We start from the raw sequence: 922,746 nt of genomic DNA, 5'->3' as shown, positions 1-922,746 counted from the left end.
CCCGCGACCTTGGCGAGCTGCACCACCATCGAGCCCACGCCGCCGGCGCCGCCGATGACGAGCACCGTGCGCCCGGCGTCGCGCCCGTCGCGATCGACGCCGAGGCGCTCGAAGAGCCCTTCCCACGCCGTCAGCGCGGTGAGGGGCAGCGCCGCCGCGTCGGCGAACCCGAGCGACTGCGGCATCCGCGCCGCGATGCGCTCGTCGACGAGGTGCACCTCGGCGTTGCTGCCCGACCGCGCGATGCTCCCGGCGTAGTAGACCTGGTCGCCTGGCCGGAATGCGCTGACCTCGGCGCCGACCGCCTCGACGACGCCGGCGGCGTCCCAGCCGAGGACGCGCGGCGGGTTCTCGACCTGGGGCTTCGGCGCCCGGACCTTCACGTCGACCGGGTTCACCGCCACCGCGCGCACCCGCACGCGCAGATCGTGCGGTCCGGGCGTCGGCTCCGGGAGCTCGAGGTCGAGCAGGCTCTCGGGGTGATCGATGGGCAGGTAACGGTGGAATCCGACGGCGCGCATGGCGTTCTCCTCTCCGGGACCGGCAGGAGGTCCCGTTGCGCATGGAGAGGTGCGCTCGATCGCTGCGGTACACAATCCGGGTGCGTGGACGAGGATCTGTGAACTGGGTTCATCAATCGGCCGGGCTGAGGCCGGACGGGCGCCGTGGCTCGTGGGGGGGGCTCCTGGTCGCGCCCGCGGCTCGGGCCCATCGACCGCCGCTCAGACCGGTTGCTGCGCCCCCCGTCGGCCACGGCGCGTCGGCGGGCGGCGCGAGCGCGCCTCGGATCCATGGCGATCACGCCGTCGCGACCACCGGAGATCCCTTGAGGATGCGCTGCCAAGGGGGTCGGGCCGCGCGACCCTGCCTGTGCTAGACGTGCGCGCCATGAGCGTCGAGGTCGGCATCGTCGGACTGCCCAACGTGGGCAAGAGCACCCTGTTCAACGCGCTGACGGCCGCCAAGGCCGAGGCGCAGAACTACCCGTTCTGCACCATCGAGCCGAACGTCGGCGCCGTCCCTGTCCCTGACGACCGGCTCACCACGCTCGCGAAGTACATCAAGACCGAGAAGATCATCCCCGCCATGGTGCGGGTGGTCGACATCGCCGGGCTCGTGCGCGGCGCGAGCACGGGCGAGGGCCTCGGGAACAAATTCCTGAGCCATATCCGCGAGGTGGACGCGATCCTCCACGTGGTCCGCTGCTTCACGGTCGCCGACGTCGTGCACGTCGACGGCGGCGTCGACCCGCTCCGCGACATCGACACGATCGAGACGGAGCTCATGCTGGCCGATCTCGGCTCCCTCGAGGGAATGCTGGAGCGCACGCGGAAGCAGGCGAAGGGCGACAAGGAGCTCCTCCCGAAGATCGCGCTCATGGAGCGGTGTCTCGAGGCGCTCCAGGCCGGCAAGCCTGTCCGCGGGGTCTCCTTCGATGAGGAGCAGCGGAAGGTCGTGAAGACGTTCGGCCTGATCACGGCGAAGAAGGTCCTCTACGTGGCGAACGTCGACGAGTCCGACGTCTCCGGCACGGGCCCGCTTGCGGCGAAGGTGCGTGAGCGCGCGGCCTCCGAGGGCAGCGGCGTCGTGCCGGTCTGCAGCAAGCTCGAGTCGGAGCTGAACGAGCTCGCGCCCGACGAGCGGCAGGAGATGCTCGAGAGCCTCGGCATGAAGGAGCCGGCGCTCGCGACGCTCGCGCGAGAGGCCTACCGGCTCCTCGGGCTCCAGAGCTACTACACGGCGGGCCCCAAGGAGATCCGCGCCTGGACGATCCCGATCGGGTGCACGGCGCCGCAGGCCGCCGGGGTCATCCACAGCGATTTCGAGAAGGGCTTCATCCGGGCGGAGGTCTACAAGGTCGACGATCTCGTCGAGCACCGGACCGAGGCGGCCATCCGCGCCGCCGGCAAGCTGCGCGTCGAGGGCAAGACCTACGTCTTCCAGGACGGCGACGTCACGCACTTCCTCTTCAACGTCTGAGCTGTCCGCCGCTCGAGCGCGCCCGCTGCACCCCGGCTGCGCAGGCGCGGCGGCATCGCCGTTGCTCCTCCCCGACCCTGGCAAGTTCGGTGCGCCGGCCGTGACCGCCGGGGCGCTCCGCTGCCTTGCGGACGGAGGCGGGGTGGTGCGCAGGGCGATCTGCGGCGGGTTGTCGGTGCTGGTTCTTCTCTCCTCGGCGCTGGGCGCGCCGGGCTGCGACGCTGCGCCGACCGAGGTTGAGCCGACCGAGGTTGAGCGCGAGGAGCCGACCGAGGTTGAGCGCGAGGAGCCGACCGAGGTTGAGCGCGAGGAGCCGACCGAGGTTGAGCGCGAGGAGCCGACCGAGGTTGAGCCGACCGAGGTTGAGCGCGAGAAGCCGACCGAGGTTGAGCGCGAGAAGCCGACCGAGGTTGAGCCCCAGGAGGCCGGCGCACCCCGCCCCGGCGGCGCGACCTCGACCCCAGGGCACACCTCGCCCGCGCCGTGCGCGTTGCCGCGCGGGTTCTCGGAAGGCGCGCCGCTCCGATTCCCCGGATTCCCCGCGATGCCCGCGCCCGCCATCGGCCACAGGCTCTCTGGTACGCCCGACGCCGACGCCTTCGGTCGATTCCTGCGGTCCACCGTCGCGTTCTGCGGGCCCGACGGCCAGCCGTATTTTCTCCGCTACCGCTACTACCTCACGGGTCCGCTCTCGGGCCGCTGGCTGCGCCCGCCGCTCGCGCAGCCGCTCTGACGGCGCCGACGACGGCCGCAGCCCCCGCCGCAACCCCCGCCGCAACCCCCGACGAGGAGCCCCGTCCGGTTTTTTGACCCCCCGGATCCGCTCGGCTACCTCCGTGCCCTCACGAGACGAAAGGACGATCGTTTGGGCGCACTCAAAGGATCCATCTCATTCTCGAAGTTCTACGTGCGCGGCGACCTCCCGGACGGCTTCCGGGACCGGTTCGTCGAGCGCATCCAGCTCCGGGCGTTCCGGCCGCTCACCGTCGAGGAGGACGCGGAGCAGCGCGCCGGGTGGTGCTCCATCGAGAACCCGCTCGATTGCGAGCTCGAACACGGCAAGATCTTCTTCAACTCGTACCTGAACCTCGGCCTCAGGACCGATCGCTGGCAGGTGCCCTCGGCGCTCTTCAAGGCGCACTTCGCCGAGGCGGAGCGCGAGCACCTCGCGAAGCGCGGGCGCGAGAAGCTCGGGCGGCGCGAGAAGGAAGAGCTCCGCGCCGTCGTTTCGAGGAAGCTCCGCGCGCAGCTCATGCCGGTGATGAAGGTCGTGGACCTCTCCTGGAACCTCGAGGCCGGCGTCGTGCGGTTCTGGAACCAGTCGCCGCGCGCGCACGAGGGGCTCGCCGAGCTCTTCGAGCAAACGTTCGAGCTCGATCTGGTGCCCGAGAGCCCCTACACGGCTGCCCGCGAGCTCGGCCTGACGAGCGAGCAGCAGACCGCCTTCGAGCTCCTCAAGCCCACCGTCTTTCACGCAGAATCCGCCGCTGGAGGTGCCCTGTGGGTCTCGCCGAGCTGATCGAGCAGCGCCGCTTCGTCGGCCGTGAATTCCTGGTCTGGCTCTGGTTCGAGAGCGAGCTCTTCGAGGGGCGCTTCTCCCTCGACGCCCTCGGCGTCTGCGAGCTCTGGCTCGAGGGGCAGATCACGCTCGTCCAGGAGAAGGAGCAGAGCCGGCTCAAGGGCGCGGCGCCGAGCAGCGCCCCCGAGGCCCACGAGGCCTTGCGCCAGGGCAAGCTCCCCTCGCAGGCGCGCGTCCGCGTGACCCGCGGGGAGCTCGAGTATGCCTTCCTGTTCAACGCCGACGCGTTCGCCCTCTCGGGCGTCAAGATCCCGAGCGTCGTCAAGGACGCCGCGGACGAGCAGTTCTACGAGCGCATGTACCTCATCGAGGAGCTCGAGACGCTCTTCACGGCGCTCTACGCAGAGTTCCTCGCCCTGCGCCTCTCGACGTCCTGGGAGCCCGCGGTCATGCCGTTCATCCGCGCCTGGGTCCGGGGCGAGCCGGTCGACGTGGCGGCTTATCAGAAGCTCCGGAGCAGGCTCGCGCCGGTCCGCGGCGCGGCGAGGTCGAAGTCGACCCCGCCGCCCGCAGAGGCGCCCGAGCGCGCCGCGCGCGTGGTCGCCTGAGCCCGTCAGCGGCCGGCGGCTCGCCGCGCGCATCGTGCCGCGCGGCAGACGCCTCGCGCCGCTACTTCCCCTTCACCTTGCCGTGCACCTGCCTCGCCAGCGCGAGGTGCTCCCGGAGCTTCGGGAGCGTCGCGGCGGCGAAGCCCTTCAGGTCGGCGTCCTTCGCCTCCTTCGCGGCCTTCTCGAACTCCCCGACGTCGTGCTCGTGGTCGTCGACCATGTCGCTCATGTAGGCCCGGTCGAACTCGGCCCCCGTCTTCTTGGACAGCTTGTCGACCTTCTCGCGGTGCTTCTGATCGAGCTCCTGAGGCACGAGCACGCCCTTGCGCTGCGCGAGCTCCGCGAGCCGCTTGTTGACGGCCCCGTGGTCGTCGATCATGCGCTGCCCGAAGCTCTTCACGTCCGGGCTCGAGGCCCGCTGCTGCGCGAGCTGCCCGAGCCGCACCTCCAGGAGCCCTCCGAGCCCGGCCTTCTCGACGAACTCGCGATCGGACTTGCTCAGCGAGGGCTGGCCTGCCTGGCCTTGCTGCCCCGCTGCGCCTTGCGCCCCGCTCGTCACCGGCAGCGCCGCGGTCGACAGGCCGGCTGCCAGCATCATGGCGATGAGTGAACCAGGTTTGAACATCGTAGCTCCCCCTCTCTTCCTCGTCGCGACGCCTCGCGGGGCCCGGCACGCCCGGGCTCCGCTGCTCGTCGTTGGCGGACGAGGATCCGTGCTTTTTTGTCGTGAGCCCCGGGCGCCACGGCAAGGGGCGGACGCGCGTGGGGCCGCCCGGCTGTCGAGAAGTGGGCCCCGCGCGCGTGCGCCGTCTAGCCTTGGCCTTCTGTGGTCGGCGACTTCTTCAAGCGCCTCGTCAACGGCGTCGTGTTCCTCCTCGCCGCGCTGACCTTCTTCCTCGTCCCTGTCGGCAGGAGGACCGCCGCACAGCACGCCGTCGCGATCTTCTCGACGCCGCCCGCCAGGGAGGCCGCCTCGGCGTTCGCCCACATCGCGCGCCGCATCACCACCGAGGCGGCCACCGAGCTCGACAAGCTCCGCAACCCGCCGCCCCCGCCGCGCGAGCCGAAGTCGCCAGCGGCGAAGGCGCGACCGCCGTCCTAGCCCAGGCCGCCAGCGAGGGCCGACCGCCGGCCTGGAGCTCGGCCGCGCGCGCGGCTCAGCCCTTGCGCGGATCCTTCACGTTCGGGTGCTCGTTGTAGAACGCGTCGAGGCTCTCCCGGGAGACCTCCGCCTCGATCTCGCCGTCTCTCAGGATCTTCGCCTGACAGCCGAGGCGGCTCATCGACCGCACGTCGAACGCCTTGTCGAGGATGTCCTCCTCGTCCTCCTCGGCCTCGCTGAGGAGCTCGCGCCCCTTGGTCACGTAGACGTGGCAGGTGGAGCACGCGCACACGCCGCCGCACGCGTCACCCTCCGGGGCGCCCACGGCCTTCGAGGCCTGGAGGACGGTCGAGCCCACCGGGACCTCGGTCTCCCACGCGCGGCCGTGCGCCAGAAAGCGTACCTTGGCCATCAGCTCCTCCTCGCTTCGGCGCCGGTCGGCGCCGCGCTCGCGCCGCCCGCCTCGGCCGGCGCGTTCCCTGCGTGCTCGGCCAGGTGCGCATCCACGCCCCTCGCCGCGGCGACCGTCGCCTCGACGTCCTCGACCTGCTTGCCCGCGATCGCCCTGGCCACGGCGCGGTCCATCCGCCGGCCCGCCCACGCGCGCGTCGCCTCGTCGAGCGCCTCCGTGCGCGCCTGGATCAGCCCCGGCTTGTCCCCGCGGATCGCCGCGTCGAGCGCGCTCAGCGCGCCCTCGATCGCCTCGCGCTCGCCTGGCCCGAGCAGGTCGGCGTCCGCGGAGAGCGCCTTGCGCGTCGCCATCGCCACGCGCTCGCCCTCGACGCGCGCCTCGACGAGCCGCCGCCTGATGAGGTCCTCCTCGCCGTGGTCCAGCGCCGCGAGGAGCATGTTCTCCACCTCCTCGTCGGTCAGCCCGTAGCTCGGCTTGACCTCGACCTTCTGCTCGACCCCGGTCGTCAGCTCGCGCGCGGTCACGCCGAGCAGGCCGTCCGCGTCGACGCGGAACGTCACCTCGAGCCGCGCCATGCCCGCGGGCATCGGCGGGATCCCCTTCAGCACGAAGCGCGCGAGCGACCGGCAGTCGGCCGCGAGCTCCCGCTCTCCCTGCACGATGTGCAGGTCGAACCCGGTCTGGTTGTCCGCGTAGGTCGTGAACACCTGCCGCGCCCCCGCCGGGATCGTCGTGTTCCGCGGCAAGATCTTCTCGGCGACGCCGCCCATCGTCTCGATGCCGAGCGACAGCGGCAGCACGTCGAGCAGCAGCACCTCGTCCGCGCGGTCCATCGAGCCGGCCAGGATGTCGGCCTGGATGGCCGCGCCGAGCGCGACGACCTCCTCCGGATCGATGTCCTTGAGCGGCTCCTTGCCGAAGAGCTTCGCCACGTACTCGCGCACGTAGGGCACGCGCGTCGCGCCCCCCACGAGGATCACGCCGTCGAGCTCGCTGGCCTCCACGCCGGCGTCGCGCAGGGCGCGGCGGCAGGCCACGCCCGTGCGCTCCAGGAGCGGCGCGATGAGCGCGTTGAGCTCGGCGCGCGTGACGGTGACGAGCCGCGACGCCGGGCCGCCCGCGTCGGCCTCGCCGCCCGCCTGCACCGGCAGCTCGATCTCGACCCGCTCCGCGTCGGTCAGCGCGTGCTTGACGCTGCGGGCGGTGTCGAGCGCGAGCCGCACCACCTCGGGCGTGCGCCGGGTCGCGCGCATCTCGCCGAGCAGCCGCTCCGCGAGCGCCCGGTCCATGTCGTCGCCGCCGAGCGCGCTGTCGCCCCCGGTCGACTTCACCTGGAACACCCCGTTGTCGAGCAAGAGGACGGTGATGTCGAACGTCCCGCCGCCGAGGTCGTAGACGACGAACAGGCCGTTCTGCTGCTTGTCGAGCCCGTACGCGAGCGCCGCGGCCGTCGGCTCGTTGAGCAGGCGCAGCACCTCGAGCCCGGCCAGCCGGCCGGCGTCCTTCGTCGCCTGCCGCTGGGCGTCGTCGAAGTAGGCGGGCACCGTGATCACCGCGCCGCCCACCGACCGGAGCTCTCGCTCGGCCGAGGTGCGGAGCTCCTTCAAGATCTCCGCCGACACCTCGACGGGCGTCACGACGCGGTCCCGCACCTTGAAGCGCACGCTCTTCGCTTCCTCGGGGCCCTTCGGCTCCGCGAACTCGTACGGCCCGAGCCGCCGCGTCTCCGGGTCGCTCGCGCCGCGGCCCATGAAGCGCTTCACGCTGACGATCGTCTCGCGCGGGCTGCCCTGCGCGAGCCGCCGCGCGCTCTGGCCCACGACGGCGTTGCCGCGCTCGTCGTAGTGGACCACCGACGGCACGAGGCGCTCGCCGTTGCAGTCGTCGATGACCACGGGGTGGCCGTCGCGCACGCGGGCGACGAGCGAGTTCGTCGTCCCGAGATCGATGCCGATCGGGCTGGGCCTGGCCTTGGGGTCGAAAATCTCGAGGAGGGTCATTTCTGGTCCGTGAGTTCTTCTTCGAGCGCGCTCACCTCATCGAGGAAGCGCCGGATGTAGCGGAGCTCGCTCAGCGTGGCGAGCACGCCCTTCAGCTGCCCCGGGTCGCCCGCCGCGACGGCGAAGGCGGCCTGGATCGCGGCGAGGCTCGCCTGCTCGCGCGCCCGCATCGCCTCGCCGAGGCGCGCGATCCGCGCGCGGTCGCCCCGCTTCGCGGCCTCGGAGAGCTCCTCGCGCGACTCCATCATCTCCATCAGCAGGGCAGGGGAGGCCTTCTGCCCGGCCTCCTCGCCCTGCGCGATCCCCGCGCGCCGGAGCAGCGCCTCGGCCCGCCGGATCGGGTCCCTGAGGACGCGCAGGGCGTCGTTCGCCTCGATCGCGCGGCCGAGCGCGAGCCGCCGCTCGGCCGCGGGCGCCCCGGCGTAGCGGTCCGGGTGGAGCGCGCGCGAGAGGTCGCGGTGCCGCTGCTCCAGCGCGCGCAGGTCGAGGTCAAACCGGGGCTCGACGCCCAGGGTATCGAAGGGATCGGTCATGACGTGCTCGGGAGAGGCGCCTCGGCGGCGAGGGCGGGCGCGAGCGGCGGCGGGCTCAGGCCACCGTGAACGAGTGCCCGCAGCCGCAGCGCGTCGCCTCTTGCGGGTTCTTGAACTTGAAGCCCTGGTACATGAGCGTCTTCTCCCAGTCGAGCACCGAGCCGCCGAGATAGATGATGCTCTTCTTGTCGCAGAGGACGCGCACCGTGGCCTTGCCCGGCTCCGCGAACTCCAGGACGAGGTCGCCGGAGCGGGGCGGCTTGTCGTCGAACTCGATGACGTAGGAGAACCCGGAGCAGCCGCCGCCGCGGATCCCGACCCGGATGGCGCCCTCGGGCGTGCCGCGCTTGGCGAGCTGAGCCCGGATGGCCTGGACCGCGGCGTCGCTCACCGCGAGCGTCCGCTTCGCCTTGGCCTCCGCCTCGGCCGGCGCCCGCTCGTCGTGTGCGTGCGCGCGCGCGGCGTCCGCCGTCGCGGCGGGCGCGGGGTAGGCCCCGGGGTCCGCCGCCGTGGTCGTGGTCGTCTCCTCGCTGCTCTGCATGGCGTTGCTCCTTCTCCGGCTCCGGTGCTGTGGGCCGACCCCGACCGGAGGACCGGCGCTCCTACTCCGCGTCCGCCGCCGCGGTGTTCTCGGCGGTGCTCGCGTTTCCTGCGCTTGCAGGCGCGGTGCCGGCGAGCGCCTGCTTCGCCTGCTGCTTGGCCCTGAAGTCGGCGATCGCGCTCTTGATCGCGTCCTCGGCGAGGACCGAGCAGTGGATCTTCACCGGCGGCAGGTGGAGCTCCTCGGCGATCATGCTGTTCTTGATCGTCTCCGCCTCGTCGATCGTCTTGCCCTTCAGCCACTCGGTGGCGAGCGACGACGACGCGATGGCCGACCCGCAGCCGAACGTCTTGAACTTCGCGTCCTCGATGACGCCGCCCTCGCCGACCTTGATCTGCAAGCGCATGACGTCACCGCAGGCCGGAGCGCCGACGAGCCCGGTGCCGACGTGGTCGTCGTTCTTATCGAGCGTCCCGACGTTCTGGGGGTTCTCGTAGTGCTCGATGACCTTGTTGCTATATGCCATGGCTCTCTCCTGGACCGTTCCTTCTTCTCTCGAGTCTTGGTCTGACGGATCGGCGTCCCCCCGCGCCGCTCCTCAGTGGGCCGCCCACTGCACGCTGTTGAGGTCGATCCCCTCTTTGTGCATCTCGTAGAGCGGCGACATGTCGCGCAGCTTGTTCACCTTGCGGATCACGAGGTCAGCCACGTGGTCGACCTCCTCCTCGGTGGTGAAGCGCCCGAGCCCGAAGCGGATGGACGAGTGGGCGAGGTCGTCGCCGATGCCCATCGCGTGGAGGACGTACGAGGGCTCCAGGCTGGCGCTCGTGCACGCCGATCCGCTGGAGACCGCCACGTCCTTGATCGCCATCATCATCGCTTCGCCCTCGACGAAGCTGAACGACACGTTGAGGTTGCCCGGCAGCCGCCGGTCGGGCGAGCCGTTCAGCTGGATGGCGTCGAGCTCCTTCCAGAGCCGGGTCCGGAGCCGCTCGCGCAGCGAAAGGATGCGCGCCGACTCCGCCTCACCCTCCTGGATGAGGATCTCGGCCGCCTTGGCGAACCCGACGATGCCGGGCACGTTGAGGGTGCCGGACCGCATGCCGAACTCGTGGCCGCCGCCGTCCATCTGCGCGGTGATGCGGACGCGCGGCTTCGACCTGCGCACATACAGGCAGCCGATGCCCTTCGGGCCGTAGATCTTGTGGGCCGTCACCGAGGCGAGGTCGACCCCCATCTGCTCGACGTTGAACGGGATCTTGCCGACCCCCTGCACCGCGTCGGTGTGGAGGAGGATGCCCTTCGACTTCGTGATCTTGCCGATCTCGGCGATGGGCTGGATCGTGCCGACCTCGTTGTTGGCGAGCATGATCGAGACGAGGATCGTCTTGTCGGTGATCGCCCTGGCGACGTCGTCCGGGTCGACCATCCCGTACTTGTCGACCTTGAGGTAGGTGACCTCGTAGCCCTGCTTCTCGAGCCGCTTGCAGGTGTCGAGCACCGCCTTGTGCTCGATGACGCTCGTGATGATGTGGTTGCCCTTGTCCCTGTAGAACTCGGCGACCCCCTTGATGGCGATGTTGTCGCTCTCGGTTGCGCCCGAGGTGAAGACGATCTCCTTCGGGTTCGACGCGCCGATGAACCTGGCGAGCGTCTCGCGAGCGTGGCCGACGGCCTCCTCGGCCGTCCAGCCGAAGACGTGGCTCCGGCTGGCGGCGTTGCCGAACTTGCCGTTGAAATACGGCAGCATGGCGTCAAGCACACGCTGATCGACCGGCGTCGTCGCGTGATAGTCCATGTAGATCGGAAGCTGGATGCCCATGGTGTTCTCGCTCAGCGTTGATTCGAGCCCTGGCGGCAGTGCCCGTTGCCGCCTCGGATCCCGGCGACGAGCTCAGGCTCGGCCTGGCTCTTGTCGTGAAGGTTACAGTGGGTACATGCGGCCACGAGCTCTGCCGGGTCGCACGTCTCGCATGTGTCGAGGTAGGCGAGGCTCGCGATGAGCTCGTGCTCCAGGGTCTCCAGGTGCGCGATCTGCTCTCGCACCTCCTCGAGCTTCTGCTGGTAGACGCCTCGGATCCGCGACATCGCGCCAGGGGCTGACGACGAGGACTCCCAGGTCGAGACGATCTGCTGGATCTGGCTCAGCGACAGGCCGAGGTCGTGAAGCTTGCCGATCCATCGGACCCGGGTGAGGGCGGCGTTGTCGTACAGCCGGTAGCGTCCCTTGGAGCGGGCGTGCGGCCTGAGCAGGCCGACTTCCTCATAGTGGTGGATGGCCCGCACCGTCTTCCCGGTCGCCTTGGCGATGTCCCCTACCTGGAGTAGACGCTCTTCCTCCCCGTCGATGCCGTCGGGGACCTCCGCGCGTGCGTCCGCTCGGGACGTGCTGGACGCGAAGGGCCCGCCGATGCTTTGCTCGTGGGCGACAGGAAGGTGGTGCCGGGTCGTCATCTGGGGAACCCTGACCCTTACGTATGCGTGAGGGTTGCCGACCTTGTAGGGCGCGGCGCCAACCCTGTCAACCGGGTTGTACGGGAGTCTTCGTGACACCGCGCAAAGAGGCGGAATCAGACGCCATTCGACATCCTGGAGACCCCCTCCCGGAGCGGGAGCGGCAGGCGAGCGCAGGGCTGCTCGGGAACGGGAGAGCGGCCGGGTAGACCATAACGCATCGCGTTGATCCTGGCTAGCTGCCTCGTTCCGGCCGCCGTCTGTCGGGTGCTGTAGCCGGGTGCTGTAGCGGACTCAGCGGTGCGGCGCCGTGTAGCCGTCATGTGCCGCGGCGCAGGCGCCCGGGAGGCTGCCGGAGCGAGCTCTGCTTTACCGGGAGCGCGCGCTCCCTCGCAGGCGTCGATGGCGCCGGCCCCTCATTCCGCATGCGCTCCGACGTCGTGGTGCGCGGAAGATCGGGGGGTGTGCGGTGTGCGGTGTGGGAGCGCGCAGCGGTGGTGATCAAGCCGCCGGCTTGCTAAACAGAGCCGCCTAGGTATGTTCTCGCTGCTGAAACGATAGAGATCAGATGGCAGACAAGAAACGAATCCTCTTCGTCGGCTCGTTCAATCCCCCGGCTGACGGGAGGATAGGCGGGCAGTACTTTGCTTGTCGTTCTCTGATCGAGAGCGATCTCAAAGATCATTTTGATTTTCTGCTTGTCGACTCCACCCTCGACTCCATCCGCGTGCCGTCGGTGTTCCTCAGGCTTCACAAGATCGCGCTGAGGGTGTTCCGGTGCGTCAGGGAGCTGACGCTCTCGGACGTGGACGCCGTCCTGCTCTTCTCGAGCTCGGGGTTGAGCTTCGTCGAGAAGGGTTCCATCGGGCTGCTGGGCAAGCTGCTCGGCAAGAAGGTCGTCATCTTCCCCCGCTCGGGGCCCATCATGGATGATGTCGCCAGGAGCAAGCTGTACAGATCCTATCTGACCGCGGTCGTGAGCTCCTGCGACGCGGTGATATGCCAGAGCGACTACTGGCGCAGCTTCTTCTTGCGCCTCGTGCCCGAAGTGAACCAGGACAAGCTCGTCGTCATAGAGAACTGGCTCCCTGACTCCTCCTTCAGCGAGGGGGGGCAGAAGGTCTATCCTCAGGTCATGGACAGGCCGCTGCGGCTGCTTTATTTCAACCGCATCGAGAAGAGGAAGGGGATCTACGACTTCCTCGAGGCCATGCGCCTCTTGCAGCGCGAGAATGCCTGGGTCGAGGCCAAGATATACGGGGACGGGAGCGAGCGCGATAATGTGAAGCGGTTCATCTCCGAGAACCAGCTCACGAACACCGAGTACGTGGGCTGGCTCTCCGCCGACAAGCGGACCGTGATCTCGTCGTTCGATCTATGCCTGTTCACGTCGCACAGCGAGGGGTTCCCGAACGCGCTGCTCGAGGTGATGGCCCTGGGCGTCCCGGTCGTGTCCAGCAGGGTGGGCGCCGTGAACGACCTCATCGCCTCCGGAAAGAACGGCTTCTTGGTGGACGTGGGCAGCCCGGACCAGATCGCGCAGGCGGTCCAGGCGGTGCTCCGCGAGCCCTCGCTGCTGCAGGAGTTCTCGCGGCGCTCGGTCGAGCGGGTACGGCAGTCCAACCGGCTGGAGGACGCCATCACCAAGTTCAGGTCGCTCCTGTCGGCGCTATGAAGAACCCTGCTGTGCTGCTCTACCGGATAGGCAACTTCTTCTACCGGAACAAGCTGCCCTTCGTCGCCACGCTCATCACCTGGCTGAACAGGTTCCTGTTCTCCGTATTCATCCCTTCATCGGCCACGATCGGGGCGAATTTCAAGCTGGGTTACTGGGGGCTCGGGGTGGTGATCCATGCCCGCACGGTGATCGGCGCCAACTGCCTTGTCAGCCAGAACGTCACGATAGGGAGGAACTTCGGCAGCCAGGGGGTCCCGCGGCTGGGCAACGACGTCTACGTCGGGGCGGGGAGCGCCGTGTTCGGCGACATCACCATCGGAGACAACGTGATCATCGGCGCCAACAGCGTCGTGAACAAGGACGTGCCCTCCAACTCCGTCGTCGTCGGCAATCCCTTCAGGATCATCGCGTCCGACAGGGCGCTCAAATACTACGAGCTGGATGACCCGAACACCTGATCCGGGCGGCCAGCGCGCCCCGACGGCGTTATAGGGAGTATCCTTCGCGTGTGCAGGGCACGCCTTACGCTTGCTGACGAGCCCGCACAGATGAGGTGCGGCGCGGCGTCATCGGGGCAGATTTGTCCTGGACCGAGCCGGGAAAGCATGATTTGTTTCCGTCCGGGTGAGCGCGCTCGCCGGCGGACTGGCCCCCATGAGGATGTTGTTGTGATGAGCGAAGTGGCATCGTCGGCCGGAGACAGTCCAGCCGCCGGAGCGCTTCGTCGGGGCGATGGACGCGGTGGTGTCGCCCGGCGTGGTCGAGCACTTCGAGGACACGGCCGGCTGCCTGCGGGCGTGCGCACGCTACCTGAGACCCGGCGGGCCAATCATCACCGAGGTCCAACGCTCACAATTTCAGAATAATTATACAGTATAACTGTACAAATAGGGCGAGCGGTGGCGACATGCTCGATTTGCCGGCCACGTCGCTGGCTTGCCCTCGGGTTGTCCGGTGCGCCGACTTGGAGTAGTAGGGACGGCATCAACGACGGGCTGTCCGGCATGATGACGAGCTATGAATGTCGCGCGCCGCGCCGCACCTTAGCCAGGGTGCGGGATCCCCAGAGGAGGAAGTGCGAGCGATGGTAAGTACGCTCACGGCGGTTATTCTTGCGCTGGTGTTCTCGTGGGCGGCGACGCCACTCGTGCGCCGTCTGGCGGTGACGGTGGGCGCGGTGGACGAGCCGACCGCACGGCGCGTACACACGCGGCGTATCCCGCGCCTCGGCGGCCTCGCGATCGTGGCCGGCTTCGTGCTCCCGCTGTTCATCCTGGTCGCGATGGGTACGCAGATCGGGCTGATGTGGTTCTCGCAGCACTCGCTGGTGGTGGGGCTGCTGGCCGGCGGCCTGACGATCGCGGCGGCAGGCGCGTGGGACGACACGAAGGGTATGCGCGCGCGGCACAAGCTGTTTGCACAGATCCTCGCCGCGTCGATCGCCTGGGCCTGCGGGCTCCGCCTCGAGTGCGTGACGCTGCCGTACTTCGGGCACGTGTCCTTTTATCCGCTCTCCTTCCTGGTCACGATCCCGTGGTTCGTCGCGATCATCAACGCGGTCAACCTGATCGACGGGCTCGACGGGCTCGCGGCGGGCGTGGGCTTCTTCGCCTGCGTCGCCAATTTCATCACCGCATACCTCGGCGACTACCCGGGCAACCTGGTGATCTGCCTGCTCGCGGCGACGCTCGCCGGCGCGATCGTGGGGTTCCTGTTCCACAACTTCCACCCTGCGACGATCTTCATGGGCGACACCGGGAGCATGTTCCTCGGGTTCATGCTCGCCGCGATCCCTCTCTTCGGCGTGGGCACGCACAAGGGCGGCACCGCGCTCGCGGTCCTCGTGCCGCTGCTCGCGCTCGGCCTGCCGATCTTCGACATGATCTCGGCGATGGTCCGGCGCTTCGTCGCCCGCCGGCCGATCTTCGCCGCCGATCGCTCGCACATCCACCACAAGCTGCTCGACAAAGGCCACTCGCATCGCAGCGCGGTGCTGATCCTGTACGGGCTCAGCCTCCTGTTCACCGTGGTCGCGCTGGTCGCCTATGTCGGCCGCTCGCACGAGATCGGCTTCGCGCTCGTGGCCTGCAGCGTGGTGCTCTTCATCGTGGTGCGCGCGGTGGGCTCCTTCCCGTCGCTCGGGGCGAAGCCGAAGGACGCCCGGCGCGCGCGTGAGGCCACCGTGGAGGCGCTGCGCCGCGCCGTGCCGCGCGCGCTGCTCGAGATCGAGACCGCGAGCGGGTCGGAGAAGCTGCGCGCCGTCCTCGAGCGCTTCGCGCCGGAGGCGAAGCTCATCGCCCTGGAGGTGACCTCCGCGGGCGCCAACGGCAGCGCGCGCGTGAAGTCGTGGAGCTGGACGCAGGAGGCGGCGACGCCGCAGCAGATCCGCGAGTCGGTGGCCGCGGCGTTCACGATCCAGCTCGGGGGCGAGAACGTCGAGCTGCGCTTCCGCTGGGACAGCGAGGAGTGCTCGGTCAATCCGCAGGCGGAGATGCTGCTGCAGCTCATCGTGGACTCCGCCGAGCGCATGCTGCTACGCCGGCCGTCGACCTTCACGCTCGAGCGGCGCTCCCAGGGGCGCCTCTCGGTGGTGTGAAGCCTTCATCCCGCAGCTGACGCGCTCGCGCCGCTGGACGTGACCGAGGAGACATCGTGGAACTTGCCCGCCGGATCGTTGGTTTCAACAAGAAGTCAAACGAGTGGTATTACCGCTTCAGCGACCACCCGCATTACTGGAAGGTCTACCAGGGCGTCGTGGACGAGGCGGTCGCACCGGCGAAGGACATCATCCACCTCGGCTGCGGGCCCCTGTGGTTCGGCAAGGTCGCGACGGTGCCGCTCGACGGCAAGACCATCTACGCGGTCGACCCGGACGAGGAGGCGCTCGCGCGCAACCCGGCGCAGCAGCATATCTGCGCATACGGCGAGTCGATCCCGCTGCCGGACGGGTGCGCGGACGTCATCGCCGCGGATCACCTGCTGGAGCACCTCGAGAAGCCCGAGGCGGTGCTGCGCGAGGCGCACCGGCTGCTGCGCCCGGGGGGACGATTCGTGTTCACGGCGCCGAACCTGCTCTCGTATTCAGGGATCGCGACGCACCTGACGCCGCACTGGTTTCACACGTTCTACATGGGCCTGTTGCGCGCCTCGTCGGGCAGCAGGAACGCCAAGCCGTACCCGACCTACTTCCGCATGAACACCATCTGGACCGTGGAGCGCATCGCCAAGGAGACGGGCTTCCGCGTGGACAAGCTCCATACCGGGGTGGACCACCCGTCCTACACGGTGCTCTTCCCGGGGCTCCACCAGGCGCTCATGGCGGTGCACCTGATGCTCGACAAGGTCGAGGCGCTCGCTCCGTTCCGCATCACGCTCACCGGCAGCCTCGTTCGCGAGTAGGGGCGCCGGAGCGCTTGGCCGAGGCGCTGCGGGGCGCCGAGGCGCTCCTGCGCGCGCCTGGTCCTCGTCGCGCTGGGCGCGCTCGGCCGGCCGGCGCGTCGGCGCGACACGCGGCTACCACCGGAGGCGAAAGCCGCCGCGCCAGCCGTCTTGCACCTCGCCACGACCGGAGAACACGACCGCCGCGCGCGGCTGCCGGAAGCAGGGATACCAGACCCCCGGGCTCCGCTCCGGCGTGAGCTGAACGCCCTCGAGCGCGATCGACCGGCGCTGCAGCGCCGCCTCGTCGAGGCGAAGCCGCGAGCAGGCGCTCGTCGTGCCCCCGACGATCTCGTCGCGGATCACGAGCTCCCGCTCGGAGAGCTCGAGCTCTCGTCGGTGTACGGGGGCTCCCGGGAGGAAGCGGTACCCGTCGTGCTCGGCCTCCACCGCGAGGCGCGAGGGAGCACGGTCGATCCTGCGCACGTGGGCACGAGCCCGGCGGCCCACGCGGAAGGCGCTCCACACCTCGCTCGAGTCCGCGCCGCCGAGCTCGACCGTGTTGTGCGCGCGCGTGGCCCGGGTCTCCTCCCGGTCCCGGTCCGCGATGTAGCTGGACACGCCGTGATCGACGACAGCGCGCTCGCCCTCGAGCCATAGCTCGAACGTGAGCGCGTCTGCGTGCACGTGCCCGGGCTGGTACGCGGCGCCATCCATCCCCGCGTCGAACGCGAGCCAGGCGCGCTCGCCGAACCGGAGGATCACCCAGCCGGTCGCGGCGAGGTGCAGGAGGGCCGGCTCGTCGTCCGGCGGTGCGCCGCGCGCTCCGGCGGCGCTGTGGAGGCCGAGCGCGGCGCCGAGGGCGAGGACGCTGTCGAGCTCGGGCGCGGAGTCGAGGGCAGCATCGTTGAAGAGGGGGTAGGTCCCGTCCGGGGCGCGGACGGCGGCGGCCCAGGCAAGGGCCTTCTGTGCCGTGACCCGCCAGAGCTCGGGCACCTCGCGCCCCGCCGCCTGCGAGATCTCGATGGCCTCGAGCAGCCCGGCGGTCAGCGCGAGGTGGTACGAGGCGGAGAGCTCGAAATGCCCGCCATCATCGAGGAACTGCTCCGGGAGCTGCCAGGACAGGAGCCTCGAGCCGAGCCGCCACCAGGCCTCGGCCTCGAGGCCGCGCGCCACCGCGCCGCCGCACACGAGCCCGATCGCGTTCTCGAGGAGGTGGTTGGCCAGGAGGTGCAGCTCGAGCCCGAGCGCGACGGCCCGACATGCGCGCGCCAGCTCGGCCGAGAGCCCTGGGCGGCCGAGGCGCGCCGCCACCGCGAGCCTGCGGGCACGCACCGAGGCGGGAAACGGGTGCGACGCGACCGGGCCCTCCCACGCGCTCGGGACAGGGACGGTCGGGTCGGCCCCGAGCTCGTAGCCGTAGGCGCGCTCGTACGCGTGGAGGAGCGAGCCCTCGGGAATGGCGGCCAGGCGCGCGCGCCCGCGCACCCGCTCTGACTCGGCGAAGGCCACGAACGGCGCGTTCGGCGGGGCGAAGCCGGACCGGAGGGGCGGAGCGAGCGCCGCCGTCGGACCTCGACCGAGCGCGCGCCCACCCAGGGCGACGGGGCGGGCGAGCACCTGCACCGGGTGAAGCTGCGCCAGCGTGCGCGCGACCCGCGGCAGGTTCATCTCGCGCGTTCCCCGCGTTCCCCGCGTTCCCCGCGGGCCCCCGCGCGGCGCACCACGCGCTCCAGCACCTCGGCGTAGTCACACGCGAGCGTGTCGCGGTCGAACGAGCGCGTCACATACGCCCGCCCTGCCTCCCCCATGCGCCTCCGCCGGTCCGGATCGGCGGCGAGCTCGAGGATCGCGCGCGTCATGGCCGCCACGTCCTCGGGGGGAGCGAACAGGCCGGCCTGCGCCTCTTCGACGATCGACCGCGCCTCGCCGTCGACCGAGATCACGATCGGCCGTTCCATGGCGAGGATCTCGAAGATCTTGGACGGGATGACGGTCTGAAAGAGCTCGGTCTTGCGCAAGGGAACGAGGCAGATGTCGGCGGTGGCGTACACCTCGTTCATCGCGTCGCGCGGGCGCGCGCCGAGGAATGTCACGCCGGAGAGCCCGAGCTCCCGCGCGCGCGCCTGCAGGCTCGCCCGCTCTGCCCCGTCGCCGACGAACAAGAAGCGGATGTCCTCGCGATCGCGGAGCCCGTGCGCCACGTCGAGCACCGCGGAGAGGCCGTGCGCCATCCCGTGCGTGCCGACGTAGGCCACCACGAGGCGATCCCCGAAGCCGAGCTCCGCGCGCAGCGGCGTGGCGCGCGAGGACGGCGTGAAACGGCCGAGGTCGACGCCGTTGCGGATGATGTCGATCTTGTCGGCGGGCACGCCCCGCGCCACGAGCCGCTCGCGGAAGCTCCGCGTGACGACGACGATCTCATCGGCCGCACGGTAGAGGTGCTCTTCGACGACCGTGAGACCTCGCACCACCGGATGCTCCTCGGGCAGCGCGCCCACCGCCACGATCGACTCGGGCCAGAGATCGCGCACCTCGAACACGAACGGCAGCCCGCGGAGCTTCGCGACACCGTAGCCGGCCACCGCCGTGAGGAACTGCGGGCTCGTCGCGATGAGCACGTCGGCTCGCGGCAACTCGCGCTGCGCGAGCGTGAGCGTGGAGAGGGCGAACGACCCGTACGCGAGCGAGCGACGCACCTTGCCCCGGTTGGCGGCGGCGTAGATCCAGGTGCGGAGGACCCGTACCCCGTGAAAGTCCTCTTCAATGCGGAGCCGACCCCGGTACTCGGGCGGGATGACCCCCGTCGGGTGGTTCGGCATGCCCGTGAGGACGGTGACCTCGTGTCCAGCGCGTCGCCAGGCGCGGGAGAGCTCCGAAACGCGCGCGGCGGGAGCCCCTGGCTCGGGGGGGAAATAGGGAGAGACGTAGAGGATGCGCATGGGCCGCGTGGATCGCGAGGGATCGATCGCGCCGGGAGAATGGCTGGCTCGCGTGCTCGACGTCAACTACTTTCTCCCACCGGGAATAAGGATGCTCCCTAGTCGAGCGATCGTGATGGCCTCCACGCATGTCCGCCGATCGTTTTGACATCTTTTGACATCTGGCGCTCTTTTCTCCTTCAAGCAGCTTGCCCGTCGGCGTGATACCGGTACACCCTGAGCTGATGTGAGGCAGTCCCGGACGTTGAATCGGCCCCCGCGACGCCGGCGATCCTGGTAGCTTCCCGCGCGACGCCGAGAGACCCTGCGCGCAGCGCCCGAGCTCTTCCTCCAGAGGCCGGCGCTGCTCCGCTCACCGCACCCCGCCGCCGAGATCCTCGCCTGAGCTGCCGCCATGCGCTTCCTCGCGAAACACGGGCCGTTCTTCGGCCTGTTTGCCGCCCTGCAGCTCCCCGCCTTGCAGCCTCTGGTCAAGTTCGCTCCGGCGCCAGGGATCGCTGTTCCAGCCTTTCTGCTGGCCGCGTTCATCGGCCTGTGGCTGTTGCTCGACCCTCCCGCGTACATGAAACGATGGCTGGAGACCCCGTGGCCCAGCGCCTCTCTGGCGGCCACCTTGGCGCTCGTGGCGGCCTTCGTTTATCCTCGCGCGGACGGCCTCAAGGCGCGTGGCGCCGGCTCCGACGCCGACGACGCCATGATCCTGGCGGGGCGAGCGCTGGTCGAGCTGCACAACCCGTACGAGTCGACGACGTACCTGGGGAACCCGTTCAGCCCCGGTCCGGGGTGGGCGGCGCTCTGGGCGCCGCTCGCGGCGCTCGGCGCCTATGCGCTGATCACCGCGCTCTCCCTCTCGGCGACCGTCCTCGCGCTGCGGTTCACCCGGCACAGCTGGTCTCACACCAACACCTTCGCGCTCGCCGTGTTCAGCTGCGTGCTGCTCTGGGAGCTCGCAGCGATAGGCAGCGATCTGCCCGCCTGGGGCCTGCTCGTGCTCTGCGCGGTCCTGGTCCTGGAGCAGCCTCGCTTGCCTCGGGGGGGCGTCGTCGCGCTCTCCGTGCTGCTCGGTTGCCTGGCCACGGCGCGGATTTCCTTTTCCTACCTGCCGCTGCTGGTCGGTTTCAGCCTGCTCTCTGTCCAGCCGCGCCGCGCCTTGACCGTGGCCGCCGGAGGGTCGGCGGCGGCCATGCTCCTGCACGCCATCTTCTGGCAGCTCAATCCGCTGTTCTACCCGCCTCTGCACCTGGTGAGCCGGGCGCAGGGGCTGCTCTCTGGCGCGTCTCTGTACATGGCGCTGGGCTTCCTGGGCCTCGTGGCGGCGTGGATGCTCCACCGCTGGCGCTCCTGGTCTCCGCCGGTGTACCTGGCCTGGGGACTCGGGGCGCCCATGCTGGTGATGGCGGTGGCCGAGCTGGGCGAGCACGCGAGCCTGGCGCGCTGGAAGGGGGCGACCTACCTGGTGACGAGCCTGCCGGCCGCAGCGTATGCGCTGCTGGCGCGCATCAGGCGTGACGCTCTGCGGCCGGCGCCGGCTACGGCCGGCGCGACGCCTGGAGGCCCGGTGGCGCCGCCGGCCCGCCGAGATGCGCGGCGTGCAGGCCCCGCTCAGGCCTCCCATGCGCCGGCTGCAGGGCAAAGAGCGACTGGCGAAGGAGCTTGATCAACGAGGTGAGCAGGACGACCGCGAGCACGGCGAACCCCAGGGAGACGGTGATCTTGAGCACCGCGGTGAACTCGCCCCGGAACTGGTTGTAGGCGAACGAGGAGAGGGTCGCGCAGGACGCGCGGACGAGCAGGGTCGAGTCCCGGGCGCCCGCCACGAGGAGCGGCAGCATGAAGAAGAGTCCGCTCATGACCGCGATCTGGATGCCCGTGCCGAGGAGGCCGAGATTCAGGAAGCCTTCGGCGGCGGCGCTCATGGCGAAGCCGCCGCCGTGGCGCGCGATGTCGGGCGCCATCCACACGGCATAACGTTGTCCGAGGCCGAGCGGCCGCTCGTCCCAGAGCGGCTTGGGCACCAGGATGAGAAACGCGTTGATCCAGCTCTCGCCGGCGTAGGTGACGATGGGCGGCCTCTCGTTCACGATGTTGACCAGATTGGCGTGAACCATCTCGAGCTCGCCGATCTCCCACGGGTTCTCGGTCCGCTCGAGGTGCGTCAACGCCGACGTGACCTGCGCGTCGAACCCGCTGCCCTGAACGGCCCGAGCACCCTCGATGGCGATACCGTAGATGAGGACGGCCACCATGCCGACGGCCAGCCACACGCGCCGGATCTGGACCCCGTAGGTGTGCAGGGTGAGCCCGATGGCGAGGACGGTCCAGACGAGGGGCCCACGCCGCCCCGTGATCGTGTTGAGGAGGATGGTCGCGAGGAAGCACGACCCTGCGATGAGGAGCACCTTCGGGACGGGCAGGCCGGCCTTGCGGACCGAGGCGAACCTGAGAAAGCAGTATGCGATCGCGAGCTTGATCAGGAACCAGCCCGAGGTCAGCAGCCCCTTGCCCTCCTCCTCGAGGTGGTTGGCGGCGTAGCTCATCGTGAAGAACTTCCCCACGCCGATCGAGACGATCCACGCCCCGATGAGCCCGACCCCGAGCAACCCGACGAGGATCGTCGCCCAGTCCCGGTCCAGCATCACCTTCGGCCTGAGCATCGGGACCAGCCGCTCCGTGTTCGGGCTCTCCGGCGGGCGGCTCAACGCCGTGCACACGAGCGCGCAGCCGATCGCGCCGGCATAGGCCACCTCCATGGCTGTGGCGTCGCGGCTCGGCAAGCGGAAGCCGTAGGACGTCAGCAGGTTCATGAGAGGGGCATAGCCGACGCTGAGGAAGTAGGTGGCCGGTACGTAGGTCTCCGGATCCAGCGGATGGAAGCGGGGGCCGCCGGCGCGCGCGAGCGACGGGGCGGCGAGCAGCAGCAGGAGACCGATCGTCAACCCGCGTCCATCGCCCATCGACCCCTCCAGGATGGGGCCGACCGCGGCCAGCGTCGCGACGAGGAGCACCACCATGAGACGGCCCGGAGGCCGCCTCGCCTTCGTCGGGGCCGTCTCGGCGGCGCGCGGGGCGCCACCCGCGCGGGGGAGTCTCGGGGACAGCAACGGCGGTGTTCCTCAGTTCGGCAGGGGAGGCGGTGGGGCGTCCGCGTCGTCGGGCGGCGCGGGCTCGGCAGTCTGCCGGTAGTAGCCGTCCTTCTTGTCGCCGTAATAGCGGTACGCGCCGTACTCCCGGCGGTTCAGGTCGGCGGCGTTCAGCACGACGCCCACGGTCTTGCCGCCGACGTCGAGCAGCGCCCGGATCCCGTGGCGCGCGAAATCGTGCGTCGTGGAGGAGGCGCGGACGACGAGCACGGTGCCGTCCACCAGCGTCGACAGCACGGCGCCGTCGGTGACGGCGCCGATCGGCGGGCTGTCGATGATCACCCGGTCGAAGCGGCCCTGGAGCTTGCGGAGCAGCGCCCTGAAGCGATCGCTGTGCAAGAGCTCCGCCGGGTTCGGCGGGATGGGGCCGGCGGGGATGACGTAGAGGTTCTCCACCTCGGTCCTGAGCGCGCTCTCGTCGTCCACCACGGAGTCGTCGAGCAGCGCGCTCGTCACGCCGAGCTCCGGGCCCTTGTCGAAGATGGCGTGGAGGCGCGGCCTGCGGAGGTCGCAATCGATGAGGACGACCCGCTGCCCGGCTTGCGCCATCGCGACGGCGATGCAGCAGCACACGGTCGTCTTGCCCTCGGCGGGGCCGGCGCTCGCGATGAGGAGCGTCTTGTAGGGCTGGTCAGGCGACATGAAGAGCAAGTTCGTCCGGATGGCCCGGGCCGCCTCGGCGATCCCGCTCTTCGGCTGATCATGGACGATGAGCTCCGGCCGGCCCACCTGGGACGCGAGCTTGCCCCGGCGGCGCGCCTTGCGGGTGACGGCGCCACCCCCGTTCCGCCGGTCGAACTCCGGGAGGAGGCCCAGGAAGGGCAGGCCGAGCTCCCGCTCGACCTCGTCCGGCGTCTTCAGCGTGCGATCGAGCATCGCGCGCGCCATCGCCGCGCCGATCCCGAGGAGCAGCCCGGCGAGGATGCCGATCCCGATGTTGACCGCGACGCGGGGCCGGATCGCCATGATCGGGAGGTTCGGCCTGTCGAGGACGCGGATGTTGTTCACCCGCATCATCCGCTGGAGATCGCTCTCCTTCGTGCGCTCCAGGACGAGCTGATAGAGCTTCTCCGTGTTGTCCTTCGTCCTGCGGAGGCGGTCGTACTCGATCTTGAGGGAGTTCAGCTCGAAGGCCTGCTTCTTGGCGCCCTCGAGCAGCCCGGCGAGGCCTGACTCCTGGCGCTTCACGATGGCGAGATCGCGGCTCACGGCGCCCTGAACATTCTTGATCTCGGCGACCAGCGCGTTCAGGTTGGCGGCCAGCTGCTCGGTCGCGGCGCGGACCTCCGGGTGGTTCTCGCCCTTGCCGGAGCCGATGAGCGCGTCGCGCTCGCGGACGCACTCCTCATGGCGAGCGCGCAGCATCTGGAGCACGGGGCTCTGGATGAGCTCGGAGGCGGGGAGCTCGAGCGGGTTGTTCGGGTCGACCTTCGACAGCTCGTGGCTGCGCGCCGCGAACTCCTCGCGCCGCGTGCGCACGGACGTGAGCGCGTCGTTGATCTGCTTCATCTCCTCGCGAAGCAGGTTGGTCTTGTCCTCGAAATCGATGTCGAGGATGTTGTTGCTCTTCTTGTATTCGTGGAGCGACGTCTCGCTCGACTCCAGATCGTTCTTCAGCTTGTCGAGCTGCGTCCGGAGCCAGTCGACCGCCGAGTTCGTCGAGGTGAGCGCGTCATCGAGGTTCTGATCGATGTAGACGTCCATCAGCGTGGACAGGATGCGCTGCGCCCGCTCGCGATCTGCGTCGTTGTAGCGGACGACGGCGAGGCGGCTGTCTTTCACCGGCTCGATCGCGAGCCGCTCGCGGATCAGCTCGGCGGCCTCCTCCGGGCTCACGCTCATCGGCGCGGGAGCGGCCGCGTCCCTCGGCAAGTCCTTCAGGAAGTGCGCGTCGTTCTGGAGGTTGAGCTGGGCGACGACCGCCAGCGCCACCCGCATCGACCGCATGACCTTGTACTGGGTCTCGTAATACTCGCGGTTGTTCCAGTACGATCCGGATCCCATGTCGACGACGCTCTCGACGCCGCGGCCGAGGGGCCGAGGGGGGTTCGGGTCGAACTGCAAGGTCGCCGTCGACTGGTAGATCTTCTTCTGCCCGAGCGTGTAGAACGTGACGCTGAGGGCAACGAAGATCAGCGTCGTCAGCGCGATGGCCCAGTGCTTGCTGACCGTACGCCAGGCGGCGACGAGGTCGATGGTGCGCTCGCCAGGGGCGTCATTACGGGCGGCGGTCGTGGGAGGGGCTCTGAATTCGTCAGCCATAAGTCATGCGCTCGAGGCGCTACCATCCAGCTAGAGGTCCGGCGGAGGGCTAAGGTGCTCTCCGGGTCCCCAAAATTCAAGCTGGCGCGCGGAACGAGGTGACGATGTAGCATGGTGTGCGCTGCCAGGGTGGCCGCTCACAAAGTCGGCAGGTGCAGCCGGGAGTGCGCGGTGCTACCTCGGTGGCGATGGCGCACGCTGCCGCCGAGCGGCTGGCATTGGCGGGCGCGTCCAGAAGAGCAGCATGGAACGATTGTCCTCCCTGGCGCGCCGCGCGGTAGCGAGCGCGGTATGCTCCGCGCTCCTGCTCGACGGAGCCGTGGCCGCCGGCGACTGGGCTTCTGCCCGTCACGATCCGCAGCGCACGGGCGCCACGTCGTCCACGAGCAATATCGTGAAGCCGGCGCCCTACTGGCGGGCATACCTCGGCGGCGTGCTCTCGACGGGCAAGGTGCTGGCCGGCGATGCGAACCAGGATGGCGAGCTCGACTTGCTCTTCGTGTCCGGCGGCCGCGTGCTGCTGTCCGATCCGCAGGGGTTCATCCACTGGAGCACCCCTTCCATGGGTTTCCGGACGCTGCACGCCCTCGATGATCTCGACGGCGATGGGCTGCTCGAAGCGGTCGTGCTGAGCGGGGCGGGAGCGGCCGTCGTCGCCGGCGCCAGCGGGGCCATCCTCTGGGCCGAAGACAGCACGGAGCTCGGGGAGCTCGGCGCCGCGCGCCTCGCCGATCTCGACGGCGACGGCCACCTCGACCTCTTCCTCGACGAGTGCGGCTGCTGCGCCGTGCGCACGGACAGCCCGGGCGTGATCTACAGCTTCGCGCGCGGGTTCGGCGCCGTGGAGAAGCTGCCCGCTCCCCCGCGGCGCACGCACTGCAGCGCCACGGTCAACACGGTGGGCGACTGGGATGGCAACGGGACGGACGACATCCTCGTCTCCTCACATGATCGGCTCTTCTTCGTCTCGGGAACGGGGACCGTGTTCGCAGAGTCGGCGACCATCGGCGCGTACCTCGGCGGCTCGGCGTGCGAGGCCGTGACCCTGGGCGACCCGTCCGCGCCGCGCCAGCACGCGCTCTGCTTTCAGAACCGCGTCGTCGGCCAGCAGGGCGCGCGCGAGGTCACCCTGCTCGCGTACAGACCGGGCGAGAGCCCATCGCTCGCCGTCGTGTGGCGCAAGACGCTCGCCCCGAAGGACGGCGGCGACGCCCGCGCCCCGACGCAGCTCGCGTGGGATCTCGACGGCGACGGCGCGCTCGAGGTGCTGGTGAGCGGCAGCACGGGGGGCTCATGGACGTCCTTCGTGCTCGACGCGGCCACGGGCGACGAGCTCGCCGTCATCCCCGACGAGATCGCGCGAGGCGCGGTCCCGGGGGACTCCGGCGCCGAGCGGTGGATCCTCACGTCGCGCGAGGAGCGCGTGTCGGCCTTCCGGTTCAGCCGCGGGCGCGCTGAGCCGGTCGAGCGGCTCTGGTCGCTCGATGGAGAGCGGGTGCGCACGCGCATGGACTGGTCGAGGTCGCGCCGGACGGGCCATATCTTCTCGCTGGTCACCCCGGATCTCACCGGCGACGGGCGCGGTGAGCTCGTGCTCGAGGCGACCTCGGAGCCCGCGGCGCTCACCGCGTACGAGGTTCTCGAGGGAGGGGCGTCGCCCGCGGCGGTCTATGCCGTCGAGCGCGGCGTCGACCTGGCGGCGCTCGACGTGCTGGCGGTGACGTCTCCGGCGTCGCCGCGGCTCGTCGTCTCCCGCGACGACGGGTTCGTCACGCTGCTCGACGCCTCGCTCGCGCCGACGAACCTGGTGCAGGAGGGGCGCGACATCCTGCCCGGGCTGCGCGTCGGCGGCTACAGCACCGGTCCGGGCGCCTACGTCGACTTCGGCCGCGCGCCGCTCGCGGCGAAGCTCTCTCCCGGCGACACGGCCGACAGCGTGGTCGTGGTCGACAGCCGGGGTGACCTCATCCGGATCGTGTCCGAGGGGGCGAGCAACGTCGCTCCGGCCAAGGCCGCCTGGCGCGTGATGGACGCGTTCGGGGCTTCCATCGCGCCCGCCGAGGGCAGCGCGCCGGCGACCCTCGCGTGCTTCAGGCGGCGGCACCCGATCACCGACCCGGCGAGGTACTCGGTCGCGGTGCTCGATGCCGGCGGCGTGCAGACGCGCGAGGTTCCGCTGGAGAGGCCGCCGGCGTGGGACGTGCTGCACGGAGACCTCGACGGAGACGGCGCTCCCGAGCTGGTGGCGCTCACGGTCGACCATAACCTGCTCACCGACGTCCTCGCGATCGAGCAGAGCGGCGCGGTGCGCTGGAATCAGCGTATCGCCGCGTCGGCCGGAACTCAGGCCGCGGCGATCGCGGACTGGAACGGAGATGGGGCGCAGGACGTCGCGCTGGCGATCAACACCGCCCGCGTGTTCTCGGGCCGGGACGGCAGCTCCCTCAGCGAGGGCGCCGAGTCGCTCTCCTACTTCATGCCGACCCTCGCCGACGTGTCGGGGGACCCGCAGCTCGAGATGACGCTGCACGGCGGGCGCCTCCCGGCGCGGACGCTGTCGCACGACCTCAGCGCTGCGCTCTGGAAAGGCACGGAAGACAGCCGTCCCTATCCCCACGGCGCGATCGCCACCTGCGAGGGCAGGTCGCTCCTCGTCGAGGGCTCGTTCAGGATGCCGGCGCGCCTCACGTTCACCGAGCTCGACGCCTCCGCTGCCGGGCGGACGAGCTCCATTGTCCTCGCCGGCGAGGCTGCGTTCGCCGACGAGCAAGCCGCGCGGCAGGCGAGCGCCGTCATGGGCCAGCTCGGCGACGTGGCGATCTCGCGGAACCTCACGGGCGGCGCGTCCGAGGGCGGCACCGTCGTGGTCGGCTCCACGAACGGCTTCCTCTACGCGGTCGACGCGTGCTCGAAGCGTCTCCTCTGGTCCTATCCTTTCGGCAATCCGGTCGGCTCGCCGATCCTCGCGGACACGGACGGCGACGGGCACGACGATATCGTGGTGAGCGTCGCAGATGGCTATCTCTACAACCTGCGTCACGAGATCCTGCCGGCGCCCGAGCTTGTCTGGGACGTCGATCCGAGCAGCTCCGATGCGGGCGAGGACGTCGACGAGATCAACACGAGAGACACGCTCCACGTGAGATGGTCCAAGGTCGCGGCGGCGACCTCCTATCAGGTGGCGGTCGTGGGCGGCCAGGGGGATTACATCGACTCGCCGGCGTGGCGGGACGTCGGCGACGTGTCCGAGGCGTCGATCCGCGGGCTGCCGCTGCTCGACGGGGCGAAGTATTATGTCGGCGTGCGCGCGGTCTCTGCCGCCGGGCTCTCCCCGGACCGCGGGTCGGACGGCGTCATCGTGAGGATGCCGCTCGGCGAAGGGGGCGGCGGGGCTGGCGGGGCTGGCGAAGGGGGCGGCGGTGCCGGCGGCTCGGGCGGTGGAGCGGGAGGCTCGGGCGGCGCGGGCGGTGGTGGCGGTGCCGGCGGCGCGGCCGGGCCGGACGACACGCTCCTTTATGGTCGTGGGTGCGCTTGCTCCGAGGCGCCGGGGCAGCTCGGCGCCTCCTGGACTGCCGGCCTCGGCGGTCTCGCCGCCGCGCTCCTCGCCCTCGCGCGGGCCCACGCCACGGCGACTGCCCGGTCGAGCCGCCCGCGGCGAAGCAGCGGCCAGAGACCGGGCAGGATCGCCGGCGCGCGGAGCTAGACGACCAGGCCCCGCCCCAGCGCCAGCGCCACCGCGAAGGCCGAGACCAAGAAGAGCAGCGCTCCCAGCGCATACCGCCGCACGGGCGCGTCGATGAGGAAGGCGAGCCGCGCCACACCGACGAGCACGGACGGGCCGAACACCCCGAAATGGCGGACCAAGGGCCCGGGTGCGAGCAGCAGAAGCGCGGCGACGCTGGCGCTGCTCAGCACGCTGCCGACCGAGAGCGCGCGGCGCGACCGCGGGCCGCAGAAGTAAACGCACATCGAATCGGTGATGAGCGGGCCCATCCCCGAGACCAGCATGGTCAGCGTCATCGCGTCGCGCGCTGCGCCGGAGAAGGGCAACCAGGGGATCGGAACAGCGAAGAGCGTGTAGATGATCGCAGCGCCGACGCAGAGCGCCGCCGCCGCGGGCAGCCATGCGCGCATGGCGCGCGAATGCCAGTCCGACTCGCCCCCCGACCCGAGCGCGCCCGTGACCGCGCGCGCGGCGAACGCCTGCGACGCCTGCGAGAGGGCCACGGAGAACGACCAGTAGAGGACCTGCTGCCCGACGCGATGATCGTCGATGAGCGACTGGTTGACGCTGAGCGACAGCGGATAAACGGCGACCGTCGAGAAGTTCGCGATCGAATAGGGGAATGCGTGCCGGACGACGAGCACCGCGTAACGCGCAGCGCGCCGGATCCGGGTGGGGCGCACGAGGAGCAGCGCGGGCATGGCCCCGGCGATCCCGACCCCGACCGCTACCCCCGCGGGGCTGCCCGCCAGCGCCGCCGCCATGGAGGCGCCAGGCGAGAAGACGAGGACCAGCGCGAGCGACTGCAGGAAGCGCCCCTGGAGCTGCCAGATGGGCAAGATGCCCTTCGAGGCGGCGGCGAAGAGCGAGCACGCGCTGAAGAGCGCGGTGACGACCCCCGCCGTGACGCCCAGCCCGGACATCATCTCGTGGGTGAGCGTGACGCTGAAGCAGATGGCGCCGATGATCGCGAGCGCGCCGCCGGCGAGCGCGCGCCCGGCCCGGGTCGCCATCGCGCGCGTCCTGCGCGTCAGGGTCGGCGCGAGGCCGGCGGCGACCAGCGCCACGACGACCATCCCCCTCGACGTGTAGTTGGCGAGGGCCGCGAGCTCCGCCGGCCCCCCCGTGAACGCGAGCACCCACTGGGCAGCGAGCGAGACGGCGCGCGGCAGCAGGACGGCAAACGCGACGCCCGTGCCTCCGTGCGTCAAGGCGCGCAGCAACGATGACAGCTTCACGAATCGCTTCGCTCGAGGGAACTGAACGCGCGCGCGGGCACGAGGGGGCGCACTCTACCTACGGCTCCAGCTCAGGCGCCAGCGCCTTCGCCTTCTCGTCGAGGATCCGCTTGCGCAGCTCGGCGTCGTGGCCCCCCCGCCGCTGCAGGAGGCGCTCCAGCGCGCTCGACGCCTCCACGTGCGCGCCCGCCTCGCTCGCGGTGTTGGCCAGCTTGAGGAGGCGCTCCTCGGTGGGCTCGTCCTGCGCTGCCCGCGCGTAGTAGGTCACGGCCGACTGGTAGTCCTTCCGCGCCACGAGCAGGTCGCCGGCCCAGGTCGCCGTCGCCGCGCACGCCGCGAGCGAGCTGCACGACGCGGAGAGCAGCTCGCGGATCGCGGGGGCAAGCCGCTCGGAAGAGGCCATCTGCGCCGCCGCCTGGACCCGCAAGCGAAGACAGCCCACCCGGTTGTCCAGCCGCTCGCAGCTCGCCGCCAGCATCTGCTCCGCCTCCGCGCTCTTCTTGAGCAGCAGGAGGAGCCGCGCCCGCAGCTGGACCGCGAAGAACGCGTCCTCCTGCTGCGCCTGGATCGCCGCCGCGTGCTCCTCGATCTGCCGCTCGCAGGCGGCGCGCCGCCCCTCTCGGTCTTCCGGGCCGCCGCAGCGGGGCAAGCTCGGCTCCTCCAGCATCGCGAGCAGCACGTCGCCCGCGGCCCAGCGGGCGACGACGCGGGCGGGGGCGCGCGCGATCGCCTCCTCTGCGCAGCGCAGCCGCAGATCCAGCGCGTCCCGGCGGTCGCCCGCGGTGGCCATCCGCTCGAGCATCTCCGCCCCGGCCTCGCCGTCCGGCACGGCGCGCACGAGCTCGTCGAAGCGGGACGCCCACTGCCGGGCGAGGCTCGCCGCCGCGCTGGTCACGCCGGGGTCGTCCTCCACCGCGAGCCGGAGGCTCAGGAGCGCCTGCTCCCTGGCGCCGCGCGAGGCCAGCACCTCCGCGAGCAGGAGGTGGCCGCGCCCGTGGCGGCGCGAGCGCTCCAGCGTCCGTTGCAGCCACGGGATCGGGCTCTCGCTCCGGCCCTGGAGCGCGACCACCGCGCCGAGCAGCGGAAAGTAGGGCTCCGCCGGGTGGCGGAGCATGGCCGCGCGGAGCTCCCCGCGGAAGCGCGGCCAGCCGGCGCCGGTCGCCGCGCCCGCCTCGCTCATGGCGCGCAGCGCCTGGCGGTCGTGGTCGACGTCGCGCCAGCCGAAGCGCAGCATCAGGGCGACGAGCGCGAGCCCGGACGCAGCGGCGTACGCCGCCGTCCGCCACGCGCGGCGCCGCTCCGCGTCGGTCTCGTCCGCCGGCGCCTCGTGCAGCGGCCGCTCGTGGTAGGCCTCGCCCCACAGCGAGCCGAGCGTCGCCGCGAGCGCGATCGAGACGCCGGGCACCTCGAGCCCGAGATCGAACAGGTTCTGGGTGAGGAGCACCACGCAGCCGACCCAGGCGCCGACCGCCGCCGTGCTCCCCTTCAGGGCGATCTTGCCGGGGCGAAACGCGAGCCCGAGCGCGACGAGCGCCGCCGCGGCGACCGGAATCCCCCACTCCGCCGCCCACTGGATCGCGAAGTTCTCCGCGTGCGTGAACACGATGTTCCCCGGCGACTGGCGGTAAGCAGGGAACACCGTCTCGAACGCGCCGCGCCCCACGCCGAGGAGCCAGTGGTCCGCGAGCAGCGGGAGCGTCGAGTAGAACAGCGACAGCTTGTCGAGGTTGTCGTCCGCGAACTCCGAGAGCGTGCGGTTCGTGGCGGCGAGCGCGGCGAGCAGCGCGCCGCCGGCGATCGCGACGCTGAGCAGCCAGGCCGTCGGGCCCTGGCTGCGGCTGCCCGGGCGGTGCCTGCCGCGCCTCCGCCGCGAGAGCAGCGCGAAGAGGGCGAGGCCGAGCGGCAGCACGAGCAGCCCTCCGCGGGACGACGCGATGACCCCGACGCCCACGATGGCCGTGAGCCCGACCCCGGTGACCCAGGCCGGCAGGAGCGGCCTGCTCGTGAGGAGCAGGCCGACGCCCGAGAGGATCCCGAGGTTCAGGTAGCCGGCGAGGTTGTTCGGGTTGAGCAGCGGCCCGACGTGCCAGGCCGCCACCGAGAACCGCGGCTGGTACAGGCCGAAGACCTCCTTCGCGCCGAGCAGCCCGTGGGCGATCGTCGTGAGGGCGGCGAGGAACGCGCTGCTGAAGACGAGGGTGATCCCGAGCCGCGCGCCGTGCCGCGCCCCGACGAAGGCGGCTGTGACGAACACGCCGGCATACGTGAGCCATTTCGTCGCCTCGACCAGCGTGGCCCCGGGGTCGAGCGAGATGCTGACGTAGCGCGGCGGAGCCTCGCCGAGCGGCATCAGGGCGCGCGACCAGACGTCGGCGCTCGCCGGCGAGAGCAGCTCGAGCCACGCGAGCGGCAGCGGCGCGGCCTGCAGCAGCGTGTACGCCGCCAGGCCGAGCAACGTCAGCGCCGGCAGCGACCTCGCATGAGACTGCCGGTCAGCGCGCGCGCTGGCGCGCAGGGAGAGCGCCGCGGCGACCGCTGTGATCGAAGACACCAGCGCCAGCGTGGGCGTATGGACCGCGCCGATGGCCAGCACGGATCCGGAGATCGTCACGGCGAGCAGCCATGGGATCACGCGCTCCGGGAGCGGCGCGGCTCCTCCTGCGCGGCCCCGCGCCGCCGCGCCGCCGGCGACCGCGCGCCGGCGCTCGCCCGGCGACCTCGGCTTCAGGCGTGTGTAGTCCCGCTCCACCGCGCGCCAGGGTAGTCGATCTTCGTCGCTCAGCGACGAGATTGCTCACGGCTCGTGAGGTTCTACCTGCGCACTCCCGGCGTTGACAGAGGGAGTGTGGGAGGACAAACATCCGGCGATGAGAGCAGCCGCTCACCGTTGCGCATCAACGGGGCTTCCGTTGGTGATCCTCGCGACGAGCGCGGCGCTCACATGCACGCTCGATCTGCAGGGCACGGGCGGACAGAGCGGGGCGGGCGCGGCTCCCACGTCGTCGGGGGACGGCGGGGCTGGCGGCGAAGGGAGCGTGGACGGCCTGCCGAACGGGATGCTCTACCGGTGGGCCGCGAGCGCCCCGGAGCAGCCGGGGATCTACGAGCTTCCGCTCTGGTTGACGCTGGAGAGCCCAAGTCCGGACAAGACCGTGCAGATCGGCGAGAGCGCCATCGTGAGCGGGATCCCGGCGAACGTGGCCCGGGCGCGCCGGATCGGCGAAGACAGCCCCTGGGGGCTCAGCCTCGAGAGCGCGCGCGAGAACCGGATTCCGCTCTCGACGCCGTCGCGGCGGCCCTGGCGCCTGTTCGACGGCGCGACCCTCGAGGAGGCGCGCGGGCCCGACGGCGAGAGGTCCGCGGGGCGGGTCTCCGACGAGGACGCGGAGCACGCGTCGGCCGCCTACGTTCCGGTCGACCACAGCGACGGGGCGACCTCGACCATCTCGAGCTGGGTGGGCGACGTCGACGGGGGAGAAGAGGGCGACTACGCGTGGATACGCGCCTTCTCCTTCGACGACGCCACGCAGGGCGGCGCGCCGACGCGGGTGCCGGCGCCGGCGCGCGCGTGGCGCCGCGTCGACTTCACGGGCGTCGAGACCGCGCGCGCCGGGCAGATCTGGGTGTATCCCGCGGCGGGCGAGGCAGCCCGGCTGGGCGCCGCGAGCTTCGCGTTCATGAACCTCGAGTCGGCGAGATACCCGTCCTCGGCCATTGCCACCTCGGACAGCGCGCGGCGGCGGGAGGCCGACGCGCTGTACGCGAACAACGCCGAGTGGTTGATCTGGAAGGGGTGGCTCAAGGTGTCGCTCGAGTTCGCGCCCAACTACGCCTCTGGCGAGCAGCTCGCCGATCACGACCTCCTCTACATCGACTCTGGAACTCGTGTGTTCCTGCGCGCCTCGGACGGCGCGATCGTGATGACGGTGACGGGCTCTCGCGGCTCTGCCACCGTGGAGACGGAGGGCCTCTCGTGGGAGCGCGAGCAGGCCTTCCAGGTCGAAATCACGAGCTCGTCCGCCGGGCTGTCGCTGCATGTCACCACCGAAGGGGCGGAGGACGTCTCGCTCGATGAGCCGAAGGACGTCGGCGCCATCGCGATCCCCGAGTCGGGGCACATTCACCTCCTGGGAGACCCCGACGGCAGCCAGGAGTGCGCCGATCTGCGCCGCGTCGAGTTCTACGAGGTCTATTGAGACAGAGCGGCTGTCCGTCGCGCTGCGCCGGCGCCGGGCCAGGCCTCCAGGCGCGCCCCGGCGGCGCCCCGGCGCCGCGCCCCGCTCGCCAGGTCGCGCTCGCCAGGTCGCGCTCGCCAGGTCGACCGAGCACGCCGGCCGCGCGGCTCGCCGGTGGTGTAGAGTGCGCGCGTGCTCACGATCTCAGCGCATCCGCTGCTCGAACCCGCCGCCTTCGTCACGACCTTCCCCGCGCCGCTCGGTGAGCTGCCGGTGAGCGAAGCGCTCCGCGGCCTCCTGTCCGACAGGGCCTCGGCCCCGTTCCGCTCGGACGACGCGGTGCGCTCGGCGGTCCGCGATCTCCTCCGTCACGGCGGCTACAAGCCGACCGGCCGGGGCAAGCCGGCCTCCGAGTACCTCATCCGCGCGGCCGAGGGCGGCTCGCTCGCGCCCATCAACGCGGCCGTGGACGCGTGCAACGCCGTGTCGCTGCACACCGGGCTGCCCATCAGCGTGATCGACCTCGACCGCGCGACCCCGCCGCTCCGCATCGGCGTCGCGCCCGCCGGCTCGCGCTACGTGTTCAACGCCTCGGGGCAGGAGATCGACCTCGAAGGGCTCCTCTGCGTCTTCGACGCGGAGGGGCCGTGCGCGAACGCGGTCAAGGACTCGCAGCGGACGAAGACCCACGCGGGGACGACGCGCACGCTCTCGGTCCTCTGGGGCAGCCGCGCGCTGCCGGGCCGCGCCGCGGAGGCAGCGGCCTGGTACAAGGAGCTGCTCGCCGGCATCGGCGCGGCGACCTCGGAGGCGCCGACCGCGGACTGAGCCGCGCGTCGCGCGCCCCGCGACGCTGCCTGCGCGTTCTCGCGCGCCGCCGCGCCGCCGCGTCGCCGGCGCCGAGCGGCCCTGCTCCTCGTCAGAGCTCGGGCCGATCGCCCAGCGTGACCACCTTCACGTCCTCGTCGGTGAGCCACCGCCAGTTGTCGACGAGCCCGGTCGAGTCGAGCAGGTGATCGCCCGCGTCGTACGCGCCCCACCGGATCTTGATCTCCTGGTTCGGCTCCACGGGCGCCGAGGTGACGAGCCAGCTCGTCCCGGCGCGGCCCTCGAACCCCGTCCCGAGCAGCTCTCGAGTCCCGCGGGGGCACGCGTACATCAGGCCGTCGAGGTTGCAGGGCGGGCCGCCCTCGCAGGTACAGACCTCGATGAACTTGTTGTTGATGCTCATCGCGTTGCTCGCGCCGTCGAACAGGATGTGTCCATCGATGAGATCCGTCGGCCGCGGCGAGAGGAAAGCGATGAAGTAATCGTTGAAGTCGGTACAGGCGTACGGCCAATCGTAGGTGACGTAATTGACGTTGAACGAGAAGCCGTGGACGTTCGACGGGACCCGGATCGTGATCTCGATGGCGGTCGGGTCGGATGGCTTCGCCGGCACGAGGTCGCCGCAGTCGCGCGGGTCCTTCGGGAAGCCGTCGGGGAAATCGCCTTCGTACCGCTTGTCGAAGCCCGACGGGCTCTCGAACCCCTCGTCGTCCTGCTGCCGCGCCGTGCCGCTCGAGAGGGCGAGCAGGCGCGCGCCGCCCTTCGGCGTCACGTTGGGTCCGAACCCGGGCAGGAGCCCGTGCCCGAGGTGGAAGTTGGCGAGCTGCTCCTCCTGCGCGGGGGGCGGCGAGCCGTCGACCATGACCCACGCCGCCGAGACCACGCCCCAGTCGCCGGGCCCCTTCGACATCTTGCACAGCTCGACCGCCTTTGCGGCGTTGAGCGGGTCGGCGTCGTCGAGCGGGAGCCCTTCGTCGCACGGCCCGGGCACGTTGTCGGCGATGCCGTCGCAGTCGTCGTCGACCGGCTCCGGGGCAGCGCCCCCGTCACCGCCGACCGTCGCGAGCTCGAGCGCGTTCGGGTTGACCAGCGCGTTGCAGTCGTCGCAGTCGCCCTGGAGCTCCGTGAAGCCGTCGCCGTCCGTGTCGTCCTCCGGCAAGCCGCCGCAGCTCACGCTGCTGCCGGTGACCCCGGACGTGGTGATGGTCGCGTCCGCCGTCGTCGGCGGGTCGCCGCCGCCGGTGCCCGAGGTGCTGCCCGCGCCGCCCTCCCCGGCAGCGAAGCCAATCACCGGTCCGATGTTCCCGGTGCAGGCCACGCCGAGGCACCCCGCAGCAGTCATGAAGCTCAAGAAATTCAACCAAGGTGTCATCGGTGCTCCTCGAGGTCGCACGGAACCAGGGCGATTCGGGGTCGATCCGCGATACGGGAGTCGTCGATGATTTTATCAGCAGAAGCGGCTGCAACAGTCAGCCCATCCCGGCGAAGGGCGGTGCTTTTTTGTGAGTCCGGTGCCCACATCCGGCGCCGGCTCTCCGCTTCGTCTGTCAGCGCCCAGACCGTTCGAGCAGCAGCGAGCCGCGTCGACAAAGCACAGAGCGCCGGCGCTTCCACAGCACCGGCGCTCTCGGCCCCCTCGATGGGGGAATGGCGGGCCGCCTCGTTCCGCCCCGATCGATGCCGCGGGGCGTTCTGGACGATCAGGCCTGGGCGCCCACTTCCTTCTTGCCCTTGCGCTTCGGCTCCTTCTTGCCGGAGCCGTTCACGGCGGCGGGCACCGCGGCGAGCGTCGGGCGCAGCAGGTCCTCGGCCATCTTGGCCGCGCGGTTCGTCTTCTCCCAGCTGAACTCGTCGCGCCCGAAGTGGCCGTACGCGGCCGTCTTGCGGTAGATGGGCTTCAGCAGGTCGAGCTGCTCGATGATCGCCTTCGGCCGCATGTCGAAGTTCTGCATGATGTACTTCTCGAGCACCTCGTCACCTACGCGGCCCGTGCCGAAGGTGTTGACGTGCACGCCGACCGGCTGCGCGACGCCGATGGCGTACGCGATCTGCACCTCGCACCGCGCGGCGAGCTTCGACGCGACGACGTTCTTCGCGACGTAGCGCGCGTAGTAGCAGGCGGAGCGATCGACCTTCGTGGGGTCCTTGCCGCTGAAGGCGCCGCCGCCGTGCCGGCCCATGCCGCCGTAGGTGTCGACGATGATCTTGCGGCCGGTGAGGCCGGCGTCGCCGTAGGGGCCGCCGACGACGAAGCGGCCGGTGGGGTTCACGTAGACCTTCGTGTTCCTGTCCATCAGCTTCGCCGGGATGGACTTCTCGATGATCAGGCTCCGCACCGCGTCGACGATCGTCTTGTGCTTGACCTCGGGGCCATGCTGCGTCGACACGACGACCGCGCTCACGCGAATGGGCGTGTGCTCCTCGTACTCGATCGTGACCTGGGTCTTGCCGTCGGGGCGGAGCCAATCGAGCTTCTTGTTCTTGCGGAGCTCGGCGAGCTTGCGCGCGAGGCGGTGGGCGAAGCTGATCGGGGCGGGCATCAGCTCAGGCGTCTCGTCCGTCGCGAAGCCGAACATGAGCCCTTGGTCGCCGGCGCCCTGCTCCTTGAAGAGGCCCTCGCCCTCGGTGACGCCGCGGGAGATATCGGGCGACTGCTTCTCGATCGCCGTGAGCACCGCGCATGTCTCGTAGTCGAAGCCCATCGAGGCGTCGACGTAGCCGATGTCCTTGATCGTGTTGCGCACCACGACCGGCATGTCGACCCACGCCGAGGTCGTGATCTCGCCGGCCACGACGGCCATGCCCGTCTTCACCAGGGTCTCGCAGGCGACGCGGGCCGTCGGGTCCTTCTCGATGATCCCATCGAGGATTGCGTCGGAGATCTGGTCGCACACCTTGTCGGGGTGTCCTTCGGTGACGGACTCGGAAGTGAACTGATAACGGCGCATGAATCGCTCCTTCGGCGTACTCGAAAAACGGCCCCTACGCATAGTTCGAGCGCGGGGCACCGTCAACGCGGGCCGCGCCTGTCGTGGACAAAAGCGCCGGCCGGACGGGCTGTCGTCATCGGTCAGGGCATCGGTCAGGGCAAGGGCATCGGTCCGGTCATCGGTCATGCGTCGGCCATCAGCGCGCGCGCGGCTCGGCCGCCAGCGCGCGCTGGCCCCTCCCGGCGGCCGGCGGGGCCGGGCGATCGCGGCGCTCCGGGCTCCCGGCCCTGCGCACTCCCGGAAGCGCGCCCTCCGCGGCTATGATGCCTCGCCATGACGTTCGACGAGATCAAGACCTGCCTCGAGCGCGAGGGCTGGGCCGTGGAGGTCGTATCCAACGACACGATGCGCAGCGACTTCCAGGGGGCTGAGCGGCTGTTCCCCCTGTTCGTGCGGCTGTCCCCCCCCTTCGTCGTGTTCGCGGTGATCCCGTTCGTACGGCTCCCGATGGAACACGAGGAGGGCGACGCGATCGTGCGGCGCCTCCTCCAGCTGAACCGCGAGATCAACATGGCCAAGCTCTCGGCCGACGAGGATGGCGACGTGATCCTGAGTGTCGAGTACCGCCTTCAGGACCTCGACCCGAGCGAGGTGCGCGACGCCGTCGACGTGCTGTCGTTCTATGCGAACAAGCACTATGCCGAGCTTCAGGAGCTCGCCACGCCGTGATGAGCGCCGCTCCGGGCGGCCGTCACGGCACGATCTGCTCCTCTCTGGGCTTGATCCCCTCGTGCGGCTTCAGCGCGCCGCGCACGACCCGGACGCGCCGCACGTCGCCCCCGCGGACGACCGTGAGCTCGACGGCGCTCCCGGGCGCGCCGCGGAGCCGCTCGCGCACCTGGGTCGAGGTGAGATCCCGGACGTAGACGCCATCGATCATCACGATCTCGTCGCCCGGGATCAGCCCGGCACGCTCGGCGGCGAGGCCTCTCGGCACGTCGCGCACGTAGAGCGTCTCCGACTCGTTGTCTCTCCCCAGGACGGCCCCGATGGAGCCCACGCTGGCGCTGCAACCGGCGGCCATGAGCAGGAGCGCCGCGCTCCAGGACCTGCTTGCCACGGCGACACCATAGCGCCCCGGGCGCCTCCCGTGCGCGGCATTCCGGCGGGCACCCCCGGAGCGCGCCCGCCAAGCGACGGCAGCCATGTCGGCCGGCGCCAGAGGGCGCTCGCCGTCTCCAGCGCGCCCGGCGTGAAGGTGGATGATTCCAGGAAGGGGCGTACCGCGCGATCACGCCTGTTGTGCAGGAACTCCGGAGCGCGAACCGCCGTTCTCAGCCGGCTGCCGGAGCGCAGTCGACTACGCGGCTGCTCGCCGGGCAACAGGACGCGCTTGCGCGCCGCCGGACTCGAACTTGCACCGCGCCACCACGCCGCCGCGCGGGCACCCCGCGCGCTCACGATCCAGTTGGTCTCCCGGTGGGGCTGCTCTAGAGTCCGGGCCGGAATCGCCGATGTCTGCACCGTGCGCCGCTACCGAGAGCTCGACGCCTGCCGCTCAGTCCGGCGGTGTGCCTGGCGGCTGGAAGATGCGCATGGAGGACCCCTTCAATCGCTACTACAGGTACCCGGTCGCGCGCTGGATCGTGCGGGCGTTGATGAGGACGCCCGTGACCCCCAACCAGGTGACGCTGGTTCAGCCGCTCTTCGCGGCGCTCGCCGGGTACCTGGTGACGTCGGACGACCCGCGCTCCCTCGTCGCCGGCGCGCTCGTGTTCGAGGTGCGCTCCATTCTGGACTGCGTGGACGGCGCGCTCGCGCGGGCGAAGCAGCTGGTGAGCCCCGCCGGGCACGCCATTGACGGCGTGGCGGACTGGCTCGGTGTCACCTTTCTGTACGCCGGCATCTTCTGGCATTTCCACCTCCACCCGCCGGCCGGGGGCCCCTGGAGCGCCTTCCTGTCCACGAACGGGATCCTGGTGCTCGCGCTGGCCCAGGCGGCGCTGCGCTCGTTTTCCGCGGACTACTTCAAGCTCAAGTACTGCTCGATCTTCGAGCGGGGCACCGACGAGACGGTGGAGGCGCTGCGCCGCAAGATCCAGGCGCTCGGCCCCTCGTCCTCGTTCTTTGCGCATTTCGATGTCTTCATCGGGCGCATGGGGCACCTCGCGTTCGAACACGAGTGGTTCGACCCGGAGCGGACCCAGTCGTCGACCGGCGAGGAGCAGGCAAAACAGCTGATCCGGGAGGAGTCGTCGCCGCTCACGCGCCTCATCGGCGTGCTCTGGGCGATATCGAACGGGGACGCGTTCCTGTCGATGGTGGTGCTGACGCTCCTCGCGAACCAGCTCTGGCTCGGTCAGGTCTTCTTCGCGACAGGCGGGGTCGTCTGGATCGTCGCGGTCATCTTCCTGAACGGCTGGTTCATCCGCAGCGCATCCCGGCGCGCGAGGCTGGCCGTGGCCTGAGCTCGTCCGAGCTCGGCCATGCGACCGGGCTCAGGCCTGCGCGGCGCGCGCCAGCTGGCGGGCCTTCTCGATGTCCTCCTCGAAATCGATCTCGGTCCAGGGCAGGTCGTCGACGCGCTCGACGCCGAACGGCACCTCCTGGAAGGCGCGGTCCATCGTGGCCTCGTACTCCTGATCGAGGCGGCCGGCCGCGACCTCTTCCTCCAGGAGCCGCTGCATCACGCGGCCGCCTTCCAGGCCGACCTTGGCGAAGCCGACGGTCTCGCCCGCGACGTCCCAGTCCCTGCCGACGTGGCGCCCGATCTTGAGGACGCGGCCGGCGCGGACGCCGACCATCATCTCCTCGCCGGTCTCGTCCGAGCTCGCGTCGACGAGCAGGCAGTTCTCGTGCGGCGAGGTCACGAGGCGCCGCAGCAGCGCGGCGGGGTAGAGCACGTCGGCGTCCATCCACAGCCCGCCCTGCGCCAGCCGCTCGGCCGCGGCGTGGAGCGAGACGATGCTCCCGTGAACGAACCGCGGGTTGTGGATGAGCTCGACCTTCAGCCGCGGGCGGAGCGCCCCGAGGGCCTCCTCGATCATCTCGCGCCGGAAGCCGACGACGATGGTGAGGTCGGTGACGCCGCTCTCGGCGAGGTTCACGAGGTGCCGCTCGAGCAGCGTCTTGCCGTCGATGGAGACGAGGCACTTGGGCGCGTCGCGGCCGAGGCGCCGGCCGCGCCCCGCCGCGAGCAGGATCGCCCTCATCTGCGCGCCTCCGCCGCGAAGCGTGACGCCAGCTCCGGCGGGGTCTCGACGACGCGGCCGATGCCCTTCACGGTGCCGCCCTCGACCAGCGCGAGGACCATGACCGGGCCGGGCTGCACGACCGCGGCGCGCAGCGACGCGTCGAACGACTCGACCGAGTCGGCGCGGTGGGTGGCGCGGTAGCCGACCGCGCTGGCCACCGACTCGAGCTTCACGTCGCCCGAGATCGTCCGCTGGCCGCCGGTCGAGGCGTGGGACCGGTTGTCGAGGACGACGTGCAGGAGGTTCACCGGCCGCTCGCTCCCGACGCTGGCGAGGACGTTCATGCCCATGAGGACGTTGCCGTCGCCGTCGAGCACGAAGACCCGCTTGCGCGGCTGCGCGAGCGCGAGGCCGAGGCCGATCGACAGGCCGAGCCCCATCGAGCCGATCATGTAGAAGTTCGAGGGCCGGTCCTGCGTCGTGTAGAGCTCGCGGCCGATCATCCCGTTGCAGCAGACCACGAGGTCGTCGTTGCGGACCGCCGCCGTGAACACCTTGAGCGCTTCGAGCTTGTTCATTCGAGCACCCCCGCGGGGACGATGAGCGCCGCCGGCTGCCTGGTGGAGAGCATGACGTCCTTCGCCCAGCCCACCTGCGGCCCCATCGCCTCGCCGGCGCGGAGGACGCGGTGGGGGATCTTCATGAGATCGAGGATGGGGATCATGATCTCGCCCATCATGATGTGCTCCGGCGCGTCGTTGCCCCCCTCGCCGCGCCAGGAGATGACGAGCAGCGTGGGCACCTCGTACATCGTGCTCAGCGAGGCGAGCGCGTTGACGGAGACGCCGAGCCCGGAGTTCTGCATCAGGACCATCGGCAGCTTGCCGCCGAGCCAGGCGCCGACGGCCATCCCGATCGCGCTGTCCTCGCGCGTCGCCGAGATGTAGCGGGCGCTCTCGTCGCCGTCGAGCAGCGAGACGAGGCCCTTCAGGAGGGAGCAGGGCACGCCGGCGAAGAAGTCGAACCCCGCGTCCTTGAGCGCGGCGACGAACTCGGGCGCGTACGATTTGCCTGAACCGTGGGACATCGGCTCACTCCTTGATCAGCGCCCAGGCGCGACGGTAGTCCTCGAACGTGTCGATCTCGAGCCACCCCTTGTAGACGTCGATCGCCTGCACCTCCGCGCCGCGATCGATGAGCTCCTGGAGCAGGTCGGTGAAGGACGCGCCGCGGAGCGACTCGGCCTCGTGGAAGCGGCCCGTCGCGCCGGTCTCCTGCAGCTGGTGGTAGCAGTCGGTGAGCAGGCGCGCGCCCTTCGCGGTGAACATGGCCATGCCGACGAACTCGCCGTGCGCCTCGCCCTCGGAGATCGCGCGGCCGACGCGCGCCACCTGGTGCGGCGCGTCGGCGCCCACGAAGCGGTAGCCCGCCTCCTGGGCGTCCTTCAGGACCACGAGGTCGGGCACGCCGCGGGCGTCCTTGGGCCGCTGGCCCTCGGCGTGGGCGCGGTCGACGACGATCGAGATGTCGGCCGGGCTCTTGAGGAGCTTCTCGAGGTGGCCGCGCTCGAACACGATGTCGCCGTAGAGGAAGACGAAGGGCCCGTTCAGCTCCTTCGAGGCGCAGAAGAGCGACACGGCCTCGCTCGTCGTCGCGTACTCGTCGTTGTCGTAGGTGCGGGCGTTCGGGAGCTTGATCGCCTCCTTCTTGTACCCGCGCACGACGGCGACGTCCTTCACGCCGCACGCGTTGAGCACGTCGATCTGCCGCTCGAGGATGCTCTTGCCCTTCAGATCGAGCATCGGCTTCGGCAGCTCCTCCGTGAGCGGCAAGAGCCCCTGGCTCTGGCCCGCGGCCAGGATGACGGCGGTGACGCCCGGGCTGCCGGAGGGCAAGAAGCTCGACTCCTCCTGCTTCATCTTGTCGACGCCCACGAGCTGGTAGACGCGCTCGAGCGGCACGACCTTGTCGTCGACGCTGCCGGTGTACATCTCGCGCTTCAGCGTCTGGAGCGTCTCCGTCATCGCCTTGATGGAGGAGCGGATCGCGTGGTTCGCGAAGATCATCAGCTTGAAGCCGGCCTTGTGCAGCGTGTCGACGCTGGTCGTGCGGTAGATCGTCGGCACGCAGACGAGCGGCGTGCTCGGGCGATCCCACGCGCGGGCGAAGGAGAGCACCTCGTCCGGGTCCTTGCTCTTCGAGTGGATGAGCACCATGTCGGCGCCCGCGTCCGCGTAGGCGCGCCCGCGGCGGAGCGCCTCCTCCATCCCCCAGCCGGCGATGAGCGCCTCGGTCCGCGCGATCACCACGAAGTCGCGGTCCCGCTGCGCCGCCTTCGCCGCGCGGACCTTGAGCGCGTGCTCCTCGACCTCCGCGAGCTCGCGCTTCACGCCCGCGTAGAAGCTGCAGCGCTTCGGGAAGATGTTGTCTTCCATGCAGATGGCCGCGATGCCCGCGGCCTCGTACTCCTCGACGCAGCGGATGACGTTGACGGCGTTGCCGTAGCCGTTGTCGCAGTCCGCGATGACGGGGAGCGAGGTGTTGTTCATCATCCTGGCGGCGTGGAGGTTCTCCGCCATCGTGAGGATGTTCGCGTCCGGCACGGCGTAGCTCGCGGAGATCTCGAAGCCGGAGGCCCAGAGCCCGTCGAACCCCGCCTCTTCACCGATCTTCGCGGAGAGCCCGTTGTGCGCGCCGATGATGACGATCGGGCCCGGGCGGGCCATTAGTTCGCGCAGCTTCCTGGCTTTCGTCATGTCTTCTCCACTCCTCCGCGCGGTCTTGACCGATGCTCGACGAGCGGCCGCCCCGCGCGGTGACGGCGGAGCGCGGTGCAGCGGTCGGCGCTCCGCCGTCACCGCGCGCGGACAGCTCCGGGGGGGCGCCAGGTCTCGCGCTCCTCGAGGGAGCCGGGCCTCAGGACGGGGCGTGCATTAACACCGTTCTCCAGCTCCGCCAATGCCGGGAGATGCCGGGCGCAGGGCGTAGCGCCGCCGGCGTAGCGCCGGATCCTGCGCGCCACGGCGCCGCGTGCGCGTGTGCGTCGATCGACGCGCGTCGGTCGCCGCTCACGGCGGCATCAGCCCTCGGGACCGGTGACGGCGCGCAACCGGACCAGCCCTGGTCCGGCGCGGAGCACCGCCTGGCACGCGAGGCGGTGCCGCGGCGGGGCGCCGAGGCGCTCGAGCAGATCGAGCTCGCCGCGCGCGGGCGGATCGAGGAGCTGCTCCCCCTCGACGACCTCGACGCGGCAGGTGGCGCAGCGCGCGTCGCGGCACGAGAACACGATCGGCGCGCGCGCGTCGTCGCAGACATCGATGAGCCTGCCAGCGCCGGCCTCTGCCGTGACGGCAGGGCCGAGCGCGCTGGCCTCGAACACGATCGTGGGCATCGCCGCTTCCTCCTGCGTCCTCGGGCGCGGCGAGGGCCCCCGCCCGGACGGCGAGGGCGCGTCGGCCCGCAGACCCTCGCGCCGGGAGCGCATTTTCTCGAGCGTCCTCACGCATTATACGACGGGCTCATGACAGATCGCTGGGACGCAATCATCCTCGGCGGAGGGCCGGGGGGCTCGACGCTCGCCGCCTCGCTCGCCAGGCTCGGTCGCCGGGTCCTCGTGCTCGAGCGCGAGAGGTTCCCTCGCTTCCATATCGGCGAGTCGCTGCTGCCGCGCTCCCGCGAGGTCTTCGAGCGGCTCGGGCTCGACGAGAAGCTGGACGCGCTCTTCCTCCGGAAATACGGCGCGCGGTTCCTTTGCTCGTCGACGGGGCGGGCGCGGACCTACAGCTTCGCCGACGCGTTCGACCCGAGGTTCGAGTTCGCGTACCAGGTGCAGCGCGACGCGTTCGACCAGCTGCTACTCCGGCACGCGGCGGAGCTCGGGGCGGAGGTGCGCGAGTCGTGGGAGGCCGTCGAGGTGGTGTTCGAGGGCCCTCGCGCGGTCGGCGTGCGCGCGCGGCCCTGCGCGCGGTCCGGCGCGGCTGCGCCGGAGGACGCCGCGGCCGCGCGCCGCGACGCGAGCGATGTCGTCGAGCTCCGGGCGCCGGTGATCGTGGACGCGACAGGGCGGGACACGCTGCTCGCGTCGAGGATGCGGCGCAAGGCGCAGCTGGCCGAGCTCGACAAGACCGCGCTCTTCGCCCACTACGAGGGCGCCGCGCGCGAGGACGGGATCCACGAGGGCAACATCCAGATCGTCATCTTCGAGCACGGATGGTTCTGGTTCATCCCGTTCCGCGGCGCGCTGACGAGCGTCGGCGCGGTCGTCTCGTCGAGCTGGATCCGGAGCCGGAGGAAGGGCGAGAGCCTGGACGAGCTCTTCGATCGCACGGTCGCCCAGAGCAGCTGGGCCCGGGAGTTCCTCGCGAGCGCGCGGCGCACACGGCCGGTGGGGGCGCTCGCCGACTTCTCGTACCGGATCGACCAGCTCGCCGGAGACGGCTGGCTCTTCGTGGGCGACGCCGGCGGGTTCCTCGACCCGCTCTTCTCGACGGGCGCGCACGTCGCCATCAAGGGCGCCGATCTCGCGGCCACGGCCATCCACCGCGCGCTCGAGGCCGGGGACACCTCGCGCGCCGCTTTCGCGGGCTACGAGGCCGAGGTCCGCTACGCCGTCGACCTGTTCCTCGGCGTCGTGCAGGGGTTCTACAAGGGCCACTTCCGCGAGACGCTGTTCGAGCCGAACCAGCGGCCCACGATGCGCAAGCTCATCACCAGCATGCTCGCGGGCGACGCGTTCCACGCCGAGCGGCGGCCGCAGTGGGCGTCGTTCCTCCGGCAGCACTACCCGCCGGACCTGCCCGCCTTCACGTGAAGCGCGGCCGCGCGCGTTTGCCGTCGATCCGCGTCGATCCGCGTCGATCAGCGTCGGCACGCGGCGCGGTCCAGGACCGCGTCGCCCATCTGCTTGCAGGCGGCCTCGAGGGCGCCGCGCGCCTCCGCCCGCGCGTCGCCCTCGAGCGACGCGTCGTCGGCCTCCGCCCTGGCTTCCAGCGCGTCGCGCGCGATCCGGATCGCGGCCTCCTGGCCCTTCCTGGTCTCCGCCGGCAGCTTGCCGGCGCAGGTGAGCATCGCGGTCAGGTAGCTGTCGCACGCGTCCACGCCGGTGCTGTCGAGATCTGTCTTCCCCGGGCCGCCGCCTGCCTTGCCGCAGCCGAGGACAGAGGCGCCGCACAGGAGAAGTGAAAGGAGAGCTCTCGCCATCGTCATCGTCGCGCGCCCGGGGGCGCCGCCGGCGGCCTCCGCCGGCCGCCTCGCGCCCTGATCGAGGCCGGCGCACCCTGCCACACGCCCGCGCCTCGGGGCAATTTCCGGCGGCTCAGCCGCGGATCAGCAGGATGGCGTGCTCGTGCCGCGGGCGGCGCTGGAACGCGCGCGCGGTGGGGCGGTGGAAGTGGGGGCGCGGCTGCGACGCGACCGCGCGGACCGCGAAGCGCGCGCCGGACGCCGCGGCCCGGACCACGTCGACCGCGTAGACCGGCGCGCCGGCGACGACGCTGTCGGCGAGCAGCAGCACGAGCGGCGCGCCGCTCCGGAGGACGCGCGCGAGCGCGAGGAGCACGCCGCCGAGCTCCGCGCGCCAGCGCGCGCGGCCGGCCTCGGGGCCGAGCGGATCGAGGTGCCTGCGGGCGCCGATCTCGTCCTGCTCGAAGCGGGCGCTCCGGAGCCGGAGCCAGCGCAGCCGCGCCTCGTGGTGGGCGAGGTAATCGTAGACGCCCGGGTAGGGCGGCGAGGTGATCGCGAGGTGGACCGAGCCGGGCTCGACGCCGCGGAGCACCCGCGCGTCGCCCTCCTCGACGAGCGCGGGCGGGCTCGCGGACAGCGGCGCGGCGACGTCGGCGAGGCGCTGCGCGAGCTCCTCGGCCTTGCGGACGAACAGCCGCGCCGGATAGCCGGCGGCGATCCGCCGCGGCAGCTCGTGCTCCGCCGTGTCGGACGCGCGGCGGCTCAGCTTCGTGAGGATGGCCGAGAGGACGAGCTCGAGATCCTCGCGCAGCGCCTCGGCGCCGTGGCCCGCGAGGCGATCGAGGCCGACGCGGAGCCCGTCGAGCTCGAGCAGCACGTGCGGCTCGAACAGCGCGACGTCCTCGGGGCCGTACCGGCGGCTCGGGCCGGAGCGCGCCTTGCGGCGCTCGTCCGCCGCGGCCGCGACCTCGCGGGCGGCGGCGACGAGCCGCTCGCGCTCGCCCGGGGTGCTGCCCTGCACCTTGAGCCGGGCCAGGCGCACGGCGAGGGGGTTCGCGTCGATGCCGAGCGCCGCGCGGCCCGCGAGCCGGGCCTCGACGAGGACGGTGCCGCTGCCGCAGAAGGGGTCGAGCACGCGCTCGCCCGGCCGCGAGAGCCCCTCGATGAGCCGGCGGGCCGTGTCCGGGTGCATCCGGGCCGGGTAGCTGTGGAAGCCGTGCACGTGGGCGCGGGCCGCTTCCTCCGCGGCGCTCGAGCTCGGCACGTCGAGCGCGCGGGCGAGCATCGCGGCGTCGGTCGGGTCGCCCTCGAGCAGCGTCGCGCCGCCGACGTTGGTCAGGGCGCGGCGCTCCGGCGGCGCGGGCCGGGCCGCCGACGCCAGCCGGGGCTTCTTCTGTCGCGGGGGACCTGGCTTCGGCTTGGGATCAGCGCTTCGTGGGGTCGACATGGGCGGTCCGTTGCGCCAGGGGCTCGGCGGCGCGCCCGGCGGCGAAGGCTTCCTCTTCGGCGGCGAGCGCGTCGGCCTCGGCCTCGCCCGCCGGCGCCGCGCCGACGCGCAGCTTCGGCGCGTAGCCGAACTCGCCCGCGGGGCTCACCGCGCCGCGCACGACGTCGTTCACCTCGAGCAGCGCGAGCAGCTCCTCGGCCTGGGACTCGCCGATGCGGAGGGTCGAGGCGAGCCCGCTGGCGGTGAGCGGGCGCTCGGTCTGGCGGGCGACGTCGGACGCGACGGAGACCCACGCGGCGTCGAGCGCGGGCGCGATGTCCTGGCCTCGCGACCTGGCCCGCCGGAACGCCCAGAGGGCGAAGACGGCGACGGGCGCCATGGTCAGGACGCCCGCGGCGAAGAGCCCGAAGCTCGCGCTGAGGACGAGCAGCAGCACCGCGAACAGGAACACCTCGAAGCCGAACAGCGCGCTCGCCGCGATGCCCGCCGCGCGCCAGACCGAGCGCGCCGAGGCCGCCGCGCGCGCCTTCTGGAGCAGCGGCACCTCGCGGCCCGACCGCTTGACGCGCGCGTCGGCGACGGGGACGCGCGGGCCGCCGCAGACGTCGCACCGGAAGCGCAGCTCGGCGTGCGCGGAGACGCCGGCCACGCCGCCGCAGTGCGGGCACGCCTCGGCGCCCTGGTCCGCGCCGCACTGCGGGCACCGATCGCTCCCCGGCGCGAGTGCCGCGGCGCACACGCGGCAGCGGGCGGCGCCGGACGAAGCCTGGCTCACGGCGCGCTCGCGGCGGCGGACGCCGGGCGGGAGCCGCTCACGCTGCGCAGCACGGCGTCGAACAGGGCACGCCCGTCCGCGCAGCCCTGGAAGTGCTGGCTCATCCGCTCGGGGTGGGGCATGAGCCCGAGCACGTTGCGGCGGGGCCCGCCGTAGATGCCGGCGATGTCCATGGCCGATCCGTTGGGGTTCGCGTCGCCGCCGACCACCCCCTCGCGGTCGCAGTACTGGAGCGCGATGGCGCGATCTTCAGCGAGCTTGCGGAGCGTCTCCGGGTCCGCCTGGTAGCGCCCCTCGGCGTGGGCGATCGGCAGGCGGAGCACCCGAGGCAGGCCGCTCGTGAACGGCCCCTCCGCGCGCGGCGTCACGAAGATGTCGCGGCACTCGAAGCGGAGGTGCGCGTTGCGGGTGAGGGCCCCGGGGAGCAGCCCCGCCTCGGTGAGGATCTGGAAGCCGTTGCAGACGCCGAGCACCAGGCCGCCGCGCTCCGCGTGCCGCCGGATGGCGGGGACGATCTGGCTCGTGCGCGCGATGGCGCCGCAGCGCAGGTAGTCGCCGTAGGAGAACCCGCCGGGGATCGCGACGAGGTCGGTGCCTGCGGGGAGCTCGGCGTCGCGGTGCCAGGCGGTCGACGTGCGCACCTGCAGCACGTCGCGGAGGGTATGGATCATTTCGGCATCGGCGTTGGAGCCCGGGAAGATGACCACGGTCGCGTGCATGGCCGTCCACGTAGTCCGGTTGCCGGCGCTCGGCCAGGGGTCCTGACGGCGCGCGCCGCTTCACCGGGTTCCGGGGGCGTGCCATGATGGGACATGGCTTCGCGACGATGGGCGCGGACCGGCCGGACCGACGCGACGATGCGGGTCGCGTCCGGCTACCTCGTCCTCGCGGCTCTGGCGATCTCGCTGGCGCTGGTGCTCCGGGATGGATGGCCGTGGATCCACCCGAGCCCCTGGCTGTCCTTGCGCCCGCTGGCCGCGCTGCTGGTGAGCGCCGCGCTCGGCCTCACGCTCGCCGCCGGGGTCGTCGTGATGACCCGCGTCGCCGTGGCCCGGTTCGTCTGGGCGCGGCGCCTGCACGCCGACCTCCGCCCGGTCGCGCGGGAGCTCTCGCTCGGCCAGATCCTGCTGCTCGCGGGCCTCTCGAGCCTCGGCGAGGAGCTGCTCTTCCGCGGGCTGCTGACGCCGCTCGTCGGTGTGCTGCTGAGCGCGCTCGTCTTCGGCCTGGTCCACCAGATGCGCGGTCCGAGCCGCTGGGTGTGGGTGGGCTGGGCCGTGGGCGTCGGCGCGGGCCTCGGCGCCATCTTCGCCGCGACGGGCTCGCTCGTCGGGCCGCTCCTCTCGCACGCCGTCGTGAACGCCGTGAACCTGAGCTACCTGCGCGACCACGACCCGGACCACGCGGAAGCCTGACGGCGCGCCGCGCGCCGGTCCTCAGCGCTTCTTCGAGTCTGGCCGCGGCGGTCTGGGCGGCACCGGCCGCGGCGGCTGGGGGACGGCGCTCGCTCGCGGCGGGGTGTGGAGGCTCGCCCGCTGGGTCGCCGGGGGGGCGAGGGTCGCGTGGGGATGCGCGTCCATCTCTGCCCACTCCAGCTCGTCCTCGTCCTCGCCGCTCGGCGATGGCGGCGGCACGGCCGGCCGGCGCGACGGCGGTCGCGAGGTGGAGGTGCGGCCCTGGCCGCGCGGCAGCGTGGGCGGCTCGCTCTCCGCGACGCGCTGGCTCGACGGCGGCTTCGCCATGCGGGCCAGCGAGCGCAGCGTCGGGGGCGTCCCTGCGGGCGCGGGCTCGAGCTCGAAGTTCAGCTCGAGCGACGGCGGCGTGTGCGGCGCGCGCGGCACGTGCGGCGCGTGCGGAACGTGCGGAACGTCAGAGATGGACACCGCGCTGTCGGGCCCCTTGCGCGGCGTGACGCCGGGGCCGAGGCGCAGGCGCTCCTCGAGGGCCGCGCTGTCGTTCGAGCGCGGCGCGCGCGACGAGGGCGGCGCCACGTCCTCCAGCAGGGACGACGGCCCGCCGAGCGCTGTCGTCGCGAACCGGGGCTCCGGGCGGCGGCGCGACGGCGGGATCTCCAGCTCGACGCGGGTGCTCTCGTCCTCGAGCCGGGTCGCCTCGAGCAGGTAGGCGGCGATGGACTTTCGCTCCGACGGCACGGGGCGGCTGCCCGGGATGAACGCGAACCGCCCGACCTTCCAGCCCAGCATGGTGCGGAGGGCGGCGAGCGCCGAGACGCGCGTGCCTCCCACGGTGCCCTGGACGATGCACCCTTCGGCGATGTCGAGCTGAGCGCGCCGCTTCTTGCTGGTCACCTCGAAGACGCCCGACCGCCGCTCCATCTCGAGGACGGTGAGGACGGTGGCGATGGACATATGGCTGAGGTCGCCCTCGATCGCTGTCTGATCGACGGAGGCCGGGATGGACATCAGGCTGTCCCGCCGCTGGCGCAGGCGCGACGCCATCTGCACGAGCGCGCCGATCTGGGCGACGACCTCGCTGACCCGGAACGGCTTCGTCATGTAGACGTCGGCCCCCACGTGGAAGCCTTCGAGGCGCGACTGCTGGTCGTCGAGCGCGGAGAGGAACAGGAAGGGGGTGACGGACACCCGCGACGGCTGGGTGCGCACGTTGCGCGCGACCCAGTAGCCGTCGTGGTCGGGCAGGCCGATGTCGCAGACGATGCACTCGGGCTCCAGGGTGCAGGCGGTCGAGAGCCCGGCCTCCGCGGTGGCGCAGAAGATGACCTCGTAGCCCGCCTCGCGGATCGCGGTGGCGAGCAGGTCCGCGACATACTCTTCGTCCTCGATCACGAGCACGACCCCGCTCGGCATCTCGCAGACGGTACACGCGCGCCGCGGGGGTGGCCAAGGGTGAATGGCGGAGAGCCGGTCTGATCATCAGCCAGCTTTCTCCCCGTCCGCGCCAGCGCCCACGCCAGCGTCCACCTCCGCGACCCCGAGCGCTTTCGCCCGCGGCGCCCGACCGCGGCGAGGGATTCACGCTATAAGAACGGAAATGGCAAGTCCTGTCCGAGAGGCCGACGGCACGGTGCGGCCCGGCGAGCGGGCCTCCCCGGGGGCTCGCGTCTTCATCGCGATGAGCGGCGGAGTCGACTCCTCGGTCGCCGCGGCGCGCCTCTGCGACGCTGGCTACGATGTCGTCGGCGTGACGCTGCACCTCTGGGACTACCCCGACGACGGCAGCGTCAAGAGCCGCTGCTGCGCGCCCGAGGATCAGCACGACGCCCGCAGGGTCGCCGACCACCTCGGGATCCCGCACTACACGTTCGACCGCCGCGCCCTGTTCCGCGAGCACGTCGTCGATCCCTTCGTCGACGCCTACCTCGCGGGCGAGACGCCGAGCCCGTGCGTGGCCTGCAACCGCTCGGTCAAGCTCCGGGAGCTGTTCCCGCTCGCGGAGCGGCTCGGCGTCTCGTGGGTCGCGACGGGCCATTACGCGCGGGTGGTCGTGGAGGAGGGCGCCGCCCGCCTCTACCGCGGCCGCGATCGGCACAAGGATCAGAGCTATTTCCTGCATATGCTCCGGTCGGACGAGCTGTCGCGGCTCCTTTTCCCGCTCGGCGACTCGACCAAGGACGAGGTGCGCGCCGAGGCGATCGCCCGCGGGCTCCCGGGCGCCGAGAAGGGGGAGAGCCAGGAGCTCTGCTTCATCCCCTCCGGCCGCTACGCGCCGTTCGTGGCCGAGCGCGCTGCGGACCGGCTGCGGCCTGGCCCGATCGTCGATCGGGACGGCCGCGTGGTCGGGTCGCACGGCGGGGTGCACGGCTTCACGGTGGGCCAGCGCAAGGGCATCGGCGTCTCGCTCGGCCGCCCTGCGTTCGTCGTGGGCCTCGACGCGGCGTCCGGCGCGGTGCGCCTCGGCGACGAGGCCGATCTCTACGCGACCGGCGCCGAGATCACCGACGCCGTGTGGTGCGACGACGCGGTGTTCCCGCTGGACGCCGAGGTGCGGGTGCGCGCCCGGCACGAGGCGGCGCCCGGCGTGATCGAGCGGCGGCGCGACCCTGCGACGGGCGCGGAGCGCTTCGTCGCGCGCTTCGCCAGCCCGGTCCGGGCGGTCTCCCCCGGTCAGATGGCGGTCGTCTACCGGGGCGACCGCGTGCTCGGCGGCGGCCGCATCCAGGCCGCCCTTCGCTCGGAGGTGCTGTCGTGAGGGCCTACCTGCTCGCGTCGCTCGTCTGCGCCTCCTCGCTGGGCTGCTCGCTCGGGCAGGGCGAGGGCGAGGTCTACAGCTCACGGCTGCGCGCCGCGAACTGCTGGGACGACAGCTACGACATGCGCCCCGACTTCTTCGCCGCGGTCCCCTACCGCTCCACGCTGCAGATCCGGGTGCAGCGGGGCAGCGACCTCCAGGAGATCTCGGACGGCCTCGCCGTCCTCATCGACGACGTCGACCTCATCCGCGGCGACGGTCAGGTGAACAAGCTCGACGTCGATCTCAGCGTCGGGCTCCCCCCTGGCGTCCAGCTGCCGGGCTCGCCCCCGCCGACGCCGAAGCCGGCCGGGCTCGCTCCGCTCGTCCACATGGCGCTTTACCTCCAGCGGTCGTGCCACAACCAGAACACGATGCTCTACGCCGTGGACGGGACCATCAAGTTCCAGGCGCTGTTCAGCGGCGATCCCAACGAGACGGACGCGGTCGACAAGTACACGGACGCGACGTTCGACATCTGGGTCGGCGACCCGCGCGACGCCGGCCTCGGCAATCCAGCGGATGCCATCCCACAGGAGCTTCTCTCACGGGTCACCGGGGGTTTCCGTTTCTACTTCGAGCGGGGTCAACCCGGGCAGCCGTTCCCTTGAGCTCGCCGCGACTCCGTCCTGGGTCTCTGGCGGTGTCCTACCTGTCAGGACAACAACCTTCAGCGCCGCAGTGGATTGAAGCTGACCATCTGCCCGGTCTGTCGCCCGAGACGACATGGCAAAGCGCCGCGAACTCGCGGTAAAGTAGTGACCGCTCATGCCCCAACCCCCGCCTCGACCCGCATCACGAATGGGCGGACCTCCAAGCCCCGGGTCGACCAATTCATCGACTGAAGCGCGCGCGAAGGAGCCCGAGAAGCAGCAGGGGACCTACTTCCTGGGCCGTTACCGCGTGGTCGACGAGATCGGGGTGGGCGGAATGGCGAGCGTCCACCTCGCTCGCATGGATGGCCCGGGCGGCTTTCAAAAGTGGGTCGCGATCAAGCGGATCCACCCTCACCTGGTCGAGGACGATCAGTTCGTCGACATGTTCCTCGACGAGGCGCGGATCGCGGCTGGCATCAACCACGCCAATGTCGCGCAGGTGTTCGATCTCGGAAAGGACGACAACACCTACTGGATCGCCATGGAGTACCTCCACGGCGAGCCGCTCCGGGAGGTGATGCGCCGCGCGGAGGAGCGCCGGCTGCGCATCTCGCCCGAGCTCGCTGCGCGCATCTGCTCCGATGCCGCAGAGGGGCTTCACGCTGCCCACGAGCTGCGCGGAAAGAACGGCCAGCTGCTCGGTCTGGTGCACCGCGATGTGACGCCGCACAACCTGTTCCTGACCTACGACGGTTACACGAAGGTTGTCGATTTCGGCATCGCCAAGGTGGCCGATCGGCTGTCGTCCACCCGTGCAGGGACGTTGAAAGGCAAGTTGGCCTACATGTCTCCCGAGCAGGTGCGCGGCAACGACGTCGATCGCACGACGGACGTGTTCGCGCTCGGGGTGGTCCTCTGGGAGCTCACGACGAACCAGCGCCTGTTCCGGATGGACACGGATCTCGACACCCTCGAGAAGGTGCAGGCCTGCGTGGTCCCGCCGCCGTCCACGATCGTGCCCGACTATCCGGTCGAGCTGGAGAGCGTCGTCATGAAGGCGCTCGCCAAGCACAGGCAGGATCGCTTCCAGACAGCGCGCGAGCTCTCCCGGGCCTTGCAGAGCTTCCTGATGAGGAGCGGGGTATTCGTCGGCTCCGAGGAGGTCGCCCACTTCGTGCAGCAGGTGTTCGCCGACCGCATCCAGAAGCGCGAGGCCCACCTCGCGTGGGCGGCGGAGGTGACGTCCACCATCAACGTCGAGCAGGTGCGCGGGCGCAACTCGACCACGGCCACGGACAGCGTCGGGCTCCGCAGCCGCGGCCGGGAGCCCGAGCCCCAGCAGCGGCTCACGCCGCCCCAGGTGTTGCGGCGCAACGCCGCCCCGGCGAGCGGGATCGCGCCGGTCGGGCGCACCCCGGCGAGGGACGCCGCCGACAGGCAGATGTCGGCCTCGTCGCTGATGGACGACGACGAGGATGTCCCGACGACGGTCGCGACGCGCGAGCACGCCGAGCCGGCGCGACCGCTCCCGAACGGCGAGCGCCCGACGGTGCGCCCCGCGGCCGGCATCGCGCCCGAGCGGGCGCCCGCCGCGCCCCCGCAGTTCGGGGCCCATCCCGCCCTCTCGGCGGGTCGGCCTGGCTTTCCGCCCCTGTACCAGGGCCAGCCGCACGCGCAGGGCCGTCACAACACGCCTCAGCCGCCGCGAACGTCGGCCCAGTACCCGCCGCCGCTCGATCTCGACACGGGCGAGCTCGCCCCGCTCCCTCCGGGGCGCCTCCTCGACCGGGGGCTGGGGCTGGACAGCCCCCTCGCGTCCACGCTCGCGCTCCCGCCGCAGGCGCCGCCCCCGGCGTTGCACGGCGCGAGCGATCCCTCGCGCCACGCGCAGGGGAACCGAGCGCCTGCCTTCCCCGCGCCGCCGCAGGGGCCTGGCGCCGCTCCGTATGGGCTTCCGTTCAATGGCCAGGGCTATGCCCCGGCGCCTGCGCTCCCTGTCGTCGCGCCGGCGCCGGCCTTCCCGCCGCCGCCCTCGACGACGCTGGGGCAGGCTCAGCCTTTCGCGCCCGCCGCCGCGGCGCAGCCGCCGCAGTCGCAGATCGAGACAGCGCTCTCCCTGCCGCGCCCCGACCCGGCGGCCATCTGGGCCGCCACGCAGGACGCCGTGTCCAAGGGGAACAGCAGGAACACGCTCGTGCTCGTCGCCGTCATCACCCTCACCGCCCTGTGCGTCATCGGCATCGGCGCGCTGATCTACATGAAGACGAACACCGTGCAGCCCATCCCGGCGCAGGGGGGCGACGTGCTCCCTGCGCCGCCCGCCCCGACGAGCGGCGCGGCCACCACGGGCCAGCTGCACTCCGGCGTGCAGGGGGCGCTCGAGGGGGCGGGCGCGAGGGCGGTCTCGCCCTCCTCTCGGCGAAGCTCCTGAACCGCGCTCGTCCACCCCAGCCAGCCGGGCCTGCGCGCGTTACGATGGCGAGATGAAGGCTGTTCACCGCCGCTCGAGCGGTGCCAGGGCGCGGCCCCGCGCCGGCGAGCGAGCGCAGCTGCGCATCGACGCGCTGGCCGCGGGCGGCGCCGGGATCGGCAGGCTCGCGGGTGAGGTCGTGTTTGTGCCGGCCACGGCGCCGGGGGATCTCGTCGAGGTCGAGCTCGATCGGAGCGCGCGCCCGGCGAGGGGAAGGCTCCTCCGCGTCGTCGAGCCGAGCGCCGACCGCGTCGCTCCGCCCTGTCGGTTCGCGGACGCCTGCGGCGGCTGCGACTGGATGCACGTCCGCGTCGAGGCGCAGCAGGCCGCGCACGAGCAGATCATCCGGCAAGCCATCGCGCGGGCGACGTCGCTGGCGGAGGCCGAGCTGCCGCCCATCCGTGTGCATCCGGCGCCCCTGCCGCTCGGGTACCGCTCGCGGGCGCGGCTCTTCGCGCGCGCGGAGCGCGGCGAGGTGCGCGTCGGCTACCGCGCGCCGAGGACCCACGCCGTCGTCGCGGTCGACCGCTGCCTGGTGCTGGGCGACGCGATCGCGCCGCTCGCCGGCGAGCTGCCCAGCCTCCTCCGCGGCGCCGTGGGGGAGGGGGACATCCTCCTCTCGCACGGCGCATCGAGCCGCCCGGTGGTCGAGATCCTGTGGCGCGGCCAGCTCCCGCCGGCCGTATGGCAGCTGCTCGACGAGCGCACCGCGCGCGGCGCGTGGGCCGGCGCCCGCGTCACGCTGGACGGCGCGCGCGAGGCCGCGTCGTTCGGAGATCCGCGGCCGACGATCCTGGGAGCGGACGGCTCGCCCCTGCTCCTTCCGCCGGGCGGCTTCGGGCAGCCGTCCGAGGAGGGCGCCGCCGTCCTCGCCCGCCGCGCCGCCGAGCTCGCTCACCTCGACTCCACGCGGCCGCCGCACCTCGTGGAGCTGTTCGCCGGGAGCGGGACGCTCTCCGTCCTCCTCGCGCGCGGCGGGCCGCGACCTGCCGCGGCCGCCGAGGCCGCCGAGGCCGCGGTCCCGGGCGCCTCGGGGCTCGCGTCGTTCACGGCGGTGGAGCTGTCGCCCGAGGCCGTCGCGTGCCTCCGCCAGAACCTCGCGGCTCGCGGCCTCGCCGGCAAGGTGATCGAGGCGGACGCCGATCAGCACCCGATCCCGGCGCGCACCGACGTCGTGGTGCTGGATCCCCCGCGCGCCGGGGCTCCCGGCGCGGCGCGCGCGATCGCGGCCTCGGGCGCGCGCGTCGTCGTCTACGTCTCGTGCGACCCGGCCACCCTGGCGCGCGATCTCGGCGGCATCCTCCGCGGCGGCTTCGAGATAACCGACATCGAGGCGGTCGAGCTCTTTCCTCAGACCAGCCATATCGAGTCGATCGTCCGCCTCTCCCGCGCCCGTCGGTCGGCTCGCTGAGCTGCCCGAGCCGCGCCTGGACGGACCGGAGGGCCGTGCAGGGCCTCCGGCCGGCGGCTTGCGCTACGCTGCCGGAGATGATTCACCACCTCGACGATCGTCTCCGCGAGGAGGCGCGACGCTATCGTCTCGTGTTCGCGTGCCCCGACTGCGCCTCGTTCGATCCCGCGGAATCTGACGATCGCGACGACGGCGACGACGGCGACGATCGCGACGCCGCGCCCGCCGGCCGGGCGCCGCGCTGCTCGCTCGGCTACCCGGTCGCGCCGCACGTGAGCCGGTCCCTCGACGATCGCGACGAGGTCATCTTCTGCAAGGCATTCGAGCTGCGATGAGCCCTCCTCCCGGACCTCTCCCGCCGCCCCGGCGCGGCCGGTCGCACCCCCCGTCGCTGCTCCGCCTGGCCGAGCGGCTGATCCGGGACGAGCGGCTGCTCGCCCGCGGCGACGTGGTCCTCTGCGCCTGCTCCGGGGGCCCCGACTCGAGCGCGCTGCTGCACGTGCTGGCGCTGCTCCGGCGGCGGATCGGCCATGAGGTCGTCGCGCACGGCGTCGACCACGGCCTCCGCGCCGCGGCCGCGGCCGAGCTCTCGCTGGCGCGCGCTCAGGCCGAGCGGCTCGGCGTCCCCTTCTCGACCACCCGGGTGGACGTCGCCCCCGGCGCGAACCTCCAGGCCAGGGCGCGCGCCGCCCGGTTCGCCGCCCTGGCGGCGGCCTCGGCGGCCCACGGCGCCCGCGCGATCGCGACCGGCCACACCGCCGACGACCGGGCCGAGACGCTGCTGCTGCGCCTGCTGCGGGGCGCGGGCCCGCGGGGGCTGGCCGTCCTGCCGCCGCGCGCCCCGCTCTCGCGCGATCTCGCCGGCGAGGCGCCGGGCGCGGCAACCAAGATCGAGCTCATCCGCCCGTTGCTCCAGGCCCGCCGCGCCGACGTCCTCGCCCACCTCGACCGACACCGGCTTGTATTCGCGGAAGATCCCAGCAACGCGGACCCCCGTTTCACCCGCGTTCGCGTCCGCCGCGAGCTGCTCCCGCTCCTCGAGGACCTGTCTCCGGCGATCGTCGAGCACCTCTGCGCGCTCTCGGACATGCTCGTCGCCGGGCGAGAGCGCCCCTCGGACGGCGATCCGGCCGTCCTCAACGGCGATGATCCGCTGTCGATTCCGCTCGGTCGGGCGCAGCGCTTCGCGATCGAGCGGGCCCGCAAGCTCGGGCGGCCGCTGCGCGTCCGGGTTCGCGGCGGCGGAGAGATCGCCCTGGGCTTTCCAGAGGAGTCCAGCGTGCTTATCGAGGACAGGTCCACACGTCGCGGGGCCTGACCGCATGCACCCCCACCCGCGGCGCCCGTCCGAGAGTCGAGGGCCGAGAGCCCGTTTTTCGCTGTGTCACCGCGGGGAGTACCCGCGGTCGACGACCGAGCTGACGGGTGGCATGCTGACTGGAACACGCGTACAATTTCGGTACACGCCGGCTCGCCGCGCGAGTTTAGAGGGTCCTCGTGAAGCAATCGCACAAGACGCTGCTGCTCTGGGTTCTGCTGATCATGATGTTCCTGGCGATCTGGCAGTTCTTGAGCCCGGATCGCCCGCCCGCCACGCCCGTCGCATTCAGCGAGTTCATGGCCCAGGTCCAGGTCGAGGCCAAGGACAAGGATCCGCACGTCGAGTCGGTCACGATCAAGGACCGCGAGTACACCTTCTGGGTCAAGGACCCGAAGAGCGGAGCGAAGACCAAGAAGGTCACGATCGGGCCTGACAACGCCGACGAGATCACGAAGACGATCGTCGACAACAAGGTCGCCGTGTACTTCGAGAAGGAGGAGGCGTCGCCGTTCTGGCCGGGGGCGATCATGTACCTCCTGCCGACGATCTTCCTGCTCGTGATGTTCTATCTGTTCATGCGTCAGCTCCAGGCCGGCGGCGGCAAGGCGATGAGCTTCGGCAAGTCGCGCGCCCGGCTGCTCAGCGAGGCGCAGAACAAGGTGACGTTCGCCGACGTCGCGGGCATCGACGAGGCGAAGGACGAGCTCGAGGAGATCATCGCGTTCCTCAAGGACCCGAAGAAGTTCCAGAAGCTCGGCGGCCGGATCCCGAAGGGCGTGCTCATGATGGGCCCCCCTGGGACGGGCAAGACGCTCCTCGCGCGCGCGATCGCCGGCGAGGCGGGCGTGCCGTTCTTCTCGATCTCCGGCTCGGATTTCGTCGAGATGTTCGTCGGCGTCGGCGCGAGCCGGGTGCGCGACCTGTTCGAGCAGGGCAAGAAGCACGCGCCGTGCATCATCTTCATCGATGAGATCGACGCGGTCGGCCGCCACCGCGGCGCGGGCCTCGGCGGCGGTCACGACGAGCGCGAGCAGACGCTGAACCAGCTGCTCGTGGAGATGGACGGCTTCGAGTCGAACGAGGGCGTGATCATCGTCGCCGCGACGAACCGCCCCGACGTCCTCGACCCCGCGATCCTGCGGCCTGGCCGCTTCGACCGGCGCATCGTCGTGAACCGGCCGGACGTGCGCGGCCGCGAGGGCATCCTCCGGGTCCACACGAAGAAGGTCCCGCTCGGCACCGACGTCGACATGGAGATCCTCGCGCGCGGCACGCCCGGGTTCGTGGGCGCCGACATCGAGAACCTGGTCAACGAGGCGGCTCTGCTCGCGGCGCGTCAGGACAAGGACGTCGTCACGATGGTCGACTTCGAGATGGCCAAGGACAAGGTGCTGATGGGCGCCGAGCGCCGCAGCATGGTCATCAGCGACGAGGAGAAGCGGACCACGGCCTACCATGAGGCCGGGCACGCGCTGGTCGCGAAGCTGCTCGAGAAGTTCTCGGATCCGGTCCACAAGGTGACGATCATCCCGCGCGGGCCGGCGCTGGGCCTCACGCAGCAGCTCCCGAAGGAGGACCGGCTCAGCATGTCGCGCGAGTTCGCCAAGGCCCGCCTCTCGGTGCTGATGGGCGGCCGCGTGGCGGAGGAGATCGTGTTCGGCCAGTTCACGACGGGCGCGGGCAACGACATCAAGCAGGCGTCGAACCTGGCGCGGCGCATGGTGACCGAGTTCGGCATGAGCGACGTCATCGGCCCGATCTCGTACGGCGCGGACGAGGAGAGCGTGTTCCTCGGGCGCGATTTCACGAGCCGGCGCCGCGACTACTCGGAGACGATCGCCAACCAGATCGACGACGAGGTGCGGCGGTTCATCCTCGACGCGCACGGCGAGGCGCGGCGGCTCCTCACGGACAACCGCGAGATCCTCGAGCGGCTCGCCACGGCGCTCCTCGAGCGCGAGACGCTGGACGCCGAGGAGGTCGACGCCATCGTCTCGGGCCGCGAGCTCCCGCAGCGCCAGCGCGTCGTGATCCCGAGCTACAGCGATCGCGATCGGGCCGCCAAGGAGAAGCGCCGCGCGGCCAGCATCTTCGGCACCCCGAAGCCCGCCCCGAGCACCTGATCCAGCGCCGCGGGGGCAGCGCCCGACCCTCGGGCAGCCCCCGCGCCGGTGCCGCGCGACCGCGCGGCACGTGAGACCCCCCTCGAAACCCCCACCCACAACAGGGAGCAGCGACGCGCGCGACCGGCGCGGCCGCGCCACCACAGACGGCAGCGACGCGCGCGCATGGCGCGCCCCCGGTTCGTCTCAGGGGGCGCGCAGCGTCGCCTGCAGGAACGCCCAGTGCTGCAGGTCGGCCGGTCGGCCGTCCTCGTTCGCGCGGTTCGCCTTCAGGAAGATCGCCTGGGCGCCGTCGCCGAAGAGGAACAGACCGTAGCCGACGGCGAAGCGCAGCGGCTCCCATGGCTGGAAGGAGAGCGAGGCATCGATCTCGTGGCCCAGCGTCCGGCTCTCGTTGTCCTCGGCGGCGCCGACGGGGAGGAGGCGCGCGGTCACCCACCTGCCCCGCGGCGAGGCGAGGCCGACGAACGCATAGCCGGCGGCGACGGTCATCGCCTCGAACGGGGAGGCGCGGACGCCGCCGCCCGCCTCGATCACGTTGGACCACGCGTAGAGCCCCATGAGGCCGTGGTTGTCCTGCGCGTCGGGCAGGATCGGATCGAAGCGGCGCTGCGTCGCGCCCACCTCGAGCGCGCCGTCGTCGCCGGTGGCGTAGGCGCCGCGCGCGCTGAAGGTGAGGTGGGCGGGGAGGGACGTCTCGAGCTCGGCGCGGGCGGCGGCCGCGAACGCGCCGAGAGGGCGGTCGTCCGCGAACGTGGCGATACGGCCGAGCTCGTAGGCCCCCTCGACCGCATAGCGAAAGCCCCGGCGGTCGCCGGAGACGCGCGCGTCGAGGACGACGGTATCCCCGGGCGTGATCCAGCTCGGGCGCGGCTCCCGGGCGATGCGCGCGAGCGCCGTGGCCTCGAGGTGGAGCAGGGGAGCGACGTGCCAGATCGCGTTCAGTCCGTAGAGCTGGGTCCCGGTGCCGGCGGAGATGGGCTTGCGCGTCCCGGCCACCTCGGGCGGGGCGCCGCCTGGCGCCGCGAGGAGCACGGCCATCGCCTCGAGGTCGACATTGCCGAGCTGCACCCCCGCGCGCACCCCGTCGAGCGAGCGCGCGGTGAGCGTCTCGTCGTCCGCCCCGATCAGGCGGCCATCCCCCCACTCGATCCGCTGCCGGCCCACCCGGACGAACGCGCGGCGCCCCGAGCGCGTGTGCAGATCGACGTAAGCCTCGTAGGGCGCCGTGTCCGGGAGGGCCGGCTCGCCCGCTCCGACGAAGATCGCGTCGTCGTTCCCCCAGAGCCGCGCGTCCTGCAGCGTGACGACGCCCGTGACGGGCCCGCGCTCGACGGCCAGCCCGAGGCGCGCGCGCTGCGCGAGGAACCACTGGGTCCTGACGACGTTTCCGGTGTCGAGGAGCGGCGGCAGCGCGCCCCCGAAGCCCTCGGCGAGCACCGCGTTCGAGCTGTAGACGTCGCCGCCCGTGTCGACCGGGTACCGGCGGAACTCGCCGCGCAGCCGGAGCTCTACCGACGGGCGGAACGTGAACCCGCCGACGGGCACGCCCTCCGACTGCGGGGACGTCTGCGCCGCCGCCGTCCGGGGCGCGAGCGCAGGGGCGAGGAACGCCGACCCCAGAGCGATGGAGGCGAACGACAGGGATCGGATCATCAGCGGGGAGGGCCGGAGCGCGGGGTCGTCGAACGGCAGGCGCGCGGCGTTCAGGCGGCCGCGCTCCTGGATACGCTCGCGGAGGATAGGCGTCCCGACGCTCGTCGGACAAGTGGGGAAGGAGCTCCACTCCTGTCCGACCGACCCGTAGCCTGGTTAGGCGAACCCTCGCGCCGCGCGGGCGTCAGGGATCGAAATCGTCCCCGTCGTGCGACGGCGGGGGCGGCGGCTTCGGCGGCTGCGGCGCGGCCCTGGCGCTGCTCCCGCGCTGCGGCGACCCCCTCGCGGTTCCGGCCGGTTGCCTCGGCGACGGTCGGCTCGTCGCTCGGCTCCGCGCCGGAGCGGCGCCCGAATCGAACGCGAGCACCAGGTCGAGCGCGAGCTTCGACGCCCTGCCGGCGTGCCGGTCCGCGACCGCGCCCGCCTCGGCGAGCACCCGCTCGGCCGACTCGAGCTCGCGCTTCACCTCGCGGCGCTGCGGGTCGCTCGCCAGGGCCTCGTCCGAGGTCGCTGCGAGCGACGCCCGCTGCTCCTCGAGCTCCGCGGCGCGCCGCGACAGCTCGCCGAGCTGCTTCGACGCCGCGAGGGAGCCCTTCAGCGAGGCCTCGACCGCCTCGATGACGCTCCTGTCTTCCGCGTCGAGCGCGCGCCCGCCGCGGGCGCTCACGAGCCGCGCCTCTGGCACGAGCTCGACGCGGAGCACCACGCCTGCCTCACGGAGCTTGGCGGCGCGCGCGCGCGTCGCCTCGATCGTCGCGTCGCCGGTCGACCTCGGATCGAGCCCCAGCGCCCGCGCGAGCTCGCCCTGCGCCTCGCCCGCGAGCTCCTCGGCCTTCAGCGACTGCTCGCGGAGCGCCCGCGCGGCCTCGAAGAACTCGTCGTAGGGCTGCTTGCCCGTGCGGAGGGCCCGCCCCTGCTCGAGCTGCGAGACCTGCGCGGCGCACGCGACCAAGAGGGGCGCGTGCGCCGCGACGAGCAGCAGCGCGAGCGCGGCGCCGCGGAGCCGGCCTGCGCGAGCCGGGAGCCTCGTCATCCACATTGCAGGATGACCCCCCAGAGCTCGTAGCTCGCGGCGGGCTTCGAGAGGAACACCACGCCCACGTAGCCCGAGCGCGCCACGACGCCGAGCACGCCCTGCCCGAAGTTCCCGGCCGGGGGCGAGAGCGCGATCGGGTCTCCGATCGGGGACAGGTCGGAGGCCAGCGTCTGCGCGCGCATGGCGCGGCTCCCCGGAGGGCCTTCGGTCCACACGAGGAGCCAGCGCCCGTCGGCGAGCCCCGCGATGTCCGGCGCGAACGCGTCGCCTCCGGGGCCCCCGGAAGGCAGCGGGATCACCTGCGTGGAGCCAGGGAGGGTGCCCGGAGCGGCCTGTCCGGCGCGGATCTCCCATCGCCCGTCCGCCGGCCGGTCCGCGAAGACGACCGCGAGAGCGCGCTCGTTCCAGCCGAGCGACGGCTTGCCGACCGCGCCTCCGGAGCCCGCGATCCTGGTGAGGTCACCGAGGGGCTTGCGCTCGGCGTCGAGCCAGCCCGCCCACACGGCCTTCTCGCGGCGGAACGCGACCGCGTAGCCGCGGGACCCGGCCGCGATCGCGCGCGGCGCTTCGAGCGGCTCGTCGCCCTGCACCGGCCATAGCGACAGGGGCGCGGCCCCGGGGTTGTCGGCCGCCACCACGGAGCCTTCCGCGAGGCCGACGACGAACGGCCTCGGCCCTGGGACATTGACCGGCGAGCGAATGGCCTGCTGCGCCGCCGTGAGCACGGTGAAGCTGTCCTCGGCCGGCGAGATGCTCACGATGTCGGCGGCCTCTCGGTTCGAGAAGCGCTCGCTCCGCTCCCCGGTCGCCGGATCGATCTCGAGGCCGACGGCCTCCATGGAGCTCTTGGCGTAACCCACCGCGAGCTTGCCGCCCTTCGTCGCCGTGACCTCGAAGGGGATGCTCTTCGCCACGAGCGGCGCCCATTGCTGCGGCTGGCGCGCCACCCAGCAGGGCTTCGGCGGGACGGGGATGGCCGCGCGCGCGACGTCCTGCGCGGCGGCGAGCGCGGGGCGCGCGGTCCCGACCGGCGCGCTCCGGGTCGCCGCGACGGAGTGGCGGCCCGCGAAGAAGGCGACGACGCTCATGAGCACCGCTGCCCCGCCGATGCCGACGAGCGAGGAGACCTGCACGGACACCGCGGTGGAGAGCGGCTTGCCGCCGCCGTGAGCCCGCGAGCTCTGCGCGCCCGCGCGAGGCGGCTCAGCGCGCCGCGCCGAGGGCGCGCGCGGGTCGAGCGCTGGCGAGCCGTTGCTCGCACCCGTGGCCGAGCTGCGGTCGCCCCGCTGGCCCGGCATCGGGGGCACGTCGGCGCCGGTCGGGCTGCGCTGCGGGCCCTGGAGCCCGGGCAACAAGCCTGGCCACGAGCGCGCCGCCGGGGGCCCCTGCGGCGCGCCCGGTCCGACGCCGACCGAAGGGATGGTCGCGTACTCGCGGCGCCCGGCCGGCGGTTCGGGCAACGGGGAGCGCTTCGTCTCGTCGGGCACCGGCGCCGCGGCGAGCTCCCTGGTCTCGCCGTGGGGCGCTGCGGCGGAGGGCTCCGGGGCCTCGCCGCGCGCGCGGGTGGTCGAAGCATCCCGGCTGTCGCTGGTCGCCGCGGCCTCGGCGCCGCCGGGCAGGGGACCGTCGGCGGGCGCTGCGGGGCTCGCGGGTCGAGGCCCGGTCGACGCGAGCGCCATGGCGGTGCTCGCGCCAGGCGCTGCGTCGGACGAGGGCGCGGAGGGGGGCAGGGGAGGCGGTGCCACGGGCTGCGTCGCGCGGGGAGCCTCCGCAGGAGGGCGCGGCGGCGGTGCGGGGAGCGCGCCGAGGCGGAGGAGGGGCTTTGCGCCGGCCGCCGCCTGGTCCGGCGCTTCGGGCGCGCGCGCGGCTGCAGGGGTCTTCGCAGGGACCGCGGGGAGCCGGACCGGAACCGGATGTGGCGGCACCGAGCGTCCCGTCGGGGACGGGGGTCGCTTCGTCCCCCGGCTGGAACTCGACGGCGCGGGCGGCACCGCGGAGGGGGGCCTGCCGGCGCCCTCGTCCGCGCCGCCCGCCGCGCCGCGCCCGTGGTTGCCCGGCGCAGCGCCGACCGGCGCCGCGTCGCGACCGGAGAGCCGAGGTGGCAGCGGGGGCGGCCTCGCCGCGGCGCGCGACGTCAGGGCGCCCGCGGCCCTCGGCGCCGCGCCGGGCCTGCTGGGCGAGGCCGCGCCTGGTGTCCGCTTCGGCGCTGCAGGCGCGTCGTCCGTGCTGGCGCTCGCGTCGCCTGCGGCGGTGCCTGCGTCTGCGGCCGGGCGCTGATCGGCCGAGGTCTCCTCGCGTTCTTCCGGCGCCGACGGGAGCTTCGGCGCGCGGGGGATCAGGGGCGCTGACTCGTCGTTCGCCGTGGAGCTGTCGTAGCGGGGCAGCTGCGTGATCGCGCGGGCGACCCCCGCGTCGAACGTGCCCCCCGCAGCCGGGACGACGATCGGCGCGCTCGGGCCGCTGGCCGGCGCGCTGGCCGGCGCGTCGACCCCCGTGAGCGTCCTCATGGACTCGCGCTTGCGCGGCGGCGGGGGCGGAGGGTGAGGTCGCGTCGTCGGGCGGTTCGCCGGCGCGTCGGGCTTCCGGTCGTCCGCGGACGTGCGCGCTGGCGCTGGGCTGGTGCGCTGACCACCGCGGGCGGGCGCCGGACCCAGATCGTCACCGAGCTCGAGATCCAGCTCCACACCGCTCTCGCGAGCGGGGTCCCTGGCGACGGCCGGCTTCTCCGGTGAAGCGGCGCTCGCCTCTGGCTTTCGCCGGAGCTGGGCGGCGTCGGCGAGCTCCGGCTGCCTGGACGCGGGCGCCCACGCCGCCATGCCCTGGCGCCAGACCAGCGTGGATCCCGGGATGACGCCGGAGGCCAGCGCGCTTCGCAGCTCGGCGGTGCTCACCTGCCGCTGGACGCCGCGCTCATCCGTCCATCGCCACGCGCTCAACGGGGGCCCCTCCTCCAGCTGCGGGAGCGCCGGAATCTCAAGACGTGATCCACGACGTGGTGATCGTACCGCGCGTCCTTTGCAAAGAGATCTTCTTTCGTCCGCTCACGCAACCGTGCGTCCACTCCCGACGAAGATCGCGCAGGTAGCCGATGAGTCCTTCCCGTGTCGTCGTCGCCGCAGTCCGCGCCCTGGCCGCCGCCGCTGGGCGCGCGCTCAGCCCGCCGTCCTGCGCTGGCTGTGATGAGCCCATCGCGGATGACGCGGTGTTTTGCGCTGACTGCGCGCGGACCGCCTTGCCTTATACGGAGCGCCCGGGGGCGATCGGCGTCAGGGCCGCCGATGCCGGTCTCGTCGCGTTCGCTCCGTTTGCCGGGGCGCTGGCCGAGGGGATCCGGCGCTTCAAGTACAGCGATCGTCCGGATCTCGCGCGTCCGCTCGGTCGGTTGCTGCTCTGCGCGGCGCGTGACGCAGGGGTGCGCGCCGACGTCGTGGTTCCGGTCCCGCTGCATCCGCGCCGTCTCGCCGAGCGCGGCTACAACCAGGCGGCGTTGCTGGCCGCGCATGTCGCTGACGGACTTGCCGCCTCGTTCGCGCCGCGGGCCTTGCGCCGTGTCCGTTCCACGGCGCAGCAGGCGCAGCTCTCGCGCGACCTTCGCCTGCTGAACGTGGCGGGAGCGTTCCGTGCGCGCGCGCCGGAGCGGGTCGAGCGCCGGCGGGTCGCGCTGATCGATGACGTGGCGACCACGGGCGCCACGCTCGCGGCGTGTCGTGACGCGCTCCTCGGCGCGGGGGCGGCGTCGGTCACGTACCTCGTCGTGGCTGCCGCCGAGAGCGGCGCGGACGAGCTCAGAAGCTCGCCTCCGTCAGCGCGCCGCACTTGATGATGACGGTCCTGCCCTCGGCGAGCCACCGCGTGCCCTTCGGTGTCGGCTCGCCGAGCCGCACGAAATAGCGCCCGCAGCGCACCTCGATGGGCTGATTGCTGGGCCCCACCGCCACGCCCGTCACGTAGACGGTCGCGTCCCGGGGCGCGTTGAGCTTGAGCAAGCCATGGCCGCTCCGGAGGGTGGGGGCGGCGCTCGCGGCAGCCTGGGCGGGAGGCGGCGCTGGAGGGGGGAGGGCCTCGGCGGTCGGCTGCGGTGGAGGCGGAACGGCCTCGGCGGCTGGCGGCGGTGGAGGCGGAATGGCCTCGGCGGCTGGTGGCGGTGGAGGCGGAGGCGGCGCTTGCCGTGCGGCGCTGTCGCTCGTGCTTGCTGACAATGGGGGTGCCGTATGCACGGGGACGGCCGCTTGCCTCGGCTCCGTGGCGGTGGTGCTCGCGGGAGCAGCCGCAGCCTCATTCGCCGGCGGAGCCGTTCGGCTCCGAGCCGCCATTTCGGGCAGGACTGTTTCGACCGAGTGGACCCCCAGCGCGAACACGACCGCCGCCGTCGCCAACGCAACCCCGATGGTTCCGAGCGGCGAGAGCGGCGTCGACGGATGGCCCTCAACCGACCCAGGTTGGGGCGCGCCCGCCGACCCAGGTTGGGGCGCATCCGTCGACCCAGGTTGGGGCGCGCCCGCCGACCCAGGTTGGGGCGCATCCGTCGACCCAGGTTGGGGCGCGTCCGTCGCCGACCCAGGTTGGGGCGCGCCCGCCGACCCAGGTTGGGGCGCGTCCGTCGCCGACCCAGGTTGGGGCGCGTCCGTCGACCCAGGTTGGGGCGCGTCCGTCGACCCAGGTTGGGGCGCGTCCGTCGAGAACATCGGCGCCAGTGTAGCGGGACCGTCCCCTGCCGAAGCGAACTCTCCCGCCCGGCGGCCCACCCACGCGTTCCCGTCGGATCCGCTCCCCGGAGCAAGCGCACACGTTGATTGTATGCTGGAATACATTCGTGTACGTCGTCGCACATCCACTGACGTGGGTTCGCAGGGAAATGCCGCTCGGCCGTCGAGCGCTGGCCGCCGGGGTGCTCGACACCCTCGGGCTCCTGGACCGCTTCCTGTGGTTGCGCGCGAAGCTCCGGCTGCCCGTGCTCTCCGTGTTCACCTACCACCGCATCGCGGAGCCTTCCGACGTGGCCGAGCTCGATCCCGGGGTCGCCGAGGTGAGCGCGCGCGAGTTCGAGGAGCAACTCGCGGTCATCAAGACGCACTGCACGGTCGTCTCGCTCCGGGACGTGCGGCTCCTCGCGAAGGGACGGAAGCTCCCGCCGAACCCCGTCATGGTCGCGTTCGATGACGGCTACCAGGACAACCACGACGTCGCGTTGCCCCTCCTGGAGCGCGCCGGGGTCACGGCCACGTTCTTCATCGCCACCGAGTACCCCGACAGCGGGCGCCTCTACTGGTGGGATCGCGTCGCGCTCCTCATGCACCGGTGCCGGCGAGCGCGCGTCGAGATCGCCTACCCCGCGACGCTCGTGCTCGAGCCGCTGCGCGACCCGATCGCGGCGGCGACGCGCGTCTGCCAGGCCATCAAGCGCACCTCTGGCCTGGACATCGACCGCCTGTGGGACGAGATCGAGCGCCGCACGGGGGTGTCGCTCGACCGCTGCGAGGAGCGCGCGCTCGCGGCCAGGACGATCATGGGCTGGAAGCAGATCGCGGCCCTGCGGCGGGCGGGCATGGACGTGCAGTCGCACTCGCACCGCCACCGCGTCCTCCAGACGCTGTCACCCGACGAGGCCACGCGCGATCTCGCGCGCTCCCGCCGCGTGCTCTCCGAGGCCCTGAACGAGGCCGTGCACGCCGTCGCGTACCCCGTCGGATACAGCCTGTGCGGCGCGTTCCATCGCGCCGTCAGGGAGGCCGGCTTCGAGCTCGGCTTCACCAACAACTCCGGCCTTTGCATGCTCTCGTCCTTCGATCCCCTGAACTTCCCGCGCGTCGCCATGGACCGCGGGCAGATCGGCGCGCTCTTCAAGCTCAAGCTGCTCATCGGTCAGCGGCCTGGCTCACGCGCTGGCCGCTGACCGGCCAGCGCCCGCGCGGCGCGGACCGCCCCGCGCGCCGGTCACGGCAGCGCCGCCGCTCGCTCGGCAGCGCCTCGACCGGCGCGCGTGGCCTGGGCTGTGCACGCGCACCATCGCTGGGCCGGTTCTGCACGCGCATGGCCTTGAAGGGCCAGAAAAGCTGCTTCGCAGCCTGTTCGACGAAGGGAGGCTCTCGTGAAAGGCACGATCCTTGGTCCCAGCTTCCGCGCCGCCGCCGCCGTGCTCGGCGCGGCCTCGCTGCTCGCCGCGGCCCTCGCCGCGGGATGTGGCGGCTCGCCGCCGCGCGCGGCTTCGGCGCAGGCGCCCGCGCGGCCCGCGCCGGAGGCGCGCGATGGGCGGAGCGCGTCGAAGGCCACCCTCGAGCAGCGCGAGCAGCGCGAGGCCCAGCGCGCGTGGTGCGTGTACCTCGAGGAGCTCTACGAGCGCGCCACCGAGCAGGCGAGGGGCTGGCCGAAGTTCGAGGAGTGCACCCGGATGACGACGATGGCCTCGCCGAGGATGCTCCGCGAGACCTCGGAGTGCTCGCTGGCAGCGCTGCGGCAGTTCGAGGGCGACCCCTTCACCGCGGGCTACGCAGCGGAGGTGAGCCGCTGCGGCTCCGAGGCGATGACCGCCACGACGCTCCCCCGGTCCGATCTCGCCCCGTTCATGGCCGTCCTCTGCGGTCGCCTCGCGGGGTGCGGAGACCTCGACTATGACACCTGCCGGCAGAGCCTGGAGGACGGGCTCGGTCCGCAGCTCGAGCGGGCGATCGGCGCGATGAACAACCGCGGCCGGCAGGAGGTCCGCGCTTGCTTCGGCAAGCTCGCGTGCGGCGGCGATCTCGGGCCTCAGATCTCCGCGTGCCTCGAGCCCATCATGGACGACCTGCTCTGGCTGCCGGGGTGAGCGCGCGCCGCGCGACGATCAGCCGCGGTCGCCCGGCAGGCGGCAGCGCGCGATCAAGGGAACGTGGTCGGACAGCCCGGCGAAATCGCCCCTGTGCCCGAACGGTTGCGTGCCCGCGAAGTCCAGCCACTGGAGGCGCTCGGACGAGTACACGTGGTCGAGGTGCATGCGCAGGTTCATGAAGCCGGCCGTGGGGAAGGCGCGCGCCTCGCTCTCGGAGAGGCAGCGGACCTTGGCGAACGCGTCCACGAAGCCGATCTCCTCGCGCAGGAAGCGGTCGACCGGCGAGCCCGGCAGCGAGTTGAAATCGCCGACCACGACGAAGTTGTCGCTCCGCCGCTCGCGCCGGACGAAATCGGCGAGCACCCTCGCCTCCTCGAGCTGATTCGGCCCGAACCCCATCCGCGCCTCGCCGGTCCAGAACTCCCGCGAGAAGACGCTCGGCAGGCTGAGGTGCGTGTTGAACACATCGAAGCTCTGCCCGCTCTCGTGCTCGAACGACACGTGCGCGCAGATGCGCGTCTGCTTCAGGCTCTTGACCCTCCGCCGGTGGGTGATGTCGTGCGGGCGCTCCGCGTTGTGGTGCCCGATGCGGAACGTGTCGCGCGCGATCACCGCGAGCCCGGTCGTGTAGATGTTCGTCCGCGACGTGAGCCGGTAGGTGTGCGCGGGGAAGTAATAGGCGACGTAGCGCTCGGGCCGCTCCCGCTGCGCCAGCGCCGCGTGCAGCTCGGTCATCAGGCGATCGAGCTGCGTCTCCTCCGGATGCCACCGCGGGTTCATCGTCGAGGAGCGCAGCGACTGCGTCTCTACCTCCTGGAGGCACACGAGATCGGGCAGCGGCGACAGCCGCGCCAGCGTCGTCGCGATGCGGGTGATCGCGGCGCTGGTCGAGGCGATGCCCCGCGTGCCGTGCCCGAAGTAGCGGACGTTATAGGTGATGATCCTGAGCGGCGTGGCGCCGTCGTCCGGCGGCTCGCCGCCTCCGCGACCGCCTGGCGCCGCGCTCGTGGAGGCGCGTTCCGGTGCCGTATCCTCGGGTGTTGAGCCGTTCGAACCAGGTGGGAGGCGCCGCTCGGTCATGTATCCTCTCGCCCATGGGCAAGAACATCATCGTTTCCGAGGATACCATTCGTGACCTGCTGGAAGCGCATGCCTCCCTCTCCGCCTGGTACTACGAGCTCTGGTCGGCGCTGCGCGTCGCGAAGGCCTCGGCGAGCGCCCCCGATGATGCGGCCCGTGCGGCGTTTGTCGAGCGGATGGCCACGAGCTTCCCGGAGGTCGCGTCGATCGCCCGCTCCATCCGGGTGCCGCGGATGTTCGTCCCACCGCCGCCCGCGGTGAGCGTGCCCCCTGTCGCGACCGCGGAGGCACTAGAAGAGGCCCCCACGGCCATCGAGCCCGCGCCCGCCCGGCTCCGGGAGCTCCACGGCCAGCCACCCAAGAGCCAGCCGGGCGCTGACCCCGCCGACGAGCCCGCTCCCGCGCCATCGCAGCCCGCGATCGCTCCTCCCCCGCTGGTGGTCCCGTCGAAGGTGAAATACGACACCTAGTCCAGGCCGTGTCGGCCCGACTCGCGAGCTCAGCCATGAGGCAGGCCGTGCCGGCCCGACTCGCGAGCTCAGCCATGAATCACGTCGCGGACCTCTCCTCGCGATGCCCGTCAGCGAGCCGAGCCGGGGCGGAGCTTGCGCCGGGCGAGCAGCTGCTCGGCCTCGGCGGCTCCTGTCATGTCGAACACGGGGTTCAGAGCGAGCGCTGTCCGGACGAGCCGCTCCCCCTCCTCCAGGTCTCCCAGCGCGATCCGGATCGCCCCCGCGTGGTAGAGCAGGCGCGCGTCCCGGGTGCCTAGCGAGAGCGCCCCGTCGCTCGCGGCGCGCGCTTCGGGCAGCTTGCCGGCGCGGTACAGCGCCCAGGCGTGGGCGTCCTCGGTGTAGATGTCGGCGCGGAGGCCGCGCTCCGCGGCGGCGAGCCGCAGGGCCTCCTCGCGCTCCAGGCCCTTGGTCGCGTAATAGAGCGCGAGCGTCCGGCGATCCGACCGACGTCCCGCGTCGACCGCGCGGGCGTACGCCTCGGCCGCGCCTGCGTGATCGCCCGCGGCCGTCCTGGCGTCGCCGAGCAGCCACGCGGTGGTCGCGTCCGGGCTCTGCCGGTGGGCTCGCTCGAGGAGCTCGACCGCGCGCCCCCACGCGCCGCGGGCCAGCGCGACGCGCGCCCGGCCAGCGAGCGCCGGCGGGTACTCGCCCTGCACGGCGAGCGCCCGCGCGAAGACCCGGTCCGCGGCCTCGTTGTCGCCCTCGTGCCAGAGCATCGCCGCCGCCTGGGACAGCGTCCACGCGAGCGCCTCGGGCTCGCGCGGGTCGCCTGCGTCGATCGCGAGGCGGATGATCCGCTTCGCGGTCGCCGCGTCCCCCTGGAGCCAGCGCAGGTGCGCCGCCCGCGCGTACGACGGCAGGCCGGGCCGCTGGTCGACCATCCGCTGCGCCGCCCGGGCCGCCACCTCGAAGAGGCCGAGCTCCAGCGCCGCGTCGCTGAGCGTCCCGAGCGCGAGCGCGTCGCCCTCGTCCCGCGCGAGGACCTGCTCGGCAGCGTCGCGCGCCTCGGCGAACCTGCCGTCGTGGAGCAGCACGAGGCCGCGCAGGTTGAGCGACGCGCGATCGTCCCCCGCCAGCGCGAGCTCCGCGCACGCGCCCGCGCGGTTGTAGAGCGACGGGTCGCCCGAGGCGCGCGCCTTTCTGATCCAGGCGTGGCCCAGCGCGCTCCACAGATCGGCGCCGCGGGGCGCCCCCTCGAGCCGCCGCGACAGCGCCTCGATCTCGCGATCGATCGGGCTCGCGCCCGCCGGGGCGGCGAGCGCGAGCCGGCGCGCCGCCTCGAGGCCCGGGGGCGCCGGCGCGTCGGCGGCGCGCGCAGCAGGCGCGGGCGCGGCTGGCGCGGGCGCGGCTGGTCCGGCGTCGGCGCGCGATCGCTCGGTGCAGCCGAGGCTTCCGCTCAGGGCAGCGCAGGCGAAGAGGCAACCCGTTCGTCGCAGCATCGGAGCGCTGACCTCCTGGCGCGTAGGATCTCCGCCCGGGGCGAGCCGCGCCGCTCGCCGGGGCGTCGCGTGCTCGATCCGATCGCGAAAGAGCTTGCCGCGTCGGTCTGCGCCGGCAAGCTCGCCGCTCCAGCGCATCGCTCGATCGATCGTCAGCGCGCAGCGCGGAGGAGATCGCATTGCCTGTCTCGACGGATGGCGACCGCCTGCGGCGGCTCTGCGCCGCGGCGCTGGTCATGCAGCTCGGCGCCGCGTGCTCGCGCGCGCAGCGGAGCGCGCCGGACGCCGGCGCGGCCGCGACGTCCGGCGCGAACGCGCTGTCCACCGGGGACGCCGGCGCGAGCGCGGCGTCCTCGCCGGCGTCGCCCGCCGACGGCGCCGCCGGCGACGAGGTCGCCCCCGTCTATCCGAGGGCCCACGGCGCGCCGGAGCCGCTCGCGGCCCGGCTCTGCGAGGCGCTGCACGCGCTGCCCGCGCGGCGCAAGGCCGCGTGCTGCGGCGGCGGCGCCGGCTTCCACGCCGCCGCGGAGTGCGCGCGCTCGCTGAGCTTCGCGCTACGCGCGGGGGCGGTGACGCTGTCGTCCGACGAGGTCAGCCGCTGCGTCGAGGCGATGGATCGGTCGCTCGAGGGCTGCGACTGGGTCTCCCCGCTCGCCGCCCCGGTCCCGCCGGCGTGCGAGGGGATCGTGCGGGGCGCGCTCGGCGAGGGGGCGCGGTGCCGCTCGTCGCTAGAGTGCGTGGACGGGCTGCGCTGCGAGGGCGCCGGCCCCACCGACGCGGGGTCCTGCCGCCCCCCGCGCGCCGCGGGCCCCTGCGGCCTCTCCGTCGACGCGCTGGCCGCGGTCACCCGCCAGTCGCGCTACGCGGACGCGCACCCCGAGTGCGGTGGCCACTGCGCCGGGCGCGCGTGCGCGGACGACGTCCCGCTCGGCGGCCGCTGCGAGGCCCACGCCGCGTGCGGGCGGGGCCGCCGCTGCGTCGACGCGCGCTGCAGCGAGGCGCCGCTCCCCCCGATCGGCGCCGCCTGCCTGGGCGGGCTCTGCGCGCCGCCAGCGACCGCCGCGCGCTGCGTCGACGGGCGCTGCGCAGCGCCGAAGGCCGAGGGCGAGGCCTGCGCGCGCGACGCCGAGTGCCGCGCCGCCTGCGTTCGCCCGGACGGGCGCGCGGCGGTCGCTGGCGTCGCTGGCGGCGCGGGCGGCGTGTGCGCGAAGCGCTGCGCGGCGCGGTGACCGGCCTGCGCGGCGCCGCGACGGGCGAGCGCCCCGCCGCGCCGCGCCGGGCAGCTCAGGGCTTGAAGTGCCCCTGGGTCGCGCCCTCCCAGGCCGTCGCCAGGTACGGGAAGGCCGGGAGGAACCGCGCGTCGTTCGCGGCGACGCCGTCGCCCGCCGTCGCGCCGGGCGCGCCGGTCAGCAGGAGCGTGAGCAGGGCGTCGGTGACGTCGGTCTGCTCGTGATCCGCGCCGGCGACGAGCGCGCGGCCGTTCGGGAAGCCCGACGGCATCCCGAGGTCGATCCGGAGCACGTCGCCCACGGTCTCCAGGCTGTGGCCCCCGAGGCTCGCGGGCTTCAGGTTGAACGTGTCGATGAGGTCGGTCCGGCTCTGCTTCAGCGCCTCGGGGTCGAAGGCGGCGAGCGGCTGGCCGGCCCGGTAAAGGCCGGCGAACTCCGCGTCGCGCACCAGGATCGGGTTCAGGAAGTAGGCCCCGAAATTGGCGAGGTCGTCGCGCGGGTGCGCGCGGTTGTACTTGTCCTTGTCCTGCAGGCCGATGATCCAGGTGTTGATCAGCGGCAGCCCGACCCGCGACACCTGGACCCAGGGACCGAGCCCGTCCTCCTTGCCGTTCGCGCGCAGGATCCGCACCTTGCGTCGGCTCGCCGAGGCCCAGACGCCGAGCGTCTGCTGGTCGCTCGGCCCCGCCGTCGGCTCCGATCCGCCGTTCACGATCGCCAGCGGGATCTCGAGCGCGAGCGTGTGCACGTTGAAGCCGGCGAGGTTGTCGCGCGCTGTGCACGACGGGTTCGGCGCGGCCAGGAGCGGGCAAAGCCCCGCGAGGTCGAACCCGTGGCCGAGGTCCGCGTAGAAGCTGTCGTCGCGCGGTCCGACCCAGGCGCGCCCCTCGCCGCCGGTCATCTGCTTGAGGAACTTGGAGGACGTCGCGAAGGCAGGGTAGCCGCCGCCGGTGATCTGGTAGGCGAGCTGGTTCGTTCGCCTCCCGATGTTCGGCGGCGCGACCGGCGCGCCGGCCAGGATGACGGTCGACGCCCCGCCCTCGATCTTCGTGACGGTGTACGTCTGCTCTGCGCCCGCGAGCTGCGAGAAGAACTCGTTGCCGCCGCTCGGCGCCGGGGTGAGCCCCGCCGGATCCGCCGCGCCGTACGGCGTGGTCGAGAACCGGAACTGGTACGTCAGCGCGTCCTCGAGGCTCGACGGCCCGCGGGCGATGTGCACCTCGTAGAGCACGTCGTCCGAGAATCCGTGGAAGTTCGGCCCGCTGGCGGGCTCCTCGAGCGGGATGTAGCTCGCGAGGATCACGAGGTTGCTGCCCTCCACCCACGCGTACAGGTCGGTGTTGTCGGCGGCCGGGTCCCTCGCGATGGCCGGCGCCTCGCGGTGGCTCGACGCTGCAGCAACGCCGGGTGCGCTGAGCGCGACCGACGCCGCGAAGGCGGCGGCGGCGCGCGACGGCCTCTGGATCATGCGTGCGGGTCCTCCCATCGCTCCTCTTCGGCTCACTGGCTGAGCAGGAACACCGAGCCCTGCTCCTCGGCTGCGTGATCGACGGACGCATCGACGGACGCATCGACGGACGCATCGACGGACGCATCGACGAACGCGAAGACGTCGGCGGCCCTGGCCCGGTGCAGACCGCCGGGCTCGCCGCGGCGCGCGGCGCCGGTCGCCATCGTCGAGCGCGCCCCGGACGCCACCTCGATCCGCACGACCTCGTCCGCGCCCCGGCTCACGTCGCGCGCGAGCACGAACAGCGCCGCTTCGTCGCGCGTCAGCGCGAGGCCGCACGGGTAGCCGACGCGCAGCCCGGTCGCGAACGGGCTCACGAAGCCGTCCTCGATCCTGAAGATGGTCGCCGTCCCGTCGGGGCTCGCGAGGGGGTCGCAGACGAAGACGTCGCCCCCGCGCGCGACGGCGACGCCGCTCGGGTCGACGAGCGGGCTCCCTGTGGCGATCGCGGAGGCCTCGCCGCCGCGCGCCGGCACGGAGAACACGCCGGGCTGGCCGCCCTCGCGAGCGCGCCCCGAGAAGACGAGCCGCGCCTCGCCGTCCGCGCCGTGGGCGACCTCTAACCCCCGCGCGCGCAGCCCCTCGCCGCCCTGGACCGGCGTGACGGCGCCGCCGGGCAGCTCGATCGCAAAGAGGGCGCCGGCGTCGTCGAGCGCCGAGCTGCCCGCGCCCGGATCGGCCACGAAGAGGCGGCCGCCGTCCGTGCTCGCCGCGATCCCGAGCGGCGCGACGAACGGCGGGCCGACCGCGATCGCGGCGGCGCTCGCCCCGCCGCGCGCGCTCACCCTGAAGACGCCGGCCCTGCCGCTCGCGTCGACGCCGGTGAAGTACACGTACGCCGCGCCGGCGTCCGGCGTCGCGTCGAACGCGAGCGCCGGGGCGAGGGGCGCGATCGCGTAGGGCGCGTCGCCCCCTGCGCCGCCCCCGCCCCCGGTCCCGCTCGCGGCGCTCGCGCCTCCCGTCCCGCCGGCAGAGCTCGCGTCCGTCCGTCCAGGCGCGTCCTTCGCGCGGCTGCAACCCAGGTTGCCCGCGGCGGCCGCGAGCGACGCGACAGCGCACAGCACACCGGCGCTTCGCCGGAAGTCCCCCCTGGCTTCCGTCATGCCTGCTCCTCCCGGCGTCGCTCGGCGTCGCCGCCCCTGCGGCTCGCGCGGCTCGCTCGCCGGCGCGCGCTGCGGCAGCCGAACGGACGCGCTGCGCCGGACGCGACCCGTTCTGCCACGACCCTCCCGGGTCGAGTAGGCCGCGGCCGCGCCGCGCGCGAGAAAGCCGCGCGCACCCTGCCTCCCGTGTCCGGGGGGGCCCGCCTGCCCTCAGGCCCGGGAGCGACGCCGCGCGGGAGGGCCGGACGCCCTTCCCCCGTCGACCCGCTGACAGCCCCGTTTTATAAGGACATCCATGTTCGATGTCGCTCGGTCACTGTATGCACGGGCGTTGGAGGACATCCGTGCGGCGGGTCTCTACAAGGAAGAGCGGATCCTCGCGACGCCGCAGGGGCCGGCGATCCGGACCGAGGGCGGCGCCGAGGTCCTCAACTTCTGCGCGAACAACTACCTCGGCCTCTCGTCGAACCTGGCCGTCATCGCCGCGGCGAAGGAGGCGATCGACTCCCACGGCTTCGGCCTCTCCAGCGTCCGGTTCATCTGCGGCACGCAGGACCTGCACCGTCGGCTCGAGTCCAGGATCGCCCGCTTCTTCGGCACCGAGGACGCGATCCTCTACTCGTCCTGCTTCGACGCGAACGGCGGCCTGTTCGAGACGCTCCTCGGCGAGGAGGACGCCGTCATCTCGGACGCGCTGAACCACGCGTCGATCATCGACGGCATCCGCCTCTGCAAGGCCGAGCGGCACCGCTACCCGAACGGCGACATGGCCGCGCTCGAGGAGATCCTCCGCAAGACGTCCGGCAAGCGGCTCCGGCTCATCGCCACCGACGGCGTCTTCTCGATGGACGGATACCTGGCGAAGCTCGACACCATCTGCGACCTCGCCGACAAGTACCGCGCCATGGTGATGGTCGACGACTCGCACGCGACCGGGTTCATCGGGCCGACGGGGCGCGGGACCGCGGAGCTCTGCGGGGTCATGCACCGCGTCGACGTGATCACCTCCACCCTGGGCAAGGCGCTCGGCGGTGCGAGCGGCGGCTTCACGACCGGCCGGCAGGAGATCGTCGATCTGCTCCGGCAGCGCTCGAGGCCGTACCTGTTCTCCAACACGCTCGCGCCCGCGATCGCCGGCGCCTCGATCGCCGTCTTCGACCTCATCGACGCGGAGCCCTCGCTGCGCGAGCGGGTGATGGAGAACGCGCGCCGGTTCCGGCAGGGGATGGCGCAGGCCGGCTTCACCATCAAGCCGGGCATCCACCCGATCGTGCCGATCATGCTGGGCGAGGCGCGCCTCGCGAACGAGATGGCGAAGGCGCTGCTCGCCGAGGGCATCTACGTGATCGGCTTCTCGTACCCCGTCGTGCCCAAGGGCGAGGCCCGCATCCGGGTGCAGCTCTCCGCCGCGCACGAGCCCGCGCACGTCGATCGGGCGATCGACGCCTTCCGGAAGGTCGGCCGCCAGCTCGGCGTCGTCGGCTGAGCGGCTCAGTAACGGAGGATCACCTTCGGGTGCTTCGAGATGGCCTCCTGGAAGGTCGCCGTGTCGTAGTCCTTGAAGTCGAACACGGTCCCTTCGCCCCGGTTCAGGATGACCTCCCAGAGGAGGTCGTGGATGTTCGGGGAGCGCGACTCGAGCAGGTGGCGCGTGATGTGCCACGTCTCGAAGATGCGGCGGCCGACCACGCCGTGCAGGGTGAGCCCGTTGACGATGACGCGGTCGAAGTCCTCGACGACCGCGTCGCCGCTCTTCAGCCCGAACAGGATGACGTCGCCCCCGCGCCGCGTGGCGCGGATGGCGTTGTTGACGCTGCTGTTGAAGCCGCTCATCTCGAGCGCGACGTCGACACCCACGCCGTCGGTGAGCGCCCTGAGCCGCTCCGTCAGCTCGGGGTCGCTCGCGTGCGGCCGCTCCGATCGCCCCGTGTTCGGGCGCAGGACCACGTCCGCTCCCAGGCGGCGCGCCATCTCGGCGTTCTCCTCGGACGGCTCCACGCCGATGACGGAGGTCGCCCCCAGCGCGCGGGCGATCGCGACGACGAAGAGCCCGATGCTGCCGCAGCCGAAGACGGCCACGCGCTTGCCGCGGAGGTTCACCTTGGTGCACGCGTGGACGGCGTTGCCGAACGGCTCCTGCACCGCGGCGACCTCCGGGCGGATCTTGGTGATGTCGGTGCGCCACAGGTTCTTCGCGGGGAGCTTCACGAGCTCGGCGAAGCAGCCGTCCTCGCTGATGCCGATGATCTTGTCGTCGGCGCACACGTTCGTGTCACCGGCGCGGCACTGGTAGCAGGCGCCGCAGATGATGTGGCTCTCGGTCGAGACGATGTCGCCGACCTCCAGGCCGAAGGTCCGGCGCGCGTCAGGGCCGAGGGCCACGACGCGGCCGAGCAGCTCGTGACCGACGACGCGCGTCGACTTCCGGTCGCGATCGAGCGACTTGAAGATCATGTCCTTGAAGGCGGTGCGGAACCAGATGCCCCGATCGGAGCCGCAGAAGCCGGTCATGATCGGCTGAACGAGCACGCCCGCGCGGTCGCGAGGGTCCTTGCCCTCGTCGAGCGTCGGGCGCTCGACCTGGCGCTTGACCAGCCCGACGGTGGACTCCCACGGGTCCTTCTCGCGATCGTACGTCAGCGCCCACATCGTCTCGCTCATGCGCCTGGCTCCAGGTCTGGGTTCGAGGCGCACCGAGCTGGCGCAGGGGCGCCTCAGGCGCGTGTAGCGTGGCGCGCGGACGAGCGAGCGCCATCATAAAATTACGCTGGGGGTGCTTACTTCTTCAGATCGATCGGCCTCTTCAGCTCGATCTTCTTCCGCCCCGTGCCACCGTCCGCCGCGCCCGCGTCGGCCCCCGCGCCGGTGCCGGACGCGCCGGCGTCGGTCCCCGTACCCGTGCCGGACGCGCCCGCGTCGGTTCCCGTACCCGTGCCGGACGCGCCCGCGTCGGTTCCCGCGCCCGTGCTGGACGCGCCCGCGTCGCTGCCGGTCGTCCCCGCGTTGCCGCCGGTCGGGGCGCCCGCGTCGCCGGTCGCCTTGGGGGCAGCCGCCGCCGCTCGGGCGTCGGCCTCGGTCGCGGTCGTCGCGCGGCTGTCGTTGGCCTTGAGCTCGATCCACCCGAGCGTGGGCTGGCCGCCGCTCTGGAAGGCGACGAGCATCCAGTCCTGGTAGCTCGCCTTGAGGTCGACGATCGCGCCGTTATCGAGCCGCGCGAGCTCCTTCGACTTCGCGTCCGCCGCCTGGTACGCGGCGAACTGCTGCAGCAGGCGCCGGCGCCCGGGCTGGGGCTCCATGGTCGGGTACGTGGCCACGTACCCCGCGGTGAGGTCTGGCGTGGCCGGCGCCACCGGGGTCGCCGTGGCCGTCACCGCTCCGTTCGTCGTCGAGGCTTCCTCCCTGCTGCACCCTGCTCCGGCGAGCAAGCTGCCCGCGAGCACCAGGCTCCACATCTCGACCGTACGTGCCATCGTCTCCTCCGTCGCCTCGAGCCGGGGACTCGCTACATCGGCCGCGAGGCGAGGGCACCGTACACGAGCACCACGGGGAGCGCACCCGCGTGCGTGCCGGTCATCTGGCGGGCACGTCGGTCAGCGCGGGCCATCGCGGCGAGCGTCGAGCAGCGCAGAGCGCGCCGAACAGAGCGCAGACCGCGCCGATCAGCGCTTGGACGACGCGCGCGCGGCCGGCGGCGGCGGGGTCGTCTCGGAGATGGGCGGACGCTCCCGCAGGCACCTGTCGAGCCCGTCATGCAGGGCCGCCTCGTGCGCGCCCGGGAGCTTCGGGCGGCCCATCACGTTCACGAAGAGGCGGTCGTGCGCGAAGCCGCCGCCCGGGCCGAGGCTCATCCACACGAACATCGCGCGTCCCTTGATGTTCTCGAAGGGCACGCCCGCGCCGAGCTTGCCGCGCCACTCGCGCGAGTCGTGGCTGTTGTCGCGGTTGTCGCCCATCACCCAGACCTCCTCCTCGGCCACCTTGAAGGGACCGCGGGGGATGCCGCACACGCCGGCACGACAGCTCAGGCCTGGCGTGCAGTCCTCGTTGTCGACGCACATCAGCTTGTCGGGGTTCGCGTCGTAGAGCGTGAAGTACGACCTGTCCCCGAGGTACTCGAGGAACAGCTCGGCCTGGCGGCTCTCGTAGCGGTACGGACCGACGTGACAGTGTGGGACGAGCCAGCCGTTGAGGATCGGCCGGCCGTTGATCACATCCAGCGTGTCGCCCGGGACGGCGATCACCCGCTTGATGAAGTCCTGCTCCTTGTTCTCGGGGAACTTGAACACCATCACGTCGCCGCGCGCCGGCGGCAGGCGGGAGAAGAGGCGCTGGTCGGTCCACGGGATGAGCGGACCGTAGGTGAACTTGCTGACGAAGATGTGGTCGCCGACCATGAGGGTCGGGATCATCGAGCCGCTCGGGATCTTGAACGCCTCGACGACGAAGGCGCGCAGGATGAGCGCCACCGCGACGGCGATGCCGATCGACTCCGCGTACTCGCGCATCTCGCCCTTGCGCCAGCGGCCGAGGTGCTCGCCGACCGCGCGGTCGGCGCGGCTGTGGGCGGCGTCGAACTCGTCGGCGTCGAACGTCTCGGCGCTCATCGCGCGCTCGAGCGACGCAATCGCCTGCGCCACCTGCTCGCGCTCGCCGCTCGTCAGCTCGCGCTCGACCTCGCGCTTGCGGCTGCGCAGGATGCGGTGGGCCTCCTCCAGGAGCGCGGCGGCGTCCTCGAAGCGGGCGCGCGCCTTCGGCGGGATGTCCCGGCGGCCGCCGACCCCGATCGCCGACGCGAACGGCAGGTCGTGGCGGAACCGCCAGAGGATCATCGCGAAGATCGTGAAGAGGACGATGCCGGCCGGGATCTGCTGCTCGCCGACGAAGACGCGGAGCGGCTGGGTGCTCGCGCCCGGGGACGACGGGGTGAGCAGCCAGACGTTCGCGACCGCGAGCGCGAAGGGCACGAGGCAAATCCACACGAGATGGAACAGGAAGCGCAGCAATCGGCCATCCTTGCCGCCGGGCGGCGGAGAGCTGCCGGTCGAGCGCGGGTCCGCGCCGCCGGCCGGCTTGGCCGCGCTGACGCGGGGCTCCGGGTTCGCGCTTCCCCTCATCGAGGGCCTGAACTCCGAGTTTGAGGGCCGATTGGCCGCGACCGACGGTACGCTCTGGGGTTGATCATCGGGGCGCGGCGGCAAGAGAGAGCTTATGTATACGCCGACCCCCGCCGCGGCAAGTGCGCAGGCGCGGAGAGCGACGCGCGGTCCGTCGGCGCCATCTCTGTCGTGTTGGTTCTCCCTGCGCCACGCGCGCGGCCGTCGTCACGGCGCGTCCCCGACCTCGACGGCGTAGCTCACGAGGGCGGCCCGGTCGTCGCGGGCGTATGTCGTCGGCTGCGTCCGCCCAGCGGCGCTCGTGTTGTCGATGACCAGGTAGTACTGCCCCTCGGGCAGCGGCACCGTCCGCCGCCACGGGGCGCCCGAGTACACCGGCTCGTCCAGCAGGGGAGCCGCGACGAGCGGCGCCGGCGCCGGCTGCGTCAGGTAAGCCTGGAGCCACTGCTCCCCGCTGCCGCGCGGCACGAGGATCACGTCCACGCCCGGCGCGCCCTCGATGGCGATCGTGAGCGTCATCGCCTCGTCGCTGCCCGTGATCTCCAGCGGCCCGATGTAGTCGCGCTGGTCCTGGTGCACCTCGGTGCGCTCGTTCGCCAGGAGCAGCCGGCCGTTGTCGCGGCGCTGGTAGGGCTCGCGGGGCCGCTGCCCCTTCTCGATGATGCCGAGGCCGAACTGCACCGCGCCGTCGTCGTCGCGGATGACCGTGAACCCACGCGCGATCTCGGTCTTCACGAGCTGGGCGCCGAGCGCGTTGGCGTACGCGCTGCCCTGGGCGAGCGACACGCCGCCGAGCGAGATGGCGGCCGGCTGCTCGACGAGCCGGGTCGTGAAGCTCGCCGCCGTGGTCGAGCGCTGACGGAAGTACACGTACATCGTGTCGCCATCCATCAGGAAGTCGTGCTCGTACTCGACCGCGGCGCTCGCGTCGAAGCTCATGCGCTTCGTCAGGTTGGTCCAGACCACGCCGCTCCCGCCGAACTGGAGGAAGAGGTTGCCGTTCGCGAGCTCCTGGGCGACGCAGGAGCCCGGGTAGAAGCGGCCCGTCACCGGATCGTCGTCGCGGAGGCGCAGCGGCACGCTCCGCTTCCGCATCTCGCTGCAGAGCTGGCTCGTCGCGAAGGCCAGGATGGCCCTGCGGAGGGACAGGTTCCCCGGATCGTTCACGACGCCCGGCATGACGCCGAGCGCGCCCTGGCCGCACGCGCCGCACACCGTCCCGAGCAGGGAGATGCAGAGCGCGAGGCCGAGCGCGCGCAGCGCGGCGGTGCGGAGGAGCATGGGCGCAGCATAAACGAAACGCCGGCGGGTCGAGCGGCGCGCCGCGTCGCGCGGCGCGGGTCACGTCGCTTTCGGCCCGGCGCGCCGGGGGTGGTAGGGTCGCCGCCATGGCGAACGTCGCAGTGATCGGGGCCGGCGCCTGGGGTACGGCGCTCGCGAAGTTGCTGGCGGACAAGGGCAACCCCACCGCGCTCTGGGCGCACCAGGGGGAGCTCGCCGAGCGGATCGGCCGCGAGCGCCAGAACCACCGGTACCTGCCGGGCGTGGAGCTGCCCGAGAGCCTGCGCGCGACGAGCGACCTCGAGGACGCGCTGCGCGGCGCCGAGCTCGTCGTCGTGGTCGTGCCGTCGCACGCGCTGCGCGAGGTGGTCCGCGAGGCCGGCCGCCACATCCCGCGGGACGCGCTGGTCTGCAGCGCGACGAAGGGCATCGAGAACGACTCGCTGATGCTGATGAGCGAGGTGCTCGTCGACGAGCTCGGGCGCGCGGCCGAGCCGCGGCTCTCGTACCTGTCGGGCCCGAGCTTCGCGCGGGAGGTCGCCGCCGGCCAGCCGACCACCGTGGTGGTCGCGGGCAGGAGCGAGCGGGAGACGCACGCGGTGCAGCGCCTGCTCGCGACCGATCGGTTCAGGGTCTACTGGTCCGACGACGTCGTGGGCGTGGAGGTGGGCGGCGCCCTCAAGAACGTCGTCGCCATCGCGGCGGGCATCGGCGACGGCCTCGGCCTCGGGCACAACGCGCGCGCCGGGCTCATCACGCGCGGCCTCGCGGAGATGGCGCGCATGGCCGCGGCGAAGGGGGCGAACCTGCTCACGCTGGCGGGGCTCTCCGGGATGGGCGACCTCGTGCTCACGTGCACGGGCGAGCTGTCGCGCAACCGCACCGTCGGCTTCGAGATGGGCAGGGGACGGAAGCTCGACGAGATCCTCGCCGGCCTCGGCCACGTCGCCGAGGGGGTGAAGACGGCGAAGAGCGCGTACGAGCTCGCGAACAAGCTGGGCGTGAGCGCGCCGATCTCGGTCGAGGTGTACCGCATGCTCTACGAGGGCAAGCCGCCGCAGCAGGCCGTCGTCGACCTGATGACCCGCGCCCTCACGAGGGAATGAGAGGGGGTAAGGAGAGGGGGAAGGAGAGGGAGCGAGACGCGGAGCCGGCCCGCGGGAAGGCACTTTCTCGCGCTGCGCGCGCGCGTCGCCTTTCGTGAGCGTGTAAAGTGGCGGCGCGATGAACACACGACCTCTCGCGAGTCTCCTCTCCGCGCTCCTCGTGTCGAGCGTCAGCTGGACGGCCTCTGCCCAGTACGGCGCGCCGCCCTACGGCGGCCAGCAGGGCGGCGCGTACGGGGGCCAGTACGGCGGCGCGTACGGCGGCTACGCCTATCCGCCGCCGCAGCAGAAGAAGACCCAGCCGAAGTCGACGCCGCTCGAGGTCGGCTATCTCTACGCCACGTCGGTGGCCTACGGCGTGGGGACGGGCATCTGGTTCGACGCGGTCGCCGGCATCGACGACCCTGGCGTGCAGTTCATCGCGCCCGCGGTCCTCGGCGTCGCGGCGCCCGTAGGCGTCTACTTCCTCGACCAGCCGCCGATGCCGCGCGGCCTGCCTTCCGCGATCGCGACGGGCATGGTGATCGGCGCGGGCGAGGGGCTGGGGATCGCGTCCTACCAGTACGTCTCCGCGAGGAAAGGCAAGGAGTGGGGCTTCCTCGGGCTCGCCACTTCCGAGGTGATCGGCTCCACCGTCGGCGGCGCGGCGGGCCTGGGTTTCTACTACCTCCTCCGGCCCAAGCCGCAGACCAACATGCTGCTCGCGTCGGGCGCCGTGTGGGGCACGATCATCGGCAGCGAGTTCGGGGCCGCCGCCAGCAACGGCAGCTGGCGCGAGTCGAACGACAGCGTGTCGCTCGGCGGCCTGATCGGCTTCAACGTCGCGACAGCGGGCGCCGTCGGCCTGGCCATCGCCTGGACGCCCTCGTGGAACCAGCTCGCGTGGATGTGGGGCGGCCTCGGCATCGGCACCGTGGTGTCGTTGCCCATCTACTTCGCGTACATCGGCAGCGATCACGACCCCCGCCGCGGCCTCATCGCCCAGGGCGCCGCGGGCACCCTCGGCCTCGTCGCGGGGGCATTGTTTCTCGGCAAACCGGACCCCGCCGGCGAGGTCGCCGCGAGCGAGGAGCAGCGCGCCCGTCCCCCGTTCGCGCGCGTGCTCGGCGGCAGCCTCGTGCCGTACCGAGGCGGCATGGGCGCGGTCGTCCTCGGAGAGCTCTGGTAAGCAGCAGTGCGCCGGACAACACGGCTGCGTGGGGCCGCGGCACGCCTGCTATGCTCCTCTCGATGCCGACCCTGAAGTATTTTGTCTCCGAGGGCGCGCCACGCCTGTACAGCGTCCACAAGCCAGTCACGACGATCGGCAAGGCGCTCGGAAACGACGTCGCGGTCACGGGGGCGGGGGTGCTGGACCATCACGCGCAGATCGTGTTCGACGGGCGCGATTTCGTGCTCGAGGAGTGCGAGCGCGACGGGGAGATCGCGATCAACGGCAAGAAGAAGCGGCGCGCGCGCCTGGTGCACGGCGACAGGCTCCAGCTCGGCGCGGTCGAGGTCGGGTTCTCGATGTTCGCCGAGGCGCCGACCGTGCAGGAGCGGCTGCCGGTCGGCGCCGACGGGGAAGAGCGGCCCGCGCCCCCGCAGGGCTCCTCGGAGCTCGCCGGCGTCCGCAAGCTGTTCGCCTTCAGCGAGAAGCTCATCAACCGGCGCAGCGTCGACGAGCTCCTCGAGGCGATGCTCGACGACGTCATCGAGCTGACCCACGCCGACAAGGGGTTCCTGCTGCTGCTGGAGGGCGCGGAGGCCGCGGCCGACACGGCGGTCCGCGGCGGCGCCATGGCCGCGCCCACGGCGGGCGGCGATCGCAAGCTCGCGGTGCGCGCGTCGCGCAACGTCCGCAAGGAGGCCATCACCGACGCGGCCGGGGGCATCTCGGACAGCATCGTGCGGCAGGTGATCGCCTCGGGCCGCCCCGTGATCGTCTCCGACGCGCTCGCCGACACGCAGTTCGGGCGGAGCGACAGCGTCATCGCGATGAAGCTCTCCAGCGTGATGTGCGCCCCGCTCCTGTCGCAGGGCCAGATCATCGGCGCGCTCTACGTCGGCAACGACAAGATCAAGCACCTCTTCGACCGCGCCCAGCTCGACCTGCTCAGCATCTTCGCGTCCCAGGCCTCGCTCATCCTCCAGAACGCGATGCTCCTGAACGCCCTCCGGGCCGACAAGGCGAAGCTCGTCGCCGAGCTGCACGACAAGAAATTCGGCGAGATCATCGGCGCTTGCCCGTCGATGCTCGAGGTGTTCCGCAAGCTGCAGAAGGTCGCGGCTACCGACATCAGCGTGCTCATCACCGGGGAGACGGGGACGGGGAAGGAGCTCATCGCGAGGGAGCTGCACCGGCGCAGCCCGCGCGAGGGCGGCCCGTTCATCACCATCAACTGCGGCGCCATCCCCGAGAACCTCATCGAGAGCGAGCTCTTCGGCCACGTGAAGGGCGCCTTCACCGGCGCCATCGCCAGCCGCCCAGGCAAGTTCCAGATCGCCGACAAGGGCACGCTGTTCCTCGACGAGATCGGCGAGCTCCCGCTGAACCTCCAGGTGAAGCTCCTCCGCGCTCTCCAGGAGCGGGTCGTCTTCCGCGTCGGCGACTCGAAGCCCGAGAAGGTCGACATCCGCATCGTCGCGGCCACGAACAGGAACCTCGAGGAGGAGATCCGCACCGGCAACTTCCGGGAGGACCTCTACTACCGGCTCAACGTCGTGAACCTGTGGCTCCCGCCGCTCCGCGAGCGGGGCGACGACGTGCTCATCATCGCCAAGGTCCTGCTCTCGAAGTACGCCGATGAGCTCGGCAGCCCCGTGCGCGGCTTCAGCCCCGCCGCGCTCGCCGCGATCAAGAAGTACTCCTGGCCGGGCAACATCCGGCAGCTCGAGAACCGCATCAAGAAGGCGCTGGTCCTCTGCGACCAGGCCCTGCTCGCCGTGGAGGACCTCGACCTCGGCCCCGGCGCCGAGACGGCGGTCATGCCGCTCGAGAAGGCGAAGGAGGAGTTCCAGCGGCGGTACGTGCTCGAAGCGCTCGAGCGCAACAACGGCAACCGCACGCAGACCGCCCGCGACCTCGGCGTCGACCCGCGCACCATCTTCCGCTACCTCGAGAAGGAGCAGAACCCGATGCCGAGCGGGGCCGGCGGCGTGGCCCGCGATCCGACCGAAGCGTGATGGAATACAACCCCGAGGGGCCCTTCGCAGACCCCTGTCCGACCAAGACCCGCGCCGACCTGGAGTGGGACCGTATTCTCGAGGCGCTCGCCGAGCGCTGTGCGTCGCGCGCCGGGAAGCGGCTCGCCCGGGCCCTCCCGTTCGCGTCCACGCGCGCCGAGGCGCTCACCATGCTCTCGGAGGTGCGCGAGGCGTTCGAGCTCGCCCGGGCCGGTGAGCCGCTGCCGTCGCGCGACGTCGCGGAGCTCGAGGACGCGCTCGACCGCGCGCGCATCGGCGCCGCGCTCGCGAACGAGGAGCTCCGCGCCGTGCTCGGCCTGCTCGAGGCCGCGCGCACGGCGCGGCAGTACCTGCAGAGCCGGCGCCAGATCGCGCCCACGCTCTACGCCGCGTGCGCGACGAACCCGGAGCTCGACGCCGTCGCGCGCGAGCTCGCGGCGGCCTTCGATCCGGACGGCACGCTCTCGGATCGCGCCTCGCCCCGCCTCGAGGCGCTCCGCGCGGAGCGGCGCGCCGTGCGCGACCGGCTCGTCCGCCGCCTCGAGGACCTGATCCAGAAGCACGAGGACATCCTCCAGGACCGCTACTGGACCGAGCGCGACGGGCGCTACGTGCTCCCGGTGCGCTCCGACGCGCACGAGCGCTTCCCCGGGATCGTCCACGCGACGAGCGCGAGCGGCGCCACCGTGTTCGTCGAGCCGCGGGTGCTCGTCGAGACGGGCAACCGCATGAAGATGGTCGACGCCGAGGTAGCGCGCGAGGAGCTCGCGATCTACGCGGCGCTCACCGCCCGCGTGGCCGAGGACATCGAGAGCGTCGCGGCCGCGGCGCGCGCGCTGGCCCACGCCGACGTGAGGGCCGCCGCCGCGCGGCTCGCGCGGGACCTCGACCTCACCTTCCCGGACGTCCCCGAGGACGCCTTCGCGGATCGAGGCGCCTCGGAAGGCGCGGCGCGCCCCGCCTCGATCGTCCTCCACGGCGGCCGCCACCCGCTGCTCGCGCTCGACGGCGTGAAGGTGGTCCCGAGCGACCTCTCGATGAGCGCGGGCCGGGCGATGATCGTCTCCGGGCCGAACGCCGGCGGCAAGACCGTGGCCCTGAAGACGCTCGGGCTCGCGGCGCTGATGGTCCGCGCGGGCCTGCCTGTCGCGGCGCGGGAGGGCTCCCGCGTCGCGCTCTTCGACGTCGTGCTGACCGACGTCGGCGACGAACAGAACCTCCACAAGAACCTGTCGACCTTCAGCGCCCACGTGCAGAACCTCGGGCAGATCCTCGGCGAGACGCGCCCCGGCGCCCTCGTGCTGCTCGACGAGCTCGCCGGCGGCACCGACCCGCGCGAGGGCGAGGCGCTCGCCGCGGCCGTGCTCGACTCGCTCTGCGCGCGCGGCGGCACCGTCGTCTGCACCACGCACTACGAGGGCCTCAAGGCGCTCGCGCTGGGCGACCAGCGCTTCGAGAACGCCTCGGTCGGCTTCGACCTCGCCACCATGAGCCCCACCTTCCGGCTCGTGGTCGGCGTGCCCGGCGCCTCGAGCGCGCTCGCCGTCGCGCGGCGGTTCGGCATCCCGGCCGCCGTGCTCGAGCGGGCCGAGCGCTTCCTCACGAAGGAGGCGGTCACCTTCGAGCAGATGGTCGAGAAGCTCTCCGCCGAGCGCCGCGCGCTCGAGCTCGCGCGCGAGGACGCCGAGCGCGAGGCGGCCGGCGCCCGCGCCAAGCGGCGGGAGCTCGACGGCGAGATCGGGCGGCTCCGGGAGAAGGAGCGCGCCGTGATCACGCGGGAGGGCGAGGCGCTGCTCGCCAGCCTGCGGCGCGCGCGCGACGACCTCAAGGCGGCGCAGTCGCGCCTGCGCGGCAAGCCCTCCGAGGAGGACGTGCGGGCGGCCGCCCGCGTCATGGACGCGGTGGGGCAGAAGACGTCGATCGGCGGCGAGCTCGAGCTGCGCCCGAAGGAAGAGCCGCCGGCGCGGCCGGCGATCGATCCGGCCGCCGTCCGCGTCGGCGCCCGCGTCTACGTGCCGCGCCTGCGGGCCGAGGCCGAGGTGGTCGAGGTCCTCTCGGGCGGGCAGCTGCGGGTCGCCGCGGGCGCGCTCAAGCTCACGACGTCGATCGCCGAGCTGCGCGGCACCGGCGCGCCGCCGGCCGCCGCGGCGCCGCCGCAGCGCCGCGTCGACCTCGACGCGGCGGCCGATCCGGACGTCCCGATCCAGACGGCGGACAACACCGTGGATCTCCGCGGCCTGCGCGCGCACGAGGCGGTCGCGATGGCCGAGCAGTTCCTCGACCGCTCGCTCGGCGCGGGCCGCAAGGTCACGTTCTTCGTCCACGGGCACGGCACCGGCGCCCTGCGCGACGCCGTCCGCGAGGCGCTGCGCGCGAGCCCCTACGTGGCGCGGCTCCGCCCGGGCGGCCCCAGCGAGGGTGGCGACGGCGTCACCGTCGCGTGGCTGAAGTGGTGATCGCGGGCGTGCGCGCCGCGGGGCTCTACGCTGAGCGCTGAGCGCTGAGCGCGCTCAGCCTGCTCAGCGGTCGCGATCGACGCGGCCGAGGTTCTCGGCGACCCGGTCGAGCACGCCGTTCACGAAGGCGCCGCTCTCCTCGCTGCCATAGCGCTTGGCCAGCTCGACCGCCTCGTCGAGGATGACCGCGCGCGGCACCTCCGGGTGGTTCATGAGCTCCCACGCGCCGAGCCGCAGGACGTTCCTGTCGACCCGCGCCATCCGCTCCAGGCGCCAGTTCGTGCTCGCCTTGCGGATCGCCTCGTCCACGGCCGCGAGGTCCTTCGCGACGCCGAGCACCACCTCGTCCGCGTAGGCGCGCCCCTCCGGGTCCCCCGGCGTCTCGCGCCAGAAGGCGGAGACCACGCGCGGCGCGGAGTTCCCGCCAGCTTCCAACGCGAACAGCATCTGCAAGGCCGCTTCACGGCCGGTCGAGCGCGCACCCATCTCTCAGAACCTTCGTCTACAGGCCAGCGGCGTCCAGCGACGCCCCGAGCGCGAGCATCTCGATCGCGCTGACGGCGGCCTCCCACCCCTTATTGCCATGCTTTGTGCCCGCCCGCTCGACCGCTTGCTCGATCGAGTCGGTCGTGAGGACCCCGAACGTGACCGGCACCCCGGTCTGGAGCGAGACGGTCGCGATCCCCTTGGTGACCTCGGCCGCCACGTAATCGAAGTGCGGCGTCGAGCCCCGGATCACGGCGCCCAGGGTGATGATCGCGTCGACGCCCTTCTTGTGCGCGAGCCGCCCCACGACCGTCGGCATCTCCCACGCGCCCGGGACGCGGACGATGGACGTCCGCTCGAGCGAGCCGCCGTGCCGCGCGATGGCGTCGAGCGCGCCCTCGACCAGGCGGTCGACGATGAAGTGGTTGAACCGGCTCGCCACGAGCGCGAAGCGCGACCCCGGCGGGACCACCAGGTTCCCTTCGATCACCCTCGCCTGTGCCTGTCCGACCGCCTGCTCTGCCATTCGCCGTTCCTCTCTCCTGCCGCGCGGGGGGCGCGGCCCTTGCGCTCGCGATCGTGTCGGAGCGTAATTCTACATGTGCGCTGCGCGCCCGCGCGGTCGCGCGATCGCTTGGCCGCGCGTCAGGCCTCGCCCTTCATCGAGACGAGCGGCACCCGCTCGGCCACGGTGAGCCCGAACCCGGTGATCCCCGCGATCTTCGGCTGGCTGTTCGTGAGTAGCCGGATCTGGTGCACCCCGAGGTCCGCCAGCACCTGCGCGCCGAGGCCGAACTCCCGCAGCGTCCACGGCTGCTGCGCCTTCACCACGGGGCTGCTCTCGTCGGGGCCCGGGCCCTTCAGCTGCTCCAGCTCGCGGCTCAGGTCCCCTCGCGAGGGGATGTAGACGACCACGCCGACGCCGGCGCTCTCGATCGCGAGGAGCGCCTCGCGCAGGTTCGAGCCGCCGTCGAGGGGCGTCGAGCTGAAGAGGTCCGCGATGGTCGAGCCGGAGTGCACGCGGCAGAGGATCGGCTCCGGCGTCGCGACAGCGCCCTTGGTCAGCGCGAGGAACTGCCTCGGCTCGTTGATGACCTCGTAGACGTAGGCGGTCCACTCCGTGCCCGTGAGATCGAGCCGCAGCGTCCGATCGCTCACGCGGCGGACCAGCCGCTCGGTCTGGAGCCGGTACTGGATGAGGTCCGCGACCGTCACGATCAGCAGGCCGTGCTTCGCGGCGAACACCTCGAGGTCCGGCATGCGCGCCATGCTGCCGTCGTCGTTCATGATCTCGCAGATCACGCCCGCCGGCCGCAGCCCGGCCAGCCGCGCGAGGTCCACCGACCCCTCGGTCTGCCCCGTCCGCACGAGCACGCCCCCGCGGCGCGCCTTCAGCGGGAAGACGTGCCCCGGCGTGACGAGATCCTCGGGCCTGGCGTCGCGCGCGGCCGCGACCCGGACCGTGTGCGCCCGATCGGCCGCGCTGATCCCCGTCGTCACCCCGGTGCGCGCCTCGATGCTCACGGTGAAGGCGGTGCCGAGCGGCGGCCCGTTCCGCCCCGGCGCCGACATCATCGGCAGCTCGAGGCGCGCGACCTGCTCCTCGTCGAGGGCGAGGCAGATGAGGCCGCGCCCGTGCATCGCCATGAAGTTGATCGCCTCCGGGGTCACCGCCTCCGCCGCCATGCAGAGGTCCCCTTCGTTCTCGCGATCCTCGTCGTCGACCAGGATCACCATCTTGCCCGCGCGGATGTGGTCCAGCGCGGTGTTCACCCGATCGAGCACCGCCTTGTCGATGGTCAACCGATGAGGCATCGGACCCCCGGAGGTCATGTCCTGGCCGAGCTTGCCGCTCGAGGCTGACACAGCCTCACCAGAATCCCCCCGCGCGCAGCTTTGCGAGGAGTCGTTCGTCGTGATCCGCATGCTCTCCCGTATTTCCACGCTCCTCGTCGCGCTGGGCAGAGGCGCCGCCCTCGCGCGCCTCTCCGCTCGATCGGCCCTGCAGGCCGGCGAGCGATGCGACCTCGAGCGTCCGCGCCACGTAGCGCGCGAGCACGTCAACTTCAAGGTTGACGGTCGCGCCGGGGCGGAGCTCACCGAGGAGCGTCCGCTCGATGGTGTGCGGGACCAGCATCACCTCGAACCAGGTCTCCGCGGCGCCTGGCGTGGACACGGCGTTCAGCGTGAGGCTCGCGCCGTCGATGGCGATCGAGCCCTTGGGAGCCAGGAACCGCGCGAGCTCGGCTGGCGCGCTCACCGCGAGGCGGATCGCGTCGCCGGATCGCGACTGCTCTCTCACGCGGCCGAGCCCGTCGACGTGGCCGAGCACCACGTGTCCGCCCATGCGCGCGCCGAGCGGCGTCGCCCGCTCGAGGTGGACCCGCGCGCCGAGCGTCAGCGCGCCGAGCGTGGTGCGGCCGAGGGTCTCCGAGGACATGTCGCACTCGAACCCGCCGGGCGCGATGCGGTCGACGGTCAGGCAGGCGCCGTTCACGCTCACCGACTCGCCGAGCGTCAGCGGCCCGAGGTTCGCCTCGATGAGCGCGCGGGCCACGGCGCCGCCGCTCCGGCGGCGCAGGACCCCGATCGTCTCGACAAGCCCGGTGAACATCGCCGAAGCCCTCTGCCTAGTCCTTCGGGGTGCGGTGCCCCTGGCTGGTCAGGAGCTTGTCGATGAGCCCCTGCGAGTAGCTCGACAGCTCGGTGAAGACGACCCCCATCCCCTGCGGGTCGTCGTGCACGCGCACGACCTCGCCGACGCCCTCGATCGTCTCGATGTCGTCCATGATCACGGTGAACCGGAGGTTCACCTTCGTCCCGACGGCGAGCGGCGTCTTCGACCGCACGAACACGCCGGTCCGCGAGATGTTCGTCACGTACTCGTTGATGAACGCATCGTAGGACTCGAACTCCTTGTTGATGGTGACGCGCTCTTCCCTGCGTCCCGTCTTCAACGACTCGCTCTCGCTGCTCTCCGAAGAACCCTGATCGTCCGCCATGGCGCCTTACCTGCCTTGCAGATCGAACTGCTCGAGGTGGTACTCCTTCCGGGGCACGAGATCGATCCGGCGCTGGAACAGCCGCTCCGCCTCTTGCACGGCGATGCGCTCGTCGTTCTTCAGGAGGTCGATCACCGCCGGATGCGCGTTGACCACGACCGAGTAGCCGGGCAGGTTCATCCGTTCGCGCCGTATCTGCCGCAAGATCTCGTAGGCGACGGTCTGCTTCGACTGCAGCTGGCCCGTCCCGTCGCAGTAGAAGCACGGCTCGAGGATCGTCCGCCCGAGGCTCTCGCGCGTCCGTTTCCGGGTCATCTCGATGAGGCCCAGATCGGAGATCCGGTTCAGCGTGGTCTTCGCCTTGTCCTTGGAGAGCAGCTCCTCGAGGCGGCGCCGCACCTTCTCCCGGTTCTGGGCGCGCTCCATGTCGATGAGGTCGAGGATGATCAGCCCGCCGATGTTGCGGAACCGGAGCTGATAGGCGATCTCCTCGACCGCCTCCATGTTCGTGGTCAGGATCGTCTCCTCGAGGTCCTTCGACCCCTTGCCGACGAACCGCCCCGTGTTCACGTCGATCGCGGTGAGCGCCTCGGCCTGATCGATGATCAGGTGCCCCCCCGAGGGGAGCGGGACCTTCCGCGACAGCGCGCGCTGGATCTCGTCCTCGATCCCGTACGCGTCGAAGATCGGCTCCGTCCCCTCGTAGAGCTCCACCGCGTCGGCGCGCTCGGGCATGAACATCTCGACGAAGCGCCGCAGCCGGATGTACTCCTCGCGGTCGTCGATGACGATCTTCTCGATGTCGTCGGTGAAGAGGTCGCGGGCGGTCTTCAGCACGAGATCGAGCTCGGTGTAGAGCCCCGCCGGAGCCCTCACGCCGCTCTCGCGCTTCTTCGCCACCTCGCCCCAGAGGCGCACGAGGTAGCCGACGTCCGCCTTGAGCTGCTTCTTCGTGAGGCCCTCGGCGAGCGTGCGCACGATGAGCCCGCCCTGCGGGGGCTTCATCGCCTCGATGGCCTCCCGCAGCCGGGAGCGCTCCTTTTCCGAGCCGATCCGCTTGGAGATCCCGATGTGATCGACGGTCGGCAGGTACACGACGTAGCGGCCGGGCAGCGAGATGTGGCTCGTGACCCGGGCGCCCTTCGTCCCGATCGGCTCCTTCGAGACCTGGACGATGACCTCCTGGCCCTCGCGGACGACCTCGCGGATCGGGGTCGACTTCGAGATGCGCGGCGGCTCGTTCTGCCAGTTGCGGGAGCCTTGCTGGCCCCGCGCGGCGCTCTTGCCCTTGCCGTCCCGCGGCTGCTCGCGACCGCGCTCACGCGTCCGCTGGTCGCGCCCGCGCCCCTCGCGTCCGCCCTGCTGCCCTCGTCCGCCGCGGTCGCGCCCTTCACGCCCCTCGCGCGGCGCCTCGCGGCCTTCGCGCGTCTCGCGCCCCTCGCGCGGCGCCTCACGCCCCTCGCGCGTCTCGCGGCCTCCACGCCCCTCGCGCGGCGTCTCGCGCCCCTCGCGGCCTTCGCGCGGCGTCTCGCGGCCTTCGCGCGGCGTCTCGCGGCCTTCGCGCGGCGTCTCGCGGCCTTCGCGCGCCTCGCTCCCTTCACGCCCCTCGCGCGGCGTCTCGCGCGCTTCCGCGGGGGCAGCCCCCTCGAGCGCGGCGCCGCCCTCCAGGTTGGCGCGCCGGTCGCGCGTCCGCCCCGACCGCCGCACGCGCGCTTCCCGCCGCCCCCGCGAGCGCCCGTTGCGCGCCCGCGCTGCCGGCGGCACCTCGTCGCCCGGCGCTTCCGGCGCGACCGCCGCGCCCTCGACGGCGGGCGGCGCGCCCTCCTCCTGCCCGACCGGCGACGCGCCCGCGGCGCCTCGGGCGGCGGGCTCATCCGGCGCGCCCTCGTCGGCCTGCGCCTCGGCCGGTCCGCTGTCCCCGGCCTCGCGCAGCGTCTCCGGGCGCTCTCCGGCCGCGCTCCACACGTCGGCCGTCTCCTCCCGCGGTGGGGAAGCAGGCTCGACGTCGTAGGCGGGCGCGTCGAGGTCCTCGTCCTCTTCCGAGGCCGCTTCCTCCGGCCCCGCGTCGTCGGCGCTCGCCTCGTCGGCGTCTCCGTCTCCGCCAGGCGCGACGAGCTCCTCGTCGTCGTCGTCCTCGGCGCTGTCGAGCCCGCGCTCGCCGTCGATCTCCGGGCCGGGGATGTCGTCGGCCTCGTCGAGCGCCACCATCGTTCCCACACCGGCGAACGCCTGTCCGGACGGGCTCTCGAGCACGTCGAGCGCCGTGGGCAGATCGATCGGCACGTCGCTCGTCTCTTCGAGCGAGCCTTCCGCTTCGAGCGCGGCCTCGGCCTCGAAGCCTTCCTCGGCCCCGAAGTCTGCGCCCTCATGAGCCTCGTGGTGATCGGCGGATACGCCGGGGCTCTCGGGCGCGGCTTCTGCGCCGGATAGCTCGTGCACCTCGCTTTCTTCGGGCCCGGGCGCCTCGCTGGCGCGCGCGGCGCGGCCTCGCGAGGAGGCGCGCTCCTCCTCCGCAGGACGGCGGTGCCCTGCCAGGTACGCCTCGAAATCGTCGGGCCGGATCAGGTCCTCGACGTGGAGGAAGGCTGCTCGCTCGAGCCCCACGTCGATGAACGCGGCCTGCATCCCGGGCAATACGCGGCTGACCTTGCCGAGGTAGATGTTTCCGAGCGTCCCCTTGGAGCTCTCCCGCTCGAGATGCAGCTCAGCGATGATCCCATTTTCGATCAGCGCGACGCGTGTCTCGCGGATGTCCACATTGATGACGAGAAGGTTCTTTCCCATGTCGGATGCCGCACATCGGCGGCGCCGCCAAGCGTTACCACGGGTTGCCCGGGCCATGAAGGCGCAACCCGGAGCGCGCTGCGCGATTGAGGTCGCAGCGCCCGAGGCCGCCGAGGCGGCCCGGCCGCCACCCGTGAGCTACCTCGCGTACGCGCCGCCACGCCCCCGGGAACGGCCGCGCCTCGGCCCGCCTCTCCCCCCGCGGGCCCTGAGCCTCGCCCGCCTGGCGGGCCGCACGGGCACGAGGGGCGCGGTTCTCGATTGCAGTGACAGCAGATTCCTCGCCCGCCGCGGCGGCCGGGCGATAGCTGCTCTGGAGGGGGGCGCACAAAACGCCGAAGGGGGCGGCCATCCGGCGCCCCCTTCGGGCATGACGCGCTGTTCGTCAGCGCCTCACTCCTGGCACACCGGCTCTTCGGATGCTGCGCAGTTTTGAGCGCACTCCTGACAGATAGTGCACTGGTCCATCGCGTCGTAGGCCTCCACCACGGCCGCGTTGTCCGTGCGGCACTGTTCTACGCACGCGTCCGGCTCCTCCTCCTCGGCGCAGTCGTCGAGACATCCCACCAGAGCCAAGCAGTCCCGATCCTTCACGCAGGTATCCCTGATCTCTTTGCACGGGCCTTCGATGGCGCACTTGTAGCAGCCCGTATTGTCGTCGCGGCCGCAGGTGTCCGTCGTCTCATCGCAGGTCGGGGTCCCCGTCGAGGAAGAGCTCGTGGTGCTCGAGCCGCCGTTGCCGCCCGAGCCGCCGTCGCCGCCCGAGCCGCCGTTGCCGCCGGCGCCGCCGCTGCCGCCGGGGCCGCCGCTCCCGGTGGTGCCGCTGGTGCCGGTGGTGCCGCTGGTGCCGGTGTTGCCGTCGTCACCGCACGCCACGAGGGCGCAGCCGGAAATCAAAAACGCAGCGAATACCCAAGATTTCATGCTCAATACCTCCACAGAACCCGACCGACCCTTCATTCGTGTACTCGGCGCCCCCCCAACGCTCGGCATGCCCGCCAAACCACCCGTGTTCCTGCGACCGGCCCCCGGGTGCACCTGTGCAGATCGTTGGCTAGAGAGAAGCATCGCGCGTGGAGAAGAGAGAAAAACAGCCACGCAAGTGGTTTTTACACGCTTGGGATCGGCCGCGCAACGGCGTCGCTCGCCCCGGCACGCTCCTGCCAGCGCGCTCTAAGCGGTTCTGCTGGCCGATCTCTCGCTGAGCATGATTCACGTGGGCGCCGGGTCGCCGTCAAAATTCTGCTAAAGCGGGATGTTTCCGTGTTTCTTCGGCGGGTTCTTGTCCCGCTTGTCGCGCAGGAGGTCGAGGGCTCGGGCCAGCCGACTGCGGAGCATGCGAGGGTAGATCACCTCGTCTATGAAGCCGAGCTCGGCCGCCTTGTACGGGTTGGCGAATTTCGTCTTGTAGTCCTCGACGAAGCGTGCGCGCGCGGCGGCCGGGTCGGCCGCCTGCTGGATCTCCCTGCGGTACACGATGTTCACCGCGCCTTCCGGGCCCATGACCGCGATCTCGGCCGTCGGGAAGGCGAGGTTGTAATCGGCGCGGATGTGCTTGGACGCCATGACGTCGTAGGCGCCGCCGTAGGCCTTGCGGGTGATCACCGTCACCTTGGGCACCGTGGCCTCGGCGAAGGCATAGAGGAGCTTCGCCCCGTGGGCGATGATCCCGCCGTATTCTTGGTCGATCCCCGGGAGGAAGCCGGGCACGTCGACGAACGTGACGAGCGGGATATTGAAGCAGTCGCAAAAGCGGACAAACCGTGCCGCCTTGATGCTTGCCTTGATGTCCAGGCAGCCGGCGAGCACCTGGGGCTGGTTCGCGACCACGCCGATGGGCGCGCCCCCGATCCGGGCGAACCCGACCACGATGTTCTGCGCAAAGCGCTCGTGGATCTCGAGGAGGCGGCCGTCGTCGACCACGGCGCGCACGACCTGCTTGATGTCGTACGGCTTCGACGAATCGGCCGGGACCATCGCGTCGAGCTCCGGCACCTCGCGGGTCTCGGGATCGGTCGCGGCGCGGCGCGGCGGATCCTCGGTGTTGTTCGAGGGCAGGAACGAGAGCAGCTCGCGGACCTGCGCGAGCGACGCCCGGTCGTCGGGCGCCGTGAGGTGACATACGCCGCTCCTGGAGGCGTGGGCCGCGGCGCCGCCGAGGTCTTCCTTGGTGACGTCCTCGTTGGTCACCGTCTTGATGACCTCGGGGCCGGTGATGAACATGTAGCTCGTCCGCTCGGTCATCAGGATGAAGTCGGTGATGGCGGGCGAGTAGACGGCCCCGCCCGCGCACGGCCCGAGGATCGCGCTGATCTGGGGGACGACCCCGCTCGCGAGCGTGTTGCGGAGGAAGATGTCGGCGTAGCCCGCGAGCGACTCGACCCCCTCCTGGATCCGCGCGCCGCCCGAGTCGTTCAGCCCGATGACGGGCGCGCCGATCTTCATCGCGAGGTCCATCACCTTGCAGATTTTCGAGGCGTACGCGCCGGAGAGCGAGCCGCCGATGACGGTGAAATCCTGTGCGAAGACGATGACCTTGCGCCCGTCGATGAGCCCCCAGCCGGTCACGACGCCATCGCCGAGGACCTTCTGCTTGTCCATGCCGAAGTCGGCGCACCGGTGGACGACGAACCGGTCGATCTCGACGAACGACCCCGGGTCGAGGAGCAGGTCGATGCGCTCCCGGGCGGAGAGCTTGCCGGCCTCGTGCTGCTTGGCGAGGCGGTCTTTCCCGCCCCCGTCGAGCGCGCGGTGGTTCATGTCGTCGAGGCGAGCGAGCGCCGGAGGTCTGGGGGCCGTCGGATCAGCCATGCCCGCGGCCTACCATGGCCCCCCCGGGGATCGAAACCCCGTCGCGCGCGGTGACGCGACGGCGTGACGGCGCGGCGCCGCGCCCGGGTGCAACAGGGACCACAGCGGGCCGAGGTCGGCGGAAACGTGCGAAATGTGCGGAGCGCGCGTCTCGAGAGCCGCGCGAGGGGCGCGCGGACCCTGCCAGGGGCGCGCGGACCCTGCGAGGGGCGCGCGGACCCTGCGAAGGCCGCGACGAAAAATGACCGCTCTCCGGGGCGACCTCCACCCTACTCTCTTGCACAGGCGAGGTGACACCACGTACCCTGGTCGGCGCTCATTTATCCCTAGTAAATGCAGGAATTCCCGACACGTAGACCATCTGAGGACGGGGACGCCGGGGCAGCGACCGCCGCTCGGGCCCTGCCGCGCCGCGGCTCCGGAAGGAGCAGCTCGGGCCGGCGTGGCAGCAGAGCGGTCGCCAGCCACGGCACCTGACGTGTGGCGCCTCGTGGGATGCTCACGGAGCAGCGTCACGGGCAGCGCGGGAGCGCTCCGCCCTTCCCTCTCGCGGCGCCTTGCGCTCAGCCGTCCCAGCGTGGCCTTCCGACTCGCATCGCAGGGTGAGATCGTTTCGGACGAGAGGTCGCTCGGGTGAAGCTCGCTCAGACTCGTGAGGCGCGTGCCCTGGCCGTCGCCGCCGTGGCGCGAGGGCTGATCGAGCCCAACGCCCTATGGGACATGGCGTGCCGGTGGACCCTCGGCGGCGCGTCGACGCCCCAGGAGCTCTTCGAGGGGATCCTCACGCCGGAGCAGCTGGCGGCGCTGCCGGAGCTGCTCGCGCAGGAGGGGCGCAGCCCGCCCGTCGCGCGCGCCCTCTCGCCGCAGATCGAGGATCCGGACGCGCTGCGGTTCGACACGCAGCGCGAGATCGACCTGCCCGGCGAGGAGGCCGTGGCCGATTTCCCGACGCTCGCGACCTCTTCCACGCGCGCCGTGAACACCGGCGGCAGCCGGTACGAGGTCGGCGAGGCGCTCGGCGCCGGGGGCGCCGGGAAGGTGGTCAAGGCGCGCGACCGGGAGATCGGGCGCGTCGTGGCGCTGAAGACCCTGAAGCCCGGGGCGGAGGCGGACTCCGCGGTCGGCAACCGCTTCCTGACGGAGGCGCGGATCACGGCGCAGCTCGAGCACCCGAACATCATCCCGGTCTACGACCTCGGGACGCTGCCGAACGGCCAGCCCTACTACTCGATGCGGGTCGTCAAGCGGCAGAGCCTGCAGAACGTGCTGACGAACCCCGAGCTCCGCCGGCAGTGGCCCCTCGTCCGGCTCATCGGCGCGTTCGTGCAGATCTCGAGGGCGCTCGCCTACGCGCACCGCCGAGGCGTCGCCCACCGCGACATCAAGCCGGAGAACGTGCTGCTCGGCGACTACGGCGAGGTGTACCTGGGCGACTGGGGCAACGCGAAGCTGCTCTCGAGGGCGGAGGTGAGCGAGCCGATCTCGGTCGACCCGGGCGGGCAGGACTTCGGCCGGAAGCGGCACGAGGCGCTCGCGAGCGCGCTGTCGGGCACGCCCGGGTACATCGCGCCCGAGCAGATCCGGGGGGACCACAAGCGGATCGATCACCGCGCGGACATCTTCGCGCTCGGCGTGGTGCTCTACGAGATCCTCACCGGTGAGCACCCGTTCGACGCGCCCACGGTGCTCGCCGTGATCCTCGCGACGCAGACGCGCGACCCCAAGCCGCCGCGCTCGATCTCGCCGAGCTGCCCGCTGCTGCTCGAGGACCTCTGCCTGGCGATGCTCGCGAAGGATCCCGACCAGCGGCCGCCGACGGCCGATCGCGTCGCGGCGGAGGCGGAGGCGTTCCTCGAGGGCGCCAAGGAGCGGATGCGCCGGCGCGAGGAGGCGATCAAGCTCTGCGAGCTCGCCAAGGCGCCGCTCGAGCGCGATCGACGGCTCGACAGCGAGCGCGAGCGGCTCGTCGAGGAGGCGCGGCGGCTGCTCAAGGACGTGAAGGAGTACGAGCCGATCGAGCGCAAGCGGGCCGGCTGGCAGCTCGAGGACAGGGCCGCGGGGGTCGAGCGCGAGCAGGCGCGCGCCGCGGCCGAGGCGATCGACCTCTACACGAAGGCGCTGGCGTACGACCCGGATCTGGTCGAGGCGCGCTCCGGGCTCGCGGACCTCTACTGGTCGCGCGCGGTGCGGGCGGACCAGGAGCACCAGCACGCGGCGCGCATCTACCACGAGGCGCTCGTGGCGGAGTTCGACGTGGGGCGCTACGCCGCGCTGCTCACCGCCGGCTCGGTCGTCTCGGTCGACTCGTCGCCGCCCGGCGCCAGCGTCGTCGCGTACCGATACGTCGAGAAGGATCGCATCCTCGTGGCGAGCGACGAGCGCTCCCTCGGCCGCACCCCGCTGCGCGAAGTGCACCTCAAGCCGGGCAGCTACCTCTTCATCCTGAAGCGCGCCGGCTACCGGGAAGTGCGTTACCCGCTGCTGCTCAAGCGGGGCACCCACCACCGCGTGGAGGTGAACCTCTACACCGACGCGGAGATCGGCGAGGGGTTCGTCTACATCCCAGGGGGCTCCTTCATCGCCGGCGGCGATGCGCAGGCCTACGATCCGCTCCGCCGCGCCGAGCTCCACGTCCCCGACTTCGCGATCGCGAAATTCCCCGTCACCTTCCGCGAGTACTGCGAGTTCCTGAACGAGCTCGAGACGCGCGATCTCGATCTCGCCCTGAAGCGCGCGCCGCACGGGACGCGCGGCTCCGAGGGCTACGTCGCGCGGCCTGCCAGCGGCGGCGGCTGGGAGCCCTTGCCCACCGTGGTGGAAGGTGACGCGCAGAAGCGGTTCCCGGCGGAGGAGGGGCACCTCTGGAACCTGCCCGTCATCCTCATCGACTGGTTCGACGCCGTGGCCTACTGCCAGTTCCGGAGCGAGCGCGACGGGATCGAGGTCCGGCTCCCCACCGAGCTGGAGTGGGAGAAGGCGGCTCGCGGGACCGACGGCCGGTTCTATCCGTGGGGGGATCACTTCGATCCCACGTTCTGCCTGATGCGCTCGTCGCGGCCTTACCTGTCGCAGCCGGAGCCGGTCGGGACCTTCCCCATCGACACCTCGCCGTACGGCGCGCGCGACATGGCGGGCGGCGTGCGCGAGTGGGTCGCCGACGTGAACGGCGAGAAGTCGTGGGCGGCGACGTCGCGTGAGCTCGAGTCGGCCGCCGACGCAGGCGGAGACGCGCCGCCGTGGCGCATCGCCCGATCGGGGAGCTGGGCCACGGACTCGCAGCAGTGCAGGAGCGCGTCGCGCACCCGGTTCTTCGGGATCGCGCGCGCCCTGAACCTGTCGTTCCGGATCGCGAAGCCGCTCTCGCGCGGCCCGGGGCGCTGAGCCGGGAGCTCTGCCGACGGGCTAGAGCGGCGGGTCGACGTACTCGACCTCGACGCCGCGATGCGTGCGGAGGACGGTGCGCCCCGGCTGTCGATCGACGATGTACTCGGGGCCGACGGGCACCTTGCCCATCCCTCCGGGCGTATCCACGATGAGCTTTGGCAGCGCGATGCCGGTGAGCCGGCCCTGGAGCTGCTCCATGAGGGAGACGCCGGTCGCGAGCGGCGTGCGCAGGTGCGCGGTGCCGCGCACCGGGTCCATCTGGAGCAGGTAGTAGGGGCGCACGCGCCAGCGCACGAGCCCCCGGAAGAGCGTGGCCAGCGTCGTCGCGTCGTCGTTGATGCCGCGCAGCAGCACCGTCTGGTTCATGACGGGGAAGCCGTGGTCCACGAGCCGCTTGCACGCGCGCTCGGCGGCGGGCGTGAGCTCCTTCGGATGGTTGAAGTGCGTCATCAGCCAGAGCGGGTGGTACGGCTTCAGCGCGCGCACGAGCTCCGTGGTGATCCGCTGCGGCAGCGTGACCGGCACGCGCGTGGCGATGCGGATCGTCTCGACGCTCGGGATCTGCCGCAGCCGGGCGATGAGCCGCACGATGCGGTCCGTCGAGACGGTCAGCGGATCCCCGCCGCTCACGATGACGTCGCGCACCTCCGGGTGCGCCTCGAGGTAGGCCATGGCGGGCGCGAGCCGATCGAGCGCCACCGTGCCGCCGCCGTCGCCGACCATGCGCGAGCGGGTGCAGAAGCGGCAGTAGACGGCGCAGCGATCGGTCGCGAGCAGCAGCGCGCGATCGTGGTATCGCTGCACCAGGTGCGGGGCGACCTCGTGGGCGACCTCGCCGAGGGGGTCGGCAAGGTCGCCGGGCACCTCGGCGGCCTCGTCGGCGAGCGGCACGCACTGCCGGCGGATCGGGCACGCCGGATCGTCCTTGTCGCAGAGGCTCAGGTAATAGGGGGTGACGCGGATGGGCAGCCCGGCCTTCTCGGCGCGCCTCGCGCCCGCGAGCTCCTCCGGCGTGAGCGACAGGGCGCGGTGCAGCTCGTCTGCGCTGGAGAGCGCGCGGCGCAGCTGCCATGTCCAGTCGCGCTTGCGCGGCTTCGCGTCGTCCGGGCGCGCTCCCTGCTGCGCGCTCGCTGCCGGCGGCGCGGGGCGCTCTGGCAGCGCGGCGGCGTGCGCGTCCGCGGCTTCCTTGCTGGTGGGCCGCCGGGCGATCTGCTCGGCGGCGATGAGCCCGCTATTTGCCCGCATTGCTCGATCCTGTCGCGGCGCCGCCGGCCTGCTCCGGCTGCGGCGCGCGGGGCTTTGCGGGGTCCGGCTGCGGCTCGCTCCCGGGGGTCACGAGCTGCCCCGGCAGCTTCACCGAGGCGAGCGCCGCGTCGTTGATCTCGACGGGGAACTTCTTCCGCAGCTCTTCCTCGAGCGCGCGCTCCTGGTCCTGCATCTTCTGCTGGAGGAGCGCGACGCGGATGGATCGCTCGGCCTCCGCGAGCTCGCGCCGGTGTCCGCCGGTGAGCCCGCTCAGGCGGACGATGTAGAACCGCCCGTCGGCCTCGACGAGCGCGTCGCTGACCGCGCCGACGCTGGCGATGCGGAAGGCGGCCGCGCGGACCGGCTCCGGGACCTGGGGGTGGGCGCCGCGCGGATCGCCGGGCGGGCTGACGATGCCGAGCTCGCCCGCGAGGTCGAGCGGCGGGCTCGCGCTCTTGTCCTTCGGCGCCGTGAGCGAGTGCTTGAGGAATAGCTCTCCCCACGCGCTGCTGCTGCCCGCCTTCTGCGCCTCCTTGAGGACCTTCTCCCCGAGCGCCTTGTCGCCGACCACGATGGCGGCGATGCGCCGCCGCTCGGGCTCGATGAACTTGTCGGCGTTCGACTCGTAGTACGCGCGCACCTCGGACGCCGGGATATCGGCCGGCGCTGGCAGGCCCTTCCGCGCCTGAGCGATCATCGCCTCGCGGAGGATCTGCCGGATCGAGTCCTCGACCGTGGCGTCCTTGTCGAGGCCCCGGCGCCTGGCCTCCAGCGCGAGCAGCTCCGCGTCGATGATCTCGCTGAGCAGCTCGCGGCGCCGCTCCTTCGTCTGGTACCGGAGCCGATCGAACTGATCCATCCGCTCGAGCGTCCTGCCGAAGTCGCCCAGGGTGATCACCCTGTCTCCGACCTTCGCGAGCACGCGCGCCGACTGCTCGGCCGTGAGCCCGAAGATCTGATCGCCCGCGTCCGCCGGGACCTGGAGGGCGGGCTCATCGCAGCCCGTGACGAGCGCGGCGAGCGAGATGGCGAGCAGGGTTCGGCGCACCTGAGCTCGGGTCATTGCTGGCTCGGGGTGTAGCACGGTTTCCTCGCGGCTCGAGGGCACGCCGATCCCGTTCATGTCGGCGCGCCTGCGGATGTCCTGGCCCATCGCTGAGCGCCTCGGCGCGCGCGCTCAGTCGACGATCGTGCCGATCTCCTCGCCCCTGCAGACGCGGAGGATGTTGCCGCGGGTCGTGAGCTTGAAGACCCGGATCGGCATCTTGTTCTCGCGACAGAGCGTGACGGCCGTCGAGTCCATGACCCCGATCCTGTCGGCGAGGAAGCGGTCGTAGCTCAGGTGCGCGAACATCTGCGCGCCCTCGTGGCGCACCGGGTCGCGGTCGTAGATGCCCTCGACCTTGGTCGCCTTGAACAGCGCCTGCGCCTGGATCTCCATGGCCCGCAGCGCCGCCGCCGTGTCGGTCGAGAAGAACGGGTTGCCCGTGCCCGCGGCGAAGATGACGATGCTGCCCTTCTCGAGGTGGCGCATCGCCCGGCGGCGGATGTACGGCTCGGCGACCTGACGGATCTCGATCGCGGTCATCACGCGCGTCGGCACGCCCGTCTTCTCGAGCGCGTCCTGCAGGGCCAGCGCGTTGATCACCGTGGCGAGCATGCCCATGTAGTCGCTCTGGGAGCGGTCCATCCCCGCGCTCGCGCCCTTCAGCCCGCGGAAGATGTTGCCGCCGCCCACGACGATCCCGATCTGCACGCCCATCCGCTGGAGCTCGGCGATCTCGGCGGCGACGTGGTGGAGCGTCTCGGGGCGGATGCCGAACCCGCCTTCCTGGCCGCAGAGCGCCTCGCCGCTCAGCTTGAGCACGATGCGGCGGTACTTCAGCCCGGGGGCCGGGCGGGGGGGAGGGGGTAGAAGGGAGTCCTGCTCAGCGGCCACGGTCGCACCTCGTAGTCGGGACGTGCGCGGACGGCAACGAGCAACGTGTCGCGTCATCCGGATGGCGCGGCGGCGCCATCTTCGCCGCCAGAACACGCCGGCATGTACCTTGCGCTCGCCGGAGCTGGGCGCTACTCTCGGCCCCCCTATGGCACGTGTGACTGTGGAAGACTGCCTCGAGCGCGAGGAAAACCGTTTCGCCCTCGTCGTGCTTGCGGCCAACCGGACGCGGCAGCTCATGAAGGGCGCGGACACCCTCGTGAAGACGAAGAACAAGCCTGCCGTGACCAGCCTTCGAGAGATCGCGGCGGGCAAGGTGCACTTCCACCGGAGCTCGCACGAGGTCGTGTCCGAGTGGCTCCAGCAGATGAACGCTGGCGGCCAGCGCTGACGGCGCATTGGGCGAGCGCGCTCGGGCGACACACGCCTCGTGAGGGCTCTGCCCCAGCGCTCGCCTCCCTCCTCGTGCCAGCGCCGCGCCTGACCTGTCGCTTCGCATGAAAGAGGCAGCCACCCCGCGACCACGGCGCGCATCGAGCTCCGGCCAGCGCCGCGATCTGGAGCTCGAAGCGGGCACGTCGGCCCACTACGAAGATCCGGCGTACTACGCGAAGACGTACGCGCGGCGCCAGGACGACGTCCGCTACTACGTGGACCTCGCCGCGGCGTCCGCGGGGCCGGTGCTCGAGTACGGCTGCGGCAACGGGCGGATCACGCTGCCTGTCGCGAGGGCAGGGGTCCGGATCACGGGCGTGGATCTGTCGGCGCCCATGCTCGGCGATCTGCGCGCCCAGCTCGGGCGAGAGCCGCGCGACGTCTCCTCTCGCGTGAGCCTCCGGCGCGGCGACATGCGGGCGCTGCGGCTAGGGCGCCGTTTCCCGCTGGTGATCTGCCCCTTCAACGCCTTCCTGCACCTCTACACGCGCGCGGACGTGGAGCGGTTCCTCGCGCGAGCGCGCGAGCACCTGACGCCGCGGGGTGAGCTCGTCTTCGACGTCTCCATGCCCGAGCCGGCCGAGCTCGCGCGCGATCCGGATCGCGCTTACGCCACGCCGCGCTTCCGGTACCCCGCGAAGGATGGCCCGGGCGAGGTCGTCCGGTACACGGAGCGCTTCGACTACGACAAGGTCAGGCAGATCCTCTTCGTCTCGATGGAGTTCTCGCCCGTGAGCGGCGGCGAGCGCTGGATGACGCCGCTCGCCCACCGTCAGTTCTACCCGCAGGAGCTCGAGGCCTTGCTCCACTACAACGGCTTCGAGCTCACGGCGCTCCGCAGCGACTTCTCCGCGGCGCCTCCCGACAACCAGACGAGCATGCTGCTCTATCACTGCCGGCCGCGGCGCTCCGTGCGAGCTGGCCGACCTCAGGGCTAGTCGCAAGCCGCGCGGCCACCTGGGCGGCCGCGCGCGCGCGCGAGGCTCGGGCGAGCCCGGCGAGCTGAGCCACCACGGCGCCGCGCAGAGCGCGCCTGCCGGCCTGGCTCAGACGCCGATATAGAGCCGGTGGGCGAAGTTGCGCTCGAGCTTGGCGCGCAGGACCTTCTCCGCCGCGGTCTCGATGTCGTACTCGACGCGCTTGAACTCGAAGCGCTTCGTGTCGCTGTCGTAGATCGTGTAGCTCGCGCGGTTGTCGTAGTCCCGCGGCTGTCCCACCGACCCCACGCTCACGATGTACTTGCGCCCCTGCTCGAGCTGGAAATCCACCGCGGGGAGCTCCTCGACGCTAGTCGGCGTGAGCGCGAACACCTTGCAGAGGTGCGAGTGGCCGATCAGCGTGATGTGACCGAGCTCGTTCCACATGGGAAGGCACTCGCGCGCCTGCTCGGGGGCGAAGATGTACTCGAACTCCTCGAGGCGGACGGGCGAGCCGTGGCAGAGGTCGACGTTGATGTCCGTCAGCTTCTCCTGGTACGTCAGGCTCCGGAGCCAGGCCGCGTTCTCGGAGGAGAGCATCGCAGCGTGGGTGTCCAGCGCCTGCCGGGCGGCCTCGTAGTAATACGAGTAGTCCATCCGGCCAGCGACGGCCGCATCGTGGTTGCCGAGGATCGTCTTCTTGGCGACCTTGCGGACGAGATCGGCGCACTCGTTGGGCGAACCGCCGTAGCCGACCGTGTCCCCGAGGCAGTAGTACACGTCGATGCGTTCGTGGCGGTACGACTCGAGAACAGCGCTGAGCGCCTCGTAGTTGGCGTGGGTATCGCTGAAGATCCCGAGTCTCATTTCGACGCGAGGGCGGAGCTTAGCACGAAGGCCTCGACTTCCGTTAGGAATTCAAACCCGAATCCACAGCCGGGCCGGTCGGGCTGGAGCTGGGTGTCCCCGGCTCCTCGGAGCAGTTCCGGTGGCTCATACTTCCACTGCACCCGGGACCTCGTTCTCGTTCTCGTTCTCGTTCTCGTGGGCCTCGTTGAGGAGGCTCGAGGGCCGGGTGCTTGTCCCGCACGGGGTGGCAGAGATCGCTCAGACGCTTTCGGCACGATCACCATGATCACGATGACGAGCGGCCACCCGCACCGGAGAAGGATAGCGTGGAGCCCATGAATACCAAACAGAACGGTGCAGGCTCGCCTCCGATTTCTGCGGAGCGGTCGGTCGAGTCTGCTCTGTCCGCTGCAGCTGTCGCGCCGCCGCCGCCTGCTGTGGAGGATCTCGCCGAGGGGTGCGTGCGGTTTGTGGAGCGCGCCCTCGGCGTACGTCTTGACTACCGGCCGGAGACCTTGCCGGTGCTCGATCACTATCTCGAGCAGGCGCGTAGGGCGACGTCGGAGAAGGTCGAGGCGTTGCCGGTGGTCGCGCACATGGCGGGCGTCTATTTCGGCGAGGTCATCCGCCGACGGCACGCATCGTGGTGGCGCATGGATGGTGAAGACCCGACGTACTGGCAGGTGGAGTTCGCGTCGGTCTACCTCGCGTTCAGCCCCGTGCTCTTCGTCCGCGAGGCGCTCACGCGGGATCCTTCCGCCGAGCCCGCGCGGGACCAGGCCGAAGATCCCCTGAGCGGCGATCCGGCCGCGCTCGAGCTGGAGGACGAGGACCGCGAGGCGGTCGCGGCCAGGCTCGCGGAGCTGCCGCCCGTCTCGGAAGATGAGTACTACGCGCCGTCGACGCGGCTCGAGGTGATCGACATCGCCGTGGACGCGATCCGCTCGCGCCGGCTCGCTGCCGGTGACGAGACCGACGCCTCGCTCGGGCCGGGCGACTACGAGCGCGGCGACGGCTGATCCAGCGGCCGCCGCGCGCGCCCGCGCCGCGGCGCCGTGCGCTGCGCGCGGATCGTCGCGCCGCGCGTGGGATGTGCTCCGGCGCCGGCGACCGGTGATATCGTCGCCGGCGTGTTGTGGGTCCTCTTCGGGCTGTTGCTCCTCATCTCGTGGGCGGCGTACTTCACGTTTGGCCTGTCCACCGCGATCCCGATCGCGGCGAGCGTGGTCATCGCGCTCGCCGCCGTCGCGCTCTTCGTGTTCCGCCGCTTCAGGGCGGGGCGCGCCGCGTCCGCGCTCGAGCGGGCGATCGTCCAGCAGGGCGCGCAGCAGGCGCTCAACGCGCGGCCCGAGCGGCGCGCCGAGATCCAGGAGCTCCAGCGGCAGGTCCAGGGCGGCATCAGCGCGCTGAAGAGCTCGAAGCTCGGCAAGGGGAAGAAGCACGGCAGCGCCGCGCTCTACTCGCTGCCCTGGTACGTCATCATCGGCCCGCCCGGGGCGGGGAAGACGACCGCGCTGAAGCACTCCGGCCTGGTCTTCCCGTACGCGCACCCGAGCAACGGCGGCGGCGTGCGCGGCGTCGGCGGTACACGCAACTGCGACTGGTGGTTCACCAACGAGGCGATCCTCCTCGACACCGCGGGGCGCTACACGACGGAGCAGGACGACCACGAGGAGTGGATCGCGTTCCTGCAGATGCTGCTCAGGCACCGCGCCCGGCGCCCGCTCAACGGCATCCTCGTCGCCGTGAGCGTGGCGGATCTCATCGACGCGAGCGAGCAGCACATCGAGCAGATGGGGAAGAAGCTCCGGGCGCGCATCGACGAGGTGATGACGCAGCTCCACATGGTGCTGCCCGTCTACATCCTGTTCACGAAGTGCGATCTCATCGCGGGCTTCTCCGAGTTCTTCGGCGACACGCGCAGGAGCGACCGCGCCCAGGCGTGGGGCGCGACGCTGAAGCTCAGCGCGGACAAGACCTCCCCGGGGAGGCTCTTCGACGCCGAGTTCGACGCGCTGGCGAAGCAGATCCACGGCCGAACGCTGAAGCGGCTCGTGACGGAGCGCAGCCGAGAGGTGCGCGAGCGCGTCTACCAGTTCCCGCTCGAGTTCGCGGGCATCCGCCGGAACCTCTCCGATCTGGTGTCGACCGTCTTCATGGTCAACGCCTTCCAGGGCACACCCATCTTCCGTGGCTTCTACTTCACGAGCGGCACGCAGGAGGGCCGGCCGCTCGACCGCGTCCTCCAGCGCATGGGCCAGGCGATGGGGATCCGCACGCAGGAGGCCGCGGCTCAGCAGAACGTCGAGTCGAAGAGCTACTTCCTCCACGACGTGTTCATGAACGTCGTCTTCCCGGACGGGGACATCGCCGCGAGGAGCGCGAGCGAGATCCGGCGCCAGCGGATCGTGCGCGGCGCGATCAGCGCTGCGGCCGCGACGCTCGGGGTCATCCTCGCGATCCCGAGCTTCGTCTCGTTCAGCAACAACCGCGAGTTCCTGCGCGACGTCGAGGCGGACGCGCGCGCCGTCAGCGCGATCCGCTGGGAGGACACGCGGCCCCTCTCGGAGAAGCTCGCCGCGCTGCGGCCGGCGCTGGATCGGCTCCAGGAGATCGACAAGGCGCGCGAGGACGGCCCTCCGGACGGGAAGGGCTGGACGATGTTCCAGGGAGAGACGGTCTACCCCCCGCTGGTGCACGTCTACGTCGCGAGCCTGCAGAACGGCTTCGTGATCCCGTGCAAGCAGCGGCTCGAGGATCGCCTGAAGCTCGCGAAGGGGGAGTACTACCTGCGCGAGCGGAACGAGCTCAAGCTGTACCTGATGCTGAGCGACGTCGAGCACCTCGAGGTCGACTGGGCGAAGGACAGGTTCACCGCGCTCTGGGCCGAGGTGCTCCGGCCGACGTCGAACCTCAACGAGACCGACCTGAAGAAGCAGCTCGAGAGCCACGTCGAGTACTACCTGACGCTCATCAAGCAGAAGCGGGTCACGCCGATCGCGCGCAAGGATGATCTGGTCGCGAGCGTGCGCGCGACGCTCCAGGCCGTGCCGGTGCGGAAGCGCTACTACGACTTCTTCGTCAACGCGATCATCGAGGAGAAGTACGACCCAACGGGCGACAACAGCCGCGCGAACCGCAAGTACCCGCCCCACACGCTGGGCGACATGTTCGCCGACCGCCCCGACGTGCTGAAGGTCATCGGCAGCAAGCTGTACGCGAAGGAGAAGCGCTGGAAGGAGATCGACGGCCCGTACACAGAGAAGGGGCACTTCGCGGTGCTCGACAACCTCGAGGGCGGCGCCGAGCGGCTGCTGGCCGAGCGGTGGGTCGTGGAGCTCGCGCCGGGCGAGGAGACGTCGGTCAACAAGAACCTGGACGGCCTCGCTGCCGACTACGACGCCCGATACATCGCGCAGTGGACCGACTGGATGGCGGACCTCACCGTGCGGACCCCGGCCAACCTCAAGGAGGCGAAGGAGATCTACATGGAGCTCGCCAAGCCGGACTACCCGTACCTCCGCATCATCCGCGCTCTCGAGGACAACACGCAGTGGAAGCGGGATCGGAGCGCGGTCGAGGACTCGGGCCTGTTCAAGCTCGGTAAAGAGCAGCTCGGGAGGAAGATCGAGCAGAAGACGAGGGTCAAGGTCCCCCTCAACGTGAAGCTCATAAGAAACCGGCCGAGCTCGGTCCCGGACGAGTTCAAGCGGACGGTCGAGTTCGGCGTTCCCGCCGCGCCGAGCGGCTCGGCGCCGATCACGGACACGCCCCTGGCGAGGTACATCTCGCTGCTCAGCTCCCTCCGCGACGAGATCCAGCGGCTCGAGGATGTGAACCCGAACGTCGACGCGCGCCTCATGGCCGAACGACTGATCGAGGCGACACGTCAGGCCGACGCGCTCCTCCAGCCCTTCGACGAGCGAGCCAAGACGCTGCTCCGGCCGCTCCTCTTGACCCCTCTCCAGGTCGTGGCAGCGCGGCTGCCGCCGCTCACGGCCGTGTCCCGCTTCTCCGGCGCTGCTGCTGGCCCGCGCTGAGCGGGGTCAGACCTCGATGCGGATCTCGTCGCGGCCTGGCTGTACGGCGCCGGTCGCCGGATCGAGCGTGAGCACCATCTCGACCGCATCCTCATCGTTGTCGCTGTAGTACCGGGGCCGCACGCCCATCGCCGTGAACCCGAGCTTCCGGTAGAGCCGGATCGCTGCCCGGTTCGAGCGGCGCACCTCGAGCAGGAGCAGCCGCACTTGCTGCTGCCGCGCGTACTCGAGCGACCGGCTCATCAGCGCCGTCGCGAGCCCGCGCCGGCGCGCGGTCGGGCAGGTGGCGATGTTGAGCACGTGCAGCTCGTCGGCCACGTGCCACGCGATGAGGAAGGCGAGCGCGCGTCGCCCCTCGCGCGCGACCCAGCAGCGCGTCCACGGGCGGCGCAGCTCTTCTCGCGCGGAGAACTGCGGCACGTCGAAGGCCGCGGAGGCGACCGCATCGACCTCCTCGATCGCGGCGTCGTCCGCGGCGTCGGCCGTCAGCTGGATCAGCGAGACCGAGCTCGCCGTCGCCTCGCGCTTCACCTCGCCACCTCCGTGGGGCAGCCGGAGACGATCTGGACCTGCCCCACCCGCCCGCTCTTGAGCTTCTGGCATGCCTCTCCGAGGAGCTCGATGACCGCGGAGGACTTCCATCGCCAGCCGTTCTCCGGGTCGTAGGGGACGAGCGCCTGGTCCAGGTAGACGTTGGTCTGCCCGTCCTCGGGAGGCGGGTCGACGAGGTCAAACTCGCAGGAGACGACGATGCTCGCGATCTTCGAGAGCACGTTCCCCAGCGTGTCGAGGTTGTCCACCTTGAAGTAGAAGGGGCTCACGAACTGCGCCGCGCCGCCGGCGAGCGCCATCTGGTCGAGGACGTCGCCGTAGAACTCGCTCCCGGGGATACCGACCACATAGACCTCGATGCCGCTCGCCGCGAGCTGCGCGATCGCGGCGACCGTGTCGTCGCGGTCGAGGCATCCCCCTGGTCCCGAGAGGCCGAAGGGCGCGCAGCAGTTCTCTTCGGGGCATTGCTGCTCGATGTTGGCGATGCACTCCTCGGCGTCGCACGTCGCGGCGCTGTTGCAGTTCGGACCTCCGTCGGTCGCGAGCACGACGATGGTCTTGCCGGGAAGCTCCACGAGCTTCGGCGTGAGCGCCGCGAGCGTCGCCGCGGTGGGCGTCCCGCCGAGGGGTTCGACGCGCGTCGCCGAGCTGAACTTCGAGGTCGTCGGGCGACCCTCCTGGCCGTCCGAGAAAGGGTCTCCCGGCGTCACAGGGAACACCTCGCCGCCTGGCCTGCACGGCGCCTCGGCGGTCGCGTCCAGCGGGAACACGGCGGCGCCGACGTTGATCAGGGGGCCCAGGTTGCGCACGAGGTCGACCGCGGCCTCGTGCACCCGGTCATAGCGCGTGGCGCGCGAGGAGGCGGCGCTGAGCATGCTGCCCGAGGCGTCGAGGACGAAGTAGAGGTTCGGCGCCTCGGCGATCTCCACCTGATGAATCTGGTTGCCGCAGAGCCCCCCTGCGTCCACGGGCGGTGGTCCGCTCGTGCCCCCAGCGTCCGGGTTGAACTCGTCGTCCGGCTCCTGCGCGCCCTGGCCGCTGCCGCTGCGTGGACGCTGCTTCAGGCCGTCGTCCGCGCACGCGGACAGCGCCGCGCCGAGCGCGAGCGCGGCCCCGACACGGAAGAGCATGCCGCAGACGCCGGCCCGCTGCTTCACGGCCGTGTTCATGGCGAACAGCGTACCACGCCCCTCCGCGCTGGCAGCGCTGGGCGCCGTGGCGGTGGATCTCGCCGCGCTCAGGGCTCGCGGTAGAACCTGGGCACGCGGCGCGAGATGCTCGTCAGCACTTCCCAGGCGATCGTCCCCGTGAGCCCGGCGATCTCCTCCGCGCTGATCGTGGCGCGCCCGAGCGGGCCGTCCTGTGTTCCGAGGAACACCACCTCGTCCCCGACGCGCGCTCCCGGGACATCCGTCACGTCGAGCATGGTGAGATCCATCGACACGGCGCCCGCGATCGGCGCGCGCTGCCCGCGCACGAGCCCGGCCCCGCGGTTCGAGAGCTGGCGGCTCAGACCGTCGGCGTACCCCATCGGCACGGTGGCGACGACGCTCTCCCGTGACGCCTGCCAGGTGTGGCCGTAGCCGATCCTGTCGCCCTTCGCGATCGTGCGGAGCGCGACGATCTCGCTGCGCACGCGGATGACCGGCTTGAGGTCGGGCGCGAGCCCTGCGCACGGCGAGATGCCGAAGAGCGCGACCCCGGGGCGAACGACGTCGAGCCACGCGTCTGGCAGGCGCAGCATGGCCGCGCTGTTCGAGGCGTGTCGCACTCTCGGCGTCAGGCCGAAGCTCTTCGCCCGCTGCTCGATCTCCTCGAAGCGCTTCATCTGCTCGATCGTTACGCCGAGATCGTCGGCGTCCGCGCAGGCGAGGTGGGTCATGAGCCCGTCGAGCCTCACCTCCGGGTGCTTCGCGAGCATCGCGAGCACCGCCTCTAGCTCGGAGCTCGCCGTGCCGAGCCGTCCCATGCCGGTGTCGACCTTGAGGTGGACGCCGACGCGGCCGCGCTGCTCGAGCCGCACCACGCTCGCGAGGCGCTCGATCTGGCCCGCGTCGTAGACGACCGGCACGAGGTCGCGCGCGATGATCTCCTCGAACCCCTCGCGGCGCGGGCCGTAGTAGCCGCCCATGACGAGGATGGGCAGCCGGATGCCGGCGTCCCGCAGCTCGATGGCCTCCTCGAGCAGCGCGACGCAGAGGCCCGGGATGCCGGTCCGCTCGAGCGTCCGCGCCACGGCCGGCGCGCCGTGCCCGTAGGCATCGGCCTTGAGCACGCCCCAGATCTGCGGCCGCCTCGCGCCGGTCAGCGATCGCTCGAGGACGCGGAGGTTGTGCCGCAGGTGAGCGAGGTTCACCTCCGCGCGGGTCGGGCGCACCGCGTCCGCAGGCGCCGCTCGCCTTGGACGCAGCACCCGCACCGGGCCGACGCTCGATCCGAGCCCTTCGAGGGCCGACGCCGTGCCGTTGCGATCAGAAGTCGTGCTGCTGAGCTCTGTGGGCGCGTGCGAAGCGGACATCGTGTACGCGGATAGCCCTACGCTCGAGCGCGGGTCAAGATTCCGGGCCATCTTGGTGTGACAAGGTGAGGCATGCCCGCAGAGCGCGGACGCCGGTCAGAAGCAGCGGCGCATGCACCGCGTGTACTTCGCGGTGCACGCCTTTTCGCACCCGGCGGATTTGCAGTCTTGCTGGCACTCCTTCCAGCTCGCCTCGCACGCCGCGCTGCACTCCGCGCCAGGCGGCGCCGCGTCCTCGGCGGCGTCGGGCGTCGCATCGGGGGCGCCCGCGTCCGCTTCTTCGGCGGGCGCGGCCACGTCGGCGCTCAGGAGCCTGGGCGGCGGTGCGAGCGCGCTCGTCGGCTCCGGCACGGCGGGGGCGCGGCTGCTGGGCGGGTTCCATTCGCCCTCGTCGAAGTCGCTGGCGCGGCTGAGCTGCCTCTCCCGGAGCGTCGCGTACTCCACGCGGTCGCGGGTCTGGCCGAACGTGTAGAACTGGAGCCACTCGTCCCAGCAGGCGCGCCGCAGCGTCGGCTTGATGTCCGCCATCGAGTCGAGCGCCATGCAGTGCTCGAAGCGGACGTCTCCTTCGTACACCGCGTTGATGCTCGCGCCGCACGCGGTCGCCGAGACGGCGGCCAGGCAGAGGAGGGTTCGGAACCGCACGAGGTACGGACACCGATAGCAGAAAAGCGCTGCCCCGGTGCCTCCCCTGGCTCCTCGCCGCGGGAACCTGTCCGACCGCCGGGTCGAGGTGCTCTCCGGTTGAATTTTGCCCTGCGATGCCGTAGGTTGCCGCCCCTTCGCACCGGCAGCGGCGGCACGACGCCTCCGCGCCGGGCGCCTCAACGGAGCCTGTTCATGTTCCTCATGCTGTCGAAAGGTCCTCGAAAGACCACGCGCTCCAAGTCGAAGCGCCACCGGTCCAAGCTGAAGGCGAAAAACCGCAACCGGCGGAACCGCATCTACCAGCGCGCCTGAGGGTTGCGGCGAAGGCGAGCGGGGCCTTGGTCTCGCTCGCTGCGCCGCCTTCGGACCTGGGACTGCCCCTTGAAGCTAGGGGCCGCCCTTCTTCAGCTCGGTCAGCACCAGCTTGGCGACCGCCTTCAGCGTGTCGAACACCCCGACGCCGGTCCGCGCGACCCCCTCGAAGTCGGGGACGTTCGTCGGATTGAGCAGCGAACGGAGCTCCTCCACCGTGCCGATCTCCGGCAGATCCCGCTTATTGTACTGGATGACGTACGGGATCTTGTCGAGCGAGTAGCCCTGCTCGGCCAGGTTCGTGCGGAGGTTCTCCACCGACTCCTGGTTCGCCTCGATGCGGCCGAGCTGTGAGTCCGCCACGAAGACCACGCCGTCGACGCCCTTCAGGATGAGCTTGCGGCTCGCGTCGTAGAAGACCTGCCCCGGCACCGTGTACAGGTGGAACCGCGTCTTGAAGCCGCGGATCTCGCCCAGCGCGAGCGGGAGGAAGTCGAAGAAGAGTGTCCGGTCGGTCTCGGTGGCGAGGGAGATCATCTTCCCCTTCGCGTCCGGGTTGGTGCGCTCATAGATGTACTGCAGGTTCGTCGTCTTGCCGCAGAGACCCGGGCCGTAATAGACGATCTTGCAGTTGATCTCGCGCGCCATGTAATTGATGAAGCTCATCGACCGCGCTCCTAGTCGTTGAAGAGGTTGTCGATGTCCTCGTCGGTGATCTCGGCGAACGGCGAGTCGGCGCCCGGCTCCTGCACCTTCTTGAGCAGCGCCTCGAAGATGTGGTTGAGCTCCTCGCTCGCCTTTCGCACCCGGAGCCTCACCAACCCGAGGCTCGACTTTGAGTCGAAGATCACCACGAGGATGACGCGGTTCCCGACCAGCTGGATGTGGATGTTCGCCTTCTCACCCTCGTGGAACTGAGTGGCGAACTCGTTCTCCTTGAGGAGCTTCGCCATCCCGCCCGTGGCGGCGATGTTACCCGCCGTCAGCGAGGCGAGCGACGTGGTGTCGAGGTTGTCGACGTCTCCGCTCGCGGCGATCAGTTGCCCGTTCTTGTCAACGATGAAGACGACCTTCGCATTGGCGTCCTTGACGAGGCGATCCACCACGCTCTGGATCTGATTGAATTCCTCCTCGTACATCACCATCTGAGGGTTGACCATCGTTCCTCCGCCAGCGCTCTCGCGATGGGGCCCTGGGCATTGCGGGCTCTGTCGCCCTTGTCATCAACCGGGCGCCGCACGTGCGGTCCCCGACCATCATCATCCAACTGGCGTCCCGCTGTGCGGGCATGCCGTACCACGGGTACCACGTTCGCGGCGCCACGCTCGCTGCCTGGGACTTGCATGACCGGTTCGCGGCGCGCAGTGCGACTGCTCCTCGACCGTGCGCCCGTACATCTTGGGACGTTTCTATCCGAAGCAGGTGCGGCGGAGCAAGGCGGCCCTTTCTGGAAGTTTGCGGATCGCGCAGCCGGACCCCTCCGAGCCCTCCCCGGACCCGAGGGCGCGTGCTCCCACCCCTGACCCCAGGGGCCTGCCGCTCCGGCGCCTCCCGGGTGCCGGTCTGCGGCTGCAAGCCGGAGGGTATTCGCTGTAAACGCTGGAAATTGTTAACTTAAATTCCTGAGCGCGAGCGGCTCCGGCCGGGCTCTCCTCGGGGCGCGCTGGTCGCAGGGGGCTCCGCCATTGCCGCTGTGTGCCGGGCAGAAGCCCGACGAAGGACCCTGGGTCACCGCGGGGGGCGCATGCCGAGCTCATGAACGAGCTGCTCGGCGGCCGAGCCCCGGGACCGTGGTCCAGCTGCGTGAGCTCCGCCGGCGCCGTGGGCGTGACCACTTGACCTGGGCCGCTGCTGCCCTCCTGCGGCCATGGCTTGCGCTTGACCGATGGCTTCGGCCACGGGATAGCGCCCTGAATGCGTGACGTGCTCAGCCGGACCGAGCCCCGGAAGATCGAGCTCGACCCCGGGACGACGAGGAAGCGCGTGTCCCGCGTGATCACCGCGGGGGCCGCGGCGTTCGTGTGCGCCGCGTCGATCGGTTCAGACGCGCGCGCCGAGCTCGGCGCGGTTCACCCCGAGGTGCTCGCCGCGCACGCGGCTGTCCGCGCGGCGAGAGGTCCGGAGGTCTACGGTGCGCTGCGCGAGCTCTGGCGCACGTGGGACCGCGCGGATCCGACGCAGGTCGAGGAAGCGATCGCATCGATCGCGGAGGGCGGCGCGACCAGCGCGCCTACCCGGGTCTATGCCGAGCTCCTCTCGGCGTATGCGCGCAGGCGGCGAGGCGATCTCGACGGAGCCGTCGCGAGGGTCCAGAAGCTCGGGTTCATCGGCCGCTGGGCGACGATCGGCCCCTTCGACAACGAGAACAAGGGGGGCTTCGATCGCGCGTTCGGGCCTGAGGAGGAGCTCGATCAGCCGATCGCGACGGGCAGGACGTACGACGGCAAAGCGCGGGCAGTGCGCTGGCGCGTGCCGCCCGAGGCGCCGCAGTACGGGTGGTTCGACTTCGGCGATTTCATCCGTCCGGTGGAGGGCATCTGCGGCTACGCGACGACGTTCGTCCGAGCGAAGGTCGGGACGCGCGCGCCTCGACCTGTATCGATCTGGGTCGGAGCGGACGGCGCGTTCAAGCTGTTCTGGAACGGCGAGAAGATCCTGGCCGATCCCGGGTACCGCGAGCTCGACATCGATCGGTTCGCCACCACGGTGGCGCTGAAGCCCGGCTACAACCGCCTGACGATCAAGGTCTGCGGAGGCGCATCGGCGCCCAAGTTCGCGCTGCGCATCGGCGACGAGAGGGGGGCGCCGGATCTCGAGCTGGACGTGACCTCCGACATCGGGACGCAGGTGACGACGCCTCAAGGGGAAGCCGCCGGCGCAAAGCGCGCGAGCGAGGCGCGGGCGCAGGTGGGAGGGCCGGGCGCGCCGCGCGCGGCGCGTGGGCCCGCCATCGAGGGGCCGATGCAGGCGTTCGAGCGCGCAGCGAGCGCCGGCCGGCCTTCGCCTGCGGTCCTCGAGGCGTTCGCGCGGTACCTGATGCTCACGGGCGGCGACGCGGAGGGCGAGCACAGGGCGCGCGATCTCGCGCGCCGCTCCGCCGAGGCCGAGCCGAGCGTGCGTCGCTACCTGCTCGCCGGTCAGCTGTCGGAGGACAGAAACCAGCAGCGCGCGTGGATCGAGCGCGCCGCTGGGCTCGCGGGCCCCGGGCGCGAGGACGTGGATGTCCTGCTCTCCCAGGCGCGGCTCGCGCAGACGAGCCCGAACTGGAGGGAAGCCGCTCCGATCTACGAGCGCATCCTCGCCTCCGACCCGGACCACGTCACCGCCATCCTCGGTCTTGTCGACCTGTACGTGGAGGCGGGGCTGAAGCGCACCGCGCTCGCCACGCTGGAGCGAGCGCTCGCGCGGCAGCCGAACAGCGTCTCATTGCTCCGCGCCTCGGCGGCGCAGCTCCGCGCCCTCGGCCGCGACACGGAGGCCGCCGAGATGGAGGCGCGCTACGCGGCGCTGCGCTTCGACGACTCGAGCTTCCTGCACCAGCAGGTCGACCTCGCGGTGGCGCGCCGCGATCCGGCGGGCGCGGAGCGCTGGCTCGAGCGCTTCCTCCGCAGCGAGCCTGACTCCGTCTGGGCCCGCTCCGTCGCGGCGCGCACGTACCGCGCGCTCGGCCAGGGCGACCGAGCGCTCGCCGCCCATCAGCGCGCGCTCGCCATGGCGCCGGAGGACATCGGCACGCTGCGCGCGCTCTCGGACCTCTACGGCGAGGAGGGCAACCGAGAGGCGCAGCTGGAGATGCTCCAGCAGATCCTGGCCATCAGCCCCCAGGTGAAGGACGTGCGCGAGTACATCGAGCACATCGAGCCGCCGAAGCCGCGCGCCGACGAGGCGTACGCCTGGGCGCCCGAGCGCTTCCTCCCGATGCGGCGCAGCGCTGACCGGCAGTATCCCAAGCGCACGCTGCGCAGCCTGACCGTCACCACCGTCTTCCCGAACGGCCTCGCCAGCCGTTTCCGTCAGGTGGTGTTCCAGCCTCTCACGGACGAGGCCGCGGCGAGCGCCCGGCAGTACGCCTTCGAGTACCAGGCCGAGCGCCAGACCGTGAGCCTCCGCGCCGCCAAGGTCTACCGGGCAGACGGCAAGGTCGACGGGGCCATCGAGAGCGGTGAAGCGGGCGCGAACAACCCGGCGCTCGCGATGTACACCTCAGCGCGCACGTTCTACGTCAGCTTCCCGCGGCTCAACGCCGGCGACGTCGTGGAGCTTCGGTACCGCATCGACGACGTGAGCCCTCGCAACGAGATCGCCGATCACTTCGGCGAGATCGAGTACCTCCAGGGGGACGAGCCGATCGCCAGCAGCGAGTACGTGCTGATCACCCCCAAGGCGAAGCAGTTCCACATCTTCGCGTCCAACCTCCCGGGCCTCGTGCGCGAGACGAAGGAGGACGCCGAGCGGCGCATCTTCCGCTTCTCCGCCACCTCTGTCCCGCCGGTGGCTCCCGAGCCCGCGATGCCGGCGTGGTCCGAGCTCCTCGCGCACGTTCACGTGTCGACCTTCAAGAGCTGGGACGAGGTCGGCTCCTGGTACTGGGGCCTCGCGCGAGAGCAGTTCGACGTGGACGACGAGGTGCGCAAGCGCGTGCGCGAGATCACGAAGAACCTCTCCGACGATCTGAGCAAGGTCCGCGCGATCTACAAGTACGCGACCGAGACGCGGTACGTGGCGCTCGAGTTCGGCATCGAGGGCATCCGCCCGAGGAGGTGCGCGCAGACGCTCGCTCGCGGCTGGGGCGACTGCAAGGACAAGGCGACGCTGATCGTCACCATGCTCCGGGAGCTTGGTATCCCGGCGACGATCGTCCTCGTGCGCACCCGCATGCGAGGGGGCATCGAGCCGGAGCCCGCGAGCCTTGCCCCGTTCGACCATGCGATCGCGTATGTGCCTTCGCTCGACCTCTACCTCGACGGAACGGCGGAGCACTCGGGCTCGACCGAGCTGCCCATCATGGATCGCGGCGCGATGGCGCTTCAGGTCAACGAGGGCAAGCCGAAGCTCGTTCGCCTCCCCGAGCCTGCGCCGGAGGCCTCCGTTGTGCACCGGACCGTCGACATAGCGCTCGGCGCCGACGGTTCAGCCCAGCTCGGCGTCGACACCCAGGTGGCCGGCGCGTTCGCTCCGGAGTGGCGGACCCGCTACATGGCGGAGGGAACGCGCCGCGACCGGGCAGGCCGTGACCTCGCCGCGGACTTCGGTACGGTCGAGCTTGCTGCTGGCAAGGCGGGGGTGGAGGTGAATGACCTCGAGGACATCGAGCAACCGGTGAAGCTGCGGGCTCGGGGAAAGGCTGTCGCGCTCGCTCGCAAGGAAGGCGATAGCCTGTCGATCCCCGCGGTCCCCACGCAGCGCCTCGCGACCGAGTTCGCTTCCCTGTCCACGCGCACCCGCGACGTGATCCTCCCCGCGCTCACCACGCGCCAGGAGGAGTGGTCCATCCGCGTTCCGCAGGGCTGGCGCGTCACCAGGGCGCCGCTTCCCCAGGACCTGGACACTCCGTTCGGCAGGTTCTCCATCTCGGTCGAGCAGGCCGCGGGCAAGGTCGTCGTCCGCAGCCAGATCTCCCTCACGAAGTCGCGGATCAAGCCGTCCGAGTACATGGCCTTCCGAACGTTCTGCGAGACGGCGGACCGCGCCTTCGGCCAGCGGGTCGTGCTCGGCAAGTGAGCGAGGCCCAGCCTCTCGGCTCCGTCGCGCTGGTTCCCCCGGGTAGGTCCCACGGCAGACCTTGACAATCCAGCGCCGGATCGCCATAAAGCGCCCCCTCTACGCATCCCTGCGGCACAGAACAGCCTCTCCGGTGGTTCGGAGGGGGGCCGCCGGGAGCGTAGGCACTCGGGTCGAGGGCATCATGCCGAAGATGAAGACCAACCGCGCCGCAGCCAAGCGGTTCAAGGTGACCGGCTCTGGCCGGATCCGCCGCAGCAAGGGCGGGCTCAACCACTGCATGCAGGAGAAGAGCAAGAAGCGCCTGCGTCGTCTCCGCAAGAACGACATGGTCGATTCGGCGATGGAGAAGCGCGTCAAGCTGCTTCTTCCCTACGGCTGACCCCGGAACCCTGAGGTAAAGCTTCAATGCCGCGCGTAAAAAGAGGGTTCAAGGCCCGTCGCCGTCGTAACCGCGTCCTCAACCAGACCGAGGGCTACTTCCTCGGCAGGAAGAACCGCTTCCGTCAAGCGGTCGAGGTTCTTCGTCACGCCTGGGAGTACGGCTACATCAGCCGTAAGCTCAAGAAGCGGGATTTCCGCCGCCTCTGGATCACCCGGATCAACGCTGCCGCGCGCCTCAACGGCACGACGTACTCGCGTCTCGTCAGCGGACTCAAGAAGGCAGGCATCGCGCTCGACCGGAAGATCCTTTCGGAGATCGCGATCCACGATCCCGCGTCGTTCGGTGCTGTGGCGAAGCTCGCCTCCGCGCCTGCCGCAGCGAAGTGATACCCCCAGGGGCGGCCAGCTCGGCGCTGTTTCAGCGCCGCCATGCGTCAGGTTTGAACCTGGCCGAGGCCGCCCGGCTCGTAGCGACTCGGTAGTCGCTTGAATCCCGAATAAATTCGGGCACCTAAAGCTGCGTAAACAGTCGCGCGCCCAGGATCGGCGTTGCTGACCTGGATGCCCCCGCTGCGTCCTCGTGAGGGCGACGAGCTGATGCGAGACGTTCACATCGCGCCGTCAGCCGTTCTCCTGCGGTGAGGCGAATCGGTACCAAACAGATGCACAGTGTGCACTTCCTGCACGCCCTGAACCGCATCTTTGATGGCACCCTATGACCCTGTTGCCAGGGTGAATCTCGACCCAGCTAGCGAAGACGACCGGGCAACTCAGACAGCAGAATGTGATCTGATGTGGGATAGCGGGCCCAGCCTCAGCACCTGAGGAACCGAAGGGCATTCCTGACTGTCTTCCGCGGGCACGTTCGTGGTCGCGGTCTCCGTCAGACCTGAGCCAATGGCTGGAAATACTAAATTTCCAGGCACTATCTCGCGAAAAATAATCTTCTCCGCCTTTGGCCGTCGGGTGAGGGCTCGACATCGCCATCGGGAGGCCCAGGTTCAGGAAACATCGAAGCTCACTGAGAGAACGGCCTCAGAAGTCAGGCCCAGCCACTCCACCCGCTGGAAAGGATAAAGGAATCCCCCTGTCCGCGCGGCGAGGGCGGCCCACCAATTCGTCGGAGGCTGGCGGACTCGAGGTGCCACCAAGAAGGACAGGTTGCCGATGTTGTTGCGTCTTCGGAAGCGTACCCAGCCATGCAGTTCGGCTCGGTCGCAGCGAAACATTTCGCTCGATACGGCACGGACGGCGCCTCGCGGCCTACATACCGCACCCAGGTCGAGCTCTCAAACGGGAGAACACGGAACGCACGCCAAAAAAGGCACTGTTCTTGCTTCAGGAGTTGGGCTGCCACCGGGAGCTGGCGCAAAAGCATCACTCTGCAAGAGCAGACCCGCCTCTAGCGGGAAGAGTTCGACCGGAATCAAAAGAAAGCACCAGCGGTTGCCAGTTTCAACAGGGGCTCCTTCAGTCAGCTCCTGCTCCCTGTTTGGCACGAAATCGCCTCGCCCGCCGTCAAAAGGTGACGAGGCATTTCAATCTCGCAAGGTCAGCCGTTTAGAAGTGAACGCCGACACAAAGACCAAGATGAGCACGTCGACCGCCCGCCGTCCAGAAACTGCGCGGAGAAACGCCAAGTCCTCCGCTGTGGGTACCTCTGCGCGGCTCGCGGCATCCAAGAGCTCGCAGGGGGCCGAGACAGCATCGGCTCCCCGGCGGGCGGCATCGCAGACCACCGATTCGGGGGTCTCCGAGGTCGAAGAATTCGGGGACAGCCAGTCGCCGCGCTCGCACTTTCAAGGAGCTACCACCGTGGAGGGAGCCGCCATGAGGTCGACGAAGAGCAACGCCACTGTAGTGAAGGGCGACCCGCTCGCTCAGGGTGGGACGGCCACGCCGGAAATCGCAGCCCTCAACCTCCTGGAGGACGACCAGGCGGAGGAGACCGTCGTGCGACCCCGCCCGGCGGAGATCCTCGACGAGGATCGGGCGGCTGACTTCATCGACCTGGACCTCGGCCCGCTCGACCGGCTGCCCCAGCCTGAGCGCGCGAGGAGCCAGGATCGAGAGCTGAAGGACGTCGAGGACGGAGGGGGCGACTCGATGCTCGCCCGCTACTTCCGCGACATGGCGCTGCACCCCGTGATGGGGCCCGACGAGGAGCTCGACACCGCCCGCGCGGTAGAGCGTACCGAGATCGAGCACTGGGTCGCCTTGCTCTCGTACCTGCCTGCGGCCGAGCACATCCTCACCGCGCTCGAGGAGGATGTCGCCAAGGCCGGCGAGGATGAGGTGAAGGCTCCGCAGATCGCGGAGATGCAGAAGCTCGTCCGCTCGGCGAAGAAGCAGAAGGGGAAGCTCCTGCCCGAGCAGGAAAAGCCGTGGGCCCAGCTCTCCGAGGAGCTCGCTGCGGCGGTCCGCCTCCCGGACTCGGATCGCCTCTGGATGGCCCGCGCCTTCACCATCGCGCGCGATCTCGTTCGGGAGCCCGACTTCGAGGACGACGTGAGCGATCCCGAGGAGACCCGTCCCACGCGGCCGAGGCTCCCGATGTCGAGCTCGTACCGCCGGTATCTCGATCGGGTCGAGCGGACCTTCCAGGCGCAGCACGACGCGAAGAACCGCTTCGTGAAGGCCAACCTGCGGCTCGTCGTCTCGATCGCGCGTCGCTACAACCGCGGTCGTCTGCCGCTCATCGACCTGATCCAGGAAGGCAACATCGGGCTGATGAAAGCGGTCGAGCGCTTCGACCACAGCCGCGGCTACCGCTTCTCGACGTACGCCTCCTGGTGGATCAGGCATGCGATCAGCCGCGCGCTGGCTGACAAGGGCCGGGCGGTTCGCATCCCGGTCCACATGCTCGACACGTACAACCGCGTGGCGCGGGCGACGCAGGCGATCATCGCGCGCACCGGGCACGAGCCGACGATCGAGGAGCTCGAGAAGGAGACGGGTGTCCCGCGCGAGAAGCTCGACAAGGTGAAGGACTTCTACGCGGAGACGCCGTTCTCCCTCGACCGCCCGGTCGGCGATGAGGACGGGCGGAAGTTCATCGACTTCCTCCAGGAGGAGAACGCCCTGTCGCCGTTCGACCACCTGGCGAACAGGAAGTGGAGCGACGAGGTCCGGCGGCTCCTGACCACCCTCACGCCGATCGAATCGCGGATCATCCGCTGGCGCTTCGGCCTCGATGACGAGGACGAGCTCACGCTCAAGGAGATCGGCGACAAGTACAACCTGTCGCGCGAGCGCATCCGTCAGCTCCAGGAGCAGGCGCTCGGCAAGATCCGCAAGCAGATGCGCGACTACTGAGCGGCGCGCACAGCGATCGCGGTGATGCGGCCGCGCAGCGTCATGCTGCGCGGCCGCGCTGCTCGAGCCGCCCTGATCACGCTTCTTTCGCGGGGGCGCGCCCAAGCGAGCGGAGATCCGGTGCCTCATCGTGGGCACGACGCGCATCGCCCTGAGACCGCGCGCTCTGTCAGGGCGCGCGTGCACCCTTCCAGAGCTCGTCGGCGAGCGAGCCGACGAAGTCGTCGATGGCCCTGCGTACCGGCTCGATCTTCCCCGGGATATCGGAGGCGAGCACGGCGAAGGCGATCGGATGTCGGCCGGGTGGCGGGAGGATGTAGCCGGAGAGGGCGACGACCGAGGCGAGGGTTCCCGTCTTGGCGCGGATGGCGCGCTGCTTCGACCACCCGCGGAAGCGGCCGCGCAAGGTCCCATCCACGCCGCCGATCGCGAGCTGCGCGATGAAATCGGCGCCGAGCGCCGGATCGAGGAGCGCGGCACGGAGCAGCCGGACGATGGACTCAGGCGACGCGCGGTCGGCGTCGAACAAGCCGGAGCCGTTCTTCAAGAGGACACCCTCTTGCGAGGCGCCGAGCTCGCTGAGCGTCGCGCCGACCAGCTCCGCCGCAGCCTCCGCCGTGCCGGGTCGACCGCGCTTCTCTGCGGCGATCGTCTTGAAGATCGTCTCTGCGTAGAAGTTGTCGCTGTCCTTGCCGAGGGCAGAGAGCAGCTCGCCGAGGGGCGCCGAGCGGTGGGCGACGAGGAGCCGCTTCTGTTGCTCGCCGCCGAGCCGCACCTCACCGGAGATCTCCACGCCGACCTCCTGCAGCATCTCCTTGAGCGCATACGCCACGACGAGGCGGGGATCGTCGACGCGCCTCGCCAGGCTCACCGCGCGGCCCCCCTCCGGGATGTTGCCGCTGAGATGTGCGGCGAGGCGCTGGCCGTTCGGCTCGAGTCGGATCCCGATCTTCTCCGGCGTGCCGCGCCGAGCGGTGGTCACGTTGCCGCGGAGCACGGCGAAGCCAGGGGGGTCGATCGCGATGGACGCTGCCTGGCCTGCCTTCGACGGGCGCACCGTGAAGAGCACGGTGTTCGCGTTCAGCGACGCTGCCGCGACCGGGGCGCGAAAGGCCGCCCATTCCTCCGGCTGCTGCTCGAACGCCGGAGGCACGTAGCGCGCGTCGAAGTAGCCTTGATCCACCGCGATCGCTGCGACCTTCCGGACGCCCGTCGCGCGCAGATCGCGCGCCATCTCCCAGAGATCGCGCGTCCTGAGCGACGGGTCGCCTGAGCCTCGGAGCACGAGCTCCGCGACGGTTCCGCTCGATGCCTCCCCGTAGAGGCCGGTCAGGTAGCGGTAGCTCGGCCCGAGCAGGCGCAGCGCGGCTGCTGCCGTGAACAGTTTCGCGTTCGATGCGGGATTGTACAGGCCGCGCTCATCGAAAGCGGCGAGCGGCGCTCCGCTGGCGACGTCGAGCGCGAGCACGCCGACTCGCCCCCCCAGGCGTCGTACGTCGGCGGTGAGCTTCTCGAGCGACTCTCGAGTGCGGCCTGGGTCAATTTTTTGAGGGTGAGGCGCGGCGAGGGGCGACGGAGGCGCGGCCGGGCCCCCGGGCGCTTCCTGCGTCGGTCTCGCGGTGCTGGCCGCGCGCTCTGCGGCACCCTGGCTGCCGTCGCTCGGCTGCGAGCCGCCCGGGCGGGCGAGGGTCGACGAGAGCAGGAGCGCGATCACGGAGACGGTCCGGCGGGTGAGTCGAGGCATGACGGCTCTCCGGCTGTACAATGTCTCCGCCGCGGGCGCCTCCTCCGGTCGACCGTTCGGCGCAGCCCGGCAGTTCGGACGCGTGGTCGGGGTTGTCCTCGCAAAGGAGAGCTTGCTAGGGTGCGCGCAGGCACTTCTTCACGCTCTGTTCGAAGGGAGGACACCGTGTCCCAGCAGCACTCGACCCGCGCGCTCTTGCCGCTCATTCTTCTCGCGGCGTCAGCATGCGCGGGCGCCAAGCCCAAGCAGGCAGGGGAAGACTACAACTTCGATCAGGCGTACTCGGGCGAGGGCGCGCCCGCCGAGACGGACAGCTCCGACAGCGAGGCGAGCGCGTCGCAGGACAGCGGCGGCGGCCTCAACGCCGATCAGAAGAAGCAGATGGAGATCGCGCTGCGGCGCGGGGGGGACAAGGCGTCGAACTGCGCCGAGGTCGTGCCGAACGCGCCGACCGGCGAGGGAGAGGTCAAGGTCGTCTTCGACGGCCAGAAGGGGCGCGTGATCGACGTGCTGGTTGGACCACCCTTCGCAGGAACGCCTGCCGAAGCCTGCGTCAAGCGCGCCTTCGTCGGGGAGATCGTGCTGCCGTTCGAGGGCGAGCCGCTCGAGGTCCCCTACACCGTGAAGCTGCCGGCCAAGAAGGCCGGATCCGCGTCTTCCAGCGCGAAGACTCCATGAAGAGCGCCGTCCTCGCCCTCGCGGCTGCGCTCGTTTTGACCGCTGCTACCGCCAACGCAGAGGAGCCGCCGGCACCTGCACGGCACCCGCCGTCGTCGGTGCGCGCGAAGCTCATCTTCGGCGGGGTGGCGGTGACGGCGGTCGCCTACGGCGCGGCGTTCCTCGCCGCGTCGTCGTGGCCCGAGGTGCCCGGGTCGAGCGAGCTGAAGATCCCGATCGCCGGCCCCTGGCTCGCGCTCGCGAAGAACGGCTGCGCCGCTGACGATCCCGACTGCGGGGCGAAGCTGTACGTGCGCGGCGCGCTCACCGTCATCGGTGGGCTCGCGCAGCTCGCTGGCCTCGGCCTCGTCGGCGAGGGCATCTTCATGACCACGGAGGCGCCCTCGGCGCGACCCCTGAGCACCCCGGCCCTGACGGTGCGGGCGGCTCCGGTCATCACCGCGACGGGGATGGGGATCGGCGTCGTCGGCACCTTTTGATCGGCCAGGGAACCACGGGCACCACGGCACGGCGCGCTGGCGCCGCTCACCGACGGCGCCACGGCGATGGAGCGGGGCCGCGGACGGGCTTGCCAGCTATCCGTCCGATGCGCTCGATCATGAGCTCCACGGTGGCACCGTACGGCACGTGCTGGTCAGCGATCCCGCCGGAGACCCGGCCTGCTCCCACCACGTCGCCTGCGCGCAGCTCGACCTGGTTGCTGATGTACGCGATGGATTCGGCCAACGAGAAGGTCCACTCGCCGACGCGTGAACACGCGCGCGCCTCGGCGTCGACGCGGGCCTGGGTCCGCAGCGCCTCGACCGGGCCCAGCTCGTCAGGCGTGACGAGCACCGGGCCGAGCTGCGTGGCGAAGTCCTTCGCCTCCGAGGGGGGCAGCCCGCGCGCCAGCAACCGCGCCTCGATGCTGCGCGCCGTCCAGTCGTTCAGCACGGCGTAGCCCGCGATCGCGCGCTCCACTTCGTCCGGGGTGGCGCGCCGCAGATCCTCGCAGAGGAGCGCCGCCAGGTTCAGCTCGTAGGCAGGCTCGTCCTCGAGCGGCGGAAAGGGGATCGCCGCCGCGTGTCCGAGCAGCGCGCGGCTGTTGCCGAAGCGGTACCAGGGGCGATCGGCGTCGTGCGCATAGGGGCCGAGCTGGATGTACGCGGCGCGATCGGTGGCGCAGGGCGGCAGCCACAGGATGCTGTCGGGGTGCAGCTGCGCCGAGGAGGGACGATCCCCGCTGAGCAGCCGGTCATCCAGCGCGTGAAGACCGGCACAACGAAGGGCCACGACGCGCGTGTGAAAATCCGACACGCCGGGGATGTCAGCGAGCTTCGTTCCGAAGTGGCGCTCGAGCTCCGCGACGTCGTAGAGCGCGCCGTCGCGTTCCAGCGCGACGATCGGGGTAGACGTCGCGAGCTGGAAAACGTGGGCGATTCTCATGGCACGGCCGGGTCGAGGCGCCGGCGGAGCGTACCACCCCGGGTCGCCGAAGCTCTCAGGGCGACGGGGATCCCCGCGGTGGCGGTCCCGCCGACGGCGCCTGCTCCCGCGGCGCGCAGCCCGGGCCGGGAGATCGGATTACCCTTTGCATTGACGCGCCTGGAGAGCGGCCTAGAATGCCGGCGGATTCAGAGCGGCATCACGTCGCGCAGGCTTGCCGCGGGCCCTTCTGGTTGTAGATGGGCTCGTACGGCAGGTCCGGTTCTGTTGCCGGTGCGGGATCCCTCCTCGCGGGGGGTCCTCCGGCTTCGGTCCTGTTGACGGGGCCGTGCGGCTTGTAAGCCGGGCAAGGCATTTGCCGTGGACAGCCGAACCTCGGCGGGCTCACCCCTTGAGCGCCGATCGAGGAACTGGTTACAGGCGCGCACACGGCGCAGCGGAGCGATGGGTCATGAGCAAGCGGACCAAATTCGTCTTCGTCACAGGCGGAGTCGTATCGTCGATCGGCAAGGGACTGGCTGCGGCCTCGATCGGGGCCCTGATGGAGTCCCGTGGGTTGAAAGTTACCCACCTCAAGCTGGACCCGTACATCAATGTCGATCCCGGCACGATGTCGCCGTACCAGCACGGCGAGGTCTTCGTCACGGACGACGGCGCGGAGACCGATCTCGATCTCGGGCACTACGAGCGCTTCACGCTCGCCCGGATGACGAGGCAGAACAACTTCACGACCGGCCGCGTGTACGAGGCGGTCATCTCGAAGGAGCGCCGCGGCGAGTACCTCGGGGCGACGGTGCAGGTGATCCCGCACGTCACGGACGAGATCAAGCTGCGCATCCGTTCTGCAGCGGACGGCGCTGACGTGGCCATCGTCGAGGTCGGCGGCACCGTGGGCGACATCGAGTCGCTCCCGTTCATCGAGGCGATCCGGCAGCTCAAGGTGGAGTCGGGCGCGCAGAACGCGATCTCGGTGCACGTCACGCTCGTGCCGTTCATCGCGACGGCGGGCGAGCTGAAGACGAAGCCGACCCAGCACTCGGTGAAGGAGATGCGCGAGATCGGCATCCAGCCGGACATCCTCCTCTGTCGCTGCGACCGACCGCTCCCGCGCAGCATGAAGGAGAAGATCTCGCTCTTCTCGAACGTCGCCGTCGACTGCGTGATCGCGGCCGTGGACGTCGACTGCATCTACGAGCTCCCGCTGGTCCTCCACGCGGAGGGGATCGACGAGAAGATCACGGAGCTGCTCAACATCTGGGCGAGGCAGCCGGACCTGTCGGCCTGGCAGCGCATCGTCGAGCGGTTCAAGAAGCCGTCTCGCGGCACCGTGAAGATCGGCGTCGTCGGCAAATACGTACACCTGCGCGACGCATACAAGTCGCTCCACGAGGCGCTCGTCCATGGCGGGCTCCACAACGACGTGCGGGTCGAGCTCGAGTACATCGACTCCGAGCAGATCGAGGCGCGCGGTGCGGCCGAGCTGCTGTCGAACCTCGACGCGATCCTCGTGCCCGGCGGCTTCGGCGACCGCGGCACCGAGGGGAAGATCGAGGCCATCCGCTACGCGCGCGAGGAGAAGATCCCGTTCTTCGGGATCTGCCTGGGCATGCAGCTCGCGGTCGTCGAGTACGCGCGGCATGTCTGCGGCATGACGGGGGCGAACTCTGTCGAGTTCGATCGCAACGCCGCCTACCCGGTGATCGACCTGATGCCCGATCAGAAGGGCGTCGTCGAGAAGGGCGGCACGATGCGCCTCGGCGCGTACCCGTGCGTGCTGGACAAGGGCTCGGTCGCCGCGGAGGCGTACGGGCAGACGAGCATCAGCGAGCGGCACCGGCATCGGTACGAGGTCGCCAACAGGTACCGCGAGGCGATGACGCAGAAGGGGCTCGTGCTCTCCGGGACGTCGCCGGACCAGCGGCTCGTCGAGATGATCGAGCTGCGCGACCATCCGTACTTCGTGGGCTGTCAGTTCCACCCCGAGTTCAAGAGCCGGCCCCATAATGCGCACCCGCTCTTCGCGCGGTTCGTGCGCGCCGGCCTGGAGCGGCAGCGCGAGCGCAACAAGGCAGAGAAGCCGAAGCCCGGCGACTCCGCCGCCGCGCATACCCAGCAAGCTGCCTCTTCCGTCAACTAGCGTCCCGCGCGAGGAGCGTCTGCGCCAGAGATCCTGAGCGACTCTGGCCAGCGCCGCCCCGGCCGCGAGATGTGCGTGGTGCGGTCGCTGGTCGCGGAGCGGCCTGCTGCTAGCTCCTGCGGACGAAAGCTGCCCTGCGCAGCCTCCGTCCGTGATCATGGAGGTCGGAAACGTCGCGGGCGTCCGTCAGACGTCGCCGAGGCTCGGCCGGCCGAGGGGCGGGGCGTCCAGCGGCTCGACGGGCGTGGCCTGGGGGGCGAGGAGCGGCGAACGCTCGCCGACCTCCTTCAGCAGGTTCCGCTGCAGGACGTGCGCCGGCGCGATCCGGAGATCCCAGATCAGGCCGAGCTTCTCCATCCCGCGCAGGATGTAGAAGCTGACGTCGATCTCCCACCAGAAGAAGCCCTGGTTCGCGCTGCTCATGTAGTGGTGGTGGTTGTTGTGCCAGCCCTCGCCGAGGGTGATGAGCGCGAGCCAGAAGTTGTTGCGGCTCGTGTCGGTCGTCGCGTAGCGCCGCGATCCAAATACGTGCGCGAGGGAGTTGATCGTGAAGGTCCCGTGCATGAGCGCGCACGTCGAGACGACGTAACCCCAGAGGAACGCGTCGTAGCCGCCCACGGCGAAGAGCAGCGCGATCAGGCCGAGCGGCCCGACCGCGTGGTAGCGGTCCAGCCAGCGGAGCTCAGGGAACCCGGCGAAGTCCGGGATGCGCTTCAGGTCGAGCTCCTCGTGCTCGCGGCCGAGCCACCAGCCCATGTGCGCGTACCAGAAACCCCTGCGGAGCGGGCTGTGAACGTCGCGCTCCGTGTCCGAGTACTTGTGATGGACGCGGTGCGTTCCCCCCCACCACAGCGGGCCCTTCTGGGTCGCCGTCGTCCCGAGCAACGCGAGCAAGAACTGGAGGCCGCGGCTCGTCTTGTAGCTCCGGTGCGAGAAATATCGGTGGTAGACCGCCGTGATCGCGAACATCCGGATGAAGTACGTGGCCACAGCGAGCGCCGCGAGCTTCCAGGTGGCGCCCCGGAGGATTGCGACCACGGTGCCAACGTGGATCGCGGTGATCCCCAGCACGTTGAAGAGCTGACCGAAGCTCGGGCCATGCTTCGGTACGACGACTCGTGTAGGGCTCGATGCAGGGGGTTGCGTCATGGTTTCCAAGATGGATGGAGCATCGGGCATGCCCGTCACTGGGGTTCACGACGCCGGTCACGATTCCGTCATGCAACGCAGCGCCCGGCGCACCGACAGCCCGGGCGCACGTAGCCGGCGAGCGCGCGACGTCAGCGGCGCAGGGAAATGACGTCGATGGACGGCCCGGCGGAGATCCTGATCTCGCTCGCCCGGAGAGGATCTCCGTCGAGGATATAAGGTCCCTCGTCGAGCGACGTCGCGCTGGTCGAGGCGCCGAATCGGACCGTGAAATCACGGACAAGATCGTCGAAGTGGTCCTTGCCGCCGATCCGGCAGCCCGCAAGGACGAGCGGCGCCCGGGGCCCCAGGCCTCCGGGAGGCAGGGCGCTGGCGACGAGGTGCGGGCGGTCGAGATCCTCGCCAGCGCGGTAGGTGACCAGCATGTGGATCCCGAGGTCGCGCACCACAGACGAGCAGATCAGCGACCAGGCGCGCGGGGCGAGCTGCCGCCCCTCCACCTCGATCGTGCACGGCAGCGGGTCGAGGACCCGGCGCGCGCAGGCGCCGCCGTAAAAAGACTCGACGAACACCCGCGCCACGATGCGCGCTGCGGCGGCGTATCCGTCACCTCCGCGCTCGTAGTAGACATCGAAGAAGCTGGCCACGAGCCCGGTGCCGAAGATGAAGCCGATGCGCTCCTCGACACCGCTGCGCGTGGTCGCGCGCGCGCGCAAGGTGGGCCGGCGGACGGCTCCACGGACAGCGGCGCCGCTGCGAAGGTCGCGGTGATCGCGGACGATGCGCGCGAGGAGCGCAGCGGGATCGCCGCTCATCCCCCAGTTCCGCGCGACGGTCGCGACGGTGCCGCCTGGCAAGAGGGCAAGCGGCGGCAGGGAGCGCTCGCCGAAGGCGCGGGCGAGGGCCGTGACGCCCGCCATGAAGCTTCCGTCTCCGCCGGAGATCGCGACGAGATCCGTGCCCCGTCGGGCGATCCGGTCGCAGACGTCCGCGAGCTCTGTGACGCTCGAGGTCGGGTGGAGCTCCGCCCCGCCAGCGCACGCGGCCGCCATGCGATCGATCAGCGCGGGCCTCGCCCGGTACCGGCGCGCTCGGGTGTTGGCGATGACGTCGATACGCATGGTGCCGGAGCGTGAGCGCGCCGTATAGAACGGATTCCCGGGGTGGTCGAGCCGAAGGGGCTTCGAACGCGAACTTCGGCGCGCTAAGAGGCGCCTCATGCACCGCGTGCTCCTCGGGTCGATCCTCGCCGGCCTCCTCTCGCTCGCCGCGGTCGCCGGCTGCGCGAGATCAGCTTCGGTTCGCGCAGCCGAGGCGGGTCGATTTGACGAGCTGCGCCGCACCCTGGACGACGAGCTGCGGCGCGGCGCGCTGGACAGCGATGAGGCGCGCGCGATCGCCCGCGCGGTCGCAGAGGGGGAGATCGCCCGCGCCACGCCGCCGTCCGGGGTCGAGCGCCTGCGCGAGCTCCGGACGTGCGCGCGCCCGCTGGAGGATGCGCTCACCGAGCGTGCCGAGGGCTCCGGTGGCATGGCGACGGCCGCAGCGATGATCCTCCTCGAGGCAGGGCTCACGAAGCCCGCGGGCGTGAAGCGGTACGCCACCGACGCGGCTGCGGGGCGGAACCCCGGCGAGGACGCAGCGCTCCGCGCGCTGCAGACGCGCGCGCTCGTCACAGCCGAGGACGGCGCGCTGCGCCGCGCGCGGATGCTGGACGGAGATCAGGAGGTGCGCGCCTCGGCGCTCCGCGCCGCGAGCGAGGCAGCGGACCCGAACGATCGGGGCGCGCTGCTCGAAGCGGCGCGGCTCGACCCGTACCCGCTCGCGCGGACGCTCGCGATCCGCGCCGCGGGCGCGCTCGGCGGTCGAGAGATCGTGCTGGCCCTGCGGGATATCTGGGTCCTCGCGGATGAGCCGGGGCGTGAAGCGATCGCCGAGGCATGGGCGGCGCCGCGCGCGCTCGACGCCGGCGGACGCGCGCAGCTCCTCTGGGCGATCTCGACCCAGCGCGGCGCGCCCGCGATCGCCGCCGCGCGCGCTCTGGTGCGCGCGGGCCGCGATGGCGCCGGGGAAGCGGTCGCCGTTCTGATCAACGCCCTCCGCACCAGCCAGAGCAGGGATCGCATCTACGCGATCCTCTCCGTGCCGCTCGAGGACGCTGCGGCGCGGGCCGCGCTCCTCGAGGCGCAGCGCGATACAGATGACGCGGTCGCCTTCGCCGCGAACGCCCGCTACATCGACGCTCCGCCGCGCGTCGTCGCAGCGCGCGAGCGCGCCGCCGCCGTTGCATGGTTGATGAGGCTCGCCTCCGGAACCTCGACACGCGCGGTCCTCGCGCGGGGAGTCCTCGCCCGTGCAGGCGTTCGCGCGGCGGTGCCGCTCCTGGAGCGCGACCTCCGATCGCAGGAGATCCCGGTGCGCGAGGCGGCGGGGACAGGCCTGGTCGAGCTCGGCGAGCTCCCGCGCGCCGCCTTGCTCCTCGCCGACGCCGAGCCCCAGGTCAGGACCTCGGTGGCCTGCGCCATCCTCGGCGCGTCCTGATCGCGGCCGGCGCCCCGCCCGGGCTCAGAACCGCGAGACGAGCTCGAGCCGCGCGCCCTCGAACCGCGGGAAGAACCGGCACACGCCGGAGACGCAACGCAGGCCCCCGCGCCGCTGGCCGACGAAGAGCTGCACCGTGTCGACGATCTGCTCGAGCGCCGTCTCCCTCGATCCGGATTTCCACTGCAGCCCGCCGTTGAAGAAGTGGCAGAGGTCGCCGTCCTTGCCGGGCTCACACCCGAGCTCGGACGTGTACTCGTGGCCGAAAATTGCAGCGAGGTGGGGCGACCACTGGAGCGCGAGGTAGTTTTCCCCTTCGATCCAGGGCGACTCGAAGTTCTCTGGCCGATAGCGGCGACGGCCGTTGCCCTGCAGCTGGACGGAGAACGCGCCGGCGAGGTGCTTCACGACGTCGTAGCGAACGTAACCTTCGCTGTAGAAGGTGTGGTCGGTATCGGCCTCATCGGAGTGCCGAACTCCAGCCCACGCGCGCACGTGCGAGCGGCGGCGGTCAAAGTCGAGCTCGGTGCCTGCCGCGGCGTCCCACGTGTCGGTCCGGTTCTCGTCGTCCGTCTCGCACTCGTAGTTCGCCTTGCGCTCCGAGAAGCTCACATAGTGACCGAGCCAGGCGTAGATGGCTGCGCCCCGGTTGAAGCGGTAGTCGACGCGCCCGCGGCCCCCCGTTACACAGACGTTGGGGGATCCGATCGGCTCCACGTAGACGGGCTCGGCGGTCGGAGGCTGGTTGTACGCCACCCCTTCGAACTCTGGCGCGTTGAACCCCGGGTTCGAGAGCACGGAGACGTCGATGTTGGCCGAGAGGGGGAAGAACCGGCGGTAGTGCTTCCCTTCGAGCGAGACAGCGAGCGGCCCGCTGCGCCCGTTCGCCGCCACATAGACGGCATAGCCCGACAGGTCCTCCGCTGGCACGTTCTCCCGGAAGAGGTGACCTCTGCGGAGCTGCTGGCCGGCCACCTCGACGTACACATCCCCGCGCTCGGCGATGGACGGTATGCTCACCGAGCCGCTGAATGTCCGGATCGTGTCGTGCTGCCGCGCAGGGGGGGCGCTGACGACGTTGAACTCCGGGAACTCACCGCCGCACAGGCGCCGCGCGGCCTGCGGGTCCGCGCCGCCCTCGGCCAGGCACCGGTTGAACTCCTCGGTGTACGACTTGCGCAGCAGCAGCGCGCCGTTCGCGGCGATCTCGATGCCCTTCACGCCCGCTTCCAGGCGTCCGCCGACCACCGTGTCCTCCAGGTAGTTCGGCCGCGCCGCTTCGATCACCGGGCGGGTGCGGGGGTTCCCCTGCGCATCCACCGTCGTCTCGCTCGTTTCCAGATCGTCGGCGCCAGGGAAGCCGAAGAAGAGCGGCGACCCGTCTCCGTGGAGCCGCCTTCCGCTCGCGTCGTCCACGCGCAGGGGGTTCATCTGCCCGGCAATGGCGGTGGCCTCGAGACGGAACAGCTGGAAGTCCTTGTCGAGCACGAGCCTGCCGCCCCTCAGGGTCGTGTCGATGGCCAGCTCGTCCATCTTGCGCACGCTGAGGACGAGGCCGCGCCCGAGCTGGGCGTAGACGTCGCCCACCGTGGCCTCGATGCTCGGCTGCGTGTAGGTGAGCCACAGCTTCGCCGGATAGACCGTCGTCAGATACCGGGAGTGGAGCTCCCGCGCGGCATCATCGAGCGCGAAAGAGACCTCTTCGTCCAGGACCTTCTGTTGCAGCTCGAGGCTGGTCGACGAGGGCCTCGCCACATAGAAAGAGGCGTTGAGCCGCGTGCCGAGCTGGAAGCGCCACCAGCTGATCTGGGCGTCCAGCCGATCGAGGATCTCTCCGTAGTTGTCGTCGAGGTAACGGGAAGGATACCGGCGATCGTCGTTGCGGTTGTCGAAGTGGTAACTGACGGCCGCGGTGTTCACGACATCGATCGAGACAGGTTCCCCGCCGACGTTCGGGAGCTCGACCGCTACCGCCGGGCCGGCCGCGAGGAGGAGCGCCGCGGTCAGGCAAGGACGGACGGCGTGGAGCGGGCTGCGCACCGTCTGGTCCTACCACGGACCCATGAATCGTGGAGCGGCGATCGAGCGGCCCGCCGGTGGGCGAACGCGCGCCGGGGGACCGCCTCCGACGCTACTGGCCGGGGGACCGCCTCCGACGCTACTGCTGGACGAGCGCCTTCTCGACCTGCTCGGTGAGCACGGCCTCGTCGCCGGGCTGGTACCCGCCGCGCTTGTGGAGAATCGAGCCGTCTCGTCCGATGAGCACGGAGAACGGAAGCTCGCGCTTCGGGTTGTACTTGGCGGCCACGGTCGTCTCCTCATCGAGCAGCACAGGGAAGATCATCTCCCTGTCATGGACCGTGCTGCTCACCTGCGCGCGAGACTCCGGCCCGTCGAGCGACACGGCGAGCACGACGAACCCTTTGTCCCTGTGCTTCTTGTAGAGCTCGACGAGGTGGGGCATCTCCGCCAGGCACGGATCGCAGGTGGTCGACCAGAAATCGATCAGTACGACGCTCTTGCCGGCGTAGTCCGAGAGCCTGACCGTCTTGCCGTCGAGGGCGGGGAGCGAGAAGTCCGGCGCCGGGCTCGCCGAGGAGCCGCCGGAGGCTGCTCCGCACGAGGTGGCAGCGAGGCTGAGGAGAGTGAACGCCAGCGAGAGCGCGTAGCGAGGTGTTCGGTTCATCGGGGGCTTCCGTAGCGAATGGCCCGGCCTGAGCGGCGGACCGGCATGAGGCTCAACGTCGCGGGCGCCTGTCGCGCCCTGGCAGGGTGTTCCACACGGGCGCGTCGTCACGTGGCTCGGCGGTGCGCCCACGGCGATCCGTTCAGATCTCGCCGTTCATGATCTTCTCGAAGGTTCGCCAGAAAGTGCTGTTCTCCACGGGCACGCCGGCGACGACCTCGACGATCGTCATGTCCTGCGTCTTGACGAGCATGTTCGCAGGGAACGCGTCGGCCTGGAAGAGCGCGCCGAGCTTGTACGAAGGGTCGATCGCCGACGGGTACTTCACCTCGTACTGGGTCGTCCAGCGGTGCAGGTCGCGCGCCACCGCCGGCTCGCCCGGATTCCTCCCGTCCGCGAGCTGAACCAGGAACTCGCCGCCCTGCGGCTGATACTTCTCGTAGAGCCTGGGCAGGACCGACTCCGCCTCGTCCTTGCAGGGGCCACACCATACGGACGAGACGTCGATCAGCAGCACCTTCGGCTTCGGGTCGCCAGCGCCGTACTGCGAGCCCTCGGGAAAGACCTCCGTCCCGGTCGGGTTGTAGAAGTCGGCGAGCTGAATCGGCTGCATCGTGTCGTTGTTTGCGTGGGCGTCGGCGTACCCGACGAACTGATAGTTCGCGATCACCCGGCCGGGGTTGATCCCATAGGGGCCTGCAGGGTAGCGAGCAGCGTTGGCCGCAGGTTGCCCCGTCCCCTCGGGAAAATCAGGAGCCGGTATGGGATCCTCTTCTCCCGCGCAGCCGACGAGCCCCAAGGCTGCCACGAGGCCAAGGCCCATCCCACCGAGAACAGCGTCCATTCGCATGATGCCACCGCCTGAAGTATGGTGTACGAGTGCTCATTCTTCTGGGCGGCCCCGGGGGCGTCAAGGGCAACCTTGTCGAGCCCGCTTCGCTCGGGGGGTTCTTTCCGCAATCTCCGGTCAGGCCCGCCGTGCCTGCCCCGATCCGCGGGCGTTTCCCGCGCTGAGGTCCTATGCAGCAGGTTGTCGCCTCTCAGAGCGCCCATCGGCCCCGTCTCCGTCGTATCCACGCGTTCCTGATGCTCGGCTGCCTGGCGATGGGGGCTGCCGGCGCGAGCGGCGCCTGCTCCTCGTCGGACACTCCGCGAGACGAATGCTTCGGGGGGGTCGTCGTGGACGGGGTCTGCGAGGGCAAGTGCAGGCCCGATCGCTGCGTGGAAGGGAACACCTGCGTCGGCAACCGCTGCGTGCTCAAGTGCAGCAGCCACCTTGAGTGCATCCCTGGTCTCCAGGACTGTATGCCGGCCGAGGAGGACGACACGAAGGCCGAGATCTCCGTCTGCAGACCAAACGGGAAAATCGTGGGTTTCGGGGCCTCCTGTCCGTTCGGCTCCGAGTGCGCCCAGTTCGGGCGCTGCCCCGACAGCACGCCGTGCAACCCGGTGCAGTGCAACGGCAACCCCGGCGAGTGCCAGCGCGACACCGCGGTATGCGGCGACGACCCCGCCTGCAGCGCCGGCAAGTGCAGCGACGGCAGCTACTGCTTCATTCCGACGTGCGCCCCCAGCGAGTGCACCTCGCTCGGCCTCGAGTGTCTCGGCAAGGGGGAAGGGGACGCGGAGGCCTACTGCACGCAGCCGCACTGCGCGGAGGACGCGGACTGCCCCGGCGGCTTCGAGTGCGCGCTGACCCGGGATCCTCACGCGATCTGCGGCACGGACAAGGGGAATAACAGCTTCTGCGGTGAGACCACCGAAGACTGCATCGACTCCTCGACGCTCGGCGATGGCAACTCCTATGTCGAGGGGCCGCTCTGCCTGCTGCGCACGACCTGCGTGAAGCGCGCCCAGTGCGCGCCGTGCAGCTCCGATCTCGACTGCTCGCTCGTGCAAGGGCAGCGCTGCGTCACGATCGGCGGCGAGAGCCGGTGCGCCCGGTCGTGCAGCGCGGACCCGGACTGCGACCTCGACTACCAGTGCGAGGGCGGCGTGTGCACGCCGCGGTTCGGCGCCTGCGTCGGGGAGGGCAACTTCTGCGAGCCGTGCCGCAACGACAAGGACTGCGGCGGTGCAGACTCCACGATGGAGTGCACGACGACGCTGCGCGGCCAGCGCGCGTGTATGGATGCGGCGTTGCCCGTCCGGTGCACCATGGACGACCCGGCCACACCGCTGAACGAGAACAACGCAGAGGACGTCTGCCCGAAATCGCCCGGCGGGCTCGCCGGGGAGTGCGTGTGCGTCGAGACGAACTCGGGCGGGGACTGCGTGGACTCGCGCTGCTACCTGCCGTCGCGCCTGCTCGACCCCAGGGATCAGGGCTCCAAGGTCGTCACCTGCTGGTGAGGAGGCCGGCCGGGCGCAGGGCGGCCGACGTGGCCCTCCGCCCGGGCGGTGAACCGAGCGGCCACGGGTGCGCCGCGCTCGCCGGTTGACGTGAATCCCGAGCAGTCCTAACTCCCTCCGCCCATGCCCATCACGAAGGACGCCGCGCTCGCCGCGCTGGCAAAGGTCACCGCTCCGGACCTGCAGCGCCCCCTCACGGAGCTCGGGCGCGTCCGGGATCTCTCGGTCGAGGACGGCGCGGTGTCGCTCACCGTCGAGCTGACCAGCTACTTCAAGCAGCGGCTCGCGGCGGACATCGACGCGGCCCTGAAGGGCGCCGGCGCGAAGGAGGTCCGCGTCGCATGGGACGTCAGCATCCCGACGCGCACCATCCTGCCGGACGATCCGTCCCCGGGCGTGCGGAACATCGTCCTCGTGATGAGCGGCAAGGGCGGCGTGGGCAAGAGCACCGTCGCCGCGAACCTGACCCTGGCGCTGAGCCGCGAGGGGGCGAAGGTCGGCCTGCTCGACGCGGACATGTACGGGCCGAGCGTCCCGACCATGCTCGGCGTGATGGGTCGCCCGACGTCCGCCGACGGACAGAAGTTCCTGCCGCTCGAGCGCTTCGGCGTGAAGCTCATGTCCATCGGCTTCCTGCTGGAGGATCCGAGGTCGGCGGTCGTCTGGCGCGGGCCGATGCTCCAGAACGCCCTGATCCAGTTCATGCGCGACGTGGAATGGGGTGAGCTCGATTACCTCGTGCTGGATCTGCCGCCGGGGACCGGCGACATCGCGCTGACGATCTCCCAGAAGATGAGGACCACGGGCGCGATCGTCGTGACGACGCCGCAGGAGGTGGCCCTCCAGGACGTGTACAAGTCCGTCTCGATGGCCCAGAAAGTCGGGATCGCCCTGCTCGGCGTGGTGGAAAACGAGAGCTACTTCGTGTGCGACGGGTGCAGCAAGCGGCACGAGCTCTTCGGGGCCGGCGGTGGGCAGAAGATCGCCGAGTTCGCCGAGGCGCCGCTGCTCGGCCAGATCCCGATGGACGCCGCCATCCGGGAGTGGGGCGACGCCGGCACCCCGGTCGTTCAGGCTGCCCCGGGCAGCCCGATCGCACGCGCTTTCCTGGATGTGGCGGAGCGGCTGGCCGCCCAGGTCAGCGCCCACGACCTCGCGAGCGGGGGCGGCCTGCGCATCGATCGGAGCGGCGGGACCAACAAGCACCTGCCCATCATGCGGTAGGCTCTCGCGTAAACGTCCCGGGTACGTTATGGTTCCGGCCCCTTCCCCCCCAATCAAACCGAGGGGGCCGCTGGAGAGAACGCGAGCACGTTTCGCCCCCATCGGCATGCGTTTTCGCGCGAGGCGCGGATGAATACCCACGAAAATAACACCACGCCGGCGGACGCGCCGGCAGCTCCGGCCGACCAGGGCGGCCCGCTCGAGTCGTCGAACGCTGCGCCCGAGCAGGCAGCCCAAGCTCACGAAGCGGGGTCCACCCCCCCGCCTGAAGCGAGCGGTGCGCCCGGCGGAGAGACATCGCCGCAGGCGAGCTCGACCCCATCCGAGGCGACCCCCGTCGCAGCGGCAGCCGCCGCCCCGGCGAGCGCTGCCGATGATGACGACGACGACTGGGAAGAGCAGCCCGGCGATGACATCGGCAATCGCGTCCCGGGCCTGCCGCGGGACGATATAGGGAACCGCAAGCCGGGAGCCCCGGGCAGGCGGAACCCTCCGGCGGCCGCGAAGCCGGCGCAGGGCGCGAAGCCCGCGCAAGCCGCGAAGCCCGCGCCCGCCGGTGAGGCCGGCGCGGCCCCGTCCGCGGAGGGAGGCGCCGGAAAGAAGCGCCGTCGCCGCCGTCGCCGCAAGGGCGGGGACGAGGCGGGCCAGCCTGGAGCCGAGGCGGCCGAGGCGGCCGGAGCCGCTGGCGAGGTCGGCGAGGCGGGCGAGGCGGAGCCGTCCGACGCTGCAGAAGACGAGGGCGAGGAGGAGCAGGCGGCCGACGAGGCGGGGGGACAGCCCCAGCCCGGCGGTGAGAAGCGCAAGCGCCGGAAGGGGCAGGGCGCTCCGCCGCCGCGCGAGCGCCCGGCCTTCAGCATCGGCGAGGAGGTGTTCGGCAAGGTCAGCAGGATCACCGACCACGCCATCTGGATCGACATCGCCGGGAAGGCCACGGGGCTGTTCGATCGGCGCGAGATCGTCGATGAAGAGCCTCCCGTCGATGGCGATCAGTTCATCGCGACGGTGGCGAGCACCGGGGTGCGCGGAGGCATGCTCCTCCTGTCGCGGGCGCCGGTGCAGCTCGATCAGGCGCGCGCGCGCGCAGAGGCGGCGCTCCAGAGCGGCGAGGCGATCGAAGGGTTCGTGACCGGAGCGGTCAAGGGCGGGCTCGAGGTCGACCTCGGCGGTCTCCGCGCCTTCGCGCCGGCGTCGCACGTCGACCTGCGCCACGGGGCCGACCTCAACTACCTCGTCGGCCAGCGGCTCGACTTCATCGTGACGCAGTTCGCGAAGAAGGGGCGCGACATCGTCGTGTCCCGCCGCAAGATGCTCGAGGAAGAGAGCCGGCGGGCGCGCACCGAGGCGCTCACGTCGATCGAGCCCGGCTCGCTGCACAAGGGCGTGGTGCGCAAGGTCGTCGCGTGGGGCGTGTTCGTCGCGCTCCCCGACGCCGGCGGCGTCGAGGGGCTGGTCCACATGAGCGAGGCGAGCCACGACCGCGGCGCCAAGCTGGCCGACCTGTTCAAGCCGGGCGCCGAGATCGACGTGAAGATCCTGCGCGTCGACGACAAGGGCAAGCTGTGGCTGAGCCGCAAGGCCGCCACGGTCGACCCGTGGGACGCGGTGAAGGACAAGTACGCGGTCGGCTCGCGCCACAAGGGCAAGGTCGCTCGCCTGCAGCCGTTCGGTGCGTTCGTCGAGCTCGAGCCGGGCATCGACGGGCTCATCCACACGGCCGACCTCTCGATGAAGCCGATCCAGCACCCGAACGAGGTCGTGAAGGTCGGCGACGACATCGACGTGGTCGTCGCGACCTGCGACGCCGCGGCCCGGCGGATCGGGCTCCACCCCGCCCCGCCGGAGGGCGAGGAGAGCGAGCCGCGCCAGCGCGTGCAGCAGGGCAAGGCGGTGAAGGTCGCCGTCACGCAGGTGACCGAGGGTGGGCTCGTCGTCCGGGTGCTCGGCGCCACGGGGCGGGCGGCCCGCGGCTTCATCCCGGCCGGCCACACCGGCACGCAGCGCGGCACCGACCTCCGCAAGGAGTTCCCCATCGGGGCCCAGCTCGACGCGAAGGTCATCGAGGTGGATCCGCGCCGAGGCGAGGCCAAGCTGTCGATCCGCGCCCTCAAGGAAGACGCCGAGAAGCAGGCGTACCAGCAGTACCGCGCGGGCGTCGCTCGCGAGGCCAAGTTCGGCACCTTCGCCGACCTGATGAAGAAGAGCTGAGCTGAGAGGCGCGCGCCGCCCGCGCGGCCGCGCCTCCGCCTGCCCAGGGCGCCGCGGTGGCCCGGGGAGGTGCGCGCTACTCGCGCCCGAGCGCGTTCACAGGATCCATGCGCGCTGCCCGTCTCGCCGGGAAGAACCCGAAGACGAGCCCGATGGCCGTGCTCACCCCGAGCGCGACGCCGAGCGCCACTGGCTCGAGCTTCATGGGCCAGCCGAGGGCGCTCGAGAACCCGAGGATGACGCCGTAGCCGAGCGCGCTGCCGACGAGGCCTCCCAGCGTGGCGAGCACGAGCGCCTCGATCAGGAACTGCAGCAGGATGTCGATCTCGCGGGCGCCGATGGCCATCCGGATGCCGATCTCCCGGGTGCGCTCCGTGACCGAGACCAGCATGATGTTCATGACGCCGATGCCGCCGACGACGAGCGACACCGCCGCGATGCTGACGAGCAGCGCCGAGAGCGCCGCGAAGATCGCGTCCTGCATGGCCTGGAACTCCGCCTGGCTCCGGACGGCGAAGTCGTCCTCGTCGTTCTCGCCGATGCGGTGCCGCTGCCGGAGGATCGCCTCGGCCTGCTGCCTGGCGCGCTCGGACGTCTCGGCGGACGTCGAGCTCAGCAAGATCGCGTGCACCTCTCCCGGCCGCGTCGCGACGACGTGCGACCGCATCGTGGTGATCGGCATCAGCAGGATGTCGTCCTGGCTCTGTCCGAAGGGCGACGCCCCCTTCTCCTCGAGCACGCCGACCACGCGGTAGGCGTGGCGGCCGACCCGCACCATGCGGCCGATCGGATCGAGCGATCCGAACAGATCCCGCGCGGTCTGGGCGCCGATCACGGCGACCTTCTCGGAGAGGTTCTCCGAGGCGGGGCTCCACGGCTCTCCCTGAGCCACCTTCCAGTTCCGGATCTCGAAGTAGCTGAGGCGCGTGCCGACGAGCGTCGGGCTCGCGTTCTGGCCCTCGTAGATGACCTGGGCGCTCGACCTGAGGAACGGCGCCGCGATCCGGATGCTCGTCGACTCGCGCACGAGCGCCTGGGCGTCGAGCTCCGAGAGCTTCGTGCCGGTGGTGCTGCGGACACCGGAGGCGCGGGCGGAGCGGGCGAAGACGATGAGCGAGTTGGAGCCGAGGTTCGAGATCTGCGCGTTGACGTTGGCGCGCGCGCCGCTCGCCAGCGCGGTGACGGTGACCACGGCCGCGACGCCGATCGTGATCCCCAGGATCGTGAGCCCCGCGCGCAGCTTGTTCCGGCGGACGGCGCGCAGCGCGATCACGATCGCCGAGAGGATGCGGGTGAGCGCCGCGATCACTCGTGCCTCAGGGCGGTGATGGGATCCTGACGCGCGGCGCGGCGCGCCGGGAAGAACCCGAACACGACCCCGATCGTCGCGCTCGTCCCGACGGCGACGACGACCGCGCTGGCCGGCAAGGTCATGCTCCAGCCGAGCGCCGCGGCGAAGACCTTGATGATGCCGAGCCCAGCGCCGAGGCCCATGAGGCCGCCGATGAGCGACAGGGTGATCGCCTCGACGAGGAACTGGACCAGGATGTCGCCCTCCGAGGCGCCGATCGCCATGCGGATGCCGATCTCGCGCGTCCGCTCCGTGACGCTGACGAGCATGATGTTCATGACGCCGATGCCGCCGACGAGGAGCGACACGGCGGCGATCGAGGACAGGAGCATCGTCAAGGTGTCCAGGATGCGCTCCTGGGACGCGCGGAACTCCGCCTGCGTGCGGATCACGAAGTCCGGCTCATCGTCCGGCGCAACCTCGTGGCGCTGCCGGAGGATCCTGTCGATCTGCTCCACCGCGCGGTCGACGGTGCGCTCGCTGGTCGCGGCCGCGAGGAGCATCTGCACCCTGCCCGGCGCGCTCGGGATGACGCGCGATCGGAAGCTGCCGATCGGCATGAGCAGCCGATCGTCCTGGTCCTCGCCGAAAGGCGACTGGCCCTTCTTCTCGAGCACCCCGATCACCCGGAACGGGTGCTTGCCGATCCGGAGGTACTGCCCCACGGCCTCGCCCGAGCCGAACAGGTTCTCCCGGACGGTCTCGCCGATCACGCAGACCTTCGTCTTGAGCTGCTCGTCTGCTTCGGTCCAGCCTTCTCCCGTGGCGACGCGGTACGAGAGGATCGTGAGGTAGCTCCGCGTCACGCCCATGACCTGGGTCGCGACGTTGGCCTCCCCGGCCACGATCTGCATCGAGGTCGAGCTGAACGGGCTCAGCGCGGCCACGCTGGTCGACTCCTCGAGGATCGCGAGCCCGTCGGCCTCCGACATCCTCGCGCTCTCGCGCCGCCTCAGCCCTGACGCCTGCGTCGACTGCGGGAAGACGTAGATCGAGCTCGCGCCAAGGCCCGAGATCTCTCCCAGGATGCGGTTGCGCACGCCCGTCCCGAGCGCCACCACGACCACGACGGCCGCGACCCCGATCAGGATGCCGAGCACCGTCAGGGCGGCGCGGAGCTTCGATCGGACGATGGCGCGCAGCGCGATCCGGACGGCGTCGAGGTAGCCCCTCACGGCGCCTGCTCGCGCGCTTCCGCCTCGGGGCGCGGCAGCGCGGCCAGCGCCTCCGCCGCGTCGACCGGGCGCTCGTTCCTGAGATCGCTGCGGACCTCGCCGTCGCGCATCGTGATCACGCGGCTCGCGCAGGCGGCGATGTCCGGCTCGTGGGTGACGAGGACGATGGTGATCCCGTCGAGGTTGAGGCGCTGCAGGAGCCCGAGCACCTCATAGCTCGTGCGCGTGTCGAGGTTGCCCGTGGGCTCGTCGGCGAGGAGCAGCGGCGGGGAGGTGACGAGCGCCCGCGCGATGGCGACGCGCTGCTGCTGGCCCCCCGAGAGCTGGTTCGGCGTGTGGTGCAGGCGATCGGCCAGCCCCACCGCGCCGAGCGCCTCGAGCGCCCGCTTGCGCCGCTCCGCGGCGCCGATGCCCCGGTAGACGAGCGGCAGCTCGACGTTCTCGAGCGCCGTGGTCCGCGGCAGCAGGTTGAACCCCTGGAAGACGAACCCGATGAGGCGGTTCCTCACGATCGCGCGGGCGTCGTTGCTGCGCCGGGTGACGTCGAGCCCGTCGAGCCGGTAGGTGCCCCGGGTCGGCCGGTCCAGGCACCCGATGATGTTCATCAAGGTGCTCTTGCCCGAGCCGCTCTGCCCGACGATCGCGACGAAATCGCCGTGCTGGATCGTCAGGTCGACGTGGCGGAGCGCCCTCACGATGACGGCCTCGGTCGTGTAGTCCTTGCCGACGCTCGAGAGCTCGATCAGCGGCTCGTCTCGGAGCACCGCGGCGACGCCTTGGCCCTCTTGCAGCATCACGCCTCAGAACAGCCGGGGGCCGCGCCCCCTGCCGCTCGCGGACGGGCTGTCGTTCTCGTCGGTGACGACCTTGACCGGGCCGAGGTCCGTCGACAGCGCGGTGAAGATGCCGTCGGTGATCCCGACGTCGACGACGCGCGGCTCGATCTTCTCCGCGCCGGGCGTCGCGTCGGTCAGCACGTAGACGCGACCCTTCTTCGGCGGGAGCGGCTCGAGGGGCGGCCCCTTGATCTCCTTGCCGTCCTTGTCCCGCTCTGGAGCCGGCTTGAACCGGAGCGCCGCGTTCGGCAGCCGCCGCACCCCCCTGGCCTCGCCGGACCGGATGCTCACCGTCGCCGTCATCCCCGGCCGCAGCTTGACGTCGGGGTTGTCGACCTCGACGACCGCCGCGTAGGTCACGACGCCGGACTGGTTCAAGGGGCTGTAGCGCACCTGGCTCACCGTCCCCCGGAACGTCTCGCCCGGGAACGCGTCGACGCTGACGTCCGCCTCCATGGCCTCGCGGAGCCGGCCGACGTCCGCCTCGTCGATGTCGGCGAGCACGCGCATCTTGCGAAGATCCTGGGCGATCACGAAGAGCGTGGGCGCCTGGAAGCTCGCCGCCACGGTCTGCCCCGGGTCGATCGCGCGGCTGATGACGACCCCGTCGATGGGCGAGAAGATGCGCGTGTACTGGAGGTTCGTCGTGGAGGAGCGGAGCACCGCCCTGAGCTGCGCCACCTGCGCCTTGGACGCCGCGAGATCGGCGAGCGCGACGTCGTAGGCGCCCTGCGCCGTGTCGAGATCGGCCTGCGAGCCCACCCCCTCGACGACCATCCGCTTCGCGCGATCGAGCCGCTGCTTGGCCGTCCCGAGCGAGGCTTCGGCGCGCACGACGCTCGCGCTCGCCGCCTCCAGCTGCGCCTGGTTCGAGTCGATCTGCGCCCCGAAGAGCGTCGGATCGATCTCCGCCAGCACGTCGCCGGCCTTCACGATGCTGTTGAAGTCCACGTAAACCTTGGTGATTCGCCCCGAGACCTGCGCGCCGACCTGCACCTCGGTGAGCGGCTTGACCTGCCCCGTCGACTGCACCACCTCGATCACGTCGCCCGTGGTGATATCGCCCGCGACGTAGCGCGGCGGCGGCGGCGGTCTCGTCTGGATCCGCCACACGACGACCGCCGCGACGAGCGCCGCGATCGCCGCGAGGGCGCCGAGCCGACCGAGCCACCGCTTCGTGCCCACCCGGGAAAGCTCCTGCTCCAGGCCCTCCCGCCCGCGCCGCGGCGACGGTGCGCCCTCGCCGGGGCCCCGGGGCGAAGCGCCGTGGGGTGGAGGCGCGGCAGAGGCCGGTCGAGCCCCGCCCGGCGACGCTTCTCCGGCGCGAGCGCGCTCTGCTTCCGGACCGACCTGCGCAGCTGAGGCCGACGCGTCGAGGGGGTCGCGACCGGTCGCCCGAGCTATGGAATCGGCCATCGGACGTCCTCATAGCATGCCGCCGCGCAGGCGCGGCTCGCTTGAAACCGCGGAACCGCCGTGGCAAACCAACCGCCGCCTATGGAGTCGCTGCCCATCGCAACGGACACGGTCGTCACGCTTTCGTACGTCCTCTTGAACGAGAAAGGCGAAGCGGTCGACCAGGCGTCCACCGCGGAGCCGCTCGTCTACGTGCACGGGTACGCCCAGATCGTGCCTGGCCTCGAGCGCGCCCTGGAGGGGCTGCGCGCCGGCGAGCAGCGAGAGATCGCCGTCGAGCCGGAGGACGCCTTCGGCGAGCACGATGACTCCGGCGTGTTCGAGGTCGACAAGGCCGATTTCCCCGACGCAGGTGAGGTCGAGGTCGGCGACGAGTTCATCGCCCAGGGGCCGGACGGAGAGCCGGTCGCGCTCCGGGTCGTCGACGTCCTCCCCGACGGCTTCCGGGTCGACACGAACCACCCCCTGGCTGGTCAGAAGGTCCGCTTTCAGGTCCAGGTCAGCGAAGTGCGCGCCGCCAGCGAGGAGGAGATCGCGCAGGCGCAGGCCGAGCTCGAGGAGCGCATCGAGGAATCCGAGAGCGCTGGGTGCTGCGATCACGATCACGATCACGACCATGACCACGATCACAGTCACCATCACGGGCACGGCGATGGGGAAGTGCTCGTGACGCTCTCGAAGAAGTCGTCATAAGCCCGCCGCGAACAGGCGGGTTGTCCGAGGAGATCACATCATGACTGTGGGTGAGAAGGGCAAGCTGACGGAGCTGCACCTCGATCGCCGGGTGCGCGAGCGCCTTCTGGCGAGCGGGACGCTCAGCGCCGGGACCGTCGAGTCGCACCTCGCGAGCCTGCCGGACCTGGAGGAGCAAGCCGATATGATCGCCGTCGATCAGCCGGCGCTCGGCGCTTCAACGCATGGGCCGCGGGTCGAGCCTGAGCTCGACGACGAAGGGTCAGAGTGAGCGACGCGACGGATCAGGAGGACCTCCCGCCGGGGAGCCCCCCGGAGCTGCCGACGCTCGACTTCTCGACGTTCGTGCTGTCGATCATCGGCTCCGCGTACGTGCACCTGGGCGACGCGCCCAGCCCTGAGGGCAACGAGGAGCAGAACCTCGTCCTGGCGCATCAGGACATCGATCTGCTCACGCTGCTCCAGGAGAAGACGAAGGGGAACCTCACCGGCGACGAGGAACGGCTGCTCGAGACGGCGCTCTACGATCTGCGGATGCGCTACCTCGAGGTCTCGAAGCGGTCGTGACCGTCGGCGCCAGGGCTCTCGCGTGGGTCCTCCTCGCCGGGCTGGGCGTCGCGTGCAGCAAGGGCTCTCCTGGCCACACCTCCAGCGCAAGCAGCTCCGCCGTCCCTTCGGGCGCCGTGCCCGTGGCGACGACCCCGTCGCCTCCTCCCGCGCCGCCACCTCCTCCGATCGTCCGGTCCGAGGGTATGCCCGGGTCCTTCGCGCCGCTCGCGCGCCGGGCAGACCCGGCCGTCGCGACGGTCAAGGCGCGCGTCGAGCGGCAGCAGCAGCCCGGTGGCCGCCGCCGCACGGTCGCCGAGGGGCTCGGGACCGCCTTTGTCTACGACCCTGAAGGCTACCTGCTGACGAACAACCACGTCATCGAGGGCGCGACCGACATCCTCGTGAGCTTCGTCGATGGCCGCGACATCAAGGCCACCGTCGTCGGCCGCGACAAGCACACGGACGTCGCCGTGCTGAAGGTCGAGGAGAAGGGCTTCCCGTCGCTTCCCCTCGGCGACTCGGACCTGACCGAGGTCGGCGACTGGGTCGTCGCGATCGGCAACCCGTTCGGCCTCTCCCACACGGTCTCGGCGGGCATCCTCTCCGCCAAGGGCCGCACCCGGGATGACGTGAAGGGGCTCGACCCGAGCGGCTATTTCAACTTCCTGCAGACGGACGCGAGCATCAACCCGGGCAACTCCGGCGGCCCGCTCCTGAACCTCAAGGGCGAGGTGGTCGGCATCAACGCGGCCGTGCGCGCCAACGCCAACAACATCGGCTTTGCGATCCCGATCAACATGGTGCGGCAGCTCCTGCCGATGCTGCTGCGCGACGGGAAGATCCGGCGGAGCCAGGTCGGGGTGATCGTCGACGTCCTCAACTCGATCGAGGCGGGGCGGCTCAAGCGCCCGGATCGCAAGGGGGCGTGGGTGAAGACGGTGGTGGCGGGGGGACCCGCGGAGCGGGCCGGTATCGCGCCGGACGACGTGATCATCGGCTTCGAGGGCAAGGCGATTTCCGACCCGAACGAGCTGCGGTGGATGGCCAGCATCGCCGGCGTCAGCAAGACTGTTACGCTCCGCGTCGCCCGGCTCGAGCGCGTCTTCGATGTGCGTCTCACGCTGGGCGAGCTCCCCGAGCTCAACGAAGAGCCCGATGAGCCGTGAGCCGGCCGGTCGCCGTCCCTTGCCCGGCAACTCCGCCGGCCGCCGCGGGCCGTACGAGGCAGGCTGCGTCGCGGCGTCCCTTGTCCCCCAGCCTCCTCAGGTAAGCTGACCCCCGTGGCCTCTGCACCTGCCCCCCCGGACGAGCTTGAGCGGGTCGCGCCCCCGGGCGATCCCGGCGATGAGCCGGGAGAACCGGAAGGCGACGACCCGCCGGCGGACGGCGACCGTCGTGACGCGAAGCAGCTCCACGCGCGCCTGAATAGCGCCTCGGCCCGTGCGTCCAATCGCGAGGCACGGCGGCGAGAGGCGGAGGAGGATCGTGAGCTCATCGAACGGGCGCAGCAGGGTGACCAGGCGGCATTCCGCTCGCTCGTGGAACGGCACCAGCGCAGGGCTTTCGCGATCGCGATGGGGCTCGTGCGCGACGAGAACGACGCGCGCGAGCTGGTGCAGGACGCCTTCCTCCGGGTCTACAAGGGCCTCGGCTCCTTCCAGGGCGGCTCGTCGTTCTTCACCTGGCTCTACCGGATCGTCACGAACCTGGCGATCGACCTCATGCGCAAGCCGGGGCGGCGCGACCTCGAGCTCCAGGAAAACCACGCAGCGGAAGAGCAGTCCGACTTCCCGCTCGTCGCTCGCATCGACGGCGCCGACCCCCTCAACGTCGTCCGGCGCCGGGAGATCGCCGGGCGCATCCAGGCCGCGCTCGACGCGCTGCCGCCCTACCACCGAGGCGTCATCCTGATGCGCGAGGTCGAGGGGATGTCCTACGAGGAGATGGCCCAGGCCATGGGGGTCTCGAAGGGGACGATCATGAGCCGCCTGTTCCATGCCCGGCAGAAGCTTCAGCGTGCCCTCGCTGACTGTTACGCGGAGGAAGAGGGCAAGGGCCCCGCAGAGGACCCGGAGGAGATCGCGTGAGTACCGCCAACAGCAGCAAGGCGAACCACGGAGAAGCGAGCGCCCCGCCGACGGACATGGAGCTGATGCTCTACGTCGACGGTGAGCTCGACGAAGCGCGCCACCGGCAGGTGGAGGAGTACGTGCTCCACGACCCGCGCTGCCGCGCGAAGGTCGCAGGGCTCGTCACCGCTGCCGACATGATCCGGGACGGCGCGCTGGCCTCGAGCGCGGCCGACCGCATCGCCGACGAGGTCATGGCGAAGATCCACGCGGCGCCGGCGGCGGTCGCGACGGCGGACAGCGGCGCCGCCGCGCGGCCGATCGCGGCGCCGTCTGGCGAGCTGCCTCGCGCGCCGGCGCGCCTGCAGCAGCCGCCGGCCAACGACAACGCGCGCGGGATCTTCGCGCTGACAGCGCTCGCCGTGGCCGCGGCCGCCGCGCTGATGGTCTGGGGCCGCATGGGCGTGGAGGCGCCCAGCGCGGCGCTGCCGACGCCGTCTCCCGCCGAGGTGCTCGCCCCTCCGCCGGTGGCGCCGGCGCACGAGCCCACCGCCGCGCCGAGCGCCGAGGGCGAGGTCGAGCCCGGCGTCGAGATCGCCGCGGTCGACTTCGGGGCGCGCATGGGCACCATCTTCTACGTTCCGCGGGAGGCCGTGGCCTCAGGCCCGACGACCACGGTGGTTTGGCTCTCCGATGACGGTCCGGGAGGACAGTGATGAGATTTCTTGCGAGTGCGATCACCGCGATGATGGTCCTGGCGCTCGGCGCGAGCCCTTCCCCTGCGATCGCGCAAGAGAAGGCGCCGGCCCCCGCGCCGGCGGCGCCGTCCGACGCCGCGGTCACGTCCGAGGTCGTGGTCCTGCACGCGACCAACGATGGGACCGGGATCGATCCGAAGATCGGCAAGATGCCCGAGCTCGGGAAGCCGCCGTTCTCGGCGTACAACAGCTACAAGCTCCTCGATCGCCTGAAGATCAGCCTGCAGAAGGGCAAGCCGACCACCACCAAGCTGCCGAACGGCAGCGTCCTCATGGTGTCGCTGAAGGACGTGGTGGCCGGGAAGAAGCAGGACGAGCCGAAGCGCTTCGTGATCAGCGCGAGCATCCAGAAGCCAGGCGGCAACACGTTCCTGCCGCTGCTCGAGGTGAACGCCAAGGCCGGCGAGAACTTCTTCGTGGCGGGTCAGCAGCACATGGGCGGCGTGCTCGTGCTCGGCGTCAAGGTCGCTCCCTGAGCCAGGGGGCGCTCGGGGCTCAGCGGCGCGCCGAGGACGGCAGCGCGATCGGCAGGTCGAGGTAGAAGGCCGTCCCGCGCGGCGCGCGCGGGGTCGCGCGGATGGCGCCGCCGTGCGAGGCGACGATGTTCCGCACGATGCTCAGGCCGAGGCCGGTGCCGGTCCCGTCGGTCTTCGTCGTGAAGAAGGGGTCGAAGATCCTCGGCAGGTGCTCGGCGTTGATCCCGTGCCCCTCGTCCTGGATGGTCACGGTGATGTAGCCGTCGCTCGGCGACATCGCGGTCGCGATGCCAAGGCAGCCGCCGCGCTCGTGCATCGCGTGCGCCGCGTTCGTGAACAGGTTGACGAACACCTGCGTCAGCGGGTCGATGACGCCATGCACGGGCGGTATCTCGCCGAAGCACTTCTCGACGGTGACGCCTGTCTGCTCGAGGAGGTGCTCGCAGAAGACGAGCGCGCGCTCGATGATGTCGTGGAGGGAGACGGCGCCCGGCCTCTCCGTCGAAGGCCGCGAGTAGGCGATGAGATCGCGCGAGAAGCGGCGGATGCGGTCCGCCGCGTCGTTGATCCTCGCGAGCCGCTCGAGATCCGAGGGGTCGAAGCCGCTGCGCTCGCCCTTGCGGCGCAGGTACTCGGAGTAAGCGAGGATCGAGGTGAGCGGATTGTTGAGCTCGTGCACGACGCCGGCGGCCATCTTCCCGAGGGACGCCAGCTTCTCGGCCTGGATGATCTGGTCGCGCAGCGATTGCTGCGCCCGCGCCTCGCGGATCGTGATCCGCAGGGCGAGCACGAGCCGGTCGACCAGCGCATGGATCGGCGCGCTGTCGAGGTAACCGGCGTCGTCGGCCGCGATGTGCACGCTCGAGCGACCTTCCGGCTCGATCGCCACGGCGCGCTCGAACGCGAACTCGGGCAGGAGCCGCGCCGGATCGCGGGGGTCTTCGCGGCGGGCGCGCGATGACACCCGGACGACCACCTGCGCGCCGGCCGCGCCGGGGATGCAGGCGCCGAACCCGCAGCCCGTGAGCGTCTTCTCGGCGGCGCCGAGCAGCGCCGAGGCGCGCTGCTCGAGCGAGGCGGAGGGATCGAGCTCGCTCGCCGCGATCAACAGGGTGTCGATCCACTCGAGCGGGATGTCCCGGGTGAGGGGCTTCCGGAGCGTGACGGGAGCGTCGGACAACGGCTGCTCCCCCAGGCGCTCCGCGGTCCTTCCGCTCACCCGATCACCCGGTTCGGGTCGTCGCCGCTCGACCGGTCGAGGTCGATGATCTTCGCGGCACCGACGTAGGATTTCGTCTCATAGCGGGTGATCTTGCCGATCTTGCGGACGATCTCCGCCATCCGCTCGGCCTCGCTGCGGATCGTGGCCGCGGCCCCCTTGATCGGGGACGCGTCGTCGATCCGGCGGCAGATCAGCTCGGCGTAGCCGAGCACGCTGGTGAGCGGCTGGTTCAGCTCGTGCGCGGCCGCGCCCGCGAGCTCGGCGATGATGGCCTGCTTCTCGCGAGCGCGGAGCTCCTCCTGCGCCTCGGTGAGGCGGGCCTCCATGCGCATCCGCTCGCGCAGGTCCGTGAAGATGCCGACGGAGCCGACGGGGACGCCGTTCTCGAAGATCAACGCGGCGGAGAGGTGCACGGGGATGCGCGACCCGTCCTTGGCGAGGACCTCGGTGCGGTAGCCCTCGAGCCGGCCAGGGCCGCCGTGCTCCTTCGCGTGGATGAGCCGCATGATCTGCTCGGCGTTGTGGTCGGGGTAGAGCGCGCGGACGTTCATCGCGCCGACGACCTCCTTCGCGTCGTAGCCGTAAATCCGCTCGGCGGCGCGGTTGAAGAGCAGGACGATCCCCGCCATGTTGGCCGAGACGATCGCGTCGACGGAGCTCTCGATGACGCGCTCCAGGAACTCCTTCGTCTTGGTGAGCTCGGCCTCGGTGGCGCGCTCCATGGTGACGTCGCGGAAGCTGACCAGGACGGCGCCGCTCTCTTCTCGAAGGACGCTGCTGAAGCTGAAGCTCAGGATGAGCTTCTCGTGCTCGGGCTCGCCCCGCATCACGGTGAAGTCCACCATGTGCGGGAACGATCCGCTGGCGAAGCCGGCCCGGATCTCCTCGAGGAGGGGGTGCTCGCGCGCGTCGACGAGGTCGGCCAGGTTGGCCCTCTCGAGAGCCTCGGCCGTGCGCCCGGTGATCGCCTGCGCGCGCGGGTTGGAGAAGAGGATGTGGCCGTCGGGGTCGACGACGATGATGCCGTCCGCCGTCGAGTGGAAGAAATCAGCGTAGCGCTGGAGCGCCTTGAGCCGGCGCTCCGCCTCGAACCGCGCGAAGGTGCTCTGCTGCGTCTGGTCGCGGAGCGACTGCAGAATGCGCGCGTTGCGCAGGGCGATCGCGGTGGCGCTCGCGACCGTGCGGGCGAGCGAGAGCTCGTGCGCGTGGGGGGCCACCGGCTGCCGGCCGCGCAGGAAGAGCACGCCGAGCGGCTTGTCCTCGAACAGGATGGGCAGGAGCGCGAGCGAGCGGAACGCGTTCTCGGGGAGCTCCGCGCGCACGATGTCGAACAGCGGGTGCGCCTTCGCGTCGTCGATCACGAGCACGTCGCCCGTGCGCATGACCCGCTGGATCTCCGGGTACTTGCCGAGGTCGATCGGCAGATCTCGGAGCTCCTTGTCGTCGCTCGCGGCGACCACGTAGCCGACGTCGCCCTGGTCGCGCACGAGCACGATGCTGCAGCGGTCGACGCGGGCCACCTCGGCGATGCGCCGCACGACCGTGAAGAGGATGTTCCGGAAGTCGAGCGTCGAGGAGAGCGCCTGCGTGAGCTCGAGGACGACCTTCGCGTCGTGCTCCTTGCGCGCGAGCGCGTCGACGTAGTCGCGGATCCGGAGCTGCCCGCGGATGCGGGCGATGAGCTCCGCCGGGCGGAACGGCTTGCGGATGAAGTCGTCGGCGCCGATCTCGAAGGCGCGCGCGACCTCCTCGTCGGCGTCGAGCGCCGTCAGCACGACGACGGGGACGTCCCGCGTCCGCGGGTTGTCCCGCACGGCGCTGAGGACGACGTACCCGTCCGGAGGCGGCATCACGAGGTCGAGCAGCACGAGCGCTGGCACGCTCGCCTCGAGCCACGCGAGCGCCTCCGCGCCCGAGGTGACGGCGATGGTCTCGATGCCCGCGTCGGCCAGCGCGTGCAGCAACATCTGCCGGCTGACGGCATCGTCATCGACGACGAGCACAGGATCGCGGCGAGACACACCGCCAGCTTATCGACTCCAAGCCGTGGCGATCAGAGAATTTCCGCGTTCGGCGCGACGCCGGCGCGTCTTCGCATCCTCGCCGCGCTCGCCGTCCTCGCCGTCCTCGCGCGAGCGCTACGAGAAGAGGTCGCCCTGCTTCGCCGCCGGCGCCGAGAGGCCCAGGTGCTCGTACGCGCGGCGGGTCGCGATCCTGCCCCGCGGCGTGCGACCGAGGAAGCCCTGCTGCAGCAGGAACGGCTCGTACACGTCCTCGATCGTGTCGCGCGGCTCACTGAGCGCCGCGGCCAGCGTGTCGACGCCCACCGGGCCACCGTCGTAGTGGTCGATGATGACGCGCAGCAGCCGCCGATCCATCTCGTCGAGCCCGGCCGCGTCGATCTCGAGCCGCTCGGCGGTCTTTCGCGCGATCGCCATGGTGATCGCGCCGTCACCGAGCACCTCGGCGAAGTCGCGGACGCGGCGCAGGAGCCGGTTCGCGACGCGCGGGGTGCCGCGCGCGCGGGCCGCGATCTCGCGCGCTCCCCCGGCGTCGATCGGCACCTCGATCAGGCCGGCGCTGCGCTGCACGATGCGCTCGAGCTCCTCGACGGGGTAGAAATCGAGGCGGACGACGTGGCCGAAGCGCGACAGGAGCGGCGCGGTGAGCAGCCCGGTGCGGGTCGTCGCGCCGACCAGCGTGAAGGGCTTCAGCGCGAGCTGGATCGTCGTCGCGTAAGGGCCGTCGCCGGTCATGATGTCGATCTTGAACGACTCGATCGCGGGGTAGAGGCTCTCCTCGACCGCCGGGGTGAGCCGGTGGATCTCGTCGATGAACAGCACGTCGTTGCGCTCCAGCTTGGTCAGCAACCCGGCCAGCGCGCCCTTGTGCTCGATCGCCGGCCCGCTCGTGACGTGGAGCGTGACGCCCATCTCGCGGGCGAGGATGTGGGCGAGCGTGGTCTTGCCGAGCCCGGGCGGGCCGCAGAACAGCATGTGATCCAGCGGCTCGCGCCGCCGGCGCGCGGCCTCGACGAAGACCTTGAGGTTCTCCGTGTGCTTGGCCTGGCCGACGTACTCGGCGAGCGAGGCAGGCCGGAAGAGGCGATCGAAGCGATCGTCGTCGCCTGTCTCGGCAGGAGAGAGCGCCCGTTCAGCCATGCCACGGGAGTACCGCGGGCGGAGGGCGAAGGGAAGCGATCCGGGCGGCGATCCATGCGGTCGTGGCGCGCGCGGGTCCAGCCGAGCGCGGGTCCAGCCGAGCGCGGGTTCAGCCGAGCGCGGGGACCGACGAGAGGCGGGGGCGGCGCGGGGGCGGGACGCGCGGCAGCCGAGCGCGGCAGAGCGGGCGGCCGTCGGGGGCGCCGTCCACCTCGAGCGAGCCGCCGTGGAGCTCGATCACCGACCGCGCGTGGCTGAGGCCGAGCGTCAGACCGCGCCCGCGCGCCGTGGTCTGCCGGCTGAACAGGGCCTCCAGCTCCTCCGGCGGCACGTCGCGGCTGCCGTACTCGATGTCGATACGGACCTCGCTGTTGAACTCACCGGCCATCGTCGCGGTGAGACGCACGAGGCGGGCGGACGGGTCGGCCGCGCCGGTCCTGAGCGCGTGCGCGACGATGACCGCGATCGCCCGCGTCGCGTACGCCTGATCGACCGGGATCAGCGGCAGGGTGTCGCCGACCTCCACGACGACCTCGCCGTCCGCGTCGCTCGCGAGCTCGCGCGCCTTGCGGAGGGCGCCCGCGATGAGCGCGCCGACGGACGTCGGCTGCGGCTCGAGCGTGAGCTGCCCGGCCTCGACGCGGGCGGCGTCCAGGATCGACTCGATGAGGCCGAGGAGCTCCCGGCCGCGCGTCGAGATGAGCTCCAGGCTCTCGCGCTGCGCGGCGGTCAGGTCCTCCTGGCCCACGAGCTCGGCGAACCCGAGGATCGCGTTCAGCGGGCTCTTGAGGTCGTGGCTCACGCTCGCGAACAGGAGGCCGCGCATGCGCTGCGCGGCCTCGCGGGACTCGAGCGCGCGCTCCTGCGCCGCGGCGAAGACGCGGAAGCGCTCGGCGAGATCCTCGATGGCGTGCCCGAGCCGGGCGACGACGGCGAACCGGGCGGGGCGCGCGATCTGGGTGGCGCCGCGGAGCACGCTGTCCGTGCCGAGCAGGCGCACCTGCTTCGTCGCGTGCACGAGATCGGCGGCGAGGACGCGGCCGAAGAGGTTGCCGAGCGCGCCGGCCACCAGCACCGCGAGCAGCGCGACGAGCGCGCCCCAGATCGCGGCGGAGGGCTCGAGGTCCGCGGAGAACCGGGTGTTGACGCAGCCCCCGTCGAGCGGCGTGATCACCGCGATCTGCCCGTCGGCCTCGCGGCCGAAGGAGGGCTCCGCGCCCACGCAGTTCTGCTCCACGCGCGCGAGGAAGCCGAACTCCGCGGCGGCGGCCACCACGTCGTTGCGATCGGCCTCCTCGATCGCGCCGAGCGCCGGGTCGAGCGCCGTGCGCGCGATGAGCCCCGCGGTCGCGCGGCGGCTCCGCTCGATGAACGTCTGGAGGTGCGCGTTCGCGATGAGCACCGCCCCGACGCCGACGAGCAGCACCGGCGCGGCGACGGACAGGAGCAGCTTGGCGGTGACCCGCCGGCGCGGCGTCTGGTACAGCTCGGCCGTCTCGAGCAAGGCGCCGATCGCCTCGGCCGGGCTGATCTCGAAGAGGCTGAACGTCGTGGCGCGCGTCAGCACGTAGTGCGGGATCGCGGACGCGCAGAGGATCGTGATCGCGAGGATGAGCAGGCTGACCGCGCGGCCGTCGTCGAGCTTCTCCGGCCTGATCCCCGGGATCATCGTGAGGCTCGAGATCGTCGAGCTCGCCACGACGAAGCGCAGCGCCAGCGACGGCGGCAGCTCGGCGAACCGCTCGAGCTCCTCGTGATCGATGTCGCGCGCGCCGATCATGAGCGAGCGCAGCAGGTCCCGGTGGGTGCGCAGGCGGAGCAGGGTCAGCAGCGTGGTCGCCCCGACCGCGGCGAGGGCGATCTTGGCCCCCACCGAGAGCACGCTCGCGGCGACGTCCTGCTCCAGGATGAGCAGCTTCGGCGCGAGCGCCGCGATCGCCCCGAACGCGGCGAGGCCGACCAGCGCTTGGCGCACCAGCACGCGCCTCGCGAAGTGGATCGCGTCGTCTCTCATGCGCTCGTCGGTCACGCGACCCTCCCTCCTGGACGGCTGCCGTCAGGCTCCGCCGGGGGCGGCGGCTCGGTGCTGGGCGCGGGCGGGGCTAGAGGAGCAGGCGGGGGAGGGACGACCCAGATCGGCAGCGTGATCGTGAAGGTCGAGCCCCGCCCGAGCTCGCTCTCGAGCTGGATCGTCCCGCCGTGCATCAGCACGAGGCGCCGCGCGATCGAGAGCCCGAGCCCGGTCCCGGCCCGGCGAGAGCGCACGTCGCCGGTCTGCCGGTACTCCTCGAAGACCGCCGACGTCTCCTCCGGCGGGATGCCGGGGCCGGTGTCCTGGACGACGATGGCCGCGTAGCGGCCGCGCGCCGCGATGTGCACCGTCACCGAGCCGCGCGCCGTGAACTTGACGGCGTTCGAGACGAGGTTCGTCAGGATCTGCCGCACCCTGCGCGGATCGGCGTGCGCGACGAGGCCGTGATCGCCGGTGACGCGCAGCTGCACGGGCTTGTCGCGCGCAGCCGCGGACGCCTCCCGCATCACCTGATCGACGAGGACGCGCAGGTTCACGGCGCGGCGGGAGAGCTGGAGCTTGCCCGTCTCGAGCGCCGAGAGATCGAGGATGTCGTCGATGAGCGTGCGCAGGTGCTCGCCGCTCTGCCGGATGACCGAGAGCGCCTCGCGCGCGTCCTGGCTGAGCGGCCCGTCGACCTCGCTCTCGAGGACGTGCGCGAACCCGAGGATCGCGTTGAGCGGCGTGCGCAGCTCGTGGCTGAGCCCCGCGAGGAACGCCGAGCGCTCTCGGTCCATGGCGGACGCCTGCTGGAGGTCGGCCCGGTAGGAGCGCTCCGCCGCGGCGAAGCGGGTGATCAGCAGGTTGAAGGCCGCCGTCAGCAGCCCGACCTGATCGAGCGACCTGATCGGCACGGGCTCGATCTGGATGAGGTCCGAGCTCGTCCCGCTCATGTTGTGGCCGTGCGCCATCGCCGTGATGCGCTCGCGCAGGTAGTCGACGTCGTCGCGCGCCGCCTTGGTGAAGGAGAGCGCGACCGCGACGGCCACGCCGAGCAGCAGCGTCGTGAGGGCCGCGACGGCGTTGCCGAGGGCGATCGAGTCGGGCGGCGGGCTCGGCGCCGAGACGAAGGTGATCACGGACAGGTTCGAGAGCGGCGGGTGGAGCGCGCGCGCCGCGAACCGGACGCGGCCGAGCGAGGTCGTCGCGTCGCCCTTGCCCTGGGTGAGCATCTGGAAGATGTCGGCCTGGGCCGGCGCGCCGAAGCTCTCGTTGATCAGCACGTGGCCGCTCTGCTCGACCAGCAGGATCTCCGACCCCGCCCGCCGCGCCGCCTGCCCCAGGAACTCCGTCCTCTCCCCCTCGGCGGTCCCGCGGAGCCGCGCCACGAGCGTCGCGGCCAGCACCTCCGCGCGCAGGCTCGCGGCCTGATCGCTCATCTTCGCGAGCTGGCTGATGCCGATCAGCGCGATCGCCACCGCCGTGGCGATCCCCACGACGATCACGATCGCGGGCGCGAGCGGCACGAGCGGCGTCGTGCCGCGAGGCCAGCGGAGGATGCGACGACGGCGGGCCACGGTGAAGATCGGGATGCTAGCGCGCTTCGGCCGGCGTACGGGCCGCATCCGGCGCGCGACCGCGGCGCGCGCGGCGCGCGCCGGAGGGGGCGCGCGTCGCCCGGGTCACCCGGGTCACCTGGGATCGGTCGCCAGGAGCGCGAAGACGGAGTGGTCGAGCCAGCGGCCGTCGCACCACTCCGCTTGCCGGGCGATGCCCTCGAAGCGGAAGCCGAGCCTGCCAATGACCGCGAGCGAGGCGTGGTTGTCCGTCGCGGCCGCAACCCGCACCCGGTGCGCGCCCATGTGGTTGAACGCGAACCCGAGCGCGGCCTTCGCCGCCTCGGTCATGAGCCCACGACCGGTCGCCTCCTTGCGCAGCCAGTAGCCGAGCTCGCAGGAGCGGTGCAGGTGCACGCACGACTCGAGCCCGACCACCCCGGCGAGCGAGCGGTGCGCGCGCTCGCGGATGACGAAGCGCAGCGCCCGACCGTGATCCCAGTCGGCGGCGCACGCCTCGGCGAAGCGCACGCTCGCGGCCGGGTCCGTGTGGAACTGCACCCAGGGCAGCCACCGCTGGAGGATGGCGCGCGAGCCGCTGACCGCGAGCCAGAGCTCGGGCCCGTCCGACGGGTCGATCGGCACGAGGATCAGCCGCTCGGTCTCGATCGGACGGGCGCGGACCTCGCTTCGAGGTGGAAGGATGAGCATGGGGTCACCGGCACTGGATGCGAGCGGCGTAGGGCTCGAGATGACCCGCCTCGTAGTCAAGCCAGGCGACATACCATTCTCCGGGCCTCCCGCCGGGGCTGATCGAGGGCACCGGCTGGTCGCCGCTCACGCGGGCGAACTTCGTGGGCGCGCCGATGCCGTCGCGGTTGATCGATGCGGTGAGCATGCGGCCCTGCTCGAACCAGACGAGCTGAGCCTGACCGTTCGGCGCGATCGCGATCGACGGGCGCGCGCTGGTCTTCGAGAGCCGCTTGCGCCAGAGCGGCTGGCCCTTCGCCGGGTCGATGTAGGCGGCGGAGGCGCCCCCGATCGGGGCCTCGCCGTGCCAGACGACGAAGCAGCTGCCCCCGCCGCACGCGAGCGAGGGGCTGTCGCTGCGAGCCCGGTCGCTGTTCACGAGCGACAGGTCGCCGAGCGTGCGGTCGGCGCGCTTGCCGGGGCTGGCCGGCGGGAGCCCCTTGTCCGCGCTCGCGAGCGGGAGGCGCATGTACTGGATGAGCCGCGCCGGCTCGCGATCGAAGCGGAAGGCGAGGTGCAGCACGTCGTTCATCACCGCGATGGAGGGGAAGCGCACCCGCGGCTTCGAGGGGCCCGTCGGGGTGACGTCCGTCAGCCGGATGATCTCGCCGACCGGATCGAGGTTCGGCGAGAGGCGGCGCATGAAGAGGTCCTCGGAGGCGGTGTCGCCGTCGTCCGACCACGCGATCACGAACCCCTCGGCGGCGCGCGCGAGCGAGGGCCAGGAGTTCCCGCCGCGGGGGAAGGGGGCGACCATCATCGCGGGGCCGTCGATGCGGCCGTCGCCGTCGAGCCAGCGCACGTGGACGCCGGCCTCCGGCCCCTTGCCGTCCCAGTACGTGAGCACCAGCCGCTCGCCGACGGAGGTCAGCTCGGGGCGCCCGATGGCGCGGCCCTCGGGCGTCACGTCGAGCGCTGGCGATGACGGCCGCATCGCGCTGTCGAGCATCGCCGTGTAGGCGTGCTCGCTGCCCTCGTGCGAGTCGGTCCAGGTGACCACGGCGCCCCGCGGCCCGAGCGCGATCGACGGCCGGCTCGCGCCCATGGCGCGGCCGCCCTCGCGCACGAGATCGTGCGTGCGCGGTCTGGCGAGGCCGGTGAGCCGGCAGGGCGCCTTGCCGCTCGCTTCCTTCAGGGCGACCTGCACGTGCTCGCTCAGGGTCCGCGGCACGGCGTGGTTGCCCTTCTCCTGGGCGTCCTTCAGGTGCCTGAGCGCGGCCTTGAGATCGCCCGCCGCGATCGACTCCTGCGCCTGCGCGACGAGCGGCGGCCAGGGCAGGCCGGGCGGCTCGACCGGGGCCTCGGCGCGCGCCGGCACGTCGGCGACGGCGGACGACGACGGCGCCGCCGGGGACCGCGGCGGCGCGGCGCTCGACGAGACCGGCGGCAGGGCCGTCGGCTTGAGGAACTGGCGGTAGCCGGCGTACGCGGCGCCCGCGGCGAGCGCGATCACGCCGAAGACGACGAGCGCGCGCCCCGCGCCGCCCCGCCTCGGCGTCGATCGATGCGCGAGCGACTCGGGGACCGAGGCCTCGCCCGAGCCGCCGGAGAACGTGATCTGCTGTCCCGCGCCCTGGCTCGGACGCCCGGGGATCGAGGCGCCGCGCGGGCCGGCGAGATCCATCCCGGCGAGCGGATCCGCCCCGCGCTCCGCCGGGCCCGAGGGCACGGTCCGCCGCGCCTCGTTGGGGGTCACACGGACGACGCCCGGCGGCTCGAACGCCACGTCGACCAGCGCGTCGCCGGTAGGCGGGAGGAGCCCAGCCTGCGACGGCTCCGCGCCGCGCGGGGGCATCGGCTGCGCGACGCCGAGCGCGACCGAGAGCTCGTCCGCGAACTCCTTCGCGGTCTGGAAGCGCCGGTCGATCGAGCGATCGAGCGCCTTCTCGAACCACACGGTGAAGCTCGGGGGGAGATCCGGACGGAGCGCCGCGGGCTGCGGCAGCGGCGCGTTCGCGATCTGCGCGAAGGTCATCGCGACGCCCTGCTCCGTCTGCCACACGGTGCGGCCGGTGAGGCACTCGTACGTGATGCAGCCGAGCGCCCAGAGGTCCGCGCGATGGTCGACGGCGCCCTGGCCGCGCACCTGCTCCGGGCTCATGTAAGCCGGCGTTCCGAAGACCGCGCCCTCGCGGGTGAGGCGCGCCTGCGCGTCGCCTCCGTCGACCGGCGCGTAGAACTTCGCCAGGCCGAAATCGAGGATCTTGGCGCAGAGCCGGCCCTCCTCGTCCTTCGTGAGGAAGATGTTCTCCGGCTTGAGGTCGCGGTGGACGATCGAGGCGGCGTGCGCCTTGGTGAGCCCGCGACAGACCTGGGACATCACCGCGACGGTGGTCTCGGGGTCGAGGTACCTGACGACGGTCATGCGCTCGTACAACGACTCGCCTTCCAGGAGCTCGAGCACCAGGAATGGCCGCCCGTCGTCGAGCTTGCCGGAGTCGTAGACGTCGCAGATGAAGGGGCTGCGGATCGACGCCGCGGCGCGCGCCTCGCGCAGGAAGCGCTCGACCACAACGGCGGAGGTCGTCAGCTCCTGTGCGAGCACCTTGATCGCCACCCGCTTGCCGATGTCGATGTGCTCGGCCTCGTACACGGCGGCCATGCCGCCGCGCCCGATCTCGCGTGTGATGCGGTATTTTCCGGCGAGGACCGTGCCTACCGGGATCTTCGCTTTGTTCGGCAAAGCCATCAGGCAGGGCTGTCCCGCGACTGGATTCGCCAGCGCAGACTATTCGAGCCGCGTCACAAGGACAATGGCGAGCGCGCCATGGCCGTCCGACGAGCGGCTGGAACCCCGAAGGTGCCGTGGAGGCGAGCTCGTCCTTGACAGGAGCGGGCGAACGGACCCCACCCCGGGCGCGGTCGGCGTGACGTACCCCCGACGGCGCGTGGTGGGCGCGAGGCCTACCTGCGGGAGCCTGGTAGGGACAAGTCCTACCCCCCGGCCGGATTGGGGGAGCGGGTCTCGCTCGCCGGCGGGGCCGTGAAAAAGGTAAGCCGGCTCCGATTTTCTGACGCCGGATACACTTTTCTCACGCACGCGCGGTGCGCGAAACATTCCGGAAACATGAGCTTGGGTACACCAGCCTGGACCTTCGGTCGCTGCGTCAGCGCCCGGGGCGAGGGGTCGCCGATCCGGCTCTGCTGGATGGGTCCCTGAGTCGTTGACAGCGTCGGGGCAATGCCCGGTGGACCGGGCGGACCCCGTCACGGATCGGAGCCGGGCGGCGTCCGGCACATCGACGGGAGGTCGCCGGCGGAGGCGTCCCCCCTTTACCGGCTCTGCTCCGGCGGGGCTTTTCGGGTGATCGTGCGGGCTTTTTACCCCGGCGAGCACCCGGTCACCACAGGCGTGCGCAATGAAAAAGGTCGAGGCGATCATCAAGCCGTTCAAGCTCGACGAGGTCAAGGACGCCCTCGCCGAGGTCGGGATTCAGGGCATGACGGTGACCGAGGTAAAGGGCTTCGGTCGGACCGGCGGCAAGAAGGAGGTCTATCGCGGGTCGGCGTATGTCGTCGACTTCGTCCCGAAGGTGAAGGTCGACATCGTCGTGCCGGACAGCCTGGTCAGCGACGTGATCGACGCCATCGAGAAGAGCGCCAAGACGGGTCGGATCGGCGACGGCAAGATCTTCGTCGTCCCCGTCGAGGAAGCCGTGCGTATCCGCACGGGTGAGCGCGGCGAGGACGCCATCTAGGCGAGCCGCGGGCAGAGCGTCACAGGGCATTCGCGGCGGGTCACAGGTTCGAGAGTCGAGCGACGAGTAACGAGCGAGCAACGAGCACGAGCCCGCGCGCCGCCGAACCACACACAGCGAGAGCAGCGAGAGTCAGCGAGGTAGAGGAAGATCATGAAGCCGAAAGATGTCGTCGCGTTTGCGAAGGAAAACGACGTTAAATTTGTCGATCTCAAGTTCATCGACCTGCCCGGCATCTGGCAGCACACGACGATCCCGGCGTCCCGCCTGAACGAAGACATCTTCGAGGAGGGGATCGGCTTCGACGGCTCGTCGGTGCGCGGGTGGCAGCCGATCAACGCGAGCGACATGCTGATGACGCCCGATGCGTCGACGGCGAAGCTCGATCCGTTCCACGCGCAGAAGACGCTCAGCATGATCTGCAAGATCAGCGACCCCGTGACCGGCCAGCCCTACGGCCGCGACCCGCGCTACATCGCCCAGAAGGCCGAGAACCACCTCCGCGCGAGCGGCGTCGCGGACACGACCTACTTCGGGCCCGAGGCCGAGTTCTTCGTCTTCGACTCGGTCCGCTATGAGAGCTCGCAGCGCGGCGCCTTCTACGAGATCGACAGCGATGAGGCGGTCTGGAACTCCGGCAAGTCCGGCGTGAACCTCGGGCACAAGATCCGGCCCAAGGAGGGCTACTTCCCCGTCGCGCCGACCGACACGCTCGGCGACCTGCGCGCGGACATGATGACCACGCTGATCGAGACCGGCATCGGCGTCGAGGTCGGCCACCACGAGGTGGCGTCGGCCGGGCAGTGTGAGATCGGCATCAAGTTCTCGACGCTGACCTCGATGGCCGACCAGCTCATGTGGTTCAAGTACGTGATCAAGAACGTCGGCCGCAAGCACGGCAAGTCGGTGACGTTCATGCCGAAGCCGGTCTTCGGCGACAACGGCAGCGGCATGCACTGCCACCAGTCGCTCTGGAAGGAGGGCAAGCCGCTCTTCGCCGGCGACGGCTATGCCGGCCTCTCCGACACGGGCCTCTGGTACATCGGCGGCATCCTGAAGCACGCGAAGGCGCTCGCCGCGCTCACCAACCCGACGACGAACAGCTACCGCCGGCTCGTCCCGGGCTACGAGGCGCCCGTGAACCTCGCGTACTCGAGCCGCAACCGCTCGGCGTCGATCCGCATCCCGCTGCCGCCCGGCAACAGCCCGAAGGGCCGCCGCATCGAGGTCCGCTTCCCGGACGCGAGCTGCAATCCGTACCTCGCCTTCGCGGCCATGATGATGGCCGGCCTCGACGGCATCCAGAACCGGATCGATCCGGGCGACCCGCTCGACAAGGACATCTACGCGCTCTCGCCCGAGGAGCTCAAGGAAGTGCCGCACATGCCGGGCTCGCTCGACGAGGCGCTCTCCGCCCTCGAGCGCGACCACGAGTTCCTGCTCCGCGGCGACGTCTTCACGCGCGACATCCTCAAGACCTGGCTCGACTACAAGCGCGAGCGCGAGGTCGACGCGATCCGGCTGCGCCCGGTCCCGCACGAGTTCTTCCTCTACTACGACGTCTGATCCACCCCACCCGAGCGGCGCAGGGTCCAGCGCACGAGAAAATTGCGCTGTGACCCTCGCGCCCCGCTGTCTCCCACGCTCGCTGCTGTGCTCGTCCGGGCCTGGATACCGCTGGTTCCAGGGCTTCCGTGAGCCAGCGCAGGGAGCAGGGCGAAGAGGCGGGCTGTTGGTTCCTCGGTTCCTCGCCTGTTGAACTTTTGTCTCCTGCTGGAGCTCACGGCGCGCGATACCGCTCGCCTGGGCGCCGGGTTATCCTCCGCCCCGTCTCGGACGTGGGTCGGGGGTAAGGCACCCTCTTCCCGGAAACACCTCGGCGTAGCAGTGAACCCCGGCGATCTTATCCAGTCTCGCTACCGGCTCGTGAAGCTCCTGGGCCGAGGCGCCAGCGGGTCCGTGTGGGCTGCGAAGAACGAGCTCATCGATCGCGACGTGGCGCTCAAGGTGATGCGCCCGGAGGTGGCCGAGGACGCCATCGCGCTCCAGCGCTTCTTCAACGAGGCGAAGGCGAGCGGGCGCGTGCGGAGCCCCAGCATCGTCGAGATCCTCGACCTCGGTCAGGCCGAGGACGGCTCGCCATTCCTCGTGTTCGAGCTGCTCGTCGGGGAGGGGCTCGACGAGTGGCTGCGGCGCGAGCGCACCATCGAGCCAGAGACGCTGGTGGAGATCTTCATCGGCCTGGCGCGGGCGCTCGACATCGCCCACCAGCAAGGGATCATCCACCGCGACCTGAAGCCCGCCAACATCTACGTGCACCGCAACCACCTGGGCGAGCTCGTCGGGAAGATCCTCGACTTCGGGATCAGCAAGGTGCTCGAGAAGGATCACAGCTTCGCGCTGACCCACACGGGCTGCGTCGTCGGCTCGCCGGCCTACATGGCGCCCGAGCAGGCGGCGGGGCGCGACGACCTCGACGGGCGCTCCGATCTCTGGTCGCTCGGCGTCGTCATGTACGAGGCGCTCACCGGGACGCTCCCGCACCAGGCGCCGAATTACAACGCGCTGATGGTCCGCATCCTGAGCACGGACTGCGATCCGATCGCCCAGCGCCGGCCGGGGCTCCCGCCGCGGCTCTGCCACGTCGTCGACGCCTGCCTCCAGCGCGAGCGCGACGACCGGATCGCCTCGGCGGGCACCCTCGCCCGTGAGCTCGAGGCGGTGCTCCGCGAGCTGCGCGCCGCGCGCTTCCGGGGGCAGAAGGGACGGCGCGCCTCGGACATCGGCTTCGGCGACAGGCTGCGCCTCGCGCCGGAGAGCGGCCACCTGCGCGGTGGCTCCGCCGGAACGCTCGGCCGGCTCGTGCAGCACGGCAGGCGGCTGCCGCTGGCCACGCTCGTCGCGGCGGGGGTCGGCGTGGTGTTCTGGGCGATGGTGCTCGTGCTCCTCGGCAGGTACTGGATCCGCTGAGCGTCAGGCCGGCGGGCGAGCGGCGCCGCCGGGACGACCTTCCAGGGCCTCCGAGCTCAGACGTGCGGCGCGCCGACGCGCGCGTGCGCGTGCTCCACGCGAGGGCCCGGCGCGTCGTGCGCGTGCTCCACGCGAGGGCCCGGCGCGTCGTGCGCGTGCTCCACGCGAGGGCCCGGCGCGCCGGGCGCGTCGCAGGAGCGCGCGTGCGCGTCGCAGGCGTGCGGCGCCGCCGGGCCGGGCGAGGGCTTGTCGCTCGCGCCGGCCATGTTGCCGAGCCACGCGCGAGGCCCGAGCCTCGCGAAGCCCGAGAGAAGGAGCGCGCCGAGCGCCGCCGCGCAGACCCACTCGACGGGCGCGCGCTCGCGCGCCGCGAGGGCGTGGAGCTCCGGGACCGCGGCGCCAGGGACGAGGGCGTTCGCGGCGAGGCCGGCCGCGACGGCGAGCCCGACGCTGGAGAGCGCGATGGCGGCGGCGGCGCGCGCGCCGAGCGAGCGCCTCAGCGCGGCGAGCACCGCGAGGTTGGTCGCGGGCCCCGCCATGAGGAACGCGAGCGCCGCGCCGGCCGACAACCCCTTGTGGATCATCACCGCGGCGACCGCCGTGGCGCCCTGCGCGCACACGTGGAGGGGCACCGCGACGAGCGCGCTCACCACGACGTCGGCCGGCGCGCCGAGCGCGCGCGCCGCGTCCGGCGCGAGCGTCGCCTCGAGGACGGCGGCGACGACGAGGCCCACGAGGTACCAGGCGGCCACCCGATCGAGCGCCGGCCCGACGGCCTCCGCGACGGCGGCGCGGAGCCGCGCGCCCGGCGCCACGCCGGAGCCGGCCAGCCCGCCGCCGCGCGGCGCTGATCGGGAGCCGGGCGCGCCGGCCGCCCGGGCGACGAGGAGCGCGACGAGCACGGCGAGGAGCGCGCTGCCGGCGACGCGCGCCGCGGTGAGCGGCAGGCCAAGCAGCCGCAGCGAGAGCAGGGCGCTGCCGACGCCGAGCTCCGGCGCGCCGGGGCCGACGGCGACGACCGCGGCGACCGGCGCGCCCGCGAGCAGGAGCCGCGCGACGCCGCGCGAGCCGGCAGGCAGCGGCGATGCGAGCACCCCGCGGGCGGCCCGGGGCGGCGCGGTGCCGCCGCGCAGCCCTCCGGCGGCGCGACGCGGGACGAGCGCGCGCAGGAGCCCCGCCGCGGCGAGCCCGGCGAGCATGGCAGGCGCCGTCGCGACGAACAGCGGGCCGAGCGAGTCGGCGATCGCCAGCTCGGGTGGGTGGGCGCGCGTGAAGAAGCTCTCCGGGCTCGGCAGCGCGAGCGCGACGCAGAGGCCCGAGACGAAGGCGACGGCGCTCGCCGTCCGCGCGGTCCGGCTCCGCGGCGGGGGCTCGTGCGTATGGACGACGAGCCGCAGGAGGACGCCGAGGCCGAAGGTGATGAACACCTCGAGCGACCCGTGGGGCAGGCCCTGCATGAAGCGCTGGCCGAGCAGGGCGCCGAGCAGCGTGAGCAGCCCGAGGAGCCCGAGGCGCGCGGCGAGCTGCCGCCACCCCCAGGCGGGCAGGAAGCGCGCCGCCAGCGACAGCCCCTCCGGCAGGCGGTGCGCGAGGACGGCGACCGCGAAGATCGCCCCGTCAGCGCGCCGGTCGGCCGCGGCGGCGGCCGCGGCCAGCGCGAGCCCGGCGCCGTCGAGCAGGCCGTGCACGGCGAGCGCCGAGAACGCGATCTCCCGCCCCAGCACCTCGCCGGCGCCGCGCCGCCGGTGCTCGGTGAGCCAGAGCGCTCCGTACCCGAGCGCCGCCCAGAGGACCGCCTGCGCCCCGATCTCCTCGACCGCGTGCGGCAGGTGGCGCGAGAGGACCAGGGCGGGGACGAGGCCGAGCGTCAGCCCGTCGAGCGCGGACGTCGGCAGCGCCCGGCGCCGGCCGAGCGCCACGAGGAGCGGCCCCGCGGCGAGGCCAGCGATCGACAGGGCGACGACGAGCGCGAGCATGGACGCCGTGGCCTATGCCCGAGCCACGGATCCTAATCAACATCAAATTGATGTTGCAATCAAGATACGAAAGACCGCCGCGGCCGCGCCTTCCTGCTGAGCGGCGCCTCTCCCGCGCGGCTCAGGCCTGGACGCACCGGTCGCAGCGGCCCTTGATCTGGATCTGGAGGCCCTTGCGGCGCAGCGCGCGCGGCGCGCCCCGCGCTGCCTTGATCTCGATGCTCTCGTCGGGGAGGCAGAGCACGTCTCCGCACGTGTCGCACATGAAGTGAGGGTGCTCGTCGGCCGCGTGCTCGCCGGTGCCCTGGCGCAGCTCGAACCGCCAGAGGTGGTCGCCCATGTCGGTGCGGCGCACGAGCCCCACGTTGGTGAGGTCGATGAGGTTCCGGTAGATGGTGGCGCGATCCCACCCCTTGGGAGCGAGCTCGGCCGCGAGCTCGGCGTGGCTGACGGGCGTCCGCGAGCGGCCGAGGCTCTGCAGCACGGCGATCCGCGGCGAGGTGGCCCGCAGGCCGGTCGCCCGGATCTGCTCGCGGAGCTGCTCCGCGGACTGACCTGCTTTCGAACGCGCCATGCGGGACATCTACCGTCGCCCGGACGGTACTGCAATCAGGATGCACGGAGCTCGCCGGGCGCGCAGCGCCCGGGCCGGCGGCGCGCCAGCGCCAGGGCGCGCGGGCGTGAGTGAGAGCGCTCGATGGGCCGCCGAGATCGCCGCGCCGCCCTGCGCGCGGCGCGATCACCGGCGCCGCGCGCTAGGCGGGCGAGGGCGACGTCATCTCGCTCGGGTCTCGAGCCCCGAAGCGCATCTCGGCGCCGGGCAGGAGACGAGCGCGGCGCAGGACCGAAGCTGAGAACGTGGCAGATGGCGAGTTGGGCAACCTCGTGCGCCGGTATTCAAGCGTGGCTTGAACTGCACAAGCCAGGCGGATGGGCTGCGATGCGGACTCATCAGGAATCCTCCCCGAAACCTGCAGGAGATCCCCGGCGACCTGCAGGGATAGGCCGCTGAAACATGGACAGTGGAGCCGCCACGCGGGGCGCGTACTGATCTCGAGTTGTGCGCCACTCGGTCCGATCGGACGGTCACCGCGTGCTCCATAATGGAGCGATCGATCCAGGTTGGAGCAGCCGGCGTGTCCGCTCCGCGCGCGTCGTTGCGCCGCGTCATGGCGCCGCACGCGACCGAGGATCCAGCCGTTGTTCGAACGGATGGCCGGATCGAAGGGCGTGAGACGACGCGGAACGACGCGGAACGACGCGGAACGACGCGGAACGACCAAGACGTGGAATCTCACCTTGTCGTCTTGAGCGGAATCGGTCTTTTCGAATTGAACTGATTGTCTCGCTGGATATATATTCCTGCTTCCTTTGCGGGGCCTGAACCAAGGAGAATGTCCATGCGAGCTCGGACGTGTGCGGGGGTACTTGCTTTATTCGTGACCGCTGCCTTGAGCGCCGCCGCGTGCAGCGTCGATACGTCGATCCCGGAGGAGGAGACTCCGGGCGCCGCGGATGTCGATCCCGAGGAGGTGGAGGCGGCCCCGGCTCCCCTCCGGCGCAACTGCGGGACCGTCGATCTGAGCGCGGCTGAGAGGGAGGCGGTCGACCTGTCCGTCCGCAGCCGGCTGGAGGCCGGGTTCACCGCGGGCACGCCGGTCGTGATCCCCGTGCACGTCCACGTCATCAACAAGGGCGCGGGCGTCGCGAACGGCGACGTCACCGACGCGATGATCACGGAGCAGATCTCGGTGCTCAACGCCGCTTACGCGGGCACCCGCTTCAGCTTCGAGCTGGCTTCGACCGACCGGACGACGAACGCGACCTGGTTCACCATGGGGTCGGGCACCACCGCCGAGCGGAACGCCAAGAGAGCGCTTCGCACCGGTGGGCCCGACCACCTCAACCTCTACACGGCCAACCCGGGCGACGGTCTACTCGGCTGGGCCACGTTCCCCTCGAGTTACGCGAGAAACCCGACGGACGACGGTGTCGTCGTGCTTCACACCTCGTTGCCCGGCGGGAACGGGGCGCCGTACAACCTGGGAGATACGGCGACACACGAGATCGGACACTGGCTCGGCCTCTACCACACGTTCCAGGGGGGCTGCAGCAAGAGCGGGGATAGCGTCGCCGACACGGCGGCGGAGAGGGCACCCGTGTTTGGCTGCCCGACCCGCATCCCGGACACCTGCAACGGAGGTGGGCCCGACCCGATCACGAATTTCATGGATTACACCGACGATGCCTGCATGAACTCGTTCACTGCGGGGCAGGGCGATCGCATGTCGGCGCAGTGGGATCTGTATCGTTGACCGGCGGCTGAGGGGAAACCGCAGCTGGCCGGCGGGCGGCGGACAACTCCACCGCTCGCCAGCCGGACAGGGCGCCGGTCAGGGCTCGGTCAAGTCGACTTGACCTGAGCCCGGCGCTCGAAGCTCCGGCTCTCGCCGAGGATGCGGGAGACAGGCCTGGCCTGCGGCGGGGCCGCGCTCGAGTCGCCGTCGCCCTGCGCGAGGCGCTGCTGGCGGCGGGTGCCGGCCTGGACGCCGAAGTAGACGCCGAGGAACGTCACGAGCCCCCAGCCGAGCAGGCCGATGGCAACCAGGCCGGTCTGGCGCGAGGCGTCGCTCCCGAGCTGGCTCATCTCCTCCATCGGCGCCGACAGCTTGCTCACCTCCCGCATCGGCTCGCGCAGCGTCGCGACCTGCTCCATCGGCTGCCTCAGCCCGGCGACGTCGCGCATCGGAGCGTTCAGAGCGGCGACGTCGCGCATCGGGGCGTTCAGGGCGGCGACGTCCGCGAGCGGGCCGCGGATGCCCGCGAGGCTCTCGTTCATGGCCGCGATCGTGGCCTTCATCTCGCTCAGCCGATCCATGGACTGCTCGAGGCTCGCGGTCTCCCGCAGGCTCTGCTGCATCGCGTCCATCGAGCCCTTGAGCTCGGCGAGCCGCTCCATCGCCTCCTGCATCTCGGCGACCTTCTCCATCGGCTGGCGCAGCTCGGCCAGCCCGTCGAGGCTCTTCTGCGAGTCCCGCAGCGCCTGATTCGAACCCTCGATCGCGGCGCGCGTGCGCCGCATCTCGTCCGTGGTCGCCTGGATGGAGCGCGTGTTCGTGTCGACCATCGTCGCCATGCCGCAGCCCGTCGACGCGAGGACGAGCAGCGCAACCGGCGCAATCCGACCGATCCTTTCCCAGTACATACCGGATCGTTGATTCCTCGAAGGCGTCGCGTCAACGTGGATTTGACGCGGTGCGCTGAAATATGACATAGCCGTGTCCGGGGGGTGAGACGCTGTGGGACGTTGCGCGTGAGGGCGCGCGATCTGCGCCGCGCGGCCCGTACTCGCACGGCGCTGTGAAATGCCGGTGTCGATCCGGCGGACGCTCGTGTGTCGAACGCCGCCATCGAGGGATCGATTGCCCAGCTTCGATGAAAACGGCAGTTCCAGCGCCGCTGTCCGGACCGTCAGCGCGATGCGGCTGCGCCGCGTGAGGCGGCGAGGTTCACCGGAGACCGTCGCGACGGGCGCGGGGCGGGGCGCGCGACGGGCGCCGCGCGGTGGCGAGCGCGACGAGCGCGGCGCTCACGGCGCAGGCCGGCCGGGGCGGGGCGTACCGGCGCGGAGGACGAGCGCGGCGAGGAGCGCGAGCACGGCCGCGGCGACCCAGGCAGGCGGGCCGAAGGCGCGCGTCCCCGCGGCGAGCGCGCCGTCGGCCCACGTGACGTCGAGCAGCGAGCCGCGCAGGCCCGCGCCCGCGAGCGCGGTGAAGCTCGCGTGGGCGGCGATCGCGGCGAACGCGCCGCGACCGCGGCGGAAGAGCGCCGCGGCGAGCGCGCCGAGCGCGGCGGCGAGGGCGAAGCTCGAGGCGGTCGCGCCCGGCGCGAGCCCGAGGGCGGCGCCGTGTGCGAGGGCGGAGAAGGCGACGGCGTGGCGGCTCGAGAGGCCGGCGCGCGCCGCCGTGGCGAACGGGATGCCAGAGAGCAGGAGCTCGTCGCGGACGGCGAGGGCGATCGCGCGCGCGACGGCGAAGGCGAAGCCCACCGACGGCTCGCCGGCCTCGACGGTCGCCCAGCCGAGGAGGAGGGAGATGCCGAGCGTGAGCAGCACGGCGAGCGCGCCGAGCGCCGCGCCGACGCCGGCGCGGCGGGCCACGCGCGCGCGGTGGCCAGGGACCTCCTGCTCCACCGGGTCGGTCCATTGCACGCCGGCCCGCACCGCGCCGAGGTCGGCGACGACGGCGCCGGCGAGGGCGGCCGCGAGCGGGCTCGACGAGAGGAGCACGGCGAGGATCTGCAGGGCCGCGCCGAGGCCGACGAGCCAGGCCGCGCCGAGCGCGAGATCGAGCAGGCGGCGCTGCTGCCGCGCGCGATCGGAGCGAGGTGCGCCGCCCTCCGCCGCGCTCACCCGCCGCCCTCCGCCGTCCTCAGTGCAGCGTGTGCCACCGGCCGTTGTGCTCCACCTTGGGGACGCCCGCGTCGCCGTCCGATTCACTGCGGTGACGCGCGCCCAGCGTGGCCACGAGCTGGGCCGTGGACGTGCGCGCGGGCCGGTGGCGCGCCTCCGGCGCCGCGCGCAGCCGCCGGTGCGGCGCAGGAGGCGCCGGCGACCTCCGGCCGCGGAGCCGCTGCACGCCGAGGGCGCCCGCGACGAGCAGCCCGAGCACCAGCAGCGAGCCCAGGAGCACCGGGACGAAGCCGTAGCGGCGCGCGACGTCGGCGCGCCAGGCGAGCTCGAGCTCGTGGCCCGTCGAGGCATAGGCGGCCTCGAGCGCGCTCGCGAGCGGCGCGCCGGCGCGCACCGCGTCGAGGGCGCGCGTGAAGCCGTGGCGCCGCTCCCCCTCGACGAGGAAACGGAGGACGTCGGCCGACTGCGCGTAGGCCACCGATCCGGGCGCATCGCCGGCGCCCGGCAGGCTCTCCTCGAGCGTGTCGAGCGGGAGGAGGCGCCCGCGGAGCGCGGCGACGGAGAGCCGCTGCGCGCGGCCCGCGGCGTGATCACCCGCGACGTGGGCCGCGAAGCCCTCGTGGAACCAGCGCGGGAGCGGCGCGCCGCCCGTGGCCTCGTCGAGCGCGAGGTGCGCGAGCTCGTGACGGAAGGCGCTCTCCAGATCGGGCGCGGCGAGGCCGCTCCGGGGGGAAGCGCTCAGCACGGCGAGCCGCAGCGCGCCGAAGGAGGCGGCTGTCGCGGCGCTCTCGAGCCCGCCGGGGACGAGGTTGTCGAGCTCCGCGGGGACGGCGGCGATCCGGACCTTCACGGGGGCGACCAGCGCCTCGCGGCCGAGCAGGGCGCTGAGCTCGGCGCGGATCGCGCCGGCGTGGACGATCAAGGGGCGGACGCGGTCGCGCGTCGACGGGCGGTAGGCGAACTCGATCCAGCCGAGGTCCTCGGTGTGGTACTCCGGCGGCGGCGGCGGGATGGCGGGAGCGGCCTTGCCGTCGAGCGACGCTGCCGGCGCGTGCGCGTCATAGATGCGGGGCGCGGCGGCGGCGAGCCCGGGCGCGGCGGCGAGCGCGAGGCACACGAGCGCCGCGAGCCTCAGGCCCAACGCGGCAGCCGGGCTGCGCCGAGAGGAGCGCTTCATGGCGCGATCCGACCGCGGAGGCGCACCGTGTCGCCGTCGCCGCCGCCCGTCTGGGAGAGCACCAGCACCGCGATGCCCGCCGCGGCGACGCCCGCGAGCGGCCCCCAGAACCAGGGCGAGCTCCACACCGAGCGCCGCCCGGAAGCGCCCCCGTCCGGAGCCTTCGACGTCAGGTCGACGCCCGCGCGCGCGTCGGCGCTCAGCGGCCCGCTCCGCGACGGCGCGCGCGCGGGCCCGGGCGGCGTCGCCGGGCCCGGAGATCGTTCCTCTCCGGCGAGCAGCGCGCGGACGGCCGCGGCCGCTCCCGGCCAGTCGAAGGTCGTCGCGCCGGGGGCGGTCGCGCCCTCCGCGGTCCGCTGGACCGTCGCGCCGAGCTCGATGGGCGCGTAGCTCGCGCCGGCGACCCGGAGCACGCGCGCCAGGGGGTGAGCCTGCGGCGTGCTCACCGCCACGACGAGCGCAGCGCCCGCGCCCGCGCCCAGCGACGCGAGCAGGCCGCGCGCGACCGGCTCGGACTCGGCGCGCCCGGCCGAGCGGCGCACCTCCGCGAGCTCCTTCACGGCGGCCGGCGCGTCCGGCCGCGGGGGCTCGCCGGCGAGCGCTTGCGCCGCCGCCTCGTCGATGGGCGGGCGAAGCGCGGGATCGCGGTAGATCGCGCGCGCGAGCGCTCGCGCCGCGTCGGCGCTCGCGTCGTCCACCGCCACCACGACGGCGCCGCGCAGGGCTGATCGGGGCGCGCCGGCCGCCGGGGCGGGGCGCGGTGCCTCCGCCGCCGCGCCGCCGCTCGCCCGCGGCGCCTCCGCCGGAACGGGGCGCGGTGCCTCCGCCGCCGCCGCGCCGCGAGCCGGCCCGTCGGCCTGCACGGGCGCGGCCGTCAGGCCGAGCGCCACCGCGATGAGGGCCGGGGCTGCCGACGTGCTGCGCGACATGCGATCACGGTACGGAGGCCGCGGCCGAGCGTCAAACGGCGCACGGCGCGGCGCCACGTCAAAGCCAGCCGTGCTCGCGGTACCAGGCGACGGCGCGGCGCGTCCCCTCGGCCCAGCTCACCTGGGGCTCCCAGCCGAGCTCCCTCCGGGCCTCGGCCGAGTCGCACACCCAGTGCGACGCGGCGAGCTCGTTCAGCTTGTCGCGCGTCAGCATCACGGGCTTGCCGGTGAGGCGGCTCATCCCCTCGCTCGCGAGCGCGGCGCCGCGCACGAGCGGGAACGGCACGCCGACCCGGACGAACGCGCGCGCGCCGATCGCCGCCTCCACGTCCGCCAGCATGTCGCGCCACACGTAGACGCGGCCGTCGTCGATGAAGTAAGCCCGGCCGCTCGGCACGTCGCTCTCGAGCGCCCGGATGCACGCGGCGGCCGCGTCGGAGGCATAGATGACGCTCAGCGTGTTCTTGCCGTCGCCGAGCATCGGGAGGAAGCGGCGCGCGACGCTCTGGAAGAACGCGAACGACTCCTGATCGCGCGGGCCGTAGATCATCGGGGGGCGCAGGACGACCACGGGCAGCGCGTCCCTCTCGGCGAGGACCAGCCGCTCCGCCTCGAGCTTCGAGCGCCCGTAGCGCGTCACCGGGGCCGGGCGCGCGTCGGCCGCGACGGGGCGACCGTCGTGGCTCGGGCCGATGGCGGCGAGGCTCGAGACGAAGACGAAGCGCTTCATGGAGGGCGCCGCCTTCGCGGCGTCGAGCATGTTCCGCGTGCCGCCGACGTTGACCCGGAAGAACTCCGCCTCGTCGCGCGCCTTGACCAGCCCGGCCGAGTGCACGATCGCGTCGACGCCCGGCGCGTCGACCACCGCGCGGCGGACGCTCTCCGCGTCCTCGATGGCGCCGTACGCGAGCTCGACGCCGCGCAGCGACGAGAGGAACTTCGTGCTCGACGAGCGCCGCACCAGGGCGACGACGCTGTGCCCCTTCTGCACGAGTTGCTCGGTGACATGCGAGCCGAGGAACCCGCTCGCGCCCGTGACCAGCACCCTCATCGATCCGCTCCTTCTCCCCCGCTCCCGCCGCCTCCGCCCGAGGCGCTCTCGACCGCGCAGCTCAGAGCGCCCGCTCGAAGACGCGGTACTTCTTGTGGACCCGGCCGCCCATCAGCCGGATGCCCGCGTTGATGGCGGCGTTGTCCTCCAGCGTCCACCCGAGCTCGCCGCCCGTCATGCCGAGCAGCTGCGCCGCGCGGTTCATCTCGACGTAGAGGAAGGCGCTGAGCCCGGCGTAGCGCCGCACGTGGCGCCACTTCTTGCGGATGCCGAGCACGACGAGGCGCCCGGTCTTCGGGCCGCGCACGCGCAGCCGCCACAGCAGCTTGAACACCCCGGTCGGGAGGAGCTTGCCGTGGAAGTCCTTGATCAGCTGGTTGAGGTCCGGCAGCCCGAGCGACACGGCGGCCGGCTCGCCGTCGATGAACGTGATCTTCGTGAGCTCGGGCAGCAGGATGAGCCGCACGTCCTTCGACCACTTGATGAGCTCCTTCTCGGTCATCGGGACGAAGCCCCAGTTGTCGCTCCAGGCGTCGTTGTAGACGTCCATGAGGATCCGGATGTCGCGGTTCAGGTTCTTCGGATCGCCGCAGCGGGTGTGCACCTCCGGCATCGCCAGGACCTCGGCGTGGGCCTTCTGCGCCCGGGGGGGGACGTCGCCGACCGTGTAGCCCCACGCATAGAGGTCCTTCACCTTCTCGAGCCCCGCCTCCTCGGCAAGCCGGCGCTGGTGCGGCCGGTGGTAGGGCATCATCATCACCGGCGGGAGCTCGAAGCCCTCGATGAGGCAGCCGATCTCCTCGTTCGTCGAGAGCGAGTAGGGGCCCCGCATGCGCTTCATCCCGCGCGCGCGCAGCCAGCCCGCGGCCTCGGCGAGCAGCGCCTGCGCGGTCTCGGCGTCGTCGATCGTGTCGAAGAAGCCGAACGAGCCTGTCTCGTCGCGGTGGACTCTCAGGTGCTCGTGATCGACCTGCGCCGTGATCCGGCCCGCCGGCCGCCCGTCCTTGTACGCCACCCAGGCCGTCCCCTCGGCGTGCTCGAAGAACGGGTTCTTCTTCTTGTCGAGCCGATCGGCGATGTCCAGGTCGAGCGGGCGGATATAGTTGGGCTCACCCTCGTAGATCGTGTCGACCACGTTCAGGAAGTCTTTGAGGACCTTCCTGTCGCCCTTCCGCAGCTCGCGAAGCTCGATAGCCATAGGGGCAAGCCCGTACCTTCCGAGACGCGGCGCCGCAAGGGGCTCGCGCGGCCGCGCTCCAGACGTTGGGCGCGTTGAGCGCGTCGAGCGCGCTGATCGCGAAACGCGGCGCCCGCGGAGCCGGTAAGCTCTCGCGGAGGGCGGCTGTCTGGCCGCCGCCAACTCAGGTGGACGCAGCATGATGACCCCGAAGGAGTTCCAGAGGCAGTTCAAGCGGCTGCTGATGAGCCGCGTCGAAGGCATGGACTGGGAGGACAAGCTCGCCCGGGTCCGCCAGTACCTGCGCCAGCTCGAGGCGCGACAGAGCCCGGAGGAGGAGTCGGCCGAGCTCTCGCCGTCGCTGGAGCTGATCCCGTTCGAGCCCGGCAAGCGGCCCGTCGACGAGGCGCTCTACCCGGGGCACGGGTGCAGCGAGCGCGTCGGCTGCATCAACACCTCGGGCGACCCGGCGGAGCTCGGCGACGAGGTGTGGCTGCTGTACCGGCTGCGCAACCTGTACGCGTTCGTCGCGCCCTTCGAGCGGCCGTTCGAGGTCACCATGTCCGCGTGGTTCCTCCCGGCGAGCCCCGGCGACGGCGAGCCCTGCCCGGTGCCCGGCATCATGGACCTGCCGCTCAGCCCGCAGATCGTCTCGACGTCGTCGTACCCCGTCCCGATGCTCGAGCCCGCCCCGTGGAACTCGTTCCATCAGACGGTCTACGTCGCGACGATCGCGCCGGCGCGGCAGCTCGTGCCGCACCCCCCGGGCGAGGACACCGGCGGCGGCTACCACTGGGTCGACCTGCCGGCGTCGTTCCGGGAGCGCATCCCGGACGGCGCCGACCCGTTCACGTTCGCGAGCCTGTTCCGGCAGCAGCTCCGGGTCGAGATCCGGCTCAGCGAGGCGGGCAGGACGGTCTGCTCCGAGTCGACGGACATCGAGATCTTCGACACCGGCCGCTTCGGCTCGCTCTACGCGCGCCTGCTCGACCGGCTCGTCAAGGCGGACACGGAGATCCAGCAGCGAGCGCTCGGGATCGACGAGCTCCACGTCGGCTATCACCCGTGGTTCCCCGTGCTGACCATCGGCATGGACAAGGCCCTCCTGTACCTCCGGGCCATCCACCAGGACCTCGAGCAGCACCGGCGCAACCTGCCCGATCCCCGCTGGCTGCTCCGGGTGGGGCTCTACCTGGAGCTCCTCACGTGCCTCGGCATCTTCGAGGCCGTGAAGGACGAGTACCCGGACATGCTCTCGCCGGAGGAGCGCGAGGCGCTCGAGAAGAGCCCGTCGTTCGCGCCCATCCGCGCGGCGATCGACGTGGCGGCGTGGCGGCAGGTCTGGGACCTGCGGCACATCGCGCCGCGCGCGGCCGGCTTCTTCGCGGCGGGGCCCGTGAGCCTGACGAACCTGATGCGCAAGCAGAAGGCCACGCTCGCCTTCCTGCACGCCCACCACGCGGACCTTCAGAAGGCCATCGAGCTCGCCGGGACCAACCTGTGGAACGCGCAGGAGACGTGGCACCGGGTGTTCCGCGACGCCGAGCGCGCGGTGCTCAAGAACAGCGCGCTCGCGTTCCCGGAGCTCGCGCACCTCGACCCGCGCTGGCGCGACTTCGCGCTCTGGCACCAGCGGGGCGACGTGCGGCTGTTCGGGCTCAGCCTCATGCCCGAGGCGCTGACGGCGCTCTTCGGCGACCAGGACGGCATCTTCCCCGCGGCGTGCCGGCAGTACCGGAGGTCGATGAACGACGTCGCGAAGTGGGCCGCAGAGCGGCACCTCATGGACTACACGGGCGACGAGTGCATCCCGCGCAACGCGAGCCTGCTCGAGGCGTACATGGAGAAGAACTCGTCGCTGCTCGCCGCGCTGCAGCGGCGCGACGGCTACGGGGCCGCGCAGTCGGTCGAGCTCGACGAGCCGAGCAAGGCCCCGAACGAGGCGAGCGCCGAGGACCTCGTGACGCTGCTCCGGCGGACGCCGGTCTTCAAGCCGCTGCTCGATCGCGAGCTCCGCAAGCTCGCGACGAGGGCGCGCCGGGTCGAGTACGGCCCGCTCGACCGGATCGTGCTGCAGGGGCAGCGGGACTCGTCGATGTTCCTGGTCGCCTCGGGCGCGGTCGAGGTCCTGGTGCGGCACCCCGACGGGCAGGACTCGACCGTCGCGGCGCTCGAGAAGGGCGCCGTCTTCGGCGAGTTCGCCCTGCTCACGGGCGAGGAGCGCACCGCGACGGTGCGCGCCGTCGACGAGGTGGTGCTCTACGAGATCACGAAGGAGGCGCTGCAGCCGATCATCGAGGCGCGCCCGCAGCTCGTGATCGAGCTCAGCCTGCTCATGGCCTCGCGCCAGGCCCACCTGCGCGACGCGGCCGAGCGCTACAACGAGGCCGAGGAGAAGGTGCGGAGCCTCGCCGGGCGCATCCGCCGGTTCGTGCTCGGCTGAGCGCGCACCGCGCTCCTTCTGTCGGCGGTGCGGCCGGGCGGCGCCGCCGGCTCGCGCTCGGCTGAGCGCGCTCCGGCGTTGTGTTCGGCTGAGCGCGCTCGGTCGTCGTGTCCGGCGCCGCGCTCGGCGTCGCGCTCAGCCCTTGAGGAGCCACGCGATGGCGTCGGCCTCCGAGGTGAAGAACGAGTACTCGGGCAGCCCCATGGCAGCCGACAGGCGGGAGATCTGCATCTTCGAGAGCGCGCTGTTCACGAGGTTCGCCGCCCTGCGCATGCCGTGCTCGACGGCGTAGGCCATGGTCTGCTCGACGTAGGGGCTCACGTCGGGCTTCTGCGGCGGGAAGTCCGCGATGTCCGCGAGCACGTACCAGGGCTTGCCCAGGTGGAGCAGCGTCGAGGCCTTCTGGCGGAAATCGTCGAGGTACGCTCTGCCCTCGTCGACGTCCCAGAACCCCCAGACCTTCACGTGCAGGACCCCTGTCGCGGCGTCGGGCCTCACCTGGAACCGGCGCTGCGGGACGCGGTCGCGCCGCGACGTCGGATCGGTCCTCCGCGACGGCTCGCCCCCGGGGGCGCTCGTCCGGCTCGGCGCTTCGAGCGAGGGCGGCAGCGACGAGGGCAACGCCGACGGGATCGTCGACGGCCGGGGCCGCGTCTCCGGGGCCTTCACGGTGGGCGGCGCCGGGCTCGGGCCGCGGTACGACGAGGGCGTCCTGGCCAGCTCGGGCACGGTGACGGTCGGCACGTCGGCGAAGCCCACCGCCGCTCCGGGCCGCGAGGGCTGCGTCGGGTCGGTCGGGCTCGGGGTGGGGCTCGGCGTCGGGCTCGGGCTCGGGATGGCGCCGGGCGGCGGCGGATCCGGCAGGAGCACGGCGCGCGGCGCCCGCGGGAGCGCGACGTCGAGCGCGGCGGCGAGCGCGCTCACCGCGACGGACGCGCGCTCGAAGCGGTCTTCCGCCCTGACCGCCGTCGCCTTGAGGAACCAGCCGTCGAACTCGGCAGGCAGCGTCGAGGAGCGCCGGCGCGCTGCGCGGGTGCTGGGCGGCTCCGTCGCGCCGCGCAGGAGCTCTGACGCGAGCAGGTAAGGAGACGGGATCACCTCGGCCTCCTGGGCCCAGTACGACTCGCCGACGAGGATCGCGTACGCGACGTGCCCGAGGGCGTAGATGTCGACGCGCGGCCCGATGTTGCGCTCGGCCCGGATCTGCTCCGGCGCCATGTACACGGGCGTGCCGAGCATCTGCCGCGTCAGCGTGGAGGCGTGGTGCTGCTCGATGACCTTGGCGATGCCGAAGTCGAGGATCTTCACGCACGGGGAGCCGTCGTCGCGGACCGTGACGAACAGGTTGTCCGGCTTGAGGTCGCGGTGGACGATGTTCGCGGCGTGCGTCTTGTCGAGCGCGAGCGCGGCCTGGAACAGGTAGAGCGCGACGTCCTCGGCGGGGAGGGCGCCGCGCTTCTTGACGAGGCTGCCGAGCTCCTCGCCGCGCAGCAGCTCCATGACGATGAACGGCGTGCCGGTGTCGTCGTCGACGCCGGCGTCCGAGGTCCTGACGATGTGGTCGCTCTCGATGATGCCGGTGATGCGCGCCTCGAGGGCGAAGCGGGCGCGCAGCTCCTCGCTGTCGAGGAGGCTGGGCAGCATCACCTTGAGCGCGCGGCGCGTCGCGGTGACGTCGTCCATCACCTCGTAGACGGCGCCCATGCCGCCCGCCTTGATGACGCGCAAGACCTGATAGCGGTTGCGGAACCGCGTATTCGGCTGCAAGAGGCCGGGCGAGGAGCTCATCCAGCGGCCCTCGATTCAGACATGGTCTGGAACACGCTATCAGCGCGGCTTCCTGCGTCGCAAGGCGCTCGGGTGGGGGAACGTGCTCAGGGCTGGCCTGCGACGCCTGCGACGCCCTCGGCCTGCGCGGCGCGCTCGAGGAGCGGCCCGAGCGCGCCCCAGAGCGCGCGGACGTCCTGGAAGCGCTCCTCGGGGGTGACGGCGAGCGCCCGGGCGACCCAGGCGTCCACCTCGGGCGGCAGGTCGGGCCGGACAGCGTGCAGGCTCGGCCGCGGGCCGCGGGCGGCGGCGAGCAGGATGTCGACCCGGCTGGCGCCGGAGAACGGCACGCGGCCCGCCAGCACGCGGAAGAGCACCGCGCCGAGCGAGTAGATGTCGATGCGGTGGTCGATCTCCTGGGGCCGTCCCTTCCAGACCTCGGGTGCGATGTAGCTGGGCGAGCCGGGGATCGCTCCCTCGCGGGTGAGGGGGTCGGCCTGCATGACCTTGACAAGGCCGAAATCGAGCAAGCGCACGCCCCCGCGCGCCGCGGCGGCGCTGCCCTGCGCGCCGCCGCCGGCGCCCGGGGGCTGCCCGGGGCCGGCCGCGGCGTGGGCGCGATCGCCGTCGATGTGAGCTGAGTCACCGGAAGAGCGTGCCCAGGGCGGTGAGGAAGAGGAGGAAGGGCTGGCCGGGTCGCTGTCGAGGACGAAGATGTTCGCGGGCTTCAGGTCGCGGTGGACGATGCCGCGCGCGTGCGCGGCGTCGAGGGTGTCGACGATCGGACGGAAGAGATCCTGGAGTCGGGCGAGCGGGAGCCGCTGGTGCTGAGCCTCCAGCTGGCGCAGCGTCGTCTCGAGATCGCTGCCCTTCAGGAACTCCATGACGATGCAGAGCGTGCCGTCGGGCGCCTCGGTGAAGGCGAAGACCTGCGTGGCGCTGGTGCCGGACAGCGCCCCCATGGCGCTGGCCTCGCGCCGCATGCGGGCTTTCAACGCGGGATCGCTGGCGAATTCCGGGTGGAGGCACTTGACAGCGACGTGTGCGCCGGTTTCCTGGTCCAGGGCGCGGTAGACGACGCCGTGACCTCCCTGACCGACCACCTCGAGCAGCTTGTACCGGCCGTCGATCACGTCGTCGATGTCGTGGTCCATCGTCAGGTCCTCGGTGTCCCGCGCGCACTGCGCTGGCATGCTCGGGCGAGACGGGCCCTCGTTGTAGCCGCTCCGGCGCCCTGGCGGTAGGGACGGTGGAGGGCGACCCTGGGCGGCGGCGGTCGAGCGCGAGGGAAGGCGAACGCGGGAGGCTGCGGGGGAGGGGGAGCCTGCCGGGGCGGCGCGTGGAGGAGCGTACGGGAGAGGGGGAACGCGACAGGAGACGTCGCATGCCGGGTTCGGGAGTAATCCTAGGAGTCCACGTAAAACCCTGACGATTGCTTGCATTCGTTACATTGTGATGACGAAGCTCGCTGTCTTGCGGGCCCGATGATCCAGTGTAGAGTGCCGCTCATCCGGATATGAGATCGGTCCGACAGAACTCCGACCTTCCCGCGGCGAGCTGTGCGCCGCCGGTCGCCGTGAACGCGCAGCAGGCCGGGCCCGACGCGCAGGAGCTGGACGAGGACGAGGCGTGGACCTACGAGGTCGCTCCTCCGGACGCGCCGTCGGAGCTCACGGCTGTGGTCGGGGAGAACCTCCGGCGGCTCCGCACGCGACGTGGTCTCTCCTTGGAGCGGCTCTCGAAGGCCTCCGGCGTCAGCCGCGCCATGCTCGGGCAGGTCGAGCTCGGCCGTAGCGCGCCCACCATCAACGTCGTGTGGAAGATCGCCCGGGCGCTCGGCGTGCCGTTCTCGGCGCTCATCAGCAATCGTTCGGCCGGCGGGCCGATGCTGCTGCGCGGCGACCGCGCGAAGCGGCTGACCTCTCATGACGGCAAGTTCACGTCCCGCGCCCTCTTCCCGTTCGATACGCCGAGAACGGTCGAGTTCTACGAGCTGCACCTGGCCCCGCTCGGTATCGAGAACGCCGACCCCCATCCGCCCGGGACCACCGAGAACATCGTGGTGAGCCAGGGGACGGTCGAGATCAGCGTCGATGGACAGCGGTTCCTGCTCGCGACGGGCGATGCGCTCGTCTTTCAGGCGGATGTTCCGCACGTCTACCGCAATCCGGCGAACGTCGACTCGCTGATGTACCTGGTGATGACCTATTCCCTGTCAGCGCCCTGAGCTGGGGCGCGTTCCCCGTGGGGAACAGCGGAGCAGGGGAGACAAAATGAGAGAACGCCGGCATGGGCCGGCGTTCCGTCGATCCGAGGAGGCCCGCGGCAGGCTACTTGGTCATGGTGGACATGCCCATCATCATGGGCATCCCGCCGCACATCATCGTCATCGGCATTCCGGCCGACATCATCTTCATCATCGCCTCGCAGCGCTCCTTGAGCATGTCCATCGACATGCCCTCGGGGGGCATCATCTTGCAGGTCATCCCGTCCTTGCCCATCTCACAGGACATCTTGCACATCATCGGCATGCCCATGCCCATCATGTTCTGCATCATGCCCATCATGCTCGGCATCATGCCCATCATGCTCGGCATCATGCTCATCATGCTCGGCATCATGCCCATCATGCCGGGCATCATCGGCATGCCCATGCCCATCATGTTCTGCATCATGCTCATCATGTTCGGCATCATGCCCATCATGCCGGGCATCATCGGCATGCCCATGCCCATCATGCCGGGCATCATCGGCATGCCCATGCCCATCATGCCGGGCATCATTGATGCCCCGGAGGTCATCTCCGGCATGGACATCATCGGGGTCATGGTCTGCGGCATCATCGGCATCTGCGTCGCGGTGGTCATGGGGGAGGCCTTCCTGGTTCAGCGCTTGTCGCTTACGAGGGCCTTTCTACCCGGTCGGCGTGCGCTCGCAACGCGTTCACACGGGCGTCCATCACTTTGCTCCAGTCTAGCGGAGGCGCGTCCACGTCCACTGGAGGCGCCGGCGTCGCGAGCGGAGGATCGTCCAACATGGCGACGGGCCGTTCCACCCGGGCGGCGCTGTCGAGCTGCGCCCTGGGCGGCGCTGTCGAGCTGCGCCTCGGGCGGCGCTGTCGAGCTGAGCCCCGGCCAGATCGAGGTGGTACGGCGGGCAAGGCGGCTCGGCGGGCGACCCGTGAAGCACACGGCGCACGAGGCGATCGTAGAGGGACATGGGCGGCGTGCATGGCAGCGCGTCTGGACCACGACGGAGCTGAGCCAGATCACGGAGGCCTCGAAGTAACCTGGTCCGCGGAGCCTCACGATGGCCTGACGGGCGCGCGAGGTCGGCCCAGACGGTGAGATCACGTCGGAGATACGCTGTTCATCAGATCGAGCGCACGGCCTGGAGCCAGAAAGAGCGATATCGACGTCGACGCGCTCCTTCGCGTCTTGCTTCAATCTTGACGGTCGTGACTCTTTGGGGCCTCATACGTCATCATGCGCCGCGCTCCGCCCTCTCCGCCCCTCGTCTACACCTCCCGCGTGCTCGCCCTGGGTGCCCTCCTGGGCACTGCGTCGTGCGCTCAGGTCCTGGGCCTCGACGAGTTCGAGGACTGCGACGAAGATTCGTGCTCAGGAGTGGTCTGGGCGAAGAGCTTCGAGAGCCATGAGTTGGTCTTGCCAGAGAGCGCTCGGCTCGACTCGAAGGGGAACATCCTCCTCTCAGGAGTCTTTCAAGGCACCACTGACTTCGGGGGTCCGCCGCTGATATCGTCTCATCCGGCTTTCTTTCTCGCCAAGCTGAAGCCGGACGGCAGCCATGGCTTCAGTCGATGGCTGCCGGTGACTACCTCCGAGGGAGCCATTGAATCGCGCCTTTCGGTGCTGCCTGACGACAGCGTTGTCTGGTCGGGTTCGTACGAGGGGAGCATCGATTTCGGCTCTGGTGATACGCTCACGGCGCCGAGTCCCGATGAGGATGGTTGCTTCGTGGCCAGGTTCCTGTCCGGCAGCGAGCTGATCTGGAGGCGCAACCTGTTCACGGGGACGGGGCACCTCTTCGCCGTGGATTCATCGGCTACGCCCGACGGTGACGTGATCCTGGTCGGCTATTTCGGAGGAGAGGTGAGCCTCGGTTCTTCGACCTTGACGACCGCATCGAGGGACGCCTTCATCGTGAAGTTGGACGGCAAGACGGGGGACGTGCGATGGAGCCTTCAGCTGGGAGATCCTGAGGCCACGACGACGAGGATCGAGGCAACTGCGGTGGCCGTGGATCCCGACGGAAATATCGTCGTGGGGGGCCGCTTCAAGGGGTTCACCGAGGTCAGCTTCGACGAGATCTCGGCCCTGAGCCCGTCGGGGACCGGCTCCTTCCTTCTCAAGCTCGCGCCCTCCGGGAAGAGGGATTGGTCCGTTGTGATCCAAGGAGAGGGCGATGCCTGGGTGGCTGACATCGATGTCGATGCGCGAGGAGATCTGGTCGCGGCTGCGGCGTTCACAGGAGCCGTCGATATCGCCACGCAAGGGGTTCGAGGCGCCCAGCAGACGAGTGGACTGGAAGATTCGGACCTCCTGCTCGTGAAGCTGTCTTCCGCGGGAACCCACCTGTGGTCGTTGAAATTCGGGGATGCTTTGCCCCAGTTCGATATCAATGCAAGCTTCCCGTTCGTGTCACCTTTCGGGATTCACGTCGCCGCCGACGCCGCCGGAGACATCGTGCTGGGCGCTGGGCTTGCAGGCGCTGTCGACTTCGGGGGCGGGTTGCTCGGCGGAAGACAGGATCGGGACTGGACGATCGCAAAGCTGAGCGCTGGCGGGGAGCACATCTGGAGTAGGCGTTTCGGCGATGCTGCGACAGGGCAAGGGATCGCCGGCATCGACAGCGATCCGGCGACGAACACGCTTGTAGCCTTTGGAATCAACGACGGGACGCTGGATTTTGGCAACGAGATCAAGATCTCGGCTACCGGCGGGTTCAGCTCCGTCGTGGCGAAGGTCGACCTTCGGCGAGTCGGGAGATAGGTCTCCGAGCGGCGCGACGCAGGTCAGTTGATCTGCAGGTTCGCGGCCGCCTTGCCGTCCTGTCCCGCGCCCGCGGCGCCGCCGCTCGGGGTCGTGCCGCCGGCGCCGCCATACCCGGGGGCGCCGGTCGAGCAACTGTTGCCTCCAAACGTGAAGTTGACGCTCGCGGCTCGCGCCAGGCAGGCGCTCGGGCCGCCGCCGCCGCCCGCGCCCGGGCCGCCGTCGCCGCCAGTACCACCTCTGCCGCCGATGCCGCCGTTGCCGGCGTCATCGGGACCGGGGCCGCCAGGGCCGCCGTTCCCCCCGAGCTGTGGCGCTCCGCCGTTGCCGCCGCGGCCGCCGTTGCCGCCCTTTCCGGTCGTGATCTCGTTGCCGGAGACGACCACCCGTCCAGCCGCCGCGAAGACTGCAAAGCTCCCGCCTCCACCGCGGCCAGCAGTACCGCCGCGGCCGCCGAGCCCGCCGCATCCGCCGCTGCCGCCGCCACCGCCGCGATCATCGGGGCCTACCTCGCACGAGCCGCCGCCGCCGCCGCCCGCGCCGCCGCCGCCGCCGCCGTTGATTCCCGGTTGCCCGTTGGTGCCGTTCGCAGGCTGGTAGACGCCCGAGGCGATGCTGCCGAGATTCGCGCCCCCCGTCCCTGGCGTCCCCTGCGACCCCGCCATGCCCGGCGCGCCATTTTGTCCTGATGACCTGGTCCTGAAGCAGCGCAACGGGGCGCCTCCCGCGCCGCCCGCCGCGCCCTTGCTGCCCGGGTGGCCCGCCGCTCCGGTGTTGGAGCCATGTCCACCGTACCCGGCTCTGCCGCCAGGCTCGTCGCACACGGGAGCCGGGCCGGCATTCCCGAGTCCGCTACAGTCGTTGCAGCCCTGCTCTCCCGCGTTCCCCCCCGTCGCCGTCCCCGCCGCGTGCGCCGCCCCGTTCGTCCCCGGAGCGCCCGCCTGGCCCTCCGCCACGTTGATCTGGTTGAACCGAACGAAGAGCTCCGCGGTCCCCCCGCCGAGGCGCACTCCATAGGTGCTCGACCCCGCCGACGGCGAGGTCAGCGCCTCGATCGTGATGCCCTCGATGTGCGTCGGCTGCTCGATCGACGGCGCATTGAACACCGTGCCTGGCGCGCGCACGGTGGTGGTCACCGCGGCCGTCCTCCGGAACTTGAAATCAGGGTCCTCGTGATTGAACCCGCCATAGATGCTGATACCGGACACGACAGTGACGGCCTCATCGTAGAGCTCGCCGGAGAGGCACACCGCCGGGACCGCGCTGTCCCTCGCCACCTCGATGGCCGCGGCGATCGTCCTGAGCGGCGCCGTGCGCGTCCCGCTGTTGGCGTCGTCCCCCTCGCTCGCCGAGACGTACACGCACTGCTCCACGAGCCCGTCGCCGCCATCACAGTTGGCGTCGACGAAGTCCCCGTCGATCGGATCCTCGCTCGTCGAGGTCGGCGTACACGCGTATTCACAGCCGCACTCGCCCGTGAGCGGGTTGCCGTCGACGTCGTGCGTCCCCGGGAGGCACCCCATCGCGCACGGATCGGTGACCTCGCCGCCGCCGCCCCCGTCTCCGCCGCCCACCTCGCCGCTGCCACCCTCTCCACCCGAGCCGCCTTCGCCCCCGCCCGAGCCGCTCGCGCCGCTCGTGCCAGCCCCGCTACCGCTCGATGACGTCGTGGTGGCGCTGCTTGACGAGGTTGACGAGGAGGCCGCGCCGCCCGCTCCGGAGCCGCCCCCGGTGCCCGACACCGGCCCGATGGGTCCGTCGATCGAGCTGCTCTCGGCGCAACCGAGCGCGGAGAGCATCGCCAGCAGAGAGGTCGTTCCGAGGAAGAGTTGCGCGCGCATGCTTAATTCTGCACCTTCACGCGTCGCGCGGAAAGACTTTGTCACGCCGAACGTAATCGCCCTCCACGGCGCGCCGCATACGCCACGATGACGCCGTGCCGCGCTGCGCCGCGCCGGCGCGAGCCAGCTCACGATCCATCGAGTTCGCCCTCGCGCCTGCCGCCGACTCCGGTAGTCTACATCTGCGCTCCTTCCCGCTGCCCGCTCCCGCATCTCCCGCCCGACAGCTCGACCATGCGCCTTGCACCGCTCCACCGCCTCTCGCTCGCCTCCCTGCTCGGGATCGCCGCCGCCGCCGGGCTCCACGGCGCTTGCTCCCCGGACTCGGGGCTCGATTCCGGTTCGTCCTCATCGGAAGGAGCCGGCTCGGGCGGAGGCGTCGAGCCGGATGGGGGGCTGTTGGGCGACGCGCCCATCGATATCCCCCCCGACCCGGACGCCGCGTGCGGGCTCGTCACGGAGGAGGCGGTCATCGTCCCGCTCAATCTCTTCATCATGATGGATAAATCGTCCTCGATGGCGGGAGACGACCCGATGGTGGAGAGCAAGTGGGAGAGCGCGAAGGCCGGCCTGAAGGCGTTCGTCAACAGCGCGCGGTTCACCGGCGTGCGCGTGGCGCTGCGCTTCTTCCCGCGGGACGCGGACGCCGTGCCGGCCTGCGATCAGAACGCCTACAAGACGCCGCTCGTCCCGTTCGGCCCGCTCCCTGACAACGCGAGCGCCATCATCGAGGCCATCGAGGCCGAGGAGCCGGACGGGCTGAGCACGCCCATCTATCCGGCGCTGGGCGGCGCGCTGCTCCAGGGCATCGAGATGGCGCAGAACCACCCCGGCGAGGCCTCCGCGGTGCTGCTCGTCACCGACGGCAAGCCGCAGGGGCCCGCGGCCCAGTGCGGCGGCGCGAACCCGGAGGACCCGGCCGCGATCGCGGGGCTCGCGGCGGCGGGCGCGCGCTACCGCCCCCCGGTGCGCACCTACGTGATCGGGCTCCCGGGCGTCGATCAGAGCATCGCCAACCAGATCGCGGCCGCGGGCGGCACGGACGCCGCGGTCCTCGTCGCGTCGACCAACATCGCCCGCGAGTTCGAGCGCGCGCTCGCGAAGGTGACGGGTCAGGCGCTGCCGTGCGAGGTCGAGGTCCCGGACCAGGTGGCCGGCGGGCAGGTCGCCTTCAATGACGTCAACGTGCTGTTCGGACTGGACGGCGCGCCGCAGGACATCCTGCCGCAGCGCCCCGGCTGCGACGGTCCAGGCTGGCGCTACGACGACCCGGACGACCCGACGGCGCTCGTGCTGTGCCCCGACACGTGCAATGCGGCGAGGAACGCAGCCGCCGCGAAGATCCAGATCCTGCTCGGCTGCGAGACAGTGATCCGCTGACCCGCCGCGCGCGGCCCAGCCTGCTGCCCGGATCGACGGCCACGGCGCCGCCGCGCAGGTGTCGCGGAGCTGACATCGAGGACCACGGAGGGCCTCCGGGCGCGGCGGAGACGCGGAGCGTCATCGGCGCGGGGAAAACCCGCCGCGCCGGGCCCGGGGGCGGGGACCGGCGCCCGGCGCGGCGGGCAGATCCTTGCAACTCTGCACTGCGCTTTGTGGACTCCCGGGCTCTCGCGCCGTAAGAGGACGGGACCATGACGACGGAGTCCCCCCTCGCCGCTGCGGGCTCGCCGCGGCACGCCGCCCCTGCTGCGCTCCACCCCGCTCTGGTGCTGAGCGCCTACCTCGAGCCGCTGGTGCGCGGCCGGCGGGTCGCGGTCCTGGGGGACGCCACCATCGGCCTCGCCGACCGGCTGCTCCAGCGCGGAGCCCGCCTCGTCCACGCCTACGATCCGGACGCGGCGCGCGTCGCGGAGATGCTCGCGCGATCCGGGGCCACGCGGCAGCCGCACCCGAGCTACGCCGTGTTCGACGGCGACCTCGGCGTGCGCGACGGCGCCTTCGACACGCTCGTCATCCCCGACCTCTCGATCTTCAGCGAGCCGGCCGAGATCCTCCGGCGCGCCCGCCGGCTCACGGCCGCGAGCGGCGCCGCCATCGTCGCGTCGCCGAACCCCGACGTCGCGCGCGGCCTGCTCCCCGCTGGCGCGCGGCGCGGCGCGGCGCCCGGCTACTACGCGCTCTACGACCTCGTGGCGCTCCAGTTCAAGCAGGTGCGGATGATCGGCCAGGCGCCGTTCGTCGGCTACACGGTCGCGGAGTTCGCGCCGAAGGGCGAGCCCGAGGTCAGCGTCGACACGTCGATCCTCGAGAGCTCCGAGGAGCCGGAGTGGTTCATCGCCGTGGCCGGCGAGCGCCTGCCCCGGCTCGACGCGTTCGCCGTGATCGAGCTGCCGTTCGCCGGCTTCCCGGTCGCGAGCGTCGGGCCCTCGCCCGAGGCGCTCAGCGAGGCGGAGGGCCGCGCCGAGCGCCTCGGGGGCGAGCTCGCGGAGCTGCGCACGCGGCACCAGCGCGACCGCGAGGACGCCGGGGCGCGCGCCGAGAGCGCGGTCGCGACGGCGGCGCGCCTCGCCGAGGTCGAGGCCGAGCTCGAGGCGCGGGCGGCGCGCCTGCGGGAGGTCGAGGCCAGGGCGGGCGACACCCACGTCCGCGCCGAGCGCCTGGCGCACCAGATCCGCGACATGGAGGAGGAGCTTCGCAGCCAGCGCGACCGCGCGACCCGGCTCACGAAGCAGCTCGACGACGAGAAGCGGGTGCGGACCAAGGTCGAGCTCGAGCTCGGGATGATCCGCAACCGGCCGGAGATCGCCGGCGCCCGGGACCGCCTCGACGCCGCGACGGCCGAGCTCGACGCCGCGCGCGCCAGGATCGCCGAGCTCGAGGCGAGGCCCGCGGTCGCGGCGCCCGACCCGGCGCTCGCGGCGCGCGTGGAGGAGCTCGAGGCCGCCGCCGCGGGGACGCGGCGCGAGCTGTCGAAGGCGACGGCGGATCGGGAGGCCGCGCGGCGGCGGGCCCAGGAGAGCGAGCGCGCGCTGGAGGAGGCGCAGCGCGCGCGGCGCGAGGCGACCGCGAAGCTGGACGAGCTCGCGCGCGAGCGCGACCGGCTGGAGGAGCGGGCGAGCCGGCTCGAGCGGGAGAACCGCGCGCTGGAGGAGCAGCGGAGCGCGCTCGAGGCGCGCCGGCTGCTGCTGGAGGCGCGGATCGTCGAGCTGGAGCAGAGCGTGACGGCCCTGGAGCAGCGGGCCGCGGAGCTCGAGAAGCGCGACCCGGGCGAGGCGGCGGCCGCGGAGATCGCGAGCCTCGAGGAGGCGCTGCGGGACCGGGGCCACGTGATCGCGTCGCTCAAGGCGCAGCTGCGGGAGAGCGAGCGCGTGGGCAAGGAGCTCGTCGACGAGCTCGGGACGGTGTTCGAGGCGGGCGCGGGCGGGCACGGCGGGTCGGGCCAGGCGACGGGCGGCGGGCCGGGCGGGGGGCTCCCTGGGGCGGGCGGGCCGGGCGACGCCGCGGAGGCGCTGCGGCAGCAGCTCGACGCGCTGGCGCGGAGCGCCGCCTCGAGCGAGGCCGACGTGCGGGCGGCGGGCTGGAAGATCGCGCAGCTCGAGCGGGAGCTCGGCGAGGCGCGCGGCACGGCCGCGTCGCCCGCGGCGCTCCACGACGAGCTGGAGCAGGCGCTGGTCGCGGCGCAGGCGGAGATCGCGGCGCTGCGCCGGGCCGCGGAGCGCGAGGAAGTGAGCGGGGCGCGCGAGGAAGTGAGCGGGGCGCGCGAGGATGTGAGCGCGGGGCGCGAGGACGTGGGCGCGGGGCGCGAGGACGCGGGCGCGCAGCACGCGGACCTGGGGGTGCTGCCCGAGGTGATCGAGCAGGCGGTGCTCCTCCAGCAGGTCGCCGGCGCGGTCGAAGCCGGCGTGTGAGCCGCGCCGCGGATCGGCGCCGCGCCGACGGTCCCGGTTCAGGAGGGCGCGATCGGCGGGCGCGGCGTGAGGGGCGCGCTCGGCCGAGGCGATGCGCGAAGCGCTCCGTGCGCGTGCGATGGTGAGCGAGATGGGCGCGCGAAGGCCTCGGGCATGTGCTGAAAGGCCTTCGTCGCGCGCGCGCAGGCGACCGTCGCCAGAACGAAGGCTTCCGACACTGGAAGGAAAGCTTCCGTCGCCCGGCGGAAGGCTTCCGACGCGCTCCCGGAGCTTCCGTCGCGGGACGGAGCGCGAAATTGCCGGGGAATTCAGCTTCGGGGGCGCGCCGGACGATGCCGGGGCTGGGGACGGCGCCGCTAAGTACGCGAAATCTCGTGCTCCGGAGCACGCCGGAGGGCTTCGTTTCCGCGACGGAAGCTTCCGGCGCGCGTCGGAAGGTCTCGGCCACGCGCCGGAAGCTGCAACTGGTGTGCTGGGCTACTCCAGATCGGTCGCGCCGGTCTGATCGACCGGCCTGGCGGGTGCGGTGGGCGCGGCGGCGGCCTTGCGCCGGGGCGCCTTGCGGTTCGCGAGGCCGAGGCGGATCAGGTAGCCCCGCTTCTTGACGACCGCGCGCGCGGTCGTCGACCACTCGTCGAACCAGCCGCGCAGCTTCGAGAGCGCCTCGCGCCGGCGCGCGGCGTCCGGGAGCTCGACCTGGTCCGGCAGAGGGGATGTCGGGCCGAGCGCGACGTCGACGAGTCCCTGGAGGCGCTTGCGTTCTGCCTTGTCGAGGCCACGGGTGGCGAGGAAGGCGACTGCCTTCTTGTCGCTCTGCTTGGTCCCGGCGCGGTCCGGGTCGGCGCCGCCCTCGAGGGCGTCGAGCCGCTTGAGGAAGGTGGCGACTCCCTGGACGGCGGCGGTGCCGGTGGAGGGCGAGAGGTCCTTGAAGACATAGGCGTGCACGTCGGGGAAACGCCGCCTGAGGGCGGCGCCGTGACGGGCGAAGTTGGGCTCATCCCATTGATCGAGCTCCGTCGTCGCGGCGCGCTGCATCCTGGCATCGTCGGTATCGGGCGGCGCGCCGATCTTGCGAGGAGCGGCGAGGACATCGAGGAGGAGAGTGCGGCCCTCCAGGATATCGTCATCGGTCATCCCCGCCGCGGCCATCATCGTGCGAATCGCGGCGACGGCGCCCATCCCCGTCAGGAATTTGGTGGCGCGCTCCGGCGTGGCCTCGAGGACCTCATCTGAATAATCCATGCTGATTCCTCCCTGCCGACCGGCAAAGCCGGACGGCGGCAATGAGAGCGGAAACTACAATGGGAGTTTCAGCGATTGGAAGAGGATTGTTGAGCGCTCGCCGTGCTCCGGCCGCCGGTTTTTTGCTCTCTCGATACGTCGCGACCCCGGGCGATGGACTGTGCGCTGAGGACGGATGGCAGTGGAGCTCGGGGCGCGCTCCTCGGCTGAGCAATGTCCTACGGCTCCGTGATGGCGCTTGTCGCTGGCAGGCAAGCGGGAGAGCTTCCGCCGGTGAGAAGAACTGCAGGGTGGAGGGAATGAGCATGAGAAGGCGAACGAGGCGACGGGCGGTGACCCTCGCGGGGGCCCTCGCCGCGCTGGCGCCCGGCGTGACGGTGGCAGGGTGCCTGTGGGAGCGCGGGGATGACGCGCTCGGGAGCTTCTGCGCGGCGCCGGCGGGCGGCGAGGAGCATTGCGTGGGCGCGAACCTGGGCCCTGGCAGCGCGTGGAGCAAGGCCGAGAAGGACGCCGCGCTGCCCATCGAGATGTGGGCCACGTGGCCGAGCGACGTGACGCTCGATGAGCTGGTCGCGAGCACGTACTGGCTCGACGTCTGGCGCGGCCATCTGAATGAGGCGGTCGACTACGTGAGGGACGATGCGAAGAACGCCGAGTCGCTGCGGGCGACCCTGGCCGGCAGGCTCCGCGGGCTCCTCTCGGAGGTCAGGTATCGCCAGGAGGAGATCCTCGAGGGAGAGCCGGTCCACGCGGCCGATGGCTTCAAGGAGGCGATGACCGACAAGGCGAGCGCGGAGAGGGAGCCGCTCGCTGCCGTGCTCGCCGCCGACAAGCAGGCGATGGCGGTCGTGCAGGCGTTCTTCGACCAGGCCCGGAGCGACGCCGCGCCGCTGCGATCCAGGTACGCGGGCGCCGCGGAGAGGTTCGCCGCGTACCGCGCGACCGAGGCGGCGGAGACGGCGGCGTACGTCGCGCTGTCGGAGCAGGCGTCGCGGTCGGACGTCGAAGGCCTCGACGGCGCGGAGCAGGCGGTGTTCGCGGCGGCGCGCGAGGCGAGCCGGGCACCAAGCGAGCTCGCCGCGGAGGTGATGACGCTGTCGGCGGAGCTCCAGGCGTTCGCGGGCTCGTTCGACGAGGCGATCGCGCCCCACGAGGAGTTCCTCGCGGCGCACGGCGCGGTCGTGCCCGACATGACCTCGGGGGCGCTGCGCTCGCTGAGCGCGATGCTGGGCTACGCAGAGCGGCGGGTGGCCCGGAGCGACGCGACCGCGACGGCGCTGCTCGGCGGCATCGCGATGCGCCGGCAGGCGCTCCGCGCATTGCAGATGGACGAGGGGGCGCGGGAGGCGATCGCGAGGTCGCGGATCCAGCGGGCGTCGGAGGTGTTCGGCGAAGGAGCGCGCGCGCGGGCGGCGGCGGTGTCGGCGCCGCCGCCGGTGAGCGAGAAGCTCGGGCTGCCGCTGCTCGCCGAGCGGTGCGGGGAGCTCCTGGCGCTGGTGCAGATGCGGCCGCTCTGCGAGGCCGCGGGGGCGTCGTGGCGCGAGGCCGGGTGCGCGGCGCTTCGAGGGCGGTTCGACGCCGCGGAGGCGGAGCTCAGGACGGGCGTGCCGCGGAAGATCGCGGCGGGCCTGGCGGCGCTGCGGGAGAAGGGGATGGCGGCGGCGGCGCTCGATGCGGCGCAGGCGAGGCTCGACGCGGGCGACGTGAAGGGCGCCGCGATCGCGTATGACGCCGCCGTGCGCGGCGCGGAGGGGACATGAGCGGCTCGAAGGGGGTTGCGCTGCGGGCGTGGAGCGCCGCGGTGTTCCGGAGGCTCGTCGCGCTGGTGACGGTGCTGGCGTTGCTGGCGCCGTCGCTGGGGTGGGCCGGCACGCCGTACAGCGTGCACTGGGTCAGCCGCCAGGACATCGCCTCGTGCGCGGACCCCGAGCTGGAGACGGAGGGCGACGCCATCTTCGAGGTGAACCGGACGCCCCTGCCCACCTACGGGGTTCCGGGCGGGCTGACGGTCGAAGGCGACGGCTCTCAGAGCAACACGCTCGAGGCGGAGTTCGACTCGGTGCTGCTCTTCGTGGGCGGAAACGAGTTCCGCTTCGGGATCCACACCATGAACGGCAGCGACTGGTGTACCCACGCGCACGACGTGGTGCACCTCGTCTCGGCGCCGCTCGGGCTGAACAAACCGCTCTTCGACGTCCGCCGCGATGGGACGGGATTCGAGGGCCGCACCGAGGTCGATCTGAGCCTCGCGGAGATCAACCCGCCGCTGGCGCGCGACATCGCGGTGCTGGAGGTCGCGATCGCCAGGCTGATGGAGGCGATCATCCGTGACGCCGCCAAGGTCGCGGACCTGCGGGCGAGGATGGATCTGCTGCGGCAGCTCGACACCGAGCTGCACGACCTGGCGAGCCGGCCGCTGGACGAGATCTCGCGGACCGATCTCGACGGAATCCTCGACCGGTACAAGGACGTGGTCGACGCGGAGACGCGGGCGGCGATGGAGCAGCTCGTCGACGACCTGAAGAAGAGCGTCAGCGATCTCGAGGACGAGCTCGCGCGGCTGATCGACGAGTTTGGCGCGCAGGCGGACGATGTGGCGGATCTGGCAACGCAGGACGCGCGCGCCGAGGGATGGGATCCGGACGACCCGGGGGCGTACGCGCTCGGGGAGAGCGAGGTGCCGTGGGTCGAGGTGCCGGACATCGCGGAGGTGGACGGGGCGTTCGACGAGGGGAGGGACCCGTACGCAGCGTACGCGGACGCGGCGATCGCGGCGCTGGAGGCCGACGTGAGCGGCGGGGTGGTGGTCGCGCGGGCGGACTTCGTGGCGAACGTGCGGGCGTGGCGAGAGAACAGCGCGGCGCTGGAGATCGCGCTGCGCGACCGGATGGGGGTGTCGCTGGCGGAGACGAACGCGTTCCTGAAGGCGCAGAACCGGATCACGGCGGTCGTGCGGCGGTTCATGGATGCGTCGGACTGGTTCGAGGACTCGCCGGTGCCGGCGGACCTGCGGGCGCAGGTGGACACAGTGCTGAAGCCGCGGTTCGATGCGCTGGCGGACCAGATGAAGGACAGCCTGAACCAGTGGACGGGGGAGGCGCTCGACCTGGAGCAGACGCAGCTCTACCAGACGATCAGCGCGTTCGCGGGGGCGATGTCGACGGTCGGGGAAGGCGTCGAGGCGTACGGTGAGGTGATGCTGACGCTGGTGCACGCGACGACGCGCATCGGGGTGGGGTTCGTGCCGGTGGTGGGGCCGGCGCTCGACCTGTGCGAGGCGGTGACGGGTAAGGAGTGGTGCCTGCCGGCCGGGCGAGAGCTGAGCGACGAGGAGCGGATCTTCTCGGGGCTGGGGTTCGGGCTCGCGGCGGTCGGGCCTGGCTGGCGCGGAATCAAGGGCGCCGGCGGGATGACGCCGGATGCGATCCGGGTCGCCGGGGAGATTGCGGAGGTCGATAAGGTCGTTGTCAAGGGGTTCGAGGTATGGAGGCTCCGCGGGTACAAGACGCTGGACGGGCACGTCACGAAAGCCGGGTTCAACACCTTCGAGAAGGCGGCGATCAGCCACATGACCCGCGAAGGGCGGGCGCTCCTCGGCGTCGGCGACGGCGGCGTGCGCAAGATGCTCGACCTTCCAGACGAGTCGCTCCCCGGCATGTCCGGTGGGAAGGCTCCTGACTTCGTGACGGTCTCCCGCGGGCAGAAGCTGATCGTGAGCGAAGTGAAAGGGGGCAACCCGGTTGAGCTAGACGATGTGTTCAAGCAGTTGTCGAACGGGATGGAGGGGCTACGGAAGAAGGGGGTCGCGGGGGATGTCGAGCAGGTCGAGCTCATCATGACGCGCGGTGCGAAATTCAAGCCGGAAAAAACGTACAGTGTCAATGACGGGTACCTCTTCAACACGACGACGCGCAAGAAGGTGACCCTGAAAGGATTCAATCACCCCATCAAGGTGACCCAGCTATGAGCGAATCAGGGCCGTCGTTCTTCGCCTGGTGTGACGCGGCAGAGACGCTCGACGCGTTCCTGGCGGCGCTGCCGGCGCTCATGCATCCAGGGACTCGTATCAGCATGCTGACAGACGATGGCCTATTTTACACGACCTCCATGGACGAGGCGGTTGCGATGATCCGCACCCAGTCTGCCGCAGGTCCTTCCGCTGGAGCAGGCCTCGACGTCATGCTGACCGGCTCCAAACGTATCTTCGATTGCAGCTGCCACTGTTACACCGAAGAGGCCGGCCGTGACATTTCGGCCGGCCCCATCCACATGACCACGTGCGACCAGCGTAGGTTTCTCTGCTCTTACCTCGAACTCGCCTGGGGCAGGGGCCCGCGCTCGATTGAGGCCGAGGCCGCGGTCGCGTGGCACCTGCTCCGGGACGATCTCGAGGACCTCCTCCTCCGCCTCTGCGCGCCGGACGCGAGCGGCCGCGTCCGCACCGGCGCGTGCACGAACGGGGGAGACTGGATCGCACCCGTCCGCATGTGCGCGACGTACAACGCGGACGCGCGGGACATCGCGCGCGACCTCGCCCTCTCGTGGCTCCAGCGCCACGACAAGGAGATGGTATCGCGCAACGCGGGCCTATCTTTAGAAGCGCTCCACGCGCGCGTCGATGCCGCGCCGGCCGGGGCGCGCGTCCCGCTCAAGGGGGGCAGCAAGCGCGCGCACGCGCTCTCCCGCGAGACCGTCCTCAAGGTGCTCGCAACGCCGCCCTCCGCCCTGCTGAAGGCGCTCGAGGCCGCGGCGGCGCCCGACGAGGCGTGGCGCGCCGCAGAGCCGCGTGCGCGAGAGATCCTGGCGCTGACGAGCGAGATCGCGGAGACGGGCGAAGGCCCGCCCACATGGCAGGTGCACACGGACACGCGCGCCCACGTCCGCTTCCTCCGAAAGCACGCGCCTTTTCACGTGCGCCGCCTCGCGGGCGGCGGTGTGATCCTGGCGACCCACCCGTTCCGCTCGCTCTGGCCGCTCTGGGTCGACGCGCTCTTCTCGCTCGGCCTGATGCCCTGACCCAGCAACCTCATGAGGGTGAACCAAGGATGAAACCAGGGCCGTATTTCTTCGCCTGGTGTGACGAGGCAGAGCGGGTCGACACGTTCGCGGCGGCTTTGCCAGCTCTCGTGATCCCGGGGAGGTATATCCGCGTGACGATGGGCTCCGACGTGGATCGCACCGTGAACTTCGTGGACGAGGCGGCCGCGATCATCCGCGCCCACTTCGGACGCACCGATGCCGAAACCTACTTCGCCATGGAGCTCGACGACCGGCGCTCATTCTATGGCCACTATCGCTGCTTCGCCGGCAAGAGCGAACGTCTCAAGCCGATGGGCCCCATCCACCTGGTCTCTGCCGACGTGGCGGACATTCTTCCGCTCGAATTGTACCTCGCCTTGGGCGGCGGACCGCGCTCCCTAGAGGCGGAAGCCGAGCTCACGTGGCACATCGTTCTGGACGATCTCGAGGACCTGCTGCTCCGCCTCTGCGCGCCCGACGCGAGCAGGCGCGTCTCGACCGGCGGCTGCACGAGCGCGTGGACCTGGCTAGCGCCGGTCTCGATGTGCGCGACGTACCACGCGGACGCCCGCGACATCGCGCGCGATCTGGCCCTGTCGTGGGTCAGCCTCCACGACAAGGAAAAAGTCTCGCTGATTGCGGGCATGTCGCTGGAGGCGCTGCACGCGCGTATCGACGCCGCGCCGACCGGGGCGCGCGTGGTTCCGACGGACAAGAGCGGGCGCTCGATCCCGCTCTCCCGCGAGACCGTCCTCAAGGCGCTAACCATGCCGGGCTCCGCCCTGATCGAGGCGCTCGTCGCCGTCGCCGATGTGCCTGACGAGGCGTGGCGCGCCGCGGCGCCACGCGCCGAGGAGATCCACAACCTGACGGTGCAGGCCAGGGCGCGCGGCGAGCAGTTCACCCGCGGCGGCGGGGCCCTCACCTGGGTGGAATTGACGGGCGAGCACGTCTACTTCCTTGTCGACCACGCCCCGTTCCACGTGCGCCGCCTCCCGGGCGGTGGCGTGCTCCTGGCCACCCACCCATACCGCACGCTCTGGCCGCTCTGGTCCGATGCGCTCTTCGCGCTCGGCCTAATGTCCTGACGCGTCTCGTGCACGCTCTCCTTCATCCGAACTTCGCATCCCGGCCACGGATACCCGACGGCGCACCCCTCCCTGAGCGCGCGGAGCGCGCGATGAGGGAGGGGCGGACCGCGCGCAGGCGCGAAGCGCCGAGCACGGGCCGGGGGTGGGCATCCACGCTCTCGAGGCTGTCCGCCGCCGTTTCAGCGCCGTCCTCATCGACGACAAACACCGAGGGGTGGAGCCCGGACGACCCGCAGGCGTACGCGCTTGGGGAGGGCGAGGTGCCGTGGGTGGAGGCGCCGGACATCGCGGAGGTGGACGGGGCGGTGGACGGGGGGAGGGATCCCTACGCGGCGTACGCGGACGCGGTGATCGGGCGCTGGAAGCGGGCGTGAGCGGCGGGGTCGTGGTCGCGCGGGCGGACTTCGTGGCGAACGTGCGGTCGTGGAGGGCGAACAGCGCGGCGCTGGAGATCGCGCTGCGCGACCGGATGGGGGTGTTGCTGGCGGAGACGAACGCGTTCCTGAAGGCGCAGAACCGGATCGCCGGGGTCGTGCGGCGGTTCATGGATGCGTCGGACTCGTTCGTGGATATGCCGGTGCCGGCGGACCTGCGGGCGCAGGTGGACACGGTGCTCAAGCCGCGGACGAGTGGAAGGGGATCTACCCGTACTCCCTCGAGATGGCCATCGGCAGCGGTGTGCGCTCCGTGGAGGCGGAGGCGGCCATGATCTCCGTGCAAATGGAGCAGGACGTGGAGGGCATCCTGCTCGGCGACGTCGAGATCACACGAGAGCAGGTCCTCCAAGCGCTGTCGACGCGGCCGGAGCTGCTGTTCGAAGCGCTCGAAGCCACGGCGTTGCCGGACGACGCCTGGCGCTCCGTCGAGCCACGCGCGCGCGAGCTCATCCACGAGATCAGCGACGAGACCGAGACCCGGCAGTCGCCCTACGAGGTGACCGTCGTCACCGGTAGACACGTCCGGTTCATCGAGCGCTATTTGCCCTACTATGTTAGCGGTGGTCAGGATGCGCGGGATTCTGGCGACGAAATTCGGTGACGGGCGCCCCTGGAGGGCCGCAGAGTCCCATACCTCGCCCCATCGCTTCCGCCTCGTCCCCGGTGTCGCGGAGACGACGACGTCGACACCGCCACCGCCAAGGCCACGCTCGGGGTGGCACGGTCAGGAGCTGGGCGTCGCCGCCACGGCTCACGCTGGTCGGCGGTGTACCGCTTGGTCTGCTGTGTCAACGGGGGCGGCGCCGGACAGGGCGCGTCGGCGCATTGGCGCGGATCACGGCAGCCGCGAACCGCGCGTCGAGCGGCTCCTTCGAGAACCAGCGGCGGTAGAACAGCGGCCCGGCGACGGCGGCAACCACGTCCTCGGGCCTTTGCCCAGGGAGCTCGCCGCGCTCTTTGGCGCGTTTGGCGACGACGAGCAGCGGCTCCATCAGACGGGCGTGGAGCGCGGCGTGGAGCGCGGCGAGTTCGGGGTCGCGCTCGGCGGCGTCGATGATCGATGGCAGCACCGCCGGCCAGCCCGGCGAGCTCAGCCCCGCCGCGAGCTCGGTGACGAGCGCGGTGAGGTCACCGTGCAGGCTGCCGGTGTCCGGCACGGCCGCTGAGGCGCCGAGCTGGCTGCACGCGTCGAGGAGCAGCGCGGCGCGCGAGGGCCAGTGGCGATAGATGGTGGTCTTGGCGACGCCGGTCCGGCGTGCGATCTCGTCGATGCTGACCCCACCGATGCCCCCTTCGGTGAGCAGCTTGTAGGTCTCAGCGAGCACCGTAGCCCGCGAACGGGCGGCGCGGCTGCCGGCGCCCCGGTCGAGCGGCTCCATTATCGCTTGCCCGGAACGCTACGGTACCGTAGCGTATCGTTCGAGACGTCGTTCACCATCAGCAAAGGACCTCCACCCATGAAGCTCGCATCGATCCGCCTCGTCACCCAAGATGTCCCCGCGCTCGCTTCATTCTACGAGAGCGTGACCGGTGTCGCGCCCAGCGTACCCTTCGGCAGCGGCGCCGACTACGTCGAGCTCCGCCTGAGCGGCGCGACGCTGGCCATCGGCAGCGCCGCGTCCGTGGAGCGGTTCAACCGCGGCGCCGCGGTGGCCGGGGCCAACCGCTCGGCAATCGTCGAGCTGGAGGTCGACTCCGTCGCCGAGGTCGACGCCCTGCGGGCCCGGATCGCGGCGCACGTCACCGATTGGATCCAGGAACCGACCGACCAGCCGTGGGGCAATCGGTCGATGCTGTTCCGCGACCCGGACGGGACGCCCATCAACGTCTACGCGGTGAGGGCGCGGGGCTGAAGGTCTGACGGGTGTTAGCGGTGACGAAGATCCGGATCGAACCTGCTCATCACCGGGTTGAGGCAGAAGGCCGTGGCAGAGCACCTGCGCGCGGCCGCCGTCTACCGGGACGTGCGCGTCCGGCCCCGCGGCGCGCTGGAGGATGTCGACGCGATTCAGGTCGTGGCCGAGCTCGCGTCGGGGGAGTCGTTCAACGCGTTCCAAGTGTACCGCCTCGACGCGGACAACTTGGTCTTCGAGGAGGGCCCGGACGTCGAGCGTGTGCCGTCCGTCATCTTCGCGGAGGCGGCTTGCATGGCGGCAGCGGCCAAGCGGTGGTGGGAGTTCTGGAGGTAACCGCGGCGATCTCTCGCCCCGGCGTGTCCCGGGCCCACAGCCCGGCCCTCAGCCCGGGCACTCCGCGTCGCACTCCCCACCGCAATCGACCCCGCGCTCGCCGCCGTTCTTCATGCCGTCGGTGCACGCGGGCGCCTCGCAGGCGCCTGCCCAGCACACGCCGCTCGTGCAGTCCGCGCCGGTCTTGCAGCCGCCCTCCGGAGCGCAGCGCGGGCACGGCGCGCCGCAGTCGACGCCCGTCTCGACGCCGTTCTTGGCGCCGTCGGCGCACGTGGGCGCCCTGCAAATGCCGGAGTCGCACACCCCTTCAAGGCAGTCGTCTCCCGTCGCGCAGTCGAAGCCCATCGGGCACGGCTTGCACGGGCCACCGCAGTTGTAATCGGTCTCGCCGAGGCCCGGGTCGTGCCGATTGTTCACACAGTGGTCCCGCACGCATAACGTGCCGTCGCACACCAGACCGTTCGGGCAGGGCATCGTTGGATCGCTATCGATACACTCCACGCACTGCCCCTCATGGCAACGCCCGGCCCCCGAGACCGGGCAGAGCACGCCGGTGAGCTGCGCGTTCACCGGCGTGTCGTAATCGCACAGGTCGTTCGTGCACTCGTTCCCGTCATTGTAGATGTCGTACGCCGCCACGTTGACCACACGGCCGTCCTTCGTGCACTCGTCCTGCTTGCAGTCGCCGCGGAGCTGCGAGCCCAGCGGGCCCACCGTGATCTCGACCTCGCACGCGCCTTCCACGCACCGCCCCGCGCCGCAGCGCGCGTCCGGCGGTCCCGGACACTCCGCGTCGCTCTCGCACCCTCCAGGCGGCTCGGGCACCCCCTCGCACTCCGCCGGCCTGTCCTCCCCGCACTCGTCGCACGAACGGCACTCGAGGATACACCCCGGCTCCCTCTCGCCGCGCGCGCAGCAGACGACCTTGCCAGGCTCCCAGCACTCGCACACCTCATCCACGCAGATCGTGCCCGGCACGTTCTGGTGCTCCGAGTGGCAGTCGTCCGTCACCTCGCAGGCAGCACCCTGGTAAGGCCCACCGCAGGCGAAGAAAAGTGTCGAGCTGGTGAGAAAAAATATTGAGATAATGCAATGCGCAGCACGTCGCTTCATGCGTCCAGTCCTCCGGCACGAGGCTGAGGCGCGGGCACCCCGGAGGCCCCAATCCCCCAGGGTGTCGTCGGCCCGATGATCGTTCTTCGTCCCGACTATGCCGCGCTGGGCGCGCGTTCGTCACGCAAGTTTTCGTCAGTGTGCCGCGGCGCCTCGGGCACCCTGCCTCGGCGCGCCCGACAGCGGACCGCGCGTCAGAAGACGCCCTTCACCGCGATGCCGTCGGCCGACACGCTGACCTCGGTTTGCCCGCGCGGGACCAGGGCGTAGGTGAGCGTGGCGGCCAGGGCCGCGCCTCCCGCGGCGAACGCGACGATGCCCACGGTCCGGAAGGCGCGCATGTCGCTGTAAGCCGAGGCGGAGTCGCGGCACATCGGCCAGGTCACCCGGAAACAACCGCTCGGCCCCGCGGAGCGGGCCGCCGCGCGGCCTGCCGCTTCCTTCTTCTCCGTGGCCATCATCATCACGCCTCCGAGCGCCGCGAGCGTGGCGGACATCCCCACGCCGCCGACGATCACGTCCGGCCGCGGCCCGGGGCGCGGAGGAGGCGAGGGGCTCGGCTGCGGGGCGCCGGGGGCGAGCGCGGCGCCAGGTTCGCTCGCGGAGCGAGGTCCGCGCGCCGCGCCAGGCTCGCCCGCGGCGCGGGGCTCCTCGACCGGCGCAGCGAAGGTGAGCCTCACCTCCCGCGCCCCGCCGCGCGGGACGTCGACCTCCGCCTCCGCCGTCTTGCCATTCAGCGACGCCCGCACGACGTGGCGCCCCGGAAGGACGGGGACGGGTTTGCCGCCATCGAGCTCGACAGGCTCGCCATCGACCGTGAGCGCCGCGCCCGCGGGCGCGACGACGCGGAGCTCGCCGACGAGCTGGCGCGCGCGGGCCAGATCCGCGAGCCGTGACTCGTAGAGCGCGCGCTCGCCGGGCGTCCTGGGCTTTCGCATGATCTCCTTGCACAGCGAGAGCCACCGGACGGCGGACGGCGCCTCGCCGAGCCGGAACGACAGCGCCCCGATGTTGCAGGCGGCCACCTGGGAGCGCTCGACCTTCCACACCGCCATCCACAGGTCGCGCGCGTCGGCCAGCCGCCCCTCGTCGACCGCGGCGTGCGCCTGCGCCATGAGACGAACGCTCGTCTCGGAAGGACGCTCGGCGAGCGCCCCTGGCGCAAGGGTGAGCAGCGCGAACCCCAGCGGAATACCAAGACGAGTGCTCGTGCGCACAGTGTGAACCTCCTTGCCCGAGGCCCACTGATCCTACAGGGCGCTCTCGTCTGTCAATCAGGCTATCCGGCGAACGTGGGACTTCCGGGGCTGCAAGCGCCGTCGTGCCGGCGGACCGCTCGTGAGGCGAGCGCAGAAACCCCATTGTATTGTCGGGTTGGTTTTTCTCGGAGGGGCGATGTCCCTTCACGCCTGTGGGGGATGCACCTCACACGGGTGGGCGCTGCGCAGTGACGCGTTGTCGGCCTCCGGCCTCCCGCATTCACGTCTGGATTCAATATCCAGGAGGAACCCCGAAACTGGCCACCAGCCCAGTCGGCGGAGCGAGGAGGCCCACAACGTCCCCGGAGTAACCAAGGTTGCGAGCGCGGCGAGCGCGACCCGGAGGCCGGCAGCACGACCGAAGGCTGGCAGCTCGACCCGAAGGCCTGCAGCTCGACCCGAAGGCCTGCAGCTCGACCCGAAGGCCTGCAGCTCGACCGAAGGCCTGCAGCTCGACCTCGCGGAATGCGCGGGATCCCTGTGCGCACGCAGGCGCTCGCGCTAAGGACCGAGCCGATGCGCGCTCCCCGCCCCACCTCTGCGCTCCTCCGGCTCGCCGGCGCCGCCACCCTGGCCCTCGCGCTCGGCGCCTGCAGCGTGGCCACCACGCCCCGGCCGCCCGACCCGATCGCCTCGCTCCGCGACGCCGCCGTCCACTCGACCGACAGCGAGGTGGTCGGCCGATGGCTGCTCGGAGAGCTCCTCGTCCCAGGCGGCACGCCCGCAGGGGTCAAGGCGGCGCGCAAGCGCCTCGACGGGCTCGACGCGAAGAAGAAGAAGACGATGCTCGCGTCGCTCGGGCGCGCGATCGACGACGAGGGACACGGGCGCAACGCGCGCGCGGCAGCGGCCTACCTCGACGCGCTGGACGCCGCCCGCCTGAGCGCCCACCCCGACGCCCCGCTCGTGGGCTGGCTCGCCGCGAACCACCTGCTCGGGCTGCGATCCAGCGTCGTGGGCCTCTGGAAGAAATCCCGCGAGGTCGTCCTGCGCGCGATCGACCACCCCGGGAACCTCGGCTGGCGCGCGCGCGGCGAGCTCGTCGAGTGGTGGAGCATCGAGGGGCTGCCCGACGAGGCAGCCGCCGCGGCGCGCGCCGCCGGCTCCGGAGCCGGAGCCGCGCCCACCGGCAGCGCCGGAGCCGCGCCCACCGGCAGCGCCGGAGCCGCGCCCACCGGCAGCGCCAGCACCGCGCCCGCCGGAGCCGCAGCCGCGCCCTCCGTCCCGCTCATCGACCTCGCGGCGCGCCGCTACGGCTGCATCGAGAACGCCCGCTTCGCCGGCCCTTTCGGCCACCTCGCCGAGAGCGACCACCGCGTCCACCACGAAGCAGAGCGCGCCGGCCCCTGGCCGCCCGTGTTCCCGCGCGACCCCCGCCGCGCCGACCCGCCCCGCGTGCTCGGCGCCGAGCGCCGCGGCTGCCAGCTCTCCGCCGTCGCGCCGGACGGGTCACCCGGCGCCGGAGCGCGCGGCGGCATCTTCTACGTCGAGACCTTCGTCGACCTGCCCGCCGAGCGCGAGATGATCGTCGCAGTCCAGGGGGCGTTCGCCATCCTCGTCGACGACGTCGAGGTGCTGACGCGCGACACGAAGCAATGGGGCATCTGGCCCAGGTTCGGCGCGCGCCTGCGCCTCGGCCCCGGCCGGCACCGCATCCTCGCCCGCGTCGGCAGCGGCGACACGTCCATCCGCCTGCTCGCGCCGGACGGGACGCCCCTCGGCGTGACCACGTCCGCCGACCCGGCGCCGCCGTACGCGCTCGTCCCGCCCGAGGTCCTCCCCGACCCCAACCCGATCGAGCCGTTCCTCACGGCCCTCGGCGTGCCGCCGCAGCCCGCGCCGAAGGTGGCGCGCGCCCTCGGCCTGCGCGGCGCGCCGCGCCCCGCGCGCGACGTGGACGACCCGATCGCCCGGTACCTCGCCGCGACCGTCGCGCACCTCGAAGGCCAGGACGACGTGAGCGCGGTGCTGCTCGAGCCGCTCGTGGCCGACCCGGCGCGCGCCACCGGCCCCGCCCTCGCGGCGCAGGCGCTCTTCCTCGAGAAAGACCCGATCTTCCCGGCGTCCGACGGCCGCGACCTCGTGAAAGACGTGCGCGCGCGCGCCGCAGAGAAAGACCCGGAGCTCTGGTACCCCCGCTTCTGGCTCGCGCTCGAGGAAGCCGACAAGGTCGGCCTGTCCGAGGTCACCCGCACCATCGAGGCCCTCGCCGACCAGTTCCGGGAGGTGCCCGACATCCTGAAGACGCTCGCGGCCATGTACTCGCGCCTCGGCTGGCGGGTCGAGCAGGTCCGCACCGTGAAAGAGGCCGCCGCGCGCTTCCCGGACGACGTCGAGGTGCTGGGCGCGCTCCTCCGCATCCAGGACGGCGACGGGCGCGTCGCGGAGGCCGACGCGCTCGCCGCACGCATCCGGGCGCTCGAGCCCGACGCGGAGATCGAGCTGGAGCGGGCGATCGACAGGCGCGACTACGCGGCGGCCATCAAGGAGCTCACGCGCATCGGCTCGGCCCGCAAGGACCGCAAGGACATCGCGCTGCGCATCGCCGACCTGCTCACCCGCGCCGGCAAGCGCAGCGAGTCGTTCGAGCAGCTCGAGCGCGCGCTCGCGAAGTCGCCGGACGACGCGGACGCGCGCCTCGCGCTCGCGGACGCGCGCTTCGCGCGGGGCGAGCGCGACGCCCTCCAGAAGGCGCTCATCGAGGCGATCCGCACCGGCGCCGACACCTCGGAGCTGCGCGACGCGATCGAGCTGCTCGACGGCACGACAGAGCTCAGCCCCTACCGGCTCGACTCGAAGAAGGTGATCGCCGAGCACGAGGCCTCGGGCGAGGTCATGCCCGGCACGGCGGCGCGCGTGCTCGACTACGCGGCCATGTGGGTCCACGAGGACGGCTCGGCGCGGATGCTCCAGCACGAGATCATCCGGATCCAGTCGCGCGAGGCGATCCAGGAGCACGCCGAGCAGCGCGTGCCCGAGGGGCTCGTGCTCAAGCTCCGCACGGTCAAGCGCGACGGGTCGATCCACGAGCCGGAGTTCATCGAGGACAAGCCGACCGTGACGATGCCGCACCTCGAGGTGGGCGACTACATCGAGGTCGAGAACCTGTTCGTCCTGCGCGGCGACGGCCAGGGGGGCCTCACGTTCCAGGGCCCGCGCTGGTTCTTCCGCGAGGAGAAGGTGCCCTACTGGCGGAGCGAGTTCATCGTCGTGTCGCCGAAGAGCCGCCCGCTCGACGTGGAGACCTCCGGCCGGGTGCCCACGCCGGAGATCCTCGAGTCCGGCGCGCTCGTCACCCGGCGCTACCGCGTCGACAGGAGCCCCGCGCTCCCGGAGGAGCCGGCGAGCGCGCCCGCGGCCGAGTTCCTGCCGAACTTGCGCATCGGCTGGGGCATCCGCCTGGAGAGCACGATCGCGCGCATGGTCGACGCGGCCGCCGACGAGACGCCGCGCGACCCGCGGCTCGTGCGCATCGCCCGGTCGATCGCGCTCACGCCGGCCGCGGGCGCCGCCCCCAACGTCCCGCGCGCGCGGGACGTTGGGGGCGGCAAGGGGGAGCCGGCCGCCGGGGGCAGCAACGGGGAGCAGGGCGCGGTCGGCAAGGGCGGGTACGCCGGCGCGCGGCCGGCGTCGAGCGCGCGCGGCGAGGGCGGAGGGGCCGCGCCGTCGAAGGACGAGCAGGCGCGCCGCATCTACCGGTGGGTGCTCGCCAACGTGGAGGCAGGGCGCGAGAACGACGGCCGCCGCGTGGTCATCGGCAAGAGCGGCAACCGGACCGAGGCGTTCCTCTACCTGTGCCGCCTGCTCGGGATCGACGCCGGTTACGGCGTCGTGAGCGACCGGCTCACCGCGCCGCCGCGCGGGCCGATGAGCGAGGCGGAGACGTTCAACGCGCTCGCGGTGCGCCTCGACACCGGCGACAAGCCCGGCGCGGGCGGGGTCCGCTGGATGTTCGTGCGCGACAAGTTCGCGCCGTACGGCTACCTGCCGAGCTCGCTGCGCGGGCAGCCGGCCGTCGTGCTGCGGCCCGGGACGCCGCGCGAGGTGACGCCGTCGTCCGGCGCGCACGACGGCGTCGTCACCGAGGGCGTCGCCCAGGTGGCCAGGGACGGCTCGGCGTCGCTGACCATCGAGCAGCGCTACGAGGGCAAGCTCGCGATCGCGCTGCGCTCGGCCCTGGAGTCGCTCCCCGACGCGCAGCTCAGGGACGCGGTCGAGTCGCGGCTCTTGCCGCAGATGGTGCCAGGGGCGCGGCTGGAGGAGATGCAGGTCAAGGAGCTGACCGAGATCGACAGGCCGCTCACCCTGAAGATGAAGATCTCGGCCGCGAGCTTCGCGCGCGCGCAGGGCCCGGAGCTCGTCCTGTCGCCGCCGTTCGGCGTCCGCGTGGCGAGCCTCGCCAGCCTGCCGGTCCGGGAGACGCCGCTCTACCTGTCCGAGCAGATCGCGACCCGCTCGGAGGTGCGGCTCCGGGTCGAGCTCCCCCCGGGCGCGCGCGTGGCGACGAAGCTCGCTCCATTCGCGGCGGAAAATGAGGGGCGCACTGTGCGCGTGAACGACCGCTTCGAGAGGGGCGCGCTGGTCCTCGACCGCTTCCTGGACCTGCCGGCCGGCCGCGTGCAGCCCGACGCCTACCCGCGGTTCCAGCAGTTCGCGCGCGCGGCGGACGGCGCGCTCGACAGGGACATCGTCGTGCAGATCGGCCGCGACGGACGCTGACCGCAGCGCCCCGCCCGACGCCCGCCGGCCGGGGGCCGGGGTGTTCGTGTGTGTCAACCTACGAAAGATGGATTACTCTTCCGCTCCCTACCGTGAGCGATCTGGATTCGCAGTACGCGCCCGATGCCGGGCGCCAGGCGTCTGATCCCGCGAGGGCGCGGGTCGCGCGCGCCTTCCGGCTCTCCTCGCTGTTCGCGCAGGCGGACCGGGCGGTCAGGGAGGCGGTCACGGAGGCGGCCGTGCTCGAGGTGGTGGAGTCCGACACGGCGATCTTCGAGCAGGGCTCGCCTGCCGACTCGCTGGTCGTGCTCGGCCGGGGGCGGGCGCGGGTCGAGCGCGTGAACGCGGCGGGCGCGGCGTTCCCGCTCAGCTACCGCGGCACCGGCGATGTGCTCGGCGAGTCGTGCCTCGGCGGGATGGAGACGCGGACGGAGCGCGCCGTCGCCATGGATGAGGCCGAGGTGGTCCGGGTGCCGCTCGCGCTCATCCGCGAGCTCTGCGTGCAGCACCCGGGGTTCGGGGGCGCGGTGTTCGCGTTGCTCGTCGCGCGGCATCGGGAGACCGAGGACCGCATCGAGTCGATGCTGTTCAAGAACGTGGGCGGGCGGCTGGCCGAGTTCCTCCTGCACGCGGCGGAGCGGTGGGGCGTGCCGACGCCGCGCGGGACGCTGATCTCGGCGCCGATCACGCACGCGGAGATCGCGCAGGTGATCGGCTCGACCCGGGAGACCGTGACGCTGACGCTCGGGGCGCTCCGCAAGGAGGGCCTGCTCGACGTGGCAGGGCGGCGGCTCATCGTGAAGGACCGCGAGGCGCTCGCCCGCAAGCGATAGCGGTCCGCGGCGGCGAGGGGCGAGCGGCGAGCGGCGACAGGCGGCGGCCTGAGCGGCGAGCCCGCGGCGCAGCGCCCAGTAGTGCTGTCATTTGAACATGAAGGCGGTAAGGCGGGAAGAAAATCTCAATGATCTTCCCGCCTTACCGCCTTCATGTGAACCCTCTCTGGGCAAATGACAGCACCACCCAGCGCCCGTTATGCGCGGATGGCGGCGGAGGTGGCGCGGGCGGCGCGGACGTCGGCCGTGCCGCGCGGGACGGCCGACGTCCGCGCCGCGACGCGCGCCGTTCCCAGTTGACGTGGCGTACGGAGCGCCGATACGCCTTTCGCGAGTCGACCCGCAGGAAAGGACCGCTCATGCCGAAGCTCAGCTCCGGAACAGCCATCGCCGTCGCGTTTTTCTTCGGTTGCTCCGCGTCGTACGTCGCGCCGCGCTTCCTGGTGCCGCCGGTGCAGGCGGGGACGGATCCGCCCCGCTGGGAGATCCGGTGCGTGGACGTCGAGACCGCGCGCGTCAACGACAGCCAGGTCATCGAGGTGACCAACGCCACCGGATGGAACCCGGTCCTCAAGCGGTTCGGACAGGAGGGGTGGGAGCCGGTGCAGTTCCTGCGCAGCGAGATGACCGCGAAGATCGACGCCGTGTGCTTCAAGCGTCCGCTCTGAGGGGCCGGCGCGGGGCCGCCGCGCCGGATCGCCGGCGGGAGGGCCGCCCGGGCGGGCGAGCCCACGGACGCCCCCTTGCGGCGGAAGAAGCCGGACGGAAGGCGTGCTAGGGGGGCGTCGATGGAGCCTATGATCCAGACGTACCGGATCCGCCTCGACGGCATCCGTTTTCGCGCCAAGCACGGCGTGTCCCGCGCCGAGCGCGACCTGCCCCAGGATTTCGTCGTGTGCCTGGAGGTGGATCTCCCGGTCGCCTTGCTGCCCCGCGCCGACACGCGGGCGCGGGTGTTCGACTACGACCGGCTCGCGAGCCTCGTCGTCGAGGCGGGCACGAGCGCCTCGTACAAGCTGCTCGAGACGCTCGCCGAGCGGATCATCGGGCGCGTCCTCGAGGACACGCCGGCCCTCGGCGTCACGGTCCAGGTGAAGAAGTTCGGGCCCCCGACCTCGGTCTCCGTGGACTCGGCGTCGGTCGAGCTCTCTGGGCGCAAGGGCGGGTGAGCTCGAGCTTGCAGGCGCGGCGGGCCGCCGCCGCGGCCACGCCCCGGAGGACGGCGCGGAGCCGCGGACGGGAGCGCCCCGGGGGCGGCGCGACGCGGGCGCTGCACGGCGACACCGGGCGTTGAAGAGCTGCTCCATGACCGGCGCCGGCGAAGAGACAACGAAGCGGACCGAGGCCTACGCGAGAGAGCACCTGGCGAACGAGCGGACGCACCTCGCCTACGTGCGCACGTCGATCGCGCTGCTCAGCTTCGGCATCACCATCAACCGGGTCGGCCAGTACTTCCTGGAGACGGAGAACAAGGCCGCGCAGGCCGGACCGCGCTCGCTGTTGCACGACGCGGTCGGGGTCGGCGTGTGGATGGTCCTGCTCGGGATGGCGCTCATGGGCTGGGCCGCGGTGCGCTACCTGCGGGCCTACAGCGATATCGAGCGCGGGGCTTACCGGCCCGACCGGACGGCGATCCTGATCTTCACGGCGGCGATCTTCCTGAGCGGCGCGGCGAGCATCGTCTGGCTGTTCTCGTCGTGAGCCGGGAGGGCGGAGCCCCTCGGCGCGAGATGAAAACAAGGATGTACGTGCGGGGGTAGGGCGCGCGGGAGATGGCGCTCGGCGGCTACCAGGGCTTCCTTCGATACCCTCGCTCCGGTACGGAGAGCCGTCGCCCGGAGGCGCAAGCGACGCTGTTCACTCCTCCTCGATCGCCTCGCGCACGCGCTTCGCGAGCCTCGCATCGGCGGCCGTCTTCTTCAGCCAGACCCGACGCACCCGCAGCAGCGCTCCGCGTGGCAGGCCCATCGCGTCCAGCGCCTCGCGCTCGGCACCTCTCTCCGCGGCCACGAGCAGCCGTGCATACTCCTCGACCATGATGATGCCCCGCTCGGCCTCGATCTGCGCCACGTAAGCGTCGTCATAGGCCGAGAGCAGCTCCATCTTGCCGCGCGACAGCTCGCGCTTCATAGCCTCTTCCCAGTGGCGCTCCAGCGAAGCCCAGCGCGCGGCCGTCAGGTCGTTCCGCTTCAGGATCGCTACCTTCTCGCTCTTACTTCGCGCGATGGACGCAGCGATGGATGCGACGCGCTCGATAGGAAAAGCGGCCAGCGGGAGCGCCTGCGCGGGCTCAGGCGCCGGGGCCACCGGCTCCGCGAGCCCGACCGCGGCAGCCTGCGGCGCGACCACAGCCGTCGGTGTGGACAGATCCATGCTCGTCCATGGGCCGCCGCTCGGCGAGGCCGATGCCTCCCGAGCAGGACCCGGCGCCAGCTCGGTGAGACTGCTCACCTGTGCAGCGACCGGCGCTGTCGCGAAGGGCGGCGCATCGCTGATAGAAACGGACGACGGCCCCGGCGGCGGGGTCTGCTGATCGACAGGACCGGTGAACGGTAAGACCCCGTGAGACGCCCCGGGAACCGCGGGGAGAGTCCCGGTCCCGTCGTCCTCCTGGCGCTGCGGTTGTCCTGGGATCGGCGGCGTCATCAAAGGCCACTGCCATGAGTCCAGCGCTGCCCCGCGGAACGGCAACGCGGGTGTCATGGCAGGCACGGCGGCCATCATCGTCGTCGTGTCCCCGACATCCTGGACTTCCTGTCTGATCGTCACCAGCCCTTGCTCGTCCGCTCGCGCGAGTGCCACCTGCCCCCTCCACACCAGATGGCACACCCCCCGATCGGTATCGATGCTCAGCGTATCGCAGCGCAGCCGTATCTGTTGTGCCGGGACCCCGGTCCGCTGCACCACGGCCCGAGGCACGATCCCCGGCAGCCTGGTCACGAGCCGTGCGTGCTCCGCATGCAAGCTCTCCAGCAAGATGCGCTCGTCGCCTCGTATTTCGCCCACCTGCTGGTCCTCGGGCGCCACGTTGAAGTACGCAGCGTCGATGTGCTCCGGCAAAGGCCGCTCGTTCCAGCGAGAGAAATCCCAGGCCCCCGCATGCCAGAACAGCTTTGCCAGCCGCCCAGGCCAGCGGGGCGCGATCGGTCCAAGCCCGATGGGCGGGATGTCTTCTCCTTGCCTTGAGACGCGAAACCCGGGAGGAAGCAGGTTCGGCACCGGCACGGTCCCATACGTATCGGGCCGTCCGTGCGCGCTCATCCCCACCGGGTTCCACGTGGTCGGCCCGCCCGCCGCCCGCTCGTAGACGAGCGGCATCTTGAGGAACGGCGCTCCTTGCTGGAACTCGCCATATGAGGTCCACGCGCGGTCCGCGTGCACCTCGAGCGCCTTGTCCAGCTCGCCGACACTCAGCCGCACAGTGAGCCGCGAGGTCGGCTGGGCGCGCGGCGCATAGGCGTGGCCCACCAGGATCACGTCGGCGTGGCGCTTGAACGGCGCAAGATCGCTGGATTCGCGCAGGCTGCAGCGCTCGTCACGGTTCAGGTACTCGTCAGACGTGTTCGGTGGATCCTGCTCTGGCGCGACCCGCGACTCGCCCGGGAGCAGGACAAAGGTCGTCTTGCAGACGACGGTGAGCATCGAGGCGGATGGGCGAGGCAGCCAGACGATTGATGATGCGCGAAAGGGCGGTGCGGCGACGACATCCATGCCGCGCGATCCTACCACCATTCAACCTTGCGAGGCCTGTCCTCTCCACCTATAGTTGTCACCCAACCGGCCATGACGCACCGCATAGTCAGTCTCCTGTCTCTCCTTTCCTGCGGCGCGTTCGCTTGCGCCGATCGCACCTCCGCGCCTCCGAGTGAGACCGCGCCGACCGCATCGTCCACTGCTTCTGTCGCTTCGACGGGCGCTCCGGTGTCGAGACCCACCCCGGGGGCAGCCCCAATCGCGGAGGTTTCGTGCAAGACGGACTCGGATTGCCCGGTGCTGGCCTGCGGTCCCTGCACCCCGGGGACCCCCATCACAAGGGAACTCCTGGCAGGCCCGATGTGTGCAGTGAATCCATGCAAAAATGCATCATCGACGTGTAGCGCGCGCCATGTTTGCGTGATCGGCCCTGGGACCGAGAAGAACCCGGCCGTGTGGGGCACCGCCACCCCATAAACACGCCGGGCTTGTGCGTGCAGGCGAAGTTGGATAGCGTGCGATCTGGGGCACAGCGACCACGCCATGATCGCATCGAGACACGCCAGCTTCTCCGTCAGCATCGCGTCCGGTGATCTGCTCGACGTGCGCGAGTTCACGATCGATGAGCGTATTTCATCGCTCTTCTCGGTCATGATCACCGCCGTCACCGAGAATCCGGACATCGATTTCGAGGCCGTCGTCGGCCAGCCTGCCAGCTTCCGGGCACAGAGCAACCTCGGCGGCGCGGAGCGTTCGCGCACCTGGACGGGTATCTGCAAGGACATGCAGGAGATATCGGCCGAGGAGTCGGGGCTGTCGACCTACGTGATCGAGATCGTCCCGACGCTCTATTTCGCGACCGAGCGGCGCAACCATCGCATGTTCCAGCGGATGTCCGACGTCGACGTCGCGTTGGAGCTCCTCTCCGAGTGGGGCATCGAGCCCGCCAAGAAGCTCTCGGGGACGTACAAGAAGCGAAAATACCGGGTGCAGTACGGCGAGTCGGACTACGCGTTTCTCTGCCGGTTGCTCGAGGACGCCGGGGTCTCGTTCTACTTCGCCGACGAGAGCGGAGAGTCGAGGCTCGTGCTCTCTGACGCGCCTCACATGAACGACATGCGCGATCCCAAGATCGCGTTCCGCGACAAGCCCGGCGACCTGAACAAGGAGCATGTGACCGCCGTCCGCGTTGGCCGGCGATTGCGGCCCGGTCGCTACACGCTGCGGGATCACGATTATCGTCGAGCGCCGAGCTACAAGCTCCTCGCGACCGCGGCGGCGTCCGGGGTCGAGGAAAGGCTGGAGCGCTATCACTACACGCCGGGCGCGTTCCTCTTCGAGAGCGACAAGGGCGACCCGACCCCGAACGCGGACGACAAGGGCCGCTACCGGGCCGACGAGTCCGAGGGCGCGGCGGCGGCGCAGCGACGGCTGGAGGCCAAGCGCTCGGATGCGTTCACCTGCACGTTCGATAGCAACGTGGTCGACCTTGCCCCCGGCGTCGTCATCAGCCTGCTGGATCACCCGCGGGGGGATCTCGCGGAAGATCGCACTCTGCTCGTCGTCGCGGCCCAGATGCGAGGGGTCATAGGCGAGAGCTGGGCGGTTCACGCGGAGGCGCGCAGTGCTGGCGTGCCCTACCGGCCGGCGCTCGTGACGCCCAAGCCCAAGGTGAGCGGCGTCGAGAGCGCGACCGTGGTGGGCTCGCCCGGGGAAGAGATCCACACGGATGAATTCGGCCGCGTGCGTGTCCACTTTCACTGGGATCGCGAGAGCCGGATGGATGATGACAGCTCTTGCTGGATTCACGTGAGCCAGCCCTGGGGAGGCACGGGATACGGAAGCATCAGCCTCCCACGCGTCGGGCAGGAAGTGCTGGTCGATTTTCTCGGCGGCGATCCGGACCGGCCGGTCATCGTCGGGCGGATGTACACCAACCTTCAGAAGGTACCCTACGCCCTGCCCGACAACAAGACACAGAGCGGGTGGAAGAGCAGCTCCACCGGCGGGACCGGCGGCTACAACGAGCTCATGTTCGAGGACGCCGCGGGGAAAGAGCTTCTCCGGATGCAGGCGGAGAAGGACATGGAAAAGCTCGTCAAGAACGACGAGGACAGCGTCGTGGGGCGCGATCGGACGCGCGTGGTGCAGCGGAACGAGAGCGTGACAGTCGGGAAGAACCGGTCCGTGCAGGTGGTCCAGAACGAACGGGTGACGATCGGGCAGAACCAGAGCACCACGGTGGGCGTGAACCGGACGTCGCACGTCGGGTCGATCGACTCGACGACGGTCGGCGGCACGCACGTGGTGATGATCGCGCCACCCGGAGAGAGCGGCCTGTCTACGTCTTCGTCGATCGTGATGACCGACAAGAAGATCGTGCTGGACACAGGCGCGGGCGCGACCCTCACCTTGCGCAAGGACAAGATCACCCTCGAGGCGAAGAACATCGAGATCTTCGCGCGGGATCGCATCCACCTGCGCGGCCGGCGGCGCGGGGTCCTCCTCAACGCGGCCCGGGGGTCAGCCCGGTTGATCACCGGCAAGGCGTTCACGGTGTCCACGAGCAAGATCTCGCTGGCCGGGAAGGACGTGAAGATCACGGCCACGAAGCTCGAGCTCGGCGGCGCCGACTCGGCGAAGCTGACCTCGAGCGGGGTGACGACGGTCAGCGGCACACCCGTACAGCTCAACGGACCCGGGTTGTTCGCCGGCCGGGTGACCGAGCTCGCACCAGCGACCATCACGACCGGCGCGGCGCTGGTGCTGGTGGGCGGCGCCTCGTTTCCATTGCCGGTCGAGAGGCAGGCAGACGGCTCGATCAGGATCGGGGATCACATCGTCGTGCAACCAGGGAGCGGGAGGTATCCGGAGTTCCAGGCCCAGGTCATGCGGGATCTGGGTATCATGGCATCGACGCCGTCGGGGCTCGCGCGCCTCAACAACATCCAGAACAACCCTGCCGGGCACAACGTCACGATCCGTGAGTACTCGGCGAGCGAGGCGGCTACCTATGGACCGAACAACTCATTGTGTTACTCGGGTGGCGCTGCGGCCAGCCTCGGCTACGACGCGAGCGGCAACCCGGTCCCGGGCACCGGCACAGGCTCGACGATCTCCTACAATCCGGAGATCGAGCTCGGTCCAAGCGACCGAAGTGAGCCACCCGATGCGACGCTGTTCCACGAAATGGGGCACGCGGAGCACAACGCCTACGGGACCAATCGACAAGGGGAGAGCATGGGCGGCGGCTGGGACAACCGGGAAGAGTGGCAGACCATCCAGGGCGGCGTGAACCGGCCAGGCAGCGACATCACTGTACCCGGTGTGGCCTCGAGCCCGGCCGAGAATGACTACCTGGGCGATCGGAACTATCCTTACCGCCGGACAGACCACGGCGGCGGCTACAGCAATCCCGACGGGACGCCCATCAGCCCGTGACGTGGACGATCGAGGTTCACCCCAATGCATGCATCGAAGCAGGAACGCACCAGCGCATTCGAGCTCACATGGTCACTCAGCAATGCCCGGGGAGCCAGCGGCGACCCGTCGCTCAAGCTCGAGTACAAGATCGAGGCGAGCGAGGAACTTTATGTGGGAGATCGGCTGTGGGACTATGACGACAAGCGAGAGCGGGTGCCCGACCCGTTCGGCGTCTATCGGTTCGTCAGCAACGACAGCCTGCGGCTAGTCTTCGCGCAGGCGCCCTATCCGCCCAACGTGATGCCCAGGATCGTGTACAAGCCGTTATTCTCGCGGATCCGCGCGGGGGAGGCGCGGCAAAGGGAGGTCTGGATCAAGCTGCCTGTCGATGAGTACTCGAGCCTGGCGCGCGACGTCAACGCGCCGACCGTCCTCGAGGAGGTCTCCCGCGTGTTCCTCGTGCTGAGCTATCGTCCGCGGTCGACCATGGACCACGATCCGGCGCCTCCTCCGAACGAGACCGCCGAGTCGGCCGGCTACATCGTGCACGATCCGGTGCTCATCATCTCGTCTCTCGAGGTGGAGCCGTTGCCCGTCAAGCGGCGCACCGGCTACATCGCGCGTTTCCCGTTACCAGGTGAGCCGGGGCCTGGTCCTGTGCCTCCGCCCAGTGCGCCCTGACAAGCCCTTCACCGCAGCCGGTGCTCGCGGAGCACGTCGGCCGGCACCGCCTCCCGCGCGAGCTCGCAGAGCCGCGCGTGGTGCGTGAAGAACAGCACCTGCGTGATCCCCGTCAGCTCGCCGAGCACCGCGAGGGCCGCCCTGGCGCGGTCGTCGTCGAAGTGGATGAGGAGGTCGTCCAGGATGAGCGGCATCGGCTCGCCCGTCCGGGCGTGGTGCTCCAGGCTCGCGAGCCGCAGCGCGAGGTAGAGCTGGTCGCGCGTGCCGTCGCTGAGGCCGCTCACGTCGACCTCGCGCTGCACGAGCGCCTTCGCGGGCTCCGCCGCCGCCCCCTCCGGCGCGGGCGCCGCGGCCGGCGTGGGCGGCGCGGGCGGGGCCGCGCGGACGCAGCGGAGGATCGCCTGCTCGCTCTCGTCGTAGCCCACCCGCAGGCCCGCGAAGGCGCCCAGCGTCAGGCGGTGGAAGAGCGCGCTCGCGCGCGCCAGGATCGGGCCCTGATTGCGCTCGCGGTAGCGCTCGATCTCCCGCTCGAGCAGCACCGCGGCGAGGCGCGCCCGCACGTAGCGGCGCACCTCGCCGCGCAGGTGCGAGAGGCAGATCTGCGCCTCGACGGCGGCCTCCGCGGCGCCCACCGTCGCGCGGAGGTGCTCGCGCTCCTGCTCCAGGCTCCCGAGCGCCCTGTCGATCCGGCGCCGCTCGTCCTCCAGCGCGGCGAGGCGCTCCTCCGTCCGGTCGAGCTCGAGCGCGAGCGCGTCCCGCTCCACGCCCGCCGTCTCCTGCTCGAGCGCGGCGATGCCCGCGCCCTCGCCCGCCTCGAGGAGCTTGCCCTCGTTCTCGACGAGCTCGCGATCGAGGCGGCGCGCCTCGCGCGAGCGCTCCTCGGCCAGCGAGAGCGCCGCCACGTCGGCGGCGTCGTCGCCCGCGCGCGGGACGCCCGCCGCCTCGAAGAGCTTCGCGAGGCGCGCCTCGGCGGCCGCGCGGCGCGCCTCCTGCTGGTCCCGCTCGCGGCGCTTGTCGGCCAGGCGGCGCTCGATCTCGCCGCGCTCGCGGAGGTCGGCGCGCGCCTTGTGGTGGCGCTTGATCAGCTGATCGGCGGCCTGATCCGCCGGCAGCGCGGCGAGGTCCGGCGCGTGCCGGGCCGCGAGCTCCGCGACGTCGGCCGCGAACGCGAGGGCGTCGCGCTCCATCCCGCGCACCCGGCGGCGCTCGTGGGCCGCGCTGTCCGCCTTGCGGAACAGCGCGCCGAGCTCGTCGAGGATGGCCGTGGCCTCGTCCGCCGAGGCGTCGCCAGGGAGGCCGAGCAGCCGCACGCTGGCCTCCCACTCGGCCCGCCACGCCTCGAGCGCGCGCGCGTGCTCCGCCCGCTCGCGCTCGAGGTCCTCGAGCTCGCGCTCGAGCTCCTTGCGCTCCCGCAGGAGCTCGCGCCGCTCGCGGGCCGCGCCCTCGATGGCGGCGAGCTCCTGCTCCGCGGCCTCGACGAGCGCCGGGAGGCGCAGCGCCGCGTACTCCGGCGTGCCGGCCAGGCCCGCGCGCGCGCCGTCGCGCGTGCCCTCGTCCATGAAGCCGCCGCGCGCGTCGCCCGGCGCGGCGCGCGCGGCGGCGGCGATGGCCGCGTGGAGCTCGGCCGCGTGCGCCTGCATCCGGGCCCGCAGCGCCTCGGCCTCCGCCTCCGCCGCGCGCAGCCGGTCGACCGTGGCGGTCAGGCCCGCGTAGCGGCCGAGCCAGCCGCGCATCTCCTCGGGCGAGCGCGGCGCGACGCCCGCGGGCCGCCACAGATCGAGCCACGCGGCCTCGGCCTCCTCGGCGCGGCGCGCGAGCGCGGCCCGCTCCGCGTCGATCTGCGCCAGATCCGCCTCGGCCCGCGCCCTGTCCGCGAGCAGCCGCGCCAGGCGCGCGACCCGGTCGGCCTCGCGGCGCAGCCGGTCGGCGACGGTGTCCGCGACGCGGACCAGCTCGGCGTACTCGTCAGGCTTGCCGCGGGCCGCCGGCGGGTCGTCAACACCGCGCGCGGCGAGCGGCGGCCGCCGACGGGCGCCGGGCGAGGTGGACGCGTCGGCGCCGAGGTCGAAGAGCGAGGCGGTGTGGATCGCCGCCGCGGCGGCGCGGGCGCTGCCCTTCGCCTGGAGGGCGCGCAGCAGCGCCTTGAAGGCGGCGTCCCGGCGCTCGCGCGCCTCGGAGAGGTCGGCCTCGGTGGGCACGGCGCCGGCGCGCTGGAGGGCGTCGATCTCGCGCGCGCTCTCGCGCAGGCGCGCCTCGACCTCGGCGGCGCGCTCGCCGAGCCGCTCTCGATCGCGGGCGAGCGCGCCCCACTGCGCGGCCGCCTGGTCGACCGTCTCGGGCAGCGGGACGGGGAGGGCGCTCGCCTCGGCCGCGGTGAGCGGCCGCTGCGCCGGTGAAGCGGCGGAGCCGAGGGCGAGCCGGTCGCGCTGCGCGTCGGCCTCGCGGGCGAGCCGCGCGGCCGCGGCGGTGGCCTCGCGGAGGCGCTGCTCGAGATCGCCCTGCTTCTGCGCCCGCGAGAGCGCGCCCCGCAGCGGGGCGGGGTCCTCGCCCGGCGGCAGCTCGGCCAGCCGGCGCGCGCAGGCGTCGCGCCGCGCCCTGTGCGCCGCGAGCAGCCGCTCGACCTCGCGCGGCTTGGCCAGGGCCGCGCCGCGCTCGCGGGCGAGCTTCTTGATGCGCGCCTCGGTCGCGACGTCGACGCGCATCGCCTCGAGCCGCTCGGGGGCGGCGCCCTCCACGAGCGAGGCGTCGCGCCCGAGCCGGCGGAGGATCGCGCGCGCCTCCTCCTCGAGGCCGTGGAGCTCCGCCCGGACCCGCGGCAGGTCGACGGCGGCCTTGCGGTGGCTGCCGAGCCGGGTCACGAGGCCGTCGATCTCGCCCGGATCGAGCTCGGCCAGCGACGCGGGGACGTGCAGCGCGGCGCGCCGGGCCTCGAGCTCCTCGATGTCGGCGCGGAGCCGCTCCGCCTGGGCGCCCGCGTCGGCGGCGCGGTCCTGCGCGTCCTCGCGGTCGCGCTGCGCGGCCTCGGGCAGCAGGACGACGTCGCCGAGCGCGGCGCGCCGGCCGAGGATCGCGCGCCGCGCCTCGAGCAGCGGCAGCACGCGGAGCGCGCGCCGGAGCCGCTTGTCCGCCGCGCGGAGCGCGCGCAGCTCCGCGTCGACGCGCTCCTGCTCGGCCCTGGCCTCGTCGATCTCCTGCCGCTTGCGGGTCCAGTCCGCGGGCGGCCGCGCGGCGCTCTTCGCCTTGCCGCGGGCCTCCTCGAAGGCCTTGATCGCCTCGTTGAGCGGGCGGGTCCTCGCCTGGGGGGTGAAGATCTCGTCCGCCTCCTGGCGCAGCGTGGTGAGGAGCTGCTGCAGCCCCGGCCCGCCGAGCCCCGCGCCGAACAGGCTCTGGCCGACGTCGCCCTTGCCCTGGAGCAGGGCCTCGGCGCCCTGGCGGAGCGTGTCGTGGTCGAGGCCGAAGGAGGTCCGGAAGAGCTCCTCGGTGACGCCGCCGAGCACCGGCGCGAGCGCGGCGTCGTCGAGGGGGTTGTCGTCCGCGTCGCGGAGCGTCTTCACGCGCCCCTTGCGGCGGACGAGCGCGAGCGCAACGTCGCCCCTGCCCGCGAGCCGGCCGCCGACGCGGAGGTCGGTGTTGTGGTGGACGTGGGCGTCGGGGGTGATGTGCGGGATGCCGTAGAGCAGGCCGCGGATCGCCCGCAGCGCGGTGCTCTTGCCGGCCTCGTTGGGGCCGTAGATGACGTGGAGGCCCGCGGACGGGGAGGAGAAGTCGAGCCGGAGATCCGTGAAGGGACCGAACGCGAGGAGGTGGAGCTCTAGGATCTTCACGAGGTCGCCGGCCGAGCGCAGGGAGGAGGCGCCCGCCCCTGAACGGATAGCAAGTGCGATACCTCGACGCGTTGTCAAGGCGCACTTCGTGAAGCGACCCCTGTCCGCCCGCCGAGATCCGCCCAGCTAGCGAGCGGGCGGGCGGACGGGCGCTGCGCGTCCGGCGCGGCGGCGCTGCGTCACCGGGAGTGCAGGAAGGCGCTCCACGAGCCGCGGCGCGGCGCCTTGCCGAGCAGCACCTCGGCGAGCGCTTCGCTGATCGGGAGCCCGGGGGTCCGCTCCAGCCAGAAGAACTCGCCCGACGGGTTGACCTCGAGGAAGACGTGCCGGCCGTCCGGCGTCCGGAGGATGTCGATGGCGCCGTAGTTGAGGCCGAGGTGGTCCATCAGCCGGAGCACCCCCGTCTCGACGTCGGGCGGGAGCGCGTCCTTGCGCCACGTGTCGATGAGCTCGAGCCCCTGTCGCCGCCAGTCGACCTCGGCGCCCGGCGCCGCCTGGGAGTCGACCGACGCCGAGAAGACGCGCTCGCCCACGACCGTCACCCGCAGCTCGCGCGCCTTCGGGATCTTCTCCTGGAAGGTCATCGGGCAGAGCGAGAGCCCCCGCATGTCCGCGAGATCCTCTTCCCGGAGGGCGTTCGTGAAGACCACGTGCTCCTCGCCGCCGCGGTAGACGGCGAACGACGAGAGCATCTTGGCGATCACCCCGCCCGGGCACGCGGCGGCGAAGGCCCGCGCCGCGCCCTCGTCGTTGGTGGTGAGCGTGCGCGGCGTGTCGAGGCCCACCTCGCGCGCGACGTCGAGCTGCAGCTGCTTGTTCGACGCGAAGCGCACCGCCGGCAGCGGGTCGACCTGCGGGACGCGGAGCGCCGCCAGCATGCCCTCGACCGTCTGCTTCGCCTCCTGGACCGACGCGCTCCGGAGCTGCGGGTCCATCGACGCGGGGAGCCCGGCGCCGTGAGCGACCCGGCGGTACCAGACGGCGGTCACGTCGCCGAGATCGAGCTCGCCCCCGCCGGGCCCCGACGTGCGCAGCGTGGAGCGGCCCGCCCCGGGCCCCGCGGCCAGCGCGAGCCGCGCCCCCTCGGGGAAGGCGTCGGTGTCGAAGCGGAACGCCCGGCCGCCAAGCCTGGCGATCGCGGCGGCGACGCGGTCGATGCACTCGTTGTCCTGGCTGTGCGTGATGATGAGGACCGTCACGGGCTCTCCGTCGGAGCGAGCAGCGCCTCTGCCAGCGCATCGGCGATCGGCAGGCCGAGATCCCGCTCCAGCATTCCCCACTCACCGGCGGGGTTCACCTCGAGAAAGACGTGCTCGCCGTCGGGCGTCCGGATGAGATCGACGGCCCCGAAGACGAGCCCGAGGGCGCGCTGGAGCGCGCCGAGCTGCGCCTCGACGTCGCGCGGGAGCGCGTCCTGCTCCCACGCGATGCCGGCGTCGTTGACGGCCGGGTGGCGCCAGTCGACCGCGAGCGACTCGTAGCGGGTGGCGTCGAGCGCGCCGGGGAAGCACCGGCCGCCGACGCAGGCGACGCGCAGCTCGCGCGCCTTGGGGATGCGCTCCTGGAAGACCATGGGGCTCTGGCGCAGGCCGGAGAGGGCGTCGAGATCGGCCGCCGAGACGGCGTGCGTGAAGACGAAGGGCGCGCCGCCCGACAGGCTCGTCGAGAAGGGCGTGAGCATCTTGGCGACCACGTTCCCGCCGAGGCGCGCGAAGAAGGCGCGGACCTCGGCCGCGTCGTTCGTCACCAGCGTCTCGGGGACGCGCAGGCCGACCGAGGAGGCCGCCGCGAGCTGGCGCAGCTTGTCCTGGGCGCGCTCCTCGGCCGCCGGCTCGTTGATCCACCGCCGCGCGGGGAGCCCGCGCAGCCAGCCGATCAGCGCCGCCATCGACTCGCGCACGCAGGCGGCGCGGTACTCCTCGGGGATGCCCTCGCCGAGGCTCGGCGCCCAGAGGCGCCGGAGCCAGACGGCGGAGATCTCGTCCCCGTCGATCTCGGCGCCGGCGTCCTCCAGGCGGCGGCGCGCGCCGTCGGCCCCGAGCGCCGTCGAGAGGGTGATGCCGCGAGGGAACCGGTCGACGTCCAGGCGGACGGGGCGGGCGCCGCGCCGTCGCAGCGCCTCCGCCACGCGTCCGATCCCGAAGTCGTCCTGCGAATGAGAGACCAGGAGGACGTTCGCGCCCGCGGTCGTCACGTGAGGGGGCCTCTCTCGCAGCGCGGCGGGCGGCTCATGCGACGCTCAGACCTCGTCGCCGTCCGACGGGTACTTCAGCGTGGTGTAGATGGGGGGCTCGCCGCCGCCGCCGCCGTCCTCCCTGTCGGAGGGGTACTTCAGCGTCGTGGCGGGCTTGCCGGCTTTGACACCGGTCCGGACGCGCTTCTGATCTTCGAGGAAGCGAGCGAAGAAGGGCACCGCCTCGGCGTCCTTCTGCTCCTGCTGCTCGGGCTCACGGGAATCGACATCAGCCATGGGAAACCTCCAGATGCTGTGGCGGCGACGCCGCCGAGGACAGGAGATCTAACTCAAACAGCAACCAGGCGGTAGGCAAGTCGGCGGACAACTCCTGGAACGATGAGGGCGACACGATTCCGTTGTTGCGGTTGTCTTCCACGGTCGCACCGGTCGCATGTGTCCAGCTCTGTTAAATAGTGTTGAGACTGCTCGCGGTGGCTTGCAGTCGTTCGAGAAGGATTGCGATGGCTCGCGTGTGGTTGCGTGTCGTCGCGCAGGGGAGCGCGGCGCAGCGTGGCGCGACGTGGCGCGACGGTTCGACTCATCGATCCACCGCGCGCCGCTCGCGGCTTACTTCAACGGCCCGTCGTCGTCGCCGTCCGATGGGTACTTCATCGTGGTGACTTCATCGCTGTCCGAGGGGTACTTCTTCGTCGCGAAGCCGCCGCCGGCTTTGACGCCGGTCCGGATACGCTGCTGATCTTCCAGGAAGCGAGCGAAGAAGGGCACCTGCTCGGCTTGCTCGCCCTGCTCGGGCTGCTCGGGCTGCTCGGGATCACGATCGATATCGGCCATGGGAACCTCCAGATAGATGTACTGCCTTGCGGCGGAGCCGCCGAGGACATGATTCACCCGGTCGTCCCGCATTGCACGTTAAGTTTTGCTATGTTGAATGGCCTCACCCGGGCGTTGGGCGCGGCTTCCTGAGCCTGCTTCGCTCGTGTAACTTTGCGCAACCACCCATGCCCGCCGGGTTCTCACGCTCGATCCACACCATCGCAACGGACGGCCACCGCGGCTCGATCGCCGGCGCCGCGCTCGGCGCGGTCCTGCTCGGGGCCTGGCTCGCGTGGTTCTTCCTCGCGCGCGTCGGGCGGTACGAGGCGAGCGTGAGCGCGCGCCTGGAGGTGGGGCAGGCGGCGCACCGCGTCGAGGCGCCGCTCGACGGGAGGGTCGCCGCGGTCCACCTGGACCTCGGGGCGGAGATCGCCGCCGGCGACGTCCTGATCGAGCTCGACGTGGAGCCGCTCCGCCGCGACATCGACGACAAGCAGGCCCGGCTCGCGGCGATCGCGGGGCAGATGGGGCCGCTCCGCGCCGAGATCGCGGCGCGGGCGCGGGCGCTGCGCGACGGGGTGGAGGCGGCGCGCGCGCACGTCGACGAGGCGAAGGCGCGGCTGCGGGAGGCCGAGGCGGGCGCGCGCTTCCAGGAGCTCGAGGCGGAGCGGGCCGTGCGCCTGCGGCAGGACGGGCTCGTGTCGGAGGCGGAGGCGGCGCGGCTCGCGGCCGAGGCGCTGTCGCGGCGCTCGGCGACCGAGGCGCTGGACCGCGCCGCCACGCGGACCGACAGCGAGCGCCGCGCCGGGCAAGGCGAGCAGCAGGCCGAGCTCGCGCGGCTCGACCGCGAGGCGGCCTCGCTCGAGGGCGAGCGCATCGTGCTGGAGGCGGCGATCAAGGGGCTGCTCGCCGAGATCGAGCGGCGCAAGATCCGCTCGCCGATCGCCGGTCGGGTCGGCGAGATCGCGGTGCTGCGGGCCGGCTCCTTCGTGCACGAGGGGGACGTCGTGGCCGCCGTCGTGCCGCCCGGCGAGCTCCGGGTGATCGCGGAGTTCCCGCCGTCGTCCGTCGGGCGGATCCGCGCCGGACAGGAGGGAAACCTGCGCCTCGATGCGTTCCCCTGGACCGAGTACGGCACCCTGTCCACCACCGTCGAGCGCGTCGCCAGCGAGACGCAGGAGGGCCGCATCCGCGTGGAGCTCGGCGTGCGCCCCGATCCGGCGTCGCCGATCCCGGTGCAGCACGGGCTCCCCGGCAGCGTCGTCATCGAGACGGAGCGCGTCTCGCCGGCCTCGCTGGTGCTGCGGGCCGCGGGGCAGATCGTGCGGGTCCGCGGCGGGGCGGGCGGGTGAAGGAGCGGCCGGCGGAGCGGACGACGGAGCGGAAAACGGAGCGGAAAACGGACTCCGCGCCCCGATCCGCGCCGGAGCGAGCAGCGAGCGCCGGGCCGCGCCGCCAGGGGTCGAGCCCGCGGCGGAGGCTCCTCGCGCCGGAGGTCGTGCAGACCTCGGCGATGGATTGCGGGCCGGCCACGCTCAAGTGCGTGCTCGAGGGCTTCGGCATCGGCGTGAGCTACGGGCGCCTGCGCGAGGCCTGCCAGACCGACGTCGACGGCACCTCCATCGACACCCTGGAGGACCTCGCGGAGCAGCTCGGGCTCGTGGCCCAGCAGATCCTCCTCCCGCCCGAGCACGTGCTGCTCGACGAGGCCAACGCGCTGCCCGCCCTGGCGATCGTGCGGCAGTCGACCGGGCCGCTCCACGTCGTCGTGATCTGGCGCCGGCACGGCGGGCTCGTGCAGGTGATGGACCCGGGCACGGGGCGGCGCTGGCTCACGCGGCGGCAGCTCGAGGGCGAGCTCTACCAGCACGAGCTGCCGCTGCCCGCGGCGGACTTCCGCGCCTGGGCGGCGAGCGACGGGTTCACGCGGCCGCTCGCGCGCCGGCTCGCCTGGCTCGGCGCGGGGGCGCGGCCGCTCGAGGCGGCGCTGGCAGACCCGGGGTGGCGCGCGATCGCGGCGCTCGACGCCGGGGCGCGGATGGTCGCGTCGCTCGTGCGCTCCGGCGGCCTCGCCCGCGGTCGCGAGGCCGCGCGCGTGCTGGACGCGCTGCTCGAGCCGGGGCGCCACTTCGACGCCGCGCGCGAGGAGGCGATCCCGCCCCCCTTCTGGACAGCGCGCCCCGGGCCGGTCGGCCCGGCCGGGGAGGAGCTCGTCGTCGCGCGGGGCGCGGTGCTCGTGCGGATCCGCGGGCGGCGCCCGCCCAGCGACGCCCGCGGCTCGCCGGGGAGCGGGGACGGGCCGCGGGCCGCCGCTGCCGCGCCCCCGCCCCCCGGCAACGCGCCCCCGCACGCCGAGGCGCGGCTCTCGCCCGACCTCGCCGCCGCCCTCGTGGAGCGGAGGGTCAGGCCAGGGCGCGAGCTCCTCCGGATGGTCCGCGAGGACGGGCTGCTGACGCCCGCCGTGCTCGCCGGCGCGCTCGCGCTCAGCGTCGGGACGGTGGTGCTGGAGAGCCTCCTCTTCCGTGGGCTGCTCCAGATCTCGAACGATCTCGTGCTGTTCGAGCAGCGCCTCGCCGCCCTCGGCGCGCTCGCTGCCTTCCTCGCGGTGGAGCTCGCCATCGATCTCTCGCTGAGCACGGGGATGATCCGGCTCGGGCGCCACCTCGAGGTCCGGCTGCGGATGTCGTTCCTCGCGAAGATCCCGCGCATCGGCGATCGCTACTTCCAGAGCCGCCCGGCCTCGGACATGGCGCAGCGCGGCCACAGCCTGCACGTGCTCCGCGGCCTGCCGGCGTTCGGCGGCCAGCTCGCGCGCTCGGCGCTGGATCTCGCGGTCACCACGGCCGCCATCGTCTGGGTCGACCCCGCGAGCGCGCGCCTCGCCGTGCCGTGCGCCGCGGTGGCGCTGGCCCTGCCGCTCGCGGGGAGCCGCGTCCTCGTCGAGCGGGACCTGCGCGTCCGCACCCACGCCGGCGCGCTCACGAGCTTCTACCTCGACGCCCTCCTCGGCCTCGTGCCGATCCGGGCGCACGCGGCGGAGCGGGCCGTGCGGCGCGAGCACGCGGGCCTGCTCGGGGAGTGGGCGCTCGCCGGCCGCGCGCTGCTCCGCGCGGCCCTCGCCGTCGACGCGGCGCAGGCGCTGCTCGGCTTCGCGCTCGCCGCGTGGATCCTCGGCGACTTCCTCGCCCGCGGGGGCGCCCTGTCGCGGGCGCTGCTGCTCTTCTACTGGGCGCTCGCGCTGCCGGCGATCGGGCAGGCGCTCGCGAGCACGCTGCTCCAGTACCCGGGGCACCGGAACACGGCCCTGCGCCTGCTCGAGCCGCTCGGCGCGCCGGAGGAGCCAGGCGGCGGCGAGGCGCCCGTCGCGGCGCGGGCTGGCGCCGAGGGCGCGGGCTGCGCGATCGCGTTCGAGCGCGTGCGCATCCAGGCCGCCGGTCACGTGATCCTCGACGGGGTGGACCTCGAGATCGCGGCGGGCAGCCACGTGGCGATCGTGGGGGCCTCGGGCGCCGGGAAGTCGAGCCTCGTCGGGGTCCTGCTCGGGTGGCACCGGGCGAGCGAGGGCAGGGTGCTCGTCGACGGCCGCGCGCTCGACGGCGAGCGGCTGCGCGCGCTGCGCGAGGAGACCGCGTGGGTGGACCCGGCGGTCCAGATCTGGAACCGGTCGTTCCTCGACAACCTGCGCTACGGCGCGCCCGACGACGCGGCCGACTTCGGCGCCGTCGTCGACGAGGCCGAGCTGCGCGAGGTGCTGGAGCGGCTGCCGGAGGGGCAGAAGACGCTGCTCGGCGAGGGCGGAGGGCTCGTCTCCGGCGGCGAGGGGCAGCGCGTGCGCCTCGGCCGGGCGATGCTGCGGAGCGAGGCGCGGCTCGCGATCCTCGACGAGCCGTTCCGCGGGCTCGACCGGGAGCGCCGCCGGGCGATGCTCGCCCGGGCGCGGCGGCGCTTTCGTCGCGCGACGCTCCTGTGCGTCACCCACGACGTCGGCGAGACGCGCTCGTTCGATCGCGTGCTGGTCGTGGACGGCGGGCGCGTGGTCGAGGACGCGGCGCCCTCCGAGCTCGCGGCGCGCCCGGGCTCGCGGTACCGCGCGCTGCTGGAGGCCGAGGCGGCCGTGCAGCGAGGGCTCTGGGCGAGCGGCGGGTGGCGCCGGCTGAAGGTCGTGCGCGGGCGGCTCGCCGAGGACGCGGCAGCGCCAGCCGAGGGCGAGCGGGGGTGACGGCGGCGGCGCAGCCCGGGTGGGGAGCTCGGCCGGACGAGGCGGTCGACGCGCTCGGCGCGCTCGGCGCGATCGAGTGGCCGGCAGAGCTCCTCGGCGACGCGCTCGAGGCGCTCGCGCTCGAGGGCGGCCTCGACCCGCACGCGGTCGTGGCGCCCATCCCGACCGCCAGGCACCTCCGCAGCGCGGACGCGCTCGGGGCGTGGATCGATCAGGCGGCGGGCTACCTCGGCGTCGAGGCGGAGCCGATCGCGGCGCGCCACGACGAGCTCGACGCCGCGCTCCCGCGGGTCGCGCCCGCGCTCGTGTGGCTGCGCGACGGCGAGGCGCCCCGCTTCCTCGCCATCGTGGGGCGCGCGGGGCGCGCGGGGCGCAGAGGGCGGGACCTCTCGGTGCTCCGCGCCGACCGCTCCACGGCGCGCGTGCCGGTCGAGGCGATCACCGCGCGCATCTGCCGCCCGCTCGAGGCGCAGGTGCTCCCGGAGATCGATCGCGTCCTCGCGCGCGCGGGCGTGCGGCCGCGGCGGCGCTCGCGCGCGCGGCGGGCGCTGCTCCGCGAGCGCCTCGGGGCCGTGATCGTCGACGGCATCTGGAGCCTGCGCCTGCCGCCGGGCGCGCCGATCCGGCGGCAGATCGCGGCGGCGCGGGTCCCGCGCCGCCTCCTCGGCCTGCTCGCCGCCCACGCGTCGGCCTACACGCTCTGGATCCTGGTGTGGATGACCGTGGGGCGCAGCATCCTCGACGACCACCTCGACGAGGGGTGGCTCGTCGCCGGGGCGCTGCTGCTCGCGACGGTGGTCCCGCTGCGCCAGCTCATGGCGTGGCTGTCCGGCGTGGTCGCGATCGACGCGAGCGCGCTCATCAAGCAGCGCCTGCTCTCGGGCGCGCTCGCGCTCGAGCCCGAGGAGGTGCGCAGCGAGGGCGCGGGCCGCTTCCTCGGCCGCGTGATCGAGTCCGAGGCGATCGAGGCGCTCGCGATGGGCGGCGGCATCGCGGCGGTCGCGTCGGCGTTCGAGCTCGCCGCGGCGGCGGCCGTGCTCGCCCAGGGCGCGGCGGGCGCGCTCCACGCGATCCTGCTCGTCGCCTGGGCGGCCCTCGTCGTCGCGCTCAGCGTGCGGTTCTACCGGCGGCGCGCGCGCTGGACCGCGGCGCGGCTCGCGATGACCCACGACCTCATCGAGCGCATGGTCGGCCACCGGACCCGCCTCGCCCAGGAGCGCCACGGCCGCTGGCACCACGGCGAGGACGAGGCGCTCTCGCAGTACGCGCTCGGGTCGCGCGAGCTCGACCGGAGCCAGATCGAGATCGGCGCGCTGATGCCGCGCGGCTGGCTCATCGCGGGCATCGCCGGCCTGTTGCCGCCGTTCCTCGCGGGCTCCGGCTCCGCCGCGACGTACGCGGTGGCGCTGGGGGGCGTCCTGCTCGCGAGCCGCGCGCTCCAGGGCCTGTCGGCCGGCCTGTCGAGCCTCGCCAGCGCGGCGATCGCGTGGGAGCAGGTCTCCACGCTCTTCCAGGCCGCCGCCCGCGGCGGGGCGCCGCCGCCGCCCCTGCCGCCCGACGCGGGGCGGACGCCGCCGCCGCCCGACGCGGGGCGGTCGCCCTCCGGCGCGCCGTCAGCGCCGGGCGTCGCGGCCGGCGCTGACAGCGCGGGGGACGTGGCGGCGCGCCCGCCCGTCCTGGAGGCGCACGAGCTTTCCTTCCGGCACAAGGGCAGGGCTCGCCCCGCCGTGGTGGACGTCTCGCTGCGGATCGCGGCGGGCGACCGCATCCTGCTCGAGGGGCCCTCGGGGGGAGGGAAGTCGACGCTGAGCGCCCTGCTCTCGGGGCTGCGCGCGCCCGACGCCGGGCTGCTCCTGCTGAACGGGCTCGATCGCCACATGCTGGGCGCCGCCGCGTGGCGCCGCCGCGTGGCCGCGGCGCCGCAGTTCCACGAGAACTACGTCCTCGCCGGGACGTTCGCGTACAACCTGCTGATGGGCAGGCGCTGGCCGCCGAGGCCCGGCGACCTCGAAGAGGCAGAGGAGATCTGCCGCGAGCTCGGCCTCGGCGAGCTGCTCGGGCGGATGCCGGGGGGGCTGGAGCAGGTGGTGGGCGAGACGGGCTGGCAGCTCTCGCACGGCGAGCGGAGCCGGCTCTACATCGCGCGCGCGCTGCTCCAGGGCGCCGAGGTGGTCGTGCTCGACGAGAGCTTCGCGGCGCTCGACCCCGAGACGCTGGAGCAAGCGCTGCGCTGCGTGCTCCGGCGCGCGCGCACGCTCGTGGTCATCGCCCACCCGTAGCCCGGGAGCCGGCCGCCGGCGCCCTGTCGCGAGAGCCCAGCGACGGACCGATGTTGCGGTGACCACCGTGTCTTTGCAGTCGACTCGTCTCGGCACTTATAGATGCAGCGAGTCGGGCGCTCTTCTCCGCTCGGCGCCCGCCAGCATGGGTGAGGTATGCCCTGGATCCAGAGCATCTCTTGAGCCGCGTACTACTGGCCACCTCACCTGCGCCGTATCTCGCCGTCGGCAGCTCCCCGAGCTCTCTCAGGTGATCCCGTAAGGCGCCATCGCGCTCGCCAGGTGAACCGCGCTCTGAACGGGATCGCCGACCGTATCGGCGCTGGACGTTACCTTTGTTGTGTCTAGAATTCATTTCAATGCCGGATACAAAGACGAAACGGCGGTTGCCCGTGGGCGCAGAGGTGCTCGCCGGTACAGCCAGAGGAGTACACTTCCGCGTCTGGGCGCCAGCTCGGCGCAAGGTGGAGGTCGTCCTCGAGGCAGGGCCGGGGAGCGGCGAGGCCGCCGCGCTGCGGGCCGAGGAGGGCGGCTACTTCTCCGCCCTTGTCCCGACCGCGGCGAGCGGCACCCGCTACCGCTTCCGGCTCGACGAAGACGAGAAGCTCTATCCCGATCCCGCCTCGCGCGCGCAGCCGGAAGGGCCGCACGGGCCGTCCGAGGTGATCGACCCCGGCGCGTTCGCGTGGGGCGACGCGGGCTTCCGGGGCGCGCCGCTCAAGGGGCAAGTCGTCTACGAGATGCACATCGGCACCTTCACGCGGGAGGGCACCTGGGAGGCCGCCGCCCGCGAGCTGCCCGAGCTCGCCCGGATCGGCATCTCGCTGATCGAGGTGCTGCCGGTCAACGAGGTCCCCGGCCGCTTCAACTGGGGGTACGACGGCGTGAACCTCTTCGCGCCGATGCGCAACTACGGCAGCCCCGACGACTTCCGCCGCTTCGTCGACGCGGCGCACCGCGCCGGGATCGCGGTGATCCTCGATGTCGTCTACAACCACCTCGGCCCGGACGGCAATTATCTCAGCCAGTTCTCGAAGGACTATTTCACCGACCGGCACAAGACGGACTGGGGGGCGGCGATCAACTTCGACGGCCCGCGGTCCGAGGCGGTGAGGGAGTACTTCATCGCCAACGCGGGCTACTGGATCGAGGAGTTCCACCTCGACGGGCTCCGGCTCGACGCGACGCAGAACATCTACGACGGCTCGAAGGACCATGTGCTCGCCGCGATCTCGCGCCGCGTCCGGGAGGCCGCGGGGGGCAAGGCGACGTTCATCGTGGCCGAGAACGAGTCCCAGGAAGAGTGGCTGATCCGCGCCCAGGAGCGGGGCGGCTACGGGCTCGACGCCGTCTGGAACGACGACTTCCACCACAGCGCCAAGGTGGCGCTCACCGGCCACAACGAGGCCTACTACACCGATCACGAGGGCTCGCCCCAGGAGTTCCTCTCCGCGTTGAAGCACGGGTTCCTCTTCCAGGGGCAGCGCTATACATGGCAGAAGCAGCGGCGGGGCACGCCGGTGCTCGGCGCGGATCCGGCCCGCTTCGTCCTCTTCCTGGAGAACCACGACCAGGTCGCCAACACCGCGAAGGGGGAGCGGCTCTATCACCTCACGTGTCCGGGCAAGTTCAGGGCGATGTCGGCGCTGCTGCTCCTCGCCCCCGGCACGCCCATGCTCTTTCAAGGACAGGAGTTCGGGTCCTCGGCGCCGTTCCTCTTCTTCGCGGATCACAAGCCCGAGCTCGCCGCGCTCGTGCGCAAGGGCAGGGCGGAGTTCCTGGCGCAGTTCCCCTCGTACGCCACGCCCGAGGTGCGCGCGGGCCTCGACGACCCGGCCGATCCGGCGACGTTCGAGCGCTGCAAGCTCGATTTCTCGGAGCGCGAGAAGAACGCCGGCATCTACGCCCTCCACGAGGACCTGATCGCGCTCCGCCGGCGCGACCCGGTGATCGCCGCCCAGCGCCCGCGCGGCGTCGACGGGGCGGTCCTCGCCGAGCGCGCCTTCCTGCTCCGCTACTTCGGGGACGACGGCGACGACCGGTTGCTCCTCGTCAACCTCGGGCGAGACATCCATCGAGGATCCTTGCCGGAGCCGCTCTTCGCCCCGCCTCCGGGGCGCCGCTGGGAGACGTTGTGGTCCAGCGAATCCCCCCGTTACGGGGGCCAAGGCAGTCCACCTGTCATCACCGAGGATGGAGTTCACATCCCGGGCGACGCGGCGATCCTCCTGCACCCCACGGTCGGGAAGCCGGTGCCCGAGAAGACGAGCGCCAACCCTCGCCCAGAGGAGCCCAAGAAGAATGTACGCTGACGAGATCTGTCGGATGATGGTCTGGTCCCGAGGCACCGCCCCCGCCTCGCACGACGACGCCGAGCACGGCTCGGACCCGCTCACGCGGGAGTGGCTCGTCACGAACGGCCTTGGCGGCTATGCGTCGGGCACCATCTCCGGCGCGGTGACCCGTCGCTTCCATGGACTGCTGATCTCGGCGCTGCCCGCGCCGCTCGGCCGCACCATGATGCTGAGCGATCTGTCCGCCCGCGTCCTCACCTCGGACGGCAAGGTGTACCAGGTGGGCGGCCAGGAGCCGTGGCTCGACGACAGCTCGGCCGAGGTCATCGATCTCGCCGAGTTCCGCCTCGAGGCCGGGCTCCCTGTGTGGCTCTACAAGGGCGCGGGGATGGTCTTCGAGCGGCGCCTCCTCCTGCCCCACGGGCAGAACACGGTCCACGTCACGTACACGCTCCTCGAGGGGGCGGGGCCGGTCCAGATCGAGCTCCAGCCGTGGGTGAACTTCCGCCCGCACGAGGGCGCGCTCGATCGGCCGGTGGCGGGCCCGTACGCGCTCACCGTGGTCGAGGACCGGTACGAGCTCGCCTCGCCGAGCTCCCTGCCGCCGCTCCGGCTCAAGGTCCAGGGCGCGCGGGCCGAGTTCAGGATCGACAGCGCCCGCCTGCGCAACGTGCGCTACCGGATCGAGCAGAGCCGCGGCTACGACGCGGTCGGCGAGTTCTACAGCCCTGGCCGTTTCAGCCTCGAGCTGCCGGTCTCCGGCAGCGTGACCCTGGTCGCCTCGACCGAGGCGTGGGAGACGATCAACGCCCTCTCCACCGACGAGGTGCAGCGCGCCGAGCGCAAGCGCCGGACCCGGCTCCTGCTCGCCGCGGCGCCCGAGGTCCGCTCCGGCCCGCCGGCGGAGCTCATCCTCGGCGCCGACAAGTTCCTCATCACGCCCGCGGGCCGCGTCGAGGACGCCGCTCGCGCGCGGGCAGGAGGAGACGAGGTGCGCACGGTGATCGCGGGCTACCACTGGTTCACCGACTGGGGCCGGGACACGATGATCAGCCTGGAGGGGCTGACGCTCGTCACCGGGCGCCACACCGAGGCGGGCTATATCCTGCGCACGTTCGCCCACTACGTGAAGGACGGGCTCATCCCCAACATGTTCCCGGAGGGCAAGAACGACGGGCTCTATCACACCGCCGACGCGACCCTCTGGTTCTTCCACGCGCTCGATCGGTACCTGACGTACACCGGGGATCGCGAGACGCTCCGGCTCGTCCTCCCCACGTTGATCGATATCGTCGAGCACCACACCCGCGGGACGCGCTTCGGGATCGGCGTCGACCCGAAGGACGGCCTCGTCCGCCAGGGCGAGGAGGGCTACCAGCTGACCTGGATGGACGCCAAGGTCGGCGACCTGGTGGTCACGCCCCGGCGGGGGAAGGCGGTGGAGATCAACGCGCTCTGGTACAACGCTCTCCGGTTGATCGAGCGCTGGGTGCGCGAGTCGGACGGCGAGGGCGCGTCGCAGCGCTACGGCCAGGCCGCCGACCAGGCCAAGGCGTCGTTCAACCAGCGCTTCTGGTCCGAGCAGAAGGGGTATCTTTACGACCTGATCGACGGCGAGCAGGGCGACGACGACGCCTTCCGGCCCAACCAGATCTTCTCGATCTCGCTGCCGAATCCGGTGCTCGATCCCGCCCACTGGAAGGGGATCGTCGACCAGGTCAAGGAGCGGCTCTGGACGCCCGTGGGCCTCAGGTCGCTCGCCCCGGGGCACCCGGACTACAAGCCCAAGTACTTCGGCGATCTCCGCGCGCGGGACCTGGCCTATCACCAGGGCACCGTCTGGGGGTGGCTCATGGGCCCGTTCGTCGACGCCTGGCTGAAGGTGTATCCCGCCGATCTCGCCGGGGCGCGCAGCCTGCTCGCCGGCTTCCCGCCGCACCTCGACGAGGCGTGCGCCGGGTCGATCAGCGAGATCTTCGACGCGGAGCCGCCGTTCACGCCCCGCGGGTGCGTCGCCCAGGCCTGGAGCGTGGCCGAGGTGCTGCGCGCCTACGCCCGGACGGCCCGCTCGGCGGGCTGAGCGGGCGCTCCCCTCGACGGCCCGCGAGCGCGGCTCGACGCGCTCCGCGGGCCTTGCCGCCGTCGTGGGCGCCTGTCCCGGCGTCGCGCCCCGCGCGCCCTCACGGGCGCGCGATCAGGGCGCCTCGCCCGCGCCGAGCAGCCGGGAGATCAGCGTGTGCTCGACGTCGTCGAGCGCCTCGCGCAGGAACGCCGGGTCGTCGAGGCGGATCGCGTCGTCGCCTTCCCGCGACTCGGCGGGGAGCTTGTTCTTGAGGCTGGCGAACTCGCGCAGCAGCGACGAGAGGCTCGCCTCGTCCTCGCGCAGCGCGCGCAGCGACCGCGTGAGCTGGCCGATCGCGTCGTCCCGCTCCTCGAGCGCGCCGACCTCGATCGGGGCCAGCGTCCGGGAGAGCACGCGCTCGATCCAGAGCCCGCCGCCGAGGTCGTTCGCGATCGCGCGGATCTGCCCTGTCCAGCGCTCGAAGTCGGCCCGGAGCGCGGCGTGCGCCGGCGTCGCGCCGCAGAGGACCACCCGCGCGGCCAGCGTGCGCCCGTCCGCCTCGGCGAGGCGCTGCTCGAGCTGCTCGCGCGTCAGCTCCACGATGTCGTCGGCGCTCGCGGCCGGCGAGAGGTCGACCTCGCACACGCTCCAGCGCACGACGTCGAGGGCGCGGTGCTCGACCGAGGCGACGCGGCCGTCGTCCACCGTGACGAGGAGGGCGCCCTTCTCGCCGGTCTCGCGGGCGTGGCGGCCCTGGAGGTTGCCGGGGAACGCGATGTACGGGTCCTCCGAGAGCACCTCCCGGGTGTGCACGTGGCCGAGCGCCCAGTAGTCGTATCGCTTCCCGACCAGGGTGCCCAGGCTGCAAGGCGCGTAGTTGTCGTGCCCCTCGCGGCCGCCCAGGCACGTGTGGAGCATGCCTATGTTGAAGAGCCCAGCGTGCGCGTCCGGGTAGCCCGTCGCGAGATCGTCGGTGACGGCCTTGGTCGCGAAGCTCTGCCCGTGGACGGCGACCCCGAGCCGGTCGAAGACGACCGACTCGGGGCGGCGGGGATCGAGCCGCCGGGCGTTCTCGGGGAGCTCCAGGTGACGCGTGATGTTGCTCTCGGCGTCGTGGTTGCCGTAGAGGAGCACGACCTCCACCCGGGCGGCGCGCAGCCGGGAGAGCTGCGCGGCGAAGAACAGGCCCGTGCTGTAGTCCTTCCAGTCGCCGTCGTAGATGTCCCCGGCGAGGAGCAGGAGGTCGACCTCCTCGGTGAGGCAGAGGCTCACGAGGTTCTCGAGGGCGCGGCGGGTCGCCCCGCGGATCTGCTCGACGGGGGCGCCCGGGTAACGGCCGAGCCCGCGGAGGGGGCTGTCGATGTGGAGGTCGGCGGCGTGGACGAACTTCATGGGCTGGAGCGGCGCGAGCTTAGCCGCTTCTGGCCGGGAGCGCTGCTCATGCGATGAGTGTCGCGCGGCGCCTGCGTGACGCGCAGCGCGCTGCAACCGGGCTCGGCTGCCCGGGGAGGCTCCGGCCGAGCTCGGCCACGCAGTCGAGGCGCGTCGGCGGAGCGAGCGGACCGGGCTTCTCCCGGGCCGTCGCTGGCGGTGGTCGCCTTGACGCAGGCGGCGCGCTGTCCTGCAGTGCGCTTCCGATGTCGCGCCCGCCGCCACGCCCCGCGACGCCGCGCCCCGCGCCGCCTGTCACGCGACGCCCCCCCGCCGCGCGACGCTCCGCCGAGGGGAGGGCGGCGGCGCGTTGAGCACGGCCACCGCGCTGCTCCGGCGGGTCTGCGACGTCAAGGACGGCGAGGTCCCGGCGCTGCTCTGGAGCTTCGGGTACTTCTTCTGCGTCCTGTGCAGCTATTACGTCCTGCGACCCGTCCGCGAGGAGATGGGCATCTCCGGCGGCATGGACAGGCTGCCCTGGCTGTTCACGGCGGTCTTCGCGTCGATGCTCGCGGCCGTGCCCGCCTTCTCCGCGCTCGTGTCGCGCGTGCCGCGGCGGCGGTTCATTCCCATCGTCTATCGCTTCTTCGCGTCGAATCTCCTCGTGTTCTTCGGGCTCCTCTCGCTGGGTGTGCCGCGCGCGGAGGTGGGCAAGGTCTTCTATGTCTGGCTGAGCGTCTTCAACCTGTTCGTCGTCTCCGTCTTCTGGGGGTTCATGGCGGATCGATGGCGCAGCGAGCAGGGCAAGCGCCTCTTCGGCTTCATCGCCGCCGGCGGCAGCGCCGGGGCGCTCGCCGGCTCGCTCGTCACCGCGGCGCAGGCCCGGCAGATCGGCACCGCGAACCTCCTCCTCGTCTCGGCGGCGCTGCTCGAGCTCGCCGTGCTGTGCGCCGGCCGGCTGAGCCGGCTCTCCGGCCGGCAGGACGGCGAGGCCGCGCCGCAGGGCAGCGGCGGAGGCGGCGACGAGCGCATCGGCGGGGGCGTCCTCCGCGGCGTGGCGCTCGTGTTCCGGTCGCCGTACCTGCTCGGCATCTGCGCGCAGACGCTCTTTCAGTCGATGACGGCGACGGTGCTGTACTTCGAGCAGGCGCGCATCGTGTCGCTGGCGTCGATGGAGCCCGCGCGGCGGACCGCGATGTTCGCCACCATCGATCTCACCGTGAACGTGCTGACCATCCTGGTGCAGGCGCTCGTGACGGGGCGGCTCATCACGCGGGTGGGGCTCGGGGTCGCGCTCGCGGTGGTCCCGGCGCTGACGGGGGTCGGGCTCGTCGCGCTCGCGGCGCGGCCCACGCTCTCGATGATCATCGCGATCCAGGGGCTCCGGCGGGCGGTGCACTACGCGGTGGACAGGCCGGCGCGCGAGGTCCTGTTCACGGTGGTCGCGCGAGAGGAGAAGTACAAGGCGAAGAGCTTCATCGATACCGTCGTGTTCCGCGGCGGGGACGCGGCGAGCGCCTGGGCGCTGACGGGGCTGTCGGCGCTCGGGCTGACGGCGGCGGCGCTGTCGCTGGCGGTCGCGCCTGTCGCGGGCGTGTGGCTCGCGCTGAACCACCGCCTCGCGAAGGCGCAGGCGGAGCGCGCCCGCGCGGAGGCGGGCTGAAGCGGCCCGGGTCCTAGCGGACGCACGTGCAGGCGGAGTGCTCGTCCTCGGGCGCGTCTTTGCCCTGCTCGCCCCTGTCGACGACCTTCGCGTCCATGCCGAGCTGCTGCAGGAGCTCGGTCACGAGCGCGATGGCCTCCCGCTTGTCTGCCTGCGTGCGCGGGGAAGACCAGGCGCCGCTCTTCTCGACGAGCGTCCTCACCAGGGCGTTGATCGGCGGGGGGATGGGGACGTCGCCGTCGAGGGCAGCCGGCGCGCCGGTCGCTTGAGGGGCTTGCGGGCCCTGTGTCCCCTCGGAGGCGCCGTTCCAGGGGTTGTACGCGGCGAGCTCGTCGGCCGGATCCCCGCTCTCGGTCCCGGCAGCGCGGCTCGGGTCGTCGGACGTCGCCGCAGGCGCAGAGGGCGCCGTCCTGGAGATTGCGGCGGCCGGCGAGACGTTGCGGCGGTCGTGGGCGTAGCTGGTGAGGAGGTGCGCCGTGCCGTCGGGCTTGACCCGCGCGATGGCCTTGGTCGCGCCGTGCCAGAGCACGACGTTGGTCGCGCCGGTCTCGTCGGTGCGCGTCTCGATGACGGTCGCGTTGCGGACCACGTCGCGCGCGGCCTCGAGGTAACGTTGCACGCTCTCCGCCGGTGACAGGGCCGCCAGCTCCTCCGGCGTCAGGAAGTCGGCGCCGTGCTTGGCGGCGTGGTAGGCGGCAGTGCTCGCCGACTCGAAGTACAGCTCGCCGGCCGCCGCCGCGAGCCTCTCCTTCAGCTCGCCGCCTCCGCCGAGCGTGCCGTTGCCGACAGCCTTGGCCTTCTGCGCCGCCTCCAGCTGCGCTTGCCAGAGCTCCTCGACGTCAGCGCCGCTCAGGTTGTTCTGCATCGACGCGACGTAGAACTCGAAGCGCTCGACGAACTCGTTGAGGCTCTCGGCACGCTGCGCGAACGTGGCCGCCGGGCGGCGCAGATCCGGGCGCGCTTCGCCGCTCACCAGATCATAGAGCCGCAGCAGCGCGTCGTGCCGCATCTCGCCGTTCTCGGCGAAGATCGAGATCGAGGTGGGGTCCGTGATGTCGGCGGCGGCGAGGAAGGGCACGACCTGGTCGAGCTGCGGCTTGAAGCGCAGCCGCTCCTGGCCGCGGTGCGAGCCGGACAGGTCGGCGGTGGCCTGGTCCTTCGGGGACCAGGGGATCCCGTCATTCAGGTTCTTGACGAGCATGACCAGCTTGCCGAGCTGCCCGTGACCATGGAGCTCTCGCAGCCGATCGCGATGCACCTTGACCTGCCCGCCCAGGTCGATCTGATCGCCGGTCTTCTTGAGCTGAACGCCTGCCTTGTTGATGAGCTTCTCGGCGGCCTCGAGGAAGTTGTCGCTGTTGCTGTCGAGCCCGTCGAGCCCCTCCTCGATCCGCCACGGCTGCGGGCCGAGGTAGCGGTCGCCGTCGATTCGCGGCAGGCCCGGCTGCCCCGTGTCCGAGAACCCGTTCTTCTTCTTGTCCCACCGGCGCTGTCCGCCGCGGTCGACCCAGCGGTAGACGTGGTAGTGCGGCGCGTTGTGGCCTGCCTGGTTGTGGTCGCTCAGGTCCACGTCGATGATGACGCGCTCGTCCTTCTGCCCGTCCTGCCCCGGCGCCTTGGCGTGGAAGCGATATTGATAGATCCGCCCGGTGGCGACATCGACCTTCATCTCCGGCACCCCCAGCGGGTGCCCGGCGGCGTCGTTGTCAGGGGTGTCGCGCCAGCGCGGCAGGATGTCGTGCTCGTAGGCGAGGCTCTCGTCGTAGAAGCGCCCGGCCACGTCGTCGGGGATGAGCTCGTGGGTCGCTTCGCGGGAGAATCCGAGCTCCGTCATGGTCTTGACCAGCGCGCCCGGCGATGTCATGCGCGTCTGGTGCAGGAGCAGCGTCTTGTCGCGCAGCGGCGCCACGCGCTCCTCCAACGACGCGAAGATGCTCTCGGCGTTGTCGATCACGGCGCGGAGGATCTCGGGCTCGAGCTCGTAGCCGCGCTGGTGGAACTTGAGCGCGCGGCCGAGGTTCCACGGCGCCGCGCGCAGGTGCTCGACGACCGCGTTCTGCCGGTCGACGATCGACGCGTCGGGGCCGGGGTCGGCGACGAAGCGCAGCCTGTTGAGCAGCTGATCCTCGACGCCGCCGAGCGGATCGACCACGAAGCCGTTCTCGTCGACGTAGATCGCATTCATGCGGAAGTCGCGCTTCAGCGCGTCGGCCATGACGTCGAACGGGCCGTGCGCGCTGGCGTCGTCGCCGGCGGTGATGTCCACCACCTTCTTGTCGCTCCCGACCTGGAGCAGGCGCAGATCGGGGCGGGTGGTGACGGAGAGGGAGCTCAACGAGGGGTGGCTCTCCAGCGCCTCCTGGAGCAGCCACATGGGCATGTTCGTCTTGAGATCGACGTCCCTGGGCTCGATGCCGCTGAGGGCGTCGCGCACCGCGCCGCCGACGATGTAGACGTCGAAGCCGTAGGCGTTGACGAGCGAGATCAGGTCATGGACCCGGTGGGTGGTTCCGACGGGGGAGTCGAGGAGCGAGGCGCCGATGGGCTGGCTCTGGGCGGGCGCGGCGCCGTCGGCCGTGGTCTGCGCTGACCTCTTCTGGGTGAGGATCGCATGGGCCTTGAGCTCACGGCCCATGAGCCGCGGGCTGAAGTAAGGAGCTCCTCCGGTCTGCTCCTTCACGAATTCGTCGAACGGCCTGCTGCCACGCTGCGCCGCGTCGATCCCGGCGAAGTCCAGGAGCGGCGTCATGATGCCGTTGTCGTTCGTGGCGAAATGAGGCACCGCGGGCGCGCCGCCCCCGATTTCGCGCTCGGAGAAGAACGCGTCGGTGAGCATGCTGCGGTCGGCGCTTCCCTTCTTCTCCCCGACCGACTTCTTCGTCAGCTCATCGAACCCCTTCTCGTAATCGGCCCTGTGGCCCCGCTGGCTGCGGTCGAGCCGGATGCCGTACCAGGGGATCTCTCGCCCATCGGCCGTGGTGAACGTGCTTCCGATGATGCTGTCGTGCTGGAACAGCTCTCCGATATTGATGTTGGCGAGGCGCAGGTCCGTGATCTTCTGGTCGTGAATCAACGCCTCCAGCTGATCGCGGATGTCCTTCCTGGCGGGCGGCAGCTGGTCGCGTGGCGTCAGGAGGTCCTCGACCAGGTTGGAGTCGACCACCAGCGACGTCGACTTGAGCGGCGGCGACAGCGCCGGGTCCGAGAGGCGCTCGGCGTGGCGGACCAGGTGCTCGATGATCCCGCGGGTGGTGGAGACCTTGCCCTTGTCCATGGCGCGCGCGAGCATGCCGGCGAAGGCGCGCTCGCCGATGGACCGATTGATGATGTCGATCTCGGCGCTGGTGACCCAGCGTCCCTCCCTGGCCTTCTTGAGGACCGAGCGCGGCGGCTCCTCTTCGCGCTCCGGCTGGGGCGGCGGCGGCGGCTCGCGCAGGGCCGCGACGAGGTCGAGGCCCTTTCGCCCCTCGAGCGGGGCGAGGGCGCCCAGCGTCCTGGCGACGTCGAAGGCGAGCCCGCGTTTCTCCGCGTTGACGTAGTTGTCGAGCGCCCCCTTGAGCTCCTCGAAGCGCTTGTCCAGGGCCGCGCCATCGAGGGAGCCGTCGAGGGCGTTGCTCAGCACCCGCGCGAGCGACTTCGAGGTTCCCGTCTCGCTCGCCAGGAGCTCGGTGAGCGCGCGCTTCACCGTGTCGTCATCGAAGCGATTGACCAGCTTGTCCTGAAGGAGCTTGTAGGGCTTGATACCCCAGATCCACTCGGGGACGGCCCTCTCCCCGTCGGTGTTGCGCTCGGGCTTCGTGAGCTGCTCGTGATTCTGCTTTTTGCGCTGCTCCTTCTTGTGCTCCTCGACGTCAGGGATGATGTCGAGATCGAAGTCCCAGTCGCCGAACGGGTTCTCCTGGGTCTCCGCTTCCGCCTCGGTCGCGGTCGTGTCGACCGGCGCGCCGGCATCGCTGCTCGGGTCGGGGCCGGATGAGGCTTGTTGCGCGCTGCTCTCGAGCTCCTCCCGAGCGGCAGGGGCCTCCTCGGAGAGCTGCGGGGCGCTCGACGCCGCGGCGGCGGGAGGCGTGTCGCCGGTGGAGCTGCCGTCCTCCTCGACGTCGCTGTCTCGGCCGATCGTGTCGCTGCCCTGATCCCGCTCGAGCGTGTCCAGAACGCGCTCGACGTGCTCTTCAAGGGGCTGCCGCAGCTCCTCTGCGGGCCGGCTGAGCAAGCCGGGGTGGAACTCCAGCCACTTCTCGACGATCTCCGCGGCGAGCCGCTCGGCGGCGGGCCGCGCGATGGGCAGGAGCTCCGGGAGCCGCGGGAGGAGCTGCGTGGCGATGGTTTCGCGGACGATCTGCGCCACCTCTTCCCGATGCTGCTCTGGGGCGCGCTCCAGGAGCTTCTCCAGCCCTGACGGCGTGCGCTGGACCGCTCCGGGACCGGGCGTCGCTGCAGGCCCGCCAGCGACGTTGGCCTCGTGCTGGTTCACATGAGTTCCCGCGAGCAGGTCGGCCGGATCCGCGCCGTCCTGCGCGGTCCCGGACGGCCCGCGCGACGCGAGGTGCGCTGGAGCCTGCTGCTGGGCGGGGGCGCCGGGGGCCTGGGCGCGCGGCGGGGGGTAGGTCCCGAGGGTGATCACCTCGAAGAGCCTCGGCATGTCGGCCTTCTGCACCCGGATGGGGAACGACTGCCCCCACGACTGGACGGGCACGATGAAGGCGTCGCCGTCGGCCTTGATCTCGCCGTCGATCGCGAAGTGGTGCCGGCTCTGGGCTTCGCCCGTGCCGAGCGGCGCGACGGTCGCGGGAGCGCGAGGCGTCGCGTCGTCGCCGTCGCCGTCGCCGTCGCCGTCGCGGTGCTTCTTCGCCGCTTCCCAGAGCGCCTTGCCGTTCGACACGGTCGCCACGGCGAACCCTGCTCGATCCGTGCGCTTGAGCGTCTCGTTGATGCGCTTGACGTCGTCATCGGAGGGGCCGCCGCTCTTGACCGTGACCTCCGCCCCGAGCGCGTTGCGCATGAGGGATGCGATCGAGTTCGCCGAGAGGAGCAGGTCGCCTTCCGCCGCCACGACGCCTGGCTGCCTGGCGGCGTCGGTGCGCTTCCCGTGCTGCGCGACGGCGTCCTGTCCGAGGAGCTCGACCAGGCCTCGGGCGAGCAGGTGATCGAGGAGGTGGCGATCCAGCTGTTGCCGGTCCGTCGCTCGGGTCAGGCCGCCGCGCTTTGCCCCGGCCGTCTTGAGCCCGTTGACGAGCGGCCGCGTCGGGGCCGGGCCGGCGGCGCGCGGGATCTCTCCGGTCATCACGCGCCGGAGGATGTCGAGATCTTCGCTGAGCGCCGCCCTGCCCGGGCCCGGGTCCTGCTGCGCGCCGAGCTCGTGGGCCCCGGGCGCTTGCGCGAGCCGGCCGAGCAGCCGGCCGGTGAACAGCGCAGCGACCAGGTGCGAGGTGGTGGCGAGATCGCCCTTCAGCATCGTGTAGAGGGCGCTGTTGATGCCGCAGTTGCTGAAGGCGGATTGCGACAGCGACGCGGGGTTCTCGATGAGCTCGCGCAGCCTGTCCACGATCGCGCGGTCGACGTTCAGCGACTCGAGCAGGCCTGCCAGGCTGTTCGCGGCCTGCTGCCTGATATCGTCGTTCGCCGGGCCGGACCACGCGCGGCTCTGCTTGTCGAGCGAGCTGAGGAGATCGTCGAGCGTCTTGCCCTGGTCCCGTGGGCTCGGCGCGACCTGCGCGCTGTCGGTGTGCGGCGGCGGGTCGAGGGCCACGCTCTCGCCGTCCAGGGCAGGGTTATAGCCTGCCAGCATGGTCGCCGGCGTACCCGGTGACGGGCGACCTCGGCTCCCGGCGGGGGCGCGCGTCGCTCCGGCGCTCTGCGCCGTGCCCGACGGGGCATGGCCGGGTTCGTTATCCCGCGGAGCCTGCTCGGGATCTCCCGACCGTCCCTGGGCGTCCTGGAGCCCCTGAGGCGGCTGGGTGCGCGGGCCGACGAGCTCGGTGAGGGCGTCTTTGCCCCGCAGCGCCAGGTCGTGCTCGAACCTGTCGGCGCGCTCCCTGAGGGTCGTGGCCCAGTCGCTCCCGAGCTTGCCCAGGTCGACGGTGCGAGCGTTCTTGATCTGGTCGTCGCCGATCTTGTCCTGTTTGAGGCCGCCGACGCTGGAGATGGGGTTGGCGGTCTTCTCGGTGGAGAACACGTTATGGACGTAGCCGACGGTGCTGGGCGCGCCCGGTCCCGTGGTCTCCATGCCGATCTGGAGCGCGCCGGGCCTGCCCGGCCTGGGCGGGCGGTAGCCGATGAACATGTGTCCGTGGGCGCCGTCGGGGAGGATGACGTCGCCGTTGAAGTCCTTGAGGCCGAGGCCGCCGACGGCGAGGTTGATGCCGTAGAGCTCTGTGTCGTCGAGCTTGGACTTGACGGCGGCGAAGTGCCCGCCCTCCTCCTTGAACTGGCCGTCGCTGAGCGCGACGTGGTGCGTCCCGAAGGAGCGCTTGAACACGCCGGGCCTGGGGTTGCCGTTCGAGTCGGTGATGCCGAGCAGCTCGGTCAGCTGGTAGGGAGGGCTGCCGGCGGGGACCTGGACGTTGACGCGACCGCCGTGCGAGAGGAGCTTGGAGACGGGCGCGTCCTCGAGCGGGACATGGCTCTTGGCGCTGTGGTCGTAGATCTCTGCGCCTTCCTGGAGCAGGTGGAAGACGTTCTTGAGCACCTCGAGCGACTGCCGGTGCCTGTCGACGACCTGCTCCTTGGAGAGCTTCGTTCGCTGGTGAAAGAGCTTCTTCTGCGGGTCGGGGACGGCGCCCTTGTCGATGGCGGTGTTCGCGTCGTCGTTGGGCTCGGTGTATTCGAGGGTGTTCGACCATTGGGCGACGATGCCCTTGTCGATGAGCCTCTTGAGCTCCGCTCTCCTGGTCGTGTCGGTCGTGTGCCTCGCCTCCATGGAGATGGCGACCGCGGCTGGGGGTGTGCCCTCGAAGCGCTGGCCGTGCTCGCCGCCGTTCATCTGGCGCGAGACGTAGCTTGCGAGCACGACCTTGCTGGCCTTGTGGAGCTGGTGGAAGCCGCGGAAGCGCTCGGGGTTGTCGTCGTCTTTACCCGACAGGTACTTCGTGACCTCGTCGAGGGTGAGCATGCCGGAGGCGTTGAGCCAGCTCTGGCCCTGGGGGGTGGAGGAGAGCTGCTCGAAGGCGGTCCACTCGGCGTCGCTGAGCAGCTGTCCCTTGGGGAAGCGTCGTCCGATCTGCTCCTTCGCCGTGCCAGGATCGCGCGGGAAGCCGCCGCTGCTCAGCTGCGGGGCGATCGTGGGGAGACCGCGCTTGGCCCTCTCGCGGCTCAGGAAGCCGGTGTCGGGCCGCCAGATGGTGTTCTTGACGGCCTTGTCGACGATCCAGGTGACCTCCTCGACCGGGGTGGAGGTCGCCGGGTCCGGCGCTCTCTCCGACGGCGGCTCGGGCTCTTCCTCGATCAGGTCGGTCTGCAGCTGCGGGGCGGCTGCGTCATCCCCGCTGTCCAGAGCGGGGTTGTACCCGGCCAGCATGTCCTCCAGCGCGTCCGGCGACGTGCGACCGTCCCCTCTGGAGGAGCCCTCGTTTGCGGCGGGAGCGCGGGCACTTCGTACGGTATCCGGCGGGGCATCACCGGGCGGATCACGACGCTCGTCGTCCCGCGACTCCTGCTCGGGCCGATCCGATCGCTGCTCGGAGGTACGCTGCTGGGCGTCCTTTAGCTCCTGGGGCGGCTGGGTGCGCGGGCCGACGAGCTCGGTAAGGGCGTCTTTGCCCCGCAGCGCCAGGTCTTGCTCGAAGCTGTCGGCGCGCTCCCTGAGGGTCGTGGCCCAGTCGCTCCCGAGTTTGCCCAGGTCGACGGTGCGAGCGTTCTTGATCTGGTCGTCGCCGATCTTGTCCTGCTTGAGGCCGCCGACGCTGGAGATGGGGTTGGCGGTCTTCTCGGTGGAGAACACATTGTGGACGTAGCCGACGGTGCTGGGCGCGCCGGGGCCGGTGGTCTCCATGCCGATCTGGAGGGCGCCGGGCCTGCCCGGCCTGGGCGGGCGGTAGCCGATGAACATGTGTCCATGGGCGCCGTCGGGGAGGATGACGTCGCCGTTGAAGTCCTTGAGGCCGAGGCCGCCGACGGCGAGGTTGATGCCGTAGAGCTCCGTGTCGTCGAGCTTGGACTTGACGGCGGCGAAGTGCCCGCCCTCCTCCTTGAACTGGCCATCGCTGAGCGCGACGTGGTGCGTCCCGAAGGAGCGCTTGAACACGCCGGCTCTGGGGTTACCGTTCTTGTCGGTGATGCCGAGCAGCTCGGTCAGCTGGTAGGGGGAGCTGCCGGCGGGGATCTGGACGTTGACGCGGCCGCCATGCGACAGGAGCTTGGCGACGGGGGCGTCCTCGAGCGGGACATGGCTCTTGGCGCTGTGGTCGTAGATCTCTGCGCCTGCCTGGAGCAGGTGGAAGACGTTTTTGAGCACCTCGAGCGACTGCCGGTGCCTGTCGACGACCTGCTCCTTGGAGAGCTTATTTCGCTGCTGAAAGAGCTTCTTCTGCGGGTCGGGGACGGCGCCCTTGTCGATGGCGGTGTTCGCGTCGTCGTTGGGCTCGGTGTACTCGAGGGTCTTCGACCATTCAGCGACGATGCCCTGATCGATCAGCCGGTTGAGCGCCGCTTTCCTGGTCGGGTCGGTCGTGTGCCTTGCCTCCATGGAGATGGCGACCGCGGCGGGAGGGGTGCCGTCGAAGCGCTTGCCGTCCTCGCCGCCGTTCATCTGGCGCGAGACGTAGCTTGCGAGCACGACCTTGCTGGCCTTGTGGAGCTGGTGGAAGCCGCGGAAGCGCTCGGGGTTGTCGTCGTCTTTACCCGACAGGTACTTCGTGACCTCGTCGAGGGTGAGCATGCCGGAAGCGTTGAGCCAGCTCTGGCCCTGGGGGCTGGAGGAGAGTTGCTCGAAGGCGCTCCACTCTGCGTCGCTGAGCAGCTGTCCCTTGGGGAAGCGCCTTCCGATCTGCTCCTTCGCCGTGCCGGGATCGCGGGGGAAGCCGGCGCTGCTCAGCTGCGGGGCGATCGCGGGGAGACCGCGCTTGGCCCTCTCGCGGCTCAGGAAGCCGGTGTCGGGCCGCCAGATGGTGTTCTTGACGGCCTTGTCGACGATCCAGGTCACCTCCTCGACCGGGGTGGAGGTCGCCGGATCCGGCGCTCTCTCCGACGGCGGCTCCGGCACTTCCTCGATCTCGCCGGTCTGCGGCTGCGGGTCGGCTGCGTCATCCCCGCTGTCCGAATCGGGGTTGTACCCGGCCAGCATGTCCGCCGCGGCATCCCCGGGCGGATCACGTCGCTCGTTGTCCCGCGGTTCCTGCGCCGGTTCTCCCGACCGTTGCTGGGCGTCTTTTAGCTCCTGGGGCGGCTGGGTGCGCGGGCCGACGAGCTCGGTGAGGGCGTCTTTGCCCCGCTGCGCCAGGTCTTGCTCGAAGCTGTCGGCGCGGTCCCTGAGGGTCGTTGCCCAGTCACTCCCGAGCTTGCCCAGGTCGACGGTGCGAGCGTTCTTGATCTGGTCGTCGCCGATCTTGTCCTGTTTGAGGCCGCCGACGCTGGAGATGGGGTTGGCGGTCTTCTCGGTGGAGAACACGTTATGGACGTAGCCGACGGTGCTGGGCGCGCCCGGGCCGGTGGTCTCCATGCCGATCTGGAGGGCGCCGGCCCTGCCCGGCCTGGGCGGGCGGTAGCCGATGAACATGTGGCCGTGGGCGCCGTCGGGGAGGATGACGTCGCCGTTGAAGTCCTTGAGGCCGAGGCCGCCGACGGCGAGGTTGATGCCGTAGAGCTCTGTGTCGTCGAGCTTGGACTTGACGGCGGCGAAGTGCCCGCCCTCCTCCTTGAACTGGCCATCGCTGAGCGCGACGTGGTGCGTCCCGAAGGAGCGCTTGAACACGCCGGCTCTGGGGTTACCGTTCTTGTCGGTGATGCCGAGCAGCTCGGTCAGCTGGTAGGGGGAGCTGCCGGCGGGGACCTGGACGTTGACGCGACCGCCGTGCGACAGGAGCTTGGCGACGGGGGCGTCCTCGAGCGGGACATGGCTCTTGGCGCTGTCGTCGTAGATCTCTGCGCCTGCCTGGAGCAGGTGGAAGACGTTCTTGAGCACCTCGAGCGACTGCCGGTGCCTGTCGACGACCTGCTCCTTGGAGAGCTTCTTTCGCTGCTGAAAGAGCTTCTTCTGCGGGTCGGGGACGGCGCCCTTGTCGATGGCGGTGTTCGCGTCGTCGTTGGGCTCGGTGTACTCGAGGGTCTTCGACCATTCAGCGACGATGCCCTTGTCGATCAGCTGCTCGAGCTCCGCTTTCCTGGTCGGGTCGGTCGTGTGCCTCGCCTCCATGGAGATGGCGACCGCGGCAGGAGGGGTGCCCTCGAAGCGCTTGCCGTCCTCGCTGCCGTTCATCTGGCGCGAGACGTAGCTTGCGAGCACGACCTTGCTGGCCTTGTGGAGCTGGTGGAAGCCGCGGAAGCGCTCGGGGTTGTCGTCGTCTTTACCCGACAGATACTTCGTGATCTCGTCGAGGGTGAGCATGCCGGAGGCGTTGAGCCAGCTCTGGCCCTGGGGGGTGGAGGAGAGCTGCTCGAAGGCGCTCCACTCGGCGTCGCTGAGCAGCTGTCCCTTGGGGAAGCGCCTTCCGATCTGCTCCTTCGCCGTGCCGGGATCGCGCGGGAAGCCACCGCTGCTCAGCTGCGGGGCGATCGCGGGGAGACCGCGCTTGGCCCTCTCGCGGCTCAGGAAGCCGGTGTCGGGCCGCCAGATGGTGTTCTTGACGGCCTTGTCGACGATCCAGGTGACCTCCTCGACCGGGGTGGAGGTCGCCGGATCCGGCGCTCTCTCCGACGGCGGCTCCGGCACTTCCTCGATCTCGCCGGTCTGCGGCTGCGGGTCGGCTGAGTCATCCCCGCTATCCGAATCGGGGTTGTGCCCTGCCTGCAACTCCGCCAGATCTTGCTCTTGCGCGGAGGCGGTCGGGGATGGCGCTCGCGGCGGGAGAGCGGTGCCGTAGGTGATCGCCGCGAAGACCTTCGGCATATCCTCCTTGTTCACCCGCACGCGGAAGGTGCGGCCCCAGGACTGGAGCGGCACGAGGAAGGAGTCGCCCAGGTCCGTGATCGGGCCGTCGATCGGGGCATGGTGTGGCGCGGTCGTGGCGGTCCCGCCGAGCCGCGGGACGTCCCCGGGAGCGTGAGGAGCCGTGGAGGAGCTGGCCTCGTGCTCCTTCGCTGCGTTCCAGAGCGCCTCGCCGTCCATCAGGGTGGCGATCGCAAACCCTCCCTGGTCTGTCTGCTGCAGGGCCTTTTTGACGCTCGCGACGTCATAGCCCCCGGGGGAGCTGTGGGTCGTGACGGTGGCGTTCGCTCCGAGCGCCGAGTTGAAGATGCTCGCGACCGAGCTCGCCGAGGCCAGCAGGTCGCCCTGCGCCGCGGCGACGCCGGGCTGATGGGCGCCGTCGGTCTGTTGCTCGAGCTTCGCGAGGGTGGTGGGGCCGAGCAGCTCGACGAGGCCGCGGGCGAGCAGATGGTCGAGGAGGTGGCGATCCAGCTCCTTTCGATCTTTTTCCCTCTTCAGGCTGTCGCCCTTGGCCTTGGCGGTCCGGAGGCCGTTGACGAGGGGCCTGGTGGGAGCCGGGCCGGGCGACTGCGGGACATCTCCTGTCATCACGCGCCGGATGAGGTCCAGGCTGTCGCTGAGCGCCGCCTTGCCCGAGCCCTGCAATTGGGAGGAGTCGACCCCAGGGGAATCCGCGAGCTTGCCGAGCAGCTTGCCCGTGAAGATCGCGGCGACCAGGTGGGAGGTGGTGGCGAGATCGTTCTTGAGCGTCGGGTAGAGGATGCTGGTGAGCGCGCAGTTGGTGAAGGCAGACTGCGAGAGCGAGGCGGGGTTCTCGATGAGCTCGCGCAGCCTGGCGATGATCGAGGGGTTCACGTTCTGCTGCTGGAGCAGCCCGGTCAGGAGCTGGTGGGCCTCCTTCTTGTTCTCGTCGGTGGCCGGTTGCGACCATGCGCGGCTCTGCTCCTCGAGCGAGTCGAGCAGATCGTCGAGCGTTTTCCCTTCGGCGTGAGGGCTCGGCTCGACCTGGGCAGCGCCTCCGGCGGCGGTCGGAGCGGGGGAGGGGTTCGCGGCCGGCGCTGCGGCTCCGGCGAGCGTATCGCCCGAGCGGCCCACGCCGCTGTCCTGGAGCTCCTGATGCGGCTGGGTGCGCGGGCCGACGAGCTCGGTGAGGGCGTCTTTGCCCCGCTGCACCAGGTCTTGCTCGAATCCTTCCGCTCGCTCCCTGAGGGTGTTTGCCCAGTCGTTACCGAGCTTGCTCAGGTCGACGGTGCGAGCGTTCTTGATCTGGTCGTCGCCGATCTTGTCCTGCTTGAGGCCGCCGACGCTGGAGATGGGGTTGGCGGTCTTCTCGGTGGAGAACACATTGTGGACGTAGCCGACGGTGCTGGGCGCGCCGGGGCCGGTGGTCTCCATGCCGATCTGGAGGGCGCCGGGCCTGCCCGGCCTGGGCGGGCGGTAGCCGATGAACATGTGTCCATGGGCGCCGTCGGGGAGGATGACGTCGCCGTTGAAGTCCTTGAGGCCGAGTCCGCCGACGGCGAGGTTGATGCCGTAGAGCTCCGTGTCGTCGAGCTTGGACTTGACGGCGGCGAAGTGCCCGCCCTCCTCCTTGAACTGGCCATCGCTGAGCGCGACGTGGTGCGTCCCGAAGGAGCGCTTGAACACGCCGGCTCTGGGGTTGCCGTTCTTGTCGGTGATGCCGAGCAGCTCGGTCAGCTGGTAGGGGGAGCTTCCGGCGGGGATCTGGACGTTGACGCGGCCGCCGTGCGACAGGAGCTTGGCGACGGGGGCGTCCTCGAGCGGGACATGGCTCTTGGCGCTGTCGTCGTAGATCTCTGCGCCTGCCTGGAGCAGGTGGAAGACGTTCTTGAGCACCTCGAGCGACTGCCGGTGCCTGTCGACGACCTGCTCCTTGGAGAGCTTCTTTCGCTGCTGAAAGAGCTTCTTCTGCGGGTCGGGGACGGCGCCCTTGTCGATGGCGGTGTTCGCGTCGTCGTTGGGCTCGGTGTACTCGAGGGTCTTCGACCATTCGGCGACGATGCCCTTGTCGATGAGCCTCTTGAGCTCCGCTCTCCTGGCCATGTCGGTCGTGTGCCTCGCCTCCATGGAGATGGCGACCGCGGCCGGGGGGGTGCCCTCGAAGCGTCTTCCGTCCTCGCTGCCGTTCATCTGGCGCGAGACGTAGCTTGCGAGCACGACCTTGCTGGCCTTGTGGAGCTGGTGGAAGCCGCGGAAGCGCTCGGGGTTGTCGTCGTCTTTACCCGACAGATACTTCGTGATCTCGTCGAGGGTGAGCATGCCGGAGGCGTTGAGCCAGCTCTGGCCCTGGGGGGTGGAGGAGAGCTGCTCGAAGGCGCTCCACTCTGCGTCGCTGAGCAGCTGTCCCTTGGGGAAGCGCCGTCCGATCTGCTCCTTCGCCGTGCCGGGATCGCGCGGGAAGCCGCCGCTGCTCAGCTGCGGGGCGATCGTGGGGAGACCGCGCTTGGCCCTCTCGCGGCTCAGGACGCCGGTGTCGGGCCGCCAGATGGTGTTCTTGACGGCCTTGTCGACGATCCAGGTGACCTCCTCGACCGGGGTGGAGGTCGCCGGGTCCGGCGCTCTCTCCGACGGCGGCTCCTGGTCTTCCTCGATCTCGTTGGTCTGCGGCTGTGGGTCGGCCGTCTCACCCCTGCTGTTCGAAGCAGGGTTGTATCCCGCCAGCGTGTTCACCGGCGCATCACCGGGCGGATCGCGTCCCTCGTCATCCCGCGGTTCCTGCGAGGGTCCTCCCGCCCGCTGCGCGGCGTCCTGGAGCTCTTGAGGCGGCTGGGTGCGCGGGCCGAGGAGCTCGAGGAGCGCGTCCTTCCCTTTCTGCTTCAGGTCCTGCTCGAACCTGTCGGCGCGGTCCTTGAGGGTCTTTTTCCAGTCGGTCCCGAGCTTGGCGAGGTCGACGGTGCGAGCGTTCTTGGTGCTCTCGTCGCCGATCTTGTCCTGCTTGAGGCCGCCGACGCTGGAGATGGGGTTTGCGGTCGCCTCGGTGGAGCGCAAGGTGTGGGGGTAGGCGACGGTGCTGGGCGCGTTCGGGCCGGTGGTCTCCATGCCGATCTGGAGCGCGCCCTGCCTGCCCGGCTTGGGCGGGCGGTAGCCGATGAACATGTGTCCATGGGCGCCGTCGGGCAGGATGACGTCGCCGTTGAAGTCCTTGAGGCCGAGGCCGCCGACGGCGAGGTTGATGCCGTAAAGCTCGGTGTCGTCGAACTTGGCCTTGAGGGCGGCGAGCTGGCCGCCCTGCTCCTTGAACTGGCCACCGCTGAACGAGACGTGGTGGGTCCCGGCCAGGCGCTTGAACACGCCGGGCATTGGATTGCCGTTGCTGTCGGTGATGCCGAGGTGCTCGGTGAGCGCGTAGGGAGCGTTGCCGGCGGGGATCTGGACGTTGACGCGGCCGCCGTGGGACAGGAGCTTGGCGACGGGCACGTCCTGGAGGGGGACATGGCTCTTGGCGGCGCCGTCGTAGATCTCTGCGCCTTCCTGGAGCAGGTGGAAGATGTTCTTGAGCACCGTGAGCGACTGCCCGTGGCGCTTGACGACCTCGTCCTTGGAGAGCCTCCTGCCCTTGGTGAAGGTCAGGGTGTTGAGGACCGTCTTCGGAGCCAGGACGGCGCCCTTGTTGATGGCCGTGGTCGCGGCGTCGTTGAGCTCTGTATACTCGAGGGTCTTCGACCATTCTTCGAGGATGCCCTGGTCGATGAGCCGGTTGAGCTCATCTCGCCTGGCCGGGTCGGTGGTGTGCCTTGCCTCCATGGACAGGGCCATCGCCGCCGGCGGGGTGCCCTCGAAGCGCTTGCCGGCCTCGCTGCCGTTCATCTGGCGCGAGACGTAGCTCGCGAGGATGACCTTGGTCGCCTTGTGGAGCTTGTGGAAGCCGCGGAACTGCTCGGGGTTGTCGCTCGGGTCGCGCGACAGGTACTTCTCGACCTGCTCGTGGGTGAGCATGCCCGAGGCGTTGAGCCAGCTCTGCCCCTGGGGGGTGGAGGAGAGCTGCTCGAAGGCGCTCCACTCGGCGTCGCTGAGCAGCGGCCCTCTGGGGAAGCGTCCTCCGAGCTGCTCCTTGGCCGTGGTGGGGTCGGGGGGGAAGCCGCTGGCGCTCAGCGGGCTCTGGATCGCGGAGAGACCTTGCTTGGCCCTGTCGCGGCTGAGGGGGCCGGTGTCGGTGCGCCAGATGGTGTTCTTGACGGCCTTGTCGACGATCCAGGTCACCTCCTCGACCGGGGTGGAAGTCTCCGGATCCGGCGCCCTCTCCGACGGCGGCTCCGGCTCTTCCTCGATCGCGTCCAGTTGCGCTTGCGGGTTGGCTGCCTCATCCCTGCTGTTCGAAGCGGGGTTGTACCCGGCCAGCATGTCCGCCGGGTTGCTGGTCTGGCCGTCACCGAGGCTGTTCGGGTCGACGTTCGCGGCAGGGTTGAAGCCGGTGGGGATCGCGCTCGAGCCCGCTGCGGACAGCTGGGACCCAGCGCTCTGCGCCATGTTCTGGCGGATGCGTTCCCACGTGTCCCGCCCCTGGTTGATCAGGCCCGTGAGGTCGTTCTGGAAGAAGTCGCGCACCTGCTGGGTCAGCTGCGCCCTCGGCGCGGGGTTGGGGTCGTAGTAGGACGCATACGTCTCGGCGAACCACTCGGCGGGCGTGGAGAACTGGTAGTTGGAGACGGCGTTGTTGCGGGCGTCCTGGCGGTAGCTGACCCAGTTGTCGTACTGGTCGACCTGGAAGATGCGGCCGCCAACGGCCAGCTTCGAGGCCCCGCCGTCGTCCAGCGTCCAGGGCTGGGCCATGGCGAACTTGACGGTGTCGACGGCCTTCTCGAGCTTCTTCTTCAGGTCTGGGTCCCCGGAGGCGACGTCGGCGGGAAAGTCCGCCAGGGGAGTCATGTCCTTGCGCCGCGAGGGCGGATCGAGGACGGAAGCGAAGCGCTGGAGCAGGGAGAAGCCGTCGGTCTCGCTGTTCGCCTCGTCGTCGGTGATGCCCGCCTTGGCAAAGATGGCGCGGGTGACCTCTTCGAGGTCCCGCGTGTCGGAGTGCACCTTCCAGCCGCCGAACCGGGGGTCGCCGGCGAGGCTGTCCTTCCAGTCGATCAGCTTGTCGATGGAGTGGCCGACCTCGTGGCGCATGGTCCACTTGATCAGGTTGCCGTTGGCGAGCACGTCGGACGTGCCGCCCATGACGTGGCGGTCCTGGGTGATACCGAGCGCCTTGTCCTGGTCCTTGTTGACGCCGTCGTAATCCCGGATGGCGCCGCGATCCATCCGCTTTCGCTGCCAGTTCCATCGCCGGTTGAGCCGGCTGTAGATGAATGTCGGCACCTTCGGTGGATTGACGACGTTGATGGTGTCGGTGAGCTCGTCGTACGCGCTCGCCGCTTGTTCCGAGGAGATGTCGCGGATGATCTTCCGCAGCGTCGGGCTGCCGGTGACGTGCTCTGGCGGCAGCGCGCCGAGGGCCTTCTCGATATGATCGAGCATCTTGTGCGAGAAGTGCGTGCCGTCGGCGTCTTCGTCCGGTCCGATCTGCAGCTCGTACTTGTCGGCCAGCGCCTGCTCGCGCTGATCGGCGCCCTCGTTGGAGACCATCCCGGCGAACCCGTGTCCCCCGGTGCCGAGCTTCTTGCCGAGCCACGACACGGACGTGGGCGCGCGCGACGGCGGGGCCGTCTCCTGGTCCGGGGTCGCGGAGGCAGCGGCGGAGCTCTCCGCGCCGGCCGCGGGCGGCCTGACCGGCGCCTTCATACCCGTGGTGATGGCGGCGGCCGGGGTCCCGGTGCGCCGCGCGGGCGGCTGTGAGGTCGTCTCTGACGAGGGCTGGCCGGGTCGCTCCGGCGCCTTCCCTTGAGCGTCCGGCGATTCACCGGGCGGCTCTCGGCCCTCATCGTCCCGGGGGGCTTGCTCGGAACCTCCCGACCCGTCCTGGAGCTCTTGCGGCGGCTGGGTGCGCGGGCCGAGGAGCTCGAGGAGCGCGTCCTTCCCTTTTTGCTTCAGGTCCTGCTCGAACCTGTCGGCGCGGTCCTTGAGGGTCTTTTTCCAGTCGGTCCCGAGCTTGGCGAGGTCGACGGTGCGAGCGTTCTTGGTGCTCTCGTCGCCGATCTTGTCCTGCTTGAGGCCGCCGACGCTGGAGATGGGGTTTGCGGTCGCCTCGGTGGAGCGCAAGGTGTGGGGGTAGGCGACGGTGCTGGGCGCGTTCGGACCGGTGGTCTCCATGCCGATCTGGAGCGCGCCCTGCCTGCCCGGCTTGGGCGGGCGGTAGCCGATGAACATGTGTCCATGGGCGCCGTCGGGCAGGATGACGTCGCCGTTGAAGTCCTTGAGGCCGAGGCCGCCGACGGCGAGGTTGATGCCGTAAAGCTCGGTGTCGTCGAACTTGGCCTTGAGGGCGGCGAGCTGGCCGCCCTGCTCCTTGAACTGGCCACCGCTGAACGAGACGTGGTGGGTCCCGGCCAGGCGCTTGAACACGCCGGGCATTGGATTGCCGTTGCTGTCGGTGATGCCGAGGTGCTCGGTGAGCGCGTAGGGAGCGTTGCCGGCGGGGATCTGGACGTTGACGCGGCCGCCGTGCGAGAGGAGCTTGGCGACGGGCACGTCCTGGAGGGGGACATGGCTCTTGGCGGCGCCGTCGTAGATCTCTGCGCCTTCCTGGAGCAGGTGGAAGATGTTCTTGAGCACCGTGAGCGACTGCCCGTGGCGCTTGACGACCTCGTCCTTGGAGAGCCTCCTGCCCTTGGTGAAGGTCAAGGTGTTGAGGACCGTCTTCGGAGCCAGGACGGCGCCCTTGTTGATGGCCGTGGTCGCGGCGTCGTTGAGCTCTGTGTACTCGAGGGTCTTCGACCATTCTTCGAGGATGCCCTGGTCGATGAGCCGGTTGAGCTCATCTCGCCTGGCCGGGTCGGTGGTGTGCCTTGCCTCCATGGACAGGGCCATCGCCGCCGGCGGGGTGCCCTCGAAGCGCTTGCCGGCCTCGCTGCCGTTCATCTGGCGCGAGACGTAGCTCGCGAGGATGACCTTGGTCGCCTTGTGGAGCTTGTGGAAGCCGCGGAACTGCTCGGGGTTGTCGCTCGGGTCGCGCGACAGGTACTTCTCGACCTGCTCGTGGGTGAGCATGCCCGAGGCGTTGAGCCAGCTCTGCCCCTGGGGGGTGGAGGAGAGCTGCTCGAAGGCGCTCCACTCGGCGTCGCTGAGCAGCGGCCCTCTGGGGAAGCGTCCTCCGAGCTGCTCCTTGGCCGTGGTGGGGTCGGGGGGGAAGCCGCTGGCGCTCAGCGGGCTCTGGATCGCGGAGAGACCTTGCTTGGCCCTGTCGCGGCTGAGGGGGCCGGTGTCGGTGCGCCAGATGGTGTTCTTGACGGCCTTGTCGACGATCCAGGTCACCTCCTCGACCGGGGTGGAGGTCTCCGGATCCGGCGCTCTCTCCGACGGCGGCTCTTCCTCGATCGCGTCGAACTGTGCTTGCGGGTCGGCTGCCCTATCTCCGCTGCTCGACGAGGGATTGTTCCCTGCCAGCGTGTCGGCCGGGGCATCCTGGGGTGGAACTCGAGGCGCGTTGTCCCGCGACGTCTCCCCGTGCTTGCCCGCGTCGTCGCTCGTGGCAGGATTGTGGCCGCTGGTGATGGCGCTCGCTGCGCTCCCCGCGGGCGGCTGCGGCCCGATGCCCTCCTCGGCGTTCCGGGTGTTCTCGTTGATGCGTTCCCATCTCTCCCGCCCGCCGGTGACCAGGTCCGGGAGCTCGTTCTCGAAGAAGTCGCGCACGTCCTGGGGCAGCCGCGCCTTCGGGGCGGGGTCGGGGTCGTAGTAGGACGCGTACGTCTCCGCGAACCACTCGGCGGGCGTGGAGAACTGGTAGTTGGAGACGGCGCTATTGCGGGCGTCGGCGCGGTAGCTGACCCAGTTGTTGTACTGGTCGACCTGGTAGATGCGGCCGTCGACCTCCAGCTCCGAGGCGCCGCCATCGTCCAGCGTCCAGGGCTGGGCCATGGCGATCTTGACGGTGCGGACAGCCTTTTCGAGCTTGTCCTTCAGGTCTGGATCCTCGGAGGCGGCGTCGGCGGGAAAGTCCTCCAGGGGAGTCATGTCCTCGCGCCGAGAGGGAGCATGGAGGAAGGAGGCAAAGCGCTGGACCAGGGAGACCCCGTCGTCGGTCTCGCTGTTCGCCTCATCGTCGGTGATGCCCGCCTTGGCAAAGATGGCGCGCGTGACGTCCTCGAAATCCCGTGTGTCGGAGTGCACCCTCCAGCCGCCGAACCGGTCTTCCCCGGCGAGGCTCCTCCAGTCGACCAGCTTGTCGATGGAGTGGGCGACCTCGTGGCGCATGGTCCACTTGATCAGGTTGCCGTTCGCGAGCACGTCGGACACACCGCCCATGACGTGGCGCTTGTCGGTGATGCCGAGCGCCTTGTCCTGATCCTTGCTGACGCCGTCGTAGTCCCGGATGGCGCCGCGATCCATCCGCTTCCGCTGCCAGTTCCAGCGCCGGTTGAGCCGGCTGTAGATGAAGGTGGGCACCTTCGGTGGATTGACGATGTTGATGGTGTCGGTGAGCTCGTCGTACGCGCTCGCCGCTTCCTCCGAGGAGATGTCGCGGATGATCGCCCGCAGCGTCGGATTGCCGGTGACGTGCTCGGCCGGCAGCTCCCCGAGGGACTTGCCGATATGGTCGAGCATCTTGTGCGAGAAGTGCTTGCCGCCGGCGTCCTTGCCCGGGCCGACCTGCAGATTGTATTGCTGCGCCAGCGCCTGCTCGCGGTCGGCGGCCCCCTTGTTGGCGAACAGTCCGCCGAGCCCGCGTCCTCCGGTGCCGAGCGGGTCGCCGCCTCCCGTGGTGAGCCCGCTCCACACGTTGCTCTCCGGCGCCTTGTCGCTGGCGGCGTTGTCCGCAGCCGGCGCCTGGTCGCTGGTCGCGTCACTCGCGGCCGGCGGCTGCTTCCGGGGGGTGTCGTTCGCGGCCGGCGCCTGGTCGCTGGTGGCGTCGTTCGCGCCTGGCGCTCGCGACGGGAGATAGGTTCCGTAGGTGAAGACCGGGAAGAGGGAGGGCAGCAGGTCCTTCTTCACCTTGATGGAGAAGCTCTGCTGCCAGGTGTGCAGCGGGACGACGTAATGGTCGCCATCCTCGGTGATCGGGCCATTGATGACGACCTGGTGCGGGCTCGACGTAGCGCTCGTGGCCGCCTTGTCGAACGGCTTGGCCGTCGTGGGATCCTTGGCGAGCTGCTCCGCGCGCTCGACGAGCCCGTTGCCGTCGAGGAACGTGGCCACGGCGAAAGGCGCGTGCTCGGGCCTCACGAGCGCGTCGTTGATGCGGCCGACATCGTAATTGTCCCCGTCGACCATGGTCTCGGCGTCGCCGCCGAGGATGCTGGTGAAGATCGTCACCAGCGAATCGGCCGAGAGCTGCAGATCGCCGCGCTTCTTGGACGGGCCCGTCGCGTCCTTGTCCCGCGTGGCCGCCTTGTCGAGGTAACCGGGGATGACGCCGGCGGTGTAATCGGCGTCGGCCTTGTACTGCTCGGGGGCGAGCTTGCTCAGCATCTTGCCGAGGCCCCGGGCCAGCAGGTAGTCGAGGACGTGCTTGTCGGACCAGGCGCGCCCCTTGCTCTCCAGCTCGGCGCGCCTGGCACCGGCCTTCTTGACGCCGTTCTGCAGCAGCTTGTTGCCGATGGGGGCGTCCTTCAGCGGGAGGTCGCCGCGGATGACGCTCTGGATGGGATCGTCGATCGCCTGGGTGCTCGTCGTCGCGCGCTGTTCGCCCTGGTTGTCGAGCGAGAAGTCGGCGATCTGCTTGCCATCGCGATCGAAGAGCTTGCCGGTGAACTCGGCCGCGACCACGCGGGCGAACCCGGCCAGGTCGGACGTGAGCTGCGTGCGGAGCACGCTTTGCGGCGCGCAGATGGCGAACTCGTGCTGGGAGAGGGAGTCGGGGTCGTCGATGAGCTCCGCGAGCCTGTCGACGAGCGACCTGTCCACGCCCTGGGAACGCATGATGTCGCCAAGGAGCTTCTTGGCGCTTTGCTTGTCCGCGGCGGTGGCCGGATGAGACCATGTCTTGCTAGAGTCGATGAGCGTCTGCAAGGCGGCCTGGGTGTTGCCCAGGCCCTCGCGGGCGCCGTCGGTCTCCAGGTCCGCGCTGTCGTTGGGTGCGCGTGTGGCATCGCGAGGCGGGCTCGCCTGGGAGGCGCCGTTGGCGTCGCGAGGCGAGCTTGCCTGGGAGGCGCCGTTGGCGTCGCGAGGCGAGCTTGTCTGGGAGCTACCGTTGGCGTCACGAGGCGAGCCTGCCTGGGAGCCACCGTTGGCGTCGCGAGGCGGGCTCGCCCCGCGCGAGCCGCTGGACGGGGTTCCGGTCGCGATGTTCCTGGGCATGCCCGCGGTGACCGCGCTGGGGCTCGCTGCGCTGGGGCTGGCTGAGCTCCCGGCGGGCGGCTGGGACCCGGTGCCCTGCTCGGCGTTCCGGATGTTCTCGTTGATGCGTTGCCACCTCTCCTGCCCGCTGCTGATCAGGCCCGGGAGGTCGTTCTGAAAGAAGTCGCGCACCCCCTGGGTCAGCTGCGCCCTCGGCGCGGGGTTGGGGTCGTAGTAAGACGCGTAGGTCTCGGCGAACCACTCGGCGGGCGTGGAGAACTGGTAGTTGGAGACGGCGTTGTTGCGGGCGTCCTGGCTGTAGCTGACCCAGTTGTCGTAGTGATCGACCTGGAAGATGCGGCCGCCAACGGCCAGCTTCGAGGCCCCGCCGTCGTCCAGCGTCCAGGGCTGGGCCATGGCGAACTTGACGGTGTCGACCGCCTTTTCGAGCTTCTTCTTCAGGTCTGGGTCCTCGGAGGCGACGTTGTTGGGAAAGTCCTCGAGGGGAGTCATGTTCTTGCGCCGCGAGGGCGGATCGAGGACGGAGGCGAAGCGCTGGAGCAGGGAGAAGCCGTCGGTCTCGCTGTTCGCCTCGTCGTCGGTGATGCCCGCCTTGGCAAAGATGGCGCGGGTGACCTCTTCGAGGTCCCGCGTGTCGGAGTGCACCTTCCAGCCGCCGAACCGGGGGTCGCTGGCGAGGCTGTCCTTCCAGTCGATCAGCTTGTCGATGGAGTGGCCGATCTCGTGGCGCATGGTCCACTTGATCAGGCTGCCGTTGGCGAGCACGTCGGACGTGCCGCCCATGACGTGGCGGTCCTCGGTGATGCCGAGCGCCTTGTCCTGGTCCTTGTTGACGCCGTCGTAATCCCGGATGGCGCCGCGATCCATCCGCTTTCGCTGCCAGTTCCAGCGCCGGTTGAGCCGGCTGTAGACGAAGGTCGGCACCTTCGGTGGATTGACGATGTTGATGGTGTCGGTGAGCTCGTCATACGCGCTCGCCGCTTGTTCCGAGGAGATGTCGCGGATGATCTTCCGCAGCGTCGGGCTGCCGGTGACGTGCTCTGGCGGCAGCGCGCCGAGGGCCTTCTCGATATGATCGAGCATCTTGTGCGAGAAGTGCGTGCCGCCGGCGTCTTCGTCCGGGCCGATCTGCAGCTCGTACTTGTCGGCCAGCGCCTGCTCGCGCTGGTCGGCGCCCTCGTTGGAGACCATCCCGGCGAACCCGTGTCCCCCGGTGCCGAGCTTCTTGCCGAGCCACCCCACCTTGGTGGGCGCGGGCGGCCTGACTGGCGCCTGCATCCCCGTCGTGATGGCCGTGGCCGGGGTCGCGGAGCGCTGCGCGGGCGACTGCGAGGTCGTCTCCGGCCGGGGCTGGCCGGGTCTCTCCGGCGCCTTCCCTGGAGCGCTCTGCGTCGTTGCTGCTTCCGGGCGAGGACTCGAGGCCTCCGGCGTCTTGGCCGTCATCTGCTCCGGCGCATCGCCGGGCACCTCGCGGGGCTCGTTGCCCTTGGGGGCTTGCTCGGCCCCTCGCGGCCGCTGATCCGAGCTGCCCTGTCCGGGGTCCTGGGCGCCTCGCTTCGGGTCGGACGCGGCGTCACCCGGCGGACGGCGGCGATCGCCGCCCCGCGAACCTCGCTCGGATCGATCCGAGCCGTCGTCGGAGCGATTCGATTCGTCGTCGGACCGGTCCGATCCGTCGGACGACTCGTCGGCGGCGCGCGGCGCGGTATCCCGGGTGGCCTGCTCCGGAATCTCGCGCGGGCCGACGAGGTTCTTGATCGCCTCTGTCGGGTTCTCCTTCGCGTCTTGCTCGAACTGGTCCGCTCGTTCCTCGAGGGGTCCTTTCCAGTCGTCCCCGAACTTGCGCAGGTCGACGGTGCGGGCGTTCTTGCCCTTCTCGTCGCCGATCTTGTCCTGCTTGAGGCCGCCGACGCTGGAGATGGGGTTTGCGGTCTTCTCGGTGGAGAGCCAGTTATGGACGTAACCGACGGTGCTGGGCGCGCCAGGGCCGGTGGTCTCGATGCCGATCTGCAGCGCGCCCCGCCTCCCCGGCTTGGGCGGGCGGTAGCCGATGAAGATGTGCCCGTGGGCGCCGTCGGGCAGGATCACGTCGCCGTTGAAGTCCTTGAGGCCGAGCCCGCCGATGGCGAGGTTCATGCCGTAGAGCTCTGTGTCGTCGAGCTTGGACTTGACCATGGCGGGGCGCCCGCCCTCCTCCTTGAACTTCCCCTTGCGGAGCGAGACGTGGTGCGTCCCGAAGTCGCGCTTGAACACGCCGGCCTTGGGGTTGCCCTTGTCGTCGGTGATGCCGAGGAACTCTGTCAGCGCGTAGGGCGAGCTGCTCTCGGGGACCTGGATGTTGACGCGGCCGCCGTGCGACAGGAGCTTGGCGACCGGCACGCCCTTGAGCGGGACATGGCTCTTCGAGCCGGCGTCGTAGATCTCGGCGCCGGCCTGGAGCAGGTGGAAGATGTTCTTGAGCACCTCGGTCGACTGCCGGTACCGATCGAGGGCCTCGTCCCTCGAGAGCGACTGGGGCTCTGCGAACGTCAAGCTATCCTTGAGCGTCCTCGGCGCCAGCACGGCGCCCTGGTCCATGGCCGTGATGGCGTCCTCGTTGGGCTCGGTATGCTCGAGCGTCTTGGCCCACTCGTTGGCGATGCCCTGATCGATCTGCTTCGTGAGCTCGTCCCTCCTCGCCGGGTCGGTCGTGTGCCTCGCCTCCATGGACAGGGCGATCGCCGCCGGAGGCGTGCCCTCGAAGCGCTTGCCGTCCTCACCGCCGTTCATCTGGCGCGAGACGTAGCTCGCCATGGCGACCTTGCTCGGCTTGTGGAGCAGGTGGAAGCCGCGGAACCTCTCGGAGTTTTCGTTCGAAAGGTACTGCGCGATCTGGTCGTGCGTGAGCATGCCCGAGGCGTTGAGCCAGGTCTGTCCCTCCGTGGTCGAGGAGAGCTCTTTGAAGGCGTCCCACTCGGCATCGCTGAACAGCTGTCCCTTGGGAAAGCGCTTCCCGATCTGCTTCTTTGCTTCCGCGGGGTGGGAGGGGAAGCCGCCTCGGGTCAGCGGGCCGGCGAGCTTCGGGGCGGCTCGCTTCGCCTTTTTGCGCCTTCCTCTCCCCGTGGAAGTTCGCCACTCGCTCTTCTTGACAGCCTTGTCCGCGATCCACGTCACCTTGCCGTCCTGCGCTGGGGCAGTCGTGGTGGACGAGCTTCCCGGCTGCGGTCCCGGGCGATCACGCCCCGGCTGCTGGGAGCCTTGCCCCGCGGGCGGTGACTTCGAGCCCGACGGGCTGGTGGGCGTATCCTGCGCGGCGGAAGCGGGTTTTTGCGTGGGGGTGCTCTTCCCGCCGGTCTCGCCGGTCCTGGGGGAGGTCTGAGCTGGCGTGCCGTCCTTGGCGGCGGCCTCCTTCGCGGGCGCCTTCTCGGACGTGTCGCCGGTCTTGGGCGACGTGCTTCCCGGTGTGGTCGCGCTGGTGTTCCCCTGGGAAACATTGCCCGGGAGCTGCGATGATGGGTTTGCGGGCGTCGTGGAGCCCTGGGGAGCGGCGGTGTTGTTGGAGGGAGCGGACTGAGGCCTGACCTGGGGCTGCTGGTTGGTGGTCGGCGTGGAGCCCTGGGGAGCGGCGGTGTTGTTGGAGGGAGCGGACTGAGGCCTGACCTGGGGCTGCTGGTTGGTGGTCGGCGTGGAGCCCTGGGGAGCGGCGGTGTTGTTGGAGGGAGCGGATTGAGGCCTGACCTGGGGCTGCTGGTTGGTGGTCGGCGTGGAGCCCTGGGGAGCGGCGGTATTGTTGGAGGGAGCGGACTGAGGCCTGACCTGGGGCTGCTGGTTGGTGGTCGGCGTGGAGCCCTGGGGAGCGGCGGTGTTGTTGGAGGGAGCGGACTGAGGCCTGACCTGAGGCTGCTGGTTGGTGGTCGGCGTGGAGCCCTGGGGAGCGGCAGTGTTGTTGGAGGGAGCGGACTGAGGCCTGACCTGGGGCTGCTGGTTGGTGGTCGGCGTGGAGCCCTGGGGAGCGGCGGTGTTGTTGGAGGGAGCGGACTGAGGCCTGACCTGAGGCTGCTGGTTGGTGGTCGGCGTGGAGCCCTGGGGAGCGGCAGTGTTGCTGGAGGGAGCGGACTGAGGCCTGACCTGGGGCTGCTGGTTGGTGGTCGGCGTGGAGCCCTGGGGAGCGGCGGTGTTGTTGGAGGGAGCGGACTGAGGCCTGACCTGGGGCTGCTGGTTGGTGGTCGGCGTGGAGCCCTGGGGAGCGGCGGTGTTGTTGGAGGGAGCGGACTGAGGCCTGACCTGGGGCTGTGTGGCCTGAGGTGGAGTGGCCGAGCTGCCGAGGACCTGAGGCTGCTGGTTGATGGGCGTCGTGGAGCCCTGGGGAATGCCGCTGCCGTTGGAGGGAGCGGATTGAGGCCTGACCTGGGGCTGTGTGGCCTGAGACGGAGTGGCCGAGTTGCCGAGGACCTGGGGCTGCTGGTTGGTGGTCGGCGTGGAGCCCTGGGTCTGGTTCGGAGGCACGTTGACCGGAGCGGCCGGAGGCCTGGGTGCAGCGGTGGGCGAGCTCGGCGCAGTGGTGGGCCCTTGCCCGACATTGGCGCTGCTGTTGCCGGTCGTCGCGCTCCCGAGATGGCTTCCCGAAGGCGTGGTCGTCGTTGTCGTCGGGCCGGGCGAGCTCGTGTTGCTGACGCTCTTCCGCGTGACGGGATCCCAGCCGGAGAAGGCGCCCGGCTTCGGGGCCGGCTTCGGGGCCGCGGCCTGGTTCACGGCGTCGGGCACGGCCGTGCTGGTGGACGGGCTGCTGGTGCTGGGCGAGGGGTGGGCGAAGCCGCCCGCGCTCTTGACCTGGGCGCGCAGCTCCGACCGGATCCCCTTGGCTGGCGACGACGAACGGCTGCGCGATGACCTCATGAGCCATGATTGACGCGAAAATGATTCGTTGCCAAGCGCCTCGCCCCCGCGCCTCACGGCGGGATATCCCGTCCCATGGCATCCTGCTCCGCCCGCTGCGCATCGCTCTGGAGCCGCCTCTGGACCGGCGCTCCTCGCACCTTGGATCCGCAACGGCTCGCCCCATTGCGGCGCTCGCCCGTCCAGACGCCGCCGCGAATCCGAGCATGCGTTCAGGGCGACGCGCGGCAGGCGCCGCGATTGCGACCAGCCCGCCGATCAGGTGATCTATCTCTCGAATGCACGGGCTGGCGCGCCGATAGCGCTGTAATGTTCTTGTGTGAGCGAATTGTCTTGCCTTTCCTTCACGCGCCGGGCGCACGGTCGTGCGCCGGCGCGCTCGGCGGGGATCGAGGGCTGTCGGCGCGAATCCAGGGCTGAGCCGGCTCGCTGTGCACCGCCGCCGAGGCGAGTTGTCTCGCGCGGCGCTCTTGTGTACGAGGTTGGAGCGGCAGCGCTGGCCCATGAAGCCGCCGCGCCGGGCCAGGAGAGCGAGGATCCATGAGCGTCACGACCATCGCCGTCCCCGACTTCGAGCCTGCGACGGCGCCGCTGCCCGCGTTCGACGAGGAATTGACGGTGCAGAGCCTGCTCGTCTCCCCCGTCGAGGCGGCCTACCGACATCGTCTGCCCCTCGTCGGACGCACGGACGTGCACCCGCTCGTCCAGGCGGCGTACATGGCCTTCACCCAGCGCTACCCCCTCGTGCTCTCGCCCGACGTGATCTGGTTCTGCCTGGCCCGGGGGTTCACCCTCCACGTCGCCGCGAACGAGGAGCAGCGGCGCCAGGTCCTCCTCGAGGACGGCGACTTCGAGCTGAGGATCGAAAGGCCGGATTTCACGCTGGGTCAGGTGAACCCCTGGCCCGTCGCGTTCTCGGATTTCTCGGCCCAGGTCGCCGCGCGGGTCGGCAAGCTGCGGGAGCTCGTGACAGCCGGCTTCTCGACCACGGGACCGGTGGAGCGCGTGGCGTCGGAGCTCACGGTGATGACGCCGTTCGCGCCATACCACGAATGGCAGCCGCCCTTCCCCGCGGACATGAGCTTTCCGGACCCCGGAATCCCGCGCATCTACCTGCTCGGCACGGCGGACGACTGGCGCTGGGTGCGCCACCGCGCGGCGGGGTTCGCCCCCTTCGGCGCGGAGCGCTGGACTCACGCCCTCCTGCCGGTGCTCGACCAGATCGTCGCCTCGGCGGAGGGCAGTCAGGATCCGGCGTTCTGGCGCGCCTTCTTCCGGTACGAGAACGCCGCGGACGAGCTCACCGGGTGGATTCACGTGCTCTTCCCGTACCTGCGCGCCTGGCCTGCCGACCACTTCGTTCCGAACACGTCCCTCGACAGCTGGCTCGAACGGTGGCGGGCCGCGGAGGCCCGGCGCAACCCGCTCGCCGCGCTGGCGACGCCCGAGGGGCCCGGGTTCGCTCGGCTCCCGCCCGGGCTCACCAGCGCGCCCTTGCGCTTCATCGATGCGCAGCGCCAGGAGCACGCCCTGGAGTTCATCAGCGGTCTCATCGGCGTCACGCAGGACCAGCACTCGCTCGCGCTCATCCCGGAGTTCGTGTGGGCCGTCATCCACGGAGAGCCCGGGCCCGCGGCCGAACCGCCCGCCGAAGCGCGCTGAGCCGAACCGCCCGCCGAAGCGCGCTGAGCCGAACCACCCGCCGAAGCGCGCTGAGCGGGGCGGCAGGCCGCTCGGCGAGGGCCGCGCCCGGCGCCGTCGTGGCCGCTGCCGCCGCGCTACCCGAACCGCAGCTCGAGCCCCGCGCCCCCGCCCGCGACGACGATCTCCCGGTCCCTGCACCCCGGATCCTCGGCCATGCGCGCCGCGATCGGCGTGATCACCCGCTCCTCGATCACCCGCTTCAGCGGCCGCGCCCCCCGCCTCGGATCGAACCCCGCCTCGGCCAGCCAGGCCCGCGCCTCGGGCAGCACCCGCAGCCGCAGGTTGCGCCGCACGAGCCCGGTGCGCGTCTCGGCCTTCGCGAGCTCGAGATCCACGATCCTGAGCACGCTGTCGCGCCCGAGGCTCCGGAACTGCACCACGTGGTCGATGCGGTTCACGAACTCCGGCCGGAAGTGCTCGCGCACGCTCGCAGGCGCCGCGCGCCGCGCGCCCGCGCCCGTCGCGGAGAGCGCGCCGCCCTCACCCCCGAAGCCGACCGGCGGCCGGTCGGCGACGCCGAGGTTCGAGGTCATCACGATCAGCACCATCCGGAAATCGACGTGGCGCCCTTCCTCGTCCGTCATCCGGCCCTCGCCGAGGATCCCGAGCAGGAGGTCGAACACCTCGCGGTGCGCCTTCTCGATCTCGTCGAGGAGCACCAGCGACAGCGGCTCTTGCCGCACGCGCTGCGCGAGCGTCGTGGCGCCCGGCCCCGCCTCGAGCAGCCGCGCCGACGAGCCGGGGAGCCGGTACTCGCTCATGTCGAGCCGGATCATCCGCCCCTCGTCGCCGAACATGAACCGCGTGAGCTCCTTCGCGAGCTCCGTCTTGCCCACGCCGGTCGGGCCGACGAACAGCAGCGTGCCGCACGGACGCTCCGGGTCGTTCATCCCGGCCTTGAAGCGCGCGAGCACCCGCGCCGCCGTGTCGCACGCCTCGTCCTGCCCGATCACGCGCCGCTTGAGCCCGCGCGCGATCGTCGCCGCGCTCGCCGGGATCTCGTCGGCGATCAGCTCGATCGGCAGCCCCGAGTGGCGCGCGTACGCCTCCGACACGTCCCGCGGATACAGCTCGCGCGCCGCCGCGCCCGCCGTCCCCCCGCCCGCGGCGGCCGCGCTCGCCGCCCCGCGCGCCGGCTCGCCCGGCCGCGCCTCTGCGCCGGCCCCCGCGGTAGCTCGCGCGCCGGCCTCCTGCGCGAGCCAGTCGAAGAAGCGGAACGCCTTGCCAGGGAAGAGCACGTCGCGCCGGAACATCGCGAGGTGCTGGACCAGCCGCTTCTTGCCGGCCGGGTGCAGCCGGACGCGCGCGTCCCTCCGCGCCTCGTACTCCGCCAGCAGCGCCGGCACCGCGGCCGCCTCCGGCTCGCGCAGCCGGACGATCTGGAAGCACGCCACGAGCGAGGCCGCGCGGCGCTGGCACGCCTCGAGCTCCTGCTCGGTGCACTCCGCCACGAGGCTCACCTCGCCGGTCCGGAGCGCCGGCAGGAACACATCGCCGATCGACGCGCCGTCCGGCTGCGGCCGGAGCAGCGGCAGCAGCGCGCCGACGTGGAGCAGATCCCCCTCGTGCGACAGCTCGCTCACGAGCTTCAGGCACCTCGCCTGCCACATGCCGAGATACATCATCCCCGCGAGGAGCCGGTCGGCCGACGTGCTGAACAGGCCCGGCGAGCGCGCGCGCGCCTTGTCCCGGCGCCACGCCGCGAACCGCCGCGCGAGCCGGTAAACCCATGTCGTCTTGCCGACGCCGGGCCCGCCCACCAGCAAGATCGACGGCAGCGGCGCGCCCGGCGCGAGCCGCGCCACATCGAGCAGCGGCAGCGCCTGCTCCAGCTCCTCCGACTCGCCCACCGCGAGCGGGAGCCGCTGGCGCGCCGCCTTCTCGACCAGATCCTCGGCCACGGCGCGCAGCGTGGGGCGCTCGTCCCGCGCGTGCCGGGCGCCCCGCTCGACCCGCGACGCGAGGCGCGGCGACCACGCGCGCACGTGCTCGTCCCCCTCGCGCCGGAAATCGAACAGCGACCGCGGCGACTCGCCGAGCAGCGCGCTCGTGACGAGCTGGCGGAGCACGTCGGGCGCGATCGAGAGATCCTCCAGGATGACCGACCAGCCGAAGCGGGGGACCATCACGCGATACCCGCCCTCGGCGAGCTTGCTCGCGAGGTACGTGAGCCGCAGCGGGATCCGGCGCTGGCCGACCACGGCTGTCCGCTTGACCGTGGTCTGCGGGTGGACGTCGACGCCGAGCGTCCGCACCTCGAACGACTCGTCCCAGAGATAGCGGTCGAGATCGTCGTCGCCCGTGGCCATGCGCGCGTGGAGCTCGACCTCGAGCTTGCGCAGCACGTCCTCCTCCGAGGCGCCATAGGCAGACGGCGCCGGCCGGTCGAAGAGGAATGCCCACGTGCGCAGGAGGATTCCGGTGACGCGGCCGTCGTGGTGGGCGATGAGATAGACGCGGAGCGATTTCTTTGTCATACGGCGGCGGCCAGGCGCACCCGGAGCGCCCGAGCCTACCACACCCCTGCCGCGCGCCCGCGCGGGCGCCACGCCGTTCTCCCGCCGCGCAGCTGCCCCGGCCACAGCTGGCGAGCGCCTCAAGCACGCTTATCCCGGAGCGCCGAGGCCCAGAGCCAGAACGCCCCTGACGGCGAGCGCAACTCCATGCGCCATGGTGACAGCGTGCGTCAAAGCAGCTGCGCGCCGCGACGCGAGAACAACGGTGCTGCAAGATTGCGGTGCTGCGGAGCTGTGGAATCTTATACACCCTGAGCTCTCCGGGAGGTGTAGAGTGGCGCGCATGCCGCAAACGCCTTCCTTCACATGGTCTCGACGCCGCTCGACACGAGCCGCGCTCTCGTTGTTCCTCTCGCTCGCTCCGCTCGCGTCGGCCCTGCCCGCGAGCGCTGCGGTCACGCAGCTGGACGGCACGAGGCTGCCCACGCCGGTCAAAGAGGCGGAGCTGGGCCTCGTGAGGGGCCGCGGGTTCCCGGAGAACGCGGTCACGCTCGATGGGCTCTTCATGTACCGCGGGGAGGACATCGATCCCGTGGCCGACGCGAGCACGGACCCAGGCGTCTTCTCGCCCCTCTGCGGGTTCACGGGAGAGCTCGTGCTGCGCGGGGGCGGGTGCAAGGTCGCGTTCGGCTGGTACAACGCGACCGCGAGCGGCATGCGCCCGCCGGACAACCAGATATACGAGCTGATCCCCGCGGACACGTCCGTTGCGTTCCGGTGCGAGGACAACGATTTCTGCCCGCTGGCCACGATGATGACCACCCAGGCGGGGCAGCACGACTGGACACCGACCCAGTTCTCGGCGGCGGACATCCGCAACGACCCGCGGTACCAGGGCGGCCTGGTCGGCTTCGCGCTGATCGGCAAGGCCGGCACCTACTGCACGCAGACGAAGTTCTCGCAGCGCGAGCTGAACACCGTCTGCACGAGCTGCACGCCGAACGCGCCGTGGGTGACCACGCTGATCTACACGTCGACCGCCTCGCCCGACGCGTTCTATGTCGCCTTCGAGGACCTGCCCGTGACCCCGACGAGCTGGAAGGGGAGCCAGGGCGGGTACGAGAACGACGGCGATTTCAACGATTTCGTCTACTACATCACGGGCGTGACCTGTCAGGGCGGCGGCCAGGTCTGCGACACCGGCCTTCAGGGCGCGTGCGCCGTGGGGCGGACGGGGTGCGCGACCGACGGCGAGCCCGAGTGCCTGGCCGTCCTCGAGCCCGGCGAGCAGAGCGAGCGCTGTGACAACATCGACAACGACTGCGACGGCGAGGTCGACAACGGCGAGGGGCTCTGCGAGGAAGGCCTCGTGTGCAACCGCGGGGCGTGCGTGCCGTACTGCGGGCGCGGCGAGGTCGTCTGCGACGACGGCCTCGTCTGCGAGGAGGGGCTCTGCGTGGAGCGGGCGTGCGCGGGCGTGACGTGCGAGGGCGGCCAGGTCTGCGTCGGCGGCACGTGCGTGGGCGGGTGCGACGGCGTCACCTGCCCCGCGAACCAGGAGTGCCAGCTCGGGCGGTGCGTCGACCTCTGCGCCCAGATTGAGTGCGAGGAAGGCGCGGTCTGCGAGCGCGGCATCTGCCAGTCGAACTGCGGCTGTCGCACCTGCCCTGCCGGCAAGACGTGCGCGGCAGACGGCCGCTGCGTCGACGCGGGCTGCGAGGACAAGACCTGCGCTGACGGGCAGCTCTGCATCGGCGGGAGCTGCGCCGACGCGTGCGCCGGCGTCGTCTGCCCGGGCAACGCCCCGTGCGTCGGCGGGTTCTGCGGCGAGCCGCCGGTCCACGGCGGCGCCACGGCCTCGAGCGGGGGAACGGATGGAGGTGGCCTGTTCCTGGACGAGCCGCCGCCGGACCTGACGAGCGGCGTCGGCGCGGGCGGCGCGAGCAGCGGCAGCGGCAGCGGCGACGGCACCATCCGTAAACCCGATTCGTCCTGCGCGTGCCGCGCGGGCGCGACATCGGAGGGCTCGCCGGCCAGGGTCGGCCTGCTCGGCCTCGGCCTGCTGCTGCTCGCCGGCCGCAGGCGCCGCGCGCGCGCCGCGCTGTAGTCCTCGCGCGCGGCGCGCCGCGGTCCTCCGCGCGCGGCGCGCCGCGGTCCTCCGCAGCCATCCGCCTGCCGCGCCTGCCGCGCCCGCGTCACCACGCGGAGCGCGCGGCCATCGCGGCCACGAGCCCCGCCACGACAGCCGCCATGAACCACGCGAGGTGCGCGCCAGGGGGCTCGCGCGCCGCGGCCGCGCCGGGCAGCGGGAACACGACGGATCGCACCCGCCGCGCCTCGGCGTCGACCAGGAGCACCCCGTCGACGTCGAAGGCGAGGCGGTACTCGAGCAGCTGCCGCCGCGTCGCGGGCGTATCGAGGCGCGGCGCGAGCCGGCCAGTCTTCACCTCGGCGACATACCGCCTGGGGCCGTGCGCCACGAGGTAGTCGGCGCGCAGGCCGATCGTCATCGGCTCGCCGTCGATCTGGACGCCGTAGGAGACCGCGACCTGCCGGCCGAGGATGGTGTACCCGAGCTCGCGGAGCAGCGCCTCGGCGCGCGCCTCCCCCGCGGCGCCCTGCACCCGGATGCGCTCGATGCGGCGCCGCTGCCGGGCGCTCCGCCACGCGAGCCGGAGCGTCTGGACGAGCCCGAAGAAGAGCGCCGCGCCGGCCACGGCCAGGAGAAGCTCGGGCGGTACGTCGCGGAAATCCACGCAGAGCGGGTTTGCGCAGAAACCTGGAGGCCGGGCCAAGTTTTGTGCGTCGCGCCGACCACGGCCCGGCTGGCGGGCATGTCCGCAAGCACCTAGTACACGCGGTGACGGATCCGAATCAGGCATACGGCGCGTCCGCGCGCTGGGGCGGCGGCGCTGCGCCTCCAGGTATGCGCGGTGATCCGGGCTGGCAGCATCCTCCGTGGTTCGCGACCAATCCCTGATTTCCGCGCCGAGGCTCAGCGAGTCGTGTTCGATCCCGAGACAAGACGGTTCCGGCAGGTTCGCGCGCTCACCGAGGTCAGCCGCGAGCTCGCGATGTCTCGTTCCGCGCGCGCGATCCAGGAGAGCGTCGTCGCGGCGGCCAGAAGGCTGAGCGGCGCGGACAGGGCCGTGTTGCTCCTGAACGACGAGGGCGGGCGGCCGCTCGTGCGCGCCGCGCTGGGGCTCGATCCGGCGCTGCTCGCCGGGCTCCGGGACCGCCCTCTCCCGAGCTTCGACGAGGGGATCGCGCGCGCCCTTGCCGGAGCGGCGCACGTCGTGACCGCGCCCTTGAGCGCGGGGGATCAGGTCTCCGGTGTGCTCGCGATCGGGCGCGCGACCGCGAGCGCGGACGAGGAGAGCTGGCTGCTGTCGGCGCTCGCCGACCAGGCGGCGGTCGCGCTCGCCGCCGCGGGCCAGGACGCGTCCCCGGAGCTCCCGGCCGCGGCGGCGCGGCGCCCGGCCGTGGAGGCGGCGCTGGCTGGCGTCGACGAGCGGGCGGCGGCGCGCCTGCAGGCCGACGTGGAGAACGAGCGCTACCGCCTCCTCGCCCGGGCCACGAAGGACGTGAGCTGGGACTGGGACATGCGGACGGGCCAAGTCGAGCGCAGCGAGATGTTTGGAGAGACGTTCCTCTACGCTCCCGAGCAGATCGATCCCGCGGCCTCGTGGTGGATGGAGCGCATCCTCTCCCAGGATCGCGACCGCGTGGAGCGGAGCATCGAGGAGGTCATCCGCGGCCAGGGCGACAGCTGGTCGGCGCAGTACCGCGTGCACCGCGCGGATGGGTCTGTCGCCCGCGTCCTCGATCGCGCCCACGTGGTCCGCGACGCGGCGGGCCTGGCCATCCGCATGGTCGGCTCGACGGTCGACCTGAGCGAGCGGTTCAGGATCGAGAGCGCGCTCCGGGATCGCGAGGATCGGCTCCGGCTCGCGACGTGGGCGGCGGACGTGGGCACGTGGAGCATCGATCTGGGGACGTGGATCGACACGAGGGACGCGAGCCTGAACCGCATCCTGGGCCTGGAAGAGCGCGAGACGACGCAGCCCGTCGGCGACTGGATGAGCCGCGTCCACCCGGACGACCGCGACGCCGTGCGCGCCGCGACCGATCGGTGCGTCCTCGAGCACTGCATCTATGACATCGTCCATCGGATCATCCGCGCCGACGGGGCGATCCGGTGGGTGCACGACCGCGGGCGGATCCTCCACGACCAGGAGAGCGGGAGGCCGTTCCTCACGGGCGCGGTCGTCGACATCACCGAGCTGAAGCAGCTTGAGGAGGAGCGCGCGGATCTGCTCCGCCGCGAGCAGCAGGCGCTCGCCCAGTCGGAGAAGGATCGCATCCGGGCCGAGGACGCGAACCGCATGAAGGACGAGTTCCTCGCGACCGTCTCGCACGAGCTGCGGACGCCGCTCACCGCGATCCTGGGCTGGGCGCGGCTGATCAGGGACAAGGACCTCGGCCCGGAGCGCGCCAGGCAGGGCATGGCCGCGATCGAGCGGAACGCCCACGCGCAGGCGCAGATCGTGGACGACATCCTCACGGTCTCGCGGATCATCACCGGCAAGCTGCGGCTGAACACGGTGGCCGTGGACCTCGCCGCCGTCATCGAGGCCGCCGTCGACACGCTCGCGCCCACGGCGCGGGCCAAGGACATCGAGCTCTGCGTCGAGCCCGGCGAGGCGCTCGGCCGCGTGAGCGGCGACCCGGATCGCCTCCAGCAGGTGATGTGGAACCTGCTCTCGAACGCGGTGAAGTTCACGCCGAAGCGGGGTCGGGTCACGGTCCGGGTGGAGCCGAGCGACGCCCAGGTCGCGATCGTGGTGACGGACAACGGCAAGGGCATCGCCCGGGAGTTCCTGCCGTATGTCTTCGACCGCTTCCGTCAGGGCGACTCGTCGCCGACGAGGGCGCACGGCGGGCTCGGCCTGGGGCTCGCGATCGTCCGCCACCTGGTCGAGCTGCACGGCGGGACGGTGGAGGCGGAGAGCCAGGGCGAGGGGTGCGGCGCCACGTTCACGGTGACGCTCCCCCTCCAGGCCGCGCTCGGCGGCGCGCGCGAGGGGCCGCCTGCGCCGCAGCACGCCGCGCTCGAGGGCGGCGCGCCGACGCCGCTGAGCGGCCTCCACGTGCTCCTCGTCGAGGACGAGCCCGACGCCCGGGAGATGGTCGCGTTCGTGCTGGAGGAGACGGGCGCGCGGGTCACGCTGGCTGGCTCGACGGGCGAGGCGATGGCCGTCCTCGAGCGGCAGAGACCGGATGTCCTGATCAGCGACATCGGCATGCCGGGGGAGAGCGGCTACGCGCTGATCAAGCAGGTGCGCGCGGCGGGCCGGGAGGAGATCCGCGGGATCCCCGCGGTGGCCCTGACCGCCTATGCCCGGATGGAGGACCGGAGGAGGGCGCTCATGGCCGGCTTCCAGAAGCACGTGGCGAAGCCCATCGACCCGTCCGGCCTGGTGACGGTGATCGCGGAGCTCGTGGGCCGCTCGTGAGCCGGCGAGGGCTCACGAGCGTGAGCCGGCGAGGGCTCACGAGCGTGAGCCGGCGAGGGCTCACGAGCGTAAGCCGGCGAGGGCTCACGAGCGTGAGCCGGCGAGGGCTCAGCGGTGGGCGACGTCGTTCGCCATGGGGCGAGGCGCGCTCTGCTGTGCGCCCGTCGAGGCGGTGGAGCCGGCGGTCGCGGTGGAGCCGGTGGTCGCGGTCGTCGTCTCGGTGGGCCGCTTGACGCGGATCTGGTTGTGGACGTCCTCGACGCCGCGGACGTTCTCCGTGATCTGCTCGATGAGGCGGCGGTGGTGGCGCTCGTTCACGGTGCCTTCCAGCGTGACCTCTGCGTTTTGCACGCGGACGCTCACCTCGCTGACATCGATGTCGTCGCGGTCCGAGAGCATCTCGCAGACGTCCTCGCGGATGCGGTCGTCGGAGCGCTTGTAGCCCTTGGGCCCGCGGCCGAGCGCGCTGCGCACGCGCTCTCCGAGGTTGTTCAGCGCGCCGCTGACGTTCTGCATGGCGGAGCGGCCCGCGTCGCGGACGGTGCGAACGAAGTCATGGCCCTGCTCCTGGCCCTGGTCGCGGCCGAGCTCGTTGCGGTCCTGATCGCGGCCCCAGCCGCGGCTCTCGTCGCGACCCCAGCCGCGGCTCTCGTCGCGACCCCAGCCGCGGCTCTCGTCGCGGCCGTACCCGCCGCCGAAGCTGCGGTTGTAGTCGCCGCCGAAGCTGCGGCCGTACCCGCCGCCGAAGCTGCTTTCGTGCTCGCCACGGAAGTCACGGCCGTACCCGCCGCCGTAGTTGCGGTTGTAGTCGCCGCCGAGGTTGCGGTTGTAGTCACCGCCGAAGTTGCGGTTGTAGTCGCCGCCGAGGTTGCGGTTGTAGTCGCCGCCGAAGTTGCGGTTGTAGTCGCCGCCGAGGTTGCGGTTGTAGTCGCCGCCGAAGTTGCGGTTGTAGTCGCCGCCGAAGTCGCGGTTGTAGTCGCTGCCGAAGTTGCGGTTGTAGTCGCCGCCGAGGCTGCGGTTGTAGTCGCCGCCGAGGCTGCGGTTGTAGTCGCGATCGAAGCCGCGATCGCGTCCGGCGAAGCGGCCCTGATCGAAGGTGTGCTCCCCGCCGTACCCGCGTTGCGTCGTGTGCCCGTAGTCGCGGTCCTGATCGTAGCCCGAGGTGCGGTGCTCGTCGCGACCCCAGCTGCGCTCGGGTAGGTTGCTCCGGGACTGCCCGTAGCGCTCGTCCCAGCCGCCGCCCTGTCCGTAGCGCTCGTCGCCGCCGCTGCTGCTCTGACCGTAGCGCTCGTCCCAGCCGCGCTCGTCTCGTCCGTAGTCCGTGTTCCTGTCATATCGATTTCGCATGGCGGTACCTCCTTTGTCTCGCTGTGAAACAACGTACAACGTCTCTCGACCACGCCCCTCGGAGCTGCGCGCAGCGACCTTACGTGCTGTTCATCGCGCGGGGTCACAACGATGGAGCTCATGACCCCTATTCGCAATCAGGGAAAACCTGTTCCTGGTCGACGGGATGATCCTCAGGTGAGAAGTCCGGCATCCCATGCACATGAGATCGCTTCGGCGCTTTGCAGTGTCCAGCGGGCGCGTGTGCGCAGGACCGTTTGAAAGCCAGAGATCGCCGCTGCTTTCAGCGTGCGTTCAGCGTGCGTTCAGCGTGAACGAACCGCCGGCGTATGCCGCCTTGCATTCGGCAGTTTCATCACGCCTCTTTGCCGCACTGCGTGCACGCAGCGCAAGAGCTCGCCTGTCATGCGGCTGCTGCGTACGGCGCGCCCCGACCGCTCGTGGCGCGCGCGGCCGGAGGATGACCGTGGTGCCAGGGCCAGGTTCTTGCGTGACGAGCGTTCAGGAATCGTTGAAGCAGCAGGAGAGATGATGAAGGGCGGCCGGGGACCGTCGGAGGGCCTGTTCGGCGGCCGCGGCGTGAAGGTACGAAGGAGGACAGACGTGACGAGAGGGTGAGTGACAGGGGGGCGTGGCCGTCACCGGCCCCTTGGTGAAGCGTGCCGCTCCCGCGGAGAGGAGCGCGGTGATCAGCGCGCGTCGCGAGCGCCTCCGCGCGTCGCGCCCGGCCGCTTCAGGCCAGCTCGACGCCGAGCAGCCACAGCATCAGCGCCTTCTGCACGTGCAGCCGGTTCTCGGCCTGGTCCCACACCCGCGAGCGCGGCCCTTCGATCGTCTCGTCGTCGATCTCCTCGCCCCGGTGCGCCGGCAGGCAGTGGAGCACGATCGCGTGCGACGCCGCCTTCGCCATCACCCCCGAGTTCACCGTCCAGCCGGCGAACGCGGCCCGGCGCCGCTCGGCCTCGCCCTCCTGGCCCATGCTCGCCCACACGTCCGTGTTCACCACGTCCGCGCTTGCCGCGCCCTCGCGGGGGTCGTTCGTGATCGTCACATGGCCTGTCGCGCGCGCCCGCTCGACCTCGTCCGCGGGCGGCATGTACCCGTCCGGCCCCGCGAGCACGAGGTGGAAGTCGAAGAGCGGCGCCGCCTCGAGCCACGAGCGCGCCATGTTGCTCGAGCAGTCGCCGAGGAACGCGACGCGCCGGCCGGCGATGCCGCTCCTGTCCCCGCTCGCCGCGAGCGCCTCCTGGATGGTGAAGATGTCGCTGAGCACCTGCACCGGGTGGCCGTCGTCCGAGAGCGCGTTGATCACCGGCACGGTCGCCTCGGCCATCTCGAGCAGGCGCGCGGTCGACGATGTCCGGAACGCGATCGCGTCGCAGTACCTGGCGAGCACGCGTGCCGTGTCCCGGATCGGCTCGCCGCGCGCGAGCTGGCTGCCCTGGGTGCTGAGCACGACCGGATGGGCGCCGAACTGCGCGATCCCGACCTCGAACGACACCCGCGTGCGCGTGCTCGCCTTCTCGAGGACGACCGCGATCGAGCGGCCGGCGAGCAGGGTCGCGCGCCGCCCTTTTGGCTCCTCCTTCAGGCGAGCGGCGAGCCGGAGCACGCGGTGCGCCTCGGCCAGGGTCATGTCCGTCATCTTGAGGTAGTCGCGCTTCGCCATTGTCCCGCCTTCCGCGCCGATCCATCCGGATGCGCGCTCGCACGCCGCGGTCGTGAGCAGCCGCGACGGTCGCGCGCGCCGTGCGCCGCCGTGATGTGGCACGACTGGGACGCCGCCGTCAATCCGCCGTCCACCGCGCGCAGGAGGCTCCGCGGGGCCGCCATCTCCCGGCCTCCAAGCGCGCCCGCCTGCTGCGTGTTGCGTTGCGAGCCTGACTCGTGCTGCTTATGGGTATTGAATCGTGGTCCGAAGGGCGCTCCAGATCCCCTGTGGTCATCATGGCGGAAACCCCTGCTAGCAAGCTGCACATTTACCTCATCGACGATCACCCGGTCGTTCGCGAAGGCTTCGCTCGAGCGCTCTCGGACGAGCCCGACATTGTCGTTGTTGGCCAGTCCGGGACGGCGGTTGACGCCTTGCGCGAGACGGCGAGCTGCAAGCCCGACGTCGTGCTCGTCGACCTCGACATCCCTGATCGGGACAGCATCGAGCTCCTCGGAGCGCTGAGGGCGCAGTTGCCGCAGGCGACGCTCCTCGTGCTGAGCGGCTACGGCGACGAATCCCGCGTCGCCGAGGCGCTCCGCGCGGGGGCGCAGGGGTCTCTCGTCAAGACCTCGAGGCTCGAGGAGGTCATCGAGGGCATCCGCCGGATCGCGACGGGCGGCGCGCCGCTGCCCTCGAGCCTCGCGGCGGCCGCCGTGCGCGCGATGCGCAAGCGCGGCGGCAAGCCCGGTGGATAAGCGAACTCTATCCCGAGCGAGCTTCGCGGCTCGAGCCGCCGAGGGGGCCGAGCGAGCTCATGGCCCCCGCACAGCGATTTCCCGGCATGGCGCCGGGACAGGGCACGTCGCGCCGCGCCGACTCGTGATCTCCGTCGTGCCGCCCCGTGCTCAGCGCTCGATCTCGACGTGCCACGCTTCTTCCGAGATCTGCTCGACCGAGGCGCGGATCCCGAGGAGGTCCCGGAGCAGCTGCAGGTGGGTCGTCGTGTGCGACGAAGGCCGCACGGTCCGGAAGGCGCCGCGCCCCGCGAGGGCGATCGGCAAGAGCAGCTGATCGGCCAGGTATTCGCCCACGGGCACGCCGGCGGCGAGGTAGTCGCGGGCCTCCTCGGCGACCTTCGTGGCGACCACCTCGGCGCGCACGCCCTTCTCGCCGAACCCGGTGAACACCTCGGTCACGTGCTCGCTCTCCACGGCGATCGTGAGCACGTTGCCCGGGCCGTGCCCGCCGGTCAGCACGCGCGGCTTGAAGCACTCCGGCTCCCACCCGAGCACCGCCGCCGCCGCCTCGAGCTCGCGCATCGCCACGGACCTCGGCAGGTTCGACACCGTGGCGACGGCCCTCTTGCTGCGGATCTCCCCGCGCGACAGCAGCGTGAGCGGCGCGAGCGACGGCGCGGGTGCGATCGAGATCCGGGCCAGCCCGCCGCCCGCGGGGTAGAAGCCTGGCGTCACGAGCGTCGCGGTGATGTCCGGCCCCATGCGCCGCACGAGCGGCAGGTAGGCGCGCTCGAGGAAGTCGAACGGCGGCGCCATCGGGTTGTGCGTGCCGCCCTCGAGGGTGAGCGTCGACGGCGCGGGCGCGCGGAGCAGCGCGGGGAGGACGGTCTGGAGCACGAGCATGGTGCTCCCCGCGCTGCCGATCCGGAACGTGTGCTCGCCGGGCGCGATCGCGGCCGGCCGGAAGACGATCTCCTGCGACCCGAGCGCGGCGCCCGACACCTCGGCGCGACCGATCTGGGCGGCGGCCTGCACCGAGGTGAGGTGTTGCCGCATCAGGCCCGGGCGCGCCCGTCCCTTGCGGATCGAGGTGATCCGGACGGGTGTCTGCGTGATCAGCGAGAGGCTGAGCGTCGTGCGGAGGATCTGGCCTCCTCCTTCTCCGACGGATCCATCGATGGTCAGCATGGCAGTCGACTCTCCCTGGATGAGCGATACCACGACCTCGGGCCGCGGCTCACCCCTTCACGCAGACGACCTGTCGCAGGGTGTGGACGACCTCGACGAGGTCCTTCTGCGCGCGCATCACGTCGTCGATCGGCTTGTACGCCGCGGGCGTCTCGTCGATCACGTCCTCGTCCTTGCGGCACTCGACGCCGGCGGTCGCGGCCTCGTGCTCGGCGACGGTGAACCGGCGTCGCGCCTCGGTGCGCGACATGACGCGGCCCGCGCCGTGGCTCGAGCTGCAGAAGCTCTCCGGGTTACCGAGCCCGCGGACGATGAACGAGCGCGCGCCCATGCTGCCCGGGATGATCCCGAGGTCGCCTGCCTGCGCGCGCACGGCGCCCTTGCGCGTCACGAGGACGTCCTTCCCGTAGTGGTGCTCGCGCGCCACGTAGTTGTGGTGGCAGTTCACCGCCTCGACGGTCGCGTCGAACGCCGGCAGCTCGCCCGACGCGCGGAGCGCCCGCACCACCTGCGCCATCATCAGCTCGCGGTTGACCGCCGCGAAGTCCTGCGCCCACGACACGGCCTGCATGTAGTCGTGGAAGTGCTTCGTCCCGTCGGGCAGGTAGGCGAGGTTCGCGTCGGGCAGGTTGACGAAGAAGCGTCGCATCTCCTGCTTGGCGAGCTCGATGAAGTAGCTCCCGACGCGGTTACCGACGCCGCGCGACCCGCTGTGCAGCATGACCCAGACGCGGTCTTCCTCGTCGAGGCAGAGCTCGATGAAGTGGTTGCCGGTCCCGAGGGTCCCGAGGTGCTCGATGGCCGAGCCGCGGCCGAGGCGCGGGTGCTTCTCGACGATCTGCTTGTACCGCGGCTCGAGCGCGGCCCACGCGTCGAGCTGGGCCTGGGGCGGCGAGCGCCACGCGCCGCGGTCGTTCTTCCCGCCGTTGTCGGAGCGGCCGTGCGGCACCGCGCCCTCGATGGCGGTGCGGAGCCCGCGCAGCGAGTCCGGCAGCTCTGCCGCGCGGAGGCTGGTGCGCGCGGCCATCATCCCGCAGCCGATATCGACGCCGACGGCCGCCGGGATGACGGCGCCGTGGGTCGCGACGACGCTCCCCACGGTCGCGCCGATGCCCTGGTGGGCGTCGGGCATCACGACGATCCACTTGTGGACGAACGGCAGCGACGCGAGGTTCTTGAGCTGCGCCTCCGCGGCGGGCTCGAAGGGGACGCCGACGGTCCACGCCTTGATGGGCACGCCCGAGTCCGTGGGAATGACGTTGTAGGTTCGCTCCATGGCTGGTTCTCCGGGAGGGGCGGGCCGTCCGGCTCGCCGCGGTGGTGGGTGGCGTCTCTTGCGTCAGGGCGCGTCGCTCGGGTTGAGCGCGCTCTGTCGCGCTGTTCTGCGCTCTGTCGCGCTGCTTCGCGCTCTGTCGCGTCCGGTCACGGCGTATCGCACGGCGCGTGCCACCCGGAATCCGGCGGAAATCCCCGCGGTCGGGGCCCTCTGGTCGGGACGCTTATCTTGTTGTATAAGGTGCCTAGAGGCCTATCTATGACCCGTAAACCCACGGTGGTCCTCGGCATGCTCGGCCCGACGCTGGACACGGGCAAGACGCCGGAGCGCTGGTCGCACTGGCGCCCGAGCGTGGCGCTCTGCCAGCACGAGGACCTGATCGTCGACCGGTTCGAGCTGCTCTACCAGCGCCGCTTCGAGGCGATGGCCGAGACGGTGATGAAGGACGTGCGGCACGTGTCGCCGGAGACGGAGATCCGCGGTCACGTGGTCGAGCTGGACGACCCGTGGGATTTCGAGGCGGTGTACGGCGCCCTCCACGACTTCGCGAAGGGGTACCCGTTCGCGCCGGACCGGGAGGATTACCTCATCCACATCACGACGGGCACGCACGTCGCGCAGATCTGCCTGTTCCTGCTCACCGAGTCGCGTTACTTCCCCGGCCGTCTCATCCAGACGTCGCCGCCGAAGCGCGACAGGGCGGAGCTCGCGGCCGGCTCGTTCGCGGTCATCGATCTCGACCTCTCGAAGTACGACCGCATCGCGTCGCGCTTCCAGAAGGAGCAGCGCGAGGGGGTGTCGTTCTTGAAGAGCGGTATCGAGACGCGCAACGCGGCGTACAACAAGCTGATCGAGCGGATCGAGCACGTGGCGATCGCGTCGCGCGCGCCGATCTTGCTGATGGGCCCGACGGGCGCGGGGAAGTCGCAGCTCGCGCGGAAGATCTACGACCTCAAGAAGGGGCGGCGGCAGGTGAGCGGGGACTTCGTGGATCTGAACTGCGCGACGATCCGCGGCGATGGGGCGATGTCGGCGCTGTTCGGGCACACGAAGGGCTCGTTCACGGGGGCGCTGAAGGACCGCCCGGGGCTGCTCCGCAAGGCGCACGAGGGGGTGCTGTTCCTCGACGAGATCGGCGAGCTCGGCGCGGACGAGCAGGCGATGCTGCTGCGGGCGATCGAGGAGAAGGCGTTTCTGCCGGTCGGGTCGGACCGGGAGGTACGTAGCGAGTTCCAGCTGCTCGCCGGCACGAACCGGGATCTGTCGCTGGAGGTCGCGGCGGGGCGCTTCCGGGAAGACCTGCTGGCGAGGATCAACCTGTGGACCTTCCGGCTGCCGGGGTTGCGGGAGCGGGTGGAGGACATCGAGCCGAACCTCGATTACGAGCTCGACGCCTCGGCGCGGCTGCTCGGCGTGCGGATCACGATGAGCCGCGACGCGCGCGCGCGGTTCCTGCGGTTCGCTACATCGCGAGAGGCGGTGTGGCCGGGCAATTTTAGAGACTTCAACGCGGCGGTGACGCGGATGGCGACGCTCGCGCCGGGGGGGCGCATCGGGGTGGAGATCGTGGACGAGGAGATCGAGCGGCTGAGCGAGGCGTGGCGGCGGGGGCCGGTGGCGGGGGCGGGCGGGGCGGGGAGCGTGAGGGGCGCGGGCGGGGCGGCGGGGGAGGGGAGCGACGGGGATGGGGAGGACCTCGTGGTCGCGGCGCTCGGGGCACGGAAGGCGGCGGCGCTGGACCAGTTCGACCGGGCGCAGCTCGCCGAGGTGCTGCGGGTGCTGAAGAGCGCGCGGTCGCTGTCGGAGGCGGGGCGGGTGCTGTTCGCGGCGTCGCGGGCGAAGAAGAAGAGCGTCAATGACGCGGACAGGCTGCGGAAGTACCTGGCGCGGTTCGATGTCGACTGGAGCGCGCTGGTGGGGGAGGGGGGGTAGGCGGGGAAGAGGGGGGGCGAGCTGCCCAGTCCTCGGAGAGGGTGTGGGGGAGCACAATCGCTCGATCAGACGGGTTTGCGCCAGCTTCGCCGCCGGGAAATCGCCGTCGCTGACCCGCTGGTCCACGTTGCCGGTCGGGGGCCGTCGCCTCACCGAGGCGCGCGCCGAGGCGCGCGCCCTGCTGCTGCTGCTCTGCCAGATGCAGCCTTGGGGGTGTCGGGGGCTGATCCTCGTGGGGAAAGGCGAGTTCGTCACTGAGGTCGCCCGGAGCCTGGGGTTGCCGAGAGGAACGGCGTTCTCAAGGCTCCGCCTGGGCCGCAAGCACCTCGCGCACGTGCTCAAGCGGCGGCGTCGCGTCCGGTAGACCCCACCTTCACGGTCAGATCGGCCACGGCGAGCAGGTGTCGGAGGTCGCCCGGAGGCTCGGGCTGCGCAGCGGGACCGCTTCGGTCGGCTCCGCCGCGGGCGGATGCGCCTCGCCACCATGCTCAAGCGTTGGCGTCGCCAAGCTCGGAGGACCGATAGGCCCTGCGCATCGCTTACTTGACAGTGGAACAAGGAGCCGGAAGGCTTCATGCCATGGCACCCCAATGGCGAGCGGCGTGGTCGCACAAAGAATTGTTGGGCCTCACGGCTTTGATGGTCATTAGTGGCGGGTGTGCACAGTGCATAGGGGCAGATTGGGAGCGATATACGCTTGCCAAGCAGGAGAGAGCTGCCGGCGGCGCAGATGCCACTGGAACGAGCACCGGTGCCGATGGTAGTGGCGGTGCTGGTAGTGGCGGTGCTGGTAGTGGCGGTGCTGGTAGTGGCGGTGCACCGGAAGAAGATCCTTGCTCAGACGGTCGGTGTCCTCCCTTGTGTGTTAGCATGGCTGGTGCTCCGCACTTCGATGGTCCCCTATGCGGACCTGATACATTGCCGTGTCGGATCTTAATTGATGAGGTAATCGAAGACGCACCGTCCAGATCTGGAGATGTTGCCCTTGCGTTGGATCAGCACTGCGAACCGCGGATACTTTTCGGTGGATCCGATAACGGATGGTATGCGACACGCAACTCGCCCGAGGTCTGGTCTATACTTCCAACGCCGTTCAACACGACGTCTCCTGGGTTGGTTGTGGTCAGCAACGAAACATTGGTTGCGACCGCTGGAGAATACACGTGGACGAAGATGAACGGGGGTTGGGTGCGTGGGTCAAAAATTGGCGACAAGTACAGAACTTATACTGATGGAATAAAGCAAGATGGTTTGGGTGTTTTGCATATAGTGGCGTACGACCCTGATGCAAAAGACCTATGGTATGCAGCTTCCAGTTCGACGGACTTCTCGTGGAGCGCCAGTCGCCTCGGCGGTGACTACAGTGGTGGAGTCAATCTTTCGCTCTCTCCGAGTGGCGAGCCAAACATCGTATACTATGCATCTGATGAGACTGTTGTATGGATGAATTTGGTCGGAGAGCGCGAGGTTGTGTTTGATCGACCCTTGGTGTATCTAAATAATTTGTGGATTGAGATGGCTGTTTCGTCGGCTGACGATGTTAATCCTAGCGGGCGCCCTTACATACTGTTTGTTCGTAAGGCTCCGGATAAGGACGAAGGAATACAAGAGATAGTTGCTGCGTCTCGTAGTGGAGCAGGCTCATGGAGCATCGTGCCGTTTGATCACGGGGATCGGAGTAGCGATTCCTGTGACTATTTGGCTCCTGTTAACACCATATGCGAGTCGTTTCTTGACGACTTTGTTCCGCTGAAGATTGTGGTTAGTGCTGGCGGAGATGTCCGCTTCCTCTATGCGAAAAATCGCTGGCATTATACCTATGCTGCCATTAATTGCCCCAATCAATCTGATGTATATCATTGCGTGTTTCAGCCGATAAAAATAGAACCCAATGGTGAGATATTTATCGGATGGATAACTGCAAATGGTGGGTCTGCTTACAGGACTGTGATTGGTGATGTGGTGGCTAACTCTGCGAGTGTAGAGCTGGATTCTGTTGGCCGTATGCATGTTGCACTCGGGAATCGATATGTTCAGATTGGCATGTGATTTGTTGTTGAATTCTAGGATCGTGTCTGTGTGTCTCTGGTACCATGTCAATCGCGGGGGCAAATGTGCTCCTGGGGGCCCATGTTATGAAGGGGATGTCTCCGGTGCTCCCGCGGTAAGGGCGCCCGGCCGACCGTGCCCCCGGCGAGCGGTTCCTGAGTAACCGCCCGCCCATCGCCATGGGCCTGGCCCCTTGCGGCTCCCGCCGAGGTCGACGATGCTGGACGCGGGCGGCGTCGGCCCCCGGCCCGCGTGGGCACGGGAGGACGTAAGCGCCCAGCCATCGCCATGAGCTCGACCCCTTGCGGCTCTCGCCGGGGTGTAAGCGCTCGGCCAAGGGCATCGTGACCACCCCGGAGGCGCCGGCTACCTCTCCCCATCGCGAAGGAGGAAGCGATGGCGACGAGGGCGGAGTGGACGTCTTGGCTGCCCAACGGAGCCCCTGATGCCCGAGACGGGGAACTTCTCATGCATCATGCGCGAAAGGTGCGGCATTTACATACTCATCTCGTCTGTGTAGGTGCGCTCGCCTCACTCCTCGTCCTCAGAGCTCCGCCCCTCCCGCCGCCTCATTCCCTCGGCGAGTGTCTGCCCCTCCCCTCTCCCCCGAGTTCCACCCCTCCGCGCGGTGCAGGGCACGCGCTGCCCGGGCGACGCTGCGCCCGCCGTGGCGCCCAGCGTCGGCGGAGCGCCCCTGTTGACGCAAGCGAGCACCCATCCGACCCTCAGCGACATGGTGGCAAGCAAAGCAATGGCAGCGTGTGCTGGTGCAACTTGGCTCTGGATTGTGTCTTCCGCCCTGAGCGGGTGCGCACTCGTCCTTGATGCGAAGTGGGACGAGTATGAACGTGGCGATCCTGCGCCTGGCGACGCCGAACCTCCGGCGACAGAACAGGATCGTCATCCCGTGGGCGACCCGGCCTGCATCCCGAGCCTCCGCACGGGTCCCGCCGCAACGTGTGGCGTGTTCGTCAATCCTGCGGCGCTACCAGGTGGTGATGGATCGAGAGACCGACCCGTGCATCGGCTTGCCGATGCACTTGTCACCATTGCGCTGCGCCAGGCCCTAGGCGAGCGCAACATCTACGTCTGCGGTGGCAATATACATGAGGAAGTCATCGCCCAAGACTTCAAGAATATCAGCATCTATGCCAGCCTTAATTGTGACCAGTGGTGGCTCTCCGCGGGAGCCGCCAAGCGGACCACGTTAACCGCAGATCCTGACACGATCCCGCTCACGATCCTGGGCGATGGCCAAGGTAAGGGCCGGCTTGAAGGCCTAGACGTTCTGGCGCAACCGGCGCAGGACGATGGGGGGTCGTCCATTGCCGTCATGATGGAGGGCGTCGTACTCGATGTGGCCCACTGCACCTTCGAGGCTGGAGACTCCCGGCCCGGTGCTTCACCGCCGCTTCCCTCCGAACCCCCCATTGCCGGCAGGCGGGGACTTAATGGGAGCGATGCTTGTCAAGATATGGCCGCGCCAGGGGCCGACCCGTCCTCCAAAGTCTGCCCCGACGGCTCCACAAGCGCGGGAGGAGCCGGAGGAGACGGGCTCGCCTCGTCCGGCAACGACGGCCTCGATGGCCTCCCCACGGGAGAGAGCAACACAGGAGGGACCGGCGCAACCGCTGGTAGTCGATGCCTGCACGGCGGCGAGGGCGCATCCGGCCAGACCGGCAGCCACGGTGCACCCGGCAAAGGCATAGGCCAAATCTCGAGGACGGGGTACAAAGGAGTTGACGGCGGAGCCGGCCTCCGCGGCGGAATAGGTCAAGGCGGGGGCGGCGGGGGCGGTGAGCTGGGCTCAACCGGGTGCGTGGGGCTCGGTGGCGCGAGCGGCGGCTCAGGTGGTACCGGCGGATGCGGCGGGGCTGGTGGGCTTGGCGGCCAGGCAGGAGGGTCCAGCATCGCGCTGGTCAGCATCAGCGCACAACTGCGCTTCGAAGACGTGACCCTCCGGGTGCGCGATGGCAGCAGAGGAGGAGATGGTGCGCTGGGTTGTAGATGGTCTCGGAGATCCGCAGGAATCTAACCACGGAGATTCGCGGAAACGTGACCCTTGCGTCCGCAGAAAAATGACCGCGGCGCCCGCGGAAACCTGACCCCGGGCGCCGCGGGAATCTGACCTGGCGTCGGCCGGGTCAGCGCTTCTTCGCTGCTGCCGGGGCAGACGGCTCGGCGATCTCCGGTCTCGGCTTGGGTCGCGCCTCGCTCATGGCCAGCGACTCCTTCTGCCGCCACGAGTCGGCGTCGATGTCGAGGATGTGGCAGTGCTGGACGAAGCGGTCGATCAGCGCTGAGACGCACGCTGCGCCCGGAAAGACCGTGCTCCACTGCTTGAACGGAAGATTCGTCGTCAGCACGAGCGATCGGCTCTCGTGCCTGCGGCTGATGATGTTGTAGAGCAGATCGGCGGACTGACGGCTGCACGGCAGATGTTGGGTCGGGAGGGGGCGCGGTGGCAGGGTCTCCCCGGCTCCGTTTCCCCCTCCCGCCCGCCAAACCGGACGTGCACGTCTCCGCGCATCCGGCTTTCCACAAGCACCCGATGCCAGGTCAGGTCACGGCGAGATCCTCCTGGAGTGCCCCGAGGGAGGAGGGATCGTCGTACGCGCTGTTCGCGAAGCGGCCGACGATGCCCAGCTCATCCGGATCCATCCACGGCAGGAGAATACGTGTGCCGCGATAGCGGTATCGTTCCACCCTGACGCGCGACGGACGGAAGAGCTCGAGCCCTCCCTCCTGAAGCGTCCAGCGCCCACCACAATACCGGCCCTTGAGATACTTCCACGTTCGCTTGGGGTGCTTCTTCCGCAGCCACCGGAAGACGCGCCACCAGGCGAAGTAATCGACGTAGGCCAGCGTGCGCTTGCTCGCGTCGTAGCGGAAGTACGTGGCCCAGCCCCTTAACACAGGGTTGAGGGCGTGCAGGACCTCCTTCAGGGCCAGGTAGGTGGTCGAGCGGGTCGTGAGGCTTCTCACCTTGTGTTTGATCGCCTCTAGGCTCTTCTTGCTCGGGTAGGTCCAACCCACGAGCTTGCCCTTCCACGGTATCCGACGAATACGGTGGCCGAGGAAGTCGAAACCCTCGTCGACATGCGTGACGAGAGTCTTCTCCGGGGACAGCTCCATCTTCAGCTCGTCTCGAAGAATACGAGCTGCTTCGTCTCGGATGGCCTCCGCCTGCTCCCGACTGCCGCGGACAAGGATCACGAAATCATCGGCGTACCGCACGAGCCGGTACGTCGCGTGTCCTCTCCGCCGGTAGTAGGTGGCGCATCCGATGTAGCGCGTCTGCTGCTTCCAGGCGCGCGCGAAATGCCGATCCAGCGCCGACAAGTAGATGTTGGCGAGGAGCGGCGATGCGATGCCGCCCTGGGGCGTTCCCGTGAGCGTTGCTGCGAGCCGCCCAGACTCCTTCATCATCCCGGCACCAAGGAACGCCTTGATCAACGTGAGCACCCGTCGGTCGATGATCCGCTGGCGGACCAGCGTCATCAGCACGCCGTGGTGGACGTTGTCGAAGCACGCCTTAATGTCGCCCTCGACGACGTACTCGTACGAGGCGCGTGGATTGATGAATGACACGATTTCTGCAATCGCGTCCTGGGCTCTTCGTCCCGGCCGATACCCGTAGCTGCTCGGGTAGAAGTCGGTCTCGAAGATCGGTTCGAGCACGAGCTTGAGGGCCGTCTGGACGACACGATCACGGATGGTTGGGATCCCGAGGTAGCGCACCTTGCCGCCCTTCTTCGGGATGCCTCGCTCCCGCACCGGGAGCGGGCGATACGTGCGCTCCTTCAAGGAGACCCGCAGGCCCTCCAGGAAGGGCTGCACGCCCGTGCGGTTCTCGATGTGCCAACGGGTCATTCCATCCGTACCGGCCGTCTTGGACCCTCGATTGCTCCGGACACGGTCCCAAGCCACGACGAGCGTGGCGCGATCGCACACCAGGTTGAAGAGGTCATCAAACCTCTTCTCCGGGTCTGCCTTGGACCATCGGTACAGCTTTCGTTGGATGTCGAGTACCCGCCGCCTGGCGTCGAATACGTCCGGCCACGGTGTGTCGCTATTCAGCGTCATCTCTCCTCCCATCCGTAGAGCTGCGTGCTTGCTGTCCCCCTTCGCCATGCGGCCGGCTTTCCCGACCTCCGACTACTACGAGGATTCCGTCCCGCGCCGGTCCCATCTGCCGACCATGGGCATGCCCTTCCTCGTACGAGGGGAGGGCGAGACCGACGCGGTTCCCACGTTCACTGATCACCACTTGACGGAGGAGGCGTCCAGCTACACCCCTACAGCATCGCTCCGGGTACACCGCAGAATTCCCCGGAGCCTCCAGGCGCCCATGGGTTTGAGGACGCCGGGAGAGGTCGAGCCATCGGTTTGCGGTTCGACCAGCGCTGTGCCGACCCATATCCACCAGGTTGGGGTCGGTCGACGACTGAAGGGGCCTCATGCACTGGTTCACTTCGTTACGCCTTTCCATCTCGTTTGCGCGGCCGCGACGTCTGGCAGTGCCGTCGCTCCGCTACGTTGTCAGGGCTGCTCCCGGCTCGGCGCCCATGTCGGCGCTCCGCCTGCCCTCAACTTCTCGGGCCCGCTGCGACGGCCCCGGGTGGGTCTCTCGCCCCACGTGGTGAATCAGCGCCTCGTGGCTATTGCCGACCAGTCTCGTTGATGCTCCAGCCCCTCGAGTCGAGCATGCTGCGTGATGGTGAGGAGTTCTGCGCAGCGAAGATGGCCATCATGGAGGGGGCTCGCTCCGGGTAGGCACCGAGGGAGGATGACGTCCACGGAGCCACGGCTCCGCATTCCGGTCAGCTATCCGGGATTCCCATCAAAGAAGCGACCAGCGCGCAAGTGCGCCGCTTTCCGGCCAACGCCCGGGAATTACCACCCATCGTTGCTCCCACGCCCACCTCACGACGGGGTAGGTCCACCCGAGGAGCGGAGCAGCGGCGCGGTGCCGGCCACAAAATAGGCGACGAGGAGACCTGATCTTGGCGGACAGCCTCCTCGTCGTGCTCCGATTCTCTTGCCCAGGAATCGAAGCGGTCGCAGTGTTATCCAGAGCGCCATCGACATCAAGCGTTGGCAGCAGCAACCCCCCACAGTCGTCGAAGCGCGCCCCGCTCGCTGCCCCGCCTGCGGCGCCGCAAGTTGTCCGCTCGGGGGCGCGATCCGGCTCCAAGGCCACGGCAGGCGCGAGCGACAGGTCTGGGGCCCTGCCAGCCCGGACCAGCCCCCCGAGGTGATCTCGGTGGCCGCCCGCCGCTACCGCTGCCTCGGTTGCAGCGCCGTGCTCCTCGTCGTTCCTCGCGGTGTGCTCGGCCGGCGCGTGTACAGCGCCGCCGCGATCGGCTTCGCCCTCGCGCTCTGGGGCCTCGCGCTCGCGACGGCGACCGAGGTCCGGCGGCGCGTGGGCCCGGCAAAGATCCTCGGCGAGAGCGCCGTCACCGGCTGGGCCACGCTGCGCCGGTGGGCACGCGAGGTCGCGCAGCGACGTCTGTTTGCTCAAGCCCCCGACCCAGGGCCGTCCGCGTCGCTCCGAAAGAGCGCGGCGACCGCCGCGGCCTCGCTCGCGGCGAGCGCGGACCCAACGACCCGGGCGCTGCCGATCGAGCACCGCGCCTTCTTCGGCGCCGCGCACGCGGCGTGAGGGGCTCTGCCCTTTCGGAGTCGGAATCGTACAGCCCACCGGAGAGGATCGCTGCCGAAAACGCCGCCGATCCCGGACAAGGACCGCGCGCCAGCAAGGCGCAGAAAGGACCTGTTCCAATGTCCCTCGGCCCCGCCGACCACGCCGAGTCCGTGGCGATCTTTCGCGCCACGGTCATCGGCCCTCTGATGCACCGCGTGCTCACCCACGGCCAGCTCGCCGCCGAGCTGCGCACGCGCAGCGAGCAGCGGTTTCGACCGCCGGGCGCGCACAGCACGCGCACCTACTCGGTGCCCACGCTCCAGCGCTGGCTGTACGCCTATCGCTCCGCTGGCCTCGATGGCCTGCGTCCGCAGCCACGCAGCGATCGAGGCTTCGCGCAGGAGCTCTCGGAGGAGCTGCGCGCGCTGCTGCTCGATATCCGGCGCGAGCATCCCGATGCCTCGGTGCCGCTCATCCTCAAGACGCTCGTCGATGAGGGGCGCCTCGAAGCGGGCAAGGTCTCCGAGCCCACCGTACGGCGCCTGTACGCGGCGCACGGCCTTCGCCGCCGCGCCGCGCGCGCCGAGGGCGAGCCGAAGACGCGGCTGCGCTGGCAAGCCGAGCGCCCCGGCGCGCTCTGGCACGGTGACGTCTGTCACGTGACCGGTTGCACCGTCGGCGGCAAAGCGATGCCGATCCGCATCCACGGGCTGCTCGACGACGCCTCTCGCTACGTCGTCGCGCTCGAGGCGCACACCACCGAGAAGGAGGTCGACATGCTCGGCATGACCGTCGACGCCCTGCGCCGTCACGGCAAGCCCGACGCGCTCTATCTCGACAACGGCTCGACCTACCGCGGCGACATCCTCAAGACCGCGTGCGCGCGGCTCGGCATCACGCTCCTGCACGCAAAGCCCTACGACCCCGAGGCGCGCGGCAAGATGGAGCGCTTCTGGCGCACGCTGCGCGAAGGGTGCCTTAACTACCTCGGTGCCGTGGCCTCGCTCGTCGACATCAACACGACGCTCCGCGCCTTCCTCGACCGGCGCTACCACCCGGCGCCGCATGCGGGCCTGCTCGGCAAGAGCCCGGCGCAGGTCTACGCAGTCCGTCCCGCCGGAGACAGCGCGGTCGACGAGAAGGCGTTACGCAGCGCGCTTACCGAGCGTACCCGGCGCCGCGTCTCGGGCGATAACATCGTCTCTGTCGACGGCATCGCCTGGCAGCTCGATCAGGGCTACCTCGCTGGCCAGGTCGTCTCTGTGGCCCGGTGCTTCATTGCGTCCGACGAGCCGCCGTGGGTCGAGCACGAGGGCAAGCGCCTTGTGCTGCATCCGGTCGACCCGCAGCGCAACGCGCGGCGCAAGCGGCCGCCGTGCGGTGGCCCTGCGGCGGACAGGCCGACGCTCCCGGTGGACTTCAACCCCGCGCGGACGCTCGGCCGCCGGGCGGAGGGTGGCGAGGACACGAGCGAGGCTGGAGGTGGAGCGTGAGCGAGTCGTACGTCCGCTTCTTTACCCTGTCCGCCGCGCCCTTTTCTAAGGAGATCCAGGATGGCGAGCTGTGGCTGCCGCCCTCGAAGGAGCAGCTCGTCGAGGAGGTGTGCGAGGCCGTGCACGAGCACGCCCAAGTGCTGCTGGTCGGCGAGCCTGGCGCCGGTAAGACGTGTGTGCTGCGGGCCGTGCGGCATCGGTTGCCCCAGGCAGGCTTCCGGCTGACCTACTGCCACAACGCCACGCTGGGCCGTCGCGACTTTTATCGTCAGCTCTGCCAGGCGCTCGGCCTCAATCCTGCTGCGACCGCGGCGGCTGTCTTCTATGCCGTCAGCGCGCATGTCGAGACCCTCGGCCGCGAGCGCATCCATCCCGTCTTCCTGCTCGACGAAGCGCACCTGCTCCACCAGGACACGCTCGATCATCTCCACATTTTGCTAAATTATGAATGGGACAGTCGTGCCCTGCTGTCGCTGATTCTGGTAGGGCTCCCGGACCTCCAAGACCGGCTCGAGCTGCGCAAAAATCGCTCGCTGTACTCGCGCATCGAACGGCGTCTGTCAATTGGCGCCATGGTCCCCAATGACACCGGCGAGTACGTGCGTCTGCGGATGAGCCGCGCCGGCGCCGACCGCGAGGTCTTCACCGCCGACGCACTCACCCTGCTGCACGAGGCGGCCGGCTCGAGCCTGCGCGAGATCGACCGCATGGCCACCGCCGCGCTGCGCGAGGCAGCGCGGCGCAAGAAGAAGCTCGTCGAGCGCGAGGTGATGGCCCACCTCGTCGGCGACCTGGGGACGGACGGCAGCTGACGCTGACCGCGATGACGGGTGCGTCCTCGGCGCCGGCATAGGAGCCCCTCGCCGGCGCCGACGTCGACGGTCAAGCGATGATGGCCATCACGAGCCTGCCACCGGCGCACGCCTCAGGGATGGCCATCGCCCTCCTGGACCCCAACCGAGCACGCCCGCGATGGCCATCGCCCTCTTGGATCCCAACCGAGCATGCCCCGCGATGGCCATCAAGGGGTGTGCTCGGCGAGCCATCAGCCAGCCTGAGCGTCAACACGTGGCGCACAGCCGATCTCGTCCAGAATGAGCAGCGACGGGGCCGTGTATTTCCGCAGCCGTCGCTCGAGGGCCGGTAGTGACTCCTGCTTGAGCAGATCCGCGAGGGCGGCCGACAGCGTCGTGAAGCGTACGGTGTGGCCGCGCTGGAGCGCGAGCATGCCGAGGTTCTGGGCGAGCATCGTCTTGCCGACGCCGCTCGGACCCCGGAGCAGGACGTTGTGCCCCTTGGCGACGAAGTCGAGGGTCATGAGCTCCTCGACGAGCTCACGCTGGATCGTGCGCGGGTGGTTCCAGTCGAAGCGCTCGAGGGGCTTGAAGGTGCCGATGGTCGCTGCCTTGGCGCGCGCGGCGAGGTTGCGCTCGGCGCGCTCGCGGTGGGCGATGGCGGCGAGCTCCTCGAACGTCTGCACCGGCGACAGGCGCGCCGTGGTGGCATGCGCGATCAGCGCGAGCAGCGCCTCGCGCGACACGCGTACGCCGAGGGAGCGAACCAGCTCAGCGACGTCATCGTTGGGCATCATAAGACTCCAGGTCATGGGGAACCACGTCGCGATCGGGGACATGGGCTCCGAGGTCGATGTCGACGGGGACAGGGGCATCGGCGGCGCGGCGGCGCTCCTCGCAGAGCACGGCGAGGGCACCGGGATCGTGCGTGCCGCGGGCGATAGCCTCGCGCGCCGCAGCGCCGAGGATCTCGACGCCGTACAGGTCGAGAAGGCGCAGGGCCTTGGCGGTCATGAAGCCGACGTTGCGACCGGCCTCCACCCAGCGCTCTTGCAGGATCTCGAAGCCGGGGATCGCGACGCCGAGCCGATCGCGCCCCTTGGCCTCGCGCGCGGCGCGCTTGTGGTCGAGCAGCTCGGCACGGTGCTCGGGCGCCTCGATGCTCTGGTGCCGTCCCCAGCAGCGCACGTGCCGCGCGAGCTCCGTGCCGCCGTCCGAGAGCCGCACGGTGGTGTCATTGGCGACGAGCATCAGCGTCTTGCCGTGGTGGATCGACGGCGCCGAATAGCGGTTTCCGTCGAAGTGCACGAAGGCGGTCTTGTCGACGGGCACGGGCTCGACGAGGTCCGTCTCCGGCAGCGGATCGGGCAGCGCGAGCAGCCGCGTCCTCTCCTCCGCGAGCACCTGGTCGACTCGCCGCTCAGGCCATCGCGGGTGCGGACGCACGTTGGCGATCTCGTCGAGGAAGACGAGCAGCTCGGCGTTGCCACGGTCGAGATCACGAATCGTGCGCGCGGCGAAGAAGCGGTCGCGCAGGAAGCGAATCGCTCGCTCGACCTTGCCCTTTTGCTGCGGTTTGCGCACGGCGCAGAGCCGCGGCGCGACGCGGAGCTGACCGGCGAGCGCGAGCAGGTCCGGGTGGAAGCGCACGGCGTCGCCGTGGCGCTCGAGGACAACGGTCTTGGGGTTGTCGAAGAGCCATTGTCTCGTCGCGCCGCCAAAGTAGCGGCACGCGCGCACGAGCGAGCGGCGGAGCGAGCTCGCGGACAGGTCGAGCACGAGCTCGCCCCAGATCGCGCGCGAGTACGACAGAACCATGACGAAGGCCCAGAGCTGGCGCGTGCCGCCCGCGACGCGCAGCTTGCCGACGTAGGCCCAGTCGACCTGGGCCTGCTCGGCGATGAGCGGCTCGACGCGGAGGAACACCTCGCTCTTCGGCGCCGGGCGCACGAGCCGGACATGCCGTCGCACCGTGCGCACACTGCCCTCGTAGCCGCGCTCCACCAGCATGTCGTACAGGCGCGTGGCGCGGAGCCGAGGATACTGTGTCAGCGTCTCGATGACGAAGGCCTCGTAGCCGCGCAGCGGCAAAGGCGCCTCGCTCACCGCGGCCTGCGCGTCGCGAACGACGGGCCGCGAGCGCGCGCCCTTGCCGAGGCCGAGCACGCGCTCGACCGCGTCGTGGTGCAGGCCGAGCTGCGTCGCGATGGTGCCGATCTTCCAGTGCTCGGCGAAGTGCAGGCGGCGGATCTCCGCCTCCTTGGCCTCGTCGATCGTCATCGACCGAGGCTCCTGCGAAGGCGATGCTCGCCACGGAAGTTACCGAGTCCCGGCAGGCGTTGCCCGCGGCGGGGCGGGGCGTCCATGAAGAGAGGCTCGACGACGTAGTGTAGCGTCGCGCGCGCGACGCCGAGGCCGTCGCACAACCCCAGCGCGAACAAGATGTCCTCGGACTCCGCAGAAACGACAGCACGGACCCTCTGGTCGTGCCAGAGCGCCATCGACTCGCACAGCATTGGCCCGGCAAACCGATGCGCCGGCGTGGCCACCGATCGCAGCCGGGCCTTCATCACCTCGTCGGGCCCCTGCGTCAGCAGCACCCGCGTCTCCTGCGGCGTCGCGGAGATCGTCATCACGAGCTCGTCCATCCATCGACTCCTGCGGGCCGGCGACGGCCACGTCGTCCTTCGACGTCGGCGCGCCGGTCCGCGGGCACACGCTGGCGGATGCGGGCAAGTTGTCGGAACCCCTATCCATCACGCGCCGGCTCCGTCGGGCGCGGTAGGCCCGCTGGCGATCACGGTGATCGAGGCGCCCCTCGTAGGAGCGCTGGTGCCGCAGCCGAGCCGCGCGCTGCGCCCGGTGGCGAGCCGCGTCGCGGCAGGCGCTGCCGCAGTAGAGCTGCCCTCGATCACACCGGCCGCAGACAAAGAAGATCGCGGCGCAGAGCCCGCAGCGCGCGAGCCGGAAGCTGTCTTGCACGAGTCCCCGGACCAGCGCGCCGGGAAGTTGCCCTCGGTGCCTGGGTCGTGCGAGACAGGCCGAACATCGGTCTGTCGCCGATCCCCGGAAGGCCCTGGTCGCTACCCAGGGCCTTCTTCTTTTCCGGCGCGCCGCTCGGGCGCGATCTCTACCGCCGCGCCTCGCGCTGACGAACTTCCCGGCCGCCCGCGCTCGCCCCCAGGCGTCACGAGGTGAGGGGCAGAAATCTGCGGATCGGGGTGGCTACTAACACTGGGTAGGCCGGGAGGCGAAGGCGGGCTCGGTGGGATAGGAGGCGCCGCCCGACCTGGTACGCTTCCAGCCTGCAGTGGTGGGGACGGGGGCCACGGAGGACCTGGCGGTACCGGGGGCGGTGGGAGTGGCGGGCACTCGCTCGGAATCGCATTCCTGGGTCAGGCTCCTGCGAACAATTTTGAGCTGGTGATTGGCGTTCCCGGAGAGGGCGGCCTGGGTTCCGAAGGCCAGGACGGTTCAGCGGGTTTGGCCGCGGACATTCTCAGTTTCAATGAGTGACCGCTCAGTTCACAGGTTTTGCCCACTCTCTAAGACATAAACGGCGCCGGCGTAGGTGCGGCTCCCCTCGCTGCTCCCCTTCCCCGGCGTCCGAGCCTCCACTTCCCCCGTGGACGGTCGGCCCGCGGGGGGCACCTTCTCATGAACCACCGCCGATCGAGGGAGAGGAGTTCCTTCATGTCCTGTATGCGTTCTGTAGAGCCCATCCTCGCGTGGTGCGCGCCGTCGCCATAGATTCGCGGCGCGATGCGAGAGCAACCTACGGCGAAGGGTGGCGGGGAGCGGCAGAGCGCAGGGCAAGCCGCGGTGGGCACCGGCGCCGCGACCAGCGTGGTCGTCCGCAGGCGCGCCACGACGCCGAGGGCGGCCGATGCTCCTGCGCAGCCGGAGGCACCGAGAGGGCGCCGGGCGCCACACGCCGACACCGCGAGCGTAGAACAGGCCGCGCCAACACGCCGAAGCCGGCGAGCCTCGCCCCCGGCGGCCGGCACAGGGGCGTCCGCGCCCGCAGCGGTGGCCAGCGAGGCTGACCAGCGCTCAGCTGGGCGCCGCAGCCGGCGCGCGGGGCCACGGGGTGGCCGCGAGCCGCTGCCGAGCGTCGGTGTTCTCGAGGGTCTGCTTCCAGGACTTGGGAGCGAGCTCGATGACACGCTCGGGCGGCCAAGTGCGCAGCAGGATGAGCACATCGCGCAGGTAAGCCCAGGGCTCGATGCCGTGCAGGGCACAGGAGGCGATGAGCGACACGATGGTGGCGTTCCACTCGGCGCCGTCCTTGCTGCCCACGAAGAGCCAGTTTTTCCTGCCCACGGCTTCACGGCGGAGCTCGAGTTCGCTCCGGTTGTTGTCCAGGCGGAGCCGGCCATCCTCGAGGAAGCGGGTGAGCGCGGTCCATTGGTTGAGCGCGTAGCCGATGGCAGCAGCGATGGGACTCCTCGGCAGGACGAGCAGGTCCTCTGTCTCAAGCCAGACGCGGAACGCAGCGAGCACGGGCTCGGCAGCCGTCCGGCGCTGCTCGGTTCGGCGGCTCGGGGGCAGCTCCCTGGTCGCCTTGTCGATCGCGTAGAGCTTTTGAATGAACCCAATCGCCGCCGTCGCGCGCTGCGGGTCAGAGGTCATCGCCTCGAAGAACTTCCGCCGGCCATGGGCCCAGCAACCAACCTCGGTCACCTGCTCGGTGCGGAAGAGCTTCTCGTAGACATTCGATGCGTCGGCCTGGACATAGCCTTTGTATCCGCGCAGGAACGCTTTGGGGCCATCCTGGTTGTGATGAGGCGTGAATCGGAACAGGACGTGATCGCGGTCGGCCACCAGGACCCAGAAGTGGCCCCGCCGGCACTTGTCCTTCGCTTGCACGAGCACGCCGGTGGCATCGATGGCGATGCAGTGCGCGCTCAGAGCGTCGTTGGCCATCGCCCCCACGAGGGGCGCGAGCTTGTCGGCGCACGCGGCGACCCAGCCACACAGCGTCGAGCGCGACAGGTGAAGACCCCATCGCTCGAACATCTTCTCCTGCCGGTGAAGCGGCAAGTGGTCTGCGTACTTGCTCACCAGCACGTGTGCGAGCAAGCCCGGGCCGGCAAGGCAGCGCGGGATAGGACTGTCGGGCATGTCGGCGATCGTAACGCCTTGCTCGGGCTCACCTTTGACCGCGAACTTCGGCCTGACGATCTGCAGGCGCACGAAGCTTGCGGGCCGCCACTCCAGCGTCTCCGACACCTCCTCGCCGATGCGGACCAGCGCGGTCGCGCGCTCATCGCGCGCCTCTGGCGGCAGCAGCTCGATCCGCTCGACAGGCAGGTGCTCGGGCAGCTTCTGCCGTCCGTGCGGGCGGACTTGGCGCCCCTTGTCCTCGCCTCCGGGGGCGCCGGATGTGCCATCCGGCGCTGCGCCGTCGCTGGCCTCCGGCGGCCTGGTCGCGCCCGCATCCGGCTGCGCACCTGCGCCCGCGAGTAGCTGCACGATCGCATCGAAGGCGAGCTGCGTCTGCGCGGGGTCGACGTGCTCGGCCTTCTGACCGTAGATGTGGCGGCGAAGCCGCTCCAGCTCGATGCTGGCGAGCTCGTAGAGCTTACGGTACTCGTCCCGCTCGTGGGCGGCGCGCGCAAGCTTGTCCTTCAGCTCGCAGATCTGCTCTTCGACCGACGTGCCCACGACGCGGTAATTACTTATGAATCTCCGTATTTTGAAGAGGGTTGTCGTAGGAAAATGATGGGCTTTGAACGGAATGCAGCGCTGCGCGCTGCCCGTGAGAGCGCGACGCCGTCAGGTCAGATCAGGGCGCCGGAGGCGGTGCAGCCTCGGCGAGGCGAATCTCTCGCCGCATCTTCGAAGGTGGAAGGGCGATACCTTCAAGGATCTTCGCGAGCTCGGCGGCGTCGATGACCACGCTCGTGGCTCCCGGCGTGACCGCGCGCGGTGCTCGAAACGTCCCGCGCTCGAGCCTCTTGTACAGAAGGCAGTAGCCGCTGCGGTCCCACCACAGGGCCTTCACGCGGTCGGCTGCCCGGTTAAAGAAGAGGAACAGCGCCCCGGAGAGCGGGTCCTGCCGCAGTACCTCGCGTACAACGGCGGCGAGGCCGTCGAATGACCGGCGCAGATCGAGCGGCTCGGTGGCTACATAGATCGCGACGCGGCCGGGGATCATCGCGTGCCTCCGAGCGCACGAACAACGCGTGCCAGCGTGTCCTCGTCAAACGTCGGCGGGACGCGCACGACTGCGCCGTCCGGGAAGACGATCTCCAGCGTCGCGCCCAACGAGGACGCCGTAGCTCCTGCCGGGGCGACCACCACGGGGAGCAACGTCGGCAGCGTCGCCTTCTCCGAGCGCTGCCGGTACTCGCTCCGCTTCATGCCCAGCCGGCGGCTCCACGAGTACAGCGTGCCGGCGTTGACCCCCTCCTGCTCCGCGAACACGCGGGCGGAGCGCCCGCTCTTGTGCCAGCGCGCCACGCGGTCGCGCCAGATCCGTGTGCTCTCGTCCATCGACACCTCCAGCGCGCGTTTCTACGCAACCCAGAGGCTCGGAGACAGGATGGGGGTCGCAGCACGGATACGGTAGAGCGCGACTGGCCGAATCGCTCCCGGTGCAGCGGGTGTTTTGCCAAGGCGGCCGAGCCCACGCTCGCCCTGCCGTTCCCTGTCCGGCCCATCGTGGTCCGTCACGCAGGCCATGCGCCCGCCGGCTGGGTGACGTCATCAAGGCCAGCCCCAGGAACGCCGGTCCCCGTCGCCCTTCATCGTCCGCCGCTCTCGCTGTGGCATCGCAGCGCGAGTTCAAGGCAACTGCGCGCGATGCGCGACGATGAACGCCACCGGGCGGCTGGTGCTCTGACGTCGGGCACACGGCACGGAAAGCACATGGCGTGACGACTCCACGCAGCTGCCCCGAATTTAAGAGAGTGAGGCGGCTCCGCGGCCCGTGTGCACCCCGCTACATGGGCGCGGCGCGTCGCTCGAACTCCAGCATGACTGTACCTGCCAGAGAGATCACCCGATGCCCTCAGTGACCCATGAAGCCCTGGTGGAGCTGTTCAAGAACCGGCCGAGGCTGGCCGCCGACATGCTGCACGACGCGATCGGCCACCCGGTCCCCGCCTTCACGGAGGCGCGCGTCGATGCCTCCGACCTCACCGAGATCGTGCCCTCGAACCGCCGCGCGGACGTGATCGTCGTGCTGCTGGTCGGCAAGCAGGAGCGGCTCGCGATGGCCATCGTGGTCGAGGTCCAGCTCGGCGTGGACCCGGACAAGCGATATGCCTGGCCGGTGTACGTGACCCAGACGAGGGCCCGGCACCGCTGTCCGACGTGGCTGCTGGTTGTGACGACCGATCGGGCGATGGTGAGGTGGTGCTCGCGCCCGATCGACACGGGGCACCCTGGCTGGACGCTGACGCCGCTGGTGCTCGGGCCCGAGGGCGTCCCGGTCGTCACCGACGCCGAGCAGGCGAAGGCCGCGCCCGAGGTGGTCGTGCTCTCGGCCATGGCGCATGGGCAGAGCGAGGCGGCGGAGGCGATCGGCGTGGCGTTCCTGGCGGCGGCTGCCGGGCTCGATGAGGAGCGCCGCGCCCTGTACGGGGACCTGGTCCTGTTCTCGATGAACGAAGCGGCGAGACGAACGTTGGAGGCGATGATGAAGAGCGGATATGAGTTCCAGAGTGAGTTCGCGCGCAGCTACGTAGCCCATGGCCGGCGGGAAGGCCGGGAGGAAGGGCTGCGGGAAGGCCGGGAGGAAGGGCTGCGGGAGGGCCTGCAGGCGGGCCTGCGGGAGGGGCTGCGGGAGGGCCTCCTGAAGGCCAAGGCGCACGACGTGCTCGCCTTCCTCGAGGCCCGCGGGCTGGGAGTCCCCGTCGACCTGCGGCAGCGCGTCCTCGCGAGCACCGATATCGACGAGCTCGACCGCTGGGTCCGCCGTGCCGCTGTCGTCCGCGACGCCCGAGAGCTCCTCGGCACGCCCGGCTTGCGGGAGGGCCTCCTGAAGGCGAAGGCGCACGACGTGCTCGCCATCCTCGAGGCCCGCGGGCTGGATGTCCCCACCGAGGTGCGGGAGCGCGTCCTCGCGAGCGCCGATGTCGACGAGCTCGACCGCTGGGTCCGCCGGGCCGCGGTCGTCAGCGACACCAGAGAGTTGCTCGGTACAGCCGGCTCCTGAGCAAACGCTCCAGGCCAGCGCAAGTGGTCGCTCTCGGTCGTCCCCTGCCATCCCGATCCGCGGGCCGGGTACCCTTCTTGTAAAATTGCCGTCCCGGGCGACGAGCGCACCGCGCTGCGTGGTCCTGCCCTCTTCGCTACCCCGGGTCGCTGCGTACCCGGCTTTACCGGTTCACCTGATTCGCGCTATCTCGATGGCGGAGGCCGACTCCGATATGGATCGTGGCGCCACGATGTCCCAGCGTGCCGGCCTCTGGAGGTAACCGAGATGGCTTTGGGCTCACTTCTTCGATCAGGTTCACTCGTCCTTGCGCTGGGGGCGCTCGCTCTCCTCTCCGCCTGCTCCGACGACGGCGATTCGTCGAACAGCGCCAGCGGCACGGGCGGCGGCGCGTCCGCGAGCACCGGGAGCGCCTCTCAGGGCTCCGGCGGCGCGGGCGGCGGCACGGGCGGGGGCGCCACCGGCACGGGCGGCGACGCCGCCGGCACGGGCGGCAACGGCGGGAGCGGCGCGGGCGGCAACGGCGGCGGCCCGGACGCGCCGGGGATCACGCCGAACCCCATCATCTCCCGCGGCAAGCCCGCCTTCGCCTCGGCGGGGACGGCGTCGGTGATCAACGACGGCAAGTACAGGTCGGCAGGCACCTGGATCGCGGGCAAACCCACCGCGGCCGCGCCCGCCTGGGTCGCGATCAAGGTCGGCGACGGGTACGAGCGGCTGCTCCTGAGCTGGACGGCCTCGTACAACTACAACTACACCGACGTGCAATACGGGGCTCCGGGCGCCTACCGCGTCGAGACCTCGAGCGACTCGACGGACGGCGAGGACGGCACCTGGAAGAGCGTCGCCGAGGTGACCGACAACCCGGTCCGCACGCGCGCCCACAGCTTCGACTTCAGCGGCCAGAGCTGGGTGCGCCTCGTCGTGACCGCGGCCCCCGCGACGACCGACGCCACCGGCGTCCAGCTCGACGAGATCGACGTGCACGACATCTCGAACGGCGCGGAGGACACGTGGTTCTTCCTCGGCGACAGCATCACGGCGTTCGCCTATGACCGCGACACCCCGGCCACGCAGCCGAGCTTCGCGGAGAACGTGCACGCGGCGCACGAGGCGAACTACCCCGCGATGATCAACGGCGGCATCGGCGGCGAGCTCACCGCGTCCCCGGACGACCGCCCCGGCGCGCTCGCGCGCATCGACGACGTGCTCGAGATGAACCCCGACTTCCACTTCTTCGCCATCGGCTACGGCACCAACGACTCCTGGGACCAGACCGACCCGAGCACCTTCAAGTCGAACCTGCAGGAGCTCATCGACACCCTCCAGGCCGCGGGGCGCGTCCCGGTGCTCGCGCGCATCCCGTTCTCGCCCGACGGCCACCACGACACGCTCGACGTCTTCAACCAGGCGATCGACGAGCTCACGGAGGAGAACAGCCTCCTCCCGGGGCCGGACCTGTATGCGTGGTTCGAGGCGCACCCCGAGCAGCTCCCCGACGAGGTGCACCCGGATCCCGCCGGGCGCGTCGTCATGAACAAGCTCTGGGCCGACGCCGTGGACAGCCTCTACACCGGCCAGCAGTAGCGCGCGACGCGTGATGACGCGCGACGACGCGCGCAACGCGTGATGACGCGCGACGACGCGTGATGACGCGTGATGACGCGCGACGACGCCCGATGACGCCCGATGACGCCCGATGACCGATTGATGCTGCGCCGGCGCGAGCCTTGACCCCGCGCGGCCGCGAAGGCTAGCTGGATCGATCGCGCGAGCGGCGAGCCCTGACGAGCAGCGCTCGCCGGCGGGCGGCTGGCCGCGCGCCCTCCAGGGGGTATCCGATGAAGCTCATTCCCAAGAAACTCCTGATCCTGGTCGCCGCCCTCGCGGCCCTCGTCGCCGTCTCTGCCCCCCTGCGGGCCGAGGACTGGCTCCTCACCGGCGCCGGCGTCCGGGTGAAGACGATCGCCTTCATCGACATCGACGTCTACGAGATCAGCCATTTCATGAAGCAGGCGCCCGCGTCGAGGTCGAAGCAGGCGGTGATCGACGCCGACGTGCCGAAGAAGTTCGTGTGGCGGATGATGCGCGACGTGGACCAGGAGAAGATCCATGACGCGCTGACAGGCGCCTTCGCGATGAACGGTTACAAGGACCAGGCCAAGATCAAGGCGTTCATGGGCGCCTTCAAGGCAGAGCTGAAGGAAGGGTCGCGCGTCACCATCCAGTACGACCCGGAGAAGAAGAGCACGACCGCCCTCGTGGGCGGCAGCAGCGCGAGCGTCGCCGGCGTGGATTTCATGAAGGCGGTCTGGAGCATCTGGCTCGGGAAGATCGATCAGCCCAAGCTGGGCGATCAGCTCATCGGTCGGCTGAAATAGCCGGCCGGCTGAGCTGGCGCCGAGCGCGACGACCGGCGCGGCGCGCGGCGCCGCCGGCCGGGGCGCGCGCGGCCTTGCCATGCTGGGCGGGAAGCGAGACGATGCGCCTCGCGACCGGGTCGAGCGCCACGTGACGCGGCGGCACACGGGCGCCGGAGCGGAGCCGCGATGGACGACGATCACGAAGACGAGGACACGCGGAGGGACATCGCCCCCTACGTGCCGCGCCGCCCCGTGATGGCGGTGGTCGGCAACGGCCTCGCGCTGGACGCGGCGACCGAGGCGGTGTGCGTCGAGCTCGGGCGGCGCGCCGTCGAGGCGGGGTTCCGGCTCGTCACCGGCGGGCTCGGCGGCGTCATGGCCGCCGTCTCGCGCGGCGGGCGCGAGGCGGCGACGTGGCGCGACGGCGATATCGTCGGGATCCTGCCGGGGTACGAGGCGTCCGCCGCGAACCCGTACGTCGACATCGTCGTCCCGACCGGGCTGCAGATCGGGCGCAACATCCTCGTCGTCGCGGCGGCGGACGTCGTCGTGGTCGTCGGCGGAGGCGCGGGGACGCTGAGCGAGATCGCCGTCGCCTGGCAGCTCGGCAAGCCGCTGCTCGCCCTCGCGACGAGCGGCGGCTGGGCACGGCAGCTCGCCGGAGGGCGCGTGGACGACCGGCGCTCGGATCGCGTCGTGTCGGTCGCGAGCGCGGAAGAGGCCGTCACGGCGGCGTGGGACCTCGCCGGCCGGGGGCGCCCTGGCGGGGGCCGGGGTTGAGCCTCGGCGGTGGCCGGTGGCGAAAAAATTAATAATTTCAATGTGTTGGCGCCTTTTGTTCAGGTGCTCTCGGCCCCGGGCAGGCGCGACCACGATCGCGCTGCCGGGGCGCGACAGGGCCCTGGGTCCGCTGGCGGGGCCGTGGTCAGGGCAGGTGGGCCCGCTGGCGGCGCGTGATCAGGGCCCCGTGACGAGGGCCGAGACATGGATCTTCACGAGTGGAGCCCTCGCCTCGGTGTAGACGACCTCGCTGGCCCCGTCGATGTGCCGGCGAACGATGACATCCTCGAGCACCCCGGGTCCGCCCCCGAACTGGAGCAGGGCGCCGCACCCGTCGAGCTTTGACGTGTACGCGCTGACCTGCATCGCTCCCGCCGGCAGCGGGGGGAAGGCGCCGAGCCGCGTCGCGGCGCCGTCGCCGTCGACCTCCCAGAGCTCCTGGCTGCCGCCATCGTCGGCCGGGTGCTCCGACTCGAGCACCAGCAGGAAGCTGTCCGGCGCCCTGGCGCGCACGGTGTGGAGCAGCCGGTCTTCCGGGAGACCGGCGATGGGCAGCGACGCCGACGTGGCGAGGCGAACCACGCTCCGCGCTGCCAGCGCGAGATCGCCGTACCCCAGGTGGAGCAGCGGATCCTCCGGGTCGGCGTAGACGACTCGGCCGCTCTCATCGTACCACGTGGCGGCGTCCGAGCGGCAGCGGTGCAGGACGGCGCCCGCGGGCGAAACGAGGAATCCGGAGAGCGGATCGAGACCTTGTGTGCAAGGGGGCGTGCGCAGGGCGGTATCGTTGTCGAGCGGCGCGGCCGGATAGTCGCCGCCGCGAAACGAGCAGTCGTCGCAGCGGAACTCGCGGAGCAGGTCCTCGAAGACGTTGGTATAGAGCAGGCGCCCGTCGTTGGGGCGGATCCGCGCGCTTCGCTCGTCGACGTTGCAGTCGAACCCCACGACAGCGGATCCGGGAGAGCTCCAGTGCGTCAGGGCGTCCCGGCCGCAGCTCCCCTCCGACAGCGTTCCAACGAGGTAGACCTGAGCGGGGTCGAGCACGTCGCCGGTGACCGCCACGGAAGCTCCGCTGCAGTCTGGCGCGCTGCCCCCATCAACGCTCCCGCCGCCGCCGGCGGGCGCCCCGCCGCCCGCTCCGCCCCCATCAACGCTCCCGCCGCCGCCGCTGGGCGCTCCGCCGCCCGCGCCGCCACCACCGCTCCCGCCACCTGCATTCCCACCGCTGTTGTCGCCGCCGCCGCTGTTGTCGCCGCCGCCGCCGCTGTCGCCGCCGCCGCTGTTGTCGCCGCCGCCGCTGTTGTCGCTGCCGCCACCTGCCCCCCCGCCGCCGTGGTCTTCTACCCCTGCGCCGCCTGCGCCGCTCGCCGCCACGCCGCTCGCCGTCGAGCTTTCCGCGCCGCCGCTCCCCGCGCTGGCAGCATTCACGCCGCCGCCGCGTCCCCCTTCTCCGTCGCCGCCGGGGATTGCTCCTCTCGCGCTGCACGCCGATAGCAGGAAGAGGACGGACATTGTAGCGATGGTGCGCATAAAGTGACCTTCTTCGGAAGCGCGGCACGCCTCTCATGACATCGGTGCACGGAGCCGCGGTGCACGAGGGTTGAAGAACGGAGATGGCCAGTGGCCGTGGCCATCATGACGTGAGCCGTCGAACGCGTCGACCTCCACCATCGCTGCGGCCTCTCTCTCGCTCGCGATACGAGCGCGCGAATCTGCCCTGCCCGCAGCGCCGGTGGCGCGCGGCCCTGCACGCGGGGCGGACCGGCGCGCGCCGGGCGCGCTCTCGATCTGCCGTGTGACAGCGCGGTGTCCAGAGGGCCGCCGCGCGCGCCCGCTCCCGATCCGACCGGCGCGCATCGCGTGCTAGGCTCGGCGCCGATGTCGGAAGCGGAAGACGAAGAGATCCAGCGGCTGAGGACCCGTGTCGGGACGACCCTCCGCGGGAAATGGCGGCTCGACGCGCTGATCGGGGCGGGGGGGATGGCGGCCGTCTACGCGGCCACTCACCACGTGGGCCACCGCGTGGCCATCAAGATCCTGCACCCGGAGGGCGCCGTGTCGCGCGAGCTCCGCGCCCGCTTCGAGCAGGAGGCGCTCGCCGCCGCGCGGCTCGGGCACCCGGCCGCGGTGCAGGTCCTCGACATCGACGCGACCGATCAGGGAGAGCCGTTCCTCGTCATGGAGCTGCTCGACGGCGAGAGCCTCCGCGAGCGGGCGTTGCGGCTCGGCGGCGTCCCGTTGCCCGAGCTCCTCGCCCACGTGGACACGCTCCTCGAGGTGCTCAGGGCCGCGCACGACGCCGGGATCGTCCACCGGGACATCAAGCCGGACAACCTCTTCGTGACCCGCGACGGGCGGCTCAAGGTCCTCGATTTCGGGATCGCGCGCATGAAGGAGGGCGGCGCCGGGCTGAAGACGCGGACGGGCGCGGTGCTCGGCACGACGAGCTACATGGCCCCCGAGCAGATCCTCGGCAGGCACGTGGACGGGCGGGCCGACCTCTACGCGGTGGGCGCGACGATGTTCACCCTCCTGACGAACCGTCGGCTCCACGACGCGGACGCGCTCACCGAGGGAGAGCTCCTCATCCGGATGAGCACGACGCCCGCCCCGTCGCTCGCGACCGTCGCGCCCGGCGTGGATCCGCGGGTCGCGCGCGTGGTCGACCGCGCGCTCGCCTTCCAGGTCGAGCGGCGCTACCCGGACGCGCAGACGATGCTCGCCGACGTGCGCGCCGTGCGCCGGGGCGAGGAGCCCCCCTTCGCGACGGCGGCGATGGCGGAGGCCGACGAGCGCACGCGCGTGGACGGCCGGGGCCGGGCCATCCCCGAGGGACCGCCGATCGGCGCGTCCTTCCCTGGCGCGAGCCCGCCGGCCATGGCGATGCCGGCCGCACCCTCCGCGGCGGCGGCCGCCTCGACGGCGGCTCCGCCGGGCCAACCGCAGGCGGGCGCGGGCGCCGTGCGCGGGCCGCGCGCGCCGGCGTCGCCGCGGCTCGCCATCGTCGGCGCGGCGGCGGTGCTCTTCTTCTGCGTCGGCCTCGGGGCGGTGCTGCTGCTCTGGCCCTCCCGCGACAGGGGCGCCGGAGACAGCGGCGCGCCGGCGTCGGTGTCCCTCAAGGACATCCCCCGCGCCTCGAGCTCCGCCGTGCCCGTGGCCGACGCCGCCGGTTGCCAGCCGGGCGTGCCCTGCACCTGCCCGGGCGGCACCCCGGGCAACGTGCCGAAGACCTGCCAGCTCAGCTGCGGCGAGGCGTCGGGCTGCAAGCCGAGCTGCTCCGATCGCGATGTGTGCGAGAGCCGCTGCGCCGGAGACTGTCAGTCTTCCTGCGCGAGGAGCAAGGCGTGCGACACGCGGTGCGAGGACGGCTGCCATATCGAGTGCCGCAACGCCGAGACGTGCCAGGCGACCTGCGGCGCGGGGTGCTCGTACGCCTGCGAGGACGTGGGCAAGTGCGTCCCTGTCGTGGGGGACCGGAGCGTCGTGAAGTGCAACCGCGTCGGAGGGTGCGAGGTGACCTGCACGGGCTCGTGCGCGGTGTCGTGCTCCAGGACCGGCTCGTGCAAGGTGGAGTGCCAGGGGCAGGGGCCGGCGAAGCGGTGCGGCGACGGCCGCCGGGCGTGCGGGGACGGCTGCTCGCTGCCGCAGTGAGGCGGGGCTGCCGCGCTCTTATCGGAGGAACCTGAGGGTCACAGCGCGACCTTGCGCCCGGAGCTCGCTGCTCGAAGGGCGCCGAAGTAGTCGCGATTGACGCCGATCTCCTCCAATCGAAACCTCTCCAGAAAATGCCGGTAGGTTTCGGAGAAGCGCGGCCGCTCGGGGCGCAAGGCGTCGTACTCCTGGCGCGAAAGCACGACCGCTATCGGTTTGCCGCGGCGCGTGAGCTCGATCGTGCTACCTGCCTCGACCTCATCGACGATGGTCGGCAGGTTCGCGCGAGCCTCTGCAATGGAGTAGCGCTTCGGCATGCCACGATGCACAGGTCTTCAAGCCCTCTCCGCGCTCAGAGCCGCGCCTTGCGCAGCGCGAGCAGCCAGTCGTTGAGGTCGCCTTCGTTGCGCGGCTCCTCCGGCAGCACCGCGCGATCGTGGGCCGCCTCGAGGGTCGCGAAGGCCCGCGCGATCTGCTCTGCCCAGCGCCCGGCGGCCTCGGGGGAGAGCTCCGCCTTCTCGCCGGCCCGCTTCGCCTCGATGAGCTCGCGCGCGGCGCTGAAGCCGTAGAGATCGAGGAGCGCGGTCACGTCGGTGACGATCTCGCCTGTCCGGAGCGCGTGGGCGCCGGTCAACGTGGTCCTGAGGACGTAGAGCAGCTTCTTCGCCGACGTGCGGCCGCCCGTCTCCCAGGCGCGGAGCTGGCTCGTGGCGAACCCGATGTAATGGCGGAAGATCCGGCGCGACAGGGCCTCTGCGACGAGCGGGCGGAGCGACGCGAGGTCAGGATCGATGTGGAGCTGGAGGGGGCCGAGGATCCGCTCGATGTAGTTGCCGTTGCCCTGGAGCACGCCGAGCAGGACGGGGTGGATCTCGTTCGACGAGTAGTCGATCTCGACGCCGTCGATGACCTCCAGCCGCGAGGGGCTCGCGCCGCTGCGCAGCAGGCCGAGCAACTTCTCGGTCGGCTCGACGTGCACCGCCTTGAGGTCGAGATCGCTGTCCGGGGAGGGGAAGCCGTAGGCGTGCGCGCCGCTCAGGGCGACGACGAGGTGCGGGCGCTTCGCCTCTTCCTGGGCGATGACGCGCGCCGCGACCTCCTGCTGATGTGCCTCGAGCACCTGGGTGTTCATCCCTCGTCCTTTCTTTCAGCGCTGCCGCGTGCTGGGCTCGCGTCCCCGTCGTCCCAGACCGCGACAGGCGCGGGGGGAGCGTCCTTGCCGAGCGGTCCTGGCGCCGCCGCGAGGTGCCGCCGGGCGACCTCCTCGCGGACGCGCCGGAGGAGCGCGTCGGCGCGGGGCACGTCGGGGTGCGGCGGGAGCTTCGTCGCGAGCCGCGCGGCCTCCAGCTCGGGTGTCATCGCCTCGGCCAGCTCGATCGTCCGGTCGAGCGGCCAGGCGCCGGCCTTGATGGCGAGGAGCGTCTCGCGCAGCTCGCCCTCTACGACCAGATCGACCTCGCCGTCGCGCAGCCAGCGGACGGCGGTGGCGATGAGGCGCACGAGGTTGTAGGCGTTCTTGGGGCGGAGGTCGCGGGCGGGGTCGAGCGAGGTCCTGCCCGCGCGCGCGAAGGCCGCGAGCGAGGCGAAGTCGCGCGCGGGCAAGAGGCCCTGGTCGTGGAGCGAGCGGTAGAGCTGCTTGATGTACTCCTTCGCCTGGAGCTCCCTGTCGGCCTCGGTCGGCGCGGCGCGCGGGCTGATGGCGGCGAGCTTCCGGGCGATGTCGTCGAGCGACAGCGCGGGGTCGTCCGCGAGCCAGTCGAGCACCCGCTCGCGGTGCTCGGCGAGCCGGTGCGCCTGGGAGAGCCGCTTCAGCTGCGAGAGCGCGTAGCGGCCGAAGCTGCCGTAGATGGCCGACGAGACGAACGCGCCGCGCGCCTCGAGGAGCCACGCGCCGATCTCGTCGCGCGCCTCGGCGGTGCGGACGAAGAGCAGCTCGAGGGTGTTCGGATCGGCGCGCAGGGCCTGGCGGATCGCCTTCTCGACCTCCCAGTACGAGGCGCTGCCGTCCGTGCTCACGAGGTCGCGGGGCGGCTCGGCGAGGCCCGTGGTCCAGGGGAAGGGGAGCGCGAAGACGCCGCGCCTGTCGGTGTCGGAGCCCTCGTGCGCGAGCCCCCACGCGCGCGACCCGACGACGGCCTCGAGGACCACGGCGGGCCGGAGCGCGTCCCAGGCGGCGCTCCGCCGCTCCGCGTGCCGCACCTGGCCGGCCTTGCGCGGGACGAGCTCGTCGCGGCGGTAGCGGACGACGCCGATGCCGACGAGCATGACGTCGAGCTCCGCGCCGGCCGAGGCGACGACGCGCCCGATGGCGCCCTGCGGGACGCGGCGCTCGCCGAGGACGCGGTCGACCCGGGTGGTCACCTCCGTGCCGTGCGGCAGGGGGACGGCGAGCGGATCGAGGTGGGTGAGGCCGCGCAGCCGGAGGTCCATGAGCGGACGCTACCATGCAGGAGGGCGTGGCCGAGCGGGCTCGTGCGGGACGTACGGCGCGGCTTTCCGTGCCTTGCGGAGGTCGCCCGAGCGGGCTCGGTGGGGTGGGGCCGTGGCGCGCGGCGGGTCCTGCTGGGGGGCCGGTGCGCCGGGGGGCGGCTGCGGTACGGTGGCCGACGATGATCACGCGGATCGAGGTCGATGGGTTCAAGTCGCTCCGCGGCTTCGCGCTGGACCTGGAGCCGCTGACGGCGATCGTGGGCCCCAATGGCGCTGGCAAGTCGAACCTGCTCGACGCGCTTCACCTCCTGTCGCGGCTCGCCCAGACCAGCGTCACCGAGGCGCTGAAGGGCGGTCGCGGCGCGATCCGGGATCAGTTCTCGCGGCTGCGGGACGGAGCGGCGGGGCGAATCAGCATCTCGGTGGAGATGCTCCTTGGAACAACCAGGGCCCCTGATTGGGAAGAGCAGCTCCCGACGAGGGTGCTGCACAGGACCGAGATCGGGCGCACCGTTCTTTCTTCAGGCATCGAGGACATCACCATCGATGAACAGCGATTCGTCATCCTCGATGATCTGGCGGCGGATACGTGGATTGCGCGACATCCGGCGCTGCTGCCGCTAGCTCGTCACAACGTCCCGAGCTACACCCACAGGGAGAGCGTTTTCGAGCTGGAGGGCCCAAGACCCGTCACCGGGCCGGACACTCGGGGAGGGCGTTGGAATCACTTCGGCGTGGAGTGGGATCCTGCCTTCCTCGGGGACCTCCCGCAACGCGGCATTCTGGCAGGCGCCCGCTCCGGGAGTCTGCTCGCCATGGTTGCAAAACAGCTCAGCGCGATCCGCGTCATTCACTTCGAACCATCCAAGCTTCGCCTCTCCAGCGACCGCGCCGCAGGCCCGGCCCTCGCAGCCGACGGCTCCAACCTCCCGACGGCGCTCGCCGCGCTAGCGCCCGCGGCGCGCGGTCAGATCCGGGCCGACCTGGCGGAGCTCATTCCGGGGTTTCGCTCATTCGAGGTGGTTCCAGCCGATGAGGAGCTTCGCCTCGAGGTGGATTTCACGGACGGCGCCCGCGTACCCGCCCGCGTGCTCTCGGACGGCACATTGCGTCTCATTGCATTGCTCATCCTCCTGCGCGGCTCGCCGACCGGCGCGCTGGTAGCCGTCGAGGAGCCGGAGAATGGCATCTATCCCGGCTGGCTACGCGCGCTCATCGGCAAGCTCGTCGACGCGACGACACCCCGCGGCGACATCCTTCCGCCGCAGGTGCTGCTCACGAGCCATTCGCCCGCGATCCTCGCCGCGCTCCACGGCAGGCCCGAGTCGCTCGTCTTCGCCGATCTCGTCCGGCGTGGAGAGGACCTCCGCTCAACGCGCATGCGCCATGTGCGCGCCGGAGACGGTCCGGAGCGCGATCCGGGCACCGTTTCCCTGCGAGAAATCGAGCGCATCCTGGACGCCGCGCGCCTGGAGGACGAGGCGTGATCTGGCTATGCGCAGGCGTTTACGCCGAGGGCCCCACCGACGATCGGTTTCTCTGCAACCTGATCAACCGGATCTTGCCGCCGCTCGCCATCCGCCGACCTGCGACCCGACAAAAGTTGAGCAACTCACCCAAGGTGGATGGCGGCGGTGTCAGGCCGCGACCGGCGTGAGCAGGGCTTCGCGGTGGCGCGCCAGGAAGCTCCGCACGTCCTCCGCGGGCTTGCCGGTGAGCTCCTCCACCGCGTTCGTGGCCACGTCCAGCGCGCCGCGGGCGATCCCCTCGTCGAACGAGGCGAGCAGCGCGGCCACCTCGGCGGGCATGCCGGCCTTCTGCATGCCCTGCTCCAGCGCCTCGCGCGGGACGGGGACATAGGCGATCGGCTTGCCCGAGAGGTCCGACGCGATCCGGGCGATCTCGCCCTGGGACACGGCTGCCGGTCCGGTGATATCGAGCACGCGCTTGCCGTTGAAATCTGCCGCCAGCGCCGCGGCCGCGGCCCTGGCGCAGTCCTCGCGCGTGACGTAGCCGGTCCTGCCGTCCCCGGCCGCGGCCACGAGCTGGCCTGTCGCCAGCGCGCGCCGCAGCGAGGCCACGAGCAAGTCGGCGTAGAGGTTGTTGCGCAGGACGGTGGCCCCGAGACCGCTCTCCGCGAGCGCGTCCTCCGTGCCCTGGTGGTCCGGCGCGATCGTGATCGGCGAGCCCGGCCCGGGGTTGGTCAACGAGGTGTAGACCACGTGCCGCACGCCCGCCTTCACGGCGGCCTCGATCGCGCCCCGGTGCTGCGCGATGCGCCGGCCCGGGCGGTCCAGCGCGTCGGTGCTGATGAGCAGCAGCCGCGCCGCGCCGGCGAACGCCTCCGCCAGCGAAGCAGGCGAATCGAAGTCCGCGCGCCGCACCTCGACGCCGCGGGCGCGGAGCTCGCCGAGCCGCTCCGGGTGCCGCGTCGTGGCGATGAGGGGACCCGCGCCCTGCGCGAGCAAGAGGTCGACGACGCGCCGCCCGAGCTGGCCGCCGGCGCCGGTGACGAGGAGAGGCTGAGACATGGTGAGAGCTCCTTGTGACGAGGTTGATGAGAAGAACTCTGGATCTGTCTCGTATCTGGTTCAATGAGCGATTTTTGGCTACTGTGTTCCGAAATGGGAACAATGGACCTGAACCACCTCTCCGTGTTCGCGGCGGTCGCCGAGACGGCGAGCTTCACCGCGGCGGCGCGCCGGCTGGGGGTGCCCAAGTCGACGGTCAGCCGGGGCATCGCGTCGCTGGAGGCGTCGCTCGGCGTGCGCCTCTTGCAGCGGACGACGCGCAGCGTGGCGCTCACGACGGCCGGGCAGGCGCTCGTCGATCGCGTGGGCTCACGGCTCAAGGCGCTGACCGAGTCGATCGAGGGGCTCGCGGAGCTCGCGGACGAGCCGTCGGGCGTGCTGCGCCTCACCGCGACGGCGGACTTCGGCACCGAGGTGCTGGCGGAGCTCCTCGCCGGCTTCTGCCGCCGCTACCCGCGCGTCACAGTGGAGATGCACCTGTCGCACCGGCCCGTGGACCTGGTGAAGGAGGGGTACGACGCGGCCTTTCGCTTCCTCCGGAAGAAGCCCCGGGACTCGACGCTCGTCGCGCGCAAGGTGGGCGAGCTGAGCTTGCAGTTCTATGCCTCTCCCGCGTACCTGGCCGCGCGGGGGACGCCGCGGACGCTGGACGATCTCGCGGAGCACGACTGCGTGGCGCTCACCGGGACGAGCCCCTTCGCGCGCGATGAGGCGTCGCGCGCCCGCGCGCCGCTCCGCGTCCGGTTGCTCGCGGACGACGGGTTCTTCGCGCGCGAGGCGGTGCGCCACGGCGTGGGGATCGGCCTGCTCCCCGCCTTCCTCGCCCAGCAGGACGTGCTCGCCGGCGCGCTCGTCCGCGTGCTGCCGCGCTGGACGACGCCGATGGGCGGCGTGTTCCTTGTGTTCCCGAGCGGCCAGCACCTTCCGAAGAAGACGGTCGCGCTGCGCGACCATGTGGTGGAGGCGCTGCGCGTGCAGCTCACCGCGCGCGCGGGTCGCGCCGGGGAGACCTAGCCGGCGCGCGCCGTCCTACCCGCCGGCGTGTACTGGTTCCGCCCGCCAGCAGTCCGGCCAGGGTGGGCGGGACTTCTCATCACATCGGCGAAGCGGGCGGTCCAGGCGCTCATCACGGGCGACCTTGCACGGCTTCACAACGCGGGCGGACGCGATCGATCAACGATACGGTCCCTGGCGCGGCGCCTCACCATCGAGCACCGACACGTCCACGTGCTCGTCGAGCCCCTCGAGTTCCTTCACGTGCCACTCGACCAGCATGCAGCCCGCGCAGATGTACGCCTCGAGCTTGCCGACCCTCCGGCTCCTCCAGACGCTCGGCTGCGCGATGGCGAGCTCGCTCCCCCCGTTGCCGTCCGCGTCGAGTACCTTGGGCGCGTGGAGGATCTTCCTCGCGCCGCATGCGGGGCAGCGGAGCTCGTCGCGCATCGACGCGGATCGCCGCGCGAGCAGCGCCTGGACCTCGCGCTCGAGCCGCCCCACCCGCTCCTCGAGGGAGCGCTCCGCCGGCGCGCCCGCGGCGTGGGGATCGGTGACGGGATCCGCGACGGGCGCGCTCGCGGCGCGGGGGAGCTGGGCGCCGCAGTCCAGGCATGAGACATGGGCCTCCGGGCTCGAGCGGCCGCACGTGGGGCAGTCCATGCCGACAGGATACGGGCGATTTCCCGCGGAGCGAACAGCAGGAAGGCCCGATCTCACGCCACCAGCGAAGAACCGCGGCGACGTGTCCAGCACGATGGGTGACGCTCTCCCTGCGGTCGACCTCGCCACGAGCCCCTGACCCGTCAGGCCGCATGCACGGGCGCGTGTCAGCGCGCACGCAGCGTCAGTCAAAAATTGCATCGGCGCGGTAAAACAAAAATCGACGCCGACCCGTGCCCAGACCGGGCCCCCTGCGTTCTTTCCAGATCGAAGGGGACGCCGACGGCGGCTCTTCCCCGGGCGCCGCGCGCCGCGCTGCGAAACGGCCGGCGCCTCGCCAACCATCCAGGAGAGCTCCGGTGAGACCGACCGCCCCACGGGCGGCGATGGCGCCGCTGCGCGCGGCGTCCTCTCGCGGACGGCTGGCCTGCTCATTCACCATCACATCACCGTATCACCAACCCTTGTTTGCTTTTCACGGAGGAATGTCATGCAATCTCGTTCGATTCTCTCGCTTGCGCTCCCGCTCCTGCTCGCCGCGTGCGGCGACCCCCAGGTGGGCTCCGACTATCCTGGAGAGGCTCTGCTGACGGTGCGAGGCACGATTACCAATGAGCTCGGCGAGGCGCCCGCGGGGCCGATCGACGCCTTGCTGGTCTGGAACATCGAGAAGAACGGCAGCGGTAGCGAGAACTTCCCCGTCCGGGCGACGGCGGTCGGGAGCTTCCCTGCGAGCTTCACGCTGTCGATCCATGAGCCCCCGCCGGAGAGCGGGCTCAACGATTTCAGCGAGCTCGGCCTCGATGGCACCAGGGTCGGCATCGGCATCATCGTGGCAGCGCGTAGCGAGGATTATGCCGACTCGGAGCCCAGCTGGCTCGGCGTCGATGAGCACCACGTGATCGTGTACGTCGAGAGCGAGATGGACGAAGACGGCGCCTGGTCGAAGCTCTTCGGCGGGCCGCTCGCCCCGGGGTACCACGTCATGGATGCGGTCCCGCGCGAGCCAGGAAGCGCGCTGGACGCAGAGGGGCAAGCGGCCTTCGACGCCTGCGACGCCGCGGCGACGACAGAAGCGGAGCACCTGGCCTGCGGGGCGCATACCGTGAAGCTCAAGATGCGCCCCGCCGCAGACGGCGCGAGCACGGCGCTCACGGTCCGCATGGCGCCGCCGGAAGATTTGGAGTTCCCCGACTGGCACTGATCGTGGTACACGCTCGGACGTGGAGGATCGCGAGGCGCTGGTGTCGCTGATCGAGGCGGCCTACCGGCAGCATGGGCACCTCGTGCTGCGCCGGGCGCGGCGGCTCCTCGGGAGCGAGCAGGAGGCGCGGGAGATCCTCCAGGATGTCTTCGCCTCCCTGCTCGGCGAGCCCGGGCAGCTCGACGGCAAGGGCCCGATGGTGGGCTGGCTTTACGGCGCCACCACGCACGCCTGCCTCAACCGCATCCGCGACCGCAAGAACCGGCTTCGGCTCATCGACACCCACGTTGCGCCCCTGCAGCAGGAGAGCGCGGCGGCGTCCGCCGAGCACGCTCTCCTCACGCGGGAGCTCCTCGCGCAGCTCCCGGGCGACCTCGCGCAGGTCGCCGTCCACTATTACTCCGATGAGATGACCCACGAGGAGATCGCGCGCGTGATGGGCTGTTCCCGTCGGCACGTCGGCAATCTGCTGGAGCGGCTCAAGGCCACGCTCTCCGACCGGATGAGAGAAGGGAGCTCGAGTTCATGACACCAGCGCGACCCGAAGGGTGCCTCTCGGAGCTGAAGCTCGACGAGCTCATGGCGGGCGAGCTCGACGCGGCCGCGGCGCAGGAGGCGAGCGCGCACGTGGCAGGCTGCTCGCGGTGCTCGGCGCGGCTCTCCGAGATGGAGGCGGCGCGCGCCTCGTTCGCGGCGTCGGCGCCGCCCCTGCGGCTCGATCGAGGCGCCACGGCGGGCCGCCCCGCGACCGATGCCCGCCCGCGGCGCCGATGGCTGGCGCCCGCGGCGGCGAGCGCGCTCGCCGCGGCAGCGGCGGTGCTCCTCTTCTTCCGCTTCAATGCAGCGCCGGGGGGACCAGACGCGGAGATCCCCGGAGAGCGCATCAAGGGAGCGGAGCGCATCGGCTTCTACGTGAAGCGCGGCGGGAGCGTCCTGCCCGGCGGGGCAGGCGAGCGGCTCCTGCCCGGCGACGCGATCCAGTTCACGTACTCCAGCGCCGAGGCGCGGTATCTCATGATCCTGAGCGTCGATGGGGCGTCGCAGGCGAGCGTCTATTACCCGAGCGGCCCGGTCGCTGCGCGCATCCAGCCTGGTCGGGATGTCCTTCTCCCGCAGAGCACGGTGCTGGACGACACGCTCGGCACCGAGCGGATTTACGGGGTGTTCTGCGCCGAGGCGATCGCGGTCGAGCCGCTCCGGGCCGCGCTCGCGGCCCACCCCGACGCGCCTCCCGCCCCGCCGGGCTGCGACGTCGACGCGCTCACGGCGGAGAAGGTCGCGAGGTTGCGGTGAGCCTCGGTCGTCTCGCGGCGCTGGCCGCTGCGGCGTGCGGCCTTGTCGTCGCCTCGGCGGCGCCGGCCGAGGCTCGCGTCGAGCGCTTCGCGGTGCTCATCGGCAACAACGCCGGGGAGAAGGGCGAGGTCGAGCTCCGCTATGCGGAGGACGACGCGGCGAAGATGCACGACGTGCTCAAGGACCTGGGCGGGTTCCCCCCGGCGAACCTGGTGCTCCTGCGGAGCGAGGGCGCGGAGACGGTCCGGCGCACGCTCATCACGATGAACGACCGTGTCCGCGCGGCGATGTCGAGCCCGGACACCGATGTGCTCTATCTCGTCTACTACTCTGGCCATGCCGACGGGAACGCGCTTCACCTCGGGCCCACGCCGCTCTCGCTGACGGAGTTCGAGCAGCTCGTGCGCGGCTCGGCGGCGTCGGCGCGGCTGCTGATCGTGGATTCGTGCCGCTCCGGGGCGCTGACGCGCGCCAAGGGCGGGACGACGGCGCCGCCCTTCGTCATCAGGCTGGATCAGCGGCTCGCGGGGCAGGGGATGGTGACGCTCGCGTCGAGCTCCGGGAACGAGGATGCCCAGGAGTCCGATGAGCTCAAGGGGTCGTTCTTCACCCACGCGCTCGTCTCGGGGCTGCTCGGGACGGCCGATGTGGATCGAGACGGAGCCGTGTCGCTCGAGGAGGCGTACCGCCACGCGTACGAGAGCACCTTGCGCGCCACGAGCCGCACGTGGGCTGGCGCGCAACACCCCACCTTCCGTTACGACCTTCGCGGCCAAGGCAAGCTCGTCCTGACGGAGCTGCCGGTCCATGCGTCGTCCCGGGGCGTGCTCCGGTTCCCGGCCGGCAGGTCCTATCTCGTGATGCGGGACGCGAGCGAGGGCCCGGTGGCGGCCGAGGTGGGGGCGAGCGACGCGACACGGACGATCAGCCTGCGCCCAGGCCGCTACTTCGTGCGGGGCCGAGGCCCCGATTTCCTCCTGGAAGGGAGCGTCGAGGCCGAGGCGGGGAAGACCGTCGACGTGGGGGACGAGCGCTTGAGCCGCGTCATGTTCGCGCGGCTCGTGCGCAAGGGCGGCGGCGTCCGCGAGGTCGCGCACGGGCCGGTGGCCGGCTATGAGATGAGAACGCCGCTCGTCGAAGGGAGCTCGCTTTGCCACGGCGGCTTCGTCGGATACGGGATCGAGCTCCAGCAGATGAGCCTCGCGGCCCGGCTCAGCGCGTGCCACAGCGCGTTCCGGAACGAACATCTCACGGCGAGCAACGATGACCTCGGCCTGGACGTGCGCCTGTCCCATGCGTGGGATCTGCCCGTGATCACCCTCGGCGTCGGCGTGGACGCCGGCCTCGCGGTGATGAGGCAGCGGTTCGAGACGCAGGGCTACGCGCCCGACCGCCTCGGCCTCGCAGGGGCGTTCGGCGCTGGCGCCGGGGCGAACATCGATCTTCTGGGAGGACTCTATCTCGGCGTCGAGGCTGCAGCGCAGACGTACGTGTTCAAACAGCAGCGCGCGGGCGGCGGCGAGGGCGCGATCGCCCCTTCGGTGGCGGCGCGTCTGCGGGTGGGCGTCGGCATGAGCCTCTGACCTGCGCTCGGTCTCTCGGGCAATGCCGTCCCGAGGTGCCCCCTGGCGCTCTCGATTCCTCGCTCTTGCGGCGCCAGCTTGACAGCGGCCCCGATCCAACGAATGCTCCGATGCGCGGGCTCTCTCCGAGCCCGGCCCCTCGCGCTGCCGCCGGCACGGCTCGCATCGGGGCGAAGAGGGCGCTGCCCTTCGGCGGTCCTGGATCGCGATGCTGCCCTCTTCCGTCGGTGCCGGCCGGCAAGGTTCGATCTCGGCAGATCCCATGATCAGGACCGGTGGTCGGTCCTCGGTGATCTGCGCGAGCTCGAGCGCCGCGAGGTCATGATGAGCAGTTCAGCGAGAGACCGGATGGACGCCTTCCGCGCGCACGGCTTCTTCGTCGTGCGCGCCTTCCTCGATGACGCCGAGCGCGCAGCGCTCCGCCGCGCGTGCGACGTCGCGCTCGTCGGCGCGCGAGCGCGCTCCCTGGAGACGGGCCACTCGACGCCCAGGATCTCGCTCCTCACGGACGGCGCGACCTGCTTCCAGGACGATCCCCGCGCGCTGGAGCGCATCGCCGGGTTCTTCGGCTCCGGGCGCGTCTGCGAGCTCCTCGCCGGCCTTTCCCGCCCGGGAGAGGAGGAGACGCCGCGCCTGAAGGACGCGCACTATTACCACGAGCAGACCCGGCGTGACTGGGATGGTGACTGGCATCGAGACAGCCAGTTCGGCCAGCCCGATCCAGAGGTGGAGCGCGCGGTCGTCGCGACGACCACGGCGGTGCACTTCCGGGTGGCGCTGGAGGACGACGACCGCCTCGAGATCGTCCCCGGATCGCACGCTCGCTGGGACACCCCGGACGAGCTCCGGATCCGCAGGGGCGCCGATCGGGACGCGCCGGACATGCAGAACGCCGCGCGCTTGGCGTTGCGCGCCGGCGACGCGTGTGTCTTCCACGCGTGGTCCATTCACCGCGCGACCTACCGGAGGGCGCCTCTGCGTCGCACGATCGACGCCCTCTACGCCTTCGCCCGCCCGGCCGTACGCCGGTGGCCGTCTCCCGCGAGTTGAGCGCGATCTGAGCCAGCCGGGCAGGCCGGGAGGTGGTCCCCGGCCTGCTCGCCTTGCCGCGCGCGCTCCGTCGTCAGTACGGGGTGTTGTTCGACGTGGTGATCCTCGACGAGGACAGGCCGATGAACAGCGAGTCGCCGATGTCGCTGTAGCGGGTGTTCGTCATCGAGACGGTGCTGGTGCTGCTGTCCGTCCTGAAGATGGCCTCGTCCATGTGCGAGATGTCGCAGCGGTCGATGAAGACGTCGACCTTGAACGTGGTCCCGCCGTTTTGCCGGATGAACTTGCCGGCGTTGGAGGCGCGGAAGTTCGAGACCCGGAACGTGCTCGCGGCGTTGATCTGGAAGACCTTGTCCTCGCCGTTCACCGCCGAGCCGCCGTTGAGGACGACCGTGCCAGACTCCTTGATCGTCATGGCGTCCTCGCCGATGTCCTCCCAGACGATGTTCTCCAGCGTGACGTTCCCGTAGGTGTGGATGCCGTCCGCGGCCGGGGCGCCGAGGACCACGTTCCTCAGCACCGCGCCGTTCTCGAGCTTGAACACCGGCTTCTGGCTCTCGGACTGGCTGCCGTCCCCGAGCGCGCGGCCGGCGATGAACCGCCTGCCGCCGCCGTCATAGACCTGGCCCGACCTCACGACGATCGTCGCGTCGACGACCCCGCCGCTCCCTGTCGTCGTGCTGCCGCCGCTGCCGCCCGAGCCGCCGCTGCCGCCCGAGCCGCCGCTGCCGCCCGAGCCGCTGGAAGAGGAGCTCGACGTCGAGCTGCTGGTCGAGCTGCTGCTGCCCGTCGGCACGAGCTCGATGTAGTCGACCTTGATGTCGTAGTCCGAAGCACTGGAGCTCTTGCCGCTGCAGACCAGCTTGAACTCGACGGTGCCCGAGAGGCTCTTGGTGCCGAGCGTCACCGTCTTCCAGCCATCGCTCGAGGACGACGAATAGCCGTCGAGGTTCCCCACGGAGGCGCCGTTCACCTGGAGCTGGTAGTTCCCGTAGATGTTCCGCTGGGCATAGCGCACCACGACCCGGTACTCGCCCGCAGCGACCGATTTCGAGAACTTGAAGTAGTCTCCGCTCGCGTTGGCCTTGAGCCGCACGCTGGTCGAGCTCGCGTCGAACCCGTCCCCCGACGAATTGGACCAGGACTGGGACTCGGCCTCCAGCCGCGTGGTGCTCACCGCCTCGCTCGCGCCGTCCATATCCATCATGGCTTCCTCTTCCGAGAGGCAGCCGGTCGCGATGACCCCCACGGCGCCGAGCGCCAGCAGCACATGACGAGCAAAAGTCGAGTGAAGCTTCATTGTTTCAGTCCTTGTTCAAGTAAGTTGTCGAACCGTAAAGCCGCCTCGCGAACGCCTCGACCCGGCGCACGCAGCGCCGTTTCCAGCCCTGCGCGCCGTGCTCGAGGTGCCCTGCGCTGCGTCGCAGCACCCCTGTCAGCAACACGCGGGCCAACTGCCGTCTGGCCTTCGAATGCTGCAAGCTTGCGTTACTGTTGGATATTTCCTCGAAGAACGACGCGGATTCCCCCGCTGTCCGGCGGCGCGTTCTGCGTTGTCACGCAGGGCTGTAGACCGCGTCAACCCGGAGTTGACAAGGCGGGCGCCCGGTAGCGCCGCCGATCATGTCGGTAGGCGACAGGCACGTCGGATGTAGGGGAACCGAGCATGTTCGAATCACCCTCCCCGAGCTTCTCCGCGAACCGACCGGCGTGGTGTTGTGCCGGGTGGTGCACGTCTTGCAGTGCTGCATCGTGCTCTCGACAAAGGTCAGGTCGAACGGTGGACATGAACAGCAATTTCCGTCGGATTGTCGCGTTTCCTCTCGCGCTCGTCGCGCTCAGTCTCTCCGGGTGCGGCGGCGACGACTCCAGCGGTGGAGACCCGACAGGCGCGTCTTCCTCGGGTGGAGGTTCAATCGCTCCGGATGCCTCCAGCAGCTCGTCCTCCGGGGGGATCTCCGGCTCCGGCGGTTCGTCGTCGGGCGAGGGCGCTGGCCCTGCGAGCAGCTCCACGGGCGACATGGCCGGCACCGGCGGCACCGGTGAAGGCGGCACCGGCGGCACCGGTGAAGGCGGCACCGGCGGCACCGGTGAAGGCGGCTCCGGTGGTTCCGGTGAAGGCGGCTCCGGTGAGGGCGGCTTCGCGGCGGGGACCGAGACGCGCCCGCAGCTCACGGCCGCGCAGGCGGCTCATCATACCATCCTGGAGCACCTGAAGAAGGCCGGCGACATCGCCTCCGGCCTCGTCGCGGACTCCTGGGATCCCACCGCGGGAGTCGGCGATGTCGGCGGCTTCACGCCCACGTACTCGGTCGCCGCGAGCGGGGGCACGCACCGGACGGTGCAGTCCGCGATCGACGCGGCCGTGGCCTCCGGCGCGACCAGCCGGGTCTATATCCAGGTTGCGTCGGGGACTTACCGCGAGGTGATCTGCGTGCCGGCGGCGGCCCCGCCGATCACCCTGTACAGCACCAGCTCCGACGCCAGCCGCACCGTCATCGCCTACAACAACCACAGCGGCAAGACCAAGGCGTCGGGCGCGCCCGCCAATCCCTGCAACCCGAACCTGAGCGCGACGACCTACGGGACCAGCGGCAGCGCGACGTTCGCCGCGTACGCCGACGATTTCCGGGCCAGGAACATCACCATCGCGAACGACACCGACGAGAGCGCCGTGTCCGGCGGGAAGCAGGCCGTCGCGCTGATGACCCAGGCCGACAAGCTGATCTTCGAGAACGTGCGCCTGCTCGGCAATCAAGACACCCTCTACGTGAAGACGCCGAACGCTGGGACCGTGTCGCGCGCGTACTTCAAGGGCTGCCACGTGGAGGGCGACGTGGACTTCATCTTCGGCCGCGGCACCTTCGTGCTCGACGGCTGCACGATCAAGTACCTGACCGCGCGGCAAGGCGCGACGGGCGGGTACATCGTCGCTCCCAGCACCGACGCGCGCAACGAGCACGGCATCCTCGTCATCGACAGCGACCTCACCGCCGAGGCCGGCACGCCAAACGGGCTCGTCTACCTCGGCCGCGCCTGGGATGAGGGGCAGAGCGATCTCACGACGTACGCCGCGAACGTCGCGAGCGGCGTGTACCCGAACGGCCATGCGGTCATCCGGAACTCCACGCTCGGCGCCCACATCCGAGCGGACGATCCCTGGCACGCCTCGACCGTCAGCCGCCCTTACAGCTCCACGGCGGGCACGTACCCCGCGAACCGCTTCCACGAGCACGCGAACACCGGGCCCGGCAGCGCGCGGCTCTGAGCGGGGCGCGCCCGCGTGCGACCCGCAGGTCGAGCGCCAAACGAGGGAGAGGGACGAGCGCGTTAATCCTGCGATAGCTGGGGATGAATCCTGCGCGGTGCTTGCGTTTCCATTTACAGTGCTCTAGCATCTCGTGGCACCGCAAAGATCACCTTCGGAACGAGGCGCCTGTTCGAGGATGATCGCATACAGCAATCATCTCCCGGTGGGTAGGATCTCTCGAATCCCCCAGCACCGCCGGGGTTCACCTGTTTGTTCATCGGAATGACGAAGACCTTGCACGGCTCGACGGACGAATCGGAGCACTTGGCGCGTCGAGTGATAGACATCGTACTGCGCCGTGAACGGGACGCTTGGCCGCTCGGCGGCCAGGTAGAGCCGGCGGTGCTGGCGCAGCGGGTTGGGAAGACGATCACGCCAGCGGGCCTCGGGGAAAAGGAGGCGCTGCGGCGCTGGGTCGACGAGCTGGCGCCGGCAACGGTGGCAGCCGATCACCCCCGGTACTTCGCGTTCATCCCCCATGCGCCGACGGAGGCGTCGGTGCTCTTCGACCTGGTCGTGAGCGGAGCCGGGCTCTGCGCGGCCAGCTGGCTCGAAGCTGCGGGCGCTGTCCACGCCGAGAACGAGGCTTTGCGCTGGATAGCCGACCTCGCCGGCTTCCCCGCCGCAGCCGGGGGCACCTTCGTGCCCGGCGGGACCTTGGGCACTCTCTCGGCTCTCCATGCGGCGCGACATGCAGCGCTCGTGCGGCGCCAGGGGGTACGTCCGGCCCGCTGGAAGCTGGCAGCGTCGACCGAAGGCCACTCGTCGATCAAGCAGGCGGCGCGCATCCTCGACGTCGATCTGATCGATGTCCCCGTTGATGGCCGCCACCGCATGACCAGCGCGAGCCTCCGGGCAGCGCTCGACGCGCAGGGGGACGATGGGCTCTTCGCGGTGGTCGCATCGGCGGGAGGGACGAACCTGGGCCTGATCGATGATCTCTCCGGCGTTGCGCAGGTCTGCCGCCAACGGGGTGCATGGCTGCACGTCGACGGAGCCTACGGGCTCGCGGCGCTGGCCGCGCCGAGCAAGCGAGCGGCTTTTGCCGGGATCGAGATGGCCGACAGCTTCACCGTCAATCCGCACAAATGGCTCTTTGCGCCCTACGACTGCTGCGCGTTGGTCTACCGCGAACCGGCCCAGGCGAGGGCGGCGCACAACCAATCAGCGGCCTATCTGGATCCCATCAACGAGGGCACCGATTGGAATCCCGCGGACTACGCGTTGCAGCTGAGCCGACGCGCTCGCGGGCTCCCTTTCTGGTTCTCGCTCGCCGTTCATGGAACGGACGCCTATGCTGCGGCGATCGAGACGACGCTGACGCTGACGCAGCAGGCGGCAGAAGCGATCCGCGCGAGGGCGTTTCTGGAGCTGCTCATCGAACCTGAGCTGAGCGTCCTCGTGTTCCGCCGCCGCGGCTGGTCCGCAGCGGACTACAATGCCTGGTCGGCCCATCTGATCGCCTCGGGCGCGGGGTTCGTCGTACCCACGACGTTCGAGGGCGAACCGGCCGTGCGGATCGTCATCATCGACCCGCGGAAGACGCACGCAGACATCGAGCGAGTGCTCGACTCGATGAAGGACGCTCCTCGCTGACCGGGCCTGAGGGCGAAGCCTGGAGCCCGTCGTCGGCCTGCCGGGCCACGCTGCCGGGCCATGATCGATGGAAACGTCGCGCTGCGCTGAGCGCAGCGCCGGTCGACCGCGCTCGAAGCAACGGTTCCAGCAGAGCCTCAGCTCAACTTCGCGAGGGCTTGCGCGAGATCTGCGATCAGATCGTCCACGTCTTCCAGCCCGACCGACAGGCGGAAGAGATCGTCGGCCGGCCTGCTACCTTGTGAGGCCTCCCCATCGGCATCCTGGACCATCGAGTGCGACATCGATCGAGCATGCTCGATGACGCTATAGATCCCTCCCAGGCTCACCGACAACCCGATGATCTGGGTCGCCTCCAGGAGCCGTGCGATGTCGCTCGCAGGACCCGCAACGGAGAAGGAGATGACGCCCCCGCCGCCGCCGAGGAGCTCGCGCGCCCGGTCATGCTGCGGATGCGACCGCAGGCGCGGATAGCGAACCGACGTGACTCGGGGGTGCGCCTCCAAGAACTCGGCGATGCGGGCGGCGCTCGCGTTTTGTTGCGCCACGCGCACATGAATCGTCTTGAGACCCTCGGATACGAGCCAGGCCGCGTGCGGATCCATACAAGATCCATACAGCGTTTGCTTGCGCCAGACCCTCTCGGCCAGCGCATCCGAGCACATCGCGGCGCCACCGTGGACGGCGAAGTGGCCGCTCAAGTACTTCGTCAGGCTGTGAACCACGACATCGGCTCCCAGGGTCGAGGTCTCCAGGACCCCGGGAGGGGTGAACGTCGCGTCGCAGATGCTCGTCGCCCCGTATCGCGAGGCCAGCCGGCAAATCTCCTTGCAGTCCGGCAAGATGAGCTCTGGATTGCTCAGCGCCTCGAAGTACACCGATCGGCAGCCATGTCGGAGCAGCTCCTCGAGCTGCTCCGTATCCTCGGGTACGAAGAAGCGAACCTTGTAGCCAAAGCGTCGCATCTCTTCGGCGCAGAACCTGAAGCTGTCGCCGTAGATACGGGTCGACACCGCGAGCGTGTCGCCAGGGTCGTTGAGGGCGAGCAGCACGGTCGTGATCGCCGACATGCCCGAAGGAAAGCCGATCGCGGTCTCCGTCTCCGCGAGCGACGCCAGTTGCTTCTCCAGGAAGCTGACCGTCGGATTCCCCCAACGCGTGTAGTAAGAGCTCGGTCGCGTCGCGTGCTCCGAGCCGACAGCGACATCGTAGCTCGGCATGCGGAAGAGCGTGGTCTGATAGATCGGCTGAACTACCGGCACATTCTCTGCGGCGACCGGCTTTGTGAGGAGAAGTCTAGAGCTGCTTTTCACCGGAACCTCGTAGGAGCTTGCGGCTATCGCCGCGCCGACGCTTCCTGGTCATCGTGGCCGATGAAGCGGATGGGCATCGAGCCGCCCGCCGCCAGCTCCGGCTGGCCGGCGACGCCATGGAGCGCGGCCGATGCCTCGAAGGAGCCAGGCACCTCGCCGTGGTGCTTCATTCGCAGTACGATTCCAGATTTCCTCGACGCCGAACATCCAGCGTGACGCAGTGAAATCCCCCACCGAGGGTGCGGCCATGGCGCAGTCGCAGCGGGATCACCTCCACGCGGTGCCGTTCGAGCAGGCGGATCAGGCGTGTCTGATCTGCGTCCACGACGGCGAGGTGCGGGCTGAGCATCAGCAGATTGATCCCCAGCCAGATCGACGCGCTCGGCGCAAGATCCGAGTAGTGCACGACCTCCATCTCTGGAGCTACGATGATCTCCCAATCCCTGAGCGGAGCCGGAAGGTTGTCCTTGTTGACGCGCTCTGGATTGATCAGCACGAGGCCAGGACGTATGGGGGCCAGGGTGGTGTCTATGTGCGATCCGCAATAGAGGTCGCGGCAGGGATGGACGCGGTACTCTGGCCCGAGCGCGCTCTGCAGCCACTGTGCGCCCAGCTCGTTGCCGGTGGACGATACGAGGTAGATGATGTCGCGCCCGAGGCGGAGCACGTTGGCAGCATCGAAGGCGGGTTCTATTTCTCGTAGGGTCGGCTGAGCAGGGTTGCTGGTCTCGTACAGCTCATCCGTCAGCGACGGCTTTGGCGCCGAGAGCCAGCGTGAGCCGTGCTTCAGGTACCCAACGATGATATCGCGGTAGGCCATGGACTCAAAGTACCGCGAACGGAATGGATTCGGTGACTCGATGACCGTGTCGCCGATCGCGAGCAGGACGTCTCGCGGGCAGTACGGAAAGTAGTATTCTGATTCCCAGAAAGGCGTTCGTACGAGGCCGGGGAACTCGATCGGCTTTGGCCTCTGGACGACTATGCCCAGTCTGTCCAGCACCTCGATGAAGCGCGCGAGATCTTCTTCTGTCTCCTCGATCACCTTGGCCGGGAACCTTCGGTCCTGGGGCGATTCGAGTATGTGCCGCGTGTTGGGCTCGATCGCGTTCATCCCGTGGTCGAGATAGGGGAGCTGCGCAAACTTGGCGCTGCCGACGATCACCTCTTCCAGCGGATCCCACTCATTGTGTACTTCAACGCTGAGTTTTTTGTTCGCAAGCATCGTTCTGCTCTCGATCCTGTAAAGTCTGTGATCGTTGTCGATGGCTCGCCGGCCGCGCTGCCTGTGCGTCCTCGCGTCGCCAGCTCGACGCGAGCGCCCGGGCGTTCGCTCGGTCAGGCGCTCGCGGTGGACCCTTTCATCTCCGGCGCGGGCAGCGATGCGAAGATGGTGGAAAGCGCCGCCAGACCCTTCGGACGCTTCAGCTCGGCGTATGCAGGGTCCCTCCTCAAGATTGTGTGTACTTCCCTCAAGCGCCAGAGGGGGACTCGGGGGAAGAGGTGATGAACCAGGTGGTATCCTTCGCCCTCCTCCTCTCCGAGCAGAAACCGCTCGGCTGGTCCGTAATCTCGGTTCCATGTCATGCGTATATCGATGCGCGACGCGGTTTCGATCAGCGGGTAGTGCTCCAATAGCTCTGCTACCGCGCCTATCCAGACCTGCGTGGTGACCAGCGGGACTATCCAGTAGGCCACGAGCACGCCGAGCCACCCCGTGGCCGCGGCGGCGACGACGATCGTCAGAAGGCCGACGAGCCTGACGTGGCGCTCCCACGTCGATTCTTCCTTGTGCAAGATCCTGTGTCGAATCAGGTACGCCATGTAGGACAATGTCGAGCGTGGGCCAGCCAGCCTCATCAAATAGCTGCGCAGCCTGGCTCGCTGGAGGTTGTGCCCGCACAGTCCGATGCGCTGGTACTGGAGGTAGTCGGGATCTCGCTGGGGATCGCCGAAGCGACCGTGATGGTTGACCACGTGAGAGAGTCGGTATCCAGTGTAGCTCTGGAGTACGGGGTGTCCGGCGAGCGCCGCTCCGATGATGGAACCTATCTTGGTGTTCGACATGAGCGTGCCGTGGCAGGCCTGATGGAGCACGCCTGCCAGCGCGCGCTGCCGCCCGCCTATGAAGAAGATCGCGACGAAGTACGACGCGGCACCCAGCGCCAGAGGGAGGTGCCGCCACGACCAGGTTGAGAACCAGATCCAGAATGAAATGAACAGCCAGTGCCTGACGATCTCCAGGGGTCCATGCCAGTTGTCTGCCGTGTAGCAGGCTCTGACGTCTCTGAGCACGTCTTTCGAAAACTTGTGTCTCTTGACCGAGCTCGCTGTTGTTCCCAAGGCTGCCTTCTCCTGGCTTCACTCGCTGAGGTGAGCTCTCAGCCTGGGGCGCCGGACAGGTCCCCTGAGCTCGGCCTCCCCATCACGCGCGCTCTCGCTGCGTGGCTCCCTCGGTGCCCTCGCCGTCACCGCCAGGGTGATTCGCAAAGATCAACCATTCTGTCATACGGCCCGCGGGCCCACCCTGGCCCGCCTGCACTCCGGGAGAACAACCTCCCGCGGGCGCGACATGTTCTCGACGCGATGTATCGCAAGGCATGTGCCAGGCCTTGCCGTCCGGCGGAAGGCGCATCTCATCGCCTGCGTGACGCCGGCAGCTGGGTAGTGCTGTCATTTGAGCATGAAGGCGGTAAGGCGGGAAGAAAATCTCAATGATCTTCCCGCCTTACCGCCTTCATGTGAACCCTTTCTGGGCAAATGACAGCACCACCGGCAGCTGGGTCTGACGTGCTGACAGGTGCGGGGCGCACCTCCGCTGGAGAGACCCTCGCGCCTCGCGGCGCGCAGCGAGCATTGCAGCTCAGCGCGCACGCCGAGGCGTTCAAGGGAGGGTGGCCTCACCTCGTGCCATGCCGTGACGCCCCCGATCCATAGATGGCCCGGATTTCGGCGCGGCAGCGAAGGAATGGCACGTGGCACGCGGCACGCGGCACGTGCCACGTGCCACGTGCCACGTGCCCGACGAGAAGCCCTGGCGGCGCGCTATTGCCGGCCAGGCTTGGCGGCGCGCTCATCCATCTCCGCGCTCGAGCTCGGGGAGGGCGACTGCCCCGTAGCTGATCGAGCCCCGCCCCGGAGGAGGGCGTTCCCGGTCCGACCGCGCTGGGCCAATGCAGGACGACTTGCGGTAATCTTGCGGATTGTCGCGTCGCCGCCGCACTTCGGGGATCGTCCCGAAGGCGCAGCTCGATATCCTTGACGTCGGACGAAGGGAGCTCCAAGAGGACGGCTCCCGCGTCTACTCTGAACCTACGAGCTCAGGGTCGTCTGCCGGCCGGGCTGCTTCCGGCGATGCCGCCACGGGCCCGTGGGCACAGCTCTTGCAATGCAACGGACAGCGGAGCGGATCTGTCAGACGGACCTGTCCGATCGACATGCTCTCCTGTACTGGTTGTGGCGGTGAGATGCGCCTTTCAGGTGCTTCAACCGAGGCTGCGCTGAACCCCGCAAGCTGTGGAGTGAAAGCGGCCCGGTCGCGCACGGATGGGTCGCTGACACAGCGTATTTATCAGGGGTGGATGCGGGTCGCGGAAGGTTCTCCATGTCAGCGAGCGCGTGCGGCGTGGCTGGACGGTGGGAGGGCCGCTGCGGGGAGATTGGCTTTCGGATCGCGTTTGGACTTTCTGTCCGCACAAGGGGCAATATGACACAGTACATCTTCCGGCTGGCAGTCCCGGCCGACAAGCCGGCCATTCGTTGCTTGCAGGGACAGTTCATGGCGGAGATCGACGATCCTCTGGAGCTCATTGAGTCAGACTTCGACCGCAGTGACTTCATCCTCGTCGAGGCGGTGGATGGCAGCTCGACGCGCGCCGTCGGGATGATGAGCATCATGCGCGCCTCCAGCGCCCCCTTCGTCTTCGAGAGGGTGCTCCCTGACGTGTGGCAGCGTATCGACGTGCGTGCCCTGACAGGGCGGACCGACCTCCGGCGCGAGGACCTCGTCGAGGTGGATTGGGTCTACCTGGAGAAGCCGCACCGGGCCAAGCAGCTCACCCGGCTCCTGACGGCCGGGGGCGTTCTCCATGCCCACCGCCGGGGTTATCCGGTGATCGCCATCATCACCAATGCATCATCCAAGGCCGAGCTGCTGAGCAGCATCTATCACGGAAGCGGACTGGTGATCGAGATTGGTGGTGCTCCCTACGAGCTCGGCGCGGTCTTGCCCGCTCAGAGCGCGGCCCTCATGGCGAATGTCGTCCAATCCGCGTGCGCGCGGGATCCACTCCTCGCGTGGCACCTCGACCCCAGCTGAGCAGCGGGCGCGCCGCGCGGCCGTCTGCGGGCAGGCCGGGCTGGCGCGCACGGCGGACCGCCGCGGCCATCCGCCCGCCCGGCCTGCCCGCAGACGGCCGCGCGCGACGTCGCCTATCCCGCCTATCCTCGCCCGCATGGCGCCCCGCCCGCCCCTGCTCCTCCGCCTCGCCGGCGGGCTCGAGACCCGGCCCGTCAAGCTCGCGCTCTCGCTCCTGATCCTCGTCTCGGTCCTGCCCATCCAGGGCCTCGAGGACGAGCTCCGCCCGTACTTCCTCGGCATCTTCGGCGTCGAGCTCCTCCTCCGGGCCGTCCTCCTCGGCCAGCGCGGGCGCGACAGGTCGCGCCTCGACGTCCTCCTCTTCGTCTTCGATATCGTCGCCTGGCTCAGCTTCCTCCCGCTCGAGCGGCTCCTCGACGCGCACGCCGCCCACGCGCTCCCCCTGCTGCGGCTGTCGCGGCTCTTCTTGCTCCTGCGCTTCACGCGCGAGATCGCGATCGACCTCTACGCGATCATGACGCGACGCGAGCTGCTCGAGCAGTTCGGCCTCGTCACCCTCGCCGTCTGGGGGCTCGCGTTCGGGGCCTCCGTGCTGCTCAGCCACCTCGCGATCCCGCACGACTACGACGGCCGCGGCCCCGCCCCCGACACGACCTTCCTCGACCGGATCTGGTGGTCCTTCCGCCAGCTCGAGAGCGCCGACAACCTCGTCGCCAACCTCCGCGTCCACCCGATCGTGGCCGTCATCTCGCTCGGCCTCACCATGGTCGGCGTCTTCGTCACCTCGTTCATCATCGGCATCGGCGCCAACGTGGTCGATCAGGTCGTGCGCGCGGCGCGCCGCCGGCCGGTCGGCTACGCGGGCCACGCCCTCGTGATCGGCCCGGTGCACGAGGCGGAGATGCTGGTGCAGGAGTTCGTCCGGCTCTACGAGCGCCACCGCGCGCTCCGCTCCATCCGGCTCTCGGAGCTCTGGCTGTGGCTCGTCCGCCGCGGGCCCGCGCCGACGCGGCACGCGCTCCCGCGCATGGCGCTCCTCGGCACCGAGGACGACCCGCCCGCGTACCTCTACGCCCCGCGGATGCGCTGGGTGAGCTACCGCAAGGGGGACAGCGCGCAGCCGGAGGCGCTCGGGCTCGTGGGCGCCGCCGGGGCGAAGCGGGCGCTGATCCTCACGCGGCCCGACGCGGGCCCCGACGCCGACGCCGTGACGGCCATGGCGGTCTCCTCGTTCCGCACGCAGAACCGGCGAGGCCACGTGTTCGTCGAGGTGCAGGAGAGCAAGAACCGCGACCTCATCCAGGCCGTGGGCGGGCCCGGCACGTACCCGCTCGACATGCAGCGGTTCCTCGGCTTCTTCCTCTGCCAGCACCTGATCACGCCGGGCGTCGAGTCGCTCTACACCGACCTCATGACCGCCGACGGCTCGGAGTTCTACACGCACGTCTTCCTCGGCGACGACGAGGCCCGCGCCGTCGCCGCCCTCGGCGAGGGCCCGGGCGGCGAGCTCTCGTTCTCGCGCATGGCGCGCGCCGCGTACCAGGCGAACGTGATCCTCGCGGGGGTCTTCCTCGGCGACGAGGTGCCCGAGCGCAGGGAGGGCGAGCTCGTGCCGGTGGAAGGGCTCGTGCAGTGGCTCAACCCGCTGCTCGATCCGCCCGAGGGCTCGCCGGCGTGGGCGCTCGGGGCGCGGGCGGGCCGCGTGCCGGCGCGGCGGCTCCGCGGGCTCATCGGCGTGTCGGCCACCTACGCGCCCCTCCGCCGCTACGGTCGAGAGCTCCTCATGGGCCGCGGCGTCGCGGCGGAGCCGGCGGCGACCGGCGGCGCGGAGGCCGCGCGCGGGTTGGCCGAGGCGTGGGCGGCGACGCTCTCGCGGCGCCACAGCCACCTCGAGCGCGTGCTGGTCGTCGGGTACAGCGCCGCGCTCCCCTCGCTCTTGCGCGCGCTCGCGCAGTTCGTCCCGGGGATCGAGGTGACGCTGGTCCTCGGCGAGCGCGGCGACGAGCGGATGCCGCTCGCCGACCGGCTCGCCTCGCTCGGCGTGACGCTCGGGCCCGACGGCGCGCCGCCGGGCCCGGAAGGGGCGGCGCTCGCGCTGCCGCGCGGGGGCCGCGCCACGGTGTACACGCAGCACGGGCACGACCTCGCCTCACTCGCGGTGCGCTGCGCCGCGCGCGGGGCGCCGGCGTCGGCGGCGGTGTTCCTGAGCGAGCCCGAGGGGCTCGATCGCGACGCGCGCACGGCGATGCGGCTCATCCGCTTCGCGCGGGCGCTGGAGAGCAGGGAGCTCGCGCACGGCGGGCGGCTGCACGTGCTCGCGGAGTTCTCCTCGGTGGCGAAGGGCGAGCACGTGCGGAGCCTGCTCGACGCCGGCCGGTGCGGCTTCGCCGGGCCGGACCGGCTGATGCTCAGCCTGGTCAGCACCGAGCGCATCAAGAACTACTTCATGGTCCACAGCGCCTTCGTGCCGGGAGTAACGACCCTTTACGAAGAGCTCCTCGGCGAGGGCGGGCAGGATCTCCTGCGCGTCGAGCCGCGTCCTCGCGGCCCGGCGGAGCAGGCGCACGGCGCGATCGGCTTCGACGATCTCCGGGCGGCGCTCGAGCCCCGGGGCGCGATCCCGATCGCGCTGGAGCTCGACGACGGCAGCGTCCTCCTGAACCCCGAGCCCGGCCCGGCCCTCGCCGCGGCGCGGGTCCGCGCCGTGTACGCGCTCGCGCGGAGCCAGGACCTCGCGGCCGAGGGCGAGCGGCGGGCGGGGGAGGGCGACGGCGGCGAGCCCGCGCCCGCGCTCACCGAGGAGGCCCAGCGGATCAGCGCCTGACAGCCCGCGGCGGTCGCGCTCGCCGGGGGAGCCGGGGAGGCGGGAGAAAAGCTCAATCATCTCCCTGTCTTCCCACCTTCACGCGAGCTCCCTCCGCGAGCGTGCGATCACGGCCCCGCCGCGCGCGCGCCTTTTTCTGCCTGGTGCGAGAGCCGCACGTCGACCTTCGCGGTGAGATCGGTATTCTGGAGTCGTGCCCGAGCGCCCAGACCTGGAGTACGTCGTCCCGATCCTCGCGCGGGAGCTCGCGGGCGCGACCGTCACGGGGGCCCGGGTCGACAGCCCGGTGGTGCTGCGCGTCCTGCTCCCGGAGCGCGTCGACGCGCTCCTGCCGGGCGAGGAGATCCGGCGCGTGACGCGGCGGGCGCACGCCGTCATCTTCGAGCTCGCCGGGGCGCGCGCGCTCGATCTCGTGATCTCCCCGATGCTGGCGGGGCGCTTCTCGATCACGTTGCCTGGCGAGACGCGGATTCCCACCGATCTGGCCTTCTCGCTGGTCCTCGCGGACGGGCGCGAGCTCAGGTATCGCGACGAAGTGCAGATGGGCAAGGCCTACGTGCTCGGGCGGGGCGAGTACGACAAGATCCCCGGGCTCGGGCGCGTGGGCCTCGACGTCCTCGATCCCCGGGTGTTCACGCCCGACGCGTTCCGCGCCGTCGCGCGCGGGCGGCGCGACCTCGCCAAGGACTTCCTGATGGACAAGGCGGCGCTCGACTCCATGGGGAACGCGTACGCCGACGAGGTGCTCTTCGAGGCGCAGATCCACCCGAAGGCGACGGTCAAGGGCCTGTCGGACGAGGAGCTCGACCGCATGCACGCGGCGATCGCCTGCGTGCTCGGCGGCGCGACGCGGACGATCGCCCAGCGGGCGCCGCCGCTCGACGAGAAGCTGCGCGACTTCCTCAAGGTCCGCGGGCGCCCGGGCCAGCCCTGCCCGCGCTGCGGCGACAAGCTCCGTCGCGCGAGCGTGCACGGCTACGACGCGATCTTCTGCCCGAGCTGCCAGCCGGAGGACCGGAAGGGCGCGGCCGCGGGCCTCCGCCGCGCCCGGCGGGAGCCGGGGTGAGGCGGGCCGCGCGATCTCCGCGGCCGCCCCGGGAGAGCTCCGCCGAGCTGCCGGCCGGCCGCGCCGGTGAGCGCGTGCTCGCGTCGCAGGCGGGTCAGGCTACCGCGACGTGGTGCTCTGCAAGGCCGTAGTCGATGGCGTGGAGGACGGGTCGGCGGTCGGCGAGGCCTGGGGCGACGTGGCAGGGGGCGGGGGAGGCGGGCTGAGCTTCTTTATGATCTCTGCCGTCGCAGCGATGATCTGCTCGGCCAGGAACTTCCTCTCGTTCGCCAGCTCGCCGCGGATCTCGCCGAGCAGGTCGTCTCGCACCCTGTGGATATCTGCCTTGTCGGCGGAGCGCTCCATCCGGTAAGCAATCTCGCCCAGCTGGGTAGACACTCGCTCGGCTCCGGAGCGATTCTCCTGCTTTCCGGTGTCTATCGATCTCGACAGCTCCTGCGCGGTCTTGAGGATCCTGGCGGCGTCCTGCCTGATGCTGGTGGTTCCCTGGCTGGACCCGGACTGAATGCCTTGTGCGGCGCGCTCTATCGTCGACAGCTTCTCCTGGGCCTCCGCCATCTTTTTGTTCGCGCCGTCGAGCTGCTTCCCCAGATCGCTCTTCGTCTTCTCGATGGCCTCCTTGGCAGCCTTGATCTCCTCCTGCTGGCTGCGCAGCCTGTCGTTGAGTTTCCCCTGCTCCTTCCTCGCTTCTTCCTTCTGCTCGCTCCCCTCCATCGTCTTGTACAGAGATCCGCAGAACGCGACCATGGCCATGGCCATGAGAAACACGCCGCTCAGCCGGATCCTCGGCTTGCCGTCCGGGCCGGTGTCCACCGTCTTACCGAAGACCCCGGCGAGCGCCGTGAACATTGCGATGACATGGAGCAGATATTCGATCATCGGTGTATCTCCCTGCATGAGCTTCGAAGAGACGTTGCGAGCCGCCTCCGGCGGAGTCGCCGGACGGGGCGCGCCTGGAGCGCGGGGCCGGCTCGCGAGCACGCCCGCGGCGCCCGGCCACGGCGCCGCCGCGGGCGGTCAAGCGGTGGGTCGCGCGACGACACGGCTGACCGCCTCCTGGCCGTCGGGGTTGCTCAGCGTGAGCTCGTACGAGCCGGCCGGCCAGCTCGCGTTCGTGATCTCGATCTTCAGCGACAAGATCCTGGCGTATTCGCCCTCGGGCGGTCGATCTTCCTTCTCGATCACCTCGGGACGCGTGCCAGTGACGAGCCTGGCGAAGCCGCCATGGAAGCGGACGCTCGCGTCCCGCGAGAGGTTGCGCCCCCGGATGTGGAGCTCGGCCAACCGGAAGGGCTGCGCCTTCTCGTCGACGTCGATCACGTCGGCCAGATCGATGACCGGGCCCGCTCCGCGAACGAGCTTACCTCCGAGGTAACCGAACGAGCTTATCCCCATGAGGTACAGAAACCCCTCCGGGATCTGTGGGAGATCCTGGATCTCGGCCGGGTCACGCAGCACCACGAGCAGGAGGAAGGAAGTGACGCCGACGAGGGTCCAGACCAGGAACTGAACGCGCTCGGCGGCGACGAGCCCGCCGACCGTGATGAAGTCCGACAGGGAGGGCTTGATATCTCCCGCCCCCTTCGGGCCCCGGACATTGGTGATGCCGATCGCCAGGACGCTCGTCGCCGAGCTGATCATGACGATCCCAGGAAGCCTGTCCGGTATGGGCGCGAGATCGAGGTTCCCCTGGACGAGGCTCCGCGCCGCCGTCAAGTAGACATAGCCGAAGATCGCCGCGAACCACCAGAGATAGAGCTGGAGCTTCCCGACGCTGTAGCTCTGGGTCTCCTTGTCGAGAAAGAGCGTACCCCAGCTGCCCAAGGTGTCTCCTGAGGGCAGCGTCACCTTGCCAGCCGCCGCCACGGCCATCGCGATGAGCACGACGCAGACGAGCACGAACAGGGCAGCGGCCCAGAGGGGTACGTTCTGGGCGACGCCCGAGAAGGTGACACGGATGGGATTGGAGACGTCGTCACCAACCCGGATGCGGAGATCGCGCGGCCCCGAAAGCCCGTCTTTCGGCATCCCGCTGATCTCCAGCTGCCGGCTGCTGACGACCTTCACGCACACCTCGCCGGTGCACGAAGAGCAATCGAGATGCTCGCAGACGGCCAGCTCTCGGCCGTCGACGACCGGAATGTTGTCGGACGGCTCGCGGCTGAATCCGCTCCCCATCACCGATAGCTGATATCTGCTTTCGGGGTAGGTCACGGCTGGGTACGTCGCGGAGAGCTCTGGCGGTCCTTCGGTGTCGGGGACGAGCCGGAGCTGGTGGGCGCGCCCCCGCGCAGGAACCCAGGAGGCCGGCCCGCCTGACTTCACGAGCACGGAGAGGCGATGGATCCCTAGCCGGAGCAGGCCCTGCTTCGCTTCCCGCCGGTCTCTCCCGGACCCACCCCTGTCGCGCTCGGTGCGCTTCGCGGGGACGACGAACGTGAGCCAGGTGCCGTTCGGGTCGACCTCGCGCGGCACGATCCGGTGGTCGTCGAGCCGGATCTCGATCTGATCCGGCGATGGAGGAAACCCCGATCCCGAGACGATCACGCCCGCGCCGCGCACCACCTCGGCGGGCTCGACGTTCGCGACGATGGCCCGGGCCGGTTTCGGGCTGCTAGCGCCGAGGCCAGGCACGGCCGCCTGATCGCCCGCGGGCGCGGGCGGCAAGCCCGGCGCAGCGGTCGCTGGCCGGGGCGCGGCGCTGCCGGGAGGCGGGGCACCGGCAGGAACCCCCGGCGGCTCGCCGGCGGCGAACGCTCGGAGCGAAGCCATCACCAGCACGATGATGGCAGCACCGAGCGTGACGAAGGCGGGACGGCGTCGCGGTAGGATGGACACAAACTCCTCCACTGGGATGCTTGTCAGAGCACGGCGCGGCTATTCGATGGCTCGAACGAGGAGACGTGCGGGGGCCGCGATGGGCGCGTCAGTCGAACGCGGCGCCGAAGAAGGAGCGCTGCCCGAGCAGCGCCAGCGTGAGCACGAATCGACTCTCCGGGAACCCGTCGCCACGGACCGACCATTCGGCCCTCGGGGTGATGCCCAGCAGGCCCTTGTATTCGCCGACGTACTCCGGCGTCGAGGCGAAGTTGAGGTACAGCGGAACCTCGACGCCGACCGCGTAGCTGTCCCCGTCGCGCACGAAGTAGGGCCCCAGCGCGACACGCCAAAGGCTCTGCAGTCGGTTCAGCGCGCCGACGCGGAGCGCCCCGCGCATCTTCGTCGAGGACGCGGGAGCGCCGTAGGTCCCGGTCGTGCAGGCCTCGGCCTCGTCGGCGCCGGAGCCGTCCTGGCGTGGCACCGAGCCGACGGGGGTGCACCACTCGGCCGAGACGGAGCTCGCCTCATGGCCCGCCGTGACGCGGAACGACCCCTCGAGCGTCAGCATCGATGCCCAGCCCACGAACACGGGCGTGACCCAGGCGAGCGACGTGCCGATCTCGTACGAGGTATGCCGCTCATCCTCGCGGAGCGCCAGGCTCGTCTGGCCAGGCTCCGCGGCCATGTAGGTGAAGCTGTCGCGGCCCACGACGCCCTTCGCCGACAGGATCAACTCAGGATACATGCCCCGCAGCTCGGGCGCGGTGAGCTGTTCGTGCTTGATCCAGAGCGCCAGACCGTCATTGCACAGGTCCTCAGGAGATATCGAGTCCGCCGACTTATCCGGCCCCAGCGCCGCCTGGAATCTCTTGCAGCTCTCTCCCTCGGGCTGTTGCTTGCAGACGAACGCGCAGCGCGCGACGGCGGCGTTCTTTGCGCGCAGATCCGCATTACGGAATGCGGGGATGGCGGTCCTCGAGACCGGCTCTCCCAGATAATAGAGCGAAACGGTCCCTCCGGCACGCAACGGCATCGCGCTCGCCTCGTCGGCCTCGTCCGTCGAGAAGAGCGCCGCGAGCCCGTCCGCCGTCGTCAGCTCAAGGCCGGGCGCGATCGACAGGTCGATGCTGTCGGAAGCTCGCACGACGATGTCCGCGCCCACCTCGAGCTTCGCGCTGCCCTCTGTGGACCCTTCCAGTTTGAGCGTCGGCAAGACGGACGCGATGCGGCTCCCACCCCGCTCCACCTTGGTCGGCTGGGCGGGAACCGGGGCGGTGCCGGCGAGGATCGCCATGCTCAGGAGGGCTGTCGCCGCACGCCTCACGACCCCACCTCGAAACGCAGGACCTTGCCGGCGAAGCCATACTTGGTGTCAAACTGCTTGCTGGCGATCGGCTCCTGCGTCCCTTCGGGCGTGACGGCGACGGTGAACGCCCCCGAACCGTTGTCCACGTGAAAGTGGTACTCGTACACGCCCGGCTGGAGGACGAAGCGCGAGGGGCGCCCCTTCTGGGCGTTCACGTCCGACACCTCGGGCTTCGACGTCTCCGTGAGCGGAGGCGTGAAGACCTCACCAATGGTCCTGAGGTGCACGCTGCCGTCGTGATCCAGTGAAATCGAGAGCTTCATGTTCTTCGTCCTTCCTTCTTCCTTCATGAGGAGCATCGCTCCCGGCGCCTCCATGGCGGGGCGGCCTCTGCTCCACACCACACGGTTGACCGGCTCGACCGGGTGGTCTCGCCGGGTGCATGTCAGCCCCGCGCGCGACAGCGCGCCCGGGCGATCGCGGCCTGCAGGCAGCTCATGAGGCGGCCACTCCGCTGTCCAGCCACCTGGTCGTCGCCTCTTCCCTGGAGCTGAGCCGCTGCTCGAAGCCGCCGTTGACGGTCGCGATAGCCTCGAGCCCGCGGAGGGTGCGCTCGGGAAATGACAGCAACCACTCGATCCGATGGGTCGAGGCGCTGTCCGCCTGGTAGGCCACGCTGACCTCGCCCCGCCCTTCCTGCTTCTCGGCGTTCACGAGCCTCACCTTTCCATTGTCGATCACGGAGAAGAGCCAGGCTCCGTCACCACTTTCCCAGCGGATCGTGAGCGTGATGTCGTCGAGCATGAGCAGCCGCCTCGCTGTCCTCGGCCTCGGAGTCGCCGCCGCCGGAGCTCGGCTCGGCGCCCGCCGCTCCCCTCACTCAGCGGAGCGGCTCGTCAGACGACACGCCATTGAGCACACGCCGTGCCGCCGAGGCCGATGGCCGCGGCGAAGCAGGATCGCAGGCGCCTGGCGGTCCGCGCGGGCGCTGGCGCCGCCGTCGCGTCAAGCCAGGTGGACGGTGCGCGTCAAGTCGAGTAGACGGTCGGGCTCGATGCAGGGCCGCGCCGCAAGCCAGCGCTCGCGGACCATGCCGGCGTCGAGGCGTCCCGGCGGGCGCCGGCCGCGGAGCCTGCGCCGGCGGGTCGCGGTGGCCCGACGCTTGCTGAGGCGCCTACCGGCGCGCGCAGCGCTCTGAAGATCTAGACCCGATCGTGCCATCGGCCGCGGCCCAGGGGCCGTGTCCGCCGCTCGTGACGAGGGACAAGGAAGAAAGTGATGACAACACGCATCGTTCTACTGGGCAGGATAGCCGCCATCGCACTGGGGATCACGGGGCTTTCGCTGATCGCGGGCAGCGGATGCTCCCCCGGGACGCAGCCCTCTCCGGGGCGCGTTCCCGACGGCAGCGCTGAGTCAGCTCGGCCCGCCGACAGCATGACGCTCCACGCGCTCTGCCCGGAGCTCAGTCGAGAAGAGCACGGAGGTATGCAGTCGCGTCTCGTCCGCGGCGGGTGCCTCGAGAACTTCACGTATGTGATGGCGGAGCGGGACGGCAGCCGGGTCTCGCCTCCTTCCGTGCTCCCCAGCATCGTACGTGGGCATCACGACCCCAGCGGCGAGAACGTCGACCTCCGCGTCGAGACGAGCACGACCGACGTCTGCGTCAAGGACGCAAGTGGGATCTCGATCGACGCGCCGCCGCTCTACGACGTATGGGCGAAGACGTCCGACAAGGGTGAGTACAACCTCTGCAGCGGCATCAAATACAAGGATGAGCAGCGCTGCCCGAACGAGGCCAGCGCTCTGGAAGGGAAGGCTATCGCCGTCCCCGGGTACTGGGATAAAAACGGCCGGTATTCCTCGACGGTCGATGGCAAGAGCGTGGTCACGCTGGCCTGCATCTCGGGCGTCGCAGCCAAGTGCGTCCACTGGGGTTACGTGCCCTGGGCGACGTACCCCCACGGCACAGGCACGAAGCTCGCCGAGCACCACGAGGCGTGCGTCATGGCGGCGCGCGCCCGGTACCTCAATAACGACACGTCGTACACGTGCGATAATACCTTCGTGGATATCTTCGACGGGCTGGGTATCCGACAGAAGGACGCCGGCAACAGGGCCCCGAACCTCGCCTTCGAGGCGGCGTGGGGGGCCGAGGGGCTCGTTTGCTTGAAGCGCCCTCGCTACAAGGACTGCAACGACCTCTTGGAAACGATCGAGAGCGGAAAGCGCTGCCAGCAGGACTATAACCCTGGCGAGACGTGGCCTCAGGGCACGCTCCTCCTGACCCGTAGCGAGCCCGGAAAGCCGGCGCCGCAGGACAGGTGCCCCGTGAAGCCCGAGCTGTGCACGGCACGGCGATGAGAATGGATAGACACAGGTTCAGCCATACCGATACAAGCCACTCGGACGCTAGTAGGTGATGAATATGAGTTCTCCTGACGGATTGAAGGCACAGCTCGACATAGCGCTGAAACGGACCACGTGGAGCACTGCCGAGCTCAAGCAGCTGATCGAGAGCGACCTCCACCGCAATTCATCGCGATTCGCGGGGAGGACACTCGAGGAGATGATCGGCAAGCTCGTCGCGGCGGCAGAGCTGGAGAACTGGGATCACGCGCTGCTCGACGCCAGCATGAGACACTTCGCCAAGCGGAATCGCAGCGGCATCGACCGGGAGATCGACGGCAGCTCTTACACCCAGCCCGGGGTGGGCCGGCGCTACCCGCTGCCGCCAGGATCGAGGCTCCTGGAGGATGCGTGGAACGGGCAGCGGACGCGGATAGAGCGCCGCGTGTGCAGGATCGTACGAAAGGATCCCGACGGCTACAAGACGCTCGGAACTGGGTTCTTGATCGGGCCTTCTCTCGTCCTGACGAACTGGCACGTCCTGTATTACCTGCTCGCGGGGATCCTGAGATCGCCGGGCCGGGTGCTGTTTCAGTTCGATTATCTCGAAAAGGACGCGGCTGGTCGCTTGTGCGGGCTCGCGGACGACTGGTTCGTCGCATGCAATCCGGCGCGGGACGCGCCGCGCGTCCGCGACAACGATCTCGACTACGCCGTCGTGCGCCTCGCCGACGAGCCGGGCGACGACCAGATCGAGGGGGCTCGACGCGGGCATATCAGCGTCCCGCCGCCCGTTACGCAAGGCGAGCGCAGGTTCACCGTGGATGAGCCCATCTATGTCGTTCAGCACCCTGGCGGTAATCCCCTCCGGCTCGCCACGAACTCGCGAGGCGTCAAGGAAGTGAGGGAGCGAGCGCGGGTCACGTACCGCGTCACGACCGACGAAGGCTCCTCGGGCTCCCCCTGCTTCAACAAGGACTGGACGCTCGTGGCGCTCCACCGTGGCGGCGCTCCCGAGACGGACGCCAACGAGGGCGTCCCCATCGACAGCATCCGCGACGACCTGCCCGAGGACGTCCGCACCGAGATCACTCGCGTGGCGTGAAGTCCGCGCACACCCGGAAGCCGAGCGCGTAATCGCGGGTCTCCGGCTCGACGAGCGTCCGGTTCTCGATCCGCACGGCGATCCTGTCGTAGTACCACGCCCCGCTCCGGACCACGATCTCGCCCTCTCCTCCTGCCGACCGCGTCCACTCGTAGACGCTCCCCGACATGTCGTGCAGCCCGAACGGGCTCTCCGAGGCGGGGTGCGAGCCGGCCTCGTCAGGCCCGAACGCGCGGCTCACGCGGCCGTAGGTCTCATCGAAATTCGCGTCGTCCGGATCGAGCCGATCACCGTGAGGGTAACTCCGATCGTCCGCCCCTCGCCCCGCCCGCTCCCACTCCCGTTCGTCGCAGAAGCGGGCTCCGGGGAGGCGCCCGGTGCGCCCAAGCCAGTCCATGTAGGCGTGCGCGTCGGACATCGCGATGCCGGTCACCGGAAAGCGCCGCCAGTCCTGGGCCACGCGGCGGTCGCGCGCCGGGATGACGAGCGGCTGCCCCTCGCGCACCGTGGTCCGCTCGCCGTTGAGCACCAGCGCGAGCTGCCACGCGTCGCCCGACGTGAGCCCGAGCTCGACACCCCATTGCCGGTTGTTCGTGTGCGGGAGGCGCCGGTCCCTCTCGGACGGCGGCAGCTCGCGCAGGAACTCGATCCAGTCGCCCAGCGTGACCTCGGTCCGCTTGATCACGTAGCTCCCCGTCTGCACCTCGCGCAGCGGCTGCGCGTTCAGCATCCCTCGCCGCAGCCCCTCGATCGCGCTGGAGCCGAAGAGAAACCGGCCCGCCGGCACATGGACATAGCCCCGGGGCACCGCGCCGGCGGCCGGGAGCGCCACCGCGACCCGGGCGCGCTCGGCGCGCGCGAGCTGCACCGGAAAGCGGACCACCTCGCGCCCCGGAGCCTCGATCTGGAGCCGGTACGACCCCGGGCCGGCCGCGATCTCCGCCTCGACGACCGGCGTGCGCCCGACGACGCCGACGCGCACCGGCCGGCGGTGGCCCCCGTCGTCGGCGTAGCGCTCCAGGGTGACCTCTGCGCCGGCCGGCGCGCTCTCGATCGACAGGCGCGGCGGCGCGTCGAGCCACCGCCGCCGCTCGCCGCCCTCGTCGTAGAGGGCGAGCCGCTGCGCGAGGTCGCGCCGCCGCTCGCCGTCGTTGAGCCCTTCGGCGACCAGGATGCGCTCCAGGCAGACGTCGCCGATGAGGCCGCGGAGCTTCGTCGACGCGGGCTCGAGCGCCAGCCCGGCCTCGAACGCCTGGGACGCCGTGGCGAACGCCGCCTCGGCCCCCTGGTAGGCCTCACGCGCCCGCGCCCAGCGCTGCTCGGCCTCCTCGCGGCGCGCGGCGGCCTGGCCCGCGGGCGCGCCCGCGAGCGTGTCGAAGCGCTCGAACGCGAGGCGCCGCTGCTCCTCGGCCTCGCGCACGCGCTGCGTGCCCGAGGCTGTCGCCGCGCGCCCCTGCGCCTCGTGCCTGTCGATCACCCGCTCGAGGTCGTGACGCGCCTTGAGCCGGACCCCGCCCAGCGCGATCAGGAGGAGCACCGGCGTCACCGCGAGCCCGGCCCAGCGATGCAGCCTCGCGCGCCGGAGCGCGCGGCGGGAAGCGGCGAGGAACTCCGCCTCGAGCGGCGAGAGCTCGCCCGCGTCGAGCGCCGCGGCCGCGGCGAGGCGGCGCTCGCTCCACAGCGCGTCGGGCGCGCGGCCGAGGCGCAGCCACTCGGCGGCCGCCGCCTCGACCCGAGCGTGGGCGCGGCGCTGCTCGCCGTCGGTGTCGAGCCAGCCGCGCAGCGTCTCCCACCCCTTGAGCAAGGCCTCGTGAGCGACCTCGTAGACGATCTGATCATCCATCTCCCGGGCGACGAGGAGCCGGCTGCGGACCAGCGCCTCCAGCGTGGCGCGCGCGGTCGGAGCGCCCCCGTCGAGCTCCTCCGCGGAGCGCCGCGCCCGCGTCCCCTCGGCCGTGATCAGCCGCAGCAGGATGCGGCGGGCCGACCGGCGCTGGTCGTGAGGGAGCGCCGCGATGACGCCGTCCGCGTGGCGCGCGAGCGCGCCGACCACGCCGCCGATCTCCTCGAGCGCCGCGGCCGTCACGCGTTGATGCACCGGATCGCGCGCCTCCCAGAGCTCCGCCAGCGCGAACTGGAGCAGGGGGAGGCCGCCGGGGGCGCGCGTGGAGGACTCCACGAGCGCGCTGATCATCTCGTCCGACTCGAAGGTGACCCCCGTCCGGTGCGCCGGGCCGGTGATCGCGATGCGCGTCGCGGCCGGCGAGAGCGGACGGAGCAGGTACAGCGCGCGAGAGGCCTCCTCGGCGAACCCGGGGAGGGCCGCGATGCGCGTGAAGAAGTCGCCGCGCACGGTCATGAGGACGCGCACGGCCGAGGTGAGCGAGCCCAGGCGCGTGATCACCTGGGCGAAGCAGGCCGCCTCCTCGGCGTCGCTCAGCGTGAGCAGCTCCTCGAGCTGATCCACGAAGAGCACCAGCCCGTCGCTGCGCCCCAGCGTCCGCGCGAGCTCCCGGCCGAGCCTCCCGGGATCGGCCCGCATCGCGTGGACGAGCTCCGCGCGATCCACGTCGAGCTCGGCGCCGCCGGGGCCGGCTGGGCCCGCCGGGCCGACGCGCAGCGCCGCGGCCACCGGCGCCGCCTGCGCGAGCGCGTCGAGCGGGTGCTTGCCGGGGATGACGGAGATGACCGAGATGCGGCGGCCATCGCCGAGCGCCCCCTCGGCGACGCGCGGGAGCACGCCGGCGCGACACAGCGAGGACTTTCCGACGCCCGAATCTCCGGCGATGAGCACCAGGGTCTGGGCGCGCAACCGGTCGAGGACCGCCTCGATCTCGACGCTCCGCCCGAAGAACAGGCTACGGTGCTCTGCCTCGAAGGGCGACAGGCCGCGGTAGGGGTTCCCGCGCGGAACGTCGCCGGCGTCCCTGTCCTGAAGGATGAGCGTGAGCGCGTCGCAGAGCTCGTCGGCGGACGCGAAGCGCAGCGACGGGTCCTGCTGCAGGCACCGGCTCACCGCGGCGGCGAAGCGGGGCTCGATCCCGTGCGTGAGCGACGCCAGCGGGGCTGGCTCCGCGTGGATCCAGTCCGCGTCGGCCGAGCTCTCGCGCGGCGAGGTGCCCGCGCAGAGCGCGTAGACGACCGCCCCGAGCGAGTAGATGTCGCTGCGCCGCGTCGCTGGCTCGGCGCGGAGCGTCTCGGGCGCCATGTAGAGGGGCGTGCCGACGACGTCACCCACGCCGGTCAGCTCGCGCGTCATGGAGGCGCTCCGGCCCCGCAGCTCCTCGTCGCTGGGCGCGAGCGCGCCGGGCTCCGCGGCGGCGGCGGTCCCCTCGGCGAGGAGCTTGGCCAGGCCGAAGTCGAGCAGCTTCACCTCGTCGGCCTCGGTGAGCATCACGTTGGCGGGCTTGATGTCCCGGTGCAGGACGCCTTGCCTGTGCGCAGCGGCGAGGCCGCGGGCGAGGCCCAGGCCGATCGTGAGCGCGCGCTTCCACGGGATCGGCCTCTCGATCTCGTCCAGGGACCGGCCGCGGACGAACTCGGCCACGAGGTAGGGGCGCCCATCGACCTCGCCGACGCGGTGGACCGCGACCACGTTGGGGTGCGAGAGCCGCGCGATCGCCCGTGCTTCCACGTAGAAGCGCTGGCGCGCGGTCTCATCAGGGCGCACCGACGCGATGAACTTGATGGCCACCGACCGGTCGAGCAGCCCGTCGTGGGCCAGGTAAACGAGCCCCATCGCGCCGCGGCCAAGGAGCCGCACGAGGCGGTACTCGTCGAAGAGGTCCGGTGGGCTCCACCTGGGCGTGAGCGCGGCGTTGGCCACTCAGCGCTCCCGCAGCGCGCTCCGGGGTCGCTCCAGCCCGAAGGCCCGGATCAGGTTGTAGAGGTGCGCGCGCGTCAAGCCGAGCCGGGCTGCGGCTTCGGTGACGTTCCAGCTCGTCTCTTCGACGGCCTGGCGAACGAGCTGCTCCTGGTAGCGGCGGGTCGCCTCCTGAAATGTCCGCCGCGCGCCGTCCACCTGCTCCGCGCCCGGGAACAGGTGACGTCGCTCGACCTGCAGCGAGCCCTCGCCTGCCGCGCGGATCACCGCGGCCTCCAGCGCATGAAGGAGCTCCCGCACGTTGCCCGCCCACTCCGCCGTCTCGGCGGCGCGGAGCGCGTCCGCGCTGAGCTGGATCTGCGGCAGGTGATGGGTGTGCACCGCGCGCGAGCAGAAGTGCTCGGCCAGCGGCCGGATGTCCTCTCGCCGCTCGGCGAGCGACGGCACGCGGATCGGGAGCACGTGGAGCCGGTAGTAGAGGTCCTCGCGGAACTCCTTCCGGGAGACGGCGTCCCTGAGATCGGCGTTGGTCGCGGCGATCACCCGCACGTCGGCCCGGAAGGGCTTCGCGCTCCCGAGCGGGAAGTACTCCTTCGACTCGAGCAGCTGGAGCAGCTTCGCTTGCGCCGCGAGCTTGAGCTCGAAGATCTCGTCGAGGAACAGCGTGCCTCTCTCCGCGGCGGCGACCTTGCCGATGAGCCGCTTCGACGCGGTCGAGTGCGCCCCCGGGAGAGCGCCGAAGAGCTCGCTCTCGAGGAGCGACTCGGGCAAGGCTGCGCAGTTGAGCTCCACGAACGGCCCGGCGGATCGGGGGCTGTTGCTGTGGAGGAGCCGGGCAAGTTGGGTTTTGCCAGAGCCCGAGGGGCCGGTCAGCAGGATGGCGACCTCGAGGGGCGCGGCCACCGCGACCTGCTGGAGCATGCGGCCCATCGCGACGCTGCGCCCGATGATCCCGTCGGCGCGGAGCTTGCTGCGGCTCTCCAGGGTCATATCGGCCTCTTCCCGGCGGCGCCGGCGGATCAGCAGGCGGTCGGCGTACGGCGCGATGTGCCGGGCGAACATCTCCGCGCGATGCCGGTCCTCCTCGCAGAAGGGGCCGGGCGCGATGCGGTCCTGGAGGTAGATCACCCCGAACGGCGGGTCATCGCCGATCGGAGCGCAGAGCACGGCCTCCGTCTGGTTCCGTCGGACGCTGCCCCGGGTACCGAAACGAGGATCCTTGAGGGCCGACTCCGTGATGATGGTCTGTCCAGTCGCGAGCGCCGCGGCGATCACGCCGCTGGAAAAGGCTTTACGGATCTCGTCGATCTCGTCGTCGTAACATCCGTGTGCCGTCCAGAAGCGCGGCTCCTCGCTGCTCGCGCCGTCCTCCCGGAGCTCGAGGTAGCCGCGCCGTGCGCCGGCGATCTTCGCTATCTGCGCCAGGCACTCGTCGAGGAACGGCTCGATCTCGTTCTTCGCGCCGAGATCGAGGAGACTCCGGTAGAAGTCACGCTCCTGTCGCAGCCGGCCGCGCTCCGACGGCGGCTCTTCAGGAAGCGCTGGGGTTGGAGCGAGCATCGATCAATCGTAGACGAATGCCTGTCCTGGTGTGAAGGGCTACCACACGCGCGCCGTGGTGGAGCGAGGCCTTGGTGGCTCGGGCCCAGCCGGCACCTTTCTGCCGCCGGCCCACAGCGTGCAGCCGCTGTCGTAGCTCGCCGTGAGCTCGCCTCGCGCGGGAGCTCGCGGGCGCGACCGTCACGGGGGCCCGGGTCGACAGCCCGGTGCCGTCCGCGTGCCCGGCGGGCGTGGGGTCACCCGGCGCTTGCCCTGGCCAGCGCCTCCTCCAGCCTGTCGTTGCCCCAGAACATCTCGTCGCCGACGAAGAAGGTGGGCGCGCCGAAGATCTTGCGGAGGATGGCCTCTTCGCTGAACGCCCGCAGCCTGGCCCTGCGCGGCTCTGCGTGGGCCTCTTGCACATGCTTGCGGCCGTCCAGCCCGAGCTCATCGAGGACCTGCACCGCCACCTCGTCGGTGTTGATGTCCCTGTCCTCGGCGAAGTTCAGCTGCATCACCCGCCGGCAGTAGTCGCCCACCCAGGGCTGCTCGGCAAAGGCGGCGGCCACGCGCATGGTGTGCACCGCCGCGCGCGGAAAGGTGGTGGGGCGGCGCCATGGCACGCCGTATCTGGCGCACTGGCGGGCGGTGTCCATGAACGCGTATTCGCCCTTTTCCTTCTGCAGCACGAAGGGCGAGGTGTCCCATCCCAGGCGCTTGAAGACCGGGCCCAGCAGGAACGGGCGCCAGACGATGTCGACCCGTGCATCCCGCGCCAGCGGCGTGATCCGGGAGACGGCGATGTAGCTGTAGTTGCTGCCGAAGTCGAACCAGCACTCGACCTGTCCTGTCATGGGTCCTCCTTGTTCGTCGCGTTCAGTCGTAGACCACGAGGCAGCGCACCTCGATGCTGCGCCGCAAGGGCGCGTCGCTCGGGATGTGGGGCAGGTCGAAGGCGGCGTGGGGCGTGAAGCGCGAGGTGCCGCTCGCTCGCGAGTCAAACTGCTTGAAGACCAGCGCCTCGTGGGTGTCCATTTCCGAGAAGTAGGCCCAGCGGTGGCCGGGCGCGTGGTGCGATAGGTAGATCTCGCCGACCCGGCGCGGGTAGCGCAGCTCCGCGGGCACCAGGTCAGCCATGTTCACGCTGGTGGCGTCGCACACCGCCAGCGGGGTATCCCTCACGACACCGCCGATCGAGCGCCAGATGTTGACGATGCTGTAGCGGCGCACCGCGGCAGCGGCCTCAGGATCGTCGAGCACCAGGTGGAGGCGCCTGCGGCCGCTGTCTTCCGAGTAGTCGTTGTGAACCCGGCCCGCCGCCGCGGGCGCGCCCCCGGCGCCGCGGCGGCCAAAGGTCAGGGGCGGGCGGCCTTCCTCGCGTTGGCGCACCAGGTGGTCGAACACGAAGCCGCGCGAGGCGCCGGTGACGAGGCAGGCCAGCTCCACGCACTCCGGGTAGTAGACGGCCTGGAGCGCCTCCTCATGGAAGCTGCGCAGGCGCGACGGCGCGTCCCACAGCTCGAAGCCCTCGTGGTGGATGCGGGGCGGGGCGGGCGCGAGGCGCGCGTCGACGATCGGCACCTCGCGCAGGTCGTGCTCGAAGTTCTCCCAGGGCACATCCGGGCCTGTATCAACCAGGTGAATGACCGGCCGGGCGTCTGCCGGCTTCAGATAGCCCACCGTGCCGCGCACGAACGGCACCCGAGGGCGAGATGGCGTGAACGCCGGCCCCTGGCTGCCGCGCGGGGAGGTGGCGGGCAGGGGGTCGGCGAGCGTGGCGGGAAGGGAGGTAACGGACGTAACGGACGTCAAGGACTTCTCCTTGTGAATGGACCGCGGGGGCGCGGGCACACGTCCATTTCACGTCGCCGGTGATGGACCCTCAAGTGAGATTTCGGGCGGGCTCGCATTCCCGGCACGCAAGTCAGTGCGTGCCCGAGGCGGCCTGGCGGCGTATCCATTGGCACACCCGCTGCACGTCGGGCGTGGGGCTGGGATCGGATTGGACCAGCCAGTACTCATGGGACGATGTCCACTGCCCCTGGTCCCATCCCAGCGCCTCCAGGCTGCCGGCCTTGACCAGCGGTGCGACGAGGGCCGAGCGGCCCAGCGCCACGCCCCGCCCGCTGGTGGCGGCATGGATGAGCTGGTCATACTGGTTGAAGCGGATGATGCCCCGGGGCTTCAGCCGTTCCAGCCCCATCAGCTCGAGCTTCTCGTTCCACTGCAGCCAGGGCCGCTTCGGATCGTCGAGCTCCAGCAGCACGTGCTGCTTGACCACGTCGGCCGCCGGCCGGCCGCGCAGTCGCAGCGACGGATGGGCCACGGGCACCAGCGTCTCTCCGAACAGGGGCACCGCGCCTTCCGGCGCGGCGCCGGGCGCGCAGTAGCGGATGGCGATGTCCACGCCTTCGGCACGCAGGTCCATCAGCTTGTTGCTGGTGGCGATGCGCACGTCCACGTCCGGCAGCTCTTCGTTCAAGGCGCCGAGGCGCGGCACCAGCCACAGGCCGACGACGCCGATGCTGGCGGTGATCGTCACCGGCTGCTTCTCGTGGCGCCTGTGCATCGCCGCCACCGCGTCCTGCAGCTGTTGCACCGCCATGTCGGCGACCTTGAAGAACCTCTCACCGTCGACCGTGAAGCGGATCGACCGGTGGCCGCGCACCAGCAGCTTCACGCCGAGCGCCTCTTCCAGGGCCGACACCTGGCGGCTGACGGCAGACTGGGTCAGACACAGGTCCTCGGCGGCCAGGGTGATGCTCATGCGCCGGCCGACGGCGACGAAGCCCTTGACGAGATCGAGCGACGGAAGCCGGACGAGAGGCAGTGACATGCTCAGCGCTCATGTGAAGTGGACGTCAAGGATCGTGGGACGGCGGCCTGTCCGTCAAGCGGGTGACTCGCGGCAGGACCAGGTCCGGGGGAGATCAAGGGTTCGTGGCATCACCGGTCCCACCGTACGGCCACGCTGTACGCGCTGGTTGACATAGAGCACCTTACATGACCGCCTCAGTCGGCGGGATCGCACCGGCGCAGGACGGACGCGCGGCCGAGGCGCGGACCATGGGCAGATCGGCCAGGACGGGATCCAGCCCCGTAGCATCGATCGTTCGCTGGCCACCAGATGTCCCGGCGACGCGCTGCACGGCGCCGTTGCGCTCCACGAGCCCGCTCGGTACCCTCGGGGGAAAGATGACGTCCACCGCGCCGCAGGGCTGCTGCGAGAGGGGCCATGTCCACCGTTCGGCGCCGCCTCTGACCAGAGCCCTGCCTCCCGCCGCCGCTCCCTCCGGCCCGATGAACAAACGGCGCGGCGCCTCGTCCCCCCTCCAAGGCATGTTGCACACGGCGGCGCACGCCGACATGCGAATCAAGCACCACGCCAGGGCCGAACGCCGTGGCTTCGCGGACCGATGAAAGGAGTTTTGACGACATGAAGAGGTTCCTGGCTCTCTCTGCCGCCCTGGGTTGCTCCCTCGCCACTTCGCTCGCGCTCGCGGCTCCTCTCCCCGTGATCGGCCAGTGGCGGACGATCGATGAGCAGGGGGTCGAGCAGTCGGTGGTGGAGATTTACGAGAAGGGCGGGAAGATCTTCGGCAGGATCGTGAGCCTGAAGCAGCCGCTCGACGAGAAGGGGAAGCCGAAGCTCTGCACCGCCTGTGAGGGTGCCGACAAGAACAAGCCCCTTGTGGGGCTCGTCATCATCAGGAACATGGTCCGCGATGACGACGAGTACGATGACGGCACGATCCTGGATCCGAACAACGGCGAGACCTATAGCTGCAAGCTCGAGGCGATCGAGGGCGGGAAGAAGCTGAAGGTGCGCGGCTTTCTGGGCATCTCCCTCCTCGGCAGGACCCAGACCTGGCTGAAGAAGTAAATCTTCTTTTTCGCCGGCGTTCTTCTTCCTGGTCGGCTGGGACCCTTCTTCTGTTCGCGGCGTACCTGATGCGCCGTCTTGCCAGGCCACGTCACGACGGGCTTCCGTCGCTCGCTGCAGCATCGAGCGCGCTCGGCTCTCCTGCGACCAGGGGTCGGGGCGGAGCCCGAGTGAGCTACGGGGCGTCCCAGCGCACCGGGAGCCGCTTGAGGCCGCGGAAGAACAGGTTCATGTCGTACTCGGGCTCGAAGTCGGGCGCGAGCCGCAGGTTCGGCAGGCGCGCGCGCAGGACCTCCAGGGCGATGCGCCCCTCGATGCGCGCGAGCGGCGCCCCGACGCAGAAGTGGACGCCGTAGCCGAACCCGAAGTGACGGTTCGGGTTCTCGCGGCGGATGTTGAACTTGTCGGGGCTCTCGAACACCGTCTCATCCCGGTTGGCCGCCGCGTAAACGAGGTGCAGCTTCGCCCCTTCAGGGAGAGAGGCCCCTCCGAGCTCCACCTTCGTCGTCGTGGTCCGGGGCTCGCACTGCACCGGGGAGTGGAACCTCACCCCCTCCTCGAACGCCGCCAGGAACAGGCCGGGATCGCCGCCGAGCCCGCGCCAGACCTCCGATTGCTGGAGCAGCGAGAACAGGGCGGTTCCGAGCGCGTTGGTCGTCGTCTCGTGTCCCGCGACGAAGAGGATGACCATTTGCTGGACGATCTCCGCCGTCGTGAAGCTCTCCCCGTCGACGCGCGCCTCGACCATGGCCGTCGTCAGGTCGTCCCGGGGGCTCCGCCGCCGTTCTTCGATCATCGCCTGGCAGTATCGCCCGTAGGCCAGGATCCCGCGCACGCGCTCGAGCCGCCTCTCCGGGGGCTCGTTCCCTCCCAGGAGGAACATGAAGTCGTCAGTCCACGCCTTCATCTGCGGCAGATCGGCGCGCGGGATGCCCATCATGTCGCCGATCACCCGGATCGGGAGCGGGTACGCGAGCTGCGCCACCATGTCCGCCCCACCGTCCTTGACGAGCCCGTCGACCAGCTCGTCCGTGACCGCGCGGACCATCGGCTCGAGAAGGGCGATGCGCCGGGGGGTGAACGCCTGGGAGAAGAGCGCGCGGACGCGCGTGTGGGTCGGCGGATCGTTGTTGATCAGGCCCTGGGTCCGGAAGACGTCGAAGCCCTGCTCGAGGAGCGCCTCCGCCTCCGGCGCGAGCGGGATGACGGGCGTCATGTTGTGCACGGACGAGAAGCGCGCCGGATCCCTCGTGATCTCGACGATCTCGCTGGCCCCGGTGACGAACCAGAAGTCGAAGAGCGGGCTGTAGCACACCGGCGCCTCGCGCCTTGCCCGGGCATAGAAAGCGAAAGGATCCGTGGCGAACCCTGGCTCGAACGGATTGAACCCTCGGCCGAGCTCGGAGCCTGCGGCAGAATGTGATGACATTGTAAACGGTCCTCCCTATGACGGTCCTATCATGGCGGGAGATCTCGGGGGCCGCGGACGAATCACGCGAGAGAAAAAGGGTAGCAGGCGTGGAGCCACGGGGCGGCTCGACAACCACAGTGCTCCTCGCTGGACACCCTGGTCGCGTTGCTACGCGGCGTCGCGGTGCCGTCCGCGGTGCGCGCCGCGCGGCCCGGGACCGACGCTGCCGCGCTGCTGTTCGGCGCCCTGCGCCTGCTGCGGGGCACCTCATGACGAGGTGGTCGCGCGCCGGGTTGCCGGAGAGATTACAGGCCGCCTTCAGCCGCCGTCATGGACCTCGTAGCCCTTCGGGGGCACGCGCTCTCCCGAGATGACGTACGCGCGGTAGTTGATCCGGGGATCGGCATCAAAGCGTCTTTATCAGCGCGTGTTTGCCACCTGTGTTGTATGCGACCCTCAGTCAGCCCACGTGCGCGTGTGATCGCGCGTGCGCACCATCGCGAGCAGAGGATTGCCGTGCCGCGCGTCTCCGGCGTCGCGGGGCGGCGGTGCGGCGACACCGTCGAGCGGGTGGCCCGATGAGGGCTAACGCGGCGCGGGCAGGGGCGGCGGCGCGGGCGTGTCCATCTGCTGCTCCGGCGAGGGGGACTCGCCTCCTGGCGTGGCCGCGGGAGCCGGCGCTGGCGCGGCCGCAGGAGCCGGCTCTGGCGCGGCTTCCGGCGAGGTCCCGGGGGCTGGCTGCGGCGGCGGCTCGGGCCCGGCGGGCGGCGGGTACGTGAGGTCATCGCACGTGGCGCCGAGGCTCCCGACCGCGTCGTTGTAGTAGTTCATCGCGTCGAGCGCGTGGCCGTGCGCCCTCTCCTTCGCCGGCCTGGAGAGCGCCCCGAGCACGACGGCCGTCACGGCGACGGCGACGCCCGTGCCGAGGATCGCGCCCATGGCGACCTCGTCCTTGTCGTAGAAGTAGAGCCCCGAGAGCCCGCCGAGGCTGCCCACCCCGAGCACCACGCCGAGCGTCGAGAGCGTCGTGGCGGAGCGCCCGCTCTGCGACGCCTGGCGCGCGTGCTCGCGCGCCTCGGGGACACAGCGCACGAAGCGCTCCAGGCCGTCGTAATGATAGCTCTCCGCCACCTTCTGGCCGCCGGCCCACAGCGTGAAGCCGTCGTCGTAGCTCGCCGTGAGCTCGCCCCGGGCCAAGACCCGCGGCGAGTACCTCGTGTGTCCGTGGGTGCAGCCGAGGTGCGCGCTGCCGAGGACGCACGCGAGCAGGGCGATCGAGGGCCGCTTCGAAGGCCTCACGGGACCTGCGCCCCCGGCGCGGCGACAGCGCACGGCGAGCCGGGGGTGCGCGCGAGGTCGTTGAAGGCGTTGACGTGGTCGAGCGCGAGCGCCGTGTCCTTCTCTCGCTCGGGGCGCCCCACCGAGAGCCCCACCGCGACGGGCGGCAGCGCGACGAGCGCGACGACCGCGAACGTGGCGAGCAGGAACGCGGCCGCCTCGGCACCGTCGCCGCCACCGCCGCTGCTGCTGCCGCTGCCGCCGGACGGCGCGCTGCCGCCGGGCCGGGACGTGACGCCCCGCGAAGGCGACGCGGGGCTCCGCGCGACGCCCGGCACGGGCCTGTGGAGGTGCGGGGGCGGCGGGGCCACGCCGCGATGCTCGACGACGATGCGCGGGCCGAAGTAGATCGGCACCCAGAAGCCGCCGCTGAAGCGCACGGGCGCCGCCTGCGCGGGATCGCGCGAGGTCCGCTCGAGGTACGGAGGGAGCGCTCCGCCCGTCCCGTCCTCGCCCGAGAGGCACGCCGGGGTCGACCCGCCGATCTCCATGACGACCGCCCCGTCGCGGTACACAGGGCGGGCCCGCCCATCCGGCGGCGGCACGTAGTCGGAGATGTACGAACCGCAGCCCGAAAGCGCAGCGAGCGCGAGGGCGCCAAGGGCGGCGTGCGGGGCGCGCGAGGCGCGCGGGGCGCGCGAGGCGCGCGAGGCGCGCGAGGCGCGCGAGGCGCGCGAGGCGCGCGAGGCGCGCGAGGCGCAGAAGGAAGGTCGAGGTGGCTTCACGGCAACGAACGGGAAGGATATCCGCCGGAGGCCGCCCTGTATAGGGGGCCCACGTCGCGAGCGTGCTGCGACCGCGAAGAGGGAGAGTCAACCACAGAGGCACAGAGGGCACAGAGGAGAGAGAGCTCGAGAAGAGGAGAGAGCGCGACAAGAGGACAGGAGAGAGCGCGACAAGAGGACAGGAGAGACCATTCATCTCTTCTCTCCTCTGTCCTCTGTGTCCTCTGTGCCTCTGTGGTTCATCTCTCTCTCTCTCTCTCTCTCCAACCCGGCATGACGCAGGTGAAGGCCACGCGCCTGATCAGCCGCCTGTAAAGCGCATCACGGCGGCAGCCCCTGGCGAGCGGCCGACGAAGCGCGCGACGCGAGCGCGCCCTACCAGCCAGGCCGAGCCTCTCCCGGTCGAGCCCGCCAGGCGCAAGGGAACGCGCGCCCGCGCGCATCAGGCTGCCTGTCGAGGCAGGACGCCAGCCTCGACCGCGGAGAGGCAATCAGACACCTATGTGGCATTTTGCCATGGTGCAAGTCTGACCGTCGCGCCGAAACGAACCTGAAACGAAGCGGCGCATGGCTTGGCCCGGGCGTTGCGACGGCGGTGACGGCGGCGACAGCAGATGAGCTCCTGAGCCATGGTCCCCGGAACGATCTTTCCGCGCCTGGTGGCCATCGGCGGCGCCGAGGACAAGGAGGGCGAGCGCACCATCTTGCGCGAGTTCGTGCGGCTCGCGGGCGGTAAGGACGCCTGCCTCGTGGTCATCCCGTCGGCCAGCGAGACGCCCGAGGTGGCCGGCGAGCTCTACCGGCGACTCTTCCAGGAGCTCGGGGCCTCGGAGGTCGCCGTGCTCACCATCGCGGCCCGCGACGACGCGCGCAACGAGGCGGCCATGCGGCAGGTCGAGCGGGCGACTGGCACCTTCTTCACGGGGGGCGACCAGCTCCGGATCATGAACCGCCTCGGGGGCACCGGGGTCGACACGATGCTCCACCGGCGGTGCGAGGAGGGGATGATCGTCGGGGGCACGAGCGCCGGGGCGGCGGTCATGTCGTCGACCATGATCGTCGAGGGCGAGACCAGGTCCCCACGGGCAGGCGCGGTGCGCACCGGCCCGGGCCTAGAGCTCCTGCCCGGCGTGATCATCGACCAGCACTTCGCCCAGCGCGGCCGCATCGGCAGGCTCCTCTCCGTCGTGGGCCTGTTCCCCCACTACCTCGGCGTCGGCATCGACGAGGACACCGCCATCGTCGTAGAGGGGCACAACGCCACCGTGATCGGGAGCGGCGCCGTCACCATCGTCGACGCCGGCGGCGCCTCCTTCAACGACGCGGTGGACACCGGCTCGGGAGGCTGCATCACGCTCTGCGGGGTCACCCTGCACTCGCTCCCTCAGGGCCGGAGCTTCGATCTGCTCGAGAGAAAACCCATCGTCGTAGACTGACATCAACACAGCCGAGCTAGCCCCATGCGCATCCTCACCGTCCGTACGCTTCAAGGGCCGAACGTGTTCGCCAGCTGGCCCGTCCTCCGCATGACCCTCGACCTCGAGGACCTCGCCGAGACGAGCAGCGCGGAGGTGCCCCACTTCGTCGACCGCCTGCTGGCCCTTTTGCCGGGCCTCGGCGAGCACCAGTGCTCGCGGGGCAAGCCCGGGGGCTTCGTCGAGCGGCTGCGGGAAGGCACGTACTGGGGCCACATCATCGAGCACGTCGCGCTCCAGCTGAGCGAGCCGGCCGGCATCGGCGTGACCTACGGCAAGACCGTCTACGCCGGGGCGCCCGGCGTTTACGACGTCGTCGTCGAGTTCCAGAACGAGGCCGCGATGCGCCTGCTGCTCGAGGCGGCGTTCGAGCTCGTCACGGCGCTGCTCGAGGGCAGGCCCTACGACGTGGCCGCGAAGGTCGCCGAGGCCGCGCAGGTGGCCGAGGAGACGGCGCTCGGGCCGAGCACGCGCGCCGTGGTCAAGGCGGCCGAGAAGCGCGGCATCCCCTGGTCGCGCCTCAACGACGAGAGCCTGCTCGTGTTCGGCTACGGGAAGCACCGGCGGTTCGTTCAGGCCACCACCTCGTGCAACACGAGCATCGTCGCCGTGGAGATCGCCGGCGACAAGCAGCTCACGAAGGAGCTCCTCGAGCGCGCCGGGCTGCCGGCGCCGAAGGGGGTCGTGGTGAGGACGGCCGGCGAGGCGGCGCGGGCGCTCGGCGAGCTGCGCGCGCCCGTCGTGGTCAAGCCCCTCGACGGCAACCAGGGCAAGGGCGTGTCGCTGAACCTCCGGACCGAGGCGCAGGTGCGCGAGGCGTTCGAGATCGCCCGCCATCACCGCCCTCGCGTCCTCGTCGAGGAGATGGTGAGCGGGCGCAACTACCGCGTGCTCGTGGTGAACGGGCGCGTCGTCGCGGCGAGCGAGCGGCTGCCGGCGCACGTTGTCGGCGACGGCCAGCGCACCGTGGCCGAGCTCATCGAGCTGGAGAACAGGAATCCGCTGCGGGCCAACGGGCACAACGGCGTGCTGACGAAGATCGTCGTCGACGACGTGGTGCGCGCCGGCCTGGCCAAGCAGGGGCGCTCGTTCGACGAGGTGCCGGCGCGCGGCGAGCGGTTCTTCCTGCGCGAGAGCGTCAACCTCTCGACCGGGGGCATCGCGCGCGACGTCACCGACGAGATCCACCCCGAGACGGCCCGCATGTGCGAGCGCGCGGCGCGGGCCATCGATCTCGACATCTGCGGGATCGACCTCGTGGCCGAGGACATCGCGAGGCCCCTCGGCCGCGGCGCGATCATCGAGCTGAACGCCGCCCCGGGCATCCGCATGCACGAGCACCCGACCGAGGGGAAGGCGCGGGACGTGGGCGGCGCGATCGTCGAGATGCTGTATCCGCCGGGCGCGCCGTCGCGCGTCCCGATCGTCTCGATCACGGGCACGAACGGCAAGACCACGACCACGCGCATGGTGGGGCACATCCTCGGGGCGACGGGCGCCACGGTGGGGATGACCACGACCGAGGGCATCTACGTCGGCGAGCACTGCGTCGAGGCGGGCGACACGACAGGTCCGGGGTCGGCGCGCACGATCCTGTTCGACCCGACGGTGGACATCGCGGTGCTCGAGACGGCGCGCGGCGGCATCGTCCGGCGAGGGCTCGGCTACGACTGGTCCGACGTCGCGATCATGACCAATATCGGGCTGGATCACCTCGGCCAGGACGGCATCGAGAGCGTCGAGGACCTCCTCTGGATCAAGATGGTCGTCGCCGAGCGGGTGCGGGAGGGCGGGACGCTCGTGCTCAACGCGGAGGACCCGCTGCTCGCCGCGGTCCCGCAGCACCGCCGCATGGCGAAGCTCTCGCGGAACCTCGTGTTCTTCGCGCTCGACCCGTCCAACGCGGTGCTGCGGGCGCACGTCGCCCAGGGCGGGACGGGCTACACCCTGAAGGACGGCGTCATCGTGGAGCTCCAGGGCGCCGCCGAGCGGCACGTCGTGGAGGCCGCGGAGGTCCCGGCGACCTTCGCGGGCGCGGCGCTCTTCCAGGTCGCCAACGCGATGGCGGCGATCGCCGCCTGCCGCGCCCAGGGCGTGCCGATCGAGACGATCCAGCGCGCGCTCAGGACCTTCGACGCGTGCGGCAAGAACCGCGGCCGCGTGAACCTCTACCAGCTCGAGGACAGCTACGTGCTGGTCGACTACGGCCACAACCCGGGCGCGTTCCGCGCGACGTGCGCGCTCGCGGCGCGGTGGGAGGGGCGGAGGATCACGGGGATCGTGAGCCTGCCCGGCGACCGCTCGAACGCGCTCCTCGAGGCGTGCGCGTGCGAGATCGCGGCGGGCGGGTTCCACCGCATCATCGCGAAGGACGACGGCGACCGGCGCGGCCGCGCGCCGGCGGAGGTCCCGGCCCTCGTGCAGCGGGTCGTGACGGAGGTGAAGCCCGGGCAGCCGTGCCAGGTCATCCCGGACGAGCACGAGGCGATCGAGCACGCGCTGGCGACGGCGGAGCCGGGGGAGGTCATCGTGCTGTTCACCGAGGACGCGCCCCTGATGGGCGAGATGCTCACCCGGATGGGGGCGGTCGCGGTGAACGCGGTGCCCGAGCTGCGGTCCGGCACCCGGGGCCGCGCGCGGCGCCGCGAGCAAGCTGTCGCGGCGGTCTGATATTCGTGCTCATCGAGGGGGGCGGGGCTCGCTGGAGATCCGCGAGGTCATCGCGCGGGGGCGGCGGATGGTGAAGGCAGGGCAGCTCGCCTTCACCGAGCGGTTCCTCGAGCAGAGCAATCGAAAGGTCGAGTTGAATGGTCGCGAGCAAAGGGGGAGCTGACGGGCCGGACAGGGGGCCTCCGGGGGGCGCGCCGCCCGAGCGCCCCGGCGGCGCGCTGGTGCTGATCGGCGGACACGAGGACAAGGAGGGCGAGCGGGAGATCCTGCGCGAGGTGGTGAGCCGCGCCGCCGGGCGGCCGATCGTGGTGGCGACGCTCGCGAGCGAGGTCGCCGGCGAGCTCTGGGACGAGTACAAGCGGGTCTTCCGGGCGCTCGGCGCGGGCGACGTCAGGCACCTCGACATCGTCCAGCGCGACCAGGCCAGGGAGGCGCGCTGGCTGGAGATCGTCGACGGCGCGGGGTGCGTGTTCTTCACGGGGGGCGATCAGCTCAAGATCACGAGCAAGCTCGGGGGCAGCCGCCTCGCCGACGCGATCTGCGCGGTGTACCGGCGCGGCGGCACGATCGCGGGCACCTCGGCCGGCGCCTCGGTGATGAGCGAGACAATGCTCGTGGGCGGGGCAGGCGAGGAGTCCGCGAAGGTGCGCGGCGCCGTCCGCATGGCGCCCGGCCTCGGGCTGGTGCGCGACATCCTCGTCGATCAGCACTTCGCGCAGCGCGGCAGGCTCGGCCGTCTGCTCGGGGCCGTCGCCCATAACCCCCGCTTGCTCGGGGTCGGCATCGACGAGGACACGGCCGCCGTGATCGAGCCGGATCGACGCCTGCGCGCGCTGGGAACGGGCGCAGTCTACGTCGTCGACGGACGCAGGCTAAGCCACACGAACCTCGGCGAAGAGGAGGGGGATCGCGTGCTCAGCCTCTTTGACGTCCGGCTCCATGTGCTCAGCGCCGGAGACTCGTTCGATCTGGAGACTGGCCGCCCGATGAGCGGACAGCCTCGCTGACGTCAGGTAGGTCGCGGATCCTCGCGATTTCGACTTCCGTGGTCCGGGCGCGCTGCGTCGCACTGGGCCTTGGGACACGATTCCCACCTGTCCTGATCGCCCGCGGGGTGAAGCCTGGTCCGGGGGGCCCGCGGCGACGGGCAGCGCTACAGCGGCGGCGGGAGCGGCTCCGGCGGCGCGAGCCCCTCGCTCTTCGCCCGGCAGGGGATGCTCGTGCCCTCGCAGCCGCACCGGTTCTGGCCGCGATCGGCGATCTCCCCCTGGGCGCCGAGCTCCGTCTCCACGTTGAGATCGATGAAGTTGCACTCCATCGTGCTGCGCTCGAGCGCCACCGCGGCGCCGAAGCTCGCGACGGCGGCGCCCTCGCTCGCCTCGATGCGCACGCCGGTCAGCGTCGCCTCCGCGTCCTCCGCGTCCTTGACGATCGTGACGCCGTTCCCGAGCAGCCCCGCGGAGGAGCTCCGGGTATCGCGGACGATCGTGTCCTCCAGCGTGGCCGTGGATCCGAAGATCGCGAGCCCCGACTCGACGCTCTCCTCGACGAGCGATGATCGGAGCACGAAGCTGCTCCGCCCCTCCCGCGCGTGGACCTCGATGCCGCGGCCGAAGCGCCCGTCCGAGGCGCGCGGCAGCGTGCCGCGGACCGCGACCCGCTCCAGCGTCACGTCAGCTCCCTCGATGAAGACGCCGTGTGAGCGGCTCCGCTCGAGGACGGCGCCGCGCGCCGTGACGTCGCCGCGCAGACGGCCGCTGGACGCGACAGCGAGCCCGATACCGTGCTTCTGGTCCTCCTCGCGCGGGAGGGTGTCGCGCACGAGCAGGCCGTCGAGCGAGACGTCGGAGCCGAGGATCGCGACGCCCGCGTAGCGGCTCTGCTCGACGACGACGCGCTGCAGCGTCGCCTCGGATCGCAGGCTCCCCGCGAGGTCGGCGGCGATGTAGACACCCCACCCTGTCTCCAGATCGTCCGGATAAGGCCGCGTGTCGCGGACGACCGTCTCCTCGACGGCGGCGGACGAGCCCTGGACCCAGATCCCCGCCTCCTGGTTGCGCTCGACGACGCTGCGCCTCAGGGTCACGTGCCCCGGCTGGCCCTGGGTGTTCGGCATCGCGAACACGCCCATGCCCGCGGCGTCCGCGTCGACCGCGACGCTGTCGCGGATCACGCTCTCCTCGATGATCGCCTCGGAGGCGATGACGTGGACGCCGGCCCCCCGGCTCTGCTCGACGACGGACGCGCGCAGCGTGAGCGAGGCCGGCGCGCCGCCCGCGCCCCTGTTCGCGCCGGCGCCCGGTCCTCCGGACGCGCTGGTGCCGCGCACGACGGACGACTCGACGACGAGCTCGGCCCCCGCGCTGTGTACGCCGACCGACCGGGCGCCTTCGATGAGCGAGCCGCGGACGGTGAGCTGCGCCGGGCCCTGCTCGTTGTACGCCCTGACGCCCTGGGCGCCGGCGCTGGCGACCCAGACCTCCTCGACCACGACGCCGCGCGCTCCGGTCACCGCGATGCCCTGTCCCGCGCTGCGGACGGCGACGCCCCGTATCTCGGCCGCGTCGGCGCCCTCCCCGACGAGGACGGCAGCGACCGTCTCCGCCCCCGCGCCGGCGATCTCGACGAGCGCGGGGCACCTCCCCCGGAGCCGCACTGGCCTTTCGACGCGCACGTCCTCTGGATAGGTGCCGGCCGCGATCGCGACGACGGCGCCGGGAGCGGCCGCGCCGAGGCCCTCGCCGATCGTCGGCCACGGCCTCATCGCCGTCCCGTCGGGGTCGTTCCCGGCGTAGGCGCCATCGACGAACTGGGTCTCCGCGTCCAAGGGGATATCGCCCCACGGCCCGTCTCCGCACGGCGCGACCTCCCGACAGGCGGTCTCTCCCGGCACGGCCATGGTCCCCGCGGGGCAGGCCGCCGGCGGCAGGACCGGCACGCACGCGCGATCGCCCGGCTCGAAGCCAGCGCCGCAGGCGTCCGGCGGGATGCCCGCCGGCTCGCACCCGGAAGCGGTCGCGAACTCCCCGGGCGCGCACCCCGGCGCGGCAGCCCCGCCGCCGCCACCGCCGTCGCCGCCGTCCGGCGTCGCGGCGGGCGGCCTCGCGGGAGCTTCCCCGTCGCAGGCCGCGAGGGGCCCCGCTGCCGTGAGCGCGAGGAGCGCCCGCAGGGCCATGGCGTGCCTGCACGGCGCGCGTCCCGGCCTCTTTTCGGGGTCGAGCACAGGGATCCTCGTGTTCATGGCGCGCATTCACCTCAACCGGACGAGTGTCTCGGCACCCCGGCGACAGCGTACCTCGGCGTCCGCGCAAGTTGAACAGGCCGCTCGACGCTCAGGGATCGTCCACCACCGTGAACGAGTCCCCGTCGCGGCAGCCCCCGAACGACGTCATGCTCATGCCGGTGATCTCTTCAACAGAGCGGATCAGGTCGGGCGTATCGAGGCCGCCCGGCGCGTTTGGCCACGTGTAGGCGGCCTCGATCCGCGAGCCGTCCTCGTTGTAGATCACCGTGTTGATGGGGATCCCGGCCGGCGCGCTCACCCGGGAAGGCTCGTGGCCCACGAGCACGATCCCTTTGAGCTGGGCGCCCGGATCGACCGTCACGGTCCATTGCGTGAACGCGTACGAGGAGAGCGCCAGCACCATCTCCGAGGTGCGGGAGACGTGTACGCTGGCCTTGGGCCCGCCCTCGCCGCGTTCGTGGATGCCGATGATGTGGAGCTCCGTCGCGTCTTCCGCGGCGGTCTTGTAGCTGGTGAAGTCCCCGCAGGCGGCGTCGACCGGCGCTGGCGGCGCGGGGAGCCCGGCGGGGCCCTCGTCGACGCAGCTCCCGTCGTCGTCCGCCTCGAGGCCCTCGGCGAAGGGCAAGAAGCCTTCGGGCGCGCTGGAGGCGAACTCGCTGGCGCCGAAGTTCACGGTCATCACGTCACCGTCGGAGAGATAGAGCACGGGATAGTACGCGCCGGTGCCGGGGAGCACGAGGATCTCCGCGCCGCCCGCGTCCGCCTCGGGATCCATCCCCTCGAGCCACGCGCCGTTCTTGCGGAAGTACACGCGCCCGGCGTCGAGGTCGAGCGCGACGCCGACGACGTCGCCTTCGGCGAACGGCGCTGCCTGAACGGCGCTGTCCTCGCCGCCGCCGATGCGGGTGCTCCCGTCGCCGCCGCTAGAGATGGTGCCAGTCGTGTTGTACAGGGCGCCCATGTACGCCGTGTCTCCGACCGTGTGGATCACGCCCTCCACGGAGGCCCCGATGTTCTGGGCCCACCAGACGCCGTCGAGCAGGCTGTCGACGGTGACCTCGTAATACCAGCGCCCCCCGACGTGGCTGGCCGCGGCGCGGGCGATCTGGGACCTCTCCGACGCGCTCGCCGTGAGACCGTCGTTCGAGAGCGCGACGGCCCCGTCTCCGCCCTCCTCGTGGGCCACGAGGCCGAGCTTGCAGCGCGCCGAGCCGCTCGGCTCAGGGGGATCCTGGTCCGTCGCCGGCGGCGTCTTCTCGGGACCACCGCCCGTGTTGCCGTTGCCGTTCGCTCCGCCGGGACAGCCGCTGCCGAGGAGCGCCGCGAGCACGCCGAGCGAGAAAAGGAAGCGATGGGTCATCTGATCTCCCGGAGTGGATGTGAACGTCTACGTCAAGGGTGTCCAGAGGAAGGGTGTTGCAGAGCGGTCGTCTCGTCCCCCGTCACGACGATAGGCCCCCTGGAGGGCCGCGCCCTCGACGCGAGACTCGCCCCAGGCCCTCTGAAAAGCAAGAGGCTCGGTCCGCGCGCTTGCCGTCGCGATGCTGCTCGTCGGAAGGTCACCTTGCACGCTCGGATTGGCCTCCTTCGAGCGTGGCTGGGCGTTCACGCCGCTGCCCGCGAGCGCTCCGGCGCGCGCCGCGTCAGCGCAGATCCTCGTCGCGCGGGGCGTCGTGGCGACACCCTCGTGAGGAGTGGCGGCCTCCGGCTTGAGCTTCAATTCTCCCTGGAGGGACCCGGCACCCCGGGAGGCCTCGCAGCCGTTCCCCCGGCTCATCCATCGCGAGGCCCCCGCGCCGCCCCCTCCGGCTCACCCGCCTGGAGGCCCGCCGCCGGGCGGCCCGCCCATGCCGCCTGTCGAGCAAAGCTCGTCCGTGAGCGACGAGCGGACCACGAGCGTCTTCCAGGCGAGCAGCGATCCATCCGCCTGCTTCTCGGTCGATACGACGTACTCCTCGCCGCCGTAGATGGTGTCGTTCGAGTTCGTCGTGTCCGGCTGCCCGAACTCCGCGTAGTCGGGATGGCTCTCGCAGATCTCGGCGGTCAGCTCCTCCGGGAAGAAGAGCTGCGAGGTGACGTACTCTTCTCCTCCAACGCGAACCGTGAAGTGGATGTGAACGGCGCGCCCGGAGTACCAGCCGGGGTAGCAGGTGTCGAAATCGACCCGTCCCTTCGCGTCGGTGGGCTGCACGCCGCGGAAGTACCTGTGGCTCAGCGCGTCCTCGTCGTCGTTCGTGCACATCTCGACCGAGTCGTCCCCCGAGTAGAGCCCGGCGTTCCGCGTGTGCCAGATATCCACGGTGGCGCCGTCGATCGGGGTGCACGTCTCGTCCACGACCAGCAGCGCGAGCCGGACAGGCAGGCCCGGGTAGCCCTCGCTGATGTCCTTGCGCTCGATCGTCTGCGCGTAACAGGGGCCCAGCGTCATCGCGCACGTCAGCGCACAGGCAGCACCCACGCCGTCGGCGAACGGATCCGGGTAGTCGCCCGCCATGGAGGCCGTGCCGCCCGCGGCCCATTCGCCCGCGGCCGTCCCGCCTCCGCCGCCGTTCCCGCCCGCGCCGCCCGCGCCGCCGTTCCCGCCCGCGCCGCCCGCGCCGCCCGCGCCGCCCGCTCCGGCGGCCCCCTGGCTCACGTCCGCGCTGCCGCAGCCCGCGAGGGCCCCGAGCGGCGCGAGCGTCAGGCCCGCGCCGATGCCGTGCAGGAGGCTCCGGCGTGTGAGGGGTCGAGGTGAGTGGCCGCTCTTCGAGTCTCTGGTCATCGTGGTTCCTCCTCGGTGCGAGGGAATGCCTCCGCGCGCGCCGTATGCGCCGGCGCCTCGGCACCTCGTGAACCTGGACCGGACCTCTTACGGAACTCTTAAGCACCGGCGAGCTCGTCCTTCGGAACGTGCGCGGGCTCGGGACGTTATGCGGAGCTCAGGGCCGCGCCGGGGCCCGGCGTGCGCTAGGATCGTGCGCGCCCTCGGTGCACGGCGGAGCGGCGGAGCGCAGGGAAGGCGATGTCGAAACGCGTGCTGGTCATCGAGGACGATCAGGAGCTCGGCGCCCAGGTCGTCCAGCGCCTGCGCGAAGCTGGGTACGAGCCCACGTGGTGGAAGGAAGGCCGGCGCCTCCCGCCGGGCGCGCTGCCGGAGGTCGAGCTCGTCGTGCTGGATCTGATGCTCCCGGGCGCTTACGGGATGGACATGCTCAAGGACCTGCGCGCGCACTCGGAGGTGCCGGTGCTGGTGCTCAGCGCGCGCAACGAGACGGCGGACAAGGTCCGCGCGCTGAAGCTCGGCGCCGACGACTACATGACGAAGCCGTTCTGGCCCGAGGAGCTGGTCGAGCGCGTCCGCGCGCGCCTCCGCCGCCCGACGCTCGGCCGCGCCGACGTCGTCGAGATCGGCCCGCTGCGCATCGATCGCGCGGGGCACGAGGTGCAGGTGCGGGGCGAGCGCGTCGACCTCACGCGCGTCGAGTTCGACCTGCTCGCCGCGCTCGCGGAGCGGCCGGGCGCGGCTGCGACGCGGAGGTGGCTCGCGGAGCGCGTCCTCGATCCGGAGCGCGACGGCACCGAGCGCACGCTCGACGTGCACATGTCGCGGCTGCGCAAGAAGCTCGGGCCCGGCACGTTCATCGAGACCGTCTGGGGGATCGGTTACCGGCTGGTCGCCGAGCAGGAAGCGTGAAGCTCAGGCACCGGCTCGCGGTCACGACCATCGCAGCAGCGCTCCCGGTGATGCTCGCGCTGTCCTGGTACGACGCGGTGATACAGCACCGCGCCGCGGAGCGGATCCTCACCGAGTTCGTCTACGCGCACATGTCCGCGGCGCGCGAGGCGTGCGAGGCGGCCCCGGAGTCCTGGGGTGGAGAGACATCGCGGGGGCCCGGCCCGGGAACGCGCCTGGGTGGACGACCCGGCCCGCCGGGCAGGCCTCCAGGGCGCCGCGGCCCACCGCCCGGCGAGCCGCCGCGCGGCGAGCCCCCACCGTCCAGCGAGCCGCCGCACGGTGAGCTCCCACCGGGCGGCCGGCCGCCGCATGGCGAGCTCCCGCCGCGCGGCGAGCCTCGTCCCCCGCCGCCGCCCGGCTTCGGGCAGCGGCCGCGCGCGCGCCCGGCCGTGCTGTTCGCCTATGACGAGCAGCTCCGCTCCCGGAACCCCGCCGCGCCCCCCATCCCAGAGGCGCTCTCCCGGGCCCTCCAGCAGGCCGACGTCGCCGTCCTGCCGTTCGCGTGGGGGAGCAGCGACGTCGAGGTCCTCGCGCGCATGCCGTGGAGCGCCGGGCCGTGCGCGATCGTCGTCGGGCGCGGCACCACCGACCCGGCGTGGGGCTCGATCCTGCCCGCGACCGAGCTCTGGCTCCTGCCGATGGTCGTCGTGCTCGGCGCGGTGCTCCTCGCCGTGGGCCCCGTGGTACGGCGCATCCGGCGGCTCACCGCGGCCGTGCGGCGCTCGGCCTCCGCGAGCTACGGGAGCCCCGTCGAGGTCCTCGGCCGCGACGAGATCGGCGAGCTCGCGGCCGCCTTCAACGCCGCGGGCGGCGAGATCCGCGCGCAGCTCCAGGAGAAGGACCGGCGCGAGGAGGCGCTGCGCCACTTCCTCGCCAACACGACCCACGACGTGATGATCCCGCTGACCGTGCTGCAAGGGCACCTCGCGACCCTCCGGCAGCGCGCGGGCGAGGGCCAGCCCGCCGACGTGGGCGTGCTCGTCGCGGCGATGGACGAGGCCCACTACATGGCCTCCCTCCTGCACAACCTCGCGACCGTGGCGCGGCTCGACGCGGCGGAGGCCGCGCTCCAGCGCAGCGAGGTGGACCTCAACGCGCTCGTCCTGCGGGTCATCGGCCGCCACGGGCCCATCGCGCGGCAGGCGGGTGTCGCGATCGAGGGCGCCGTGCCCCCCGAGCCCCTCGTCGTCCAGGCCGACGTGACGCTGATCGAGCAGGCCGTGAGCAACGTCGCGTACAACGCGGTCCGCTACAACCGCCCCGGCGGACACGTCGCGGTCATCCTGGAGCCGGCCGCGCCGGGCCGCTTTTCTCTGCGCGTGATCGACGACGGCCCGGGCATCGACCCCGCCGCGCTCTCGAAGCTCGTCGCGCGAGGCGCTCGCGCCGACGAGGCGCGCACGCGCGCGCCGGAAGGCCAGGGGCTCGGGCTGCACATCGCCTACCGCGCGGCGGAGCTCCACGGCTTCCGCCTGACCTTGCGCCCGTCCGAGCACGGCGGGCTCGAGGTGGAGCTCGGGGGCGCGCTCTCGCGGGCCCCGGAGGGACCGCCGGGTTCGGCGCCGGCGTCACGGGCCGGTCAGGGCGACCCGAGCAGTCCGCTGCCCTGAACCACGACGAGCGCCGCGACGTGAGCCGCGGCGTGGCTGTAGGCGAGGAGGAACGCCGGCCAGCGCCACGTCTTCGTCTCGCGCCGGACCGCCGCCACGGTGCTCATGCACGCAGGCCACGGCGGATCACGGGGTGCTGTCCGATGTAGCTGCACAAGGATGTGGTCGAAGCGGAGGTATCCTCCCGACGGCTGCGGGGGCCGGGTGATGAACGCGGGGAGAGCACCTGCGAGCGAGGTCCTTCGCCGGGCCGGATGGCGCGTTGGGCGATCCGAATCGCCTGCCTGGCCGACGTACGACGCCGACCCGAGGTCGAGCACGAGATGCTGCTCGGCCTCGGCGTCGTACGTCGGCAGGCCTCGAGGCGAACCTCTGCGACTTCTGGTCGGGCTCGATCCCTGACCGGCTCTCGGGCGGCGGCCCTGCTCCGCGCCAGCGGATCATGATCCGATCATGATCGGATCATACTCCGGGGTCGATCTCCCCCTTCTCGCCCGGGGTCCGCGCCCGTCGACGCGAACCTTACGCCCCGATAAAATTTAATAATATTGAATGCTTACGCGCGGAGCAGGGAGCTGGCACGCGCTCTGCTCAAGGGGGGGAGAGAGCCCGCCGCAGCGGCCGGCCCAAGGAGAGAAACCATGAAAGCAAAGCGCAGCGCTCGCAGCTCCACCCCGAACACCCGCTCGTCCCTGCTCGCCCCGCGCGCCTCCGACGCCGCAGCCGTCGGTGCGCAGATTGGCACCATGATCGTCAACGTCATCCAAGCCAGGACGGCGTGTCAGGATCGGTGCCATCAGCGAGAGGTCCTCCTTGCCGCCGCGATCCAGCAGGCTCGCGCCCGGGACGCGGAGGCGGCCCGCCGGCACCAGGCGTTTCACGGCACCCTCGCGCTCGCCGCGAGGCTCGCGGAAGGAGGTCACGTGGAGCAGTCCCTGGAGGTCCTCTCCCTCGGGATCGGGCTGCTGCCCCCGGTGGAGGTGAGCCCCCTGCCGCTCATCGCCACGGCCATGCTGGAGGGAGTGTGATGGACCATCTCCTCACGGTTGGCGTGCTGTTCCTCACGACGTTCGCAGAAACCTTGATCATGGAGGAGGTACGGAGCGAGGAGCGGGCGCACAGGCAGCGCCTCGCAGCGCAGCTCCAGCGCGAGCACACGCGGCTCGTGGCACAGAGAGCCGCTCGAGCACGAGAAGGCCGGGCGGCGCTCGAACGACTGCGGCTTGCTTCGTCCGACCCGCGCTGGCAAGAACAGATCGATTTGCTCCTCGCCAAGATGACAACAGGCTGAATCAAGCAACGATAACCACGACCATGGAATCGATCTCGCTTATAGACGAAATCCCGCAGGACCCCGATGAAATCATCGCGGTCAAGTACATGTGGCGAAAGCTCGACGAGCAGATCGAGCAGGAGGAGGGGACCTGGCACAAGGGGGCCCCCCCTCCTGCGTTCCGAGAGCTGCTCGAGCTTCGGTACGGACCGCTCTCGACGCTCGAAAGGAGGCGCGGGCAATCCGCGGTCGACGCTGTGAAGAACGCCGTCGCCGGCGCTCGTGAGCCCATCGAGAGCGGAATGCGCGCATACGCTCTCCCGTGGAGCGAGGAACGCGCCACCAGGGCCGTCGGCTGGTTTCAGCGACACCTCGACGATAGGTGGCCGAAGGGCATCGACTTTCTCGCCGAGGATCTGCCCACCCTCTACGCGGCCTGTCTCGCCATGGACATAGCGCGCCTGCGAGACAAGCGCGTGAGCGACGACCCATTCCCCGCACCTCCCGTCTTGATCACCGGGCCGACGGGGACGGGCAAGGAGCTCCTGGCGAAGGCGATCCACCTGCGGAGCAACCGTGAGCCGCAGCCGTGGAACATGAACGAGCTCAAGCAGTTTGGTGCGCTTAACTGCGGCGGCTTGCCCACGGAGCTCCTGGAGAGCGAGCTGTTCGGCCACGTAAAGGGCGCGTTCACAGGCGCGAGCAAGACCAAGATCGGATTCGTGAAGCAATACGAGAACGGCACGCTCTTCCTTGATGAGATCGGCGACATGCCCGCGGAGGTTCAGGTCCGGCTCTTGCGCTTCCTGAACAACGGCGACTACCGCGCCGTGGGTTCCAACAAGATCGACCGTGCGACGCCGCGGGTCATCTCGGCCACGCACGTCAACCTTCATGCCAAGGTCGGCGAGCGGGCGTTTCGCGAAGACCTGTTCTTTCGAGTTCGAGGACGACAGATCCGCCTCCGAGGCCTCAAGGACCGACCTGAGCATCGTCTCCGGGTGCTGATCGACCGCTTCCTGGCTCAGGAGGCCCAGCGCCAGGACCGTCCGCAGCCCACGCTCACCCAGCGGGCATGGGTCGCCCTCTGCGTGCATGAGTGGCCTGGCAACATGCGCGAGCTGAGGTACAGCGTGGAACGGCTGGTCGACGAGGCGCGACCAGGGCGGGTGCTCGATCTGGACGAGCTCGATCCGGAAGTCGCGTTGCGTTATCACCAGGTGATAGAGCCGCAACGGCAAGACGTGCTCGCCGCCATGGCCGAGCGGGAGCGAGGCGATGAGCCCCGGAGCGCCATCGTGCTGATACAGCGGCTCGGTAACCGTTATGCGCAGCAGCAGAAGCGCGAGGACACCCGCGCGGCGACCCTGCGGCGCACCGCGACGCTGATGGGTCGGCTCGCACGGAACGTCGGCCTCGACGATCAAGTCTCCGTTCACGTCGATGCGCTCCGGCTCGCGTCTGAGCATGCCACCATCCGCGAGTTCCAGACGGCGTGGCTCGAGGCCGTGAAACAGCACGCTTCGGCATCTGGGCTCGACGTCGAGGAGGTCACTCAGCTGTGGCAGTCGCGGCTGGACAGCCAGGCCGCGGCGGTCCTCGCGAAGCAGAAGGTGCTGGAGCAGAGAATGACCGAGACCAGCAAAGCCTATGCCGTACCGAATCTGGCTGCATTCCTGATGCAAACGGCCGAGACCGGCGCGATCCCACATGTCCGAAAGCTTCTTGAGCTGCTCGAATCCGCAACGGAGCTCGCCCAGGTGCCGCCCCTCGACGAGGGGTTCCGAATGCTGGTTGAGAGCATCAAGGGGCTCTCTCCGGAACAGCTGAAGACTCAGATCAAGAGCCTCTTCACCGAAGGGACGGGCGATGAGGCCGGCGACGTGACGTGGAATGAAATCAAAGACAACATTGAATTAATAGACTTACTGGTCGAAGCCCACGGAGGGAACGCCGCAGCAGCCGCACAAAGGCTCGGCATCGCGAAGGAGACGCTCTACCGTACACGGGCGGCCCTGCGTGGCCCGGACAAGGAGGGCAGCGGTAGCGCCGATGCCCCTCCGAAAGGCTCGAAGCCACGAAAATGAGCCTACGGCTCGCGGAGCACACGGAACAGCCAGACGGACCTTCCAGCGGCAGTGCGGCTTCACGGAGGGAGAGCTCCGGTGCATCTTCGTCGAGTCGCAGCCGTGGGCCGCGCCTCGCTCTCGTGGACGATCGCCAACGCCGCGACCAGGGTCAGCGAGAGATGCGCCATGGACGTGAACGCCCTCTGCGGGCCTCAGCCGTGGCCGACGCCTCCGCCCTCTTGTAGCGCGACGCGCTCCTGCCTACGATTGTCCGCGCAAAGCCAATTCAATACGTCAATATCATTCACCAACGACCGCAGTCATCATGACGTCCGCAGTAGAATCGGCAGAGCCACCGACCAAGACCAACAACTCAACGAGCTCACCCGTTCGTGAGATTGTCCACCCCACGCTGGAGGTAAGACCATGGACAACGACAACCTTCAAACACCCGCGCCTTCCCTCACGGATCTGATGGGCGCGATGGCGGCGGCCCAAGCATCACAGGAGCCCTTCTTCCTCGGCCGCCTCCGCGGGCACTTCGGCGCCGACCCCCGCACCCTCCCCGTTGTCGCCGAGGAGTTCCCGGCCTCGGACCACCCGAACTTCCAGCTCGCAATCGAGACCCACCTCCGCGACGGCGGGTTCGTCTCCGAGCTGCTCGGCGTCTCCGGCGGCGATATGTTCCGGGGGGTGAGCCTTCCCGATCTCCTCTCGCCGCCTCCGGCGATACCCGGGGTCGGCGGAGCGCCGCCCTCGCAGGGGCCCGTGCAGTACCGCAACGTCCGTCTCGACGAGGAGCGCGTGATTGCCTGCGTCGTCAGCGGCATCTACTTCTTCGGTCACGGGGGCGACCGCTTCGCGCTCCTGGTGCGCGGCCCCAGCGACGCCGGGTTCCGGCGCAGCCAGCTCACCGTCGAGGTGATGGCGGGGGACAACGAGCGCGCCCAGCGGCTCCTCGCCGAGCTCCGCGTCCTGATGCGCCGGCTCAACGTCTACCGCCGCCGCGTCGTCACCTTGAGCGAGGCCCCGGACGCCTTCTCGCCCGGGGTCAAGATCGAGCTCCAGAGCCTCCCGCGGATCGACCGCGACGCGCTCATCCTGCCCAAGGCGCTGCTCGCGCGGCTCGAGCGGTCGACCATCGGCTTCTCCAGGCACCGAGAGACCCTGCTCAGCTCGGGGCGACACCTGAAGCGCGGGCTGCTCCTCTACGGGCCCCCGGGCACCGGCAAGACCCTGACCGCGATGTACCTGGCGGGCCAGATGCGGGAGCGCACCACCCTGCTCCTCACCGGGCTCGGGGTGAAGCTCCTCAGGGAGGCCTGCGCGATGGCGCGGTCGCTCCAGCCCTCGCTCGTGGTGCTCGAGGACGTCGACATCATCGCCCAGGACCGCGAGAGCACGGATTCGAGCTGCCGCTCCCCGCTGCTCTTCGATCTCCTGAACCAGATGGACGGCCTCGCGGAGGACACCGACGTGATCTTCCTCCTGACCACCAACCGCCCGCAGGCCCTGGAGCCGGCGCTGGCGGCGCGGCCGGGGCGGATCGATCTCGCCATGGAGATCCCGCTGCCGGACGCCGATTGCCGGCGGCAGCTGCTCGCCCTCTACGGGCGCGGCCTCTCGCTCCGGGGCGACGACCTCGCGCCGCTCATCGCGCGGACCGAGGGGGTGAGCGCGGCGTTCATCCGCGAGCTCCTGAGGCGGGCGGCGCTGTTCGCGGCCGACGCGGGGCGCGGCACGGCGGTCGGCGAGGAGCACCTCAAGGAGGCGCTGCACGAGCTCCTCGTCGACGGGGGGCCGCTCACCCGGAGCCTCCTCGGCGCTCACGCCCACCGCCCCTCGTGATCACCCGCCGGACGCGCCGTGAGTCCCCGGTGGACGGTGGCTTCGCGTCGTGCTGCTGATCGGCCAGGTCGTCGCCGGCGCGGAGCTCGTCCCACCCTACATCCTGTTCACAGCTTCGACGGGACGGCCTCGACGCGATCACATCACCTTCCGCATCATCCCGGAGGGGCTCTGCGCGTGCTTCGCGCGCGCGGTCAGGCGACGGGGCTCGAGGACCGAGGCGACGGCGTAGCCGCCGCCGCCGGCGATGGCGAGGACCCAGAAGAGGCCGGGAGTGCCGAGGAAGAGCGCTGCGGTGGAGATCAGGGCGAGCCAGGTGCCGAGGCCGTAGTGCAGCAGGTTGCGGCGGACGGCGCCTTCGGCGAGGTAGATCAGGCCGACGATGAGGCCGGAGCCGGTAGGCCAGAGCATGGTCTGCAGGTCGGGCAAGTCGAGCGTGTACGCCAATCCGGTGATGGCGAGGAACAGCGCGGTGAAGGCGCTGACCCAGGAAGCGCCGAGCAACTTGCCGGACAGGGCGTCTGACCTGCTCGCGCCGCGCTGGGCGCGGGTGGCGGCGATGGTGGCGTGGACGGTGCCCACCGCGAGCCCCGATCCCAGGAGCACCGTGGGCACCCAGCCGGGCAAGTCGAGCAGGGGGCTGGCTCCCTTGGAGAGCGCGGCGGCGCCGTGGCCGAGAACGTAGGCGAGTCCGAAGCTGATGTAGGTCGCGCGGTTGTCGACCTCGCCCGAGAGATGGGTGGTGATGGCGTCCTCGCCCGAGAGATGTGTGGTGACGGTGTCAGGGGTGGCGGTGAACATCGCGGGAACCTCCGGGTAATGGGTGCGAGCCGAGCTCGGTGCGGTGTTGAAAGGGAGCAGGAGACGCCAGCAACGTCGCCTTACAAGCGTAACCTTATAGCCGTCACCTAACGCTTGTCAACTCATGCCGGCGACAAAGGCGTCCGGACGGCTGCTGGCCGGCAACTGCTCGAAAATGTGATTTTTCTTACTTTATGCTCAGCTTGCGAGGGCTAACAGCGATAAGTTTTTGGGTGTAAGGTGACACCATGGGAGACAGCGGAACGGCGGCGTCGGCCGCACCGAGACAGGCCCGCGGCCGCAACCGCCGCGGAGAGGGCGCCCGCCTGCGCGACGACATCGTGGCCGCGGCGGTGGAGCTGCTGGACGAGGCCGGCGACGAGCGCGCCATCACGCTGCGATCCGTGGCCCGCCGGGTCGGGATCGCCGCCCCCTCGATCTACGCCCACTTCCCCGACCAGCCGGCCATCATGTTGGCCGTCGTGCAGCAGGCCTTCGCCGAGCTGGAGAGCAGGCTGCGCGGCGCCGTGGAAGCGGCCGGCGACGATGCACGAGATCGGCTGTACGCCGTTTGCAACGCCTATCTGGAGTTCTCCCGGAGTCACCCGGAGCGCTACCGCACCATGTTCGGTGGCCTCTGGAAGCCCACCCTGGGCGACAGTTCCGTGACGGAGCGGGACCTGACCTCGCTCGGCAAGGAAGCCCTGCAAATCCTCACGGACGCCCTCGGCGGCTGCGTCACCGCCGGGTGCTCCACCAGCACCGACCCGGTCGCCGACGCGATCGCGCTGTGGCTCGGCCTGCACGGCTTCGCGCACCAGCGTGTCGTGAGCCGCGTCTTTCCCTGGCCCGCCGACACCGCCGAACGCATCATCACCGCACTCGCACACCTCACGACCTGAGCCGTGCACCGGCAGACGTGAGAGCCACACCTGGAGCTCCTCGCGGCGCGCCCGACAGCGCGCCGGACACCCCGGTCGCCGCCGCCTGGGGCGCCACGTACACGCGACGTGCCTCGACAGGGCGTCGCTCATGCGCTCCGCAGCGGACCACTGCTGGTGTCACCGGGAGGCGCCGGAGCGAAGCGCCGTGTCGAGGCAGACCCCGTTCAGGGGACCGGGCGCCGCCTGGCCCGGAGCGCGTCTTGCTGCGCGAGCAGCCACGCGCGCGCCTCGCCCTCCGTGCCGAAGAACTGCTGGGGGTAGGGCCGCCCCGTGAGCATGTGCACGCCTTTCGCGAGGAGCGCCACGACGACGCGCAGCGAGAAGCTCGGTGCGACGATGGCGACGGCGTCGACGTGCGCGGTGCGCAGCTCCTCCGCCACCACCTTGCGCGCCGACGCCGGGATAGCGCCCGTGTGACGCGTATCGGCGAGCACCAGGACCTCGCGGCCGCTCTCCGCCGCGCGCCGCAGCGCGCGGATGAGGGCGCGCGCTCGGTCGTCCGTGAGGTCGCCCTGGACCTCCACGCGCAGGATGCCGTCGGGCTCGTCACGAACATCGGGGCACGCGCTCTCGAGGCCGACATCGCTCATGGCGAGCATGCTAGCCGAGTCGCGACGCCGGTTCAGCCCCTCACGTCGCGCCCGTGAGCCTCAGCACCTCGGCACGCTCGACGTCGGTCGGCTGGGTTCATGGACAGCCGAAGGCGGCTCGAGGTCAGCCCGATGAAGAGGATGGCAGTCGCTGCCAGGGGAGATCGACGATAGAAATCTCCGCACCACCGTGGTTCATTTTTCCTTTCACGGCGCCTGCGCGAGGCCTTCCGGCGGGGGCGCGGCTACACAAATGATGTTCTCTCGCCAGGCGCGGTGACATGGCGCGGCGTTCTGAGTTACCCTGACGGCCATCAGGAAGTTCATGATGCTTTGCTCTTCAAATCTCTTTACACACGGCCTGGCCGGCGTGGCCCTTGTGCTGCTGTCCTCCTCGGGTTGTGTCCTCGAGCGCGGAGGCACAGGCGAGCCACGACGGACCGAACAGCAGCAGCCTGACCCTCGAGAGGAGCGCCCTCAGGAGGAGCTTCCGGGGAACGCGCTCCCCGAGGAGGAGCGCCCCGGGGACGCGCTCCCCGAGGAGGAGCGCCCCGGGGACGCGCTCCCCGGGGAAGAGCGCCCGGAGGACGGGCGCCCCGAGGGCGAGCTCCCCGAGGAGGAGCGCCCCGCCACGCTGTGCGAACCGGCGGATCCGTCGCTCATCGCGTGCTTCGCGTTCGAGGGGGACCCCGGCGACGGCTCGCAGCACCACTTCAGGCCCGATCGCGAGCGCGACCTGAGCTACGCGCCCGGAAAGGACGGCCAGGCGCTCAGGATGACGCGGGGGAGCCGCCTCCGCTTCGGCCACGACGCCGCGTGGATCGCCCCCGCGATGACCATCGATGTCTGGATCAACCCAGCTTCGATCCCGTTGAGAGATCGTTACACCGTGATCGACAGCGGCGGGAAGCCCTCTCTCTTCCTGATGCCGGGCGGCCTGATCCGCTGCACCATGGGCGTCGAGGTGAACGTGCTTTACCCCGTCATTCCGGGGAAGTGGACGCACATTGCCTGTCTCTCGGATGGCCAGACGCAGAGCCTCTACGTGAACGGCGTCGAGGTGGACCGGAGCCCGTCCGGACCGGTGCTCGCCGAGGGCGAGCAGCCGATCCACATCGGCTCGGACGAGCCGACGGATCAGGACGAGTTCGATGGGTCGATCGACAGCCTCCGCGTCTTCGGCCGGACGCTCGCGCCCCAGGAGATCTGCAAGGCCGCCGGCCGCGACGGCTGCTGAGCGGCGCGGGCGCCGCGCTTGCCGAGCAAGGCGCGCGCGGCGCTCGCGGGGCGGGGCAGCGGCGGTCGCAGGCCTGGCGGTCGCAAGCCGGCGGGGACGCCGCGGCGCAGGCGGCCGGAGCCGCCGCAGCGCAGGCGGCCGGAGCCGCCCGCAGGAAACGCGCTCTGAGCGCGGAAGTTCGAGGTGAACGTGAGGGGAGGGGAAGCGACGGAGAGAGACGCCTCAGAAGGCGGCGTCGCGGAGGCTGTCCTTGTACTGCGCCTTGTACAGGTCGTGGCAGCTCTTGCAGCTCGCCTTGGCGCCGTCGATGTCGCCCTTCTTGGCCTTCTCCGCGCCCTCCTTCGAGATCGCGACCCACTTGGCCATCCCGGGCGGCGGCTTCGACGCCACGTACTCCAGCGCGGAAGCGATCTTCGCGCCGTCCCCGCTCGTGGTCGCCGACTGCATCACCGTCTTCATCCAGCCCTGCATCGGACAGGGCTTCTGTCCTTTTGCACCGCAGCCGAAATCCTTCTTCTCGGCGACGGACGCGGGAAGGTCCGTCGGCCCGCCTGCCGCCCATGCAGCCCCGGCAAAGCCAATGCCGACGCCCACCAACACAGCACTCATCAGCTTCATCGACATCCGACGTCTCCTGTAGGAAAGGGCAAGCTCAGCGAGAGACATCGCAGCTCCCCGGGTGGTTGTCAACTGCCACCTTGAGCATCGAGCGCGCTCGCGAACGCCGCCGGGGCGGAGACGGCGGCAGGGCAGAAAAACTTCATTCGCTCCGCCGATTTTTCTGTTTCGCCGACAGCCGCCCCGGGCAGTCGAGGGCGAGGACCTGTTCGAGCCGCGACGAGCCCAGCCCAGGACGAGGCGGATAACGCGACGCGGCATCCCGATCTCCGGCGCCGCGAGCGAGGAGCACGGCGGGCGCGGCGGCGAGCGCGGTCGCTCGTCGGGGCGGACAAGGGCCTGGCGGCGCGGGACCGGCGGGCGCGGCGCAAGCGCACGACGAGAATTCTCACCGTGTCTCAGGAATCCCGATCGGCGCCGAGCCCGTTGGGACCGATCTGTCCAGGTGCCGGTCACGTCGCCGTGGCCGGCGGCGCTCTCGTGGGCTCTCTGGACCTCGGCCTGGAAAAGAGTGCCGCCCGAGCGGAATGCTATCTTCTGGATGCGCCTTCTGGACGCGCGCGCCCCGCGGCGATGGCGTGTGACGACAGGACCCGAGGTCGCCGATCCCGTCGCGCTGGAAGGGGTGAGCTCGGGAGAAATCATGAGCCGTCTCACAAGAACGAGGCGCTGCTCGCGGAGATCGCGATGACGCTGCGCGCCGGAGAGACGCCTTGAGACGGCATGTCGGTCATGCGCCCACCTCGCACGCGCGAAAGCAGGAATGCCCCCCAGCGAAACGGGGCGCGTACATGATATCGCTGGATCCACGGCCGTTGATGCGCGCGGGAGAGATCGTCGACGAGCGGTTCGAGATCGAGGGCCTCGCCGGCTCGGGCGGGATGGGCCACGTGTACCGGGCGCGCGACCGGCGCACCGGCGACACCGTGGCTCTCAAGGTGCTTCGCCGCGCCGGCAAGAGCGAGCTCAGCCGCTTCTCGAACGAGGTGCAGGCGCTCTCGGCGCTGCGCATCCCCGGTGTCGTCCGCTACATCGCTCACGGCATCACCGCGGGCGGCCAGCCGTATATGGTCATGGAGTGGCTCTCCGGGGAGACGCTCGCCGCGCGCATGGCGCAGCGGGGGCTCACCCCGGCCGAGAGCGTGGATGTGGTCGCGCGGGTCGCGGCGACGCTCGGCGTCCTCCACCAGCAGGGCGTCGTTCACCGCGACCTCAAGCCGAGCAACCTGGTCCTCGTCGACGGGCGGCTCGATCGGGTGATGGTGCTCGACTTCGGGATCGCGCGCCTGCGGATCGACCAGCAGCTCACGATGCCGGGCACCGTCCTCGGGACGCCGGAGTACATGGCGCCCGAGCAGGCGCGCGGCGAGCGGAGCGTCGACGCGCGCGCGGACGTCTTCGCGCTCGGCTGCGTGCTGTTCAAGTGCCTCACCGGGCGCGCCGCGTTCCAGGGCGTCGGGGCGCTCGCCGTGCTGGTCAAGGTGCTCCTCGACGACCCGCCGCGCCTGCGCGAGCTGCGCCCCGAGCTGTCGGAGGCGCTCGACGCGCTCGTCGCCCGGATGCTCGCGAAGCAGCGGGACGAGCGGCCCCGCGACGGCGCGGCCGTCGCCGAGGCGCTCGGCGCGGTCGAGCTCTGCAGCGTCGACACGGCGGACGGCGGCGAGCCCGCCGCGCCGGTGCGGGTGCTGGAGCTCACGAGCAGCGAGCGGCGCGTCACGTGCCTCGTGCTCGCGCACGAGCGCACGGCGCCCGAGGAGGAGACGCGCTCGCAGGAAGAGGAGCAGGCGCGGGCGCTCGAGCAGGCCGAGGAGCTGCGCGCGCTCGCGGCGCGCTACCAGGGCCAGATCGAGCTCATCGACGCGCGCTCGCCGCTGCTCGTGCTGACGAGCGCCGAGGCGGCGACCGATCTCGCGGCGCAGGCCGCCCGCTGCGCGCTCTCGCTGCGCGCGCTGCTCGGCGGCGCGCCGGTGGCGCTCGTGACCGGGCGGGCGGAGCTCACCTCGCGCATCCCGATGGGCGAGCTGATCGACAGGGCGGTGCAGCTCCTGCCGTCGCGCGGCGAGCCCGCGGGCGCGCCCGCGGTGCGGATCGACGAGGTGACGGCGGGGCTGCTCGGGGGCCGGTTCGAGACGAGCTGCGAGGGCGCCGCGCGCTTCCTGCACGGCGCGCGCGACGACCTCAAGGTGGCGACGGCGCCGGCGCTGCTCGGCAAGCCGATGGCGTGCGTGGGGCGCGAGCGGGAGCTCGCGGTGCTGACCGCGGAGCTCGAGCGGAGCGTCGAGGAGTCGACCTCGGGCGCGCTGCTGGTGGTGGCGGCCGCGGGGATGGGCAAGTCGCGGCTGCGGCAGGAGTTCCTGGAGAAGGTGTCGGGGCGCGGCGAGCGGGGTGCCCAGGACGCGCGGGCGGACCACGGCGGGGGCGTGGAGGTGTGGGTCGGCCAGGGCGACCCGATGAGCTCCGGCTCGGCGTTCGGGATGCTGTCGCGCGCGCTGCGGAGCGCGATGGGCATCGTCGACGGCGAGCCGCTCGAGGAGCGGCGGCGCAAGGTGCGGGCGCGGGTCGAGCGCCACCGGGAGCTCGACGTGGGGCGCGTGAGCGCCTTCCTCGGCGAGCTCGTGGGCGCGCCCTTCCCGGACGACGACATCCAGGTCGGGGCGGCGCGGCGCAACCGCCTGCTGATGGGCGATCAGCTGCGCCTGTCGTGGGAGGAGTTCATCCGGGCCGAGTGCGCGAAGCAGCCGGTGCTGCTGATCCTCGAGGACCTGCAGTGGGGCGACCTGCCCACGGTGACGATGGTGGAGGCGGCGCTCCGGAGCCTGAAGGACCTGCCGTTCCTGGTGCTCGGCCTGGGCCGCCCCGAGGTGCACGACGCCTTCCCGGGGCTCGCGCAGGGCCGCTTCGGCAACCAGATGATGCTGCCGCCGCTCACGCGCCGGGCGAGCGAGCGGCTGGTGCGCGCGGCGCTCGGCGACGAGCCGAGCGCGGAGCTCGTGGCGACGCTGGTGGACCGCGCCGACGGCAACCCGTTCTATCTGGAGGAGCAGGTGCGGGCGGTGGCGGCCGGCCACGGCGCGGACCTGCCCGAGACGGTGCTGGCGATGGTGCAGGCGCGCATCGAGGCGCTCGACGCGGAGGCGCGGCGCGTGCTGCGGGCGGCGAGCGTGTTCGGCCAGGCGTTCTGGCCGAGCGGGGTGAGCGCGCTGCTCGGCGGGGCCGGGGTGACGCGCTGGCTCGCGGAGCTGGAGCGGCGCGAGGTGATCCACCGGCGCGGCCCGGGGCGGCTGCGGGGCGAGGTCGAGTACCGCTTCCGGCACGCGCTCGTGCGCGAGGCGGCGTACGGGATGCTGACCGAGGCGGACCGGCGGCTGGGCCACGCGCTGGCGGGCGCCTGGCTGGAGGGCGCGGGCGAGCCCGACGCGATGACGCTCGCGGAGCACTTCGAGCGCGGCGTGGTGCCGGCGCGGGCCGCGGCGGCGTACCTGCGCGCGGCGCAGCACGCCCTGGAGGGCAACGACCTCGGCGCGGCGATCGCGCGGGCCGAGCGCGGGCTCGCGTGCGCCCCGGAGGCCGCCGTGGTGGGGGCGCTGCGGCTGGTGCAGGCCGAGGCCCACGTCTGGCGCGGCGACCTGGCGCTCGCCGAGGAGCGCGGGACCGAGGCGGCGCGGCACCTCGCGCGCGGCTCGGCGCCGTGGTTCGCGGCGATCGCGCAGGGGGTCGCGGCGGCGAGCAAGCTCGGCGGCTTCGACCGCGTGGAGCGGTGGATGAGCGAGGCGATCGCCGCGCCCGCGCTGGAGGGCGCCGAGAGCGCGAGGAGCACGTGCCTCTGCGCGGGCGCCGCGACGCTGGCCTTCGCCGGCCGCCCGGCGGTCGTCGAGGCGCTGATCGCGGCGGTGGAGCGCGCGCTCCGCGACGGGGCGCCGACCGGCGCGGGCGCCGGCGCCGAGGTGGTCGCGGGCCTGCACCAGGCGCGCGCCTTCCGGGCGATGAGCGGGGGCGACCCCGGCGCCTGCGTCACCGGCCTGGAGGCGGCGCTGGCGGCGTTCGAGCAGGTGGGCGACCGCCGCAACGCGTGCATCACGCGGGCGAACCTGGGCTATTCGTACGGGGAGCTCGGCGACTTCGGCGGCGCCGAGGCGGCGCTCCGCTCGGTGCTGGAGGCCGCCGATCGGATGGGCCTCCACGAGGTGGCGGCGGCGGCGCAGGCCAGCCTGGGGCAGGTCCTCGCCTACCGCGGCCGGCTCGCCGAGGCGCGGGCCGTCGAGGAGGCGGCGCTCGCGTCGAGCCAGCGGCTCGGCGACCCGCGCGCCGAGGTGGTGTCGCGCTCCTACCTGGCGAAGATCGCCCTCCTGGCGGGCGATTTCGGCGCGGCGGAGCGCGAGGCGCGCCTCGCCGAGGCGCTGGAGAGCGCGTCGCCGCTGCGCGTCGCGGCCACGGCGATCCGCGCCCGGGCGCTGCTCGGGCTCGGGCGCGCGCGCGAGGCGCTCGCGGCCGCCGGCGAGGCCCTGGCCGCCCTCGAGTCGCTCGGCGGGCTGGAAGAGGGCGAGTCGATGATCCGGCTGGTGCACGCCGAGGCGTTCTCCGCGGTCGGCGACGCGAAGCGGGCGGCCGCCGCCATCGCCGCGGCGCGCGACAAGCTGCTCGATCGCGCGGCCAGCGTCCGTGATCCCGAGTGGCGGAGGCGCTTTCTCTCCCACGTCCCCGACAACGCGCGCACACTGGAGCTCGCGGCGCAGTGGGTCGGGACGGGTCGGAACACAGCACCGCTGTCCCACGGTTGAATCCGCACGGGACGTGTAATTTAAGGGCTGACAGCCGACGTGATTGGCCGTACCCTGTCCATAGACGTGGAGAGTTCCCGGCTGCAGTCGCCCTGAGCGACGCGCCGGAGGGCGTGCTGTGATCGGGGAGCGGGGGCGCTCCTCTTGGCTCGCTACCGAGGTCTCATCACGTGAATACCAAGAGTGTGCTTGGATGCGCAGGCATCCTTCTCATGGCTACCGGCTGCATGGCGCCCGAGCTCGAGCTCGGCGTGGATGGAACAGAGGAGCTCGGCTCGAGCGCTGAGGCGATCGAGAGCGGGAATGCGCTGAGCTACAACGCGCTCAGCTACAACGCGCTCAGCTACAATGCGCTGAGCTACAACGCGCTCAGCTACAACGCGTTGAGCCCCCGCGCGGCCTCCGCCCTCAGGGATCCCAGCGCGGGGGGCGATCTCTTCCGGACGCTGGTGAAGTACACGGTCAGCTGCGCGCTGAACGAGTCCCAGTCGTTCCGCTTCTCCTGGACCGACCGCGCGGGCGCGATCCATCGCGAGGTCTACACAGGACATCTCGGCCTCGCCGACCGGTGGGACAGGCGCCCGCTCGACGCGGACGGCAAGCAGATGGTCTCCGCGTGCCTCGCGGCGCACACGAACCGTTATGGTGTGTCGGTCCTCATCTCGATGCGCTCGGCGCAGAACCCGCTGCGCCACGAGGTCGGGCCCGACGAGCTCGACGAGTACCCGCACATCGAAGGGGCCTTCTGGGGGAACCTCTTCTCGGAGACGCCGTACCTGCGCGCCTGTTACAACGCGGAGAACGTCGATGTCGCGCACGCCGCGCGGCGCGATTGCGCCGCCGGCCATCCCGGCGCGGACGGGGAGCTCGAGGGCTGCGGGATGATCGAGATCGTCGGCGACTGCGAGGACCACTGCAGCAAGCTCCACCGGTCCGGGGAGTATTACAAGAACTGCGATGATCCGGAGTCGGGCCGGACGCGGTATGTGATCACCACCGCGCTGCGCTGACCGCCGCCTTCACGAGGTCATCGGCTCACGGCGGGCTCCGCGAGGCGCGAGCGAGCATCTCTCTCCGCCGCACGCGGCGCCGGCGTGGCGCGCGGCCGCACGCCGCGCGCCGCGCGCCACGCGCCACGCCGACGAACGCTGACGGGGCGCGTGGGCGCGCTGTTAGCTTCGTGACGGCGTGGTCGACGCCGGCCCGCTTTCCCGTCATTCCAGGGTGGTGTCGCTCTTGCTTCCCTCGCGCTCACGGCGGGCGAGCACCCGCAGGCAGACGCTCGCTCGCCGGGGACGGCGTGGTTCGTTCACCCACTCTGCCGGAGAGCGAGGAAGTCCAATGAAAATTTCCGTCGTGGTTTCGACCCTTGTCGGCGCGTCTCTGTGCGCCGGCGTGGCGCTCGCCGAGGGCGCCCGCACCGCGCGGGCGCCGCGGCACATCGAGATCCACCGGTCGCGCGGCGACATGGTGGATCGGCCGTACCGCCATGCGCCGCGGGACCAGGCCGCCGAGCGGTCGTGGCGCGCCGAGCGCGCCGAGCGCGCCGCGGCGATCCCCCTCTCTCGGGGGCAGGAGCGGATCCGCTGCTCGGATACCGGCACGGACTGCGCCACTCGCGCGGCGTCGGCCCACGGGAGCCGCGGCGAGGCGCGCGCCGCCGCGGGGCGCGCGGCGTCCGCCCAGAGGCGCGCGTCGCCGCTCAAGAGCAAGGCCGAGTCGCGCATGAACTGCAGCGAGGCGGGGGAGTGCACCGCCTCGAGCGCCGGGGCGCGCGGCGCGTGGGCTGCCCGGTCGGCCGGGGCCGCGGCCACCCGGGAGCCTGCGGCCGCCCAGGGCAAGGAGCGCGCGGCCGCGCCGCGGGATCTCGCGCAGCGGCAGAGCCCCCGCATGGGCTGCAGCGAAGGCGAGGAGTGCGCCATGTCCAGCAAGGAGGCCGCGAAGTTCTGGGCGGAGCAGTCCATCAAGGCAGGCACGAAGTCCCCGAGCCAGATCGCCTCGGAGCGGGTCGACCGGGCGCGCCGGGTCGCCGAGCGGCAGCGCGAGCGCGACGCGCGGCGCGAGAAGAGCAAGTCCGCCTCCAGGTGAGCCTTGGTCTCGATCCCGGGGCCGAGCGCTGCCGCCCTGGTCGCGACGGCGCGTGCCAGAATGGAGCGCATGGTCGAGAGGGATCGACTCGAAGACGATCAAGCCCATCCTCCGCGGCGCGCGCTCGGCGTGCGCGTCATCATCATCTACAAGCTCGCCAAGTCGGGGCTGCAGCTCGTGATGGCGTTCGCGCTCTTCCGCCTGGCCTCGTCCGGGCTCGCCGCCAGAGCTCACGCGTTCGCGGTCACCCTGGGCAGGGAGAGCGCGAGCGCCTGGAGCGCCGCGCTGACGGAAGCGCTCTCGACGGCCACGACGCCGCACGGCGCCCATGTCGTGAGCGCCGCGCTCGCGGCGGACGCCCTGCTCAGCTTCATCGAGGGCTGGTCGCTCCACCATGGCTATCGGTGGGCGCCCTGGCTGGTCGTCGGGGCGACTGCCTCGCTCGTCCCCTTCGAGATCAGGGATCTCATCCGCCATGGATGGCGGCCGACGCGCGTCGTTATCTTGGTGATCAATGTCGTCATGGCGGTCTACCTGAGTCGACGCGCTCGGCGAGGGCACCGGGGCTGCTCGGCGTCCACGGAATGAATACCGTTCACGACGGTCAGACCCGGTGCCTCGCCCTCATCCCCGCTGGCGATCGGCGGGACCTGCTCGCGGTCTCCCTCGGGAAGCCGCCGAGGGGGGTCTGGAGGACCGCCGAGGGGGTCAGGAGGACCGCCGAGGGGGGTCTGGAGGACCGCCGAGGGGGGTCAGGAGGACCGCCGAAGGGGTCTCGTGAACGAAATTTCGGGTCTCGAGAACGGCGCGCGGGGTATCGAGAACCCCCCGACTCCGCCGCGCGATCTCCGGACCGCGGATCGCGATCTCCGGAGCCGCTTTTCCGGAGGCACGACCTGACAGCGCGCTCCGCCGAGCGCAATGCGGTTCGCCCAGGAGCTCGTGCTCGATGCGATGGTCCATAGGCCGCCTCGGGCGGCCGTCGTCGCCTCGCTCGCCGGCACTCTGAGCCGAGCCGTCGCCCTCGGGGATGTGGAGGCAGCCCGGGTCGTTCATGAGGCGATCGGTCAGCTGCTCGGGCTGCCGGCGGCACCGAAGGGGTGAGCAAGCTTGGGCCGAACATCGAGCCCGCCGCTCGCGTCGACTCGCTGCCGTAGCCTTGCCGCTCGCCAGCGCCCGGCCTCGATGCGGTGGAGCTGCTGCCGCGGGCCATGGATCGCGGCGTCGCCTTCGTTCCCGGCGTTGCCTTCGATGCGGACGCAGCGGACGTGCGCACATTGCGCCTGTCCTTCGCCACCGCTTCGGTGGATCAGAATCGACGCCGGGATCGCGGCGCTCGCCGCTATCCTCCACGAGAACCTCGCGAGGACCACGCCATGCTGAAGATCTGGGGCCGCATCTCCTCCATCAACGTGCGCAAGGTGGTGTTCACCGCGCAGCTGCTGCATCTGCCCTTCGAACGCATCGACGCCGGTGCCGCCTTCGGGATCACGAAGACGCCGGAGTACCTGGCGCGCAACCCGAACGCGCTGGTGCCCACGCTGGAGGACGGCGACTTCGTCCTGTGGGAATCGAACGTGATCGTGCGCTACCTGTGCGCGAAGCATGCAACAGGCGGGCTCTACCCGGAGGACGTGCGCGCCCGCTTCGACGCCGAGCGCTGGATGGACTGGCAGCAGACGACGCTGAACGGCGCCGGCCGCGACGCCTTTATCCAGCTCGTTCGCACGCCCGCGGAGAAGCGCAACGTGCAGGCGATCGCGGCTTCCGTCGCCGCGACCGAGCCACTTCTCACGCTGCTCGATACCCATCTCGCGCAGCGGCCCTACATGGCCGGCGAGCGCCTGACGATGGCCGACATCCCCATCGCCTGCGAGATGCACCGCTGGTGGGGCCTGCCGCTCGAACACCTCGAGCACCCGCATCTGCGCCGCTGGTACGAAGGCCTGCGGCAATCGCCCGCCGCTCGCGGCGTCCTCGACGTCCCCCTGAGCTGACACCATGCGCCTGCTCCCCTTTCAGCAATTCGGATTCTTCACCGAGGTGCCCGAGCCTACACGCGCTCGTTAACGGAAATGATGGCGCGGCATGCGCGACGATGTCCGGGTAATTTCCCCGGACCTGGCCCTCCCGGCCTGGGATGCGTGGATAAGGAGGATGAGAACACCTGCCAACGCGTTGTGAGGGGCGAGTGCGTGGTACCGTCTACTCCCGGAGCGGCGATTTTCTGGGCGAGATCATGACGCGGGGAGATGTCGCCTCGTGGACGCCGCGGGCCGCCTTCGCGCTCGCGACGTCGACGAACTCGATAAGATTCATGCCCCCGAGCGGCCTCGCCTTGCCAGCCGCGCCGGCCGATTCCACGCCGATCGCTACGCGATGCGGCAGGCCTCTTCGAAATCGAGGCGGGGGTTGCGCGGGTAGAGCTTCGCCGGGTCGCCGTGGCCCAGGTTGATGAGGAGGATCGATTTCCACGGCACGTCGGCGAAGAACGCGGCGTCGGCCTTCTCCCGGTCGAAGCCGGCCATCGGCCCGCAGTCGAGCCCGAGCGCGCGGGCCGCGAGGATCAGGTAGCCGGCCTGGAGCGAGGCATTCTGCAGGAGAAAGAAGTCGCGCTGCTCCGGCGGCATCCCGGCCAGGGTCTCGCCCATCGTCGGGCGCGCCGGGAAGAGCTTCGGCATCTTCTCGTGAAAGCGCGTGTCGTAGGCGATGATCGCGGTGACCGGCGCGCTCATGGTCTTCTCGACGTTGCCCGGCGCGAGGCAGGGGCGCAGGCGCTCCTTGGACTCAGGGCTCTTCACGAAGACGACCCGCGCCGGCACGCTGTTGGCCGCCGTCGGCCCGAGGCGCAGGGCCTCGTAGAGGCGGCGCAGGGTCGCGTCGTCGATGGGCTCGGCGAGCCAGCCGTTGTGGGTGCGGGCTTCGAGGAGGATCTGCTGGAGGAGTTGGTCGCTCATGAGGCTTGCTCCGTCGTACGTGGTCGAGGTGGGGCGAGTCGTTCCGTGAGATCCCGCGTCAGGTCGCGAGCGCGGGCTCGCCGACGTGGGCCCCGGCCTCGCGCTTCGGAGCGCTCGCGAACCTACGGCTCTCGGGGCGCAGCGCCCAGGAGGCGGCGGCGACGGCGACGAGGACGAGGGGCGTCATCACCTGGCCGGCGGCGTCGCCCACGGCGGCGTGCGAGGCGGCGGCGCTGGTGAGATCGAAGAAGATGCCGGCGTACGCCCACTCCTTGAGGCGCGGGAAGCGCGGGGCGAGGAGGGCCACGGCGCCGAGGACCTTCCAGACGCCGAGGATGGTGGCGAAGTAGGGCGGGTAGCCGAGGTGCGCCATGCCCTCGAGGACCTGGGGGGAGCCAGCGAGATCGGCGAGCCCGCCTGCGGCGAAGGCGAGGCCGAGGAGACCCGTCGAGATCCAGTAACCGATGGTGCGTGCCTTGTCGTTCATGAGCGAGCATTCTGGGCCGTGGACGCGCCTGTAACAATGCATCAACAATTGGAAGCACCTGCCAGGATTTGATCCAGATGGACGAACCCCTCGAGACCTCCGAGCTCCTCGCCTTCTCGAAGACCGTGGAGGCCCGATCCCTGTCCCGCGCCGCCGCCGAGCTCGGCGTCCCTCGCGCCACCATCAGCCGCCGCCTCGCGCGGCTGGAGGAGCGGCTCGGGGTGCGCTTGCTCCGCCGGACGACGCGCAGCCTCGCCCTCACCGACGCGGGCGAGGCGCTCTACCGCCACGCGCGCATCGTGCTCGACGCCGTCCACCAGGCCGAGGCGAGCGTGCGCAAGGCCGACGACGCCGTGCGCGGCGAGCTGCGCGTCTCGGTGCCGCCGATGATGGGCGAGAGCTTCAGCGCGATGCTCTGCGATTTTGCGCGGCGTCACCCCGAGGTCCGCCTGCACGTCCACAGCTCGACCCAGTACGTCGACCTCCAGCGCGGCGGCTACGACGTCGCGCTCCGCGCGAGCACCGCGCTCGAGCCCGGCCTCGTCGCCCGGACGCTGGTGCGCATGCCGCTCCTCGCGGTCGCCTCGCCCGCGTACCTCGAGGCCCGCGGCGCGCCGCGCACGCGCCGCGACCTGCGGAGCCACCGCTGCCTCATGGGCTTCGCCCGGGGGGAGCTGCCGCAGACGCACTGGCCGTCCTCCGGCGGCAAGTTCCAGGTCGAGGGCGCGCTCTTCACGAACGACATGTTCCTGCTCTGCGACGCCGCGCTAAAGGGAATCGGCATCGCGCTCGTGCCGGAGCGGATCGTGCGCCCGCACCTCGAGAGCGGCGCCCTCGTGCACGTGCTGCCAGGCGCGATCCAGGCGGACTCGCACATCGCGGTGATCTACGCGGAGCGGGAGTTCATGCCGCCGCAGGTCCGCGCCTTCATCGACGCGGTGACGGCGTGGGGAGGGGGGGATTTCCTCCCGCGGACGGGCGCGCCGAAGCCGAAGCGGGCGGCGAAGAGCGGTCTGCGCCCGCGCTCGAGATCGCCCGGCACTATCCGGCGCGCCTCCGGATAGCCCGGCAGGGCCCGGTGCGAGCGGGTTCCGCGTGCGCGTCGAGAAGAGCGGCCATACCGCGCCCAGAACAGCGTTGTTATCGCTGACCACAATGAACTGATGTTTCTTCCACCGACGCCTCGGCGCCGGAGAGGTCCTCACGGAACGATTATGCGGTGGCGAACCGTTGCGATCCGTCGCTTTCCCCGGGATTCCAGGGAGGCATGCCCCCGGATCGTACCCCCTCGGAAGCGATGGACCCAACGTGGGTCCAACCGGCGAGCAGCGCGCCCGAAGAGGTCCCGCTGACGAACCCGTCACCCCGGGCCGCCGTGGTCGCCTCGCTCGCCGACGCGCTCACCCGCGCCGTCGCGGTCGGCGATAAGATGGCGGTCCGGGTGGTCTACGAGGCGATCGGCCGACTGCTCGGCCCACCGCTGGGTAATGGTCAAGGTACCGGTCACCATTGACCAATGGTAGGCCAGCCGATGTCTAGCCGCACGGCGCTGTTGACTCCGACTGGCTGAAACCGGGCTATACTTAAGGGCCTACCGAGCAACTGCGCCATGTACGGCTGGACTCCGCACATGGCGACAGAGCACTGAGCGGTAGGCCCGCCCGTCGCCCGTCAACGCGCAGCATGGGCCCGCCCGTGGCAGCCGGCGCGCCGACAAAGGGGGAGGCGGAGCCGGCCGTGGCAGCTCCGGCCGAGGCTCGGGCGCCTACGCCTGCATCGGCAGCACCTGCGCCGGCCATCACGACCACAGCGAAGCCGAGGCGAACAACACATCTCTTGTTGTTCGGCGACCCGCCGGAGAAATGGCGCCACGAATCACTACCCTCAGTGTGGCGAGTTTCCAACCGGTGCTTCGGCGCGGATCCCGTCGTAGATGCGTCTGGCCAATTCCTGAAACGCCGTCGCTTGGAACGTCTCATCGTTGAAGTAGCGCGCTCCGATCGCTGCATTCTGATCGAGCCGGCTCGCCACGATCCCGTCGATGAGATCGCGAATCGACAGGGAGAAGTGATCGAACGCGTTCGCCCGTGCCCTCTTGCGAACCATCTCGTCGCGCTTAGCGTCCTCGACCCACTGCTCGAACAGCAGTTGGTCGCTCTCGGTGAACGTCGTACCGAACCGCTCGTTCAGGACCTCAATAATGCTCGACAGCTTCGCCCGCTCGTCCTTCGCCTGGCGCGTACCCACGGCGTAGGGGCTCTTGAGCGGCGGCGGTTCGCCCACCCGGAGCTGGATCGACCCTTCGCTCGTCTTCTGCAGCCGGTAGGCCTTGAGGCCGACGTCCTTTGCTACGTTCGCTGGCTCGCGGCCCCGGCCGTGAGGCAGCCGTGTGTCGAGGTAACGCGCGAAGCTGTACAGCTTCTCGAGGTCGGCGTCCGTGAAGGGCATCACTTGCGAGAGGAAGCCGTAGAGCCGAACGAAGCCGGCGAGCGCGTTCGCGAACTCGTCGCGGTCGTCCTCGCTCTTGCCCTTGAATCGGTCGAGCGCCGGATCGAGGCAGCGGTAGAGCTCGGCATGTTCCTTCTCGCGTGACCGCGCCTTCGACGCATAAAAGATCTTCGCGAAACGCTCAACCTCCTCCACGTAGAAGACCTTGGCGTCGACGAGCCGATGCTGGAGGTCATATAGCGTCTGCGGATCCGCACGCTCCGCGACCGAAGTCTGCTCGTAGAACGGCTTGAAGGCCTGGTAGATGCCGTCGGTGTCGTTGACGAAGTCGAGGACGAAGGTTGCTTCTTTGCCCGGAAACGTGCGGTTAAGCCGCGAGAGCGTCTGGACTGCCTGCACGTTCGCGAGCCGGCGGTCGACGTACATTGCGACGAGCTGCGGCTGATCGAACCCGGTCTGGTACTTGTTCGCGACGAGCAGAAGCTGGTAGGCATCGCCCGCGAACCGGCGCGGGAGCTGCGTCTCGCCGAAGCCGTTCAGTCCTGCCTCCGTGTGCTCGAGCCCGGTGTCGGGGTCCTTGACCGTCCCAGAGAAGGCGACGAGCACGCCCACGTCGTCGATGCGGTTGTCCTCGAGGTATTTCTTGAACGCGTGGTAGTAGCGCACCGCCATCAGCCGGGACGCCGTGACCACCATGCCCTTGGCGTGGCCGCCGATGAGCTTCCGCACCTTCTCGCGGAAGTGGACCGTTATGATCTCGGTCTTCTGCGAGATGTTGTGCGGATGCAGGAGCGCGGCACGGGTAAGCTCCTTGACCGCCTGCTTCTTCCGGACCTCTGGGTCGTCGGCGACCTTCTTCTGGAGCTCGAAATAGAGCTTGTAGGTCGTGTAGTGTGTGAGGACATCGAGGATGAAGCCTTCCTCGATCGCCTGCCGCATCGAGTAGAGGTGGAACGGCGCGGGCTTGCCGTCCTCGCCCACGTGCCCAAACACCTCCAGTGTCTTCGCCTTCGGCGTCGCGGTGAACGCGAAGAAGCTCAGATTCTTCTGGCGGCCGCGCGAGAGCATCGTCTCGGCGACGCGATCGGCGCCGTCCACGGGCTCCTCGACCTCCTCGTCGGGGGCATTCGCCGCGCCGGAGCCGAGGAGCTCCTTCATCTTCTGAGCTGCCTCGCCGCTCTGGGAGCTGTGTGCCTCGTCGACGACGATCGCGTAGCGTCGCTTCGGTAGCTTCTCGATCTTCCCAGTGACGAAGGGGAACTTTTGCAGTGTCGTGATGATGATCGGCGTGCCCGCTGTGAGTGCCTTGCCTAGCTGAGTCGAGTTCTGGTCGATCTTCTCGACGAAGCCCTCCTTGTGCTCGAACTGAAACACCGTCTCTTGGAGCTGCTTGTCGAGGATCTTGCGGTCGGTCATGACCACGACCGAGTGGAAGACGCGTTCATCGTCCGGATTGTGCAACGTCGCGAGCCGATGGGCGAGCCAGGCGATGGAGTTGCTCTTCCCGCTGCCCGCCGAGTGCTGCACGAGGTAGCTCCGCCCCGCGCCTTCGGTGCGCGCGGCTGTCTCGAGCTTCCGCACCACGTCGAGCTGGTGATAGCGCGGGAAGACGATCGTCTCTTTTGTCACCTTCTTGCCGTCCTCCTCGACCTCCTTCTTTTCGAGATGAATGAAGCGGCCGACGAGGTCGAGGAGACTGTCGCGCTGGAGAACCTGCTCCCAGAGATAGGCGGTGCGGTGCCCTGTCGGATGGTCGGCATTACCGGCGCCGCCATCGCGGCCACGGTTGAAGGGAAGGAAGACGGTGTTCGCTCCCGCGAGCCGCGTCGTCATGAATACGAGTTCCGGGTCGACGGCGAAGTGTACGAGCGCGCGTTGCTTGAACCGGAAGAGCAGCGCGTTGGCGTTGCGGTCCATGTACTGCTTGAGGGCGTGCTCGACGCTCTGGCGGGTGAACGGGTTCTTTAGCTCGAGCGTCACGAGGGGGAAGCCGTTCAGCGAGAGCACGACGTCTACTGAGTCATTTGACCCGTCGAAGCGAACCTGGCGCGTGACGGTGAGCCGATTCTTGGCGTAGGCGGCGAGGACTCCCGGGTTGAGTCCAGAGGTCGGCCGGAAGGCCGCGCAGCGGAGAAGAGCCCCCTGGAACTTGAAGCCGTGGCGGAGGACGTGGAGTGTGCCGCGAGTGTCGAGCGCTTTGACAAGCGCGTCGAGGACGCGGCCTTCAAGGGCGGCGCCGTGGGTCTTCTCGAGAGCGGACCATGGCTTGGGCTGGTGCTCGCGGACGAAGGCGAAGAGGTCGTCGGGGAAGAGGGCGACGTCGGCGCGGTACCGCTTAGGGTCTCCCTTGGTGAAGCCGCCGTAAGCTAGGAGGGATGCCTCGATGGCATCTTCGAAGTCCTTCTCCTTGGTCTTCGCCATCAAGCCGCCTCTTTCGACATGTCGATCTTTCCAGTGGTGGCAGCGATGATGAGACCTTGGCGGTACTCCACGAGCCTTTCAATCTGGACCTCGATCTTTCGCGAAGCTTCGTCGATTTGGGCACAGGAGTCATCGAGCATTTTGCCAATTCGGTGCTGCTCGTCGAGTGAACGGGGAACCGGAAGCAGCCAAGATCTGATGTGCCCGCCCGACACTTTTGCCATGGACATGCTCGTTCCGCGAGCGTCCGCAATGATTTGAGCTCGTCCCGGTGCGCTCAGAAGAAATCGCGCGACGAACACTGGCACCACACGCCTCTGATCGACGCTCAACCGATAAATCAGGTCCGGTAACATCAACCGAGGCGGCACGTTCTCGACGCAGCACGCATCCCCAACGAGCAGTGGAGTGTTTGCTCGAGTAACCAGGAGGTCGCCCGCCCGAACTTCGTAGCGAACCTCCGGCTTGGTTCCTGAGGGCAGCGCCTTGTGCTCCTCGGGGCGAAAGCACCCACGAGAAACGGAACTCAGCTTGAGCACAGCCCACTCGTCGCCCTCAGCCGGGCGGTCCTCAGACTCAGGAGACCATCCCTGCTCGATCTTATACAGGACCCTGCGAAGCGGAACAACGTCCCATGTTTCAGGTATCGTCCCGAGCCATTCGATGCCAGACTCCTTCATGGGCACGCTCGGATCCAACCCCTTCGTCACGGCCCGCGTGATGAGGGCCTGCCGCTTCTCCTGGAGCAGTTCAATAAGGCGCTCCTTCTTAGCGATCAGGCTGTCGATGGCGGCAGTCTTTCGATCGAGAAAGGAGACGATGGCGTGCTGCTCGGAAAGGGGAGGAACAAGGACGGGAAACGCCTGAAGCATAGGTCGCCGCAGGGAATCGACCGTGGACTTAGCGTTCCCCGCAAGTACTACACGGTGGAGGTGCTCGCGCAGGTAGTAGTAGAAGAACCGACCAGCGACGTGCCTGAATGAGTGATAAAGGTAGACACGCTGGTGGAATTCAAATTTTCCTACGTAGTGGTGGAAGATCTTGCCAACGCCGGCACCGTCTCCGGACGTAAGCACTCCTTCTCCGTCGAAAGAATACGTATCAATCCGCTCAACCGTTTGCGAGCGAACGAAGAACGGATACTCGGCGTTCGGATTAGCGTCCTGGGTGTCTCGACCACCAGTCGTCAGCTCGCAAATCCTGCGAGTTTGTAGAACTTGCCACTGCGACGGAATGCTACCGAGCCACTCGACTCCCGAGCTCTTCATTGGGCGACCCGTGAAACGTCCTGAGGGCTGGGTCTTCACTTCAGCACCTCGCTGAGGAGTCCCTGGATTTCCGTCTGCATTCGCCGAACCTCGGCTTCAATTTCATCGAGGGGGCGAGGCGGTTCATACTTGTAGAAGTGCCGCGTGAAGGGGATCTCGTAGCCAACCTTGGTCTTGCTCTCGTCGATCCAGGCATCCGGAATGTGCGGCTTCACCTCGCGCGCGAAGTAGGCATGGATGTCCTCTTTTAGCGGTACGTTCTCAGTGTCGCGAAGCTCCGGGTCTGGCTCCAGCCGCCCCCTGGCATCGACGCACACTTCCCCGTTCTCGTCGCGCTTCCCAAGCGCTACCAGCACCGCCTTGTGCGCTGGGGCCGGCACGTCGAGTCTCGCCTTCTCGAACGCCTTCCGGAGCTTCTCGTCGAATAACCTGCGGCTCGTCACGACCTCCGGACCGACGGTGCCTAGGGCGCGCACGATCGCTTTTTGCATGGCCTCGCCGGCGGCCGCTTCCTTAGAACCTGCGTCGCCTTTCTTCTTCGACCTGGCGAGCGACGCGAATCCGCTCTCCTCCGAAAGGCGCGAAATGCGTTCTGGCGTCGCCGCGAAGCTCAGCCGGAGCGGTCGCTCGACCACGATGCGCCGGTAGCCGAAGTCAGTGGTTGCGAATATCTTCGACGTTTCGGTCTCGCGGAAGGCACCGTGCATCTTCACAATCGCGTTGATGTGCTCGGTACCCATCTCCTTCCGCTTGTCGCCAAGCCCCTTGCGCATCTTCTGAAACTGGTCGACCCCATTGATGAGTTGCACCTTGCCCTTCCGCGACCGCTTCTTTCGATTGGTGAGCACCCAGATGTACGTCGAGATCCCGGTATTGTAGAACATCATATCGGGCAGGGCGACGATGGCTTCCAACCAATCGTTCTCGAGCACCCACCGCCGAATCTCACTCTCGCCCGAGCCCGCTTCACCAGTGAAAAGCGGTGAGCCGTTGAGCACGATCGCGAGGCGCGCGCCTCCATCCTCGGGACTGCGCATCTTCGAGATCATGTGCTGGAGGAACAGTAGCGAGCCGTCGTTGATCCGAGGGAGACCGGCCCCAAAGCGGCCGTCGAACCCCCTTTGTGCGTGCTCCTTCTCGATGGTGTCCTGCACCTTCTTCCACTCGACACCGAAGGGCGGGTTCGATAGCATGTAGTCGAAGCGTTCGTCCTTGTGGCCGTCCTGCGAGAAGCTGTTGCCACGTACGATGCGCTCAGTCTTTTGCGCTCGCATCAGCATGTCACTCTTGCAGATCGCGTACGACTCGGGGTTCAGCTCTTGGCCGAAGAGTTCGAGCGAGGCGTCCGGGTTGTGCGCTGAGATGTACTCCTCGGAGGTCGATAGCATTCCACCGGTGCCAGCCGCCGGATCATAGAGGGTGCGTACGACGCCCGGCTTGAAGACCTCGTCGTCGAACGTGAAGAGCAGGTGCACCATCAGGGTGATCACGTCCCTCGGGGTAAAGTGCTCCCCCGCGGTCTCGTTTGACTGCTCGGCGAACTTCCGGATGAGCTCCTCGAAGATCATGCCCATCATCCGGTTCGGCACGCGCGACGGGTGGAGATCGACCCCGGCGAACGCGCTGACCACGCGGAAGAGAAGGTCGCTCTGGTCGAGGCGCGCGATCTGATCCTTCATCTCGAACTGCTCGAAAATGTCGCGCACGTTCTCGCTGAAGCCCTGCATGTAGTGCTCAAGGTTCTTCGCGAGGTGGGCTGGATCGCCCTTGAGTGTTTCCAGGTCGTACTTCGACGCGTTGTGGAAGCCGACCTTCGTGATCGTCTTCAGGACCGGGTCGAGGTTCTTCAGCGCGCCCTTGTCAAAGGTGGCGACCTTCTTCAGCACCGCCTCCTTCGTCGGCGCGAGGACGCACTCCATGCGCCGCAGCACCGTGAAGGGGAGGATAACCTTCCCGTAGTCGGCCTGCTTGTAGTCGCCGCGGAGCAGGTCGGCAACCGACCAGAGAAAGCTTGCCACCTCAGAGAAGTGCTGGAGAGTGCGGGGTGAAGGCGGGGCGGAGCTCGGGCGCGGCATGGCGGCGAGGATAGTCCCGGTCGCGGTTTTTTGCACGCCGCGGTGGCAGCGATACGCTCGGCCAGCATCCCGGCCCGACGGAGGCGCCGGCGTACTGGCGCCGCATGTAGTTGGTGCGCTCCAGGATCTAGCGAGGCGTCCGGCACTCGCCGATGGCAACACCGCGGGGGCCGGATCTGGGCCAGGTTAGGGCCGGGATGTGCCGCCATGGCCGGGCGGGGGGTCGCCCTCACGTACGCCCCCGCCCATCCAGATACCCCGCGCTCTCCCGCAGCCTCTCGACCGGCTCGACCAGCATCGCCGCCGCGCGCTCGACGATGACCAGGGGGCATGGACTCGGGTGGGGCGTGGTTCAGACGGCTGCGATGAGCTTCGCAGCACGCGCCCGGGTGCTGTGCTCCGTGTCATCACATTGGGCACCTGGTTACGCACCGTCGCGTTGCGCTGGCGGACTAGGCGCTCGAGCGCAAGCGCGGCGCCCCGGCCGTGACGTCGAAGCGGAGGCCGAGGGACGGGTCGGCGGGCTCGGTGCCCCGCCGGCCCTGGCGGCCTGGGACGCGCGTTCGCCAGCGCCGAGCTCGACGCCTATCCGTCGCCCAGAAGCGTGCGGATCTCGTCGAGCTGCTCTCGCTTGACCCGCTGGCGGTTCAAGTCGTCTCGCAACCGGCTGCGACGGGCGACACCTTCGTGCCCCCTTTGGCCATTAAAAGAGCGGCGATTGTTCGTTCGGCCTCATGGTCGTCCAAGTCGCGCCGAATGTGCACAACAGGGCCTGTGACGCTCATTAGAGCGTCACTCCGTATGTGGATATTTCCCTAGCTTCCCGAAGCCTGATGGCGTCACGTAGCGCATCGATGGCCTTTGCGCGTCGCTTGTAGAGCGTAGAGAGAGGCAGCCCTGCGTCTTCGGCTATCTTGGCCATAGACACTCCGTTCAGGTCGTGTGCTACGAGCACAGAGCGCAGCTCCGGATCGAGCTTGTTCACCGCGTCGATGGTGCTGGTCCTGATGTCGTCGCACTCCATCACAGCAGCAGCGTCCGGCGCTGGATCGTGCACTTCGATCAAATCGACCAACTCCTCCCTGCGGTGCTGCGCCCGCTCGTGGTAGTGCGAGGCAAGTGTACGGTGATCGCGTTCAACCAGCGTTCCGGCCTGCCGCGCCTCGGATCGAACCTGGGCCAGCTCTCCCAGGCGTTGAGCCAGACTTGACCTGCGACGTCGCCACGATGGCACAGCGGTACCCCGAGCCTCCCCAGCCAGCGCAGCACGGCACGAACCAGCGTCGGGCAAAACAGGCGCGCGTGCGCGGCAGCGCACTCGTCTTCCTTGCGTATTCCGGCGTGATCCGGCCACCTGTTCCGACCTGACCCGGCCACCCGTTCCGACGGCACCCGGCCATCGATTCCGGTGACCCGGCCACCCGTTCCGACGGCACCCGGCCATCGATTCCGGTGACCCGGCCACCCGTTCCGACGGCACCCGGCCACCCGTTCCGGCGTTCCGGCCGCCGGGCTGGCCGGGCTTGACAGCGGCGGCGAGGGTTCGTCGATCGCGGGGCCACGAGGGTGGGCGCATCGCGGGCGGGTCCTGCGGCGCGCCTGTCGGAGCAGGGACGCGCGGATGGTCGTGACGAAACCGAGCCTCTCGACTGCCCCTGGGGCGCGAGAGGCGGGCATGTCGGAGCGCCATTCAATGCGAAAAGTGCGGGAAGTTCTACGATTGAAGCACGAGTGCGGGCGGAGCGAGCGCGAGATCGCGCTGGCAGTGGCCGTCGGACGCAGCACGGTCGGCGAGTACCTCGCGCGCGCGAAGGCTGCCGGCTTGACGTGGGAGATCGCGAAGGAGCTCGACGACGCGGAGGTAGAAGCACGCTTGTTCCGCCACGTGGGTCGAAGCGAGCCGGCGGCGCTTGCGCCCGTCGACTTCGCCTGGGTGCACATGGAGCTGCGCCGGCCCGGCGTGACGCGGCGGCTTTTGTGGACCGAGTACGCGGAGCATGCGGCCGCGGGCGGGTCGGGGTGGCGACCGTACCAGTACAGCCAGTTCTGCGACCTGTACGAGGCGTATCGCTCGAAGCTTCAACCCTCGATGCGCCAGGTGCACCGCGCCGGTGAGAAGGCATTCATCGACTTCTCCGGCAAGAAGCCGAGCATCGTCGACGCCGTGACCGGCGAGGCAACGGAGGTTGAGCTCTTCGTGATGGTGCTCGGGGCGAGCAACTACACGTACGCGGAGGCGACGCGCACGCAGAGCCTCGTGGACTTCGTAGGCGCGACAGTGCGCGGGCTCGACTACTTCGGCGCGGTGCCGGAGATCCTGACGCCCGATCAGCTCCGGAGCGCGGTGAGCACGCCCCACCGCGTGGATCCGGACATCAACGCGACGTACGCGGAGATGGCGCAGCACTACGGCACGGCGGTCGTGCCGGCGCGTCCGCGCAAGCCGAAGGACAAGGCCAAGGTCGAAGGCGGCGTGCTGATCGCGCAGCGCTGGATCCTGGCGTGCCTGCGCAACCGCCGCTTCTTCAGCCTGGAGGAGCTCAACGCGGCGATCCGGGAGCTGCTCGAGAAGCTCAACACGCGACCCTTCCAGAAGCTGGAAGGGTGCCGGCGCTCGGCCTTCGAGAAGCTGGACCGTCCGGCGATGAAGCCGCTGCACTCGCGACGCTACGAGATCGGCGCATGGAAGCTCGAGGTGGGCGTCAACATCGACTACCACTTCGAATACGACCACCGGCTCTACAGCGTGCCGAGCGAGCTGCTCGGCGCGAAGGTCGACGTGCGCGCGACGGCGACGGTAGTGGAGGTGTGGCGCGGCGGCGCGCGGGTCACGTCGCACGAGCGGAGCTACGGCCCGAAGGGGACGGCGGTGACGAAGCCGGAGCACCGTCCGCGCGCGCACCGGGAGTGGGGCTCGTGGCCGCCGGAGCGGCTGGTGGGCTGGGCGGCGCAGATTGGCCCGAAGACGGCCGAGGTGGTGGCGACGATCCTGGCGCACCGGACGCACCCGGAGACGGGCCGCAGGGCGTGCCTGGGCTTGATGCGGCTCGCCGAGCGGCACGGCGCGTCGCGACTCGAGGCGGCGTGCGGGCGTGCGATCGCGATCGGCAATCCGAGGTACAAGACCGTCGAGGCGATCCTGAGGAGCGGCCTGGACAAGGTTGCATTGCGGGAGGAGGTGGAGGTGAAGACGGTGCTCCACGAGAACATCCGCGGTGGTGCCTACTTTGACCGTGAAGAGGTGGATACGTCCGGGAGCGCGGATGGAATCGAGCGGTTTGCGATTATGAATGAGCCCCAGGTCGCTCCGCGTCGCCAAGAGCCGCGGAGCGGTGGCAGAGCCAGCGTCGCCGTGGCGCTCCGAAGCGCGGCCGAGCAGGCGCCGCCCGGCGTGACGATGCAGCCTCTGCCGATGCTGCTCGGGCGGCTGCAAGCGCTGTGGACGAGGCCTCCCGCGGAGAGAGCGCGAGGCGGTGCGGACTTCGGACATGACCAACCGAGGGCCTTGTCGTGCACGAGCCTGAGCACGTGCATCGGAGAAGAGTCGAGCCGAGGAGAGGACATGAATGACGTGGTGACCTGCAAACCCGATGACGACTGCGCCGAGCCCCATGGCGCGAGCCGAGGAGAGGTGTGATGACCGTCGAAGAGACCATCGACAAGCTGATGCAGCTCAAGCTGCCTCACATGGCGAGCGCGCTGCGCGCCGAGCTCGCGCGGGCCGCCGGCAGCGCGCTGTCAGTCGAGGAGTGCGTCGGGCTCATGGTGGACCGCGAGTGGACGGAGCGGGAGAACCGCCGAGTCGGTCGCCGCATCAAGGACGCCAAGCTCGGCATGCAGGCGTGCGTCGAGGACTTGTGGTGCGACCCCGCCCGCGGCCTCGACAAGAGCGTCGTGCGTGGGCTCGGCACCTGCGGCTGGGTGCGCGCCAAGCAGAACGTGATCGTCATCGGCATGACCGGCACGGGCAAGAGCTACGTCGGCGCCGCGCTCGCCGAGACCGCCTGCCGCCATGGGTACCGCGCTCTGCGCGTGCGGGTACCGCGGCTGCTCCAAGACCTCGCCATCGCCCGCGCCGACGGCTCGTACGGCGCGGCGCTCAGCCGTCTTGCGAAGCTCGACGTACTCGTGCTCGACGACCTGCTGATCGCGCCGATGAAAGACACGGAGCGGCGCGATCTGCTCGAGGTGCTGGAAGACAGGTACGACCAGCGGTCGACCGTGGTGACCAGCCAGGTCCCGACGAAAAGTTGGCACGAGATGCTCGCGGACCCCACCGTCGCCGACGCGATCTGCGACCGGCTGGTCCACAACGCGCACGTGCTGTCGCTGAAGGGGCCGTCCATCAGGAAGAAGAAAGGACTGGGAGAGAAGAACACGGACGAGAAGGGCTGATCATCCAAGCGTCCCGTCGCTCCAATGTGGGACCGGCGCCCGGACGAGGGATCCCGTCGCTGCGCTCCGATGGCGCCCGGGTGTCCCGGAACGGGTGGCCGGGTGCCAGCGGAATAGGCGGCCGGGTCGGCCGGAATACGCATCTTCCTTCGGCGGACGACACATGGCTTCAGCCCCCCGGGCAATCTCCCGTCCTATGATGATGGCTCGCCAGCGCACCGGTGCGGCACTGGCCAGCGGTCTTCCCCGCAGATGGTCCGCTACCAAACGGAGGCGTCAGCTGGGGCTGTTCAGCCGCCGAAGCGTTGCCATCCTCGCCAGCATGCGAACGCGAGGGGCGGCCGCGCTCACCCGTGGCGCCCTACTCCTGGAAGTGTCGTGTTCAGCGACGAGCGCTCAACGTCCTCCCAATCTGGCCCGCATACAGGACTAGACCCACCTGCGTCGCGCCGTAGCGGGAAGCTCGTCAGGTTGGCAGCGCGACGGGCGAGCTCGGCGCCCGCCTCGGCGCGAGCAGGCAGCGGCGACCCCAGCCGCGGCTGTGGAGGCGGCGGGAGCTTCGCCCGTGTGCTCCTAGCCGCAAGCTCGGGCGACGGCACCACGGGCGGAGGAACGTCGAGCGCGCGAGGGGGGTATCGTAGGCGGAGGCGGCGGCACCGAGCTCGGCGCCGGCGACGACGGGGGACGCGCCGAGCTCTCGCGCTTGGTGACGGGCTCGCCGAGCTGAATCACCACGGTCTCCTCTGCGTCCGCCCGGTAGTCGTGCAACCGCCACAGGCGCTCCCAGTACCGCGCCGGCGCGCCCGTGAAGGCTTCCAGCTGCCGCGCGAGGCCGGGCGTTATCGCCAGGTCGCTCCGCAGCAGCCGCTCCACCTCCCTCGGCTCCAGCTCCGTGCTCTCGGCCAGTTTTCGCTTCCACGAAGGAATCGTCGCACAGAACGACTCGAGGACCCTGCCTGGCCAGGGGACCGGGCGCGCGCGGGCGTCTGTCAGCTCTGCGAGCGCGGCGTCGACATGACAATCCAGAAGGCGCCGGTATCGGTCTCGCTCCTCCGCTACCTGCTCCTTCGCATCGGTGAGGGCCGACGTCTCGTCATCATGCGCGTGCTCGCGCGCCTCGCGAAGCCCGCGCTCGCGTCCCAGCGCTTCGCGCGCCGTGATCGCGAAGCCGATCGCGACGCAGGCTATCATCGCGAGCCCGAGCGGCGAGACCAGCCACATCGCAACCAGTAGATCGTCCATGGTATTCATCGCGTTTCGTCTCCTGGACGTGATCGTTCTTGTCCGGACGCACGGCGGACCTTCGCCTTGTGCTGTCCGAAGACATCACCTGGGTCACCACCTGCTAGCTGCCGAAGGACAGCCGGGGATTCAGCGAATCAGCCGGAGGAGTGCTTCGCGCTCGGCAGCGAGCCGCCCACGGGGGAACTCCCGCGCGTGGGTGTTCAGCAGCCGGAGAGCCTCGACGTTGGCCATGGCGTTGCGGGCCTCGATGGCCCTGCGGGCCTGGTCGATCAGGCTCCTCTCGCGCTCGCTGCCGGTCGGTCGAACGGCGCTCGCCGGAGACGCGGGCTGGCGATGGCTCGTCGTCGAGGGAACGGGAGTGCTGCTCGCCATCGCCTGCGCGCGCGCGCTTCCTTGCTCCCTCGGCGACGACATCTCGGGCGCGATCGGCGCGGCCCGTGCCGCGGCGCTGTGCGCGCGTTCTCCACCGGCGGGCGCCGCGGCGCTGTGCGCGCCGCCTCGCGCTGGGGACGCGGCAGCCTCCTGCGCAGCGGACGGGGTGGCAGGGACGCGGACCGTCGCCGCCCCGTACCACGATTCCAGGTCGGGCAGGGAGGGCGCTGAGGAGATGAGCGCGCCGGTCAGCAGGACGAGCCCGCCCTGGACGAGGATCCTCACGCCCAGACGGCGTAGCAAAGCCACCCACGGGCGACGGCCGAGGCCCAGCGCGAGCGGCACGCAGAGGCTATCGTCCCTTCCCTGAGAGCGCTGCTGCTCCTGCCACCGCTCCCGCCGCACCCTGAGCTCCTTGTGCGCCCGCCAGTGTCGCGTCTTCACCGTGCCCAGCGGCAGTCCCTGCTCGGTGGCGATCTCGGCGAGCGGGACCTCTTGGAGATCGTGCTTGATCACGAGATCCCGGTACTTGGGATCGAGTTGGTCTATCAGCTGGCGCGTGAACTCTTCCCGCTGCCGTCTCCGGAGCAGCTCTTCCGGCGTGGAGCACTCGTCGCGGATCTCACACTCATCGAACGACGTCAGCACCTCGCCGCGGCAGCGTGCGTCACGGACGTGATTGCGCGCCTGGTTGATAGCGATCGTGACGCGGTACGGGGCTGGGTCTCCCCCCAGGTCGAGCCGCTTGTCGGCCTCGAGCCCCCGCAGCAACGCGTCCTGAGCGACATCCTCGGCGTTTCGCGCCGGCACACCGTGGCGCCGGGCGAGGCGCCGGAAGAGCTCGACGCCGGGAGAAACGGTCGCTGGCTTGCCCACGGTAGGCAGCACACCTGAGCCGGCCCAAACGCTTCAAAAAAAGAACCGACGAGCAACTTTGGTCGGGCAATGTGCTCCTGGGTAGTACCATCAACCACACGGAAACGGGCCTTGATGACGGCTGAGCACATTCCGTCATTCCGCCGCCAATTCTCGCCCAAACGGCCGAGACGTCGCGGCTTCTGCCGGTTGACGCCGAGCGGCCGGCGTAAGTACCGTCACCGGATGCGTCACATTGCGCATTCGCTCTCGATTCTTCTCGCGCTCGGGGCCGCAACAGGCTTCACGAAATCTGCCAGCGCCGATGATGTCCCCCCGAAGACGCAACAGGCTTCACGAAGCCTGCCAGTGCCGGCGACGTCCCCCCCGAAGGCGAGACGGAGCGACAGTTCATCGGTGAAAGACCATGTTCGCCGTGGTCAGAGAGCGCGCAATGCAGGGCGGTGGGTCGAGGCACACGCTGCGTACAAGGCTGCTTTGGAGGCTGCAGACCCGACGACAAGCACCGAGCGAGAACGGGCGGAGATCGCCGGCGAGCTTGGCCTTTGCGAGGTCGCGCTGCACAGGTACCGAGACGCGGCCGAGCACCTTGCCAAGAGCCTTGAACAGCGCGAAGCGCTGCCGGAAGCGCTCGAGCGGCGATTCGAGGCAGGACGGCGCGATGCAGCGAAGCGCATCGCTACGCTCGTGCTCGCGGTCGATCCGCCCGACGCCGAGGTGCTCATCGACGGCGAGCGCATCGGGCGGACCGCGCGGACCTACACGCTCTTCTTCGAGCCGGGCAACCACATGGTGCGCGCCCGAGCACCGGGCCACGCGGGCGGCTTTCAATCGTTCCTCGCCGTGGCGGGCGCGGAGCACGGGATCACGATGGAGCTGCCCCTCGCGGCGGCGGGCAGTGCCAAGGAGACCGCGCCGATATCACCGAAGGAAACGCCGAAGGCCCTGAGCTCTTCGCCCGCTGTTCGGAGCCCGCCGCCCAGCCCGTGGACATCCTGGCCAGGCACCCTCCGCACCGCCGGTATCGGGTTGACCTTGGCGACAGGCTCGCTCGGTGCGGTCTTCATGGTTCGCGCGAGGAACGCCGACGGAGACCTGCACGAGCGGAACGCGAGGCTCGACGCCGCGGGGGTCTCTCAAGGGGCCTGTCGGGAAACGCCGAAGCCTTCCTGGTGCTCCGAGCTGACGGCTTTACGACGAGAGCGAGATCTCTTCGCCGGGCTCGGAACGGCGATGGTGGTAACGAGCGGTGTGGTTGGCGCTGCGACCCTGGCTTCGTTCTTCACGGACTTCTCATTTCTGCAGGCTGAACCGACGAAGGCTCGGCTTGCGCTGGTGCCGACGGTGACGCCGGCACAGGCGGGCATCGTGGCGTATGGCGCGTGGTGATCATGAGCAAGGACATGCCTCTTCTCGAACGGCGACGAATGCGGCTGCTGCTCACCGTGGCCACCCTCTCCACGATCGGCGTGGGCGGCGTCTCCGGCTGCGCTTACGACGATAGCTGCTATGAAGAACGCCTCTGCCTCACACCACCGAAGTCGCTCTGTGACGGCGACCCCGCCACGGCGATGGCGCTCGACGAATGCGGGGTGTTCGTCAGCGAGCAGGGCGACGACACGAGCCCCGGCACGAAGGAAGCGCCGGTCAAGACGCTCCAGCACGCAATCGGGCTCGCCACGCACGGGCCACGCAACGGCCAAGCGGCGACCCGGCGCGTGTACGCTTGCGGCGGGTTGTTCGAGGAGGCGATCGCGCTGCCCTCGGGCGTCGATCTCTGGGGCGGGCGCCTCTGCGGTGACGGCGAGTGGTGGTACGAGGGGTCATTCGACCGTCCGGATCACCCGACGATCATCGCTCCGCCGGTGGCGATCCCGCTGCAGGTGATCCAGGGGGAGGGGATATCAACGATCTTCGGCGTGCGCGTCCTCGCCGCCGAGGCGTCCGCGGAGGATCGCAAGTCGTCGATCGCGATGATCTTGAACCATGGGGCCAAGGCGAGGGTGGTGTCGAGCGATGTCATCGCGGGCAATGGCAAGGATGGGGAGGCGGGCAAGGACGCGCCGAGCTTCCGAGCCATGGGTGGCGTGGAGGGGAAAGATGGCACGTCTGCCTGCACTGCGGACGCCGCTATGGGCGCCCTTCCGGTCGTGACAGTGTGCGACGATGGGATCGAGTCGACGGGCGGATACGGCGGCGACGGCGGGCTCGACGTCGGCGGCGATGGCGCGCCAGGACGGCCGGAGCCCGCGGAAAATTCGGAAGATTTCGGGGGTGCGGGGCTCGGCGCGGGCAGCGACCCATGCACGAGGGGGAAAGATGGCGCGCCCGGTACCAGCAGGGGCCGCGCTGGCGGCGCGCTAGGTGAAGGCTACCTCAACAAATACGGATGGATCGGCGTTCTGGGCGAAGACGGGGAGACGGGCGGCGTCGGCCAAGCGGGCGGCGGGGGTGGCGGCAGCAAATCGCGCGGGCCCATGTATGCGTGCCCGACAAGCCAACCCCAAAGTGGTGCGGCCGGTGGCTCGGGCGGAAGCGGGGGCTGCGGCGGCAAGGGGGGCTGGGGCGGCGGCTATGGCGGCGCGAGCATCGCCATCATTGCACTGGAGGACACCGAGTTGGAACTCGCGGCGACGCTGGTTGTCGCGGGCAACGGCGGCAAGGGCGGGGTTGGCGGAACGGGTCAACTAGGCGGCATTGGTAAAGCCGGCGGCGACGGTGGCCATGGCGAGGACACGAGGATGTGGGGGGCGTGCGACGGCGGCTGGGGGGGGGACGGCGGACGCGGCGGTGATGCCGGTGGCGGGCTCGGCGGCGCTTCCGTCGGCATCGCGTACGTGGTGCCCCATCTGGCCATCCTGCCCGGCACGACCATCGAGGTTGGGGGAGCTGGAGATGGCGGCTATGCAGGAGGCGCCGGCATAGACGACGAGGTGGGCCAGGGCGGGCCTGGCCCCTCGGCTCCAATATATCCTTTCGGTGCGGCAAACGAGCTGCCGCGTTGAGTCGCTCACCGTGGCGCTGCCGTCGAGGAATGCCGATGATGTCAAGTTCCACTATCTTCCTGCTCCCTGTTCTTCCACTCGTCGCTGCCGGTTGCGGCACCGCGCCGGGGGTGAACACCCCCGCCGACGCGGTTTCAGAGCCGGTATGCATCGAGCAGCTTGCCAAGGCGCAGTTTCTCGATGGCTGCGGCGTGTTCGTCAATATCCCGTTCTTCGGCGGCGACGATGCGAACCCCGGCACGAAGGACAGGCCGGTTCGCTCTCTCCGCCGCGCGATCGAGCTTGCACGCACGGGTCGGGGCAGGGTGTTCGCAGCTAACGACTCCTTTGACGAGTCCGTCACGCTGCCCTCCGGCGTGGATATCTACGGGGGCTTCCAGATCCTGGGATGGGAACGCCTGCCGGGCGATACGAGCAAGATCCTCCCCCGCTCCGGTAACCCCATCGCGCTGATCGTCGAGCCGGCGGGCGCCGACGACACCGGGGCGGCGGATGGAGTCTCGACGATCGACCACATGGCTATCCTGAGCGGAAGCCATGTCGGGATGCTCGTCCGGTCAGGTGCCGTGGTGGAGTTCATCCAGGGCAAGATACGGACATCCTGGGGATTGGGGGGCGGCCATGGCGAGAGGTGGCCCGGGCTGAATCTGGCACCCGACGGGGCGCACGGGATGTACGGCGGAGATGGGTGCTCGGCAGCCACCGTCGCCGGCGGGCCCGCGGTGGTGAACCCGTGCGAGGGCGGGATCCAGAGCGTCGGTGGCAAGGGAGGCGACGGGCTCGCCGACGGCGCTGGAGATGGGGAGGACGGCGAGCCCGTACCTGAGCCGAACCCCGGTCACGATGGTCAAGGAGGACCCGGCAACCGGGCAGACGGTGATTGCGCCAGCGGCTTCCCCGGGAAAAGCGGCAGGTGGGGCGTCGTTGGCGCACCTGGCGAGGGCATCGGGCGGCTCATCGAGACCGGATGGCAGGGCGACCGCGCAGCCGAGGGGATCCGCGGCATGCCGGGCCAGGGCGGCGGCGGGGGCGGCGGCCGTCGCGGCGGGCTCGCCGTGTGCGGCGAGGCCCCGAAGGGAGGCGCCGGCGGCGGCTCGGGCGGCGCAGGGGGCTGCGGCGGACGAGGCGGCCGAGGGGGCGGGAACGGCCAGTCGACGATCGGCATCGTCGCGCTCCACGCCAAGCTGACGCTGCGCGACAGCGCGATCGAGACGTCCAACGCGGGGCAGGGCGGTGACGGCGGGCCGCCCGAGGAAGGCGGCGAAGGCGGTCGAGGCGCACCAGGCGGGGCCGTGGGTGACGGCAGGTGGGGCTGTGAAGGCGGCAACGGCGGCCGAGGGGGCGATGGCGGCTTCGGCGGCCCGGGCCGCGGCGGCGACTCGATCGGCATCGCCTACCTCGACGAGGACCAGCTCACGCTGGAGGGGATCACGTATGAGCTGGGGCCGCCGGGCAAGGGCGGCGTGAGCTGGGATTGGTCTGGCGTCGAGATTGGAGGGGAGGACGGTACCGCCGTCAAGACGCTTCGGTTTCCCGAATAGCTGGATTTAGGCTTGCCGTGCTGATGTCGACTGGCGGCGTCGCCGGTCGTGGCGCTCCACTGCATCAAGTGCCAGGCATCCATCTCGCAGCACTTCGCCGTTGGCAGCGCTTGTGGCATGGCCGCAGGCGCCCCTTGTAGCCGCTGCTGAGCGCGACGTCGCCGGATGCCTTTCTGAGTACGCCAGAGGTCTTGCCCCCGGCATATGTGGGGAGCGAGGGGGCCGTTGACGACTACCGCCTTGCTCTGCGGGCCGGGATGTGCTCGCTGCGAGCAGGGCGACCGTCCACGCGCTCACGCATGTGAACGCGTGCCTGATGTCTGCAGCTCGATGAACTTCGCACCGAGGCACCCTACGTGCTCCATGGCGTCCTTCATCGCCTCCGACACAACCAACTCAACAAGCGAGCCTTCAATTCGGAAGATCTGGGCATCACGCGGGATCTTTGCCTCATCTAGGACGAGCTTCGTAATCTGTCGATATTGGCCTGCGAGGTCAGCCCGGTGGTCTTGCTTCGTCCACTTGATAAACTCCGAATGCATCTCGTCGACGCATCGCAGTGTTCGCAAGGCATTTAGGACGATCATGCCAGATTGGCCGGAAATATTGACTGGGATGGGTTGCACATCAGCTCCTGCGACGTCAGCCATAGCGTCGGCAAGATTACTATTTGCTACGGGCACGGCGAAGCTCGTGATAGTGAAATCTAGAACGCGGCCCGCGTGTGTTACTGGGATGCTAGGAGTCTCTGAGGACTCGAATCGAATGCCGGCGCGAAGACGAGGCTCCGTTCCGTCCGCGAGTGTTGCAGACCCAAGATGCCATCGCTTCGGCACCGTCATGTCGTCGAGCAATCGGAAGTATCGTCTCATGGCATGAGCAACCGGTTGAGGGCGGATCCCGCCGTTGCAGCTTCACTTCGGATGGCGTCCAACTCGGCACGGAATGCTGTCGAATAGGCGTCACCAGACAGTCCTTCTGTGGTGCGCGATAATCGATCGAACACCTCTCTGTGGTACGCCTCGGGATGTGGCCCGCGGTGGCCCGGAATCCGAACCCGATTAGCGGCATCTTCGAGCGTCATGCCAGCGCGCTTGGCCATGTCCTCGAATCGCGGCGTCCACGGTCCTCCGCGGTCCGTAGAGACGCGATTCTTGTTCGTCATGATGTGGTGCTCGGGTGCTCCGCTTGCAGCGGGCGCAGTGCCCTTCGGCGCCGAGCTCCCCGACCCTTGCGACATCAGCGCCTGCGACAGCCCCTGGAGCCCCGCAGCGATGTTGCCAACTCCACCGACAACGAGCCCGGTCGACACCGCGATCGCAGGCACACCGATCGCGGCGCCGATGCCGGTGGCGCTCGTGATGCCCCCGAAGACCTCCCCCGTCAAGCCTCCGATCGTGAGGGCGAGCCCACCCACGATCTGCCCGATAGCCAGCCCCATCCTGGCTTCCGGCGTACCATGGGGCAGCACGCCCGCGGCGTCCAGCAGCTCATGACCCACGCCGGCGAAAGGAACTAACCCGAGCGACAACCCGGCGACGAACCCTCCCTCGAGCTGGAGATAGGGGTTCTGCGACCAGTCGATCGGCGCCGTGGTCACCGGCTGCGGCACATACCCGGACGCGCTCCCAGTCGTGCTGACGTCGACCGGCGGCGCCGCCGCGCCGACCTCCGCAGCCTCGCGCGATCCTTCCATATCACTGGGCACCGTCTTGAGGCACTCGAGCCCGCTGCAAGCCAGGGTACGCTGTACCTCGGGATCATTGCGGTAGTCTGCGTAATTTTGATCGACTGGAAGCGGGTACTCCGGCTCGAACCCGCTCGGATCTACGAAGTTGAGCGGGCTATTTAGCACGTAACTGTATGGATTCCAGCTCTGTCCGAAGAACGGAAAGGACACGATGGGGTCGGTGGTCAAGAACCGCCCGATCCTGGGATCGTACATCCTGCCCATTAGGTTCACGAGCCCGAGGTCGTCATCGCTCTCATGCCCGGTAAACCCCTGCGTCGTCTCGCTGGAGAACGACGCCGGCGCGCGCTCTCCCCACACGGGGTTTCTCCGCTGGCCAAACGGGTCGTAGCTCCGCCGTTCGCTCACGTCGCCATCCTCATCGGTGAGCGCATCGACCGAGCCGAGGTGATCGACATGCACGTAGCGGGTGCCGTCGTCCGAGCCCCCGCGGGTCACGATCGCGACCACGCGCTCCGGCGAGTGGACGTGGTATCGATGCTCTACGGTGCCCGACGCCACCTCGGTGACCCGCTCGTACAGGTCGCCGAAGTAGAGCGTCTCCTTCTCCGGCGTGGTCTTGCGGATCCGCTGCTGGTCGCCGTCGTAGCCGAACGTGATGGTGCTCGCGCCCTGCGTGATGCGCTTCGGCAGGTCGAACGGCGTATAGCGCACCGTCGTGCCGCCTGGCCGCGCGGTCTGATTGCCGACGGTGTCATAGGCGAAGCTGTCGGTGCCCGCGCCGGTGACCGCGTGCGGGTGCAGCGGGTCGTCATACGAGAGCGTTCCGACGTCCGATTTCAATGTGAGATTGCCGTTCGGGTCGTGGTCGTAGCGGAGCGCGCAGGGCGCCGACGCGCGCTCGACGTCGCTGAAGTAGGCGCAGGTCAGCCGCTGGAGCGGGTCGTAGCGGAATCGCTCCGTCGTGTTCTCGGGCTGGAGCGCGTCGGTGCGGCGCGTGAGGTTCAGGAGGTCATCGAACCCGTAGTCCAGGTCTTGCACCTCACCCGCGCCGCTCTGCGTCACCATGTGCCTCAGGCGCTGCTTGTCGGCGAAGTAGCTCCGCTCCGTGACGGCGTCGTTGCCGAACACCTCCTCTCGAAAGCGTCCCGCGTTGTCCACATCCGTCAAGCGCCAGTAGGCGAAGCGCGTTCCGCGGTCGCGCACGGCGATCACATGGCCGTGCGCGTCGTGGTCGTGGGCCACGACGAACGGCGCCGCGCCGGCCGGCGCCGGATACGTGATCGTCTCGATGCGACCGAGCTCGTCGTAGCCCAGCCTGGCCTCCAGGGGAGCGCGCTCGCCGTCGATGCGGAGCGAGATCGTGTCGAGCTGGCCGCGGTCGGTGTACCCGTACGTCTTCTCCCCGTCAGGGCTCGTGAGCGCGTGGAGCTCGCCGATGCCATGCGCCGCGGTGTCCCAGCTCCACGAGGTCGTCAGGCGCTCGGCGCCGTCCTGGTCCACGCGCGAGCGGGGTCGCCCGAGCGCGTCGTATGCCCACGTGGTCTCTCGCCCGAGCGCATCGGTCGACGAGATCAGCTCGCCGAAGCCGTCATGGATCGAGACCGTCGTGCCCCGATCGGGGTCATCGAGCTGCCGGACTCGGCCGAACGCGTCGCGCGTCGTGCGCGTCACCGCGCCGCCTGGATCAGTGACCGTGTGTAGCATGCCGAACGGGCCGTAACTATAGCGGGTGATCCCGTCGGCTGAGTCGGTGATCGACTCGATTCGCCCCAGCGGATCCTGCTCGGTCACCGTCACGTGCTCGAGCGGGTCGGTGACGCGCGCGAGCAAGCCATCGTACTCGGTCGTCGTGACCGCGTTCCACGGCGTCGTACGGCGCACTTCGCGGCCCACGGCGTCGTGCTCATAGCGGTCGTACAGCCTCTCGCTCTCGGGCGTATCTTCGCTGACCGGCACCGAGCGCCGCGCGATGTGCTCGCCCAGTGCGTCGTACCCGATCGCTTGCACGATGCGCTTCGCATCGCCCGACCCCTGCGCCGGTTCCGGCTCGGGCCCGTACCACCACCAGCGGATCGGGCGGCCGAGGCTATCAAATTCGACCGTGTCGTCTGCGCCGCCGGTCGTGGTGCTTCGCTGCAGCATGCGCCAGGCATCCTGGGCCGCGCCGCCGTCCTTTGTGCGCGAGAGCGTGACCGTCGTCGTCGTGCCGTCCGGTCGCGTCTCCTTGCCGAGGCGCCCGAAGCCGTCGTACGCCCATGTCGTCACGAGCTGATTCGGATCGACCTGCTTGAGGAGCACGCCGAGCGCGTCATCGAACTCCACGAGCGTCGTGTGCCTCGCCGCGTTCACGTACTTCTCGGGGAAGATGCCCTCCACGTCGTACTCCGTGCTGGAGGTCCGATGGTGGCCGAAGGCGTCCTCCGCCGTGACGCCGGTGATGTTCCCGAAGTCGTCGCGCGCATAGGTCAGCGTCAGCTTCGTGTCCGGCAGGCCGTCGTCGCTCTCGGTCGACTCGGTCTCCACCTCGCCGTAGATCGTGGTCGTTCGCGTGAGGCTCCGGCACTGCGAGCTCCCCGCTGCCGCGCTACACTCCTTCTGCGTCTCGATCTGGCCCAGGACCCAGCGCTCGGTGTCGTTCTTGAACGTCCGCGCGAACTTGAACGTCAGGTCGACGCCGCTCGTCGAGACTTCCTCGGCGCGTACGTTGCCGAACATGTCGAAGTCCGTCACTGCCGACACCGAGTCGCGCAGCAGCGTCGCGCCGTCGCCGCCGCGCTCGATCTCCCGCACGTACGCCTCGATCGAGGGCGTCGCGCCGCTCGGGGCCGGATAGACCCCTTGCGCTCGCCTCACGCGGCGCTGGGTGGGCAGCGCGAAGTACGTCGCGCCGTCGTTCGTCGGTACGAGCGTCCGCGTCACGTCGACGAACGAGAGCTCGATCTGCTCCGGGCTGGGCTGACTCGGCAGCCCGGGAGCCCAGCGCCATGTCCGCTGGACGTGGCCCGCGAACGGAAAGACCTGGAGCTCCTCATCGAACGTGACGTGATCGTAGCCGTCGATCGTCACAGCGCCCGTATCCAGGTCGGTGACGATTCGCTCCCCGAACCCGAGAAATCCCCGGCCCAGCCGGTGGTAGCGCCCGTCCCGGTAGCTGACCTCGAAGCGCCGCGGTCGGTCCGCGCCGTTGTTGAGGGCATACGCGCTCACCACCCGCCGAGGCCCCACGGCGCAGCGGCGCGGATAACCGCAGTCGTCCGCCGCGCCGGAACGCGCGAGGTAGAGCGGGCTCCCCCGCGCCGGATCCTCCGCTCTGTCGCCCGTCGCCGCCGACGCGTCGGTGAGATGGCCGTACGAGATGCTCACGTTGGGCACGAAGCCCGGCTCGGTCGGCTCGTGCGCATTCATCCCGTCGGAGACCGCGACCAAGAGATCCTGATCCGCCGAGCGGTTCTGGAACACGTTAAACACGCCGCCAAGCGACAGGATCACGTCCTGAGCGCCATCCCCGTTGACGTCGCCGGTGCGCGCGCCGCGTGGATCCGCCAGGGTGACGGCATCGCCGAGGCTGGCCTCGAACGGGACCTGCGGGTCGACGAGCCTGAACGCCGGCCCCGCGCGGTCGCCCGTCGCCAGCAGGATGGCCCATGACGGGAGCGCGTCGGAGCCGCCCAGCAGCATGCCCGGAGGGACAGGCATCAAGAGATCCTGTCGCCCGTCGCCGTTGAAGTCGAGCGGCACGGCGAGCGGGAAGAACGCGTCCTGATCCGGGAAACCCAGCAGATCGCCGAAGCTGATCGCGTCGACGCTCCGGAACGGCGAGGCCACGAAGGTCGGCCCCGTGTTGAAGTAGGTATACAGCTGGTGGCTGCCGGAGTCGGATTCGACGGCGTCGGGCAGGCCATCGCCGTTCACGTCGAGAAAGACGACGCGGCCCCCGGACCACACGATAGGCAGCTCGGTGTCGATCACCTCCCAGCGGCCGTCGCCCCGGCGCATGATCGCGTCGTAGTTCGATCCGGCGACGACCGTTCCGTCACCGAAGCGCACCAGAGACGGCACGACGAGATCGATCTTGCTGTCGGCGTCGACGTCGAGGGTGTGGAGCTCCGTATCGCAGGGATAGCCGGTGAGCAGCTCGATCGATTCGCCCGCGGGGTCGAATCCCGCGGGCGTCGCGCCGCGCGCGGACCTCCAGAGGTGGACGGTCCACGCGGGGAAGACCGGGATCGGCGCCTGTCCCTCGCGGTCGTGGTCTTCGCACTGGATCAGATCTGCCGCGCCATCGCCGTCGAGGTCGGCGAGGTGCATCGAGGCGCCGGGGCTGCTCAGGCTCGGCGGCGCGGGCTTGGCCCCGAGCGGGAACGGCCGGCGGATGCCCGTGTCATGAAGCGCGAAGGTCCAGTCTGGCCGGGACAGGAGCACATGCCACGTGGTCTTGGCATCGTAGACATCGTGGAGCAGGATGTCCATCAGCCCATCGTCGTCGAAGTCCAGGACGGTCCCGAGTTCGGGCTGAAGAAGGACCGGATCGGAGGGCCCAACCGGATCGGCGACGATCGGCCACTCCTCAAGGAAGGCAAGCTCCGCCGGTGCGAGGTACGCCGGTGAGGCGCGCGGCCCGAGGTTTCGCGCCGCCCACCATGCGGTGATCGGATTCGACGGCGTGCTGAGCGCCGCGTCGCTGTCGGGAATTACGAGGTCGTCGCGCCCGTCGCCGTCGACGTCGAACACCATGGGGCTCGCCAGCCTGGAGATCGGCTTGTCGACGTCCGTCGCCAGCCGGTCGAATCCGGGCTTCGCGTGGCTGTACTGAAAACCCGTGGGAGGCATGCAGACCCCGTCGCTCGCGCACTCCTCGACCTGGGTCAGGAGCGTCCGGCTCGTGGTCGGGCTGAGCTCGTAGCGGAATCCGTAGCTCCGGACCAGCGTATCGCCCGGGCCCAGCATCTGGATCTCCTCGAGGCGAAGCGAGCGCTGGAGCGCCATCCCGCCCGAGTAACCGGTACGAATGGCGGCCGCGTCCTTGGTTCCGTATACGAACCGCACCGCCCGGGAAGGCTCGAGCGACGGCGTGCCCTCGAAGCTCGTGTACCGGATCTCATCCACCGCATACTCGGCGGCATGGCCGTCCTCGGCCTCGGCGAGGCAGTACGCGTACGTCATGGCGTTACCGCGGCCGTCGCGGGTCTTGTTCGCGAGCCACGCGCGCGGGACGCCGCCCCGCGCGAGCGGCTTGCTGCCGCCGGTACGCCCGTACTCGACGACGCGGCCAGACGGCAGGTACGCCTCGAAGAAGAGCGCCTCGGCGGGCGCACCGTCTCCCGGCGGGTAGTGTCCGACCACCTTGACGAAGGTATCCGGGAACGTCCGGTACTCGATGGTTCCCGACCCCTGTCCCACGGGGACGAGGCGCTGGCCGTCTAGGCAGAGCTTGTCGTCGCCGTCGTACCGCACGCCCCGGATCTCCCCGTCTTGCGCGAGGCTGCTCGGACATCGCGTGATCGCCGACAGCCCGGCGAGGGAGAAGCCGGCGCCGAGCACGCCATCGCCGCCGTCGCTACGATAGACGAGCTGGATCCGAGGACCGACGCCCGCCCGCGCGGGCAGTGAGTCCAGGTCCATGGTGTACACGGCCTCCCCGGTGCTCGTGACGGAGAACGTCCCCGGGATGGTACCAGCGGCGACGGTCTCGACCGCCGGCGCGGGTCGATCCACGGCAGGGCTGCGGGCCCTCTCGGTCCGGCAGGCGAGGACGCCCTGACGCGGATCCATGGGCGGGTCGTCGAAGATGCACTGGCATCCCCCCTGCGAGAGCACGCAGGCGAGAAACATCAAGAGCGGGGTTATCGCTCGGAGAACGCGTCGAAGAACGAGCGCCATCGCAGCCTCCCTCTCACCGAGGAGGCCATGGCGCGGCGACTCGAGTCAAGCGCTGATCTGAAGTCGATACCGTTCCCTATGCTGAGCTCAAGGCATTCATCAGGGTGTCTTTGCCCGGCGGTCGTCCACGCGGCAACAGGGATTGCGCTATGTCGGAGAGGCTTTCGACCGTCCGCGCTAGATACGGAGCAAGGCGAGATCGATCGAACGGTGCATCAACATCATCGGCCCATGGAAGGGCGTCCCCGGCCTCATGGTCGCCCTGGTTCCGTGGGTCCAACGCTCCAGCGCGACGATTCCGCGCGCTTCGGCGATCGCGCGCGCCAGCTGCCGGCGTCCAACCTCCCGGCGCGACCTGGCGCAGCTTCGGCGGTGAGCCCGTGTGACGGCCGGCCCACTGAGGAAGGCGGCCGAGGCACACCGGGCGGCGCCTTGGGGGACGACGTTGGGTCGTGGCGGCGGGCGACGGCGGCATAGATGGCCAGGTGTCCTACGCGAGCGCAGCAGACGCGTCGCGAGGAAATCCTGCTGCTCGTGGCGCGGCCCGACGCGCGCGGGCGCTGGGCGCGTTCTGCGCGACGCGCCTACCCTGGCGCCCCCCCTCCGTGTCGCGTCCACGCGCGGCGCCTACGGAGCGCGCAGAATTACCAAATTGACCCCTTCGTTCCTCCTCATTTTCGGCCCCTCAGCGACGCTCTCCGGAACACCTAACCCCGCGATGCAACATTGCAACATGGTGTTTCTCCCGGGCGCATCTGCGGGTAATCCGAGTCGAGTTACCTACTGCGCAGAATTACCTTTTCGGGCTGCTTCCGGCGGTATCGGTCACGGTCGCTCGCGAACCCAGTACGGATGGAGGTATGCAATGACACGAGCGACTCTCGCGCGTGTACCGGCACTGCTTGCTCTTCGTCAGGAGGACAGCGGCATGCGAGCGGCCGAGAGGATGGTCCTGGAGCGGTCCGTCGGCGGATCGCAGCGCCCCAGCACCATCAACCCCTTCGTCACTGCGACGCTCGCGCTCCCGATGAACGGGCTCACGATCATGGCGCCGCAGCCGGAGATGCTCTCGCAGAAGAACGTCGAGGCGTTCACCGGCATCCCGGCGCGCGTCTTCCTCGACACGATCCGCGCGCCGGACTTCCCCTTGCCGGTCACGAAGCTCGGCAAACTGCGCCTGGTGCAGCGGGAGGCGTTCGTTGCCTACCTGCGGGCGCTGGCCAGTGAGCCGGGCTCGCGCCGTACCACACAGGCGGATGAGCGCACGCGGGTGGCCGCCGTGCTGGCGTCTGCCGGCCTCGAACCTGTCCCGTGTCCTCGCACCGGCCGGGCGAGTGCTCCTCCCGCAGGAACAAGCCGTGCTAGGCTGCCGCCGAAGTAGACCGGGCCCGCTCGGCGCTGGAACGCCGGACGGGCCCTTGATCGACCCCCGCATTCCCGGAGACCGACCCATGACTGACGTACCGCAGCGGCGGGCGCGCGCCAAGCGCTCGCCGGCAGTCGCTACCTCGTCCGTTCCTTCAGCCGGATCGACCGAGCGCCGCGCACGTACGAGCCGCCCTGGCGGGCGCGCCTCGCCGCCGGAGGCGGGAGCAGCGCCCAGTGCGAGCTTACCGGCAGCGTCGAGTTCTGCGGAGCGCCCGCAGGGCACCGCGCCATCAGCGGCAGGCGACAAGCGCGCCAACGGCTCCGGGTCAGTCCGGCTGCGCAGGAACACGTGGACCGCGCGTCTGAGCCTCGGCGAGGCCGGGCGACGCACGTTCAGCCTGCCGACGTGCCGGACCGAGCACGACGCTAACGCGCGGCTGGAAGTGGTGGCCGACCTCAGCAGGCACCTGCTCGCTGCTGGGCAGGTCGTGCTCGGCCTGCCGCTACTGGAGCAGGCTGCCGCGCGCGAGGGCAGCGCGCTCCGTGACGTCCGGCTCGCGATCGACCACCTGTGCAGGGGCGAAGCGCGCGCCCGCGCCTCCGGGGAAACCACCTTCGCCGAGTTCGCTGAGCGGGTTCTTTCGGGCAAGCTGGCCGAGCAGTACCCGGATCATGTGAAGGCAATTCGGACAGCCGATAAATATGAGCAGAGGCTGGGCCACGTGCTCGACGTGCTAGCCCTACTTTCGCGAAGCCGACAGGGGTTGGATGTGTAGACGCACGGCGCGCACCGAAAATCGTGCACGTCCCCTGGATGCGGCGACCTGTCGTCGCTACATGAACGAAAAATGCACATCTTCGAGCGGGAGGTGGACGGTCGCCGCTACCGGATCGCGGCGCAGTCGGTGTGGGACGCGGTAGCGGGGCGCTCGGTCGCGAGGCAGGTTGTCCTCGGGCCGGCGGACCCGCCGCCGACGGTCGACCTCGGGCGAACGCGGACGGTCGGAACGAAGGCGGTGGGGGACGTCGGCGCGCTCGTTTGGGTTGCCGAGCAGCTCGACCTGGTGAGGCTGATCAACGAGGCGTGCGGTGACTACGGCTCGAAGAACGGGCCGTCCGTGGGCGAGATGGCCGTCGCCGTCGCGCTTCAGCGCGCATGCGCGCCGGGCCCAAAGTGTGACCTGGGGGACTTCCTCGACGGCGCATTGCCGCGGGTCTCGTGCCTGCCCGGGTCAGCATTTACGGGGCAGGCTTTTCACCGCATCGCGCAGCAGGTCACCGATCAGGAGCTGGAGGCCGCCCAGGTGGCGATCGCTCGGGCGGCGATCGGTCGGTTTGCTCTGTCAGCCGACGTGCTGGCGTTCGACACGACCAACTTCGACACGCACATCGCCACAACGACCCCCGGCGAGCTGGCGCGTCGCGGACACGCCAAGAGCAAACGAAGCGACCTGCGGGTGGTGGGACTCGGCCTGCTCGTGAGCGAGACCGGGCACGTGCCGCTCTTGTACCGCGCCTTCGGCGGCAACAGCTCGGATCAAGCCGTGCTCGAGGAGTGCCTGCAAGGGCTGAGCGAGCTGCACAGCGCGCTCGACGCCGGGGAGCAACGAACCAGCCCAGGTCATCGGACACTCGTACGCGACGGTGGCTTCTGGAGCCCTCAGCTGGAGCTTCATCTGGAAGTCACCGGCTACTACAGCCTCATCTCGTTGCCTCTGGGACACAGCGCGGCCGAATGGGCGCTGCAGCAAGCTGCGCAGAAAGGCGCGATGCGGCACCTGACCGGACAGTACGAGGACGTACGCGCTGCCCGCGTCCGGACCCAGGTCGGCGACCTTGACCGCACGCTCGTCGTTATCGAGAGCATCACGCTGCTCGAGGGGCAGAAGCGCGGCATCGAGGCGCGGCTGACCAAGGCCAAGGAGGAGCTGGGCAGGCTTGAGGCGCTGGTGGAGGCCGGCCGCATTCGACGCGCGTCGCTCGAGCAGCGCGTACGCAAGGCGCTCGCGCGCGAGCACTTGGCCAGCTTCGTCGTGGTCGAGATCGACGGCCAAGAGCAGACCCCGACGCTGAGCTGGCGGGTCGACGCCGCTCGCCGGCGAGAGCTCGAGGCAACGCGTCTGGGCAAGCGTGTGCTCTGCACCGACCACCACACCTGGAGCACCGAACGCATCGTCCATGCCTTTCGCGGCCAGTGGAACGTCGAAGAGCTCTTCCGTCGCTCGAAGAAGGGAGGCGTTGTGCCCTGGGGTCCCTCACATCAGTGGGCCGACGGCTCGCTGCGGCTCCACACCTTCGCCACGGTGCTCGGGCTGATGCTCGTCAGCCTGGCGCGCATCGCCCTTGGCACCGACGCCTCCGCCCGCGCCATGATGGACAGCCTCGGCGACATCCGCGCCACGCTGGTCCGGACCGCAACGGGCGCCCAGGGACGGCGCCCCACGATCCCGCTCGCGCCCGAACTGAATGCAGAACAGCGCCGCGCTGCGCGCATCTTCGAGCTCGACCGTTGGCTTCCAGGTCTTTCTTCATCTAGACGCCGACAGAGCGCAGCATCTGGAAAGCAAGCGCCTTCCTAAACCTCAGGAACGCGCGTTGCGAAAGTAGGGCTAGCCTCCGCAGCCAGCGCAGCACGGCACGAACCAGCGTCGGGCAAAACAGGCGCGCGTGCGCGGCAGCGCGCTCGTCTTCGTTCGGCGGACGACACATGGCTTCACGGCCCCCCGGGCAATCTCCCGTCCTATGATAATGGCTCGCCAGCGCATCTGTAGGGCACCGGTCAGCGGTCTTCCTCGCAGACGGTCCGCTACCAAACGGAGGCGTCAGCTGTAGCTGTTCAGCGGCGCGAGCGGTGCCATCCTCGCCAGCATGCTCCTGAGGGCGAGCAGCGTCGGAGCATCCTTCAAGCGGAGCGCTCTTCGCAGTTGGTTTCTTCCACGCTGCAGGCGATTCTGGATTGTGTTGGGATTCTGGCCATGCTCGACCGCTATCTCCTCAGCAGTGTACCCCAAAGCGGAATCAGCCACGGCGTCACGCAGAGACGGATCGAGCCGCTCCAAGCTGCGGAGGCTGAGCAGCGCCTCCACCTGTTCGGATGGCGGCGGCATGTAGCCATCCATCGCCGGATGCGTGTACGAGGCGCGACCTTTTTCCCACTGCTGCTGGTGTTCCCTGTAGTGCGTCGTGTGGTGCAATGTGACTACGAACAGCCAGCGCTGCACCGCCTTCTTTACCGACAGGCGCTCGCTCGCATGGAACCCGCCTGCCTCGACGGTTCGCCAAGCAGAAAGAAGAATCTCCTGCATCACGTCTGAACGGTCGCACTCTGGAACCTTGAGTCGACGCAGGCTGTCCCTGATCATGGAACTGTTTCGCACGATGACTTCAAATGAAACGCGTGTCCCCGATCGCATACCCATTTCCTCTGAACGCGAGGGGCGGCCGCGCTCACCCATGGCTCCCTACTCCTGGAAGTGTCGTGTTCAGCGACGAGCGCTCAACATCCTCCCAATCCGATCCGCGTACCGGACTGGACCCACCTTCGTCGCGCCGTAGCGGGAAGCTCGTCAGCGTGGCAGCGCGACGGGCGAGTTCGGCGCCCGCCTCGGCACGAGCAGGCAGCGGCGGCCGTAGCCGCGGCTGTGTAGGCGGCGGGAGCTTCGCCCGCGGGCTCCTGGCCGCAAGCTCGGGAGACGCGACCACGGGCGGAGGAACGTCGAGCGCGCGTGGAGGTATCGTGGGCGGAGTCGGCGGCATCGGGCTTGGTGCCGGTGACGACGCGGGGCGCGCCGAGCTGTCGCGCTTGGTGACGGGCTCGCCGAGCTGGATCACCACGGTCTCCTCTGCGTCCGCCCGGTAGTCGTCGTGCAACCGCCACAGGCGCTCCCAGTACCGCGCCGGCGCGCCCGTGAAGGCTTCCAGCTGCCGCGCGAGGCCGGGCGTTATCGACAGGTCGCTCCGCAGCAGCCGCTCCACCTCCCTCGGCTCCAGCCCCGTGCTCTCGGCCAGTTTCCGCTTCCACGAAGGAATCGTCGCGCAGAACGACTCGAGGACCCTGCCTGGCCAGGGGACCGGGCGCGCGCGAGCATCTGTCAGCTCTGCGAGCGCGGCGTCGACATGACAATCCAGAAGGCGCCGGTATCGGTCCCGCTCCTCCGCTGCCTGCTCCTTCGCATCGGTGAGGGCCGACGTCTCGTCATCATGCGCGTGCTCGCGCGCCTCGCGAAGCCCGCGTTCGCGTCCCAGCGCTTCGCGCGCCGTGATCGCGAAACCGATCGCGACGCAGGATACCATCGCGAACCCGAGCGGCGAGACGAGCCACATCGCAGCGAGCATATCCTCCATGAGTTTCTCCTCCTCGACGTGAGCATTCCTGTTCGGCGCAAGGCGGATCTCGGCCTCGTGCCGCACGACGACAGCGCCGTCCTCACCGCCTGCTTGGCTGTCGATAGCCAGCCGACGATTCAGCGAATTTGTATCAGGAGCGCTTCACGCTCCGCAGCGAGCTGCCCTTGCGGGAACTCCCGTGCATGCGTCTCGAGCAATCGTCGCGCTTCGGCATCTGCGACTGCGCTATGGGCCTCGATGGCCCTTCGGGCCTCCGCGATGAGGCTCTGCTCGCGCTCGGTGACGGCTGGGACCACGGCGCGGACGGGGAGCGAGGTACGACGAACCGGCGCGCCGGATGGGACCGGTACCCGTGCGTCTCGGTCCTGCGCCGGCTGCGCGGTATCCTGCGCGGCCGTCGCGCCCCCCGCGCGCATCGGGAGTTGGGTCAGTGGCTGCGCGATCTCCTCCACGGCCGGTGCGGGCGCAGGAGCGCGCACCACCGCCGCCCGCAACCACGACTCCGGGGTGAACGAGTCCGGCAACGTCGCGATGACGGCGCCGGTCATCACGACGACCGCCCCCTGCACCACGATCTTGATGCCCAGGCGGCCTAGCCTGCTCAGCCACCCCTCGCGGCCGCGCAGATCGAAGGCGAACGGGACGCATGCAGCGTCGTCCCATCCGTGCGAGCGTTGCCGCGCCCTCCAGCGTTCCACGGCCGCGGCGAGGTCCTCGAGCGCTCGGCGGTAGCGTGTCCTCACCGTCTTCGGTTTGAGCCCCAGCTCGGAGGCGATCTCGACGAGCGGCACCTCCTCGATCGCGTGCTTGATCAAGACGTCGCGGTACCTGGGGTCGACCTGGTTGATCAGGTCGCGGATGAGCTCCTCCCGCTGCTGCCTGCGGAGCATCTCTTCCGGAGTCGGGCACTCCGCCCGAAAGTCGTGGTCGTCGAACGAGGTAAGGACTTCCCCCCCGACGGCGTTCGTTCCGGACGTGGTTCCGCGCCTGGTTCAGGACGATGGTGGCACCGTAGGACGCTCGGGCCTCCCCGAGTTCGACCCGCAGATCCGCTTCGAGTCCACGCAGCAAGGCGTCCTGCGCGAGGTCCTCCGCGTGCCGCGCAGGGACCCCGAAACGCCGCGCGAGGCGCCGGAAGAACTCGAAGCCGGTCGGGGTGCTGCCTGGCTCGCCCATACCCGGTAGAACACCTGAGCCGTCTGCAGGGCTTCAAGAAAATGCAGGGCGGCTCCAGGGTCGGTCGGAGAAAGTGCGACATGTGGGCCCGCGAGGTGCGCGACTGCACGAGCAGCGACGGCCGCATTCCCTGTTCGGGCGGGGTTTTTCTCATCCCATCGTCCAGGTCATGCCGGTTTCAGCGCCGTTGACGCGCCACGGCTGGCGTAAGTACTGTCGTGCATGCGTTTCGTTGCGCAATCGCTCTGGAGTTGCCTGATGCTTGGCGTCGCGATCGGCACCACGAATCCGGTTCGTGCGGAGGACCGCAATCCGGTCCCCGCACGAAATGACGACTCGATCGTAAAGGACCATCTTCGCCGCGCCCGACGAGCTCGGGCATCGGGAAAATGGACCGAGGCACACGCGGCCTACAAGGCGGCTTTCGAGGCGATCGACTCGACATCGGTTACAGAGAGAGAATCTGCTGAGGTCGCTGGAGAGCTGGGCCTCTGCGAGCTCAAGTTACGGAAGTTTCGTGACGCAGCGGAGCACCTGGCTTGGAGCCTTGAGCGACGCAAGGTCCTTTCTCCTGAACAGCAAAAAGGATTCGCGGATGGACTGGCCAAGGCCGTTCCATTCGTCGCGACGCTCTACCTGTCGGTGGATCCGCCGGATGCCGAGGTGCTCATCGACGGCAAGCCCATCGGCCGGCCCAGGCGGACCTACACCCTGTTCTTCGAGCCTGGCAAGCACATGGTGCGGGCCCGAGCACCGGGCCGTGAGGAAGGATCCCAGATGCTGGACGCGCAGGCGGCGACGGAGCCGACCATGACGATACAGTTGCCGCGCGGGGCCGTGAGCAGCGCCAAGGAGGGCGCGCCCGCGGTACCTAAAGTTGCGAGCGTATCGCCCGCTCTGCGCCCGCAGGCTCCCGGGCGGCCGGCATCGTGGCCGACGACGCTGCGAATCGCCGGGATCGCCGTCACGACGGCCACCCTGTCCGCGGGCAGCCTGCTCATGATCCGGGCCACCAGTCTTGACGGCGATCTCAGCGAACGGCGTGACGGGCTCAACGGCGGTGCGCCGGCGAGCGGGTCCAAGTGCTGGCGAGCGGCGGACCGGCCGGGGTGCGCTGACCTGCTCCGCCTCCGGGACGAGCGCAACCTGTCCGCGGGCGTGGGCACGGCCATGCTCATCGCCGGCGGTGTGATCGGGGCAGCGACCGCCGCGTCGTTCTTCACGGACTTCTCCTTCCTGGGGCTCACGCCGGCTGAGGATCGGATCCACGCCTCCCCCGTGGCGACCGGGCGAGAGATCGGCATGATCATCGAGGGGCTGTGGTGAGGACATCGGGGGCCGAGCAGATGCGTTCGAAGGAAGGCCGGCGCATGGCGACATCGGTCGTCGCCGTCGCGATCTTCATGTGCGGCGCGAGCACGCTGACAGGGTGCCCGTACTCCGACCCTTGCTGGGAGGTGGAGGCGTGCGAACCCGATCCGGTGCCTCCGCCCGGTCCGTGCGAGGGAGAGCCCGGCACGGCGCCGGCGCTGGATGAATGCGGGGTGTTCGTCAGCGAGCAGGGCGACGACAACAGCCCCGGAACGAAGCGTGCGCCGGTGAAGACGTTGCAACACGCGATAGGGCTCGCCGCGCACGGGCGAAGCCACGGCGAGGCAGCGACCCGGCGCGTGTACGCGTGCGGCGGGGAGTTCGCGGAGACGATCTCGCTGCCCTCGGGGGTCGACCTCTGGGGCGGACGTCTATGTGACGGCGGGGATTGGTCATACCAAGGGTCGTTCGGTGGGCCGGAGCACCCGACGATCATCGCTCCGCCCGGAGGGATCCCGCTGCGGGTCCTCGGGGAGGAGGGTACGGTGCTCGCGCGGGACGACACGACGTCGGTGATCGCCGGCGTGCGAGTTGTCGCGGCGGACGCCTCGGCGCCCGATCGCAAGTCGTCGATCGCGATGGTTCTGAGCACGGGGGCCAGGGCGATCGTGCAGGACAGCGTGATCGTCGCGGGCAACGGCAAAGACGGGGAGCCGGGCGGGGATGCGCCGAGCTATCGAGCGACGGATGGCGTCGAGGGGAACGACGGCGCGTCAGCCTGCACCGCGGACTCCCCGACGGGAGCCCTTCCGGTGGTCACCGTGTGCGACGACGGCATCGAGTCGACGGGCGGCTATGGCGGTGACGGCGGACTCGACGTCGGCGGCGATGGCGCACCGGGACAGCCGGTGCCTGCGGAGGATTCCGAGCGCGACGGCCACGCGGGGCTCGGCGCGGATCTCGCGCGATGCAGCGAAGGGGGTGACGGCGCAGACGGCGCCGACGCCGGTCGCGCGGACGGCGCGGTGGGCGTGGGCCGCCTCGGCAACGATGGATGGATCGGTGTCCGGGGCGAGGACGGGAAGCCAGGCGTCACCGGTCAGGGGGGCGGCGGCGGTGGCGGTAGCAAGTCGCGCGGGCCCATGGTCGCTTGTCGGGCAGGCGGCCCCCAGGGCGGGGCCGCCGGCGGCTCGGGAGGAAGCGGCGGTTGTGGCGGTCAGGGCGGCTATGGCGGCGGCTATGGCGGCGCGAGCATCGGGATCGTTGCGCTGGACGGCACGGAGCTCACGGTCGCGGCTAGCGACGTGTTCACGGGCAAGGGCGGCCAGGGCGGCGTGGGCGGGACGGGCCAACCGGGGGGGGTCGGTTGGTCTGGTGGTAATGGGGGCGGGACTTCTGACGCTGGTATGTGGACGGGGTGCCCTGGCGGTTGGGGAGGCAACGGCGGTCGCGGAGGCGATGCCGGGGGCGGGCTCGGCGGCGCATCCGTCGGCATCGCCTACGTGGTGCCCAACTTCGCCATTCGACCCGGGACCATCATTGTTCCCGGACCCGCCGGTGATGGTGGCCTCGCGGGGAACGCCGGCCCGGAGGGCGAGGTGGGCAAAGGGGCGGACGGCCCGTGGGGGGAGCTCTATCGTTTCGGTGCGGCAAGCGAGCCGCCCCGTTGACTCGCGCTTCGCGAGACGCTGCCAGCGAGGGATGCCGATGCGCCTGAATACCGCGATTCTCTTGGTCTTTCTTCTGCCGCTCGCCGCGGCCGGTTGTGGCACGGCGCCGGGGGTGAACGACCCTGACGGTGCGCCGCCGTGCGGCGGTCCATTGACGTGCGCAGGTGATCCGATCCCCGACTCGGTCTGCCTGGAGCATCTCGCGGCGGGGCGGGCGATGGACGGCTGCGGCGTGTTCGTCAACGATCCGGTTCTCGGCGGTGACGACGCGAACCCCGGCACGAAAGACAGGCCGGTTACTTCCCTGCCGCGCGCCATCGAGCTGGCGCGCACCGGGCGCGGTCGGGTGTTCCTCACCCGCAATGCTTTCGTGGAGTCCATTACGCTGCCCTCCGGGGTGGATATCTATGGAGGCTTCGACTTCTTGGAATGGGAACGGCTGCGGGAGGTTGAAGAGCCGGTGTACGGCATGGCCAAGCTCACTGCCCCGGTTGGGCACATCCCGCTGACCGTCGAGCCGGCGCGGGCTGGCGACACGGGGGCTGCGGATGGCATCTCGATCATCGATCACGTGTTCGTCCGCAGCCCAAGGCATATCGGAATGATCGTTCGTTCGGGCACCGAGGTAGAGATCATCGGAAGCTGGATCGGAGCCGAGCAGGGATTGAGGGGCCGCCATGGGGAGAAATGGCCGGGACGGGCAGCGTCGGGGCCGGACGGGCAGTATGGGGGAGACGCGTGCTCCGCAGCGACGGTCCCGGGTGGGGCTCCGGCGGTGAACTCTTGCGAGGGAGGGGTCCCGAGCGTCGGTGGCAAAGGAGGCGACGGGCTCGCGGACGGCGCTGGAGATGGGGAAGACGGCGAGCCCGTACCTCAGCCGAACCCCAACCACGATGGGGAAGGAGGACGCGGGAACCGGGCAGACGGTGGTTGTAGCAGCGGCGTCGCCGGGAAAAGCGGTATGTGGGGTGCCGCCGGCGCACCGGGCAAGGGCCGCGGGCGGATCGATGAGACCGGATGGCACCCCGACAGGGCCGGCGACGGCGCGCGGGGGATGCCGGGCCAAGGCGGCGGCGGGGGCGGCGGGCGTCGCGGTGGGCTCGCGGCGTGCGGCGTGGCCACCAAGGGCGGCGCCGGTGGCGGCTCCGGAGGCGCGGGCGGCTGCGGGGGGCGGGGCGGCCGAGGGGGCGAGAACGGGCAGCCGAGCATCGCGATGGTGGCGCTCCACGCGAAGGTGACGGTGCGCGATAGCATCATCACCGCCCGCGACGGGGGCAAAGGCGGCGACGGCGGGGAGCCGGAGGAAGGCGGCCCTGGCGGGCGTGGCGCACCAGGAGGCGCCTTCGGGGACGGCATGTGGTCCTGCCAGGGTGGCAGCGGCGGCCTCGGAGGCGACGGCGGCTACGGCGGTCCCGGGCGCGGCGGCGACTCCATCGCCATCGCCTACCTCGACGAGGACCAGCTCACGCTGGAGGGGGTCACCTTCGAGATCGGGCTGCCGGGCCCAGGCGGAACGAGCTGGGATTGGTCTGGCGAGGAGATCACGGGGGAGGACGGCATCGCTGTCGAGACGCTGCGCTTCCCTGAGTAGGGTCGACGGGGAGGCTCTGTGAACCGGTACCGATAGCGCGTTAGCGGCGACGCGCCCGGGCCCACGCGACAGCGCACGTGAGCCTGATGTCAGCAAGGTGGACGGTCGCGCCGAGCTCCAGGAATCTCACGCCAGGCCGCGGCGCCGAGCCCATGGCTTTCAAGCGGCGCACGTCGACGAGAGCCTGCTGAGCGCGTTCCCGCGCAGCGTCATTCCAGAGGAGCGGCGGCGGCGAGTCTACTGGAACGGCGTGCTCGCGCGCGCGGAGGTGAGCTCCAGCTACAAGCCGGCGCGCAAGCTATGGCGTCGCGAGCGACAAGGCCACTACATGCCCAGCACGGTCGGCGTGCGAGTCGCCGGCGAAGCGGGCAAGCCGGACACCTACGTGCCGCTCGATCGCCTGCTAGGTTGCGACATCCTCGAAGAACAGGGCGCGCCAGACGCAGCCAGCCGGGCTCATGTCACGAGCCCGTCCTGAAACGTGATGCTGCCGAGCACGAACGTCTGCTCGGTGTACCGCCTGTCACTCGTTCCAGTTCTTCCACTCGTTCCAATTCTTGGACTGAGTCTGCCACACGCCCGTGTTGTTGTAGTCGCCACCGTCTTTGAGGAACGCGTCCTTGCGGGAGTTCTCCCCGCCGAGGTGCCAACGCATCCAAGCAACGTTCGCTCCGGCGCCGTCCCAAGGCCCCGAGCCGTGACCACCGCCCTTCATCTTGCCGAGCCAGACTGGCCCCTTGTTGCCGGCGTTGTTGAAGTCACCCTCGGCGTTGGGCGCCTCTTGACCCGTTTCACCGTAGATGATGCCGACAGGGATCTCGAGATTGACGAGGGCGTTGTGCTCGAAGGAGCCGCTGTTGTCGAGCAACGCGGTGGAGACGCGCTTATCGGTTTGAGCAGCCGCTTCCGACGACAGCCCGCCCATCGAGTGCCCGAACACACCAACGCGGTCGAGGATCAAGCGGCCGTACATGGGGCTGTTCTGATCGGCGTCCTGAGCCTCCAGCCAATCGATCGCCGCCGACATGAGCACGGCGTCGCCCGTCGACTCTCGAATACCGACGAGGACGAAGCCGTGCGAGGCCATGCGCGTCAGCAGCTGTAGGTAGTCGCGAGGAGGGGTACCTCCGCCCGGACCCCAAATGGCCACCGGGTGCTTCTTGTTGGGCTCGGTGGTGAGCGTCGTCGGCCTGACGAGAATGTGGCCACCGCCGCTGAACGAGAGGTCCTGAACCGTCGTCTCGAGCGGTCCGTTAGCGTTCACATTGTCACCCGCCAGCACCACTTCGGGCCGATTGACCTGGCCGCCGCTACCGCCCGCGCCCGAGTCGCTGCCTCCGGAGCTCGTGCCGGTGCCTGCGGACCCCGCAGTGGTACCACCCGAGCTGTTGCCAGCGGCCTCGCCCGTGCCGCCCGCTCCGGCGGGGTCAGCGCCGCCGCCAGAGCTGGTATCGGTTCCGCCCAAGCCCGCGGCACCCGAGCTCGAACCGCTCGCCCCTGGGCTGTAGCCGTCGCCGGGAGCGGACTCGCTCGAGCAAGCAAGAACTAGAATGAGAACAGAAGGAGCTAGTTGCCTCATGGGATACCTCGGAGCTCCGAGCGCCCTTTCTTGACGACGGCCCTCAGGCCAACCTGCTACCGGAGCGGAAAAATCCGAACGACTCGCTGCTGTGCGGCGGCTGCGATGTGAGCGCACACATGACCCGATTTCGCTACGAAGTCCACCTATTCCGCTGCCGCGCGATTGTTCAAGCCGCGCTAAACTCGAGGACTTCGGCCGGACGGCTCTAGCGCCCGACGGCGGGAGTATCGTCACCTCGTGAGCCTGACCGAGCCGACCGACTTTCCCATGCCGGAGGTTGACGCCAATGGGGTCGACCAGTAGTGTACAGCTATACGGTAGGATGCCTTCCGCTTGGTGCCAGTAGTGTACAGCTATACGGTAGGATGCCTTCCGCTTGGTGCGACGTCGCGGTAATCGCAGGCGGTTCACGAGTGGAAGGCCTGTCTGATCGCATAAGGCCCGTTCTGTCGACAAACTCGTACAGTCGGACTGCACGAGCCAGCAACGGCTCCGAGAATCTTGCTTTGCGGAACGCGTTTGCTTGTCCTTCTATGGAACGTAGTGTCAAGCCAGATCCCTCCCGATCGCCGACCGTCCTCTTCAACGGAGGCGTCCGCTCCCAGTCGGCACGTGCGGCGTGGCTTGTCCGGGTTCGGCTGGCTTTTGCGACGGGGCTTGCCCGCGTTCAGCTGGCAAGCGCGGCGAGCCTTGAGCGCTTCCCGGTCGGTCACGCGTCCGCGATTGGCGTTGGAACCGCTGGCCAATACGGAGGATGACGGTAGCTCCCTTTCCGGGGTGTTTTCGCTGGCATCCTCGACGAGATCGAAGCCCTGTTGTTCTCGCGCACGGAGCGGGAACCATCCTTCTATCTGGGCCTCTTCTGACCATGGCTTCTTTCGGTACTCCGAGGGGGCATAGCCTATCCGAGGGACCTCAGGTCGACTGCGCCTGGGCCAGGACAAGCATGGATACTCACCCTCGAACCTTGCTCGTCTCCAGCTGCTGCCGGCGATTACACCGCTGCTGGGGATTGATAAATCCACACGTGAGACGAGCCTTTAGCCTTGCTTGCGATGCTTCGTCAGGTCGTACTTCTCCTTGCTCTTCCACATCGAAAGAGCGATCGCGGCGATCTTGCGGGCGATCGTCAGCTTCGCCAGGTTCGGCTTCGTGCCCGCATCGATCAGCCGCTGGTAGTCCTGTTGCAACGGCTCGTTCGGCAGCTGCGTGATCACCGTCGTCGCCGCGCCCTTGAAGACGTTCTTCAGCGTGCGGTTGTGATTCAGGTTCAAGCCGCGCGTCTTCTGTACCTCGGCCCGCCTCCAGCCGCCTTCTTTGTTCTGGATCCAGTCCGACGTCGAGCGCATCACGATCCCGAGGCCGCAATACGACCAGAACTGCCGCTTGGTCCGGAACCGCGCCGGCGACACGACGATGGGCATCATCTGCGCCACCCGGATCGGCCCCAGCTCAGGGCACGACTCGAGCACCCGGCTCATCGGGTGTCGGTGCGCTTCGGCGACGAGGCCCTTCTCCGCTCGCCACCGCACCGCTTCCACCGCATCGTACTGCGCGTAGAGCATCGTCGCCGCCGCACGGCTCGCGTTGGGCAGCTTCTCCAAAAACTCCCCGCGGCCCTGCTCCGAGTACACGCTCTTGCCCGCCACGGCCACGCCGCGCGACCGAAGCAACGCTTTGATCCGGTTCTGCACCCGCACCACGTCCTGCACGATCATCGCGTGGGTGCGGCCCAGTTCGCCCAGCGTCTTGTACTCGCCCACCTCCTTGAACACGCGCGTCTTGATCGCTCCCGTGCGCAGTTGCTCGGCCAGCCGGAACGCGTCGCGCTCGTCGCTCTTCTGGCCTCGGCTCTCCGAGACCATCGCCACCACGATCTCCTCCGCGTGCGGCGAGAGGATCTCGTAGAGCCACCTGCTTTGCGTCCCTTCCTCGAACACCACGTGCCTCTTGCCGGTGATCGTCTTGAGTTGCTCCACGAGCGCTTGGCCGTTCGTCTCGACCACGTGCGACCCCTGCCGCTTGCCGCTCTCCCCAATGACCGCAAACGTCCTGCTTGCCTCGGCGCCGGAGATGTCCTCACGGAACATCTCGACGAGGGCGTTGTGCTCGAACGTCGGCATGACGCTCGGCCACGAGCAGACTTCGTGCCGCCGCGAAACTACGGGAAAATACGAGGAGAGGACCCAGCTCAGAGGTGGCGGCGCCATGGCGGAGCGGAGGGCCACATCGCCTGCTCCATGGCACGCCGGCGCAACGTCGCAATCCGCTGCTGCGCAAACCCTGACGACAGGGCGCTACTCGAGCAGCGCGAGCGTTTGCGGATCGGGCTCGGCGTCGCAGTACTTCTCGAGCGCCGCGAGGAAGGCCCCCTCGTCGGGAGCCGCGCGGGCGAACAGGGTCATCGACGAGCAAAACTTCAAATCATCGGGGCTACCGAAGATGTCATACAGCGAACGCCCCTCGATCTGGTTCACGAGGCGAGTGCACTCGATCAACCTCGGACCGAGCGTGGGGTGCTGCAGATAGGCTTCGGCTTCGGCCTTCGATGCGATGCCATACCTTTGAGCCATGGCGCTGTAGCCCAGGCCCTGCAGCTGCGGGAAAATGAACCACATCCAGTGGCTGGTCTTCTCTCCTCGGCGCAGCTCGGCGCGGACGCGGTCATAGACCGAAGCCTGCGCGTCCACGAATCGTTGCAGGTCGTACGGATCCGACATGGGCGCTCCTCGATGGCCAGATTAGCATTCGATCATCGCCCGCCGCGCCGGCAAAGCCGCCGTCGACCCAGATCGAGCCCGAGGCGATCCTCGCCGACAGCGGCCTGCTGCGCGCCATGCTCGCGCGGGGTCCATGAGGGCGGCTGCCGACCCTTGAACAGCCTCGATACAAGGCGCGCGTGGGCGACCGCGATTGCCGCGATGTCGCCCTCCCTCGGATGGATCAGGGATGGTCCCCGGCCTTTCAGCCCCTGGATCGCCGGGCGGATATGGCTGCGAGCGCGAAGAGGACGAAGCCGATCGCCGGAGCGCGCGGCGCCGGCTGACCCGGGCTGCCCATCTGACATCCCTCACCGCCGTCGCCCTCGCCATCGCCGCCGCCAGCGCCCGCCGCGCTGTCTCCGCCGCTGCCGGTAGCGCCGCCGCCAGCGCCCGTCGCGCTGTCGCCGCCGCTGCCGGTAGCGCTGCCGCCAGCACCCGCCGCGCCGCCGCTGCCCGCGCCGACGCCGCCGCCGCCCGCGCCCGTCGCGCCGCCGCTGCCCGCCGCGCCGCCGCCGCTGCCGCCCGCGCCCGCCGCACCGCCCGCGCCCGTCGCGCCGCCGCCCGCGCCCGCCGCGCCGCCGCTGCCCGCCGCGCCGCCCGCGCCGCCCGCGCCCGTCGCGCCGCTGCCGGCAGGGACGCACTCGCCCGACAGGCACGAGCCGCTCAGGCAATCCTCATCTGCGGCGCAACTCCCGCCATCGAGGGACGGCAGCGCATAGACATACGCCGCGCCGGCGCGGCTGGGCGCCTCGCCCAGGTAGGGGGCCCCGACGATCGCGCTCCCTCCAGCATAACCGGTGCTCCAGCCGAAGAAATCGAACGGATGACCATCCGACGGGGCCAGCGTGCGCGCCTCCATCCACGTCGCTCCTCCGCCGTAGAACACCGAGGCGACGCCCTTCTGCTCGTTCGCGCCGACGAACCCCGCCAGCACCGCGTTGCGCAGGAGCTGCACCCCGGTCGCCGTGGCCCCGGTCAGCGCGGGCGTGAGCTTCGCTTGTTGCGTCCACTCGCCATCGTGGCGCGCATAGAGGTACACGGCGCTCTTGGCCCCGATCGCCGCCGTGTCGCCCTCGACGGCGACCGACGTGCCGAAGGCCAGGTTCACGCTGCTGTCGGGCGGCACGAGCTTCGCCTGCTGCGTCCACGCGCCGCCCTCGCGCACGAACACGTACGCCGATCCAGCGTTGTAGCGCCCATCGGGGTCGTCCTGGGGTGCTCCCACGATCGCGGTGTCGCCCGAGAGCGCGACCGACCAGCCGAGCCCGCGAGGGCTGTCGTCCGGCACGAGCTCCACCCGCGGCGACCACACGCCAGCCATCCTCGTGAACGCGAAAGCCCGGCCCACGGCGACATCGCCGTCCTCGCACACATCGCTGGCCACGACCGTGTCGCCGTCCACGTCCACGGCCATTGTCGACAGGCCACCGACGATGACCTCCGGGATCCCCAGAAGGGCCTGCTCGGACCAGCCCTCGCCTGCCCGGCCGAACACATAGATGCGCTCCTCGATCGCGCTCGCCTCGTAGTCGGCGCCGGCCATGACCACGGCGGTGTCGCCGTCGATCGCCACCTGCCGGCCGAACCGCATGCCGTCCTCGCCGTCGCCTGGCTCGAGGGTCGTCGAGAACGTCGCGGCCCCTCCGGCCACGGTGTAGACGTGCGCCGCACCTCGGCTCAGGCCACCCTCGCCCGGCGCCCCGATCAGCACCGTGCTCCCGCTCCCGGCGACAGCGAAGCCGAAGAGTCGCAGCGTTGCCGGCGCCGGCTCGGCGAGCCGCTGGTCCTCCATGAACGTGAGGGCCGCGCGCGTCGTCGCGGTCGGGCCCTCATCGGGCCTCACGGCGCAGGCCGCAGCCGCGAGCGCAGGCGATAGCAATGCGAGCCAGACGAGTCGACGGTCGTTCATCGGTCACCTCGAGCCGGAGAGTAGCCGAGGCGTCCGCCTCTCGAGAATCGCTCAGCGCGCGATCATGGTGCCATTCGAGCGACGCCGCTCGGGCGCACGGAGGCGCATCGAGGTCGTACTTGCGGGGACGATCGAGGTCGTACGCGCAGGGACGACGCCGGAGCAGGGCAGCTCGCGAAGCGTGGAGCCGGCGCGCCGGTCAGGCGTCACCCACCGCCGCCCGCCGCGCGCCGCCACCGGTCGTCGCTGCGCTGCGCTCGCCCCTCGCGCTCCAGCTTGATCAGGTGCGCCTCGAGGCTCAGCCGCGCGAGCGGCCAGAGCAGGGGCGCCGTGTCCGCGTAGGCGACCGGCAGCAGCCCCTCGAGCGTCGCGCCGCCCGCGCCGCCCTCGCTGGCCGCCTCGAGCGCCGCGACCACCCGCTGCTCGCGCCCGAGCCGGTGCGCGATGTAGCGCCGGAACAGCTCCTCGGGCGCGTCGATCGGCCCGCCGTGCGCGGGCAGCGCGACCCGGGCGCCGAGCGCCGCGAGCCGCTCGAGCTGCGCCAGGTACACCGCCATGTCGCCCTCCCGGGGGTCGATCAGGATGGTCCCCACGCCCGCCACCATGTCCCCGCAAACCAGGACGCCCTGCGCCTCGTCGAGGAAGCAGAGGTGGTCCGGCGCGTGCCCCGGCGTGTGGAGCACCCGGATCGCCATCGGCTCCGGCCCGCCGAGCCGCACGACGTCCCCGTCGGCCAGCCGGCGCGCGATCGGCACGTCCCCCAGCCGCGGGGCCGCCTCGGCGTGGGCCCAGACCGGCACGCCGAGCTCGGACGCGAAGAAGCGCGCGCCGCCCACGTGGTCGGCGTGGTGGTGGGTCACCGCGATCGCCACGACCTTCCGCCCCTGTGCGGCGAGGCCGCGCGCCCACGCGAGCCACTCCCGGCGCTCGTCCTCGTACGGCGTGGCAGGCTCGACGAGCAGCACCTCGCTGCCGCCGAGCGCGTAGCTGTTCGTGTGCGTCGCCGGCGGCAGCGTCGGCGTGCGCGCGGCGAAGGCGTCGACGTGGCGCACGTCGCGCACGCCGCGCACGACAGCCTGCGGCCGGATCACCGCTCGACGACGACGGCCAGCGCCTCGCCGCCGCCGATGCAGAGCGTCGCCAGGCCGCGCTTCGCGTTCTGGTCCTTCATGGTGAAGAGCAGCGTCGTCAGGATGCGGGCGCCGCTCGCGCCGATCGGGTGGCCGAGCGCGACCGCGCCGCCGCGGACGTTGACCCGCTGGGCGTCGAGCCCGGCGAGCTTGTTCACGGCCAGCGCCACCACCGCGAACGCCTCGTTCACCTCGAACAGGTCGATCTGGTCCGTGGTCAGGCCGACCTTCTTCGTCGTGTTCGCGATCGCGGCGGCCGGCGCCGTCGTGAACCACTCGGGCGCCTGCGCGGCGCCGCCATAGCCGACGATCCGCGCGAGCGGCGTCAGCTTGTGCTCCTTGACCGCCCGCTCGCTCGCCAGGACCAGCGCGCTCGCGCCGTCGTTGATCGACGAGGCGTTGGCCGCCGTGATGGTCCCGTCCTTCTGGAAGGCGGGCTTCAGCGACGCGAACTTCTCGGGCTTGCCGGCCGGCGGGCCCTCGTCGTCCTTCACGACCAGGGCGTCGCCCTTCTTCTGCGGGACCGAGACCGGCGCGATCTCCGCGGCGAAGTGCCCCTCGCGCTGCGCCGCGAGCGCCCGGCGGAAGCTCTCCTTCGCATACTCGTCCTGCGCCTCGCGCGAGAAGCCGTGCTCCCTGGCGCACGCGTCGCCCGCGGTGCCCATGTGGAAGTTGCCGTACGGGTCCCAGAGGCCGTCGTGGATCATGCCGTCCACGAGCTTGCCGTCGCCCATGCGGTAGCCGGAGCGCGCCTGCGGCAGGTAGTAGGGCACGTTCGACATCGACTCCATGCCGCCGGCGACCACGATGTCCGCGTCGCCGAGCGCCACCGTCTTCGCGCCGAAGATGACGGCCTGGAGGCCCGAGCCGCAGACCTTGCTCACCGTGGTGGCCGGGACCTTGGTCGGGATGCCAGCATAGATGGCGGCCTGCCGGGCGGGAGCTTGCCCGATGCCAGCGGACAGGACATTGCCCAGGAACACCTCCTCGACCGCATCCGGAGAGAGCTTTGCGCGCTCGAGGGCCGCCCGGATGGCGACCTCGCCCAGGCGGGGAGCGGGCAAGGGCGAGAGTGCACCCTGGAACGCGCCGATCGGCGTCCGGGCCGCTGCGACGATGTACACGGGGACGGGTAGGGTCATGATCTCCTCCAGCGGCGGTGGTGCTGTCTCATTCGATGACGCCGTCCAGTGCGTCTCACGAACAGGGCTTTGGTACCGCGGTTGACCGGTGGCGGCAAGCCAGCCCGGGACGCTCTTCCGCGCGCTGCCTCACACGGGCCCACAGGGGGCGCCGCGAGAACCGGAAAGACGTGAACTCTCGTGGCCGGGCTCGTGCCCTGGCCGGCTCGCGCCGTCGGCGGGCGCGTGTCGTTGGCGGACGCGCGCCATGGGCCGGCGAGCGAGAGGCTGGGCGCGTGTCGCTGGCGGACGCGTGCGTGGCCAGGCGCGTGCGTGGCCAGGCGCGTGCGTGGCCGGGCGCGTGCGTGTGGCCGGGCGCGTGCGTGGCCGGGCGCGTGCAACCACGCCCGCCATGGTTGAGATGGTGTGCTCGGAAGCGTCGGGCCGCGCCGACTTGGCGCGCCTCGCGGCGCTGCTCGCCGAGCTCGACGAGCGGAACCTCGACAATGTGACCCGTACGGAGAGCTACCTCGAGCTCTACGCGCTCACCCGCGCCCATCCGCCGGATCTGCCCTGGCTGCTCATGGCGCACCTCGTGTCGCGCAATGCGGGCTCCCTCATGACCGAGGTCGCGGTGATCCTCGACCGCGGCGACGGCGCGATCGCCCCGTTCGCGCTGCGAGAGCTCTTTCTCTTTCTGGAGCGCGCCAATCACCTCATCTTCTACGACGCCTGGTATCATGTGCTCCACCACCTGCTCGGGCGGAGCGCCGAGCTCCGGCCCGGCAGGTGCTCGCGGTTCGTCCGCGAGGCCTGGGCCCGGCACGAGCAGGCGCGGCGCGCCGGCCAGCCGCACCCCGCGCTCGAGCGCGCGCTCGTGAGAGACCTCGTGACCAACGAGCAGAACCTCATCGAGCGCCGCGTCGTGCACCACCGCCGGTTCCCGATCGCGCGGGCGCTCGTCGCGCTCGCCGAGGCGCTCGGGCAGGAGGCGCCGGTCGTGCTGCCGTGCACGCACGCGTCGATCCAGGTCGGCGGCTTCGCGATCCTCGAGCGGCGCATCGCCGCCGGCATGAGCATCTTCGACGCCATGGCCGACCGCGCGACGCGCGACGCGATGTACGCGTGGGCCCGGCGGCACCCGCACGACGGCTCGCGGTCGCTTTTCGACGGGGCGCACGGCGCGCACGGCGCGCACGGCGCGCACGGCGCGCGCGGCCCGGCGCGGCCGAGGCTCCGGGACGCCTGGCCCGCCCACGCCGTTCGGGCGCTCTGGGACGGGATTCATGCTCCCCCCGAGCCGGACCCGGGCTGGCCCTGAGCGCTGGGACCCCGGCCGGGCGCCGGGGATCGATCGACTCGCCGGCTCCGCGGAGCGGGCGCGTCGACCAGCCCGGCGCGCCGGACGCCGGCCTGTGGTACGCCGGCGACGGCGCGTGTATCGTGCTCGCCCCGAGGGGCCGAGGGGGGCAGTCCCCCATGCCCCGATCCGACAAGGAGCGAGCAAGCGATGTTGAATGCAGGCGACCGGGCCCCGGATTTCTCCCTCGAAAGCGACAGCGGCAAGGCGGTGAGCCTCGCCGATTTCCCGGGCAAGACGGTCGTCCTCTACTTCTATCCAAAGGACGACACGCCCGGCTGCACGCGGGAGAACCAGGCCTTCTCCGCCGCCCTCCAGGCGTTCGGCGACGCCGGCGCCGTCGTGCTCGGCGTCTCCCGCGACTCCGTCGAGCGCCACCGGAAGTTCAGGGACAAATACGATCTCGGGGTGACGCTCCTCAGCGACCCGGAGCTCGCCGCGCACAACGCTTACGGCGCCTACGGCGAGAAGACGATGTACGGCAAGAAGGTGACGGGCGCGATCCGGAGCACCTTCATCATCGGCCCGGACCGCAAGGTGAAGCACGCCTTCAGCGGCGTGAAGGTCGACGGCCACGCGGACGCGGTGCTCGCGCTCGTGCGCGGGGGCGGCGGCGCGCTCACGCCGCCCGCGCCGCCTGCGCCGACCAAGGGCGCAGCCGCGAAGAGCGCAGCTTCCAGGAGCCCAGCCGCGAAGAGCGCGGCCAGGGCGCCAGCGAAGAAAGCCGCCGTGAAGGCGCCGGCAAAGCCGGTTACCAGATCCAGATAAGGGATCGCCTGGACTGCCGGACAACGTCATGGCGGACTCGCGGCGTGCGAGGCGACGATCGCCTGTCGGATGCCGTCGCGAGGGCCTCGCGCGCGGCGCGGCATGGCCTGGAGCGCGCTCTCCGGGCTGGACGGATCACGCGCTTCATGAAAGAATCTTGGACCTTTGCTTGCAGATCGTTGAAATTGCCACGACACCAGGGCTCATCCCTCGACTCGCCTCACGTCAGGTGGAGCGATGAGCGCTGGAGCGAGGGAGCTGGATCATGATTGTAAGGCATCCGATGGTACGGACTTTTGCTTTGCTGAGTTGCCTCTGCGCGATCGCCGCCTGCGGCGACGACCCTCCGCCGGCGCCGCCGAGCAGCGGCACCGGCGGCGGCGGGGGCAGCGGCGGGGGCGACGGCGGGAGCGGCGGCGAGGTGGTCGAGGTGTGGGAGCTCGATCGCGGCAAGCCGATTTCGGTCGTCGAGCCGGAGTTCGCGCCGGCGCCGCACCCGCTCGAGCCGGGCGCTGCCCTGGACGAGCTGGAGACCCCGCTCCCCACGAACACCACCTGGATGAACTTCGCGCTCGGCGAGGGCGATCAGCGCATCAACGCCGCCCCGTACGACCTCAAGGCGCTCGGACAAGGGCTGTCGATCTCCCGGCCGGAGGTCGTGGTGGCGAGCGCGTCCGTCACGACGCCTGATCTGACGCAGCTCGGGCTCAGCGCGCGCCAGGCCTTCACCGGCCACGTGATCCGGTCGTTCGATCCCCTCTCGGTCACCGTGGAGTGGGCGGCGCAGGGCGGCACCATGACGGCGCCCATCGTGTACGGCATGCCGTACGTGACGACCATGTACGACGGGCTCACCCCCTCCGTGCGCGCCGGCGACGGCGTGGCGATCACCTCGGTCAACGGCGAGTCCACGAGCCCCACCGAGGTCGCGGGCGATCGGTTCGAGATCGAGCTCAACAACGGTCAGACGTGGGTCCTCTACGCGTCTCCCGCCATCAGCTTCGAGTGGGACGCCCTCCTGATGAACTCCGAGGAGCCGTATACGGGCTCGCTCCGCCTCGCGCTCGTGCCCGGGCCGAACGCCGCGGCCGTGCTCGACGAGCACGCCGCCGTCATCCCGGTCGGCGGCGACATCAAGGCGACTGTCACCGAGGACACCGCCTCGGTGCGCTTCGAGTGGGAGACCAAGGGCGAGGGAGAGCTGCTCACCATGGCCCTGCCGCACCACGCGGAGCACCTCGAGAAGGCCGAGACGGTGGACCTCGCGTACCCGACCGTGATCGGCCAGATGAAGGGCGTCTCCGGGTCGAGCTGGGAGCTCGTGTACGACCTCAGCACGATCACCTGGGACGCGCCGCGCCGCGTCTCGGACCAGTGGGGCGACGCCGTCGTGGCGGCCCTCGAGGAGGAGCGCGGGTTCACGCCCGCCGAGGACGTCGTCGGCACAGACCCGTATTTCGGGGGCAAGCAGCTCGCGAAGCTCGCGCGCCTCGCGCAGATCGCCGAGGCGGTCGGCAAGGCGGACCTCGCCGAGGAGCTCAGGGCGCGGCTCAAGTCGCTCATCAACCCGTGGCTCAACGGAGAGAACGCGAACCCCCTCGTCTATGACACCACCTGGGGCGGCGTCGTGACGACGAACGGCCTGGCGGACAAGGACGCGGACTTCGGCCAGGGCTATTACAACGATCACCACTTCCATTACGGCTACTTCCTCTACGCGGCGGCCGTGCTGGCGAAGGGCGACGAGACCTGGCGCGACAGCTACGCCGACAAGGTGCTCTGGCTCGTCCGGGACATCGCGAACCCGAGCGCGAAGGACCCGCATTTCACGCCGTTCCGCAACGTGGACTGGTTCCGGGGCCACTCCTGGGCGTCGGGGCTGACGCCGTTCGCTGACGGCCGTAACCAGGAGTCGACGTCCGAGGCCGTCAACGCGTGGTACAGCCTGCAGCTGCTCGGCGACGCGCTCGACGACGAGGACGTGAAGAACATCGGCCGGGTGCTCCTCGCGGTGGAGACGGCCTCCGCGCAGACGTACTGGCAGATCCCCGCGGACAGCACCATCTACCCGGAGCCGTTCAAGGACAACCACGCTGTCGGCGTCCTCTGGTCTACCAAGGCCGACTTCTCGACGTGGTTTGGCGCGAACCCCGAGTACGTCTACGGGATCCAGCTGCTCCCGATCACGCCCATCTCGGAGTCGCTCATCTCCAGGAAGTGGATCGAGGACGCGTGGCCCACGATCTCGGAGACCACGCAGGACGCCGCCGACCCCTGGCGCGCGTTCCTGATCGCGGCGCAGGCGACCGTCGACAAGGAGGCGGCCTGGGAGGCGGCGCAGGAGCTGACCGAGCTCGACGACGGCCTCAGCCGGACGGCGCTCCTCTACTGGATCGCCACGAGGCCCTGAGCCGCAGCTGACGCAAGCTGGCTCGCCACGCGGCCCTGAGCCGCGCCGAGGACCTGAGCGCCGGGCGGCCCCGAGCCGCCCGCCCGCTCAGTCGATCGGCTCGACCCGCACGTCGACCTCGAGGCGCTCCGCCCCGCCCCCCACGAAGATGGTGCCCGAGGTCGGCGTCGCGTCGATGTAGTTCCGCCCGACCGCCACGCGGATGTGATCGGTCTGCGTCAGGACGCCGTTCGTCGGGTCGAAGCCCTTCCACCCGATCTCCGGCAGGTACACCTGGACCCAGGCGTGCGACGCCTCGCTCTGCCGCTGGTTCTCGTGCTTCGGCCCCGTGTAGATGTACCCGCACACGTAGCGCGACGGCACGCCGAGCAGCCGCGTCAGGCAGATGAACAGGTTCGCGAAGTCCTGGCACACGCCGCGGCGGTTCGCGTACACGTCGAACGCCGTCGTCGACAGGTTGGTCGACCCCTGCTTGTACTCGTACTCCTCGAAGATCGACGCGTTCAGATCGAGCAGCGTGTCGAGCAGGTCGTAGTCGTTCCGCTCGACGAAGGTCATCGCGTACTCGCTGAGCTCCGCGAGCTCGCTCTCCGCCAGCTCCGGCGGCAGGAGGAACGGCTGCAGGATCTGCCGCTGCCACGGCATCCACACGAGCGGGATCGTCGACCGGGCGCGCAGCGGGCGGAAGCTCAGCGGGTCGGTGTCGAGCAGCTCCACCTTCGACCGGGACTCGATGATCAGCTCCTTGAACGGCGTGTCGAGCAGCACCCGCCGCGCGCGGTTGCCGAAGACGTCGTCGTACTCGCGCTGCTGCCCCTCGACCGACACGTCGACCTCGTTGTGCAGCAATATCTGCAGCCGGTCGTGCGCCGGCGTCAGCCGCAGGAGGTGCGTGCTGCGCTCCACCGCGGTCGCGTAGTGGTACGCCGTGCGGTGCACCACCTGGAAGCGGCGGATCGCCGCGTGCGTGGGGCGGCGCACCGGGCGCGACGAGAGCGGCGGCGTGGAGGGCGACGGCCTGCGCCGATCGATCTGCGGGGACGCCGTGGCCCGGAGCGCGCCCTGCCGCAGCACCACGAGGTGGCCCGGCGGGACGCGCGCCCACGCCGCCGGCTGCGCGCCGGCGTGGACCTTGAGCTCCTCCGACGAGACGATGACGCCCTTGCGGCTCTTGACGCCCCGGCGGGTGAGGTCGACCTCGAGGTCGTCGTCCCCGAACGCCAGGCGCTCGTACGGCGGCAGCACCTCCCACAGGAACGCGTCCCCCTCGCGATCGCGATCCGCGTAGACGACGAGATCGCGGCCGTCGGCCAGGACCGACGTGAGCGGGCCGTGCTCGTTCATCTCGTCGAACCAGTCGCGCAGCACCGCCGGGTCGATGTCGCCGATGCTCCGGAGTCCCTCCGACGCCATCCAGCGCAGGAGCTCGCACAGGATGAGCTCCGTGTCCGTCGAGCCGACCGGCTGGAAGAGCGATTTCGGGTCGACCTCGATCCGGTCGACGAGGCTGCCGCTGTGCGCGAACAGCCAGTCGCGCCCGCCCCAGCTCCGGCTGAAAGGCTGCGTGTTCGCGTCGTTGATGCTCCCCCACGTCGCCGTGCGGATGTGCAGCACGAGCAGCGACGACTCGAGGTGCTCCCACGCCTTCACGAGCTCGCTGCGGATGCTCCCCTGCGGCGGCGCCGGCTCCTTGAGCACCGTGGCGCTCGGCTCGCCGCCCGGGTAGTAGCCGATGCCCCAGCCGTCGGGCAGCTTGCCTCCGGGGCGCAGGCAGGTGAGGTCGAAGCACGGGGCGAGCTCGCCCTCGAACGACATCGCGAGGAGGTTCGGCATGGAGGATTCTGGCGGGTCTGGCTACTGGCTCGTCGCAGGGGGATTGCTGTCGGGCGGCCCGTAACCGAGCAGCTCGCGGCCAATACCGTCGCAGATCGTGGCTGTCTCGTCGACCACGTGGGTGAGCGCCGCGTGCACGTCGACCGGATCGAACGGCTCGGTGGCCCTGTCGGTCACCCACTGGTGCAAGAGGTGCAGCCGCTCCAGGCCCTCGCCCCCGGGCAGCGTCGCGCTCTCCGGCGGGCGGATCTCGCAGAGCCGCGCGAACGCCGCGTGCACGCAGTGCCGGATCGAGCGCGGGAAGCGCGGCTCGAAGAGGAGGAACTGTGCGACCGCCTGCGCGTTCACCTGACCCTGGTTCAGCTTCATGAACGGCTCGAAGCCGGAGCAGGCGCGGAGGAGCGAGAGCCAGAGCGCCGTCTCCACGACCCGGTGCCGCCTGCGCACGCCGCCCTGCGCCTGCGCCTGCGCCTGGCCGTTCCGGTCCGACAGCGGCTGCTCCAGGTTGGTGAGGGCGTGGTGGTGGACGTCGAGCGTGCGCGCGGTCTGCCCGACGCGCTCGAGCAGCACGCCGAGCCAGATGAAATCGAGCGGCGTGTCGTGGAGCATCGTGCTCTGGGTGACCCCGAGGCAGAGCTGCGTGAGCTGCCGGACGCGCCGGTAGAAGGCGTAGCGGCTCGACCTGAACTCCTCCAGCGCCTGCTCGCCGTTCATCCAGAGGTGGAGCTCGTTGACCGTCTCCCACGCCTCGAGGCTCACCACCTCGCGGATCGACCGCGCGTTGAAGCGCGCCGCGGAGCTCGAGCTGCGGAGGCTCGTCGGGTTCTCGTCGTCGAAGCTCATGTAGCGCTGCACGAGCTCGCCGTCGGCCGCGGCGTCCTCGCCGTGCACGGCGCCGAAGTGCGCCTTCTGCCCGGCCACGATGACGACCGGCAGCCAGCACTGGTGCGCCGGGAGCTCGGCGTCGAGCGCGAGGTTCTGCGTGACGGCGAGGATGCGCGCCGTGCTCTCGGTCCGCTCGAGGTAGCGGCCGAACCAGAAGCAGTGATCGGCGACGCGGGAGATCAAAGGGCCTCCGGGGGCTCGGACGGCGGCGGCGCGCTGGAAAGGTGGTTGTTCGCGGCGCCGGGGGGCGGGGCCCCGGCGCCGATCGACGGGATCCTCTGCCCGCCGTCCGACGGGCCCTTCAGGACCCATGTGTCCTTCGAGCCCCCGCCCTGGCTGGAGTTGACGACGTAGGAGCCGGCCACGAGCGCGACGCGCGTGAGGCCGCCGGGCAGCGCCCACGAGCCGTCGCGGCCCGTCAGCACGTACGGGCGGAGGTCGAGCCGGCGCGGGACGGCGGCCTTCACGGCCGGGTCCCACGTGGGGCTCGTCGAGAGCTCGACCCGGTGCTGCGCGATGTAGCGGCGCGGCGTCGCCTCGATGCGCGCGCGGAACTCGTCGCGCTGCGCGGCGGTCGACTGCGGGCCCATCAGCATGCCGTAGCCGCCGGCCTCGTCGACCGCCTTGACGACCAGCTCCTCGAGGTGCTCGAGCACGTAGCGGCGGTCGTCCTCGCGCATGCAGAGGTAGGTGGGCACCTGCTCGAGGATCGGCTCCTCGCCGAGGTAGTAGCGGATCATCTCCGGCACGAACGGGTACACGGCCTTGTCGTCGGCCACGCCGTTGCCGGGCGCGTTCGCGAGGGCGACGTTGCCGGCGGCGTAGGCGCGCATCAGGCCGCGCACGCCGAGCAGGCTGTCCGGGCGGAAGGCCTCCGGGTCGAGGAACGCCTCGTCGATGCGGCGGTAGATCACGTGGACCCGGCGCGGGCCGCGCGTGGTCCGGACGAAGACCTGGTCCTGATCGACGAAGAGGTCGGGGGCCTGCACGAGCTCGAGCCCCATCGTGCGCGCGAGGAAGCTGTGCTCGAAATACGCCGAGTTGTACGGCCCCGGCGTGAGCACGACGGCGCTCGTGCCGCCCGGGGCCACGGGCGACACCGAGCGCAGCGTCTCGGCGAGCCGGGCCGGGTAGTGGTCGACCCGCTGGACCTGCGCCTTGTCGAGCAGGTGCGGCAGCACGCGCTTGCTGATCAGCCGGTTCTCCAGGACGTAGGAGACGCCGGAGGGCGTGCGGAGGTTGTCCTCGAGGACGCGGAAGGTCCCGGTCGGGTCGCGGATGATGTCGACGCCCGCGATGTGGATGCGCACGCCGCCCGGGGGCCGCAGGCCGTGGACCTGCTTCAGGTACTGCCCGGAGCCGAGGACGAGGTCCCGGGGGACGCGCTCCTCCTGGAGGATGCGCTGCTCTCCGTAGATGTCGTCGAGGAACAGGCCGAGCGCGCGGACGCGCTGCTCGAGGCCCCGCTCCATGTGGGCCCAGTCCGCCGCCGAGAGCATCCTGGGGATGAGGCAGAGCGGGAAGATCTTCTCCGCGCCGCGCCGGTCGGCGTAGACCGAGAAGGTGACGCCCTGGTTGAGCAGGGCGAGCTCCGCGAGCTGCTGCGCGCGCGCGAACTCGTTCGGCGCGAACGCGCCGAGGAGCGTGGCAGTGCGCAGGAACTCGGGTCGAGGGGCGCCGCCGGGACCAAACAGCTCGTCGTAGGCGCCGGGGAGGGGAGTGTAGCCGGCGAAGAGGCCGGCACCCGGGGTCTCTAACAACACTTGAGTGAAGCTACCGCCTCGGGCCCCTCGAGGTCCATGGGCCAGTTGCGGTTTCCGCCGCGATGGAGGCAGTCGGCGACGGGGCGGTCTGCTCGAACGACCGCGCCTACTCGGCGTCGAGCGTTTGCCGCTCTCGGCAGCGGGTCAGCTCGTCGACCGCGGCGAGGAACGCGTCGTAGTCGATCGGCTTCGGGAGCACTCGAGCGACACCGAGGCTCGTCGCGTCATGTTTTGAAGACGCGGATGAAACAATGACTGGTATACGCGCCGTCTTCTCGTTGTGCCGGAGGGCCGTGAGCAGACCCCAGCCGTCCATCACCGGCATCATGATGTCGACGACGAGCAGATCCGGCGGCGCGATCTGGTCGAGGAGCGCGAGCGCCTCCTCGCCGTTCGAGGCGCAGCGCACCTCGTAGCCGCCCTCGCTCTCCAGGATCATGCTCACGACCTCCTGGATGCTTGGCTCGTCGTCGACGACCACCACCAGCTTGGCGCGGCTGTTCGGCGCGCTCGAGCGTGTTCGTACCTCTGCGTTGCGCCGCACCGTCCGACCTCCGAGCGTATCGACCAGCATGAAGTACCTCTCCCCCCGCGCGCTCTCCGGACCGAATTCCAGGGATGAACCAGAGTATCCCCCACGCTCTGCGTTCCGTCGCTGCGTGGAATCCAAGATTGGTAGCTCAGGAGACTCCCGAAACGGGCGACGGCGGCGCACGCCGCAATGCGCCGGTCCTCGCGACCGGGCGCGACGCGCGACCGGGACATCCGTCCGCGTACTGGCCGCGCGCTGTCCGCGGGCTGTCCGCGGGCTGGCCGCGCGCTGTCCGCGCGCACTCGTGAAGCACGGGCGGTCTCGACGCGAGCGCGCGCTGAAAAGTTGCGTTTTCTGGCGAGGTGCGCCGCGCGAGGCGCGCGGGTCAGCGCCCGGGCGCGGGCGCGCGCGGCCGCCGGTGCCCGCCGCTCCTACTGCGCCGCACCCTCGAACCGCGCCGTGGCCTCGTGGTAAGCGCGGGTGACCTCGGACTCGTCGAGGATGCCGACGATCTTGCCGTCGACGTCGGTGACCAGGAGCTCGCGCACGCCGTGCTCCAGCAGCACCTGGAGCGCGCCGTGCAGGTCCTCCGTCTCGCTGACCGAGGCGGGGCTCTCCATCATGTCGTGCGCGATCGCGAGCCCCGAGAGCTCCGGGCTCATCGCGGTGGCGCGCAGGATCTCGGCGTCGATGGTGCCGATGACCTTGCCCTCCTCGGAGAGCACCGGGAACGTGTCCTGCCACTCGCAGGCCGCGATGCGCTCGACGACGTTCGAGGCGGGCGTCCGCGCCTCGAACGAGACGAACGGGCGGCTGCGGATGATGATGTCGGCGACGCGGATGCTGCGGAGCACGTCGACGATGAGCTCGTCGCGGTGCGCCGGCGACTCGCGCTTCGTCGCGACCTGCGCGCGGTACAGGACGCTGTGCCTGAGCGCCACGAAGGCGATGCCCTCGCACAGCATGAGCGGCACGAGCAGGTCGTAGCTGCCGGCGAGCTCGCAGACCATGACGAGCGAGGCGATCGGCACGTGCGCGATGCCGCCGTAGAACGTGCCCATCCCGACGAGCGCGAACGCGCCCGGGTCGATGCGCGGATCGTTGAACAGGAGCTCCGCCGCGCGCCCGAAGGCGCCGCCCGTGAGGGCGCCGAGCACGAGCGAGGGGCCGAAGTCCCCCGCGCTGCCGCCCGAGCCCACGGTGAGCGACGTGGCGACGATCTTCGTGACGAGCAGCACGAGCAGGAGCTGCACGGCGGTCCACCCGTGCGGCAACCACGAGGCGCCCGTGATCGCGACCTGCGCGGCCCCGTAGCCCGCGCCCAGCAGCCCGAACCCCTGCCCCGGCCGGTCGAAGCGCGGCCCGAGGAGCATGATCAGCGGCGTCACCAGCGCGCCGAGCGCGAGGCCGCCGAGGGCGGGCTTCGCCCAGATCGGCAGCTGGATCCGGTGCATCGTGTGCTCCACCGTGTGCATCGTCCGGAGGAACACCGTGGCCACGAGCGAGACGACGAGCGCGAGCGCGGCGTAGAGCGGGAGGTGGCCCGGGATGAACGGGTAGCGTGGCGCGTGCGCGAAGAGGGTCGACTCGCCGAAGAAGTAGATGAAGACCGAGTACGAGACGACGCTCGCGAGGATGGACGGCACGAGCGCGTCGGCCTCGAAGTCGTCGCGGTGCAGCACCTCGACGGCGAGGAGCGCGGCCCCGAGCGGCGTCCGGAACACGGCCGACATGCCCGCGGCCGCGCCCGCGATGAGCAGGATCCGCCGCTCGCGCGCGCCCACCCGCAGGGCGCGCCCGATGATCGAGCCGATCGCGCCGCCGATCTGCATGGTCGGCCCCTCGCGCCCGCCGGACCCGCCGCAGCCGAGCGTGAAGATCGAGGCGAACGCTTTCACCAGCGGGACGCGCCTGCGCATGGTGCCGCCCTTGTGGTGGAACGCGTTGATGAACGCGTCGCCGCCGCCGCCACGGGTCTCGGGCGCGAGCTTCGCGGTGAGCAGCCCGCCGACCAGCGCGCCGAGCGCGGGCAGGACGCACAGGAGCCACGGCCGGAACAACCCGGCGTGCACGCCCGCGAAGACGGCCTCGCCCTTCGCGCGGAGCGGCTTGTAGCCGGTGAGCGAGACGAGGAGCTCGTGCTCGGCGAGCTCGAGCGCGGCGAAGAACAGCGAGCCGACGATGCCGGCTGTCGCGCCGACGAGCCCCGCGTGGAGCAGCACCCGACCGACGAGCTGGAACGCGATGAGCCCTTGCGGGCGAGGAAGCGGGGTGCGCACCACCCCCAACCGGCTGGGGCGAGAAGGGAAGTCCTCGGGGGACGACATCATGACCTCGGGGACCAGACCCCCCCGCCGAACGATGGGCCTGGCGGGGCGGGTAGCTTCCCTGATCTCTCCGCGGGTTGCTGCCTGAAATCGAGGCCAGGCGCGACTTCTCCGGTCGGGTCGTCGCCGGGTCGGCTTCCGCCCGGGGCTCCTCCGCTCCATGAGCGTGGGAGGAGGCCCGAGGCGGGCGCGGTCCCCGGGCGCCGAAGCGTGGACGAGGTGAAGGCATGGCGATCGATCCGAGCACCGTCGAGTACGGCACCATCATCACGGAGGACGACAGCGTCGCGCTGGGCGACGCGGCGGTCCGGACCACGGACGAGAGCGTCCGCACGACGGACGAGGCCGTGTTCACGCCCGTGCTCGCGCTGGACCTGGCCGCGGAGATCCTCGCCGGCACGCTCGGCGCGCTGATCGACGCCGACTACGTGCAGGGCAAGACGCAGTTCCGGGACGTGCTCTGCAGCCGGATCGACATCTCGCAGCTGGAGGCCGAGGAGCTCGTCGACGACATGGAGCGGTCCGGGCGGATCCGCTTCGTGGGCGCGGAGGAGGGCCGTGGGTGGCACGTCGAGGTGAGGGCCGGCGCTCGTTAGCGTCGGAGGGGGCCGCAGGTGCGAGCGACGAGGCCGGATGCGGTGGTGCTCGACAGAACAATTCGCTTGCCGGCGTACTCAGGTCATGGCCTACGCTGAGGCGCGTATGGAGGACGGTACGAAGCCGCGCAAGGCCGTGGTCCCGAGCGCTCCGCCCATCCCGCTCGTGATCGTGGCCGGCTGTCCTGCCGAGTTCGTCGCCGTGTGTCGGGAGGTGGGCGCCCGGCTCGGGGTCGCGGTGCGCGAGTGCGATCTGCGCTCGCTCCGGCCGACCATCATCGCGTCGCAGCCCTACGCCGTCCTCGTCACGGAGGAGCTGTACCGGTTCGACCCGGAGTCGTTCGGCGCGGTCATCCGGCAGGCGCCGGCCTCGCTCGTGCGCATCGATCGCCTGGAGGCGCACGACGATGTGGCGCGGCGGCTGCTCATCGACGCCATCTTCGAGTCGGCGGCGGCCGAGCCGAGCAGCGGGATCCGGTCCATCCTCACGTGAAGCGGCCCGCCGCGGCGGCGCGGGGCACGAAGAGAGAGAACAACCGCCAAGAACGCCAAGAGAGAAAGAGAATTTTTTCTTCCCTCTCTCTTGGCGTCCTTGGCGCTCTTGGCGGTTCAATCTTCTGGCGCCCCGCCGCCGCGGGCCGCCGCGGGCGCGTCAGGGGCGCCGCTTCATGCCGGGGAGGGTGGCCTTCTCGGGCGGGGGCTCGAGGTACTCGATCTGCTCGGCGGACATGATGCCGTACTTCGGGTTGGCCGCCGCGCCGCCGGTCGACTTCGTGAACGTCACGCCGTAGGTGCCGGTGATCTTCACCTTCGCGCCGACGCCCGGGATCGGGTTCGGCAGCTCCTGGCCCCAGAACTCGTCGGTGAGCTTCGCCTCGTTCTCCTTGCCGCGCGGCGCCTTGTCGATCGCCTCGATCATGCTGTAGATCTGCGCGAAGTTCGAGGCCCAGCCCATCACCTCGATCACGTCCTTCGTCTCGCCCTTCTCGTCGGCGATCGCGAAGCTCGGGACCGGCGCCTTGCAGTCCGCAGGGTCGCCCTTGCCCGTCTTGTGCACGGCACAGGCCGGGGCTTCCTGGAGGTTCGTCTTGACGATGTAGCCGATGATCGAGAGCTTCTTGCCGTTCACGTCCTCGAAGTGGACGCGGCTCCGCAGGTCGTGCGTGACGCCCCAGACCGTGTAGGCGTCGCCCTGCTTCTTGTTCTTGGCGGGCAGCGTCGGCACCGCGGGCAGGTTCGGCTTCCGGCCGCTGAAAGCGGGCTTGGCCTGGTAAGGCTGCTCGTCCGTTCCGCACCCTGAAGTGCCCGCGACGAGGAGGATGGCGGCGGCGAGGGTTCGACCGAATCGGGCGTTCATGGCATCTCCAAGGTCAGCGTGACGGGCGCACCAGCAGGAAAGATCCAGCGCTGGAGTAGCCCTCGGACGGCGGGGCGCCGCGCGCGGATCAGGCGCCTCTCGCATGCGCGCGCGGCGGCGAAAACGGCTAACACGGCCGCGAGCGGATCGTAAAGAGAAACGGAAACGTCCCTCGCTCTTCATCAAGCGGCGAACGGGCGGGCCGGCCGCTCCCGCGGCGGCGGAGGCCGACCTCCCCGCCGCGGCGGAGGGCGAGGCGCCGCTGCCGGAAGTGCCCGGCCCCGCGACCGGAGGGGAGCGCCTCGCGGTGCCGCCGGCGCTCAGGTCGCGTCGCGCGGGCCGCGTCGCGCGGGGCCGCCGGCGCTCGGGCCGCGTCGCGCGGGGCCGCCGGCGCTCGGGCCGCGTCGCGCGCTGCGCGGGGCGCGTCGCGCGTTGCGCGGGCGGCCGCGGTGTTCTCCCCGGCCCGGGAAGTTGCCTCGAATACGCCGAGGACGCGTTTCCGCTCTTCGCTCTGGCAACATCGATCGAGTACCCTCTGCGTCCCATGCGCGAGACGACCCTGCGCGCCGCTTTCGAAGCGTCGAAGGTTTTGGTGATGATCCTCGCTGGCGGCGAAGGCCGCCGGCTCGGCCCGCTCACACACGATCGGGCGAAGCCAGCCGTGCCGTTCGGCGGCCGGTACCGGATCATCGACATCGTCCTCTCGAACTTCGTCAACTCCGGCCTGCACCGAATCAAGATCCTCACGCAGTACAAGAGCGCGTCGCTAGACGAGCACATCGCCCGAGCCTGGCGCCTGTCGCCGATGCTCGACAGCTTCATCGAGACCGTCCCGGCGCAGCAGCGCACGGGCAAGAGCTGGTTCAAGGGGTCGGCGGACGCCGTCTACCAGACCCAGCACGTCATCACCGACGAGTCGCCGGAGCACCTCTGCATCTTCGGCGGCGACCACGTCTACAAGATGGACGTCCGCCAGATGCTGCACGATCACCTGGCGCGCGGCGCCGACGTGACCGTGGCCGCCATCCCGGTGACGAAGGAGGAGGCGAGGTCCTTCGGCGTCATCGAGTGCGACGAGTCGGGGCGCATCATCGCCTTCCACGAGAAGGTGCAGGATCCGCCGAGCATGCCGGGCAGGCCGGGCATGTGCCTCGCCTCGATGGGCAACTACATCTTCAAGACCCCGGCGCTGCTCGACGTCCTCGAGCAGGACGCCGCGACGGAGGACAGCGCGCACGACTTCGGGCGCGACATCATCCCGAAGATGGTCCAGAGCGGCAGCCGCGTTTACGTCTACGACTTCCACGAGAACCTCGTGCCCGGCGAGGACGAGGGCGCGGGGTACTGGCGCGACATCGGGACGATCGACGCGTACTGGGCGGCCCAGATGGATCTGGTCAGCATCCAGCCGGCGTTCAACTTCTACAACATGCGCTGGCCGATCCGGACGGGCATCAGCCACGACCCGCCCGCCAAGTTCGTGTTCCGCGACGAGGCGAACGCGCGCGTCGGCATCGCGACGGACAGCCTCGTCTCGCTCGGGTGCATCATCTCCGGCGGCAGGATCCACCGGAGCGTGCTCTCGAACCGGGTCCGCGTGAACTCGTTCAGCCACATCGAGGAGTGCGTGCTGTTCGAGGACGTCAAGATCGGGCGCCACGTCAAGCTCCGCCGCTGCATCATCGACAAGGACGTCGAGATCCCCGCGGGCGCCGAGATCGGCTTCAACCTCGAGGAGGACCGCAAGAAGTGGTTCGTCAGCGAGGGCGGGATCGTCGTGATCCCGAAGCGCGCCAAGATCGACTCCCCGTGACCCCCTGACCCGGGCCCGGCGCGGCACCACCGCGCCTCTCCCGCGGGGCGAGCCCCGCCGGCCCTGATGAGCCCGCCCGGCGGCCGTCCCGGCGGCCAAGTGCCCTGAATTCAAAGGGAAATCCGCGGCTCGCGGCGCCTGCTCGAGGCGGCTCGCCCGCCGTGGGGGGCGCGCGGTCCTGCTGCGCGCGGAGGTCGGGGCCTGGGAGCCCCCCTGGATGGGGCGTCCCTGCTACGTTGGGTGTGAGATGCCGCGCACGATCATCATCGGTGACGTTCACGGCTGCCGGGATGAGCTGGCGCGGCTGATCGAGCACGTCGGCTTCGCGTCGGGCGATCGTGTCGTCATGGTCGGCGATCTGATCGTGCGCGGCCCGGATCCGTGCGGAACGCTCGATCTGCTCCGCGAGATCGGCGCGATCTCGGTGCGGGGCAACCACGAGGACCGGCTGCTCCGCTGGCGCGCGGGCCGCAGCGACCCGCGCGGCGAGCCGCTGGGGGAGCTCTCGAAGGAGACCGCGCAGCAGCTGCGCAAGCGCGACTGGGCCTGGCTGGAGACGCTGCCGTACTGGCTGGATCTGCCGGAGCACGAGCTGCGCGTCGTCCACGCGGGGATGATCCCGGGGCTGCCGATCGAGCGGCAGGACCCGCACACGTTGATGTACGTGCGCTGTCTCGGCCGCTACGGCGAGCCGGTCGAGCGCCGCGGGGGCAAGACGCTGTGGGGCCAGACGTACCAGGGCCCGCCGCACGTCGTGTTCGGGCACAACGCGCGGAGCGAGGCGCAGATGCACGCGTGGGCGACCGGGATCGACACGGGCGCGGTGTACGGAGGGCGCCTCACCGCGATGGTGCTCCACGACGGCGAGCGCGTGCCGCCGCCGGCGTCGCGCGCCGAGGTGCTCGTCTCGGTCCCCTCGCGCCGCCGTTACGTGGGTCGCTAGAGCGGCGGGCACCCGCTTCGGATACGGGCCCACCTCGGCGTCTTCGGTGCTCAGCGCACTGGAGTGCGCCTCCGCGCCGAAGACGCCGATCTGGGCCCGTCTCCTGTGCGGGTGACCGCCGCTCTGTTGCGCAGGATGCAGGCGGGGGAGATGTGCTCGCGCGGAAATGCTCCATTCGCTCCAGGACTTCCGCGCGATCAGCGGGGCGGAGGCGGGCGAATTTCGTTAGGCTGCCGGCCGCGCCGCCGCCGCTCTTCAGGCCGGCGGCCCGTCACGGAGCAAGCCAGGTGGAGCCTCGATACCCGTTCGTTGCAGTCGATGTCCCCGAGCCGGAGGCCGAGGAGCTGGCCGCCGCGCTCTTCGAGCTGGGCGCCACCGGCGTGGAGCAGCGCGACGAGCAGACGCTCGTGCGCGGCGCGCAGTCGGGCCAGGTGACGCTCGTCGCGAGCTTCGACGATCACGACGAGGCGAACGCCGCCATCGCGGCGCTCGCGGAGCTCGACCCGCCGCTCGCCGCGCGGCTCGAGGAGGTGGTGGGCGACGCCTGGCGCGACGCGTGGAAGGAGCACTTCGCGCCGTTCCCGCTGACGCCCACGATCACGGTCGTGCCGCCGTGGGTCGAGTACGCGCCGCAGCGCGAGGGCGAGCGGGCGCTCCTCCTCGAGCCCGGGCGGGCGTTCGGCACGGGCCTGCACGCGACGACCGCGCTCGTGGCGGAGCTGCTCGACGAGCACGCGGCGGAGCTCCGCGGCCGCGAGGTCCTCGACGTGGGCACGGGCAGCGGCATCCTCGCGCTGGTCGCGCTGCTGCTCGGCGCGGCGCGGGCGGTGGCGATCGACAACGACGACGACGTGATCGAGGTGGTGGTCGAGAACGCGGCGCGCAACGGCCTGGAGGGGCGCGTCGCGGCGAGCGCCGGCGTGGTCGAGTCGGTGACGCGGCAGTTCCCGTGGGTCGTCGCGAACATCGAGGCGCGGGTGCTCCGGCCGATCGCGCCGGAGCTCGCGCGCGTGCTCGCGCCGGGCGGCTGGCTGATCCTGTCGGGCATCCTCGAGAGCGAGCGCGAGGGGCTGGTGGCGCTGTACACGTCGCTGGAGCGGCCGCTCGCGCACGTCGCGACCCGGCCGGACCCCGCGTCGCCGCGGGGGGATCGCGGCGCGGCGCGGGCGGCGGGGCGGGGCGACGCGGGCGGCGAGGGCTGGGTGGCGCTCCTGTTCCGCGCGCCGGGCGGCGCGGCTTCCTCGCCGGGATGAGCGGCCCGGGGCTCTTGCGGGTGCCGCTCGGCGCGATCGCGGCCGGCGTGATCTCGCTGCCGCCGGAGGCGGCGAGCTACGTGGTGCGGGTGCACCGGCTGCGCGAGGGGGATCGCTTCGTCGTGTTCGATCCGGAGCTCGGGATCGAGGCGGACGCCACGCTCGAGTCGATCGGCCGCCGCGGCGCGGAGGCGCGCATCGACGCGCCGCGCCCGGCGGCGCTGCGGCCTGGCCGGCGCGTGACGTGGATCCAGGCGGTCGGCAAGGGCGACAAGATGGACGCGGTGGTGCGCGACGCGACCGAGCTCGGCGCGACGCGGATCATCCCGGCGATCTCGGCGCGCAGCGTGGCGCGGCCCGCCGAGGAGAGGAGCCAGCGCTGGCGCCGGATCGCGGTGGAGGCGGCGCGCCAGTCGGGCCGCGGGGATGCGCCGCGGGTGGACGCGCCGATGAGCCTCGCGGCGGCGCTCGCCGCGGCGGGGGCGACGCGGGAGGTGGACGGAGGCGCGCTGGGGATGTGCCTGGATCCGTACGCGGAGACGCCGCTCGGCGCGCGGCTCGCCGCGCTCACGCCGGGCATGGAGGCGGCGTTCGCCGTCGGTCCGGAGGGCGGGTTCACGCCGGAGGAGCTCGGCATGTGCGCGGCGCTCGGGTTCGAGCGCGTGCGCCTCGGCGCGCTGACCTTGCGCACGGAGACGGTGTGCGCGGCGGCGCTCGGGGCGCTGATCGCGGTGAGCGACGCGCGGGCGGGGTGATGGGCTGGCCGTCAGGGCGCGGGGCTCTGGGTGATTCGTCGGGAGCTCGAGGCACGATGAGAGGTGCTGCACCCGGCCTTTGGATCACGCGGCTCATCACCGCGCTCGTGATCGTTCCTTGCGCGTGCAACAGCGCGGCGGACGCGCCGCGGAGCAAGCGCGCGCTGGCGCACGACGGCGCCGCGCTCGGTCCAGCGGCGCCCCGCTCGGCGCCGCGGCCGACCGCGTCCGTCACCGCGGCGACGAGCGCGCAGCCCGAGCAGGCGCCGTGGCCTCGAGCGCGCCCGCCGCGCGTCGAGACGGACTGGTGTATCGACGGCGTCGACGCGCTCGACGAGGAGACCTGCTACGCGCTGCCTGACGCGCCGACGCGCGCGCTGCTCATCTACCTCCACGGGATCGTCCCGCCGGGGAAGGAGAGCCAGCAGAAGACCAACTTCGAGATGGTCGTGGCGCGCGCTTCGCGGCGCGCGGGCGTCGCCACCCTGATGCCGCGCGGCAAGGTCGGCCTCGCGCCGAAGGGGTACGCGAGCTGGTGGGGGTGGCCGACAGGCGGGCCCGCGTACGACAAGCACGCCGCTGCGTTCGTCGCGACGTTCGCCGAGAAGCGGCGCAAGCTCGAGGAGATCGCTGGCGTCCGGTTCTCGCGCGTGTACGTCGCCGGCTCCTCGTCGGGCGCGTTCTTCGCGGCGGCGCTCGCGCTGCGCGGTGGCATCAACGCTGACGGCTTCGGCGCGATGTCCGGCGGGGGAGGGCAGGCGACGCCCGAGCTCGCGACGCTCGAGCCCAGGCCGTTCTACATCGGCTTCGGCTCTCACGACGCGGTGGGCCGCTCGGCCCGCGGCCTCGCCGGTGTGCTGCGCGGCGCGGGCTGGCCCGTGCGCGTCGCCGAGCACCCCGTCGGCCACGGCGCGAAGGAGATCTACCTGGACGAGGCGTTCGCGTTCTGGCGCGAGCACGAGGCGCGGTAGGTGGCGAAGCCTCCGGCTCCCTCGGCGCGCTCAGCGAAGCGCGCTCAGTCGGTGAATGTGCCGGTTACTCGCAAGGATGGCAGCCGGGCCCCCCGCAGTCCCAGCCTTCCTCGGGGCCGTTCCAGATGCCGTCGCCGCACCTCGGCGCCTGGCATACGCCGGCCAGGCAGACGGAGCTGTGGCAGTCGACGCCGGATCGACAGCCGTCACCGTCGCCGCACGCGGATCGGCAGGCGACCGCGCCGCAGTCGACATCCGTCTCGACACCGTTCTTGACGCCATCGTCGCAGCGCGCCTCGGAACACGTTTTAGCAGGGCCACATACGCCTTCGGCGCAATCCGCTCCGGAACTGCACCGGCTCCCGGTGGGGCACGGATCGCAAGCGCCTCCACAATCGACGTCCGCCTCTCCGAGGTCCTCGTCCACAGCGACGTTGACGCACGAAGGAGAGACACACTTGCCTCCCGGCGAGCACACGGACGCCGTGTCCTCGCAGTCGGTCGTCGCGATGCATTCGACTTTGTGGCGCAAGCCGTCGCAGAACCCGATCCCGTCGGGTGAAGGTCCTCTCGGCGTGGGAGGGAAGAACGGCACCGTATTCCGGCAGGCGTCATCGGAGCACGGATCACCGTCGTCGGGCAGGTCCCTGGGGGCTGACGTCACGCTGTTCGAGCCGTCCACGCCGCAGGTGTGTCTGAGACAGTCGCCGCGCAGGTCGCCCGTGAGCTTATTCTGGATGACGAACCCGCAGGTGCCACTCTGGCACGCTGTCTTCTTGCAAAAGTGGTAAGCGTATGCGACGCAGCACTCCTCGGTGCTGCTGCACGCCTCTCCTTGCTCGCGACACTCCTCCGCCGGCGCCGGTGAGTAGGGGTCGCCTGAAGAACACGTGAACGAGCTGCCGACAGCGGCAACGGCCAGGATCGCGGCGCAGATCTCTCTCATGGCGTAACCTTGCTCGCTACGGGTATCGTCCTGTGTCGGTTTCGCAGTGGCAGGGGCCGCCGCAGTCGACCGATGTTTCGCCGCCGTTCTCCACGCCATCATCGCACGATGGCATGGCGCACGTGCCGAGCGAGCACACGCCGCTGGTGCAGTCGCCGTGCGCTGCACACCCTTGCCCGGCCGTGCAGCGATCACACGAGGGGCCTCCACAATCGACAGCGGTCTCGGAGCCGTTCTGGACCTGGTCCCTGCACGTCGCACGGGCGCATGTGCCATCGCCGCACACGTGCTCCTTGCAGTCGGCGTCCGTGGTGCACGGGAGGCCAGCAGGACATGGGTCACACTGTCCACCGCAGTCCTGTGCGGTCTCTCCGAGCGAGGCATCAAACTGATCGTTGTCACACCAGAGAAACACGCACGCGCCTGATGGGGAACAAACATACGACGGGTTTCGGCAGTCCTCATCATTCAGACACGCGACCCAGTGCCCATGGCCGTCGCAGTAGCCCGAGCTCGCTGGCGATGGACCTCTGGCGACAGGAGTATGTATTCTCGTCACGAAGATTGGGTCGCAACGGTCGATAGTGCACTCGTTGCCGTCGTTGAAGACGTCGTCAAGATCTGGTGCGTCGTAGGACGCGCCCGCCTCGCTGCACATGCGAATGACGCAGTCGTCGTCGCGCTGCGTTCGCGCCTCGGGCACGATCTCAAGACCGCAGACGCCGTTGGTGCACGTCGCGACGCCGCAGCTCGGATCGGCGGGTTGGGTGCAGTCCGCCGGCACATCGCACTTCTTCGCGTCCCCAGCCGGCGTACCGGCGTCAGGCGTCGCCACTGGATCGTGCGCGTCCGCGCACTCGCTCGCGGGGCGGCACTCGCGCCCGCAGGGCTCCTCATCGTGGAGGCAGCACAGCCTGTCCCCAGGGGTCGGGCACAGGCAGGCTCCACGGATGCAGTCGAGGCCGACGTGCGTCGCGCACTCGTCCCGCGCGTCGCAGGCGCGTCCCTCGAGGTCGTCCACGCTCACGGACGTCTCACCGGCGCACGCGATCCACAGGGCCGCGCTCGCGACGAGCGCCCCACCCGCACCGAGCTTCCTCGACATGGGCCGGCAGATTACCAGAGAACCGGAGAGGCGATCTCCCGCAATCGCTCAGCTCCGATCGATACGGCAGCACGGTGTGCATTGCGGATGGTGTCCGCGAATTCTCACTGCAACGTCAGCTTTCCGAAGAAACCGCGGCTCCGGCGCTGCTACCAGGACGTGGCGAGTTGCACGCCGGCGCCCCCGGTCGTGACACGAACCGGGCCGGCCGGCAGGAGCAGGTAGGCGGCCGCCGCGCCCGCGGCGCTCAGGCCGGCCCCCACGAACGCGCCGACGGAGAGCGCCGTCCAGGTCTTCGCGCGCCCGTCGGCGTCCGTGAACTGGCCGCAGCCGGTGCCGCCGGGGCAGCCGCTCACGCTGTCGGCTTGCACGCGCGCGAGGGCCGTGTCCCGCTCCTCTGCCGCGCCGTTGGCGATGCCAGCCGCGACGCCTCCGAAGACCGCCAGCGCGGCCGAGGTGCCGGCCAGCCCGCCGACGGTCAACCATCGACGCCCCGGGCCCGCCCCGGCCGGCGGCGAGGCGCCGGGCGGCGCCTCCGGCGGCCTACGGGGACCGCGGGCGGCGTCGCCCTGCGCCTCTGCGGGCGACGCGGGCAACACCAGCCGCACGGTCTGTTCGTCGCCCGCCACCGCGGAGACGGCGCGCTCGACGCGCACCCCTCCGAGCTTCGCGCTCACCCGATGCTGTCCAGGCCACACGAACACCGGAACCTTGAGCGGCGACAGGCCGACGCGCCGGCCGTCCACCAGGACCTCGGCGCCCGGATCGCTCACGTTGATCTGCAGCGCGCCCACGTGCTCGCGGGCCGCCTGGAGGTCCACGCGCGCCTGCGCGTGCTTCTGCCGGTCCTGCTCGGTCCAGGGCACTGCATCTACCGGCGCTTCCGGCGACCCGACGAGGTCGAGCCAGAGCGTCAGGTACTCGGCCGCCGTCGGGTAGTCGCGGATCCTCTGCGACAGCGTTCCGACGTTGAACGCGTCCAGCGTGCTCTGGCCCACCCGCCACAGGGACAGATGGACGTCCCGCGCCTCCGCGAGGTGACCTCCGCCGACGAGGCGTCCCGCCTGCGCGCGCATCTGCCGCTGTGCGGCGGGCTCCGGCGGCTCGGCGGGCGGCGGCCCGGCCAGGGCCGAGCGCTCCATCAGCAGCACGAACGCGGGGATGAGGCTGTGGAGCAAGCGTCGCATGGTCTCCATCCGTGGGGCTGAGGTACTGAGGGCGGAGCCGGGAGTTAAGGCACGCTCCGCTCGCGGGGAGCGCCCCCTTTGCTAACTCCATCCGGGCCGGAGGTGAAGCGCTCTTCATGCGGTGCGCGCCGCCATGCTTCGTCTTTCCGTCGTGCGCGGCGGCGACCTCGAGAGTCGCCGATTCACTGCCGCGCCGGCAGCAACATGGTGATGCACGTTCCCGACGCGCGCCGCGGATGACACGGGCTTGCCTGTCCGTATAGGTTGCCACGCTGGAGGATCTCATGGGCAAACCCAAGACATCAAAGTCCCCGAAGGCATCCAGAGCTGAGCGCGCCGAGGCCGAGCCGCTCGACGAGGCGATCGACGAGGCGAGCGATGAGGCCACGCCGACGGCGCTCGACGCGGAGGCCACCGCGTTCCTCGGCCGCGTGCACACCTTGCTCTTCAACATCCCGAAGCACCTCGAACGGGCCAAGCGCCACGGCTATACGCAGAAGGAGCACGACCTGGGATGGGAGCTGTACACCACGGCTTCCGGCAAGAACCGCCGGTTCGAGCACTGGCTGGCGGAGAGCGATGAGCGCGACGTCGCGGCCGGCGTCTCCGCGGAGCGGATGCGCCTGCTCCAGGAGATCGACGCGTTCGAGAACCTCTGGTTCCCGCGGATGCGGGCGCTCATCCCGCGGGTGCTGCCGCGCGAGAGCGCCGACCGGTTCGCGGCCGCGTTCTTCAAGGATTTAGCGCAGCAGCCGCTCGGCCCCGCCGTGGTGGACTCGGTGAAGACGTTCCTGAACCGCATTGACGAGCTCGCGTCGAGCGATGAGCCCGGCGCGCGCAAGCTGTACGAGACGCTCGGTGAGCGCGGCCTCACGCCGAAGAAGATCGAGGCGATGCGCCGGCTGATCGCCGCCGCGGAGGAGCACCGGACGCCCGACCGGACCGCGCCCGCGCTGAGCCGGGCGGAGATCGCGAAGGCCAAGGAGGCGCAGCTCGCCGCGCTCGAGTCGCTCCGGCTCTGGTACAACGACTGGGCGACGACGTTCCGCGGCGTCTTCGGCACGCGCGCGCAGATCACGCTCGGGCTCACCGCGCTCAGGCGGAAGAAGAAGGACGCCGCGGCGGAGGACACCGCGCCGGAGGACGCGACGGCGGAGGGCGAGGAGGAAGAGGACGGGGAGGCGGGCGACTTCTAGAGCACCGAACGGGTTGAATGCTCAACAAATCCGAGGATTTACGAGCCGGCGTTCACGGCAGCGTGCCTGTTGATCGACGCGCCGGGGGGTCCTGGGGCGCGGTGGGCCATGAAACCCGGCGTTTTCGCGGGGTTTCAACCTGATTGGTGTTCTAGCCACGTCGGGGAGCGAGGCCATCCACGAGCCGTCCGGCGGCGCGCCGCCGCCGGTCTCCCCCTTCGCCCCAGCGCGCGCGATCGCGCGCTGGGGCGCCGTGAGTCCTGCCAGATAGTGTCCTCACTGCAATCCGGAGGGGTTCAGGCTGCAATCCGGAGGGGTTCAGGCTGTAATCCAGAGGGGTCCGGAGTGCGGTCCGGAGGGGTTCAGGCTGCAGTCCGGAGGGGTCCGGAGTGCAGTCCGGAGGGGTTCAGGCTGTAGTCCGGAGGGGTCCGGAGTGCAGTCGAGACCGGTCGGGGTTGCAATTGCGATGGGCCGGAATTCAGTCCGGAGCGCCTTTACTCCTGGTCGGACCGAACTACCAGGACGGCGGACGTACACGACCTCCACGACGGGCTCTTCCCATCGCAGTCGAGAGCCGCGTCGGGCGCGCTCGCAAGGCATGCGTCGCGGCGCAGGTTGACGCGGAGCGGCCGCCATAGGTACCATCGCCGCATGCCGTTCGCTGTGCGCTCCTCCTCGGCGCGCGGAATGCTGGCCGCCGCACCTCTCTCTCGCGGGGCAGCCAAGGCGGCTGTCAGATCCCTGCGCCCGACCGGTGTGATCGCTCGACGACCGGTGATCCACGACGTCGCAACCGGAGAGCGCGCGACGCGGGCCGGTCGACGTTCGCAGCGTCTGCAATCGAGGCAGTCCCTGGTGCAAACCGGACGGATCCGACCCGTCGAGAGCGCTCAGAGCTCGGCTGCGAAGCCGCTGGGTACACGGTCGCGCCGGCTGACCCCGGCAGCGAAGCGGAAGGTATGGAGCGCCTCGGGCGCGGGAGCTGGGTGATGCGCCGATACGTCTCGTTGTTCCTCCTCGCTCTGCTGATCGTCGCTGTTCGCGATGACGATGCGTCCATTCGGGGACACGCTCGGCTCGCGTCGGTCGGTCCAGGCGCCGGCGCGATCGAGGCCCCGTACACCGGGTCGGTCGAGGCGCCCGGCGGGAGCGGGACATGGGAGGCGGACGAGCAACTCGATCGAGGGTTCGCTCGTGAATCGGTGGTCGTCATCAACGGCCAGATCGTCGACCACGAGCAGGAGGAGATCTTGGCGCGTCGCCTCGCCGCACGCCGCGAAGCGGCCCGGACCGACCTCCCCGCACGGCTGTCCCGTACCGTCAGCGAGATGATGAGGGGGGTCAAGGTCCTGGCCTTCAAGATCTCCGATTGGGCCCACGGGGTGCGCTGCGAGGGGCAACGTTTCATGTCGCGGCCACCGGCGCCGGCAGGCGGATGCCAGGATGGAACCGAGGGCTGCGACGACGCTCGTCCGCGGTGACCGGCGTTCTCTCGTTGCCGCAAGGGTGAACTGGCCATGGGGACGAACGTTGAATGGACGAAAGACATGCTTCTCATCTGGGCAATCCTGCGCAAGACACGGTCCGGCGGCTTGCCGGCGGAGGAACGGCGCGCTCTGGCCGAGCAGTTCGGCGTGAGCGAAGAGGTGGTGCTGCGTTACGAGCGCGCGAGGACCACCTATGAAGTACTGATAGGCGAGAAGCGGCGGCGCCAGGCCAAGCTGGAGACAATCCTTCGGATGACGGAAGGCGGAAAAACGTTCGAGCCCGAGAGGTATGCAGATGAGTTGGAGGCGACATTGGAGCGGATGAGAGATGCGGAGCCGGAGAACGAGCTCACCCGCGAGCTCCGTGACGCCAGGGACGCGATTCGGGCAGAGATCGGCTTGCCGCCCGTACCGCCCGAGGATTACTCCTGAGTCCTCGCCTGCGAGCGCGCCAGAGTGCTCGAAATGGAATGACTCATCCACGTGGAGTAACCCCATCCGGTTTGGTAGCGAAGCGGTAGGCTTGGGACGTCTGCGGCATCGGAGGTGCGCGATGCGACATTGTATTTTGTTGTTTCTGTTGGCTCTGTTGAGCTGCTCTGTTCCCGATGATGATACGTCGGGCCGAGTTCGAGCATGGCTCGAATCCCTTGATCGGGATGCTGACGTGGTCGAGGTCCGGTGCACCGGGAACCTCGAAGAGCCTCCCGGGAGCGGTACATGGACGGAGTATGAGCAGGTTGATCGATGGACTGTTCGGGAGGTGCTGGGGACCTTCAAAGTAGATGGTATGGATTGGACCGAGGTTGTTGCGCGCTGTATTAGCAACAGCGAACACACCTTTCCTAGACTTCTCTTCGATAAAATCAGCGAGAAGATGTCGGCGGCGGATCGCCTGCTCTTCAAGATGAGCTTCCGGCTCGACGACGTGCACTGCGACGGCGTCCCGCTGAGGTCGCCGCCGCCGCTGCCGGTGCGTAGCTGTCCGAACGACATCGACGGCTGCGACGACGCTCCTCCCATGCCGACCGACCTCCCGCCGCTCCCATCCCCGAGCGGAGGAGGGGACTTCTGAGCGACGGCGCTGTACGGTGCCGCGCCGCCGCCGTCGTCGCCCTCGCCTTCTACTCACTTCCCGGTATCGCCCGCGCGGGCGATCTCGACGCCGAGGTCGGCCTCGGCGTGGGCATCAGGCTGCTGGGCGAGCGTCGCGCCACGGGAGGGATGACCCTGCAGCCCAGCGCATCGGTCGGCTGGCGGTTCTCGGAACGGTGGAGCCTCCGCTACCGTAACGCCGTCTCCCTGTTCAACCTGAAGACCCCGCGATGGATCGGCGTCATCGACGTGAACGCCGCCCTGCTCGGGATCCACCTTCGCGATCTCACGCTCGAGGTCGGTCCGAGCCTCGACGTGTTCGCCGTGCCGCTCTGCGCCGACACATGGTGCCAGCGGGAGCACGGCCTGGCGCCGGGCGTCCATCTGGGCGCGATGCTGTCGCCACCGGAGAGCAGGCTCGGCGCCAGATGCACGGTTCATACGACGTACATCCCCGGAATCGCGTGGTCCGGGATCTCGATCAGCGCGGCCGTCGAAGGCGTCTATCGCTTCTGATGCGGCGGGCCGCGCCGGCCACGAAGACCGGCGCGGCCCGCCGCCCGTCAGCCGCTCACGGCAGCACCGCGCGCGTCGGGCACTCGCCGTCGCCCTGGAAGTCGCCGAGCGTGCGCGCCTGCGCGACGACGTAGTCGTACGCCGTCTCGATCTCCCCGAGCGCGCCCGCGAGGTTGTAGTCCTGGCCGAAGACCTCGGCGACCTTCACCTGCTTGAGCTCGTCGATCGTGGTCTCGCCGTCGCCGTCGAGGTCGCAGTCGGCGATGTACTGCGCGTACCGCTTCGTGAGCTCCGCGCCCGCGGTGATGTTGTTGAAGAACCAGTGATCGCCGTGGATGGTCGGCTTCACCGCGATCGTGCCGCCGGTCGGCACGCTGAACCCGGTCAGCTCGTCCTCGGTCGCGCAGTCGTCGAACGACGTCCCGGCCGACAGACCCCAGCTGAAGCGCACCCGCTCCGCGGGGACGCACTCCTCGCCTCGCGGGCACGACTCGCCGCCCTGCTTCTCGATGGAGCCCTCGAAGAACACCGAGTAGCCGCCCTCGACCATGAGCGCCACGTCGCCCTGCGTCGTGGGCGGCAGCGTCTTCACCCCCTCCCGCGCGTTCGGGAGGTCGAACCCGAAGCGGTCCCAGCGCACCGCGCTCGCGCCCTCGAACTCCGCGATCACGTACCTCGTGGCCGGCGCGTTCCTGAGGTCGAGCACGAACACCGAGGGATCGCTCAGCCTCTCCTTCGCGTCCGAGCGCGCCGCGCGCACGTTGCCGACCGTCACGAGGAACCGGTCGTACGTGACCCGCCAGCCGTCCGCGATGTTCTCCTCCCCCGTCCCCGGCTCGAGGCCCTCGGGGATGGTGTCCTCCGGCTCGACGAAGACCTGCACGGTGCCGGTCTCGGACGCCGCGCCGCCGTCGTCATCCCCGCCGCACCCCGCGACCAGCGCGAGCGCGCTCGCCGCGACCGCGATCCCTGTCTCTCTCGCTCTCTTCATGATCCAAGCTCCTCTTTCGCCGAAGACCGCGGACGAGCGCGCACCGGCGCGCCGCCCGCATGTGGCCGAGCGCAGGCCCGCGCACCTCGCGCGCCCCGCGCCCGCATCGCTCGCTCGCCTCGCCGCTCAGGCCGCGGGCGGAGAGCTCTTCGGCGCCAGGATCAGCAGTGGAATCGGGCGGACCTCCGGAGAGGGCCGCAGCGCGTCGAGGCGGAGCACCTCGAGCAAGGTGGCCCCTGCCACCCGGTGAAGGGGCGCGCCGAGCTGGCCGCGCAGCGCGAATGCGTCGCAGTGATCGTCGCCGACGTGACGCCGCGCGTCCTGGGCGGCGAGCCGATCTGCGGCGGGGCCGGGCGCCTCGTCGCCGGCCAGCTGCGGCGCGGCGGCGGCGGCGAGCGCCGCGGCGTGGGCCGTGTGGGCAGCGCTGACCAGCGCGCCGACGTGGACCAGCTCGCCGTGCTCGCAGCGCGCGTGCCGCACGAGCAGCGCGTGCGCCAGGCCGCAGAGCTGCGCGAGCACCGCGAGCAGCGCGACCCACCGCGCGCCCGGGCCCACGCGAGGGCGCGCGGCTCGACGGTGCGGTCGACGCGCCGCCAGCGCGCGCGCGCCCGCGCCGCGGCGGCCCCTCACGGCGCCCCCGACGCCCTTGACCAGACGAACGCCGGCGGGCTCTGCGCCGTCATGGCGATCACCAGCGCGTTGTGCGCGCGCGAGCCCGGCGCGATGACCACCTCGGCCGCCCCGCCCTCGCCCCCGGCGTCCTCCGCCAGCGCGTCGAAGTCGACCCGCGCGAGCCACGCGCCCACGTCGAAGCGGACCGCGAGCTCGACCGGCTCGGCGCCGACCGTCGCCGCGACAGCGACGCTCGGGACCGCGCGCTGCCCCTGGAACTGCGGCACCGCGTCGACGTCGGCGACGAACTCGAGCGCGTCCGCGCCCCGCGTCGCGCGCCCGCGCAGGTGGGCCGAGTGCCCGCCGGGCGCGGCGGGCGACCGCGCCGGGGCCGACTCGGTCAGGAACCAGTGGATGCCGTAATCGAACGACGCGCTCCGGATCTCCCCCTCGAAGCCGCGCACCCGGCCGAGCGGCTGCGGCTCCGGATCGAGCAGATCCACGCGCGCGATCGAGAGCACCTCGGCGATCGCGGTGCTGCACAGCGTCGCCGAGCCGGACGCGGCGGCGCAGAACTGGACCGGCCCGAACGCCACCGACGCCTCGTCGAGCGCGACCGTCCAGCCGCCGGCGGCGATCGCTCCGGGCGGCGCGGCCTCGGCGTGCGCGAGGTAGGAGACCTCCGGCTGACCGGTGCCGGCGCAGCCGAGCGCGGGGGCGGCGGCGACCGCGAGGGCCAGGAGGCCGCGCGCGGCGGAGCGGTCGTTGCCAGCGCGGCGATCGCGGCGGTCGTTCATAGCGAGAGCGTCACGTTGCCGAGGACCGTGAGCGGCGGCCCCGCGCTGATGTGCCGGGCCGGCAGCGCCGAGGGCACCGGGGTGGTCTGCCAGTTCGAGACGAACGAGTACTCGGTGTCCGCGTGCTCGGCGTCGAGCAGGTTCTGCGCCTCCACGCCCACCTCGATCCAGGGGCCCTCCTGCGCGGGGTCGCCGCCGGCGCGGAGGCTCCGCCGGAGCGACACTGACGCGTCCATCACGAGCAGCGGCGCGGCGCTCTGCGCGTACGGCAGCGGCCGCGCCGACAGGAACGTGGCGCCATAGCCGAGCCGCCCCTCGATCGGCCGGCCCGCGATCGTGACGAGCGGCTTCTTCACCGCGAGATCGGCGCGCACCACCACGGGCGGCACGAAGGGCAGCTGCTGCCCCTCGACGTACGGCGGCGTCGGGTTCTCGGGCGTCGGCGGGGGCGGCGCGTCCAGCGTGGCGTGCGCCAGGGTCGCGCTCACGCCCGCGGTCAGCGCCGGGCTCGGCGCCGCCTGCAGGTAGACGACGAGCCCGCGGCGCGTCGTCGGGCCGATGCGCGCGAGCCCGCCCTCCGCCGCGTCGAAGGCGAGATCGTACGAGAGGCGCGTCTCGTAGGCGGCCGCTGTGGCGCTGAGGCCCCCGCCGGGGCGCACCGTCGCGCCGACCTCGTAGCTCCTCACGGTCGCGAAAGGCGCGTTCTCGCCCTCCTCGAGCTGCCGCGCCTGCGGGGAGCGGTAGCCGTGGCCGTACGCGGCGGACAGGCGCAGCGCGGGCAGCGGATCGACCTCCAGCGTGGCCCGCGGGCCGAAGGCCACGCCCGCGGCCGTGCGCCGGAACCCCTCGATGTGCGTCTCCTTCTGGAACGCCGGGATGAAGTTGCCGAGGCGGTCGTCCACGTCGAAGACGAGCACGTCGGCGCGGGCGCCGCCGCGCAGCCGCGCCCAGCGCGACAGCTCGAGCAGCGCGTCGCCGTGCACGCCGATCCCGGTCAGCTGGATCGACGCGTCGACGCGCCGGTCCCACGTCTCGTTCTGCGGCGGCTGGAGCAGGTTCTGCGCCTGATCGATGCCGTCGGCCTGCACCTCGGCCCCGACGGCGACCTGGCCGGTGAGCCACGGCGCGAGCGCGGTCCGCGGCGTGCGGTAGGCGAGGCCGCCGCCGAGCGCGACGTCCTCGTTCGACTGCTCGATGAGATCGCCGCGGCCGGCCCACGCGGGCCGCACGCGCGAGCGCTGCGTGTAGCCGGTGAAGTTCATCCGGCTCCGGTACCCGGACGTCATCGCCCAGAGCCACGCGCTCTTCTGCGAGCCGTCGTCGTCCTCCCGCTCCGCCATCAGCGCGAGCTGGAGCCGGGTCGACGCGGCCGACTGCGAGCGGGCCGACGGGTCGCGGTACGTGTCGTGAAAGCCGACGCGCCCCGCCTCGATGTCGTCGCGCCGGAGCACGCCCGCGAGGTTCGCGCGGCTGCCGTGGGCCGCCACGTGGAGCAGCAGCGAGAACTCGTCCGGCAAGGGCAGCCGGTACTGGCCGACGGCGGCGCCCGAGATCGCCCCCCGCGTGCCGTCGCCGAAGCCGTCCGTGGCGCGCACCACGGCGGCCCCGAACGTGTCCTCCGACTGCGCCTCCGGCGCCCAGATCGCGAGCAGCCGCCGCGTGCCGAACGAGCCGAGCGTGCCCTTGAGCAGCAGCCCGCGGTCCTCGACGCCGAGGTCGAAGTACGCGCTGCCCGCGACGGCGAAGTCGCCCTGCTGCGGGTCGTAGACGCCCTCGACGACGCGGAGCGACCGCACCACCTCCGGGATGATCACGTTGAGGTCCCCGTACCCCTGGCCGTGCACGTGCGAGCGCTGGTTCAGCGGGACCGGCCCGACCCGGAGCTCGACGTCCTGGCCGTGCTCGGCGTCGAAGCCGCGGAGGAAGATGCGCTGCGCGACCGCCTCGCCCTCGGGGTGCGCCACGTGGACGCCGGGCGCGGCGCGGAGCATGTCGGCGGCGCTCGCGTGCGGCGCGGCGGACAGCGCCGCGCGGCCGATCCGGAAGTCGCTCGCCGCGCGCCGCGGCGGGTTCGGGCGGCCCTGCACGTGGATCTCGATCGGCTTGCCGGGCTCAGCCACCGCGTGCGGGCCCGCGACGCCCCCGGCGAACTCGACCGGCTTCGGCGGCGCGGGCGCGGGCGTCGGGGACGCCGCCGGCTGCTCGGGCGCGGGCGCCGGGGACACCGGCTCGGGCGGCGCCTCGTGCGGGCCGGGCGCGAAGTGGAACGGCACCCGGATCCGCGCCCGCACCGGCGCGCCGCCGCGCATGGCCGGCGAGAAGCGCCACCGCCGCGCGGCGCTGATGGCGGCCTCGTCGAACCCCGCGCCGCCGGACTCGGCGACGACAGCGTCGCTGACCGTGCCGTCCTTCTCGACCGTGACGAACAGCGTGACCGTCGTGTCGACGCCCTCGGCGAGCCGCTCGGGCGGGTACACCGGATCGACGTGCTCGAGGATCTGCGGCGCCACGGCCGCGCCTGGCTGCGGCTCGGGCTGCGCGAGCGCCGGCGGCGCGCCGAGCGCGCTGGCCGACAGGCAGCAGAAGAGCAGCCAGCGGCGCCTCGACGCGGCGGCTCCTTTGCGCGCACGAGCAGCGCTCTCGCCGACGTGCCTGGGCCCGCGCCCGGACGCGCACCCGCTCGGCGCGCTGGCGCGCTGCCTCGCCGCCCCTGCTTCTGGTCCAGACGCGCGCATCGGTGAGAGAGCCCCACGCGACTACCACGGCGCACAGCGGCGCCGCAAGCGCCCGCGCGCCGCGCGCCAGCGCGCACGACGGCGACGGAAGCGCGGGACGCCGCGACAGCGCCGCGGCGTCTCCCCGAGCGGCGCGCGCCCGTGTATCGTCTCGTCATGGCGAATGAGGCGCTCGTCCAGGCGGTCAAGTCCATCGTCACCCTTGCGCGCGGGGGTGACCTCGACGCTGCCTACCGGGGGTACCGCGATCTCTTCCAGAAGCCGGATTTTCTCAAGCAACGCCCCGAGGATCAGCGGCAGGTGCTGCGGCTCATGATCCTCGCGAAGGGCGTGCCGTCGACGCCGACCGAGTCGATGATCGAGGCCCACCGCGCCGCGGTGCCTGCCCTGACGGAGCTCGTCTCGATCCACGGCGACCCCGGCGACCACGAGCTCCTCGGGCTCTGCCACGTGGTGCTCGGCAACCTCGAGAGCGCCGACAAGATCTTCCGGGCCGGCCTCAAGGTCGAGCGGGAGCGCAACCCGCAGAGCGATCTGTGCGGCACGCTGATGAAGCGGATCTCGCTGCTGTAGTTTCCAGCGGCGCCCGTCCTGTAGGATGGCCCCCGGGCGCCACGGTGTGCGCTGTCAGGGAGTCCATGTACGTCATCGCGGTCGCGAGCCAGAAGGGCGGCGTGGGAAAGACCACGATTTCCCTCAACCTGGGGCTCGCCCTTGCGCGCGCCGGCCATCGCGTGCTGATCCTCGAGCTCGACGCGCAGGGGAGCCTCGGCCTGTCGCTGGGCCTCGCCGACCGCGCGCGGCCTGGCGTCGCGGAGCTGCTCACGGGCGCCGAGCGCCTCGAGTCGGTGCTGCTCCGGACGCGCGATCCGCAGCTCCAGGTGCTCACGGTCGGCCGGGTCGATCCCACGACCGTCTCGGGCTTCGAGGACGCGCTCGCCCGCGGGCCCGTGCTCCCGAGCGTGCTCGCGCGGCTCGCGCCGGACTTCGACCTCGTGGTCGTCGACTGCCCCGCGGGGCTCGGCAAGGTGACGACGCGGGCGCTCGAGGTGGCGACGCACGCGCTCCTGCCGCTCCAGGCCGAGCCGCTGGCGCTCCGCTCCGTCGGCCAGGTGCTCGCGGTGATCGATCGCGTGCGCGCCGAGGCGAACCCGCGCCTGTCGCTCGTCGGCATGGTGCTGTCGATGTTCGATCGGCAGGCGCCCGCGTCGCTCGACGTCGCCGAGACGCTCTGGACCAGGTTCCCCGACGGGATCATCCTCGATACCGTCATCCCGCGCGACGAGGCGTTCCTCGAGGCGTCGTTGCGCGGGGCGCCGCTCCTGCTCATGCAGAAGCGGCCTCCGCCGCTCGCGCGGGTCTTCGATCAGCTCGCGAACGACGTGCTCGTTCGCCTCGAGCCCACCTCGCCGGACGATGACGATGGCCCGATCTCGCTCCTCCTTTGACATCGACAGCGCCGTCGCCACCGCCGCGGCGCTCGTGAAGCGGCCGAGGACGCCGAAGGCGCGGGCGCCGTCGGTCGCGCCCGCGGGCGCGCCGCTCGTGTCGTTCGAGTCGCGGCCGCCGCCCTCGCGGGCGGAGCCGGAGCCGGTGTCGTCGCCGCCGCTGTCGCCGCTGTCGCCGGCGTTCGAGGAGCTCGCGCCGTCGAGCGACCTCCTGCCCATGTCGAGCCCGGGCGCGAGCGGCGAGATCGGGCTCCGGAGCGCGCTGCCCTCGTCGGCCGACGACGTCGACTCGCGGCACGGCATGGCGCTCGACCTGCCGTCGCCCGCCTCCTCATCGGCCTCGATCGCGGCGGTCTCCGGGCCGCGCGCCGAGCGGCTCGACGACGCGGTCGAGGCGGTCCCCGGGCCGCGCGCCGAGCGGCTCGGCGACGCTGTCGAGGCGCTCGGCGCGCGGCACGGAGACCTCCGCGAGCGGTCGCGCTTCCCGGATCTCTCCGCGGCGGGCGGCCCGGTCGCGCGCTGCGAGCGGGTGATCGAGTGGGTCGCCGAGGCGACGGGCGCCACGGACGTGTTCCTCGCGGACGCGGCCGGGCTCCCGTTCGCCGGCGCGATCCGCGACACGGAGGCGCGGCTCGCCGCCTCGGGCCTCATCGCGTCGGCGATCGGCTCGCTCGTGGCGGCGCTGCCCGGCGCCCCGTCGCAGCGCTTCGAGCTCTGCGTCGGCGACGGGCCCTTCTTCCAGCTCATCGGCTTCCAGGTGCGCTCGGCGGCGTACATCGTCGGCCTCATGCGCTCGAGCCCGCTCGTCCCGCGCGAGGCGCACGCCATCCGGGTCGCGTGCCAGCACGCGCTCGACGCCGCGATCGGGGTCGTCGGGTGAGCGCGGAGCACGGCGAGCCCTCGTTCGGTCGTGGGATCACGGCCGGTGCGGGCGCGCTGGACGACGACGATCCGCTCGCCCCGATCGCGCTCGACAGCGTCGGCTACGGCGTCGGCGGCCTCGACGCCATCATCGTCTTCCACCTCAGCGACGCGCGCGTCCACGCCGTGTTCGTGCGCGAGGGCGCGGCGCTCTCGCCTGGCGACGTCGCCGCGGGGCTGCGCGACGCGTACCTCGGCAGCCAGCTCGCCGCGCAGCGGCTCGTCCCGGAGCGCGAGGCGTCCGCCCGGTCGAACCGGGGCCGCGGCGCGCGATCGTCGAGCAAGCCGCCCGGCTCGCACGGCCGCGCGGAGGAGCTCCCGGACCCGGTGGTCACCCTGGAGCTGAGCGGCCGGACGGTCCTCCTGCGGCGCGTCCGCGCCTGCGTCGTCGCGAGCCTCTTCGACGGCACGATGCCGCTCGGCATGGCGCGGCTCGTGGCGCAGCGGCTCGCCGCGGCGCTCGCGCCCGAGCTGCCGCTCGAGGAGCCGCCCGAGGAGATGCTGAGCGACCCGCCGGGGCTGTTCGAGGAGCCGCTCAGCGCGGACACGGTGGACGATCTCGTGCGGGGGGTCGCGCGCTCGGCGCCGCCGCGGGGCGCCTCCATCGTCCCGTCGCGCCGGGCGGGCGGGACGCCGCCGCCCTCCGAGGCGCCGTCGCCCGAGGCCGCGCGGATCGAGCAGCTGCTCGCGCTGCTCGAATCCCGCGCGCCGGAGCCGCACGTGGCGCGGCTGCGGCTCGCGCTGCGCGCCGGGCTGACGCCGCTCGCGCTGGAGCACCCGGGCGAGCTCGGCGCGGAGGCGATGGTGCTGATCGAGACGGCGGTGGCGGACATCCTCGGCCTGGAGCGCGCCGCGCTGCGGAGGCTCCTGTGACGGCGCTCCGGCAGGGCTTGCGGGGTCGCATCGAGGGGCCGCTGGGCGATCTGCTCGGCCCGATCGTCCCGCACAGCCTGCTCCACGTGGCGGACCAGGTGGTGATCGCGCACTCGCACCACTTCGCGCTGTTCCTGGAGCAGACGATCTTCGACGCGCTCGGCGGGGAGAGCCGCGGCGTGCGCCGGCAGGCGGCGTTCGAGGCGGCGCACGCGCTGCTCGGCCCGCTGTACGCGGAGCGCCACGGGGCCTCGCCGCGGGAGAAGCTCGAGCTCGCGGGCGAGCTGTTCGCCGCGATGGGGCAGGGGCGGCTGCGGTTCGAGCTGAGCGCGGAGGGCGGCGCGGTGCAGGCGGAGTCGCTCTTCCACGGGACGAGCTTCCTCGCGAAGTACGGCGGCCGGGTCCAGAACCGGATGGTCGTCGACGCGTTCGCGTCCGGCTACTGCGCGGCGGCGGCGAGCCTCGCGTTCCCGTCGGACTGGGGGCGTCTGGAGGCCGACGAGGTCACGTGCGTCGGGCGGGGCGATGCGGTCTGCACGTTCTTGCTCACGCGGCGGTCCGAGCGGCCGCGGTTCGGCGAGGCGCTGACGCGCAAGCTGGTCGAGTCCGCGCGGGTGAGCTGGGCGCACGAGGGCGGCCTCGCGGCGCGGCCGCGGCGTGTGGGGTTCGCGATGCTCGAGGAGCTCGGGGCGCTCCGGGCCGACGAGCGGGGGCTCATCTCGGCGTACGGCGTGAACCTGGCGCTCTTGCCGGTGGGGTATGTGCACCAGAAGACGTTCGACACGGTGCACCTCGTCGAGCGGCGGTCTCCGGAGCTGGTCCCGGTGTTCGAGGCGCTGGTGCGGGAGGCGGCGCAGACGGGCGCGTTCCATCTGCTCGGGGGGATGCTCGCGTCCGCGTCGTTCGAGGCGGCGTGCGGCCCGGTGGGCAGGGACCAGCACGAGCGACTGGAGCAGCTCCTCGGGCTCGCCCGCGCGCTCGGCTGGGGGGCGCTCTCCGCGCCGGAGTTCCAGCCCGGCCGGCTGCTGGTGCTGCGGGCGCCGATGACGCACGAGAGCGCGTATTACGCGATGAAGCACGGTCCCACGGCGAGGGCCCGGCTCCTGTTCCAGCAGGGGACGGCGCTCGCGATCATGCAGCTCCTGCACCGCGTCGATTTCGGGACGGAGCGGCCGATCGACGCGGAGACATATGGTGGGCTGTTCAAGATAGGGACTCGGTTCCGGGTGCAAGAGACGAAGTCGCCGCTCCGGGGGGATGACACGTGTGAGGTGCGGGTGGAGGCGGTCGAGGACAGGTGGTGAGCGCTGACGGACTCGCTCGGCGCACGGCGGCGCGGTAGTCTAGGGGGGAGAGGTTGAGCATGGCCGAGCCCGCGCGGAAGCTGAAGTTCTCGTTCGCCGAGTACCTCGTCCGGGAGCATGCGAGCGAGACGAAGCACGAGTATGCGAACGGCGAGATCTTCGCGATGGCCGGGGGCACGCCGGAGCACGGGCTCATGGCGGTCAACGTGGCCAGCGTGCTCCGTGGCCAGCTCGTCGATCGCCGCTGCCGCGTCTACAACTCCGACGTCCGGGTGCGGAGCCAGGCCACAGGGCTCGCGACGTACCCGGACGTCAGCGTGGTGTGTGGTCGGCTGGAGCGCGATCCGGCGGACGAGAACAGCATCCTCAACCCGGTCGTGCTGGTGGAGGTGTTATCGCCGAGCAGCGAGGCCTACGACCGCGGCGAGAAGTTTGCTCATTACCAGGCCATCCCGTCGCTGAGCGAGTACGTGCTTGTCTCGTACCAGAGGAGGCGTGTGGAGGTCTTGCGCCGCAATGATGACGGGACATGGACGCTCCACGACGTGCGGGAGAGCGGCGTCGCGGAGCTCGCGTCGATCGGGTGCAGCCTCCCGCTCGATGAGGTGTATCGGGGCGTCTTCGAGGGGGCAGGGGAAGAGGTGGGCTGAGCGGCAAGAGGTCCTGCCGGGCCGCTGGAGGCTGATGGAGAGCAGCGCCCGCCCGCCCCTCAGCCCGGCTCGTATCGTTCCGACCCCCTGATGTGAAGCTCATGGACTGGCCTCCTCCTGGGGCGCCGCGCGGCCGGATAACTCTGGCGCGGGGCTCAGAGGAGGACGCAACCTCCTCGCGGGTCCGTCGCGCCCCCGGCGCCCGCGCGCTTGACGCCCCGTATCCGCTTCGGCAGAAGCGACGCATGCAAGACCGCGAGCTCCCCCCGCCGCCCCGGTTCGACCTCACGGGCCAGGTCGCGCTCGTCACCGGCGCCGCGCGCGGGCTCGGGGCCGCGTGCGCCGTCGCGCTGGCGCAGGCGGGGGCCGACGTGGTGCTCGGGCTGCGCGACGCGGGTCGCGACGACGGGCCGGCGAGCGCCATCCGCGCGCTCGGCCGCCGCGCGCTCCCGGTGCAGATGGACATCACCCGCGCCGAGGAGATCTCGCGGGCCGTCGCCGAGGCCGAGCGCGCGTTCGGCCGCATCGACATCCTCGTCAACAACGCCGGGATCGGCCCCCCGAACCCGGCCGAGAAGGTCACCGAGGCGGACTTCGACCATACCCTGGCCGTCAACCTGAAGGGGACCTTCTTCGTCAGCCAGGCGGTTGGCCGGGTGATGCTCCGGCAAGGCTCCGGCAAGATCGTGATCCTCAGCTCGCAGGCCGGCTTCGTCGCGCTTCCGACGGAGTCCGTTTACTGCATGACCAAGGCGGGGCTCGTGCACCTCACGCGGTGCCTGGCCGTCGAGTGGGGCCCTCACGGGATCAACGTCAACGGCGTCGCGCCGACCTTCATCCGCACGCCAGGAACGGTGAAGTGGCTGGAGGACGACGCCTTCCGCAACGATCTCCTCTCGCGCATCCCGCTCGGCCGCGTCGGCGAGCCGGTCGACGTGACCGGCGCGGTCGTCTTCCTCGCCTCACCGGCGGCCTCGCTCATCACCGGCGCCACCCTGCTCATCGACGGCGGCTTCACGGCGCGGTGACGGCGGCGCGCGCGTCAGTGCGCCGCCGCCTGCCGCTGCGGCCTCGCGTTCCACAGGCGCGTCGCCAGCGCGAAGCCGACGAGGGCGACAGGGAGCATGGCGACCGGCCACGGCATCCAGTTGCCCGGGTTCTTCGCCGCGTCGCCGGAGGGCAGGATGCTCCCGTAGAGGAACGACTGCGCTGCCGTGCCCAGGTAGACGAAGCCGTCGATGATGCCTGTCGCGATGCCCGCGTTCTTCTTACCGCCGAAGTCCATGCTCGCGGTCCCGGAGAGCATGCCGTGGACGCCGATCACGCAGAGGGACATGAACACGACGGTCCACCCCGCGATGGGCAGGCTCAGCGTGAAGAGGACGATCACCGCGCCGAGCACGAGGCCTGCATACAGCACCGAGGCGACCGGGCCGCGGCGCGACTCGAACACGTGATCGGAGATGAAGCCCGCGAAGACGCCGCCGAGGATGCCGGCGATGCAGAGGAGCACGCCCCAGTGCGTCGACACGAAGCCCTTGAGATCGGTCTTGTCCGCGAAGATGAGGTACCACTTCATGACCGCGTTGCGGAGGAATCCGCTGCAGAACTCGATGGCGACGATGATCCAGATGACCTTTTGCGAGAACATGCGCCGCGCGACCTCGAAGGGCCCGATCCGCTCTCCTGGTTCTCCTGACGAGGCGTCGGCGGTGTCGAAGTCCTGGTATCCCGCCTGGCCTGGCGTGTCGCGGATGAGGAAGAAGTCGAGCGCCGCGAACCCGAGCAGCAGTATGGCGGGGACGTGGAAGACCCACGGCATGGGCAGGAGCTTGGCGATGAATCGACTCCAGTCGTAGGCGAAGTAGAGCCCGAGAGAGATCAGGATGCCAAACACGCCGCCGAGCATCCCGCGCTCGCGGACGTGGAACCAGGGAGCGTTCACCTTGACGATGGACACGGCGCCGAAGCTCTGGAAGTACATGTTGCCGGCGAAGAGCGCTGTCATCGCGGTGATGGCCGTGTCGTGGTCGAGCTGTCCTTCCTCGGCGAAGCGGACCGCGGTGCCCATGAGCACGTTCATGAGCGCGGAGCCGCCGGCGGCGAGGAGGATGGTGACGCGCCCGCCCCACCTGTCGGTCAGCGGCCCATTCAGCAGGAAGGCGACCCCGTAGACGGCCGAGCCCCAGCCGTCGATGTTCCCGAACTCCTGCTTGCTGACGAGGTGCATCGCGTCGAGCGCCGACGCGTTGGCGGAGAAGTTGTAGCGCCCCATGTAGAGGAACGCGTAGGTGAGCCCCAGCGGAAACCAGTTGAAGAACCGCCGGCGCCGGAACTCCGCCGAGTGTCCGAGGTCGATCTTCGGCAGCCGCCGCATGACGACCGCGATCGCCGCGAGCAGCAGAAGGATCGGCAGCAGCTGATTGAGCCAAGCAGGCATGGATCGCCCTCCGGCCGCCGACGATAACGGCCCCCCGCACCAGCGGCTACGCCTTCACGCGCACCTTTGCCCGCCCGCTCGCTTCACCGAAAGCCGCCGCACAGGGCGTCCGTCACGGCCTCGAGCCGCCGGAGGGGGCAGGGAGCGTGCGGGGACGGCCCGATGACCGTCGTTCTCAGAGGAGCCGCTGCGGCATCAGACGAGCCGTTGCGGCGGGCATCCCTGGCGGCCTTGAGCCGCCGGAGGGGGCAGGGAGCGCGTGCGGCGCGCGTGGGGACGGGCCGCTGTCTGAGCACGCGCCCTGAGCCTTACCCGCAGGGTAAGGCTCAGGGCGCGTGCGAGTTCGGCGGGGCCCCGCGCGCGCCGCACGCGCTCCCTGCCCCCTCCGGCGGCCCTAGCCTTTCAGATCCCCCCGCCCGGATCACCCTCCCCGCCCGCGGAAGATGGCATGGCGGAAGTAGTTGATCTGGCTCTTCGCGAACTCCTTGGCCGCGTCCAGCCGGTCCCCGTCGCGCGACGAGCTCCGGATCAGCAGCTCCCCGTTCTCGTAGAGCTCCCGCGTCTTGCTCCGCTGGAGCTTCCCGCTCGACGTCTTCGGCAGCACGCCCATCCCGACCGCCACCACGTCGTCGACCGTGAGCCCCATGGCCTGCTGCACCACGCGGCGCACCTCGCCCTTCAGCCCCTGCTTCTCCTGCTCGTCCGACGCCGCCGTCTCGAAGACGATCACCACCCGCTCGCGGTCGTTGTGCGGCTTCATCGTCCCGAACGCGATCACGTTGCCCTTCCGGACCCCGGCGACGCGGCTCGCCTCCCACTCGAGGTCCTGCGGGTAGTAGTTGCGCCCGTTGACGATGATGACCTCCTTCGAGCGCCCGCAGATATAGACCTTGCCCTCCGCGAGATACCCGAGGTCCCCCGTCCGCAGCCACCCGCCCGCGAACGCCTCCTTCGTGAGCTCCGGCTCGTTGAAATACCCGGCCATCACGCTCGGCCCCCGCAGCCTGAGCTCCCCGACCTCGCGATCCCCGAGCGGCCGCGCGCTCTCCGCGTCGTCCGACGCGAACACCGCGATCTCGTGCCCCTCGAACGCCGACCCGCACTGCACGAGCGACGACGCGCCGTCGCTGTCCGCCGCGGCCGGCACCGCCTTGCCCTCTTTCCAGAGCGTCTCGCCGTCCACCACGTCGGTCTGCAGCCCCGTCCCGAGCGCGCTGAACGAGACGGCCAGCGTGCTCTCGGCCATGCCGTAGGAGCAGACGAACGCCTTCTCGTCGAAGCCGACCGGCGCGAACTTCTCCGCGAACGCGCGCAGGTTGTCGGCCCGGATCGGCTCGGCGCCGCAGCCGGCCACCCGCCACGTCGAGAGGTCCAGCCCCGCCATGTCCTGCTCCCGGATCCGCTTCACGCAGAGCGCATAGGCGAAGTTCGGCCCGAACGACACGTTGCCCCGGTGGCGCGTGATCGCCTCCAGCCAGCGCACCGGGCGCTTCAGGAACAGGAGCGGGGGCAGGAAGGTCACCGTGTTGACGTAGTAGAGCGGCGCGATCACGAAGCCGATGAGCCCCATGTCGTGGTAGAGCGGCAGCCACGACACGCCGGTATCCACCGACTCGCGCACCCCGAGGCCGAGATCCACGATCGCCCGCACGTTGGCCGCCAGGTTCGCGTGCGTGAGCACCACGCCCTTCGGGCGCGACGTCGAGCCGCTCGTGAACTGGAGGAAGCACACGTCGTCGAGCTCGACCTTCACCGGCTTGAGCTCCTCGCGCGAGCCCCGGATGCCCTCCACCGCCACGATCTGCTGGAGCTCCGGCGCCTGCGCCTGGATCGTGCCGAGCATGCGCTTGATCTCGGCGCTCGTGAGCAGGACCTTGGCGCCGCTCTTCGCGACGATGTGGAGCGTGTTCTCGAGGTAGCCGGTCAGCTTGCCGAGGCCGGTCGGCGGGTAGATGGGCACCGGGATGACGCCCGCGCGGATCGCGCCCAGGAAGGCGAAGATGAAGTCGGCGTTGTCCGGCAGGATCAACGCGACGCGATCGCCCTTCTGGAGCCCGAGCGCCTGGAGCGCGCCGCCGATGCGCGCGCTCGCCCGCTCGATGCCGCCATGCGTGAAGAACGGCTCGGTCTCGCTCGACTCCTCGATGAAGCGATAGCCCGTCTTCGTGCTCGCCGCTGCGTCCTCGATCGCCTGTGCGACCGTCCGCGCTTTCCAAACAGCCGTCATCCCGAGAGCCTTCCTTCGTTCTTGAGCTTGAGCTCGATGGCCTTGACGACGTCGGCGACCGTGTCGACCTCGCGCAACATGTCGTCGGGGATGGAGAGGTCAAACTTGTCCTCCATGTCCGCGACGATCTCCATCACCCCCAGCGAGTCGAGGCTGAGGTCGGCGACCAGATGGCTCGACTCCTCGATCTTCACCTCGCCGGCCGTGTGCCCTTCCAGGAGCTGGATGATCTCTGCCCGCAATGTCTCCCGTGTCCACGTCATCGTCCGGTCCTACCCCAACTGCGGCGTGGCGAGGAGGGGGCTTGCTCCGGCGCCGAGGCGCTCGAATGCGGCCGCGCGCCCCTGAACGGACCTTCGCGCTGCATCAGGGACGGGCGGCGTCGATGATCTCGCGCAGCCGACTGAGCCCCTCCAGCGCTCGCGCCCCGTACCACATGAGGTCCTTGCCATCGCACCGGATCACGTGGCCGCGGCGTGCGGCGGGGATGTCGAGGGAGCGAAATATTGCCGCGTCGGCGTCGGTGAAGGCGTGCGGCTCGTCGGGCAGCAGCACGATGTCCGGGGCGCGCGCGATCACCTCGTCGAGGGTCACGCGGGGGTAGCGGAGATCGCGGCCCTGGACGCGCTCGGGCGGGAGCGGCGGCGCCTTGCCCAGGTCGGCCGCGAGCGGGTAGCGCCGGGGCCGGTCCTCGAAGACGTTCTGCGCGCCCGCGAGGTCGAGCATGTCGGAGATGAACGTATCGCCGTGGACGGTCATCAGCGGGTCCATCCAGATCGGGACGAAGGCGCGGAGCGGCGGGCGCTCGCGGCGCCGCGCCTCGGCCGCGGCGTGGGCGCGGTAGGCGGCCGCGACCTGCTCGCGCGCGACGGCCGGAGGGGGCGGCGGGGCGGGGGCGCCGCCGTCCGGCGCCGGCGCCGCGGGGCGCGCGGCCACCGGGGGCGCCGCGGAGTGGCCGAGCAGGCGCGCCAGGCGGGCGAGGTGCGCCACGCCGTCGGCGACCCGCCTCGGGAACGAGACGAGCACCCGGAGGCCCGCCGCGTCGAGGCGCTCGATGTCGCGCTGGCTGTTCTCCTCCTGGTTCGCGACGACGACCTCGGGGTCGAGCGCGACGATGCGGTCGACGTCGGCGTCCTTCGTGCCGCCGACGAGCTCGATGCCCTCGACGTCCTCCGCGGGCGCGACGCAGTAGCGCGTGCGGCCGACGAGCCGCTCCCTCGCGCCGAGCCGGAGGAGCGAGTAGGTGTCGCTCGGGACGAGCGAGACGATCCGCTGCGGCGGGCCGCGCCACTCGTGCTTGCGCCCCCGGTCGTCGACGATGCGGATGAACGACCCGGCGAAAGCCGGGCCCCAGCCTGCGCTGAACGCCATGCGCCCGATGTAGCCCGTCACCGCGCGCGCTGCACGCGATCGGCGCGGCGTCGCGCGCGCTGCGCTCGATCGGCGCGGGGCCGCAGCCGATCGTGGCGGGCACGGCAGGCGCGGCGGGCGCGGCGGGCGCCGGGGTGGTGGCCAGACTGGACGATGGCGGCGGGAAGAGAGGAAAAAAATCAATAATTATAAATATTTACGTGCTCCGTGCGCGCCTCCGGACGGATGTGGCCGCCACCTCGCCGGGCGCGGCGCCCGCCATAAGTTGGCCCGCGGGGGCGAAGTCTGCGACGAGGGGTCGTGCAGATCGATCGCCTCGATGTGCGTCGCGGAGGCACGCTCCCGTACCCGCCTTCTGGCTTGCCGCCCCTCGCCCGCGGCCCCGCGCGCGAGGAGCCCCCGCTTCGCCGGGCGCCCCGCGGAGGGCGGCTGCTGCCGTGCCGCATCGGGCGCTACACGCTCTTCGATCACATCGGCCAGGGCGGGATGGCCGACCTCTACCTGGCGCGGGTGCGCACCGACCTCGGCGCCGCGCGCCTCGTCGCCATCAAGGAGGTCGCCCCGAGGTTCGCGCACGACCCGCGCTTCGTGGAGATGCTCGCGAGCGAGGCCAGGCTCGCCGCGGGGCTGCGCCACGCGTCCATCGTGCAGGTCGAGGACCTCGGCCGCGAGGACGGCGCGATGTTCATCGCGATGGAGTACGTCGAGGGCTTCGACCTGCGCGAGCTGCTCCGGCGCTGCGCGCGCCAGAAGGTGAAGCTCCCGGTCGCCTTCTCGCTGCTGATCGTCGTCGAGGCGCTGCAGGCGCTCGCCTACGCCCACCGCAAGGGCGTCGTGCACCGCGACGTCTCGCCGTCGAACGTGCTCCTCAGCTTCGAGGGCGAGATCAAGCTCTGCGACTTCGGCATCGCCCGCGCGCACGAGCGCAGCGGGGGGACGCTGGACGAGGCGCTGCAGGGCAAGGCCGGCTACATGAGCCCCGAGCAGGCCCGCGGCGAGGCGCTCGACGCGCGATCCGACATCTTCGCCACGGGCATCCTGCTCTGGGAGCTGCTCGCCGGCCGGCGGATGTACAGCGCGGGCAGCGCGCCGCTCTCCAAGGAGGAGGCGCGCGGCGAGCTGCTCGAGCTCGCCCGGCGCGCCGTGATCCCGCCGCTCGTCGAGCGCGGGCTCCCGGACGAGGCCACGCTCCACGCGATCGTGGCGCGGGCGCTCGCGGAAGCGCCCGAGGACCGCTACCCGAGCGCGGCGGCGATGCTGCGGGACGTCGCGGCGTACGCGACGGCGGCCGAGATGGCGGCGAGCCCGCTGCGCTTCGGGGCGTGGCTGCGCGACAACTTCGGCGCGGAGATCGTGGCCGCCCGCCGGGCGCGCGAGCGCGCGGTGCGCGCGCTGGAGCTCGGTCCGCCTGCGGTGATCGAGCCGGTCGCGACGGCGGCCGCGACGCCGCGGGCGCGGGCGGCGGCGGCAGCGGGGGCGCCGGCGCCGGCAGCGAGGGAGGCGGCGCCGGGGGCGGCGGCGCCGATGGCGACGAGGGCGGCCGGCGCACAGCGCGCCAGGCCTGCCGCGCGGGCCGGGGGCGCGCTGACGTTGTCCCAGGTGAAGGCGCAGCGTCCGCTCGCTCGGCCCCGGCGGCGCGCGCTCGGGCCGCTGCTCGCGCGCGGTGCGCTGCTGCTCGCGCTCCTCGTCCTCTGCGTCGCCGGCTGCTACCTCGCGGCGCGGGGATAGCGCCCTTCAGGCCGAGGAGAGGAGAGACTTAACCGCCAAGAGCGCCAAGGACGCCAGGAACAGAGACGAAGAGATCTCTTGGCGCCTTGGCGCTCTTGGCGGTTTCTCTTTTCGCGGTCCGCGCGTCATCTGTTCACGCACCGGCGCCGCCGGTCGCCTTCATGCCGGCTCGGCGATCGGCGCCTCGGGCACGGGGACCTGCGCCTCCGGCTTCCGCTCGCACGCGTCGTTGCTGACGCCCACGCCGTAACGGTAGATGAGCTCTCCGCCGAGCCAGCCGCTGGCGCCGGCGAGGCCGAACCCGGTGGTCGAGAGCGCGATCCCCAGGGAGCGCAGCCCGACCGCCCGCGACGCGAGCGAGGCGCCGTACAGGCCGGCGATCGCCATGTTCATGGCGCCGTGGACGAAGCCGATCCGCTTCGCCGAGCCGAGCGTGGTGCTCCAGTCGGCGAGCCCGGCGGCCGCCGCCACGACCGCCCCGGCGAGGCCGATCGCCGCGGTCGCGTCCGCCCCCCGGTGGACCTTGCGCCCGCCCCCGATGCCGGCGAGGTCGAGCACGAGCGTGCACGACCAGGCACCGATGGGGATGGTCACCAGCACCGGGTGCAGAGGGTGCCCGAGGAACTTGCCGTGGAGCACCTTGGCCACCGTGGGCGCTCGCTCCAGGACGGACCGGATGCCGCGCTGAAGCGGGTCGGCGATCCGGTCGATCCAGTCCTGCCGCTCGATCTCCCCCACGACTGCGCTTCCGATCATGTCCCCTCCCCAGAGGCGCGCATCTCTCGCGCGCATTCCCGGCTCATGGCGCCCGGGCGCCGGACGTCCAGCCGCCGTCCAGCGGTGAACCGCGCCCGACGGCACACGAGCAATCGGCGGACCCCGCGCCAGCGGCTCGGGCGTTCCCACCGCCGCGCGGCGCGCGGCGCGGACAAGGCCAGCACATTCGCTTCTGCAATGGTGCGATGCCGAAATTTCAGATTCGAAATCGAACGCGCCGCATCTGGAAAGAAATCCGTTCGAATCGTGAACATCACGGATGGCATGGACGGTGCTCTACGTCCGGACAGCGCTGCCGGCGCGGCCTTCCCCCCCCCAAGGCCCCGGCGGCGCTTTTTTTTGCCTTCTTTCCCCGCCGTGCAGGGCGCGCCCGCGCGAGCGCGCCGTGCGTTCCTCGTCCCGCGCGGTGTTCTCTGGTATCTCGCCCGTGCCGCGCCGCGCGCGGCCCTCCCGGAGCGATGCCCCTCCTCGCCGATGTCGCGGTGCCCGTCCCGCTCTCGCAGGCCTTCACCTACGAGGTCCCCGCCGCGCTCGCCGGCGAGGTGCGGCCGGGGGCGCGCGTGCTCTGCGAGTTCCACCGGCGCAAGCTGCTCGGCGTCGTGCTCGCCGTGAGCGAGCGCAGCGCGGCGATCGATCCGTCGAAGATCAAGCCGCTCGCGGCGCTCGTCGACGCGCGGCCGGCGCTGCCCGCCGAGCTGCTCTCGTTCCTGCAAGAGCTCGCCGCCTACTACTTCGCGCCGATCGGCGAGGTGCTCCGCCTGGCGCTGCCGGCGATCGAGCGCGAGCAGGTGCGGGCGCTCAAGGCCCAGGGCGAGCTCGATGGCGTCCTCGACCTCGGGCGGGCCAAGCAGGTGGGCGGCCGCAAGGTCGCCTACGCGCGGGCGACGGACGCGGTCGAGGAGCCGGGCACGCTCCGCGGGCAGGCCGCGGCGGTGCTCGCGCTGCTCCGGGCGAACGGCGAGCAGCCGGTCGCGCGGCTCGAGGAGCGCTTCGGCAACGCGCGCAGCGCCCTGAAGAAGCTCGCCGAGCGGAACCTCGTCGCCCTCGACGAGCGCGAGCCGCCGCGCGACCCGTTCTTCCGCCTCGCCGAGGCGCGCGACGTGCCCCCCGAGCTCAACGCGGCGCAGGCCGAGGCCGCCGAGCGCATCGACGCGGCGCTCGCGGCCGCTTCCGCGCCGGGGGCGGGGGAGCACCGGGCAGGGGCGCCGCACGAGCCCCGGCCGGCGGCGCCCAGCGCGTTCCTGCTCTTCGGCGTGACCGGCTCCGGCAAGACGGAGGTGTACCTGCGCGCCATCAAGAGCTGCCTCGAGCGGGGCCGCGGCGCCCTCGTGATGGTGCCCGAGATCGCCCTCACCCCGCAGCTCGTCGCGCGCTTTCGGGCCCGCTTCGGCGACGCGCTCGCCGTGCTCCACAGCGGGCTCAGCGACGCCGACCGCCACGCCATGTGGTCGAGCCTGCACGGCGGTAAGGTGCGCGTCGCCATCGGGGCGCGCTCGGCGCTGTTCGCGCCGGTGCCGGACCTCGGCCTCATCCTCGTCGACGAGGAGCACGACGGCTCGTTCAAGCAGGAGGAGGGCGTGCGCTACCACGCGCGCGACATGGCGCTGCTGCGCGCCCACCGCGCCGGGGCGGTGTGCGTGCTCGGCTCGGCGACGCCCTCCATCGAGTCGGTCGCGCTGGTGCGGCGCGGCAAGCTCACCGAGCTGCGCCTGCCGGACCGCGCGCACCGCGAGGCCAGCCTTCCCGAGGTCACCCTCGTCGACCTCCGCCGCTTCGGCGCCGGCCCCTCGGGCGACCCGCTGATCTCGCTGCCGCTGCACCGCGCGCTCGAGAAGACGCTCGCGGCGAAGGAGCAGGCGATCCTGTTCCTGAACCGCCGCGGCTTCGCGCCGAGCGTCGTCTGCGGCTCGTGCGGGACGCTGACGACGTGCGAGGCCTGCTCGGTCGCGCTGACGTACCACCGCGGGCGGCGCCGCGACGCGCCCCCGCCGGCCGGCGCGCCCGCGGCGTCCCTGGGCGCGGTCGCGCCCGCGGCGCCTGCGCTCGCGGCGCCTGCCCCCGCCGGCGCGCCCGCGGCGCCCCCGCCCGCGGGCGCGTTCGGGGCGCCGCCGATGGACGAGCGGCCCCAGGGCGGGCGGCTGCGCTGCCATTACTGCGACTACGCGGGGCCGCTGCCGGACCGCTGCGCGGCGTGCGGCTCGCGGACCCTGCTGCTCGAGGGGCTCGGCACCGAGCGGCTGGAGGCGACGATCGCCGCGTCGTTCCCGGAGGCGCGCGTGGCGCGGCTCGACCGCGACGTCGCGGGCAAGGACCGGTCGCAGGCGATCCTCGCGCGGATGCGCGAGGGCAAGATCGACATCCTCGTCGGCACGCAGATGGTCACGAAGGGCCACGACCTGCCCAACGTGACCCTGGTCGGCGTGGTGAACGCCGACGCCGCGCTGGGGCTGCCCGACTTCCGCGCGGCCGAGCGCGGCTTCCAGCTGCTCGTGCAGGTGGCCGGGCGCGCGGGCCGGCGCGACCGGCCGGGCCGGGTGCTCATCCAGACGCGCAACCCCGAGCACCCGGCGATCGCGTTCGCCGCGGCGCACAACGTGCCCGGCTTCCTCGATCGGGAGATCCGCGATCGCGAGGAGGTGGGCTATCCGCCCGCCACGCGCCTCGCGCTGCTCCGGGTCGACGCCGTCGACGAGGGCGTGGGCCGCGGCGCCGCGGCGAAGCTCGCGGCCCACGCGCGCACCTGTCCGGAGGGGCTCGCGCGGCGCGTCGAGGTGCTCGGGCCGTCGGCGGCGCCGATCGCGCGCCTGCGCGGGCGGTACCGGTTCCGGGTGCTCCTCCGGGCGCGCGAGCGCGGGCCGTTGCGGGGGACGCTCGCGGCGCTGGTCGGGCTCATGAGGGATGGCCTCGACCGGAACGCGCGCGTGATCATCGACGTGGATCCCGTCGCCATGCTGTGACGGGCCTCCGCGGCGGGTGGTGCTGTCATTTGCCCAGAGAGGGTTCACATGAAGGCGGTAAGGCGGGAAGATCATTGAGATTTTCTTCCCGCCTTACCGCCTTCATGTTCAAATGACAGCACTACCCCGCGGCGCGCTGGCCGGGAGCGGCGAGCGCTGGCCGGGAGAGCGCTAGCCGGGAGCGGCGAGCGCCGCGAGCTCGCCGCGCGCGGCGCCCGAGAGCCGCTCGAACTCGGCGCCCAGCCAGTCGAGGAACGCCGCGTCCCACGACGGTCCCTCCGGCCGGGCGGCGACCGCCTCGGCGAGCTCGCGGTCCCAGCGGCCGTAGACCTCGCGGAGGAGCGCGTGAGCCCGGCGGGCCGCGGCCGAGGCCGGGTCCGCCTGGCCGTCCAGACGCTCGGCGAAGGCGTCCTCGCACAGGAAGTAGTTGCACGTCGCGGCCCGCCGCTCGGGGGGGACGGTGCAGCCGCGGGGGCCGTGGTACACGCACTTCGAGCGCCGCGGGGCCGAGCGCTCCTCGCGCTTGCGCACGCGCCGGAGCTGGAGTCCGCGGCTCACGGGGAGCAGGTTGCCGGCGGCGATCTGCTCGAGCAGCCAGGCGCGGCCGCCGAGGGAGGCGATGCGCCCGATGTCGGTCCAGTCGAGCTCGGGCGGGCTGACGCAGCAGCCCGCGGGGCCTTGCGGGCACTGGCCGCACAGCGTCGAGTGCAGGTGGGTGTGCTCTCCTGAGAGCTCCAGACGGATCATCGATGCCCTTGCCGCGGCTCGAGGGGCCGAGACATGCCTTCGAGACAGCGCACGTCCTGGTACATGACTGGCCAGGAATGCCAAAAGCGCTGCGCGATTGCAAGATCGCAAGCCAGCCCGCGACCCGCGCGTCCTCCCGTGGCACCTCCCGTGGTAACAGCGTGTTCGAAAAGAGCGAGAACTCGCACTCCCGGGCGCTCGTGGAGGAGCTGAATCAGTTATAGTAAGTATCGGGCACCGACGTGCGCGCGCGTGCGCATGTCCACGCGCGCGACCGGGAGAGAAAGGTGCGATCGTGCTTCTCTGGCCGCGGCGGGAGTTGATAGGCTGCGCCGGTCATGGGCGATACGCTTCCCAGGGAGGTCGGTCGGGCCATTCGCGTGCTCCGGCTGCTGCACGGGCTCAGCTACGCCGAATTCGCCGAGAAGGCGCGCCTCTCTGCGACGTACCTGCGGCAGGTCGAGCGCGGCGAGCGCGACCTCGGGCTCGGCGCGCTGGCGCTCATCGCCCAGGGGCTCAACTGCGATGCTCGACTCCTCCTTCCCGGCGACGGGCGCAGCCCGGTCTCCGCCGTGGTCGCCGATCGCTTCGACCGCGCGCCCGAGGCGCTCCAGGACGCGCTCCTCTACCTCCTGATCGAGCCAGACGACTCGTCGAAGAAGCAGGCCATCCTGGCGCTCATCAACGAGGAGACGGACCGCGCGCGGCCGCGCTCCCGGCCCCGGCCGGAAGAGCGCGGGTCGCGGGGCACCGTGCCCCCGTCCTCGAGCCGGCGCGGGCGATGAGCCGCTGAGCGCTCACGGCCGCGCCGACAGCACGAGGAGCGGCGCCTCGCCGGCCGGAGCCCGCCGCGCGCCGTTCCGGGGCTCCGCGCCCCCGTCCATCGACGCGAGCCGCTGCGCGGCGAGGAGCTGAAACGCGGTCAGCGCGCGGGTCCGCCGCTTGTAGGCCGTCGAGAGGGGGATTCCGGACTGGACCGCGAAGTCCGCCATGGGGACGCCCTCGATGTCGTGCGCCATGAGGACCGCGCCGAGCTCGCCGTCGATCTCCCGCAGGACGGAGAGGGCAAACAGCCGATCGCACTCCGAGATGATGTACTCCTCCGCCGACGGCTCCTCGAGCTCGGCGTCGAAGTCGTCCGGCAGCGGCTCCTCCACCCGGCGTCGCGCGCGCTCCGCGTAGTGGGACGCGGTGTGGACCGCGATCCGGTTGAGCCAGCGATCAGGCGGCCCGCGCGCCGGATCGTAGTTCGCGAAGCTCTCGTGCGCCGCGAGCATCACGATCTGAGCGACGTCGCGGCGATCCCGGCGCGGGACCCCCAGGAGGCGCAGCCAGCGCCGCACGAGCACGATCGTTTTCTTGTTGAAGATCCGCCAAAAAGCCTTTTCCCTGTCGTTCGGCGGCTGCGCACCGTTGCTCCCATGCCCCGTGCCCGGCATTGCGTAACGATCGTTATCACAAGAAACGAAACTTGCAAAACGCGGTCGGGGCGATCCCGGGCAGAAATTCGCCTGATGGGTAAGGTGATGTAGGTGATCGTGGGTAGAGCTGTTCGTGGCTGCCTGGGGCGTGTTTTACGCGTACGAGGGCTGAAACGTCGGAGAAAGCGCCGTTCGACGATGGTGCTGGAGGTGTAACGATCGTTCCTTTCGCCGACAGGCCGGGCCCTTCAATCCCGGACGCCTCGATCACGTTCGTTACCGGGCGCCTCGGGGCCTCCGCCGGGTGCGGCCGCTTTCCCCGCTGGACGCCACGGCACCGCGCCGGTACACGGCGCTCGATGCACAGGCTCCATCGAAGGATGCCGGCCTTCCGGCGGCTCGGCGCGCCCTGCCCGGCGCGCGCCGCGCTCGTCCGCGGGGGCTCTGGCGAGGCGCTCACCGCCCATGTCGGCTGACGCGGGGAACCCAGGGGCGGCGCCCCGCGACGAGGCGCCGGCCGCAGGGGGCGCGGGGCAGGCGGCCGCAGGCGGCGCGGGGGAGGGAGGACCCGCGTCGGCGCGCCAGCGGGTCGCGTACTTCGGACGGCCCGGGACGTTCAGCCACGAGGTCGCTTCCCGGCGGTTCGGGCAGGGCGCGGAGCTCGAGCCCCGGCGCACCATCTCGGCGGTGTTCGACGCCGTGGCCGGCGGCGCGGCGACCCACGGCGTCGTGCCCATCGAGAACGCGGTGGGCGGCCCGATCTACGACACCGTGGATGAGCTGATCCGCCGCGAGGGCACGGGCGCCGCGCTCGTCGTTTGCGAGGAGCTCTCTCTGCACGTCACGCTGTCGCTCCTCGGCAGGAAGGGCGTGACGCCGAGGCGCATCTACTCGCACTTCGTGCCGCTCAAGCACTGCGGCGACTGGCTCCGCGAGAACTACCCTGGCGCGCAGATCCTCGAGGCGGAGAGCACCGCCGAGGCGGTCGAGCGCGCGGCGCAGGACGGCGAGGCCTGGGCGATCGGCAACAAGGGGGCGGCGGCGATCTACAAGCTCGACGTCCTCGTGCCGAAGCTCGGGGTGAAGGGCGAGAACATCACGCGCTTCTTCGTCGTCGGCAGGGCCGAGGAGCCGCCGCCCGCGGGCGGTCGGACGCTGCTCCTGTTCGGGCTGGACCACCGCCCGGGCGCCCTCGTCGCGGCGCTCTCCGCGCTCGGGAGACACCATATCAACCTCACGCGCATCGTCTCGCGCGCGCTCCCGGACAGCCCCGAGGAGTACCTCTTCCTCGTCGAGTGCGAGGGCAGCACGGCGGAGCCTTCCTTCAAGGAAGCGCTCGCGCTGCTCCAGCAGCACGCGACGGGCGTGCGCTCGCTGGGCTCGTTCCGCGTCAGCCAGAAGTACGAGTGAGGCCCGCGGCCTCCGTCCCTTCACCGTCCCCTCCACGCTACGGTCTCGGGGGCCTCGGGTGCGCGACCCGCCCGCGATCTCGGGCTGGGCACCTTCGCGCGTCATCCCCCTGGGAGGCACGGGATGCACCTCGGGACCAGGCTGCCCGATGACAGCGAGTTGATCGCGGTGGACGCGGGCCGGCCTCCCGTCGAGTAGGCACCCTCACTGGCTCGCTGAACAACGCCGCTCGGAAGGTGGAAATATCTTCGCGCGGGGTAGCCTGCGTGACCCTCTGTTCTTTTCGGTGGCCAATTGCGCCTCGCCTGCGACTAGAACGCTCGCTGCGTGCGGTCTCGCACTCCTCGACAGGCAAGGTGACATGGATCGACGATGGCGATGGCTCTTCGTGGTTGTGCCGGCGCTCATGGGCTCTCTGGAAGGGTGTGATGTGGACCCGTGGGTGGCGGCGTTACCGGCCGACAGCGGCGCGCGCGGCGGCTGGGCAGCCCCGAAGGTCAAGCCGATCGGGGCGAGCTGCGGCTGTGATGCGGACTGCGACGGTGAGGCGGTCGTCTGCATGCTCGGCGTCTGCATGCAGCGGGCGGAGGGGCTGTGTTCGGCGCCGAACAGCGAAGAGGGCTGCGCGCCCGGCTCTCGCTGCTTCAACACCGATATCCTGACGGACACGGGGGTGTGTTATCCCGTCTACGATCCCGCGACCTGCGAGGGCGTGGAGAACCGTCATGGCCTGTGCTCTCCGCGGCGCGGCGACGGGTGCAACGCGGCGTGCGGCGCGGCGTGCGCGGAGGACACGGTCACCCCCGGGGACGTGGGCGCGGCCTGCGACACAGCGGAGGCGTGCTCGCTGCCCGGCGCGACCTGCTACAGCGACGCGAGCACGACGGAGCCGAACGGCTGGGTCGAGGGCTACTGCCTCGCCTTCGACTGCGAGGGCGACGACCAGTGCGGCCCGGAGGCGGGCTGCTTCCCCGCGGGGGAGGACGGCGCGCACATCTGCCTGAACACCTGCGGCAGCGACCTCGACTGCCGGCCTGGCTACGTGTGCCATTCGGTCGACGGCGCGAGAGGCGACGGCGGATCCGCCTGCTTCGCCGGCTGCGACGCCGCCGCGACCTGCCCGCGGGGCACGACCTGCCTCGGCGAGCTCTGCGTATCGGACGAGGTCGCGTGCTCGCCCGACGTCCCGTCCGGGTGGTGTCCGGAAGGCGAGACGTGCGACGACGGCGTGTGCCGCAAGGACGCCTTCGCCTGTGACTCCGCGGGCGACGCGCTCGAGCCCAACGATGATCCGGGAGCCGCGGCGAGCGCGCCCGTGGGCGTCACGGAGGAGCTCACGCTGTGCGAGGGGGACGAGGACTGGTTCCGGATCGTCGTGCCGGAGAAGACGATCGTCCGCGTGGGCATCGAGCTCCGCCACGCCGCCGGGGACCTCGATCTGGTGGCCTATGACGGCCAGGGCCGCCTGCTCGGCTCGCGTTACGGCGATCAGTATCCGTACTCGTATCGAGATCAGGAGACGAACACCGAGGTATACGGGTTCTACTCCGATCGAGGCGGCGCCGAGTACCTCGTCCGGGTCGTCGGCCACGACGGCGCGCAGAACGCCTATCAGCTCGACGTGACCACGTACCCGTACGTCGACGGCCCGAGCTGCGTGGACGCCGGCTTCTCCTTCGACGAGTGCGCCGGCTTCGGCGACGACGGCAGCGGCCTCCTGCCGTTCCCGTTCCCCGACCCCGACGACTCGGTCGTCGGCGGCGGCTATGTCTGGGAGACCTTCAGCAACTACCGCTTCGCCCGGCGCGAGCTCATCATGCTCGTGCGCGACGCGCTCGCCGAGACGATGCGGGCGTTCCCCGGCACGACGCCGCTCTCGCTGATCGACGTCTGCCAGATCAACGGCGTCACGCCCGGATACGACATCGGCGACCCGCGCCACCCCGAGTCGACGCACGATCAGGGGGGCAACATCGATATCGCTTACTTCCAGACGGACGGCTCGAACGACGGGGAGATCATCTGCGGAGACGGGTCGAAGCACGAGGACGGGTACTGCTCCTCGGCGGCGAAGCGAAAGCACATCGTCGATCTCGAGCGGGAGGCGTTCTTCATGGCCAGGCTGTTCCGCTCGCCCCGCACGCGCGTCATCGGGGTGGACAAGATCATCGCGCCGTTCCTCTCGAGGACCGCGGCCCGGCTGAACGCCCTTCCGGCGCGCGACCGGCGGAGGATCACCGACGACGAGCTCGCGAGCTTCTCGGACCGGATGGCGTACGGGTCGGGTTGGCCGTACCACCACCACCACATCCACCTCAGCATGAACTGGTGGCCGAGGCACGCCGCGGGCGACGCTCACGCGGCGGACGCGGCGGACGCGGCGGACGCGTCGACTCTCGCCATCCGCCGGTCGCCCGCGCCCGCGGGCGAGCAGCGGATGGCGTGGCCGCCGCTCAGGGCACGACCGTGATCCGGTCGAGCGGGGGCGGCGAGACCGGAGAGCTCGCCGCGAAGTAGGCGCGCAGGGCGTCGAGATCCAGCGCGCCGCCGAGGCGATCGGCGCCGTCGTTGAGCACGGCGAAGCCGTCGCCGCCCGTCGCCAGGAAGCTGTTCACCGTCACGCGGTACGTCCGCGCCGCCTCGATCGGGACGCCGTTGATCCGGATCGAGGCGAGGTCGACCTTCGAGCCGACCGGCGCGCTCTGGCTGTAGGTGTACGTGAAGCCGTCCGACACCTGCAGGATCACGCTCCGCGACACGCCCATCGAGTCCACCTGGAACTGCTGCTCCAGCAGCGTGTGGAGCTGCCCGCCGGTGAGGGTCATCACGACCAGGCTGTTGCCGAAGGGCTGCACCGTGAACGCCTCGCCGTAGGTGATCACCCCGTCCATGAGCTCGGTCGCCGAGGCCGCGTAGGTCAGGTCCGTGCGGACGCCGCCCGGGTTCATGAACGCTACCTCGGCGCCGCCGGTGCTCGCCCCGCGCGTGGCGGCGAGCTGGGCGTCGGCGATGACCGCGCCCAGCGCGAACAGCCCGGACCCCATCGGCGGGACCGCGCGGTCGATCGTCGCGGTGATCGTGCCGATCTGCTCGTTGGCCAGCGGCGCCGCGAGGTCCCTGTAGCGCGTCACCAGGGCGTCGACCGTCGCGTCGGCCGCGTCGCGCGTCACGACGACGTTGTTCGCCGTCTTCGCCGTCACCTCGCCCGTGCTCCTGCTGATCTCCAGGTCGATGTCGGTGACCAGCCGGCCGAAAGACGCCGCGCTGGTCACGATCTTCTCGCCGAGGATGCAGTTGTACGCCTGGTGCGTGTGTCCGCTGACGATGACGTCCACGGCGGGGTCGATGTTCGTCGCGATCTCGACGATGGGGCCAGAGATCTCCGGGCACTCGTTGAAGTGGCCGGTGGGGAGCCCTCCCTCGTGGAGCACCACCACGATCGCCTCGATGCCCTGCGCCTGGAGCTCCGGGACGATGTCGTTCACCGTGTCGACCTCATCCATGAACGAGAGCCCCGCGACGCCGACGGGCGTCACGATCGACGGCGTACCCTCGAGCGTCATGCCGATGAAGGCGATCTTTGCGCCGTCGAACTCGCGGACGTCGTAGCGCGGGAAGAGCGTCCTTCCGGTCGACGTGTCCACGACGACGTTGGCGGCGAGGAACTTGAAGCTCGCGCCCGGGAAAGAGGTGCCGTCCGCGCAGCCGTCGACCGGGCTGCACCCGCCGGATTGCATCCGGAGGAGCTCGGCGGTGCCCTTGTCGAACTCGTGGTTGCCGACGCCGTTGATGTCGAGGCCGATGAGGTTCATGACCTCGACCGTGGGCTCGTCGTGGAACAGCGCCGACACGAGCGGGCTCGCGCCGATGAGGTCTCCGGCCGAGACGACCACGGTGTTCGGGTTCGTGGCGCGGAGCTCGGCGATGCGGGACGCGAGGTGCGCGGCGCCGCCCGCGTTCACCTGCGTCTCGTCGGGCATCGTGATCCTGCCGCTGCTGCCGGCGGGCGGCTCCAGGTTGCCGTGGAAGTCGTTGAAGGCGAGGATCTGCACGCTCACGGTGTCGCTGCCGCCGCCCGAGCCGCCACCGCCCGAGCCGCCGTCGCCGCCCTGGCCGCCGGTGCCGGTGGCGCCGCCCGAGGCGCCGTCGCCGCCCTGGCCGCCGGTGCCGGTGGCGCCGCCCGAGCCGCCGTCGCCGCCGTGGCCGCCGGTGCCGGTGGCGCCGCCCGAGCCGCCGTTGCCGCCCTGGCCGCCGGTGCCGGTGGCGCCGCCCGAGCCGCCGTTGCCGCCCCGGCCGCCGGTGCCGGTGGTGGCGCCCGAGGCGCCGGCTTGCTCCTGGGGGTTCGTGGCCTCGTCGTCGCCGCAGCCGCCGCTGGCGACCGGCGGTACGATCAGCGCGGCGCCGAGGAGCGCGACCCGCCATGCCCGTGCGCTCCGTCCCACGACCCCGGAAGCTCCCGTCGACCTCATCACTGCTCCTCCACTTCGCGGCGCCCGCCGCTCTACGCTGTCACATCCTGGGTTCGCGGGGAAACAGCCACGTGAACGCCGCGCAGCGGCCTCATGGCTGGCCGCGGCCGCGGCTCCAGAACGCCACGACGTCCTCGGGTCGCTCTCGCTCGCGCAGGACCCGGATGTCGCCGCCGTCGACGCCGAGCACCGCGGGGATGCCGCGGCTGCAGTGGCGGGACCACATGCTCAGCGTGTAAGCCCCCGTGTCGCGGACGAGCACCAGATCCCCGGGCGACAGGTCCGGCAGCGGGAGATCGCGGGCCATCACGTCGCCGCCGAAGCAGAGCGGGCCGCCGAGGGTGCACGGCGAGAGCGGCCCCTCCCTGGGCCCGGCGTCGGGGTCGAGCGCCACGAAGTCATGGTGCCAGTCGGCCGGGTGATACGCGCGGCGCAGCAGGAAGTCGGCCCCGAGGTGCAGGATCGCGGTGCGTCCGGCCGAGTCCTTCTTCACGTACTCCACGCGCGAGAAGGCGAAGCCGCAGCCCGCCTGGACCCAGCGCCCGAGCTCGGTGATCAGCGTGGTCCCCTCCTCGAAGAGCGTCGGGACCTCGAGGCGCAGCGCGGCCGCGTAGTCCTCGAGCGGCGGCGGCCGGTCGGTGCTCCGGTAAGCGACCGGCAGCCCGCCGCCGATGTCCATGGTGCCGGCGGCGCCCGGCCCCAGCGCGCGGCGGAGCTCCTGGCGCAGCGCCTCGACGCGGCGGATCCCGTCGACCAGCTGCGAGAGCGAGCAGCCCTGCGAGCCGACGTGCACGTGCAGGCCGGTGAGCCACCGGTACCGCGCGAAGGCGGCGCGCACCGCGTCCGCCTGCTCGAGGGGGACCCCGAACTTGGAGCGCCGGTCGGCGACGCTGGTGAGGGCAATGCTGGACGCCCCGACCTGCGGGTTGATGCGCAGCCCGATGCGGCCCGCCGCCCCCTCGGGCCCGACGAGCTCGTCGATGCGCTCGAGCTCGTCGAGGTTGTCGGCGTTGATCCGCACGCCCAGGCGGAGGGCCTCCGCGATGTCGGCGCGGGTCTTCGCGGGCGAGTCGTAGACGATGCGGCCGGGGGGGCACCCGGCGGCGACCGAGAGCTTCACCTCCTCGAGCGAGGCCGCCTCGAGCCCCGCGCCGCAGTCGACCGCCGCGCGGAGGACCTCCACGAGCGGGTTCGCCTTGATCGCGACCGTGTGGAGGGCGCCCGGCGGGAACGCCGCGCCGATCCGACCGATGCGCGCCCGCATGCGCCCGAGGTCGTGGAACAGCACCGCAGGCTCCACGTCCATCCCGCGGCGCCGCGCCTCGCGGAACGCGCGCGCCATGCTCCCTGGATCCAGCCGGTCCGCGTCGCTCATGGGACCTCCCTACCGCAGTCTGGCGTCCGGGAGGGCAGCTGTCCGCCCCGCCCGACGCCCGCGACGCCGCGACGAGGAGCTCTGCCTCGATTTCCAGGATGTCTCGCGGCCCTGGGCGGGCAGCGCCCGGGCGCCTTTCGACGCTCAGGCGCCCTCGCGCGGGAGGCCGCGCGAGCAGGGGCGCCCTCACGGCGCCGCCGTTCGCGATCTCGGCCCCCTCCTGCTCAGGGAGGTCCCTACGCTCAGGCGGGGTTGACGATGACGTTGAGCGTGGCGGTGATCAGCCCGGGGGTGTGCTTCATGGTCGGCATGGCGGGGTTGCCCCGCGGCGGCTCGAGGCTGGACGCCGGGATGTTCGTCGAGCGAGCCGCGTACTCCGGCTCGGACGCGTACACCTTCGCGCTGAAATCGGCGTCGAAATAGAGCTGCGTGGTGATCAACCTGGTCGTGGAGCCGTTGATGCGCGCGACCAGGTGAACGTGGACGGGGCGCCCAGCGTACCATCCGGGCCAGAGCGACGTGAAGCCCACGATCCCGTTGCGGTCGGAGAGCTGCACGCCGCGGCAAAACCGGTCCAGGTTATCCGGTGTACGCTCGACCGGGCCTGCGTACGGCGTGGAGGGATCCTGGCTGTCGAAGCCGCTGTAGTACCCCTCCGCGTCGCAGTGCCAGATGTACACCTCGGCGTCGGGGATCGGCTCGCAGCTGTTCCGGCCGTCGAGCAGGCGGAAATAGAGCCGGAACTCGCAGCCGGGATGGCCGTCCCGGATATCGCTCCGGAACAGGTTGATGTCGTTCGGGATCTCGTTGTCGTCGAGGAAGAACGGCCCCTCGATGTCCGTCGTCGTCATGGAGCAGCTCGCTGCGTCCTCGAATATCGAAGGATCCAGCGAGTCGCCGCCCTCCACGCCCGCGCCGCCCTCGCCTCCGGCGCCCGCGGTCGTGCTGCTCGTGCCGGTAGCACCGCTGGCCGCGCTCGTGCTGCTGGCGGTGCCCCAGCCCGTGCTCGTGCTGCCGAAGCCGCCGCCGGCGCCTCCGCTTCCGCCGGTGTCATTGCCGACCGCCCCTTCATCCTCTTCGCAGGACACGATCGCGGGCGCGGTGACGGCGAACGCCCCGAGCTTGATGAGAATCTGCCGGCGATCGAGGACCCAGCCGAGCAGATCACGAGCCGCGGCTCCTTTTCTCTCACCCATACAACGATCTCCTTGGATAAGTCATGCTCTCAAAGCCACGCCCTGACCGTGACATACTCTGACCGGGCCGAGTGGAAGCCGGCGCCGCCTCCAAGACCCAATGGTGGATGAGCGCCGGCTGATCAGCCGGAACCACCACGGAAGGGACTACCCTCTCCAAGTAAGACTCGCGCAACGCCAGACGGGGCAACGTCGCATGGCGTCTGCCCGTCAATGGGATACCGTTGCTCGATTTTTTTGTCAAACAGATAGTTTGATTTCCAAGTATGTGCGACGTGAAATCGCGTCCGGCCAAAGCTGTGCCCAGATCTGGGATCAAGTCGAAGCGTGACAGGTCAGCGGGAACAGGCCGCGTGTCCCGGAAGGATTCCACTCCACGTCATCGAGCGCCGACCGGAGGGAGCAGCGCGGCGCGTATCCCCATGTCGTCTGTCTCGTTCGTGGCGCGGGCCAGGACAGGGGCAGAGGGCCAGATCCGGTGACGTGAGCGAGGGGCGGGGACAGGGCCCGTACTGGAGCCGCGGAGCTCGTGGACCCGCTGGCGAGCCCGGCGCCGCCGGCGCGACCCAGCTTGCCGGTGCCACCCTCCGGATCGGCATCCCTGGAGTCTGCGCCGCTGCAGATCGCAGGGAACAGTCCGGCAGCCGTGGCGAAGATGTGCAATGACCTGGCGCGCACAGCAGTCTCCTGTGTGGCTCAGACGAATTCCCGGACCGGGCGGATGTGATCACGCCGGGCGCTGGGGGCGGAGCTGAAGAGGCGTCGTGGCGCGGAGCTGCGGCGCTTGCCCGGCCGCGCTGGTCGAGCAGCGTGCAGCGCGACGCAGGGCAGCGCGTCGCGCGACGCCGCCGTCGAGGGTGCGCAGGTGCACAGATGCGCAGACCTGGGCCGGCACGACCCCCGCTGGAGCGGCGCCGCCGCAGACGGCCGTCCCGCGGCCGCCGAGCGGTCCTCAGGCTCAGCTGGCGGCGGAGATCGGCTTCAAAGCGAGCTCAGCGGGGCCTGCTCCGTGGACCGGTCCGACGACGGAATGTCGGAAATTTGATGAACACTTCCAGTTTCGTTGATTTTACTGTACGTAGCCGGCTCCAGAGCCCCCGCCGGACCCTCTGCCGTATGATCCGCCTCCTCCTCATCGACGACTCCGCCGCGATGCGCACGCACATGCGGGCGGCGCTCGAGAGGGCGAGGGAGCTCGGGCTGGTCGAGGTCGCCGAGACGGCGAGCGGGTTCGAGGCGCTCCGGCGGATGCATCGGGGCGCGTACGACGCCGTGATCATCGATATCAACCTGCCGGACATCGACGGGCTGGAGCTCATCCGCTTCATCCGCCAGAGCCGGCACCACCGCGACGTCGCGCTGATCGTCGTCTCGGCGATGTCCTCGGCGCGCGAGCGCGAGCGCGCCGTCCGGCTCGGCGCCCACGCGTTCGTCGCGAAGCCGTTCTCCCCGGACACGCTGGTGGCCGCGGTCCTGCGGGGCCTCGAGTCCAGCCAGCTGCGCCTGCGGGTCGCGACCTAGGCAGGGCGCGGCCTCCCCGGCGAGGCTGCCACGGGGGCGCGGGGCGGCCTCCCCCGAGACTTCCGACGCGCGGCGCTCTGCTGGTACGGTGCGTCGCCATGAAGCTCCGCCTGCACTCCTGCCGCCTTGTCGCGCCGCTCGCGCTGGCCGTGGCGACCGCCTGCTCCGCCTCCCCCGTGCCTCCCGCCGAGCCGCCGCCCGGCGCCGCCCCGCCCGCGGCGACCGGCGCCGCGGACGGCCCGACCGGCCGGCTCTCGGAGGAGGACTTCAAGGCGCTGCACCAGCTCCGGTCCGACAAGGCCCCGCCCGCGCGCGGAGAGGCGGTCGACGTGGCCGGGACGCGGGCGTACCTGAGCCTCCCGCCGGGCGCGAAGGCGCCGATCCCGGGCGTCGTGGTGATCCATGAGTGGTGGGGCCTGAACGAGCACATCAAGCACTGGACCGACCGCCTCGCGGAGGACGGCTACGCCGCGATCGCCGTGGATCTGTACGGCGGCAAGGTGGCGACGAACCCCGACGACGCGATGGCGGCGATGAAGGCCGTGGACGAGGCCAAGGGGCTCGAGGTCGTGCGCGCGGCGCACCGCTTCCTCACGACGGACGCGCGCGTCTCGGCGCCGCGCACCGGCTCGATCGGGTGGTGCTTCGGCGGCGCCTGGTCGCTCAAGCTCGCCATGAACGAGCCCGAGCTCGACGCCGCCGTCATCTACTACGGCCGGCTCGTCACCGACGCCGCGAAGCTCCAGGCGATCAAGGCGCCGGTGCTCGGCGTCTTCGGCAACCAGGACAAGGGCATCCCGCCCGAGGTCGTGAGCGAGTTCGACAAGGCGCTCCACGACGCGGGCGTGGAGCACCAGGTGCTCCGGTACGACGCCGACCACGCGTTCGCGAACCCGTCGGGAGAGCGGTACGACACGAAGGCGGCGGCGGACGCCTGGGAGCACGTGCGCAAGTTCCTGGCCGCCAAGCTGAAGGGCGGATAGCCCCGCGGCGGCGACCTGCGCGCCGGCCTGGTCGGAGGCCGCCCCGGGCGGCCGCGCGCTCAGCGGGCCTTGAGCCGCTCGATCTCCGCGCGCGCCTGCTCGAGCTGCCGCTCGGCCTCCTCGCGCAGGCGCTGCTCCTCCTCGCGCAGGCGCTGCTCCTCCTCGCGCAGGCGCCGCTCCTTGTCGAGCTCGGCGGCGAGCTCCTCGGCGACGCGCTGCGCGTCCTCCTGGTGGGCGATGACCTGATCGAGCATGCCGCCGAGGCGGGCGATCATCTCGTCGGCGTCCTCCAGGGGCGCATTGCCCGCGAAGAAGCGGAGGCGGGGGCCGTCGAGCAGGAGGTCGAGGCCGAGCACCTCCGAGGCGAACCGGCCTGCCTGAGGCACGATCCGCTGGTACGCGCGGGGACGAGAGAGATCGCCCTCGGGCGCTGCCGGCAGCCTGTAAGCGTGCAGGCGCAGGCGGGCGCGGTCGAAGAGGAAGTACTCGCGGATGCCGAGCCGCGCATACCGATCGACGTTGAACTGGTGATCCTTGGTGCGGCTGCCGGCCACGTGGACCTCGATCACAAGGTCGAGCCCCTTGCCCTCGTGGTCGACCACCCACCGCATCCGCTCGTGGGGCTCGACGTCGACGACGGCGAGCAGGTCGGGCGCGAACCGCGGCTCGCCGGGGTAGAAGACGGCGAGCTCGGAGGAGAGGTAGATCTTGCGGGCGACACGGCGGAAGAAGCCGTCGAGGGCGTCGAGCGCGTCGCGCTTGGCCTTGCGGTGCGCGTCCCCCTCGGGCGGCATGAGCTCCAGCGGGACCTCGGCGGGGAGCATGTCCACGACGCGAGCGCGCTCGGCCGGGGTCATCCGCGCCCACTGATCGCTCGTCGGAGCGCGCGGATCCGCGGGGTCGAAGAGGTAACCGGCAGGGAGGGCCTGAACCACGGTCCAAGTCTAGCCCATGGGGTGACCATCCGGGAGGCTCCCGGCTGCACCCCGCGCGCAGGGACCACTTACGGCCAGGCGTCGTTCAACGTTTGATTACGTTCGATTTCGGGAGCGATCTCCCGGTCATCGCCTCACCGCAGCTCGCGCAATGCCGCGATGAGCTCCGACAGCGACGTCGCGTCGCTCCGATCGAGGGCCAGGGAGCCCGCGGCGAGCGCCTCGGCGAGCGCCCGCGAGCCCCCGGCCTCCGGCGCGGCGGCGGCGACGGCCGACTCGGCGCGCGCGATCTCCGTCACGAGCGCGTCGAGCTCCGCCGGGTCGAGCGCCGCAGCCCTGGCGGCCGCGGAGAGCGCGCCCGCGGCGCTCTCGACCTGCTGCACCGAGGCGCGCGTCGAGGCGTGGAGCTCCGCCAGGCGCAGCCGCTCGAGCAGCGCCCCGTACGCGGACTCCATCGCGGCGAGCTCGCGCAACGCGAGCGCCGCCGGGCGCTGCTCCGGGTCCGAGCCGGCCGTGGCGCCCGCCGCGGTCTCCGAGGCGCCCACCGCGGTCTCCGAGGCGCCCACCGCGGTCTCCGAGGCGCCCACCGCGCCGCCCGAGGCGCGCTGCGCCGCGATCGCCGCGACCTCGTCGCGCGCCGCCCGCACCTCGCCCAGGAATGCCTCGACCGACGCGGCGGCCGGCGCGAGCGCGCCCGCGCCCAGGGTCGCCAGCGCCTGCGTGGCCTCGCGGGGCCGCCGCCGCAGGAGCCGCCGGAGCGGCGCGTTGCACGCGACCCGCAGCGCCGCGGCCTCCGCGGCGGCGAGCACCCGCTGGCCCATCGACAGCTTCAGCGCGGCCTCGTCGCACGCGCGCGCGAGGTCCTCGGCGAGCGCGCTCGCCTCGGCCGGCCGCCGCTCCGCCCGCGGTCCGTCCATCGCGCCGCCCTCGCCCTCGCCGCCCTCGTCGCCCGGGCCACCTCCGCCCCGCGCCGCGTCGCGCTTCGCCTGGAGCGCGGCGCGCGCGTCGGCCAGCGCCTCCACCGCGGCGCGCAGGCGCTCGACGGCCGCGTCGGCCGCCGCCGTCTCGGCGGCGAGGTCGTCGCCCTCGATGTAGGCGCGCTGGCTCGCCGCGAGCAGCCGCCGCCGCTCGTCGCCCGCCCGCAGCGCCGCCGCGCTCCGCCGGAGCCGCGCCGCCCCGAGCGCCGCCGCGCCGCGCGCGCCGAAGGTCCACGCGCACGCAGCGGTCGCCCCGAGCGCCGCCGCGGCGGCGATCCCCACCGCGGCCGTCGGGACGACCGCGCTCGCGCCCGCGCCCACGCGCAGCCCGACCATCCCGGCCGCGAGCGTGCAGGCCGCGGCGCCCGTGCCGACCGCGCGCGCGCCGCGCTGGCGAGGAGCTGCCTCGAGCGCCGTCAGGCCGACGTAGGCCGCCGCGCCGAGCGCCACGAGCAAGAGCACGAGCGACAGCGGCGACGTCAGCGTCACGACCAGCCAGCCGAGCAGCGAGACGTCGATCATGGCAGCGCGTCGGCCGGCAGCGCGACCTCCCGCTCCTGCGCGCCGATCGACCCCGGCGCGCTCGTCACCCGGAACGACGCCCCGTCCCACACGAGCGTCGTCACCACGAAGCGCACGTCCCTCCCCGGCGGATCGCTGCGGAACCGCACGCGCCACTCGAGGCGCGCGAGCTCCGGCGCCGGCAGCTGCACCGCCGCGAGCCCGACCGCCGGCGCGAAGACGCCGTCGCCGAGCGCCGCGTCCACCTGGCCGTCCCGCGCCGCGAGGGCGAGCTCCGTCGCGTAGTCCTCCCACAGCACGACGCGGAGCGCCCCGGGGCCGCTGAAGAGCTGCAGCTCCTTCAGCTTGCGGGCGAGGCTCTCGGCCTCGGCGCCGGCCGCGCCCCCCGGCGCGCCGCCCCCGGCGAGCAGCCGGCCGATGCGCGCCGCCGACAGGAGGCGCGCCCACGCGCGCGGATCGTCCGGCCCCGGCGTGCCCTCCGCCGCGGCCACCTTGCGCTGGATGCGCAGCGCCTCGTCGACGCGCCCGCTGCCCGCGGCCGCCGCCGCGAGCCTCAGCCAGCCCCGGGGCTCGGCCGGCGCGAGGTCGGTGAGCGTCGTGTACTGGCGGTACGCGGCCGCGTACCAGCCGTGCCGGAGGTAGACGTCGCCGAGCAGCTCGCGCGACGCCGGGCTCGTCGGATCGAACTCGACGATCTCCGAGTACGTGCGGAGCGCGTCCGGCTCGAAGCCGCTCGACGCGAGCACGTCGCCGAGCTCCAGCGCGAGCCCCGGGCTCATGAAGCCGCGGTCGCGGAGCCTCCGCCCGTAGGCGAGCGCCTCGTCCTTCCGCCCCGCCTCGGCCAGGAGGCGCACCCGCCGGATCTCTCCCTCCGGATCGTCGGGCCGCTCGGTGAGCATCTGGCGCAGCAGCGCGAGCCGCTCGTCCACCGTCGGGAGCGCCGCGAGCCGCTCGTCGACCAGCGCCCAGCGCGCCCTCGGATCGGCGCCCCCGAAGAGCGTGCGCCGCACCGCCGCGGCGATCGCTGGATCGACGCTCCGCCGCATGAGCGCGCGCGCGATGAACCGCTGCGCCTCCGGCTCGTCGGCGAAGCGGACGAGCAGCGCCTCGGCGCCGCCCTCGGTGGCCACCTTCGCCTGGAGGAGCGAGAGGAGCGCGGCCCTCGCGCGCCAGTCCGGCAGCTCGCACGTCGCGAGCGCGCCCTCGTAGCGCGCGATGAGCTGCTCGGCCGTCGTGGCGCGCGCGAGGCGCTTCGACCACACGACGAGGCGCTCGGCGAGCGGGCGCCGCGCCGTGTCGCTGCACGGCGACATCGCCACGGGCCGGGGCCTGGGCGTCCACGCCTGGGCAGCCCTCCGCGCCGCCGCCCCGCCCGCCGCGCCCGGAGGCACGGCGTTCCCGGCCGGCCCGCCGGCGCGGGGCGGCGAGGGTTTGGACGCGTTCGCGGGGCGCGAGCCGAACGCCATCGGCGCGCTCGCCGCCGGGGCGCCCCCGCCCCCGGCCTGCGCCCGGACGGTGGGCCGCGGGGCCATCGAGGCCTCCGCCTCCTTCGGCGCGAGGGCCTGCGCCGGCTCGTCGGCCGCGGCCGCGGCCGTGGCGGCGGGCGCGGGGGGCGGCGACGGCAGCGCAGCGGCGGGCTCCGCGAGATCCGCCCTGGCGCCCTGCGCCAGCGGCTCGGCCTTCTGCTCCATGGCCGGCGCCGGCGCGGCCTCCACCATCGGCGCGACCGCTGGCGCCTCCGCCTGCTTGCGCAGCCCGTAGCCGCCCTCCTTGTTCGATGCCGCCTCGTCGTAGCTCGCGCTCGGCTCGCTCCTCCCGCACCCGGCGGCGACCGCCATGGAGGGCGGCGCGAGCAGCGCCGCGAGCTCGCGCTCTCGCTCGGGCGTGAGCGCCGTCAGCCGCTCGCCCCGGAGCGGCGAGCGCCGCCGCCGGATCCCCTGGTTCAGGTACGCCTGCTCGCTCTCGAGCGCCAGCGTGCTCGTGAACGGCGTGATCAGCCCGTACTCGAGCCCGAGCTCGACCACCTTGCCCCGGTGCGCCTCGGCGTCGTCGCCGTCCGCGAGCAGCCGCCGCATCTTCTCGGCCGCCCAGAAGCGCGGCACGAGCGCCGCCCCGACGCCCCTGTCGATCTCGATCGTGTGCTCGCGCGAGTACTCCTTCCCCGCGAGCCGCCCCTTCACGACCGCCTTCGCGGGCAGCGCGTGGTGCGTGCGCGCGAGCAGCACCACCTCCTCGCCGCGCGACACCTTGCCGCTCGCGGTGAGCATCGGCTCGTCGAGCCCGGCGCCGAGGTCGATCGAGAGATCGGTGATGGTCGCCGTCTTGATCGCGCCGGCGAGGCGCAGCACCTCGGAGGTCGAGCCCTCGGTCTCGTCGATCCGGAACGACTGCCCGCCGCCGGCGCGCGCGAGCTCGCGGAGCAGCGCGTGGTTCGCGTTCTCGCCGACGCCGACCGTGAAGAAGCGCGCGCGCGAGGCCGCGAGCGAGCGCCGGAGCCGCTCCGAGAGGCGCGCGCCCGTCACCTCGCCGCTCGTCGCGAGGCCGTCGCCGATGTAGATGACGGCCGGCTGCTCCTTGCCGTGCACGCGCCCGAGCGCCGACTCGAACAGGGCGCCGAGGTCGGTCGCGCCCCCCGTCGCGTGCTCGGCCAGCCGCGTGAGCGCCGCGGAGATCTCCTGGTCCGACGCCGCGGCCAGCCCCTCCCTCGGGTGCAGGACCGCGGGCGCCGAGTCGAGCGCGATCAGCGCGAAGTGGTCCGACGGCGACATCGCCCGCAGGATCGCCTCGGCCGCGGCCGCCTTCTGCTGGCGCGCGGTCTCCTCGGCCGACGCCGACGTGTCGACCACGACGACGAGATCGGCGGGCAGCTCCTTGAGCTCGGTCCAGTCCACGTCGGGCACGTACCGCGCCATCACGTAGTCGGCGCGGTCCGCGCCCGCCGCGAAGCGCGCCACGCGCAGCGGCGACGGCTTCGTCTTGACGGAGGCCTCGAGCTGGAAGTCCGCGCGCGGCTCGTAGCCGCTCCGCCGCATGCTCACCCGCCGCCCCCCGTCCTCGATCACCGCGTCGGCGAGCGTCGCGATCTGCATCCCCTGGCCGGCCTGGCCGAGGTCGACGGAGAGGGAGAACTCGCCGATCTGGACCGGCTCGCTCGACCGCATCGGGTACACGTAGGCGAGCTTGCCGGCCGGCGCGCCGAGCATCTCCACGTAGCGCAGCACCACGCGCCGGGAGCCGCTCGCGGGCACCGGGAAGATGCGGGCGCGGTAGCTGTGCCCGTCGACCCACTCGAGCAGCGCCGGCTCGTGGCCCGTCTGCACCGCGGCCTGGTACCGCTGCGCCGCCTCTTTCCGCTCGATGACCTCCCCCTCGACGAGGACGCCGTCGGTCTCCACCGCGAACGAGCTCACGAACGCCCGCTCGGGCACGGTGAACCAGTACCAGCCCTCGACCTGGCGCCCGCCCGGGTTCGAGAAGGTCTGGTCCACCTCGGTCTCGGCGATGCCGTCGCGCAGCACCGCCCGCACGGCCTGCCGGCTGATCTCGAGCGTGCGCGCCAGTGCCCCGGGGGCGCCCTGCAGGTCGACGCCGTAGATCCGGCCGGATCCGCTGCCCTCGCCGGCGAGCGGCCGGTGGTCGCCCATGCCGCCGGTCCAGTCGTCCCAGTAGGCGAGCGGCGCGACCTTCGGCGCGGCGCTGCCCGCGACGGTCGCCTGCTCGCCGGCGTGCACCTCGACGCGCCCGCCGGGGGCCGTGACGACGGCGAGCCCGCGCGCCACGTACACGCTCACCCCCTCGGCCGAGCGCCTCATCGACAGGCCCGCGTCGGCGGCCGACACCCTGACGTCTCCGAGCGCGTGCGAGAGCTCGCCGCGCTCCGAGGGCGGCGCGTCGAGCCACACCTCGCCCTGGGCGAGCGACAGCCCGTCCGTGCCGAGCGCGATCTCCGAGTCCGCACGGAGGAACACCGCCGAGCCGTCGGCGAGCCTCACGAGCGCCCGCGCCCCCTTTCCGGTCGCGAGCTCGGCCCCGACCGGGATCGGGACGCCGGACACGACGGTCGCCCGCCTGTCGTCTTGCGCGCCCGCCGTCAGCGTCACCTCGCCCGAGGAGAGCTCGAGTCGGGCGCCGATGGCGCTGGCCTTCGCGGGCGGCGTCTCCTGGCTCAGGACGAGCGCCGTCACGCTGGCGGCGAGCACGAGCACCCCGGCCGCGAGCCGGAAGCGCAGGCCGCGCTTGCGGCGTGCCAGCGCGGCGCCCGTCTCTGCTGCGCCTTCCCCCGCCGGCGCTCCGGCCGGCCCTACCTCTTCATGCGACGACATCCAGGTCCTCCTCGCCGCGGTGGCTCTCGCCCCCCGGAGCCCAGCGCGGGGCCGCATGCAGACGTTTCATGCCCCGCGACGATCTACCGGAGCGATCGTAACGGGAAAGGGCGCAGGAAGCGTAGCCCTATCCCGGGTCGGGTGGATCTCGTGAGGCCGCGGTTGACTGGGGAAGAGATTTGAACCGCCAAGACGCCAAGGACGCCAAGACGAGAAGAGAGAAGTAGATAAATAGTTTTAATTATATGCTCTCTCTTTCTCTTGGCGCTCTTGGCGTCTTGGCGGTTATTCTTCCTCTCTTCTCTCCATCATCAACTCGAATCTTCGGGACACCTCGTCCTCTGGGTCATGAGACGGGCGCTGTCATCGGGCCGGTGCTCGCTCTATATCTTCATGGAACAGGCCGCCAGGGCAGGACGGAAGTCCGAGCGCCATGACGAACGGCGGTTTCTGGGGGTATCCAGCCAAGGAGGGGGCGATGACAGGACTGCTTCCGGGATTCCGGAGGTTCATCGGCTACGTGTCCCTTGTTTCCCGGCGGCGGAGGTTCCGCCGGGCGCCGGATCTCCCGGGCGAGCGCTTTCGCGCGGAGGTGGTGAAGACGGTCGACGGGGACACGCTCCACGTGCGCGACGAGCGGGGCGTGATCCATTCTATCCGCATGCTCTCGATCGATACGCCGGAGACGCACTTCCTCGGCACCTCGCAGGGCCCCTGGGCCGATGCGGCCGCCGCGCGGCTCGCCGAGCTCGCGCCCGACGGCGCCGAGGTCGAGATCCAGACCGACGAGCAGCCTTGCGACGCTTACGGGCGCGTGCTCGGGTATGTCATCTCGGGGGGCCAGCTCATCAACCGGGTGCTGCTCGAGGAGGGCCTGGCGATCACCTACATCGTCGCGCCGAACCTGCGCCACGCCCAGGAGCTCTCCGACGCCGCGCGGGAGAGCTTCACCGCGAGGCGCGGCATGTTCAGCGATCCCAGCGTCATGCTCCCGTACGAGTACAGGTGGAGCATGAGGGGCCAGTCGAGCGCGAGGCTCGTCGGCAGCCTGTCCCGCGGCGAGGTGTTCGACCTGTCGGAGCGGGAGCGGATACCCTGCTGGGATCGGGTGTTCTTCTTCGACGCGCGCGACGTGAGGGATCCCTTCGTCCGCGTCGCGGCGGAGCGGCGCGCGCGCGGCGATCGTTAGCGCACCCGGGAGCCAGTCCCCTTTCGCACCACCTTCAACGTCGTCGACGACTGACCACTGGGCTCGGTGGCGGAGCCCGGTGCGGTCGTGGGCAGCCCTGAGGAGCCGTGGGCCCGGAGCGCCCCGGGAGAAGCCCGTTCCGAACCCGTCGTCGTGCCCGTCGTCCCCGTCGCGCACGGGCGAAGCACGGTGAGTATTCATGCCACGGGCGTGGCAATTCGCCTCATGCTGCCCGGCGCCAAAGACCGCCGGTCGGCGCTCGGGACGCCGGACTTCGCGCGCCGCTCCTCGTCAGGAGGCAGGCTCCAAGCGGACTCGACCCTGGCACGGGAGTCGCTGTGGGCGGGTTCGCTCACGACGCCCGGCTTGTGTGCCCGGACGGCCGCTCGGGCGTGCCGGAGCGCTGCGGCGCGCGGCCGGTCGTCGGTCTCCCCTCGACGTGTCTTCTTGAAGGAGCGCTTGTATGGCAGTGAAGAGAATGGATGTCTCGTGCCTGGCCGCGTGCACCGCGGCGCTCTCGCTCGGCCTCGTGCATTGCGGCTCGGCGCCGGGCGTGGGCCCTGAAGAGCCTACCGGCCCTCGGAACCCTCCGCCGGCGGTGGCCGGGGCCGTCGCCCCGGCGGGACCGCGGGCCCCCATGAACGCGGACCCTCCGCCCGGGCCTGACACGCCGCGCACGAGCTACTTGCCGGTCGACGACAAGGAGCCTTTCGCCGCCATGGTCGCCCGGATGAAGGCCGACAAGCCCGCGGTGGCGAAGCGCCATCAGGCGCTCCTCGACGAGCGCTACGACCTCGCCAACCGTCCTGCGGCTGGGGTCGCCATGTCGCGCGGAAAGCCCGTCCAGGCGGGCGTCCGGGTGAAGCTCCCGAAGGGGACGACGTGGGAGGCGCTGGCCGCGCTCGCGCCCGACGCCGTCCGGGAGCAGGGGCTCTGGCCGAGGGGCTTCCTCCCGCTGCCGCACCCGAACCACCCGGAAGGGGGAATGGTCTTTCCGAAGTTTCAGATCGACGAGCTGAAGCGCCAGACAGGGCGTGATCTCACGCGCTTCGACCTCGACTTCGACCTGCCGGATCACCTCATCTCGGAGTTCCCGGCGCCCATCTACCTCACCACGCGGCCCGATCTCGGCGACGTCTCGAAGGGGCAGCTCGTCACGATCGACAACTTCTACGAGCTCTTCAACGGCATCCTGACGCCCAAGCAGCTCGAGGGGCTCCGGCTCCTCGTGACGCCGTTCCCGCAGATGCAGTTCAACGCGACGTCGGACCGGCGCTCGGAGAGGGCGAGCCTCGGCGTCGCCTGCTTCGACTGCCACGCCAACGGTCACACCAACAACGCGACCCACCTCGTGGGCGACACCCGGCCGCAGGAGTTCCGGCACCGGGTCGACACCCCGACGCTGCGCGGCGTCAACATCCAGCGCCTCTTCGGCTCGCAGCGCGCGCTCAAGACGGTCGAGGACTTCACCGAGTTCGAGCAGCGAGGGGCCTACTTCGACGGCGATATCGTCATCGCCGTGAAGAAGGGGGTCAACATCCTCGATCGCGGGCACCAGGTGCAGGCGATGAGCGAGTTCCAGGAGATCCTCGACTTCCCCCCGGCGCCGAAGCTCGGCGTCGACGGGCGCCTCGACCCCGCGAAGGCCACGCCGGAGGAGCTCCGCGGCGAGCAGGTCTTCCACGGCAAGGGCCGGTGCGGGACGTGCCATGTGGCGCCGTACTACACCGACAACCTGATGCACAACCTGCGGGCAGAGCGCTTCTTCAAGCCCGAGCTCATCAACGGCCGGATGGCCACCGCGGACGGACCCATCAAGACGTTCCCGCTGCGGGGCATCAAGGACAGCCCGCCTTATCTGCACGACGGGCGCCTGCTCACGCTGGAAGACACGGTGGAGTTCTTCAACCTCGTGCTCGGCACGAAGCTGACCGCGCAGGAGAAAGGGGATCTCACGGCGTTCCTGCGGGCGCTCTAGCCCCGCGGGTCATCCCTTGCAGAGCCCCAGGCATCGATCCTCCGCGCAGTCGCCTCCAGCTTCGAACGACGAGGTGTGTCACCATGGGAACGAAGGAACATAAAACTGGGTATTTCTCATCGTCGGGCCTGTCCGCCTCGATGGCCCGCAACCTGACCCGGTTGGTCGGTCTGATGTTGCTCTCGGCGCTTGGCTGCTCGAGCGGGATGGATGAAGGCTCGTCGGCTGGCGCCGGCGGCAGCGACGGCCAGGGCGGGAGCGGGGGCGAGGGCGGGAGCGGCGGCCAGGGCGGCAGCGCCGGGGAGAAGACCGTGCTCCGGGTTCCCCTGTATCCCTATATCCCCGACGCGGCGGGAGATCAGCTCGTGGCTATGGCGCTCCGCATCGAGGCCGAGTTCGAGGCCGCGCACTCCGGGATCGATCTCGTGGTGAATCCGCCCTGTTTCGCGGGCGACTTCTACGACCCCGCGTCGCTGGCCGCGGGCCTCGCCGCGGAGGACGCCGACTGCTCGGTTGACGTCATCGAGACGGACATGATCCTGCTCGGCGAGCTCGTGGCCACGGGCGCGATCCGCCCATGGGAGGAGCTTCCTCCCGCGGACTGGCACCCGGCGGGCGTCGCGGCGTCCACCTACAATGGGGAGATCTACGGCGTCCCGCACTGGCTCTGTGGCCATTTCACCTTCTCCAGGGACACGTCCGTGGAGAGCGCTGACACGGCGACCGAGCTGGCGTCGGCGCTGGTCGATCTCCACACGGATGCGCCGGACATGGCCGGCAACTTGCTCGGAAGCTGGAACCTCCCCTCGCTCTATCTGGACGCGTGGGCAGACACGAACGGCCCCGAGGGGGTCGCATCGGCGATCTCCACCACGATGTACGACCCGGCGACCCTGGATGCGCTCAGCACCTTCTCGAGGACGTGCGAGAGCGGGGGGAGCAACCCGTGCCTCGACGGCACCTACGATCTGGAGGAGAACGTCGACCTCCCGGCACAGCGGTTCGCGGCAGGGGAGGTCGATGCGACCTTCGGTTATTCCGAGCGGCTCTACACGATCTTGAAGAACCTTCCTCCTGACGGTGATCCGGCCGAGATCAAGATCTCCTCGGCGCCGCTGGGCGACGGCAACCACCCGCTGCTCTTCACGGACAGCTTCGTCGTGAGCGCAAGGTGCACGGATGCCTGCGCCGAGGCTGCCGCCGCGTTCGTCGCCTACATGAGCTCGGCCAGCACCTTCGCGTGGCTCCTCGCGAGCGAGGACGCGCCGCAGGAGACCCGCGTTCCACGATACCTCCTGGCAGCAACGCGCGATGCGTACGGGGCGCCCGCGATCAGCGAGGAGCCCTTCTACCAGGCGCTCAACGCGTTGACGCAGGAAGGAATGAGCTTCCCGAACGGCGGCCTCCTCGACGTCAGGAACAAGATGCGAGATGACCTCCTCGCGACCTTGACATCAGCTCCCTGAAACGCGCGGCCGTCGAGAGTCCAGATCGATGCCCGGCTCCCGGCGTGCTCGCGCTGCGCCGCGCGTGTGCGCCGTGCCAGGGGCCGCCCGAAGGGCGCCGCCGGGGCCGGTCCCTCTCGGCTCGACGCGCCCGGGCGCGGTCCACCGTAGCGCAGGTTCGCACGTCGACTGGCTAATTTGCGCTATGGAATGTGCGAACGTGAACTGGCACCCTCGTGCGGGAGAGCACAAGATGTGCCGCGCGAGGTTCTTGAATGTACGGGGGACAGCGGCCTTCCTGGATGGGTGCACTGATGTTGAGCGCTGCGCTCCTCGGGGGCTCGGACGGCGCCGGCAGCGGCACCGACGGTCGCTCAGGCGCGCCGGTCGGCCAGATCAGCGGAGTGGATCGGCCGTGCACGGCGCGCTCGGAGATCATCGGCGTGGAGGACGCCTCCCGGCTCGGCTTCTCGGCGGACGACGTGGTCTCTTCCATCTCGGGCGCGCGCTCTGCCACGCTCACGTGGGCGAACGGCGGCAGCACGACCGTGACTGTCTCTGCGGGCGCGCCGCTCACGGCGCGCTTCGTTCACTTCACGAGGTCAGGGGCCCAGCGCGCCGCGGGGGGCGGCGTGCCGCCCGAGGACCCCGCAGACCCCATGGCGACGAGCTGCCCCTTCGGCGCTCCGTTTCTGGAGATCGACGTTCTGCTGCGCTTCTCGACGGAGGACGGCGCCTTCGCCGACTCGTTGCCGGTCACGCTCCGGGCCGGAAATCGCGAAGCTGTCACGTACATCCACGTGATCTATCCCCTGCAAGTCCAGGGTTCCTATCGGATCACCGAGGTTGACCCCGCGGAGGTCGATGACGTGCGGCTCGTCCTCTACGGCACGATCCGCGGCGGCACCGTCACCGGAAAGCTGCAAGGGTTGACCCCGGGCAACCTGAACGGGACCGGCGCGGGTCCGGGCACGCATGGGCGAAGGTTCGACGTCGCGGAGTTCTGATCGTCGTCCAGGTCGGAGGCACCCGGCCGGACGAGCGCCCGCGTCGCGACGTGAAGAGATCAGGCCGCCTCGTCGCCGCGGAGGCCGTACGCCGCCATCTTGCGCTTCAGCGTGTTCCGGTCGATGGCGAGCGCGCGCGCCGCGCGGGAGATGTTGCCCCGGTGCACCCGGAGCGCGCGCCCGATCGCCGCGCGCTCGGCCGTCGCCACCGCGTCCGCGAGCGGCGCGACGTCCTCGCCGCCGGCCTCCGCCCCCTGCGCGTCCGCGCCGCCGGCCGGCCGCGGCGGCGCCGCCGCCGTGATCTCCGGCGCGAGGTCGCCCACGTCGACCGTCTGATCGCAGAACACCCCCCAACGGAGCACCTCCGCGCGCAGCTCGCGCACGTTGCCCGGCCACGGGTGGCTGCAGAGGCTCCTCAGCGCCTCGCGGGTCAGCTTGAGCCCGCGCCCCTTCGGCCGCGCCCTCAGCTCGTCGAGGAACGCGTGGACGAGGATCTCGATGTCGCCACCCCGCGCGCGCAGCGGCGGGACCTCGATGACGGCGCCGCGGAGCCGGTAGTAAAGGTCCTCGCGGAACTCGCCCCGCGCGACCATGGCCGCGAGATCGCGGTGCGTGGCCGCGAGGACGCGCACGTCGAGCTCGATCGTCGCCTCGCCGCCCACCCGGCGCAGCGTCCCGTCCTGGAGCACGCGCAGGAGCGACGCCTGCACCCGCGGCGACAGCTCGCCGATCTCGTCGAGGAACAGCGTGCCCCCGTGCGCTTGCTCGAAGACGCCGCGCCGCCGCCCGGCGGCCCCGGTGAAGGCGCCCGCCTCGTGGCCGAACAGCTCGCTCGCGAGCACGCCCTCGGCGAAGACGCCGCAGTTCTCGGCGATGAACGGCCCCCTGCCGCGCGGGCTGTGCTCGTGGATCGCCCTGGCCGCGAGCTCCTTGCCGGTCCCGGTCTCGCCGAGGATCAGCACGGGCACGTCGGTCGCGGCGACGCGGGCGATCCGGGCGCGGAGGGAGCGCATCGGCTCGCTCTTGCCGACGAGCACCGCGTCGCGGGTGCGCGCCTCGGCCCGCAGGCGCACGACCTCCTCGCGCAGCGCGCGGATCTCGGGGAACCCCTCGATGTCGAGCCGGACCTCGCGCACGGCGCGCGGGTGCGGGCGCGGCACGAACGCCGCCGGGATCACCTGGAGCATGCGCGCCGGCAGGAGCCCCGCCTGCACGAGGATGACCCAGAGCGTCTGCGCCTGCGGCGTGCCCGCCGAGAGCAGGACGTCCGTCGCCCAGGCCGCCGGGGGGAACGCGCGCTTGAGCTTCGCCGAGAGCGGACCGAGCGCGCGGAAGAGCTTCGCGTAGTCCGACGGGTCGTCGACGTCGACGACGCGGAGCTCGGCCCGCGGCGCGCGCTCCCGCGCCCGCTCGACGAGCGCCCGCGACGGCGCCTCGCCGGCCGGGATGGTGAGGACCACGATCGCGTCGTAGCGGCTCTCCTCCTGGTCGAGGAGCCGCAGCACGGGCCCGCGGTCGCCCTCGGGCCGGCGGCCCTGGTGCGCCGGCGCCGGCCCGAGCGTGCCCGCGTCCGACCAGGTGAGGAGGAGGCGATTCACTGGTGTACCGTACACCAGCGCTGGTGCGCCGTGCACCATTCAACATGGTGCGCCATGCACCACGTTGAGGCGACGTCGAGCCTTTCTGCCGGCGCGGGCGCAGATCGCGCGCTGGCACGGGATCCGCAAGTCTCCTCCGCGTTCGCGTTCGTCCGCGCCGCCCGGCGCCAGCCACGGAGACCCTCATGAAAGCGCCCGCCGACAGCGTCGTCCTTCCCGCCCACGCCCGCCTGGTCGCTCGCGACGACGTCTGGATCGAGGGCAACGCCGTCCAGCAGTTCGCGCGCGTCGCCGCGCTCCCCGGCTGCGTGCGCGCCGTGGGCATGCCCGATCTGCACGCGGGCAGGGGCATCCCGGTCGGCGCGGCCTTCGCGTTCGCCGGCCGCGTGGTCCCGCAGCTCGTCGGCAGCGACGCCGGCTGCGGCGTGCGGCTCGTCGCGACCGCCGTGGGCCGCATGGCGCCGGACCTGATCGAGCGGCGCGCCCGGCAGGCCATGGAGGACGATCCGCTCGACGGCTGCGATCCGGGGGAGGTGTTCGAGCAGGTCTGGCGTCGCGGCGCGCGGGGGATCGCGGAGATCGACGGCGCGCCCGAGGCGCTCGCGCGGCTCGCGGCGGCGGAGCCCGAGGACGGCCTGCGCCCGAGCGGCGACCCGTCGCCGTACCGCGCGGGGTACGAGGGCGCGCTCGGCTCGGTGGGCGGCGGGAACCATTTCGTCGAGATCGCCCGCGTCGGCGCGGTCCGGGACGCCGCCTCGGCGGAGGTCCTTGGCCTCGCCGCCGGGGAGCTCGTGGTGCTGGCGCACTCCGGCTCGCGCGGCCTCGGCGGCGCGCTCGGGCAGCGCTGGACGGACGCGGTGCTCGAGGGGGACGCGGCCGAGCCGTACCTCGGCGAGCTGGCCGGCGCGTGCCGCTTCGCGCAGGCGAACCGGTTCCTGCTCGCTTACCGGATGCTGCGCGTGCTCGGCGCCTCGCGGCCGTCGAAGATCGCGGGCGGGCTCGACCTCATCCACAACGACGTCACGCGCGAGACCGTGGGCGGCGAGCCGGTCTGGGTGCACCGGAAGGGGGCGGCGCCCGCCCGGGGCAGCGACTTCACCGTGGTGCTCGGGTCGCGCGGGGCGCCGTCGTGGGTGATGCGCTCGTGCGACGCGGAGGCGGGGCTGCGCTCGGTCGCGCACGGCGCGGGCCGCAAGATGGGGCGCGGCGAGGCGCGCGAGAAGATCGCGGCGCGGTACCGGCGGCGCGAGCTCGCGCGGACGGAGCTCGGCGGCCGCGTGGTGTGCGACGACCCGGCCCTGCTGCTCGAGGAGCACCCGGACGCGTACAAGCCGATCGAGCCGGTCGTCGAGAGCCTGGTCGAGGCCGGCCTGGCGACGGCGGTCGCGCCGCTCGTGCCGGTGCTCACGGTGAAGCGATGAACCGGGCGTGGGGCCAGATCAGCGCGGGGCGGGGGCTGGTCTCTGCTCGACCTCGGCGAGCGGCCGGCGGCTGTCGACGACACACCCGTAGCCTGGACCGTACTTGGCCTCGCAAGTCTCGTCGGCGTTGCACTCGTCGGGAGCTTCTCCTTTGGGAGAGATAACGAGCGCAGCCGAGCAGGACCGTTGACCGAGCTCCCGCGGGAGGCGTGACATGTCACGGAAGGCGTGACATGCCACGGTCAAAGCGTGACATGTCACGGTCGAGGTCTTCCGGCGCATCTCCTGAGCGCCGGTCCCTCGGCGCGCAGCAAACCTGCTTTGGGGCCGGGTTTGCGGCCTCTGGGGCGGTGAGGCGTCGAGCTCGGGCCCTGGGGCGGACAGGAGATCGAGTCGCGCGGGTTGGAACGCCTGTTGCTTGGTGCGATTACGCGACGACACGCGACGGAGGACTGGAGCTGTCCGAGGCAGGACGCGACGGTCATCGCTCGCGACACAGGTGTCGTGACAGCTCCGCAACACGGGGGCCGCGCGACGTCGTCGCGACATTCATTATCGCGCGAAGAAAGGATATCATTCAATGGCACGTCAACGATTCGAGTTCATGGTCCTGGCGATCACCGCGACGGCCCTCGCGCCGCTCGCCGGCTGCGCGCCCGTCGACGAGATCGACGAGACAGGCGCGCCGGCCGCCCTCGACGAGGTGGGGGAGTCGGCCGCCCTCGGCGACGAGGAGCTTGTCTCCGAGGCCGCGCAGCCCATCACCGTCTCCGGCATGGGCCACTACTGCAGTATGACCTGGCCCGGCGGCGGCTGGGCGTTCCAGTGGAATTTGAACGACCCGTGCAGCGATCTCATCGCGCAATGGGGCTCCGGCGGCACGATCCGCCGCGCTGGCGTCTACTCCGTTTCCGGAGTCAACAATGTCGTCGCCCGCTGCACCGGCGGCACGTCGATCTGGACCAGCACCGGCGACGCTCCCCTCTCCTTTGCTTACAACGCGTCGCTCGCGGACTCGGGATGCGTCTTCACGGTGGCGCCGAAGGTCATGCCCATCTTCGACCGCCCCTTCAGCTCGACCGTGAGCGTCACCCACGCGACCGGGTTCGACTTCGCCAAGGGACCATACAATACGCTCGATGTGAGCCAGTTCGGTCAAACAGGGTCGGCGAGCGCCACGATCGTCGACTGGATGGGCCGCGACAAGAGCTCCGGGGGGTTCTCCGACAATCATGACGCCCACGACTGGCTCATGGCGGCGGGCACGCCCATCCGCGCCGTGGCTGACGGCGTCGTGCGCAAGGCTCGGTGGTTCAACACCGGGTGCAGCGGATCCAACTCCCCGACCCAGGGCGAGGTCTACATCGACCATACGGTGACGCGGAGCCCGACGACGTACAACGAGCTGTTCACGACCGGCTACTTCCATCTCGAGTCGCTCTCGGTCAGCGACGGAGATACGGTGACCAAGGGGCAGGTGATCGGCAACGTCGGATGGGTAGGGTGCTCGACGGCGTCGCACCTGCACTTCGCCGTCGTTCGCATGAGCAACACGGCGACCGACCGCTTCGAGACGCTCACCATCGACAGCACCGGCAATGACGGCTGGCGCAACGTGATCGAGCCCTACGGCTTCGATCCGCCGTCGGGCTTCGATCCGTGGGGCTGGAGGGCGTACAGCAGCGGCGCCGGCGCGCTGAGCATCGCACTCTGGAACAGCGGGCAGGCGCCGCCGACGGGAACCTGGTAGTCGGACCGCGGGCGCCGGGCCGCGGCGGGGGCGGCGCCGCGCGCCGGCCGCTCACCGCTTCTCGCCGCCCCTCGGCGCCGCCGGCGCGCCGCCGCCCGGCGTCCCGTCCACCGCGTTGGGCCCGAGCAGCGTGCCGCACATCGTCTTGCACAGGATGTCTGTCGGCCTGCACTCGCACTTGCCCTGCTGCTTCAGCTCGAGCTTCCCGCGCATCTGCTCGATCGTGAACTGCGCGAGCCGCTCGACCCGGTCCATGTTCCACCCCTCCTGGATCTGCTTCGGCGTCCGCGGGTCGGTCGTCTTGCCGTCGGGCTCGGCGCAGCAGCGGAAGCTCAGGAAGTAGTAATAGAACCCCTCGTCGTGCGTGTAGATCTTCGGCCGGCACTGGTTGCGAACGCCCTTGTACCAGGGGCCGCCGGTGTGGACGCTGTCGAACTTGCCGCGCCAGCCGCCGCTCGTCTCGCTCGCCACGACCTCATCGGTGTTCGCGGGCATGTCGGCGACACCATAATCGCTGATGCACTGCGCCTGTGACCCGCTCGGCACCCCCTTCCACAGGCGGGCCAGCTCGCCCGGGTCGCGCTTCGCCACCTTCTTCATGTCGGGGTCGTCCCACAGGTGGTCGCCGTTGCACTTCGTCGCGTCGCGCGAGTACCCGTAAGGGAACGGCTTCATCTCGGGTCCCTCGCAGGCGAGCGTCCACTCCGACTCGGTGCAGAGGCGCTTGCCGACGGCCGCGCACTTGACCTGCGCCTGGTGGAACCGATTCATCACCTCGGGCCGCTCCCCCTTCCTGTTCGGCCACTCGTACGTGTCGATGCAGTAACGCTTCTTCACCTTCTCGCCGGTGCAGCGGGCGGGGGTCGGGGCGAACTCCTCGCAGATCGTCTTCTTGTTCGACTTGTCGTACCAGCTGCGGAGGCAGCTGTGCTCGACCTCGGTGCAGTACTCGCCCTCGACGAGCTTCATGTCGGCCGGGCAGGCCTGCTCCTCGGCGGCCGCGCTCGCCGCCCCGGCCTCGGGCGCGGGCGCGGGCGCGGCGCTCGGCGCCGCCGTGGGCGCCGCGCCCGCGGTCTCGGCGGGGGACGGGGCGGCCGCTGGCGATCGATCGTCGTGCGCGCGCGGGGGGGCCGCCGTCTGGGCGGGCTCCGGCGGAGCGCCAGAGCAGGCGGCGGCGAGCATCAGGGCGGGGAGGGGGAGCAGGAGGCGTCGCATGCCGGGCGTCATAGTCGAGTTGGCGGCGAGGGGAACCAGGGTCGCGCCCCCGCCCGGAGCCCCGCGACACCGATCGCGACACCGATGCCGGAGCGCGCGGCCGCCTCCGCCGCCGGCGCACCGGCCCCGCGCCGCCCGGCGGCCCCCGGCAGCGGCGCCGCCCACCGCAGAGCCTGGCGGCCGTGTGGGCCAGGCGAGCCGCGCGATCTCGCAGGCGTTGCCGGATCGTCAACCGAGGTGACGGCCCTGCGGGCAGGAACGCAGGGAAATGCAGCGTCCTCCGCTCGGTCCTGCCCTTGCTCTGCCGCCCTGCTCGCGGCCGGGTCGGCCGCCAGAGGCTCGCTCGGTCGCGCCGGATCTGCGTCCAGAGCGGTCGACGAAAGGACATGAGATGTCGACTACCAAGGTGAAGCGCGGCAGCCCGCGCTGGGCGGCGGCGAAGCTCGCCCTTCTCTCTCTCGTCATCGCCGGCACAGGCAACCTCTCCGGATGTGGGCAGGTCACCTATGACTGGCCGGACCGGCCGGCGCCGGAGCCGCCGCCGCCGCCACCTGTGGATCCGCCCGTCGCGGGGTCCCCGGGGACCGCGATCGACAAGATCGACCTCCTCCTGGCCATCGACAACTCGGGTTCCATGGCCGACAAGCAGGCCGTCCTCGCCCTCGCGGTCCCCGACCTCGTCGAGAGCCTCGTGAACCCGCGCTGCATCCACAGTACCGACAAGGCGCGTTCCGTGGCGGTAGGGTCGCCGAACGACGCGTGCCCGGCGGATTTCAGGCGTGAGTTCGAGCCGATCAGGGACATCCATGTCGGCATCATCAGCTCGAGCCTCGGCGGCCACGGCGCGTCCTCCTGCCCGGCGAGCGCGAGCGCCTCGAACATGGACATGGCGCACCTCCTCGCGCGCGCCGACGAGCGCTCGGGCGCCAACGACATCCCCACCTACCTCGACAAGGGCTTCCTGGCCTGGGACCCCGATCAGAAGCTCGCCGGTGAGCCCGGGGCGCCGGACGCGGAGGACGGCGAGGCGGACCTCGACATCGACTCGGACGCTGACGCCAACGACACGTCGCTGATCGGACAGCTCACGCAGATGGTCAAGGGCACGGGGCAGGCCGGCTGCGGCTTCGAGGCGCAGCTGGAGAGCGTGTACCGCTTCCTCGTCGACCCGGAGCCCTATGCCACGATCGAGCTCCAGGGCGACATCGCGGTGCCGACAGGCCTGGACGAGGACATCCTGCGGCAACGCCGCGAGTTCCTCCGGCCGAGCTCCCTCCTCGCGATCCTCCTGCTCAGCGACGAGAACGACTGCTCCATCCGCGAGGAGGGCCGCAACTACCTCGTGGCCGAGACGAGGGGCAGCTTTCGCCTGTGGCGGCCGCGCTCCGAGTGCGCCATCGACCCGGGCGACAGGTGCTGCAGGTCGTGCAGCCAGAACCAGGACGGCTGCCCGGTCGACCCGACGTGCATCGGCCCGGACGGCGAGCTCGCGAAGCTGAGCCCGGAGGACGACCCGGTCAACGCCCGCTGCTGGGACCAGAAGCGCCGGTTCGGCTTCGACTTCCTCTATCCGATCGCGCGCTACCGGCGCGCCTTCACCGAGGCGCAGATCGAGAATCGCCAGGGCGAGCTGGTCCCCAACCCGATCTTCAGCGACCTGGACCCCGGAGACGGAGACGCCGACATCCGCGACCCCGGGCGCGTCTTCTTCGCCGGCATCGTCGGCGTGCCGTGGCAGGACATCGCGCGCCAGAACGCGGAGGGCCAGCCTGACCTCCTGCGCGGCCTCGACGCGCGGGGCGAGCCGGTCGGCGGGTTCAAGAACGCCGACGAGCTCAGCGCACCCCTGCTCGACGGCGCGCTCGACGGCGCGATCAGCAGCACCTGGGAGCTCATCCTCGGCGATCCCGCGCGCTTCCAGCCGCCGAGGGACCCCTTCATGATCGAGTCGATGGCGCCGCGCGCGGGCTCGAACCCGATCACCGGCGACGCGATCGTCCCGCCGCACGAGGCGGGCTGGAACAGCCTCAACGGCCGCGAGTACACGGTCCCGCAGGGGAGCACGCGCGAGGGAGACCTCCAGTTCGCTTGCATCTTCCCTCTCTTCGAGCCGAAGGACTGCGGGGGCACGGCCGAGGGCTGCGACTGCAGGGAGGCGGCTGACGTGGCGAACGACAGCCCGCTGTGCCAGCCGGCAGCCGGGAACGATCCGGCGGACCCGCAGCCCAGGACGGCGACGCAGGTCAACGCGAAGGCCTACCCGGGCCTCCGCGAGCTGGAGCTCATCCGCGAGCTCGGCCCGCAGGGCATCGTCGGCTCGGTGTGCCCGAGGCAGCTCGACAACGACGGCGCGGCCGATTTCGGCTACCGGCCGGCGATCGGCGCCATCGTCGACCGCCTGAAGCCGGCGCTCGGCGCGGAGCCCGCGCCGTAGCGCTCAGCCCTGCTTCGGCGCCCTCATCCGCGCCGGGTCCACGGCCACGTCCCGCGCCACCTTGCCGAACGCGATGACGCTCCGGTCGCCGTTCTTCTCCTCGATGACCACGCGCCGCACCGACCAGAGCTCCGGCCCCGAGGTCATCTCGAGGCTGCGCACGTGCTTCGCGACCTCCTCGACCCGCGGCCGCGCGGCCAGCGTGATCCCGTCGGCGCGGCTCGGGATCGAGAGCTCGTAGCGCGCGCGCAGCTTCTCGAGGTCGCCCCCGAGGAGCACGAGCAGGTCCGAGAGCACCGCGCCGAAGCGCCCCGCGGCGCCCCGCCCCGCGCCCGCCGCGCCCTTCGGGGTCGCGAAGCCGAACCCCTCGGGGGTGATCCAGTAGGTGATCGCGTCCGGCGGCTTCAGCTCCCAGCGGAGGCGGTCCGGCAGGACCAGCGTCATCTCCCCGTCGCTCTTCACCGCCGTCGCGAGCAGGCCGATGCTCCGCTCCTGCGTGAACGGCGCGACCAGCGTCTTCACCGACGCGCGCGCCCGCGTGATCTCGGCGAGCGCGTCGCCCACCTCGTCGGCGCGGGCGCGGCCCGCGCGTACGGCGACCGACAGCGCGCCGCCGCACGCCGCCAGGCCCATCAGGAAAGATCGTCGCTGCATCCTCGTCCTCTTACCCCAGACGGTCGGGCCGCGCTTCGCTTCACGCAGGCGGGCCAGAGCGGTCGGAATCAGACGCAGGCGCGCGCAGACACGCGCAGGCGCGCCCAGACGCGCGCCGGCCAGCGGCCCGCGCTCAGTCCGCCACGGGCTTCGGCGTGTTGGGCCCGCTCTCCGGGAGCTCCGGCTTCGTGATGTACTCCTTCGGGAGCTCGCCGGTCAGGGACTTGAGCCAGACGACGATCTGCTCGACCTGGGTGTGGTTCAGGTCCTTGCCGAGCTGGTGCTTCCCCATGAGCCGCACCGCCTCCTGCAGCGAGGACACGGAGCCGTCGTGGAAGTACGGCGCCGTCGCGGCCACGTTGCGGAGCGTCGGCACACGGAACACCATGAAATCAGCCTGCTTTTTCGTGATCTCGAAGACCCCGCGGTCCATCGTGTCGGGCCACGACCGCACCAGGCCGAGCTTCTGGAACATCGTCGCCCCGACGTGCGGGCCGAAGTGGCACGTCACGCAGCCGACCTCGACGAACGTGTTGAACCCCTCCTTCTCGGCGCTGGTCAGGGCGTCGGGATCCCCCTCCAGGAACAGGTCCCACCGCCCGCGCGTGAACAGCTTGCGCTCGAAGGCGCCGAGCGCCTTCGCCGTGTTGTTGACGGTCACGGGCCACGGGTCGTTCGGGAACGCCCTGCCGAACGCCTTCACGTACTCGGGGATGGAGCGCAGCGTCGCCTCCAGCCGCACCGGCGTCATCGCCATCTCGCTCGGGTTCATCATCGGCCCGTTGGCCTGGTCCTCGACGCTGTCGAAGCGCCCGTCCCACATCAGCGAGAAGAACCCGGCCGAGTTGTAGACGGTCGGCGTGTTGCGGCGGCCGCTCTGGTGGGCGTGCCCGATGGACACCTTCGTGCCGTCGGCGCCGTAGCGGTCGAGCGGGTGGCACGAGTTGCACGACAGGTCGTGGTTCTTGGACAGCCGGCTGTCGAAGAACAGCATGCGCCCGAGCTGGATCTTCTCGTCCGTCAGCGGGTTGTTCGAGGAGGTGACGAGCGCCGGCAGCGGGTTGAAGCTCGCGAGCCGCTCCGGATCGATCTGCACCTCCGGCTCGCTCGCGCCGGGGGTGGGCGCCGTGCCGGGCGCCGCGCCGACAGGGGCCGCCTGGGGCGCGGCCGGGGCCGCGCCGGGCGCCGCGGCAGGCGCCGCCGCCGTCGTCTTTTGCACGAGCCAGGCGCCGACGCCGGCGCCCGTCGCGGCGACCAGCGCCGCCGCCGCCACGAGCGGGGCTGCCTTGCTGCGGGGGCGCGCGGCGGCCGCGGGCGGCTCGCCCGCCACGATGATCGTCTGCTGGAAGGGCACCGAGGTCCCCGCGCCCGTCATCGACGGGGGCGGGCCGTCGAGCCGCGGGTCCGACCTGCGGACCGCGGGGCCGCTCTGCGAGAGCATGCTGTGGTCCTGCCAGCTGCGGGGCGTGGCCACCGGCGTCGGCGGGCGCCGCGTCATCATGTCGCTGTGGTCCTGCCAGCTGCGGGGCGTGGCCACCGGCGTCGGCGGGCGCCGCGTCGCCATGTCGCCGTGATCGGGCCAGCTGACGTTGGTGCCCGCGGGGGTCGGCGGGCGCCGCGTCGGAGCGTCGGGGTTCGCGGGCGCGCGCGACGGCGGCGGGATGTCGGCCTGCAGCGACTCGGGGAGGGGCTGCAGCATCTCGTCGCGGATCGAGAAGCCGTACGGCAGGAGCGTCCGGACCGCGTCGAGCATCTCCGCCGCGGTCTGGAAGCGCGCGTTCCTGTCGATCTGGAGCGCGCGGTACACGATCTCGGCGACCTCGTGGGTCACCCAGGGCGCCAGGCTCTGGATGGGCGGCGCCGGGACCGAGCAGATGGCGACGATGAGCTCGCCGAGCCCGCGGGAGTTCCTGTAGGGGGTGCGCCCGGCGAGCATCTTGAAGAGGACGATGCCGAGCGACCAGAGGTCGGTCCGGCCGTCGACGTCCTTCATGTTGCGCGCCTGCTCCGGCGACATGTAGATCGGCGAGCCGATCAGGTTGCTCGTGGCCGTGAGCTCCTGGTGGTGCTCGAAGCTGTCGTCGGCCTGGATCTTGGCGACGCCGAAGTCGAGGAGCTTGACCGAGAGCTCGCCCCCGTCGCGCCGGGCGAGGAACAGGTTGGCGGGCTTGATGTCGCGGTGGAGGACGCGCGCGTCGTGCGCCCTGATGAGGCCCATGCACGCCTGGGCCACGATGCAGAGCGCGAGCTCCGGCGGCAGGGGACCGAGTCGCCGGAGCAGCTGGTCCACGTCCTCGCCCGAGAGCAGCTCCATCACGAGGAAGGGCAAGCCGGTCGCCCGGTCCCTCCCGCTATCGAGCACGCCGGCGATGTGCTCGCTCTCGATGGCGCCCGCCGCCCTGGCCTCGCGCTCGAAGCGGGCCATGACCGCCTCGTCCTGCGCGAGCTTGCTCGTGATCACCTTCACGGCGACGCGACGACCGGTCCCGAGGTGCCGCGCCTCGTAGACCGCCCCCATCCCGCCCTCTCCGAGCAGCCCGAGGATGAGGTACCGTTGATCGAGGGTGGTGTTGATCAGGTTGATGTCCGTCATGGTCCGGTCGACCCGGTCGCCGCTCCGATGCCGCGACCTTGCGCCCCGGATCGCATTCTCGGACGGAAGTTCCCGCTAGGCAATCTCGCGGTAGGGGCGCCCCGGACGAGAGGTGTCCTACCGCCGGTGTACGGGCGTGGAAGCCAGGGGAGAGTGAACCAGGGGCGAAACCGTTGCGCGCCGGGCTCGGCCGGGCTGGCACCGGCGCCTGCGCCGTGGTGTCGAGGGGTGTCGAGGCGGTTGTTATTTAAGGAGCGCCACCGTCGCGCTCGCCATCCGAAGCGGACGGATCGGCCGCGTCGCTGCCCAGCTCGCCGCCCGGGTGGGGCGAGCCGGCGCGCTCCCAGGCGGCGTAGTCGCCGCGCGTGAGCAGCGGGTCCTCGGGGAGCGCCTTGGGCTCGGCTGTGTCGCGGGCGGGATCGAACGCCGGGTCGAGCAGCCGCGCGAGGTCGAAGCGCAGGAAGCGGCCGGCGAGGTGGGGACCCTCGCTCACCCAGAGGACGCGCGCGGTCGCGTCCATGACGACCCCGTGGGTCGCGATGAGGGCGTCGATCGCGCGGCGGTCGCCGAGCGGCAGCGGCGCGCCGCCGGGCCCGCGCCGGTCGCGCAGCACGTCGACCGCCGCCTCGATCGTCGCGCCCTCGGGCAGCGCCGCGAGCCGCTCGTCGAGGCGGCGGCGCCGCGCGTGCGTCGAGGTCTCGGCCTCGACGCGGCGGTTGCGCGGGTCGCTGGCGAGCGGCCCCTCGAAGTGGTTGGTGAGCGGCACCTTCCCGCGGCCGCGGCGCGCGTGCAGCGGCGCGCCGGGCGCCCGCTCGGCGATCGCGACCTCGCCGCCCGCGTCGACGAGCATCACGAGGTGGGAGACCATCGGCGCGCGCGCCTCGAGGAGCGCGAGCGCCTCGTCCACGCTGCGCGCGCTGCCGAGCACCTCGCGCATCGTGTGCACGACGGGCTCGCCCGCCGCGCGCGGCTCGCCGGCCCGCCCGCCGTGGACCACGAGCGCGAGGCCCGCGGCGTTCATCCCCGTCACCGCGCCGACGAGGCCGGGCCAGGACACCGAGGCGTACGGGATCTTCCCCTCCTCGTGCACCAGGAACACCGCCTTGCCCTCGTCGAAGACGGGCCCGGCCTCGAAGTCGAAGTTGCGGGCGAGCACCGCGTGGCCGTCCGCCGACGCGGTCCCCGTGAGCGCGAAGCTCGTGCAGCCGATGAGCGGGGAGTGCTCGAACGAGAGCGCGATGTCGTAGAGCGACTGGAGGAAGATGAAGCGGTGGTACGTGGGGAGGACGCCGTCGAACGGGTCGGGCGAGAAGGCGCGGGCCTGCGCGGCGATCTCGCGCCGCACGCGGTCGGTCATTCCCTCGTCCACGCCGCGGAACTGGAGGCGCGAGACGTCCATGATCAGCCACCGGAGCGGGGCGACGGGCACGTAGCGGCGGAACTGGTCGTAGAGGGTGCCCTCGTTGCGGACCATCTCCGGGTAGAAGAGCCGGCCGTGCTGGTGCCCGATCTCCTCCGGCGACCCGGAGAGGCGCGCCTCGAGGATCCGACCGCGGCGGCGCGCGTAGGCGGGGCCGAGCACGCGCAGCCCTGTCGGCCCGGCCGCGGGCTCGCCAGCGACCGCGCCGATCGGCGGCGGATCGATCCGCGTGGCGGCGGCGATGCCCAGGTGCGCGAGGACCGGCGCGGCGAGGAGCGCGGCGGCGGCGATGAGCTTGCGCCGGTGGCGGGCGAGGCGCGACGGTCGCGGGAGCGGCCCTCCGGCGCCCTGGCGGTCCGCACCCTCCTCGTCCGAGCGCTGCCCTGGTCCGCTCATTCTGGACTGCTCGTTCTGGAATGCTCGTTCCGGTCGGTCGCCTTCTCGTCCGAGCGCTGCCCTGGTCCGCTCATTCTGGACTGCTCGTTCCAGAATGCTCGTCCCAGCATGCGCGCCCGATCAGGGAGGCGCCGCCGTCGGCTGCGACGGGTGGGGGTCGCGCTCCGCGACGAGCGCGCTCCCCGAGGCGGGCCGGCGCGACGCCGTCGACTGCGGCGGCGGCGCGGCCGGAACGTGGCGGAGGCCCCGCGTGAGCGCGAGCGTCGCCAGCACCCGGCGTATGATCCTCGCCGGATCGCGCACGCTGTCGAAGTGCGTGAGCCGCTCCTCCTCGGGCGGGTAGATGACCCGGATCGGCACCTCGACGACGCGGATGCCCGCGGCGACCGCGCGCAGGAGGATCTCCGCCTCGAAGGCGTACCCCTCGTCGCGCGCGCCGAGCGACAGCGTCGTCCGGAGCGGGTAGCGGCGCAGGCCGCACTGCGTGTCGGCGAAGGGGCGGCCGGCGAAGAGCGAGAGGAAGAAGTTCGAGATGCGGTTCGAGATCTGGTTCGCGCGCGGCGCGCCCGCCGTGACGAGGTCCCGGATGCCGAGCACCAGCGCCTCGGGATCAGCGTCGGCCTCGATGAGGCGGCGCGCCTCCTCCGGCGGGTGCTGGCCGTCCGCGTCCACCGTGACCGCCACGTCGAAGCCGGCGGCCAGGGCGAACTCCATCCCGGTGCGCAGGGCGGCACCCTTGCCCTGGTTCTCCGGGTGGCTCAGCACCGTGGCGCCGGCCGCGCGCGCCCGCTCGGCCGTCCGGTCGCTCGACCCATCGTCCACGACGAAGACCGCGCCGGCCAGCCCCTCGACCCGCAGCGCCTGGCGTGCGACATCCCCCACGTTGCGCTCTGCCTGGTAGGCAGGAATGATGGCGCAGATCCGCATGAAGCAGAGCGCGATTACCACGGTGTGCCCTGGATGAACAGCGGCAGGCACGATCTGTCCGCCACGTTGTTTTTTGGCAGACGTCCGGCGGCGCCGACGTCAGGCTGGGCTCGACGCGGGCGAGGGGAAGCGCAGGGCGCCTGGCGGGCGGTCGCGGCCGTGCCTGCCCGGCTAGCCCTGGCGTAGCGCGCGAGCAAGGAGCCTCCCCCACGTGCGTGTCCCCTCGACGCCGGCGCCGGTTGGCGATCGTCACCCGGAGCCTCGTCCGGGCCTGCTCCGTCGCCGCCCGCGGTTCCGCCGCGTCTGGCTGAGCGAGATCGTCTCGTTGCTCGGCGACTGGATGAGCTTCGTCGCCGTGAGCCTGCTCGCGCTCGGCGGCGAGGGGGGCGGCGTCGTGGCGCTCGCGCTCGTCATGGTGGGGCATCACCTGCCGAACGCGCTGTTCGCGCCGGTGGCGGGCGTGCTGGCGGACCGGCTCGATCGCCGGTGGCTGCTCATCGCGACGAGCCTGGTGCAGGGCGCGCTCACCCTGGCCATGCTGGGCGCCGCCGTCCTCGGCAGCGTGCCGGCGGTGCAGGTGCTCGTCTTCGTCCGCTCGTCGGTGGGCGCGCTGCGCCTGCCTGCCCAGAGCGCGGTGCTGCGGCACGTCGTCGAGGAGGACGAGCTGCTCGAGGCGAACGCGATCGCGTCGGCGACGTGGAGCGTCATGTTCGCGGTCGGCATGGCGGTCGGCGGGCTGATCGCCGCGCTCGGTCCGGCGGCGGCGCTCGCGGTGGACGCGGCGTCCTTCGGCCTGTCGGCGCTGTTCCTCTGGGGGCTCCCGCCGATGGTCGCCGAGGGGCGGCCCGCCGAGGGCGGCCCGCTCGCCGCGCTCGCGTCGGTCCGAGGCGACATGGTGCTCGCCTGGAAGCACGCGTGGGATCGGCCGCCGCTGCTCGACGCCGTGCTCGCGAAGACGCCGGTCCACCTGGCGAACGGCGGGGCGCTCCTGCTCCTCAACCTGCTCGCGACGCAGCTCGCCTTCGCGGGCACGGGCGCGCTCACGCTGGGGCTCCTCCAGTGCGTGCGCGGGGCGGGGACGGGGGTCGGCCCGCTGCTCGGCGTCGCCCTCGTCCGCCGCGGCCTCCGGGGCGAGCTCGCGGCGACCGGGGCCGCCTGGGTGACGTTCGCGTCGATCGCGGCGCTCGCGGCGACCCGGCACTGGGCGGCGCTGCTCGCGGTCGTGCTCGCGTGGGGCCTGGGCAGCGGCGCGAACTGGGTGCTCTCGAGCTCGGAGATCCAGCGGCTCTCGCCGGACCGCTTCGTCGGGCGGCTCTCGGCGATCGACAACCTGGCGCTCACGGTCGGCCTGTGCGCCGCGCTGCTCGGGGGCGCGGTGCTCGTCGAGCGGACCTCCGCCCCCGGGGCGGCCGCGTGGCTCGGCCTCGGCGCCGGCGTGCTCGCCTGGCTCGGGTCGCGGTGGATGCTGCGCCGGCGCGCCGCGGCGGGGAAGAAGGCGCTTTCCTTGCAGCCCGAGACGGAGCGCAGGTAGCCTCCCGCCCCGATGATCCCGGACGTGTGGGCGCCTCTCCGCGGCCTCTCCGTGCGCCGCTGCGAGGACGAGGGGCTTATCAACGGGACCTGGGTGGCCGGCGAGCCGCCCGGGTTCGTGGTCCAGCGGGTGAGCCCGATCTTCGCCCCGGAGGTCCACGACGACATCGAGGCGGTGACCGCCCACCTGGCCCGCCGCGGCCTCCCGACGCCGCGCCTCGTGCGCGCCGACGACGGCGCCCTCTGCGCCCGGGACGCCGCGGGCGCTGTGTGGCGGGTGATGGACTTCGTCCCTGGCCGTACGCTCCACCGCGTCGGCTCGCCGGCGGTCGCCCGCGCCGCCGGCGCCCTCGTCGGCCGCTTCCACCGGGCGGTGGACGATCTCGAGCACGCGTACCGCCACGTCCGCCCTGGCGCGCACGACACGGCGCTGCACATGGAGCGCCTCGACGCCGCGGCTGCGGGGGGCGAGGGGCGGCGGCTGGCGGACGCCATCCTCGACGCGTTCCGCACGTGGCAGGGGCGGCTCGACCTGCCGCTCCGGCACTGCCACGGCGACCTCAAGATCTCGAACCTGCGCTTCTCCGACGCGGGGGAGGGGATCTGCCTGCTCGACCTCGACACGCTCGCGCTGCAGTCGCTCGACGTGGAGCTCGGCGACGCGTGGCGGTCGTGGTGCAACCCGGCCGGGGAGGACTCGACCGACGCGCGCTTCGACCTCGAGGTCTTCGCCGCCGCGGTCGCCGGCTACCGCGAGGTGCGGCAGTTCAGCGCGGAGGAGCGGGCGGCGCTCGCGGACGCGGTCGAGCGGATCGCGCTGGAGCTCGCCGCGCGCTTCTGCCGCGACGCCTTCGAGGACCGCTACTTCGGCTGGGATCCGGCGCGCTTCCCGACGCGCGCCGCGCACAACCTGCAGCGGGCGTCGGGGCAGCTCTCGCTGGCGCGCTCGGCGCGGCGGCAGCGCGCGGAGATCGCGCGGCTGCTCGCGGGGGGGTGAGCGGAGGGGCGCGGGCCTGGGCTGGGGGGCGGGACATGGGTGGGGGCCTGGCCGAGCAGGCGGCGGGGATGTCGCGACATGGGTGAGGGCCTGGCCGAGCAGGCGGCGGGGATGTCGCGACATGGGTGAGGGCCTGGCCGGGCAGGCGGCGGGGATGTCGCGACATGGGTGGGAGCCTCGCCGAGCAGGCGGCGGGGATGTCGCAACATGGGTGGGAGCCTCGCCGAGCAGGCGGCGGGGATGTTGAGATATGGGCGGAGGCCCGGCCGGGCAGGCAGCTGGCATATCGGGACATAGGCGAGGGCTAGCCGAAGCGCGTGCCGACAGATTTGGTGACGCGAGTGCTAATATTCGTGCGCCGCCGCTTGCCCTGTTCGAGCAGTTCTGCCTTCCCAACGCGAGCGAGTACATGCCGAACACGCCTACATGCGTGGCGATGAGGACGAAGCCGAGCGGCTCCGGCGCGAGATAGCCGACCTTGAGGCACGAGTCGCGTCGTTCGCCAACCTGGCGTTCCTCTCCCTCACGACGAATCAAAGCATCTCGAACCGGCAGCCGTCGGAGTATCTGAAGGAGATCGCGTCGACGCCCGAGGGGAGGGCAGCACTCGAGGCGCAGCTGATCCCCATGAACCCGAAGCTGTGGAAACACTCGGCATTCGAGGACTTCCGCCGTGAGCGCTGCCAGCTCCTCGCCACGAAGGCACGGGAGCTGTTCTTCTCGTCGACGTGAGGAGAGGTGACGATCCCGATCGATGGTGGATGTGTGGGGTGACGCCCGCCCCGCCCGAGCCGGCGTCCAGCTACACTCCGAGCTCTGCGTAGCTCGATCGGGAGCGCCTGCGCTGGCCATCTTTCACCGCGACGCTGTCAACCCTTGCACGGGCACGAGCATCCCTGCCGTCACGAGATCGTCGAACTGTTTCCCGAGCGCAAGCGCAAAGAGCCGGTCCTCGATGAGCACTCCCGCCTCGATGTTCTCCTGCTGTGCAGCCACTGAGGTGTTTGCCGAGGTGACGAAGGCAACCTCCTCGTCGACGATAATGCACTTGGCGTGGAAGCTGATTCTCTCGTTGTCGATCGTGCGCGGGTCATGGAAGACCTCGGGGACGCGCGCGCCGCGCCAGTGCCTGGCGCGGAAGCTCTGCACGAAGCGTGCTTCGTACGCCTCTCGCGTGCGCAGCCCCGGGACGCGATCGTCGCCGACCGTGAGGTCGAAGAACATCCGGACGCGCAGCGCCGGGATCTCCGCCATCCTGGCGGCGAGCGGCGCGAACAGCGCCGCTCCGCTCCCGAGGCTGTAGCTCGAGACGAGCACCGACCGCCGTGCCCGCGCGAAGAGCTCGGCGACGACCACCTTGGTGTCGCGCGACGATGCGCCGACGCGCTCCGGCCCGGTCCACACCAGCTCCACCTTCGGCGCTCGCGCCATCGCGGCGGCGCGCTCCGCGACGACGAGGCGGCACATGGCGGCGAGCGCGGCCTCGTTCCCCGCCGTCTTCCGCAGCGCCTCCAGAGCCCGGACTGCGCCCGCCGACGTCGTGAAGGCGCGCAGCCCGAATTTCGTGAGCGGACCGCGCACATGGCCCCCCTCGAGCGCGTCGGCGAGCTGGAGCAGCGTCTCGCTGGGGACCTCGAGCGGCTCCATCACGCCTCCGCGAAGAAGGCAGCGCCGGAGTCCTCCACCGTGTCCACGACCAGCGAGCGATCGAGCAGCTCGTTCGACCACTCGCACGATGGCTCCGAGATGAGCAGGCAGCCGTGGCACGCGGCGCCGTGGAGGAACCGCTCCTCGTGCGCGTCGTCCGGGTGATGCTGCGCGCACACGGGGTCGTTCGAGCAGAGCTTACCGAGGTCGAGCGCCGCGTCGAGGTGGTGAGCGAGCTTCTTGCCCACCTGCACGAGGCCGCCCAGGGTCCCCTCGGCGTCGGGCGTGCCGGTGAACAGCAGGATGCCGCAGCGATCCCCGTCGAGATAGATGCGCTCGCGGATCGAGCTGGCCGCGTAACCGCACTCGAGCGAGACGGCCGTGAGCAAGAGATGTGACAGCGAGTGCAGCATCACGTAGGTCACGCCTGGAAAGCGTGCGTTCTTGGCCTGGCGGCGCTTCTTCCAGGCCTCGAACCCCGCGACGAGCTGCTTCTCCCGCGCCTCGACCTGAGGGCGCTTGTCGCGCCACCTGGCGACCGCGCCGGGGTCGAGCGCCAGGAAGATGCCCTCTCCTCGGTTCTCCACGGCGGGGAGCCAGGTCACCTCGCGCGCCAGCGGCGCCGTGCGCACGCCGAGCGACAGCTCGTAGTCGACGTCGCGCGCCGGCGCCTCGAAGCGCGTGAACCCGAGCTGCACGATCACCTCGCGCATCCGGTGCACGAGGACCACCCGCGAGACGAGCCCCATGGCGCCGAGCCGCGCGGGATCGAGCGACAGCGCATGGGCGAAGAAATCCTGTTTATCAGGCGTGTCCTCGCCGGCCGACTCCCGAATCGCAAGGAACGTATCGAGCTCGGCCGCCTTGATCCCTCGCCGCTCCTCGCCCACCCCCGATTTCTTGCGCTGCACCTCGGCCCACAGCTCGGGCGCGCTGAAGCGATCGCGCAGGTGCTTGTACCTGGCCTTCTTCAGCTCGCGCGTGATGTCCTCCTCGCCGTCGGCTGACTCGAGATCGCCCCACGCCGCCTCGATCGCCTCGCGGAGCGCCTGCTTGCTCGCATCCGTGGGGATCGAGATAGCGCTCACGTTCTGCGGGAAATACGCGTTCGTCGCCGAGCGGACGAGGAGCTTGTTCCGGACCGGCTTCCCTTGCTCGTCGACACAAGCGGGCTTTTCCCCGTCCCCCGGCGCCGCGTCGGCGAGCCACGGCATCTCCCCCCAGCAAGGCCCCAGGGGCGATTGATCGCCCTTCTGCGTCGCGTCGACGAGCGACCGGCTCGCCTTGCAGGCGCAGCGCACCATGATGTCGGCGAGATCACCGCTCGTCCCGCGCTCGTCCAGGAAGAGCTCGCGTGTGCAGTCGGTGCGGCCTCCGTGGACGAAGCCCTTCCAGTCGATGTCGCCGATGTGACCGTTCGGGCAGGCCCGGACGAACCGGATCGGGACGACCTTGCCGTAGCTGCCGCGCTCGATCGCCCTCCAGTGAAGCAGGCGGCGCGATCGGAAGCCGCCCTCGCCGACCCGGGCATCCGTCGGCTGCTCGATGAACCATCCCGGAAACTCGAAGGCCGTGATGCCGCTCGCCGGCGCGTCGAGGGAGCTTGGGCTCGACGGCGGTGCGAAGAGCCGCAAGCGGGGGTTCTGCTCGCGAGCCCTGAGGGCCGCCTCGAGCCGCTCCTCGAAGACCTGCTGAAAACCTTCCTTGTCCGGATCTCCCCACGACTCGAGCCCACCCATGATGGCGGCGTGCTTCGGGAAATCGACGAGCGCGCCGGGCCCGAAGGTCGTCAGCACCTGGCTCCGGCGTACCTGGCCCTCGGGGCGGGGTCTCGCCTTGGGGGAGCCGCTCGAACGCGGCTTGCGCGCTGCCATCAGCCGTCCTCCTGCCGGCGTCCGCCGGGCTTTCTCAGGTACACATCCACGCTGGGCTCGACGTCACGCAGCGAGCGCTGCGCCTTGAACTTCCGCAGATCGCGATCGTCCGGCTCGGGCTCGAGCGGATCGCGCAGCAGGTTCGGGTGAGCGGGCTCCTCGCGCTGGTACTGGAGACCGGCGCTCACGGCGTGGTTCTTCTCGACCGTGCGCTGCCAGGAGTCGAGGAGATCGCTCGTCCGCTTCTCCACCCTGCGCCCCATCTCGGGGGCCTCGTTCGCGTCGACGTGCGCCTGCTCCGCACGCGCGCCCAGGCGTCGCGGGATGCGGCTCACATGATCGCGCAGCGCGCCCTTGCCGATCTCTTCGGCGCCGCGCGGCGGTGTCAGCTCGGAGATGCTGAGGCGCGCGAGCGCGACGGTGACGGCCGCGATCCCGCGGTCGATCGCGCGCGGCGAGAACGGCGTGACGCTCGTCGCCTCGACCGCGCGGTAGAACGACGCGTGGTACGCGTTAAAGCGCTCGAAGTGTGAGCGGTCCCGCGGCTTGTGGCAGTTGAGCAGCGTGACGACGAGCCCCGGCCTCCTGTCGTCGCGGCCGACGCGGCTCGTCGCCTGGATGTACTCGGCGGTCGTCTTCGGCTGTCCGAACACGACCATCAGGCCCAATCGCTGGATGTCGAGGCCGACCGAGATCATGTTCGTCGCGAGCGCGACGTCGACGTGCTCGGGCCTGTCCATCGTGCTCGCGAGCCGGTCCTTCGCGTTCGCGACGCGGTGCGTCGGCTCGCGGCTGGTGAGCTCGACCGGCTCGCCGAGCGAGCGCGCCGCGAAATCGCCGGACTCCTCTCCGACGCGCCGGCGCGTGTCGTAGCCGCGGACGCGGGAGGCGACCTCGTCCTCCACGATCCGGCGGCTCCCGCCGAGCTCGCGCAGGCTGTTGAAGTAGCCGACCAGCGTCGTGTACGGGTCGGCGGCGAGCCCGGACTCGTCGTATGCCCTCTTTCCGGCCGCGAGGAGCGCGAGGTAGACGCGCAGCAGGGCCACCTTCACGCTCCGGCCGGGGGCGGCGACGCCCACGTATTTGCGCGCGTGCCGCTCGGTCGCGGGCACCGTGCGCGCGAAGAACGAGTCGCGGCGATCCGGGCCGGGGGGCGGGAAGATCGTGACCGCGGAGCGGCCGAAGAGCGCCTTGATCTGCGCCTCCGCGCGCCGCACGGTCGCGGTCGAGGCGACGATCTTCGGGCCGAACGCCTTGCCCGCCGCCGGGCGCTCGCAGAGCACGTCGATCGCCGTCTCGTAGAGCCCGACCATGGTGCCGAGCGGGCCCGAGATGAGGTGGAGCTCGTCCTGGATCACGAGGTCGGGCGGCGCGAGCTGACCCCCCTCGATCGGGCGCCCGATCCCGGGATCGCAGGGGCCGTAGAACCCGGCCTTGTCGTGCCGGTCGACCCTGCCGAACAGCGCGCCCGTCCGGCCGACCCACGGCAGCTGCGCGAACTTGTCGACGGTCGCGATGAGGAAGCACGGCAGCCGCCGGTAGATCGGCTCATCGACGGTCAGCATCGGGAGCGCGCGCTCGCCGGAGAACGCGCAGTCGCGGTTCGCGCAGTAGACCTCGAGGTTCTGAGGGCGGGCCGGGGTCGGCGTCAGCCGGAACGAGCTCGGGACGAACTTCCTGTCGCACCAGGGGCACTTCTCGATCGGGATCGGCGAAGGGTTCCTGTCCGAGGCCTGCTGGTACGCGTTGACCTTCATCCGCGCGGTCGTCGGGTCGTAATCCTTCTCGGAGCCCATCCGGTTCGGGGTCGCGCCCTTGCCGACCCAGAGGCCGATCTCGAAGGGCCACGCGCCGAGCCTCGTGTCTCCCTGCCTGGCGCGCTCCTGCCGCTCGAGCTCGAGGGCGCACACCAGCGCCGCGGCGCGGCCGAGCTGGTCGAGCGTCAGCAGCCGCAGCGTGTAGCGCATGACCACGCTGACGCCCGCCCCCGGAAGCCCGAGCCCGTCGCTCCGCAGCCGGCGCAGGACCAGGGTGAACGCCGCGAGCCCGAGGTAGGCCTCGGTCTTGCCGCCGCCGGTCGGGAAGAAGAGCAGGTCGATGACGGCGCGGTCGTGGTGCGCCGGCTCGTGCATCGCGCGGAGGTTGATCAGCAAGAACGCGAGCTGAAACGGCCGCCAGGCGGGGGGACCGTTCTTCTTCTCGGTGTCGCGCGCCCGCGCGGCGCGCGCCATCGCCCGGTTCGCGAGGCGGAATGCCAGGAAGACGTCGTCGTCGTCCAGCGCGGCCAGACCGTCGATCATCCGGCGCCGCACCGTCTCGGCCGCGTCGAGCAGTCCGGCCAGCACCTCGCGCTGGTGCTCGTCGACCGGCGTCCTCGCCTGGTCCTCGATCCACTGCGCATACCTGGCCGGGAGCTCGTCGAGCATCACCCGCACCTCGGCGGCCGACCCGGCATCGGCGAGCGCCTCCATCCCGAGCTGGACCCCCTTGACGTCGCCGGGCACGACCTTCTCGACCTCCGCGGTCGGCAGCCAGGTGGTCCACACGCGCTTGCACGCCCGCCCCTCGACGACGTCGGCCTCGGCCGCGACCCCGTGCCCGACCGCGTGCTCGTAGACGTTGCGGTACTGCAGCTCGGCGATCTGCTCGTCGGGGTCGTCCCCGCCCTGCCCTCGGACGTTCGGCCGCGGGAGGAACTGCTCCTCCGTGTGGAGCTCGAGCCTCGCCTGAAAGAGGAACGCCTGGTCCTTGGGCGCGCGCTCGGAGAGCTCCTTGTCGTTCACCAGGAACGCGGAGACGGCGCGCGCCCCTTTCTCGACGCCGGTCCCCTCCGGCACGCGCCGCACCGAGACGACGAGGTTGACGCCGTCGGCGAGCGGGTGCGCCACCTTGCCGGTCGCCGGGATCGCGAGCGTCTGCGCGACCTCCCGGGGCGACCTCCGCCAGCGCTCCGGCGGGCGAGCGGGCGTCTGCGGCTCGGTGCCTTCTCCCTGCGGCATGGGGCGGACCGACCCGTCCTCGCGCACGTACTCGCCCCATGTGGCCCGCACCGACAGGGCGCGGGTCGCCGCCGGCACGAGAACGCTCAAACCGATCGACGATGGGAAGAATGCCTTGCGCGCCGACGCGACCTCCGGCGGCGCCGCGTCGTCCCCGTCCTCGCCGTCCACGGTCGCGAGCTCCTCGTCGGGCTCCGGATCCTCGCGCACCTCGATGGGCGCCTCCCGCGGCACCAGGAACCCCGTCAGATACCAGCGGGATGGCGCCACCGAGAGCACCTCGTGCGGCTCGGCCCCCACGAGATCGCGCCCGAGGACCTCCACGAGGTGATCGCGGACCTGCACCGGCTCGGTGCGCTTCGTCCCTTCCGTCGTCGGCATCGGTGTCCTCCTCGTCGTCCCCGGCGCGAGCGCGGCGCGCCACCGCCGGCCCGCGTGTCCGCTCGTCCCCCGGCACGCACGCGATCGAGCTCCAGCCGCCGTGCGACCGCCCGGAATGGAGCTCAAGGCCGCAGAGTATGAAGTACTAGGCGATTCGCTCGAGTTATGTCCACCGGAAAGCCCGCGCTCCATCGCCGCCGCCCGGGGCCGAACGGCGCTCGAACCACATCGACGCACCGCCGCCAATGCATACCTCCCCAGGGGCCGCGGGCGCTGCCCCGAGGTCAACCGCTCTCAACCGCTGGATTCCCGGTCTGCGGGCCGGAGGCGATCCTGGCGGCGGAGCTCGTGCGCCACGAACGGGCAGTAACGGCGGATCCACGCGAGCGGCAGCGGCTCCTCCGGGTCGTCCGGGTCCGTCCTCAGCCCGTGGTAGAGGTCGTGGTAACGGGCCCTGCTCGCGCAGAACGTCGGAGAGTTCAGCCCCAGCCGGTCCCGTGTCGCGATCACCGCCGCGCGCAGGCCATCGTCGAGTCCCTCTGCGGGCTCGACCTTGAACGTGCCCAGATCGATGACGAACCAGCCGTCCTGGATCTCGAAGGGGTCGAGGACGTCCTCGTGACTGTCCTTGTTCGTGTTGATCTGGTGCGAGGCGAGCCGGAAGTTGCTCCACTCATAGGCGAGTGCCTGGTGATTCGACTTCGGCTTGAAGTGGTCGACCGTCGCGAGCCCGGTCGCCGGGTCGATGTACATGCCGAGATAGGCGCAGATGTCCCGGTAGGCTGCCCGCAACTCCGGCAGTGCCTCTGTCCAGAACGGGGGGAGGGCTTCAGAGGGGATATTCTCGACCCGCTCGGCGACCTTCGCCCGCCTGGGTCCGCGTCGCCTGGGGGCTTCGGCCGAGCCGATCAGCTCCTGGAGCGCCGCTTTCCCCTTCTGGCGGACCTTTGTGTCGAAGTCGGCGGGCTCGGCGGCTCGCTGGACGCGGATCATGCGGACTGACCGCCGGCGTGCTGCTGGACGTAGTACCGCCAGCGCACTAGGAAGGGATCCATCTCGGGGAGCGTGCGGAGGAGGGCTTCGTTGACCCGTCTGACATCGTCCGCGTCGGGGCTAGAGTCCCTGAGCAACCGCCGCGCCTCGCCGAGCACGGCCTCTGCCTCCGTGGACGTCGCGGCATCAAGGTCGAACACGTCGGACATCAGCCAGCGATTGACGTCCCCCCGCTTGTGCCAGGCGTCCCGTTCAATCTGCACCGCGCCGTCCACGAGATCGAGCTTCCAGAGCGCGTCCACTTCGAGGTCGAACAGCGGCTCCACCGACGCGAGCACCAGCGGGGAATGCGTGGCGGCGATCACCTGGACGCGCGGCGCGTGCGCGCCCCACGCACCGACGGTCCTGAGCAGCCCCGGGAGCACCGCGCGCTGCCACCTCGGGTGAAGGTGTGTCTCGGGCTCATCGATGAGCAGGATGACCTGCTCCGAGAGCGGGAGGGCCTGCCGCCGCGCCGCCTCCTCGTGCTCCGAGAACGCCCAGGTGAGCAGGTAGGCGAGCTTGAGCATGCGCTGCATCCCGGCCGCGGCGAAGATCACCGGGACCTCGTCCCAGTAAGGCATCTTGATGGTGGGGACGTCGCGCACGTCCTCCAGGAAGGGCCGCGTGGGTTTGCCGGCCTCCATGGGCCTCCCCGGATCTTCGGACAGCGCCGCGAGCATCCGGGAGAGCATCTCGAAGCGGGGATCATGGGACTGTTGCCAGCGCGTCCAGTCGTCGAGCAATCCCCGGCAGACCACCTGGTTGTCGCCGGCGCGGAACTCGTCGAAGACCTGACCCGACGTGAAGTGATAGGCGGGGAGCGTCTCCCGCTCGCTGCCGTCCGCGCCGCGGTAGAGGCGGTAGTTCTTCGCCGGATCCCAGACCGAGAACGCCCCGTCCGCGCGCGCATAGAGGACGAGGCCGAGGGTCGAGGGTCGTCCTCGCTTCCGCTTCCAGTCCTGGGCCTTCGCGCTCCAGGGGGAGACGTCCTCGGCCAGCCCCTTGGCGCCGTCGAAGGCGAAGCCGATGGACGCATCGGGCCGCCTGGGGACGGCGGGGTACTGCGGCCAGGTCCGCGTGAGCGCCCACCAGGCGACATCGAGGAGGAACGACTTGCCGAGGCCGTTGTCGCCGGCGATGAGGTTCAGCCGAGGAGCGAGCGGCCCGAACGTGAGCTTGTCAGCCGGACCGATGCCGTCGAGTTCCAACCGCCTAAGCATGGTCTTCTCGGGTGAGTGCAGGGGGCGAGCTTCCGCACGCGCGGAGCGCGCCTGCTTCAGTCATCGCCATCGTCGTCCTCCTCCTCGTCCAGTTTGCGCGCGTCGCGCGCCACCGCCACCCCGCGCTTGCGTTCGTCCTCCGCGCGGACACGGTTGAGCTCGATCAGCCGCGCCAGGACCTCGTCGCGGACCTCGTCGGGCCAGCGGTAGCGGTAGGGCTTTTGCTTGCGCTTCTTGCCGCCCTCGTCGTCGTCCTCGGCCCCGTTGTCGTGAACGCGAAGGAATTCGCAGGCTGTCGGTATGTCCTGCCAGCCGTACGCGTCTAGCACCGCGCGGTCCATCTCGGCGTGGAGCGCGCGGAGCTTCAGGATCTCGGGGGAGCGGTCGTCGGGGTCGTGGAAGCGGTTGTAGGTCCTGGTGAGGCCCTCGTCGTTTGTCACCATCAGGGCGCCGCGGAAGTTATAATAGGTTTTGCCGGTCGCCTCGAGCACGGGATTGAACTGCCAACCTTCGGGGAAGGGGAAGGTCTCGAAGCAGTCCGAGGGCGTGTAGCGGAGGTCGTCCTTCATCGATGAGGCGAAGAAGCGTGCCCAGGTTTCATGAGGGCGCGCTTGGAGCACGGCGAATGCACTGTTCGAGTCGAGTGCGAATATGTTGAGTGTATGAGCAAAAACTCTGTCGGTTGGTTGGAATGCAAATGCGTGGCATGCGCTTACTTGTGAGTTTGCGATTATTCGGGTTTTTTCGTTGAGCGCTTTATGCAAGGCGGGCGCGTGCTCTCCGAAGCGCCACCAGTAACGACGCCGCACTTCGCGTTTGTTTCTCATGCGTTCAGGCTTCACCTTGCGCTCGACGATCTCCATCAAATCCGGCCACCGCCGTGCTTCTTCTTCGGTCAGCTGCCCGAAGTTGACCACGTAACGATGATGCGCATGGGTTGGACTCGTGTTTAGCTCTTCGCCGCCGAGGTAAGGAAAGATCCGTGCTGCGTTTCGTGGGTCCTTCTCGAACAAGCGTTTCATCTCGGCCAGGCTGTTGGCGCGCTTCTTCTTGTTCGTGTCGTCGAACGTAAATCCCATGCCGAGCACGTAGCTTCCCACAAAGCTGCGCCCCTGATTCGCAGCGAGCGCAGCAGGGTCTGCGTCAACCTCGCTAGCAACCAGGAATGCCGAGATGCGAGGCACGGCCTTGCCATCCAGCTGCGGCGCCAAGGTGATCCCCTCGCGCTGGACGTGCACCACACTCACGATCACCGCGGCAGCTCCCGGCCACTTGTAGCGGCGCCTGGCAGCATAGATGGTCCCGCCATGCTGCACGATCCAGCGCAGTCCTGTCCCTCGCGTATCGCCTTGGGCCACGGTGTTCGTGGCGATGAGGCCGAACGTCCCTGTGCGTCTGAGCAACGAGAACGCTCGCCGGAAGAAGTGGGCGACCAGATCCGCGTTTCCGTGGGAGCCCTCGTGTAATGTCTTGAGCCAGTCGACCGCGAATGGGCCGCCGGTGGCCAGAAGGGTGTTCTTACCCGCAAACGGAGGGTTCCCCACGAACGCATCGAACCCTGGGTTCTCCCGCGCGAACACCTCCGGGAACTCGAGCTCCCAGTGGAACGGCGTCACCGGTGGCGCAAGCGTGCGCAGCCCGTCCGCCTGCTCGCGGAGCGTATGTCCGTCGAGCCGCCCGGACAGGAACGGCTCCACCACGGTATCGCCGAGGCGCCTCCTGTATTTCTCGCGCGCTGCGTCCTTCTTCTCGGAGAAGAACGCCAGCACCGCGAGGTCGGCGATCGCCCGCACGTCGGCAATCAGGTCTTCCGCGTCGCCGAACAGCCGCGACTTCTCCGCCACATCGGTGGAGTCGCCGAGCGCGTGGATCCCGGCGCGCTTCTGCTCGACCGCCTTCAGCACGGTCGCGAGGCGCGGCCGGAGCAGGAGCGACGGCTTGCCCATGTCCTTCCAGTCGAAGCAAGCGATCTGCTCCTTCGACAGCCCGACCAGCGAGTCACCCTGCTGGAGGGCGTGGTCGAGGAACGTGAACGGGTGGTCCTTGGCGAGCGTGAAGAGCCAGAGCGAGAGCTTCGCAAGATCGACCGCGAACGGGTTCTTGTCGACGCCGTAGAGGCAGCGCTGCGCGACCAGCCGGCGCGCGTGGAGCTCGCGGTCCTCGTCCGGGGGGATCACCGGGGCATCCCCGTGCTCGCCCCACGCGGCGTCGAGCGCGGCCGCGAGGAAGCGGCACGACTCGACAAGGAACGCGCCCGAGCCCATCGCAGGGTCGCACACCTTGAGGGCGAGGATCTGCTCGGCCCGCGGCGTCTTCCCCCCCGCGAGCGCGTCGAGCCGCGGCTGAAGGGTGGTCCGCACGATCGGCTCGGTGAGCTCGCGCGGCGTGTAGTGGCTCCCCGACCGCCGCCGCTCCTCGGTGGGCTGGAGGTAGAGCGCCCCCTGCGGGAGCACGTCCGGCGTCCGCGGCGAGACCTTGCGGCCGAGCGATGCCAGCAGCGCGGCCTCGGTCTTCGCGGCTTTCCACGCCTTCTGCGCGGCGTCGGCGAGCTTGCAGCCGGCCTCTACGAGGAGCTTGTCGCGCGCCGCCTCCGGCAGCGCGAGCGCCTCCTCCAGGTCGATCACCACGTGGTGCGGCAGGACCGCGATCGAGCGCTCCGTGGCCTGCTCGAGCGTGAACCCCATCATCGCCTCGTAGACCGAGCCGATCTGCTCGACCTCGAGCGACCGGTACGAGAGCCGGTCCCCGTCGAGGTACAGCAAGAGCCCGAGGACCTCGTAGATCACACCGTCCGACACGAGCGGCGGCGTGAGCCGCTCGCCCTTCGCCCGGCGCGTCCCGTGGGCGCGCCCCTCGAGGAAGGGGTACACGTCGGGGTCGAAGAGGCGCCCCGCGCGCGCCGGGATCTGCATCTCCCGGGCGCGCGCGCCGTCGTGCAGCACCCGGAACAGCGTGAGCAGCTGCGCCCACGCCCCGTACCGCGCGTGCATCGTGTCGGGGTGCCGGCCCGCGTCCTCCCGCAGCCGCTCGAACAGCCCCGTGACCGAGTAGCTCCCGGGGTAGATCCCGCCCGCGGGCAGGAGCGCGCGGTCCTCGGCGTAGAGCACGAAGACCAGCCGCATTAGCGTGGTGAGCAGCCCGCCGTACACCTGGGCGCGGTCCTCGACCATCACCTCGCGCAGGAGCTCGCCGCGCCCGCGCGGGTCGACCTCGTTGGCCGCCTGGAACCCGCGCACCAGGGCGTGGAGCGCGTCGAGCACCTGCCCGGCGAGCTGGGTCGAGACGGTGCTCTGGTACTTGCGGCTCTCGACCACGATCGCCGGCAGCCGCTGCGCCTTCGGGCCGGTGAAGAGCCGGCTCTCGTGCAGCAGCATCACCAGGCCGGCGAGGATGGGGCGCCCGCTGACCTCGCACATGGCCCGCACCGGGAACGTGATGTACCCGGGGGTCTCCGCGCGCGGCGCGTACACCAGCCGGAGGCTGGCCCCGTTGAAGAGGATCCCGAGGGAGACCCCCGTATCGCGCAGCAGCCGCTCGAAGCGCGTCTGGGGGCTCGCGCGCCACCCGCCGCCGTCCTCGCGCTCGGGCGGGAGCGCGTCGAGATCGGTGTTCGTCGGCTCCTCGCGCACGAGGAGCAGCGGGGCGGGCTGCTCACCGCGCGCGTCGGGGTCCATCAGGACGTGCGTCGGCGAGAGCGTCTCGCGCTGCTCGCGGAGGTGCACCGACCAGCGCGCGTCGTCCGGCGCGACAGGGCGCAGGTCGTCCGGCCGCCAGCCGAGCACCGCCTCGCAGAAGGGGCCGAGCCGCTTCAGGACCACGTCGCCGCTCTCCCCCCAGCGTTCGGCGATGGCGTCCCGGAGGTCGCGCGGCTTGTCGGTCAGGAGCGCGAGCAGCGCGTCCTGCACAGGGATGACGTCGGCGTTCGCGTATGCCTGCGCCGCGACCAGGGCGGGCGGCGTGACCACGATGCCGACGCGCTGGCCCTCGAGGAGGCCGAGCCACGTCTTGTGGGCCTGGAGATCGCGGTTGTGCGCGGCGGTCGTGCTGGTTGCCATCAGCCTGTCCTCGGCCAGAGGTAGACGAGCCCGAGCGGGTCGAGGCGGCGCGCCCGCACCTGGTAGGCCCGGTCGATGCGCTGCGGCTCCGACGTGATCTCGGCGTCGATGGTGCGCAGGCGCGCCTCCCAGAAGGCGCGCTCCGACGCGATCTGGCGCCGCTCGATCTCGGTGAACTGGAACTCCTGCTGGGGCTCGTCGTGGTGCTTCTGGATGCGCGCGCGCTGCGCCTCGAGCACCTTGCGGATGTCGGCCGCCTCCTTCGCCGCGCGCTTGCCGAGCTCCTCCTCGGCGCGCTTGCCCGCGGACTCGGCGCGCTGGACGAGCAGCGGCAGGAGCTCCTCTACGTCGCGCTCGGCGGACGCCGCCAGGTCCTCCCTCACCTTGTCGTGCGGGCGCTCTCCGCGCGCGAGCGCGTCATCCATCTGCCGCAGGAGCGCGTCGTGGTGGTCGAGCCCCATCCCGCGGAGCCTGCTCTTGCGCACCACGGGCGCGACCCAGGGCGCGGCCGCCAGGATGAGATCCTCGTGCAGGCGGGAGGCGTGGTCCCCGTACAGGCCGAGGCGCCCGAGCAGCACCACCTTCGGCTCGGCCTCGTCGATGACGACGGCGGTCGCGCGCGAGAGGTCGTTGTGGAGGAACCCCTGGGACCGGAACCGCCCGAGGAGGCGCTGGACGATCCGGTGCTCCAGGTGGAGGTGGACGACCTCGGCGCCGAGCGTGCCGGTGTCCGCGAAGACGACGGGCCGGAGCTTCGCCTCCCGCCGCCATGCCCGGAGGTCGACGTCGCGCGGCCGCTCGGGCGCGCGCAGCGTGTCGAGGAGCTCTGCCCAGCCCGGGTCGGCGCCGGCCAGCCGGTCCAGCGCCGGGAACGCGAACGCGCTGGGCGGCACCGGCTTGCCTGAGGGGAGCCGGTCGCGCGCAGGGTCGAGGGCCCGCAGCGGCTCGGCGCCGAGCAGCCGGAGCGCCTCGGAGAGGGCGCGCTCCAGGTCCCCGCCGCGGAGGCCGAGGTGCACGCGCGACTGCTCGAGGAACTCGCGGAGGGTGGCGAGCTGCTTCTCGAGCGGCGCGCGCCGCTCGCGCGAGGCCTCGAGCTCGTCCGGGGCGGGCGCCCCCGTCACCGCGCCGATCTTTCCGCAGAGCGCCGCGGCCTGTCGCAGCGGGATGCCCCTGGAGAGCAGCCGCAGGAGCTCCCCCTCGACGACCGACCCCAGGCTGCCGAGCTCCTTCTGGATCGTGTTCGTCTTCTCGACGAGCACCTCGAGCACGCGGTCCTCGGCGCGCTGCGCGAACAGGAAGTAGTGGCAGGTCACCACCTCCTCGCGCTGCAGCTTGCGGTCGATGCGCCCGTTGCGCTGCTCCATCCGGCTCGGGTTCCACGGGACGTCGAAGTGGAAGAGGTCCGCGCAGTGGCTCTGGAGGTTGACGCCTTCCCGCGCGGCGTCGGTGGCGATGAGGACGCGCACGGGGTGCTCGGCCGGATCACCGTTGAAGGCCCGCTTGATCTCCTCGCGCTTCGCCTCGTCGGCGATCTCGCCGTGGAAGACCTCGACGCGCTCCTCGCCGCGGTCGGTGTAGGCGAGCGCGGCCCCTAGCTGTTGCTCCAGGTAGCGCTTGGTGTCGGTGTACTCGGTGAAGATCAGGACGCGCGCCGCGTGATCCCGCCCCTTGCAGCGGTCGAGCCAGCGGGCGGGCCTCGCGGGCTGGACCCCGCGCGCGGGCAGGTCCGGGCAGAGATGCTCCCGGATCCAGGAGAGGAGCCGCTCGATCCGCGCGTCCGGTGCGCTCGCGTGCGCCTCGGCGACCTCGATCATGCGGTCGAGCAACGCGAGCTCCTCGGCCTCGGTCGCCTCGCTGGACGCGCGCGTCGCAGCCTCGACCTGCGCGCTCTCCTCGCGCCGCAGCTCGTCCTCGCCGACGCCGGCCCGCTCGTCGTCGGCGCCCGGCGCCTCGCGCAGGAGGTCGAGCTGATCCTCGCGGATCGGCGCGGGCGGCGCGGGGGACCGGGCGCCCTGCTCCTTCTGCTTCTTCTCGCGCGCCTTGCGGAGCGAATCGCGGTGGGTGAGCAGCGTGCAGCGGAGCGCCTCGATCGAGGAGAGGAGCCGCTTCTGCAGCGAGATGTCCAGGAGCCCGGCCGCCGCCTGCGCGCTCCGCGACGCCCGCGCGAGCCGGCGCGCGCGCAGCTCGCGGTACTGCTCGAGCATGCGCGACAGCACGAGCTCCGGCGCGTCGTCGGGCAGGCCGTCGATGGTGATCTGCTTCACGTCGCGCCGGGGGAACGCGACCTTCACCTCGCGGAGGTCGGACTTGAGGCGGCGCACCATGATCGGCTCGAGCTGCCGCTGCGGCTCGTCGAGCGGGATCCCGCGCGTGAAGCGCTGCGGGTCGAGGATCTCGAGCAGGGCGGTGAAGCTGTTCGAGTGCCCGTTGTGCGGCGTCGCCGAGAGGAAGAGCCGGTGCTCGAAGAGCTCGGCCAGCTCGCGCACCGCGCCGGTGAGCTTGGAGTCGACGGCGTACTTCGCGCCGCTCGCGGGCGCCGCGTTGTGCGCCTCGTCCAGGATCATCATCGAGCCGCCGCCGTCCTTCTGCAGGCAGGCGCGGAGCGGCGCGACGTAGGCCTCGTCGCGCACGAGGGCGTGGGAGACGATGAACAGGTTGTGGGTCAGCCACGGGTTGACCGAGTAGCCGCGCTCCCGGCGCTTCTTCGCGACGAAGTCGCGGTCGAGGATCACAAACGAGAGGCCAAAGCGGGACTCGAGCTCTTCGCGCCACTGGACGACCACGGAGGGCGGCGCCACGACGACCACGCGGCGCACGCGCTGGCGCATGAGGAGCTCCCGGAGGATGAGCCCTGCCTCGATGGTTTTGCCGAGCCCGACGTCGTCGGCGATGAAGAGGTTGACCCGCGGGAGGAGCAGCGCCTTGCGGAGGGGCTCGAGCTGGTAAGCGTGCAGCTCGATCCCGGCGCGGTGCGGCGCCTGGAACAGCCGCGGCCGCGTGGAGGTGACGCAGTGCCACCGCTGCGCATTCAGGTACGCGGCGAACGTGCGCGGCGCGTCGAGCCCGCGGGCGGCGACCTCGCGCCAGCTCGCCGCGTCGACGATCTGCGCGTCGACCTCGCTCTGCCAGAGCACGGAGAGCCGCGCGCCCTGCGCGTCGTCGTCGAGGCACGAGAGGTGGACGACGGCGTCCTCGTCGGGCGCGTCCTGCGCGACCTGGTCGACGAGGTAGAGGCGCGAGCGCACGCGCACGAAATTGCCCTGCTGCGGGGGGACTGGCACCGGCGCATCCTAGGCTGCGGGGGCGCCGAGGAGGAAGGTGGTCACGAGGTTCGAAGACCGCTGCCCTCGTCAGGGCACCACCGGCCCGAGCAGGCGGCGGGCACGTCGGGACTCGGGCAGGGGAGTGGTCGAGCGCGCGGAGGGCATGTCGGACATGAGCAAGAGCCTCGGCGAACAGATGGGGGAATGTCGCGACATGGGCAGGGGCCTGGCCGAGCGGGCGGCGGGCGTGCCGCGACATGGGCGAGAGCCTCGCCGACCAGGCGGCGGGGATGTCGCGACATGGGCGGGAGCCTCGCCGACCAGGCGGCGGGGATGTTGCGACATGGGCAGGGGCGTTGCCGGCCAGGCGGCGGGGATGTCGCGACATGGGTGGGAGCCTCGCCGACCAGGCGGCGGGCATGTCGGGAGCTAGGCGGGCCCTGCGCGTGCAGGCGGAAGGCATGTCGCGACACGCCTGGGACCTGCTGCGCAAGCCCCGGGCAGGTCGCGAACCCTGTGCTGACTACAGACCCGGGTCGCTGAGCACCACAGGCTCGGCCGGCGCAGGCTCGGCGGGCGCCGCCGGCGGGCTGGGAGGCGTGGGGGCGCCTTGCTCCGGCGCCGCGCGCCCGCGCGCGCCCCGCTCGCGGTCGGCGTTCAGCTTGTCGATGTAGGCGAACAGCCGCGCCTCGTGGTCCCCCGGCAGCGCGCTGCCCTCTTCCTGGACCTCGTCCCGGAGCGCCTCCCGGAAGCGTCCCAGCAGCCCGACCACCGCGCCGCGGAGCGGGCCGGTGGCCGCGGCGTTCTCGCCCGTCGCGAGGAGCGTGGCGCGCCGGCGCAGGAGCCTGTCGATGTCGTCGCCCGCGGCGATGAACGCCTTGACCCAGTCGTGCAGGGTACCGCCGCCGGGCGTGGCCGCGGACTTCAGCTCCGCCTTGAGCCGCGTCAGCTCGGGCCGGTTGTCGAGCGCCGCCGACGCTTCGTCCGCGTAGGGGGCGCGGAGCACCTCGAGCTTCGGGACGAACGTCTGCTGCGCCTTCGCCGCCGCCTCCTTGAGCGCCGCCGGCAAGGCGGGGTGCGCCTCGATGGCCTTGCACAGGAAGAAGATGGCCGCTCCGAGGCCGTCGTGCCGGACGTCCGCCTCCGAGAGCTCCCGGGCGAGCGGCGCCTGTGTGCCCGCAGCGTCGGGGATCTTGTCGATCTCCTTCTGCTTCGCCCTGAGCCGCGGCTCGTACAGCTTGCCTGTTGCAGACTGGCGCAGCTCGTCGGCCCTCTCGTCGAGCAGATCGCGCAGGGCGAGCTTCAGGTCTCCTATCGTGAGATTGCGCAAGGTCACCTCCGTCAACGGCGTGGTCACCCGCCCCCGCGCCGCACGGGCGGTCGAGAGGGCGAGCAGAGGATGGCTATCGGAACGCGGCACGATAGCGGAGCTGTCGGCAACCATGTAGTCCGAATTGCTCGGTCGAACGGAGCGCATGGTCGAAGGCGCCGGGATCGTGCTGTGGAGCCGGCGATCATGGCGCATTTCAAGGCGCCGACTCCTCGCCTGTCATCGTTTGTAATTGCTATTTTATTTACCGGTTGCTCCCCTGGATGGCGGCGGCGCTCGCCGGCGACGCTGCCGCGCTCGCGAGCGAGGGGCGCGCGACGGGCGGCCAGGAGGGCCGCGCCGCCGTCCGGGGAACCTGGGGTTGTACGGCTATACGCTGAACAACCCGGTGAACCTCATCGATGCGGATGCCGCCCAGGATTTCATGTAGGCCGACTCGACCTGCGTGTCCCGGGCCCGGGGCGCGCCACCACCTTGCAGGAACCCAACGTGAGTCCTCGTCGTCTCTGGACAGTGCTGCTGCTCGCGGTCACCGCGTGTTGGGGCGCCTCGTTCGCCATCATTCACGAGGCCGTCGAGGACGTCGATCCGTACGTCTTCGTGACGCTCCGGTTCGCCGTGGCCGCGGCGCTGATCCTCGCGCTCGGCCGCAGGCGCATGCTGGCGGCGATCACCCGGTCGACGCTCCGGGACGGCGCGTGGCTCGGCCTCTTGCTGGCCGCCGGATACCTGCTCCAGACGGCGGGGCTGGCGAGGACCTCGCCGAGCAACGCGGCCTTCCTGACCGGTATCTCGGTGGTCCTCGTACCCGTGCTGCTGGCATTCGGCGGCTGGCGCCTGCCGAGGACGGGCTGGCTGGCCATCGTCCTCGCCTCCGTCGGGCTCGGCATTCTCACGCTCGATCCGCAGACCCTCTCGCTGAATCTGGGGGACGCTCTGAGCATCGGGTGCGCGTGCGCGTACGCGGGTCAGATCGTGCTGACCGGCCGGTGCTCGAGCCGCCACGATCTGTGGGCGCTCACGTTCGTGGAGTTCGTGGTGACGACGCTCATCAGCGCGGCGGTGTGGGCGATCAGCGGGGCTCCGACGGCTGGGCTGGCCCTGCCGGGGGTATGGGGCGCGCTCGGCTTCGCCTCGATCCTCTGCACCGTCATCGCCTACCTCGTGATGAATGCCGCGCAGCGGGTGGTCTCGTCCTGGGAGGCAGGGCTGGTCTTCACCACGGAGCCTATCTTCGCCGCGGTGGTCGCGCTCGCCCTCGGCGTGGAGCCGTGGCGCCTGAGAACGACCATCGGCGGGCTCCTCATCCTCGCCGCCATGGTCACCGCGGAGGCGGCGCAGCGCTCCGCGGGAGCGGAGGAGGGCGACGGGGAAGGAGGGGCGCCGTCGCCCGAGGGGGACACGGAGTACAAGCGCAAGGATGCACCGCACCTGTCCGCCCGCTGAGCGCGGCCCTGGTCGAGCAGGCCCGGGGGCATGTCGGGACCTGCCCGGGGCCCTTCCGGCGCACGCCCTGGGCGTGTCCAGGACGCGGTGCTCTCCCCGCGCCGGCCTACGCCGCCTTCAGCGCGGCCGTGCAGTGCCCGCAGCGCACCGCCTTGATGGGGATGGTCATCGCGCACTCGGGGCACTCCTTCGTCGTCGCCGCCTCCTCGTGCTTCCTCTGGAGCTTCCCCATGAGCTGCATCAGCAGGAACACGCAGAGCGCGACGATGAAGAAGCTCACCAGGTTGTTGATGACCTGGCCATACTGAAGGAGGACCGCGCCTGCCTTCACCATCTCCTCGGGGTTCGCGTACGGACCGGGCCCGCTCGGCGCCTTCAGGACGATGTAATGCCGGCTGAAGTCGATGCCGCCCGTCACCAGGCCTATCGGCGGCATGATCAGGTGATCGACGAGCGACTTGACGATGTTGCCGAACGCCGCGCCGATCACGACGCCGACTGCCATGTCGACGACGTTGCCACGAATCGCGAACTTCTTGAAATCCTCCCAGAACATCGCTCGCCTCCCGACGCTCACGGCTTCTACCCCGGCGAGCACCCGGAGATCCACCCCCGTCTCGTGGTGTGGGCTGCGCGCTGCCAGGCGTTTGCACCGCGCGCATGAGCGGTGCCACCGGGCTCGTCCGTAGGCGCCCTGCGCACGTCCCGCGGACCCCGCGCCCTCGCCCTGGCGGCGGCGCCTGTCAGGAATCCCTGGCGGGATTTCCGGCGGGCGAGACTAGGATGCGCGCCGGAGGAAGCACCCAGCCATGGACCCCGACGCCGAGGCCGCCCTGCGCCACCGCGCGAAAGCCGAGCTGCGCAAGCGCGCCCGGGCGCTCCGCAGCTCCATCCCCCGCGACGCCATCCACGAGCGATCGCGCCGGATCCAGCGCGCGCTCGCGGAGCTGCCGGCCGTCGCCGCGGCCCGGCGGGTCGCGCTCTTCTACCCCATCGAGGACCGCAACGAGGTCGACCTCCGGGAGCTGGATCCGCTCCTCCGCGGCCGCGGCGTCCGGGTGGCGTACCCCGCCATCGACCCCGAGTCGCGCCGCATGACCTTCCGCTTCGTCGAGGACCCGGAGGCCATGGAGGAGCGCGGCCTCGGCTTCCGCGAGCCGGACCCGGCCGACGAGGAGGCCGCGGCGCTCGACGTCATCGTCGTGCCCGCGCTCCAGATCGACGCGCGAGGGCACCGCATCGGCTACGGCGCCGGCTACTACGACAGCACGCTCCCGCGCTTCTCTCCCCCGGCAGAGACGGTCGGCGTCGCGTTCGACTTCCAGCTGATCGCCGAGGTGCCGGTGACCGAGGGCGACGTCCCGCTCGGGACCATCGTGACCGACGCCCGCGTGCTCGCGGCCGATCCCGCCTAGGATGCCAGGGGATCCGGTGCCAAAGGATCTAGAAGGCGCGAGCGACAGGCCCGTCCTCATCGCGGCGATCGCGTCCGGCGCGATGATCGCCCAGCAGGTCGCCGGCCGGGCGACCCGCGACGCCCTCTTCCTGGCCAGCTTCGGCGCCGCGGACGTCCCCAAGGTCATGGCCGCCGGCGCGGCGCTGTCGTTCGCCGCCGTCCTCCTGATCTCGCGCGCCCTGCTCCAGCTCTCCCCCGCGCGCGTCGTCCCCGCCACCTTCGCGGCGAGCTCGGTCCTCCTCGCCCTGGAGTGGGCCCTCGCCCAGCGCGCCCCCGGCGCGGCGGCCCTCGTCTTCTACCTGCACGTCGCGGTGTTCGGCGCGACCCTCATCTCCGCCTTCTGGTCGCTCGTCAACGAGCGCTTCGACCCCCACACGGCGCGCCACTCCATGGGGCGCATCGCGGGCGGCGGGACGTTCGGCGGCGTGGTCGGCGGCCTGTTCGCCTGGCGCGCCAGCCAGCTCATGGACGCCCCGACGATGCTCCTCGCCCTCGCCGCGGCGAGCGCGCTGGCCGCCTTGACCACGCACCTGCTCGGCGGGGGCCTCCCGCGCGCCTCCTCCGCCGGCGCCGCCGCCGGGACAGGCGCCGCGACAGGCGCCGCCGCCGCCGCCGGCGCCGCCGCCGGCGAGGAGGTGCGCGCCGACCCCGGCGCCGGCGCCAGCGCGTCCGGCCTCGGCGCGCTGCGCGAGAGCAGCCACCTGCGCGATCTCGCCGTGCTCGTCGGGCTCGGCGCGGTCAGCGGCGCGCTCTTCGACGTGGCCCTCAGCGCCGAGGCCGCCGCCGCGATGACCGACCGCAACGAGCTGCTCTCGTTCTTCGCGCTCTTCCACCTCTCGGTGAGCCTGCTGTCGTTCCTCGTGCAGACGCTCGCCGCCACCTTCTCGCTCGACCGGCTCGGGCTCGCCGCCACCATCGGCATCCTCCCGGCGGCCGTCCTCGCGAGCTCGCTCTCCATCGTCGTCGCGCCGCGCCTCTGGGCCGCGTCCATCGTCCGCGCGACCGAGGCGGTGCTCCGGAACTCGCTGTTCCGGTCGGGCTACGAGCTGCTCTACACGCCGCTGCCCCCGGACCAGAAGCGGTCGATCAAGACGCTCATCGACGTCGGCTTCGATCGCATCGGCACCGCGGCGGGCAGCGGCCTCGCGATGGTCCTGCTCCTGCTCTCGCCGGGCGGGTCGCTGCCGCTCCTGCTCGGCCTCGGCACGGCCGCCGCGGGGGTCACGCTGCTCTTCACGCCGCGGCTGCACCGGGGCTACGTCGCCGCGCTCGAGGGCAGCCTGCGCTCCGGCGCCGTCTCGCTCGACCCGGCGAACGTCGTCGACGCGACCACCCGCCGCACCCTGAGCGGCACCGTCGACGCGCTCAGCCGCGACAAGGTCCTCGCCGAGCTCGCCGCCCTCCGGAAGGGGGCGGCCGCGCGGCCGGGCGCCGGGCGCGCCCCGGGCGGAGACGGCGAGCGCACGTCGTACACCGGCCCGCCGATCTCGGTCCGCGCGCCGCTCTCGGGCCCCGCGCCGGGTCGCGAGCCCGGCGACGGCCCCCGGGCGGCCGCTGGCGACGGCCGGCCCCCCGACGGGCCGCTCTCGGCGCGGGCCGCGTCGGCGGCGCTCGCGACCGATCCGGTGCTCGCGACCGTGGCCGACCTCCGCTCCGGCGACCTCGAGCGCGTCCGCCGCGCGCTCGCCCGGGAGCCGGACCCGGCCCTCGTCGCCCACATGATCCCGCTCCTCGAGCGCGAGGGGCTCATCTCGGACGCCCTCCGCGCGCTCCGCGCCGTCGCCCAGCGCGCGACCGGCCAGCTCCTCGACGCGCTCCTCGACCCGTCCCTGAGCGTCGCGGTCCGGCGCCGCATCCCGCGCGTGCTCCAGGCCTGCCCCACCCAGCGCGCCGCCGACGGGCTGATGCTCGGACTCGCCGACGAGCGCTTCGAGGTGCGCTACAGCTGCGGCGTCGCGCTCGCGCGGCTGCTCCAGCAGCGCGCGCCGATCCACCTGCGGCGCGAGGACGTGATCGAGGCGGCCACGCGCGAGATCGAGATCGACCGCCGGGTGTGGGACGCCCAGCCCCCGAACGCGGCCCCTGCGGGCGAGGCGCCCCCGGCCGAGCGCCTGCTCGTCGAGCGGACCAGCCGCAGCCTGGAGCACGTCTTCCGCGTGCTCTCGCTCTGCCTCGAGCGCGAGCCGCTCGAGATCGCCTACCGCGCGCTCCACGCCGACGACGCCCACCTCCGCGGGACCGCGCTCGAGTACCTGGAGAACGTCCTGCCGTCCCCCATCCGCGACAGCCTCTGGCCGTACCTGGGCGCGCGCCCCACCGCTCCGGCCGCCCTCGCCGAGCCCCGCGCCGACGAGCCGCCGCGGGCCGACGAGCCCCGCCCGCCGCGCCCGCCGCGCCTGCCCGAGCATGCGCTCGACGAGCTCCGCCGCTCCGCCGCCAGCGTCCCGCGCGCGTCGATCACCGCCGCGCGCCGGCGGAAAGCGCCGCTCTAGCTAGCGCCGCTTCGCCCGGGTTCGTTCCTGGTCGCTGAGTGCGTGGCGGGTCTGTCGACCTGCCCGGCCGACGCGACAAAATGAAAAAAGCGTCGCCGGGGCCCGGGGGGGGAGAGGCCACACCAGCGACGCTCGCTGGAGAGATTGCAGCTCACGTGCCAGCGCGAGAAGATCGAAATGCCGGGCGATCTCGGCCGGATGTCCCGGGCGCATCCTCCGGCCGTTGCACTCCTGCGATTTCATCCTTGCAGACGCGCATTGCGTCGAGGGCGGCGCGGAGGTCGCGAGCGCGCCGTGGTTCACCCGGGGCTCACCCGGGGCTCAGTGGAGCGGTTCGCGGCGCCGGGCCTTCTCGTCGAGGTGCTCGGCGATGGTGAGCCGGTCGGCGTCGCTCATGACCACGAACCGGACGGCGAGCAGGTTGTCGCGGTCCCAGACCGGGCGGGCGCGCAGCCGGATGGGGCGCCCGACCCCGAGGTCGAGCTCGAACGGGGTGACGGCGGGCAGCGCCCGGCCCGCGAGCGCGGGCGCGCGCTCGACGATCATGCCCGTGGGGGAGAGATCGATCGCGCGGCACCGGTGCCGGTGGCCATCGACGAGCGCCGAGACGGGGAAGTCGACCTGCGCGCGCGCGCCCTGCCTTCGATCCATGCATTCCTCCTGAGGGTCCTTCGTACGGGCGTCGAGCGTAGGCCGCGCACCGCGTCAGGGCCAAACATCGGGCAGGCGAGCCCCGCGGTCCGGGCGTCGCGAGGGAGCACGAGCCCGACGCGCGTGCGATATGCTCTCCCGGCGAAAGGAAGGTCTGGCGATGCCCACGTGCCGTGAGTGCGACAGCGAGGTCGACGAGCTCAAGACGATCAAGGTCGGAACCAAGAAGAAGAAGGTCTGCGAGGACTGCGCCGATCGCGCGGCGCAGGAGGGCGCGATCGCCGAGGAGAGCGAGGCGGTCGTCCAGCAGATGATGGGCTTCAAGGGAAGACGCTGAGCCCGACGCCCGGCGGCCCGCCGCGTCGGGCCCATTGAACCACCGCGCGAGCGCAGCGGCGGTCTGATCGCAGGGGCGCGGCGAGCGCGGCGGGATCAGCGGCGGATCCCGCCCTGCTCGCCGCGCCTCCGCCATTCTCTCGCACGCGCGACGCAATCGGCGAGAGCGCGCACCTCGCAATGCACTCAATGGTCTCGGTCGAAAAGAAAGCCGGGAGTCCCGGAGGTGTGGCGATGGCTTCGCCCGACCCGCTTCGCCCTTCTTCTTGCCTGTGCCGGCGCGCTCAGCTTTCCGGCGCATACCGGGCGTGATTCGCCGTTGCTGCTCGCCAGGTGAGCAGCGCGCCCATTCGGACGAGCGCCTCGCCCGTTTCGAACAGCCTGGGTGAGTGACCTGGACGCAGCGACGCCGAGCGCCTCGAGCGCCCCCACCGCGAGCACGCCGCGCGCTCCGCGCTTTCAGCGCGAGCTGCGCGAACGGGGAGAAGCCGTGGCCATCGACGAGCGCCGCGCCCGCGCGCGCCGAGGAGGAGACAACGCCAACTCGACAGGCCCTGGAGGTAGCCGCCGAGCTCGAGAATACGGGGGGCAGGTAGGCAAAGGTCGTCGGACTGGCGGATATTCTGACATCATTGGATGATTGCCAACAGTTTCGTCGTATTTCGAGTGTGTGCGAGCGAACGAGCGACCACATCGCTACACATTCCTCACATGAGCGGACGAACTGCGCATTGCAGTTCTGCATCGAATTTTTGCAACCTTGATGTGAAAAGCGGCTCAGGTGTGCGACCTAATTGGCCGTTCGTTTGGTTTTCGAAAGCATTTCGTCTTGACCCTTCGTGTTAATCCAGGAATAAGTTGTCTCACGAGAGCGCCGGTATCCGCCCCTCTGGTGCTGAATGGTCTGCACCGATGGTTCGCGGCGCGAAGGAAACAGCGGGAGGCTCCACTTCTGCCCCCTGTTGCCTTCGCCCGTTACGGTCCTGTTCACCACAGGGGTTCGACGACGCCGGGGGAGAAAAAGCCATGCATTCGATTTCTCAAGGCTTTGGGTCGCGGTCGTTTGCCGTCGGTAAGATCATCGCCTCGCTGATGGCGATGTCGATCGTGGGCTTCGGCTGCGCGCCGCTCGATGAGGATGTGACCGCGGAGGAGCTGGACGCCGAGGAGCAAGCGGCCGGCACGACCTATAAAGTGGGTCCGACGCGCACCTACAAGACCATCGGTGAGGTGGCGAGCAAGCTGGCGCCAGGCGACGTGGTGGAGGTCGACGGCAACGCGACCTACTCGGGCAACATCAGGATCACGAAGGGGGGCACGTCCTCGGCGAAGATCACGATCCGCGGCGTGCGGGTCAACGGGAAGCGCCCCGTGCTGCAGGGCGGCACCAACACCATCGAGGTCAACGCGAACCACGTCGTGCTCGAGGGGTTCGACGTGACCGGCGGCTCGTCGCGCTGCATCTTCCACCACGGCCACGACGTCACGATCCGCGACACCGTGGTCCACGACTGCGCCGCGCACGGCATCCTCGGCGCCGACAGCGACTCGGGCTCGCTGACCCTGGAATACGTCGAGGTGTACCGTTGTGGTAGCGGGACGCAGAAGCACCCGATCTACATCGCAACGGATGAGTCGGCTTACCCCGGCTCCGTGTTCCGGATGCAGCATAGCTACGTCCACGACGCAATCGGCGGCAATGCGGTGAAGACCCGCGCGGAGCGGAACGAGATCTATTACAACTGGATCGAGGGCGGACTCTACAAGGAGCTCGAGCTCATCGGTCCTGACGGGCAGGATCCGGATCTCGCGCGGGAGGACTCCGACGTTGTCGGCAACGTCTTCCGCAAGACGCACACGCAGTACGCGGTGCGCGTCGGCGGCGACGGCACGGGCGACACGAACGGGCGGTATCGGTTCGTGAACAACACCTTCCTGCTCATGCAGGGGTCGAGCGCGGCGATTCACCTGTTCGATGGCATCGAGAGCATCGAGCTGCACAACAACGTCTTCTACCGGGTCGGCGGCGGCAGCGTTCAGGTCCTCCGCGACACGGAGGCGAAGTGGGCGACGGGCTCCCCGCTCGTCAAGGGCGTCAACAACGCCGTGCCCACCGGCACGACGGTGCCTTCCGGCTTCAAGGGCACGCTGGCCTTGAGCGACACCGACTTCGGCTTCGCGAACGTCGGCCAGCGCGACGTGACGCTGCGCTCGACGAGCAAGCTCCTGAACGCGGGCGTCAGCTCGACGTCGGGCATCTCGGGGCGCGAGTTCCCGTCGCCGCTCGCGATGCCGCTCTTCCACCCGCCGAAGGGCGCGGTCGCGGCCGTCGGCGGCGCCCTGCGCCGGACGGCCGTGGGCGCGGTCGACCTCGGCGCGTTCGAGTTCGGCTCGGGGACGACGACGAGCGAGCCGACGACGACAACGACGCCGACGACCCCCACGACGCCGACGACGACGCCGACCGAGCCGACGACGCCGGCGCCGACGTCCTGCTCCGCGGTGGACGCGGGCGAGTGGGTGAACGCGCCGCTGACGACCCAGTGGGGCACGTTCACGGCGACCTGGGACGTGACGCCGAGCGCGTCGAACATCGACGGCGTGATCGGGCTCTCGAGCGGCGCGGCGGATCAGTGGACCGAGCTCGCGGCGATCGTGATCTTCGACGAGCAGGGCAACGTCCGCGTCCGGAACGGCTCGAGGTACCAGGCGGCCACGACGTTCCCGTACTCCGCCGGCAAGACGTACACGGTCCGGATGGTGGTGGAGCCGGGGTCGCGGCTGTACTCGGTGTACATCCGGCCGCAGAACGGCACCGAGGTGCAGCTCGCGAGCCGCTACGCGTTCAGGACCGAGCAGGCGAGCATCCGGTCGATCAACAACTGGGCGATGACCCAGACCGTGGACGGGGCCGGGCTGTCGGCCTGCAACTTCTCGATGAAGTGATGGGTGGTGGGGCCCGGCCCGCGGAGACGGTGGTCTCCGCGCGGCGCGGGAGCCCCGCCGGACTCGCCTGAGACAGAGCTCCTCCCGCTCCGCCGGAGGAGCTCTGTCTTTTTAGGGGGGCTCAGGCGAGCCCGCTGCGCTGCAGCAGGGCGTCGAGGGTGGGCTCGCGGCCGCGGAAGCTCTTGTAGAGATCCATCGGGTCCTGCGTGTCGCCGAGCGCGAGGATCTGGCTCCGGAACGCGTCGCCCACCTGCCGGCTGAACAGGCCCTCCTCCTGGAAGCGGGAGAAGGCGTCGGCGTCCAGCACCTCGGCCCACTTGTACGAGTAGTAGCCGGCGGCGTAGCCCACCGGGCTCGAGAAGAGGTGCGAGAAGCCGGCGATCATGGCGTAGCCCTCGGGCAGCGGGACGGGCGAGTAGCGCGAGAGGACCTCGCGCGCGAGCTCGATGACATCGCCGCGCTCGGGGCCCCAGTCCATGTGGAGCGCGAGGTCGATCTCGGCGAAGCCGAGCTGCCGCATCGTCGTGGCGCCCGCGCGGAACGTGCGGGCCGCGCGCATCCGCTGGAGCAGGTCGTCGGGGATGGGCGCGCCCGTCTCGTGGTGGCGCGCGAACAGATCGAGCGCGTCCCGCTCCCAGCACCAGTTCTCCATGATCTGCGAGGGCAGCTCGACGAAGTCCCAGGCGACGTTGGTGCCAGCCAGGCTCCGGATCGGCACCCGGCTCGAGGCGTGGTGCATCATGTGGCCGAACTCGTGGAACAGCGTCTCCACCTCGCGGTGGTTCAAGAGCGCGGGGCGGCCGCCGACCGGCGGGGTGAAGCTGCCCGCCAGGACCTCGAGGTGGCGCGCGTCCTCGCCGGCCGCGCGCCCGTTTTCGACTGGCACTGGCACTGGCACTGGCACTGGCACCGGCGCGCCCGTGACGAGCCCGTGCATCCAGGCGCCGTCGCGCTTCTGCTCGCGCGGCAGGAAGTCGAGGTAGAACGCGGCGCTCTGGGCGCCGTCGGCCTCGAGGAGCCGGTAGGCGCGGACGCTCGGGTGCCACGTGGGGGCGCCCTGCCAGGGCGTGATGCGCACGCCGTAGAGGCGGTGGGCGATCTCGAAGAGGCCGGAGACGACGCGATCGAGCGGGAAATACGGGCGGAGCGCCTCGTCGTCGAAGTCGTAGCGGGCGCGGCGCAGCTTCTCGGCGTAGTAGGAGACGTCCCACGGCGCGAGCGGCGGCGCGCCCGGGCCCTCGAGCTCGCGGCGGAAGGCGGCGAGCTCCTCCTTCTCGCGCTCGAAGACCGGCTCGGTGCGCTCCCGCAGCGTATTGACGAAGCGGCGCGCCTCGGCGCCCGACTTGGCCATGCGATCCTCGAGCACCAGGTCGGCGAAGCTCGCGTAGCCGAGCAGCTTGGCCTTCTCGCAGCGGAGCTCGAGGATGCGGCGGATGAGCGGGCGGTTGTCGTGGCTGCCCTCGGTCGCGCGCGTGTTGAAGGCGCGGTAGAAGCGCTCGCGGATCGAGGCGTCGTCGAGGTACGTGAGCACGGGGATGTAGCTCGGCGCCTGCAGCGTGAAGCGGTAGCCCTTGATGCCCCGGTCCTCCGCGCTCTGGCGGGCGGTCTCGACGGCGCTCGGCGGCAGGCCGGCGAGGCGGGCCGGGTCCTCGACCACGAACTCGAAGGCGTTCGTCGCGTCGAGCACGTTCTGCGAGAAGCGCAGGGTGAGCGTCGCGAGCTCGACGTCGATCTCGGAGAGGCGCTTCTTGCCGGCAGGGTCGAGCTCGGCGCCGCTCCGGCGGAAATCGTCCAGGGTCTTCTTGAAGAAGCGGCGGCGCGGGCCGGTCAGCGCCTCGGCCTCGGGCGTGGCCGCGAACGCCTTGAGCGCGCCGTAGACGCCCTCGTTGAGCGCGATGCCGCTCAGGAACTCGCTGACCTCGGGCTGGACGGCGTTGTACGCGGCGCGCAGCTCGGGGGTCGTGGACGTCGACTCGAGGTGCGAGACGACGTTCATGGCGCGATCGAGCCGATCGGTGACGGCCTCGAGCGCGCCCAGGGTGTTGTCGTAGGTGCGGGGGCCGGGGGTCGCGACGACGGCCTCGAGCCGGGCGCGGGCGTCCTCGAGCAGCGCGCGCACCGCGGGCTCGACGTGCTCGCTCCGGATGCGATCGAAGGGGATCTCGAAGCCGAGAGAGAGCAGGGGATTGTCGGTCGCTTCGGTCATTATCGCTCCTGGTTTGGCCCCCGAGGGGGCCGGCGGACGGGGCGCGGCGCCGGCTACCGGCTACCCTCCGCCGGCGCGCGCAGCTCTCCCTTGGTAAAGGCGCCGGCGAGGGTTGGCTAGTCCCGCCCGCCAGAAGTCGGGCCAGGGATGTCCGGATTTCTGCGCCGCTTCGCGGCGACTTCGCGCGGGCGACCCTGGCCCTGTTTCCTCGGCCCTCTGCCCCGACCGCCGGCGTCCGTTTCGCGGCCGCCCCGGTTTCGTGCGTCAGCGTTCCCTGGCGGGACGATCTGGCGGGGGCGAACCGCCGCGAGCCGGCGCTTGCTGACGCCCGCTACCGCACGCGCCTTGCATCATGCTGATGCGCCGGAAGCGGGCCGAGCCGGGTCGTGTCGACGGTGAGCGAGACGATGAGCGAGAAGAAGCGGCGGCGCGTCTCGAAGCTCGGGCTCAGGTCGGGGAGGAGGGCGCCGATCCGCCTTGCGCCGTCGTCGTGGACGACGCGCTTGGACATATCGAAGGCCTCGATGTGGGCGGAGTGGAGGTCGCCCCCGGAGAGCTTCTTGATGAGGCCGGCGTACTCGCACACGAGCAGTGCGAAGTCCGCCCGCGCGAGGGCGAGGGCGTCAGCCGAGCGGGAGCTTCCGGTGAATCCGGTGAAGACGAAGTGAAGGTGTCTGTCATCGCAGCCGGCGATGAGGGTGCAGGGCTCGCGCGAGGGCCAGGGCGGCTCGCCGGAGACGATATCGGTCGTGATCGTGCGCCACTCCTGCCTTCGGAGTGGCGACGCGCTCGACCAGAGGCGCTCTTCGATCCGAATCGCGTGGACGGGCATAGGGGCTGGTCTCATCGTAGTGCTCCCGCCTCACGGTTGTAAGCGTCACGGCCGGCCACGGCAGGAAGATCGGAGGAGAAAACGGTTCACTGCATTCCAGAATATGCGCACTGTCCGCGCTTGACCGGATGCGGGACCTCCGTTGGGCCCCCGTCGCTCTGGATGATCCGCGTCCGCTGGGTTAGCCCGCATCGGGGTGGCGCCTGCTTCCGCACCGCGGTGATCGGGAGAGGAAGGCGCTTCGGGGGGGCGGGTTCGACCGGCGCGCCAGAGGGGCACGCCCGGTACGGGCCCGGCGGGCGGCTCCTGGCGCGAGGAGGGGTGCGAGCGCAGGCGCGTCTCGCTGGAGTCATCGTGGCAGGGCCAGCGCGCCCTGGTGCCTTCGACGGGGATCAAGTGTACGCAACGATGCCCCGGCTGTGCCTCGAGGCTGCAGACGCAAAGAACCCCCCGCACTCCTCCTTGTCCAGGTTACTACCAACGACACCGTCACAACCACGCTCAACGCTGCCGCGGTAGTGATCGGTGATGTGGTCTTCGCTGACTGGGACCACGATGGCACCATGGATCCTACGATGCTCGTCAGCGCGCAGAGGGGCAGCCGCTGACACTCCGGATCGGCGCAATCCGCGAGCCCGTCCTCATCGTCATCGTAGCCGTTGCCGCAGGCCGCGTCGGTGTCCTCGCGCGGCGCCGCCGTATCGTCGACGCTGATGACGAGCAGGTGCTCTGGAGTCGGCGCTTCGTGCCCTGTACAAATCACCTGTGTGTCGGGACGATCTTCCGGATCGTCCCGTCGTCGTTGTAGTAGGCGCGATCGACGCACGTGGATCGCCGATAGCTACCGCCGGTCGGCAGCGCGGCGTTGTGGTACGTGAGGTAGCTGGCCCCTTTGAACTCGAAGAGCGACTGGTGAATGGTGCTGCTGTTCGGCACCGGGTCCAGGATGACGCCCCGATGTTGCCACGGCCCCTCCGGCGACGTGCTGGTCGCGTAGGAGATGCTCTCCGGGAACCCCGACGCGTAGGTCAAGTAGTAGAGGCCGCCGTGCTTCGACAGAAAAGGCGCCTCGGTATAGCTGGGGATGTTCTTGAGCACGTGAATCTGGACGCCGCTGATGCTGCGGTTCTGCATCTTCCCGCTGCCGTCGGTCGTGTAGACCTCACCCTTCAGGTGGATCATGTCGTCCTCGAGCTCGACCCAGTACAGGATCCCATTCCCCCAGTACATGTAGGCCCGGCCGTCGTCGTCGACGAAGACCGTCGGATCGAGGTTTCGCCACGAATGGTCCGCCGTGCCGTTGGTGTCGGCCAGGAAGATGAGCGGGATCCCCCGTGCGTCCTTGAACGGCCCTTCCGGCTTGTCCGCGACCGCGACGCCGATCGAGATCCCATAACTGGATTGGCCGCCCTCCACCGGCGCGTAGAAGTAGAACTTCGGGTCGCCGTTCTCGTCGTCGCGTTCGACCACTTGAGCCGCATTGGCGTTGCCCGTCGAGTCGCCGCCGTGAGCCCAGGGGAACACATTGTAGCGCATCACCGCGCCTTTGTTCTCCCAGTGGATCATGTCGGATGATGTCCAGAGCCGCCAGTCGAACATGCGGTAGCCCTCTGCACCCTCGGCCTGCTCGTCATGGCCGGTATAGAGGTAAACCTTGTTGTTCCAGACCATGGCCGCTCCGTCCGCGGTGAAGATGTAGTCTCCGGGACCGCTGGTCGGATCTGGCGCATCGTACTTGATGACGGGGTTGTCGAACTCTGTCGGGGGCGGCGTGCTGCCTGCACCTCCGCCGCCGCCGCCTTCCGCGCCGCCGCTGCCGCCTGCGCCGCCGCCGCCTTCCGCGCCGCCGCTGCCGCCTGCGCCGCCGCTGCCCGTCGCGCCATTGCTGGCGACCTCACCGCCGCTGCCGCCTGCGCCGCTGCTGCTCGAGCTTTCGCTGGAGCTCGATGACGACGCTCCTGGACCGGAGGCCGCCGTGTCCGGCTTCTCCTCCCCACCGTCACCGTCGCAAGCCCCGAGCCATGCCGAAAGTACAAGACCAGCAATCAGCTTCGAACGAGCGTAGTCCATATCGAGCACCTACTCATCCGCCTGTCCAACACGACAGCGACAGCGGCGGCGAGCACCATCACGCCGAGCTGCACCGTGTGAAGGCCAGTTACCAGTGAGAATGTGATCGTTCACATTTGCGACGTCAATGGAAACCGACGCGGAGATACCCTCGATCCCGAGCGGGGCGCGGCGGCGTCCGGCCGCGGAGCCTGCGTGAGCTCTCGTGCGAGCTCGCCAGCGCTCGTCTCTGGTGGACCCGGGCGGCAGAACCTGCTCGGCCTCGATCACGAACGGGCCGCCTTCGCGCCGCAGCCTGCGGGGGCGAGCCGCCGGATCGCGTCAAAACGAGTGCGATCGATCACGCTTGACATCCAGAATGTGAGCGTTCACATTGGCTCATAACTTAACCGATTCATTTAAGAGGCGCGTCGCCTGTCGCGCGTTCGTGTGCCCGTGTGTCCGCGCAAACGTGGCGGGCGCTGTCGGCCCCGAGTTCCGGCGGGGTGGCCACCTGTCATGCCCCACACGCCAGAGAAGAGGTCAGGGATGTATTCGAAGAGGATGGGACTACGTTGGTTCGGCTTTCCTTCGTTCATCGCCCTGCTCGCGGCGTGTTCCGGCGGGGACCTCAACTCACCGGAAGGAAATGACGGCGGCAGCTCCGGCGACACCTCGACCGTGGTGACGGGCAGCGGCGGCGCAGCCCCAACGCCGGCGGCAGGAGCCACGAGCAGCGGAGCCACGAGCAGCGGAGCCACGAGCAGCAGCGCCACGAGCAGCAGCGCCACGAGCGGAGCCGGTGGAGGCGCCACGACCGGGAGCACCGGCGCGGGCGGAATCGACCCGGACACGATCACCGCCCCGGAAGGCAAGATCCCGAACATGCCCATGCCGGCGAACAAGATCAATTTGCCGCGCAACAACTGGCGAGACGGCCTGGTGTCGCCGACGCTCGAGGCGGGCCATCACCAGAACCAGCCGATCGTCATCAACGGCTACGTTCAGGGCGCCGGCAACGCCGAGATCGTCTTCTACGACATCGCCGATCCGAGCGATCCGAAGATGCTCTCGCGCATCCAGAGCCCTGGCTTCGATCCCAAGGCAGGGCCCAACGGCGTCGGCGAGGCGGAGTCGCACCAGACCTCGGTCGCCCGCTACGGCAACAAGTTCTACCAGGTCACCACCGCGGGCAAGGGCGTCGACATCTGGGACGTTACCGACGCCCGCGCGCCTCGTCACGTGAAGCTCGTCGAGCTCGAGGGGATCAGATACGGAGACTTCACCGACGCTGTCTGGGGCATGTACTGGCAGGGCAGCGTCGTCTACATCGGCGGCACCAACACGGGCCTGCACATCCTGGACGCCGCGGACCCCGAAGACGTGAGGTTCGTCAAGAAGATACCGATCTCGCAGTTCGGCGGCGTGAGCGCCGGTCCGCTGTGGGCCGTCGGCAATACGCTCGTCATCACGACGCCCAAGGACAACGGCGGCATCGCGACGATGGATATCAGCGATCCGATGAACCCGGTCGCGCTCGACTTCATCACCCCGAGCAAGAGCTACATCTGTGGCCTGTACGGCAAGCACGTCTTTGTGCAGTCGCCGCTGCGCGCGTGGGACGTGCTGACCGATCCCACGGACATCGGCTCGGCCAGTTCACCCATCGCCACGCTGCCGGACTCGGCGTTCAGGGCCAAGGGGTACCCCCCTGGGTCCGAGTATATGAGCTTCTCCGACGGCTACCTGTTCCTGGGTCACCTGCGGCCCGACGCCGGCGTCTCCAAGATCGACGTGCACGACATCCACCGGATGTCGATCGAGAATCGCATCTGGGGCCGGCTCGAGTTCACGAACGGCGACGACCAGTTCTCGATCTCGGTCGGCAGCCTGCTGGTGCTGGCCGACGACGAGCTGCCTTACCGCGGCATGGTCATCGCCGCGCACTCGACGGAGCCGGACACCACGCCCCCGGCGGTCGACACGGTGTTGCCGAAGAGCGGGGCGACGGGGCTGTCCAGGAAGTCGCGCATCGGCCTCAGCCTTACCGACAACGTCGAGCTCGCCACGGTTCACCCGGGCAGCTTCATCGTGAGGCCGGTGGGCGGGCAACCGGTGAAGGGCTCGTTCGGCCTGTACATGGGCATCGTGAACTTCGACCCCGATGAGGACCTGATGCCGAATACGACCTACGAGGTCGTCCTGCCGAAGGACGGCATGAAAGATCTCGTCGGCAACGGGATCGCGGCCGAGTTCAAATCAACGTTCACGACCGGTCCCTGAGACATGCGCTCGTCGCGGAGGATCCTCGGCCTGGTCGGTGGCATCTGCTGGGCGGCGGCCTGGACGGCCGAGGCGCGCGCCGTCACGGCGAGCATCCCCGAGCGCGCGCCCTCGCTCGTCGGCGAGCCCGTGACGTTCGACCTGACGATCGGCGACGCGGTCGGCCCCGTGCAGGTGCGCTGGGACATGGGGGACGAGACGCGCACCGAGTTCATGGTCGACGACGTGCAGCAGGTCCACACCTACGCCGCTCCAGGCCACTACCCGGTGCTGGTGACGGTCAAAGACGATGTCGGGTTCACCAGCGTCGCGTTCGTGCACACGGTGCACCGGCCGCTCGTCACGGGCAACGCAGCGGGCTCGACCGATCTCGTCTACGACCGGCCGAACGCGAAGGTCTACACGGCCAACTACGAGAACGACAGCGTGAGCGTGGTCGACGTGAACGCGCTGACCAAGCTCGCAGAGGTGCCGGTGGCGCGCGGCCCAGTCGGGGTCGCGCTCACGGCGCAAGGCAAGCTGTGGGTGCTGCACCGCGACGCGCACGCTCTCTCCATCATCGACACCACGTCGCTGGCGGTGGAGAGCGAGGTCATGCTGCCGTACGCGTCGCAGCCGATGGGCCTGGCGATCAGCCCGACCGGGGACGCCGCGTACGTGACGCTGATGGCGGTCGGCAAGCTGCTGAAGCTGGACGCGGCGAGCGGCGCCGTCGTAGCCGAGCTTTCGCTGGGCGGTACGCCGCGCGGCGTCTCGGTGTCGCACGACGGCGCGCAGATCTACGTCACGCGCTTCCTCTCCGGGGACAGTCACGGCGAGGTGGCACGCATCGACGCGGCGACCTTCCAGGTGAGCACGCGCTTCGAGCTCGCGGCGGACACCACGACGGAGGACACGGATCAACAAGGGCGCGGCCTGCCGAACTACCTGTTCTCGGTGGGGCTCTCGCCCGATGGCTTGTTCGCGTGGGTGCCGGGCAAGAAGGACAACATCTTCCGTGGTCCGTTCCGCGATCAGCTCGCGCTCACCGACGACAACACGGTGCGGCCCCTCGTGGCGCTGTTGAACGTCGCGGAGGGCGTTGAAGACGTCGCGCGGCGCATCGACCTGGACGATCGCAACCTGCCCAACCAGGTCGTGTTCACGCCGCTCGGCGACTATGCGTTCGTCAGCGTCGCCGGCTCGGCCCTGGTGGAGGTCCGCGACACCTACACGGGCGAATTCGTGACCGCGCTCAAAGAGACGGGCTTCGCTCCGCGCGGCCTGGCGCTGACCGAGACCGACAGGCTGTTCGTGCACGCGTCGCTCAGCCGTACGGTGGCGGTCTACGACGTCGCCGACATCGTCAGCTCACACGACCTCATCACCAAGAAGCTGGCCGACATTCCGACCGTCGCCGCGGAGAAGCTCGACGTGCAGGTCCTGCGCGGCAAGCAGCTGTTCTTCAACTCGGAGGACGTGCGCATGAGCGACCAGGGCTACATCAGCTGCGCGTCGTGTCACTTCGACGGCGCGGATGACGGGCGAGTCTGGGATTTCGGCAGCGTGGGGGAGGGGCTTCGCAACACCGTCTCGCTGCTCGGACGGCGCGGCACGGGCCACGGCAACGTCAACTGGAGCGGCAGCTTCGACGAGATCCAGGACACCGACGACAACATCCGCGACCTGTTCGGCGGCAAGGGGTTCCTCAGCGCCGAGCAGCTCGCCGTGGGAACCGTCGCCACGCCGCGCGGCGACAAGAAGGCTGGCCTGAGCCCCGAGCTCGACGCGCTGGCGGCGTTCCTCGGTTCGCTCGACACGCACCACCCGAGCCCCTTTCGCAACGCCGACGGCTCGCTCACCCAGGACGGCGTCGCGGGTCGCGTCATCTTCAAGCGGCTGGGTTGTGGCTTCTGCCACACGGGTGCCGACGGGACCGACAGCGCGGGTGGCAAGCTGCACGACGTCGGCACCGTGAAGGCGTCGTCTGGTATGCGCGCTGGTGAGCCGCTGTTCGGCATCGACACGCCGACCTTGAACGGCGTCTGGGAGACGGCGCCGTACTTGCACGACGGCTCCGCGCCAACGCTGCGCGATGTCCTCGTCACGGCCAACCCCGAAGATCGTCACGCCTTCACCAGCGCGCTCAGCGAAGCCGAGCTCGGGCAGCTCATCGCCTACGTGCAGCAGCTGGACGGCACCGTCGACCTGGAGCCGAGCGAGGGTGACGGCGCGGGTGAGGAGACGAGCGAGGAGGGCCTTCTTGGCTGCAGCGTGGCGGGCGGGCGCGGCGACCGCCACGCGCCGCTCCTGGCGTTCGCGCTCGTGGCGGGGTTGATGACGTTCGGCATCCGCCGAGGGAGGCCCGCGTGAGGCGCCTGCAGAGCCTGTGCCTGGTTTTGCTGCTGCTGGCGGCGTGCGTCGGCGAGATCGGCGGGGGCGCTGCCACGGACGAGGCGACGACCGACTGGGACACGCTGCCGTCCGTGAATGCTCCCGACCCGGAGCTGTCGGGCCTACCCAGGCGCGAGGCGCAGCACCGCGCGCTGTGCGCGACGCCGCGCGGCGACAGCTTCTGGCAGGCGGTGTGCGCCACGCCCCGGCCGAACATCGCCGACTTCGCCAGCTTGCTGAGCGTCGCGAAGCTCGACGAAGATCGCGCCTTCGCGCTCACCGGCAACTCCACCTCGCTGGTGAAGGGCGCCGTCTCTGCAGTCAATCCGCGCATCATCGTCTTTCCGCGCGTGACCGAGATGCGCGATAGACCGGCTGAAATGACCGCGCTCGGCTTCGTTCGCGGCGAGCCCTTCGTCGAGATCGTGAGCCGCGACCTCTCGACCGGTGACTACAATTTCTACCTGTTCACGTTCGAGCGGCAGTGTGATTACGACGGCAGCTGCGACCTGGCGAGCCTGCTCACCGAAGAGATAGAGCACGGCTGGACCGCGTTCAGCATTTACAGCGAGGAAGACGTCGAGAACACGTCGTTCGACTGTCGCTCGTGCCACCAGCCCGACGGCTATGGCACGAAGAAGATCTTGCGCATGCAGGAGCTGGAGTTCCCCTGGATGCACTGGTTCCCGCAGCGCTTCGTGCAGCGGACGGAGTCCGATCGGGTGCTCACGGCGCAGTTCCTGGAAGCCCACGCAGAGGACGCGCAGTACGGCGGCATCCCCACGGCGACGATCCAGAATGCCATCGACGAGGGCAGCGGGGCGCAGCTCGAGGCATTGCTCTCCGCCGAGGGCCAGGCGGCGCAGCCGAACGCGTTCGACCCGCGCATCGAGGCCGAGGCCAAGGCCGGCGCGTCGAGCTCGATCTGGGAGAAGCAGTTCGCCCTGTCGCAGGCGGGGGATTCGATCTCGGTGCCTTACCCGCTCGTGGACGTGACGGATCCCGCGCTCCGCGCGGAGCGGGTCCGGTCCTACCTCGACGTGGTGACGGGCGCGGTCCCGCGACAATCCCTGCTCGATCTGCGCGACCTCTTCTCCGCAGACGCCAAGGTGAAGCTCGGCCTGGTGCCGCCGCCGGGGGCGAGCGGGCGCGCCGTGCTCACGCAGCTCTGCTCGCGCTGTCACGACGGTCGCGGGAACCCGGCGCTGAACCGCGCCAGGTTCAACGTGAAGAACCTGGACGGCATGTCGCGAGAGACGAAGGACGAGGCCATCTTTCGCTTGCAGGAGCCAGCGACCTCGCCGCTGCGCATGCCGCCGTGGCGCGCCGCCAACGAGCTGCCCCCCGCCGAGCTCGCCGCGGCCATCGAGGAGCTGGCCAAGTAGCGCCGTCCGCGTGACCGCCGCGCGCCAGCTTGTGGTCGTCGATCTCGATCTCGAGCGCGGCGCGCAAGGTCGCTGAGCTCGGCTTGGGGGACTTCGCTCCTCTGGACGAGGCGATCCCCGAGCTCCGAGGTATGGACGGGTCGGTCGGAGGAGCTCTCGTGTTGGTTCTGGCGACCGCTCCTCTCCGACCGGGAATTCCTGGCGGGGTTCTGACGCGTGGAACCAGGGCCGGCGTCACGGAGCGAAGGCCCATCGCGGGCCGGCGCGGCCGCGGCTACAGCCCGAGCCACCGCGCGACCACCGTGGCGAGCACGTCGGACGTCCCCGAGTGGATGCTGCCGCCCAGCGCGTCGTCCACGGCCGACGGGAGGCCGCTCTCCTCGAGGTAGCCGGCGCCGCCGCGCAACCGGAGGTCGTCCAGCGCGAACAGAACGGCCGAGTCCGCCGCGTGCCACTTGGCCAGGGCGGCCTCGGCCTGGCCGCGGTGCCCCTGGTCGAGCTCCCAGGCGGCGCGGTAGATGAGCAGCCGCGAGGTCTCCAGCCGCAGCTTCATCTGCGCGACGCGGTGCGCGACGGCCTCGTGGCGCGCGATGGACTGGCCGCCGATCTCGCGCTCCCGGGCGAAGCGGACGGCCTCGCCGAGGGCGCGCTCCATCGCGCCGAGGCGGAAGGCGAGGATCAGCGCGCGCTCGTAGGTCATCGCGATCTGGAAGACGGCGAGGCCGGCGCCGGCGCGGCCGAGGAGCGCGTCGGGGCCGACCTCGCAGCCGCAGAACGACACGGGCGCGAGCCGCGCGCCGCGGAGGCCCGCCGTCGCGAGCGGCGCGCCGGGCCGGACGCGCGGGGCGCCCGCCGCGTCCGCTCCGGCGCGGGGCACGAGCAGCGCCGTGAGGCCGCGCGCCGGCGCCCCCCCGGGGCGGCCTTCGCCGCCGTCGCGCGCGACAGCGAAGTACACGTCGGCCCGGTCGGCCCAGGTCACGTACCGCTTCTCGCCGGTGAGCCGGTAGCCGGCGGGCGTGCGGTCGGCCCTGGCCTGCACCGACGCGACGTCCGAGCCGGCCCCGGCCTCGGTGGCCGCGACGGTCGCCATGCAGTCGCCGCTCGCCATCCGCGGCAGCCACGCGCGCTGCTGGGCGGGCGTGCCCACCCGGGCGAGCAGGAGCGCCACGCCGAAGAGGTGCGCCCCCGCGGCGAGCAGCACGCCGCCGTCGCGCAGCGTCGCGCCGAGGCCCTCGTAGGCGAGCGCCGTCGTGACCAGGTCGAGGCCCTCGCCGCCGAGATCGCGGGCGATCGGCAGGCCGAGGGCGCCGCCACGGGCGAGGACGCGCATGCGCTCGTCCGGGGCCGCGGCGTCGGCCTCGGCGCCGAGGGCGCGCATGCGGTCGTGGACGGCGCGCTGGGCAGGGGTCCATCCGAAATCCATCGCCGCTGCGATACCAGAGCGGGCGAGGGGCGGGGAGCACGCGACGAAGGCGCGCCGTCCATCGTTCCTCCTTGCCAGCGCGAGCCGCTGGCGCGCGGCTCAGTAGGGGCGCTCGCCGACGAAGTTGCCGGGAGGGTCGTAGTTGCACACCCAGAGCTGCCAGGCGCCTCCGCCGAACGGCGAGTCGCCCGTGCAATCGGCGACCCCGCAGCCGAGCCTCAGGGAGTCGGCCCACACCACCTGAGTGTAATGGCCGCAGGTGGAGCTGCAGGCGTTGCTCGCAAGGTCGTAATTGGCCGCCTCGTCGACCCAGGTGGCCACGACCTCCTCCGGTGTGGCCGAGGAGCCGCTCGTCGCGTAGAGGTTCTCTCCGTACCTGCTCTCGCTGTGGCTGAACACGCACCTGCCGGCATGGGCCTGCGCCACCTCGGCGATCTCGCGCGACCACGCAAGCCCGGGCAGGGGCGGATCGGCCGGCGGCTCGACCGCGGCGCGCGCCCGGTTGTGGGCCTCCGTGATCCCGCTCATCCGGGGCGGCTCGCCCGCGGCGCTCTCGTCATCGGACGAGCCGCCGCAACCGGCGGTGAGCGAGAGCGCGAGGGCGGGCACGAGAGGGGACCACGCGAATCGGGCGAGCCGTGGGGCGAGCGTCTTCACGGGGCGATTGTCCTACGGCCCGGGCGAGCTCTGCAACGCCTATTCGATGATGGTCTGTGTGGACCCATGACAGCCGTGTCATGGCGCGTCACCGCGGTTGGTTGGACAGCCGCGAGGGGCGCGGGCGCCGCGACGGCCGCGACGGCCGCATCCAGGCGTGGCGCCCGGCGTCGAGACAGCCATCAACAGATCTCGTCATGCATTGCTGGCTCGCTGACAGGCTGCTCCCTAAGGTGCCTTCGAGACCAGCGACAATTCCGCCGGATGGCCCTTGTCAGCCGGGTCGGTTTATGAGTTATTGTCGCCCTGCTTCGGAGGCGGCGGCGGCCGAGTTCGAAGGTGAGCGATCGTCCTCGCTGGCTTTCGCCGCCTTCCATGGCGCTCCGGCACAGGCGGCGCTCCCTACAAAGAACCAAGGAGTTTCCTGATGAACATCCGTGTGACGTGGCGAATCGCGACATTCCCTCTGCTGCTGGCGGGGCTCTCCGTCGCTCCGTTGATGGGGTGTGACAAGGCCGCGGAGCTGCAGAACGACATCTGTTGTCGCGACTTCACGCCGGGCGCCGATCTCGCCACGGTCGAGTGGGGGCTCGAGGGCGACGCCGAGCTCAATTATGGTGCCTTCATGCAGGCCGTGTCGGACTTCACCGGCGCCGCGGGCTCCATCGTGGCGGACGTGAGCAGCGCCTGCCAGGCGATCGCGCTGGACCTCGGCGCGGACGCGGCGACGATCACGGCGACCAAGCCGAGCGAGCGCGCGACGGCGTGGTGCGAGCTCGCGATCGACCAGCTCGGGGACGCGACGGCCGGTCTGTCGATCTCGTTCCAGCCGCCGAGCTGCACCGTCGACGCGAGCGTGCAGGCGAACTGCGAGGCGCGGTGCAGCGCCAACGTCGAGTGCCAGCTGGAGCCCGCGGAGATCATCGCGCGGTGCGATCCGGGCGAGCTGTCGGGCCGGTGCGAGGGGCAGTGCACCGGCACGTGCGAGGGCTCGGCCAACCTGGCCGTCGCCTGCGAGGGCACGTGCCAGGGCACCTGCGAGGGCGAGTGCGACGGCGAGTGCTCCGCGACGAGCGCCGGCGGCGACTGCCGCGGCGAGTGCCAGGGCACCTGCAAGGGCGAGTGCCGCGGCTCGTGCGAGTTCGCGGCGGACGCGCAGGTGCAGTGCAACGCGGACTGCTCGGGCTCGTGCGACGTCCAGTTCAAGGCGCCGAAGTGCAAGGCCCAGCTCAAGCCGCCGTCGGCCGAGTGCCAGGGCAGCGCGGAGTGCAGCGGCTCCTGCGAGGCGAGCGCGAGCGCGAGGGCGAGCTGCAAGGAGCCCGCGATCAACATCTCGGGCGAGGCCGAGGCGGACGCGGCCATCGCGACGCTCAGGGCGAACCTGCCGCGGCTCCTCGTCGCCGCCCAGGCGCGCGGCCAGCTGCTCCTCGGCAACGCCGAGGCGGTGGTCTCGGCTGCGGGCAGCCTCGAGGGCGCCGTCACGGGCAGCGTGAAGGCGGGGGCCTGCATCATCCCGGCCACCAACGCGATCCAGCAGGCGGTCGAGAACATCGAGGCGAGCCTCTCGGCCAGCGGCAAGGTGATGGCCAAGCTGGAGATCGCCCCCGCGGGCCAGTGAGCGCGCGCCCGGCGGCGGCGCGGGCCGCGGCGGGGCGAGCGTGAGATGGAGGGTCGGCCGAGGCAGGGCGCCGCGAGCGCTCGCCTCGGCCGTCGCCGTTTCAGCGCTTCTCGGCGTGCGCCGCGGCCTCCGCCGGCGCGCCGCCCCGTGGCGCGCTGGTAGGGCCGAGACCGCTGGTGTAATCTCGCGCCGAGAGCCGAGGGCGGATGGAGCAGGGATCGCGGTCCAAGGTGCTCGTCGTCGACGACAACGAGCAGAACCGCGCCCTGGCTCAGGCGACGCTCGAGGACGACGGCTACGAGGTCGTGCTCGCCGTCACCGGCGAGGAGGCGATCCGGGAGTTCGAGCGCCACCGGCCGGACTGCGTGCTGCTCGACGTGCGGATGCCGGGGATGGACGGCTTCGCCGTGTGCGCCCGGATCCGCGACCTGCCCGGCGGCGCGACCGCGCCGATCGTGTTCCTGACCGCGCTCCGCGACGTCGACACGTTCGACAGCGCGCTGCGCGCCGGGGGCGACGACTTCCTGACGAAGCCCGTCCGCCCGTCGGAGCTCCTCGCCCGGGTGCAGGCCGCGCTCCGGGTGCGCCGGCTCGGCGCGGAGCTGCGCGAGCACGTCGAGCTCGTGAAGCAGCAGCGGGACGCGCTCATGCGGCTCCAGCTCCAGAAGGAGCAGCTCACCGCCTTCGTCGTGCACGATCTGAAGAACCCGGTGAGCAGCATGGACCTGCACGCGCAGTACCTGCTCCGGGACCGCGCGCTCCCGGAGGCGGCGCGCGACTCCGCGCGGCACATCCGCGACCAGGCGCGGTCGCTCTTGCGGCTCATCTACAACCTGCTGGACATCAGCAAGAGCGAGGAGGGGAGGCTCGCGCCCGAGCGCGCGCGCGTCGACCTCCGCGCGCTCGTGCTCGAGGTGTTCGCCGCGCTCGACCTGCGCGCGAGCTCCCGGTCGGTCTCGCTGCGCGAGGCCGTCGACGCGCCCGCCGTCCAGGCCGACCCGGACCTGCTCCGCCGCACGATCGAGAACCTCCTGGAGAACGCGATCCACCACGCCCCGGTCGGTTCCGCGGTGGCCGTGAGCGCCGCGAAGGACGGCGCCGCGGTGGAGCTCCGCGTGGCGGACTCGGGGCCGGGCGTCCCCGCCGAGCTGCGCGCGCGGGTGTTCGATCGCTTCGTCCAGCTCGAGGGCGAGGCGGACGACCTCCACCGCGCCGGCCGCGGCCTCGGCCTCGCGTTCTGCAAGATGGCGGTCGAGGCGCACGGCGGGCGCATCTGGGTCGAGGACAACGCGCCTGGCGCGATCTTCTGTGTGAGGCTCCCCGATGACGCATGAACCGCCCTCCGGCGAGCGCCTGCCCGCACCCGAGCAGGCGCCTGACGGCCCCGGATCGCAGCAGCTCGACGACGAGAAGTTCCGCCAGCTCATCGACGCGGCGCCCGACGCCATGGTGGTCGTCGACGAGCGGGGGCGGATCGTGTTCGTCAACCTCCAGACCGAGCGGATGTTCGGCTACGAGCGCGGCGAGCTGCTCGGCCGCCTCGTCGAGATCCTCCTGCCGGAGCGGTTTCAGCGCTCTCACGTCGCCCACCGCTCGACGTTCACGGCCTCGCCGAGGGCGCGCCCGATGGGGTCGGGGCTCGAGCTGTTCGGCCGGCGCAAGGACGGCGGCGAGTTCCCGATCGAGATCAGCTTGAGCCCGCTCTCGACCGGCGGGGGCACGCTCGTGTCGAGCGCCATCCGCGACATCAGCGAGCGCAAGCGCCTGGAGGCGGTGGCGCAGCGCTCCAGCGACCTCCTGCGGAGCGCGGTGGAGAGCACCCAGGGCGCGTTCGCCGTGTTCGACGCGCAGGACCGGCTCGCGCTCTGCAACAGCGCGTACCGGCACTGGCTCGGCGCGAGGGCGAGCGGCGCCATCGTCGGGCGGAGCTACGCCGAGCTCCTCGAGGAGAGCCTCGGCTCGGGGCTCTTCGCCCCCGACGGCGAGCCCCAGGCCGCGCTCCGCGCGCGGCTGCTCGGCTACCACGCGGCGCCGAGCGGCACCGTGGAGCTCTGCTCGAGCGACGGGCGCAGCCTGCGCCTGACCGAGCGCCGCACGGCCGAGGGGGCGACCGTGTGCACGATCTGGGACATGACCGGCGACGTGCAGCGCGCCGAGGAGCTCCGCAAGGCGCGGGCGCTCGCCGAGGCCGCCAGCTCCGCGAAGAGCGAGTTCCTCGCCTCGATGAGCCACGAGCTCCGCACGCCGCTCAACGCGATCCTCGGCTTCGCGCAGCTCCTCCACCGGGACCGGAAGACGCCGCTCACCGATCGCCAGAAGGAGCGGATAGAGCACGTCCTGAAGGGCGGCGAGCACCTGCTCAAGCTCATCGACGACATCCTGGACCTCTCGCGCATCGAGGCGGGCCGCGTGGCGGTGTCGCTCGAGCCCGTGAGCGTCCCGGAGGTGCTGGCCGAGGTGCAGGCGACGCTGGACCCGATGGCGCTGCGCGCGGGGGTCGAGCTGTCCGTGACGCCCGTCCCCGCGGGGCTCCCGAAGATCGTGGCGGATCGGACGCGGTTCGCGCAGATCCTCATGAACTACGGCTCGAACGCGATCAAGTACGGCCGGAAGGGGGGGCACGCGACGTTCGCGGTGTCGGTGCCCGAGGGCGGGCGCGTGCGGGTCTCGGTGGCGGACGACGGCATGGGCATCGCGCGCGAGCAGCACGCGAAGATCTTCCAGCCCTTCCAGCGCGCCGGTCAGGAGACGGGGCCGATCGAGGGGACGGGGATCGGGCTCGCCATCACGAAGCGGCTCGCGGAGATGATGGGCGGCGGCGTCGGCTTCTACAGCGCGCCGGGCGAAGGGTCGGAGTTCTGGATCGAGCTCCCCGCGCACGAGGTGAAGGCGGAGGACGCCCCGCGAGAGCCCGATCCGCGCGCGGACGCCTCGCCGCTCGCCGCGGCCGGCGAGGCCCGCTACGCGATCCTCTATGTGGAGGACAACCCGTCGAACATCGCCTTCATGGAGGCGCTCATCTCGGAGCTCGATCGGATCGACCTGATCGTCGCGCCGAACGCCGAGATCGGCATCGAGCTGGCGCGGGCGCGGCGGCCCCACGCCGTCATCATGGACATCAACCTTCCGGGCATGAGCGGCTATGAGGCGATGCGCAAGCTGCAGGAGTGGCCGGAGACCCGCGCCATCCCCGTCATCGCGCTGAGCGCGGCCGCGATGCCGCGGGACACCCGCCGCGCCGAGGAGGCCGGGTTCTACCGCTACCTCACGAAGCCGGTGAGGGTCGACGAGCTGACCGCGGCGCTCGAGGAGCTGCTGCTCGTCCCGGCGGCGCCCTGAAGCGGCGGCGCCGGAGGGCCGGGCTCCCGCGAGGGCGCGTGACGGCCGTGGCCGCTCGGGCGCGTCCGCGCGTATGCTCGCGCGCCATGCGGCTTGCTGCGGCGCTCGGCGTCCTCCTGGGCCTCGGTCTCTCCCACGATCTGGCGCGCGCTCAGGTCCCGCCTCGCCCGGCCGGGCCGGCCGAGCAGCAGCCGCCGTCCGGTCAGCCTCCGGCGCCGGCCGCGCCGTCCGAGCAGCCGCCGGCCGCGCCGTCCGCGCCTTCCGAGCAGGCCGCGCCCATCGAGCAGGTCGCGCCTTCCGAGCAGGTCGCGCCCGTCGAGCAAGCCGCGCCGCCGCCGGGGCCTCCGGGCGGGCTGCCCGAGATCGCGCCCCAGGTCGAGCCCTCCACGCGGGAGATGAGCGCCAGCTTCGACTCCAGCAGCGTGCGCGCGCTCTCCACGAACTCCCTGCTGCTGCCGGCCGGGGGGCTGGAGCTGGGCGGGGAGATGACCCTGGTCACGAGCGAGCTCTCGCTCCGCCGCGACCCCGACGGCGAGGGGCTCGCGTTCACCGACGTGGGGCTGCTGTCCTTGAACGGCCGTTACTCCTTCGGCCCGGTCGAGCTCGCGGCCGCGATGGCGCTGCTGGTGAAGCAGCCGGACACCACGGACGAGCTCGTCCCCCAGAACGGCTCGCTCGCGGGCCGGGTGGCGCTCGGCGACGGTCAGGCGCTGACCCTCCGCCTCGCGGGCGGGCCGCTCCTAGGCGATCTGGGGCTCTGGGAGGGCGGGGAGCTCCTCCTCCAGGCCAAGCGCGCCGCGCACAGCACGCTTGTCTTCCAGGGCGCGCTGGGCGGCGCCTTCACGCACCTCGACTTCGCCGAGGACACCGAGCAGCCCTTCTGGCTCGGCGAGGTCGTGGTGGACGCCGAGACGATCCTGCGCACGCCGGCGCGGGCGTTCTCCCTTTGGCTCGGGGTGGACCTGCGCTTTCCCGTGCTGCACAACCCCGATAACCACGATCCCGATCCCTCGGGCTTCCTCGCGCCCACGACGCGCCTCAACGTCTATGTGGGCACCGCTTATTCGTACGTCGAGGACTGGGACCTTTACTTGCGCGTCGCCGTGCTCGACCGGGGCGACAAGGCCGAGCCGTGGACCATGGTGCCGATCCTCGACGGCGGCTTCGATCAGCAGCAGTTCTCGCTCGGCGTGATGCACCGCTGGGACCTCGCCGAGAAGAAGGAGGAGCGAAGGCCGTGGATGTCGAGGCGCTGACGCGCTGAGCGTCACGGCCCGGCGCCGAGCTGTCGGGCCAGGAAGTCGGCCTGCGACCCCGCGTTCGGGGCGAAGAACGGCCCGACGTAGAGGTCGAAGTGCCCGCACGGGAGGACGTCGAGGCGCTTCTCCGCCGAGCGGATCGCGCGGTGGGCGCGCTCGACGAAGGCGCTCGGCACGAGGTCGTCGCGAGCGGCGGAGACGAGCAGGACGGGGCACCGCACCTCGGCGGCGGCGTCCATGGGGCGGAAGGCGTCGAAGGTCGCGAGCATGCGCGCGAGCATCTTGTTCTCCCAGCCGCCGCGCGGCGGCTGCGGCAGCGTGCGCCAGAAGAGCGGCGCCGCCGGGTCCCGCGGGTCGCCCCGGCGCGGGCTCTCGACGCTCGTCGCGAAGGCCCATTCCCCGGGGCGGCCGAAGACCGGCACGTAGATGGGCGGCAGGAGGCGCGAGAGGTCGAGCGTCGTCCAGAGCATGTAGCGCAGGAGCGACAGGCCGGAGGGCTCCTGGCTCGGCGGGGTCTCGAGGAACGGCGCCTGGGCCACGACGGCGCGGACGCCGGCGTCGCGCGCCGCGGTCACGAGGGCGGTGCCGCCGGAGAAGCTCGAGCCCCAGAGGGCGATCCGCCCGGCGTCGACGCGGCCGTCGCTGGCGAGCGGCCCCCGCGCGAAGCGGAGCGCGGACTCGTAGTCTTCGCGGTGTCGAGCGGGATCGGCCCAGTGGCGCGGCTCTCCGTCGGAGCCGCCGAAGCAGCGGTAATCGAACAGGAGCACCGCCATGCCCCGCCGCACGAAGCGCCATGCAAAGGGCTCGAGGTGCCCGTCCTTCGTCCCCGTCAGCCCGGGCGCCATCACGACGAGCGGCGCGCGCGGCGCGCGGGGCAGGAACAGCCAGCCTTCGAGGCGCGTGCCGTCCGTGGCAGGGAACTCCACGGTCTCCACCGTCCCTTCCTCGCGCTCCTCGCGCTCGCGCCGGGGCGCCGGGGCGCGCGCGAAGCGGGACCGGCGGACGAGCGAGCGCCAGCACAGGACCAGCGCCGTGGCCGCGACGAGGCCAGCGAAGAGCCAGATCATCGGGTGCTCCTTTCCTGCGAGCCAGCGGGAACTACCTCGTTCGCGAGCCTCATGGGCGCCTCCTCGTGCGTTGTTGGCGGCCTGGAGCGGCAGCTCGTGGCGATCGCGTCGACCGCGTCGAACCGTCGATCGCAGCCATCGCTGCGAGCTCCTGTCACAGGATACATGGATCATATATCACATGATTCATATAACACAAGTTGCATATGTTCACGGGGTGGCGCGAGCGAGAGCGGCGGAAGGAGACGCGCGGCGCGGGGCAGGGGCTTGCGCCGTGGTACGGCGCGTGCGCCGCCGTCCAGGGGCTCCTCCGCCTCCAGGGCGCGGGAGGGTGCCTCTTCACGCCGCGCGCCGGACGCCACGCGCGCCGCCGCGCGCTCAGCGCGGCTCGGTGTCCCTGGCCCGGGCGCGGAACGCCTCCGGCGTCTCGCCGGTCCAGCGCCGGAACGCCCGGTGGAACGCGCTCGGCTCCGAGTAGCCGAGCAGGTACGCGGCCTCCCCGATCGCCATGCCCGCGTCCAGGAGCGCCGCCGCGCGGCCGCGCCGGACCTCGTCGAGCAGGGCGTGGAGCGACGTCCCCTCGTCGCCCAGGCGGCGCTGCAGCGTGCGCGGGCTCATCCGCAGGCGCTCGGCGAGCGCGCCCAGGTCGGCCCCCTCGCGCAGCCGCTCGCCGAGGAGCGCCCGCACGCGGTCCGCGAGCGCCGGCGCGGGCGACGCCGCCCCCGGGAGCTGCGCCGCGATGGCGCCCACCTGGCGCTCCAGGAAGGCGGCGAGCGCCTCGTTCGCGTGCGGCAGCGGCAGGTCGAGCGCCTCCGCCGGCAGGACCAGCTCGGTCTGCGGCGCCTCGAACTGCACCGCCGCGCCGAGCCGCCGCGCCTTCTCCTCCGGATCGCCCGCTGGCGCATGGCGGAAGCGCACCGCGACCGCCTGGATCGGGGCGCCGCACATGCGCCCGGCGTTCACGAGCGCGTCGAACGCGAACACCTCCGCCATCTGGCCGTGGGCCGGACGGTCGGGCCCGAACGGCGTGAACGTGATGTGCGCGCGACCCTCGCGGATCTCCAGCGTGTAGCGCTCGCCCTCGTTCCAGAGCTGCTGGTAGCGGAGCATCCGGCGGAACGCCTCGCCCAGGGTGGGGCTGCTCATGGCGAGGAAGCCGAGCGCGTCGAACTGCTCCGGCTGGAAGCGCCCCGCGAACCCGAGGCCGAGGTGCGGGTCGGCGGCGGCCGTCACCGCGGCCTCGATCAGCGCGTAGAACGCCGCGAGCGGCACGCGCGCGTCAGGGTCGGCGAGCGCCGCGGCCGTGAGCCCGGCGGCCTCGATCAGGGCCGCCCGGTCGGCCCCGCGCTCCGCCGCGTAGTCCGCGAGCTGCGCGGCGGTGCGGGCCCAGACGGTCGGCGCGCGCGCCGGCGCCTTTCCGGCCTGGCGCCGCATGTCAGCCCTTGTGGCGCGCGCTGTCACGGCGCTCCGGCCAGGCGCGCCGCACGCTCTCGGGCGAGCGGAGGAGCAACATGCGAAGGCACGGCATCGAGGAAGGGCGCGGCGCGTTCGTCGAGGGCGCCTGGTACATCATCGCGGACGCGTCCGCCGTGGGCAAGCGGCCGGTCGCCGTCGAGCGCTTCGGGACGCGCATCGTGCTGTTCCGGGACGAGCGCGGGGCCCTCGTGGCGGCGCGGGCGGCCTGCCCGCACCGCGGCGCGGACCTCAGCCTGGGGCGGGTCGTGGGCGGCTCGATCGAGTGCCCGTACCACGGCTTCCGCTACGCCGGCGACGGGCGCTGCGTCGCGATCCCGTGCGAGGGGCGCTCGCGCGGCGCTGGCGAAGCGCGCGCGCGCGGCGCGGGCGACGCGCTCGCGCTCACGCGCTTCGAGGCGCGCGAGCACCGCGGCTTCGTGTGGCTCTGGTGGGGCGAGCGGCCCGCGGAGCTGCCGCCGCTGCCGTGGTTCGACGGCATGCCGCCCGACGAGCGGCACGCCCACACGACGTCGGTGGCGTGGGGCGTGCCGTTCGCGCGCGCGATGGAGGGCATGCTCGACATCCACCACGTGCCGTTCGCGCACCGCCCCTGGGTGCCGGGGGTCGGCGCGCTGCTCGATCCGTACGAGGTCCGCGTGGAGGGCGACGTCATCCACACCGAAGGGGTGCTCCGCCACGACGACGGGAAGCCCTGGGATGGGCGCCGAGGGTGGAAGTTTGCGATCGAGATGCACTTTCCTGGCATCCTGCGCCTGTCGTTCGGGGGGCGCATGGCGGGCATGGCGGGGTGCGCGCCGATCGACGCGGGGCGGACGGCGATCCTGGCGCGGTACTACATGCCGGTGCCGGTGGTCGGCCGCGCGCTCGCGCGGCTCGGGCTGATGATGGAGTTCTGGCTGATCCAGCCGGGCGACGAGCGGATGCTCGCTTCCTCGGAGCCGCGCGACGCGGACGTGGAGGCGTGCCGCTTCGTGCGCGCGGACGCGGGGGTGCTCGCGTGGCACAAGATGCGGCGGGCGCGGCTGAACGCGCAGCGCGCGGAGGATCGGCGCCGGCTGCCGGTCGAGGCGGGGTGAGGCGGCGCGGGGCCGTGCGGCGGGTCAACCGCGCATCGCGATGAGGGTCTGGACGACGATCCGCAGGTCGTCCACGTCGAGCGGCTTGTCCAGGACCGCGTCGGCGCCCAGGCGGTAGGCCTCCGCGTGGGTCTCCGGGTCGCCGAACGCGGTGATGAGGACGACCGGCGTGGACCAGTCCTCCCGGCGCAGCCCGGCCAGGAGCTCCATGCCGCTCCTGCCCGGCATGCGGACGTCGCTCACCACGAGATCGGGCGGGGAGCCGCCGCTGGACACCAGCGACTCGCCCATGAGCTCGAGGAGGTGGTTGCCGTCGCGGGCCTCGAGGACCTCGTAGCCGTCGCGGCGGAGGGCGGTGGCGAGCAACCGCCGCAGCTCCCGGTCGTCCTCGGCGAGCAGCACGCGGAACGGGCGCTCGCCGGGCGCGAGGGCGGGCGGGGGTTCGGAGACCAGAGTCAGGGACGAAGCACGGTCGCGGAGCAGCTCGGGGGTCATCAGGTGTTCTCCTTGAGTTTTCCCTGTGCAGGCGGCGTGCCGATCGCCTGACGCGAACCGACCGAGGTTGCGGCGGACGCGAGCCGACCTGGGCTGGGCCGGTGGAACCGACCCAGGTTGAGCCCCCGACCCAGGTTGAGGTCCCCGACCCAGGTTGAGCCCCCCGACCCAGGTTGAGGTCCCCGACCCAGGTTGAGCCCCCCGACCCAGGTTGAGGTCCCCGACCCAGGTTGAGCCCCCGACCCAGGTTGAGCCCCCGACTCAGGTTGAGCCCCCGACTCAGGTTGAGCCCCCGACCCAGGTTGAGCCCCCGACCCAGGTTGAGCCCCCGACCCAGGTTGAGCCCCCGACCCAGGTTGCCGCCTCGCGTCGTCCCGCGCCGGGTGGGGCGCCCTTCCCCGCCCGGGGTATTCTTCCGCGCCCTCAGCCGCCCTTCGCCGTCCCCCCGGCGGGCGGCTCCCACCGCTCCAGCTTGCGGTGCAGCGTCTTCCGGTCGAGCCCGAGGATCCGCGCCGCCAGCGTCTTGTTCCCCCCCGCGGCCTCGAGCACCCGCAGGATGTAGCGGCGCTCCACCGCCTCGAGCGGCACGAGCTCCGACGGATCGTCCGCCGCCACGATGACGTGGGAGGGACGGTGCTCCCGGATCTTCGCCGGCAGGTCGTCCACCGTGATCTCCTCGTACTGCGTGAGCGCCACCGCCCGCTCGATGCAGTTCTGGATCTCCCGCACGTTGCCCGGCCACGAGTACGCCAGCAGCCGCTCGGCCGCCGCCGGCGACAGGCCGATCACCCCCTCCTTGCCCGAGCGCGCCGCGCAGTCCTCCAGGAAGCGCTGCGCGAGCAGGAGCACGTCGCTGCCCCGCGCCCGCACCGGCGGCAGCTCCACGTGGAGCACGTTGATCCGGTAGTACAGGTCCTCCCGGAAGCGGCGCTCCTCCACCGCCTCGTCCAGATCGCGGTTCGTCGCCGCCACGATCCGCGCGTCGAACGGCACCTCCGCGCTGCCGCCCACCGGGCGCACCCGCCGCTCCTGCAGAGCGCGGAGCAGCTTCGCCTGCATCGCGAGCGGCAGCTCCCCGATCTCGTCGAGGAGCAGCGTCCCGCCGTTCGCCTCGACGAACAGCCCGGAGCGCGTCGTGCGCGCGTCGGTGAAGGCGCCCCGCACGTGGCCGAACAGCTCGCTCTCGATCAGCGACTCCGGCACGGCCGCGCAGTTGACCGCCACGAACGGCCCGCCCTTGCGCCGGCTCCGCTCGTGCAGCGCCCGCGCGACCACCTCCTTGCCGGTCCCGCTCTCGCCCGTGATGAGCACCGTCGCGTCCGAGTCGGCGATCCGCTCGATCATGTCCTGCACGCGCCGCATCGCCGCGCTCCGGCCGACGAGGTCCGGGAACGCGCCAGGCCCGGCCACGGCGCGCCGCAGCCGCCGCACCTCGGCCTTGAGCGCGTGGTGGGCGATCGCCCGCTCCAGCGCCAGCGCCAGCGTCTCGATGTCGACCGGCTTGGTCACGTAGTCGTACGCGCCCGCGCGGATCGCCTCCACCGCGGTCTCGATGCTGCCGAACGCCGTGATCACCACCACCGGCACGTCCGGCCGGAGCTCGGCCGCGCGGCCGCAGACCTCGATCCCGTTCATGCCGCGCATGTTCAGGTCGGTGAGGATGACGTCGAAGCCCTCGTCCTCCTCGAGCAGCGCGAGCGCCGCCGTCGGCGAGGTCCGGGTCGTCGCCTCCACGCCGCGCGAGCGGAGGTCCGCCGCCAGCCACGCGCACATGGCCTCGTCGTCGTCGATGATCAGCGCTCGCCTGCCCATGTCTCCTCGATTGCTCGCACAGTATGGCCCCTCGCCCGCGGCTACGCCCCCACCTCCGCCGCCCCGCCCCGCCGCGGCGAGGGCGCGCCGTCGTCCCCGGCCGCCGGCCTCGCCGCGCCGTCGCCGCTCGGGGCGAGGTACACCGTGAAGGTCGAGCCCTCGCCGACCTCGCTCTCCACGTCGATCCAGCCGCCGTGCTCGCGCACGATGCCGTAGGAGACGCTCAGCCCGAGGCCGGTGCCCTCGCCGACGTCCTTCGTCGTGAAGAAGGGCTCGAAGATGCGGGAGACGTTCCCGGGCTCGATCCCCTCGCCGCGGTCGATCACCCGGATCGCGAGGTGCTCGCCCTCGGCGCCGCCGTGATCGGCCGGCGGGCGGGCGCGCGCGCGCTCGACCCGGACCGTGAGCTCGCCGCCCCGCTTCATCGACTGCATGCCGTTGATCACGAGGTTCGTGAGCACCTGCTGCATCTGCCCGGCGTCCACCTCGGCGCGCGGCGGGGCGCCGCCCGCCTCGTCGAGGCGCAGCGTCACGCCCCGCTTGCGGGCGAGGGGCTCGAGCAGCACCAGCGTCTGGCGTGCGATGTGCGCCAGATCGGCCGGCGCCTTGTGCGCCACCCGGCGGCGCGCGAAGTCGAGCAGCTGCCGGATAATCTTCGTCATCCGGTCCGCCTGCTCGGCGATGATGCGGGCGCTCTCCGCCGTCTCCTCGGGCGACAGGCCGCGGGCGATCATCTTGGCGCGGCCGCCGACCACGTTGAGCGGCGTGCCGAGCTCGTGCGCGAGGCCCGAGGCGAGCTTGCCCACGGTGCCGAGCCGGTCGGCGTGCCGGAGCTGCTCCAGCGCGGCGATGCGCGCGGCCGCCTCCTGGGCGGCGCGCTCGCGCGCCTCGGCGAGGTTGTCGCACATCGCGTTGATCTCGCGGGCGATCTGGCCGAGCTCGTCGCGCTGCGGCAGGAGCAGCGGGCCGCCCAGGTCGCCCTCCCCGATGCGCCGGGTCTTGTCGACCAGCCGCTGCGTGGGGCGCCCGACGAGGAGCTGCCCGAAGGTCATCGCCAGGAGGCCGCTCAGCGCCGCGAGGGCGACGATGCTGATCACGGTGTTGACCACGCTCGCGTGGACGTACGTCTCTTCCTCCTCGAGCGACTCGGAGATCTCGATGGCGCCGACGCGCGCGGGATCCACGGCGACGGGCGCGTAGGTGTAGAAGCGCCCGCTCCTGTCGCCCTCGCGCTGGAGGCGGAACACCTCGGTGCCCCGGGAGAGCTCGGCGATGTCGGCTGCGGGCAGCGCGGGCGCGAAGCGGCCCCCGGCCGGCGCGTCGAGCCACACCCAGCGGAAGATCACGCCGTCCTCGCGCTCGCTCGCCTCGCCGAGCACGCGGAGCGCCTCGTTCATCCCGTCCCGGCGCCAGATCTCGATGACCGCCGCGCGCAGGGCGATGCCGATGAGGTGCTCGTCGCGCCGCATGTCCGTCTCGAACAGCGCCCGCTCGCGCCGGACCGAGAGGTAGCCGTAGAGGCTCAGCACGACGCACATGACGAGGACGAGGGCCAGGGTGAGCTTGCTGGCGAGGCGCATGGGGTCTCGACAGGATGCAGGACGCGTGCGCGTTCTCAAGGCGTCGCGCGGGGGTGCCCGCCGCCCCGGGGCGCCCCGGATCTCCCCGGGTGGGGCAAAACTCCCCTGGACCGGCCCGCTCGGAGCGCCGCACCGCGAAGCGCGGGGCGCCGCGCTTCGCCGGCGGCGGCTGCTCGGCTCAAGCCGCGGTCGCGCGCTCGACGTCTTCCCACGATCCTGTCGCCGCGAGCTGCGGCGCCGCCACCGGCGCCGACCAGCGCAGCGGCACCGCGTCCTCCATCCGGATGCCCTCGGCCACGCGGAACCGCAGGAGCCGCTGGGCGCCGGCGAAGGCCGCGAGCTCCGGGCCTTCCCAGACGACCTCGGCCTCTCCGGTCAGCGACAGCAGCCCGCCGGTGGCGAAGTCGACGAAGAGCACCCCGGCGCGCGGATCGAGCGCCAGGTTGCCGAACGTGTTGAAGGCGAGGTTGCCGGCGAAATCGGGCGAGGTCAGGACCGTGCGGCCGTCCTCCTCGGTTGCGCGCACGAAGCCGGGCTTGCCGCCCCGGTGGGAGACGTCGGCCCCCTCGATCGCGCTGCCCCCGCCCGCGGACGGCGCGGCGGTGGCGATGAAGAACGTGTCCGCGCGGCGGATCAGCGCCGCCGCCTCGGCCGACAGGACCGGCCCCTCCGCCCGCGCCGGGCGCGGCGCGGCGGCCTGGTCGGGGTCCCTCACGAACACCGGCTCTCGCGCCTGGATGTACTGCGCGCAGTTGCCGAAGCTCTGGCCGACCTGCACGATGAACCCGCCCTCGCCGGCCTCGACGATCGCGCCGTTCATGCGGTTGCGGCGGCGGGTCTCGAGCTGGATGCCGAGCAGCCCGACCGGCGCGCCGGCCACGAGGCGCGCGGCCAGCGGACCGCCGGCGGCGGGGCGCGCGCTCACCGCGAGCGTCCGCGGATCCGGGGACGCGATGAACCCCGGCCGCCCCACGAGGATCGAGGCCCAGGGCCGGCGCTGCGCGTCGAGGCTCCCGACGAGCAGGAAGGGCAGCTGCGTGAACAGCTCCCGGTGCTGGTCGGGCATGAAGTCCCGGATGATCCGGCGCCCGGCCCTCTCGGCCCGCTCGCGCGCGCCGGCGCGCGCCTGCACGGCCATCTCTCCCTGGTGATAGGGCGACCCGTCACCGGGCCAGCTGGGCAGGGGGGTCATGGGCAGGGGGGTCATGGGAGCGTCCTCTTCATCGGCACGAAGCCGGGCAGATCTTCGACGCGAGCGAGCCACGCGCGCACGTGGGGATAAGGGTCCAGCGACACGCCGCCCTCCGGCGCGTGCGCCGTGTAGGTGTACATCGCGATGTCCGCGATCGTCGGCGCATCGCCGGTGAAGAAGCGCTGTGTCGCCAGGTGCTCGTCGAGCACCGCGAAGAGCTCGGCGGCGATGGCCCTGGCGCGCTCGTGATCCAGCTTGATGCCGAACACGCTCGCGAGGCGCGCTGTCCCGGGCCCCGCGAAGAGCCGCCCTGCGGCGACGGACAGCCACCGCTGCACGCGCGCCGCCGCCGCCGGATCGCGCGGGAGCCAGCGCCCCGACGGGTCGTATCGCGTCGCCAGATAAACGAGGATCGCGTTGCTGTCCGCCAGCGTCAGGTCGCCGTCCTCGATCACCGGCACCTGGCCGAACGCGTTCTTGCTCAGGAACTCGGGGGTCCGCTGAGCGCCGTTCTTCAGGTCGATGTCGACGAGCTCGAACGGGAGCCGCAGCAGGGACAGGAACAGCTCCACGCGGTGCGAGTGCCCCGAGAGCGGGTGTCGATAAAGGCGGATGGGGCTTTCAGGAGTGGTCATCGGCGCTTCCTTTCGACTGGAGGTCAGGCGAGGCGGCACAGGCAGCGCGTGCCTCCTCGCTCGCCAGCCAAACATGCCCGTTGCTGTCGCTGACGGTAATGGCCGCCCTTGACAATGGACCATTGCAGGAACTGGAATAATGCGATGGATCGTCTGGAAACCATGCGCGTCTTCGTCGCCGTCGCCGAGGAGGAGGGCTTCGCGCCCGCGGCGCGGCGCCTGTCCATGTCGGCGCCGGCGGTGACGCGGGCCATCGCCGCGCTCGAGGAGCGGATCGGCACGCGGCTCCTGCACCGCACGACGCGCATCGTCCGGCTGACCGAGGCGGGCACGCGGTTCCTCGCGGACTGCAAGCGGATCCTCGGCGAGATCGAGGAGGCCGAGGCGTCGGCGGCCGGGTCCCACGCCGCGCTTCGGGGGCAGCTCGCGGTGACGGCGTCCGTGTCGTTCGGGCGGATGTTCGTCGCGCCGGCCATCTTCGACTTCCTGGCGCGCCACCCGCACGTGTCGGCGCGGACGCTGCTCGTCGACCGCATCGTCGAGCTGCTCGACGAGGGGGTCGACGTCGCGGTGCGGATCGCCCACCTGCCGGACTCGTCCCTGAGCGCGATCCGCGTCGGCTCGGTGCGGCTGGTGGTCTGCGCGTCGCCGGCCTACCTGGCCGCGCGCGGCGCGCCCGGACGACCGGCCGACCTGGCGCAGCTCGACACCATCGGCTTCTCGCAGACGGCCTCTCCCGCGGAGTGGTCGTTCGCGTCGGGATCGCGGGTCGAGAAGGTCCTCCCGTCTTCGCAGCTCCTCGTCAACACCGCCGACGTCGCCGTCGCGGCGGCGGTGGCGGGACGCGGGCTCGCGCGGGTCCTTTCCTATCAGATCGGCCCCGAGCTGCGCGCCGGGCGCCTCCAGATCGTGCTCCCCGCGTTCGAGCCCCCGCCGGTCCCCGTCCACGTCGTCCACGCCGAGGGCCGGCGCGCGGCGGCGCGCGTGCGGGCCTTCGTCGATTTCCTCGTCGAGCGGCTCCGGTCCGAGACGTGGCTCCGCTGATGCTCCCCTGCGCTCGAACGGCGCGGCGGTCTGCTATGTCGCCCAGAGCACCGCGAGATCGAGCTCGATGGCCTCGAAGGGCTCGACTCGCACACGCGCAGCGTCCCGGTGGACGACGGCGGGCCCCCAGCCCCGGCCCGACACGAGCGAGGAGACCTCCAACGTCCGCGCGATCGGGTCGACCAGCCATGCGTACCGCACGCCCTCGCGAGCGTAGATAGGCATCTTCTCCTCGCGGTCGATCTCCTCGGTCGACGGGCTCAGGACCTCGCAGACCCAATCTGGGGCGAGCGGGAAGAAGGCCGTCTTCGGCAGCTCCGGCATCCGCTCGCGCCGCCAGCCGGCGAGGTCGGGGACGAGCACGTCGATCTCGCCCGGCGCGCCCGGGTCGGGGAAGTGCAGCTCCGGCTCGTCCAGGATCCACCAGCCGCCCGGCCCACCATCGCCGAGGCCGAAGGGGCCGCCGACCTTGATCCCCAGGACCGAGCTCGCGTTGGCGTGGCGCGGCGCCGGCCGGGGCAGGACGTGGAGCACGCCGCCGATGAGCTCCGCCACCTTGTTCGCCGGGACGGCTTTGAGGTCGGCGTACGTGGCGCTGCGCTGCTTCTCGGCTGGCTGGCCCATGCCCGAAGCCTGCCCGGGGGCGGGCGGCAGGGCAACATGACGAGGAGCAGGACGGCTGATCGAGCGGCTCAGGGCGTGGCGGCCGGCGCCTTGCCCGCGGGCTTCTCCGCCGGCTTCGCGCTCGTTTCGTCTCCGTCGCCACCCGCACCTGGCGCCGCCCCGCCAGCCGGCGCCGCCCCGCCCGCCTCCGCGCCGGGCGCGGTCTCCTCGAGCAGCTCGGCCAGCTTCTGCTCGGCGTCCTTGTCGAGCGCGCTCTTCATGTCGAACGTCAGCATCGGCAGCGGGCCCTGGTTCATCGCCGGCAGGCGCCCGTTCCACCGCTCGAGCGCGCGGTACTGCAGCACCGCCGGCGTCGCCGACAGCCGGATGATCGTGTTCGCCTTGGCCTCGGCGCGCGCCCGGATCAGCAGCGCGTCCGCCTCGCCGCGGGCGCGCTCCCTTGCCGACTCGGCCGCGCCCCGCGCCGTCGCGATCGCCTGGTCGGCCTCGGCGCGCACCTGGCGCACCCGGTTCTCGGCCTGGATCGACTTCTGCGTCGCCTCCATCGCCTGGTTGATCGCCGCCGCCACGTTCTCGGGCAGCCGGAGCGCCCCGTTGATGGTGAGCTGGTCAATCCGGATACCGTCCTTGTCGAGCACCTGCGCGAGCTCCCTGGTCACGTCCTGGATGAGCTTCGTCTTGCCCGATCCGTAGATCTCCTGGACTGGCATCTTCGACGCCACCGCGTTGAACGACTCGCGCACCGCGTTGCGCACGTAGCGGTCGGCGAGCCGCATCAGGTCGTTCTCCCGGAAGCGCAGGTAAAGGTGGGGCGCCTTGTCCGGCTCGATGTGGAACGACATCCCGATGTCCGCGCCCACGTTGACGCCCTCGGAGGACGAGAAGGTGATCGACTCGTCCACGGTCCGGCCCTCGTGCGCCGACGACGTCCAGACCACGTTCTGCACGCTCGTCGGGAACTGCACGATCTGCTCGGTCAGCGGGTTGTAGAACACCCAGCCGGTCACGACCGGGATGTCGTCGACGCCGCGGCTCGAGCCGGCCAGCTTGACCCGGATGCCCACGTGCGCGGCGTCGATCCGCGTCACCGTGGTGCACGCGACGAAGAGCGTCGCGACGAGGAGCACGAGGCCGAGCGCGACCCGGCGCGCCGCGCCGGCGACGCCGCCGGCAGGGCTGAACTTGATGGGGGGGATCTTCGCCATGGATGCCGTCTCTCTCAGTCGTTGCGCCCCACGATGAGGCGGAGGGCGCTCGCCACGCTGACGCCGAGCGCGAGGAGGAGCGCGGCGAGCGCGGCCCAGTAGCGGACCGGGTCGGCGCCGTTCAGCCAGCCGCGGAGCTCGGTGACGAGCAGGAGGTAGCACCCGAGCGCCGCCACCGCGGGCCAGGCGCGGCGGCGCCGCAGGCCGGCGAGCTCCCGGCGGAGCCGCTCGTTCTCGGCGAGAAGGCTGGGCCGCCGGTCGCGGTAGGGGTCGAGGTCGCGCACGCGCCGCTGCTCCTTGAGGCTCCCGCGGGCTCCCGCGGCGGTCACCCGCCGCGCTCGGACAGCGGCGCGGGCGCGTCGCCCGCGCCCTCGCGGCGCGCCTTCCGCCGGCGCCGCCGCTCGACGGTCACCCCGCTCGACTGCATCGCGAAGCGGAGCCCCTCCCGCAGGTTCGAGAGCGTCTTGATGTTCGACAGGTCGAGCCCCAGCGACACGACCGTCTGCGCCACCTCCGGTCGGATGCCGACGACGATGCCCTGGGCGCCGAGCATCGCGACGGCGTCGATGAGCTTCAGCACGTGATCGGCCGTGGCCGCGTCGACGGCGCTGACCCCGGTCAGGTCGATGATCGCGTGGCGGCAGCGGGTCCGCGCCACGGCGTCGAGCAGCACCTCCATCATCTGCTCGGAGCGCTGCTCGTCGAGCACCCCGAGCACCGGCATGGTCAGCACCCCCTTCCAGACCTCGATGATCGGCGTCGACAGCGCCCGGATCGCCTCCTGCTGCTGCTCGATGATCTCGCGCCGCTCCTGCAGCATGGCCTGGTGGCGCTTCTGCTCGGTGATGTCGGTCGCGCCGCCGGCCATCTGGAACGGCACGCCCTTGTCGTCCCACTCGGCCATGCCGCGGGAGAACACGACGCGGTACTCCCCGCTCTCGTGCCGCATCCGGAACTCGATCTCGAACGGCTGCCGCTCCTCGAGGTGCGCCCTGAGCGCGGCCTGGACGGCGCTCCGGTCGTCGGGGTGCACGCGCTCGAAGAAGCTCATGAACATCCCGCCCCACGCCTCGCGGCGGACGCCGATGATCGCGAGCATGCGATCGCTCCACTCCGTCGTGTCCTCGCGGATGTTCCAGAACCAGATGCCCTCGTTCGACGCCTCCGCGAACAGCCGGTAGCGCGCCTCGCTCCGCCGCAGGGCGGCCTCGGCGCGGCGCAGCTCGGCCACGTCGGTCGTGCCGCCGATCCACAGGACGATGTTCCCGGCCGCATCGCGCTGCGGCAGCGCGCTGACCACGTGCTCCCGGTACGTCTGGTCGCTCGCGCGCAGCAGGCGGAACTCCGTCTCGTACGGCTGCCCGGTCTCCAGGCTCCGCGTCCACGTCGCGACGGTCCTCGGCACGTCGTCCGGGTGCAGCACCGACAGCCAGCCCTCGCCGATGATCTGCGCCTCCGTGCGGTCGAAGTAGTCGAGGACGGCCTTGTTCACGAAGTTCAGCTGGCCGTCCGGGCGCGCGGTCCACACCTGGATGGGCATGGTGTTCCCGAAGAGCCGGAGCTGCGCGTCCGGCTCGCTCGACGGAGCGCCCTTCCGGACCGCGGTGCCGATCGGCTGGACGCTGGCCCCGCGCAGGCGGCTCGGCGGTGGGGCGTCGCGCGCGTCGCGCGCGTCGCGCGCGTCGCGCGCGTCGCGCGTGTCCAGATCGAGCCCGAGCGCGCGGGTGAGCGGCCCCTCCAGGTCGATGGTGCGCTCGGCGTGGCTGTCGGCGAGCCGGGCGCGCACGAGGCGGAGGAGCTCTCTCCGGACCTCCTCCTCGAGCCGGCCGCGCAGGTAGTCCCTCGTGCTGACCGGCGGGTCGGCGAACAGGACCGAGTCCGCGGACGGCTCCGCGACGTCGAGGAAGATCCCGAGCGGCGCGCAGGGCCTCGGCGTGATGCGCAGCGCCACCGTCGCGGTGAGCTTGTGCACCGTGGCCTCGGCCTCCCCTTCCGTCTCGACCCGGACCGTCAGGGCGTGCGGGATCGCGACGTCGAACGCGCCGCTCGTGCCGCGCGTCACCGCCGGGTCACCGGCGTGGAAATCCATCGCGAGGCGCGACACCTTCCCGAGGACCTTGAGCTCCCGCACCTCGCGGCGAGCGACCGAGAGAAGCGCGGTCGCCCGGCGGCGGATCACGTCCTCGGTCATCGCGAGATCGACGAGATTCCGGCCTAACTCCTCGAGCGTGAACCCCCCGTTCTTCACCTGGTCTCCTTCTCCGATGCCCGCTCACCCTCCTCGCCCCAGGAGGCCAAGACCGCGAGCCTAACGCGCGGCGCCGCCGGCAGGAAGCCCCACGGCGCTCAGCTCGACGCTGACGTATACCGTCCTATCGCCCGTTTCCACACCGCGCGCGCGACGGCGCCGAAGGCGAGCGCGCCGAGCGCGGCGAGCGCGGCGGTGCGCGGGGCGATGGTGCCGAGCATCGCCTCCGCCGGATAGGTCGTCATCAGCGCGAGCGGGACGACGAAGGTGAAGACGACGCGCCAGAACCCCTTGAAGAGGGTGACCGGCCAGCGCGCGAAATCGAAGAGCGAGTTGAAGAAATAAGCCAGGTTGTCGAGGCGCACGACCCAGAACGCGGCGGAGATGACCAGGATGCAGATCGAGTAGAGCACCAGCGTCGCCGTCACGAGCAGGCCGAGCGAGAGCGCGATGTCGGCGGGCGCGGGGGCGCGGCCCATCCTCGCGAAGGCGTAGACGAAGATGGCCGCCGCGGCGGCGCCGTCGACGACCTTGCGGATCTCGAACCGGGCCGTGGAGACGAGGAACTGCGCGTCGGCCGGCTTGAGCAGCGTGAAGTCGAGCGTGCCTTTCCGGATCTGGTCGACCACGCTGATGAGCGACGGGTTCACGGCCCCCTCGAGGACGCCCTTGAGGAGCGTGAACCACCCGACGACCACGAGCGCCCGCTCGTAGGTCCAGCCCTCGACCGGCGGGCGGGACGCGAGCGCGATGTGGAGCGGGACCAGCCCGACGAGCGTCCAGACCACGGTCATCACGGCGCCCAGCAGGAAATCCCACCGGTACTGCATCCCGAGCGCGAGCGACACGCGCAGCTGCGTCGCGAGCAACCGGAGGTAACGCACGCCGCTCACCCGCCGAACGCCGAGAACCGCCGGACCCCTGCGCGCCACGCCACGAGCGCCACGGCGGCGGTGCCGATCGCGAAGGCCCACTGCGCGCCGAGCTGGGCGAGCGCGCGGCCCGGCTCGAGCAGGCCGGTGATGAGCTCGACCGGGAAGGCGAGGCTGTAACGGAACGGAAGGACCCGCGCGACGTCGCCGAGCCACGGGGGGAACAGCTCGATCGGGACGAGGTAGCCGGCGAAGATCATGAAGGCCGCGAGGTAGACGTCGAACACGGCGGTCGAGCTCTCGATCACGAACGCGAGCGAGCCGATCAGCGCCATCGTGAAGAAGTTGATCATCCAGGCGCCGACGAGCGAGGCCGCCCAGATCCCGAGATCGAGCGCCGTCGGATGGAACCGCTCGCCCGAGGTCACGACCAGCGCGACGACCGCGATGGGCAAGCAGAGCAGCGCCCGCAGCGGGAGCGCGGCGAGGTTGTCGGCGGCGTAGGAGACGAGCGGGTGGATCGGCTTGAGCAGGCGCTGCGAGAGGACGCCGCTCTTGATCTCCATGTTCATCTCCCACACGAGCCACGAGCCCGTCATCTGCCGGACGATGAGGATCGCCAGGAAGTACGCGGTGAAGTCGCTCGCCCCGAAGCGGCCGACCGGGGCGCTCGCGGCCACCGCGGACCAGAGCGCGAGGCTCACGAGCGGCATCGTCGTCGTGAGCATCCAGATCAGCATCTCGGCCCGGTACGCGATCGCGGCCGCGACCCCGACGCGGAGCAGCGTCGGGAACGCGTGGGCCGCCCTCGAGAGCGCGCTCACGACGCGGCCCCGCCCGCGGCGGCCGCCGGGGCGCCGGCGGCGGCTGATGACTCGCCGGCGGGCTCCTCGCCCGCGAAGAGCTCGCGCATCACCTCCTCGAGGGGAGGGTCCTCGACCGTGAGGTCCGCGATGTCGGTCTGGCTGAGCAGCCAGGACATGGCCTGGCGCAGCTCTTCCTGGCGGACCTGCAGCACCGCGCGGCCGGCGTCGAGCGAGAGGACGGCGCCGACCCGCTCGAGGAGCGCCCGGTCGACCACGCCCCCGAAGCGCAGCGCGATGCGCTTGTGAGGGCGCACGCTGCGGGCGAGCGCGGCGAGGTCGCCGTCGTAACGCAGCCTACCCTTGTCGATGACGATGACCCGCGGGCAGAGCGCCGCCACGTCGTCCATGTAATGGGACGTGAGCACGATGGTGGCCCCCCGCTGCTCGTTGTAGCGGCGGATGAACTCGCGGACGCTGAGCTGCATCGCGACGTCGAGCCCGATCGTCGGCTCGTCGAGGAACAGGATCTCCGGCCGGTGCAGCAGGGCGGCCGCGAGCTCGCACTTCATGCGCTCGCCGAGCGAGAGCTGCCGCGTGGGCTTCGAGGCGATCACGGCGATCCCGAGCAGGTCTTCCAGCTCACCGAGGGTCTGCCGGAACTCCGCGTCGCCGATCCCGTAGATGGCGCGGTTCAGGGCGAAGGTCTCGGCGGGCGGGAGGTCCCAGAGCAGCTGCTGCTTCTGGCCCATCACGAGGGTGATCCGCTTCAGGAAGTCGGCCTCGCGGTGCTGCGGCACGGAGCCGGCGACCCGGACGCGTCCGCCCGTCGGGTGGAGCAGCCCGGCGAGCACCTTCAGCGTCGTCGTCTTTCCGGCGCCGTTCGGGCCCAGGAAGCCGACGCGCTCGCCCGGCGCGATCGAGAACGAGAGGTCCTCGACCGCGTGGACGACCCGGGTGCGGCGCCGGAAGACCGAGCGCACCGTGGCGGCGAAGCCGGCGGCGCGTTCGTGGACCTGGTACGTCTTGGAGAGCGACTCCACCGCGATGGCGCTCGACGCCTCTGCCATGGGCGGCGCAGACTAGCACCTCACCCGCTGGAGCTCCCGCGACGACCGGTGCTCGCCCCGCCGATCCTGAGCTAGCCTCAAGGCGGTGGGGGGCAACGGTCGCCCGGGATTCCCCTATGCCGCACAGCTTCAAGGACGACACCCTTCACGACCGCGCGTTGCCAGCGAGCGGCACGCGGCAAGGCGCCGCGCCCGCGGACGCCGCGGAGACCGGCCCGCGGCAGGTGCTCGCCGGCCGGTACGAGCTCCTCGGGCTGGTCGGCATCGGCGGGATGGGGAGCGTGTACCGCGCCCGCGACCTGGAGCTGGAGGAGCTCGTCGCGGTCAAGGTGCTGCGCCGCGAGCTCAGCGGCGCCCCCGAGGTGATCGAGCGGTTCCGGCGCGAGGTGCGGCTCGCGCGCAAGGTGACGCACCCGAACGTGGCGCGGGTCTTCGACATCGGCGAGCACGACGGCGACCGGTTCCTGACGATGGAGTTCGTCGACGGCGAGGCGCTCGCCGGGCTCCTCGCGCGCGAGCGGCGGCTCAGCGTGGGCCGCGCCATCGACATCGCGGAGAGCGTCTGCGCGGGGCTCGGGGCCGCGCACCGGGCGGGCGTCATCCACCGCGACCTCAAGCCGGACAACGTGCTGATCGGGCGCGACGGGCGCGTGGTCCTGACCGACTTCGGGATCGCGCGCGCGCTGGCGCCGGACGGCGGGGCGGGCACGACCCTGAGCGCGGTCCTGGGGACGCCGGCGTACATGGCGCCCGAGCAGGTGCAGGGCGCCGCGGACATCGACGCGCGCGCCGACCTCTACGCGCTCGGCGCGATGATCTACGAGATGCTCACGGGCGAGCGCGCGTGGCAGGGCGACGCGCCGCTCGCGGTGGCCGCGGCGCGGCTCGTCTCCGACGCGCCCGACCCGCGGCGCCGGCGCGCCGATCTGCCGGACGCGCTCGCGCGCATGGTGCTCCGCTGCATGGCGCGCTCGCGCGACGACCGGTACGACTCCGTCGAGGGCGTCGCGCAGGAGCTCGCGTCGCTCACGCGCCCGGCCACGATCGCCCCGCACACGATCACGCCGCCGCAGGGTCGGACGCCGGTCCCCGGGTCGATCTCCGCGGTGAGCGAGCAGGGCGGCAAGAGCGTCGCGGTCCTGCCGTTCACGAACCAGGGCCCGCCCTCCGACGCGTACCTGGCCGAGGAGCTCACGGACGATCTCATCGATACGCTCTCGATGACCCCGGGCCTCCGGGTGAGGCCGCGGGTGGTGATGGCGCGGTGGAAGGACGGCGACGCCGATCCGCGCGAGATCGGGCGCGAGCTCGGGGTGCAGGTGGTCGTCGGCGGCTCGGTGCGGCGGCGCGACGGCACGGTGCGGATCAGCGCGCGGCTCCTCTGCGTCACCGACGGGTTCCAGCTGTGGGCGAAGCGCTTCGACCGCCCCGAGACCGAGGTGCTGCGGATCAACGACGAGGTGGCCGAGGCGATCGCGGGGGCGCTGACCCTCGACGCGGCGGCCCCGAGCCGCACCGCGCCGAGCGACCCTGTCGCGCTCGACCTGTTCCTGCGCGGGCGCCACGAGTACCGCAGCTTCTGGCCGGAGCACCAGGAGCGCGCGATCGCGCTGTTCGAGCAGGCGCTCGCGCGCGCGCCCGGCGAGCCGATGATCCTCTCGGCCTACGCGCTCGCGCGCTCCCGCTTCTGGTTCTTCACGGATCAGGGCGGCGATCTGGCCATCGAGGTGGCGGCGCGCGCCGTGGCCGCGGCGCCCGGGCTCCCGGACGCGCGGCTCGCGATGGCGTCGGTGAAGTTCCAGCGCCTCGATGTGGTCGGGGCGATGCGGGAGCTCAAGGCCGCGCTCGCGTCGCGCGCCGGCAACGCCGAGGCGGAGGGGCTCATCGGGACCATCCTGCTCGAGTGCGGCGCGTTCGAGGAGGGCGCGCGGCGCGCGCGGTCCGCGCTGGCGCGCGATCCGGACGTGGCGCTCGCGGGCTACGCGCTGGCGCGCGCCCACGCGCTGCAGGGCAGGTGGTCGGAGGGCGACGACTTGCTCAAGGCGCTGCCTGTCGCGCGCAGCGCGTCGGGCAACGCCGTGCTCCGGATCCGCCGCGCGCTCTGGCTGCGCGAGCCGGAGGTGGTCGAGAAGCTCCCGAAGAAGCTCGTGAGCGAGGCCTTCCCGGGCATCGACGAGCCGTTCGTGCAGCTGGTCGGCGAGATCGTGGACGGCCGGCTCTCGGACGTGCGCCCCGCGCCGGCGCCGGGCGCGAGCCCGACCGTCGCGGCGCTGCGCCGCACGTCGTTCCTCCGGCAGATCCAGGCGGAGATCGCGGGCTTCCTCGGCCAGCGAGAGCTCGCGCTGGCCGCGCTCGAGCTCTCGCTGGCCGACGGCCTCTTCGATCTGCCCTGGATCGAGCGCTGCCCGGTGCTCGCGGGCCTGCGCGGGGAGCCGCGCTTCGCGGCCATCCACGCCGAGGTGGAGCGGCGGGCCTCGGCCGTGATCGCGGCCTACCACGAGCGCTGACGCGGTTGGCGTCCAGCGCGGCGTGCGCGGCGCCAGAACACCGATCACGTTGAAACCCGGAGAATTTTCACAGGGAGGCGGGGAGGCGGGGAGGAAGAAAAAAATGAAATTCGCCCTCTTGCCGTCTCTCGCTCCCCGCCTCCCCGCCTCCCTGTGAAATTCTTTCCTTTTCTCGTGGTTTCAACCCGTTTGTCGCTCTAGCGCGGCGGCTCAGCTCGGCGCGCGGAAGAGCGCGAGCACGCCGGTGTAGAGGGCGAGCCTGGCCTCGCCTGGCGCCCAGGGTGCGATCTCGAAGCTCGAGTGCATGCCGGCGATCGGGAGGTCGGCGAAGCGCTGGCGCAGGATGCGCGCCTCCACGTCGGGCGCCCCGTACAGGCCCTGGCCGCGCCCGGCGCAGCTCAGGTAGAGCGCGAACCGCGGGGCCGAGCCGAGCGCGCTCCGGGAAACGTGCCGCGCGATCCCCTCGAGCCCGGCGCGGGCGGCGGTGGCGTCGCGCACGGCGAAGGCGAGGCGCGCGCCGGGCCGCGCGTCGTCGCCGAGCAGGAGCCCGCGCCGCGACGGATCGACCCCGCGGATCGGCCGCAGCACGTAACGTACGGAACCGACGGAACCGACGGAACCGACGGAACCGAGCGTGGCCGGCTCCGCGGCGGCGCCGCGCGGCTCCGCGGCGGCGCCGCGCGGGTCTACCTCCGGGTCGGCGAGCGCGGCGAGGACGAGCGGCTGCGCGCTGGCCTGCTCGCCGAGCGTCGCGGTCGCGGCGGAGAACAGCTCGAGCGCCGAGCGCCCGCCGGCGCGCAGCACGACGCCGCCGCTCACCTCCTCGACGGGGTGGAAGCCCGAGAGCAGCCTGGCGGCGGGCGAGGCGTCGACGATCGGCGGGGCGAACCCCGTGATGGCGAGGCCCGTCACGGGGCCCTCGATCAGCTCGCCCTGGGACGTCACGCCGATCGCGGAGCTCGACGCCGTGCCGGCGCCGAACACGCACGCGCCCGGCGCGCAGGAGGCGAGCCCCTCGAGCGCCCCGGCCGCGAGCGCCCCGGGCCGGGCGAAGAGGATGGCCGTCGCGGAGCGGGGGCCGATGGCGCGGGCGAGCGTCTCGCGCAGGGCGCGGTTCGGGTCCTCGGCGCGCTCGGGGAGCGCGAAGGGCGCGACCCGGCCGCCCGACCAGAGCACGCCGCTCGCGCCGGTGTCCCCCTCGAGCTCGCCGCGCTCGCTGAGCACGCCCGCGGCCGGCACGATGCAGGCGGGGATGCCGCGCCAGGTGCTCCGGACGAGCTCGGCGACGCCCGAGGCGCGCTGGGCGAGCTGGCCGGAAACGAAGACGATGCCGCCTGAGGCCGACGGGACGGCGCTGCGCAGGTCGGCCAGATGGTGGAGAAGGCCATCCGGCCCACAGGTGGCGGAGAAGCTTCGTGCCATGGCTGGCCTGTCCATCCTAACCGAGCCGTCGCCCACTCGACAGGCCCCGCTGAAGAAGTTTATCGTGCGAGAATCGCGCCGGCGCCTCGGGGCTTTCCCCACGACACGGCGATGAAGGACCGGGCAAGCTCGATGAGGATCCAATCATTTGGCCGCACCGATGTCGGGCGCCACCGGCGCGCCAATGAGGATGCGTTCTTCCGGGACGACGAGCTCCGCCTTTACATCGTCGCGGACGGGATGGGCGGGCACGCGGCCGGCGAGGTAGCGAGCGCCGAGGCCGTCGAGACGATCTACGGCATGGTGAAGCGGGGCCTGCCCGCCATCGGCGATCCCGACGAGCCGCTGACGCAGCCCAAGGCGCGCGCCGTGCTGCGCATCCTCGAGGGCGCGATCCAGGCCGCGACGTACATGGTCTTCGCCATCGCCGAGCTCGATCGCGACAAGAGCGGCATGGGCACGACGATCAGCGCGGCGCTCATCGTGGGCGGCGCGCTCGTGACCGGCCAGGTGGGCGACAGCCGCATCTACCAGGTCCGCAACGGGAACGCGGTGCAGATGACCGAGGATCACACGCTCATCGCGTGGCAGATCAAGAATGGGCTCATCTCCGCGGACGAGGCCAGGAGCTCGCCCCACCGCAACGTGATCACGCGCGCGGTCGGCAACAGGGACTATGTCGAGGTCGACACCTCGATCGTGGCCGTGGAGGAGGGCGATCGATACCTGCTCTGCTCCGACGGGCTGCACGGCTACCTGCACGCCGAGGAGGAGATCGCGAGCATCGCCTCGAAGGGCGGCGAGACGGCGGTCGACCTCTTCATCGAGCTCGCGAATCGGCGCGGGGGGCGGGACAACATCACCGCGGTGCTGGTCGAGGTGGGCTGACGCGCTCGCTCGAAACTCGGCTAGGCTGCGCCGATGGCGCTGAAGGACAAACTGGTCACCGAGGGGATGAAGCTCGCCGCGAACCCGAACGTGGCGAAGCTGATGCAGGACGAGCGGTTCATGCGGCTGTTCATGACGGCGATGAGCGTGCCCGGCCGCGTCTCCTCGTTCACGGCGGAGCAGAAGGAGACGTTCGCCAAGGCGATGGGCCTGGCGACCGCCGAGGAGGTCCGCGACCTCAAGCGGACCGTGGCCTCGCTGGAGCGCGAGCTCGCGAGGCTCAGGCGAGAGGGCTGATCGGGGGTGGGGCGCGGCGCGGGGCCGCGCTCTTGGTGAGGGGCGCGGCGGGGGGCCGCGCTCTTGGTGAGGGGCGCGGCGCGGGGCCGCGCTCTTGGTGAGGGGCGCGGCCCCGCGCCGCGCCCGGGCGCCGGCTACTTCGTGTCGCCGCGCGCGTAGATGCTGGCGACGTAGTCGAGCACGTCGCGCGCCGAGACCTCGTTGTACCCGAAGTACTTGATCATCCGGGTCTTGATGATGTCGATCTTCTCCTGCGTCTCCTTGTCGATGACGCTCGACACGAGGGTCTGGAGCTTGATCGCGTCCTTCTGGTCCTCGAACAGCTTCAGCTCGAGGGCGCGGCGCAGCCGGTCGTTCGTGTGCCACTCGAACTTCTTGCCGTCGACCGCGAGCGCGCCGATGTAGTTCATGATCTCGCGGCGGAAGTCGTCCTTCCGGTTCTCGGGGATGTCGATCTTCTCCTCGATCGAGCGCATGAGCCGCTCGTCCGGCTCGACGTCCTCGCGGGTGAAGCGGTCCTTCACCTTCTCCTTCAGGGTGTAGGCCTTGATGGAGTCGATGTAGTTCGCGGCGAGCTTCTGGATCGCGTCCTCGTCGGCGCTGATCGCCCGCTGCACCTCGTTCTTGACCATCTCCTCGTACTCGCGCTTCACCATCCCGATGCACTCGGTGTAGCGCTTGCGCTGCTCGTCGTTCGTGATGAGCGAGTGGTGGCGCAGGCCCTTCTCGAGCTCGCTCATGACCATGAAGGGGTTGATCGTCCCCTCGCCGAGGTCGTTGACGAGCGCGTTCGAGATCTTGTCCTGCACGTAGCGGGGGCTGATGCCCTCCATGCCCTCGCGCGACGCCTCCTTGCGGAGCTCCTTCACGGTGTCCTGCGTGTAGCCGGGCAGGACCTTGCCGTCGTAGAGCTTCATCTTCTGGACGAGCGAGAGGTTGTGCTTCTTCGGGTCCTCGAGCCGGGTGAGCGCGGCCCACATCGCGGCGACCTCGAGCGTATGCGGGGCGATGTGCTTGCCGCGGATCTTCTCCTTGTTGAAGTCCTTCTCGTAGATCCGGATCTCCTCCGACACCTTCGTGATGTACGGGATATCGATCTTGATCGTGCGGTCGCGGAGCGCCTCCATGAACTCGTTGTTCAGGAGCTTCTTGTACTCGGCCTCGTTCGTGTGGCCGATGATGACCTCGTCGACGTCCGTCTGGGCGAACTTCTTCGGCTTGATCTTGTGCTCCTGCGACGCGCCGAGCAGGTCGTAGAGGAAGGCGACGTCGAGCTTCAGGACCTCGATGAACTCGACGATGCCGCGGTTCGCGATGTTGAACTCGCCGTCGAAGTTGAAGGCGCGCGGGTCCGAGTCCGAGCCGTACTCGGCGATCTTGCGGTAGTTGATGTCGCCGGTGAGCTCGGTCGAGTCCTGGTTCTTCTCGTCCTTCGGCTGGAAGGTGCCGATGCCGACGCGGTCCTTCTCGCTGAGCACGAGGCGGCGCACGCGCACGTGCTGCATCACCTTCGACCAGTCGCCGCCGTACTTGTCCATGAGGCGGTTGAAGATGAAGCGACACGCCGGGTCGAGGTCGCCCTCGGCGCGGACCTGGAACTGCGGGCTCGAGAGCCCGAGCTCGCGGAACGCGCGGTCGCGCCAGGACGGCGGGATGAGGCGCAGCGGCTCCTCGTGCATCGGGCACTTGAAGCGGGCGCTCTCCGTCCCGGCCATGCCGACGTCGTCGAGGTTCACCCAGTCGAACGTGTAGAGCGCGCCGTCGGGCGTCGTCGAGTAGTGCTCGATGCCCTTCTTGAGGAGCCGGGCGATCGTCGACTTCGACGACCCGACCGGGCCGTGCAGCAGGATGACGCGCTTCTCCGGGCCGTAGCCCTCGGAGGCCGCCCGGAGCACGTGGACGAGCCGCATCAGCGGGATGTCGAGCCCGTACACGGCGTCGGCGCCGCCGTGCATCTCGTCCTTGAAGAAGTTGTACCGGATCAGCTTCTTCTTGTTGTCGGTGTACTCCTCGATGCCGTAGCGGATGATCATGTCGTACGCCCGCTGGAACGCGTTGCGCGTCACCTGCGGGTTCTGGCGAACGACCTGGAGGTACTCTTCGAACGTGCCCTCCCACGCGAGATCGCGGTAGAGCGCGAAGTCCTGCATCGCCGCGATCTTCTCAACCATCCCTGTCCGCAACTCGCCCATTTCGCACCTTTTTCTCCGGGGCGACCGCGGGGCGGCCTTGAGCCGCCGGAGGTGCGGGGGCAGCGCTCGGCTGGCCGAGCTCCACCCTCGTCTTGCGCCGCGCGCCCAGGGGGAAGCCAAGCTTAACACCGATCCCAGAACTGCAAGCTCGCGCCGCCCTGGAGCTCCCTCCACCCGTGACGGGACCAGGCTGCAGCGCGTCCCGAGCGCGCCGGTGAGGCCGGGAGGAGGTGCGAGGCCGCCTGCGGGCAGGCGACGTCAGCGAGGGGCGGCGGCGCCGGAGGGCGCTGCGTGCGCTCCCGAGGAGAGCCCTCCGCTCTCGACGACGCCGGGCCAGGAATCGACGTATTCCGACGGCTCGCCGGGCCCGGAGATGTCGATCCAGAAGACGCGCCCGGTGCCGGGGCGGCGCACGTCGACGTGAACGAACTTGCTGTTCGGGTAGAACCCGCAGCCCACGTCGTCGAGCGTGCGACAGAACTGGAAGAGCGCCGCGTTGGGCACCCCCATGACGAGGATGTCCATGGCGCGCCCGTCGGCGTGCTGGCTGTGGTGCCCGCCGGAGCTCTTCCCTCGCGCCCCCGGCGCGTCGTCCGACGGGCCCGACGGGCGCGGCCTGTAGCCGCTGAAGATGTGGAGCCCGCGGCGTGGGAAGGCGTCGGCGATCTGCTGGAGCAGCCAGAGCAGGCGCGGGTGGACGATGCGGACCTGGGGCACCCACTCGAGCGCCCGCTGCCATGTGTCGGCGTCTGGCTCGTCAGGCAGCTGCTCGCCCGGGTCCGGCGCGTCGGGGGGGCGGGCCATGATCGACAGGCGATCGAGCGCGCCGGGCGCGACGGAGCCGTCGCAGCGCACCAGCTCGAAGGCGTCGCGCTGGCCGCCGTACCGGGCGAACTGGACCGGACCTCTGCGGCAGCGCCAGTCGCGCGGCTGCTTCTTCGGCGGGTCCCAGAGCAGGTCGAAGCCGTTCGACGAGAGGCTCGGCCCCGTCGTCGCGAGGAGCGGCGGGCTGATGATCGGATCGAGCGGGCGGAGCCACGCCGGCCTGGCCGGATCGAGGTGGAGGGAGGCGGCTGGCCTGAACGGCGAGTCGAACGGCGAGAAGAAGGGGGAGTGAGCGCTGGCGAAGGCCGAGCTCCCGAGGACGGCGGGGGCGAGGGCGCGCTCGCCCAGGGCATCCTCGGCTTCCTGGCGCGCGCCGCCCCAGGCGAGCTGCCACCACGGCTGCTGCTGCCATTTGCCGTACGCGCTGCTCAGGTAGAGCCGGAGCGGGCCGGGGCGCTCGACCGCGGCGTTGCGGAAGGCGCGGAGGAGCGGCAGCTCCGGCGCGGCCGTCTCGTCCAGGTTGAAGGTCGCGCGCCTCGGCGGCTCGTCGAGCAGGCTCGCGCCGGCGCGCGCCAGGGCAGGCGGCGCGGCGACGAGCGCGGCGGCGAGGCCGAGGGCGGCGGTGAGGCTCTTGGCGGCGCGGGGCGGTGCCGGCATGGGGTCGACGGATGGACGGGACGGGCGAGGGAAAGGTGGCTCACCCGGCGAGCGGGCGACCCTGATTTGCCACAAACCGCCCGCCCGGGGGACGAAAACACTCCTGCGCCTCGCCGCGGGCTGGCGCGGCGCCTGCTCAGGCGGTCGCGGACGCGCGCGCCAACCTGTCCCGCACGGCGTCCCAGGCCGGGTCCTCGGGGACGGCGGCGATGACGATCACGTCGCAGGCGGCGTCCTCGAGGCGGTGGAGCGCGGCGTAGAGCGCCGCCGCGTAGCCGGCGGGATCCGCGGGGAGGAGCTCGTCGTGCGGGCCGGCGGCGGTGCGGGCGCCGCGCTCGATCGCGCCGGCGCGCGCTCCGGCCCGCGCGGCGCGCTCGACCTCGGCGCGGACGGCCTCTCCGGGGACCAGCGCCACGCGCGCGCGCGGGGCGTAGTGGCGCGCGTGGGTCCCGGGGGAGGGGGCGCGCTCGCCCGGGGCGGTGATCAAAACGGCGCTCGTCTGGAGCGGCACGAGGGCGGCGATCGTCTCGGCGGCCACGTGCCCCGGGCGCAGCAGCCGCGCGGGCGAGCGCGTGACGTCGACGATGGTGGACTCGATGCCGACGGCGGTCGGCCCGCCGTCGACGATCGCGTCGATGCGCCCGCCGAGGCTCTTCTCGACGTGCTCGGCGGTGGTCGGTGAGATCGCGGTGGAGCGGTTGGCGCTCGGCGCGGCGATCGGGAGCCCGACGGCTTCGAGCAGGGCGCGCGCGACCGGGTGTACGGGCACGCGGATCGCGACGGTCGGCCCGCCGGCGGCCACCTCGTCGGCGACGCGGTCGGGCCGGCGCGCGACGATGAGGGTGAGGGGACCTGGCCACATCGCCTGCGCCAGCCGCTCCGCGTCCGCTGGCCAGCCATCCGCGAGCGCGCGGGCGGACGCGACGTCGGGGACGTGGACGATCAGCGGGTTGCCGGGCGGCCTCCCCTTCGCGTCGAAGATGCCGCGCGCCGCGCGCCCGTCGTCCGCGCGCGCGCCGAGGCCGTACACCGTCTCCGTGGGGAAGGCGACGAGCCCTCCGCGGCGGAGGATCTCGGCCGCCCGTGCGATGGATGCCGCGTCAGCGGCGAGCCGCTCGGTTCGCATGCGCAGCGGTCCATGTTGCCCGGGCGCGCGGGAGGCAAACGAAAACCGACGCGCGGGTCGAGTGGGGCCGCGCGCGCGGTGCGAGCCTCACGGCGCGACCGCGCGGCCGAGGGAGCGCCCGTCGCCGTCGGCGTCGATCCAGAGCGGCGCGGTCATGGCGAACGGCAGGATCTCGCCCGGCTCGCCCGCGGCGGAGAGCACTGGCTCGAGGGGGCGCCGCCCCCGGACGACCACGACGACGAAGGTGTCCTCGGCGATGGAGATCGGGCCGGGCGCGCTCTGCGCGGGCCGGCGTTCGCCGCCTGCGTTGGCGTGGGTCGGAGGCCGGCGTTCGCCGCCTGCGTCGGCGTGGGTCGGAGGCCGGCGTTCGCCGCCTGCGTCGGCGTGGGTCGGAGGCCGGCGTTCGCCGCCTCCTCCGACGACCACCGGGATCGCGATCTCGTCAACGAGCGCGCCTGCGGGCGTGGTGCGCGCGCCGTCGAGGGGGATCGGCGCGCCCCAGGCGACGCCGCCGACGAGCACGTGCAGCTCGCCCGCGTCGACCCAGGGTGCGCGCTCGACGCGGATCGAGAGCGACAGCGCCTCCCGGCGGGCGCCGCGCCGCGCCGAGGCGACGCCGCCCTGGCGCGCCTCGCCGAGGCGCACCGTCACGAACGGGCCGTTCGTGATCACGACGTCGCGCCGCCGCCGCAACGCGGAGACGAGATCCGCGGCGTCGAGCCGGCCCGGATCGTCGTCGGCCACGCCCACGTACGTGCGCGGGTAGCCCGGTTCCGCGCCGAGAAGGCCGTGGGTGTCGCTGGCCGCCGTCGGCGTGACCGGGCGGGACGCGCGGAGCAGCCCCCAGAGCTCCTCCAGCGCGCGATCCCGCGCGGCGATGTCGCGCCCGGTCCAGACCTCGAGGGCGTCGGCTCCGGCGCCGTCCCCGCGCTGCGCGACGAGCCCCGACCCCTGCTCCGGCGTGCTCCGCGGCGCGCCCTGCGCGTGCAGGGGCGAGCCGCTACCAGCCGCGCGGCTCACCTGGATGACGCGCTCGCCCGGCAACGCGCGCACCTCGTCGAGCAGCACCCCCGCGGTCTGGTCGCGCCACCGCAGGGCGCCCGGCGGCGCGGCCGCGTCGAGCGGGAACACGCTGACGCTCCCGAGCCCCGCGCCGCTCCGGGCGCTCGTGAGCTCGTCGCCCGGGAGCATCCGCAGCCGACCCTCCAGCTTGAGATCGGCCAGGGCCGGCGCGAGGTCCGCGACGAGGTTGTGCTCGCTCGCCACCGCGCACTCCACGCCCTCCACCGCGTTGGAGGCGACGCGAGCGGCCGCGGACGCGCCCGCGTCGGCGCTCCGCGCCGTGTGCTGCCGGAGGTCGCAGGCGATGTAGCCCGTCGTGTCGACCGCCCGCGCGATCGTGAGCTCGAGCCGCGACGCGCCGCCCTCCGCGACGTCGACCGTCGCCTCGGCGAGCGAGAACTCCGGCCCGCGCGAGGCGACGACCCGGATCTGCCCCGGTGGGAGCGGGATCTCGAGGTCGCCGGACAGCGTGAACAGGGGCGGCGCCATCGCCTTGCCGGTCCTCGGATCGAAGAGGCCGATCTTCGCCGGCGTGGGCCGCCCGGGGAGCGGCGGTCCCGCGGCGAGCGAGGGCCCGATGCGCTCGCGCACCGACAGCGCGAGCCGGCCAGCGCCGGACAGCGCGAGCCGCGCGGGGGCGACCTCGCCGGCGCGGATCCTCACGCGAGCGCTCCCGAGCGCGCGCCGGCCGCTCCCCTCGAAGCCGACCTGGTACAGGCCCGGCGGCGCCTCGGCGGCGAGCGGCCCGCCGGCTGTCGTCCTCAGCCACAGGGGGAGCGCGCCGGCGGCCGGCGCGGCGCCCTCCTCGGCGATCGGGGTCAGCGTCGCCTTGCCGGCGATGGACGGGAGCGGCGCGCCGCGGGCGTCCACGAGCTCGAGCGCGACGCCGCCGGGCGCGCCGCCGCCGAGGAAGAAGAGCTCCGTCGCGACGCCGAGCGGATCGCCGCGGGGGGCGACGGCGAGGACCCGCTGGTACGCGACGCGCCCGCCGGGCGGCAGCGCGGCCAGCCGGGCGAACGTCGCGTCGCTGAAGCCGGCGCCGCTCCGCGCCCGCAGCGGGGCGCCGTCCGCCGGGGCGAGCGCGTACGCGACGCCGGCCCCCACGCCAGCCACGTGAGGCTGTTCATGGTCGCCGCGAGACCCCGGCGCATCGCCGGGCGCGACCTGCTCCGCCGCGCCCCAGTGGACGACGTCGCCGAGGTCGAGCCCCTCGACCGGGCTCGGGCCGTCGTTCTGGAGCGACGTCGTGATCAGCAGCGCCCGATCGCGCGGCCCGAGCGCGTAGCGGGTCGTGATCGAGAGCGCGCCCCCCGCGCCGTCGCGCCCGCGCACCTCGATCCACGCGACGCCGTCCTCGCCGGCGCCCGTCGCGAGCTCGCTGTAGATCGCCTGCCGCGGCGGGGCGCCGACCCGCGCGACGATCTGCCCGAGCTCGTCGCGCCGCGCCCGCGCGTCCGCCGCGTCGATGATGTGGCCGCCGCCCTCGGCGAGCCCTGTCCCCGGGCCCAGCTGATCGACGACCACGGCGATCTCGTCGTTCTCGAGCACGTGGTCGCCCGGCCGCCCCGCCGCGAGCGGCCCCGAGAGCGCGTCCGCGGGCCCCGTGATCCGCCGGACGCGCGCCGGCCGCGCCGCGCCCTCGTCCCCCCTGCCGCACAGCTCGCCCTGCTCCGCGTCGCCGTGCCCCCACCGGCAGAGCATGCCGAGGCGCTCGGCCGCGCCGGCCGACACGACGACGCTCCCGTTCTGCGCGGGCGGCGCGCAGGTCGCGCAGGCGAGCGCCAGCGCGCCGAGGCCGGCGGCGCGCGCGACGTCAGCAACGCGCCGCGCGCGCCGCGCGCGCGCCCGGCCGGCGGGGGGACGGAGCGGCCTCTCGGGGGAGCGGATCATCGGTGCTGTTCCGATGCGCGGGCCGCGGCGCGGCTTGGGTCCGGAGCGCGCGGTCGCGAGGAGCGCGAGGGGATGGAGGGCGCGAGCGCTACTCGTCGTCCACCATCTCCGGGTAGTCGCCGGGCGCGAGGTTGTCGAACCGCGTGCACGAGGCGGTGAACCGCGTGAGCACCTTGCCCGTCGGCCCGTTGCGCTGCTTGGCGACGATGATCTCCGCGATGCCCTTATGGTTGGTCGTCTCCGGGTTGTAGTACTCGTCGCGGTAGATGAACATGATGTTGTCGGCGTCCTGCTCGATCGCGCCGGACTCGCGGAGGTCGGAGAGCTGAGGGCGCTTGTCCTTGGTGGTGCGCGTCTCGACCGCGCGGTTCAGCTGCGAGAGCGCGATGACCGCCACCTTGAGCTCCTTCGCGAGCTGCTTCAGCCCGCGGGAGATCTCGCTGATCTCCTGCTCGCGGCTGCTCACGCCGTCCCGCCCCTTCATGAGCTGCAGGTAGTCGATGACGACCAGCCCGACGCGCCGCCCCGAGTGGCCGTCGCTCGGCGGCCGGTCGTACTCGGCCTGGATGCGCCGCACCTTGGCGCGCAGCTCGAGCAGGGTGATCGCCGGCGTGTCGTCGACCCAGATGGGCAGCGTCGACAGGAAGGACGCGGCCTCGGTCAGGCGGCGCCAGTCGTCGGGCTGCAGGAAGCCCTGGCGGAGCCGCCCGAGGTCGACGCGCCCCTCGCAGCAGACCATGCGTGTCGCGAGCTGCTCGCGCGGCATCTCGAGCGAGAAGATCGCGGCGCCGAAGCCGGGCTCGTGCCGCTCGATGCCGTGCCCCGCCTGGTCGGGGCCGGGGGAGCTCACCGTGCGCGGCGACGCGACGTTCACGGCGAGGTTGAGGACGAACGACGTCTTGCCCATGCCGGGGCGGGCGGCGATGATCGAGAGGTCGCCGTCGTGCAGGCCGGCCGTCTTGGCGTCGAGCTTCTCGTACCCGGTCGAGATGCCGGTGATCCGGTCGCCGCGCTCGGCGGCCGCCGTGATCTGCTCGAACGCGGCCTTGAGCACCTGGGCGATCGGCTGCGTCGACGTCCCCTGGGGCGTACGCGCGAGCTGGTAGACGGCCTGCTCCGCGCCGTCGATGAACTCCTGCACCACCCCGACGTCGCCGTACCCCTCGGCCGCGACGCGCTGGCACGTGGCGATGAGCTGGCGGACGCGCCACTTCTCGTACACGACCCGCGCGTGTGCGGCGACGTGCGCGACCGCCGGCGTCGCGTCCGCCAGCTGGGCGAGGTACGCCGCGCCGCCCACCTGCGCAAGGCGCTCCCGGTCGCGCAGCCAGGACGCGACCGAGACGATGTCGATGGGCGTGCCCGCGGCCGCGAGCTCCTGCGCGCCCTCGTAGATGCGGCTGTTCGCCTCGCTGTAAAAATGCTCCGCCTTCAGGATCTCGAGCACCCGATCGAGCGCGTCGCGGTGCAGCAGGATGGCGGAGAGCACCGCCGCTTCGGCGTCGAGATCGTGCGGCGGCACGCGTCCGGCGACGATGGGAGGCTCGATCCTCTGAGGCCGCTGGCCCCGGCGCTCCATCATTCTCATCATCCGTGCTTCTCCTCCCCACCGATTGCCCCCATCCGGTCCCGAGCTTTTCCACAGGCTCCGAAATGGGCGACGCCCCGAAGGCGCGGCGGTCCTTCGGGGCGTCGGGTGCAGGGTCGATTTCCGTCTACCAGAACATGGGCAGCCCTGAGAAGGGTTTCTGTTTGCATTGCAGTGAGCGTTCGTACGGTGGGCATCCCAATGCGGGCTCGACGTGCAGGGGCCTCTCCTCCAATCGCGGAGGAGCGGCGCGCCCAGCCGAGGCGCCGCTGGCGACGAGGTATGGAAATCGAGCAACCCCGGTCTGAACGCGATTTCCCTTCGCGCTTGACTCAGCTGCGATGGCGCTCTGCGCTCGGCCATGAACCATCACGGGGAGCCCCATTGTGGATCACAAAACGCGTCAAACAAGGATTGAACCCGCCGAGGTGGTCTGCGTGGGTGAAGCGCTGTGGGACCTGATCGCGCCGGAGGGCATTCCGCTCGAGCGAGCAAAATTGCTCCGCCGTGTGCCCGGGGGCGGGGCGGTGAACACCGCGACGGCGCTCGCCCGGCTCGGCGTACCGTCGGGGCTGTGCGCCGCGCTGGGCGACGACGCGATGGGGCGCGGGCTGAGGGATGAGGTCGCCGCGGCCGGCGTCGACGTGAGCCGGCTCGCGCTGGGCGCGGCGCGCACCGGCCTCATGTTCGTCGCGACCGAGCGCGGCGAGGCGCGGTTCCTCGGGTACAGGCAAGGCGAGCTCGAGGCGCGCGCGCTCGCCGCGGCGCTGCCCGCGCGATGGCAGACCCGGGTCGTCCACTTCACCGGGATCGCGCCGGTGCGCGGGACGGTCGGCGCGCTCGCGCGGGCGGCCGCGAGCGCCCGGCGCGAGGGGTGCGCGATCTCGGTCGACGTCAACGCGCGCCCGCGGATGTGGCCGCGCGCCGAGCGCGCCGCGCCCGGCCCCGGCGTGCGCGGCTGCTTCCGGCTCTTCGGCCAGGCCGACCTCGTGAAGTGCAGCGCCGGCGACCTCGACGTGCTGGGCACGACGGCGCGCGCGCTCCACGAGCGCCTGCGCCCCGGGGCGACGCTGGTGGTCACGGACGGCGCGCGGGCGACGCTCGTGCTCGGCCCCGCGGGCGAGCGCTCGGTCGCGCCGCGCCCGGTGCGCCCGCTCGATCCGACCGGCGCTGGCGACGCGTTCTGCGCCGGGATGCTGGCGAGCCTCGTGTGGCAAGGGCGCGAGGGGTGGGGGGACGCGGCGATCATGCTGCGCGCGGTGGCGCGGGGGCACGACGTCGCGCGGTCGTGGGTGAGGCGGAAGCGCGGCTGAGGAGGGGAGCGCGAGCGCGCGGCCCGGAAGGGAAGCGAGGACGCGCGGGGGAGGGGGATGCGGGAGGGGAGAGAGCGCGGGGAGAGCCGCGTTCTCGGGCGCTACTTGGCGGGCGCTACTTGGCGGCGACCGTGACCTCGACCGACGCCGTGATGGACGGGGCGAGGCGGATCACGACGGGGTGGGCCCCGAGCGTCTTGATCGTGTCGGTCTCGATGCGGCGCCGGTCGACGCTGAAGCCCTGCGCGGCGAGCGCCTCTTCGATGTCGCGCGCCGTGACCGAGCCGTACAGCTTGTCGCCCTCGCCGACCGGGCGGCTGATGGTGATCTTGACCTGGTTGAGCTTGCCCGCGAGCTGCTCCGCCTCGGAGCGCGTCTTCGCGGCGCGCGACTCGGCGACCCGCTTCTCGTGCTCGATGCGGGACACGTTCTCGGCGGTGGCGCCGACCGCGAGGCCGCGCGGGATGAGGTAGTTGCGGGCGAAGCCCGGGCGAACCTTCACGAGCTCGCCGCTCTTGCCGACGTTGTGGAGGTCCTCCGTGAGGACCACATGGATGTGGGTTGCCATGATCGACCTCCTACGCCGTCACGGTGAACGGCAAGAGCGCGATGTTGCGCGCGCGCTTGATGGAGAGGGTCACCTTGCGCTGGTGGCGCGCGCAGTTGCCGCTGATGCGGCGCGGGACGACCTTGCCGCGCTCGGAGATGAAGTACTTGAGCGCCTGCGGGTCCTTGTAGTCGATGACCAGCGCCTTGTCCGCGCAGTAGCGGCAGACACGCTTCCGGCCCGTGCGGCGGCGCCCGGGGGCGTCCGCGTTCAGGTCGGGGGTGCGCCCGAAGTCACGATCGTCGTAGTCACCGCCGCCGTTGCGGCCCATGTCACTGTTGCGGCCGTTCATTGCTCAGCTCTCCTCCTCGTCGGTCGCGCCTTCCGCCTCGCCCTCTTCGCCGTCCTCGAGATCCGGCGGGGCCGCCTCGGAGCTCCGGTCGATGCGGCGCTCCGGCTCGATCAGGCCGAGCTGTCGCTCGCGCGAGTCGTCGCGGTCGTCCTCCAGCGGCGTGAGCTCCAGGCGCTCGAACTTCACGTCCTCGTCCGCGATCGTGACGCCCTGGGCCTCGACGTCGTTGCGAACGAGCACCGTCTGGTACTTCAGCACGCCGTCGGAGAGGCGCAGGTTGCGCTCGATCTCGGAGACGACCTTCCCGCCCCCGAGGTACTTCAGGTACACGTACACGCCGCGGCGGTGCTTCGCGATGTCGTACGCGAGGCGGCGGCGCCCCCACGTCTCGACCTTGGTCAGCCGGCCGGCCTCGCGGGTGACGACCTCGGCGAGGCGCGACCCGATCTTCTCGGCGCCGTCGGCGTCGATGTCGGGTCGAAGGATGTAGATGGTCTCGTACTCTCTGGCGCGCCCGGGCGCCGTTACCTGTCGGCTCATTCAGTCTTCCCTCTCGGCCAATGGCCCCGGGGCGGCGCCCCGGAGCGAGGAAAGGAGCAGCGGATCGAGCGACGCACCGGCGAGGCTCGACCCGCTGTCTCCGTCGAGGATCAGGGCTTCTGCGTCGGGGGGAGGGGACCCCTCTCTCCCTTCGCGGCAGGGGCCGGGTCTGCCGACCCTTCCCCTTCGCCCTTCTGCCTCTTGCCCGGCCTGGGCCGGGTGTTTCGAACGTTCATCGCGGCCTCGAAGCCGCGGGCGGCGACTTCTAGCACACTTTGGACAGCTTGCTTCAAGCAGTCGGGCAGGCCCGCGCGCTCGACGGCGTCGAAGCCCGACAGGACGTAGTCCGCGACCTCGCCCCGGAAGCCCGCCGGCGGCCGGCCGATCCCCAGGCGCACGCGCCCGAAGTTGCCCGTGCCGCAGTGCGAGATGATCGAGCGCAGCCCGTTGTGCCCCGCGTGGCCGCCGCCGACCTTCAGGCGGACCGTGCCGAAGGGCAGGTCGAGCTCGTCGTGGAGCACGATCAGCCCGGACGGCGCGATCTTGAAGAAGGCCATCGCCGGCTGAACGCTCCGCCCCGACTCGTTCATGTAGGTCATGGGCTTGAGCAGGATCGCCGGCTGCCCGGCGATCTCCGCCTTCGCGTGCACGCCCGAGAACTTCTCGCGGAACGGATCTGCCCGGACCTCGTCGGCGAGCGCATCGACGGCCATGAAGCCGACGTTGTGCCGGTGAGCAGCGTATTCCTTGCCCGGGTTTCCCAGGCCGACCACGAGCAGCATGAAGAGCTGGTTCTGCTGAGCCCCTGGAGCGGACGTGGCGGCGGTGCGCCGGGCCGCAGGGCAGGGCGGGCCGCGCGCGCCTCGCCGTGAGGCGGCGACCGGCGGCCCGCTCCCGGGTTACTTCTTGTCCTTCTTGTCGCCCGCCGGCGCGGCGGCGCCCTTCGCGGGGGCAGCCGCGCCAGCGGCCGGAGCAGCCGCCGCGGCGGGCGCGCCGGCAGCCGGCTTCGCCTCTTCCTCGGCGCCGGCCTTCTCGGGCGCGTTGACCACGGCGATGGTCTGCTCGTCGGCGAGCAGGACCTTCACGCCCTCGGGGAGCTTGAGCCCGCTCGCCTTGTACGACTCGCCCACGTCGAGCTCGGTCACGTCGATCTCGACGAACGACGGGATCTTCTCGGGCAGGCAGCGCACCGGGATGGTGCGGAAGATCTGCTGGAGGATGCCGCCGGTGACGACGCCCTTCGGCTTGCCCACGCAGCGGAAGGGGATGTGGACGTCGACGGGCTGGTCGAGCTTCACCTGGATGAAGTCGGCGTGGACGAGCTCCCGCGAGATCGGGTGGTAGTCGTAGTCGCGCACCATGACGGTGAGCGTCTCGCCGTTCTCGATGGCCAGCTCGACCACGGAGTTCTTGCCGTGGTCGGACCCGAGCACCTGAAGGAGCGCCTTCGGTGAGACGGCGACCGACAGCGGCGCGAGCTCGCGCCCGTAGGCGATGGCGGGAATCTGTCCGGCGCGGCGCAGGCGGCTCGACGCGCTCTTGCCGCTCTCCTCGCGCCTCGTGGCGTTGAGCTTGATGATCTCCATGACGACGGCTCCAGAAGTGTTCCGGGGGTCCGCGATGCGCGGTCCGCTCCGGCGTAGGGTGCGGCGCTATAGCAGAACGGAGAAGAGAAAGTCGAGCCTTCGTCGCCGGGGGGCGCGTTTTGTGGCAGGGGCGCGGGGACGACGCTGATTGTCGGTCATCGATCGTCGCCAGCGCTTCCTGCCGCCGGGCGCGCGCAGCCGGTCAGACGAAGAGCGAGCTCACCGAGTCCGAGTGGTGGATGCGGCGGATCGCCTCGGCGAGCAGCCGCGCCACCGAGACGACCTTGAATTTACCTGAGGCCCTCGCCTCTTCCGAGAGCGGGATCGAGTTGGTCACCACGACCTCGGTGAGGGGCGAGTCCTTGATGCGCTCGACCGCCGGCCCGGACAGGACCGGGTGCGTCGCGCAGGCGGCGACGCTCTTCGCGCCCTGCTTCATCAGGGCGTTGGCGGCGTTGACCAGGGTGCCGGCGGTGTCGATGAGGTCGTCGAGGATGAGGCAGTTCTTGCCGGACACCTCGCCGATGATGTTCATGACCTCGCTCTCGTTCGCCCGCTCGCGGCGCTTGTCGATGATCGCGAGCGTGCCCTGGAGCCGCTTCGAGTAGGCCCGGGCCCGCTCCACGCCGCCCGCGTCCGGCGAGACGATGACGACGTCCTTGCCGTAGTTCTCGCGGAGGTGGTGGTCCAGCAGCGCGGGCATCGCGTACAGGTGGTCGAACGGGATGTTGAAGAAGCCCTGGATCTGCCCGGCGTGCAGGTCGAGCGCCACGATCCGGTTCACCCCGGCGGCGACGATGAGGTCGGCGACGAGCTTCGAGGTGATCGGCGTCCGCGGCGCGACCTTCCGATCCTGCCGAGCGTAGCCGTAGTAGGGGATGACCGCCGTGATGGAGCCGGCCGAGGCGCGGCGGAGCGCGTCGACCATGATCAGGAGCTCCATCACGCTGTCGTTCACCGGCGAGCAGGTCGGCTGCACGACATACGTGTCCACGCCCCGGACGTTCTCCTGGATGACGCAGAACGTCTCCCCGTCCGAGAAGCGCGACACGCGCGACTTCCCCATCGGTTGCTCGAGTACCTGACAGATTTCCTGGGTAAGCGCTAAATTGGCGTTGCCGGAGAAGATACTGACTCTCTTGAACACGGCGCGCCTCCAGCCCATTTAGGGGAGCGCGGCTCTATCAGCCTGACATGGGCACGTCAAGCGACTCTGTACATCGATCGCTCGGCTGCACGGGCGTATCGTGCCCGACAGGTCTGCTTTCCACCCGCTTTTCGTTCGGCGCTGCTTCGGGTTAGGTAGCGGCTGTGAAGCATCTCGCTGCCGCCGCGGGCGGGCAGGACGGGCGCGCCGCGGTCGAGCCGCGGGGCAGCCTCGTGATCATCGGCAACTTCGACGGCGTTCACCGGGGCCACCAGGCCCTGCTCGCCGACGCGGCGCTCGACGCGGAGCGGCGGGGGCTCGATCCGGTGGCGCTCACGTTCGCGCCGCACCCGGCGAGCGTCCTCGGGCGCACCCCGCCGCCGCTGCTGACGGCGCTGCCGCGCAAGATCGAGCTGATCCGGCGCGTGCAGCCGGCGCTCCGGGTCGACGTCGTGACGTTCGACCGCGCGTTCGCGGCGCAGACGCCGGAGGAGTTCGTGCGGCGCGTGCTGCTCGACAGGCTCGCCGCGCGCGTCGTCCTCGTCGGCGCGAACTTCCGGTTCGGCCACGGCCGCGCCGGGGACTTCACGACGCTGGGGCGCCTCGGGGAGGACCTCGGCTTCGAGACGCGGTCGCACCCGCTCGTCGGCGACGCCGAGGGGGCGTGGTCGAGCACCCGGATCCGCGCGGCCATCGCGCGCGGGGATCTCGGGTCGGCCGAGCAGATGCTGTCCCGCCCGCACACGCTGTCCGGCGTCGTCGCGCAGGGGGCCAAGCGAGGCCGGACGATCGGCTTCCCCACGTGCAACCTCGACGAGATCGACGAGGCGCTCCCGCCGTTCGGCGTCTACGCGACGCTCGTCGATCGGGTGACCTCGTCGGGGCGCGCGATCGCGCTCGCCCGCGGCGTGGCGAACCTCGGCGTCCGGCCGACGGTCGAGGCGTCGGGGCAGGCGCGGCCGAACCTCGAGGTGCACCTCTTCGACGTCGACGAGGATCTCTACGGCGCGACGCTGCGCGTGCACTTGATCGCCCGCCTGCGCGAGGAGCGGCGGTTCTCGGGCCTGCCGGAGCTCAAGGCGCAGATCGCGCGCGACGCCGAGGCTGCGCGCGCGCGGCTGTCGCCGCTGAGCGAGGATCCGGCGGCGGAGGGCGCTTTTCGCTGAGCGGCGCCGGACGGTAGAGCGACGGTGGGGCGACGGTGGGCGAGCGGCGGATGTGGTAGCGTCCACCGCGATGGAGCGCCGGGACCTCGACGGGCTGACGCGGGAGGAGCTGATAGCGCGCGCCGAGGGGCTCGGGGTGCCGCGGCCGCGCGTGCTCACGAAGGCCGAGCTCGTCGACGAGATCCTGGCGCGCGCCGCGCAGAGCGAGCCGGAGCGGGCCCGCCTGCGCGGCTTCCTCGGGCGGGCGCGCGATCTGCTCTCGCGCGTGGTCGAGCGCGGCCTGCACATGCCCGAGACAGCGCGCGCGCTGCGCGGCGAGGCCCCGCCGGAGCAGTGGCCGCCGCCCCCGCCGCCGCCGCTGCCCACGACGACGCTCGCGGAGATCTACGCCTCCCAGGGGCACACAGGCCGCGCCATCGCGGTGCTCGACGAGATCCTCGCCCGGGCGCCGCACCACGAGGAGGCGCGGCGGCTGCGCGGGCAGCTCATCGAGAAGGCGCAGCGCGCGCCGGGCGAGGGCGAGGCGGCACAAGGCGCGGGCGTGGGGGGAGCGAGCGACGCAGAGGCGGACGCGGACGACGAGGAGCCGGCGGAGGACGAGGGGGAGGAGGACGACGCGGGGAGGGCGGAGGGCGCTGCTCCGGAGGTCGCGCAAGGCGCGGACGTGGCGCGGGACGTGGCTCCGGAGGGCGCGCAAGGCGCGGACGCGGCGCATGGCGCTGCTCCGGAGACCGCGGAGCGGACCGGCGCTGATGCAGGCGCCGCGGAGACCGCTGACGCGGAACCCGTGAGGGGCGCAGCTCCGGAGCCCGCCGTTGCGGAGGTCGCGGAGGCTCCTGTCGCGGAGGACCCTGGCTTCCACGCGCCGAGCGGGACCCCGAGCCCGGACGCGCAGGGTAGGGGGGCCGAGGCTGTCTCCGGAGCTCCGGAGCAGCGGCCGCGCGCGGACGCTCCAGCGCAGGCGTCGCCTGTCGCGGAGGACGGCGGCGCGGGCGCGGCCCTGCGCTTCGCGTCGATCGTGAAGGACGAGCAGCAGGCGGAGATGCCGGCTCGGTACGACCTCGACGAGATCGTCGGCATCGCCGTCGATCCGGAGACGCTCTACCTCTACTGGGAAGTGCGTCCCAGGACGCTCGCGCGAGCGCGCGCGCGTCACCCGGAAGGCCAGCTCGCGATCCGCGTCGTCGCGGTGCTCCCGAGCTGGGAGAGGCCCGTGGTCGAGCAGCGCGATCTCGCCATCGACGCGCTCTTCGGGGACATGTTCGTGCGCGACATCCCGGCCGGCGCGCACCTCCGGATGTGCACGGGCTGGCTCGTCGGCGACGTGTTCGAGCCCTTCGCCGTGGGCCTCGAGGTCGCTGCGCCGCGCGCGTTGCCGGTCTCGTCGAGGTCGCCCTCCGTGGAGCCTGCCGCCTCGGAGCCCGCGGCGCTGCCGGGCGAGGCGCCGGCGGGCAGCCTCACCGCGCCGGGCGACGCGGATACGCACGCCGAGGGGGCGCCACCCCCGGCATCCGGCGCGCCAGAGGCTCCTGCGGGGTCCGCAGGGTCTCTTGGTGCGACGGGCGAGGAGGGGACGCCTGCTGCCGTGGCGGCCCCTGCGGCGAGCGCGGCGCCCGTGATCGCACCGCCGCCGGCTCCGAGCGCGCCAGACGCGAGCGGCGACGTGGTCTCCGAGGCGGTTGCGTCTGGGCCGAGCGGGGACGCGGCCGCAGAGATCGCCGCCCCGGTGCCGGAACGCGACACCGCTTCGGGGGCTGCCGCGCTGGCCGCGAGCAGCGGTGCGGTCGCGGAGGCGGCTGCACCTGTGGCGAGCGTCGATGTGGCCGCGGAGGCGGCCGTGCTCGCAGCGAGCGATGTGGCCCCAGCGGGTGCCGCGCAGGTCGAGCGTCGCGACATCGCTGCTGAAGCTGCTGGATCGGCCTCGCTCCGCGGCCTCGCTCCCGAGGGGGGCACGCCTGGACGCAGCGCAGAGAGCGCCGCCGAGCCGGCGGCCTCCTCGTCGAGCGAGGGGCCAGCCCGATTTCCCTCCGGAACATCGCCGACGCCGGAAGCGCTTGCGCAGGCGGTAGCGGCGACCCGCGATTCATCGAGCGAGGGGCCGGCGCGCTTCCCCTCCGGGACGTCGCCGACACCGGAAGCGCTCGCGCAGGCGGTCGCGGCGACCCGCGGAGGGGCCAGCGAGCTTGGCCGCGGCAGCGGCGGCGGCGGCGGGAGCGGCGGGTTCGAGTTCGGTCACGGCGGTCCACCTCACGCGAGCGAAGCGCTCCGGCGCGCGGGCGGCGGGTGGCCGCAGTCCCCGGGCGGCGCCAGCGAGCTGCGCGCGGGCGCCGGGCGGGCGCAGTCCCCGGGCGGCGCCAGCGAGCTGCGCGCGGGCGCCGGATGGCCGCACTCCGCGGGCGGCGGAAACGAGCTCTGGCGGAGCTTCGCCACCCGGGAGCCCCCACGATCGGGGGCCCGCTGAGCGGACCGCGCGACGCGCCGCACGCAACTGGCGAGGCGCGGCGGTCGACCCAGCTCGCGTGCAACCGAACCACCGATCCACCGCCAGCTCCGCCCTCTTCCTCCTCGGCGCGCTCGCGTGCGCCCTCTGCGCGCCGCAAGCGCGCGCCGAGCTTCCCTTCGACGACGAGCCCACGGCGCTCGATCCGCGCGTCGACCGCCTCGACACCGCGCCCCACGAGCTCTGGGCCGCGGCCCCCGGACGAGCGCAGCCGCTCTGGATCGCGGTCCAGCTCGGGGTCGCGCAGCTCGACCGCGGCGAGCGCTCCATCAGCGGCATGCTGCTCGCGAGCGTCCCCCTGGAGCGGCTGTCCGATCGCCCCGGCGTGCCCCCTCCTCCCTCCGCCGTCGCCGAAGCGGGCGCGCCTCGGCTGAAGCCTCCTCCGCCTGCCCCGGGCGCACCCCGCGCGGCGCCGCCACCCGAGCTCCCGGGGGCGCCTCCCCCGGCGCCGCCCGCCGAGGTCGAGCCGCCGCTCCCGCTGCCGGTCCGGGTCACGCCGGCGATGGCGCGCGCGATCGTCGAGGCGGCGCTGCGGCAGGCGCGCCTCCTCGATCCCGGGGCGCGCATCGACGCGCTCGCCTCGCGCGCCCGCGCTTCGTCGCTGCTCCCTGAGCTCCGGCTCCGCGTCTCGCGCCTCGTCGACGAGGCGGAGAACCTGGCCCCCACCGAGTACGATCCGGCGCGCAGGACGGCCTCCGGCGGGACGAGCCTCTGGCTCGAGGCGCGCGCGACCTGGCGGCTCGACCGCCTGGTCTTCGTCGATGAGGAGATCGCCCTGGAGCGCCTCCGCCGCGAGCGCGCCGAGCTGCAAGCGAAGCTCGTGGCGCGCGCGCTCGAGCTGCTCTTCGCGTGGCAGCGCGCCGTCGCGCTCTCGGCGGACCCGGGCCGGAGCCCCGAGGAGCACCGCGCCGCGACGCTCGCGGCGCTGGAGGCCGAGGCGTCCCTCGATCTGCTCACCGGCGGCTGGGTGACGCGCTGGCGCGCAGCCGGCGAGTGAGACCGGGCTCCCCCGCCCGTCATGCCCGGCGGCTACAGGATGGTCCGCGAGAGCGTCACCTTGCGCTTGCCGGTCCCGGTGTCCCCGTCGGCGTCGGTGACGGTCGCCTCTATCTCGACGACCTTCCCGAGCAGCTCCTCGATGCCCCGCTCCCCGTCCAGCCGGAACCGCAGCCCCGAGAGCTTGCAGAAGCCGCCCTCGTCCTGGTCCAGGGTGAAGATGACCTTCAGCGGCTCGACCGTGTACCCGAGGTCGGGAACGAAGCCGCTCACCACGGTGGTCGAGCCGGAGCGGCGGAGGTTCTTGAGCCGGGTCGCGATGAAGACGTGGTACCCGCCCTGCGGCCCGGCCTCCACCTGGACCTCGTCGAGATCCTCGAGCGGGAAGTAGTCGGCCTGGCCCTCCCCGACGACGACGACCGGCTCCCCGCCGCCGGCCGGCTTGCAGACGTCCGGCGCCGCGTCCGCCTTCCACGAGGCGCTGTAGGGCTCGAGCCGCCGGGGATCCACGCTGGCGGCGCTGCAGCCGCCGGCCACGCACGTCTGCGGCGCCGGGCACGTGGGCGCCCCGGGCGCCACCATGCACTCCCGCTCGAGGCGCACCTCCAGGAGCAGCTTGCGGCCGCCGAGCACCTGCGTCGACGCGGTCCGGACGAGCAGCGGCCTGTCCGCGTCCTCGGCCCCGAACGCCTCCAGGGAGATCTCGACCGCCGTCCCTTCCTCGAGATCGCTGAAGAAGAACTCCCTGGGGAAGAACAGCTGCCCGCTCTTCTGCGTCATCACGTCGTCGCGCACGACCTCGCCGCCGGCGCGCAGGACCACGCGCACCCGGTCCATGTCGGTCCCCGCGAGCAGCTCGCTCGTCACGCCGATGACGACGGTCCCGGTCGTCGGTCCCGCGACGCCGCAGCCGGCGACGACCACCAGGAAGCAGAGCGCGAAGGCGGCGAGCAGGGAGGTGCGCATGTTCACGGCGACCCGGCCGCAGGGGACGCGGCGCCCGTCGCCCCATCTTCGCGGCGTTCGGTCCTCCACGTCCAGGCGATCGGCATGCGCGCGGCCAGGCGAGGCGAGGCGGGCGATGCGCCGCGCTGCGCTACTGGATGCCCTCGAGCGCGGCCAGGAACACGTCCGGGCCGACGAAGTCGTTGAACCGCTTCCGCTCCGCCCCGGTGGAGTCGTAGATCACCACCGTGGGCAGGCCCACGACCCGGTACTTGCCCTTCACCGCGTCGACCTGCGGATCCTCGTCGTCCGTCGCGTCGACCTTCACCGCGACGAAGTGCGCCGCCTTGGCCCTGACGCGCGGATCCGAGAAGGTGTCCTTGTCGAGCTGCTTGCAGGCGCCGCACCACTCCGCGGTGAAATCCACGAGCAGCGGCCGCTTCTCCGCCTTCGCCTTCGAGACGGCCGCCGGCTCCTCGTGCAGCCACGTGAGCTGCCGCGGCGCGGCCTCGCCGGCCAGCGCCACCGGGACGGGCGAGGCGAGCCGCGGCATATCCATGCTCGCGACGAGCAGGAACCCGCAGGCCACCGTGAGCGCGATCCCGAGCCCCTTGCGGGCCTTCACCCCGGGGCCGCCGTCGTCCCAGGAGAGGTGCACGGCGCCGAGCGCGAGGCCGAGCGCGACGAGGCCGGCCATCACCGCCATGAACTGCGGCGTGGGCTGCGCGAGCGACGACAGCGCCGGGAACGTCGTCTTCAGGAAATAGAGCGCGACGATCAGCATCACGATCCCGAAGAACGACTTCACCCCGAGCATCCACTTGCCGCCCTTCGGCAGCGCGACGGCGAACGTGCCGACCAGCCAGAACGGCAGGCCGAGCCCGATGGAGAACGTGGCGCCGACCAGCGCGCCGAGGCCGATGCTCTGGGTCTTGCCGATCCAGAGGATGATGCCGGTGAGGACAGGCCCGGTGCACGGCGCGGCGACGAGGCCGCTCACCAGCCCGAGCAGGAAGGCGCCGCCGTAGCCGATGCCGCCGACCTGCGAGAGCCGCTGCATCAGGGTGTCGGGCAGCGTCATGTCGAACGCGCCGAACATCGACAGCGAGAGCGCGATGAACACGATCGCGATGCCGACGATGACCCACCGGTTCGCGAGCACGCTGCCGAACAGGCTCCCGGTGAGCGCCGCGATCACGAGCATCGCCGTGAAGAGCACGACGATCCCGAGCACGAAGCTCGTCGAGAGCAGCATCGCCTCGCGCCGGGACTTCGCCTCCCGCGCCCCGAAGATGCTCACCGTGATGGCGATCATCGGGTAGACGCAGGGGGTGAGGCACGTGAGCAGGCCGCCCGCGAGCGCGGCGAGCGCCGCGAAGACCGGCCCCGCCTGGAGGCCGCGGGTGAAGAGATCCGGCTGCTCATCGGCCTGCGCGAGCGCCGGGAAAACGAGCACCGCGAGCGCGGCCAGCGCGGCCAGCGCGGCCAACGCGACACGCGCGCCGCGCTGAAGACCCGCCGGCGCGGCGCCGGCGCTCCCCTTGAGACGAGTCGAAGCGGTCATCACGGAGGTTCTATAGCAAAGCGATCGCCCTCGTGCGGCGCGCCGCCTTCCGTTCAGGTCGCCCTCAGCGCTTCGCGAGCGACGCCAGCGTCCGACGCGCCGCCTCGATCTCCCCGCCGAGCGCGATGGCGACCGCGACCCTCCCCGAGGTGCTCCGCTGTACGAAAGCTTCCAGATATTTCCTTGCCTCGTCCCAGCGGCGGTCGAAGTAGGCCATCTGGCCGAGCACGAACCGCCCGTAGCCCTGGCCCGCCGGCACCTCCGCGAGCCGGTCGATCAGCGCGCCGAGCCCCTCCACCGTCTTGCCGCTCTCGCACTGCACGACGGCGAGGTGCCCCTGGTAGAGCGGCTTGTCCCGCGTGCCCCAGCGCGCCGCCCGCGTGAGCGCGCCGATCGCCTCGTCGTACCGGCGCGCCAGGTGGTACACGCTGCCGAGCGTCCACCAGTGGAACGCCCTGCGGCTCGCCGGCCCCGTGCGCGCCGCCAGCCGGAGGTGCCCCACCGCCCCCTCGATGTCGCCGAGCGCCTGCTTCGCCCGCGCCGCGTCCTGGTGGGCGACGTCGCTCAGCACGTCGAGCGCCACGATCTGCTCCGCCACCTCGGCCGCCCTCTCGAACCGCCGCGTTTCAAAGTACGCGAGGTAGAGCTGCCGCAGCAGCATCGCCTGCGTCGTCCGGTCGAGCGGCCCCCGAAGCGACAGGCCCCGCCGCGCCCACAGCGCCCGCGAGCGCGGCGTCGCCGCGCCCAGCGCCCGCCGCAGCATCTCCTCGGCGTTCAGCGCCGCCGCGGGCGCCGGCCGTCGCGCCGCGCTGCTCGGGCGCTTCTTTCGTGGGGCCTCGTCCTGGCCAGCGTCTCCCCCGCTGTCCGCAACTGCCCGCACTGTCGATTTCGTGCGCCGCGGCGCACCCCCGGAGCCCCCTCGGACGGATCGAGCGCCGCCCACGCTGTCACCGTGCTCGCTCGCCTTGCGCACAGAAATCAATCCTACCAGACCTGCACAAGCGTTCCAGCAAGACGCGACATTTCCAGGGTTGACTCGGGCGGGGCCGGGCGCTGGGCGCGGTCACGCCCGTTTACGCCCAGTTGCGCCCTCCCGGGCGTGGCGCCATACGTCGCGGCCATGCGTCGCCGCCCTCGGTCCAGCTCGCTTCAGAAGAGGCGGTATTCCGTCTCCACGGTCTCCAGCAGCCCGGGTCCGGGCTCCACGCTCCGCCTCGCGGCGTGCCTGGCGTTGCTCGGCGCGACGCCCCTCGTGTCGGGGTGCGGGCACCCGGCGGGCCGCGAGGAGTGCGAGGCGATCTTCAAGCGCAGCGCGGAGATCGAGCTCCGCGCCCAGAACATCGTGGATCCGAAGATCGTCGAGGAGCGCATCGCGGCGGTGCGGGACGCCCGCAAGGACCTCATCGACAGGTGCGTCGGGCGGCACATCACCGACGCCGCGATGGCGTGCGTCCGGCAGGCGACGACCCCGGAGCAGGTCGACCGGTGCCTGGAGTGAAGCGGGCGGCGACGCGCGCCGACGTCCTCGCGACGCTGGCGATCGTGCTGCTCGTGGTCGGCGTCGTCGCGGGGCGCGCCGCGCTCCGCCGCCTGGCCGCGCGCCCCTCGCCGGAGGCGTGCGCCGCGCTCCTCGACCGCTACGTGGAGCTCGTCCTGCGCGCGGCCACGCCTGAGCCCGCCGCGTCCCAGGTCGCCGAGCGCAAGGCGCTGGCGCGGGAGGCCGCCGGCGAGCGCGGCTTCGTCCGCTGCGAGGCCGACCTCACGCAGGCGGAGGTCGCGTGCGCCCTCCAGGCGAGCAATGCGGACGACCTGGAGCGCTGTCTGCCCTGACGCGACGAGCGCGAAGCCGGCGGCCGACCCGCTCCGACATGCGCCCCCAGCGTGAAGGAGGCGCGGCGCGCTGCGAATCGTTCCGGGCGCGCCGCGCTGTGATAGTCTCGGCCGTGGCGAGCGCTCCCCACTGGCGCGATCTCCTCACCTCCCCACCCTCGGATTGCCTGTCGTGAAAGCCCCGTCGCCCTTGCTCGGCTTCAACAACAACGTCCGGCACAAGGGGCGGTTGTTCCATATACAGACCGAGGACTCGGGCATTCGCCATCCTCACATCATCACGCACCTCTTCGCCGACGGCGGGCGCATCCTCAAGACCACGAAGACGTCGTACGCGGAGCACGTCGGCCAGGCCTCGCTCGCGGAGACGGTGCGCGGGATGATGAAGGAGCAGCACAAGGCGATGTTCATCGCCCTGCGCGACGGCCTCTTCGACTACCTCTTCGACGACTCCGCCGCCCCGCCCGTGTCGGCGGCCGCGGTCGCGGCGCCGCCCGCCGCCGAGCCGAGCAAGCCGGCGCGCCCCCCGGCGCCTTCGTCGCCCGACGTGACCGGAGCGCCGAAGCCGCCCCCGCCTTCGCGGCCCCTCACGCCCGAGGCGGCGCCTCGGCCGAAGCCGGCCGCCACGCCAGCGCCAGCGCCAGCGCCGACGCCGCCTCCGAGGCCCGCCACGCCAGCGGCGAGGCCCGTTGCCGCGCCTGTCGCCGTCGCGCCCGCCACGCCGCCGCCGCGCGCCCCGGCGCCCGAGCCGCCGCCCCCGGCGGCCAGCTCGCGCCCGCGGCTGGAGCTCGATCCGCTCGCGCTCCAGGCGCTCGGCGGCGGGCGCGCGGCGAGCCCGCTCTCCGGCAGGGCGGTGCGCCCCGCGCCCGCGGAGATCAAGCCCGAGCAGCCGTCGATCGATCTCGATCTGGACGCGCTGGAGCGCGCCGCGGCCGAGGCGCAGACGCCGTTCTTCCAGCAGATCCAGGACCTCCCGCCGCCGCCGGCTTCCGTGATCGGGCGGCGGGCGGATTCCGCGGCGTCCGGCGCCGGCGTCTACAGCAACGTCCACCCGGAGCAGCCGGTGGCGCCGCCGGCTCCCTCGGTCGCTGTCGAGCACTTCGCGAGCGGGCCCGGCTCCGGACGCTACGCGGCGTCGCGCCCGGCCAGCATCTTTGCCACCAACCGGCCCGGGGAGGGCGCCTCGATCTTCGGTGAGGACCTGATCAGCGAGAAGTCGCTGGACGAGGTGATCCTCAGCTACCTCGCGGAAGACCTCGACAGCCCCCCGGAGAAGAAGTAGCCGGGCGGCGGCCTGGCGGGGCGAGCGCGTGGGCAGGCGCGTGGATCAAGCGCGGGGGGAGCAGACGCGTGGCGAGCAGTCGCGCGGCGATCAAGCGCGCGTATCGACCGGCTTTCACCTCATGAACCGGGACCGGACCGCGACCGACGACGAGGGACAGCGCCGCCGTGGCGCGGCCGTGGCGCGCATCTGGCTGCGGCCGATGTCGTACCTGCTCGGCGTCAGCATGGCGACCCTGGCCGTCATCTACCTGCTCGACCTCGCGCACGGGAACGAACGCCTCACGTTCTGGGACATCTTCCTGCAGATGTCGCCGGACGACGCCGAGCACATCATGGGCGGCATCGGCGAGGTCATCGCCGCGATCCTCGGCATCGTGATCACGGTCGCCTCGATCATCGTGCAGCTCGCCGCGAACCGCTACACGCCGCGGATCACCGAGATGTTCTTCCGCGACCGGACGAACATGCTCGTGATGGGCTTCTTCGTCGTCAGCGCGGTGTTCTCGCTGTGGATCAACTTCTCGATCCGGAGCGGCCCGGACGCGCAAGCCCTCTTGAACGGCTCGACCGAGCACGCCTTCGTCCCGTACTACGGCGTCCTCGTCACGATGGGGCTGCTCACCGCGAGCCTGCTCATGATGGCGCCGTATTTCGGGTACGTGTTCGACTTCGTCGAGCCCGACAACGTGGTCGGGCGCATCAAGCGGAGCGGCATCGAGCAGGCGCTGCGCCCCGCGGGCGGGGAGAGCGACGACGCGATCGACGAGCGGCGGGTGACCGCGCTCTCGTCGCTGGAGCAGCTCGCCGACGTGGCGCTCAACGCGATCGACCAGAAGGACAAGGGGATCGCGTCAAAGACGGTCGACTCGCTGTCGGAGCTCGTCGTCGCGTACCTGCCGTACAAGGCGACGCTCGACCCGCGCTGGTTCCAGATCCGCGACCGCCTCGCCAGGGACACCGACTTCGTGAGCATGAACGCCGAGGCGCTCGGCAAGCTCTCGACCACGCGGACCTGGCTCGAATACAAGGCGCTCCGCCAGTTCCTGATGGTCTACCGCGAGGCGCTCACGGCGATGCCCGACCTCATCACGCGCATCGCGATCGACACGCGCTACATCGGGCAGACCGCCATCGGCGCCGGCGACCGGGCGGCCGTCGCGGTCGTGGTGAAGTTCTTCAACACCTACATGCGCAGGTCGCTCAACGCGAAGGACATCGCCGCGGCCTACAACAACCTGAACCAGTACCGCTACCTCGCGGAGGAGCTGCTCAAGGCGGGCTGGGGGGAGCAGGTCCTCGAGGTCGCGCGCTATTTCAAGTACTACGCGCAGACGGCGCACGCGATGGGGCTCGCGTTCCTCACCGAGACGGTCGCGTTCGACCTCTGCGTGCTCAACGAGCGCGCGTACGACGTCCACGCGCCCGCCCGCGACGAGCTGCTCCGGATCTTCCTCGACGTGGACAAGGAGGCCGACGTCGACCAGCAGGAGCGGTCGCTCCGCGGCGTCCGCAAGGCGCAGGTCAAGCTCGCCACGTACTACTTGCAGAAGGAGGAGGAGGCGCTCGCGCGGAAGATCTACCGCGACATGCGCGACGAGCGGCCCGACCGGCTGCGCTCGATCCGCGCGGAGCTCCTGGCCGTGACGAGCAACGAGTTCTGGGAGATCAACGACCGGGGCGCCGTGTTCGAGTACATCGAGCCCGAGCGGCGGCAGCTCATCCACCGCTTCTTCGAGTGGTTCCCGGCGACGACCATGCGGGAGCCGATCCGCGAGGAGCACACCCAGGAGTGAGCGGCGCTCCCGCAGGTGAGCCGGGGCGCGGCCGGCGCGGGGGGAATCCACGGGGGGATGGTCGCGGTGATTCCTGCGGCGCGCGGGCGGCGATAGGATGGGCATGCATTCGCTGCACCCCGTCCACCCACCGCAGGAGGGCTAGCCTCGACCGACGCCGTCGACGCGTGACGTGCGCAACGTGCGCAACGTGCGCGACGTGCGCAACGTAGATCGAGCGCAGCAGACAACGAGATGCCCGCCTCACGCCCCCACACCAAGCACGCCGAGCCCGACGCGACGCGGGGGCTGTTCGCCGGCAAGTACCGGCTCATCCGGATGCTGGGCAAGGGCGCGATGGGGGAGGTGTGGCTCGCCGAGGAGGACGGGCCGCCCGAGTCCCGGCGCCTGGTCGCGCTGAAGCGGCTGGCCCCGAGGCCCGAGCTCGGCGCCTACGCGAGGGAGTCGTTCTTCGCCGAGGCGCAGGTGATCGCGCGGCTCGACCACCCGAACGTGGTGCGGCTGGTCGAGCTCGGGACCTTCGAGGGCTCCGTGTACCTCGCCCTCGACTACGTCGACGGGCCCGCCATCGATCGCGTGCTCAGGAAGGTGGGCGCGTTCTCGCCGCGCGTCGTGGCCTACATCGGCCGGGAGATGGCGAGGGCGCTCGAGGCCGTGCACACGCTCTGCGAGGACGACGGGCGGAGCTACGCGGTCGTCCACCGCGACGTCTCGCCCTCGAACATCCTGATCGGGCGGGACGGCCGCGTGTGCCTGACCGACTTCGGGGTCGCGCGCGTCCCGGGCGTCGGGGGCGAGCAGGCCGACAGCGGCGTGTTCAAGGGGAAGCTCCCGTACATGCCCCCGGAGCAGGCGCGCGGCGAGCCGTTCGACGGGCGCGCGGACGTCTTCTCGCTGGGGCTCACGCTGCTGGAGGCGCTGCTCGGCAGCCGGGTGCGCAAGGCCGAGACGCAGACGCAGCTCATCCTGCGCGTCGCCTCGACGCCGATCCCCCGCGCCCGCGCGCTCCTGCCCGAGCTGAGCGCGCCGCTCGCGGACGCGCTCGACGCCGCGACCGAGTTCAGCGCGGACAAGCGGACCGCCACCGCGGGCAAGCTGGCCGAAGCGCTGGAGCAGGTGCTCCTCGGGATGGGCCAGGGCGCCGAGCAGGAGGCCCGGAACGAGCTGAAGGAGCTGGTCGAGACCTACCTCGCGCGGGCGCGCTCGACGAGCAACTCCGGCTGCCACGCCGCGCCGTCGATCCCGCCCGCGAGCGCGCCGGGGCAGAGCTCGCCGGGGCTGACGGGGTATGCGCCGGGCGCCATGCCCGCTGGCGCGCCGGGCCGTCCTTCGTCGCCCGACGGACGGCGGAGCGCGCCGCCAGCGCGCGGGAGCGGCGCCCCGCGCCCGCCAGGCGCGGCCATGGGCGCGCTCTCGGTGCAGTACCTCGATTTCGACGGCCCGGATGACGACGCGCCGCCGCGCCCGCCCTCGCACGCGACCTCGACCACGCCGGAGGGCGAGCTCCAGCGAAGGCGCGCCGCGACCGTGGCCGGCGGCGAGGTGGCGCAGAGGAGCGGCACGCCCGCAGGGAGCAAGCTGCCCGCGGCGGACGTGGTGCGCGCCGGCGAGGCGGCGCCCGACGAGGAGCCTGCGATGGCCGGGCTCACCCCCGAGCAGCAGCGGCGCAAACGGACGATCTTCTTCGCGGGGCTGTTCGTGCTGGGGGCGCTCGCGACGACGCGCCTGCTGTTCGTCTCGGGCTGCTAGCCCCGCGCCTCTCACGCTCGTCGTTGAGCGGTGGTGGGGAGAGATTTGAACCACAGAGCGGTGGTGGGGAGAGATTTGAACCACAGAGGGCACAGAGGGGAGAGAACAGAGAGGAGGCAACGACGCCTTCTTTTTCTCTCTCCTCTGTGCCTCTGTGCCTCTGTGGTTCCCTCTCTCATGAACGAGGGAGAACCTTGGCGACGCGGCACCGGGTCCGTGTCAGCCGAGCTGGATCGCGCGGAGCACGGCCGCCTCGTTCAGCGCGTGACGGCCGCCCTGGACCGACGCGAAGCCCGCGCGAGCGAGCGCGCCGAGCGCGTGCACGGCGCGCCGGATCTCGACCTGGCTGCGCGAGCCGCCGCGCGCGGCGAGCTCCTCGGCGGTCAGCGCCGCGCCGCCGGCGAGCAGCTTCGCCGCCAGCGCGACGTGCGCCACCGACCTGGGCGATCGCCGCCGCGCGTGGCTCCTCGCGGCGCTCACCATCTGCTTGACGCCGCGCGCCTCGAGCACCGCCCCGGCCGGCAGCGCGAGATCCCGGAGCGACGGGGAGGCCGGCCTCGCGGCGACCTTCCCGCCCGCGCCGGCCGGCGCGGGCGGAAGCGGCGCGGGCGCCGCGGGGGCGCGATCCCGCGGCGCGGCGGGAGCGAGCGCCGGCGGCGGGCGCGCGGCGTCGACCTGGCCCGCGCGCGCCACGGTCTCGTTCTGGATGACGACCTTGACGACGCCGGCCACCCGCAGCGCGATGCGCAGCTGCTCGGCCTCGGCCTCGGCGGCCCTGCGCGCCTCGTCGGCCTGCTCGAGCTGCCGCTCGAGGCGGCGGATCTCGGCGCGCAGCGCGGCGCTCGGATCGGGCGCCCTCGCGCTCGCGAGCTCGTCGGCGAGCGCCTCGCGCAGCTCGTCGATGAGCGTGCTCAGCTTCGAGTCCGCGACCCGCGGCGCGCCGCCCGCCTCGCCGGTCCAGCTCGGGGCCTCGCCGCCGTGGGCGGTGTGGCGGGCGCGCCAGCGCTCGAAGCGCCCGATGGCCGGCAGGAAGAACTCGCCGGCGGGGAGCGCGCGGAACTCGTCGAACGTGTGCCCGTCGACGAGCGCCCTCACCGCGTCGTAGTCGCGCTCGATCTCGAAGCCGCCGATCGCGGGGAAGTTGAGCTGGCTCATGAGCTCCTTCGAGACAGCCTGCGTGCGCTGGCTGGCGACGGCGAGGAGGACGCCGCGCTTGCGGCCCTGCTTGGCGAAGCGGTGCAGGAGGTCCGAGGTGAGCGACGCGCCGGACTGGGGCGCGAAGATGTGCACCTCCTCGACGACGAGGGCCGCGGGCGCGCGGCGCTCGGACAGGAGGACCCAGAGCCGCTCGAGGAACGGGAGCGCGGCGCTCTGCTGGGCGCGGCTCGTGGGCTGATCGGAGAGGTCGATGACGAGGCCGAGCCCCTCGTCGAGCACCCGCGCGAGCGCGAGCGCCGCCGCGCGCTCGCCGGAGGGCAGCGGCAGGTCCGCGTGCGCGCCGCCGAGGACGAGCAGGCGGAACCGCTCCCGCAGCGTGTGGAGCTCTCCCTCGGGATCGACGGCGACGACGGGGATGCCGGCCGCGAGCAGCTCCTCGCAGAGGACCCCGACGCCGAAGCTCTTGCCGCGACCGGACGAGGCCCAGATGCCGACGCGCAGGCCGGTGCGGGCGTAGTCGGACAGGTCGAGCTGGTAGCCTTCGCAGAGGGAGAGGGTGGGGCTCAAAGGATCGCCTCCCGTGGGGGCTCGGGGCCGGTCGCGCTCGCCTGCGGACTCTAGGCGAGCGCGGCGGCGCGGGCGAGCGGGGCGGGTCGGATCGCACGAAAGAGTCGAGCGCCAAGGAGCGAAGGACGCAGGGAGGGGCGATGGCCTGGTCCTGCGACCCGGGGCGGGGTCGGACCAAGGTCGAACCCCCACAAGGAGGCACGGCCAAGGGGCTGCCGCGTCTCGCACCTGGCGACCTCGCAACAAGCCTCTTCCGGGCTGGTCATGAAATTGAAGGGAACGCTCGTGTGCCAGCGGTGAGGTCGAGGAGCGTCGCCGCGATGTATCCAGTGCGTCGACTCCGTGCTATCCGCACGCCATCCATCGAGTCCTCGTTGCCGGCTGTGGACTCCATTGTTGTGCGTTCGTCCCTTCTCCCGAAGGGAGTAGTGTGTCGCTCCGGAGTCGCGACATCCCAATAACGATACATTGGTGCGAGCAAACGACGGATGGAGTGCAGCCCGTGCAGCCATCGATGCCGTCCGCCGGCCGTCCGCCGGCCGGCCGCCGGCCTCCGCGGTGCACCTCCACGAGGGGGCACGGCGCGTCACGAAAGCGTCAAAAGAAAAAAAAGCGAGACCGCTGTCGAGTCTTGACCTACGCCGTGGGCGGACGCTACAACGCTGGCGCGGGACGGAAAAAGCTGTAACGGCTGCGCGTCATCGCGTGACCGTGCAGAACCAGAGCAATGACGCGTGGGGGCACGCGTGAGGTCGCGCCGGGGGCAGTGCGCGACAGGATCCATCGATCGATCGCCGGTCAGCCGCTGGACTGCGTAGTTCGCTCACCGGCGTCTCCGTCGACTCGAGAGCTGTGCTGTTCAGGGGCAATCGATTCATCGCTCCGGGCTGCCTTGGCTGCCCGGCGGCTCCCCCGCGACCTCCGCGCGCTCCTCCGGCCCGACCCGGCGAACGACGAAGCTCCTCAACCACCGCCACGACCGCAGAGCGAAGAGGTTTCTCATGGCGAACACAGATGATTCGGCCCCCCTGGGCGGACAGCAACACTACCAGCTCAGCCTCGGGACGCCGGCCGCGCGCAAGCTGGCGACGACCACCAAGTCGCCGCCCCAGATGCAGGGCATCACGTCGCGGTGGCTGCTCAAGCTCCTGCCGTGGGTGCAGGTGTCCGGCGGCGTGTTCCGCGTCAACCGCCGGCTTTCCTTCGCCGTGGGCGACGGCCGCGTGAGCTTCACCAACACCGGCGCCGCGGTGCAGGTCATCCCGCAGGAGCTGTGCGAGCTGCCGATCCTGCGCGGCTTCGACGACGACGAGCTCCTCGTCGCGCTGGCGAGCCGCTTCGCCCAGCGCGAGTTCAAGGCGGGCGACGTGATCGTCGAGGCGGGCCAGCCGTCCGACGCGATCTTCCTCATCGCCCATGGCAAGGTCGAGCGCATCGGCAAGGGCAAATTCGGCGATCAGACGGTGCTCGACGTGCTGGCCGACGGCGATCACTTCGGCGATAAGACGGTGATCGAGTCCCAGGACAGCTGGGACTTCACGGCGCGGGCGGTCACGCCCTGCACGGTGCTGACGCTCCCGCAGCGGGCCTTCAGCGACATTCTCGAACAGTCCGATCGGCTCCGGGGCCATATCGAGCGCTTCAAGGCGCTGGCGAGCAAGCCGAAGGACAAGGACGGCGAGGCCTGCATCGAGCTCTCCGCGGGCCACAAGGGCGAGCCCGACCTCCCGGGCACCTTCGTCGACTACGAGCTCGCGCCGCGCGAGTACGAGCTGAGCGTCGCCCAGACGGTGCTGCGGATCCACTCCCGCGTCGCCGACCTGTTCAACAACCCGATGAACCAGACCGAGGAGCAGCTCCGGCTCACGATCGAGGCCCTGCGCGAGCGGCAGGAGCACGAGATGATCAACAACCGCGAGATCGGCCTGCTCCACAACGCCGACCTCAAGCAGCGCATCCACACCCGGAGCGGGCCGCCCACCCCCGACGACCTCGACGAGCTCCTCTCGCTCGTGTGGAAGGATCCGAGCTTCTTCCTCGCCCACCCGCGCACGATCGCGGCCTTCGGACAGGAGTGCAACCGCCGCGGCGTCTACCCGCAGAGCACGGAGGTGAACGGCAACAAGGTGCCTGCGTGGCGCGGCGTGCCCATCTTCCCCTGCAGCAAGATCCCCGTCAGCGACACGCGCACGAGCTCCATCCTGCTGATGCGCGCGGGCGCGGAGAAGCAGGGCGTCGTCGGCCTGCACCAGACCGGCATCCCCGACGAGTACCAGCCCAGCCTGTCCGTGCGGTTCATGGGCATCAACGAGAAGGCGATCATCTCGTACCTCGTCAGCGCCTACTACTCGGTGGCCGTCCTCGTGCCCGACGCGCTCGGGGTCCTCGAGAACGTGGAGATCGGCCGGGCCCAGGGCTGACGCGCCCCCGGGGGGGAGACGCGGTCCGTGGCTGTTCACTCAGCGGCGAGCAGAGGTCATGCAACCCTTCGAGCTACCCCAGTTCTACGTGCCGTGGCCGGCGCGGCTCAACCCCCACCTGGAAGCCGCCCGCGCGCACTCCAAGGCGTGGGCCCGCGAGGTCGGGTTCCTCGCCCCTGAAGGCAAGGAGAGCAGCGACGACATCTGGACCGAGCACGACTTCGACTCCCACGATTACGCGCTGCTCTGCGCGTACACCCACCCGGAGGCGCCGGAGGCGGAGCTCAACCTGATCACCGACTGGTACGTCTGGGTATTCTACTTCGACGACCACTTCCTCGAGATCTACAAGCGCACCAAGGACCTCAAGGGGTCGAAGGCGTACCTCGACAGGCTGCCGTCCTTCATGCCCGTGGAGCCGACCCGCGCGACGCCCGCGCCGACCAACCCCGTCGAGCTGGGCCTCGTCGACCTGTGGGCCCGCACCGCGCCCGGCACGTCCTCGGACTGGCGGCGCCGGTTCGTCGAGGCCACGAAGAACCTCCTCGCGGAGTCCACCTGGGAGCTCAACAACATCAACGAGGGGCGCGTCGCCAATCCGATCGAGTACATCGAGATGCGGCGCAAGGTCGGCGGCGCGCCGTGGTCGGCGGGCCTGGTCGAGCACGCGGTCTCGGCCCAGATCCCGGCCAGGATCTCCGAGAGCCGGCCGCTGCGCGTGCTCAAGGACGCCTTCTCCGACGCCGTCCACCTCCGGAACGACATCTTCTCTTATCAGCGAGAGGTCGAGCAAGAGGGGGAGAACGCGAACTGCGTCCTCGTCCTCGAGCGCTTCCTCGGCGTGGACACCCAGCGCGCCGCGGACCTCGTCAACGAGATCCTGAGCTCGCGGCTGTACCAGTTCGAGAACACCGTGTTCACCGAGCTGCCCTCCCTCTTCGAGGAGCACGGCCTCGATCCGAGGGAGCGCCGGGACGTGCTCGTCTACGCGCGGGGCCTCCAGGACTGGCAATCTGGCGGCCACGAGTGGCACATGCGGTCGAGCCGCTACATGAACAAGCAGGCGAACGCCGGCTCGCCAGTCGGGTGGAGCGCCGGCGGGCCGACGGGGCTCGGGACCTCGGCGGCGATCCTCAAGCGGGTGGTCGGGGCGCTGGGGCTCACGCGCTTCAAGAGCTTCACCCACGTCCCGTACCAGCCGGTCGGGCCGGTCAAGCTGCCCGCCATCTACATGCCTTTCCCGCTGGCGTTGAGCCCTCACCTGGAGGCCTCGCGCAGGCACACCATCGCGTGGGCGCGGCAGATGGGGATGATCGACGTCGTGCCGGGAGCGGCGCTGTCCGGGTTGTGGACGGAGGAGCGGCTCGCCGGCTTCGACTTTGCCCTGTGCGCCGCCGGGATCCACCCCGACGCGTCCGGGCCGGCGCTCGACATCTCGTCGCAGTGGCTCACCTGGGGGACCTACGGCGACGACACCTTCCCGGCCGTCTACGGGAACACGCGCGACATGGCGGGCGCGAAGGGGTTCGTCCGGCGGCTGCCGGCGTTCATGCCGGTCGGCTCCGACGCGGCCCCGCCGCCCACGAACGTGGTCGAGCGCAGCCTCCTCGACCTCTGGTCCCGCACCGCGCCCACGATGTCGCCGTACGCGCAGCGCCGGTTCCGCCGCGCGATCGAGGAGATGACCGAGAGCTGGCTGTGGGAGCTCGCCAACCACGTCGAGGGGCGGATCCCGGATCCGGTCGACTACGTGGAGATGCGCCGCGCCACGTTCGGCTCGGATCTGACCATGGCCCTGTGCCAGCTCGCCGTCGGCGAGAGCATCGCGCCCGAGATCTTCAGCACCCGGCCGATGCGCAACCTGACCAACAGCGCCCAGGATTTCTGCTGCCTGATGAACGACATCTTCTCTTATCAGAAGGAGATCCAGTTCGAGGGCGAGCTCAACAACGGCGTGCTGGTCGTCGAGAAGTTCCTCGACTGCGACAAGGAGCAGGCGGTCGGCGTCGTCAACGACCTGATGAGGGCTCGGGTCGAGCAGTTCGAGCACATCGTCGCGACCGAGCTCCCCGTGCTCTTCGACGAGCTGAGCCTGGACGCCGGCGCGCGCGAGAAGCTCACCAGGTACGTCAAGGACGTCGAGAACTGGATGGCCGGCGTCCTCCACTGGCACCGGGGCACGAAGCGGTATCTGGAGCCCGTGCTCCACAAGACGCCCACGGTGGGGCGCCTGCTGTATGGCCCCGGCGGGCTCGGCACCTCGGCGGCCCGCGTGGCCTCGCTCCGCGGCGACCGGGGCTCCGCGGCGGCCGACGCGCCGCCGGCCCGGGCTCCCGCGCGGATCGGCACGGCGAAGACGGCTTCATTGGTTGAACAGCTCAAGGCTCGGGGAGAGAAAGCATGACGACGTCGTCGAACTGGGACCCTCGTGACGAGGATTTTCACAAGCGGCTCAGCCTCGGGACGGAGGCGGCGCGGAAGCTGGCGACGACCACCAAGTCCCCGCCGCAGATGGCGTCGATCACGCCGCGGTGGCTCCTCAAGGTGCTGCCGTGGGTGGAGGTCTCGGCCGGCGTGTTCCGGGTGAACCGGAGGCTCTCCTACGCCGTGGGCGACGGCCGCGTGACCTTCACCGAGGTCGGCCAGAGCGTGCGCGTGATCCCGCGGGAGCTGTGCGAGCTGCCGATCCTGCGCGGCTTCGACGAGGACGCCGTGCTGGAGGAGCTCGCCGACAGGTTCGTCCAGCGCGACGTGCAGCCCGGCGACGTGATCGTGGAGCGGGGGCAGCCGGCGGACAAGATCTGCCTCATCGCGAGCGGCAAGGTCGAGAAGCTCGGGGTCGGCAAGTACGGCGACACGACGGTGCTCGGCGTGCTGGCCGACGGCGACTATTTCACGGCCGAGGCGCTGCTCGAATCGCAGGATCAGTGGCAGTTCACGGCCAGGGCGGTCACCGCGGGCACGGTGCTGCTCCTCGACCAGGGTGCGTTCGAGGAGGTGGTCAGCGGGTCCGCGGCGCTCACGGAGCACCTCGAGCAGTTCAAGGCGAGGGCGAGCAAGCCGCAGGACAAGGACGGTCAGGCCGCCATCGCGCTGGCCGCCGGGCACAAGGGCGAGCCAGACCTGCCGGGGACGTTCGTCGACTACGATCTCAGGCCGAGGGAGTACGAGCTGAGCGTCGCGCAGACGATCCTGCGCGTACACACGCGGGTCGCCGACCTGTTCAACGACCCGATGAACCAGGTCAAGGAGCAGCTCCGGCTCACGATCGAGGCGCTCCGGGAGACCCAGGAGCACGAGCTGATCAACAACCGCGAGTTCGGGCTGCTCCACAGCGCCGACGTCAAGCAGCGGCTCCAGACCCGCACCGGGACGGCCACGCCCGACGACCTCGACGAGCTGCTCTGCCGGCGGAGGAAGTCGCGCGTGCTGCTCGCCCACCCGCTCGCGATCGCCGCGTTCGGCCGGGAGTGCAGCCGCCGCGGCCTCTACCCGCAGACCGTGGAGCTGAACGGAACGACCGTGCGCTCCTGGCGCGGCGTGCCGCTGCTGCCGTGCGACAAGATCCCGATCACCGGCGGCGGCGTGACCTCCATCCTGGTCATGCGCACGGGGCTCGAGGATCAGGGGGTCGTCGGGCTGCACCAGACCGGGATCCCCGACGAGGTCGAGCCCAGCCTCAACGTCCGGTTCATGGGCATCAGCGACAAGGCCATCATGTCGTACCTCGTCAGCGCCTATTACTCCGCCGCCGTGCTCATCCCCGACGCGCTCGGCATCCTCGAGAACGTCCAGATCGGGCGCTGAGCGCGGCCGCGCTCCGCCGGAGGCGTTGCTAAGACCGATCCTCCCTGTGAGCGTACAGGATACGGCGAGATCGTCTGGCCCTGGTGCCCGTGGCGGCGTCGTGCCGGTTGTAGGGTTGGCCAGGATTCCGCACCATCTGCCGAGCCGGGAGAGGCTCGGACCCTCGGCGATCGGGCGTAAGGCCAGGCCAAATTGGGGTTGACCCCCGCGGGAACGTGTGCAGGGCTAGGCCAGAGGGGGCTGAACCCCCCTGCGACCAGGCGCGAGGCCAGGCCAGATTGTGGTTGACCCCCGCGGGAACATGTGCAGGGCCAGGCCAGATGGGGGTTAACCCCCGCGGGAACGGGTACAGGGCCAGGCCAGAGGGGGGCTGAACCCCCCCGCGACCAGGCGCGAGGCCAGGCCAGATGGGGGTTGACCCCCGCGGGAACGGGTACAGGGCCAGGCCAGAGGGGGGCTGAACCCCCCGGCGACCAGGCGCGAGACCAGGCGAGGCAGGGGTCGAGCCCTGTGCGATCGGATGCAACGCCAGGCGAGGCGGGGGTCGACCGCGGGACGCGTCGACTCCGTGCTATCCGCTCACCAAACATCGCTTTCACGTTGCCGGCTACAGACACCTTCAGTGTACATTCCTCCCTTTCCCCCGAGGGGAGGATTCTATGGATGGTACGCTCGAATCGATCTTCAACCTGTACGTCTTCACCACCGGCCGCCGGCTGTTCGCCCTCCGGCAGGTCCGTGTCATCGCCAAGGAGCAGCGCTTCACGGAACTGGTCAAGCACTGCGACGCCGCGGTGGAGCACGACTTGGCCACGCGCGCGATGGAGCGCCGCTGGGCCGGGGAGCCCCTGGCAACGGGCTCGAACCCCGCCGCCCAGCGCATCGACGTGCTCGTCGACCGCACGCTCGGCGCGATCCGCGATCACGTCGTCGCGCAGACGCAGGGCGCCGCGCCCGACGATCCCATTCACAAGGAGGTGGCGGCGTTCTTGAAACCGCTCTTCCCCGTGAGCGTACAGGCGATCACCTCGCTTCCGTATGTCGATGAGCTCGCGGCCGTCGACGATATCGTGGCCCTGCTTCAAGGGCAGCTCGCCCCGGCCGCGAAGGAGTTCGGCCTCGGCCGCCTGGTCAATCGCCTCGCGGACCTCGCGGTCCAGTACCGCGAGGCGCTCGAGGCTCCGCCGCCGTCGCTCATCGACTGGGGCCGGGTGCGCGCGGCGCGCGCCGAAGGTCAGGGACTTCTGCTGGAGGCCGTCGCCATCATCCTGGGCAAGCACCACGCGCGCACGCGCGAGGGGACCGCGGCCCGCCTCGCGCTGCTCGCGCCGATTCTCCAGCAGAACGAGGCGATCGGGCAGTATCTGCGCTCGCGGCGCGCGATCGCAGACGTGAACCCGGAGACGGGTGAGGACGAGCCGGCCGCCCCGGCCGCGCCGGCCTCGGCCGCCCCGGCCCCGGGCGCGCCCACCCCGGGCGCGCCCGAACAGCACCCGATCGCGTAACGACTGGTCCCACCGGCGCGCCGAGCCGCGTTTCCGCACACGGCACGCGCCGGGAGACCGCCTCGACGCCGCGAACACATCGTCCTCACGGGAACACCTGAGACATCGAGAGGGCGGCCTCCTCGTCATCGTGCGCGTGCTCGCGCGCCTCGCGAAGCCCGCGCTCTCGTCCCAGCGCTTCGCGTGCGGTGACCGCGAAGCCGATCGCGACGCAGGCTATCATCGCGAGCCCGAGCGGCGAGACCAGCCACATCGCAACCAGTAGATCGTCCATCGTATTCATCGCGTTTCGTCTCCTGGACGTGGTCGTTCTTGTCCGGACGCACGGCGGACCTTCGCCGTGTGCTGTCCGAAGACAGCACCAGGGTCACCGCCTGTTAGCTGCCGAAGGACAGCCGGGGGTTCAGCGAAGCTGCCGGACGAGTGCTTCACGCTCGGCGACAAGCCGCCCACGGGGGAACTCCCGCGCGTGGGTGTTCAGCAGCCGGAGAGCCTCGACGTTGGCCATGGCGTTGCGGGCCTCGATGGCCCTGCGGGCCTGGTCGATCAGGCTCCTCTCGCGCTCGCTGCCGGTCGGTCGAACGGTGCTCGTCGGAGACGCGGGCTGGCGATCGCTCGTCGTTGAGGGAACGGGCGTGCTGCTCGCCATCGCCTGCGCGCGCGCGCTTCCTTGCTCCCTCGGCGACGACATCTCGGGCGCGATCGGCGCGGCCGGTGCCGCGGCGCCGTGCACGCGTTCTCCACCGGCGGGCCCCGCCGCGCTGTGCGCGCCGCCTCGCGCTGGGGACGCCGCAGCCTCCTGCGCAGCGGGCGGGGTGGCAGGGACGCGGACCGCCGCCGCCCCGTGCCACGATTCCAGGTCGGGCAGGGAGGGCGCTGAGGAGACGAGCGTGCCGGTCAGCAGGACGAGCCCGACTTGGACGAGGATCCTCACGCCCAGACGGCGCAGCGAAGCCACCCACGACGGGCGACGGCCGAGGCCCAGCGCGAGCGGCACGCAGAGGCTATCGTCTCTTCCCTGAGAGCGCTGCTGCTCCTGCCACCGCTCCCGCTGCACCCTGAGCTCCTTGTGCGCCCGCCAGTGTCGCGTCTTCACCGTGCCCAGCGGCAGTCCCTGCTCGTTGGCGATCTCGGCGAGCGGGACCTCTTGGAGATCGTGCTTGATCACGAGATCCCGGTACTTGGGATCGAGTTGGTCTATCAGCTGGCGCGTGAACTCTTCCCGCTGCCGTCTCCGGAGCAGCTCTTCCGGCGTGGAGCACTCGTCTCGGATCTCACACTCATCGAACGACGTCAGCACCTCGCCGCGGCAGCGTGCGTCACGGACGTGATTGCGCGCCTGGTTGATGGCGATCGTGACGCGGTACGGGGCTGGGTCTCCCCCCAGGTCGAGCCGCTTGTCGGCCTCGAGCCCCCGCAGCAGCGCTTCCTGAGCGACATCCTCGGCGTTTCGCGCCGGCACACCGTGGCGCCGGGCGAGGCGCCGGAAGAGCTCAAGGCCGGGAGAGGCGGTCGCTGGCTCGCCCACGGTAAGCAGCACACTTGAGCCGCCCCAAACGCTTCAAAAAAAAGAACCGACGAGCAACTTTGGTCGGGCAATCTGTGCCTAGGTAGCACCATCAACCACACGAGAATGGACCTTGAGGACGGCTGAGCACATTCCGTCATTCCGCCGTCAATTCTCGCCCAAACGGCCGAGACGTCGCGGCTTGTGCCAGTTGACGACTAGCGGCCGGCGTAAGTACCGTCACCGGATGCGTCACATTGCGCATTCGCTCTCGCTTCTTCTCGCGCTCGGGGCCGCAACAGGCTTCACGAAATCTGCCAGCGCCGATGATGTGTCCCCGAAGGCGCAACAGGCTTCACGAAGTCTGCCACCGCCGGCGACGTCCCCCCCGAAGGCGAGACCGAGCGACAGTTCATCGGTGAAGGACCATGTTCGCCGTGGTCAGAGAGCGCGCAATGCAGGGCGGTGGATCGAGGCACACGCTGCGTACAAGGCTGCTTTCGAGGCTGCAGACCCGACGACAAGCACCGAGCGAGAACGGGCGGAGATCGCCGGCGAGCTTGGCCTTTGCGAGGTCGCGCTGCACAGGTATCGAGACGCGGCCGAGCACCTTGCCAAGAGCCTCGAACAGCGCGAAGCGCTGCCGGAAGCGCTCGAGCGGCGATTCGAGGCAGGACGGCGCGATGCAGCGAAGCGCGTCGCTACGCTCGTGCTCGCGGTCGATCCGCCCGACGCCGAGGTGCTCATCGACGGCGAGCGCATCGGGCGGACCGCGCGGACCTACACGCTCTTCTTCGAGCCGGGCAACCACATGGTGCGCGCCCGAGCACCGGGCCACGCGGGCGGCTTTCAATCGTTCTTCGCCGTGGCGGGCGCGGAGCACGGGATCACGATTGAGCTGCCCCTCGCGGCGGCGGGCAGTGCCAAGGAGACCGCGCCGGTCTCACCGAAGGAAACGCCGAAGGCCCTGAGCTCTTCGCCCGCTGTTCGGAGCCGGCCGCCCAGCCCGTGGACATCCTGGCCAGGCACCCTGCGCACCGCCGGTATCGGGTTGACCTTGGCGACAGGCTCGCTCGGTGCGGTCTTCATGGTTCGCGCGAGGAACGCCGACGGAGACCTGCACGAGCGGAACGCGAGGCTCGACGCCGCGGGGGTCTCTCAAGGGGCCTGTCGGGAAACGCCGAAGCCTTCCTGGTGCTCCGAGCTGACGGCTTTACGACGAGAGCGAGATCTCTTCGCCGGGCTCGGAACGGCGATGGTGGTGACGAGCGGTGTGGTGGGCGCTGCGACCCTGGCTTCGTTCTTCACGGACTTCTCGTTTCTGCAGGCTGAACCGACGAAGGCTCGGCTTGCGCTGGTGCCGACGGTGACGCCGGCACAGGCGGGCATCGTGGCGTATGGCGCGTGGTGATCAGGAGCAAGGACATGCCTCTTCTCGAACGGCGACGGGTGCGGCTGCTGCTCACCGTGGGCACCCTCTCCACGGTCGGCGTGGGCGGCGTCTGCGGCTGCGCTTACGACGACAGCTGCTACGAAGAACGCCTCTGCCTCACACCACCGAAGTCGCTCTGTGACGGCGACCCCGCCACGGCGATGGCGCTCGACGAATGCGGGGTGTTCGTCAGCGAGCAGGGCGACGACACGAGCCCCGGCACGAAGGAAGCGCCGGTCAAGACGCTCCAGCACGCAATCGGGCTCGCCACGCACGGGCCACGCAACGGCCAAGCGGCGACCCGGCGCGTGTACGCTTGCGGCGGGAGATTCGAGGAGAAGATCACGCTGCCCTCGGGGGTCGACCTCTGGGGCGGGCGTCTCTGCGACATCGGCGACGATTGGTCGTATGAGGGGTCGTTCGGCGGACCGAATCACCCGACGATCATCGCTCCGCCGGTGGGGATCCCGCTGCAGGTCATCGCGGGAGAAAAGGAGGGCGAGACGTCAACGGTCTTCGGCGTGCGCGTCAAGGCGGCTGACGCCTCGGCGCCCGATGGCCGGTCGTCGATCGCGGTGATTTTGAGCACGGGGGCCAGGGCGATCGTGCAGGACAGCGTGATCGTCGCGGGCAACGGCAAAGACGGGGAGCCAGGCGGGGACGCGCCGAGCTTCCGTGCGAATGCCGGCATGGTGGGGAATGACGGCGTGGACGCCTGCACCGCGGACTCCCCGACAGGCGCATTGGCAGTCGTGACCGTGTGCGACGATGGCATCGAGTCCACTGGAGGCTATGGGGGCGATGGTGGGCTCGAGTCGGGGGGCGATGGCGCTCCGGGGCAGCCAGAGCCAGCGGAGAATCCGGAGGGCACGGGCAGGGCAGGCAACGGCGCGGGGAACTCACCATGCAAAAATGGCGAAATCGGTAAGAAGGGGCTCGAAGCCGGTCGCGCTGACGGCGCTGTTGGCGCAGGCTACCTCACCGAAGACGGTTGGATGGGAATCCGCGGTGATGATGGGAAGAAGGGCGGCGTCGGTCAAGGAGGTGGCGGCGGGGGCGGCAGCAGGTCGCGCGGCCCGATGATGGCGTGTCCAGCGGGCAGCCCGCAAGGCGGTGCGGCTGGCGGTTCAGGCGGCAGCGGCGGCTGCGGTGGCCTTGGGGGCAAAGGCGGTGGTTATGGCGGGTCGAGCATCGGCGTTGTTGCGCTGCAGGGGAGCACGGTGACGCTCGAGGCGACTCGGGTGATCACGGGCAGCGGCGGCAATGGGGGGGTCGGCGGCACAGGCCAACCGGGCGGCGTTGGGCAGAAAGGTGGCCACGGCGGGGTCGGTTATGGAGCCGAGCAGTGGGACGCGTGCAAGGGGGGCACCGGAGGCGACGGCGGTCGCGGAGGCGATGCCGGCGGCGGCCTCGGGGGGTCCTCCTACGGCGTCGCTGCTCACAGCGCCTATGTGGGCATCGGGCCGGACGCCACTATACAGCTCGGAAGGGCTGGCGAGGGCGGCTTCGCAGGCAATGCAGCACCTGATGACGCGGTGGGGCAGGGGCAGGGGGGCGAGTCGATGCCTTACCGTCAATTCGACGTGCCCAATCCCGCACCGCCCCGCTGATTGTCCCCCTCGGCACGACGCCATATCGAGGACGAACGATGCGAACCACAAGAGCGATTTATCTATCCGCTGCGCTGCTGCTCGTCGTGGCCGGCTGCGGCACCGCACCGGGCTCCAACGAGCCTGGCGGAGCGGTGTGCGACGGCGCCTCGTCGTGTCAAGGCGAGCCGCCGCCGGAGTCGGTCTGTCTCGAGCGTCTCGCGGCCGATGTGTGGGAAGATGGATGCGGCGTATTCGTGGGCGGCGTCTGGGGCAGCGGCGACGATGCGAACCCCGGCACGAAAGACAAGCCGGTGCGCACGCTGCAGCGCGGCGTTGAGCTCGCGCGTACGGGCCGAGGGCGCGTTTTCGCATGCGCCGACGGGTTCCATGGGCCCCTGACGCTGCCTTCCGGTGTGGATCTCATCGGCGGGTTCGGTTGTGTGAGCTGGAAGCGCCAGCCCGGTACGCGCTCCCTGATTCAGATTTCCGATAAGTCAGACATCGTCCTGACCGTTGTGCCGGCGAGCGACGGCGACACGGGCGCCACGGACGGGGTATCGACGATCGTCGATATGGCCTTAAAGGCGTGGGGTCCGATCACGATGCTCGTTCGCTCCAACACGGCCGTGGAGCTCATCCGGAGCGAGATCCGCACCTCCTACGGATGGGCAGGCCACGATGGCGAGGAATGGGCCGGGCTGAACCGCGCAGCGGACGGGGCACACGGCATCTATGGCGGCGACGCGTGCACGACACCCGCCGTCCCCGGCGGCCCGGCGGTGGTGAACCGGTGCGAGGGTGGAATCCCGAGCATCGGCGGGAAAGGAGGGGACGGTCTTCCCGACGGCGCTGGCGACGGAGACGACGGTGAGCCGAACGCGACGTCCGACACGAACGACGGACGTGGAGGCGACGGGGATGTCTCAGGCATCCACTGCGAGCCGGGATTCTACGGGATCTACGGCGCACTCGGTACCGTAGGTGACCCCGGCGAGGGCATCGGGCGCATCAGCGAGACGGGGTGGGAGGCCGATTGGGCAGGGGACGGCACCAGAGGCATGCCGGGCCAAGGCGGCGGCGGGGGTGGCGGCCGTCGAGGCGGCCTCGCCACGTGCGGCGTGGCCTCGAAGGGAGGCGCCGGCGGCGGTTCCGGAGGCGCCGGTGGCTGCGGTGGGCGAGGCGGTCGAGGGGGCGAGAACGGCCACCCGACGATCGGGATCGTCGCGCTCCACGCTAACCTGACGGTACGCGATACCGTGATCGAGACGCTGGCCGCGGGACCGGGTGGCGATGGCGGGCCACCCGAGCAAGGGGGCGATGGCGGTCGAGGAGCATTGGGTGGCGCCGTGGGGGACGGCACGTGGTCCTGTCAGGGTGGCGACGGCGGCCGAGGGGGCGATGGCGGCTACGGCGGCCCCGGGCGCGGCGGCGACTCGATCGGCATCGCCTACCTCGACGAGGACCAGCTCACACTCGAGGGGGTCACCTACGCTCTCGGACCGCCGGGGAAGGGCGGCGTGAGCTGGGATTGGTCTGGCGACGAGATCACCGGGGAGGACGGCATCCAGGTCGAGACGCAACGTTTCCCTGAGTAGGATCACTACACATCAGGCGAACCCTGTAAACGGAGTGAAGCGCATACGCCTCGGGCGATCATCCATAGTCCTTCTGCGCGTGGAGCTGGCCGAGGACCCAGCGCTCGGTGTCGTTCTTGAATGTCCGCGTGACGTTGAGCGTCAGGTCGACGCCGTCCGTCAAGCCCTCCTCGGCGTGCACGCTGCCGAGCACTTGTTCCTTGGTTCCTACGATTCCTCCGAAGACCGTATTAGGCTCGTCAATCGAATCTCAACAGCGCCTGCTCCCATCATTCTATCGTAGGGATGCCGAGACGCCGTATCGACATCGATCTCTGTCTCTTCGATGCAGTCAAATGAGTCGTCATAGGTCGCCAGCCAGGCACGACCGGCTACCTCGTCGATGCGCGCCATAGGCAACATGGGCCAATCCGCCGGTGCCCAATCCTTGAGAGCACCAGCTATTGGCCAGTTCTTACGAAGAATCTCAAGGTCTCCAAATTTCCCAACGAGAAGGGCATTCTTTGGCAGGAGTTTTGCCATATCCACATCGCTCGCTTTCGAAACTCTTGGGCCGAAAAAATAGCCGAAGGCATGACCTTCCCCAGTAGCTCGCGCGAGCACACCTATCGCATATCCGCTATCGCGTAGGGGAACAAGAAATACGGTACCGTTAGGCGCAGGCCTGCGACGCTTCATAGCTTGTCTCCCTGTTGCAGATACTCATCCCGTCGTGGATTGGTCGGTGAAATCGGCCTCCTGCCGTTCAAGTCTGCTTCGGGATGCTGGTCGTATATGCGCTGCTCGCGACCACGTTGCGCAGGATAGCTGTCAGTCCGTCGATCAACCTCAAATTCGAGATCTTTGGTCTCCGGGTTCCGGCCATGCTCCCCCTCTCGCCGCCGAAGGTTGTTCGTGCGACCGGTCCGACGGACCTGACCGGTTTCTGGATCGCGCAACTTGTACGTTCCTCCCTTTGCGGCCGGCACCGTCCCCTGCGGGCCTGCGCTACGCGACCCCTGCGACATCATCGCCTGCGACAGCCCCTGGAGCCCCGCCGCGATGTTGCCGATCCCACCGACGACGAGCCCGGTCGACATCGCGATCGCAGGCACACCGATCGCGGCGCCGATGCCGGTGGCGCTCGTGATGCCCCCGAAGACCTCCCCCGTCAAGCCCCCGATCGTGAGGGCGAGCCCACCCACGATCTGCCCGATGGCTAACCCGATCCTGGCTTCCGGCGTCCCATGGGCCAGCACGCCCGCGGCGTCCAGCAGCCCATGACCCACGCCGGCGAAAGGAACCAGCCCGAGCGACACCCCGGCGACGAACCCTCCCTCGATCTGGACATAAGGGTTCTGTGACCAGTCGATCGGCGCCGTGGTCACCGGCTGCGGCACATACCCGGAGGCGCTCCCGGTCGTGCTGACGTCGACCGGCGGCGCCGCCGCGCCGGCCTCCGCAGCTTCGCGGGATCCTTCTACCTGGTTGAAGAAGGGATGGTTGCATTCAAGCCCGCTGCAACTCAGGATACGCCGCACCTCCGGATCGTCATGAAACTCCGGATCGTTGAAAACCTCCTGCTCTTCCGGCTCGAACCCGCTCGGATCCACGAAGTTGAGCGGACTGTTGAGCACGTAGCTGTACGGATTCCAGCTCTGTCCGAAGAACGGGAGGGAAACGATCGGGTCCGTGGTCAAGAACCGCCCGATCCTGGGATCGTACATCCTGCCCTTCATGTTCACGAGCCCGAGCTCGTCATCGCTCTCGTGCCCCGTGAACCCCTGCGTCGTCTCGCTGGAGAACGACGCCGGCGCGGGCTCTCCCCACACGGGGTTCCTTCGCTGCCCGAACGGGTCGTAGCTCTGTCGTTCGATCACGTCGCCGTCCTCGTCGGTGAGCGCATCGACCGAGCCGAGGTGATCCACGTGCACGTAGCGGGTGCCGTCGTCCGAACCTCCCCGGGTCACGATCGCCACCACGCGCTCCGGCGAGTGGACGTGGTACCGATGCTCTACGATGCCCGACGCCGCAGCGGTCACCCGTTCGTACAGATTGCCGAAGTAGAGCGTCTCTTTCTCCGGCGTGGTCTTGCGGATCCGCTGCTGGTCGCCGTCGTAGCCGAATGTTATGGTGCTCGCGCCCTGCGTGATGCGCTCCGGCAGGTTGAACGCCGTATAGCGCACGGTCGTGTCGCCGGGCCGGGCGATCTGACTCCCAACGGCGTCATACGTGAAGCTGCCTGTGCCCGCGCCGGTGACGGCGTGCGGGTGCAGCGGGTCATCGTAGGAGAGCGTTCCGACGTCCGACTTGAAGGTGAGATTGCCGTTCGGGTCGTGGTCGTAGCGGAGCGCGCAGGGCGCCGACGCGCGCTCGACGTCGCTGAAATACGCGCAGGTCAGCCGCTGGAGGGGGTCATAGCGGAAGCGCTCCGTCGTGTTCTCGGGCTGGAGCGCGTCGGTGCGGCGCGTGAGATTGAGAAGATCATCGAACCCGTAGTCCAGGTCTTGCACCTCACCCGCGCCGCTCTGCGTCACCATGTGCCTCAGGCGCTGCTTGTCGGCGAAGTAGCTCCGCTCCGTGACGGCGTCGTTGCCGAACACCTCCTCTCGAAAGCGCCCCCCATTGTCCACGTCGGTCAAGCGCCAGTAGGCGAAGCGCGTTCCGCGGTCGCGCACGGCGATCACATGGCCGTGCGCGTCGTGGTCGTGGGCCACGACGAACGGCGCCGCGCCGGCCGGCGCCGGATACGTGATCGTCTCGATGCGACCGAGCTCGTCGTAGCCCAGCCTGGCCTCCAGGGGAGCGCGCTCGCCGTCGATGCGGAGCGAGATCGTGTCGAGCTGGCCGCGGTCGGTGTACCCGTACGTCTTCTCCCCGTCAGGGCTCGTGAGCGCGTGGAGCTCGCCGATGCCATGCGCCGCGGTGTCCCAGCTCCACGAGGTCGTCAGGCGCTCGGCGCCGTCCTGGTCCACGCGCGAGCGGGGTCGCCCGAGCGCGTCGTATGCCCACGTGGTCTCTCGCCCGAGCGCATCGGTCGACGACATCAGCTCGCCGAAGCCGTCATGGACCGAGACCGTCTTGCCCCGACCGGGGTCGTCGAGCTGCCGGACGCGGCCGAACGCGTCGCGCGTCGTGCGCGTCACCGCACCGCCTGGATCAGTGACCGTGTGCAGCATGCCGAACGGCCCGTAACTATAGCGGGTGATCCCGCCCACCGCGTCGGTGATCGACGCGGTTCGCCCCAGCGGATCCTGCTCGGTCACCGTCACGTGTTCGAGCGGGTCGGTGACGCCCGCGAGCAAGCCATCGTACTCGGTCGCCGTGACCGCGTTCCACGGTGTCCTATGGCGCACTTCGCGGCCCACGGCGTCGTACTCGTAGCGGTCGTACAGCCTCTCGCTCTCGGGCGTATCTTCGCTGGCAGGCACCGAGCGCCGCGCGACGTGCTCGCCCAGCGCATCGTACCCGATCTCTTGCATGATGCGCTTCGCGTCGCCCGAGCCCTGCGCCGGTCCCGGCTCGGGTCCGTACCACCACCAGCGGATCGGGCGGCCGAGGCCGTCGAATTCGACCGTGTCGTCGTCCCCGCCGGTCGTGGTGCTCCGCTGCGTCACCCGCCATGCATCCTGCTCCGGCCCGCCGTCCTTGGTGCGGGAGAGCGAGACCGTCGTCGTCGTGCCGTCCGGGCGCGTCTCGACGCCGAGGCGCCCGAAGCCGTCGTGCGCCCATGTCGTCACGAGCTGGTTCGGATCGACCTGCTTGAGGAGCACGCCGAGCGCGTCGTCGAACTCCACGAGCGTGGTGTGCCTCGCCGCGTTCACGTACTTCTCGGGGAAGATGCCCTCTTCGTCGTACTCCGTGCTGGAGGTCCGATGGTGGCCGAAGGCGTCCTCCGCCGTGACGCCGGTGATGTTCCCGAAGTCGTCGCGCGCATAGGTCAGCGTCAGCTTCGTGTCCGGCAGGCCGTCGTCGCTCTCGGTCGACTCGGTCTCCACCTCGCCGTAGATCGTGGTCGTTCGCGTGAGGCTCCGGCACTGCGCCATCCCCGCCGCGGCGCTGCACGCCTTCTGCGTCTCGAGCTGGCCGAGGACCCAGCGCTCGGTGTCGTTCTTGAACCTTCGCGTGACCTCGAACGTCAGGTCGACGCCGCCCGTCGACACCTCCTCGGCGCGCACGTTGCCGAACGTGTCGAAGTCCGTCACCTTCGAAACCGAGTCGCGCAGCAGCGTCGCGCTGTCACTGCCGCGCTCGATCTCCCGCACGTACGCCTCGATCGAAGGCGTCGCGCCGCTCGGGGCCGGATAGACCCCTTGCGCTCGCCTCACGCGGCGCTGGGTGGGCAGCGCGAAGTACGTCGCGCCGTCGTTCGTCGGTACGAGCGTCCGCGTCACGTCGACGAACGAGAGCTCGATCTGCTCCGGGCTGGGCTGGCTCGGCAGCCCGGGAGCCCAGCGCCATGTCCGCTGTACGTGTCCCGCGAACGGAAAGACCTGGAACTCCTCATCGAACGTGACGTGATCGTAGCCGTCGATCGTCACAGCGCCCGTATCCAGGTCGGTGACGATTCGCTCCCCGAACCCGAGAAATCCCCGGCCCAGTCGGTGGTAGCGCCCGTCCCGGTAGCTGACCTCGAAGCGCCGCGGTCGGTCCGCGCCGTTGTTGAGGGCGTACGCGCTGACCACCCGCCGAGGCCCCACGACGCAGCGGCGCGGATAACCGCAGTCGTCCGCCGCGCCGGAACGCGCGAGGTAGAGCGGGCTCGCCCGCGCCGGATCCTCCGCTCTGTCGCCCGTCGCCGCCGACGCGTCGGTCAGATGGCCGTACGAGATGCTCACGCTGGGCACGAAGCCCGGCTCGGTCGGCTCGTGCGCGTTCATCCCGTCGGAGACCGCGACCAGAAGATCCTGATCCGCCGAGCGGTTCTGGAACACGTTGAACACGCCGCCGAGCGACAGGATCACTTCCTGGGCGCCGTCCCCGTTGACGTCTCCGATGCGCGCCCCGCGTGGATCGGCCAGGGTGACGGCATCGCCGAGGCTGGCCTCGAACGGAACCTGCGGGTCGACGAGCCTGAACGCCGGCCCCGCGCGGTCGCCCGTCGCCAGCAGGATGGCCCATGACGGGAGCGCGTCGGAGCCGCCCAGCAGCATGCCCGGAGGGACAGGCATCAAGAGATCCTGCCGCCCGTCGCCGTTGAAGTCGAGCGGCACGGCGAGCGGGAAGAACGCGTCCTGATCCGGGAAACCCAGCAGATCGCCGAAGCTGATCGCGTCGACGCTCCGGAACGGCGAGGCCACGAAGGTCGGCCCCGTGTTGAAGTAGGTATACAGCTGGTGGCTGCCGGAGTCGGATTCGACGGCGTCGGGCAGGCCATCGCCGTTCACGTCGAGAAAGACGACGCGGCCCCCGGCCCACACGATAGGCAGCTCGGTGTCGATCACCTCCCAGCGGCCGTCGCCCCGGCGCATGATCGCGTCGTAGTTCGATCCGGCGACGACCGTTCCGTCACCGAAGCGCACCAGAGACGGCACGACGAGATCGATCTTGCTGTCGGCGTCGACGTCGAGCGTGTGGAGCTCCGTGTCGCAGGGATAGCCGGTCAGCAGCTCGATCGATTCGCTTGCGGCGTCGAATCCCGCGAGCGTCGCGCCACGCGCAGGCCTCCAGAGGTGGACGGTCCACGCGGGGAAGACCGGGATCGGCGCCTGTCCCTCGCGGTCGTGGTCCTCGCACTGGATCAGATCCGCCGCGCCATCGCCGTCCAGGTCGGCGAGGTGCATCGAGGCGCCGGGACTGCTCAGGCTCGGCGGCGCGGGCTTGGCCCCGAGCGGGAACGGCCGGCGGATGCCCGTGTCATGAAGCGCGAAGGTCCAGTCTGGCCGGGACAGGAGCACATGCCACGTGGTCTTGGCATCGTAGACATCGTGGAGCAGGACGTCCATCAGCCCATCGTCGTCGAAGTCCAGGACGGTCCCGAGTTCGGGCTGAAGAAGGACCGGATCGGAGGGCCCAACCGGATCGGCGACGATCGGCCACTCCTCGAGGAAGGCAAGCTCCGCCGGTGCGAGGTACGCCGGTGAGGCGCGCGGCCCGAGGTTTCGCGCCGCCCACCATGCGGTGATCGGATTCGACGGCGTGCTGAGCGCCGCGTCGCTGTCGGGAATTACGAGGTCGTCGCGCCCGTCGCCGTCGACGTCGAACACCATGGGGCTTGCCAATCTGGAGATCGGCTTGTCGACGTCCGTCGCCAGCCGGTCGAATCCGGGCTTCGCGTGGCTGTACTGAAAACCCGTGGGAGGCATGCAGACCCCGTCGCTCGCGCACTCCTCGACCTGGGTCAGGAGCGTCCGGCTCGTGGTCGGGCTGAGCTCGTAGCGGAATCCGTAGCTCCGGACCAGCGCATCGCCCGGGCCCAGCATCTGGATCTCCTCGAGGCGAAGCGAGCGCTGGAGCGCCATCCCGCCCGAGTAACCGGTACGAATGGCCGCCGCGTCCTTGGTTCCGTATACGAACCGCACCGCCCGGGAAGGCTCGAGCGACGGCGTGCCCTCGAAGCTCGTGTACCGGATCTCATCCACCGCGTACTCGGCGGCATGGCCGTCCTCCGCCTCGGCGAGGCAGTACGCGTACGTCATGGCGTTGCCGCGGCCGTCGCGGGTCTCGTTCGCGAGCCATGCGCGCGGGACGCCGCCCCGCGCGAGCGGCTTGCTGCCACCGGTACGCCCGTACTCGACGACGCGGCCAGACGGCAGGTACGCCTCGAAGAAGAGCGCCTCGGCGGGCGCACCGCCCTCCGGAGGGTAGTGTCCGACCACCTTGACGAAGGTATCCGGGAACGTCCGGTACTCGATGGTTCCCGACCCCTGTCCCACGGGGACGAGGCGCTGGCCGTCGAGGCAGAGCTTGTCGTCGCCGTCGTACCGCACGCCGCGGATCTCCCCGTCTTGCGCGAGGCTGCTTGGACATCGCGTGATCGCGGACAGGCCGGCTATGGAAAAGCCGGCACCGAGCACGCCATCGCCGCCGTCGCTGCGATAGACGAGCTGAATCCGGGGACCTACGCCCGCCCGCGCGGGCAGCGAGTCCAGATCCATGGTGTACACAGCCTCCCCGGTGCTCGTGATCGAGAACGTCCCCGGGATGGTGCCGGCGGCGACGGTCTCGACCGTCGGCGCGGGTCGATCCACGGCAGGGCTGTGGGCCCTCTCGGTCCGGCAGGCGAGGACGCCCTGACGCGGATCCATGGGCGGGTCGTCGAAGATGCACTGGCATCCCCCCTGCGCGAGCACGCAGGCGAGAAACATCAAGAGCGGGATTATCGCCCGGAGAACGCGTCGAAGAACGAGCGCCATCGCAGCCTCCCTCGCACCGAGGAGGCCATGGCGTGGCGACTCGAGTCAAGCGCCGGACCGGCTTCGATACGCCCTCCCTATGCCGAGCTCAAGGCATGTGTCACGCGCGGCAACAGGGATTGCGCTGTGTCGATCACGCTTTCGGCCGTCCGCGCTGGAGGCGAAGCAAGGGGAGATCGATCGGAACACGCATCGCGCACGTCCTCGCCAGGCATCCTACGCCGGTGCCGCGGACGCGTCGCGACGAGATCCTGCTGCTCGTGGCGCGACTCGACCTGGACGCGCGGGTCGCGTCCTGCGCCACGCGCCTACCTTAGCGCCCCCTCCGTGTCGCCTCCGCGGGCGACGCCGACGGAGCGCGCAGAATTACCAAATCGGGCCCTTCGCGCCCCCCCGCTTTCGGCCCCTCAGCGGCGCTCCCCAGGACACCTAAACTCGCGACACCACATGGTTCCTCGCCAGGCGCGCTCAAGGGTAACTCGACACGAATTACCTTCAGAGCAGAGTTACCTTTTCGTGCCCCTTCCGGCGGCGTCGGTCACGGTTGCTCACGACCCCAACACGGATGGAGGTAAGGAATGACACGAGCGGGTCTCGCGCGTGGTTCGGCACCGCTTGCTCTTCGTCAGGCTGGCAACGGCGTGCGCGCCATCGACAGAGAGAGCCTGGCTTTGTGCCAGCTCGGCCAGCTGGACCTTCGTCTCGGTCGCTGGGAGGACGCCGCCGAGGAGCTCTCCCGCTGTATCGAGCAGATGCCCGCTCCGAAGAACGACACAGAGCGCCGCCGCTTCGAGGTGTGGCGCGCCGACTTCGCGGCGGCGCGGCGGCAGGTAGGCCAACATCATGTGCTTCCGCCTCCACGATCGACACGAGTCCTGGTAGACGGAAGGGAAGTGGGGGCAGCTGGGCGCGTCCATGTCGCTCCAGGGCAGCACGAGAGGAGGTCAGCGACATCGGTGTCTATCTACAGAAGGCGCATGATCTGGGCGCCGTGCACGGTGCCTTGAGCCCGGAGCGGGTGCTGATCACGGCCGAGGGGGAATACGCCTTCACTCAGTTCGGAGACAGGAACGAGGACCAACATGAGCAACACGTTCAGTCTAGAACCCATGTTCCACCTGCTCAGGAGCCTCACGCATGGAGCATCGCTCGCTCCGGTGCTTGGCCTCGGGCTCATGCAGATGGGGTGTGGCGAGTCGACCGATATAAGAGGGAGGGCGGTCGCCACCATCGTCTCCGAAGCGACGGGAATGATTGACAAGGCATACGTCATGGATACGGGCAGTACCGGCACGGATACGGTCGAAGCTGGCGAGGACTGGGACATCACATGCAGCGCCGGCAGCGCCGGCACGCCGCATGTGACTCTGACGGACATGCGGCTGGCTGACGGAACCCAAGATGGGTTCTACCAGATCTTCTTGAAGGAGCACGACGGTACTCAGGACACATCACAGGAGGCAAACGTGGCGGTGATGCTGGGTCCATATTACTACACCGGCTTCTGCGAGGTCACGTTCGACAAGACGAATGACGAACCCTACGAAGCAGATGTCCGGTCGGCGGTGTGTCCCGAACTGAAGACCAGAAGCGGCTTTCCTGCCCGTCTCGAATCCGCGTCCTTCCACGTGAAGTGCTGCGAGGGTGGCTGCTAGCTAGCCAGTTGTCGGGGACGAAGAGTACGTGCTCGGAAGCCCGCGGCGAACCGCCGTTCCAAGGTCCGCAGATGTGGCGATGTGAATGGTCATGAGGCCCTCAGAACTTGCATGCGCGGTACTTCGATGACGGTGATTCGCCGGCCCTTCACAGACGGGCGAGCCGTCCATCTTCGAGCAGCACCCAAGGGGCGGAATCGGAGTACACCTCGCTGCCAGCGATGGGCAGACTCGGCGCATCTGCGAGCTGATCAAGGCCATGATCTCGGAGTCGCCTCCCACGTTCGGTGAGGCGATAGACGTTCGAGAGCATGGGGTAGTCAGGTGGCTTCGGGCCAGGAGCGCGCTCCACAGCGGCGCTCGAGTCGTGCTTCGCCCATTGGGCAAGACGATCTCGCAAGAACAGGTCTCCTGTGCAGGAGACGAGATCCCGCAAGTCCAATCCAAGATCCGATTTGTTGCACATTACTTGTACGGGAGTCTGCCACTCCTCCACCGACAGGATGGTCAGAATGAGATCGTCATATCGGCTGAGACGTAGGGTGCCTTCCGTGGTCCTTCTCGGAAAGAAACAAGATAGAAGCCCCCACAAGGAGGAGAGCTCTGGAAATCCGTCGACGCCACGCGCGCAGCTTTCTACGAACGGCAAGAGGTTCTCATCGGCGTAGCTGTCCCAGAGACGAACGGCACGATCGTAGCGTTCGACTGGCCACGGACACGCCTTGTCGAGACGATCCAGAAGAACCTCGTCGGGGTGGTGGGCTACCGACTCGGAGCAGTTGAACGGCGGTATCCGTGGTGGTTCGGAAAACCTTTTCATTGTGCCGCGCACAAGCTCGAGCTCGACGATGAGAACGTCACTGCGCGGGATCCCCAGATGCTGCAACCAGCTACAGGTCCTCCAGAGGTTCACCCGTTCATTAAGGCTCACTGACACCCACACGACAATGGGCGCCTTCCAATCGACGTCGGATGAGTAGAGCCGATCCCATTTCTCGCCCGAATCGTCTCTGTCCGAACACTCTTCACATAAAGAGGACCACGCCTCACGCATCCGGATATGCTCTAGCGGGTCCCGGCGATTCGGCCCGATGATGAAGGATTCGGACGCGCGCACGACATTGGTCGCGCCGAGTTGCATCAGACGCTCTGTCGCTCGCATGTCGAAGGTGACGTGTGTCGCACCCAGAAGGATCGGGCGGTTCGTCATGCTCGTTAAAACCCGCACTTGTAGCAGATCTCATAGGTGTAGGGTTTCTCTGCCTGACACTCGTCACGACAGATCTCGCAATAAGTAATACCCCGGGCGTTCCTGCGTATACAACGCCCACCAATCTCTTGGCATTTTACGTAGCTCTCGGTGCATGAGTGAACCGGCGTGCACCCTGCCATCAGCTCGAATGATTCGCTCCCTACTTCTTCCCCTTGGTCTTCGTCTCCCTCTCTGAGGTAATCCCCAGCCCCTGCTGACCCCGTCGGGTATCCAGCACCCGCCCCACCCGGCTCGACCGTATCGCAGGTGTATTGCAACTCGCATGCCGACGCGAGCAGTGTCGCTAGCGCGGCACACGGCACGAGAGCGCCCGCCTTCATCAGCAACCCGTGTTGCATCGGTTCCCCCGAATGTTTCGGATGCGAGTTTCCGCTGCCGCAACAGCAAGGTGGCGTCAACGGGTGAGGAGGCCCAGATCGGCGCATTCGTCGCTGGCGGCGGCCGGTGGCCAGCTCGTGGGCGAGCGCGATCCGCGCATGCCCATCAGGGCTCCCGGTCGCCGGGCTCCGCCGACGACGGCGCATTGCTACCATGCCCCGCATGCGCGATCCCCTCTCCGTGCCGACCGGCCCGCTCGTCGATGTCCCCTGGCTCGCGGCGCACGCCGGCGACCCCCGCGTCCGCGTCGTCGACTGCCGCTGGTACCTCAGCGGTCGTCGCGGCGCCGACGAGTACGCCCGCGGGCACATCCCCGGCGCCGTGCACCTCGACGTCGACGCCGACCTCTCCGGTCCGGCGCAGGGAGGCCCCGGGCGCCACCCGCTGCCCGACGCGGCGGCGTTCGCGCGCGTGCTCGGCCGGATCGGGGTCGGGCCGCAGACGGTGGTCGTCGCCTACGACGACGCGGGCGGCGCCATCGCTGCCCGGCTGTGGTGGCTGCTGCGCTACTTCGGCCACCCGGGCGGGCGCGTGCTCGACGGCGGCCTCCAGGCGTGGACCGCGGCGGGGCACCCGCTGTCGACCGACGTGCCGGCGATCGCGGAGGCGCCCGCGATGGCGCTCGCTGCCGGGGGCGCCGCGGTCGTGGACAAGGCGGCGGTCGACAGGCTGCGCCGCGATCCCTCGGCGGTGATCCTCGATGCGCGCGCCCGGGAGCGCTACGAGGGGCAGAGCGAGCCCGTCGACGCGCGCCCGGGCCACATCCCCGGGGCGCGCTCCGCCCCGTTCGCGGAGAACCTCCGCGCGCCCTCCGGTCCCTTCCGCGAGCGCGACGAGCTCGAGCGGCGCTTCCGCGACCTCGGCGCGCTCGAGGCGGCCACCGTGGTCTGCTACTGCGGCTCCGGCGTCACCGCCTGCCACGACCTGCTCGCGCTCGCGACGCTCGGGCGCGCGGACGCGATCCTCTACGAGGGGTCGTGGAGCGACTGGGCCCGGGACGAGGCCCTGCCCGCGGCGAAGGGCCCTGATCCCTGAGCGGCGTCAGGCGAGCGCGCGGCGTCAGGCGAGCGCGCAGCCGAGCGTGGCCTCGATCGTCTCGCGCAGGTAGCTCACCGAAAGCGCGAGCGTGCGCGCCGAGCTCTCGGGCGTCGGCTGGAGCGCCGGCGCGACCTCCATGAGGTCGCCGCCGATCAGGCCTACCTCGCGGCCGAGGCGGCGGATGAGCGCGATGACGAACTCGGGCGAGAGGCCGTCCGGCTCCGGGGTCCCGGTGGCGTCGGCGTGCGCGGCGTCCGTGCCGTCGATGTCGTTCGAGAAATATACGCCCTCGACGCCGGTGCTCTTCACGTGGGCGACGATGGCGTCGAGCGCCGCCTCGGGATCGGCGCGGCACTCGGCCGCCCAGAACTGCCGCACGCCGTAGCGGCTCTCCCAGTGCTCGCGCGGCTTCTGCGAGGCGCGGATCCCCACCTGCGTCAGCCGGCCGCCCCGGCCGACCAGCTCGTTCGCGTGGTACGACCAGGTGGCGAAGCAGTACGCGACCCCGAGCCGCTCCTCGAGGAGATCGGTGTGCGCGTCGGGCTGCACGATGCCCCACGGCCTCTGCTGCGCGCTCCGCACGCGGGCGAGCGCGCGAGCGACCGGGAGGGCCGTGGAGTGATCGCCGCCGAGCACGATCGGCGCGACGCGCGGGTTGATCGAGAAGACGAGATCCAGCGCGCGCTCGGCGATGGAGAGGGGGGAGACCGGCAGCCGCGACGCCGCCGGCTCGGGCACGCCGGGGTAGAGGGCGCGGCGCGACGCGGCCTTCTGGCCCTCCGAGAGCATGTCGTCGTGCAGGAGCTGCGGCACGACGAACACGTCGCCGATGTCGACGAGGCCGACGTCGCGCGCCCGCTCGGGGAAGTCCGGGAAGGCGTCGAGGAGCGCGGTCCGGATCGCCTGCGGGCCCATGTTGGACCCGCGGAGGAACCCCGCGCCGACGTCGGACGGGATACCGAGCAAGATCGCGCGCGCGCCGGCGATCCGGTCGAGCGACGCGCGGAACCGGGCGAGGACCTCGTCCTGGGTCGCGGCGCCGTAGAGCCGCCGCTGGACGTCGAGCTGCTGCGCGCGCCCGGTCGAGACGAGGTAGAGGCCCCCAGCCGCCGGACGCAGCAGGAGCGCGAGCTCTTCTTGCGGGGTCATGCTCGACGAGGGTACGCGCCCCTCAGGGGGCCGCCAGCGAAAGGGCGGGCGCAGGGAGCGGGAAGCGCTCGGCCACGAGGTGAGGAGCAGGCGCGCTCATCGCCTCGATCCACGATGCGCCGCAGGCGACGACACGCAGCGCCCGCAGCACGCCCGCGTGCGCCACCAGGAGGTGGGGGCGCGCGCCGACCGGATCCATGGCACCGCCGGACGAGCCGTACGCGCGGGGCGTCGCGTCGAGCGCGCCGTACGCGCCGGTCGTCGCGTCGAGCGCGCCGGACGCGCAGGGCGTTGCGCCGAGCGCGCGCCAGAACGACCGCACCCGCGCCTCGACATCGAGCGCCGACTCGCCCCCGGGCGGCCCGACGCGCTCCCAGCCATCGAGCCACGCGCCGTACGCGATTGGGTCGTCGCGCTCGATGTCCGACCAGGCGCGCCCCTCCCAGGCGCCGTAGGCGATCTCGAGGAGGCGCTCGTCGACCGCGTGCGGCGCCCCGAGGCGCGCCGCGAGCTCGGCCGCAGGGCTGGCGCACCGGGAGAGCGGGGACGACCAGATCGCCCGTGGACGCAGGCCGAGGTCGCCGAGCGCGCGCTCGATCGTCGTCGCGACGGCCTCCGCCGAGAGCTCCGCCGCGACGTCGAGGCGGCCGTAGCATACACCGGCGAGCGGTACGGGGGCGTGGCGGAACGCGATGATGCCGCAGGGGAGGGGATCCACGCGCGGCGCTCCCGGCTCAGCCGCCCCGCGCGACGGCGAGGGCGAGCAGCGCCGCGCAGTCGGCGATCTGCTGCGTCGCGCCCAGGAAGTCGCCGGTGATCCCGCCCGCGCGGGCGCGGAAGCGGAGGCCGCAGATCGCCGAGGCGGAGGCGACCGCGCCGAGCATGGCCGCCACCTCGCACGCCGAGACGGCCCCGGCGGCGTGCGCGGCGGCGAGCGCGAGCGCCGGCCAGAACGAGCCGACGAGCGCCTGCGGCAGCGCCGCCTGCGCGACCGGCCGGCTGCGCGAGCCGCCCTGGGTGACGTAGGGGAGGGCGACCATCAGCCAGATCGGCGGGGTGCGCGAGAGGCACTGCGTGAGCACGAGCGCGACCGGCGCCGCGGCGTCGAGCCGCGCGAGCAGCGCGATGCGCAGCACCAGGACCACGATCAGCGCCGCGGCGCCGAACGAGCCGATGCGGCTGTCCTTGAGGATCTCGAACATGCGCGCGCGATCGAAGGCGCCGCCGAGCGCGTCGGCCGTGTCCGCGAGGCCGTCCTCGTGGAAGGCCCCGGTGAGGAGCAAGCTCAGCGCCACGGTGACGCTGGCCGCGACGAGCGCGCCGCCCCGATCGACGAGCAGCCACGCCGCGGCCTGGACGGCGCCGAGGCCGGCGCCCACGAACGGGAACCAGGCCGAGGCCCAGCGCCAGTCCGCCTCGGCGTACGGGAAGCCGCCGACAGGGACGCGCGTGAGGAAGGTCGTCGCTGCCCGGGCGCCGCGCAGGACCGGCGGCACCGTCATGGGTTCCCGGGCTTCTCGCGGTCTGGCACGCGCGCGCTCTCGAACGTCGCCATGCCGGCGTGGAGGGCGCAGGCGGCGTCGAGGAGGGGCAGCGCGGCCAGGGCGGCGCTCGCCTCGCCGAGGCGCATCTCGAGGTCCAGCAAGGGGCGGGCGCCGAGCGCCGAGAGGACGCGGGCGTGACCGCGCTCGGCCGAGCGGTGGGCGAAGATCATGCCCGCGCGCGCCCCGGGGGCCATCTGGACCAGCGCGAGCGCCGCCGCCGAGACGATGAAGCCGTCGACGAGCACCGCGATCCGCCGCTCGACCGCCCGCGCCATGGCGCCCACGAGCGCGGCGATCTCCTTCCCGCCGACCGCCCGCACGACGGAGCGCGGGTCGGCGCGCTGGACGCGGCGGACCGCGTCGCGCACGACCTCGATCTTGCGCGACAGCGCGCCGCCCGCGACGCCCGTCCCAGCGCCGACGACGTCCTCCGGAGCGAGCCCGAGGAGCAGCGCCGTCATCGCGGCGGCCGCCGTCGTGTTGCCGATGCCCATCTCGCCGAGCAGGACGACGCGCGTGTCGCCCCCGAGCGCGTCGATCTCGGCGGCGCCGGCGCGGAGCGCGCGCTCGTAGACGGCCTCGGAGAGCGCGTCCTCGACCCGCAGATCGGCGATGGGATCGTCGGCGACCGGATCGCGCCGCAGGAGCGCGCCGGCGCCGGCGAGGTCGCGATCGACGCGCTCGTACGGGTGGGCGACGCCGACGTCCACGACCCGCAGCTCGACCCCGAGGTGCCGGCAGAGCACGCTGGCGGCCGCGCCGCCGCGCACGAAGTTCGCCACCATCGCCGCCGTGACCTCGGCCGGGTACGCCGAGACGCCGTGCCGGGTGACAGGGTGATCGGCGGCGAACAGCACCGCCGCCGCCGGCCGGCTCGCGGGCGGCCCGCCCTGGATGCCGGCGAGCGTCACGGCGAGATCCTCGAGCGCACCGAGGCTGCCGCGCGGCTTGGTCAGCGCGTCCTGGCGCGCTCGCGCCGCGCCCGCCGCGACCGCGTCGGGCTCCGGGAACACCCAGTGAGGCGAAGAAGCCATGTCCCGGTTCTCTACTCTCGTGCCGGTGGCCCGGGAAGCGCGTTGACCGTCCCGGTGGGCCGTGATAGCCGCCCGTTCCGCCGAAGGGGTGTCTTCCGGGAGGCCTGCCAGAAAGGCCAGGTGGAGGCCCTCCCGGGGCGGGCGGACCGCCGCGGAGGCGGGGAAGCCTCCCGCCGAGCGCGGGCTCGCTCGAACTGGGGTCAGGATGTCGCTGCGTGTCCTCTTCGTCTGCGTTGCCCGCCTCGTCTGCGCGGTCTGCCTCGGCGCTTCCGCCGGCGCGCTGTCCGGGTGCGGCGGCGTCGACGCGCGGCCAGATGACGATGACGATGACGGCGACGAGCCCTCCGCCGCGGGGGGCGCGGGCTCGTGCCTCTCGGGGGGCGGCGGCGGAGCGGCCGGCGAGGGCGCGCCGTCGTGCGCCGGCCCGGGCGCGCGGTTCGCGACCGGCGTGGTGTCTGCCTGCTTCGGACCGGGGCAGGGGTTCGGTCAGGACCGGTTCCCGGACGTCGTCCTCGGCCCGCCGCGCGGCGCGGGGTGCTGCGGCGGCTCGCTCGACGTGCTCTCGCTCGGGGACGGCGGGGCGATCGTCGTGGCCTTCGAGGGCAACGCCATCGTCGACGGCCCCGGCGCGGATTTCCTCGTGTTCGAGAACGCCTTCGAGCGCGGCGGCGACGCCGCGAACGTGTTCGCCGAGCTCGCCACGGTCGAGGTGAGCGAGGACGGCGCCGCCTGGTCGGCGTTCCCCTGCGCCGCGGACCGCTACCCCTACGACGGCTGCGCCGGGTGGCACCCCGTGCACGCCAACCCCGAGGAGAACGACGTCGATCCGCTCGACCCGTCGTCGGCGGGGGGCGATCCCTTCGATCTGGCCGAGATCGGGGTCCCGCTCGCCCGGTTCGTGCGCATCACCGACCGCGCCGGGACGCCCGACGTCTTCGACCTCGACGCGGTGGGCATCGTCCACGCGCTGTGTCCGTGAAGGGCGCCGGGGCGATCGCCTGCGCCGCGCTCGCGGTCGTGGTCCTCTCGCCGCGCGCGCGGGCCGAGGAGACGGGCCGCGTCGCCCGCGGCGAGGGCGCCGCGGCGGAAGCCGCTACGCCTCCGGAGGGAGTACGGTCGGAGTCCGCCGCGCCGGAGTCCGCCGCGCCGGAGAAGGCTCCCCGAACGCGCGGGACGGCGATCGAGGTCCGCGTCGAAGGAGAGCGCTCCTCGACGAGCGCCGCGCGCGACCCCACCGCGGCGTCGTACGTGATCCGCGGCGATGAGCTCCGCGCGCCCGGCGCCACGGCCTCCTCCGTGCTGGGCCGCGTCCCCGGCCTGCAGGTCGTCCGGACCGGCGCCGGAGCCGACCTCGCGACCGCCTCGATCCGCGGCGCGAGCAGCGCCGAGACGCCGGTGTACCTCGCCGGCGTGCGCATCAACGACGACGTGACAGGGACGGCCGACCTCTCGCTCGTGCCGCTCTGGATGCTCCACCGGGTCGAGGTCTACCGGGGCAACGCGCCCGCCGACGCCGATCGCCTTGGCATCGGCGGCGCCATCTTCTTCGAGCCGGCGCTGCCGCGCGGCCCCCGCGTCGGCGCGGGGCTCGGCGCGGGCAGCTTCGGCGAGCTCTCCGCGTCGGCCTCGGCCAGCCTCGGCGACGAGCGGGCCAGCGTCCTCGTCGCGCTCAGCCGGCGCGCGGCGGACAACGACTATCCGTACGTCGACGACGCGGACACGGGGCTCACCGCCGCGGACGACCGGACCCGGACGCGGCAGAACGCCGACTTCGAGGCCTACGATCTCTGGACCGTCGGCCGCTACCGGCTGCCGCGCGGCGGCGGCGTCACCGCCCTCTTCAACGGGTTCGCGCGCGACCAGGGCCTGAGCGACCTCACCGCGAGGGCCGCGCCGCCCGCGAGCCCCGCCGCGGCCGCGCGCTCCCGCGTGCAGCGCTGGCTGGGCGCGGTCGCCGCCGCCGTCCCCTGCGCCGGCCCGCGCGGCGGCGGCGTCGAGCGGTGCCGCCTCGAGCTCAGGAGCTCGGCGATCCTCACGCGCCAGAGCCTCCGCGACCCGCTCCAGCGGCGCGGCTTGCCCGCGCCGTTCGTCGCGAGCGCCGGCGAGCGCGCGGCGGAGCAGGGCGCCGTCCGCTTCCGCGTGACCGACAGCGTGACCGCGTGGGCCTCCGCGGCGATCGAGCTCGAGCGCCTCGGCATCGATCACCAGTCCGGCGCGGCGCCGCTCCGCGCCCTCCGCGCGACCTCCCGCGCCTCGGCGAGCGCGTCGTTCACGCCGGCCCCCTGGCTGGAGGTCCACGCGCTCGGCGCCGTGGAGCACCACGCGACGCGCGTCGCCGGCGACGGCGGCGCGGCCGGCCTCGTCGAGCCGAGCGGCCGCCTCGGCGCGCGGCTGCGCCTCGCGGAGGGCGCCGCGCTCTTCGCCAACGTCGGCCGCTACGTGCGCGTCCCGGCGCTCGGCGAGCTCCACGGCATCTCGCCGATCGTGCGCGGCAACCCGGAGCTCGAGCCCGAGCAGGGCATCACCGCCGAGCTCGGCGCGCGCGCGGCCGCGGCCCTGCCGCGCGCGCGGGCCGAGGTCTCCCTCGAGCTCCTCGGCTTCTCGCGCCTCGCGTCCGCGCTCGTCGCGTACCGCCGCTCGGGCCTCGGCGCCGTGCGGCCGTACAACGTGCAGGGCGCGCGCGTCCTCGGGCTCGAGCTGACGGCCTCGGCGTCGGCGCTCGACCACGTGCGCGCGGCGCTCACGCTCACCGCGCTCGACCCGCGGGACACGTCGCCCGAGCGCGGAATCGTGAGCGATTTCCTGCCCTTCCAGGCGCGCCTCGCCGCGGCGCCGTCCCTGGAGGCGTACGCGGAGCCCGGGTGGCTCGGCGGGGGCCGCGCCTCGCTGGGGGCGCGGCTGCTCTACCGGTCCTCGCGCGTCGCCGACCGCGCGGGGCTCCTCGTGCTCCCGGAGCAGGCGGCGGTCGACGTGGAGCTCGCCGTCCTCGCGCTCGACCGGCGCCTGTCGGGGCGCCTCGCCGTCGAGAACGCCACGGGCGCGCGCATGCTCGACGCTGTCGGCTTCGCGCTCCCGGGGCGGAGCGTCCACGCGGCGATGGAGGTGTGGTGGTGATGACGTCTTCGTTCGATCACGCGTTGAATCAGGCGTTCGGAGAGCGCCCTCGCCGGACCGCGCGCTCGTCCCCGTCGGCGCTGGCCCTCGTCGCGGGCGCGGCCGGCGCGCTGCTCGGGTGCAACGCGCCGGCGCCGCCCGAGGACACCGGCGGTACCGACGCGCCCGAGGGGCCGTGCGGGATCGGCGCCGTCGTGATCAGCAGCGACTACCAGTCCACGAGCGTCGGCCTGCTGAGCTGGGACGGCGAGGTCCTCTCCGCGTCGATCGCGTCGTCGGCCTCGGCGCCCGTCGTGCTCTCGGCGCCGCTCTCCGGCGACGTGACCGCGCCGACGATGCCCCTGCACGGCGGCCGGCTGGCGCTGCTCGATCGCTCCGCCTCCGTGCTCACCTGGGTGGACGCGCGCAGCGGCGACGTCACCGGGCAGCTCTCCGTGGCGACCGGGTTCGCCGCGAACCCGCAGGACTACATCGAGGTCTCGCCCGCGAAGGCGTACGTCCCGCGCCTCGAGCCGAACCTCGCCCCGGGCGCCCAGCCGCTCGACGGCGGGAGCGACGTGCTCGTCGTCGATCCCGGGGCCCGCGCCCTCGTCGGCCGCGTCGACCTCTCGCCCGCGATGGCCGGGGAGGACCCGGAGTTCCACCCGCGGCCGAGCCGGGCGGTGCTCGTCGAGGGGAGCCTCTACGTGCTCCTCACGGCGTCCACGCTCTCGTTCCTGGAGACGGCCGCGTCGCGCCTCGTCGAGATCGACACGCGCGACGACGCGATCAAGGCGGTCACCGTGCTCGAGGGGCTGCACGGCTGCACGGGGCTCGCCGCGTCCGGGAGCGGCGCGCGGCTCGCGGTCGCGTGCTCCGGGTCGTTCGGCGGCGACTCGACCTCGACCCTGGCCGAGGCGGGGCTCGTGGTCCTCGCGCGCGGCGAGGCCGGCCTCGTCGAGGAGCGGCGCTGGACGGCCGGCGAGCTCGGGGAGGCGCCGCCCGGCTTCTCCGTCGCGTTCGCGTCGGAGGACACGGTCCTCTTCACGACCCTCGGGCGCGACGCGAGCGGCGGCGAGCCGCCGGTCGACGACACCCTGCTGGCGGTCGACCTCGCCGGCCGCGAGCCCGCCGTCCTGCTGCGCTCGCAGGAGCTCCCGTTCTCCCTCGGCGAGGTGCGCTGCGCGGCCGCCTGCGGGCGGTGCCTCGTCGCGGACGCGGAGACCGACGGCGGCGTCGTGCACCGCTTCGACGTGGGCGCTGGCGGCGACAGCCGCGCGCTCGTACACGCGGGCGCCTTCCACGTCGACCCGCGGGTCGGCCTGCCGCCGCGCTACATCGGCGCCTTCTGAGGGCCTGTCGTATCCGCCTGCTGCGCCGGTCGGCCTCCGTCGGCGTACCTTCGCACGCCTCGGCCGGCCTCCCTGGCCTCTGGCCGCTCGCTACGGCGGATACAGCGAGCTCTGAGCGAGCACGCCGGCAGGCAGGCACGGCGTGCCGGACCCCCGCGGGAGTCCTTCGGTCCTATCGGTGGAGCTGAGGGGGATCGAACCCCTGACCTCATGACTGCCAGTCATGCGCTCTCCCAGCTGAGCTACAGCCCCGGTCGTTGGGAGCGGCATATCTACAGCCTCTCGCGCCGCTTGTCTCTATTTTTTTTCGGCCGGCGGTGAGTTTCCCTTCCAGTACCCCGCCTCGCGCGGCAAGGCGGGCCAGCCCTCAGAAGTTCATCAGCTTCGCCAGGTAGTACTTCATCGTCTCGGTCGTCCCGCCGCCGATGCGCAGGAGCCGCTGATCGCGCCAGGCGCGCGCGATGGGGAAGTCCTCGATGTAGCCCCAGCCGCCGTGGAACTGGAGGCAGGTGTCCACGACGTCGTTCGCCACGTCGCCCGCCAGGATCTTCGCCATCGAGATGAGCTTCACGGTGTCGAAGCTGATCGGCACCTTCCGCACGTACCGCTCGTCGTTGTAGTGATCGATGCACTTGTAGACGAAGGCGCGCGCCGCCTCGCAGCGCGTGTACAGGTCCACGAACTTGTGCTGCCACGACTCGCGCTTGATGATCGGCTTGCCGAACGCCACGCGCTCGCGCCCGTAATTGACCGTGTTGTCGAGCGTCATGAACGAGCTCGCGATCGCGCCCACCGCGGCGACGAGCCGCTCGGTCTGGAAGTTCTGCATCAGGTACGCGAAGCCCTGATCCGGCTCGCCGAGCAGGTAGCGCCGCGGCACCCGCACGTCGTCGAGGAAGAGCTCCGCCGTGTCCGAGGACTTGTTGCCGATCTTCTTCAGCTTCTTCGCGACGGTGAAGCCCCGGAGCGCCGTCGGCACGAGGAAGAACGAGCAGCCGTGGGCCCCCCGGTCCGGCGACGTCTTGGCGAGCAGCGTCACAAAATCGGCGCGCGTCCCGTTCGTGATGAACGTCTTCTGCCCGTTCAGCACGTAGTCGTCGCCGTCCTTGCGCGCGGTCGTCCGGATCCCGGCCACGTCGCTGCCGGCCGCCGGCTCGGAGACGCCGAGCGAGGCGATCTTGTCGCCCGCGAGCGCCGGCCTGAGGAACTCCTCGATCTGCTCCTTCGTGCCGATGTCGCTGATCACCGGCGTCGCCATGTCGCTCTGCACGAGCAGCCCCATCGAGACGCCGGCCATCGTGCAGTGCACGAGCTCCTCGGCCTTCGCCGCCGAGAACCAGTAGTCGAGCCCGGCGCCGCCGTGCTCCTCCGGGAAGTGCGCGCCGAGGATCCCGAGCTCGCCGGCGCGCTTGAACACCCAGTCGGGGAAGCACTCCGACGCCTCCCACTCCTCCACATGAGGAGCGAGCTCCTTCTCTGCGAAGCCCCGCACCGTCTTCCTGAACTGCTGATGTTCTTCCGTGAACGGCTGCCACATCGCGAACCCCTCCTCGGCGACAGGAACCGAAATGATTCGTACACGAAACATTTTCCAGCGCAAGCGACGCGCCTTACCGCGCTTCCGCCCCCGCCGCGTCCACCGCTGGAAAGGCGGGCGGATGGCGCGGCGCGCGACCGCGAGCGCGACAGCGCGAGCGCCGGCTGGACCGCGCGGGAGAGCGGCGAGGGCGCGAAATCCGAATCGTCGCGCGCGCCCATCCACCCGGTCTGCGGGCTCTGCTAGCCTCCGGGCCACATGCGATTCCTCGTCCTGTCACGCAACGCGTCCCTCTACTCGACGAGCCGCATCGTGCTCGCGGGGCGCGCGCGTGGCCACGAAGTCAGCGTCATCGATCCGCTCGATTTCCAGATCGTCGTGTCGCGCGGTCGCCCGTCGTTGCTGGTCGGCGGCTCGCCGGTGCCCCGCTTCGACATCGTGATCCCGCGCATCGGCGCCAGCATCACGAACTACGGCCTCGCCGTGGTCCGCCAGTTCGATCTCATGGGCGTCCCGGTCCTGAACGGCGCCGTCTCCATCGCGAGGAGCCGCGACAAGCTGCGCGCGCTCCAGCTGCTCACGCGCCGCAAGCTCAACGTGCCGATCACCGTGTGCGCCCGGAGCCCGGCCGGCGTCGAGGCGGCGCTCTCGCTCGTCGGCGGCTGCCCCGCGATCGTGAAGCTCCAGCAGGGGACGCAGGGCATCGGCACCATGCTCGCCGAGACGCCGCACGCGGTGCACGCGCTGCTCGAGACGTTCTGGGCCATGGGGCAGGACATCGTGCTCCAGGAGTACGTGCGCGAGTCGAAGGGGCGCGACATCCGCGTCATCGTCGTCGGCGGCCGCGTGGTCGCGTCGATGCGCCGGGTCGCGAAGCCGGGCGAGTTCCGCTCGAACCTCCACCGCGGCGGCAAGGGCGACCGGGTGAAGCTGCCGCGCGCCTACCGGAGCGTCGCGATCCGCGCCGCGAAGGCGATGGGCCTCGAGGTCGCCGGCGTCGACATGCTCGAGGCGCGCTCCGGGCCGAAGATCCTCGAGATCAACAGCTCGCCCGGGCTGGAGGGGATCGAGCGCGCGAGCGGCGTCGACGTCGCGGGCGCCATCATCAGCTACGCCGAGCGGTACGCGGAGGAGCAGCGCGGCCTGAGCCGCGCCGCGCTCGAGGCGCGCATCGCCGAGGTGATCCACGACGAGCGCATGCCGGTCCCGCGGCGGCTCAGCCGCGCGGCGGAGAACGGCGCGGGCGCGGGCGCAGGCCGTCGAAAGCCCGCGATGCTCACGAACGGGAGGGGCGCGCGGAGGGCGGTCTCATGACCCTCCGGGTCGAGGCGGCCGGCGACGCGGTCGTCCTCACCATCGATCGTCCCGAGTGCAGGAACGCCATCGACAGCGCGTTCGCGAGGCGCCTCGGCGATGCGATCCGCCTCGCCGGCGCCGACCCGCGCGTGCGCGGCGTCGTGATCGCCGCGAGCGGCGACATCTTCGTGGCGGGCGGCGACATCCGCGAGCTCCACGCGCTCGCCAGCGGCGGCGCGCAGGGCGGCGAGATCCTCGCGATGTTCGACGGCCTCGCGGCCTTCGAGGAGAGCGAGGTGCCGATCGTCGCCGCGGTGCAGGGCGACGTGCTGGGCGGCGGCTGCGAGCTGCTCCTGCTCTGTGATTTCGTCATCGTCGAGGAGCAGGCGGGGCTCTCGTTCCGCCACGTGAAGATGGGCCTGTCGCCGGCCTGGGGCGGGCTGACGCGGCTCTGCGAGCGGGTGGGGCCGCTCGAGGCGGCGCGGCTGCTCCTGACGGCGGAGAAGATCGACGCCGCCGAGGCGCTCCGGATCGGCCTCGTGAGCGAGGTCGTCCCGACCGGCGCGGCGCGGGGCCGGGCGATCGCGCAGGTGAACCGCATCGCCGACAGCCCGCGCGCGTCGGTCGCGGCGATGAAGCGGTCCCTGCGCAAGGTGCGCGAGGCGCTGCGCGCCTCTGCCATCGAGGTGGAGCGGCAGGCGTTCGCCGAGCAGTGGAACGGCCCCGAGCACCGGCGGGCGATGGATGCGTTCCTGAGCAAGAAGTGACCGTGGCGCAGGGCGGGGGGCGCGGGGCGGAGGACGCGAGCGGCGCCGGGGCCGCGCCGGGCGACGCCGGGGCCGCGCCGGGCGACGCCGGGGCCGCGCCGGGCGGCGCCGGGGCCGCGCCGGGCGACGCCGGGGCCGCGCCGGGCGGCGGCGAGACGGCGCCGGGCGACGCCCGGGCCGCGCCGGGCGGCGGCGAGACAGCGCCGGGCGGCGCTGAGCCCGCCCCGGAGAGCGCGCTCTTTCCGATGCGCACGCCGCCGACCATCGAGCACTTCATCGGGCGCCGCCCGCACCTGCGCGCCCTGCGCCGCGCGGCCGAGTCGCTCTTCCTGGAGCGGCCCATCTCGGTGCTCGTGCACGGCGCGGCGGGCATCGGGAAGAGCGCGCTCATCCACCAGTTCCTGATGGGGCTCCGCCGCGACAGGGGGCCGGTCATCCTGCGCGGGCGCTGCGCCCTCGGGGCGACGGAGTCCTACAAGGCGTTCGGGGACCTCATGGAGGCGCTGAGCCGCTTCCTCCGGCGGATCCCCGGCGACGAGGTGGAGCGCCTCCTGCCGCGCGACATCCGCGCGCTCGCCCGGGTCTTCCCCGTGCTCGCGCGCGTGCCCGCCGTCGCGTCGGCGCCGCGCGTGAGCGAGGCGCCGGACGCGCAGGAGCTGCGCCAGCGCAGCTTCGCGGCGCTCCGGCAGCTGCTCTGGCGCATCGCCGAGCGCCGCCCGCTCATCGTGACGATCGAGGACCTCCAGTGGAGCGACATCGACAGCGTGGCGCTGCTGCTCGAGCTCACGCGGCCGCCCGACGCGCCCGCGATGATGTTCCTCGGCAGCTACCGGACCGAGGACGCGGCCGGGAGCGCGCCGCTCCGCGCGCTGCTCGAGGGGATGGGGTTCCGGCCCCCGGCCGCAACCGAGGCCGCGCCAGGCGCGCCGGACCACGTCGAGCGGCTGCGCCGGGACGGCGATCTGCGCGAGATCGCGGTCGGCCCGCTGTCGCCGATCGAGGCCGAGGAGCTTTCGCTCGCGCTCCTGTTCGCGCGCGACGAGGGCACGCGCGCGCGGGCGGACGCGATCGCGCGCGCCTCGCGCGGCAACCCGCGGCTGCTCGGCGAGCTCGTGCGCGACGCGCAGGAGCCCTCGGGCGAGGGCGTCGAGGGGGGCCCGCGGGGCGACGCCGCGCTCGAGAGGGCGCTGGCGGCGCGGCTCCACCGCCTGCCGGAGCAGGCGCTCCGGCTGCTCGAGGTGATCGCCGTCGCCGGGGAGCCGATCGACGCGGCGGTCGCCGCGCGCGCGGCGAAGCTCGACGACGAGGAGCGCGCGCAGGCGCTCGCGCTCCTCGTCGCGGAGGACCTCGTCGCCGCGCGGCGCGCCGGCGAGGGCGAGCTCGTCGAGGTGTCCCACGACCTCGTGCGCGCGTCCGTCGTCGGCCGGCTCGGCCCGGAGCAGCTCGCGGCGCGGCACCGGCGGGTCGGGCGGGCGCTCGAGGCGCTCGGGACTGCGGACGCCGAGACGCTGGCGCGGCACTGGCTCGGCGCGGGCGAGCCGGCGCGGGCGGGGCGGCTCGCGACGCTCGCGGCCGAGCAGGCGGCGGAGGCGCTCGCGTTCGAGCGGGCGGCGCGGCTCTACGAGCTCGCGCTCGGCCTGCTCTCGCGCGACGCGGAGCTCCCCGAGGCGGAGCGGCGCGCGCTCGGGGTGAGGTGCGCCGACGCGCTGGTCGACGCGGGCAAGGGCGCGGAGGCGGCGAGGCTCTACGCGGCGGCGGCGGAGGGGGCGGACAGCGCGCTCGGGCTCGAGCTGCGCCGCCGGGCCGCGGAGCAGTACCTGCGGAGCGGGCACATCGACGAGGGGATCGAGCTGGTCCGCGCCGTGCTGAAGGCGGTCGGCCTCTCGTTCCCGGAGACGCCGCGGCGCGCGCTGGTGGCGCTGCTGCTGCACCGCGCGGAGCTGCGCCTGCGCGGCCTCCGGTTCCGCGAGCGCCCCGAGCGGGAGGTGCGCCCGGAGGATCTCGCGCGCATCGACGCCTGCTGGACGGTGACGGTGGGGCTCTCGGCCGTCGACATGGTCCGCGCCGCCGAGTTCTCGGCGCGCGCCCTCCTGCTCGCGCTGCGCGCCGGCGAGCCGTACCGCATCGGCCGCGCGCTCGCGTTCGAGGCCTCGTCCGCGTGCATGATGGGGGCGCAGAACCGGGCGCGCGCGGAGGAGCTCGTCTCCGCGGTGCGCGCGCTCGCGGAGCGGCTCGACAGCCCGCACCTCCTCGGCCTGTCGATGATGGTCTCGGGCATGCTCGAGGCGTTCACGGCCGGGCGCTGGAAGGAGGCGTCCGCGTGGTACGAGCGGGCGGACGGGCTGCTGCGCGACCGCTGCACCGGCGTGGCCTGGGAGCTCGCGACGACGCAGCTGATGGCTTCATGGGCGCGGTACTACCGCGGGCAGGTCGACGCGCTCGCGCGGACGACGCCGGCCGTGCTCCGGGGCGCCGAGCAGCGGGGCGATCGCTACGCGGCGGCGATCTTCAGCGTGCAGGCGGCGTGGGTGGCGCTCGGGGCGGACGACGTCGCGGGCGCGCGCCGCGCGATCGCGGGGGCGCTGTCGCGGTGGACGACGTCGGGGTTCCACCTCGAGCACTTCGTGGGGCTGCTCGCCGAGACGTACGTCGACCGGTACGCCGGCCGCGCCGGGTCCGCGATGCGGCGGCTCACGGCGGCCTGGCCGACGATCGAGGGCTCGATGCTGCTGATGATGCAGAACAGCCGGGTGATGGCCCACGTGGAGCGCGCGTGCACGGCGCTCGGCGCGGCCGAGGGCGCGGCGGAGCCCGAGCCGCTGATCCAGGCGGCGCTCAGGGACGCCGCCGCGCTCTCGCGGGAGCGGATGGCGTGGTCGGACCCGTTCGTCCCGCTGATCCGCGCGGGCGCGGCGGAGCTGCGCGGCGAGCGGGACGCGGCGATCGCGCAACTCGAGGCGGCGGCGGCCGGGTTCGACGCGGCGGACATGCCGCTCTACGCGGCGGCGGCGCGGCGCCAGGCGGGCGAGCTGCTCGGCGGGGAGAAGGGGCTGCAGCGGCTTCTTGTGGCGGACGCGGTGATGGCGCGCGAGCGGATCAAGAGCCCGGCGCGGTGGGCGGCGATGCTGGCGCCGGGGTTCGGGCGGCGGTGAGGCGGGGCGGATGGGCTGACGTGTGCGGCGCGGCGGACAGAGGGAGTCTGCCGCTACCGCTCGTCCGGGCCGTTGCCGGGCAGCGGTCCGAACTGCTTCTCGTACGCCGCGAGCCGGGCGGCGAGCCGCTTCGCCTCGTCGCTGGCGGCGCGGGCCTGCTCCTCCGCGGCGCGGGCCTGCTCCTCTCCGGTCGGTAGCACGCGCCCCTGGGCATCGAGCCACCGCAGCCAGTCGACCTGGAGGCCGCGGTAGATGCCCTGACGTACCCCGAGCCGGAGGCCGAGGCTCGCGCTCGGGACATCGCCGTTCGCCTCGGGCAGCACCGGTACATAGGACCGCGACGCCCGATCGAGCGCGTAGGCCTCGAGCGCGCCCGAGAACGGATCGAACAGGTAGTACTCCGGCACGTGCAGGAGCTTTGCGTAAATCCGCATCTTGTCGCCACGATCGACGGCTGCGGTGCTGTCGGAGAGCAGCTCGATGACCACGTCGGGCGTCCGCCCGTCCTCCTGCCAGACAACCCAGGATTTGCGCTCTCGCCGGGTGGTATCCAGCACCACGAACACGTCGGGCCCTCGGAAGTCGTTCTTCTTCGCCTGCAGCTCGCTGAAATAAATGGCCATGTTGCCGGAGACGTACACGTCGTCGCGGTCGCGCCAGAGGAGCTGCAGGACCTCGATGAGCAGGTCCATCTGCGCGCGGTGGCGCTCGGACTCCATCGGCTCTCCATCGTCGTAAGGGAGCTCGTCCTCACCGGGCGGGGGAATCGGGATGGGAGAGTTCTCGCTCTGGAAGGGCATACGTCGCTCCAGGCCCAGCGTACCGCACCGCGTGCGCGGGCGCAGCCGGCGCCGGACAGCGCGTCACGCTCAGCTCGGCGTGGCCTGCGACCGCCTGCGTCGCTCGCCTGCGTCCCGCGGGGGCCTCCTCCCCGGGTGCAGGCCCATCGGAGCGTGGCGCGCCGTCCAGCTTCGGCGCGCTCGCCGTCCGCGAGCTCGCGCGGCGGCGTGAGCCGTCAGCGCACCGCCAGCACCACCTCGTGCGCCTCGGTCCTCGCGGGGATCTCCCAGCGCTCGGTCATCCGGCGGATCGCCGCCTCCGGCACCGCGGCCTCGCGCGCGCGGTTCTGCGCGAACAGGACCGCCGCGGACGCCTCCACGTACACGACGCGGATCCTCGCCCCGTAGTCGGCCGCCAGCTGCAGCACCGGCCCGCGCCGCTGCCGCGAGAGGTTCGTCGCGTTCCACACGAACCGCTCGCCCCGCCGGAGGTGCTCCTTCGCCCGCTCGCGCGCGGCCTGGACCACCTGCCCCTGCGTGCCTGTCGGATCGATCTCGAGCTCGCTCCGCAGCGCGTCCAGGGAGACCACCGGCCAGTCGGCGAGGTGGTCGCGAACATAGGTGTCCTTCCCGGCGCCCGGGAGCCCGCTCATCACCACGACCTCGGCGCGCGTGTCGTCGTACACCTCCACGTCCGGGTGGCGCCCTTCGGAGCGGAAATACACGAAGCGCGTGTGATCCGACGCGAAGGCGCGCGGCCCCGTGTAACACCCCTCGTCGCGGCAGAACTCGCGGAAGAGCTCGATGTTGTCGACCACGCGGCCCATGTCCGCGCAGACGCGACCGCGGATGTCGGCCTCGGCCACGAGCGCGAGCAGATCGCAGCGCGCGTGGAGGCTGACCTCGGCGGCGACGCGCCGCGCGTCGTCGCGCTCGATGAGGTAAAACGGGATCTGGTGGTAGCGCACGAGCGCGCACACCTGCTCGCGCAGCGCGAACGGCGCGCCGAGCTCCCAGAGCAGGCGGCGCGCGAGCAGCTCCCCCGCGCGCGAGTGGCCCTTGGCCGTGATCCGCCCGTCCTCCTCGCGGGTGGTCGCCGGCTTCGCCACGTCGTGGAGCAGGCACGCGAGGTACACGGCGCGCTGCTCCTCCGCCGGCAACGCCTGCCATCCGGGCAACGCGAGGAGCGTCTCCAGCACCATGCGGGTGTGGATCCAGACGTTGCCCTCGGCGTGGTGGATCGGGTCCTGCGGGCAGGCCTCGAGCGCGCGGACCCAGTCGAAGACCTGGAGCTCGTCCCAGGGGACACGCGCCGGATCGGGCGTGAGGAGGTCGAGGAGCGAGGACGAGGAGGACATGAAGGAAGCACCCCTTCCGAGCGCGTTTCGGACGCAGGCGCGACGCAGGCGCGGCAGCGGGACATAGCATGTCCGCGCCAGGGCGCCGGTGCTACCCTCGAGCCGCCATGTCCGCCAAATACCCCCGCTCGTTCCACCTGCCATGGTCGCCCGGCGGCACGTCCGACGACAAGCGTATGGCGGACGTGTCGGGGCTGCTCGGCGTCGAGATCGTCATCACCGAGAAGTGCGACGGGAGCAACCTCACGTACACGCGGAAGAGCGTCTTCTCGCGCTCGCACTCGGGCCCTCCTTCCCACCCGAGCTTCGATCTCGCGAAGGCCACGCACGCGAGCGTCGCGCACCTCCTCTCGGAGGGCATGTCGCTCTTCTGCGAGTATTGCTATGCGGTCCACTCCATCGAATACGACGCCCTGCCGGGCTATTCGCTGGTCTTCGGCGTGCGCGACGACGCGCGGGGGCTCTTCTGGGAGTGGGATATGGTCGTCGCCCAGGCGAGGGATCTGGGGCTGCCCACGGTGCCTGTCCTGTTCCGGGGCACCGTCGGGGGCGAGCGCGAGCTCGAGGCGCTGACGAGCGCGCTCGCGGCCGAGCCCTCCGCGTTCGGCGGCCCGCGGGAGGGGGTCGTGGTGCGCGTCGCGGGCGAGTTCCTGGACGCCGTGTTCCAGCGGCGGCTCGCCAAGTGGGTGCGGCGCGGGCACGTGCAGACGGACGAGCACTGGATGCACCAGGAGATCCGGGCCCAGCGGCTCGCGCCGGGGCCGGCAGAGGCGCTATCGCCGTGAGGCCAGCGCCGCGAGCCGCTCGCAGAGGCGCTCGCGGAGCGGGCCATAGGCCTCGCGGTAATGCTCCCAGTCGAGGCGCTCGTCCGCGGCGATCTCGCGCCAGTACGGGTTCGCGGCGCCATAGTCGTGGATCGCCCCGGACTCGGCGATCTGGACGGCGAAGAGCGGCACCCGGAGCGCGTGGAAGAGCTTCTTCTTCGAGGCCTCCGGCTCCTCGTCGAAGCGGGCGCCGGCCTTCTTGAAGTCGGACGCGGAGCGGCTCGCGGCCGACGCGGCGAGCTTCTTCCTGTCGAGCTTGAACGGCAGCGGCGGCCGCGCCTCCTTGAGCCGGTGCTCCGGCGGCAGGAACAGGCACTCGAGCGCGAAGACGCTGTGGGCGGCGAGGGCGTCGCGGAAGGTGTCGAGGCCGTGGACGACGACGTTGACGCCGGGCGAGAACGCGAGGTCCTGCTTCGCGTCGCGGCGCCCGAGGACGGCGACGAAATCCTCGTCGGACTGCGCGGTCGCCGTGCCGTACACGCGCGATCCGGCGCGGAACGCGCTGTGGATCTCGCCCTGGGTGCGGCCAAGGACGCGGAGCACGGTCGACAGGCTCATGGCAGAGGGATCCTTCGGTGTTGCTCCGTGGCGCACAAGGGCTCGACGTCGCCACGCAGGCGGCGAAAGAATACCCTCGTGACCCGCTTCGCCGTCGCCTGGCTTCTCCTCGTCGCCCTCCTGGCCGCCTGCCATCGCGGCGACGGCGCCCTCCAGGACGACGGCTTCCGGCGCCGGCTGGCGCGCGGCTGCGGGAGCGAGCCGGATTGCCTCGTGCTCGAGCTGGAGGCCCAGGCCCGCGTCGACCGGTGCGCGTCGACCTGCGAGGAGGCCGAGGCCGATCTGCGCGCGTCGAGGTCCCTCGTCGCCCCGCACCGGCAGCGGCGCGAGGCGCGGCAGGCGCAGATCGCGGCGCAGCGGCAGGCCCTCGAGGCCGCGGAGGCCGAGCGCCGCCGCGCCGAGCTCGAGGCCGCCGAGGAGGCGCGCCGGCAAGACGAAGCGGCCCACGCGGCCAGCCTGGAGCTCGCCGCGGCCGAGCTCGCCTGCGCCCAGCAAGGCGACGCCGCGGCCTGCGACGCGCTCCTCCGCTACCTCGCCGGGGCCGACGCGATGGACGCGCGCGACGAGCGCGCCGCCCAGGTGCGCGCCTCCCACGAGAAAGGCCGGCGGCTGATCGCGGAGCGCGGCGCCGCGAGGGAGCGCTCCCGGGAAGCCGCCGAGACGCCCACCTCCGCGCGGCCGGGCGGCAGGTCGGGGGCGCGCCCCGGACAGCGGCCTGCTCCCGAGGGCCGCGTCTGTTGCTGCGACGGCACGCTCTCGCCGACCTGCACCTACGTGAAGCGAGGGTGCTGCTCGCACCACGGCGGGGTCTGCGCCTGCCCCTGAGCACGCCGTAGACCGCAGGGACGTACGTCGCGCGCGATCCCAAGGTCGCGAATCCCACGCGATCCCACACCGCGCGATCCTGCGCGGGCACGCGAGCCATCGCTCGCGCCAAGGGGGTGACTCGACGTGAGGTGGTGGCCCTCTCCACAGTTCGGGAGATCGCGAGCCACCGTCACCGTCCTGTGAACCTGGTGTTTCCTGGAGCTTCTAAGTACCGTGCTCGCCCGCCGCCTCCCGCGGCGGCGTCTCTGCGCTTCCAGGAGGGTTCATGGCCGTCGCCGACTCGCACGCTGCTCCTCATCGGAACCGGATCGAACACCAGCCCGAGGCCGTCGAACGGCGGGTCGCAGACGCCCTCGCCGCGCTGTCGCTCGAACAGAAGGTCCGCCTGCTGACGGGCGCCGACGTCTGGAGCACGTATCCCGAGCCCGCCATCGGCCTGCGCCGCATCGTCGTCTCGGACGGCCCGGTCGGCGTGCGCGGCGAGCTGTGGGACGAGCGCGATCCCTCGGTGAGCCTTCCTTCCCCCACCGCCCTCGCGGCCACGTGGGACGAGGCCTTGCTGGAGCGCCTCGGCGCCCTGCTCGCGTCGGAGGCGCGGCGCAAGGGCGTCGACGTCGTCCTCGGGCCGACGGTCAACCTGCACCGCAGCCCGCTCGGCGGCAGGCACTTCGAGTGCTTCTCCGAGGACCCGCTGCTGACCGGCCGGATCGGCGCGGCCTACGTCCGCGGGCTGCAGGCCCACGGCGTCGGCGCCACCCCCAAGCACTACGTCGCCAACGACTCGGAGACCGAGCGGTTCACCCTCGATGCCCGCGTCGATCAGCGGACGCTGCGCGAGCTCTACCTCGCGCCGTTCGAGCGGATGATCGTCGGCGCGCGCGCGTGGCTCGTGATGGCCGCCTACAACGCGGTCAACGGCGTGACCATGACCGAGAACGCGCTGCTCGCCTCGCCGCTCGACGACGAGTGGGGCTTCGACGGCGTCGTCGTCTCGGACTGGACCGCGACCCGCTCCACCGTGGCCGCGGCGCGCGCGCGGATGGACCTCGCCATGCCGGGCCCCAGGGGGCCGTGGGGCGACGCGCTCGTCGCCGCCGTCCGCAGCGGCGAGGTGCCCGAGAAGGCCATCGACGAGAAGGTCCGCCGCCTGCTGCGCCTCGCCGCGCGGGTCGGCGCGCTCGAGGGCGTCGCGCCGGCCGCCCCCGCCCCCGCGCAGCTCCCCGCCGCGGCGGCCGCGAAGCTCGCCCGCGAGACCGCCGCGGCCAGCATGGTCCTCGCGCGCAACCACGGCGACGTGCTCCCCCTGGACGCGGCCAGCCTGCAGCGCGTCGCCTTGATCGGCCCCAACGCCGCGCAGGGGCGGATCCAGGGCGGCGGCAGCGCCAGCGTGCACCCGCACTACGCCGTGTCGCCGCTCGACGGGCTGCGGGCCGCGCTGGGGCAGCGCGTCGAGGTGCGCCACGCGCTCGGCGCCCGCAGCGAGGAGGGGCTCGTCCCCGTCTCCGGCGACCAGGTGACCGACCCGGTGACCGGCGAGCACGGCGTGCACGTGCGGCTCCTCGACGCGAAGGGCGGCGTCATGCACGAGGAGCACCGCGCCGTCGGTCGGCTCACGTTCATCGGCGACCTCCGCGCCAACCAGGCCTCCAGGATCGAGGTGACGACGCGGTTCCGCGCCGCCGAGGCGGGCCGCTACCAGCTCGGCGTGGCCGGCGTGGGCGCCTACCGCCTCACCGCCGGCGGGCAGGTCCTCTTCGACGAGACGGTCGCCCCGGACAAGGAGGACCTCGCCGCGCAGCTGCTCGCCCCGCCGCAGCGCGCCGCCGAGCTGTCCCTGGCCGCGGGCCAGGAGATCGACGTCGCCCTCACGCACACCGTCGCGCCGGACACGTTCGCGGTGGCGTTCTCCCTCGGCGTCGAGGTCCCCGCGCTGCCCGGGGACGAAGAGCTGGCGCGCGCCGTGGAGCTGGCGCGCTCCTCCGACGTCGCGATCGTCGTCGTCGGCACCACGGAGGCGATCGAGAGCGAGGGCTTCGACCGGAGCTCGCTCGCGCTCCCTGGCCGCCAGGACGAGCTGGTCAGCGCCGTCGCGGCCGTGAACCCCCGCACCATCGTGCTGGTGAACTCCGGCGGACCGGTGACCATGCCCTGGCGCGAGGAGGTCGCCGCGGTGCTCCTCACGTGGTTCCCTGGCCAGGAGTTCGGCAACGCCGTCGCCGACGTGCTGCTCGGCGCCGTGGAGCCCGGCGGCCGCCTGCCCACGACCTGGCCGTCGCGGGAGGAGGACGTGCCCGTGCTCTCGACGAAGCCCGACAACGGCAAGCTCGTCTACGCCGAGGGCCTGCACATCGGGTACCGGGCCTGGGCCCGCGCCGGCGTCACCCCCGCCTACCCGTTCGGTCACGGCCTGGGCTACACGCGCTGGGAGATCCTCGACGTGGAAGCGCCGCCGAGCGTCGCCCCGGGCGCGGCCGTCGAGGCGCGGGTGCGGGTCCGCAACGCGGGGCCCCGCCGCGGGCGGCACGTGGTCCAGCTCTACCTGTCGCGGCCGGACTCCGAGGTCGAGCGCCCCGCGCTCTGGCTCGCCGGCTTCGCCACCGTCGACGCCGAGCCCGGCCAGACGGTCGAGATCGCCGTCACCGTGGAGCCGCGGGCCTTCGCGCACTGGGCGAAAGGCGGCTGGCAGGTCGAGCCCGGCGCATACACGCTGCACGCGGGACACTCGGCCACCGTCCTGACGAGGCAGGCCGGGGTGACGGTCCTGGACGCCTGAGAGGGCCGCGCAGCTCCCGGGGGGGAGGCGCGCGGGCCTATGTTTCGGCTTCCTCGCTGTCGTCGGCCGCGTCGGTGGCGGAGCGCCGGCCGAGCCAGCGGCGGAGCTGCGTGCGGTGCACGCCGAGCGCCCGGGCCGTGCGCGCCACGTTCCCTCCTTCGCGGCGCAGCGCCTCCTCGATGACCCCGTCGGCGGGCAGCGACGCCGGCCGCCGCGCCGTGCGCTCGCCGGCCGCGGCCAGCTGCGACCGCGAGCCCAGCTCCGCCGCTCCCGGCGCGAGCGGCTCCGGCGCGCTCGGCCGCGGCGGGGCGAAGGCGTGCCCGGCCGAGGACGACAGGTGCCGCGCCTGGACGACCTGGCTCCTCGCGCTCTGCGCCTCCTGCGCCGCCGCGCGGATCTCCGCCATCAGCTCCCGGACGTTGCCGGGCCACGCGCGCAGCAGGCACGCCTCGAGCAGCGTCGCGTGGGCCGAGAGCGGCGCGCTCTCCTGCCCGCGCCCCGTGGCCGCCTCGGCGCTCCGCAGCGCCGCGTCGATGATCCACGGGATCTCCTCCGGCCGCTCGCGCAGCCGCGGAATGCGGACGGTCGGCTGCGCGACGCGGAAGAAGAGATCCTCGCGGAGCTTCCCTGCGGCCACCAGCGCCCGCAGGTCCTTGTGGGTCGCGGACACCAGCGCGAAGTCCACCGGCACCGGCCGCGAGGCGCCGAGGGGGATCACCTCCCTCGCCTCGATCGCCCGGAGCAGCTTCGCTTGCACCCCGAGATCGAGCTCGGCCACCTCGTCGAGGAAGAGCACCCCGCCGCTCGCGGCCTGCACGTAGCCCTCGGCGTCCGTCCCGGCGCCCGAGTACGCGCCCCGGCGCGCGCCGAAGAGCAGCCGCTCGGCGAGGCCGTCGGGGATGGCGGCGCAGTTCACGGCGACGAACGGCCCGCCGCGCCGCGGGCCGAGGGCGTGGAAGGCGCGTGCCGCGTGCTCCTTGCCGGTCCCGCTCTCGCCGGTGATGTGCAGCACCGTCCCGGAGCGCGCCGCGCGATCGATCGCGTCCCACGAGCGGGCGAGGGTCGGCCCGAGGATCGTGCCGTCGGCCGTGGAGATCCCCGCCCGGAACGGCTCCACGTCATCCTGGATCACGAACACCGACGAGCCCGTGCGCACGATGCGCGGCTCGCCTCCCGCGCGCGCGCCGGTCAGCGGCACGCCGTCGACCGACGTGCCGTTTCGGCTGTCGAGATCCTCGATCTCCCACTGGCCCTGGCACCACCGCACGCGCGCGTGCCGGCGCGACATCCGCAGGTCGTCCAGGGGGACGCCGCCGACCTCGCCGCGCCCGAGCTCGAGCTCGCCGTCCTTCAGCGGGAGGACGTCGCAGCGGGGCCTGTCCACGGAGAAGACGAGCACCAGCCCAGGGTTCGGCCTCCTGGTACGCAGGTGCTCCGATCCCGAGCCGAAAGACTCATCCAGAGTGGTCTCGCGCGCAGTGGGCACCACGTTGTTGCCGAGTGTAGCGCGGAGCGCAGCGCTGAGGATCTTCCCGAGGGGGGGCGCCCATGGTGCGCGCCGCTCGCCCTTCCGGCGCCGCGGGCCGAGCTCCGCGCCGCCGCGGGCCGAGCTCCGCGCCGCCGCGGGCCGGGCTCCGCGCCACCACGCCGAGCTGGCGGCGAGCTTCCGGGCGCCGGTGACGGCCAACGCGACGGGGGCCCGAGGGCAGCTCGATGCGGCCTGTTCACGCACGGATCGCGTCATGAGACCGGGACAGGGCGCTTGGGCCTCGATCGCGGAGAGCGCCTTGCTCCTTCGAAAGAACCTGATGCGAATTGCCTCAGCGTGACCGATGCGCGCGACCGATTTTCCGCGAGGAGTGACGGCCCTTTCACTCTTTGCTGCAAGAAAGGACGGCTCAGTGCTGAGCTTGCCCCTTGTCCTGCGCGCGAACGGACGCTGGCCGCGCTTTTCATCGCGCTGGCGCCGGCCGAGGCCGGGAAGTGGCTCGTGGTTCGCCGCTTGCTTTCGAGAAGCAGAAGGACGACCCATGAAGGACGAGCACCAGGACCCCGGCCAGAGCAGATCGTTCGCCAGGAGAGGCGATTCGAGCACGGGCGGGGTTTCGTCCTGCGTCCGCGGGCTGCCGCAGAGGGAGCGCGCGGTGGGCGAGGTCCTCGCCGGCAAGTACCAGATCGTGGGCCGGCTCGGCGCCGGCGGCATGGGGACCGTGTGGCGCGCGCGCAGCCTGTGGCTCGATGTCGACGTCGCGATCAAGGTGCTCCACGAGGAGCAGTTCGACGCCCATGCCGCCGAGCGGCTCCTCCGGGAGGCGCGCGCGACGGCGAGGCTCGGCCATCCGGCGATCGTGCGCGTGTTCGATTTCGGCGAGACCGACTCGGGCGAGCCGTTCCTGGTGATGGAGCTCCTCGAGGGCACGTCGCTCTCGAACTGGCTGGAGGAGAACGGCCCCATGCCGGCGGGGCAGGCGGTCCAGATGCTCTTGCCGGTCGCGTGTGCCCTCGCGGCCGCGCATGCGCAGAGCATCGTCCACCGGGACATCAAGCCTGCGAACATCCTCGTCGTGCCCGACGGGGCGGGCGGCCATGTCCCGAAGGTGGTCGATTTCGGCATCGCCAAGCTGGCCAACATGGCAAGTCCTGCGATCACGCAGCGGGGGATGATCGTCGGCAGCCCGGAGTACATGTCGCCGGAGCAGGCCGACGGCCAGATGGCGGTCGGGGAGCAGACGGACGTCTGGGCCTTCAGCGTGGTGCTTTACGAGCTCATCACCGGGCAGCGGCCGTTCAGCGGCGAGTCGCTCGGCGCGGTGATCTCGGCGATCTTCAACAGGGAACCGGTGCCGACGACCGAGCTCGCCGCCGGCGACGAGGAGCTCTGGGCGATCATCCGGCGAGGGCTGGCCAAGAAGCCGGCCGAGCGCTGGCCGTCGATGCGCGCGCTCGGCCGCGCGCTGGCGTCCTGGGCGATCGAGCGCGGGATCACGGCGGACGCGGCGGGCACGTCGCTCGAGCACCAGTGGCTCGCGCGGGGAGCGGAGTCGTCGAGCACCATGGAGCGGACGGCGCTGGCGGTCACGGCCGCCGTGCCCGTCACGCCGGTGGCGCAGCCGCGTCGCGGCGCAGGGGGGACGCTGCTCGCGTCGCCCGCGCCGTCGAAGACGCCGGCCGGGCCGCGGGGCGGCACGGTCAGGATGACGGAGGCCCCGAACGGCGCGCCGATCGGGTTCACGCCCCATTTGCGGCTGCAGAAAGCGCTCCTGGTCGGGGTTCTCGCCGCCTTCGTTGCGCCGGTGATCGTCGTGATGGGGCTGAACCTGCGGGGGGGAAGCGCGAGCGCGGGCACCGCGCCGCCGGTGGCCGCAGCCGTCGCTCCTGCCGTGGATCCGGGCGCCACGCTGGTCCCCAGGGAGGCGACCCAGGCGGTGCCCGCCGCGGCGGCCGCGCCCGCCGACGAGGAGGGGGCGCCACGCGCGGCTGCTTCCAGCGCTCCTGTGAGGAGCGCGCCGGCAGAAGAGCCGCTCACGCGGCGTGTCGCGCCGCCGGCGTCGCCCGCGTCGGAGGAGGACCTGCTGTATCCATTGGATGAGCCGTCCGAGCCACGGGCCGAGCCGCCTGCGCAGCGGGTCGAGCCGCCGGCTCGGCGCGGCGAGCGGCGCGCTCCGCGGGTCGATCCGTCCGCCCGGTCCGCCGCGCCGCCCGCACGTCCGAAGCCTGGAACAACGTCGATGCCGCTCCCGACGGCGCCGGATTTCTGAGGTGGTCATGCGCAATTCTGGGGTGAAGTCTTGCTCCGTCCGCGGCTCTGGCGACCTGCTGCTGCTCCTGGTCGCGCTCGCCGCGGCAGCGATCGGGCCGGGCGGCTGCTCTGCGCTCATCGGCGCGGAGCTGTCCGACAAGCCGGACGAGACAGAGAACGCCGGGGAGCAGGAGGATCAAGCCGGCGACGGCAGCGGCGGCGGCGATCTCAACAGGAGCAGCGGCCCGACGACGAGCAGCGGCGAGGGTAGCGGCGGCGGTGAGGTCGCGGCCAGCGGCGGCGAGGGCGCGGCCAGCGGCGGCGGCGAGAGCGCGGCCAGCGGCGGCGGCGAGAGCGCGGCCAGCGGCGGCGGCGAGAGCGCGGCCAGCGGCGGCGGCGAGAGCGCGGCCAACGGTGGGAGCGCGAGCAGCGGAAGCGGTGCTGGCACGAGCAGCGGCAGCGCGACAACCAGCGCAAGCGGCGGTGGCGAGAGCGCTACCAGCGGCGCGAGCAGCGGGAGCGGCGCTGGCGGCGCGAGTAGCGGGAGCGGCGCTGGCGGCCCGGGCAGCGGGAGCGGCGCTGGCGGCGCGAGTAGCGGGAGCGGCGCTGGCGGCCCGGGCAGCGGGAGCGGCGCTGGCGGCCCGGGCAGCGGGAGCGGCGTTGGCGGCCCGGGCAGCGGGAGCGGCGCTGGCGGTCCGGGCAGCGGGAGCGGCGCTGGCGGCCCGGGCAGCGGGAGCGGCGCTGGCGGCGGAGGCGCAGCCAGCAGCGCGAGCAGCAGCTCTGGCGGCGACGCGACCTGCAACGGCCACTTTGCCGATTGCGACGGCGACGCCGCGCACCACTGCGAGACGAACCTGTGGAACAACGACGCGCACTGCGGCGCTTGCGGCAACAGGTGCCCTGACGGGACCGACTGTCATGGCGGAGAGTGTCGATGAGGGCGCGTTCTCCTGGTCGCGCTGGACGGATCGGCGCATTCCTCGTTGCGGCATCGCTCACGGCCGCGCCCCCGCTCTCCGCGTCTGCGCAGGGCTCAGGCGACGTCGCGTCTGCGCAGGGCTCAGGCGACGTGGAGTCGGCGCGCGTGCTGTTCGTTCAGGGCGCGAAGCTGGCCAGGCAGGGGCGCTGGGAGGAGGCGCGCGCGCTGTACGCGCGCTCGCTCGAGATCAAGCCGGCTCCTCTCACGCGGTACAGCCTCGGCGTGGCGCAGAAGGAATCCGGGCACCTCGCCGACGCGCTCGCCAGCTTTCGCGCGTTCCTGGCCGAGCCGATGACATCGACGACCGCGCCCTACCTCGGGCCGGCGCGGGAGGCGGTCGCCGCGCTCGAGGGGCGCGTCGGCCGCGCGACGATCGCCGTGAGGCCCGGCAAGGTCGATGGGCTCACGCTGGCCGTCGACGGCGAGCCGCTGCGCGTGGCGCTGGGCCAGGTCGTCGAGCTGGACCCGGGCGCGCACGAACTCGTGGCGCGCGCTCCGGGGTTCCGCGCCGCCGCGTCCCGGTTCACTGTCGGCGCGGGCGCCTCGGTCGAGGTGCCGATCACCCTCGCGCCCGTCACAGCCTCGGCCGCGCAGGCCTCGGCTGCCGGGGGGTTGCCCCCCGTGGCCGATTCCTCCGACGCTTCGCCGAGCCGGACGCTTCCGATCGTCGTCATGGGCGTGGGCGGCGCATTCGTCACCGGGGGAGCCGTCCTCGGCCTCTCCGGCCTGAAGCAGGCGAGCTCCGCGCGCACGAGCGGAGGGGCGGACGCGAGCGCCGCGCGCGCCAAGGGGATCATCGGCGACGTCCTCGGCGGTGTAGGCATCGCGACTGTGGGCATCGGGCTCTACCTGTTGCTGAACAGCGATCCGGCGCCGAGCGCGCCCAGATCGGGCTCCGTGGGGCCGTGGGTGAGCGCGTCGAGCGCCGGCGTCGAGATGCGGCTCTGACGGAGCGAGGCCGCGCACGACGGCCCCTTCGATTCTGCTCTTCGCGAGGCAGGGGTGCCGCCCGCGCAACGCGCAGGGGGCGTGCGGCAGGGCGCGCGGATGACGAGGGCCTCCGCGAGCACCGCCGCTCTACCCGGCGTCGGCGTGGAAATGCTACTGCGCGCCGATGCGCTCGCCCGCGATCGTGCTGTCCCTGGCCGGGCTCCTGGCCGCGGGCGCCCCCGCGTCGGCTGCCCCCGCGCCCACGCCGGCAGCTGCGGCGGCCGCGCCCACGCCGGCCGCGCCCGCACCTGCGCCCACGCCGGCCGCGCCCGCGCCCGCGCCCGCGCCCACGCTCGCCGCGCCCGCGCCCACGCCGGCCGCTGCGGCAGCCGCGCCCGCGCCCACGCCGGCCGCTGCGGCAGCCGCGCCCACGCCGGCCGCACCGGCGGCGGGGTGGTGCGCGCCGGAGCTCATCTCGCTGCCGGGCGACGTGTGCGCCTCCTTGCCGGCCAGGGAAGCGCCTGGCCCCCGCGTGCTGGTGATCTTCCTCCACGGCGTCGTTCAGCCCGATTCAGGCTGGCAGTGGGCGCAGCAGCGCGGCGCGGCGCGGGCCGGCGCCCGGCGCGGCGTCGCCGTGCTGATGCCGCGCGGCCGGCGGGGCATCGGGCCGCGGGCGGCGTCGAGATCGGCGTCCTCGATGGAGGACTGGTGGTGCTGGCCCACCTCCGCCGCCGCGCAGGCCGCCCACGAGGACGCCCTGCTCGCCGAGTGGGACGCCGCGCGCGCGGAGCTCGAGCGGCGCGCGGGCGGGCGCTTCGAGCGGGTGCTCGTGTTCGGCTTCTCGAACGGCGCGTACTACGCGACGTCGCTGGCGATGCGCGGGCGGCTGCAGGTCGACGGCTACGCGGCGTTCGCTGGCGGCTCCGGCGCGCGGCACCTCGAGCGCTCCGGCGCGCAGACGAGGCTGCGCGTGCCCGTCTTCGTGGGCTGGGGCGGCAAGGACCCGGCGCACAAGGATCAGGTGGCGCTCGCAAGGATGCTCCGGCGGCTGAAATGGCCTTCGAAGTCGCTCGGCAAGCCGCGCGCGGGGCACGCGATGACCGACGATCAGGTCGACGAGGCGCTCGACTTCCTGATCGGCGGGCGCGGCGGCGCCAGGAAGCCCGGCGGCGGGCGCGGCGCTCGCGGTCGGTGAGGGCTCTCGACCGCGCCGCGGGCAGCCGCGGGCGCGGTCAGCCGTCGCCTGCGGGCCCGGCGTGCTCCGCGACGCCGGCGGGCGGGGGCTTCGGCGCGCCGCCGTCCGGCACCTGGAGCATCGCGTAGTTGATGGTGGTCTCGCTGCGCAGCACGGTGAGCACCACCATGCCGCCGGGCGCGCAGGCGCGCAGGTAGCCCTCCAGCGCTGCCGTCGAGTCGACCGGCCGCCCGTCGACCGCCAGGATGACGTCGCCCGGCTCCAGCAACGGGGCCGCGAAGCTGCGGATATCCATGCTCGCGATCCTCGCGCCGGGCCCCGAGGTCGGCTGGATCGTGAGGTACCACGGCGCCGCGACCGAGATCATCGCCGGCGCCGGCGCCGCCGGCTTCTCTGCTTTTGCTGTCTCCGATTTCGCTGTCTCCGCCGGGCTCGCCGGCGCGTCGGCGCGTCGCTGCGTGGCCTCGGCGCGCTGCGTGGCCTCCACGCGCGGGCAGTCGCCCCGGCACGCGGCGAGCGCCAGCGGGACGAGCGGGGTGAGCGCGCCGGATAGCCGCCGTGCCCACCCGTGCGCGCCGCGCGCGCCGAGAGATCGATCCCGCTGCTGACTCCCGTGCATGGCTCTCCAGCGCCCCCCGACGCCGCCTCTCGTCACCTACGGTCGCCCAACGCCGCCTCTCGTCGCCCATCATCCATCATCGCCCATCGTTGCCCATCGTTGCCCATCGTCAGAGCTGCAAGATCCCAACCAGAGAGCTGCAAGATCCCAACCAGCGATGCTGCCCCGCTGTCCCGGCCGTTGATCAGCGCGCCTCGCGGATCGGCGCGCAGCGGCCGCGGAGGGCGGTCTTCTCCCTCTCCGCTTTCCCTCGGCGCGCAGCGCCTCCGCGGTCCAACCTCTCGCGCGCCAGGCCTTGTGCTCGCGCCGCTGGAGGGCTGGAAACCGGGGAAGGCGTCCGAGCGCCGCGGCGCGCCGTGCTCACCGGCGGGCGAGCCGTGGCGCCGGACGGAAGTGCGCGGGGAACACCCGCTCGAGGAAGTCGTTGCGCAGCAGCCCGTCGGGATCGACGAGCTGCTTCAGCCGGACGAACTCCGGGAGCGCGTGCGCGTACATCGCCTGGAGGTGCTCGGCCGCCGCATGGACGTTCTTCACCAGGTAGACCCGGCCGCCGAGCTCGAGGGTGTGCGCGCTGAGCTCGGTCAGCCGCAGGCGGATACGGCACACGCTGTCTTCGTCCGATGCCTGGAATGCGAGCGTCACCGCGAAGCCGTCGGTCCCGTGGTTCGCCGAGAGGAGGAACCGGTCGCCCTGGATGTGCAGCACGTCGAGCAGCAGCGGCGGGATCCCGTCCCGGTTGGCGATCTCGTCGACCTTGCTCAGGAAGCCGGCGAGCCGGCGCAGGCTGTCCTCCGGGGCGCCCGGGTCGTACGGGATCATGAAGGCCTGCTGTACCGTCGTCATGGGCACGCCGAACGTTTGCGCGATGCGCTTCGCGACGACGTTGCCGTCCATGAAGAACAGGTAGCCCATGAGCTCATCGACGTACGGCCGCGAGACGTCGAAGAAGAACCGGTCGATGATCGTCCAGACACCCCGGCTCACCACGGACGCCCGCATCAGCCACTCGATCGGCACGCGGAGCGCGTGCCGGGGGCGATGGGTGAGCAGCGGGCGGAGCGCGCGCGACGTCCCCGCGACGTACCGCGACCGGAGGATCATTCCCCTGCTCCCGTCGAGCGTCTGGAAGGCGATCGAGAACAGCGCCTCCGGGATCCATCCGTCCTCGTCCGCGCTGCCTCCTTCCGAGCGCAGGAGCAGCTCGGGGCGGGGGACGAGCGTCGCGGCGAGCTCCTCGAACGACGCGCAGCGCGTCGCCTGGGTCTCCACCCGGATCGGCGTCCCGGCCGGGGCGACGCGCGCGACGCGGTACGTGACGTCGATCACCGCGCCGAGGTAGCCGAGGCCGCCGATCACCGCGTGGAACAGCGCGCTCGTCGCCTCGTCGCGGCCGAGCGAGAGCAGCTGCCCGTCGAGGGTGAGGAGCGTCAGCCGCTCGACGTAGTGCCCCTCCTTGCCGCCGATGCCCGAGAAGCGCGAGAGGCAGTCCCCCGAGACGGTGCCCCCCGCGGTGGCGTAGCTCGTCGACACGGCCGTGTACGGCACGAAGCCGCGCGCGGCGAGCTCGCGGGCGATGGCGCCCCACGTGGCGCCCGCGCCCACGGTCATGCGCGCCCCCTCCACGTCGATCTCGATGGCGTCGAAGCGGCTCATCGAGATCACGACGTCGTCGTTCAGCGCCTGCCCGTCGAACGACTGGGCCCCGGCGCGGAACGTGATCCTGCGCCCCGTCCGCGCCGCCATGCGGAACAGCACCCGGAGCTGCTCGACCGAGGTCGGGGTGTAGAGGTCCCCGCACGACTGGTGCAGCCCCCCGTACCCCTGGAGCAAGCAGAGCGGCTTCCGGGGGATCTCCTCCAGTCGCGGCGGCGGAGGAGCGCCCCCCACATAAGCGAGGCCGCCGCCCGCGCCTCTTCGCGCTCCGCTGGCAGCTCCAGCGCCCATGCTCAACCCGCGCCGGAGAGGAGGGTGACTTCGCCTGTCGTGCCGGTTGTATCGAGAGCAGGACGCATCCGTGCAGCGTCGCTCGAAACGGAAGGAAAGGGCAACTTCGCCCCGCCGCTCCCCCGGACCGCCGTCGCCGAGCGGCGCGCGCCCGCACAGGAGACGGGCCCAGATCGGCGTTTTCGGCGCGGAGGCGCACTCCTGTGCGCCGAGCACCGAAAACGTCGAGGTGGGCCCGTATCCGCAGCGGGCGCGTGCCGCTCTAAAGGCCCAGGACGTCGACGCGGATATTCCGCCGGGGCGCGGACTGCTGGAAGCGCCGGATGAGCTCCGCGACGTCATGGTCGACGTAGGACGCCCCCTGGGCGTCGACGACCACGTGCGTGTCGCTCGGCAGCCGCTCGAAGAGCGTGACGAGCTTGCCCTGCGTGAAGAAGTAGGCCGCCTTGTTGAACCGGATGGTCACGCGCGCCCCCTCGTGGATCACGTCGAACACGCGGTTCATCTGCGTCCTCAGCACGAAGAGCACGCCGACCGCCAGGCCGATGGCGATGCCCTTCAGGAGATCGGTCAGCACGATGGCCACGATCGTCACCACGAACGGGATGAAGTGGCTCCAGCCGAGCTTGTGCATCTCGGCGAAGATCTTCGGCTTCGCCAGCTTGTAGCCCGTCACGAGCAGGATCGTCGCGAGGCACGCGAGCGGGATGTGCGAGAGCAGCCCCGCGGCGAACACGACGGCGAGCAGGAGGAGCGCGCCGTGCGTGAAGGCGGAGACCCGCGTGCGCGCGCCGGCGTTCGTGTTGGCGCTGCTGCGCACGATGACCGACGTGACCGGCAGGCCGCCGACGAGCCCGGAGGCGACGTTGGCGAGCCCCTGCGCGACGAGCTCCCGGTTCGGCGGCGACTTGCGCTGCCACGGGTCGATCCGGTCGACGGCCTCCAGGTTGAGCAGCGTCTCGAGGCTGGCGACGATCGCCAGGGTCACGCCGAGCACCCAGACCTCGGGCCGCATGATCGCGGACCAGTCCGGCTGCTGGAGCGCGCTGAACAGATCGCCGGTGGGCAGCGACACGAGGTGCTTCTGCTCGAGCGCGAGGGACGGGACCGCCACCTTGAACAGCTCGTTGCCGAGCGTCGCGACGAGCACCGCGGCCAGGGGGGCGGGCAGCCACGAGATCTTCGCGAGGCGCGACTTCTCCCACCCGACCAGGATGGCGAGGCAGACGGCGCTGAGGAGGAACGCGCCCCACTCGATCGCCTGCGTCGCCTGGCCCAGCATCGTGAAGGTGTTGCCGCCGTCGGCCTTGAACGACTCGGACGCGAAGTTGTCCTTGTCGAAGCCGACGGCGTGCGGGAGCTGCTTCAGGATCAGCAGGACGCCGATGGCCGCGAGCATCCCCTTGATGACCGAGGAGGGGAAGAAGTGGCTGATCGCGCCGGCCTTCAGCACGCCGAGCGCGAGCTGCAGGACGCCGCCGATCACCACGGCCATCGCGAAGGCCTGGAAGCTCTGCAGGCTGGTGATGCCCGCGAGCACGATGGCCGCGAGGCCCGCCGCCGGGCCGCTCACGCTGAGCTGGGCGCGGCTCACGAGCGGGATGATCAGCCCGCCCATGATGCCGGCGACGATGCCGGACAGGAGAGGGGCCCCCGACGCGAGCGCGATGCCCAGGCAGAGCGGCAGGGCGACGAGGAAGACGACCAGGCCGGCGGGGATGTCGTACTTGAGGTTCGCGCTGAGGCGCGGGTCGAGCGGGGGCGCGCTCTCCTTCTCGGGCGCCGCTTGCGGCGCCCCCCGGGCTGCCGCGTCGCTCGCGGCGGCGAAGACAGGGGCGCCGGCGTGCTCCGCCCCCACGCTTGCTTGAGTGGCATTCTGGAACTGCATCGGATGGCTCTCTTGTTCGAGGGAGGTCTTGGGTCCTTGCCTGTCAGGCGCTCAGATGGCTCGCCGGAAGACCGCAGTCTCCGGGAGCGCCGACGGGGGTACCGTGTCGCCCATCGGTCCGAACTGGCCCGTGGAGTGCTCGAACTGAAAGACTCGCCCGGTCTCGATCTTGAAGACCCAGGCGTAGACAGAGAGCTCGCCGCGCGCGAGGCGCGCGCGGACCGTCGGATGCGTGCGGAGGTTCTCGATCTGGGCGAGCACGTTCTCCTCGACCGTGATCGTCAGCCGATCCTCCCCTTCGATGTGCGGGTAGTTCTCCTGGACCAGGCGGCGCGTCAGCTCCGCGTGCTGGAGCCACGACTTGACCGCCGGCATCTCGTCGAGGCCCGAGGGATCGAGCAGCCCGCGCATCGCGCCGCACAGCGTGTGACCGCAGATGATGATGTGCTTGACCTCGAGGTGCGCCACCGCGAACTCGATCGCCGCGGCCTCGCTGCCGTTGCTGGCGCCGTACGGCGGCACGATGTTGCCGGCGTTGCGCACGATGAAGATGTCGCCCGGCTGGGTCTGCGTGATCAGGTTCGGGTTGATCCGGCTATCCGAGCACGTGATGAACAGCGCCTCAGGCCGCTGACCCCTCGCCAGGTGGCGGAAGAGATCCTCATGGCTGCGGCAGACCTCGGCATGGAACTTGTGCAACCCGTCAGCTAGCTTCTGCATTGAACAAACCCTCACATTGGCCGCGCTGCTCCAGCGCGGCAGTCGTCGTGAACACCTCCGTTTCCAGCTCCTCCGTCCCTGAGGCGAGCGCCGCAGGGCCGGAGCTAGCCGATCAGTTCAGCAGGCGTGGTGGAGGGCGACGGACGGGAGGGTGAGGGACGGGCGAGGGGATGCGGACGAGCCGCAGGTCGGCGACGAGCAGGGCGCGCGGCGGTGCGGCGCCCGAGTTCGCCACCGAGCGCATCGCGCGGGTCCGGTGGGTCCCGCTGCGGGACGGCGGCTGCAAGGCCTCGACATCAACGTGGTCAGGTTCGGCGGATCCGCTACGAAACGCGCCCGAAACATCGGGGTTGCTCGTTACAACGCGGCTGATGTTCCCCCGTGCCAGCATAACCGGCGCGAGGATCAGCGCGATGAGCAGCGCGATCCGGGGAAAATATGACCGAAGGCCTAGCATCGTTCAGGATGAGACAGCTTGTCGGCCCTTCGAACCGGGGAGAGACCCGCTCTATTCCTTAACCTGGCGGCGGGCTCGGTGCGTCGCAAGGCGCCACCCGGGCGAAACCCCGACTGTGGCAAAATGCGCCGCTCAAGGACGGATGCCTCGCGCCTGAGCTAGGACGGCTCCACGTCCAGATAACCGTTCTCCTTGCCGGATTCAACCGTCCGCGCACGCGGTCACGATGGCGTCACGAACGTCGCACATCTCGCGCTCACTCGCATATTTGTAACGAGGCCAGAAGAAGCCCTTCAGACCGTCCTTTTGGCGGCGCGGCACCACATGGACGTGCAGGTGGGGGACGCTCTGGCTGACGCGGTTGTTGATGGCGACGAAGAAGCCATCTGCGGAGAGCGCCGACTCCACGGCGCGCGCGAGGCGCTGCGCGGTCGTGAAGAGCGGGCCCACGAGCGCGGCCGGGAGGTCGGTGAGCACCTCGTGGTGAACGCGCGGGATCAGCAGGCAGTGGCCGGGGAAGAGCGGGCGGTTGTCGAGGAACGCGATCACGTCCGGCTCGTCGAGCACGACGTAGGCCGGGGTTTCGCCCCGGACGATGCTGCAAAAGATGCAAGGGCGAGCGGGCAAGGGGACCCCGAGCGATGCCGCGCCGCGGGGCCGGCGTCAATGCTCGCCTGCCCCTGGCGCCGCGCGTTCGGTCGCGCGTTCGGTCGCGCGTTCGGTCGCGCGTTCGGTCGCGCGTTCAGTGGCTCGCGAGGATGTCCTCGATCGATCCGTGGCCGCTCGGCTCGCGCGTCCAGTAGTCGAGGAGCCGCCCGCCGGCCGTCATCCAGGCCCGGTCGTAGCGGCCGTCCTGCGACGTGATCCGCACGAGGTGGTCGCCGCCGTGGAACGCCCAGTGGCGGCCCGTGTGGTCGAAGTGGTCGATGAGCGCGCCCTGCCGCGTCTTGATGTGGAGCGCGTCGGCCGGGTCGTCCCAGGTCGTGTCGATGATGAGCTCGTGGACCTGCCAGAGGTTGCCGGAGGGGAGCACGCCCCAGTCCACGTTGATGCCGGAGTCGTTCGGGAGCCCGAACACGAAGCAGTGGGGCATGCGCCTCGCGGCGTGCCAGAGATCGCCGTTGCGGCTCGGCTCGTGGTGGAGCGTCACCAGCGTGTCGCGCGCGAGGCCGAAGCCGTCGTTGTCGCCGGGGCTGTCCCACACCCGGCGGAAGAGGTGCTGGCAGAGCTGATCGGCCCCGGCCGAGAACCCGACCGTGAGCAGGCCCCGCTGCCGGCGCTCGTGCAGGATCCGCCCGAACTTGCCGGGCTCGCCGTCGAACTGGGCGCCGAGCTGCTTGTAGCGCCAGAGCCCCGTCGTGCTGTAGCCGCCGCCGAGGATCACCACCTCGGACCACGCGAGGTGGTGCCAGAGGAGGTCGACGTCCTCCTTGCGCAGGCTGCTGGTCCAGTAGAACGGCGCGTGCTCGAGGCCGAACCGCTCGTAGAACTGGAAGAACCAGCGGAAGTTGCCGTACGCGAACTCCTGCCGCTCCCGCTCGTCGCCGTCGCGGGGCGCCTCCGAGAACGGCAGGAACAGGACGCGCTTGTTGTCCTGCCCGCGCAGGGCGCGCTGCGCGATGTAGTCGTTGTGGATGACGTTGCAGCGGCTATGCGAGCTGTAGATCAGCGCGGTCCCTCTCATCAGGCCGCGGATCTGAGCCGCTCGGCGCGCCTCCCGTCAAGGGCCCGCCCGCCGCGAGGCGACACGTCCGCGCGCGCGCGCCGGCACCGGTAAGCGAGGGGAGCCGCAGGCCCCGCCCGCCCGCCGCTCAGCCGCGCCGCACCTGCTGCATCTTGCGAGGGACGGCGCCGGAGCGCATCAGCATCTCGAACGCTTCCTTCTCGAGCATCGGGTGGATGCCGCGCGGCGGGACGCCCATGGGGCTCTTCTTCCTCGTGACGAAGCCGCTCAGGTACTGCGGGTTCAGCCCGTTCAGGCTCCGCAGGGTGTTCTTCATCTGCTTCGTGTTGTTCGCCCACGCGTAGGCGAACGCCCGCGAGCGGAGCAGCTGCGGCTTGAGCTCGGCGAACGCCTCGTCGTTCGGATCGAAGGTCTCGAGCAGCTCGACCGCCTTCGCGGCCTGGCCGGTCCGGGCCCACGCCTCGCCGACGATGGCGGCCATCATGGCGCGGATCTTCGGCTCCTTGTGGCGGGTCATGTCGATCTTGTCGACGAGCGCCCGCGCCTCGTCCGTCTCGCTCAGGATGAGGTGGATCATGCCGCGCTGGGCGCGCGCCTCGTCGGCCATCGGGGCCATCACCTTGTCGAGGTTGATGGTCTCCAGCGTCCGGAGCGCGGCCCGCGGGTCCTCCTGCATCTGGAGCTGCGCCTTCGCGAAGGTCGCGGCCGCGTCGTCCTTCTTGAACTCGGTGTCGAGCTTGGCGATCGCGTCCTTGCGGGCCTCGGCGGTGTCGGCGGTCTGCACGATCTGCGCGACGGCGCGCGTCTTGGTCGCGAAGCGCAGGGCCCAGAGGATCACGCCCGCGACGATGACCGTCAGGACGCCGGCGGCCACCTTCGGCCAGAGCCCCGGGATCGCCAGGGCGATGGCCCAGATGATGAGCGCCGGGATGCCGACGCGGAGGGCGAGCGAGCGCGGGTTCAGCTGGGCGAGCGGGTCGGCCGGCGGCTTGCCGCTGCGGAGCGCGGCGACTGCCTGCTCGCGCTGCTGCTTGGGGCTCTGCTTCTTCGGGGTGGGTTTGACGGGGGTCTTCATCTCTTCGAGGTCGTGGGGCGGACTTTCCTGCTCGCGGGGCGCGAGGTCTCATAGCCGGCTTGCGGGGGGCCGGCCAGCGGTGCCCGGCCCCCGGGGAGGGGGGTCGTCGCGCGGGGCGGCCACGGGCTGAACTCGCCTGGGACGCGCTGTGCCCGACGTGCTGCGCACGCCGGACACAGCGCGTCAATTGGGCTCAGACACCAGCCCGTGGCCACCCCGCGCGACGACCCCCCTCCCCGGGGGCCTACGGACTTGAAGGGGGCTCAGACAGCAGCCCGTGGCCACCCCGCGCGACGATCCCCCTCCCCGGGGGCCTACGGATTTGAAGGGGGGTTCAGACAGCAGCCCGTGGCCGCCCCGCGCGACGACCCCCCTCGGAGGCCTGCGGTGGGTTTGGAGGGATTACGCGGCTAGCCTGCGGCCTCGGGGCCGCGCGCGCCGGGCTCGCCCTCGGGGCCGGAGGCGGGGAGAGGGGTGACCGCGGGGCGGACCGTCTCGAAGCCGCGCAACGGCGGGAGCGGCTCGATCGAGGGGGTGACGAACTGCCCGCCGCGCGCGGGCGGGATCGAGGCCGTGGGATCGGCAAGGCCGAGCGTGGACTCGCGGAAGTGAAGGAAGATCGTCTGCGCGATCGAGAGGCAAGGGACCGCGAAGAGCGCCCCGGTGATCTGGAAGAAGTGCTCGCCGATGAGGAGCGCGAGCACCACGAGGACCGGGTGGATCTTCGCCGAGTCGCCGATGATCTTCGGGTTCAGGAAGTTCGCCTCGAGCTGGTGAATGCCCACGATCCACGCGAGCACCCCGACCGCCGTGCCGAACGACTGCGTGAGGCCGATGACCACCGCCGGGATCGAGCTCAGGATCGAGCCGAAGATCGGGATCAGCGACATCACGGCCGCGACGACCGAGAGGATCGGCCAGTACTTGAGGCCGAAGAGCCAGAAGCCGATCGCCGAGAGGACGCCGTTCACGAGGCAGATGAGGAGCTGGCCGCGGACGACGCCGGAGAGCCCGCGGTCGAGCCGGCGAAGGAACCGATCGAACGAGTCGCGCGAGCTCGGGTGCCAGAGGTCGCGGAAGAAGCGCAGGATCTTCTCGTGCGTCAGGATGATGTACCCGGCGAGCATCAACGTCATGAAGAGGTTGAAGATGCCGCGGGAGATGGCGGTCGCGATCGCCTGGCCAATCCGGAGGACCGTGAGCGAGTTCTCCTTGAGGTAAGCAGCCGCCTTCTCGTAGCCCTCCTGGAGCATGTTCGCGCTGGAGAGCGGGTGCTTCGGGCGCGCCTGCGCGATCTGCCAGACACCGTCGCCCGCCTCGCGGATCTCGATGTCGTCGGCGATCCGCACGTCGAAGGAGCCGTCCGGGCCAGGCGTGATGCGGACGGGCGGGCGCTCGCGATCGTCCTCCCGGGGCAGCGCGATGGCCTCAGGGGGCGCGGCGAGCTCGTCGAGCCCCTCGTCCGGGTCGACCTCGGGCGGCGCGACGGGCGGCGCGACGGGCTCGCGGCCCGACCAGCGGCGGAGCCGCGCGTCGAGCGCGGGCAGGTACTCCTCGCGGAGCCGCGCGGCGAGCCGCGGCGCCTCGGCCGTGAGCGCCTTCCCCTCGACGACGAGGCGCGGGACGCTGAGGGCGAAGAAGCTCGCGATCCCGGAGATCGCCAGGGCATAGACGACGAGGATCGCCGCCCAGCGCGGGACGCGCGCGCGCTCGAGCCGGACGACCGCCGGCGTGAGCACGTAAGCCACGACGAGCGCAAGCACGAACGGGAGCATCACCGCGTGGGAGACGACGAGCACCGCCACCGTGAGGACGGCGCTGACCGTCAGGAACACGGTGCGCCGCGAGAGGCCCTCGCTCACAAGGCCTCGCCGCGCGCGGCCGGGCCCGAGGCGCCGCCGTCGATGCGCGACGCGGGGAGGTCGGCGAAGAAGCTCAGCAGGTGGTCGCGCGTCGCCTCGAGCGCCTGCGGGACGACACGGACGTCGGCGAGCACCGGCATGAAGTTGGTGTCGCCAGGCCAGCGCGGGACGATGTGCACGTGCAGGTGCTCGGCGATGCCAGCGCCCGCGGCCGTGCCAAGGTTGATCCCGATGTTCATGCCCTCGCACTTGAGGGCGGCGCGCAGGCGGGTCGTCGACTCGCGCACGAGGCGGAAGAGCGCCTCGTGGTCGGCCGGATCGAGCGCGTCGAGCGAGGCGACGTGCGCGTGCGGGACGACGAGGAGGTGCCCGGACGCGAACGGGTAGCGGTTGAGCATGACGAACGCGCGGCCAGTCGTGGCCACGACCAGCCGGTCGCGCTGTTCTTGCTCGGGTGCGCGGGGGATGCCGCAGAAGATGCAGTCGGCCTGGCCCTTCGGCGCAAGGATGTACTCGATGCGCCAGGGCGCCCACAGGGGGTTACCCATGTCGCGAAGACGCTAGCACGGCGACCACGCGCGCGGGACCACCGCGCGCTCATCGCGCTCGCATCGCGCTCGCATGGCCCGCGTTCGGCCCGGCGCCGCCCTCGCGCCGGAGTTGCCCGCCTGCCGCGGCCTCCGCCGCGGCCTCAACGCTGGACCCGCGCCGGCGGCAGCGGACTCCGCCGCGGGCCTCAGAACTGGATCGGCGTCGCCGCGAGGTCGAACCAGACCGACAGGCCAAGCCCGGCGGACGTGCCGAGCGCATCCCAGACGAGGTCGCGGAACGAGGGGGTGCCGTACCCGGCGGCGTCGAGGGCCTCCTTTGCGAGGCCAGCGCCGAGCGCGACCGCCGCCCCGATCGCGATCCGTCCGCCGATGTCCTCGGTCGCGAGCGCGCCGAGCGCGTACCCGCCGCTGGCGAGGACCATTGACGCGCAGAAATGGCGCGCCTTGTCATCGCCGAACCATGGATCGGCGCCGCGCGCGAGCGGCTGCGCCGTGGACGACAGCCAGAGCGGCGCGCCCGAGACGCGGGCAGGTGCGCCGCCGCCGCCAGGGCCGGCCAGGGGCGCGAGGGCGGACCGGGCAGGAGCGCCGCCGGCGCGGGGCCGAGGCGCGGCCGGCGCGGCCACGGGGCGAGCGGGAGCGCCGCTCGGGCGGGCCAGGGTCGCGGCTGAAGGGCGAGCGGGAGCGCCGCGCGGGGGCGCGGCCGCGGGGCGGGAGAGGGGGCCGTCGGCGCGGGCAGAGGGCGCGCCGAGCGCCACGGCGGCGAGGACCGGCGCCGCGAGGGCGGCGCGCGCAAGGAGGCCTCTCATCGCCGGATCGTCCGTGACGGCGCGGAAAAAGCAAGAGGCGAGGCCCCGGGAAGGGCCTCGCCTCTCATGACATCGGGTCCACACGGCGAGCCGAGCGGCGCCGGGGCGCCGCGACCCGCCGCACCTGACGCGGCGACGTCCGCACCTGGCGCGCGGCGCTCAGAGAGGCCGCGCGCCGGGCGACGTCACTTCAGGTCCAGCTTGGCGCCGAACTTCTCCTTGATGAGATCGCCGATCGTGCCGGCCACCGGCTTGTCGTCGTCGTCCTTGCGCTTCTGCTGCTGCTGCCGGACCGGCGCGGGGCGCTCCATGCCGATGTTCTTCATCGTCAGGAAGAGCCGGCGGTCGACCGTGTCGAGCGAGGAGATCTCGGCCTTGACCTTGTCGCCGACCTTCAGCTTGCCCTCCTCGGGCTCCTGCACGTCGCTCTGCGAGATCAGACCCTCCACACCCTCGCGCAGCCGCACGAACACGCCGTAGTCGACGATGCTCACCACCTGGGCCTCGTCGATGACGCGGCCGGGCGGGTACTCCGTCAGCATGCTCGGCCACGGATCGTCCCAGAGCTGCTTGATGCCGAGGGAGACCTTCTTCTCGTCGTGGTTGATCGAGAGGATGATCGCCTCGACGTCGTCGCCCTTGTGGTACAGGTCGCTCGGGTTGTTGACGCGCACCGACCACGAGAGATCGCTCTTGTGGACCATGCCGTCGACGCCCTCCTCGATCCCGACGAACACGCCGTAGTCGGTGAGGGACCGGACCTTGCCCGCGATCTTGTCGCCGGGGTGGTACTTGTCCGTGAAGAGCATCCACGGATCGGGCTCCAGCTGCTTGAGACCGAGGCTGATGCGCTTCGCGCGCGCGTCGACCTCGAGCACCTGGCACTCGAGCTCCTGGCCCACCTCGAGCAGCTTCGACGGGTGCTTGACCTTCTTGGTCCAGCTCATCTCGCTGACGTGGATGAGGCCCTCGACGCCCGGCTCCAGCTCGACGAACGCGCCGTAGTCGGTGATCGACATGACCTTGCCGCGGACCTTCTTGCCCGCGGGGTAGGCCTCCTCGGCGTGGTTCCACGGGTCCTCCTGGGTCTGCTTCAGGCCCAGGGAGACGCGCTCGGTGTCGGCGTTGTACTTGAGGACCTTCACGAGGACCTCGTCGCCGACCTGGAACACCTCGCTCGGGTGGTTCACGCGGCCCCACGACATGTCCGTGATGTGCAGGAGGCCATCGATGCCGCCGAGGTCGACGAACGCGCCGTACTCGGTGATGTTCTTGATGGTCCCCTTGACGGTCATCCCTTCGGTCAACGTCTCGAGCGTCTTGGCCTTCATCTCGTCGCGCTCGCGCTCGAGGAGCACGCGCCGCGAGAGCACGATGTTGCCGCGCTTCTTGTTGAACTTGATGACCTTGAACTTGTAGGTCTGGCCGATCAGCTTGTCCAAGTTGCGGATCGGGCGGAGGTCGACCTGAGAGCCCGGGAGGAAGGCCTTCACGCCGCCGCGGATGGTGACCGAGAGGCCGCCCTTCACGCGCTGGCTGATCGTGCCCTCGATGAGCTCGTCCGCCTCGCAGGCGTTCGAGATCTCATCCCAGACCTTCATCTTGTCGGCCTTCTCCTTCGACAAGGTGACGAGGCCGTCGTCGTTCTCGCGGCTCTCGATGTAGACGTCGACCTTGTCGCCCGCCTTGACGGCGGCCTGGCCCGCGGCGTCCGAGAACTCTCGGAGCGCGATGACGCCCTCGCTCTTGCCGCCGATGTCGACCACGACAGAGTCGCGGTTCACTGCGACCACGGTGCCGGAGATGATCTCTCCTTCACGCGCGAAATCGCCCCCCTCCACGCTCTGTTCGAAGAGCGCGGCAAAGCTCTCCATGCTCGCCCCGGACGAGCCTGCCTCCACTTGGATGTTACTAGTCATGTTGTTCGTTCTTGTTTCCTTTCCTTCCCTGGGATTCGCCGCTGCGGGCGTAGGCGTGGACCCATGGTGCCACGCACGAGCGACGGAGGGGCAGGCACACGCGTACCGATGCACCCGGCCCCTCGGGAGAGGCGAGCCTGTAGTCTGAGGAGGGGCCTCTGTCAATGCAACGACCGAGCCACGGAAGGTTTTTGTCGTTTCCCTGAGAAACGACGAGCTCGCCGGCTCAAGGGGGCGCCATCTTCACGGCGCGGCGCTCGGGGCGGCCTTCATCCCGTCGAGCGCGTCGCGCGCCGCGCGGGCGCGCTGTGCGAGGTCTGCGCAGGCGCGATCGAGGCCCTCGTAGGGCCACTTCGTCTGGAGCTCGACCTGGTCGCCCTGCGCGAGGGCCTGGGCTCCCTCGAGCGCGGCCCTGGCGCCGGCGACGTCCGGGAGCACGGCGAGGGCGAGCTTGAGGCTGCCGAGCAGCGCCTGGGTGTCCGCCGCGAGCGCCGCCGCGGCCTCGCCCGAAGCGGGGGCGAGGCGCATCGCGAGCGCGGGCTCCGCGCCGAGGGTGAGGGCGCCCGAGGCGTGATCGACGCGGCGGAACAGCGCCCCGGCGCGCGGCAGCACGGCGGAGACCACGCCGGCGGCGCCGGACCACGCGGCGCTCGTCAGCGCGAAGGTGACCGGGCCCTGCTCGGGCAGATCGAGCCGCTGCCACTCGTCCGACGCGGGCAGCGCGGCGTTCACGATCTCGACGTCCGTGCCGAGGACGATCGTGCCGTCGTCGGCCTGGCCGATCACGGCGCGCGGGAGCTTGTCGACGATGAAGAGATCGCCCTCGCGGCGCCAGCCGTCCCAGCCCTCGTCGCGGGCCATCTTCTCCATGCCGGCGACGAACCGGTCCTTCGGGATGCGCCCGCCCGCGAGCGCGACCCAGCTCGTGGCGTCGGTCGAGGCGATCACGACCTCGCGCAGATCCGAGGGGAAATCGAGGCCGGTCGCGGCCTCGAGGCGCGCCTTGCGCGACGCGCGCGACGCGTCCGACGCCGGCTCGTCGAGCAGCGGGAGGAAGTGCTGGCGCACGGGGCCGAAGAGCGCGAGCTCGGCGGTCTCGAGGCGGATCACGATGTTCGCGTCGCCCGGGATGTGGCGCCGGGCCGTCGGCTCGTAGCGCCAGAAGAAGAAGTAGACCCCGAGCGCGGCGCCGACGAGCAGCGCGAGGAGCGCGAGCGCCGCGAGGAGGCACGCGGCCGCCCGCGGCCGGCCCGGGCGCGGCGGGGCGGCGGGCGGGCGCTCGCGCTGCTCGCCGGCGCGCGCCTCGGCGGGGTCGCCGCCGGCGCGCGCCTCGGCGGGGTCGCCGCCGGGGGTCGGCGCGGGCGCCGCGGCGTCGTCGGTCACGGTGGGGCGGATCGGCTCTTCTTCTTCGATCAGGGTGTCGGGCATCGGTTCAGCCGGGGGAGCGCCGGGACGGCCGGATAGCTCAACGAGTGAACAAGCAAGAGAACTACTACGTGTCGGGCGTCAGGTTCATCCGGGAGCGCCGGACGGCCAGATCGCTCGACGGGTGAGCTAGAACATCGATCACGTTGAAACCCGGAGAAATTCACAGGGAGGCGGGGAGGCGGGGAGGAAGAAAAAATGAAGTTCTATCTCTTGCCGTCTCTCGCTCCCCGCCTCCCCGCCTCCCTGTGAATTCCCTGCTTTCTCTCGTGGTTTCAACCCGTTCGTCGCTCTAGCAAGCGACTACGGCGCGCCGGGCGTCGGTTCCGCCGGTTCCGTCGGTTCCGTCGGTTCAGCCGCGGGGCGCCGGGACAGCAGGGCGAGCACGACCGGCGCAGGGATGAGCCAGCGGAGCCGCACGGTGCGCTCCACCTGCTCGACCGAGAGCGCCTTCATGAGGCCGGCGTAGCGGGCGTCCTCGACGTTGTCGCGGAGCACCTCGAGGAACCGGCCCGCGCGCGTGGCGCCGGCCGCGTCGACGCCCACGATCTCCGCGTCGAGGCGCACGCCCTCGTCGTCGAGGGACGCCACGGCGCGGACGCGCTCGACGCCGGCGACGAGCGCGCCGAGCGAAGGGAAGCGCCGCGCGAGGGGGATGGGCAGCCGGCGCGCGCGCAGGTCGAGGCTCACGAGCCCCTCGGCGGCAGGGTCGCCGCGGCGCGCGTCGGGGCCGTCGCGCAGGACGCGCGCGACGCTGCTCACCTCGACCGCGGACACCAGCGCGACGGCGCGATCGCCGAGCGCGATGATCCGCGCCGCCTCCCCGCGCGTGTCCACGTCGCCGCGGCGGTCGAAGACGGAGACGCCGCCGAACGGAGGCGGCGCCGCCTCCCAGCGGTCGGGATCGGGCGCGAGCCCGGCCATGCGGCCCTCGAGGACGACGACGCGGTCGCCCTCCTCGAGATCGGCGAGCCGCAGGCCGAGCCAGACGACGTCCGCGCGGCGGAGGGCGCTCTCCAGCACCTCGTCGGGCGCCTCGTCGAGCGCGCGCCGCGCGAGCTCGTCCGCGGCGGCCTGGCCCAGGCCGGCGCGCATGCGGGCGACGTCGACGCGCACCACGAGATCGAGGTCGGCCGGGATGAGGTCGGCCGGCTCGACGCGCCGGACGATCCGCGGGCCGGCGGCGCTCCTCGCGCCGCGCTCGCCGGCGAGCCCCGGCGCGGCGTCCCCGCAGGCCGGGAGCGCGAGCGCGAGCGCAATCAGGGCAGCGCCGGCGGCGGCGCGGGCGCGGAGCTCAGCCGCCGCGCGCACGGACCTCCACGAGCGTCGCCATCTCGTCGATGATCTCCGGCGGGCTCCGGTGGCCGGAGTCGACGAGGATCGCGTCGTCGGCCTTGCGGAGCGGCGCGACGGCGCGCTCGCTGTCGGCCTTGTCGCGGCGGAGCACGTCGGACAGCGTCGCCTCGAAGCTGACGGTCATGCCGCGCGCGACGAGCTCGTCGTACCGGCGCTTGGCGCGGATCTCGGCCGGCGCCGTGAGGAAGAACTTCACCTCGGCGTCCGGGAACACCACGGTGCCGATGTCGCGCCCCTCGAGCACGACCCCGCCCCCCGCGCCGGCCTGCCGCTGCATCGCGAGCAGCGCCTTGCGCACCGCGGGGATGGCGGAGACCCGGCTCGCCCCGAGGCTGATCTCGGGCGCGCGGATCGCGCTGGAGACGTCCTCGCCGTCGAGCAGCACCCGCATGCCGCTGCCCCCGACGCTCGACTGGGCCGGGCTGTCGTCCGGCGGCGCGCCGGGCGCGGACGCGGGGGCCTCGCTCCGCTCGAGCGCGATGCGCCCGCCGCTGGCGAGGTCCTCGGCGAGGGCGCCGATCGCGCCGCTCTCGTCCCACGCGAGGCCCACGCGGTGGACCGCGAGCGCGACGGCGCGGTAGATCGCGCCCGTGTCGACGAGGAGGTAGCCGAGCCGCTCGGCGAGCCCCCGCGCGACGGTGCCCTTGCCGGCGCCGGCCGGCCCGTCGATGGCGACGCGCAGCCGCCGGCCCTCGCCCGGGGCCGAGAGGTGGCGCGCGTCGTCCTGTCTCTGCCGTTCCGTCACCTGCGCTCCTCCTCGCTCCCTCGCTCCGTCGCTCCCTCGCTCCGTCGCTCCCTCGCTCACGCCGCGCGGGCTCCCTCGACCTCGATGCGCGCGCCCAGGGCGCGCAGCGTCCCGACGAAGAGGGGGAAGCTCGTCGCGATGCAGCCCGCGTCGCGCACGCGCGTCGGCCCGCTCGCCGCGAGCCCGAGCACGGCGGCCGTCATCGCGATGCGGTGATCGCCGCGGCTGTCGACGTCGGCGGCGTCGAGCGGCCGGTCGGGCCTGCCCTCGACGAGGAGCCCGTCGGTCCGCTCCTCGCAGCGCAGGCCGAAGGCGCCCAGCACGGACGCCATCGCCGCGATCCGGTCGGTCTCCTGGACGCGCAGCTCCCTCGCGTCGAACACCTCGGTGACGCCGCGCGCCCGCGCGCCGAGGCCGAGCAGGATCGGCAGCTCGTCGATGGCGCGCGCCGCGAGCTCGCCGCCGGCGCGCCCGCCGCGCAGGCTGGCGCCGGCGTTGAAGGAGACGTGCAGGTCGCCGGTCGGCTCGCCGAGGGACTCGCCCTTGATCTCGACGGCGATGGGGCTGTCCATGTCGCGCAGCACCTCGAGCAGGCCGGCGCGCGTGGGGTTGAGGCCCACGCGGCGCGCCGTCACGCGGCTGCCCGGCACGATCTGCGCGGCGGCGAGCAGGAACGCGGCCGCGGAGAGGTCGCCGGGCACGTCGATCTCGAAGGCCGGCAGCGCGCCGGAGAAGCGGAGCGCGTCGAGGCAGACCATGGCGCCGACCGAGTCGATCGGCGCGCCGAGCGCGGTGAGCATGCGCTCGGTGTGGTCGCGCGAGACGATCGGCTCGCGCACGAAGGTGGGGCCGTCGGCGAAGAGGCCGGAGAGGAGGAGGGCGCTCTTCACCTGGTCGCACGAGACGGGGAGCTCGTACTCGATCGACGAGAGCACGTGCGGCTCCGGCAGCGGCCCGACGTCGAGCGGCGCCGTGATCTCGCCGATCTTGCGCGGGTCGAGCTGCCCCTCGATGCGCCCGCCGCGGAGCCGGAGCGGCCTGGCGACGCGCTCCATGGGGCGGCGCGAGAGCGAGGCGTCGCCGGTGAGCCGCGCGGCGAAGCGCTGGGCGACGAGGATGCCCGACAGGAGCCGCATCGTGGTGCCGGAGTTGCCGCAGTCGATGGGGCCGTCCGGGGCGCGCAGGCCGGAGAGCCCGGCGCCCTCGACGATGAGCTCGCCGGGCGTCGGCTCGTCGACGCGTACGCCCAGGGCGCGCAGCGCGCTCACGGTCGAGCGGATGTCGCCGCCCTGCATGCCGCCCTGGACGCGGCTGCGCCCGGTGGCGAGCCCGGCGAGGAGGAGCGCCCGGTGGGCGATGCTCTTGTCCGCAGGGACCGGCACGCTCCCGATGAGCGGCCGCTCCGCCGGGTGGACGATCAGGTCGGGCACGCGTTGCCGTTTAGCAGAACGGCGGCGGCAGGCACAGCGAAGGCACGCGCCTTGGTGCTACGGTCGGCGCCTCGCGGCGGATCGAGCGGATCGAGCGCATAGAGCGGATCGAGCGGATTGACAGGAGACAGGAGGCGACGTGAACGAGGCACTGGACGTGGCGGCGCGCGTGGCGGCTCGGCTCGGCGCGGTCCCGGGGGTGGTGGCGGTCGTGCTGGGCGGCTCACTCTCCCGCGGGGCGGGCCACCCGGACTCGGACATCGATCTGGGCATCTACTACGAGCCGGAGCGCCCGCCCGATCTGGCGGCGCTGCGCGCGCTCGCGCGGGAGCTCTGCGCGAGCGGCGCCGCGGGCGCGGTGGCGCCGCTCGCGCAGGAGCTCCTCCCGAACAGCCTCGATGACGTCGTGACGCCGCCCGGCGCCTGGGGGCCGTGGATCAACGGGGGCGCGTGGCTGGAGGTCGAGGGGCGCCGGGTCGACTGGCTCTACCGCGATCTCGCCCGCGTGCGGCGCGTGATCGAGGAGTGCCGCGCGGGGCAGGTGACGTGCGACTACCAGCCCGGGCACCCGCTCGGCTTCCTGAACGCGATCTACCTGGCCGAGGTCCACGACTGCCGGCCGCTCTTCGACCCGGGGGGCGCGCTCGGGCCGCTGAAGGCCCTCGCGTCGCCGTATCCGCCGGCCCTGCGGCGGGCGATCCTCGACAGGTTCCTGTGGGAGGCCGGCTTCGCGCTCGACACGGCGCACAAGGCGGGGAGTCGCGGCGACGTGCTGTACGTGAGCGGGTGTCTGTTCCGCGCCGCGGCCTGCCTGGTGCAGGCGCTCTTCGCGCTGAACGAGCGCTACGTCTCCAACGAGAAGGGCGCCGTGCAGAGGACGCGGTCGCTCCCGCGGTGCCCCGAGCGCTTCGCCGACCGGGTGGAGGCGATGCTCTCGGCGCCGGGCCTCGACGCGGGCGCGCTGCTCGGGAGTATCGGGCGCATGGAGGCGCTCGCGCGCGAGACGCGCGACCTGTGCCGCCAGGGTGAGCCGAGCTGCTAGCATCGGCCGGGACGGTGGCTGAGGACGCCGCGGGGGCGGGCCTGGGGGCACATCGCGCGAGGACGAGGAGCCATGGAGTCGATCAAGCTGGAGCACGGTCCGTCGGAGGAGCAGCTGGACAAGCTCGGGGCGCGCGGCTGGCCCATCTGGACGAAGGAGGTGTCGACCTTCTCCTGGCACTACGACGAGCCGGAGACCTGCTACGTGCTCGAGGGCGACGTGGTCGTGACGCCCGCGGAGGGCGGCGGCGCGCCGGTGCGCATCCAGGCGGGGGATCTGGTGACGTTCCCGGCGGGGATGAGCTGTACGTGGGAGGTCCGCTCCCCGGTGCGCAAGCACTACCGGTTCGGCTGAGCGGGGCGGCGGGGGGCCGCGGCGCCGAGGCGGATCCTCGATCCGGAAGGCGCAAGCGCACTGGGCGCGATGGCCGGTGTGCGGTGCTTCGGCGCGAGCTGGCTGTCGGCGATCGCCGCCCGGCGGCGCTCTGGCGCGAGCTGGCTGTCAGCGATCGCCGCCCGGCGGCGGTGCGAAGTAAGATAATTTACATGAAATCGCCGCCCGGTGGCGCCTGGCGCAGGTCAACTACCCGCAATGGCCGCCCGGTGGCGTTTTGATGTGAGTCATCTTACGCAGAACTGCTGGCTGGCGGCGCTTTGATGTAACAGATCTTACCATGGATGGCCGCATGAAGCATTGGGCGGTGAGATATCTTACCATTATGGTCGCCTGACACCCGTTCCGCGCGAGTGGATGGCCGCGCAACCGCCGGCAGGCGGCGAAAAAAGCAAGATACCTTACTTTCGTGGGGTGGAGGGCGGCGGATCGAGCAAGACGCTTTGCGTCGGGCGCCAGCGTGGGGACCCGTCGTGGCGTGGCGTCACGAGCGCCCGGCTCAGGCGCCGTCGAACAGCTCGTCGTCATTGCCAACGTCTCCGGGCGCCACGGCGTCGCTGGCCGGCGCGGGTTCAGCCGCGCCCTCGTCGCCGGCCTTCGATCGCGCCGGTCGGCCCGTGCAGACGGCGGATGACCTCGAGGGCGAGAGCGCGCGACTCGGAGCGGTGACGGCCGGGCTGAGCGCAGCCGAGCCGCTCCGCGCCCTCTTGCTTGTGGAGCGCTATCTAGCGGAGAACGTCTCTCCGGCAGCAGCGGCCAAGCTCGAGGCCTTGCGTGCTGAGGCAGACCGGGATCTCGCCGAAGTAGCCTTGAGAATGCCACCCGTGCGGCCGGCCAAGTACGTCTTGCAGGACACGGCATGATCGCCGCTCCCAGCCGCAACAGCTAGACTGGCCGGTGTCCGTGGCCTGAGCTCGATCGTCGTCGTCGCTGGCGGGCGGCGCGATGTCGTCGACCGGCGCGGGCCCGGCGGGCTCGGCGACCACGTCCGTGCTGATGCGCCGCAAACACTGAGCTAAGGCCAGGCCACCCTCGCGCCCCGTCGGTACGCACAAACCTCCTTTGGCTTCTTCATGCAGCCAGTGAGGTTGCCGTTGCCTGCGTTGTTCTTGTATGGATGCTTGTACGATGGTCGGCATGGAACCCCCGCCTCAGCACACCTGATCATGCACTCCACAGGATCCAGCTTCTTGCAGGCTACTACCCAGTTCACTTCCTGCGCGCTCACGCCGATAGACTCCTCATTCGTCGTGCTCGCGGACGGTTCTTCCTCTCCGGCTGTGTTCGCGGGCGATTCTTCCAGGCTTGCGTTGTCCGCCGCTTCCGCCTCAGGGGCGACGCTGCAAGCCGCGTAGAACGCGACCGCCAGCGGAACCACGCCCACGATGAAAGTAGCCGACCTCATGGCCCCTCCTCATCCGATTGCTCGCGTCACACCACGGACCAGCAGGTCCACGGGGTTCACACTGGATCTGCGGATGCGAAGAGCAGGCCAGCTGCGGCTCTGTTGCTGAGCCGCGCCGCACCGAGACACCTCAGCACGCCGACGATCATCCGCGTCACCAGCGTGGGCATGAGCTCCACCGTGAGGCCCAGCCAAGCCGAGATGTGAAGGCATGCGAGTTCCTGCGACGCCGAGGAGGCGGCGCTGGTCACGATGCCCTGGCCGGGCCGTTGTCCCACCTGCGGCGGCGGCTGGTGCCCGATGAGCTTCCGCTTCGACGGCGCACGGTTCTCCAAGCGAGCAAATTAGCCGTCTGACGATGAGAATTTTTGGTCTGACTCCGGAATGTGCCCATGGGCGACAAATGGGGACCATCCAGGATTCACAGCGGGAGAAGATCCATGGTAATTCACCTCTGCGCGAGGAACAGACGCCGCTCCGGCCGAAGCTGGGTGGAAGAGGTGGTGCCGCGCCGGATTGGGCCAGCGCGGCATCCGGTCCCCGCGTTGCGCCGAGGTGAACCTTGCTGCGTCCTGCGCTGGTCGTCTGTTGGTCGAAAGCGGCGGCCGTCACGATGTTCCTCCTCGCGCTTTCACCGGCCTTCGCCGCGCCGCCGCCGCGACCACCGTCGCCATCACGGTCGCCGCGCGTGGCAGCCCTGGTCAGGGAGGCGGAGGCGGCCCTCGATCGGCTGGACATCGCGCGCGCCCGCGACCTGTGGGCGCAGATCTACGATGTCGAGAGATCCACCGTGGCGATCTGCCAGCTCGGGCAGCTGGATCGCCGCCTCGGGCGCTGGGTGGACGCGGCGGGGGAGCTCACGCGCTGCGTGCAGGAGATGCGCCCGCCGGCCACGCCCCTGGAGCAGCGACTCCACGACACACGGCACGCGGACCTGGCCGCGACACGCCGGCAGGTGGCGGAGCTCCGTGTGTTCGCGCCTGCTGGTGCAGCGCCCGTGCTCGCGGACGGCCGTATCATGGACGAGACCGGCCGTATTTACGTCGAGCCGGGGCCACATGAGGTCACTGCCGTGTTGCCGGACGGCCGGAAGGCGCGCTCCACCGTGCGTGTCGCCGCGGGAGAATCGCGGGCTCTCCTCCTGAGCCCGGCGCCTGCGGGGCTTCGCCCCGTCGCCTCGCCGCCGGCGAGGCCCGCGGGCGCGCCGGCACAACCGGTGGCTCCTCCGGCGCCGTGGCTCCTTTACGCGGGCTCAGCAGCGTCGGGGGCGTTCCTGGTGTCCGGGATCGTGCTGCACATCGTGGCATCGGTCGAGGACAGCGCCCTGAGGACCGAGATGTGCAATGCCGACTGGGAGGAGACGGAACCAGCTCGGAGAGCGATGCTCGCCATCGACGTAAAGCAGCACATCAGCACGGCAGCTCTCGTCGCCGGTAGCGCGCTGGGGGCCGCGACGCTGGTGGTCGCGCTGCTGCCGAGCGGCGCCAAGGTCCGCGCGAGCGCGCGCGGCGCGGAGGTGCGTTTCTCGTGGTAGAGCCTGGTATCATCTGGGAAGGTCACCGGATCCTCAGCGAGGTTCACGATGGCATGGTCCGCACGTTCCTCGCCCAACAGGTGGGCGGTGAGGGCGCGACGGTCTGGTTGCACCTGCGCGAGGGCCAGCCGATGGACCGGACGGCCTTCGCTTCGGAGCTTCAGCGCCTGCAGGGCATCGCGCGAGCGGTTCCCCAGGTCGAACCCGCGCTCTACGGCGATGCGGGCGGCCTCTCTGCCTGGGTGGCGTGCCGGCGAAGCCACGGAATCAGCATCAAGGACGCGACGCGCGGGGCCGATCTCGGGGTCACCGCGCTGCGGATGGTGCTCGAGGTCGCCCGCACGATCCAGCGGTGTCACGCGCTGGGCTGGTGCCATGGGGCGCTCGGGCCTGACCGCGTATTCATCACGTCGAAGCGGGACTACAGCATCAGCCAGTTCGGTTTGGTCCGGCTGTTCCGGATCGAGCCGCACGAAGCCGCGCGGGAGCCGCTGGTGGCGGCTCCTGAGCTGCTGCGCGGCGATCGGGTGGGTCCACGAGCCGACGTTTATGGCCTCGGGATCTTGCTCTACGAGCTCGTCTGCCGCCGCTCGCTCGACGTTGGGCTGCCCGGTACGTTGGGGGCGCAGCGGAACCGGCCCACGATCCCCATCGACACACCGCGTGCCGTCGCTACAGCCATCGAGACGGCCTTGGCAGAGGATCCGCGTCGCAGGTACAGAAACGTGGACCACTTCGCCACCGTGCTCGAGGGCCTCGTGGACGCATGGGCCACGCTGGACCGGGAGCCGGGCAGCGGCGGGGAACAGGCCTCTATCGCTAGCGCGGTGCCATCGACCTTGCGCAGCTCCCACCTGGAGGGCCCGCATTCGTCGGTCCCCTCGACGGAAGAGCCGGACGCCCCTTCGTCCGAGGGCGCGCCGGTCGTTTCGATATTGAACGACGATGAGCCTCCGCTGCCGGAGATCCCCTCTCTTGACGTACCATCGCGTACGGCTCCCGCTTCGCAGGAGCGAATGCTGCCACCGCCGCCCTCCCTCGTCCGAGAACCTGGGCGAGCACGGATGATGGCCCCGAGAAACCCTGCCGACACGCCGCCGCGGCGGCTCGCGATCCGCATCGCCGTTTCGGTCGCCGCATTGGCTGCGCTGTGCGCCGGCGCGCTCTGCCTGCTGCGCCCAGCTGGGGTCGTGCTCCGCGCGGAGAAGCTCGCGGTCGATCCGGCATACCGGGGTGTGACGTCGCGTGAGCAGCAGCGTCTGCCGCCCGCGACGTCGACGCCAGCCACGTCGAAGGAAGCGGGCGGCCGCCCGCGCGCTGCGCTCTCGCGGCGAAGGGACGTGGTGGCGAGGTCCGAACCGCGCCGGCCGTACTGCGAGACCGGCGATGTGAGCTGCGGTCCTGCGTTGTACTAGGAGGGCTTCTGTCGATGCGATGTGTTCTTCTGTTCATCGGCGCGAGCGCTGGGATCGGCTGTGTCCCCGATCTGGACTGCCCCGGACGAGGCCCCCACGAAGGGGACCCCGCCGTGTGGCTCCGGAAGGGCACACAGAACGAGGCGCAAGGCTGCTCGGAAGACAGGGATGTTCTCTGGGACGGGTGGGAGAAAGAATCTCCCTCCACCCCGGAGTCGCCCACGTTCGCGCGCGCCTGCGCCGGCGTGGTTCGAGGCGACATCCCCGAGGGGTACACTCTGTGCGTCATCCCCAGCCAGGCGGACGGTGTATGCTGGGAGGGATACGAGGACCGCGCGACGTACGTTGCAGAGGATGGAGAGGAGCACGTCATGTGCTGCACACCCAGGGGGAACCCGCCGACGGTGATCCCTCTAAGCCACGACGGATGCGCCACATGACCGAGACGAGCGCAGGTGTCCTCGGGCGCGCGCTTCCCCCTCTGCTCTGGGCTCTCGTCAGCGCTTCGGGCAGCGGGTGTATCGCGGATCCAGAGGTTGCGGGCAAGGTGATCGTCTCGCGGGACGGCGAAGAGCTGATGATCGACACCGGCGGAAACGGTACGCAGGCCGTGGATGTCGGTGACGAGGTCTCGGGGATGTGCATCTTGCGCAATCAAGGTGAGCTCAGCGTGACACTGGCGAAGGATGGCGAGGCGCTTTCCTTCTTCGACGTGATGGACGAGGCCGACTCGCCTCACACCTCCGCGAGGATCGACGGAGAGCTGTACCAGGGGGCATGCGAGATCGTCGTCCAGGAGCAGAAAAGCGACCCGTACGAGGCCGACGTGGCGGCGGGGCCGTGCGACCTCGTCCGGCTCTTCGACGGTGCGAAGGCGCGCCTCGAGATGGCGATCTTTCACGTCTCGGACTGCAGCGGGGCCGACTAGCCGGGCCAGGTCGGGCGGTCACGCCTACCAGGAAATCCGACCAGCCGCTGCGGGCTCCACGCTGACACCGGACCACGCGAGCGTCCTGATGAAGCGGACGCCGCACGTCGCCACGACCGCCACGTGCTGCGTCGACAGATAGGCCGCCCCGAGCTCCGCGGCCGGGAAGAATCCGAGGTACCGCAGGCACAACCCCCACGCGTTGCACACGGGGACGCGCCCGAGGTCGAGCCGCGCCGTGAGCTCGAAGGAGAGGGGCATGCGGAACGGCATGACCCGGGCCGACGCCGTGGGGCCTCCCAGGAAGCCGAGCCAGCGTGCATCGCCGCTCAGACCGAAGAGCCCCGCGTCAGCGCCGAGGCCGATATCCACGGCGTCACGGAGGGGCCATCGATGCATGCCGGTGACCGACGGCACGATGCCGCCGGTCGCCCGCGCGGCGCTCGCCCCCAGCACGACATAGACCGCCTTGACGTCGACTTGCCACGGAGGCGGCGCACCGCCTTGCGCCCGGGCGCCTGCGGATACGAGCCACAGCGCGACAATCCCGGCGCACGGCCCCGTCAGCGCGCTACGTGTCCCTCTCCGGCGGACCATCGTCGGCCTGCGCATTTCTTCGAGCAGCGCGGAGCGCCGCGAGCCAGTGCGCCTGGTCCGGGTCGCTGTCCCACGGCGGCGCCTCCCGGTAGAGCGTGTCCCAGTATTCCCATACTGCCGCCTCGGCCGTTGCCAGATCGCTCTCGCCTTCGGGCGCCTCCACGACGCGATCCACGAAAGAGCACCATGGTTCCGAGGTGCGGTGGCTCAGGCGCATCCACGGTCGAGCGGGCTCCCCGCCAAAGCGTCCATCGCTGCTCTGGAGATAGCCTTCGCAGGCGCTCTGCGCGAGGGCCCTGCGCCAGTGGTAATTGATCGACATCGTGCAGGTGTCGCGGTACAGCGCTGCCCAGATGCGGTCCTCCTCCGGGACGTCCTCCCGCCATGCGCTCGCATACAGCGCGCGCAACTCCTGCTCGCGTGACGCCAGCTCCTCTCGATTGGCCGGAGGCGGCAGGGCCCTGATGGCGCGGTCGCGCGCGGCGCTCGGCCCGGGGAGCTCAGGCGCGGCGCCCCAGCCGAAGGGCGGCTTCAGCACCGGCGGGATGGGTCTCGTCAGCGTCCTCGGTTTTCCGCGGCGCTCGATCCTAAAACCCCTCCGGAAAGCGCGGAGCGCCTCGGCCCGGAGCTCCTCGGCCGTGTCGTCGGACGTCAGCGTCCGCCAGAGATAGGTCCTGTGGAGGCGAGACGTCGGGTCGGCCGTAGCAAGCTCGCTTGTGTCGGGGCGCTCTTTCTTGAAGGCCTCGATCATGGTGAAGAACGAGCTCCGGACGGCCTCCAGCAGCATCGGCCAGGGGGGAGCCGGCTGCCAGTCGAAGCGTAGGTGGCGGCTCAGGAGGGCACCTGCGTTTCCCTGGCCGACGCCCGGGGGTCGCGAGTCGTCGATCCACCGCGCGAACTTCTCGCGGTGTCGCACTGCCCATTCGCGGTCCTCCTCGAGCAAGTCGTCGCGCCACGCTTCGGCGCAATGCCTTCCCAGATTCTCGAGATACCACGTCCATGTTTCAGGGTCCTTGGTCGTAAAGAGGCCGTGTCCGGCGACCGCTTCGCGCAGCTGGACCCCTCCGGGCGGGAAGCTCGACCACCACTTCACGGCCGATCTCCCGGTTGCCCGCCGGTCGGGTCTGTCGGTTGCCCGCCGGTCGGGTCGGTGGGCGTGGGCGGGCATCCCGGCATATCGTGAACAGTGAACCACGGCTCCTGATCGGCCCAGTCGGTCCACTGACCACCAGCCTGGTAGCGGCACTGCAGCTTGCCCATCCGATGATGAGGCTGCCTCCCCTCGAGCCACCTGATCGCCGTTCCATTCATGCTCAGCCTCGTCAAGTACTCTACCGTGTTTGGCGGCATCGCCGCGATCCGGTCTCTCACCCGGATCCATTCGCAGCGATCGCCGGCGCCTCCCACGCCCCGCGTCTCGGTTAGAATACGACCCCATGGGACTATTTCATCTTTCCGGACGGAGCGGTCTCGGCCTGGCGGGCCCCCGCGCGCTCGCGCGCGCCGCCGGGGCGCTCGGCTTCGTGCTCTCCGCCGGGTGCGCGGCGGAGGCCGTGGACCCGGCGCCCGAGACCTCGGTCGGCGCGGTCGAGGGCACGGACGCCGTCGTCGCCGCCGTGCGCGGCGAGGGCAAGATCACGCTCTACGTCTGCGGCGGCGCGAGCAGCTACGCGACGATGACCCGCTGGTTCGAGGGGACCGCGGAAGCGAGCGGCGCGTTCTCCCTGTCGAAGGGCGGATGGACCGCCAACGCCGAGCCCGGCGGCGACGCCGGCCAGCTGCGCACGCCCGACGGCGCGGAGCTCGCCTTCCAGCTGCGCCCCGCGTCCCTCGACCGCGCCGAGGGCCTCTACGCGGCGGTCGACAGCGGGTGCCGCACCGGGGTGGTCGTCCTCACGCCGGAGGGCGCCGAGGCGCCAGCGCTCCAGGGCACCTGGTGCGGCGCCGGCGACCGCTACGCGCAGGTGACGCCGATCCGCTCGCTCCACGAGATCGATCGGCGCGGGATCGAGGTGCGCGTCGAGGTCGACGGCGCTCGGAAGGACCTCCTCGTGACCCCGCTCGATCAGCCCTGATCGCGCCCTCCGGGGCGCTCCAGCTCCGTCGTTGAATTTCGCCCCGCGCCGATCGAAGCTCGGCAGGTGGCGGAGGCAGCTCGACCGCGGAGGCAGCGCCTCTCCCTGCCCGCGTCGCGCTTCATCGGCCGGGAGGGCGAGCTCGCCGGGATCGCCGAGCTCCTCCGGCGCGGCGACCGGCTGGTGACCCTGTGGGGGCCGGCGGGCATGGGCAAGACGCGACTCGCCCTGGAGCTCGCGAGCCGGTGGGCCGAGGCGCAGCCAGGCGAGGCCGTGTGGCTCTGCGAGCTCACCGCCTGCCGCGACCTGCGCGCCGTCTGCGGCGCCGTCGCGCGCGCGATCGGCGCGCAGGTCGCGGCAGGGCGCCGGGAGGCGACGCTCGTCGAGCGGATCGGCCGCGCGCTCGCGGCGGAGGGACGGGCGCTGCTCGTGCTCGACAACCTCGAGCACGTGCTCGAGCCGGCGGCGCCGGCCCTCGGCGCGTGGGTGCGCGCCGCGCCCGAGCTCCGCTTCCTCGTGACGTCGCGCGAGCGCACCCGCCTGCCCGGGGAGGTGAGCTACGAGCTCGGCCCGCTCGACCTCCCCGCCGAGGGCTCGTCCGAGCGCAGCGCAGCCGTGGCGCTCTTCCTCGATCGCGCGGCCGCCCACCGCGCGTCCACACCGCCGCCGCCGCCGCCCGGCGGCGAGCGCCTCGCCGACGTCGCCGCGCTGGTGCGGCGGCTCGAGGGGATCCCGCTCGCGATCGAGCTCGCGGCGGCGCGCGAGGGGGTCCTCGGCGTCCGCGGCCTGCTCGCGCGCCTCGGGCGCCGGCTCGACCTGCTCGCGGGCGCGGCGCGCGGCAGGGAGGCGCGGCAGGCGACCCTGCGCGGCGCGATCGAGTGGTCGTGGGACCTGCTCGACGACCGCGAGCGCCGGGCGCTCGCCTGCTGCTCGGTGTTCCGCGGGCCGTTCACGCTCGAGGCCGCGGCGGCCGTGCTCGCGGAGCCCGACGCGGCCGCGATCGACCGCGTCGAGGCGCTGCGCGACAAGTCGCTGCTCCGCGCGGCGCCCCCGGGGAGCGACGGGGCGACGCGCTTCGCGCTCTACGAGGGGGTGCGGGAGCTCGCCGCCGAGAAGCTCGCCGAGCGCGGGGAGCGCGAGGGCGCGGCCGAGCGGCACGCCGCCTTCTACCTGGCCGCCGGGGAGGCCGCCGCGGCGGACTTCGAGCGGCGCGGCGCGCTCGACGCGCTCAACCGCATCGCCGGCGATCTGGAGGAGCTGCTCGCCGTCGCCGAGGGCGCGCTCACGGCCGCCGCCGAAGGCGCGCTCGCGGCCGCCGCCGCTGAAGGCGCGCTCGCGGCCGCCGCCGAAGGCGCGCTCGCGGCCGCCGCCGCGGGCCGCCGCGCCGCGGCCGAGCGCGCGCTGCGGGCGCTGTGCGCGGTGGAGCCCGTGCTCAGCACCCGCGGGCCGTTCGGCGCCCAGCTCGAGCCGCTCGACCGCGCGCTCGCCGCGGCCGAGCAGCTCGCGGCGGATCCGCTCGTCGTGGCCCGGGCGCTCGCGGCGCGGGGGCGCGCGCGGCGGCTCCGCGGGCAGGCGGAGGCGGCGCTCGAGGACCTCGGGCGCGCCCGCGCGCAGGCGGCGGCGCTCGGCGCAGAGGCGCTGCTCTCGGGGATCGTCGCGGACCTCGGCGTGCTCCACCACGGGCGGCGCGAGATGGAGCGCGCGCGCGAGCACTACGAGCAGGCGCTCGCGCTCCACCGCGCCCTCGGCGACCGCCGCGCGGAGGGGCGCGCGCTCGGCAACCTCGGCGCGCTCCACCACGACGAGCGCCGCGAGGGCGAGGCCGCCGGCTACTACGAGCGGGCGATCGCGATCGCGGCGGAGATCGGCGACGGCCGGCTCGAGGGGATCTTCTCGACCAACGCCGGCCTGCTCGAGCAGGAGCGCGGCGCGCCCGCGCAGGCGCGGCGGCGCTACGAGCGCGCGGCCGCGATCCTCGGCGAGGTGGGCGACCTCAGGCTGCTCGCGATCACGCTCGGCAACCTGGGCGCGCTCCACCACGAGGAAGGCCGCCTCGCCGAGGCGCGCGCCTGCCACGAGCGCGCCGTGGCGCTGCTCCGCGATGTGGGCGACCGCCGCTCGGAGGCGATCGCCCTCTGCCGGCTGGGCGCGGCGCTCGCGTCGCTGGAGGAGGTAGAAGAGGCGCGGCGCGCGCTGGAGACGGCCGAGCGGCTGCTCGCGCAGCTCGGCGACGAGCCCGACGTGGAGCTCGCGCGGGTGGCGTCGGGCTTCGTCGACCTCGCGCTCGCGCAGGCGGCGCGCCGCGCGGGGCGAGGGGACGATGCGGCCGCGCGCGGGGGGGCAGCGCGGCAGAGGATCGTGCGCGCGCGGGAGGGAGCGGAGGGGGCGCCGTCGAGCGCGAGCCGCTCCGACGACGTGCGGCTGCTGCTCCGGATCCTGGAGCGCAGCCTGGCGGCGCTGGGGCTGCCGGAGGGGCGCGGCGAGGGCGAGGGCGGCGAGCGCGAGCTCCTGCTGACCGAGGGGGCGCGGTTCTGCCGGCCGCCGGGGGGCGCGTGGCACGATCTGCGCGAGCGTCACGCGGCGCGGCGCCTGCTCGTCGCGCTGGCCGAGCAGCAGCGCCGCGCCCCAGGCCGAGGCCTCCCCCTCGCCGCGCTGCAAGAGGCGGGCTGGCCCGGCGAGCGCATCCTCCCGGACGCGGCGGCGAACCGGATCTACGTCGCGATGAACCAGCTGCGGAAGCTCGGCCTCAAGCCGTGGCTCCGGAGGGACGGGGAGGGGTACCTGCTCGATCCCGCGCTGCCGGTCCACCACGTCGCGATCGAGCCGGCGGCGGGGGGCGACGGCCACGTTTAAGGGCGGCTTAAGGAGCGGCCCGGGCCAGGACCTCTAGCCTCGACGGTGGAGGTCCCCCGATGCGCGTCTTCTCCTCGGTTCTCTTCGTGTCCTCGATCGCGCTCGCCGGCTGCGGCGAGCTCCAGCGCCAGGTCCCCGAGCTCGCCGCCGGCTCCGCCGGCGGGGGCGGCGACGCGCCCGGCGGCGGGGGCGCGGTGGGGGACGCGCCCGGCGGCGCGGGAGGCGAGGGCGGCGCGGGAGGCGGCGCGCCGGAGACGGGAGGAGCAGGCGCGGGAGGCGACGCGCCGCTCCCGCCGACGGACGCCTGGCACCGGCAGATCGCCGGCCCCGACATCGAGCAAGCCATGGCCCTGGCGATCGACCCGGGCGCGAACGTGCTCGTCGCCGGCAGCTCGCGCGGGCCTGCCGATTTCGGCGCGGGCCCGACGGCGCTCGCCGGCTTCGAGGATCTCTTCGTGGCGAAGTACACCGACAAGGGCGCCCTGCGCTGGGCGCAGCGCTTCGGCGGAGGCGTGGTGACGAGCACCGGCGCCGCGATCTTCGGCAACGACGGCGTCGCCGTCGTCGGTCATTACGCGAGCCGGCCGCTCGACGTGGGCGCCGTGTCGCTCGAGGCGCCGGAGGACCACGACATCTTCGCGATCGCGCTCGACGGGCAGGGCAACCTGCGCTGGGCGCGCCGCATCGGCGGCCCCGGCGACGATCTCGCTGGCCGCGTGGCCGCCGGTCCCGACGACAGCGTGATCGTCGCCGGCCAGTCCGGGGGCAGCCTCCTGCTCGCCAGGCTCGCCGTCGACGGGACGCCGGTCTTCGAGCGACGGCTCGGGAGCGTCGCCGGCAGCGTGTCCTTGTTCGCGCCGATCGGCGGGGTGGCGGTGGACCGGAGCGGCGACATCTTCGTGGCCGGCAGCTTCTCCGACGGCGCCGATCTCGGCGGCGGCCTGATCACCGGGCTGCGCGGCGACCAGGCCTGGGTGGCGAAGTACTCGGGCCGGACCGGCGCCCACCTCTGGTCGAGGCATTTCGGCGCGCCCGAGGACTACGGCCTGGGCCTCGGCGACGAGGCCCAGGCGCTGCTCGTGGACGCGCGCGGCGACGTGCTGGTCGCCGGCCAGCTCGCGGCGGGCGCCGACCTCGGCAAGGGGCCGATCGACGGCGCGGGCGGCGCGTTCCTCGCGAAGCTCGCCGGAGCGGACGGCGCGCTCCAGTGGGCGAACGTGCTCCCGGCGGCCCGCGTCGGCGGGACGAGCCTGTCGTTCACGCCCGACGGTCGCGTCGCGCTCATCGCCTCGCTCGGCGCACCCTTCGACCTGGGCGGCGGCGCGATCGACGAGCGGGGGAGCTACGTCGCCGTCTATGAGCCCGCGACGGGCGCGTTCGGGTCGCAGCGGCACATCGCCGAGGTCGGCGCGATGATCATCGACACGCAGAACGGGTTCTTCGGCCTGGGCGCCGCGGCGCTCGACGCACAAGGGAGGCTCTCGCTGGTGACGAGCTTCCACGGCGAGGCGCAGAGCGGCTACGGGACGCTGTGGAGCGAGGGCTGGGGCGACGTGCTCCTCGCCCACGTGCCGCTCTAGAAACGCCGGCCCTGGGCCCGCGCCCGCCCCGCGAGCCCTCGCCACCTGCCGCTCCAGAACGCCGGCGCCAGGCCGGCCCGCCTAGCTAGGCGCCCTCGCCCCCGGCCGGCTCGTCGCCGCCCCCCGCCGCCTCGCCCTCCTCGGCCGCCTCGCCCCCCTCGGCCCGCACGGGCGCGGCCCGCTCGGCCGCCTCGCGCGCGAGCGCGCCGGCGTGAATGGCGCGCACCTCGTCGATGGTGCTGGCGTCGGCGGCGGCCTTGTCGGGGCGGTAGCGCTTCACGCGGGCGAAGCGGAGCGCGAGGCCGCCAGGGTACTGCGGGCTCGCCTGCACGCCGTCGAAGGCGATCTCGACGACGAGCTCCGGCCGCACGTAGACCGTGTAGGCGTCGCGCGTGAGCTCGAGCTCGAGCAGTCGCTGCGTCTGCCAGGAGAGCATCTCGTCCGTCATCCCCTTGAACGTCTTGCCGAGCATGACGAAGGCGCCAGCGCCCGGGTCGCGGGCGCCGAGGTGCAGGTTGCTGAGGAGCCCGCGGCGCCTGCCGCTCCCCCACTCGACCGCGAGCACGACGAGATCGAGCGTGTGCGCGCGCTTCACCTTGAGCCACGAGCTGCCGCGCCGCCCGGCCTCGTAGGGCGCGGCCAGCGACTTGGCCATCACGCCCTCGTGGCCGCGGGAGAGCGCGTCGGCGAAGAACGCCTCGGCCTCGGCCGCCGTCGGGAGCTCGATCCGCGGGACGCGCAGCGACCGGTCGAGCACCTGGCGGAGCGCGGCGGCCCGCTCGCTGCCGGGCCGGTCGAGCAGGTCCTCGCCGTCGAGGTGCAGCACGTCGAAGAACAGGGCGCGCAGCGGCAGCTCGGCCCGCAGCGCGGCCACGTCCAGCGTGCGGCCGAAGCGGCGCATCGTGACCTGGAACGGCTGGGGCGCGCCGTCCGGCCGCAGCGCGATCGCCTCGCCGTCCAGCACCAGCGAGCGGGCCGGGAGCGCCCGCACCGCCTCGACGATCTCCGGGACCGCCTTGGTGACGGAGTTGAGGCTGCGGCTGAAGACGCGCACCTCGTCGCCGGCCTTGTGTACCTGCACGCGCGCGCCGTCGAGCTTCCACTCCAGGGCCATCGCGCGGAGCTCGCCGAGCGCCGTGACGATGTCGTCGGCGGCCTGCGCCAGCATCGGCTGCACGGGGCGGAGCAGCTGCAGCGAGAAGCGCTGGAGGCCGAACGCCCCCTCGAGGAGCGCGGCCTTGGCGACCTCGGCCGCGTCGCCGGCGAGCATGACGGCGCGCCGCAGCGAGGCCGGCGGCAGCCCCGCGGCGCGCGCCACCGCCTCGATCATGACCGCCTCGAGCGCGCCCTGGCGGAGCTCGCCGATGAGGAGCCGCGCGAAGAAGTCGCGCTCGAGCTCGGTGGCGCGGGCGAGGAGCCTGCCGAGCGCCGCGCGGCGCTGCCCGGCAGACCCGGGGCCGGTCGTGCGGGCGATGTCCGTGAAGACAGCGTCGGCTTCCCCCAGGGTCAGCGTGGGCTCGGCGGCGGCCGGGCCGGCGCGGCGGGCCTCGGTGACGATCGCCGGCCCGAGGCCGATGCGGCCCTGGCGCAGCCGACCGGCGAGCCAGTCGACGCCGATCTCCACCTCCTCGGGCGAGAGGCGGCGCAGGAGGTCGGCCAGGGCGGCGATCTTCTCGAGACGGCTGGAGGTCGTGGCGACACGCTCGGAGGTGGCGACGAGGTCAGAGACGAGCACGCAGGCATCCTACCCTGGCACCTCACGGGCGCACGCGCAGCGCACGCTCGACGGGTCGTGTGATGAGGCCGCTGCAGTGTGTCCTCTCCTACCGAACCGAGGGACTCCGCAGGATCGAACCTGACCCACAGGCGCCAAGAGTTCTCCGCATGGGCTGAGCGAGAGCCTACCAAAGGGTGTAAGAATGAGGAGCAGAAAAGATCTTTTTCGTGCGGGATCGCAGCCACTTTCGAGTGTAGCCACTTCCGGAGAGCGACGGGGAATTATCAGGTCATTCTCTGGTGTCGAGACATCATGAGGTAGCTGCGGCGGGCGCGGGTGTCCACGCGTGCGGACATCGCGCCGCGCGGACATCTCCGAGAGAGCGCATCCGCCGGTCGGTCGACGGTCTCCCCGCCTCCTGTGAATTTTCCGAAACGTTTGAGGGGATGCCTCAGTAAAGACGAGAAAGACGAGAGCCCCTCCCGTGAAGGCTCACTCCGACGGGGCCGGTGTGGCGAGCAACGCCGTGCCGTCGACGCGGTGGGTGACGACGCGCCAGGTGCCAAAGGGAGGCTCGGCGCGGAAGCTGGGATAGGCGATCAGCGCGGTGCCGTCGCCGGTGCCGGCGAGCGCAGGAGGGTCGTCGAGGTGAGCGTCCGCGGTGACGGGGAACCGGGTGAGCAGCGCCCCGTCGGCGCCGACGAGCGCGCCGAAGACGTCCTCGCTCGCGGGGCCGCACGCCTTCCAGCCGAGCACGAACCGCTGGCCGTCGAAGGCCACGGCGGCGCTGCCGAGGTTCACCCGCGCGACCAGGGTCCAGGAGTCATTGCGCCACGGCGGCAGGCACTCGGGATGCTCCGCGATGACCGTGGGGGCCTCGTCGAGCACCGCGCCATCGGGGCTCACCCGCGTCGTGAGGATACGCGATGAGCCGGTCGTGGCGTCGTGCCAGGCGACCAGGTAATCGCCCGCGCCGTAGGCGAGCGAGAAGGTCAGTACGCGGGCGTCGGGCGGCGTGATGGGGAACCCGCCAGGGTCGAGGACGGTGCCGTCCGGCGCGACGCGGGCGCCGAAGAGCGGGCCGCCGTAGCGGGGATCCTCGACCCAGACGAACAGGTGGTTCACGCCGTCCGAGGCGCTGGCGACGCGGCTGCTGAAGTCATACTCGGGATAGACCGACGCGCTCGGGTAGTCCGCCCCGAAGGTCGCGAGCCCGAGCCCGTTCATGTCGCGGTAGGCGCCGACGAGCGTTTGCCCGCCGCCGCTCGACAGCGCCGGGGGAAAGCGCGGGTTGGTCCAGGTGAAGAACGGAAAGACCTGCGGGGTCGCGCCGGAAGGTCCAACCCGGGCTCCCCCGACCGCGCACTCCACCTCCTGGAAGCTGGGATAGGAGCAATCCCACCATGCGAGCAGGGCGTCCGTTCCATCGAAGGAGACGCGGGGGAAAACCTGCTTCGCCGCGCCGGCGCCGACGTGCGTGGCCGCCGGGGCGACGGGGAGGCCCGCGGCGTCGACGCGGGTCAGGTAGATATCTTCCCGCATCGAGAGCCCGGCGTTGCGGCCGTCGCTCCAGGTCACGGCGAAGCCCTCGCCGTCGAAGGCGACCGCGGGGTGGAGCTGGGCGTTGGCGCTCCTCGAGACGAGCACGCCCCCGTCCGGGTCGAGCACGTCCGCCTCGGGCGCGATGCGCGCGCCGTAGATGGAGGCGCTCGAGCTGCACGTCCCGAGGCGCTCATCGGTCCACGCGATGAAGAGCTGTCCCTGCGCCGAGGCGACGGCCGGGTCCCCGGCGGACCCCTGCAGCACGAGGCCGCCGGGATGAACGGCGGCGCCGTCCGGGGAGAGGTACGCGAAGCGCACCTCGTCGTCCGAGCACTCCGCCTGACCCGCGCTCCACGCGACGGCGCCGTTCGCGCCGTCGAACCCGACGGCGATGCGGCCGTCATTGGTCCACGGAGAGCCGAGCAATGCGCCCGCGGGGTCGAGCAGCTCGCCTCGCGGCGTCATCCACGTGGCCCTGATCCGGTAGGCGCCATCCCACATGGGGTCGCACTCGTCGCCCAGCTCGGGGGGACACTCGAAGTCGCCCCACGCGACGAGGCAGCGGCCCGCCTGGCAGTCCATGTCGCCGGGGTAGATCGGGAGAGACGCCTGCTCCAGCACGGCGCCGGCGGGGTCGATCGTCATCACCTGTCCGCTGTCCGTCTTCGCGCTGCTCCAGGCGATCACGTAGCTTGTCCCGTCGAAGGCGACATTGGCCAGCAGCGAGAGCTGGTCATCGATCAGGACACCCCCGGGGTCCAGCACCGCGCCGTCCAGCGCGACCCGCGCGAAGCGCAGCGACCTCGGGGCCGAGGCAGAGCTGCCCCACTCCTCCCAGAGCACGAGATACCCGGAGCCGCTCGAGGCGACCTTCACCTTGTCCGCGGTCGCGGCCGTGATGAGGCTCGTGCCGAGCAGGTGGCCCTCGCCGCTCACGCGCGCCGCCAGGAGGCCAGGCGAGGAGCCGGCCGGGGTCGGCCGCGCGCCCCGGCCGACGACGAGGAAGCCGTCGCCGTCGGAGGCGACGTCGAGGTGGATGTTCTCGAAGGGCAAGGGGAAGGCGACGTCATCGAGGACGGCCCCGTCCGGGCTCACCCGGGCGGCGTAAGCGTTCACGGGGCGCGAGTCGGCCCAGACCACGAGGTACTCGGCCCCGTTGAAGGCGGCCGCCGGCATGTCCTGGTTCCCGAGCGCCGGGCCCGAGACCGGAGCGTCCAGTCCGAAGGGCGGGTCCTCGTCCGGCGGGTCCTCGTCCGGCGGGTCCTCGTCCGGCGGGTCCTCGTCCGGCGGGTCCTCGTCCGGCGGGTCTTCGTCCGGCGGGTCCTCGTCCGGCGGGTCCTCGTCCGGCGGGTCCTCGTCCGGCGGGTCCTCGTCCGGCGGGTCCTCGTCCGGCGGGTCCTCGTCCGGCGGATCTTCGTCCGGCGGGTCCTCGTCCGGTGGCGACGTCGTGGGCATCGGATCCGGCCCGGAACCGGACCCGGAGGAGGCGGACGAGGAGGACAGCGACGGCGGCGCGCTCTCCTCGGGGGAACTGCAGGCAAGGAGGCCCGTCACGGTGACGCCAGCGGCGATCAGCAACGAGAGTGCACGGTGCGACATGCGAGACCCGCTCTGTTGAAAGGGGGAGTGGACGGCAGGCTGCCGGTGGATAGACCGTATGCGAACGCCCTCACAACGAGAAGCGATCATTTCGGATCAACCTGCGTTCGCCCTCTTCAAACGGCGCGAGCGGCGGTGAGATGCGAGCGCCGATCGGGTACACACCACATGGGTTGATGTGGTGCCGTGCGCGGGCCGCGAAGAGCGCGACGCGGCCCGCGCCGCACCCGGACGAAGGGCCACGCGGCGCAGGTCTTCACGTCCATGTGCTGCCCGACACGCGCGAGAGGCCTCTGCTCGGGCCGCCTCCCCCCGACGGCGCGATCGCTCCGTTTAGTTGACCTCCGCCGCTGGCCTTGATACCGGGTTGGCGGTCAGCGCGCCGTGGGTAGGTGAACACGGCGGGCGGGCGCAGTTTTCCTCAACCACAGCTCAGGAATACCGCCCCCCCGCTGCAAGGCCGCCGTGATCGGGCCTTGGGAGCAGCTGGCTTGGTTTTTGCGCCGCGTCTCTTCGGCAGTCAGACTGTACCGGGAGATGCTGGCGTGGTGTTGGTGTCCGCACGGGAAGGCGACGGAGGTTCTTCGATGGTGGAGCGGCAAGTCCGGAGGCGGGTCGGCGTCGTGATGGGCGGCTCGTCGGGTGAGCGCGAAGTGTCCCTGCGCTCGGGCGCGGCCGTCGCCGAGGCGCTCGAGGCGCGCGGGTACGATGTCGTCCGGATCACGCTCGGCGACCGGTTCGGCACCGAGCTCTGCGCCACGCTGCAGCGCGCGCAGCTCGACGCGGCGTTCCTGGCCCTGCACGGGCGGCTCGGTGAGGACGGGTGCGTGCAAGGTGTCCTGGAGCTCGCCCAGATCCCCTACACCGGGTCGAGCGTGCTCGCGAGCGCCCTCGCGATGGACAAGCTCAAGGCCAAGGAGATGTTCCGGCTGCACAACGTGCCGACGCCTCCCTACTACACTGTGGGCGCGCACCAGAATCTCGACGAGCTCGACGCGATCCATGGCTCGTTCGGGTTCCCGGTCATCGTGAAGCCGCGCGGCGAGGGCTCGAGCCTCGGCGTGGCCAAGGCCGGGTCGCTCGAGGAGCTCCAGGCGGCGCTCGCGGTGGCGTTCGAGTTCGACGACGCCGCCATCGTGGAGCGGTTCGTGTCCGGGACCGAGGTCAACGTGGGGATCCTGGACGGGAAGGTCCTTGGCGCGATCGAGATCGTCCCGAAGAAGGGGCTCTATGACTACGAGGCCAAGTACACGCCGGGGATGACCGAGTATCACATGCCGGCGCGCCTCCCGCCGACGCGGTATCGCGGGATCCTCAACCTGGCGGAGCGGGCGGCCCAGGCGCTCGGGTGCACCGGCGCCGTGCGCGTGGACCTGCTCGTGACCGGCGGAGAGAACGAGTACGTGCTCGAGGTGAACACCCTGCCGGGCATGACCCAGACGAGCCTCCTGCCGAAGATCGCGGAGGCCGCAGGCTACGAGTTCGGCGACCTCTGCGAGGCCATCCTCGCGAGCGCCCGGCTGCACCAGCCGGTGCGGCGCCGCGCGCCCGCCGCGTCGGAGCTCCGGCTCAACGAGCGGGGGCAGGCGGAGAAGCGCCTGCGGCTCGTGAAGTCGGCGGGCTGAGGGAGGGCGCCCCGCGCGGGGCGCCCAGCAGCACCGGGCATGTGGAGCCCATGCCACTGCCCTCGGGGGCAGATCAGCGCAAAGTCTGAATCGTAGGTCCGGTAGCAGGGGGCCGCGCCGCGCGTGGACCGCGGCCAGGGAGCCGGCACCGCGGCGGCCAGGGCCGCAGCGAGCAGCCAGGGCGCGGCCGAGCCGACGGGGCCAGGGCCGGCGTCGGGCGCCGCGGCGCAGCCGTTTCCGCGCAGGTGCGGCGGGCCGCTCCCCTCCGGGGCGGGCGTGAGCGGCGCGCCGCCGGAGCCGCCGTCGCCGCCAGAGCAGCCGGCGCCGCTGCTGGCACCGCCCGAGCCGGTCGCCCCGGCGGCGCCGCCGCCCTGGCCATCGCCGCTGGAGCCGCCGTCGCCGCCCGCGCCGCCGCCAGAACCGTCGGAGCCCTCCGCGAGCAAGCAACCCCCGGCGATGCACTCGCCGCCCGGACAGGGCGCGCGGTCGAGCTTGTAGCGCTGTGCGCAGTTGCCGGTGGCCGGCGCGCAGAAGGCGACCCGGCAGACGGCGGCGTCGGGCTGCAACTCCGGTCGGGAGAAGATTCCGATTCTCTTCGTGTCCGGGATCGAGGGTTTCTACAAGATCGTGAGGCGCACTGGCGCGCCTCACACGCTCCGCAAGCCGTGCGATCCGGACGAGCTCCTCTCAGCTCCTCTCGATGGTCGTGCGCGCGCTGGAGGAGCGGATCGCTCCAAGTCCGCCCAGGGGGTGACGCCCGGGGGCGTATGGCTGCTTGCGGTGCCTGACAGGTGGGCCAAGGTTCGTCGCGAGTCATGAGCTCCCCGCCAGCGCGCATTTCGAGCTCGCCCGCCATCCGCTACGGCACAGCCCTGATCTCCGGCGCGGTCGCGCTCCTCCTCGCCGCCGAGGCGCCCCGGGGTATGGCCTTGAAGCTCCCGCTCGTCATGTTCTATGCGGTGCTGATCGTCACCAGCGCCTGGGTCGGCGGGCTCTGGCCGGGGCTCATCGCGACGGTGCTTTGCACGATGGGGGCCGTTTACTGGATCGAGCCGTACCGCGTCATTCGCATCAGCCATCCGGCCGATATCCTCGGCGTGGTGCTGTTCCTCCTGATGGGCGCGGCGCTCAGCGCGCTCGGCGAGAGCGTGGTCAGGTCGATCCGGGTCGAGCGCGCCTCGCGCGAGCTGGCGGAGCGCGCCGAGGCGGCGGAGCGCTCCGCCGGGCAGCTCAGGGAGCATATGCTCGCGATGGTCGCCCACGATCTTCGCGATCCGCTCGGCGTCATCGACATGAACGCCGCGCTGATCGCGAGGGCCTCTGCCGCGGGCGCGGGCGCGGAGATCTCGCGCCGCGCGGCGGTCGTACACCGGACCGTGCAACGGATGAACCGCCTCCTCCGCAGCCTGCTCGACACGGCGTCGATCGACTCCGGCGGGATGTCGCTCGACCTCGTGGCCGAGTCCGCGGCGGCGCTGCTCGTCGAGGCGGTCGAGGCCCACGCCGACGACGCAGAGGCGAAGTCCATCCAGCTGCGCCACGAGGCTCCGGCGGGGCTCCCTGCCATGCTCTGCGACCGCGATCGGATCCTCCAGGTGCTCACCAACCTGATCGTCAATGCGCTGAAGTTCACGCCGCCCGGCGGGAAGATCACCGTGCGCGCCGGCGTGTCGGGCGGCTCCGTGCGGTTCAGCGTGACCGACACGGGGCTCGGGATCGACCCGGGCAGGCTGCCGCGGATCTTCGAACGCTACTTCGGCGAGCGGCGAAAGCGCGACGGCGGGCTAGGCCTCGGCCTCTTCATCGCGAAGGCGATCGTGGAGGCGCACCACGGCACCATCGAGGCCGAAAGCAGGGTGGGAGAGGGCTCGTCGTTCTCCTTCACCGTGCCCATCGCCAGCGCGGCGGGCGCCGCGGAGCAGGCGGCGGGCGCCGCGGAGCAGGCGGCGGGCGCCGCGGAGCAGCCCAGCGCCGGGGAGCCGGCGACGGCGGCGAGCGCCCACGGCTCCCCCACGGCGTGACGGCGCGCGCGGCGCCGGCGCGCCCGGGCAGGAGCGCTGCTCACACGAGCGACGTGCAGATCCCGACCCGAGGATGGTACACGCCGACTCTGCGCTTCGCGCCGCCCGCCTCGGGCGTCACGAGGACTACCATGCTCCGATCGACCGGAGCGTCGGCGCGGATCCGCACGTGCTCGCCGGCGACGACGATGTGCCAGATCTTCACCGTCCCGAACCTCGTCACGACGACACCCTCGTAGATCTGCGCGGGCGACGGCGCGCCGCGCAGCGCCAGGCGACAGGCGGTGTAGCTGCCCAGCGCCTGATACAGGAGCACGAACGGCATGAGCGCGAACGAGAAGGCGAGCACCGTCTCGACGAACGAGATGTGCCGGTAAAAGGAGCCGACCACGAGGAGCGCGGCCCAGAAGAGCAAGGCGTACCCGACGCCGGCGAGCTGGTGCCGGGCGTGGCGCAGCGCCGCCCAGGGGCGCGGGGGTGGCCCGCGAAGCTCCGCCGGCAGCTGGATCGCGTCGAGTGACTCCATCGTACAGCTTCGACATACCCTCGATGCCCGCGGAGCTCAATCGTGCATCGCGGGATCAGCCCCCTTGCCGCTGCCCGGCGTCGAGCACGCACGCCGCGCGCGGGTCGAGCGCGCCGCTCGCTCAGCTCGCCTGGATCCGCGCGGGTCGCCGAGTTCCTCTGGAAATCTCCGCCGGGTGGCGCACGATCAGCCGCACCATGACCACCCAGCGCAACCGCAAGATCGTCCTCGCCGCCCGGCCGTCCGGCGAGCCCAAGGTGTCTGATTTCCAGCTGATCGAGGAGCAGCTCGCCGAGCCCGGCGAGGGCCGCGCGCTGCTGCGCACGCTCTATCTGTCGCTGGATCCGTACATGCGCGGCCGCATGAACGCCGGCAAGTCGTACGCGCCGCCGGTCGAGATCGGCGACGTGATGGTCGGCGGCACCGTCAGCGAGGTGCTCCGGTCGAGCGTCGCCGGCCTGTCGCCGGGCGACATCGTCGAGGGGAGGACGGGCTGGCAGGCGTACGCGGTCACCGATGGAAGCGGCCTGCGCAAGGTAGACCCGGCGCTCGCGCCGGTCTCGACCGCGCTCGGCGTGCTGGGCATGCCGGGCATGACGGCGTACACCGGGCTGCTCAACCTCGGCCAGCCGAAGCCGGGCGAGACCGTGGTGGTCGCGGCCGCCTCGGGGGCGGTGGGCTCGGTCGTCGGGCAGATCGCCAAGATCAAGGGCTGCCGCGCCGTCGGCGTCGCGGGCGGGCAGCAGAAGTGCGACTACGTCGTGAGCGAGCTCGGGTTCGACGCCTGCATCGACCACCGCCGCCCCGACCTGGCCGAGCGCCTGAAGGAGGCCTGCCCCGACGGGATCGACGTCTACTTCGAGAACGTCGGCGGCGCCGTGTTCGAGGCGGCGCTGCCGCTGCTGAACCCCTTCGCCCGCGTGCCTGTCTGCGGCCTCATCGCCCACTACAACGACGCCGCGCCGCCCCCCGGGCCAGACCGCCTGCCGGACCTGATGCGGCAGGTGCTCTCGAAGCGGCTGATGCTGCGCGGCTTCATCGTCGGCGACTTCGCCGAGCAACGCCCCGAGTTCCTCCAGGAGGCGAGCCGGTGGATCCGCGAGGGTCGCCTCAAGTACCGCGAGGACGTCGTCGAGGGGCTGGACAGGGCGCCAGAGGCCTTCATCGGGCTGCTCAAGGGCGAGAACTTCGGCAAGCTGCTCGTGCGCGTCGCTTCCTGAGCGGGATTCCAGGAGGATCCATGAGAAGAGATTGAACCACAGAGGCACAGAGGGCACAGAGGAGAGAAGAAGAGATTGATTGTGCGCTCGGCATCGTGTCTTCTGTTCTTTATCTCTCCCTCTGTGCCCTCTGTGCCTCTGTGGTTCAATCTCTCCATCCTCACGGAACAAGGGGCGCCTCAGGCGACGAGGCGCCGGGCAAAGGGAATCACGGCGCCAGGATCACCGCCCCGCCCGGCGGGATCGTCATCGAGAGCGTGCCGGCCTCGGAGACCACCGCGGCCTCGCCGCCGAGCGCGTCCGTGAGCTCCGTGCCCGCCGGGAGGCCGAGCGACTGCGCTACCTCCACCGAGATGTCCTCCGCCGTGGGCGACCGCGTCAGCGCCACGACAGCGGACCTGCCCTCGGCGAGGCGGCGGCCGAAGACCAGCGTGTCCTCCGTGGCGGTCAGGTTCACGTAGGCGCCGCGGCGGAGCGCGGGGACGTCACGGCGCGCGGCGCCGAGCGCGCGCACGAAGTCGAGGGTGTCGCGCTCGTCCGGCGTGAGCTCCTCCTCCGGACGCCACAGGCTGCGGTTGTTCGGGTCGACGCCGCCCCACTCGCCGTACTCGTCTCCATAATAGAGCAGCGGCGCCCCCGGCAGCCCGAGCAGCCACGCCATCCCGAGGCGCACCCGCGCATAGACATCGGAGGACGCCGGCGCCTCCGCGGTGTCCGACCACTGGTGGTTCGGGATATCCCGGTCGTGAGCCTCGTCCCTGCCGTCGTAGTCGGCCAGCGTCGCGAACCGGGCCGTGTCGTGGCTGCCGAGGTACGGCGTCATGATGGCGCCCTCGGGCCACCGGCGCTGCCCGTCCTCGACCCAGTACGCCGCGTGCAGCATGCCGGAATCACCCCACGCGAACGTGCGGTACGAGACCCCGTGGTAGAGGACGAAATCGAACTGGCCGTCCAGCCCCTGAGGGCCGATGTACTTCGCGATCGTCCCGTAGTTCTCGTCGTTGCACGACTGGCCCTGCCCGCAGTCGCTCCAGCCCATCGCCGTCTCGCCCATCAGGAAGTAACGGGTGCCGGCCGGCTCGAACGCCGCCCGGACCTCCGCGGCGAGGTTGCGCGTCGCGATCTCCTCCACGTGCTTCACGGCGTCCACCCGGAGCCCGTCGAGATCGAACTCGTCGAGCCAGTAGATCGCGTCTTCCACGAAGGCGGCGTTGGCCTCGGGCACCGTGTGGTCCACGTCGGGGAGGTAACCCGCGAACATGCAGTCGAGCGCGTGCGACGTCCAGTCGCACCCGTCCGTGCCGCAGACACACCCCGTCCTGAACCAGCCCGGGTGCGACGCGACGTACTCGTGATCTTCGTGGACGTGGTTCACCACGAAGTCCTGGAGCACGCGGATCCCGTGGCGGTGCGCCTCGGCCACCATCGCGCGGAGCGCGCCCTCGCCGCCGAGCCGCGGATCCACCTCGCGCGCCTTGATCGGCCAGTACCCGTGATACCCGGTGACCTGGTGGACTCCATCGCTCGCCGGGTAGGCGCCGGCAGGGTTCTCCTGGAACGGCGTGAGCCAGATGGCCCGCACGCCCAGCGCGTCGAGCGTGCCGTCCTCGATCGACCGCCGCAGCCCCTCGAGGTCGCCGCCGGCCCAGTCGCCGCGCGGATCGGCGCCGGGCGTGGGCGGCGCGTTCAGGTCGGGATCGCCGTCGCGGTAGCGGTCCGTGACGACCATGTAAATGAGCGCGCCCTCCCAGGAAAACGGCTCCTCCTCGACCCAGAAGACCAGCCGGAGCGGCTCGCCGGCGCGGCCGCTCCGGGTCGCGCCGCGCAGGGTCACCCGGTACTTGCCGTCGGCGAGGTCTCCGAGCGCAATCTGCACGTTGCCGCGCGCGTCGATCGAGATCTCCTCCTCCGTGAGCGGGCGCGCCTCGCCGTCCTGGTCCAGCAGCGTCGCCTCGAACGCGCCCGCCTCGGGCCCCGCGCCCTCGATGCCGTCCCTGTACACGAGCCGCACCGCGAAGGCGCCCTGCCCCGGGGCGGCCCGCGTCACCTGGCTCGAGGCGACCGAGAACGCCGGAAGGCGGCAGTCAGGGACCTTGACGGCCGAGTTCTCGGTCCCACCGACGTACTTGCGGCGCCCCTCCGCGGGGTCGAACACCCACGCGACCTCGCTGCCGGACCGAAACGCGATCTTGTAGCCGTGGAGCCCCGGCGGCAGGTCGACGGTGGCCACGAGCTCGCCGGGCGTGTCGCCCTCGACAAGCTCCGGGGCAGCGTCGAGATCGAAGCCATTCCACTCGCCAGGGACACGGACGTCCGTGGCCCCCGGGGGCGGGGTGAACGTGAACGACGTCGGGCAGAGCACGCCACCCGGCTCGGCACCGCCACCGCCACCGCCGGCCGCCCCGGCGCCGCCGGTGCCCTTGCCGTGGCCGGCGTCGAGCTCGTGATCGTTGCCACACGCGAGCGGGAAGGCGGGGAGCACGGCGGCAGAGACAAAGGCCATCAGCAACGCGATGTGGCGGCGCGACATGGCCTCGATGAGTATCCGATCGCGAGAGACATGTCAGCGCAGGCGTCGCGGAGAACCGGCCCAGACACCACGGAGAAAGACGATGCTCCGCCCACGCTGTTGCGTCGCCAACAAGGGTGGCCGTGGTTCCGTCGGGGCTCCGCCGCGCTGCACGGGCTGAACCGCGTGAGCTCACGCGCTCGGAGTGGCGTGGTCTCGCGACCCGATCAAGGCGTGTAACGATAGAGCTCGATCCAATCGTAGGTCGCGCTCGCCCTGCCCGTCTCGGCCGTCACGGCCCCGGCCCACGCCGCGCTCGACGACGCCCAGATCGTCATGAGCACGTTCTGCGGTAGCACCATGAGGTCGATGCGCTCCGTCCACTCGTGTCGGAGTGCGTCATCGACGGAAAAGCGGGCGCCGGACGGCGTCCATTCGATCTGGTACGTGTGGAAGTCCTCGCTCGGGTCGAAGCCGAGGTCCACCTTCTGCGGGTGCTGAGTCGGGCTGACGGATTGCGTCACCGGGGGTCGTACCGGAGCGCCAGTGTACACCATGGCGTTGAACTGCACGTCGTTCGGCTTGGCTCCGAGGCACTCGATGTCGAGCTCGTTCCAGTTGTCCGCTGGCCAGGGGGTGTAGATCGTGACCAGGGACGAGACGACCGCCGAGCCTCGGGCCAGCTTGACGCGAGCGCGCACGCGCCCGTACGTGAGTGTCTCGACGGAGCGAACCTCGGCACCCAGGAAGGTCTTGGGCGCTCCGGAGCTGTCGGTGGTGCCCGCTGGGGCTGGCGTGAGCCGAATCACCAGCTGGCCACTCTCGATGGTCGCGGCGGATTGCGAGAACAGCGCCAGATTCTCGGTCCAGGAATGTGTCATCAGCTGCCAGCGAGCTGGCTCCAGTCGATCGAAATCGTCGCGGAAGAGCAGGGTGAAGTCCTCTTCGGGCGGAAGAGGGCCGCCCCCTGAGCCGCCGGTTCCCGTGGCTGCCGCTGTTGTGCCACCCGCCGTTCCGCCGGCGCCGCTCGCGCCGCCGCCCGCGCCGCCGCCCGCGCCGGCTCCGACGCTGGAGGTGCCAGCCGCAGCCCCAGTCCCCGCCTCGGAGCCATCCGTTCCGGCGCTGGAACTGCCACCTGCCCCCGCGCCGATGCCGTCCCCGCCCGCGCCCGACGCCGAGCCCCGGGGCAGGCTGGAGTCGTCACAGGCCAGCGCGGTGAATGCGGAGAACAGAAGCAAAGCGATCGTGCAGCGCGTCGGAGACATCATGGGCTCCACTTGGCGCACCGGGCGCGAGAGCGCTTCGCATTTTTTGCTTTCGGTCCGCGTCCCCGCTGCCGCACACTGACCTGGCCTTGAGCGCTCGGCCCGCGTTGTTCCAGCCCTTTCCGATGCTCGCCGGCCGGCGTGCCCAGGTATTCCGTCACCAACCGCAGTACCGTCGGCCCCGGCACTTCCACGAGGAGCCGGAGATCAACCTCGTCGCTCGCGGCACGGGCATCATGGGCGTGGGGGAGCGCGTGGTGCCGCTCGTGGCGGGCACGCTTCTCTATTTCGCGCCGGGGCAAGATCACGCGCTCCTCGAGGAGAGCATCGATTTCGTTCTCTACGTCGCGGCGCTCCGCCCAGAGCTGGCGGCTCGCATCGCGGGGGCCGCGTCGAAGGTCGCGCTCGACGCCGTGCAGCTCACGCCGGCCGTGCGCGCCGAGGAACTCGCGCTCCTCGGCGCGCTCGATCGAGCGCGCGAGCCCTCGGTGGTGGAGCACCGCCTCGCGGAGCTCTTCGAGCGGTCGCTGTCGAACGTGCCGCTCCCCCACGTGGTAAGCCGCCGCAGCTTCGAGCTCTTGCGGCTCGATCCGAGTCTCCCCGGGGCGGCCCTCGCGGCGCGCCTGCACACCGGCGAGAGCGGGATCAGCCGGCGTTTTCGCAAGGACGTGGGCGTGAACGTCGTCGAATACCGTGCGCGGCTCAAGCTGATGCAGTTCGTCGCCGAGGTGGATCGCGGCGCGAGCTTCGCGCGCGCGGCGTACGCCGTCGGGTTCGGGAGCTATGCGCAATGCCACCGCGTCTTCACGCGCGCGCTCGGCTGCGCCCCCCAGGCCTATTTCGGCGGCCAGCGCGCGGCGCTGACCGAAATGACCCTGCCGATGCACGGATGAGCTGTCTCAGGCTGGCGCCCCGGCGTCGGATACCGCGGGCAAGACGGCCCGAGCCGACAGGTCAGCTCCTGCGATTCGCTCTTTGCTTCTCGGTCCCATTGCGAACCTGGCCGGGTACCCGAAGGCCCTGGACGCAGACGAGACCGCGAATCCCCGCATCGAGGTCCTCGTCTTCGATGCTTGCGCCGCGGGCCCAGGCGGGATTCCCGGCGCGCGGCGCTAACCGCTGCTGAGCGGCTCCTTGCCGCGCGCGTCCGCGGCGAGGTACTGGCGCAGGTGACGGCGCAGGGAGACCCGCGTGATCCCGAGCGCGCTGGCCGTGCGGGTCACGTTGCCGCCCTGGGCGGCGTAGACCGCGAGGATGTGGCGGCGCACCGCCTCGCCGAGCGACGCGCTGCCCCGCGCCGGCGGGGACGGCCGCACCGAGCCCGGCCGCGGCGGTGCGCCCGTCGCGCCCGTCGCGACCGCCGCGCCGGCCGCCGAAACCGCGCCGATCTCGGGCGGCAGGTGCTCCAGGTCGAGCGGCGCGCCGTGGGAGAGGAGCAGCGCGCGCTCGATGACGCTCCGGAGCTCGCGGACGTTCCCCGGCCAGGGGTACGCCTCGAGCAGGGCGAGGGCGCGCGGCGAGATCCCGCCGCTCGCCGCGCCGCCGAGGCGCTCCAGGAAGTGCTCGATAAGCCTGCGCACGTCGCCGTCGCGCTCGCGCAGCGGGGGGAGCGAGAGCCCGAGCGCGCCGACGCGCTGGTGGAGAGCGCCGTGGAACGACCGATCCAGGACGCGGGCGGAGAGGTCGACGCTCGTGGCGGCGATGAAGCGCACGTCCGCGACCAGCGCCTCGGCGCCGCCGATCCGGCAGAACGGCTCGCCGTCGAGCACGCCCGCGAGCCGCTCCTGGAGCTCGAGCGGGAGCGCGCCGATCTCGTCGAGGAACAGCGTGCCCCCCTCGGCGAGCTCGAGCAGCCCGGGGCGCGCCGCGGGGCGCCCGTCGGCCCCCGCCTCCACGCCGAGGAGCTCCTCCCCGAGGCGCTCGGCCGGCAGGCGCGCCGCGCTCACCGCGACGAAGGGACCGCCCGCGCGCGGGCTCGCCGCGTGCAGCAGCCGCGCGCAGAGCTCCTTGCCCGTGCCGGGCTCGCCGGTGATGAGCAGCGGCGCGCGCTCGTGCCCCGCGGCGAGCTGCCGCAGCTGATCCATCGCGCGCGCCCAGCGCTCCGAGGCGCCGACGAGGCGCGCTTCGCTGTCATCCTCGACCCAGAGGACGCGCGTCATCATCCCGCTGCCGAGGGAGCGGAGGTATCCGGTGCGCCGGGAAGGGGCTGCGCTTTCTTCCACCTCGCATCTCCTCGATTCATGGGCAGACGGCGAGCGCCGTGCCTGCCATTTTCTACATGGGCAGACGGCGAGCGCCGTGTCTGCCATTTTCTACATGGGCAGGCGGCGAGCGCCGCGTCTGCCGTTATCTATATTACGGTGCTGTCCCTGGAGCAGGCGGGGACGAGGGCGAATGACCGGCGATCGGCGACAAGGATGATGCCTGACGGATGCCGGATGATCTCACCCGGTCAGCGACATCCACTCTACCGCGAACGATGCTCTGGCGGAAGGGAGATCCCGACGGGAGGCGGCCGGACGGAGAGAAACTACGTGCTCGAAATTTGTGCGTGAGCGCGGACCTGGGTTAGTCGACCCGTGTACCCGAAAGGAGAGACGACGAGATGAGCTCGAAGCGCAAGACCCCGGCCCGCACGAAGACCACCAAGGTCCCGAGCCCGCTCGCTGCCCCGGCCACCTCCAAGGAGCCGAGCGCCGTGCAGCCGAAGGGCGCGGTCTCCGCCCCCGCCGCCGTCGAGATGCCGTCTCCGGCCGCGGAGCTCGCGGCCGAGCGCGCGCGAACCGCGGCGCCGAAGCTCGCGCCCTCGCCCGCGCGGCTGTCGCGCGAGGAGCGGCACCGCCAGATCGCCAAGGTGGCCTATGGATATGCCGAGAGGGCCGGCTTCCGGAACAACCCCGTTGACGACTGGCTGAACGCCGAGCGCGAGGTCGACGCGCGGATCGATCGCCTCGCGAGCTGAGGCCCCCCGCGGCGGCGCGGCAGGCGCGCGGCGCCGCCGGCCCGGGCCCACTCGGACCCACGCGCGAACGACAGGCGCGCTGGCGCGGGATCCAGCAGAGGTGTCCGAGGTGCCCGCGGGCAGGCCCCGGTCCGCGACGCGCGAGCCTGCCCGAGGCCTGCACCCGCCCACGAATCCCACACGATGGGCCGCTCCCGCGCGGCGCTTCGGGGCGCTTTCAGGCCGCCGAGCGCGCCGGTCCGGCGCGCTCGACGGCCTGAAAGCCCCCGACATCGCCGCGGGGCGTCTTCGAGGCTCGTAGCGGCGCCGCGGGATGGGTATCCTCGCGAGGCACGCGGGCGGTGAGCCCGCTGCCCGCCGTCCCGCGCGCGCCGGTCGCCTGGCCCGCGAAGGTCTGCACCCCGAACCTTGCGCCATGCACTCAGGTCACGTCGTCGCCAACCGCTTCCAGCTGGAACGCCTCGCGGGCTCCGGCGGGATGGGCGCGGTGTGGCGGGCGCTCGACCGGCAGAGCGGCCAGGCGGTCGCGCTCAAGGTGATCTTCAACCAGGGCAGGGAGCACGTCGTGCGCTTCCAGCGGGAGGCGCGCCTGCTCGCGGAGCTCGAGCACCCGGCGGTCGCCCGCTACATCGACCACGGCGTGACCGCCGACGGGCTCTACTACCTCGCCATGGAGTGGCTCGAGGGCGAGGACCTCGGCGCCAGGCTGTCGCGCGGGCCGCTCGGGATCGAGCACAGCCTGATGCTCGTCGGCCGCGTCGCCGAGGCGCTCGCCGCCGTCCACGCGCGCGGCATCGTGCACCGCGACCTCAAGCCGACCAACGTGTTCCTGCCCGGCGGCGACATCGACCGCGCGAAGCTCATCGACTTCGGCATCGCGCGCCAGGCGGACGCGACCTACGAGCTCACCCTGACCGGCTCGGCCATAGGCACGCCCGCCTACATGGCGCCGGAGCGGGTCCGCGGCGATCTCGACGTCGACGCGCGCGCCGACCTCTACTCGATCGGGTGCCTGCTGTTCGAGTGCATCACCGGGCGATCGCCCTTCGTCGCCCAGCACCCGCTGTCCGTGCTCGCCAAGGTGCTCTTCGAGGCCGCGCCGCGCCCGAGCACCTTCTGCCCGAACATCCCGCCGTCGCTCGATCTGCTGGTGGCGCGCCTGCTCGCGAAGAACCCCGCGGAGCGCCCCGCGGACGCGGGCGAGATCGCCGCCGAGCTCCGGATGCTGAGCGTCGTCGAGGGCAGCATGGCGAGCGGCACCGGCCTGCCGACGCCCGCGCTGACGAAGAGCGAGCGGCGGCTCGTCAGCGTCGTCCTCGCGGCCGAGATGAGCGCGGGCAAGCGCGGGCCGCCGTCGGCCCGCCCGCAGGCCATGGCGGGCCCGGCGCGGGCGAACGACACGATGCTTTCGGGCCACCACGCCACGGTCGTATCCGGCAGCAAGGAAGCGCTGCCCGTGGACCTGCTCGCGCCGGCGCCGCCGGTGCGGCCCCGGCCCGCCCCGCCGCCGACCACGCCCTTCCACGAGGTGCGGCAGGCCGCGCAGTCGCACGGCGCCGTCCTGGAGGTGCTCGCCGACGGCTCGGTCGCCGCGGTCGTCGCCGGCGCGGGCTCGCCGACCGACCTCGCCGGCAACGCCGCCCGCTGCGCGCTGTCGATCCACGCGCTCCTGCCGGGCGCGTGGGTGGCGCTCGCGACCGGCTGGGACGTCATCGCCGGGACGCAGGCGGTCGGGCAGGTCATCGACCGCGCCGGGGCGCTGCTCGACGCGCGCGTGCGCCACGCCTCGGACGACCCGTCCTCGGGCCGGCCGGTGCTCATCGACCAGATGACGGCCGCGCTCCTCGGCGATCGCTTCGAGACCGCCGCGGGAGGCCAGGGCCCGACGCTGCTCGGCGCGCGCGAGCCGCAGGACGGCGGGCGCAAGGTGCTCGGCAAGCCGACGACCTGCGTGGGGCGCGAGCGGGAGCTGCGGGCGCTCGAGGACCTGCTCGACGAGTGCGCCGCCGAGGGGGTCGCGCGCGTGGTGCTGGTCACGGCGGGGGCCGGCGTCGGCAAGTCGCGCCTCGGCTACGAGCTGATCCGGCGCGTCGAGGCGCGCAGCGAGCCGGTCGAGGTGTGGCGCGCGCACGGCGACCCGATGCACGGCGGGGCGCCGCTCGGGCTGATCGCGCAGCTCGTGCGGCGCGCGGCGGGGCTCTCGGAGGGCGAGCCGCTCGATCCGCTCGAGCAGCGGCAGCAGAAGCTCGCGGCGCGCGTCGCGCGGCACGTCGGCGAGGCCGCGCGGGAGCGGGTCGCGGAGTTCCTGGGCGAGCTGGTGGGGGCGCCGTTCCCGGAGAGCCCGGCGCTGCGCGCGGCCCGGCAGGACCGCGCGGTGATGGACGAGCAGACGCGGCGGGCGTGGCTCGACTTCCTCCGGGCCGAGTGCGAGGCGCAGCCGGTGCTGATCGTGCTGGAGGACATGCACTGGGGCGACCGCAGCACGGTGGAGTACATCGACGCGGCGCTCCGGCTCCTGCGGCACCAGCCGCTCCTGGTGCTGGCGCTGGCGCGCCCCGGGGTGCGCGAGGCGTTCCCGGACCTGTGGGAGGAGCGCGAGGCGACGGAGATGCGGCTCGGGGAGCTGTCGCGCCGCGCGTGCGAGCGGATCGTGCGCGAGGTCCTCGGCGACGCGCTCCCGGCGGCGGAGCTCGGGGCGCTCGTCGACAGGTCGGCGGGCAACCCGTTCTTCCTCGAGGAGCTCGTGCGCGCGACGGTGGAGAAGCGGCCGCGGGGGGTGCCGGAGACGGTGCTCGCGATGATGCAGTCGCGGCTCGCGGCGCTCGAGCCCGAGGCGCGGCGGGTGCTGCGCGCGGCCGCGGTGCTCGGCGAGGTGTTCTGGCGCGGGGGGGTCGAGGCGCTGCTCGGCGGGGGCGGGCAGGTGCCGCAGCTCGAGTCGTGGCTGCTCACGCTCGAGAAGCGCGAGCTCATCGTGCCTCGGTCCGAGTCGATGCTCCGCGGGGAGCCGGAGTTCGCGTTCCGCCACGGGCTCGTGCGCGACGCGGCCTACGAGATGCTGACCGACGCGGACCGCGCGCTCGGGCACTGGCTCGCTTCCGAGTGGCTGGAGCGGGTGGGCGGCGACGAGCCGGCGGTGCTCGCGCTGGTCGACCAGCACGTCGGCCGCGCGGCGGAGGAGGCGCTCGCGCTCGGCAACGCGGACGGCGCGGCGGGGCACCTCGCGCGCGCGGCGCGGCTGCGCGTGCGCGCCGGCCAGTTCGAGGGGGCGATCGCCGCGATGACGCGGGCGTTCGAGCTCGCGGACGTGTCGCGGCGCGAGCCGGAGCAGCTCGGCCGCTGGGTGGAGATCCTCTCGGAGGCGGTCAGCCTCGCGCGGCGCGCGCCGTCGCTGGCGGCGGCGTCGGACCGCATCCTGTCGCGCGTCGACGCGGTCTCGCCGCTGGAGCTCCGGGTGAGGTCGCGCGTCGAGCTCGCCCGCGCGCTCGGCGCGACCAACCAGTTCCGGCTGTCGCACGACCTGCTCGACGCCGTCTTCGAGCTGGCGCTCGGGCACCCCGACCTCCTGCGCGAGGCGCTGATGGTGGACCTGGAGGTCTCGTGCCTGCAGGGGCAGTTCGCGCGGGCGCGGCGCGCGGCGCTCGACCTCGACGCCCTCGGCCCGATCGACGACCCGCGGGCGCTGCTGTCGGTCGCCCTGGCGCGGGCCACCTCGGGCGACCGGCCCGGCGCGATGGAGGCGCTCGCGCGCTCGGAGGCCGCGTCGACCCCGGGCGATCGGGCCGCGGAGGCGGTGCGGGCGAAGCTGCTCGTGATGATCGAGCTCTACACGGGGGATTTCCGGGCCGCGGTGCGGGCCTGCGAGCGCGCGCTCGAGCTCGATCGCGCGCTCGGGCTGCGCTTCGACGGGGTGGTGAACCTGCACAACCTCGCGTACGCGTGCGTCCGGCTGGGCGATCACGAGCGGGCGCGGTCGCTCTTCGCGGAGTCGCTGGAGCAGGCGGACGAGGCCGGGTACGACCGGGTGGCCGCCTCGAACCGGATGTACATCGCGTACCTGGACGGCGTGAAGGGGGCGGGGGACGCGCGCGAGCGGCTGCAGGCGCTCATCGCGCGGGCGGAGGAGCAGGGCTACTGGCACGACGTGCTGCAGGGCCGCTGGGCGGCGGCGATGCTGCTGAAGAACGCGCGCAACGACGCGCTGGCGCGGCGCGAGTTCGAGGACCTGCTCGAGCTGTCGGTGCGGCTCGGGGACCCGCTGCTGGAGAAGGACGCGCGCGCGTGGCTCGACCGCGCCGAGCGGTGAGGGGCGGCGGGGGCGCGGCGCGCGTGGCGGGCGCGCGGGGCGCGCGCGGGTGCGGCGACCCGGAGAGGGAGCAACCGGGTTCCAGCCTCCCGGACCTCACGCGCTGGTGCTGGCGTCGATTTCGGACGTGCGCGCCGCCTCGGTGCTCGCCTTGGGCAGCTCGAACCAGAAGAGGCTCCCCTTGCCCACGACCGTGCGGAGCCCCACGCGGCCGCCGTGCGCCTCGGTCAGGCGTTTGACGGTCGCGAGGCCCAGACCGAGACCCGGCACTCGAGCGCCTTTCGCTCGGACGTGAGGCTCGAACACCATCTGCTCGATGGCTGGCGCGATGCCGGGCCCCGTGTCCTCCACCTCGATCCGCACAGCATCTCTGGCATCGAGCACCCGGATCACGACGCGACAGGCCGCCGCGTCGCCGAGGTACTTGAGCGCGTTGCGGGCCAGGTTGGCGAGGATGCTGGTCAGCACGCCGGGGCTCGCGGCCACCGCGCACGGGGCGAAGGGCTCGACGCGGAGCTCCGCGCCCAGCTCCACCGCGAGAGGGTCGAGCTCGACCATGAGGTCGTCGATCACGGGGTGCACCTCGGCGCGCGCGCCTGGCTCCGGCCTCGCGCCCGCGCGAGCGAACTCCAGGAGCCCGTCGGTCATGCGCTTGACGCGCATGATGGCCTGCTGGCCCCGCTCGAGCGGCTTTCGTGCCGGCTCTCCCTCGCCGCACCGCCGCAGGGCGAGGTCCAGCGCGAGCGCGACCGTGCCGAGGGGGCTGAGCACGTCGTGCGCGACCCGGCCAGCGAACTGCTCGAGCTCATCCGCTCGACGCTCCAGGAGCACGCCCTGCCGCCAGAGCAGCCTCACCTGGCGCCGGATCTGCACGGCAGCCGCCGTGCAGGCCAGCAGCGCGAACGTCACGCTCGCCGTGTTGAGCACCAGCGCGATCCGGCGCGAGCGAACGCGGTTGGCCGCGATATCGATCGCCATACGACGCGCGTGTTGCGCGTTGAGCTCGATGCTCGCCATCACGGCCTCGCTCGTCGCATTGAAGTCTGCTCGCAGCGCTTCGTCCATGAGCTTGTTGGCCTGGTCCGGATGGCCATTCGCCACCAGCGAAAGGACCCGGTCGACGTCCATACCGAGCTTGCCGAGCTCCTGCGCGACGGTCTGCCACTGCCTGAGCTCTCCCGGATAGACGGGCATGCCGAGGTAGGCGTCGAGGCTCCGGGATAGATTGACGCGTGCCTGATCGATCTCGCGGCGGCCGACCGGCTGGTCGAGAACGGCATTGTTGACGAACTCGCTCAGGAGCGCCTCGCTGTGCCTCAGCTCGGCGCGCGCGGCCGCCAGGTGCATGATGCTCGGCGTGGCGTTCTCCGCCAGGCTCATGGCCGCCGCGTCGATCTCGGCGGCTCGGTGCTCCGCGTAGGCGGCCGAGATCACGAAACTCGCGATAGCGGCGAAGAACGCCGCAAACAGCGACAGCAGGATAGACGGGAGCCGCTCGATCATAAGAAAAGATTTCGAGTTCGCCGGGGCCTTCGGCCGTCGCATCATGCCGGGATACTGTTACTCCGTCCGCCCGAGCGCAACGCGGAAGAGCGTCGGAGCCGTGGGGGATCGCCCTCGCTTCATCGGCGGACGTCCACCGGGCTCGTGTCGAGTGATGAAAATGCAACCCCTCTGTTGCTGCAGTTGTACTTGCGGCGGCCGGGGGCCACGGCGCCATCCCCTCCCTTGCCGCCAACGCTCGTGAGCTCGCTCTCGCCCCGGTTCACGGCCGCAGGCCCGCTGGTGACGCCGGCTGCCGGGCACGCGTCCCACCGGACATGCCGTCTGCCCGACGCGTCCCGGACGGGAAGCTGGTGCCGGAAGTTTGGCACTCGCGCGATTCGCGCAGGCAGCCGCGCGCTGGCGCACGCTCTGGACGGCACGACCCACGTCCGTGGTGGTGTTCTCGCCTGGATTCCGTTTGACGCCGGATGCTGTCATCAGAAGAATGGCCCGCGTCGCCGCGTTGCTCGCGTGTTTCGGAGGACGACGAAGGAGACGATGAGGACGACAGGCCGGCAGATCCCATCGGCGATCGGGCTCGCCCTCGTTCTCAGCGTCGTTCCGACGCAGGCAGGCGCATCCGAGCTGAGCGCCGGTGTGAGCCTCGGGTGGATCCAGGCCGGCACAGCGCCGCGCCTCGCGGTGGGGCCGCACGCGGGGATATCGTGGCAGATGACGAGGGAAGTCGTGTTCAGGGTTCACGACCTGTGCAGCGTCGTGCCGCCAATCCAGATCGGTGGGGCCGGGGTTTACAATCACGCGTCCGTCGAGCTCGGATACGCGTGGAAGAGCGGCGATGTCAGCGCTGGGCCATCGGCTGCGATCTACATCATGCCGGCGTGCGGCAGCGCCTTATGTGGGCGCGTCGCCGGGATGGCCGTAGGCGGTCACGCGCAAACCAACGCGTACGTCGCTGGACCGCTCGGCGTGTCGGTGAGCGCCAATGTGGACTGGGTCGGAGGGAGCAGCCTTGTGCTTCCAGGTCATTTGTCGGTGCTTGTTGTCGCCGGTCCCGTGCTTCGATGGAGTGTAAAATGAACATAAGAAGAGGTCTGCTGCTGATTGTGGCTGTCGCCGTCTGGGTGCTATCGGCGTGCAACTGGACGGTAGGAGACTGCTATCCCCGCGAGGAGTGGGAGAAGGGTGAGGGTGCAGGTGGACCAGTCGGGCCGCCCGTTCCCGTCTTCAGCTCCAGCGCATCGGGAGACTTCGGGGCGGAGCCGCCGGAAGGCCCGCAGGGAGGCAAGAAGGAGAAGATCCAGTGCAACAAAACGGAGGACGAAGACGAAGAGGAAAGCCCGAGCGATAGCTCGGAGACGCCGACAGCTAGCCCGACGAGCCCGCCGGACCCCTGCCAGCAGAGCGGCGCTCCGCAAATGGGCTGCACAGGTACTAAGCCGATTGACCCGCGGGCCTTCAACTTTGTCACGATCGTGGCCTACGATGGGACCAGTGTGGCAGGTGGTTGGCAGGAGGCAAAGGCGAATCTGTTCTTCGGTCACAATCAAGAGGGCGACGATGCATGCATGATTCACATCGGCATGCCACTGCGAAGCGAGCTTTGGGGGAAAATAACGGCGAAAAAGGCAGCGCTTATTAGCGCTGATGTGGCGAACTTGGCGCTGGAAGAATTGTACAAGAAAGAAGGAGGCGAGGATCTTCCACCTGGCATATTATGCAGTAGGTTCAAGGGGAAAGTGGACTTTGCTTTTAAGAATGATTACAAGGGACTCGGTGCGCAGGTTAGGAATCCATGAAACATAGTCTGGGTGAATTGCTAGACATTGTCTACCGATTTTATCGGCGTGGAACTGGGAGCGCCGATGATGTTGACTTCCAGCTTCGCAACGACACCGAAGAGCACGCTCGGCTCGTAGCCGCCCGGATCCAAGCATCAAAGGACGAGCGCTGGCACTCCATGCAGCGACGCATCAGAGATCGCTTCCCCGGTATGTTCGTGGATCAGTCGCTACATCTCCCCGCCGGCGGCTCTGACGGCTGTTACTCCTTTACGATCGATCTGCCCAACGCGACAGATCGAACGCTGTGGTTCGAAGTGAGCTTCCTGGCTCCTTACTACATTGTCCACAGTTGGCGCACAGTCGAGATCGTGAAGCAAACTACGGACTCGTTCTTGGTCGAGTTTCGAGGTATGTACGTTATTGTTTATCGAAGTCCATTCGATCCAGGTTTCGTGTCGCACCCGGACGACAGCCTCAGGTTCGCCACCGTCAAGGAGAGCTACGTTGCCTTCGATTTGTTGCCCGACGAGCGACTATGTGCGGAGTGGATCTCCCGTGATATTGAAGAGACCTTCGGTTGCGAGCTCATGCCGCCAGAGATCGGGACCATGCTCGTCCCGGACGTGACGGCGGGCCTGCGGCTTCCTGGGGAGGTCAGACTCTACGATTGCCTGTTTTCAAATCGGCACACATGGGTGAAACCATCGTCGTCCGAAGATCCAGCGCCCCGAGCACAGGTCGATGCGAGCAGTCTCACGGATCGTTTTGCTGCGGTGCTTACTGTGCTCCGCGCGCACTACCAGATTGGTTTGACGCTCAGGTGGCCTGCGATGGTTCGAAGGTTACCGGAGCCAGATCGACAGTCGGCAGCAGTTTGTTTGTCAGCGTCGACGGATGGCTTTCTGCACAAGGATAAGATGCTAGAGGAGCTTGCGCGCATGCGCCCGCACGACGAATCCCCGGAGACTCTCCGCGCCATGGCTGCCAAGCATGAGCTCGAGGCGCTGGTCGCTGGGTGGGATGGTGAAGGTGAGCCGCCGGCCGCGATGGTCGCTTGGGCCTTCCGCTTCCTGGATCGCTGGCTCGTGGACTCGGATCCCGAAGCTCCCTCGTAGCCGTCCTGGAGATCCGTGCCGTCGTCCTTTCCGGATGTGATTGCGACTATTCGGGAAAGCGAAGCGTCTCGTGGACCTCGCCGCTCTCCCCCTCCGTCGTGCTGCCATCGTGGTTCCAGCTCGTGCCGCCCTTGCCCGGCTGTCCGAGCTCGATGGTGACGCCCTCGAGCGTGAGCTGGTCCTCGTCGACGTAGGCGACGCCGATCGAGTCGCCGCCGCGCCCCGGGCCGCCGTAGCCGCCGGGACCTCCTTGGCCGCCCCGGCCGCCGAAACAGGCCGCGAGTTCATCCGCCAGCGTTCCGCCCGGCGCACCTCGGCCGCCTCGGCCGCCGTCCTGGGGTTCCCCGCCATCGCCGCCATTGCCGCCAAAATCCACCGTGATCTTGGTGTCGCGCACGGTCACCCGGGCGTGAAGCGCGAGGACGCCGACGGACGGCCGTCCGTTCTCTCCCCCGCGGCCTCCCCGGCCCCCGCAACCGCCGGCCCCTCCCGAGCCTCCTCCTGGGCCACCCTTCGAGGCCACGCCGCACACGGCGAGCCCGCCCCGATGACCGCCGCCGCCGCCGCCGCCCTGGCCCGGCGTGCCCCAGGTCCCCTCGCCGCCCGTGTCGCCCTTCCACCCTGTCTCGGTGAGGCGCCCGATGCCCTTGCCGGGCGTGCCCTGCGTCCCCGGAGCCCCCGGGCCCCCGGTGAATCCCTCGGAGCAACTGCGGTTCTCCCGCTCCCCGAGACCGCCGCGCGAGGGCGAAGCGTAGGCGGGCTCCCCGTCGCCTCCATCCTCGGCGCTGTCGGGCAGCCCGTCCCCTCCCTTGCCGCCAACGCTCGTGAGCCCGCTCTCGCACTGGTTCACGGTCGCAGGCCCGCCGGCGACGACGGCCGCCAAGCACGCGTCCCCACCGAACATGCCGTCCGGTCCGTCCGGTTGCCTGGTCGGCCACTTCTCGCCAGCATGGCCTGCACCTCCTTGGCGGGCGGAGATCTCGCTCCGCAGGATCTCCACTGCCGTGCTCGACTGAACGAGCACGCCGACCGGGCCCGCCGAGCGGACGTAGAGATCGGCGAGCGTCGACACCCCGTCGGCGGCCCCGCTGTCCTCGGGGCCCGCGGGCTCGACGATCACCATGGGGCCGAAGACCCGAGCGTGATTGAACAGGGTCCGCGGGGGCAGGGAGTCGCGCACCCATTTCCGGCAGTGGAAGCCCCCGAGGAGATCCACGCCGGAGGGCACCCTGATCTCCTCCACGATGAATCCCTCGTTGCAGAGGAACACGCGCCCTCGTCCAGCGCGCGCGAGCTCGATGGCGCGCGCGACGGTGTACACCGGCTTCGCCTTCGTGCCGGGGTTCCTGTCGTCGCCAAAACCGTAGTTTCCGGCGAGGAACACGCCGCAGCCGTCGTCGAGGATGTCGGCGGCGACGTGCTCGACGCAGACCGACTCCGGAGGCGGCTCGTCCTCGCACGAGGTGCCTTCACAAGGCGTCACGCCAGGGTCGTTCACGCCGGGAGCGGTTCCGCAGCCGGTTGCCCACGGCGACAACAGAAGGATGAAGGTAGCAGCGGTGCTCTTTCTCATGGACGTCTCCTGACGTGCGCCGCCAGCACAGCGCGGTTCATCGAGGCGGTTCCGGGGCTGGCGCATCGAACCGGTACCAGAACAGCGCAGTCCCCTCTCGCCCCTGGCCGAGCCCGCTTCCCGGGGCTGCGTTGCCGCCGAGCCCCCCGGTGCCGGCTTGTCCGGGCGAGACCGTCGCTGTCTCCAAGATGGTCACCGAGGCGCCGACGGAACCGATGCCGAGCGAGTGGCCCCCGAGACCGCCGCCGGCGTCGCCCCCGCGGCCGCCGTTGCCGCCACGGCCGCCACGGCACCCGCGCGATGTGTCGGTCACATGACCGTGGCCCCCGAGACCGCCGTCCCAGCCAAGGCCTCCCCACTGGCCGGTTCCGCCGACCCCGCCGTTGCCGCCCTTGGCCCCGAGGACCGTGCTGGCATCGACCGTGAGGTTGCTCCCCTGCAAGGCCACAATGGCGATGCTCGCGCCGCCGTAGCCGCCCCCGTTGCCCCCCTTGCCCCCGCACCCGCCGCTGCCGCCGGATCCGCCGGCCGCACCGCCCTGGGGCCGAGCGGCCGGACACGCGTTCACGGGCTCGCGCCCCTTGCCGCCGCCGCCCCCGCCGCCGCCCTGACCGACGCCGCCCTTCGCTCCATCCTTCCCGCGGACGCCGATCCATCCGTCGAGGCTCAGGAAACCATGATCCACTGCTCCGGCAGCGCGCTCCGCAGGGGCGCCGTCTGCCCCCGGCTCGCCTTCCTTGCATGCCATGCTGGATGCGCCCAAGCCGCCCAGGCCAATGTTGTCCGGATTCCCGACCGGTTCCGGCAGTCCTGACGTCCCGTCGCCGCCCGTCTCGAGGCCTCCATCGCCCCCCTCGCCAGCTGTCGACTCGATGCCGTCGCCGCACACGGTCACGACCGGAAGGGCGCCCCGCGCCACGTTCGCGGTGCAGGCGTCCACGCCGTCGTTTCCCACCAGGCCGGCATTCGCGCGGAAGCTCGGCGCGTCCTCGCCCGGCTCTCCATCCTTGCCGTCGCCTGCGAGGATCACGCTCGACTGCACGATCGCCCTGGCCCCATGCTCCAGGATCATCGCGATCGACGACTTGCCATCCGCGGAGGCGTCGGCCGCCACGGCGCGCACGCCGAAGATCACCGACGTCACGTCCTCCCCCGCGGTGACCGCATCCTTCCCCTTGAGGACCCGCACCGGGATCCCCACGGGCGGCGCGATGACGGTCAACGCGTTCGGCCCGTCGAGCAGCCCTCCGTAGGACCAGTCGCCGCCGGCACACAGACGGCCGCCCCAGAGGTCGACTCCCTGCGGGAGCGAGATCGCCTCCGCGAACTCCCCGCCGCACGCGTACACGCGCCGGGTCGGCGCCTCGGCGTGGCTTCGCCCGTGCGCAGCAAGCCCGATCGCGTGCTGCAATGTCCTCACCGGCGCGTCCTTCGTGCCGGGGCTCTCGTCGTCGCCCTGCTCGCTGACGAACACGCCGCATTCATCCAGGGCCGGGGCCATCGCTGGCTCGCCGTCACAGGGCCCCGGTTGGGGAGGAGGGCTCTCGCACAGGAAGCCCTCCGCGCAGCTCTCAGAATAGCACCCGGACGTGCCGATGGCGCCGGCCATGCCGAGCAGGAGGGCCGCGAGGCAACGAAGGAGCTCCCGATCTCGCCAGTTCAAGTCGCGACGCATCCCCACCCTCCGCCTCACCATGCTCCTTCGAGGAGCACACCTGCCCGCTCGCCCGTCGTCACGGGTACGATGCGGAGGCCTCTGGCGGGTCGCGCGTCCCCGAAGACCGCGACCTCGGTGAGAAAGGAGGCCGCCGTCGCGATCCCGAACACGGCGCTCGTCGCCAGCGACACCTTGCCGAGGGTGGCGAACAGGTTCCGCTCCTCGATCTGGGCATGAATGCCGGCGCACGCCGCCGGCGCGCTCGCTTTGCGGCAGGCGTCGGATGTCCACCCCTGCTCGCGCCGTACAGTATTGGCCTCGCGCAGGTTGGTGTGCACCACATGAGCGCGCAGGAGGAAGACCGCGCCGGCCGCCGCCGTCGCCGTCGTGAGCACGACGCCGCCGATCCGCGCCGTCCGCGGCCATGTGGCCGACGGCGCCGGAGCCTGCGTGGAGGGCCTCCCCGCCTGCACCTGCGTCGCCGCTTTCTTCACCGGGCCCTGTGGCTCGCCCTCGCCCGTACTGCTCACCGCGGCGCGCGGCAGCTGGATCGTCATCCTCGGCTCTGTCGCCGCCCGCGCGTCCAGCGTCTGGGATGCTTCCTCACGGCCCGGTGCTCGGGCCCGCACCATGTGCATGCCAGGCTCGAAGAACAGCGTGTAGGTCCGCCTGGGTCGGCCGATGGGCTTGCCGTCGATGAGCACCTCGGCATCCGGCGGATCCACCGACAGATAGAGCGTCGCGACGAACGGAACGGCCTTGGCCAGTCCGTCGTCAAATCTCTTTTGCTGCACAGGAGAAAGCGCCTTTCGCCGCTCAAGGCTCCATGCCAGGTGCTCCGCCGCGTCACGGAACTTGCGCAGGTCGAGCTCGCAGAGGCCCAGCTCTCCAGCGATCTCAGCGGACTCTCTCTCTGTGACAGATGTCGCGTCGATCGCCTCGAAGGCTGCTTTGTAGGCAGCGTGTGCCTCGGTCGACTTGCCCGATGCCCGAGCTCGTCGCGCACGGCGAAGAAGGTCCTTGACGTTCGAGCCGTCGCTTCGTGAGAGGGCCGGCCTGCCGTCCTCCGCACGGACCGGATGCGTGGTGCCGATCGCGACGCCAAGCATCAGGCACATCCACAGCGATTGCGCAACGAAACGCATGCATCGACGGTACTCATGCCAGCCGTGGCGCGTCAACGGCGCCGAAAGTGTCATGATCTGAACGAGCGAATGAGAATTACACAGCCGATCTAGGAAAGTGGTCATCGACGCTCATGCAATCACGACCCCGGGGCGTACATGTCGTACACTGTCCGACTGGTTCTGGGGCCGCCCTGCATTTTCTTGAAGCCCTGCAGACGGCTCAGGTGTTCTACCGGTCATGGGCGAGCCAGGCAGCACCCCTACCGGCTTCGAGTTGTTCCGGCGCCTCGCGCGGCGCTTCGGTGTCCCCGCGCGACACGCGGAGGACCTCGCGCAGGAGGCGTTGCTGCGGGGACTGGAAGCGGATCGGCGGCTCGATCTCGGGGAGTCCCGGGCGGCCTACGGCGCCACCATCGTCCTGAATCAGGCGCGGAACCACGTCCGGAACGCACGCCGCCGGGGGGAGGTCCTGACCTCGTTCGACGATCACGAGCTTCAGGCGGAGTGCCCGACTCCGGAAGAAATGCTCCGCAGGGAGCAGCGTCAGGCGCTCCTCCGCGACCTGATCAACCAGGTCGACCCCAGGTACCGCGACGTCTTGATCAAGCACGCGATCGAGGAGGTGCCGCTCGTCGAGATCGCCTCCGAGCTGGGGCTCAACCCGAAGACGGTGAGAACACACTACCGCCGAGCGCTCAAGGACCTCGCCGCGGCCGTGGAACGCCGGAGGGCGCGGCAGCGCTCGCGCGGATGGGACGACGCTGCATGCGTCCCGTTCGCCTTCGATCTGCGCGGCCGCGACGGGTGGCTGAGCAAGCTACGCCGTCTGGGCACTAAGATCCTGGTGCAGGGGGCGGTCGTCGTGCTGACCGGCGCCCTCATCGCGCCGTTGCCTGACTCGTTCAGTCCTGAGTCGTGGTTGCGACAGGCGGCGGTGCGCGCCCCTGCGCCCGCACCGGTCGCGGAGGAGAACGCTCCGCCACCGGCCCAAGCCTCGACGCGCACGACGGCCGCGATGGCCGCGCAGGAGGCCGAGCAGCCGACGCAGGACCGAGACGCACGGGGGCCTGCTCCGTCAGGCGCGCCGGTTCGTCGTACCTCGCTCCCGGTCCGCGCCGTGGTCCCAGCCGTCCGCAAGCGCGAGCAGAGCCTCATCGCGGAAGCCCGAAGGGCCATCGAGGACCATAACGCGGTCGCCGATGCAGAGGCGCGCCGGTTACTCGAGACGCATGCACGGGAGTTCCCGCAAGGGCAGCTCGCCTCGGAGCGTGAAGCGCTCCTGGCGCAAATCCGCTGAGTCTTCGGCGTCCCTCCGACAGCCATCAGGCGGTGACGCAGGTGATGTCGTCGGACATCCACAACCGCGGCTGCGGTCGCCGCTGTTTGCTCGCGCAGGGGTGGGGGGAAATTGAACAGGGAGACGGGGAATATTTGAAGATCTTCCTGGCCGGTGCCGAGCGCCGCGCGCGCCGGTCAGCGGTTCACGCTGGCGTCCGGTCCGGCGCCCTTCGCGGGCTCGTAGGGCTCGGGGCTCTTGCCGGCGGTCCTGAGGTTCACGAGCTTGTTGAGCAGGTCGAACCAGAAGGGCGCGCCCAGCGAGGCGGCGGCCGCGGTGATGAGGATGCCGGGGCTCACGAGCCTGTCGAGCACCCCGCGGATCCACGCGACGACGCCCTGGCCGAGGAGCGCCGAGAGCGCTTTCCAGAGCCCCGGGGCGCTCATCTGCTCGGGGGCCTGCACGCCCCAGGTGATGTCGAGGCCGAGCCCGGTGAGCTGCTTGTGCGCGCCGCCGCCCTTGGCGACCGCGGCCATGACGTCCTCGTCCTTGTCCATGCCGCCGTCGAGCGGCGCCTCGCGGGGCGGCGTCTTCGCCATCTCCTGGGCCGCGACGATCATGGCCGCGCGCATCGCGGCGTCGCGCGAGAGCGCGCCCGCGAGCTTGATGCTGTCGGCGTTGAACCCGATGCAAAGGACGAGCGCCGTCGCGCTGATGATGAGCTGCGCGCGGCGCTTGTAACGCCCGGCGGCCCGGTCCATGGCGTCGTTGAACCACCGCTCCAGCCGGATGTTGGCCTCGCGCATGTCCCTGACCGTGAAGTCGACGATCGTCGCGAGGGCGCGCCGGAGGTCGCTGTCCCCGGGCATGCGCTCGATGATCTGCCGGAGCTCGTCGAGGGGCCGCTCGTCGCAGCTCGGCGGCGCGCTGCCGCCCGGCGGGGGCGAGGGCGCGGCGTCGGCGGGCGGCGGCGAGGGCTCCGTGGCGCTCCCCGATGCGGGCGCGGCGTCGCCCGCGGGCGCCGCCGCAGGGGCCGCGGCGGCGACGGGCGCGGCGGTGGCGACGGGCGCGGCGGTGGTGACGGGCGCGGCGGTGGTGACGGGCGCGGCGGCGGCGACGGGCACGGCGGCGGCGCTGGCCGACGGGGGCGGCGGCGCGGCGGCGCTCGTCTGCGGGGCCGGCGGCGCCTCGCCCCCGGACCAGTCGATGTGCCGCAGGGTGTCGACCAGCGTGGCCACGAACGCGTGCGCCGGGATGTAGGACGGCCCCACCCAGCCGTACTTGAGGTCCTTGATCAGCGGGTGCTGCCGGAGCGCCGCCGCGAGCGGGCTGGGGTGCGGCGCCGGCATCAGCCGGGTGCGCACGAGGTCGGCGGCGACCCGGAGCAGGCGCCGCGTGGCCGGCTCGCTCGGGGTGAGCCCGCGGGCGGCGGCGTCGCGGGCGGCCGCGTCGCGCGCGGCCAGGAGCCGGAGCACGTGCGGGTCGAGCGCGTGGTCGGCCAGCATGATCTCGATGCTCTGCGCCAGGTTCAGCGCGCGCAGCCGGAAGACGCCGGCGAGCGCCTCGTAGATGGCCGAGCAGAGGACGCTGAGGAGGAAGAAGACGCTGACGAGGCCGATCGCGATGTCGAGGGTCGTTCCCATGGGCATCCGGCAGGGCAGGGCGCGCGGCGGCGGGGGGCGCGGGCCGGCGCGCCTCGCGGCGCTCCCCCGGCCAGCAGGACAGGGAGGAAACAGGGAGGAAGAAGAGGCGGCCTTGCGAGCGCCCGTTCCCCTCCGCGGCCAGCTCAGCATACGCCACGGTGCGTTTCGGAGCGAGCGCGCTCGATGCCGGGGGATCTTGGTCTACCATCCCGGCCTCGTGACCAGCACCACGCTACCCCCCGAGTCGCAGAGCGACAGTGAGCCACAGCTGCGCACCTCCTGGGCCCAGGAGAGGGCCGAGCTCGATCGGTCGTCGCATCGGCCGAAGCGCGATCGGCTCGTGCACGAGCCGCCGCCGGCGTCGCCGCCCGGAACGCTCGTCATCGAGGACACGCGGCGGCCGAAGATCTTCGTCATCGACTACGACGCCGAGGTCGTGTCCGAGAAGGAGATGCAGTCCGTGGACGAGTGCATTCCGTACCTCACGGACGACCGGCCCTCGATCACGTGGGTCGACGTCCAGGGGCTCGGGCACAAGCCGACCTTCGAGCGGCTGGGCGAGATCTTCAAGGTCCACCCGCTCGCGCTGGAGGACATGGTCAACGTGCCCCAGCGGCCGAAGGCCGACGTCTACGGCGGCGAGCACGTCCTCATCATCGCGCGGATGGTGCAGGTCAGCGACAGCTGCGTGTTGCGCACCGAGCAGCTCGCGATCCTGGTCGGCAAGAGCTTCGTCCTGACGGTGCAGGAGCAGGCCGACTGGGACGTCATGGAGGCGGTGCGGGAGCGCATCCGCGTCGGCCGGGGCACGGTGCGGCAGCGGGGCGCCGACTACCTCGCATACGCGCTGCTCGACGCGGTGGTCGACGGCTTCTTCCCGGTGCTCGAGCGGCTCGGCGAGCGGATCGAGGACCTGGAGATCGAGGTCATCGACGCGAAGCGGCCGATGTCGAAGCCGATCCACGACATGAAGCGGGATCTGCTCACGCTGCGGCGCGCCATCTGGCCGCAGCGCGACCTGGTCAACACGCTGCTCCGCGAGGACAACCCGATGATCACGAAGGACACGCGGCTCTACCTGCGCGACACGTACGACCACGCGGTGCAGCTGATGGACATGGTCGAGACCTACCGCGAGCTGAGCTCGGGCCTCATGGATCTGCACCTGTCCGGGATGTCGAACCGGATGAACGAGATCATGAAGGTGCTCACGATCATCTCGACCATCTTCCTCCCGGTCACCGCGATCGCGGGCATCTACGGGATGAACTTCCACCACGAGAGCTCGCCGTACAACATGCCGGAGCTCGACTGGTATTTCGGCTATCCGTTCGTCTGGGCGCTGATGCTGACGAGCGTCGTCGGTCTGCTCACGTACTACCGTCGCAAGGGCTGGCTCGGGAAGGACACCGACGATAGCGAGCCGCGGCAGCGGTGACAGCCCGCGGCAGCGGTGACAGCCCGCGGCAGCGGTGACAGCCCGCGGCAGCGGTGACAGCCCGCGGCAGCGGTGACAGCCCGCGGCAGCGGTGACAGCCCGCGGCAGCGCTCCTTCGCTGTCGTGTGGCGCGGGTGTCGAGGGAGCGCTGCTGCACCTCGGGCGTCGCCGACGTAGCGCCACCCGGCCGGGGCGCGGGCGAGCCGGGCGGAGTCGTTGGCGGACGGGTGGAGGAGGGGGGTGGAAAAAGGAGCCGCGCTCGTGGCGCGGGCGCGAATATGCTGCGCCGAATTGGTCGCGGCCGCGGCCGGCGGTATACTCTCTCGATCATCGAGATGAGGAATCGCGGACGCTGGATCGCTCTCCTGCTCGTCGGTGCGGCGGCGCTCCTCGCCTTCGCCAGCTGGAAGGAGAACCTCGCGGCCGCTCCCGACGCCGCCGCAGGGCAGGGGGGGTCGCCGGGTCGCTTGCGCTTCGAAAAGACGCTGGACGTGGAGGTATTCCAGCGCGGGAACATTCATACACACACATCGCTGAGCGACGGGGACAGCGAGCCGCGCGAGGTCGTCCGCTGGTACCGCGAGCACGGCTATACGTTTGTGGCCCTGACAGACCACAACCTTCGGGCCGATCCCGCGATGTTCCAGCACCTCCAGGCATCATCGAATTTTGCGGTGATCCCGGGTGAGGAGGTCACGATGACGGCGGAGGGGCATCCGGTGCACGTGAATGCGCTGTGCGCGCAGGCGCAGATCGGCGGCGGGAACTTCCCGACGAGGGTCGACGCATTGCGGTGGGCGATCGAGCGGGTGCGGGCCGAGGGGGGCGTGGCGCTCATCAACCATCCGAATTTCGACTGGGCGCTCTCGGCCACCGACATCCTGGGGGCGCCCGCGGCGGAGCTGCTGGAGATCCACAGCGGTCACCCGTACGTGTACACGGACGGCGACGCGAAGCGGCCGTCGCACGAGGCGCTGTGGGACACGGTGCTGACGGCGAGGGGGGCCTCCGGCGGCGGGATCGCCGCGGTGGCGGTGGACGATCTGCACCAGCTCGTGGCCGACTCGAACGCGCCGCCCGCGGGGCCGGGCCGCGGGTTCATCGAGGTGTTCTCTCGCGAGGTGTCGCCCGCCGCGATCTGCAGCGCGCTGGCCTGGGGCCGACTCTACGCGTCATCGGGCGCGAGGCTGCGGCGCATCGCGATCGAAGACGACGCGTTCTCGGTGTGGCCGGCGGCGACGGACGCCGTGGTCGAGTTCATCGGCGCCGGCGGGCGCGTGCTGGACCGGCAGCGGCCGCTCGGGGGGCGGGCGACGTACCAGCTCCGCGGGGGGGAGCGCTACGTCCGGGCGCGGATCTCGCGGCCGGACGGGAAGCGGGCGTGGACGCAGGCGTACGCCACGGTGGAGTGACGAAGCAGCCAGTTGACTTGGGATCGCCGCAGCACGTATCTCAGAGTGCGTGCGTCGCTTGCTCTCCTGGGTGTTGCCATGCGCTCTCGCGATGTCCGTCGCCGGTGTCGGGAATGCGGCGAGCGCGGACGAGCCCTACGCTGATCCGGACGCGCGCGCGGCGTCGATGACGACGGGGCTGCTGCGCCGCGCCAGGCAGGCGCAGGCGGCCGGGCGGCTGGTGGCGGCCGCGGCGACCTACGAGCGGGCGCTGGAGGCGGCGCAGGCGGCGTGGACGACCGACGCGGAGCGGGCGACGATCGCCGGGGAGCTCGGGCTGGTCGAGCTCACGCTGGGGCGGCATCGGGACGCGGCGAGCCACCTGGCGCAGTGCCTCGAGCACCGGGGCGTGATCAGCGGATATCTCCGCGACCGGGTCGATGAGGGCCTGCAGCGCGCCGCGAAGCGCGTGGCGACGGTCTACGTGACGACCAATCCGCCGGGCGCCGAGGTCATGATAGACGACGGGCAGGCGCTCTACCCGCCGGAGCCGGTCCAAGAGGTGTTCGTGGAGCCGGGGGAGCACACCGCGCGGGCGCGGCTCGAGGGGTACGAGGAGGCGGTGCGCTCGTTCACCGCCGAGGCTGGCCTGACGCACCCGATCGTCCTCAAGCTGCGGCGCCTTCCGGAGCGCGTCGCGCGCGCGCCGGAGGCGGCCCCTGCTGCGCCGCATTCGGCGGCTCCGGCTGCGCCTCCGGCGGGGTCGACCTTCCCGCTGGCGGAGCTGCGCATCGGTGGGGTGGCGCTCTCGACGGCGACGCTGGCGGCCGGCACGGTCTTCCTCCTGCGGTCCGGCGTCCTCCGCGACGACCTCGCCGCGCAGGAGGCCGCGCTCCGCCGCGGGGGGTGGGACCCGTCCGCGTGTGGAGGGGCGGACGCGCCGCCGGCCTGCGCCGAGCTCCGCGACACGGCCGAGGCGCGGGACCTGTTCCGCGAGCTCGGGGTGGGGACGCTGGTGGCGGGCGGCGTCTTGGCGGCCACGACGGCGGCCGCGTTCCTCACGGATCTGTCGTACCTGGCGAGGGAGCCGGCCCGCCAGGGTGTCCGTGTCGTGCCGGTGATGACGGCAGAGCGGGCGGAGGTCTTCCTTCAGGGCACGTGGTGACAAGGCACGTTCCATTGTAGCGACGCTGGCCCGCTGCGCGCCGGAGGTCGTCGTGAGCCGGGCCGCGACCTTGACACGATGGTCGAGAGTCGATCTCGCACGGAAGCTCGCCGCTCCCGGTTCACGATCGCGGCTCTCGCCAGTTCTCGATGAGAAGCGGGGAGCCAAGCTCCTGCACCCGGGAGTAATGCCGAACGTTTCCGGTCGCGACGCAGACCCGGTGGCGCAGGGCAATTGCGGCGTTCTGGGCGTCACCGACGTCGATCCCGCGGCCGGTTCGTTCGAGCTCGCCGTAGATGACCGCCGCGAGATCGGCGGATTGCTGGTCCAGCTCCAGAACCTCGACGTCCTCTAGCATCTCGCGGAACGCGTCGATCCGGCTCGCGCGCTGTACCTGCTGCAGGCCCTGGATGACCTCGAAGACCGTGACGGCCGTCAACGTGTAACGCCCGTGCTGCGAGAGGTAGGCGCTCGCCCTCGCGAGGACCGTCGCGTTCTTTCCCTTGAAAATCTCGGACCAGATGTCGGTGTCAACGAGGGTTCTCATCGTCGAGCCCCCTCGCCCGACCCCTGGCGCGCGCATCCGCCGTGAGCTTCTCCAGCTGGTCGGCGAGCTCCGGATCGTCGGCAAGCCAGCCGAGAGGGGAGACCTTCGGGCGGGACGTCGATGCCCCCTGATTGCCCACCGAAGCGTTCGCGAGCTCGTGGACGATCCGCTCCACGAGTCGCAAGCGGTCCGCCACAGGGAAGCTCCGGGCTTCTTCGACGAGATCTTCAACCGTTCGCATCAGCGACCTCCATGCCTCGGAGCAGAGTGTAGCCGGTCCGGGTGCGCCGAGCAGCCGATCGAAGACACCGTCGCACGGCTGAGCCGCATGATTGGGCACGAGATCGCGCCGCTCCCCGTAATGCACCCTCGCTCACGGGCCTTGCGGCCTCACTCCCCCCGCTTCCCCTCCAGCCGCGCCAGCACCGCCCGCGGCGACATCGTCGCGCGGTACACGTAGATCTCCCCCGCGTCGTCCTCCCCCAGCACCTCCTCGCTCACGCGGAGCTGCTTGCCGACCGCCAGCAGGATCCTCGCGGGGAACCCCTTCCGGATCAGCTCGACGCGCTGCCACACCGCAGCTCGGCTCCAGAACCCGAACGCCTCCAGGTACACCTCCTCGCCGGTCTCCGCGTTCTGGAACACGAGATCTGGCGCGCACACGACCTCTCCGGGCAGCGCGAACAGCCGCTCGTTCTGCGCCACGCTCCACGGCGAGCCGAGCTTCCTGAACCCCTCGCAGAACGCCGTGAGCTCGGGCGTCGTCTCCGAGAGCTCGCGCCCGTGGTACACGAGCCCGTCCGCCGGGCCGATCTCGACCGCGAGCGGCTCCTTGTCGCGCCCCCAGCGCAGGTCCGCCCGCAGCCGGAACGAGGCGCACGAGAGCACCGACGGCAGGAACATCGCGAGCCGCAGGCCGTAGCGCTGGACCGCGTCGAAGAGGCTGAACGGCCCGTCGAGCGCGATCGTGTAGCCCGAGGCCGGATCCCCCTGGACCACGTGGATCAGCCCGTGGAACCGCGCCGCGCGGAAGATCTTCCGGTACCGCGCGGCGCTCTCCCCGTCGATGCGGATCGTCACCTGCGTCGCCCGCAGGAGGATCGACTGCGCCAGCGAAAGGTTGTACCGGTCCAGCACGACCTCTGGCGCCTCCGTGGCCGCGCGCCGGAGGATCTCGGCGCCGCGCAGGTCGGCGTAGAGCCCCGCCTCGATCGCGGCGGGCGTCGTGCCGAGCCGGGCGGCCACCTCGTCGAGCACGGCGGCGCGATCGAACCGCGCGCGCACGTCGAGCGCGCGGTGCGCCGCCGCCGCCGCGTGGAACAGCTCGCGCCGGAGCGCCTCGGGGTCGACCCCCTCCTGCACCTCGAACTCGCACCCGTCCTCGAGCACCTTCCGCAGCCCGAGCGCGGCGACGCGGTCCCGCGCGGGCACCTCCACGGCGTCGAGCGCGGCCTCGACCTCGTCGCGGCTCTCGCCGACCCGCTGCGACAGGATGTCGAGGTACGCGCGCGCGACAGGGAGCAGCCGCTCGGCCGCGGCGCCGCGGAGGTACTGCGGCACGACCATCCCGCCCCGGCGGCGGACCCGCACGAGATCACTGGTAAGCAACGTGATCCCGGCGCTTGTCGCTCACCCGCTGCTCGCTCGTGCCGAGGGCCACGAGCTCGTAGAGGATCGCCGTCTTGTTCTCGCTCCGGCGCAGGATGCGGCCGAGCCGCTGGACGTGCTCCCGCACCGAGCCGCTGCCCGACAGGACGATCGCGACGTTGGCCTCGGGCACGTTCACCCCCTCGTTCAGCACCTTCGACGTGACCACCGCCGACAGCGCGCCGCGGTTGAACGCCTCGAGGATCGCGCTGCGCTCCTTCACCTTGGTCTGGTGCGTGATGGCCGGCAGCAGGAACTGCCGCGAGATCTGGTAGACCGTGGCGTTGTCCTCGGTGAAGACCAGCGTGCGATCCGCGCGGTGGGCGTGGAGCAGCCGCGCGAGGACGTCGATCTTGCCGGGCGCGCAGAGGGCGAAGCTCCGCTGCCGGCGGTACGCCTCGAAGGCGCGGCGGCCCGCGTCGGACTGCGAGCTCAGCAGGATGAACTGCCCCCACCCCTCGGGCATGCGGATGCCGTGCGCGCGCAGGAAGCCGATGTACACGGCGCGCGCCGCCTCGTACGCGGCGCGCTCGCCGTCGGAGAGCGGCACGTCGAGCCGCACCACGTCGTAGGCCGCGAGGTACTGGCCGGAGAGCTCGGTGATCTCCCGCCGGAAGACGATCGGACCGATCAGCTCGTCATAGCCCCGGCCGTCCGCGCGCTCCGGGGTGGCGGTGAGGCCGAGGCGGAACGGCGCGAGGCACATCTTCGCGGCGAGCGCGTACGACGGGCTCGGCAGGTGGTGGCACTCGTCGAAGATCACGAGCCCGAAGCGGGCGCCGAGCCGGTCCATGTGCGCGTGCGCCGAGTCGTACGTGGTCACCGTCAGGTCGAGGACGTCGTGGTAACCGCCGCCGAGCAGGCCGATGGGCACGCCGAACGCGGCGGAGAGCCCGTCGTACCACTGGTTCAGGAGGTCGAGGGTGGGGACGACCACGAGCGCGCTGCGCTGCCGCGCGGCGATCGCGAGCGTCGCGACGAACGTCTTGCCCGCGCCCGTCGGGAGCACGACGACGCCCCGGCTGCGCCGGCCAGCCCACGCCTCGAGCGCCTCGCGCTGGTACGGGAAGGGGTCGTGCTTGGCGAGCGGCGTGAGCGGCAGCGCCTCGTACTTGCGGGCGGCGTCGGTGAAGGGGACGCCGCGGGCGCGGAGCCTCAGGACGAGCTCGGCGTAGTCGATCGCCGGCACGCGGTAGACGCGCTCGCGCGCGTCCCAGCGGCAGGAAGCCGGGAGGCAGGCGGGGTCGAGCGGCGCGCCCTCCGCGGGCGAGCCCGGGCCCTCGCCGTCGGGCGCCTCCGCGGAGGGCGGCGGGGCGTCGAGGTCGGAGGCCGCCGGCTCCAGCGCCGGGCGCGGCGCGACGCCTTCGATGCGGAGGGTGCCGCCCTGGAAGCTCAGGACGATCGGCGCTGTGCGGACCGGCTCGGTCATCGGCGCGCTCTTTTGCCGCGGGCAGGGCCGCGTGCCAAGCGGAGAGCGTGGCGAAGGGCGGCGATCAGGCCAGCTCGGCCGGCAGGATCGAGGCGCCGCGGATCGGGGCGCGGTAACGTACCCACACGAGGGGGGACTCGTGCAGCGTGATCGTGAGGGCGGTGCCGGCGTTCACCGGGAGCTTGCGGCCGAGCTCGCGGTGGATGTGGCGCGCGATGAGCTCCGGCGTCGAGCGCTTGCCCTCGAAGGCGGGGTGCTCGTCGAGGTTGCGGTAATCGATCTCCGCGAGCACGCCGCGCAGGCTCTCTCGCAGCACGCTCGTCTCGATCACCTGGCCGAGGGGCGAGAGCTCCTCCCGGTCCACCTCCACGGTGACAGTGTAGGTCGCGCCGTGCAGGCGCTGCGCAGGGCCGAACTGCTCGCCCTTGAGGCTGTGGGCCACCATGATGTGATCGCGGACGCCGACCGTGTACATGGCCGCACTATACTCGTCGTCGCGGCGTTTGAGGGAGATCCCAATCGCATGTCGCGGCGCGCGGGAGTAAGGTGCGGACGGTGCCCCGCCAGGGCCCACCGCGGCGCGCGGGTCCGTGCGGGACGCAGTGACCGGTTGACCGTTGTGAGGGAGGATCGCCGATGAACAGCGAAGCGAGCGTGCTGGCCCCAGGGTTCCTCATCGCGTCGCCGCCCCTGGGCGATCCGAACTTCGACAAGACGGTCGTGCTGCTCGCGGTCCACAGCGAGGGCGGGGCGCTCGGGTTCGTGGTGAACCGGCCGGCGCCGATGACCCTCGGGGAGCTGCTCTCCTTCGCGGGCTACGGCAACGACCTGAAGGACCCGGCGCCGGTCTACCTCGGCGGCCCGGTCCAGCCGAGCTCGGGATGGATCCTGTGCCTCGATCCGGCGCTCGGGGCCGAGGAGACGGGCGTGATCCCGGTGGGCTCCCGGGTGCGGGTCACCTCGTCGCGGAGCGCGTTCGACGCGCTCGCGGCCGACGCGGTGCGCGGCGCGGCCGCCGCGGATGCGCGGCGGAGGACGGTGCTCCTCGGCTACAGCGGCTGGGGGCCCGGGCAGCTCGAGCGGGAGATCGCCGCGGGCGCGTGGCTGCCGGTGCCCCTCGACGAGCGCGTCCTCTTCGACGTGGCGGTGGACCGCCGCTGGGAGCAGGCGTATGCGCTCCTCGGGCTGCGCCCGATAGACGTCATGTCCATGCGTACCATCGGCGAGGCGTGAGGCGGATTGACGCGGGGACGGTAAGGACGAACCTTGCCGGTCGCGTCCGCCCACGCAGGGGGCGCGGGGGCCTTCACCTCCGCCGCACACGGCCCATCCAGTCAAGCGCACAGGACACGAGAGGAGCCATCATGGAGATCAACATCGGAATCGACGCCAAGAACCGCGAGCAGATCGGGACGGGGCTGGGCCGCGTGCTGGCCGACACGTACACGTTGTATCTCAAGACGCACAATTTCCACTGGAACGTCACGGGGCCCATGTTCCAGACGCTGCACCTCATGTTCGAGCAGCACTACAACGAGCTGGCGCTCGCCGTCGACCTCATCGCCGAGCGCATCCGCGCCCTCGGCCTCCCCGCGCCGGGGACCTACAAGCAGTTCGTGGCGCTCTCGTCCATCAAGGAAGAAGACGGCATCCCCAAGGCCACCGACATGATCAGGCTCCTCGTCGAGGGGCACGAGACCGTCGCGCGCACCGCGCGCGAGATCTTCCCCGTGGCCGAGGCGGCCAACGACGAGCCGACCTGCGACCTGCTCACCCAGCGCCTCCAGATCCACGAGAAGACCGCGTGGATGCTGCGCAGCCTGCTCGAGTAACTCCCCACCTCCAGCGCGTTCGGCGCGTTCGGCTGAAAGACGGCGAGCTCAGGCGGGCGCGGCGAGCGCCGCCCTGCGGCCGCGGGGCAGGCGGAACCAGAAGCGGCTGCCCCGCCCGGGGTGGCTCTCGACGCCGACGACGCCGCCGTGGGCCTCGACGATCTCCCGGACGATCAGGAGCCCCAGCCCGGTGCCGCCGACGCTGTGATCGGCGCGCTGGTAGCGCTGGAACAGCGTGGCTGCGATCTCCGGCGCGACGCCGGTGCCCGTGTCCTCGAGCGCGACCTCCACGTGGCGGGGCTTCACCTCGACGCGCGCCGCGATCGCGCCGCCCGGGGGCGTGAACTTGATGGCATTGCCGATGAGGTTGGAGAGCACCTGGGCGAGGCGCCGCCGGTCGCCGAGCACCGAGGCGCCCTCGCAGGGGGCCGGCCCGGAGAAGGTGTGGCCCTTCTTCTCGAGCAGCGGGCGGAAGTCCTCGACGGTGTCCGCGATCAGGCGCACCAGATCGACCTCCTCCCGCTCCATGCGGCGATTCGCGTCCTCGAGGCTCGCGAGCTCCAGGAAATCGTTGATCATGTACACCAGCGATTGCAGGCGCGCGTCGAGCTTCTGGACGTCCTCGAGCAGGGGAGGCTGCCGCGCGAGCTCCTCGCCTTCGAGCATGCTGGCGATCCGCAGCGTCATCGCGTTCAGCGGCGTGCGCAGGTCGTGCGCGATCATCGAGTAGAAGTCGAGCCGCCGCTCGTCGTGCAGGCGCCGGTCGGTGACGTCGCGCAGCGAGACGATCGTGCTCGCGGCGGCCTCCCCCGGGAGCACCCGCAGCGTCGGCGAGAAGAGCCTGCCGCGGATCTCCACGTCCGGCTGGGGGAACGTGGACTCGCCGCTGAACGGCTCTGGATCATTGATGCAGAGCCCGGGGATCAGCTCCGAGGCCGCCCTCCCGAGCACGGCCTCCGGCTGGATGCCGAGCGCGCTGACAGCCTGCTCGTTCACGAAGCTCAGGCGGCCCTGCGCGTCGATGACGAGCAGCGGATCGGGGGCTGTCTCGAGCAGCTTTCGATTCGCCGCCTCGGCGTGCTCCGCGCGCTCGAGCAGCGCCCGCCAGCGCACCAGGGACGCGACGCGCGCGCGCAGCTCCTCGTCCTCGTAAGGCTTCGCGAGGTAATCGTTGGCGCCAGCGGCGAGCCCCTCGACGATCTGATTGGTGTGGTGGTACCCGGTGAGCAGCAAGATTCCCAGCTTCTGGGCCCCCACCGGCTCGGAGCGCAGGAATCGACACACCTCGAGGCCGCTCACGCCCGGCATGATCCAGTCGAGGACCATCACGTCCGGCATCGAGCACGAGGAGAACCGCTCGAGCGCCGTCGAGCCGTCGCGAAACACCTCCACGTCGTGCTCGGAGGCCAGCACGCGCCGCGCCCGCTCGGCGTCGACAGGGCTGTCGTCGACGACCCAGACGCGGCGCCGCGCGGGACTGGTGCTCATTCGGCGGCGATCCTAGTGGGCGAAGGTGGGTAGCGTCAATGCGCCGCCGGGTGCGCGGGGGGCTGCGCGGCGCGGGTGTCGAATACCGGACGAGCGCTGCCGTGCCGTGTCGGAGGCGCGCGGCGACGGCGAGGCGCCCGGGTCAGCGCCGGGGTTGCACGAGGAAGCCCTCGCCGTCGATCGCCACCGCGCGCTGCTTCAGGAGGCGGCCGACTGCGCGCTTGAAGGCCTTCTTGCTCAGTCCGAAGATCGCCCGGATCTCCTCGGGGCTCGAGCGGTCGCCGACCCTCGGCGCGCCCGGTCGCGAGAGCCTCTCGAGGATCTTCTGCGCGTCGGACTCGAGCTCCTCGTGCGCGTGGCCGCGCAGCGACAGCTCGATCTTCCCGTCGGGCAGCACGCTCGTCACGCGGAACCGCGCCGCCTCGCCGCGCGAGAGCGGGTGGGGCTCGCTCGCGGGGACCAGGCCGACGAAGCTGCGCTCGAGGATGACGAAGAGCCCGAGCTCCGGCTCGTTGCGCCACGCCTCGCCCTCGACCCACTCGTCGAGATCGAACTCGCCCCTGTCGCGCAGCAGCTCGGTCACGCGCATCGTCCCCGCGAGGCGCCCGGTCCTGTCCACGAACAGCCCCACCGGGTGCCGCTGGCCGACCCGCAGGTCGCGCGTCTGCTCCGCGCGCGGCACGAGCAGCTCCTTCGGCAAGCCCCAGTCGAAGAACGCGCCGAAGGGGGCCACGTCGGTCACCTCGAGGAAGGCGACCTCGCCGAGCGTGAGCCTCGGCCGGCGCGTCGTCGCGATGGGGCGATCCTCGGAGTCGAGGTGGACGAACACCTCGACATCGTCTCCCTCCTCCGCGCCCTCGGGCACCTCGGCGCCCGGCAGGAGGAGCACCGGCGCGTTCGGGCGGAGGTCGCCGGGATCGGGCGAGAGGAAGGCGCCTGGCGGCCCGAACCGCCGTATCGGCAGGGTCACCACGCGTCCGAGGAGATCGTCGTAGGGCATCGGCGCGCAGTCTTGCACAGGCCGGGCGGCGCGCCGCCGTGCTCTCGCCGGGGGCGCCTCGACCGCCGGCGCAGCGCTCGATGCCGGCGCAGCGCTCGATGGGAGAGCGGCGGATGCCCAGGGTCCGTCGCCTGCTCGCAGGGCGCCTCGCGCTCGCGGCCGCGCTCCTCTGAAGCCCATGCTTGACGGGCCGGCGCCCCTCACGTTACGACGAAGCGTGCTCGTGCGTGGGGTGGTGCGCGCGGGCGCGAGGGGGCGTGATCGCTCGCGGGCCGCGGGGCGCGACGATCGATGAGGAGGGCACTTTGACAAAGAAGACGACCTATGTCCTGGTGCACGGGGGCTGGCACGGCGGCTGGTGCTACAAGCGCGTCGCGGCGCCGCTGCGCGCGCGGGGTCACGAGGTGTATACGCCCACCCTGACGGGCCTCGGCGAGCGCTCGCACCTGCTCGCCGCGGGGGTGAACCTGTCGACGCACGTCGCGGACATCGTGAACCTGCTGCGCTGGGAGGAGCTCACCGACGTGGTGCTGTGCGGCCACTCGTACGCCGGTATGGTGATCACGGGCGTGACAGGGCTCGTCCCCGAGCGCATCCGCAGCGTCGTTTACGTCGACGCCTACCTGCCGGAGGAGGGGCAGAACATGCTCGACATGGTGCCGGAGCCTTTTCAGAAGAGCTTCCAGGCCTCCGCCTCGAAGAACGGAGGTCTCATCATGCCGCCGATCCCCTCCGAGATCCTCGGGGTGAACCCGCGCGACCGCGCGTGGGTGGACGCTCAGTGCACGTCGCAGCCTTATGCCACCTTCCTGGAGTGTGTCGCCGGCCGCGGGGCCGTCGAGCGCCTCGGCAAGCGCATGTACGTCTATGCGGCGGGCTGGGGCGAGACGCCGTTCACGGCGATCTACGAGAGGCTGAAGTCAAACCCCTCGTGGACCTTGCGCGAGGCGCCGTGCGGACACGACGTCATGGTGGACATGCCGGAGCTCCTGGTCGAGCTCCTGCTCGAGGCCGCCGCCTGATCGCGGCGGGCTCACCCGCGCCTGGCCGAGCTCCTGCCGCGCCTCGTAGCGCCTGGCGAGCGCTGGAGCGGACGGACGATTCCCGGTAAGCTCCGGCTGGATGAGGGAAGCACCGCCGCCAGCACGGTCGATCCAGGATGAGCTGGAGGAGCTCGGCGAGGAGCTCCGGCAAAAGGCCCTTCCGGGCGAGCGGCTGATCGAGACGCACCGGCGGCTCGCCGAGGAGTCGCAGGAGCGGCGGCGGAGAGGCGATCTCCTCGAGCGGATCGCGGAGTGCTTGCCGATCAACATCTTCGCCAAGGACAGCGAGCATCGGTACCTGCTCGCCAACAAGAACGTCAGGAAGCTGGCCGGGCGAGAGAGCGACCAGGTGATCGGGAAGACGGATTTCGACATCCTCCCCGCGCCCGCCGCGCGGGCGATCCGCGCGTCCGACGAGCGGCTGCGCGCGAGGGGCGGCATGCTGGTCGAGGATCTCGTGATCGAGTCGGCCGGCAGCCAGAAGCGGCATATCCATATCGGCAAGACCCTGGTGCCCGCCGGGGAGACCGGGCAAGAGGTGCTGATCGGCTTCTCGATCGACATCACGGAGCTCAAGCGCATCGAGCAGGAGCTGCGCGACAAGCTCGCCCTGATCGAGCAGCAGCAGGCGACGATCCGCGCGCTCTCCGCGCCGATCATCGAGGTATGGGACAGGGTGCTGACCGTGCCCATCCTCGGCGCGGTCGACAGCGCGCGGGCCGGCGCGGTGATGGAGGCCCTGCTCGCCGAGGTGAGCAGGAGGGGCGCGCGGTTCGCGATCCTGGATCTCACCGGCGTCGAGGCGATGGAGGCGGGCACGGCGGCGCACCTCGTCAAGCTCGTCCAGGCGATCCGGCTCCTCGGGGCGGAGGGCATCATCACCGGCGTTCCGTCGAGCAGCGCGAAGGCGATGGTCGCGCTCGGGCTGGACCTCGGGAGCGTCACGACGCTGGCGAGCCTCCGGGAGGGGCTCTGGTACTGCATGAAGCAGGTGCGCGCCGGCGCCGCGACCTGAGGGGCGCCCCCGCTGCGGCGCTCCCCGCTTGGCATCGCCACCCTCCCGCCCCACGCAGCGATGGCAGCCGGGAGGCCGAGCACCACGCCGGTGCGCGGGACCGGCTGCGGGCACCGCTCCTTGCGGCTCGAGCGAGCTCATCGGAGTCAGCCCCGGCCCGTGCGAACCGATCCTGGCGAATACCACCCATGACAGACAGCTCCGGATACCGCATGTACGTCTTTCGCAGCGGACGCCGCGACGTCCCGGGGAAGCGGCTCGTCGCCGAGCTCGCCGACGACCTCCGGGCGCTCGCCGCCCCGGCCGGCGCCGATCTCCCTGGCAGCGTCGCGCTGCGCGCCCTGATCCGCGCCGGCGAGCTCGAGTCGATCCTCGCCGACGCCGGCGCGGTGGGCGCCTCGCTCCTCTCGCGGATCACCGACGATCTCGCCGCCGTGCTGGTCGGCGGCGGCGGCGCGCTCGCGGTCCCGGACGGCCAGACGTCTGGCCACGGACAGCCAGACGTCTGGCCACGGACAGCCAGACGTCTGGCCATGGCGGAGGCCCTCGCCGCGCTCACGGCGATCGAGGTCCCGGCGACGGTCCCGATCTCGCCCCCCGAGGGCTTCTCGTTCTATGCGCTGCACCCGCTCGATTTCGCGCAGCTCGCCCGGCGACTCGGCTCCCCGCCGGCGCCGGTCCGCGTCGTCGGCGTCCGCAGCATCGGCACCACGCTGAGCGCGGTGACGGCCGCGGCGCTCCGCCAGCGGGGGATCGGGGCCGAGCGCACCACCGTGCGTCCGACCGGCCACCCTTACGATCGCCGGGTCGAGCTCGATCCCGGACAGCTCCGCTGGGTCCAGGAGGGCATCGCCGAGGGCGCGCAGTTCTGGGTGGCGGACGAGGGCCCCGGCTTCAGCGGCTCGTCGTTCCTCGCCACCGGCGACGCCCTGATCGGCGCCGGCGTCCCCCGCGGGAACATCGTCTTCCTCGGCTCCCGCGCGCCCGACCCCGACGCGCTCGTCGCGCCGGACGGCGCCCGCCGCTGGCGGTCGTTCCGCGCCGAGCGCGTCGAGGGCGTGACGCACCTCCCGGGTGACGCGGGCGAGTTCATCGGCGGCGGGCAGTGGCGCCGCCGCCACTATGATGACGAGTCGCGCTGGCCGCCTTCGTGGACGACGATGGAGCGCTTCAAGTGCCTTTCCCGTGACGGCAGCAGGATTCTCAAGTTCGAAGGCATGGGTCGTTATGGAGCCGAGTGCCGGGAGCGGGCCCTGGGGGTCTCCCGGGCCGGCTTCGGGCTGGAGCCGCGCGACGAGGGGCAGGGATTCCTCTCCTACCCGTGGATCCAGGGCCGGCCGCTCCAGGCCGGCAATCTGTCCACCGCCGTCCTCGAGCGCCTCGCCGATTATTGCGCCTTCCGCGCCTCGGCCTTCCCTGTTCCGAGCCCCGCCGTCGACGAGCTCATTACGATGGCGCGTACAAATTTCTCAGCAGAAATGGGCAACGAGCTCCCGGGTGAGCTCCACCTGGAGGTCGAGCGCCCCGTGCTTGTCGATGGCAAGATGGATCCCCACGAGTGGCTCGGGTCCTCCTCTGGCGAGCTCTTCAAGGTGGACGCGTCCGGGCACGGCGACGATCACTTTCTGCCTGGCCCCACGGACATCGCCTGGGATCTCGCCGGGGCCATGATCGAGTGGCAGATGGGTAAAGACGCCAGGCGCGCCTTCCTGGAGCGCTATCGGCGCCGCTCCGGCGATGACCCCGAGCGGCGCTTGCCGGCGTATCTGCTGGCCTACGCGCTCCTGCGGCTGGGTCATGCCGCGATGGCGGCGGCGTCGCTCGCCGACGAGGGCGAGGCGCGGCGCCTCGTCGCGGCGCGACAGCGCTACCGCGCGGCCATGAACGAGGGCAACAACGGCCTTCGCCCCGGCGCGCCCGCGAGCATCCTCGGGTAGCGCAGACGGCGCGCCTACGGCCTTCTCGCCTACGGCTCATTTCTTTCCCTACCCTCCTGTACGGGATTTCCGCGATGGTGCGACGAGCGCGGCGGAGATAGGTTCACGGCGCCGTACCCGTGTTTGTCCGCGGCAGCCGTCTCGCGGAAGCTGGTTTGAGCTCCACGCCGCTCCACGTCCAAAGCTGACCGAAGAACTCATGCTCAAGCGTCTGATCCTCGTTGCCGGCTCCTGCTCGAGCGGCGATGACCCGTCGGTCCGCCAGACACCGCTGCTCTCTCCCTCCGACAAGGCGGAGCTCTCGAGGGAGTTCCCGGGCGTGGAGATCGACGCGCCCGCTCCGCCCCGGGGCGAGGCGCACGCGGCGCACGCGGCTATCGACGCCCGCGCGTGGCGCGCCTCGGCGCTCGATCTCTGGGCGCTCGACACCCACCTGCACGCGCTCGACGCCCGCGGCCCCTTCGACCTCTGGATCGGCGGGCTCGATCGGGACGGCGCCGCCCGGACGGCGTACGAGGTCCTCACCCGCTGCCAGCGCTTCATCCGCAGGCGGAACCTCGCCTCCGCGAGCGCCGTCTTCGCCCGGGTCCTCGCGCGGCACCGGGATCTCTACGATCTCGACAGGCCGCTTGTCCGGGCCGACTACGACCATGCGGTCGACGTCTGGCAATGGATGCTCCGCCTCGATCCGCGCGCCAGCGTCGCCGCCCAGGCGGCGGCGCTGTTCCACGACGTCGAGCGGCTGGTCTCCGAGGCGAACGTCCGGATCGAGCACCGCGCCGCGGATTACCAGGCGTTCAAGGACGAGCACGCGCGGCGCGGGGCGGCCCTCACGCGCTCCGCGCTCGCCGATCTCGGGCTCGCGCCCGAGGTCCTCGAGCGAGTCGGCGCATTGGTGGCGTCGCACGAGCGGCCGGGGGACGACGCCGAGCTCGCGTTGCTCAACGACGCCGACGCGCTCTCGTTCTTCTCGCTGAACAGCGGCGGGTTCCTCGATTACTACGGGCCCGAGCACACCCGCGCCAAGGTGGCCTACACGCTCCGCCGCCTCCGGCCCGAGGCGCGGGCGCGCCTGCCGCTCATCCGCTGCCGCCCCGAGGTGGAGGCGATGATCCTCGGCGAGCCGAGGCGGACATCGGCGCCAGCTCCGGCGGCGACGCAGGCATAGAGGAGGTCCGGCGCGCAATGAGGATTGTCATCTTCGGTCTGACGATCAGCTCGTCCTGGGGCAACGGCCACGCCACGCTGTGGCGCGGCGTCATCTCCGCCCTCGGGCGGGCCGGGCACCGCGTCACCTTCTTCGAGCGCGACGCCCCTTATTACGCTGCTCACCGGGATCTTCTCTCCCTCTCGCACGGCAACGAGCTCCGGCTGTATTCGTCGTTCGAGGACGTCTTGCCCGAGGCCCGGCGCGCGATCCGGGAGGCCGACGCGGCGATGGTGACGTCGTACTGCCCTGACGGCGGCCCCGCGACGGACGTGGTCCTCGAGTCGCGCGGCCTGAAGGTCTTCTACGATCTCGACACGCCGGTGACGCTGGACCGGATCAACGCTGGCCAGTCGGTCGGCTACATCGGTCCGCGTGGTCTTGTCGATTTTGACTGCGTGCTCAGCTACACCGGCGGCGAGGCGCTGGCGCAGCTCCAGTCGAAGCTCGGCGCCCGGCGGGTGTTCCCGCTCTACGGAAGCGCGGACCCGGAGGTGCACCGCCCGGTCACGCCGCGGGAGGAGTTCCGCGGGGACCTCTCGTACCTCGGCACGTACGCCGCCGACCGGCAGGAGGCGCTCTCGACCCTCTTCCTCGAGGCGGCCAGTCGGCTGCCGGAGAAGCGGTTCGTCATCGGGGGCTCGCTCTACCCCGAGAGTTTCCCGTGGGCGCACAACATCTATTACATGCGGCACGTGGCGCCGGCGGATCATCCGGCGTTCTACTGCTCCTCCCCGCTGACGCTCAACGTGACCCGGGGCGCGATGGCGGCGATGGGGTACTGCCCCTCCGGGCGCCTCTTCGAGGCGGCCGCGTGCGGGACGCCGATCCTGAGCGACAGCTGGGAGGGGCTCGACCAGTTCTTCACGCCGGGGGAGGAGATCCTCGTGGCGCGGACGACGGACGAGGCCGTCGCGGCGCTCTCGCTTCCGGCGGGCGAGATCGCGGCGGTCGCGCGCGCGGCGCGGGAGCGGGTGCTCGCGGAGCACAGCGCCGCGAGGCGAGCGGAGGAGCTCGTGGCCATTCTCGAGTCGGTCTCGGCTCGATGAAGGAAGGGAGAGGGCGATGTGGGGAGTGATTCCGGCGGCGGGCCTGGGGAGCAGGATCCAGCCGCTCGCGTTCTCGAAGGAGCTGCTCCCGGTGGGGACGCGCCGGGACGGCGACGTGGAGCGGCCGCGCGCCGTCAGCGAGTACCTCATCGACCGGATGATCCTGGCCGGCGCGGACAAGATCTGCATGGTCATCTCGCCGGGCAAGTCGGATATCGTCGAGTATTACGGCGCGAACGTGGGTCCGGCGCACATCTGCTATGTGGTGCAGCCGGTCGCCGCCGGGCTCTGCGACGCCATCTTCCGATCGCTGCCCTGGATCCAGCCGGAGGAGGAGGTCTTCGTGGGGCTCCCGGACACGGTCTGGTTCCCGGAGCACGGGCTCCGCTCGCTGGACGGCGAGGGCCTCTCCTTCCTGCTCTTTCCGGTCAAGCACCCGGAGTTCTTCGACGCTGTCGTCACCGATGAGCGGGGCAGGGTGCTCGAGATCCAGGTCAAGCAGCGGGACGCGCGGTCGCAGTGGGTCTGGGGCGCCTTCAAGCTGACGGGGGCGGTGATGCGGGAGCTCCACGACCTCTGGTGCGAGCGCGGGCAGACGGATCCGTACATCGGGACGCTGGTGAACGAGTACCTCGCGCGCGGCGGCAGCGCGCGCGCGGTGCGGGCCGGAGAGGCGTATGTCGACGTGGGGACGCTGCACGGCTATCGAGAGGCCATGCAGCTCCTCAGCGGCGTGATCGTGTGAGCGGAGGAGCGATGGAGCGGAGCTTGCGGAACGTGCGTAACGTCGATGACGCGGCGAAGTTGACCCGGGAGCAGATCCAGGAGCGCGTGCGCGGCCTCGGGCCGTGGTTCCACAACATCGATCTCGGCGGGGTGAAGACGGCGCCCGACCATTTCCTGGGCGATTACCCTGCGTTCAAGTGGAAGGGCTTCGCCCACGCCATCCCGGCGGATCTCACGGGCAAGACGGTCCTCGACATCGGCTGCAACGCGGGCTTCTACTCGCTCGAGATGAAGCGGCGCGGGGCGGCGCGGGTGCTCGGGATCGACAGCGACGACGATTATCTGGCGCAGGCGCGCTTCGCCGCGGAGGTCTCCGGCGCGGACATCGAGTTCCGGAACCTCTCGGTGTACGACGTGGGCAGCCTGGGGGAGCGCTTCGACGTCGTGCTCTTCATGGGCGTGCTGTACCACCTCCGCCACCCGCTCCTGGCGCTCGACCTGCTCCACGAGCACGTGGTCGGGCACACGCTGGTCTTCCAGAGCATGCAGCGCGGCAGCACCGAGGTGGTGCCGCTGGAGCAGGACTATCCCTTCGCCGAGGAGCGGATCTTCGACGAGGCGGGCTATCCGCGGCTGCACTTCGTGGAGCACAGCTACTCGCGCGACCCGACCAACTGGTGGGTGCCCAACCGGGCTTGCGCGGAGGCGATGCTGCGGAGCGCGGGTTTCGAGATCGTGAACCACCCCGAGCCCGAGGTCTACATCTGCCGCCGCCGCGAGCGGCCCGAGTGGATCCCGGGCGCGGTCTACCCGGCCAGGCGGGCTCGCGTGAACGGCGTGGATGGCGTGAACGGCGTGGATGGCGTGGATGGCGTGGATGGCGTGAACGGAGAGCAGGCATGATCGAAGCGGTGATGCTCTGGAACGAGCCCAACAACAAGTCGCACTGGGATTTCGAGATCGACCCCGAGTGGACGACGTTCGGGTCGATGGTGAAGCTCGCCTCCGACGCGATCCGGAGCGAGCGCCCCGGGCTGCCGCGCGTGCTGGGCGGCATCTCGCCGATCGATCCGGCGTTCATCGCCAATCTGGGCCGTCAGGGCGTGCTCGATCACGTCGACGTGGTCGCGGTGCACGGCTTTCCGCTCGACTGGAACCACTGGCAGATCCACGAGTGGCCCAGCAAGCTCGACGAGATCCGCGCGGTGACGGACAAGCCGATCTGGATCACGGAGATCGGCGTCTCCACGTTCGGCGCCGAGGAGGTGCAGGAGTTCGGCCTCAAGCGCAGCGCCGAGCTCCTGCGCGGCAAGGTCGACCGGGTCCACTGGTACAGCCTTTACGACCTGCCCCGCGCGTGGCCGGCGACGACGCGGCACCGCGAAGCCGAGGGCTCGTCGTATTACCGGCACTTCTACATGGGGCTACTCCGCGAGGACGGGACGCCCAAGCGCGCGCTGCGGCTCTTCCCGGAGTGCACCCCTGATTTCGGTCTGTGCCAGTGGTTCCACTTCGAGGATCACCGGCTCGACGACGCGGTGGAGTGGTTGAAGAAGCTCGGGGTGCGCCACCTGCGCACCGGCCTGAGCTGGGCTGACAGCTTCCGCCCCGGCGCCGAGGCCTGGTTCGACCGGCAGATGAAGGTGCTCGAGCCGTTCGATGTGACGCTGACCTACTGCTTCACCCCGGAGCACGCCGGCGTCCGGCCGCACCACACGAGCCCTCCGCAGCGCATCGAGGAGTTCGCGGAGTTCTGTGCCCGGATGACGCGGCGCTACGTGGGTTGAGCTTCGCCGGCGCGCGAGCCGGGCCGCGCGTGCCTGACGGCAGCGAATCAAGGGAGGCGGATCAAGCGGGAGGCTCCGAGAGCTCCGAGAGAATCCGTCTCCGTCGTTGCTGATTGTCCTCGTCTTCAGGCAACAGCATCGAGAACGTCTCCTCCTCGCCGTCGAGCACGAAGAGCAGTCGGCCCCGGAGGACCGGAGGGGCGACTCGCCGCAGGGCACCTGGTGGAATGACGATCGGCTCCCCCACGCCCTGCTCGAAGGCCGCGTCGTAGTGCGCGTAAGCCTCGTCCTTGTCCCTTGTGTGGGCGATGAGGCGTTCGTCGACGAGGACGACATACTCGTCCGGGTAGGCCTCGGCGAGCGCAGCCTGTCGCTCCGCCAGCGCCTTGGCCCGGGCGTCCAGAGGCTCGCTCGACGGATCTGGCGGCGGGGACGAGCCGGGACGCTCTGTGCCAGCACCCGGCTCGGGCGCATCGATATCCGCATCGAGCTCGGCGTCCGGATCATACGGATCGGCGGTGACGACTGGCCAGTCAGCAGGGGTCGTGCGGCGCACGTACTCGGCTTCCAGGACACGCACGACTTCCGCTTCGACGGTGACACCCGACCGCTTCGCTTGCTGCTCCAGCTTCTGCACGAGCGACGGGTCGATATTCTTCAGAATGAGCTCAGCCATCGCCTTCCTCCGAGAGAGCCAACCACGGTTTCCAGAGGCGCGCCAGAGCCTGCGGCCCGCGCCGACCTCCACGTTTCCGTGTGGCGTGCCGCCGCCGGCTCCTTCGACAACACGTCCCCACCCCCTGCGGGGCATCCTCAAGGGCTCGTCCGGGCTCGCCTGTTCGTCTGCCCGGGCTGCACGTGCCCATCTGGCGCGCCGCGTCGGCGTTTGGTAGGCTGGATCTCGCTGCGCGTTGCGCCCGGATCGCCTGACCTTACGCACTCCAGGTAGCTCATGTCCCACGTCGCGAGCACCCCGAAGCGAGAGAGACCCGAGGAACACCGCGGCACCCCGGCGGCGCTGGACCGGCGACTCGACGCCCGCGGCGGGCTCGGGCGAGCCGCGGGGGCGCTCTCGTGAACCTCTCCGCGCTGCGCCGTCAGGGCCGCACCCCGCCGGAGCTCGCGTGGCCGCCGTTCACGTGGCTCTCGTCGGGCCGGGCGCCACGCTGCCTGGTCGTGCTCGCCCATCCGGACGACGAGACCATCGGGCTCGGCGCGCGCATCGGCCGGCTCGCGCCGATCGAGGTCATCCATCTGACCGACGGGGCGCCGCGCGACAGCCGCTTCATGCCGGCCGAGCTCGCCGACGTCGGGCGCGAGCGGTACACCGCGCTCCGGCGCGAGGAGGTGACCCGCGCGCTCGCCGTGGGCAACGTGCCCGCGTCGAAGCTGAGGTGCCTCGGCGCCACCGACCAGGAGGCCATCGAGGAGGCGCCGAGCCTCGCCCGGAAGCTCCTCGAGCTGTTCGCCCGCGCGCGCCCCGAGGTGGTGATCACGCACCCCTACGAGGGCGGCCACCCCGATCACGACGCGGCGGCGCTCGCGGTCCACTCGGCCGCGGTGCTCGCCCACTGGAACGGCGTCACCTCGCCGCTGATCTTCGAGGCGGCCTCGTACCACGCCGCGCGCGGCCACCTCGTCACCGGCGAGTTCATCCCGTATCCAGGCGTCCCCGAGATCGCCCTCCGGCTCTCGGACGAGGAGTCCGCGCGCAAGCGCGCCATGCTGGACTGCTTCTCCAGCCAGAAGGAGACGCTCGCCCCGTTCGGCGCCGAGGTCGAGCGGTTCCGGCCGGCGCCCACCTACGATTTCCGGCGGCCGCCGCACGAGGGCACGCTCCATTACGAGCGCCTCGGCTTCCCCATCGACGGCGCGCGCTGGCGGAAGCTCGCGATCATGACGCTCACCTTGCTCGGCCTCGGGCGCGAGCGATGTCTCTGACGGTCCTGCACGTCAGCTATCCGCTCGCGCCCGTGGGGCCGGACGCCGTCGGCGGCGCCGAGCAGGTGCTCTCGATGCTCGACGAGGCGCTCTCGCGCGGCGGCCACCGATCGATCGTCGTCGCGCCGGAGGGCTCCGCGTGCGCGGGGACGCTGGTCGCCACGCCGGCGCCGCCGCCGGGCGCGGTGCTCGACGAGGCAGCCAAGGAGCAGGCCTGGCGCCATCACCGGAGCGCCATCGCCCGGGCGCTGGATCGGTATCCGATCGATCTCGTCCACCTGCACGGCGTCGATTTCGATCGCTATGTCCCCGAGCCCGGCGTGCCGGTGCTCGCCACGCTCCATTTGCCGCCGAGCTTCTACGCGCCGGCGGTCTTCCGGCTCGAGCGCCCGAGGACGTTCCTCCATTGCGTCTCCGCGACGCAGCGGCGCGCCTGTCCGCCGGGGGCGCGGCTCTTGCCCGAGGTCCCGAACGGCGTCCGGCTGGAGCATTACCGGCCGAGGCGGCACAAGCGCGGCTTCGCGATCACGCTGGGCCGGATCTGCCCGGAGAAGGGGTATCACGTCGCCGTGGAGGCCTCGGTGCGCGCCGGGGCGCCGCTGCTCATCGCCGGGCAGGCGTTCGGCTACGAGGAGCACCTACGGTATCTCCGGGAGGTGCTCTTGCCGATGCTGGGCGGTCCCGGGCCGGTGCGGCGCTTTCTGGGTCCGGTCGGCCTCGCCCGCAAGCGCCGCCTGCTCGCGGCGGCCCGGTGCCTGCTCGTGCCCAGCCTGGTCCAGGAGACGAGCTCGCTCGTCGCCATGGAGGCGCTGGCCTCGGGCACGCCGGTGATCGCGCTCCGCGGCGCGGGCGCGCTGCCGGAGATCGTCGAGCACGGCCGGACGGGGTTCCTGGTGGAGGGCGCCGGGGAGATGGCCGAGGCGATCGCGCGGGTGGGCGAGCTCGACCCGGCGGAGTGCCGCCGCGCGGCCGAGGAGCGCTTCTCGGCGGCGAGGACGGCGGCGGCCTACATCGAGACGTACCGGCGCGTCCTGCGCGAGGCGTGAGCGGGGGCGCCGGGGATCGCGCTGGAGCGACAAACGGGTTGAAATCACGAGAAAAGCAGGAATTTCACAGGGAGGCGGGGAGGCGGGGAGCGAGAGACGGCAAGAGAAAGAACTTCATTTTTCTCTTCCTCCCCGCCTCCCCGCCTCCCTGTGAAAATTCTCCGGGTTTCTACTCCCCGGTGGACACGGCGCGCACGTCGCGCCCGTCGCGCTCTGTGTCGTCGAGCGGCTGCCACATGTCGCTGGCAAACTCGAAGAAGTCGGGTGGGACCACCATCGAGAAGGTGTCTCCCTTCTGCTGATTGCGCCGCAGCACGCGCTCGCGGCGCACATCGCGGGGCGCGTCCAGCACGTGGATGGTCATGGGATGCCCCCCGGCGTCGACGCGCTCGTAGAATCGCTCCCGGTGATCCCGGCGAATGAGGCCGATCTCGAGCACGACGCTGGTGCCGACCTCGAGCATCCTCTCTGTCAGCCTCCAGATCTGATCGACGCACCTCTCGGTGCGCTCGATATACCACTCCAGGACGCCCGTACCCGGGCGGTCCGGGGTGAAGAGCGCCGTCATCCACTCATCCAGGTTGAGCCGCACCGCGCGCTGCTCTCGACAGAGCTGCAGCGCGAACGTCGACTTGCCGGCGCCGACCGGCCCCACGATCAGGTGGATGTGCGCCGTGCCGCGCGCCGCTGCGCGCTGCTCGCCGGGCGCGGCGCTGTCCGGAGACGTCCTCTCCTCGTGCATTGTTCTCTCTTTCATCGATCTCTCCTCGGTGAAGGGCGCGACAGGTCGAGCCGCGGCCCGCGAGTCGGGGCAGGGCGTGACCGCCTCGAGGCCAGTCGGCCGTGATCGTGCGACGGGGTTGATCGCTTGCCGCTCGCCGGTTCCGGGCGACGCGCGCCGCGCAGCTGCGGCGAAGCGCGCAGTGAGCTCGTCGCGAGCGGGGATCAGAAACGAAAACGCCAGCTGGAGGGCTGGCGTTCTCGATGTTGTAGCGAGCGGAGCGGGCGGTCGTAAAGCGAAAACGCACGTGGGCTACGGCAGCCGAAGTCCCGAGGCGCGCGCCGCGTCCCGCAGGACCCCTCGGAACCACACGTGCTTCGGGTCTCGCTCGTGCCCGGGGTGCCAGGCCATCTGCATCTCGAGGGCAGGCAGATCGAGCGGCGCCGCGCGCACGACGAGGTCGAGCTCTCTGGCGCGCGCGAGCGCGAAGCTCCGAGGGAGGATCGCGATCCGGTCGGACGCGACGAGGAGCGGCACCGCGAGCCCGAACGAGGTCACGACGCGCGTCACCCGCCGGGCGAGGCCCTGCTCGGCGAGCCGATCGTCCACCACGCCTCGGTGCGAGCTGGCGAGAGGGGCGACGAGGATGTGCTCGGCCCCGGCGAAGCGACGCACCGTCCAGGGGCCCTTCGTGAGCGGATGCCCCTTCCGGAGCACGCAGACGAAATCGTCGGCGAAGAGCGCCTCGGCGCGCACGCCTCGTGCGCGCGAGATATCCGGGATGACGGCGATCCCGCCGTGATCTCGCAAGAACGCCTCGACCTCGACCGTGACCGTCCGCATGGAGAGGCTCGCCCTGGGCGCGCGCTCCGCGAGGAGCCGGTCGAGCGCCGGCAGGAGGACCTCGGCCACCCTGTCCGAGGTGGTGACGAAGAGCTCCCCCTCGTAGGTGCCGGGCTCGAACGGCGCGCCCACCTCGAACAGGCGCTCTGCCGCGGCCAGGACCTCACGCGCCGGGCCCCGCAGCCCCTCGGCCAGCGGCGTCCTCGCGAGCGCTCGCCCAGAGCGGACCAGGAGCGGATCGTCGAACTCGACGCGAAGCCGGCGCAGCGCGTTGCTCGTCGCTGCCGGCGTGATCCCCAGCTTCCGTGCGGCGCGCGCGACGTGCGCCTCCTCGAGCAGGTAGTGGAGGGCGCGCACGTGGTTGAGATCGAACGCCGAGAAGTTCATGCGTTGAAGTATATGCCTGTCGAACATCAACTTTCACGAAGGTCCGCGGCGACGTACTCCTTTGCGCACGGACGACACGAGGCACCGCGGTGGCTGTCGTGACGTTGACGGGCTCCACGGGCGCTGGCGGTCTCTGCGGTCTCTGGCGGGTTCTGGCGTGGCGAGCTCTACGGGCTCCGGCGGCCGCAGCGCAGCCTGTCCCGCCGCCCATGTGGACACTCGTTCCAATGATGTGTACACTGGTCCATATGAAGAACCCGGACGACTCACGATCGATGCGCGAGCGGATGCTCGCTGGGGACCTGTACATCGCCGACGATCCCGAGATCGCCGAGCAGAGCGCTGCGGCGCTGGACCTGATGGCCGCCTACAACGCGACGTCGGTGCGGCAGCGCCCGCTTCGCCGTCGCCTGCTGGAGCAGCTGCTCGGCTCGATCGGCGAGGGCACGGAGATCCGCCCGCCGTTCCACGTGGATTACGGCGCGCACATCACCATCGGGGCTCGCTGCTTCGCGAACTTCGGGCTCGTCGCGCTCGACGTCGCGCCGATCACCATCGGCGACGACGTGCAGATCGGGCCGAACGTGCAGCTGCTCACGCCGACCCACCCGGTGGAGCCCGAGCCCCGGCGGCAGAAGTGGGAGGCCGCGAAGCCCATCAAGATCGGGAACAACGTGTGGCTCGGCGGCGGCGCCATCGTGCTGCCGGGGGTGACGATCGGGGACAACACCGTTGTCGGCGCCGGCTCGGTGGTCACGCGCGATCTGCCGGCCAACGTCATCGCCGTCGGCAACCCTGCTCGCGTGATCCGCCGCCTCGACGGCGCCGAGGCCGGGGCCGCGCCGGCGCGGGGCGACGCGCGAGGGTGACGGAGACGCGATGAGCAGCGCCACCAAGGCGACCAAGGCGAGGCCCGCCCGGCCGGCGCGGCGGGCTCGCCGGCACGACCCGGGGCGCAGGGACCGACTCGTCGCGACGGCCCTCGACGTGATCGCCGAGCAGGGGGTCGCCGGGGCCTCGCACCGTTCCATCGCCCAGGCCGCCGACGTGCCGCTCGGCTCGACCACGTACCACTTCGCGTCGATCGACGAGCTCCTCGCCGCGGCGTTCACCAGGCACGCGGAGGCCGTGGCCGCCTGTTTCGAGGCGCGGATGCGCGCCGCGCCCGACCGCGAGGCCGCGGTCGAATCGCTGGTCGAGCACCTCACCGCCGACCTGCTCGGCTCGCCGCGCGACCTGGTGCTCAGCGTCGAGCTCTACGTCGCCGCCGCCAGGAGGCCCGCGCTGCGGGCCGTCACCCAGGCCTGGATGCTGCGGAGCCGCCGAGCGCTGGAGACGCACTTCGACCCGGTGACCGCCCGGGAGCTCGACGCCCTGGTCGAGGGGCTCGTGCTGCACAGCGCGCTGTCCACGGAGCCGATGACTGCAGAGCAGATCCGGCACGCGATCCGCCGCTTCGCGGGCTGATGCCCCGGAAGTATCGGGTCGGCGTCGGCCGCCTCGATCACGAGGGGCGGTCTTCGAGCCGACGCGCGAAAGGTGTCTTGGTCGCGCGCAATTTTCTGGTAACCGGGTCGATCCCAAGGGCGACGGCCCGATAGCGCATTCCTGGTTTGATGCCGATATTGCCCACGGAATTGTTCTTCCAGTCCAGTCCGCAGGGAAGGAGCGCGCCGGACTCACAGTCCTGTAGTCCCCAGCTCTGCCCGTATGTATAAGGCGGCACGTGATCGTTGATCTGGAAGTAGATAAAGCTCAGGAACATGAAGGATTCTTGAGATTGCTCGTACGCCAAGATCAGCTCACTGGTTCCGCCAAATTCTGACAGATCGATGCTGACCGTGGTCGACTGGATGCTCCGTACTGCTCTCCTGACGAGCGCGTCGGACGCCTCGTGGAGAGCCGTCGCAGAAGCGACCGAGCTCACTGCCGCGGAGGAGCGGAGCAGAGCCTCCCGCGCCTCACGTGATTCAAGGGCTTCCGTGATCGAGGTGCGAACGAGCGTGAGCACTTCCTGCGTTCCCAGAGTCTGAGCTCGCATCGCCTCGACGTAGTGCTTCACGTCGACTTGGTTTCCGAACTCCTGCGGCGGATACAGAACATAGGGGCGGCGCCATAAAACCATGAAGAACGCCGTCGCCACCATCAGCGGGAAAGCGATCGCAAAGGCGCAGAACGCAACCTGGACCATTCCCGATGTCTGAGTAGCAGCGACCCCGGTGACTACTTCGGATAGCATCACAAAGGTGGCGATCACACCGAGCGGCGTCATTCCACTCGACCGCTGTACCCGAGCCAAAGCCTGATCAGCGCTGGTCATGTCCCCGCCTCAGGGTAGATCGGCTGCTCCTGGCATGAAAGCCATGCGAGCAACGCCCTTGCAACGGCGGCGATGCTGTGGGTGCAGGTGCTGCAATTGTGAGCAAATGTGGTCGCGGCGTGTGATGCCCCGGAAACAATCAGGAGCGCGGCGTGTTCGCTCCACCGCCTGCGGGAGCTCGCCGAGAGCGGCCTGGCTTCGCCTCCGCGCGGCGATGCAGGGCCTACCGCCGTGCGGCGTACCGGCGCGCGCCGTCATCGCAGGGTAGGGCAGGACGGAGCCGACACAATGGCCGGCGTTCAAAGAAGGCCGATGAAACCGGTCAACGTGCGCGCCCGCGGATAACCCAGCTTTGCACAGGACGGAAGGGCATGGCCGTTGCACGGGCCGCCGTCGAGGGGAGGGATCCGTCGATGAAAACGTTGATTGGTGCGGCCATCCTGGTCGGCCTCGCGAGCGCTCCGTCCGGATCGGGGGCGACCCCATCGCGGGCGGCACCGATGAACCCGGGCGCGGAGAGCACCGCGGCTCGGCTGTTGCCCGAGGACTTCACGGTGTACGTGCGCGGTACGATGGTCGTGAATCACCCTGTGCCTGGCTTCGAGCCGCGCCGGCTGCCGACCGCGAACGTTCACCGGGGCGAGCCGGGCTGTTACATGGCCTGCTACTCCCATGTTCCCCAGGGCGCCGTCTACTCCGTCGGCGGCGACATTTACGTGATGGGACAGGTGCGCGTGCCCGGGCGCTACGAAGGTCGGATCTGTCGGCCGACCGGCGCCTCCTCCTCCGCATCGCAGATCGCGGCGCTCTGCGGCAGACGGATTTCCACCTGTGGCTATCGGTGCTGGGGTGGGGGTGACACCGGCGGCTGGTTCGGCATCCAGTGACCCGCGCGCTGCTCAGGTCGACGCCCGGTCCGGGGCGGCGTCCGCGCGAGGGCCCGGTTCCTTCGTACGCGCGAATGCCTCTCGGGGACCTCGCGCCTGACGTCGGGGCACAGGGAGGTCACACGGCGTGACGACTCCGGCGAGCGCTTCCAGCGCGCGCCCCGCCTTGTTCAGCAAGCCGTGAGCTTCCTCGATCGCCCCACGTTCGTAGCGGTCCAGGTGGTCGCGCTCGAACGTCACCGCAGCGTAAGCCAGGTGGTACACCTCCGCGGCGAGCCGCGTCGCCTCGGCTTGGAGCTTCACGCGAACGTCCAGCGCGCGCCTCGTGCGCTTGCCCCGCTTCATCGGCGCCACCTCCGGAGGCGCAGGGCGAGAGCTTCGCGGGCGATCCTGAGCCGGCTGGCCGCGGTGCCCGGGTGCATCCCGCGCTGCCTGGCGTACGCCACGAGCGACTCCGGCAAATCGACGGAGAGCAAGATCTCTCGCTGCCAGAGCGGCAGGTCGGCAAGCGCCTCCAGCGTCTCGCGCGCCTCGATCTGCGCTTCGAGGCTCGGTCCGGCGGGCTCGCGCAGCAACCCGAGCGGCTGCGCGTTGAGGACCACATGACGCACGTACGCGCTGTTGAGGTAGTGCCCCGTCTTGCGCCAGGCGATGCCCCAGAGCCACCTCCGGAGCGCCTTCCGCGGCTCGTCCCCCGGGTCCGGCCGGTACATGCCACGGCGTGCGGAGTCCCATGCCCCGATGACCACCTGCTGCTCCACGTCGGCGCGGTCGCGCTGCGGCACGCCGTTGGCGACGAGCACGGTCACGATGAGGGAGCGCTCGGCGAGGATCGCCTGGATGCTCGGGTGGGCTGCGGGATGTGGCTCCGAGAACTGCTCCTGCTCGGCACGCGTGCCGCGGCGAGTTTCGGTGCTGGACCGCCCTGCACGGCGGTGAAGGAAGCGATCGAGCGGATGGGTGGGGCTGTCGGCGGATCCCGCGCTCGAGCTGGCGTGCTGGTGTAGCTCGGAGACGAGCGAGCGAACGCGGCGGCGCGGGGATGTGGGTGGCGGGTGGGGAGCCTGCCCCTGCCCTGCCGGAGCCCGTGCCGTGCCGGCGCCCCCCTGCCGAGCGCACGCCGCGTCTTGACACAGAGCAATATCTACGCTGGCCTCGCAGAGCGGGACGGCCATGAGGATAGCTGGAGCAGCGGCGAGGACCAGAAAAATACTCCCCCGAGCGCCTATGCGAAGCGAGGCCCGCAGCGGCGCCATCGAAACGATCGGAACGAGCTTAAGGCTGGAGTGCCAGGCTTAGTTTGGCCCGCCCATAGCCCAATCCACATTGGCGAATCATTAGAGCAAACGAGCACGTCATGAGTACCTTGGGAATAATGCGCACCCACGTTTGGATGAGCACTCTAGCCCCTCAGTCACAGGGCGATCCCGACGAAGCTCCACGCGGCATTCTCAGGTCCTCCTTCCTGAAGTTTCGCGAACGCGCAGCGCACATATCTGGTGAAATCGCACGAGATTTGCCGGACTTCACAGTGCACGACATCACTCACATGGATGGGTTGTGGGAGATGGTCGATTTGATTGCCGGTCAAGAAGTCGCATTGACGCCCGCCGAAGCATTTGTCCTCGGCGGTTCTATTCTCATACATGACATTGGGATGGGCCTCGCGGCTTATCCGGGCGGGAAAGCACAGCTCCAAGAAGACAAAAGTTGGCCAGATACGATCGCATCCATCCTACAACGACGTACCGGCAAGAGTGCGAGCAAGGCGGGGATGTCATCTATCTCCCCCGAGGTGGAGCGTGAAGCAATCGCAGAAACACTCCGAAACATACACGCTCGACATGCGGATCACCTCGCGCTCACAAATTGGAGCGGGCGGGACGGGACAAAATATTATCTCATAGACAACCCCGAGCTGAGGGACAGCTATGGATCTGTCATTGGTCGAATAGCATACAGTCATTGGTGGTCGGTATCCGACCTTCGAGAGAAGTTCGCCACCGTACTCGGAGCACCCGTAGGGTTCCCCAAAGAGTGGTCAGTTGATCCGCTGAAGATAGCCTGCCTACTTCGCCTTGCAGACGCCGGTCACCTCGACGCCCGGCGCGCACCTGCCTTCTTACATGCTCTGAGGAAGCCGCACGGGATAGCGATGCAGCATTGGGCATTTCAGGAAAAACTCCATCAGCCTCGGGTCGATAATCAGAGATTGGTATACACGTCTGGTAATCCATTTTGCCTGCAGGACGCTTCTGCATGGTGGCTATGCTTCGAAACTCTACAGATGGTAGATCGCGAGCTGAGGCAGGTCGATGCCTTATTGGCCGATATGCATCGTCCTCGCATGCGGGCACGGGCCGTCGCGGGCGCAGACGATCCCGTACGGCTCACTGAGTTTATCCCAACGGTGGGCTGGCGCCCTGTCGATGCCAGGGTACGAGTTTCGGACGTTCCATCGCTGGTCCAACGACTGGGTGGGGAACAGCTATATGGTCGAGATCCCACCGTTCCACTGCGGGAGCTAATTCAGAACGCTTCCGATGCGGTGAGAGCGAGGCGGCTCCTGCGAGATCTTCCAACAAACTGGGGCGACATTATTGTCCGGCTTGGGAATGACTCGAACGGACCGTGGCTTGAGGTTGAAGATACCGGGATTGGGATGTCTGCAGCGGTACTAACAGGTCCGCTTCTTGATTTTGGAACCAGTTACTGGAATTCCTGGCTCATGCGTCAAGAACTTGTTGGCTTAGCAGCAAAGGGGTTCTCTCCAACTGGACGCTATGGTATTGGATTTTTCTCGGTGTTCATGTGGGGCGCAAGAGTCCGTGTTGTCACACGCCGCTTTGACGAAGCGGAAAAAGATACTCGAGTTCTTGAGTTTGCGACAGGCCCTGCCACGCAGCCAATTCTCCGCGATTCAACCGAAGAGGAAAGACTGCAAGATGGTGGTACTCGCGTGCGCGTATGGCTTCGGGTAGCACCTAACGCAGAAGGTGGACTGCTTTCTATCCCAGACGGGCCGCCGCGATCCCTGAAACGGCTATGTGCTTGGATCTCTCCGGCTCTCGATGTCAACCTATCTGTCGAAGACACATCTGGCAAACGCACGCGAGTGGTAGCAGCCTCAGACTGGATCAGTATCAGCGCAAAGAAATTACTAGAGAGAATCGCAACGCCAATAAACCACAAGAAGACCTGGCACGTTAAGGAAGATATCTCTCGTTCTGCGCCGTTTCTGCGGTTGCTATTTGCCGAATCCGGCCAATTGGCAGGCCGGGTCGCTATAGTACCTGACCACTTTTTCTCTCAAATTGGCGTGGTAACAGTCGGAGGACTGCGGGCGCACAATACCTACACATTCGCCGGCATATTGTGTGGTTCGCCCACCACGGCTGCCCGGAATTCCGCGATTCCAGACGTGGACACAAATGGACTGCGTAAATGGATATCGGAGCAAAAGGACCTCCTGATCGCAGCACACGAAACGAGGGACGAACTCTCGGGCATTACAGGGATAGTTTACCGCTGCGGTGGAAATATCGAAGATTTGCCGGTATGCCGTGGCGCGATGGGATGGATGACCGCGCAGGAGATTGAGTCGTGGTCAGATATTCCCAATGAAATTATCTTGGTGGAACGCGCGGGCGCAATAGATGAATTGGAGCTTTCGGATGTAGATGTCAAGCTTGGTGCGAATGTGCTGGCGATTGAGAGTTCGCCCCGTTTATATTCGCTGGTCTCAAACGACACAGTGGGCGAGAAGTGGCCAGGTAGTAGTGTTATTGCTTGGTCGACAAAGGAACCGCTGGATTGGCGCTGGTGGTCACTAGCCAACGTCGTCGTGAGAGCACTTGCGAAGGCTTGGTCGGTCGACCCGGGGCGCCTATTTGCTAGTTTAGCAGAGCGCGAGGACGAATTTTATGACGCCGTCGTCGGGACCGTCAACGATCTGCCGTTTCGCTCGGCCGTGATGATAATTCGCAAGTCTGACGCGTTTTGAGTCCCGTCATCTGAAATCTTGTGCGATTCGTTAACAACGAGTGCTGGTTCTGTGTGTCATCGTGCGATTCGTTTTTTCTAACGGCCGCGAGCGCAATGTCGATAGGGGCAGCGCAGTAGATGCTCGCCGAGCCCGACCAGGCAGCTGCGGCCCCGGAAGAACCGCCAGAAGGCGGCCCCGACCGACATCCCAGGCTCCGGCCTGCTCCTCGTCTGCTTCCCTGCTCCGCTCTGCCGCGACGTGGAGCCACCGTCCGGCTCCTCAGCCCGGCTGTTTGGTGTACGCTCCGACCCGAGCGAGACGCACCCCCATGACCGCCAGCGATCGACGCGCACCCCGGCCGAGCGCCGGCGAGGGCATCACCGTCCTCCTCCACGCCGCCCAGGAGGGCCAGAAAGAGGCCGCGGACGCCCTCCTCCACGCCGTCTACGCCGAGCTCAAGATCATCGCCCTGGCCCGCGTCCGCCACCTCCGCGCCGGGCAGACGCTCGGCCCCACCGCCCTCGTCCACGAGGCCTACGAGAAGCTCTTCCGGGACGGCGAGGCCCGCTTCCAGAGCCGCGCCCACTTCTTCGGCGCCGCCTCCCAGGCCATGCGCGACCTGCTCGTCGATCACGCGCGCCACAAGGCCGCCAGGAAGCGCGGCGGCGACCAGGAGCGCGCCCCCGAGGACGCCATCGACGCCCTGCCCCTCGCGATCGACCTCCCCGTCGAGGACCTCATCGCCCTCGACGAGGCCCTGCGCAAGCTCGGCCAGGAACACCCGCGCAAGGCCGAGATCGTGATGCTGCGCTACTTCGCGGGCCTCACCGAGGAAGAGATCGCCGAGCTCTCCGGCGTGACGACGCGCACGGTCGAGCGCGAGTGGCGGTTCGCGAAGGCGTGGCTCTACCGGGCGCTGCACGGCGGAGATGAGCCCGCCCCTTGACCCAGGCGAGGTAGAGGCGCTCTTCGAGGCGGCGCTCGATCAGCAGCGCCACGACGACCGCCGCGCGTTCCTGGAGGCCCGGTGCGCGGGCCGCCCGGAGCTCTTCCAGGAGGTGTGGAGCCTGCTCCGGTGCGACGCCGCGCAGCCGGACGGGTTCCTGAAGGGCGCCGCCGTCGCCCTCGCCGCGCCCGACGAGCCGCTGAGCCCCGGCGCGCGCGTCGGGCGGTTCACGGTGCTCGACAGGGTCGGCCAGGGCGGCATGGGCGTCGTCTACGCGGCCTACGACGCGGAGCTCGACCGCCGCGTCGCCCTGAAGCTCATCGCGCCGGGCAGGTTCGATCCGGAAGGCAGGGCCCGCCTCGTGCGCGAGGCCCAGGTGATGGCCAGGCTCTCGCACCCGCACGTCGTCCCCATCTACGAGATCGGCGAGCACGGGCGGGACGTGTTCGTCGCGATGGAGTTCGTCGACGGCCGGACGCTCCGCGACCTGTCCCGCGAGCAGCCCGGCGCGTGGGAGGCCGTGCTCGCCGCAGGGATCGAGGCCGGCCGCGGCCTCGCGGCGGCGCACCGAGAGGGGCTCGTCCACCGCGACGTCAAGCCGGACAACATCCTGATCGGCAAGGACGGGCGGGCGCGCATCGCCGACTTCGGCCTCGCGCGCCTCCAGCACGAGGAGGACTGGCTACCTGGCGGCGGCCCGAGCGCCGGTGTCTCCAGGAGCGGCTCGCTCCATGCGCCCCTCACGGCAGGGAGCTTGTTCATGGGGACGCCGGCGTACATGGCCCCGGAGCAGGCCGAGCGGCAGCCGGCGACGTCAAAGAGCGATCAATGGAGCTTCTGCGCGACCCTCCACGAGGCGCTCCACGGCGAGCTGCCGTTCGAGGGCGAGGACCCCCACGCGCGGCTCGACAGGGCGCGGCGAGATCTCCTGAGGCCGGCGCCGCCCGGCTCGAAGGTGCCCGCGTGGGTGCGCGACGCGCTCGCGCGGGGGCTCCGCGCTCGCCCCGAGGAGCGATGGCCGACGCTCGACGAGCTGCTGGACACCCTCGCCGAGCGGCTCGCGAAGAGCTCCGACATCGATCTGACCGTCTCCAGACGCGAGCGGATCCGCTTCGGCCTCGGGATCGGCGCCCTCGGCGTGGTGATGGCGACGGTCGGCGTGGGCCGCTATGTCCCTGTGCACCACCCCGTGCACCTCCTCGCCATGGGCTGCGTCACGGCGCTCGCGGGGCTCTCGCTGCTCTGGACGTTCCGCCGCCCGCTCTCGAGGAACGCGGTGAACCGGCGGATTGGCCATGTGGTGAAGGTGATGTTCGGCGCGATGCTCCTGCACCGGGCGCTCGCCGTGATCGCGGGCGAGCCCGTGGAGCGCGCGCTCGCGACCAACCTGCTCCTCTTCGCCGCCATCCACGCGACCGCCGCGCCGGGCCTGTCGAAGGCGAGCTGGCTGTCGGCCGCGCTCTGCGCGGCGGGCGCCGCGGCCGCCGCGGTATCGCCCCAGCACGCCCGTGCGATCTACGTCGCCGGCGTGCTGGGCTCCCTCGCGATTGCGATCGTCGCGTGGCACCTCGCCAGCGCCGCGCCGCCGGCGAGGAAGGACGGGCGGTGAACCGCCGCGATCCGGCGCGCTCCGCGCGGAGCGCGCCGGCGCCAGAGGCTCCGCGCTACTCGGTCACGACGGTGATGGGGTTGAAGTAGACCCGCACGCCCGTCTTCGTCCCCGCCTCGTTGCCCTTCGTGTCACCTACATAATCGAGCTTGTTGACGAGGTTCTCCGGCGTGAACGTGAAGATGTCGTGGGCGTGGTCCGTGTCGGTGTACGTGTGGCTGAAGGAGATCGGGCCATCCACGTCGACGATCGGGCTGCTCGTGGTGTACAGGCGGTACCAGGTGGTCCCGCTCGCGTGCGTCCAGTTGCTCTTCGTCTCCAGGGCATCCATGTAGACAGCGGCCCAGAGCTCGTTGCCATTGAAGACGCTCAGCTCGACCTGGAGCGACACGCTCGGGCCGTGGCCGTCGAACTCGGCGTCCCCACCGACGCGCGGCGGGATGTAGAACCCCGTGGAGAGGCCGACGAGCGTGCTCGTCGACACGAGCGCGTCGCCGTCGGACTCCGCCGTCGAGAGCGCCGCGCCGTCCTCGAGCGCCAGGTCGGCGGCGGCGATTCCGATCTCCGCGCCGTCCGGGGTCGGGGCGCCCTCCGCCAAGGAATCGGCCTGCGGATCGGCGGCGGTGGCCATGCAGCCGGGGGCGGCGACGAGTAGGGCGAGGACGAGGGGCGAGAAGCCGCGGAAGAGGGCGATGTGGTTCATGATGGCTCCCAGGATCTTCTTTCAGGGGTTGAGCGCGGCGAGCGGTCCCGGGGTGGCCTCCACCCCGCTGTTTCGCTCGCCTCACCCCGTCATCCGGAACCCGGGAGGAAAACCCGACAGGGGGTCGGTCGATTTTTTCTCGAGGCGCCCGCGGCTCGGATCCAGGGCGGGCTCTCCGCCGCCTCAGGCTGCGGCGAGCGCCGTGAGCTCGGCGCTGACGTCCCAGAGGCGCCGGGCCGCCGCTTCATTCACCGCCGAGGTGGCACCGGTGTGGCCCGCCCTGACCTACCTGGCCAAGAACGAATGGCCCTCGCTCTCCATCGCGAGATCCCTGCCGGGGGCCATCCGGCGTCGCGGTCCAGTATTTCGCACGATACCGGCGGCCGCGGCGTGGCGCTCCGACACTGCGCGGCCGGCCATTGGAACCGCGGGGTAGTGTCGCCTGATTTTTGCCGCCTGAACGGTCGTGTTCGAGTCCAGCTCGCGGTGACGCAACGAAGCGCATTGCAATTGCGAATTGATTCGCATATCGGTGCACCATGGGAGACCATGCGCGCCTGGCGCTCTGGCGCTGCGGGGGCATAGGGCGGACGCGGGGGTATCCAGGCGACCGTGGGCTCTCAAGGGACCAAGTTTTCCTGGGAAGGGACACGAATCATGAACCACCGAGCTCGATATACCCTCTCGGCGCTGATTGCGGCTGCATCGCTGAGCGTCGGAGGGCCAGCCTCTGCCGACGTGACCATCTGGGGGAACGTATCGCCTCAGAATCCCGCGGACCCATGGGACCTCGGGCTGGACCGGCTCCGCGTGGGAGCCGGCGCGGTCGAGGTGACCGATGGCGGGACGTTGATCAGCCCCGGTGCGACCGTGTCGGGGAGCTACGACCCCGGCATCATCCTGGTCGACGGGTATGGCTCGACCTGGATCAACAACGGATCCATCGAGATCGGCGACGATTTCGAGAGTCGGATCGTCATCCGGCACGGCGCCGAGGCGATCACCGATGATTTCGTGGTCGGCATCAGAGGTGACTATAGATATGGCCGCGCGGTCGTCGAGGGCTACGACGCCACCCTGACGAGCAGGACGACGACCTACATCGGCACGAAGGGACATGGAACCTTGGAGCTCAGGCAAGGAGCGAGCTTCTTCTCACACGACGTCTACTTCGGCGGCATCCTCGGCCCCAGCTGCGGGACCTGCACGGGCGAAGCCATCGTTACAGGCACCGCGACGAGATGGGTGAGCACGGGAGAGTTCGTCCTGGGCGCGAGGGGACGCGGCTTGCTGGACATCCGGAGCGGCCAGCTCTCCACCGTGAACGCGCGCATCGCCGGCGATGACCTCATGAGCAGCCGCGCGAGCGTCAGCGGCTGGGGCGGCACCTGGACCAACGAGGGGCTCCTCCAGGTGGGATCGAACCAAGGATACGGCACGCTCACCGTCGGCGCTTATGGGACCCTGATCACAGAAGATACCGAGATCCGCTCGGAGCTCGGCGGGGGCTTCGTCAAGGTGAACGACGTCTATGCGTCATGGCTGAACAGCGGCGATGTTTCAATCTTCGCCGCTCTGTCGCAGTATCCGTCGCTCCTGATCGACAAGGGCGCTTCCGTGAGGATCGGCGGCCTCCTCCGGACCGCGCTGTTGTTCCAGGGCTATCCCTACCTGGGGCCCTCCGTGCGACTCGCGAAGGGCGATCTCGTCGCAGGCGCGATCAAGGTCGGTGTAGGCGACTTCGACTTCGTCGGCGGGCGCCTCGAGACCGGCAGCTTCGTGGGCGATCTCGCCAACACGCAGGCCGGCGAGCTCTCCGTCGGCGAGGTCTACCCTTCGACCGGCATCACCGGCAGCTACAGCCAGGGGCCAGACGCCGCCATCGGCATCACGGTCGCAGGCACGAGCGCCTCGCCGCTCCTCCAGGTTGATGGGGAGGTCCATCTCGACGGGGCGCTCGAGGTCTTGCCGGCCGACGGGTCTGTGTCGTTCCAGGCCGGGGACACCATCGTTCTGCTCGGCTGGAGCGGTGACCTCACGGGGACGTTCGCTACCGTGAATATCGCCTTGCCGCTCGCCCCAGGGCTCGCCTGGGACACCTCCGCGCTGTACACGACCGGCGAGATCACCGTCGTCACCGCAACCTAGAGCTCCGATCGCGTTGATCGAGAGAGAAGTGAACCGCCAAGGACGCCAAGATATTGTCTCCTTCTTGGCGTCCTTGGCGCCTTGGCGGTTCGAGATTCTGCTCGTTTCAGGCGGGTTTAACCCGTTGGTTGCCCTGGGACAGGACACCGATCCCATCCAGGGGACCGCGGTCGCTCCACACCCCGCGGGCAGGTCGCCCAGCCGGGGCTTGTCATGCCCGAGCTGCCTTCGATTTCCTTCTCCCCGGCGCGGCGCCCGCCCCTGACTCGCTCCCGAGGCGCTCGACGAGGAGCTCGACAAACGCGCGCACCTTGGTGGGCTGGTGGAGGTGGTGAGGGAAGACGACGAAGATCGAGATCTCTTGCCCGAGCTGCCGCGCGAAGCGCACCACGACGTCGAAGCCCCCGCCGACGACATCCCCGAGGCTGTCGGAGAGGGAGAGATCGAGGCGCACCTGCGGATAGCGCGCCGCGAAGTCCCCTGGCAAGGGCGCGATCTTCAGTATGCCGAACGAGACGGGCGCCGAAACGCGCAAGAGCCCCTCGGGGACCCGGCTCACGCCGTGCATCGCGGACGCGGCCTCGTGGCGGCCGTGAGGATACGCTCGCAGCTCTCGTAGAGCCGGAGACCGTCCTCGGTGAGCGCGAGGCGCCGCGTCGAGCGGTGGAGCAGCCGTACGCCGAGCCGCTCCTCGAGCGCCGCGAGCCGCGCGCTGACCACCGACTTCGAGAGCCCGAGCACGCTCGCCGCGCCCGTGAAGGACTTGCGCTCCACCACCCGCGCAAAGATCGCCATCGAGAGGAGGTCGTCCAGGGAGGTGGTCGGCATTGTCCTGTGGGCAGAACAGTTTGAACGGCGGAGGACTCTACCGCAAGACGAAAGCCGCGTCATGTTCAGGCCGTCCATGGCTCGCGGCGCTACCGCCTGTCGCGGGAACCGGCGAGTCCTTGCAGCGCAAGGGCAGAAGCTCGTTCGCGACCTTCACGGCCCTACGCGTCCCACCGAGGGGCGGCAGCCGCCCTGGTAGTAAATACATTTACAGAAGGAACTCTCATGAAATCGACTATCGCTCTCTCTCGCTCGATTCTCCTGGCGGCGCTCGGGCTCAGCGCGTCTCTCGTCGCGTGCGGCGGAGGCGACACCACAAGCAGCAGCAACGGTGGTGGCGGCGACAGCGTCTCGACGCCAGAGCTCAAGTTTCTCGCCGAGCTCGATGCAGCGAAATTCCAGCTCCCCGAGGGGCTCTGGGTCGACGCCGACGGTGAGACGGCGTATATGGGTTATGCCCTGACCGGCGAGGTCGTCGCCGTCTCGCTCGCCGACAACAAGGTGTCGCCCTTCGCCACCGTGCCGGCGCCGCCCGCGAACACGGGCTTCGTCACCGGGATCACCCAGTCTGCCGCCGGCGATCTCTATGTGGCCGCCGCGTCGCTCGACCCGGCCGCGTACGCGCCCGGCATCTACAAGATCCCGGCGGCGGGCGGTCCGGTGACCACGGCCTTCGCCACCGACGCGGCCATGAACGTGCCCAACGGGCTCGTCTTCGACGAGGATGGCAACCTCTTCGTCACGGACTCGGCCCTGGGCGCGATCTTCAAGATAAGCCCCGATGGCAGGACGGTGACCAACTGGCTGACCGATCCCTTGCTCAAGGGAGATATCGCTGCGACGAACCCCTGCAAGACGGTCCTCGGCGTCCCGTTCGGCGCCAACGGCCTCGCGCTTTCGGACGGCGCCTTCTACGTGGCCAATACGGACAGGGCGGCGCTCATCAAGATCCCGATCAACGCCGACGGGACACCGGATGTCGCGGTCGAGTTCTCCACGTCGGATCCGGCGACATGCCTGCCGCTCCAGGGCGCCGACGGCATCACCGTGGACGCCGACGGGAGCATCCTTGTCGCGGGCAACGGGGGCAACGCGCTCGTCCGGGTCGGGACAGACGGCAAAGCGACCGTGCTCGCCAAAGGCGGCTCGTTCGACGGGCCCGCGAGCGTGGCGCTCGCGACGTTGGGCTCGAAGAAGCACGCCCTCCTCACCAACTTCGGGCTCATCACGCTGCTGTCGATGAAGACCCCGGAGGTGGGCCTGCTCTCCTACGGCCCGCTCCCGTGACCGCTGTAAATCCTTGATGTTACAGCTCGATAGGTCCGCGAGGAGACGGGTACCGCTACCCTGCGGCGCAGGCGTCTGCCTGCCGAGCAGGTGATCTGGCTGGTGCTGGGCATGGCGCTGATGCGCGATCGTCCTATCGAGGAGGTCGTCACCAAGCTGGATCTCGCGCTTCCGGGCGGCAACGGCGCGATTGCGCGCAGCGCCATTCCCCAGGCGCGCGCAAGGCTGGGCGGCTACCAGAGCCGCGCCCACTTCTTCGGCGCCGCCTCCCGGGCCATGCGCGACCTGCTCGTCGATCACGCGCGCCACAAGGCCGCCAGGAAGCGCGGCGGCGACCAGGAGCGCGCCCCCGAGGACGCCATCGACGCGCTGCCCCTCGCGATCGACCTCCCCTTCGAGGACTTCATCGCCCTCGACGAGGCCCTGCGCAAGCTGAGCCAGGAGCACCCGCGCAAGGCCGAGATCGTGATGCTGCGCTACTTCGCAGGCCTCACCGAGGAAGAGATCGCCGAGCTCTCCGGCGTCACCACGCGCACGGTCGAGCGCGAGTGGCGGTTCGCGAAGGCGTCGGCGCTGACGTTCCGCCGCCGGCGAAGTTGAAGCCGGAGCCGGTTGACAAGGACATCACCAGGCCGCGCTCTCGATGTCTGATTTTGCTTCCATCGTGGGTCGGCTTGGGTAGGCTGCGATGCCGGTCGGACGGGGGATCTGCTTGGACGTTCCTGCCGGGGAGGGGGTGCGGGGCGAATGCATGGGGAACCGGAGATCCTGAGCCTCACGTCGACGTGGTTCATCCGGCCGGGGCAGGAGTCGGCCGCGGTGCCAGCGCTCGTGGCGCTCGCGGCGGAGGTGCGGGAGAGCGAGCCCGACACGCTCGCCTACCTCGTGCACGCGCCGATTGGCGGCGATGACCGGCTCCAGGCGCTGCCGCCGGGCGCGCCGGATCGCGTGGTGTTCTTCGAGATCTATCGCAGCGCCGACGCCTTCCTGCGCCATGTCCAGGGGCCGGCGTTCACGCGCTTCCTCGAGCGGCACGGCGATCTCTTCGTCGCCGCGAACGGCAAGCCGTTCACCTTCGTGGAGTTCCTCGCGCGGCGGGCCGGCTTCATCCGGTCCGAGGCGTTCGCGCCCGCGGCCGCGAACGAGCCGGAGAACCAGCACCCGTCGGCGATGTTCGAGATCATCGGGCGCGACCAGGCGAAGCTGAAGGCGTTCTATCAGGCCGTCTTCGGCTGGACCTATACCATCGGCACCGGCGGGTTCGCCTACGTGAAGTTCCCGCTGGAGCGGCGCGAGGCGCTCGGCGGGATCGGGCAGGCCGATCCGGGCACGCCGGGCTTCGAGCCAGGCCACAACTTCTATCTGCTCGTCGACGACCTCGAAGGCACCATTGCGCGCGCGGTGGAGGCGGGCGGCACGAAGCTGATGCCGCCGACGTCGATCGACGGCTACCAGTTCGCGATGATCAAGGATCCCGAGGCCAATCCGATCGGCCTCATCAAGCCGTTCTGAGTCCAAACCGGCCCTCATTCGCCCACGAGGTGGGGAGACCATGAGCTACCTGAACCAGCCCCGGCTGACATTCTCCGGACGATTCCAGGCGGACCCGTCCACCGTCAACAATGACCCACGACACTTCGACAACGCGACGTTCACGGAGCGATTCCAGGAGTTCAGCACCAGTCAATCGAACAACGGCTGGTGGAACCCCACCGGCACGGCCATCTTCCGCTTCACCGGCTGTACGATCCAGCAGGCGATCGGCGCGGGCGGCGCCGACGCAACGGACGGCGCGGTCGGCCTCTCGGTGGGAAACTCGCCCGATCGTCCGTCGGGGAAGCTGGTCGACATCGACCCGGACTGGCAGCTCGCCTCGCAGATCTACGGGCTCTCGGTGTCGCTCCGCGATCCGCGCACCGGCGAGCTCGTGCTCCTCGCCGATCTGGAGCCGACGCCCTTCCGGGACCTCTGGTTCTTTCGCGGCGGCATGAAGGGCGACTCGGGCGCGTCGGCCGTGTGGCAGTCGCAGCTCTCCAACCTGCGCTGGCGGCTCGACGGCGTGAGCAGCCCGGTGCTGAAGGCGCTCGCCGAAGCGTCGCGCGGCAGCGGCCGGCTCTCGGTCCGGCTCACGGTCTTCAGCTACCAGACGAGCGTCAAGGCGCCCGATTTCACCTACGGCACCATCGTCGGCGCGATCGGGCCGGTGCTGCCCGACGAGCCGGCGTCGTTCGTGTCGGGCCGGCGGTTCATGCCGACGAGCGCGTTCCAGAACAACCCGAGCCTGCCGGCGAACTCGTGCCTTGCCGCCAACGGGATGACCTGCTTCTCCGGCAAGGTCATCGGCGACGCGCTGGTGGTCGACTTCAGCAACGCGCTGCCCTTCGGCGACGACGGCAAGCTGGCGCCGCTCGGCGATCTGCGGTTCGCGGTGCTCCACGATGCGGACGCCAACGAGGGCGCGGTCCTCGCCGAGGATCGGTTCACCGTGCTCGGCGCGCTCGACGCGACCTACGACTCCCTGACCCAGGCGTCGGGCATCCAGACCTTGCCGATCCCCGCCGCGGCGAAGAACCTCGTCAACGAGCGCCCGCTCGCGCTCCTGCTCTTCGGCGGCGGCGTGCCGGCCGGCAACGGGCTCGTCATGATGCGCGAGACGGCGCACGGCCGCGACGTGCGCGCCGACGCGCTCTCGTTCCGCCTCGACCCGAACGAGCCGGACCTCAACCGCCGCGACGTGCCGCTGTGGGCGACCCGCTACGGCGTCCCGCTCGCCGGCGCGCCGATCGCCTTCCAGCCGCTCGCGCCCGCGCCCGACGACGGCGACGCGCCCGCCGACACCTCCATCGGCACCACGCCGACCGCGACCATCCCGATCATGAACAGCCCGATCGGCGCGCTCGCGATCGAGCCCCAGCGGGTCCGCACCGACGCGGCGGGGCGGGCGACGGTGCGATTCCAGGGGCCGCCGGAGATGGGCTATCCGCGCCGCTACATCGACGGCCAGCTCTACGCGGTCGCCTACAATTTCGGCGACGGGGATCCGATCATCCAGCAGACCTTCGATCAGATCTCGGTGCTCGTCTTCAGCACCTTCACGGCGTCGGAGCGCCCGACCTGGGAGGAGGTCCAGCCGATCTGGAAGCAATACGCGAACCTCTACCCGGTCATGAGCAAGGGCCTCTTCGACTTCTCGATCCGGGAGGTCGCGGACGCCAACGCGCACCTCTTGCACTTCGTCCTCAGCAAGCCGACGACCGATCCCGATCACATGCCGGTGACGCGCGACCTCTCCGCCGGCAAACGCGCCGCGCTCCTGCGCTACCTCGAGAGCGCGCTGGAGCGCTCCGCGGTGCGCGATCCGCAGCTCGTGGCGCGCTTCCAGGGGCGCTGCCCGTTCTCGGGGGTGGCGCCGTCGTCGCCGCCGGAAGAGGTCGAGAACAAGCGCATCTTCAACCGCCTGCGGAGCCGGTGAGACCATGCTCTTCGTCGATAAAAAACTGATCGCCCGGGCCCGCGAGGCCCAGAACGCCGATGACTTGACCGCCACCCTCGAGGGCGCCATCCAGCTGGAGCTCTCGACGTTGCCTCCGTACCTGACGGGCGTCTTCTCGCTCAAGCCGGGCGCCAATGACGAGGCGCGCATCCTCGTGCAGGCGGTGGTGGTCGAGGAGATGCTGCACATGGCGCTCGCCGCCAACACCGCGGTCGCGCTCGGTGGCCATCCGCCGATCCGCAAGCTCGGGCTGGAGCTCAAATACCCCGGACACCTGCCGATGTCGATCGACCCCGAGCTGACCGTATCGCTCGGCTCGCTCACGACGGCGCAGCTCAAGAACGTGTTCATGGCGATCGAGCGCCCCGACACGACCGCGGTCCTGCCCGGCGAGGACCCGCAGATCGCGCAGCGGGTCGCCGAGAACAAGAAGAAGGGGTACGGCTCCATCGGCGATTTCTACGACGCGATCATCACCTCGCTGAAGCGGCTGGTGCAGAGCGGGCAGGACCCGTTCGCGGACCCGCACCTCGAGCGCCAGCTCGATCTCTCGCGCTGGTTCCCGTCGAGCGTACCGGGCGATCCGACGTGCCGGGTGCGCGACCTGGCGAGCGCTGAGGCCGCGCTCCGCACCATCGTCCGCCAGGGGGAGGGGGCCAATGTCGGCAAGGATCCGATCAACCCCCACGCCGGCGGCAACGAGATGGCGCATTACTTCAAGTTCGGCGAGATCGCGTTCGGGCGCCGGCTGGTCGCCGACAAGTCCGCTCCTTCGGGGTGGTCGTACACCGGCGAGCCGGTGCCGCTCGACGCGAGCCGGGTCTACAGGTTTCCCGAGAACGTCCGCCTGGGCGATTACCCGCCCACGTCGGCCGCGAGCTACACCGGCGGGGCCTTCTACGACGCCTACCTCCGCCTGCTCGACGCGCTCGAGGCCACGTGGAACGGTCGCCCGGAGATGTTCAACAGCGCGCTCGGCATCATGTTCGAGCTGAAGCTCCTCGCGCAGCAGGTCGTGCAGCACCTCGTCGATCCGTTGAACCCGAACGGCCCCATCGCCGCGCCGCCGTTCCAGCCCTGAGCGCGGATTTCACGCCCAGGATGCCGATCCGAGGGGTGAGAAGTCCGGTGTCGTAGGCGCGAAATCCACGTCAGCTGGATGACCAGCACGAACGAGGCGGCCAGATAGAAAGGAATTTCAACTGGTCTCGCCTCGCATGTGCCTGCCTCTCCTTCAGGATTTCCGCTGCCGCTCTATCTCGGCGCGCAGGCGTTGCTCCTGCGCGCGCAGCTCCGGCGTGAAGTCCTCGCCGAAGTCCTCCGCCTCGAAGATCGGTCGAAGCTCGAGCACCCATTCCCCGCTGGGCATGTAGTCGGCGCAGCGCCTGGCCCACTCGACTGCATCGTCCAGCGCCTTCACCTGCCAGATCCAGTATCCGCCGACGAGCTCCTTGGTCTCGGCGAAGGGACCGTCGATGAGCGTCGTCTTGCCGCCGGAGATGTGCAGGCGCTTGCCTTTGCTGCTCGGGTGCAGCCCCTCTCCGGCGAGCATGACACCGGCTTTGACGAGCTCCTCTTTGAACTTGCCCATCTCGGCGATGACCTTCTCGTCCGGCATCATCCCCGCCTCGGACTCCTTGGTGGCCTTGACGAACACCATGACTTTCATGGAGCTCTTCTCCTTGGTGTGAGGCTACTTCGTCAGGACGACATGGGTGGCGTGGTCCGTGGCGGCGTGCTCCGTGCACTTGTAGCCGAGGCTCACCGCATCGATGCCGGCGAGGAGGTGCTCGCCCCTGCCCAGAAGCACGGGGGAGATCACGAGGTGGAGCTCGTCGAGCAGCCCGGCGGTGAGGTACTGGCGAATGGTGGCGGCTCCCCCGCCGAGTCGGACGTCCTTGCCCTGAGCCGCCTCCTTCGCGCGGCTCAGCGCGGCATGGATGCCATCGGTGACGAAGTGGAACGTCGTTCCGCCATCCATCGTGATGGGCGCACGAGCATGGTGCGTGAGCACGAAGACGGGCACATGGTAGGGCGGGTTGCTGCCCCACCATCCTTTCCAACCGTCGTCGGACCAGGGGCCCCGCATCGGCCCGAACATGTGGCGGCCCATGATCCAGGCGCCGATGTTCTCGAAGCCGCGCGCAGCAAAGTCGTCGTCGACGCCTCCTCTGCCAGGTTCGTCGCCGATCAGCGATGCGGCGAAGTCGGCGCTCATCTTCTGGAACGTCTTCGTGCCGAATACCCACTTGTGCAGCGCCATCCCTCCGACGCCCATCGGATTGTCCAGACCTTGGTCGGGACCGGCGCCGTAACCATCGATGGAAATTGCAATTGCGTTTGCCCGAAGCCTCGACATGAGCGTAACTCCTCTTGCGCAGGCATCGCCCGCGGTCGTCGTGACAGCCGTCTCCTGGTGCAGCGACGAACGAGCCGGGGCCAGATCGACACGCCGACGAGATTTTTTTTCGTGGGCCGGTCGTCACACGAAAGTGCTGTTTATTCAAGGGGTTAGGCGGTCACCCGTAGGGCGGACCGAGATCAGACGACCGCGAGCGTCGTGGTTCGGCAGAGGCCGTGGTACGGCGGGACCCCGGTGCCGGCGTCCCGGAGCGCGGCCTCCGAAGGATTTGAGGGGAGGTCTCGGGCGCGCGCCCTGTCCGTCAGCGCGCGCCGGCGACGGCGCGCCACCAGGGGGTCGGCGCGTCGACGTGCTCGAGCTCGACGGCCGCGCCGATCTGCGGCGTCACGACGCGCGCGCGGCGCTCGGCCGCCAGGGAGAGCAACGTCTCGGCCGGCTCGTCCCAGTCGTGGAGGGCGAGGTTGAATGTGCCCCAGTGGACCGGCAGGAGCGTGCCGCCGCCGAGCATCTCGAACGCGGTCAGCGCGTTCTCGGGGCCGAGGTGGATCGCCCCCCACGCGGGGTGGTACGCGCCTACCTCGAGCATCACCAGGTCGAAGGGGCCGTGTCTCCGGCCGATGTCCGCGAGCTCGGGGAACAGGCCTGTGTCGCCGGAGAAGAAGACCTTGCGCCGCTCCGCCTCGATGACCCAGGACGCCCAGAGCGTCCTGTTGCCGCTCGTCGGCCCGCGGCCCGAGAAGTGCTGCGACGGCGTCGCGGTGAAGCGGACGCCGCCCACCTCCGCGCTCTCGTGCCAGTCGAGCTCGGTGACCCGCGCCGGGTCGACGCCGAGCGCCTCGAGGTGCGCGCCCACGCCGAGCGCCGTGACGATGGGGACGCGCGCGCGGGCCAGCGCCGCGATGGTGGGCGCGCACAGGTGATCGAAGTGGTCGTGCGACAGCACGACGGCGTCGAGCGGCGGCAGCTCCTCGAGCGCCGCCGGGACGGGGTGGAAGCGCATCGGGCCCGCGAACGAGACGGGGGAGGCGCGCTCGCCGAACACCGGATCGGTGAGGACGCGGCGGCCGTCGAGCTCGAGCAGCACGGTGCTGTGGCCGAGCCACGTGACCCGCAGGCCGGTCGCGCTCCGCCGCGCCCAGGCCTCGTGCGGCCGCGCGAGGGGCAGGGGACCGGGCGGCGTCCGCTGGCCGCGACCGAAGAAATACTCGCCGATGACGGGCAGCGACGAGCCGTTCATCCCGGGGCCGGCGCCCGACGGGTTCTGGAACTTGCCGCCCCGGAACTGGGCGGAAGCGCGCGCCCGCTCGAGCCGGAGCCCCTTGCGACGCTGGGAATCGTTCATGACGGGACGACCTCCTGCCGGGCGCGGCGCCTGAGGAGCCAGAGCCCGACAATGACAGTGACAAGAGCGGCGCCGATGCCGACCCACGCCGAGGGGGGCGCGTCGCGCAGGGCGCCGAAGACCCGCTCTCCGAAGTACGCAGTCGCCAGCAAGGGAAGGAGATAACCGGCCAGCGAGCCCCAGAAATGGGTGGAGAAGCGCACCCCGGAGACGCCGAAGAACACGTGGAGCATGGGCGGCATCCAGAGGACGAGGCGGAGCATGAACACCGTGAAGAACGCCCGCCGCCTGAGGGCCTCGTCGTAGGCGCGGAAGCGCGCCGGCACCCGCCTCGACACCCAGTCGCGCGCGACGAAGCGAGCGAACGAGAAGCCCACGACGCTCGCCGCCATGGTGCCCGCCATCGAGAGCGCGAACGCCACCGGCCAGGGCCAGATGAGCGGCGCCGCCACGATGAACACCGTACCCGGCACGCCGAACGGCTGGAGCGCGGCGTACGCCGCCACGAACGCGACGTACCCCCACGGGCCGAGCTCCACGAGCGCCTGCTTGATCCGCGCGGGCTCGCCGAAGATCTCGAGCAGGCCGGCGCCGTGCGCGGCGGCGAGGAGCGCGAGCACGGCGGCGACGGCGCCGACCTTCGCGAGCCTGGCGGCGCCGCCGGCCGCCGCCGGACCGGGCAGGGGCGCAGGCGGCGAGGCCCCGTCCGGCTCGCCGGAGGACGCGGCAGCGCCGCCCGGCGGGAGCGCGAGATCGGGCGAGGGGTCGGGCGAGCTCACCGGACGAGGTTGACGATGCAGGACCAGGTTGTCAAGTGGACTGTTGACAAGATGAATCCACTCTGTCAACTTTGGTCATCGTGAGCGAAGCGAGCTCCCCCGACAGGCCGGCCGACGATCTGCGCCGCCGCAAGCTGATGGACGCGGCGCTGACGGTGTTCCTGCGCTTCGGCTTCCGGAAGACGTCGATGGACGAGGTCGCGCGCGCCGCGAACGTCTCGCGACAGGGCCTCTACCTCCACTTCGCCACCAAGGAAGAGCTGTTCCGCGCGTCGGTGGCGCACTTCCTCGACTCCGCGCTCGCCGCCGCCGCGGGCGCCCTCGCCGACGCGGAGCGCCCGCTGGAGGAGCGGCTCGTGGCCACGTTCGACACGTGGGTCGGCCAGTTCGTGGGCGCGCTCGGGTCCGAAGCGGCGGACCTCGCGGCCGCCACGAAGGAGCTCGTCGGCCCCGTGGTCGACGAGCGTGAGGGGCAGTTCATCGAGGCCGTGGAGGAGGCCCTGCGCGCCTCCGGGCTGGTGGCCGCGTACGCGCCCGCGGGCGTCACCGGGCGCCAGCTCGCGGACACCCTGTACGCCTCGGCGCGCGGCTTGAAGTACGGCGCCGCGACGCGCGAGGCCTTCGTCGAGGGGATGTCCGTCGCCGCGCGCGTGATGTGCCTGCCGCAGCGGGAACGCCGAGAGAAGCAGGCGAATCAAGGACCGGCGAGCCCTCGCCGCGAGGGCGGCCGGCCGCGCCGGGCGCGCGGCAAGACACGATGACGAGAGGCATGACGGCGCCGGGAGGGGCGGCCGCTCGTCAGCTGCCTCGGCTCCGGCGCGCCCACGCTCGAGCGCGCGCCTCGGTCACGACGCCGCGCGCTCGAGCGTGGGCGGCACCCGCACGTCCGCGGTCAGCTCGAGCAGGTCGATCTCTTCCTCCACCACGTGAAACGCATCATCGCCGATCACATGTCGGGCTCTCAGGTCCCTGAGCGCCTCTCGCTGAGCCTCCACGGCCTGCCGCTGGAGCGTCGCGAGGCTCGCGTCGCTCCGCTCCACGGCCCTGTGCTCGTCGCGTGACTCCTCGGCGCGCAGCCGGGCCTCGTACTCGCTGCGCAGGAGATCGACCGAAGGTGACTTTGCGCCCGGGTGCTCGAGCGCACGCAAGGCGGCGCGCGCCGTCTCGACCCGGGCGAGGCCGATCTCCTGCTCCACCGCGCCGTCGTCACGCAAGTTGAGCCGCTGCATCAATGGCCGCAGCGTCAAGCCCTGCACGACCAGCGTGCTCAGCACGACACAGAACGCCGAGAAGACGATGAGGTCACGGTGGGGAAAGGCGGTCGAGCCGTCCGGCAAGGCCAGCGCCGCGGCCAGCGTGACGATGCCTCGCATGCCGCACCAGGAGGCGAGGAGCGCGCTTCCGGTGGTCGGCAGCGTCGCCGGCGACGGCGACCGTGCGCCGGAGCGGCGCGCCGTCCAGCGCACCGCTCCGGTGTACGCCATCATCCACGCGATCCGGACGAGGACCACCGCCGCGCATACGGCGCCCGCGCACAGCGCGTACGTGCGCCATTCGTGCCCGTGTACGCGCGAGAGCACCACCCGGAGCTGCAGCCCGATGAGCACGAAGGCGAGCACGTTGAGCACGAGCACGGCGACCTCCCACACCGCGTAGGAGGCGATCCGGCGGCGCGCGTTCCTCCGGCCCGCCACCCGCTGGGCCACCGTCATGGCGTACGCGACCACGGTGATGATGGCGGATAGCCCGAGGCGCTCGGCGAGCATCCAGACGGCGAAGGTGCCGAGGAACTGCAGCAGCACGTTGATGGGGATATCGTCCACGCGGTCGGCGAACCCGATGTAGATACGCGCGAGCCCCCAGCCCGCCAGGACGCCGCCTCCGCACGTGAGCAAGAGCATCGGCGCCACGCTCCATCCGGAGAAGGCGCCAGTCATCGCGGCGCCGACCGCCACCCGGTAGATGAGGAGCGACGTGGCGTCGTTGAACAGGCTCTCGCCTTCGAGGACCACGAGCAGACGGTGCGGGAGCTGCAGCTTTCGCAGCACCGCGGAGGCGGCGGACGCGTCGGGCGGCGCCACGATAGCTCCGAGCGCGAACGCTGCCGCCCAGCTCATCTCGGGCACGACGAGGCGGGCAGCCCACGCCACGGCCGCCACGGTCAGCACGACCACGACGACGGCCAGGCTGACGACCGAAGCGAGGCTGTGGCGCAGGTCGCGAGGCGAGGCGTCGTAGGCCGCGTCGAGCAAGGTCGGCGCGACGAACAGCGCCAGCGCCAGCTCCGGGTCGAGCTGGAGGTCGGGTATCCCCGGAACCAGCGCAAGGCCGGCCCCGACCAGCGCAAGCAGCGCCGGATAAGGCACGCTCAGCCGCTCTGCCCAGAGCGCGAACAGCGCCCCCGCGAACAGCAGACCGACGATCAGCTCGAAGAGGACCATGCGCTTTCTTCTCCTCAACCCTCGTGGCTGAACCTCTCGCAGGCTCCCGATCCGAGGCCGGCTCGTCGCTCCAGCTGGCTGTCGAGCCTCGTGCCTTCGCTCCTCTTGCGCGTCAAGAAGCCCTTGCCTGGAGGGCTGAAGGGGACGAAGCAGCAAGCGAGGGGCGTTCTACGACACCTACGGCTCCAGCAGCACCACGGGCCTCCTGGTCGCCTGGTCCTGGGGCGTCAGCCGGATCATCGATGTCATCGAGCAGTTCGGCGGTGAGATCCTCAAAGCGGATGCCGTCGGGGGCCGTCGGGGTCTCAGGATGCTCTCGCTTCGGCAAGGGCGCGTTCACGATCGGCGCCCTCGATCAGCGCATCGCCCTGATCCTGCCGATCGAGTCTGGCAGCGGTGGCGTCCCGATCTGGCGCGGGATCCCCGGGGAGATGGCCGAGCGCCCGAGCAGCGCCCATGGCGAGACCTACTGGCTGGGCGACGCGTTCGGCTCGTTCACCAGCGGGAGGGCGGCTGGCGTGGTGAGGTGGCGCCGCGACGTTGTTCTTTCGTTGCTCGAGATCTAGGGTGTGGACCCCAATGGACGGAAGGCGCGGATGAAGGACACCCTGTCGGCGGCGGAGGCTCGGCGCATCGCGCTGGCGGCGCAGGGCTTCCGGGCGGAGCGACCCGGGCCGGCGACGACGAAGCAGCAGCTGACCCGGCTGATCGAGCGGCTGGGCGTGGTGCAGATCGACAGCGTCAACGTCGTCTCGCGCACCCATTACCTTCCGGCCTTCTCGCGGCTGGGGGCCTATCCGCGGCCGATGCTGGAGGAGCTCGCGTGGGCGAGGAAGCGGCCCCTGTTCGAGTACTGGGCGCACGAGGCGTCGCTGCTGCCGCTCACCACCCAGCCGCTGCTGCGCTGGCGGATGGCCGACGCGCGCGACGGGGTGGGCGTCTGGAAGGGTGTGGCGCGCTTCCTGCGCGAGCACCGGCCGGTGGTGGACCGGGCGCTGGAGCAGATCCGCGAGCGCGGGCCGCTGGCCGCCTCCGAGCTCGAGATCGGCAGGAAGGGAAAGGGCGGCTGGTGGGGCTGGAGCGACGCCAAGCGGGCGGCCGAGTGCCTGTTCTGGACCGGCGAGCTGACCACCGCCACCCGGCGGGGGACCTTCGAGAGGGTGTATGGCCTGCCGGAGAGGGCGCTGCCCAGGGCGGTGATCGAGGCGCCGACGCCCGCGCGCGAGGACGCCCAGCGCGCGCTGCTCCGCATCGCCGCCCGGGCCCTGGGCGTGGCGACCGAGCGGGACCTGCGGGACTATTTCCGCATGGGGGTCGCCGAGACGAAGGCGCGGGTCGCCGAGCTCGTCGAGGGCGGTGAGCTGATCCCCGTGAGCGTGAAGGGCTGGCGGGAGCCGGCGTTTCTCGAGCCCGCCGCCCGGTGGCCGCGGCGGATCGAGGCCTGCGCGCTCCTGTCGCCCTTCGACAACCTGATCTGGTTCCGCGAGCGCACCGAGCGGATGTTCGGCGTGCGGGTGCGGCTCGAGATCTACACCCCCGCGGAGAAGCGGACCCACGGCTACTACGTGCTGCCGTTTCTCGAGGGCGACGCGATCACCGCGCGGGTGGACCTGAAGGCCGATCGCAAGGCGGGCGTGCTGCTCGTGCAGGCAAGCCACGCCGAGCCCTGGGCGGGGGCGGAGACGCCGGAGCGGCTGGCGGGGGAGCTGCGGACCATGGCCGCGTGGCTGGGGCTGGAGCGCGTGCGGGTGGAGCCGAGGGGCGACCTGGCGGAGCGGCTGGCAGGGGCCCTGTCGGGCGGATAGCCGCGGATAGCCACGAACAACACGCTGCGTGTACCCAGGCGCCCTGAGGGCGATCTTCACCTGTTTTCCGGATGGGTCGGGTCGCCGCCGGAGATGACGCCGCTGGTGCTCGGGCCCGCGGGCGTCCCGGTCGTCACCGACGCCGAGCAGGCGAGGGCGGCGCCCGAAGTGGTCGTGCTCTCGGCCATGGCGCACGGGCAGGAGGAGGTCGGCGAGGCGATCGGCGTGGCGTTCCTGGGGGCGGCCGCCGGGCTCGATGAGGAGCGCCGCGCCGTGTACTGAGACCTGGTGCATCCTCGCTGAACGAAGCGGCGAGGCGGACGTTGGAGGCGATGATGAAGAGCGGATACGAATTTCAGAGCGAATTCGCGCGCAGCTACGTGGCGAAGGGCGTGGAGAAGGGGCGGCAGGAGGGCCGGGAGCAGGGGATCCTCGAAGCCAAGGCGCACGACGTGCTCGCCTTCCTCGATGCCCGCGGGCTGGAGGTCCCTGCCGAGGTCCGGGAGCGCGTCCTCGCGAGCACCGACGTGGCCGAGCTGGACCGCTGGATCCACCGCGCTGCATCCGTCGGCGACGCCAGGGAGCTGCTCGCGACGACCGGCTCTTGAGCGCGCACCGCCTCGGCGTGGCAGGAACGCGCGCAAGCGAGCTCGATCCTGGAAGTCGTTGAGCCCCGCGCGCGGCCGCGGCGGCCCACCTCGCGCGCTGGTTCATCAGCGTGGCATGACGCTCGCACTGCAATTCCGTGTGCAATGGAGGTCGCTGCGCGGGGAAGCGGCTCATGCACAGCAGGATCGGGCTGGCCATGGTCGCGCTCATGGGAGCGCCGGCCTGTCGAGCAGCAGACGAACCGACCGACGCGGGAGGAGAGCAGGACGGCAGGGCGGAGGCTGACCCGTTGCCGCGCAGCTTCGCGGTCTCGCTCGACCCGGTGACGACGGCGGAGACCGTCACCTCCCAGATCCTGGAGGCGGGACGGCACGAACTCGCCGCGGCGTGCGCTGACCGTCATGAGGCGTGGATCCGGGTCTTCAACCCGCTCGACCCAGGCGCCTACGGGGACGTGCCCTGCGCCTCGATGCGCTGCGGCGAGGCAGAGGCGAGCACCGAACCGGCCCCCTTCAATTCTCCGCAGCTCCTCTCGAACGCCGCTATCGGCGCAGACAGTTGGATCCACGCGGACAAAAACAGCGCGGCGAGCTCCCCTGGCGAGCAGGTATCGCCAGCGTTCCACCGGAGCTCGATGGTCGCGTAATAGGCCAGCGTGCGATCGGACAGGTACCGCCGCAGGGCCTTGCTCGGGTTCGCATGGTCGAGCACCATGCAGCCGTCCTGGTAGAGCTGCTCCACCTTGATGACACGTCCTGCGTGCTCCCGCGACACCCCGATCGCCACGCCATGGCCCGATCGCGTCGCGTAGACGTATCCGGCCTGCCCTGGCTTCTCCGACAGGGGCCGAATGGCAGCGCGCGCGGCGCTCCTCGAGGGAGAGCGGCTGGGGGGCCTCCTCCGGTGGGCGTGCGTCCCCCAGCCAGCCCTGGGACCGCCGGTCACGCCGCCTCGGTCTCGCGATCGAGCGCTTCGAGGGCGCGTTGAATGCGCGCGACCTCGGCCGATTCGAAATAGGGCTCGCCGCACTGATCGCACACCCATGCGGGCACCGCGTCCCAGCGCACGTGATAGCCGTTGCGGTCCACGCTGAACGGAGCGTGGGAGCGCTTCATCTCACCTCGACAATGCATGCACTGCATGATCACTTCCTCTGCCTGAAGTCGGCGGACCACTGATCGGGATGGGGAATGTAGGCCGTGATGATGGCAAGATAATCTGGCTTCGGTGCGCAGACGACGTGGATGGGACGGCCGCTTTCCCCAGAGCCCAGGAGCAGGCAGCTGTGGCCGCGCACGTCCTCCGGGTAGTCCTCAACCAGCTCGCCGGCCGTGATCGTCGCGTCGATTTCAGCGGGTGAGATCATCCGGCTGGGCCGGCTCATCTGTCGCACCGCGTGGGGGAGGAAGAGGATCTTCTTCGCCGCCGCCGCCCGGACTTGGTCGAGAACGCTTGCCTCCATCGAGCTTGACCGCTTCTTGCGGCAGTATGCACGAAACTTCAGTCGAGCTCCACGCGGAGGCGGCCCGGCGCCTTCAGGGCGGCCATGCGCCTCCTGGTACACGCCGTCGACGTTCCGGATGCTTGCCGGGACGGTGGGGCTGAGCGAGGTAGCCGCCGCGTCGAGCATGGCGGGGCCCGGCACAGAGGATGCTCCGGCAACCCAGCCAGTTCATCGGCACGCGCACGCCGCCGAGGTCGATCAGGCTGCGGTGCGCCAGGACCTCGACGTGCAGGCTCGACGCCGCGATCACCAGGTCGATGGGCATGCAGGTCGGGCGGTGCACGAGCGGGAGCAGGCGGGCTTCGCGGAGGAAGTCCTCACCGAGGTCGAGCCGGAGGTCGAAGCTCGCGCGCGAGAGGTCGTCCACGAGGGTGAGCGTGCTGGTCTGCGCGAGGTCGACGGTGACGTCGACGTCCGCGGTCATGCGGGGCCTGCCGTAGGCCACGGCGGCCTGCGCGCCGAAGACGTACCAGCGGAGGCGCCGCCTGCGCAGCGCCGCGGCGAGGTCAGCGAGCAGGGCGACGGCGGCGGGCCGCGACGCGATCGAGGGCCTCGAGGACGCGGAGGTGCGTGGCGAGGTCTTCGCGGCGCTCTTCTTCGCTGGGCCAGCCGGGCTTTTGCGCGAGGACTTGCTTGCGGAGCTCATCGGCGATCCGGATCCCGGCGGCAGGGCCATGCTGGCGCTTCCAGTCGCGCCAGTAGAGCTCCTTGTCGCGCTGGGCGGCCTCCCAGCCCTGGCGAGCGAACCGCCGGAGCTCGTCAGCGTTGCGCATCGTGACCAGGCTACCACGTCGGCAGCGCCGCGGGGACGCGGACCCGTGTCTCAGGTCGCGGCGCCCCTGGGGGCTTACGCGAACTTCGACGCCCACGTCCGGAGCCGCGTCGGCCGTGCGCGAGGTCACACGGCGTGACGACTCGAAGGAGCTGCACGGAATTGAAGAGGTGGAGGCGGCTGCTCCGGCCCCTGCGGCCCGTACGCATGGGCCTGGCGCGCCGCTCGAGAGTCAGCATGGCTGCCATCACCCGAGAGACGACCCGATGCCCTCTGTGACCCATGAAGCCCTGGTGGAGCTGTTCAAGAACCGGCCGACGCTGGCCGCCGAGATGCTGCAGGACGCGCTCGGCCAGCCGATACCGGCCTTCACGGAGGCGCGCGTCGAGTCCTCCGACCTCGCCGAGATCGTGCCTTCGGACCGCCGGGCGGACGTCATTGTCGTGCTGCTGGTCGGCGAGCAGCAGCGGCCCGCGATGGCGATCGTGGTCGAGGTCCAGCTCGGCGTGGACCCGGACAAGCCGTACGTCTGGCCGGTCTATATCAGCCAGACGAGGGCCCGGCACCGCTGTCCGACGTGGCTGCTGGCCGTGACGGTGGACGCGGAGATCGCGCGGTGGTGCGCGCGGTCGATCGACATGGACCACCCCGGCTTGACGCTGACGCCGCTGGTGCTCGGGCCCGCGGGCGTCCCGGTCGTCACCGACGCCGAGCAGGCGAGGGCGGCGCCCGAGGTGGTCGTGCTCTCGGCCATGGCGCACGGGCAGGAGGAGGTCGGGGAGGCGATCGGCGTGGCGTTCCTGGGGGCGGCCGCCGGGTTCGATGAGGAGCGCCGCGCCGTGTACTGGGACCTGGTGGATCCTCGCTGAACGAAGCGGCGAGGCGGACGTTGGAGGCGATGATGAAGAGCGGATACGAGTTTCAGAGTGAATTCGCGCGCAGCTACGTGGCGAAGGGCGTGGAGCAGGGGCGGCAGGAGGGGATCCTCGAAGCCAAGGCGCACGACGTGCTGGCCTTCCTCGAGGCCCGCGGGCTGGAGGTCCCTGCCGAGGTCCGGGAGCGCGTCCTCGCGAGCACCGACGTGGCCGAGCTGGACCGCTGGATCCGCTGCGCTGCATCCGTGTTGACGCTCACGCTGGCTGATGGCTCGCCGAGCAGACCCGTTGATGGCCATCGCGGGCGTGCTCGGTTGGGGTCAAGAGGGCGATGGCCATCGCAAGCGTGCGCGGTTGAGGCCAAGGAGGGCGATGGCCATCCCTGAGGCGTGCGCCGCTGGCGGCCTCGTGATGGCCATCATCGCTCGACCGTCGACGCCGGCGCCGGCGCCGGCGAGGAGCTCCTGTGCCGGCCCCGAGGACGCACCCGTCATCGCGGTCAGCGTCAGCTGCCGTCCGTTCCCAGGTCGCCGACGAGGTGAGCCATCACCTCGCGCTCGACGAGCTTCTTCTTGCGCCGCGCCGCCTCGCGCAGCGCGGCGGTGGCCATGCGGTCGATCTCGCGCAGGCTCGAGCCGGCCGCCTCGTGCAGCAGGGTGAGTGCGTCGGCGGTGAAGACCTCGCGGTCAGCGCCGGCGCGGCTCATCCGCAGGCGCACGTACTCGCCGGTGTCATTGGGGACCATGGGGCCAATTGACAGACGCCGTTCGATGCGCGAGTACAGCGAGCGGTTCTTGCGCAGCTCGAGCCGGTCTTGGAGGTCGGGCAGCCCTACCAGGATCAGCGATAGCAGGGCACGACTGTCCCATTCATAGGTGGGTGGGCGGCCGGCGCCGTGTCTGGCTTGCGCCAGATCGGTCTCCGGCCGCCCCCCTCCGAACCCGGCGTGCACCTTTCGTTATGCACCGGGCTCTCTATCGACGTTTGTAGCGAAGTACGGCGCGTGCATCCACCCCAGCTTGTATTGCTCAACAGTGAGCTGGGAGGTCTCGAAGAGGGTAACCTCTCCGTCCTTCCAGCGCACGCATCGGCCCCCTGGCTTTCGCCAGCCGTAGCGTCTGGCGAGGCGCTTCAGGGAGAGCCGATGCTTCTTCGTGAGCCAGCGGGCGACCGTCCACCAGACATAGTGGTCGAGGAAGTTGAACACCTTCTTCGCACCCCAAGCATGCCGGTAGAAGTTCGCCCAGCCTCGCAGCATGGGGTTGAGCTTCCGGAGTTGCTTGCTCAACGACTGGTTCTTCGTGGAGTTCGAGAACCGCCGCTTCACGCGCTCCCGGAAGAGCTTGCTGCGTTCCTTCGGAACGAGGCTGGCGCTCACCATCCGGCGGTGGCCGGGATGTCGCCGTACCAGGATATGGTGGCCCAGGAAGCGCATGGGTCTCGTGACCGGGGTCACTAGCGTTTTCGCTTCCGACAGCTCCAATCCTAACTCGTTCTTCAGGAAGGCGGCCAGCGCAGACTTCTCCTCGTTTGCATATCGCTCGGCGTCCGCTTGTTGCTGCGGGCCGGGCGGTGCGCCGACGAGAAGGATGAAGTCATCCGCATACCTAATAGGGACGAACACCGGGAGACCGCGCCGCCTGTCGGTGGTACGTCTCTCGTTGGCCCGCCGTGTAATCGTCTCCGGATCGGTGCGAAGCGTCGGCGTGCGGCGTGGCCACACGTGTCGTTCGTACCGTTCCTCGATCACGCTGAGCGCGATGTTCGCGAGGAGGGGAGACAGGATCCCACCTTGCGGGGTGCCTGCCTCCGTCCGGGAGAATTGCTCCTCGGACAGGACGCCCGCTTTCAGGAAGGCGCTCACCAACCGATTCACCTTGAGATCGCCGATGCGCCGGCGCACCCGGTTCATCAGCGCGTGATGGTTGATGTTGTCGAAGCACCCCTTTATATCTCCCTCAATGGCCCATTGGTATGGAAGCCGATTCACAGCCTTGCCCTGTTCGCAGATAGGCCGGGGACGCAGAAGCATCCGGAGATGCTCCAGCGCTCCATGGACGCCGCGCCCAGGGCGGAAGCCGTATGAGACGGGGAAGAAGTCCGCCTCAAAGATCGGCTCGAGGATGCTCTTCAACGCTGCCTGCACGACACGATCCTGGACGGTGGGGATGCCCAGCGGACGGTACTTACCAGGCTGACCTGTCTTCGGGATGAGCACCCGACGCACTGGACTCGGCCGGTAGGTTCGGCACCTCAACTCCTCCCGCAGTTTCTGCGCGAAGAGCTCCGCGCCGATGTCCCGGATGAGGCTCCCCATCGTGATTCCGTCTACGCCCGCCGTGCGGCTCCCACGGTTGCGAGCCACGCGGTGAAGGGCGCATCGCAACGTGCGAGGATCGACAATGAACCCCCACAGCTTGCGAAATACGTAATCTGGATCTTCTCTACTTCGCCGGTGTAGCTCACGTTGTACGCTCCGGAGCCAGTCCAGATCGGACTGAGATGCCGCATACACGGCTTTCCCCGGCGCAGCGTGAGCCGTCCCCATCGACTGCCCCCCTTCGCCTTGTACGCGGCTTTCCCGCGCTCCGACTACTACGGGGGCTCCGTCCCTCGTCCGAGACATGGCCGGACCTGTCGGCTTGCCAACGCTTGCGGCGCTGGCGCCCGGATCGAGGTTCCCGTGTTCACTGATACAACCCGTGGTGCGGTAGGTGGTCGGCTTTGCCCCTGGCAGCGCGGACCGGTCTCCCGTTCGAGGCTGGGAGCCGGCGTGCCCAGGCTGGGCACACCCAGTCGTTTTCAACTGACAACCAGGCTCTGGCTGCAAACCCGCGCGAGGCGGGGCATCCTTCCGTACAGAGGGTTCCAACGCCGACTTCGATTTGCCTGAACGATCGTTCATGCGTCTCTCACCGTGGCACCTTCGGTCACCGGCCTCGGTCGCCAATGGCTCCCTGCGCCGGCTCTTCACGCCGCTCGGCTGTTGCAGGCCTCCGGTCCAGTCCCCGGAGACGTTCGCGGCGCCCTTCTTCACCCAGCTCGACCCAGGTGAGGGGGACCCCTTGTGGTCCCCGGTCGTATCAGCGCCTCACGGCGCACGTTGAGCAGGATGTGGAGATGATCCAGCGTGTCCTGGTGGAGCAGGTGCGCTTCGTCCAGCAGAAAGACCGGGTGAATACGCTCGCGGCCGAGTGTCTCGACATGCGCGCTGACGGCATAGAAGACGGCCGCCGCGGTCGCAGCGGGGTTGAGGCCAAGCGCATGGCAGAGCTGACGATAGAAGTCGCGACGGCCCAGCGTGGCGTTGTGGCAGTAGGTCAACCGGAAGCCTGCCTGCGGCAACCGATGCCGCACCGCCCGCAGCACACACGTCTTGCCGGCGCCGGGCTCACCGACCAGCAGCACCTGGGCGTGCTCGTGCACGGCCTCGCACACCTCCTCGACGAGCTGCTCCTTGGAGGGCGGCAGCCACAGCTCGCCGTCCTGGATCTCCTTGGAGAAGGGGGCGGACGACAGGGTGAAGAAGCGGACGTACGACTCGCTCACGCTCCACCTCCGGTCTCGCTGGTGTCCTCGCCATCGCCCGCCCGGCGACCGAGCGTCCGCGCGGGGTTGAAGTCCACCGGGCGCGTCGGCTTATCCGCCGCTGGGCCTCCGCACGGAGGCCGCTTGCGCCGCGCGTTGCGCTGCGGGTCGACCGGATGCAGCACAAGGCGCTTGCCCTCGTGCTCGACCCACGGCGGCTCGTCCGGCGCGATGAAGCACCGGTCGACAGAGACGATCTGGCCAGCGAGGTAGCCCTGGTCGAGCTGCCAAGCGATGCCGTCGACAGAGACGATGTTGTCGCCCGAGACACGGCGCCGGGTACGCTCGGTGAGCGCGCTGCGTAACGCCTTCTCGTCGACGGCGCTGTCTCCGGCGGGGCGGGCTGCGTAGACCTGCGCCGGGCTCTACCGAGCAGGCCCGCATGCGGCGCCGGGTGGTAGCGCCTGTCGAGGAAGGCGCGGAGCGTCGTGTTGATGTCGACGAGCGAGGCCACGGCGCCGAGGTAGTTGAGGCACCCCTCGCGCAGCGTGCGCCAGAAGCGCTCCATCTTGCCGCGCGCCTCGGGGTCGTACGGCTTTGCGTGCAGGAGCGTGATGCCGAGCCGCGCGCAAGCGGTCTTGAGGATGTCGCCGCGGTAGGTCGAGCCGTTGTCGAGATAAAGCGCGTCGGGCTTGCCGTGACGGCGCAGGGCGTCGACGGTCATGCCGAGCATGTCGACCTCTTTCTCGGTGGTGTGCGCCTCGAGCGCGACGACGTAGCGAGAGGCGTCGTCGAGCAGCCCGTGAATGCGGATCGGCATCGCTTTGCCGCCGACGGTGCAGCCGGTCACGTGACAGACGTCACCGTGCCAGAGCGCGCCGGGGCGCTCGGCCTGCCAGCGCAGCCGTGTCTTCGGCTCGCCCTCGGCGCGCGCGGCACGGCGGCGAAGGCCGTGCGCCGCGTACAGGCGCCGTACGGTGGGCTCGGAGACCTTGCCCGCTTCGAGGCGCCCCTCGTCCACGAGCGTCTTGAGGATGAGCGGCACCGAGGCATCGGGATGCTCGCGCCGGATATCGAGCAGCAGCGCGCGCAGCTCCTCAGAGAGCTCCTGCGCGAAGCCGCGATCGCTGCGTGGCTGCGGACGCAGGCCGTCGAGGCCAGCGGAGCGGTAGGCGTACAGCCAGCGCTGGAGCGTGGGCACCGAGTAGGTGCGCGTGCTGTGCGCGCCCGGCGGTCGAAACCGCTGCTCGCTGAGGGCGCGCAGCTCGGCGGCGAGCTGGCCGTGGGTGAGTACGCGGTGCATCAGAGAGCCGATGACCGTGGCGCGGTAGATCGCCACGGTCTCGGCGTGGTCGGCGGGGCCGAGAGCCATTCGAACAGGTCCTTTCTGCGCCTTGCTGGCGCGCGGTCCTTGTCCGGGATCAACGGCGTTTTCGGCAGGGATCCTCTCAGGTGGGCTGTACGATTCGGACTTCGAGAGGGCAGAGGCCCTCACGCCGCGTGCGCGGCGCCGAAGAAGGCGCGGTGCTCGATCGGCAGCGCCCGGGTCGTCGGGTCCGCGCTCGCCGCCAGCGCCGCCGCGGCGCTGGCCGCGCTCTGGCGAAGTGATGCGGACGGGCCTGGGTCTGGGGCTTCAGCAAAGAGATGTCGCTGCGCGACATCGCGCGCCCACCGGCGCAGCGTGGCCCAGCCGGTGACGGCGCTCTGGCCGAGGATCTTCGCCGGTCCCACGCGCCGCCGGACCTCGGCTGCCGTCGCGAGCGCCAGGCCCCAGAGCGCGAGGGCGAAGCCGATCGCGGCGGCGCTGTACGCGCGCCGGCCGAGCACACCGCGAGGAACGACGAGGAGCACGGCGCCGCAACCGAGGCAGCGGTAGCGACGGGCGGCGACCGAGATCACCTCGGGGCGATGGTCCGGGCTGGCAGGACCCCAGACCTGCCGCTCGCGCCTGCCGTGACCTTGGAGCCGGATCGTGCCTCCGAGCGGACAACTCGCGGCGCCGCAGGCGGGGCAGCGAGCAGGGCGCGCTTCGACGACCGAGGGGGGTTGCTGCTGCCAGCGCTTGATGTCGATGGCGCTCTGGATAACACTGCGACTGCTTCGATTCCTGGGCACAAGAACCGGAGCACGACGAGGAGGCTGTCCGCCAAGATCAGGTCTCCTCGTCGCCTATTTTGTGGCCGGCACCGCGCCGCTGCTCCGCTCCTGCTGTGGACCTACCCCGTCGTGGGGCGAGCGTGGGAGCAACGATGGGTGGGAATTTCCGAGCGGTGGCCGGAAAGGATGCAGCTACGTGCCGGTAGCTTTTCCGATGAGAATTCGGTGCAGCTAAAGGGAATGCGTGTCCGCGCATCCGTGGACGTCATCCTCCCTCGCGGCATACGCCGAGCGAGCGCCCTCCACGATGGCCATCTTCGCTGCACAGAGCGCCTCACCATCAAGCAGCATGCGCGATGCGAGGGGCTGGAGCATTAACGAAACTGGGCGGTAATAGTTGGGCGCCGTGCGTGGTACTCGTCGACGGCGCCGGATCACCTCTCGCTTCCACCAAGCAAAGCGGCCACCGCTGCCCTAAGACGAGCGATGTCGCCTTGGAGCGCCTCATTTTCCCGCCGCAGACGCGCCTCCGCCTCTCGTGACCGCGAGAGATCGGCTTCCTGCGTCTGAAGGACGTGGTGCAAATGGCGCCGCTCGACGAGCTGGGTGCGGTTGAGGTGAAGGCGCTGGATGTGAAACCAGCCGCGAGGCGTGAGCCCGATCAGCCGGCCGTGGACCGTCTCCTCCACGTGCGCGCCGAGATCGTCACGCCTCGGCCGAAGAAGCCGCAAGCTGTCAGGTGCATCGGGTGCGGGGGCATAGTCGCCCTTGAACCGGTTGCACGCGGTGCAAGCGTAGACGAGGTTCTCAACGTCGTCGGAGCCACCTGCTGCCAGCGGGTGGAAGTGATCAATCTCCAGCTCGCCCCCCACGGACGTCTCGGAAACGCCGCAGTAACCACACCGGCCACCGAAGGCGGCCCGCACGATTGCGCGCGTTTCAGCCGAGACGGCCATTCACGCAGCGGGCAGCGGGCCGCCGGTGATGCGAGTAAATCCGTCGAGGATGGAGGCGCGGCGCCGGTCGAACTCTTCGAGGAACCTGCGCGTGTCGGCCACGAGGGCATGTTGCTGTGCCATGAGCTGGGCCAGCTGCTCGTTCTCGCCCTCGACTCTGGTCAGCTCGGCCGCCAGGTTGCCGACCTCGGCACGCAGCCGGGCCATCTCCGGGGCAAGCACCGCCGCCTCCTCCGCCTCGACCCGCGCCATGAGCGCCGCTAGGTCCGCCTGCTCGGGCTCCGTGAGCGTGCCGGAGAGCTCCTTGCCACGGAGGCGGTCGAGCTTGCTCTGGTCATCCTTGGTCCAGCCCATGGCAGCCACCCTATTTACCAGGCCAGGAGCGCCGGGGCAACGGCCGGCGCTCGCGAAGGGGGGAGACGCGGATAGGACAGCCGCCGCCATCTCCCTGTCCGGCGGCACGCGCACGCAGGGCACGGTGCCGAATCGTTGGTCGCGAGCTCACTCGAACCCAGGCGATGGCGGAGCTCCTCCGACGTGTCCCGGTTGCGCGGCCACGGTCGGCACGTACGGCAATCAGCAGGGTCGACGCTGCGGACGCCACCGTTCACCTGCTGCCTTCTCCGCGGCGCGCGGAGGACTGCCTGCGATTGGCGGGGCGGGGGCGCGCCGCCTCGGGGCGGAGATAACCGACCACGAGCGAGCACAGCTCCTCCACGAAGGCGTCGCCCTGGAGGTACTCGGGGCGTTCGGTCGTCGCGGCATACGCGAGCGCATTGACCGAGTGGACGAGGATGAACACCGCCATGTCGAGGTCGCGCGGGCGAATGTCCGTCGCGCGAGGCGCGAGGAAGGCGCGCACCGCGCGGAAGATCTTCAGCTCGTGGGAGTCCACGTAGCCGAGCTGGCGCATGCGCGGCAAGAGCTCGTGCAGCGTCTGGTGCAGCCGGGGATCGGCCACCTTCTCCGCGAGCACCTCGCCGATGAGCGCCCCGAGCGCCTCGCGCAGGGGCGCGCCCGCGAGCTCCGCCACCCGGGCCTCGAACCTCGCGAGCGACCTGGCGCGGTGGTGATCCATGACCGCCATCACCAGCCCCTCCTTGCTCGAGAAGTACTGGTACAGCGAGCCGACGCTGACCCCCGCCTCCTGCGCGATGCGGTTGGTGCTGGCGGCCTCGTAGCCATCCTTGACGAGAACGCGAGCGGTCGCCGTGAGGATGGCGTCGTAGGTCACCTGGGACCGCGTCTGGCGAGGCTTTCTTCGGCGAGAAAGCGATGCACTCGTCTGCATGAAGGCTCCTTGCGGAAATGTGAGCACAAGGCGAGTTGAGAACGTGAGCGCGAGCTCACATTCTTAGCACATGCGAACCGCTTCCTCACAGCATGAGCCCCGTTCCTCCTCGCCTCGCGCCGCCCGGGCCTCAGGCCCGTTCCCCTACCGGGGCCGCCGCGCGCTCGTCACCGGCGCCTCCTCGGGCATCGGCGAGTCGTTTGCCCGCGAGCTCGCCGCGCGCGGCATGGACCTCGTCCTCGTGGCGCGATCCGAGGGCAAGCTCCGCGCGCTCGCCTCGGAGCTGGCGAAGCGCCACGGCGTCGCGGTCGAGGTGGTGGCCTCGGACCTCAGCCGGGAAGGAGCGGCGCGCGCGCTCCACGCGCAGTGCGAGGAGAAGGGCCTGCACGTGGACCTGCTCGTCAACAACGCCGCGTTTGGCACGCACGGGCCGTTCCACGAGGCCCCTCTCGCCAGACAGCACGAGCAGGTGACGCTCAACGTCACCGCCGTGGTGGACCTGAGCCACCTGTTCCTTCCGGGCATGGTCGAGCGCGGCGAGGGAGGGATCATCAACGTGGCCTCGATCGCCGCTTACCAGCCCTTGCCGTACATGGCGACCTACGGAGCGACCAAGGCATTCGTGCTCTCCTTCACGGAGGCGCTGTGGGCGGAGGTCCGCGAGCGCGGGGTGCGTGTCATCGCCCTGTGCCCGGGCCCGGTGGAGACGAGATTCTTCGACGTGGTGGGGACACGCGACGTGGCAGTCGGGCCGATGGCCACACCGGAGCAGGTGGTCCTTGCGGGCCTGCGCGGTCTGGAGAAGGGGAGTCCCTCGCTGATCGTGGGCTTGCGGAACTGGGTTCAGTCCAATTTGCCGCGCCTGTTCCCGCGCGAGCTCGCCTTGCGCGTCACCTCGGGGATCATGAAGCCGCGCCCCCCGGCGGTCCTGGCGGCCACCTCCAGAGGACATCTCCGCTAGCACCGAACGCCCTGGAGCCCTCGGAGCGCTCACCCACGACTTCCGGCTGAGCCGATGACCTCTGCCTGAGCCTGGCGGCGGCGGGAGAGCTTCGACCGGCGGCGAACGCCGGTGAACATCGGGGCGTATCGACGCCTCCTCAGCGAGTGTCCGCGCGCGCGTCCAGCCTCATCGAGCCGGCGACCTGCCTCGTGGCGGCGTTGAAGCGATTGAAGCAGTTGGTCAGCGCGATGTGCAGGACCAGCGCCGCGAGCGCCGGCTCGTCGTAATGCCTCGCGGCCTCCTCCCAGACGTCGTCGGGCACCGGATCCGCGCGATCGCTGAGCCTCGTCGTGGCCTCGGCGAGCGCCAGCGCAGCGCGCTCCGCGTCGGTGAAATAGGGCGCCTCGCGCCAGGCCGCCACGGTGAACAGACGCTCGTCGGTCTCGCCCGCCTTCTTGAGATCGCGCGCGCCTATGTCGACGCAGAAGCTGCACCCGTTGATCTGGCTCGCCCGCAGGTGGACGAGCTCGAGCGTCCGCGCCGGCACGCCGCTCTTCTTCACCGCGCCGATCAGGGCGTGGAAGGGCTGCAAGACTTCCGGCATGAGCATCGCGGGGTTCTTCATCCGTGCTTTCAGCATGATCGTGATCCTCTCGAGGGGTTCGGCTGTGCTCGCCGACCGTGACGGGGCGCTGAACGTCCGTTCGCGTCGTCACATCGGCTAGGATTCGTTCGTCACAGCCATGACGAAGCGCGACGAGGGAGTGTGACCGATGGATGAAAATTGTTGGCTGGCGGAGCGGTTCGAGGCCCACCGGGCCCACCTGCGGGCGGTGGCCTACCGGATGCTCGGCTCCCTGGGCGAGGCGGAAGACGCCGTGCAGGAGTCCTGGCTCCACCTGAGCCGCGCCGACACGAGCGGCGTCGACAACCTGGGCGGGTGGCTGACGACGGTCGTGGCGCGGGTGTGCCTCGACATGCTGCGCTCGCGCAAGGCGCGGCGCGAGGAGCCGATGGCCGCGCCCGACCCCGCCGCGGACCGCAAGGCCGGGACCGACCCCGAGCGCGAGGCGGTGCTGGCCGACTCCGTCGGCCTCGCGCGGCTCGTGGTGCATCTCCGGGCTCGAGAGTACGGGGTGCTCCGGAACGCGCGCCGCACCCGGGCGCTGTCGCGGCGGTCGTCCTCGGGCTTGAGCTCGCCTGGCAGGGCGCTCAGTCGTAGTACTCGTTTCCCAGGTGCGTGATCAGCTCTTCTCCCATCATCCAGCGCAGCGTGTTCTTCAGCTTCATCGACTGGATGAACAGGTCGTGCTCCGGGTAGAGCTCCGGGGCCGTCATCGGGCTCTTGAAGTAGAAGCTCAGCCACTCCTGCGTCCCGCTGAAGCCGGCCCGCGACGCGAGGTCGAGGAACAGCGCCAGGTCGAGCACGATCGGCGCCGCCAGGATCGAGTCCCGGCAGAGGAAGTTCACCTTCATCTGCATCGGATAGCCGAGCCACCCGAACAGATCGATGTTGTCCCAGCCCTCCTTCGCGTCCCCGCGCGGCGGATAATGCTCGATCCGCACCTTGTGGTAGAGCTTCGAATACAGCTCCTTGTAGAGCCCGGGCTGGAGGATCTGCTCGAGCACGCTGAGCTTCGAGGCCTCCTTCGTCTTGAACGAGTCCGGATCGTCGAGCACCACGCCGTCGCGGTTGCCGAGGATGTTCGTCGAGAACCACCCCGAGATCCCGAGCATCCGCGCCTTGAACGCCGGCGCGATCACCGTCTTCATCAGGGTCTGCCCCGTCTTGAAGTCCTTGCCCGCGATCGGCACCCCGTGCGTCCGCGAGAGCTCCGCCGCCGCGGGGAAATCCACGGTCAGGTTCGGCGCCCCGTTCGCGAACGGGACCCCCTCCTTGATGCACGCCCACGCGTAGATCTGCGAGTTCGAGATGCCCGGGTGGTTCGCGAGCAGCCCCGCCTCGAACGCCGCCACCGACCGGTGCACCTCCGAAGGCGCGATGAAGATCTCCGTCGAGCCGCACCACACCGCCACCGCCCGGTCCGCCCCGCGCGACCGCACGAAGCCGCGGATGTCGTCCCGCAGCTGCTCCACCATGTCGGCCTTGCTCCGGCCGGTCTTCACGTGCGGGCCGTGGAGCCGGCGCACGTAGTCCGGGTAGAACACCGCCTTCATCGGCGTCACCGCCGCGAGCTCCTCACGGACCGCATCGAGGTGCGCGGCCTCGAGCACCTTCGCCTCCACCGCCGCCTCGTGGGCATTGTCAGGGAAGATGTCCCAGCCGCCGAACTCGAGATCATCGAGCGACGCGAGCGGGACGAAATCCTTGATCTGCGGGGAACGGTTCTCCGTGCGCTTCCCCAGCCGGATCGTCCCGAGCTGCGTCAGCGCCCCCACCGGCGCGGCGACCCCGCGCCGCGCGAGCATCACGCCCGCGATCGTCGTCGTCGACACGGCCCCGAGCCCCGGGAGGAGCACGGCCAGCTTCCCCTGCGGCTTCACCAGTTTCTGCGGCTGCTTCATCCGATCATCTCCTTGCTCGATCCAGCGCAGCCGCTCCCGGTCTGCTCGTTCAGCTCAGCCGTTCACGGCCTGCGGTAATGGCTTGTCGCCCTCCGACGCCGCCAGCGCGGGCGCGTGACGGCCCAGCCCGAGCACGCTCCGGAAACCCTCGATCGTCCGGCGCAAGCCCACCCGGAGCGGCACCTTCGGCTCGAACCCGAGCACCCGCTTCGCGTGGTCGATGACCGGCTGCCGCTGCCGCGGATCGTCCTGCGGCAGCGGGCGGTACGCGATCCGGCTCCGGCTCCCGGTCAGGTGAATCACCTCCTCGGCCAGCTCCAGCACCGTGAACTCCTCGGGATTGCCCAGGTTCACGGGGCCCGTCTCGGTGGGGTGCTCCATCAGCCGCACGATCCCCTCGACGAGATCGTCCACGTAGCAGAAGCTCCGCGTCTGCGAGCCGGCCCCGTAAACCGTCAGATCCTCGCCCCGCAGCGCCTGCACGATGAAGTTCGACACGACGCGCCCGTCGTCGAGCGCCATCCGCGGACCGTAGGTGTTGAAGATCCGCGCCATCCGGACCTCGACGCCGCGGCTGCGGTGGAAGTCCATCACCAGCGACTCGGCGCAGCGCTTCCCCTCGTCATAACAGGAGCGGATCCCGATCGGGTTCACCGAGCCACGGTAGCTCTCGGGCTGCGGGTGGACCTCGGGATCGCCGTAGACCTCGCTGGTCGACGCCTGGAAGACCCGCGCCCCGCAGCTCTCGGCGAGCTTCAGCGCGTTGTGCGTGCCGACCACGTTGACCATCGTCGTCCGGACCGGATCGCGCTGGTAGTGCGGCGGGCTCGCCGGCGAGGCGAGGTTGTAGATGCGGTCGACCTTGACGTCGTAGGCCTGGGTGACGTCGTGCTCCAGCAGCTGGAAGCGGCGGTGGTGGAGGAGGTGGGCGACGTTGGCCCGGGAGCCGGTCGAGAGATCGTCGAGCGCGACGACCTCGTGGCCATCGCGGATCAGCCGATCACACAGGTGGGAGCCGACGAAGCCGGCGCCTCCGGTCACCAGGATGCGCAGCGCAGCGCTCATGTCTCTCTGACCTCCTCTCCAGGAGACGACGACCGACCGCCAGCCCCGGGTGGGGTGAGCGCCAAAGGATGCATCCTCGTCACGGTCGCTTCGTCATCCGTCATTGGCAGCACGCTGTTCCAAGCCCGACACCACACGTCGATGTCACTGTCTCCGGTCCCCTGGGAGCTCCTGCCCGTCGAGCAGCTCCCGGGCGTATCTCTCCAGCGCCTCGGCGCGGTGCGCCGCGGTGTGCCGGGCGAGCACGCGCTCCCGCGCCCGCTGCCCGATCGCGATCCGCTCCCGCTCGGGGAACTCGCGCAGGAGGCGGAGCGCCTCCTCCGAGGAGCGGGCGACGAGGATCTCCTTGCCAGGCTCGAAGAGCTCGTCGAGCCCCGGCCATTCGTCGCTGATCACCGGCACGCCGCACGCCGCCGCCTCGAAGAGGCGCACGCTCGGCGAGTACCCCGCCTCGATCATGTCCCGCCGCGTGACGTTCAGCGTGAAGCGCTGCGCGCCGTAGAAGCCGCGGTGCTCGCCCGGCGGGATGTGGTCGGTCCGGTCGACGTTGGCAGGCCACGCGATGTCCGCCGGGTACTGCGGCCCGGCGACGGCGAAGCGGCCCTGCTCCCAGCGGCGCGCCGGCTCGACGAGGAGCCGATCCACGGTGGGCTGGCGATCGGCGCTGTAGGTGCCGAGGTAGCCGAGATCCCAGCGCGGCGCGACGCGCTCGGGGAAGTACTCGTCCGGGTCCACCGAACAGTAGAGCGGGCGCGCCCGCTTCGCCCCGTAGCGCCGCTCGAGCAGGTCGAGCGTGGGGCCGCCGGTGAACGAGAGGTAAAGGTCGTACCGCGGGATCAGCGCCGGAGACAGGTACTCGGTGTCGCCCCGCTCGAGCTTCTTCAGCGTCACCGGCGTGTCGATGTCGTAGAACGCCGTCTTCCCGCGCGCCGTCTCCGTCACCCAGGCGCCGACCTCGACCCCGTCGGGCACGTAGGACCCGACCACCACCATGTCCGCGTCGCGCACCGCGTCGCCGAAGCGCGCGCGGAGGTCGTCGAGGCTCTGGTAGAGCTCGGTCTGCCCGTAGGGAGGGCGCGGGAGATCGCGGTTCTCCGCGTAGAACCAGAGGTCCCGCTCGAGGAACAGCACGCGGTGCCCGCGCTGGGCCAGCCGCTTGACGAGCCCGCGGTAGGTCGTCGCGTGGCCGTTGCCCCACGACGAGGTGATCGACAGGCCCAGGAAAACGAAGGAGGTGGTCTTCACGGCGCGGTCGCGGTGAGGGTTGCGTCGTCAGTTGCGTCGTCAGGCCGGGCGAGCAGCGCTTCGACCTGCTTCGCCCGCTCCGCGTAGGTGTGCTCGGCGAGCACGCGCTGCTTCGACGCCTGGCCGATGGCGCGGGCCCGCGCGGGCGTGAGCGCGCGGAGGATCTTCGCGACCTCGTCGCCGTCCCTGGCGACGAGCACCTCGCGCTCGGGCTCCAGGAAGAGCTCGATCCCCTCCCACGCGTCGGTGATCAGGCACGCGGCAGCGCCCGCGGCCTCGAAGACCCGGGTCGCCGGGGAGAAGCCGACCGACGCCATGCTGTCGCGCGCCACGTTCAGCACCGCGCGGGCGCTGGCGTTGAAGGCGTTGTGATCCGCCGTGTAGACGTGCCCGACGTACCGGACGTTCGGCGGCATCGCCTTGTCCTGCCAGCCGTTGCCGCCGAGCAGGAACCGCAGCTCGGGCAGCGCGGCCGCGGGCCGCAGGAAGAACTCCTCCACCCGCCGCTCCCGGTCCGGGAGGCGGTTGGCGAGGAGCGCGAAATCGCAATCAAATCGCGGATCTGGCGCGACCTCGAAGTGGGTCTCGGGGTCGAGCGCGTTGTAGATTGGCACGCAGCGCCGCGCGCCGAGCGCCTCGTAGCCGCGCACCACGGGGTCGCCGCCGCCGTAGGTGAAGACGAAGCTGTAGCGCGGGATGTGCGCGCGGAACGGGTCCGTCGGGTTGGCGCGGACGCGCTCGAGCGTGGCCGGCGCGTCGACGTCCCAGAAGATCGTCCTCAGCCCCGGCCGCTCGAGCGCGGCGACCTCGGCCTCGAGCAGCTCGTCGAAGACGCCGACACCGCTCGCCTTGACGACCACGTCGGCGCTCCGGGCCTGCTCGACGAGGCGCCGCGGCTCCGCGGCGTCCGTGCCGGAGTAGACCACCACGCGGGCCCACGGCGGGTCCTCGATGTCGCGGTGCTTCTGCCGGTCGTAGGCGTCCGGCTCGTAGAACGTGACGCGGTGGCCGCGCGCGGCGAGGGCGCGGATGATGCCGCGGTAGTAGGTGGCGGCTCCGTTCCAGTAGGCGGAGACGAGGCTCGATCCGAAGAAGGCGATGTCGAGCGATCGGCTCGAGGCAGGGCGTCGGTTCATGCGGTGGCTCGCTGGGTGGTGGCGGCGGGCGCGGGGCGGTCGACCTCGATGCCGAGGTCGGCGCAGACGCGCAGGAGCTCGTTGGCGCGGTGGGCGCAGGTGTGGCGCGCGAGGACCGTCTTGCGCCCCCGCTCCGCCAGCTCGGCCGCCATGGCGGGCTCGGCGAGGAGGGCGCGCAGGTGCCGCTTCATCTCGTCGCCGTCCCGCGCGACGAGGTAGTCGAGCCCGGGCGAGAAGAGCTCCTCCGCGTCGCTCCACGGCGAGCAGACGAGCGGGATGGCGCAGGCCATGGCCTCGAACGGCCGGATGGTCGGGATGCCCGGGAGCGACGCGACGTAGGGCCGCCGCGGGACGTGGACGGTCACCCGCGCCCGCGCGAACGCGTCGGGCGCGCGGTGGTTGGGGAGCCAGCCGCGGTACTCGATCCCGGCCGCCTGGAGCGCGGCGCGGGCGTGGTCGGGGTAGCGCACCCCGTGCACGCGGGCGGAGAGGCCGAGGTCGCGCGCCGGGCCGATCAGGAACTCGTCGAGCTCGCGCGTGCGCTCCTCGTCGCCCCAGTTGCCGACCCACACGAGATCGCGCTCGGGCTTGATGTCGGGGCGCGGGCGGAACACCCGGGTGTCCGCGGCCTCGTGCCAGAGGAAGGCGCGGCGGGCCCAGCGGCGCTCGAGGTAGATGTCGCGGATCACCCGGCCGAAGGCGAGCACGCCGTCGTAGTGGGTGAGGTCGTAGCGGGCCATGGCCCCGGGATCCGTGACCGACCGGTGGTGCGTGTCGTGGAAGAGCAGCCGGTACGACGCGCCCGTCCGGTGGGCGCCGACGCGGGCGACCAGCTCGGGCTCGCTCCACTCGTGGACGATGACCAGCGAGGCGCCCTCGAGCGCCTGGTCCAGGTCGAGCGAGGCGAGGTCGTACCGGACCGGGTCGACGTGCGGGTAGACGTCGCGCACCTCGATCAGGGGCGCCTCGCCGTGATCGGCGACGAGGTTCTGGAGGCTCCAGGCGTCCCTGGGCTCGAAGACGCGGACGTCGTGCCCGCGCTCGGCGAGCTCGGTGACCACGCCGCGGAGGAAGTGCGCGTTCCCGTGGTTCCAGTCGGACAGCAGGGAGTGGCAGAAAAGGACGATGCGCATGGTTCACTCGCCTCCCGCGGCGGCGGCGATCGCGGCTTCACGCGCGCCCTCGTACGCCGGCGAGCGCCGCGCGTCGGACCGGCGCCGGAGGAGATCGCCGTAGAGGTGCAGGTAGCCCCGGGCCATCCGCCGCGGCGCGAAGTCGAAGGCGCGGGCGCGCGCTCGGGACGCGAGCTCCCGCCGCGCGCCGGGGTCGTCGATGAGCGACTGGAGCGCGCGCCGGAGCGCGCCAGCGTCGCCGGGGTCGACGTGGAGGGCCGCGTCGCGCCACACCTCGCGCAGGCTGGGGATGTCGCCGAGGACCAGGGCGCAGCCGGAGAGCGCCGCCTCGAGGACCGACAGGCCGAACGGCTCGTAGCGGGCCGGGTGCGCGTAGATCGACGCGCGGGCGAGCGCGGCGGCGACGCCGGAAGGCGAGAGCACGCCGAGGTGCTCGAGCGACGGGATCGGCCGCGCGCCCCCGCCTGGGTGGATGTCGCTGCCGGCCACCCGGATCGGCCAGGGGAGGTGAGGGGCGACCTCGCCGAGCGCGGCGACGTTCTTGGCCTGGTCCCAGAGCCGCCCGACGGCGAGGATGAAGTCCTCCTTGGGCCGCGGGGCGAACCGCTCGGGGTCGGCGGCGTTGGGGATCACCACCGCGCGGGCGCGGCTGGAACGCAAGGGACTCGAAGGCGAGAGCGCGCCGTGGTGGCGCCGCAGGGCGTCGAGCATCGCCTGGGTCGGCGCCACCACGGCCGACGCGCCGGCGAGCCCGCTCGCTACCTCGCGCCGGTAGCGGGCGTACTGCGGCGGCGCCTCCCCGCCGAGGACGGCGGCCCACCAGGAGAGGACGCACGAGTGCGCCACCACGAGCTTCGGGGCGCGGAAGCCGAGGGCGCCGTGCGCGTAGCCGTTCAGGTGGACCACGTCCGGGCGGACGCGCTCCTCGATGTCGAGGAGCCACTCCCCGGCGCGCGCGACGTCGTCCCAGGGGTCGTCCATCCACTCGAGCCGGAAGGAGCTCTCGAACAGGGCGAGCCCGGGCACGCGGCCGACCGCCTCGCGCTGGGCCGCCGAGAGCGGCCCGCCCATCGTGGCGAGCGACGTCCGCACCCCGTGCTCCGCGAGCGCGCGCGCGAGCTCGACCGCGTAGGAGAAGACGCCTCCCACGGTGTCCGCGGTCATCAGGACGGAGCCGGGCTCGTGCAAGGCGTCACCCATGGCCCGGCGCGGCGACCTCCAGCTCGGAGAGCGGCAGCGGGCGGCTCTCCTGGATGTCGCTGAAGTGATCGAACTGGCCGAGGTAGTGCGTGACCGAGCGCTCCCACGCCTGATCGTCGGGGAGGCCCCAGCGCATCGTGTAGTCGGGCGAGCCGGGGTAGGGGAACATCGGCACCGGCTCGTTCGCCCACACGCCGTGCTCCCGGAGCCGATCCCGGAAGGCGGTGACGTCCGCCGGGTCGTCGGTCTGCGACTGGATCAGGTTCGCCTGGACGAAGGGGACGCTCTTCTTGGCGTGGATCAGCAGGTCGCTGAGCTGCTCGGTCGAGAGCTTGCAGTGCTTGGCCAGGAGGCTCCTGCCCTCCTTCGTGATGCTCTCCACCCCCGCCTCGATCGAGATGCACCCCGCCTTGCCGAGCAGGTCGAGCATCTCGCGGTTCCAGTTGTCGACGCGCATCTGGACGCCGAACGACACCTGGCGACCCACGAGCGCCTCGAGCAGCGGGCGGTCGGGCAGGAAGATCTCGTCGATGAAGTAGACGTAGCGGACGCCCTGGGCGATGAGCGCGTCGAGCTCGTCGAGGATCACCGGGAGCGGTCGCTTGCGGTAGCGGTCGCGGAAGTTGTCCTTCGCGCAGAAGGTGCAGTGGTACGGGCACCCCCGCGACGTCTCGACCTCGGCCCCGGGGCCGACCGGCGCCGTGTCGAAGCGGTGGTGGTGGTGGGCGTGGCGCGCCACCGTGGCGTCGTCCCAGCGGAGGGCCGGGAGCCGCGCCATGTCGGTGGCGTGCGGGCCCCCCTGGACGCGCTCCTCCCCGCCATCGACGACGTGGGCGATCGAGGCGATCTCGCCCCAGCGCGAGCGCGGGAGCTCCGCGAGCTGGACGAGCACCTCCTCGCACTCGCCCAGGACCACCGCGTCGACAGCGAGCTTGCGCAGGGTGGCGCGGGGGGTGGTGGAGGCGTGGGGGCCGACGGCGAACCGGAGGCCCGGCAGGTCGCGGAGCGCGTGCAGCGTCTGCTGGGGGACGCGGAGCTCGGGCGGGGCGCAGCGCCAGAAGAGGTAGCTCGGCGCCGTGGTCACCACGATGGCGTCGGGGCGGAGCGCGGCCACCTCGTCGCGGAGCGCGCCCTGCGAGAGGCCCCGGGCCTGGGCGTCGACGATCGTCGCCTCGTGCCCCGCGGCCTCGAGCAGCGCCCTGGCGTAGCCGTACTCGAGCGGCAGGTGCGGCTCGCGGCAGCCGAAATAGATGCTCCCCTCGAAGCTCCAGGGCGGGTTGACCAGCGCGAACCTCACCCGACGCTCTCCATGCGCAGCTCCTCGACCGCCTGGCTGGCGCCCTTGCCGGTGCCGGTCAGCTCCGTCAGCTCGCGCAGCCACCCGTACAGCTTGCGGACGCCCTCGCGGACCCGGACGCGCGGCCACCACCCGGTCGCCGCGGAGAACCGGCGGCAATCGGAGACGTAGTAGCGCTGATCGCCGGGCCGCCACCCCTCGAAGCCGGTCGCGGGGCGCTTGCCGTCGAGCTCCTCGATCATGTCGAGCAGCTCGAGCAGGCTGATCGTGTTCTCCGGGCCCCCGCCGATGTTGAAGGCCGTCGCGGAGAGCTGCCGGATGTTCTTGCGGGCGAGGAGGAAGGCGTCGACGAGGTCGTCGATGAAGAGCACGTCGCGGACCTGCATCCCGTCGCCGTAGAGGGTGATCGGCTCGCGCCGGAGCGCCTGGAGGAGGAAATGGGCGACCCAGCCCTGGTCCTCGGTCCCGAACTGGCGAGGCCCGTAGATGCAGCTCATCCGGAACACCGCCGCGGGGAGCCCGAAGGTGCGGGCGTAGTCGATGACGTACTGGTCCGCCGTGCCCTTGGAGCAGCCGTAGGGGCTGTGGAAGTCGAGCGGGCGGGCCTCGGAGATGCCGGAGGCGCGGAGCTTCGGGTCCTCGGGCTCGTAGTGCCGATCGCGGCACTGGAGCGGGACGTCGGGGAGGCCGCCATACACCTTGTTGGTGGACGTGAAGAGCAGCGGCGGCGGGGCGCTCAGGGCGCGGAGCGCCTCGAGCACGTTGAGCGTCCCCCGGGCGTTGATCTCGAAGTCCTCCACCGGCCGGACGAGGCTGGTGGTCACCGCGACCTGGGCGGCGAAATGGAAGACGCTCGAGGCGCGCCGGACCGCGTCGGCCACCGCGCCGGCGTCCCGCACGTCGCCGGTGATCAGCGTGACGCGGTCGCCGTGGACGCGCCTCAGCCAGTCCACGTTGCGCGCCACCGAGGGCCGCGCGAGGTTGTCGAAGAGGAGCACCGACTCGCCCGCCTGGAGCAGGCGGTGGGCCACGTTGGCCCCGATGAAGCCGGCGCCGCCGGTGATCAGCGCCGGGCGCGCCGGCAGCCCGGTCGGCAGGGTGGCGTCGAGGTCCGCGCCGCTCATACCGTCAGCCCCCGGGACTCCAGCTCGGCGCGCGCCTGCGCGACGGCGTCCTTCGCCACCTGGCCCTCGAGCCAGCCGGCGAGATCGCGCAGCCCTTCCTCGAGCGAGACCTGGGGCTCATACCCGATCTTGCGCCGGGCCGCGGTGATGTCGGAGAAGCAATGGCGGATGTCGCCCAGCCGCGATTTCCCGGTGATCTCGGGGTCGATCCGATCCTTGCCCATCACCCGCCGGACGTGCTCGGCGACCTCGCGCACGGTGGATGACTTTCCGCTGCCGATGTTGAGCACCTGGCCCACGGCGGAGTCGGCGCTGAGGACCCGGACGCAGGCGCGGGAGATGTCGGCGACGCTCACGAAATCGCGCCGCTGCAGCCCGTCTTCGAAGATGAGCGGCGGACGGTCGTTGAGGAGCCGCGCGGCGAAGATGGCGAGGACGCCTGTATACGGGTTGGAGAGGGCCTGGCGGCGGCCATAGACGTTGAAGAAGCGGAGGGCGACGGTCGGGATGCTGTAGGCGCGCCCGATCGTCAGGCAGAGCCGCTCTTGGTCGTACTTGGAGAGCGCATAGACCGACTCGAGCGACGGCGTCTTGGACTCGGGGGTCGGCACGGGCGTGAGCGCCTCGCCGGCCTCGCTCCGGACCTCCCAGTCGCCGCGCTTGAGCTGCTCGAGCGGCCGGCTCGTCCCGGGGACGACGGCGCCGGAGGCGTTCCGGTAGAGCCCCTCGCCGTACACGCTCATGCTCGAGGCGACGATCAGCCGCGCGACCGGCTTCTCGGCGAGCTCCTCGAGGAGGACGGCGGTGCCGAGGTTGTTGACCGAGGTGTACTCCTCGATCTTGTACATGCTCTGTCCCACCCCGACCATGGCCGCGAAGTGGTACACGACGTCCACGCCGCGGAGCGCCGACTTCACCGCGCTGCGGTCGCGGACGTCACCCACGATGAGCTCGACGTCCTGGTTGAGGTACGCCGGGCGGCGGCGCTCGGGGCCGTGCACCTGGGGTAGGAGGCTGTCGAGCGCCCGGACGCGATGTCCCTGGCGCAAGAGCTCGTCGGCGACATGCGAGCCGATGAACCCCGCTCCGCCGGTGATGAGGACGTGACTGGCCATATTCCTCTGGGTCGCTGGTCAATGCGTGGCAAAGCGCCACGAGCCTGAACGGACGAGGCTAGACCGGGCTATAAGAACAGGGCGCCCTTGCTGCCACCCTGCGCTCCGAACAATCGCTGCGGCTTCGCGCCCGGCTCTGTTCGCTGCGGACATCGTACAATCGATGCCCGGGACGACCTCCGAGTAACATGTTATTCACGAGCCTGCAAGGGCGCTTCGTGAGAGTTTGACTCGAGCCCCGTTCAGCAGGACCTCCCGAATCCCGCCGAGAAGTGCTCGTGTTCCGCCAAGGCTATCCGGGATTTGCCTGACAGCCCTCAGGACAGGCTGCAACGCGTCTGGAAAGGACAGCAGCGGGGCAGAGGCTGTCCGTGAGTTTCACATGAGGTCAGGGGATACCGGCGCTCTTTTAAGGAGAGTCCGTAGTGCCGCCGCCACAGTGACGCTTTGCTTTGCGCGCTCGATCTCTGCCAATGCCGGCATGGAAAAAGACGAACGTCATGGGCCCCGCGAAGCTGGTGATCCGGGCGGCCAGCGCCGCCTGGAAGCTCTCCTTGCGCTCGAGATCCTTCGAGACCTGCGAGAGCGCGTGGATGTCCCCTGCGCACGACCCCTTCGATCTCCGAGCGATCGAGCCCGTCTTCTCCGGGTCTGCCGTCAACCTTCTCGGAGCCGTTCATGAGGGGCCTCCCGGATAAAGGAGCCGGGGGGCGGACTTGTCAATCCGATTCAGCAGCGCAAGCGCCTGTTTCGACCGACCGAGCGCCGTGGAGTGCATTCCCATGAGTGACAGGAAATTCCAAAAATATTCGCGATGAGCTCCGGGGTGGCGCACGTCGCGGTGCCGGAGGGGCGCCAGCACTGCTAAGCTCGCCGTCGCTCGCGCCGCGCGGGCCTCGGGCACCCATCAAGGAGGAGGAGCCATGATCGTCGTCACCAACCGCATTCCCGTCGCCGAGGGCCATGAGGCCGACTTCGAGGACCGCTTCAAGAATCGGGTCCATCTGGTCGATCGCGCGCCCGGCTTCATCCGGAACGAGGTGCACCGGCCGAGGCCGATGAAGCTGGACCACGCGACCGGCGCGTGGAGCCCGGATCCGGACACGCAGGGCTTCTATGAGGTCAAGACCTGGTGGCGCTCCATGGACGACTTCATCGCCTGGACGAGGAGCCCCGCGTTCGCCGAGGCGCACCGGAACCGCGCGCCGAAGGAGATGTTCGCGGGCCCGAGCAAGCTCGATATCCACGAGGTCTTCCTCAGCACCGACCTGCAGGAGTAGCCCCGAGCGCGTCCGGCGGATCGGCCGGGCGCCGCGGGTCCCCGCGCGCCGCCAGTCCCCCCGCGCGCCGCCAGTCCCCCCCGCGCGCCGCGCCGCGAGCCGGGCGCACGCGCGCGGCGCGGCTGCCGCGACAGTAGCTTCCGCCCGCAGCGTCTGTTATAGCGGATATTCGTCCACGGTCCGACCTGTCCGGCTCGACGCGCAGAGCCGCCAGGTCATGAAGCGCATCGGCCCGGCGACCCGCCGTCCTTCCACGCTCTCGCCACGCTCTCGCCACGATCTCTCGCCGCGACATCGCGCGGCCGGTCTCGCCCGGACCGGCGGCGGAGCCCGGAAGGACGCGCGGCCGCCCACAGCTCCAAGGAGAAGCAGCACATGCGGTTTCGTCCGGATCCCACCTTCTACCCGTCGCCGCGCCTCGCGATGGAGGCGCCGCCCGAGCGGCTGGCCTACGTGACCGCGCTCGACGCGGGCGCCGCGCTGGGGCGCCAGGGCGACGTCCGCCACGACGCGCTCACGGTCGTCGATCTCGACCCGAGGTCGCCGGCGTATGGCACCCTCGTCTCGGTCAACGAGGTGCCGACCTACGGCGACGAGCTCCACCACTCCGGCTGGAACGCGTGCAGCGCCGCGCTGTGCCCCTACGCGCCGCACCCGCACGTGGAGCGCCGTTTTCTGCTGCTCCCGGCGCTCCGCTCGTCGAACATCTTCGTCTTCGACGTCAAGCGGGACCCGCGCCGCCCCGAGCTCGTCCACACGGTCCGCGCCGAGGAGATCGCGAAGCGGGCGGGCTATTCGCGCCCGCACACGCTGCACTGCGGCCCCGACGGCATCTACGTGAGCGCGCTCGGCAGCCCCGACGGCGACGGGCCGGGGGGCATCTTCGTGCTCGACTGCGAGAGCTTCGACGTGCTCGGCCGCTGGGAGATCGACCGCGGGCCGCAGTTCCTCCACTACGACTTCTGGTGGCACCTCGGCCACGACACCCTCCTCACGAGCGAGTGGGGGACGCCGAAGATGATCGAGGAAGGCCTGAATCCGGAGCTCCTGCTCGGCAAGAAGTACGGCCACAGCGTGCATGTCTGGGACCTCCGGAAGCGCAAGCACCTCCAGGCGCTGGATCTCGGCGACGAGCACCAGATGGCGCTGGAGCTCCGCCCCGCCCACGACCCGACCAAGGCCTATGGCTTCGTCGGCGTCGTCGTGAGCGTCAAGGACCTCTCCGCGTCGGTCTGGCTCTGGCACCGCGACGGCGACAGGTGGGCGATCCGCAAGGTGATCGAGGTGCCGGCCGAGCCCGCGGACCCCGACCTCCTTCCGCCGCTGCTCGAGGGCTTCAAGGCGGTCCCGCCGCTCATCACGGACATCAACCTCTCTCTCGACGACCGGTTCCTTTACGTGTCTTGCTGGGGAACAGGCGAGCTCCGGCAGTACGATGTGTCGGACCCGTTCCACCCGAAGCTGACCGGCTCGGTGCGCCTCGGGGGCGTCGTCCGCCGGGCGGCGCACCCTCGATCCGGGCCGCTGCGGGGCGGGCCGCAGATGGTCGAGGTGAGCCGCGACGGGCGGCGCGTTTACTTCACGAACTCGCTCTATGCCTCCTGGGACGAGCAGTTCTATCCGGAGGGCGTCGGCGGCTGGATGGCCAAGGTCGATGTGGCGGCCGGCGGGGGCATCGCGCTCGACCCCGAGTTCTTCGTCGATTTCGGCGCCCTGCGCCCTCACCAGGTGCGGCTCGAGGGGGGCGACGCGTCGTCCGACTCGTTCTGCTATCCGTGACCGGCCATGACGCCCTGGCTCACGCTGGCGCTGCTCGGCGCCTACCATGGCATCAACCCCGGCATGGGGTGGCTGTTCGCTGTCGCGCTCGGCCTGCAGGAGAAGCGCAGCAGCGCGGTGCGGCGGGCGCTCGTCCCGATCGCGATCGGCCACGCGGCGTCGATCGGCCTCACGGTCGCGCTGCTCGGGCTCGGGCTCGCGAGCGTCCCGGCGTCGGCGCTCCGCTGGCTCACGGCGGCGGCGCTCGTCGCGTTCGGCGCGCTGAAGCTCGTGAGGCCGCGCCACCCGCGGTGGGTCGGGATGCGCGTGGGCTTCCGCGACCTGACCTGGTGGTCCTTCCTGATGGCCACCGCGCACGGCGCGGGGCTCATGCTGCTGCCGGTCTTCCTGCTCGGCGCGGACAACCCGGCGCCGTGCCATGGCGGCGGCTGCCACAGCGCGGCGGGCCTGTCGCTGACGAGCCCTCCGGGCTACCTCGCCGCCGTCCTCGTGCACACCGGCGCCATGATGGCGGCGGCCGCCGCGGTCGCGCTCGTCGTCTATCACAAGCTCGGCGTCGCGATCCTCCGCACGGCCTGGTTCAACCTCGACCGGGCCTGGGCCGTCGCGCTCATCGGTGCCGGCGTCCTCGCGGTCGTGCTCTGACGTCCGCGCGGGCTGCGCGCGCTCTCTCGGCTTGAAGGCGAGCGGCCTCGTGTACTACGAGGCCGGCCGAGCGCGCTCGTCGGCCGCCGGCCCGTCGCCGCGCGACGCCGATGTCCCGCGGGATCGCCATCATGTCAGAACGTCATCCAGCAGCGCGGGGCGCCGGCGCCGGGCCGCGGCGCCCGGTGAGCGCAGGGCACGGCGCAGGGCAGGGGCCGGAGGCGCCTTCCGAGCGGCCGCGCGGCTCCTCCGCGCGGCGGCCACGGCCCGCGCCGAGGAGCTCCCTGTATCTCCTCCCCAACCTGATCACGCTTTCCTCTGTCTTCTGCGGCTTCGACTCGGTGCGGCTCTCGGCCTCGGCGCGGTCCGACGACGATTTCCAGCGCGCCGCGCTCCTCATCCTCTTCGCGATGGTCTCCGACACGCTCGACGGCCGCGTCGCGCGGATGACGCGGACCCAGAGCGCGTTTGGCCTCCAGCTCGACTCGCTCGCCGATCTCGTGTCGTTCGGCGTGGCCCCGTCGGTGCTCGTGTACCAGTGGTCGCTGCACCGCCTCGGTCTTCCCGGCGTGCTCGCCGGATTCGTCTTCACCGCGTGCGGCGCGCTCCGGCTCGCCCGTTTCAACGTCCTCGCGACCCGCGACGGGGCTCGGTCCGCGTCGCCCCCGAGGTACATCGTCGGCCTCCCCGTCACCGGCGCGGCCGGGATCCTGGTCGCGATCGTGATGACCCACCGCGCCGCTGCCGGGCAGCCCGGCGGCGCCGGCGCGGCGCCGGCCGTCCTCGCGACGACGCTGCTCCTGTCGCTCCTCATGGTGTCGACGATCCGGTTCCGCTCGTTCAAGGATCTGCGCCTCGACGCCCGGACCGCGCTGTTCGCCGCGCTCGCCCTCGGGTCGAGCGCGCTCATCTCGGCCCGGTGGGCGCCTGGGTTCGTCGTCGTCTGGCTGATCAGCGCCTATATCCTGCTCGGCGTCGTCGAGTCGCTCTGGCGCCTTCCGGCGAGGCGGCGCCGCGCGCCGGGCGATCCGGCCGCCGCGCTGGACGGGTGTCCCCGCGGCGAGGAGCCGCTCTAGCTAGAGCGACAAACGGCTTGAAACCACGAGAAAAAGCAGAAATTTCACAGGGAGGCGGGGAGGGTGCGACCAGGCAAGGCTGGTCCCCGAGGGAAAGGAGTGAGCGGTAGCTTCTGAAATCGGGTTTCGCTGTCCAGCGGGTGCGAATCCCGTCCGGTCAAGGTCACGCCCGACCAGCCGGAAGTCAGCCTTGCGACGGACCCCGTGAGGGGCTCGGCGATGCGTAGGCAGGCGAGCGAGCGAGCCGCAACGTGCCAGCCACGAAATCCTCCACTTTCCGGGTGCCCAGGGTGTTCTCCCGCCTGAAGGCAACAGCGTCCTACCTCGCAAGGGCGGGAGGGGGACGCACCCGGCGGGGTAGCTGGTTGCGGCGCGCAGCAAGAGGATGGCCCAGGCACCTGGGAGGCCCTCGTCTCTCCACGAGAAACGCCGGTACGACGGGGAGCCGGTGATCCGTCCCCGGGGCGAGACACGCAGCGGATGCCCGTGTCTCGCAGCCGAGCCCAGCGGGCTCCGCAAGGAAATGCGCATCCGCCTCGCGGTAGGCCCACAGCAAGGGGAACCGGAGCCGAAGCCGAAGGAGACGAGGGAGTCGGAGGGTCCCATACGAGCGACGACGCGGGCGAACGGAGGGCACCGGAGCCCGTCAAGCAAAGGGGACCCGTGTCGAGAGGAACTTCAGGAGGGAACCATGAGCGCTGCCACGACGGCGAACACCATGTCACCGGGACTGTTGAAGGTAAGGGAAAGAGCGGAGCGAGACCCGGAAGGGGTCCTCCTCGCGCTGGCGCACCTCATCGACGAGGAAGCGCTGCAGCGAGCGTACCGCGGCCTTCGCAAGGAGGCCGCGGTGGGCGTGGATGGCATCACGATGGAGCAGTACGGGCAGGATCTGGAGCGCAACGTCGGCGATCTGCACGCGCGGATGAAGTCGATGCGCTACCGGCACCAGCCCATCCGGCGGGTGTACATCCCGAAGGAACGGGGCAAAACGCGACCGATCGGCATCTCGTGCACCGAGGACAAGATCGTCCAGGCCGCGGTGCGGGAAGTGCTGGAGGTCGTCTACGAGCCGGTCTTCCGAGACGTCTCGTACGGGTTTCGGCCCGGTCGCAGCGCGCACGACGCGCTGCGCGCCCTGAACCGGATGCTGCTGAGCGGGGTGGAATGGATCCTGGAGGCGGACATCGAGTCCTTCTTCGACAGCATCGACCGCACGAAGCTGATGGAGATGCTCCAGGCCCGGGTCGCCGACAAGTCGCTGCTGCGGCTGGTTGGCAAGTGCTTGCATGTAGGGGTCCTCGACGGTGCGGAATTTTCCGCGCCGGAGGATGGGACGGTGCAGGGCTCGGTCCTGTCGCCACTGCTGGGCAACGTCTACCTTCACCACGTGCTCGACCTGTGGATCGAGCGCGACGTCCAACCGCGGCTCGTGGGCAAGGCTACCCTGATCCGCTACGCCGATGACTTCGTCATCGGCTTTGAGAGGGAGGACGACGCGAAGCGGGTGATGGAGGTGCTACCGCAGCGCTTCGAGCGGTACGGACTGAAGCTGCACCCGGACAAGACCCGCCTTCTGCCCTTCGGGCGCCCGGACAACCGGGGACCTGGGAGCGAGGGTCCGGCGACCTTCGACTTCCTCGGCTTCACGCACTACTGGCGGCGGAGCCGATCGGGCCGATGGATGCCGAGCATGAAGACACGCAAGGCGCGCCTCCGACGGGCCATCACGGCCGTCGCCGACTTTTGCCGACGCCATCGGCATCTGCCGGTCAAGGAGCAGCACGCCGCGCTCACGCGGCGCATCGTCGGGCACCGCAACTACTTCGGCGTCAATGGAAACCTGCGGAGCATCGCGCTCCTGATCCATGCGGCCGAACGGGCATGGCACAAGTGGCTATGCCGGCGGAGCCAGCGTGCGCACCTGAACTGGAAGCGGTTTCAAGAGCTGCTGCGGGGTTTCCCGCTGCCCAGGCCGCTGATCCGCGTCCAGCTCTGGACGTCTCCCTGAGCCCTCTCGGCGGAAGAGCCGGATGGTGGAAATCTCCTTGTCCGGATCTGGCGAGGGCCCCCGGACCGACGGGTCCGGGGGCTACTCTACCGGGGAGGGAGAGACGGCAAGAGAAAGAACTTCAGTTTTTCTTCCTCCCCGCCTCCCCGCCTCCCTGTGAAATTTCTCCGGGGTTTTAACGTGATCGGTATTCTGGCTGCGGGGCTCGGTCAGTGGGCGGAACGCCAGTGCAAAGGCCGTCGCGTACCACGGAACACGGGAACGAGCTGGAACAAGCATCAAGGATGACGGCGGTGGCTCCTGGGTGAGCTGTCGCTGGCCACAGCCTCGGCGCGCACCGGCTCGCCCTGGAGCGCACGGTGGTTGGCCAGGATGTTCCCGCGGGCGGGGACCGAGGCTCGAAGGATGTTTCGGTTACTGGATAGATTCGGGTTTGAGGACCGGTAGGCGCACGGGCCGGGCGTTCGCCTGACCCTGGGCGCGGCGCCTACTGTTTGCAGTCACTGTTGCAGACCATGATGCGGAAGACGGATAGAGCGTTGGCCGGGCTGAAATCGCTGCAGTTCGTCTCCATGATGCACTCTGCCACGCACTCGCCGTGGTCGTCGCACGTGTCGAGCGCGGGCGTCGTGAGGCCGGCGCCGCACTCCGCGAGGCGCTCGGCGGCGTCGTCGCAGGTGGTTCTGCAGCCCATGACGAGCAAGCTCGCGGCGATCAGGAGCGGAATGATGGGGTATGTCATGGCGTGCCTGATGGGCCCTCGTTGATTGATCTCCTCGACTCCGATGCCGCGGCGGGGGCGCCGTTCAGTCGTTCTCTGCGGCCGGAGCGCGAGGAGGACCGCATCGTAAGCGATGAGGGGCTGGCGCGGCGGCCAGGAAGCCGTCGCAATCGGGCTATTCCGGGCTGCGAGGGGTGCGCGGCGTCAGACCGACAGGGCCTCGGTCATGTGATCCAGGAACGCGCGGATACGGTTCACGTTCTTCAGCTCGGGGAGCGTGAGCAGCCAGAGATCGCGGTCATACGCAGGGTCGATCGCGCCGAGGCGCGCGAGCCGCGGGTCGCCGTCCGCCGCGACGCAGGCGAGGAAGTGCGCGCCCACGCCCGCGGCGACCGCCTCCTGGATGGCCAGCGAGCCGAAGTCCACGCGCATCGCGATGCGCGCGCCCGGAACGTTCGCCGCGAGCCACGCGTCGAGCCAGCGCGGGTCGAGCCGCTCGTCCCAGTGGATCCAGGGGAAATCGGCGTAGCTCGCCTGCGGCCCCGCGCGCTCGACGAGGGCCTTGCTGGCGTACACAGCGAACTGGATGCGGCCGACCCTGCGTCCCACGAGGTGCGGGGCGGGCGAGCGCGTCATGCGCAGCACGACGTCCGCCTCGCGGCGCGGCAGGCTCACCTCGCTGTCGCCGGAGGCGACCGTCAGCTCGATGCCCGGGTAGCGCTCGGTGAACGACGAGAACGCCGGCTGGTACACGCGAAAGAGCATGTCCATCGTGGACACGCGCAGCTTCCCCTGGAGCTGCGCGTCCTGGCCGAGCACGCGCGCCTCGAGCGCCAGCAGCTCGGCCTCGGTCCGCTCGGCGACCTCCACCACGTCCTGGCCCGCCGCCGTGGCCTCGTAGCCGTCGGGCGTCTGCGCGAAGAGCCGGACCCCCAGGCGCTCCTCGATCGCTCGGATCCGGCGCGCCACCGTCGTGTGGGTCGTCCGCAGCGCGACGCCAGCCCGGCTCAGCGTCCCGTGCCGCGAGAGGGCGAGCACATGCCGCAGGTCGTCCCAGTCCACCTGTGCACAATTGCACAGCGAGTCTGCCGATTCAATCAGCGACTGAACGCGGACGAACCGCTAGGTTGGCCGCATGCCGCACCCGGAACGCACGCTCTCGACGCCGTCCGCCGCCATCCACCCGCCGCCCCGGGACATCAAACGCCTCCTGTCGGCGCTGTGGGTCTTCGCGATGTTCAACTACCTCTATGCCGACGTCGTGGGGCTGATGGACTCCACGCTCCTGGCGCAGTTCCTGCGCGGCCAGGTCGGCTCGCTCTCGATCACCGGCGAGTTCCTCTTCGCCGCCGCCGTGCTCATGGAGATCCCGATCGCGATGACGCTCCTGTCGCGCGTCCTTCCGTATCGGGCCAACCGGTGGGCCAACATCGTCGCCGGCACCATCAAGACCGCGGTCGTCGCCGGCACGCTCTCGATCGGCCACCCCACCGGCTATTACCTCTTCTTTGCTTTGATCGAGATCGCGTGCACGACGCTCATCGTGGTCCTGGCCTGGCGGTGGGCGCCGCGCCCGGAGTGAGGCACGAGGCCCGCCGAGCCGCGCTGCGGGTCGGCGGAGCCGGCCAGCTGGGGGGCTCCGGCGCCGGTGGCGCGAACGCCCGCGCGTCGAGCCCGTGGCGCTCCATCCAGCGGCGGAGCTGGGTGCGGTGCACGCCGAGCTCCCGCGCCGCGGCGCTCACGTTGCCTTGCCGGCGCGCCAGCACGCCCGCGAGCCTCGCCCGCGTCGGCGGCGCCGGAGGCCCTGCTGCCATCGCGTGCGCGCCGCCCTCCGGCGGAGCCACGGGCGCCGTGAAGGCGAGGCCCGCCGTCGCGCCGAGGTGCTTCGCCTCGACGCGCGCCGCGCCCTCCGCGACGGCGGCCTGCGCCGCGCTGCGCACCTCCGCGCACAGCTCCCGCACGTTGCCGGGCCACGCTCGAAGGAGGCAGCTCTCCACGAGCGACACGTGGATCGCGAGCCCGGGCGCGGTCCGCTCCACCTCCGCCTGGAGCAGCCACGGGATCTCCTCTGGCCGCTGGCGGAGCGGCGGCGCCGCGACGCGCGGGCTGGCGATGCGGAAATAGAGGTCTTCTCGCAGCTTGCCGGCCGCCACCTGGGCTCGCAGATCGCGGTGCGTCGCGGAGCAGAAGCGCAGCTCGACCTTGCGCGGGCGCGCGGCGCCGAGCGCGAGCACCTCGCCCGTCTCCAGCACGCGCAGGAGCTTGGCCTGCACGGACAGGCCGAGCTCCGCCACCTCGTCGAGGAACAGCGTGCCCCCGTGCGCCGCCTGGATGTACCCGTCGGCGTCGGCGTCGGCGCCGGAGTAGGCTCCGCGCTTCGTCCCGAAGAGCAGGCGCTCCGCGACGCCCTCGGGGATGGTGGCGCAGTTGACGGCCTGGAAGGGGCCGCTCGGGCACGGCCCTCCCGCGTGAAACGCGCGCGCGAGCCCCTCCTTGCCGGCGCCGCTTTCGCCCGTGATGTGCAGCGTCGGTCCGAGCCCGGCCGCGCTCGCCGCCGCCCGGACCACCTGCTGGAGCGCCGGCCCCTCGACGCGCCCGCCGGAGACGCGCAGGCCGAGCCGCTGGAACGGCCCGACGTCGCTCACGGGCACGAACAACGAATCGCCGACGCGGATCACCCGCGCGGCGCAGCCTGGCGCCTCGGGCGCGACCGGCGCTCCGTCGGCGCCGGTGCCGTTGCGGCTCCCGAGATCGGCGACGAAGAACTGGCCGGCCTCGAAGCTCACCCGCGCGTGGCGTCGCGACACGCACGCGTCGGGTCGCTCGTCGAACATCGGGTGCAGGCGCCCGATCTCCACCCGGCCGCTGTCGAGCCCGACGGCCGTCGCCGCCGGGCGGCCGGCCGCGAAGACGAGGAGGAGGCCCGGCGTCGCCGCGCCCGCCGCGGCCCCGGCCACGGTCTCGCTGCTCAGTTCCTGTGTATCGGTCAGCTCCGTCATGGGGATCACCCCCTGGGTACGGCGCAGCCGCCTCGCCGTTTCGCGCGGCTCGACGGGACGCTGGACGTCCGTTGCCGCGGTACCCGGGGTCAGCCTGGCCGGTCGCCGTCGCCGCGCTGTCGCCGGCGCAGAGCGGCGTCGCCGGGAGCGCGCGGTGCCTTTGAGCCGACCCTGGCGCCGCGCCGTGCTCGGGCCACCCGGCGTCGCCTGGCCAGCGCTGCTCGCGCCGCTCTCCACGTCATGGCGACGTCCGCGAGGCGCTCGTCATGGGTGTGAGCTCCTCGCGGCAGGAGATGGGCTCCCCGAGCGCCGGTCATCGGCGCTCGGGGAGGGCGGTGGGGCTCAGTTCTCGAACCGGACGTTATCCATGTAGTACGGGCCGGAGTTGGCGGTGACGTTCAGGTTGAACTGCAGCTTCACGTCGCTCGGCGCAGCGTTGAGCGCGGTGACGGTGGCCGCCGCGAGCGACGGGAACGTGATGACGTTGAACGCGCCCCGGGTGAGGCTGTTGAGCACGACGTTCCCGACCCACTGGTTGTTGATGCCGGCGGACGGGATCGAGATCAGCACCTCGATCGTGCCGACCCAGCTCGGGTTCGGCTGCACCTTCGAGATGAAGAGATCGAGCTTGATCTTGTTGCCCACCGGCGTGAGCCCCGAGGTGCTGAAGTTCGGGCTGACGATCGCGTTGAACGACGCCGGCGTCCGGACCTCCAGCGACGAGATGCCCTCCTTCACCCGGCCCGTGTGGACCGCGAGCAGCGCCTGCGTCGAGGTCCACGCGCCCGGCTTCTCGAAGCCGAGGGTCGGGTTGTTGAGGAGGTAATCGGTCATCACCTTCTCGCGGAACGGGAGGAACACGTTGATGAGGGCCGGCGAGATGAGGAAGCGCCTCGGGCCGCTCGGGTTGCTCGGATCGATCGGCTCCGTCTTCTCGGAGGTCTGGGTGAAGACGAGGGTGTTCGGGAAGGCGCCGCTCGGCACGCCGACGTCGAAGGTGCTCGTCGCGTTACCGTTGCGGTCCTGCGGCTCGTGGCACCCGGAGCAGGCGAGGCTCTCGGCGCGGGCCACGATCTGGTCCACGGACAGGTTGCCGGCCGTGCCGGACAGGTCGCTGCCCAGGAGGGTGGTCAGCTTGTTTTCGATGTTGGTCCTCAGCGTCGACGTCCCGGTGCCGATCGCGTTGAGGTAGTTGTTCTGGAGGGGAATCATCAGGCTCTCGCCCGCGTTGTTCGAGTCGGGCAGGGCCGACGGGTACGCGAAGCGGTTGATGTCGTCGGTCGCGGCGAGCCGCTCCACCACGTTCGGGAAGACGGTGCTCCGGAAGTTCGTGACCCGCGTATCGCTCGACGCGGCCGGCGAGAAGAGCCGCGCGGCCGGGTTGTCCTTGACGAAGGAAGGCACGATGTTCAGCGAGGGGCTGCCGCTCGTGCCGTGGATGAGCCTGAACTCGCGGAGCGACCAGGCGGCGGGCGGCGACGTGCCGTTCAGGAACTCGTTGGTCCGGATCTGGCCGTGATCCGGCCCGGCCGCGTGGCCGTAGTGGTCGATGTGGACGACGGGCGCGAACCCGGTGAGGCCGGTGAAGTAGAAGCTCAGGAGCTCGTTCTTCCGCGTCGTCACGCTCTTCGCGGGGTCCGACTGGTTCAGCCAGAAGTTGGCCACCGCGGCGCACCCCGCCCGGCCCTGGCTCGGGTTCGGGTTGGGCAGCCGGGCCTCGAAGATGATGAAGTTGCGCTGGAGGCTGTTCGAGTCGGACGCGCCGCCCTTCCTCGCGAAGACGATCCGGTACTCACCGCAGTTGGAGCCGTCCGGAGGGGCGAGGTCGAAGCGGTTCGACAGGGTCGTGGCCATGTACGCGCTGTCAGCGTTGGCGTCGGCGAACGGATCGCTCGCGGCCTCGTCCCCCACGGCGCGCGGGCAGAGGACCGGCCACCCGTTGATCGAGCCGGTGGGCTGCTCGGCCGGGTTCGAGGACCCGGGGGGATAGATATCGGCGGTGTTGGCCGCCACGGCGTCGCAGTGCTGGACGGAGGAGAAGACCCCGTTCGCCGTGGTCCGGTGGGTGTCCATCATCCGGCGGAACAGCGTGAGGGGCGTCAGGCCCGAGACGCCCGACTGGGTGATGAGCTGCTGGAGCACCGCCTGCAGCGAGAACTGAGACACGATATCGACGTCCGTGACGATGAGCGACTTTCGCCGATCGATCGCGAACGGCAGCGTGAGCTCCTCGGCGGCCTCGCCGATCTCGCCTTCCGCGAGCTCGGACAGCTCGCTGGAATCGTCGAGATCCCCGTCGCCCTGATCGAAGTCTGCGCACGAAGCGGGCAGGAGCGCGAGCGCGATCAGCGCGCCGTGCCGAGCCCTCCGCCATGCGCCGGCGGAGCCGAGACCAGACGAGGTGCGGACCGGGATGCTCGAACTCGAACGATTGAACAGCATGAAACCTCCAGGAAGCGGCCACAGCGACGAGCGCGCACCCGTACCGGTGGGCGCGCGCTCACGGAACTCACGGAAACGGAAGAAGAGACACGGAGTCCAGGCGAGCGCGGGAGAGCGCCGCGCCCTGCCCGACGAGCCGATCAGGCGCGCTCGCCCATTCCTGGGCATGCGTCGCCGAAGGCCACGGTGTCACGACACGTGGCATCATCGACTCGTCGCGTTGACGATCTTGCGACGATCTGCTCGCGCGCGGCGCCCTCCGGCGATGAGCCGGAGGCGAGCGCGACAGGGATGTTAATACGATTTACCGTCGGGGCAAGAACTACCGTCTCTTGCGAGATGTCCTGTCCATGGCTCACGCGCTGTCGCGAAGTCTCCTGTTCGGCCCACAAAATGGACGATGGCGGCGCCGCGCCGGAGCGGGCCGTCAACTCACCTGCAAAGGAGCGCCGCGCGCGCGCCAGGTGGCGCGCGGCGCGCGGCGCGGGGCAAAGCGGCGATGCCGTTATGTGGAGATCACGATCGGTTCGCTGCTGGTGCTCCGGAGCGTGCTGGATGGCGCGAAGCTCGATCGATGACCGTCGCGCTCCGCGTGGAAGAGGTCAGGCGGGGGCTCGCGCCCCGCTCGAGGTCCGTGTCGGGGGTCCGGCCGGCGAGGTCGGACCCTCCAGGCCGAGGGCGCCGAGGCGCCGGGCGCTGGGCCAGGATCGTCGAGCTGCACCGCACGCCCGGTTGAATGCTGGTGAGCCCGCTCATCCTTCACGCGATCGGCGACGGTCGCGTCGTTTTTCTGCAGAGCAGATTTTGTAATTTAAGTTACTTTTTTTGGTGTCGGTGTGAGAGGCGTCGAGGGGCGCAGCGAGCGCGCGAACCAGGAGGCGCGGGCGTCGAGGATGGTCCTGCGGGGGTCGCGCCAGCGGATAATGCAGGTCATGTGCGTGAATGTCTGGCAAGGAGGATGTCAGGGCGCGAACGTGAGCGGCGCCCCACGCGCCGCGGCCATCCCTTGACAGGGTACCGGTCGATCGCGCCTGCTGGCTGAGCCCTCGCCGCCATCGGGGCAGGCAGCGGGGCGAGGGGCGCATGAGCACCGGGCTGGATCTCTACGCAACGCTGCACCGTATCGTGAAGGAAGCCGTGCGCAGCCTGCCGTCGGCGCAGCGCGGGATCCTGCTCACGTGCGAGGGCGACCGGCTGGTCCACAGGGCCTCTTTCGGTCTCGATGGCGTGCTCGCGAGTCCGCAGCCGGCCCTCGCCGATGCCGGGCCTGCCAGCGCGCTCCCGGCGCTCGACGCCGCGGACAGCGCCCGTGTGGTGGCGGCGGCCGAGTGGTACCGAGCGCACCTGCCGGGCGCGTCAGCGCTGCACCTCGCGCCCGCGGGAGCGGTCGTGGTCCTCACCCCGGTGCACGCGGAGGGACAGGCGCTCGGCGTGCTCGCCGTCGAGCAGCCGGACGGGCAGGCGCCTTCCGGCGAGCGCTGGGCGCGGCTCGCCGCGCTGGCGGACCGCGCCGGCGCGGCGCTGGAGCGGCGCGAGCTCTACAACGACAAGGCCCAGTCGGCCCAGGAGGTGCGCGTGCTCGAGGCGGTGCTGAGCGCCGTGGCCGCGCGGACCAGCCCGCATGAGCTCGTCGAGATGATCTCGAAAGGCATCAAGAGCGTGCAGCTCAGGCCGCAGTGGAGCGCCGTGTACCTCGTCCTCCTGGGCGACGCTCCCCGCGGCGGCTCCTCCGCGGGCGGCGGCGCCGCGGGCCGCGAGGTGCGCATCTACCACCTCCCGCGGCGACCGCCGGTGGCGTACTGGAACAACATCCGGGACGGCGCCCTCGTCGCGGGGCGCAGCCTCGGCATCCACGTGGACGTCCGCACCGCCATCACCGGCAGCGGCGCCGGCAGCGACGTCGCCCAGCGCGAGTCCCTCGACGAGGGCATCGACCGGCGGGTGGACGGCATCGTCGTGTCGCCGATGAACCCGGAGTTCCTCGAGCCGGCGATCCGGCGCGCGGCCGCGGCCGGGATCCCGGTGGTCACGATCGATTCGCCGCCCGTCGACGGCAGCAGCGCTCTGGCCTACGTCGGCACCGACAACGTGGCTGCGGGGCGGCTCGCCGGGGAGCTGATGGCGCGGCTGCTCCCGCAGGGGGGCAAGATCGGCGCGCAGGCGTACGCGCTCGGCTCCGTCAACACCATGGAGCGCATCGCGGGGTTTCGCGCGGCGATCTCCGGCACGCCCCTCGACATGCAGCCGGCCGCCGAGGACCTGTACGTCCTGTCGGAAGCGCTGCGGCTCTCCCGGGAGGCCGTGGAGGTGGGGGGAATCGCCGGCGCCTTCGGCGTCAGCGCCGGGAACGGCCCGTTCTGGAGCATGGCCGCGCGGGCGCTGGGACGGGAGGGGAAGCTCAAGATCGTCACCTTCGATCTCCTCACGGACACGATAGCGATGCTCAGGGACGGCACCCTCCACGCGGCCATCGTCCAGCGCGAGCACGACATGGGGTATCGCGGGGTGCAGCTGGTCCACGACATGGCGTTGAACGGCGTCGAGGCGGCCCTGGCCGCGCTGCCGGCGCGGGCGGCGGCGGGGAAAGCGTCGGCGCTGCGCTTCCTCGACACCGGCGTCGACGTCGTGACCCTCGAGCGCACGCCCTGGTCTCTCGCCCTCTCCGAATACCTGACCCTGGACGCGACCCGCAAGGCGACGAAGCGGAGGCGGCAGATGGCGCGGAGCGGCCGCCCGATCGAGATCCTCGTCGCCGGCTTGAACGCAGGGGACGAGGGGTTCCACGAGGAGCGCGCCCCCCTCGACGCGGGGTCGCTGGTCGGACGGGTGCTGAGCTCCGCCGGATCGATCATCGTCGACACGCACACGCACACGCACTCGGGCGAGCTCCACGGCGCGGCCGATGTCGCCGGGGCGCGCGCGAGGGGGGTGCGCACCCTGGTCGGCGTCCCGCTCCTCGCCGGCGGGGCCGCCTTCGGCGCCCTCGTCCTGGAGAGCGAGCGCCGCGGGGCCTGCTCGCTCGAGGAGCTCGCGCTGCTCGAGCGTGTCGCCGACACGCTGACCGTGGCGATCGAGAATGCGCAGCTGGTCGAGCGGATCACCGAGCGGACCCATGAGCTCGAGCAGGCGAACCGGCACCAGGAGTCGCTGCTCGGTACGATCCTCGAGCTCTCCAGCCCGGTCGTGCCCATCGCGCCGAGCATCCTGGTGATGCCGATCATCGGGACGATGGACGCCCAGCGGGCCGGTCGTTTCATCGAGTCGATGCTCCAGGACATCACCGAGCGCCACGCCCGGGTGGTGCTGGTGGACGTCACGGGCATGGCGGCGGTCGACGCCGCCTCGGCGGAGCACCTCGTGAGGGCGGCGCGGGCGGCGCGGCTGCTCGGCGCCGAGGTCGTGCTCGTCGGCATCACGCCGGCGGCGGCGCGGCTGATGGTGGAGCAGGGCGTGGATCTCGGGAGCGTCGTCACCCGCTCCAACCTCGAGCTCGGGTTCGCCCACGCGCTGTCGAAGACAGGCGGCCAGATCGTCTACCGCCGCTCACCGCACGCGCAGCGCGCCTGAGCCCACTCGCTCTCCTGGCGTTCCTTGCGGTTCAATCCCCTCTTCCCGCGCATCACGCCGGCTAGGCTAGCCCTACTTTCGCAACGCCCGTTCCTGAGGTTTAGGAAGGCGCTTGCTTTCCAGATGCTGCGCTCTGTCGGCGTCTAGATGAAGAAAGACCTGGAAGCCAACGGTCGAGCTCGAAGATGCGCGCAGCGCGGCGCTGTTCTGCATTCAGTTCGGGCGCGAGCGGGATCGTGGGGCGCCGTCCCTGGGCGCCCGTTGCGGTCCGGACCAGCGTGGCGCGGATGTCGCCGAGGCTGTCCATCATGGCGCGGGCGGAGGCGTCGGTGCCAAGGGCGATGCGTGCCAGGCTGACGAGCATCAGCCCGAGCACCGTGGCGAAGGTGTGGAGCCGCAGCGAGCCGTCGGCCCACTGATGTGAGGGACCCCAGGGCACAACGCCTCCCTTCTTCGAGCGACGGAAGAGCTCTTCGACGTTCCACTGGCCGCGAAAGGCATGGACGATGCGTTCGGTGCTCCAGGTGTGGTGGTCGGTGCAGAGCACACGCTTGCCCAGACGCGTTGCCTCGAGCTCTCGCCGGCGAGCGGCGTCGACCCGCCAGCTCAGCGTCGGGGTCTGCTCTTGGCCGTCGATCTCGACCACGACGAAGCTGGCCAAGTGCTCGCGCGCGAGCGCCTTGCGTACGCGCTGCTCGAGCGACGCGCGTCGAATGCGGCCGGCCTCCACCAGCGCCTCAAGCCTGCCCAGCTCCTCCTTGGCCTTGGTCAGCCGCGCCTCGATGCCGCGCTTCTGCCCCTCGAGCAGCGTGATGCTCTCGATAACGACGAGCGTGCGGTCAAGGTCGCCGACCTGGGTCCGGACGCGGGCAGCGCGTACGTCCTCGTACTGTCCGGTCAGGTGCCGCATCGCGCCTTTCTGCGCAGCTTGCTGCAGCGCCCATTCGGCCGCGCTGTGTCCCAGAGGCAACGAGATGAGGCTGTAGTAGCCGGTGACTTCCAGATGAAGCTCCAGCTGAGGGCTCCAGAAGCCACCGTCGCGTACGAGTGTCCGATGACCTGGGCTGGTTCGTTGCTCCCCGGCGTCGAGCGCGCTGTGCAGCTCGCTCAGCCCTTGCAGGCACTCCTCGAGCACGGCTTGATCCGAGCTGTTGCCGCCGAAGGCCCGGTACAAGAGCGGCACGTGCCCGGTCTCGCTCACGAGCAGGCCGAGTCCCACCACCCGCAGGTCGCTTCGTTTGCTCTTGGCGTGTCCGCGACGCGCCAGCTCGCCGGGGGTCGTTGTGGCGATGTGCGTGTCGAAGTTGGTCGTGTCGAACGCCAGCACGTCGGCTGACAGAGCAAACCGACCGATCGCCGCCCGAGCGATCGCCACCTGGGCGGCCTCCAGCTCCTGATCGGTGACCTGCTGCGCGATGCGGTGAAAAGCCTGCCCCGTAAATGCTGACCCGGGCAGGCACGAGACCCGCGGCAATGCGCCGTCGAGGAAGTCCCCCAGGTCACACTTTGGGCCCGGCGCGCATGCGCGCTGAAGCGCGACGGCGACGGCCATCTCGCCCACGGACGGCCCGTTCTTCGAGCCGTAGTCACCGCACGCCTCGTTGATCAGCCTCACCAGGTCGAGCTGCTCGGCAACCCAAACGAGCGCGCCGACGTCCCCCACCGCCTTCGTTCCGACCGTCCGCGTTCGCCCGAGGTCGACCGTCGGCGGCGGGTCCGCCGGCCCGAGGACAACCTGCCTCGCGACCGAGCGCCCCGCTACCGCGTCCCACACCGACTGCGCCGCGATCCGGTAGCGGCGACCGTCCACCTCCCGCTCGAAGATGTGCATTTTTCGTTCATGTAGCGACGACAGGTCGCCGCATCCAGGGGACGTGCACGATTTTCGGTGCGCGCCGTGCGTCTACACATCCAACCCCTGTCGGCTTCGCGAAAGTAGGGCTAGAGCACCGAGCCCCGCCGAACGACCACCATCGCGCCACGACGGCCCGAGCGAGGGTACCGTCGTGTGCGCCTGGTCATGTGCCGAGCGCGGCGAGTCGACCTAGAATGCCGATCACGTTGATCAAGCGAGAAATGAACCGCCAAGACGCCAAGAACGCCAAGATAGGATTCTCTTCTTGGCGCTCTTGGCGTCTTGGCGGTTCGAATTTCTTCGATTTTCAGGCAGTTTCAACCCGTTTGTCGCTCTAGGGCGCGCAACCCAGGCATGAAGCCGTATTCGCCGCCGCGCGTGATCACGAACCGTGAGAGACCCTGGATGCGGCGGCGGACCGGCCGGCCCGGGATGGTGAAGCCGCGGCCCCATCGCCGGGGCTGGACATGGGATCCCGGTCGGCGCCGGCTCCGATGAACTCGCTGTCGTTGATCCAGGTCGATTGCACGAACTCGAACTGCCGGCGCAGGGCTCGGCCAACCAAAGTCGCCCGGGCTCGTTGATCGAACTCGAGTATGCGTTCTGTAGACCCCCTCCTCGCGTGGTGCGCGTCATCGCTATAGATTCGCGGTGCAATGCGAGAGCAAGCTACGGCGAAGGGGGGCGGGGAGCGGTAGCGCGCGGGGGAAGCCGCGGTGGACATCGGCGCCGCGACCAGCGTGGTCGCCCGCAGGCGAGCGACGGGCTCGACGATACCTAAAAAAGGTGCGGATCTACGTCTTTTCTACGGTCGAAGTCATCGATCTCCGGGCTCCCGATTCTGCCTTCCAATTGAGGTTCACCGGAAGCCTGCCGGAATTTCGAAGAGCGGTTCGGTATCAGATAGGCGAAGAGGACGATCGAGGTAAGGATCGAGTTCATCGGGCTCGAAGCGGCAGAGACCGATAGAATACCAGAAGGCGCCATTAAGAGACCCACCGGAACGGAAGCGGCCATCAGGAGTGAACCCAACCCAGCCCTCGGGCAGAGAGCAAAGGACAGCGAGGCACCTACGCGTAGCTACGTGCCAGACGCGGGCTGTCCCGTCCGACGAGGTGCTGGCGAGGAGCGTGCCACCGGGTGAGAAGGCCACTTCGATCGGGTTTTCGGCATGGCCTTTGAGAACGCCGTACTCGGTGCCGGACGCGATGTCCCACAGTCGTACAGTGGTATCATCGCAGGGGATAGCAAGCAACCTACCATCGACGGCAATATCGAAACCATGGTCAATTTCAACAGAGACTTCAAAAGCACGTTGCGCAACGCCAGATCTTGCGCCCCACAATCCAACGGTCCCGTTTTTGCTAGTCACCAACAGAGTGTCATTGGTTACGAATGCAACACCTGAAACACGGCCATTGTTGAACTTGATGTTTTTACGTTTTATACCTGAGGCAACATTCCATATATATATAGAATCCTCACCGGGAACTGTAGCGAGCAGCTTGCCGTCGTGCGAGAACGCGATGCTCCATGCGCCCCATCTCTTATGTCCTTTGAGGACGCCGCGGTTGGCGCCAGAGGCAGTGTCCCATAGTCGCACGGTACCATCGGAAGCGCCGGAAGCAAGCATAGTGCCATTGCGAGAAAACACCGTGCTCACCACGCGTTCCTCGTGGCCTCTAAGAATGTGTCTTTCGATCCCGGATGCGATGTCCCAGAGGCGTACAGTGTTATCGGAGGCCCCGGAAGCGAGCATCTCGCCGTTCGACGCAGATGCAACGCTCCAAACTTGATCCTGATGACCTTTGAAAACACGGCTCTCGGTGCCGGAGGCGACATCCCATAGGCGTATTGTCGCGTCCCAAGATCCAAGAGCGAGTGTCGCGCCATCCGGCAGAAAAGTAACGCTCCAGGGAAGCTTTGCCTTACGACTGAGTATGTGTCGGAGTGCGCCTGCCTTGACGTCCCAAAGGCGCACAGTCGTATCGTGAGATCCAGATACGAGCAAGGAGCTGTCCGGGCTAAATGCAACCGCATACACAGCATGTCGATGTCCGCGGAGCACATGGCTTTCAGAAGAAGAGCCGACGTTCCACAGGTGTACCGTAGTATCGTCGAATCCGCGCGCCAGCCAGGCGCCGTTCGGACTGAAGGCTATGCAGTGGAGACCTCGTGCGGGGCTATTTAGGACCTGTTTGACCGTACCTGAGGTAACGTCCCACAGGTGCACTTGCCCATCCCAAGATCCAGAAGCTAAAACGGTACCATTGTTATTGAATGCTATGCTTCGGACAATCTGCGAATATAAATTTAAAGTGCGAGATCTCCCGGAGTGTAAATCCCACAGTCGCACAGTCGCATCCGCAGCTCCAGAGGCTAGTGTCGCGCCGTCTGGTGTGAAGGCCACACTTGACACCCCCTTTGTATGACCTTGCAGCACAGCTCGCCTAGAGCCCTGAATCACGTCCCACAAACATACAGTAGTGTCCAAAGATGCAGACGCAAGCATTGTTCCATCAGGTGCGAACGCTACGCCCCGAACTGCTCCTAGGTGACCTCTAAGGGTGTGACGAATTGTTCCAGAGGAGAGGTCCCATAGGTGTATGGTGCCGTCAGCGCCGCTTGATGCGAGGGTTCTTCCATCTCCACTGAATGCTAAACTTGACACTACACCCTGGCTCCCTGCGAGTACACGGAGCTCTGTCCAACTATCCACGTCCCAAAGTCGAATCGAACCTCCATGCCCAGTAGCAAGGTACCGGCCATCAGAACTGTAGGCGACCGAGTAGCAAAACGATGACGCCGAAATCATGGGATATAGATCACGCTGATCCGGCAGAGCGGCACCGAACACGTCGCAAGCATCAAGACCATTGGGATCAATCGTTGCCCCGATGAGCTTCGCCTGCCTTAGGTTAGCGCCCGTGAGTCTCGCTTCCTTCAGGTTCGCGCCTGACAACTGCGCGTAGGACATATTCGCCTCGCGCAGGTCAGCACCCTGCAAGTGAGCCCCCGACAGGTCAGCTCTCTGCAATTGTGCTCTTTCGAATTTCGCGCCAGTCATATCTTGACCGGCTAGTGACGCACCGCTGAGTTTCGCGCCCCTCAGGTCGGCGTACCTCAGATTTTGTCCTGCGAGACTCTGACCGGTGAGATCCTGTCCGGACAGCTTAAGCCCGCGTGCTTCGACATGTAGCCGCTCCAGCATCCTAAGGGCATTCTTGTAGACAACAGCCGGCACGTATTCTTGAATCGTACGCTGCGCCCATGCCTCGGCCTTGTCTCTGCCCGCAAGCGCCCATATAAAGTCCGCCATCAGCGGCGAGATCTCCCGGACCGCAAGTGCTGTCGCCGTTCCGGCTTCTGCCAATTCGCCGGCTATGAACTTCGCCACCAACCACTCCATCACCGAATGGTGAATGAACGAGAAATTGCTCTCCTCGTCCCGCACGAGCAGGGTTCCCGACCCAATCTGGTGCTTGACAACTCCCGGATCCAGGTCGGTTACCGACAGCGCCCGGACGGCGTCGAGGATCTCGTCAGGCAGCTCCGACATGTTGATGCATCGCTCCGTTCTTACCCAAAGGCGCATCGCCACATCGGTCACTGCCCTCCACCGTTGAGCTACATCTAAACCAGGTGGCGCACCTTTCGGGTGTGCGCGCTCGAACTCGCCTATAATCCATCGGTTCAGAAGCAATTCATAAAGCCCTGCCGATGTGATCGTCGTGCTGCGAGCCTTCGCGTCAAGCAGTTCCTGCTCAGGTATCTCGGCAATGAAGGCGAGCATTCTAGGGTACTCCGACAGCCCGAGCAGATCGCGCACGTCGTCCAGTAAGCGGAGTCGTCTTCCAGCTTCATTGGCGCCGCCGAGTCGCTTCTCCAGAAAGTGGCTGATTTGATCTCGGTTAAAGCGATGCAGCTTTATCAATCGATAGCCACTGATATTTCTAGCCTGTCTCCCGAGCTCAAGTGCGCCTGTAGCCTGATCGTCTGAAAAGAAATGCTGTGTGCGGCTTGTTAGGACAATCTTGGCTGCCCCTTGCGCAGCCTCGCTCAGGGTCTCAAAGTGCTCCGCAGCGCGCTCGTAGCTGACGCGTAAAGCGAGTTCGTCGAAACCGTCGAAGAGCAGCGCAATCCGGCCTTGAGCCAGCATGTAACGAAAGGCGCGCAGATCGAAGCGCTCCACGCCGGCGAGCGAGAGGCTCTGCGCGAGCAGGGGATCTAGCTTCGGCGCCTTTATGAGCGCTCGCATCTCAATAAGCACCGGCACGAGGGGACCACCAGCGAGTGCCATACGTCGCGCGAGTTCGCGGAGTAGAAACGTTTTTCCTGTGCCGAAGTCGCCAAGCACCAACACGAAGCGTCCGAGTGGCGAGGTCAGCAACCTGGAAAGTTCGGCGAGGGCGTCGTCCGTGTCGACTGCGCCACCGTCCCATCGAATCGAGGCGTGCTGCTCGACGTAGAGTTCCGGGGGGTAAATGGTGTCCTTGGCGAGCCGATCGATTTGCCAATTTAGGTAATCGCGAAAATCGATTAGACCCTGATATTCTAGAAAGCTTTGTAGTAGGATACCTTTCGTCGCTGCTTTGGCCGCGACCTCGTGTGGGGGCGGCGCACCGCCATACACGAGCGTCGAGAACACTCCAGGATCGTCACAACGATAACGAGAATCGATGTCAGCAAGGAAGCGATCGAGCACGTCTGCGTTCACTTGGTCAACAGCAGCGACAGGGTACACTCGCGTAAACCTGCCATGCTGTACCGCGGAGACACGGAGGTAACCACTAAAAGGAGTCCGTGCACGAAACCTGGAAATCTCTGCACTCGCGTCGGCCTGCCGCACACGTAGTTCAGTGATCTGCTGGACGCGCGACAGAAGGTCGTCACCGGAAGTACCACGAAGCAGTAGTCGATCGTCCGGCCTGCGGCGTGAATCGTAGCGTGCATCGTCGGCTTCATCCTCGACGGGCTTCACGTATCGAAGCAGGAACCGGATCAGCACTTCCGCGGACGCGCGAGCGGCAAATTTACGGAACGAGTCATCTTTATCTCCGTCCCCATAATCTGAGACGGCCTTCACCACGACTGTTGGTCGATCGAGTAGCTCCCCAACCATACCGATCGCAGCTCCCTCCATTTCGACCCCCACCGTCTTTCGTACGAACAGCGCAAGGTTGTCGAAAAGTTGCGGGTCCTTAGCGACCTTCTTTCCAGTGGCGATTGGCCCGACGATGATCTTGAACGCATTCTCTTGGACACCATCCGGGAACATGACTTCCTCATCGAGCACCAAATTTCGCCCCTTCTTCGTGAGTGCCAACGGGCCGGGGCGCCTTTCAAGCAGTTTCTTTTGCCGCAGCGTTTTTATGCGCGTAGACCAATTCGGGCATCGTGACATGCGCTCCGGGTGCTTGGTTGGCGCCGGTCCGTGCCCTATCTCGTGCTCATATACGGCGCGAAGGAGCCAACGGTCTTGCCCTTCAGGCTGCGGCGGTCGCTCGACGACGAGAGCGCCGACCCACGCGAGGTCCTTAGCGAAATAGGCAGCGTCTACACGCCACTGCTGCTTGAGGTTGTAGGTCTCGATGTCGCGGTATACCGTCTCGATGCGTCGTCCGCCTTTCCGCTTCGCAACGAGCTTTCCGTGGTCGTAACTGTAAATTCGATCAGCGACGATCACGTCACCAAGCGATACATCGGCCTTGTTCCCCGCACAGATCCCGCACATCGCGAGGCAGGCGGGATCGAGCTCTTTGATCAGCGACGCCGCCCGCGCCGCCGCGGCCGCCTCGCCCATCTTGTCGAACGTCGCGGCCGCTATGCGGAAGCCAGTCCCGTCTTCCATCTCGAACTCACGGATGTGGTAGCGATAGCCGTCTGCGTCCTTCGCTTCAAGCCACGCACCGCCGTGCGCGAGCACAGCCTCCAACTCGTCGAGCAGCGCCGTCACAATCAGAGCGTCGAAGTGGTGCCGATCCATCTCGAACACTTCTATCAAATCCTCCTGTCCAAGTCAGCCACTAGAACGCCGAACATGTTGAAAATCTTATGATTTCAATAGTTTGTGCAGCCTCCAGGAACAGCCACTGGGCCGCCTCAAGATTCTGAATTGCTGCGGTGCGTCAGGGGTCGAACAGGTTTCCCCCGGCGCCAATGTAACGTGTGCTGTGTCCTTTCCGCGCGCCGATGTGGGCAAGCGCATGCTCCACAGCTGTCCGCTGCCAAGCTCCAGTAGCGCGAGCTCGGCGTGGGTATCGTGCTCGAGTGCACCGGTCTGTTCAATTATCACGATAAGGCGGCCGCGCACCTTGCGGCCTCCACGCGCAAGGTGAGCGTCGGCTCCCCCGCCAAGCGCCACGACGCGACGATCGTGCTCGGCGTCAATACCGAGGACTACGACGGCCCGGCGCACACCATCCTATCGTGCGGCTCTGCACCATCAACTGCCTCGCCCCTGGTGTTGACGCTCAGGCTGGCTGATGGCTCGCCGAGCACACCCCTTGATGGCCATCGCGGGGCATGCTCGGTTGGGATCCAAGAGGGCGATGGCCATCGCGGGCGTGCTCGGTTGGGGTCCAGGAGGGCGATGGCCATCCCTGAGGCGTGCGCCGGTGGCAGGCTCGTGATGGCCATCATCGCTTGACCGTCGACGTCGGCGCCGGCGAGGGGCTCCTATGCCGGCGCCGAGGACGCACCCGTCATCGCGGTCAGCGTCAGCTGCCGTCCGTCCCCAGGTCGCCGACGAGGTGGGCCATCACCTCGCGCTCGACGAGCTTCTTCTTGCGCCGCGCTGCCTCGCGCAGCGCGGCGGTGGCCATGCGGTCGATCTCGCGCAGGCTCGAGCCGGCCGCCTCGTGCAGCAGGGTGAGTGCGTCGGCGGTGAAGACCTCGCGGTCGGCGCCGGCGCGGCTCATCCGCAGACGCACGTACTCGCCGGTGTCATTGGGGACCATGGCGCCAATTGACAGACGCCGTTCGATGCGCGAGTACAGCGAGCGATTTTTGCGCAGCTCGAGCCGGTCTTGGAGGTCCGGGAGCCCTACCAGAATCAGCGACAGCAGGGCACGACTGTCCCATTCATAATTTAGCAAAATGTGGAGATGATCGAGCGTGTCCTGGTGGAGCAGGTGCGCTTCGTCGAGCAGGAAGACGGGATGGATGCGCTCGCGGCCGAGGGTCTCGACATGCGCGCTGACGGCATAGAAGACAGCCGCCGCGGTCGCAGCAGGATTGAGGCCGAGCGCCTGGCAGAGCTGACGATAAAAGTCGCGACGGCCCAGCGTGGCGTTGTGGCAGTAGGTCAGCCGGAAGCCTGCCTGGGGCAACCGATGCCGCACGGCCCGCAGCACACACGTCTTACCGGCGCCAGGCTCGCCGACCAGCAGCACTTGGGCGTGCTCGTGCACGGCCTCGCACACCTCCTCGACGAGCTGCTCCTTCGAGGGCGGCAGCCACAGCTCGCCATCCTGGATCTCCTTAGAAAAGGGCGCGGCGGACAGGGTAAAGAAGCGGACGTACGACTCGCTCACGCTCCACCTCCAGCCTCGCTCGTGTCCTCGCCACCCTCCGCCCGGCGGCCGAGCGTCCGCGCGGGGTTGAAGTCCACCGGGAGCGTCGGCCTGTCCGCCGCAGGGCCACCGCACGGCGGCCGCTTGCGCCGCGCGTTGCGCTGCGGGTCGACCGGATGCAGCACAAGGCGCTTGCCCTCGTGCTCGACCCACGGCGGCTCGTCGGACGCAATGAAGCACCGGGCCACAGAGACGACCTGGCCAGCGAGGTAGCCCTGATCGAGCTGCCAGGCGATGCCGTCGACAGAGACGATGTTATCGCCCGAGACGCGGCGCCGGGTACGCTCGGTAAGCGCGCTGCGTAACGCCTTCTCGTCGACCGCGCTGTCTCCGGCGGGACGGACTGCGTAGACCTGCGCCGGGCTCTTGCCGAGCAGGCCCGCATGCGGCGCCGGGTGGTAGCGCCGGTCGAGGAAGGCGCGGAGCGTCGTGTTGATGTCGACGAGCGAGGCCACGGCACCGAGGTAGTTAAGGCACCCTTCGCGCAGCGTGCGCCAGAAGCGCTCCATCTTGCCGCGCGCCTCGGGGTCGTAGGGCTTTGCGTGCAGGAGCGTGATGCCGAGCCGCGCGCACGCGGTCTTGAGGATGTCGCCGCGGTAGGTCGAGCCGTTGTCGAGATAGAGCGCGTCGGGCTTGCCGTGACGGCGCAGGGCGTCGACGGTCATGCCGAGCATGTCGACCTCCTTCTCGGTGGTGTGCGCCTCGAGCGCGACGACGTAGCGAGAGGCGTCGTCGAGCAGCCCGTGGATGCGGATCGGCATCGCTTTGCCGCCGACGGTGCAACCGGTCACGTGACAGACGTCACCGTGCCAGAGCGCGCCGGGGCGCTCGGCTTGCCAGCGCAGCCGCGTCTTCGGCTCGCCCTCGGCGCGCGCGGCGCGGCGGCGAAGGCCGTGCGCCGCGTACAGGCGCCGTACGGTGGGCTCGGAGACCTTGCCCGCTTCGAGGCGCCCCTCATCGACGAGCGTCTTGAGGATGAGCGGCACCGAGGCATCGGGATGCTCGCGCCGGATATCGAGCAGCAGCGCGCGCAGCTCCTCCGAGAGCTCCTGCGCGAAGCCTCGATCGCTGCGTGGCTGCGGACGCAGGCCATCGAGGCCAGCGGAGCGATAGGCGTACAGCCAGCGCTGGAGCGTGGGCACCGAGTAGGTGCGCGTGCTGTGCGCGCCCGGCGGTCGAAACCGCTGCTCGCTGCGCGTGCGCAGCTCGGCGGCGAGCTGGCCGTGGGTGAGCACGCGGTGCATCAGAGGGCCGATGACCGTGGCGCGAAAGATCGCCACGGACTCGGCGTGGTCGGCGGGGCCGAGGGACATTGGAACAGGTCCTTTCTGCGCCTTGCTGGCGCGCGGTCCTTGTCCGGGATCGGCGGCGTTTTCGGCAGCGATCCTCTCCGGTGGGCTGTACGATTCCGACTCCGAAAGGGCAGAGCCCCTCACGCCGCGTGCGCGGCGCCGAAGAAGGCGCGGTGCTCGATCGGCAGCGCCCGGGTCGTTGGGTCCGCGCTCGCCGCGAGCGAGGCCGCGGCGGTCGCCGCGCTCTTTCGGAGCGACGCGGACGGCCCTGGGTCGGGGGCTTGAGCAAACAGACGTCGCTGCGCGACCTCGCGTGCCCACCGGCGCAGCGTGGCCCAGCCGGTGACGGCGCTCTCGCCGAGGATCTTTGCCGGGCCCACGCGCCGCCGGACCTCGGTCGCCGTCGCGAGCGCGAGGCCCCAGAGCGCGAGGGCGAAGCCGATCGCGGCGGCGCTGTACACGCGCCGGCCGAGCACACCGCGAGGAACGACGAGGAGCACGGCGCTGCAACCGAGGCAGCGGTAGCGGCGGGCGGCCACCGAGATCACCTCGGGGGGCTGGTCCGGGCTGGCAGGGCCCCAGACCTGTCGCTCGCGCCTGCCGTGGCCTTGGAGCCGGATCGCGCCCCCGAGCGGACAACTTGCGGCGCCGCAGGCGGGGCAGCGAGCGGGGCGCGCTTCGACGACTGTGGGGGGTTGCTGCTGCCAACGCTTGATGTCGATGGCGCTCTGGATAACACTGCGACCGCTTCGATTCCTGGGCAAGAGAATCGGAGCACGACGAGGAGGCTGTCCGCCAAGATCAGGTCTCCTCGTCGCCTATTTTGTGGCCGGCACCGCGCCGCTGCTCCGCTCCTCGGGTGGACCTACCCCGTCGTGAGGTGGGCGTGGGAGCAACGATGGGTGGTAATTCCCGGGCGTTGGCCGGAAAGCGGCGCACTTGCGCGCTGGTCGCTTCTTTGATGGGAATCCCGGATAGCTGACCGGAATGCGGAGCCGTGGCTCCGTGGACGTCATCCTCCCTCGGTGCCTACCCGGAGCGAGCCCCCTCCATGATGGCCATCTTCGCTGCGCAGAACTCCTCACCATCACGCAGCATGCTCGACTCGAGGGGCTGGAGCATCAACGAGACTGGTCGGCAATACCTGGCCAAGGTGGTCCTGGGCCTTCGGTCTCGAGCGCGGGCCGATGAAGACGACGCATTCCTACACCAACGATCAGGCCCTGCTGGACGGGCCGCCCCGTAAGGACGACTTACGGCGCGCCCGCGCGGCCGCGTAGAACATCGTGCCCGGTCGGGCAGCTGGAATGTTCGAATGTACATCTTGAGCGCGGCGCAGTTGTTTTCGGCGAGAACAAGACGGATGATCCCCGCACGTGGGCGCTCTCGCCGAATGTCGTGCGCGCGCTGCAAGCTTGGCGCGAAATGTCTGCGAGCAAGCAGCACGTCTTTGTAGAACTGAGGGAGCACCTCGTGCCGGGAAGCAACGCGGCGGAGCGCTTCAGTGAACACCTTTGACGCGCAGAAGTTGCCTGGCCTGAGCTGTTCGACACCACGGATTCGAGGCTGAAGATCCGCCTTTACGACACGCGTGCGAACGGCCGCACGGAGACCGGGATCTCGGCTCGGGCCGGATACAAATCGAGCGCCCAGATCCGCAACTGCAAGCGCGCCGCGCGCAAAGTCGCGGAGTTCGGCCTGGGCGACTTCGCCCCGCTGTATGGGCGATCCCTGAGCTGAGGGACGATGTAGGCTCGGCAGGGGAGGCGATCCCGTGCCGCAGCACCGCAAGCACGAGCGACACCCGCGCAGCCCGGCCAGGCGCCGGCCGTGGGCGACGTTGCTGACCGCATTGAGGCTCACCTTGAAGCTGCCGAATGCGGCTGGTTGGGGCCGCGTTGGGCCACGCCCAAACCTCGCGCAGTCGAGCCTCCGCTGGAATCAATGGAAATTATTGATCTTTGGATTAAGCGCTCCTCGGTCCCGGGAAGATCAGTGGGAACGCTGTACTAGCTGGCTGCGGCCCGGCACATGGCCCCGGATGAATGATTCGCCACAGCTAGGAAATGTCAATAAAAGCTCCCTCCTGGCGTCCCCGGCGTTCTGTGCGGTTCAATCCACTTTCCCCGCGCATCACACCGGCCAGCCTAGAACACCGTCCCGTCCACGTGCCCATCGCGCCGAGCATCCTGGTGATGCCGATCATCGGGACGATGGACGCCCAGCGGGCCGGTCGTTTCATCGAGTCGATGCTCCAGGACATCACCGAGCGCCACGCCCGGGTGGTGCTGGTGGACGTCACGGGCATGGCGGCGGTCGACGCCGCCTCGGCGGAGCACCTCGTGAGGGCGGCGCGGGCGGCGCGGCTGCTCGGCGCCGAGGTCGTGCTCGTCGGCATCACGCCGGCGGCGGCGCGGCTGATGGTGGAGCAGGGCGTGGATCTCGGGAGCGTCGTCACCCGCTCCAACCTCGAGCTCGGGTTCGCCTACGCGCTGTCGAAGACAGGCGGCCAGATCGTCTACCGCCGCTCACCGCACGCGCAGCGCGCCTGAGCCGACCGCTCCGGCGGCGACGGGGGAGGCCCGGGGCCGGCGGTTCAGCCGTCGAAGCGGACGCGCGTGCCCGCCGCGGGGCGGAGCACCGGGAGGTAGCGCGAGGCCGGGAACCCGTCCTGGAGCCTGGGGCCCGAGGCCGGGAGCAGCCGCCCGAGCGCGACGAGGAACTGGACGATCTCCATCCAGGCGAGGTGATAGCCGAGGCAGAAGTGCGCGCCGCCGCCGAACTGGGCGATCTCGAGCGGCGAGATCGCCTCCTTGCGGCCGAGCCAGCGCTCGGGGCGGTAGCTGTCCGGGTCCGGGTAGAGCTCGGGATCGCGCGAGAGCAGGACCAGCGGGATCGCCATGATGGTCCCTCCGGGGACCGCGCGGCCTTCGATCTCGAAATCGGCGACGGCGCGGCGGGCATCCTGGTGCACCGGCGGGTGGAGGCGGAGCGCCTCGCGGAACACGGCCTCGGCGAAGGGGAAGCGGCGGAGATCCGCGGGCGAGCGCGGGAGGTCCGGCGCGCTCGACGCCTCTTCGCGGAGCGCGCGCCAGATCGCGGGGCTCTCGGCGAGGTGGGCGACGCACCAGGCCATCGTCGAGGCCGAGGTCTCGTGGCCGGCGAGGAGGAGCAGGCGGAGGTTGCCCACCAGATCCTGCTCCGAGAGGGGCTCGCCTTCCTCGTCGCGGGCCTGGAGCAGGGCGGGCAGGAGGCCCTTCGCCTCGCCGCGGGCGCGCACGCCGGCGAGGATGCGGCGGATGCGCGCGTCGAGCCATTCGCCGGCGCGGAGGCCGCGGCGTCGCGGCGAGCCCGGCACGTCGAACGGCAGGTTGAGGACCAGGAGCATCAGCTCCTCGTAGTGGCGGCGCCACTCGGGGAGCTCGTCGTCCTCGACGCCGGTGATCTTGAACATCACCTCCAGGGCCAGCTCGCGGGTCTCGCGCAGCACCCGGACGTCGCGCCGGCCGAGCCAGGAGCGGACCTTGCGCTCGACGCTGGTCGCGACGATCGCGCCGACCTCCGCGGCGTCGAGGCCCTTCGGCGAGAAGGGCCCGTTCATCGCGGTGCGGAGGTGGCGGTGCGAGGCGCCGTCGTGGGCCATCAGCGTCTGACCGAAGAGGTTGCCGAGCCCGCCCTCGGTCAGATACGAGGAGTCGACCGCCTTGCTCTTGAAGAGCGAGAAGGCCTCGTTCGCGGCGTAGACGAGGTGCCACTCCTCGAAGCCCTGGTGCGAGAAGAAGAGGGAGCCGAAGCGGCGCTGGCCCTCGCGGAGCAGGCCGAGCGCGTCGACGGCGATCGCCGGCATGTGGCCCACGACCGGGAAGCCGCCGGGGAGGACGGGGATGCCGTGCCGCGTCTGGACGCGGCGGGCGAGGGGATTGCGGCCCCGCAGGAGCGGGAGGTCGGTGAAGGAGGCGGGGAGGGTGGTGCTCATGGCGCGTGCGAGCTCGCCTTGTACCATCGCGCCGGCGCGGCCCGGGCGCCGGGATGTGAGGCGCGCATCACGCCGCCCAGCCTAGAAAGCCGTTCCGTCCACGCGCTTGCCCGGGGACGAGCTCCCGCCGAGGGTGCTGTGGAGCACGAACGGCGCCACCGCGGACAGATCGGGGCTGCGGTTCATCGACACACCGTCCGTGCTCGCGAGCCCGCTCCCGTAGGTCACGGTATCCACGGTCGTCCCCGAGGCGGTCTGCAGCGTGATCGTGTCGCCGCTGTTGCCGAGGCCCAGCGCGCCCGTGGACGCGCCGACGGCGCCGCTCACGCCGCCGGGCACGGCCCCGGCGCTGCCGTACACCACCACGGCCGTCCTCGGCGCGAGCGACGCGCCGGCGGGGAAGGTGTGCCGCGTCGCCGAGCTGTCGGCGAGCTTCCACCCGCCGATCGCGGCGGTTCCGGTGCCGATGTTGACGATCTCGACGAACTCGCCGTCCGGGTTGCTGCCAGGCTCGTTCGCGAGGACCTCGTTGATGATCACGGTGGCCGTGCCGGTGCCCCCGCCGCTGCCGCCGCTACCGCCGCTGCCGCCGCTGCCGCCGCTGCCGCCGCTGCCGCCGCTGCCGCCGCTGCCGCCGCTGCCGCCGCTGCCGCCGCTGCCGCCGCTGCCGCCGTCGGGAATCAGGAAGTCGCGCACGACGCCCATGTGCTGCATGTTCGAGGCGCCGCTGTCCGACGAGAGCGCCGGGCTGATGTCGGCGATCGGGGAGTACACGCGCGTGTCCACCACGAGGCCGTTCGGGAAGCTGCTCCCGCCGATCGTGACGGCGGTCTCGAAGGGGTCCAGATCGCCGTCGGCGAGCACCCAGTCATAGGGCTTGGTCCTGCCGGCGTTGGTGTCCCCGTCCCCGCTCGCGTCGGCAGGGTAGGGGCTGGATGCGACGATGACACCCGTGTTCCTCAAGGTCGTGATGCACGACTCATCCCTGCCTGTCGTGTTGAAGTCGCCGCCGATGACCAGGTAATGGCCCGCGGGCACGACCGAATTGATGAACGAGGCGAGCTGCGTCGCCTCCGTGTTGCGCGCGCCCGCGCTCGAGGTCAGGAGGTGGACGCTGACGGCCCAGAGGTCGACCGGACCGGGGATGTCGATCCGCGCCCAGGCGAAGTCCCGGTTGCTCACCGACGTGTCGTCCCACTCGCCGGACGCGACGATCGGCCACCGGCTCACGATCCCGTTCGGGATCTGCGCCCCGGCCTCGCGGTAGTAGCTGAAGCTGGTGCCGAACGCGAGGTCCACGAAGGCGCGGATGTCGGACGTGCTGTTGCTGCCGTAGTTGAACTCTTGCAGCATCACGATATCCGGCTTGACCCCCTGCATGATGCGCCTGCCGTGCCCGGGATCGTAGCTCTGGTTCGTGCCGCTCGTGAGGTTCGCGGCCATGAGCCGGACGCGCGTCGAGAGCGCGTCGCTGCGCTCCCCGAGGACGTCCGCCTCCGGGCCTACCTCCTCGTCCAGCGGCAGCTCGGCCGCGCACGCGGCCATGGCGAGCGCTGACACGACCAACGGCAGACGGACCCATGCGCACCGCTTCAAGAGGGAAGACGTCAATCGCATATCGTTGCACCGGACCTTTCGGGATCTTCGGATATTACAGCACGGAACAGGGGCACAGCCGAGTCATGATCGTCCCTGTCCGATGCAGCGATGATGCGGTCTCGGTGTCGAACGGATGGCACGCGCCCAGGGCTCGAGGGGACATGGTTTCCGTGGCGGTCGCTCTCCGAGGTCCCGTCCTCGACGGGCGCTCCGCCACGCCGCGGGGCGCGCCGCCCTGCCGCGCGGCTCAGCGGCTCGCCATGGCGAACGCGATCCCGCTCTGCAGCGAGCCCTTCACCGAGAGCCGGCCGACGTCGGCCCCGCCGGCGGCGAGGCGGCCGGCGACCTCGGGGCGGATCCCCGTGAGGACCACCCGCGCGCCGAGCAGGCCCGCGACCCGCACCGCCTCGAGCAGCGCCTCCACCGACCGCGGATCGAGCTCGTCCACGCCGGTCAGGTCGACGATCGCGATCCGCGTGCGGCGCTCGGCGATGCCGCGCGACAGCACCTCGACGATGCGCCGCGCGCGCTGCGCCTCCAGCGGGCCGACGAGCGGCAGGACCACCACGCCGTCGCCGAGCGGGATGAGCGGCATGGACAGCCGCGCCAGCGCCGCGTCCTGGGCCTGGATCACCTCCTCCTGGAGCCGCGCGCGCTCCTCCTCGGCGCGCCTCCGCTCCGTCATGTCGATGCCGGTCATGATCACGAACCGGGCCCCCTCGTCCTTGCCGCGCAGGACCGCGCCGGACCAGGCGGTCACCCGGCGCGCGCCGTCCCGCGCCGCCCACGGGACCTCCACTTGCTTCCTCGGCGCGCTCGCGCCGAGCTCCTCGAACAGGCCCCTGAGCTGCGCTGACGCCTCCGGATCGGGCGTGAGATCCCAGAGATACCGGGGCTCGAGGAGCCCGAGCGCGTCGCCCAGCGCCCGCTCGGCGGCGCGGTTCATGCGGACGATGCGCCCGCGCGCGTCGAGCACCACGATGAGGCCGTCGACGAGGTCCATCACGCCCGCCACGAAGTCCCGCTCGCGGCTCAGCATCTCCTGCGCGTGCTTGCGCTCGAACAGGCGGCCGAGCTGCCGCGCGATGCGGCCGATGGTCCGGGTGAACGTCCCGTCGTCGCCGTGCTCGGCGTCGGAGAAGAACTCCAGCACCGCCACCACGTCGGCGCCCACCACCACGGGGAACGCGAACCCCGCCTTGACGCCCAGGTTCTTCGCGAGCCTGGCGCGCGGGAAGTTCGCGTCCTCCGTGACGTTCCGCACCCACGCCGGCTGCTTGCTGGCGAGCACCCTCCCTGGCAGGCCGACCCCCGAGGTGAACTGCATCGACTCCGTGACCGCCTTGAAGGTCGCGAACTTCACCTCATCGTTGATGTACCAGAGCGCCGTGGGGAGCAGCAGAGAAGGGTCGTCCGCGGCCGGCACGTACGCGTGTCCAACGGGCCAGCTCAGGTGGTCGCAGATGTGCGCGATGGTGCGATGCAGCGCCTCTTCGACGCTCGCCGCCTCGTGCACGTCGACGGTGACGACCCGGAGCAGCTCCACCAGCGCCCGCTCATCCGTCAGCACATTGTCGAGCCTCAACCGAGCTCTCGTCGCTGGTTCATCCGAGCGTTTGATGACACCGGACATGAAAGATCGAGTAGCACGTTCAATGTATCCGATCCGTTTCCGTGAGACGATCTTGGCGGAAGCCCGCGCGCGGCGTGCGTGATGCGCGCTTCGTGCGTCCGCCGCGCGCGGCGACGTGCGTGCGGCCGGACCGCCGCTGCGCTGCCGCTGTCACGCGGCCGTCGCGCCGCCTTCGCGCCGGGGACCTCGCCGGCGGAGCGCGCCCGTCACACCCGGGAGCCGGACCGCTCGCGGCCCGCGCCGCTCGCGTCGCCGCTGGACGATCGCGCGCGATCGCCCCTAGTCTATCGAACGCCGCACCGCCGCACCGCCGCACCGCCGTGGCGGCGAGCGCGCGTGTGCGGGCGCAGGGCCATGCAGCGGGCCACAAGGACAACGCGATCTTCGGTCTCTGATGAAAAGGATGATGATGCTCTCGAACTGTCTTCGCCGGTGCGCGTTCGTGGTGACGTTGCTGGCCGCGGGGCCCGCGCTCGCGGCGGAGCCGCCGGCCGGCGCCTCGGCCGACGCGCAGCAGCTCGCCCGGACCAGGGCGCACGAGGGGCTCAAGCTCTACGGCGCGGACCGGTGGCAGGAGGCGTTCGACGCGTTCCAGGAGGCGGACCGGCTCTATCACGCGCCGACGCTCGTGCTCTACATGGCGCGGTGCCAGCGCAAGCTCGGGAACCTGGAGGCCGCGCGCGCCCTGTACGAGCAGGTGCTCGACGAGGCGCTCCCGGAGGACCCGCCGCCGGCGTTCCTCGAGGCGCGCCGGGACGCGGAGACCGAGCTCGCCGGCGTGCGCGCGGCGCTGAAGCCGCCGCCCGCGGCGCCGGCCGCGCCGCCCGCCCCGCAGGGCGGGGGCGGCGGCTCGCTGCTGCCCGCCGGCCTCGCGTTCGGGCTCGGGGCGGTGGGCCTCGGCGTCGGCGCCGCCACGGGCATCGCGTCGCTCTCCAAGGTGTCCGACATCAAGTCGCAGTGCGACGGCCGGCGCTGCCCGGCCGCGCTGCAGGGTGACGCCGACACCGCGACAACGCTGGGCCACGTGTCCACCGTGGGGTTCATCGTCGGCGCCGCCTCGGCCGCGGCGGGCGTGGTGCTGCTCGTGGTGCGGTCCAGCGGCGACGGCGCGCCCGGCGGCGGCGCTCCCGACGCCGCGGGCGCGGCGCCGCAAGCGCGGCGCGGCGTGGTCTGGAGCGCCGGGGTCGGCCTGGGGGGGATCGCGCTCCAGGGGGCGTTCTGATGCGAGCGCCGGGCGGGCCGAGGGCCTGCCTCGCGGGAGGGCTCGCGGCGCTGGCGCTCTCCGGCCTCTCCGCCTGCACGGGCCTCTCCGGGGTCGGCGACCTCGAGTTCGGGGACGGCGGCAGCGGCCCTGGCGCCGGCGGCGCCGGCGTGGGCGGCGCTGGCGTGGGCGGCGCTGGCGTGGGCGGCGCTGGCGCTGGCGGCGCTGGCGGCGCCGGCGTGGGCGGCGCCGGCGTGGGCGGCGCTGGCGGGGGCCAGGTGCCCATCCCGCCGACGGCCGCCGACCTGCTCGCGCTCACGGCGTCGTGCGATCAGGTCTCGTCGGGGCTCTTCCGGAACTCGTTCCATGGCCAGGAGCCCAGCATCCCTGTCTGTGCGCTGAGCGGGGCATACTTCTGGCAAGCAGGGATGGCGATCGACTGTGACGGTCTCTCCCACGCGTCCGCCGAGTGTCCCTCGGACATCCCCCATACGGCCCTTACGGACTCCCACGGGAACGCGCTCGACTCGGTCTCCCTCCCGTTCGTGGTCGCCCCGAACGGCTGGCCGGCCGAGTGCCCGGTCGTGACATGGAGCCACGCGGACGCCGGTCTCCAGCTCGGGGCCGTCGTGGCGGTCATCCGCGGCGACACCGTCGCTTATGGCATCCTCGGCGACACAGGGGAGTGCGACGCCATCGGGATGGGCTCGTACGCGATGGCGCAGGGCCTGGGCATCGAGCAGCCCGGCGTCGGGGTGGAGAGCGGCGTGACGTACATCGCCTTCAGCGGGCCGGGGGCGGTCGTGGATCCCGTCGAGGATCACGCCAGGGCCGTGGAGCTCGGGACCCGGCTCGCGGCCGAGCTCCTCGCGGAGCCCTGACGCGGTCGGCGCGGGCGGCGAGGCCGAGCGACGGGCGGCGAGGCCGAGCGACGGGCGGCGAGGCCGAGCGACGGGCGGCGAGGCCGAGCGGCGAGGCAGAGCCGCGACGCCGCTACTGGTTCGCGTCGATCGAGTAGAGAAAATCGTTGTAGGCGTCGAGCCTGTCCCCAGGGACCACGTCGAGGCCGGTGTTGACGCGGCTCCCGTCGACCATCTGCGGGGCGAGGATCTCCTTGGTCGCGTCGAGGCCGATGCTCTTGATGCCGTAAAGGATGTAGGGGACGAGATAACCCTGGTAGTACTGCCGCTGGATGTGCGTGGCCTTGATGCGCCCCTTTCGTAGGTAGTCGACGGTCTTTGGGTCGAAGTCGAAGGCGACGATGGGGATATCCGTCTTGCCCGCGGCCTCTGCGGCCATCGCGCACCGATATGAGATGTTGAACAGGCCGAGCATGCCCACGACGGGCGGGTCCGCGGTCTCGAGCTCGGCTGTCATCCACTCGACGTCCTCGGCCTCGCCGTCGGGGTTCCAGGAGGATTGCCGCACCAGGACCTCGTAGCCGGCCGCCTCGAACACCTCCTGGGCGCCCTGCGTTCGATCGATCCCGCTGCTCCAGGCTTCGTCGGCGTTGCCGTGGATGATCACCGTACCCGGGGCCGGGGGCAGCATCGCGAGCAGGGTGTCCCCTGCCGTCGCCCCGGCAGACCTGTCGAGGGTGCCCACGTGGATCGCGCGCTTCGAGGTCGCCACGTCGGTGTCGAGCGTCACCACGTGGACCCCCTTCGCGATCGCCTCGTCGATGGCGGCTGCCTGGTCGTCGTTTAAGGGCGCGATGCCGAGCCCCTGCGCGCCGTACGCCACCGTCTGCTCGATCTGCTCATTCAGGAGCTGCTTCGCCACCTCGACATCGTCCTGCGGTACGAGCGGCCCGATCACGGTCCCCGTGACCTCGAGCTCACCCATGGCGCGGTTCGCCGCCGTCATGACCGATGTCCAGAAGCCGACAGCGCTCTTCAGCACGATCGCCATCTGCATCGGCTCGAACGAGCTCTCGTTGATCTCGGCGATCAGGACGTCGACCGTCGCCTCGAGCTCCACCGGGGTGAACTCGTTCTCGAGGGTAGGGGGCCGCCGGATGGGTGTGGTGCGCCCGCGCGCGTCGGGGGTCTCGCTCCCGCATGCCGCCGTGAGCACCGTGAGCCCGAGCGCCATCATCCCCCACCGTCCACTCCTCGTCATGACACCCCTCCTTGTCCGTGGTTGGTCCGGTCGTGCGCGGTACCCTCTGAACGAAGATCGGGTCGTCGACGGCGAGCGACATGGCCTGATCGAGGTCGCGGCCGATGGCGGGCTCGCCGCCCGAGGACGTGGGACGCTCCCGAGGGCGACTGCGCCCCTCGGGGGGACGGCCGCTGTCGTCGAGCAGGACGCCGAGAGCAGGGACGCTGAGCCGGCGAGCAGCCCGGTCTCGATACAGCGCATATGTGGTCCAAGATGAGCGGACCACGAGCAGCTTCAGTCTGTCAAGAGGGGACGAATCGAGCCGAGAGGGCTGGCGCTGGATCTACCAGCTTGGCTCAGGTGCGTCGCGCGTCGCGCGTCGCGCGTCGCGCGTCGCGCGTCGCGCGTCGCGCGTCGCGCGTCGCGCGTCGCCTGTGCCGAGGGGTCGCGCGCGCTTGCGCTACTGATGCTGCCGGCGGCGAGGAGCCCGGTGGGGCGCCGCCCTCGGCGCCCCTCCCGCTCAGGTCAGTCGCACGTGGCGACCTCGCAGGCCTCCATCGCCGCGCCGCACGCGGTGACGATGCACGTGCTGCACGCCTCGGCGTCCTGCTCGCAGTCCTCGTTGCACGCGCCGTAAGCCCCGGTGATCTGGCAGTTGATCACCTCCGAGATCTGGGGCCCGACGCTCGGGCAGCTGTTCACCACGCAGCCGTAGAACGCGGCATCGTCCCCGCTAGGCGTGTTGCTCATGCACGAGACCGCCTCCGCGCACGTGGACGTCCCGGCGCCGGTCCACGTCGGGGCGAAGAAGCCCCCCTCGTTCTCGCAGTTCTCGTAGGTCTCGGACCGCGGGAAATACGGCCCGATGAGCATGCACATCTCGTCCTTCGTGGTCAGGCCCTGCGCGATGTTGCGGTCCTCGGTGTTCTTGAAATCGCAGCGGTACTCCAGGGACTCTCCCGCCTTGACCTCGAGGAACGGCGTGAACTCCTGCGACGGGACCCCCTCCCACCGGTCGTGGGCATAGAGCTCCGTCGCCTTGCCGTCGGCGTCGATCTTGCGGGCGACATAGCCGACGGCGCGGCGGTGCATGTGCGACTGGATCCTCACGACCGAGATGTCGGTATCGGTGGTGCAGCGCATCTGCGACGAGGACGTCCCGCGCGCCGGTACGCTGATGAACGGGTTGTAGTGGAAGAGCATGCCGGCCTCGGTCTTCACCTCGTCGTCCGCGATCGTGTAGAGGTTGATGCGGGCGTCTGTCTCGAGGGGCTTGCTCGAGGAGTTCAGGTAGTGGGTGTTCATGAGGAGCACCGTGCCCGCAGGGACCTTGAGCGCCACCCCGTCCGGCAGGTCGCCCAGGAAGGAGTTGCCGTTGGGGGTCTGGCTGCTGTCGGGGGACTGGGAGCCGGCGACCACGCCCTTCACCTCCCAGTAGGCCTGGGGGCCCAGGCTGCAATCGTGGACCTGGGCCCCGTCGATGGGCTCGCCGTCGCGCGTCGTGGTCGGGATCTCGGTGTAGGGCGTCGTGTACAGGAGCACGTGGTGGCTGCCGGTCGAGAAGCGGACCACCTCCCGGTTGACGTTGAGCCCCTCCGGCGGCGCGACGAAGAGCTGACAGCGCTCGACCTCCGCCCCCGGGTCGATCGTGGCGGTCATTCGATACTGCACGCCGGTACCCTCGGCCGGAGGCTCCAGCATCTCGTTCCCGGGCGTCTCGTCCCCGGGCGTCTCGGTGCCAGTGTCCGAGGAGCAGCCGACGAGCGCGGCGGCGCCGAGGAGAGCGATGACTGAGGTGATTGTGCGCATGGTTGATCCCTGCTGTGTGTTGGTCGCATCTCGCGCGCGCCAGAGGGCGCGCGCATTGGATCCCGGGGTGTCTCGCGGCGGCGCCGCGCCTGCCCGGGGAAACTGGCTAACGCCGGCTTGTCCGCGCCGGCGTGCCCGCGTCCGCCCGCATCTCCTAGAGGCGCGCAGGCGAACGGGCAATGACGTCACCTTCCGCATCGAGAGGTGCGAAGCGAAGATCGCAGCCCCGCGAGCTTGTACATCGCGAAGCAGATGAGGTGGACAGTTGTCCGTCCCTCCCGCGAGCACCGCGGCGATAGCGCGACGAGCTCGTCCTTGCTCAGCCGGTCGCCCTGCTCCTCGGCCTGGACGAGGAGGGGTACGACGTCGTTGTCCAGCGACGTCCGGCGGCGCTCCTCGATGGTGTCGCTCACGACGTCGATCCCTACGCTCAGCGCCACGTCGAGCTTCCCTGCTCTGTCACGAGAAAGCTGCCCGGCCATCGACAGGCGGCCGATCGCGTCCGTGAAACGGGTGCTGTCGCATGAGTGCCTCCTCCCTCTCCCTGGCTGCTCGTCAACCTCAACACACGCTGCGCTCAGCGCTCGGTCAGGTCTCTGACCACGGCCTCGCGCCGGGGTTCCCGGAGAGCGGATCGCCGAGCCGCGCCCGGCATTCCTCGGAATGGCCACGCTGACCTCTCAGGGAAACGAGCGTCGTCGTGCCGTGCGGCGCCCGGCGAGGGTCGTGTTGATGACACGCGGAGAACCGGCTGTCGAGCCCTGAGCTCGACTCGCATCATCGTTTCGAGTCGGCGTCGCCGCGCCGTGCTTCGAGCCTGGCTCGGCCGGGGGTGCGATGAATTAAGAACTGCAAAGATGCTTTGACTAACGTGACGTCGCGGCGCGCGGCGCGAGCGGGCCAGTCGGCTGGCGGAACATCCCGGCGCCGCCCCCTCGCCGCCGCCACCCCTGAGCCGGCGAGCTCGCGCGAGCGAGGTGACTCGGCCCCTCCGGCTCCTGGCCAGCGGGAGGCCGCAAGTTCTCGCTGGCCGCGCGCTCTGGTAGCCTGGGTCGGTGCAGCTCCGCTCCGACGCCCGTCACCTCTCGCCTGTGCTCGCGCTCGCGACCGCCGTCGCGCTCCTCGCCCCGGCCGCCGCGCAGGCGGCGGACCCGGCCCCCGCCCTCGCGATCGACCTCGGGGGGGCGCAGCTCGACCTCGTGCTGGTGAAGGCGGGGCGCTTTCGCCAGGGCTCGCCGCCCACGGAGGCTGGCCGCGGTGACGACGAGGCGCTCCGGGACGTGACCATCCGCCGCGACTTCTACCTCGGGAAGTTTCCGGTCACGGTCGGGCAGTTCACGCGTTTCACGGCGGACACCGGCTACCGCACCGAGGCCGAGGTCGGCGCCTCTGGCGGGTTCGGCTTCGACGGCCAGGGCCTCTCGCAGCGCAAGGAGTTCACCTGGAGGACTCCCGGCTTCCCGCAGACCGACATGCACCCGGTGACGCTCGTGACCTTCAAGGACGCGGTCGAGTTCGCCCGCTGGCTGACGCGGAAGACCGGCCGCGTCTTCGACCTGCCGACCGAGGCGCAATGGGAGCTCGCCTACCGCGCGGGCACGCAGACGCGGTTCTATGCGGGGAACGACGACCAGTCCGCCGCCGCCATCGGGTGGTTCAAGGGCAACGCGGGGAGCGGGACGAAGCCTGTCGGGCAGCGGCAGCCGAACGCCCTCGGCCTGTACGACATGAGCGGCAATGCCTACGAGTGGTGCCGCGACTGGTATGGTCCCTACGCGCCCGGCCCGGCGGTCGACCCCGAGCAGACGACCGCTCCGGCCGGCGACAAGCCCCGGCGCGTGCTGCGCGGCGGGTCGTGGCTCAAGGAGCCGAAGCACCTGCGCGCCGCGGCGCGTTACCGGAACGACCCTGGCAGCCGCAACGCGGACAACGGCTTCCGCGTCGTCGCCGCGCTGGAGGCGAGCGCCCCGGCCGCCGCGGCGCCCTCCGCGCCATCGACGCCCGCGGCGCCGCTCCTTGCGGGGACCAGGCGCACGTCGCCGTCGAGCTCGTGGTCGACCGCGACGATCGTGGCGTTCGTCGGCGGCGGCCTCGTCCTGGCGAGCGCCCTCGTCGGCCTCGTCGGCCTGCTCGTGCACGGCGCGGCCCGCAGGCGCATTCCCGGGGCGCCTCCGGGCATGACCTTCCGGCCGCAGGGCGACGGCTTCTGGCTGAACGCCCCGCCGCACCTGCGCGGGTCGACCCTCCACTACCGCTGCCTCGTGAAGGGGGCGCTGCGGCGCGCGTCGGTGCCGATCGAGCCGAACCCGCGCGGGCAGTTCGTCTACACAGGCGGCGCCCCGTCGGCCCTGGAGGTGGAGCAGCTCGGCGCCGCCGCGTGGTCCGCCGGCGCGCCGCGCGGGGTCGCCGGCTCCTACCGCTCGCGGGACCGCATCTCGAGCTCGCCGGACATGGCCGTCGTCGCGCCGTTCCGCGGCTATCCCTCGGCTTACTGAGGCGCGCCGCCCGGCCCCGCATGCGCCGCCCGATCTGCGCCGTCTTCGCCGAAGCGCCCGCGCACCGCGCCCGCGCCGGCCGCACGCTGCGCGCGCTCCGGCTCGCCGGGCTCGCGCCGGTCGACGTCACGGCGGCGCCGCTCGCGGCCGCGGCGGAGGCGCTGGCGGCCGGGCCGGTGTGGCTCGTGCGCGGCGGCGCGTGGCCTTCCCCGTCCGCGGCGCTCGATCCGGACCCGTTCCCGCCGCCGAGCGACACCGGGCTGCCGCTCTGCGCGCTCGGCGCCGTCATGGCGCCGCCCGACCCCTCCGCGCGCGCCGAGCCCGACGCCGTCGCATGGGCCGAGCTGCTGCGGGCGACCGGCGGCGATCTGGGCCGCGCCGCGCGCGCGCGCCGGGGCCCGGGGTTGCCTCGCGCGGCGAGCGTGTACCTCGACGCGCCGCTCGCGGCGGGCGTCGCGGCGCGCCTGCGCGCGGGCGATCCGCTCGACGCCGCGCTCCAGGGCGAGCTCGGGGCGCGGCGCGCGCGCGTGGTGCGGCACGCGCCGCTCGACGTGTGCGACGACGCGGCGCTGCGGGTCGCGCAGGTCGTGACGAGCCTGCAGCAGGGCGGCGCCGAGCGGATCGCGATCGACCTCGCGACCGGGCTGCCGCGCCGCGGCGTGCGCTCGCGCGTGGTCGCGGTGTACCGGCCGACGCGCCCGACGTTCGGCGCGCCGCCGGGGTCGCTCGACCTGTCCGGAGCGCCGGGCGATCGCGAGGCGCGCTTCGACGCGCTCGCCCGGGAGCTCGCGGCGTGGGGCGCGGATCTCGCGCACGCGCACCTGCTCGACGCCGACGACCTCGCGCGCCTCTCCGCGCGCGGGTACCGGGCGCTCGTCACGGTGCACAACGTGGCCGCGGGCTGGCCGGCGGGGCTCGAGCGCCTCGGCGCGGACAGCGCGGCGCTGCTCGTGGCCTGCGCGCGCGCGGTCGAGGCGGAGCTCGCTGCACGCGCGCTGCCCATCCCGGCGCGGACGGTCTGGAACGGGATCGAGCTCGCGCCGGCAGGGGTGGAGCCCGCCGCGCGCGGGCGGTCCATTCTGGAACGCGCTGTCCAGAACGGGCGCGACCGCGCGCCCGCGGAGGCGGCGCACCGGTCGGGATCCGCGGACGCCGTCCGGCCCCGCGCGGCCGAGGCTGCGGCGTGGCGGCGGCGCCTCGAGCTCGCGCCGGACGACCTCGTCCTGCTCGCCGTGGCGAACCCGCGGCCGCAGAAGCGGCTGCACCTCCTGCCCGCGATCCTCGCGGCCACGCGGGCCGCGCTCGCGACCGCCGGCGATCCGCGGGCGGCGCGGCTCGTGATCGCCGGGAGCGCCTCGCCCCGCAGCGAGCCGGCGCTCGCCGCGGAGGCGGAGATCCAGCGCGAGGTCGACCGGCTCGGCCTGCGCGCGGAGGTGCGCTTCGCGGGCTCGGTCGCCGACGTGGCCGGCCTGCTCGCGGCGGCCGACGTGCTCGTCTCGCCGAGCGCCCACGAGGGGCTGAGCCTCGCGCACCTCGAGGCGCTCGCCGCCGGCCTGCCGGTGGTCGCGACGGGCGCCGGCGGCACCGCGGAGCTCGCGGCCGAGACGCCGGCGCTGGTCCACCTGCCGCTCGACGCCGCGCCGGAGCGCTTCGCGGGCGCGATTTTGGCGGCGGCGCGCGCCCTCCCGGCGTCCCTGGGCGGCCGGGAGGTCGTGGCGCGGCACTTCAGCGCGGCGCGGATGGCCGAGGGCTACGCGCGGCTCTACCCGCGGGCGATCGCGCGGAGCCGCGGTCCTGGCCGGGGGGACGGGCTGCTCCTCGTGACGAACAACTTCTCGACCGGCGGGGCCCAGTCGAGCGCGCGCCGCCTCTTGCTCGGCCTCGCGGCGGCGGGCGTGCGCGGCCGGGCGGCCGTGATCGAGGAGCAGCCGGAGTACCCGACGCCGGGGCGGCGCGCGCTCGCGGCCGCGGGCATCCCGGTGCTGGCGGTGCCGCCGCCGGCGGACATCGAGCCGGCCGAGGCGGTGGAGCGCCTGCTGCGCGCGATCGACGAGGACCCGCCCGAGGCCGTGCTGATGTGGAACGTGATCGCCGAGCACAAGGTGCTCCTGGCCGACGGGCTGCTCGACGTGCCGCTCTTCGACGTCAGCCCGGGCGAGATGTACTTCGCCTCGCTGCGCCGGTATTTCGCGTCGCCGCGCCGCGGGCTTCCGTACCGCGCGCCGCGCGATTACGGCGCGCGCCTGGCCGGGGTGATCGTCAAGTACGAGGCCGAGGCGGCGCTCGCCGCGGAGGTGCTCGGGGCGCCGGCGCGCGTGGTGCCGAACGGCGTGGCGCTCGGCCCGCGCCCGCCCGCGGCGCGGCGCGGCGCGGCGCGCTTCGAGCGACGAGCGACGAGCGACGAGCGCGCGCGGCTCGCGATCGGGACGGCGGCGCGGATCCATCCGCACAAGAAGCTCGACGAGCTGCTCGCTGCGCTGCGCCTCGCGGCGCCGCGCCTGCCGCCGCACGTGCTGCGCGTCGCGGGCGGCGTCGAGCGTGGCGCGGAGGCGCACGCCGAGGAGCTGCGGCGGATGGCGGCGGGCCTCTCGGTCGAGTGGGTCGGCGAGCTCGCCGACACGCGCGCTTTCCTGAGCGATCTCGATGTGTTCGCGCTCATCGCCGAGCCTGCCGGGTGCCCGAACGCGTCGCTGGAGGCGATGGCCGAGGGGCTGCCGGTGGTGGCCACCGCCGTCGGCGGCATGTCCGAGCAGGTGGACGACGGCGTGACGGGCCGGCTGGTGCCGCCGGCCGACGCGGCGGCGCTCGCGGGGGCGCTCGTGGAGCTGGCCGCGGATCCGGCGCTGCGGGCGCGCATGGGCGCGGCGGGGTGGGAGCGCGCGCGGGAGCGGTTCTCGCTGGAGAGGATGGTCCGCGATTACGTGGACGTGTGCCTGGGCAGGCGGGACGTACGGGGGAGGTGAGGAGAGGCCTCGCGCTGACGGGAGCCCCGCGCCGAAGTTGCCTTCGGCAATCGGGTGGGGCACGTGGGCATCGACCCCGACCATCGAGCCGGCCGGCGGGCGGCGCGGATTCGAGTCGAGGGCCGGGGGCCCATCCGGATCGGGCCCGAGCGAGAGGAGGAACACGATGAGCTACGTCGATGGTTTCGTTGTGCCGGTGCCGGCGGACAAGAAGGAGGCCTATCGCGCTCTGGCCGAGAAGGCCGCGGTGGTGTTCAAGGAGCACGGCGCGACGCGCGTCGTCGAGTGCTGGGGCGACGACGTGCCCGACGGCAAGATCACCGACTTCAAGGGCGCGGTGAAGGCGGAGCCCGGCGAGGTCGTCGTCTTCTCGTGGATCGTCTGGCCTTCGAAGGAGGCTCGCGACGAGGGCAACAAGAAGGTCATGGAAGATCCGCGCATGAACATGGGCAACGAGACGACGCCCTTCGACGCAAAGCGCATGATCTTCGGCGGGTTCGCCGTCCTCCTCGACGTCTGACCGGGCCGGCCGCCGCTCGCGGACGCGGCGCGGCGACATTCACGCACACACTGCGGTTCTGAGGGCGCGGGGCGTCCTGGGTGCGCCCTCGGCGCGCTGCGCCCCGGGGCCCGCCGCCTGCGCCTTCGTCACCAGCCTCATCAATTGCCTCCTGCTTTCCTCCTGCTTGCCTCCTACTTGCCTCCTACTTGCCTCCTACTTGAACGCGCGCGCCGCGCGCCGGCGCTTGTGTCCTGTGTCACGTGCCACGTAGCGCGTGGATGGTATGGGCGTTCACGTCAGCCCGCACTCCGGTCCTCGTCGCTCGTTTTGATATCGATTGACGGTCAGATCCTCGGCCACGTATCGTGAAAGATCGAGCGTGGACCTCACGCATGCCTCGCGCAAACGGGCCGCGCGCGGCAGGGCAAACCACGGACGAGGAGGGTGTCATGACGAGGATGGGGCGACGCTGGATGACGGGCTTCGGGCTCGCGCTGATGACGGCGGCGTGCGGAGCGAGCGAGGAGGTCGACGAGGCAGAGGACGTCGCGCACATCACCCGGGCGCAGACTCCGGCGAGCGAGTTCGTCCCCGTGGAGCTCGAGGCGACGGTCGATCACCTCGTCGCCAGGATCAACGAGAACGAGCTCCAGCCGATGCAGATGGTCGTCCTGCTGAAGAACCTCGGCGCCTTCTTCACGCCGATCGCCACGGGCGCGAGCCGCGCCATGGGTGAGCTCGGTGTCACCGGGAACGTGCTCGGACCCACCGAACAGACCGACGACCCCCTCAGCACGCAGGAGCTTCAGAATCAGCAGATGGCCGAGGCGGCGGCGAACGGCGCCAAGGGGATCGGCGTCTCGCCCTTCAATGACGTCAACGCCGCGGGCATCGACAAGGCGGCCGAGCAGGGGGTCCACGTGGTGACGTTCGACACCGACCTGGCGACCTCGAAGCGCTCGATCTACGTCGGAACGCTCAACAGGTCTGCGGGCGCCACGGCAGGGGAAACCCTGCTCAAGATGCTGCCCCCCGCCCCGGGTACGGTGGTGATCCACGGCAACGTCGGAACAGACTGGGTCGACGGGTTCGAGCGGACGGAGGGGGCGCGGGACGTGCTCGCGAAAGCCGGTTACGCGACCGTGGTGAGCCAGGTCTTCTTCTTCGGCGGCGGCGACGCCGATGACGTCGCGTGGATGACGTCCCAGATGCAGGCCGCGAACCCGCCCGTCGTGGGCATGCTCGGCCTGTTCAACCTCTCGTACCGGTGCGCGATGGCCGCGGAAGCCGTGGGCAAGCCGGAGCTCCCCGTCGTCGCCTTCGACTTCGATCCGAAGACCGTCGACTACATGCGCCAGGGGCGCATCAAGGCCACGCACATCCAGCGGCAGTACTACGAGGGTTACCTCGTGCCCTACATCCTCTACGGCATCAACAGCATCGGCCTCGACGCGACCAAGGCGATCCTCGCGCCGCAGATGTCCGACGAGTTCCGCTTCAACATCGGCGTCGACATGGTCCCGTGGGACAAGGTCGACGCCTACAACGACTTCCTCGACTCGATCGGCGCGACGCAATAGCGGCGTCGCGGCGCGAGGGAGACCTCGCGCCCGTGCCGGGGGTGAGCCTCACGCGCGCCGCCCCTTGGCCGTCCCCTGTCGCGATCGCTCCTGGCGCTCGGGCCCTCGCCGCGCTCACGGACCCGACGGGGCGCGCGGGCGCGACGCCTCCGGCCCTGCCGCGCCCTGCTCTGGCGCTGCCCGGCGCTCGCGCTCCGCGGCGGCGCCCTCCTCGGACAGCTTGGTCAGCCCGAAGGCCGCCAGGAAGCCGGCGAGGAGGAGCGCGGAGCCGGCCAGGAGCCCCCACAGCCCAGCTTCGATGGTCTTCTCGAGCATCTCCGCACTCTACGTCGCGCCAGACCGACCGTCCTCCGCCGCGCGCGCCGCCCTCGCTGGTCCTCTCGAGCCCGCTCTATGCTCGCGAGGTCGCCGCGCCTTGCCTGGCGTTCAGCGGCGCCGGGGCGCATCCTTGGGCCGCATTCGATGGGCAGGAGGTGATGAGCACATGAAGGCATACGAGCTGCAGAGCCCGCAGACGACCGGGGGAGCGCATGCATGGGCGCAGGTGGAGAGGGACGCGCCGAAGGCGGGCCCCGGGCAGGCGCTCGTGCGGATACGGGCCGTGTCGTTGAACTACCGCGATCTGCTGATCGCGAAGGGCGGCTATCTGCAGCCGGTGACGCGGCCGGTGATCCCGGTCTCGGATGGGGCTGGCGAGGTCGTGGAGGTCGGGGAGGGGGTGACGCGGGTCAAGGTGGGGGACCGGGTGACGCCGACGTTCTTCCAGACGTGGACCGACGGCGAGGCGGCGCGGGAGCAGCTCCGGGACCGGGCGCTGGGGGCCGGGAGCACGGACGGGGTGCTGGCGGAGCTCGTGGCGCTCGACGCCGAGGGGCTCGTGCCGCTGCCGGAGCACATGAGCTTCGAGGAGGGGGCGACGCTGCCGTGCGCGGCGGTGACGGTCTGGAACGCGCTGGTGCCGCAGGGGAAGCTCCAGGCGGGCCAGTCGGTGCTGGCGCAGGGCACGGGCGGGGTATCCATCTTCGCGCTGCAGCTCGCGCACGCGCTGGGGGCACGGGTGATCGTCACGTCGAGCAAGGACGAGAAGCTGGCGCGGGCGCGCGAGCTCGGGGCGGACGAAGGGATCAATTACCGGAAGCACCCTGGCTGGGAGGAGAAGGTGCTGGAGGTGACGGGCGGGCAGGGGGTGGACCACGTGCTGGAGGTGGGCGGGGAGGAGACGCTGCCGAGGTCGATCCGGGCGACGCGAGAAGGGGGGCACATCGCGCTGATCGGGCTCCTGAGCGGGGCGTGGGCGGCGCCGGACCCGAAGGCGATCGAGCAGAAGCGACTCCAGGTGCTGCCGGTGTTCGTCGGGAGCCGGAGGATGTTCGAGGACATGAACCGGGCGCTCGTGGCGCACCGGATCAAGCCGGTGATCGATCGGGTGTTCGGGTTCGACGAGGCGCCGCAGGCGCTGAGATACCTGGAGTCGGGGGCGCACTTCGGGAAGGTGGTGATCCGCGTCTGATCGCAGAAGAAAGGCAGCCCGGGGCCCGCCCGCCGCTGCCCGCGCCGTCGAGCGCCGCGCGCCGGTAGGCCGCGGGGGTCGTGGCGAAGTGGCCGCGGAACAGGCGCGTGAAGTGGCTCGCGTCGCGGAAGCCCCAGCGCGCGGCGACCTCGGACACCGCGTCGTCCGGGCGGGTCGAGAGCTCGCTCGCCGCCCGCTCGAGGCGGCGCCGCCGGATGTGCGTGGCGAGCGAGCTGCCGAGCTGCTCTGCCATCACGCCGTCGAGGTAGCGGCGGCTCACCCCCTGCGCCCGCGCGATGTCCGTCGGCTGGAGCGCCGGGTCGCCGAGGCGCAGCTCGATGTCGGCCAGCGCTCGCTCGACCCGGGCCCGCGGGAGCTCGGGCGCGCGGCCGCACATGCCGATCGCCTCGAGCACGACGCCGACGGCCGCCATGCAGTCGCGCTCCGACAGCGACGAGCTCTCGCGCAGGATCTGGCGCAAGAGTCCCGCCACGACCCGCTCGCCCGCGTGCTCTTCGCCGCGCGTGACGGCCGTCCGGAGGTCGACCCCGGGGTGCCGCTGCTGCACCGCCGAGAGCGGCAGCCGCAGCAGCAGCCGCCGCCCCCGGCTCATCGTCAGCTCGAAGGGGGCGTCCGACTGAACCCAGGCGAACGTCCCCTCGCGCAGGATTGCCCGGTGGCCTCCCTGCGCGATCACCCCCTCGCCCTCGGCCACGGCGACGATCTTGAGCAGCCCCGTGGCCTGTCTGGGCTCGCAGCGGACCTCGAACGGCTCGGCGCCGAGCCAGAGCAGCTCGCCCGGGCCGGCCCGCACCGCGCGCTCGATCACCGCGTCCGGAGGCGTCGCCACGTGCGTCAGTTCCATCGTGGACCATCCGCCGCGTCGAATCGGGCCAGGCGCCGTCCGCCCCGGCACCCCACGCTGGGGCCAGACACTCGGCCCCGGAGGAACATCATGTCTGCTGTCCAGATCATTCGCGTGCCCATTCTACCCTTTCGCATGCTGAGCGCCCATCTGCTCGTCGGCGCCGCAGGCTGCGTGCTGGTCGATGCCGGCGTGCCAGGCGCGGCGCCCGGGGTCGGCGAGGCGCTGGCCCGCGCGGGCCGCGGCTGGTCCGACCTGAAGGCGATCGTGGTCACTCACGCCCACGTCGACCACGCCGGCAGCGCCGCCGAGCTGCGCGAGCGCTCCGGAGCGCTCGTCATCGCCCACGAGGCCGAGGTCGAGCACCTCAGTGGACGTGCCCCGATGACCTACTGCCCGACCGGCTGGTTCGGTCGCTTGTTCGTCCGGACCCCTCTCCCGCACGAGCGCTACGCCCCCGTCGCGCCCGACCTCGTGCTGTCCGGCAACGAGACGCTCGACCTGGCGCCCTATGGGATCGCGGGCCGCGTGCGCCCCACGCCCGGGCACACCCAGGGCTCGATCTCGGTCGTCCTCGAGTCGCGCGAGGCGCTGGTCGGGGATCTGGTCGCCTCGGGGGTGATGCTGGGCGGGCTCGCGCGGCTCGGCCATGCGATCCGTCCTCCCTTCGAGATGGACCCGCGCGCCGTCGGCGTCCAGCTGGAGCGGCTGGTCGACGAAGGGGTACAGATCTTCCACCTGGGCCACGGAGGGCCGCTCGACGCCGACGAGGTGCGGCGGCACGCCCGCGTGCTGGCCAGCTCCGTCGCCGGCGTGCCCCACCTGCAGCGGAGATCGCGATCGCGCCGGGCAGCGCCGGGCGCGATCGCGATCGACCATCCGGGCTGAACTGCGGCCCCAAGTCCATGATTTCACGTCGGATCTCGCCGGCACACGGGCTGCAACGGGCGGCGCTCGGAGAGGAGCCCGATGCCGATGATGACCCGAGATACCTCCGACACGTCCGTCACGTTCTCGCTCGCGGAGCTCGCGAAGCTCGAGGAGGCGCGCGTGCGGGAAGAGCACCTCCAGCGCGCGAGGATGCGCGAGCAGGAAGCCCGCGAGCAGCGCGAGGCGGAGGCGCGCCGGCGCGCAGCGGAGGCGGCGCGGGCCGCCGCCGAGGCAGAGGCGCGGGCGCGGCGCGAACAGGAGCAGGCCGAGGCGGAGGCGCGCGCGGAAGCGCGGGCGCGGGCGGCGCTCGAGGTCGCGCGCATCGAGGCCGAGGCGAAGGCGCGCCTCGAGGCTGACAACGCGGCGCGCGCGCACGAGCTGGCCGTCGCCCGCGCGCGCGCCGAGGGCCGGCGCCGCAGCCTGGTACACGCGCTCGCGGCGGCGCTCGGCCTCGCGCTGTGCGGCGGCGCGGCGGCCGCGTACGGGGTCGCGCAGCACGTGGCGGGCCTGGAGCACGAAGCCCGGCGGCTCCGCGACGCGCAGGCGGCGCTGGCAGAGGAGCGCGAGAGCGCGAGGGCGGCCGCGCTCGCGGCCCTCGACCGGCGCCACGCGGCGCTGCGCGGCCGCCCCCTCGCCGACGGCGCCGAGGCGGCGCGCGCGACCGCCGAGGCGGCGCGGAAGGCCCTCGATCCGCGGGCGCTGGACCACGACCGGCTGCGGGCGTTCGGGGACGCGCTCGACGCGCTGGAGGCGCGGCTCGACGCGCTCGAGAGGATCGCGGCGCTCGATCGGCGCCACGCCGACCTCGCCGCCTGGGCCGCCGAGCGCCGGACCGAGGCCACGGCGGCGGTTCGGGTCGCCGCGGCGCGCGCGAGGGCGGCGGGCGCCGACGAGGCCGCGCTCCGCGCCTACGAGAGCGCGCTCGATCGCCTGCGGGAGGCGCTCGCCCGGCCCGCGGCGCCGGGCCCGCAGCCGCAGATCCGGCCCCCGCGGCCCGAGTGCACGAACCCGGGCGACCCGATGTGCGGGCTCGATGGGCGGCCTCTCTAGCTCCGCGCGCCACGCGTGGAATCAGAGGCGCTGACGCCGCGCTCCTCTCCGGACGAGCGACGGCGCCGCCGCTCCTCCGGGCGAGCGACGGCGCCGCCGCCCCCGGCGCAGCGCTTCCACGCTCCGGAGGCGCATGGCACCCTGCGAGGAGAATGGCCAAGGACGTGCCGAGCACCAGCGAGCACCGGAGCCCGGTGCGGCCCGAGGCAGGGCGGCGGCGGCCGGCGCTCGTGTGCGCCTTCCCGCGGCCCATGGCGTTCGCGCTGCCCGACTCCGGCAGCGTCATCGGCCGCGCCTGGCTCGCCGAGCGCGGCCTCGCCGACGAGGAGGTGTCCGGCAGGCACCTGCGGATCGATCGCGCCGGCGGCGCGCTGCGCGTCGCGGACGTCGGGTCGCGCAACGGCACGTGGGTGAACGGATCGAGGCTCGCGCCGCGCGACCTCACGCCGCTCGACGACGGCGCGGTGCTGAGGCTCGGGCGCATCCTCTTCGTCTTCCGCGAGGAGCTCCACGGCCCCCTGGATCCGGCGCCGCCGGTGGGCGGGCTCGTCGGTCCGTACGGGCTGCGCGCCGTCGCGCAGCCCCTCGCGGGACTGCCGCGGAGCCGCCCCGGCAACGTGCTCATCGAGGGGGAGACCGGCGTGGGCAAGGATCTCGTCGCGCGCGCCGCGGCGGCGGCGCTCGGGCGCGCGGCGCCGTTCGCGGCGGTGAACGTGGCCGGCGTCGCCCGCGGCGTCTTCGAGTCCCAGATGTTCGGCCACGTGGCGGGCGCGTTCTCGGACGCGCGCAGCGCCGCGCCCGGGATCGTCGTGGCCCACGACGGCGGGACGCTGTTCCTCGACGAGATCGGCGATCTCGACCTCGATCTCCAGGCGAAGCTCCTGCGGCTCCTGGAGAACCGCGAGGTGCTGCCGGTCGGGGCGCAGCGGCCGGTCCACGTGAACGTGCTGGTCGTCGCGGCGACGCACCGGGACCTCGAGGAGATGGTGGCGCGCGGGGCGTTCCGGCGCGACCTGTTCGCGCGGCTCGCGATGGCGCGCATCCACGTGCCGGCGCTCCGCGAGCGGCGCGAGGACCTCTTCAGCGTGGCGTGCGAGCTCGCGCGGCGCGCGGGCGTCGCGCTCCCGGCCGAGGCGGTCGAGGTCGAGGCCATGGAGCGGCTGCTGCTCGACCCCTGGCCAAGCAACGTGCGCGGGCTCGACGCGGCCCTCGCGGCGGTGCGCCGCCTCGACCCCGAGCCCGGGCTGCGGCTGTGGGCGCTCGAGGAGGTGCTGGGGAAGGCGCCGGACGACCAGAAGGTCGCGCTCACGCAGGAGCGCGTCGAGTCCGCCCTCGCGGCCGCCGGGGGCAACGTGACGTCGGCCGCGGAGCGGCTTGGCGTCTCGCGCGGCAAGCTGCTGCGCTTCCTCAAGCGCGCGCAGCAAGAGGAGTGATCGCCCTACCGGGCGCTGGCGCAGCGGAAGCCGATGCTCCAGCCGCGCGCCGTGGGAGCGCTCGGGCGGCGGTGGGCGGAGCGGACGTACTGGCTCTCGACCGTGTCCCACCCGCCGCCGCGGAGCACGCGGCGGGAGTCGTCGCACTCGTCCCTCTCGTAGGGGCAATAATGGCTCTCGGTCCACTCCCAGACGTTGCCGGCCAGGTCCAGGGCGCCGACTGGCGATCTCCCTGCCGGCGATCGTCCGACGGGGGCGGTCGCCGGGGCCGCGTCGCCGTCGTTGTACATGCGGGGCCACGGCCCCTTCCCCACCTTTTCGAGCCGCTCCGTCAGCATCTGGCTGCACTCCGGCCCGCAGGCGTTGAGGCGTTCGCCCGAGGGAGGCGCGTGGCCCCAGGGGTAGGTCCATGCGTCCTTGCCGCGCGCCGCGAGCTCCCACTCCGCCTCGGTGGGCAGCCGCTTGCCGGAGGCGGCGCAATACGCCTTCGCCTGGTACCAATCGACGCAGTTGATGGGGTGGTCCGGCGCCTCGGGGCCGTTGCAGAACTGGCTCCAGAAGGAGCGGCCGCTCGGCGTGAGCCCCTCCGACTCGACGGTTTGCCGCGGGCGCTCGCAAGCCTCGCAGTCCGAGTAAGCCTTCACCGTGACCTCGGTGGTGTCGAGGCAGAACGACCTCACGGTCACGCCGTGTCGCGGGGTCTCGTCGCTGGGCGTCTCCGCGTCCACGTCGGAGCCCATCTGGAACTCGGCGCCTTCGACGAGCACCATGCCGCCCGGGCAGCCGCCCGATCTGGCCGGCGGCGCGCGCAGGAAGAGGTACACCCCCGCGCCCGCCGCGCACGCGGCGGCGGCGAGCGGCACGGCGCGCCGGAGCCGCGTGGCGCGCCCGCCCGAGGGACCCGGCGCCGCGGGCCGCGCCGCGGCGAGCGGGTGGAGCACGGTGTGGCCGGCCGCGGAGTCATGGATGGCGCCTGCCGTCACGGGGTCGCCCGCGAGCGCGCCTGATGTCGCGAGCGCGCCTGATGTCGCGAGCGCGCCTGAGGCCACAGGCCCTCTCGCGAGCTCGCCCGCGCCGTGGGGCGCGCCCCGGAGATCGACCGGCGCGGCCACGGTCGTGGCGAACGCCGCCGGGTGATGGCGGCCAGCCGGCGCGTCGAGCTCCACGATCCTGGCCTCCAGACCGAGGAGCGCCTCGACCATCTCGCGCGCCGACTGGAATCTGCAGCTCGGATCGACGGAGAGCGCCTTGGCGAACCAGTCGTCGATCGACGCCGGCAGGTCCGGCCTCTGCTCGGTGACGGGGCGGAACTTCCCCTTCAGGACCGCCGCGCCCACGGCGACGAACGAGCTGCCCTGGAACGGCTGCGCGCCGGTCAACGTCTCGTAGAGGATGACGCCGAGCGACCAGAGATCCGAGCGCAGATCGACGTCCTTGCTCCCCTCGAGCTGCTCCGGGCTCATGTAGGGGGCCGATCCGATCACCATCCCTGTCTCGGTGAGCGCGGGGTTCGCCGCCGGCGCCGCCGCGTCGCCCGCGATCTTCGCGACGCCGAAGTCGAGCACCTTGACGAAGAGCGGGTATTCTTTGCTCCCCTCCGTGATGAAGACGTTGTGAGGCTTGATGTCGCGGTGCACGATGCCGCGCTCGTGGGCGCTCTCGAGCGCGCTCCCCACCTGCTGCACGAGCGACCTCGCGGTGGCGAAGCTGAGGCGGCCGCCGCGCTCGAGGAGCTCGGCGAGCGAGAACCCGCGCAGGAGCTCCATGACGAGGTACGGCACGGCGCCGTCGACGGCGCCGTAATCCATGACCTGCACCACGTGCGGGTGCGCGATCCGCGCCGTGGCCCTCGCCTCCCGGTGGAAACGCGCGACGAGGGCGGGGTTGGCCGCCACCCGCTCGGGACGGATGAACTTCACCGCAACGTCGGTGTCGAGGGCGAGGTGCCGCGCCGCCCACACGACGCCCATCCCGCCCTGCCCGAGAGGCCTCAGCAGGTGCAGCTTGTCCGCGATGACGGCGTCGGGTCGGAGCTCCACGAGGACCGGGCGATGGTACCACCGGCGCGCCAGCGGCTGCACCGCGGCCGGCGGAGCCTGCCGTCACGCGGAGCTCAACGGCTCATCCACGCGAGCGGGGCGACCCCTGGAGGGTGCCCGTGCCCGTCAGATCTCGATCGGCCAGCCGAGGTGGCGCTCGTACATCCGGCTCCGGTGCTCGAGGAGCGCGCGCGGCACCGCGTCGCCGATCGCCTCGTGCGCGGTCCCGAAGGCCTGGCGGAGCAAAGGCTGGAGTCGGGGGCAGTCGCTCTCCGGGATCGGGCAGAGCGGGGTCAGGAAGGTGGCGGCGTAGACGTCGAGCGCGTTCGGGCGATCGCCGTCGAGGTAGTCGCGGCCTCCGTCGAGGCGGGCGGCGAGGGCGGAGAGCGTGGTGGTGATGCGGGCGCGCGCGCGGTCGAGGTCGATCGCGGGGGAGTAGCCGTAGCGCGCCGCGAGGTAGCGCGCGACGGGCAGCGGAAAGCCGCGCTTGCCCTCGCTCGTCACCGAGGCGTGGATCATGAAGAGGCGCGCGTTCCAGCCGAGGCCCTCCTCGCCCGCGATCTCGTGGAGCAGGCCGACGGTGCGGGCGCGGTGATCGAGGTCGTCGGGGAGCAGGGCGCCCGGCGACCCGAGGCGGGCGGCGAGGGTCGTGATCGCGGCCCAGTGGGCGCGCGGGGGCTCGTCGTCGTGGAAGACGACAGGCACGTTGTCGGTGCGCATCCACGCCGCGAGCTCCGCGTCTTCCCGCGAGAACCGCACCACGCGCACCGGCACGCCCTGCAGCCGGAACAGCCCCTTCGCGGCCTCCGTCCAGGGGCTCGGAACCATCCCCGTCGCGACCAGGCGGACGCCGCGGGCCGCCTTCGCGGTCGCGACGTCGACGAACTCGATAGGATTCATGCGCCCGATGCTGCCCCGAGGCGGCCTCGCCTTTCAAGCGGCACCGGCCGATTCGACGTCGATCGCCGCCGCGAGCCCCCGGTGCGCCACCGCGAATCCGTCGCCGGGCGACGAGGTACTATAGCGGCCATATCCGCTGCTCCAGCTCGGAGAGCGATGAGACCTGGGACTCCCAGCCGTCGAGCCTGAGCTGGAACTTGAGGTTGCTGTACCGGTGCAGGAGCGCGAGGGCCATCAGCCTGCGGCGCGGCGCCGGGCTCGGCTCGGTGAGGTCGTATCCATACGAGCCAAGGAGGGCGCGCTGGAGCTCCGCGCTGCCGGCGGCGAGGAAGAGGCAAGGGCCCAGCAGGTCGTACTCGCGTGGCCCGAGGCACGCGTCCGCGAAGTCGATCATGCCGGTGACACGCCACCCCTCGTCCGTTTGCGTCACGAGGAGGTTCTCCGGCGTGTACTCCCCGGTCAGGAGCACCGGGACCACGGACCTCGGGAGCAGAGGGCGGGCGGACTCCAGGTAGGACCGGATCTCGGACACCAGGTGCTCGGGCAGGCCCATGCGCCGGTGCCGGGCCTCGCACCCGGCGATCTGGCGCTCCACGAACGCGTCCCAGCCGAGGTCGATGCCCTCTAGCCCGCCGGTGGGCAGCGCGTGGGCAGCTCTCATGATCTCGCCGATGCGGGTGAGCGCATCGACTCGCTCCGCGCCGCCCATCGCCGGCCACGCCTCTTCCAGGGTGCGCCCCGGGAGGCGCGACATCACGAGATAGGGCCAGCCGTCGAGGTCCGCTTGCCAGAGGAGCTCCGGCGTGGCCGCGGGGATGTTGGTGTGGAAGCGCGCGAGCGAGAGGCGCTCGGCCTCGAACTGGTGCCGCAGGAAGGGCGGAAACAGCTTGATGATCTGGCCGGCGTCGTTCGCGACAACGACGTTGGTCCCGTTCGCGAACGCGGAGAGCCCACCCGTCGAGAGGCCGTGGCGCGCGCACACAGCGAGGATCGCCGGGCGAAAGGCGTCGAGATCGGCGCGGATCTGGTCGAACGCGCGGGGGCCGTCGAACGGCGGGAAGAGGGGTTGGTCGCCCGCGGGCGCGCTCGGATCGGGCGGCATAGGCGGCGAGCACCCTAACGCGCGTGCGCGCGGGCCGCCATCGAGGAATCTGCCGGCGTGGCTGCCGGCGAGCGCGGACGTGGCGCGCGGCTCCCCGGCGCGTGGCGCCGCGAGCCGCGAGCCGCGCGCCGCGCGCCGGCAGCGGCGGCGATCTCGCGCGTCGCGCGTCGCGCGAAAGACGAAGAACGGACACCTGGCGGAGCCCGGGCGACTGGAACATCCTTCGCGGGAAACGTCGTTCCCCGACACCACCTCGTTCTCCTGGAGAGGAGCGTTCCACCATGCAGATGCCGGATCCCCCGGAAACCCACAAGGAGTTCATCCGCCGCTTCCCCAAGCTCGGCGAGGCCTGGGCGCTCCTCGGCGAAGCCGGCGCGGAAGGGCCCCTGCCCGAAAAGACGGTCCGCCTCCTGAAGCTCGCGTTCGCGTGCGGCGCGATGCGCGAAGGCGCCGTCCACTCGAGCGTGCGCAAGGCCCTCGCCATGGGGATATCGCCCGAGGAGATCGAGCAGGTCGTCGCGATCTCGGCCGCGACGCTCGGCCTGCCCGGCACCGTCGCCGTCTACTCCTGGGTGCGCGACGTCCTCGATGTCGTCGAAGAGCCCGGCGGGTGAGGCGCGGCGCATGAGGACCGCCGAGAGTCGGGGCCGGACGCGCGCCCTCGTGGGGGCGCTCGGGGTCGGCGCCCTCGTCCTGAGCTGCCTCGGCCCGACGGCGGGCCAGGTCGATCTGCCGGGCTTCGACACCCCCGTGGAGAAGGCGCTCTCCTTCCCGGCGGGGAAGAAGCTGGAGTTCCCGGTGCACGCCGACAGCTACGAGCACGGCGGCGCAAACTACGTGCGCATCGAGGTGACCCTGCTCCGCGGCGGCGCGCCGGTCGGCACGATGGCGTGCGACGGGTTCGAGCTGGAGGGCGGCGCCGGGTGCGGCTCGAACGCCACCCACCTGAACGGCAGCTGCGCGATGGAAGTCCCCGCCGGCGGGAGCGACGCCATCCGGGTGGTGGCGACGCTCGCGGACAAGGGCAGCTCGGCGAAGCTCGAGGGGCTCAGCGTCTATATCCGGGATTGATACGACCGGTCCTGTCCGGCCTCGGCGCCTCGCGGCGCGCGCGCGCGCGCGTCGCGCCGGAGCTGCTGGCCGTCGCACCGACATCCTGTATGCTCCCGCGCCCCCCGTGGGGCGCTCGCCGCCATGCCGCTGATCGTCGTCGAGGATCTCCGCAAAGCATACCGGGTGGCCGAGCGCCGGCAGGGCGCGTGGGGCGCCGTCGTCGGGCTGGTGCGCCCGCGCTACCGCGCCGTCGACGCGCTCGCGGGCGTCTCGTTCTCGCTCGATCGGGGCGAGCTCGTCGGGTACATCGGGCCGAACGGCGCCGGCAAGTCCACCACGGTCAAGATCCTCGCGGGCGTCCTCGTGCCGGACTCGGGGCGCTGCGAGGTGGCCGGCCGCGTCCCGTGGCGCGATCGCGTCGCGCACGTGCAGCGGCTCGGGGTCGTCTTCGGCCAGCGCACCCAGCTGCTCTGGGACCTGCCGGTCATCGACTCGTTCGAGCTGCTCCGGGACATCTACCGCGTCGGCGCGGCCGACTACGCCCGCGCGCGCGACGAGCTCGTCGCGATGCTCGACCTCGCGCCGCTGCTCGACACGCCGGTGCGGCAGCTCAGCCTCGGCCAGCGGATGCGCTGCGATCTCGCGGCTGCTCTGCTCCACGCGCCCGAGCTGCTCTTCCTCGACGAGCCCACGATCGGCCTCGACGCGGTCTCGAAGCTCGCGGTGCGGCGCTTCGTCCAGCGGCTGAACCGCGAGCGCGGCGTCACGGTGATCCTGACGACGCACGACATGGACGACATCGAGGCCCTTTGCTCGCGCGTCATCCTCATCGCCGGCGGCCGGGTGCTCTCTGACGGCTCGCTCGAGGCGCTGCGCGCGCAGGTCACCGCCGAGCGCTGGCTCATCGTGGACCTGACGGACCCCGCGGCGGAGATCGCCGAGCCGCACGCCGAGGTGATCCGCCGCGAGGGCGACCGCGTGACGCTGCGCTTCGACCCGGCGGCGATCTCGACGGCGGAGCTCGTCGGGCGCGTCACCGCCCGCTACCCGGTGCGCGACCTCCTCGTGCAGAACCCGCCCATCGACGAGATCGTGGCGCGGCTCTACGGCGAGGGCGGCGGCCGGGGCGACGAGGCGGGCGCGCGGCCGTGAGCGGGATCTTCGCTTATTACGCCATGTTTCGCGCGCGCTTCCGCGCGCTCTTGCAGTACCGCGCGGCGGCCGCTGCAGGGTTCGGCACGCAGCTCTTCTGGGGGTTGATCAAGGTGATGGTGCTCGAGGCGTTCTACGCGAACGCCGCGGCGGGCGCGCCGCTGCCGATGGCGCTCGGGCAGGCGGTCACTTACACGTGGCTCGGCCAGGCGTTCTTCCAGCTGATGCCTTTCTCGACGAACCCCGACCCCGAGGTGCGCGAGCAGATCCGCACCGGTTCGGTGGGCTACGAGCTCGCGCGCCCGCTCGATCTCCATGCGATGTGGCTCACCCGCGCGCTCGCCTCGCGCGTCGCGCCGACGGTCCTGCGCGCGGTCCCGATGGCCGTGGTCGCCGTGCCGTTTCTCGGCATGTCGCTGCCGCCGTCGCTCGCCGCCGCCGGCGCGTGGGCGGCGTCGATGGTCGGCGCGGCGGCGCTCGTCGGCGCCTTCGCGACGGCGGTGACGTCGACGATGCTGTGGACCACGTCCGGCGACGGCATCGCGCGGATCGTGCCGTCGGTGGTCCTCATCGGCTCGGGCATGATCGTGCCGCTGCCGCTCTTCCCGGCGTGGATGCAGCCCTGGCTCGACGCGCTGCCGTTCCGCGGCATGATGGACGCGCCATTCCGGCTCTACCTCGGGCACCTGCCCGCGGGGGCGCTCCCGGGCGTGCTGCTGCACCAGGCGCTGTGGACCGCGGTTTTCGTGATGATCGGCCGCGCGATGGTCGCGCGCGGACTGCGGCGGCTCGTGGTGCAGGGCGGCTGAGCGGCGAGGAACGGGCGAGGGACGAGGGAGAGGCGAGGAGCAAGGGAGGAAGAGGCGAGATGTCGCGGGACGCAACAAGGCTCTACCTCCGGCTCGCCGCCGCGTCGCTGCGGTCGCAGATGCAGTATCGCGCGTCGTTCGCGATGTGGTCTGTCGGCCAGTTCGTCACCGTGGGCATCGAGCTGCTCGGGGTGTGGGCGCTGTTCGACCGGTTCGGCGCGGTCCGGGGGTGGCGCTTCGCGGAGGTCGCGCTCCTGTTCGGGCTCGTCAACGTCTCGTTCGCGCTGGCCGAGTCGTTCGGCCGTGGATTCGACACCTTCTCCGCGCTGGTGAAATCCGGCGATTTCGACCGGATGCTGCTCCGCCCGCGCTCCACGGCGTTCCAGGTCGCGACGCGGGAGTTCCAGTTCCTGCGCACCGGGCGGCTCGCCGTTGGCCTCGTGATGCTCTTCTGGGCCGGCGCCGCGCTGGAGGTCGGGTGGACGGCGGCCAAGGTGGCGCTGCTCGCGGGCGCGATCACCGGCGGCGCCTGCGTGTTCTACGGGCTACTCGTGCTCCAGGCGACGCTGTGCTTCTGGACGGTCGAGTCGCTCGAGATCATGAACACGGTGACCTACGGCGGCACGGAAGCGGCGCAGTACCCGCTGACCCTGTACCGCGACTGGTTCAGGCGGTTCTTCACGTTCGTCGTGCCGCTGGCGTTCGTGAGCTACATCCCGGCGGGGGCGCTGCTCGAGAGACCCACGGTGCCAGCGCTGCCCGAGGCCGCGCGGTGGGGATCTCCGGTGGTCGGCGTGGTGTTCCTGCTCGTGTCGCTGCGCATCTGGCGCTTCGGCGAGCGGAGGTATCAGTCCACTGGGTCGTAGGGGGACGGGCGCAAGGGCCGTGGCGCCGGGGAGGGGGCGTCGCGCGGGGTGGGGGAGGAGAGCGGCACGAGCGGGCGGCTTTGCGTGGGATTGATGGCCGAGTCAACCCACGGTCCCGCGCTGGGCAGCATGCACCACACAGATTCGGACCCGGGATCGGTCCCGTCGGCCTGGTGCCCTCTCGTGGAGCCCCGTGCCCTGGAGTCGGGGCACACGCAGGTCACACGGAGGCGAACGAGCCCAGTGGGCTGCCCGTAAGCACGGGCCGGAGCGGCAACGACCCGCTGCGGACGTACGCTACCGGCGGATCGAGCACGATTGCGCCAAGGTCGTTCCCTCGGTGATCGCTCCGCGGTGGCCCGCGGCTCGCTTGAGCCGCGCACATGCGAACACATCATCTCGCCTCAGCAATGCTGTTCTCCGTCTTGTGCGGGCTCGGTACTGCATCGTGCGCCCTGAGTCCGGAAGCGACACGGGAGACGGACGCCGACCTCGAGGCCTGGATCGCGGCCATGACCGGCGGTGTTCGGGACAGCCAGCAGGACTTGGACGGCTCGGAAAGCCTCGATCTCTTGGAAACACCAGCGGCGACGGATGTAACACCGGATGCGGCGCCGCGCGGCAGATGCGAGGACGCCTGTATGGCCTATTATGAGGTCATCGACAGGTTCTGCTCGCAAGTTCCAGTGAAGTGGAAGGTTCGCTGCCATCTCGCGAAAGCGTCTGGAAACGCTGCGTGCCACGCGCGTTGTCCCTGACGAGCCGGTTGACGGGCTGGGGGGAGATCGGGTGCTATGATGCCAGCATGGACATCATCGGCGAACGGAAAATCGTCTTTCAGCCGGCCGGAGCGGAGCATGAGCGCGAGATTTCTCTTCGCGTCGGCCGGCCTCAACAACGACCGGATGACGGCTGGGAGGTCCAGATCGACATCTTGGATCCAGAGAAACCGTGGAAACTGCCGCCGGTGTGGGGAACCGATGGGCTAGGAGCGGTCATCCTTGGCATCTTCGCGCTCTCCAAGTACGTCGAGTGGTACACCATGAGAGGTCGTCTGATGTTGCCTGAACATGGAGAAACCGTGTTCCCGGAATGGGGGCTCCTGCTGGAGGCGAGCACGCCGCCCGCTCCTGCCCAGCAGGCAGCGCCCGCCCTGGATGGTGAGGCGGAGGAGTAGGATCGCGCTCTACTCGCCCCCGTTCAGGTCTCCGCAGCCCGCGGCGGCGTGGGAGCGCGTCCTGGTGAGCACGGACCTCGCCGAGCCGGACCGCTGGGAAGCGGATGATGGTCCGGACGCTCAACCCGAAGTGTCGGGCCATCTCCTCCGCCGTGACGAGGCGCCTGGATTGCAGGAAGAGGATCAGCGCCAGCAAGCGGTCGACCCGGTTCATCCGGGCACGCCGGCGGCCCTACCATACCCTTCGGGCGCGCGTCGAGCTCACGCTAACGGCAGGCACGCACCGCGGTAAGCCGCCCTGGCGGAGGCGCGCGTCACCAGGTTCCGTCGAACCAGCTGTGCGTGAGGCTGTTGTCCGTGCCCCGCGCGAAGATGTCGATTCGCCCGTTCCCCCAGCTCACCGCGTCCGGCGACGCCGTGAGGTTGCCGCCCAGCCACTCCCAGTCCGCCCAGCTTCCCTGGTACCACTTGTGCCAGAGCGCGTTGTCCGCGCCCCGCGCGAAGACGTCGAGCCGGCCTGAAGCCCAGGAGGACACCCCGGGCGCCGACGTGAGGACGCCGCCGAGCGACTCCCAGCTCGACCAGCCGCCCTGGAAATACTTGTGTACGAGGCTGTTGTCGGTGCCCCGCGCGAACACGTCGATTCGCCCGTTCGACCAGCTGACGGCCGCCGGATCGGAGGTGAGGCTGCCGCCGAGCGACTCCCAGGCCGACCAGCCCGCCTGGTAAGCGATGTGCCAGAGTGCGTTGTCCGCGCCCCGCGCGAACACGTCGAGCCGTCCGGAGCCCCAGGAGCTCACCGCCGGACCGGACGTCAGCCCGCCGCCGAGCGACTCCCAGCCCGACCAGCCGCCCTGGAAATACTTGTGCACGAGGGTGTTGTCGGTGCCCCGCGCGAACACATCGATTCGCCCGTTCGACCAGCTGACGGCCGCCGGATCGGAGGTGAGGCTGCCGCCGAGCGACTCCCAGCCCGACCAGCCCCCCTGGTAGTACTTGTGCCAGAGCGCGTTGTCCGTGCCCCGCGCGAACACGTCGAGCCGTCCGGAGCCCCAGGAGCTCACCGCCGGGCCGGACGTCAGCCCGCCGCCGAGCGACTCCCAGCGCGCACCGTAGAGCGCGGCGGCGCCGCTGACGTCTCTGGTCGTCAGGTTGAGGTCGCCGGCGTTCGTGCCGTTGCACTGCGGGTAGTGCATCACCGAGGCCGAGTCGTAGGCGGTCAGCGCGCGCCAGCTGCTGTCCTCGAAGCACGTGCCCGCCTCGGGCCGCGTGTGCTCGTGTCGGAAGCCGAGCGTGTGGCCGAGCTCGTGCCGCAGGATGCCCGCGAGCGTGTAGGGGGCGATGACCCCGAACGAGGTCGAGTCGATGAGCACGTTGCGGTTGGCGCGGTTGTAGTTCGGGAAGAACGCGCGAGCCAGGTAAGGCTGGCCGCTCACCGGCCTGACGTCGAAGACGACGTTGTTGTTGCTGGCGTTGCACGAGGAGTCCTGGTCGGAGCGGTAGTCGAAGTTGACGTACGCCGCCCCCTCCCACGCCGCGGTGGCGCTCGCCATGGCAGCGACCACGGCGCTGTAGTTCCCGCCGAACGATGTGCTCACGCAGTACGTGATGCTCAGCTTCTGCGTGTCGTTCCACCTGTCGTCCACGCCGCCGCTCTGGTCGACGACGAGCGCGCCACGCAGGAGATGGCGCTCGTAGAACTTCTTGAGGTCGTCGAGCCCGTCGACGGGCGTATCGCCGTCCACGATATAGAGCCCTGTGTCCCGCTCCTGGTACGTGCTCGCCACGAACTCCTCGAAGCTGAGCTGGGTGTCGCTCACGTCCTCAGGGACGCCGGAGTCGACGGGCGCTCCCTCCACGCATCCGAACAACGCGATAGCCGAGAAGGCAAAGTAGCCCATCGCAACGAAACGATGATTCAAGAGCCTGGAAGTCGTCATGAAATGACCCCTCGATGGCCTGTCCCTGGTCAGGGAGAATGCCGGCGCCGCGATTCGATCTGCCGGACCGCACCGTGTGGTCCTGGCCGAGCTCGCTTGGCGGGGCACGCCTTAGCAAGTGATGTGCCGCGTGTGCGAGGCGACTCAACGACGCCGCAATCGCGGTTTTGCGCGAAGGGAGTCGCGCGAGGGTGCAGTTTTGCTGCAACATTGCGCTGTTGCTGCGGCGATGAGGCAGCGCGGTATGTCGAAAAGGTTGCGGGATTACACAATGGGTTGCGCAACGATACCCGCGTTCCTGCGCCGGCGGATGACGTTGTAGCTGCAATTCCGGCCTGTGTGGGACGAACAGCGAACTCGGCCATGGGCGGCGACGGCGAGCTACAGCGAGCGTCTCGCTCAGCGGAGCAGCTTCCGCAGCTGCTTGCGACCGCGGTCCTGGCGTCTCCTGGACAGGCTCATTCTCTTCTCCTGCGCCGGCCCTGGACGGACCTCGGCCTGGCGTCGCGCAACGACACCACCAACTCCACCGCTGGGTCGGGAACGCGCTCGTCCCCGGCCGAGCCGCTCGCCGTTGACTGCCGCGAGCCGCGCGCCGCGGACGAGCGCGTTCCCGGCCCCAGCGGTGACCGGCGCGCCTGGCGCTCTCGTCGCGGCCGCGTCGCGATGCGCGCGCGTCGCGCGTCGAGATGTGGTATGCGGCCTCCATGTCCCGAGACGTCGAGCTCCAGTGTCGTTGCGGAAAGGTCCACGGATGGCTGCGCGATGCGTCGCCGAGCACGGTGAACCACGCCATCTGCTACTGCGACGACTGTCAGGCCTTCCTGCACCACCTAGGCCGCGCGGACATGCTCGACGAGCACGGCGGCTCGGACATCGTGCAGGTCGCTCCCGCGATGATCTCGTTCGACCGCGGCAGCGACCTCATCACCGCCGTGCGGCTCACGCCGAAGGCCCTCTATCGCTGGTACGCGAGCTGTTGCAAGACGCCGCTCGGCAACACGCCGACGCCGCGGCTCCCGGTCCTCGGCATCGTCACCGAGCTGTTCCAGCAAGCGCCGAGCGCGCGCCCGTCCGACGAGGTCTTCGGCCCTCCCGCTGGCCGGATCTACGGCCAGTTCGCTGTCGGCGAGCCGCCGCCCGGATCGGTGAAGCTGAACGTGCCCCTCCTCGCGCGCATGATCGGGAAGCTGCTCGGCTGGAAGCTCCGCGGCAAGGGGTGGCCGCACCCGTTCTTCGATCGCGCGAGCGGCAAACCGAAGTACCCGGTCACCGTGCTGTCCACGGCCGAGCGCGAGGCGCTGCGCCCGCTGTGCGGCCCGCGCCCCGCGCGCGCGTGACAGGCCGGCTCGGACGAGGAGGCGACGCCGGGCGCGACCCGACCCGGCGCGCCTGCACCTCGTCGAGGCCGCTCTACAGCACGCGTCGCCGCGCTCCTCGCCCCGCTCAGGGACTGAACGCCTCCGAGACGTCGGTCAGCCCGAAGCCTTGCTGCGTCCCGCCGCCGGGAACATAGATCGTCTCGTCCACAGCGACGGCGCCGGTGCCGTGGCGCGGCGTCCGCATCGGCGCGAGCACCTCCCACGTGTCGGTGGTCGTATCGTAGACCTCGTTGTCGTCGAAGACGCCCTGCGCGCCCGGCGCCGGGTTGCCCTCGCCGCCGATGACGTAGATCTTGTCGCCGTCCGAGGCCGCCGCGACGCCGCCGCGCGCCGTCGGCATCGGCGCGCGCGTCGACCACGTGCCCGCCGACAGATCGTACGCGAACACCGTATTCTTGACGTTCTCCTGGCCGTTCGCCCGCCCCCCGAGCACATAGAACGTCGAGCCAACGACCGCGCCGCCGACATGATCGCGCGGCTCGGGCGGCTCCGGCAGCGTCTCCCACTCGCCCGTCGCGACGTCGTAAGCGGAGAACTCGGGCACCGTGTCCTGGAAGGCCTCCGAGAGCGAGCGGAGCCCGCCCGCGAGGTAGATCTTCGTGCCGTGCGCGCCGACGGCCGCGCTCCCTCGCTCCGTGCCTGCAGGCATGGGCGCGAGCTCCGTCCACGCGTCCGTGCTGGGGTCGTACTCGAGCACGTCGCCGACAGCCGTCCAGGGGAAGTCGCCGACCATCCCGCCGAGCAGGTAGATCTTCCCGCCGAGCGCCGCGACGTTCGGGTGATTCAGCGCGACAGGCAGCGGCGCGGCCTCGGACCACGCGTCCTCGCGCGGGTCGTAGACCTCGACGCGCCCGGTGTTCAGCCCGTCGCCGCCGGCGCCGGCGATGACGTAAACCTTGCCGTCGAGCGCCACGACCGCGTGCTCCTGGCGCGGGCCGCCCGCGATGGCAGGGAGATCGCGCCAGCCGGCATGCTCGTCGGCGCCGGGGCCCCCGCCGGAGCTCCCTTCATCGGCGCAGGCGAGCATGGACAGAGAGAGACCGAGAGAGAAGCAGAAGGCAGTGATGGATCGCATGATGCTCTTTCCTCACGATGTCTGGTGATGACGAACCTGGTATGGCCCACGATTCGCGATCGCACACGTTGTGCATTCCTCCGTCGTGGTGCACCTTGATGGTGCGCCTGCGGGCGCGGACGCACCATCCGAGGTCGTCCGTCGTTCTTGATTCATCGTCCGGAAGGAGGAGGTCTCGTGGACGCGCTCAGTGACGTACTCCAGGCGATCCGCCTCGCGAGCAACGTGTTCAAACGAGCCGAGCTCTCGGCGCCCTGGGGCATCCGCCTGCGGGGCGGCGCGCTGGCGGGCTTCCACTACGTCGTCCGCGGGAGCTGCTGGCTCACGGTCGAGGGGACCTCGGCGCCCGCCACGGCGCTCTCGGGAGGTGATCTCGTGCTCCTGCCGCTCGGCCATGCGCACACGCTGCGCGACAGGGCGAAGAGCCCCGTCCGGAGCATCGAGGCCTTGATCTCGGAGGCCGGCGGAGACGACATCCTCAGGTCCGCCGGCGGTGGCCCGACAACGACCCTCATCTCGGGCTGCTTCACGTTCGAAGATCGGTCGAGGAACCCGCTCCTCGCCTCGCTGCCCCCGCTCATCCGCATCACGTCCGACCAGGGGTGCGCGGTGCCGTGGCTCGAGCAGAACCTCCAGTTCATCGCCGCCGAGTCCGCGTCGCCTCGACCGGGCTCCCACGTTGTCCTCACGCGCATCGCCGACATCATCTTCGTGCAGGCCCTCCGGGCCTTCATCGAGAGGCTCCCCGACGACTCCGGAGGCTTCCTCCGGGCGCTGCGGGAGCCGCACATCGGACAGGCCCTCGGGCTGATGCACCGGCAGCTGGAGCACCCCTGGACGGTCGAGAGCCTCGCCTCGAAGTGCGGCCTCTCGCGCTCGACGTTCGCGGACCGCTTCAAGCAGACCGTCGGCGAGCCGCCCCTCGGCTACCTGACGCGGCTCCGCATGGAGCGCGCGACCGAGCTGCTCCGCGCGGGCTCGACCCTCGCCGACGTGGCGCAACGTACGGGGTACTCGTCGGAAGCGGCCCTCAGCCACGCCTTCCGCCAGTGGGCGGGCACCCCCCCGGGCGCTTACCGCAAGGCGCAGCGGGAGACGCGAGGAGCCCAGCCAGGCGACAGCCGTGCCCATGGCGACGCGGCGGCGCGCACCCCCTCGATCGCAACGAAGTAGTTGCTCCCGGCGCTCCCGCAGGAATTCACGTCTGTGATATCGGTGCTCCGTGGGAGCTCTCAACGGCTTTCGTGCCGTCTGTCGCGGAGACGCTCTCGACGAAAGGAAACACGCCCGATGCTGATCCGTACCGAGACGATAAAACCGCTCCGCTCCGCCTTCCTCTGCTCCATCGCCGCCCTCGCGCTCGCCGCGTGCGGCGACACCTCCGACCCCGTGCCCGGCGGCGCGGAGATCAGCACGATCGCCGAGGCGCGCGCCGTCGCGCTCGACGGTGAGACGACCGTCGAGGGGTTCGTCACGGTGGCGCCGGGCACGTTCTCCTCCGCGACGTCGGAGCAGGGCTTCGCCATCCAGGACGACTCGGGCGGCGTTTACGTCAGCGTGCCGGAGAAGCTCGATTTCCCCCTCGACACGAGGGTGCGGGTGACCGGGCGCGCGGGCGAGATGGCCAAGCTGCGCATCATCGCGAGCTCGCCGGCGCAGGTCCAGCGCGTCGACGGCGAAAGGACGGTCGCGCCCGAGGACGTCGCCACCGGCGATGTCAAGGAGCCCGTGGAAGGGCGCCTCGTGCGCGTATCCGGCCAGGTGAGCAAGACGTTCGAGGACGACTCGCCCTACGGCTACAAGCTCTATGTCGACGACGGCTCGGGGGAGATCCAGATTTTCATTCATATATCGGCCGGCTTCAAGGCCGCCGATCTCATGGGGATCGCGATGGGCGACAGCCTCGCGGTGACGGGCTTCACGTCGCAGTACGAGGATACGTACGAGGTGGCCCCTCGCGCGCCAGCGGATCTGCTCAAGGCGCAGTGAGCGGTGGCCTCGAGGTGGCCGGCGGTCGATCCGGCCACCTCGAGGCCTCGGGCTCACTTCCAGTTCACGGTGGCCCACCCGTGGGCAGGAATGCTGAACTGGAGCTTCTTGCCGGCCACGCCGAGGGTCGTCGCCTTCGCTGCGTTGCCGGAATTGTAAAGAACCGTGACAATGGTGCCGTCAGGGTTCTTGAAGGCCAGCGCGTCGCCGCCGGTCGTGCCGACGCGCGTCGCTCCCGGATCGACGTACTCGGAGACGTGGCGGAAGACGTGGTAGGCGGGGGTGACGTTGAGCGTCTTCGTCCCCGTGTCCACGGTGAGGAGCGCGTTCTGGGGCCATGGCCGCTGCGAGTCCAGGTTCTTCCCCGACGTGTCCAGCACCATGTTCCAGGCGCTGTACGAGGTCACCCCTGCCTGGATCCAGTCGCGGATGAGCTTCCAGCTCTCCTCGGCGTAGGCATGGTCGTTCGGCGCCGCGCTCGCGTTGAACGGCGGCATGCCCGCAGGGTTCCAGGGATAGTTGCCGCACTTGTGCTCCGTCTGCACGATCGGCAGATTGCGCGATCGCAAGCCGGATACGCTGCTCAGCATGTTCCACTGCAGCCCGAAGCCCTTGACGTACCGCATCGCGGTGGCGTCGCCGGTCACCGCGCTGAGGATCGTGCCGTCCTTCCCGCTATCGGCGTTGGACATCGTGCCGAGGTAGACCTCGGTCGTGAGCCCCCGCTCCGCCAGCGTCGGCCCGAGATAGGCGCCGATGAACTTGGCCATGAGCGGCCCCGTCCATGTGCAGCTCGGGTACCGCGTCTCGTAGTTCGGCTCGTTCTGCGGGTGGACGGCCTCGATGGTGATGCCCTCGTCGGCGTACGCTTCCACGAATCTGGCGAAGTACAGGGCGTAGGCCTGCAGGATGTTGGCGTCGTCCTTCATCCTGCCGCCATCCATGGCGCCGTTGCTCTTCATCCAGGTGGGGGGCGTCCAGGGGCTGGCCCAGAGGTGGAGGTCGGGCCTCACCGCGAGCGCCGCCTTGATGTACGGGATCAGCTTCTCCCTGTCCCGATCGATGGAGAAATCCGCCATCGTGTGATCGTTCGGCGTCTCGTCGAGGGTATAGCGATCCATCGCGTAGTCGCTGGCGCCGATGGGTATGCGTCCGTAGACGAACGCTGCTCCCTCCTCTGTGTCGAAGAGCAGCTTGATGGCTCGCGCCCGCTCGGAGTCGCTGAGCATCGAGAGCACGTTCCAGCCCGCCTCGTTGAAGGTGCCGCCGAAGCCGTCCCATTGCTGGTACGTCATCGCGTCGTTGACGGTCACGTCGGCATTCCCGTCCGTCGCTTCCGTCGGCGCCCCTGTCTTCCAGTAGTCGTTCGGACCGGAAGTGATGAGCGTCGGTTCGATCACGGGGGGCCCGCCGCCGGTGGACGAGCCGCCAGCGCCGCCGTCTCCGGTCGGAGGATCGCCGCCGGCGCCGCCGGAGCCCGTCGAGCCGCCCACGCCTGGTCCGGCCGATGCCATCGAGCCGGCCGGTGCCGTCGAGCCGGCCGATGCCGTCGAGCCGGCCGCTCCGGTCCCCGAGGCGCCCGACCCGCCCGAGCCCTCGGGCTCTGTCGCGCTGGGCGAAGAACCGCAAGCGACGAAGAAACATGCGAGCAACACGCCGGTGGTCGAACCTCGTGCCCTGTCCATTGCTGAAGTCCTCAATCGTTGGGAGCAGACCCGTGGCGGCGCCTGAACCAGGCGTCCGGACTCGTCGTGCTATATGCCCAGGAGGCCCCGCGGTGATCTGAGCAGAGGCACGTTTTCGGAGGGCGTCCTTGGCACGAGCCCCGCGGGACGCAGCGCGTCAAGCAGGCCCAGGTGCGCCGGTGGCTCGGGCTGGTGAGGGGAGCTCGCTGCGCGAGCCGTCGCGCGTCCTGCGCTCCCGGCGTGCGCCAAACGTGGGTGACGCGCGGAGGGATCTCCCCGCACCCGGGGTCACCTGCGAGCCAGCGGCCGGTGCTCAGCTCGCCCGTTGCCAATTCAGGATCGGATATTTGATCCAGGGGAGGTCGTCACGCCTACGTGATGCTGTTCGGCTCCGGCGCAATAACTGTTGGGGCGGGCGTCTTCAGGACATCACGGCAGGTGATGCTGCGTGGCGACCATGGACAGCCGCTGGCCGGCGACGTCGAACCAGCGCGTTAGGCTGCTCCGGCCGTCTCTCCACGCCCGGTCGGGCCAGCGGAAGTCGAGGTAGCCGAGCGCGCAGGCGGCCGAGATTGCGCCGATGTCCGCGAGCTCCCTCGATAGCTTCCCGGCGTCGCGCTCCAGCCTGTCGAGGCCGGCCTCGATGGCAGCCGCCTGGCGCTGCATGACGCTGCCCGAACGCTCGTTGGAAGGGCGATGCTCGTCGGCGAAGAGGCGCCCGGCGGCGGCGTTGATGCCGTCCGCAATCCCCTGCCGGAGCAGGGCGCTCCACCGCGCCTCTCCGGGCGCTGGGTACAGCCCCCCGGCCGCGTGGTGGTCGAGGTATTCGCAGATGAGCGCGGACTCGAAGAGCACCTGCCCATCGTCGAGGACCAGCGTCGGAACCTTCGCCAGCGGGTTCAGGGACCGCAGCTCCGCGTCCGACCATGGATTGACCAGCACGAGCTCGATGCGATCTCCGAGGTGCAGCTCGTGCGCGGTGACCCGCACCTTGCGGGCAAAGGGGGAAGTGGGAGCGTAGAAGAGCTTCATGGAGATCCTGCTCGACAGGAGGAGCAAAACGAATCGAGGGTGTCAAGGCCGAAGCGCCGCTCGCCACGGGTGACGAAAGGTCCCTTGCGCGATCCGCCGGGGCCGCGAGGGCGTTCCCGTCCGGCTGTGCTCGCGACGTGAGCGTCCTTGTCAGTGCGCGTCATGGCGCGGCGACGTCAACCAGAGGTTGACGCGGTTGACGGCGCCGGTGTTGACGGCACGTCGACCAGCGGCGCTGTCCGCGGGAGCTCCGCCGGTGTCGCGTGGCCACCCGCTCACGCGGGCGCCGGCGGACATCAGGCCAGAGAGGGGCTATTGCGGCCACCGCGTCGGACGACGCGCGGGCCGCATGGCGGCCGGGCCCACACCGCGCCGCGCGGCACACCCGTTGCACAGGTGACGCTCGACAAGGATCGCAGGGGGCGACCGGACCGGGACCACGCACCTCTGGATAGATCGCTGTGCGTCCACGAGCGGCGCCGGCGCCCTGTCGTCCCCGGTCGCATGACAAACGAGCGAGGTTCCATGTCGACGAGAGCATTGATTGCTTCTGCCCGGCTCCGCGCCGGGCTCCTGATCCCAGCGCTTTCACTCGTCTGGGCGTGCTCGGCGCAGCCCGGCGACGGGGCCTCCGACACGGGCGGGGGTACCAGCGAACCGGGCGGGAGCACCACCATCGGCAGCTCGGGGAGCGGGTCTGTCGGCAGCGGCGTGACGAGCTCGAGCGCCGCAGGCTCGGGCAGCGGCGGCGCCGGCTCCAGCAGCGGTGTGACCAGCGGCGCGACGAGCACGAGCGCCGCCAGCTCGGGCAGCGGCGGCGACGGCGCTGGCAGCGTCGCAGCGAGCTCGGGTGCCGGCGGCGTCGTCCCCACCGGCGACCCGCTCGATATCCTCCGGGAGTTCACGCCGGCGGACGAGGAGCTGGCCGAGGCCTACGAGGGTTACATCACCGAGGAGGTCGGACCGCTCACCTACGCCACGGAGGGCACGGGCACCGCCCGGACGATCTCCCAGACCCTCTTCGTCCCTCCCAACGCGGTGTACGACGGCAAGGGCGAGACGCTGACCGCCGACGTCGCCGCCATGAAATGCGACACGTCGAAGGGTGAGCAGGCCGAGAGCCAGCGGCCCTTCTTCCTGCTCGCGCCGGGGGCCAGCGTGAAGAACGTGACCATCGCCTACCCCGGCTGTGAGGGGATCCACATGATGGGCGACAACGCGCTCGAGAACATCACCTGGGAGGACGTCGGAGAGGACGCGGCGTCGGTCCGCAGCTACTTCCCCGGCGGCGCCATCACCATCAAGGACAGCAAGGGATACAAGGCCGCCGACAAGATGTTCCAGTTCAACGCGCCGTGCGACGTCCGGATCGAGCGCTTCACGGGCGCCGAGATGGGCAAGCTCGTGCGCCAGAACGGCGGGACGGGCTTCGAGCTGCACATCGACCTGAACACCGTCACGGTGACCGGCGTCGTCTCGGCGGTCGTGCAGAGCGACAGCCCGCTCTGCTTCGTCCGCCATCACGACCTCACGTACGAGTTCGCCGGCTCGGGCGACAAGAGCGACCGCGTGTTCCGCGACGTCCCCCCGGAGAACGTCACCGAGTACTGAGCCTGGATCCGGAGAATGCCAACAGGTTTGAGGCAGGCCGGATGAGAGTTCCAGGAGTGGATGGCGCTGAGGGGCGCGTTCCGGCTCTGCGAAACGAGCGGCCGAGGTCGGGGCGGCCTCGGCACGGCGGTGGGCGTGGCGCCAGGTTCGGGCGCGGCGCTGAGCGTGCCCCTGATGGGCGCTGCCCTGAGGTGCGCCTGGCGGCGACGGTCACCTACAATATCCCAGGTGAACGCATGGCCAGAATTTGTATGATCCTGCCGTGATGTGAACGTTCACATGATGTTCACCCCGCCGTCGCTCGATGCGCATCGACAAGGAGGACCGATGTCCGTTTCTCGCCCCGAAGGAAGTCATGATCGAGAGAGTCGCGGTCGCAGCGCTGCTCGCCGTGCTCGCCGCGGGGGGTAGTGCTGTCATTTGAACATGAAGGCGGTAAGGCGGGAAGAAAATCTCAATGATCTTCCCGCCTTACCGCCTTCATGTGAACCCTCTCTGGGCAAATGACAGCACCACCGCCGCGGGGTCCCTGACGCTGGCCGCGTGCGGTCGCACCAAATCAAAGCAGTGCACGATCGAGGTGTACATATCCTCCATCGACATGAATGAGCTGTCCGGTGATGTGCGAGGACTTTTGTGAAAGCAAAAAAACTACCATCGCGGCGATTTCTTCCTTTGTAGTCATTCTTTTTCCCAATGGAATTTTGTCATTTATCAGCTTTAATTTTTCTTCGGGATCAGGAAATTTTTTGATCCAGGTGTCATATGCTGGGGTATAGCATTCTGCAACAATTACAGAGTTCACCCGAACCTCGTAGGGCAGAAGCTCCACCGCCCATTCGCGCGTGAGCGCGTTCCGCCCTCCGTTGGAGGCGGCATATGCGGAGGTATTGCCTTGCCCTGTTTCGGCCGTCTTCGATCCGATGTTGACGATTGAACCTTTGCTGCGAATCAGTTCCGGCAATGAATAGTGCGCCATCAAATAATAATGGATCAGGTTTTTGTGGAGCGAGTCGATGAATTTCTCATAGCTCCCCGAAGCCAGGCCCACGCCGTCATTCACGCCTGCGTTGTTGACGAGCGCGTCGATCCTTTCGAATTTTGACATCGTCTCTTCAACGGCCCGCCTGCACGCGTCGTTCGACGCAAGCTCGGCGGTTACATGGCCGCACTTGGACCCTTGCGAAACGATCGATCGACATAGCTTCAAATTGTCGCTCTCGTCACGTCCGATGATTATCGGAATGGCTTTCTCCTCTGCGAGCGCTCGTACGATGCCTTCTCCGATACCTCTGGCGCCCCCGGTGACCATGACGACCTTGTTCTCTAATCCCAGATCCATATTGTTCTTTTTTTGAGGTTGAGGTTATGAATTTTGCTGAAGTATGAAGCTGATCGCGTCGGATGCCGCCCGCGCGGGCGGCTCGACCCTCACGATCACGGTCGCGCCCACGCTCGCCTGGACCGTGCGGCCGCCGTGCAGTGAAGCCGCACCGGCGAGGGTAGTGCTGTCATTTGAACATGAAGGTGGTAAGGCGGGAAGAAAATCTCAATGGTCTTCCCGCCTTACCGCCTTCATGTGAACCCTCTCTGGGCAAATGACAGCACCACCCCGGCGAGAGCGCGCAAACCGCCGAGGACGCCGCGAGGAGCGATACCCCTGTGCTCTCTCGGTGCCTTGGCGGCTTCACTCTTCCCACGATTTTCATGGGTGCTGCCTCCCGGTGCGCCTCGTCGCGACGGTTGCTCACATTCTCCCAGGTGAACATGTGACGAGCGTTTTGTGTGATTTCCTTGTTGTGTGAACGTTCACACGGGTTTATCATCCCCGCACTCGGAGCGCTTCGAAAAGGAGGGCCGATGTCCATTTCTCACCCCGGAGGAAATTTATGATCAAGAGGGTCGCGGGCGCAGCGCTGCTCCCCGTGCTCGCCGCAGGGGCCCTGACGCTGGTCGCGTGCGGTCGCAGCGACGGCGGCGAGCCTGGCGCCAAGGAGCTGCGGGTCTGGCACTACGAGGCTCCCGAGAGCGGCATGGGCGTGGCCTGGAACGAGGCCATCAAGGAGTTCGAGGCCACCCATCCGGGCGTGAAGGTCAAGCTCGAGCTGAAGGGCTTCGAGCAGATCCAGAAGACCGCGCCCATGATCGTGAACTCCCAGAGCGCCCCCGACGTCATGGAGTACAACAAGGGCAACGCGACCGCCGGGCTGCTCGCCAGGCAGGGCCTGCTCGAGGAGATCACCCCCGAGGTCAAGAAGCGCGGCTGGGACAAGCTGCTCAGCCCGAGCGTGCAGGTCGTCGCCAAGTACGACGACAAGGGCATCATGGGCGGCGACAAGTGGTACGGGGTGCCCACCTACGCCGAGTACACGCAGGTCTATTACAACAAGGACCTGTTCAAGCAACACGACGTCAAGGTCCCGACCACGTTCGACGAGTTCACCAAGGTGATGGACGCGTTCGTCGCCAAGGGCGTCACGCCGCTGGCCAACGGCGGCGCCGAGTACATGGCGCAGCAGTACGTCTACCAGCTCGCGCTGGACAAGGCCGACGAGCCGTGGGTCAACGCGTTCCAGCGCTACACAGGCAAGACCGACTTCACCGACCCGGCGTGGACGTACGCGGCGACCACGTTCGCCGACTGGGTGACGAAGGGCTACATCGCCAAGAGCTCGGTCAGCACCAAGGGCGAGGACGCCGGCGTGGCGTTCATGAGCGGCAAGTTCCCGATGATGTTCTCCGGGAACTGGTGGTTCGGGCGCGTGGCCAAGGAGGCCAAGTTCGACTGGGATACCTTCGTGTGGCCCGGCGCCAGGATGACCCTCGGATCGGGCGGCAACCTGTGGGTCGTCCCGAAGGGATCGAAGAACAAGCAGCTCGCCTACGACTTCATCGACATCACGCTGCAGAAGAAGATCCAGAACATCCTCGGCAACGCGGGCGGCGTCCCGGTGGCGGCCGACAGCGCGGCCATCACCGAGCCCAGGGCCAAGAAGCTCATCGACGGCTTCACCACCCTCGCCCAGTCGAACGGCCTGGCGTACTACCCGGACTGGCCGGCCCCGGGCTTCTACGACCAGTGGGTCTCGCAGACCCAGAAGCTCATGAACGGCGAATCGCCGCAGTCGGTGCTCAGCGGTCTCCAGAAGACCTACGACAGCGGCCTGCCCAAGTGACAGCACGCAGCGCGACAGGGCGTGCCCGGCTCGCCTACCTGCCCTACCTGATCCCCGGACTGCTGCTGTTCACCGGGGTCATCGGGGTGCCGTTCCTGATGAACATCGGGACCAGCTTCACCGAGTGGGCCGGCGTCGGCACCCCGACGTGGGTGGGGCTGGACAACTACCGGGAGCTGGCGACGGACGGCGAGTTCTGGGCGTCGTTCCGGCACAACGCGCTGGTCATCGTCGGGATGGCGATCCTCCCGACGATGATCGGGCTCGTGCTGGCCTCGGTCCTGACCGACCTGATCGACCGGCACTTCGGCCCGCGCACCGCCAGCGCCCTGCGCGCCTGCATCTACCTGCCGCAGGTCCTGCCGATCGTCATCGCGGGCATCGTGTGGAGCTGGCTGCTGGCCCCCGAGAACGGCGCGGTGAACGTCCTGCTGGGCGCGATCGGGCTCGGCTCGCTCGCGCACGACTGGCTCGGCGATCCCGCCACCGCGCTGTGGAGCGTCATGGGGGTCATGGTCTGGATCCAGATCGGATTCCCCCTCGTGATCTTCATGTCCGGGCTGCAGCGCGTGGACCCCTCGCTGTACGAGGCGGCCGAGATCGACGGGGCCTCGTGGGCGCAGCGCTTCTGGTACGTCACGGTCCCGCAGATCAAGCCCGAGATCTTCGTGGTGCTGCTGTGGACGACGATCGCCGCGCTCAAGGCGTTCCCGCACATCTTCGTGCTCACCAGGGGCGGCCCGGGAGGCGCGACCAACGTGCCGTCCTACTACTCCTACGTCCATTTCTTCGAGAAGACCGACGTCGGCTACGGCTCGGCGATCGCCACCGTGCTGACGCTGATCGTCATCGCGCTCACCATCGTCTTCCTGCGGCTGCAGGGCCGTGAGCTGGGGGAGGAGCGGTGACCACGACGCTGGCCAAAAGCCCGGTGAGCGCGCCCGCGCGGAGCCGGCCGCGGCGGCGCCGCCGGGGTCCGTCGGCCTACGCGGTGCTGGCGGCGCTGGCGGCGCTGGCCGCGATCATGCTGATCCCCTTTGCCGTGGTGGTCTTCAACGCGCTGAAGACGCCGGCGGAGTACACCGCCAACGGCCCGCTCGCCCCGCCGGAGGGATTCCATCTCGAGGGGATCAGGGCCTTCTGGGAGCGCGTCGGCTTCGGCCACGTCCTGCTCAACAGCCTGCTCATCAGCGGCTCGGTGGCCGTGCTGGCGGTCATTTTGTCGGTGCTGAACGCCTACGCGCTGGGCATCGGCCGGATCCAGGGCCGGATGTGGGTGCTCGTCCTGCTGCTGATGGCCAACACGCTGCCGCAGGAATCGCTGGTCTACCCGCTGTACTACCTGGCCAACCAGCTCGGGCTCTACGACACCCGGATCAGCGTCATCATCGTATTCACCATCATCCAGAGCGCGTTCGGCACGTACCTGCTGTCGTCGGTGATGTCGGCGTTCCCCCGGCCGCTGCTCGACGCGGCGCGGATAGACGGCGCCAACCGGTGGCAGATCCTGTGGCGGGTGGTCGTGCCGGTCGTGCGGCCCACGCTGGCGGTGATGCTCGTCTTCTTCTTCATCTGGACCTGGAACGAGTTCCTGATCCCCCTCATCTTCCTCATCTCCAACGACAATCAGACGGTCTCGGTCGCGCTCGGCGTGCTGCAGGGACAGCGGCTGATGGACGCCACCATGTCCAGCGCCGCCGCGCTGCTCGGCCTGCTGCCGACCGTCGTCTTCTACCTCATCTTCCAGCGCACGCTATCGCGCGGACTCACAGCAGGAGCGATCAAAGAATGAAGTTCACCGACGGTTATTGGGAGATGTGCAAGGGTGTGCACGCGGTCTACCCGATGCAGGTCCTCGACGTCGACATCGACAACGACGCCGGGCCAGCGTCGTTCGTCGTGCAGGCGCCCGTCCAGCGGATCCGGCACCGCGGCGACCTGCTCAAGGGACCGGTGGTGACCGTCACCTGCGCGTCGCCGATGCCTGACGTCATCGGCGTCACCATCACGCACTTCGCGGGCGCGCGGCCCCGCGGCCCGGCGTTCGAGCTGGCCACCGACCCGACCGGGGAGGTGAAGGTGGACGAGGACGCGGCCACGCTGACCTCCGGCGCGCTGTCGGTGCGGATCGGGCGCGGGCGGGTCGGGCGCGACGACGGGTGGAGGCTCGACTTCCTGGCCGGGGGCCGCCGCCTCACCGGCAGCGCGCGGAAGGCGATGGCGATCATCGACACAGACGACGGCCGCCACTACGTGCGCGAGCAGCTCGACCTCGGCGTGGACCACTTCGTGTACGGCCTCGGCGAGCGGTTCGGGTCGCTGGTCAAGAACGGCCAGGTCGTGGAGATCTGGAACAACGACGGCGGCACGTCCAGCGAGCAGGCGTACAAGAACGCGCCGTTCTTCCTCACCAACGCGGGCTACGGCGTGTTCGTCGACCATCCCGGGCGCGTGTCGTTCGAGGTGGCCTCCGAGGCGGTGTCGCGGACGCAGTTCAGCGTCGAGGGCCAGTCGATGCGCTACTTCGTCATCTACGGGCCGACGCCGAGGGAGATCCTGCGCAAGTACACCGCGCTCACCGGGCGGCCCGCGCGGGTGCCGGACTGGTCGTACGGGCTGTGGCTGTCCACCTCGTTCATCACCAATTACGACGAGGCGACGGTCACCTCGTTCATCGACGGGATGGCCAAGCGGGGCCTGCCGCTCAGCGTGTTCCACTTCGACTGCTTCTGGATGCGCGAGTTCCGGTGGTGCGATTTCGAGTGGGACCCGCGCGTGTTCCCCGACCCGCCCGGGATGCTGCGCCGGCTCAGGGAGCGCGGCCTGCGCATCTGTGTCTGGATCAACCCCTACATCGGGCAGCGCTCGCCGCTGTTCGAGGAGGGCAGGGCGCGCGGCTACCTGCTGCGGCGCCCGAACGGCGACGTGTGGCAGTGGGACCTGTGGCAGCCGGGCATGGGCATCGTCGACTTCACGAACCCCGAGGCCCGCGCCTGGTACGCCGCCAAGCTCGACGCGCTGCTCGAGATGGGCGTGGACTGCTTCAAGACCGACTTCGGCGAGCGCATCCCCACCGACGTCGTCTACCACGACGGGTCCGACCCGGAGCGCGGGCACAACTACTATACCCACCTCTACAACCAGACGGTGTTCGAGCTCCTGCGCAAGCGGCGCGGCGAGGGCGAGGCGGTCGTGTTCGCTCGCTCGGCCACGGCGGGCGGGCAGCAGTTCCCTGTGCACTGGGGCGGAGACTGCGAGTCGACGTTCGAGGGGATGGGGGAGAGCCTGCGGGGCGGGCTGTCGCTGGGCATGACGGGCTTCGGCTTCTGGAGCCACGACATCGGCGGGTTCGAGGGCACCCCCGACCCGGCGGTGTTCAAACGATGGATCGCGTTCGGGCTCCTGTCGTCGCACAGCCGGCTGCACGGAAGCGGCTCTTACCGGGTGCCGTGGCTTTTCGACGAGGAGTGTGTGGAGGTGCTGCGGCGCTTCACCCGGCTGAAGATGCGGCTGATGCCCTACCTGGCCGGGGCCGCGCGGCAGGCGTACGGCGAGGGCCTGCCGGTGGTGCGCGCGATGGTCGTCGAGTTCCCGGACGACCCGGCCTGCACGCACCTGGAGCGGCAGTACATGCTGGGCGACGACCTGCTCGTGGCGCCCGTCTTCTCCGCCGACGGGGAGCTCTCCTATTATGTGCCGCGCGGCGTGTGGACGCACTACCTCACCGGGGAGCGCGTCGAGGGCGGCCGCTGGGTGCGCGAGCGCCACGGGTTCGACAGCGTGCCGCTGCTCGCTCGGCCGGGGGCGGTGATCCCCGAGGGCGCGGTGGAGGACCGCCCCGACTACGACCACGCGAACGGCGTGACGCTGCGCGTGTACGAGCCGGCGGACGGCGCCCGCGTCACCACCGTGATCCCGGGCGCGGGCGGGGACGCGGTCACGACGTTCACCACGTCCCGGACCGGCCCGGTGGTGCGGGTCGCGGCCGCGGGCGCCCCGGGTGCCTGGAGCGTTCTCCTCGTCAACCGCCGCGTCGTCGCCGTCAAAGGCGGGGAGAGCGCGGAGCACCCGCGGGGAGCGCTGGTCAGGGCGGCCGGCGGCGAGCTGGTCATCACGCTGGAAGAGAAGGGCTCGCCCACGGCGACCGGCCCCAAAGGAGACTACCGATGAAGAGATATCGCTCAATCGCTGCTTCCGTTCCGCTCGTCCTCGCGCTGGTGTTTCACCCCTCGAGCTCGAGCGCGGGTGAGACGCTGCCGTTCCAGGATCCCGGTCTGCCGATCGAGGTCCGCGTCAGCGATCTCCTCGGCCGGCTCACGCTGGACGAGAAGATCTCGCTGCTGCACCAGTTCCAGCCTCCCATTCCGCGGCTCGGCGTTCCGGCTTTCAAGGCCGGCACCGAGGCGCTGCACGGCGTGGCCTGGTCGACCGATCGTGACAACGGCGGCGCCGTCGTGACGGCGACCGGCACGGTGTTCCCGCAGGCGATCGGCCTGGCGACGACATGGAACCCGGATCTCATCCGGCAGGTCGGCGACGCTGTCGGGGACGAAGTGCGCGGCTATCACGCGCTCGCCCCGCGCGTCTGGGGTCTGCAGGTATGGGCGCCCGTGGTCAACCTGCTGCGCGACCCGCGCTGGGGGCGCAACGAGGAGGGCTACTCCGAGGACCCGCTCCTCTCCGGCGTGATCGCCACCGCCTACGGGCGCGGCCTCGAAGGGGACGACCCGCTCTACCTGAAGACCGCGCCGGTCATCAAGCACTACCTCGCCAACAACAACGAGATCCATCGCGATACCACGTCGTCGAACCTGCGCCCCCGGGTGAAGCACGAGTATGACGAGCTGGCCTTCAAGATGCCCATCGCCGCCGACGCCGTGACCGGCGTCATGACCTCCTACAACCTGGTCAACGGCAGACCGGCCACCGTCAACCCGGATGTCGGCGAGGTCGTGCGGAGCTGGACGCAGAAGACGCTCTACAACGTGTCCGACGCCTGGGCCCCCACCAACTTGACCGGCTCGCAGCGGTACTTCGCCACGAACGAGGAGGGCTTCGCGGCCACGCTCCTGGCCGGCGTGGACAGCTTCACCGTCGACGACGCCAACAGCGCGCACACCATCGAGATTCTCCAGTCAGCGCTCGCGCAAGGGCTCCTCACCGAGGAGGACATCGACGCCTCCGTCGAGCACGTCCTCTCCGTCCGCCTCCGGCTCGGCGACTTCGACCCGGAGGGGGGCCCCTATGCCGGCATCGGGCCCGAGGTCATCGACAGCCCGGCGCACCGCCAGCTGGCCCGCCGGGCCGCCGACGAGGCCGTGGTGCTGCTCGGGAACAGGCGTCGCCTCCTGCCGCTGGATCCGTCGGCCACGCGGCGGATCGCGGTCGTCGGGCCGCTCTCGGACACGCTCTACACGGACTGGTACTCCGGGGCTCTCCCGTACCGGGTCACGCCGCTGGACGGCATCCGCGAGCGGCTCGGCGGCGCCACCGTCCTCTCCAGCGAGGGCGTGGACCGGATCGTGCTGCGCGACGTGGCGAGCGGCCGCTACGTGACCGCCGGCGCGGACGAGGACGGGGACGTCCTGCGCGTCAGCGCGGCCAGCGCCGGTCCCACCGAGGAGTTCGACGTGTTCGACTGGGGGCAGGGGGTCGTCACGCTGCGCAGCGCGGCCAACGGCAAGGTGGTCGACCGCTTCAACTTCGGCCCCAACTTCGCGAACCACTCCGCCCAGCCGTACGGCTGGTTCGTCCAGCAGCAGTTCGTCCTCGAGGCGCAGAGCGACGGCACGCACGTCATCCGCTACGCCGGATACGAGAAGGCGTTCGACTGGGCCGGCCCCGAGGTCTACCTGACCATCGCCGAGGACGGCGCGCTCGCCCTGACCGCGACCGAGGCGGCCAACGCGGCTCACTTCGCGATCGACGTGGTCCGGAGCGGCGTCGACGAGGCGGTGCGCGCGGCGACGGGCGCCGACGCCGCCGTGGTCGTCGTCGGCAGCATGCCGTTCATCAACGGGCGTGAGGATCACGACCGCACGTCGATGGCGCTGGCCGAGCGGCAGTCCGCCCTGGTACGGGCGGTGCTCGCCGCCAATCCGCGCACCATCCTCGTGATCGAGACCAGCTATCCGCTGACCATCCCGTGGGAGAAGCTCCGCGTCCCCGCCATCCTGTGGACCACCCATGCGGGCCAGGAAACCGGGCATGCCATCTCCGACGTCCTCTTCGGCGACCACAACCCTGCCGGGCGGCTGACCCAGACCTGGTACCGCTCGGCGGACGACCTGCCGGATGTCCTCGAGTACGACATCATCAAGGCCCGGCGGACCTATCTCTACTTCGACGGTGATCCGCTCTACCCGTTCGGGTACGGGCTGTCGTACTCGACCTTCGGGTACGACAACCTCCAGCTGAGCGCGCGGTCGGTCCAGGCCGGCGACCCGATCTCGGTGCGCGTCGACGTCACGAACACGAGCCTTCGGGCGGGCGACGAGGTCGTTCAGCTCTACAGCCGCCAGCCATCGTCGCGCGATCCGCAGCCCAACAAGCAGCTGCGGGCGTTTCGGCGGATCCACCTCGCGCCGGGCGAGAAGCGGACGGTCGAGCTCGAGCTCGCCGCCTCCGACCTGGCCCACTGGGACGTGACTCGGGGCCGCTGGGTCCTCGAGGCGGCCGGCGTCGAGCTGATGGTCGGCTCCTCCTCGGCCGACATCCGCCGGAGCGCGGTCGTGCGCGTGCGCGGCGAGCGCATCCCGGCGCGCGACCTCGCCCGCGAGACGCGAGCGGTCGACTTCGACGACCACGCCGGCATCGAGCTGGTCGACGAGAGCAAGGAGTGGGGCGATGCCGCGGGCGCCACCGCGGGCGACTGGCTCCGCTTCTCCGATGTGGAGCTGGGCAGCGGTGCCAGCCACTTCAGCGGCGGCTTCGCCCGGGCCGAGGCGGGCGACGCGCTCGTCGAGATCCGGCTCGACGATCCGGTCCGCGGCAAGGTGGTCGGGACCGCCGTCGTGCCGAGCACGGGCGACGTGTACGCCTACGCCACCGCGAACGCCGAGCTCGACGGCGCGTACGGGCGACACGACGTCTACCTCGTGTTCCGTGGAGCCGCCCGCCTGTCGACCTTCGCGATCGACTGAGGGGCGGCTCGCCCAGCCCAGGGGCGGGCGCGGCCGGCGTTGGTCATCGGTCGCTCGCCCGGGCACATTGGCACATTCGCCAGGCGGTGGGAGCCCTCCGTGCCGATGTGCCTGAGACCACTACCCCATGGGTGTACTGTCGGAGGGCGAGCCCGGAACGTTTGATGAAAGAAAAGCAGTCCTTCCAGCAGACGATCCAGCCGCATTGTGTGCTCCGCGCGCGGATTCTCCCGGCGGTGCGCAGCCCCGGCCGGATCCGGCGACCGCGCACACCGGCGCGCGCCGAGGCAGGCGGCCCCCATGAAAAGGGGTTGGCAGGCGGAGCGGTTGCGCCGAAGATGGCATCACGCTGCGCCATGGGGTGAGGCACCTGAATCATCCCCTCGGATTCTTCGGATAATTCGCAGGGAGGCGAGGAGACGGGGAGACGGGGAGACGGGGAGACAGATCTTCAAAATACTCCCTGTCTCCCCGCCTCCCTGTTCAATTTCCCCGCTGAACATGGCCGTAAAATGAGGGGATTCCTCAGGTGAGGCACACCTCGCGTCACGACAACTCTCTCACGCGTTGGAGCAGGTGGATGAACGTACGACTCGTTGCAGGTCTTTTCGTGCTGGCGCTGTCGGCAGCCGCGGGATGCGGAGACGATGACGGCCAGGGCGGCGCCGGCGGCAATGGCGGGTCCGGCGGCGCTGGCGGCGCCGGCGCCACGAGCACCGGAACTGGTACAGGCGGGAGCGGTGGCGCCGAGCCGACCGGCACCGGCGGGAGCGGCGGGAGCGGTGGCGCCGAGCCGACCGGCACCGGCGGGAGCGGTGGCGCCGAGCCGACCGGCACCGGCGGGAGCGGCGGGGCCGAGCCGACCGGCACCGGCGGGGCCGGCGGGGCCGGCGGGGCCGAGCCGACCGGCACCGGCGGGAGCGGCGGCGCCGAGCCGACCGGCGCCGGCGGGAGCGGCGGCGCCGAGCCGACCGGCACCGGCGGGAGCGGTGGCGCCGAGCCGACCGGCGCCGGCGGGAGCGGCGGGGCCGAGCCGACCGGCGCCGGCGGGAGCGGCGGGGCCGAGCCGACCGGCGCCGGCGGGAGCGGCGGGGCCGAGCCGACCGGCGCCGGCGGGAGCGGCGGCGCCGAGCCGACCGGCGCCGGCGGGGGCGGCGGCGGGCCCACGGGCTCGCTGTACGAGGCCTGCGCGACGGACGATGCGTGCACCGAGGATATCTGCCTCTCCGAGGGGGAACTTGGATACCCCTCCGGGCTCTGCTCGGACCTGTGTGAGCCCGGGGAGGAGCCAGTGCCGGGCGGAGAGTGCGACGGCGGGGTCTGTCTCGATCTCTTCGAGGGCGTGGGCGCGTGCCTTCCGCTCTGCAGCGCGTCGTCGGATTGCCGCGACGGTTATGCCTGCGAGGACGTCGGCGGCGGCATCCAGGCCTGCGTCCCGAGGTGCACCTCGAACGCGCAGTGCCCCTCTCTCGGCGTGTGCGACACCCTGAGCGGCGTCTGCGTGCGCGGCGAGACGGACTGCGCGAACGATGAGGACGACGACGAGGACGGGTCCTACGACTGCGCGGACACCGACTGCGCCGCGACCTGCGCCCCGATCGCCGAGGCCGCCTGCGCGAGCGCGACCCCCATCGTCTCGACGACAATCCATGGCGACACGTCGGGGGGCACGAGCGGGCTGGAAGGGACCTGCTTCCTCGGCAACACCGGGCACGGGCCGGAAGAGATCCACCTGTTCACGCCGCCCGCCGGGCAGTCGGGCACGCTCGTGGTCGAGCTCGAGTCGCCGACCGATCATAGCGTCTACGCCCGCAGCTCGTGCGCGGACATGCTCTCCGAGATCGACTGCTCCGACGCGGGCGTCTTCGAGGATGGTTTGCCCGAGGAAGAGCGGATCGAGCTCCACGTGCGCGACGGCCAGACCGTGCCGATCGTCGTCGACAGCTATGTGCCGGAGGAGGCCGGTCCCTACACGCTGAACGTCAGCTTCACCCCGACCGTCTGCGGCGACGGGACCGTCAGCCCGACCGAGGAGTGCGACGACGGCAACACCACGAGCGGCGATGGATGCTCCGCCCTGTGCGCCTACGAGATCGAGGTGCTGTGCGAGGACGCGGTCGAGCTCGTCATCGGCGAGAACACGGGCAACACCGCGACCGGCACGTCGGTGTTCGAGGGCAGCTGCCTCGGCTGGGACGCGCCGGAGACGATCGGCAGGTTCACGCCGCCGAGCGACGGCACGCTCACCCTGACGCTGTCCGCGGAGGCGGACCTGGGCATCCACGTGCGCGAGAGCTGCGCGGACTTCGGCTCCGAGCTCGCGTGCGTCGACCAGGAAGGCCGCGGAGATGACGAGACGCTCGTGATCGATGTCACCGGCGGCGAGCCCCTGTTCGTCATCGTCGACACCTACAGGCCGCTCGACAGCGGTCCCTACACGCTTACCGTCGCCTTCACCCCCGCTCCCTGAGCGCCCCGCGCGCCGTCCGGCGCGCCAGGGTGCCCTCTCCTCGAGACCGAGTCGAGGTACGCTGCACGCGTGCTCGCCGTCCCGCCTTGACCCGCCGCCGCGCCACAAGCTCGCTGTCGCCGCCCTGCTCGCCGCCCGCGTGCTGACCGGCGCCCGCACGCCCGGCCTGACTCCGCCCGCGAGGGGGTTTTAGGGGGATATCGGTGCTCTAGAGCGCTTGTTCGCGCGGGTTTGATGCAGACGTCTCCCGTCTTCCGTCAGCGCCGTCTCGTCCTCGTGCTCCGCGGCGCGGAACCTGGCTCATCCGCCCGCGCGCGGCGCGGACGGACGGCAGGAGAGGGGCAGATGTCCTAGGGCGCGAAGACGTAGGCCGAGCCCGACCCGCTCCCGAAATCGTCGTCACCCGACGCGCCCACCACGATCGTATCCCCGTCGAGCGCGACCGTGGTGCCGAAGATGTCGGAGCTGGCTCCGTCGGAGGCAGAGAGCTCTTGCTGCTGCGTCCAGGTGGACCCGGAGCGCTCGAAGACGTACGCCGTCCCCGTGTCGGAGACGGAGCCAGCCTCCGCGCCCGTGGCGCCGATGACGGCCCTGTCGCCCTGGATCGCGACGGACATCCCGAAGTAGTCATAGGGAGCCGGACTCGTGGAAGCGAGCACCTGCTGCCCGGTCCAGCTGGAGCCAGAACGGACGAAGACGTAAGCAGCGCCCGAGGTGTTCCACGGATTCGAGTAGTAGTAGGCTCCCACGAGCACGGAGTCTCCGCTGATCCCCACACTCAGCCCGAAGTACAGCCCCGAGGCCGTCCCCCACTTCACCAGCTTTGCCTGCTGCGTCCAGCTGGAGCCAGAACGAACGAAGACGTAGGCAGAACCCTGGTTGGAGCCCGGGGCGTCATCGTTGGGAGCGCCGACGACGATGCTATCCCCGCTGATCGACACTGACGAGCCGAACTCGTCGCCCGCAGCGGCATCGCCCGCGACGAGCTCTTGCTGCTCGGTCCAGGTGGACCCGGAGCGGGTGAAGACATAGGCGCTGCCGGTGTTGGAGGCCGAATGGTCATGATGACTACTGCTGGCGACGAGGGTGTCTCCGTCGAGCGCGACCGACTGGCCGAAGGAGTCGCCTGGAACGCAGTCGCTGGCGTTGAGCTTCTGCTCCAGGGTCCAGCTGGAACCCGAGCCGACGAACACGTAGACCGCGCCGACGGCGGTTCCGCCCGTGCCGCTCTTGGAGGGCGCCGTGGCGGCGATGGTGTTCCCGCTGATCGCGACGGAGTAGCCAAACCACCCGCAGCCATCGGTACCCGGATCGTTGCACGTGAGCCTGGCCTGCTGGGTCCAGGTGGAGCCGGAGCGGACGAAGACGTAGGCCGCGCCAGCGTTCCTCAGGTTCCCGCCGACCGTCGTCGACTCGTAGGCAGCGCCCACGACGGCCGTATCGTCGCTGATCGCGACCGATCTGCCGAAGCCTACGTTGACTGCCCCGCTGGCGGGCAGGAGCTTCTCCTCCTCGGTCCAGACGAGCGGGTCCACAACCACCGGATACACAGCCCCGGCGTCGTCGACCTGGAGCGATACATGGCCCGCATTCAAGGCCAGCTTGGCTGGCAGGACCTTCCCGATCGCATCGACCACGTGCAGGTCCGTGTACCGCACCACCGCGTGCCCCTCGGCGTCTCGCCATTCGACGGCGTCCCCGCCCTCGGCGAGGGCCGCCTCCAGCGAGCTCTGGGCCTCCAGCGCGACGGTCACCGGCCCACCGCCCGCGGCCCTGCACGCGGGCGCGGAGGCCAGCGTGAAGCCCTGCTCCAGTCCCAGCGGCCCATTGACGTACCACTCCACGAGGTCCCCGCGCCGGTACTCGACGCGCCCCTCGGCGACCGTAGGCGTCGCGGCCTGCACGGGATCGAGCGCGCCGTCGCAGCCATAACCCACGGTGGCGACCGACCAGCGCCAGTCGCCCCGCCCCTCGCTCGGCGCGATCGTCACCCCCGAGGTGGTGAGCTCCGCGCCAAACCGCTGCGCCGGGTTCTGCACCCGGACCGCCGCTCCCCCTTGCTCCGCGCGGTATGCCTCTGAGGCCTCTGCCTGCACCGCCGCGATGTAGGCGGCCCGCAGCTCCGGCGGCATCATCGCACGCTGGCTCGGCCTCGGGGCCGCAGCCTCGACGACATCCGTGCCAAGAGGCGCGTCCTCCACCTCGGCGTCAACGACGCACGAAGCGCTACCCGCCACCACGATGCATGTTAGCCCGAACAAACCACCCAGCGGGTGTCTCCACGCCATGATTTCCTCGCCTTGCAAAAGAAGAGGATCCATATATTTGTTTTTATGTATCGCAGTCAAGGCAGGAAAACGATGCCAGAAACTGCGATGGGGCTCAGGTCGTCTGTATGGTGATGTCTGTGCCTTGAGCAAGGCGCGACATGATCCTCTCACGCTGCTCCCTCAAGCTGTTCGATGAGACGTTCCAGGAGCAGATGGAGGGCGTGCACAGGACGATGGGGGCAGGCGAGCCGCCGCAGCCACCGGCGCTGATGTGTAGGTGTCACGTTGCTCCAAGGCTACGTCGGCGCGTCGGGGTGCCGAGGCGGTGCAGCCGGATGCGTTCACACGGGCTTGGGGCCAGGAACCTGGAAACAGCCGAGGACGGGACGGTTCGCATCCGGCAAGGCGTCGCGCCTGACCGGGCGTTCTATACGCGCGTCATGCCGCCGTCGACCACGATCTCCTCGCCGGTCATGAACGAGGAGTCGTCGCTGGCGAGGAACAGTGCCGCGCGGGCGATCTCCTCGCTCGACCCGAGGCGCTTGAGCAGGATGCGCTCGGTGAGCGAGGCGTGGACGGCCGCGACCTGGTCGCGCGGTTGCGTCTTTTCGATGATTCCGGTGTCGGTGGGGCCAGGGCTCAGGACGTTCACCCGCACGCCGGCGCTCGCGAGCTCGGACGCCGCCGTTCGCGCCAGCGAGCGAACCGCCGCCTTGGAGGCAGCGTAGGCGCTCGCGCCGGCCATGCCGAGGTGAGCGTTGATGGAGGCGTTGAGCACGACGGCGCCGCCGCGGCGCAGGAGCGGAGTGGCCGCCTTCAGAGCGAGCCACGGCCCCTTGACGTTGACGCGAAACACCTCGTCGAAGTCGGCCTCGGGCTGCGCGGCGATCGTGCCCCCGCGCAGGATACCCGCGTTCAGAAACAGCACGTCGAGGCGCCCGTGGCGCTCGCCGACGTGGGCGAAGAGCGCCGCGATGGCGGCGCCGTCGCCGGAGTCCGACCGCAGCAGCTCGATGTCGGGGTGCAGCGCCGCGCGCGCCGCTTCCAGCGTCGCGCTGCTCCGGCCAGTCGCGATCACCCGCGCGCCTTCGGCGTGAAAGAGCTGGGCAGCGGCCAGGCCAATGCCGCTGGTCCCGCCGGTGATGAGAGCGACTTTACCTTCCAGCTTCCTTTGCATGACATCTCCTGAGGAATGAACGAATGTTTTTGGACAGATCTGTCCAGAATAGGGATAAAAAAATGCCGCTCGAGGCGGCTCGAAGGGGTTTGGGGGTGAGAGGGCGCGCGATGCTCAGTCCGAGGCCGAGCGCCCCGCCTTCGAGCCCCGTGCGCCGCTGGAGCGCGCGCGCAGGCCGTCCAGCGCCGCGTTCGCCACGTCGCGCAGCGCCTCCGCGCTGGCGCCCGCCTTGGACATCACCTTCATGCCGATGATCGCTGCGTACAGCAGGCGAGCCTGTTTGCGCTCGTCGACCGAGTCGCGCACCTCGCCCGCCGCCTTGGCCCGCTTCAGCTGCTGCTCGAGCAGACCCTCCAGGCGCGCAGCGCTCGCCGCGCCCACGCGCGAGACGTCCGCGTCGCTCACCCCGAGCTCGCAGACCGCCGTCACCCCCATGCAGCCGAGCAGACGTTGCTCCGCTCTCTCCCTGGAGAAGGAGAGCAACAACGCTTCGATCCCGGCGAGCGCTGAAGGCGCAGCCTCGACCCGGGCCACGCAGCCACGCACGCCCTCCGCGTTGTAACGCTCGAGGACCTCCACGAACAGCTCCCGTTTGCCGTGGAACGAGTCATAGAAGCTCTGCCGACCGATCCCCATCGCGTGGCGCAGATCCTCCGTCGAGGTGGCCTCGTAGCCCTGACGCCAGAACACGGCCTTCGCCGCTTCCAGCGCGACCTCGCGATCGAACTCCTTCGCCCTCGCCACCCTGAGACCCTACCATTATGGACAGCGCTGTCCAGAAAAATCGGCCGCCTTCCGCGCCTGGTCCGCGGAGCGACGTGGCCATCGCGCCAGGCGTCGGCGTCGCACGGAACGTCCGACCTTGGCTCGACCGCGCCGCGCTCCGAGCCGAACACCGGCGCTCGATCCGCAGGGCGCCACGCGAGCATCCGCGCGCCGGTTTGATTCATCCCGCGCATAGTTGCGTGTACGCGCGCGCACGCTCGCGACGGCGGATCTCTCTCCCTCACATCGGACGACATCGCCAATCAGCCCGCGCACGTGGGCGACCAGCGCGTCACCCAGGGCTTCAGGGCGCGCCCCTCGCAGGAGAGGGCGACCAGGAGGTCTTGACCGCACCCAGCGAGATGGAACCGTAAAAGCCACGCGCGAGGGCTCCGCAGCGCAGGTGACCGCGAAATGCTCGCTCCACGCACCGACGTGGCGGCCGGTCGCAGGTTCCGCGCGGGGGCGCGGGGAGCGGCGTCGGCCACGGTAACTGGGGGCCGCCGACCAGGACAGCGTAGAATCCATCGGGTGAAGCTCGCGTCGACGCTCGGCTATCTGGCGCTGGCCAGCGTCACGCTCGCCGTCTCCGACGACGCGGGCGCCGGATCGCCGTCGCGCTGTCATGAGGCCGAGAAGCGGGGCGACTGGCGCGAGGCGCTGGTGCTGTGCCAGGCGAGCTACGCGCGCGATCCACGGCCGAGCTACGGCCTCGCCCTGGCGAGGGCGAAGATGAGCCTTGACGACGACGACGGAGCGCTGGAGCTCGCGCGCCGCGCGGAGGCCGGCGAGATGCGCGCCGAAGCGCTGTTGATCACAGGGCTCGTCCTCGATCGCCGCGGGGACGCGGCGCCGGCGCGCGCGGCGCTCGGGGAGGCGCTCGCGCTCTTCCGCGCGCGGGGCGAGTCGCCCAGGGCCGCGCGGGCCGCCTACGCCCTCGCGGGATCGCACTGGCGGCGGGCTGGCTACCGCGAAGCGCTCGCGGAGCTCGACGCCTCGATGCGCGACGCAGAGGCAGGCCGCGACGCGCGCATGATCGGATACGTCGCGCTGATGCGCGGCGACGTGCTGCGAGCGCTCGGTGACGCGCGGGGCGCCGAGGGCGCGTTCCGCGAGGCCGACGCGGCGCTCGCGGCCACGCGCGGGGATCTCGTGTACGTCCGGCTGAAGATGGGGATGCTCCACCGGGACGCCGGCCGGCTCTCGCTCGCGCGGCAGGCTTTCGAGGAGGCGCTCGCGATCTCGCGCGAGACAGGGCTCCGCGACATCGAGGCCGCCGCGCACCTGAACCTTGCCTACACGGCCCACCTCGAAGGAGACGCCCTGGCGGGGCTAGGCCACATCGCGGAGCTGCTTGCGCCCCGCGATGTGGCCTACCTCTACAACCGCGCGCTGCTCGAGTCCGATCGCGGTGCGCTCGTCGAGGCGGCGAGCCTCCTCGACGAGGCTGCGGCGGTGGCCGGGAGCGACGAATGGGCGTGGGACGTCGCGTACGAGCGTGGCCGCATTGCCGAGCGCACAGGCGACATGGCGGGGGCGGAGCGCGCATACCGGACGTCCATTGCTGTCGTCGAGCGCATGCGCGATGCGGTCGACCTGACGGAGCTCCAGTCGTGGGTCTTGCGGCGCCGGCGCGCGCCGTACGAAGCGCTCTTCGCCATGCTCGCCCGTGCCGGCCGGACCCCCGAGGCGCTCGAGGCGCTCGAGGCGTTCACCGCGCGCTCGTTCCTCGACTCCCTCGTGCGCGCGGAGGGCGCCGCTGGCGATGCGCTCGCGCACGCCGACGCGATCGGCGCGCTATGGCGCGGGCTCCGCAAGGAGGCGGTGAACTCCGAGCTCGGACCGCGCCTCGGCGAGCGCGAGATCCTGGTGCACGTCGAGGCGCAGGGCAGCCTGTGGGTCGTGCACCGCGGCCGGGGCGGGGAGTTCGCGCTCGCCGACCACGGCGACGCGGCGCCAGCGCGAGCGCTCGCAGAGCGGCTCGCGGCCGATCCCGACGACGAAGCGGCCGCCGGGGAGCTCGGGGCGCTCCTGATCCCCGAGCGCGTCGCCGCGGGCGACGATCTCCTGTACGTCGTTCCGACCGGGCGCTTCCTTTCCGTTCCCTATGCGGCGCTCCGGCGTGGGTCTCGCCGGCTCGTGGACGAGCGTCCCGTCGCGCTCGCGCCCAGCCTGCGCGCCCTCGCGGCGAGCACGGTATCCGCCCGGTCCGACGGGGCGCTGGTGCTCGCGGACGCCGACGGCACCCTCCCGGCTGCGCGCGAGGAGGCGGCGCAGGTCGGGCGCCTCCTTGGCGTCGCGCCGCTCACCCTGGCCGACGCGACGCAGGAGCGGCTCCTGGCGGCTCCGTCGCGCCGCGTGCTCCACGTGGCCACGCACGCCGGGATCGACGCCAGCGGGGCGTGGCTGCGCCTCCACGACGGGCGGTGGACCGCGCGCGACGTGCTCGCGTCGAACGTGCGCGCCGACGTGGTGGTGCTCGCGAGCTGCTCTTCGGCCTCGACGCGCCACGAGGAGATGTGGGGCTCGCTCGCCGCGGCGTTCCTGGCCAACGGCAGCGGCGCCGTCATCGCGACGCTCGGCTCGGTGGACGACGCCGACGCGCGCGCGGTGGTGACGAGCCTCTACCGCAATGGGGTGACCGATGATCCCGTGCGCGCGCTCGCGGCCGCGCAGCGCGAGCTGGCGCGCTCGGTCCCTCCCCGGCGCTGGGCCTCGTTCGTGGCGTACAGCGTCGCGGCGCCCTGGCATGAGTGATGAGGCGACGTACCTGGGCGAAGCACGACACCGCTGTGGTCGCAATCCTGCCAAATATCCGGAATCGCTTGGTTTTCAGCGAACTCGGCAGCCCCCCGGGTCGATCCTGCGCCCCGTGCAGCGCCTTCCGAGGTGAGCGCGTCGAGATTTTGGCCGCACGCCCGATCCGACATCTATCGTTGGCGGTACGCGTGATACGGATCGTGGAGGCAAGCGCCGCTCCGCGCACCACGCAAATGAGGAGACGAGCATGAACTATGCACGATACTACGTCATGCCACGGTCGTCGCAGCCCACGGAGCTGAGTTTCACCGCAGGCCAGCGGTGGGTTCAGGTCGCCATTCGCGGCGTCGATCTACATGGAAATGCGATCGCCAAGCCGCCTCTCAAGGTCAAGCAGGGCCGCGGAACCCTCGATTTGAACGCCGGCCATGTCTACGAGCTGTATTTTTCGAACCAGATCATCAGGGATCTCAAAGCCCTGAGGGCGGCCGGTGAAAAACCGTTGCGCGGGGCCTACATCGACTTCTCGCTCTCCCTTTGGGATATCGCCGGGTTAGTCCCGAGCTCAGAGGACCCCCCGCCTCCACCGCCTCCAGGGAGCAGGCCCGGCGCGCCGGACGTGCCATTCGACGTGAACAATGTGTACGACCTCTACCCCTGATTGGGGCTTCCTCCGCGTTCGTCCTGGCGAACGTGCTCCGCACCCGTGGAGCACCGCTCACTCCACGTCGACCGCCAGGCCCACGTCGACGCGCCCGCCGAGCGCGCGGGCCGCTCGGGCGTCCTCGTCGAGCGACCCTGCCGGCGCCCCCAGCGGCGCGTCCGCCGCGAGCAGCAGCGCGCGGTAGCTCCCCCTCGACGTGAGCGTCAGATCCGCCTCGATCGCCCCGCCGGCGGCGCGACACCGACGGTCCCCCGGACACCGCAGCACGAGCTCCCGCTCTCCCCTGTAGACGCGGAGCTCCGCGTGCGCGGCGCCGCCGGGTGAAGCCCGCAGCTCGAGGCGATCGCCGACGACCGCCGAGTCGGCGCGACGGCCCGACGCCGCCGGGATCACCTCCTGGCGCAGCGCGAGCCGCTCCTCGGGCGGCCGCCGCAGGATCACCACCGCGGCGACCAGGAGGAGCGCGGCCGCGAGCGCCCACGTCCAGCGCGCCGGGAGACGCCTCGCGGGTGCAGCAGGGGGAGCGACGCGGTCGACGCGAGCGAGCACGCGCTCCTCCCACCCCGCGGGAGGAGCGAGCGCGGGCAATCTCACGAGCATCTCGGCAATGCGATCGTAGCGAGCGCGGGCCTCTTGGCATTCGTCGCACCCGAGCTCATGAGCGTCCGGAGGCGCTCTGTCGTCCCAGCGGGCGACCCTCTCGTGCTCGGATCGGTCGCAGCCCGGCCGGCTCATGGCTCGATGCCCTTCCCCTCGAGGCAGCGGCGCAGGAGCGGCAGCGCGCGCGTCACCCGCGCTTGCAGCGTCGTCGATTTCTCGCGGCACATGCGGCCCATGTCCTCGTAGGTCATCCCCTCCTGGAACCGGAGGAGCACGGCCATCCTCGACTCGGCCGAGAGCTCGCGGAGGCACGCGGAGAGGGCCGTCGCCACCGTCGGTGCGTCGACGCGCTCGGTGAGGTCCCGCGGCTCGTCTGCGACGTCGGCGAGCGCCTCGTCGTCGTCGCCGACGAAGCGCTTCTCCCGGCGGCGTCGCGCCTTGATGGCGTCCAGGCACCGGTGGTTCGCGATCCCGAAGAGCCACGACCGGGCGTGCTCCGGGCGCAGGAGCTTGCCGAGGTCGCGGTACGCCTCCTCGAACACCTGCTGGTGGACGTCGGCGCCGAGGGTGGCGTCGCCGAGCACGCGCGTGCAGTAGCCGTACACGGCCGCGCCGTGCTCCGCCATGAGCGCGCGGAGCGCTGCGCGGTGGTCGCCCCGGTCGAGCGCTGCGTGGAGCGGATCCTGGGGTCGTTCGCCGTCCTGTACCGCCCGCCTGCCCGCCATGCGCTCGGCAAGGTACGCGAGGGGCGACAGCGCTTCAAGCGGGCTGGTGTCAGAGGTCCGCATGTCGATCCGAATGAGGCGACGGACCTGCGCCGAGGACGACAGAGATTCTTTTTTGTATTCGATAACTGCCCGTAACGATTGGTCTTTTGGCGTCCGGGCATCGTCCCCGACGTCGAGCCTCGTCGCGGCGGGCGCCCCATAGCCGTCGGTTCGCGCTCTCCGGAGCCCCGCCGCGGCGGGGCCTCGCGAGATGTGCAATCGGCGTCTCGGTTGCTGACACCACCCCGCGCCGATGAGGCTCGCTGACATCAGAGAGCCTCGCATCGCGCGCATCGTATCCATGAAGGAGCTGCTCATGAAAACGCGCTTGTTCTATGTTCTGCCCGCTCTCACAAGCCTCATGATCGCCTGCGCAACGCCGTCCTCGACCGAGCTGGAGATCGAGGAGGCGACGACCGCCGACTCCCCGCTCTCCGTTCGTGCGTCGGCGAGCACGCACGACGCGCTTCACATCGCTTCCTGGTCCGTTTCCGGCACCGGCGACGCGCGGACCTTCGTCGGGCTGGACGACGCCGAGGCGCCGGTCGCGACCCTCACGATCCAGCCCGAGAGCCTCGAGCGAGGCGCCAGGCTGCTCGTGGAGGTCGACACGGAGGCCACCCGCGAGGCGCTCACCTTGACGGCCGACGGCGTCGTCACTGACGGCGGCTCCGCGCGCGCCGTCGCGCTGGCGAACGCGCTCTACGGGGATCTGAAGGCGTTCGATGCGTCGGGTGGGGAGCGTCCGTCGGATCCTCTGGCGTCTGCGGATGGCGAGCAGATCGGCGCCGCAAGCGAGGCGTTGACGTTCTCGTGCGGTGCGACGATCTATAAGGGGGATGTGGTCCGCTGCGGAACATACCTCCTCGGCGAAACCAAGATCTGCATCGTGAACAATACAAGCGTGCTCGGGACAGCGTACATGAACCAGGTCGAACAGGAATTCGGCGTCTATCCTTACAACCGAACCTGCGTCTTTCAATGGTTCTGGGGAGCGCCCGTTTCCGTGGAGAACACGTCGGATCCGGACGTCCCCCTCACCGTCAGCCACTGACGCGCGTCGCGCGCGCACGCAGGACCGCTCCCTCGCTGCACCCGTCCACACAAGGACGTCTGGTTTCCGCTCGCCGGCACGCACAGTGCGGTTCGCACCCTGCGTGCCGGATGGGCGCCGCGGCGACTTGAAGTCCGGTCAAAGTGCGTCCGCCGCGCCCCTCCAGGCGCCCCCGACCCCCCGGGAAGGCGGCCACTGCCGCCGGAGCTAGACGGATCTACCTATGGCGCTGGACAGCAACTGCGCCTTGCGGCGCAGTGCTGATCCATAAGAACGTCCGTGGAGGGAGGTACGGCGGATCCTTGATCGCGTGCATTTCAGGTAACGCAAGTATGCACCTTGGACACATGATCTTGATGAAAGGAACGCACCGTCATGGCAACGATTCGCCATCGCCGCATTTCTTCCGGGCTCTGCGCTGCGGTATTATGGATTGCGTCATGCGCACCGGAAGGGCCGACTTCGGCTCCAAGTTGGGAAGAGTACAGGGCCGCTGCCACCAAGGAATTTGAAGGCCAAGCCATCTACGTTATACACGGTGACACCGCGGTATCACTTGAAGAGCTGAAAGCCGAATATGAGCGAATTGTTGAGTCTTTTTCGCCGCAGGGGAGCGAGGAGGAAGTCGGCGCATCTCGCCAAGCAAGCACAGTGAACCAATGGAACGGACAGGATGACCTCTGGCCCCCGGCGCAGGCCGCGGACTTGTCGTACTGCGTGAGCCTGGAGTTTGGTGCCGATCATCAACGCGCAGTGAGCGAGATGGCCGCAGCCACTCTCGACTGGGAAGCCTGGGGTGGCTATGCGTTTCGCTACATTGGCACGCAAGACTCGAATTGCAATAACGCAAATCCGAACGTCGGGTTTGCGGTGCGCCCCTGGGACAGCGGCGGAGCATGTGCCTTTTTTCCCTCAGGTTCTGGTTGTGTGGCACGTACCTTGGTGATCGATTTTGATGACCTCGATACGAGCCCGGCCTACGGTGCCGTTACCTCTGCTGGCGTTTTTCGTCACGAGCTCGGGCACATCCTTGGCCTTCGTCACGAACATGTTCGGGCAACGCCTACCTGGTGCAGCGAAGACACCAATTGGCGAGCGGTCACAGGTTACGATGCCTCCTCGGTCATGCATTATCCATGGTGCCCTGGAGCTGCAAACACAGGTGACCTTCTGATCACGAACATGGATAGAACTGGAATAAACAGCCTGTACCCGCTCCAGTATGCTAGCACCAATGACAGATTCGAATACCAGGGCGACCTTGGCTGGTGGAACAGCGGCGGCGGCTACAGCGCCGACGCCGTCACCGGGCGGATGGTGAGCGGCGACTACGATGGCGATGGTCGTGATGACATCGCCATGTTCTACAAGTACACCTCGTCGCCGGGGCGCGTCCATGTCCTCCTCTCCACGGGAGCCTCCTTCCAGTACCAGGGCGACCCTGGCTGGTGGAACAGCGGCGGCGGCTACAGCGCCGACGCCGTCGCCGGGCGGATGGTGAGCGGCGACTACAATGGCGATGGTCGTGATGACATCGCCATGTTCTACAAGTACACCTCGTCGTCGGGGCGCGTCCATGTCCTCCTCTCCACGGGAGCCTCCTTCCAGTACCAGGGCGACCTTGGCTGGTGGAACAGCGGCGGCGGCTACAGCGCCGACGCCGTCACCGGGCGGATGGTGAGCGGCGACTACAATGGCGATGGTCGCGATGACATCGCCATGTTCTACAAGTACACCTCGTCGTCGGGGCGCGTCCATGTCCTCCTCTCCACGGGAGCCTCCTTCCAGTACCAGGGCGACCTTGGCTGGTGGAACAGCGGCGGCGGCTACAGCGCCGACGCCGTCACCGGGCGGATGGTGAGCGGCGACTACAATGGCGATGGTCGCGATGACATCGCCATGCTCTACAAGTACAGCCCATCTTGGGCGCGTGTCCATGTTCTTCTGTCCACTGGAGTCTCCTTCCAGTATCAAGGCGATGTGGGTTGGTGGGACAGCGCCAATGGCTACAGCGCCGATGGCTACAGCGCCGACGCCGTCGCTGGACGCGTGGTGAGCGGTGACTACAATGGTGACGGCCGCGACGACATCGTCATGTTTTACAAGTACGATCCATCGTGGGGACGAGCACATGTGCTTCTTTCCACCGGAGTTTCGTTCGCCTTCCAAGGCGAACTGGGGTGGTGGCATAGTGGCAGCGGCTACAGCGCCGACGCTTTCGCTGAGCGGATGGTAAGTGGCGACTACAACGGTGACGGACAGGACGACATCGCTATGCTCTACAAGTATACTCCGTCGTCGGGGCGGACACACGTGTTACTATCCCACTGATATCTGCCATCAGCGGATATGCAAGTGCTGCCACTGCCCAGGCCAGCGATGCTCGACAGCGCTGGAGTTCGAGGAGGCGACGACCGCCGACTCCCCGCTCTCCGTTCGTGCGTCGGCGAGCGCGCACGACGCGCTTCGGATCACCGAACCTATCCGCGGAATACGCCGTGAGGGGCGTCCCCACCTCGATGCTCTTCCAGGGCGGTCCGGTCGTCGCCCGGATCCCCGCCGAAGAGCACCGCCACGCGCAGCTCGATCGCGTCGATCTCCGCCGCGCGCTCAGGGAGGCGCGGCGGGCGCGGTGAGAGCGTCGCCTTCCATCGCCTGCGCCGGCGGCGTGACGCCGAGGAGCGCGGCGGCAGTCCGGGTGAACGTCGCGAACGAGAGCGGGCCCTCGAGCGTGCGCCCCTTCGCGATCTTCCCGGGCGCGCGCGCGAGGATGGGGACGGAGCGGTCGTAGAGGTAAAGCGTCCCGTGGCTCGAGCCGCGCCCTGGCGTGTAGTCGGGGTCGGAGAAGCTCCCCGGCTTCGCGATCACGTAGAGGTCTCCTGCGCCGGGGGTGAACGCCCGGCAGACGAGCGCTTCCTCGGACTCGTCGGTCACAGGAGGACAGCGGCGACGCGCGGGGAGGGGGAGGCGAGACCGGCTGGCAAGAGAGCAGCGAGAGCGCGACGAGCGCGCCGAGGGGCGATCGCACGGAGCCAAACTACGCTCGTCGCCAGAGGCAAGCGAGGTGATCCGGACAGGGTAACCCTCGTATGGCGGTTTGACGACGCCTGGGAGTCGAGATGGCGGCGGAGGTGTCCTGGGATGTCATCTGGCCCGCGCGGCGGGTTCTTCGTTCTTCTTCCCAGCCATTTCCCCGCCATCGCCGCCTTCCCCGGCATTGCCGTCACGACAGGCCGGGGCAGCCGCGGGAGCGGGCCGCGCCGCGCAGGCCGCGAGGGCTCTACTTTGCGCCGGCGTCGAGCCGGAATCGCTCGTTGCACCCGGCGCCCGAGACCACCACATGGCCGCCCTCCACCGCCACCTTGGCCTCGCTCGCGGCCGGCCAGCGCAGCGCCACGACCGCGCGGCCTGCGCGCGTGTCATAGAACGTCTGCTCGCGGTAGCTCACCCCGTCCCGGCACCGGCCCTCGTCGTTGACCTCTCCATCGAAGGCGGCGCCTGCGCCGTCGAAGGTGACGTCCACCACGAGCAGGTCTCCCTGAACCGAGCCGGCCACACCGCGGCTCCCGTGGCAGCGCGCGGGCCAGCCGCCCGAATAGCCGCCTTCCGCGACCACGAACCCCTCCGGCTCGCGAGGGAAGACCACATAATTCTGGTGGTAGACGTACGTCATGTAGTCGCGCTGGAAGATCCACGGCGGAGCGCCCGCGCACGGGCCGTCGATCTGCCGCTTCAGCTCGGGACCGCACAGGCGCGCGCTCGCCGCGGCCTCGCTCGTCGCGTCGCTGGCCCCCTCCTCGTCGCCGGGGCCGACCCTCTTCAGAAGCTCGGTCCAGCTCTTCACGAGGTCGGCGTCCTCGAGGCCAGCGCTGCGGATCTCCACCGCGCAGCTCGACCTGCCGGCGAGCTTGCTGCGCGTCGCCTGCGACGGTCTGAGCTGGTGCGCGTTGGCGTAGGCGACCCGGGCGCCCTCGGCGTCCCCGGCCTCATCGCGCAAGAGCCCGAGATTGTACCATATCTGCGACCGGAGCTCGGGGTCGCCCGCGCTCGTGAGCGCCGCGCTGAAGTCGTTCCTCGCCGCGTCGCTGTCGCCGGCGGTCAGGTGCGCGAAGCCCCGCTCCGCGACCGCCCGCGCGTCGGTCGGAGCCGCCGCGAGGGCCTCGGTGAACGCCTGGATCGCCGCCCTGAAGTCCCGCCGCTGGGTCGCGAGCCGGCCCCTCGCCAGGGCGGCCTTGTACGTCGCGAGCGCCTGCTGCTCCTTTTCGGTGAGCGGCCGCGCGCTCGACGCTGGCGGGGCCGACGGAGCCGGCGAGGCCGGCGGCGCGACGCTGCTCGCGGAGGGCGCTGGCGCGGCGGCGCGCGACGCGGCGGGCGGCTCGACCTGGGGGGTCGGCTCGGTCGCGCCGCAGCGGCAGCCCGGCGCGAGGCACACGGCGGCGACGCCGAGGGCAAGGTGTCGGTGGATGGCTCGCAATCGGAGGGGATTTCTCATCGGGGCTGCGCTGGCCAGCCGAGGATCGTGCGGGCTTCAGGCCAGCTCGTGGGGCTCACGATAACGCAGGTCGTGCTGCCGGTGCCGAGGAGCGGCGCAGAAGCCGGCGCCGGCGATCGATGGTCGGAGCGCTGGCGCGCAGAATCAGAATGGCACTTCCGGGATCGGGACGCGGTCGACCTCGGGCTCTTCCGCCGGTGGAGCGGGAGGCTTCGCTGCGGGGTCAGCGACCGCCGTGCTCGCCGCCCTGGGCCGGAGGATCGCCGGAGGCCGCGTCGTCATGGCCGGCGGCGACGGCCGCGCCTTCCTGTCTGCGGGCCCCTTCGCCGCCGAGCCCACCGCTGCTGCGGTCGGCGCCCCGGGGGGCACGCTGGGCGGAGGCGCGGGCGGGGACGGGTCCCCC

687 protein-coding genes, 1 tRNA gene and 10 pseudogenes (2 of these 698 running past the window's edge) are annotated in these 922,746 nt (G+C 71.1%); 334 read left to right on the top strand and 364 right to left on the bottom strand.

Going from position 1 to position 922,746, the window contains the following annotated elements:
- On the bottom strand, positions 1-521 hold the 5' portion of the coding sequence (locus tag WME85_RS43940) for a zinc-binding alcohol dehydrogenase family protein (RefSeq protein WP_437830196.1). 496 nt of this gene lie to the left of the window's left edge; the window shows 521 of its 1,017 coding nt (coding positions 1-521); it begins with the start codon at positions 519-521; its stop codon lies beyond the left edge, outside the window.
- Positions 522-888: 367 nt separating this feature from the next.
- Between WME85_RS43940 and ychF the strand changes: the two genes are divergently transcribed.
- The 4 genes from ychF (at position 889) to WME85_RS43920 (ending at position 4,107) form a co-directional block, all read left to right on the top strand.
- Complete coding sequence (gene ychF, locus WME85_RS43935; RefSeq protein WP_437830195.1) at positions 889-1,980, top strand: redox-regulated ATPase YchF; 1,092 nt, start codon at positions 889-891, stop codon at positions 1,978-1,980.
- A 61-nt stretch (positions 1,981-2,041) separates the two neighbouring features.
- Positions 2,042-2,713, top strand: a complete 672-nt coding sequence (locus tag WME85_RS43930) for a hypothetical protein (protein ID WP_437830194.1) — start codon at positions 2,042-2,044, stop codon at positions 2,711-2,713.
- A 132-nt stretch (positions 2,714-2,845) separates the two neighbouring features.
- The gene (locus WME85_RS43925) at positions 2,846-3,499 is read left to right on the top strand and encodes a hypothetical protein (protein ID WP_437830193.1); all 654 of its coding nucleotides are present in this window, start codon (positions 2,846-2,848) and stop codon (positions 3,497-3,499) included.
- Positions 3,481-4,107, top strand: a complete 627-nt coding sequence (locus WME85_RS43920; protein ID WP_437830192.1) for a hypothetical protein — start codon at positions 3,481-3,483, stop codon at positions 4,105-4,107. The genes WME85_RS43925 and WME85_RS43920 overlap by 19 nt, the downstream gene beginning before the upstream one ends.
- 61 nt (positions 4,108-4,168) lie before the next feature.
- Here the strand turns inward: WME85_RS43920 and WME85_RS43915 are convergent, their stop codons facing one another.
- Complete coding sequence (locus tag WME85_RS43915; protein ID WP_437830190.1) at positions 4,169-4,732, bottom strand: DUF4142 domain-containing protein; 564 nt, start codon at positions 4,730-4,732, stop codon at positions 4,169-4,171.
- A gap of 201 nt (positions 4,733-4,933) precedes the next feature.
- Here WME85_RS43915 and WME85_RS43910 point away from each other — a divergent pair, with 201 nt between their 5' ends.
- Complete coding sequence (locus tag WME85_RS43910; protein WP_437305036.1) at positions 4,934-5,209, top strand: hypothetical protein; 276 nt, start codon at positions 4,934-4,936, stop codon at positions 5,207-5,209.
- Between the two features lie 55 nt (positions 5,210-5,264).
- On the opposite strand, the gene WME85_RS43905 is transcribed toward WME85_RS43910, so the two are convergent.
- The 7 genes from WME85_RS43905 to WME85_RS43875 form a co-directional block, all read right to left on the bottom strand.
- The gene (locus tag WME85_RS43905; protein WP_437830188.1) at positions 5,265-5,621 is read right to left on the bottom strand and encodes a 2Fe-2S iron-sulfur cluster-binding protein; all 357 of its coding nucleotides are present in this window, start codon (positions 5,619-5,621) and stop codon (positions 5,265-5,267) included.
- Positions 5,621-7,621, bottom strand: coding sequence for a Fe-S protein assembly chaperone HscA (gene hscA / locus WME85_RS43900; RefSeq protein ID WP_437830187.1), 2,001 nt, complete (start codon positions 7,619-7,621; stop codon positions 5,621-5,623). The genes WME85_RS43905 and hscA overlap by 1 nt, the downstream gene beginning before the upstream one ends.
- Complete coding sequence (gene hscB / locus WME85_RS43895; RefSeq protein WP_437830186.1) at positions 7,618-8,154, bottom strand: Fe-S protein assembly co-chaperone HscB; 537 nt, start codon at positions 8,152-8,154, stop codon at positions 7,618-7,620. The genes hscA and hscB overlap by 4 nt, the downstream gene beginning before the upstream one ends.
- Before the next feature lie 55 nt (positions 8,155-8,209).
- Positions 8,210-8,695 carry a HesB/IscA family protein gene (locus tag WME85_RS43890; protein ID WP_437830184.1) on the bottom strand — a complete coding sequence of 162 codons (486 nt, stop codon included), beginning with the start codon at positions 8,693-8,695 and terminating at the stop codon, positions 8,210-8,212.
- A 61-nt stretch (positions 8,696-8,756) separates the two neighbouring features.
- Positions 8,757-9,221, bottom strand: a complete 465-nt coding sequence (gene iscU, locus WME85_RS43885; protein ID WP_437830182.1) for a Fe-S cluster assembly scaffold IscU — start codon at positions 9,219-9,221, stop codon at positions 8,757-8,759.
- 72 nt (positions 9,222-9,293) lie between these two features.
- Positions 9,294-10,511, bottom strand: a complete 1,218-nt coding sequence (locus tag WME85_RS43880; protein WP_437842533.1) for an IscS subfamily cysteine desulfurase — start codon at positions 10,509-10,511, stop codon at positions 9,294-9,296.
- A 17-nt stretch (positions 10,512-10,528) separates the two neighbouring features.
- A complete protein-coding gene (locus tag WME85_RS43875) occupies positions 10,529-11,149 on the bottom strand; it encodes a MerR family transcriptional regulator (protein WP_437830181.1) in 621 nt (206 codons plus the stop codon).
- Between the two features lie 568 nt (positions 11,150-11,717).
- On the opposite strand from WME85_RS43875, the gene WME85_RS43870 reads away from it, so the two are divergent.
- The 5 genes from WME85_RS43870 (at position 11,718) to WME85_RS43850 (ending at position 16,226) form a co-directional block, all read left to right on the top strand.
- Positions 11,718-12,824, top strand: coding sequence for a glycosyltransferase family 4 protein (locus tag WME85_RS43870; RefSeq protein ID WP_437830180.1), 1,107 nt, complete (start codon positions 11,718-11,720; stop codon positions 12,822-12,824).
- Positions 12,821-13,285, top strand: coding sequence for a serine O-acetyltransferase (locus tag WME85_RS43865; RefSeq protein ID WP_437830179.1), 465 nt, complete (start codon positions 12,821-12,823; stop codon positions 13,283-13,285). Before WME85_RS43870 ends, WME85_RS43865 begins: the two co-directional genes overlap by 4 nt.
- A gap of 274 nt (positions 13,286-13,559) precedes the next feature.
- The gene (locus WME85_RS43860) at positions 13,560-13,706 is read left to right on the top strand and encodes a methyltransferase domain-containing protein (RefSeq protein WP_437830178.1); all 147 of its coding nucleotides are present in this window, start codon (positions 13,560-13,562) and stop codon (positions 13,704-13,706) included.
- 142 nt (positions 13,707-13,848) lie between these two features.
- Positions 13,849-15,423: a glycosyltransferase family 4 protein gene (locus tag WME85_RS43855; RefSeq protein ID WP_437830177.1), complete on the top strand. Its 1,575-nt coding sequence runs from the start codon at positions 13,849-13,851 to the stop codon at positions 15,421-15,423.
- A 56-nt stretch (positions 15,424-15,479) separates the two neighbouring features.
- Positions 15,480-16,226: a class I SAM-dependent methyltransferase gene (locus WME85_RS43850; protein ID WP_437830176.1), complete on the top strand. Its 747-nt coding sequence runs from the start codon at positions 15,480-15,482 to the stop codon at positions 16,224-16,226.
- A gap of 114 nt (positions 16,227-16,340) precedes the next feature.
- Here the strand turns inward: WME85_RS43850 and WME85_RS43845 are convergent, their stop codons facing one another.
- The 4 genes from WME85_RS43845 to WME85_RS43830 form a co-directional block, all read right to left on the bottom strand.
- Positions 16,341-17,876: a heparinase II/III domain-containing protein gene (locus tag WME85_RS43845; protein ID WP_437830174.1), complete on the bottom strand. Its 1,536-nt coding sequence runs from the start codon at positions 17,874-17,876 to the stop codon at positions 16,341-16,343.
- The gene (locus WME85_RS43840; protein ID WP_437830172.1) at positions 17,873-19,147 is read right to left on the bottom strand and encodes a glycosyltransferase family 4 protein; all 1,275 of its coding nucleotides are present in this window, start codon (positions 19,145-19,147) and stop codon (positions 17,873-17,875) included. Before WME85_RS43840 ends, WME85_RS43845 begins: the two co-directional genes overlap by 4 nt.
- A 1,529-nt stretch (positions 19,148-20,676) precedes the next feature.
- Positions 20,677-22,248: an O-antigen polysaccharide polymerase Wzy gene (wzy, locus tag WME85_RS43835; RefSeq protein ID WP_437830171.1), complete on the bottom strand. Its 1,572-nt coding sequence runs from the start codon at positions 22,246-22,248 to the stop codon at positions 20,677-20,679.
- Between the two features lie 12 nt (positions 22,249-22,260).
- Complete coding sequence (locus tag WME85_RS43830) at positions 22,261-24,549, bottom strand: GumC family protein (protein ID WP_437830169.1); 2,289 nt, start codon at positions 24,547-24,549, stop codon at positions 22,261-22,263.
- Between the two features lie 244 nt (positions 24,550-24,793).
- Here WME85_RS43830 and WME85_RS43825 point away from each other — a divergent pair, with 244 nt between their 5' ends.
- Positions 24,794-28,252 carry an FG-GAP-like repeat-containing protein gene (locus WME85_RS43825; protein ID WP_437830168.1) on the top strand — a complete coding sequence of 1,153 codons (3,459 nt, stop codon included), beginning with the start codon at positions 24,794-24,796 and terminating at the stop codon, positions 28,250-28,252.
- On the opposite strand, the gene WME85_RS43820 is transcribed toward WME85_RS43825, so the two are convergent.
- Positions 28,249-29,511, bottom strand: a complete 1,263-nt coding sequence (locus tag WME85_RS43820) for a hypothetical protein (RefSeq protein ID WP_437830166.1) — start codon at positions 29,509-29,511, stop codon at positions 28,249-28,251. The genes WME85_RS43825 and WME85_RS43820 overlap by 4 nt on opposite strands.
- A 58-nt stretch (positions 29,512-29,569) precedes the next feature.
- Entirely contained in the window at positions 29,570-32,260 is a 2,691-nt protein-coding gene (locus tag WME85_RS43815) for an O-antigen ligase family protein (protein ID WP_437830165.1), read from the bottom strand.
- A 163-nt stretch (positions 32,261-32,423) separates the two neighbouring features.
- Between WME85_RS43815 and WME85_RS43810 the strand changes: the two genes are divergently transcribed.
- Both WME85_RS43810 and WME85_RS43805 read left to right on the top strand, forming a co-directional pair.
- Entirely contained in the window at positions 32,424-33,707 is a 1,284-nt protein-coding gene (locus tag WME85_RS43810) for a phage head spike fiber domain-containing protein (RefSeq protein ID WP_437842530.1), read from the top strand.
- 171 nt (positions 33,708-33,878) lie between these two features.
- Complete coding sequence (locus tag WME85_RS43805) at positions 33,879-34,514, top strand: phenylalanine--tRNA ligase beta subunit-related protein (protein WP_437830164.1); 636 nt, start codon at positions 33,879-33,881, stop codon at positions 34,512-34,514.
- Between the two features lie 91 nt (positions 34,515-34,605).
- Here the strand turns inward: WME85_RS43805 and WME85_RS43800 are convergent, their stop codons facing one another.
- The gene (locus tag WME85_RS43800) at positions 34,606-35,886 is read right to left on the bottom strand and encodes a hypothetical protein (protein WP_437830163.1); all 1,281 of its coding nucleotides are present in this window, start codon (positions 35,884-35,886) and stop codon (positions 34,606-34,608) included.
- 328 nt (positions 35,887-36,214) lie between these two features.
- The gene (metK, locus tag WME85_RS43795; RefSeq protein WP_437830162.1) at positions 36,215-37,462 is read right to left on the bottom strand and encodes a methionine adenosyltransferase; all 1,248 of its coding nucleotides are present in this window, start codon (positions 37,460-37,462) and stop codon (positions 36,215-36,217) included.
- Between the two features lie 315 nt (positions 37,463-37,777).
- On the opposite strand from metK, the gene WME85_RS43790 reads away from it, so the two are divergent.
- Positions 37,778-38,173 carry a YbjN domain-containing protein gene (locus WME85_RS43790; protein ID WP_437830161.1) on the top strand — a complete coding sequence of 132 codons (396 nt, stop codon included), beginning with the start codon at positions 37,778-37,780 and terminating at the stop codon, positions 38,171-38,173.
- Between the two features lie 22 nt (positions 38,174-38,195).
- Here the strand turns inward: WME85_RS43790 and WME85_RS43785 are convergent, their stop codons facing one another.
- Positions 38,196-38,564 carry a PDZ domain-containing protein gene (locus WME85_RS43785; RefSeq protein WP_437830160.1) on the bottom strand — a complete coding sequence of 123 codons (369 nt, stop codon included), beginning with the start codon at positions 38,562-38,564 and terminating at the stop codon, positions 38,196-38,198.
- A 475-nt stretch (positions 38,565-39,039) separates the two neighbouring features.
- On the opposite strand from WME85_RS43785, the gene WME85_RS43780 reads away from it, so the two are divergent.
- Positions 39,040-39,912: a CDP-alcohol phosphatidyltransferase family protein gene (locus WME85_RS43780; RefSeq protein WP_437830159.1), complete on the top strand. Its 873-nt coding sequence runs from the start codon at positions 39,040-39,042 to the stop codon at positions 39,910-39,912.
- A 30-nt stretch (positions 39,913-39,942) separates the two neighbouring features.
- Here the strand turns inward: WME85_RS43780 and WME85_RS43775 are convergent, their stop codons facing one another.
- From WME85_RS43775 to WME85_RS43755, 5 genes are all read right to left on the bottom strand, one after another.
- A complete protein-coding gene (locus WME85_RS43775) occupies positions 39,943-40,656 on the bottom strand; it encodes an NTP transferase domain-containing protein (RefSeq protein ID WP_437830158.1) in 714 nt (237 codons plus the stop codon).
- A complete protein-coding gene (locus WME85_RS43770; RefSeq protein WP_437830157.1) occupies positions 40,653-41,216 on the bottom strand; it encodes a thiamine pyrophosphate-dependent enzyme in 564 nt (187 codons plus the stop codon). Before WME85_RS43770 ends, WME85_RS43775 begins: the two co-directional genes overlap by 4 nt.
- Positions 41,213-41,725 carry a thiamine pyrophosphate-binding protein gene (locus WME85_RS43765; RefSeq protein WP_437830156.1) on the bottom strand — a complete coding sequence of 171 codons (513 nt, stop codon included), beginning with the start codon at positions 41,723-41,725 and terminating at the stop codon, positions 41,213-41,215. The genes WME85_RS43770 and WME85_RS43765 overlap by 4 nt, the downstream gene beginning before the upstream one ends.
- A 4-nt stretch (positions 41,726-41,729) precedes the next feature.
- A complete protein-coding gene (locus tag WME85_RS43760; RefSeq protein WP_437830155.1) occupies positions 41,730-43,364 on the bottom strand; it encodes an isocitrate lyase/phosphoenolpyruvate mutase family protein in 1,635 nt (544 codons plus the stop codon).
- A 353-nt stretch (positions 43,365-43,717) separates the two neighbouring features.
- Positions 43,718-44,029 carry a 2Fe-2S iron-sulfur cluster-binding protein gene (locus tag WME85_RS43755; RefSeq protein WP_437830154.1) on the bottom strand — a complete coding sequence of 104 codons (312 nt, stop codon included), beginning with the start codon at positions 44,027-44,029 and terminating at the stop codon, positions 43,718-43,720.
- Positions 44,030-44,158: 129 nt separating this feature from the next.
- Here WME85_RS43755 and WME85_RS43750 point away from each other — a divergent pair, with 129 nt between their 5' ends.
- Entirely contained in the window at positions 44,159-45,448 is a 1,290-nt protein-coding gene (locus tag WME85_RS43750) for an NAD(P)/FAD-dependent oxidoreductase (RefSeq protein WP_437830153.1), read from the top strand.
- Between the two features lie 47 nt (positions 45,449-45,495).
- Here the strand turns inward: WME85_RS43750 and WME85_RS43745 are convergent, their stop codons facing one another.
- The 4 genes from WME85_RS43745 to purQ all read right to left on the bottom strand — a co-directional run bounded on the left by WME85_RS43745 (position 45,496) and on the right by purQ (position 48,760).
- Positions 45,496-45,837, bottom strand: a complete 342-nt coding sequence (locus WME85_RS43745; protein ID WP_437830152.1) for a hypothetical protein — start codon at positions 45,835-45,837, stop codon at positions 45,496-45,498.
- Positions 45,838-45,952: 115 nt separating this feature from the next.
- The gene (locus WME85_RS43740; protein WP_437830151.1) at positions 45,953-47,266 is read right to left on the bottom strand and encodes a DNA methyltransferase; all 1,314 of its coding nucleotides are present in this window, start codon (positions 47,264-47,266) and stop codon (positions 45,953-45,955) included.
- Complete coding sequence (locus WME85_RS43735; RefSeq protein ID WP_437830150.1) at positions 47,244-48,041, bottom strand: zinc ribbon domain-containing protein; 798 nt, start codon at positions 48,039-48,041, stop codon at positions 47,244-47,246. The genes WME85_RS43740 and WME85_RS43735 overlap by 23 nt, the downstream gene beginning before the upstream one ends.
- Positions 48,038-48,760, bottom strand: a complete 723-nt coding sequence (purQ, locus tag WME85_RS43730; RefSeq protein WP_437830149.1) for a phosphoribosylformylglycinamidine synthase subunit PurQ — start codon at positions 48,758-48,760, stop codon at positions 48,038-48,040. Before purQ ends, WME85_RS43735 begins: the two co-directional genes overlap by 4 nt.
- A 93-nt stretch (positions 48,761-48,853) precedes the next feature.
- On the opposite strand from purQ, the gene WME85_RS43725 reads away from it, so the two are divergent.
- Positions 48,854-49,453, top strand: a complete 600-nt coding sequence (locus WME85_RS43725; protein WP_437830148.1) for a CPBP family intramembrane glutamic endopeptidase — start codon at positions 48,854-48,856, stop codon at positions 49,451-49,453.
- 21 nt (positions 49,454-49,474) lie between these two features.
- On the opposite strand, the gene WME85_RS43720 is transcribed toward WME85_RS43725, so the two are convergent.
- On the bottom strand, positions 49,475-50,866 hold the full coding sequence (locus tag WME85_RS43720) for a response regulator (protein WP_437830147.1): 1,392 nt from the start codon (positions 50,864-50,866) through the stop codon (positions 49,475-49,477).
- Positions 50,867-51,050: 184 nt separating this feature from the next.
- Here WME85_RS43720 and mnmA point away from each other — a divergent pair, with 184 nt between their 5' ends.
- From mnmA to ftsH, 7 genes are all read left to right on the top strand, one after another.
- Positions 51,051-52,208, top strand: a complete 1,158-nt coding sequence (mnmA, locus tag WME85_RS43715) for a tRNA 2-thiouridine(34) synthase MnmA (RefSeq protein ID WP_437304998.1) — start codon at positions 51,051-51,053, stop codon at positions 52,206-52,208.
- Positions 52,205-52,858, top strand: a complete 654-nt coding sequence (locus WME85_RS43710) for a hypothetical protein (protein ID WP_437830146.1) — start codon at positions 52,205-52,207, stop codon at positions 52,856-52,858. Before mnmA ends, WME85_RS43710 begins: the two co-directional genes overlap by 4 nt.
- Before the next feature lie 190 nt (positions 52,859-53,048).
- Positions 53,049-55,274, top strand: coding sequence for a serine/threonine protein kinase (locus WME85_RS43705; RefSeq protein ID WP_437830145.1), 2,226 nt, complete (start codon positions 53,049-53,051; stop codon positions 55,272-55,274).
- Between the two features lie 52 nt (positions 55,275-55,326).
- Positions 55,327-56,724, top strand: coding sequence for a class I SAM-dependent RNA methyltransferase (locus WME85_RS43700; protein WP_437830144.1), 1,398 nt, complete (start codon positions 55,327-55,329; stop codon positions 56,722-56,724).
- Positions 56,725-56,801: 77 nt separating this feature from the next.
- Positions 56,802-57,059, top strand: coding sequence for a hypothetical protein (locus WME85_RS43695; protein WP_437830143.1), 258 nt, complete (start codon positions 56,802-56,804; stop codon positions 57,057-57,059).
- The gene (gene tilS / locus WME85_RS43690) at positions 57,056-58,042 is read left to right on the top strand and encodes a tRNA lysidine(34) synthetase TilS (protein WP_437830142.1); all 987 of its coding nucleotides are present in this window, start codon (positions 57,056-57,058) and stop codon (positions 58,040-58,042) included. Before WME85_RS43695 ends, tilS begins: the two co-directional genes overlap by 4 nt.
- 179 nt (positions 58,043-58,221) lie before the next feature.
- Positions 58,222-60,168: an ATP-dependent zinc metalloprotease FtsH gene (gene ftsH, locus WME85_RS43685; protein WP_437830141.1), complete on the top strand. Its 1,947-nt coding sequence runs from the start codon at positions 58,222-58,224 to the stop codon at positions 60,166-60,168.
- Positions 60,169-60,354: 186 nt separating this feature from the next.
- On the opposite strand, the gene WME85_RS43680 is transcribed toward ftsH, so the two are convergent.
- The 3 genes from WME85_RS43680 to WME85_RS43670 all read right to left on the bottom strand — a co-directional run bounded on the left by WME85_RS43680 (position 60,355) and on the right by WME85_RS43670 (position 65,796).
- Complete coding sequence (locus WME85_RS43680) at positions 60,355-61,824, bottom strand: alginate export family protein (RefSeq protein ID WP_437830140.1); 1,470 nt, start codon at positions 61,822-61,824, stop codon at positions 60,355-60,357.
- A 184-nt stretch (positions 61,825-62,008) separates the two neighbouring features.
- Positions 62,009-62,857, bottom strand: a complete 849-nt coding sequence (locus WME85_RS43675; protein WP_437830139.1) for a hypothetical protein — start codon at positions 62,855-62,857, stop codon at positions 62,009-62,011.
- Positions 62,854-65,796 carry a GYF domain-containing protein gene (locus WME85_RS43670; RefSeq protein WP_437830138.1) on the bottom strand — a complete coding sequence of 981 codons (2,943 nt, stop codon included), beginning with the start codon at positions 65,794-65,796 and terminating at the stop codon, positions 62,854-62,856. The genes WME85_RS43675 and WME85_RS43670 overlap by 4 nt, the downstream gene beginning before the upstream one ends.
- A gap of 152 nt (positions 65,797-65,948) precedes the next feature.
- On the opposite strand from WME85_RS43670, the gene WME85_RS43665 reads away from it, so the two are divergent.
- The gene (locus WME85_RS43665) at positions 65,949-66,680 is read left to right on the top strand and encodes a ComF family protein (protein ID WP_437830137.1); all 732 of its coding nucleotides are present in this window, start codon (positions 65,949-65,951) and stop codon (positions 66,678-66,680) included.
- Here WME85_RS43665 and WME85_RS43660 read toward each other — a convergent pair.
- The gene (locus WME85_RS43660) at positions 66,646-66,846 is read right to left on the bottom strand and encodes a hypothetical protein (protein WP_437830136.1); all 201 of its coding nucleotides are present in this window, start codon (positions 66,844-66,846) and stop codon (positions 66,646-66,648) included. The two genes, WME85_RS43665 and WME85_RS43660, sit on opposite strands and share 35 nt — an antisense overlap.
- Before the next feature lie 869 nt (positions 66,847-67,715).
- On the opposite strand from WME85_RS43660, the gene WME85_RS43655 reads away from it, so the two are divergent.
- Both WME85_RS43655 and WME85_RS43650 read left to right on the top strand, forming a co-directional pair.
- Positions 67,716-68,753, top strand: a complete 1,038-nt coding sequence (locus WME85_RS43655; protein WP_437830135.1) for a polysaccharide deacetylase family protein — start codon at positions 67,716-67,718, stop codon at positions 68,751-68,753.
- A 195-nt stretch (positions 68,754-68,948) separates the two neighbouring features.
- Positions 68,949-69,662 (top strand): hypothetical protein, encoded by a 714-nt coding sequence (locus WME85_RS43650; RefSeq protein ID WP_437830134.1) that lies wholly within the window; start codon positions 68,949-68,951, stop codon positions 69,660-69,662.
- An 18-nt stretch (positions 69,663-69,680) separates the two neighbouring features.
- Here the strand turns inward: WME85_RS43650 and WME85_RS43645 are convergent, their stop codons facing one another.
- Positions 69,681-70,745, bottom strand: a complete 1,065-nt coding sequence (locus tag WME85_RS43645) for an endonuclease/exonuclease/phosphatase family protein (protein WP_437830133.1) — start codon at positions 70,743-70,745, stop codon at positions 69,681-69,683.
- A gap of 14 nt (positions 70,746-70,759) precedes the next feature.
- On the opposite strand from WME85_RS43645, the gene WME85_RS43640 reads away from it, so the two are divergent.
- Positions 70,760-71,215: a hypothetical protein gene (locus tag WME85_RS43640; RefSeq protein WP_437830132.1), complete on the top strand. Its 456-nt coding sequence runs from the start codon at positions 70,760-70,762 to the stop codon at positions 71,213-71,215.
- Positions 71,216-71,325: 110 nt separating this feature from the next.
- Here the strand turns inward: WME85_RS43640 and WME85_RS43635 are convergent, their stop codons facing one another.
- Complete coding sequence (locus WME85_RS43635) at positions 71,326-72,696, bottom strand: tetratricopeptide repeat protein (RefSeq protein WP_437830131.1); 1,371 nt, start codon at positions 72,694-72,696, stop codon at positions 71,326-71,328.
- Between the two features lie 179 nt (positions 72,697-72,875).
- On the opposite strand from WME85_RS43635, the gene WME85_RS43630 reads away from it, so the two are divergent.
- Positions 72,876-73,925, top strand: a complete 1,050-nt coding sequence (locus tag WME85_RS43630) for a hypothetical protein (RefSeq protein ID WP_437830130.1) — start codon at positions 72,876-72,878, stop codon at positions 73,923-73,925.
- 55 nt (positions 73,926-73,980) lie between these two features.
- Here the strand turns inward: WME85_RS43630 and WME85_RS43625 are convergent, their stop codons facing one another.
- Positions 73,981-75,393, bottom strand: a complete 1,413-nt coding sequence (locus WME85_RS43625; protein WP_437830129.1) for a DUF4331 domain-containing protein — start codon at positions 75,391-75,393, stop codon at positions 73,981-73,983.
- A 32-nt stretch (positions 75,394-75,425) separates the two neighbouring features.
- Positions 75,426-76,538, bottom strand: coding sequence for a hypothetical protein (locus WME85_RS43620; protein ID WP_437830128.1), 1,113 nt, complete (start codon positions 76,536-76,538; stop codon positions 75,426-75,428).
- Positions 76,539-76,833: 295 nt separating this feature from the next.
- Between WME85_RS43620 and kbl the strand changes: the two genes are divergently transcribed.
- Complete coding sequence (gene kbl, locus WME85_RS43615; RefSeq protein ID WP_437830127.1) at positions 76,834-78,024, top strand: glycine C-acetyltransferase; 1,191 nt, start codon at positions 76,834-76,836, stop codon at positions 78,022-78,024.
- A 5-nt stretch (positions 78,025-78,029) separates the two neighbouring features.
- On the opposite strand, the gene WME85_RS43610 is transcribed toward kbl, so the two are convergent.
- The 4 genes from WME85_RS43610 to WME85_RS43595 all read right to left on the bottom strand — a co-directional run bounded on the left by WME85_RS43610 (position 78,030) and on the right by WME85_RS43595 (position 82,933).
- A complete protein-coding gene (locus WME85_RS43610; protein ID WP_437830126.1) occupies positions 78,030-79,199 on the bottom strand; it encodes a zinc-binding dehydrogenase in 1,170 nt (389 codons plus the stop codon).
- 116 nt (positions 79,200-79,315) lie between these two features.
- A complete protein-coding gene (locus tag WME85_RS43605; protein WP_437830125.1) occupies positions 79,316-80,008 on the bottom strand; it encodes a hypothetical protein in 693 nt (230 codons plus the stop codon).
- 189 nt (positions 80,009-80,197) lie between these two features.
- Entirely contained in the window at positions 80,198-81,652 is a 1,455-nt protein-coding gene (gene lepB, locus WME85_RS43600; protein WP_437830124.1) for a signal peptidase I, read from the bottom strand.
- Positions 81,653-81,859: 207 nt separating this feature from the next.
- Positions 81,860-82,933 carry a hypothetical protein gene (locus WME85_RS43595; protein ID WP_437830123.1) on the bottom strand — a complete coding sequence of 358 codons (1,074 nt, stop codon included), beginning with the start codon at positions 82,931-82,933 and terminating at the stop codon, positions 81,860-81,862.
- A 107-nt stretch (positions 82,934-83,040) separates the two neighbouring features.
- Here WME85_RS43595 and WME85_RS43590 point away from each other — a divergent pair, with 107 nt between their 5' ends.
- The 4 genes from WME85_RS43590 (at position 83,041) to WME85_RS43575 (ending at position 89,660) form a co-directional block, all read left to right on the top strand.
- Positions 83,041-84,039, top strand: a complete 999-nt coding sequence (locus WME85_RS43590) for an NAD(P)H-dependent glycerol-3-phosphate dehydrogenase (protein ID WP_437304974.1) — start codon at positions 83,041-83,043, stop codon at positions 84,037-84,039.
- Between the two features lie 118 nt (positions 84,040-84,157).
- Positions 84,158-85,207 carry a hypothetical protein gene (locus WME85_RS43585; RefSeq protein WP_437830122.1) on the top strand — a complete coding sequence of 350 codons (1,050 nt, stop codon included), beginning with the start codon at positions 84,158-84,160 and terminating at the stop codon, positions 85,205-85,207.
- A 50-nt stretch (positions 85,208-85,257) separates the two neighbouring features.
- Complete coding sequence (locus WME85_RS43580) at positions 85,258-87,204, top strand: sigma 54-interacting transcriptional regulator (protein ID WP_437830121.1); 1,947 nt, start codon at positions 85,258-85,260, stop codon at positions 87,202-87,204.
- Positions 87,204-89,660: an endonuclease MutS2 gene (locus tag WME85_RS43575; protein ID WP_437830120.1), complete on the top strand. Its 2,457-nt coding sequence runs from the start codon at positions 87,204-87,206 to the stop codon at positions 89,658-89,660. Before WME85_RS43580 ends, WME85_RS43575 begins: the two co-directional genes overlap by 1 nt.
- A 63-nt stretch (positions 89,661-89,723) precedes the next feature.
- Here WME85_RS43575 and nusB read toward each other — a convergent pair whose 3' ends face one another.
- The 8 genes from nusB to WME85_RS43535 all read right to left on the bottom strand — a co-directional run bounded on the left by nusB (position 89,724) and on the right by WME85_RS43535 (position 98,743).
- On the bottom strand, positions 89,724-90,146 hold the full coding sequence (nusB, locus tag WME85_RS43570; protein WP_437830119.1) for a transcription antitermination factor NusB: 423 nt from the start codon (positions 90,144-90,146) through the stop codon (positions 89,724-89,726).
- Between the two features lie 16 nt (positions 90,147-90,162).
- Positions 90,163-90,672, bottom strand: coding sequence for a 6,7-dimethyl-8-ribityllumazine synthase (gene ribH / locus WME85_RS43565; protein WP_437830118.1), 510 nt, complete (start codon positions 90,670-90,672; stop codon positions 90,163-90,165).
- A gap of 119 nt (positions 90,673-90,791) precedes the next feature.
- On the bottom strand, positions 90,792-91,949 hold the full coding sequence (gene ribB, locus WME85_RS43560) for a 3,4-dihydroxy-2-butanone-4-phosphate synthase (protein ID WP_437830117.1): 1,158 nt from the start codon (positions 91,947-91,949) through the stop codon (positions 90,792-90,794).
- A 67-nt stretch (positions 91,950-92,016) separates the two neighbouring features.
- Positions 92,017-92,760, bottom strand: a complete 744-nt coding sequence (locus WME85_RS43555; protein ID WP_437830116.1) for a riboflavin synthase — start codon at positions 92,758-92,760, stop codon at positions 92,017-92,019.
- Between the two features lie 16 nt (positions 92,761-92,776).
- Positions 92,777-93,148 (bottom strand): PilZ domain-containing protein, encoded by a 372-nt coding sequence (locus WME85_RS43550; RefSeq protein WP_436620621.1) that lies wholly within the window; start codon positions 93,146-93,148, stop codon positions 92,777-92,779.
- 6 nt (positions 93,149-93,154) lie between these two features.
- The gene (locus WME85_RS43545) at positions 93,155-95,932 is read right to left on the bottom strand and encodes an Rne/Rng family ribonuclease (protein ID WP_437830115.1); all 2,778 of its coding nucleotides are present in this window, start codon (positions 95,930-95,932) and stop codon (positions 93,155-93,157) included.
- A gap of 393 nt (positions 95,933-96,325) precedes the next feature.
- The gene (locus WME85_RS43540) at positions 96,326-96,856 is read right to left on the bottom strand and encodes a hypothetical protein (protein WP_437830114.1); all 531 of its coding nucleotides are present in this window, start codon (positions 96,854-96,856) and stop codon (positions 96,326-96,328) included.
- 321 nt (positions 96,857-97,177) lie between these two features.
- Positions 97,178-98,743, bottom strand: a complete 1,566-nt coding sequence (locus WME85_RS43535; protein WP_437304964.1) for an acyl-CoA carboxylase subunit beta — start codon at positions 98,741-98,743, stop codon at positions 97,178-97,180.
- Positions 98,744-99,376: 633 nt separating this feature from the next.
- On the opposite strand from WME85_RS43535, the gene WME85_RS43530 reads away from it, so the two are divergent.
- Positions 99,377-102,124 carry a protein kinase domain-containing protein gene (locus WME85_RS43530; protein WP_437830113.1) on the top strand — a complete coding sequence of 916 codons (2,748 nt, stop codon included), beginning with the start codon at positions 99,377-99,379 and terminating at the stop codon, positions 102,122-102,124.
- A 21-nt stretch (positions 102,125-102,145) separates the two neighbouring features.
- Here the strand turns inward: WME85_RS43530 and WME85_RS43525 are convergent, their stop codons facing one another.
- The 3 genes from WME85_RS43525 to pyrH are packed head-to-tail and all read right to left on the bottom strand — an operon-like array spanning position 102,146 to position 105,311.
- Positions 102,146-103,372 carry a KamA family radical SAM protein gene (locus tag WME85_RS43525; RefSeq protein WP_437830112.1) on the bottom strand — a complete coding sequence of 409 codons (1,227 nt, stop codon included), beginning with the start codon at positions 103,370-103,372 and terminating at the stop codon, positions 102,146-102,148.
- Positions 103,359-104,525, bottom strand: coding sequence for a peptidylprolyl isomerase (locus WME85_RS43520; protein ID WP_437830111.1), 1,167 nt, complete (start codon positions 104,523-104,525; stop codon positions 103,359-103,361). Before WME85_RS43520 ends, WME85_RS43525 begins: the two co-directional genes overlap by 14 nt.
- A 24-nt stretch (positions 104,526-104,549) precedes the next feature.
- Positions 104,550-105,311 carry a UMP kinase gene (pyrH, locus tag WME85_RS43515; RefSeq protein ID WP_437503414.1) on the bottom strand — a complete coding sequence of 254 codons (762 nt, stop codon included), beginning with the start codon at positions 105,309-105,311 and terminating at the stop codon, positions 104,550-104,552.
- A 148-nt stretch (positions 105,312-105,459) separates the two neighbouring features.
- Between pyrH and rpoZ the strand changes: the two genes are divergently transcribed.
- The gene (rpoZ, locus tag WME85_RS43510) at positions 105,460-105,702 is read left to right on the top strand and encodes a DNA-directed RNA polymerase subunit omega (protein ID WP_061611097.1); all 243 of its coding nucleotides are present in this window, start codon (positions 105,460-105,462) and stop codon (positions 105,700-105,702) included.
- A gap of 106 nt (positions 105,703-105,808) precedes the next feature.
- On the top strand, positions 105,809-106,684 hold the full coding sequence (locus WME85_RS43505) for a class I SAM-dependent methyltransferase (protein ID WP_437830110.1): 876 nt from the start codon (positions 105,809-105,811) through the stop codon (positions 106,682-106,684).
- Positions 106,685-106,792: 108 nt separating this feature from the next.
- Here WME85_RS43505 and WME85_RS43500 read toward each other — a convergent pair whose 3' ends face one another.
- Positions 106,793-107,530, bottom strand: coding sequence for a metallophosphoesterase family protein (locus tag WME85_RS43500; RefSeq protein WP_061611099.1), 738 nt, complete (start codon positions 107,528-107,530; stop codon positions 106,793-106,795).
- A 317-nt stretch (positions 107,531-107,847) separates the two neighbouring features.
- On the opposite strand from WME85_RS43500, the gene WME85_RS43495 reads away from it, so the two are divergent.
- Both WME85_RS43495 and tssM read left to right on the top strand, forming a co-directional pair.
- Positions 107,848-108,531 carry a hypothetical protein gene (locus WME85_RS43495; protein ID WP_437830109.1) on the top strand — a complete coding sequence of 228 codons (684 nt, stop codon included), beginning with the start codon at positions 107,848-107,850 and terminating at the stop codon, positions 108,529-108,531.
- Positions 108,532-108,642: 111 nt separating this feature from the next.
- Positions 108,643-111,552 carry a type VI secretion system membrane subunit TssM gene (gene tssM, locus WME85_RS43490; protein ID WP_437830108.1) on the top strand — a complete coding sequence of 970 codons (2,910 nt, stop codon included), beginning with the start codon at positions 108,643-108,645 and terminating at the stop codon, positions 111,550-111,552.
- A 6-nt stretch (positions 111,553-111,558) separates the two neighbouring features.
- Here tssM and rimI read toward each other — a convergent pair whose 3' ends face one another.
- The 6 genes from rimI to WME85_RS43460 all read right to left on the bottom strand — a co-directional run bounded on the left by rimI (position 111,559) and on the right by WME85_RS43460 (position 116,742).
- The gene (gene rimI / locus WME85_RS43485; protein WP_437830107.1) at positions 111,559-112,083 is read right to left on the bottom strand and encodes a ribosomal protein S18-alanine N-acetyltransferase; all 525 of its coding nucleotides are present in this window, start codon (positions 112,081-112,083) and stop codon (positions 111,559-111,561) included.
- Positions 112,080-113,273 (bottom strand): vWA domain-containing protein, encoded by a 1,194-nt coding sequence (locus WME85_RS43480; protein ID WP_437830106.1) that lies wholly within the window; start codon positions 113,271-113,273, stop codon positions 112,080-112,082. The genes rimI and WME85_RS43480 overlap by 4 nt, the downstream gene beginning before the upstream one ends.
- Before the next feature lie 68 nt (positions 113,274-113,341).
- The gene (gene alr / locus WME85_RS43475) at positions 113,342-114,622 is read right to left on the bottom strand and encodes an alanine racemase (protein ID WP_437830105.1); all 1,281 of its coding nucleotides are present in this window, start codon (positions 114,620-114,622) and stop codon (positions 113,342-113,344) included.
- 96 nt (positions 114,623-114,718) lie between these two features.
- A complete protein-coding gene (locus WME85_RS43470; protein ID WP_437304953.1) occupies positions 114,719-115,267 on the bottom strand; it encodes a hypothetical protein in 549 nt (182 codons plus the stop codon).
- A gap of 390 nt (positions 115,268-115,657) precedes the next feature.
- Positions 115,658-116,248, bottom strand: coding sequence for a GTP-binding protein (locus tag WME85_RS43465; RefSeq protein WP_012239857.1), 591 nt, complete (start codon positions 116,246-116,248; stop codon positions 115,658-115,660).
- Positions 116,249-116,259: 11 nt separating this feature from the next.
- A complete protein-coding gene (locus WME85_RS43460; protein WP_012239856.1) occupies positions 116,260-116,742 on the bottom strand; it encodes a roadblock/LC7 domain-containing protein in 483 nt (160 codons plus the stop codon).
- A 754-nt stretch (positions 116,743-117,496) separates the two neighbouring features.
- On the opposite strand from WME85_RS43460, the gene WME85_RS43455 reads away from it, so the two are divergent.
- The 4 genes from WME85_RS43455 (at position 117,497) to WME85_RS43440 (ending at position 125,002) form a co-directional block, all read left to right on the top strand.
- Positions 117,497-121,303, top strand: coding sequence for a DUF3857 domain-containing protein (locus tag WME85_RS43455; protein WP_437830104.1), 3,807 nt, complete (start codon positions 117,497-117,499; stop codon positions 121,301-121,303).
- Positions 121,304-121,487: 184 nt separating this feature from the next.
- Entirely contained in the window at positions 121,488-121,685 is a 198-nt protein-coding gene (gene rpmI / locus WME85_RS43450; protein ID WP_012239854.1) for a 50S ribosomal protein L35, read from the top strand.
- Positions 121,686-121,711: 26 nt separating this feature from the next.
- The gene (gene rplT / locus WME85_RS43445; protein ID WP_436620638.1) at positions 121,712-122,074 is read left to right on the top strand and encodes a 50S ribosomal protein L20; all 363 of its coding nucleotides are present in this window, start codon (positions 121,712-121,714) and stop codon (positions 122,072-122,074) included.
- A 1,443-nt stretch (positions 122,075-123,517) separates the two neighbouring features.
- Positions 123,518-125,002 (top strand): sigma-70 family RNA polymerase sigma factor, encoded by a 1,485-nt coding sequence (locus WME85_RS43440; RefSeq protein ID WP_437830103.1) that lies wholly within the window; start codon positions 123,518-123,520, stop codon positions 125,000-125,002.
- A 169-nt stretch (positions 125,003-125,171) separates the two neighbouring features.
- On the opposite strand, the gene dacB is transcribed toward WME85_RS43440, so the two are convergent.
- Entirely contained in the window at positions 125,172-126,746 is a 1,575-nt protein-coding gene (gene dacB / locus WME85_RS43435; RefSeq protein ID WP_437830102.1) for a D-alanyl-D-alanine carboxypeptidase/D-alanyl-D-alanine endopeptidase, read from the bottom strand.
- A 165-nt stretch (positions 126,747-126,911) separates the two neighbouring features.
- Between dacB and WME85_RS43430 the strand changes: the two genes are divergently transcribed.
- Positions 126,912-127,424: a hypothetical protein gene (locus tag WME85_RS43430; protein ID WP_437830101.1), complete on the top strand. Its 513-nt coding sequence runs from the start codon at positions 126,912-126,914 to the stop codon at positions 127,422-127,424.
- The gene (locus WME85_RS43425; RefSeq protein ID WP_437830100.1) at positions 127,421-127,903 is read left to right on the top strand and encodes a hypothetical protein; all 483 of its coding nucleotides are present in this window, start codon (positions 127,421-127,423) and stop codon (positions 127,901-127,903) included. The genes WME85_RS43430 and WME85_RS43425 overlap by 4 nt, the downstream gene beginning before the upstream one ends.
- A gap of 46 nt (positions 127,904-127,949) precedes the next feature.
- On the opposite strand, the gene WME85_RS43420 is transcribed toward WME85_RS43425, so the two are convergent.
- Positions 127,950-128,849: a fumarylacetoacetate hydrolase family protein gene (locus WME85_RS43420; protein WP_437830099.1), complete on the bottom strand. Its 900-nt coding sequence runs from the start codon at positions 128,847-128,849 to the stop codon at positions 127,950-127,952.
- Between the two features lie 451 nt (positions 128,850-129,300).
- On the opposite strand from WME85_RS43420, the gene WME85_RS43415 reads away from it, so the two are divergent.
- Positions 129,301-130,986 carry a CTP synthase gene (locus tag WME85_RS43415; protein WP_437304946.1) on the top strand — a complete coding sequence of 562 codons (1,686 nt, stop codon included), beginning with the start codon at positions 129,301-129,303 and terminating at the stop codon, positions 130,984-130,986.
- Positions 130,987-131,172: 186 nt separating this feature from the next.
- On the opposite strand, the gene WME85_RS43410 is transcribed toward WME85_RS43415, so the two are convergent.
- Together WME85_RS43410 and WME85_RS43405 are read right to left on the bottom strand one after the other, a co-directional pair.
- Positions 131,173-132,135, bottom strand: coding sequence for an acyl-CoA desaturase (locus WME85_RS43410; RefSeq protein WP_437830098.1), 963 nt, complete (start codon positions 132,133-132,135; stop codon positions 131,173-131,175).
- A 131-nt stretch (positions 132,136-132,266) separates the two neighbouring features.
- On the bottom strand, positions 132,267-133,256 hold the full coding sequence (locus WME85_RS43405) for a diacylglycerol kinase family protein (protein WP_437830097.1): 990 nt from the start codon (positions 133,254-133,256) through the stop codon (positions 132,267-132,269).
- A 97-nt stretch (positions 133,257-133,353) separates the two neighbouring features.
- Between WME85_RS43405 and WME85_RS43400 the strand changes: the two genes are divergently transcribed.
- The gene (locus tag WME85_RS43400; RefSeq protein WP_437830096.1) at positions 133,354-134,676 is read left to right on the top strand and encodes a hypothetical protein; all 1,323 of its coding nucleotides are present in this window, start codon (positions 133,354-133,356) and stop codon (positions 134,674-134,676) included.
- A 24-nt stretch (positions 134,677-134,700) separates the two neighbouring features.
- Here the strand turns inward: WME85_RS43400 and WME85_RS43395 are convergent, their stop codons facing one another.
- The 3 genes from WME85_RS43395 to WME85_RS43385 form a co-directional block, all read right to left on the bottom strand.
- Entirely contained in the window at positions 134,701-136,716 is a 2,016-nt protein-coding gene (locus WME85_RS43395; RefSeq protein WP_437830095.1) for a hypothetical protein, read from the bottom strand.
- A 118-nt stretch (positions 136,717-136,834) separates the two neighbouring features.
- On the bottom strand, positions 136,835-137,362 hold the full coding sequence (locus tag WME85_RS43390; RefSeq protein WP_437830094.1) for a TlpA disulfide reductase family protein: 528 nt from the start codon (positions 137,360-137,362) through the stop codon (positions 136,835-136,837).
- Positions 137,363-137,504: 142 nt separating this feature from the next.
- Entirely contained in the window at positions 137,505-138,170 is a 666-nt protein-coding gene (locus WME85_RS43385; RefSeq protein WP_437830093.1) for a TlpA disulfide reductase family protein, read from the bottom strand.
- Positions 138,171-138,448: 278 nt separating this feature from the next.
- Between WME85_RS43385 and WME85_RS43380 the strand changes: the two genes are divergently transcribed.
- The 3 genes from WME85_RS43380 to WME85_RS43370 all read left to right on the top strand — a co-directional run bounded on the left by WME85_RS43380 (position 138,449) and on the right by WME85_RS43370 (position 143,143).
- Positions 138,449-139,714 (top strand): hypothetical protein, encoded by a 1,266-nt coding sequence (locus tag WME85_RS43380; RefSeq protein ID WP_437830092.1) that lies wholly within the window; start codon positions 138,449-138,451, stop codon positions 139,712-139,714.
- A gap of 123 nt (positions 139,715-139,837) precedes the next feature.
- Positions 139,838-140,938 (top strand): P-loop NTPase, encoded by a 1,101-nt coding sequence (locus WME85_RS43375; protein WP_437830091.1) that lies wholly within the window; start codon positions 139,838-139,840, stop codon positions 140,936-140,938.
- A 129-nt stretch (positions 140,939-141,067) separates the two neighbouring features.
- Positions 141,068-143,143, top strand: coding sequence for a S1 RNA-binding domain-containing protein (locus tag WME85_RS43370; RefSeq protein WP_437830090.1), 2,076 nt, complete (start codon positions 141,068-141,070; stop codon positions 143,141-143,143).
- Between the two features lie 76 nt (positions 143,144-143,219).
- Here the strand turns inward: WME85_RS43370 and WME85_RS43365 are convergent, their stop codons facing one another.
- From WME85_RS43365 to WME85_RS43350, 4 genes are read right to left on the bottom strand one after another with little or no spacing between them, the layout of a single operon-like run.
- Positions 143,220-144,452, bottom strand: coding sequence for an ABC transporter permease (locus WME85_RS43365; RefSeq protein WP_437830089.1), 1,233 nt, complete (start codon positions 144,450-144,452; stop codon positions 143,220-143,222).
- Positions 144,449-145,669, bottom strand: a complete 1,221-nt coding sequence (locus tag WME85_RS43360; RefSeq protein WP_437830088.1) for an ABC transporter permease — start codon at positions 145,667-145,669, stop codon at positions 144,449-144,451. The genes WME85_RS43365 and WME85_RS43360 overlap by 4 nt, the downstream gene beginning before the upstream one ends.
- Positions 145,666-146,463: an ABC transporter ATP-binding protein gene (locus tag WME85_RS43355; protein ID WP_436620656.1), complete on the bottom strand. Its 798-nt coding sequence runs from the start codon at positions 146,461-146,463 to the stop codon at positions 145,666-145,668. Before WME85_RS43355 ends, WME85_RS43360 begins: the two co-directional genes overlap by 4 nt.
- Positions 146,464-146,469: 6 nt before the next feature.
- Positions 146,470-147,690, bottom strand: coding sequence for an efflux RND transporter periplasmic adaptor subunit (locus tag WME85_RS43350; RefSeq protein WP_437830087.1), 1,221 nt, complete (start codon positions 147,688-147,690; stop codon positions 146,470-146,472).
- A 312-nt stretch (positions 147,691-148,002) separates the two neighbouring features.
- On the opposite strand from WME85_RS43350, the gene WME85_RS43345 reads away from it, so the two are divergent.
- The 7 genes from WME85_RS43345 (at position 148,003) to WME85_RS43315 (ending at position 152,466) form a co-directional block, all read left to right on the top strand.
- Positions 148,003-148,614, top strand: coding sequence for an FKBP-type peptidyl-prolyl cis-trans isomerase (locus WME85_RS43345; protein ID WP_437830086.1), 612 nt, complete (start codon positions 148,003-148,005; stop codon positions 148,612-148,614).
- 40 nt (positions 148,615-148,654) lie between these two features.
- Positions 148,655-148,885: a hypothetical protein gene (locus tag WME85_RS43340; RefSeq protein WP_437830085.1), complete on the top strand. Its 231-nt coding sequence runs from the start codon at positions 148,655-148,657 to the stop codon at positions 148,883-148,885.
- On the top strand, positions 148,882-149,181 hold the full coding sequence (locus WME85_RS43335) for a DUF1844 domain-containing protein (protein ID WP_437304931.1): 300 nt from the start codon (positions 148,882-148,884) through the stop codon (positions 149,179-149,181). The genes WME85_RS43340 and WME85_RS43335 overlap by 4 nt, the downstream gene beginning before the upstream one ends.
- A 185-nt stretch (positions 149,182-149,366) precedes the next feature.
- The gene (locus WME85_RS43330; RefSeq protein ID WP_437830084.1) at positions 149,367-150,329 is read left to right on the top strand and encodes a S1C family serine protease; all 963 of its coding nucleotides are present in this window, start codon (positions 149,367-149,369) and stop codon (positions 150,327-150,329) included.
- A gap of 114 nt (positions 150,330-150,443) precedes the next feature.
- On the top strand, positions 150,444-151,250 hold the full coding sequence (locus WME85_RS43325) for a sigma-70 family RNA polymerase sigma factor (protein WP_437830083.1): 807 nt from the start codon (positions 150,444-150,446) through the stop codon (positions 151,248-151,250).
- Positions 151,247-151,948: an anti-sigma factor family protein gene (locus WME85_RS43320; RefSeq protein WP_437830082.1), complete on the top strand. Its 702-nt coding sequence runs from the start codon at positions 151,247-151,249 to the stop codon at positions 151,946-151,948. Before WME85_RS43325 ends, WME85_RS43320 begins: the two co-directional genes overlap by 4 nt.
- On the top strand, positions 151,948-152,466 hold the full coding sequence (locus WME85_RS43315) for a hypothetical protein (protein WP_437503349.1): 519 nt from the start codon (positions 151,948-151,950) through the stop codon (positions 152,464-152,466). Before WME85_RS43320 ends, WME85_RS43315 begins: the two co-directional genes overlap by 1 nt.
- 19 nt (positions 152,467-152,485) lie before the next feature.
- On the opposite strand, the gene WME85_RS43310 is transcribed toward WME85_RS43315, so the two are convergent.
- The 7 genes from WME85_RS43310 to WME85_RS43280 form a co-directional block, all read right to left on the bottom strand.
- Positions 152,486-153,646 carry a sensor histidine kinase gene (locus WME85_RS43310; protein ID WP_437830081.1) on the bottom strand — a complete coding sequence of 387 codons (1,161 nt, stop codon included), beginning with the start codon at positions 153,644-153,646 and terminating at the stop codon, positions 152,486-152,488.
- Between the two features lie 35 nt (positions 153,647-153,681).
- On the bottom strand, positions 153,682-155,709 hold the full coding sequence (locus tag WME85_RS43305; RefSeq protein WP_437830080.1) for a PAS domain S-box protein: 2,028 nt from the start codon (positions 155,707-155,709) through the stop codon (positions 153,682-153,684).
- Positions 155,710-155,826: 117 nt separating this feature from the next.
- Positions 155,827-156,849, bottom strand: coding sequence for a Holliday junction branch migration DNA helicase RuvB (gene ruvB, locus WME85_RS43300; RefSeq protein WP_437304924.1), 1,023 nt, complete (start codon positions 156,847-156,849; stop codon positions 155,827-155,829).
- Between the two features lie 109 nt (positions 156,850-156,958).
- A complete protein-coding gene (locus WME85_RS43295) occupies positions 156,959-158,863 on the bottom strand; it encodes a sensor histidine kinase (RefSeq protein WP_437830079.1) in 1,905 nt (634 codons plus the stop codon).
- Positions 158,864-158,874: 11 nt separating this feature from the next.
- Positions 158,875-160,437, bottom strand: a complete 1,563-nt coding sequence (locus WME85_RS43290) for a sensor histidine kinase (protein WP_437830078.1) — start codon at positions 160,435-160,437, stop codon at positions 158,875-158,877.
- Between the two features lie 114 nt (positions 160,438-160,551).
- Positions 160,552-161,127 (bottom strand): GNAT family N-acetyltransferase, encoded by a 576-nt coding sequence (locus tag WME85_RS43285; RefSeq protein WP_437304921.1) that lies wholly within the window; start codon positions 161,125-161,127, stop codon positions 160,552-160,554.
- 4 nt (positions 161,128-161,131) lie between these two features.
- Entirely contained in the window at positions 161,132-163,855 is a 2,724-nt protein-coding gene (locus WME85_RS43280; protein WP_437830077.1) for a protein kinase domain-containing protein, read from the bottom strand.
- A gap of 670 nt (positions 163,856-164,525) precedes the next feature.
- Between WME85_RS43280 and WME85_RS43275 the strand changes: the two genes are divergently transcribed.
- From WME85_RS43275 to WME85_RS43265, 3 genes are all read left to right on the top strand, one after another.
- Positions 164,526-164,864: a P-II family nitrogen regulator gene (locus WME85_RS43275; protein WP_129353074.1), complete on the top strand. Its 339-nt coding sequence runs from the start codon at positions 164,526-164,528 to the stop codon at positions 164,862-164,864.
- A 153-nt stretch (positions 164,865-165,017) separates the two neighbouring features.
- Positions 165,018-166,430, top strand: coding sequence for a type I glutamate--ammonia ligase (glnA, locus tag WME85_RS43270; RefSeq protein WP_437830076.1), 1,413 nt, complete (start codon positions 165,018-165,020; stop codon positions 166,428-166,430).
- Positions 166,431-166,751: 321 nt separating this feature from the next.
- On the top strand, positions 166,752-167,834 hold the full coding sequence (locus WME85_RS43265) for a serine/threonine-protein kinase (RefSeq protein WP_437830075.1): 1,083 nt from the start codon (positions 166,752-166,754) through the stop codon (positions 167,832-167,834).
- Between the two features lie 56 nt (positions 167,835-167,890).
- Here WME85_RS43265 and WME85_RS43260 read toward each other — a convergent pair whose 3' ends face one another.
- Positions 167,891-169,810 carry a permease gene (locus WME85_RS43260; RefSeq protein WP_437830074.1) on the bottom strand — a complete coding sequence of 640 codons (1,920 nt, stop codon included), beginning with the start codon at positions 169,808-169,810 and terminating at the stop codon, positions 167,891-167,893.
- A gap of 121 nt (positions 169,811-169,931) precedes the next feature.
- Positions 169,932-170,384: a Fur family transcriptional regulator gene (locus tag WME85_RS43255; protein ID WP_437304916.1), complete on the bottom strand. Its 453-nt coding sequence runs from the start codon at positions 170,382-170,384 to the stop codon at positions 169,932-169,934.
- A gap of 826 nt (positions 170,385-171,210) precedes the next feature.
- On the opposite strand from WME85_RS43255, the gene WME85_RS43250 reads away from it, so the two are divergent.
- Positions 171,211-172,125, top strand: coding sequence for a zinc metalloprotease (locus tag WME85_RS43250; RefSeq protein ID WP_437830073.1), 915 nt, complete (start codon positions 171,211-171,213; stop codon positions 172,123-172,125).
- 89 nt (positions 172,126-172,214) lie between these two features.
- On the opposite strand, the gene WME85_RS43245 is transcribed toward WME85_RS43250, so the two are convergent.
- The 6 genes from WME85_RS43245 to WME85_RS43220 form a co-directional block, all read right to left on the bottom strand.
- Entirely contained in the window at positions 172,215-173,015 is an 801-nt protein-coding gene (locus WME85_RS43245) for a hypothetical protein (protein WP_437830072.1), read from the bottom strand.
- Between the two features lie 384 nt (positions 173,016-173,399).
- Entirely contained in the window at positions 173,400-174,221 is an 822-nt protein-coding gene (locus tag WME85_RS43240; RefSeq protein WP_437830071.1) for a type II CAAX prenyl endopeptidase Rce1 family protein, read from the bottom strand.
- 19 nt (positions 174,222-174,240) lie between these two features.
- The gene (locus WME85_RS43235) at positions 174,241-175,398 is read right to left on the bottom strand and encodes a peptidase MA family metallohydrolase (RefSeq protein WP_437830070.1); all 1,158 of its coding nucleotides are present in this window, start codon (positions 175,396-175,398) and stop codon (positions 174,241-174,243) included.
- Complete coding sequence (locus WME85_RS43230; RefSeq protein ID WP_437830069.1) at positions 175,395-176,327, bottom strand: hypothetical protein; 933 nt, start codon at positions 176,325-176,327, stop codon at positions 175,395-175,397. The genes WME85_RS43235 and WME85_RS43230 overlap by 4 nt, the downstream gene beginning before the upstream one ends.
- Before the next feature lie 58 nt (positions 176,328-176,385).
- Complete coding sequence (locus WME85_RS43225) at positions 176,386-177,378, bottom strand: NAD-dependent epimerase/dehydratase family protein (protein ID WP_437830068.1); 993 nt, start codon at positions 177,376-177,378, stop codon at positions 176,386-176,388.
- A 61-nt stretch (positions 177,379-177,439) separates the two neighbouring features.
- On the bottom strand, positions 177,440-178,576 hold the full coding sequence (locus WME85_RS43220; protein ID WP_437830067.1) for a hypothetical protein: 1,137 nt from the start codon (positions 178,574-178,576) through the stop codon (positions 177,440-177,442).
- A 178-nt stretch (positions 178,577-178,754) separates the two neighbouring features.
- Here WME85_RS43220 and WME85_RS43215 point away from each other — a divergent pair, with 178 nt between their 5' ends.
- Positions 178,755-180,998 carry a cyclic nucleotide-binding domain-containing protein gene (locus WME85_RS43215; protein ID WP_437830066.1) on the top strand — a complete coding sequence of 748 codons (2,244 nt, stop codon included), beginning with the start codon at positions 178,755-178,757 and terminating at the stop codon, positions 180,996-180,998.
- 135 nt (positions 180,999-181,133) lie between these two features.
- Here the strand turns inward: WME85_RS43215 and WME85_RS43210 are convergent, their stop codons facing one another.
- Together WME85_RS43210 and WME85_RS43205 are read right to left on the bottom strand one after the other, a co-directional pair.
- Positions 181,134-182,786: a protein kinase domain-containing protein gene (locus WME85_RS43210; RefSeq protein WP_437830065.1), complete on the bottom strand. Its 1,653-nt coding sequence runs from the start codon at positions 182,784-182,786 to the stop codon at positions 181,134-181,136.
- 86 nt (positions 182,787-182,872) lie between these two features.
- Positions 182,873-183,919, bottom strand: coding sequence for a serine/threonine-protein kinase (locus WME85_RS43205; protein ID WP_437830064.1), 1,047 nt, complete (start codon positions 183,917-183,919; stop codon positions 182,873-182,875).
- Positions 183,920-184,281: 362 nt separating this feature from the next.
- Here WME85_RS43205 and WME85_RS43200 point away from each other — a divergent pair, with 362 nt between their 5' ends.
- Positions 184,282-184,992 carry a helix-turn-helix domain-containing protein gene (locus WME85_RS43200; RefSeq protein ID WP_437830063.1) on the top strand — a complete coding sequence of 237 codons (711 nt, stop codon included), beginning with the start codon at positions 184,282-184,284 and terminating at the stop codon, positions 184,990-184,992.
- A 103-nt stretch (positions 184,993-185,095) separates the two neighbouring features.
- Here WME85_RS43200 and WME85_RS43195 read toward each other — a convergent pair whose 3' ends face one another.
- Positions 185,096-185,632, bottom strand: a complete 537-nt coding sequence (locus WME85_RS43195) for a hypothetical protein (protein WP_437830062.1) — start codon at positions 185,630-185,632, stop codon at positions 185,096-185,098.
- A 663-nt stretch (positions 185,633-186,295) separates the two neighbouring features.
- On the opposite strand from WME85_RS43195, the gene WME85_RS43190 reads away from it, so the two are divergent.
- Positions 186,296-187,777 (top strand): hypothetical protein, encoded by a 1,482-nt coding sequence (locus tag WME85_RS43190; protein ID WP_437830061.1) that lies wholly within the window; start codon positions 186,296-186,298, stop codon positions 187,775-187,777.
- 23 nt (positions 187,778-187,800) lie between these two features.
- On the opposite strand, the gene WME85_RS43185 is transcribed toward WME85_RS43190, so the two are convergent.
- Positions 187,801-189,618, bottom strand: coding sequence for a PE-PGRS family protein (locus WME85_RS43185; RefSeq protein ID WP_437830060.1), 1,818 nt, complete (start codon positions 189,616-189,618; stop codon positions 187,801-187,803).
- A 234-nt stretch (positions 189,619-189,852) separates the two neighbouring features.
- Between WME85_RS43185 and WME85_RS43180 the strand changes: the two genes are divergently transcribed.
- Both WME85_RS43180 and WME85_RS43175 read left to right on the top strand, forming a co-directional pair.
- Positions 189,853-190,998: a vWA domain-containing protein gene (locus WME85_RS43180; protein ID WP_437830059.1), complete on the top strand. Its 1,146-nt coding sequence runs from the start codon at positions 189,853-189,855 to the stop codon at positions 190,996-190,998.
- Between the two features lie 254 nt (positions 190,999-191,252).
- On the top strand, positions 191,253-193,469 hold the full coding sequence (locus WME85_RS43175; protein WP_437830058.1) for a hypothetical protein: 2,217 nt from the start codon (positions 191,253-191,255) through the stop codon (positions 193,467-193,469).
- A 477-nt stretch (positions 193,470-193,946) separates the two neighbouring features.
- On the opposite strand, the gene WME85_RS43170 is transcribed toward WME85_RS43175, so the two are convergent.
- Positions 193,947-194,711: a hypothetical protein gene (locus WME85_RS43170; RefSeq protein WP_437830057.1), complete on the bottom strand. Its 765-nt coding sequence runs from the start codon at positions 194,709-194,711 to the stop codon at positions 193,947-193,949.
- A gap of 305 nt (positions 194,712-195,016) precedes the next feature.
- Between WME85_RS43170 and WME85_RS43165 the strand changes: the two genes are divergently transcribed.
- The 6 genes and pseudogenes from WME85_RS43165 (at position 195,017) to WME85_RS43140 (ending at position 201,859) form a co-directional block, all read left to right on the top strand.
- Positions 195,017-196,471 carry a hypothetical protein gene (locus tag WME85_RS43165; RefSeq protein ID WP_437830056.1) on the top strand — a complete coding sequence of 485 codons (1,455 nt, stop codon included), beginning with the start codon at positions 195,017-195,019 and terminating at the stop codon, positions 196,469-196,471.
- The gene (locus WME85_RS43160) at positions 196,468-198,678 is read left to right on the top strand and encodes a hypothetical protein (RefSeq protein WP_437830055.1); all 2,211 of its coding nucleotides are present in this window, start codon (positions 196,468-196,470) and stop codon (positions 198,676-198,678) included. The genes WME85_RS43165 and WME85_RS43160 overlap by 4 nt, the downstream gene beginning before the upstream one ends.
- Positions 198,675-199,727: a hypothetical protein gene (locus WME85_RS43155; RefSeq protein WP_437304896.1), complete on the top strand. Its 1,053-nt coding sequence runs from the start codon at positions 198,675-198,677 to the stop codon at positions 199,725-199,727. The genes WME85_RS43160 and WME85_RS43155 overlap by 4 nt, the downstream gene beginning before the upstream one ends.
- A 29-nt stretch (positions 199,728-199,756) precedes the next feature.
- A complete protein-coding gene (locus WME85_RS43150) occupies positions 199,757-200,818 on the top strand; it encodes a hypothetical protein (RefSeq protein ID WP_437304895.1) in 1,062 nt (353 codons plus the stop codon).
- A gap of 8 nt (positions 200,819-200,826) precedes the next feature.
- A pseudogene (locus tag WME85_RS43145) lies at positions 200,827-201,446 on the top strand (hypothetical protein); the annotation flags it as partial.
- A gap of 80 nt (positions 201,447-201,526) precedes the next feature.
- Positions 201,527-201,859: a hypothetical protein gene (locus WME85_RS43140; RefSeq protein ID WP_437830054.1), complete on the top strand. Its 333-nt coding sequence runs from the start codon at positions 201,527-201,529 to the stop codon at positions 201,857-201,859.
- Between the two features lie 187 nt (positions 201,860-202,046).
- On the opposite strand, the gene WME85_RS43135 is transcribed toward WME85_RS43140, so the two are convergent.
- The gene (locus WME85_RS43135) at positions 202,047-202,637 is read right to left on the bottom strand and encodes a TetR/AcrR family transcriptional regulator (protein ID WP_437304893.1); all 591 of its coding nucleotides are present in this window, start codon (positions 202,635-202,637) and stop codon (positions 202,047-202,049) included.
- Positions 202,638-202,715: 78 nt separating this feature from the next.
- On the opposite strand from WME85_RS43135, the gene WME85_RS43130 reads away from it, so the two are divergent.
- Positions 202,716-203,111 (top strand): VOC family protein, encoded by a 396-nt coding sequence (locus WME85_RS43130; RefSeq protein WP_437304892.1) that lies wholly within the window; start codon positions 202,716-202,718, stop codon positions 203,109-203,111.
- Positions 203,112-203,183: 72 nt separating this feature from the next.
- Entirely contained in the window at positions 203,184-203,447 is a 264-nt protein-coding gene (locus tag WME85_RS43125; RefSeq protein ID WP_437830053.1) for a hypothetical protein, read from the top strand.
- Between the two features lie 48 nt (positions 203,448-203,495).
- On the opposite strand, the gene WME85_RS43120 is transcribed toward WME85_RS43125, so the two are convergent.
- Positions 203,496-204,560, bottom strand: coding sequence for a hypothetical protein (locus tag WME85_RS43120; RefSeq protein WP_437830052.1), 1,065 nt, complete (start codon positions 204,558-204,560; stop codon positions 203,496-203,498).
- Between the two features lie 194 nt (positions 204,561-204,754).
- Entirely contained in the window at positions 204,755-205,675 is a 921-nt protein-coding gene (locus WME85_RS43115) for a hypothetical protein (protein WP_437830051.1), read from the bottom strand.
- A gap of 660 nt (positions 205,676-206,335) precedes the next feature.
- Here WME85_RS43115 and WME85_RS43110 point away from each other — a divergent pair.
- From WME85_RS43110 to WME85_RS43090, 5 genes are all read left to right on the top strand, one after another.
- Positions 206,336-210,538, top strand: coding sequence for a hypothetical protein (locus WME85_RS43110; protein ID WP_437830050.1), 4,203 nt, complete (start codon positions 206,336-206,338; stop codon positions 210,536-210,538).
- A 92-nt stretch (positions 210,539-210,630) separates the two neighbouring features.
- A complete protein-coding gene (locus tag WME85_RS43105; protein ID WP_437830049.1) occupies positions 210,631-211,371 on the top strand; it encodes a Crp/Fnr family transcriptional regulator in 741 nt (246 codons plus the stop codon).
- A 359-nt stretch (positions 211,372-211,730) separates the two neighbouring features.
- The gene (locus tag WME85_RS43100) at positions 211,731-212,039 is read left to right on the top strand and encodes a hypothetical protein (protein WP_437304881.1); all 309 of its coding nucleotides are present in this window, start codon (positions 211,731-211,733) and stop codon (positions 212,037-212,039) included.
- A 120-nt stretch (positions 212,040-212,159) separates the two neighbouring features.
- The gene (locus WME85_RS43095) at positions 212,160-212,540 is read left to right on the top strand and encodes a dihydroneopterin aldolase (protein ID WP_437830047.1); all 381 of its coding nucleotides are present in this window, start codon (positions 212,160-212,162) and stop codon (positions 212,538-212,540) included.
- A gap of 136 nt (positions 212,541-212,676) precedes the next feature.
- Positions 212,677-213,072 (top strand): YidH family protein, encoded by a 396-nt coding sequence (locus WME85_RS43090; RefSeq protein ID WP_437830046.1) that lies wholly within the window; start codon positions 212,677-212,679, stop codon positions 213,070-213,072.
- A 156-nt stretch (positions 213,073-213,228) separates the two neighbouring features.
- On the opposite strand, the gene WME85_RS43085 is transcribed toward WME85_RS43090, so the two are convergent.
- A complete protein-coding gene (locus WME85_RS43085; RefSeq protein WP_437830045.1) occupies positions 213,229-215,082 on the bottom strand; it encodes a DUF2169 domain-containing protein in 1,854 nt (617 codons plus the stop codon).
- Positions 215,083-215,607: 525 nt separating this feature from the next.
- On the opposite strand from WME85_RS43085, the gene tssI reads away from it, so the two are divergent.
- Entirely contained in the window at positions 215,608-218,505 is a 2,898-nt protein-coding gene (gene tssI, locus WME85_RS43080; RefSeq protein WP_437830044.1) for a type VI secretion system tip protein TssI/VgrG, read from the top strand.
- A gap of 24 nt (positions 218,506-218,529) precedes the next feature.
- Positions 218,530-219,168: a hypothetical protein gene (locus tag WME85_RS43075; protein WP_437830043.1), complete on the top strand. Its 639-nt coding sequence runs from the start codon at positions 218,530-218,532 to the stop codon at positions 219,166-219,168.
- Between the two features lie 8 nt (positions 219,169-219,176).
- Here the strand turns inward: WME85_RS43075 and WME85_RS43070 are convergent, their stop codons facing one another.
- From WME85_RS43070 to WME85_RS43050, 5 genes are all read right to left on the bottom strand, one after another.
- Entirely contained in the window at positions 219,177-222,992 is a 3,816-nt protein-coding gene (locus WME85_RS43070) for an AAA family ATPase (protein ID WP_437830042.1), read from the bottom strand.
- A gap of 179 nt (positions 222,993-223,171) precedes the next feature.
- Complete coding sequence (locus WME85_RS43065) at positions 223,172-224,191, bottom strand: MvdD family ATP-grasp ribosomal peptide maturase (protein ID WP_437830041.1); 1,020 nt, start codon at positions 224,189-224,191, stop codon at positions 223,172-223,174.
- Positions 224,188-225,186 carry an MvdC family ATP-grasp ribosomal peptide maturase gene (locus tag WME85_RS43060; RefSeq protein ID WP_437830040.1) on the bottom strand — a complete coding sequence of 333 codons (999 nt, stop codon included), beginning with the start codon at positions 225,184-225,186 and terminating at the stop codon, positions 224,188-224,190. Before WME85_RS43060 ends, WME85_RS43065 begins: the two co-directional genes overlap by 4 nt.
- Before the next feature lie 45 nt (positions 225,187-225,231).
- Positions 225,232-225,462 carry a microviridin/marinostatin family tricyclic proteinase inhibitor gene (locus WME85_RS43055; protein ID WP_437304874.1) on the bottom strand — a complete coding sequence of 77 codons (231 nt, stop codon included), beginning with the start codon at positions 225,460-225,462 and terminating at the stop codon, positions 225,232-225,234.
- A gap of 333 nt (positions 225,463-225,795) precedes the next feature.
- Positions 225,796-226,092, bottom strand: coding sequence for a microviridin/marinostatin family tricyclic proteinase inhibitor (locus WME85_RS43050; protein WP_437830038.1), 297 nt, complete (start codon positions 226,090-226,092; stop codon positions 225,796-225,798).
- Positions 226,093-226,187: 95 nt separating this feature from the next.
- Here WME85_RS43050 and WME85_RS43045 point away from each other — a divergent pair, with 95 nt between their 5' ends.
- The 5 genes from WME85_RS43045 to WME85_RS43025 all read left to right on the top strand — a co-directional run bounded on the left by WME85_RS43045 (position 226,188) and on the right by WME85_RS43025 (position 236,874).
- A complete protein-coding gene (locus WME85_RS43045; protein WP_437830037.1) occupies positions 226,188-227,354 on the top strand; it encodes an HlyD family secretion protein in 1,167 nt (388 codons plus the stop codon).
- 146 nt (positions 227,355-227,500) lie between these two features.
- A complete protein-coding gene (locus tag WME85_RS43040) occupies positions 227,501-230,221 on the top strand; it encodes an ATP-binding cassette domain-containing protein (protein ID WP_437830036.1) in 2,721 nt (906 codons plus the stop codon).
- On the top strand, positions 230,218-232,500 hold the full coding sequence (locus WME85_RS43035) for an ATP-binding cassette domain-containing protein (RefSeq protein ID WP_437830035.1): 2,283 nt from the start codon (positions 230,218-230,220) through the stop codon (positions 232,498-232,500). The genes WME85_RS43040 and WME85_RS43035 overlap by 4 nt, the downstream gene beginning before the upstream one ends.
- 359 nt (positions 232,501-232,859) lie before the next feature.
- Positions 232,860-234,812 (top strand): malto-oligosyltrehalose trehalohydrolase, encoded by a 1,953-nt coding sequence (gene treZ, locus WME85_RS43030; RefSeq protein WP_437830034.1) that lies wholly within the window; start codon positions 232,860-232,862, stop codon positions 234,810-234,812.
- A complete protein-coding gene (locus tag WME85_RS43025; RefSeq protein WP_437830033.1) occupies positions 234,802-236,874 on the top strand; it encodes an amylo-alpha-1,6-glucosidase in 2,073 nt (690 codons plus the stop codon). Before treZ ends, WME85_RS43025 begins: the two co-directional genes overlap by 11 nt.
- A gap of 114 nt (positions 236,875-236,988) precedes the next feature.
- On the opposite strand, the gene WME85_RS43020 is transcribed toward WME85_RS43025, so the two are convergent.
- Positions 236,989-238,248, bottom strand: a complete 1,260-nt coding sequence (locus WME85_RS43020; protein ID WP_437830032.1) for a metallophosphoesterase family protein — start codon at positions 238,246-238,248, stop codon at positions 236,989-236,991.
- A 349-nt stretch (positions 238,249-238,597) separates the two neighbouring features.
- Between WME85_RS43020 and WME85_RS43015 the strand changes: the two genes are divergently transcribed.
- A complete protein-coding gene (locus WME85_RS43015) occupies positions 238,598-239,890 on the top strand; it encodes an NTP/NDP exchange transporter (RefSeq protein ID WP_437830031.1) in 1,293 nt (430 codons plus the stop codon).
- Between the two features lie 13 nt (positions 239,891-239,903).
- Here WME85_RS43015 and WME85_RS43010 read toward each other — a convergent pair whose 3' ends face one another.
- Entirely contained in the window at positions 239,904-264,476 is a 24,573-nt protein-coding gene (locus WME85_RS43010) for a hypothetical protein (protein WP_437830030.1), read from the bottom strand.
- 1,303 nt (positions 264,477-265,779) lie between these two features.
- Here WME85_RS43010 and WME85_RS43005 point away from each other — a divergent pair.
- Positions 265,780-266,211 (top strand): hypothetical protein, encoded by a 432-nt coding sequence (locus WME85_RS43005; protein WP_437830029.1) that lies wholly within the window; start codon positions 265,780-265,782, stop codon positions 266,209-266,211.
- A 527-nt stretch (positions 266,212-266,738) separates the two neighbouring features.
- Entirely contained in the window at positions 266,739-267,860 is a 1,122-nt protein-coding gene (locus WME85_RS43000) for a DUF4419 domain-containing protein (RefSeq protein WP_437830028.1), read from the top strand.
- A gap of 116 nt (positions 267,861-267,976) precedes the next feature.
- Here the strand turns inward: WME85_RS43000 and WME85_RS42995 are convergent, their stop codons facing one another.
- Positions 267,977-270,379 (bottom strand): AAA family ATPase, encoded by a 2,403-nt coding sequence (locus WME85_RS42995; RefSeq protein ID WP_437830027.1) that lies wholly within the window; start codon positions 270,377-270,379, stop codon positions 267,977-267,979.
- 382 nt (positions 270,380-270,761) lie between these two features.
- Between WME85_RS42995 and WME85_RS42990 the strand changes: the two genes are divergently transcribed.
- The gene (locus tag WME85_RS42990; protein WP_437830026.1) at positions 270,762-272,465 is read left to right on the top strand and encodes a hypothetical protein; all 1,704 of its coding nucleotides are present in this window, start codon (positions 270,762-270,764) and stop codon (positions 272,463-272,465) included.
- A gap of 88 nt (positions 272,466-272,553) precedes the next feature.
- On the opposite strand, the gene WME85_RS42985 is transcribed toward WME85_RS42990, so the two are convergent.
- The gene (locus tag WME85_RS42985) at positions 272,554-273,114 is read right to left on the bottom strand and encodes a hypothetical protein (RefSeq protein WP_437830025.1); all 561 of its coding nucleotides are present in this window, start codon (positions 273,112-273,114) and stop codon (positions 272,554-272,556) included.
- A gap of 249 nt (positions 273,115-273,363) precedes the next feature.
- Between WME85_RS42985 and WME85_RS42980 the strand changes: the two genes are divergently transcribed.
- The gene (locus tag WME85_RS42980; protein WP_437830024.1) at positions 273,364-275,874 is read left to right on the top strand and encodes a PAS domain-containing protein; all 2,511 of its coding nucleotides are present in this window, start codon (positions 273,364-273,366) and stop codon (positions 275,872-275,874) included.
- Between the two features lie 108 nt (positions 275,875-275,982).
- On the opposite strand, the gene WME85_RS42975 is transcribed toward WME85_RS42980, so the two are convergent.
- Together WME85_RS42975 and argF are read right to left on the bottom strand one after the other, a co-directional pair.
- Complete coding sequence (locus WME85_RS42975; protein ID WP_437830023.1) at positions 275,983-277,221, bottom strand: BON domain-containing protein; 1,239 nt, start codon at positions 277,219-277,221, stop codon at positions 275,983-275,985.
- Between the two features lie 733 nt (positions 277,222-277,954).
- Positions 277,955-278,890, bottom strand: a complete 936-nt coding sequence (gene argF / locus WME85_RS42970) for an ornithine carbamoyltransferase (protein WP_437830022.1) — start codon at positions 278,888-278,890, stop codon at positions 277,955-277,957.
- A gap of 278 nt (positions 278,891-279,168) precedes the next feature.
- Here argF and WME85_RS42965 point away from each other — a divergent pair, with 278 nt between their 5' ends.
- Positions 279,169-279,630, top strand: coding sequence for a response regulator (locus WME85_RS42965; RefSeq protein ID WP_437830021.1), 462 nt, complete (start codon positions 279,169-279,171; stop codon positions 279,628-279,630).
- A gap of 150 nt (positions 279,631-279,780) precedes the next feature.
- Here the strand turns inward: WME85_RS42965 and rtcA are convergent, their stop codons facing one another.
- Complete coding sequence (gene rtcA, locus WME85_RS42960; RefSeq protein ID WP_437830020.1) at positions 279,781-280,800, bottom strand: RNA 3'-terminal phosphate cyclase; 1,020 nt, start codon at positions 280,798-280,800, stop codon at positions 279,781-279,783.
- Positions 280,801-280,849: 49 nt separating this feature from the next.
- Positions 280,850-282,076: an RtcB family protein gene (locus WME85_RS42955; RefSeq protein ID WP_437830019.1), complete on the bottom strand. Its 1,227-nt coding sequence runs from the start codon at positions 282,074-282,076 to the stop codon at positions 280,850-280,852.
- 258 nt (positions 282,077-282,334) lie between these two features.
- Between WME85_RS42955 and rtcR the strand changes: the two genes are divergently transcribed.
- Positions 282,335-284,008, top strand: coding sequence for an RNA repair transcriptional activator RtcR (rtcR, locus tag WME85_RS42950; protein ID WP_437830018.1), 1,674 nt, complete (start codon positions 282,335-282,337; stop codon positions 284,006-284,008).
- A gap of 1,119 nt (positions 284,009-285,127) precedes the next feature.
- Positions 285,128-286,057: a hypothetical protein gene (locus WME85_RS42945; protein ID WP_437830017.1), complete on the top strand. Its 930-nt coding sequence runs from the start codon at positions 285,128-285,130 to the stop codon at positions 286,055-286,057.
- Between the two features lie 2,144 nt (positions 286,058-288,201).
- On the opposite strand, the gene WME85_RS42940 is transcribed toward WME85_RS42945, so the two are convergent.
- Positions 288,202-288,495 (bottom strand): ATP-binding protein, encoded by a 294-nt coding sequence (locus WME85_RS42940; protein WP_437842528.1) that lies wholly within the window; start codon positions 288,493-288,495, stop codon positions 288,202-288,204.
- 121 nt (positions 288,496-288,616) lie between these two features.
- The gene (gene ltrA / locus WME85_RS42935) at positions 288,617-290,191 is read right to left on the bottom strand and encodes a group II intron reverse transcriptase/maturase (protein ID WP_437830016.1); all 1,575 of its coding nucleotides are present in this window, start codon (positions 290,189-290,191) and stop codon (positions 288,617-288,619) included.
- 1,132 nt (positions 290,192-291,323) lie between these two features.
- On the opposite strand from ltrA (WME85_RS42935), the gene WME85_RS42930 reads away from it, so the two are divergent.
- The 3 genes from WME85_RS42930 (at position 291,324) to WME85_RS42920 (ending at position 294,009) form a co-directional block, all read left to right on the top strand.
- Positions 291,324-291,722: a hypothetical protein gene (locus WME85_RS42930; protein WP_436623505.1), complete on the top strand. Its 399-nt coding sequence runs from the start codon at positions 291,324-291,326 to the stop codon at positions 291,720-291,722.
- A gap of 119 nt (positions 291,723-291,841) precedes the next feature.
- Positions 291,842-293,197, top strand: a complete 1,356-nt coding sequence (locus tag WME85_RS42925; RefSeq protein WP_437829150.1) for a DDE-type integrase/transposase/recombinase — start codon at positions 291,842-291,844, stop codon at positions 293,195-293,197.
- Positions 293,194-294,009 (top strand): ExeA family protein, encoded by an 816-nt coding sequence (locus WME85_RS42920; protein WP_437829152.1) that lies wholly within the window; start codon positions 293,194-293,196, stop codon positions 294,007-294,009. The genes WME85_RS42925 and WME85_RS42920 overlap by 4 nt, the downstream gene beginning before the upstream one ends.
- 233 nt (positions 294,010-294,242) lie before the next feature.
- On the opposite strand, the gene WME85_RS42915 is transcribed toward WME85_RS42920, so the two are convergent.
- The 6 genes from WME85_RS42915 to tnpA all read right to left on the bottom strand — a co-directional run bounded on the left by WME85_RS42915 (position 294,243) and on the right by tnpA (position 300,489).
- A complete protein-coding gene (locus WME85_RS42915; RefSeq protein WP_437830015.1) occupies positions 294,243-294,803 on the bottom strand; it encodes an ATP-binding protein in 561 nt (186 codons plus the stop codon).
- Positions 294,772-296,271, bottom strand: a complete 1,500-nt coding sequence (gene istA / locus WME85_RS42910; protein ID WP_437830013.1) for an IS21 family transposase — start codon at positions 296,269-296,271, stop codon at positions 294,772-294,774. Before istA (WME85_RS42910) ends, WME85_RS42915 begins: the two co-directional genes overlap by 32 nt.
- Positions 296,268-296,639, bottom strand: a complete 372-nt coding sequence (locus tag WME85_RS42905) for a hypothetical protein (protein ID WP_437307435.1) — start codon at positions 296,637-296,639, stop codon at positions 296,268-296,270. The genes istA (WME85_RS42910) and WME85_RS42905 overlap by 4 nt, the downstream gene beginning before the upstream one ends.
- A gap of 1,405 nt (positions 296,640-298,044) precedes the next feature.
- Positions 298,045-299,658, bottom strand: coding sequence for an IS66 family transposase (gene tnpC / locus WME85_RS42900; protein WP_437830012.1), 1,614 nt, complete (start codon positions 299,656-299,658; stop codon positions 298,045-298,047).
- A 121-nt stretch (positions 299,659-299,779) separates the two neighbouring features.
- On the bottom strand, positions 299,780-300,151 hold the full coding sequence (gene tnpB / locus WME85_RS42895; protein ID WP_437626068.1) for an IS66 family insertion sequence element accessory protein TnpB: 372 nt from the start codon (positions 300,149-300,151) through the stop codon (positions 299,780-299,782).
- Positions 300,148-300,489, bottom strand: coding sequence for an IS66 family insertion sequence element accessory protein TnpA (gene tnpA / locus WME85_RS42890; protein WP_437830011.1), 342 nt, complete (start codon positions 300,487-300,489; stop codon positions 300,148-300,150). The genes tnpB and tnpA overlap by 4 nt, the downstream gene beginning before the upstream one ends.
- A 511-nt stretch (positions 300,490-301,000) precedes the next feature.
- Here tnpA and WME85_RS42885 point away from each other — a divergent pair.
- From WME85_RS42885 to WME85_RS42870, 4 genes are all read left to right on the top strand, one after another.
- On the top strand, positions 301,001-302,155 hold the full coding sequence (locus WME85_RS42885; protein WP_437830010.1) for a hypothetical protein: 1,155 nt from the start codon (positions 301,001-301,003) through the stop codon (positions 302,153-302,155).
- Positions 302,156-302,422: 267 nt separating this feature from the next.
- Positions 302,423-303,742, top strand: a complete 1,320-nt coding sequence (locus WME85_RS42880; protein ID WP_437830008.1) for a GDSL-type esterase/lipase family protein — start codon at positions 302,423-302,425, stop codon at positions 303,740-303,742.
- 254 nt (positions 303,743-303,996) lie between these two features.
- Positions 303,997-304,536: a chalcone isomerase family protein gene (locus tag WME85_RS42875; protein WP_437830006.1), complete on the top strand. Its 540-nt coding sequence runs from the start codon at positions 303,997-303,999 to the stop codon at positions 304,534-304,536.
- Between the two features lie 168 nt (positions 304,537-304,704).
- Positions 304,705-305,298 (top strand): TIGR00725 family protein, encoded by a 594-nt coding sequence (locus WME85_RS42870; RefSeq protein ID WP_437830004.1) that lies wholly within the window; start codon positions 304,705-304,707, stop codon positions 305,296-305,298.
- A gap of 177 nt (positions 305,299-305,475) precedes the next feature.
- Here WME85_RS42870 and WME85_RS42865 read toward each other — a convergent pair whose 3' ends face one another.
- Positions 305,476-306,726, bottom strand: coding sequence for a hypothetical protein (locus WME85_RS42865; protein WP_437830002.1), 1,251 nt, complete (start codon positions 306,724-306,726; stop codon positions 305,476-305,478).
- A gap of 450 nt (positions 306,727-307,176) precedes the next feature.
- Between WME85_RS42865 and WME85_RS42860 the strand changes: the two genes are divergently transcribed.
- Positions 307,177-308,949, top strand: coding sequence for a protein kinase domain-containing protein (locus tag WME85_RS42860; RefSeq protein WP_437830000.1), 1,773 nt, complete (start codon positions 307,177-307,179; stop codon positions 308,947-308,949).
- Positions 308,950-308,987: 38 nt separating this feature from the next.
- Here WME85_RS42860 and WME85_RS42855 read toward each other — a convergent pair whose 3' ends face one another.
- The 3 genes from WME85_RS42855 to WME85_RS42845 are packed head-to-tail and all read right to left on the bottom strand — an operon-like array spanning position 308,988 to position 311,379.
- Complete coding sequence (locus WME85_RS42855; RefSeq protein ID WP_437829998.1) at positions 308,988-309,266, bottom strand: type II toxin-antitoxin system Phd/YefM family antitoxin; 279 nt, start codon at positions 309,264-309,266, stop codon at positions 308,988-308,990.
- A 35-nt stretch (positions 309,267-309,301) separates the two neighbouring features.
- Positions 309,302-310,081 carry a nucleotidyltransferase domain-containing protein gene (locus WME85_RS42850; RefSeq protein ID WP_437304827.1) on the bottom strand — a complete coding sequence of 260 codons (780 nt, stop codon included), beginning with the start codon at positions 310,079-310,081 and terminating at the stop codon, positions 309,302-309,304.
- Positions 310,078-311,379 carry a DNA polymerase beta superfamily protein gene (locus WME85_RS42845; RefSeq protein ID WP_437829994.1) on the bottom strand — a complete coding sequence of 434 codons (1,302 nt, stop codon included), beginning with the start codon at positions 311,377-311,379 and terminating at the stop codon, positions 310,078-310,080. The genes WME85_RS42850 and WME85_RS42845 overlap by 4 nt, the downstream gene beginning before the upstream one ends.
- Positions 311,380-311,393: 14 nt before the next feature.
- On the opposite strand from WME85_RS42845, the pseudogene WME85_RS42840 reads away from it, so the two are divergent.
- Positions 311,394-311,756 (top strand): annotated as a pseudogene (locus tag WME85_RS42840) (AAA family ATPase); the annotation flags it as partial.
- Between the two features lie 105 nt (positions 311,757-311,861).
- Positions 311,862-312,866: an AAA family ATPase gene (locus WME85_RS42835; protein ID WP_437842525.1), complete on the top strand. Its 1,005-nt coding sequence runs from the start codon at positions 311,862-311,864 to the stop codon at positions 312,864-312,866.
- Between the two features lie 150 nt (positions 312,867-313,016).
- Here WME85_RS42835 and WME85_RS42830 read toward each other — a convergent pair whose 3' ends face one another.
- Entirely contained in the window at positions 313,017-313,910 is an 894-nt protein-coding gene (locus tag WME85_RS42830; RefSeq protein WP_437829992.1) for an SDR family oxidoreductase, read from the bottom strand.
- 93 nt (positions 313,911-314,003) lie between these two features.
- Between WME85_RS42830 and WME85_RS42825 the strand changes: the two genes are divergently transcribed.
- Positions 314,004-314,924, top strand: a complete 921-nt coding sequence (locus WME85_RS42825; protein ID WP_437829989.1) for a LysR substrate-binding domain-containing protein — start codon at positions 314,004-314,006, stop codon at positions 314,922-314,924.
- Between the two features lie 159 nt (positions 314,925-315,083).
- Here WME85_RS42825 and WME85_RS42820 read toward each other — a convergent pair whose 3' ends face one another.
- Entirely contained in the window at positions 315,084-315,566 is a 483-nt protein-coding gene (locus tag WME85_RS42820) for a hypothetical protein (RefSeq protein WP_437829987.1), read from the bottom strand.
- 490 nt (positions 315,567-316,056) lie between these two features.
- Between WME85_RS42820 and WME85_RS42815 the strand changes: the two genes are divergently transcribed.
- The 5 genes from WME85_RS42815 (at position 316,057) to WME85_RS42795 (ending at position 320,696) form a co-directional block, all read left to right on the top strand.
- Complete coding sequence (locus WME85_RS42815) at positions 316,057-316,770, top strand: hypothetical protein (protein ID WP_437829984.1); 714 nt, start codon at positions 316,057-316,059, stop codon at positions 316,768-316,770.
- A 19-nt stretch (positions 316,771-316,789) separates the two neighbouring features.
- The gene (locus tag WME85_RS42810; RefSeq protein ID WP_437829982.1) at positions 316,790-317,299 is read left to right on the top strand and encodes an RNA polymerase sigma factor; all 510 of its coding nucleotides are present in this window, start codon (positions 316,790-316,792) and stop codon (positions 317,297-317,299) included.
- A complete protein-coding gene (locus WME85_RS42805; protein WP_437829979.1) occupies positions 317,296-318,063 on the top strand; it encodes a DUF4384 domain-containing protein in 768 nt (255 codons plus the stop codon). Before WME85_RS42810 ends, WME85_RS42805 begins: the two co-directional genes overlap by 4 nt.
- Positions 318,060-319,646 (top strand): caspase family protein, encoded by a 1,587-nt coding sequence (locus WME85_RS42800; RefSeq protein ID WP_437829977.1) that lies wholly within the window; start codon positions 318,060-318,062, stop codon positions 319,644-319,646. The genes WME85_RS42805 and WME85_RS42800 overlap by 4 nt, the downstream gene beginning before the upstream one ends.
- A 348-nt stretch (positions 319,647-319,994) precedes the next feature.
- On the top strand, positions 319,995-320,696 hold the full coding sequence (locus WME85_RS42795; RefSeq protein ID WP_437829975.1) for a phytanoyl-CoA dioxygenase family protein: 702 nt from the start codon (positions 319,995-319,997) through the stop codon (positions 320,694-320,696).
- 73 nt (positions 320,697-320,769) lie between these two features.
- Here WME85_RS42795 and WME85_RS42790 read toward each other — a convergent pair.
- A pseudogene (locus WME85_RS42790) lies at positions 320,770-321,378 on the bottom strand (pectate lyase); the annotation flags it as partial.
- A 1,338-nt stretch (positions 321,379-322,716) separates the two neighbouring features.
- On the opposite strand from WME85_RS42790, the gene WME85_RS42785 reads away from it, so the two are divergent.
- Together WME85_RS42785 and WME85_RS42780 are read left to right on the top strand one after the other, a co-directional pair.
- Positions 322,717-323,964, top strand: coding sequence for a pectinesterase family protein (locus tag WME85_RS42785; RefSeq protein ID WP_437829973.1), 1,248 nt, complete (start codon positions 322,717-322,719; stop codon positions 323,962-323,964).
- A 264-nt stretch (positions 323,965-324,228) separates the two neighbouring features.
- Positions 324,229-325,602, top strand: a complete 1,374-nt coding sequence (locus WME85_RS42780; RefSeq protein ID WP_437829970.1) for a pyridoxal phosphate-dependent decarboxylase family protein — start codon at positions 324,229-324,231, stop codon at positions 325,600-325,602.
- A 137-nt stretch (positions 325,603-325,739) separates the two neighbouring features.
- On the opposite strand, the gene WME85_RS42775 is transcribed toward WME85_RS42780, so the two are convergent.
- From WME85_RS42775 to WME85_RS42760, 4 genes are all read right to left on the bottom strand, one after another.
- Positions 325,740-326,915 carry a trans-sulfuration enzyme family protein gene (locus WME85_RS42775; protein WP_437829967.1) on the bottom strand — a complete coding sequence of 392 codons (1,176 nt, stop codon included), beginning with the start codon at positions 326,913-326,915 and terminating at the stop codon, positions 325,740-325,742.
- A gap of 23 nt (positions 326,916-326,938) precedes the next feature.
- Complete coding sequence (locus tag WME85_RS42770) at positions 326,939-327,085, bottom strand: hypothetical protein (protein WP_437829965.1); 147 nt, start codon at positions 327,083-327,085, stop codon at positions 326,939-326,941.
- Entirely contained in the window at positions 327,082-328,140 is a 1,059-nt protein-coding gene (locus WME85_RS42765; protein ID WP_437829964.1) for an inosamine-phosphate amidinotransferase 1, read from the bottom strand. The genes WME85_RS42770 and WME85_RS42765 overlap by 4 nt, the downstream gene beginning before the upstream one ends.
- A gap of 113 nt (positions 328,141-328,253) precedes the next feature.
- On the bottom strand, positions 328,254-329,258 hold the full coding sequence (locus tag WME85_RS42760) for a fatty acid desaturase family protein (RefSeq protein WP_437829961.1): 1,005 nt from the start codon (positions 329,256-329,258) through the stop codon (positions 328,254-328,256).
- 1,363 nt (positions 329,259-330,621) lie between these two features.
- Here WME85_RS42760 and WME85_RS42755 point away from each other — a divergent pair.
- The 3 genes from WME85_RS42755 to WME85_RS42745 all read left to right on the top strand — a co-directional run bounded on the left by WME85_RS42755 (position 330,622) and on the right by WME85_RS42745 (position 335,123).
- Complete coding sequence (locus WME85_RS42755) at positions 330,622-331,233, top strand: hypothetical protein (RefSeq protein WP_437829959.1); 612 nt, start codon at positions 330,622-330,624, stop codon at positions 331,231-331,233.
- Positions 331,234-331,369: 136 nt separating this feature from the next.
- Positions 331,370-334,057 (top strand): hypothetical protein, encoded by a 2,688-nt coding sequence (locus tag WME85_RS42750; protein WP_437829956.1) that lies wholly within the window; start codon positions 331,370-331,372, stop codon positions 334,055-334,057.
- Between the two features lie 193 nt (positions 334,058-334,250).
- Positions 334,251-335,123: a DNA-formamidopyrimidine glycosylase family protein gene (locus WME85_RS42745; RefSeq protein WP_437829953.1), complete on the top strand. Its 873-nt coding sequence runs from the start codon at positions 334,251-334,253 to the stop codon at positions 335,121-335,123.
- 99 nt (positions 335,124-335,222) lie between these two features.
- Here the strand turns inward: WME85_RS42745 and WME85_RS42740 are convergent, their stop codons facing one another.
- From WME85_RS42740 to WME85_RS42720, 5 genes are all read right to left on the bottom strand, one after another.
- Entirely contained in the window at positions 335,223-336,002 is a 780-nt protein-coding gene (locus tag WME85_RS42740; RefSeq protein WP_437829951.1) for a hypothetical protein, read from the bottom strand.
- A 138-nt stretch (positions 336,003-336,140) separates the two neighbouring features.
- A complete protein-coding gene (locus WME85_RS42735) occupies positions 336,141-337,895 on the bottom strand; it encodes a hypothetical protein (RefSeq protein ID WP_437829948.1) in 1,755 nt (584 codons plus the stop codon).
- 154 nt (positions 337,896-338,049) lie between these two features.
- Complete coding sequence (locus WME85_RS42730; RefSeq protein ID WP_437829946.1) at positions 338,050-339,267, bottom strand: hypothetical protein; 1,218 nt, start codon at positions 339,265-339,267, stop codon at positions 338,050-338,052.
- Positions 339,264-339,599, bottom strand: a complete 336-nt coding sequence (locus WME85_RS42725) for a hypothetical protein (RefSeq protein WP_437829943.1) — start codon at positions 339,597-339,599, stop codon at positions 339,264-339,266. The genes WME85_RS42730 and WME85_RS42725 overlap by 4 nt, the downstream gene beginning before the upstream one ends.
- Before the next feature lie 145 nt (positions 339,600-339,744).
- On the bottom strand, positions 339,745-340,053 hold the full coding sequence (locus WME85_RS42720; protein ID WP_437829941.1) for a hypothetical protein: 309 nt from the start codon (positions 340,051-340,053) through the stop codon (positions 339,745-339,747).
- 684 nt (positions 340,054-340,737) lie between these two features.
- Here WME85_RS42720 and WME85_RS42715 point away from each other — a divergent pair.
- Together WME85_RS42715 and WME85_RS42710 are read left to right on the top strand one after the other, a co-directional pair.
- Entirely contained in the window at positions 340,738-341,613 is an 876-nt protein-coding gene (locus WME85_RS42715) for an ADYC domain-containing protein (protein ID WP_437829939.1), read from the top strand.
- A 64-nt stretch (positions 341,614-341,677) separates the two neighbouring features.
- A complete protein-coding gene (locus WME85_RS42710) occupies positions 341,678-342,703 on the top strand; it encodes a trypsin-like serine peptidase (protein ID WP_437829938.1) in 1,026 nt (341 codons plus the stop codon).
- Here the strand turns inward: WME85_RS42710 and WME85_RS42705 are convergent.
- From WME85_RS42705 to WME85_RS42685, 5 genes are all read right to left on the bottom strand, one after another.
- Positions 342,687-346,529 (bottom strand): nSTAND1 domain-containing NTPase, encoded by a 3,843-nt coding sequence (locus tag WME85_RS42705; protein ID WP_437829936.1) that lies wholly within the window; start codon positions 346,527-346,529, stop codon positions 342,687-342,689. The genes WME85_RS42710 and WME85_RS42705 overlap by 17 nt on opposite strands.
- On the bottom strand, positions 346,530-348,086 hold the full coding sequence (locus tag WME85_RS42700) for a sigma 54-interacting transcriptional regulator (RefSeq protein WP_437829934.1): 1,557 nt from the start codon (positions 348,084-348,086) through the stop codon (positions 346,530-346,532).
- A gap of 236 nt (positions 348,087-348,322) precedes the next feature.
- On the bottom strand, positions 348,323-348,919 hold the full coding sequence (locus tag WME85_RS42695; RefSeq protein WP_437829933.1) for a 2-hydroxychromene-2-carboxylate isomerase: 597 nt from the start codon (positions 348,917-348,919) through the stop codon (positions 348,323-348,325).
- A 22-nt stretch (positions 348,920-348,941) separates the two neighbouring features.
- Positions 348,942-349,916: a CmcJ/NvfI family oxidoreductase gene (locus WME85_RS42690; protein WP_437829932.1), complete on the bottom strand. Its 975-nt coding sequence runs from the start codon at positions 349,914-349,916 to the stop codon at positions 348,942-348,944.
- 73 nt (positions 349,917-349,989) lie between these two features.
- A complete protein-coding gene (locus tag WME85_RS42685) occupies positions 349,990-350,901 on the bottom strand; it encodes a LysR substrate-binding domain-containing protein (protein WP_437829929.1) in 912 nt (303 codons plus the stop codon).
- Positions 350,902-351,501: 600 nt separating this feature from the next.
- Between WME85_RS42685 and WME85_RS42680 the strand changes: the two genes are divergently transcribed.
- Positions 351,502-351,948, top strand: a complete 447-nt coding sequence (locus WME85_RS42680; RefSeq protein ID WP_437829926.1) for a DUF2147 domain-containing protein — start codon at positions 351,502-351,504, stop codon at positions 351,946-351,948.
- A gap of 175 nt (positions 351,949-352,123) precedes the next feature.
- Here WME85_RS42680 and WME85_RS42675 read toward each other — a convergent pair whose 3' ends face one another.
- The 3 genes from WME85_RS42675 to WME85_RS42665 form a co-directional block, all read right to left on the bottom strand.
- The gene (locus WME85_RS42675) at positions 352,124-353,377 is read right to left on the bottom strand and encodes a cytochrome P450 (RefSeq protein WP_437829924.1); all 1,254 of its coding nucleotides are present in this window, start codon (positions 353,375-353,377) and stop codon (positions 352,124-352,126) included.
- A gap of 567 nt (positions 353,378-353,944) precedes the next feature.
- Positions 353,945-354,658 carry a hypothetical protein gene (locus tag WME85_RS42670; protein WP_437829923.1) on the bottom strand — a complete coding sequence of 238 codons (714 nt, stop codon included), beginning with the start codon at positions 354,656-354,658 and terminating at the stop codon, positions 353,945-353,947.
- Positions 354,655-355,422 carry a hypothetical protein gene (locus WME85_RS42665; protein ID WP_437829922.1) on the bottom strand — a complete coding sequence of 256 codons (768 nt, stop codon included), beginning with the start codon at positions 355,420-355,422 and terminating at the stop codon, positions 354,655-354,657. The genes WME85_RS42670 and WME85_RS42665 overlap by 4 nt, the downstream gene beginning before the upstream one ends.
- Before the next feature lie 629 nt (positions 355,423-356,051).
- On the opposite strand from WME85_RS42665, the gene WME85_RS42660 reads away from it, so the two are divergent.
- From WME85_RS42660 to WME85_RS42650, 3 genes are all read left to right on the top strand, one after another.
- A complete protein-coding gene (locus WME85_RS42660; protein ID WP_437829920.1) occupies positions 356,052-356,858 on the top strand; it encodes a cyanophycinase in 807 nt (268 codons plus the stop codon).
- Between the two features lie 24 nt (positions 356,859-356,882).
- Positions 356,883-359,567 carry a cyanophycin synthetase gene (cphA, locus tag WME85_RS42655; RefSeq protein WP_437829918.1) on the top strand — a complete coding sequence of 895 codons (2,685 nt, stop codon included), beginning with the start codon at positions 356,883-356,885 and terminating at the stop codon, positions 359,565-359,567.
- A 137-nt stretch (positions 359,568-359,704) separates the two neighbouring features.
- Positions 359,705-360,574, top strand: a complete 870-nt coding sequence (locus WME85_RS42650; RefSeq protein WP_437829916.1) for a cyanophycinase — start codon at positions 359,705-359,707, stop codon at positions 360,572-360,574.
- Positions 360,575-360,720: 146 nt separating this feature from the next.
- On the opposite strand, the gene WME85_RS42645 is transcribed toward WME85_RS42650, so the two are convergent.
- The 3 genes from WME85_RS42645 to WME85_RS42635 all read right to left on the bottom strand — a co-directional run bounded on the left by WME85_RS42645 (position 360,721) and on the right by WME85_RS42635 (position 365,572).
- Positions 360,721-362,808, bottom strand: a complete 2,088-nt coding sequence (locus tag WME85_RS42645; protein WP_437829913.1) for a right-handed parallel beta-helix repeat-containing protein — start codon at positions 362,806-362,808, stop codon at positions 360,721-360,723.
- 91 nt (positions 362,809-362,899) lie between these two features.
- The gene (locus WME85_RS42640; protein ID WP_437829910.1) at positions 362,900-364,171 is read right to left on the bottom strand and encodes an SPRY domain-containing protein; all 1,272 of its coding nucleotides are present in this window, start codon (positions 364,169-364,171) and stop codon (positions 362,900-362,902) included.
- 450 nt (positions 364,172-364,621) lie between these two features.
- Positions 364,622-365,572 (bottom strand): protocatechuate 3,4-dioxygenase, encoded by a 951-nt coding sequence (locus tag WME85_RS42635; RefSeq protein WP_437829908.1) that lies wholly within the window; start codon positions 365,570-365,572, stop codon positions 364,622-364,624.
- A gap of 240 nt (positions 365,573-365,812) precedes the next feature.
- Between WME85_RS42635 and WME85_RS42630 the strand changes: the two genes are divergently transcribed.
- Positions 365,813-366,484, top strand: coding sequence for a response regulator transcription factor (locus WME85_RS42630; RefSeq protein ID WP_437829905.1), 672 nt, complete (start codon positions 365,813-365,815; stop codon positions 366,482-366,484).
- Positions 366,481-368,136 carry a sensor histidine kinase gene (locus tag WME85_RS42625; RefSeq protein WP_437829903.1) on the top strand — a complete coding sequence of 552 codons (1,656 nt, stop codon included), beginning with the start codon at positions 366,481-366,483 and terminating at the stop codon, positions 368,134-368,136. Before WME85_RS42630 ends, WME85_RS42625 begins: the two co-directional genes overlap by 4 nt.
- Here the strand turns inward: WME85_RS42625 and WME85_RS42620 are convergent.
- The gene (locus WME85_RS42620; protein ID WP_437829901.1) at positions 368,106-368,243 is read right to left on the bottom strand and encodes a hypothetical protein; all 138 of its coding nucleotides are present in this window, start codon (positions 368,241-368,243) and stop codon (positions 368,106-368,108) included. The genes WME85_RS42625 and WME85_RS42620 overlap by 31 nt on opposite strands.
- Before the next feature lie 534 nt (positions 368,244-368,777).
- Here WME85_RS42620 and WME85_RS42615 point away from each other — a divergent pair.
- The 4 genes from WME85_RS42615 to WME85_RS42600 all read left to right on the top strand — a co-directional run bounded on the left by WME85_RS42615 (position 368,778) and on the right by WME85_RS42600 (position 373,326).
- Entirely contained in the window at positions 368,778-369,164 is a 387-nt protein-coding gene (locus WME85_RS42615) for a hypothetical protein (RefSeq protein WP_437829899.1), read from the top strand.
- A complete protein-coding gene (locus tag WME85_RS42610) occupies positions 369,164-369,427 on the top strand; it encodes a hypothetical protein (RefSeq protein WP_437829897.1) in 264 nt (87 codons plus the stop codon). The genes WME85_RS42615 and WME85_RS42610 overlap by 1 nt, the downstream gene beginning before the upstream one ends.
- Before the next feature lie 23 nt (positions 369,428-369,450).
- The gene (locus WME85_RS42605; protein WP_437829896.1) at positions 369,451-371,496 is read left to right on the top strand and encodes a sigma 54-interacting transcriptional regulator; all 2,046 of its coding nucleotides are present in this window, start codon (positions 369,451-369,453) and stop codon (positions 371,494-371,496) included.
- A gap of 408 nt (positions 371,497-371,904) precedes the next feature.
- Positions 371,905-373,326: an AAA family ATPase gene (locus tag WME85_RS42600; RefSeq protein ID WP_437829894.1), complete on the top strand. Its 1,422-nt coding sequence runs from the start codon at positions 371,905-371,907 to the stop codon at positions 373,324-373,326.
- Between the two features lie 138 nt (positions 373,327-373,464).
- Here the strand turns inward: WME85_RS42600 and WME85_RS42595 are convergent, their stop codons facing one another.
- Positions 373,465-374,127, bottom strand: coding sequence for an ABC transporter permease (locus WME85_RS42595; RefSeq protein WP_437829893.1), 663 nt, complete (start codon positions 374,125-374,127; stop codon positions 373,465-373,467).
- 248 nt (positions 374,128-374,375) lie between these two features.
- On the opposite strand from WME85_RS42595, the gene WME85_RS42590 reads away from it, so the two are divergent.
- A complete protein-coding gene (locus tag WME85_RS42590; RefSeq protein ID WP_437829890.1) occupies positions 374,376-375,029 on the top strand; it encodes a TetR/AcrR family transcriptional regulator in 654 nt (217 codons plus the stop codon).
- 206 nt (positions 375,030-375,235) lie between these two features.
- Here WME85_RS42590 and WME85_RS42585 read toward each other — a convergent pair whose 3' ends face one another.
- Positions 375,236-375,661 (bottom strand): STAS/SEC14 domain-containing protein, encoded by a 426-nt coding sequence (locus tag WME85_RS42585; protein WP_437829888.1) that lies wholly within the window; start codon positions 375,659-375,661, stop codon positions 375,236-375,238.
- A 370-nt stretch (positions 375,662-376,031) separates the two neighbouring features.
- On the opposite strand from WME85_RS42585, the gene WME85_RS42580 reads away from it, so the two are divergent.
- Entirely contained in the window at positions 376,032-376,898 is an 867-nt protein-coding gene (locus tag WME85_RS42580; RefSeq protein ID WP_437829885.1) for a LamG-like jellyroll fold domain-containing protein, read from the top strand.
- Positions 376,899-377,120: 222 nt separating this feature from the next.
- Here the strand turns inward: WME85_RS42580 and WME85_RS42575 are convergent, their stop codons facing one another.
- Entirely contained in the window at positions 377,121-377,507 is a 387-nt protein-coding gene (locus tag WME85_RS42575; protein ID WP_437304763.1) for a hypothetical protein, read from the bottom strand.
- A gap of 827 nt (positions 377,508-378,334) precedes the next feature.
- Here WME85_RS42575 and WME85_RS42570 point away from each other — a divergent pair.
- From WME85_RS42570 to WME85_RS42550, 5 genes are all read left to right on the top strand, one after another.
- A complete protein-coding gene (locus WME85_RS42570) occupies positions 378,335-382,294 on the top strand; it encodes a serine/threonine-protein kinase (RefSeq protein ID WP_437829883.1) in 3,960 nt (1,319 codons plus the stop codon).
- A gap of 212 nt (positions 382,295-382,506) precedes the next feature.
- Entirely contained in the window at positions 382,507-383,304 is a 798-nt protein-coding gene (locus WME85_RS42565) for a hypothetical protein (protein WP_437829881.1), read from the top strand.
- A gap of 346 nt (positions 383,305-383,650) precedes the next feature.
- The gene (locus tag WME85_RS42560) at positions 383,651-384,382 is read left to right on the top strand and encodes a hypothetical protein (RefSeq protein WP_437829879.1); all 732 of its coding nucleotides are present in this window, start codon (positions 383,651-383,653) and stop codon (positions 384,380-384,382) included.
- Between the two features lie 69 nt (positions 384,383-384,451).
- Positions 384,452-384,970, top strand: coding sequence for a DUF2127 domain-containing protein (locus tag WME85_RS42555; RefSeq protein WP_437829876.1), 519 nt, complete (start codon positions 384,452-384,454; stop codon positions 384,968-384,970).
- A gap of 788 nt (positions 384,971-385,758) precedes the next feature.
- Positions 385,759-386,379 (top strand): glutathione S-transferase family protein, encoded by a 621-nt coding sequence (locus WME85_RS42550; RefSeq protein ID WP_437842523.1) that lies wholly within the window; start codon positions 385,759-385,761, stop codon positions 386,377-386,379.
- Between the two features lie 375 nt (positions 386,380-386,754).
- Here WME85_RS42550 and WME85_RS42545 read toward each other — a convergent pair whose 3' ends face one another.
- Together WME85_RS42545 and WME85_RS42540 are read right to left on the bottom strand one after the other, a co-directional pair.
- Positions 386,755-387,339, bottom strand: coding sequence for a malonic semialdehyde reductase (locus WME85_RS42545; protein ID WP_437829874.1), 585 nt, complete (start codon positions 387,337-387,339; stop codon positions 386,755-386,757).
- A gap of 58 nt (positions 387,340-387,397) precedes the next feature.
- Complete coding sequence (locus WME85_RS42540; RefSeq protein WP_437829873.1) at positions 387,398-387,826, bottom strand: DoxX family protein; 429 nt, start codon at positions 387,824-387,826, stop codon at positions 387,398-387,400.
- A gap of 77 nt (positions 387,827-387,903) precedes the next feature.
- Between WME85_RS42540 and WME85_RS42535 the strand changes: the two genes are divergently transcribed.
- Together WME85_RS42535 and WME85_RS42530 are read left to right on the top strand one after the other, a co-directional pair.
- Positions 387,904-388,890: a LysR family transcriptional regulator gene (locus WME85_RS42535; RefSeq protein WP_437829871.1), complete on the top strand. Its 987-nt coding sequence runs from the start codon at positions 387,904-387,906 to the stop codon at positions 388,888-388,890.
- A gap of 233 nt (positions 388,891-389,123) precedes the next feature.
- On the top strand, positions 389,124-389,339 hold the full coding sequence (locus WME85_RS42530; protein ID WP_437829868.1) for a hypothetical protein: 216 nt from the start codon (positions 389,124-389,126) through the stop codon (positions 389,337-389,339).
- A gap of 371 nt (positions 389,340-389,710) precedes the next feature.
- Here the strand turns inward: WME85_RS42530 and WME85_RS42525 are convergent, their stop codons facing one another.
- The 5 genes from WME85_RS42525 to WME85_RS42505 form a co-directional block, all read right to left on the bottom strand.
- Entirely contained in the window at positions 389,711-392,695 is a 2,985-nt protein-coding gene (locus WME85_RS42525) for a type I restriction endonuclease subunit R (RefSeq protein ID WP_437829866.1), read from the bottom strand.
- A complete protein-coding gene (locus tag WME85_RS42520; RefSeq protein ID WP_437829863.1) occupies positions 392,695-394,002 on the bottom strand; it encodes a restriction endonuclease subunit S in 1,308 nt (435 codons plus the stop codon). Before WME85_RS42520 ends, WME85_RS42525 begins: the two co-directional genes overlap by 1 nt.
- Positions 393,999-395,981 carry a type I restriction-modification system subunit M gene (locus WME85_RS42515; RefSeq protein WP_437829861.1) on the bottom strand — a complete coding sequence of 661 codons (1,983 nt, stop codon included), beginning with the start codon at positions 395,979-395,981 and terminating at the stop codon, positions 393,999-394,001. Before WME85_RS42515 ends, WME85_RS42520 begins: the two co-directional genes overlap by 4 nt.
- A gap of 841 nt (positions 395,982-396,822) precedes the next feature.
- Positions 396,823-397,095 (bottom strand): RNA polymerase sigma factor, encoded by a 273-nt coding sequence (locus WME85_RS42510; protein WP_437842520.1) that lies wholly within the window; start codon positions 397,093-397,095, stop codon positions 396,823-396,825.
- Between the two features lie 5 nt (positions 397,096-397,100).
- Positions 397,101-397,715, bottom strand: a complete 615-nt coding sequence (locus WME85_RS42505; protein WP_437829859.1) for a sigma factor — start codon at positions 397,713-397,715, stop codon at positions 397,101-397,103.
- A gap of 16 nt (positions 397,716-397,731) precedes the next feature.
- On the opposite strand from WME85_RS42505, the pseudogene istA (WME85_RS42500) reads away from it, so the two are divergent.
- Positions 397,732-399,267 (top strand): annotated as a pseudogene (gene istA / locus WME85_RS42500) (IS21 family transposase); the annotation flags it as partial.
- A gap of 407 nt (positions 399,268-399,674) precedes the next feature.
- Positions 399,675-400,433 carry an IS21-like element helper ATPase IstB gene (gene istB, locus WME85_RS42495; RefSeq protein WP_437829857.1) on the top strand — a complete coding sequence of 253 codons (759 nt, stop codon included), beginning with the start codon at positions 399,675-399,677 and terminating at the stop codon, positions 400,431-400,433.
- A gap of 573 nt (positions 400,434-401,006) precedes the next feature.
- Here the strand turns inward: istB and WME85_RS42490 are convergent.
- Both WME85_RS42490 and WME85_RS42485 read right to left on the bottom strand, forming a co-directional pair.
- Entirely contained in the window at positions 401,007-401,684 is a 678-nt protein-coding gene (locus tag WME85_RS42490; RefSeq protein WP_437829855.1) for a helix-turn-helix transcriptional regulator, read from the bottom strand.
- A gap of 120 nt (positions 401,685-401,804) precedes the next feature.
- Positions 401,805-402,926 (bottom strand): RNA polymerase sigma factor, encoded by a 1,122-nt coding sequence (locus WME85_RS42485; RefSeq protein ID WP_437829853.1) that lies wholly within the window; start codon positions 402,924-402,926, stop codon positions 401,805-401,807.
- 477 nt (positions 402,927-403,403) lie between these two features.
- Between WME85_RS42485 and WME85_RS42480 the strand changes: the two genes are divergently transcribed.
- Genes WME85_RS42480 through WME85_RS42470 form a run of 3 tightly spaced genes read left to right on the top strand, consistent with a single transcriptional unit; the run spans position 403,404 to position 407,472 of the window.
- Positions 403,404-404,315 (top strand): PEGA domain-containing protein, encoded by a 912-nt coding sequence (locus WME85_RS42480; RefSeq protein ID WP_437829851.1) that lies wholly within the window; start codon positions 403,404-403,406, stop codon positions 404,313-404,315.
- A gap of 2 nt (positions 404,316-404,317) precedes the next feature.
- Positions 404,318-405,931 carry a hypothetical protein gene (locus WME85_RS42475; protein ID WP_437829849.1) on the top strand — a complete coding sequence of 538 codons (1,614 nt, stop codon included), beginning with the start codon at positions 404,318-404,320 and terminating at the stop codon, positions 405,929-405,931.
- A gap of 35 nt (positions 405,932-405,966) precedes the next feature.
- Positions 405,967-407,472 carry a hypothetical protein gene (locus WME85_RS42470; protein WP_437829847.1) on the top strand — a complete coding sequence of 502 codons (1,506 nt, stop codon included), beginning with the start codon at positions 405,967-405,969 and terminating at the stop codon, positions 407,470-407,472.
- 293 nt (positions 407,473-407,765) lie between these two features.
- On the opposite strand, the gene WME85_RS42465 is transcribed toward WME85_RS42470, so the two are convergent.
- Positions 407,766-408,122, bottom strand: coding sequence for an imm11 family protein (locus tag WME85_RS42465; protein ID WP_437829844.1), 357 nt, complete (start codon positions 408,120-408,122; stop codon positions 407,766-407,768).
- Positions 408,123-408,340: 218 nt separating this feature from the next.
- Complete coding sequence (locus WME85_RS42460) at positions 408,341-415,045, bottom strand: RHS repeat-associated core domain-containing protein (protein WP_437829842.1); 6,705 nt, start codon at positions 415,043-415,045, stop codon at positions 408,341-408,343.
- A 928-nt stretch (positions 415,046-415,973) separates the two neighbouring features.
- Here WME85_RS42460 and WME85_RS42455 point away from each other — a divergent pair.
- The 3 genes from WME85_RS42455 to WME85_RS42445 all read left to right on the top strand — a co-directional run bounded on the left by WME85_RS42455 (position 415,974) and on the right by WME85_RS42445 (position 418,992).
- Positions 415,974-416,426 carry a hypothetical protein gene (locus WME85_RS42455; RefSeq protein WP_437829840.1) on the top strand — a complete coding sequence of 151 codons (453 nt, stop codon included), beginning with the start codon at positions 415,974-415,976 and terminating at the stop codon, positions 416,424-416,426.
- Positions 416,427-416,859: 433 nt separating this feature from the next.
- Complete coding sequence (locus WME85_RS42450; RefSeq protein WP_437829838.1) at positions 416,860-417,189, top strand: hypothetical protein; 330 nt, start codon at positions 416,860-416,862, stop codon at positions 417,187-417,189.
- Positions 417,190-417,261: 72 nt separating this feature from the next.
- The gene (locus tag WME85_RS42445) at positions 417,262-418,992 is read left to right on the top strand and encodes an IS1634 family transposase (RefSeq protein WP_437829155.1); all 1,731 of its coding nucleotides are present in this window, start codon (positions 417,262-417,264) and stop codon (positions 418,990-418,992) included.
- Between the two features lie 243 nt (positions 418,993-419,235).
- On the opposite strand, the gene WME85_RS42440 is transcribed toward WME85_RS42445, so the two are convergent.
- The 4 genes and pseudogenes from WME85_RS42440 to WME85_RS42425 form a co-directional block, all read right to left on the bottom strand.
- Positions 419,236-419,826 (bottom strand): RNA polymerase sigma factor, encoded by a 591-nt coding sequence (locus WME85_RS42440; RefSeq protein WP_437829836.1) that lies wholly within the window; start codon positions 419,824-419,826, stop codon positions 419,236-419,238.
- A gap of 34 nt (positions 419,827-419,860) precedes the next feature.
- Positions 419,861-420,823 carry a helix-turn-helix transcriptional regulator gene (locus WME85_RS42435; protein WP_437829834.1) on the bottom strand — a complete coding sequence of 321 codons (963 nt, stop codon included), beginning with the start codon at positions 420,821-420,823 and terminating at the stop codon, positions 419,861-419,863.
- Between the two features lie 53 nt (positions 420,824-420,876).
- Positions 420,877-421,650 (bottom strand): RNA polymerase sigma factor, encoded by a 774-nt coding sequence (locus tag WME85_RS42430; protein ID WP_437829833.1) that lies wholly within the window; start codon positions 421,648-421,650, stop codon positions 420,877-420,879.
- 124 nt (positions 421,651-421,774) lie between these two features.
- A pseudogene (locus WME85_RS42425) lies at positions 421,775-421,936 on the bottom strand (RNA polymerase sigma factor); the annotation flags it as partial.
- 222 nt (positions 421,937-422,158) lie between these two features.
- Between WME85_RS42425 and WME85_RS42420 the strand changes: the two are divergent.
- The 4 genes from WME85_RS42420 (at position 422,159) to WME85_RS42405 (ending at position 426,986) form a co-directional block, all read left to right on the top strand.
- The gene (locus tag WME85_RS42420) at positions 422,159-423,262 is read left to right on the top strand and encodes a hypothetical protein (protein ID WP_437829830.1); all 1,104 of its coding nucleotides are present in this window, start codon (positions 422,159-422,161) and stop codon (positions 423,260-423,262) included.
- Between the two features lie 20 nt (positions 423,263-423,282).
- On the top strand, positions 423,283-424,917 hold the full coding sequence (locus tag WME85_RS42415; RefSeq protein WP_437829827.1) for a hypothetical protein: 1,635 nt from the start codon (positions 423,283-423,285) through the stop codon (positions 424,915-424,917).
- A gap of 37 nt (positions 424,918-424,954) precedes the next feature.
- Complete coding sequence (locus tag WME85_RS42410; RefSeq protein ID WP_437829824.1) at positions 424,955-426,508, top strand: hypothetical protein; 1,554 nt, start codon at positions 424,955-424,957, stop codon at positions 426,506-426,508.
- Between the two features lie 97 nt (positions 426,509-426,605).
- A complete protein-coding gene (locus WME85_RS42405; RefSeq protein ID WP_020738812.1) occupies positions 426,606-426,986 on the top strand; it encodes a hypothetical protein in 381 nt (126 codons plus the stop codon).
- 45 nt (positions 426,987-427,031) lie between these two features.
- Here WME85_RS42405 and WME85_RS42400 read toward each other — a convergent pair whose 3' ends face one another.
- From WME85_RS42400 to WME85_RS42375, 6 genes are all read right to left on the bottom strand, one after another.
- Complete coding sequence (locus WME85_RS42400) at positions 427,032-427,973, bottom strand: poly(ethylene terephthalate) hydrolase family protein (RefSeq protein WP_437829822.1); 942 nt, start codon at positions 427,971-427,973, stop codon at positions 427,032-427,034.
- Between the two features lie 1,157 nt (positions 427,974-429,130).
- The gene (locus tag WME85_RS42395) at positions 429,131-430,318 is read right to left on the bottom strand and encodes an IS110 family transposase (protein ID WP_437829820.1); all 1,188 of its coding nucleotides are present in this window, start codon (positions 430,316-430,318) and stop codon (positions 429,131-429,133) included.
- A gap of 69 nt (positions 430,319-430,387) precedes the next feature.
- Positions 430,388-430,810, bottom strand: a complete 423-nt coding sequence (locus WME85_RS42390; protein WP_437829817.1) for a DUF1810 domain-containing protein — start codon at positions 430,808-430,810, stop codon at positions 430,388-430,390.
- Positions 430,811-431,054: 244 nt separating this feature from the next.
- Positions 431,055-432,761: an FG-GAP repeat protein gene (locus WME85_RS42385; RefSeq protein ID WP_437829815.1), complete on the bottom strand. Its 1,707-nt coding sequence runs from the start codon at positions 432,759-432,761 to the stop codon at positions 431,055-431,057.
- 206 nt (positions 432,762-432,967) lie between these two features.
- Positions 432,968-433,852, bottom strand: coding sequence for an MBL fold metallo-hydrolase (locus tag WME85_RS42380; RefSeq protein ID WP_437829812.1), 885 nt, complete (start codon positions 433,850-433,852; stop codon positions 432,968-432,970).
- Positions 433,849-435,033, bottom strand: a complete 1,185-nt coding sequence (locus WME85_RS42375) for a thiolase family protein (protein WP_437304743.1) — start codon at positions 435,031-435,033, stop codon at positions 433,849-433,851. Before WME85_RS42375 ends, WME85_RS42380 begins: the two co-directional genes overlap by 4 nt.
- Before the next feature lie 391 nt (positions 435,034-435,424).
- Between WME85_RS42375 and WME85_RS42370 the strand changes: the two genes are divergently transcribed.
- The 3 genes from WME85_RS42370 (at position 435,425) to WME85_RS42360 (ending at position 439,550) form a co-directional block, all read left to right on the top strand.
- Positions 435,425-436,333, top strand: coding sequence for a DUF2515 family protein (locus WME85_RS42370; protein WP_437829809.1), 909 nt, complete (start codon positions 435,425-435,427; stop codon positions 436,331-436,333).
- Positions 436,334-436,522: 189 nt separating this feature from the next.
- A complete protein-coding gene (locus WME85_RS42365) occupies positions 436,523-437,140 on the top strand; it encodes a peroxiredoxin (RefSeq protein ID WP_437829807.1) in 618 nt (205 codons plus the stop codon).
- A gap of 301 nt (positions 437,141-437,441) precedes the next feature.
- The gene (locus WME85_RS42360) at positions 437,442-439,550 is read left to right on the top strand and encodes a glycosyl hydrolase (protein WP_437829804.1); all 2,109 of its coding nucleotides are present in this window, start codon (positions 437,442-437,444) and stop codon (positions 439,548-439,550) included.
- An 87-nt stretch (positions 439,551-439,637) separates the two neighbouring features.
- Here the strand turns inward: WME85_RS42360 and WME85_RS42355 are convergent, their stop codons facing one another.
- The 5 genes from WME85_RS42355 to WME85_RS42335 form a co-directional block, all read right to left on the bottom strand.
- Positions 439,638-441,383: a class II glutamine amidotransferase gene (locus WME85_RS42355; protein WP_437829802.1), complete on the bottom strand. Its 1,746-nt coding sequence runs from the start codon at positions 441,381-441,383 to the stop codon at positions 439,638-439,640.
- 21 nt (positions 441,384-441,404) lie between these two features.
- Positions 441,405-442,451, bottom strand: a complete 1,047-nt coding sequence (locus WME85_RS42350; RefSeq protein ID WP_437829801.1) for an alpha-E domain-containing protein — start codon at positions 442,449-442,451, stop codon at positions 441,405-441,407.
- On the bottom strand, positions 442,448-444,031 hold the full coding sequence (locus WME85_RS42345; protein WP_437829798.1) for a circularly permuted type 2 ATP-grasp protein: 1,584 nt from the start codon (positions 444,029-444,031) through the stop codon (positions 442,448-442,450). Before WME85_RS42345 ends, WME85_RS42350 begins: the two co-directional genes overlap by 4 nt.
- A 106-nt stretch (positions 444,032-444,137) precedes the next feature.
- A complete protein-coding gene (locus WME85_RS42340; protein WP_437304736.1) occupies positions 444,138-444,605 on the bottom strand; it encodes a response regulator in 468 nt (155 codons plus the stop codon).
- 389 nt (positions 444,606-444,994) lie between these two features.
- Positions 444,995-446,842, bottom strand: coding sequence for a chloride channel protein (locus WME85_RS42335; RefSeq protein ID WP_437829796.1), 1,848 nt, complete (start codon positions 446,840-446,842; stop codon positions 444,995-444,997).
- 275 nt (positions 446,843-447,117) lie between these two features.
- Here WME85_RS42335 and WME85_RS42330 point away from each other — a divergent pair, with 275 nt between their 5' ends.
- Positions 447,118-447,486 (top strand): hypothetical protein, encoded by a 369-nt coding sequence (locus WME85_RS42330; protein ID WP_437829794.1) that lies wholly within the window; start codon positions 447,118-447,120, stop codon positions 447,484-447,486.
- Positions 447,487-447,592: 106 nt separating this feature from the next.
- Positions 447,593-447,979 (top strand): hypothetical protein, encoded by a 387-nt coding sequence (locus tag WME85_RS42325; RefSeq protein ID WP_437829791.1) that lies wholly within the window; start codon positions 447,593-447,595, stop codon positions 447,977-447,979.
- A gap of 159 nt (positions 447,980-448,138) precedes the next feature.
- Here WME85_RS42325 and WME85_RS42320 read toward each other — a convergent pair whose 3' ends face one another.
- Complete coding sequence (locus WME85_RS42320) at positions 448,139-448,843, bottom strand: hypothetical protein (protein WP_437304732.1); 705 nt, start codon at positions 448,841-448,843, stop codon at positions 448,139-448,141.
- Positions 448,844-449,387: 544 nt separating this feature from the next.
- Here WME85_RS42320 and glgC point away from each other — a divergent pair.
- From glgC to WME85_RS42295, 5 genes are all read left to right on the top strand, one after another.
- Positions 449,388-450,656 (top strand): glucose-1-phosphate adenylyltransferase, encoded by a 1,269-nt coding sequence (gene glgC / locus WME85_RS42315; RefSeq protein ID WP_437304731.1) that lies wholly within the window; start codon positions 449,388-449,390, stop codon positions 450,654-450,656.
- 247 nt (positions 450,657-450,903) lie between these two features.
- Positions 450,904-451,599, top strand: a complete 696-nt coding sequence (locus WME85_RS42310; protein ID WP_437304730.1) for a metallophosphoesterase — start codon at positions 450,904-450,906, stop codon at positions 451,597-451,599.
- 287 nt (positions 451,600-451,886) lie between these two features.
- A complete protein-coding gene (locus WME85_RS42305) occupies positions 451,887-452,852 on the top strand; it encodes a 50S ribosomal protein L11 methyltransferase (protein ID WP_437829789.1) in 966 nt (321 codons plus the stop codon).
- Positions 452,849-453,607: an RsmE family RNA methyltransferase gene (locus WME85_RS42300; RefSeq protein ID WP_437829787.1), complete on the top strand. Its 759-nt coding sequence runs from the start codon at positions 452,849-452,851 to the stop codon at positions 453,605-453,607. Before WME85_RS42305 ends, WME85_RS42300 begins: the two co-directional genes overlap by 4 nt.
- Before the next feature lie 56 nt (positions 453,608-453,663).
- Positions 453,664-454,578 (top strand): hypothetical protein, encoded by a 915-nt coding sequence (locus WME85_RS42295; RefSeq protein WP_437829784.1) that lies wholly within the window; start codon positions 453,664-453,666, stop codon positions 454,576-454,578.
- A 2,200-nt stretch (positions 454,579-456,778) separates the two neighbouring features.
- On the opposite strand, the gene WME85_RS42290 is transcribed toward WME85_RS42295, so the two are convergent.
- The gene (locus tag WME85_RS42290; RefSeq protein ID WP_437829782.1) at positions 456,779-457,816 is read right to left on the bottom strand and encodes a hypothetical protein; all 1,038 of its coding nucleotides are present in this window, start codon (positions 457,814-457,816) and stop codon (positions 456,779-456,781) included.
- 284 nt (positions 457,817-458,100) lie between these two features.
- Here WME85_RS42290 and WME85_RS42285 point away from each other — a divergent pair, with 284 nt between their 5' ends.
- The 5 genes from WME85_RS42285 to WME85_RS42265 all read left to right on the top strand — a co-directional run bounded on the left by WME85_RS42285 (position 458,101) and on the right by WME85_RS42265 (position 462,110).
- Entirely contained in the window at positions 458,101-459,012 is a 912-nt protein-coding gene (locus WME85_RS42285; RefSeq protein ID WP_437829779.1) for a hypothetical protein, read from the top strand.
- A 959-nt stretch (positions 459,013-459,971) separates the two neighbouring features.
- Entirely contained in the window at positions 459,972-460,493 is a 522-nt protein-coding gene (locus WME85_RS42280) for a hypothetical protein (RefSeq protein ID WP_437829776.1), read from the top strand.
- Between the two features lie 36 nt (positions 460,494-460,529).
- Positions 460,530-460,931, top strand: a complete 402-nt coding sequence (locus WME85_RS42275) for a hypothetical protein (RefSeq protein WP_437829773.1) — start codon at positions 460,530-460,532, stop codon at positions 460,929-460,931.
- 235 nt (positions 460,932-461,166) lie between these two features.
- Entirely contained in the window at positions 461,167-461,574 is a 408-nt protein-coding gene (locus tag WME85_RS42270; protein WP_437829771.1) for a hypothetical protein, read from the top strand.
- Positions 461,575-461,681: 107 nt separating this feature from the next.
- Complete coding sequence (locus WME85_RS42265; protein WP_437829769.1) at positions 461,682-462,110, top strand: hypothetical protein; 429 nt, start codon at positions 461,682-461,684, stop codon at positions 462,108-462,110.
- A 55-nt stretch (positions 462,111-462,165) separates the two neighbouring features.
- Here the strand turns inward: WME85_RS42265 and WME85_RS42260 are convergent, their stop codons facing one another.
- The 4 genes from WME85_RS42260 to WME85_RS42245 form a co-directional block, all read right to left on the bottom strand.
- Positions 462,166-463,101, bottom strand: coding sequence for a hypothetical protein (locus tag WME85_RS42260; RefSeq protein ID WP_437829768.1), 936 nt, complete (start codon positions 463,099-463,101; stop codon positions 462,166-462,168).
- A gap of 126 nt (positions 463,102-463,227) precedes the next feature.
- Positions 463,228-463,656, bottom strand: coding sequence for a hypothetical protein (locus WME85_RS42255; RefSeq protein WP_437829765.1), 429 nt, complete (start codon positions 463,654-463,656; stop codon positions 463,228-463,230).
- Positions 463,657-463,727: 71 nt separating this feature from the next.
- A complete protein-coding gene (locus WME85_RS42250) occupies positions 463,728-464,510 on the bottom strand; it encodes a hypothetical protein (protein ID WP_437829763.1) in 783 nt (260 codons plus the stop codon).
- A complete protein-coding gene (locus tag WME85_RS42245) occupies positions 464,507-467,020 on the bottom strand; it encodes a TonB family protein (RefSeq protein WP_437829761.1) in 2,514 nt (837 codons plus the stop codon). Before WME85_RS42245 ends, WME85_RS42250 begins: the two co-directional genes overlap by 4 nt.
- A gap of 381 nt (positions 467,021-467,401) precedes the next feature.
- On the opposite strand from WME85_RS42245, the gene WME85_RS42240 reads away from it, so the two are divergent.
- The 7 genes from WME85_RS42240 to WME85_RS42210 all read left to right on the top strand — a co-directional run bounded on the left by WME85_RS42240 (position 467,402) and on the right by WME85_RS42210 (position 473,469).
- The gene (locus tag WME85_RS42240; protein ID WP_437829758.1) at positions 467,402-467,818 is read left to right on the top strand and encodes a hypothetical protein; all 417 of its coding nucleotides are present in this window, start codon (positions 467,402-467,404) and stop codon (positions 467,816-467,818) included.
- Positions 467,819-467,883: 65 nt separating this feature from the next.
- The gene (locus tag WME85_RS42235; protein WP_437753892.1) at positions 467,884-468,693 is read left to right on the top strand and encodes a ParA family protein; all 810 of its coding nucleotides are present in this window, start codon (positions 467,884-467,886) and stop codon (positions 468,691-468,693) included.
- A complete protein-coding gene (locus tag WME85_RS42230; RefSeq protein ID WP_437829757.1) occupies positions 468,668-469,573 on the top strand; it encodes a hypothetical protein in 906 nt (301 codons plus the stop codon). Before WME85_RS42235 ends, WME85_RS42230 begins: the two co-directional genes overlap by 26 nt.
- Positions 469,570-470,487 (top strand): hypothetical protein, encoded by a 918-nt coding sequence (locus WME85_RS42225; RefSeq protein ID WP_437829755.1) that lies wholly within the window; start codon positions 469,570-469,572, stop codon positions 470,485-470,487. The genes WME85_RS42230 and WME85_RS42225 overlap by 4 nt, the downstream gene beginning before the upstream one ends.
- Positions 470,484-471,791, top strand: coding sequence for a hypothetical protein (locus tag WME85_RS42220; protein WP_437829753.1), 1,308 nt, complete (start codon positions 470,484-470,486; stop codon positions 471,789-471,791). Before WME85_RS42225 ends, WME85_RS42220 begins: the two co-directional genes overlap by 4 nt.
- Before the next feature lie 59 nt (positions 471,792-471,850).
- Positions 471,851-472,441: a Uma2 family endonuclease gene (locus tag WME85_RS42215; protein WP_437829750.1), complete on the top strand. Its 591-nt coding sequence runs from the start codon at positions 471,851-471,853 to the stop codon at positions 472,439-472,441.
- Positions 472,442-472,686: 245 nt separating this feature from the next.
- Positions 472,687-473,469, top strand: coding sequence for an SDR family NAD(P)-dependent oxidoreductase (locus WME85_RS42210; protein ID WP_437829748.1), 783 nt, complete (start codon positions 472,687-472,689; stop codon positions 473,467-473,469).
- A 14-nt stretch (positions 473,470-473,483) separates the two neighbouring features.
- On the opposite strand, the gene WME85_RS42205 is transcribed toward WME85_RS42210, so the two are convergent.
- The 4 genes from WME85_RS42205 to WME85_RS42190 all read right to left on the bottom strand — a co-directional run bounded on the left by WME85_RS42205 (position 473,484) and on the right by WME85_RS42190 (position 478,500).
- Complete coding sequence (locus tag WME85_RS42205) at positions 473,484-474,881, bottom strand: MFS transporter (protein ID WP_437829745.1); 1,398 nt, start codon at positions 474,879-474,881, stop codon at positions 473,484-473,486.
- 421 nt (positions 474,882-475,302) lie between these two features.
- On the bottom strand, positions 475,303-477,108 hold the full coding sequence (locus tag WME85_RS42200; protein ID WP_437829743.1) for a fatty acyl-AMP ligase: 1,806 nt from the start codon (positions 477,106-477,108) through the stop codon (positions 475,303-475,305).
- Positions 477,105-477,371 carry an acyl carrier protein gene (locus WME85_RS42195; protein ID WP_437304702.1) on the bottom strand — a complete coding sequence of 89 codons (267 nt, stop codon included), beginning with the start codon at positions 477,369-477,371 and terminating at the stop codon, positions 477,105-477,107. Before WME85_RS42195 ends, WME85_RS42200 begins: the two co-directional genes overlap by 4 nt.
- 103 nt (positions 477,372-477,474) lie before the next feature.
- Positions 477,475-478,500: a helical backbone metal receptor gene (locus WME85_RS42190; RefSeq protein WP_437829740.1), complete on the bottom strand. Its 1,026-nt coding sequence runs from the start codon at positions 478,498-478,500 to the stop codon at positions 477,475-477,477.
- 279 nt (positions 478,501-478,779) lie between these two features.
- On the opposite strand from WME85_RS42190, the gene WME85_RS42185 reads away from it, so the two are divergent.
- Positions 478,780-480,207 (top strand): serine/threonine-protein kinase, encoded by a 1,428-nt coding sequence (locus tag WME85_RS42185; protein WP_437829737.1) that lies wholly within the window; start codon positions 478,780-478,782, stop codon positions 480,205-480,207.
- Between the two features lie 159 nt (positions 480,208-480,366).
- On the opposite strand, the gene WME85_RS42180 is transcribed toward WME85_RS42185, so the two are convergent.
- Entirely contained in the window at positions 480,367-480,963 is a 597-nt protein-coding gene (locus WME85_RS42180) for a DUF2231 domain-containing protein (RefSeq protein WP_437304699.1), read from the bottom strand.
- A 479-nt stretch (positions 480,964-481,442) separates the two neighbouring features.
- On the opposite strand from WME85_RS42180, the gene priA reads away from it, so the two are divergent.
- Positions 481,443-483,941 carry a replication restart helicase PriA gene (gene priA / locus WME85_RS42175; protein ID WP_437829734.1) on the top strand — a complete coding sequence of 833 codons (2,499 nt, stop codon included), beginning with the start codon at positions 481,443-481,445 and terminating at the stop codon, positions 483,939-483,941.
- A gap of 171 nt (positions 483,942-484,112) precedes the next feature.
- Here the strand turns inward: priA and WME85_RS42170 are convergent, their stop codons facing one another.
- Positions 484,113-484,688, bottom strand: coding sequence for a hypothetical protein (locus WME85_RS42170; RefSeq protein ID WP_437829731.1), 576 nt, complete (start codon positions 484,686-484,688; stop codon positions 484,113-484,115).
- Positions 484,689-485,026: 338 nt separating this feature from the next.
- On the opposite strand from WME85_RS42170, the gene WME85_RS42165 reads away from it, so the two are divergent.
- Positions 485,027-485,473, top strand: a complete 447-nt coding sequence (locus WME85_RS42165) for a helix-turn-helix domain-containing protein (protein WP_437829729.1) — start codon at positions 485,027-485,029, stop codon at positions 485,471-485,473.
- 12 nt (positions 485,474-485,485) lie between these two features.
- On the opposite strand, the gene WME85_RS42160 is transcribed toward WME85_RS42165, so the two are convergent.
- Positions 485,486-486,037 carry an RNA polymerase sigma factor gene (locus WME85_RS42160; RefSeq protein ID WP_437829726.1) on the bottom strand — a complete coding sequence of 184 codons (552 nt, stop codon included), beginning with the start codon at positions 486,035-486,037 and terminating at the stop codon, positions 485,486-485,488.
- Positions 486,038-486,574: 537 nt separating this feature from the next.
- Between WME85_RS42160 and WME85_RS42155 the strand changes: the two genes are divergently transcribed.
- Both WME85_RS42155 and WME85_RS42150 read left to right on the top strand, forming a co-directional pair.
- Positions 486,575-487,519, top strand: coding sequence for a prephenate dehydratase (locus WME85_RS42155; RefSeq protein WP_437829725.1), 945 nt, complete (start codon positions 486,575-486,577; stop codon positions 487,517-487,519).
- Positions 487,520-487,880: 361 nt separating this feature from the next.
- Positions 487,881-489,989 (top strand): hypothetical protein, encoded by a 2,109-nt coding sequence (locus tag WME85_RS42150; RefSeq protein WP_437829722.1) that lies wholly within the window; start codon positions 487,881-487,883, stop codon positions 489,987-489,989.
- Here the strand turns inward: WME85_RS42150 and WME85_RS42145 are convergent.
- The 3 genes from WME85_RS42145 to WME85_RS42135 all read right to left on the bottom strand — a co-directional run bounded on the left by WME85_RS42145 (position 489,973) and on the right by WME85_RS42135 (position 494,559).
- Positions 489,973-491,988, bottom strand: coding sequence for a bifunctional metallophosphatase/5'-nucleotidase (locus WME85_RS42145; RefSeq protein ID WP_437829720.1), 2,016 nt, complete (start codon positions 491,986-491,988; stop codon positions 489,973-489,975). The genes WME85_RS42150 and WME85_RS42145 overlap by 17 nt on opposite strands.
- A gap of 91 nt (positions 491,989-492,079) precedes the next feature.
- Entirely contained in the window at positions 492,080-493,363 is a 1,284-nt protein-coding gene (locus WME85_RS42140; protein WP_437829717.1) for a diaminopimelate decarboxylase, read from the bottom strand.
- Between the two features lie 242 nt (positions 493,364-493,605).
- Positions 493,606-494,559, bottom strand: coding sequence for a protocatechuate 3,4-dioxygenase (locus tag WME85_RS42135; RefSeq protein WP_437829714.1), 954 nt, complete (start codon positions 494,557-494,559; stop codon positions 493,606-493,608).
- Between the two features lie 1,116 nt (positions 494,560-495,675).
- On the opposite strand from WME85_RS42135, the gene WME85_RS42130 reads away from it, so the two are divergent.
- Together WME85_RS42130 and WME85_RS42125 are read left to right on the top strand one after the other, a co-directional pair.
- Complete coding sequence (locus tag WME85_RS42130; RefSeq protein ID WP_437829712.1) at positions 495,676-496,080, top strand: response regulator; 405 nt, start codon at positions 495,676-495,678, stop codon at positions 496,078-496,080.
- Between the two features lie 98 nt (positions 496,081-496,178).
- Complete coding sequence (locus WME85_RS42125) at positions 496,179-497,063, top strand: dienelactone hydrolase family protein (protein ID WP_437829710.1); 885 nt, start codon at positions 496,179-496,181, stop codon at positions 497,061-497,063.
- A 59-nt stretch (positions 497,064-497,122) separates the two neighbouring features.
- On the opposite strand, the gene WME85_RS42120 is transcribed toward WME85_RS42125, so the two are convergent.
- From WME85_RS42120 to WME85_RS42110, 3 genes are all read right to left on the bottom strand, one after another.
- Positions 497,123-497,998, bottom strand: coding sequence for a Uma2 family endonuclease (locus tag WME85_RS42120; RefSeq protein WP_437829708.1), 876 nt, complete (start codon positions 497,996-497,998; stop codon positions 497,123-497,125).
- Between the two features lie 134 nt (positions 497,999-498,132).
- Positions 498,133-499,497: a hypothetical protein gene (locus WME85_RS42115; protein ID WP_437829706.1), complete on the bottom strand. Its 1,365-nt coding sequence runs from the start codon at positions 499,495-499,497 to the stop codon at positions 498,133-498,135.
- Entirely contained in the window at positions 499,494-503,819 is a 4,326-nt protein-coding gene (locus tag WME85_RS42110; protein WP_437829704.1) for a VIT domain-containing protein, read from the bottom strand. The genes WME85_RS42115 and WME85_RS42110 overlap by 4 nt, the downstream gene beginning before the upstream one ends.
- Before the next feature lie 478 nt (positions 503,820-504,297).
- Here WME85_RS42110 and WME85_RS42105 point away from each other — a divergent pair, with 478 nt between their 5' ends.
- From WME85_RS42105 to WME85_RS42090, 4 genes are all read left to right on the top strand, one after another.
- Entirely contained in the window at positions 504,298-505,008 is a 711-nt protein-coding gene (locus WME85_RS42105; protein WP_437829702.1) for a thermonuclease family protein, read from the top strand.
- Positions 505,009-505,645: 637 nt separating this feature from the next.
- Positions 505,646-506,986: a cytochrome B6 gene (locus WME85_RS42100; protein ID WP_437842517.1), complete on the top strand. Its 1,341-nt coding sequence runs from the start codon at positions 505,646-505,648 to the stop codon at positions 506,984-506,986.
- A gap of 83 nt (positions 506,987-507,069) precedes the next feature.
- A complete protein-coding gene (locus WME85_RS42095) occupies positions 507,070-508,452 on the top strand; it encodes an extracellular solute-binding protein (protein WP_437829700.1) in 1,383 nt (460 codons plus the stop codon).
- 293 nt (positions 508,453-508,745) lie between these two features.
- Positions 508,746-509,438, top strand: coding sequence for a hypothetical protein (locus WME85_RS42090; protein WP_437829697.1), 693 nt, complete (start codon positions 508,746-508,748; stop codon positions 509,436-509,438).
- A gap of 59 nt (positions 509,439-509,497) precedes the next feature.
- Here WME85_RS42090 and WME85_RS42085 read toward each other — a convergent pair whose 3' ends face one another.
- Positions 509,498-511,036 (bottom strand): sigma-54 interaction domain-containing protein, encoded by a 1,539-nt coding sequence (locus WME85_RS42085; RefSeq protein ID WP_437829695.1) that lies wholly within the window; start codon positions 511,034-511,036, stop codon positions 509,498-509,500.
- A 185-nt stretch (positions 511,037-511,221) separates the two neighbouring features.
- Between WME85_RS42085 and WME85_RS42080 the strand changes: the two genes are divergently transcribed.
- Both WME85_RS42080 and WME85_RS42075 read left to right on the top strand, forming a co-directional pair.
- Complete coding sequence (locus WME85_RS42080; protein ID WP_437829692.1) at positions 511,222-512,457, top strand: RtcB family protein; 1,236 nt, start codon at positions 511,222-511,224, stop codon at positions 512,455-512,457.
- Positions 512,458-513,037: 580 nt separating this feature from the next.
- Positions 513,038-514,207 carry a M23 family metallopeptidase gene (locus WME85_RS42075; protein ID WP_437829691.1) on the top strand — a complete coding sequence of 390 codons (1,170 nt, stop codon included), beginning with the start codon at positions 513,038-513,040 and terminating at the stop codon, positions 514,205-514,207.
- A gap of 51 nt (positions 514,208-514,258) precedes the next feature.
- Here WME85_RS42075 and WME85_RS42070 read toward each other — a convergent pair whose 3' ends face one another.
- Positions 514,259-515,422: an SUMF1/EgtB/PvdO family nonheme iron enzyme gene (locus tag WME85_RS42070; protein ID WP_437829688.1), complete on the bottom strand. Its 1,164-nt coding sequence runs from the start codon at positions 515,420-515,422 to the stop codon at positions 514,259-514,261.
- Positions 515,423-515,813: 391 nt separating this feature from the next.
- Between WME85_RS42070 and WME85_RS42065 the strand changes: the two genes are divergently transcribed.
- Complete coding sequence (locus tag WME85_RS42065; RefSeq protein ID WP_437829687.1) at positions 515,814-517,856, top strand: hypothetical protein; 2,043 nt, start codon at positions 515,814-515,816, stop codon at positions 517,854-517,856.
- Positions 517,857-517,859: 3 nt separating this feature from the next.
- Here the strand turns inward: WME85_RS42065 and WME85_RS42060 are convergent, their stop codons facing one another.
- The 4 genes from WME85_RS42060 to WME85_RS42045 all read right to left on the bottom strand — a co-directional run bounded on the left by WME85_RS42060 (position 517,860) and on the right by WME85_RS42045 (position 523,867).
- Positions 517,860-518,510, bottom strand: a complete 651-nt coding sequence (locus WME85_RS42060; RefSeq protein ID WP_437304675.1) for a LolA family protein — start codon at positions 518,508-518,510, stop codon at positions 517,860-517,862.
- A 133-nt stretch (positions 518,511-518,643) separates the two neighbouring features.
- Complete coding sequence (locus WME85_RS42055) at positions 518,644-521,103, bottom strand: cytochrome c peroxidase (RefSeq protein ID WP_437829685.1); 2,460 nt, start codon at positions 521,101-521,103, stop codon at positions 518,644-518,646.
- Between the two features lie 247 nt (positions 521,104-521,350).
- Positions 521,351-522,919: a C45 family autoproteolytic acyltransferase/hydolase gene (locus WME85_RS42050; RefSeq protein ID WP_437829682.1), complete on the bottom strand. Its 1,569-nt coding sequence runs from the start codon at positions 522,917-522,919 to the stop codon at positions 521,351-521,353.
- Positions 522,920-523,039: 120 nt separating this feature from the next.
- Complete coding sequence (locus WME85_RS42045) at positions 523,040-523,867, bottom strand: glycosyltransferase family 2 protein (RefSeq protein ID WP_437829679.1); 828 nt, start codon at positions 523,865-523,867, stop codon at positions 523,040-523,042.
- Positions 523,868-524,057: 190 nt separating this feature from the next.
- Between WME85_RS42045 and WME85_RS42040 the strand changes: the two genes are divergently transcribed.
- From WME85_RS42040 to WME85_RS42030, 3 genes are all read left to right on the top strand, one after another.
- Positions 524,058-525,377: an MFS transporter gene (locus tag WME85_RS42040; protein ID WP_437829676.1), complete on the top strand. Its 1,320-nt coding sequence runs from the start codon at positions 524,058-524,060 to the stop codon at positions 525,375-525,377.
- Positions 525,378-525,401: 24 nt separating this feature from the next.
- Positions 525,402-526,373 carry a phosphotransferase enzyme family protein gene (locus tag WME85_RS42035; RefSeq protein ID WP_437829673.1) on the top strand — a complete coding sequence of 324 codons (972 nt, stop codon included), beginning with the start codon at positions 525,402-525,404 and terminating at the stop codon, positions 526,371-526,373.
- A gap of 426 nt (positions 526,374-526,799) precedes the next feature.
- Entirely contained in the window at positions 526,800-527,105 is a 306-nt protein-coding gene (locus WME85_RS42030; RefSeq protein ID WP_437829670.1) for a hypothetical protein, read from the top strand.
- A 123-nt stretch (positions 527,106-527,228) separates the two neighbouring features.
- On the opposite strand, the gene drmC is transcribed toward WME85_RS42030, so the two are convergent.
- The 8 genes from drmC to WME85_RS41990 all read right to left on the bottom strand — a co-directional run bounded on the left by drmC (position 527,229) and on the right by WME85_RS41990 (position 544,183).
- Complete coding sequence (gene drmC, locus WME85_RS42025; RefSeq protein WP_437829667.1) at positions 527,229-528,020, bottom strand: DISARM system phospholipase D-like protein DrmC; 792 nt, start codon at positions 528,018-528,020, stop codon at positions 527,229-527,231.
- Entirely contained in the window at positions 528,020-529,894 is a 1,875-nt protein-coding gene (gene drmB / locus WME85_RS42020) for a DrmB family protein (RefSeq protein ID WP_437829664.1), read from the bottom strand. The genes drmC and drmB overlap by 1 nt, the downstream gene beginning before the upstream one ends.
- Positions 529,894-533,274, bottom strand: a complete 3,381-nt coding sequence (gene drmA / locus WME85_RS42015) for a DISARM system helicase DrmA (RefSeq protein WP_437829661.1) — start codon at positions 533,272-533,274, stop codon at positions 529,894-529,896. The genes drmB and drmA overlap by 1 nt, the downstream gene beginning before the upstream one ends.
- A 294-nt stretch (positions 533,275-533,568) precedes the next feature.
- On the bottom strand, positions 533,569-534,267 hold the full coding sequence (locus tag WME85_RS42010) for a hypothetical protein (RefSeq protein ID WP_437829658.1): 699 nt from the start codon (positions 534,265-534,267) through the stop codon (positions 533,569-533,571).
- Positions 534,264-535,529: an AAA family ATPase gene (locus tag WME85_RS42005; protein WP_437829655.1), complete on the bottom strand. Its 1,266-nt coding sequence runs from the start codon at positions 535,527-535,529 to the stop codon at positions 534,264-534,266. The genes WME85_RS42010 and WME85_RS42005 overlap by 4 nt, the downstream gene beginning before the upstream one ends.
- 56 nt (positions 535,530-535,585) lie before the next feature.
- A complete protein-coding gene (locus WME85_RS42000; protein ID WP_437829652.1) occupies positions 535,586-539,584 on the bottom strand; it encodes an Eco57I restriction-modification methylase domain-containing protein in 3,999 nt (1,332 codons plus the stop codon).
- Entirely contained in the window at positions 539,584-542,865 is a 3,282-nt protein-coding gene (gene drmD / locus WME85_RS41995; protein WP_437829649.1) for a DISARM system SNF2-like helicase DrmD, read from the bottom strand. Before drmD ends, WME85_RS42000 begins: the two co-directional genes overlap by 1 nt.
- Positions 542,866-543,370: 505 nt before the next feature.
- Positions 543,371-544,183 (bottom strand): hypothetical protein, encoded by an 813-nt coding sequence (locus WME85_RS41990; protein ID WP_437842516.1) that lies wholly within the window; start codon positions 544,181-544,183, stop codon positions 543,371-543,373.
- A gap of 483 nt (positions 544,184-544,666) precedes the next feature.
- On the opposite strand from WME85_RS41990, the gene WME85_RS41985 reads away from it, so the two are divergent.
- The gene (locus WME85_RS41985) at positions 544,667-545,623 is read left to right on the top strand and encodes a DMT family transporter (RefSeq protein ID WP_437829646.1); all 957 of its coding nucleotides are present in this window, start codon (positions 544,667-544,669) and stop codon (positions 545,621-545,623) included.
- Positions 545,624-545,729: 106 nt separating this feature from the next.
- On the opposite strand, the gene mscL is transcribed toward WME85_RS41985, so the two are convergent.
- Positions 545,730-546,179 carry a large conductance mechanosensitive channel protein MscL gene (gene mscL, locus WME85_RS41980; RefSeq protein WP_437829644.1) on the bottom strand — a complete coding sequence of 150 codons (450 nt, stop codon included), beginning with the start codon at positions 546,177-546,179 and terminating at the stop codon, positions 545,730-545,732.
- Positions 546,180-546,432: 253 nt separating this feature from the next.
- Here mscL and WME85_RS41975 point away from each other — a divergent pair, with 253 nt between their 5' ends.
- Both WME85_RS41975 and WME85_RS41970 read left to right on the top strand, forming a co-directional pair.
- A complete protein-coding gene (locus WME85_RS41975) occupies positions 546,433-547,038 on the top strand; it encodes a 5-formyltetrahydrofolate cyclo-ligase (protein WP_437829641.1) in 606 nt (201 codons plus the stop codon).
- Between the two features lie 16 nt (positions 547,039-547,054).
- Positions 547,055-549,571 (top strand): hypothetical protein, encoded by a 2,517-nt coding sequence (locus WME85_RS41970; RefSeq protein ID WP_437829638.1) that lies wholly within the window; start codon positions 547,055-547,057, stop codon positions 549,569-549,571.
- Between the two features lie 321 nt (positions 549,572-549,892).
- On the opposite strand, the gene WME85_RS41965 is transcribed toward WME85_RS41970, so the two are convergent.
- Positions 549,893-550,222 (bottom strand): PilZ domain-containing protein, encoded by a 330-nt coding sequence (locus tag WME85_RS41965; protein ID WP_437829635.1) that lies wholly within the window; start codon positions 550,220-550,222, stop codon positions 549,893-549,895.
- Between the two features lie 160 nt (positions 550,223-550,382).
- On the opposite strand from WME85_RS41965, the gene WME85_RS41960 reads away from it, so the two are divergent.
- Both WME85_RS41960 and WME85_RS41955 read left to right on the top strand, forming a co-directional pair.
- A complete protein-coding gene (locus WME85_RS41960) occupies positions 550,383-550,559 on the top strand; it encodes a hypothetical protein (protein ID WP_020740062.1) in 177 nt (58 codons plus the stop codon).
- Between the two features lie 1,025 nt (positions 550,560-551,584).
- On the top strand, positions 551,585-553,504 hold the full coding sequence (locus tag WME85_RS41955; protein WP_437829632.1) for a hypothetical protein: 1,920 nt from the start codon (positions 551,585-551,587) through the stop codon (positions 553,502-553,504).
- A gap of 121 nt (positions 553,505-553,625) precedes the next feature.
- On the opposite strand, the gene WME85_RS41950 is transcribed toward WME85_RS41955, so the two are convergent.
- The 4 genes from WME85_RS41950 to WME85_RS41935 form a co-directional block, all read right to left on the bottom strand.
- On the bottom strand, positions 553,626-555,710 hold the full coding sequence (locus WME85_RS41950; protein ID WP_437829629.1) for a M3 family metallopeptidase: 2,085 nt from the start codon (positions 555,708-555,710) through the stop codon (positions 553,626-553,628).
- A 331-nt stretch (positions 555,711-556,041) separates the two neighbouring features.
- Positions 556,042-556,542 carry a UPF0262 family protein gene (locus tag WME85_RS41945; RefSeq protein ID WP_437829627.1) on the bottom strand — a complete coding sequence of 167 codons (501 nt, stop codon included), beginning with the start codon at positions 556,540-556,542 and terminating at the stop codon, positions 556,042-556,044.
- 349 nt (positions 556,543-556,891) lie between these two features.
- Positions 556,892-557,305 carry a hypothetical protein gene (locus tag WME85_RS41940; protein ID WP_437829625.1) on the bottom strand — a complete coding sequence of 138 codons (414 nt, stop codon included), beginning with the start codon at positions 557,303-557,305 and terminating at the stop codon, positions 556,892-556,894.
- The gene (locus WME85_RS41935; protein ID WP_437829623.1) at positions 557,302-558,612 is read right to left on the bottom strand and encodes a glycoside hydrolase family 43 protein; all 1,311 of its coding nucleotides are present in this window, start codon (positions 558,610-558,612) and stop codon (positions 557,302-557,304) included. Before WME85_RS41935 ends, WME85_RS41940 begins: the two co-directional genes overlap by 4 nt.
- Before the next feature lie 528 nt (positions 558,613-559,140).
- Between WME85_RS41935 and WME85_RS41930 the strand changes: the two genes are divergently transcribed.
- From WME85_RS41930 to WME85_RS41920, 3 genes are read left to right on the top strand one after another with little or no spacing between them, the layout of a single operon-like run.
- Positions 559,141-560,874: an Ig-like domain-containing protein gene (locus WME85_RS41930; RefSeq protein WP_437829620.1), complete on the top strand. Its 1,734-nt coding sequence runs from the start codon at positions 559,141-559,143 to the stop codon at positions 560,872-560,874.
- Between the two features lie 3 nt (positions 560,875-560,877).
- On the top strand, positions 560,878-563,226 hold the full coding sequence (locus WME85_RS41925) for a PKD domain-containing protein (protein WP_437829618.1): 2,349 nt from the start codon (positions 560,878-560,880) through the stop codon (positions 563,224-563,226).
- Positions 563,223-564,632, top strand: coding sequence for a c-type cytochrome (locus WME85_RS41920; RefSeq protein WP_437829615.1), 1,410 nt, complete (start codon positions 563,223-563,225; stop codon positions 564,630-564,632). Before WME85_RS41925 ends, WME85_RS41920 begins: the two co-directional genes overlap by 4 nt.
- 274 nt (positions 564,633-564,906) lie before the next feature.
- Here the strand turns inward: WME85_RS41920 and WME85_RS41915 are convergent, their stop codons facing one another.
- Both WME85_RS41915 and WME85_RS41910 read right to left on the bottom strand, forming a co-directional pair.
- Positions 564,907-566,055 carry an acyl-CoA dehydrogenase family protein gene (locus WME85_RS41915; RefSeq protein WP_437829613.1) on the bottom strand — a complete coding sequence of 383 codons (1,149 nt, stop codon included), beginning with the start codon at positions 566,053-566,055 and terminating at the stop codon, positions 564,907-564,909.
- A gap of 99 nt (positions 566,056-566,154) precedes the next feature.
- Positions 566,155-566,712 carry a CAP domain-containing protein gene (locus WME85_RS41910; RefSeq protein ID WP_437829610.1) on the bottom strand — a complete coding sequence of 186 codons (558 nt, stop codon included), beginning with the start codon at positions 566,710-566,712 and terminating at the stop codon, positions 566,155-566,157.
- Between the two features lie 427 nt (positions 566,713-567,139).
- Between WME85_RS41910 and WME85_RS41905 the strand changes: the two genes are divergently transcribed.
- The 4 genes from WME85_RS41905 (at position 567,140) to WME85_RS41890 (ending at position 572,925) form a co-directional block, all read left to right on the top strand.
- The gene (locus WME85_RS41905; protein WP_437829607.1) at positions 567,140-568,330 is read left to right on the top strand and encodes a hypothetical protein; all 1,191 of its coding nucleotides are present in this window, start codon (positions 567,140-567,142) and stop codon (positions 568,328-568,330) included.
- Between the two features lie 206 nt (positions 568,331-568,536).
- On the top strand, positions 568,537-569,664 hold the full coding sequence (locus WME85_RS41900) for a hybrid sensor histidine kinase/response regulator (RefSeq protein ID WP_437829604.1): 1,128 nt from the start codon (positions 568,537-568,539) through the stop codon (positions 569,662-569,664).
- Positions 569,654-571,669: a PAS domain-containing hybrid sensor histidine kinase/response regulator gene (locus tag WME85_RS41895; protein WP_437829601.1), complete on the top strand. Its 2,016-nt coding sequence runs from the start codon at positions 569,654-569,656 to the stop codon at positions 571,667-571,669. Before WME85_RS41900 ends, WME85_RS41895 begins: the two co-directional genes overlap by 11 nt.
- An 86-nt stretch (positions 571,670-571,755) precedes the next feature.
- Entirely contained in the window at positions 571,756-572,925 is a 1,170-nt protein-coding gene (locus WME85_RS41890) for a hypothetical protein (protein ID WP_437829598.1), read from the top strand.
- A gap of 11 nt (positions 572,926-572,936) precedes the next feature.
- Here WME85_RS41890 and WME85_RS41885 read toward each other — a convergent pair whose 3' ends face one another.
- Positions 572,937-573,995, bottom strand: a complete 1,059-nt coding sequence (locus tag WME85_RS41885) for an alpha/beta hydrolase (RefSeq protein ID WP_437829595.1) — start codon at positions 573,993-573,995, stop codon at positions 572,937-572,939.
- A gap of 378 nt (positions 573,996-574,373) precedes the next feature.
- The gene (locus WME85_RS41880; RefSeq protein WP_437829592.1) at positions 574,374-575,429 is read right to left on the bottom strand and encodes an AraC family transcriptional regulator; all 1,056 of its coding nucleotides are present in this window, start codon (positions 575,427-575,429) and stop codon (positions 574,374-574,376) included.
- A gap of 77 nt (positions 575,430-575,506) precedes the next feature.
- Between WME85_RS41880 and WME85_RS41875 the strand changes: the two genes are divergently transcribed.
- Entirely contained in the window at positions 575,507-576,547 is a 1,041-nt protein-coding gene (locus WME85_RS41875; RefSeq protein ID WP_437829590.1) for a Rieske 2Fe-2S domain-containing protein, read from the top strand.
- A 24-nt stretch (positions 576,548-576,571) separates the two neighbouring features.
- Here WME85_RS41875 and WME85_RS41870 read toward each other — a convergent pair whose 3' ends face one another.
- The 5 genes from WME85_RS41870 to WME85_RS41850 form a co-directional block, all read right to left on the bottom strand.
- Positions 576,572-577,042: a response regulator gene (locus tag WME85_RS41870; RefSeq protein ID WP_437829587.1), complete on the bottom strand. Its 471-nt coding sequence runs from the start codon at positions 577,040-577,042 to the stop codon at positions 576,572-576,574.
- Positions 577,043-577,465: 423 nt separating this feature from the next.
- Entirely contained in the window at positions 577,466-578,854 is a 1,389-nt protein-coding gene (locus WME85_RS41865; RefSeq protein ID WP_437829584.1) for a sigma-54-dependent transcriptional regulator, read from the bottom strand.
- Positions 578,855-578,895: 41 nt separating this feature from the next.
- Positions 578,896-580,434 (bottom strand): ATP-binding protein, encoded by a 1,539-nt coding sequence (locus tag WME85_RS41860; RefSeq protein ID WP_437829581.1) that lies wholly within the window; start codon positions 580,432-580,434, stop codon positions 578,896-578,898.
- A gap of 178 nt (positions 580,435-580,612) precedes the next feature.
- Positions 580,613-581,641: a pyridoxamine 5'-phosphate oxidase family protein gene (locus WME85_RS41855; RefSeq protein ID WP_437829579.1), complete on the bottom strand. Its 1,029-nt coding sequence runs from the start codon at positions 581,639-581,641 to the stop codon at positions 580,613-580,615.
- Positions 581,638-582,261, bottom strand: a complete 624-nt coding sequence (locus tag WME85_RS41850) for a glutathione S-transferase family protein (RefSeq protein ID WP_437829576.1) — start codon at positions 582,259-582,261, stop codon at positions 581,638-581,640. The genes WME85_RS41855 and WME85_RS41850 overlap by 4 nt, the downstream gene beginning before the upstream one ends.
- A 144-nt stretch (positions 582,262-582,405) precedes the next feature.
- On the opposite strand from WME85_RS41850, the gene WME85_RS41845 reads away from it, so the two are divergent.
- Positions 582,406-583,305 (top strand): LysR family transcriptional regulator, encoded by a 900-nt coding sequence (locus tag WME85_RS41845; protein ID WP_437829574.1) that lies wholly within the window; start codon positions 582,406-582,408, stop codon positions 583,303-583,305.
- Positions 583,306-583,338: 33 nt separating this feature from the next.
- On the opposite strand, the gene WME85_RS41840 is transcribed toward WME85_RS41845, so the two are convergent.
- From WME85_RS41840 to WME85_RS41810, 7 genes are all read right to left on the bottom strand, one after another.
- Positions 583,339-583,929 (bottom strand): Uma2 family endonuclease, encoded by a 591-nt coding sequence (locus WME85_RS41840; protein WP_437829572.1) that lies wholly within the window; start codon positions 583,927-583,929, stop codon positions 583,339-583,341.
- Between the two features lie 68 nt (positions 583,930-583,997).
- Positions 583,998-585,134, bottom strand: coding sequence for a prohibitin family protein (locus WME85_RS41835; protein WP_437829570.1), 1,137 nt, complete (start codon positions 585,132-585,134; stop codon positions 583,998-584,000).
- Between the two features lie 14 nt (positions 585,135-585,148).
- Positions 585,149-585,418, bottom strand: coding sequence for a hypothetical protein (locus WME85_RS41830; protein WP_437829568.1), 270 nt, complete (start codon positions 585,416-585,418; stop codon positions 585,149-585,151).
- A gap of 41 nt (positions 585,419-585,459) precedes the next feature.
- Positions 585,460-587,382, bottom strand: a complete 1,923-nt coding sequence (locus WME85_RS41825; protein ID WP_437829565.1) for a PAS domain-containing protein — start codon at positions 587,380-587,382, stop codon at positions 585,460-585,462.
- A gap of 98 nt (positions 587,383-587,480) precedes the next feature.
- Positions 587,481-588,266, bottom strand: a complete 786-nt coding sequence (locus WME85_RS41820) for an ABC transporter permease (protein ID WP_437842514.1) — start codon at positions 588,264-588,266, stop codon at positions 587,481-587,483.
- 5 nt (positions 588,267-588,271) lie between these two features.
- Positions 588,272-589,078, bottom strand: coding sequence for an ABC transporter permease (locus WME85_RS41815; RefSeq protein WP_437829562.1), 807 nt, complete (start codon positions 589,076-589,078; stop codon positions 588,272-588,274).
- Positions 589,075-590,127, bottom strand: coding sequence for an ABC transporter ATP-binding protein (locus WME85_RS41810; RefSeq protein ID WP_437829559.1), 1,053 nt, complete (start codon positions 590,125-590,127; stop codon positions 589,075-589,077). The genes WME85_RS41815 and WME85_RS41810 overlap by 4 nt, the downstream gene beginning before the upstream one ends.
- A gap of 116 nt (positions 590,128-590,243) precedes the next feature.
- Here WME85_RS41810 and WME85_RS41805 point away from each other — a divergent pair, with 116 nt between their 5' ends.
- Positions 590,244-592,634: a protein kinase domain-containing protein gene (locus WME85_RS41805; RefSeq protein WP_437829556.1), complete on the top strand. Its 2,391-nt coding sequence runs from the start codon at positions 590,244-590,246 to the stop codon at positions 592,632-592,634.
- A gap of 210 nt (positions 592,635-592,844) precedes the next feature.
- On the opposite strand, the gene WME85_RS41800 is transcribed toward WME85_RS41805, so the two are convergent.
- Positions 592,845-594,056, bottom strand: a complete 1,212-nt coding sequence (locus tag WME85_RS41800) for an FIST C-terminal domain-containing protein (protein ID WP_437829554.1) — start codon at positions 594,054-594,056, stop codon at positions 592,845-592,847.
- A 132-nt stretch (positions 594,057-594,188) separates the two neighbouring features.
- Here WME85_RS41800 and WME85_RS41795 point away from each other — a divergent pair, with 132 nt between their 5' ends.
- Both WME85_RS41795 and WME85_RS41790 read left to right on the top strand, forming a co-directional pair.
- Complete coding sequence (locus WME85_RS41795; RefSeq protein WP_437304621.1) at positions 594,189-594,944, top strand: PP2C family protein-serine/threonine phosphatase; 756 nt, start codon at positions 594,189-594,191, stop codon at positions 594,942-594,944.
- A gap of 33 nt (positions 594,945-594,977) precedes the next feature.
- Positions 594,978-595,241: a hypothetical protein gene (locus WME85_RS41790; RefSeq protein ID WP_437753809.1), complete on the top strand. Its 264-nt coding sequence runs from the start codon at positions 594,978-594,980 to the stop codon at positions 595,239-595,241.
- A 134-nt stretch (positions 595,242-595,375) separates the two neighbouring features.
- On the opposite strand, the gene WME85_RS41785 is transcribed toward WME85_RS41790, so the two are convergent.
- From WME85_RS41785 to dnaB, 5 genes are all read right to left on the bottom strand, one after another.
- On the bottom strand, positions 595,376-597,433 hold the full coding sequence (locus WME85_RS41785) for a PrkA family serine protein kinase (protein ID WP_437304619.1): 2,058 nt from the start codon (positions 597,431-597,433) through the stop codon (positions 595,376-595,378).
- 258 nt (positions 597,434-597,691) lie between these two features.
- Complete coding sequence (locus WME85_RS41780; RefSeq protein ID WP_437829550.1) at positions 597,692-598,915, bottom strand: YcbK family protein; 1,224 nt, start codon at positions 598,913-598,915, stop codon at positions 597,692-597,694.
- Positions 598,916-599,051: 136 nt separating this feature from the next.
- Positions 599,052-600,041 carry an L-threonylcarbamoyladenylate synthase gene (locus WME85_RS41775; RefSeq protein ID WP_437829547.1) on the bottom strand — a complete coding sequence of 330 codons (990 nt, stop codon included), beginning with the start codon at positions 600,039-600,041 and terminating at the stop codon, positions 599,052-599,054.
- Between the two features lie 87 nt (positions 600,042-600,128).
- Positions 600,129-602,993, bottom strand: coding sequence for a hypothetical protein (locus WME85_RS41770; protein WP_437829545.1), 2,865 nt, complete (start codon positions 602,991-602,993; stop codon positions 600,129-600,131).
- An 88-nt stretch (positions 602,994-603,081) separates the two neighbouring features.
- A complete protein-coding gene (gene dnaB / locus WME85_RS41765; protein ID WP_437502788.1) occupies positions 603,082-604,584 on the bottom strand; it encodes a replicative DNA helicase in 1,503 nt (500 codons plus the stop codon).
- Positions 604,585-605,018: 434 nt separating this feature from the next.
- On the opposite strand from dnaB, the gene WME85_RS41760 reads away from it, so the two are divergent.
- Complete coding sequence (locus tag WME85_RS41760; RefSeq protein WP_437829542.1) at positions 605,019-605,894, top strand: PfkB family carbohydrate kinase; 876 nt, start codon at positions 605,019-605,021, stop codon at positions 605,892-605,894.
- 115 nt (positions 605,895-606,009) lie between these two features.
- Here the strand turns inward: WME85_RS41760 and rplI are convergent, their stop codons facing one another.
- The 6 genes from rplI to WME85_RS41730 form a co-directional block, all read right to left on the bottom strand.
- A complete protein-coding gene (gene rplI, locus WME85_RS41755) occupies positions 606,010-606,462 on the bottom strand; it encodes a bL9 family ribosomal protein (protein WP_437304609.1) in 453 nt (150 codons plus the stop codon).
- Positions 606,463-606,472: 10 nt separating this feature from the next.
- Entirely contained in the window at positions 606,473-606,793 is a 321-nt protein-coding gene (rpsR, locus tag WME85_RS41750) for a small ribosomal subunit protein bS18 (protein ID WP_437304608.1), read from the bottom strand.
- 3 nt (positions 606,794-606,796) lie between these two features.
- Entirely contained in the window at positions 606,797-607,333 is a 537-nt protein-coding gene (gene rpsF, locus WME85_RS41745) for a 30S ribosomal protein S6 (RefSeq protein ID WP_437829539.1), read from the bottom strand.
- Positions 607,334-607,443: 110 nt separating this feature from the next.
- Entirely contained in the window at positions 607,444-608,115 is a 672-nt protein-coding gene (pth, locus tag WME85_RS41740; RefSeq protein WP_437829537.1) for an aminoacyl-tRNA hydrolase, read from the bottom strand.
- A gap of 117 nt (positions 608,116-608,232) precedes the next feature.
- On the bottom strand, positions 608,233-608,919 hold the full coding sequence (locus WME85_RS41735) for a 50S ribosomal protein L25/general stress protein Ctc (protein WP_437829535.1): 687 nt from the start codon (positions 608,917-608,919) through the stop codon (positions 608,233-608,235).
- A gap of 202 nt (positions 608,920-609,121) precedes the next feature.
- Positions 609,122-610,084, bottom strand: a complete 963-nt coding sequence (locus tag WME85_RS41730; protein ID WP_437829532.1) for a ribose-phosphate pyrophosphokinase — start codon at positions 610,082-610,084, stop codon at positions 609,122-609,124.
- A gap of 146 nt (positions 610,085-610,230) precedes the next feature.
- Here WME85_RS41730 and ribF point away from each other — a divergent pair, with 146 nt between their 5' ends.
- From ribF to WME85_RS41715, 3 genes are all read left to right on the top strand, one after another.
- A complete protein-coding gene (gene ribF, locus WME85_RS41725) occupies positions 610,231-611,232 on the top strand; it encodes a riboflavin biosynthesis protein RibF (protein ID WP_437829530.1) in 1,002 nt (333 codons plus the stop codon).
- 70 nt (positions 611,233-611,302) lie between these two features.
- Positions 611,303-613,693 carry a hypothetical protein gene (locus WME85_RS41720; RefSeq protein WP_437829527.1) on the top strand — a complete coding sequence of 797 codons (2,391 nt, stop codon included), beginning with the start codon at positions 611,303-611,305 and terminating at the stop codon, positions 613,691-613,693.
- Between the two features lie 58 nt (positions 613,694-613,751).
- The gene (locus WME85_RS41715; protein ID WP_437829525.1) at positions 613,752-614,729 is read left to right on the top strand and encodes a hypothetical protein; all 978 of its coding nucleotides are present in this window, start codon (positions 613,752-613,754) and stop codon (positions 614,727-614,729) included.
- A 32-nt stretch (positions 614,730-614,761) separates the two neighbouring features.
- Here the strand turns inward: WME85_RS41715 and WME85_RS41710 are convergent, their stop codons facing one another.
- The 3 genes from WME85_RS41710 to WME85_RS41700 all read right to left on the bottom strand — a co-directional run bounded on the left by WME85_RS41710 (position 614,762) and on the right by WME85_RS41700 (position 618,117).
- The gene (locus WME85_RS41710) at positions 614,762-615,694 is read right to left on the bottom strand and encodes a hypothetical protein (protein WP_437829522.1); all 933 of its coding nucleotides are present in this window, start codon (positions 615,692-615,694) and stop codon (positions 614,762-614,764) included.
- 130 nt (positions 615,695-615,824) lie between these two features.
- Positions 615,825-617,237 (bottom strand): protein-disulfide reductase DsbD family protein, encoded by a 1,413-nt coding sequence (locus WME85_RS41705; RefSeq protein ID WP_437829519.1) that lies wholly within the window; start codon positions 617,235-617,237, stop codon positions 615,825-615,827.
- 64 nt (positions 617,238-617,301) lie between these two features.
- Entirely contained in the window at positions 617,302-618,117 is an 816-nt protein-coding gene (locus WME85_RS41700) for a tetratricopeptide repeat protein (RefSeq protein WP_437829517.1), read from the bottom strand.
- Positions 618,118-618,357: 240 nt separating this feature from the next.
- On the opposite strand from WME85_RS41700, the gene WME85_RS41695 reads away from it, so the two are divergent.
- The 5 genes from WME85_RS41695 to WME85_RS41675 all read left to right on the top strand — a co-directional run bounded on the left by WME85_RS41695 (position 618,358) and on the right by WME85_RS41675 (position 623,893).
- Positions 618,358-618,735 carry a hypothetical protein gene (locus WME85_RS41695; protein ID WP_437829514.1) on the top strand — a complete coding sequence of 126 codons (378 nt, stop codon included), beginning with the start codon at positions 618,358-618,360 and terminating at the stop codon, positions 618,733-618,735.
- The gene (locus tag WME85_RS41690) at positions 618,723-619,067 is read left to right on the top strand and encodes a hypothetical protein (RefSeq protein ID WP_437829512.1); all 345 of its coding nucleotides are present in this window, start codon (positions 618,723-618,725) and stop codon (positions 619,065-619,067) included. The genes WME85_RS41695 and WME85_RS41690 overlap by 13 nt, the downstream gene beginning before the upstream one ends.
- 229 nt (positions 619,068-619,296) lie before the next feature.
- Positions 619,297-620,349, top strand: coding sequence for a hypothetical protein (locus WME85_RS41685; protein ID WP_437842628.1), 1,053 nt, complete (start codon positions 619,297-619,299; stop codon positions 620,347-620,349).
- Between the two features lie 121 nt (positions 620,350-620,470).
- Positions 620,471-622,144: a DUF2254 family protein gene (locus WME85_RS41680; RefSeq protein ID WP_437829509.1), complete on the top strand. Its 1,674-nt coding sequence runs from the start codon at positions 620,471-620,473 to the stop codon at positions 622,142-622,144.
- A gap of 234 nt (positions 622,145-622,378) precedes the next feature.
- A complete protein-coding gene (locus tag WME85_RS41675; RefSeq protein ID WP_437829507.1) occupies positions 622,379-623,893 on the top strand; it encodes a serine/threonine protein kinase in 1,515 nt (504 codons plus the stop codon).
- Positions 623,894-624,112: 219 nt separating this feature from the next.
- On the opposite strand, the gene WME85_RS41670 is transcribed toward WME85_RS41675, so the two are convergent.
- A complete protein-coding gene (locus tag WME85_RS41670; RefSeq protein ID WP_437829504.1) occupies positions 624,113-625,618 on the bottom strand; it encodes a helicase HerA domain-containing protein in 1,506 nt (501 codons plus the stop codon).
- A gap of 1,001 nt (positions 625,619-626,619) precedes the next feature.
- Between WME85_RS41670 and WME85_RS41665 the strand changes: the two genes are divergently transcribed.
- The 4 genes from WME85_RS41665 to WME85_RS41650 all read left to right on the top strand — a co-directional run bounded on the left by WME85_RS41665 (position 626,620) and on the right by WME85_RS41650 (position 633,350).
- Entirely contained in the window at positions 626,620-628,038 is a 1,419-nt protein-coding gene (locus WME85_RS41665) for a family 2B encapsulin nanocompartment shell protein (protein ID WP_437829501.1), read from the top strand.
- 58 nt (positions 628,039-628,096) lie between these two features.
- Positions 628,097-630,442: a family 2 encapsulin nanocompartment cargo protein terpene cyclase gene (locus WME85_RS41660; protein WP_437829499.1), complete on the top strand. Its 2,346-nt coding sequence runs from the start codon at positions 628,097-628,099 to the stop codon at positions 630,440-630,442.
- A complete protein-coding gene (locus WME85_RS41655; protein ID WP_437829496.1) occupies positions 630,439-631,845 on the top strand; it encodes a family 2B encapsulin nanocompartment shell protein in 1,407 nt (468 codons plus the stop codon). Before WME85_RS41660 ends, WME85_RS41655 begins: the two co-directional genes overlap by 4 nt.
- Positions 631,846-632,504: 659 nt before the next feature.
- On the top strand, positions 632,505-633,350 hold the full coding sequence (locus WME85_RS41650; protein ID WP_437829494.1) for a hypothetical protein: 846 nt from the start codon (positions 632,505-632,507) through the stop codon (positions 633,348-633,350).
- Positions 633,351-633,435: 85 nt separating this feature from the next.
- On the opposite strand, the gene WME85_RS41645 is transcribed toward WME85_RS41650, so the two are convergent.
- Positions 633,436-633,633: a hypothetical protein gene (locus WME85_RS41645; protein ID WP_437829491.1), complete on the bottom strand. Its 198-nt coding sequence runs from the start codon at positions 633,631-633,633 to the stop codon at positions 633,436-633,438.
- 120 nt (positions 633,634-633,753) lie between these two features.
- Positions 633,754-634,812 (bottom strand): RNA polymerase sigma factor, encoded by a 1,059-nt coding sequence (locus WME85_RS41640; protein ID WP_437829489.1) that lies wholly within the window; start codon positions 634,810-634,812, stop codon positions 633,754-633,756.
- Between the two features lie 463 nt (positions 634,813-635,275).
- On the opposite strand from WME85_RS41640, the gene WME85_RS41635 reads away from it, so the two are divergent.
- From WME85_RS41635 to WME85_RS41625, 3 genes are read left to right on the top strand one after another with little or no spacing between them, the layout of a single operon-like run.
- Positions 635,276-636,268 (top strand): PEGA domain-containing protein, encoded by a 993-nt coding sequence (locus tag WME85_RS41635; protein WP_437829487.1) that lies wholly within the window; start codon positions 635,276-635,278, stop codon positions 636,266-636,268.
- 14 nt (positions 636,269-636,282) lie between these two features.
- Positions 636,283-637,899 carry a hypothetical protein gene (locus WME85_RS41630; RefSeq protein ID WP_437829484.1) on the top strand — a complete coding sequence of 539 codons (1,617 nt, stop codon included), beginning with the start codon at positions 636,283-636,285 and terminating at the stop codon, positions 637,897-637,899.
- 38 nt (positions 637,900-637,937) lie between these two features.
- Entirely contained in the window at positions 637,938-639,476 is a 1,539-nt protein-coding gene (locus WME85_RS41625; RefSeq protein WP_437829483.1) for a hypothetical protein, read from the top strand.
- A gap of 58 nt (positions 639,477-639,534) precedes the next feature.
- Here WME85_RS41625 and WME85_RS41620 read toward each other — a convergent pair whose 3' ends face one another.
- Genes WME85_RS41620 through WME85_RS41610 form a run of 3 tightly spaced genes read right to left on the bottom strand, consistent with a single transcriptional unit; the run spans position 639,535 to position 646,810 of the window.
- Positions 639,535-639,669, bottom strand: coding sequence for a hypothetical protein (locus WME85_RS41620; RefSeq protein WP_437829480.1), 135 nt, complete (start codon positions 639,667-639,669; stop codon positions 639,535-639,537).
- 14 nt (positions 639,670-639,683) lie between these two features.
- On the bottom strand, positions 639,684-640,154 hold the full coding sequence (locus tag WME85_RS41615) for an immunity 26/phosphotriesterase HocA family protein (protein ID WP_437829477.1): 471 nt from the start codon (positions 640,152-640,154) through the stop codon (positions 639,684-639,686).
- Positions 640,151-646,810, bottom strand: a complete 6,660-nt coding sequence (locus WME85_RS41610) for an RHS repeat-associated core domain-containing protein (RefSeq protein ID WP_437829475.1) — start codon at positions 646,808-646,810, stop codon at positions 640,151-640,153. The genes WME85_RS41615 and WME85_RS41610 overlap by 4 nt, the downstream gene beginning before the upstream one ends.
- A gap of 1,082 nt (positions 646,811-647,892) precedes the next feature.
- On the opposite strand from WME85_RS41610, the gene WME85_RS41605 reads away from it, so the two are divergent.
- Positions 647,893-648,465, top strand: a complete 573-nt coding sequence (locus WME85_RS41605; RefSeq protein ID WP_437829473.1) for a hypothetical protein — start codon at positions 647,893-647,895, stop codon at positions 648,463-648,465.
- A 148-nt stretch (positions 648,466-648,613) separates the two neighbouring features.
- Here the strand turns inward: WME85_RS41605 and WME85_RS41600 are convergent, their stop codons facing one another.
- Positions 648,614-649,675, bottom strand: coding sequence for a hypothetical protein (locus WME85_RS41600; protein WP_437829470.1), 1,062 nt, complete (start codon positions 649,673-649,675; stop codon positions 648,614-648,616).
- 603 nt (positions 649,676-650,278) lie between these two features.
- On the opposite strand from WME85_RS41600, the gene WME85_RS41595 reads away from it, so the two are divergent.
- On the top strand, positions 650,279-651,151 hold the full coding sequence (locus WME85_RS41595; RefSeq protein ID WP_437829469.1) for a sulfurtransferase: 873 nt from the start codon (positions 650,279-650,281) through the stop codon (positions 651,149-651,151).
- A gap of 24 nt (positions 651,152-651,175) precedes the next feature.
- Here WME85_RS41595 and WME85_RS41590 read toward each other — a convergent pair whose 3' ends face one another.
- The 4 genes from WME85_RS41590 to cobT are packed head-to-tail and all read right to left on the bottom strand — an operon-like array spanning position 651,176 to position 654,881.
- On the bottom strand, positions 651,176-652,303 hold the full coding sequence (locus WME85_RS41590; protein WP_437829468.1) for an arginase family protein: 1,128 nt from the start codon (positions 652,301-652,303) through the stop codon (positions 651,176-651,178).
- Positions 652,304-652,325: 22 nt separating this feature from the next.
- Complete coding sequence (locus WME85_RS41585; protein WP_437829465.1) at positions 652,326-653,021, bottom strand: histidine phosphatase family protein; 696 nt, start codon at positions 653,019-653,021, stop codon at positions 652,326-652,328.
- 16 nt (positions 653,022-653,037) lie between these two features.
- Positions 653,038-653,805: an adenosylcobinamide-GDP ribazoletransferase gene (locus WME85_RS41580; RefSeq protein WP_437829463.1), complete on the bottom strand. Its 768-nt coding sequence runs from the start codon at positions 653,803-653,805 to the stop codon at positions 653,038-653,040.
- The gene (gene cobT / locus WME85_RS41575; RefSeq protein WP_437829461.1) at positions 653,802-654,881 is read right to left on the bottom strand and encodes a nicotinate-nucleotide--dimethylbenzimidazole phosphoribosyltransferase; all 1,080 of its coding nucleotides are present in this window, start codon (positions 654,879-654,881) and stop codon (positions 653,802-653,804) included. Before cobT ends, WME85_RS41580 begins: the two co-directional genes overlap by 4 nt.
- A 205-nt stretch (positions 654,882-655,086) precedes the next feature.
- Here cobT and WME85_RS41570 point away from each other — a divergent pair, with 205 nt between their 5' ends.
- The 3 genes from WME85_RS41570 to WME85_RS41560 are packed head-to-tail and all read left to right on the top strand — an operon-like array spanning position 655,087 to position 659,326.
- Positions 655,087-655,860: a hypothetical protein gene (locus WME85_RS41570; RefSeq protein ID WP_437829458.1), complete on the top strand. Its 774-nt coding sequence runs from the start codon at positions 655,087-655,089 to the stop codon at positions 655,858-655,860.
- Positions 655,857-657,995 carry a TonB-dependent receptor plug domain-containing protein gene (locus WME85_RS41565; protein ID WP_437829455.1) on the top strand — a complete coding sequence of 713 codons (2,139 nt, stop codon included), beginning with the start codon at positions 655,857-655,859 and terminating at the stop codon, positions 657,993-657,995. The genes WME85_RS41570 and WME85_RS41565 overlap by 4 nt, the downstream gene beginning before the upstream one ends.
- Complete coding sequence (locus tag WME85_RS41560; RefSeq protein WP_437829453.1) at positions 657,995-659,326, top strand: hypothetical protein; 1,332 nt, start codon at positions 657,995-657,997, stop codon at positions 659,324-659,326. The genes WME85_RS41565 and WME85_RS41560 overlap by 1 nt, the downstream gene beginning before the upstream one ends.
- Positions 659,327-659,505: 179 nt before the next feature.
- Here the strand turns inward: WME85_RS41560 and WME85_RS41555 are convergent.
- Both WME85_RS41555 and WME85_RS41550 read right to left on the bottom strand, forming a co-directional pair.
- Positions 659,506-659,578, bottom strand: a tRNA-Ala gene (locus WME85_RS41555).
- A gap of 115 nt (positions 659,579-659,693) precedes the next feature.
- On the bottom strand, positions 659,694-660,863 hold the full coding sequence (locus WME85_RS41550; protein ID WP_437829451.1) for an acyl-CoA dehydrogenase family protein: 1,170 nt from the start codon (positions 660,861-660,863) through the stop codon (positions 659,694-659,696).
- 258 nt (positions 660,864-661,121) lie between these two features.
- Here WME85_RS41550 and WME85_RS41545 point away from each other — a divergent pair, with 258 nt between their 5' ends.
- From WME85_RS41545 to WME85_RS41535, 3 genes are read left to right on the top strand one after another with little or no spacing between them, the layout of a single operon-like run.
- On the top strand, positions 661,122-662,177 hold the full coding sequence (locus tag WME85_RS41545; protein ID WP_437829449.1) for a RimK family alpha-L-glutamate ligase: 1,056 nt from the start codon (positions 661,122-661,124) through the stop codon (positions 662,175-662,177).
- The gene (locus tag WME85_RS41540) at positions 662,174-662,926 is read left to right on the top strand and encodes an enoyl-CoA hydratase/isomerase family protein (RefSeq protein WP_437829447.1); all 753 of its coding nucleotides are present in this window, start codon (positions 662,174-662,176) and stop codon (positions 662,924-662,926) included. The genes WME85_RS41545 and WME85_RS41540 overlap by 4 nt, the downstream gene beginning before the upstream one ends.
- A 2-nt stretch (positions 662,927-662,928) precedes the next feature.
- Positions 662,929-666,078, top strand: a complete 3,150-nt coding sequence (locus WME85_RS41535; protein WP_437829445.1) for an ATP-binding protein — start codon at positions 662,929-662,931, stop codon at positions 666,076-666,078.
- Between the two features lie 53 nt (positions 666,079-666,131).
- On the opposite strand, the gene WME85_RS41530 is transcribed toward WME85_RS41535, so the two are convergent.
- Complete coding sequence (locus WME85_RS41530) at positions 666,132-666,878, bottom strand: Uma2 family endonuclease (protein ID WP_437829443.1); 747 nt, start codon at positions 666,876-666,878, stop codon at positions 666,132-666,134.
- A 215-nt stretch (positions 666,879-667,093) separates the two neighbouring features.
- The gene (locus tag WME85_RS41525; RefSeq protein WP_437829440.1) at positions 667,094-668,215 is read right to left on the bottom strand and encodes an AAA family ATPase; all 1,122 of its coding nucleotides are present in this window, start codon (positions 668,213-668,215) and stop codon (positions 667,094-667,096) included.
- A 107-nt stretch (positions 668,216-668,322) separates the two neighbouring features.
- Here WME85_RS41525 and WME85_RS41520 point away from each other — a divergent pair, with 107 nt between their 5' ends.
- Positions 668,323-669,000, top strand: coding sequence for an RNA ligase family protein (locus WME85_RS41520; RefSeq protein WP_437829438.1), 678 nt, complete (start codon positions 668,323-668,325; stop codon positions 668,998-669,000).
- On the opposite strand, the gene WME85_RS41515 is transcribed toward WME85_RS41520, so the two are convergent.
- Positions 668,989-669,597, bottom strand: coding sequence for a hypothetical protein (locus tag WME85_RS41515; RefSeq protein WP_437829436.1), 609 nt, complete (start codon positions 669,595-669,597; stop codon positions 668,989-668,991). The two genes, WME85_RS41520 and WME85_RS41515, sit on opposite strands and share 12 nt — an antisense overlap.
- Positions 669,598-669,675: 78 nt before the next feature.
- Here WME85_RS41515 and WME85_RS41510 point away from each other — a divergent pair, with 78 nt between their 5' ends.
- Both WME85_RS41510 and WME85_RS41505 read left to right on the top strand, forming a co-directional pair.
- Entirely contained in the window at positions 669,676-670,422 is a 747-nt protein-coding gene (locus WME85_RS41510) for a hypothetical protein (RefSeq protein ID WP_437829435.1), read from the top strand.
- Positions 670,423-670,690: 268 nt separating this feature from the next.
- On the top strand, positions 670,691-673,198 hold the full coding sequence (locus tag WME85_RS41505; RefSeq protein WP_437829433.1) for a beta-glucosidase: 2,508 nt from the start codon (positions 670,691-670,693) through the stop codon (positions 673,196-673,198).
- A 37-nt stretch (positions 673,199-673,235) separates the two neighbouring features.
- Here the strand turns inward: WME85_RS41505 and WME85_RS41500 are convergent, their stop codons facing one another.
- Positions 673,236-674,597: a sigma 54-interacting transcriptional regulator gene (locus WME85_RS41500; protein ID WP_437829431.1), complete on the bottom strand. Its 1,362-nt coding sequence runs from the start codon at positions 674,595-674,597 to the stop codon at positions 673,236-673,238.
- Positions 674,598-675,228: 631 nt separating this feature from the next.
- Between WME85_RS41500 and WME85_RS41495 the strand changes: the two genes are divergently transcribed.
- From WME85_RS41495 to WME85_RS41480, 4 genes are all read left to right on the top strand, one after another.
- On the top strand, positions 675,229-676,956 hold the full coding sequence (locus WME85_RS41495) for a protein kinase domain-containing protein (protein WP_437829429.1): 1,728 nt from the start codon (positions 675,229-675,231) through the stop codon (positions 676,954-676,956).
- Positions 676,957-676,963: 7 nt separating this feature from the next.
- A complete protein-coding gene (locus tag WME85_RS41490; RefSeq protein ID WP_437829426.1) occupies positions 676,964-677,875 on the top strand; it encodes a hypothetical protein in 912 nt (303 codons plus the stop codon).
- 146 nt (positions 677,876-678,021) lie between these two features.
- Positions 678,022-678,864 carry a hypothetical protein gene (locus WME85_RS41485; RefSeq protein ID WP_437829425.1) on the top strand — a complete coding sequence of 281 codons (843 nt, stop codon included), beginning with the start codon at positions 678,022-678,024 and terminating at the stop codon, positions 678,862-678,864.
- A 166-nt stretch (positions 678,865-679,030) separates the two neighbouring features.
- Complete coding sequence (locus tag WME85_RS41480; protein ID WP_437829422.1) at positions 679,031-680,041, top strand: alpha/beta hydrolase; 1,011 nt, start codon at positions 679,031-679,033, stop codon at positions 680,039-680,041.
- Between the two features lie 37 nt (positions 680,042-680,078).
- Here WME85_RS41480 and WME85_RS41475 read toward each other — a convergent pair whose 3' ends face one another.
- From WME85_RS41475 to aroA, 15 genes and pseudogenes are all read right to left on the bottom strand, one after another.
- Positions 680,079-680,660 (bottom strand): PDZ domain-containing protein, encoded by a 582-nt coding sequence (locus WME85_RS41475; protein ID WP_437829420.1) that lies wholly within the window; start codon positions 680,658-680,660, stop codon positions 680,079-680,081.
- Positions 680,661-681,020: 360 nt separating this feature from the next.
- Positions 681,021-682,490, bottom strand: a complete 1,470-nt coding sequence (locus WME85_RS41470) for an FAD-binding oxidoreductase (protein ID WP_437829418.1) — start codon at positions 682,488-682,490, stop codon at positions 681,021-681,023.
- A gap of 376 nt (positions 682,491-682,866) precedes the next feature.
- Entirely contained in the window at positions 682,867-684,492 is a 1,626-nt protein-coding gene (locus WME85_RS41465; protein WP_437829415.1) for a SulP family inorganic anion transporter, read from the bottom strand.
- 51 nt (positions 684,493-684,543) lie between these two features.
- On the bottom strand, positions 684,544-685,212 hold the full coding sequence (locus WME85_RS41460) for a carbonic anhydrase (RefSeq protein ID WP_437829413.1): 669 nt from the start codon (positions 685,210-685,212) through the stop codon (positions 684,544-684,546).
- A gap of 658 nt (positions 685,213-685,870) precedes the next feature.
- A complete protein-coding gene (locus WME85_RS41455; RefSeq protein ID WP_437304562.1) occupies positions 685,871-686,296 on the bottom strand; it encodes an HIT family protein in 426 nt (141 codons plus the stop codon).
- Between the two features lie 115 nt (positions 686,297-686,411).
- A complete protein-coding gene (locus WME85_RS41450; protein WP_437829410.1) occupies positions 686,412-687,353 on the bottom strand; it encodes a hypothetical protein in 942 nt (313 codons plus the stop codon).
- Between the two features lie 127 nt (positions 687,354-687,480).
- On the bottom strand, positions 687,481-688,428 hold the full coding sequence (locus WME85_RS41445) for a hypothetical protein (RefSeq protein WP_437502647.1): 948 nt from the start codon (positions 688,426-688,428) through the stop codon (positions 687,481-687,483).
- A 410-nt stretch (positions 688,429-688,838) separates the two neighbouring features.
- Positions 688,839-690,290, bottom strand: a complete 1,452-nt coding sequence (locus WME85_RS41440; protein WP_437829408.1) for an AI-2E family transporter — start codon at positions 690,288-690,290, stop codon at positions 688,839-688,841.
- Positions 690,287-690,838, bottom strand: a complete 552-nt coding sequence (locus tag WME85_RS41435) for an HIT family protein (RefSeq protein ID WP_437304558.1) — start codon at positions 690,836-690,838, stop codon at positions 690,287-690,289. The genes WME85_RS41440 and WME85_RS41435 overlap by 4 nt, the downstream gene beginning before the upstream one ends.
- A gap of 188 nt (positions 690,839-691,026) precedes the next feature.
- Positions 691,027-691,650, bottom strand: coding sequence for a hypothetical protein (locus WME85_RS41430; RefSeq protein WP_437829406.1), 624 nt, complete (start codon positions 691,648-691,650; stop codon positions 691,027-691,029).
- A gap of 185 nt (positions 691,651-691,835) precedes the next feature.
- Positions 691,836-693,572, bottom strand: a pseudogene (locus WME85_RS41425) (30S ribosomal protein S1); the annotation flags it as partial.
- A gap of 240 nt (positions 693,573-693,812) precedes the next feature.
- Positions 693,813-694,997, bottom strand: a complete 1,185-nt coding sequence (locus WME85_RS41420; RefSeq protein WP_437829404.1) for a hypothetical protein — start codon at positions 694,995-694,997, stop codon at positions 693,813-693,815.
- Between the two features lie 300 nt (positions 694,998-695,297).
- A complete protein-coding gene (locus tag WME85_RS41415) occupies positions 695,298-696,305 on the bottom strand; it encodes a hypothetical protein (RefSeq protein WP_437829402.1) in 1,008 nt (335 codons plus the stop codon).
- Positions 696,289-697,095 carry a (d)CMP kinase gene (gene cmk, locus WME85_RS41410; RefSeq protein WP_437829400.1) on the bottom strand — a complete coding sequence of 269 codons (807 nt, stop codon included), beginning with the start codon at positions 697,093-697,095 and terminating at the stop codon, positions 696,289-696,291. Before cmk ends, WME85_RS41415 begins: the two co-directional genes overlap by 17 nt.
- A 56-nt stretch (positions 697,096-697,151) precedes the next feature.
- Positions 697,152-698,525 (bottom strand): 3-phosphoshikimate 1-carboxyvinyltransferase, encoded by a 1,374-nt coding sequence (gene aroA, locus WME85_RS41405; RefSeq protein WP_437829397.1) that lies wholly within the window; start codon positions 698,523-698,525, stop codon positions 697,152-697,154.
- Positions 698,526-698,664: 139 nt separating this feature from the next.
- Here aroA and WME85_RS41400 point away from each other — a divergent pair, with 139 nt between their 5' ends.
- Together WME85_RS41400 and WME85_RS41395 are read left to right on the top strand one after the other, a co-directional pair.
- The gene (locus tag WME85_RS41400; RefSeq protein WP_437829395.1) at positions 698,665-699,567 is read left to right on the top strand and encodes a nucleotidyltransferase domain-containing protein; all 903 of its coding nucleotides are present in this window, start codon (positions 698,665-698,667) and stop codon (positions 699,565-699,567) included.
- Positions 699,568-699,639: 72 nt separating this feature from the next.
- Positions 699,640-699,921 carry a cupin domain-containing protein gene (locus WME85_RS41395; RefSeq protein WP_437829393.1) on the top strand — a complete coding sequence of 94 codons (282 nt, stop codon included), beginning with the start codon at positions 699,640-699,642 and terminating at the stop codon, positions 699,919-699,921.
- 1,054 nt (positions 699,922-700,975) lie between these two features.
- Here the strand turns inward: WME85_RS41395 and WME85_RS41390 are convergent.
- Both WME85_RS41390 and WME85_RS41385 read right to left on the bottom strand, forming a co-directional pair.
- Positions 700,976-701,365, bottom strand: a complete 390-nt coding sequence (locus WME85_RS41390) for a hypothetical protein (RefSeq protein ID WP_437829391.1) — start codon at positions 701,363-701,365, stop codon at positions 700,976-700,978.
- Positions 701,366-701,421: 56 nt separating this feature from the next.
- Positions 701,422-701,700 carry a hypothetical protein gene (locus WME85_RS41385; RefSeq protein WP_437829389.1) on the bottom strand — a complete coding sequence of 93 codons (279 nt, stop codon included), beginning with the start codon at positions 701,698-701,700 and terminating at the stop codon, positions 701,422-701,424.
- A gap of 353 nt (positions 701,701-702,053) precedes the next feature.
- On the opposite strand from WME85_RS41385, the gene WME85_RS41380 reads away from it, so the two are divergent.
- The 3 genes from WME85_RS41380 (at position 702,054) to WME85_RS41370 (ending at position 705,242) form a co-directional block, all read left to right on the top strand.
- Positions 702,054-702,899 (top strand): hypothetical protein, encoded by an 846-nt coding sequence (locus WME85_RS41380; RefSeq protein WP_437829387.1) that lies wholly within the window; start codon positions 702,054-702,056, stop codon positions 702,897-702,899.
- A 53-nt stretch (positions 702,900-702,952) separates the two neighbouring features.
- Positions 702,953-704,314 carry a protein kinase domain-containing protein gene (locus WME85_RS41375; RefSeq protein WP_437829385.1) on the top strand — a complete coding sequence of 454 codons (1,362 nt, stop codon included), beginning with the start codon at positions 702,953-702,955 and terminating at the stop codon, positions 704,312-704,314.
- Between the two features lie 436 nt (positions 704,315-704,750).
- A complete protein-coding gene (locus tag WME85_RS41370) occupies positions 704,751-705,242 on the top strand; it encodes a hypothetical protein (protein WP_437829383.1) in 492 nt (163 codons plus the stop codon).
- 24 nt (positions 705,243-705,266) lie between these two features.
- Here WME85_RS41370 and WME85_RS41365 read toward each other — a convergent pair whose 3' ends face one another.
- Positions 705,267-705,698, bottom strand: coding sequence for a hypothetical protein (locus WME85_RS41365; RefSeq protein WP_437829381.1), 432 nt, complete (start codon positions 705,696-705,698; stop codon positions 705,267-705,269).
- Between the two features lie 115 nt (positions 705,699-705,813).
- Positions 705,814-706,755 (bottom strand): hypothetical protein, encoded by a 942-nt coding sequence (locus tag WME85_RS41360; protein WP_437829379.1) that lies wholly within the window; start codon positions 706,753-706,755, stop codon positions 705,814-705,816.
- Between the two features lie 520 nt (positions 706,756-707,275).
- On the opposite strand from WME85_RS41360, the gene WME85_RS41355 reads away from it, so the two are divergent.
- The 3 genes from WME85_RS41355 to WME85_RS41345 all read left to right on the top strand — a co-directional run bounded on the left by WME85_RS41355 (position 707,276) and on the right by WME85_RS41345 (position 712,347).
- Positions 707,276-707,914, top strand: coding sequence for a hypothetical protein (locus tag WME85_RS41355; RefSeq protein WP_437829376.1), 639 nt, complete (start codon positions 707,276-707,278; stop codon positions 707,912-707,914).
- A gap of 66 nt (positions 707,915-707,980) precedes the next feature.
- Positions 707,981-710,767, top strand: coding sequence for an ATP-binding protein (locus WME85_RS41350; RefSeq protein ID WP_437829374.1), 2,787 nt, complete (start codon positions 707,981-707,983; stop codon positions 710,765-710,767).
- Positions 710,768-710,826: 59 nt separating this feature from the next.
- Positions 710,827-712,347, top strand: a complete 1,521-nt coding sequence (locus WME85_RS41345) for a hypothetical protein (RefSeq protein WP_437829372.1) — start codon at positions 710,827-710,829, stop codon at positions 712,345-712,347.
- 85 nt (positions 712,348-712,432) lie between these two features.
- On the opposite strand, the gene WME85_RS41340 is transcribed toward WME85_RS41345, so the two are convergent.
- The gene (locus WME85_RS41340; protein ID WP_437829369.1) at positions 712,433-714,082 is read right to left on the bottom strand and encodes an ATP-dependent DNA ligase; all 1,650 of its coding nucleotides are present in this window, start codon (positions 714,080-714,082) and stop codon (positions 712,433-712,435) included.
- A 474-nt stretch (positions 714,083-714,556) separates the two neighbouring features.
- Positions 714,557-717,205 carry a hypothetical protein gene (locus tag WME85_RS41335; RefSeq protein WP_437829367.1) on the bottom strand — a complete coding sequence of 883 codons (2,649 nt, stop codon included), beginning with the start codon at positions 717,203-717,205 and terminating at the stop codon, positions 714,557-714,559.
- Positions 717,206-717,792: 587 nt separating this feature from the next.
- On the opposite strand from WME85_RS41335, the gene WME85_RS41330 reads away from it, so the two are divergent.
- From WME85_RS41330 to WME85_RS41320, 3 genes are all read left to right on the top strand, one after another.
- Positions 717,793-718,830, top strand: coding sequence for a D-alanine--D-alanine ligase (locus WME85_RS41330; protein ID WP_437829364.1), 1,038 nt, complete (start codon positions 717,793-717,795; stop codon positions 718,828-718,830).
- Positions 718,831-718,953: 123 nt separating this feature from the next.
- Positions 718,954-719,328: a hypothetical protein gene (locus WME85_RS41325; protein ID WP_437829362.1), complete on the top strand. Its 375-nt coding sequence runs from the start codon at positions 718,954-718,956 to the stop codon at positions 719,326-719,328.
- A gap of 317 nt (positions 719,329-719,645) precedes the next feature.
- The gene (locus WME85_RS41320) at positions 719,646-720,851 is read left to right on the top strand and encodes a sensor histidine kinase (protein ID WP_437829360.1); all 1,206 of its coding nucleotides are present in this window, start codon (positions 719,646-719,648) and stop codon (positions 720,849-720,851) included.
- A gap of 40 nt (positions 720,852-720,891) precedes the next feature.
- Here WME85_RS41320 and WME85_RS41315 read toward each other — a convergent pair whose 3' ends face one another.
- Positions 720,892-721,377 carry a hypothetical protein gene (locus WME85_RS41315; RefSeq protein WP_437829357.1) on the bottom strand — a complete coding sequence of 162 codons (486 nt, stop codon included), beginning with the start codon at positions 721,375-721,377 and terminating at the stop codon, positions 720,892-720,894.
- A gap of 197 nt (positions 721,378-721,574) precedes the next feature.
- Here WME85_RS41315 and WME85_RS41310 point away from each other — a divergent pair, with 197 nt between their 5' ends.
- Complete coding sequence (locus WME85_RS41310; protein ID WP_437829356.1) at positions 721,575-722,597, top strand: NADP-dependent oxidoreductase; 1,023 nt, start codon at positions 721,575-721,577, stop codon at positions 722,595-722,597.
- A 208-nt stretch (positions 722,598-722,805) separates the two neighbouring features.
- Here the strand turns inward: WME85_RS41310 and WME85_RS41305 are convergent, their stop codons facing one another.
- Both WME85_RS41305 and WME85_RS41300 read right to left on the bottom strand, forming a co-directional pair.
- Positions 722,806-725,100, bottom strand: coding sequence for an alpha-amylase family glycosyl hydrolase (locus tag WME85_RS41305; RefSeq protein ID WP_437829354.1), 2,295 nt, complete (start codon positions 725,098-725,100; stop codon positions 722,806-722,808).
- A 233-nt stretch (positions 725,101-725,333) separates the two neighbouring features.
- Positions 725,334-726,371: a glycoside hydrolase family 16 protein gene (locus WME85_RS41300; RefSeq protein WP_437829353.1), complete on the bottom strand. Its 1,038-nt coding sequence runs from the start codon at positions 726,369-726,371 to the stop codon at positions 725,334-725,336.
- Between the two features lie 89 nt (positions 726,372-726,460).
- Between WME85_RS41300 and WME85_RS41295 the strand changes: the two genes are divergently transcribed.
- A complete protein-coding gene (locus tag WME85_RS41295) occupies positions 726,461-727,264 on the top strand; it encodes a helix-turn-helix domain-containing protein (protein ID WP_437829351.1) in 804 nt (267 codons plus the stop codon).
- Between the two features lie 219 nt (positions 727,265-727,483).
- On the opposite strand, the gene WME85_RS41290 is transcribed toward WME85_RS41295, so the two are convergent.
- A complete protein-coding gene (locus WME85_RS41290) occupies positions 727,484-728,593 on the bottom strand; it encodes a sigma 54-interacting transcriptional regulator (RefSeq protein WP_437829348.1) in 1,110 nt (369 codons plus the stop codon).
- Between the two features lie 383 nt (positions 728,594-728,976).
- Here WME85_RS41290 and WME85_RS41285 point away from each other — a divergent pair, with 383 nt between their 5' ends.
- A complete protein-coding gene (locus WME85_RS41285; RefSeq protein WP_437304526.1) occupies positions 728,977-729,333 on the top strand; it encodes a DUF2934 domain-containing protein in 357 nt (118 codons plus the stop codon).
- A 415-nt stretch (positions 729,334-729,748) separates the two neighbouring features.
- Complete coding sequence (locus WME85_RS41280) at positions 729,749-733,636, top strand: protein kinase domain-containing protein (protein ID WP_437829346.1); 3,888 nt, start codon at positions 729,749-729,751, stop codon at positions 733,634-733,636.
- A 96-nt stretch (positions 733,637-733,732) separates the two neighbouring features.
- Here the strand turns inward: WME85_RS41280 and WME85_RS41275 are convergent, their stop codons facing one another.
- On the bottom strand, positions 733,733-735,184 hold the full coding sequence (locus WME85_RS41275; RefSeq protein ID WP_437829344.1) for a sensor histidine kinase: 1,452 nt from the start codon (positions 735,182-735,184) through the stop codon (positions 733,733-733,735).
- A 495-nt stretch (positions 735,185-735,679) separates the two neighbouring features.
- Here WME85_RS41275 and WME85_RS41270 point away from each other — a divergent pair, with 495 nt between their 5' ends.
- The 3 genes from WME85_RS41270 to WME85_RS41260 are packed head-to-tail and all read left to right on the top strand — an operon-like array spanning position 735,680 to position 738,038.
- Entirely contained in the window at positions 735,680-736,219 is a 540-nt protein-coding gene (locus WME85_RS41270) for a hypothetical protein (protein WP_437829342.1), read from the top strand.
- Positions 736,216-736,938: a hypothetical protein gene (locus WME85_RS41265; RefSeq protein WP_437829340.1), complete on the top strand. Its 723-nt coding sequence runs from the start codon at positions 736,216-736,218 to the stop codon at positions 736,936-736,938. Before WME85_RS41270 ends, WME85_RS41265 begins: the two co-directional genes overlap by 4 nt.
- The gene (locus WME85_RS41260) at positions 736,935-738,038 is read left to right on the top strand and encodes a hypothetical protein (RefSeq protein WP_437829337.1); all 1,104 of its coding nucleotides are present in this window, start codon (positions 736,935-736,937) and stop codon (positions 738,036-738,038) included. The genes WME85_RS41265 and WME85_RS41260 overlap by 4 nt, the downstream gene beginning before the upstream one ends.
- 46 nt (positions 738,039-738,084) lie before the next feature.
- Here WME85_RS41260 and WME85_RS41255 read toward each other — a convergent pair whose 3' ends face one another.
- The 3 genes from WME85_RS41255 to WME85_RS41245 form a co-directional block, all read right to left on the bottom strand.
- Complete coding sequence (locus WME85_RS41255; protein ID WP_437829334.1) at positions 738,085-739,611, bottom strand: hypothetical protein; 1,527 nt, start codon at positions 739,609-739,611, stop codon at positions 738,085-738,087.
- 37 nt (positions 739,612-739,648) lie between these two features.
- On the bottom strand, positions 739,649-741,220 hold the full coding sequence (locus tag WME85_RS41250) for a hypothetical protein (protein WP_437842511.1): 1,572 nt from the start codon (positions 741,218-741,220) through the stop codon (positions 739,649-739,651).
- A gap of 80 nt (positions 741,221-741,300) precedes the next feature.
- Positions 741,301-742,518, bottom strand: coding sequence for a hypothetical protein (locus WME85_RS41245; RefSeq protein WP_437829332.1), 1,218 nt, complete (start codon positions 742,516-742,518; stop codon positions 741,301-741,303).
- A gap of 115 nt (positions 742,519-742,633) precedes the next feature.
- On the opposite strand from WME85_RS41245, the gene WME85_RS41240 reads away from it, so the two are divergent.
- On the top strand, positions 742,634-743,692 hold the full coding sequence (locus WME85_RS41240; protein WP_437829331.1) for an RNA polymerase sigma factor: 1,059 nt from the start codon (positions 742,634-742,636) through the stop codon (positions 743,690-743,692).
- Between the two features lie 176 nt (positions 743,693-743,868).
- Here WME85_RS41240 and WME85_RS41235 read toward each other — a convergent pair whose 3' ends face one another.
- On the bottom strand, positions 743,869-745,314 hold the full coding sequence (locus WME85_RS41235; RefSeq protein ID WP_437829329.1) for a hypothetical protein: 1,446 nt from the start codon (positions 745,312-745,314) through the stop codon (positions 743,869-743,871).
- 217 nt (positions 745,315-745,531) lie between these two features.
- Between WME85_RS41235 and corA the strand changes: the two genes are divergently transcribed.
- From corA to WME85_RS41220, 3 genes are all read left to right on the top strand, one after another.
- A complete protein-coding gene (gene corA, locus WME85_RS41230; RefSeq protein ID WP_437829326.1) occupies positions 745,532-746,752 on the top strand; it encodes a magnesium/cobalt transporter CorA in 1,221 nt (406 codons plus the stop codon).
- 335 nt (positions 746,753-747,087) lie between these two features.
- Positions 747,088-748,164: a PHP domain-containing protein gene (locus tag WME85_RS41225; protein WP_437829325.1), complete on the top strand. Its 1,077-nt coding sequence runs from the start codon at positions 747,088-747,090 to the stop codon at positions 748,162-748,164.
- Between the two features lie 91 nt (positions 748,165-748,255).
- A complete protein-coding gene (locus tag WME85_RS41220) occupies positions 748,256-749,308 on the top strand; it encodes a PEGA domain-containing protein (RefSeq protein ID WP_437829322.1) in 1,053 nt (350 codons plus the stop codon).
- 121 nt (positions 749,309-749,429) lie between these two features.
- On the opposite strand, the gene WME85_RS41215 is transcribed toward WME85_RS41220, so the two are convergent.
- The 5 genes from WME85_RS41215 to WME85_RS41195 form a co-directional block, all read right to left on the bottom strand.
- The gene (locus WME85_RS41215; protein ID WP_437829320.1) at positions 749,430-749,855 is read right to left on the bottom strand and encodes a type II toxin-antitoxin system VapC family toxin; all 426 of its coding nucleotides are present in this window, start codon (positions 749,853-749,855) and stop codon (positions 749,430-749,432) included.
- A complete protein-coding gene (locus WME85_RS41210; RefSeq protein ID WP_437829319.1) occupies positions 749,839-750,096 on the bottom strand; it encodes a hypothetical protein in 258 nt (85 codons plus the stop codon). Before WME85_RS41210 ends, WME85_RS41215 begins: the two co-directional genes overlap by 17 nt.
- A gap of 149 nt (positions 750,097-750,245) precedes the next feature.
- A complete protein-coding gene (locus WME85_RS41205; protein ID WP_437829317.1) occupies positions 750,246-751,463 on the bottom strand; it encodes a DUF790 family protein in 1,218 nt (405 codons plus the stop codon).
- The gene (locus tag WME85_RS41200) at positions 751,450-752,931 is read right to left on the bottom strand and encodes a DEAD/DEAH box helicase family protein (RefSeq protein WP_437829315.1); all 1,482 of its coding nucleotides are present in this window, start codon (positions 752,929-752,931) and stop codon (positions 751,450-751,452) included. The genes WME85_RS41205 and WME85_RS41200 overlap by 14 nt, the downstream gene beginning before the upstream one ends.
- 64 nt (positions 752,932-752,995) lie before the next feature.
- On the bottom strand, positions 752,996-753,406 hold the full coding sequence (locus tag WME85_RS41195) for a 6-pyruvoyl trahydropterin synthase family protein (protein ID WP_437753685.1): 411 nt from the start codon (positions 753,404-753,406) through the stop codon (positions 752,996-752,998).
- A gap of 161 nt (positions 753,407-753,567) precedes the next feature.
- Between WME85_RS41195 and WME85_RS41190 the strand changes: the two genes are divergently transcribed.
- Both WME85_RS41190 and WME85_RS41185 read left to right on the top strand, forming a co-directional pair.
- The gene (locus tag WME85_RS41190; RefSeq protein ID WP_437304513.1) at positions 753,568-754,164 is read left to right on the top strand and encodes a YqgE/AlgH family protein; all 597 of its coding nucleotides are present in this window, start codon (positions 753,568-753,570) and stop codon (positions 754,162-754,164) included.
- A gap of 131 nt (positions 754,165-754,295) precedes the next feature.
- Positions 754,296-754,763, top strand: coding sequence for a Dps family protein (locus WME85_RS41185; protein ID WP_437829312.1), 468 nt, complete (start codon positions 754,296-754,298; stop codon positions 754,761-754,763).
- A gap of 48 nt (positions 754,764-754,811) precedes the next feature.
- Here the strand turns inward: WME85_RS41185 and WME85_RS41180 are convergent, their stop codons facing one another.
- Both WME85_RS41180 and WME85_RS41175 read right to left on the bottom strand, forming a co-directional pair.
- On the bottom strand, positions 754,812-756,251 hold the full coding sequence (locus tag WME85_RS41180; RefSeq protein WP_437829309.1) for an ATP-binding response regulator: 1,440 nt from the start codon (positions 756,249-756,251) through the stop codon (positions 754,812-754,814).
- Positions 756,252-756,393: 142 nt separating this feature from the next.
- Positions 756,394-757,251, bottom strand: a complete 858-nt coding sequence (locus tag WME85_RS41175) for a CvfB family protein (RefSeq protein ID WP_437829307.1) — start codon at positions 757,249-757,251, stop codon at positions 756,394-756,396.
- Positions 757,252-757,556: 305 nt separating this feature from the next.
- On the opposite strand from WME85_RS41175, the gene WME85_RS41170 reads away from it, so the two are divergent.
- The 8 genes from WME85_RS41170 to WME85_RS41135 all read left to right on the top strand — a co-directional run bounded on the left by WME85_RS41170 (position 757,557) and on the right by WME85_RS41135 (position 766,015).
- On the top strand, positions 757,557-758,273 hold the full coding sequence (locus WME85_RS41170; protein WP_437829305.1) for an alpha/beta fold hydrolase: 717 nt from the start codon (positions 757,557-757,559) through the stop codon (positions 758,271-758,273).
- Between the two features lie 100 nt (positions 758,274-758,373).
- Complete coding sequence (locus tag WME85_RS41165; RefSeq protein WP_437829303.1) at positions 758,374-759,309, top strand: PAS domain-containing protein; 936 nt, start codon at positions 758,374-758,376, stop codon at positions 759,307-759,309.
- 188 nt (positions 759,310-759,497) lie between these two features.
- Positions 759,498-761,246 (top strand): hypothetical protein, encoded by a 1,749-nt coding sequence (locus WME85_RS41160; protein WP_437829301.1) that lies wholly within the window; start codon positions 759,498-759,500, stop codon positions 761,244-761,246.
- A gap of 199 nt (positions 761,247-761,445) precedes the next feature.
- Positions 761,446-762,414 (top strand): DUF4202 family protein, encoded by a 969-nt coding sequence (locus WME85_RS41155; RefSeq protein ID WP_437829299.1) that lies wholly within the window; start codon positions 761,446-761,448, stop codon positions 762,412-762,414.
- 17 nt (positions 762,415-762,431) lie between these two features.
- Positions 762,432-763,502 (top strand): CgeB family protein, encoded by a 1,071-nt coding sequence (locus WME85_RS41150; protein ID WP_437829297.1) that lies wholly within the window; start codon positions 762,432-762,434, stop codon positions 763,500-763,502.
- Positions 763,503-763,518: 16 nt separating this feature from the next.
- On the top strand, positions 763,519-764,247 hold the full coding sequence (locus WME85_RS41145) for a sugar phosphate nucleotidyltransferase (RefSeq protein WP_437829296.1): 729 nt from the start codon (positions 763,519-763,521) through the stop codon (positions 764,245-764,247).
- An 11-nt stretch (positions 764,248-764,258) separates the two neighbouring features.
- Positions 764,259-765,131: a TIGR04290 family methyltransferase gene (locus WME85_RS41140; protein ID WP_437829293.1), complete on the top strand. Its 873-nt coding sequence runs from the start codon at positions 764,259-764,261 to the stop codon at positions 765,129-765,131.
- Positions 765,128-766,015, top strand: a complete 888-nt coding sequence (locus WME85_RS41135; protein ID WP_437829291.1) for a glycosyl hydrolase — start codon at positions 765,128-765,130, stop codon at positions 766,013-766,015. Before WME85_RS41140 ends, WME85_RS41135 begins: the two co-directional genes overlap by 4 nt.
- A 61-nt stretch (positions 766,016-766,076) precedes the next feature.
- Here the strand turns inward: WME85_RS41135 and WME85_RS41130 are convergent, their stop codons facing one another.
- Positions 766,077-766,691 carry a FitA-like ribbon-helix-helix domain-containing protein gene (locus WME85_RS41130; protein ID WP_437829289.1) on the bottom strand — a complete coding sequence of 205 codons (615 nt, stop codon included), beginning with the start codon at positions 766,689-766,691 and terminating at the stop codon, positions 766,077-766,079.
- A gap of 398 nt (positions 766,692-767,089) precedes the next feature.
- Here WME85_RS41130 and WME85_RS41125 point away from each other — a divergent pair, with 398 nt between their 5' ends.
- A complete protein-coding gene (locus WME85_RS41125) occupies positions 767,090-767,956 on the top strand; it encodes a PIG-L deacetylase family protein (RefSeq protein ID WP_437829288.1) in 867 nt (288 codons plus the stop codon).
- Positions 767,947-769,002 carry a glycosyltransferase family 4 protein gene (locus WME85_RS41120; RefSeq protein WP_437829285.1) on the top strand — a complete coding sequence of 352 codons (1,056 nt, stop codon included), beginning with the start codon at positions 767,947-767,949 and terminating at the stop codon, positions 769,000-769,002. The genes WME85_RS41125 and WME85_RS41120 overlap by 10 nt, the downstream gene beginning before the upstream one ends.
- Positions 769,003-769,171: 169 nt before the next feature.
- On the opposite strand, the gene WME85_RS41115 is transcribed toward WME85_RS41120, so the two are convergent.
- A complete protein-coding gene (locus WME85_RS41115) occupies positions 769,172-769,759 on the bottom strand; it encodes an AAA family ATPase (protein ID WP_437829283.1) in 588 nt (195 codons plus the stop codon).
- A 276-nt stretch (positions 769,760-770,035) separates the two neighbouring features.
- Positions 770,036-770,953: a LysR family transcriptional regulator gene (locus WME85_RS41110; RefSeq protein WP_437829280.1), complete on the bottom strand. Its 918-nt coding sequence runs from the start codon at positions 770,951-770,953 to the stop codon at positions 770,036-770,038.
- 248 nt (positions 770,954-771,201) lie between these two features.
- Here WME85_RS41110 and WME85_RS41105 point away from each other — a divergent pair, with 248 nt between their 5' ends.
- Both WME85_RS41105 and WME85_RS41100 read left to right on the top strand, forming a co-directional pair.
- Positions 771,202-771,822 carry a sugar O-acetyltransferase gene (locus WME85_RS41105; RefSeq protein WP_437304501.1) on the top strand — a complete coding sequence of 207 codons (621 nt, stop codon included), beginning with the start codon at positions 771,202-771,204 and terminating at the stop codon, positions 771,820-771,822.
- A gap of 10 nt (positions 771,823-771,832) precedes the next feature.
- Positions 771,833-772,420 carry a TetR/AcrR family transcriptional regulator gene (locus WME85_RS41100; RefSeq protein WP_437829279.1) on the top strand — a complete coding sequence of 196 codons (588 nt, stop codon included), beginning with the start codon at positions 771,833-771,835 and terminating at the stop codon, positions 772,418-772,420.
- A gap of 37 nt (positions 772,421-772,457) precedes the next feature.
- On the opposite strand, the gene WME85_RS41095 is transcribed toward WME85_RS41100, so the two are convergent.
- Positions 772,458-773,273: a hypothetical protein gene (locus tag WME85_RS41095; protein WP_437829276.1), complete on the bottom strand. Its 816-nt coding sequence runs from the start codon at positions 773,271-773,273 to the stop codon at positions 772,458-772,460.
- Between the two features lie 413 nt (positions 773,274-773,686).
- Between WME85_RS41095 and WME85_RS41090 the strand changes: the two genes are divergently transcribed.
- Entirely contained in the window at positions 773,687-774,160 is a 474-nt protein-coding gene (locus tag WME85_RS41090) for a hypothetical protein (protein WP_437829274.1), read from the top strand.
- Between the two features lie 341 nt (positions 774,161-774,501).
- Here WME85_RS41090 and WME85_RS41085 read toward each other — a convergent pair whose 3' ends face one another.
- Positions 774,502-774,969, bottom strand: a complete 468-nt coding sequence (locus WME85_RS41085) for an RNA polymerase sigma factor (protein WP_437829272.1) — start codon at positions 774,967-774,969, stop codon at positions 774,502-774,504.
- A 548-nt stretch (positions 774,970-775,517) separates the two neighbouring features.
- Here WME85_RS41085 and WME85_RS41080 point away from each other — a divergent pair.
- From WME85_RS41080 to WME85_RS41070, 3 genes are all read left to right on the top strand, one after another.
- Positions 775,518-778,163, top strand: a complete 2,646-nt coding sequence (locus WME85_RS41080) for an HD domain-containing protein (RefSeq protein ID WP_437829270.1) — start codon at positions 775,518-775,520, stop codon at positions 778,161-778,163.
- Between the two features lie 310 nt (positions 778,164-778,473).
- On the top strand, positions 778,474-779,091 hold the full coding sequence (locus WME85_RS41075; protein WP_437829267.1) for an ECF-type sigma factor: 618 nt from the start codon (positions 778,474-778,476) through the stop codon (positions 779,089-779,091).
- Complete coding sequence (locus WME85_RS41070; RefSeq protein ID WP_437829265.1) at positions 779,075-780,700, top strand: serine/threonine-protein kinase; 1,626 nt, start codon at positions 779,075-779,077, stop codon at positions 780,698-780,700. The genes WME85_RS41075 and WME85_RS41070 overlap by 17 nt, the downstream gene beginning before the upstream one ends.
- A gap of 55 nt (positions 780,701-780,755) precedes the next feature.
- Here the strand turns inward: WME85_RS41070 and WME85_RS41065 are convergent, their stop codons facing one another.
- Positions 780,756-781,403, bottom strand: coding sequence for a hypothetical protein (locus tag WME85_RS41065; RefSeq protein WP_437829264.1), 648 nt, complete (start codon positions 781,401-781,403; stop codon positions 780,756-780,758).
- 657 nt (positions 781,404-782,060) lie between these two features.
- On the opposite strand from WME85_RS41065, the gene WME85_RS41060 reads away from it, so the two are divergent.
- Complete coding sequence (locus tag WME85_RS41060) at positions 782,061-783,551, top strand: hypothetical protein (protein ID WP_437829262.1); 1,491 nt, start codon at positions 782,061-782,063, stop codon at positions 783,549-783,551.
- A gap of 211 nt (positions 783,552-783,762) precedes the next feature.
- Here the strand turns inward: WME85_RS41060 and WME85_RS41055 are convergent, their stop codons facing one another.
- On the bottom strand, positions 783,763-784,119 hold the full coding sequence (locus WME85_RS41055) for a LysR substrate-binding domain-containing protein (RefSeq protein ID WP_437829260.1): 357 nt from the start codon (positions 784,117-784,119) through the stop codon (positions 783,763-783,765).
- Positions 784,107-784,379, bottom strand: coding sequence for a LysR family transcriptional regulator (locus WME85_RS41050; protein WP_437829258.1), 273 nt, complete (start codon positions 784,377-784,379; stop codon positions 784,107-784,109). Before WME85_RS41050 ends, WME85_RS41055 begins: the two co-directional genes overlap by 13 nt.
- Positions 784,380-784,604: 225 nt before the next feature.
- On the opposite strand from WME85_RS41050, the gene WME85_RS41045 reads away from it, so the two are divergent.
- From WME85_RS41045 to WME85_RS41020, 6 genes and pseudogenes are all read left to right on the top strand, one after another.
- On the top strand, positions 784,605-785,666 hold the full coding sequence (locus WME85_RS41045; RefSeq protein WP_437829255.1) for an SMP-30/gluconolactonase/LRE family protein: 1,062 nt from the start codon (positions 784,605-784,607) through the stop codon (positions 785,664-785,666).
- 51 nt (positions 785,667-785,717) lie between these two features.
- Positions 785,718-785,888, top strand: a pseudogene (locus WME85_RS41040) (transposase domain-containing protein); the annotation flags it as partial.
- Positions 785,871-786,266, top strand: a complete 396-nt coding sequence (locus WME85_RS41035) for a sigma-70 family RNA polymerase sigma factor (RefSeq protein WP_437842508.1) — start codon at positions 785,871-785,873, stop codon at positions 786,264-786,266. The pseudogene WME85_RS41040 and the gene WME85_RS41035, both read left to right, overlap by 18 nt.
- A gap of 147 nt (positions 786,267-786,413) precedes the next feature.
- The gene (locus WME85_RS41030; protein WP_437829253.1) at positions 786,414-787,178 is read left to right on the top strand and encodes an antibiotic biosynthesis monooxygenase; all 765 of its coding nucleotides are present in this window, start codon (positions 786,414-786,416) and stop codon (positions 787,176-787,178) included.
- A 40-nt stretch (positions 787,179-787,218) separates the two neighbouring features.
- Positions 787,219-789,138 carry a hypothetical protein gene (locus WME85_RS41025; protein WP_437829250.1) on the top strand — a complete coding sequence of 640 codons (1,920 nt, stop codon included), beginning with the start codon at positions 787,219-787,221 and terminating at the stop codon, positions 789,136-789,138.
- A gap of 4 nt (positions 789,139-789,142) precedes the next feature.
- Positions 789,143-790,240 (top strand): ferritin-like domain-containing protein, encoded by a 1,098-nt coding sequence (locus WME85_RS41020; protein ID WP_437829247.1) that lies wholly within the window; start codon positions 789,143-789,145, stop codon positions 790,238-790,240.
- 153 nt (positions 790,241-790,393) lie between these two features.
- Here WME85_RS41020 and WME85_RS41015 read toward each other — a convergent pair whose 3' ends face one another.
- The 4 genes from WME85_RS41015 to WME85_RS41000 form a co-directional block, all read right to left on the bottom strand.
- Positions 790,394-790,828 carry a YciI family protein gene (locus tag WME85_RS41015; RefSeq protein ID WP_437829245.1) on the bottom strand — a complete coding sequence of 145 codons (435 nt, stop codon included), beginning with the start codon at positions 790,826-790,828 and terminating at the stop codon, positions 790,394-790,396.
- Between the two features lie 24 nt (positions 790,829-790,852).
- Complete coding sequence (locus tag WME85_RS41010) at positions 790,853-791,518, bottom strand: dihydrofolate reductase family protein (protein ID WP_437829243.1); 666 nt, start codon at positions 791,516-791,518, stop codon at positions 790,853-790,855.
- Positions 791,519-791,822: 304 nt separating this feature from the next.
- Positions 791,823-792,863: an MBL fold metallo-hydrolase gene (locus tag WME85_RS41005; protein ID WP_437829241.1), complete on the bottom strand. Its 1,041-nt coding sequence runs from the start codon at positions 792,861-792,863 to the stop codon at positions 791,823-791,825.
- On the bottom strand, positions 792,860-793,642 hold the full coding sequence (locus tag WME85_RS41000) for a TVP38/TMEM64 family protein (RefSeq protein ID WP_437829239.1): 783 nt from the start codon (positions 793,640-793,642) through the stop codon (positions 792,860-792,862). The genes WME85_RS41005 and WME85_RS41000 overlap by 4 nt, the downstream gene beginning before the upstream one ends.
- Before the next feature lie 80 nt (positions 793,643-793,722).
- On the opposite strand from WME85_RS41000, the gene WME85_RS40995 reads away from it, so the two are divergent.
- Entirely contained in the window at positions 793,723-794,403 is a 681-nt protein-coding gene (locus tag WME85_RS40995) for a TetR/AcrR family transcriptional regulator (RefSeq protein ID WP_437829237.1), read from the top strand.
- A gap of 84 nt (positions 794,404-794,487) precedes the next feature.
- Here WME85_RS40995 and WME85_RS40990 read toward each other — a convergent pair whose 3' ends face one another.
- The gene (locus WME85_RS40990) at positions 794,488-796,083 is read right to left on the bottom strand and encodes a Na+/H+ antiporter (RefSeq protein ID WP_437829235.1); all 1,596 of its coding nucleotides are present in this window, start codon (positions 796,081-796,083) and stop codon (positions 794,488-794,490) included.
- Positions 796,084-796,346: 263 nt separating this feature from the next.
- Between WME85_RS40990 and WME85_RS40985 the strand changes: the two genes are divergently transcribed.
- The 4 genes from WME85_RS40985 (at position 796,347) to WME85_RS40970 (ending at position 798,496) form a co-directional block, all read left to right on the top strand.
- A complete protein-coding gene (locus WME85_RS40985; RefSeq protein ID WP_437829233.1) occupies positions 796,347-796,649 on the top strand; it encodes a glucuronyl esterase domain-containing protein in 303 nt (100 codons plus the stop codon).
- A gap of 30 nt (positions 796,650-796,679) precedes the next feature.
- Entirely contained in the window at positions 796,680-797,888 is a 1,209-nt protein-coding gene (locus WME85_RS40980) for a winged helix-turn-helix domain-containing protein (RefSeq protein ID WP_437829231.1), read from the top strand.
- Positions 797,889-797,981: 93 nt separating this feature from the next.
- Positions 797,982-798,170, top strand: a complete 189-nt coding sequence (locus WME85_RS40975; RefSeq protein ID WP_437829228.1) for a hypothetical protein — start codon at positions 797,982-797,984, stop codon at positions 798,168-798,170.
- 50 nt (positions 798,171-798,220) lie between these two features.
- On the top strand, positions 798,221-798,496 hold the full coding sequence (locus tag WME85_RS40970; RefSeq protein ID WP_437829225.1) for a hypothetical protein: 276 nt from the start codon (positions 798,221-798,223) through the stop codon (positions 798,494-798,496).
- 445 nt (positions 798,497-798,941) lie between these two features.
- On the opposite strand, the gene WME85_RS40965 is transcribed toward WME85_RS40970, so the two are convergent.
- The 5 genes from WME85_RS40965 to WME85_RS40945 form a co-directional block, all read right to left on the bottom strand.
- Entirely contained in the window at positions 798,942-799,283 is a 342-nt protein-coding gene (locus WME85_RS40965) for a hypothetical protein (RefSeq protein ID WP_437829223.1), read from the bottom strand.
- Positions 799,284-799,438: 155 nt separating this feature from the next.
- Positions 799,439-799,630, bottom strand: a complete 192-nt coding sequence (locus tag WME85_RS40960) for a YgiT-type zinc finger protein (RefSeq protein WP_437829220.1) — start codon at positions 799,628-799,630, stop codon at positions 799,439-799,441.
- Positions 799,631-799,641: 11 nt separating this feature from the next.
- Complete coding sequence (locus WME85_RS40955) at positions 799,642-799,959, bottom strand: DUF4258 domain-containing protein (RefSeq protein ID WP_437829218.1); 318 nt, start codon at positions 799,957-799,959, stop codon at positions 799,642-799,644.
- A 73-nt stretch (positions 799,960-800,032) separates the two neighbouring features.
- Complete coding sequence (locus WME85_RS40950; protein ID WP_437829216.1) at positions 800,033-800,425, bottom strand: hypothetical protein; 393 nt, start codon at positions 800,423-800,425, stop codon at positions 800,033-800,035.
- Positions 800,426-800,507: 82 nt separating this feature from the next.
- The gene (locus WME85_RS40945) at positions 800,508-800,774 is read right to left on the bottom strand and encodes a hypothetical protein (RefSeq protein WP_437829214.1); all 267 of its coding nucleotides are present in this window, start codon (positions 800,772-800,774) and stop codon (positions 800,508-800,510) included.
- A gap of 265 nt (positions 800,775-801,039) precedes the next feature.
- Here WME85_RS40945 and WME85_RS40940 point away from each other — a divergent pair.
- Positions 801,040-801,896 (top strand): annotated as a pseudogene (locus tag WME85_RS40940) (hypothetical protein); the annotation flags it as partial.
- A 257-nt stretch (positions 801,897-802,153) separates the two neighbouring features.
- Here WME85_RS40940 and WME85_RS40935 read toward each other — a convergent pair.
- The 8 genes and pseudogenes from WME85_RS40935 to WME85_RS40900 form a co-directional block, all read right to left on the bottom strand.
- Positions 802,154-802,600 (bottom strand): hypothetical protein, encoded by a 447-nt coding sequence (locus WME85_RS40935; RefSeq protein ID WP_437829212.1) that lies wholly within the window; start codon positions 802,598-802,600, stop codon positions 802,154-802,156.
- Between the two features lie 6 nt (positions 802,601-802,606).
- The gene (ltrA, locus tag WME85_RS40930; RefSeq protein WP_437829209.1) at positions 802,607-804,196 is read right to left on the bottom strand and encodes a group II intron reverse transcriptase/maturase; all 1,590 of its coding nucleotides are present in this window, start codon (positions 804,194-804,196) and stop codon (positions 802,607-802,609) included.
- A gap of 485 nt (positions 804,197-804,681) precedes the next feature.
- On the bottom strand, positions 804,682-805,197 hold the full coding sequence (locus tag WME85_RS40925; protein ID WP_437829207.1) for an AAA family ATPase: 516 nt from the start codon (positions 805,195-805,197) through the stop codon (positions 804,682-804,684).
- A pseudogene (locus WME85_RS40920) lies at positions 805,194-806,548 on the bottom strand (DDE-type integrase/transposase/recombinase). Before WME85_RS40920 ends, WME85_RS40925 begins: the two are co-directional and overlap by 4 nt.
- A 119-nt stretch (positions 806,549-806,667) precedes the next feature.
- The gene (locus WME85_RS40915) at positions 806,668-807,075 is read right to left on the bottom strand and encodes a hypothetical protein (protein ID WP_437829206.1); all 408 of its coding nucleotides are present in this window, start codon (positions 807,073-807,075) and stop codon (positions 806,668-806,670) included.
- Between the two features lie 632 nt (positions 807,076-807,707).
- Positions 807,708-808,229, bottom strand: coding sequence for an HNH endonuclease (locus tag WME85_RS40910; RefSeq protein ID WP_437829204.1), 522 nt, complete (start codon positions 808,227-808,229; stop codon positions 807,708-807,710).
- Entirely contained in the window at positions 808,230-808,583 is a 354-nt protein-coding gene (locus WME85_RS40905; protein WP_437829202.1) for a hypothetical protein, read from the bottom strand.
- Positions 808,584-808,836: 253 nt separating this feature from the next.
- Positions 808,837-809,463, bottom strand: a complete 627-nt coding sequence (locus WME85_RS40900; RefSeq protein WP_437829199.1) for a TetR/AcrR family transcriptional regulator — start codon at positions 809,461-809,463, stop codon at positions 808,837-808,839.
- Positions 809,464-809,590: 127 nt separating this feature from the next.
- Between WME85_RS40900 and WME85_RS40895 the strand changes: the two genes are divergently transcribed.
- Positions 809,591-810,481 carry an SDR family NAD(P)-dependent oxidoreductase gene (locus tag WME85_RS40895; RefSeq protein ID WP_437829198.1) on the top strand — a complete coding sequence of 297 codons (891 nt, stop codon included), beginning with the start codon at positions 809,591-809,593 and terminating at the stop codon, positions 810,479-810,481.
- A 139-nt stretch (positions 810,482-810,620) separates the two neighbouring features.
- On the opposite strand, the gene WME85_RS40890 is transcribed toward WME85_RS40895, so the two are convergent.
- On the bottom strand, positions 810,621-811,100 hold the full coding sequence (locus tag WME85_RS40890) for a carboxymuconolactone decarboxylase family protein (RefSeq protein ID WP_437842505.1): 480 nt from the start codon (positions 811,098-811,100) through the stop codon (positions 810,621-810,623).
- 136 nt (positions 811,101-811,236) lie between these two features.
- Between WME85_RS40890 and WME85_RS40885 the strand changes: the two are divergent.
- Positions 811,237-811,575: pseudogene (locus WME85_RS40885) on the top strand (sigma factor); the annotation flags it as partial.
- A gap of 100 nt (positions 811,576-811,675) precedes the next feature.
- Here the strand turns inward: WME85_RS40885 and WME85_RS40880 are convergent.
- From WME85_RS40880 to WME85_RS40840, 9 genes are all read right to left on the bottom strand, one after another.
- Positions 811,676-812,989 carry an inositol-3-phosphate synthase gene (locus tag WME85_RS40880; RefSeq protein WP_437829196.1) on the bottom strand — a complete coding sequence of 438 codons (1,314 nt, stop codon included), beginning with the start codon at positions 812,987-812,989 and terminating at the stop codon, positions 811,676-811,678.
- Between the two features lie 54 nt (positions 812,990-813,043).
- Complete coding sequence (locus tag WME85_RS40875; RefSeq protein ID WP_437829194.1) at positions 813,044-814,054, bottom strand: UDP-glucuronic acid decarboxylase family protein; 1,011 nt, start codon at positions 814,052-814,054, stop codon at positions 813,044-813,046.
- A gap of 144 nt (positions 814,055-814,198) precedes the next feature.
- Positions 814,199-815,299, bottom strand: a complete 1,101-nt coding sequence (locus WME85_RS40870) for a CgeB family protein (RefSeq protein ID WP_437829192.1) — start codon at positions 815,297-815,299, stop codon at positions 814,199-814,201.
- Positions 815,296-816,435, bottom strand: a complete 1,140-nt coding sequence (locus WME85_RS40865) for a CgeB family protein (RefSeq protein WP_437829190.1) — start codon at positions 816,433-816,435, stop codon at positions 815,296-815,298. Before WME85_RS40865 ends, WME85_RS40870 begins: the two co-directional genes overlap by 4 nt.
- Positions 816,432-817,568, bottom strand: coding sequence for a CgeB family protein (locus WME85_RS40860; protein WP_437829187.1), 1,137 nt, complete (start codon positions 817,566-817,568; stop codon positions 816,432-816,434). Before WME85_RS40860 ends, WME85_RS40865 begins: the two co-directional genes overlap by 4 nt.
- A 3-nt stretch (positions 817,569-817,571) precedes the next feature.
- On the bottom strand, positions 817,572-818,768 hold the full coding sequence (locus WME85_RS40855) for a glycosyltransferase family 4 protein (RefSeq protein WP_437829184.1): 1,197 nt from the start codon (positions 818,766-818,768) through the stop codon (positions 817,572-817,574).
- Positions 818,761-820,065 (bottom strand): TIGR04295 family B12-binding domain-containing radical SAM protein, encoded by a 1,305-nt coding sequence (locus WME85_RS40850; protein WP_437829182.1) that lies wholly within the window; start codon positions 820,063-820,065, stop codon positions 818,761-818,763. The genes WME85_RS40855 and WME85_RS40850 overlap by 8 nt, the downstream gene beginning before the upstream one ends.
- The gene (locus WME85_RS40845) at positions 820,062-821,189 is read right to left on the bottom strand and encodes an SDR family NAD(P)-dependent oxidoreductase (RefSeq protein ID WP_437829180.1); all 1,128 of its coding nucleotides are present in this window, start codon (positions 821,187-821,189) and stop codon (positions 820,062-820,064) included. The genes WME85_RS40850 and WME85_RS40845 overlap by 4 nt, the downstream gene beginning before the upstream one ends.
- A complete protein-coding gene (locus tag WME85_RS40840; protein ID WP_437829178.1) occupies positions 821,186-822,304 on the bottom strand; it encodes an NAD-dependent epimerase/dehydratase family protein in 1,119 nt (372 codons plus the stop codon). The genes WME85_RS40845 and WME85_RS40840 overlap by 4 nt, the downstream gene beginning before the upstream one ends.
- A gap of 923 nt (positions 822,305-823,227) precedes the next feature.
- Here WME85_RS40840 and WME85_RS40835 point away from each other — a divergent pair.
- From WME85_RS40835 to ltrA (WME85_RS40815), 5 genes are all read left to right on the top strand, one after another.
- Positions 823,228-823,584 (top strand): antibiotic biosynthesis monooxygenase family protein, encoded by a 357-nt coding sequence (locus tag WME85_RS40835; RefSeq protein WP_437304452.1) that lies wholly within the window; start codon positions 823,228-823,230, stop codon positions 823,582-823,584.
- 375 nt (positions 823,585-823,959) lie between these two features.
- Positions 823,960-825,363, top strand: coding sequence for a selenium-binding protein SBP56-related protein (locus WME85_RS40830; protein ID WP_437829177.1), 1,404 nt, complete (start codon positions 823,960-823,962; stop codon positions 825,361-825,363).
- 6 nt (positions 825,364-825,369) lie between these two features.
- Positions 825,370-826,008, top strand: coding sequence for a hypothetical protein (locus WME85_RS40825; protein WP_437829176.1), 639 nt, complete (start codon positions 825,370-825,372; stop codon positions 826,006-826,008).
- 131 nt (positions 826,009-826,139) lie between these two features.
- Positions 826,140-827,084, top strand: coding sequence for a CDP-diacylglycerol--serine O-phosphatidyltransferase (gene pssA, locus WME85_RS40820; RefSeq protein ID WP_437829174.1), 945 nt, complete (start codon positions 826,140-826,142; stop codon positions 827,082-827,084).
- 691 nt (positions 827,085-827,775) lie between these two features.
- Positions 827,776-829,095, top strand: a complete 1,320-nt coding sequence (gene ltrA / locus WME85_RS40815; RefSeq protein WP_437829171.1) for a group II intron reverse transcriptase/maturase — start codon at positions 827,776-827,778, stop codon at positions 829,093-829,095.
- Between the two features lie 487 nt (positions 829,096-829,582).
- Here ltrA (WME85_RS40815) and WME85_RS40810 read toward each other — a convergent pair whose 3' ends face one another.
- Both WME85_RS40810 and WME85_RS40805 read right to left on the bottom strand, forming a co-directional pair.
- Positions 829,583-829,837 carry a hypothetical protein gene (locus WME85_RS40810; RefSeq protein WP_437829169.1) on the bottom strand — a complete coding sequence of 85 codons (255 nt, stop codon included), beginning with the start codon at positions 829,835-829,837 and terminating at the stop codon, positions 829,583-829,585.
- Between the two features lie 183 nt (positions 829,838-830,020).
- Positions 830,021-830,878: a LysR family transcriptional regulator gene (locus WME85_RS40805; RefSeq protein ID WP_437829166.1), complete on the bottom strand. Its 858-nt coding sequence runs from the start codon at positions 830,876-830,878 to the stop codon at positions 830,021-830,023.
- A 73-nt stretch (positions 830,879-830,951) separates the two neighbouring features.
- Here WME85_RS40805 and WME85_RS40800 point away from each other — a divergent pair, with 73 nt between their 5' ends.
- On the top strand, positions 830,952-831,398 hold the full coding sequence (locus WME85_RS40800; RefSeq protein WP_437829164.1) for a DUF6326 family protein: 447 nt from the start codon (positions 830,952-830,954) through the stop codon (positions 831,396-831,398).
- Here WME85_RS40800 and WME85_RS40795 read toward each other — a convergent pair.
- A complete protein-coding gene (locus WME85_RS40795) occupies positions 831,355-832,815 on the bottom strand; it encodes a sigma 54-interacting transcriptional regulator (RefSeq protein ID WP_437829163.1) in 1,461 nt (486 codons plus the stop codon). The genes WME85_RS40800 and WME85_RS40795 overlap by 44 nt on opposite strands.
- A 342-nt stretch (positions 832,816-833,157) precedes the next feature.
- Positions 833,158-835,257, bottom strand: a complete 2,100-nt coding sequence (locus WME85_RS40790; protein ID WP_437829161.1) for a hypothetical protein — start codon at positions 835,255-835,257, stop codon at positions 833,158-833,160.
- A 350-nt stretch (positions 835,258-835,607) separates the two neighbouring features.
- On the opposite strand from WME85_RS40790, the gene WME85_RS40785 reads away from it, so the two are divergent.
- Both WME85_RS40785 and WME85_RS40780 read left to right on the top strand, forming a co-directional pair.
- Positions 835,608-835,835 (top strand): hypothetical protein, encoded by a 228-nt coding sequence (locus WME85_RS40785; protein ID WP_437829159.1) that lies wholly within the window; start codon positions 835,608-835,610, stop codon positions 835,833-835,835.
- A gap of 505 nt (positions 835,836-836,340) precedes the next feature.
- Positions 836,341-838,824 (top strand): substrate-binding domain-containing protein, encoded by a 2,484-nt coding sequence (locus WME85_RS40780; RefSeq protein ID WP_437829157.1) that lies wholly within the window; start codon positions 836,341-836,343, stop codon positions 838,822-838,824.
- 100 nt (positions 838,825-838,924) lie between these two features.
- On the opposite strand, the gene WME85_RS40775 is transcribed toward WME85_RS40780, so the two are convergent.
- Together WME85_RS40775 and WME85_RS40770 are read right to left on the bottom strand one after the other, a co-directional pair.
- On the bottom strand, positions 838,925-840,655 hold the full coding sequence (locus tag WME85_RS40775; protein ID WP_437829155.1) for an IS1634 family transposase: 1,731 nt from the start codon (positions 840,653-840,655) through the stop codon (positions 838,925-838,927).
- An 883-nt stretch (positions 840,656-841,538) separates the two neighbouring features.
- Positions 841,539-846,665 (bottom strand): pentapeptide repeat-containing protein, encoded by a 5,127-nt coding sequence (locus tag WME85_RS40770; RefSeq protein ID WP_437842502.1) that lies wholly within the window; start codon positions 846,663-846,665, stop codon positions 841,539-841,541.
- A gap of 267 nt (positions 846,666-846,932) precedes the next feature.
- Here WME85_RS40770 and WME85_RS40765 point away from each other — a divergent pair, with 267 nt between their 5' ends.
- Complete coding sequence (locus tag WME85_RS40765) at positions 846,933-847,328, top strand: hypothetical protein (RefSeq protein ID WP_437829154.1); 396 nt, start codon at positions 846,933-846,935, stop codon at positions 847,326-847,328.
- A 70-nt stretch (positions 847,329-847,398) separates the two neighbouring features.
- On the opposite strand, the gene WME85_RS40760 is transcribed toward WME85_RS40765, so the two are convergent.
- The 3 genes from WME85_RS40760 to WME85_RS40750 all read right to left on the bottom strand — a co-directional run bounded on the left by WME85_RS40760 (position 847,399) and on the right by WME85_RS40750 (position 850,084).
- Positions 847,399-848,214 (bottom strand): ExeA family protein, encoded by an 816-nt coding sequence (locus tag WME85_RS40760; protein ID WP_437829152.1) that lies wholly within the window; start codon positions 848,212-848,214, stop codon positions 847,399-847,401.
- The gene (locus tag WME85_RS40755) at positions 848,211-849,566 is read right to left on the bottom strand and encodes a DDE-type integrase/transposase/recombinase (protein ID WP_437829150.1); all 1,356 of its coding nucleotides are present in this window, start codon (positions 849,564-849,566) and stop codon (positions 848,211-848,213) included. The genes WME85_RS40760 and WME85_RS40755 overlap by 4 nt, the downstream gene beginning before the upstream one ends.
- Positions 849,567-849,685: 119 nt before the next feature.
- Positions 849,686-850,084 carry a hypothetical protein gene (locus WME85_RS40750; protein WP_436623505.1) on the bottom strand — a complete coding sequence of 133 codons (399 nt, stop codon included), beginning with the start codon at positions 850,082-850,084 and terminating at the stop codon, positions 849,686-849,688.
- Positions 850,085-850,612: 528 nt separating this feature from the next.
- On the opposite strand from WME85_RS40750, the gene WME85_RS40745 reads away from it, so the two are divergent.
- Together WME85_RS40745 and WME85_RS40740 are read left to right on the top strand one after the other, a co-directional pair.
- Positions 850,613-850,825 (top strand): hypothetical protein, encoded by a 213-nt coding sequence (locus tag WME85_RS40745; protein WP_437842499.1) that lies wholly within the window; start codon positions 850,613-850,615, stop codon positions 850,823-850,825.
- Positions 850,826-851,611: 786 nt separating this feature from the next.
- A complete protein-coding gene (locus tag WME85_RS40740) occupies positions 851,612-852,097 on the top strand; it encodes an STAS domain-containing protein (RefSeq protein WP_437829147.1) in 486 nt (161 codons plus the stop codon).
- A 44-nt stretch (positions 852,098-852,141) separates the two neighbouring features.
- Here WME85_RS40740 and WME85_RS40735 read toward each other — a convergent pair whose 3' ends face one another.
- From WME85_RS40735 to WME85_RS40725, 3 genes are all read right to left on the bottom strand, one after another.
- Positions 852,142-853,521: a cytochrome P450 gene (locus WME85_RS40735; protein ID WP_437829145.1), complete on the bottom strand. Its 1,380-nt coding sequence runs from the start codon at positions 853,519-853,521 to the stop codon at positions 852,142-852,144.
- Between the two features lie 81 nt (positions 853,522-853,602).
- Positions 853,603-855,081, bottom strand: a complete 1,479-nt coding sequence (locus tag WME85_RS40730; protein WP_437829143.1) for a lamin tail domain-containing protein — start codon at positions 855,079-855,081, stop codon at positions 853,603-853,605.
- 286 nt (positions 855,082-855,367) lie between these two features.
- Positions 855,368-856,705, bottom strand: a complete 1,338-nt coding sequence (locus WME85_RS40725) for an STAS domain-containing protein (RefSeq protein ID WP_437829140.1) — start codon at positions 856,703-856,705, stop codon at positions 855,368-855,370.
- A 451-nt stretch (positions 856,706-857,156) separates the two neighbouring features.
- Here WME85_RS40725 and WME85_RS40720 point away from each other — a divergent pair, with 451 nt between their 5' ends.
- Together WME85_RS40720 and WME85_RS40715 are read left to right on the top strand one after the other, a co-directional pair.
- A complete protein-coding gene (locus WME85_RS40720) occupies positions 857,157-857,975 on the top strand; it encodes a tetratricopeptide repeat protein (RefSeq protein ID WP_437829138.1) in 819 nt (272 codons plus the stop codon).
- Positions 857,975-858,835 carry a glycoside hydrolase family 75 protein gene (locus tag WME85_RS40715; RefSeq protein WP_437829135.1) on the top strand — a complete coding sequence of 287 codons (861 nt, stop codon included), beginning with the start codon at positions 857,975-857,977 and terminating at the stop codon, positions 858,833-858,835. Before WME85_RS40720 ends, WME85_RS40715 begins: the two co-directional genes overlap by 1 nt.
- A 112-nt stretch (positions 858,836-858,947) precedes the next feature.
- On the opposite strand, the gene WME85_RS40710 is transcribed toward WME85_RS40715, so the two are convergent.
- The 3 genes from WME85_RS40710 to WME85_RS40700 all read right to left on the bottom strand — a co-directional run bounded on the left by WME85_RS40710 (position 858,948) and on the right by WME85_RS40700 (position 862,306).
- Positions 858,948-860,051: a sugar ABC transporter substrate-binding protein gene (locus WME85_RS40710; RefSeq protein ID WP_437829132.1), complete on the bottom strand. Its 1,104-nt coding sequence runs from the start codon at positions 860,049-860,051 to the stop codon at positions 858,948-858,950.
- Between the two features lie 531 nt (positions 860,052-860,582).
- On the bottom strand, positions 860,583-861,866 hold the full coding sequence (locus tag WME85_RS40705; protein WP_437829130.1) for a hypothetical protein: 1,284 nt from the start codon (positions 861,864-861,866) through the stop codon (positions 860,583-860,585).
- A gap of 185 nt (positions 861,867-862,051) precedes the next feature.
- The gene (locus WME85_RS40700; RefSeq protein ID WP_437829128.1) at positions 862,052-862,306 is read right to left on the bottom strand and encodes a hypothetical protein; all 255 of its coding nucleotides are present in this window, start codon (positions 862,304-862,306) and stop codon (positions 862,052-862,054) included.
- A gap of 615 nt (positions 862,307-862,921) precedes the next feature.
- Between WME85_RS40700 and WME85_RS40695 the strand changes: the two genes are divergently transcribed.
- The 4 genes from WME85_RS40695 to WME85_RS40680 all read left to right on the top strand — a co-directional run bounded on the left by WME85_RS40695 (position 862,922) and on the right by WME85_RS40680 (position 869,406).
- The gene (locus tag WME85_RS40695) at positions 862,922-864,361 is read left to right on the top strand and encodes a formylglycine-generating enzyme family protein (protein WP_437829126.1); all 1,440 of its coding nucleotides are present in this window, start codon (positions 862,922-862,924) and stop codon (positions 864,359-864,361) included.
- Between the two features lie 20 nt (positions 864,362-864,381).
- Entirely contained in the window at positions 864,382-867,324 is a 2,943-nt protein-coding gene (locus WME85_RS40690) for a glycosyltransferase (RefSeq protein WP_437829125.1), read from the top strand.
- A 166-nt stretch (positions 867,325-867,490) separates the two neighbouring features.
- A complete protein-coding gene (locus tag WME85_RS40685; RefSeq protein ID WP_437829122.1) occupies positions 867,491-867,844 on the top strand; it encodes a DUF1428 domain-containing protein in 354 nt (117 codons plus the stop codon).
- A 431-nt stretch (positions 867,845-868,275) separates the two neighbouring features.
- On the top strand, positions 868,276-869,406 hold the full coding sequence (locus WME85_RS40680; RefSeq protein WP_437829121.1) for a substrate-binding domain-containing protein: 1,131 nt from the start codon (positions 868,276-868,278) through the stop codon (positions 869,404-869,406).
- Between the two features lie 114 nt (positions 869,407-869,520).
- Here the strand turns inward: WME85_RS40680 and WME85_RS40675 are convergent, their stop codons facing one another.
- Complete coding sequence (locus WME85_RS40675; RefSeq protein WP_437829119.1) at positions 869,521-869,721, bottom strand: hypothetical protein; 201 nt, start codon at positions 869,719-869,721, stop codon at positions 869,521-869,523.
- A gap of 169 nt (positions 869,722-869,890) precedes the next feature.
- On the opposite strand from WME85_RS40675, the gene WME85_RS40670 reads away from it, so the two are divergent.
- The gene (locus tag WME85_RS40670) at positions 869,891-870,916 is read left to right on the top strand and encodes a zinc-dependent alcohol dehydrogenase family protein (protein ID WP_437829117.1); all 1,026 of its coding nucleotides are present in this window, start codon (positions 869,891-869,893) and stop codon (positions 870,914-870,916) included.
- Here the strand turns inward: WME85_RS40670 and WME85_RS40665 are convergent.
- Complete coding sequence (locus tag WME85_RS40665) at positions 870,813-871,781, bottom strand: helix-turn-helix transcriptional regulator (RefSeq protein ID WP_437829114.1); 969 nt, start codon at positions 871,779-871,781, stop codon at positions 870,813-870,815. The genes WME85_RS40670 and WME85_RS40665 overlap by 104 nt on opposite strands.
- 90 nt (positions 871,782-871,871) lie before the next feature.
- On the opposite strand from WME85_RS40665, the gene WME85_RS40660 reads away from it, so the two are divergent.
- The 3 genes from WME85_RS40660 (at position 871,872) to WME85_RS40650 (ending at position 875,194) form a co-directional block, all read left to right on the top strand.
- A complete protein-coding gene (locus WME85_RS40660) occupies positions 871,872-872,669 on the top strand; it encodes an MBL fold metallo-hydrolase (protein WP_437829112.1) in 798 nt (265 codons plus the stop codon).
- An 87-nt stretch (positions 872,670-872,756) separates the two neighbouring features.
- Complete coding sequence (locus WME85_RS40655) at positions 872,757-873,761, top strand: hypothetical protein (protein WP_437829111.1); 1,005 nt, start codon at positions 872,757-872,759, stop codon at positions 873,759-873,761.
- Positions 873,762-873,913: 152 nt separating this feature from the next.
- Positions 873,914-875,194, top strand: a complete 1,281-nt coding sequence (locus WME85_RS40650) for a sigma 54-interacting transcriptional regulator (protein ID WP_437829109.1) — start codon at positions 873,914-873,916, stop codon at positions 875,192-875,194.
- Between the two features lie 5 nt (positions 875,195-875,199).
- Here WME85_RS40650 and WME85_RS40645 read toward each other — a convergent pair whose 3' ends face one another.
- The 3 genes from WME85_RS40645 to WME85_RS40635 form a co-directional block, all read right to left on the bottom strand.
- Entirely contained in the window at positions 875,200-877,233 is a 2,034-nt protein-coding gene (locus WME85_RS40645; RefSeq protein ID WP_437829108.1) for a bifunctional serine/threonine-protein kinase/formylglycine-generating enzyme family protein, read from the bottom strand.
- Positions 877,234-877,359: 126 nt separating this feature from the next.
- Positions 877,360-878,133, bottom strand: a complete 774-nt coding sequence (locus WME85_RS40640; RefSeq protein WP_437829107.1) for a glutathione S-transferase C-terminal domain-containing protein — start codon at positions 878,131-878,133, stop codon at positions 877,360-877,362.
- A gap of 118 nt (positions 878,134-878,251) precedes the next feature.
- Complete coding sequence (locus WME85_RS40635) at positions 878,252-879,235, bottom strand: phosphotransferase family protein (protein WP_437829105.1); 984 nt, start codon at positions 879,233-879,235, stop codon at positions 878,252-878,254.
- A gap of 281 nt (positions 879,236-879,516) precedes the next feature.
- On the opposite strand from WME85_RS40635, the gene WME85_RS40630 reads away from it, so the two are divergent.
- From WME85_RS40630 to WME85_RS40605, 6 genes are all read left to right on the top strand, one after another.
- Positions 879,517-879,849 (top strand): carboxymuconolactone decarboxylase family protein, encoded by a 333-nt coding sequence (locus WME85_RS40630; protein WP_437829104.1) that lies wholly within the window; start codon positions 879,517-879,519, stop codon positions 879,847-879,849.
- Positions 879,850-879,859: 10 nt separating this feature from the next.
- Positions 879,860-880,306 carry a hypothetical protein gene (locus WME85_RS40625; protein ID WP_437829103.1) on the top strand — a complete coding sequence of 149 codons (447 nt, stop codon included), beginning with the start codon at positions 879,860-879,862 and terminating at the stop codon, positions 880,304-880,306.
- Positions 880,307-880,429: 123 nt separating this feature from the next.
- Positions 880,430-881,440: an ABC transporter ATP-binding protein gene (locus WME85_RS40620; protein ID WP_437829100.1), complete on the top strand. Its 1,011-nt coding sequence runs from the start codon at positions 880,430-880,432 to the stop codon at positions 881,438-881,440.
- The gene (locus tag WME85_RS40615; RefSeq protein WP_437829098.1) at positions 881,437-882,249 is read left to right on the top strand and encodes an ABC transporter permease; all 813 of its coding nucleotides are present in this window, start codon (positions 881,437-881,439) and stop codon (positions 882,247-882,249) included. Before WME85_RS40620 ends, WME85_RS40615 begins: the two co-directional genes overlap by 4 nt.
- A 59-nt stretch (positions 882,250-882,308) precedes the next feature.
- Entirely contained in the window at positions 882,309-883,115 is an 807-nt protein-coding gene (locus tag WME85_RS40610; protein WP_437829095.1) for an ABC transporter permease, read from the top strand.
- Positions 883,116-883,920: 805 nt separating this feature from the next.
- Positions 883,921-884,292: a hypothetical protein gene (locus WME85_RS40605; protein ID WP_437829093.1), complete on the top strand. Its 372-nt coding sequence runs from the start codon at positions 883,921-883,923 to the stop codon at positions 884,290-884,292.
- Positions 884,293-884,606: 314 nt separating this feature from the next.
- Here the strand turns inward: WME85_RS40605 and WME85_RS40600 are convergent, their stop codons facing one another.
- On the bottom strand, positions 884,607-886,232 hold the full coding sequence (locus WME85_RS40600) for a hypothetical protein (RefSeq protein ID WP_437829091.1): 1,626 nt from the start codon (positions 886,230-886,232) through the stop codon (positions 884,607-884,609).
- A 707-nt stretch (positions 886,233-886,939) separates the two neighbouring features.
- On the opposite strand from WME85_RS40600, the gene WME85_RS40595 reads away from it, so the two are divergent.
- Positions 886,940-887,572 (top strand): DUF6151 family protein, encoded by a 633-nt coding sequence (locus WME85_RS40595; protein ID WP_437829089.1) that lies wholly within the window; start codon positions 886,940-886,942, stop codon positions 887,570-887,572.
- 106 nt (positions 887,573-887,678) lie between these two features.
- Here the strand turns inward: WME85_RS40595 and WME85_RS40590 are convergent, their stop codons facing one another.
- Positions 887,679-888,689: a Kelch repeat-containing protein gene (locus tag WME85_RS40590; RefSeq protein WP_437829087.1), complete on the bottom strand. Its 1,011-nt coding sequence runs from the start codon at positions 888,687-888,689 to the stop codon at positions 887,679-887,681.
- A gap of 177 nt (positions 888,690-888,866) precedes the next feature.
- Between WME85_RS40590 and WME85_RS40585 the strand changes: the two genes are divergently transcribed.
- The gene (locus WME85_RS40585) at positions 888,867-889,862 is read left to right on the top strand and encodes a cupin domain-containing protein (protein WP_437829086.1); all 996 of its coding nucleotides are present in this window, start codon (positions 888,867-888,869) and stop codon (positions 889,860-889,862) included.
- 117 nt (positions 889,863-889,979) lie between these two features.
- Positions 889,980-890,678 (top strand): DNA-binding protein, encoded by a 699-nt coding sequence (locus WME85_RS40580; protein ID WP_437829083.1) that lies wholly within the window; start codon positions 889,980-889,982, stop codon positions 890,676-890,678.
- Between the two features lie 53 nt (positions 890,679-890,731).
- Here WME85_RS40580 and WME85_RS40575 read toward each other — a convergent pair whose 3' ends face one another.
- Positions 890,732-892,078, bottom strand: coding sequence for a glycoside hydrolase family 30 protein (locus tag WME85_RS40575; protein ID WP_437829080.1), 1,347 nt, complete (start codon positions 892,076-892,078; stop codon positions 890,732-890,734).
- Here WME85_RS40575 and WME85_RS40570 point away from each other — a divergent pair.
- Complete coding sequence (locus tag WME85_RS40570) at positions 892,059-892,409, top strand: hypothetical protein (RefSeq protein WP_437829079.1); 351 nt, start codon at positions 892,059-892,061, stop codon at positions 892,407-892,409. The two genes, WME85_RS40575 and WME85_RS40570, sit on opposite strands and share 20 nt — an antisense overlap.
- 383 nt (positions 892,410-892,792) lie before the next feature.
- Here WME85_RS40570 and WME85_RS40565 read toward each other — a convergent pair whose 3' ends face one another.
- Positions 892,793-893,395: a glutathione S-transferase N-terminal domain-containing protein gene (locus WME85_RS40565; protein WP_437829077.1), complete on the bottom strand. Its 603-nt coding sequence runs from the start codon at positions 893,393-893,395 to the stop codon at positions 892,793-892,795.
- A gap of 525 nt (positions 893,396-893,920) precedes the next feature.
- On the opposite strand from WME85_RS40565, the gene WME85_RS40560 reads away from it, so the two are divergent.
- Positions 893,921-895,006 (top strand): pectate lyase, encoded by a 1,086-nt coding sequence (locus WME85_RS40560; protein WP_437829075.1) that lies wholly within the window; start codon positions 893,921-893,923, stop codon positions 895,004-895,006.
- A 559-nt stretch (positions 895,007-895,565) separates the two neighbouring features.
- Here WME85_RS40560 and WME85_RS40555 read toward each other — a convergent pair.
- Positions 895,566-896,348 (bottom strand): SDR family oxidoreductase, encoded by a 783-nt coding sequence (locus tag WME85_RS40555; protein ID WP_437829072.1) that lies wholly within the window; start codon positions 896,346-896,348, stop codon positions 895,566-895,568.
- 43 nt (positions 896,349-896,391) lie between these two features.
- Here WME85_RS40555 and WME85_RS40550 point away from each other — a divergent pair, with 43 nt between their 5' ends.
- From WME85_RS40550 to WME85_RS40520, 7 genes are all read left to right on the top strand, one after another.
- On the top strand, positions 896,392-896,589 hold the full coding sequence (locus tag WME85_RS40550; RefSeq protein ID WP_437829069.1) for a hypothetical protein: 198 nt from the start codon (positions 896,392-896,394) through the stop codon (positions 896,587-896,589).
- 306 nt (positions 896,590-896,895) lie between these two features.
- Positions 896,896-898,182, top strand: coding sequence for an ABC transporter substrate-binding protein (locus WME85_RS40545; protein ID WP_437829067.1), 1,287 nt, complete (start codon positions 896,896-896,898; stop codon positions 898,180-898,182).
- A complete protein-coding gene (locus WME85_RS40540; RefSeq protein WP_437829065.1) occupies positions 898,179-899,090 on the top strand; it encodes a carbohydrate ABC transporter permease in 912 nt (303 codons plus the stop codon). Before WME85_RS40545 ends, WME85_RS40540 begins: the two co-directional genes overlap by 4 nt.
- A gap of 116 nt (positions 899,091-899,206) precedes the next feature.
- Positions 899,207-899,974, top strand: coding sequence for a carbohydrate ABC transporter permease (locus WME85_RS40535; RefSeq protein WP_437842497.1), 768 nt, complete (start codon positions 899,207-899,209; stop codon positions 899,972-899,974).
- The gene (yicI, locus tag WME85_RS40530) at positions 899,971-902,352 is read left to right on the top strand and encodes an alpha-xylosidase (protein ID WP_437829063.1); all 2,382 of its coding nucleotides are present in this window, start codon (positions 899,971-899,973) and stop codon (positions 902,350-902,352) included. Before WME85_RS40535 ends, yicI begins: the two co-directional genes overlap by 4 nt.
- A complete protein-coding gene (locus tag WME85_RS40525) occupies positions 902,349-905,324 on the top strand; it encodes a glycoside hydrolase family 3 C-terminal domain-containing protein (RefSeq protein WP_437829061.1) in 2,976 nt (991 codons plus the stop codon). Before yicI ends, WME85_RS40525 begins: the two co-directional genes overlap by 4 nt.
- A 580-nt stretch (positions 905,325-905,904) precedes the next feature.
- Entirely contained in the window at positions 905,905-907,794 is a 1,890-nt protein-coding gene (locus WME85_RS40520) for a DUF4215 domain-containing protein (protein WP_437829059.1), read from the top strand.
- A 350-nt stretch (positions 907,795-908,144) separates the two neighbouring features.
- On the opposite strand, the gene WME85_RS40515 is transcribed toward WME85_RS40520, so the two are convergent.
- From WME85_RS40515 to WME85_RS40505, 3 genes are all read right to left on the bottom strand, one after another.
- Positions 908,145-910,115, bottom strand: coding sequence for an FG-GAP repeat protein (locus tag WME85_RS40515; protein WP_437829058.1), 1,971 nt, complete (start codon positions 910,113-910,115; stop codon positions 908,145-908,147).
- A 376-nt stretch (positions 910,116-910,491) separates the two neighbouring features.
- Positions 910,492-911,241: an SDR family oxidoreductase gene (locus WME85_RS40510; protein ID WP_437829056.1), complete on the bottom strand. Its 750-nt coding sequence runs from the start codon at positions 911,239-911,241 to the stop codon at positions 910,492-910,494.
- Between the two features lie 114 nt (positions 911,242-911,355).
- Positions 911,356-911,985, bottom strand: a complete 630-nt coding sequence (locus WME85_RS40505; protein ID WP_437829055.1) for a TetR/AcrR family transcriptional regulator — start codon at positions 911,983-911,985, stop codon at positions 911,356-911,358.
- A 552-nt stretch (positions 911,986-912,537) separates the two neighbouring features.
- On the opposite strand from WME85_RS40505, the gene WME85_RS40500 reads away from it, so the two are divergent.
- The gene (locus WME85_RS40500) at positions 912,538-914,763 is read left to right on the top strand and encodes a CHAT domain-containing protein (protein ID WP_437829053.1); all 2,226 of its coding nucleotides are present in this window, start codon (positions 912,538-912,540) and stop codon (positions 914,761-914,763) included.
- 250 nt (positions 914,764-915,013) lie between these two features.
- A complete protein-coding gene (locus tag WME85_RS40495; protein ID WP_437829051.1) occupies positions 915,014-915,427 on the top strand; it encodes a hypothetical protein in 414 nt (137 codons plus the stop codon).
- 57 nt (positions 915,428-915,484) lie between these two features.
- Here the strand turns inward: WME85_RS40495 and WME85_RS40490 are convergent, their stop codons facing one another.
- The gene (locus tag WME85_RS40490) at positions 915,485-916,030 is read right to left on the bottom strand and encodes a hypothetical protein (RefSeq protein WP_437829049.1); all 546 of its coding nucleotides are present in this window, start codon (positions 916,028-916,030) and stop codon (positions 915,485-915,487) included.
- A gap of 131 nt (positions 916,031-916,161) precedes the next feature.
- Positions 916,162-916,818, bottom strand: coding sequence for an RNA polymerase sigma factor (locus tag WME85_RS40485; RefSeq protein WP_437829047.1), 657 nt, complete (start codon positions 916,816-916,818; stop codon positions 916,162-916,164).
- Positions 916,819-917,098: 280 nt separating this feature from the next.
- On the opposite strand from WME85_RS40485, the gene WME85_RS40480 reads away from it, so the two are divergent.
- The 3 genes from WME85_RS40480 (at position 917,099) to WME85_RS40470 (ending at position 920,487) form a co-directional block, all read left to right on the top strand.
- Entirely contained in the window at positions 917,099-917,851 is a 753-nt protein-coding gene (locus WME85_RS40480) for a hypothetical protein (protein WP_437829045.1), read from the top strand.
- Positions 917,852-918,226: 375 nt separating this feature from the next.
- Entirely contained in the window at positions 918,227-920,182 is a 1,956-nt protein-coding gene (locus tag WME85_RS40475; protein ID WP_437829042.1) for an FG-GAP-like repeat-containing protein, read from the top strand.
- 167 nt (positions 920,183-920,349) lie between these two features.
- Positions 920,350-920,487 carry a hypothetical protein gene (locus WME85_RS40470; protein ID WP_437829040.1) on the top strand — a complete coding sequence of 46 codons (138 nt, stop codon included), beginning with the start codon at positions 920,350-920,352 and terminating at the stop codon, positions 920,485-920,487.
- On the opposite strand, the gene WME85_RS40465 is transcribed toward WME85_RS40470, so the two are convergent.
- The 3 genes from WME85_RS40465 to WME85_RS40455 all read right to left on the bottom strand — a co-directional run.
- Positions 920,462-920,785 carry a hypothetical protein gene (locus WME85_RS40465; RefSeq protein ID WP_437829037.1) on the bottom strand — a complete coding sequence of 108 codons (324 nt, stop codon included), beginning with the start codon at positions 920,783-920,785 and terminating at the stop codon, positions 920,462-920,464. The two genes, WME85_RS40470 and WME85_RS40465, sit on opposite strands and share 26 nt — an antisense overlap.
- 346 nt (positions 920,786-921,131) lie before the next feature.
- The gene (locus tag WME85_RS40460; protein WP_437829035.1) at positions 921,132-922,325 is read right to left on the bottom strand and encodes a tetratricopeptide repeat protein; all 1,194 of its coding nucleotides are present in this window, start codon (positions 922,323-922,325) and stop codon (positions 921,132-921,134) included.
- 162 nt (positions 922,326-922,487) lie between these two features.
- Positions 922,488-922,746, bottom strand: the 3' end of a protein-coding gene (locus tag WME85_RS40455) for a protein kinase domain-containing protein (RefSeq protein WP_437829033.1). Its footprint extends 1,250 nt past the window's final position; 259 of the gene's 1,509 nt are visible here — the last part of the coding sequence; its start codon lies beyond the right edge, outside the window — the gene reads right to left on this strand; the stop codon is at positions 922,488-922,490.

The organism is Sorangium sp. So ce1153 (assembly GCF_051521595.1).
Classification (GTDB): Bacteria; Myxococcota_A; Polyangia; order Polyangiales; family Polyangiaceae; genus Sorangium.
The sequence above is the reverse complement of the archived record's forward strand: the minus strand, read 5'-3'. Positions and strand labels throughout refer to the sequence as shown.

Excerpts from the sequence above, each read along its gene's own strand:
- ychF (WP_437830195.1), top strand. The coding sequence starts at position 889 with ATGAGCGTCGAGGTCGGCATCGTCGGACTGCCCAACGTGGGCAAGAGC.
- WME85_RS43915 (WP_437830190.1), bottom strand. The coding sequence starts at position 4,732 with ATGTTCAAACCTGGTTCACTCATCGCCATGATGCTGGCAGCCGGCCTG.
- WME85_RS43905 (WP_437830188.1), bottom strand. The coding sequence starts at position 5,621 with ATGGCCAAGGTACGCTTTCTGGCGCACGGCCGCGCGTGGGAGACCGAG.
- hscA (WP_437830187.1), bottom strand. The coding sequence starts at position 7,621 with ATGACCCTCCTCGAGATTTTCGACCCCAAGGCCAGGCCCAGCCCGATC.
- hscB (WP_437830186.1), bottom strand. The coding sequence starts at position 8,154 with ATGACCGATCCCTTCGATACCCTGGGCGTCGAGCCCCGGTTTGACCTC.
- WME85_RS43890 (WP_437830184.1), bottom strand. The coding sequence starts at position 8,695 with ATGCAGAGCAGCGAGGAGACGACCACGACCACGGCGGCGGACCCCGGG.
- iscU (WP_437830182.1), bottom strand. The coding sequence starts at position 9,221 with ATGGCATATAGCAACAAGGTCATCGAGCACTACGAGAACCCCCAGAAC.
- WME85_RS43875 (WP_437830181.1), bottom strand. The coding sequence starts at position 11,149 with ATGACGACCCGGCACCACCTTCCTGTCGCCCACGAGCAAAGCATCGGC.
- WME85_RS43870 (WP_437830180.1), top strand. The coding sequence starts at position 11,718 with ATGGCAGACAAGAAACGAATCCTCTTCGTCGGCTCGTTCAATCCCCCG.
- WME85_RS43865 (WP_437830179.1), top strand. The coding sequence starts at position 12,821 with ATGAAGAACCCTGCTGTGCTGCTCTACCGGATAGGCAACTTCTTCTAC.
- WME85_RS43860 (WP_437830178.1), top strand. The coding sequence starts at position 13,560 with ATGGACGCGGTGGTGTCGCCCGGCGTGGTCGAGCACTTCGAGGACACG.
- WME85_RS43855 (WP_437830177.1), top strand. The coding sequence starts at position 13,849 with ATGTCGCGCGCCGCGCCGCACCTTAGCCAGGGTGCGGGATCCCCAGAG.
- WME85_RS43845 (WP_437830174.1), bottom strand. The coding sequence starts at position 17,876 with ATGAACCTGCCGCGGGTCGCGCGCACGCTGGCGCAGCTTCACCCGGTG.
- WME85_RS43840 (WP_437830172.1), bottom strand. The coding sequence starts at position 19,147 with ATGCGCATCCTCTACGTCTCTCCCTATTTCCCCCCCGAGCCAGGGGCT.
- WME85_RS43830 (WP_437830169.1), bottom strand. The coding sequence starts at position 24,549 with ATGGCTGACGAATTCAGAGCCCCTCCCACGACCGCCGCCCGTAATGAC.
- WME85_RS43825 (WP_437830168.1), top strand. The coding sequence starts at position 24,794 with ATGGAACGATTGTCCTCCCTGGCGCGCCGCGCGGTAGCGAGCGCGGTA.
- WME85_RS43800 (WP_437830163.1), bottom strand. The coding sequence starts at position 35,886 with ATGACACCTTGGTTGAATTTCTTGAGCTTCATGACTGCTGCGGGGTGC.
- metK (WP_437830162.1), bottom strand. The coding sequence starts at position 37,462 with ATGCGCCGTTATCAGTTCACTTCCGAGTCCGTCACCGAAGGACACCCC.
- WME85_RS43790 (WP_437830161.1), top strand. The coding sequence starts at position 37,778 with ATGACGTTCGACGAGATCAAGACCTGCCTCGAGCGCGAGGGCTGGGCC.
- WME85_RS43780 (WP_437830159.1), top strand. The coding sequence starts at position 39,040 with ATGGAGGACCCCTTCAATCGCTACTACAGGTACCCGGTCGCGCGCTGG.
- WME85_RS43775 (WP_437830158.1), bottom strand. The coding sequence starts at position 40,656 with ATGAGGGCGATCCTGCTCGCGGCGGGGCGCGGCCGGCGCCTCGGCCGC.
- WME85_RS43770 (WP_437830157.1), bottom strand. The coding sequence starts at position 41,216 with ATGAACAAGCTCGAAGCGCTCAAGGTGTTCACGGCGGCGGTCCGCAAC.
- WME85_RS43765 (WP_437830156.1), bottom strand. The coding sequence starts at position 41,725 with ATGTCCCACGGTTCAGGCAAATCGTACGCGCCCGAGTTCGTCGCCGCG.
- WME85_RS43760 (WP_437830155.1), bottom strand. The coding sequence starts at position 43,364 with ATGGCCCGCCCGGGCCCGATCGTCATCATCGGCGCGCACAACGGGCTC.
- WME85_RS43755 (WP_437830154.1), bottom strand. The coding sequence starts at position 44,029 with ATGCCCACGATCGTGTTCGAGGCCAGCGCGCTCGGCCCTGCCGTCACG.
- WME85_RS43750 (WP_437830153.1), top strand. The coding sequence starts at position 44,159 with ATGACAGATCGCTGGGACGCAATCATCCTCGGCGGAGGGCCGGGGGGC.
- WME85_RS43745 (WP_437830152.1), bottom strand. The coding sequence starts at position 45,837 with ATGGCGAGAGCTCTCCTTTCACTTCTCCTGTGCGGCGCCTCTGTCCTC.
- WME85_RS43740 (WP_437830151.1), bottom strand. The coding sequence starts at position 47,266 with ATGTCGACCCCACGAAGCGCTGATCCCAAGCCGAAGCCAGGTCCCCCG.
- purQ (WP_437830149.1), bottom strand. The coding sequence starts at position 48,760 with ATGCACGCGACCGTGGTCATCTTCCCGGGCTCCAACGCCGATGCCGAA.
- WME85_RS43725 (WP_437830148.1), top strand. The coding sequence starts at position 48,854 with ATGGCTTCGCGACGATGGGCGCGGACCGGCCGGACCGACGCGACGATG.
- WME85_RS43720 (WP_437830147.1), bottom strand. The coding sequence starts at position 50,866 with ATGCCGAGCGGGGTCGTGCTCGTGATCGAGGACGAAGAGTATGTCGCG.
- mnmA (WP_437304998.1), top strand. The coding sequence starts at position 51,051 with ATGGCAAGTCCTGTCCGAGAGGCCGACGGCACGGTGCGGCCCGGCGAG.
- WME85_RS43705 (WP_437830145.1), top strand. The coding sequence starts at position 53,049 with ATGGGCGGACCTCCAAGCCCCGGGTCGACCAATTCATCGACTGAAGCG.
- WME85_RS43700 (WP_437830144.1), top strand. The coding sequence starts at position 55,327 with ATGAAGGCTGTTCACCGCCGCTCGAGCGGTGCCAGGGCGCGGCCCCGC.
- WME85_RS43695 (WP_437830143.1), top strand. The coding sequence starts at position 56,802 with ATGATTCACCACCTCGACGATCGTCTCCGCGAGGAGGCGCGACGCTAT.
- tilS (WP_437830142.1), top strand. The coding sequence starts at position 57,056 with ATGAGCCCTCCTCCCGGACCTCTCCCGCCGCCCCGGCGCGGCCGGTCG.
- WME85_RS43680 (WP_437830140.1), bottom strand. The coding sequence starts at position 61,824 with ATGATCCGATCCCTGTCGTTCGCCTCCATCGCTCTGGGGTCGGCGTTC.
- WME85_RS43675 (WP_437830139.1), bottom strand. The coding sequence starts at position 62,857 with ATGACGAGGCTCCCGGCTCGCGCAGGCCGGCTCCGCGGCGCCGCGCTC.
- WME85_RS43665 (WP_437830137.1), top strand. The coding sequence starts at position 65,949 with ATGAGTCCTTCCCGTGTCGTCGTCGCCGCAGTCCGCGCCCTGGCCGCC.
- WME85_RS43655 (WP_437830135.1), top strand. The coding sequence starts at position 67,716 with ATGCCGCTCGGCCGTCGAGCGCTGGCCGCCGGGGTGCTCGACACCCTC.
- WME85_RS43645 (WP_437830133.1), bottom strand. The coding sequence starts at position 70,745 with ATGACCGAGCGGCGCCTCCCACCTGGTTCGAACGGCTCAACACCCGAG.
- WME85_RS43640 (WP_437830132.1), top strand. The coding sequence starts at position 70,760 with ATGGGCAAGAACATCATCGTTTCCGAGGATACCATTCGTGACCTGCTG.
- WME85_RS43635 (WP_437830131.1), bottom strand. The coding sequence starts at position 72,696 with ATGCTGCGACGAACGGGTTGCCTCTTCGCCTGCGCTGCCCTGAGCGGA.
- WME85_RS43625 (WP_437830129.1), bottom strand. The coding sequence starts at position 75,393 with ATGATCCAGAGGCCGTCGCGCGCCGCCGCCGCCTTCGCGGCGTCGGTC.
- WME85_RS43620 (WP_437830128.1), bottom strand. The coding sequence starts at position 76,538 with ATGACGGAAGCCAGGGGGGACTTCCGGCGAAGCGCCGGTGTGCTGTGC.
- kbl (WP_437830127.1), top strand. The coding sequence starts at position 76,834 with ATGTTCGATGTCGCTCGGTCACTGTATGCACGGGCGTTGGAGGACATC.
- WME85_RS43610 (WP_437830126.1), bottom strand. The coding sequence starts at position 79,199 with ATGAGCGAGACGATGTGGGCGCTGACGTACGATCGCGAGAAGGACCCG.
- WME85_RS43605 (WP_437830125.1), bottom strand. The coding sequence starts at position 80,008 with ATGGCACGTACGGTCGAGATGTGGAGCCTGGTGCTCGCGGGCAGCTTG.
- lepB (WP_437830124.1), bottom strand. The coding sequence starts at position 81,652 with ATGAGGGGAAGCGCGAACCCGGAGCCCCGCGTCAGCGCGGCCAAGCCG.
- WME85_RS43595 (WP_437830123.1), bottom strand. The coding sequence starts at position 82,933 with ATGCTCCTCCGCACCGCCGCGCTGCGCGCGCTCGGCCTCGCGCTCTGC.
- WME85_RS43590 (WP_437304974.1), top strand. The coding sequence starts at position 83,041 with ATGGCGAACGTCGCAGTGATCGGGGCCGGCGCCTGGGGTACGGCGCTC.
- WME85_RS43585 (WP_437830122.1), top strand. The coding sequence starts at position 84,158 with ATGAACACACGACCTCTCGCGAGTCTCCTCTCCGCGCTCCTCGTGTCG.
- WME85_RS43580 (WP_437830121.1), top strand. The coding sequence starts at position 85,258 with ATGCTCCTCTCGATGCCGACCCTGAAGTATTTTGTCTCCGAGGGCGCG.
- WME85_RS43575 (WP_437830120.1), top strand. The coding sequence starts at position 87,204 with ATGGAATACAACCCCGAGGGGCCCTTCGCAGACCCCTGTCCGACCAAG.
- nusB (WP_437830119.1), bottom strand. The coding sequence starts at position 90,146 with ATGGGTGCGCGCTCGACCGGCCGTGAAGCGGCCTTGCAGATGCTGTTC.
- ribH (WP_437830118.1), bottom strand. The coding sequence starts at position 90,672 with ATGGCAGAGCAGGCGGTCGGACAGGCACAGGCGAGGGTGATCGAAGGG.
- WME85_RS43555 (WP_437830116.1), bottom strand. The coding sequence starts at position 92,760 with ATGTTCACCGGGCTTGTCGAGACGATCGGGGTCCTGCGCCGCCGGAGC.
- WME85_RS43550 (WP_436620621.1), bottom strand. The coding sequence starts at position 93,148 with ATGGCGGACGATCAGGGTTCTTCGGAGAGCAGCGAGAGCGAGTCGTTG.
- WME85_RS43545 (WP_437830115.1), bottom strand. The coding sequence starts at position 95,932 with ATGGGAAAGAACCTTCTCGTCATCAATGTGGACATCCGCGAGACACGC.
- WME85_RS43540 (WP_437830114.1), bottom strand. The coding sequence starts at position 96,856 with ATGAAATCTTGGGTATTCGCTGCGTTTTTGATTTCCGGCTGCGCCCTC.
- WME85_RS43535 (WP_437304964.1), bottom strand. The coding sequence starts at position 98,743 with ATGGCTGATCCGACGGCCCCCAGACCTCCGGCGCTCGCTCGCCTCGAC.
- WME85_RS43525 (WP_437830112.1), bottom strand. The coding sequence starts at position 103,372 with ATGCGGGCAAATAGCGGGCTCATCGCCGCCGAGCAGATCGCCCGGCGG.
- WME85_RS43520 (WP_437830111.1), bottom strand. The coding sequence starts at position 104,525 with ATGGGCCAGGACATCCGCAGGCGCGCCGACATGAACGGGATCGGCGTG.
- rpoZ (WP_061611097.1), top strand. The coding sequence starts at position 105,460 with ATGGCACGTGTGACTGTGGAAGACTGCCTCGAGCGCGAGGAAAACCGT.
- WME85_RS43505 (WP_437830110.1), top strand. The coding sequence starts at position 105,809 with ATGAAAGAGGCAGCCACCCCGCGACCACGGCGCGCATCGAGCTCCGGC.
- WME85_RS43500 (WP_061611099.1), bottom strand. The coding sequence starts at position 107,530 with ATGAGACTCGGGATCTTCAGCGATACCCACGCCAACTACGAGGCGCTC.
- WME85_RS43495 (WP_437830109.1), top strand. The coding sequence starts at position 107,848 with ATGAATACCAAACAGAACGGTGCAGGCTCGCCTCCGATTTCTGCGGAG.
- WME85_RS43480 (WP_437830106.1), bottom strand. The coding sequence starts at position 113,273 with ATGAACACGGCCGTGAAGCAGCGGGCCGGCGTCTGCGGCATGCTCTTC.
- alr (WP_437830105.1), bottom strand. The coding sequence starts at position 114,622 with ATGTCCGCTTCGCACGCGCCCACAGAGCTCAGCAGCACGACTTCTGAT.
- WME85_RS43465 (WP_012239857.1), bottom strand. The coding sequence starts at position 116,248 with ATGAGCTTCATCAATTACATGGCGCGCGAGATCAACTGCAAGATCGTC.
- WME85_RS43460 (WP_012239856.1), bottom strand. The coding sequence starts at position 116,742 with ATGGTCAACCCTCAGATGGTGATGTACGAGGAGGAATTCAATCAGATC.
- WME85_RS43455 (WP_437830104.1), top strand. The coding sequence starts at position 117,497 with ATGCGTGACGTGCTCAGCCGGACCGAGCCCCGGAAGATCGAGCTCGAC.
- rpmI (WP_012239854.1), top strand. The coding sequence starts at position 121,488 with ATGCCGAAGATGAAGACCAACCGCGCCGCAGCCAAGCGGTTCAAGGTG.
- rplT (WP_436620638.1), top strand. The coding sequence starts at position 121,712 with ATGCCGCGCGTAAAAAGAGGGTTCAAGGCCCGTCGCCGTCGTAACCGC.
- WME85_RS43440 (WP_437830103.1), top strand. The coding sequence starts at position 123,518 with ATGAGGTCGACGAAGAGCAACGCCACTGTAGTGAAGGGCGACCCGCTC.
- dacB (WP_437830102.1), bottom strand. The coding sequence starts at position 126,746 with ATGCCTCGACTCACCCGCCGGACCGTCTCCGTGATCGCGCTCCTGCTC.
- WME85_RS43425 (WP_437830100.1), top strand. The coding sequence starts at position 127,421 with ATGAAGAGCGCCGTCCTCGCCCTCGCGGCTGCGCTCGTTTTGACCGCT.
- WME85_RS43420 (WP_437830099.1), bottom strand. The coding sequence starts at position 128,849 with ATGAGAATCGCCCACGTTTTCCAGCTCGCGACGTCTACCCCGATCGTC.
- WME85_RS43415 (WP_437304946.1), top strand. The coding sequence starts at position 129,301 with ATGAGCAAGCGGACCAAATTCGTCTTCGTCACAGGCGGAGTCGTATCG.
- WME85_RS43410 (WP_437830098.1), bottom strand. The coding sequence starts at position 132,135 with ATGACGCAACCCCCTGCATCGAGCCCTACACGAGTCGTCGTACCGAAG.
- WME85_RS43405 (WP_437830097.1), bottom strand. The coding sequence starts at position 133,256 with ATGCGTATCGACGTCATCGCCAACACCCGAGCGCGCCGGTACCGGGCG.
- WME85_RS43400 (WP_437830096.1), top strand. The coding sequence starts at position 133,354 with ATGCACCGCGTGCTCCTCGGGTCGATCCTCGCCGGCCTCCTCTCGCTC.
- WME85_RS43390 (WP_437830094.1), bottom strand. The coding sequence starts at position 137,362 with ATGAACCGAACACCTCGCTACGCGCTCTCGCTGGCGTTCACTCTCCTC.
- WME85_RS43380 (WP_437830092.1), top strand. The coding sequence starts at position 138,449 with ATGCTCGGCTGCCTGGCGATGGGGGCTGCCGGCGCGAGCGGCGCCTGC.
- WME85_RS43375 (WP_437830091.1), top strand. The coding sequence starts at position 139,838 with ATGCCCATCACGAAGGACGCCGCGCTCGCCGCGCTGGCAAAGGTCACC.
- WME85_RS43370 (WP_437830090.1), top strand. The coding sequence starts at position 141,068 with ATGAATACCCACGAAAATAACACCACGCCGGCGGACGCGCCGGCAGCT.
- WME85_RS43355 (WP_436620656.1), bottom strand. The coding sequence starts at position 146,463 with ATGCTGCAAGAGGGCCAAGGCGTCGCCGCGGTGCTCCGAGACGAGCCG.
- WME85_RS43345 (WP_437830086.1), top strand. The coding sequence starts at position 148,003 with ATGGAGTCGCTGCCCATCGCAACGGACACGGTCGTCACGCTTTCGTAC.
- WME85_RS43340 (WP_437830085.1), top strand. The coding sequence starts at position 148,655 with ATGACTGTGGGTGAGAAGGGCAAGCTGACGGAGCTGCACCTCGATCGC.
- WME85_RS43330 (WP_437830084.1), top strand. The coding sequence starts at position 149,367 with ATGCCCGGGTCCTTCGCGCCGCTCGCGCGCCGGGCAGACCCGGCCGTC.
- WME85_RS43315 (WP_437503349.1), top strand. The coding sequence starts at position 151,948 with ATGAGATTTCTTGCGAGTGCGATCACCGCGATGATGGTCCTGGCGCTC.
- ruvB (WP_437304924.1), bottom strand. The coding sequence starts at position 156,849 with ATGGCTGAACGGGCGCTCTCTCCTGCCGAGACAGGCGACGACGATCGC.
- WME85_RS43295 (WP_437830079.1), bottom strand. The coding sequence starts at position 158,863 with ATGAGAGACGACGCGATCCACTTCGCGAGGCGCGTGCTGGTGCGCCAA.
- WME85_RS43285 (WP_437304921.1), bottom strand. The coding sequence starts at position 161,127 with ATGCTCATCCTTCCACCTCGAAGCGAGGTCCGCGCCCGTCCGATCGAG.
- WME85_RS43280 (WP_437830077.1), bottom strand. The coding sequence starts at position 163,855 with ATGGCTTTGCCGAACAAAGCGAAGATCCCGGTAGGCACGGTCCTCGCC.
- WME85_RS43275 (WP_129353074.1), top strand. The coding sequence starts at position 164,526 with ATGAAAAAGGTCGAGGCGATCATCAAGCCGTTCAAGCTCGACGAGGTC.
- glnA (WP_437830076.1), top strand. The coding sequence starts at position 165,018 with ATGAAGCCGAAAGATGTCGTCGCGTTTGCGAAGGAAAACGACGTTAAA.
- WME85_RS43260 (WP_437830074.1), bottom strand. The coding sequence starts at position 169,810 with ATGCTCGCGCTCGTCGTCGCCCTGTCGATCGCTGGCCTCGCCGCGGGG.
- WME85_RS43255 (WP_437304916.1), bottom strand. The coding sequence starts at position 170,384 with ATGGCGCGTTCGAAAGCAGGTCAGTCCGCGGAGCAGCTCCGCGAGCAG.
- WME85_RS43250 (WP_437830073.1), top strand. The coding sequence starts at position 171,211 with ATGCGAGCTCGGACGTGTGCGGGGGTACTTGCTTTATTCGTGACCGCT.
- WME85_RS43245 (WP_437830072.1), bottom strand. The coding sequence starts at position 173,015 with ATGTACTGGGAAAGGATCGGTCGGATTGCGCCGGTTGCGCTGCTCGTC.
- WME85_RS43235 (WP_437830070.1), bottom strand. The coding sequence starts at position 175,398 with ATGAAGCGCTCCTCTCGGCGCAGCCCGGCTGCCGCGTTGGGCCTGAGG.
- WME85_RS43230 (WP_437830069.1), bottom strand. The coding sequence starts at position 176,327 with ATGTCGCGCAGCACGTCGGCAGCCCCGGCCCTCATCGCGGTGGCGCTC.
- WME85_RS43225 (WP_437830068.1), bottom strand. The coding sequence starts at position 177,378 with ATGAGGGTGCTGGTCACGGGCGCGAGCGGGTTCCTCGGCTCGCATGTC.
- WME85_RS43220 (WP_437830067.1), bottom strand. The coding sequence starts at position 178,576 with ATGGCTATCGAGCTTCGCGAGCTGCGGAAGGGCGACAGGAAGGTCCTC.
- WME85_RS43215 (WP_437830066.1), top strand. The coding sequence starts at position 178,755 with ATGATGACCCCGAAGGAGTTCCAGAGGCAGTTCAAGCGGCTGCTGATG.
- WME85_RS43210 (WP_437830065.1), bottom strand. The coding sequence starts at position 182,786 with ATGAGCTCCTCGCCCGGCCTCTTGCAGCCGAATACGCGGTTCCGCAAC.
- WME85_RS43205 (WP_437830064.1), bottom strand. The coding sequence starts at position 183,919 with ATGGACCACGACATCGACGACGTGATCGACGGCCGGTACAAGCTGCTC.
- WME85_RS43200 (WP_437830063.1), top strand. The coding sequence starts at position 184,282 with ATGAGATCGGTCCGACAGAACTCCGACCTTCCCGCGGCGAGCTGTGCG.
- WME85_RS43195 (WP_437830062.1), bottom strand. The coding sequence starts at position 185,632 with ATGACCACCGCGACGCAGATGCCGATGATGCCGCAGACCATGACCCCG.
- WME85_RS43185 (WP_437830060.1), bottom strand. The coding sequence starts at position 189,618 with ATGCGCGCGCAACTCTTCCTCGGAACGACCTCTCTGCTGGCGATGCTC.
- WME85_RS43180 (WP_437830059.1), top strand. The coding sequence starts at position 189,853 with ATGCGCCTTGCACCGCTCCACCGCCTCTCGCTCGCCTCCCTGCTCGGG.
- WME85_RS43175 (WP_437830058.1), top strand. The coding sequence starts at position 191,253 with ATGACGACGGAGTCCCCCCTCGCCGCTGCGGGCTCGCCGCGGCACGCC.
- WME85_RS43170 (WP_437830057.1), bottom strand. The coding sequence starts at position 194,711 with ATGGATTATTCAGATGAGGTCCTCGAGGCCACGCCGGAGCGCGCCACC.
- WME85_RS43165 (WP_437830056.1), top strand. The coding sequence starts at position 195,017 with ATGAGAAGGCGAACGAGGCGACGGGCGGTGACCCTCGCGGGGGCCCTC.
- WME85_RS43160 (WP_437830055.1), top strand. The coding sequence starts at position 196,468 with ATGAGCGGCTCGAAGGGGGTTGCGCTGCGGGCGTGGAGCGCCGCGGTG.
- WME85_RS43155 (WP_437304896.1), top strand. The coding sequence starts at position 198,675 with ATGAGCGAATCAGGGCCGTCGTTCTTCGCCTGGTGTGACGCGGCAGAG.
- WME85_RS43150 (WP_437304895.1), top strand. The coding sequence starts at position 199,757 with ATGAAACCAGGGCCGTATTTCTTCGCCTGGTGTGACGAGGCAGAGCGG.
- WME85_RS43140 (WP_437830054.1), top strand. The coding sequence starts at position 201,527 with ATGATCTCCGTGCAAATGGAGCAGGACGTGGAGGGCATCCTGCTCGGC.
- WME85_RS43135 (WP_437304893.1), bottom strand. The coding sequence starts at position 202,637 with ATGGAGCCGCTCGACCGGGGCGCCGGCAGCCGCGCCGCCCGTTCGCGG.
- WME85_RS43130 (WP_437304892.1), top strand. The coding sequence starts at position 202,716 with ATGAAGCTCGCATCGATCCGCCTCGTCACCCAAGATGTCCCCGCGCTC.
- WME85_RS43120 (WP_437830052.1), bottom strand. The coding sequence starts at position 204,560 with ATGAAGCGACGTGCTGCGCATTGCATTATCTCAATATTTTTTCTCACC.
- WME85_RS43115 (WP_437830051.1), bottom strand. The coding sequence starts at position 205,675 with ATGGCGCAGGCGCACGCCGCGGTCGACGAGGGGCGGCTGGCCGACGCG.
- WME85_RS43110 (WP_437830050.1), top strand. The coding sequence starts at position 206,336 with ATGCGCGCTCCCCGCCCCACCTCTGCGCTCCTCCGGCTCGCCGGCGCC.
- WME85_RS43100 (WP_437304881.1), top strand. The coding sequence starts at position 211,731 with ATGCCGAAGCTCAGCTCCGGAACAGCCATCGCCGTCGCGTTTTTCTTC.
- WME85_RS43095 (WP_437830047.1), top strand. The coding sequence starts at position 212,160 with ATGGAGCCTATGATCCAGACGTACCGGATCCGCCTCGACGGCATCCGT.
- WME85_RS43090 (WP_437830046.1), top strand. The coding sequence starts at position 212,677 with ATGACCGGCGCCGGCGAAGAGACAACGAAGCGGACCGAGGCCTACGCG.
- WME85_RS43085 (WP_437830045.1), bottom strand. The coding sequence starts at position 215,082 with ATGGATGTCGTCGCCGCACCGCCCTTTCGCGCATCATCAATCGTCTGG.
- tssI (WP_437830044.1), top strand. The coding sequence starts at position 215,608 with ATGATCGCATCGAGACACGCCAGCTTCTCCGTCAGCATCGCGTCCGGT.
- WME85_RS43075 (WP_437830043.1), top strand. The coding sequence starts at position 218,530 with ATGCATGCATCGAAGCAGGAACGCACCAGCGCATTCGAGCTCACATGG.
- WME85_RS43055 (WP_437304874.1), bottom strand. The coding sequence starts at position 225,462 with ATGGCTGATGTCGATTCCCGTGAGCCCGAGCAGCAGGAGCAGAAGGAC.
- WME85_RS43050 (WP_437830038.1), bottom strand. The coding sequence starts at position 226,092 with ATGCGGGACGACCGGGTGAATCATGTCCTCGGCGGCTCCGCCGCAAGG.
- WME85_RS43045 (WP_437830037.1), top strand. The coding sequence starts at position 226,188 with ATGCCCGCCGGGTTCTCACGCTCGATCCACACCATCGCAACGGACGGC.
- treZ (WP_437830034.1), top strand. The coding sequence starts at position 232,860 with ATGCCGGATACAAAGACGAAACGGCGGTTGCCCGTGGGCGCAGAGGTG.
- WME85_RS43025 (WP_437830033.1), top strand. The coding sequence starts at position 234,802 with ATGTACGCTGACGAGATCTGTCGGATGATGGTCTGGTCCCGAGGCACC.
- WME85_RS43020 (WP_437830032.1), bottom strand. The coding sequence starts at position 238,248 with ATGAAGTTCGTCCACGCCGCCGACCTCCACATCGACAGCCCCCTCCGC.
- WME85_RS43000 (WP_437830028.1), top strand. The coding sequence starts at position 266,739 with ATGAGCGTCACGACCATCGCCGTCCCCGACTTCGAGCCTGCGACGGCG.
- WME85_RS42995 (WP_437830027.1), bottom strand. The coding sequence starts at position 270,379 with ATGACAAAGAAATCGCTCCGCGTCTATCTCATCGCCCACCACGACGGC.
- WME85_RS42975 (WP_437830023.1), bottom strand. The coding sequence starts at position 277,221 with ATGCGAAATCGATATGACAGGAACACGGACTACGGACGAGACGAGCGC.
- argF (WP_437830022.1), bottom strand. The coding sequence starts at position 278,890 with ATGGCGAAGCGCGACTACCTCAAGATGACGGACATGACCCTGGCCGAG.
- WME85_RS42965 (WP_437830021.1), top strand. The coding sequence starts at position 279,169 with ATGGCGGAAACCCCTGCTAGCAAGCTGCACATTTACCTCATCGACGAT.
- rtcA (WP_437830020.1), bottom strand. The coding sequence starts at position 280,800 with ATGCTGACCATCGATGGATCCGTCGGAGAAGGAGGAGGCCAGATCCTC.
- WME85_RS42955 (WP_437830019.1), bottom strand. The coding sequence starts at position 282,076 with ATGGAGCGAACCTACAACGTCATTCCCACGGACTCGGGCGTGCCCATC.
- rtcR (WP_437830018.1), top strand. The coding sequence starts at position 282,335 with ATGACCCGTAAACCCACGGTGGTCCTCGGCATGCTCGGCCCGACGCTG.
- ltrA (WP_437830016.1), bottom strand. The coding sequence starts at position 290,191 with ATGGCGAAGGGGGACAGCAAGCACGCAGCTCTACGGATGGGAGGAGAG.
- WME85_RS42925 (WP_437829150.1), top strand. The coding sequence starts at position 291,842 with ATGTCCCTCGGCCCCGCCGACCACGCCGAGTCCGTGGCGATCTTTCGC.
- WME85_RS42915 (WP_437830015.1), bottom strand. The coding sequence starts at position 294,803 with ATGACCTGGAGTCTTATGATGCCCAACGATGACGTCGCTGAGCTGGTT.
- istA (WP_437830013.1), bottom strand. The coding sequence starts at position 296,271 with ATGACGATCGACGAGGCCAAGGAGGCGGAGATCCGCCGCCTGCACTTC.
- WME85_RS42905 (WP_437307435.1), bottom strand. The coding sequence starts at position 296,639 with ATGGACGAGCTCGTGATGACGATCTCCGCGACGCCGCAGGAGACGCGG.
- tnpB (WP_437626068.1), bottom strand. The coding sequence starts at position 300,151 with ATGATCCCCGGCCGCGTCGCGATCTATGTAGCCACCGAGCCGCTCGAT.
- tnpA (WP_437830011.1), bottom strand. The coding sequence starts at position 300,489 with ATGGACGAGAGCACACGGATCTGGCGCGACCGCGTGGCGCGCTGGCAC.
- WME85_RS42885 (WP_437830010.1), top strand. The coding sequence starts at position 301,001 with ATGCCCTCAGTGACCCATGAAGCCCTGGTGGAGCTGTTCAAGAACCGG.
- WME85_RS42880 (WP_437830008.1), top strand. The coding sequence starts at position 302,423 with ATGGCTTTGGGCTCACTTCTTCGATCAGGTTCACTCGTCCTTGCGCTG.
- WME85_RS42875 (WP_437830006.1), top strand. The coding sequence starts at position 303,997 with ATGAAGCTCATTCCCAAGAAACTCCTGATCCTGGTCGCCGCCCTCGCG.
- WME85_RS42870 (WP_437830004.1), top strand. The coding sequence starts at position 304,705 with ATGGACGACGATCACGAAGACGAGGACACGCGGAGGGACATCGCCCCC.
- WME85_RS42860 (WP_437830000.1), top strand. The coding sequence starts at position 307,177 with ATGTCGGAAGCGGAAGACGAAGAGATCCAGCGGCTGAGGACCCGTGTC.
- WME85_RS42855 (WP_437829998.1), bottom strand. The coding sequence starts at position 309,266 with ATGCCGAAGCGCTACTCCATTGCAGAGGCTCGCGCGAACCTGCCGACC.
- WME85_RS42850 (WP_437304827.1), bottom strand. The coding sequence starts at position 310,081 with ATGAACACCCAGGTGCTCGAGGCACATCAGCAGGAGGTCGCGGCGCGC.
- WME85_RS42845 (WP_437829994.1), bottom strand. The coding sequence starts at position 311,379 with ATGGACCTCCGGCTGCGCGGCCTCACCCACCTCGATCCGCTCGCCGTC.
- WME85_RS42830 (WP_437829992.1), bottom strand. The coding sequence starts at position 313,910 with ATGTCTCAGCCTCTCCTCGTCACCGGCGCCGGCGGCCAGCTCGGGCGG.
- WME85_RS42825 (WP_437829989.1), top strand. The coding sequence starts at position 314,004 with ATGGGAACAATGGACCTGAACCACCTCTCCGTGTTCGCGGCGGTCGCC.
- WME85_RS42820 (WP_437829987.1), bottom strand. The coding sequence starts at position 315,566 with ATGGACTGCCCCACGTGCGGCCGCTCGAGCCCGGAGGCCCATGTCTCA.
- WME85_RS42815 (WP_437829984.1), top strand. The coding sequence starts at position 316,057 with ATGCAATCTCGTTCGATTCTCTCGCTTGCGCTCCCGCTCCTGCTCGCC.
- WME85_RS42805 (WP_437829979.1), top strand. The coding sequence starts at position 317,296 with ATGACACCAGCGCGACCCGAAGGGTGCCTCTCGGAGCTGAAGCTCGAC.
- WME85_RS42795 (WP_437829975.1), top strand. The coding sequence starts at position 319,995 with ATGGACGCCTTCCGCGCGCACGGCTTCTTCGTCGTGCGCGCCTTCCTC.
- WME85_RS42785 (WP_437829973.1), top strand. The coding sequence starts at position 322,717 with ATGGCCGGCACCGGCGGCACCGGTGAAGGCGGCACCGGCGGCACCGGT.
- WME85_RS42780 (WP_437829970.1), top strand. The coding sequence starts at position 324,229 with ATGACGAAGACCTTGCACGGCTCGACGGACGAATCGGAGCACTTGGCG.
- WME85_RS42770 (WP_437829965.1), bottom strand. The coding sequence starts at position 327,085 with ATGAAGCACCACGGCGAGGTGCCTGGCTCCTTCGAGGCATCGGCCGCG.
- WME85_RS42765 (WP_437829964.1), bottom strand. The coding sequence starts at position 328,140 with ATGCTTGCGAACAAAAAACTCAGCGTTGAAGTACACAATGAGTGGGAT.
- WME85_RS42755 (WP_437829959.1), top strand. The coding sequence starts at position 330,622 with ATGACACAGTACATCTTCCGGCTGGCAGTCCCGGCCGACAAGCCGGCC.
- WME85_RS42750 (WP_437829956.1), top strand. The coding sequence starts at position 331,370 with ATGGCGCCCCGCCCGCCCCTGCTCCTCCGCCTCGCCGGCGGGCTCGAG.
- WME85_RS42740 (WP_437829951.1), bottom strand. The coding sequence starts at position 336,002 with ATGATCGAATATCTGCTCCATGTCATCGCAATGTTCACGGCGCTCGCC.
- WME85_RS42735 (WP_437829948.1), bottom strand. The coding sequence starts at position 337,895 with ATGGCTTCGCTCCGAGCGTTCGCCGCCGGCGAGCCGCCGGGGGTTCCT.
- WME85_RS42725 (WP_437829943.1), bottom strand. The coding sequence starts at position 339,599 with ATGAAGGAAGAAGGAAGGACGAAGAACATGAAGCTCTCGATTTCACTG.
- WME85_RS42720 (WP_437829941.1), bottom strand. The coding sequence starts at position 340,053 with ATGCTCGACGACATCACGCTCACGATCCGCTGGGAAAGTGGTGACGGA.
- WME85_RS42715 (WP_437829939.1), top strand. The coding sequence starts at position 340,738 with ATGCAGTCGCGTCTCGTCCGCGGCGGGTGCCTCGAGAACTTCACGTAT.
- WME85_RS42710 (WP_437829938.1), top strand. The coding sequence starts at position 341,678 with ATGAGTTCTCCTGACGGATTGAAGGCACAGCTCGACATAGCGCTGAAA.
- WME85_RS42700 (WP_437829934.1), bottom strand. The coding sequence starts at position 348,086 with ATGCTCGCTCCAACCCCAGCGCTTCCTGAAGAGCCGCCGTCGGAGCGC.
- WME85_RS42695 (WP_437829933.1), bottom strand. The coding sequence starts at position 348,919 with ATGACAGGACAGGTCGAGTGCTGGTTCGACTTCGGCAGCAACTACAGC.
- WME85_RS42685 (WP_437829929.1), bottom strand. The coding sequence starts at position 350,901 with ATGTCACTGCCTCTCGTCCGGCTTCCGTCGCTCGATCTCGTCAAGGGC.
- WME85_RS42680 (WP_437829926.1), top strand. The coding sequence starts at position 351,502 with ATGAAGAGGTTCCTGGCTCTCTCTGCCGCCCTGGGTTGCTCCCTCGCC.
- WME85_RS42675 (WP_437829924.1), bottom strand. The coding sequence starts at position 353,377 with ATGTCATCACATTCTGCCGCAGGCTCCGAGCTCGGCCGAGGGTTCAAT.
- WME85_RS42660 (WP_437829920.1), top strand. The coding sequence starts at position 356,052 with ATGGTCCCCGGAACGATCTTTCCGCGCCTGGTGGCCATCGGCGGCGCC.
- cphA (WP_437829918.1), top strand. The coding sequence starts at position 356,883 with ATGCGCATCCTCACCGTCCGTACGCTTCAAGGGCCGAACGTGTTCGCC.
- WME85_RS42650 (WP_437829916.1), top strand. The coding sequence starts at position 359,705 with ATGGTCGCGAGCAAAGGGGGAGCTGACGGGCCGGACAGGGGGCCTCCG.
- WME85_RS42645 (WP_437829913.1), bottom strand. The coding sequence starts at position 362,808 with ATGAACACGAGGATCCCTGTGCTCGACCCCGAAAAGAGGCCGGGACGC.
- WME85_RS42640 (WP_437829910.1), bottom strand. The coding sequence starts at position 364,171 with ATGACCCATCGCTTCCTTTTCTCGCTCGGCGTGCTCGCGGCGCTCCTC.
- WME85_RS42635 (WP_437829908.1), bottom strand. The coding sequence starts at position 365,572 with ATGACCAGAGACTCGAAGAGCGGCCACTCACCTCGACCCCTCACACGC.
- WME85_RS42630 (WP_437829905.1), top strand. The coding sequence starts at position 365,813 with ATGTCGAAACGCGTGCTGGTCATCGAGGACGATCAGGAGCTCGGCGCC.
- WME85_RS42620 (WP_437829901.1), bottom strand. The coding sequence starts at position 368,243 with ATGAGCACCGTGGCGGCGGTCCGGCGCGAGACGAAGACGTGGCGCTGG.
- WME85_RS42615 (WP_437829899.1), top strand. The coding sequence starts at position 368,778 with ATGAAAGCAAAGCGCAGCGCTCGCAGCTCCACCCCGAACACCCGCTCG.
- WME85_RS42610 (WP_437829897.1), top strand. The coding sequence starts at position 369,164 with ATGGACCATCTCCTCACGGTTGGCGTGCTGTTCCTCACGACGTTCGCA.
- WME85_RS42605 (WP_437829896.1), top strand. The coding sequence starts at position 369,451 with ATGGAATCGATCTCGCTTATAGACGAAATCCCGCAGGACCCCGATGAA.
- WME85_RS42600 (WP_437829894.1), top strand. The coding sequence starts at position 371,905 with ATGGACAACGACAACCTTCAAACACCCGCGCCTTCCCTCACGGATCTG.
- WME85_RS42595 (WP_437829893.1), bottom strand. The coding sequence starts at position 374,127 with ATGTTCACCGCCACCCCTGACACCGTCACCACACATCTCTCGGGCGAG.
- WME85_RS42590 (WP_437829890.1), top strand. The coding sequence starts at position 374,376 with ATGGGAGACAGCGGAACGGCGGCGTCGGCCGCACCGAGACAGGCCCGC.
- WME85_RS42585 (WP_437829888.1), bottom strand. The coding sequence starts at position 375,661 with ATGAGCGATGTCGGCCTCGAGAGCGCGTGCCCCGATGTTCGTGACGAG.
- WME85_RS42575 (WP_437304763.1), bottom strand. The coding sequence starts at position 377,507 with ATGAGTGCTGTGTTGGTGGGCGTCGGCATTGGCTTTGCCGGGGCTGCA.
- WME85_RS42570 (WP_437829883.1), top strand. The coding sequence starts at position 378,335 with ATGCGCGCGGGAGAGATCGTCGACGAGCGGTTCGAGATCGAGGGCCTC.
- WME85_RS42565 (WP_437829881.1), top strand. The coding sequence starts at position 382,507 with ATGGCTACCGGCTGCATGGCGCCCGAGCTCGAGCTCGGCGTGGATGGA.
- WME85_RS42555 (WP_437829876.1), top strand. The coding sequence starts at position 384,452 with ATGGTCGAGAGGGATCGACTCGAAGACGATCAAGCCCATCCTCCGCGG.
- WME85_RS42550 (WP_437842523.1), top strand. The coding sequence starts at position 385,759 with ATGCTGAAGATCTGGGGCCGCATCTCCTCCATCAACGTGCGCAAGGTG.
- WME85_RS42545 (WP_437829874.1), bottom strand. The coding sequence starts at position 387,339 with ATGAGCGACCAACTCCTCCAGCAGATCCTCCTCGAAGCCCGCACCCAC.
- WME85_RS42540 (WP_437829873.1), bottom strand. The coding sequence starts at position 387,826 with ATGAACGACAAGGCACGCACCATCGGTTACTGGATCTCGACGGGTCTC.
- WME85_RS42535 (WP_437829871.1), top strand. The coding sequence starts at position 387,904 with ATGGACGAACCCCTCGAGACCTCCGAGCTCCTCGCCTTCTCGAAGACC.
- WME85_RS42530 (WP_437829868.1), top strand. The coding sequence starts at position 389,124 with ATGGACCCAACGTGGGTCCAACCGGCGAGCAGCGCGCCCGAAGAGGTC.
- WME85_RS42525 (WP_437829866.1), bottom strand. The coding sequence starts at position 392,695 with ATGGCGAAGACCAAGGAGAAGGACTTCGAAGATGCCATCGAGGCATCC.
- WME85_RS42505 (WP_437829859.1), bottom strand. The coding sequence starts at position 397,715 with ATGCCCGCCTCTCGCGCCCCAGGGGCAGTCGAGAGGCTCGGTTTCGTC.
- istB (WP_437829857.1), top strand. The coding sequence starts at position 399,675 with ATGACCGTCGAAGAGACCATCGACAAGCTGATGCAGCTCAAGCTGCCT.
- WME85_RS42490 (WP_437829855.1), bottom strand. The coding sequence starts at position 401,684 with ATGAATACCATGGACGATCTACTGGTTGCGATGTGGCTGGTCTCGCCG.
- WME85_RS42475 (WP_437829849.1), top strand. The coding sequence starts at position 404,318 with ATGAGCAAGGACATGCCTCTTCTCGAACGGCGACGAATGCGGCTGCTG.
- WME85_RS42470 (WP_437829847.1), top strand. The coding sequence starts at position 405,967 with ATGATGTCAAGTTCCACTATCTTCCTGCTCCCTGTTCTTCCACTCGTC.
- WME85_RS42465 (WP_437829844.1), bottom strand. The coding sequence starts at position 408,122 with ATGGCTGACGTCGCAGGAGCTGATGTGCAACCCATCCCAGTCAATATT.
- WME85_RS42460 (WP_437829842.1), bottom strand. The coding sequence starts at position 415,045 with ATGGCGCTCGTTCTTCGACGCGTTCTCCGAGCGATAACCCCGCTCTTG.
- WME85_RS42455 (WP_437829840.1), top strand. The coding sequence starts at position 415,974 with ATGCGAGCGGCCGAGAGGATGGTCCTGGAGCGGTCCGTCGGCGGATCG.
- WME85_RS42445 (WP_437829155.1), top strand. The coding sequence starts at position 417,262 with ATGCACATCTTCGAGCGGGAGGTGGACGGTCGCCGCTACCGGATCGCG.
- WME85_RS42440 (WP_437829836.1), bottom strand. The coding sequence starts at position 419,826 with ATGCGATCGGGGACACGCGTTTCATTTGAAGTCATCGTGCGAAACAGT.
- WME85_RS42430 (WP_437829833.1), bottom strand. The coding sequence starts at position 421,650 with ATGCTCCGCAGGCAGCAGCGGGAGGAGCTCATCCGCGACCTGATCAAC.
- WME85_RS42420 (WP_437829830.1), top strand. The coding sequence starts at position 422,159 with ATGCGTTTCGTTGCGCAATCGCTCTGGAGTTGCCTGATGCTTGGCGTC.
- WME85_RS42415 (WP_437829827.1), top strand. The coding sequence starts at position 423,283 with ATGCGTTCGAAGGAAGGCCGGCGCATGGCGACATCGGTCGTCGCCGTC.
- WME85_RS42410 (WP_437829824.1), top strand. The coding sequence starts at position 424,955 with ATGCGCCTGAATACCGCGATTCTCTTGGTCTTTCTTCTGCCGCTCGCC.
- WME85_RS42390 (WP_437829817.1), bottom strand. The coding sequence starts at position 430,810 with ATGTCGGATCCGTACGACCTGCAACGATTCGTGGACGCGCAGGCTTCG.
- WME85_RS42385 (WP_437829815.1), bottom strand. The coding sequence starts at position 432,761 with ATGAACGACCGTCGACTCGTCTGGCTCGCATTGCTATCGCCTGCGCTC.
- WME85_RS42375 (WP_437304743.1), bottom strand. The coding sequence starts at position 435,033 with ATGACCCTACCCGTCCCCGTGTACATCGTCGCAGCGGCCCGGACGCCG.
- WME85_RS42370 (WP_437829809.1), top strand. The coding sequence starts at position 435,425 with ATGGTTGAGATGGTGTGCTCGGAAGCGTCGGGCCGCGCCGACTTGGCG.
- WME85_RS42365 (WP_437829807.1), top strand. The coding sequence starts at position 436,523 with ATGTTGAATGCAGGCGACCGGGCCCCGGATTTCTCCCTCGAAAGCGAC.
- WME85_RS42355 (WP_437829802.1), bottom strand. The coding sequence starts at position 441,383 with ATGCCGAACCTCCTCGCGATGTCGTTCGAGGGCGAGCTCGCCCCGTGC.
- WME85_RS42340 (WP_437304736.1), bottom strand. The coding sequence starts at position 444,605 with ATGCTGGTCGATACGCTCGGAGGTCGGACGGTGCGGCGCAACGCAGAG.
- WME85_RS42330 (WP_437829794.1), top strand. The coding sequence starts at position 447,118 with ATGGCGATCGATCCGAGCACCGTCGAGTACGGCACCATCATCACGGAG.
- WME85_RS42325 (WP_437829791.1), top strand. The coding sequence starts at position 447,593 with ATGGAGGACGGTACGAAGCCGCGCAAGGCCGTGGTCCCGAGCGCTCCG.
- WME85_RS42320 (WP_437304732.1), bottom strand. The coding sequence starts at position 448,843 with ATGAACGCCCGATTCGGTCGAACCCTCGCCGCCGCCATCCTCCTCGTC.
- glgC (WP_437304731.1), top strand. The coding sequence starts at position 449,388 with ATGCGCGAGACGACCCTGCGCGCCGCTTTCGAAGCGTCGAAGGTTTTG.
- WME85_RS42310 (WP_437304730.1), top strand. The coding sequence starts at position 450,904 with ATGCCGCGCACGATCATCATCGGTGACGTTCACGGCTGCCGGGATGAG.
- WME85_RS42300 (WP_437829787.1), top strand. The coding sequence starts at position 452,849 with ATGAGCGGCCCGGGGCTCTTGCGGGTGCCGCTCGGCGCGATCGCGGCC.
- WME85_RS42295 (WP_437829784.1), top strand. The coding sequence starts at position 453,664 with ATGAGAGGTGCTGCACCCGGCCTTTGGATCACGCGGCTCATCACCGCG.
- WME85_RS42290 (WP_437829782.1), bottom strand. The coding sequence starts at position 457,816 with ATGCGACGCTTGCTCCACAGCCTCATCCCCGCGTTCGTGCTGCTGATG.
- WME85_RS42285 (WP_437829779.1), top strand. The coding sequence starts at position 458,101 with ATGGGCAAACCCAAGACATCAAAGTCCCCGAAGGCATCCAGAGCTGAG.
- WME85_RS42280 (WP_437829776.1), top strand. The coding sequence starts at position 459,972 with ATGGAGCGCCTCGGGCGCGGGAGCTGGGTGATGCGCCGATACGTCTCG.
- WME85_RS42275 (WP_437829773.1), top strand. The coding sequence starts at position 460,530 with ATGGGGACGAACGTTGAATGGACGAAAGACATGCTTCTCATCTGGGCA.
- WME85_RS42260 (WP_437829768.1), bottom strand. The coding sequence starts at position 463,101 with ATGAAGAGAGCGAGAGAGACAGGGATCGCGGTCGCGGCGAGCGCGCTC.
- WME85_RS42250 (WP_437829763.1), bottom strand. The coding sequence starts at position 464,510 with ATGAACGACCGCCGCGATCGCCGCGCTGGCAACGACCGCTCCGCCGCG.
- WME85_RS42240 (WP_437829758.1), top strand. The coding sequence starts at position 467,402 with ATGGCGAATGAGGCGCTCGTCCAGGCGGTCAAGTCCATCGTCACCCTT.
- WME85_RS42235 (WP_437753892.1), top strand. The coding sequence starts at position 467,884 with ATGTACGTCATCGCGGTCGCGAGCCAGAAGGGCGGCGTGGGAAAGACC.
- WME85_RS42230 (WP_437829757.1), top strand. The coding sequence starts at position 468,668 with ATGGCCCGATCTCGCTCCTCCTTTGACATCGACAGCGCCGTCGCCACC.
- WME85_RS42215 (WP_437829750.1), top strand. The coding sequence starts at position 471,851 with ATGGCCGAGCCCGCGCGGAAGCTGAAGTTCTCGTTCGCCGAGTACCTC.
- WME85_RS42210 (WP_437829748.1), top strand. The coding sequence starts at position 472,687 with ATGCAAGACCGCGAGCTCCCCCCGCCGCCCCGGTTCGACCTCACGGGC.
- WME85_RS42205 (WP_437829745.1), bottom strand. The coding sequence starts at position 474,881 with ATGCCTGCTTGGCTCAATCAGCTGCTGCCGATCCTTCTGCTGCTCGCG.
- WME85_RS42200 (WP_437829743.1), bottom strand. The coding sequence starts at position 477,108 with ATGACGGCTGTTTGGAAAGCGCGGACGGTCGCACAGGCGATCGAGGAC.
- WME85_RS42195 (WP_437304702.1), bottom strand. The coding sequence starts at position 477,371 with ATGACGTGGACACGGGAGACATTGCGGGCAGAGATCATCCAGCTCCTG.
- WME85_RS42180 (WP_437304699.1), bottom strand. The coding sequence starts at position 480,963 with ATGATCGGAAGCGCAGTCGTGGGGGAGATCGAGCGGCAGGACTGGATC.
- priA (WP_437829734.1), top strand. The coding sequence starts at position 481,443 with ATGCCCCTCCTCGCCGATGTCGCGGTGCCCGTCCCGCTCTCGCAGGCC.
- WME85_RS42170 (WP_437829731.1), bottom strand. The coding sequence starts at position 484,688 with ATGATCCGTCTGGAGCTCTCAGGAGAGCACACCCACCTGCACTCGACG.
- WME85_RS42165 (WP_437829729.1), top strand. The coding sequence starts at position 485,027 with ATGGGCGATACGCTTCCCAGGGAGGTCGGTCGGGCCATTCGCGTGCTC.
- WME85_RS42155 (WP_437829725.1), top strand. The coding sequence starts at position 486,575 with ATGTCGGCTGACGCGGGGAACCCAGGGGCGGCGCCCCGCGACGAGGCG.
- WME85_RS42150 (WP_437829722.1), top strand. The coding sequence starts at position 487,881 with ATGGATCGACGATGGCGATGGCTCTTCGTGGTTGTGCCGGCGCTCATG.
- WME85_RS42145 (WP_437829720.1), bottom strand. The coding sequence starts at position 491,988 with ATGAGGTCGACGGGAGCTTCCGGGGTCGTGGGACGGAGCGCACGGGCA.
- WME85_RS42140 (WP_437829717.1), bottom strand. The coding sequence starts at position 493,363 with ATGAGCGACGCGGACCGGCTGGATCCAGGGAGCATGGCGCGCGCGTTC.
- WME85_RS42135 (WP_437829714.1), bottom strand. The coding sequence starts at position 494,559 with ATGGGTGAGAGAAAAGGAGCCGCGGCTCGTGATCTGCTCGGCTGGGTC.
- WME85_RS42130 (WP_437829712.1), top strand. The coding sequence starts at position 495,676 with ATGATCCGCCTCCTCCTCATCGACGACTCCGCCGCGATGCGCACGCAC.
- WME85_RS42125 (WP_437829710.1), top strand. The coding sequence starts at position 496,179 with ATGAAGCTCCGCCTGCACTCCTGCCGCCTTGTCGCGCCGCTCGCGCTG.
- WME85_RS42115 (WP_437829706.1), bottom strand. The coding sequence starts at position 499,497 with ATGATCGACGTCTCGCTGCTCGGCTGGCTGGTCGTGACGCTGACGTCG.
- WME85_RS42110 (WP_437829704.1), bottom strand. The coding sequence starts at position 503,819 with ATGTCGTCGCATGAAGAGGTAGGGCCGGCCGGAGCGCCGGCGGGGGAA.
- WME85_RS42105 (WP_437829702.1), top strand. The coding sequence starts at position 504,298 with ATGACAGGACTGCTTCCGGGATTCCGGAGGTTCATCGGCTACGTGTCC.
- WME85_RS42100 (WP_437842517.1), top strand. The coding sequence starts at position 505,646 with ATGAACGCGGACCCTCCGCCCGGGCCTGACACGCCGCGCACGAGCTAC.
- WME85_RS42095 (WP_437829700.1), top strand. The coding sequence starts at position 507,070 with ATGGGAACGAAGGAACATAAAACTGGGTATTTCTCATCGTCGGGCCTG.
- WME85_RS42090 (WP_437829697.1), top strand. The coding sequence starts at position 508,746 with ATGTTGAGCGCTGCGCTCCTCGGGGGCTCGGACGGCGCCGGCAGCGGC.
- WME85_RS42080 (WP_437829692.1), top strand. The coding sequence starts at position 511,222 with ATGAAAGCGCCCGCCGACAGCGTCGTCCTTCCCGCCCACGCCCGCCTG.
- WME85_RS42075 (WP_437829691.1), top strand. The coding sequence starts at position 513,038 with ATGGCACGTCAACGATTCGAGTTCATGGTCCTGGCGATCACCGCGACG.
- WME85_RS42070 (WP_437829688.1), bottom strand. The coding sequence starts at position 515,422 with ATGCGACGCCTCCTGCTCCCCCTCCCCGCCCTGATGCTCGCCGCCGCC.
- WME85_RS42065 (WP_437829687.1), top strand. The coding sequence starts at position 515,814 with ATGTCGACTACCAAGGTGAAGCGCGGCAGCCCGCGCTGGGCGGCGGCG.
- WME85_RS42060 (WP_437304675.1), bottom strand. The coding sequence starts at position 518,510 with ATGCAGCGACGATCTTTCCTGATGGGCCTGGCGGCGTGCGGCGGCGCG.
- WME85_RS42055 (WP_437829685.1), bottom strand. The coding sequence starts at position 521,103 with ATGACGGACATCAACCTGATCAACACCACCCTCGATCAACGGTACCTC.
- WME85_RS42050 (WP_437829682.1), bottom strand. The coding sequence starts at position 522,919 with ATGAGCGGACCAGGGCAGCGCTCGGACGAGGAGGGTGCGGACCGCCAG.
- WME85_RS42030 (WP_437829670.1), top strand. The coding sequence starts at position 526,800 with ATGCGTGGCGATGAGGACGAAGCCGAGCGGCTCCGGCGCGAGATAGCC.
- drmC (WP_437829667.1), bottom strand. The coding sequence starts at position 528,020 with ATGGAGCCGCTCGAGGTCCCCAGCGAGACGCTGCTCCAGCTCGCCGAC.
- drmB (WP_437829664.1), bottom strand. The coding sequence starts at position 529,894 with ATGGCAGCGCGCAAGCCGCGTTCGAGCGGCTCCCCCAAGGCGAGACCC.
- drmA (WP_437829661.1), bottom strand. The coding sequence starts at position 533,274 with ATGCCGACGACGGAAGGGACGAAGCGCACCGAGCCGGTGCAGGTCCGC.
- WME85_RS42010 (WP_437829658.1), bottom strand. The coding sequence starts at position 534,267 with ATGATCCGCGTCCAGCGAGCCGCCGAGCCCGCCGACTTCGACACAAAG.
- WME85_RS42005 (WP_437829655.1), bottom strand. The coding sequence starts at position 535,529 with ATGCTTAGGCGGTTGGAACTCGACGGCATCGGTCCGGCTGACAAGCTC.
- WME85_RS42000 (WP_437829652.1), bottom strand. The coding sequence starts at position 539,584 with ATGGCAACCAGCACGACCGCCGCGCACAACCGCGATCTCCAGGCCCAC.
- mscL (WP_437829644.1), bottom strand. The coding sequence starts at position 546,179 with ATGTTCTGGGAGGATTTCAAGAAGTTCGCGATTCGTGGCAACGTCGTC.
- WME85_RS41975 (WP_437829641.1), top strand. The coding sequence starts at position 546,433 with ATGGACCCCGACGCCGAGGCCGCCCTGCGCCACCGCGCGAAAGCCGAG.
- WME85_RS41965 (WP_437829635.1), bottom strand. The coding sequence starts at position 550,222 with ATGGATCGAAGGCAGGGCGCGCGCGCGCAGGTCGACTTCCCCGTCTCG.
- WME85_RS41960 (WP_020740062.1), top strand. The coding sequence starts at position 550,383 with ATGCCCACGTGCCGTGAGTGCGACAGCGAGGTCGACGAGCTCAAGACG.
- WME85_RS41955 (WP_437829632.1), top strand. The coding sequence starts at position 551,585 with ATGCATTCGATTTCTCAAGGCTTTGGGTCGCGGTCGTTTGCCGTCGGT.
- WME85_RS41950 (WP_437829629.1), bottom strand. The coding sequence starts at position 555,710 with ATGACCGAAGCGACCGACAATCCCCTGCTCTCTCTCGGCTTCGAGATC.
- WME85_RS41945 (WP_437829627.1), bottom strand. The coding sequence starts at position 556,542 with ATGCCCGTCCACGCGATTCGGATCGAAGAGCGCCTCTGGTCGAGCGCG.
- WME85_RS41935 (WP_437829623.1), bottom strand. The coding sequence starts at position 558,612 with ATGGACTACGCTCGTTCGAAGCTGATTGCTGGTCTTGTACTTTCGGCA.
- WME85_RS41930 (WP_437829620.1), top strand. The coding sequence starts at position 559,141 with ATGTATTCGAAGAGGATGGGACTACGTTGGTTCGGCTTTCCTTCGTTC.
- WME85_RS41925 (WP_437829618.1), top strand. The coding sequence starts at position 560,878 with ATGCGCTCGTCGCGGAGGATCCTCGGCCTGGTCGGTGGCATCTGCTGG.
- WME85_RS41915 (WP_437829613.1), bottom strand. The coding sequence starts at position 566,055 with ATGGATTTCGGATGGACCCCTGCCCAGCGCGCCGTCCACGACCGCATG.
- WME85_RS41905 (WP_437829607.1), top strand. The coding sequence starts at position 567,140 with ATGAACATCCGTGTGACGTGGCGAATCGCGACATTCCCTCTGCTGCTG.
- WME85_RS41900 (WP_437829604.1), top strand. The coding sequence starts at position 568,537 with ATGGAGCAGGGATCGCGGTCCAAGGTGCTCGTCGTCGACGACAACGAG.
- WME85_RS41895 (WP_437829601.1), top strand. The coding sequence starts at position 569,654 with ATGACGCATGAACCGCCCTCCGGCGAGCGCCTGCCCGCACCCGAGCAG.
- WME85_RS41890 (WP_437829598.1), top strand. The coding sequence starts at position 571,756 with ATGCGGCTTGCTGCGGCGCTCGGCGTCCTCCTGGGCCTCGGTCTCTCC.
- WME85_RS41885 (WP_437829595.1), bottom strand. The coding sequence starts at position 573,995 with ATGATCTGGCTCTTCGCTGGCCTCGTCGCGGCCACGGCGCTGGTCCTG.
- WME85_RS41880 (WP_437829592.1), bottom strand. The coding sequence starts at position 575,429 with ATGCGGCGCCAGGCCGGAAAGGCGCCGGCGCGCGCGCCGACCGTCTGG.
- WME85_RS41875 (WP_437829590.1), top strand. The coding sequence starts at position 575,507 with ATGCGAAGGCACGGCATCGAGGAAGGGCGCGGCGCGTTCGTCGAGGGC.
- WME85_RS41870 (WP_437829587.1), bottom strand. The coding sequence starts at position 577,042 with ATGACCCCCGAGCTGCTCCGCGACCGTGCTTCGTCCCTGACTCTGGTC.
- WME85_RS41865 (WP_437829584.1), bottom strand. The coding sequence starts at position 578,854 with ATGGGCAGGCGAGCGCTGATCATCGACGACGACGAGGCCATGTGCGCG.
- WME85_RS41860 (WP_437829581.1), bottom strand. The coding sequence starts at position 580,434 with ATGCGCCTCGCCAGCAAGCTCACCCTGGCCCTCGTCCTCGTCATGTGC.
- WME85_RS41855 (WP_437829579.1), bottom strand. The coding sequence starts at position 581,641 with ATGACCCCCCTGCCCATGACCCCCCTGCCCAGCTGGCCCGGTGACGGG.
- WME85_RS41850 (WP_437829576.1), bottom strand. The coding sequence starts at position 582,261 with ATGACCACTCCTGAAAGCCCCATCCGCCTTTATCGACACCCGCTCTCG.
- WME85_RS41845 (WP_437829574.1), top strand. The coding sequence starts at position 582,406 with ATGGATCGTCTGGAAACCATGCGCGTCTTCGTCGCCGTCGCCGAGGAG.
- WME85_RS41840 (WP_437829572.1), bottom strand. The coding sequence starts at position 583,929 with ATGGGCCAGCCAGCCGAGAAGCAGCGCAGCGCCACGTACGCCGACCTC.
- WME85_RS41835 (WP_437829570.1), bottom strand. The coding sequence starts at position 585,134 with ATGGCGAAGATCCCCCCCATCAAGTTCAGCCCTGCCGGCGGCGTCGCC.
- WME85_RS41810 (WP_437829559.1), bottom strand. The coding sequence starts at position 590,127 with ATGGCAGAGGCGTCGAGCGCCATCGCGGTGGAGTCGCTCTCCAAGACG.
- WME85_RS41805 (WP_437829556.1), top strand. The coding sequence starts at position 590,244 with ATGCCGCACAGCTTCAAGGACGACACCCTTCACGACCGCGCGTTGCCA.
- WME85_RS41800 (WP_437829554.1), bottom strand. The coding sequence starts at position 594,056 with ATGGCACGAAGCTTCTCCGCCACCTGTGGGCCGGATGGCCTTCTCCAC.
- WME85_RS41795 (WP_437304621.1), top strand. The coding sequence starts at position 594,189 with ATGAGGATCCAATCATTTGGCCGCACCGATGTCGGGCGCCACCGGCGC.
- WME85_RS41790 (WP_437753809.1), top strand. The coding sequence starts at position 594,978 with ATGGCGCTGAAGGACAAACTGGTCACCGAGGGGATGAAGCTCGCCGCG.
- WME85_RS41785 (WP_437304619.1), bottom strand. The coding sequence starts at position 597,433 with ATGGGCGAGTTGCGGACAGGGATGGTTGAGAAGATCGCGGCGATGCAG.
- WME85_RS41780 (WP_437829550.1), bottom strand. The coding sequence starts at position 598,915 with ATGCCGGCACCGCCCCGCGCCGCCAAGAGCCTCACCGCCGCCCTCGGC.
- WME85_RS41775 (WP_437829547.1), bottom strand. The coding sequence starts at position 600,041 with ATGCGAACCGAGCGGCTCGCCGCTGACGCGGCATCCATCGCACGGGCG.
- WME85_RS41770 (WP_437829545.1), bottom strand. The coding sequence starts at position 602,993 with ATGATCCGCTCCCCCGAGAGGCCGCTCCGTCCCCCCGCCGGCCGGGCG.
- dnaB (WP_437502788.1), bottom strand. The coding sequence starts at position 604,584 with ATGATGAGAATGATGGAGCGCCGGGGCCAGCGGCCTCAGAGGATCGAG.
- rplI (WP_437304609.1), bottom strand. The coding sequence starts at position 606,462 with ATGGCAACCCACATCCATGTGGTCCTCACGGAGGACCTCCACAACGTC.
- rpsR (WP_437304608.1), bottom strand. The coding sequence starts at position 606,793 with ATGAACGGCCGCAACAGTGACATGGGCCGCAACGGCGGCGGTGACTAC.
- rpsF (WP_437829539.1), bottom strand. The coding sequence starts at position 607,333 with ATGAGCCGACAGGTAACGGCGCCCGGGCGCGCCAGAGAGTACGAGACC.
- pth (WP_437829537.1), bottom strand. The coding sequence starts at position 608,115 with ATGCTGCTCGTGGTCGGCCTGGGAAACCCGGGCAAGGAATACGCTGCT.
- WME85_RS41735 (WP_437829535.1), bottom strand. The coding sequence starts at position 608,919 with ATGGAGATCATCAAGCTCAACGCCACGAGGCGCGAGGAGAGCGGCAAG.
- WME85_RS41730 (WP_437829532.1), bottom strand. The coding sequence starts at position 610,084 with ATGGGCTGGAGGCGCGCCGTGTTCAAGAGAGTCAGTATCTTCTCCGGC.
- WME85_RS41720 (WP_437829527.1), top strand. The coding sequence starts at position 611,303 with ATGGAGCGCCGGGACCTCGACGGGCTGACGCGGGAGGAGCTGATAGCG.
- WME85_RS41710 (WP_437829522.1), bottom strand. The coding sequence starts at position 615,694 with ATGCGCACCTCCCTGCTCGCCGCCTTCGCGCTCTGCTTCCTGGTGGTC.
- WME85_RS41705 (WP_437829519.1), bottom strand. The coding sequence starts at position 617,237 with ATGACCGCTTCGACTCGTCTCAAGGGGAGCGCCGGCGCCGCGCCGGCG.
- WME85_RS41695 (WP_437829514.1), top strand. The coding sequence starts at position 618,358 with ATGCGTCGCCGCCCTCGGTCCAGCTCGCTTCAGAAGAGGCGGTATTCC.
- WME85_RS41680 (WP_437829509.1), top strand. The coding sequence starts at position 620,471 with ATGAACCGGGACCGGACCGCGACCGACGACGAGGGACAGCGCCGCCGT.
- WME85_RS41675 (WP_437829507.1), top strand. The coding sequence starts at position 622,379 with ATGCCCGCCTCACGCCCCCACACCAAGCACGCCGAGCCCGACGCGACG.
- WME85_RS41665 (WP_437829501.1), top strand. The coding sequence starts at position 626,620 with ATGGCGAACACAGATGATTCGGCCCCCCTGGGCGGACAGCAACACTAC.
- WME85_RS41660 (WP_437829499.1), top strand. The coding sequence starts at position 628,097 with ATGCAACCCTTCGAGCTACCCCAGTTCTACGTGCCGTGGCCGGCGCGG.
- WME85_RS41655 (WP_437829496.1), top strand. The coding sequence starts at position 630,439 with ATGACGACGTCGTCGAACTGGGACCCTCGTGACGAGGATTTTCACAAG.
- WME85_RS41650 (WP_437829494.1), top strand. The coding sequence starts at position 632,505 with ATGGATGGTACGCTCGAATCGATCTTCAACCTGTACGTCTTCACCACC.
- WME85_RS41645 (WP_437829491.1), bottom strand. The coding sequence starts at position 633,633 with ATGAATACGATGGACGATCTACTGGTTGCGATGTGGCTGGTCTCGCCG.
- WME85_RS41630 (WP_437829484.1), top strand. The coding sequence starts at position 636,283 with ATGCCTCTTCTCGAACGGCGACGGGTGCGGCTGCTGCTCACCGTGGGC.
- WME85_RS41625 (WP_437829483.1), top strand. The coding sequence starts at position 637,938 with ATGCGAACCACAAGAGCGATTTATCTATCCGCTGCGCTGCTGCTCGTC.
- WME85_RS41615 (WP_437829477.1), bottom strand. The coding sequence starts at position 640,154 with ATGAAGCGTCGCAGGCCTGCGCCTAACGGTACCGTATTTCTTGTTCCC.
- WME85_RS41610 (WP_437829475.1), bottom strand. The coding sequence starts at position 646,810 with ATGGCGCTCGTTCTTCGACGCGTTCTCCGGGCGATAATCCCGCTCTTG.
- WME85_RS41605 (WP_437829473.1), top strand. The coding sequence starts at position 647,893 with ATGAGCAACACGTTCAGTCTAGAACCCATGTTCCACCTGCTCAGGAGC.
- WME85_RS41600 (WP_437829470.1), bottom strand. The coding sequence starts at position 649,675 with ATGACGAACCGCCCGATCCTTCTGGGTGCGACACACGTCACCTTCGAC.
- WME85_RS41595 (WP_437829469.1), top strand. The coding sequence starts at position 650,279 with ATGCGCGATCCCCTCTCCGTGCCGACCGGCCCGCTCGTCGATGTCCCC.
- WME85_RS41590 (WP_437829468.1), bottom strand. The coding sequence starts at position 652,303 with ATGACCCCGCAAGAAGAGCTCGCGCTCCTGCTGCGTCCGGCGGCTGGG.
- WME85_RS41580 (WP_437829463.1), bottom strand. The coding sequence starts at position 653,805 with ATGACGGTGCCGCCGGTCCTGCGCGGCGCCCGGGCAGCGACGACCTTC.
- cobT (WP_437829461.1), bottom strand. The coding sequence starts at position 654,881 with ATGGCTTCTTCGCCTCACTGGGTGTTCCCGGAGCCCGACGCGGTCGCG.
- WME85_RS41570 (WP_437829458.1), top strand. The coding sequence starts at position 655,087 with ATGTCGCTGCGTGTCCTCTTCGTCTGCGTTGCCCGCCTCGTCTGCGCG.
- WME85_RS41560 (WP_437829453.1), top strand. The coding sequence starts at position 657,995 with ATGACGTCTTCGTTCGATCACGCGTTGAATCAGGCGTTCGGAGAGCGC.
- WME85_RS41550 (WP_437829451.1), bottom strand. The coding sequence starts at position 660,863 with ATGTGGCAGCCGTTCACGGAAGAACATCAGCAGTTCAGGAAGACGGTG.
- WME85_RS41545 (WP_437829449.1), top strand. The coding sequence starts at position 661,122 with ATGCGATTCCTCGTCCTGTCACGCAACGCGTCCCTCTACTCGACGAGC.
- WME85_RS41540 (WP_437829447.1), top strand. The coding sequence starts at position 662,174 with ATGACCCTCCGGGTCGAGGCGGCCGGCGACGCGGTCGTCCTCACCATC.
- WME85_RS41530 (WP_437829443.1), bottom strand. The coding sequence starts at position 666,878 with ATGCCCTTCCAGAGCGAGAACTCTCCCATCCCGATTCCCCCGCCCGGT.
- WME85_RS41525 (WP_437829440.1), bottom strand. The coding sequence starts at position 668,215 with ATGTCCTCCTCGTCCTCGCTCCTCGACCTCCTCACGCCCGATCCGGCG.
- WME85_RS41520 (WP_437829438.1), top strand. The coding sequence starts at position 668,323 with ATGTCCGCCAAATACCCCCGCTCGTTCCACCTGCCATGGTCGCCCGGC.
- WME85_RS41515 (WP_437829436.1), bottom strand. The coding sequence starts at position 669,597 with ATGAGCCTGTCGACCGTGCTCCGCGTCCTTGGCCGCACCCAGGGCGAG.
- WME85_RS41505 (WP_437829433.1), top strand. The coding sequence starts at position 670,691 with ATGGCCGTCGCCGACTCGCACGCTGCTCCTCATCGGAACCGGATCGAA.
- WME85_RS41495 (WP_437829429.1), top strand. The coding sequence starts at position 675,229 with ATGAAGGACGAGCACCAGGACCCCGGCCAGAGCAGATCGTTCGCCAGG.
- WME85_RS41490 (WP_437829426.1), top strand. The coding sequence starts at position 676,964 with ATGCGCAATTCTGGGGTGAAGTCTTGCTCCGTCCGCGGCTCTGGCGAC.
- WME85_RS41480 (WP_437829422.1), top strand. The coding sequence starts at position 679,031 with ATGCGCTCGCCCGCGATCGTGCTGTCCCTGGCCGGGCTCCTGGCCGCG.
- WME85_RS41475 (WP_437829420.1), bottom strand. The coding sequence starts at position 680,660 with ATGCACGGGAGTCAGCAGCGGGATCGATCTCTCGGCGCGCGCGGCGCG.
- WME85_RS41465 (WP_437829415.1), bottom strand. The coding sequence starts at position 684,492 with ATGCAGTTCCAGAATGCCACTCAAGCAAGCGTGGGGGCGGAGCACGCC.
- WME85_RS41460 (WP_437829413.1), bottom strand. The coding sequence starts at position 685,212 with ATGCAGAAGCTAGCTGACGGGTTGCACAAGTTCCATGCCGAGGTCTGC.
- WME85_RS41450 (WP_437829410.1), bottom strand. The coding sequence starts at position 687,353 with ATGAGAGGGACCGCGCTGATCTACAGCTCGCATAGCCGCTGCAACGTC.
- WME85_RS41445 (WP_437502647.1), bottom strand. The coding sequence starts at position 688,428 with ATGAAGACCCCCGTCAAACCCACCCCGAAGAAGCAGAGCCCCAAGCAG.
- WME85_RS41435 (WP_437304558.1), bottom strand. The coding sequence starts at position 690,838 with ATGGGTAACCCCCTGTGGGCGCCCTGGCGCATCGAGTACATCCTTGCG.
- WME85_RS41430 (WP_437829406.1), bottom strand. The coding sequence starts at position 691,650 with ATGAGAGGCCTCCTTGCGCGCGCCGCCCTCGCGGCGCCGGTCCTCGCC.
- WME85_RS41420 (WP_437829404.1), bottom strand. The coding sequence starts at position 694,997 with ATGCCCGACACCCTGATCGAAGAAGAAGAGCCGATCCGCCCCACCGTG.
- WME85_RS41395 (WP_437829393.1), top strand. The coding sequence starts at position 699,640 with ATGGAGTCGATCAAGCTGGAGCACGGTCCGTCGGAGGAGCAGCTGGAC.
- WME85_RS41390 (WP_437829391.1), bottom strand. The coding sequence starts at position 701,365 with ATGAGGTCGGCTACTTTCATCGTGGGCGTGGTTCCGCTGGCGGTCGCG.
- WME85_RS41375 (WP_437829385.1), top strand. The coding sequence starts at position 702,953 with ATGGTCCGCACGTTCCTCGCCCAACAGGTGGGCGGTGAGGGCGCGACG.
- WME85_RS41370 (WP_437829383.1), top strand. The coding sequence starts at position 704,751 with ATGACCGAGACGAGCGCAGGTGTCCTCGGGCGCGCGCTTCCCCCTCTG.
- WME85_RS41355 (WP_437829376.1), top strand. The coding sequence starts at position 707,276 with ATGGGACTATTTCATCTTTCCGGACGGAGCGGTCTCGGCCTGGCGGGC.
- WME85_RS41345 (WP_437829372.1), top strand. The coding sequence starts at position 710,827 with ATGCGCGTCTTCTCCTCGGTTCTCTTCGTGTCCTCGATCGCGCTCGCC.
- WME85_RS41335 (WP_437829367.1), bottom strand. The coding sequence starts at position 717,205 with ATGTCGCACCGTGCACTCTCGTTGCTGATCGCCGCTGGCGTCACCGTG.
- WME85_RS41330 (WP_437829364.1), top strand. The coding sequence starts at position 717,793 with ATGGTGGAGCGGCAAGTCCGGAGGCGGGTCGGCGTCGTGATGGGCGGC.
- WME85_RS41320 (WP_437829360.1), top strand. The coding sequence starts at position 719,646 with ATGAGCTCCCCGCCAGCGCGCATTTCGAGCTCGCCCGCCATCCGCTAC.
- WME85_RS41315 (WP_437829357.1), bottom strand. The coding sequence starts at position 721,377 with ATGGAGTCACTCGACGCGATCCAGCTGCCGGCGGAGCTTCGCGGGCCA.
- WME85_RS41310 (WP_437829356.1), top strand. The coding sequence starts at position 721,575 with ATGACCACCCAGCGCAACCGCAAGATCGTCCTCGCCGCCCGGCCGTCC.
- WME85_RS41305 (WP_437829354.1), bottom strand. The coding sequence starts at position 725,100 with ATGGCCTTTGTCTCTGCCGCCGTGCTCCCCGCCTTCCCGCTCGCGTGT.
- WME85_RS41300 (WP_437829353.1), bottom strand. The coding sequence starts at position 726,371 with ATGTCTCCGACGCGCTGCACGATCGCTTTGCTTCTGTTCTCCGCATTC.
- WME85_RS41285 (WP_437304526.1), top strand. The coding sequence starts at position 728,977 with ATGAGCTCGAAGCGCAAGACCCCGGCCCGCACGAAGACCACCAAGGTC.
- WME85_RS41280 (WP_437829346.1), top strand. The coding sequence starts at position 729,749 with ATGCACTCAGGTCACGTCGTCGCCAACCGCTTCCAGCTGGAACGCCTC.
- WME85_RS41275 (WP_437829344.1), bottom strand. The coding sequence starts at position 735,184 with ATGATGCGACGGCCGAAGGCCCCGGCGAACTCGAAATCTTTTCTTATG.
- WME85_RS41270 (WP_437829342.1), top strand. The coding sequence starts at position 735,680 with ATGAGGACGACAGGCCGGCAGATCCCATCGGCGATCGGGCTCGCCCTC.
- WME85_RS41265 (WP_437829340.1), top strand. The coding sequence starts at position 736,216 with ATGAACATAAGAAGAGGTCTGCTGCTGATTGTGGCTGTCGCCGTCTGG.
- WME85_RS41260 (WP_437829337.1), top strand. The coding sequence starts at position 736,935 with ATGAAACATAGTCTGGGTGAATTGCTAGACATTGTCTACCGATTTTAT.
- WME85_RS41255 (WP_437829334.1), bottom strand. The coding sequence starts at position 739,611 with ATGAGAAAGAGCACCGCTGCTACCTTCATCCTTCTGTTGTCGCCGTGG.
- WME85_RS41250 (WP_437842511.1), bottom strand. The coding sequence starts at position 741,220 with ATGGCCGGCGCCATCGGCACGTCCGGGTGCTATTCTGAGAGCTGCGCG.
- WME85_RS41245 (WP_437829332.1), bottom strand. The coding sequence starts at position 742,518 with ATGACCACTTTCCTAGATCGGCTGTGTAATTCTCATTCGCTCGTTCAG.
- WME85_RS41240 (WP_437829331.1), top strand. The coding sequence starts at position 742,634 with ATGGGCGAGCCAGGCAGCACCCCTACCGGCTTCGAGTTGTTCCGGCGC.
- WME85_RS41235 (WP_437829329.1), bottom strand. The coding sequence starts at position 745,314 with ATGGGAACGACCCTCGACATCGCGATCGGCCTCGTCAGCGTCTTCTTC.
- WME85_RS41225 (WP_437829325.1), top strand. The coding sequence starts at position 747,088 with ATGAGGAATCGCGGACGCTGGATCGCTCTCCTGCTCGTCGGTGCGGCG.
- WME85_RS41220 (WP_437829322.1), top strand. The coding sequence starts at position 748,256 with ATGTCCGTCGCCGGTGTCGGGAATGCGGCGAGCGCGGACGAGCCCTAC.
- WME85_RS41215 (WP_437829320.1), bottom strand. The coding sequence starts at position 749,855 with ATGAGAACCCTCGTTGACACCGACATCTGGTCCGAGATTTTCAAGGGA.
- WME85_RS41210 (WP_437829319.1), bottom strand. The coding sequence starts at position 750,096 with ATGCGAACGGTTGAAGATCTCGTCGAAGAAGCCCGGAGCTTCCCTGTG.
- WME85_RS41200 (WP_437829315.1), bottom strand. The coding sequence starts at position 752,931 with ATGACCGAGCCGGTCCGCACAGCGCCGATCGTCCTGAGCTTCCAGGGC.
- WME85_RS41195 (WP_437753685.1), bottom strand. The coding sequence starts at position 753,406 with ATGTACACGGTCGGCGTCCGCGATCACATCATGGTGGCCCACAGCCTC.
- WME85_RS41190 (WP_437304513.1), top strand. The coding sequence starts at position 753,568 with ATGAACAGCGAAGCGAGCGTGCTGGCCCCAGGGTTCCTCATCGCGTCG.
- WME85_RS41185 (WP_437829312.1), top strand. The coding sequence starts at position 754,296 with ATGGAGATCAACATCGGAATCGACGCCAAGAACCGCGAGCAGATCGGG.
- WME85_RS41180 (WP_437829309.1), bottom strand. The coding sequence starts at position 756,251 with ATGAGCACCAGTCCCGCGCGGCGCCGCGTCTGGGTCGTCGACGACAGC.
- WME85_RS41175 (WP_437829307.1), bottom strand. The coding sequence starts at position 757,251 with ATGCCCTACGACGATCTCCTCGGACGCGTGGTGACCCTGCCGATACGG.
- WME85_RS41165 (WP_437829303.1), top strand. The coding sequence starts at position 758,374 with ATGAGGGAAGCACCGCCGCCAGCACGGTCGATCCAGGATGAGCTGGAG.
- WME85_RS41160 (WP_437829301.1), top strand. The coding sequence starts at position 759,498 with ATGACAGACAGCTCCGGATACCGCATGTACGTCTTTCGCAGCGGACGC.
- WME85_RS41155 (WP_437829299.1), top strand. The coding sequence starts at position 761,446 with ATGCTCAAGCGTCTGATCCTCGTTGCCGGCTCCTGCTCGAGCGGCGAT.
- WME85_RS41150 (WP_437829297.1), top strand. The coding sequence starts at position 762,432 with ATGAGGATTGTCATCTTCGGTCTGACGATCAGCTCGTCCTGGGGCAAC.
- WME85_RS41145 (WP_437829296.1), top strand. The coding sequence starts at position 763,519 with ATGTGGGGAGTGATTCCGGCGGCGGGCCTGGGGAGCAGGATCCAGCCG.
- WME85_RS41140 (WP_437829293.1), top strand. The coding sequence starts at position 764,259 with ATGGAGCGGAGCTTGCGGAACGTGCGTAACGTCGATGACGCGGCGAAG.
- WME85_RS41135 (WP_437829291.1), top strand. The coding sequence starts at position 765,128 with ATGATCGAAGCGGTGATGCTCTGGAACGAGCCCAACAACAAGTCGCAC.
- WME85_RS41130 (WP_437829289.1), bottom strand. The coding sequence starts at position 766,691 with ATGGCTGAGCTCATTCTGAAGAATATCGACCCGTCGCTCGTGCAGAAG.
- WME85_RS41120 (WP_437829285.1), top strand. The coding sequence starts at position 767,947 with ATGTCTCTGACGGTCCTGCACGTCAGCTATCCGCTCGCGCCCGTGGGG.
- WME85_RS41115 (WP_437829283.1), bottom strand. The coding sequence starts at position 769,759 with ATGAAAGAGAGAACAATGCACGAGGAGAGGACGTCTCCGGACAGCGCC.
- WME85_RS41110 (WP_437829280.1), bottom strand. The coding sequence starts at position 770,953 with ATGAACTTCTCGGCGTTCGATCTCAACCACGTGCGCGCCCTCCACTAC.
- WME85_RS41105 (WP_437304501.1), top strand. The coding sequence starts at position 771,202 with ATGAAGAACCCGGACGACTCACGATCGATGCGCGAGCGGATGCTCGCT.
- WME85_RS41100 (WP_437829279.1), top strand. The coding sequence starts at position 771,833 with ATGAGCAGCGCCACCAAGGCGACCAAGGCGAGGCCCGCCCGGCCGGCG.
- WME85_RS41095 (WP_437829276.1), bottom strand. The coding sequence starts at position 773,273 with ATGACCAGCGCTGATCAGGCTTTGGCTCGGGTACAGCGGTCGAGTGGA.
- WME85_RS41090 (WP_437829274.1), top strand. The coding sequence starts at position 773,687 with ATGAAAACGTTGATTGGTGCGGCCATCCTGGTCGGCCTCGCGAGCGCT.
- WME85_RS41080 (WP_437829270.1), top strand. The coding sequence starts at position 775,518 with ATGAGTACCTTGGGAATAATGCGCACCCACGTTTGGATGAGCACTCTA.
- WME85_RS41075 (WP_437829267.1), top strand. The coding sequence starts at position 778,474 with ATGACCGCCAGCGATCGACGCGCACCCCGGCCGAGCGCCGGCGAGGGC.
- WME85_RS41070 (WP_437829265.1), top strand. The coding sequence starts at position 779,075 with ATGAGCCCGCCCCTTGACCCAGGCGAGGTAGAGGCGCTCTTCGAGGCG.
- WME85_RS41065 (WP_437829264.1), bottom strand. The coding sequence starts at position 781,403 with ATGAACCACATCGCCCTCTTCCGCGGCTTCTCGCCCCTCGTCCTCGCC.
- WME85_RS41060 (WP_437829262.1), top strand. The coding sequence starts at position 782,061 with ATGAACCACCGAGCTCGATATACCCTCTCGGCGCTGATTGCGGCTGCA.
- WME85_RS41055 (WP_437829260.1), bottom strand. The coding sequence starts at position 784,119 with ATGCACGGCGTGAGCCGGGTCCCCGAGGGGCTCTTGCGCGTTTCGGCG.
- WME85_RS41050 (WP_437829258.1), bottom strand. The coding sequence starts at position 784,379 with ATGCCGACCACCTCCCTGGACGACCTCCTCTCGATGGCGATCTTTGCG.
- WME85_RS41045 (WP_437829255.1), top strand. The coding sequence starts at position 784,605 with ATGAAATCGACTATCGCTCTCTCTCGCTCGATTCTCCTGGCGGCGCTC.
- WME85_RS41030 (WP_437829253.1), top strand. The coding sequence starts at position 786,414 with ATGCATGGGGAACCGGAGATCCTGAGCCTCACGTCGACGTGGTTCATC.
- WME85_RS41025 (WP_437829250.1), top strand. The coding sequence starts at position 787,219 with ATGAGCTACCTGAACCAGCCCCGGCTGACATTCTCCGGACGATTCCAG.
- WME85_RS41020 (WP_437829247.1), top strand. The coding sequence starts at position 789,143 with ATGCTCTTCGTCGATAAAAAACTGATCGCCCGGGCCCGCGAGGCCCAG.
- WME85_RS41015 (WP_437829245.1), bottom strand. The coding sequence starts at position 790,828 with ATGAAAGTCATGGTGTTCGTCAAGGCCACCAAGGAGTCCGAGGCGGGG.
- WME85_RS41010 (WP_437829243.1), bottom strand. The coding sequence starts at position 791,518 with ATGTCGAGGCTTCGGGCAAACGCAATTGCAATTTCCATCGATGGTTAC.
- WME85_RS41005 (WP_437829241.1), bottom strand. The coding sequence starts at position 792,863 with ATGAACGATTCCCAGCGTCGCAAGGGGCTCCGGCTCGAGCGGGCGCGC.
- WME85_RS40990 (WP_437829235.1), bottom strand. The coding sequence starts at position 796,083 with ATGGTCCTCTTCGAGCTGATCGTCGGTCTGCTGTTCGCGGGGGCGCTG.
- WME85_RS40980 (WP_437829231.1), top strand. The coding sequence starts at position 796,680 with ATGAAGGACACCCTGTCGGCGGCGGAGGCTCGGCGCATCGCGCTGGCG.
- WME85_RS40975 (WP_437829228.1), top strand. The coding sequence starts at position 797,982 with ATGACGCCGCTGGTGCTCGGGCCCGCGGGCGTCCCGGTCGTCACCGAC.
- WME85_RS40970 (WP_437829225.1), top strand. The coding sequence starts at position 798,221 with ATGATGAAGAGCGGATACGAATTTCAGAGCGAATTCGCGCGCAGCTAC.
- WME85_RS40960 (WP_437829220.1), bottom strand. The coding sequence starts at position 799,630 with ATGCATTGTCGAGGTGAGATGAAGCGCTCCCACGCTCCGTTCAGCGTG.
- WME85_RS40955 (WP_437829218.1), bottom strand. The coding sequence starts at position 799,959 with ATGGAGGCAAGCGTTCTCGACCAAGTCCGGGCGGCGGCGGCGAAGAAG.
- WME85_RS40950 (WP_437829216.1), bottom strand. The coding sequence starts at position 800,425 with ATGACCGCGGACGTCGACGTCACCGTCGACCTCGCGCAGACCAGCACG.
- WME85_RS40945 (WP_437829214.1), bottom strand. The coding sequence starts at position 800,774 with ATGCGCAACGCTGACGAGCTCCGGCGGTTCGCTCGCCAGGGCTGGGAG.
- ltrA (WP_437829209.1), bottom strand. The coding sequence starts at position 804,196 with ATGGGGACGGCTCACGCTGCGCCGGGGAAAGCCGTGTATGCGGCATCT.
- WME85_RS40910 (WP_437829204.1), bottom strand. The coding sequence starts at position 808,229 with ATGGCCGTCTCGGCTGAAACGCGCGCAATCGTGCGGGCCGCCTTCGGT.
- WME85_RS40905 (WP_437829202.1), bottom strand. The coding sequence starts at position 808,583 with ATGGGCTGGACCAAGGATGACCAGAGCAAGCTCGACCGCCTCCGTGGC.
- WME85_RS40895 (WP_437829198.1), top strand. The coding sequence starts at position 809,591 with ATGCGAACCGCTTCCTCACAGCATGAGCCCCGTTCCTCCTCGCCTCGC.
- WME85_RS40880 (WP_437829196.1), bottom strand. The coding sequence starts at position 812,989 with ATGAAGCAGCCGCAGAAACTGGTGAAGCCGCAGGGGAAGCTGGCCGTG.
- WME85_RS40875 (WP_437829194.1), bottom strand. The coding sequence starts at position 814,054 with ATGAGCGCTGCGCTGCGCATCCTGGTGACCGGAGGCGCCGGCTTCGTC.
- WME85_RS40865 (WP_437829190.1), bottom strand. The coding sequence starts at position 816,435 with ATGAACCGACGCCCTGCCTCGAGCCGATCGCTCGACATCGCCTTCTTC.
- WME85_RS40860 (WP_437829187.1), bottom strand. The coding sequence starts at position 817,568 with ATGCGCATCGTCCTTTTCTGCCACTCCCTGCTGTCCGACTGGAACCAC.
- WME85_RS40855 (WP_437829184.1), bottom strand. The coding sequence starts at position 818,768 with ATGGGTGACGCCTTGCACGAGCCCGGCTCCGTCCTGATGACCGCGGAC.
- WME85_RS40845 (WP_437829180.1), bottom strand. The coding sequence starts at position 821,189 with ATGAGCGGCGCGGACCTCGACGCCACCCTGCCGACCGGGCTGCCGGCG.
- WME85_RS40840 (WP_437829178.1), bottom strand. The coding sequence starts at position 822,304 with ATGGCCAGTCACGTCCTCATCACCGGCGGAGCGGGGTTCATCGGCTCG.
- WME85_RS40835 (WP_437304452.1), top strand. The coding sequence starts at position 823,228 with ATGATCGTCGTCACCAACCGCATTCCCGTCGCCGAGGGCCATGAGGCC.
- WME85_RS40830 (WP_437829177.1), top strand. The coding sequence starts at position 823,960 with ATGCGGTTTCGTCCGGATCCCACCTTCTACCCGTCGCCGCGCCTCGCG.
- WME85_RS40825 (WP_437829176.1), top strand. The coding sequence starts at position 825,370 with ATGACGCCCTGGCTCACGCTGGCGCTGCTCGGCGCCTACCATGGCATC.
- pssA (WP_437829174.1), top strand. The coding sequence starts at position 826,140 with ATGTCAGAACGTCATCCAGCAGCGCGGGGCGCCGGCGCCGGGCCGCGG.
- ltrA (WP_437829171.1), top strand. The coding sequence starts at position 827,776 with ATGAGCGCTGCCACGACGGCGAACACCATGTCACCGGGACTGTTGAAG.
- WME85_RS40810 (WP_437829169.1), bottom strand. The coding sequence starts at position 829,837 with ATGACATACCCCATCATTCCGCTCCTGATCGCCGCGAGCTTGCTCGTC.
- WME85_RS40800 (WP_437829164.1), top strand. The coding sequence starts at position 830,952 with ATGCCGCACCCGGAACGCACGCTCTCGACGCCGTCCGCCGCCATCCAC.
- WME85_RS40795 (WP_437829163.1), bottom strand. The coding sequence starts at position 832,815 with ATGACGGAGCTGACCGATACACAGGAACTGAGCAGCGAGACCGTGGCC.
- WME85_RS40790 (WP_437829161.1), bottom strand. The coding sequence starts at position 835,257 with ATGCTGTTCAATCGTTCGAGTTCGAGCATCCCGGTCCGCACCTCGTCT.
- WME85_RS40785 (WP_437829159.1), top strand. The coding sequence starts at position 835,608 with ATGGCTCACGCGCTGTCGCGAAGTCTCCTGTTCGGCCCACAAAATGGA.
- WME85_RS40780 (WP_437829157.1), top strand. The coding sequence starts at position 836,341 with ATGAGCACCGGGCTGGATCTCTACGCAACGCTGCACCGTATCGTGAAG.
- WME85_RS40775 (WP_437829155.1), bottom strand. The coding sequence starts at position 840,655 with ATGCACATCTTCGAGCGGGAGGTGGACGGTCGCCGCTACCGGATCGCG.
- WME85_RS40770 (WP_437842502.1), bottom strand. The coding sequence starts at position 846,665 with ATGGATCGGCACCACTTCGACGCTCTGATTGTGACGGCGCTGCTCGAC.
- WME85_RS40755 (WP_437829150.1), bottom strand. The coding sequence starts at position 849,566 with ATGTCCCTCGGCCCCGCCGACCACGCCGAGTCCGTGGCGATCTTTCGC.
- WME85_RS40740 (WP_437829147.1), top strand. The coding sequence starts at position 851,612 with ATGTCAATAAAAGCTCCCTCCTGGCGTCCCCGGCGTTCTGTGCGGTTC.
- WME85_RS40735 (WP_437829145.1), bottom strand. The coding sequence starts at position 853,521 with ATGAGCACCACCCTCCCCGCCTCCTTCACCGACCTCCCGCTCCTGCGG.
- WME85_RS40720 (WP_437829138.1), top strand. The coding sequence starts at position 857,157 with ATGATGATGCTCTCGAACTGTCTTCGCCGGTGCGCGTTCGTGGTGACG.
- WME85_RS40715 (WP_437829135.1), top strand. The coding sequence starts at position 857,975 with ATGCGAGCGCCGGGCGGGCCGAGGGCCTGCCTCGCGGGAGGGCTCGCG.
- WME85_RS40710 (WP_437829132.1), bottom strand. The coding sequence starts at position 860,051 with ATGATGGCGCTCGGGCTCACGGTGCTCACGGCGGCATGCGGGAGCGAG.
- WME85_RS40705 (WP_437829130.1), bottom strand. The coding sequence starts at position 861,866 with ATGCGCACAATCACCTCAGTCATCGCTCTCCTCGGCGCCGCCGCGCTC.
- WME85_RS40690 (WP_437829125.1), top strand. The coding sequence starts at position 864,382 with ATGCGCCGCCCGATCTGCGCCGTCTTCGCCGAAGCGCCCGCGCACCGC.
- WME85_RS40685 (WP_437829122.1), top strand. The coding sequence starts at position 867,491 with ATGAGCTACGTCGATGGTTTCGTTGTGCCGGTGCCGGCGGACAAGAAG.
- WME85_RS40680 (WP_437829121.1), top strand. The coding sequence starts at position 868,276 with ATGACGAGGATGGGGCGACGCTGGATGACGGGCTTCGGGCTCGCGCTG.
- WME85_RS40675 (WP_437829119.1), bottom strand. The coding sequence starts at position 869,721 with ATGCTCGAGAAGACCATCGAAGCTGGGCTGTGGGGGCTCCTGGCCGGC.
- WME85_RS40670 (WP_437829117.1), top strand. The coding sequence starts at position 869,891 with ATGAAGGCATACGAGCTGCAGAGCCCGCAGACGACCGGGGGAGCGCAT.
- WME85_RS40665 (WP_437829114.1), bottom strand. The coding sequence starts at position 871,781 with ATGGAACTGACGCACGTGGCGACGCCTCCGGACGCGGTGATCGAGCGC.
- WME85_RS40660 (WP_437829112.1), top strand. The coding sequence starts at position 871,872 with ATGTCTGCTGTCCAGATCATTCGCGTGCCCATTCTACCCTTTCGCATG.
- WME85_RS40655 (WP_437829111.1), top strand. The coding sequence starts at position 872,757 with ATGATGACCCGAGATACCTCCGACACGTCCGTCACGTTCTCGCTCGCG.
- WME85_RS40650 (WP_437829109.1), top strand. The coding sequence starts at position 873,914 with ATGGCCAAGGACGTGCCGAGCACCAGCGAGCACCGGAGCCCGGTGCGG.
- WME85_RS40640 (WP_437829107.1), bottom strand. The coding sequence starts at position 878,133 with ATGAATCCTATCGAGTTCGTCGACGTCGCGACCGCGAAGGCGGCCCGC.
- WME85_RS40635 (WP_437829105.1), bottom strand. The coding sequence starts at position 879,235 with ATGCCGCCCGATCCGAGCGCGCCCGCGGGCGACCAACCCCTCTTCCCG.
- WME85_RS40630 (WP_437829104.1), top strand. The coding sequence starts at position 879,517 with ATGCAGATGCCGGATCCCCCGGAAACCCACAAGGAGTTCATCCGCCGC.
- WME85_RS40625 (WP_437829103.1), top strand. The coding sequence starts at position 879,860 with ATGAGGACCGCCGAGAGTCGGGGCCGGACGCGCGCCCTCGTGGGGGCG.
- WME85_RS40620 (WP_437829100.1), top strand. The coding sequence starts at position 880,430 with ATGCCGCTGATCGTCGTCGAGGATCTCCGCAAAGCATACCGGGTGGCC.
- WME85_RS40610 (WP_437829095.1), top strand. The coding sequence starts at position 882,309 with ATGTCGCGGGACGCAACAAGGCTCTACCTCCGGCTCGCCGCCGCGTCG.
- WME85_RS40605 (WP_437829093.1), top strand. The coding sequence starts at position 883,921 with ATGGACATCATCGGCGAACGGAAAATCGTCTTTCAGCCGGCCGGAGCG.
- WME85_RS40600 (WP_437829091.1), bottom strand. The coding sequence starts at position 886,232 with ATGACGACTTCCAGGCTCTTGAATCATCGTTTCGTTGCGATGGGCTAC.
- WME85_RS40595 (WP_437829089.1), top strand. The coding sequence starts at position 886,940 with ATGTCCCGAGACGTCGAGCTCCAGTGTCGTTGCGGAAAGGTCCACGGA.
- WME85_RS40590 (WP_437829087.1), bottom strand. The coding sequence starts at position 888,689 with ATGCGATCCATCACTGCCTTCTGCTTCTCTCTCGGTCTCTCTCTGTCC.
- WME85_RS40580 (WP_437829083.1), top strand. The coding sequence starts at position 889,980 with ATGCTGATCCGTACCGAGACGATAAAACCGCTCCGCTCCGCCTTCCTC.
- WME85_RS40570 (WP_437829079.1), top strand. The coding sequence starts at position 892,059 with ATGAGCGTCGGTTCGATCACGGGGGGCCCGCCGCCGGTGGACGAGCCG.
- WME85_RS40565 (WP_437829077.1), bottom strand. The coding sequence starts at position 893,395 with ATGAAGCTCTTCTACGCTCCCACTTCCCCCTTTGCCCGCAAGGTGCGG.
- WME85_RS40560 (WP_437829075.1), top strand. The coding sequence starts at position 893,921 with ATGTCGACGAGAGCATTGATTGCTTCTGCCCGGCTCCGCGCCGGGCTC.
- WME85_RS40555 (WP_437829072.1), bottom strand. The coding sequence starts at position 896,348 with ATGGATCTGGGATTAGAGAACAAGGTCGTCATGGTCACCGGGGGCGCC.
- WME85_RS40550 (WP_437829069.1), top strand. The coding sequence starts at position 896,392 with ATGAAGCTGATCGCGTCGGATGCCGCCCGCGCGGGCGGCTCGACCCTC.
- WME85_RS40545 (WP_437829067.1), top strand. The coding sequence starts at position 896,896 with ATGATCAAGAGGGTCGCGGGCGCAGCGCTGCTCCCCGTGCTCGCCGCA.
- WME85_RS40535 (WP_437842497.1), top strand. The coding sequence starts at position 899,207 with ATGCTGATCCCCTTTGCCGTGGTGGTCTTCAACGCGCTGAAGACGCCG.
- yicI (WP_437829063.1), top strand. The coding sequence starts at position 899,971 with ATGAAGTTCACCGACGGTTATTGGGAGATGTGCAAGGGTGTGCACGCG.
- WME85_RS40525 (WP_437829061.1), top strand. The coding sequence starts at position 902,349 with ATGAAGAGATATCGCTCAATCGCTGCTTCCGTTCCGCTCGTCCTCGCG.
- WME85_RS40520 (WP_437829059.1), top strand. The coding sequence starts at position 905,905 with ATGAACGTACGACTCGTTGCAGGTCTTTTCGTGCTGGCGCTGTCGGCA.
- WME85_RS40515 (WP_437829058.1), bottom strand. The coding sequence starts at position 910,115 with ATGGATCCTCTTCTTTTGCAAGGCGAGGAAATCATGGCGTGGAGACAC.
- WME85_RS40510 (WP_437829056.1), bottom strand. The coding sequence starts at position 911,241 with ATGCAAAGGAAGCTGGAAGGTAAAGTCGCTCTCATCACCGGCGGGACC.
- WME85_RS40495 (WP_437829051.1), top strand. The coding sequence starts at position 915,014 with ATGAACTATGCACGATACTACGTCATGCCACGGTCGTCGCAGCCCACG.
- WME85_RS40490 (WP_437829049.1), bottom strand. The coding sequence starts at position 916,030 with ATGCTCGTGAGATTGCCCGCGCTCGCTCCTCCCGCGGGGTGGGAGGAG.
- WME85_RS40485 (WP_437829047.1), bottom strand. The coding sequence starts at position 916,818 with ATGCGGACCTCTGACACCAGCCCGCTTGAAGCGCTGTCGCCCCTCGCG.
- WME85_RS40480 (WP_437829045.1), top strand. The coding sequence starts at position 917,099 with ATGAAGGAGCTGCTCATGAAAACGCGCTTGTTCTATGTTCTGCCCGCT.
- WME85_RS40475 (WP_437829042.1), top strand. The coding sequence starts at position 918,227 with ATGGCAACGATTCGCCATCGCCGCATTTCTTCCGGGCTCTGCGCTGCG.